This is a genomic window from Nocardia arthritidis, assembly GCF_011801145.1.
Classification (GTDB): Bacteria; Actinomycetota; Actinomycetes; order Mycobacteriales; family Mycobacteriaceae; genus Nocardia; species Nocardia arthritidis_A.
On record NZ_CP046172.1, the window covers coordinates 229,492 to 1,152,237 of the forward strand.

Consider the following 922,746-nt stretch of genomic DNA (forward strand, 5'->3'; position numbering starts at 1 on the left):
GTGCGGAACCGGCCGCGCTATCAGGAGACCGCGCCCGCGTTCGGCGACAAGCTGCGCTACATCCAGCAGCCGAATCTCGGTGGCGCCGGCGGTTTCACCCGCGGGCTCTACGAGGTGTCCGCGGTCAACGAGCACGCCGACGTCATCCTGATGGACGATGACATCCTCTGCGAACCGGAAACGGTCCTGCGGCTCAACGCCTTCGCCAATATGACGGTGGAGCCGACGCTGGTCGGCGCGCAGATGCTGTTCCTGCTCAACCCCGACTACCTCAATGTCGGCGCCGAGGAGGTGCACCTGAACGAGCTGCGGCACGGCCAGAAGGTGCCGAAGGCGTTGCGCAACACCAGCATGCTCAAACGGAATCAGGAGCGGCGCGTCGACGCGGGCTACAACGCCTGGTGGACCTGCCTCATCCCGGCCGAGGTGGTGGCACGCATCGGGCTGCCGGTGCCGATCTTCTTCCAGTGGGACGACGTGGAATACGGCATCCGGGCCCGTGAACACGGTTTCGTGACCGTGACGCTGCCCAATGCCGCGGTGTGGCACGCCGACTTCTACTGGAAGGACTACGACGACTGGGCGCGCTATTTCAGCACCCGCAACTCGCTCATCGTCGGTGCGCTGCACACCGAGCTGGACGGAAAGGCCATCACCCGCAAGCTCTTCCGCGAGCTGGCCGAACATCTGGTCGCCATGCAGTACGGCCTGGTGCACACCACCCTGCAGGGCATCGAGGACTTCCTGCGAGGTCCGAAGGTGTTGCGCGACGGCGGAATCGCGGCGCTGGCGGCGGCCAGGTCCAGCCGCACCGACTATCCGGAGACGCTCAAGCATCCCGCCGCGACCCCGCCGGTCCGCTCGGCCGATATCCAAATCCGCAGGGCCGGTGGTGAACCCAGCCGAGCGACGCTGGTGTTGATCAAACGGGCCATCATCCAGTGGACCGGGCGCACCCAGCGCGGGTTGGTCGGCGTCACCCGGGAAGACGCGCACTGGTGGCATGTTTCGCTGTTCGATCATGTCGTGGTCACCGACGCGTCGCAGTCGGGTGTGCGAGTTCGCCAGCGGGACAAGGCGAGAGCGCGCCAACTGCTGTTGCGCACCATCCGGGTGCTGCGCCGCCTGCGCCGCGAACTGCCCGCGCTGCAACAGCAGTACCGCGCCGCCGTGCCCGAGCTCACCAGCCGCGCCAACTGGGAACGCCTCTACGGCATCGGCGACTGAGTCAACCGAGTTGGGCGCGGAAGACCGCGGCGTCGAACTGGTCCGCAATGAATTACGATCGCTCCAGCGCGCTCTCGAACGCCTGGTAGGCCCGCTCGTCGAAGAGTACGAACATCGCGCGGCGCACCGATGTCGTTGCGGCGCGCACTGTTTCGATCGCGATGCGGGCCCCGTCATCGATCGGCCACCGGTAGATCCCCGTCGAGATGGCAGGGAAGGCCACCCCCTCCGCGCCCAATTCGTCCGCGACACGCAAGGATTCGCGATAGCACCCGGCGAGCAGGTCCGACCGGTCCTCGGTCGCCGACCAAACCGGCCCCACCGTGTGGATAACCCATCGGGCGGGCAGCAAACCCGCGGTGGTCGCGACGGCCTGCCCGGTCGGCAGCCCGCGCCCATACCGCGACGCCCGCAGCGCCCGACATTCCGCCAATATCGCGGGCCCGCCCTTGCGATGAATGGCCCCGTCCACCCCGCCACCGCCGAGCAGCGACGAGTTGGCCGCGTTCACGATCGCATCCACCCGCTGCTCGGTGATATCACCCAGCGTCAGCGTGATCATCGGATTACCGCTCACCGCACCGACGCTAGCGTATCTGTGCCGTGCGGCAACGGATGACGTTGCCGCACAGCGCATCGGCTCAGAGGAACAGGTCGGTGGTGAGTTCGGTGTCGCCGGGGACGACGCGGTACTTGTCGAGGTCGGTTATGCCGTGTGCGGCAAGCACCTCGTCATCGATGAAGAAATTGCCGGTGGTGTCCTTGGCGGGCGAGGTGAGCACCAGGTAGGCGGCGTCGGCGTAGATATCCGGGGTGCGGGATGTCGCGATCATCTGATCGCCGCCGAGCAGGTTGCGCACCGCGGCGGTGGCGATGGTCGTGCGCGGCCACAGCGAGTTGACACCGATGCCGTCGCCCTTCAGTTCCTCCGCCAAACCCAGTGTGGTGAGCGACATTCCGTACTTGGCGATGGTGTAGCCGAGCGAGCTGCCCGCCCATTTGGGATCCAGGTTGAGCGGCGGGGAGAGGGTGAGAATGTGCGGATTGCGACCCTTGGCGGCGGATTCGCGCAGCGCGGGCAGGCTCGACTTGGACAGCAGGAAGCTGCCGCGGCAGTTGATGTCCTGCATCAGGTCGTATTTCTTCATCGACAGCGCGTCGGTCGATGACAGGTCGATGGCCGATGCGTTGTTGACGACGATGTCGATCCCGCCGAACCGCTCGACCGTCTGCCGTACCGCCTCGGCAACCGCGTCGTCGTCGCGGACATCGCCGACGAATGGCAGGACCCGTCCACCCGCCGCCTCCAGCTCGGCGGCCGCGGTATGGATGGTGCCGGGCAGTTTGGGATGCGGCTGGTCGGTCTTGGCGATCAGGGTGATGTTGGCGCCGTCGGCCGCCGCCCGCTTGGCGATCTCCAGGCCGATGCCGCGACTGCCGCCCGACATGATCATCGTCTTACCCGCGAGCGGCTTGGATCCCGGTTCCGTCATTGACCTGCTCCTGTCGTATGTGCCGCGGGTGTGGCGCGGCCCGCGCTTGCAGATTAAGCGTAAACGACGGTTCTATGCAATCAGTTGCATAGGTAGTTCGAGAAAAAGGCGCCGGGATAACCGGCGCCCTTTCGATCAGCTATGCCATCGCGAGCAGCGTGGGCAAGAAGATCAGCACGATGAGGAGCGCGAAGACGATGAGCATGGCGATCGCGCCGGGCGTCTTCTGCGGCACCGGCCCTATCGCACCCTTGAGGAAAATCAGTGCGGGAGTCCGGTAGTACACCCGCGTGCCCTGTCCGGGGCCGACCTGCACCTGGGTCTGTGCCGGGCCCATATCGAACATCCACGGCGTCGCCACCCACACGTCGTACGTGCCGGGCCCGACCGGAATGTGGTTCGGCCCCCACTGGGTGACCGGAACCGGCTGGCCGTTGATCCGGATCTTCGGCTTCACCAGCGCGAGCATGAACGACATCGGCAGATATGAGGCGTCGATGGTGAGCCCCGGCGGATCGTTCGGTTGCCCGAACTGCCCGCCCTGCTGGCCGAATTGCGCAGGGGGCTGGCCGAATTGACCATTCGGCTGACCGAACTGCGGCCCCGGCTGATTGAACTGCTGACCCGGCTGCCCGAACTGCGGCGGCGCACCGTACTGCGGTCCGGACGGCGCGAACTGCGGGCCGTTACCCGGCTGGGCGCCGTATGGATTTCCGGCCGGGGTCTGCCCGTACTGCGGCGGATATGGTGCGGGCTGCTGACCGTAGCCCTGGCCGGGTCCGCTGCCCGGATACGACTGACCTGCTGGCGGGAACCCACCGGGTTGATTCATCTATCCCTCCCAGATAGCGATGATGCGTGCCGAATCTACTCCGGCTCGGCCGATTCGGCGCAATCAGCTCTGCCCCTGGTTATCCGGGTCTTTTCGATCGGAGAGCGCCGCTGAGCTACTTACCCGCCGGGCCGGTGCGGGAAACCCGCCGCGCGCAATCGCTTTCGCGCGACGGGTGTCTTACCGTCAGCGGCGAGAGCCGCGATCCCGATAGATCTGCCGCTGCTGCCTGGCGACAACCTTCCATTCCCGGCTGCGCTCGGCCTGCAGGCGCTTGTCGGTTCTGGCGGCCATCCAGGCGTTCTCCCTGGCCAGCTTGCGATAGCTGTCGAAGCGGCGCGCCGCGAGCGCGCCGCTGTCGAGTGCGGCCGCGATCGCGCAGCCGGGTTCGCCGTTGTGTGCGCAGTCGGCGAATCGGCATTGCGCGGTGAGGGATTCGATATCGCTGAAGGTCTTCTCGATACCGTCGGCGGCGTCCCACAGCCCGATTCCGCGCAGTCCTGGCGTATCGATCAACGTGCCGCCCGAGGGCAGCGGCCGCAGTTCCCGATGCACCGTCGTATGCCTGCCCTTCTTGTCCACCGCGCGAACCGCGTTGGTGGCGAACACTTCCGCGCCGAGTAGGGCGTTGGCGAGGGTGGATTTACCCGCGCCGGACATGCCGAGCAGTGCGACCGTGCCGTCGAGTAGTGCGGTGAGCACGTCGAGTCCGGCGCCGGTATTCGCGCTGACCGACACTACTACCGCGCCCGGCGCGACAGCCTGTGCCTCGTCCAGTGGAATATGTTGCGCCGCATCGGCTTTGGTGAGGACGACGACCGGCTGGGCATTGCTTTCCCAGACCAGCGCGAGCATCCGCTCCAGCCGTCCGAGATCGAGATCGTCGTCGGCGGCAACGCAGATCAGCACCGTATCGACGTTCGCGGCGAGCACCTGCGGTTCCGAACGCCGCGACGCGCTGGCCCGGACGATCGCCGACCGGCGCGGAAGTAGTTGCCGCACCGCGTTTTCCGAATCGATGCCAACCCAGTCGCCGGTGCACAGCCCGCTGATCTCGGAGTCCGGCCGCGGACAGGTGGCTCGCGCCGGACCACTCGGGGTGACGACATCGCATTCGCTGCGGTCCATTCGGACGATCCGCGCGGGAACGCAACGCTCCTCGAGCAACGAATCGTATTCGGCGGCAACGGATTCGGTCCAGCCATACGGAATGAGAAGGTCGTAGTCGACCATTTGGGAACAGGTCCTTCGTCGGGCGCCGAGCCCGACACGGACTCAGCGAGATGAGTGTGGAGTGGAGGTTCGTGCGGCGGGCGCGGCCCGGCCAGGCACGACAATCCGAACAATCCGCGTCACGATCCACACCTCCTCACCTCTCGAAGCGACCCGACCACTCTCGCAAAGGCTCCGGATACGCGCAATCCATTTTTCAGTCGTCGGCCTGCAGCATGGCCAGATACGACCCGGGCGTCGGCACCAGCGGCTCGCCGTCGAGCATGATCTTCGGCCGGATCCGCCCGGTGAACGTGGTGCGCAACCACGGGATATAGACGGTGGTGCCGAGCGGCAGCGCGAGAAACGGCGTCACGAACGGCATCTTGTCCGTCAGCCGGTAGAGCGTCATCCAATCCGATTTGGTGTGCTCGTGCTTATCGATGCACGGCACATGCCAACCGGAATCCTCCACCTCCAGCGGCTCCTTGCGGCTCAATACGAAAACCGAGGTCTCCAGGCCGCACGGACGAACAGCGACGAGCTGGCTCGGTTTCGGGAAGACGAGCCGGCTGGTCAGGTCGACGCTGGCCGCGACCTCGCGCTGATACCAGAGATCGCGCAGTGTCCGATCCACCTGTTCGGACCACGTATTCAGACCGGTCCGCTCGGCCAGCCCGAGCGTCGTATCGGGGCGCTCGATCACCTGCAGGGTCGACCAGCCGATATCGAGCGTCTTACCCGGCCGGAAGCGCGAACCGTGTGCGACCGCGTCCTCCAGGTAGCTGAGCAGCCAACGGTCGTATCCCGGAATGATCGGGCCTGCGACGATGATCGTGAACTCCGGATGGCCGTGCGCGGCACAAGCCGTAGTCCGCAGCGGTTCACTCATGCGCAGAGTTTGCCTCAGCCGTAGTAGCGGCCGTTCAGTCGGGCTTGCCGAATTGTTCGTGCCTGCCCAGCGAGCGCAGGTGGAACCATTCGCGCAACCCGGCCGGATCGCGGCGGGTGACCAGGAAGAACCAGGAGAAGCGAATCCATTCCTGCGGAAGGAGTTTGCGCATACCCGGCTGGGACATGAGGTAGCCGCGGTTGCGATAGGTGAAGTAGCGCTTGACCGGATCGTCCGGGTACTGGGTGTGCATGCGCCCGCCCAGAATCGGCTTGAACTCCGCCGCGCCGTTCGGATGCAGATATGCGGTTTGCAGGCAGGTGCCGAACGGCAGCCCGGACCGGACCAGGCGCCGGTGCACCTCCACCTCGTCGCCGCGCACGAATAGCCGCAGATCCGGAACACCGATCAGGTCAACGGCTTTCGCGGAGATCAGCGCGCCGTTGAACAGCGATGCGATACCGGGCAGGAAGTCATCGTCGCCGAGTTCGGAGCGCAGCCGCCGCCACACGACGCCGCGGCGCAGCGGGAAGGCCAGCCGATCGGGATCGTCGATATCGCAGACCACCGGCGATACCTCGGCGAGCCCATGGCGGGCGGCGCAATTCAGCAGGGTGGCCAGCACCTCGGCGCCCTCCGGCCTGCCGTCGTCGTCGGCCAGCCACACCCAGTCGGCGCCCTGGGTCAGCGCGTGCAGGATGCCGAGCGCGAAACCGCCTGCCCCGCCTAGGTTGTGCGCCGAACCGAGGTAGGTCGATTCGATCGGCTGCTCCCGCACCAGATCCGCGACCTCGGGCTCGTTCGCATTGTCGACCACGATCAGGTGATCCACCGGCCGGGACTGGGAGACCACGGCTTTCAGCGATTCCGCGAGCAGGTCACGCCGCTTGTGGGTGACGACGACGGCGATGATCCGCGCATCCGCGCCGGTATTCGTCGGCTCGAATGCCGCGAATTCCGGTTCATCCTGCGTCGCAGCGTCTTTCGCCGAATCCGCCGCAGCGTCGGCTGAGTCGACCGGGACCTGCGCCCCTGCCTCGATCGGGGCGTCCTGCCCGGTCGGCTCGCTCATACCTGGTTCTTCTCCAGTTCTCGTTCGGTATCCGTCTCGACCAGCGCCGCGGCCGCGCGCTCGGCCTCCATTTCGCGCAGGATGGTCGCGACGTGATTTCCGGCGTCGGGACCCTCATAGGCGCGCACCACTTCTTCGATGCCGCCGCGCAAACGGATCTGGCCGTGGTCGATCCACAGCGCCGAATCACAGAGTTGAGCGAGGAATTCGTTGGAATGGCTGGCGAACACCAGTATGCCCGACCGGGCCACCAACTCCTGCAACCGAAGTCGCGCCTTCTTCATGAAATCCGCGTCCACCGCGCCGATTCCCTCGTCCAGCAGCAGGATCTCCGGATCGATCGAGGTGACGACGCCCATCGCCAACCGCACCCGCATACCGTGGGAATAGGTGCGCAAGGGCATCTCGAGGTATTTGCCGAGTTCGGTGAAATCGGCGATCTCATCGATCTTGGACAGCATCTGCTTACGGGTCTGTCCGAGGAACAGGCCGCGGATGATGATGTTCTCGTAGCCGGAGATTTCCGGATCCATACCGACCCCGAGATCGAACACCGGCGCCACCCGGCCACGAACCCGGGCGCTGCCGCGCGTTGGTTCATAGATACCGGAAAGCAGTCGCAGCAGCGTGGATTTGCCCGCGCCATTGTGCCCGACCAAGCCGACCCGGTCGCCCTCCTTCATCGAAAGGGTGATGTCGCGCAATGCCTCGACCACGACGACATCGGACTGGTTGCGCCCGATCGCGCCGCCCGCCTTGCCGAGGAACGCCTTTTTCAGCGACCGCGATTTCGCGTCGAAGATCGGGAACTCCACCCACGCCTGGCGGGTTTCGATACTCACACCATCTGTCATCAGGGCCAACGCTCCTATACCCAGTACGGCACGCGCGAACGGTACTGCCGCATTGCGAAGATCGCCACGATCCAGCCGACCACGGTGATCGCCAGCACGATCGCCCAGTGCCGCAGCGCCTGCGGTTCACCGAGCAGCGGGGCGCGCACGATTTCCAGGTAGTGATAGGTCGGCACGATCTCGACCAGCCTGGCCCGGCTACTGCCCCCGTTGACATGCGACGCCAGGGCCTGAGCCTTCCACATCACCGGGGTGAGGACGAACAGCATCAACGTGGTGCTGCTGAGGATGGGCGCGATATCGCGGTAGCGGGTGCTGAAAATGCCGAACACGATCGACACCCACATCGAATTGAGGAATATCAGCACGATCGCCGGAATGGCGAGCAGGCTGGCCGGGCTCAGATGCCGCCAAACCCCGAACACCGCGAGCAGCACCGCATAAATGACGATGTTGTGCGCGAAGAACAGCAATTGCCGCCACACCAGCCGATAGATGTGCACGCTCAACGCCGACGGAAGTTGTTTGATCAGGCCCTCATTGGCGATGAAGACCTCGGAGCCCTCGATGATGCTCGCGTTGATCACATTCCAGATGATCAAGCCGATCGTCACATAGGGCAGATAGTCGCCCAGCGGACTGTCGAACAGGGTCGCGTAGAGCAGACCCATGGCCGATGCCTGCACGGCGGTGGCGATGGTGATCCAGAACGGTCCGAGCACCGACCGCCGATACCGCTGCTTGATGTCCTGCCAGCCCAGCGACAGCCAGAGTTCGCGCTGTGCGAAACCGTCGCGTAGGTCCTTGAACGCGCGGTGGAAGGTCTGCGAATCCGACACCAGCGGCTCGGGATTCGTCGGCTCGGCCGCGGCGGGCTCGGCCGCCGCCTTCTCTTTCACCGAATTCTCGTCTGTACGCACGGGGCTCTCATCCGAATGCACTTGGCTCTGATCGGGACGCTGCGCATCCTTCCCGGGAATCGAGTCGGAGCGAGCGGCAGCGGTGGGCACGGTGCTCGACACTACCTTGGCAAATCCCCACCGACCCGTGCGGCACACGCGGGTCGGTGGACACCATTGCCTCGATTGTGGCGTGCGTCCGTCGGCATCGTTTCTACCGCGTTGCCGCCCGGTCGCACAGATCCCGAATCTCGGGTCACAAATACTGTCCCGAACCGCCGGATACCGGGCCGGACTGGCTACCGCGCGGGTCGTGTGCGTGGATTCCGGGCGGCAGCGCGCCCTGGCGCATCTGCTCCAGCTGGGCCCGTGCGGCCATCTGCTGGGCGAACAACGCGGTTTGGATGCCGTGGAACAGACCCTCCAGCCAGCCGACCAGCTGCGCCTGGGCGATGCGGAGTTCGGCATCGGAGGGGATCGCGTCGTCGCTGAACGGTAGCGCGAGGCGCTCGAGCTCCTCGCGCAGATCGGGGGCGAGGCCCTGTTCCAGCTCGCGGATCGATGATTTGTGGATTTCCCGCAGCCGGGTGCGGCTGGCGTCGTCGAGCGGAGCCGCGCGCACCTCTTCGAGCAGCTGTTTGATCATCGTTCCGATGCGCATCACCTTCGCGGGCTGTTCGACCATGTCCGCGAGGGATTCGCCGGAGTCGTCGCGCTCGTCCGGGTTGTCCTTATCCTTCTTGCTCTCATCGCTGTCGGTCACCACCTGTGCGGTGAGGGGAGTGTCCGACACCGCATCCGCGGGGATGATCAACGGCCGGCCCTCGGGTCCGATCACGACGATGGAGTCCGGAGTCTCATCCGATTGCGTCATGGTCCCTATCATGTCGCGTCACCGCGGAACGCGCTAAGCCCGGTGGTCGGGGAGGGTTACGCAGGCTCGGCCGCTGCCCTTAGAGTGGCCAGCATGACTTACGACGTCGCGCGGGTTCGGGGCCTGATACCGTCCCTGGGCGACGGTTGGATTCATCTGGATCCGCAGTCCGGAATGCTGGTCCCGGATTCGGTATCCCGTGCCGTCTCAACGGGTTTCCGTACTTCCGCGTTCTCGCACATCGGCAGGCACGGCGCCGCGATGCGCAGCGCGGCCATCGTCGACGCGGCGCGCGAGGCCGTCGCGGATCTGGTCGGCGGCGATCCCGCGGGCGTGGTGCTCGGACCAGACCGCGCGGTTTTATTGGCCTGGCTCGCCGAATCGCTCAGCTCCCGGCTCGGGCTCGGCACCGGCATCGTGCTGTCCCGGCTCGACGACGAGGCCAATGTCGCGCCCTGGCTGCGCATCGCCAATCGCTATGGCGCGCACGTGCGTTGGGCCGAGGTGGAAATCGAAACATGTGAAATGCCGTCATGGCAATTCGAGGAGCTGATCGGACCGACGGCGCGCCTGGTCGCGCTCACCGCGGCCTCCCCGATCGTCGGCTCGGCGCCAGCGGTCCGGGTGGCCGCCGACCGCGTGCACGAGGTCGGCGGCCTGCTCGTCGCCGACTGCTTCGGCGCCGCGCCGTACGCGCTCATCGATATCGACGAACTCAACGCCGACGTGATCGCGGTCAGCGCGCCGGCCTGGGGCGGCCCGCAGATCGGCGCGCTGGTGTTCCGGGATCCGGCCTTCCTGGACCGGATTCCGTCGATGTCGTTGAACCCCTATGCGAAAGGTGCGGAACGGCTCGAGGTCGGCGGCCACCAGTACGCGCTGCTCGCGGGGCTCACCACCTCCATCGACTACCTCGCCGGGCTCGACGAACGAGCCCGCGGCAGCCGCCGCGAACGGCTCGAAATCTCCATCACCTCACTGCAGGACTACCACGACCAGCTCTTCGAGCATCTGATGGAAGTACTGGACAAGATCCCGAACCTCACCGTCATCGGGCGGGCCTCCACCCGCATTCCGACCGTCAGCTTCACCATGGCGGGCATGCAGGCGGAGAAGGTCGCGGCCAAACTCGGCGACAACCGGATCGGCACCGTCAGCGGGGTGCACGGCGGCAGCAGGCTGCTCGACGCGCTCGGCGTGAACGACGAAGGTGGGGCGGTCACCATCGGACTCGCCCCCTACACAACGAGATTCGAGATCGACCAGCTCGGCCGCGCCCTCGCCGCGCTGGAGTAGTCACTCGTCGCGGATCCGCAGCACCACCTTGCCGAACGCGCCCGAGGCATCGAGCAGGCGATGCGCCTCGGCCGCATCGGCGACCGGGATTTCGGCATCGATCACCGGGACGACGCGGCCGTCGGCGATCAGCGGCCAGACCCGCCCGCGCAGTTCGGCGATGATCTCGGCCTTGCTGCCGGTGCCGGTGGCCGGGCGGTTACGCACGTTGGTGGCGTGGATGCTGCCCCATTTGCGAAGCAGCGCACCGAGATTCAATTCGCCACTGGCCCCGCCCTGCATTCCGATCACCACCAGGTGGCCGTGCGGCGCCAGCGCGTCGACATTGCGGGCCAGATATGCCGCGCCCATCACGTCGAGAATCACATCCGCGCCCGGACCCTGCGCGCGCACCGCCTCGACGAAATCGTCCTCCCGATAGTTGATCAACACCTCGGCGCCCAATTCCGCACAGCGCCGCAGCTTTTCGGCCGAACCCGCGGTCGCCGCGACCCGCGCGCCGAGACTTTTCGCGATCTGGATCGCATGGGTGCCGATACCGCTGCCGCCGCCGTGGATCAGCAACAGCTGTCCGGCGTGCAGGCCCGCGGTCATCACCAGGTTCGACCACACCGTCGCGGCCGCCTCCGGAAGTCCGGCCGCCGCGGCCAGATCCAGTCCGTCGGGGACCGGCAGCAGTTGGGTCGCGGGCACGACAACCCGTTCGGCGTAGCCGCCGCCGGACAGCAGCGCGCACACCCGGTCGCCGACTCGCCAGTCGCGCACCCCATCGCCGACTTCGGCGACGACACCGGAACACTCGAGGCCCATGATCGGGCTCGCGCCCGGCGGGGGTGGGTAAAAGCCTTGGCGCTGAAGCAGATCCGCGCGGTTCACGCCGGCCGCCAGCACGTCGATCAGCACCTCGCCGTGTCCGGGCGCCGGATCCGGCGCCTCGGTCCACACCATTACCTCTGGTCCACCGAAACCGTTCAGGTTTATTGCGCGCACCGCTCCAGCCTGCCGTATTCGCGAAACCGCCGGGTTCGCGGCACGCCGTATCCGGTGCCACCATGATGTGGTGCGTATCGAGCGGACCGACCTCGCCGATGTCCTTGTGCTCACGCCCGAGCCGTTCCGCGACGAACGCGGGCTGTTCACCAGAACCTTCGACGCGGACCTCTTCGACGCATACCTGGGCGCGCCGGGTACGGCGGCATCGTTCGTCCAGGATTCCCAATCCCGTTCGGTGCGCGGCGTCATCCGGGGCATGCACGGTCGCGCGGGCCGCGGCGAGGCGAAGCTGGTCCGCTGCGCGCACGGTGCGGTGCACGACGTGCTCGTCGATATCCGGCCTGGTTCGCCGACATTCGGTGAATGGCGGTCATTCCTCTTGGACGACAACGAATTTCGTCACCTGTATGTGCCGCCGGGCTATCTGCACGGCTTTCAGGCGCTGACCGAGATCGCCGACGTCTGCTACCGGATCGACCGGCCGCACGACCCGGCCGAAGATCTCGGCGTCGCGTACCACGACCCCGAGCTCGCGATCGAATGGCCGCTGCCGGTCACCGCGGTCTCGCAGCGCGATGCCCGCGCGGGCAGCTGGGCGAACCTCGTCCACCTGCTGACAGCCAGCCGGTGAACCGCCCAGCCGATCGAGAGCGACCGCGCGACAACATATTCGGCAATGCCTGCGCCAACGGGGGAAACACGCTAGCGTTCGGGTGGTGAGCAGCGTTTTCGTCGACTTCCAGAACGAAATCTACCTGGGCGGTCTCGGCGGGCTGATGCCCGAATTGCCAATGACGGCCGAGGGTTTGGCGCGGCGGGCCGAACAGGTGCTGGAACCGGCGGTCTACGCATACATCGCGGGCAGCGCCTCGGCCGAACGCACCGCGGCCGCCAACCTCTCCGCCTTCGACCGGTACCGGATCCTGCCGCGAATGCTGCGCGGCACCACCGGCACCGGCGCGCGGGACCTCACGGTCGAAGTGCTCGGCACCAAATTGGCGGCGCCCGTGCTCACCGCGCCCATCGGCGTACTCGAACTGCTGCACAAGGACGGCGAAACCGCGGTCGCCGAAACCACCAAGGAACTCGGCATCGGCATGGTGCTCTCGACCGCGGCCTCCACCGCCATCGAAGACGTCGGCGCCGTCGCGGGCGACTGGTGGTACCAGCTCTACTGGCCCAACGACGACGAACTGGCCCGCTCGCTGGTCACCCGCGCGGAACGGGCGGGTGCCAAGGCGATCGTCGTCACCGTCGACACCCCGAGCATGGGCTGGCGGCCGCGCGACCTCGAACTCGCACACCTGCCCTTCCTGCGCGGCAAGGGCATCGCGAACTACCTGTCCGATCCGGTCTTCCGCGCGAAACTCGGCACCGCGCCCGAAGACAGCGAACAGGCCATGCAGTTGGCGGTGCTCACCTGGATCAACCTGTTCGGCAACCACACGCTGCAACCCGCCGACATCGGCAGGCTGCGCGAATGGACCACGCTGCCCATCGCGGTGAAAGGCATTCAACATCCCGACGATGCGCGCCTCGTCGTCGACGCGGGCGCCGACGGAGTGATCGTCAGCAACCACGGCGGCCGACAAGTAGACGGGGCCGTCGGCTCGCTCGACGCACTGCCCGCGGTGGTCGCCTCCGTCGGCGATCGCGCCGACATACTGTTCGACTCCGGCATCCGCACCGGTTCCGACGCGCTGATCGCCTTGGCGCTCGGCGCGAAAGCAGTGCTCTACGGCAGGCCGTGGACCTACGGCCTCGGCATCGCCGGCCGCGACGGCGTGCGACACGCACTGCGCGTCCTGCTCGCCGACCTCGACGCGACCCTCGGATTATCCGGATACGGGAAAGTCAGCGAGCTGGACCGCTCACTGCTCGCCGCCGTCCGCTGACCACGTCGTGCCTGCTCGGAGCATTAGAATGACCGGCGTGCATCCCGAACCGAACGGTCGCACGGACGCCGAACCCAACTGGCTGACACCCGCGCAACAACGCGCGTGGCGCGCCTACATGGATGGACACCAGCGCCTGATGACGGCGCTGAACCGGCAATTACAGCGCGACTCCGACCTCAGCGTCGCCGAATACCGGATCCTGGTCCTACTGTCCGAAGCGCCCGACCGTTCACTGCGAATGAGCGAACTGGCCGACGGCGTACTGTCCTCGCGCAGCAGACTCACCCACCAGATCCGCCGGCTCGAAGCACAACGAATGGTGCGCCGCAACACCTGCCTCGAAGACGGCCGCGGCGTACTCGCCGAACTCACCGACGAAGGTATGCGCCGACTCGCCGCCGCCGCACCCGGCCACGTCGACGCGGTCCGCCGCGACTTCATCGACCTGCTCACCCCGCCCAACTAGAGGTCATCGGCGACGTTTTCGGTCGCATCGACGAAGAGATCGCCCGGCGCGGCGATTAACCGGGTCCGCTACCATCGGGATCCTGGAGACGTGGCAGAGCGGCCGAATGCACTCGCCTTGAAAGCGAGCGTCGCGAGAGCGACCGGGGGTTCAAATCCCTCCGTCTCCGCCCGCTGCACTCGTCGGTGGCCCATGCCCATGGAGGGCATGGGCCTTTCTCGTTTCGCTCGTTTTTGTGGGGGCGAAGCCCCCACGCCCCACCCGGCGGGCTTCGCCCCCGGACCCCCTTCCCTGTGTCAGTTGTTCGGATAGGTGAACTGGTTGCGGGGGTGACCCTTCGGTTTGTGGTTGCGTTTGGTGGGTCCCTGTTCTTCTGTTGTTCGGGGTCAGCAGGGGTGGGTCATGAACAGTGCTGTTTCGGTGGCTGATTCCGTGTTCTTGTAGAGCGAGGTGTCTAGTCCGCAGAAGGTGAATCCTGCCTTCCGGTACAGGTGGATGGCTGGGGTGTTGATATTGGTGACCTCCAGCCAGACGTGGCCGGCTCCCTGTTCGCGGGCGCGCTGGATGGCCTGATTCAGTAGGGCTCGGCCGATGCCGTGGCCTCGATGTGTTGGGGCCACGCGGATTTCGACGATGGTCAGGCGTCTGTTCCATGTCTCGTATTCGGTGGTGACGAACCCGCACACCTGTTGGTTGGCTACTGCGACGATCGTGTCGGTCGGGTTCTCGCCCCAGGGGTGGTCGTCGTCTTTTGGGAATTGCTTGTGGATCGGTGGGGTTACCGGTGTTTCCTTTAGAGCGAATCCGTCGTTGGTGCTGGTCACCGTCAGAATCGTGTTGGTGCTGAATGAGTCGTCGATGCCGTTGATCGCCTTCGCGTCCTCGGGGCGTGCCGCGCGGTAGACCACGGTGTCGGGGCCGGTGATTGCCATTGGCCCACCGTATTGGCCTTCGCCGATACGGATCGGCTGCTGCGGCGGGCGTTGTTTGGTTGCGTGGTTGGTGGGAGAACCGGGGTGTGGCAACGGGATTGGGGTGGTCTGGGTCACATTTGTCCGGATTGGTGTGGGGTTGGGGTGGTTTGGGGAGCGTTGAACTGGGAAGACGTGGCGTATCCAGGGGATTTGACGCAGTGTTCTTCTCCGCGTAACTTATTCCAGGTCAGAGCGACACGGACACCGACCCGGGGCCCAGAGCAGCGGAAACGCTGAGCGAACGGCCTAGGGAAACGAGGTAGGACGAGGAGCGCCTGGCGATCAGCTGGCCCCGATTTTTACCTAGCTTACGGCTGGGTGTATGGTTGGGTCTCGCTGAAGGACCTTGCTTCACCGATCAATCGAGTAAGTCTCGGGCGATGGTGTGTGCGTGTGTTCTTTGAGAACTCAATAGTGTGTCGATGAATGTCAGTGCCAAATATTTTTGGTTCTGTTCCTCATACCCCCGTGTGAGGGATGGACATTTTTTGTCAGCTAATTTCCGGCTGGCGTTTAAGTTAGGTTTTCGGACTCTGGTTCGAGATACTTTTGATTGCACTCCTGTGGGGGTGTGATTGTGAGTCTTCAACGGAGAGTTTGATCCTGGCTCAGGACGAACGCTGGCGGCGTGCTTAACACATGCAAGTCGAGCGGTAAGGCCCTTCGGGGTACACGAGCGGCGAACGGGTGAGTAACACGTGGGTGATCTGCCCTGTACTTCGGGATAAGCCTGGGAAACTGGGTCTAATACCGGATATGACCTCGGACTGCATGGTTTGGGGTGGAAAGATTTATCGGTACAGGATGGGCCCGCGGCCTATCAGCTTGTTGGTGGGGTAATGGCCTACCAAGGCGACGACGGGTAGCCGGCCTGAGAGGGCGACCGGCCACACTGGGACTGAGACACGGCCCAGACTCCTACGGGAGGCAGCAGTGGGGAATATTGCACAATGGGCGGAAGCCTGATGCAGCGACGCCGCGTGAGGGATGACGGCCTTCGGGTTGTAAACCTCTTTCGACAGGGACGAAGCGGAAGTGACGGTACCTGTAGAAGAAGCACCGGCCAACTACGTGCCAGCAGCCGCGGTAATACGTAGGGTGCGAGCGTTGTCCGGAATTACTGGGCGTAAAGAGCTTGTAGGCGGCTTGTCGCGTCGATCGTGAAAACTCACAGCTCAACTGTGCGCTTGCGGTCGATACGGGCAGGCTTGAGTACTGCAGGGGAGACTGGAATTCCTGGTGTAGCGGTGAAATGCGCAGATATCAGGAGGAACACCGGTGGCGAAGGCGGGTCTCTGGGCAGTAACTGACGCTGAGAAGCGAAAGCGTGGGTAGCGAACAGGATTAGATACCCTGGTAGTCCACGCCGTAAACGGTGGGCGCTAGGTGTGGGTTTCCTTCCACGGGATCCGTGCCGTAGCTAACGCATTAAGCGCCCCGCCTGGGGAGTACGGCCGCAAGGCTAAAACTCAAAGGAATTGACGGGGGCCCGCACAAGCGGCGGAGCATGTGGATTAATTCGATGCAACGCGAAGAACCTTACCTGGGTTTGACATACACCAGAAAGCGGCAGAGATGTCGCCCCCCTTGTGGTTGGTGTACAGGTGGTGCATGGCTGTCGTCAGCTCGTGTCGTGAGATGTTGGGTTAAGTCCCGCAACGAGCGCAACCCTTGTCCTGTGTTGCCAGCACGTAATGGTGGGGACTCGCAGGAGACTGCCGGGGTCAACTCGGAGGAAGGTGGGGACGACGTCAAGTCATCATGCCCCTTATGTCCAGGGCTTCACACATGCTACAATGGCCGGTACAGAGGGCTGCGATACCGTGAGGTGGAGCGAATCCCTTAAAGCCGGTCTCAGTTCGGATCGGGGTCTGCAACTCGACCCCGTGAAGTTGGAGTCGCTAGTAATCGCAGATCAGCAACGCTGCGGTGAATACGTTCCCGGGCCTTGTACACACCGCCCGTCACGTCATGAAAGTCGGTAACACCCGAAGCCAGTGGCCTAACCCCTTGTGGGAGGGAGCTGTCGAAGGTGGGATCGGCGATTGGGACGAAGTCGTAACAAGGTAGCCGTACCGGAAGGTGCGGCTGGATCACCTCCTTTCTAAGGAGCATCTTCCAGACGATGTCACACAGGTGAATGTTGTTCTGGCAGAGCCGTTCATGTCCTCGAATGTAGGACTGCGGAGCTCATGGGTGGAACGCTGACTGATTCTCCTCATCGGTGCTGGTCCTGTGTGACCGGCCGAGGGGATATATCGACACACTGTTGGGTCCTGAAAGAACAGGCGTTCTTTCCAGGCAAGAGATAACGATCCGCTCGGGTCTCCTTGATACCGCCGGTTTTGGTCGGTTGGTCGGGGATTCAGGTTTGAGTGGGTGTGTTGTTTGAGAACTGCACAGTGGACGCGAGCATCTTTGTTTGTAAGTGTTTAAGGGCGTTCGGTGGATGCCTTGGCACCAGGAGCCGATGAAGGACGTAGGAGGCTGCGATAAGCCTCGGGGAGCTGTCAACCGAGCTGAGATCCGAGGATTTCCGAATGGGGAAACCCGGCACGAGTGATGTCGTGTCACCCGCATCTGAATATATAGGGTGTGTGGAGGGAACGTGGGGAAGTGAAACATCTCAGTACCCACAGGAAGAGAAAACAATAGTGATTCCGTGAGTAGTGGCGAGCGAAAGCGGAAGAGGCTAAACCGTGTGGATGTGATAGCCGGCAGGCGTTGTCCATGCGGGGTCGTGGGACTCATCTTCTTATCACTGCCGTGGTGAGCAGTAGTCAGAAAAGTTCGTGTTAGCTGAATTGGTCTGGGACGGCCAACCGTAGACGGTGAGAGTCCGGTAAGCGAAAACGCGTGCTCTACTGTGATGTGTTCCCGAGTAGCAGCGGGCCCGTGAAATCTGCTGTGAATCTGTCGGGACCACCCGATAAGCCTGAATACTACCTGGTGACCGATAGCGGACTAGTACCGTGAGGGAAAGGTGAAAAGTACCCCGGGAGGGGAGTGAAATAGTACCTGAAACCGTGCGCCTACAATCCGTCAGAGCCTTCCACTTTGTGGTGGGGTGATGGCGTGCCTTTTGAAGAATGAGCCTGCGAGTCATCGGTGTGTGGCGAGGTTAACCCGTGTGGGGGAGCCGTAGCGAAAGCGAGTCCGAATAGGGCGCCGCAGTCGCACACTATGGACCCGAAGCGGAGTGATCTACCCATGGCCAGGGTGAAGCGACGGTAAGACGTCGTGGAGGCCCGAACCCACTTAGGTTGAAAACTGAGGGGATGAGCTGTGGGTAGGGGTGAAAGGCCAATCAAACTCCGTGATAGCTGGTTCTCCCCGAAATGCATTTAGGTGCAGCGTTGCGTGTTTCACACTGGAGGTAGAGCTACTGGATGGCCTAGGGGGCCCACAAGCTTACCGAAGTCAGCCAAACTCCGAATGCCGGTGTGTGAGAGCGTGGCAGTGAGACTGCGGGGGATAAGCTTCGTAGTCGAGAGGGAAACAGCCCAGATCGCCGGCTAAGGCCCCTAAGCGTGTACTAAGTGGAAAAGGATGTGGGGTCGCGAAGACAACCAGGAGGTTGGCTTAGAAGCAGCCACCCTTGAAAGAGTGCGTAATAGCTCACTGGTCAAGTGATCCTGCGCCGACAATGTAGCGGGGCTCAAGTACACCGCCGAAGCCGCGGCATTCGCACATTATTCTGCTTTCGAGCCAGGAGTGCGGATGGGTAGGGGAGCGTCGTGTAGCCAGGGAAGCGGCGGGGTGACCTAGTCGTGGAGGCTGCGCGAGTGAGAATGCAGGCATGAGTAGCGAAAGACGAGTGAGAAACTCGTCCGCCGAATGACCAAGGGTTCCTGGGCCAGGTTAATCCGCCCAGGGTGAGTCGGGACCTAAGGCGAGGCCGACAGGCGTAGTCGATGGACAACGGGTTGATATTCCCGTACCCGTGTATCCGCGCCCAATGGCGAGCCGGTTTTGCTAAGTATCCAAAACCTGAATGATCTCCTTCGGGAGACAGGAGGGGGCTGCATACGACCCAGGCCGTAGTAGTCAAGCGATGGGGTGACGCAGGAAGGTAGCTGGGCCAGGTGATGGAATACCTGGTGTAAGCCTGTAGGGCGAGATATAGGCAAATCCGTATCTCATGTGCCTGAGAGGTGATGCGTAGCCGATTGAGGCGAATTCAGTGATCCTATGCTGCCGAGAAAAGCCTCTAGTGAGTTGGTACACGGCCCGTACCCCAAACCGACACAGGTGGTCAGGTAGAGAATACCGAGGCGATCGAGAGAACTGTGGTTAAGGAACTCGGCAAAATGCCCCCGTAACTTCGGGAGAAGGGGGACCTGATCTGGTGATGGAACTTGCTTCCGGAGCTGGGTTGGGTCGCAGAGACCAGAGAGAAGCGACTGTTTACTAAAAACACAGGTCCGTGCGAAGTCGTAAGACGATGTATACGGACTGACGCCTGCCCGGTGCCGGAAGGTTAAGAGGACCGGTTAGCGCAGCAATGTGCGAAGCTGAGAATTTAAGCCCCGGTAAACGGCGGTGGTAACTATAACCATCCTAAGGTAGCGAAATTCCTTGTCGGGTAAGTTCCGACCTGCACGAATGGCGTAACGACTTCTCTGCTGTCTCAACCACAGACTCGGCGAAATTGCATTACGAGTAAAGATGCTCGTTACGCGCGGCAGGACGAAAAGACCCCGGGACCTTCACTATAGCTTGGTATTGGTGTTCGGTACGGTTTGTGTAGGATAGGTGGGAGACTGTGAAGCGGGCACGCCAGTGTTCGTGGAGTCGTCGTTGAAATACCACTCTGGTCGTATTGGACTTCTAACCTCGGGCCATGATCTGGTTCAGGGACAGTGCCTGGTGGGTAGTTTAACTGGGGCGGTTGCCTCCTAAAATGTAACGGAGGCGCCCAAAGGTTCCCTCAGCCTGGTTGGCAATCAGGTGTCGAGTGCAAGTGCACAAGGGAGCTTGACTGTGAGACTGACAGGTCGAGCAGGGACGAAAGTCGGGACTAGTGATCCGGCACCGGCATGTGGAAGCGGTGTCGCTCAACGGATAAAAGGTACCCCGGGGATAACAGGCTGATCTTCCCCAAGAGTCCATATCGACGGGATGGTTTGGCACCTCGATGTCGGCTCGTCGCATCCTGGGGCTGGAGTAGGTCCCAAGGGTTGGGCTGTTCGCCCATTAAAGCGGCACGCGAGCTGGGTTTAGAACGTCGTGAGACAGTTCGGTCTCTATCCGCCGCGCGCGTCAGAAACTTGAGGAAGGCTGTCCCTAGTACGAGAGGACCGGGACGGACGAACCTCTGGTGTGCCAGTTGTCCTGCCAAGGGCACCGCTGGTTAGCTACGTTCGGAAGGGATAACCGCTGAAAGCATCTAAGCGGGAAGCCTGTTCCAAGATGAGGTTTCTCTCCCACTTGATGGGTTAAGGCCCCCTACAGACCATGGGGTTGATAGGCCGGAACTGGAAGCCCAGTAATGGGTGGAGGTGACTGGTACTAATAGGCCGAGGACTTACCAACAAAGAAGCTACGCGTCCACTGTGCGGTATCTGAAACAACACACGAACCCCACACGTTCAACCCGAAGGGTTGGGGTGTGTGGTGTGGATAGTTTCATAGAGTTACGGCGGTCATAGCGGTAGGGAAACGCCCGGTCCCATTCCGAACCCGGAAGCTAAGCCTGCCAGCGCCGATGGTACTGCACTCGACAGGGTGTGGGAGAGTAGGACACCGCCGGAACATACATTCACGAAAGCCCCCCAACAACTGTTGGGGGGCTTTCGTCGTCTCTGTAGGCTTTCGTCGCCGTCGAGACCCACAACGTCACCAGGTCCCGGCTTATCGCTCCTCGCACCCCGTGTCGATACCGTGCACACAACGTACCGGGTGTCCGGTCGACGAGCGGGGTGCGGGAACCAATCACCTACGCGCACAAAGATAACTATGAATGCGCCATCGGCCGGGGGAATAGTAGTTGTTGTCTGACTCAGAGCGACAAACGCAGGACGCGAACCCGGATTGTGCTCAGAGTCAGCCGCTGACCACCCTGCCAGACCCGAACCAGGGCGGCTCGCGCAAACATTCAGCTTCCTATCACACAGCATCGTTGCGGAAATCACGGCGGACGAAATTCGGTCGGATGTCGTGATCCGGTGGGTCGTAATACTGGTGAAAGGTAGGAGTCAGCCCGGATGAGATCGGCGGGTTGATCCAACTCCAATCGGTGGGACAGGTTCGCCCGGCGGCCTTTTCGCGGTTCACGTGATCACAGAACTGCTTGGCCACCGTGTGGTGGTCGACGATGTGCACGCCGGCCTTTCGATAGCTGAACAGCACGGCCCTGTTCAGCTCGACCAGTGCGCGGTCCCGCCACAGTGTGCGTTCCGCCGAGGTGTCCAGGCCCATCATTTCCCCGATCAGCGGCAGCATGTTGTACCGGTTGGTGTCGCTGAGGTTCCGCGCACCGATCTCGGCACCCATGTACCACCCGTTGAATGGTGCGAACGGGTATGTGACGCCGCCGATTTCGAGGTTCATGTTGGCGACCGCGGGCACCGCATGCCAGCGCAGCCCGAGCCCGGTGAACCAGTCGAAGTCCGGATGCTCCAGCTCCACCTCCAAAACCAGGTCGGGTGGGATGTCGAACCATCTGATCGGTTCATCGGGTGTGCTGATGAGTAGGGGCAGGATGTCGAACGGTGTTCCGGCGCCGCGCCAGCCGAGCTTCATCGCGAATTCGGTGAGCGCGACATGCGCCGCGTCGCCGGTGACCGTTCCGTCGCCGTTGCGGTATCCGGCGTACCGGATGAGTTGCGGGCTGACAATGCGGAATTCGCGTCCGTCGGGCTGCCGGGGCGGTCCGACGGTGATGAGGGATTGGACGGCACCGTTGTTCGTCGCCATGTGCAGATGCTGCCAGCACACCTCGGCCAGTTCCCGTGCGCTCCGTACCCGGCGCGCGTCGAGCAACTTCAGTGAACGCCAATGCTTTCGGCCGACACAGCGGGCGTGATTGCGCCACGCCAGTTTGGCGCCGATCAGGATTTCCTCCGCGGTCTGCGAATAGGTGCCGGTCTGTTCGAGCTGCTCCAGTGCGCTGCGGCGACGCTGCGAGTCCAGGTGAGCGAGTTCGGGTAGTCGGAAGAATTCGTCGCATTCGCGCAGTCGCCGCTTCAGGTCGAGGCTGAAAGGCATTGTGTCTGGGCAGTTTTCGACGGGCAACACTGGGTTCACGATTTTCTCCGGTCGGACTTGGAGGTACTGCGGTGAAACAGACATTCGTCGAGCAGAGAACTCGCGCCGGGCAGGTGGCGCACGGGCGCCGAGCCGCGATTGCCTCCACGTTGCGAGAGTGGGCTGGACCGACCGGTTCGCGGGTTTGATTGCGCGCGTGGCCTTTTCCGGAGCCGGGTCGCGTCTTATCATGTGACCTCGATGCTTACCGCTTGCCAAGGCAATCATTGCCGCCCCGTTCAACTCTGAAAACGGCCCGGCGAACAGACTACGTCGAGTGTGCTGGTTGTGTGCCCGGATTGGGTTCATTTAGCTGGCAGCCCGAAGGGGGGAGCTCAGCAAACCGGGACCGTTGTACGGTTGATCAGTTCAATTTCGTCCCACCAGTGAGGTGTCGTCTCGTGCGCGGACTTATCGGTATGGCGATCACGATCGTCGCCCTGCACATCATCGGTTGGGGTGTATTGCTGCTGCTGGTGGTGCCGGGGCAGTACATGGTGCAGGGCGCCGTATTCGGTGTCGGGCTCGGCGTCACCGCCTATACGCTCGGCATGCGGCACGCGTTCGACGCCGACCATATCGCCGCCATCGATAACACCACGCGAAAGTTGGTGGCGGAGAACGGAAGCCGCAAGGTGCAATCGGTCGGCTTCTGGTTCGCCCTCGGACATTCGAGCGTGGTTTTCGTGCTGGTCGGCCTGCTGGCCCTCGGGGTGCGTGAGTTGGCGACGAATCTGGCGAACGACGATTCGGATCTGCACCGCTGGACCGGCCTGTGGGGAACCAGCATCTCCGGAACGTTCCTCATCCTGATCGGCCTGCTGAATCTGGCCTCGCTGATCGGGATCTGGCGGGTGTTCCGGCGCCTGCGGCAGGGCGATTTCGACGAGGCGCGGCTCGAGCGTGAGCTCAACAGCCGCGGCCTGCTGAACCGGGTGCTTGGTCCGGTGGTCCGGTTGGTGCGGAAACCGGTGCACATGTATCCGGTCGGTGTGCTGTTCGGGCTCGGCTTCGACACCGTCACCGAGGTCGGCCTGCTGGTCATCGCGGGCGGAGCGGCCGCGACCGGACTGCCGTGGTATTCGATTCTCGTTCTGCCCGTGCTGTTTTCGGCAGGTATGGCACTGTTCGACACGCTCGATGGTTCGTTCATGAGCTACGCCTACGACTGGGCTTTCGCCAAACCGGTGCGCAAGATCTACTACAACCTGGTGATCACCGGACTCTCGGTGGCGGTGGCGCTGCTGATCGGCGGACAGGAGATCGTGTCCATTTTCGCCGACAAATTAGGGGTGGAATCCGGGGTGGTGGCCTGGATCGGGAACCTGGATCTCGGTGAGCTTGGTTACATAATTGTCGGTCTGTTCGGCCTCACCTGGGCGGTGGCGGCGGCGGTATGGCGGTTCGCGAAGGTGGAACAGCGCTGGCAGCGCGACCTCGCCTCGAACTGACCGAGCCCGGTAAGGGGTTCGGTGGCGATTTGTAACTTTCTGGCAGGATGGCTGTCATGCTGTCTCGACGCGGAGTGCGTCGCTGGGTTGCCAGTGCTGTCGTGAGCGTCGCGCTCTTCAGCGGCGCGTCGGCGTTCGGCGCTCCCCCGGTACTGGCCGAACCGCCCGCGAACACCGGATCCTCGGACGGGCCCGGCAAAGCGGAGCCCACCGTCACGCCGCGGCCGCGAACCGCCGCGATCGAAAGCGTCGAGCCGATCACCGATCGGCTGCTGCGCGTCTTCGTCCGGTCGCCGGCCATGCAGCGCACGGTCCAGGTGCAGGTTCTGTTGCCGCGCAATCAAACTCAGTCGCGTCCGACGGTGTACATGCTCGACGGGCGCAGCACGCCGCCCGAATCGAACAACTGGATCGAGATGGGCCGCGCTGTCCAGTTCTACGACGACAAAGATGTGAACGTGGTGTTCACCGTCGGCGGCCCGGCCAGCTTCTACACCGATTGGCAGAAGCCCGACCCGGTACTCGGCACCAATATGTGGGAAACGTTCCTCACCAAGGAATTGCCGCCGCTGCTCGACGCGAAGTTCGACGGCAACGGGCGCAACGCGGTGATGGGCGTTTCGATGGGCGCCGAGGCCGCGATGATGCTCGCCTTCCGGCAGCCGACGCTCTACCAGGCCGTCGCCGCGCACAGCGGATGTTTCTCCACCGGAACCGATCTCGGACAGGCGCAGGCGCGTGCGGTGATCGCCAGCTATAACGGCAAGGCGGACAACATGTTCGGGCCGCAGGACGATCCGCAGTGGCTGGCTCACGACACCAACCTGCACGCGGATGCGTTGCGCGGCAAGACAATCTACCTTTCCGTCGGCAGCGGTATCCCGGGCCAATACGACACCCCGGACAGTCCGGATATCGCCAACACCATCGGTTTCGGCGGACCGCTGGAGGCCGCGACCAATATGTGTACGGCCAGGCTGGTGCAGCGGCTGGTCAGCATCGGCATTCCGGTGACGGCGGACTTCCGCCTCACCGGAACCCACTCCTGGCCCTACTGGGCCGATGAACTGGTCAAGTCGTGGCCGACCATCGCGCCCGCGATCGGCACTCGCTGATCGCGCGGCGATTCGATGGGGTGACTGGCGGGGCTATCCGGCAAACCGTTCCAGCACAGCGGGATCGGTGGCGAACCGGAGGAAGCGGTCGTTCTCGTGCGGGTCGCCGATGGTGACCCGCACGCCGTCGGCGCCGTAGGGCCGCAGCAGCACGCCCTCGTCCGCGCTTGCCTCGCCGTACTCGGCGCTGCGCGAACCGAGCGGCAGCCATACGAAATTCGTCTCGCTCGGCGGCACCCGGTAACCGGCGGCGAGCAGCGCGTCGCGGACGCGTTCGCGCTCGACGATGAGAGTGTCTGTGCGGTCCAGCAATTCGTGCCGCGCCTCCAGCGAGGCGATGGCCGCGGCCTGCGCGACCCGGTTCACGCTGAACGGGATGTGCACCTTCATCAGCGCGGTGATCACCTCGGGAGCGCCCACCGCGTAACCGGCCCGCAGGCCCGCCAGACCGTACGCCTTGGAAAACGTGCGCAAAACAACGACATTCGGCCGGGTGCGGCCCAATTCCACACCGTCGGGCCGAGTTTCGGGAGTCAGCCGCAGATACTCGTAATACGCCTCGTCCAGCACCACGAGCACCCGCCGCGGCACCGCGTCGAGGAAACGCTCCAACTCGGCCCGGCCGAGCGCGGTTCCCGTGGGATTGTTGGGATTACAGACGTAGATCAACTTCGTGCGCTCGGTGACCGCCGCCGCCATCGCGTCCAAATCGTGCGACAGATCCGCCGTCAGCGGCACCTTCACCGCCGTCGCGTTGCCGACCTGGGTGACGATCGGATACGCCTCGAACGAGCGCCAGGCGAACACCACCTCATCGGAGGGTGCGGCGCAGGTGATCTGCACCAGCTCCTGGCACAGCGCGACGCTGCCGCAGCCGACCGCGATATTCGCCACCGCGACATCGAGAAACCGCGCGAGCGCCGCACGCAACTCACTGGCTTGATTGTCCGGATACCGATTCGCCGCCTCGGCCGCCTCGGCGATGGCCTTCGCGGCCGCGGGTAGCGGGCCGAACGTGGTTTCGTTGCTGGCAAGCTTCACCGCACCGGGATGGTTACGGCCAGGGACGTACGCCGGGATCGCCTCGAGATCCGGCCGGATGTGCGCTGTCACAACACCACCCTAAGCCGACCCCGCGAAACCATGGGATGACCGTGCTAAATTTGCGGCTCCCCAGCACTCGAACAGCGGCGATCTCGCGGGCAGGTAACTGGAAAATATCAACGGGAATGCCCCTCAACTGGAATTTCTCGCCAAGATCGGCCGATGAACCTACCCTGGTTCCATGTCGGGCACTTATGACGATATTGCCCCACTACGTGGCGGCGGCGACACGGCATCCAGACCGGATACGGAATCAGCGGAGCACCAGCGGCGGCAATCCGCCAACACCCGAGTGCCCATCACGGTTGTCGAACCGGAGGGACACACGCGCGGCGGCATCGTGGTGCTGCACGAATCCCGAGAGTTCTCCACAACATTGCTCGACCTCATGAGCGCACTCGCCGACGAAGGCTGGACAGTGGTCGCGCCCAACCTGTTCCACCGCAGCGAACAACCCGACAACGGCGTCTTCGGCGACGAACTCTTCGACGACTTCGACGCCTGCTTCGACTGGCTCACCGCCCGCGACATCCTCCCCGACTGCGTCGGCGTCCTCGGCTTCGACAGCGCCGGCACCGCGGCCTTCCTCGTCGCGACCAACCGGCCCATCGGTGCGGCCGTAAGCGTCGCCGCACCAGGCATCGTCGAACCACTCACCGAACAAGCCGACGCGCTCGTCCACGCCGCGCCCAACCTGCAGGCCCCGTGGCTGGGGCTCTTCGGCACCGACGACCCCGCCACCCCGGCGACCCAGATCGACCAACTCCGCGACGCCACCGCCCGCGCCGACGTCGCCAGCCTCGTCATCACCTACCCCGGACTCCGCCACCGCGCCCCCGAAAGCATCGACCTCGGCGACTCACACACCAGGATCTTCGACTGGTTCGACAGCAACCTACGCTGATAACCAGGCGTTTTGTTATCTGGACGGTGGCTCCTGTAACCTTGCTGCTCGGCGGTTCGAAAGGACCGGTGCCCTCGAAGAGAAGGCTCCAGGAGGCGTGCCAGAGCGGCCGAATGGGACTCACTGCTAATGAGTTGTCCCTTCACGGGGACCGGAGGTTCAAATCCTCTCGCCTCCGCCACACCCGGGAAACCGAGTGACAACTGAAGAATGCCATGCGCCCGTAGCTCAACGGATAGAGCATCTGACTACGGATCAGAAGGTTAGGGGTTCGAATCCCTTCGGGCGCACTTCACTCGATGCGAGGCTCATGCTCACACAGAGCGTGAGCCTTGTCTCGTTTCGTCATGTTTTGTGGGGGTGCAACCCCCACACCCCGCCCGGCGGGGCTTCGCCCCCCGGACCCCCTCTTGGGGCTTCGCCCCTTGCCCCCGGGTTGTGGTGGTTGCGATTGGTGGGGATGTTGCGGGGTTTTGTGGATGTTCTCTTGCTCATTGTGGCTGTGTGCCAACTGATTTCGTGGATTGCACCGCAGTTGTGGGCCTTCGTTTCCCAATGACGGTAAGAACGTGATGTTGCGGCTGTATGAAGAGGCCACGGCCGGCTAACTGGCGCTGCCATTTTGGCGGCTGTTGTTCACGACCCGCTCGCTGTTGATCATGACCTAGGCCTGCACTATGTCCTCAGCGCGTAACCGGTGCTCGTCGTGCAGCGATGCCGAATCCCACACAGCCCCACTGGGATACCGGCGTGGGCAAGGCGTGTCAGGCCCGTCAATCCGGCATGATTTTTCGTGGCTCAGTGGGTTGTGTGTGGTGGCGCACACGGGCCAGTAGGGGTGGTGTTGGGGTGCAAGGGGTTTCGTTGGATCGCCGGTTCGCTGGGGGGGTGGTGAGGCGGGGCGAGGGCGTCGACTGGGGTGGGGGACGGTTGGTGGGAGTGATCGGGTCACTGTGGGTGTGGTTGGTGGGCAGGTGGATTCGAGGGTGGTGAGTGGTGGGTGTCGTAATGGGGGCTGATTGCGGCGCTGGGGGGCTAGAGCCAGGTGGGGAGGGGTGGGAGGTCGCCGGTGAGGGTTGCGCCGGTGGAGCGGCCTAGGAGCCAGGCTAGGAGGGCGGTGGCGGGGCCGGTGATGGTGGTGGTGGGGGTGGCGGTGCCTATGGTGGCGGTGATGGGGAGGTCGGTGGCTTGGATGGTGAAGGTGGGGGATTCGGATTTGGGGGTTAGGGTGGCGGCTACTTCGGGGAGTAGGCGGGTGACGAAATCTGTTGGCCAGTCGGCTGGTTGGTAGTCGACGGACAGGTCGACGTGGTGGATTTCGACCTCGCGCAGGCGCATCCAGCAGATCTCGGTGGCGGGGATTTCGCGGCCCGCGCGGGTGCGGACGGTGGCCTGCCAGTTCTCGGGGGTGAAGGCTTTGGCGAGGGCCAGCCAGCGGGCGGCGGCTGCCTCGTTATCGGCCAATTGCTCGGCGATGGGGCGGGGGGCGCCGTTCTCGATATCGGCGTCGCGCAGGAAAAGGCTTGCGTATTGCGGGGTTTCGATGCCGGTGCGGGCCCAGAGCAGCAGGTTGACCAGTGAGTCGGCGTTGCGGGCGAGGTGGGTGAGCACGTGTCCGCGGGTCCAGCCGGGTAGCAGCGACGGGGCGGCCACATCCTCGGTGGTGAGTTTGCGCACGGTGGCGAGGAGACGGTCGGTCGCGGCCGTGACGGTGTCGAGGAGAGGCGGCTGGGCGGGCGTGGCGCTGGTCACGCAGCCGACCCTACCGAGCGGGCGCCCCAACCGTCGATCCTTCGAGCGCGGGAAAGCTCAGACGCCGAGCACGGCGTCGGCCTCGATCTCCACCAGCAGCGCGGGCGTGATGAGCGCCTTGATCTCGTACATGGATGCGGCGGGACGGATCTCGCCGAACACCTCGGCGTGCGCCTTGGCGACCTCGGGCCAGCGGGAGATGTCGGTGACGAAGATGCGGGTGCGCACCACATCTTTCAGGCTGGCGCCCGCGCTCTCCAGCGCGGAGGCGATGCGCCGCAACGTTTCCCGCGTTTGTTCGGCGATATCGTCGCCGCCGAACGCGGTGCCGCCGGGCAGTGAGGCGGTGGTGCCGCTCACCGCGACCAGATTCCCCAGTTTCACCGCGCGGGAGTAGCCGACGATGTCCTCGAACTCCGAATCCGAGGTGATATTCACGCGTTCGCTCATATCGTCAGCATCGCATGCGGCCGCGACGGCGCCCGGAAACGCGGTGGCGGTTGCCTTTTGCCGTTTGCGGCGGACCACGGGTATCGGGTCGCGCCATTCCCGGCCCTCCAGGATCACGGCGGCGGCCAGCGTCACCAACCACAGCGACATCGAGCCGACCTGGATGCGTTGGGCGATACCGAGCGCGTAGCTGCCGGGGAGGTTGTCGGCGACGAGCATCCACACCGTGGCCGCGGACCCGACCACCAGCACCGCGAGTCCGGCCTCACGCAGGATCCGCCAGCGGTGGTACCGGAAGGCGGCCAGGCTGAACGCGAAGGTGGCGACGGCGATCGAGGTCACCGCGATGGTGCTCGTCATCGCGTGCGGCTGATGGAGTTGCGGGAACCATTCGCTCTCGCTGCCCGCGCCGCCGCAGCCGGGATCGTCTCTGGTCGGGCATTGGCGTAGCGGGAGCAGCACGTCGGCGATGGTGGCCGCGCCGAAGATCAGCAGGGAGATCCATCCGACGGTGGTGAAACGGGTGCGCGGGAAGATGATCAGCGCGCCCAACGCGGCCGGGATGAGGGTTATCCCAACGATTTTGTCCGCGGTCGCGAAGATCTGGCGGTAGGGCTTGCCGTCGGCGTCCAATTCGCTCAGGAACGAGTTGACCGGGTCGACGTTGATGTGTAGGACGAACTCCAGCACCCATGCCGAATAGCAGATGCCCGCGATCGCGATCGCCCCGGCGATCAACCAGGACGCCACTAACCTGCGCTTTTCGGCGACCATCGGGCTAACACTCACGCGCCCCATTCTCCTGCCTACCACTGAACCGATGACCAGCGGCCAGTCAGTGTCGCAGAAGTGACGTGATGTCGATCACTGCTCGGCGGAGTGAATGGAGATTGACAAGCGCCGCACAGGCTGCTGTCAGGTTGGGACCGCACCGTGGAATCGCAGCGAAAAACCAAGGAGGTCCCCATGATCGGATTCGTGACGGCCCTTGCCGGGGTCGCGGTGATGGCCGCGATGGCGGTGTCCGGCCACCTGGCGACGCATTCGCCGCGCACGCTGGTCCGGGTGCGCAACCGCTAGGACAGGGCGGCCTGCACCCGGTCGGCGGCGGTGCGCGCATCCTCGTGTTCCCAGATCCTGACCACCCGCCAACCGGCGGCCAGCAGCGCCGCATCCGTCGCGCGGTCCCGCTCGACATTGCCCGCGAGCTTGGCGGCCCACCACTGCGCGTTGTTCTTCGGGTCGGTCGCGTGCTGCGGGCAGCGATGCCAGAAGCAGCCGTCCACGTAGACGGCGACGCGGCGGCGCGGGAAAACCAGGTCGGCGCGGCGGCGTTGGCCGGGAAGCGGCGCCCGATCGACGAAGTAGCGCAGGCCGCGCCGGTGCAGTTCCCGGCGCAGTGCGAGTTCGGGTTTGGTGTTCGCCCGGCGTTGGCGGGACATGCGCGCGCTGGTAGCCGCATCGGTCGGCGGGCGCGCGGCGTTCATGCCGCCGAACCGCCCATCCGGTCCAGGTGGTTCTCCACATCGGTGAGGAATCCTGGCGGGAAGCGCAGGCTGCCCATGCCGGTGCGGCGCAGGAAGCCCGCGGTGGCGCGGGCGGAGAGCAGCCGCGAGTCGGTGAGGAAGTCGCGCAGGTCCTCGTAGGGTTCGTGCACCGGCCAGGTGGATACCGGAACCCGGAACGCCTTGCCGTCCCGGCCCCACGCCGCCACCGGCCACGGCTCGCCGGGCGCCAGCGGTGCGCCGCCGGTTTCGGGTTCGAGCGGATCGGCGAGGCGGGCCCCGACCCAGGAGGCCATTCGAACGCTGACCGCATTTCCGACCAGCTTCCATCGGTGGCCCTGCCGGATGCCGGGGACTTCCGTTGCGGGAGCGGTCCATTCGGGATCGAAGCCCTGCAGGCGTTCCCCGTCGACGATGCCCGGCGTGACGATCTCACCGGACGGCAGCCGCACCGCGGGCGGACTCGCGATCCCGAGCGCCGAACCGCCCTTCAAGGTCGGCACGGCATTGACCGCCCAGCCGAGTCCGCGCACGCCTTCGGTCCAGTAGAACCCGCACGGGTCATGGTCTTGATCGCCGACGGTGCGTGGGCCCGCGTCCTCGCCGAACAGCACCGCACGCGGATCCTCGGTGCGCGAGGCCAGCATCAGCACCCGCTGACGGCGTTGCGGCAAACCGAACGCGCGCGCGTCGACCACCCGGTAGGCCCAGGTGTAACCGAGTTCGTCGAGCGCGGAGGTGATGTGCCGCATGGCCGCGCCGCGGCCCAATTGCAGCATGAACGGGACGTTTTCGATGAGCAGCCAGCGCGGCCCGCGTTTGCGGCGCACCAGCCGGAACACCTCGTCGACCAGTCCGGATCGGTTGCCGGTGATGCCCGCGGTGCGCCCGGCCTGCGAAAGGTCCTGGCACGGAAAGCCCGCCGCGACCAGTTCTGTTTCGGAGGGGAGTGCGCGCAGCCGAGTGATGTCGGCGTGCAGCGGGACATCGGGAAAGTGCGCGGCGAGCACCGCCTGCGCACCAGGATCGATCTCACAGAGTAGTTCGGTGTGCCAGCCGTGCCTGGCCAGACCGAGCTCCAGCCCGCCGATCCCGGCGAACAGCCCGACCATACGCGCGCCCGTCAACGAACGTCCTTCCTATGGCGACCCCGACACTCGATCCGACACCGACCGCAACGGGCCAACAGGTTACTCGAGTCCGGGCGCGCCCGTCGTGTGCGACTGTCCGCGGCGGCGAAAAATCGGTTGGCCGTCGGCGTCGTCGATGCGAGGCTGGATTGTCGGACCCGGATGCGAGCATCACCGTGCGTCCCGTTTTCCTGAAGCCGCCATCCACGAGATTGTGTAGGGGGAGTCTTGTCAGTCGCACTGGAGCTGCCGTCGTCCGAATCGGAGGCTCACAGACCCGAGCGGCCCGCGTCGCAAGCGCCGGGCCGCTTCCATTCGCTGCGCCGCTTCGGGCCATATGTGCGCCCGTATCGGACGGCCATGGTCGTCGCCAGCCTGCTGGCGGTGATCGCGACGTTGACCGCGATCGTCAACCCGGTGGTGATCGCGAGGATCATCGACGGCCCCATCGCCCATCGCGACTTCGCCAGCGCGATCCTGCCGATCCTGGTGGTGTTCGCGCTCGGCCTTGCCGAGGCGGGCGGCGTATGGGGCAGGCGCTGGCTGTTCGCCAGGCCCGCGTCGCAGTTCGAAATCACCATGCGCGCCAAGCTTTTCCGCAAGTTGCAGGCGCTGTCGATCGGGCGGCACGACGCCTGGGAATCGGGGCAGTTGCTTTCGCGTGCGGTGGACGACCTGGCGACCCTGCGCCGGTTCGTCTCGTTCGCCGGGCCGTTCCTGGTGATCCACCTGATCATCATCCCGATCGGGTTGATCGTGCTGTGGATCCTGAGCTGGCAGATCGGCCTTTTCCTTTCCGTCGTCGCGATTCCGTTGGCGTATGTGTGTCTTCGCTTCGAGCGCCGGTATGCGGTGGCGTCGCGGCGCTCACAGGATCAGGCGGGCGATCTGGCGACGGTCGCCGAGGAGTCGGCGCAGGGCGTCCGGGTGCTCAAGGCCTTCGGCCGGGGACTGTTCTTCGGCAGCCGGTTCAGCGCGCTGTCGCGGGAACTGCAGCGGACCGAACTGCTGAAGGTGCGGCTCGATGCCGTGCTGTGGTCGTCGCTGAACGGGTTGTCCCACTTGACGATCGCGTTCGCGCTCGGTTTCGGCGGCTATTCGGTGGTGCACGGCACGATGACGCTCGGCACCCTGGTCGCCTGCATCACCTTGGGCACCTTCTTGCAGTGGCCGATCATCTGGACCGGCTTCCTGCTCGCCGAATTGAACGACGCGCGCACGGCCGCGGACCGGTACTGGGAGATCATCGATACGCCGATCGATATCACCGATCCGGCGGATCCGGTCGAATTGCCGGAGCAGGTCGCGGGCGAATTGCGGTTGGAGGGCGTGCATTTCGCCTTCCCCGATTCGGAAAACGAAGTGCTGCGCGATATTTCGCTGAAGGTGCGCCCGGGTGAGACGGTGGCTCTGGTCGGTGCGACGGGTAGCGGAAAGACGGCGCTGCTCAACCTGATTCCGCGGCTCTACAACGTCACCGGCGGTGCCATCACCATCGACGGCATAGATATCGCCACCATGCGGCTGACCGATCTGCGCTCGCTGGTGACGGTGGCCTTCGAGGAGCCGGTGCTGTTCTCGGCCAGCGTGCGGGAGAACGTCGCGCTCGGCGACCCGGAGGCCACCGACGCCGATATCCGGCGCGCCCTCGATGTCGCCCAGGCCGTCGAATTCGTCGAAAACCTGCCGTGGGGGCTGGATACCAGAATCGGTGAGCAGGGTTTGAGCCTGTCCGGCGGGCAGCGGCAGCGGCTGGCGCTGGCCCGCGCGGTGCTGTATCGGAGGTCGGCGGCCGATGCGGCGCACGGCCGGATCATGGTGCTCGACGATCCGCTCTCCGCGCTCGACGTGGTGACCGAGGAAAAGGTGCAGGAGCGGCTGCGCACGGTGCTGGCGGGCGCGACCACTCTGCTTGTCGCGCACCGGCCTTCGACCGCGGCGCTGGCCGACCGGGTCGCGGTGCTCGCCGAGGGCCGGATCGTCGCCGAGGGCACCCACGACCAACTGCTGCGCACCAGCGGCCACTACCGAGAACTGATGGGAGGTGCGAAGTGAGTACCGAAACCGTCACCAAAGATATTGCGCCACCTGAGAATTCGCCTGACGAGGTGGCCGACTGGCGTGGTATCGCCAGCGAGGACATGGAGGTCACCGACACCGGAAATCTGGTGCTGGCCGGGCGATCCCGCCGTCTGCTGCTCGACCTGGTGCGCCCCTACCGTGGGCTCGCCTTCTTGGCGCTGCTGCTGATCATCGTCGACAACGCGGCGATGGTCTCGGCGCCGCTGTTCGTGGCACACGGCCTCGACGCGGGCATAGCCCATGGCAGACAGGGTGATTGGACGCCGCTGACGCTGACCGTCGCGGGCTATCTCGGCGTGGTCGGGCTCGGCGTGCTGACCACCTTCCTGTTCCTGCGGGTGTCCGGAAAGCTCAGCCAGAGTGTGCTTTTCGATCTGCGCGTGCGCTTGTTCACCCATATGCAGCGGCTCAGCGTCGCTTTCCACGAGAAGTACACCTCCGGCAAGACCGTCGCCCGGCTGACCGGCGATATCGAGACGCTGCAGGATCTGCTGGAAGGCGCGCTGAACGAGGCGTTGAGCGCGATCCTCTCGGTGATCACCATCGCGGCGCTGCTGATCTATCTCGATCACACCCTGGCCGCGATCGTGCTCGCCGGATTCGTGCCGCTGGTGCTGGTGACGAGATGGGCGCAGCGCAGGCAGCGCGCCGGGTACCGGCGCACCCGCGGCGCGATCGCGAAAGTCATTGTGCAGTTCGTGGAATCGATGAGTGGCATCCGCGCGGTGCAGGCGTTCCGGCGTGAGCACCGCAACGAGTCGGTGCTGGCCGTCGAGGACGCGGAATATCGGCAGGCGACAACGGCCGCCATGCGCGGTATGGGCGACTATGCCGGGCTCACCCGGCTGCTCGGCAACCTGTCGACGGTCGTCATCCTGGTGGTCGGCGCCTGGCAGGTGATCGAGGGGCATCTCGCGGTCGGTGTGCTCGCGGCATACCTGTTGTACCTCAACGAGTTCTACGGTCCGCTGGATCAGCTCGCGCAGGTGTTCAACTCGTATCAGTCCGCCGCGGCGGCGCTGGAGAAGATCTCCGGCGTGCTGGAGGAGGAGCCGTCGGTGCCGGAACCGCGCGAACCCGTCGCATTGCCGAAGGCGACGGGTGCGGTCCGGCTGGACAAGGTGTGGTTCGGTTACGCGCCCGACTCGCGGCCCACCGATGCGCCCGATAGCGTTGCGGGACAGGGCCGTTCGCGAGTGGTGCTGCCGGAGTTCACCCTGGATGTCCCGGCCGGGCAGGTGATCGCGCTGGTCGGCGCGACCGGTGCGGGCAAGTCGACGCTGGCCAAGCTGCTCACCCGGTTCTACGACCCGTCCGGCGGCACCGTCACCCTCGACGGCGTCGATCTGCGCCGGATGTCCGATGTCGACCTGCGGCGCAATGTGGTCATGGTGACCCAGGAGTCGTATCTGTTCTCCGGTTCGGTCGCCGACAACATCCGGCTCGGCAGGCCCGACGCCACCGACGAGGAGGTGCACGCCGCCGCCCGTGCGGTCGGGCTGTACGACTTCGTCACCGCGCTGCCGCAGGGCTTCGACACCGACGTGCGCAAACGCGGCGGACGGCTGTCCGCCGGACAGCGGCAGCTGGTCGCCTTCGCCAGGGTGTTCCTGGCCGACCCGGCGGTGATCGTCCTGGACGAGGCCACCTCCAGCCTCGATATTCCGAGTGAGCGGCTGGTGCAGCGCGCACTGGAGACGGTGCTGCGCGACCGCACCGCGATGATCATCGCGCACCGCCTGTCCACCGTCGCCATCGCCGACCGGGTGCTGGTGCTGGAGGGCGGGCGGATCGTCGAGGACGGCGCCCCGGCCGAGCTGATCGGCGGCACGGGCCGTTTCGCCCGCTTGCACGCGGCATGGCGGGAGTCGCTGGTGTAGTGAGGTGTAGTGAGCGAGCGCAGCGAGCGAACCATAGGCACAGCAGCATCGCGCGCTACGGAGCCGAGCGCCAGCGAGGCGCAGTAGTGAGCGAGGTGACATCGCGGCGCTTCGCGCATGTCGGAGCCGAATACGGACGGCGGCGGCGCTGGTGCGCTGCGGCGTGGGGCGTTTCGTCGCTTACGGTAGATAGGTGACCAACGCAGACCGAAGCCCCGAGGAACAGGCACCGGCGCCGTCCCGGTGGCCGGCGATTCTGACGTGGCGTGCGCATGACGCGACGCGGATGGAATCGGTGCGTGTGACGCTCAACGGCAACCGAATCCGCGCGGCGGGCCGGATGATCGGTGGTGAAACCGCCGACCACCCGGCCTTCAGCGCCTCCTACGACCTGGTCACCGACGAGGCCGGCGCGACCAAACGCCTATCCCTGCGCAGCACTACCGCCGGTGCCGGGGAGCGGCACGCCTCGATCGCCAGGGATGAGGAGAACTACTGGCTGGTCGACGCGGGCGGCACCCATGTGCGCTCCACCTTCGCTGGCGCGCTCGATGTCGACGTGGTGCTCAGCCCGTTCTTCAATACTCTGCCGATCCGCCGCCTGAGCCTGCACAAGGCGGTCGAGGATGTGGTCGTTCCGGTCGTCTACGTGCGGCTGCCGGATCTCCTCGTGCAGGAAGCCAGCCTCACCTACAGCAGCGCCGCCGAGGGGATCAGCGTGCTGTCCCCGGTGTCCAATGCCACGGTCACCGTCGACTCCGACGGTTTCCTGCTCGACTACCCGGGTCTCGCCGAACGCATCTGATCTCACGGCAGCCGGGTGATGATCCCGCCGCGCAGGCCGGCGTCGTGCAGCCTTTCGAGCCAGTCGTGGTCGCCGGCCTCGATATCGGTGATCTCCCAGCGTCGCACCGTTTCATAGTCGGCGCGACCGTCGTGTCCGGCGTCGATCAGCTGCCCGAGGGTGCCGTTCGCGCGCAGGCTGTCCCGTGCCGTACCGAGCACGGTGAGGGTTTCGTCGAGCACCTCCAGCAGCGCCGTCGCGTTCGGTTCGCAGATCGCGCGCACCAGATCCGGTGCGGTCGCGGCGACCCGGGTGCCGTCGCGGAACGAACCGGCCGCCAACCCGAGCGACAGCTCGCCGCCCGCGGCCCCGACCACCGCGAGCGCCTCGGCCAGCACATGCGGTAGATGGGAGATCCTGGCGACGGCGCGGTCATGATCGGCCGCCACCACCGGGACCACCGCGGAACCGCAGTCCAGTGCCAGCCGCACCACCCGGGTCCACGGGTCGGGATGGGTGCCCCGATCGACTCCCACCGCCCAGACGGCGCCCCGGAAAAGTGTGGAATCCGTTGCGGACCACCCTGATTCGGAGGTGCCCGCCATCGGGTGCCCGCCGACGTAGCGGCCGGCGAGTCCGTGCCTGCGAACCAGTTCCGCGACCGGCGCCTTGACGCTGACCACATCGGTCAGCGCGCAGTGCGGCGCGAACGCGGCGATATCGGCGAGCAGATGGTCCACCGCGGGCATCGGCACCGCGACGACGATCAGCGCATCGGTGTCGGCGGCCCTTTTCAGTACGGCGGGTAGATCGTCGATGACGTCGAAGCCGTCCGCGCGCGCGGCAAGCGCACCTGCGGCGGAACGGTTGTAACCCCACACCTCATATCCGGCCGCGACGGCCGCACGCAGCAGCGATCCGCCGATCAAACCCGCGCCGAGCACACACACCGGAGTCCTGGTCTCAGAAGTCACCGGACCAGATTCGCATACGACTTCAACATTTGAGCTCGAGCAGACTACCGTTGCGGCCATGGCAGCACAGCGCTCGGGCACGAACAGGGCGGCGTCGGACGATTACGACGACGTGGAAGGGTTCGCAGTGGCGGTTGTCCGCGAGGAGGGGCAATGGCGGTGCAGTCCGCTCAGCCAGGCCGCGCTCGGCGATCTTTCCGTCGCGGAAACTGAACTCAAGGCTTTGCGCAGCTCCGGCGCGGTATTCGGATTGTTGGACGTCGACGACGAATTCTTCATCGTGCTGCGGCCCGCACCCGCGGGGACCCGCATGCTGGTCTCGGACGCGACCGCCGCGATCGACTACGACATCGCCGCAGACGTGCTCGAGGCGCTGAACGTCGAGATCCCGGATATCGACCCGGACGAGCTCGACGAGATCGAACCGTGGGAGGAGGGCGATCTCGGGGTGCTCGCCGATCTCGGCCTGCCCGAGCCGGTGCTCAGCGTCATCCTCGCCGAGACCGACCTGTACCCGGACGAGCAGCTCGGCATGATCGCCCAGCGGCTCGGCTTCGCCAACGAACTATCCGCGGTGCTGGACAAGCTCCCGCGCTGAGGTGAAGCTGTCCGACGCCGAGATGGTGCGCGCCGCGATCGCCGCGGCGGGCGCCGCCGATGGCCGGGACGTCCCGGTCGGCGCGGTCGTATTCGATTCCGCCGGAAGAGAACTCGCCCGCGCCGCCAATGCGCGTGAGGCGCTCGGTGATCCGACCGCGCACGCGGAGGTGCTCGCGCTGCGCCGCGCCGCCGCCGTGCACGGCGATGGTTGGCGGCTGGAAGACTGCACCCTCGCGGTAACCCTCGAGCCGTGCACCATGTGCGCGGGCGCGCTGGTGCTGGCCCGGGTCGGCCGCCTGGTTTTCGGCGCCTGGGAACCGAAAACCGGTGCGGTGGGCTCACTTTGGGACGTCGTCCGGGACCGCCGCCTGAACCACCGCCCCGAGGTGCGCGGCGGCGTCCTGGAAGCCGAATGCGCCACCCTCCTGGACACCTTCTTCCGCACCCAACGCTGACCCGCTTGACATCGATCACACCCACACGCGCCCCGGCAATGCCCCGAGCTCACCCCCGCATTCCGCCCCAACCAGCCGATTTAGCGATCAGCCCCCGGTCCGGTATGGTTGTCGGCGGTGGCGTGTCCGAGCGGCCTAAGGAGCACGCCTCGAAAGCGTGTGAGGGGTAACCCCCCTCCGAGGGTTCAAATCCCTCCGCCACCGCCAAAAAGCCCCTCATCTGTTTGCTCAGGTGAGGGGCTTTTGCCTTGCCGCGGAAGGCTCGTTCGGCCTATTCCGGGGTCAGGGGAGGACTTGGGGGATGAGGTCTGGGGCGATCGCGCCGACTATCAAGCCGACCAGGGCGCCTTGGAAGGCGGGGCCGAGGGCGCAGAGGGGGATGAGGGGTATGCCGATGATGGTGACGGCGCAGACGACGGCGCCGAAGATGGCTCCGCCGATCGCACCCGCTGCCGCGCCGTTGGCCAGCGGATCGTGGTTGGCCGCATTGGGATTGGTGGTGATGTCCCGTGGGGAGGTGGCCGCCACCGGCTGTGCGTCCTCCGCGGTGGCCGGCGGCGCGACATCCGGAGTGGCAGGCCGCGTGACGACGGCGGCCGGAACCACCTGCTGAGCCGCGACGGGAACCTGCGCGGCCATCTCTACGACGGGCGCCGAGCGTGGTGCGACAACGGGGGCTTCGGCCGAAGCTGTTCCCGCGCCCGCGAAGGTTACCGCGACTGCCAGCGGCAATGCCGCGATGAGAGCGCTTCGACCGATTTTGGCAATAGTCCGACGCATGATCTTCTCAATCCTCCAGACCCCCGCGCACGCTGAAATATTTTGGCGTGCAGAAAGTTTCACGTTGCGAATGACAACGATCATGTTGTATCCGATCCCGTTCGCCGAAACAAGCCCCGGATGTTCCCATACGTGGTATGCCACCAACCAGCATCTTCAGGCGGAAGATGCGCTGTGGTCCCCGTGCTTCGGCAGCGGGGCGACCCGCCGGGTCGTGGTGAGCAGGGCGGCCGCGACGAATACCCCGAGAATCGCCAAACCCGTTGTCCCGACCGGGAATAGGCCGTCGCGCCAGATCAGGTACACGCTGCCCGCGGCGAGTAGCGCACCGGTGAGGGTGGCGGCGGACGAGGTGCGGGCGGCGTAGCGGGCGCAGAACAGATCCCAGCCGGTCGCTGCCCGGACGACACCGGCGAGCACGATGCCGCAGCCGAGAATCCACAGCGGCCGGGTGAGCCACCAGGTGCGCGGGTCGCTCGGCAGCAGCGGCGCCGGAGTGAGCAGTGCGGCGCCGGTGACCATGGCGATCACCGGCACATGCCACAGGTAGATCGTCATCAGCCGGGCCACCACATAGGCGATGACGCGGCGCGGCCGTCCGCGCGGTTCCCATCCGGCTGCCCGGCGGTCGAGCGCCGTGAACACGGCGAACTGAATCGCGGCCAGCACCGACACCGCCGTTGTCGGCGGCGCCAGGTTGGACACCTGCGCATCGGCCACCCCGAACATCGTCGGCGGGTACGGCCCGGCGAACACCAGCACCCCGAGTGCCGCGCTCGCCAGCAGCGCGAACCCGAACAGGGCCGCATCTGGGACATCGCGAAATAGCTTGCGCGCGTGCATGATTCCGAGCTGATGGCAGAACAGCCAGACGAAGATCAGATTCCATTCCGCCAGATATCCGGCCCCGCCGAAGCGCGCCGCATCCACCAGTAGCGAACAGCCGAGCAGTGCGACCGGCAACAACCAGGCCGAGCGGTCGTGCACCCGAACGGCAAACGGCGCCGCGGCCGTCGCGAGCAGATATACGGCGAGGAACCACAGCGGGCTGGCGATCACATGCGCCGCGGTGCGGGCCAACTGCTCGGAATCGATGCGCAGCAGCCAGACCACGGGCGCGAGCACCGCGATCAGCGCCACCATGGGCGTGGTCAGCCTACGTGCCCGTTGGCCGAGGTATGTTCCGAGCGTCCCGCCCTGCGCCCGCCACCGGTCCACGATCAACGTGTTCGCGAATCCGCCCGCCAGGAAGAACAGCGGCATCACCTGCAGCAGCCAGGTGGCCACCCAGATCGGACGGCCGTGCAGCGTCGCGTCGCCGCGCACCGTGCCGCCGTTGACCGTCACGCGGATCGAAATCCAGTGCACGACAACGACAACCGCGATCGAGCCGACCCGGAGCAGATCGACGCTCCAACTGCGTCGACCGATCCCGGTCGCCATCCCCGGATACCCGGCGCGCGCCGTGGCCACAATCGAGGTTTACCTTGCCGGGCTGAACGCCAGGTGAATGCCGTACGGCGCGTCGCGCACCGGATCCGGCGAATCCGCCGGTACGCCATCGCCGCGGTTGGGACAATCGCCGCAACGGTGAAGGAGACGGCCATGAAGTTCGGCAAGACCGGGAGCGTACTCGTCTTCATCTGGCTGGTGATCGGTTTCATCGCGGCCGCGCAGCGGCACTACTTCGACAGCGGCCCGATCACCTGCGCGAGTTTCGGCAACATCGCGTTGACGATAGTTTCCGGCCCGCTGAACTATATGGGCGTCAATCCGCATCTCGGCAATTGCGAACTGCCGCAGCCGAGTCAGTGATCGAATCCGGATAAGGCTCCGATTCCGGGGTATCCGCCGAACAAGATTCGGAAAGGATGCGATGACACCATGTACCGTCGAGACACGTGGGCAGGGCGTGACGCATCGGTGCGCCTCGGTAGTTTGATTGTGCTCATCTGGCTGGTTATCGGTGTGATAGCAGCAGGTCAGCGCCATTATTTCGATAACAGGCCGACCAACTGCGCCGGTGTCGGCACCATCGTCGTGACGATCATCGCCGGGCCGCTCAACTATGCGGGCGTGAACCCCAAGATCGCCGATTGCAATGTGCCGCAACCCAGTCAGTAACGAGCCAGGGGTATTCCACGAGCACGCTGGGTATCCGATCGGTAGGTGCGTGTGAAAGGACGCGATGCCATCATGACGAGTCGAGATATCCGCCCGCGATGGCTGCGTCAGCGGAATACGTACGAGCGCAGGCGCGTATTGGGCGCGATCGTGTTGATTTGGATCCTGATCGGTCTGGTCGCGGCCGCGCAGCGCAACTACCTCGATCATCCGACGATGACCTGCCCGACCATCGGCACCATTGCGGTGAATATCGTTGCGGGTCCATTGAATTACCTCGGAGTGAATCCGCACATCACCGATTGCCATCTGCCGCAACCGAGTCAGTAGTTAGATAACCGAAATCGGCTCGCCCGCAGCTGAATAGGGCTGCGGGCGAGCTGATCGGCTAGCGGTGCACCGGTTCCGGAGCTGCCGATGACTGTTTTCTGCGCAGCTCATGCAGTTTCGCGCCCTCCACATCGATATCCGGCAGAATCCGGTCCAGCCACTTCGGAATCCACCACGCCTTGTCGCCCATCAGCGCCAGCAGTGATGGGATCAACACCATGCGGACGAGGAACGCGTCGAACAGCACGCCCGCCGCCAGCGCGAAACCCATTGATTTCGCGGTCGCGTCGGTTTCCAGCAGGAACGAGCCGAAGACCGAGATCATGATGATGGCCGCCGAGGTCACCACCCGAGCGCCGTGGTGGTAGCCGCTGATCATCGCCTCGGTGGGCGGTTTGCCGTGTACGTACTCCTCGCGCATTCGGGTCACCAGGAACACCTGGTAGTCCATGGCGAGGCCGAATACCAAGCCGATCAACATGATCGGCAGGAAGCTGACGATCGGCCGGGGTTCGGCGATCAGGCCGAATTTGCCCTGCTGGAAGATCAGCACGGTCGCGCCGAAGGTGGCCGCCATCGAGAGCAGGAAGCCGAGCGCGGCGGTCAACGGCACCAGCAGCGACCGGAACACCAGGATCAGCAGGATGAACGCGGCGCCCGCGACGATCGCGAGATACGGCAGGATCTTGCTGAGCAGCGCGTTGTCCACGTCGGCATAGATGGCGGTGGTTCCGGTGATGCCGTATTCCATCCCGTATTCGGACTTCAGCGCACCCTCCGCGTTCCGGGCGTCGCGCACCAGATCCTTCGTATCCTGATTGTTCGGGCCGGTTTTCGGCACGCCGTCGAGCAGCGCGCCCGCCCCGTCCCGGCTCATCGTCGGCTCGGTGACGTAGTCCATATCCGGGTAGGACATCAGCTTGTCCCGCAGCGCGGTGAGCGCCGCCGCCCGGCGATCGGGTGCCACATTCGTAAGGTCAACGGCCACTTGCAGTTTGCCGTTCGCGCCCTCGCCGAATCCGGCGGTCCGCAGCTCGTACGCCTTGCGCACCGTCGAACTCTTCGGCATCGAGTCCTCGCCGGGCAGACCGAGATTCATACCGGTGGCGGGCGCGGCGAGCAGCGCGAGCACCAGCACGCTGAGGATCAGCGCGACGGCGGGCGCCTTGCCGATCAGCCGGGCGAAACGCATACCGTTGGTGATCGAGGTGTCGTCCTCGGGATCGTGTTGGGCGATGAACGGCAGCTTCGGCGTGAACAGGAAGCGGCCGAACGCACCGAGCAGCGCCGGCATCAGCGTGATAGCGGTGAGCACCGCGAAGCCCGCGGCGATCGCGCCGCCGAGGCCCATGAACGTCAGGAACCTGATCCCGACGATGCTCAGCCCGACCAGCGCGATGATCACCGTCAGGCCCGCGAACACCACGGCGGAGCCGGCGGTGCCGAGTGCGGTGCCCGCCGCCTCCTCGGGTGAATCCTGCACTGCCAGTTCGTGTTTGTAGCGCGAGACGATGAACAGCGCATAGTCGATGGACAGCGCGATGCCGATCATCGACGCCAGGAAGGTGGTGAAGCTCGGCACCGAAATCACCGAGGTGCCGATGAAGATCAGTGACATGGCCGCGCCGAGCCCGACCACGGCGGTGAGGATGGGGACGAACGCCGCGACGATCGCGCCGAACGCGACGATCATCACCACCAGCGCCACACCCATGCCGATCAGCTCGGCCTTACCGGACGGCTGCTGCTGTTCCATCGCGACGGTGCCGCTCAACTCGACCTGTAGCCCGGCCGCGCGGGCATCGTCGGCCACGTCGTAGGCGGCCTTGCGGTCGTCGGCGGTGACGTCGGTGATCTCCTTGATGGTGAACGGAACATTCAGCACCGCAACCGAATCCGGATCGGTCCTGTTCAGCACGTTCACCGGCGCGCCACTGCATTTCGAGACGAAGGAGCTCGCGGTGCGGTCCTCGCCGAGGCAGCCCATCGCCTCGGCCGCGGTGAGCGGGCTGACCAGCGGCTTGGCGTGATCGACGATCCCGAGCTGGTTCAGCTTGTCGACCAGCGCCGCGACCGTCGCCCGATTGGCCGGGTCGGTCAGCTTCTGGCCGGGCGGCGCGGCGATCACGTAGGTGCCGGTTACCGCGCCGAACTGGAATCCCTGTGACATGCCGGGGAAGTGTTTGTCCAGGATTTCGGTGGCCCGCTGGGAGGGCAGGTTCGGGATATTGAAGTCGTTCGTCATCGGCTTCTGCAGTTGGCCGCTGAGCGCGCCGAGTACGGCCAGCATCAGCAGCCATACCGGCAGCACGATCCATTTCCGACGAAAGGCGAACTTGCCCCACCGATACAGATAGACGGACACGGTTTCTCCTAGCGGTAGCCGGGGTCGTGCTGTTCGGTCTGTAGAGAACTCTCGCGGAGCGAATTCCGCGGGTGAGGCGGAACAAGTTCTGAGTCTGCTGCGCGGTTGCCACAAGATCAAGAGCCGTGCACGCGAAACGCCCCCGCACCAAGGGGTGCGGGGGCGTTGTCGACTACTGCACGGTCAGACGTGCACCGGCTCCTCGATGGGCCGGGCCGAGCGCTGCTGCAGTTCGCGCAGCTTGGTGCCCTCGATATCGATATTCGGCAGGATCCGGTCCAGCCACTTCGGCATCCACCATGCCCATTTGCCCATGAGCACCAGCAGCGACGGGATCAGCACCATGCGGACCACGAACGCGTCCAGCAGCACGCCCGCGGCCAGCGCGAAGCCCATCGACTTGGCGGTGACATCGGATTCCAGCAGGAAGCCGCCGAATACCGAGATCATGATGATCGCCGCCGAGGTGACGACGCGCGCACCGTGGTGGTAACCGCTGATCATCGCCTCCTTCGGCGACTTGCCGCGCACGTACTCCTCACGCATCCGGGTCACCAGGAACACCTGGTAATCCATCGCGAGACCGAATACCAAGCCGATCAACATGATCGGCAGGAAGCTGATCAGCGGATGCGGATCGGCGATCAGGCCGAGCTTGCCCTCCTGGAAGATCAGCACGGTCGCGCCGAAGGTGGCCGCCATCGAGAGCAGGAAGCCGAGCGCGGCGGTGAGTGGCACCAGGATGGACCGGAACACCAGCACCAGCAGGATGAACGCGGCTCCCGCGACGATCGCCATATATGGCGCGATCTTGCTCAGCAGCACATCGGAGACATCCGCGTAGATGGCGGTGGTTCCGGTGACGCCGTATTCGATGCCGTACTTGTCCTTCAGCGCGCCCTCGGCGTCGCGGGCGTGTTTGACCAGGTCCTGGGTCGCCTGATTATTCGGCCCGGACTTCGGCACGCCGCTCATCAGCGCGCCCGCGCCGTCCTCGCTCTTCTTCGGCGCGGTGACATAGTCCATACCGTCGTAGGCGGCGAGTTTGTCGTGCAGGTCGGTGAGCGCGGCGTCGCGCTGGTCGGGCGCCACGTTGCTCAGGTCGACCGCCACCTGCAAGATGCCGTTGCTTCCCTCGCCGAAACCATCCTTGCGCAGGTCGTATGCCTTGCGGATGGTGGTGTTCTTCGGCTGGCTGTCGTCGCCGGGCAGGCCGAGGTTGATGCCGGCGGCCGGTGCGGCGAGGCCGCCGAGGACGAGGATGCTCAGGATCAGCGCGACGGCGGGCGCCTTGCCGATCAGGCGGGCGACACGCATGCCGTTGGTGACGACGGCGTCGTTCTCCGGGTCGTGCCTGGCGACGAACGGGATCTTCGGCTTGAACAGGAAGCGGCCGAACGCGCCCATGATGGCGGGCAGCAGTGTGGTCGCGACCAGGATCGCGAAGAACGCCGCGACCGCGCCGCCGAGGCCCATCCAGGTCAGGAAGCTGACGCCGACGATGCTGAGGCCGACCAGCGCGATGATCACGGTCATACCGGCGAACACCACCGCCGAACCCGCGGTGCCGATCGCGACACCGGCCGCCTCTTCCGGCGAATCCTGAACGGACAGTTCGTGTTTGTAGCGGGAGACGATGAACAGCGCGTAGTCGATGGACAGCGCGATACCGATCATCGAACCGAGGATCAGGGTGAAGCTCGGGATATTGATCACCGAGGTGCCCATGAAGATCAGCGAGGATGCGGCGCCGACGCCGATGATGCCGGTCAGGATCGGCACGAACGCGGCGATCAGCGCGCCGAAGGCGACCATCATGGTGATGAAGGCGACGAGGTAGCCGAGCTGTTCGGCCTGGCCGCTCGAGCCCGCGCCCGGCTTCATCGCGATGGTGCCGGACATCTCGACGGTCAGCCCGGCGTTGCGGGCTTCAGCGGCGATGTCGTACGCGGCGGTGCGGTCGGCGTCGGTGACGTCGGTGAATTTCTTGATGCCGAACGGCACATTCAGCACGGCCACCGCGTCCTGCTTGTCCTGGCTCAGCACCGAGAGCGGGGCGGCGCTGCAGCGGGAGCGGAAGTCGTCGCCGGCGCGATCGGCGCTGACGCAGCCCATCTGTTCGGCGATGGCGACCGGGTTGGCCAGCGGCTTGCTGTGGTCGACGATGTCGAGGCCGCCGAGTTTGGCGATGAACGCGTCGATCGCGGCGCGGTTGGCCGGGTCGGTGAGCTTCTGGCCCGCGGGTGCGCCGATGACGTAGGTGCCGGTCACCGCGTCGGCCTTGAATCCGGCGGACATGCCGGGGAAGTGTTTGTCGAGGATCTGGGTGGCCCGCTCGGACGGGAGGTTCGGCAGCGAGAAGTCGTCGCTAGACGATTTTTTCAGCCCGAAGCCGAGGGCGCCGAGCAGCACGAACAGCAGAAGCCAGACGGGGAGTACTACCCATTTCCTGCGGAAAGCGAACTTTCCCCATCTGTAGAGATATACGGACACGCGGTTCTCCTGGCGATATGACTGGGGGGACGTGCTGGGACAGAGCTCGTAGACAGCTCCCTCGCGAGGACCGCCCTGCTGGCCTCGCCTCCACATAACGCTTCTGCCTACCGTGCGGTTGGTAGACTAACCGGAGGTTAAGTGGAGGCACAACCTCAATTTCGGTGGCTCTACCGGTTCGGGGCGTGCGTGATGAGAGGATCGTCTAATGGTCGTCCGTGATGCATCCGACACCGTTGCCGCAGGTGGCAGCACCAAGCTCGCGATTCGCGACGCCGCAGTGAAGCTGTTCGGCAGCAAGGGGTTCGAACAGACGAGCCTGCGCGAGGTCGCCGATGCGGTAGGAATCACAAAGGCGTCGCTCTACTATCACTACGCCTCGAAGCTCGATCTGCTCCAGGCGATCATCGATCCGATCATCGATCACCTGCGCACGATCGTCGACGATCTACCCGCCATCGTCCGCGATGACGACGGCGTGCGGACCGTGCTGCGCCGCCACCTGCACGGCATGCTCTCGCACCGGGCCGCGGGCGCGCTGATCGTGCGCGACACCGTCGCCATCGTCAACGCGATGGCCGACCGCCACCCCGATTTCATCGACACCACCGAGGTGTTGCGCGAATGGCTGGCCGGACCGAACGCCAGCGAGGAGGCGCGGCTGCGCGCCGCGGGTGCGCTGGAGGTGGTCGGCATGGCCCTGGTGTCCGGCGAGTTCGTGCCGGATGCGACCGATCAGCTGATCGAGGACACATTGCTGGATATGGCCACCGGCGTGCTCATTCCCTGCCACACCGCGTAGATTCGACAATCATCCGATCACCCAGGGAGCCGTGAGTGCACATCACCGCGAAGGTGGACTACGCGGTGCGGACCTTGTTGGAGATAGCCCGCACCCCGCGGTTGCGCGCGGCCTCGGTCCCGGTGGTCGATTCGCTGCACTCCTGCCCGTCCCCGGCCACCACCCTCACCACCAAGGCCGACGCCATCTCCAGCGCACAGCAGATCCCGCCGAAGGTGCTGGAAACCGTGCTGTCCGAGCTGCGCCGGGCCGGGCTCGTGGTGAGCAGGCGCGGGCCGGACGGCGGCTACTGGCTGGCCAAACCGCCGAAGGAGATTTCGGTCGCCGATGTGATCCGTGCGATCGAGGGGCCGCTCGCCTCGGTACGCGGCCAGCGTCCGGAGGATGTCAGCTATCCGGGCATCGCCGAACCGCTGCAGAAGGTGTGGATCGCACTGCGGGTCAATATTCGCGCGGTCCTGGAGAACGTCTCGATCGAGGACATCGCCGAGGGACGGCTGCCCGCCTTCGTCGAGTCGCTCACCGAGGATCCGGGCGCCTGGGCGCGCAGATAGGACGGCAACGATGCAGGTCAAAAAGCCGCGCGACGCCTGTCACAGTTTGCCGGTAGCCTGCCTTCCATCATGCTGATCCGACTGCTCCGCACCTATCTGGCCCCCTACCGCGCCCAGCTGGCGGGGGTCGTTGCGCTGCAATTGGTCTCGGTTATCGCGATGCTCTATCTGCCGAGCCTCAACGCCGATCTGATCGATCGCGGCGTCACGAAGGGCGATATCGGCTACATCTGGACCAGCGGCCTGTGGATGCTCTTGGTGAGCGGCGTGCAGATCATCGCCTCGGCCTCGTCGGTGTATCTGGGCGCGCAGACGGCGATGAGCGCGGGCCGGGATCTGCGCGGCGCCGTGCTGCACCGGGTCGGCACCTTCTCCGCGCGCGAGGTCGGCCAATTCGGCGCGCCCTCGCTGATCACCAGGAATACCAACGACATTCAGCAGGTGCAGCTGCTCATCGTGATGTCGGTGACCATCCTGGTGATGGCGCCCATCATGTGTGTCGGCGGCATCGTGATGGCGCTGCGCCAGGACCTGAAACTGTCCTGGCTGCTGCTGGTCGCGGTGCCGTTGCTGGCGCTGTGCATGGGCTTCCTGGTCGCGCGCATGGTGCCCGGTTTCCGGGCCATGCAGGCCAGGATCGACGGCGTCAATCGCGTTCTGCGCGAACAGATCACCGGGATCCGGGTGGTGCGCGCCTTCGTCCGGGAGCGGCAGGAGACCTGGCGTTTCGGGGTGGCCAATACCGAACTCACCGATGCCGCACTGCGGGTCGGGCGGCTGCAGGCGCTGATGTTCCCGCTGGTGATGCTGATCAGCAACGTCACATCGGTGGCGGTGATCTGGTTCGGCGGGCACGCGATCGATAGCGGCGAGATGCAGATCGGCTCGCTCACCGCGATGCTCACCTACATCATGCAGATCCTGATGGCCGTGATGATGGCCTCGTTCCTGGCCATGATGGCGCCGCGCGCCGCGGTCTCCGCCGACCGGATCGGCGAGGTGCTGGCCACCGAATCCTCGGTGCTGCCACCGCGTTTGCCGCAGCCGTTCAAATCCGATCCAGCCGAGGTGGACTTCCAGTTCGCCGAATTCTGCTTTCCGGGCGCGCAACAGCCGGTGCTGCGGGCCATCCGGTTCGCGGTGCAGCCGGGCACCACGACGGCGATCGTCGGCTCGACCGGCTCCGGAAAAACCACGCTGCTCAACCTGATTCCGCGTTTGATCGACGTCACCGACGGCGCGGTCTACGTGGGCGGCACCGATGTGCGCCACCTCGATCTGGAGCAGCTGCGCGGCGTGATCGGCCTGGTGCCGCAGAAGGCGTATTTGTTCTCCGGCACCGTCGCGAGCAATCTGCGCTACGGCGATCCCGAGGCCACCGACGAGGAACTGTGGCGCTGCCTGGAGATCGCGCAGGCCGCCGACTTCGTCCGTGATATGCCGCAGGGCTTGGAAACGCCGGTCGCGCAGGGCGGTACGACGGTGTCCGGCGGGCAGCGGCAGCGGCTGGCGATCGCGCGGGCGCTGGTGCGCAAACCGCGGATCTACCTGTTCGACGATTCGTTCTCCGCGCTCGATGTCGCCACCGACGCCCGGCTGCGCGAGGCGCTGCGCCCGGAGACCAGGAACGCCGCGGTCATCATTGTGGCGCAACGCATTACAACCATTCGCGACGCCGATCAGATCTTGGTCCTCGAGGACGGTGAGATGGTCGGGCTCGGCACCCATGAGCAACTGCTGCGCGACTGCCCCTGCTATCAGGAGATCGTCGAGTCCCAGCTCAGCGCGGAGGAGGTGCGGTGAGACCTGGGATGGCCAATGCCGGATCGCCGGATTCGAAGGCGAAATCCTTCGGCCCATCGCTGAAGCGGCTGCTGCGCAGGCTCGCGCCGGAACGCGGCTACGTCGCGGTGATCATCGGGCTGGCCATCGTCTCGGTGGTGCTGAACACGCTCGGCCCGTATCTGCTCGGCAAGGCGACCAACCTGGTCTTCGACGGGGTGATGGGCAAGAGCCTGACCCAGTTCGCCGGACAGAGCAAACAGGAGGTCGTGAACCAGCTGCGCCAGGGCGGCAACGGCACGCTGGCCGACATGCTCAACGCCATGAACGTCACGCCCGGCCTCGGCGTCGACTTCGGCGCGGTGGGCCGGGTGCTGCTGCTGGTGCTCGCCCTCTACCTCGGCGCATCGCTGTTCGGCTGGTTCCAGGCGCTGCTGCTCAACCTCGTCATCAACCGAACGGTGAAGCGGCTGCGCGGCGAGATCGAGGACAAGATCCATCGACTTCCGTTGCGCTACTTCGATTCCGCGCCGCGCGGCGATGTGCTGAGCCGGGTCACCAACGACGTCGACAACATCTCGCAGAGCCTGCAGCAGACCATGAGCCAGCTGATCACCTCGGTGCTCACCGTGCTCGGCGTGCTGGTGATGATGTTCTGGATCTCCCCGCTGCTCGCGGTGATCGCGCTGCTCATCGTGCCCGCGGCGATCATCGTCTCGACGCAGATCGCCAAGCGCTCCAAACCGCACTTCGTGAACCAGTGGCGCTACACCGGCCTGGTGAACGCGCAGGTGGAGGAGGCATACACCGGGCACGAGGTGGTCACCGCATTCGGCCGCAACCGTGAGGTCGGCGAGGAATTCGACAAGCGCAACGAGGAGCTGTTCAACGCGAGCTTCCGCGCGCAGTTCATCTCCGGCCTGATCATGCCCGCCATCATGTTCCTCGGCAATCTCAACTTCGTGCTGATCGCGCTGGTCGGCGGCCTGCGGGTGGCCACGGGCAATATCTCGCTCGGCGAGGTGCAGGCGTTCATCCAGTACTCCCGTTCGTTCAGCCAGCCGCTCACCCAGATCGGCGCCATGGCGAACCTGCTGCAGTCCGGGGTCGCATCGGCCGAGCGGATCTTCGAAATCCTCGACGCGGAGGAGCAGAGCCCGGACCCGGTGATGGCCGAAACCCGTCCGGTGGATCGCGGCCGGGTGGAATTCGAGGCGGTGTCGTTCCGCTACGAACCGGAAACACCGGTGATCGAACGACTTTCGCTGGTCGCGGAGCCCGGGCATGTGGTCGCCATCGTCGGGCCGACCGGTGCGGGCAAGACCACCCTGGTGAATCTGCTCATGCGGTTCTACGAACTCGACGCGGGCGCCATCACCATCGACGGCGTCGACATCACCGAGATGACCCGCGACAACCTGCGCTCCCGCATCGGCATGGTGCTGCAGGACACCTGGCTGTTCAAGGGCACCATCCGGGAGAACATCGGGTACGGCAATCCGAACGCGAGCGAGGAGGAGATCCTCGCCGCGGCCCGCGCCGCCTACGTCGACCGGTTCGTGCACGCGCTGCCCGAGGGCTACGACACCGTCATCGACGAGGAGGGCACCGGGGTGAGCGCGGGCGAGAAACAGCTCATCACCATCGCCCGGGCCTTCCTGTCCAAGCCGTCGATCCTCATCCTGGACGAGGCGACGAGTTCGGTGGACACCCGCACCGAGCTGCTCGTCCAGCACGCCACCGCGGCGCTGCGCCGGGACCGCACGAGTTTCGTTATCGCGCACCGGCTTTCGACCATCCGCGACGCCGACCTGATCGTCGTCATGGAGCACGGCCGCATCGTCGAACACGGCACCCACGAACGGCTGCTGGCCGAACGCGGCGCGTACTACCGGCTCTACAACGCGCAGTTCGCCGCGGCGGCCGCCGCCGACGTGTAAAAACCCCTCCGAGCGACTGCGGCACGGGTCACCCGAGCGCGCCTGAGAAGATGTTGCGCGTGTCCGATCCCGCGCATTTCTCCTTCACCATCGGTACCCGCCTCGACGGCAGACACGGCCGGACCGGCGTGCTCAGCACGCCGCACGGTGACATCGCCACCCCGGCCTTCATCCCGGTCGGCACCAAGGCGACGGTCAAGGCGGTACTGCCGGAGACCATGAAGGAGCTCGGTGCGCAGGCGCTGCTCGCCAACGCCTACCACCTCTATCTGCAGCCGGGCCCGGACATCGTGGACGAGGCGGGCGGGCTGAGCAAATTCATGAACTGGCCGGGCCCCACCTTCACCGACAGCGGCGGCTTCCAGGTGATGTCGCTGGGCGTCGGCTTCAAGAAGGTGCTCGCCATGGAGGCCGTCGACGTGCGCAGCGACGATGTGATCGCCGCGGGTAAGGAGCGGCTCGCGCACGTCGACGACGGCGGCGTCACCTTCCGCTCGCACCTCGACGGTTCCCGGCACCGCTTCACCCCCGAGGTGTCGATGGGTATCCAGCATCGGCTCGGCGCGGACATCATGTTCGCCTTCGACGAGCTGACCACACTGCTGAATACCCGTGCCTACCAGGAGAAATCGCTACAGCGCACCCATGCCTGGGCGCAGCGCTGCATCGATGAGCACGAGCGGCTCACCGCCGAACGCACGCACCGCCCCTATCAGGCGCTGTTCGCGGTGATCCAGGGCGCGCAGTACGAAGACCTGCGGCGCAAGGCATGTCGTGATCTCGAGGCGATTCGCGGCAGCGCCGGAACGGGTTTCGACGGCTACGGCATCGGTGGTGCGCTGGAGAAGCACAATCTCGGCACCATCGTCGGCTGGTGCTGCGACGAACTGCCCGAGGACAAGCCGAGGCATCTGCTCGGCATCAGCGAGCCGGAGGATCTGTTCGTCGCGGTGGAGAACGGTGCCGACACCTTCGACTGCGTGAACCCGTCCCGGGTCGGGCGCAATGCCGCGATCTATGTCGACCAGGGCCGATTCAATATCAACACCAGCCGTTTCCGGCGCGACTTCACCCCGATCGACGAGACCTGCGACTGCTACACCTGCGCCAACTACACCCGCGCCTATCTGCACCATCTGTTCAAGGCCAAGGAGATGCTCGCCGCGACGCTGTGCACCATCCACAACGAGCGCTTCACGGTCCGCCTGGTGGACCGGATCCGGGAGAGCATCGCGGGCGGCTACTTCGACGACTACCGGGCCGAGTTCATGGGTGCGTGGCGCGGTCGCATCAAGACGCCGTAAACCCTTGCGCCCACGGGGATGGTAGGGAGGCGAAGCCGACCGGGGGCGGGTGAACACAGCCGTCTTTCGCCGGGGCGGCCAGGGTCAGTTGTACAGCGCGGAGGTCGGCCGCGGCGCGTAACTGGGTTCGCGCTTCTTCAGGAAGGCGATGCACCGGTAGCTGATCGGCAGAATCATCATCTCCACCAGCGTCTTCCAGAGGAAGCCGACGATCAGGTAGTTCAGGAAGTCCGGCCAGGTGTGAATGCCGATGGCGGTGGCCGCGATCGAGCAGAACACCAGCGTGTCGCCGAATTCGCCCGCCACCGTCGAGCCGAGCAGCCGTGCCCACAGGTGTTTCTCCTTGGTGCGCTCCTTGATCAGCACCAGGGTCACCGAGTTGAGGAATTGGCCGATGAAATAGCCGGCCAGCCCGGCGAGGACCAGCTGCGGTGTGGTGCCGACGACGGTGCGGAAGGCCGCCTGATTCTCATAGAAGTCGGCGGCAGGCAGGCCGATGGCGATCCAGAAACAGCCGACCATCAGCAGCAGGCAGGCGAATCCGTAGTAGACCGCGCGGCGGGTGGCCCGGAATCCGTAAACCTCGCTGAGCACGTCGCCGATCACATAGGCCAGCGGGAAAAGGAAGAATGCGCCGTCGGTGTTGATCGGCAGCACCTGGAATGGGCCCCACGCCACCGTATGTCCGGTGAAGAAGGCGACGCCCTTGGTGGCGCAGATATTCGAGATGATCAGCGTCGCGGTGAATACCGCGACGATCGGCGTGTAATAACCCCCCGCGGCGTCGGCGAATGCTGCGTGCTCGGCCGCGGGGTGCCCAGACCCCTCGTCGACGTCTACGGGTGTTCTCGTCTCACTCACGGAGGCCAATTCTGCCGGAGTGCCGCGCGTACGGTGCACTGACCAGTTCTTTCGACCACCCCAAGGTGTTCAAGGCCCACACCTTATGCGGTATCGGTGACCCGCATCCTTGGAATACTCTGGGCCAATGACGAATCCCGGCGATTCCGACGAATGGTGGAAGCAGTACGGCGGACAAGGAGTCTCGCCGGAATCCGGTATCCCCAGCGCGTCCCCGCAGCAGCCCTACCCACCCTCGGTGCCGCAGTATCCGCAACAGCCGGTGACTCCGCCGCCGCAACAGCAGCAGGCGTACCCGAGTTATCCGCAGTCGCAACCGAATCCGTACGGCCAGCCCAACTACGCCTATCAGGCCCCGCCGCCCTACCAGCCCTACGGCTATCCGCAGCAGCAGGGCACCAACGGTATGGCCATCGGCGCGCTGATCTCCTCGTTGGTCGGGTTCGCCACCTGTGGCATCGGATCGATCGTCGGGATCATCCTCGGCGTTGTGTCGTTGAACCAGATCAAACAGTCGGGTCAGGATGGCCGCGGTATGGCGCTCGCCGGCATCTGGATCGGGATCGGCGCGGTGGTCCTCGCGGTGTTGTGGTTCTTGGTGGTCATCATCAGCGCCGCATCGGGAAGTCATTGACCTGAACGAAAAAGGGGCGCATCGGAATCCGATGCGCCCCTTTCAGCTCGGTGTCGGCGTCAGGCCTTGACGACCTGGGTGCCGCCGGCGAATTTATCGTGCCAGCCCTGCTTGTTCGGGTCGTTCGAGATGGTGATCATGATGTAGATCGCCAGACCCAGCGAGACCAGGCCACCGATGCACGGGATGATGCTCGCGGCGACGAACAGGTTGCGCTTGAACGAGACCTCGGGGGTGATCTTGGGCGCGCCGCCGGGCGCGAGCACCTTGAGGCCGAGGATCTTCTTGCCGAGGGTGGTGCCCTGGCTGGTCTCCATACCGACGAAGTAGCCGAGCTCGACGACGGTCCACAGAATGCTGAAGCCGATGGTCAGGCCGAGCGAGCTGCGCAGGAGCGCGTAAATGATGATGTACGGGATGTACAGGATCAGGAAGTCGATGACCCGGGCGCCGATGCGCGTGCCGAGGTCACCGGCCTGGCCGCCGAAGCCCTGACCGCCGAATCCGGGCTGACCCGGGTACTGGGCGTACGGCTGCTGACCGAACTGGTCCTGCGGCTGCCCGTAGGACTGCTGGCCGAACTGGTCCTGGCCGTACGGCTGCTGACCGTAGGGCTGCTGCTGACCGTACTGTGGCTGGCCGTACTGCGGCTGCCCGCCTTGCGGATACTGTCCGCCCTGCGGATATTGCTGGCCGCCGCCTTGGGGGTACGGCTGCCCGTACGGCTGCCCGCCCTGCGGATACTGGTTGGGGTCGTACCCACCGCTTGTCATATTCAGTCCTCGTCAGATGATCTGTAGATCGGGTCGCTTGCGTACGTTACGGATATCGGCTGGGTTGCAACAACCCATTCTCATCGAGTATCCAGGGTTCCGCGGGTAGGCGGGCCGGGTCGAATTGTTCCAGTAGCTCGGCCGATGTGCCTGCTCGCAGGCCGAGTGATGCGGTCAGCGCGCTGACCACCTGCTCCGGTGTCTCGCCCAGCGCGAACTGGTCGGCGAGGGTGACCGCGCCGTCGCGTTTGGCCAGTCGCTGCCCCTTGGCATTGAGTACCAGCGGGACGTGCGCGTAGCGCGGGACCGGCAGGTCGAGCAGCGTCGCGAGATAGGCCTGGCGCGGTGTCGACGGCAGCAGGTCGTCGCCGCGCACCACCTGATCGATGCCCTGGTCGGCGTCGTCGACCACCACCGCCAGGTTGTATGCGGGCACACCGTCGGTGCGGCGCAGCACCACATCGTCGACCGGTCCGCGGTACGGGCCGTGTAGTTCGTCGATGATGTCGAATTCGCTGATGTCGGCGCGTAACCGCAGGGCGGGCGTGCGGCCCGCCGCGATGAATTCGGCGCGCGCGTCGGCGGTCAGCGCGCGGCAGGTGCCCGGATATGCGCCCATCGGGCCGTGTGGTGCGGTCGCGGCCTGCTGAATTTCCCTTCTGGTGCAGAAGCATTCATAGGTGCGGCCCGCCGCGGTGAGCCGGTCGATGGCGGCGGCATACTTCTCGAGCCGGTCCGACTGGCGGACCACCGGACCGTCCCAGTCGATGCCGAGCGCGGTGAGGTCGGCCAGTTGACGCTCGGCGGCACCGGGGCGGACCCGGTCGAGATCATCGATTCGGAGCAGGAAGCGCCGCCCGGTCGACCGGGCGAAGGCCCAGGCCAGCAGCGCGGTGCGCAGATTGCCCAGGTGCAGGTCGCCGGACGGGCTCGGGGCGTAGCGGCCCGCGCCGCGCTCAGTCATCGGCATGCCGGACGGTATGGATCGATCGCACGGTCGCCATGGTAGGCGTACCTTCGCATCCGCTCCGGCCGTGCGCGGGCTGTGGACGGCTTCGCCGCCCATTCGGCGGATGTCCGTATTTCACTTCGGCCGCGGGCGGCCTGGTACAAGGTCATGCCGGGTCGGCGCCCGCGACGCGCAATCGCGGTTTCAGTTGCTCCGCATCGATCTTTTTGTCCGAATCGATGGCATTTAACAGTGCATCGGCGTAGTTGATCAATCCGGGTTGATCTATTTCGTAAGGCACGCCTTCCTCGGACGTATAGGAGGACAAGCGAGTAACCGCACGTGTCAGTAGTGTCCGCGCGCCCTTCCGATTCCCGCGTTGGATGTGGGTGAGCCCGACCGCCAACTGGGCGAGGCCCTGCCACAGCATCCTTTCGGCGAACGGGCCGTTCTTCCATGCGGCCTCCAATACCTCGTGTGCGTTGAATGCGAGACCCTGGTCCAGCAGTTGCTGGGCGAAGGTCAGTGTTTGCTGGGGTGGTAGTTCGAGATCGTCCGGAATTCGCTCGACGCCGACGCTGCCCGGCGGCAGCGGTCGGCCGAAGCTGTCCCGTGGGCGGGCATTACGGGCGCGACCAGACTCGTCGCGAGCACGTTCAACCATGTTTCTCATCTTCCACGGTATCCGCGCCCGGCGCTCGTCCCGTCGGATCGTCACGGGAATATCGACGGATCACGGAGCAATCACGTCCGCTAAAATCGTGGCGATTTAACGCCATATGGAATTAGTGCCTATGGTTAGCAATGTTTCCGCAACATTTGGTCTTCGCAATGTTGGCAGTTGTGATACTTGAATAGACAAGAGCCGAGCAAACTTTCGTCGAACCTGCTAGTGTTCTGCGTGGGGGTAACCCCGGGAGATGTATTGCATCTCCGAGTGCAGAGCGATCACAACGCACCGTTAAAGTTGCGCGCTGCCACCAGGCGCACCGCGGTATTCGGCGTTTCGTAGCCGGGTGCGGTGCAGTACGAACGATGTCAGAAGAAATCTGGTTCTCGACGCAGCAAAGGAGCTAGTGCCGTGAAAGTTGATTCGACCGGTGCCGCGTGGCGTAAGAGCAGCCACAGCGGTCCGGATGGGAACTGCGTGGAAGTGGCATTTCTCGTCGATGGCAATGTCGCGGTCCGGGACACCAAGGACAACGGAATCGGCCCGATGTTGGCGTTCACCCCCGGGGAGTGGGACGCGTTTCTAAGCGACATCTCCGTGGGGGAGTTCCGGCGCGCCTGAGCACTTCGGTCACGTCCGAACAGGCAGTGTGGGCCCCGGGTCACCATCGGACTCGGGGCCTTCGTCTGCCCCCGCCTCAATGTCGCGAACCATTCCCGGTCGTCTCGTCCTGCACACGGCGCAATACCGCGAGCTGATTGCGTTCCTGGGCGTGATCCTCGGCCAGGTTGCGCTCCGATTCCGCCACCGGGTCGGCCCGGAAGAACGCGCCGGTGCCGGGTTTGCCTGCCAGGCCGAGCTTGTTCATCTTCTTCGGAACCGGTGCGCCCTGATATTCCAGGGGGATCGGATGTCCGTGATCATCGACCGGGCCGAGCGGCTGATGCAGTTCGATGTATTCACCGTCGGGCAGCCTGCGGATGACGCCGGTCTCGATGCCGTGCTCGAGCACCGCCCGATCGCTGCGCTGCAGGCCGATGCAGAACCGGTAGGCGGCGAAGTATGCCAGCGGCGGCAGTACCAGGATGCCGATCCGGCCCACCCAGGTCGTCGCGTTCAGCGAGACGTTGAATTTATAGGCGACGATGTCGTTCACACAGGACAGCGTCAACGTCAGATAGAAGGCGATGACCATGGCGCCGATCGCGGTGCGCACCGGAACGTCGCGGGGGCGCTGCAGCAGATTGTGTCTGGCGTAATCCCTGGTAAGACGGCGCTCGATCCACGGATAGGTGATGAGCAGCGTGAACACCAGACCCATGGTCAGCGCGCCCCAGACCGGACCGGGCACGGTGTGCCCGCCGATGTAGATTTCCCAGGCCGGGACGAGGCGCATCATGCCGTCGGTCCACATCATGTAGAAGTCCGGCTGGGAGCCCGCCGAGACCTGGGAGGGGTTGTAGGGGCCCATATTCCAGATCGGGTTGATCTGCAGCAGGCCGCCCATCAGCGCGAGCACGCCGAGGGTGAATGCGAAGAACGCGCCCTGATCCAGTGAGAACACCGGCACGATCCGCACCCCGATGACGTTCTTCTCGCTGCGCCCCGGCCCGGGGAACTGGGTGTGCTTCTGATACCAGACCAGCGCGACATGCGCCGCGATCAGCGCGAGCATAATTCCGGGGATCAGCAGGACGTGTGCGATGAACAGGCGCGGAATGATGATATTGCCCGGGTAGTCGCCGCCGAAGATCAGCCAGTGCATCCAGGTGCCGATGATCGGCAGGCCGAGGGTGATCGAGGAGAACGCCGCGCGCAGGCCGGTGCCGGAAAGTAGATCGTCGGGCAGCGAATAGCCGAAGTAACCCTCGAACATGGCCAGGATCAACAGGATCGAGCCGATCACCCAGTTCGCCTCGCGGGGTTTGCGGAATGCGCCGGTGAAGAAGATGCGGAACAGGTGCACGATGATCGATGCCGCGAAAAGCAGTGCGGCCCAGTGATGTACCTGCCGGACGAACAGGCCGCCGCGCACCTCGAAGGAGATGTTCAGCGCGGTCTCGTACGCCCGCGACATATTAACGCCGCGCAACGGCTGATAGGCGCCGTTGTAGACGACGTCGCTCATTGATGGATCGAAGAAGAGCGTCAGATAGATCCCGGACAGGATCAGGATGATGAAGCTGTACAGCGCGATCTCGCCGAGCAGGAACGACCAGTGTGTCGGAAAGACCTTGTTGATCGAGCGTTTGACGAAGGCCGCGGCCTTGTACCGCTCGTCGAAGTCGTTGGCCTGTGCGCCCGCTATGCGGCCTACTGTGCCTGCCATGACCGTCACCCCGCCCCTGGGAGAGTGGTACGTGTTCTACTACAGACGGTAGCAGGTATGATCGCCGGAATCGATGGGGTTTGCTCAATCCGCTTGTGGATCAAGATCATTCACGGGTGGCCGCGACCAGTGGGTGGCCGCGGTAGCCGTCCCCGATATGGTCGTTCGATGAATGCGGTGACGGCCCAGGACGCGACCATGTTCTGGCTGTCCCGGCGGATTCGCAACGATCAATTCCTGCTCTACTGCTTCGCCGATGCCGGTGCGCCGACCGAGCGGCTGCGTGAGTTCGTCGCGCGGCGCGTCGCGGGGATCCCGGATCTAGGTGTCCGGCTGCGGGAGTTGCCGTGGAATCTCGGATATCCATCCTGGGTGCGGTGCGCGTTCGCGGCCGAACAGTTTGTGGAACATGAACTGGTGCAACCGGATTGGACGCACCTGACGGATGCGATCGGCGAATTTCTCGGCACCGGAGTCGATGCGGCGGTGCGGCCGTGGCGGCTGCATATCTTTCGCGGGGTGCGCGGTGCTCCCGGATTCGGCGATGAACCCGCGTTGGTCGCGGTTCTCCAGATATCCCATGCGCTCGTCGACGGGCGCGGGGCGGCACTGATCGCTCGCGCGTTGTTCGCCGCCGAGCCGTGCGAGGTGGATAAGTGCGAGGCTGGTTCGTGCTCCGTGGGCTCGCCCGAGGCGGGTTCGTGCGGGACGGGTTCGTGCGAGGCGGGTTCGTGCGGGAGGGGTTCATGCGACGCGGGTTCGTGCTCTGCGAGCTCATGCGCTACGGATTCATGCGGGACGGGTTCGTGCTCTGCGAGCTCGTGCGGGATGGATTCATGTGGGACGGGTTCGTGCGAGCAAGTGGCAGCGGCTCGCGGCGGCGTCGAGACTGCGGCACCGCCGGACACCGGGTCAGGCCGCGACAGCAGCACGGGTTGGTCTATGGCCTGTCGTGTATTTCGGCAGGCCGTGGCACTCAGCAGCGCTCGGTCCGGCGCGAGCGATCGAAAGGCGCTGTGGCGCTTGCCGATCGACGTCCCGCCGCTGTCTCGAATGGTGGCTGCCGGGGCGCTCGGTATACGCGTCGTGCCTGCGGTGCTGTCGATACCGCCCCGGATGGCGCAGACCATAGTGCGTGGATTCGGCGCCGATCGGGCGCGGCGACGGCTGGCCGAGCTCACGGCCGCGGGGGTCGTCCCGTCGGCCGCGCCGAGTTTCGAACCGAGCGCGGTGAACTTCCGGGATCCGAGCGAGGTTGCGGGACATCGAGTTCGGATGATCGTGTGCCGAGCCGACGAGCTGCGGGTACCCGGCTCGACCGTCACCGTCGTTGTGCTGACGGCGATTTCGGCCGCGCTGGCCCGTTATCTGGCCGGGCGCGGCGAGCCCGTCGAGCGACTAGGTGCGCAGGTTCCGATGGCGCTGCCGTCGGCGACCTTGGCGCGCAACAACTATCGCAGTCTCGGCATCGATCTCCACATTTCCGAGCCGGATCTCGGCGCGCGCACGGAGTTGATCTCGAAAGAGCTGGCGGCCAGGCGGATTCGGGCGCGGCATCCGCTGCTGAACGCGCCGGAGCGGGTCACCGCGGCGGTGCCCGCGCCGCTGCTGCACCGGGACGTAGCCCGGTATCCGGTCGATACCGTCCCGGAATCCATTGCGGGCCATACCGTTGTCTCCAGCGTGCACCGGGGCGCGGCCGACCTGTTCTTCGGGGGCGGGGTGGTCCGGTTCACGGCAGGCTTCCCGGCCGTCGGCTCGGTGATGCGGTTGACCCACGGCGTGCACGGCCTCGGCGATACGGTCACCATCTCGCTGCACGCCGATGCGGCGCTGCCGGATCTCGACGGGTACGCCGAACTGCTGCGGGCCGCATTGTCCGAGGTCAGGGCAATGTGCCTGCGGTATTAAGGATTTCATATGGTGGTTGTTAAGCGAGCGCGGCCATTATTCATGTCACGGACTACCGCCGAGGGGGGCTCGGGATCGGTGAGTCCCACCGTCCATCCTGGGGAGGAGTTGGACGGGCTCGGAAAAGGCCGGGCGCGACCGGAAACGGTACGCGGCCCGGCCTTTTCGCTAATGGGCGCTGTCGGCGAAGCCGTCCATAGCCCGCGCATGGCCGGAGCGGAGGCGAGGTACGCCTAACCGGGCACACCCCAGTGCAGCACCCGAGAGGTGAACAGCACCAGTCCGAGCGAGACGACCGCGACCGTCAGCAGCCCGATCACCGCGACCACCAGCGGCCGCCAGCCGGTCCGGGCCAGCTCGCGAATATTGGTATTCAGCCCGACGCCGGCGAACGTCAACAGGAAGGCCCACTTGGAGACGTTGGCCAGGTTCGCGGTCTGCTGTTTGGTCAGCCAGCCGAGGGTGGCGATCGCCGAGACCGCGAGGAAGCCGAGCACGAACTTCGGGAACTTCGCCCAGACGAAACTCGCCTTGGCCCGCAATCCCGGCGCGACGGCGTCCGCCTCGCCGCGCGCGGCCCAGTAGGCGGCGAAGCCGAGCACCACGAAGCCGATCAGCGCGTTGCGGGTCGACTTCACCAGTACCGCCGTCTTACCCGCGGCATCCGAATACAGATAGCCGGTGGCCGTGGTCTCCGCGGTGTTGTCGACGGCGAGCCCGGCCCACAGCCCGAATTCGTGATCGCTGAGCCCGAGCGCATGCCCCAGCGGCGGCAGTGCGAACAATGCGACGGCGCCGAGCGCGAGAATCGCCGCGATCGCATAGCCGACATCGGAGTTGCGCGCCCGGATCGCACCCTTTCCGGCGACGATGGCCGACACACCGCAGATCGATGTGCCGATGGCGAGCAGCGAGCCGAGCTTTCCGGACAGCCCGAGCAGTCGGGCGACCGTCAGGATGATCGCACCCGCGACCGTCATATCGACCAGGATCTGCACCAGGCTGGTGCCGCCGAGCTTGGCGACATCACCGAGCACGAACCGGGAACCGAGCGCGACGATGCCGATCTTGAGCCAGAACTCGTAGGTGGCGACGCCGGGCCGGAAGATCGGATGCAGGCCGATCGTATTGGTGATGACGAGGCCGATCAGGATGGCCCACAGCACATATTCGATATCGGGAACGGTCCAGTGCTGATGTTTGGCCAGCGCGTTCCACCAGATCTGGGCGTATTTGCCGAGTACGCCGACCGCGATCAGCAGCAGGATGCCCGGAAGGTAGGCGAGCACATTGCCGCCGGTGAACGGCTGGTCGACGGCCGAGTCCTCGTCGATGGTCGCGGTACTCATGGCCTCACCACGGAACCTTCGGTAGCCAGTCGAGCACGGCGAGCAGCGCGATAACGCCAGCCACCAACACCGCCAGCCAATCGACGCCGAGCTTGCCGAGGGCGTCGAGCCACGGCGGGCTCGCGCCGGGCTGCGCCGCGCCGGATTGATCCGGCGCTGGTTCAGATACGTTCACCGCTGCCTCCAGGGGTTCGTGCAGGTCAGGCACGCACTATGCGGCCCGGCAGCGGTATCGGACCAGGGTTGTGCTCGTCCTGATTCGATTCGGGCAAACCGGATCCGCTCGAATAGTCCGCGAATTCCGAACGGCGACAGGAAATGTGAGTACCGTTACTGTGGGCGGCCGCGAGTCGCAATCGCGTGTTCATCGGGCCGTCACATTGTGGCGGCTATTTCCTGCGGCTAATTCGGATAACCGTTGGCAACGCGCAAAACCTCGACATGCGCGCGGCAGCGCGGTGATACTGCGTGCCAGCTCATATCGAGCGTGACAGTTCCCGTGGGTATTCCGCGTGGAATCGAATCCATTTGCTCGCGGATGGATTCGCAGATTTACTGGGGAGGCTGCCATGACAACGGTGAATTCGCCCGAGCGCATCGAATCGCGCGAGGTGCCCCCGTTCGCACGATCCGGCGTCATCGCGGTCGCATTGCTGCTCGCCGCGGCATATCTCATATCGCTTGGCCGCCCCGGTTTCTGGGGAGATGAACTGTATTTCATTGCCGCGGGCCGCCGGCCGTCGATCAGCTATGCCGATCAGGGGCCGCTGGTTCCGGCCGTCGCTTGGCTGATGGACGTGCTCGCGCCGGATTCACCGTTCGCGCTTCGGCTGCCCGCGGCGCTGGCGAGTGTCGCCGCGGTCGCGATACCCGCCTTGATCGCCCGCGAATTCGGGGGCGGGCGGCGTGCGCAGGTATTGGCCGCGATCGGTTACGCGACATCGGTTTTCGTCGTCGCGTCCAAACCGCTGTGCACCCTCGCCTTCGATCTGCCGCTCACCGCGACGGCCGTCTGGTTGCTGATCCGCTGGGTCCGAGTTCGCGCCGACTGGCTGCTCATCATGGCGGGTTTGGCGGCTGCGCTGGCAATCCAGGTGAAATGGCTGGTTCCGGGCTGTTGGGCGGCTCTCGGGGTCGCGGTACTGCTCGCGGGCCCGCGCGAATTGCTGCTGCGGCCCGCGCTGTGGCTCGGTTCGGCGATCTTCGCCGCGGCATGGGCGCCGAGCCTGATCTGGCAGGCGAATCACGGTTGGCCGCAATTGCGTATGGCTCGGGCGATCGGTACGGAGACCGGGGATTTCGGCGAGGGTCCGCTGTTCTATGTGCCGCAGGTGATTTTGCTCGCGGGTCTGGTCGGCGGTGCGCTGTTTGTTTATGGCGTCTGGCATATTCTGCGTAGCCCGGCACTGCGACCGTATCGGTTTCTCGTCGTCGCATTGGCCTTGCTCACCGTATTCTTCATCGCGACCAGCGGCCGTCCGTACTACGGGGCGGGTATCGTTCCCGCATTCATCGCGGCGGGCGCGGTCGGTCTGGGAAATCGCGATTACGAGCGTTTACCGAAAATCGCCGGGGCGGCGCTGATTACGGTGAGTGCCGTGCTCGTGCTGATTCCGCTCAGCGTGCTACCGCTCCCGGAATCGGGGATTCACGAACCGGCGGTGACGACGAAGCAGGCCATTCAGCGCGGATTTCTGTACGGACAGACCGGGTGGGCGAAGCTCGCGGCCGCCACCGCGACGGCATACGGTGAGCTGCCGCCGGACGAGCGCGATACCGCGGTCATCGTCGCCGAAAGCTATTGGCAGGCAAGCGCGGTGGACCATTATCGGCGGGCGCTGCCCGCGGTGTACAGCCCGAACCGAGGTTACGGATACTTCGGGTCGCCGCCGGACTCGGCGACGACGGTTGTGTATATAGGTGGTGATCCGGCCAAGCTGCGTACGGAATTCGCCGACGTGCGCCTGCTCGTCGAGCTGAACGACCGGCTCGGATTCCCGGGTGTCACTTCCGGTGTCACCATCTGGAAATGCGGCAGGCCGACCCGTCCGTGGTCACAGGCCTGGCCCGACATGCTGGAGTTGGACCAGCACTATCTCTGAATGTCTTCACCCGGAATGGATTTCGAATGAGAAGGATGCTGGCCGCCGGCGCGATCGCGCTGCTGATGTCGCCGATCGGCCACGTCGCGCGTGCCGAGCCGGTGGCCACCGTCCTTCCGGCTATCACCTACGCCACCGCCGATGGCCGGGATCTGCTGCTCGATCTGTATCTGCCAGCGACCGGTCCGGCGCCCGCGCCGCTGATCGTCTATATCCACGGTGGCGCTTGGAAATTCGGCTCGCGAACCAATGACGGCAACGCCATGCCCTGGGGCACCGTCGCCGGAATGGCCGCGACGCTCACCGCGCGAGGTTATGCGGTGGCCAGCGTCGAGCACCGCTTCAGCACGCAGGTGCGCTGGCCCGCTCAGCTCTACGACGTCAAGGCGGCGGTCCGGTGGTTGCGCGCCAACGCCGGTGAATATCATCTGAATCCGGAAAAGGTTGCGGCATGGGGTGATTCGTCCGGCGGCCAACTGGCGGCCATGCTCGGGGTGACCGGTGACGATCGGCGATTCGAGGGTGATCTCGGCAATGCGGATCAGTCCAGCCGCGTGCAGGCGGTGGTCGACTGGTTCGGGCCGACCGACCTGCGCACCATGGATCGGCAACGCGCGCCGTTCGGTCTACGGCACGACGCCGCCGGCTCGCCGGAAAGCGATCTGCTGGGATGTGTACCGTCGTCGTGCCCGGAACTGGCGGGCGATGCCAGCCCGATCGACCACATCTCGGACCGGACACCACCGTTCCTGATCGAGCACGGCCGATTCGATCACATCGTTCCTTTCGGACAGAGTCCGGAGTTCTACGACGCCTTGACCGCGGCCGGTGTACCCGCCGAATTCCACGCCTACGACACCGATCACGAGTTCCTCGGCCCTACACCTATGGCCGAGATCCTCGATCCGTTCTACCGATTCCTCGATCGCGAACTCCGCTGACCACCGCGGATTCGGCTCGGTGAGAAGGGGATCCGGCCCGGATCAACTCGGCCAGGTGAACTCGGGATCGGTGGCGTAGTCGAGCCTGCGCTGGTCCAGCGCCATCGCGACCATCTGGTGCGCGCCGGGCCCGATGATCTTGCGCACCGGTGGTTCCGCCATCTCGACCAGCGAGATGAGCTCGGCGGCAGCGACTTCCGGTGCGGCCTCGACCCATTCGGAATCCACCGCGGGTGGCGGGGCGGCCGGATCCGGATATCCGGACATGCCGAGGATTCCCGAGCGCAATTCGTCGTATGCGGGCAATGGCTCGGCGAATTTCATACTGGATTTCGCCCAGTCGGTATCGAAACCACCCAGCTGCGCCATGGTTACCCGAATGCCGAAGGGGCGCAGCTCATCCGCGAGTGACGAGGCGAAGCCCTCCAATGCCCACTTGCTGGCGTTGTACATGCTGAACAGCGGTAACGAACCCACCGCGCCGACCGTGGAGATCTGCACGATATGGCCCGACCCCTGTTTGCGCAGATGGGGTATGGCCGCCTGCGAAACCCACAGCGCACCATAGAAATTTGTGTCCATCTGGTCGCGGATGCGCCGCTCGTCGAGCTCCTCCAGCGCACCGACCAGCCCGTAACCGGCGTTGTTCACGATGACGTCGATCGATCCGGCGAGCTCGAATGCCTGGTCGACGGTGGCGAATACGCGGTCGCGCTCTCGAACGTCCAACGGCAGCACGGTAAGTCGCGGGTCGGCGATATCGGCCATGCCGCGCGGGTCGCGTGCGGTTGCGACGACTCGGTCGCCATGCGCCAGGGCGGCGAGGGTGAAGGCTCGGCCGAGCCCGCGGTTGGCGCCGGTGATGAACCAGGTTCTGGTCATGCTTACTCCTTTCGTCGCGAGACGATCCGTCTCGTCTCAAAGAGTGGCAGACTCTGCTTGCTAAGTCAAGACGATACGTTCCGTCTCGTTGGCTGCTACGATTCGTGCATGGCTGAGTCACCGAGTGCTGCCCGCCGGAGCCAGCGGTCCAGGTCCGCGATCCTGGCGGCCGCGACCGAACTGGTTCACGCGATGCCCTACGCAAAGCTGAGCATCGAGGCCATCGCGGCCAAGGCCGGGGTCGGTAAGCAGACGATCTACCGATGGTGGCCGTCGAAGGGCGCGGTCGTCCTGGACGCGATGCTCGAAACCCAGTCGGGGCCAGAAGGTTTGGCGATTCCAGACAGTGGGGACATCCGCGCCGACCTGCGCCTGCTGCTGCGCGGGGCCGTCGCCGAACTCACCGGCACCGCGCAGGACGGCTTCTTGCGCGCGATGTACATCGAGATCCAGCAGGACCCGGAAATCGGGCGCTACTACCGCGAGCGGGTCCTACTGCCGACGCGGGCCGCGATCGCCGCCCGGCTGTCGGCTGCGGTAGCGGCCGGACAACTCCGTCCCGACATTGATCCAGAGGTCGCGCTGGACCTGCTGCTAGGACCGATCCAATACCGATGGTCACTGGGTCTCGGCGGCTTGACCGCCGAGTACGCGGATGCCGTGCTGGCCGCCGCCCTGACCTACCTCGAACCGGCGCAGGCGAATTGAACGGCGCCGAAACCAGCGATAGATCAGGGCAATCCCGGATGTGCCCGGCAGCCGGGGCATGCCAGGCTGAACGGGTGATCTCGCCAGACGAGGAGCATCCGGTGGAGGAACGAAAACGACAGCGAGGAGCGAATTTTCGAGCCTTCGTCGAGGTATATCGCGCCGCGGAGGCCAACGGCCCATCGGCACAGCCGGTTTCGCATGCCGGGTGGCATCCGGCCGCACGGATCATGACCAGCACCGCCGAGGGGTCGGTGCTGGTCTACCACGATTCCGGCGACGAAGGGGAATTGCGCTTCGGCAGGGATACGCGTCCGATGGGCACCATCATGGAGGGAGGGTTTCGCCGGGACTTCACCCGGTGTCCCTTCGCGGTGGTGAGCGTGCGCCCGCACGGAGTGTTGGGCGTGCTCGCCTCGGACGTCGAGAGGCTGGATGTGATCACCGCGGACGGCGCGACCTCGTGCGCCGATATCGTGGCCGGAACCTTCGCTGTGACAATCGATCTCGATCTGCCGTACGAGCGCACGATCCGCCGACTTCGCGACGTGGGCGCGTCGGAGGCGGAGATGGTGGACGTCCTGTTCGGAAGCGATACGCGCGCGGAGGAGCGCGCGGCGACGCGGCATCTCGCGGTGCGTGCGTACGACGCGAAGGACGCCCTGCTATATGAGGGTCCGGTCCTCGGCACCGACTAGTCGCGGTCTGGCTGTTCGAGCACAGGTTTCGGTCCGCCCGCACGAAAACGCCTCTGGCTAAAGGTTTTCACTTCGGTCAGAGGCGTTGCTGTGGGGGAGGGCAGGGAGATTTGAACCGCTGAGTAGGCGCTATATCCACCGTGCTCGGATCGGTGCCCGAATCATATTGCCCCGCACTCGGAATCAACGCCCGAACCGGATATATACCCCGATCGTGTCTACAGATGTCCCACCGGATTCATCGAAGTACCCCGGGGCCACAAGTATCGGCGGGACCTCGACCGGAAGGAAATCCGAATGCCACCTTCGCAAAGTCGTCGGGCGGCGGCGATAGCACGCCTGGCCGGGATCGCCGCGTCCATGGCCGCGGCGCCGGCGATTGCCGCCACCATTGCCGGTCCGGCCGGTGCGGCGGTAGCTCCGGCGCAGCAGAGTGCCGTAACCGGCGCCGCTGCGGCAGATCATCTGTCGACACTGTTCGATCCGAGCACCACAGCACAGCTGACGGCCACTGCGAGCCATGGCCCGCAGCGCGATACGACGGAACCGAATCCGTTCCATCAATTCCATCAGTTCAATCAGGGTCCGTTCCACCAGGGATCGCCATTCGATGAGGACGTTCCGTTCCATCAGTGGATCAACCCATTCGATCAGCTGGTCGAACCGTAACCGGCCACCGTCGGTCGCGGGCGTCCGCGTGACGCTCGAATAATCCCGCATAACAACATTTCTCACCCCGCCGTCAGCATGCGCAGGTCTGGCGGCGGGTGGGCCCCGTTCGTCACCGTGCAGAAAAAGAGATTGTCCGAATGAATCCGACCAACCGAAATATGCAGATCGTGGTGAAGGTCTCGAAGTTCTGCAATCTGCGATGCAGATACTGCTATGAGTACCCGGAGCTGGGTGATCGAGCGGCGATGTCCCGCGCGCAGGTGACCGCCATGTACCGCACTCTGCGGGAGTATTTCGTCGCCGCCGACGAGCGAGATGGCTGCCACACGAGCCTGCACTTCATCTGGCATGGCGGCGAACCGCTGATGCGCCCCGCCGAGTTCTACCGGCAGACGTGGGCCGATCAGCGAGCGATCTTCGATGCGCGGACGCCGGTCCGCAACAGCGTGCAGACCAATCTGGTGATACTGGACGAGGAGCGTCAGCAGCTGCTGGAAGGCTTCGACTCCGTGGGGGTGTCCCTCGATGTGGTGGGCGGGCTGCGCGTGAATCTGGCGGGCCGCGACTCACAGGACCGGGTGGCGCGGAACCTGGACCGGCTCGTTGCGACCGGCGCCCGGGTCGGGTGCATCTCGGTGCTGACCGCGCAGAACATCCACGCCGTGGAACAGATATTCCGATTCTTCGAGCAGCGGCGTCTGCACTTCCGGGTGCTTCCGCTGTTCGACACCCGCGAGCCCGGCCAGACCACGCCGTACGAAATCAGTCGGGAGCAGGAGCTGTCCGCGCTGGTGCAGCTGGTCGAGTTGTGGATGGGCAGTGAGACCATGCCGCGGCCGCCGGATCCGTTGGATGGGTATGTGCAGATCGCGGCCCGGTATCTCGCCGGAGCCCCTGGACCGGATTACTACGACCGCCGCGAATGGCTGCCGGTGGTGCTGGTCAACACCGACGGCTCGTGTTTTACCTACGGCGAACCGTACGGAGACCCGGCATGGTCCATCGGCAATATCTTCACCGAGTCGTTCGCCGACATGTTGGCGGGCCCGGTCTTCGAGCGCTGTGCGGTCGAGGCCGAGCGCCGGGTCGCGCTGAACTGCCTGTCCTGCCCCTTCTTCGACGCCTGCGGCGGGTCGCTGCTGGCCGAGACCGAGTCGTGCGAACGCGACGAGGACGGTCACGGCAACATGCTGTGCACTGGACGGCCGGTGATCGCCTACATCGCCGAACAACTGCGCGGCCGCGTGCCGGAAACCGTTGAGCGGTGGCGGCTCCAACACAGCGCCGCATGACCGATAGCGGCGCACAACATATTCCGTCGCCCAGGATCAGGCTATGTCCCTTCATCACCGTATTCCCCTCGCACACAACGGACTTCGCCCCGGAATTAAGCTGTTGTGCCCAGCCGGCGCGCAGTTCGCCGACCGGGTCCAGTTGAGCTCCGGCGTCCTGCCCGCCGCCGAAACCTCGTTCGCCGATACCTATTCGCGCGGATCTTTCGTGCCCCACACGCCGTGGCGTCTACCCAGCTGTCACGAACGTGCTCTCTTGTTCGGAACGCCCGCACCCGCAGCGTTGCCCGGCGAGTGGATCGCCGTTTTCCCCGTGCCCGCTCGGGTGCTGGACGCGTTCACCGAATTGCGTGCGGCAGCGGTCAGCGGAAGCGAGGCGGCGGTGCAGTCGCTGATCGCCGGACCCGTCGGCCGCATCGGTCTGGTCGAGATGCTCCGCTGGGCCAACACCCTGACAGACCCTGACCGGCCCGAAATCAGTGCGCCGCTCCTCTACGGCAAAACCCCCGTCGGCAATCCGACGATGACCACGGGCAGTCACGGTCTCCGGGTCGGTCTGCACGTCGACAGCTGGTATAAGAGCCCCCTGGCGGAACGGGCTGCGGCACCCAATCGCCTCTCCGTCAATCTCGGCCACCACGACCGCTGCTTACTCTGCGTCAACGCGCCCCTCCATGTCATGGAACAGGTTCTGCGCGAAGGCAATATGCTCGAAGGCGCGGACAACCCGCAATACGCGCTCGGCAAACGATTCATGGAGATGTTCCCTCGCTACCCCGTCACGAAGGTCACCATCCACCCGGGCGAGGCCTACATCGCCCCCACCGAGAACATGCTCCACGACGGCTACGCCCAACCCCACGGGCAGATAGATCTGCAGTTCAACTGTCGCGGCTACTTCTCGGCTGACCGAGCGCCGCAAAAGTATTCGGCCACAACCTCATAGGCGCCGCGGCGGGACCAGGCGCGGGTGCCGAAGCGTTCAGCGGAGCGACGGCCGTTGTGCCGGAACAGGATTTGGTGGTGGGAGTTGCCATCGGGTCCGTCCGCGAATGCGGCCGTCGCGGTAGCGCACCTGACTGTAGGTGCTGGCTTCCTTGCGGATTCAGGGTGTAGTCGCCATGCGCGTGCCTTCTGAGGTCACGGCGTTGAATCCCCTCAGATTCCGGTCTGTGGACCGGAGATGTGGACGCAGGTACCGGCAAGATTCAGAATCTTGCCGGTACCTGCGTCTTTCATGGCGGAGGATAGGGGATTTGAACCCCTGAGGGCGTTAACCCAACCCGCGTTCCAGGCGAGCGCCATAGGCCACTAGGCGAATCCTCCGTGGAGGAGCATACCGTCTCACCCCGCCGGAGGTAAAAACGCCCTGCCGCTACGGGGTGCCTGCCTGGGCGCCGAGCGCGCCCGCCAGCAGGATGCCGCCGATGAGCAGGGATGCGCCGCCGAAGACGATGGTGCCGACGATGGCACCCGCGGCCGCCCCCGCGACGCCGGTGACGATGCAGCCGCCGAGGAAGCCGGGGATGGACAGGACGCCGAAGGAGACGACGGTGCCTGCCAGGCCAGCGACGACTCCGCCGATCAGGCAGCCGAGGCTGGCACCGACGATGGTGCCGATGATCGTGCCGAGCGCGGTGCCGATGCTGAGGATGGTGGAGAAGTTCGACAGTGCGGTATTGAATCCGGATGACTGCGGATCGAGCGCTGTCGGGTGCAGCAGCTGCGCCGACGTGCCGGGCGCGGGCACGGCGGCGGCCGGATCGGTGTTCGGGGTGAGGGTGGCTCGGTTGCCGTCGATGCGGGCGGCGATCGGCCAGGTCTTGTCGTCGCGGGTGTAGGTGAGGGGCAGGCCGACGACGATCCGGCCCGCGTTGTCGACCACGTCCAGTTTGCCGTCGGCGATCTGGAGGGTGCCCGAGTCGGTGGTGAGCACGGCCGAATCGCCTGCCCGGTCCACGCTGTAGTTGATGGCGGGCGCCGGGTCGGCCGTTGCCGTCGCCATCGAGTTCAGTACTACCGCGACGGCACCCACGGTAATGATGGCGAAGTTGAGGCTCTTCATCCTTTAAGTCCTTCTCCTCGCCGGATTTGCTGCCGACGGGGGTTATTCATTCGCGCGCGCAGGGACAAAGCGCGAATACTGGGATCCTGTTTTTCGGGGTGGAATGGTGACCATCATCAGGAGGCGCATGCTGAAAACATGCGAAGGCACCGGATCGGCCGGGCGAAGTGGACATTAGACCAGGTAGATGGCGGTCGCAATGGGTGCCGGGTCACCTCGCGAACACAATGCGCGAAAGGTGCATGGACCGCTATATGGTGCGCATCCGGAATTTGCCGAAATGGCCTGCCGGATACGCGATTTCGAGTCGAAAAAGTGGTGTGCGATGCCGAATTATCGACAATGGGGCAATGATGCAGTGTCGAAAATCACATCGAACTTTCGGGGCTGCCGGGCCCGAACCGGGCGAATCGGCACCGGTGGAGCATCGTCGGGGATGCGGCCCCCCGTGATCCGTACCGATCGGACAGTCGCTACACTGGCCGACGGATCCAGCGCGGCGCGCATCCTGTGAACCCCCCCAGGGCCGGAAGGCAGCAAGGGTCAACGGGCTCTGCCGGGTGCGCTGGGTCCCCTTCTATTTATTGCCTCCTATTCAGAGCAACTGCCGGGTACCGTGATGGCGGTCCGCCGACGCGCTCGGACGGACCTGGCCCGGCCGCCACGCTCGGCCCGGCCGCTCCCGCAACTAATAAGCTGCTTCGAAAGGCTGCCAACAATGCCCCGGCAAACGCAGATCGGTTTGATGAGCCATGCGGAGCTCGTGTCCGAACACGAGACGCAGAGTGCGAATTACGCGACGCTCAGGACCGAGAAGCTCACGCTGGATCTCACCCGCGGAAAACCCGCGCCGGAGCAACTCGACCTGTCCGCCGGCCTGCTCACCCTGCCCGGTGCGGACGACTACCGCGACGCCGCAGGCACCGACCTGCGCAACTACGGCGGCCAGCAGGGCCTGCCCGAGCTGCGTGCCATCTTCGGCGAACTGCTCGGCATCCCGGCGTCGAACCTGTTGGCGGGCAACAACTCCAGCCTCGAGCTGATGTACGACGTGATCAGCTTCGCCATGCTCTTCGGCACCCCGGATTCGGCGCGCCGCTGGGCGGATGAGCCCACGCTGAAGTTCCTGTGCCCGAGCCCCGGCTACGACCGGCACTTCACGATCACCGAGGGCCTCGGCTTCGAGATGATCCCGATCCCGGTCCGCCACGACGGCCCCGACGTGCACGCCATCGCCGAGCTGGTGGCGAACGATCCGGCGGTCAAGGGCATCTGGGCGGTGCCGAACTACTCCAACCCGACCGGCGTCACCTTCTCCGAAGACGTGGTCCGGGAACTGGTTTCGATGCGGGCGGCCGCGCCGGACTTCCGCCTGCTCTGGGACAACGCGTACGCGGTGCACCCGCTCACCGACACCGCAGACCCGGTGCTCGACGTGCTCGGGCTGGCCGCCGCGGCCGGAAACCCGAACCGTCCCATCGTTTTCGCCTCCACCTCGAAGATCACCTTCCCCGGTGCGGGCGTCAGCTTCCTCGGCGGTTCCACCGCGAACATCGACTGGTACCTGAAGCTTGCCGGGCGCAAGAGCATCGGCCCGGACAAGCTGAACCAGCTGCGGCATCTGCGCTTCTTCCGGGACGCCGATGGCGTGCGCGCGCATATGCAGAAGCACCGCGCCATCCTGGAGCCGAAATTCAAACTGGTGCAGCGGATTCTGGAGGACAGGCTGGGCGCGTCGAAGGTCGCGTCCTGGACCGAGCCGAAGGGCGGCTACTTCATCAGCCTCGATGTGCTGGAGGGCACCGCCAAGCGGGTGATCGAGCTGGCCAAGGATGCCGGAATCGCCATCACCCCGGCGGGTTCCACCTTCCCGTACCGGAATGACCCGGAGGACAAGAACATTCGCATCGCACCGACCTTCCCACAGCTGCCGGAGCTGGAAAAGGCGATGGACGGCTTGGCGACCTGCGTGCTGCTCGCCGCGACCGAAAGGCTGCTCGCCAAGTAATTCACTGCGGCACAGACGAATTGGGCCCCGGCTTCGGCCGGGGCCCAATCCGCGTAGCTCAGTTGGGTTTGTGCGCGAGCACGGCGAACATCGTCACCGACAGGTGGGCGTCGCCGGTGGCCGCCCCGCGCGCCAGCTCCGTGAGCAGCAGATCGCGCTGGGCCTCGGTGATGGAACCGCGCGCCACCGCCATCTCCGCGATACGGGTGACCAGTGCACCGGCGCCGACGCTGCGATCCTGCACCAGCGCGTGCGAGCCGATGTCGTCGACCACCAGACCCGCCTGCGTGAGCAGTCCGGGTAGGCGGCGGCCGGAGAACGGGTTGGTGGTGGCCGACACCAGCGTGTCGATCACCTCGCGCACCACCTGACGCTCACCCGGATGCACGATCGCCGTGCCCCAGTCCACATCGACGACGACCGCCCGGCCGCCGGGGCGCAGCACCCTGGCGATCTCGTTGGCCGCCCGGGTCGGTGCGGTCAGATGCTGGAAGACCCGCTCGCACAGCGCGGCGTCGAAACTGTCGGGGCCGAACGGCAGACCGTACGCGTCGCCGGAATGGAATTTGGCCCGCGAACCGGCCTGCGCGGCCCGTCGTTCGGCGGCGGCCAACAGATTCGGGTCGGGTTCCACACCGACCGCGGTACCGGTGGGACCGACCGCATCGGCGAAGGCCATGACCTCCGAACCGGTGCCGGAACCGATATCCACCGCACTCTCGCCGGGCCGCAGGGCAAGGGCCTCGTGGGCCCAGTTCCGCAGCCGCCGGATCCCGGGCAGCGCCGCCTGGAGATCGCGCACGTCGACCAGTTGATCCTGGCCCGCGCTGTCGAAACGATCCGGGCGCAGCCCGTATGTCGTCGTCTGAGGCATGGCGTGAGCCTACGCGGGGCCATATCGGCCCGCACGGCAGGTCTGTGATGTCGATCACGATTGCCGCAATTGACCCATCCGGATGGGCTGCGCCACATGAGGGCCCGGAATGAGATGATCTGAGCGGTCCAGAAATCGGCTGCCGCACAAGGAGGATCGGCGATGACCCGGAAGCTGTGCCTCGCCCAGGAGCCCGAGGCCGACAAACTGCTGTCGGAGGATCCGTTCGCGCTGCTCACCGGCATGCTGCTGGACCAGCAGTTGTCAACACACTTGCATCATGCGAACCGGGAGGACTTCTGATGAGCCGTAAGTTGTGCCTCGCGCAGGAGCCCAACGCGGATGAGTTGCTGTCTACGGACGCATTCGCCTTACTGCTGGGCATGATGCTTGATCAACAATACCCACTCGAACACGCGTTTCGTGGGCCGATGAAGCTCGCTGATCGGATGGGCGGATTCGACATTCGCAAGATCGCTGAGGCGGAACCGGAGGAGTTCGAAGAGTTGGCGGCTACGCCGCCCGCGATCCACCGATACGGCCGCTCCATGGCACGGCGGGCTCAGGATCTAGCCCGGTACGTGATCGAGAACTATGACGGAATCACTGAGAGAATCTGGACGCAGGGCGACCCGGACGGCAAGGAGGTTCTCCGGCGGTTGAAGGAGCTGCCGGGGTACGGGGATCAGAAGGCGCGAATCTTCCTGGCCCTGCTCGGGAAACAGCTCGGCGTCACCCCCAAGGGCTGGGAGAAGGCGGCGGGCGCGTACTCAGAGAAGGGGTCTCGACGTTCGGCGGCGGATATCACCGATGCTGAATCGCTACTCGAAGTACGGGCCTTCAAGAAGCAGATGAAGGCAGCGGCTAAACAAAGCTGAACCGGGGTCTGCCGCAGTCGAAACACCCACGGCCGGTTGAACTCTCCGTATATCACGGCAGCGGTGAAGGCATCCTTCTCGGCAAGAGACGTTCTCAGGCTTCGCTCGTGATGATCACGCCGCGTGGACATACGCCTGCAATGTTTCTCGCATATCGTCTGCGACTCGCGAGTTGGGGAAGTGCATACCCAGCAGTTTATCCAACTGGTTCATTCGCTTCTTGACCCACGAGAACGACGCTGTCACAGGCCGCTCAAGGATTGGCGCGACCGCTTCGATACTTCCATCCAGATCGCCGAGACGGGCGCACGCGGTAGCCAGATAGATGTAGGTCAGCATCTCGTCGCCTGGTGAGTTGGTTTCTCTCCATGCGGCGATGGCCTCGTGAGAGGCTTTCACCGCCCTTCGAAGAATTGCAGGATCATCGGCCCACATCAGCGAAAAGCCATGGTAATAAAGCTGTTTCGCCGGACTGAATCCGAACAATGGCCCGTTTATCTCATCAGGGCCGCAGTGCTCCCGTGACTTATCGGCCTGCTCTAGCAGCTCAACGGCCCGACCGGAGTCGCCGAGATTCGCGGTAGATGCCGCGAGTCCGCACAGCAGGCGCGGTTCGGCGGTGCCAGTCGATGCGCCGACGAAGCGGAGCCCGTCTATAGCGGCATCACGTGCCAGCTCGAAGTCTTTGGTGAATCGGAAGGCGAGAGATTGAGTGCCCCGTGCCCAAGCCCGCAACTGATCATGTTCGGCCCGGTCTCCAAGTTGGAAAGCTGCTCGTATATGTGCCTGAGCCATATCGGCTTGGCCGAGATCCAAGGTCAGATAGGCCAGCACGCCGCACACGCGGCTCAGCGCAACATAGAGGTCTCGGATGGTGTCTGGCCGATGTGCGCCTTCGCGAAGTCGTCGCATGAGTTCAGCTCGCAGGTCGAGGGCATGACGAATCGTCCTGTCGTACGCCTCGATTCCCGATGCTCGCGCTATGTGCACAATGTCGTCGTGGATGTCGTCGAGATGTACACCGTCTGGCGCGACTACTAACGCTTCCGACTCGCGCCGAGCCTTCTCGAGGAGCTTCAGCGTCGTTGCGGCTTCAGTGCGTTGCTGCTGGTCGGCGTCCCACGCTGCGGTCAGCACACCGTTTCCATTCAGCGCGCGATCGGCACGCTCCGCCCACGCGCGTTCTTTAGGCCAGCGTCGGCCTGCCTCGATGTTCGACAGGTGGGAGCGTTCACAGAACAGAAGGGCGGCAAGCTCACCGAAGCTGAGGCCACGTTCGACACGAAGCCGCCTGAGCGTCTGTCCAGTCTGATTGGAGTCCATCCCCGGTAATGCTGTCCGCGCCGAATCCAATTCACACCCGCCCAAGTGTTTTCAAATGCTGGTCTGCGGTCTTGAACACAGCGTAAACCCCCGAGCCGGACACATCCCGTGTTCACCTAAGAGAGTGCCCGGTAGGGAACTGGCCAATCTCCTCCAGTCCCGTCCCGGTCTTTCACACTGACGCCCCGTCCGGCAGGCCGGGGCCGGGCGCACCCTAACTATTGCTTCTGCCAGGGGGCGTGAATCTCGATGGAGCACATAGCTTTTGGCGATACCCTGTTGACCAGGGTGCACTATTACCGGACCGCGTTCGCGATACCGTGTCACACCAGCGGGGGCCGGATTCTGGTCACTGTCGGCGGGCAGCTGCGGGCGGTCACGATGCCGCAGCCGCTCGCCAGCGATGTCGTTGGAATCCTTTCCCGCACCACGGGTTCTGTCCCGGTGATCGTGCACGGTCGCGCCATGGTGCCGCGATGGACTTTCCTGACCGGGTATTCGGCGGTGGCCGATGACGATTGGCGGGTCAACGGGTTGATGCTGGCGACCGGTTGCACCCTGGTCCCGGTCGGGGGATTGGTGCCGCTGCCGTCGCCTGGTGATCCCCGGTTGTGCCGCTGGCTCGATCCGGTCAGGAGCAACCAACGTCCACCCCTGGATGTGGTACTCGATGCGGTGCGCCTGGTTCATCTCGGCATCCCGCGCTGGTGAGCAAAGGAACGGGAATGCCAGGGATCGAGGTAGACGACGATGAGTGACGCGCTACGGACCACTACGACCCGGGACGGCAGCAAGGCTGCGGTGTGGCAGATGATCGGCCGCGCTCCCTACATCGTGAACATGCGACTGTTCAGGCCCGGACCGGTGATGTTCAGTGTGCGTACCGATTTGGCCGAAGCACGGCAAGCGATGCCGGAGCATGAAGATTTGTGGAACGCGGTTAGGCACGACTATTGGGCCGATCTGTTGTACCTGGTGCCCATCCGCGAACCATCGGGATGACATATGCGCGGGGTTCGCCTGGTCCAAGACGAGCACGGGGAGCCGCCCGCGTCTGCCGACTTTGTCTGCGTGACCGGCGATACTGCACGGGTAGCGACTCAGGGCGACAGGCTGTCAACGAGAAGGGGTAGCGGATGGGGAACGACGAGCAGTTGAGCATGGACCTCGGTGTCGAGCAGACCGAGTGGGGTAAATGGGTTGACCCGCAGAGGCGTGAGGCGCAAGCCCGGAAATTCATGGAGTACGCCGGTATTGAGGGCATCCCTGCGGAACCGTGGCCGGAAGACTCGCCGGAAGTAAAACGGCTGAACCCGATTGTCGCGGAATTGTTCCCCGATAGGGTTACCGCTGCGACGGCAACCGATACTGCCGATATGGTCGATGCGTTCATTTGTTTCATAGGTGAATGCTTCATCAAGTTCGCTGGTGCCGAATGGGTCGAATATAAATGGTTCGGACGTGAGCATTCCTTTTATGAACACGTCAATCCGGCCCTACTCTTCGATACGTATGACGAGGATCTAGAGGTCATATGGGGTTTGATAGGCAGCATGATCGAATATCATCCCGAAGAGCATGACGGCATGTTCTCGAAAATGGCCTCGATCATCCGCGAATATGTAACCTATGTCGAGGAAAAGCGCCACGGCGAAAACCGAACCATCTGATAGAGGTTTCGCCACATGATTCTCTCCTCATAATCCGTACACCGGGGGGTGTAGTCCAGCTATGCCGGATGGATACGACAGAGACCGTGACAGGATTGCCGATAACAACATACGCGGCAGAGTATTCGAGAACGGCACGTACCTCTATTTCCGGGACCGTGAAAACGGGTATGAGCAGCAGTCTCGTGTTTACGAGACACCGGAGGGGCGAATACAGTTCGACAAGGTCAAGGCAGACCAAGGTCGAACATTCTCCATCGAGGATAAATCCGGCAGGATGGAGGGGCGGAAGGATGAGAAGCAGCTGAGAGCGCTGCGAGTCATACTCGAAACCGATAAAAAACATCAGCACATGTTGCGCTCCGTCGAAGGCGAATATGTTTCGAAAGAATGTCAACGCCTTATCGACGGGCTGAAGAAAGACTTCAAAGATAGATTCACGCACAAGGAAATCTCACGAACCGAAGCCCGCACAATATGGGCACTGGGCGTGGACTTGGAGCGAAGCAAACAGATCACGCCACCGGGGCAAGGTAAGCAGCTCGAATTACCGGGCGTAGGAGAGAAGGCGCGCGAGCAGAAGGCGCAGGAGCTGCAAAAGCGGCGGGACAAGATCGCAGTGTTGGCCAAGGCGCGCGAGGCCGCCTCGAAATTTCGTGCGGTACAAAGATTCCAGGAATCCGCCGCACGCGGCCGGGCCGACGCACCGCAAAGAATCGACCACGAGCGGCAAGCACACGAACAGGCCCGGCAGGCACGCGCGGTGTCAGCCCCCGGGCGTGAGGCTGCCGAACGGGTGGCACAGGAAATGGCGGCCCGCCTCGGGCTATCCCGCGATGATCAACACACAGCCGTGGCGCGGGAAACGGAATCAGTCTCGGCACAGGCCGAGCGGGAAGCCCGGGACAAAGAAGCACGGGAACAGCTGACACGGGCGGACACGGCCCAGACCGCTTATATGCAGAATTTGGTGGAACGCGGGATACCACCCGAGATAGCCCGACTCCAAGGATATATCCAGGCACCGGTTATCGCTCATGAGCGCGACCCTGGTCATACGGAAGCGCCGACGGTGCAGCGTGGTGGGCGTGGTGATGAGGGGCGTGGTATCGAGCGTGCCCGGAGTTGAGTCCGGTGTACTTGTGGCCTGGTGATGGAAGGGATGGCCATCACCAGGCCTTTAGCGACACACACAGCGACCAGGGCAGCAAGGAGAAGCGGCAGCTCAACCCCGGTCGTAGTCCCGGAACGCCGGAACCGGCCCGAAGTGTATCGGTTCGTGGCGTGTTTCCGGCGATATTGATGCTGTGTTCGACCAGAATTGCACCGATATCCGGTTTATCCTATTCCTCCCTCTAACCTGTGTGTATGTCACGATCCATGAACCCTGCTGCCTTTATGGATCGTGGCTGTCGGGGAGGCCCGTGCTGTTGATTGGGCCGTTGACCGAGGGTGCGGTACGGGCCTCCCCGTTTCCAGGGCAGAATCACCGGTTATGGCTGCTGACCGTCCGGCAGCGCGATTGTTGGCGCAGATCTTCGCGGCCGGTTACACCATCGACGACTTCATCGCGCGTCTCCGCGCTGAGGTGTTCGAATCCGATGCCGGTATCGTCACCGAAACGCGGCCGAAGGGGAAACACCACTACCGTTGACGTACACGACGTTATTTTTCCGGGTGTCCTTGCCGCGCTCGGTCGTCACGGCGGGACATCGTTGTACCGCATGGTGAATGGTGGTGAGGTCGGGATAGTACCTCCCAAGGCTCTGGGCCTCACCACCTCACGCAATCCGGGTTATTTGATGTTCACGCCCGGGAACGCCAGCCGCTGAGTCTCGGTCTTGGAATCGACCGGGGTCACCGGCTGCGCGATATGCAGGCCAACCCGGAACAGGACACGGACGGCGATTTGCCGGGTTTCCCACAGGGAGACCGGTTTACCGTCAATGGTGATGGTGCCTTGATCCGACATTTCGATGGTGACATCGTTACGGACACCCACCAGAATCTTGGACCAATCGGCAGCGATCAGCACGATATCGGCGGCGGGGTTCCAGCCACCATTCTTCGCTTCCTGCAAAGGCAGGCCGTAGAGTCCGGCTGGGGCACCGGCCGACAGGGACGGGGTGTAGATCGGTTGGCCGTTGTTGTCACGCAATCCGATCAACCGCCACTGCGCCCCCGGGACAGCGGCGATACCGTTGAGTTCCAGACCTTCGCTGGCGAGGATTTCCCCCGCCTTGGCGACCTTGGCGGCGAGATCCATTTTCGGGTCGTCCACCACGTGGGTTTTCTTGTCCTTGTCGGCCCCGGTGCCACCGACGACCTTCGAGTCAGCGAGCCCGGCTATGCCACCGACCGGGAAGTCCTTCGGCGAACCCAGACCGAACAAAGCGGCCTGGTCGAGCTTCTTGCCCAATGCCGCTGCCATGCGCGGCTTCAACTGTTCCCACAGATCAATCGAGGCGTCGTCGTAGACGTTGCGGGGAATAACCAAAGTGGTTTCGAGTTCCTTCGCGGTCAGCACCTCGTTGCGGACCGTGGCGGTGGATACGGGCCGGGCGTCGGTGTCGGCTTCCACCCACGAGGCGACCGGTTCGGCCGACAACACGGCCTGGTTCAGCTTCTGCGCGTTCATCGGCACCCGTTTGCCGAGCGTCATCACCGCTGACGACTGCGGGGCCAACGCAATGATTTCAGCGGCAGCGTCATCGGGCAGGAGGGCGGTGGAGTTACCGCCGAGTGCAGAGCGATCAATGGTAGGCACGAATATATTTCCTTCAATCGTGTTGTACGAGAATGTGTTTGGGTCTCCCGATCACCGCTCGGGGCAGCGGAAAGATTGAAATTAAATGTGGGGGAACAGGGTTCGCGGATCGAACCGTCCGCTGCTGGCACCGGTCGCGTTGGTGCGGCCCTGGTTCGGGTCTGGTTCCACGCGGGCTGCGGTGGCACGGAAGGCGTTGAGGGTTGCTGCGGATTGTTCGAGTTCTTCCCTGGTCGCACCGTGCAGCAGCCCGACCGGGACTCCGGCCGCCGTGGCGACCTCCAGACGCAACGCTGACGCTTCCAACTCGCCGACCCGGGACTCTGCCGCTTCCGCCCGCGCAACAGCGGCAGCGAGGGCGGTAGCGTGCTCGGCTTCGATCTGCTCGACGCGTGCCGCTTGGGTCTTCAACTCGTCGTAGTCGGCATACCGGTTGCGTACCCGGGTGATCCGTTCGGAGATGGCGGCATCGAACTCGGCTTGCGTCGTGATGGGCGCGAACTCTGTTGTGTCGCTGTTGGTTTCAGTCACCTTATGCCGCCTCGTTGTCGGTTTGTTCGGTGGTCGGTGTCCGCCGTGCCGTCAGCGCGGCGACGGCGGGATTGGTCGCGGTGACGTGGTCGGATGCCGCCCGCAGGTTCTCCACAAGCCCGGTCACCCGCGCCTTGCGCTTGTCGGCTTCGATCTGTTTGCGGTCGGTCTCGGTGAACCCGAGCCGGTCATAGACGACCGGGGAATCGGCGGGCAGCACCCCGCATTGCACGAGCTTGACCACCTCGTCAGCGGCGGCGGCACGCGAAATCGTGTTCGCGTCACGCCATTTCGGTGCCACGTCGTCGTAGAAGGTGTCCGGGATTGTGCCGTCTCGCACCAGCAAGCAGAGTTCGGCTACCTCGGTCCAGCCGTGCCCGAACTCGGTTTGTCGTTGCTCGGCCCGCTTCACAAGGCGCGCTTCGAGGGCGCGGATAGCGTCCGCGCTTGAGGCTTGGTCGTTGGCAAACCCTAAGTAGGACAGGGGGATTCCGCATTCTCCGGCGAATCCTTCGGCCAGCCCGCGTAGCTGGTCGAGGAACGGTGCGGGTGAGGCGGCAGTGAACTCGCCGACTTCGGCTCTAGCGTCGGGGTTTTCGTCGTCGTAGGGCAGGGACCAGACCCGGCCCGCGATGGCTTCCCACCCCGGGCTGTCTGCTTGCTCCGCCGCGTGGTTCAACACGTAGCGCTGTGGAGTGGCGTAGAACTCTCGTGAGACTGCCGCCCCGGTGAGGGTGCGGACGGCTTCATCGGTGTAGGACCGCACCGCGTGCGACATCTCCGACCGACCGTTGAGGTTGGATGCGGTCGGCCGATTGACCAATCGCACCACCGGTACCCGCCCCAACTCATGGGTGTTGCGGGAGACGACCCGCCACACCCCCGAATCATCGGCCTGACAGTAAATGGTGTCGTCAGGCAGGAACAGCGTGGATGCGGTGTATTTCTTTTTCTCCGCATCCCAGACCCGGGATAAAGCGGAGGTCAATCGGCGTTGGCGTGCGTCATACAGGCCGGTCATCGCCAGCGGCGATTCGACCGTGACCAACGGGTGTGGTTCGCCCGGCATTCCGGCCCCGACACACACATAGGCTTGCCCGTAAATCAAGGCGGCCGAGTGGGCAAGGCTGGCTTCCACCGATAGCCGGTTACGGGCGTAGATCGTGGGCAGGCCGTAGTCGTCGTTGTTGGATTGGTTCCAGCCGAGGAAATCGATGCGTTCGTTCAACACGTCGACGGCGGTTCCGGCCCACCCGACCGAGATATTCAGCAGGTTTTCCAAGTGGGGTGGGACCGCGATCCGTAGGTGTTTGACTCGTTGGCGGCCCTCGTAGTAGGCGAGTTTGCGCCGGTTGGTACCGGCGTAGGTGTCGATCTGGTTGACGAGTTTGCCGTACAACATGGATTCATCGGGACTGAGCCCGTCAATAACAGTCAATATTCTTAGTTCCAGACTTGTAAGCCAGTCTTCCGCGTGCCACGCTTCGAGCGTCGGCGGATTTTCACAGCTCCGAACAACGCCAGCGTCACGGCACAGACCGGGGTGATATCGGAATCGGCGTTTCTCCGAGCCCAGGCCCATCGGCCTTCCAACTGACGTTTACGGCCAGCGGCAACAGCAGTTGCTAATGCGGGATCGCCCAAATGGGCAAGGTTCCCATTGACGACCGAGTCATAAAACAACCCACAGGCACCTGCCCATTCGGTTGCCGAAGTGGTCAAGACCGGGAGTCGTTCCCGCTCCAGTTCCAGCGCGAGCGTGACCGCCGCGCCAGCGCCTTCGACCACCACGGTTTTCACGTCATGATTGGTGATAAGCTCCAGGAGTTTCGGCAATATCCAGTCGGTTCCGGTGCGGTGTGCTACCAATTCGACTTGATACCGGCCATCGGCCCGGATACCGGCGACCGCGATACACGCCCGCGAGCGGTCCGGGGAAATATCCACCCCGATACACACCGGGCCGATCATCTCGGCCATATCGTCTACGGCCGCCGTATTCCACATATCGGCGGTAATGACTGCCGGGGTACCGGCGAACACCCACATGCCGAGCCGTTCCCGGCAGAAGCCGTCTTCGGAGAACTGGGCACGTTCCCGCTCGATCGTTTCCGTCTGGAGCGCTAAACCCCATGCCGGATTGGCTAACGCCCAGTTGTACCGGTCGTCGATATCGCAATCATCGGGCGGGGAGTATTCGAACCACGCGGCCCGCTTGTCGTCTCCTGATAAAGCCGAAGCCCGCAGGCGGGCGAATGAATCAGCCGCGACGTTCGGTGGTGGCGGTGTGCCGCACAACCACACTTGCGGATTAGTCTTTGCCGAGACCGAACCTAGGATTGCCTCGTATTCGTCCGAGGTCATCATTTGCGCCTCGTCCAAAAGGAGGCAGTCCGGTGAGAAACCGCGACCAGACCCGTTCGACCGAGCCAAGAAGCGGATTTCCGCCCCATCGGCGAAGGTGAACCCCTCTTCGCCTTTCGACCGGTGAATACCTTCCGTCCCCGGCTTCAGCAACCCGCGTAAATGGCGGGAACCAGTGAGGTAGTCCCGCATTCGCCGGAAGATGACGTTATTGGTCTTCTGCTCATGTGCCGAAATGACAACCTGGCGTTCCCCGAGCAGCAGCACCCCGGTCAACGCACGGGCCTCGATAAGGGCCGACTTTCCCGCCTGCCGACTGACCGATAACCCAACCGAACTTGCCGACCATTTACCATCGGCCCGCACCCCCAACGCGGAATCCAAAACGATCTGCTGCCACTCGTATAATGCGATATCGGCGAGTTGCATCAGCTCCGCGGCTTCCTCCCCATGGGAATACGCGGACGCCGGGGCGATACCGATTCTCGGGGTGGGAACACCTAACAACTCAGGCATTGGTCACCACCTCTTTAATTTTGAATTCGATTTCCGCCGGTCGAAGCCGGCGACCGGCTATAGAATTACCGCCATTTTCTTGCGTTTCGTCCTTTCCTGTAATTCTTTGACCGGCCCGGGAACACTCTCGGCGCTACCGGCATCTAATTCAGCGATTTCTTTGTTCACGTTCAACAGGGCGCGGGTCAATGCGGGCAGATCACGCGCCGACTCACACACATCTATCTGAGCGGCGAGCTTGACTCGCAAAGCGAGGAGGATTTCACGCCGGTCATCACCGGCGATTGCCTCGGAAACATTCATTACTGAAGTCCAATACTGATGTGGATTTTCCACAGAGAAAGAAACGGCTGTATGCCCGAGGGGAGCCGTCGTTATGCGGCCTGGGTTGCCCCCCAGGGAGCACGGGAGACTAAACCCTTATCCCGACTATGGGTAGAGAATTAAAAGCCGTCCACGGGCCGCACAGGCCCGGGAATCAGCATATGCCCCAGAAGGTGTTTACCAGTCTCTTGAGGTGAACCGTGTTGGCGTCAACGCCTTGTTTCCTCGGGAGCTATTGCACGCGCGGTGCGCCGGTAAAGCTTCGCCGAACACGTCTCCGCCCTTACTCCGGGGCGTTATATGGTCGATTGTGGCCGACATCGGGTGTCGGTAATCCAAGCTGAGATCTATTTCTTTACCGCAGAGATGACAGGTATTCGATTTTGCTAGGATTCGTTTACGGTATTGCCGGTATCGGTGGCCTTCTATTCCCTTGGCCATAGATCACCAGGCCATGGTTCACCGTTATCGGTGTTGGTGTCGGGATATTTCGGTGTCGTGTCGATACTGTGTAAGCTCTTGCGTTGATTGTCTCGGCACAGCTTCTGTAGCTGATTGATTTCACTCGGCCAGAACAGAGCCTTACGCTGCTGACTGGTATCGACTGTGACCGCGTATTGTCCGGCTGTCTTCTGTACGATGCCGCCGGAACCGGCATCCAATCGGCGCACTATCGCTTGACGGATAATCGCCTTCGCTGCGTCGGCGTACCGGAATCCCGGGGTGTTGATGCAGTCGGCATAGCGTTCGGCCTGCGCCAACGCATCCGCAATAATGAGTGCCGCTGCTTGCGGGTCGGCATTCGGGCACAGTGGTTTGATATCGGTGTCGAACTGAATAGGTATCCCCACGGTCCCCCTATCCCTGGGTCAGTCGTAGGTTGATGATCATGCCGGGGTGGAAGTCGAACGGCCCGGTACCGTAATCCTCCGGGGCACCGATGACTAACCGTTCTTTACCGTCCGGGAGAATGATTTTGTCGAGATGCCCGACCGGACCGAAATCCGGCGGTGCGAGTAGTTCGAGTTCGACCACTACCCGGTTGGGTCCGGCGAACTTATCACCACCGGGGCGCGAGTCCGGCGGATTCCAGCCGATGACCGGTTTCATCCCTCGGTCTATCCATTCGGGTTTGGGTCTGCCGTTCGGCAAGAGAGTCTCTTTGTATTCGAGGTGTTTGACCCGATACGGTGTCGGGAAGGTGAAGTCATTCAATACGGCCGCCCTGTGTTTCCTTGATGCTTCGGAGGGCGTCACGGCATCGTGTCCGGTATCTGGTGTTAGCGTCTGCGATACAGCGGCGGCACCGACCGTTCGTGTAGCGATCTTGGGTGCTGCGTATAGGGTGACCTCTGCGGCAGGTTTCCGTCATCGTTCACCTCCATTCGATAAGGTTATTGATTCTGAACATGAAAAAGGACCGCCCGGAAGCGGTCCGATTTCCTTTCGCCCCTCATATGTATAGTAATTGTCCGGAACAGAAGTGCTGTTCAACGGTTCCGGCGAATTCCTTGTCGAGGTTCCGGTAATCCAGCCTTCTTGTACTGCTCGGACCGGACCGCGTATCTCTGCGCCCGTAGCCGTTGCATCCGGCCCCGAGCCCGATCATTGTGTTCCTCGTCGCGCCGTTGGTTGCAGACATCGCAGTACTTGGGCCATCGGCCGATATTCGTCTGCCCGGTGGCGTATCGCGGGTGCGAGATATTCCGCCGAGCCGTCACCAAAACACCACAGTCGGCGCAGTTGCCGTAATAGATCCGCATCCCCCAGAACTGGACTACACAACCGTGTGTCGTTGTCCAAGTCCGTAGAGCATTAGGGTTCCTGCGTCGCCAAGCCTCCGCCCGGGTAGGAACCCCGGGTGGCAGTTCCCTGGACATAACTTCTCGGATGATGTCCCTGATATCTCGGTCCCGCCTTTTGCGGGGTGATTCACTCATATTCGATACTTCCATCCCACAATCCCGGCCACCTGAGTGCGCCTCGGATCTGCACATGCCCACGATTCACCGCATCAAAGAACTCTTGAGAATTGACGACCACTCTCTGTGTTTCTGGTTCGATATCGATATTTTTCAAGCCTCGATGCATCATAGCGAGAAACATCCACAGAAACGGCTTGCTAGTCTCGTCCAGCTTGTGAATGAGGGGAATCTCATCCAATTGGTGTCCAGTTTGTTCGAGTGAAACGCCTTCCTCTTCCAGCATTCGTCCGAACCCTGGACCGAAAACCTCGTCCACCGTGAACGGCGGAAACATCTCCTCGAATGCATCCTTCTGCTTCCGCGTCAGGTTCACATCACCGGTATACATTATTGTTGTCTTCCCCTTTTCCTTGCGGCCGGTGTGGCCGCAACTGAATTCAGATTAAGGCGAACGAGAATGACGCGCCCATACAAATAATTTGTGATCTACGACACTCGCATACGGGAGGCGTTGAAAATAACGAACTTGCAGGTAGATGCATACCTCCGTAGTGCATCTCCACGGTCTTTATGGACTGCTACTGGTCACTGTTGGCCAGTAGATCGCGAGTTGTCCGCCACATGGATACGCCAGTCCCAAAATATGAACTTGTCGAAGTTTTCCCACGTAACGGTGAGACAATCGTGATGATATTTCCGGCCAGAAACCGATTTATTCGGACAAAGTGGACACTTCCGGTCTAGACCGGTTACTGTCGGCCGGTCACGGCGTGGTCTTCAAAGAGGTTGACTTGCCGTGACGGGGAGGCCCGTTCAGTACCCGACCCCATCATCTCGGGCGGTGAACGGGCCTTTCGCACTCGCACAAGAAGGGGAGGACGTGACCAGTGAATACGCCGACCGTGTACCGGCCGCCTCCACAATCCGGAAATGGTCAACACTGACACGTCTGGGAGCGATGCTCGACAACGCTGGCGACCGCGAGCATGCTCGACGGTTCGCCCAGTGGTTCGAAGCGCGATACGGCTTCACAGCTGTCATTCCGCCTTGGTCCGCCGAAACAACCGGCATTGCCGACGAGACCGAACCGGAGGCATCCACGGTACTGATCGAATCTGACCAATAGACCGCGACCTATCAAAACCGGGTCAACTACCCGAGTTCGTTCGGTAACCCGTGCTGGCGCAGCATTTCTTGTTCCTCATGCCAGCGGTCCCCGCCGTCGACAACATCCGTCGAACAGATGTCGTCCCCGACTGCCGACCTGACGACATCTTCGGCAACACCGGTAGATGACCGGGACCATTTTTCCCGCAACACGGCGAACGCCGCGCGGTGACCGTCATACCGTTGCGTGGTCCGGGCTTCCCAATCCGAGACACCGTACTCGGCCGCGATCCTATCCAAACGATCACTATCGAGATCAGGATCTATCCGGTACACCGCCGACGGACGGCCACGCCCAGCGGCAACGGACACGGTTTTGACTACCACCTGATTCGGTACCAGCTTCTTTTCCAGAGTCCGCGTCACGGCGTCCCGGGAAACGCCGAGCCGATTGGCGATATCGGTAGCCTTGGAATCAGGATGACTGATCAGATCAGAACACACCCATTCAGCGGTCGGACCCAACGCCGACCGCAGGAACACCGGATGATTTATCGGCATAACTAGACCATATGAATTGTCGCTAGGGGGGAGAGGTTTATATGGCCCAATATCGCCGCTAATTCCCCGCCTGGCAGAATCCGACATATCGGGCTGCGACCAATCCAGGTTGATTATCCACCGCTGCGCCTGATCCGACTCCCGCTCCCTGGTCTCATCCTTGGAGATCACCCCGAGGTCAGCTAAGCGTCTTAAGGCGTTACCGGCTGTAGTCCGGGCCACCCCAGCCCGGACACTCAATTCCCGCTCGGAGATATCAACAGTCCATACACCGATCTCGTGCGCCTTGGCCACCAACGCCAAAGCGACAGCACGGTTACTACTCGCAGTCCGGCCGTACCACGGCCCGTCCAACCGTTCAGAAAGCTTCCCCAGTCGGACACGAACATCAGCGGCACTGCCCCCCAAAGGCGGATTCCAATCCTTCTCGGCCCGCTCCCACACCTTCCGTAACCGGCCCTCCAGACGCCCCGAACGATCCCTACCGTTCTCACTGGCGAACACCTCAGCGAAATCCGACGCCACCACCAGACGAACAAAATCGTCCTCATCCAAACCCGCATTCATCGCGTACATGGCCAACGCCGACGCGGTAGCCCACTCGGAATAACGCCCGTCTTCCGAATCCAACAACGCCAACGCCTCACCCGACAGCTTGGCCCGTAGTTCGCTCAGTCTGTCGTCACTCACGCCTGCCCCCTCATTCTCGGCACTGGAACCGTGTCAGCCACCCTACGACCCACCACGCCGTACCCCGCAAGTCTTTTCGCCCGTCTCCGGCGCACTGAGCGCCGTCTACGTGCGTCCCGACGATCGGCCACTCAACGGAAAGAAGCCCTTCCCGAAAGGAAGGGCCTTCGCTGTGGTCGATTCTTTTACGGTTGTTTCAGAAACTCGGTTCGGACGCTATTCGCCGTCCCAATCCCACTCTTCGGAAAGCTGTTCTTCCCGCTTCAACTCCCGAGCCTCAAGCTGGGCCATGATCGCGTCAGAGGTCAGCACCCATGCCCCCTCCATCGGCTGATGCCACGTATGCCCCATGATGGGTTTCGGCATCTGGTCGGCACCAGTGAAGTCGACCGCCGCGACACCATTTCGTGTCATAGCTTCGAATGTCTCATGCAATGCCGTTCGACTGCGCCCGATATTCGGGTCAGGCTTCGCGAACTCGATTTCCATGACGAGCGGCTTAGCGGAGGTTAAATAGAACTTCACGCCAGCATCTTTCAAGACTTGCTGACGGTCCGTGGACGGTTCGGTCCACACCTCTCGGTACGTCTTTCCCAGCCCCTTGTTGACCCATCCGGCCGGACGGCTAGGCTTCGCTTCTAGATCGGTTCTACGGGCCACTAGCGCGGCCATACGTTGCATGTATTCGGCCTCATCTGCTTCGCTTACAATAAGACCGGCGTCGGACTCTCGACGTAAACGGGCGATAGTGGCTTTAACCATCTCCAAATCATGCGAGTAGTCCTCTCCGGGAACGAATACCCGCGTAGTTACCTCTGTATCCCCGAATGTAATCAAGAACAATTTTTCTACGATAGCGTCAAGAGCTTCGGCGCGAATAAGCGTGCCTCGGCATGTTTTCGGCGAGCGACCGCAGAGGTAGTAGTGCAGGTCGCCGACCTTTCCGCTTGCCCTAACCCGCTTATCGAACTTCTGCGTAAGCGAAGCACCGCACTTGCAGTAGCCGACGCCGAGATACTTATTGTGGGCTACGGTTTTGGAGCGCGGGGCAATCGCGCGCTTGGCAACGGCTTCCTGTATCTGCGCCCAGGTAGCATCGTCGAACGTTGCGGGAGCAAGCCTGATCATTTCGCCAGTTGGGGTGAGTACAGGCTCACCTTTTTTCGTCCCTCTCGTAGTTATCTTGTATCCCTGGGTCTTCAAAGAGGTCATGGCCTCTCTGACCGTGAATACCGTCCAAGGATTCTCTTTAATTTTCTTGCCGTTGGCAAGCCGGGCCTTCTGTAATCCGGTCCGCACGCCCGTCTCGTTGTAATGATTGGCTATCCGGGTATACGACCAGCCGCTAATCAATTTTCCGGCCATGTCGTACAGGAGCGCTTTTCCTTCCGGGTCGGTATCCAGTGTCTTTCCCTTACCGCTCGGATGGCCAATCGTTTTGAACCCGAGAGGGGGAACGCCGGAGGCCCAACGGTCGGTTTGTCTCAAGACCGAATGGGCATCCTTTGCCCGTGATTTGAAGCGGGCCAACTCTAATTGTCCGAAGAACGCGCCAAGGAAGATGAACAGCTCTGCCATCATCCCCTCGAACGAAGCGGAGGCAGTACCGGGCCGATAGTCGAGTTTCAAGCCGTCCTCTGCGAACACGAGCATTTTGCCGTTGTCCCGGAACCACTTCGCGGCGTCGACGCTATCGGCGATCGATCGGAAGGCGCGGTCTACCTTGCTGAAAACCATCACATCCCAGGCGTGAGCGTTTTCTTCCTTGAACCACTGCCCGAGGTCTGGCCGCTCGAACGGGCTGACCGAAGCGGACACATCTAGATCTTGGAAAGTGCCGACCACAGCAGCGCCGTTGTCGTCTGCCCATTTGTTCCCCGTGGCGTGCTGGGCAATGTGGCTGACCTTCTGCGGTCCCTGAACATGGGAGACCCGAGCCCCCACGATGGCGCGAAGCGTGCCGTTGCTGTTCACCGCTGCCCCTCCCGAAGCCGGTACTCGGGGCACCGACCGATCTCGTGCCGGGGTCCGCCGCAGAACGGACAAGATCCCGTCTTCCTACCTCCGTCAGGTCTACCGCAGTAGCCGAACTCTCCGCTTTCAGTGACGAACACTGCCACCGCTTGCCTGCCGCAGGTACACCGCTCACCGGTCTGTGCGGGTCTCTCGCTGAAATTCATGTTGCAACTGTGACGGTATCTAGCAGCAGTTCCCGCTCGAACACGCCTTCCGCGGGCCGAAGAAGCTCGCCGATCGGATGAACGGATTCGATATCAACCGCATCGCCGAGGCCGATCCGGCGGAATTCGAGGAGTTGGCCGCCACCCCGCCCGCGATCCACCGGTACGGCCGATCGATGGGCAGGCGAACCCAGGAGCTGGCTCGGTACGTCGTCGAACACTACGACGGCAAGACCGAGCAGATCTGGACCAAGGGCGACCCGGACGGGGCGGCATACCGGCAAAGAGGTGCTGCGGCGGTTGAAGGAGCTGCCGGGCTACGGGGATCAGAAGGCGCGAATCTTCCTGGCCCTGCTCGGGAAACAGCTCGGCGTCACCCCCAAGGGCTGGGAGAAGGCCGCGGGGGCGTATTCGGAACAGAACTCGCGGCGTTCGGCCGCCGATATCGTCGACAACGAAACCCTGCTCGAGGTGCGGGCGTTCAAGAAGCAGCTGAAGGCCGCGGCGAAGAAGGGCTGACTCGCCCGACCTGATGCGGCTATTGGCCTAGCTGGGACGTACCCCTATTCACCAGCGCGAATGCTGTGGTCTGTGGCACCGGCTCGGCCGGGAGCTTGGTACGTCCTATGTTTCGATGTTAGTTTCACTCTTATGAATTCCAGCCGTCCTACCGCCCCGCGGGTCACCTATGTGACCGCCGCGCTGGGCCTGCGGCTGCCGCTGGCACGCGTGCTGTGTCGTCCTTGCACCCGCAGCTGAGCCGTTTTCGCGACTCGTTTGCTGCCTCGCCGCCCGTGTAGGCACGTCCCGTCCGGGTTACGGGACTTCAGCAAGGATTTCACAAATGTCGCTACCTACCCTCGAGCGTTCCGTTCCCAGGGGTTCGACGGCTACCCGGGTGCGGGTCGCGCGTCCGGTCGTCGCACCCGAACTGCGCATTGCCGACAATCCGGCAGCCGCCGTGCTGCGGGCCGCGACCGGCGGCCCGGTCTCACGCGACAATGCCGCGCGCACAACGGGTTTGAGCATTGCCACGGTAAACCGTCAGGTCTCCGCACTACTCACCGCCGGACTGCTGCGCGAACGTCCCGATCTCACGGCGGCGGGCGCGGTCGGCCGCCCGCGGGTGCCCTTCGAGATCGATCACGAGGGATATCTGACCCTCGGCATCCACATCGGCGCGGTCTCCACCAAGATCGTCGCCGCCGATCTGCGCGGCCGCATCCTCGGCGGGCTCGCCATCGCCACCCCGCAGACCGGGCAGGATTTCGCGACCAACACCGTCGCCCGCAGCGCCAAGGCGTTCCTGCAACGATGGCATCGCCGCAAACCGCTGTGGGCCGGCGTCGCCGTCGGCGGCCGGGTCGATCCGTCGACCGGTGTCGTCGAGCATCCGAAGCTGCAATGGCAGGGCGCGCCGATCGGCGCGGTGCTCGGTGAGGTGTTGGAGCTGCCGGTTTCGGTGGCGCCGCACGTCGAGGCCATGGCCGCCGCCGAACTGCTGCTGCCGACCGGCGAACCGCGCGACCGCAATCACGAGCACGGCAGCAGTCTCTTCTTCTACGTCCGCGAAACCGCGGGCATCGCGGTGACATTGGACGGTCGCGTGCACACGCCGAACAACGGCCCCGGTTCGATCGCGCACCTGCCGACCGGATCCGATGTGGACTGCACCTGCGGCAGGCGCGGCTGCCTCGAGGTCACCGTCGGCGACCGGGCGCTGCATGCCAGGGCTGTCGGCCGCGGAATCATCCCGGCGCACAACGGAACCGCGGGCTCGACCATCGCCGACCTGTACCGGGCCGCCGAGGCCGGTTCCGAACCGGCGCGGGAACTGCTCGCCGAGCGCGCGGCGATTCTCGGGAACACCGTCGCCATGGTGCGCGACATGCTCAATCCCGACCGGGTGATCCTCGGCGGGCAGGCGTTCACCGGATACCGGCCCGCGGTCGCGCACGTCGCGCGGGCATTCAATCAGGGATCGTCGTTGCCGCCCACCGACATTCGGATCAGTGGCTTCGGCGGGAAGGTGCAGGAGTTCGCCGCGGTCGTGACATCGCTGAGCGCGCTCTACGCGGATCCGCTTGCGGCGATGCGGCGGCTCTGAGCTCATCGACGGGACAGGGTTTTTCGCCGCGACCCTGTCTCGCTCGGCGCCCGCCTATCGCTTCTCGTCCGCGAACAGACCCTCCAATGCCGTTATGAAATAAGGGAATTGGCTGCCGAAGCGCTGTAGGTTCGGATCGCGTTCGATGCCGCCGAACCAGTACAGGCCCGGCTGCGGCGCCGCGGCCGGATTCAGGTCGCGGAAGGTGCGAATCCAGTTGTCGGCGCGGCCGCCGAGCAGGGTGAACGGCAGCGCCCTGGAGAAGACGAGTTCCTGATCGGCCGGTGGAATCTGTTCGCGCCGAACGTTTTCCAGCCCGCGCTGCAACCCGCGCAGCCGCGTCGTCACCGCGCGGCCCTGCGCGGTGCGGCCGGGAAGGTAGCGGGGCAGCAGCAGTACCGCGATACCGGCCAGCGCGATCGCGACACCGACCAGTGCGTGTCCCGATGTCATCGCGAGCGCGACGGTGGCGACGACGCCCGCCGCGATCAGCGCGCCGCCCAACCACATCGGCGGGCCGGGCTTGCGTCGGTCGATGAAATTGCCGCTGGTGACGGCATCGGTGATCAGCGCGTCGCGCACGGCGTCCGCCGGAATCCGTCCCGGCGCGCGCAGTTCGCCGAGGGTGACCGAATCGGTGCCATCGGGCAGCAATGCCCGGTAGATGGCCTTCTCGTAATCGCGCAGCTGATCGTCGGGCTGGTTGATTCGCGTTATCCGCCAATCGGTTTCGCTGATCGGCCCGATCCAGATGTAGCGGCGCACCGCGAGATCCACCACGGTGGCCGCGATATCGACGGGGTCGGCGTGCTCGTCGAGCAACAGGCCCGCCGCGCCGGGCAGCAGGCCGTCGGGTGAGGCGAACCGCATCCGGTCGCCCTCGGTCAGCAGCGGGTCGACCACCTCGGAACCGCTTCCGGCGGCGGCATTTTGGCGCCGCGACCAGAATACGAAGCCGAGCAGGCCGGCCAGCGCGACGAGCAGGACGCCGAATGCGACGAGCGCGGGCGCGGTCAACGCGAACGCACCGGTATTGCGGGTGTCGCGGATATCGGCGTTGGCGGGAACGGTGCCGGGCGGCAGCTGCACGGTCAGATCGATCGCGTCGCCCTTGTGCAAGCCCGTCTGCTCCAGATACAGCGTGCCGTCGACCTCGGTGTGCACATTCCCGCAGTCCCTTGCGTTTCCGGGCGGGCCGAGCTTGCAGTCGACGATCGCGATCCGGTAGTCGGGGCTGAGCAGGCTGGCCTGGATCGAGGCGATATCGGTGCCGATCACCCCGAGGTAGCGGAACAGCTGGCTGCCCGGTTCGTCGGCGACCGTGTTGTGCACCGCGTAGGTGAACGTCGACTCGCCAGGTTTCGCCTCGACGGTGAACTGGTCGTTGGCCACCGTCGCGGTGCCGGGGCCCTTGGTATCGATATCGGTGACCTTGAAGATCCGCTCGGTATCACCGTTCAGCGCGATCCGCAGCGGTAGCGACATCCGGAAGTCGCCGCCGTCCGGCACGGTCACCGTCTCGATGACCTGCAGCACACCCTGTTTGTCCAGTGTCAGATCGGCTTTCAGACCGATGCCGTCCGGCGCGGGCTGGCCGTGTGCCATCGGCGCAGCGGCAGCCAATCCCGCGGTGGCGAGCGCAAGCGCCCCGGCGGCAGCCCCCCGAAATGTCAGCATGGCTGCCTACTTTAGACAGCTTGCTATCCTGCGTCAGCGGCTAGCATGCGCAGCCGGGCCAGCGACCACAGGAGACGAGGGGGTACGGGGTCGTGACACAACCACCGTACGGGCACGGTCCGGTACCGCCGGGCGGGCGCCCGGTGCCGCCGCCTCCTCCCGGGTATGGCAAGCCGTACGGCCCGCCGCCGGGGAATGCGCCGCGGCCCGGGTATCCGCCGGGTTATCCCGGTCGTCCCGGTGCGCCGCAGCCCGGATACGGGCCGGGTTACGGTGGGCCGCAAGGGTTTCCGCCTGGGCAAGGGTTTGCGCCCGGTTATCCGCCCGGCTATGGCGGTGCACCGGGTCATCGTCCGCCGCCCATGCCGTACGGGCCGCCCGGACATCCCGGTTATCAGCCGCCGCGCCGGTCGCGCGGCGGGGGTTGGCTTGCGCTGCTGCTCGTCGTCATATTCCTGGTGGTCGGTGCGGTGGTGCGCAACGCGGTGGTGACCGGGCGGCACACCACCTCGGCCGGGCCGTCCGCGGTCGCGCCGATCCAGGACACGCCGTCGGGTCCCGCGGAGACGGCGACCAATCCGCTGCTCACCGACACCGAAGCCACGCTGCTACCCGCCAAGTGCGCGTACACGCCGTGGGGCACGCAGGTGGATACCGCGCGCAAATTCTTCGAGACGGCCGCCGACTGCCTGGCGGCGGCGTGGAAACCGGTGCTGGCGAAGAAGAATCTGCCGTTCCAGCCGCCGAATCTGAACGTCAGCGCGTCCACCGCGGGCATAACCACCCCGTGCACCGGATCGAGCAGCAATTTCGCCGCCTTCTACTGCCCGGCGAACAAGACCATCTACCTGCCGATCAGCCAGCTGCAGACCGAGATCTTCAAGGATCACTGGGAGGTATATCTCTCGGTCTTCGCGCACGAGTTCGGCCACCACGTGCAGGCCGTGGCGGGAATTCTGAAGCGGGCCAACAGCGAGCGGGTCGACGCGGGTGTCCGCAGCGATAGGGGTCTGGAGCTGTCGCGCCGAATCGAATTGCAGGCCAACTGCTTCGACGGCATGTACCTCTCCTCGTCATCGGGCGGCGGATCGCTGACCCAGACCCAGATCGGCCTGACTCGCCGCGACGCCTACGCCCGCGGCGACCAGCCCGGCGATATGCGCGATCACGGCACCTCGCAGCACGGCGGTCAGTGGTTCGAGACCGGTCTCGACAAAAACCGTGCGGCCCAGTGCAATACGTTCACCGCGTCGTCCAGCCAGGTCAGCTGATCCGGTTCCGGCGGCTCACTTCCCGAGGTGGGTCTGGCCGAAGGTGCGCGGCGAATGTCCGTGCACCCCTTCGGCATACGCGGTCTCCGCGTGCAGTGCGAAATCGATGCCGGTGGATTCGTCCTCCCGGCTCACCCGGAATCCGATGGTCCGATCGATGGCCTTGCCGAGCAGGAAGCTGATGGTGAAGGCGTAAGCCGCGACGGCGAGCACACCCACCAGCTGCTTGCCGAGCTGAGCGAGTCCGCCACCGTAGAACAGGCCCTCGGCGCCGCCGGTCATCACCTGGTTGGCCAGCAGGCCGATCAGCAGGGTGCCGACAATGCCGCCGACGAAGTGCACGCCCACCACGTCGAGCGAATCGTCATAGCCCGCCTTGAATTTCCAGCCGACCGCGAACGAGCAGACCACGCCGGCCGCGAGCCCGACGACCACCGCGCCGAGGGTGTTCACCGAACCGCAGGACGGTGTGATCGCCACCAGACCGGCCACCGCACCCGATGCCGCGCCGAAGGTGGTCGGATGCCCGTCGCGGATCTGCTCCACCGCGAGCCAGCCGAGCATGCCGAGACATCCGGCCACCAGCGTGTTCAAAAAGACGGCCGCCGCAACACCATTCGCCGACAGCGCGGATCCGGCATTGAAACCGAACCAGCCGAACCACAGCAGCCCGGCGCCGAGCAGCACGAACGGCAGGTTGTGCGGCCGCATGGCGTCCACCTTGAATCCGATACGCGGGCCGAGCACGATCGCCAGCGCCAAAGCCGAAGCGCCGGAGGCGATTTCCACGACCATGCCGCCCGCGTAGTCCAGCGCGCCGAATTTGGCGAGCCAGCCGTCCGGACCCCAAACCCAGTGCGCGATCGGGACATACACCACCAGCGCCCACAGTGGGACGAACACCATCCAGCCGGAGAATTTCGCGCGGTCGGCGATAGCGCCGCTCACCAGCGCGGCGGTCAGGATCGCGAAGGTCAGCTGGAAGGTGGCGAAGAGCAGTTCCGGAACCGTCCCGTGCACGGTGTGCGGATCGATATCACGCATGCCGATATGCGCGAGGTCGCCGATGAGCCCGGCGCCCGCGTCGTCACCGAAGGCGAGGGAGTATCCGACCAGCAGCCAGACCACCGTCACCAGCGGGATCGCGATGAAGTTCATCATCAACATGTTGAGTACGCCGGTGGAGCGCACCATCCCGCCGTAGAAGATGGCCAAGGCCGGCGTCATCAGCAGCACCAGGGCGGTGCTGATGAGCAGCCAGGCGGTGGCCGCGGGATCGATCTGTGCCACGGGGTAACTCCTTCCACGCCCAGTGCGTTGCGAAGAAATTACCGAACCCTCACTCGTGGGATGTTTGCCGAGGTCGCTGTCCGCGCCGGGCGAGTATCCGCAGGCCGCGCCGTCCCGGCACCGGCAGCTCGTTCTCGACCGCGAGCCATTCGGCGGTGCTGAGCCACTGCTGCTGAACGCGGGCATCGGCGGTGTCGTGGAAGATCCGGCGGCCGCGGTCGTCGCGCAGTTCGTGCGCCATGCTCGACCAGCGCGGCGGCCGCCCGTGCTCGGCGCGGTATTCGGCGAGATATCCGGCGACCAGCGTGCCGATGGTATTCACCGGCCGCAGCGAAACCCGGTTGCCGTATTTGGCGGAGTGGAAGCGCCGCCCGGCGCAAAGGGATCCAGGATTGGCATTGGAGGCGATCCAGCCCGCGCGCTGGGCCCGCTCGATCAACCACAGGTGTTTGACGGCGCCGGGTGCGATATCGCCGATGCGATCCCGGATCAGGCCCATGATCTCGTCGGAGGACAGCACGTCGCGCCGGGTCGGGCCGATGCCGTACGCCCTCCAATGGTCGTTGGCCAGCCGGGCCAGCGCCCTGCCGAAATCGTCGATGCTGCGCTGGGCGCGGCGGCCGAGGCGCTCGATCCGCTCCGCCTCCTTGCGCATCTCATTCTGCGCGGTGAGGGTGCGGATGGCGGCCATGGTCGGCACCTGCCCGCGTTCGAGCAGTTCCAGAATGGCCGCCGCAGTGGCCGGATCCGCGGCCGCGGCCACCGGTAACGAATCGCGTTTGATCGCGAATTCCTGCGGGCTGATCGCGCGGCTGAGCAGGCCGACCGCGGCATTGTCGCCGGCGAAGTCGGTGCTGGAGAGCCAGGCGGCGGCGATGTCGACACACGACGTCACGGTGGGACTGTCCTCCGGGAATGGCAGCCGGCGGAGCCGGCGGGGCGGGTAGACACCGGTGTGGAAGTGTGGAAATCGGCAAAAGTGCCGGATAAAGCACGAAAAACCAGGTTGCGCCCCGGTCGGGATGAGGGACCGGCCGGGGACACCAACCTGATGAAGGTTTGGCTACCGAAGTTGCCAAGGGCCACGTTAGCCAGCGGATTGCGTGAATGTCATCCCCGTTGATGATTTCGTTATCTCCACTAAACGGGGGAAATTCGGGGCGCGAGTTTGGATAACTGACGAAAATACCGGTGAATAGGTTGTCGTTTTCCCGTTTCGACCGATTTCCGATCGGCGATTGCTCCGATGTTGCCGACCTCTATCGTCGTTTGGTGCGAATTCGGCAAGGTCTCAGTGATGTGTGATTTGCATCACATTGATGGCTCCGGGTTGCCTCTTCGAAAGCCGCGCCGAGCCCGTGGGAGCAGCGGAAATGTTCTTTGTCGGTGGGCGCCGGTAGCCTCTGCCCGTGGCTCTGTACCGGAAGTACCGACCGGCAACGTTCGCTGAGGTGGTGGGTCAGGAACACGTCACCGACCCGCTGAGCACCGCGCTCGACACCGGACGGATCAGTCATGCCTACCTATTCTCCGGCCCGCGCGGATGTGGCAAGACCTCATCGGCGCGGATTCTGGCGCGGTCGCTGAACTGCGTACAGGGTCCGACCTCCACGCCGTGCGGCGTCTGCCCGTCCTGTGTCGCGCTGGCGCCGGGCGGTCCGGGCAATCTCGACGTCATCGAACTCGACGCGGCCAGCCACGGCGGTGTCGACGACACCCGAGAGCTGCGCGACCGCGCCTTCTACGCACCCGCCGAGTCGCGGTACCGGGTGTTCATCGTCGATGAGGCGCATATGGTCACCACCGCGGGCTTCAACGCGCTGCTCAAGATCGTCGAGGAACCGCCCGCGCACCTGATCTTCATCTTCGCCACCACCGAACCGGACAAGGTGCTGCCGACCATCCGTTCGCGCACCCACCACTACCCGTTCCGGCTGCTGCCGCCCGCCACCATGCGCGGTCTGCTCGGCAAGATCTGCGAACAGGAGCAGGTGCCGGTCGAAGAGGCCGTGTACCCCTTGGTGATTCGCGCAGGCGGTGGTTCGCCGCGGGACAGCCTCAGCGTGCTGGATCAGCTGCTGGCCGGGGCCGGGGCGGAGGGCGTCACCTACCCGAGGGCGGTGGCGCTGCTCGGCGTCACCGATGTCGCGCTGATCGATGACGCGGTGGAGGCGCTGGCCGCCGACGACGGCGCGGCGCTGTTCGGCACCGTCGACAGTGTGATGGAGGCCGGGCACGATCCCCGCCGCTTCGCGGTCGACCTGCTGGAGCGCTTCCGCGACCTGATCCTGCTGCGCGCCGTGCCCGACGCCGCCGACCGCGGACTGGTCTCCGGCCCCGGCGACGTGCTCGACCGCATGCGCGATCAGGCCCAGCGCATCGGCCCGGCCACCCTGGCCCGCTACGCCGAACTGTTGCACGAGGGGCTCGGCGAGATGCGCGGCGCCACCGCACCGCGCCTGCTGCTCGAGGTCGTCTGCGCCCGCATGCTGCTGCCATCGGTCTCCGACGCCGAATCCGCCGCACTACAGCGCCTCGAACGCCTGGAGCGCGGTTTCGCGGGTGGGGCGATGCCCGTCGCCCCCGCCGCCGGTGCGACGGCGGCTGGCCCCGCACCCACTGCGGAGCGTGCGCCGAGTCAACCGGCGGCCGCGCCCGCCCGTCCGCCCGCCGACCCGAGCCGCCGCCGCGGTGCCGAGGCGCTCGCGGCGATTCGCGAGAGCCGCGCCGGGCGCGGTGGTCAAGGACAGCCCGGTGGCGGTGCGTCACCGGATAATCCGCCCGGGCATGGAGGTTCCGGTGGCGCGGCGGATCCTGCTCGGCCGCAGGGCGACCAGAGTCGACCCGAGGCTGCGGCAGCGCCGCCCAGCCGATCCGAGCATGGCGCGGCTAGTGCGGGTGGTGAATCCGCGACATCACACGATCCCTCCTCCGGCCGAGGGAACCCGTCCGGACGTGGCCGCGTCGCCGTCTCGGGTGCGGCAAATTCCGCTCAGCCGCAGGGTGGCCAGCGTGGATCCGAAATCGCTGCGGGCGGCGGGCCTGCCGAGACGGTCGATTCGACGGGTGGCCGGATGCCGGACGGTGATGCGGCTGCCGCATCGCATGGCGATCGGAATCCGGTTATGGCCGTTGGTGTTACGGCTGGTAGGGCCGTTGGCGCAGTAGATCCCGGTGCGGCCGATCGCGGTGGCGCGGTGGCTTCGAATATCCCAGGGGCAATTGACCGGTCGGCAGCCGCCGATGGCGCTGCGGCTGCTGAGGAGCGGCCGCATGGCGTTTCCGGCCCTGCGAAATCGGGTGATAGCGCAACATCGGTCGGGCCCACCGGTGTGGCGGATGGCTCGATTCCGAGTGCGTCCAAGGGTGGGCCTGGCGCGGCCGAGTCCGGCGCTCAGGGCGCGTCGGGTGGTGGCATTACACAGGCTTCCGGCCAGCCGATAGCGCGTGGCGCGGGTTTCGATCGTGCGGATCGTGGCGCGGCCGCCGTTTCGAGTTCTGGTGCGAGTAGTGCTGATTCCGGGGCCGAGGGTGCGCAAAGGTCCGGCGCGCAGGGTGATTCGCCGGTTGGGGCCAGCGGTGCCACGGCTACGGGGAGCCTGGGTGCGGAAAGTACGAGGGCGTCCGAGTCGATGTCGTCGGAGGTCGATGATCTCGACGACACCGTAACGGAGGCGGGTGAGGATCCGGCCGAATTCCTCGACGAAGCCGAGTACGCCGATGGGGCCGATGCGGTGGACGCCTCGCTCGACGCCGCTGACGCATATGCAGACGAGGTCGAATCGGCAAGTGCCGCAGCCGAATTCGGTGGCGAGGCGACCGGAGCCGATGTTGTCGCCGAATCCGGGCCGGTGGAAGCCGATGCGGCGCAGCCGATCTCCTCGCGGCCGGTGGTGAACGAGGAATCGCCTTCGGTTCCGAGCGGGGCGGTGGCGAATGAACCGCAACCCGAGGAGTTGATGCGGGCGGTCGAGGCGGCGTGGGCGGATATCCGGGCCAAGGTGCGCGAGTTCGGGCCGACGCTGCAGGCGCTGCTGTCCGGTGCGTCGGTGGCGCGGGTGGATGGTTCGGCGATCGTATTCGCGCATCAGAGCCCGCCGCTCGCGCAGCGGTTGTCGAGTCAGCAGAACCTGGATGCGGTGCGGTCGGCGGTGCGCGCGGTGCTCGGCCGTGATCACGAGGTGCGCTGGGAGGCGGGCGGCCCGGCGCAGCGCCCGGCCGCGGCGCCCAAGGCGGCTGGGGGGAACCGGTCGCGCGGCGGCGGGCAGCGCGAATCGGGCAGCGCGGGCGGCAGAGATAGCGCGGCGCCGCCGCGTTTCTCCCGGCCGAGCCAGGCGAAGGGGGCGGGTAAACCGGCCGGCGGCAATCAGCGCGGCGCTCGCCCGGAGCCGCGGTCATTCGGCGACGACGACATCCCGCCGCCCGACTACCCCGATCTACCCGACGACCCGGGGCCTGCCGACTTCGCTCCGGCGGATACCGGCGCGACGGCGGGCGGTTTCGAGGCCGCGCCGCGCGGCGGTTACGCCCCGGATCCGGTGCCGCCGCAAGTCACGCCGGACGACGAGGAGGAGATGCTGGCCGAGGCCGCGACCCCGGTGCCGGCGGGCAATCGTCGCGATCCGGACGAGGTCGCCTTGGAATTGCTCAGAAATGAGCTGGGGGCCACACGGCTGGACGGTTGACAACCGCGGCGCCCGCATCGTTAAGTTAACCGGAGTTCGCACGCACGGTACTATGAACGGGTGGCCGCGAGCTCCGGCGTTGCCAAGTTCTATCGTGTGCACAGGCCAAACCGCACATTTGGACACGTCATCGCCGAGGCTTGCCGATTTTTGTACAGCGTCAGGACGATCGGTCCGCTGGACCGGTCGGTGAGGTTACCCGCGGCCGCGCCGCACAACGCGGTTCGGCGCAATGAAGCGCTCGGACGGATGCCCGGTCCGCCCGCCGCACCCGAGGAAGGAAAACTCCGATATGACCACAGAGGCCTACATTTTCGAGGCCATCCGCACCCCGCGCGGCCGCAACAAGAAGGGGTCGCTGCATTCGGTCAAGCCGATCGACCTGACCACGGGTCTGGTCCAGGAGCTGCGGAATCGCTTTCCGAATCTCGATGAAGACCGGATTTCGGATCTGATCCTCGGTGTCGTGTCGCCGGTCGGCGACCAGGGCGCGGATATCGCCCGCACCACCGTCCTCACCGCCGGCCTGCCCGACACCGTCGGCGGCTTCCAGCTCAACCGCTTCTGCGCCTCCGGCCTCGAGGCCGTGAACCTGGCCGCCCAGAAGGTCCGCTCCGGCTTCGACGACCTGGTGATCGCGGGCGGTGTCGAGTCGATGTCGCGCGTTCCGATGGGTTCGGACGGCGGCGCCTGGGCCATGGACCCGGCCACCAGCTACGACACCTACTTTGTGCCGCAGGGCATTTCGGCCGACCTGATCGCCACCATCGAGGGCTTCACCCGCGACGATGTCGACGCGTACGCGGTGCGCTCGCAGGAGCTGGCCGCCAAGGCCACCACCGGCGGCTACTTCGCCAAGTCCATCGTTCCGGTCAAGGACCTCAACGGCCTTGTCGTGCTGGACCGCGACGAGCACATGCGTCCCGGCACCACCGTCGAGGACCTCGCCAAGCTGAACCCGTCCTTCGCCGGCATCGGCGACTTCGGCGGTTTCGACGCGGTGGCGCTGCAGAAGTTCCACTTCGTCGAGAAGATCAACCACGTGCACCACGGCGGCAACAGCTCCGGCATCGTCGACGGCGCCGCGCTCGTGCTGGTCGGCACCGAGGAGGCGGGCAAGGCCTCCGGTCTGACCCCGAAGGCGCGCATCGTCGCCACCGCCACCTCCGGCGCCGACCCGACGATCATGCTCACCGGTCCCACCCCGGCCGCCAAGAAGGCGCTGGCCAAGGCGGGCCTGACCATCGATGACATCGACCTGGTCGAGATCAACGAGGCGTTCGCCTCCGTGGTGCTGAAGTTCCAGAAGGACCTGCAGGTGCCCGACGAGAAGCTGAACGTCAACGGTGGCGCGATCGCCATGGGTCACCCGCTGGGTGCGACCGGCGCGATGATCACCGGCACCATGGTCGACGAGCTGGAGCGCCGCAACGCCCGCTACGCGCTGATCACCCTCTGCATCGGTGGCGGCATGGGTGTGGCCACCATCATCGAGCGCGTCTAATCCCAACCGGCAGCTGAGAATTCAAGGAGACACAGAGCAGTGAGCGAGCGTAGCGAGCGAACCAAAGACACAGCGCGCGTCGCGCATGCCGGCAACGAGCGCAGCGAGGTGCAGGCATGAGCGACACCAACATGATCGGTTGGGAGCAGGATTCGGACGGCATCGTCGTGCTGACGATGGACGACCCGAACCAGGGCGCCAACACCATGAACGAGCTGTACAAGAAGTCGATGACGGCCACCGTCGATCGGCTGGAGGCGGAGAAGGACAGCATCACCGGTGTGGTGCTGACCTCGGCCAAGAAGACCTTCTTCGCCGGCGGCGACCTGAAGAACATGATGAAGGTCACCAAGGACGACGCCAAGCAGCTGATGGACGAGCTGACCGAGATCAAGGCGGCGCTGCGCCGGCTGGAGCAGCTCGGCAAGCCGGTCGTCGCCGCGATCAACGGCGCCGCGCTCGGCGGCGGCCTGGAGATCGCGCTGGCCACCCACCACCGCATCGCCGCCGACGTCCCCGGATCGCAGATCGGTCTGCCCGAGGCCACCCTCGGCCTGCTGCCCGCCGGTGGCGGCGTCACCCGCACCGTGCGCATGCTCGGCCTGCAGAACGCGCTGATGCAGGTGCTGCTGCAGGGCCAGCGCAACAAGCCGGCCAAGGCCAAGGAGATCGGCCTGATCGACGAGCTGGTCGGCTCGATCGACGAGCTGATCCCGGCCGCCAAGGCGTGGATCAAGGCCAACCCGGAGGCGGCGCAGCCGTGGGATAAGAAGGGCTTCAAGATCCCGGGCGGCACCCCGTCCAACCCGGGCTTCGCCGCGAACCTGCCCGCCTTCCCGGCCAACCTGCGCAAGCAGATCAAGGGTGCGAACATGCCCGCGCCGCGCGCGATCATGTCCGCCGCGGTCGAGGGTTCGCAGGTCGACTTCGACAACGCCTCGCTGATCGAATCCCGCTACTTCGTGCACCTGCTCACCGGGCCGGTCGCGAAGAATATGATCCAGGCCTTCTTCTTCGACCTGCAGGCCATCAACAACGGCGGTTCGCGCCCGAAGGATGTGCCCAAGAAGGAGATTCGCAAGGTCGGCGTGCTCGGCGCGGGCATGATGGGCGCCGGTATCGCCTATGTCTCCGCCAAGGCCGGCTACGAGGTCGTGCTGAAGGACGTCACCATCGAGGCGGCCGAGCGCGGCAAGAACTACTCGGAGAAGATCGAGGCCAAGGCGCTGTCCCGCGGTAAGACCACCGAGGAGAAGTCCAAGGCGCTGCTGGACCGGATCAAGCCGACCGCGGATGCGGCCGACTTCGCCGGCGTCGACTTCGTTATCGAGGCGGTTTTCGAGAACACCGAGCTCAAGCACAAGGTGTTCCAGGAGATCGAGGACATCGTCACCCCCGACGCGCTGCTCGGCTCGAACACCTCCACCCTGCCGATCACCGGTCTGGCCACCGGTGTGAAGCGCCAGGAGGACTTCATCGGCATCCACTTCTTCTCGCCGGTGGACAAGATGCCGCTGGTGGAGATCATCAGGGGTGAGAAGACCTCGGATGAGGCGCTGGCCCGGGTGTTCGACTACACCCTGGCGATCAAGAAGACCCCGATCGTGGTGAACGACAGCCGCGGCTTCTTCACCTCGCGGGTGATCGGCACGTTCGTCAACGAGGCGATCGCGATGCTGGGTGAGGGTATCGAGCCCGCGACGATCGAGCAGGCGGGTTCGCAGGCGGGTTACCCGGCCGCGCCGCTGCAGCTGTCGGATGAGCTGAACATGAAGCTCATGCAGAAGATCGCCAAGGAGACCCAGGAGGCGCTCGCGCACGGCGATGCCACCATGGGCAGCAAGCGGCACCCGGCGCAGGATGTCATCGACTACATGGTCGAGCAGGGTCGTCCGGGTCGTCTGGAGAAGGCGGGCTTCTACGAGTACGACGAGGCGGGCAAGCGCACCGGGCTGTGGCCGGGTCTGCGTGAGCACTTCAAGTCGGTGGCCGGTTTCCAGGTGCCGCTGCAGGATCTGATCGACCGGATGCTGTTCATCGAGGCGATCGAGACCCAGAAGTGTTTCGACGAGGGCGTGCTGACCTCGACCGCCGACGCCAACATCGGCTCGATCTTCGGTATCGGCTACCCGGCCTGGACCGGTGGTGTGCACCAGTTCATCGTCGGCTACCCGGGCGGCCAGCAGGCGTTCGTCGCGCGCGCCGACGAGCTGAAGGCCAAGTACGGCGACCGCTTCGAGGTCCCGGCCTCGCTGCGTAAGTAATACGCCGAAAAGCAAAGCCCGCCAACGTGTTCCGCGTTGGCGGGCTTTTGCTTTCCCGGCACGTGGAACAAACTGGATCGGCCGATCGGTTGTTTTGATGGAAGCACGCCGAGTCCGATCGAGGAGTTGCTCATGCCGGTGGTGTTCGACGCCGAGGTGCGGAAAATACTCGACGGAAGGAACTTCGCCACGGTCGCGACGCTGGACGCGCATGGCGCACCGCATACGTCGGTGGTGTGGATCCTGCGCGACGGTGACACCGTTGTCTTCTCCACGACGGCGGAGCGATTGAAGGCGCGTCATCTGGGTCGCGATCCGCGCGTGAGCCTGACCGTATTCGATACCGCGAATCCGTACCGCTCGGTGGATATTCGCGGCGTCGCCGAGCTGACCGACGACACGGACCGGGAGGTGCAGTTCCTGGTATCGCGGAAGTATCTCGGCACCGAACCGCCGCCCGAGCCGGACACCGTGCGACGGATGGTCGTGCGGATCGTTCCGGAGCGGGTCAGCGGGTTCGTCGGCGGGTCCGGGCGTGGGTGAGGTGCGCACCCGCGATGTTCATCTCGGCGTGTCGCGAGGGATACCGGCGGTGGGTGTGCCGCAGGGGTACGCGTTCTGGTACGGGCATACCGAAAGTCGTTCCAACGCAGGATAATCCGGGTTCGGTGGCCCGATCGCGGCCGGATATCGGTAGCAATTCCGGCGCCGGTCGTGGCGGGGGCGAAATCGTCCTGTTTCGAAAGCTCCACCTATGGGTCCATAGCGCGCTACGTTGGAGTATGCGCAGACATATCGGACATCCGAGAATCGCCTGGGGTGCCCGATGTCGGCGTGTGTACTGCTCGCCGGTGACGCCGATTCGATGTCAGTTCGAGGTGGTCACATGACTCGACAACCACGTTCGGGTAAGGAGAACCCCGGATCGGACCCGGCCGAATCGAATACCCAGCGTCAGACGCCCTTCGGCATCACCGATGAACTCGAGGCAATGGGGCTCTACGGCGCGAAGGAGATCGGCCGGGGCGGGTTCGGGGTGGTGTATCGCTGTATTCAGCGCGCCCTCGATCGAGTGGTCGCGGTCAAAGTGCTGTCCGAGGAGTTGGAGGCGGAGAGCCGCGAGCGCTTCCTGCGCGAGGAGCAGGCCATGGGCCGGTTGTCCGGCCATCCGAATATCGTGGACATTCTGCAGGTCGATGTCACCGGGTCCGGGCTGCCGTTCATCGTCATGCCGTATTGCGGGCGCGGTTCGCTCGAACAGCTCATCCGCGAGCACGGCCCGCTCACCTGGTCGGATTCGCTGCGGGCGGGGGTGAAGCTGGCGGGCGCGATCGAGAGCGCGCACCGGGCAGGCATCCTGCATCGCGATGTGAAACCGGCGAACGTCCTGCTCACCGGGTACGGCGAACCGCAGCTCACCGACTTCGGCATCGCCCGGATACCCGGCGGGTTCCGCACGTCGAACAGCCTGATCACCGGTTCGCCCGCATTCACCGCGCCCGAGGTGCTCAAGGGTGACGACCCGACCACCCGCTCCGATATATACGGGCTCGGCGCAACGCTGTTCGCCCTGTTGACCGGGCATGCCGCCTTCGAACGGCAAGCGGGGGAGAAGGTGGTGGCGCAGTTCTTGCGGATCACCACCCAGCCGGTGCCGGATCTGCGCGAGCACGATATTCCGGCGGACGTCGCCGCGGCGATCGAATACGCGATGGCCTCGGATCCGGACGAACGCCCCGCCTCCGCCTTCGAATTCGGCGAGCTGCTGCGGGCGGCGCAGCTCGAGCACGACCAGGTGCCCGACGAGATGGCGCTGCTCGACCCGTCCGCGGCGCTGGAGGAACTCGACGGCCCGGTCGAAGAGGGCGAGTCGACCACGCTGGCCCGGCCCGCGGTAACGGCCCGGCGCAGCTGGCCGCTGAACCTGAGTCAGGCGGGCGGGCAAACCAGTGCCCAATCCGCGCCTTCGTCGACGACGCTGCCGCCGACCGCGACCACCAAATTCCGGCCGCCGACCCCGGCCAGGGAACCGGTGCCGCGGCCGCGGTTGCTCGACATCCTGCGGGCGGGCGGGCGGCGCAGGCTCGCGGTGATCCACGCGCCGGCCGGATTCGGCAAGAGTACGGTGGCCGCGCAGTGGCGCAGTGAGCTCACCGAGCGCGGTATCGCGGTCGCGTGGATCGGGATCGCGCACGACGACGACAACGAGATCTGGTTTCTCGCACACCTGATCCAGGCGATCCGGCGCGTCCGGCCGGAGCTGGGGACCGGTTTGGAGCAGGTGTTGGAGGAGCGGCCCGCGGATGCGGCCGCCTTCGTCATCACCACGCTGATCGATGAGATACATGCCGCGGGTTCGACGGTTGTTGTGATCGTCGACGACTGGCACCGGGTCACCGATGCGGGCGCGCACCGGGCGATGGCGGCGTTGCTGGACAACGGATGTCACCACCTGCGCTTCGTGGTGACCAGCCGGGAGCAGTCCGGCCTGCCGACCAGCCGGATGCGAGTGCACGACGAACTGGTCGAAATCGGTTCGGCCGCACTGCGTCTCACTGCGGCGGAGACCAGGCAGATCCTGGTGGAGCACAACGGTTTCGCGCTGACCGACGCGCAGGTCGACCAGATACATCACGCGACCGACGGCTGGCCCGCCGCCATCCAGCTGGTGAGCCTGGCGCTGCGCGGCAATGCCGATCCGGCGCAGCTGATCGCGAACCTGTCGGAGGGTACCCACGGTATCCGCGAGTACCTGGCCGAAAACGTCTTGGACACATTGGAACCCAGGATGCTGGAGTTCTTGATGGCCATTTCGGTGACCGAGCGGGTCTCCGGATCGCTCGCCGCCGCGCTGTCCGGTGACGCCGATGCCGAGCAACTGTTGGAGCAGGCCGAACAGCGCGAATTGTTCCTGCGGCGCATCGAACACGATCCGGAGTGGTTCCGGATGCAGCCGCTGTTCGCCGAACATCTGCGCGCCCGGCTGGAACGGGCCCACCCTGGCCGGTTGAAGGCGTTGCACCGCAAGGCATCTCGCTGGTATTACGAGCATCAGCTGCTGCGCAAGTCGGTGGATCATGCGCTGGCCGCCACCGATCTGAAGATGGCGCTGGATCTGCTGGAGAGCGGCGGTATGGACCTCATCGACCGGTCCCGCCTCGCGACGCTGCTCGGCACCGTATCGAAACTGCCCATGCAGCAGGTGGCTTCGCGCTCGAAGCTTTTGATGGCGGTGGCCCGGGCCAATGTGAACCTGCAGCAGTCGGGTGCGGCGCGCAACGCGCTCGGCCGGTTGTCGAATCTGCTCGCGCGCGGTTCGGCGAGCGATGCCGATGTGCGGCGGCAGCGATCCGAGGCGGCGGTGCTCGCGGCGTCGGATCAGATCGCCAGGGATCACACCGAGGGCGTCGCCGCGCGGATCGCGGAAATCCTGGAACATCCGCAGGATCAGTCGGATTGGACCGTATCCACCGCGGCGAACCTGACCTCGTTCGTGCGACTGTGCGAATTCGACTTCGACGGCGCCCGCGAGATACAGGATTGGGCCGCGGAATACCATGCGCGCTCGAAGGATCCGCTCGGCGCGGTATTCGGGCTGTGCGGTATGGGCGCCGCCGCGTACGAGCAGCTCGATATCGCCACGGCCACCGAATGCTTCCAGCGGGCGTGGGAGACGGCGCAGACCAGATCGGGCCCGCGCTCGCACGCGGTGCGGGTGGCGGCTGCGCTGCTCGGCGAATTGAGTTACCGCCGTGGCGATCTCGCCGACGCCGACCGGCTGCTCGACGAAAGCCACCAGCTGGTGACCAGAGTGGGCCCAGTCGACTTCCTCATCTCCAGCTTCGTCGTCGGCGCCAGAGTGAAGGCGGGCCTCGGCGATTTGTACACGGCGGCGGCGCGGCTGGATGAGGGCGCGCGAATCGCCCACGACAACAGGCTGATTCGCCTCGACGCGCATATCAGGGCGGAGCGCCTGCGCCTCGGCTTATCCGGCGGCCCCACCGCGAATGGCTCGGAATACGATGCCGCGCAGGTACATTCGCCCCGCCGAATATCCGGCGCAGCGGCGCTCGCCGCCGAAGCGGAGGAAATCGCCGCGATCCGCGGCCTACTGGCCGAACACCGTCTCGGCGCCGACGATCGCGCGGTCCGCCGAGCCCGCGCCCTGCACGGCCGAATGCACGAACAGCACCGCCCCGAGCACAACTGGACGCGGTACTGCTGCTCGCCGAATGCCTCGCCGCCTCCGGCTGGGTCGGCGAGGCCACCGGCCTCCTGCTGCCCGCCGCCGCCACCTGCGCCAAACTCGGCTGGACCCGCCCCCTCCTGGACGCCGGCCCCGGCGTAGTAGGCATCCTCCGCGTCCTCCGCGACGAAATGCCCTCCCCCGCAATGCAATCCGCCGAAACCGAACTCCCAGCCCTATTCCTCGCCGAACTGCTGGATTGACAGCACTCCACCACGAACCAATATCCAGCTCGGTTCCCCGAACTTCCCGTCACGGGCGGCTCTCCACTGCAAACCGGCGTCCAGCTCGGCCTCGGCGCTTCCCGTCACGAGCGACTCTTCCCTGCGAACCGGCGTCGGGCTCGGTTCCCCAGGCTTTCTCGTCACGAGCGACTTTCCACCGCAAACCGGCGTCGGGCTCGGTTCCCCACGCTTTCCCGGCAAGAGCGACTTTCCACCCCAGCCCTATGCACAGGGCGGATGCGCGCCAGCGCATCCGCCCTGTCGAACCAACGCCTGAGGCGAGAGCCGACCAAAATCCGAGCGTCAGCGAGGATTTGGTCGGCTCACGCCTCCCACCATGGGCGCAACGGCACCGTCCAGCTACCGTCCTCCGGCAACTTGACCCCGAGCACCTGATGCAGCTGAACAACATTGCGCTGGAACCCAAGTCGGCATCCAGCCATATACAACCCCCAAACCTTCGCGGTCCCCTCCCCGACCTCCTCAACGCAGGCATCCCAGTTGGCGACCAGGTTCTTGCACCATTCCGCGAGGGTCAGCGCGTAGTGTTCGCGCAGGTTCTCCTCGTGCAGCACCTCGAGTCCGATGTTCTGGATTTCGGAGATGATGCGGCCGGATCCGATCAGCTCACCGTCCGGGAAGACGTACCGGTCGATGAAGTCGCCCGCCTTGGTGGTGCGGGTGTTGTCCGGGCGGGTGATGCAGTGGTTCAGGAACAGGCCGCCGTCGCGCAGCTTGCCCTTGATGTAGTCGAAGTAGAACGGGTAGTTGTGTACGCCGATGTGTTCGGTCAAGCCGATCGAGGAGACGGCGTCGAAGTCGGTCTCCGGAACGTCGCGGTAGTCGGAGTGCCGCACCTCGGCGAGGTCGGACAGTCCCTCTTCGGCGATCTTCTTCTGCGCCCAATCCGCCTGTTCGGCGGACAGTGTCGCACCGATGACCTTGACGCCGCGCTTGGCCGCGTAGCGCACCATGCCGCCCCAACCGCAGCCGATATCGAGCAGGCGGTCGCCCGGCTTCAGGCGTAGCTTGTCGAAGACGAGCCGGTACTTGTTCTCCTGTGCCTGCTCCAGCGTCCAGTCCTCGGCGCCGTAACAGGCGCAGGTGTATGTCATGGACGGGCCGAGGACGTACTCGTAGAAGGTGTTCGAGACGTCGTAGTGGTGGTGGATGGCCTCGGCGTCGCGGGTTTTGGAGTGCCGCAGGCCCTCCAGCGCGATCCGGCGCCAGCGCGGCAGGGTCTCCTGCGGCGGCGGGGCGACCGGCTTGAGCCGCTCCCAGCCGAGCGAGCGCGCGATGGTCACCAGGGCCAGCGCGGACGGACGCCGGAACTTCAGGCTGTCCATGGCCCGCAGCATTTCGTACGGGTCGCCGGGGTGCACCCCGTCGGCCACCATATCGCCCGCGATGTACGCGCGGGCCAAGCCGAGGTCGCCGGGTGCGGTCGCGAGGTAGTTGATGCCGCGCGGGGTGCGGATATCCAGTTTGTACTGCGAATCCGCCGGTCCGGTCGCACTTCCGTCGTATGCGCTGATCCGGATGGGGACCTCGCCGTCGATCAGGGTCTCCAGGATCTCGGCAATGCTGAGCTTGGTCCCGAGATCGGCAAAGACGTCGGAACGGTCCTTGAACGTGGTCATTTGCGTTGCACCGCCTTCGAATACAAGTCCAGCAAGCGCTGGTCCGGGTCGTAGCGTTTCTTCAGTTCGCTGTAGGTATCCCCGCCGTAGAGCGCCGCGAACTCATCCTTGTCATAGAAGGCATCCGAGTACAGCGATTTGTGCCCGTCGAACTCGGTCACCGTGCGTTCGATGGCGCGGTTGGCCGCGCCTTCGGGCTGCCCGGGGACCTTGGGGACGGCCGACCAGAACCCGACATTCACATAGGTTCGGTTCGGCTCCAGCGGGTACAAGGGCCAAACCCGTCCGGTTGTTCCCGTCGCCTTGGTTTCCCGCAAACGCAGCGGGCACAGCCAGAGCGGTTCGATCGGGATCTCGCGCAGGAACCATTCGACGAAGTCGGCGGTGCGCTCCACCGGAACCTCGATGTCCTGCACGACCCGTTCCTGCGGTGGCTGACCCTTCCTGGCGGCGAGCTTGTCGCCGAGGTTGTATTTGTGGTCGAGCGCGATGATCTTCCAGTAGAAGCTGCTGCGGCGGTAGCGCTTGGGCCAGAGGCGGCGGATCTTCGGGTTCTGCGTGCCGAAGGCGCGTGAGCACCAGAACCAGTCGGTATCCCAGCGCCACAGGTAGTCGTGGATGGTGAGACGGTCGCGCTTGGGTTCGGCGCCGTCGTGCTGGATGGACCGGTAGTAGATGTCCATACCGGTGTAGTCGCTGACCGGGCCCGCCTCGTCGGTCTGGCGGCCGAGGGTCAGGTAGCTCTCGTCGGCGGTGAACACCACGCCGTCGAGGTAGTCGACGTGCTCGCCGTCGTAGGTTTTCTCCTCGACGATCCTGGCCAGCGTGGCCTCCAGCTCGCGGAGATCGTGGAAGCGCACATGCCGCAGCGCGACGTAGGGCTGCACACGCTCCAGCTGGATCTTCAGCCGGACCGTGTAACCGAGGGTGCCGTACGAGTTCGGGAAGCCGCGGAACAGGTCGGCGTACTCGCCGTCCGGTGTGACGGTGAGTATTTCGCCCGAGCCGGTCAGCACGTCCATTTCCAGCACCGACTCGTGTGGGAGGCCGTTGCGGAACGAGGTGGATTCGATGCCGAGGCCGGTCACCGCGCCGCCGAGCGTGATGGTCTTCAGCTGCGGAACCACCAGCGGGGCCAGCCCGTACGGCAGGGTGGCCGCGACCAGCTCCTCATAGGTGGTCATGCCTGCGACATCGGCGGTCTGTGCCACCGGATCCACCGAGATCACCTTGGTCAGCCCGGAGACGTCGAGGCCGGGTGCGGTGTTCTTGGCTCTGGCACGGAACAGGTTCGAGGTCTTCTTCGCCAATCGCACATTGGCATGCGCCGGTATCGCGCGATAGCTCGCCAGCAGGCGGTCAACGCCGGCACGGTGTGCGGCATATCCTGATTCGCGTGCGGCCGATGCGGGTCCGGCCTTCCCCAACAGACTCAACGCCACCCCTCGACGCTAGTACGCACTGGTTGGTAGAGCCACCGCGAGGGTGTCCTCCAGGGACAAATGTCACGCATATGTTGCACGGTGTTCGATCGTGGTGTCCGCCACCGTGGTTCATGTCGGTGTAGCGAAAAGTGTGACATCCACTCGACCGCCCGATGGTGACATTCGCGCACAACGTAATGTGTCGGGAGCGAGTCTTACGAGCGACGTTCGCGGCCCGTCTCGCGTTTGCGCGGTCGAAGCGCATGCGCCGCAGGCGCGAGTCTCGACCGCGCAAACGCGAGACTCCCCGGGGCCGCGAACAGCCGCGCGGAGCGCGGCAAATCAAATAAGGAGTGATCGTGGGACAGGTCAGCGCCAGCAGTTCGATCGCCATCTCGGCGGATCCCCAGCGGACCCTGGAGGCTATCGCGGACTACGAGACGGTCCGCCCGCGCATCCTTTCCGCGCACTACCGCGACTACAAGGTGCTCGAGGGCGGTAAGGGCGCGGGCACCGTCGCCGAGTGGGTGTTGCAGGCCACCGAGAAGCGGGTCCGCAATATTCACGCCGTGGTTTCGGTGTCGGATTCCATTGTCACCGAGCGTGATTCGAATTCGACGCTGGTGAACACCTGGACCGTGACGCCGGACGGCGCCGGTTCGCAGGTCACCCTGCGCACCACTTGGAAGGGTGCGGGCGGGGTCGCGGGCATTTTCGAGGGGATCTTCGCGCCGCTGGGACTGAAGAAGATCCAGGCCGAGGTGTTGGCGAACCTGCAGCGCGAACTGGCCTGATACCGGCGTGGCCGCGCCTGGATGACTTCGGGCACGGCCACGATGCGGTTTACGCCTCGCCGATATCGAAGAGGTTGCCCTCGGGATCGGTGAGGGTGGTCCATCGGTGGCCGTACTCGTCGAAATCGCCGACGTGCTCGGCGCCCAAGGCGATCGCGCGTTGCACCTCGGCCTGCCGGTCGGCGGATTGCAGATCGAGGTGGATGACGTTCTTACCCGGGTTCTTGTCCGGCACCTGGATGAACATCAAACCCGTTGTGCCCGTTCCATAGCCGATGGTGGCGAAGTGCTCGTTGCCGTCCGGATCCACCGATTTGTTCAGCAGTCGCGCCCAGAAGTCGGCGAGCGCGGCGGCGTCGGCGCAGTCGAAGGTGATGCTGCCGAGTGCGAGTGTCATTGAATCTCCTTGTTTATCAGGGGCGTTCGATCGGCCAGCAGACCTCGGTGCGGTACTGGCCCGGATCCTCGGTATCGATCGGTGAGATGAGGTAGCGCTCGCGCACCGGTTCGGCCAGTGCGGTGGCGTGCTCGGCGACATGGCTGCCCAACGCCCCGTAGGTGAGGTCGAAGTCGTCGAAGCCGCCCTCGTGCAGCGCGACCGCGAAATGGCGCGCGGGCATTTCACGGACGGCGACGCGGGCGGGCGGATCGATGCGCGCACCGTCCGGGAGCGGGACGAAGGCCACCACCTCGCCGATCTCGTTCTCGAAGAACTCCATCGAATAGGTGCAGCCGTCGACGTCCGTCGGGGTGATGCCCGCCGCGGCGACCACCCGGTGCAGCAGGTCGAAGGATGTCGCGCACCAGTCGCCGATCCGGTCCCGATCCACCGTCTCGGTGATCGTCAATGCCGAAAACGCCGGCGCCGCACGGTATTCCACCGCGATCGGGCGCGCAGGGGTGAGCAGCGCACGTAATGACGCGACCACCGCGCGGGTGCGCATCAACTCCGCCTCCATGCGTTCCAGATGGGCGCGCAGGGTCGCGTCCCGCGCCGCCGGGTCCGGCGCCGCGAGCATCGCCTTGATCTCGGGCACCGGCATATCGAGTTCGCGCAGCCGCCGGATCAGATGGGCCTGTGCGACCTGATCTATGCCGTAGCGGCGGTAGCCGGAACTCGCGTCGATCGCGACGGGTTCGAGCAGTTCGATGTCGTGGTAATACCGCAGCGTCTTCACGCTGAGGTAGGTCAGCCGGGCGAACTCCCCGATGGCTACGGTCGCTGTCATAAGCACAGCGAACACCCTCCAGCGGGTGGAGGGTCAAGCGAGCGCGAACGTGAGCAGCAGCGTCGTCTGGAAGAACCCGCGCCACCAGGAATAACCGAACCACACGCCGGGGGCCACCTCCCTGACCTCGTCGTACACCTGCGGTGTCGGCGATGGTGCGTAGTTGAAGGCCCAGGTGGGTTGCCCGTCGATCAGCGCGGGCGCGGTGTATACGTCGGCGGGCCACGCCTCGGTGCCCGCGGCGGTGACGCGGTTCATCAGCCGTCCGCCGTCCGGGCCGGTGTAGAAGGTTTTGCCGATCCAGAAGGCCGGCGCCAGCGCCTGTGCCACCGGCGGCCGGGTGACCCAGCCGTCCTTGACGCCCATCGGAACGTCACCGCGCGGCGCGTTCCGGAAGATCGCGTCCTGCTGTTCCGGGGAACATCGAAAGCGCAGCGAATCGATCGTGGCCGCCCTGTTATCCGGGTAGATGACGCAGCCGCCGCCGTAGTCGGCCGCGGGATCCGCCGATGCGGCGGGCGCCAGGAACAGGCTCGGAATTCCCAGGGCGAGCACGCAGGTACCGAGGAAACGAACGCGGTATGTGCTCATGACGGTCTCCAGAACTCACGCACCGGTCTCCGACCCACTTTCGAGGGTAGGGCGATCGTGATGTGCTGAACCGGAACGAGGCCAAGCTGTTATCGCTTATGTACATGACGCATGATCACTGGTAGCGGTCGCAAGATCGGGGAAGTCTTGTGGCGCAGGGCGGATCGGGGTCGATATCCCGCAGAGGGCTACGCGAGTGCCTCGCACAGGAGCTCGGCCCGGCGCAGGCTAACGACGGCTTCGCCGACAGCGCCTATTAGGCTGGTTCGCGAGCCGAATACTTGCTCCGCGCCGGTCGGCGCGGATATCGCGATGAGAGGACGAGCCGTGCAGCCCGGTGGTCAATTCGACATGCAGCAGTTACTCGCACAGGCACAGCAGATGCAGCAGGCGGTGCTCGCGGCGCAGGCCGAGATCGCGGCCGCCGAGGTGGAGGGGCAGGCGGGCAACGGTCTGGTCAAGGTGACCATCAAGGCGACGGGCGAGGTCGTCTCGCTCACCATCGACCCGAAGGTGGTCGACCCGGAGGATGTCGAAAGCCTGCAGGACCTGGTGATCGGCGCGATCAACGACGCGATGGCCAATGCGCAGCAGGTCGCCGCGGACCGGCTGGGACCGCTCGCGGGCGGTGGGCTCGGCGGTTCGCTGCCCGGCCTGCCCGACTTCTGAGGACGTAGCAGTTGTACGAGGGTCCGGTTCAGGATCTGATCGATGAGCTGGGCAAGCTGCCCGGCGTCGGTCCGAAGAGCGCGCAGCGCATCGCCTTTCACCTATTGCAGGTGGAGCCCCCGGATATCGACCGGTTGCAGGCGGCCCTGCAGAAGGTACGCGACGGTGTGCAGTTCTGCGTGATGTGCGGCACCGTCTCCGACGGTGAGCTGTGCCGCATCTGCGCCGATCCACGTCGCGACCGCACCATGATCTGCGTGGTCGAGGAGCCGAAGGATGTGCAGGCCATCGAGCGCACCAGGGAGTTCCGTGGTCGCTACCACGTGCTCGGCGGTGCGCTCGACCCGCTGAGCGGGGTCGGGCCGGATCAGCTGCGGATCCGGGAGTTGTTGGCGCGCATCGGAAATCAGCAGGACGGTGTCGATGTCACCGAGGTGATCATCGCGACCGATCCGAATACCGAAGGTGAGGCCACCGCAACGTATCTGGTGCGCATGCTGCGAGATTTCCCCGGGCTCACGGTAACTCGGCTCGCGTCCGGATTGCCGATGGGCGGCGACCTGGAATTCGCGGACGAATTGACGCTCGGGCGTGCGCTTTCCGGGCGGCGGGCGCTCTGAGCGCCGGTGGAACAACGGGGTTGCGATAAACCCGGCACAGGTTACTGTGTCGGGGATGAGCATCGAGTTCTTGCTGACCACGCTCGTCATCGTCGCGACCCCGGGCACCGGTGCGCTGTTCACGCTTGCGGCGGGGCTCTCGCGCGGCGCGCGGGCCAGCATTGTCGCCGCCTTCGGCTGCACCCTCGGCGTGGTGCCGCATATGGTCGCGGCCATCACCGGGCTGGCGGCACTGTTGAACGCCAGTGCCGTCGCATTTCAGACGCTGAAGTATCTCGGTGTCGCCTATCTGCTGTACATGGCGTGGAATACCTTCCGGGACAAGGGTGCACTGACGGTGCCCGAGGAGGAAGCCGATAAGCCCGCGCCGTCGGCGTGGCAGGTGATCACCTCGGCAATCCTGGTCAATGTGCTCAATCCGAAGCTGACCATCTTCTTCTTCGCGTTCCTGCCGCAGTTCGTGCCGAACGGTTCGGCGAACGCGCTGCGGCGCATGCTCGAGCTCAGCGCGATTTTCATGCTCGCGACGTTCGCGGTTTTCGCGGTGTACGGCGTATGCGCGGCGGCCGTTCGCAACCACGTCATCTCGCGGCCTGCGGTGGTGACCTGGATGCGCCGGGTCTTCGGCGCGTCCTTCATCGCGCTGGCCGGGCGCCTGGCGTTGCAGAATCAGTAATCGGCTTGTCGCACAGGCTAATTGGTTACAGGTCGAGGCGTGACCACGGCATGCTGTTCAACCGGGACCGGTCGCCCGCGGTCCAGTCCCAGATCAGCTCGGCGACCATCGCGGCATCCCGGATGGTGACGCCGAAGTGCCTGTCCGGTGCGCCATCCCGGTATTCGAGGGTGTACACGCCGGACTTGTCCAGGTAGGTCTGGATGTAGTCGTGCGGGGCGCGTTCGACGATCAGATACGGGTTGGGCGGGGTGAGTTCCGAAACCCATTGCTCGGCAAGGGTTTTCGTCAAATACGGGAACTCTCCCGCGCCGCCGTGCGTCACCGTCACCGCGACGCTCCCGGCCGGATCGATCAACCAGGCGAGCTGTGGATCGTATACCGCGTACCCCAGCGGGGTCGCCAGCGCGAACAGTATCCGCCGGACGTGGCCGATCGCGTCGTACGGGCAGGCCACGTGCAGCACCGCGCCGGTCGCGGCACCGCCCACCTCCGCGCTGAGGAACGCATTCGCCTCGGGCAGTTCGGCATTGGCTTTGTTCAGCTGCGCCGCCAGCGTCGCGACCGTCTCCGTCTCCGGAACACCCTGCTGAGTGGCGAGGTACGCGTCCACCTCGGCGAGCGTCGAGGCGGCACCGGACGGCAGCAGGAGGTGGTCGTAGTTCACCCGGTCAGCGTACGGGGCATCGGATATCGTCCCTGTCGTCGGTGGTCTACCTGGGCAGAACGCGGGATCAGAAGGTGCAGTCGGCGTTTCCGCCGCCCTTCAAGACCTCGATCACCCCACAGAACGCACCTTCCATAAACGACCAGAACAGATCCTGCGCCGCCGAACCGGTGGTGCCCTGGATAATCGGACCGGCCTCGACGGGCGCGGAGACGGGTTCCGCCGCCGCGAGCCCGGCCGGTGCGATGAGCCCGGCGATCATGGCGGTGGCGACGGCTGTCGTCTTCAACTTCAACAAGGCTTGTCCTTTTCGTCCGATGATCTTCCTTTCGGAAGTATTCGCCGGATTCGATCCAGGACACACGCCCCTAAGTACTTGGTCATCGAGCTATAACAGCAGGTGGCGGGCGACGTGTGACGCGTCTCGCAGGTTCAGCCGGTGCGGGCCGCCGAATGCGCTGCGTAACAGGAACACCCGCCCGCGATATCGGCGCAGTCGACGATGAAGGTGTGGCGGGCCTGGTCGAGGTCGGCGCAGTCTTCCTCGGTGCATTCGACCAGGCGGCCGAGGTGGGCGATGAGCGTGCCGTGACAGTGGTCGACGGCGGATTCGCAGGATCGGCACTGATGCGCGGGCATGTGGGCCTCCGGGCGAGATCGGTTCGTGATTCGGTCTTAGCACTCGGGTCCGACAAGGGGTGGGACGGTACGGGGTGTGTCGCGGGTCGGCCGAACTCCGGTCATCGGCGGTGCGGGGTGTGGTGAACTTGGTTCATGGGCATCAAGGTGTCCCTCGAACACCGGACGACCTACACCTTCGAACGGTTGGTGCGGGTTCACCCCCATGTGGTGCGGTTGCGGCCCGCCCCGCACTCGCGCACCAGGATCGACGCCTATTCGATGCGGGTGACCCCCGCCGAGCACTTCATCAACTGGCAGCAGGACGCGTTCGGCAATTTCCTTGCCCGCCTTGTGTTTCCGCATCCCGCGCGGGAGTTGTCGATTACCGTCGGGCTGATCGCCGACCTCGAGGCGATCAACCCGTTCGACTTCTTCGTCGAGGATTACGCCGAGCATTTTCCGTTCGCCTACCGGCCGGAGTTGGCGGCGGATCTGGAGCCGTATCTGCGCCCGGTGGACGGGTCGGGCGTTTTGGTGCGCGAATGGGTGCATGCGCATACGCCCGCCGACGGTCCGCGCACGATCGATTTCCTGGTCGCGCTCAACCGGGCGCTGCACGGCGATGTCGGGTACACGATCCGGATGGAACCCGGTGTGCAGTCACCCGAGCACACGCTGCGCGGTGCGCTCGGATCGTGCCGGGATTCGGCCTGGCTACTGGTTTCGGTGCTGCGCGAACTCGGGTTGGCGGCGCGGTTCGTCTCGGGATATCTGGTGCAGTTGGCGCAGGACGCGCCCTCCCTCGACGGCCCATCCGGCCCGGCGGCGGACTTCACCGATCTGCACGCGTGGGCCGAGGTCTACCTGCCGGGCGCGGGCTGGATCGGGCTCGATCCGACATCCGGACTGTTCGCGGGTGAGGGACATATCCCGCTTGCCGCGACACCGCATCCGAATTCCGCGGCGCCGATCACCGGAGCCACCGAACCGACCCGCGCCACCATGGATTTCGCGAATACCGTGCGGCGCGTTCACGAGGATCCGCGAGTCACCCTGCCGTACACCACATCTCAGTGGGAACGCATCGCCGAGGTCGGCGCCGCGTTGGATGCCCGAATGGCGCGGGCGGATATCGGGCTCACCATCGGCGGCGAACCGACCTTTGTCTCCATCGACGACCGGACCGCGCCGGAATGGACCACCGAGGCGGACGGTCCGCACAAACGCGCCCGCGCAATCGATTTGGCGGACCGACTCCGCCGGATCTACGCACCCACCGGCATCGTGCAATACCGCCAGGGCAAGTGGTACCCCGGAGAACCCTTGCCGCGCTGGGAAATAGCGGTCGCCTGGCGCGCCGACGGTGAGCCGGTCTGGACCAGGCAGGACTTGCTCGCCGATCCGTGGACGCCGATCGGATCGGCGGATACGCCCGGTATCGAGGGTGAACGGGATTCGGTCGCCGACAATGGAAGCGGATGGCCTGACCGCCCCCGATAGCAGGATCGGCTTACCCGACCGATGGGCTGACCGTGCCTGTCCCGCAGCCCGCCGAGATACCAGAGCAGGTCGATGGTTTCGGCGACGCGCGAGAGGCCGGGCCGGAATTGTGCGCGCATTCGACGTCTCTGGGCGCGGCCGCCAGTGCCGATATAGCGATCTCGGGCTCAGATCCGGTGGATTTCGGCTCTTATGGTGCTGCGATAGGCATGCCGACCGCGTTTCCGCCTGGGCGCGAGTCGGATTCGATGCCGCCGAACCCGGCGTCAGCGGCTGGCGGTCCGACGGTCGGCTCCGGGGACTCGATGACGCCGTCGGTGTCACCGCTGCCGCAGGTCGCGGTGACGCAGGGCGAATCGGCCGCCGAATACCGGCTGGCGGCGCTGAATACCGATGTAGCGAAATCGAATTCGGTCACGGATGCGGATCAGGCCCGGGCGCTCGTTGTGCATATCGCCGAGGGGTTGGGTCTGCCGCTGACGCAGGTGCGACCGGCGTTCGAGGATCCGTTGGCCCGTATCGCCGCGAAAATGCGCCTGCCGGAAGGAGATCCGATAAGCGAGCCTGATGCGGCGCTGCTGGCCCGGTTGGACGCCGAGATCACCGAACCGGTCGCGTATGTGCTGCCGCTGTACCGGCGCGAGGATGGGGCCGGGTGGGCCAGTGCGGAGTGGCGGTTGCGGCGTGGGCGGTCCGATACCGCGCCGCTCGGGCGAATCGTGTTGACGGAAGGGGATTCTCCGGCGGGGTTGCGGTTGCCGCTCGATTCGATTTCCTGGCGGCGGCCGCCCGCGCGTCCCGAGCACGATCCGTTTGTGTTGGGTCCGCTGCTACAGCGCGGTGACGAACCGGCGACGGTCGAGCCGCCGGATTGGTCGCCGACCACCGCGCTGGTCGCCGAGGTGCACTCGGGCAGGCTGCACGTATTCCTGCCGCCGGTAAGCGAACTCGACGATTTCCTGGATCTGGTGCATCGGGTGGAGTTGGCCGCCGCCGCACTCGGCGAGCCGGTGGTGCTGGAAGGCTATGCCCCGCCGGCGGACGCGCGGTTGCATACGTTCTCCATCACGCCCGATCCCGGTGTGCTCGAGGTGAACGTGCGGCCGACCGTGTCGTTCGCCGAGCAGACGGAACTGCTTGCCACGCTGTACGAGCAGGCGCGGCTGGCCCGGCTCGGCACCGAATGCTTCGACGTCGACGGTGCGCACGGCGGTACCGGCGGCGGCAACCACATCACCCTCGGGGGTGAAACACCCGCGCGGTCACCGCTGTTGCGCCGCCCGGACCTACTGGTTTCGCTGATCACCTACTGGCAGCGACATCCGGCACTGTCGTATGTGTTCTCCGGCCGCTTCATCGGCCCGACGTCCCAGGCGCCGCGGGTGGACGAGGGACGCGAGGAGACGCTGTACGAACTGGAGATCGCCTTCGCCGAAATCGACCGGCTCTCGCGGGATTCGGCCGGGCTGCCGTGGCAGGTCGATCGGGCGTTGCGCCACCTGCTCACCGACCTGACCGGTAACACCCATCGCGCCGAATTCTGTATCGACAAGCTGTACAACCCCGAATCGGCTAGGGGCCGAATGGGTTTGGTCGAGCTGCGGGGATTCGAGATGCCGCCGCACTTCCGGATGGCCATGGTGCAATCGCTGCTGGTGCGTGCGCTGGTCGCGATGCTGTGGGAAAAACCGTTGCGGGCCAAACTGATTCGGCATGGTGCCAATCTGCACGGCCGCTATCTGCTGCCGCATTTCCTGCTCGCCGACCTCGCCGAGGTGGTCGCCGAACTGCGCGCGCACGGCATCGGATTCGAGCTGAGCTGGCTGGACCCGTTCACCGAATTCCGGTTCCCGCGCATCGGAACCGTGGTGCTCGGCACCGTCGAGGTGGAGTTGCGCGGCGCGATCGAACCGTGGAACACGCTGGGGGAGCAGACCGTTGCCACCGGCACCGCCCGGTATGTCGACTCGTCGGTGGAGCGGCTGCAGGTGCGGGTGGTCGGCGCCGATCGCGGCCGTCACGTGCTCACCTGCAACGGTTGGCCGGTGCCGCTGCTCGCCACCGACCAGACCGATGTGCAGGTGGCCGGTGTGCGCTACCGGGCATGGCAGCCACCGAACTCGCTGCACCCGTCCATCACGGTGGACGCGCCGCTGATCTTCGATCTGATCGATGCCGAAACCGGGCTGTCCCGCGGCGGCTGCACCTACCACGTGGTGCACCCCGGCGGCCTCGCCTACGAGACGCCGCCGGTCAATGCGGTAGTGGCGCAATCTCGTCGCAATCGGCGCTTCGAGGCGGCGGGGCATAGCGCGACCCGGCTCGATCTCGGCGAATTACGTGCGAAGATGTCAGCACAGTTCGCCGATTCCGGAGCGCGGGGCATCCTCGACCTGCGCCGCGCCCGGACCGTATGGACAACATTCAGCGACCGGTAGGCATTCGGGCAGCGGAAGTGAGGTCGGCGCGGTGACCATGCGCGATGACGCGCTCCGGCAGGATGCGCGCTCCGGCACGCGCGAGGAGATCGCCGAACAGTTCGCGCGCTATCGGGCCGAGGGTGGCAGCGACGCCGCATACGACGAATGCGGCAGACCTACCGGAGGCTATTACGACGAGCTCGTCGACGGCGAGGGGCGAGTGCGGCCGATGTGGTCGGAGCTGTCCGCCGATTTCGTCGAGCTCGGCACCGCCGGACTCGGCAGGCTGGACGGCCGGGTGCGCAGGCTCATCGAGGACGACGGCATCACATACACCGAGGTCGGCGCCGCGGATGAACCGTCGGGCCCAGCGCCGTGGCGGCTCGACCCGATCCCGCTACTGGTTTCTTCCGATGACTGGACCCGGCTGGAGGCGGGCCTGGTGCAGCGGTCGCGGGTGCTGGACGAGGTGCTGACCGATATCTACGGGCCGCGGCGCACCATCACCTCCGGACTGCTGCCGCCGGAGGTGGTGTTCGGCAGCGCCGGTTATGTGCGGGCCGCGCACGGCATCACCGTGCCGGGCCGGCATCAGCTGTTTCTGCACGCCTGCGATATCAGCCGGTGGAGCGACGGACAGTTCCGGGTGATCGCCGACTGGGCGCAGGCGCCGTCCGGCGCGGGCTACGCGCTGGCCGACCGGCGGGTGGTCTCGACCGCGATACCGGAGGCGTTCGAACATTCCAGCCCGCGCCCGCTCACCCCGTTCGCGCGGGCGATGCGGCTGATGCTGATCGAATCGGCACCGCTGGCCGACGACAACGATCCGGTCGTCGTGGTGCTCAGCCCCGGCGTACATTCCGAAACCGCTTTCGATCAGGCGTATTTGGCGTCGACACTCGGCTTTCCACTGGTGGAGAGCGCGGATCTGGTCGTGCGCGACGGCGCGCTGTGGATGCGCTCGCTCGGCACGCTGAAACGCGTCGATGTCGTGCTGCGCCGCGTCGACGCGGAATTCTCCGATCCCCTTGACCTGCGCCCGGATTCGCGGCTCGGCGTGGTCGGGCTCGTCGAGGTGCTGCGCCGGGGCGCGGTAACCGTCGTCAATACGCTCGGCAGCGGATTACTCGAAAGTCCGGCGCTAGCTGGATTTCTGCCCGCGGTGTCGCGGGCGCTGCTCGACGAGGATCTGCTGCTGGAGAGCGCGCCCGCCTACTGGGGCGGTAACGACGCCGAACGAAAACATCTGCTCGCCCGGCTCGACAAGCTGATCATCCGGTCCGCGGTGGACGGCAGCACGAGTTATGGACCCGAATTGTCAACGGCGCAAAGGGCGGAACTGCGGGCGCGGATCGCGGATCGCGGCTGGGAATGGGTGGGGCAGGAGCCCGCGCAATTCTCCGTCGCGCCCGCGGTGCACGGCCATGGCGGGTTGGCCGCGGTACCCGTTGGGATGCGGCTGTTCTCGCTGGCCCGCCGGGTCGGATACACCGCGATGGCGGGCGGTTTGGGACAGCTGCGCCAGCGCACCCGGCCGGACCGCATCGTCATCAAGGTCGGCGCCAAGGACGTTTGGGTGCGCGCCGCCGAGACACCGGCCGCGATCAGCACCGAGGCGCCGCACGAGGAACGCGAACGCCGCCGCCCGCCGATGCTGGATGCCGTGAGCTCGCCTCGCGTCCTCAACGATCTGTTCTGGATGGGCCGCTACAGCGAGCGCGCGGAAGCCGTTGTGCGCCTGCTCATCGCGACCCACGAGTGCTATCAGGACTACCGCTACCGGCCCTGGCTCGAGGGGGCCGAGGCGGTAGCGGTCCTGATGTCCGCCCTGGCCCAGACCACCGCGACGATCGCTCCCGACACCTGTCTGTTCACCGGTCCGCCATCGGATGACGCAGCGGCACAGGCAAATTCGTCGGCCGATGAGCCGAAGGCGGCAACCGACACCGGATCGGCCGCGCGGCCGAGTGCGGCGGCGAAAGCATCTGGGGCACAGCGGCAGTCGAGCTCGTCAACGATAGGCGCATCCGCGCAGGCCCAATCGGCAGGCAGCGCGGCCGCAGGCGGCGGCTCGGGTCAGTCTGCGGCGCAGTCGCAAATCGCGGGGAGCGCCGCGGATTCCGATGCGGCGCAGCGAGTTCGGTCTGCCGCGGCGAGTTCGGTGATCAAGGCGCAGGAGCAGACCACCGAGACGCGGGTTTCCGGCGCGGAGGGGGCGGTGACGGCGGGTGAGCAGCTCGGGGCGGCGGTGGGGAGTGCCCTTGTGGCGGAGGCGAAGTCGCGGGCGCTGGTGCTTCGGCCACCAGATGAACCGGAGTGGCCCGCGGTGGCGGGTGCGTCGCGGGAGGGACACGACTATTTGGAGGCGTTGACGATCGAACGGGAACTGCCCGGGTCGCTGGCGTTCGCCATCGATCGGTACGGCAATGCGGCGCGGGCGGTGCGCGACCAGCTGTCGGTGGACACCTGGATGATTCTCAGCGCGGTGGACCGGGCGTTGGCCGAATACCGGTGGACAGGTGAGGATCAGGAGGCGGCGCTGACGGCGGTGCATTCGCTCACGCTGGCCGCGCTGCTCTCGCTGTCCGGTATCGGATCCGAATCCCTGGTGCGCGACACCGGCTGGTATGTCATGGATATCGGCAAGCGGATCGAGCGTGGCATCGCGCTGACGGGGTTGCTGTCGGCGCTCACCCAGACCTGCGCGCCCGATGCCGAGCCGGTGGTGATCGAGGCGGTGCTGCGCGCCGCCGAATCGTCGGTGAGTTACCGGCGCAGGCACCGGGATTCGGTGCGGCTGTCGGCGGTGGCCGGGCTGCTGCTCTTCGACGCGAACAATCCGAGATCGCTTGCCTACCAGTTGGATCGGCTGGAGGCCGACTTCCAGGCGCTGCCGGGTGCGTCGGGATCCTCACGCCCGCAACGGCTGCTGGCCGACGCCCAGCGCATGCTGGGCCGGATCGACCCGGACGATCTGGAACTCACCGACGAGCAGGGCAGGCGCACCGAGCTGGCCGAACTGCTCGACGGAGTGCACCTGCGGCTGCGTAAGCTGTCTGATTCCTTCGAGACGACCAAACTGTCCGTGCCGCTGAGCATTCAGCCGCTGTGGGGTAGTACGAGGGTTGTCCCGTGACCGAGCGAAGCGAGGGAACCAATGGACGCAGCACCATCGGTCGCGGCGCGGCCGAGCGCTAGCGAGGACGCGACGTGACCGGCCTCGACGCCGCCCGGCGCTATCGCGTCGAGCATCGCACCACCTATCGCTACTCCGACGAGGTGAGCAGCTCATACGGCCGCGCCTATCTGACGCCGCGGGAATTCCCTGGGCAGCGGTTGATTTCGCATGAGATCGAGATCGAACCCGCACCGTCGGATCGTTCGGTCGGCGCCGATGTCTACGGCAACACCACCACGTATTTCCATGTCACGAGCGAACATCGGCAGTTGACGGTGTCGGGGGTATCGGTGGTCGAGGTCGCCAGGCCGGACCGCGTTGTCGATGCGCGCCTGCCGTGGGAGCTGGCTCGCCCGACGACGGCGAAAGGTCCACTCGCCGTTGAGTTCACGCTGGATCTGCGGCCGCCCGAGATCACGCCGGAGGTCACCGCGTACGCCGCCGAATCGCTGACGCCGGGCCGCCCGCTGCTGGCGGCGGTGGCCGACCTGAACACCCGCATCCACCGCGATTTCACCTATCGATCGGGTTCGACGACGGTGTCCACCAGGGTCGCCGACGTCTTCGCGGCGAAGGAGGGCGTCTGTCAGGACTTCGCCCGGATCGGCGTGGCCTGCCTGCGCTCGCACGGGCTGGCGGCGCGATATGTGTCGGGTTATCTGGCGACCGATCCGCCGCCGGGTAAGGAACGCATGGTCGGCGCGGACGCGACGCACGCCTGGTCCGCGGTGTGGATTCCGGACGATCGCGACGGCCACTGGGTCGGTTTCGATCCCACCAACGACCAATTCGCCGACGAGCGCTACGTCACGGTCGCATGGGGCCGCGACTACGCCGATGTGCCGCCGCTGCGCGGCATCATCTACACCGACGCCAGGGAAAGTACGATCACCGTCTCGGTCGATGTCTCGCCGGTGGAGGCGTAGTGCGCGATTTCGCCTGTCCCAACTGCGGCCAACGGTTGGCGTTCGAGAATTCGGTCTGTCTGTCCTGTTCCAGCCCACTGGGATTCAGCCTGGCCGACCGCGCGCTGGTGGTGCTCGGCGACCCAGCCGCCGACCAGACGAACGGGATCGTCGACGCCGCCCGATTCCGGCTCTGTGACAATCTCCATGTGGCGCAGTGCAATTGGCTGGTCGCGCTGCCGGACGACGACCAAGGGCCCGCCGACCGGCTGGAAGCCGCTGTCCGCGAATCGGATACACCCGACGCAAGACCGCTGCTCTGCGAGTCGTGCCGCCTCACTCGTACCCGCCCCAACGACCTGGACGCCGCCGGACTCGCCGCCTTCGCCGCGGCCGAGGCGGCCAAGCGCAGGCTGATCCTGGAGCTGACCGAACTGGGCCTGCCCATCGTCGACCGAGACGAAAACCCGGAGAGCGGGCTGGCTTTCGACCTGCTGTCCAGTGGCACCGATCCGGTGACGACCGGCCATCGCAAGGGCGTGATCACCCTCGACCTGGCCGAGGCCAACGATCCGCACCGGGAACAGCTGCGGATCGAGATGGACGAGCCCTACCGCACCCTGCTCGGCCACTTCCGGCACGAGATCGGCCACTATTATTTCGCCATCCTGGTCGCCGATGACGATGCGCTGCAACGCTTTCGGACACTGTTCGGCGATCCGTCCGCCGACTACCGGGCCGCGCTGGAGCGCCACTATTCCGACGGCGCGCCACCCGGTTGGGACCGCGAGTACGTCTCCTCCTACGCCACCATGCACGCGGCCGAGGACTGGGCCGAAACCTTCGCGCACTATCTGCATATCCGCGACACCCTGGATACCGCGGCGGCGTTCGGATTCGCGCCGGCCGGGGCCACGCTCGACCGCCCGCAGGTCGGCCGGGCGGGCTTCGACCGGATCATCGAACTGTGGTTACCGCTGGCCTGGTCGCTGAATATGGTGAATCGTTCGATGGGCCATGCGGATCTCTATCCGTTCGTCCTGCCGGAGCCGGTGCTGGCGAAAATGCGGTTGGTGCATGAACTGTGTGCGGCCGCGGCGGCGCGTTGAATCAGCTGATTCCGTTCACCGCGTAGGGTTCGCCGATTCCGTTGGTCACCCATTGGTTTTGCGCCAGCGTTTCCAGCACGCAGACCACCAATAGCTTCCGGCTGCGGTGGCTGACCGTATGTTCCTGTTCGGCAATGATTTCCTGCCCGCGCGCGCCACCGTTGAGCACCTTCTTCGGCGTCGGTTCGGAAAGCAGCCAGAACAGTTCCGGTCCGACCAGGATGGATTGGCCGCCGGTCTCGTGGAACCAGCGCGCGGAGTATTCGATCAACAGATCGGTGAATGTCTCACCGCTGTCGGCGGCATCGATGAGTTTGTTCAGCGCCGCCGGTTTGTCGACGCTGCTCTGGATCACCGACGCCAGCCGCAATGCGACCTCGCGGAATTGCTCGACACCAAGGTCCTGCCAGACAGTAAGCCCCATAGGTCTGCTCCATCGATGAATTATTCTTCCGGACAGAAGTTTCCGGCGGCTCAGCTATTTCCCGCCGTGCTGACGAGGGTGCGGTGCTCGACCGATTCGGACTGGTCGAGCCGCACCGTCGGCCGCGGCGTCAGGGTGGTCAACCCGGCGCGCGCGGCGACCTCTAGTGCGTCGATGCGTGGCATGAGCTGTTCGGCCGTCTCGATGACGGGTTCGGGTTCGTCGACGGCCTGCGGTGCGCCTTTGCTGTCGCGGCCGCGTGACCACAGCATCAGGGTTAGGTGTACCGCGAAAAGCAGCGTCATCGGCATGCCCGCGTATATGCCGAGCGATACCAGGCCGCCGCCGATCTCCCGCGCGTATTCGATATTCCCGCCGACCGAAACCAGCGTCGAAAGGACGAATAACCCGGTGGCGTACCACCACCCGACGCTGCCTTTCTTGAACGAGGCGGTGGCGATGATGGAGCCCACCACCAAACCGTCGATGGCGATCGGCACATTCGAGGCGAGATGCGGTGCGACGAGGTTGCGCACCGCAAGATCGTGCAATGCGGCGAAAGACATCTCGAATGCTTTCAACGCCACCGCGGCGGATACGATCAGCGATGCGTGCAATGGGCGCGGTTTGAGCAGCGCGCGCCAATCCGGCCAGCGCCGCGAGCGCAGCTCGAACAATTCACCCGAACCGATCGTGGTCATAGCGGGGAGCGTAGCGCCTGATCTGCGCGTATTCGTCCAACCGGCAGTCGAGTCGCCGATTTCAGCGGACTATCAGATCGCGATCGGTGGCGCTGAGCGAGAGCGGCATTATGCGTTTACCGTTCATCCAATTTCGCACGAATTCGGCGACGGCCGGATCGGCGTCGCGGGAATCGAATGTGGCGCGGTCGATTTCGAGCGCGCCGACCAGGTGGCGCGGTTCGGCGTCGAGGCCGGGTGCGCGCGGTGTCGCGCGCAGGCCGTCGGCGGTGTGCAGCAGCACCGGTATGCGGGCGCCGTCCGGTGCGAGCACCGTCGCGGCCCGGGTGGTGGCCGCCGGATCGAAATGCGCTACGGCGAGCCGGTATCCGGACGGGCGCGCCGGATCGACCCGATCGAAGATCCGTGGGTCGATGATCGAGTACGGCACGACGGAGTCGATCAGACGCTGCCCGTCGATCGGTGTGTCGCGGACGGGCAGCGACGCCGTCAGGTTCCACGGCGCGGGCGCCGCGAGGGTGTCGGCGGAGCGGTCCTCGGGTGTGTTGTCGATGGCCGAGCCGTCCAGCGGCGCGTCGGTCGGGGTGAACGCCCAGGCCGGATCGTCGAGGTTCTTGTGCCAGAAACCGGTGCGGCCCGCGCTGCTGCCCGCGACCCGCAACTCGCGCTTATCCGGTCCGATGCCGGTGCTGTGCACGCTGATCGCCGCAGTGACGGTGCCGGGAATTTTGGGCTGGCGCACCCAATCCGGTGCGGGCAGCTGGATCGCGGCGTAGCTCGGCGACAACAGTTCCAGCGCCGCGTTCGGCGCGGTCGGCTTGTCCGACTGGTCGTCCCAGCTGTAGCGGAAGAACACCGAATCGCTGCCGGAGGAATCGAAATCGAAGTTCCGCGTGTACATATCGCCGTAGCGGTTCATCACGAACGTGGTCGAACCCGCCGCCGAGAGCGCGACGGCCCGGAAGCGGCCGCCGAGCGGACCGCCGATCTCGTAGCTGTTGTCGTCGGGCAGCCACGGGTCGGCGTAGGTGATGCGGCTGCCGTCGCCGGTGAGTGCGGGCACCATGGTCATCTTGGCCCAGCCGGAGTAGTGGATGCGGCCCGCGACATCGGTATAGGTCTGGTTGTTGAACGGCGAGGCCACGCTCAATGCCCAGGTGCCCGGCGCGCTGTTCGGCATCCGCTTGCCGGTGCCCGTCCACAGCGGCGCGCCGAAGGCGGAGGTCCAGTTCCAGAACAGCGGGGCCTGGGTGGTGTTGTCCATGGTGTACAGCCAGCCCGCATCGTCGACGGCGGCCAATTCGTCGTCGTCCATGGAGATTCCGGTGAGGCGCCCGCGCAGGCATTCCGGCAGTGCGACGGTGCGCCACGGTTCGGCGCCGCCGCGCGGCCGGGTCAGCAGCTCGTCGCCGACCAGCGCGAAATCCCAGTAGTTGTTGAACTGCGTTCGCTGCGTGCGCAATTCGACGCTGCGCGGGGCGTCACCGGTGAATACCGGCATATCGGCGAGACCTTCGTGGCCGCCGAACGACGGCAGGCCGGGTGGCAGCTGCGCGGTCCCGAACGGCACACATCCCGCCGGACCGCTCGGCTCGGCCCGCACCGCCGGTGCCGCGGCGACAAGTCCGGCCACCAGCGTCGCGGACAACATCAGGCGCCGCATCCATCTCTCACCTCGCACGAGAATTCAACATAGGCTTCGGCTATCGCATTTCCGAAACCGGTTTCCGCTGCTGGAGGCCACTCTCACAGTGGCGGTTACCAAGTGGCGCAGCGCACTACGCACGGCCGGTGATCTGTTCGGCGGCGGCGTGGAACGCGGCGAGCACCTTCGCGATGGCGGGCCTGCGGTCGGCGTGCGGGCGGGTGACCAGCTCGTAGATGCGGGCCGCGCGCACCCCGGACAGCCGCAGCACCGAAAGTTCCGGATGCACGACGACGAAGCGTGGCATCAGCGCGATCGCGTACCCGGACGCGACCACCGTTTCGATGACACGGAAATCGTTGAGCCGCTGTGTGACTCGCGGTTGGACCCCGGTGAGGGCGGCGATCGAGTTGAGCACGTCGTCCACCGGGAAGCCGCCGCGCACGCTGATCCAGGTCTCGTCGGCGAGTTCGGCGGGGGTCACCGCGGCGCGCCCGGCCAGCCGATGGGTCGGCGCGACCACCACGTCGATGGGTTCGCGCATCAGCGGCCGCGCCGCCACCCGCGGACCCGAGACGGCGGCGGCGTATTCGTCGCGGTGGGTGAGCACGATGTCGTAATCGGCCAGCAGCCGCTGGGTTTCGGTCGGCGGCACATCCTCGTCGCCCGCGATGATCTCGACGCCGCTGTCGCCGAGTTCGCCGAGCACCCGGTGCAGCAGCAGCGCCGCGCCGGACGGGAAGAAGGCGACCCGCACCTGCCCGCGCGGCGAGCCTCGGTAGTGCGCCATCTCGGCGACGGCGCGGTCCATGGCGGCGAGCACCTCGTCGGCGCGCAACACCAGCGCGTGTCCGGCGTCGGTGAGCCGGACCCGGCGGCCGTCGGGTTCCAGCAGCGCCACGCCAGCCTCCTTGGCCAGCACCTTGAGCTGCTGCGATACCGCGGACGGGGTCATCGAGAGCGCGGCGGCGACCGCGGTGACGGTGCCCCGGTCGGCGAATTCGCGCAGCACTCGCAGCCGTTCCACGCTCATGCTCGCCGGGACAATCATTAAGCAATTCTACATAGATGATGCATAAATATTCGATTGTCCCGGATTGTTCGTCAGCCTCACGATAGGGAGCATGTCCAACCGCGATCGCCTGCTCGGCCTCACCGTCGTCGTGCTGTGGGGGCTGAACTTCCTCGCCATCCACATCGGCCTCGACCACTTCCCGCCGTTCTTCTTCGCGGGCCTGCGCTTCGCGGTGGTCGGCATTCCGGCCCTGCTGTTCATCCCGCGCCCGAATGTGCGCATGCGGTGGATCCTGTTGTATGGCATCGGTTTCGGTGTGTTGCAGTTCGCCTTCCTGTTCACCGCGATGCGGGTGGGCATGCCGACCGGGCTGGCTTCGCTGGTGCTGCAATCCTCCGCGCCGTTCACCGTGCTGCTCGGCGCGGTATTCCTGCGTGAACGGTTGCGGCCGATTCAGTTGGCGGGCATCGCGATCGCCGTGACGGGTATGGCGGTGATCGCCTGGGATCGGCTCGAACACGCGACACTGCTGCCCGTGCTGCTGACGCTGGCGGGCGGGTTCGGTTGGGCCATCGGCAATATCGGCGCGCGGCAGGCCGGCGCGGAATCACCCGATCTCAACCCGCTGCACCTGACGCTGTGGATCACCGCCGTCCCGGCCCTGCCGTTGTTCGCCATCTCGGCCTTCGCCGAGGGCCCGGCCACCGGCCTGCGCGCGCTCGGCGATTCGTTCTCGGCGGCCGGTTGGCCCGCGCTGGCCGCGCTCGCCTACATCGTTGTGCTGGCGACCATCTGCGGCAGCGGTCTGTGGACCTATCTGATGAGCCGCTACCCCGCGGGGACGGTCGCGCCGTTCTCGCTGTTGGTTCCGGTGGTCGGTATCGCGGCGGCCTGGGCGTTCCTCGGTGAGGTGCCGACGGTTTTGTCGCTGCTGGGCGGGGTCGTGGTGATCGCGGGGGCCTTCCTGGCGACATCGGCTCGGCGCAAGGTGGCGATCGTCGCGTCGCCGCAGCCGGAGCTCGTCAAGGTCTGATAGGCCGAAAACCGTTGTGCCGCCGGTAAATCGGCCGACCGGACGAAACAGCTTACGCCACCGTGCTATCCGCCCCGGCCAGAATGGCCGAACCTGCATACTCACCCGCAACCGACTCGCCTTACAGTATTGGCCGACGTGGCAGGTCGGTCCTAGGTCAGGCAGCAGAGCGGCGCATGGCAGAACAGCGATCAGCGATTTCGCGACGGGCGATTCTCCGGGGCACCGTCGCGGTGGGGATAGCGGGTGCGGTGGCGGGCGGCTTCGGCGCCGCGACCGCCCTGGCGGGCCGTGACGGTAGACGGGTCGCGGTACTCGGCGGCGGCGTCGCGGGATTGACGGCGGCACATGAGCTGAGCGAGCGCGGATTCGACGTCACCGTCTACGAGCGGCGCGCGCTCGGCGGTAAGGCGCGAAGTATTCCGGTGCCGGGCAGCGGCACCGGCGGCCGACCGGAGCTACCGGGGGAGCACGGCTTCCGCTTCTTCCCCGGCTTCTACCAACACATTCCGGACACCATGCGCCGGATCCCGTTCGGCGACAACCCGAATGGCGTCTGGAACAATCTGCTCGCGGTCTCCGAGGCGCGTTTCTCCCGGCGCGACGGCGACGACTACCGGATCCCGCTGCGCTCCGGCGGCGGCACCCTGACGCCGGACACGTTCCGGGAGTCCGTCAGCGCGATGATCGCCACCGCGCTCAAGATGCCCGCCGCAGAGGCGGGCTACTTCGCCGAACGCCTGCTCGTCTTCAATTCCAGTTGTGACGCAAGGCGTTTCGGTGAGTGGGAGCACACATCGTGGAGCGACTACGTCGCCGGGCACGATCGTTCACACGAATTCCGCGCCCTGCTCTCCCGCACCCTCACCAGCATCATGGTGGCCGCGAAGGAGAGCGTCGCCAGCGTCCGCACGATCGGCAATATGGGCGAACAATTCCTCGGCAACCCGAGGGAGGTCGGCAACGACGGCGGCCTGGACCGGGTGCTGAACGGCCCGACGAGCCGGGTCTGGCTGGATCCGTGGGTGCGCCGATTGCGCGAGCTCGGCGTGAATTTCGTGCTCGGCGCCGAGGTGCGCGGGCTCGACGTGCGCGACAAACGCATCACCGGCGCGCGCATCGTCGATCAGCAGGGCAACCAGAGTTCGGTCGCCGCAGACTATTTCGTCGTCGCGGTGCCCGCCGAGCAGGCCCGCACCCTGTGGTCGCCGGACATACTCGCCATCCGCCCGGAATTGGCCGCGATGAACCGGCTCACCTGCGACTGGATGAACGGCATCCAGTTCTACATGCGGGCCCCGCTCGATATCGCGCGCGGGCACACCGCATACATCGATTCGCAGTGGTCGCTCACCTCGATCAGCCAAAACCAAATGTGGGCAACCAAAGTCACCGAATTCGGCGACGGTTCGGTGCAGGATTGCCTGTCCGTCGACATCTCGGATTGGAACAGCCCCGGCATGCTCTACGGCAAGCCCGCCAAGGAGTGCACTCCCGAGGAGATCTCCCGCGAGGTGTGGGCGCAGCTGACCGCCCACCTGAACGATCGCGGCGAGCTGCTGCGCGCCGCGGATCTGCACTCGTGGTTCCTCGATCCGGGCATCTCCTGGCAGCAGGACAAGGGCCGAAATGCCAACGCCGATCCGCTGCTCATCAATACCGCAGGCTCGTGGGAGTTCCGCCCCGAGCCGCACGGTGCGCTCGAAAATCTGTTTCTGGCAGGCGATTACGTGCGCACCAATGTCGATCTGGCCACCATGGAGGGCGCCAACGAGTCCGCGCGCGCCGCGGTGAACGCGCTGCTGGATGTCGCCGGTTCGGACGCGGCGCGCTGCAAGATGTTCTGCCTGTATCGCGCGCCGGAGCTGGAGCCGCTGCGCAAGATCGACGCCGAACGGTTCGCGGCCGGCCAGGCCAATATGTTCGACACCAGACTGTGAGGGATCTCCTGTCCGGAAGGGTGTTTCGCACCGTATGCCGGATGGTTGGATCGAATTGTGAGCAATACCACGGAGATCAGCGAAATCAACGATCCGGCCGAGCTCCGCGAGCTGCTCGGCGAGGTCGGCGTCCGCGCGGCCACCAAGGAGCGCACGGAATTACACGCCTGGGACCGGGCCTGGATCGCGAACTCACCGTTCGTCGTCGTGAGCACCAGCGACGAGCACGGCAACTGTGACGCATCGCCGAAGGGCGACCCGGCTGGCTTCGTCAAGGTGCTCGACGACACCACCGTCGCCGTCCCGGAACGGCCCGGAAACCGCAGGGGCGACGGATATTTCAACATCTTGCGCAACCCGCACGTCGGCCTGCTCTTCCTGGTCCCGGGCCGCGGCGAGACGCTGCGGGTGAACGGCCGCGCCCGGCTGATCCGCGAGGCACCCTATTTCGACGACATGATCGTGCGCGGCCATCGCCCGATCCTGGCGATGGAGGTGGCCATCGACACGATCTACTTCCACTGCGCCAAGGCGATGCTGCGCAGTTCGCTGTGGCAGCCGCAGGACTGGCCGGAGCCCTCGCTGCCCGGCCCGGCCCGGATCGTGAAGGATATCCAGGCCGATATCACCGAATCGGTCGCCGACCTGGAACGCCACTACTCGCCCGAGAACTACCGCAAAAAGCTCTACCAGGACTGACCGTGGGCCGCGCCACCGCACCACGGCGCGCCACGCTCACCCGGCGAACATAGACTCGCGGCGTGGCAGATATTTCGGTGCGTGGGCGGATCGCGCTGCTGGCGGCGGCCGCGGCGTCGTGGGCCTCGCAGAAGGCGGGCCGGGGCAAGGGATCGATGATCGGCGGGCTCATCGCGCTGCGGATCGACGGCACCATCATGAAACAGCTAGGGCGCGATCGCCGCACCGTGCTGGTCACCGGCACCAACGGCAAATCGACCACGACCAGAATGACCACGGCGGCGCTGAGCACCATCGGCCGCGTCGCGACGCAGGCCGACGGCGCCAATATGGACGCGGGCATCGTCGCCGCGCTCAGCGCCGACCGGCACGCGCCGCTGGCCGCGATCGAGGTCGACGAACTGCATCTGCCGCACGTCACCGACGCACTGAATCCGGCAGCGGTCGTGCTGCTGAACCTCAGCCGCGATCAGCTGGACCGCGTCGGCGAGATCAATATGATCGAGCGCAAGCTGCGCACCGGCCTGGCCGGGCATCCGGATACCGTGGTGATCGCCAACTGCGACGATGTGCTGGTCACCTCGATCGCCTACGACCATCCGAATGTGGTGTGGGTGGCCGCGGGCAGCGGCTGGTCGGTGGACGCGACGAGCTGCCCGCGCAGCGGCGAGCCGATCATCTGGGAGGGTGCGCACTGGCGCAGCACCGGCGCGGATTTCCAACGGCCGGAACCGGATTGGTGGCTCGACGGGAACGACCTGTGCGGTCCCGACGGGGTGCGGCTGCCATTGGAACTGGCGCTGCCCGGCCGGGCGAATCGCGGCAACGCCGCACAGGCCGTCGCCGCCGCGGTCGCGCTCGGCGCCGATGCGGCGCAGGCCACCGCCGCGGCGGGCACCGTGCGGGAGATCGCGGGCCGCTACCGGACCGTCCAGGTCGGCGAGCATGCCGCCCGGCTGCTACTCGCCAAGAATCCGGCGGGCTGGCAGGAGGCGCTCTCGATGATCGAACCCGCCGCGGCCGGACTGGTGATCGCAGTGAACGGCCAGGTGCCCGATGGCGAGGATCTGTCCTGGCTGTGGGATGTGCGATTCGAACATTTCGAGGGCATGCAGGTGGTGGCCGCCGGTGAGCGCGCCACCGACCTCGCCGTGCGGCTCACCTACGCCGGTGTCGAGCACACCACCGTGCCGGATCCGTTGCGCGCCATCGCATCCTGCCCGGCGGGCCGGGTCGAGGTGCTGGCAAACTACACCGCATTCCGTGATCTCAACCGCGACCTCGAGGAGCGGACAGCATGACCGATTCGACGGTGCGCATCGGCCTGGTATTGCCCGATGTGATGGGTACCTACGGTGACGGCGGCAATGCGGTGGTCCTGCGTCAGCGCCTGCGCATGCGCGGCTACGACGCCGAGATCGTCGAGATCACGCTGCCCGAGCCGGTACCCAACTCGCTGGACATCTATACCCTTGGCGGCGCGGAGGATTCGGCGCAGCGGCTGGCCACCCGACACCTGCAGCGGTATCCCGGCCTACAGGAGGCGGCCGCGAAAGGCGCACCGGTGCTTGCCATTTGCGCGGCGATCCAGGTGCTCGGCCAGTGGTACGAGACCTCGACGGGCGAGCGCGTCGACGGTGTCGGCCTGATCGACGTCACCACCTCGCCGCAGCACCGCCGCGCGATCGGCGAGGTGACCACCGCCCCGCTGCTCGACGGCCTGACCGCGCCGCTCACCGGATTCGAAAATCACCGTGGCGGAACCAAACTCGGCGGTGACGCGGCCGGGTTGGCGCGCGTCACCCGGGGTGTCGGCAACGGTGTCGGCGACGGTTTGGAGGGGGTGGTCCAGGGTTCGGTGCTCGGCACCTACATGCACGGCCCGGCGCTGGCCCGCAATCCGGAACTGGCCGATCTGATCCTGCGGCGCGCGCTCGGCGTATCCGAGCTGGCGCCGCTCGATCTGCCCGAGGTGGATCGGCTGCGCCGCGAGCGACTGCGCGCCTGACGGTTACTCCGCCGCGCTGCCATCGGTGCGCGGCGGAATCGCCCACCGCGCGTAGGTGTATTCCGGCGATACCGTGATCACATCGCATACCCGCACCAGCGCTTCGGGTATCGTGCCGTCGAAATGCGTTGTGTCGGGGACGATTACGGCCTCGGCGCCGTTTTTGGCCACCACTTCGAGCAGCTTCTGCTCCGGCTGCTCGGTCTCCCGGCCGAACACCACGGTCTTCGACAGCTCGTAGCCGAGGCGCCGGGCCAGGCTGCGAATCCGGGTCTCGTCCCAGGTCTGGGAGACGCCGGAAATATCGCGGCGCAGGTAGCCGATCGCCATCGGCCGGGCGCTCATCGTCGTCCTTCCCGCTGGCCCTGCATCGATCCGGTGCGGGTCGATCCGGTTGGCGGCATCGCTCCCCCTGCTTGTCGTGTGCGTTAACACCTGAGTGAAGTGTGCTGCATCGATCGGATCCACGGTAGCGTTGCAAGGGGATGGCCGATGGACCCAACCGCCGTCGGGTTCGGCTTCGAACTACCGGTGGCGGTTTCGTCGGCGTGTGCCCGATGGCCGTTTTCCTACTGGAGGAGACGCACCGTGATACCTGGCTGGCTTCGTAAAGTCTTCGGGCACAACAGTATCGACGGGTACGTCGCGTGGCCGACACTGCTCGCCGACGGGTTCGCTCCGGTGCAGCGCCGGATACACGGCACCGAGGCGGCGGCCCGCTCGCTGCGCTGGTATCAACCCGAATTGATACCCGGGCTGTTACAGACCCGTGATTACGCGACCGAGGTGCTGCGGGCGTGTTCGGCTTTTCTCGACGGCCCGGGCGATCTGGAGGAGGCGGTCGACGCCAGGATGCAGCGCAAGACCGTGCTGCTCGACGAGGGCCACCGGTTCCACTTCCTGATCGGCGAGCCCGCGCTCTATCACACCCTCGGCGACGACCGGGTGATGCACCAGCAGCTGGAATATCTGCTGGAGGCTTTGAAAACGCCGAGGACGACCATCGGCATAATTCCGCTGTCCGCGGAATTTCTTTGTCCGACAAACAGTTTCGTCCTGCATGACCGGACCAGCGCCGAGGTGGAGACCATTTCGGCCGCCATCTCGGTGACGGCGGCAGACGAGGTCGCGCTCTACGAGCGCGCCTTCGAACTGCTTGCCGCACAGGCGGTGTGCGACGACGACGCCCGGATACTGATCGAGAAGGCCGCCCAGGGTCTCTAACGCCGCTGCCGCGTGTTGGTGTCGTCGAGCTCCAGATCCGGCACCAACTGTTCGGGGAAGACGAATTTCCGCATGGCCCACCAGCGGAAGATCATGGCGAGCAGCGTGCCGATGATGGTGGCACTGATGAAGTCGGCGATATTCTCCACCAACAGCGAGACATGCGGTGTCCGCAGCATGAAAACATAGCTGGACACCGCGAGCGGCAGCTGATTGATCACCATGCCGATCCCGGCGACCAGGAAGAACAGCGCCGCCTCATGCCTGCGCTCGCGCCCGCCGCGCGCGGTGAACGCCCACTCCCGGTTCAGCACATAGGACAGCACCGTGGCGACGAGCACCGCCACCACATTCGCCGTCACCGGCTTACCTTGCAGCACAGTCAATTTCAGCCCGAAGAAGAGCACCGACGTGGTGACGAACGCGATCGCCCCGACGACGAGGAACTTCAGCAGTTCCGCATGCCGGATGAACACCGAAAGCAGCGGCTTGGGCACCCACCCGGTCACCAACTGAGCAAAGGACACTCCGTCAGCGTATCCGCGTATTCACGCCGCCGCAGGCCCGAGCAGATCCCAGCGGTTACCGGCGATATCGAGGAATACCGCGACCCGGCCGTATGGTTCGTCGCGCGGGCCGTCCACGAATCGCACGCCGCGGGCGGCCATCCGCTCGTATGCGTCCGGAAAATCGTCCACTCGCAGGAAGAAACCGACCCGTCCCGCGACCTGGTGCCCGATCGCCGCGGTCTGCGCCGCACCGTCGGCGCGGGCGAGCAGGATTCCGGTGGTCGCGCCCGGCGGCCGCACCACGACCCAGCGTTTCGGTCGGCCACCGTGGGTGGTGAATGCCGGTGTGTCCTCGACCAATTCGAAACCGAGTAGCTCGACGAAGAATTCGATCGCGGGGTCGTACTCGGCCACGACGATGCTGACCAGCTCCAGATGCACGCTCGGAAACTACCGAGCGGCGCGGCCCGGCGAAAACTGCCGGGCCGCATCGTGATTCAGTGTGGCAGGCCGGGATGGCCCGGATGCCGCAGCGGATGCTGTGCCTGCCCGCTGATGTAGCCGAAGTCGTCGGCCACCATGGCCGCCAGCTCCAGCAGCGCGCGCCGGGTGGGCTTGCTGACCAGTTCGAGGTCGATTTCCGCGCCCTCGGCGAGGTGGTCGTCGAACGGGACGACCTGGACGGCGCGCGTCCGGTCCAGGAACAGCTTGCGCAGCTGGTCCAGGTCGACGGTGGAGGCGCCGCGCCGAGATGCGTTGACCACCACCACGGTTCGCTCGACGAGCTTGCCGTAGCCGTGGTGGTCCAGCCAGTCCAGCGTGGCCGACGCGCTGCGCGCACCGTCGATGGCCGGCGAGGTGACCAGCACCAGCGAGCTGGCCATATCGAGTACGCCCGCCATCGCCGAATGCATCAGGCCGGTGCCGCAGTCGGTGAGGATGATGTTGTAGAAGGCCTGCAGTACACCGATCGCCTTGCGGTAATCGGCCTCGCTGAACGCCTCGGAGACCGCCGGATCCTGTTCGGAGGCAAGCACTTCCAGTCGGCTCGGGGCCTGCGAGGTGTGTGCCCGCACATCCGAGTACCTGGTGATGTGCGGATCCTCCAGCAGATTGCGCACGGTGGAGCGGGTCTGCCTCGGCACCCGGTGGGCCAGCGTGCCGAGGTCCGGATTGGCGTCGATGGCGATGACGCGGTCACCGCGCAGCGAGGCGAAGGTGGAGCCGAGGCCGATCGTGGTGGTGGTCTTGCCGACGCCGCCCTTGAGCGACAGGATCGCGATCCGGTAATCGCCGCGGACCGGTGCGTTCACCCGGTCGACAAGGTCGCGGTAGACGATGTCGGCCGCGGACTCGCCCGGGTTGATGACGCCGCCGGAGGCCTTGTGCAGGGCGCGCCGCCAGCCACTGCGCGGTGCGCGCCGGGCCCGCTTGAGCAGGTTCAGATCGTTGACCGAATGTCCCGGCTGGCCGGGAGCGGGCACATGCTGCGGCTGGAACGGCGTCTGCGGCTGATGCGGATTCGGGCCCAGCTGGCCGTGACTCGGTCCCTGCTGCCACGGCTGCGCCGGGTCCATCGGTGGATGCGCGGGACCCATCGGCGGCGGGCCGGGCTGATACATCGGCGGCGCGGGCGGCTGCATCGGCGGTGGCGGCGGGGCCCAGCTGTAGATGGGGCCGGCCGGATGGTCGGGCGACTCCTGCTGCGGTGCATCCGGGAACACCCGCCGGACCAGCCCGTCCGGGCCGATCTCCTGCCGGTATTCACCCGCGCCGAACTGTGGGTCGACAGTCGGGTGGCTGCCGCTGGTCTGCGGGTTCGGCCCGCTCTGCGCCGGGTACGGGCTCGGCGCGCCGTACTGTCCGGTCTGGTAAGGGGCGTACGGCTCGGGCGCACCGCCCGGGAAGCCCGCCTGCTGGTACACCGTTGTCTGGTCCGGTTGACTCGCGAAACCCGGGAACTGTCCGGATTCCGGCGCGCTCGATTCCGAATTCGGCGCGGCCTGTTCGGCCGCCTCAGGCTCGCGCGGGTCCGCGCCATCGGGCTCGGCGGGCTGGTCCTTCATCTCGTCTTGCGCCGCGTGCTGCCCGGTGGATTCGGTGGTGACTGCGGCCGTATCCACCGAATGACTCTGCAGCCACGGCGGAGAGGTCGGGTTATGGTCGTTAGTTGTCACGTTTCCCCCATCTGCTCGGGATTCGAGCAGGAGAGCTCGGCGCTGGTGCGAGTTAAACGCTAGCACGGTGAGTGTGCGCCATGTCCTGCCGGAGCCAGCCTGGGCTGGGCGGTTATCCGGCGATGATGCCGAATTGGCACACGGCGAAAACGGCGCGGGGCGTACCGGATCGGCACACCCCGCGCCGGGCGAAATCAGTTGGTCGCGCGGTTCACCGCGGAGACGACGGCGCGCAGCGACGCGGTGGTGATCGAGGTGGCGATGCCGACGCCCCACACCACCTTGTCGCCGATCGCGCATTCGACGTACGCGGCGGCCTGCGCGTCGTCACCGGCGGACATCGCGTGCTCGGAATAGTCGAGCACCCGCACGTCGAAGCCGACTGTCGCGATCGCGTCGACGAACGCCGCGAGCGGGCCGTTACCCGTTCCGGTGATCTCCTGCTCGACGCCGTCCACCTTCACCACCGCGACGATGGTGTCGGTGCCGCCGTCGGTCTCCGACGCGGTGACCTTCTGCCGGATCCGCTCCAGCGGCCGGATCGGGGCCAGGTACTCCTGGTGGAAGACGTCCCACATCTCCTTCGGCGTGACCTCGCCGCCCTCGCCGTCGGTGATCTGCTGAATCGCCTGGGAGAACTCGATTTGCAGCCGCCGCGGCAGTGCCAGGCCGTGATCGGTCTTCATGATGTAGGCGACGCCGCCCTTGCCCGACTGCGAGTTCACCCGGATGACCGCCTCGTAGGTGCGGCCGACATCCTTCGGGTCGATCGGCAGGTACGGCACCTCCCACACGATGTCGTCGACATCCGAATCCGCCGCGTCCGCCGCGGCTTTCATCGCGTCGAGGCCCTTGTTGATCGCGTCCTGGTGGCTGCCGGAGAATGCGGTGTACACCAGGTCGCCGCCGTACGGGTGCCGCTCGTGCACCGGCAGCTGGTTGCAGTATTCGACGGTGCGGCGGATCTCGTCGATATCGGAGAAGTTGATCTGCGGGTCGACGCCCCTGGAGAACAGGTTCATGCCCAGCGTCACCAGGCAGACGTTGCCGGTGCGCTCGCCGTTGCCGAACAGGCAGCCCTCGATCCGGTCCGCGCCGGCCTGGTAGCCCAGTTCGGCGGCGGCGACGGCGGTGCCGCGGTCGTTGTGCGGGTGCAGCGACAGCACGATCGATTCGCGGCGGGCCAGGTTGCGGCTCATCCATTCGATCGAATCGGCGTACACATTGGGGGTGGCCATCTCGACGGTCGCCGGCAGGTTGATGATCAGCGGCTTGTCCGGGGTCGGCGCGATGATCTCGGAGACCGCGTCGCAGACCTCCCTGGCGTACTCCAGTTCGGTGCCGGTGTACGACTCGGGGCTGTACTCGTAGCGCCAGTTGGTGTCCGGATAGTTCTTCTCGAGCTGCAGGCACAGCTTCGCCGCGTCGGTGGCGATCTTCTTGACGGCCGCACGATCCGCGCGGAACACCACTCGCCGCTGCAGGATCGAGGTGGAGTTGTAGAAGTGCACGATCACGTTGGCCGCGCCGACGCACGCCTCGAAGGTGCGCTCGATCAGCTCCGGGCGGCACTGGGTCAGCACCTGGATGGTGACGTCGTGCGGGATGGCATTGTCCTCGATGATCTCGCGGACGAAGTCGAAATCGGTCTGGCTGGCCGAGGGGAAGCCGACCTCGATCTCCTTGTAGCCCATGCGAACCAGCAGATCGAACATGCGGCGCTTGCGGGCCGGGCTCATCGGATCGATCAGTGCCTGGTTGCCGTCGCGCAGGTCGACGGCGCACCAGCCGGGCGCCCGATCGATGACCTTGCCCGGCCAGGTGCGGTCGGGCAGCGTGATCGGCTCGACCTCCTCGGCGAAGGGCCGATAGCGGAAGGTCGGCATCGCGGAGTTCAGCTGCTTGTTCCAGGCGGCCTGATCCGCGGGGGCGGGCTTGGCCGGTGGAGTGATGGTGCGCGAGGCGGATACGAAGGCGTCAGCGGGGGACATGCGATTTCTCCGGAGGGTGTGGTGTTTCCCAGTTCTTGGGTCGACCGGCGCAGATGAACCCCGCGACGGGAGCCGGTCCGATCAGACCCCGTCGCGGCGGCCGAGAAGAAGTGCCCGCTGCATGATGTCGGCGAGTTTACCGCGCCCTCGGCGACGGCCGAAAGTGCGGTCCCGGTCGGTGTTGCCAACCCGCCAGCAAACGTCCCATGAGCGCTCGCTACGGTCGGCCCCGTAGCAAACGCTTGTACGGTCCGCCGCTCCGGCCGCGGCCCGACGGGACGTGAAGGAAAGTGAATATGACACTGCTGGAACAGCTGTCGATCCTCGGCGCGGGCATCGCCGCGGGCGGCATCAATACAATTGTCGGGTCGGGCACCCTGATCACCTTCCCGGTGCTGCTCGCCTTCGGCTATCCGCCGGTCACCGCGAATGTCTCCAACACCATCGGCCTGGTGCCGGGCGCGATCAGCGGCGTATACGGCTACCGGCGCGAACTGGCCGGGCAGCGGGCGCGACTGTTCCAGCTGGGCGCCGCCTCATTGCTGGGCGGCATCGTCGGCGCGGTGCTGCTGCTGGTCCTACCCGCGGCGGCGTTCAAGGCGATCGTTCCGGTGCTGATCGTGCTCGCGCTGATACTGGTTATGGTGCAGCCGCGGCTGGCCCGCTGGGTGAAGCAGCGGCGCGACGGCGGCGACGGGCCGGTACCGGAACACGGCGGCCCGATCCTGTTCGCGGCGGTATTCGCGACCGGTATCTACGGTGGGTATTTCGGTGCGGCACAAGGGGTTTTGCTGATCGGCCTGCTCGGCGTCTTCGTGCACGACGAATTGCAGCGGCTCAACGGCGTGAAGAATGTGCTCGCGCTGATCGTGAACGCGGTCTCGGCGCTGATCTTCGTATTCGTCGCCGATGTGGCGTGGCAGGTTGTCGCGCTGATCGCGGTCGGCTCGATCATCGGCGGGCAGCTCGGTGCGAAACTGGGCAGGCGACTCTCGCCGACCGTATTGCGCGGCGTCATCGTGGTTGTCGGCACCATCGCGGTGATTCGGCTGCTACTGACCTAGCATCGCGCAGCGATTCCATGAGGTGTGGTGGTCGGGCGACGGGTGGGCCTAGCATCGCGCAGCGATTGCGGGTTTCTCCCCTAGCGGTTTCGTGGAAAAACCCGGGTTCGTCTCCTTCGTATGGGGGACGACGGCCGCGCGGAAGTGCTGGACGATCTCCGGTATGCGTACCTCGAAGGTGGTTGTTCTAGCGGGCATCGCCGGGCTGGTCTCGGCGCTGCTCGCGTGTTCCGCGCCCGCGTCGCGGGATGCGGCCGCGGAACTCGTCGCGCAGGCCGATGCGGTGCCCACGCCGAAGCTGGATTGGGCGCCATGCCAGGAGCCGGGGCTGTCGGGACGGCAATGCGCGACGGCCAAGGTGCCGATCGATTACGCGAAACCGCAAGGGGAGACCCTGAATTTGGCGGTGCTCAAACAACCGGCGAAGGATCCGGCGCGGCGGATCGGGACGCTGTTCACCGCGGTCGGCGGTCCGGGCGGCTCGGGCCTGGACTGGGCCAAGCACGGAGAGCTGTTCCCGGACAGCGAGATCGCCCGCCGCTTCGATGTGGTGACCTTCGATCAGCGCGGTATCGGCCGCAGTGGGCAGATCCGCTGCTTTCCGAATGCCCAAGCGCAAGAACAGTTTTGGAGCGCCAGGGTGATGCCGCCGGTGAATCCCGAGCAGGAGAGGACCGCGGAGGCGGCGAGCAGGCAGTTGGCCGCGAGCTGTGCGGCCAACGCCGGTCCGCTGCTGGATCATCTCACCTCGGTCGACGCCGCTCGCGATCTCGACCTGCTGCGCCGCGCGGTCGGCGACGCCAAGCTGACATACGAAGGCGGTTCGTACGCAAGCTATTTGGGTGAGGTATATGGGGCACTGTTCGGCGATCGGGTGCGCGCGCTGCAGCTGAGCGCGATGATGGACCCGGTCTCCTATACCACCGATACGGTGAGCCATATCCACGATTCATCGGTCGGCACCGAGCAGGTGCTGACGGAATTCCTGCGCAACTGTGTCCGGGTCGGCAGCCCCAAATGCGCCTTCGCTGGCGGGCCCGCCGGTGGCGCGCCGGGTTCGGCCGATCCCGTCGCCGCGCTGCGCGCCCGGAATTCCGCTGTGCTGCAACGTCTCGAGGATGGACCGATCGTGGTCGGTCAGGGGGAGCAGGCCGCGACCTTCACCTACGCCGAGGTGATTCCGCAGCACGCCTCCCTGCTCTATGACGCGGAACAGGGCTGGCCCGGCCTGTCCGACCTGATGGCGAACCTGGAACGCGGCCAGGACGGTAATCCGGCGGTGGTGCGGGAAGTGTTGGGCGCCATCAATTTTCGGTCCGATTTCCTGGATTCCTTCACGGCCATCACCTGCGCCGACACCTCGCTGCCGCGGAATCCGGGGAACTGGCCCGCCATGGCTCGCCAATTGGCAACGGACGCACCGACTTATGGTCCGCACTGGATCTATCTCGACCAGCCGTGCGCCGCGTGGCCATCGCCCCCGGCGGGTTATCCCCAGCGGTACACCGGACCATGGACCTTGCGCTCCCAGACCCCGGCACTGTTGATCAACAATCGCTTCGATCCGGTCACCGGTTTGCCGTTCGCCGAACGGGCCGTCCAGCAGCTCGGCAACGCCCGCCTCGTCGTCAATGACGCGTACGGCCACGAACCGCCCGGCACCTGCGTGAAACAGGTTCGCGAACGCTATTTGGTAGATCTCCAATTGCCCGCGCCCGGCTTCGGCTGCACCGCCGATCACGCCCCGTTCGCCGACTGATTCCCCCATGAACTGTCACGAACGTCACTTTTGGAATGGCAACACCTGGTCAAGGGTATTGAAATCCCGGTAGTCTGCGCTCGGCCATGCGTGATGAGGGAGGTGGCCTGGTGCGCAGACGCGCCTTTCTGAAGGCGGCCGGAGTCGCCGCGTTGCTCGGCGCGACTGGCGGCGCCGTTGGCAGTGCCCTGCGCGCGCCACGCGCCGCGGCCGGTGATCCCATCTGGGATCTGCTCTTCCGCGTTTGGGTGCCGGAAATCTTTGCGCCCCTTCCCGATCCGCCGGATCACACACCCGCCATCGTCATCGGTTCCGGCTTCGGCGCCGCGGTCACCGCGCTGCGCCTTGCCGAGGCGGGTATGGAAAACACCGTGCTGGAACGCGGTTCGCGCTGGCCGAATGATCCGTGGCGGGAGATCTTCACCGGTGACGATCTGCCGGACGGCCGCGGCTTCTGGCATCGCACCACGTTCACCGGCGTCTCCAAGGTGCCGGTGAGCTTCTCCGACTTCGGCGGTGTGCTCGACTGCACCCAGTACCCCGGCATCGATGTGTGGCGCGCGGCCGCGGTGGGCGGCGGCTCGATAATCTTCACCGGCGCCATGGTCGCGCCGCAGCGCAGGCTCTTCGACAGCGTCTTCGGCGGCACCGTCGATTACGGTGAGCTGGAGGCGGTCTACTACCCGCGGGTGCGGGATATGTTGCGGCTCAGCCCGATGCCGGCGGATATCTACAACTCGGTGCCGTTCTCGCATTCCAGGGCCTGGGACGAGCAGGTGCGCAAGGCGGGCTACGACCCGCAGCCCAACGATTCGATCTTCAACTGGGATATCGTGCGCGCCGAATTGTCCGGCGGCAGCAGGCCATCGGCGACGGCGGCCCGCAGCAACCTCGGCAACTCCAATGGCGCCAAATTCGATCTAAACCAGAACTACCTGAAATACGCTGAGGGAACCGGTAATTCACGGATCTACCCCGGCCACCGGGTGGATGCGATCGCGCAGGAGCCGGACGGCCGCTACTCGGTCACCGTGACCAAACTCGACCCGACCGGCATGGTGCTCGGCAACCGCACCCTCACCTGCGATCGCCTGTTCCTCGGCGCCGGTTCGGTCGGCACCTCGGAGCTGCTGGTGCGCGCGCAGGCCACCGGCGCGCTGCCGAACCTCAACGAGCACGTCGGCGACGGCTGGGGCACCAACGGCGACGTGGTGCTGGGCCGCGGCGCGAGCCAGCTGGCCCGGTCCGGCCAGGGCGTGCCGAGCGCGAGCCGGATCTACGACGAATCCGGCGCCCCGCTCACCCTGGAAAGCTGGTACATCCCCGGTATTCCGTTCGAAACCGGCGCGCTCGGTTCGCTCGGTATGGTGCTGGACCCGGCCCGCGCCCGCTTCGGCTACAACCCGGGCAACAACGGTGTCGGCCTGTCCTGGTCCACCGCCAACCGTGACGGCGTTGTCGCCGCGGCGCGCGCGGTCGATCGGCGGATCGCCGAGCGGGCCGGTGCGCTCGCGGACTACGGGTTGCTCGGCTACGACGCGAACGCCGTATTCACCGCGCATCCGCTCGGCGGTGCGGTGCTCGGCCGGGCGACCGACAACTACGGTCGCGTGCACGGCCACCCCGGCCTATATGTGATGGACGGTGCGGGCATCCCCGGCAGCACCGCCACCGCGAATCCATCGCTCACCATCGCCGCCATCGCCGAGCGCAATATCGAGGCGATCATCCGCGCGGGTCACTGACCCCTCGACCCGAAAATGCCGTTTTATCAGGCATTTTCGGCGTATGGGAATGATTGATCCCGATCGGTGCATCCGGCACCGGGATCCGTGATCACCGAACGCGCGGACGCCGATTACCCTCGGCCGGGACCGTTCGGTGTTGAAGGGATCCAACGTGGTGGAACACGACCCCTATCGGGGCACGCTGCTCAGGCCGGACGATCCGGTGCCGCCCGAGGGGGATTACCCGCGCAAACCGCCCGCGCTGTGGACGGATTTCCTGATGCTCGCGCTGGCCGTGCTCTCGGTCGGGCTGCTGATCTGGGTGACGTTCTTCCAGGTCTCGGCGCAGACGCACCGGACCATCGTGTTCGTCGACTACGCGACCTGCGCGGTCTTCTTCATCGAATTCGTCTGGCGCTGGCGGCGCGACGGCTGGCCGTGGACCTTCCCGCTGGTCTACTGGTACGAGGTACTGGGCATGATCCCGATGACCAGCCCGTTCCTGCGCGGGTTCCGGCTGCTGCGGATCGTGGTCATCGTGGTCCGGCTGGCCAGGGCGGCCGACCGCGCCTTCGGCGACCGGATCACCGCCGCCGTGGTGAACCGCTTCCTGAACACCATCGTCGAGGCGATCAAGCGGCCGGTGGCGATCGCTGTGCTCGACGAGGTGGCCGAGGTGCTGCGCTGCGGCAACTACACCCGCAATATCGCCTCCGCGCTGCAGGAGAACCGCGCGGAGATGGACGAGATGATCCTCGAGCTCATCAAGAAGGATCCGCAGGCGGGCAAGATCCGCTATATCCCGTTCCACGACGACATCATCCGGTTGATCGCCGATACCGTTTTCCGCCTCGTCTTCGAGGTGCTCGACGATCCGCGCACCGATGAATTCGTCGCTGATGCGTTGCGGGAGAACGTGGATCAGATCCGGGCCGCGGTGGCGGCCGGGGTGCGGGTGCCGCCGTCGGCGTACGGCCCGACCCCGGTCGATCGGACCGCGCGCGCCATTCTCGCCCAACAGCGGCCGCGCCCCAGCTGACGAAGTTGAATTCGCGGCGTTCGGGGCGCTGCGTGGTTATGCTTCGCTGCCGCCTCCGCGCCTGACCTCACGCCGCGGTTCAGTGTGCGCCGTGCCGGATTTCGTCGCGGTGGTCGGGGTATCGGAGGGTTTCCCAGGTGACCATCGCACCGAGCACGGCGCACAGGATGGACAGCGATGCCAGCGCGGGCAGCGCCGCCGCCAGCGGGATCAGCGCCAGCAGCACGATCGCCGCGACGACCCGGGAGCTGGAGACCTTGCCGGTGCCGTAATGCTTGAATCCCACCAGCGCGAGCAGATACAGCACGACGCCGCCGTACAGCGCGTACAGCGGAACGCCGTACATCGCGTCCCGCAGCGTGTGGTGCGATTCGTCGCCGACGTAGTACAGCACCTTCTTCAAACCCAGTGATAGCGCGATGATTCCGACGATCATCGGGAAATGCCAGAAGGTGTAGCAGTTCCTGGCGATCTTGATCCGGCGTTCGCCGCGCGCCTGCTTCAGCGCGTGTTCCACCGCCAGCGCGGCCATATCGAAATATGCCCACCAGAGCAGACCCGAAATCGCAAGGCCCAGCAGCGATCCCAGCGCGATCGGCCAGGAGATCGGCAGCCCGGCGACGCCGACGCCGATGGCGACGATCGATTCGCCGAGCGCGACGATGATGATGAGCCCGTGCCGCTCGGCGAAATGGCTCGCCGAATACAGCCGCCAGCCGTCGCCGGACAGCATCGTCCACAGCATGTCGCCGGCGATGGCGGCGATCCACAGGCCGATCTGCACGCCGCCGGAGGTCGTCGCCGCGATCACCAGCAGCGTCGTTCCGATGGTTATGGATCCGATGGCCCAGCGGGTCACCTGCGCGCGCAGCTGCGGGTCCTCCGCGCTGATCAGCCAGAACATCACCAGATGCACAAGGCGCACAACCGTATACGCGATGGCGAAGACCAGCGGCCCGTACCAGCCGCCGGGCAGATCGTGGAACGCCTCCGGCACCGTGAGCGCCGCGAGGAACGCGCCGCCCATCGCGATGAAGATGGCCACCCGGGAGAAGCCCTCGTCGGCGCGCACCACATTGCCCAGCCACGCGTAGCTGACCCAGAGCCACCACATGATGGCGAGCACCAGGAAGGCGCGCAGCACGTTGACGGCGCTGGTTTCCTCGGCGGCCAGATCGGTCACCATGGTGAAGGCGAAGACCAGCACCAGATCGAAGAAGAGCTCGAGCTGGGTGACCGAGGCGCCCTCGGTCACCGGCACGGTTCGAACGCGTGTGGCTTTGCTCATGCCGCTCATCGTCGCATCCGCACACTACCGCTGCGCGCCGAATCATCCGCGCGTCGGCAAATTTCGCTCACCGCGCCATCACACTCGAATAGACCTGCGGTTATACGGATTCCGTCCGATAATTATCGGCCTCTGGATAACGTTCGGCGAACTCGATGAAATTCTGCACCGCGAGCTCACCGGATTTCCGCATGTTGCGTTTCAACAGGATTCCCGGCACCGGCATCGGCAGATATACCTCGGTGTGATACCAGAGCCGGGTGCCGTCCGCGTCCGCGGAAACCTCGAACCAGCCGCCCCCTTTGACCCCCCTGGTGCTGTCGGTGATCTGCCAGGACATTCGATCCTCGGTCCAATCGTATTCCAGCACTTGCAGATCCGAGCTGCCCATCACATCCGCCTTGACGAATACGCGGCGCGGTCTGCCCTGTTCGTCCCTGGTTGCGACGCGTGCGTCGCGATAGGTCGGCGACCATTCCGGTAGTAATTCCACCGCCGACAGCGCATCCAGCACCTGCGCGGGGTCGATGTCGACGACGAAGCGAATATCGGTTTTCGTGCGCATCACTTACCTCCGCCCCCCGATGGGTCAACTCGGCCGATTCTTCCCATGCGCCGTTCGATCCGTCAACAGTCTCGGATCACACCAGACGCCAATTTCTTGGGCGTACCGGCGGGTAATGCTTGTCTTCGCCAACGGCGACAACGATTTTGGCCGGATGGGCGATCTCGATGTTTACCGAGGTGATCGCGTCCGCGCCTAATGGGCGCTGCCGGACGAAGTCCGTCTTCAGCCCGCGCATGGCCGGAAGCGTTTGCGGAGGTACGCCTATCATCGAATGGCCCGGCGCGCGGACCGGCGGCCGAGGCGTGGGAGGTGACGGTGAAAAACTCGGAAATTCGCGAGCGGGCTCGCGATGCCATCGCGATGGGTCGGGTATTCGGCGAGCCATACGAATCCGCTGGCGCGGTGGTAATTCCGGCCGCCATCGTCGGTGGTGGCGGTGGTGGCGCGGGCTACCAGGATGAGGGCGGCGAGGGATCGGCCCTGGCGTTCGGCGGTCGTCCGGTCGGCGCCTTCGTGCTGCGCGATGGCGTGGTCACCTGGCAGCCCGCCGTCGATGTGAACACGATCGTCCAAACCGTCGGCTGGGTGCTGAGCACCGGGATCGTCGCGTTCGCCCTGCTTCGACTGCCCCGCCGTCTGCGGGGGTAAGGGATTCAGTCCGCGATCGCGGGTTCCACGATGGCGTCCGGGCCCGGGTACATCAGCGATTCGTGGCCGTCATCGAAGCGGACGACGTAGGGCGGACTACCCTGCGGTCCCCGGACCTCGATGATCTCGCCCTGTCGATCGCTTTGTCCCACAACATGTCCGTGCACGTGCAATCGGTCTCCGACATTTGCCTGCATCCGATCATTATCGAATGGGCGTGACGCGCGTCACAAGGACCGACCGGTCGTCTACTGCGGATTGGCAACCGGTCGATCAGGCGCCGATCAGCCGGTCCACCGCCGTGGCGATCAGATCCTGGCTCTGCTCCTCGCCGAATACCTCCGGCAGCGTGAGCCGGTCGACGATGAGCCAGTTCAGCGCGAGATACAGCAGCAGCACCGACTTTTCGTCACCGGGCAGCCCGGCGTCGATGTGGTTGCGCACGTTGAATTCGATATCCGCGCGCACCCGTTCGGTGAGCACCGCGCGCAGCTCCGGCCGCCTTGTCGCCTCCAGTCGCAGTTCGAGCAGGGCGAGATAGCCGTTCCGGAACCCCTCCAGCCTGCCGACCGCCTCGCGCATCAGCTCGATGATGTTGGTCTTGGTCTTGGGGCCGGTCGCCAGCTTGGCCATGGTCTCCTCGCTCGGCTGCAACCGCTCATAGAACCGGCTGCCCGCCTGGGTCAGCAGGTCGTCGCGGTTGGCGAAGTAGTTGGACGCGGTGCCCGCCGGCACCTTCGCCTCCTTGTCGACCGCGCGAAAGGTCAAGCCGCGCGCGCCATCTCGGGCCAGCACCTCCAGGGCGGCGTCCAGCAGCGCATGCCGTCGCTCGGGATTGGTCCGCACTTGACACCACTCCATTCGTAGTACTACCTTCAGATCACTACATGCAGAGTACAACAGATAGGGCGGTAACAGCATGCGAAAGCTTGTCTACTACGTGGCGGTGTCGCTCGACGGCTACATTGCCGGGCCGAACGGGGAGTTCGACTTCTACCCACTGTCCGAGGAAATGTCCGCCTGGATCAACGAGCGTTACCCGGATACGGTGCCGGCCCATATCCGTCCGTACTTCGGGCTTGCCGTCGACGCACCGAACAAGGTGTTCGACACGGTCATAATGGGCCGCGGCGCATATGAACCGGGCCTTGCCGACGGTGTCGCCAGTCCGTACCCACATCTGAAGCAATACGTGGTCTCCACCACGCTCGGCAAAAACGACTACCCCGCAGTGGAACTCGTCGACAGCGATCCGGTGGAACTGGTGCGTCGGCTCAAAAAGGAAGATGGCAAAGACATTTGGTTGTGCGGCGGCGGCAATCTGGCCGGTCAGCTCATCGACGAGATCGATGAGCTGATCTTCAAGAGCTACCCGGTGCTCGCCGGCGCCGGAATCCCGGCCCTCACCGGCAACTTCCGGCCGAACCGATTCCGGCCCACGCAACGCCGCGAATTCGACAACGGCGCACAGGTCACCTGGTTCTCGCGGAGCTGATCGAGGCACGGTTCCGGATTTCTACCAGCGCGAAAGGCGAAACTTATGCGAAAAATGCCAAATACGGTTTCCGTCAACGAAATTCGGCATCGGTTCGGCAGCGGGCCGATTCGCACCGCGCCGAAGGCGGCCTGGCCGCGGCAGGGCAGGCGCGGCAGGCGTTGAGTTGCGGGTGAGTTCTGTTGGAGCAGTGGATAACTCACCCGAACCCCATTACTCGGCGCGGTCGTAGACCAGGTACAGCGCGCCTGATTCGGTGGTGGACAGATCGGTGAGCCGCCAGTGGGCTGCCGGAATGCCATCCTCGAACAGGCGCGCACCGCCGCCCGCCACCTCCGGGCACAGGGTGATCGTCAGCCGGTCCACCTCGCCGGCCGCGAGCAGCGCCCGGATGACGCTGCTGCTGGCCAGCACGACGATGTCGCCGCCGGGCTCGCCGCGCAACCGCTTGACCGTCTCGACCGGATCCGCGTCGGCCAGCCGCGAATGCTGCCACGGCGTCTCGGTGAGCGTCCTGGAGAAGACGATCTTGTCCACCTCGTCCAGCCAGGTGGCGAAGGCGCGATCGCGCGGATCGGCGTGCTCGTCGGCCGCGACGGTCGGCCAGTACCCGCCGAAACCCTGGTAGTTCTTGCGGCCGAGCAGCGCGGTCGTCGCGGCCTGCGTCATCCGGACCATCCGGTCGCGGGCGGTATCGCCGACCGCGTGCGGCACGATCCAGCCCATGTCGTACTCGCCGCCCGGCCCATTGACCCGGCCGTCCATGGACAGCGAGATATTCGCGACTACCCGACGAGTTCCGTTGTCGGCGTTCATGGTTCGTTCTCCTTCTGTGGTTTCGCGGCCTCTTGCCGCGTTACATCGAATACTTCCCGGCGACGGCGGCCGGAACATCTGCCAGCTGGCGGATATCGGGCCGGCGTGGTGGCGGATATCCGACCGGGTCGCTGGGTCGGGTTCGGCATGGAAGACTGCGGAGCACGATGCGGGTCGAACATTTCCCCGGCGAATCGTCCGTATTCGTCGGGCGAGTCGAGGAGCTGGCGGTGGTCGGTGCGGCGCTGGCGCCCGGCCGGGTGCTGACCTTGGTGGGTCCTGGCGGCTGCGGCAAGACTCGGCTGGCCGCCCGGGTCGGCCGGGAGCGGGCGCCGGACTGGCCGGACGGTGTCTGCTGGATCGATCTGGCCGACGAATCCGATGACGCCGTGGTCGTCCAACGGGTCGCGACCGCGCTGGCGCTGCCGCTACCGGGTGCGGCGGACCCGGTCGGTGCGCTGGTGCACGGTCTCGGCGAGCAGCGCAGGCTGCTGATCATGGACAACTGTGAGCAGGTGCGCGCGGGAGTCGCCGCAGTGGTCGCGGGCCTGCTCGCGCATTGTGCCGGGACGGGTGTGCTGACGACCAGCCGGGCTCCGCTCGGCCTCGCCGGTGAGCGGCTGCACCGCGTACCGCCGCTCGAACTGCGTGACGCGCTGACCCTGTTCCTGGACCGGGCCGGCCTGGATTCCGCGGGACAGCCGGAACGCGAAGCGGCCAGGCAGGTTTGCGACCGGCTGGACCGGCTACCGCTGGCGCTGGAACTGGCCGCGGGCTGGGCAAGTACCTTATCGCTTGCGCAGCTTGCCGATCCGCTGCGGAAACCGTATGAGGTGCTCGACGGCGGCGGCCCGAATGCGCCGTTCCGGCAGCGTACCCTCGCCGAATCCATGCGTTGGAGCCACGACCTGCTCGACGCCGACGAACGCCTGCTGTTCCGCGCGCTCGCCGTCTTCGAGCCGGGGTTCTCGTCCGAAATTCTCACCGGGGCGACGGAACTTCCGGCCGGTCGGCAGCTGCGCGCACTACGCGGCCTGATCGAGAAGTCACTGGTGTCCGCGGAAACCGGCGGTCTCGTCGCTCGCTACCGGATGCTCGGCGTGATCCGCGAATACGCCGCGCTCAGGCTGGCCGAGGCCGGAGCGGTCACCCGGGCGCGCGACGCGCATCTCGCGGCGTGCCGGGCCTTCGTGGCCGGCGTAGCGCCGCTGCTCGACACCGACAAGGATGCGTGGTGTGCCCGAATCTCCCTGGAATACGCGAATATTCGAGCCGCGATCGACTGGGGGCTGAGTAGGCGGGACCGGACCGACGGGCGGGAGCTCGCCGCAGGCATTGCCTGGTTCTGGCACCTCGGACCGCACGGTCGGGACGGGCTGCGCCGGTTGCGCGCCGCCGCCGAGCCGGATACCGGTGACGACATCCAGGCGCGGGTGCTCGTCGGGCTCGCACTCGTCGCGGACACCGCGGAACCCGGTGCGGCCGGATACGAAAATGCCCGTGCCGCAGCGGAATTGGCCGACAGGGTGGGTGCGGAGCGGGTCGGGTTGCTGGCGCGTGTGCTTTGCACCATCTGCCTGCTCGGCACCGACCCGGCGGGTGCGCAGACCGCGGCCCGCGCGGTGCGCGACGCGGCCCTGCGCGCGGACGACGGGTTCGTCGCGGATGCGGCACGTGCGCTCCTCGGCCTCACCTACCTGCTCCGCGATGAGCTGCCATCCGCCGTCGCCGAACTGCGGCCCGCCGTCGACGGTTTGCAGCGCCGCGGCGATCGTGCCGTCGCGTCGTCGGCGCTGGTCTGGCTTGCCATGGCGTCGGCGCGGTCCGGCCTGCTCGGGTCCGCGGCGGAAATCGCCGAACGGGCAGTAGCCGTCGCCGAGCCGCTGCAGGATTTCAACCGCATCGGCACGGCCAGGGCGGTACTCGCCGAAATCCGGATCACCCAGGGCGACATCGCGGCCGCCGCCGCGGCGCTGGCGCCGATGGACCGGCTCATCGAGGGAGCCGAGGCGCGCCCGTATATTCCGGGTTGGGAGCGGGTGCACGGGCTGCTCGCGCTGGCCGAGAATGCCGCGGGCACGGCGATCGATTGGTGCCTGCGTGAGGCAAAGATATACGGGCACAACGATATTCACCGGCTGACACCGTGGACCAAACTGGTGCTCGCGTCGGCGCTGCGGCGCGGCGCCGAGGGCTCGGTGCGCGCGGATTCGCTGTGGTCCAACACATCCGCGTCGACTCCGACCGAGCTCGCGTCCGAATTGCTTACCGAACTCGGCACGGATCCGACCGTATCCGCACTGCCGTCGCTACGCGCCGAAGTGTTGGAAGAACAGGCATTTCTCGCTCGGGGCACGATGTTCGGCGCCGCCGAAGGAATCGAGCGGGCATTGCGCCTACACCACGAGGCGCTACGGATTCGCGCCGAGCACGGCCTGTTACTGGGATGTGTGCAGAGCCTGGAGGCATTGGCCGCGATACTCCACGACCGCGGCGCATCCGAGACGGCGGCCGTACTGCTCGGTGCGACCGAGCGGGCCCGCATCGAAACTGGTTCGGCCGCAGCAAATTTCGTCAACGATCTACGTGCCGAGCTGAAATCCCTACCGGCACTGGACGAACAACTGGCGCGGGGCCGCTCGCTCGAACCGCAGGCCGCGGTCGAGTACGCCACCAGAGCGCGCGGGAAACGCAACCGACCCGAAAGCGGTTGGGCGAGCCTGACTCCCACCGAGCGCTCGGTCGTCGAGCTGGCGGTGTCCGGCATGTCCAATCCGGAAATCGCGGACCGGTTGTTCATCGGCCGGGGCACGGTGAAAACCCATCTGGCGCACGTCTACGCCAAACTGGGCGTGGCGAACCGGACCGAACTGGCCCGGCTCAGTGCCGAACGGTCAAGCGGCGCTGAGGAATGACAGGCGAACCTGGCGTTCCGGATTGTCGACGTTCAGGTCGACCAGCGCGATCGACTGCCAGGTGCCGAGGGCGAGCGCGCCACCGATGACGGGCACCGTGGCGTAGGGCGGGATCAGCGCGGGCATCACATGGGAGCGTCCGTGCCCGCGCGACCCGTGCGCATGCCGCCAGCGATCGTCGGCGGGGAGCAGGTCGCGCAGGGCGGCGAGCAGATCGACATCGCTGCCCGCGCCCAGTTCGATGATCGCGATCCCGGCGGTGGCATGCGGGACGAAGATGTGCAGCAGTCCGTCCTCGCCCGCCTCGCGCGCGAAGTCCGCGCACTGGCGGGTGAGGTCGTGCACCACCTCGGTTCGTCCGGTGGTCACGTCGAATACGGTGCTCTTCACGATTGGGTCTCCCTCCTCTTCCGGGTTCGATTACCCATCCTCGCGCAGGATCTCGGCCACCCGCAGCGACGTCTCGTGCAGCCGGTTGAACAGGTCGAGGATCAGCTCGAGCTGTTCAACGGTGTAATCGGCGGTGGTCTGGGCGAATTCGCGGGGGAATACCTCGTAGTGCCGCCCGATCTCGGCGATGCGCTCCGGGACGGCGGTGATGATCACCCGCCGCCGGTCCCGCGCATCGTGTTCGCGGCGCACGAAGCCGCTCTTCAGCAGCCGGTCGATCATTCGGGTGATCGCGCCGGTGGTCAGGCCGGTCTGCGCGGCCAGCTCGCCCGCGGTCGCCGATCCGGTCACCCGCAGGGTGTTCAGGCAGCGCAGGTCGGTGACGTGCAGACCGACCCGATCGGCGATGAGCTGGTGCAGCACTATGCCGTCGGTAGCGCTGCGCTGGGCCGCGTAGGTCAGCGCGGCGGACAGCTCCGCTCTCTTCTCGGCCATCCCTTGACGGATTCCTCTCACTCAATCAATATCTTACTGGATCAACTATTGATCCATGCAGTTGATGAACTATTCAGATTGTATCGAGGGGATCGCCATGACCGTTGACCAGCACACCGACGAACTCGCCATCCGTCAGCTGTTCCAGCGCCAATCCGAGGCCTGGGCCGCGGGTGACGCCAAGGCGTTCAGCGAGGTATTCACCGAGGACGCCGACTACATCACCTTCCTCGGCACCTATCACCGGGGCCACACCGAAATCGAGACCATGCATATACCGCTGTTCGAGCGATTCCAGAAGGGATCCCGGCTCGACGGCGCCGAACTCCGCTTCCGCTTCCTCGCACCCGACGTGGCGATAGTGCAGAGCGTCGGTGCGCTGGTGAAGGGAAAGGGCAAGCGCACCAAGCGCAACACCAAGGTGCAAACCACCGTGGTGGTGCGCCAGGACGGCGAATGGCGGATAGCCGCGTTCCAGAACACCAAATACAGCTGGCTGCTCGCCGGACTCTCCGCGATGTTCGACCGGCGGATGGCGCCGTCGATCCAGGTCGCGTGAACCGGAGCGGCGGCGTGCGGGAGGTGGCGGCAAAAGCCCTGGATCGCGATCGGTAGTCTTGGTGGCTGGTAACAGCTGATTGTCGATCTTGGAGGACTCCCGCCGTGGCTCTCGTCGTTCAGAAGTACGGAGGCTCCTCGGTCGCCACCGCCGAACGCATCCGCCGCGTCGCTGAGCGGATCGTCGAGACGAAGAAGCAGGGCCACGACGTGGTGGTCGTCTGCTCCGCGATGGGCGACACCACCGACGAGCTGCTGGATCTGGCCCAGCAGGTCGCGGTCACCCCGCCCCCGCGCGAAATGGATATGTTGCTCACCTCGGGCGAGCGCATCTCGAACGCGCTGGTCGCGATGGCGATTCACTCGCTCGGCGCGGAGGCCCGCTCGTTCACCGGCTCGCAGGCCGGCGTGATCACCACCGGCGCGCACGGCAACGCGAAGATCATCGATGTCACCCCGGGCCGGCTGCGCGACGCGCTGAACGAGGGCACCATCGTGCTGGTCGCGGGCTTCCAGGGCGTCAGCCAGGACAGTAAGGACGTCACGACGCTCGGCCGCGGCGGTTCGGATACCACCGCGGTGGCGCTGGCCGCCGCGCTACAGGCCGACGTCTGCGAGATCTACACCGACGTGGACGGCGTCTTCACCGCCGACCCGCGGATCGTGCCCAATGCGCAGCGCCTGGAAAAGATCTCCTACGAGGAGATGCTGGAGCTGGCGGCCTGCGGAGCAAAGGTGCTCATGCTGCGGTGCGTCGAATACGCGCGCCGCTACAACGTGCCCGTTCATGTCCGCTCGTCCTATACCGACAAGCTGGGCACCTACGTTTACGGATCGATGGAGGACATCCCCTTGGAACAGGCAATCCTCACGGGCGTCGCGCACGACCGCAGCGAGGCCAAGGTGACCGTGGTCGGACTACCGGATGTGCCGGGCTACGCCGCCAAGGTGTTCCGTGCCGTCGCCGACGCCGAGATCAACATCGACATGGTGCTGCAGAACATCTCGAAGGTGGAGACGGGTAAGACCGACATCACCTTCACCCTGCCCAAGACCGATGTGGCGCGGGCCGTCGAGGTGCTCACCAAGCGGCAGGCCGAAATCGGTTTCGCCCAGGTCATTTTCGATAACCACATCGGCAAGGTGTCGCTGGTCGGCGCGGGTATGAAGAGCCATCCCGGCGTCACGGCCAAATTCTGTGAGGCGCTCGCCGAGGCGGGGGTGAACATCGACCTCATCTCCACCTCGGAGATCCGGATCTCGGTTCTGGTCAAGGACACGGAACTGGATGAGGCCGTCAAGGTGTTGCACAAGGCGTTCGATCTGGGCGGCGACGAGGTCGCCGTTGTGCACGCGGGAACGGGACGATAACTCATGGGTGTTCGGGTAGGTGTGGTCGGCGCGACCGGTCAGGTCGGCGCCGTCATGCGGAAACTGTTGGAAGAGCGCAACTTTCCGGCCGACGAGGTGCGATTCTTCGCATCGGCGCGGTCGGCGGGTAAGACGCTGCCGTGGCGCGGCGGCGAAATCGTCGTCGAGGACACCGAGACCGCCGATCCGACGGGACTCGATATCGCGCTGTTCTCGGCGGGCGCCACTATGTCGCGGGTGCAGGCGCCGCGGTTCGCCGCCGCCGGTGTCACCGTGATCGACAACTCCTCGGCCTGGCGCAAGGATCCGGATGTGCCGCTGGTGGTCAGCGAGGTCAATCCGGAGCAGACCCGCAATCTGGTCAAGGGCATCATCGCCAACCCGAACTGCACGACGATGGCCGCCATGCCGGTGCTCAAGCCGCTGCACGACGTGGCCGGGCTGCGCAGGCTGATCGTCTCCAGCTACCAGGCGGTGTCGGGCAGCGGGCTGGCCGGTGTGGAAGAGCTTGCCACGCAGGCCCGTTCGGTGATCGGCGAGGTCGAGAAGCTGGTGCACGACGGCGGCGCCGTGCCGTTCCCCGCGCCGAACAAGTACGTCGCGCCGATCGCGTTCAACGTATTGCCGCTGGCCGGTTCGCTGGTCGACGACGGCTCCGGCGAGACCGACGAGGATCAGAAGCTGCGCAACGAGAGTCGCAAGATCCTCGGCATTCCGGAGCTGCTGGTGAGCGGCACCTGCGTGCGCGTCCCGGTCTTCACCGGCCACTCGCTGTCGGTGAATGCCGAATTCGCCGAACCGCTTTCGGTCGAGCGGGCCAAGGAACTGCTCGCCAAGGCGCCGGGTGTGAAGCTGGTCGACGTTCCGACGCCGCTGCAGGCCGCGGGCATCGACGAATCCCTCGTCGGGCGGATCCGCCAGGATCCCGGCGTGCCGGACGGTCGCGGTCTGGCCCTGTTCATCTCGGGTGACAATCTGCGAAAGGGCGCGGCCCTCAACACGATTCAGATCGCCGAGGTTCTGCTCGAGCATCGCTGAGCTTTCGGCAGCGCCCCCGGTTCCGGCCGGGGGCGCTTTCGTTTATGCGGACGAGCTCAGCGGGCGCGTAGGCCGTCGAAGATGATGGCGAAGGTGCGGTCGCGCTGTTCGGGGGTCGCGGCGGTGTGTACGGCGTCGAACGTCGCCTTGACCACGCGCATCAGGTCGGTGATCTCGATATCGCCGCGTACCGCGCCGGATTGTTGTGCGCGAGTTAGTAATTCGGCGACGGCGGCATTGAGGTCGCGGGTCGGTGCGGTGTTCCGCAGATTCTCGACGCCGAGCGCCTCGGCCAGGTCGCGCTTGAGGGTGCCGCCGGACACCAGGTGTTCGAGGAATTCGAAGAAGGCGCGGCCGGGGTCGTCGGCGGTCGCCAGCTCGCGGGCGTAGCCGATCATGCGTTCCATTTGATCCAGGATCGCGGCGCCGAAAAGCGCTTCCTTGGTGGGGAAGTGGCGGTAGACGGTGCCCGCGCCGACCCCGGCGCGGCGGGCGATCTCGTCCAGCGGAACCGAAAGCCCCTCGGCCGCAAAGGCTTCCTGGGCCGCGGCGAGTACCCGCTCGCGGTTGCGGCGGGCATCGGCGCGCAGGGGCCTGCCGGGATCGTTCATGTGGCGAGTCTAGTTGACCCATTGACAAGCGGGGCGCTCGCCCCGGATGATAAACGGGCTAGGCGTTCCGCTTAATTGAAGAAGGTGTGTCATGGTCGAGGCAGCACAGGGCTCCCCGCGCGAGGTGGTCGAGCGGTTGTTCCGGGAATTGCCCACCCGCAATGCCGAGGCGTTCGCGGCGGCGTTCGCGCCCGACGGGGTGTTCGAGATGCCGTTCATGCCGGACGGTGTCCCCGTCCGGTTGGTGGGGCCGGAGGAGATTCGAAAGCACTTGGGGGAGAGGTGGTCCCGGATCAGCCAGGTCCAGGTGCATGGGGTGCACCCGCATATCCACGAGACCACGGACCCGGAGGTCATCGTCGTCGAGAACGATGTGGACGTCTCCTATCCGGGCGCGGAGCGAACGGTGGTTCGCTCGTCGGTCAACGTGGTCCGGGTCCGGGACGGCAAGGTGACGCTGTTCCGCGACTACATGGATTCCGCGCGCCTGGCCCGTGCTGCCGCGAGTCGGTAGCGAAAGACGTTGCGATCAGCGGTTTTCCAGTGTGGCGATGGCGGCGAGGAACAGATCGGAGTTGTCGCGCACGAATTGGTCGCGCGGATACGGCATGGCCTGCTGGATCCACGCGGTGAGCGTTTCGCCGAAGCCGCCCACCAGAAAACGCGCCGTCAGCTCGATGGCCGGATCATCGGGCGATCGGTCGGGCAGCAGTCGCAGCAGCACCGCGCCGAAGGTGCGCGAGGCGTCCTCGGTGCGGGCGAGCCGCCGCTCGGCCACCTTCGGATGGCCATATGCCTTGGTGGATAACAGTTTTCCCTTCGCGGGTGCGGCGAGGAAGAAATCCACCATCGCCTCCACCGTCGCGACGACGGTGGTCCGCCGGTCGGTTCCGGTATCGGCTACGGCCGTGAGCACCGCCGCCGACAGCTGCCGGAAGGCCAGTTCGAAGGCCGCGACGACCAGTTCGTCCAGATCGGCGAAGCTCTCGTAGACGAACCGGGTGGACAGCCCGGCCTGTTTGGCCACCGTTCTGATGGTCAGCGCGCCGGGCCCGTCCAGCGCCATCACCTCGAACGCGGCCTCCAGCAGCTGTTCGCGCCGGTTGGCGCGCCGCTGGTCGGCCGGTATGCCGCCGTAGGTGCGCGCCCGATTCGTCATCCGCATATCTTGACACAAATGTTTCCTGAATTTAGCTTGATTCGGGAGACATGTGATTCCTGATCGAGGAGTGCGGTATGGCGGATCTTGGGCGGGTGGCGCTCGCGCTCAACAGCCCGATGCCGGACGGTCCGTTGCCGACGCATGCGGACGACTGCTTCGGCTGCGGGACCCGCAACCCGGCAGCGGTGGGAATCGCGTTGCGGCTCAGCGAGAATCGAATCGTCGGTGAGCTCAGCCTCGACGAAAGACATCAGGGCGCACCGGGATTGGCGCACGGCGGGGTGATCGCCGCGGTACTCGACGAGGCCTGCGGGTCGGTCCCGACCTCCATGTGCGTCCCGGCCGTCACCGCCAAGCTGGAGGTGAACTACGCCGCGCCCGCGCCGCTGCACCGGCCGCTGACCGTATCGGCGATACTCGATCGACGGGCGGGCGAGCGCAAACTGCACATATACGGCTGGCTGGAACTCGACGGCAAGTTGATCGCCGAGGCCGATGCCCTGTTCGTCGTCGTCTCGCCGGACCACTTCTTCGCGCACGGCGCGAAGGCGGGCGATATCCCGTTCTTCGGCGTCTGATCTACTCGCGGATACCGGGTGCGCCGGGCCCGAGGCATACCACGATCACACAGCCGGGCGGGGTATCGGCGAACGGTGCCGCCAGCGGATAGTTCAAGCAGCTCAACACATTACAGCCCGGATAGGCGTCCGGCCCGATGCCGAATACCGCGAGCAGGATGTCGGAGTCGAAGTAGCCGCGCGGGTCGAGGTGCTCCGGCGGTTCCACATACGGTCCCGGATCGGGTATCGGCTGATCCCGGAATGCCGCGACCAGCCGCCGGAAGAATTCGTGCGGCAGCTCGGCCTGATTCTGATAGGTGCCCAAAAACCCTTGGCTGCTCTGGTTTCCGAAGACGCCGGTCCAGACCACGGTCAGGTCGAGGCTGGGGATCACGAAGACGTTCTGCATGGCCAGCCCGGACATGATGTAGGTGTCGGCGGGCAGGAACTTCGGAATTTCGGCGCATCCGGGGCCGAGCCAGAACAGGTAGCCGTAGCAGTCGAGTGCGGGCGAGGGCTGGCGCGCCTTCCGCAGATACTCCTCGGACACCACCTGCGTCGCACCCCAGCGCCCGTCGTCGCCGACCAGCAGGCCGAGCTTGGCGAAATCGTCGGGCGGGATCATCAGATGCGCGTATCCGTAGGTGTGCCCGGCCCGATCGCGCGCCCAGTAGTAGTCGCCGCGTTGAATTCCCAACGGGTCGAACAACTCTCGCTGCGCGAACTGCTGCAGCGGTTCGCCGACCGCCGATTCGATGACGTAGGACAGCAGATCGACATTGCGCTGGCTGTAGCTGAAATGGGTGCCGGGCGGATAGTCCAGCGGTACCCCGAGCGACTGGACCGCGCTGTTCGGGTCGAGCGGAATCACCCCCGTGACGCCTTCGGTCAGCACGCCCACCCGCATGCCCGAGGATTCGGTGAGCAGATCCGCCACCGTGATCGATCGGTGCGCCTCGTCGCCGAGGCCGGGCGGCAGATAGCGGCCGATCGGTGCGTCGAGATCGAGTTCGCCACGGTCCCAGGCGATTCCGGCGAGCAGTGAGACGACGCTCTTGGTCGCACTCCAGATATTCCAGGCGATACCGTCGGTTTCCGCATTGTGCGGGCCGGTGCCGACCAGACAACCGTGCCGAAAGACCTGAACGTTCAGCCGGTTTCGGCTGCCCGCGAAATCCATGGCGGCGTCCAGTGCGGCGGCGTCCAGACCGACCTGCTCCGGTGTCGCCCGCGCCGGCTCGCGCCCGGACGAGGCCACACAGCGCACCTCGTCGTCGGCACGCGCCGTCCCCGCACACGCGCTCCCCGCCAGCAGCGTCACCGCCGCGATCCCGGCCAGGAATCCTTGGATACGGCCCATGCGCGTCAGGCTATCGGCCCGACCCCATCGGAAATGCGCATTCGACGCACCGCGATCCCGCTGCGTCGAATTCCCAACACAATTGGACCCATCCGGCGTGTCCACCGCGATCCGGCTGGACCAACCGGCGGTGCCGGACCGCGCGCAGCGCCGACCATCGAGCCAGGATCAGCGGACAATCCTGGCGCGCACCAGGTACCACCCCGCCCCCGCACCGATAACCGCCAGCCCGGCCAATACCGAGCCGATGGGCAGTGCGAACCCGACGAGCACACAGCCGAGCGCGCCGACGATCGGCGCCCACCGCGGCGGGCGCTCCTCCGCCGCGGTCAGCGTCATGGCCGAGACGTTTGCCACCAGGTAGTACCCCAATACGGTGAACGACGAAAACCCAATGGCCGCACGCAGATCGAAGACCGCGGCAATCACCGCGACCAATAATCCGACGACCACCTCGGCGCGGTGCGGCACCCCGAAATGCGGATGGACCGCGGTCAACGCGTGCGGCAGATATCGATCCCGCGCCATCGCGAGCACCGTCCGGGAGACCCCGAGCAGCAGCGCGAGCAGCGAACCCGCCGCCGCGATCACCGCACCCACCCGCACCACCTGTGACATGTCGGGTGCGCCCGCGACGGTGACGACCCTGGCCAGCGGATCGGCGGCGCACGCCAGCCCTGCGGTCCCGAGTACCGCCGAAGCCGCAAGCGCCACAAGCAGATACACCGCCAGCGTGCCGCCGAGCGCCAGCGCGATGGCCCGCGGAATGGTGCGCCGCGGTTCGCGTACCTCCTCACCGAGTGTCGCGATCCTGGCGTAACCCGCGAACGCGAAGAACAGCAGCCCGGCGGCCGCCAGCACCCCACGCGGGCCCACTCGGTCGGGCAAAGGCATTGCCGCCGAATGCTTTCCGAACAAACCGATGATCACCACCAGCGACAGCACCAGCAGCACCACCGCGACGATGACGCGGGTGGCCAGCGCCGACTTCTGTACTCCCGCATAGTTGATCGCGGTGATCGCCAGCACCGCGCCGACGGCGACGATGCGCGAGTGTTCCGGCCACGCGTACGCGCCGACCGTCAACGCCATCGCCGCACACGAGGCCGTCTTGCCGACAACGAACCCCCATCCGGCGAGGTATCCCCAGAACGGCCCGAGCCGCTCGCGGCCATACACGTACGTTCCGCCCGACACCGGATAGCGCGCCGCGAGCCGCGCCGACGATGTCGCATTGCAATAGGCGATCACCGCCGCGATCCCCAGCGCGACGAACAACCACCGCCCCGCCGCCGCGGCCGCGGGCCCGAGCGCCGCGAAGATCCCCGCCCCGATCATCGCGCCGAGCCCGATGACAACGGAATCCAGCAGTCCCAACCGCCGCGCGAGCGCACCCATACCCGCATCCTCGCCGTTCGCGCCCGAATATGCGCGGCGACGGATCCGAATACGACGAACGCCGCCAGGCCGGGGGGTTGCCTGGCGGCGCGAATCGCCGACGCCACGCCAGCGTGGCGACTCTGGGTCGGCGTCCCACAAGCGCCTCTCGGCGAGTGGTCGCTCGAAGCGACAAAGGGTGCGGCCCGGGGCTGTCCGGACGCCGACAGTGAGCTACAACGGGGCAGGCCCCGCACCTATTCCGGCCGTCTGATGTGACGACCGCCACGCTGTCCGGCCGGTTGCCACAACTAGAATCAACGGGCTCAGGACGAAATGGGGGAATGTCAGATGTCCGATGACCCGGTTCTTGCCGAAATGCTCGCCGCGCTCGACCGCAGCCCAGAGGTAGTTGCGCTGCGGATACGGGTGATCGAGCTGCTTGCCGAGCGCGCCCGCTACACCGAGGCGCTGGCCCAGTGCGCCACCGCGCTCGCCCAGGATCCGGGTAATGCCGGCGCGGTGGAATTGCTGCAGCGGTGCACCTCCGCGCTCGCGGGCGAAGCGCCGCGGCCGGAGGCCGTCGCGGAGGTGTCATCGGAGCGGCAGGCCCACGCCACCGGCGCGCCCGAATACGATTGGGCCGCGGCCGAAGACCAGGTCGGCGACATCATCGCGCCCGCATTCCTGAACGATGGCCCGGCCGAATTCGTCACCGAGCACGATGTCGACGCCATTTCCCGTCCGTCCGTTTCGCTCGCCGACGTCGGCGGTATGGCGGATGTGAAGCGCCAGCTGGAGCTGACGCTGCTCGGCCCGATGCGCAATCCCGAATTCGCCAAGGCCTTCGGCACTTCCGCGCGCGGCGGTCTGCTGCTGTACGGCCCGCCCGGCTGCGGCAAGACCTTCATCGCCGCCGCGGTGGCCGGTGAGCTCGGCGCCAACTTCTATCCCATCGAAATCGCCGACATCCTGGACATCTACCACGGCTCCGGCGAACGCAACCTGCACCAGGTTTTCGAACTGGCCCGCCGCAACGCGCCGTGCGTGCTGTTTCTCGACGAGGTCGACGCGCTCGGCTACAAGCGCAGCCAGATGTCGGGCAGTGCGTGGATGCGCAATGTGGTGAATCAGCTGTTGAACGAAATGGATTCGGCGACAAGCAGTAACGAGGGCGTCTACATTCTCGGCGCGACCAATCACCCGTGGGATCTCGATGTCGCGCTGCGCCGCCCCGGCCGCTTCGACCGGATGATCCTGGTGACGCTGCCGGATCCGGAGGCGCGCACCGCGATTCTGCGCTACCACCTGAAGGATCGCCCCGTCGCCGGTATCGATCTGCGCGCCATCGTCGCGCGCACCGATGGCTTCTCCGGTGCCGATCTGGCTCACATCTGTACCTCCGCAACGCAATTGGCGATGGCCGAGTCGATTCGCACCGGTTCGGTCCGTCCCATCTCGATGCGCGATATCGAGGCGGCGATGGCCGAGATCAAGCCGAGTGCGGGCGCGTGGTTCGAATCCGCCCGCAACGTGGTCGAATTCGCCAATAACGACGGCTCCTACGACGAGTTGGCAAAGTACATGCGCGCCAAGAAGTTCCGCTGATTTCGCGGCGATGAACGCACAGGTCGAGCGGGCGCGGACGCTCATCGAACTGAACCGGCCCGCGGCGGCCCGGGAACTGCTTGCCACGGTGCTCGCCGCAGAGCCGGACAATGCGGGGGCGCTGGCCGCGCTTGCGAGCGCCTGGTACCAGTCAGGCGATTACGGGCAGACGATCACCAGCTGCCGGTCGGCGTTGAGCGCGCTGCCGACCTACCAATACGCTTGGCGGCTCCTGGCTTTCGCGGAATTCCAGTTGTCGCTGCGGTCCGCCGACGATCGACGGGAACAGTCGAGCCGTCGGCGCAATGCGGTGGCGGCGGCGCGGCGCGCCGTCGAACTCGGCCCCGAGGATGCCGAGAATCTGCGCACGCTGGCGGTGGTCCAGCAGTTCGCCGATCCGCGCGAGGCGTTGACGTTGCTCGACGACGCAATGGAATTGGAGCCGGAAAACGCCGGTATCCACCTGCTGCGCGGTGCGATCCTGCGCAGGCAGACCTCCCGCCCGGATGCGCTCGCGCAGGCCGATACCGCGCTGCGCAAGGCGCTGGAGCTGGATCCGGAAAATGCCCGCGCCCGCTACAACCTGGCGCTGACCCAGCTGGCCTCCGGCCGGCGCAGGGCGGGCCGGGACGGGTTGCGCAAGGCGGCCGAGCTGGATCCGGAGCTGGCCGACGAGGTGCGGGCACAGCTGGCCGTCTCGACCCGGATCGGCCGGATGCGATCGTTCGTCCGGAACTATCCCGCGGCGTACGCGGCCGTCCGCGCCGCTCGGGCCGATCAGCCGAGCGTAATCCGCAGTGGCCCAAGGAAACCCACCGTCCGCCTGATCGCCGCGATGGTGGGGTTCGGCATAATCGCGCTCTCGCACTTCCTCGGCAATTCGGACCGCGACCGTACGCCCGCGCCGGTTATCCCGAATATCCCTACCTACCAACCCTTTTCGACGCCGAATCGCCTCGTCCCGCCCGCATGGCCGGTCCTGCCGTCGCAGTTTCCGACCCTGGCGCCGCCACGTCCGACGCGGTGACCCGCCTCACTTAGCTGGAATCTATCGTTTTCTTGACTTAATCCAGAAAAGTCGGCAAGCTCGTGTCATGCACACCGATCCCCGTGAATGGTTGCGGGCCGCGGGCCTGCGGGTCACCGCCCCGCGGGTCGCGGTGCTGCGTACGGTCGCGAAACGGCCGCACGCGGACGCCGACGAGATAGCCGCGTCCGTCCGCGCGGAGCTGGGTTCGGTCTCGACGCAGGCCGTCTACGACGTGTTGCACGCCTGCGTGCGGGCCGGAATCCTGCGCCGCATCGAGCCCGCGGGCTCGTCGGCCCGCTACGAGACCAGGACCGGGGACAACCATCACCATCTGGTGTGCCGTGGCTGCGGCGCCGTCGTCGACGTCGACTGCGTCGTCGGCGCGGCCCCGTGCCTGACGCCCGATGACGACCACGGGTACGTCATCGACGAGGCGGAAGTCGTTTTCTGGGGCAGCTGCCCACGGTGCCGTAACTCCGCGGAATAGCCGAAAGGGATTCCGCGACAACGGCATTCAACTCGACAATCCGGGATGAAACCAAGCCGAGGAGGCTTCGAGATGGCCAAGCCGACAACCACCAATTCCGGCGCTCCGGTGCCGAGCGACGGCGAATCGCTCACCGCGGGCACGCAGGGTCCGGTCCTGCTGCACGACTACTACCTGATCGAGAAGCTGGCCCAGTTCAACCGGGAGCGGGTGCCGGAGCGGATCGTGCACGCCAAGGGCGCGGGCGCATTCGGCGAACTGGTGGTGACCAGCGACGTCAGCCGATACACCAAGGCCAAGCTGTTCCAGCCGGGCGCGCGCACCGAATCGCTGATCCGGTTCTCGACCGTGGCCGGTGAGCTCGGCAGCCCCGACACCTGGCGCGATCCGCGCGGTTTCGCGGTCAAGTTCTACACCGAGGACGGCAATTACGACCTCGTCGGCAACAACACGCCGATCTTCTTCATCAAGGATGCGATCAAGTTCCCCGATTTCATCCGCTCACAGAAGCGCCTGCCCGGCAGCGGACTTCGGGACAACCACATGCAGTGGGATTTCTGGACGCTGAATCCCGAGACCGCGCATCAGGTCACCTGGCTGATGGGCGACCGGGGCATCCCGAAGACGTGGCGGCATATGAACGGCTACGGATCGCACACCTACCAGTGGATCAATGCCGCCGGCGAACGCTTCTGGGTGAAGTACCACTTCAAGTCCGATCAGGGCATCCAGCACCTGACCCAGGCGGAGGCCGACCGGCTGGCCGGCGCCGACGGCGATTTCCACCGCCGCGACCTGTGGGAGGCCATCGAGCGCGGCGACTTCCCGAGCTGGACCCTCTATGTGCAGGTCATGCCGGTCGCCGAGGCCGATGACTACCGATTCAACCCGTTCGACCTGACCAAGGTGTGGTCGCACCGCGACTATCCGCTGATCGAGGTCGGCAAGTACACGCTCAACCGCAACCCGGGCAACTACTTCGTCGAGATCGAGCAGGCCGCCTTCTCGCCAGCGAATATCGTTGCGGGCATTGGCTTTTCGCCGGACAAGATGCTGCTCGGCCGGGTATTCGCCTACCCGGACGCGCACCGCTACCGGATCGGCACCAATTACGCGCAGCTGCCGCCGAACCGGGCCAAGGCCGCGGAGGTGAACTCCTACTCCAAGGAGGGGGCGATGCGGTACGACTACAACGATCCGAGCGTCCCGGTGTACGCGCCCAACTCCTACGGCGGTCCGCATGCCGACCCGGCCGCGGCGACCGACGGCGGCGCCTGGGAGTTCGACCCGGCCATGGTGCGGGCGGGTTACCTCCAGCACGCCGAGGACGATGATTTCGGCCAGGCGGGCACCCTGGTGCGGGATGTGATGAACGACGAGGAGCGCGATCGCCTGGTGGGCAATATCGTCGGACATGTGCTCGGCGGGGTCGAGGAACCGGTGCTGAGCCGCGTCTTCGAATACTGGAAGAACGTGGATGCCGACCTCGGCAAGCGAGTCGAGGAAGGGGTGCGCGCCGGACGCGACGCCCGGGGCTGAGCGGCCTCGGACCATCGAGAGCGGGAGGTGTCTGCTGCGGCGGACGCCTCCCGTTCCGCATTTCTGGAGCTTGCTGGAGTTCGGCTACGACCTTGTGTAGTGGACCTGGCCGCCAACGGCCGAGTTCGGCGAATCGAGTTCGCTCAGAGCAGGCCCCACCAGTAGAACAGGCAGGCCAGCACCCAGACGACCACCGTCTCCATCGTTGCTCCCAATCTGCTTGGCGGGCTTACCTCCATCATCCCGCTAATCGCGGATCCGTGGTGCCGACCCCCAACTTTTCGATCTTGAACCGTACCTACCAGCGGGTTTTTCCATACAAGGTCTTTTTAAGGGCGCAGCAAGCCCCGACCGGCATTGTTTGAGTCAGCCGGAGCGGCGGTCGAACAAACTCCCTCCGGCGAACCAAGACCGTAGGACCTGGAAGGAGGCAACGACGATGATCGGCAATCCGGCAAAGGCGTGCGCCCGCACCGCTATCGCGGTGACCGGACGGGGCGCCTACTGAGACCACCACCGGGGGTGGGGATCTGGGCCCGGCCTGTCTACGAGGGGTGGCAGGCCGAGCTCAGGGGATGGCGCCGCCGGGTCGGTCCACGAGGGGTGACCGGCCCGGTCGGCAGTCACTACGGCGACACATCGACTGGCTCTTCCAGGAGCTGAGCAGCAAACGGTCGGTGCGAGAGACGATTCCGCGCACGGGGGTCAAATCCGGCTTACGGGAGTCGATTTCGCGTCGACGTCCGGCATTCGCGCCTGCCGACGGTAACCAAGCAGTGCTGACCGTATGTTCCCAGCGGTGCTCACATGGCCGGGCCGGTCCTCGGAGGGGAGGGACCGGCTCGGCCTAATATTTGTTTATTACCTTGTCCGACAATGGAATTCGGTGATGACGACATCGAGTCGAGTCTGCATTCCAAGATATCTCGGGGTTCGCCCTCACCGAAGTAGTTGTCGTCGTGCGCGGTCCAGCGGAATCCGGCTCGCCGGTAGATGTTCAGCGCGGCCTGGTTCGTCGGGCGCACGGTGATGAATACGCTGCGGACCGACATCGACCGGCATAGTCGTAATGCCTGCTGCACCAGGGCCGTACCGTAACCGTTACCGCAGCTGTCGGCCGTCACCGCCAAGCTCAGCAACCAGGCCCGGCGTTGCGCGGTGAGCGCGACCAGCACATGGCCCAGCAACCTCCCATCGACCTCGCAGACGAGCCAGTGCGCCCCGTGCAGATCGAATAACTGGCGCAGCGCGAAATACGGGTACGAATCGTCGCCGAAGCGTTCGTTCTCGATGGACGCCATCTGGCCGAGATCCGACAGTTCGGCAAGTCGGTATATGGCTGTAGGTGCCCTCGTCGCGGAATCCAATGTGCTCCCTCGCGCTGAGACGTGGCCTTATCCCAAGCGTAGGCGTCTGCCCCGGGAGGCAGTGGCCCGCGCCGCCCGTGGCAGCCCAACCCGAAGTAGTTTAAGCGCCGAACACCCGCCCGCGGTGCGGATGTCGCGGTTCGGTCATCCGATGGCTGTTCGTGTCAAATGTATTGCTACGTATTTGCTTCCGATTCGCGACTTTGTTTCGGTTCGCCTAATGCGCTGTGGGGTAGAGCAACTGGGGGCGCGCAAAGCAACATCGGTGGCAATCCGCCACGTCGACAGCCCCGGCGACTGACGTAGACAAAAGTATCCATTTGTCTTAGCGTCGGAACATGTCGCCTGATGAGTATCGCGGAGCTCCGGTGTTCGAGCTGTGCGGCGGTGCGACCTGGAAGTCGCCGTGGGCCATGTACGCGGCGCTGCGCGAGCATGATCCGGTCCATCACGTGGTTCCGAAAGATCAACCGGCACACGACTATTGGGTGCTAACGAGACATGAGCACGTCTACGCCGCGGCCCGCGACACCGAAACCTTCTCCTCCAGGGACGGTTTGACCGTCGAATACGGCGAGTTGGCACGGATCGGTCTCACCGACAATCCGCCGCTGGTGATGCAGGATCCACCGCAGCACACCGAATTTCGCAAACTGGTTGCCCGCGGGTTTACGCCGCGTCAAGTGCACGAGGTCGAGCCGGTGGTGCGCGCGTTCGTCCGCGCCCGGTTGGATCGGTTGGCCGCGGCGGGCGGCGGCGATATCGTCAGGGATCTGTTCAAACCACTGCCGAGCATGGTCGTCGCGCACTATCTCGGCGTGCCCGAGGCGGACCGGACCCGATTCGACGGTTGGACCGATGCGGTGGTCGCGGGCAGCGTCGAGCGCGGTGCCGCCGCGCAGGCCGCCTCCCTCGAAATGCTCGGCTATTTCGCCGAACTCGTGAAACGCAGGCGCACGGATCCGGGCGAGGACACCGTCTCGCTGCTGGTGCGCACCGGTTTGGCCGCCGACGACACCGATGTGCGTGGGCTGGTGCAAATCCTGGCCTACGCCTGGACCATGGTCGCCGGTGGCAACGACACCACCACCGGGCTACTCGGCGGCGCGGTGCAACTGCTGCAGCGGGATCCGGATCAGCGGGCCGCCCTGATCGCCGATCCGGCGCTGATGGGAACGGCCATCGAGGAATTCGCGCGGTTGACCGCACCGGTCCAGGGCCTGGCGCGGACCGTAACCCGCGATATCGAGTTGGCGGGCAAGACAATTCCAGCCGGCCGCAAGGTGCTGCTGGTGTACGGCTCGGCCAACCGCGACGAACGTGTATACGGCCCCGACGCCGCCGAACTCGACATCACCCGCGATCCACAGCGCATAGTCACCTTCGGCAATGGCTCGCACCACTGCCTCGGCGCGGCCGCCGCCCGCATGCAGGCCCGAGTCGCGTTGGAAGAATTGCTGACCCGTTTTCCGGACTACCAGGTCGACACCGAGGCAGTCGAATACGCGCCCGGTCCTTACGTCCGCCGTCCCACCGCCATCCCGTTCCGGTGCGCGGCATGACCGACTGGCTCACCGATACCCGCACCCGGGCGGCCACCGACCGCATCCTCGACGCCGTACGCACCCTCTCCATAGACCGCCCCGTCACCACTCTCGGCATGGCCGAAATAGCCGGGGCCGCAGGATGTTCCCGTGCAACTCTCTACCGCTACTTCGAAAACCGGCACGCGCTCTACGCCGCCTTCGCCGCCCGCGAAGCCCACGCGTTGGTCGAAAGGGTTTGGCGCAAAAGAACATTCGATCAGATCCTGGACGGCATACTCGAAACCATCGCCGAAGTCCGCGAAACCCCGCATCTGGCTCTCTGGTTCACCCCCGAAAACGCCGGAATTGTTGCCCAACTGTCGAATTCGCCCGAGATCATCGACAAGCTCGCGACCGCCTTCGTCGCAACCCTGCGCCCCGATCTCACCGACCTGCGGGCAAAGCGCCTCGGCCAATGGACCGTCCGCGCCGTCGTCTCGCTGCTGATCCTCCCGGCCGCCGACGAATCGGAGGAACGCGCTCTCCTGCACGACTTCCTGCTGCCCTTCCTTCAGGAGTAGCGGCCGGCGATCGCTGTGGCGCGGTCGTGTAACTCCGCGCGCAACCATTGCGGGGCAAGGACTTCCGCGCCCATGGCGAGTTGCCACAGCGCCCATATGGCATGCCTGCGATCTTGGAAGGTCAGCTCCAACCGCAGCCAGCCGTCCGCGTCGACCGCTTCGGCGCGGACCGCCAGCGCGGTGTCCACCAACTCCGCCCGCCGTGCCGGGTCCACCCGTGCCAGCACGGTGACCTGTGCGCCGCCGGTCCGAAACCGCCTGCTGCGCTCCTGCCAGGCCCGGTCCAGATCGACCCGGTCCGGCCGCTGTGCCGGTTCGTCGAGCGCTTCGGCGGCCAACATCCGCGACAGCCGGTAGGTGCGGTCCGCGCCGGACCTCGTGGCCAGCAGGTAGCCCTGGCCGCGCGCGGTGACCAGGCCGATCGGGTCCACCGTCCGCCACTGCGGGGCCTGATCCGCCGCCGCGTAGTGGATACGCAGCTTGTGTCCGGCGAACACCGCGCGCCGTACCTCGGCCACCACGGTGTCGGGCGCCTCTTCGGCGACCAGTCGGCGCGCGAGGAGATCGGTTTCCGGTTCGATGAGGAATCGCTGTGCAGACCCGGTAGCGGCGGCCTGATGGCCTTCGGGTAGCGCGTCGACCACCTTGCGCATGGCCGAGGTGAGCGCCGAGCCGAGGCCGAATGCCTGTGCGCCGGAACGTGATCCGGCGACCAGCAGGGCGAGTGCCTCGTCGTGGTTCAGTCCGGTCAGCTCGGTCCGGAAACCGGGCAGCAGTGCGAAACCACCGTGTCTACCGCGTTCGGCGTAGACCGGGACGCCTGCCGCGGACAGTGCCTCGATATCGCGAAGCACCGTGCGGGTGGATACCTCCAGTTCGCGGGCCAGCGCGGCCGCGGACAGCCGGCCGTGCCGGCGCAGCAGCAGCACCAGCGAGACCAGCCGGTCGGCGCGCATACGGAAACCTTCGCGGAAATACACGACACAGGGTGTCGTGATTCGTTGGGAGCCTTACCAGTATGACGAACACGACAGTGGCCACCGAGCCGAACGATTTGGGCAGATTTTTCATCGAGCGCGCCAACGCGGGCGATGTCGACGGGCTGGTGGCGTTGTACGAGCCGAATGCCGTGCTGGCATTCCCGCCGGGCAATCTCGCGACCGGACATGCGGAGATCCGCAAGGTGTACGAGGAGTTCGTCGCGGCCGCGCCGACGCTCGCGCCGGGTACGCAGCACCCCGCGTTGGTGAGCGGTGACCTGGCGCTCACGGTGTGCGCGCTGCCCAATGAGACGACCGTCGAGATCGCCCGTCGGCAGCCGGACGGTTCGTGGCTGTGGGTGGTGGACCAGCCCGGACTCGCTTAGCCCAAATCGCCTCTGCGGCGCGAAGTTCCGCGAATCCCTCGAAAGAAGAACGGCCTTTGATCCGGTTTCCCGGGCCAAAGGCCGTTTTCGTGTCTCAACCACACGAGTCGGGGTGACAGGATTTGAACCTGCGACCTCTTCGTCCCGAACGAAGCGCGCTACCAAGCTGCGCCACACCCCGTGAAGCGAACCTGGAGTAGCTTACAACAGGGCGGGCGGGATCGTTAAACCGGCTGGTCAGATTATGTTTTGTGGGGACGGATGCTGGTGAAGATGCGCTTGGCGGTTTCGGCGTCGATGGCGTTGGGGACGCCGGTGTCGGCCGCGATCACCATGACGAAATTGCCATCCTCCTCCTCGCTGGGCATGGCGAAGGTGTAGATCGAGTACTGCCTGGCGCAGCCGGGTTTGGGCTGGCTGACGCTGCCCCTGGTTTCCACGAAGGTGCCGTGCTGCAGTCCGTCCAGTGAGGCGAGCGGTTGTGGCGCGCCGGCTTTGCCGCCGGACGGGTCGGCGTAGGCGGCGCGGGCCGACTTGGCGCCGAAATCCGTTGCGACCCTTACGCTGTCCTTGTCGTCGGATCCGGTGAGCAGCGAGATGGTCCGGGACGAGCCCGGGCAGTAGCCCTTGCCGTCCACCGCGTATCCCTTGCCGATGATGCCGTCGGGCGGCCCGCCGAGGGCGCCCTGTGCGCTGATCGCCCAGCCGGACGGCACGTCGTACGCCGCGCCGACATCGGGCGCGTCGACCACCTGGAATCCGGGCACCACCGGGGCCATATTGCCGGCGGCCGCGCTCGGGCTCGGCTTCGCGGTCGGACTCTTGGTGGGTGCTCCCGGGCTGGTCGTGAGCGCGCTCACCAGCGATTCCGTAGTTCCCGTACTTTTGGCGTCCGAATCCGGCGATCCGGAACTCAACGCGAGTGTGACGGCCACCACCAGCGCGATCACCACTAGGAGGCCGATTCCGACGCCCAGCAGCAGCTTTCCGCGATTACCCGGCGGCTGCCCACCGGGAGGCGTCGACCCGAACCGCCCGGCGGCGGGGAATTGCTGCGGGTTCCCGAACTGGGGCGCGTTCCCCACCTGGGATGCGTTGCCGTACAGCGGATCGGCGCCGCTGGGGTATTGCGTCACCCCGCCGGACTGCCAGGATGTCCCGGCCTGGTGCTGCCCCCACCCGGCGCTCGCCTGCGGCGAACTGGCCGGTGGTGCCGTGCCGCCCGGCGTCTGCCACGGCGAATCGGACTGCGCCGCAGCGGTACCGGGTGCCTGCCACGGCGAATCGGGCTGCGCCGTCGGCGTACCGGATGTCGGCCTCGGTGAATCTGGTTGCGCCGCAGGGGCGCTGGGTGCCTGCCACGGCGAATTGGATTGCGCGGACTGACCGTTCGGCGCCTGCCAGGGCGTCGGGGCCGCCTTCGACGGCGTGCCGAAAGTCGATGGCCACTGCGGTGTCCCGCTCGGCTGCTCGGTGACTCCGTGTGGGGTCATGGTGCCGATCGGTCGCGTCAACTGTTCGGTGCGGCCATGCGAACTCACCTGTTGCGGTGCGCTATCCGATTTGCCGCCTGTCGCGTCCGATGGTTCATCGATCGAGAAAGGCTTGTCACCGTATTCGGTACGCACCGTTAGTTCCGAATCATCCTGCTGCGGGGCAGGTTTCGGCGATTCTTCCGGCTCGGCGGCCGCCGGGCGCCGGTGGATCGTCTCGGTCGGTGCCGTGGCGCTGTCGGGCCGCCGCAATTGCTCGGTCGGCTTCGTCGAATCGGCCGAGGCCGAATCCGATTCCGCCGAAGGAGTTTCCATCTCCTCCGCGAGGTGCGGCCGGAACCGCCTCGGCGGGCGACCGAACGGTGCCCACTCTTTGTTGGCCCTGGGCAATGCGGCCGCGCCCGCGCCGCTCCTCGGTAGCGAGAACGGGTCGGACTGTCCGGAGAACTCCGCGCCGGGCCGCCGTGACGGCGCCCGGGGTGAGCCGCCGTGCCGCCCATCGGAGCTCGATTGTTCCGGGGTAGCCGTTTGCCCTGACTCGGAGACCGGGTCGGAGCCGCTTAGTCGTTGTGAGCCTGCCGGCTCGGATTGTGCCGCCTCGGAAGACGGCCGCGGATCTGGGGACGGTGCACCGGTCTGTCCGAGAACGGCCGGCTCGTCGCGCCCATCGTCGAAACCACTACTCAATGTTCCAATTCCCTGCCTGATACACCTTTCGGCAGGGACACTAGCGGGCGACCGCCTCCGATGCAGACACACCCTGGCCGGTATCGCTGGCGGGTCGCCTCGGCGGGGCCGCGACCAGGGTCAACAGCGTGGCCTCCGGACGGCAGCAGAACCGGTAGGGCGCCCATGGCGAGGTGCCGATACCTGCGGAAACGTGCAATTGAGTGTGCGCGCCCCACCGTGAAGGGCCCTTAACGCGAGACCGATCGATGCCGCAGTTGGTGACGAGCGCGCCGTAACCGGGCAGCACCAGCTGACCACCGTGGGTATGACCGGCCAGCACCAGGTCGTACCCGTCCTCGGCGAACCGATCGAGCACCCGCGGCTCCGGCGAATGGGTCAGGCCGAGACGCAGCTGCGCGAGCGGGTTCGGCGCGCCCGCGACGGTGTCGTAGCGATCACGCTGCAAATGCGGATCGTCGACGCCCGCGGTCGCGATGCGGATACCGGCCACCTCGAGATCGCGGCGCACATGGGTCAGATCCAGCCAGCCGCGTTCGGTGAAGGCCGCGCGCAGATCCTTCCAGGGCAGCGGCGCGCCATACACCCTGCGGTGGTTCTTTTTGAAGTACTTCAGCGGGTTCTTGGGCACCGGCGCGAAGTAGTCATTACTGCCGAAAACGAAAAGGCCCGGGCGGGAAAGCAATCCGCCGAGGGCCTGAACCACCGCTGGCACCGACTTCTGATGCGACAGGTTGTCGCCGGTGTTCACCACCAGATCCGGTTCGAGCCGGTCCAGTTCGCGCAGCCACTGCTGCTTGAGTTTCTGGCCGGGCATCATGTGCAGATCGCTCAGGTGCAGCACCCGTAGGCTCGACGAACCCGGTGGCAGCACCGGCATGGTGGTCTCGCGGAGCACGAAAGCATTGCGCTCGATCAGCGATGCGTAGCCGATGCCGGCCGCCGCGGCCCCGGCGGCACCCAATGCGGTCGTCCGTACGGCGGAGGTCGAGATTACGGGCATTTGCCCAGCATAGGTGACCCCGCTCCGGAACGCTGAGTGTGTTTCCGCACAGAGGACTTGACGCGAGGTGTGTTTCCGCACTCCAACCGTTGCGACGGGATGGTGCCGCGGGCAAATGTGGTGGGCCTGTCGCCGTGCAGCGGCTACCGTGTGCCACATGCCGGAACTCAAATCGCAGCTGCGGACGGATATGACCGCCGCGATGAAAGCCAAGGACACGCTGCGCCTTTCCACGTTGCGGATGCTGCTCGCGGCCATCCAGACCGCGGAGGTCGCCGGACCGCAGGCGCGCGAGCTGTCCGATGCGGAGGTGATCGCTGTCCTGCAGAAGGAGGCGAAGAAGCGCGCCGAGTCGGCCGAGGTGTACACCCAGGCCGGCCGCGGTGAGCTGGCCGCGAACGAGCACGCCGAGGCCCGCATCATCGACGAGTACCTGCCGACCCAGCTGTCCGATGCCGAGGTCGCCGACCTCGCCGACACCGCCATCGCACAGGTTGCCGAGGAAATCGGCGAACGTCCGACCATGCGGCAGATGGGGCAGGTGATGAAGATCGCCAGCGCCCTCGCCGCGGGCAAGGCCGACGGTTCCCGGATCTCGGCCGCGGTGAAGTCGAGGCTGTAGCCGTCCCGCACGAAAAACACCGCCGACCCGGATATTTCGGGTCGGCGGTGTTCGTTCAGCGGCCGGGTATGCCCGGAATCGGAATCGGGATCGGGATCGGTGGCAGCCGCGGCGGCGCGGGTACGCCCGGAATCGGGATCCCCGGCGGACCGGGCGGCGGTGCATCGTGTTTGGTGCCGTCGCTGATGTAGATGGTGATCACCGATCCGGGTATCGCCGATCCGTTCGGCGCGGTGCCCATGACCGTGCCCTTCGGCTGTGAACCCGAGCCGGTCACCGGTGAAACCTGGAAGCCGGCCCGCACCAGCGCGGCCGTCGCCTCGCCCTGCGTCAGCCCGGTGACATCGGGCACCTGCGCGTTATTCGAACCGCGCACATACTTTTCGTCCATCGGCGGCAGCGCGGGCGGCGGGAATTTGCCCAATGTCGGCTTGATCGCGTTGAACCAGGTCCTGGCCGGTTCATTACCACCGAACAGGTTGCCGCCGCCGCAGTTGCGCAGCGGGAACGAGCAGATCTCGCCCGGAGTCGGGCTGTCGCCGTAGATGTAGGTGGCCGCCGCCAGCGAGTTGGTGAAGCCGAGGAAGGCCGAGGACCGGTGGGTCTCGGTGGTTCCGGTCTTCGCCGAAAGCGGCAGCGTCCAGCCGGTCGCCTGCGCGGAACCGGCCGCGGTACCGCTGATCGAGTCGTGGCTCAGCGCGTTGGCGAGCGTATTGGCCAGACCCGGATCGACCACCTGCTCGCAGGCCTGCTGGGTGAGCGGCACCGGCTTGCCGCTGCGGTCGAGCACCTCCTTGATCGGCGACGGCGGGCACCACTTGCCCGCGGAGCCGAGGGTGGCCGCGACATTCGACAGCTCCAGCGGATTGATCGCGACCGGGCCCAGGGTGAACGAGCCGAGGTTCTGATCCTTGAACATGTCGGCCAGGCTCTGGTTGCCGTGTCCGGAGGAGCCCGCCTCGGCGTAGGCGCGCATGCCGAGGCGCACCGCCATATCGACGGCGGGCGCGACGCCCACCGCCTGAATCAGCTTGACGAACGCGGTGTTCGGCGAGGTGGCCAGCGCCTCGGTCACCGACATCGGCGACTTGTAGTTGCCCGCGTTCACCACGCAGTAGGTCGCGGGCGGGCAGCCCGCGGCGCCGCCGTTACCCATGCCCTTGGCCTCGAACCGGCCCGGCACGTCGAGCTGGGCATTGATGCCGAGGCCCTTCTCCATGGCCGCGGCGGTGGTGAAGATCTTGAAAATCGAGCCCGCGCCGTCACCGACCATCGAATACGGTTGCGGCTGCACGGTTTCGTTGGCGTCGCGATTGAGGCCGTAGGTGCGGCTGCTCGCCATCGCGACCACCGCATGCGAATCCTGGCCCGGCGCGACCACCGACATCACCTCGGCGATGTTGTCCAGATTCGGATTCGCGGCATCGGTCACCGCCTTCTTGGTGGCGTCCTGCACCTGCGGATCGAGCGTGGTGCGGATCAGGTAGCCGCCCTTGTTGATCTGATCCTTGCTGATACCCGCGTTGGCCAGATATTGCAGCGCATAGTCACAGAAGAAGCCGCGGTCATTGGCCGCGATGCAGCCCTGCGGTAGGCCTTTCGGCTGCGGCAGCACACCGAGCGGCTCGGCCTTCGCCTTGCGGAATTCCTCGGCCCGGCTCGGAATGTTCTGAATCATGGTGTCCAACACCGTGTTCCGCCGGATCAGCACACCCTCGGGATTGGTGTACGGGTTCAGCTTGGACGAACTCTGCACCATGCCCGCCAGCATCGCGGCCTGAGTGATGTTCAGATTCGCCGCATCGACCCCGAAGTAGGTCTGCGCCGCGTCCTGGATGCCATAGGACTGATTGCCGAACGGAACCAGATTCAGGTACCTGGTGAGGATTTCGTCCTTGGTCAGCTCGCGGTCCAGGGTGAGCGCCATCCGGATCTCCCGGATCTTGCGGGCCGGGGTGGTCTCGATCGCCGCGCGGCGCTCGGCATCGGTCTTCGCGACGACCAACAACTGGTAGTTCTTCACATACTGCTGATCGAGCGTCGACGCGCCCTGCTGCACCTCACCGCTGGAGGTGTTGGTCAGGAAGGCGCGCAGCGTGCCCTGCCAGTCGACGCCCGCGTGCTCGGTGAACCGACGGTCCTCGATCGAAATGATCGCCAACTTCATGTCATTGGAGATCTTGTCGCTGGGAACCTCGAAGCGGCGCTGCTCGTACAGCCAGGCGATCGGGTTACCCGCTGCGTCCACCATCGTGGAGACGGCGGGCACAGTACCCTCCACCAACTCCGCGGAGACATTGTCGACGGCATCGGCTGCCCGGTTGGACACAAACCCGAAACCGCCTGCGAGCGGGAACAACAGCCCGGCGACGAGCACGGCGGCCAGTGCGCAACTGCCGGCCAGCTTCGCGAGCGTATGTGTGATCGGCACGTCGCCCAGCCTAATGGGCTCTATCTGATGGCCGCGTGTCGGCGGCGTGGGTCGCGCGCGTTGGTGTGGTCCGGTGTCCTCGGGCTTGCGGTGTGGTCGCGTCGACGGATGCGTCGCGATGCTCAGGTGAGTGCGGGGTGTGTGCTGGCCGTGGCTTCCGCATGCGTGGTGTGGTGCTTGCTGAGTGGTCCTCACCAACTCGCTAGGTGCGCTCGTGCTCGCGGAGAGTGGTTCGGGTGGCTCGTACCTATGCGGGGTGGAGTTCCGCGGGGGTGATGGCGGCAGGGCGGGCGCGCGGCTGGGGAGTGGGGTGGTTCGTGATCGCGGTTGTGGTGGCGCACAGGGCATTGCTGTCGGGCATTGGGTTTGTTCCAGCGAATGGGCGTGTCGCGCAACCTTGTTTGGCGTGTCGCGGAAACGGCGCTCGGTGTGTCGCGCGGACCGCCCAGTTCGCCCGTGATTTTGGAGGGACGGTCGTACCAAAAAATCCGGGGACGGTCTTGCGCGACCGCCATACCTTTACCTAGATTGAGAACCCAGTGTGATAGAGCTAACACTCAAAGTGGAATGTGGTGCGGCTCGCAGCGGGGAATGGGTTGCTGCGCACCGCACGTGATTCTGGAGCGCCGTTGACCCGGTGTTCGGACTGCAAAGGGGCACACCAAATGCACATGACAACCCCCATCGCTCGATTGGACGTGGAGCAGGCCGAAGCAAGGATTGCCTGGGTAGCCCAGGCTCGATGCAAGGAAGTGGATCCCGATCAACTGTTCGTTCGCGGCGCCGCGCAGCGCAAGGCGGCGACGATCTGCAGGCACTGCCCGGTGTTGATGCAGTGTGGTGCGGACGCCCTCGACAACCGGGTGGAGTTCGGAGTGTGGGGCGGCATGACCGAGCGGCAGCGGCGTGCGCTGCTCAAGCAGCACCCGGAGGTGACATCCTGGGCCGATTTCTTCCAGGCCCAGCGGCAGCATCAGGTGGCGATGTAAGAAGTCCGGCAGCCCGTGGAAACTGAGCCCGCAGTGCGGGCTCAGTTCCGTTTGCGGACAGTTACTTCCAGATGGATCCGGTATCTAGCCGGCAGCGGTGAGCTGATCGCCCACCGCACGCAGCGCCGTGAGATCGGAGACCTCGAACGGCAGCGCGGTCACCGCCACCAGCGGCACCCGCGGATGCGCACCGGTGAACCGGTGCAGCAGATGCTGTTCCCGTTTGGCGGTGGCCATCCGATGGGCGTGCACCTGAAGCACCGCGGCGGTGAGCGGATTCGTCTCCGCCAGTTGGTCGGACCCGGTCAGCGCGCGATCCGTCGACAGCGGGCACAGCGCCGGGTGGGTCCGGTTCAGCACCAGCCCGGCCAGCGGCATGCGTTCGGTGGAGAGCCGGTCGACGAAGAATGACGCCTCACGTAGCGCGTCCGGTTCCGGCGCGGCGACCACCAGGAAGTGGGTGCCCGGTTTGGACAGCATCGCGTAGGTCCGGTCGGCCCGGTCCTGGAATCCGCCGAACAGTGAATCGAGCGACTGCAGGAAGTTCGACGCGTCCTTGAGCATCTGCCCCCCGACGATGGTGGACACACCGCGCACCGCAAGGCTCATCGCGCCGGTGACCAACCGGGTGACGCCGCGGCCCGGCGCCATGATGACCCGGATCATCCTGCCGTTCAAGAAGTTTCCGAGCCGCTTCGGCGCGTCGAGGAAGTCGAGCGCATTGCGCGACGGCGGGGTGTCGACCACGATCAGGTCCCACTCCTTGCGCGCCGCGAGCTGACCCAGCTTCTCCATCGCCATGTACTCCTGCGTGCCGCCGAAGGAGGATGCGACAGTTTGATAAAAGGGGTTGGCGAAGATCTGCTCCGCCTTCTCCGGGCTGGTGTGCTCGAGCACCATATCGTCGAAGGTGCGGCGCATATTGAGCATCATCGCGAACAGCTCACCCTTGGCCTCCGGCCCGAGCGCCACCCGCTGCGGCGTATTTCCGAGATCCGCGACGCCGAGTGACTGGGCCAGTCGCCGTGCCGGGTCGATGGTGAGCACCACCACCTTGCGGCCCATCTCCGCGGCGCGCAGGGCGATGGCCGCCGCGGTGGTCGTCTTGCCGACGCCGCCCGAACCGCAGCACACGATCACCCGCGCGGAACGGTCGGCGATGATCTTCGAAATGTCCAGCGGGGCAGCCGTTATCGGAATGGGGCCGCTCATCGTACTCCCTGCTTGCTCAGATGTTCGGCCAGCTCGTACAGCCCGCCGAGATCCATTCCGTCCGGCAGTGCGGGCAGATACATCCGCGCCACATCGACCTTGGCCAGCTCCGCCGCGCTCTCGTCCTGGGCCCGCAGGGTGGCGGAATGTTCGACGGCTTCGGTGATCAAACCCTCGAATTCGTTGTCCGGCAATGTGATTCCCGCCTCGGCCAGTCCGGCGCGAATGGCTTCGCGATCAATGTCACCATTGGCGGCGCGATTGCGCACCGCCGGTGGGAGATATCCCTCACCGGCCCGGTTGACGATCACCGTGCCGATGCGCAGATCGGCGGCGGCCAATTCGGCGACGGCGTCGGCGGTTTCCTGCACCGGCAGCGCCTCCAGCAGCGTGACCAGGTGGATCATCGTCTTATCCGAGTGCAGCAGCGTCGAAACCCCTTCGGCCTGAGCGGCGATCGGGCCGCCCTTGGCCACCTCGGCCATGGCCTTGGTGACATCGAGGAAGCTGGCGATGCGTCCGGTCGGCGGTGCGTCGACGACGATTTCGTCGTAGACGAGCTTGCCCGCCTTGTCGGTGCGTACCGCGCACTCCTTGACCTTGCCGGTCAGGATGACGTCGCGCAGGCCGGGCGCGATGGTGGTGACGAATTCGATGGCGCCCATCCGGCGCATCGCCCGGCCCGCGAAGCCGAGGTTGTAGAACATATCGAGGTATTCGAGGAAGGCGTGCTCGATATCGAGCGCCAGCGCGACCACCTCACCGCCGCCGTCGGCGGTGGCGATCCGGGTCTCGGTGGGCGGCAGCGGCGGCAGGTCGAACAGCTGGGCAATCGACTGCCTGCTCTCCACCTCGACCAGCAGCACCCGGCGCCCGCCCGCGGCCAGCGCCAGCGCGAGCGCCGCGGCGACCGTCGACTTACCGGTGCCCCCCTTGCCCGAAACATAGTGCAGGCGGGCCTTTTCCGCGCGTTGCGGCCACCCGGTCTCCAAGCCGGGTTCCGCCGAAACCGGCTCTGCTGTTGGTGCTCCCACGTCCGCGAGCCTATAACTCGTTCTGGGATCGTGCCCGAGGGATAGGGGTTCTCGCAGGTCGTGTGTACCAGACAGTGAGGATCTGCTGGTCAATCGGTCGGTGGAATCCGCGACAACTACGCTCCACTCCATGAGTGATGTGACCCAGTGGGAGTACGCGACCGTTCCGCTGCTGACGCATGCGACCAAGCAGATCCTGGACCAGTGGGGCGGCGATGGCTGGGAGTTGGTGACCGTGCTGCCCGGTCCGACCGGCGAACAGCATGTCGCCTACCTCAAGCGCGCCAAGTAGGAGGCGATTTCGATGACCGAATGGAAGAGCAATCTAGAACGACTCGGTGTGACGATCCCGCCGGTGGCCGCGCCCGCGGGCGCGTACGCACCCGCGGTGCGCACCGGCTCGTACGTCTACACCTCCGGCCAGCTGCCGTTCGTCGACGGTCAGCTGACCGTCACCGGCAAGGTCGGCGCCGAGGTCTCGCCGGAGCAGGCGAAGGAGGCCGCCCGCATCTGCGCGCTCAACGCGCTGGCCGCCGTGCACGACCTGGTCGGGCTCGACGCAGTGGTGCGGATCGTGAAGGTGGTCGGATTCGTGGCCTCCGCACCGGGTTTCAACAATCAGCCGATCGTGATCAACGGCGCGTCCGAATTCCTGGGTGAGGTCTTCGGCGAGGACGGCGTGCACGCCAGGTCCGCCGTCGGTGTCGCGGAGCTGCCGCGCAACACCCCGGTCGAGGTGGAGCTCATCGCCGAGGTGCGCTGAGTCCGGCGTTCGCGGCCCGGTCCGCCGGGCCGCGAATCGCTCGAGGTAAACGGTTGTCAGCCGTCGGGATCGCGGTGGATGGTTGGCACATTCAGATCTTCGACAACAGGACGATGGCATGGCACTGGAACATCCCGCGTACGGCCAACTGCGGCAGGTAACCCCGACGGCGTCGGTGCTGCTCGCCGAGAACCCGGGCCAGATGACCCTGGAGGGCACCAACACCTGGATCCTGCGCGCGCCGGACAGTTCGGATCATGTGGTCATCGATCCGGGTCCGAAGGACAAGGCGCACATCGAGAACATCGCCAGGGTCACCGGCGGCAATATCGCGCTCACCCTGATCACGCACCGGCACGGCGACCACACCGGCGGTATCGATCGGCTGGTCAAGCTGACCGGCACCCCGGTTCGCGCGAAAACCGCGGAATTCCTGCGTGATTCGGCCGCCCCGCTGACCGACGACGAGGTGATCGAGGCGGCGGGCCTGCGCATCACCGCGGTGCACACCCCGGGCCACACGGCCGATTCGGTGAGCTTCGTCCTCGACGACGCCGTGCTCACCGGTGACACCATCCTCGGTTTCGGCACCACGGTGCTCGATTCCAGCGACGGCACCCTGGCCGACTACCTGAACTCGCTCGATCGGCTGCTCGCGGTGGGCGAGGGCAAGGCGCTGCTGCCCGCGCACGGTCCGGACCATCCCGACCTCGGGCCGGTCGCCCGGTACTACATCGCGCACCGGCAGGAACGGTTGCAGCAGGTGCGTGACGCACTGGCGGTACTCGGCGAGGACGCGAGCGCGATGGCGGTGGTCCGCAAGGTCTATGCCGATGTGGACAAGCGGCTGTGGCTCGCGGCGCGCAGTTCGGTGCAGGCGCAGCTGGAGTATCTGCGGCAGGAGCGCGCGGCGCGGAACTGACCGGCACACGAAAACCCGCCGGGCTCAATGGAGCGGCGCGAGCCCAGCGGGTTGCTCTGTGTTCAGGACAGCTTCGGCGTTGCTTACCGGGCGCGACGAGCCAGGCGCTCGGAATCGGAGATCAGCACGCTCTTGCCCTCCAGCCGCAGCCAACCGCGATGCGCGAAATCGGCGAGCGCCTTGTTCACGGTTTCGCGGGAGGCGCCGACCAGCTGGGCGATCTCCTCCTGGGTGAGGTCGTGGGTGACGCGCAGCGCGCCCGCCTCCTGCGTGCCGAAGCGCTGCGCGAGCTGCAGCAATGCCTTGGCGACCCGGCCGGGGACGTCGGTGAAGATCAGGTCGGCCAGGTTGTTGTTGGTCCGGCGCAGCCTCCGGGCGAGGACGCGGAGCAATTGCTCGGCGATCTCGGGCCGCTGGTCGATCCACGACTTGAGCGCGTCGCGATCCATCGTGACCGCACGCACCTCGGTGACCGTGGTCGCGGTGGAGGTGCGCGGGCCGGGATCGAAGATCGACAGCTCACCGAACATGTCCGAGGGACCCATGATGGTCAGCAGGTTCTCCCGGCCGTCGGGGGAGCGCCGACCGATCTTCACCTTGCCCGAGGTGATGATGTACAGCCGGTCGCCGGGCTCACCCTCGTTGAAGATGACATGCCCGCGCGGGAAATCCACGGGCTGCAGCTGTTTGGCGAGAGCCGCCACCGCGGTGGGCTCGACGCCTTGGAAGATGCCTGCTCTGGCGAGGGCCTCGTCCACGAATGTGCTCCTTATGGGATATGGCTCTGTCCTGGGCCGAAGCGACTCGGCCGACAGTGCAGTCTACGCGGCATAGTGATCGCATAGTGACAGACACCACGTAAAGAGTGGATTGCGTGGCGCAGCGGTAAACCCTAGCAGCGTCTGCTTTGCGGCGCTTACGGGCCCTGCGTGCTTACCTGCCCCGCAACTTGTGTATCTGATTCGCGACGTTTCCCAGGGGTTGTTTCCCGGGCTGGACGGGCGCGTCGCGGAATCAGCTGGCGCGAGCTACATCGAGCTCCTCGGCCCGGGCCCGGCGCCGTCGCATCCTGGCGACCGCTGCGGGCAATCCGAGCTTGGTCAGTTCTTTCACCTCTGCGTTGCTTGCCTTGTCCAGGTACTGCTGAACCTCTTCGTCGGGTTCGAGAAGTTTGCGGAGCCGATTCTCGACCCGCTCCATACCCAGTGCGAACAGCATCAACAACACTGGGAAGAGCACCACAGCGAGTCCTTGCATGTCGAGCAGTAAACACGGTCTAGGTCTCAGATGGAACACGGCAGCGGAACTGGGAGGGCAACGCCGGGCCATGGTTCCGTATGGTGGACGCGTGCGTGTCTCCCCCTCCACAGACGCCTTGACCGGCTCTTTGCCCGCCGCCGAGGCGACCGATGCGCAGTCCGCCGCGCCGGTGCCGCGCAAGCGGAAAACGCGGGCGCGACAGGCCGAAACGCGGTTGGGTCTGGTCCGCCGGGCGCGTCGGATGTACCGGTCGATGACCGAAGAGTTCCCGGATGCCCACTGTGAGCTGGATTTCACCACCCCGCTCGAATTGGCCGTCGCGACAATCCTTTCCGCCCAATGCACGGATGAACGCGTGAATCTCACCACGCCCGCGCTGTTCGCGAAATATCGTGATGCCCGTGCATATGCCGAGGCGAACCGCGCCGAGCTGGAGGAATACATCAGGCCGACCGGCTTTTTCCGCAACAAGGCCAGCGCGCTCATCGGGCTCGGTCAGGCGCTGCTGGAACGGCACGACGGTGAATTGCCTCACACCCTCGACGAATTGGTGAAGCTGCCCGGCATCGGCCGCAAGACTGCCAACGTCATCCTCGGCAATGCCTTCGGGGTGCCGGGAATCACGGTCGACACCCATTTCGGTCGCCTGGTGCGCCGCTGGCAGTGGACCGCCGAGGAAGACCCGGTGAAGGTCGAACACGCCATCGGTGAGCTCATCGAGCGCAAGGAATGGACGATGCTGTCCCATCGGGTGATTTTCCACGGGCGCCGGGTTTGCCATGCCCGCAAGCCGGCCTGTGGCGCCTGCCTGCTCGCCGCCGACTGTCCGTCGTACGGCGCCGGGCCGACCGATCCGGATGTCGCCGCCAAATTGATCAAGGGTCCCGAGGCGGAGCATCTGCTCGAGCTGGTGAGCCGGTGAAAGATTTTCCGGTGGCGTGGCGGTGGACGCTGGCGGTGTTGATCGCCGTTGTCGCGCTCGCTGTCGCGGTGTGGCCGCGGGCTTCCCGCGACACCGCCGCTACCGGAGCGGTCGCCCCGGTGCCCGCCCCGCGAATCGACGAATCCGACCGCGCCGCGGCGCAATTGGCGCGATGCCCGGAACCCGCGCCCGGCGTCACCGGGGGCGGCCCGCTGGCCGGTATCACGCTCGACTGCCTGGCCGACGGCCGGCCGGTCCCGCTGGCCGCCGCCCTGGCCGGCAAACCGGCGTTGCTGAACCTGTGGGCCTACTGGTGCGCGCCGTGTCGGGGGGAGTTGCCGGATCTCGCCGCGTACGCGCAACGCGCGGGCGGCGCGGTGACGGTGCTGACCGTGCATTCGGATCCCGATGCGGCGAAGGCGCTCGCCATGCTCACCGACCTGAACGGTGACCTGAGCGCCAAAGGCCGTGCGCAGGTTCATTTTCCCGGGGTCGAGGATCCCGGGGGGAAGGTGCGCGCCGCCATCGGTGCGCCGAACGTGCTGCCGGTCACCGTGCTGCTGCGGCCGGACGGATCCGTCGCCCGAACCGTGGTTCGGCCCTTCACCGGGGTCGACGACATCGCGGCCACCGTCGCCAACGACCTAGGGGTGGCGGCATGATGACGGCGGATCGTTCGGCAATGGAGGTGACCGCATGACAATCCCTGTGCCACAGGATATTCCGGTGTGGCTGCGGGCTGCCGTCGAATCACCGGAAGCCGACCCGAACGACACGCTCTCGCTGGCCCGAGCCCTGCGCAGGGCGGTGACCATCACCGGAACGCCGCGGCAGGCGGCGGTGCTCGTGCTCTTCGGCGGCGCGGCGAACGGCGACCCGAGCGGCCCCGGTGGACTACCCGCCGACGCGGATGTCCTACTGACGCAACGGGCTTCGTCGCTGCGCCAGCACCGCGGCCAGGTCGCGTTCCCGGGCGGCGCGGTGGATCCGGGCGATACCGGTCCGATCGACACCGCCCTGCGCGAGGCGTGGGAGGAGACCGGGCTGCTCCGCGACGGCGTCGAACCCCTTGCGGTGCTACCGAAATTGTTCGTGCCGCCATCCCGGTTCGATGTGACCCCGGTGGTCGCCTACTGGCGCACCCCGAGCGAGGTGCGCGTGGTCGACCAGAGCGAGACCGAACGAGTGGTTCGCGTGCCGCTCACCGAATTGCTCGATCCGGCAAACAGATTCATGGTGCGCGGCAGCATGGGCTACCAGAGCCCGGCGTTCCAGGTGGACGGCATGCTGGTGTGGGGCCTCACCGGTGGCATACTGGCCGGCATCGCCAAAACCGCTGGCTGGGAACAAGATTGGGACCGCGCCGACGTTCGTGACCTGGAATCCGCGCTGGCCGCGGTTGGGATGACATTATGAGCAATTCGGCCTGGCTCGACATCGGTGTCGTCGTGGTCGCCCTGATCTTCGCCTCCACCGGCTGGCGGCACGGCGCCGTCGCCTCCGCGCTGTCCTTCCTCGGCGTCGTCCTCGGCGCGGTGGCGGGCATCCTGATCGCACCGCACATCCTCATCCACGTGGACAAGGGCCGCGTCTTCATCGGATTCCTGCTGATCGTCGCGCTGGTGGTGGTCGGCGAGATCGCGGGTATGGTGCTCGGCCGGGCCGCCCGCGGCGGGTTGCGACATCCGTTCACCCGCGCCGTCGACAGCGTGCTCGGCGCGCTGCTGCAGGGCGTCGCGGTGCTGGTCGCGGCGTGGCTGCTCGCGTTGCCGCTGGCCTCCTCCGCGCAGCCGTCGATCGCGTCGGCGATCAACGGGTCGAAGGTGCTCGCCGACGTCAACGATGTCGCGCCGAATTGGCTGCGGCATGTTCCGAACGAATTCTCCAAGCTGCTCAACACCTCCGGCCTGCCGGAGGTCATCGCGCCGTTCGGCCACGCCCCGATAGCGGATGCCGCACCGCCGGATCCGGCGCTGAAGGACAGCCCGGTGCCCCTGCAGTTGCAGCGCAGCGTGGTGCGCATCCATGGTGTCGCACCGAGTTGCCAACGCGCGCTGGAGGGTTCCGGCTTCGTCATCGCGCCGGAGCGGGTGATGACCAACGCACACGTCGTCGCGGGGACCACACAGCTCAAGGTGGACATCCCCGGGCGTCAGCTGCAGGCGACCGTCGTATTGTTCGACCCGTCGACCGACGTTGCGGTGCTTGCCATTCCGGGGCTTACGGCCCCGGTGATCCCGCTGGGCGATCACGCGCGCGCCGGTGACAGCGCGATCGTGCTCGGCTATCCGGGCGGCGGCCAGTACACCGCCAGCCCCTCCCGCATCCGGGACGTCATCCCGCTGACCGGGCCGAACATCTATCGGAACGGCACAGTCGAGCGCGAGGTCTACACCATCCGCGGCCTGGTGCGGGCGGGCAATTCCGGTGGGCCGCTGGTGGATACCGAGGGCCGAGTGCTCGGCGTCGTCTTCGGTGCCGCGGTAACCGACGAGGAAACGGGCTATGTGCTCACGCTCAACGAGGTGCAGAAGCAGATCGACGCGGCGCCTGGCTCGACAGCGCCGGTCGACACCGGCGCCTGCGTGCTGAGCTGAAACTGCTCCTGGCCCGGCCGTATGGTCAGGCCAGGAGTTTGGCCAGTTCCGCGGTCACCTCGTCCGGATTTTCCTGATGCGCGAAATGCCCCGCGCCGGCGATGGTCGCCATCCGCCGGTTCGGCGAGAGCTGATGACCGCGCCGGAAGGTGGCGGGCAGCAGATACGGATCCGTCTCGCCGCGCAGCGCGAGCACCGGAATATCGATCGGCTCTCGCATGGTCGCCATGAACCGCCGACCGTCCGGCCGCCACTGGCTGCGGAAGGCCCACCGCTGATATTCCAGCGCACAGTGGGCCGCGCCGGGGATCTGGATGGCCGAGCGCATTCGCCGTGCGGTGTCGACGAATTCGGCGGTGCCGGACCAGGCCGGGCTCACCCGCAGCCGCAGCAGCCGCTCGACCTCGTAGCCGTCGCCCTTGGTCAGCAGCTGCTCCGGGTAGCGGGGCAGCTGATAGCGCAGGAAGTTCGGCAGCCAGGCCCGGCGCTGGTCGCGGTCGCGCAGCACCGCGCTCTTCAGCGCGGCCGGATGGGGCGAGCTCACCAGCGCGATGGCGCGCACCAGGCGCGGATGCAGTACCGCGGTGGTCCAGCACACCAGTCCGCCGTCGGCGTGCCCGATCAGCGTGGCCTCGGTATGGCCGAGTGCCCGAACGAGTCCGGCGATATCGCCGGCCAGCGTCCAGCCGTCGTAGCCGCGCGGTGGTTTATCCGTGTCGCCGTAGCCGCGCAGATCCACCGCGACCGCGCGGTAGCCCGCGGCGGCCAGTCCGGTCAGCTGATGCCGCCACGACCACCAGAAGTCGGCGAAGCCGTGCAGCAGCACCACCAGTCGCGTCCGCGCCAATTCGGCTTCGCCGAGCCCGGATTCGGCCTCGACCACATGGAATCGGATGCCGTTCGCATGTACGTCTCGATGTGTCCACGGGCCGTCGTAGCGGACGCTGGACGGATCGGGAGCGAAGTTCACCGACACGATTGTCCGCCTTGCCGTGTCGCGTGACTCAGGAAGCCGGCTTGTCGAGCGAAAGCTGTTCCTCGTGCGCGCCTGCGCCGAGGCCGTGCGGCAGCACCGTGCGCGCTTCCTTCAGCGAGTCGATGGTCTTCTGCGGGGCCCGCAGCTTGCGCACCTTGAGGTAGCCGAGCCAGCCGAACAGGCCGGCGCCGACCAGCATCAGCAGGAAGACGATGCCGAACGCCGCCCAGCGGTACAGCCAGACGTCGAGCAGTTCGGCGAGGAAGAAGAAGAAAAAGAACAGGCTGAACAGCAGGATGGTGAGCGCGGTGATGAAGTAGACGCTGCCCTGCAGGCCCTTCTTTATCTCCGCGGTGACCTCGGCCTTGGCGAGTTCGACCTCGGCGCGCACCAGGGTCGACATCTGTTCGGTGGCGTCGCGGACCAGGCTGCCGAAGCTGGCTGAGCCATTCGGGTTGGCATCGGAAAGCGGGATGGAGGTCACCGTGTGGCCGCGCCCGGCGTCGTTTCCGTTACCGCCCTGGTTGAAACTCACTTGATCGACCCTTCTCCCTGTCCCGGCACTGCTTCGGCTCCGTCCGATTCGCGGCGGTCCCGGTGCCCCAAGCTACCGCCTGCGGGCCTGCCTGATCACGCCGCGCCCTGTTCTCGTTCTAGCTGACCCGCATCGCGGGCGGCCTGGTGCGCACGCCCACGCCGCAACAGTAGCGCCGAACCGGCGAGTGATGCCGCCATTGACGTCACCAACACAGCGGCCTTCGCCAACTCCACGGCCGAACCGTCGCCGACATCGCTGAGCGCGAGTTCCGCCACGAGCAGGCTAACGGTGAATCCGATGGCGCCGAGCACCGACAGCGCGAACATATCGCGGTAGCCGAGCTCGGCGGGACGCTTCGCGATGCCCAACCGGATTGCCGCCCAGCTGATCCCGAAGATGCCGCAGGTCTTGCCGACCAGCAGTCCGATGACGATCGACAGCGCAAGGCGATCGGTGAAAAGCTGCCCGAATACCTTGCCGTCCAACGGAACTCCGGACGCGAACAGCGCGAACAGCGGAACGCACACACCGGCCGAAATCGGTTGGAACATATGCTCCAGTCGAGTCGCCGGCGCCTGCTCCTCGCCGGTGTCGGGCCGCACCCGGGTGAGCAGTCCGAGGATCACCCCGGCCAGGGTCGGGTGAATTCCCGCCTCGTGCAACGCATACCAGGACACCAGCGCGAGCGGGACGTACACCAGCGGTGTGCGGATCCGCAGCCGCTGGGCCAGCGCCCACAGCGCGAAGCAGGCCGCGGCGGCCATCAGCCACAGCACCGCGAGCGAGGTGGTGAACAGCACCGCGATCAGGATGATCGCCAGCAGATCGTCGACCACCGCGAGGCTGAGCAGGAAGACGCGGGCGCTGGCCGGAATCCGCGATCCGGTCATGGCGAGCACGGCGAGCGCGAACGCGATATCGGTCGCGACGGGTATCGCCCAACCGCGATCCATACCGGGTGTGCCGTGGCCGACGGCGAGCGCGATCAGCGCCGGGGTGAGCACGCCGCCCACCGCGGCGATGATCGGCAGCGCGGCGCTCTTGGGATCGGCCAGCTCGCCGACCACCAGCTCGCGTTTGAGTTCGAGCCCGGCGACGAAGAAGAAGATGGCGAGCAGCCCGTCTGTCGTCCAGTCGGCCAGGCTCAGTTCCAGGTGCAGCGGGGGTATCGCGAGGACGGTCTCGGTCATGGTGACGTAGCTGTCCCGCCACGGCGAGTTGACCCAGAGCAGTGCGATCGCCGCCGCGATGAGAAGTAGTGCGCCGCCGACGGTTTCCGTGCGTAGGTAGCGGGATAGTTCCGAGCGCACCTGGGTGATCACGGGCGGCCTTTCGATAGGTCGGCATGGTCACGACCGGCACCTACCGGTTGGTTTGTTGGGCAGCTGCGGTCGCGCGCCGACCAGACTTCCCGGCACACCTCACGTACTTATTACGCAATTCTAACGGGTAGGGCCGGTGACGAATTCCGTCACCGGCCCTACCATGTGCCGCCGCCGCGCCGCGATCAGGCGCTACGCATCAGGCGCGACTGGCCCGGATCGCCTCGAAGACGTTGGGGTCCACCAGGGTTGAGGTGTCGCCGAGTTCGCGTCCTTCGGCGACGTCGCGCAGCAGGCGGCGCATGATTTTGCCGCTGCGGGTTTTGGGGAGTTCGGGGACGATGTGGATTTCGCGGGGTTTGGCGATGGGGCTGATGTCGCGGGAGACCTGTGCTTTGAGTTCGTCGATGAGTGCGGTGCCGGTGTTGGTGGTTTCGGCGGTGAGGATGACGAAGGCGACGATGCCCTGTCCGGTGGTGGGGTCGCTGGCGCCGACGACGGCGGCTTCGGCGACGCCGGTGTGTCCGACGAGTGCGGATTCGACCTCGGCGGTGGAGATGCGGTGGCCGGATACGTTCATCACGTCGTCCACCCGGCCCAGCACCCACAGATCGCCCTGTGCGTCCAGCCGCGCGCCGTCACCGGCGAAATACCAGCCCTGTTCGGCGTAGCGCTCCCAGTAGGTGGACCGGTAGCGGTCCATATCGCCCCAGATGCCGCGCAGCATCGACGGCCACGGCTGGTCGAGCACCAGGTAGCCGTTGGCCTCGGTCTCGCCGAGTTGCACCGGCTTGCCCTCCTCATCGACGACCTGCGCCGAGATGCCGGGCAGCGGTGTCATCGCCGCGCCGGGTTTGGCGGCGGTGACACCGGGCAGCGGGGAGATCATGATCGCGCCGGTCTCGGTCTGCCACCAGGTGTCCACGATCGGGGTTCGGTTGCCGCCGATCACCTCCCGGTACCAGCGCCAGGCCTCCGGGTTGATCGGCTCACCCACCGAGCCGAGCACCCGCAGCGAGGACAGATCGTGCGCGGCGGGAATCTCCCTGCCCCACTTCATGAATGTCCGGACCAGCGTCGGCGCGGTGTAATAGATTGAGACACCGTACTTTTCGATGATCTGCCAGTGCCGATGCTCGTCGGGGAAGTTCGGGGTGCCCTCGTAGACCACCTCGGTGACCCGGTTGGCCAGCGGTCCGTAGACGATATAGCTGTGCCCGGTGACCCAGCCGATATCGGCGGTGCACCAGTAAACATCTTGTCCCGCTTTGTGATCGAAGACGTAGTGATGGGTGTAAGCGGCCTGGGTCAGGTAACCACCCGAAGTGTGCAGGATGCCCTTCGGCTTACCGGTGGTCCCAGAAGTGTAGAGAATGAACAGCGGATGCTCGGCATCGAAGGCTTCCACCTCATGGGAAGGGGAGGCATGCGCGACGGTGTCGTGCCACCACACGTCGCGGCCCTCGGTCCACGGCACCTCGATACCGGTGCGCCGCACCACGAGCACATGCTCGACGCTGTGCGTGCCGCCCGAAAGTGCCTCGTCCACCGCGGCTTTCAGTGGTGCGGGGGTGCCGCGTCGCCATTGGCCGTCGGTGGTGATGACCAGGCGGGCCTGGGCGTCGTCGACGCGTTGACGCAGGGCGGTGGGGGAGAACCCGGCGAAGACCACCGAATGGGTCAAGCCCAGCCGGGCGCAGGCCAGCATCGCCACGATCGCCTCGGGCACCATCGGCATGTAGATCGCGACCCGGTCACCGGCGTGCAGGCCGAGTTCGGTCAGGTAGTTCGCCGCCCGCGAAACCTCTTCCAGCAGTTGGGTGTAGGTGATGTCGCGGGAATCGCCGGGTTCGCCCTCCCAGTGGATGGCGACCTGATCGCCGTGCCCGTCGAGCACGTGCCGGTCCACACAGTTGTAGGCGACGTTGAGCTTGCCGTCGACGAACCACCGCGCCACCGGCGCCCCGGACCAGTCCAGCACCCGCGACCACGGCTGATGCCAATGCAACCGGCCCGCCTGCTCCGCCCAGAACGCATCACGATCGGCGGCCGCCCGTTGGTATACGGCCGCTTCCGCATTGGCCGCGGCGGCGAATTCCGGTGTCGGCGGGTAGACGTCCCGGTTGTCGGCGGTCGCATCGGTGGTCATCTGTTCGTCACTTCTTTCACGTATCCCTGGGTTGTCGGCACCCCCGACACTAGCCAAGTGTGATGGGGATCGCCCCCGGGTGGGCCGACACGCGCGACTGCCACCGATCGTCCCCGCGAACCCCCGGTAGTCGGCCGGTCAGCTAGCGCATTTGTGCAGATTCCGGGCGCGTCGTGGCATTATTCCAGCCGAAAACTTATTTTCCAGTGATGTTTTCATGTTTCATAGATGTTGCCGTGGCGGTAACAAGTGGAACGAACCTAGGTCAATCCGATGACAACACCGGTGAACGGTGGCTAACCTCCGATGCATTCGACAGCGGATCGTGCCGAGACGCGCCATGAGCACAACTCAAGCGTGTGTCGCCGGTTCCTCGCCCTTTCTCGACAACGGGAGAACGCGTTGAGATTCAAGACTGCAGCCGCGCTGGCGGTGGCGGTCCTAACGGCTACCAGCCTTGGACTGACCGCCTGCTCGTCGGACTCCGGTGGCACCGATCTGGTCACCGTGAACGGCGGCGAACCGCAGAACCCGTTGGTGCCGACCAACACCAATGAGAACTACGGCGGCCGCGTGGTCGACCGGCTCTTCGCCGGCCTCAAGTACTACGACGCCGATGGCAAGTCGTACGACGAGATGGCGCAGTCGATCGAGACGAGTGACCGGCAGCACTACAAGATCACCATCAAGCCGGACTGGAAGTTCACCGACGGCACCCCGGTGACCGCCAAGTCGTTCGTCAACGCGTGGAACTACGGCGCCCTCGGCACCAACGCCCAGTTGCAGAGCTATGTCTTTCAGCCGATCGTCGGCTTCGACGAGGTGAACGCGAAGAACCCCACCGTGCAGACGATGTCGGGTCTGAAGGTGGTCGACGACAAGACCTTCACCGTCGATCTCAAGCAGCCGTCCATCGATTTCGTGACCGCGCTCGGCTACGCGCCGTTCTATCCGCTGCCCGATGTGGCGTTCAAGGATATGAAGGCGTTCGGTGAACACCCGGTCGGCAACGGCCCGTACAAGATCACCACCTGGGACCACAACGTCAAGATCGAAGTGGTACCCAATCCGGACTACCACGGCGGACGCCCGGCCAAGAACAAGGGCCTGCGCTTCGTGATGTACCAGTCCTTCGACACCGCGTACGCGGATCTGCAGGCGGATAACCTCGACGCGCTCGACACCATCCCGAACAGCGCGATCGCCACGTACCGCAAGGATCTCGGCGACCGCGCGATCACCAAGCCGACCGCGCAGAATCAGCACTTCGGCATTCAGCAGAACGTGCCGCACTTCGGTGGTGCGGAGGGTGTGCTGCGGCGCAAGGCGATCTCGATGGCGATCGACCGAGACCAGATGTGCGACAAGATCTTCCACGGCAGCCGCAAACCGACCCGCGACTTCACCGCGAGCACGCTGCCCGGCTTCGACAACAACCTGCCCGGTGTCGAGCTGCTGACCTACAAACCGGACGAGGCCAAGAAGCTGTGGGCCCAGGCCGATGCCATCTCGCCGTGGTCGGGCCGCTTCGAGATCGCCTACAACTCCGACGGCGGCCACCAGGAGTGGATCGAGGCCGCGGCCAACAGCATCAAGAACACCCTCGGCATCGACGCCGTCGGCACCCCGTTCCCGACCTTCAAAATCATTCGGGACAAGGTGAATACGCGCACCATCGGCATGGCCTTCCGCTACGGCTGGCAGGGTGACTACCCGACCATGCTGGAGTTCCTGACCTCGCAGTATTTCAGCTTCTCCGAGACCAATAACGTCGACTGGAAGAATCCCGAGTTCGACGCGCTGCTCAACAAGGCTCTCGCCGCGCCGACCGAACAGGAGTCGTGGAAGATCGTCGCGCAGGCACAGGAGATGCTGATTCAGAACATGGCCGACATTCCGGTGCTCGACTACCTGGCCGATGCGGGTCGGTCCACCAAGGTGAAGAAGGCGCCGCTTGCCTGGAGCGGTCTGTTCGATTTCGAGAACATCGAGAAGTAGTGGGTAACGGCTCGGCGGAGATCGCCGGGTACCTGGGCTCCGGCATGCGGAAACAGGTACCCGGCGATCACTGCGGCACGAGCCGGAACCACCGCTGAACCCGCGGAGGAAAGATGGCCTGGTATATCCTGCGGCGCCTGCTTCAAATGATCCCGGTATTTATCGGGGCGACGCTGCTTATCTACGCAATGGTATTTCTGATTCCCGGCGACCCGATCAGGGCGCTGGCAGGCGACAAACCGATGTCGCCGATCGTCGAGGCGCAGTTGCGCGCCCGATACCACTTGGACAAGCCGTTCTTGATGCAGTACCTGCTGTATCTGAAGGGCATTGTGACCTTCGATTTCGGTACCTCGTTCTCCGGGCGGCCGGTGCGCGACGAACTCGCGCGGGCCTTCCCGATCACCATCCGGCTGGCCTTCATGGCGGTATGCATCGAGGGCATCTTCGGTGTGGCCTTCGGCCTCGTCGCGGGGCTGCGCAAGGGCAAACTGTTCGACTCGACCATGCTGGTGGTCAGCCTGGTCATCATCGCGGTGCCGATCTTCGTGCTCGGCTACCTCGCCCAGTACTTCCTCGGAGTCAAATGGGGGATCGCACCGGTCACGGTGACCGGTAAGGCATCGTTCCAGGAATTGCTGTTACCCGCCTTCGTCCTCGGATCGCTGTCGTTCGCCTATGTGCTGCGGCTGACCAGGAATTCGGTGGCGGAGAACCAATCCGCGGACTATGTGCGGACCGCGACGGCCAAGGGCTTGGGCCGCAGGCGCGTCGTCACCGTGCATATCCTGCGTAATTCCATGATTCCGGTGCTCACCTTCCTCGGCGCCGATCTCGGCGCGCTGATGGGCGGTGCGATCGTCACCGAAGGCATCTTCAATATTCCCGGCGTTGGCGGGACGCTGTATCAGGCGATCACGCGCGGTGAACCACCTACGGTGGTGTCGTTCGTAACCGTCCTGATCGTGATCTTCCTGGTGTCCAACCTGATCATCGATCTGCTCTACGCCGCACTCGATCCGAGGATTCGCTATGCCTGAAGTCAAAGCTCCCCGAGGCAGGCAGGAGTACTACGTCGCACCACCCGACGAGGTGGTGGTGCTGGCCACCGACCAGGTGGACGAAACCGGCACGCCGACAAGCATTTGGCGCGACGCCTGGCGGCAGCTGCGGCGCAACCCGATCTTCATCGCCGCCGCACTGTTGATCCTCTTCGTCGCGGTCGTCGTGCTGTTCCCCCAGCTGTTCACCGATCAGGATCCGCGCTACTGCAACGGCGCGTTCAGCATGGGTCCGGCCGGCGACGGTCATCCGTTCGGCTTCGACAAGCAGGGCTGCGACGTCTACGCCAGGACCGTCTACGGCGCCAGGGCGTCGGTGATGTGTGGACTCGGCGCGACGTTCGTCTTCGTCCTGCTCGGCGGCGTGCTCGGTTCGCTCGCGGGTTTCTATGGGGGACTGCTGGATTCGATCGTGTCCCGGGTGGCGGAGATCTTCTACGCCATCCCGCTGATGCTGGCCGCCATCGTGATCATGCAGCTGCTGCAACAGCGTTCGATCTGGACCGTCATCCTGATCCTGGCCGCGTTCACCTGGCCGCAGGCCGCGCGCATCGCGCGCAGCGCGGTGATCGAGGCGAAGAACAGCGACTACGTCACGGCGGCGAAAGCGTTGGGCGTCAGCAGATTCCGCACCCTGCTGCGGCATGTGCTGCCGAATTCGGCCGGACCGCTGATCGTGGTCACCACCATCTGGCTCGGCGTCTTCATCGTCACCGAGGCGACGCTGTCCTTCCTCGGTGTCGGCCTGCCGCGCACCATCGTCTCCTGGGGTTCCGATATCGCCATGGACAAGACGGAAATCCGCACCTCGGCCATTTTGTTCTATCCCGCAACAGCTTTGGCGCTGACGGTGCTCAGCTTCATCATGCTCGGTGACGCCGTTCGCGACGCGCTCGACCCGAAGGCGAGGAAGAGGTGACGGCAACGATGACCTCGACGGAACCGCTGCTCGATATCCGCGACCTGAACGTATGCTTCAGCTCGGAGGGCAAGAAGATTCCGGCGGTGCGCGACGTGAACCTCTCGGTGTATCCGGGACAGACCGTGGCGATCGTCGGTGAATCCGGATCCGGGAAATCGACTACGGCGCATGCGATCATCGATCTGCTGCCCGGCACCGGCAAGGTGACCTCCGGCGAGATCATGTTCGACGGAAAGAATCTCGCGGCCGCCTCCAAGAAGGAGGTTGTCGCGGTGCGCGGCAACGGAATCGGGCTCGTCCCGCAGGATCCGATGTCGAACCTGAATCCGGTGTGGAAGATCGGCTTCCAGATCAAGGAAACCTTGGAGGCCAACGGAATAGCCAAGGGCAAGGCGGCCAAGCAGCGGGCGATCGAACTGCTGCAGGAGGCCGGTATGTCCGACGCGGCGCGCCGGGTCAACCAGTATCCGCACGAATTCTCCGGCGGCATGCGGCAACGCGCTTTGATCGCAATGGGTTTGGCGTGCCGCCCGAAACTGCTCATCGCCGACGAGCCGACCTCCGCGCTCGACGTCACGGTGCAGCGACAGATCCTCGACCACCTCGACGGCCTCACCAACGATCTCGGCACCGCGGTGCTGCTGATCACCCACGACCTCGGTCTGGCCGCCGAACGGGCCGAGCACCTGGTTGTGATGTATCGCGGCCGGGTCGTGGAATCCGGTCCGGCACTGCAGATTCTGCGCGAGCCGCAGCATCTGTACACCAAGAAGCTGGTGAATTCGGCGCCGTCGCTCGCATCGCAGCGGCTGTCCTCCAGCGTCAAGCGGGCCGAGATCCGGGAGCGGGCCGTGCAGGCCGCCGAGGAGGCGGTGGCCGCCGATGCCGAACTCACCGCCGTGCCGGATGACGTCATGGTCGTGCAGAATCTGACCAAGGTGTTCCCGATCCGCGGTGGCGCGCCCTGGAAGTCGACGGATTTCGTTGCGGTCGACGATGTTTCGTTCAAACTGGCGCGTGGAACCACCACCGCGATCGTCGGCGAATCCGGTTCGGGCAAGTCCACCGTCGCGCGGATGGCGCTCGGCCTGCTCGACCCGACATCGGGTTCGGTGACCTTCGACGGCAAAGAGGTCGCCAAGCTGGACAGCAAGGCCGCGTTCGCGTTCCGGCGCCGGGTGCAGCCGATCTTCCAGGATCCGTACGGTTCGCTCGACCCTATGTACTCGATCTATCGCACGATCGAGGAGCCGCTGCGCACCCACCGGATCGGCACCTCGAAGGAGCGCGAGAAGACGGTTCGCGATCTGCTGGACAAGGTTTCGCTGCCATCGTCAGTGATGCGCCGCTACCCGAACGAGCTGTCCGGCGGTCAGCGGCAGCGTGTCGCAGTAGCCCGCGCGCTCGCGCTGAATCCGGAGGTGGTGATCTGCGACGAGGCGGTCTCCGCGCTCGACGTGCTGGTGCAGGCGCAGATCCTGAAGCTGCTCAACGATTTACAGGCCGAACTCGGTTTGTCCTACCTGTTCATCACGCACGATCTCGCGGTTGTTCGCCAAATAGCCGACGACGTGATCGTCATGCAGAAGGGCAAGGTCGTCGAGACCGCCACCACCGACGAGGTCTTCGACAATCCACAGGAGGACTACACCAAGCGCCTGCTGGACGCCATCCCCGGCCGCGACCTGCTCACCGGCGCGGTCTGAGCGACGGCGCGCTCGTCCGAGACTGCGGCACAAGGAGTTTCGGACGAGCGCGGATGCTCGTCGGGTCCCCCGGACAGCGGGTTGTCACGGGTGCCTCCGCATTCGCTTCGGCCATGCGTCTGTGGACGACTTCGTCGACGCCCCGGCGGTCGATTCACCGTCGGCAACGAGGTGCGGGCCGATGGCGCGGCACCGATTCGGCGCTTCGGTGACGATCGGCCTGCCGGAAACCGTGCCGCTGAACGCCGTCCGGAACCCGTGGCGCACGTCACCGGAGGTGTCGCCAGTAGCCTCGTTCCCGTGACCGATCCGCTACAGCCCCTCGTCGACCTGCCCGGCGTCCGGGACGCCGCCGACCGGGCCCGCGACGCGCTCGCCAAGGTGCATCGGCACAAGGCGAACCGGCGCGGCTGGCCGACCACCGCCGCCGAGGCCGCCGTCCGGGCGGCCCGCTCGTCGGCCGCCATCGATGGCGGCAGCACCGAGCTGCCCGCGGACGGCCGGGTCGCGGATCCGATCCTGGCGGGCGCGCTGCGGGTCGGCCAGGCGCTGGACGGCGACGCACTGCGCAATCTGGTCGGCACCTGGCAGCGGGCGCCGCTCCAGGCGCTTGCCCGGCTGCATCTGCTCGCCGCGGCCGATATGGTGCCCGATGCGGAGCTGCTCGGCAGGCCACGCGCCGACCCCGGCGTCGCCGAACGCCTCGACCTGTTGACGCAGACGGTGCTCGGCTCCGCCGCACCCGCACCGGTGCTCGCCGCGGTGGTGCACGGGGAGCTGTTGGCGCTGCGGCCGTTCGGCACCGCCGACGGAATCGTCGCCCGCGCGGCCTCGCGACTCGTCGCGGTGTCCAGCGGGCTGGACCCGCACAGCCTCGGTGTGCCCGAAGTGTTCTGGCTGCGGCGCAGGCAGGCGTATCTGGACGCGGCCGCGGCATTCGGCACCGGTGATCCGGATGCGGTCGGCGGCTGGGTGATCCTCTGCTGCGGCGCCTTCGAAGACGGCGCCAGGGAGGCGACCTCGATCGCGGCCGCGGCCTCCGCCTGAGACCCCCGGACATATCAAAGCGGGCGGCGTTGTCTTTCGACCTCACCGCCCGCTAGCACGGGCCACCGGGTTACCAAGCGTGCTAGGTGGGTTGTGTTCCGCGGCCTCGGCGATGATGCGGACTCCGCCGGTTCATCCCCGCAACCTGTGCGAGGCCCTCGCCGTCGAAAACCCGAATCTCGCAGGCCCACAACGCTTCTGCCCTTGTCGCGGCGCGCTCCGCGTGGGTGCCTGGTGCCCGTGCTGGGAAGGGTGGGTTGGGAGGCTGAACCTTCTCTTCCGGTCTCGCCTTGGCCTTCCGTCCTTCCTTGGTTACCTTTGTACTCTGTGACAGCGCTCACATCAAGACCTGGGAAAACATTCAATTATCGGCGTGTCGATCGGCGTTTCGTGATTTAATCCCATGTCGTTCGGTCGCGTGTGTTATGTCAGCAAACACCGCGACAACTCTGCTGCCGCACATCCAACAGCGCTTTCGCGTGCCGGTACCGAGTTGGTTAAGCCTCAGCGGCGTCGGCGCAGCAGCCGGTAGCTGATCGCGCCGGCCAGCACCGCGCTCAACCCGACCACCGCCGTCGCGGCAAGGGTGGTCGACGACGGCGACTGGAACCGGGCCCACAGCGAAACCGGGTTCGAGAAGGTGAGAATGGGCCAGCCCCGCGCCGTCGCCTCCCGTCGCAGGTTCCGGTCCGGATTCACCGCCGTCGGATGCCCGACCACCTCCAGCATCGGCAGATCGGTGATCGAATCGGAGTAGGCGTAACACCGCGAAAGGTCGTAACCCTCGGCGGCGGCGAGCTTTTCGATCGCGGTGACCTTACCCGAGCCGTAGCAGTAGAACTCGACGCCGCCGGTGTAGCGGCCGTCCTCGACCACCATCCTGGTGGCCGCCGTATGCGAGGCGCCGAGCACATCCGCGATCGGCGCGACGATCTCCTCGCCGGATGCCGAGACGATCACCACATCGTGCCCGCGGATCTTGTGATCGGCGATGAGATCGGCCGCCTCGGCATAGATCAGCGGGTCGACCAACTCGTGAAGTGTCTCGGCGACAATGGATTTCACCTGCTCGACATCCCAGCCCGCACACATGTCCGTGAGGTGGGCGCGCATGCGCTCCATCTGGTCGTGGTCCGCGCCGGAGAGCAGGAACAGGAAGTGCGCGTAGCTGCTCTCCAGCACCGCGCGCCGGTTGATCAACCCCTGCGCATAGAACGGCTTGCTGAATACAAAGGTGCTCGACTTCGCGATCACCGTCTTGTCGAGGTCGAAAAAGGCCGCGACTCGCCCCGAGCCCTGGATCCGATTACCCGCGAGCCCTGTCAGATCGCCCTCCGCCGTCACGCGTCCAGGATAGGCGAGCGCCCCGCATCGGGTCCGGCACGGCGAGGCGACGTCGGGTTTTGTCGACAGTGCTGATTCCGCGAATACTTCCCGCAGAAGCTTGGTTCGGAGGGCAAGGCCGAACGCTGTGCGGTGGCGTTGATTCGGCGAGTGCGTCTCTCGGGAGCTCGGTTCGACGGGCGAGGTCAGACGCGGTGCGGTAGTGCTGATTCGGCGGGTGTTTCGCGTGGGAGTCCGGCTGGGCGCGGGCTGCGGTCGAGCTGCGTCCGTCAGCGCTGATTCGCCGGATACTTCTCGCTGGATCCGGCTTGGCGGGGCGAGGTCGGCCGCCGTGCGGTGGTGTTGATTCGGTGGGTGTCTCGCATGGGGGTCCGTCCCGACGGGATGGTCGGGCTTTGTCCGGCTGCGCACATTGGCCGATTGTTTCGGGCGGGAGTTCGGACCGGTGGATGGCATCAGACTTCTTCCGGCAGTGCGTATTTGGCGAGTGTCTAGGGGGCTCGATCCGGTATGGGGTTGTTGCTGGAGCGCTTCCGGCGGCGTGCATTCCGCGATGGGGGCTCGTGTTGTGGCTCGGTAGTGTGTGGGTCTGCGGAGCGACCTGATCGGCGTCGTCGCGCTGCTGCGGGCTTCGTGCCGGAGCGGGTGTGCCTGGAAGTTTGCCCCGCCCTCGGAGGGCCTGTAGTCGGCCTAAAGTTCCGGCGCGACGGACTTGCGTTGTGGGCGGGGATTGGGTGTAGTATTGCTGGCACCTGGACATGGTCCAGGCGCGTTCAGCCCGACCCCCCGGGGCTGAACCCGACGGCCCCAGCCTCCTCCCCCCCCGGCTGGGGCCGTCCTCTATTTCGGGACGGCCCGTCTTTTCGGCTGGGTGCCACGGGCCAAAAGTTATCCACACCCCGCGAGTTGTCCACACTCGCCGAAGCGGCCCTTCTGCCGCCCGGTTCGGTCGACAACGCTTGCCTGCATGGATCCCCAAGCAGCGCAGGCGACTACGGCGCCACCGGTCCTCGTACTCCTCCGCGACACCCGGCTGCGCGACGAGGTGCGCCGGGTCGCGGCCGCCGCCGAACGAGCGTTAGACGAAAGGGCACTGCCCGTCGGCAGGCACGCCTGGTCCGGTGCGCCGATGGTGATTCTCGACACAACCGCCGCGCGAGAGTGCGCCGAGGCCGGATATCTGCGTCGCGTCGGCATCGTGCTGGTGACCGATGGCGAACCGGCACTGCCGGATTGGCAGGCCGCGACGGCGGTCGGCGCGGAGCGGGTCATCGCGCTGCCCGATGCCGCGGTCGGACTTATCGAGAAGTTTGCTGAGCATGCCGAACAGCGCACGGGCGACGGCGTGATCGTCGCCATCGCGGGTGCCGGCGGCGGTGCGGGCGCGTCCACCCTGGCCGCCGCGACCGCCCTGCGCGGTGCCACACAACGGTTCCGGCGCGACACCATCCTCGTCGACGGCGCACCCCTCGGCGGTGGCCTGGACCTGCTGCTCGGGATCGAAACAACGGACGGTCTGCGCTGGCCCGACCTGGTTGTCGAGGACGGCAGGGTCTCGGCATCGGCGCTGCACGGCGCGCTGCCGAGCGCCGCGCCCGGGCTCGCCGTGCTGTCCTGCGGGCGTGGTGGTGCGGGCCGGTTGCCAAGTGAAATACGCGCGTCCGCAATGCGGGCCGTGCTCGAAGCAGGCCGGGCCGCAGGCGATTTGGTGGTCTGTGATGTCTCGGGCGAACGCGGCCCGCACGCGGATCAGATGCTCGACGCCGCCGACCTCGTCGTCCTGGTGGTGCAGGCGCGGATCCGCGCGCTGGCCGCGGCGGAATCCGTCGCGGCCCATATCAGGAGGCGAAATCCCAACCAGGGGTTGGTGATACGCGGTCCAGCTCCGGGCGGTCTGCGCAGCGTCGAGGCGGCCGAGGTGCTGGACCTGCCGCTGCTCGCCGCGGTTCGGGCCCAGCCAGGGCTGTGCGCTCGTCTCGAACGCGGTGGGCTGACAGCGCCGCGCCGTGGCCCGCTGCGTGAGGCCGCCGATGCGATCCTGGCCGTCCTGAGCGGGTCCGGCGGGTCGGAGCCGGAATGAGCTGCCGGGGTGGAAGTGCCGGATGTGCTGGGGCACAGGCGCATACGCGGATCGAAGTTCGGTGTGCGGGACGGGAGGCACGGCATGAGTGAGTTGGTGACATCGGAACTGCTCGACCGGGTGCGGGAGCGATTGGCCTGCGGTGCAGGGGAACCCGATCCGGCCATGGTGGCCGCCGCGATCCGGGCGGAGGCGGGTGCGGTGCTCGGCGATACCGATCTACTGCGTGCGCTGCGACTGCTGCAGACCGAAATGACGGGCGCCGGCGTGCTCGAACCGCTGCTGCGGGATCCACACGTCGCGGATGTGCTGGTGACGGGACCGGACTCGGTCTGGATCGACCGTGGCCGCGGTTTGCGACGGGCGCCGGTGTCCTTCCCCGACGAGGCCGCCGTTCGCCGGCTGGCGCAGCGGCTGGCGCTGTCCGCGGGCCGCAGGCTCGACGATGCCCAGCCGTGGGTGGACGGCAGGCTCTCCGGATGGGAAGCGGCACTGGGCGATTCGTTCGGCGTGCGGCTGCATGCGGTGCTCGCCCCGATCGCGCACGGCGGCACCTGTCTTTCGCTGCGGATCCTGCGCCCGGCCACCCAGGGTCTCGATGCGCTCGCCACCGCCGGCGCGATACCCGCGGCCGCGAAATCGCTGCTGGAGGAGATCATCCGGGCCCGCCTGGCGTTCCTGGTCGTCGGCGGCACCGGTGCCGGGAAGACGACGCTGCTATCCGGTCTGCTCGCGAAGGTGGATCCCGCCGAACGCATCATCTGCGTCGAGGATGCCGCCGAACTCGCGCCGCCGCACCCGCATGTCGTCCGCCTGGTCGCACGCGTCGCGAATGTCGAGGGCGTCGGCGAGGTGACGGTGCGCGACCTGGTGCGCCAGGCGCTGCGCATGCGTCCCGACCGAATCGTCGTCGGCGAGGTCCGCGGCGCCGAGGTGGTCGACCTGCTGACCGCGTTGAACACCGGTCATGACGGTGGGGCGGGCACCGTGCACGCCAACTCCCCGCAAGAAGTGCCCGCCCGCCTGGAAGCCCTTGCGGCACTGGGCGGAATGGACCGGGCGGCCCTGCACAGCCAACTGGCCGCCGCGATCCAGGTCGTCCTGCACGTACACCGCCGCCCCAACGGTTCCCGCGGGCTGCGCGAAATCGGCCTGGTCGAGCGTGCAGAATCCGGACGCGTCCAGATCATTCCGGCTTGGTGCGCCGATAGCCGCGCGGCCCCCGCGGCAGATGCCCTTCGCCACCTGCTCACTGAACGGCTCGCCCGATGACCGCGGTCATCCCACCCGTCTTCGACATCGGTGAGCCGACCGACGAGGTGTTCGCATGAGCATGGCGCTGGGATGTTTGGCGATCGCCTTACTGGTGGCTCCGGCTTCGGGGGCGCGGCGGCGATTCGCCCGGGTGTTCGGTGTTGCGCAGACCGGACGAAAGACCAAGCGCGGCACGCTGATTCGAGCCGGTGTCGCGGTTGCGGTATTGGCGACGGCCGGGTTCGGAGCCGGAACGGTTATCGCCGCGGTCATGGTGACGGCGACGATCGGTGTCAGGATGCGCCGCTCCGGTTGGGATAGACGTCGCGATCGCGAATGCGCTCGGTTGCTCGATGCGCTGGAATGCGTTGTGGCGGAGTTGCGTGTCGGCGCGCATCCGAGCGCGGCCGCGGATGTTGCCGCAAGCGAGTCGCAAGGTGAAGCCGCACAGGCATTTTCGGTCAGCGCGGCACGCGGCAGGTTGGGTGGTTCCGCCGCCGACGGCCTGCTGCTGCCGGAGTCCGTGGTGGCCGCCGAACTGTCCAGAATCGCCGGCGCCTGGCGGGTCGCCGAACAGCATGGCCTGGCGCTGGCGGAACTGCTCGCCGCGGCACGCGCGGATCTGGTGGGCCGCATCCGTTTCCGGGCACGCACCAATGCCGCGCTGGCGGGCGCCAGGGCCAGCGCGGCCGTGCTGGCCGGACTTCCGCTGCTCGGCATAACCCTCGGCCAGCTGATGGGCGCGGCCCCATTGCACGTCCTCTTCACCACCGCCGCCGGAACGCTACTTCTTCCGTTGGGTTCGGCCCTGGCCTGCTGCGGCCTCATATGGACCGACGCCATCACCAGAAAGGTACTCCTGTGACGCCCATCCCCGAACTCACCGTCGATCAGGCCAATCGGACCACCCCGAACCACCCTGATCCTGCCGACGCGGTGTCCGCGGTGACATTTCTGCCGTGCCGGTTCGGCTTCGAGCTGAGGTATGCGATCTGGCGAGACGCGGTGTGCGGTCGAAAGGTGCTCGGTCATATTTCTGCCGTGCCGGTTCGGCTTCGAGCCCGAGGCATGCGGTCCGGCGGGACGCGGTATGCGGTCGAAGGGTGCCCGGTCGTGTTTCTGCCGTGCCGGTCTGGCTTCGAGCCCGAGGCATGCGATCTGGCGAGACGCGGTATGCGGTCGAAGGGTGCTCGGTCATATTTCTGCCGTGCCGGTTCGGCTTCGAGCCCGAGGCATGCGATCTGGCGGGACGCGGTATGCGGTCGAAAGGTGCTCGGTCATATTTCTGCCGTGCCGGTTCGGCTTCGAGCCCGAGGCATGCGGTCCGGCGAGACGCGGTATGCGGTCGAAAAGTGCTTGGTAGCAGTCGGTTCGGGCGGCATTCGAATGGGAGGCGGTCGGGATGCTCGTGAGTGCGGGGAGTTCGGCGCTGCCACTGTTGGCGGCCGCGGCGGGCTTAGCGGTGTTTCCGGGACGAGTTTCGGTGCGGCGGCGGCTGCGCCGTCTGTGGCCTGCCGCCGGGGCGGACCGGCCACGGGCCGTGGTGCGCGCAACGGCTGATCCACTCGCGGCGGCATCGACATTCGACCTGCTGGCAGCGTGCCTGCGCGCCGGATTGCCGATGGCGGGAGCGGCGCGGGCCGCCGCGCCGAGCGCACCCGAACGGTTGGCACAGGCACTGCGGCGAGCCGCGGATCTGTTGGCGTTGGGCGCGGATGCCGGTGCCGCCTGGGAACGCGCCGCCCAAGAGGCCGCGGAATCGGAAGAGGTTGCGGCACTTGCCCGTATGGCACGGCGTTCCGCGCGCTCAGGCGCATCCATGGCGGTCGCGATCGCCGAGCTGGCCGAACAGCACAGGACCGCCGTCGAGGACGCCGCTGCGGCGCGTGCCGAGCGCGCCGGAGTACTCATCAGCGGACCACTCGGCCTCTGCTTCCTCCCCGCATTCGTCTGTCTCGGCATCGTCCCCGTCGTCATCGGACTGGCCGGCCGAGTACTCGGCGGTGGACTGCTATGAGCGAATTCGCGTGTGGCCCTTCGCTGGTTCGCGTCGCGGACGGCAGGGGTGGAGTGCCGTGGGACGCGGCCATGAATGAGCTCGCGTGCGGATCGTCGGCGCGGTGCGTCTGGCACATGGCGATTGGCCGCCGGGGTGTGCTCGTGAATGGGTTCGTGTGTGGCCCTTCGCTGGTTCGCGTCGCGGACGGCAGGGGTGGAGTGCCGTGGGACGCGGCCATGAATGAGCTCGCGTGCGGATCGTCGGCGCGGTGCGTCTGGCACACGGCGATTGGCCGCCGGGGTGTGCTCATGAATGAGTTCGTGTGTGGCCCTTCGCCGGTTCGCATCACGGACGGTAGGGGGCGAGTGCCGCGGGACGCGACCATGAATGAGCTCGTGTGCGGATCGTTGGCGCGGTGCGTGTGGCGCATGGCGGTTGGGGGTGGCCGGGGTGTTGGTGTGCGCGAGTTCGCATGTGAGTGGTTCGCGGTAGGGCGCGGTGGTGTGCGTGCGCCGTTGACGCGCCGTGGGAAGCAGGCGAGGGGGTGCGGGGTGGGGCGAGCGTGTCCGTGCGGAGTCGCCGTGCGGGCGTTGGAGAGAGGGGAAGAATTTGCGAATCGAGCAGGTTCCGGCGCGGGTCGACAGGGCGGTGCGGGCCGGATCTCGGCAGCTGCGGATGCGGCTGATACAGGTGGTGTTCGCCGAGGATGGGATGAGCACCGCGGAGTATGCGGTAGGGACTGTCGCCGCGGCGGCATTCGGGGCGGTGCTGTACACGGTGGTGACCGGCAACAGCATCGTCGATGCGTTGACGAAGATCATCGATCGGGCGCTGAACACCGCCGTGTAGCCGCGGCGGCGGTAAAGCGCTGGGGCGCAAGCAGTCTGGGTGATGACCGCGGTGGCGTAACGGTCGAGGCGGCCATTGCCGTCACCGCGATCGTCATCGCGGTTGCCCTGTGCCTCGGCGCTCTGCTCGCGGTGTCGGCTCAGATCCGCTGTGTCGATGCCGCCCGCGAGGCGGCCCGGCTCACAGCCCGCGGCGATCGCGTCGATGCCATTGCCGCGGCTCGCCGCACCGCGCCACCCGCCGCCGATATCACGGTGCGCACCGAGGGGTATCGGGTGATCGCTCTGGTCTCCGTCCACACGCGGCTGCTTCCGCTCCTGGTCCTGCGCGCCGAGGCCGTCGCCGCGATCGAACCCGAGGCGATCACGTGACGGCCGCGCGCCTGCGGGCATCGGATGGCGCGGCGACGGTACTCGCGTGTGCCGGGCTGGCCGCACTGGTGGTGGTGACGTTATTGATCGGTCAAGTGGGGATGGTCATCGTGGCGCGCCACCGGGCACAGGCGGCGGCCGACCTCGGCGCACTCGCGGGCGCCGGGGCATTGGACGGGGGCGCGGAGGCCGGGTGCGCCGCGGCCGAAGAAATCGTTCGGCGCATGAAGTTCCAGGTGGAAGGGTGCTCGGTGACCGATTGGGATGTCACCTTAACGGTTACTGAGAAAATACCAATGGGTCTGCTAGGTGATCGAACCGTACGCGCGGTTGCGCGTGCGGGGCCGACCGAAGTGGTTGATATGACCACTGCTAATCGGTAATTCCCCAGACCGAGGAAATGTGATATCTGGAATTGTCCGCGCCGACCCGGAAAAGGAAACGTTGAAATGATTTTGCGCGATTTGCGCACGTGGCAATACTTCAGTTAACATGATTTTGTTCCTTTTTATTCCACCGCTGGTCGGCACGGGTGATCGCCGCTGGTGATCACCTGGCCAGGTGGACGATCGGTCACGCGCGGAACGCGGCACGATCACGAATCGAACGCCCAGCCTTCATCGTTATCGCTGCTCAGCTCGTCGACTACCGCCGCGAGCAGGCGTGCGGCACCCGCCTTGTCCAGCGGGTGGTTGCCGTTGCCGCACTTGGGCGACTGAACGCAGGAGGGACAACCACCGGCACACCCGCAGGATTCGATGGCCGCCAGCGTCGCCGCGAGCCAATCGCGCAACCTCGCGAACCCGCGCTCGGCGAAGCCGGCGCCACCGGGCTGTCCGTCGTAGACGAAGACCGTCGGCAGCCCGGTATCCGGATGTTCGGCGGTCGACACGCCACCGATATCCCAGCGGTCGCACGTCGCGACCAGCGGCAACAGGCCGATCGCCGCATGCTCGGCGGCATGCAGCGCGCCGGCGACCCGCGTGGGTTCGATCCCGGCCCGCGCCAGCAGTTCCGGCGTCACGGTGTAGAGCACCGCTCTGGTCGGCAGCGTTTGCGCGGGCATATCCAGCTCGACGAGGTCCAAGACCTCGCCGGTGAGCAGGGTGCGCAGATAGCCCATGACCTGACCGGTCACCCTGACCTGCGCCAATGCCACGGTCACCGGGCCGTGCGCGCGCTGTTCGGCAATGGCGTCGATGGTGATCGAGGTCAGCTGCCTCGGGCTGGTGGTCCATCCGGGATCGTCCTGGTGCACGAAGGCGACGCCGCCATCGAGGTCCAGCTCGTCGACCACGTAGGTGTCGCCCTGATGCAGGTGAACCGCGCCTCGATGCAGGGTCGACCGCGCCCGGCCCGCGTCGGCGGTGCCGAGCAGCCTGCCGGTTTCGGCGTCGACGATGGCGATCGGCGTGCCGATTCCGCCCCGCACGTCGACCGCGTCGTGCGGCTGCGCATCCGCGGTGACATACCAGCGGCCACCGGCCCCGTTGGCCACCCGCCGCCGGATCAGCCCCTGCGCCGCCAGGTCGGTGAGCACCTGGCGGCCGCCGTACTCGTCCACCTCGGCGTCGGTGAGCGGCAGCTCGAGTGCGGCGCACAGCAGCTGCGGCCCCAGCACATACGGATTTCCGGGATCGGTGATGGTGGCCTCGACGGGCTTGTCCAGCAGCGCCGCCGGATGGTGCACCAGGAAGGTGTCCAGCGGATCGTCCCTGGCCACCAGCACCACCAGCGAGCCCTGGGTGCGTCGTCCGGCCCGCCCGGCCTGCTGCCAGAACGAGGCGACGGTGCCGGGGAAGCCGGAGATCACCACCGCGTCCAGGCCCGCGATATCCACGCCGAGCTCGAGCGCGTTGGTGGACGCGGCGCCGAGCAGCGACCCGTCGGACAGCGCCGCCTCCAGCTCACGCCGGTCCTCGGCGAGATAACCGGCCCGGTAGGCGGCGACCCGGCCCACCAGCGTCGGATCGATTTCCGCCAACAGCCTGCGGGTTTCCATGGCGGTCAGCTCCGCGCCGCGCCGGGAGCGCACGAAGGTCAGCGTGCTCGCCCCCTCGGCGATCAGGTCGGCCATGATGCGGCCGGCCTCCGCGGTCGCGGCTCGGCGCACCGGCGCACCGTTTTCGCCGGTCACGGTGGTGAGCAGCGGCGGCTCCCACAGTGCGACGGTGCGCGGCCCCTGCGGTGATCCGTCCTCGGTGACGGCGACGCACGGCGCGCCGATCAGCCGGGATGCGGCGGCCGCGGGGTCGGCGGCGGTCGCCGAACAGAGCACGAAAACCGGATCGGCCCCGTACCGTGCGGCGAGCCGCCGCAACCTGCGCAGCACCAGCGCCACATGCGATCCGAAAACACCGCGGTAGGCATGGCATTCGTCGACGACGACGTAGCGCAGCCTGCGCAGCACCCTGGCCCAGCGCTGATGGGACCGCAGTATGCCGACGTGCAGCATGTCGGGGTTGGTGAAGATCCACCTGGCATTGGCCCGCACCCACTGCCGGACCTCGGCGGGCGTGTCGCCGTCGTAGGTCGCGGGGTGGATATCGCGCAGCGGGCCCTCGTGGGTCAATTCGCCGATGGCGCGCAGTTGGTCCGCGCCGAGCGCCTTGGTCGGCGCCAGGTATAGCGCGGTGGCCTTGGGATCATCGCGCAACGCGGTCAGCACCGGCAGCTGATAGCCGAGCGATTTACCGGATGCGGTGCCGGTGCTGACGACGACATGTCTGCCGTTCACCGCGAAATCGGCGGTGCTGACCTGATGGCTCCACGGCGTGTCGATTCCGCTCGCCTGTAATGCGGCGAGCACGTCCGGCGACACCCATTCCGGCCATTCCGTGTGCGCGGCCGGCCGGGCGGGTAGGTCGACGACGTGGGTCAACCTGGGATCATCATCCGAAAGCCCGGTGAGGACACGGTTCAGCAACGATCGCCCGTAGCTGAGTCCCCTATCGGTCGCCTCCGGAGTGGTCTGGTCGGTTGGATTCATGAGACGCGCGCCGCGACACGCCAAGAAAGTGTGAAACGTGTGCGGTTAGGAACCTTCACCTGCCATTTCGATACCAAATAGCGACCTGGGTCACAGCCGGTTTGCCGAACACTCACTCGGTTATCGGGAGGCAAACGAACCACAAGTCTGGATTCCGGCATTGTGTCCCTCACCTGCGCATTCGCAAGATCAACTTTTTTGCAAATTGTCGGTAACTCGACTGTTGAATTGCTCGAAGACATGGTTCACTGGTTCCTGGTCGCAAGCTTCTGTGTTCGAGGGTCGGATCCAAAGTCCAAACCGTCAGCAGGATCGATGTTGCGAACGGTGTGCTTGGTGCTTTCCTGCAGGGGGAACCAACAGTACAGCGGTCGGAACGGACCCGGTGGACGAACCCAGTTGTCCGCCGTTCCGGTAAGAAAAGAGAAGGAACAGAATGGCACAGGGAACTGTGAAGTGGTTCAACGCGGAGAAGGGGTTCGGCTTCATCGCGCCCGAGGACGGCTCCGCTGACGTCTTCGTCCACTACTCCGAGATCCAGGGGTCGGGCTTCCGCACCCTTGAGGAGAACCAGAAGGTCGAGTTCGAGGTCGGCCAGGGCACCAAGGGCCCGCAGGCCACCGGAGTTCGCGCGCTCTCCTGAGCGTCGCAAACGTTTCCACCAGCTCGTCCCTCACCACCGGAAACGGGGTGGGGGACGACTTATATCTGGGGTACTGAGGACACGCCGCATGGACGCGCATCGGATAAAACACTGCATACTGGTGCGAAGTGACGCGCGTACGCTCAGTGGTTCGGGTCGCAAGCACTCGACCACACTCAGCGTCAAGGTATAAACGTGTCTGGTAGCGATGTTCAACCGTCGCCACCGCTTGCCCCACACCGCGCACCGGGCGCACCAGCGTCGCGCGGGTCGAGAAGGAAAGGTGTATTCGCCGGTGGCAACACGAGACCGCGGTGCAGCCGACCAGGGCCGTCCCCTGCGTCGTCTCGTGATCGTCGAGTCCCCGACCAAGGCCCGCAAGATCGCGCCGTACCTGGGTCGCAATTACACGGTCGAAGCCTCGGTCGGTCACATCCGGGACCTGCCGGCGAACGCCGCCGACGTGCCCGCCAAATACAAGGGCCAGCCCTGGGCGCGGCTCGGCGTCGACGTCGATCACGATTTCGAACCCATCTACGTGGTGAACCCGGATAAGAAGACCAAGGTCACCGAGCTCAAGAGCCTGCTGAAGGACGCCGACGAGCTCTACCTGGCCACCGACCCCGACCGCGAGGGCGAGGCCATCGCCTGGCATCTGCTGGAGACGCTGAAGCCGAAGGTGCCGGTGCGCCGGATGGTGTTCCACGAGATCACCGAACCCGCCATCCTGGCGGCCGCCGCCGACACCCGTGAGCTCGACTCGGATCTGGTCGACGCGCAGGAGACCCGGCGCATCCTGGACCGGCTGTACGGCTACGAGGTCAGCCCGGTGCTGTGGAAGAAGGTCATGCCGAAGCTGTCGGCGGGCCGGGTGCAGTCGGTGGCGACGCGGGTCATCGTGCAGCGCGAGCGCGAGCGGATGGCGTTCCGCTCGGCCGAGTACTGGGATATCGCCGCGATCCTCGACGCGGGCACCGGCGAGGGCGCGGACGCCGCCAACCCGAGGACCTTCGGTGCGCGCCTGGTGCAGGTGGATGGCGCACGCGTGGCCTCGGGCCGCGACTTCGGGCCTGACGGACAGCTGAAGACCGCGAATGGCGTTGTCGTGCTTGACGAGTCGCATGCGCGGCGGTTGGCCACCGCGCTGGACGGCGTCGATCTGGTGGTGGCGTCGGCGGAGTCGAAGCCGTACACCCGCAAGCCGTATCCGCCGTTCATGACCTCGACGCTGCAGCAGGAGGCGGGGCGCAAGCTGCGCTTCAACGCCGAGCACACCATGCGGGTGGCGCAGGCGCTGTACGAGAACGGCTACATCACCTATATGCGTACCGACTCGACCACGCTGTCGGAGTCGGCGATCGCCGCGGCCCGTGCGCAGGCCACTCAGCTCTACGGCGCGGAATTCGTACATCCCACCCCGCGTCAGTACAACCGGAAGGTGAAGAACGCGCAGGAGGCGCACGAGGCGATCCGGCCCGCCGGTGACACCTTCGCGACGCCGGGAGAGCTGCATTCGCGGTTGGACCGCGACCAATTCCGGCTCTACGAGCTGATCTGGCAGCGCACCGTCGCCTCGCAGATGGCCGATGCCAGGGGCACAACGCTGACGCTGCGGATCGCCGGTACCGCGGGATCCGGTGAGCAGTGCGTGTTTTCGGCCTCGGGCCGGACCATCACGTTCGCCGGCTTCCTCAAGGCCTATGTGGAAAGCGTCGACGAGGAGGCGGGCGGTCAATCCGATGACGCCGAATCCCGTTTGCCCGCACTGGAACAGGGCCAGGCCGTCACCGCGGTCGAGCTGAATCCCGATGGGCACGCGACGAATCCGCCCGCGCGCTATACCGAGGCCTCGTTGATCAAGGCTCTCGAAGATCTCGGAATCGGCCGTCCCTCAACGTATTCGTCGATTATCAAGACGATTCTGGGTCGCGGCTACGTGTACAAGCGCGGCAGCGCGCTGGTGCCGTCGTGGTTGGCATTCGCCGTAACCGGTTTGCTGGAGGAACATTTCGGCCGTCTCGTCGATTTCGACTTCACCGCGGCGATGGAGGACGATCTCGACGCCATCGCGGGCGGGCGCGAGCAGCGCGGAAATTGGTTGTCCAGCTTCTATTTCGGCGGCGAGCACGGCGTCGAGGGTTCGGTCGCGCGGTCCGGCGGGCTGAAGAAGATGGTCGGCGACCGGCTCGACGACATCGATGCCAGGGAAGTCAATTCGATCAAGCTCTTCACCGACGCCGAGGGCCGCGATATCGTGCTCCGGGTCGGGCGGTACGGACCGTACCTGGAGCGGATGATCACGAATCCCGATGACCCGCAGGGAGATCCGATCTCGCAGCGGGCAAACGTGCCGAATGATCCGCCGCCGAACGATCTGCCGCCGGATGAGCTGACGCTCGAGAAGGCCGAGGAGCTCTTCGGGAAGACTCAGCAGGAGGGCAGGTCGCTCGGTATCGATCCGGAGACCGGACACGAAATCGTCGCCAAGGAGGGACGTTTCGGCCCGTACGTCACCGAGGTGCTGCCGGAATCGGGCTCCGGCGATGGCGAGGCGCCTGCCACGAAGACCACGAAAAAGGCTGCGGCAGCGGTCAAACCGCGCACCGGTTCGCTGTTCAAGTCGATGGATCTGGAGACGATCACCCTCGACGACGCGCTGAAACTGCTTTCGCTGCCCCGGGTTGTCGGTAAGGATCCGGAATCCGGCGACGAGATCACCGCCCAAAACGGCCGGTACGGGCCGTATTTGAAGAAGGGCACCGACTCGCGCACGCTGAGCAGCGAGGATCAGATCTTCAGCGTGACGCTGGAGGAGGCGTTGAAGATTTACGCCGAGCCGAAGCGGCGCGGTCGGCAGGCGGCGAACGCGGCGCCGCTGCGTGAACTCGGAAACGACGCGGCCACCGGTATGCCGATGGTGATCAAGGACGGGCGGTTCGGCCCGTACGTCACCGATGGCGAGACCAATGCCAGCCTGCGCAAGGGCGACGACGTCGCGACCATCACCGACGAGCGGGCCTCGGAACTGCTCGCGGATCGGCGGGCGCGTGGGCCGGTGAAGAAGGTGGCCAAGAAGGCGGCGGCGAAGAAGACCGCGGCCAAGAAGACGACGGCCAAGAAGGCGGCGGTGAAGGCGACGACCACCAAGACCGTGGCCAAGAAGACGCCCGCGAAGAAGGCGGCGGCGAAGAAGACCGGTGTCGGCAAGGCGTGATCGGGTGTCCTGATCGCTCACGGTGTCCTAGCCTCGAGGGGCACAACGGCAAGAGCGAAGGACACCCATGGCCGATCAGGAGCGCGAGGATCTGATCAAGATCCTCGGCAACCAGCGTGAACTGTTCCAGATCACCCTTCGGAATATCGACGACGAACAGGCGCGCAGGCGCACCACGGTCAGCGAGCTGACCCTCGGTGGTCTGCTGCACCACCTGATAAACGTGGAACGACACTGGACTTCGGTGATCGTCGAACGGGACGAGAACGCCGAACTCGACGTGTCGAAGTTCGACGGCGAATACGTGATGGCGCCGGAGGAGACCGTGACCGGGCTGCTCGCGAAATGGGCTGAGGTCGCCGCCGCGACCGATGCGCTGATCCGCACGGTGGACAGCCTGGACTCCTCGATTCCGACGCCCACCGCGCCGTGGACGCCGGAACGCCAGTGGTGGACAGTGCGCTACACGCTGCTGCACATCCTGCGCGAGATCGCCCATCACGCCGGACACGCGGATATCATCCGCGAGGAGCTCGACGGGCAGAACAGCACGTATTCGCGCATCGCCTGAGTGCTATCGCCGCAGCAGGCGCAGGAATTCGCGCATCCACGCCGGATGGTCCGGCCAGGCCCGGCCGGTGACGATGTTGTCCTCCACATGCGCCTCGCTGTCGACGAATTTCGCGCCCGCCGCCTCGATATCGGGCGCGAGCGCCGGGTACGCGCTGCACGAGCGGCCCATCAAAACGCCCGCGGCGGCGAGGATCAGCGGTCCGTGGCACAGCGCGGCGATGGGCTTGCGCTCGGATGCGAAGTGCCGCACCAGCTCTCGGCACCGCTCATCGTTGCGCAGGTACTCCGGCGCGCGGCCGCCCGGCACCACCAGCGCGTCATACGTTGCCGGATCGACGTTTTCGAAGGCGATGTCGGCGGGCCAGGTGTGGCCGAGTTTCTCGGTGTATGTGTCGAAGCCGTCCACGAAATCGTGCACGACGAACTGCAATTTCTTGACGGCGGGCGCGGCGATCTCCACCTGGTGGCCCTCTTCGAGGAGCCGCTGGTAGGGATACATGACCTCGAGGTCCTCGGCCGCGTCACCGGCGATCAACAGAATTCTCACGGAATCCACCTCCGCATCAACGATCCGCCGGGGCCGGGAAGGCGGTCAAGAGCTGTGTCGGTGGCGGCGGCTAGGGTGTACGGCGTGGCGGGTGTCTTCGATCGGCTGGTCGGCCAGGATGCGGTCGAATCCGAGCTGACGGCTGCCGCGATCGCCGCGCGGGCCGGCAGTGTCGAGGGGGCGATGACCCACTCGTGGCTGTTCACCGGGCCGCCGGGATCGGGCAGATCCGTTGCGGCGCTGTGCTTTGCGGCCGCACTACAGTGCACCGACCCTGGTACGCCGGGGTGCGGGCGGTGTCACGCGTGCACGACCACCATGGCGGGCACGCACGGTGACGTGCGCCGGGTGGTGCCGGAGGGGTTGAGTATCAGCACCAAGGAGATGCGCGAAATCGTGCAGATCGCGGCCCGGCGGCCGAGTACCGGGCGCTGGCAGGTGGTGGTGATCGAGGATGCGGACCGGTTGACCGAGGCGGCGGGCAACGTGCTGCTGAAGGTGGTCGAAGAGCCGCCGGACCGGACGGTGTTCCTGCTGTGCGCGCCGTCGGTGGATCCGGAGGACATCTCCGTGACGCTGCGTTCCCGGTGCAGACACGTCCATCTGGTGACGCCCTCGGTCGCATCGATCGCGCGGGTGCTGCAGGAGCGGGACAAGCTCGACCAGCGGACCTCCGAGTGGGCGGCATCGATCAGCGGCGGCCATGTCGGCAGGGCGCGGCGACTGGCCACCGACGACGAGGCGCGCGGACGGCGTAAACGAGCGCTGGCGCTGGTCGGCGCGGTCGCGCGACCGGGTGCGGCGTACTCGGCGGCCGACGAACTGGTGAAATCGGCCGACGACGAGGCCAAACAGATGAGCGCCGAACGCGATGAGCGCGAACGCGAGGAATTGGCGACCGCGCTCGGCGCGGGCGGTACCGGCAAGGGCGCGGCATCGGCGACCCGCGGTTCCGCCGGCGTGCTGAAAGATCTGGAACGCCGCCAGAAGTCACGCGCCACCCGCACCGGACGTGATGCGCTCGACCGGGCGCTCATCGACGTCGCGGGCGTCTACCGGGACGCGCTCGCCCTCCGGTTCGGCGCGGACGGCGTCGCACTCACCCACCCCGATATGGCCGACCAGATCCGCGACCTGGCCGACCGGGTGCGTCCGGAGGGCCTGCTGAAATCGATCGAGGCGGTGCTCGCCTGCCGAGAGGCGCTCGACCTGAACGTGAAGCCGCGCTTCGCACTCGCCGCCATGGTCGCCGCCCTCATCGCCGCCCAAGCAACGTGACCCCTACCACCCGTTTTCGCGATCCGGCGCAGTCACGATAGACTCGCTGGGCCGAGAGGCACGCCGCCTTAGCTCAGTCGGTAGAGCGCTTCACTCGTAATGAAAAGGTCGGGGGTTCGATTCCCCCAGGCGGCTCAAAATCCCAGGTCGGAACGATCGAATCGTGTTGTCCTGGACTGAGTTCGGGCTCGAGTCCCAACTAGTTCGCTCGATGTCGCCTCGCATGACCGCCTTGTCGAGAGCGCCGACTACCGCAGTGTGGACCCGTCCACGCGCCAGATAGCGCCGCTGGGTCGTCGACGGATCCGCGTGGCCGAGCAGGTCGACAGGTGGCGCGCGTCGACAAGCCCACATCGTCCAGGATGGTGGCGACGGTGCCGCGGAAGCTGTGGGGTCTACGGGCACAACCCGTTGATGAAATCTGGGCTGCTGCCTTCCCTATTGCAGCGGTAGGACCACTCGACAGCTCCGGGCTTCCATCGTTTGCCGTCGTAAGTGAACGTGGATTGCTGGCGCACTGCGCGGATCGAGTCATCCTTCGGCACATCGTAAGTGACGGTGACCACGGGGTTCGCGCTGTCCGGTTTGGCGATGTCCACGGTGCAGAGGTAATCGACCTTCTCGTCCGGCAACGGACCACACTGGTTGATGAGATTCATCAGGGTCAGAGCTGCGTTCGGTGTCAGCGGGGCGTCGGGCCTCGACTGCGTGGACTGGTTGGCGCTCGTCGGCTGCGCTGCGGGACTGGAATCGGTACTTGTACAGCCGATCGCCGTGAGCAGCGGCAATAGCGACACGGCGACCGCCGCGATGGTGGTTCGGTTCATGTCTTCTCCGTTTGTCCGAATTGAGCCGCCACCGTATCAAAATGTTGCTGACTATTAGCTGTACTGTGGCAAATTGTTATACATGCAATCGTCCCCTCGGCATCGGTTGTGAGTGCGCGCGAAACCCATCCGACTTGCCGGCCGGGCATGGCGACCTGCTCGGGTCGGCGTCGGCATGCGGGAAGGCCCGGCCGGGCTCAGTGAGCTCGGCCGGGCCTGGTTCGTACGCGGGGTGTCCGGGTCGATGGTTGCGCGAATCCGTCTTATCGAGTCGGTGCGGAAGGCGTAGTTCGGGCGTCGCCGAATACCTCGTCGATCAGACGTTGTGTCGCCTGCTGGAATGCCACGGCCAGCGACAGGGCGGCGTCGTCGACGTAATTCAGTGTGCCGGTGAGGGTTTTGCTGCCGTCGGGGGTGCTGAACATGATCGCCGCGTGGCCCGCGGCACCACCGTTGTGGGTGATCACGGTGCCGCCTGCCGGAGTTTGCTGCACGAACACTCCCAGGCCGTAGCCCATATTCGGGATGGGCGTCGCGTGCGGGGTGCACATCTCGTTCAGCAGTTCGGCAGGCAGCAGCTTGCCGGTCACCAGTGCGGAGATGAACGTGTGCAGATCCTGGCTGGTGGAGATCATGTCGCCGCCGCTGGAGATCCAGGAGGGGTTGTGGCGGGTGACGTCGACGATGGTCTCCGCACCGTTTTCTTCGTACCGGTAATAGGCGTGGGGGTGCGGCTCGGGGATCTCGATCTGGGTGGTCGGCTGTATGGTGCCCGACAGTCCGAGCGGCCCCAGGATCAGCCGCTGCACCTCCTCGGCGACCGAGCGGCCGGTGACCTCCTCGATCAGCAGCCGGGCCAGCACGTAGTTGGTGTTGGAGTAGCTCCAGTCGGTGCCCGGTTCGAATCGCGCCGGCTTGGACAGCGCCAGCCGGACCAGTTCCTCGGGCTGGTAGGTGTGGAATCGGTTGTCCACCCATTCCTTGCCCGCGGTGGTGGCGGGGATGCCCGGCACCACCGTCCCGTCGGGGTAGTACTCGCCGGTGAAGTTGAAGATTCCGCTGGTGTGCTGCAACAGCATTCGCACGGTGATCCGCTCGTCGAGTTCGAACTCGGGCAGGTAGTCGACCACCGGTACGTCCAGGGCGATTTTGCCTTCGGCCACCAGTTGCAGCACCAGTGTGGCGGTGAAGGTCTTGGTGTTGCTGCCGATCCGGACGTGCCCGTCGACCGGCGGCTTCGCGGTCTTGCCCAGCTCCGCCACACCGGCGCTGCCGACCCACTCGCCCCGCTCGTCGTTCACGCGCAACGTGATTCCGGTGATGCCGGACTCGACGATGTCCTCGAGGGCCTGCTGTAGTTCCGGGCGATCCGGTCCGTCCGTGGCCTCCGGCGCCGCCGGGCTGCTCGCGCCGGCGTCGAGCGCCGCGATGATCTTGCGAACCATCGCCGCCGTGGCGGGGCCGGGCTCACCTGCGGCGGCCTCGACAGCGATCAGAACGGTTTCGCGGAAGTTCGCGGCCTCGGCGGGATCCTGTGCGGTGAGCAGGCTCATGGCCGCGGTCAGCGCGGGCAGCACCTGGTCGGCGAGGGCGGCGACGGTCTTGCCGACCAGTTTGATGTCGGCCGACTTGGCCGCGAGCACATGCCCGACCAGCCCGGTCGCCGAGGTCAGGGCGATGGAGGCGTTCGTGGCGGACCGGTGGGGTGTGCCGGTGGCGGCCAGCAGTGACACAGCACCGTATGCGGCGGTCCGCAGGATGCCCTTGTCCTTGTCGGTGAGGCTGATGATGGCCATGTCGTTGTCTCCTCAAAACTGGTGTGCGGCACTCCCGTCGAGCGGGCTGCTGTGCTGTTGATGTCACTACTGTCGCCGGACCGGCTGACAACGACCTGATGCAGATCTGACACACCCGCTGACACAACGATCGACCTGGTCACCGGCTCGGTCTATTGCCTGGCCAACGCCGAGTGCATTGCGCAATCCCGCCCGAGCAGCTGCCGATGGTCACTCCGGAACGTTGGGTACTGAATCCACGGCCGCAATACCTGTCGTGGTTCGCCGCGGTCACCACGAAAGCCACTGAGTCCCCAGGTGGCTCCCGGTCAACAGCATCCGCAAGCTCGGTATTCGGAGTCGGTGCTCGGGCACAGATCGTCAGGTGTGGCCAGCACTACCGAGAAGACGGGTGCCTGCTGCGTAGGCGTGATAGCTGGACATTTCCTAACGTGGGATTGTCATCGTGGCGCGTTGGGGCGCGTCCGCAGCAGAAGGGAATTGCCTTGCGTATCAGGCTATGTTGTCGATCATCGACTGCTGTGGTGGCGGTGGGGGCGTTGATCGCCGCCATGGCGGCTTGCGGTTCGACGGGGAGCGATAGGGCAGGGGCCGCCGATGCTGGACGGGCGGAAGTTGTTGGGGCGCTTGACCGTTTGGTCGAGGCGGGCCACGTGCACGGCGCCCAGGTCGTCGTTACCGATCACGGCCGGGTCTGGACCGCGACGGCGGGCATGGGCGATATCGAGCGGGGCATCCCTTTTCCGGACGACGCTCGGGTGCGAATCGGCAGTAATACCAAGACATATGTGGCGACGGTGATGTTGCAGCTGGTGGCCGAGGGCAAGGTGGAATTGGATGCGCCGGTGGAGCGGTATCTGCCGGGAGTGGTGCACGGGCCGGGGATCGACGACGATCGCATCACGATCCGAAATCTGTTGCAGCACACCAGCGGACTGCCGGAATTCGCGGCGGAGTTCGGGGAGACGCCCAAGCCCGGGCAGATCGATATACACACCGACCAAGTACGTTGGGGGAGAGGTGATCTGGCCGAGGTGCTACGCAATGTGCTCACCGCGCCTGCCGATTTCGAACCCGGTGCGAAGTGGGCGTATTCCAACACCAACTACCTCGTGGTCGCGATGGTGATCGAGAAGATCAGCGGTGATTCCGTCGGCGCGGAGATCACCCGCCGCATCATCGAGCCGCTCGGCCTGCGCGACACCTACTATCCGGATCCGGATGAAACCGATATCCGCGGCCCGCACCCCGCCGGTTATAGCGAAATCGGCGGGGAGCGGGTCGATTACACGAGGCAGAACGTGTCGTGGGCCGGTCCGGCGGGTGCCATGGTGGCGACGGGCGCGGATCTCAACCGGTTCTTCAGCGCGCTTCTGGACGGGAAACTGTTGCCGCCCGCACAGCTGGCGGAGATGAAACGCACTGTCCCCATAGGAGATTCGGGATCGCAACTCGGCTACGGGCTCGGTCTCATGCATTGGCGGTTGCCCTGCGGCAAGGACAGTTGGGGCCACGGCGGCGATATCGACGGATTCGAGACCCGCGGCGGCGTCGTAAACGGCCGCGCGGTCACCGTGAGCGTCAATCAGGTCCCCGAGTCATCGGCCGACGTTACGAAGGTGGTCGACGCAGCGCTGTGCGCCGCGAGCTAGAACGCTCTATTCGTTCTTGCTGTAGTACACGGTGATCGACGGCCAATTCCCGTCTGCCGTGACCTCGTTGTGCAGGATGAGGTCGGCCACGGTGACGGGGCCGAGGCCTTCGATCGTGGCTGCGACGGCGCGCAGCAGGGCGGGCACATCGGCTTGGCCCGGGCCCGCCGGGTTTGCCTGGGAGAAGTGCAGCGCCTGGTAATCGGTGGATGTCATGGTCGGTTCCCTCCGGGTCGTCTACTTGCGTCCGCGCTTCTGCTTGTTGCGGTCGCCAGAGTACTTTTCGGCCTGCTTGATCTTCTGCATCGCGCGGTTGTATGCCGCCTGGTCGTACGGGCGTCCGGCGTTCTTGTTGTCGATGGCCGCCTGCTCCGCGGCCGATAACTGCGCGCCCTGCGGTGCCATCTCGGCCATTACGACGCCCACGGGTGCGGCGCCGGCGACCTGCGCTTCGACCGCGGACCCGATCGAGAGTGCGGCGAGCACGGTGAATGCGGCGGCGGCGGACTTCACGGAGTACCTCAATTTTGTTCCCACCCTTCGAGATCAACCGACGCGACATGCGCCCCCGTCGGAGTGGCGGCATCAGACTCTTTGCGCCACTACAGGATTAGATGCAGCACCCGGCCTGTTGGTTCCATCGAAATATGGGAAGAAAAAAGCTCCCGAGCCGGGCGTCGTTGACCGGCTCGGGAGCGCGCTGGTGTGTTCTAGACCGCGGCGGCGCGGTAATCGGTTGCGCTGGTGAGGATTCGGTGCAGCTCGGCGTTGAATCGGGCGGCCGCCTCGATATTGCCGAGGTGTCCGGTCGGCCAGACGTGGTAGTTGGCCAGGGTGCCCGCGCGGCGGAGGGCGGCGACGATGGGGCGGTTCATGCGCTCGGGCAGTAGGTGGTCGATGGCGCCCGCGATGACGGTGGTCGGGACCGTCAAATTGACTGCGGCATCGCCCAATTCGAGTCCGGCGAGGGCGGCGGCATACAGGCCGCGGGTGAGCGGACGACAGGACCGGACGACGCCGAGTGCGAAGTCGACCTCCTCGTCGGTGGTGGGCGGGGACATCACGCGCGCCTTGAAAACCGAACGCACCGGCCAGATATCGGGCAGCGGCACCGGCAGGCTGAGCACCGTCTCGCCGATGAACTGCGGCAACCGCACGGCATTACCGAAAACCGTTACGGGGCGGTTCGCCACGGTGAGCGGCCGGTTCATCAGCGGGAACAGATCGGTTTCGCGCCGGATATCGCCGGAGGTGGTGTTGAGCAGCACAACCGCCGACGCACGCGCCGCGACCTGCTCCGGATAGTGAGCGGCCCACGCCTGCAAGGTGATTCCGCCCATGCTGTGGCCGGCCAGCACGGCGCGGCGGCCGCGCGGTAGGGCGGCGTCGAGGACGGTGGCGAGATCGTCGGCCAGGGTGCTGTCGCTGGGCGGGGCCGTGCCGAGGGAGCTCTCCCCGTGGCCGCGCTGATCGTAGGCGATGACTCGGTAACGGTCGGCGAAGGCGTTGATCTGCGGATTCCAGTACTCGATGCTGCAGCTCCAGCCGTGGATCAGCACCAGGACCTCGCCGTCGGCCGGGCCGTACGCGTGGACCCGCAGCCGGGCCCCATCGACCGTGGTAACCGGGATGACCTCGGGCGGCATGGTGGGAGAGTTCAACGCCGCGGTCCGGAGGGTGCGAGTCCGTAGTCGGGCCCGGTAGGCGGCGGTCAGGGGCTCGGAGTCGCGCACCCCCGCCAAAGTCTGCATCGACTTCACCAGCATTTCGAGCACTCCTTTGTGTCAGCCGCCACACTACCGTGCAAGCAAGATGCTTGCTAGTGCAAGCGCCGATGGCGGCAATCCTGGCTCGTTGGGTTGATACCCGATCGGACCGCCGGACAATCCGCCCGACAACGTGAAAAACGTTCAGGGCGTGGGAAATGCGACTGACCTCGCGGAATTGTGATTAAGCTGTGACGTGTTTCACCGCTGTCGGCAGTAATGCCGTGATGGCATCGGGCAGGACCAGACAGACCTGATCGTCCGGATGGAAGTCACCGGGGATATCGCGCCGGTTGGGTGCTTGCACGAATACGACCATCGAGGAGCCGTCACCCGGATCGAATTCCACCGCGACCATATCGGGCGCCCGCTCGTCGAGCGCCTGGTCCGCGGGTGTGTGCCAGTGGCCCACCTGCCCGAATTCGAGCCTGCGGTGCGCGGGGAACCCGAATCCGTCGAATCGGGCCGAACCGGCGGCGTCCACGCTCAGAAATTCTACTCTACCTGCGGAAACTCCGGTGTTTTAGATCATTTGCCGCGGTTGGATCGCCGGACACCGCTGGCGGTCGCGAACCCGCCGCGGTTACCGTTGATGCTTGTGGAGAGCACACACCTGGTATCCGAGGCGCACGGGGCACGTTGGCGCACAAGGGGAGTGCCGCTGCTGGTGGCCGGGGCAGGCATCGGAGCGCTGGTGCTGCTGCATCTGCGCGATCCACACCAGGAGGGTTCCTACGGTGAATGCCCGGTCTACGCGCTGACCGGCTGGTACTGCCCCGGCTGCGGTGGCCTGCGGGCCGTGCACAACCTCACCGACGGCCACCTGATCGACGCGATCCACAGCAATATTCTCGCGCTGCCGCTGGTCATGGCCTTCCTGGTGTGGGTGACCGATTGGACGGTACGTGCCTGGCGCGGACAGTCGATGCGCCTGCCATCGATCGGCATCCGCACGGCGGGGGTGTTCTTCGCGCTGTTGGCGGTGTATTCGGTGCTGCGCAATACGCCGTGGGGGACCTGGCTCACTCCGGTTTAGGAGGCTCCGCGTGAATTCCACTGTCTGGCAGGTCTTCTCGATCGTCTTGGTGCTCGGCGCGCTGATCACGATCATCCCGCTGGCCCGGCAGGTGTTCCGGCGGCACGACGATTCGGATGGGCGGCATGACTGATTCGCTGAAAGACCGGGTGCGCGCCAAGCTGCTGCGCCAACTCGCCGAAGACGGACCCGTCGATCCCGAACAGGAGGACACCCGGCAACTCGCGGTGGCCACCGACCTCGACGCGCTCGACAGCGTCGCCGACGACGATCCGCTGATCGAGGAGTTGGCCGTGCGCTACCTGGTGTCCTGACCGGGTCAGCGCGAACTTGCCTGCCCGCCGGACGGCGGTAACTGCGGCAGCCCGGCGCCGTTCAGCCAGTCGTCCCACAGCGGGCGCAGCGGCGTCGCGCTGTAGTGGCTCGCGAGATCGGTGAACTCCTCGGTGCTCACCGAACTGTGCCGGTAGCGAATCGTCCACTCGCGCAACAGATCGAAGAACGCGGTGTCGCCGAGTTCCAGGCGCAGCGTGTGCAGGGTGAGCGCGCCGCGCTTGTAGACCCGGTCGTCGAACATGTGCTGCGGCCCCGGATCGCCGATGACGATGTCCTGCGGCTGCCGGGACAGGTTGTGCCTGGCCGCGCGGGCCAATTGGTCGGCGGTGGGCCCGCCCGCCGCCTCCGACCAGATCCATTCCGCGTAACAGGCGAAACCCTCGTGCAGCCAGATATCGCGCCATTGCCGGATGGTCAGGCTGTTGCCGAACCACTGGTGCGCCAGCTCGTGCGCGACCAGTCGCTCGGCGCCACGGCGGCCGTCGCAGTGGTTGGCGCCGAATATCGAAATGCCTTGGGCCTCAATGGGAATTTCCAGATCGTCATCGGTGACCACCACGGTGTAGCCGGCGAACGGGTATGGGCCGAAGAATTCGGTGAAGATCTCCATCATCCGCGGCTGCCTGGCGAAATCATGATCGAAATCGGCGCGCAGCCGGGCCGGGACGACGGCCTGCATCGGAACCGGAGTGTGTACCGAGCCGATGCGGTGCTTGCGGTAGTAGCCGATCTGAATGGTGGCCAGGTAGCTCGACATCGGTTCGGGCTGTTCGTAGACCCAGGTGGTCTGGCTGGCCTTGGTCTGCTTGCCGACCAGGGTGCCGTTGGCCAGCGCGTAGTACGGCGAGTCGGTGGTGATCGAAATCCGGTAGCTGGCTTTGGAACTCGGATGGTCGTCGCAGGGGAACCAGGAGGCCGCGCCGTTGGGCTGGCTGGCCACCAGTGCGCCCTCGGTGAGTTCCTCCCAGCCGACCTCGCCCCACGGGCCGCGCACCGGTTTGGGCGTGCCCGCGTACTGGACGGTGAGCACGAGCGCCCCGCCCGCCGGAACGCGCTGCTGCGGCGTGATCACCAGTTTGCCGTGCTGGTGAACGTATTTCGCGGCCTTGGCACCGTTGACGAACACCTTGGTCACGTTCAGCGACTGGGATAGATCGAGGGCGTAGCGCGGCCGGACAGCGGTGGTGACCGCGGTGATGGTGGCCTTGCCGGACAACCGATTGCTGGACACCCGGTAGCCGAGTTCGAGCTCGTAGCGGGAGACGCGGTAGCCGCGGTTGCCGTTCTGCGGAAGGTATTCGTCGATCGGCGGCTCGTAGAACTTGTCCGTCATCAAGCCGCCGATCCCGGACCCGTCGGGAACCAGGGCGCGATCGGGTTGCCCCACCAGCGGGTGGACGGGGGCACCGAATCGCCGCGCATGACGAGTGAGGCCGGGCCGATGGTGGCGCCCGCGCCGATACCGGCGGCGGGCAGCGCGACGCAGTGCGGCCCGAGGGTGGCGCCCGGGCCGAGGGTGACGGTGTCCATGGCCATGATGCGGTCGTGGAACAGATGGGTCTGCACCACACAGCCGCGTTCAACGGTCGCGCCGTCGCCGAGTGTCACCAGGTCCGCCTCCGGTAGCCAGTAGGACTCGCACCATACCCCGCGGCCGATCTTGGCGCCGAGTCCGCGCAGCCACAGGTTGAGCAGCGGGGTGCCGGTCGCGGCCCGCGCGAACCACGGTGCGGCAACGGTTTCCACGAAGGTGTCGGCAACCTCGTTGCGCCACACGAAGGAACTCCACAGCGGATGTTCCTCGGCGCCGATCCGCCCGACCAGCAACCATTTCGCGAGTACCGAACTCGCGCCGGCGAGCGCTCCCGCGACCATCAGGACGAGCCCGGACAGCAATCCGGCGGTGAGATAGCCGAATTCGTGTGCGAGCGCGGCGAGCGCGAAAAGCATGCCGAGCCCGATGGCGAAGGTCACCAGCACCGGGATCAACCGGCAGGTCTCCACGATGCCGCGCGCCACCCGCAGTCGCGGCGGTGGGTCGAAAGTTCTTGCCACATCCGCGGTTTCCGAGGCGCGACGCAGTTTGACCGGCGGGCTGCCGAGCCAGGACGATCCGGCCTTGGCCTTCGACGGCGCCGCCGAAAGCACCGCGACCAGACCGTTTTTCGGCACCCGGCGCCCGGGTGCGGTCATACCGGAATTGCCGAGGAATGCGCGCTTGCCGACCTTCGCCTCGCCGATTCGCAGCCAACCGCCGCCGAGTTCGTAACTGGCGATCATGGTGTCGTCGGCGAGGAACGCGCCGTCGGCCACGACGGTGAATTTCGGCAGCAGCAGCACGGTGGATGCCTCGACGCTCTTGCCGATCTTCGCGCCGAGCAGCCGCAGCCACAGCGGGGTGAGCAGGCTGGCGTAGAGCGGGAAAAGGAAGGTGCGCGCGGAATCCAGCAGCCGCTCGGTGGACCAGGCCTGCCAGCCGATCCGGCTGCGCACCGGGTGGTAGCCCTCGCGCAGTCCGATGCTGAACAAGCGCACCGCGATGATGGTGGCCGCCGCGTATACGCCGAGGCTGAGCAGCGTCGCCACCGGCAGCATGGCGAAGGCGCGGCCGAGTCCGCCCGCGAGCGTTCGGGTGTCGCGGATGAACCAGGCGAGGAAGGCGCCGCCCGCGCCGAGCCCGAGGATGGGCATGGCGGCCAGCGCCATCGAGGTGATGCCGAAGATCAGCACCCAGTGCGCCGCCCGTGCCGGGGTTTCGTCGGGCCAACGGTGCTGTGCCCTACCGGTTTTGACGGCCGGTGAGCCGGCCCACTCCTGCTCCGGTTTGATCCGGCCGGAAACCGATGAGCCGGGCGCGATTTCGGCGTTCTTGCCGATTTTGGTGCCGGGCAACAGGATCGAGCGTGCGCCGATGACCGCGCCGGGACCGATGCTGATCCGGCCGAGATGTACCAGGTCGCCATCGATCCAGTAGCCGGACAGGTCGACCTCGGGTTCCACGCTGCAGCCGTCGCCGAGTTCCAGCATGCCGGTGACCGGCGGCAGGGTGTGCAGGTCGACACCCTTGCCGACCTTGGCGCCGAGCGCCCGCGCGAACGGCACCATCCACGGTGCGCCGGAAAGGTTTTCGGCGCCGCTGGCCTCGGATAGCCGGACGGCCGCCCATAGGCGCAGATGCACCGGACCGCCGCGCGGATACGTGCCCGGCTCGACGCCGTGCAGCAGCAGTCGCGAGCCCGCGACGCAGATCGCCATCCGTCCGGGCGGCGAGATGAACAGCGCGAAGGCGAGCAGCGTCCACCACCAGGACAAGTTCGGCAGCCAGGACAGCGCCCCCGACCAGTGCGCGATATTGCCGACGATGGCGAGCCAGGTCAGCCACTGCAGGCCGGTGAGGGTGGCCAACGGGATACCGGCCAGCACCTGAACGAGCTGTGCGCGCAACGGAGTCGGCTCGACGACCCGCTCGGTGACGACGAATGCGGGCTCGCTGTCCTCCAGCAGTTCCACCAGCGCGCCGAGCCGCGGATGGTCGTACACGTCGGCGACGGCGATCTGTGGATAGCGTTCGCGCAGCGCGGTGACCAATTGGGCGGCGGCGAGCGAACCGCCGCCGAGATCGAAGAAATCCACGTCGAGGCCGGTGATTTCGGCGCCGAGGATGGCGTCCCACTGGTCGGCGACCCAGCGGGCCGTGCCGGTGAGGTCGGAGTCGTCGGCGTCGGTGTCGGTGGGCAGCGGCCAGGGCAGCGCATTGCGGTCGACCTTGCCCGAGATGCGGGTCGGCAGTTCGGGAACCACTGCGAGCCTCGGCACCAACGGTGCCGGAAGTTGTTCGGCGAGTTGGGCTCTGGCCTTCTTCAGGTCGAAATCGGGGCCCGCGCCGGTGAGATAGCCGACCAGGATCTTGTTGCCCGCCTTGGTGGTCCGGATCGCCGCGGCCGCGCCGGTGACACCGGGCAGCAGCTGCAGCGCGTTATCGATCTCGCCCAGTTCGATGCGCCTGCCACCGATTTTGATCTGATCGTCGGCGCGGCCGAGGAAGACCAGACCGGCCCGCTCGTTGCGGACCAGATCGCCGCTGCGGTACGCCCGCTCCCAGCCGAGCGACGGTAGCGGGGCGTACTTTTCGGCATCCTTGTCCGGGTCGAGGTAGCGGGCCAGGCCTGCGCCGCCGATCACCAACTCCCCGGATGAGCCCTCCGCCACCGGATTTCCGGCCTGATCGATGACCGCGAGATCCCAGCCGTCCAGCGGCAGCCCGATCCGGATCGGCGAGCCGCCGTCCAGCCGGGCCGCGCATGCCACGACGGTAGCCTCGGTGGGGCCGTAGGTATTCCACACCTCGCGACTCGTATTCCGGTGTCCGGCAAGGCGTTCGGCCAGTTCCGGCGGTACCGCCTCGCCACCGAAGATGAGCAGCCGCACCGAATCCAGCGCCTCGGCGGGCCAGGTGGCGGCCAGCGTCGGCACGGTGGAGACGATGCTGATCTCCCTGCGCACCAGCCAGGGCCCCAGATCGGCTCCGGTGCGCACCAATTCGCGCGGCGCGGGCACCAGGCAGGCGCCGTTGCGCCAGGCCAGCCACATCTCCTCGCAGGAGGCGTCGAAGGCGACCGAGAGCCCGGCGAGCACCCGGTCGCCAGGGCCGATGGGGGCGTCGCGCAGGAAGAGCCCCGCCTCCGCGTCGACGAATGCGGCGGCGTTGCGATGAGTCACCGCAACGCCTTTCGGTGTTCCGGTGGACCCGGAGGTGAAGATGATCCAGGCGTCGTCGGCGGGTGTCGGCAGCGCGCTCCACTGCGAATCGGGTGCGGCGCGGCCCGCGCCCGCGATGGTGGTCTCGATGCCCGCCGCGGTGACTATCGCGGTGACCCTGGCCTCGCCGAAGACCAGCCGGGCCCGCTCCTCCGGATCGTCGGCGTCCACCGGGACGTAGGCCGCGCCCGCGTACAGGACGGCGAGGATGGTGATGTAGAGCTCGCGGTGGCCGGACGGCATGCGCACCCCGACCCGGTCGCCCGGCCGCACGCCGGCCGCGGTGAGCCGGGCGAGTGTCGCCTCGATCTCGATGACCAGCTCGAGGTAGGTGAGTGCGGCGCGGCCGTCGTCGATGGCCGGTGCGTCGGGATGGGTTTGCGCGGTGGCGGTCAGGATGTCGACGAGGGTGCGGGCGGGCGCCGCCAGCGCGGCGCGGCGCAGCGGATCCCGCGCCGGGGGCGCGGCCGCCGCCGGATCTGCCGAGTGCAGCATCACGTCCTGTCCACCTCTCATAGACCTGCCCGGTGCTCTATCCGTTGTTGCATGGTGGGGTTACCAGTCGGCAAACAGTGCGCCGACCAGGAATCAACGGTACTCGGGGCAATGGTCGTTTGCCGTTCACCGAGACTGAGGTCGCATTCGATAGCGCGCTAAGCCCGCGGTGGCACCTCGTCCTCGCCGATTGCCTTGAGCGCCAGGCGTAGCAGGGTGCGTCGCTCGTCCGCGTCCAGTCGGTGGAGCACCCGGTCGGTGGCCTGTTGGACCTGCTCGTCGACGCGGCGGCGCTCGGCGCGGCCCGCCGCGGTGATGGACAGGCAGTTCTTGCGGCGATCGCCCGGGTCGCGGGTGCGCACGACGAATCCGTCCTTCTCCAGGCCGTCGATGATGCGAACGACCTCGCTGCGATCGATCTGCAATGTGGTGGCTACCTGTTGCTGGGAGAGATCGGTGAACTCCTCGAGACAGACGAGCACCCAGTGTTCACGCAGTGACGCATCGATTTCGGCATGGACGGCCCGGTGCAGCTTGCCGAAGACGTAGGTCGGGAAGCGCAGCAGGCCGCGGGGGTGCAGCTGGTCGGCGGACATAAGGGGATTCTATCTATTGTTGGGCAGCAAGATTGTTGATAACCTCCGCAATTGTAGTTGCCTACGAATAGTGGAGGATCCATGTCGGATACCAGGACGGCGGCAGGGGCCGCCGTGCTTGCGCCCGAAACCATTCCGGCATCGGTGTGGAAGGTGGCGGGGGTTGTCGTCTTCGGTGCGTTGATGGGCATGCTCGACACCTCGCTCGTGAATGTCGGGCTCGGTACCATTGCTGCGAAACTAGGTGCGACGCTTGATGTTTCGCAGTGGATTGCCAGCGCCTACCTGCTCGCGCTCGCGGTCTCGCTGCCGCTGGTCGGCTGGCTCGGACGCCGGTTCGGGATGAGTAGGGTCTGGATCGGTGCGCTGATCGGTTTCAGCGTCACCTCCGGGCTGTGCGCGCTCGCGCCGAATATCGGCTGGCTCATCGCATTACGCATCGCACAGGGGCTGGCCGCCGGATTGCTGGTGCCCGCGGGACAGGCCATCATCGGGCAGGTCGCCGGACCGCACCGGCTGGGCCGGGTGATGAGCGTGGTGGGCGTCGCGGTGGTGGCGGCCCCGGCTGTCGGGCCGACCATCGGCGGCGTCATGTTGGCCCATTTGGCTTGGCAGTGGCTGTTTTTGATCAATATCCCATTCGGCATCGTCGCCTTCGTCCTCGCCATGCGCATGCTGCCCGCGAGTGAAAAGGCTGATGAAGTGGCGTCGTTCGATGCCATCGGGTTCACGCTGATCGGCGGCGGGTTGTCGCTGCTCGTGTACGGACTCGGCGAATTCGGCAGCCGCGGTGGGCTTTCCGCCTCACAGGTGTGGATTCCGCTGGTGGTCGGCGCGCTCGCGCTGGGCGGGTTCATCCTGCGCTCGGTGCGCGGTGTCGGCTCGCTGCTCGACCTGACGGTGTTCGGCAGCAGGGTATTCGGCGCGGCGAATGTCGCCAATCTGTTCGCGGGTGCGTCGCTGTTCGGCTCGATGCTGTTGCTGCCGTTGTACTTTCAGCTGCTACATGGGCAAGGCATTGTGGCGACCGGTCTTTCGCTGTTCACCTTCGGGCTGGGCGGCATCATCGCGCTGCCGATCGCGGGCAGGCTCACCGATCGGTACGGCGGCGGTGTCGTCGCGGTCGCGGGCAATGTGCTGAATCTGCTGGCGACGCTGCCGTTCGCGATCGGGGACGCCACCATGAGCCTGGTGCTGGTGCAGGTGTTGCTGCTCATTCGCGGAATTGCCACCGGCCTGACCGGAATGCCGGTGACCACCGCGGCGTACGCGGCGGTGCGCAGGGATCAGTTGCCGGATGCGGCGTCGGTGGTGAATATCACGCAGCGGGTGGGCGGTTCGATCGGCTCCGCGCTGTTCGCGGTGGTGCTCTACCGGGCTGGTACCTCGGTGGCGACCGGATTCCAGCATGCGTTCTGGTGGCTGACCGGTGCGCTGGTGGTCGCGCTCATCGCATCTATCATCCTGTGGCGCACGGAGATCGGTAGTCGACGCTGATCGTCAGGCCAGCGCGGACGCCGCGGTGCCGATGCCGAGTACGGCGAGGACGCCCGCGGCGATCTGCTCGAGCCGGTCGCGCACGGAAGGGCGGCGCAGCAGCGCGACCGCGGTCGCGGCGGCCAGCGCGAGCAGCACCTGCTCCGTCGCCGCGACGGAACATTCGATCGCCCCGAGTGCCAGGGTGTTGCCGAAGGTCACTTCGGTCAGGAACTGCGGCAGCACCGCGAGGTAGAAGAGCCCGACCTTCGGGTTGAGCATGCACGAGAGCACCCCGGCGACGAAGGCGCCGCGCACCGTTGGCGGACGGCTCGGCCGCGCGGTGCCGTTCGTATCCGATTCCGAAGTGTCCGAGGCGAATTCGGCTTGCCGATACGATCGTTGCCGCCGCTGGGCCAGCAGTGCTCGAATGCCCAGATACAGCAGGTAGATTCCGCCGATCACCTTCAGCGCCCGGTAGGCCGTCGCGGATTCCTCGAGCAGCGTCGCGACACCCGCCGCGACGACGACGGCCCACAGCATCCCGCCGAGTGCGGAGCCGAGCGCGGCGGCAATGCCGGGACGTGCGCTGACGATCGAAAAGCGCAGCACCAGAAAGGAATCCGGGCCGGGGACGATCGAGAGCAGGATGCATACGCCGATAAATCCGGCCAGCAGCGAAACGGTCACCCCTCGATGTCACTCCAGAACGTCCGATTTGGCAACGGAGTAACGGGGTTGACAGCCGCCGTAGGCGTCTGCCAATCTCTGAATCAGGTCATGAGTGCCAGCGCAAAGCCCCGGCTTGCTGGCCGGCAACCCTCCTCCGCGGTGGGGTGCTCCGGGTGACGACCGGGCCGCAGCCCGACCGGGCGCGGCAAGCGCGGACTCGTCGATTCCCGATTGCGAGTCCCTGAACCGATGGGATGACGTCAATGACCGCTGTGATCGATCCGAGCTGTGCCCCGCTGGCCCAGGTGTCCGGCTCCGAGCTCCGCGTTCCGCTGGTGCAGGGCGGGACCACCACGTACGCCAACTTCGACTACGCCGCGAGCGCCCCGGCATTGGCGCAGGTGACGGCGCGAATCGAGCAGCTGCTGCCGTTCTACGCGAGCGTGCACCGCGGCGCGGGCTACGCCTCCCGCATCTCGACCGAATGCTATGAGGCGGCCCGTGGCTCGGTGTCCCGCTTCCTGGACACCGCCGACGACCAGGTGGTGGTGTTCACCCGCAATACGACCGATTCGCTGAACCTGCTGGCCTCCTGCGTACCGGGCGACACGGTAGTGCTGGATATCGAACATCACGCCAATTTCCTGCCGTGGACCCGGCACGGCAGGCGGGTGGTTCAGGCCGCCGACACCGTCGAGGAGACCGTGCGGCGCATCGTCGGCGAATTGTGCAGCAAGCCCGCGGCATTGCTGGCCGTCACCGGCGCATCCAATGTCACCGGCGAGGTGCTGCCGCTGGAGCGGTTGGCCGCCATCGCGCACCAGTGCGGCGCGCGGATACTCGTCGATGCCGCCCAGCTCGCGCCGCACCGTCGAATCAGCTTGCGCGACAGTGGAATCGACTACCTGGCCTTTTCCGGGCACAAGCTGTACGCCCCGTTCGGGGCCGGGGTGCTGGTGGGCAGGCGCGATTGGCTCGATGCCGCACAGCCGTATCTGGCCGGTGGCGGCGCGGTGCGCGAGGTGACCACGGAGACGGCCGAATGGGCGCCCGCACCGCAGCGGCACGAGGCCGGTTCGCCGAATGTGCTCGGCGCCGCCGCGCTGGCCGCCGCCTGTGACGCGCTCTGTGCCATCGATGCCGACGCGCTCGCCGCCCACGAACATCGACTCGCCGACCGGCTGCGCGACGGGCTCGCCGCCATTCCCGGTGTGCGGTTGCTGAATATCTGGGCCGACAGCACCGAGAGCGTCGGCATCGTCGCGTTCACCGTCGACGGCTTCGTGCCCGGTCACGTCGCCGCGTATCTTTCGGCCGAATACGGTATCGGCGTGCGCGACGGTCGCTTCTGCGCCCATCCGCTGCTCGCCCGCCTCGGCCTGGACGGCGCGTTGCGCGCCAGCATCGGGCTCGGCACCACCGCCGCCGATGTCGACCGGCTGATCGGCGCGATCGCCGCGCTGGTCGAATCCGGCACCACCTGGAATTACGCGACCACCAACGGCCTGTGGAATCCCACGCCGGAGACCCGTCCGTTCGATACCGACAGCGCGGACGGCGCCGCGCCCTGCCTGGTCGGCTGAGCCGAATTCCTCAGTTGCCCAACGGAGTCGGCCGGTAGTAACGGCCGTTGTAATAGAGCAGCGGTGCCGCGGCGGGCTTTTCGTCGGTGTTGTCGTGCACCCGGGTGACCAGACCGACGACGAAGGTGTGATCCCCGATCGGGATGAGTTGCGCGACGGTGGCGCGCACCCAGATCGGGGTGCCGTGCAGCACCGGCTCACCGGTTTCCAGACTGGTCCACAGCGAGCTGTCGGTGAAGCGCTCCTCGGCGGTCCTGGCGAAACGCTGCGCCAGATGCCGTTGATGCTCGCCCAGGAAATGGATGACGACCGATTCGGCCGAACGCATCGCTTCGATGCTCGACGACGTGTGCGCGATATTGAACGAGACGAGCGGTGGCTCCAGCGATAGCGAGGCGAACGACGTCGCGGTGAAGCCGATCGGGCCGCCGGGCGAGGTGAGGGTGACAACGGTGACCCCGGCCGGATAGTGCCGCATCGATGCCCGGTATTGCTCGGCGGTGATACCGCTCAGATCATCGGGGATCGGCGGTATGTGGATGCCCGTATCGGGCGGCGGTGCATCGTTCACATGACGAAACTACGCCCGGCCGGGTCGATCGGTTCGGAACACGGCCTGGCCTGTGATTCAGTCCACGTCGATCGGCAGGCCCGCGGTGATCCGGACCAGTTCGTGAAAGGACGTGCGGAACACGGTATTCGGATGTCCGGCCGCGGCCCACACCTCGCGATGCCTTGATAGCTCGTTATCCACCCACGTAGGCAGGTTGGTGGGATGGCCGACGGGGGCGACGCCGCCGATCGGCTGCCCGGTGACCTCCTGCACCATCTCGGCGGGCGCCCGTTTCAACGTGCCTTCTAGGCGTTTTCCGGTGTTGTCCAGATCCACCTGGTGCGCACCGGAAACCAGTAGCAGCACCGGATCCTCGTCGAGCAGGAATACCAGTGATTTGGTGATGGCCCCGACCTCGATCCCCAGCGCACGCGCGGCATCCGCCGCGGTGTGCGTCGGGTTCGGTTGGTTCACGATGACACCGTGATGCCCGCGGGCGATGAGGGTATCGGAGACCCGGCATGCGACCGGTGGTAACGACGACCTGCGCATGGCACCAGGTTAGAGCGATTGCGGGCGATACGCCGGAGAATTCGGGTACTCCGGTTAACCCGTTGCGGTACCAGGCATTTCGGCGATCGGCACCGGACCGCGCATGGCCGGTGCGCGCCGAAACCGCTTCGTGCGCAATCGTATCGATGGTCACGCCGGGCCGGTGCGGGCGATTCGGTGTCGGAAGGGTAGCGGCGCGATCCGGCCGTCGCGGCGTGCGAACCGGTCCTATTACGCTGTACGAATGACTGACTGGCAGGCTTTCACCGTCGAAACCAAGGACCACGTCGCGCAGGTGACGCTGACCGGTCCCGGCAAGGGCAATGCGATGGGCCCGGACTTCTGGCGCGAGCTGCCGGAGATCTTCCGCGGCCTGGACGCGGACCCCGAGGTGCGCGCGATCGTGCTGACCGGGTCGGGGCGGCACTTCTCCTATGGCCTGGATCTGCCCGCGATGGCGGGCACCTTCGGTCCGCTGCTGGCCGATAAGGCGTTCGCCGCGCCGCGCACCGCCTTCCTGGACGAGGTGCGCCGCATGCAGGCGTCGGTGACCGCGGTGGCGGATTGCCGCAAGCCGGTGATCGCCGCGGTGTCCGGTTGGTGCATCGGCGGCGGCCTCGATCTGATCGCCGCCGTCGATATCCGGTACGCGAGCGCCGACGCGAAGTTCAGCCTGCGCGAGGCGAAGGTGGCCATCGTCGCGGATATCGGTTCGCTGCACCGGCTGCCCGGCATCATCGGCGAGGGACAGCTGCGTGAGCTCGCGTTCACCGGCAAGGATATCGATGCCGCGCGGGCTGAGCGGATCGGCCTGGTGAACGAGGTGTTCCCGGATCAGGCGGCGGCGTTGGACGCGGCGCATGCGACGGCGCGCGAGATCGCCGACAACCCGCCGCTGGTGGTGCAGGGTGTGAAGGATGTGCTCGCGCAGCGCCGGGCGTCCGAGGTGGCCGAGGGACTGCGCTATGTGTCGGCCTGGAATGCGGCATTCCTGCCGTCGGAGGATCTGACCGAGGCCATTCAGGCGGTGTTCGAGAAGCGCCCGCCGCAGTTCAAGGGCAGGTAAAGCCCGGTAAAACGGTTGCCCCGGCGACTGTTGTCCAGACATACTTGTATCACGCAACTAATTGATTGGTACAAGCAAAGGTAGTGGAAGTGGACGCGGTAGACGAGTCGTTGGAGACGATCGCGCTACAACTGTCCCGGCTGCACCGGATCAGGGAACGCACCGCGGCGCAGATGGCCGCCCTCACCAGGGATGGGGTGGATCTGGCCGCGTTCGGGCTGCTGTTCCATCTGGCATGCCACGGACCCATGCGGTCGGGCGCCCTCGCGGCGGCGCTGCATTCGGACGCATCGACGGTGAGCAGGCAGGTCGCTCAATTGGTGGCACGCGAACTCGTTGTCCGCCAAGCCGATCCGGAGGACGGTCGAGCCACGGTCCTGGTGGTGACCGAGGAGGGTCACGCCACCGTCGAACTCATGCGTAAACGGCGGGCGGAGAACATGGGCCGGGTGATGGCCGACTGGCCACCGCGGCAGCGGGCCGAATTCGCCGCGCTGCTGCGGCAATTCGTCGACGACTACGAGCGCAAGAAACCCGACCTGCTGGCCGCCATGCGGACCGCGTGGGGCGCTGAAACTACTGGGACGGAGAAAGTTTCGTGACCGTAACGGATAAAGTGGCGGCACCTACGGAGGGCTTCACACATCGGCAGATCCTGACAATCCTCAGCGGTCTGATGCTCGGCATGCTGCTGGCGGCGCTCGATCAGACGATCGTGTCCACCTCCATCCGCACCATCGCCGACGATCTCAACGGCTATTCGATGCAGGCCTGGGCGACCACCGCCTACCTGATCACCGCCACCCTGGCGACGCCGCTGTACGGCAAATTGTCGGATATGTTCGGCCGCAAGCCGTTCTTCATGTCCGCCATCGCCATCTTCGTGGTCGGTTCGCTGCTCTGCACGCTGGCCCAGTCGATGTATCAGCTGGCGGCGTTCCGCGCCTTCCAGGGTCTGGGCGCGGGCGGCCTGATGTCGCTGGCGCTCGCGATCATCGGCGATATCGTCTCGCCGCGCGAAAGGGCAAGGTACCAGGGGTATTTCCTGGCGGTATTCGGTACGTCCAGCGTCATCGGGCCGGTGCTCGGCGGTGTGCTCGCCGGACAGGACACCATCCTCGGTGTCAGCGGCTGGCGCTGGGTGTTCCTGGTGAACGTGCCGGTGGGCCTGGTCGCGCTGGCCGTTGTCTCGCGGGTGCTAAAGCTGCCGCGTCGGCCGCAGACCAGCAACAAGGTCGACTGGTGGGGCGTGCTCGTGCTGGCGATCGGCCTGGTGCCGCTGCTCATTGTGGCCGAGCAGGGACGCGAATGGGGCTGGGGCAGTGGACGTTCCGTCGCGTGCTACGTGATCGCCGTCATCGGTGTGCTCGGCTTCGTCGTGGTGGAGCGGTTCATGGGCGATACGGCGCTGATTCCGCTGCGGATCTTCAAGAACGGCACTTTCGCACTCGGCGTGGTGATCTCCTTCGTCGTCGGTGCGGCCATGTTCGGCGGTATCTCGCTGCTGCCGCAGTACCTGCAGGTGGTGCGGGGCGCCAGCCCGACTTTGGCCGGTCTGCAGATGTTGCCGATGGTGCTCGGCCTGATGACCGGATCCATCGTGTCCGGCCAGATGATCTCGCGCACCGGGCGCTACCGGATCTTCCCGCTGATCGGTGCGAGCATGCTGACGCTGGGCCTGTTCCTGCTGCATTTCCTCAGTGCCGACAGCCCGCTGTGGCTGACCATGATCTTCATGGTGTTCACCGGATTCGGCCTCGGTAACCTGATGCAGCCGCTCACCGTCGCGCTGCAGAACGCGGCCGAGCCGAAGGATATGGGCGTTTCGACCGCGGCGGCCACCTTCTTCCGGCAGATCGGCGGCACCCTCGGTGTCGCGGTATTCCTTTCCATCCTGTTCGCGCAGCTGACCCCGAATATCGCGGATCAGATGCGGTCCGCGTCGGCCGATCCGCACTTCCAGCAAGTGGTGGTGCAGAGCGCGCAGAGCAGCAACCCTGTCGACGCCGCGCTGGCGAAAGGCCTGCTGGACCACGACACCTCGGCGGCGGGCAAGGTGCTGCAGGACAGCTCGGTTATCCAGAAGCTGAACCCGGATCTGGCTCGTCCGTTCAAGGTCGGCTTCGCCGATTCGATGTCGACGGTGTTCCTCTCGGTGACCGGTATCGCGCTGCTCGCGCTGATCTTGACGCTGTTCTGGAAAGAGGTGCCGCTGCGGACCACCGGCGGCCTCCAGGCGGCGGGTGCGAAACCGGCTGCGGGCGGACCGGACGAAATCGCCTGAGTCCGTAGCTGATTCGCCGGTCGAGGAGTTGTTCTACTCCTCGACCGGCGTTTTCGGTCGGCCTGGCGTCGCGCGGCGATTCGATGAGGGCTAGTCGGCTCGGCAGGTCAGGTCGGTGGTCGGGAGGGCGCCATCGCGGAAGTAGGTGTTCACCGCGTCGTAGACGCATCGGTTGGGGAAGTTCGCGAAGATCTGGTGGACCGCGACATCCTGCAGGGTGACCATGCGCGACGCCGTCAGCGCGCGATGCATGCCGAGTGCGTTCTCGTAGGTGGTGTGAGTGTCTCCGGTTGATTGGACGATCAGAGCGGGTATCGAATTGCCAACCACCGTAAGGGGTTCAACGGGCGGGGCCCAGAAGGCGCACGCGGTGATGTTGTTCACGAACGGCCCGAACACCGGCTGTGTCGCCCGCGACTGCTCGATATTGCGCCAGTACCAGGACGGATCGCGCGGCGCGGCGGCATCGCCGCACATGATCGCCGTCATCGCCGAATTGTCTTGCGGCTGTGGGTCGAACACCATCGAGAGCAGATCCTTCAGGTCGGGCGCCGGTTCGACCGGTTTGCCGTCGGTGGCATCGGTGAGCTGCCGGATATTCGACGCCAGCTGTGCGTAATTCCGCGGGTCGGACAGTGCGATGTACGGGATGATCGGCATAGTGTGTGCGTCTATGGTGTAGGCGCCCAAGTGAACCGGCTGTTCACCCGCTCGGCGGATCAGCTCCTCGACCGCGTGGCGAACCTGCTGACGGGTGTCGCCGAGCCGGTATTCGTCATTGTGCCCGGCGGTCCAATCGGCCCACAGATCCAAGGCGGCCTCGTTCGCCGGGCCCATATCGCGCAACATCTCGACCGGGCCGTAGCGCGCCGGATCGACGCTGCTGTCCAACACGATTCGATCGACCCGCTCCGGAAACAGCTGGGTGAAGACCGATCCCAGATAGGTTCCGTATGACGTGCCGTAATAGCTGACCCTGTCGGCGCCGATGGCCGCACGGATGACATCCATATCCCGAGCGGTATTGCGGGTGGTGTTCTGGCGCAACCGGTCGAGGCCGACGCTCGTGCAGCGCAGCGCCAGATCGGCCCGTGTCGCAACGGATTCCGCGTAGCCTGCCAGCCCTGCCCCGGCGGACTCCAGGCCGAGCCCGGGCGGCCAATGGCAATTCACCGGGGTGGAACGCCCGACGCCGCGGGGATCCATGCCGATGAGGTCGTAGCTCGCCCGCACATCGGGTGTCAGCGCCGCGCCGATGTCGACGGTGAAATCCAATCCGGGTCCGCCGGGGCCGCCCGGATTCGAGAGCATCACCCCGCGCCTGTGCGCCGGGTCGGCCGCGATCCTGGAGATCGCGACGGTAATGGTCCGGCCTTGCGGCTCGGCGTAATTCAGCGGCACCGTGACATCGGCGCACCGCGCGCCCGCCTGGTCGAGTCGAGGATTGTCGCACGGGCGCCAGTCGAGGCGCTGGTGGTAGAAACGGTCCAATGGGGTTTCGGCCGTTGCGTAAGGCGTTGCGGCCAAGGCGGTTCCGGCGATCAGACCGGCGGCCAGCGTGGCGAGCAGCTGCTTGCGATGCACTGTCGTTACTCCGTCGAGTCGGTCCTGCGGATGGTTGCCGTCGAGTTGCCATCCCGGACGGGGGATTTCCTTCGATTCCGGCCGAAAGATTTTGGCTTCCGATCATTTTCGAGCGTAGGAATTCCGGTCGATCCGAACAATGGGGGAACACCCCCATCGATACCGCAGGTGGCAGGGTGCGCCGAGGTAGGGCTGGCACCATTCCGAACCGTCATCGAACCCGTACGGTCTGTTATCCGTACGGCCGAGACGTCACGAAAATCTCATGAAGGGCTTGCTTGAGTGTCACTGTCATTGGCCGGGGGTCATCGTTGGCTCATCGGAGACTAAATGGCCACAAGGATGACGAGCGTCCGAGCAGATTGTCTAGGTTCTATAGCCGACGCTCCACGGTCAGAGAGGGGACCGCATGCTGAAGTTCGCCGTACTCGGTGAGGTTCGGGCCTGGCGCGGCGATGAGGAGCTCGATCTCGGGTCCAAGCAGCGCCGCGCCCTATTGGCAGCACTGCTGCTACGCAGCGGACGTTCGGCCACGGTGCCGGAGTTGATCGATGGGGTCTGGGGCGAGCATCCGACGCCGAGTGCCGTCGGCGCGCTGCGCAATCACATCCTGCATCTGCGGCGGGTGCTGGAGCCGGACCGGCCGTCCGGCAGCCCGGCGACCGTGCTCGTCGGCTTCGGCGGCGGCTACGCGCTGCGGTTGACGCCCGGCTCGGTGGACGTGGAACACGTCGAGGACCTGCTGCTGGAGGTTCAGGCCGAACGTCTCGTCGACGAATCCGGCGCCGCGATCGAAACCGTGCGCGAGCGGCTCGACGCCGCGCTGCGCCTGTGGACGGGCACCCCGCTGGCCGGATTGCCCGGGCCGTACGCCGACCGGCAGCGCACCCAGCTCATCGAACGCCGCCTCGCCCTGCTCGAACAGCGCGTCGAGCTGGATCTGCGGCTCGGCCGCTACGCCGAGGTCATCGCGGAACTGTCCCCGCTGTGCGCGGAACATCCGATGCGCGAGCAGACCAGGGGACTGCTGATGACCGCGCTGTTCCACGCGGGCAGACAGGCCGAGGCGCTCGCGGTGTACGCCGACACCCGCCGGGTGCTCATCGAGCGGCTCGGCATCGAGCCGGGGCAGCAGCTGGCCGAACTGCATCAGCGGATCCTGCGCGGCGATCTGCCCGCACCGCATCGGGAGGTCGTCGTCGCACAGGCGCAGGCGCCGCAGCCGAGGGTGGTGGCCCGAGTGGCCCAATTGCCCGCGGACGTAGCGGATTTCACCGGCCGGTCGGATGCGGTGCATCGAATCACCCAGTGGCTGGCCAACACCGACGGCAACGCGGTACCGGTGTGTGCGATCGGCGGTATGGGCGGAGTGGGTAAGAGCGCCTTGGCCGTTCATGTCGCGCATCAGGTCCGCGAGCGTTTCCCGGACGGGCAGCTGCACGTCGACCTGCACGGTTTCGCGCCGGCCCGCAGCCGTACCCCCGGCGAGCGGTTCGGCACGCCTGCCGCGGATACGCTCGGCGACTTCCTGCGGGCGCTCGGTGTTCCGGAGGGGGAGATCGCGCCGTCGCTGCCCGAACGCGCCGCGCAGTTCCGCAGCTGCCTCGACGACAAACGGGTGCTCGTCGTCCTCGACAACGCCCGCGACGTGGACCAGGTGCGGCCGCTGATTCCGGGCACGCCTGGTTCGGCGGTGCTGATCACCAGCCGTTCGGCGATGGGTGAACTACCCGCGATGCTCGGCGTCCGGCTGGACGTGCTCAGTGCCCGCGAGGCCCGCAGCCTGCTCTCCGGAATCGTTGGGGAACACCGGGTTTCGGCGGAACCGGAGGCGGTCGACAGCGTGCTCGCGGCCTGTGGCGGCCTGCCGCTCGCGGTGCGCATCGTCGGCGCCCGGCTGGCGGCCAGACCGCGCTGGAGCATCGCCTGCCTGGCCGAGCGACTGGTGGACGAGCAGCAGCGGATCGCCGCGCTGCGCACCGGTGACCTGGCCGTCGAGGCGGCCTTCCGGCTCAGCTACGACCAGCTGGATGCGGTGCAGGCCAGGGCATTTCGGGTGCTGGCGGTGCCCGATGTCGCGGAGCTCTCGCTGGACGGCGCCGCTGCCATCCTCGGTACCGACCGTGAGCTGGCCGAGGAGCTGTGCGAATCACTCGTCGACCTGAACCTGCTGGAGACCAGCGCGCCGGGCCGCTACACCTATCACGATCTGCTGCGCCTGTTCGCCAGGGATCTACAGCCCGATCCGAGCATCAAACATCCGGCGTTCGCGCCGCTGCTGCGGCTGCTCGACTTCTATCTGGCCACCATGAGAAAGGTTCTGGTGGTGTGCAATCCGGGCACCCGGCTGCCGGAACACCTGCGCTCCACCGCGGCCGATGGCCGGGCGTTCGGCGATGCCGTCGCCGCGCAGACCTGGCTGAACGCGGAACGGCCGAATCTGGTGACGCTGTACGCGCAGGCCGCCGACGTGCAGGGCCCCGCCCTCGCCGTCGCGGCCGATATCGCTTGGGCCACCGCGGAATTGATGGACGGTGGGCCGAATTGCCAAGAGCTGTCCCGATCGCTGAACAAGCTGCTCGACGCAGCGCTGCGGGTCGGCGACCGCGAGGTGGAGTGCCGGATCCGGGTGGCGCTCGGCGTGCTGTGCACCGATTCGCTCGGCGCGGTCCGGCTCGGCCGCGACCATCATCGCATCGCGCTCTCGCTGGACGGCGAATCCGTCACCGCGGCAAGGCTTACCGCGTTCGCGGCGACCCAGCTCGTCACCGCGACCCGCAACGGTCTCGATCCGATGGCCTCACTCGGCCACGCCGAACGGGCGATCCGGTTGGCGCGGCGCGTCGGCGACGGCTACATCGAATGCGAGGCAACGCTTTTCCTGTCCAAGACGCTGTCGGATGCGGGCCGGTTCGGCGAGGCCGAGGAGCGCGCCGCGTACGCGCGAACGCTGGCCCGGCAGCTGGGTAACCGCGGTCTGGAGGCGACGGCCACCCATGAGATCGGGGCCAACCGGGCCTTCCAAGGCGATCTGGTGACCGCGCTACAGCTGTGCGAGGAGGCAGTGCGGCTGGTACGAGCCAGCGGGCTGGTGCTCCGGGAGGGTTTCGCGCTCGCCCGGTACGCACATGTGCAGATGATGGCCGGACAGCTGGTACACGCCGAGCAGGGCGCCGACGCGGCGGTGCGCACCCTCACCAGGGCCATCGGTCCGATGCACCGGGCGCGGGTGCTGGTGATGCACGGCCTCATCCTGCAGGCGCTCGGCCGCTCCGAACAGGCATACTGTGTATTGCGAACGGCCGCAGAGGCTTTCGCATCCATGACGGACGGGGAGATGGCGCACGAGCGGTTGGATGCCGAGATCGAGGGCCCGGTGGTGGAACTGCTGCGCGAACACCTCGACCAAGTGATCGCCGAGCGTCAGCGGCGCAGTGCCGAGCGGGCGGAGGTCACCTCGCCCGCCTGAGCAGCCCACCCGCCACCCGGCCACCACCCCTCATCGAATCGCTGCGCGATGCAGGCCCACCAACCGAAGCGGGAAGTCCGGATCCGGACTTCCCGCTTCATTTTTCGGTATCAGTGGCCGCCCTGGTCCTGCAGCCGCTTGATCGACGCCTGCACCTCGGCCTCGGCCTCGGCGCGGCCGACCCACTCCGAACCCTTCACGTACTTGCCGGGTTCCAGATCCTTGTACCGCTCGAAGAAGTGCTTGATCGCGGCCAGCTCGAATTCCGGCACATCCTTCAGATCCTGGATGTGGTCCCAGCGCGGGTCGCCCGCGGGGACGCACAGGACCTTGTCGTCGCCGCCCTTCTCATCGGTCATCTTGTACATGGCCACCGGACGGACCTCGACCACGACACCGGGGAACAGCGGCTCGGGCAGCAGCACTAGCGCGTCCAGCGGATCGCCGTCCTCGCCGAGGGTGTTCTCGATGTAGCCGTAGTCGGCCGGGTAAACCATCGACGTGTACAGGAAGCGGTCCAGCCGGACCCGGCCGGTCTCGTGATCGACCTCGTACTTGTTGCGAGAGCCCTTGGGGATCTCGATGGTGACGTCGAATTCCACGTCATCTCCTCAATCGCGTCTACCGCGCGGTCTGCCGACTCGCCTGGTTGTTCGGGGGAACGTTTGCGCAACGAGGATAGTGTGGTCGGGGCGCACATGGGTGCGCAGGCCAGGGTGTTGAGGAGACAGCGGGCACGTGGTTGACGGAGGCAAGAAAATCGGTGGTCTGGCCGCCCGGCGGCGCCGCAGAACCTGGATAGTGCTCGGTACCGCGGTGACGCTGCTGGTAGCGGCGGCCGCGGTGGTGTTGGTAACCACCAAACCCTGGACGCCCGAATTCCGGCACGGCGGGCTGCGGGTCGCGCCGCCGCCGACGGGCACCCGCCCGCTGCCGCAGATCGTGCCCGCGCAGCCCGCCCCGACCGCGCCGACCCAAGCGGGGATACTCGCCGCGCTCGGGCCAGCGCTCGGGAATCCGGATCTCGGATCGTTCGCGGGTGAGATCACCGACGCGACGACCGGGACGGTGCTGTGGAGCCAGGATCCGGCCCGGCCGATGGTTCCGGCGTCGACGGCCAAGGTGCTGACCTCCGCCGCCGCGCTGCTCGGCCTGCCCGCCGACCACCGGTTGAGCACCCGCGTCGTCACGGGCGTCGCGCCGAACGAACTGGTGCTCGTCGGCGGTGGCGATCCGACGCTCACCGCGCAGCCCGACGGCAAGGGCTATTACACGAACCCCGCGAAGCTGTCCGATCTCGTCGCGCAGATCCGTGCCGCGGGCCGCGGTGTCGACACCATCGTCGTCGACATCTCCGCGTATCAGGGCCCGACCATGGCGCCCGGCTGGGATACGGTCGATATCGCCGAGGGTTCCTGGGCGCCGATGGAACCGGTGATGCTCGACGGCGGCCGGATCAACCCGCTGATGGACTACTCGCCGCGCACCAACACCCCGGCACTGGACGTCGGCCGCAGGCTGGCCGCCGATCTCGGCCTCGATCCGGGCAAGGTGCGCATCGGCAGCGCACCACCGGGTGCGACGCAGATCGCGGCGGTGCAGTCGGCGACGCTGCGAGATCGCTTGCACGACATGATGGTCGACTCCGACGACGTGCTCGCCGAGGCCATCGGCCGCGAGATCGCGGTGGCCAACGGCAACCAGGCCTCCTTCGACGGCGCGACGGCCGCGCTCAGCGCCCTGCTCGGCAAGGCCGGATTCGATCTGACCGGGTTGGGTATGAAAGACAACAGCGGACTGTCGACGGAAGACCGGATTCCGGCGCGGCTGCTGGACCGCATCCTGGCCGTCGCTGCCAGACCCGACACCATGGCGGTGTCGCCGACCGGCGCGACAACGCCCGCCGACCCGGCGGGCTTGACGGCCACCTTCGCCCCGATGCTCGACGATCTGCCGGTCGCGGGCGGCACCGGGACGCTGGCCGGTCGCTACGTCGACCAGAACCGGCAGGGTGCGGGCTGGGTGCGGGCCAAGACCGGAACTCTCTCGATTGCCAGCGCGTTGGTCGGATACGTGCTCGACGCGGACGGGCGGGTGCTGACCTTCGCGCTCATGTCGAACGATCGACCCGACACGGTGGCCAAGCCCGCGCTCGACGCCGTGGTCGGCGCGCTGCGGAACTGTGGATGCTCGTGACGGGTGGATGATCATGAACCAGGATGCTGACCGATCAGGTGCTGCCGAAACTCCCGACGCGAGCCCGGCGGTCGTATCCGGGGGCGATGTCGTCGCGGTGAGCAAGCGGCGGCGCGGCCTGTCCGGCGTCGTCGACTGGCGGTTGGCGGCCCGCACCGGCGCGGCTCTGGTGCCGTCGGGCCCGCGGACCTCGCGCTATTCGGTCGAGCAGATCGTCGCGGAATTGGCGGAGGCGTCCGAGCGGGCCGAGAGCCCGGTCCGCGAGGTGAGCGGAATGCTCGACGACGAGCCGGTGCCCGCGGCCCGCGTCGTCGACCGGCGCGGCTGGATCGAGGCCGCCGCCGACTCGATGTCCCACCTCACCGGCAACGAACCGGGCGAGACCGAGCGCGGCCTGCTCGCGGGTAAACCCGCCGGCGTGCAGGCGGGTGCGATGCTCGCATTCCTGTCCACCGCGATCCTCGGCCAATACGACCCGTTCACCGGGCCGGACGGCACCCTGCTGCTGGTCGCGCCGAACATCATGGCGGTCGAGCGCGCGCTCGGCGTCTCGCCCACCGACTTCCGGTTCTGGGTCTGCCTGCACGAGGTGACGCACCGGGTGCAGTTCTCCTCCGCGCCGTGGCTCGGCGAATATATGCGCGGCAATGTCGATCTGCTCGGCGAGGTCGGTGACGAACCGCTCGCGGATATGCTCGGCCGCCTGGTCGAGGAATTGCGCGAACGCCGCCGCGGCGACGGCCCCGACGACCCGAATTCGCGCGGCGTCGTCGGATTGTTGCGGGCCACCCAGCCGCCCGCGCAGCGCGAGGCGCTCGATCGGTTGCTCGTGCTCGGCACCCTGCTGGAGGGCCATGCCGACCATGTGATGGATGCCGTTGGGCCCGCGGTCATTCCGACCGTCGAACAGATCCGGTCCGCCTTCGATCAGCGTCGCAAGCGCCCGACCAATCCGGTGCAGCGGATTCTGCGCGCGCTGTTGGGTGTCGACGCGAAGGTCGCACAGTACGTGCGGGGTAAGGCGTTCGTGGACGCGGTCGTCGAGCGGGTGGGGATGGACCGGTTCAACACGGTGTGGAACAGTCCCGAAACCCTGCCGCTGCCAGCGGAAATCGGTGCGCCGGACGACTGGGTTCGCCGGGTGCTCGGCTGAGGTTGTCCGTGCTGCCGCACCCCGTCTTCGAGCCGAGCACACGATGTACGGGGTGTGCACTATGCGGACGGGGTGCGGCGACGTGCCCAGTAGGCTCCGGATATGGGTTCTGCTCCGGCTCGCCGTCTTCCCGAGACCGAGGCGGTGTTGGAGGTCCGGCATGCGGTGCGAAACTGGTTGTCCCGGTACGCATCCGGACCTGTTGCCGTTGCGCTCTCCGGTGGTGCGGATTCGCTCGCGTTGACCGCTGCCGCGGTGGTCGAGGCGGGCGAGGTCGATGCCCTGATCGTCGATCATCAATTGCAGGTGGGCTCCGATGCGGTCGCCGCCGAAGCCGCGGCGGCGGCGCTCGGGCTCGGCTGCCGATCGGCGCGGGTGCTTCCGGTCCAGGTCGGCCGGGAAGGCGGGCTGGAGGCCGCGGCCCGCGAAGCCAGATATGACGCGCTGGACGCCGCCCGCGACGGGCTGCCGGTTCTGCTCGGCCACACCCTCGATGACCAGGCCGAAACCGTTCTACTCGGCCTGGCGCGCGGTTCCGGTGGACGCTCGATCCAAGGTATGGCGGCGTATGCCGAACCGTGGGGTCGCCCGCTGCTCGACGTCCGGCGGGCCACCACTCGGCGGCTGTGCGCGGATATCGGCCTGATTCCACACGAGGATCCGCATAACGCGTCGCCCGATTTCACCAGGGTCCGGTTGCGCGCGGAGGTGCTGCCGCTGTTGGAGCAGGTACTCGGCGGCGGCGTCGCGGCGGCGCTGGCCCGCACCGGCGCACAGCTGCGCGAGGACGGCGCGGTGCTCGACGCGCTGGCGAGTGAGCTGTTGCACACCGCGGATGATGGTGCGGGCCTATCGATCGAGACGCTCGCCACTGCGCCGCCCGCGCTGCGCCGCCGCGCGATCCGCGCCTGGCTGCTGGACGGTGGCGCGAAAGCCCTGACAGACAGGCATTTACGCGCGGTGGACGAATTGCTGACGAACTGGCGCGGCCAGGGCGGCGTCGCCGTCGGCGGCGGCACACCGGCGAGCAGGTTGGTCGTCGCGCGCGAACATGGCAGGCTGACACTGCGCCGCGAGCGCCGGTAGATCGGATACCGCGTTTGTGCAACCGGCCGAGTCCTGGCTCGGCGAAACCATGGGAAGGACACCAGCTGACGTGTACGGGGACGACATCGCGTCGGTGCTGATCACCGAGGAAGAAATCGCCGCCAAGACCAAGGAGCTGGCCGAACTCATCGCCAAGCGCTATCCGGCCGACGCACCCGAGGGCGATCTGCTGCTGGTCGGCGTGCTCAAGGGCGCCATCTTCTTCATGACGGATCTGGCCAAGGCGCTACCGATTCCGACCCAGATGGAATTCATGGCCGTGTCCTCCTACGGCTCGTCCACCTCGTCGTCGGGCGTGGTGCGCATCATGAAGGACCTGGACAAGGACATCGCGGGCCGCAATGTGCTGATCGTGGAGGACATCATCGATTCGGGCCTGACCCTGTCCTGGCTCAAGCGCAACCTGTCCACCCGCAATCCGGCCTCGCTCGAGGTGGTCACGCTGCTGCGCAAACCCGATGCGCTGCGCACCCACGTCGAGGTCGCGCACGTCGGATTCGACATCCCGAACGAATTCGTCGTCGGTTACGGGCTCGACTACGCGGAGCGCTACCGCGACCTGCCGTACATCGGCACCCTGAACCCCAGGGTCTACGGCGGTAACTGATAGTTTTCGGGGGTGAATTCGCCTTTGCCCCTTGGTTTCCCGGCCGGGCTATGACGAGCGCGGCCGCGACGCGCACCCGGCTGCCCGCCTGGTCGGTGCCGATGCTGTTCGTGGTCGGCGCGATTTCGCAGTATGTCGGCGCCGCCGTCGGCGTCTTTCTCTTCCGGACAACGGAACCTGCGACGGTGGCCTGGCTGCGCGGGCTGGCCGCGGGCCTGGCGCTGGTGCTGTGGCGGCGGCCGTGGCGGGCCCGGTGGACCCGGCGCGGATTCGCGATCGCCACCGGTTTCGGCGTCGTCACCGTGGTGATGAATATCGTGTTCTACGAGGCCATCGCGCGGATCCCGCTGGGCACCGCGGTCGCCGTGGAATTCCTCGGGCCGGTGGCCGTCGCCACGCTCGGATCTCGCAGGGGCAGAGACTTTTTCGCGGTCACCATGGTGCTGGCCGGTGTGCTGCTGCTGGGCGGGGTGCAACTGGACGTATCGCTGCCGGGGCTCGGGTTCGCGCTGCTGTCCGCGGTGTTGTGGGCCGGGTACATCCTGGTCGGCAAGCGGGTGGCCGATGCGGGGGACGGGCTGGATTCGCTGGCGGTCGGAATGGCGGCCGCTGCGATCGCGCTCGGGCCCGTCGTCGTGTACGTGCAGACTCGCAGCGACGCAACGGTTTTCGCGGACCCACGGATCTGGCTGCTCGGTCTCGGGGTCGGGGTGCTCTCCAGCGCGGTGCCGTACGGGCTGGACCAGGTGGTGCTGCGGATCGTCGGACGGGCCCGGTTCGCCGTGCTGCTCGCGCTGCTGCCCGCGACGGCGGCGGTGGTCGGCGCGGTGATGCTGGCGCAGCGCCCGAAGACGGTGGAGGTCATCGGAATTCTGCTGGTGGTGCTCGCCGTCGCGGTGAGCGCCGAGCAGCGGAATCGGGAGACGGAGCCGCCCGCACCGGTGTGAGCCACACCGTGTCAGTTCGGGATGAGCCCGAAAATCGTTGCGGGCGATCCGGATCCGGCGCGATACAGCGGCCCGCCGACCAGTACCCAGGCGCCCGTCACCGGCAGTGCGGCGAGATTGCCCAGACATTCCAGGCTGATTCGATGCTCCCGGTACAGCAGCTTCGAAACGGCATAGTCCGCATCGGCGCCGAGGTCGGGTCCGAAGGTGTCGATCCCGAGCGCGCCTCGGCGTCCCAAACGGCCGGTATCCAAAAGCCATTCGAGGGTTTCGAGCGCGAATCCGGGCTGGCGGCCCGCGTCGGATCCGGTACCGATGAAATCGGGGGTGCCCCACTTGCCGTCCCAGCCGGTCCAGGCGATCACGGCGGCCCCGTCCGGAATTCGGCCGTTCGCCCGTTCCCATGCCGTCAGGTCGCCGATCGAGATCGCGTAATCCCGGTCGCGGGAGCAGGATTCGCGCAGATCCAGCTTCACCGCGGGCAGCAGCAGATCGTCCGGGTCCAGTTCGTCGGCGGCGAGCCCGGCCGGGTCGAAGTGAATCGGTGCGCCCCAATGGGTTCCGGTGTGCTCGCCCTGCCGGATATAGCGCAGGTAGTAGCCGTCCGCCGCGATGGTCGCGACGGTTTCGGCGCGGAATTCGGGGTCGCCCGGAAATAGCGGCGTCGTCGCCGGATCGTGCACGTGCGACAGGCTCACCGGCCGGAACGGTCGGGCATTCATCGCGCCGCCGGCGCGAGTACCCGCTCCAAAGCGTCTATATCCTGCTTCAGCACGCGGAACAGGATATAGACCGCGATGAACGCGGCGATGCTGGCGATGCACAGTACCCGGACGGCGACGATGATCCGCGCGAGATCCCCGGTGGAAAGCAGGGTCGCCCCGAGCACGGCGAGCAGCGGAATCGACGCCGCCACAATCAGATACACCGCGCTGCGGCGGCGCAGCCCCTGCAATCGGCGGACATCCTCCGCGCGAATCTCGCCGTGGCTCAGGAACATCGGATAGATGCATCTGATCATGTAGCAGTTCACCAGGAAGAACGGATACGTCACGGCGATGGCGCCGCTCACCACGTGCAGCGCGACGAAATGCAGGTAGTCGGCGGCGGTCACCGTCTCGGCGGTGCCGTGCAGCACGATCGGGAAGGCCAGGCCCGACAGCAACCACAGCGAGAAGATCACCAGCACCGTCCGATCGCCGAGATGTATCGCGTCGGTGCGGGTCCGGCGCAGCACCTCGGGGTCGTAGCGTTTCCCGTGACGCAGGCCGTGTGTCACCGCGAGCAGATACCGGCCCAGGTAGATGAGCAGTGCCGCGCCGATCGGGAAGAGCAGACCGTTCACCACCGCGGTGTAGATGTGGAATTGGTGCTGTGCCGCCAGCGTCTGCGTGTGGTGGATGAGCTTGTCGTTGTGCTGGACGTTGTACACCGAGGCGAGTGCGTTCGGCACCAGGATGGCCAGCGCGACAAGCGGAATGCGCCAGCGTCGCAGCCGCGACCACGGGCTGCGTTCCGGCGGGTCGACCAGATCGCGGGCGCGCGGGTCCAGGCACAGCTCGAGCTGCTGCGCCAGCGTCGCGCCGTCGGGCCAGCGGCGCTGCGGATCCGGTTCGAGACAGGTGAGCAGCACCCGGCGCAATGCCGCGGGGCAGTCGGCCGGAATGCGGGCCAGCGCCGCCGGATCGATGCCGCCGCGGCGGTGCTCCAACGCGGTGGCCGGGTCATCGGTATCCGCGGCGAACGGCACTGTGCCGGTGAGCATTTCCCACAGCAGCGCGCCGAGTGAGTAGATATCGCTGCGGGTGTCCGGCGGGGCGACCGCGGGCCCGAGATCGACGGCGAGCTGCTCGGGTGACCGATATGGCAGACAGTCGTGCTTTGTCGCTGAATCCGCTGCGCGATAACCGGAATCGTGCAGGGTGAAGTCGGCGAGCTTCGGGATGCCCTCCGCGGTGAACAGCACATTGGACGGCTTGATCGCCAGGTGCACAACGCCGTTGCGGTACGCGTAATCGAGCGCATCGGCCAATCGCCTGCCGATCCAGGCCACCGTTTCCGGCCAGCTGAGCCCGGCGATCTCGGCGCGCACCGGCGAATCCGCCGGCCGGATATCGCCTTTGGCCTCCATGGCCGAGTCGACGGCGCGCAGCAGTAGCGCGCCGCCCTCGTCCGTGCTGCCCGCGCGGCGTCGGGCCAGCACCTCGGCCGCGGTACCGCCCGGCAGGTATTGCATGTACACCAGCCGGACCTCGGCGCCGACCACCCGCTGATCGAAGACCCGCACGATATGTGGATGATCCAGCTGAGCCATGGTGTGCGGCGCCCCGCCGCCGTTCGAAAGCCGAACGGCGACAAGCCGTTGCATGGAACGCTGCCGGGCCAGGAATACCCGCCCGAGTTCGCCGCCGCCGAGTTCGGTGCGCAGATCGAATTCGTCGATCCGCTGGCCGGGACCCACCTCGTCCAGTGCGACAACCGTTTCCGCGGCCGATTCCGCGACCCGTTCGCGCACCGCACCCGCCAGCTCGGGGTATTCGGCCAGAAATTCGGTGAGCTCCAGCCCGTCGTGCCTGCGGCGGGCGAGGTACTCCTCACACACCAGATCGACCAGCTGGGGGCAGCGCTCCACTTCGGGAAATTCCGTGCGATATTCGGCGATTCGCTTGCCGACGCCATCCAACTCCCAGCGCCTGCGCAGATCGATGCGCACCAATTCGGCCAGCACGGCCAGCCGCACGCGGGTGCCGTCCGGCACGTAGTCGGACACCTGTGGCGGTTCCCGGCCGATATCGCGCAGGCACCGCTCCCAATCGGCGGCGAACCGCGCGACGGTGCCCGCAGCCGACCCGGTCACGGCGCTTGATCCACTACCGCGGCCCGGAACCGGCGCGTTCGCACCGCCCCGTGCTCGGTCGAATCATCCGGCGCGACAACGCGTTCCAGCGCCTCCAGATCCTTCTCCAGCGCGCGGAACAGCAGGTACGACCCGACGAACGCGGCGATTCCGCCCGCGCACAGCACCCGCACCGCGACGATCACCATCGGGATATCGCCGGGCGGCAAGAAGGTCACCCCGGCCACCGCGAGCAGCGGAACCGAGGCGGCCACCGCGAGATAGCCGTTGCAGCGCCGGTCGAGGCCGCGCAACCACACCGCGTCCTCCGCGCTGATCTCGCCGTGCCGCAGGAAGATCGGGTAGATGCAGCGCACGACGTAGAAGGCGCCGAGGAAGAACGGGTACGCGACCGCGATGGCGCCGCACACCACGATCGAGGCGAGGAAGTGCACCACCGCGTTGGCGGGTACGTCGCCGGTGGCCAGCTGCAGGGTGATCGGGAAGGTGATGCCGGCCAGCACCCACAGCGAAAAGGCAACGGCCACCGCGCGATCGGCGAAGAGTAGCGCGTCGGCCCTGGTGACGCGCAGGGTGTCGGGATCGTAGCGGCGACCGTGGCGCAGCCCGCGCGGCACGGTGATCAACCGTCTGGACATGATCGCGACCACGGCGATCCCGACCGGGAAGAAAATGCCGTTCACCAAGCCGGTGATGATGGTGAAGGTGTGTTGCGCCTCGGCGCTGAGCCTGCTGATGATCAGGTTCTGGTTGTGCTGGATGTTGTAGAGCGCGGCAAGCATATTCGGCACCCCGATGGCCAGGAAGACCACCGGAATGCTCCAGGCGCGCAACCGGAATCGCCAGCTGTCCGGTGCGGGATCGACCAGTTCCCTGGCCCGCGCGTCCAGGCACAGATCCAGCTGTTTGGCCAGTACGCCACCGTTGGCCCAGCGGTGCGCGCGCTCGGGCGCCAGGCAGGTGAGCAGCACGCGGCGCAGCGCGGCCGGGCAGTCGGGCGGAATCCGTTCCAGTGCGGCGGGTTCGACACCCGCGCTGCGCCGCTCCAGCATGGCCTCCAGCGTCGTCTCGTCGCCGCGTCCGCTCGCCCCGGCCGTACTGTCGTCGAAAGGCTTTGCGCCGGTGAGCAATTCCCAAAGCAGCACGCCGAGCGAGTAGATGTCGGCACGGGTGTCCAGATCGGCGGCGCTGCGGTCACGGCCGGGATGGCAGGCCTCCAGCTGTTCCGGCGACATGTACGAAAGCGAGCCGCCGAAATAGGCGACCGGACTGGTACCCGCCACATTGCGGCTGAAGCTGATGTTGAAATCGGCGAGTTTGGGCACCGCCTCCGCGGTGAGCAGCACATTGGCCGGTTTCACGTCGCGGTGCAGCACGCCGTGCGCGGCGGCGTAATCCAGCGCCTCGGCCAGCCTGCGGCCGAGCCAGGCCACGGTTTCCGGCCAGCTGAGCCGGGCGATCTCGGCGCGCACGCTGGAATCGGTCGGCCGGATCTCGCCCTTCTCCTCCATGGCCGCGTCCACCGCGTCGAGCAGCAGTTGTCCGTTGCGTTCGGCGGGCGGGGTCGCGGCCACCCAGCGCAGCACGCCGAGCAGTGTCCCGCCGGGCAGGAACTGCATGTAGAGCAACCGCAGCCGTTGCGCCGAGGACAGGCTGCCCGGGGCGAGCAGCCGCTGATCGAAGACCCGCACGATGTAGTCGTGGTCGAGCTGGGCCAGCGTTTGCGGTTCGGTGCCGTGGTCGGCCGAGATCTTCACCGCGACCAACCGCTGCAGCGAACGCTGCCTGGCCAGGAACACCCGCGCGAACGCGCCGCTGCCCAATCCGGTGAGTAGATCGAAGTCGTCTATTCGCTGCCCGGTTTCGATTTGGTCGAGCCCCTCGGCCCGGCCCGGTCCGGTTCCGATCGTGGTCGGAATCGCGGTTTCCGTTCCGATGAGATCGGCGGCCGTGCGAGTCACTTCTGTATTACGAAAAGACCCGGTGGTGTGGTTCAGTGGGAATCCGAACCGCGTGGAATCATCGGCGACCGCGCGCCGGGTGCTCTGATCCACCTCGTCGGCATTGAGCAGTAGCCGCAGTTCCGCCGCCTGCTGCGGATATTCGCGCAGACATTCCCGTGGATCGACCCGCTCGCCGCTGTGCCGCCGGATGACGAACTCCTCATACACCAGACCGGCCGGAATAGTGTGCGGTTCGAGTTCCGGGAACTCGGCACAATATTCGGCCAAACGCTTGCGCGGTGCGGTGTTCGCACCACGCGGTATCCAGCGATGTCGCAGGTCGACGCGGATCAGCTCCAGTAGCGCGGTCCGGCGCAGGGTTTGCGCGTCCGGTAGATATGCGGCGATCGGCGGCGGCTGTAACGATTCGGCGTCGCGCCCGGGCCCGCCGCTTTCCACGATGGCGGATTCCCATGCGGCCGAGAATGCTTCAACCACGCCGAATTCCGTACCGACCGCGCGACCCGCGGCACCGGAACCCTTACCGGCTTCGGGCCTTTTCTCGGGGTTTGCACTCATAATTCCGCCACACCCAGCGTCATCGTCCCCCAACAGTATTCGGAATGATAACTTGCGCCACAACAGCGGATCACCCGAATTCGACAACGATGCGATGGGGGCGAATCAGCACATGCACAACACTGCGGCGCGAATCGACCACGAAGACCGCGAACGCCTGCGATCGGTGCCGACCACCGCGGCGGAATCCGGCCACACCACCCGCGGGCCGGCCGCCGCCATCGCGGCAAGGGTGCACGACGCGACGGCCACCCCTACCGAGGTGGTCGAGGCCGCGCTGCGCCGCATCGCCGCGGAGAACTGGAAGATCAACGCCTGCACCGTGGTTCGCGCCGAGCGGGCCATGGCCGAGGCCGCCGCGCTCGATCAGCGATCCGATCTCGACGTGCTGCCGCTGGCCGGCGTTCCGGTCGCGATCGAACACAACATCCCGGTCGCGGGCGAGACGGTGCGCGCCGGATCCGCCGCGACCGATCCGAGCCCGGCCGCCGCCGACCATCCGGTGGTGCGCAGGCTGCGCGCGGCGGGTGCGGTCGTCGTCGTGCTCACCGCGGTACCCGAACTCGGGCTGTGGCCGACCACCGACGCCCCGGACCGGATCACCCGCAATCCGTGGAATACCGCGCGCAGCGCGGGCGGTTCGTCCGGCGGGGCGGCCGCCGCGGTGGCGGCGGGGCTGGTGCCGATCGCGCACGGCAGCGACGGGCTCGGCTCGATCCGCATCCCCGCGGCCTGCTGCGGCGTCTTCGGGATCAAGCCGGGCAGGCATACCGTGCCCGCCGAACTCGGCGCCGACTCCTGGTCCGGCCTTGCCGAAAACGGTGTGCTGGCAACGACGGTCGGCGATGCCGCGCTCGCGCTATCGGTGCTGGCCGCGCGCCCGGACCTAGCCGAGACGGATCCACCGGGCCGACTACGTATCGGCCTTGCCGTCAACTCGCCCCTTCGGATCTTCCGCGTCGGCAGGCCATGGGTCGCCGCCGCCGATATCGCCGCCGCGACCGCCGCGGCCGCCGGACATCTGGTGGAGCCCGCCGCACTGCCATACGGCGATTCCCTCATCGCGGTATTCCTGCGCTGGTTGGCCGCGGCCATCCGCGACGCCGCCCTGCTCGCGAATCCCGAACGACTACAACGGCGTACGCGCAGGCACCTGGCGCTCGGCCGGTTCGTGCAACGACTACGGCTGGTGCGTCCGGCGCAGATCGACCGGGTCGAATCCCGGCTGCTGGAATTCTTCGAACGCTACGACGTCGTGATCACACCGACGCTCGCCGCCGCGCCGCCACGGGCGCGGGCCTGGCACGCCGCGGGTTGGCTGATGAATGTCCTTGCCTGCGCGCGGTTTTCACCATTCACCCCGCTCTGGAACCTGGTCGGCTGGCCCGCCGCGTCGGTCCCGATGGGTTCGGATCCCAGATCGCATACGCCGGTCGCGGCGCAGCTGGCCGGACCGCCCGGCAGCGAATCCACGCTGCTGCGGCTGGCCGCGCAGCTGGAATCGCGCCATCCGTGGCGCCGAACCATCGGCTGATCGGCGCCCCGTAGTTCAGCTGGCGACCGCGACCGGCTGACTGGTCGAGAAACCGCCCGCCACCGCGCGTGCCGCGAATTCCAGGATGGTCGGCCTGGTGTCGTCGGCGCGCCAGGCGACGGCGAGTTCGCACGGCGCGAGCCCGGTGATCGGGCGCGCGGTGAGTCCGGGCCAGCGGTACATCGGCACGTTGTTCTCGGCCAGCAGGCAGACGCCGAGCCCGAGGCTCACCGCCTCCAGCTTGTCCTCCGCGGTCGCGGCCTCGGCGCCGATCTTGGCTTGGCGGCCGTTGCGGGCGTCGTTGCCGAGCCAGAAGTCACGCACCGCGCCCGCCTCGGTGGGCAGCGCGATGAACGGCTCGTCCATCAGGTCGGCGAAGGCGATGCTGTCCTGTTCGGCCAGCGGGTGGTTTTCCGGTAGCAGCACCCAGCGCGCCTCGGTGCGCAGCACCTGCCAGCGGTACCGGTTCGAGTCCGGCAGCGGCAGCCACACCAGCGCCAGATCGGCCTGGCGGCCCGCGAGTCCGCTGGACGGATCGGTCCAGGACGCCGCGTGCAGGGCCAGCCGGTGTCCGCTCGCACTCTCCAGATCGTTGAGCAGGCCGCGGCCGAGCGCGGACTGGATGCCGACGCGCAGCACCTCGCCCGCCTCCTGCAGCGAGACGTTGGTGGTCTCCCAGAGTTCCAGGATCTTGCGGGCGCCTTCCAGCAATTCCTTACCCGCCACGGTCAGCGCGACGCTGCGCTGGTTGCGGTCGAACAGGACCACGTCGAGCTGGCGTTCCAATTGACGGATCTGACGCGACAGGGTCGGTTGGGCGATGTGCAGCCGCTGGGCGGCGTTGGTGAAGTGCAGTTCCTCAGCGACGGCGACGAAGTAACGCAGGTCGCGCAAATGCGGGTCCATAGCCCCTTGCTATCAGAATCAGTCCTGAATTTCCACCCTAAATAGGCCGGAAAGTCTGGATAAGCTGGCCGAAACAGTCGGTAGGTTTGTTAGGGACAGCATATTGCTTCCTATGGCGCTGCGCACCATCGACCTGGCGAATCTTTAGCAGCTTATCCGGAGGTATCCGGCGCATCCCCAATTGGACGTTCGACCAGCGTAAATGGGTTGTGCGTCGTGCTCGATGCATCGGACCGTGGGGCCGCCAGCGACTTGCCGGAAACGCGTCGTAGGCGGCGGTAAGTCATTAACTCTGCTAAGAGTGATTTTCGTCACAAAGTGGTTTGCTGATCGGTCCGAAGCGGTTGCCGCGACCCGCACCGGCCGGTCGCGGCACCGCATCCGGACGTCTCAGACGCCGCGCGCCCGCTCCTCGTAGGCCCGGCGCTGCTCGGTGTTCACATCGTCCAAAAACGCCCGCCCCGAACCGAGCGCCCGCGCCAGACCGTCACCGAGCGCTTCCGGCAGCAGCCCGACCACCTGCGAAATGAATCCGGCCATCGCGGTCACCCGCACCTTGGACTTGGGCGTCGCGATCAGACCCGCGATAGCGGCGGCGATCTCCTCCGGCTCGGCGGGCCGCAACAGCCGCGGCGCGGTGACGCCGGAACCCAATTCGGTCTTGGTCAGCGTCGGCAGCACCGAGGAGAACCGGACACCCGAATCCCGGTACTCCTCGCGCAGCGTATCGGTGAACCCGAGCACCGCGTGCTTGCTGGCGTTATAGGTCGCCAGCCCCGGAATGTGGGTCTCACCGGCCAGCGAGGCGATATTGATGATGTGCCCGCGCTTACGCGGCAGCATCCGGGCCAGGCCGAGTTTCGAGCCGAGGATCACGCCGTAGACGTTGATGTCCAGAATCCGGCGGGTGAGCTGATCGGGCTCGTCCACCAGACGGCCCGTCGGCATGATGCCCGCGTTGTTGATCAGCACGTCGATCGGGCCGAGCGCGCGCTCCACCTCGTCGAGGAAGCTCTCGAAGGAATTCTGCTCGGTGACGTCGAGCCTGGCGTAGTACTCGAAGTCGCGCGCGGCCCCCGACTCCTTCACCGCCGCCTCGTCGATATCGCCGATCGCGATCTTCGCACCGAGTGCGCGCAGCGTGGTGGCCGTCGCCAGCCCGATGCCGCGCGCACCTCCGGTGATCGCGACGACCTTGCCGCGAATTTCCTGCGTCACTTGCTGTCTCCCTTGAGTTTCAGAACGGCGGGCAGGTCGATGCGGCGCAGTCCGCGCGCACCTGCCGCGCGCATCGCGCCGACGGCGAACAGCAGCTTGGGCATCGAGTACGGGAACCAGAAAAGTTCCTTCTGCTGGGTCGGCAATATCGGCGTCGTAATCGCCTGCTGCTTGCAGTATTTGCGAATTCCGGCCGGACCGCCCCAGCGCGTGCCGACACCGGACAGGCCCCAGCCGCCCATCGGCAGCGCGTAGCTGAACAGGTTGACGAAGACGTCGTTGATATTGACCCCGCCCACATTCAGTTGGCGCGCAATGCGATTGCCGCGATCCTTATCGCCGGTCCATACCGAGGCGGACAGGCCGTAAATCGAATCATTGGCCAGCCGAACGGCTTCCGCCTCATCGGCCACCTTGATCACCGGCAGCGTCGGCCCGAAGGTCTCCTCGGTGATACACGACATGGTGTGGTCCACGTCGACCAGCACCGTCGGCTCGAAGGCGGTGCCGAATCCGGCGCGCTTGCCGCCGGTGAGCACCCGCGCGCCCTTGGCGACGGCCTCGTCGACATGGCGCTGCACGATTTGCGCCTGGTTCTCGTTGGCCAGCGCCCCGATATCGTGTTTCGACTCGCGTCCATCGATGCCCTGCCGCAGATTCCGAACGGCCGCGGTCAATTTCGTCACGAACTCGTCGTAGACGGGCGCCTCGACGTACACCCGCTCCACCGAGATACAGACCTGGCCGGAGTTGAACATGCCGCCGAAGGCGATGCCGTGCGCGGCCCGGTCCAGATCGGCGTCGGCCAGCACGATGGCCGGATCCTTACCGCCGAGCTCCAGGCTGTACGGGACCATCCGCTCCGCGCACGCGACGGCGATCTTGCGCCCCGTCGCGGTCGACCCGGTGAACTGCACGAAATCGACGTTGTCCACCACCGCGGCGCCCGCCGGTCCCCGGCCGGTCACCACGGCGAACACCGGCGGCGCGCCGATTTCCGCCCAGCCCCTTGCCAATTCGAGTGCCGACAGCGGCGTCACCTCGGAGGGTTTGAGGATGACCGCCGCGCCCGCGGCCAGCGCGGGGATCACATCGATCACCGGCATCGCCAGCGGGAAATTCCACGGCGTTATCACCCCGACCACCGGATACGGCCGATATACCGTGGTCAGCTTCTTCACCCGGGCCAGCGGGCTGTGCGGCGAGGGATGGTCATCGGCCAGGAATTTGGCGGCGCGGCGGGCGTAGTAGCCGGTCAGATCGACGGAGAAGGCCGGATCGATCAGCGCGTCCGCCCGGGGCTTGCTGGTCTCCGATTGCAGTACGTCGGCGAGGACATCGGTGTTGTCGATCAGCCAGTCCTGGAGTTTGAGCAGCCACTCCTTGCGGCCCTCCGGGCCGATGGCCTCCCACTCCGGCTGGAACAGCCGCAGCTCACGGACCTTCGCGGCCACCGCGTCGGCGGATTCGTCGGGTACCGTGCCGACGACCTGTCCGGTTCCGGGGTTGCGCACCTCGATGACGGCCGGATCACTGGATTCCGCCTGCTTCGCGGCGCCTGGCGCTGGTTCGGTATTGGTCACGGCTGTCTCCCACTGACATTGTGTTTGCTGGCCTATGTGAATCAGTTCACTGAACTATGATCGTGACACAACCCGGTGCGACTTTCTTGGCCTTCGCTGTCAATGAAACCCGACTGTTTTGTATTTTCAGTACAATCAGAGGAATTATGACAGCCACGCCGACCGGTCGCCCCGAAATCTCGCCCGACAGCGATGTGGTGCGGGACTGGCTGGCCGAGTTCGTCTTCGAGACCATGCGCGCCGAAACCCTCGAACAGGTCGTCGCCCGGTTGGACAATGCGATCGCCGCGCACATCCCGGAGCTCGCCGACCGCGATATGCGTCGCGACCTGGCCGCGAGCACGAGGGCGCAGGCCCGGCTGGTGCTGGCCGGTCTCACCAGCAACACCTTCGAGTACACCCCCGCCGAGGAGGCGCACGCCTTCGCCAGGACCATCGCCAGGCGCGGCTACGAACTGCGAGTGTTGTTGCAGGTCTACCACTTCGGGCTACAGGCGGTGGTGGATTACATGACCGAGACGGTCACCCAGCGGCACGCGCCGTACGAGATCGAGCGCGCGGTGATGCTGCGGCTGTTCGACCGGGCGACGAAATGGATCGGCAAATCGGTCGAATTGCTCACCGACACATACATGGAGGAGCGCGAGCGGGTGCTGCGCGCCGCGCTCAACCGGCGCACCGAAACCGTGCGCGCATTGCTGGCCGGTGACGATCTGGATCTCGACCAGGCCGGTCTGCGGCTGGGCTACCGGCTCGACCGAACCCATCTGGCATTCGTGCTCTGGACCGACGACGACGCCGAATTCGCCGGCGGCGAGGGCGAATTCATCGAACAACTGGAGCGGGTGGCGAACCGGATCGCCGCGGCGGCCGGCGCGGGCCGGGCATTGACCGTGCCGTCCGGAGCCAGCGCCATGTGGGTGTGGATCGGGATGGAAGACGCTGGTGCGGAACAGCTTTCGCTGGACGATGCCCTATCGGCATTCGGGCGGATCGAGGCGCCGGTGCGCGTCGCATTCGGGATGCCCGGCGCGCAGCTGGCCGGATTCCAGCAAAGTCACCGGGAGGCCGTCGCCGCACGGCAAGTAGCGGAACGCGGTGCGGCGCCGGAGCGGGTCACCCGCTACCGCGATATCGAAATCGCTTATCTGGCAGGCGTGGACGAGGCCGCGATGCGCGGTCTGATCGCCAGGGAACTAGGCGCACTGGCCGACCGCGACGCCAACGCCGCCCGCCTGCGCGAAACGCTGCACGCCTACCTGCGCAGCAACCGCAGCCCGGAGGCCGCCGCGAAACTGCTTGGGGTGCACAAGAATACGGTTCGATACCGAATCCAGCGGATCGAGGAACTGCTCGGCGGCGTCATCGAAACCCGTAGCCTGCCACTGGAAATCGCACTCTCGTGCGTGGCCGTCTACGGTGTCGAGGTTCTACCGTGAGTCAGTCGTCGGCGGTCGCCGCCTCGCGGGCGGCGATGCGGCGCAGCGGCGGTTCGGTGCTGGGCGCCACCCGCCGGTCCGGTAGATCGGCCAATAGTTGGGTGGTGGCCGCGGCGACGGCGGCGACCGCCTTGTCGACGGCGGCCTTGGTGGTGCTGCTGAGGCCGGACACGCCACCGACCTTGCGCACGTACTGCAGTGCGGCAGCATAGATTTCCTGCTCGGTAGCGGCAGGCTCCAGGCCGCGCAGGACGGTGATGTTTCTACACATGCCCGCACACTAGTCCTCCGGCCCGAACTACGGCAGGCTAAGAACCGCCGGATGTGAAAATCGCGCGCATACGGGTGTGGACACGCGCGCGGTGGACCATTACCCGAGCCCGTTTCCGATCGATGGGGAAGAATCGGGATATGTCTGCCCGCGGCTTGCCAACGTTGACGACCTTCCCGTACGACGAGCTGGACAAGCGGGAGGAGGACCACTGGTCCGGCGCCGCGGTCACCGATGACGAATTGCGCTCGCTCGCGCTCGGCGCGTTCTACTCCGCGCGCTGGGACGCCTTCCACGACGCGCTGCTGCTCGGCCCGGAGCGCGAGCATCCGCTCGGTGATCGCCGCGAACTCGCCATCGATACGCTGACCGGTGCCTGGGGGATCACCGACGGCACCGAGGCGCAGGCCTCGATGGAGCAGCTGCTGGAAGGTATGCACGCCCCGCTCTACGCGCTGGTGCATCCACTGGTGATGGCCTCGATCAACGCCAGCGAGCGGGACCGCTTCGGTGAGCGCGCCGACCGGCACCGCGCCTTCCTGCGCCAGGTCGGATCGTTCCGCGGCATGGACAATCCGGAGGCGCTGGTTCGCGACTACGACATCTGGTCCCAGGCAATCAAGATCGGCTTCACCGACCATCTGGCCCGCCCACTGCCGAGCGATATCCACGCCTGGGATCTGGCACGGGTCGTCGCGGTCGCCAGAATGGCCTTCACCGCCGGCTACCTCGACGCCGACGTCGCATGGGACTACCTGATGCGCGCCCTCCCACTGGCCCAGCGCAAATACCGCAACTGGCGCCAATTCGGCGACGCCTACCTGGCCGGCTGGACCTACTGGCAGGCCTGCGAAGACCTCGCCGAACTCAAAAGCGGCGGCGTAGACCGCCGCAAGGAACTGCTCCGCCTCTGGATGCGCCCAACCAGCCCCTGGCGCCGAATCACCCTGAACCCATCAGCCTGAAGTCGTGAACCCATCAGCCTGAACTCAAGCATCAGCGTGAAGTCCTCTCCGCCACGCCAGCTCGACCATCCGAGCGAAGCGAGGGCCGAGCGAAGCGAGGTTCAGGCAGGTGAGCGAAGCGATCCTGCCTGAAGAACCAACGTCTGTAGCGCACGACAAAAAGCGGCGCGTCAGCGACGCTTTTGTCGTGCGCTACCCGCCATCGGGAAGTGAGCGCAGAATGCCGCGCCCGTAGCGCTGGAACTGCCCGTCGTCGACCATGCCGAGCGAATGCCGCTCGACCAACAGCTCCCATTCCGAATACAGTTGCGCCACACCGGGATCGGCCGGACCCGCGGCACCGTCGGCGCTATCGCGGCGCACCGCGAAATTCACCGCACAGGTGACCCGCTCGGTATCGGCCCGATCGGTACCGGTGAAGTGGAAGGTCATATTGCCGTCGTGCACATCCATGCCCGGTTCGCCGCGGACCGCGCCGATCTCACCGGGCGCGGTGGCCGGGCCCTCGGTGGTGCGCGCCCACATGACGGCGGGTACCGGCAATTCGTGCGCGTAGCGGTCCCCGGTGCCGATGGAGATGAACAGCAGCCGCCCGGTGGTCGCGGCGAGCAGACCGGGGCCGGTGCCGACCGGCGGCGTCGCCACCGCGATGGCGGTTTCCAGCACGTATTCGTCCGGGGTGACGTACCGGTGCAGCGCGGCCACCGCCGATTTGGCCTCCCGGCGCGGCGCCATTCTGCGCACGGCGCGCTCCACATCCGCACGGGTCGGGCCGGTCTTACCCCACACCGGCGCGGGCGCGCTGAGATCCGGCGCCGCGACATCGATGCGCTGGGTGGCCAGGATCTGCTCGTTTATCCGGTCCACCATCTCACTGGCGGCGGGCACGTCGTGCTCGGCGATGAGTACCGGCAGCGGGGTGCGGTCGGCAGGCACGCCGGTCAGTACGGGCGTCGGGTAGCGAAGATAGATCTCGATGACGACGGCGTCGTCGGCACGACGATTCAGCCGGACCTTCAACAGATCCGATACCGGGACATCCAACACCCGCTCGCCGTCGCTACCCGGCCGCAGCACGACCAAACGCCCACGCCCGTGCCGCACTATCGCTGTGGGTGTCCGTAGTTCGACTATGTCCATACCCCCTGCGCTCTGTCCGATTTTCACGGTGCGGCTCCGTTCGATTCGCGTGGTGCGCCCTGCCCGATCCGCGCCGTGCGCCTGCCTGGTTCGCGGTCTTCTGCTACATCGATCGTTACCCTGCGCTACTTCCTCCTGGCCGGTCGTTTGCGCCGTGGGTGTTGTGTCGTCGCTCACGATAGGCCGAACATGCCATGATTGTGACCACTTGGAGGAGACCCGACCCGGGACATCGGGAACCACCGTCGTTCTCGGGTCGTTTACCTCTTTAACTGCACCAGCAGTCGAACTGCGCGATGTATCGACTAGACCGTACGCGGTAACGTGGCATGTCCGCATCCGAACCCCCGGCTTGGAGAACCGGACGCGCCAGACGCATCGCTTAGGCAAGAACCGGAGACACCGGAAAGGACTGGCCGCTCGGCCGACGCTCTATGAACCGCAAGACAGTGTTTCGCACCCTGGCCATAATCGCGGGCATCGTGCTCGTGATCATTGCGTTCAGTTATTTCAGCAATGACACGCGCGGATGGAAGAACGTCGACACGTCGGTGGCGTTGGCTCAGCTGAACGACAAGGCCAATGTCAAGAACGTCCAGATCGACGACAAAGAACAGCAGCTGCGCATCGAGCTGAAGAACGGCAACGACGCGACCAGCGGCCAGACCAAGATCGTCGCCAAGTATCCGGGCGGCAGCCAGAGCGCGGGTCAGGTCTTCGACGCCGTGAAGAACTCCGGCGCGTCCTTCAACACCGTGGTCAAGCAGGAGAGCTGGTTCAGCCAGCTGCTGCTGGTCGTGCTGCCGATGGTGGTGCTGCTCGGCCTGTTCATCTTCCTGATGGTGCGGATGCAGGGCGGTGGCCGCGGCGGCATGATGGGCTTCGGCAAATCGAAGGCCAAACAGCTGTCCAAGGACATGCCCAAGACCACCTTCGCCGATGTCGCCGGCGCGGACGAGGCCGTCGAGGAGCTCTACGAGATCAAGGACTTCCTCCAGAATCCGGTGCGCTACCAGGCGCTCGGCGCGAAGATCCCGAAGGGCGTGCTGCTCTACGGTCCCCCCGGCACCGGTAAGACGCTGCTGGCGCGGGCCGTCGCGGGTGAGGCCGGTGTGCCGTTCTTCACCATTTCGGGTTCGGACTTCGTCGAGATGTTCGTCGGTGTCGGCGCCTCCCGGGTGCGCGACCTGTTCGAGCAGGCGAAGCAGAACAGCCCGTGCATCATCTTCGTCGACGAGATCGACGCGGTCGGCCGCCAGCGCGGCGCAGGCCTCGGCGGCGGGCACGACGAGCGCGAACAGACGCTGAACCAGCTGCTCGTCGAGATGGACGGCTTCGGCGACCGCACCGGCATCATCCTGATCGCCGCCACCAACCGCCCCGACATCCTGGACCCGGCGCTGCTGCGCCCCGGCCGCTTCGACCGGCAGATCCCGGTCGGCAATCCGGACCTGGCCGGCCGTCGCGCCATCCTGCGGGTGCATTCGCAGGGCAAACCGATCTCGCCGGAGGCCGACCTGGACGGTCTGGCCAAGCGCACCGTCGGCATGTCCGGCGCGGATCTGGCCAACGTCATCAACGAGGCCGCGCTGCTCACCGCCCGCGAGAACGGTGCGGTGATCACCGGTGAGGCGCTGGAGGAATCGGTCGACCGGGTGATCGGCGGCCCGCGCCGCAAGAGCCGGATCATCAGCGAGCACGAGAAGAAGATCACCGCCTACCACGAGGGCGGCCACACCCTGGCCGCCTGGGCGATGCCGGATATCGAGCCGGTCTACAAGGTCACCATCCTGGCCCGCGGCCGCACCGGCGGCCACGCCATGACGGTGCCGGAGGACGACAAGGGCCTGATGACCCGCTCGGAGATGATCGCCCGCCTGGTCATGGCGATGGGTGGCCGCGCGGCCGAGGAACTGGTGTTCCACGAGCCGACCACCGGCGCGTCATCGGATATCGATCAGGCCACCAAGATCGCCCGCGCGATGGTCACCGAATACGGCATGAGCGCGCGCCTCGGCGCGGTCCGCTACGGCCAGGACCAGGGCGATCCGTTCCTCGGACGCTCGATGGGCCAGGCGGCGGACTACTCGCACGAGGTGGCCCGCGAGATCGATGAGGAGGTGCGCAACCTGATCGAGGCCGCGCACACCGAGGCTTGGGCCATCCTCAACGAATACCGTGACGTGCTCGACGATCTGGCCACCGCGCTGCTGGAGCGGGAGACGTTGCACCGCAAGGATCTCGAGGACATCCTGGCCTCGGTCGACAAGCGGCCGCGGATCACCGCGTTCAACGATTTCGGCGAGCGGTTGCCCTCGGATAAGCCGCCGGTGAAGACCCCGGGCGAACTGGCCGCCGAGCGCGGCGAGGTGTGGCCGCCCGAGCCGGTGCAGAAATCGCTGACCGGCGCCGCGGCGGCACAGCGGGAATCCGGGCAGAACGGCTACCCGGCGAATCCGGGCTACCAGCAGCCGCAGTACGGCGGCGGCTACCCCGCATCCCCGGCCACCGGTTACCCGCTGCCGAACGCGCCGACCCAGGCGTACCCGCGGCAGGGTGGGCACGGTTCGCGTCCGGATTACGGCGCCCCGGCCGGCTGGTCCGCACCGGGCTGGCCGCCGCGCGACGAACCGCAGCAGCCCACCGGTCAGTCCGGTTACGGCGGTTGGTCGCAGCCGCAGCAACCGCGGCACGGCTATCCGCAGCAGCCGTGGGGTCAGCATCCGCAGGGCGGTGACAACAACGGCGGCTACGACCACGGCGGCTACGACGATCCCGGTCACGGCGGCGAGCCCGAGAACCACGACTGGGATGGACCGAACGGTCGTCGCTGAGCCGATGGCGGCCTGACGCCCAGCCGAGTCCCGGCGGCGATTAGGCTCGACCATCGGGGTGCCGAGAAATTGCCCGGCACCCGGGATTTTGGAGGTGTCCTCGATTGTCGGCCAACAAATACGTCAGCGATCCGGCGCTGAACGGGGCGGGCAGCGCCGAAGGAAAGGGTTTGCCCGGCACCGTTCGGGCGGAAACCGTTGCGCTGCATACCGGTAGGCCGTTCGATCAGGCTCGGGCCGAGGCCGCGATTCGGGAACTGCTGATCGCGGTCGGCGAGGATCCCGATCGCCCCGGCCTGCTCGAGACCCCGGCCCGGGTGGCGCGCGCCTATCGCGAGATGTTCGCCGGGCTCTACATCGAGCCGGATACGGTGCTGAACACCACCTTCGACGAGGGCCATCAGGAACTGGTGCTGGTGCGCGATATCCCGATGTACTCCACCTGCGAGCATCACCTCGTCGCCTTCCACGGCGTCGCGCACGTCGGCTACATTCCGGGCAAACACGGCCGGGTGACCGGACTGTCCAAGCTGGCCCGGCTGGTAGACCTGTACGCCAAGCGCCCACAGGTGCAGGAGCGGCTGACCAGTCAGATCGCGGATGCCGTTATGCGCAAACTGGATCCGCGCGGCGCGATCGTGGTGATCGAGGCCGAGCACCTGTGCATGGCGATGCGCGGAATCCGCAAGCCGGGCGCGAGCACCACCACCTCGGCGGTGCGCGGCCTGCTGCAGTCCAGCGCCGTATCCCGCGCCGAGGCGCTCGACCTGATCCTGCGGAAGTGAGTGACGGTCCGATGACCAGACCCGGGAGCGTCGGCCCGCGCGGTGGTCGTTCCTGCGTGGTCATGGGCGTCGTGAACGTCACAAGCGATTCGTTTTCCGACGGCGGCAAATACCTCGACACCGAGCTCGCCATCGCGCACGGGGTCGAGCTCTATCGCGCGGGCGCCGACATCATCGATGTCGGGGGCGAGTCGACCCGGCCCGGCGCGGTCCGGATCGATCCGGAGACCGAGGCGGCGCGGGTGGCGCCGGTGATCGCCGGGCTGGTCGCCGCGGGCGTGCCGACCAGCGTCGACACCATGCGGGCCGGGGTCGCCGAGGCGGCGCTCGCGGCGGGTGTATCGGCGGTGAACGACGTCTCCGGCGGCCGTGCCGATCCCGATATGGTGAAAGTCGTTGCGGCCGCGGATGTTCCGTGGATCCTCATGCATTGGCGGGCGGGCGCCGACTATCGGCACACCGGCCCGGCCGACCACTACGACGATGTGGTCGCCGAGGTGCGTGCCGAACTGGGCGCGCAGGTGGACAAGGCCGTCGCCGCGGGTGTGGACCCGTCGCGGCTCATCCTGGATCCCGGCCTGGGTTTCGCCAAGAACGCCGAACACAATTGGGCATTGCTGGCCGCGCTGCCCGAATTCGTCGCGGGCGGCCTGCCGATCCTGATCGGCGCCTCCCGCAAACGGTTCCTCGGCACGCTGCTCGCCGACGAATCGGGTCCCCGCCCACCCGACGGCAGGGAGACCGCCACCGCGACCATCTCCGCGCTGGCCGCCCTGCACGGCGCATGGGGTGTGCGCGTGCACGATGTGCGCGCCTCGCTCGACGCCATCGCCGTCACCGACGCCTGGCAGCGCGCCGCCGGGCCGAGAACCCGAGAGGCCATCGCATGACCGAGTCAGGGCCCGGAGGAGGCAGCCTGCGTAACCACGGAGGGCCCCTCGGGCAGGCAAAGAAGGTAACAGCATGACCGGATCCGAAGTTTTTGTGGCACAGAGTGATCCGATGATCGAGCGGGGTGTCGACCAGATCCAGCTGCGCGGGCTGCGCGCCTTCGGCCACCACGGCTGCTTCGAACACGAGCGCCGCGACGGGCAGGAGTTCGTCGTCGACCTGAACCTGTGGGTGGATTTCGCCGCGGCCGCGGCATCCGACGATCTGGCGACCACCGTCGATTACGGTGCGCTGGCCGAGCGGGTGGTCGCGATCATCCAGGGCCCGCCGCGCAACCTCATCGAGAAGGTGGTCTCCGAGATCGCCGACGAGGTGATGACGGATCCGCGGATCGAATTCGTCGAGGTGGTGCTGCACAAGCCGCATGCGCCGATCCCGCACCCGTTCGACGATGTTCGCGTCGTCACCACCCGGCAGCGTCGGGAGGCGGAATGATTCGGGAGTCGGCGTGACGCGCGCCGTACTGTCGATCGGCTCGAATCTCGGTGATCGGTTGGCGCATCTGCGCGGTGTCGTCACCGGATTCGGCGCGCGGGTGGTAGCGGTGTCGCCGGTGTATTCGACCGCACCGTGGGGCGGGGTCGAGCAGGACGACTACCTGAATGCCGTTGTGCTGGTGGACGATCCGGCCGCGGACTGTTTCGATTGGCTGCGCCGCGGCCAGGAGTTGGAGCGGGCGGCCCACCGGGTGCGTGAGGTGCGTTGGGGCGCAAGGACGCTCGATGTCGACGTGGTCTGGTGCGGTGACGGCGCCGCCGCCGTGGAAAGCGCCGATCCGGAGCTGACCCTGCCGCATCCGCAGGCGCACAATCGCGCCTTCGTGCTTATTCCATGGCTCGATGTGGAGCCGGACGCGGTATTGCCGGTCGGCGGCCGTGTCCGGCCGGTGCGCGAGTGGCTCGCGGATCTCGACCCGGCCGAGCGCGCGGGCGTGCGGCCGACCGAGCTGAGCCTGACCGCGACTTCGCCGGTGGGACAGAAGGATTCGGCATCGTGAAGCTACGCCCGACCCGGATCTTCGATCTTGTCGCGAATGTGTTCGTCGCCGCGGTGATCGCGTGGATCGGCACCCGGCTCGCCTATTCGAACTTCCCGCCGATCTCCATTTACGCCGGGGCCTCGCTGTATCCGGTGGCCATCATCGAAACGGTGCTCGCCTTCGTGATCCGGGCCAGGGTCAACGAGCATCGGATCGGCGACGGCCCGCATCAACTGCATCCGATCACCGCGGCGCGGGCGGTGGCGCTGGCCAAGGCCTCCGCGCAGGTCGGTTCGCTGGCCGCGGGCGTGTGGCTCGGGTTCCTGTGTTGGGTGTTCCCGCAGCGGGATACGTTGCGTGCGGCGGGCGCCGATGCGCCCGGCGCGATCGTCGGGATGCTGGCCGGGGTGGTCTTGGTTGCTGCCGCGCTGTGGTTGGAGTATTGCTGTCGGGCTCCCGAGGATCCGACTGATAATCCAGCTACCACATAGCAACTTTCGCCGATCGAATCACCGAACGGGGTTCTGGGCGCGGACGGACATCCAAGCTACCCTGGCGTCCATGGTTTCACCCTCCCGTAGCAGCACTTCCCGTCGACGGCGGGAGGACGCGGGAAAATTCGTCATCGGCGGACTGATTCTGCTCGGTCTGGTTGCCAGCGTTTTCCTGGTCTTCAGCAACAGTTTGCAGTTCGTCCGGGTCGGTCTGGTCGCCGCGCTGTGGGCCGCCGCGATCGGCGCGCTGGCGGCGACGAAGTATCGCAAGGACGCGACGGTCGACAAGGCGAAGGTGCGCGACCTGCAGACCGTGTACGAACTGCAGCTGGAGCGGGAGGTGACCGCGCGCCGCGAATACGAGCTCGGCGTCGAGGCGCGGGTGCGCGCCGAGGTCGGGGCCGACGCCACCGAACTCGCCGCGCTCAGAGCCGAATTGACGGTGCTCAGACAGAGCCTGCAGCGGCTGTTCGACGGTGACCTGCCCGAGGAACGGCTGGCCGTGCGCGCCGATTCGACCAGGATCCAGGAGCTGCCGAGCGCGTCGGGCGATCTGCGTGACAATAGCTCCGGGGATGCCGGTATCTGGACCGATTCAGACCAGCAGCAAACCCGCAGCAGCGCGACGCCGATATTCGAGCCGAGCCACCCGGAGCCGCCGGTTTTCGCCAGCCCATTCGACGAGCCGATCACCGCGGAGACCGCCGCGGTCAACCCGGCCGATATCCACATCGCCGCCGCGAACATCACCGATGCGCAGATCACCGACGCCGATATCGACGACTCCGGATTCATCGAACCGCTGAGCGGCCCGTCCGGCTGGGCCGATGCGTTCACCGAGGTCGGCAAGGACGAATTAGCCGAGCCGAAACCCGCCGCGGCCGTGCCCAGACAACCGGCCACCCCGCCGCGTCCGGCCGCCTCCGCGCCGACCATGGGCACCGCGAGCTCGCGCCGTCGCCGCCGCGACATCGACTCCGACGACAGTTCGACCCGTCGCCTTTCCGTCGCCGAAATCATGGCCAACCTGCAATCCGAAGAGCGCAACCGCACTGTCTGATTCGCAACGCGGCCCGTTGCCCGTGCTGATATCGCCTTGATCGGCGGAGGGCGGCGCGGATGTGAGCCGCAAATCACGTAGCGAGCGCATGGCATCGACAAATGCCGGGCCGATATCCTCGTTACGTACGTCTGGTACCCGCACGGCGGGACTGGAACATGATGTTCGATTTGCGGTATTCACCAGCCCCTGCGCTGCCGCCTCCGGGCCTGACGCTCATACCGCGACGAGAGGACAGCGTTGACCTCTAGAAGTGCGACTTCTTCCGATGACGACGGCGGCTACGACCCCGCGCCCGCACGCCTGACGGTGGGAATCGTCTCGGCGGGACGCGTCGGCTCGGCGCTCGGCGCCGCGCTGGAGCGCGCCGGACATGTGGTGTTCGGTGTGTCCGCGATCTCCGATGCCTCGGTGCGGCGGGCCGCTACCCGGCTGCCGGATTCGAAGATCCTGCCGGTCGAGGAGGTGGCCGCGCGCAGCGAACTGCTGCTGCTCGCGGTGCCGGATGCCGAATTGGCCGGGTTGGTGCGCGGTTTGGCGAGCGCGGGCGTGGTGCGTTCGGGCACGATCGTCGCGCATACGTCCGGTGCGAACGGTATTGCCGTGCTCGCCCCGCTCACCGAGCGCGGCGCACTGCCGCTGGCCATTCATCCCGCGATGACGTTCACCGGGCACGACGAGGATCTGTCCCGGCTCGGCAACGCGTGTTTCGGCATCACGGCGGGCAGTGAGATCGGTTACGCCATCGCCCAATCGCTGGTGATCGAGATGGGTGGCGAGCCGGTGCGGGTGCCGGAGGAGCAGCGCACGCTCTATCACGCCGCGCTCGCGCACGGCAGCAACCATCTCGTCACCCTGATCGTCGACGCGGTCGCCGCGCTGCGGGTCGCGCTGTCCGGTCCCGGATTGCTCGGCCAACAGCTGGTGGACGATCAGCCGAACGGCTTGGCCGAGCGTTTGCTGGCACCGCTGGCCTCGGCGGCGCTGGACAACGCGCTGCGTCGCGGCCAGGCCGCGCTGACCGGTCCGGTCGCCCGCGGCGATGTGGAAGCCGTTGCGGCGCACCTGGATGCGCTCGAATCCGTCGACCCTCGACTGGCCGCAGGCTACCGCGCGCTCTCGCTGCGCACGGCCGAACTGGCCGAAACCAACCCTGCTCTAATAGATTTGCTGGAGGGACGCCAATGATCGATCCGAAGCTGCGTGGCGCCTTCCGCCCCGGCCAGTTGACCGTGCAGCACGACCCGTCGGTGGTCGCCGCCATCTCGAAATCGCTGCGCGGTGTCGGCCGCACGGTCGCCCTGGTGCCGACGATGGGCGCGCTGCACGAGGGGCATCTCGAGCTGGTGCGCCGCGCCAAGCGCACCAACCAGACGGTGATCGTCTCGATCTTCGTGAACCCCTTGCAATTCGGCGCGAACGAGGACCTGGACAAATACCCGCGCACCTTGGACGCCGACGTGGAACTGCTGCGTGCGGAGGGCGTCGAACTGGTCTTCGCGCCGAGCGCCGCCGATATGTACCCCGACGGCCCGCGTACCACGGTGCAGCCGGGGCCACTCGGTGCCGAGCTCGAAGGGGCAAGCCGCCCAACGCATTTCGCCGGCATGCTGACCGTGGTCGCCAAACTGCTGCAGATCGTGCGGCCGACCGAGGCGTTCTTCGGCGAGAAGGACTACCAGCAGCTCACGCTGATCCGCCAGCTGGTGCGCGATCTCAATTTCGACGTATCGATCGTCCCCGTGGCGACGGTGCGCGAGGCGGACGGGCTGGCCATGTCCTCGCGCAACCGCTATCTCGATGCGGCGCAACGGGAATCGGCGCTGGCCCTCTCGGCGGCGCTGGCCGCCGGCCGTCATGCGGCCGGGCACGGCGCCGCCGCGGCGCTCGCGGCGGCCCGCGCGGTGCTCGATGCCGCCGACGGCGTGACCGTCGACTACCTCGAATTGCGTTCGTCCACCCTCGGTCCGGCGCCCGCGAGCGGTAATGCGCGGCTGCTCGTCGCGGCCAGGGTCGGCTCGACCCGGCTGATCGACAACACGGCGGTAGCCCTCGGCGTCGAACTCGACGGCCACCCCGATCCCAATGCCCGGCTCGCCTCCACCCAGCGGTAGAGCGCCTCAGAGAAAGGCAACAGCTCGATGTTGCGCACCATGATGAAGTCGAAGATCCACCGCGCCACGGTGACCCACGCGGACCTGCACTACGTCGGCTCGGTGACGGTGGACCAGGACCTGCTCGACGCGGCCGATCTGCTGGAGGGCGAACAGGTCTGCATCGTCGATATCGATAATGGCGCCCGCCTGGAGACCTATGTCATCGCGGGCGAGCGCGGTTCCGGCGTCATCGGAATCAACGGCGCCGCAGCCCATCTCGTCCACCCCGGCGACCTGGTCATCCTGATCGCCTACGGCATGATGGACGAGGCCGAACTGCGCGAATACCAGCCTCGGGTGGTATTCGTCGACGAACGAAACCGCCAGGTGGAGCTTGGTTCGGATCCGGCGCACGCGCCCGAGGGTTCCGGGCTCACCTCGCCGCGCACGCTGACCAACGCCTGATCGGGCGGTCCGAATATGCTGCTGGCCATCGACGTCCGCAACACCAGCATCGAACTGGGGCTTTTCTCCGGTAGCGGCGCCCATTCGAAATTGGTGCGGCACTGGCGCATCCACACCAATCCGCTATTGACCGCGGACGAGTTCGCCATGCAGGTGCGCGGTCTGGTCGGTGAACAGCTCGACGAGGTGATCGGCGTTTCCGCGCTCGCGACGGTGCCGCCGGTGCTGCGTGAATTGCGGGAAATGCTGACCCGCTACTGGGGACATGTTCCGCATGTGCTGGTCGAGCCCGGTGTGCGCACCGGAATTCCGCTGCTGGTCGACAATCCGAAGGAGGTCGGTGCGGATCGGATCGTGAACTGTCTTGCCGCCTTCCAGCGCTACAACGCGCCCGCCATCGTCGTCGATTTCGGCACCGCGATCTGCGTCGACCTGGTTTCCGGAAAAGGGGAATTCCTCGGCGGCATCATCGCGCCGGGTGTCGAGATCGCGACCGAGGCGCTGGTGGAGCGCACCGCGCTACGCCGGGCCGAACTGGCGAGACCGCGTTCGGTGCTGGGTAAGAACAGTATGGAATGCATTCAGTCCGGCGCGGTCTTCGGTTTCGCCGGCTTGGTGGACGGGCTGATCGATCGGATTCGCGACGAGTTCGACGCGTTCGCGAGCAGGGATGTCGCGGTGGTCGCGACGGGTGCGACAGCGCCGCTGATCGTCCCCGAATCGGAGACCATCGATCATCACGAGCCGCATCTCACACTCACCGGGCTGCGCCTGGTGTATGAGCGCAATCAGCGGCGCAAGGGTTCGGTGTGAGTCAACCCACCGGACTTGGTGCTATTGCGCGCTTCCGGCTCACTGCTACACTCGCCGACGTGTATTTCCGCGTGAGCACCCAGGAGTGTTGTCGAGGCTGACCTGCCTCGACCGTTCGAGGCCGACCATCTTCCTCGACCGCTGACACAACTCCTGGAGATTCGCGAATGCGCTCCTCTGTTCTTTCCCTTTCTTCGGCACGTACCGAATATTCGGCGAACCCGCCCGTCGATCGGGCCGTCGCGCCCGCGTTGCCGACCCGGTTGCGCCCGGCCGATCTGCTCCGATTGACCGATGAGGGCGCCGAGGATGTGCTGGCCGGACGCTATGACCATTTACTTCCATCGGACGGTGGCTGGCCCGCCGACGAGCGCTGGGCGGCCCGGCTGCTTTCCGATGGCGAGGTCGATGTCTGGCTGATCAGCTGGACGCCCGGTAAGTCCACCGAATTGCACGATCACGCCGGTTCGCTCGGCGCGCTCACCGTGCTCAGCGGCGCCCTTTCCGAATTCCGTTGGAACGGCTCCGAACTGCGCAGGCGCACGCTCGGCGCGGGTGATCAGGCCTCGTTCCCGATCGGCTGGGTGCACGATGTTATGCGCGCACCAGCTATTTCGGCCGAATCGGCCGGACCGCTCGAACCGACGCTGTCGGTACACGCTTATTCGCCACCGCTCACCGCGATGTCCTATTACGAGGTCACCGGCCACGGGACCCTGCGGCGCACCCGAACCGTCCTCACCGACCAGCCCGAAGGTGATATGTGATGACTCGTCTGACCATCGACCAGATGCTCGAGAACGCGCGATCCGGGTTGAACCGGATCTATGCCTTCGAATTGCCCAAGGCCCTCGCTCGCGGCGCGATTCTGGTCGACATCCGGCCGCAGGCGCAGCGGGTGCGCGAGGGCGCGTTACCCGGTGCGCTGGTGATCGAACGGAATGTGCTGGAATGGCGGCTCGATCCGTCGAGTTCGGCGCGGTTGGCGCTGGCCGTCGATCACGATGTGGAATGGATCGTGGTGTGCTCGGAGGGCTATACCTCCAGCCTTGCCGCGTACTCGCTGCAGCAACTCGGATTGCATCGGGCAACCGATCTGGTCGGCGGTTTCCACGCGTTGAAGGCGGCCGGTCTGTTGAGTATCGGAACTCGGGCGCCGCACTTCGCGACCCAGGCGGCGGCGCTCGCCGCGGTGTAATCCTTTCATCTCGAAATACATAGGCGCACAGTCGCTTTCGATTGTTGTGTGGATTCTCCGTTGCTTTCGGTGACGGGTAAATCGGCTATGGAACCGATACCTTTTCGTTACTGATCCGGATTGACCGGGCGGCTCGCAAAACGATTTCCGGTGCACGCTAGGGTTGTTGGATGTGAGCACCTCCAACGACCACTCGCCCGGCCGCGATAGCGCGGAAGTCGATGTTCCGGAGCAGATGCGGATTCGCCGGGAGAAGCGCGAGCGGCTGCTCACCGAGGGACGTGAGGCATACCCGGTCGTCGTGCCGCGTACCCATACGCTCGCCGAAATTCGCGCCGCCTATCCGGACTTGGCGCCCGACACACAGACGGGTCTACAGGTCGGTGTCGCCGGACGCGTCATATTCATGCGCAATACCGGCAAGTTGTGTTTCGCGACGCTGCAGGAGGGCGACGGCACCAAGCTGCAGGCGATGATCAGCCTGAACGGTGTCGGCGCCGATGCGCTTACCGCGTGGAAGTCCGATGTGGACCTGGGCGACTTCGTATTCGTGCACGGTGAGGTCATCTCGTCGCGCACCGGGGAATTGAGCGTCATGGCCGATTCCTGGTCCATGTCGGCAAAGTCGTTGCGCCCCTTGCCGGTCGCGCACAAGGAGATGAACGAGGAGTCGCGGGTACGGCAGCGCTATGTCGACCTGATCGTGCGGCCGGAGGCGCGGGAAATGGCGCGCACCAGGGTCGCCGTCGTGCGCGCGCTGCGCAATGCGCTGGAGCGCCGCGGATTCCTGGAGGTGGAGACGCCGATGCTGCAGACGCTGCACGGCGGCGCGGCGGCCAGGCCCTTCGTCACCCATTCCAATGCGCTGGATATGGATTTGTACCTGCGTATCGCGCCGGAGTTGTTCCTGAAGCGCTGCGTGGTCGGTGGCCTGGAGAAGGTCTTCGAGATCAACAGGAACTTCCGCAACGAGGGCGCCGACTCCACGCATTCGCCCGAGTTCGCGATGTTGGAAACGTATGAGGCTTACGGCACCTACGACACCTCCGCGACGATGATCCGGGAATTGATCCAGGAGGTCGCGCAGGAGGCGTTCGGAACGCAGGTGGTGACGCTCGCCGACGGTACGGAATACGACCTGCGCGGTGAGTGGACGACGGTTGAGATGTACCCGTCGCTGTCCGATGCGCTGGGTGTCTCGGTCACGCCGGAAACTTCCGTCGCGGAATTGCGTGCGCTCGCCGATCGGGTCGGTCTGGAAATTCCCGATGGTAAGGGCTACGGCCACGGCAAACTGGTCGAGGAACTGTGGGAACACCAGTACGGCGACAAGCTCTACGCGCCGACTTTCGTGCGTGACTTCCCGATCGAGACATCACCGCTCACCAGACAGCACCGCAACAAGCCGGGTGTCACGGAGAAGTGGGATCTGTATGTGCGCGGCTTCGAGTTGGCAACCGGCTATTCGGAGTTGGTGGATCCGGTGATCCAACGAGAACGTTTCATGGATCAGGCGCGGTTGGCCGCGCAGGGTGATGACGAGGCCATGCGACTCGACGAGGACTTCCTCGCCGCGATGGAGCACGGTATGCCACCGACAACCGGCACGGGTATGGGAATCGATCGGTTGTTGATGGCGTTGACGGGTTTGGGAATCCGGGAAACGATACTGTTCCCAATTGTGCGTCCGGTCACCCGCTGACCATCCGAACGCATTGTTCCCGACCGCGTCTTGGAATTTCTGGAATTCGAGGTATTCTTGCCTCGGGTAATCGGCCTAGTATGCGGGTCGCACGATTTCGAGAGGACGTTCATCTCATGGCAAAGAAGGTCACCGTTAGTCTGATCGACGATGTCGACGGTGAGTCCATCGCGGACGAGACCATCGAGTTTGCGATCGATGGTGTGTCGTACGAGATCGACCTGTCGTCGGCGAATGCTACGAAGTTGCGTGACGGTCTGGAGCAGTGGGTTTCGAGTGCGCGTCGGGTCAGTGGCCGGCGTCGGGTGAAGGCTGCGGCGGGGGCGACCACCAGCCCGAAGAGCCGGGTCTCGATCGATCGTGAACAAAGCGCGGCAATTCGTGAGTGGGCGCGCCGGAATGGGCACAAGGTGTCCGCGCGGGGCCGTATCTCCGCTGACATCACCGATGCCTACAACAAGGCCGCCAAGGGATAGTTTTCTTTTTAACCGCCGCTCGGGCTATTCGTGCGACGCCCGGGCGGCGGTTTGTTTGATAGAACTTCGATATAGCAGCAAGATCAAGAACCGATTCATACGGTTCCGCGTTACTCGATCTTGCTCGCGGTTCGCCGAAGCGGCACCATGGATACCGTGCGAAGGTCATTGGGGGCCGCCTCCTCGGCCCGACGCTCATGCCCCCGATGAGAGGCGAGGTAACGGCGCTGTGACTGGATTCGTCGGATCACTGTTGCGATTCAAGGACGACACCGGTCGGCAGCAGGAGTTCCTGCTCTCGCCGGATCGGCAACGCATCACCATCGGTCGCTCACCGCAAGCGGATCTGTCGATGCCGTGGGACGCCGAGGTATCCCGGTTGCACGCGGCGCTCGAATATCTCGGTGCGCACTGGACGATCATCGACGACGGCCTGTCTCGCAACGGCACTTTCGTCAACGGCGAGCGGCTGGCCGGTCGGCGACGGCTGATGGCGGGGGACAGTATTCGCGTCGGCACCTCGGTGGTGCATTTTCTCGACTACGGCGGCGTCGTGGACGACATCACCCGGGTTTCCAGCGGTTCCATTCCGACGCTGCGCTCATTGACCGAAACCCAGCGGTCCGTTCTCATCGCGCTGTGCCGCCCGTACAAACACGGCGCCGGATTCGCCTCCCCCGCCTCGAATCAGCAGATCGCCGATGAGCTGTTCCTCAGCGTCGACGCGATCAAGACGCATTTGCGCGCGCTGTTCACCAAGTTCGGGGTGGAGGATCTGCCACAGAATCAGAAGCGGGTGCGGTTGGCCGGGCTGGCCATGCAGAGCGGTCTGATTTCGGATCGGGATCTCTGAGACCCGCCACCGTGCGCATTGGACGATCGCTTAGCCGGTCGAGCGTTTCGACGATGGTTGCGGCGGGGTGGTTCGCGATGAACTTGGAGTCGTGAACGGAGCGATCGGGCTCCGCTCGATTCCCGGAGGAGCAATCGCGATGTCCGCAACCCGAATCGCCGCACTGGTTTTGGCCACCCTGGCCACCGGCTTGATCGCCGGTGTCTTCTACGCGTACGCCATCTCGGTGATGCCTGCGCTCGGCCGCACCGACGATCGCACGATCGTCGACGTGATGCAGAAGATCAACGTGGTGATCATCAACCCCTGGTTCATGCTCGGCTTCATCGGCACCATCGGTTTCACCGCACTGGCCGCCGCGCTGCATCTGGGCCGGGAGCAGCGCACCACCCTGGTGGTAATCGGAATCGCCTTGGTGCTCAACGTGATCGCGTTCGCCGTTACCTCCGGTCTGAACGTCCCGCTCAACGATCAGCTGATGGCGGCGGGGGATCCGGACCGGATCGCCGATCTGGCCAAGGTGCGCGCCGATTTCGAATCGTCCTGGGTGGCTTGGAATATCGTCCGCGCGATCCTGCACACGCTGGCCTTCCTGGTGTTGTGCGGTGCGCTGTTCCTGGCCGGTGTGCAACACGGTCGTTCCGAGCGCGTCGCGGCGCAGTCGGTCGCCACCGGGCCGGCGTTCGGTGCGCAGCAGAACTACACATCGCCGACCGGTCCGCAATATGGTGTGCCGCAGCAGAGTTCGCAGCAGCACCGGCCATAGAAATGTCATCGGCCCTCGCCGCACCACCGGCTCGGGTGGTGCGGCGCTTCGGCGTTTCAGGCCGGATGCGCCGACCAGACCGGGGATTCCGCCTCTTCGGGCGGTTTCGCTGGTATCGCGATGGCGCGGGCGAGTTCCCAATTCCGGGAGATGGCGGTGAGTTCCGCGATCTCCTCCGCCACGTCGTCCGCCGTCGAAAGCCGCGATTCCCGCCCGCCCGGCGGCGCGCCGCTCGCCTTCGCCGCGCAGGCGCGCACCAGCCGGATCGCGGTGGTCAGCGGCTGGTCCGGTGTGCTGGAAGACGTTGCGGCGTCCGATATTTCATAACGGGACAGGATCCGCAGGCAATCGCGGATCTCGACGACGGTGCGGTGCAACAGGTATCGGCTGTCACCCGGGTCGGCCGGACCGGCGTAGACGACCTCCGGGCAGGCCGCGGTGAGCGCCGTCCACAGCGGCAGCAGCCGTCGCCGCTGCCGCGACGCGTTGTCGAGGCCGAGATGTGCGGTCAACCGGTGCGCCGCCGGAATCGTCAGCAGTGTCGTCAGCAATGCGAGCTGATAGATCACGGTGTCGCGCTCCAGGCTCACCAGTAATCGTCCGGCGGCGATATGCCTGCCGTCTATCTGGAACGCGGCCGCGATGGCCGCGCTGACGATGCCCGCGAAATGCAGCACCACGAATCCGATGGCACTGCCTGCCAATACGAGCTCGCGGGCGTCGGTTCGGCTGCGCCACTCCGCGATACCGATCCGGATCAGCATCACATCCATCCACAACACGATCGGCAGCATGCTCAGCCGGTACCCGAATGCCGCCCAGCCGGTCGCGTCCGCGAGCGAAACCCCTTCGGGGACCATCCGTGTGCCGAAGGCCAGTCCGGCCGCTCCACAAGCCACGGCGACGCCGAATACGAGCGGCGGTGAATACGCCTGCCCCAGCACCTGACCGAATGCCAGTATCGTCAGCCCCGCCACCAATGCCATTTCGGCGGAAGACAGCTGGTAGAGCAGATTGGCCACGTGGCGCCCGCCGATCAGCGCGCCGATCCAGCGTTGAAAGGTCGGCTCGCGCAATGCGCTGCCGATGATGACCCCGGCCAGGCCGAGGTTGGCGTAGCGATCGAGCCGTGTCCGGTCGGCCCAGCGCAGCCGCAGCGCCAACAGCAGCAGCGCGCAGCCGATCAGTGACCCGGAAATCGCGGTGGGCCAAGAGGAGTGCATGCGTCAGCCGAATAACACTCGGCGCAGCGGTGAGCCCGGCGCGGTGTCGACCCGGGACATGATCAGCGAGGCGAACAGTTCGGCCTGGCGTTCGGCGGTCGTATCGTATGCGCCGCGGTGCAATACCTGCCGGACGGTCGCCGGATCGATGCCGGGAAACAGTGACGCCAAGGTCTGCGGCAGCGTTGTGCCGAGCGTCGCGGGGCGATTCGACGAGGGATGGTCGGGGTCCGTGAGATGGCCGAGCAGCAGATGCCCGACCTCGTGCAAGATGATGTGATCGGCGTGGTGCGCGGAACTGGTTGCGTCGTAGGCGATTATCACATCCTCGGCGCGCTCGATGACCAGTCCGCACGGCAGGCTCGCGGTGTACGCGGCGGGCAGCGGCCGTAGTCGGATCCGCTTGCCCATGGCCGCGGCCGCGCCACCGAGGAATTGTGTTCGATCCCAAGGGCGTGGCACGTCGAGCCGTTCGGCCAGTCGCCGCACCGGATCGGCGACGGGGTCGCTGCGGCGTCGGAAGATCATTGCGGGCCAACGCTTTCGATACGCGGGTGCGGCGGTTTCCGGTACTCGTCGCGGCCCCTCGGGCACCTGGGGCACCGTGCGGACATACCGGGGACGGTACCCGGCCTTTGTGCGTCTCCCAATAGCTCCCCGGTTTCGGTACCGCGGGCGGCTCGCGGCGGTACCTTTCTGAAACGCGTTCCAGTTTTGGGAGGGTTACATGCGGCGATTGCCGGGTTCCGCGCTGATATTCACTCTGCTCGCCCTGCTCTGGATCGGCGCCGCGGGCGCCGCGCGGGCCGAGCGATATCCCGTCGACTACAACTTCTTCGCCGGAATACCGGGCGAACTGCTGAATCACAATGGCTCGCTGCCCGGTTCGAACGACTGGGGCTGCCGCCCCAGCGCCGCGCACCCGAATCCGGTGGTGCTGGTGCACGGGACCGGCGGCGGCGCCCAGACGAACTGGGGCGTGTACGTACCCCTACTCGCCGATGAGGGGTATTGCGTCTACTCGCTCACCTACGGCGCGTACGACCTGCCGTGGCCGATATCCGCCATCGGCGGCATGCGTCCCATCGAGGAGAGCGGACCGGAACTCGCGGCGTTCGTCGACCGGGTGCTGGCCGCGACCGGCGCCCGGCGGGTCGACCTGGTCGGGCATTCGCAGGGGAATGTGGTGAGCAACTATTACATCAAGCGGCTGGGCGGCGCGGACAAGGTGGACAAGATGGTCGCGCTCGCACCGCCGTGGCTCGGCACCAATGTGGCGGGTTTCGGCGATATCGCGCAGTTCGGCAGGGCGCTCGGCGCCGGACCCGCCATCGACGCCATCGTGTCATCGCTCTGCCACGCCTGCGGTGAGGTGCTCCGGAGTGCGCCGTTCATGGACGCGCTGAATTCCGACGGCATCTACCAGCCGGAGGTCACGTACACCAACATCGCCACCGTGTACGACGAGGGCGTCGTCCCGTACACAGCGGGGCTGGTGCCCGCGCCCAACGCCACCGATATCGTGGTGCAAGACGGCTGCGCCCAGGACTATTCGGAACATGCGGGCATCGCGGGCAGCCCACGCGCCGCCGCATATGTCCTGAATGCGCTGGATCCTTCCCACCCGAGGGAGGCGCCATGCGAGTTCATCCCGCCGTTCACCGGCTGACCACCTTTCGCGTACAGCTGAAGTAGCGCCTCTCGTCGACCACCCGGCCACGCACGGAGCGAGTCTTACGAGCGACGTCCGTGGCCCGCGAGACTCCGACCCAATCTGTTCGCTCTAGGCAAAAACGCATCGGAAACGAAACCCGCAACGCTCACGTTATGAGTGAATGACCGTGCCGTCGCTGGTCACACATAGGGTGGACTGGAGGCGGCAAGAACCCCTGCCAACTAGAGTGGAGGCAGGGGGCCGCAACCCCCGGGCTTCATGGCAGGCTGACGCAACAGTCGAACTGAAGCGTCGGCCGCCAGAATGTCGGAGCAGGAGAGTGAGGGAGCGATGTTCGAGAGGTTCACCGACCGCGCGAGGCGTGTCGTTGTCCTGGCCCAGGAAGAGGCCCGGATGCTCAACCACAACTACATCGGTACCGAGCACATCCTGCTGGGGCTGATTCATGAGGGTGAGGGTGTCGCGGCCAAGTCGTTGGAGTCGCTCGGCATTTCGCTGGAGGGTGTCCGCAGCCAGGTGGAGGAGATCATCGGGCAGGGTCAGCAGGCCCCGTCCGGTCATATCCCGTTCACCCCGCGCGCCAAGAAGGTGCTGGAGCTGAGCCTGCGTGAGGCGTTGCAGCTGGGCCACAACTACATCGGCACCGAGCACATTCTGCTGGGCCTGATCCGTGAGGGTGAGGGTGTGGCGGCGCAGGTGCTGGTGAAGCTGGGTGCGGATCTGAATCGTGTGCGCCAGCAAGTCATTCAGCTGCTGTCCGGATATCAGGGCAAGGAGCCGGTCGAATCCGGCTCGCGCGGTGAGGCGGGCACCCCGTCCACCTCGCTGGTGCTCGACCAGTTCGGCCGCAACCTGACCCAGGCCGCGCTCGAGGGCAAGCTCGACCCGGTGATCGGCCGCTCGAAGGAGATCGAGCGGGTCATGCAGGTGCTCTCCCGCCGTACCAAGAACAACCCGGTGCTGATCGGTGAACCCGGTGTCGGTAAGACCGCCGTGGTGGAGGGCCTGGCCCAGCGCATCGTCAACGGTGAGGTGCCCGAGACGCTGAAGGACAAGCAGCTCTACACCCTGGATTTGGGTTCGCTGGTGGCGGGCAGCCGGTATCGCGGTGATTTCGAGGAGCGGCTGAAGAAGGTCCTCAAGGAGATCAACACCCGCGGCGACATCATCTTGTTCATCGACGAGCTGCACACGCTGGTGGGTGCGGGCGCGGCCGAGGGCGCGATCGACGCGGCCTCGATCCTGAAGCCGAAACTGGCCCGCGGCGAGCTGCAGACCATCGGCGCGACCACGCTGGATGAGTACCGCAAGTACATCGAGAAGGACGCCGCCCTGGAGCGGCGGTTCCAGCCGGTGCAGGTCGGTGAACCGACGGTGGAGCACACCATCAATATCCTCAAGGGCCTGCGCGACCGCTACGAGGCGCATCACCGGGTGTCGATCACCGATGGCGCGCTGGTGGCTGCGGCGACGCTGGCCGACCGCTACATCAACGACCGGTTCCTGCCGGACAAGGCGATCGATTTGATCGACGAGGCGGGTGCGCGGATGCGGATCCGTCGCATGACCGCGCCGCCGGATTTGCGGGAGTTCGACGACAAGATCGCTGAGGCGCGTCGGGAGAAGGAGTCGGCGATCGACGCGCAGGACTTCGAGAAGGCTGCCCGGTTGCGGGATAAGGAAAAGCAGCTCGTCGCCAAGCGGGCCGAACGCGAAAAGCAGTGGCGCTCCGGGGATCTGGACGTGGTCGCGGAGGTCGACGACGAGCAGATCGCCGAGGTGCTGGCGAACTGGACCGGGATCCCGGTGTTCAAGCTGACCGAGGAGGAGACCACCCGGCTGCTGCGGATGGAGGATGAGCTGCACAAGCGGATCATCGGCCAGGAGGACGCGGTCAAGGCCGTGTCCAAGGCGATCCGCCGCACCCGCGCCGGGTTGAAGGATCCGAAGCGTCCGTCGGGGTCGTTCATCTTCGCCGGTCCCTCCGGTGTCGGGAAGACCGAGCTGTCCAAGGCCCTTGCCAACTTCCTGTTCGGCGACGACGACGCGCTCATCCAGATCGATATGGGCGAGTTCCACGACCGGTTCACCGCCTCCCGGCTGTTCGGTGCCCCTCCCGGATATGTGGGGTATGAGGAGGGCGGTCAGCTCACCGAGAAGGTGCGGCGCAAGCCGTTCTCGGTGGTGCTGTTCGACGAGATCGAAAAGGCGCATCAGGAGATCTACAACACCCTGCTGCAGGTGCTCGAGGACGGCCGCCTGACCGACGGTCAGGGCCGGACCGTGGACTTCAAGAACACGGTGCTGATCTTCACCTCGAACCTGGGCACCTCCGATATCTCCAAGGCCGTCGGCCTGGGCTTCACCCAGTCCAACAACGAGGGCTCCAACTACGAGCGGATGAAGCTGAAGGTCAACGACGAGCTGAAGAAACACTTCCGGCCCGAGTTCCTCAACCGCATCGACGACGTGATCGTGTTCCACCAGCTCACCAACGACCAAATCGTGGAAATGGTGGATCTGATGATCGGGCGCGTCGCCACCCAGCTGAAGAACAAGGACATGGCGATCGAGCTCACCCCCAACGCCAAGAACCTGCTCGCCAAACGTGGTTTCGACCCCGTGCTCGGCGCCCGGCCACTGCGGCGCACCATCCAACGCGAGATCGAAGACCAACTCTCGGAAAAGATCCTCTTCGGCGAAATCGGCGCAGGCCAAACCATCAAGGTCGACGTCGAAGGCTGGAACGGCGAGGGTGCGGGCGAGGACGCCAAGTTCACCTTCACCGGCAAGGCCAAGCTGACCAAGTCGGAGCCGGCCGAGGACAAGCCGGTCGCGGCGCTCGCCGGTGACGCTCCGGCGGCCGCCGGGGAGTAGATCCCAGCTAGCCGAAATCCCCTCTTCGCATGGCGGAGAGGGGATTTCGCTATTTTCAGCCAGTCGGCAATCGGCGGTCGGTCTGCCGGCGGGCGAACTCGGTGATCGCCGACGCGATCGCGTCGGGGGCCTCCAGCGGCAAGAGGTGGCCGGTGTCGCGAACGACCCGCATGGTGGCCTGGGGGATAAGCGGCAGCAGGTGCGTCGCGAGCGTCGCGGGCGGTTCGACGCCGTCGTATTCGCCCGCCAGAACCGTTACGGGGACGTCGATTTGGGCCGCCTCGGTGCTGATATCGGCGGCGATGCCGTGCAGCGGCCAGGCGAGCCGGGCCGCCGGCGTCGCGGCGAGGCTGTCGGAAATCACCTGGGCGCGCTGGGTTTCGGTGAGCGGGCGGTGGGTCAGGGCGTAATCGATGGCCGCGGTGACCGTCTGCGCGCTGTCGTATGCGCGCGAAAGTGCCTGCTGCGCTTCGGGAGTCACGCTCGCGGGACGGGGCGGGCCGGGTGCGATGAGCACCGCGCCGGCTAGTCCGGCGGGGCGGCGGGCGGCCACGAGTTGGGCGACCTTGCCGCCCATCGAATGGCCGACCAGGATGTAGTCGCTGAGCTCGAGTTCGGCTATGACGCGCAGGACATCCTCGGCGAGCTGGGTGAGGTCGTACGGGCCGGGCAGTTGACGGGACGCGCCCCACCCGCGGTGGTCGAAGGTCACCGTGCCGATCTCCGGCGACAGCCGTTCGATCACCGGAGTGAAGGTGCGGTGCGAACCACCCCAGTAGTGCAGTAGTATCGCCGTAATACCTTGCCCCGCAGTGATATTCACCGGAAGAACGCCACCGTCGACCGGTATCGGCCGTATTGTCTGTTCGCGCATCGGATATTCCTTTCCTCGTCATCGACGTTAGGTGGCCTGGCCGGGCGCGACGAGGTAAGTTTCCGGTTCGCCATGGTGAAAAACGGACAAGCGGGTTCGATACGCAATCTGCGCTACCAGCCTGAACACAGTGGTGCCGCCGGGGTAGAGGTGCTGAGCTTCGCCGAATTGCGCGGTATGCCAGCGGGTGCTGTGGTACCGCAATTGCAGCGGGCCGACTTTCACGTGCTCGGGATCGTGACGGCGGGTCGAGGTGCGGTAGCAGTAGATTTCGACCGGCATCCCATAGGTGCGGGCGTCGCGGTGTGGATCCGGCCCGGCTGGCTGCACCGCTGGGACGATATCGCCGACTGCCAGGGCGTCATCGTGCTGTTCCGGCCGGAGTTGGCACCGCAGGACGTGCCGGTCGCCGGGCCGCTCGGACCCGTTCGCTGGGTGTTGGGCAACGATGCCGGACTGGTCCGGGCCGCCGCCGAACATCTGCGGCGGGAATTCGGCGCGCCACCCGGCCCGGTCAGTGGGCCGATCCTGCGTAATCTGCTAGAGGTGCTGTTGCTCCGCATCGGCGAGTCGGCTCCCGAAATACCAACTGTCGATGGAGTTTTCGCCGACTTCGCGGTGGAAGTCGAGAAATTCCACCGGCAGACGCGTGAATTGGCTTGGTATGCGGAACGTTTGGGTTACGCACCGCGAACCGTCACACGGGCGACCCAACGCGCCGTCGGTACCGGCGCCAAGCAGTACATCGACGATCGGGTGGTATTGGAGGCCAAACGGCTGCTGGCACATGCCGGTATCACGGTCGCCGAGTGCGCACGCCGGGTCGGGTTCGACGATGCGGCCAACTTCGCGAAGTTCTTCACCGCTCGGGCGGGGTGTACGCCCGGCGCCTTTGCCGCCGGGTTCCGTTGATGGGCGGTCGGGCGCGGACCTTCCGGGTGATCGGTGCGTTGGGTGAGGGGTTGCGCCGCTACGACGCACTTGATCGCCCGAGATAGGCGCTGGGCAAGTTGGCATGCGGCAATGGCGGTTTCGCACCAAGGTGGACGCTGTACCCTCCATCCTCGCGCATGGTGACGCGGTGTCGGGGGCTGTCGCACCCCGGGTGTGAACCGAGCACACGATGTACGGGGTGTTCGATTCACACGGAGGGTTCGGCCACCTCTCTTTTATCTTTGAACACGTAGATAACCGACGGGAGTGCGCGACCCTGGATTCGTGCCTACGCGGGACCAGCGCCACCGGTGGTGCCCAACCGCCACACCGCTGACCGACGTACCACGTACCTATCTTGGGCGATCAAGTACGTCGTAGCGGCGCAACCAAATACTCAACGCGCCGATTACTCTCCGACTGATGTCACCGGAAGTGGTCGAGGATCGGAGCGAAGGCGGGGGATAGTTCGGCGGGGACGAGGAGTTCGTCGATGGCGTATTTGTCTCGGTGGAATTCGAGGATTTCGATGGCGTCGGCCGGGTCCGACGGGAGTAGGCCCACCGCGCCCGCGGCGCGTAATCCGGCCGGGGTGTGGCCGAAGCGGTTGGCCGTCCAGTACGGCAGTTGGTCGCCGATGCCCACCAGTTGGCGGGTGAAGCGGATGTCGCGGTCGGTGTGGTCGCGGGCGATGCGGACCATATCGGCCAGGTTCTGTTCGGTGGCCTCGGGACCGGCGGCCAACATGATCCGGTCGGCGACGGTCGCGGCCGCGGCCAGCATTTTCGGGCCGCTCGCCGCGATGACGACCGGTGGCGGCGGCTCGACCGACGCACGTACCGCGGCCACCGTCTCGATCAGCAATGTCCGGCGCTCGGCGGCGGTACCCCAAGGGCGGCCCAGCTTTTCGGTCTCGGCGGCGGCATCCGGTCGGCCGACGCCGATGCCCAATTCGAAGCGGCCGGACGAAAGTAGTTGCAGGGCAGCCACTTCGCGTACGGTGCCAGCGACATTGCGGAAAGGCGCCGCAAGAACATTGGGCCGCAATCGAATAGCGGTGGTCGCCGCTGCGGCCGCGGCGAGGCAGGGCAGCGGCGACGGGGTGTGCAGGGTGTCGGGCAGCAGAATGGTGTGATAGCCCTGGTGTTCGGCCGCCCGGGTATCGCGCACCCATTCGGGGCCGGAACGCGGGACGATGACGATGCCGAATCGCATGCTCATGGAAATGCCTTTCGATTCCGTGCGGCCGCTCAGCCCTTCACCGGTCCGCGCTTTTCCCGCAGCACCGTGAGGCGGCTGCGGTATTCGTCCTCGCTGATCTCGCCGCGTGCGAAAGCCGTTCGCAGCGCGCCGATTCCGCTTGTCCGCCGGTAGAAGCGGCGGCGCAGCACGACGGCGAGGACGATGAAGGTGGTCCAGAACAGCAGCGGGAAGATCCAGAAATAGGGCCAGGGATGCCAGCCGGTCTGGTCGGCAAGGTAGGTGGCATGGTCGAAAATGTTCATATCTCAACCCTGCCCGCGGCGGCCGAGGCGGACATCGGCCGCGCGTCGTCGTCTCGCCTACGTCCGGACGCGTACGTTTTCCGGGGGTACGGTGGATGAGGTCAACAATCGACCGGGGGTGCGTATGACAAATCCAGACCAGACATTGATCGCCATTCTGCTCGACCGATCCGGTTCGATGCAGGAGATCAAATCCGATACCGAGGGCGGTTTCGCCGCATATATCGAACAGCAGCGCGGCGAGCCGAAAACCATCGCGGTGACGCTCGCCCAATTCGACACCGAATACGAGCTGGTATACGCGAATCGCCCGATCGCGGACGTGCCGCCGCTGAATCTACAACCGCGCGGCATGACGGCGCTGTACGACGCGGTCGGCAAGCTGATCACCGATGTTGGCGCCGAACTCGCCGGCCGTCCGGAGCATGAGCGCCCCGGCACCGTCATCGTCGTCGTGCTCACCGACGGTCACGAGAATTCCAGCCGGGAATGGACGCACGAGGCGGTGCGCAAGCTGATCGAACAGCAGGAGCGGGACTACAACTGGACCTTCCTGTTCCTCGGCGCGAATATGGACGCGGTCGCCATCGGCTCCCGAATGGGTTTCGCCCCCGGGCAGTCGATCACGTATGCCGCCGCGCCGAGCGGGGTACGCGCGGCATTTCGCGCCGCCTCGGCGTATTCGTCCCGCGCGCAGTCCGCGCCCGCGGGTGCGCCGCGCCCGGTGTTCACCGAAGCCGAACGGCGCGAAGCGAATCCGGACGCCTGAGGTTATTGCCAGCCCGGCCGCACCAGCCCGGATTCATAGGCCATGACCACCAGCTGCGTGCGGTCACGGGCGTTCAACTTCATCAGGATGCGGCTGACATGGGTGCGAGCGGTAGCCGGGCTCATATAGAGCCGTTCGCCGATTTCCGCATTGGTGAGGCCCTCGGCGACGAGGGTCATCACCTCGCGCTCGCGGTCGGTGAGCTCCGAAAAGGCCGCGGGCGGCGGCTGTTTGGCGTGTGCGGAGAATTCCGCGATCAGCCTGCGGGTGACGCCGGGGGACAGCAGCGCGTCACCGGCGGCGACCACCCGGACGGCCCGCAGCAGGTCCGCGGGTTCGGTGTGTTTGACCAGGAATCCCGTTGCGCCCGAACGCATTGCCTCGAAGACGTACTCGTCCAGTTCGAAGGTGGTCAGCACGACGACCTTCACCGCGGACAGGCGCGAATCCTCGGCGATCATCCTGGTCGCGGCCAGCCCGTCCAGGATCGGCATGCGAATGTCCATCAGCACCACGTCGGGGGTGAGTTTGCGGGTGAGCCGCACGGCCTGCTCGCCGTTGTCGGCCTCGCCGATCACCTCGATATCGTCCTGGGCGTCGAGCAGCGCGACGAATCCGCCGCGCACCAGGGCCTGGTCGTCGGCGACGAGCACTCGAATCGTCATCGCGTTCTCCCGTATTCCGTCGTCAGGTGGCCGAATCATCGTGCGGCGCGGTCGTATCGGCGATGGCCGTCGCCTGCGCCGGGGCCGGATTGCCGTTGCGCTTCGGGTCACCGGCGGGCAGCCGGGCCGCGACCCGGAATCCGCCGCTCGGGCGCGGTCCGGCGGTGAGCGCGCCGCCGAGTGCGTGTGTTCGCTCCCGCATGCCGATTATCCCGTTGCCGCCGCCCGCGCCGGTCCGCGTCTGGGTTTCGGTCGGCCGGGTGTTGTCGACGGTGATATCGACGGATTCGGCGCCGTAGCGCACCGTCACCGTCGCGGCCGCGCCCGGTGCGTGCCGCACCACATTGGTCAGCGATTCCTGGATGATCCGCGCCGCGGCTACATCGATGACGCTCGGCAATTTCCTCGGATCGCCGACCACGCGGGTGTTCACCACCAGCCCGGCCGCACGGGTGCGCTGCAAAAGCGTATCGAGGTCGTGGATGCTCGGCGCGGGAGCGAGCGGCGGGGCCGGGCGCACCGGCGGATCCGGATTCGCGGCGGGCGCCGAATCCCGTTCGGCCCCGGCGGATTCCCGCCCGAACAGACTGAAGACACGCGCGCCGCGCGGTTCCTCGTTTTCCGGAACCTGTTGCGGTGGTTCGGTTTCCACACCGGGCATGGCGGCGCCGGTGCGGATGGTCTGTAGCAGCGTGTGCACCTCGGCCAGCGCTTCCTTGCTCGCCGTCTTGATCGCGGCCAGCGCCGCGGCCGCCTGCTGCGGTTTGCGGTCGAACAGTTCGAGCGCCACCGACGATTGCACGTTGATCAGCGAAAGGCTGTGCGCCAGTACATCATGCAGCTCCCGCGCGATGGCCAGCCGCTCCTCGCTGGCCCGGCGTTCGCGCTGCGCCTCGGCATCGCGGCGCGCGGCCTCGGCCCGCTGCCTGCGCGCGACGACGACCGCCGTGCGCTGCCGCAGGCCCTCGGCGATCAGGATCAGCACCGTCAACCAGGCCAGCAGCGCGGAGACCAGCCCGGCATGCGCCGGATAGCCGAACAGTTTCGGCAGCGGCCACACCAGGCATAGGAAACCGAGCGGTACGAGCGGGTAACTCCACCAACGGGATCCGACGACGCCCGCGGTGAGGAACGAGACGACCAGGATCACGAACAGCGGACCGTATCCGTATCCGCCCATCAGGTAGGCCAGGCAGATACCGAAGGCGAAATACAGCACCGGCACCGGCTGCACGCGCCGCCACAGCAGCGAGGCCGGGCCGAGGATCAGCAGCAGGTAGCCGTACCAGTCCAGGTGGTGCACATGCGGCTGCCGGTTCGCGAAAGTGCCGCCCACCAGCACAAATACCGTGACTACCAGCGCAACACCCCAGTCCCGCGCGACCAAGTTACCCGTCAACCCTGGCACCTTCACAGATGCAGCCTATTGCGCCGGACCCGTTCATGGCGTCCGCCTGGCTACGTACGTCCGACATCGCGGTGAGACGGATGTGTCCGTCGGGTATTCGCCGGATTCTCGACACATGACAGATTCCATCGTGGTCACCACCGGGTTGACCAAACGCTACGGCGCGCACACCGCCGTCGACGCGGTGCATATGCGCGTCGCGGCGGGCGAGATCTACGGCTTCCTCGGGCCGAACGGGGCCGGTAAGACGACCACCTTGCGCATGCTGGCCGGTCTGATCCGGCCGAGCGCCGGCAAGGCGACGGTGCTCGGGCATATGCCGGGGGATCCGGCCGTGCTGCGGCGCGTCGGCGTACTCATCGAGGGGCCCGGCTTCTACCCCTACCTGTCCGGCCGGGACAACCTGCGGGTGCTGGCGAAATACCGCGGCCTCGGCGGTGCGGATGTCGAGGCCGCACTGTCGGCGGTGCGGTTGGCCGACCGCGCGGGTGATGCGTTCCGCACCTATTCGCTCGGCATGAAGCAGCGCCTCGGCGTCGGCGCGGCTCTGCTCGGCCGTCCCGATCTGCTCATCCTGGACGAACCGACCAACGGCCTCGACCCGGCGGGTATGGCCGAAATGCGGGAGCTGATAACGACTCTCGCTGCCGACGGTCACACGGTGCTGCTGTCCAGCCACATGCTCAGCGAGGTGCAGGAGATCTGCGACCGGGTCGGGGTGATCTCCAACGGCCGGTTGATCGCCGAATCGACGGTCAGCGAATTACGCGGCGCCGCTTCGCTACTGCTGCGCGCCGAACCACTCGAGGTCGCCTTTCCTGCCGTTCGTTCGGTGGTCGGAGACCATGCCGCGCTGTTGACCGCCAACGGAATTCGCATCGATGCGGGTACCGCCACCGCGCCGGCGGTGGCCAGGGCCGTCGTCGAGTCGGGCGCGGAGCTCTTCGAGCTGCGCATCGACGAAAAGTCCTTGGAAGAAGTGTTTTTCGAGATGACCCAATTGGAGGAAGCGAAATGAACGGGCGTGATCTGCTGGCCAGCACGCGGGCCGAACTGCTGCGGCTGCGGAAGTGGCCCGCGTTCTGGATCGTCCTCGGCGTCTGGGTGGTGTTGAACCTGGTGTTCGCCTACCTGTTCAACTACCTCGCCTACACCACGGGGCAATCCGGCCGGATGTCCAATGGTCTGCCGAAAGATCAACTGCTGCAACAGATGTTGCCCGCCGCGGTGCCCGAGATTTTCACCCAGGGCATGGCGATGTTCGGCGGTGCGCTGATGCTGGTGCTCGGCGCGCTCGTGGTCGGCAGCGGATTCGGTTGGGGCACTTGGAAAACCGTATTCACCCAGGGCCCGTCCCGCACCTCGGCCATCGGGGCGGTGGTATTGAGCCTCGCGCTGGTCGTCGTCGGGTTGGTCTGCGTGGTTTTCCTGGTCGACACCGGGGTGGCCGCGGTCATCGGCGCGAGCCAGGGGCAGTCGCTCGCGCTGCCCGCATTGCACCGGGCATTGCTCGGGATCGGCACCGGTATCGCGATTCTCGGGATGTGGACGCTGCTCGGCGGGTTGATCGGCGCGATCGCCCGCGGGCCCGCCCTCGCGATCGGACTCGGCCTGGTCTGGGTGTTGGTGGTGGAGAACCTGCTGCGAGGGGTGGCAGGGATCTTCACGCCGATCAAATTCCTGACCGATCACCTGCCCGGCACGGCGGCCGGATCGCTGGCGGGCGCGATGCGCACCGTGTCCGGCCAGGGCACACCGGGTGTGCTGGATATTCTTTCGCGCACCGAATCATTGGTTGTGCTGGCGCTTTACGCGGCTGCATTCGTTATCGGCACCGTGGCACTGTTCCGGGTGCGGGATATGTCCTGAGCCAGGTTCGCTGGAAACCGTTGCCGCACACTGTGGCAACGGTTTCGCCGTATTCGGTCCGCGCTCGTCGGGAGTCGGGATGCATTGTCGCGCTAGCCCATTCAGTCACCGAGCACGGAACGGGCGATCCGGCCGAGAGCCGCGACGATCTGCTCCCGACTCAACCCCCGCGCCCGCTGCTGTTTGAAAACCTCCGCCGACAACGGCGCGAGCAGGGCGTCGACCATGGCATCCGGCTGCCGAATCCCACCGGCCACCAAGAGGCTTCGCACATGCGCGGCCCAGAATCCGTATGCCCCGGTCGCGAAGCGCGCCCCGCCGGTTTCCGCGCCGAGCACCAGATCCGCGTGCTCGCTCAGCAATTCGACCATGGCGGCGTAGAACGCGGCCAGGCGCTCGGCGGGTGATGCGCCGGGACCGAGCGGCGGCGCACCACCCATCAGCCGCTCCTGCAACGCGCGTTCGTGCTCGTCCAAGAGGGCGACCGCGATCGAATTCGTATCCGGATAGCGCCGGTACAGCGTGCCGCGCCCGACTCCGGCGGCCTTCGCGATGTCGTCCATCGTCACCGTGCGCGGATCCCGGGCGGCGAACAGTTCGGCTGCCGCCGCGAGCACCTTCGCCCGGTTGCGCGCCGCGTCCGCGCGCTCCGGTCGCCGGTTCGCGGGCAGGCCGGTGAGCAGGTCGGATCGGGATTCCATAGTCGCGACTCTAGCGCAGTTCGAAACAAGTGGACAAGATGTCCACTTGTGTTCTATCGTCGAGTTCGCGATCAAGTGGACGCAATGTCCGGTTAATGGAGGTCCTGTCCGATGAGCACGCTGCTGCACCTGGATGCCAGTGCCCGCCGCGAATCCATCAGCCGCGAGCTGAGCGCGGCCTTCGCCGCCGCCTGGCGCGCGGAAAATCCAAGCGGCACATATATTTACCGAGATGTAGCGGCCGATCCGGTGCCGTTCATAGGTCCGGGATGGACCGCGCTGTGCGATGCCGTGCTCGCGGCGGGACACACCGATCTCGCGAAACTTCCCGAGCTGGCCCGAACCCCGGAGCAGGCGGCGGCCTGGGCGATCGTCGAGCCATTGTTGGCAGAATTGCTGGCCGCCGATGTCATCCTGATCGGCACCCCGATGTACAACTACTCCATCCCGGCCAGCCTCAAGGCCTGGCTCGACCAGGTGACCTTTCCGCGAATGTCGTTGGGGCACCGGCGGTTCGTCGTCGCTTCCGCCCGCGGCGGCGCGTACACGCCCGGCGCGCCCAAGGCCGCCTTCGACTATCAGGAACGCTATCTGCGCGATTTCTTCGCCGGGCATTTCGCCGTGCACGACGCCGTTTTCGTGCACGCCGAACTGGCCAATTCGCGCACCGATCCGAATCTCGCGCAGCTGCGCGACAAGCACGACGAGTCCTACGCGCTCGCGCTGGAATCGGTGCGCGGACTTGCCAAGGAGTACTGAGATGAACTGGGTCATTCTCGGCATCGCAGGGCTGGTCGAGATCGTCTGGTCGCAGAGCATCAAGCCGACCGAGAACTTCACCCGCCCGCTGGCCACGGTTATCTGCTTCGCACTCGGCAGCCTCGCGGTCTACCTGCTCTCCAGGGCCATGCAGACCCTGCCGGTCGGCACCGCGTACGCGATCTTCACCGGTATCGGGGCCGTCGGCGCGATCGGGCTCGGCGTGATCGTCAACAAGGATCCGCTCGGCGCGGGCCGCCTGCTCGCGCTGTCGCTGATCCTCGGCGGCATCGTGCTCGCTCGGATCACCAATCCGGAATAGCCTGGTGCACAGCATCTTTCGATTCACCACGGGGTGATGAGCCGAACCTGCGCGCCAAGTCGGCCCGGCGCGGGTAGGTTCGTGCTGAATCGATCATCGGCGAAAGGACCGTGATGCCAACACGTACCGCGCGTACCGCCTGGACCGGCACCCTGCAGGAGGGCGGCGGCCAGGTCGAGCTGACCAGCTCCGGGGTCGGCAAGTACGACGTATCGTTCCCCAAGCGTGCCGCCGACAATGCCGACGGCACCACCAGCCCGGAGGAACTGATCGCCGCGGCGCATTCCTCCTGCTACGCGATGGCGCTCTCGGCGCAGATCGGCAATGCGGGCGGCACGCCGGAGAGCCTGGACGTGACCGCCGACGTGACGCTCGGCCCGGACCCGGCGGGCGGCTTCCGGATCAGCAAGATCAAATTGACCGTGCGCGGCAAGGCATCCGGCATCGATGCCGGAAAGTTCGCCGAGGCGGCCGAGGCGGCGAAGGCCGGCTGCCCGGTGAGCAAGGCGCTGGCCGGTGTCGACGATATCGAACTCGACGCGGCATTCGACGCCTGATTGCGCCGCACCTGTCCGGCCCACCGCGCGGTGGGCCGGACAGGTACTCGAAAAGCATTATTCGACAGGGCGTTTCGCCTCGATTGCGGCGAAATAGTCGTGGGCGTCCCCGCGGTACATGGCGGGGATCGCGATCAGCACCGCGACGATGTGGATGGTCCTGAGCAGCGCGACAAGCACTGAATCCGCGGTGATTCCACCGAACAACGCTCCGATATCGTTGGCGGACAACAGGTTCTGGATCGGCTCCACGATCAGTGAGGCCAGGCCGACCACGCCGATGCCGAAGGTCAGCGCGATCCGGGCCCACCGCGCGCCGTGCGTCATCCGCACGGCGACGAGGAAGACCACCAGATAGATCCCCAGCCGCACCGCGACACCTGCGGCCAGGCCCGGCCAGTCTGCCCCGGAGCGCATCACCTCCACCGCGATGTGCTCGATCATTTCGCCGATCCCGGCGGCCAGCGCCGCCATCAGGGCCAGAAAGGCGACCAATATCGAACGGGGCGGCGGCGGTTCGTCGGTGCGGCTGGCCGGGGCGAAGAAGGCTGTGTGCGGCATGACACCGACACTGCCGCCGGATTCCTCGCCCGAGATCGGTCCGCGGTAGCGATCCGATCTCGTACCGGAGTATCAGGCCTGCTTCGCGGCGACGTCCATGACGACCTCGAATTCCAGCAGCGATGCTCCGGTGGACACCGGCTTACGATCGCTGCCCGCATGCGCGGCCTTCGCGGGACCATCCCGCCATGCGGCGAAGGACTCTTCCGAATCCCACTGCGTGACAACGAAGTACCGGTTCTCCCCGGCGACCGGGCGGAGCAACTGGAAGCCGAGGAAGCCCGGCGAATTCTCCACCGCGTGCGCCCGGTGGGCGAACCGCTGCTCCAGCTCGGGGCCCGCGCCTTCGGGTACCTCGATCGCGTTGATCTTGACGACTGCCATGAGCTCGACAATACGACGCGAAAACGAACCCGGATCGCCGGGCTTGGCAGAATCGGCTCGGTGTTGCATGACGAAGGCGGAACCGGCGTGCCCATCCTGCTGCTGCACGGGCTGATGGGCAGCGCCCGAACCTGGCGTGATCAGCTCGGCTGGCTGCGCGGATACGGCCACGTGCACACCTTCGACGCGGCCGGGCACGGCAGGCCGGCGCCGGCGGAACTCACCACCGAGGCCTTCGTTGCCGATTTGGCAACGGCCACCGCGGCCATCGCCGAACCCATGGTGATCATCGGGCATTCGATGGGCGCGCTGCACGGATGGGTATTCGCGGCGCACCATCCGGAGCGGGTGCGCGCCCTGGTGATCGAGGACATCGCACCCGATTTCCGCGGCCGCACCGCCGCGGGCTGGGCGGCCATGATCGAGGCGTGGCCGCAACCCTTCCCCGATGACGCCGCGGTGCTGGCGCATTTCGGCCCGGTGGCGGGCCGCTATTTCCTGAATTCGTTCGAGCGCGGGCCGGATGGCTACCGGCTGCACGGTTCGGTGGCCACCTTCCGGGACATTTCGGAGGAGTGGGGCGGACGCGACTTCTGGTCCGAGTGGAAATCGCTGCGCGTTCCGGCGCTGCTGCTGGAGGGGGAGCACGGCATCACGCCGCCGGGTCAGATGCGGGAGATGGCGCGGGTGCATCCTGACGCCGAATACGTGTTCGTACCGGGCGCCGCGCATCTGGTGCACGATGACCGGCCCGAGCGGTACCGCGCCGAGGTCGAGCGGTTCCTCGGCCGCGTACTCGGCGGTTGACGAGCGCCGCTGGGTGAAGCCGGAAGGCTATGCGGGAGTAGGTTATTCGGCTCGACCAGCCTCGCCCGCGAGCGCGAACAGCCCATCGGCGGTCTGCTCGATCAACCCGTCGACGAGCAGCGAGTCCAGTGCCCGGTCGCGCTGGCCCGGATCGCGAGTCCAGGCCAGGTCCAAGCGGATTCGCTCGACCGGGCCGGTCGCCGCGCGCAGCACATCGAGCAGGCGGCCGCGCGCCTGACGGTCTGTTCCTTCGTATTTCTGTGTGCGCCTTGTGCTTTCGGTTACCGGACGACCGGCGGCGACCCAGGCGCAGCGGGGCAGTGGACAGCTCGTGCAATCGGGGGTGCGCGCGGTGCAGACCAGCGCGCCGAGCTCCATCAACGCGGCCGAAAACCTGGCCGCGCGGGAAACTGGTTGCGGCAGTAGCGCTTCGGTCTCCACGAGATCCCGGGCCGACGGATTTCCCGCATCGGCGCGCCCGTGCACGGCCCGCGCGACCACCCGGCGAACATTGGTGTCCACCACCGGAACTCGCTGACCGTAGGCGAAACAGGCGACGGCGCGGGCGGTGTACGCACCGATCCCGGGCAGCCCGAGCAGCACCTCGACATCGGCGGGCACCTCGTCGCCGTGCCGCTCGGCGAGCACCCGCGCGCACTCGTGCAACCGCAGCGCCCGGCGCGGATAGCCGAGTTTGCCCCAGGCGCGCAGCACCTCGCCCTGCGCGGACGCGGCCATCGCCGATGGCACCGGCCAGCGCGCCACCCACTCCCGCCACACCGGCTCCACCCGGACCACCGGAGTTTGCTGCAACATGATTTCGCTCATCAGGATCTGCCATGCCGTGACGCCTGGGCGGCGCCACGGCAGATCACGTGCGGTCGCGCCGTACCAGTCGAGCAGCGCATCCGCATCGATCGTCACGTTCACCGTCTCCTTCGTCTGCCTGCCAGCGACTGGTAGCCGACCCGTAACCGTTCGAACTCGCTGGTAACCCGATGGGCTGTGCACAATGGACGATATGTCGCAGTCCAATCCGATCTCGGCCTGGAAGTCCCTGAGGGAAGGCAACGAGCGCTTCGTCAGCGGTGCACTGCTGCATCCTAGTCAAGGCGCGGCCGACAGGGCGAAGCTCGTCAGCGGTCAATCCCCGTCCGCGGTGCTGTTCGGCTGCGGTGACTCCCGCGTCGCCGCCGAGCTGATCTTCGATCAGGGCCTCGGCGATATGTTCGTCGTGCGCACCGCGGGCCACGTGGTGGACAGTTCGGTGCTCGGCTCGATCGAATACGGCGTCCAGGTGCTCAACGTGCCGCTGATCGTGGTGCTCGGCCACGATAGCTGCGGCGCGGTCAAGGCGACGCTGGACGCGTTGGACGGCGGCGAGGTGCCCGGCGGGTTCATCCGCAGTGTCGTCGAGCGGGTGACGCCGTCGATCCTGGTCGGCAGGCGCGAGGGGCTTTCCACCGTCGACGAGCTGGAGGCCAGGCATGTCGTCGAGACCAGCAGGCTGCTCATGCAGCGGTCGATGATCATCTCGCAGCGGGTGGCCACCGGCGAATGCGCGATCGCCTGTGTCACTTACAAACTCGCCGAGGGCAAGGTCCAGCTGCACCGCGTTGTCGGCAATATCGGCGAACTCGCCTGAGCTGGACGGGATTTCCCCAGCGTGCGGGCCGCAATGTACCCGCAACGCCACGGTTTTCCTCCCCCGACACGCCGGGCCCCTGAGTGGCTCCACCCGATCGTGCCCTTACCGTTGAGTCGTGCTGGAACCCACTGGACCGCTGCCTCCGGAGATCTACTGGCGTCGTCGCGTTTTCGCGATCGCCGCGTTGGTGGTCGCGCTCGCGCTGGTGATCTGGTTGGCTCTGCTGGTCTCGCGCGGCGGATCATCGGGCGATTCGAAGGGCGCGGCCGCCTCGTCGTCGACGACGGCCAAGGCCGCCGATGCGAGCAAGGCGGGCGAGCCCGCCAACAAATCCGCCGACGCCCCCTCCGGAAAACCCTCCGCCAGCGGCGATTCGAGCACGCCCAAGCCCTCCGGCAGCAGCGCGTCCGCCACCGCGAGTTCGGCGCCGCCCGCACAGTGCCCCGACCAATCGCTCGCGGTGAAGGTGTCGGTCGAGCAGCCCACCTACAAGGTGGGTGAACAGCCGGTGTTCGTCATCGTCATCACCAATATCTCGTCGGTGACCTGCTCCCGCGATATGGGTTCGGGCCTGCAGCAGGTTTCGGTGCAGACCCTCGACGGCGCGCGCAGGCTGTGGTCGAGCACCGACTGCTATCCGGACGGTCAAGCGGATGTGCGCACGCTGAACCGCGGCGAGCAGGCGGCGTTCACCGTCACCTGGTCCGGCTCCACCTCGCAGCCCAATTGTGCGGGTGAGCGCGTCCCGGTGCCGCCGGGTGCGTATGCCGTTGTCGCGCAACTGGGTTCGGTGCGCAGCTCGGCGGAGCCGTTCAATATCGCCTAGAAATCGGGGTCTTCGAGCAGTTCGCGGAAATTGTCCTCGACCTGTTCGCGGCGGTTCCTGCGCATCTTGTGTGCCGAGAACTCGTCGATCGGGCCCTCGACCGCCAGGCTCGGATCGTCCGGATCCACCTCGTCGACGAAACCCTCGGGAAGCTTCGGCGGGCGCGGGTTCAGGATTTCCTTCGTGCGCAGTGTCTCGTGCTGTTGGCGAATTCGCTTGGCCAGCAGGCTGCCCGGTTGCGGCGGCTCGGGGTCCCTGCCCTTCTTGCCGAGCCCGGCCATGCGCAGCGCCGCCTGCACATCGCCGACCTCGTGCACCTTCATCGATATGCCCTTGCGCTCACAGCCCGGCGGCACCAAAGCCGTTGTGAAACCCAGCCTTTCGGCCTCCGCCAGGCGGCGCGAAATTCCGGTCACCCGGCGTACCTCACCCGCGAGCCCGACCTCGCCGAGCACCACCCAGCCTGCGGGCAGTGCCCGCTCGCGCGCCGCACTTGCCACGGCGAGCGCGACGGCGAGGTCCGCGGCGGGTTCGGTGAGCCGCATGCCGCCGACCGTCGCCGCGTACACATCGTGCTTGCCGAGAAATACCCGGCAACGGCTCTGCAGCACCGCCAGCACCATGGCGACCCGGTTGTAGTCGAGTCCGCTCACCGCGCGGCGCGGCGAGGGTATCTCGGTGTGCACCGTCAACCCCTGTACCTCGGCCACCAGCGGTCGTTTACCGTCCATCGCGACCGTGACCGCGGTGCCGGGCACCGATTCGGTGCGGTGATGCAGGAACAGCCCCGACGGATCGGCGACGCCCTGGATGCCGTCGTCGTGCAGTTCGAAACAGCCGACCTCATCGGCGCTGCCGAAGCGGTTCTTGATGCCGCGCACCATGCGCAGCGTCGAATTCTTGTCGCCCTCGAACTGCAGCACCACGTCCACCAGGTGTTCCAGTGTGCGCGGGCCCGCGATGGCACCGTCCTTGGTGACGTGCCCGACCAGCAGCACGGCGATCCCACTCGCCTTGGCCAGCGCGGTGAGCGCGGCCGTCACCGCGCGCACCTGGGTGACACCGCCGATCACGCCGTCGACCTCCGGGGCCAGCATGGTCTGCACCGAATCGACGACCAGCAGCGTCGGCCGCACCTGCTCGACATGGCCGAGCACGATCGACAGATCGGATTCCGCTGCGAGATAGACCCTTTCGTGCACCGCGCCGGTCCGGTCGGCGCGCAGCCGCACCTGCCCGGCCGACTCCTCCGCCGTCACGTAGAGCGAGATCTCCTCGCGCTGTTTCGCCCAGCGGTGGGCCACCTCCAGCAGCAGCGTCGATTTTCCGACACCCGGCTCGCCGGACAGCAACACCACCGATCCGGGCACGACGCCGCCGCCGAGCACCCGGTCGAGTTCCTCGACACCGGTCGCCCTCGCCTTGGTGACCTGCGAATCGATCCGCGAGATCGGTGCGGCGGCGGTACTCGGCAGCATCGCCTTACGGCCGCCGGTACCGGCGACCGCCGTGGCCGAGACGGCGACCTCCTCCACGGTGCCCCACGCCCCGCAGTCGGGGCACTTGCCCACCCATTTGGCCACCTCGTGCCGACAGGCGGAGCAGCGAAAGATCTGCTTGGTCTTAGCCACAGGCGCACCTTACGCACGGATACCGACAGTTTCGGTGCGGTGGTGCAAAAGAAAACGGCTGCCGCATGTGCGACAGCCGTTTCGGAGTTCGGGTCAGTGTCCGCTCTTGTGTTCGCCGGTCTCGGCGGCGGCCTTGTCCGACGTGTCGCCCTGGCGGGCGGACAGCGGGCCCGCGTCGACCGGGACCTGGACGTTGACGGTGCCGTTCTGCTTGAAGTTGAACGTCACCTGGTAGGTGAGACCCGGGGTGATATCCCTGGTCAGCCCGGTGATCTCGATCAGCGCCGGGTTCGCGGCCGGGTCGTCGGCGGGCTTTTCCGACGCGGCCGAATGCGGGGTGGTGCTCGGGGCGGCCGGAGTGGTCGCGGGGGCGGTGTGCGCCATCGCCTTGTTCGCGGCCACGAGGGTGTGCTGCGGTCCGATCTCGACGCCGGACTTACCGGCGGGCGGGGTCAGCTTCACCTCGCCGAGGTCGGTTTTGACGCTGATCAGTTCGTCGCCGACGGATTCGCTGTTGTTGACGATGGACAGCGCGATGAGCGCCTTGCCGCCCTTGACGTTGGTGTAGTCGGGGCCGGACGGGTACACGATGTGCACGTTGCGCAGGGCGATCTTGCCGATGTTGGCGGTGTTGCCGTTGATCGCGGAAACCTGATCGGCGGTCTGTGAGATCTGGCCCGCACCACAGCCGGACAGTGCGAGAGCGGCGCCGGCGGCGAGCGCGGCAACCGGCACCATGCGACGCCACTTCGACGTCCGCGCCCCCGAAGAGGCGGTCACAGCATTCAGGGCAGTCACGGGTTGTCCTCCATGTCGACCGGGCTCACTCCACTTGGGAGGGTAATAACTAGGGAGCGTAGTAGTTCACCGAACGACCCGAGCGTCGGGGGAGTGGTATATGGCCATATTCGTCGCTCGGCGCGGCGAACGGCGTCGAGGGGGCACGACACCGCCGCGCGCTGTGCATCCATTCCATAACGGTTCGGCGGACCGGTGCGGGGTTGCGGGGACGCTGCTGGTCGGGTCGCCGATCGGTGTGTCGCGGTGGGCGTTCGGCTAACCCGTTCTGGCACAACGGAATGCACACCGTACGTCTTCTGTCAACCCCCTCGGTGCCCTCGTTGTGGCCCTGACCTGCACAGTTGATCGCGCCGTTACCGAGTCGCATGTTAAACTGTGAACATCGAAAGGGGCACGGGACACATGATTTTTAAGGTCGGAGACACCGTCGTTTACCCCCACCACGGAGCGGCGCTGATCGAAGCAATCGAGACTCGCACCATCAAGGGTGAGCAAAAAGAGTATCTGGTCCTTAAGGTCGCTCAAGGTGACCTGACTGTTCGCGTTCCCGCGGAGAACGCCGAATATGTCGGCGTGCGCGACGTCGTCGGCCAGGAGGGTCTCGATCGAGTCTTCCAGGTGCTGCGGGCGCCGCACACCGAAGAACCGACTAACTGGTCTCGCCGCTACAAGGCCAACCTCGAGAAGCTCGCCTCCGGCGATGTGAACAAGGTTGCCGAGGTCGTTCGCGATCTGTGGCGCCGCGAACAGGATCGCGGCCTGTCCGCGGGCGAGAAGCGGATGCTCGCCAAGGCCCGTCAGATCCTCGTCGGTGAACTCGCGCTCGCCGAGGGCACCGACGACGGCAAGGCCGAGACCCTGCTCGACGAGGTTCTCGCAGCGGCCTCCTGACCGTGAACGGTTCTGACAGCGACGATCTCGTCGTTGCACTGGTACCTGCCGCCGGCCGCGGCGTTCGCCTGGGTGGAGCCGCACCCAAAGCGTTCGTCGCCGTCGGCGGCACGCCTATGGTCCGGCTGGCCGTCGACGGGCTGATCGCCTCCGGCGCGGTCGACCGGATCATCGTGATGGTTCCCCCCGAATTCGTATCGAGTGCGGTTGCCCTGCTGCCCGAGACGAATTCGGTAGACGTGGTGGTCGGCGGGGCCGAGCGCACCGATTCGGTGCGCGCCGGTATCGCCGCCGCGCCCGAAGCCGCGTACTTCCTGGTCCACGATGCCGCCCGCGCCCTGACGCCGCCCGACCTCATCGCCAGGGTGGCGGCCGAATTGCGTGCGGGTCGTCCGGCCGTCGTGCCCGCGCTGCCGGTGGTCGACACCATCAAATCGGTCGACGAGTTCGGCGCGGTGACCGGCACCCCGGATCGTTCCGGGCTGCGCGCCATTCAGACCCCGCAGGGCTTCGCGGCCGAGCTGCTGCGTTCCGCGTACGCGACCGATACCAACGCCACCGATGACGCGGGACTGGTCGAGCGGCTCGGCGCCCGGGTGCACACCATCCCCGGCGACCCGATGGCTTTCAAGATCACCACGCCGCTCGACCTCCGGCTCGCGCACGCGCTGCTCGACGAGCGAACGGCGGGCCTGGCATGACCGAGTCAGGGCCCCTCGGGCATGCCGAGAAGGACACCGCATGACCGCGGCGGATATGCGGGTCGGCATCGGCAGCGACGTGCACCCGATCGAATCCGGCCGTCCCTGCTGGATGGCCGGGCTGCTGTTCGACGGTGACGACGGCTGCGCGGGCCACTCCGACGGCGATGTCGCCGCGCACGCGCTGTGCGACGCGCTTCTGTCGGCCGCCGGACTCGGCGATGTCGGCGCGGTATTCGGCACCGGACGGCCGGAGTGGGCGGGCGTCTCCGGCGCCGCGATGCTCAAAGAGGTGCGAAGGCTGCTGGAGGAGGCGGGCTTCGGCATCGTCAATGCCGCGGTGCAGGTCATCGGCAATCGGCCGAAGATAGGGCCGCGTCGAGCCGAGGCGCAGCAGGTGTTGGGCGAACTGCTCGGCGCGCCCGTCTCGGTTTCCGGAACGACCACCGACGGACTCGGGCTGACCGGTCGCGGGGAGGGCGTCGCCGCCGTCGCCACCGCGCTGCTGCACTCCTGTCGCTGAACATCTGTCGCCCGGCATTCCCGCCGGTCGCGGCCCACCCGGACTATTCAGCCGATCAGTTGACGAACATTCCCACCAGCTAGGATGAACCCCCGTGACTCTGCGCCTGTTTGACACCGACACGCGGACCTTGCGCGATTTCGCGCCGCTGGTCCCCGGCCGTGCATCGGTGTATCTGTGTGGCGCAACGGTTCAGGGGGAACCGCATATCGGTCATGTGCGCAGCGGGGTCGCCTTCGACGTATTGCGCCGGTGGCTGCTCGTGCACGACTACGACGTGTGGTTCATCCGCAATGTCACCGATATCGAGGACAAGGTCCTGTCCAAGTCGGCCGAGGCGGGCCGGCCGTGGTGGGAGTGGGCGGCCACCTATGAGCGCGCCTTCGACAACGCGTACGACACGCTCGGTGTGTTGCCACCGTCGGTGGAACCCCGCGCGACCGGCCACATCACCCAGATGATCGATTTGATGCAACGGCTCATCGAGCGCGGGCACGCATACGCCTCCGAGGGCAATGTCTATTTCGACGTGCTCAGCTATCCGGATTACGGCAAGCTTTCCGGCTTCAAGATCGATGACGTCGCCCAGGGCGAGAGCGAGGGCAAAGGTAAGCGCGATCCGCGCGACTTCACCCTCTGGAAGGCCGCCAAGCCCGGCGAGCCCACCTGGCCCTCGCCGTGGGGTCCCGGCCGCCCCGGCTGGCATCTGGAATGCTCCGCGATGGCCGAGTTCTATCTCGGCGCGGAATTCGACATCCATTGCGGCGGAATGGATTTGGTATTCCCGCACCATGAGAACGAGATCGCCCAGTCCAAGGCGGCCGGTGACGGGTTCGCCCGGTACTGGCTGCACAACGGCTGGGTGACGCTGGGCGGGGAGAAGATGTCCAAATCGCTCGGCAATGTGCTCTCGGTGCCGAATGTGCTCAAACGTGTTCGGGCCGTTGAACTCCGGTACTACCTGGGCAGTGCGCACTACCGCTCGATGCTGGAGTACTCGGACAAGGCGCTGCACGACGCGGCGCAGTCCTATCAGCGGATCGAGGCCTTCGTGCATCGCGTGCACGAGCGCGCGGGCGACGTCCCGGTCGGTAAATGGACCGACGCGTTCGCCGAACATCTCGACAACGATCTGGCAATCCCCAAGGCGCTCGCGGAAATTCACAACCTGGTGACCGAGGGCAACAAGGCGCTCGACGCGGGCGCCGCCGAAAGCGCCCGCGGTATCGCCGGACAGGTGCGGGCCATGCTCGGCATCCTCGGCGTGGACCCGCTGGACCCGCATTGGCATCAGCCACAAGACAATTCGGCCGCGCTCGAGGCACTCGACGTGCTGGTCCGCGCCGAACTCGACCGCCGTCAGCAGGCCCGCGCCGAAAAGGATTGGGCCAGTGCGGATGCGGCGCGCGACCGGCTGCAGGCCGCCGGCATCGAGGTGACCGATACGCCGAACGGCCCCGAGTGGTCGCTGGGCACCCCACCCGGAAAGGCGAACTGATGGCAGGCAATTCACAGCGACGCGGCGCGGTCCGCAAGGGCAACTCGAAGAAGGGCGCGGTCGTCGGCTCCGGCGGCAAGCGCAGGCGCGGGCTGGAGGGCCGGGGCGCGACCCCGCCCGCCGAGATGCGCACCAAACATCCCGCCGCCAAGCGCGCCGCCGCGAAAGCCAAAGCGGCACAGGGGCGTCCGACGGGCAAGGCGGCGCCGCGCGCGGCGGGTCGCCGGTCCGACGACGGCCCGGAGATCGTGCTCGGCCGCAATCCGGTGGTCGAATGCCTGCGCGCCGGTGTGCCCGCGACGGCGCTGTACGTCGCGGTCGGCACCGAGAACGACGACCGGCTCACCGAGAGCGTCAAGATCGCCGCCGACACCGGGATCTCGATTCTGGAGGTGCCGCGCACCGATCTGGATCGGTTGAGCAACAACGGATTACATCAGGGCCTCGCGCTGCAGGTGCCGCCGTACCGGTACGCCCACCCCGACGATCTGCTGGACCGGGTGCGCGGTACGCAGGAGCCCGCGCTGCTCGTCGCGCTGGACAATATCTCCGATCCGCGCAATCTCGGCGCGGTGATCCGTTCGGTGGCCGCGTTCGGTGGTCAGGGTGTGGTGATTCCGCAGCGGCGCAGCGCCAGCGTCACGGCCGTCGCCTGGCGCACCAGCGCGGGCGCCGCGGCTCGGCTGCCCGTCGCGCGGGCCACGAATCTGACTCGCACGCTCAAGGATTGGGCCGCCAACGGTATCCAGGTGATCGGGTTGGACGCGGGCGGTGACACCACCCTCGACGAATTCGACGGCACGGGGCCGACCGTGATCGTCGTCGGCTCGGAGGGCAAGGGCCTGTCCCGGTTGGTGCGAGAGAACTGCGACCAGATCCTCGGCATCCCGATGGCGGGTCCGGTCGAATCGCTAAACGCCTCCGTCGCCGCCGGTGTGGTGCTCGCCGAAATCGCCCGCCAGCGCCGGGTCTGAGCTACGCACCAAATCAGCTACCGCCCCGTAGAATTCGGCTGGTGGCGATACCCAACCAGATACCCGGCCAGCCGATCGAGCATCCGCACGCGATGCTCGTGCTGTTCCTCGGTATAGGCGGCATCCTGTGCTGCGGGGTACTGGGGCCGGTGGCCTGGGCGATGGGTAAGCGCTCGCTGGATCAGATCGAGGAATCGGGCGGCGCGTACGGTGGCCGGGCGCAGGTGCTGGTCGGGTACATCCTCGGGATCATCACCACGGTTTTCATGATCATCCTGGCGCTGGTGTTCTTGCTGATGCTGATCGGCGGCAACGCCTGAGCGCACTCCTCAGTCGAGGCTGGGCCGGTCCTCGGACCTGGTATCCCAGGCCGGCCACTCCTCGTTGACGCTGCCGGACCAGTTGGGCTGGCGGCGGTCGCGGAACGCCGCCATCGCCTCGCCGCCGTCGATGCTCTTGGCGGCGTGCTGGTTCAGATCGCTTTCCAACTGCCCCACCATATTCGGGGTCATCCCGAGACCCTCCCAGAGCAGTCGCTTGGACAGCGCAACCGGCAGCGGCGCCGAACCGCTCGCCAGATCGTGCGCGACGGCCAGCGCGGTCGGCAGCACCTCACCGGCGGCCAGACAGCCGTTCGCCAGGCCGAGCGCCTTGGCCTCCTCGCCGTCGAAGGTGCGGCCGGTGAGCATGATGTCGGCGGCATTGGCCATGCCGACCAGCCGCGGCAGCGTCCAGTGCGCGTATCCGTCGGCGAGCACGCCGCGCCGAACCTGGTTGAGCCCGTACACCGCATCGCGCGCCATGTATCGCAGATCGCACTGGAGTGCCAGCGCCAGCCCGATGCCGACGGCATGCCCATTGACGGCGGCGATCACCGGTTTGCGCACCCGCCACGGCGGCGGGTCGATGGTCGCGCTCACCTCGCCGACCCGGTTCGACAGGTCGGCCCCCGCACAGAACGCCGGGGCGGTGCCGGTGATGACGACGGCGCGCACCGCGTCCTCGGCGTCGCAACGCTGTAGCGCGGCACTCAACTCGGCCGCCATCGCCGGGGTGACGGCATTCTGCTGGGCGGGCCGATTGAGCGTGAGCACGGCGATGCCCGCTGAGACATCGACGAGCAATTCCGAACTCATGCCACGGATGTTAGGCCCACCCGTCACCCGACCACCACCCCCCATCGAATCGCTGCGCGCTGCTGGGCCTCATGCGGCGGCGTTCACCATGTCCGGGATTCAACGCAGAATTCGGCGACCGATCGCGTATTTGTGCACCTCGGTCGGACCGTCGTAGAGCCGGAACGCGCGCATATCGCGGAAGATCATCTCCACCACGGTCTCATCGCTGATGCCAATGCCGCCGAGCACCTGCACGCAGCGGTCGGTCACCTTGAACAGCTCCTCGGAGACGAAGGCCTTCGCGACCGAGCTTTCATGCCTTGCCTTCTCGCCCTGATCCATCAGCCAGCAGGCGTGCCAGATGGTGAGGCGGCACTGGTGCAGTGCGATCTCGTTGTCCGCCAACATGAATGACACACCCTGGTGCTCGCCGATCGGCTTGCCGAATGCGGTGCGGGTCTGCGCGTGCCGAACCGCGATGTGCTGTGCGCGCTCGGCGGCGCCGAGCCAGCGCATGCAGTGGGTGAGCCGTGCGGGGGCCAGGCGCAGCTGGGCGTAGCGCAATGCCTGCCCCGGCTCGCCGAGCAGTGCCGACTTCGGCAGCACCAGGTTGTCGAAGCGGACGACGCCGTGGCCCCCGACGTAGTTGCGGTCCATCGTGTTCATGGTGCGTTCGATGACGATGCCGGGTTGGCCGCCGTCGGTGAGGAAAAGGGTCGGCCCCGCGGGCAGGTGCGGATTATCCGCGAGGCGGGCCATGATGATCCAGGTCTTCGCGCCGTTCGCGCCGGTGATCAACCATTTGCGGCCGTTGACGGTGAAGTTCTCGCCGTCGAAGGTCGCGGTGCTGGCCAACTGGTCCGGATCCGAGCCCGCGCCATCGGGTTCGGTCATCGCGAAAACCGAGCGCTGGTGTCCGTCGATCACCGGCATCAGGTAGCGCTCGATCTGCTCCGGATTCGCGACCTTGGACAGCAGGTACATATTGCCCTCGTCGGGCGCGGCGCAGTTCATCGCGACCGGGCCGAGGGTCGACCAACCCGCGGCCTCGTACAGCACCGCCTGCTCGACATGGGTGAGCCCGCGTCCGCCCAGCTCGACCGGCGCCTGGATGGTGAGCAGTTTCTCGGCGCGGGCCAGTTCGACCAGTTCCTGCCGCAGTTCGTCGGTGGGCCCGTGCGTGGTCAATCGCGGATCGCGCTCGTAGGGAACGATCTTGTCGATGACGAACCGGCGCACGCGATCGCGTTCGGCGGCGAGGTCGGCGGGAATCGAGAAGTCGATCATCGTTGGTCACCTTCGTAGTCGGGCGCGTGGCCCGAGCATACGGAACGTAGCCGAACCTAGTGAAGGCACCCGCCCTCAGTGCCTGGTGACGCCAATTACCTGCGCGTTCAAAGCTAGCTGGGAGGCTGTCGCACCCCCGTCTTCGAACCAAACACTTGCTGTATCGAATGTTTGGTTCGAAGACGGGGTGCGGGAGTTGGATGACCTATGCGGGAACCGAGGCCCGGGCGCGCTGTCGTCGCCGAGGGCCGACCGCCCGGCAGACGAGATAGATGCCGAAGGAGATGGCGGTGACGAAGGTGGAGACCGGAACACCCGGTGCCAGGGAGAGCAGAATTCCGCCCACCGCGGCGGTTTCCGCGAACAGCACCGCGAGCACCGTCGCACGCACCGGATTCGCGGTGAGCTGGGCGGCGGATGCGGCCGGGGTGATCAGCAACGCCAACACCAGTAGCGCGCCGACGATTTGGACGCCGAAGGCCGCGGTGATGCCCAGCATGACCGCGAAGATCACCGAAAGCGCGCGCACCGGAACCCCGCGTGCCAGTGCGACTTCCGGATCGGAGCTGGCGAAAAGCAGTGGGCGGTAGACGATCGCGAGCACCGCGAGCACCGCGACGGTGCAGCCGATCAGCAGGGTGAGGCCGCCGTTGCCGACGTTCACCACCTGACCGGTGAGCAGCGTGAATTTCGAACCGGCCCGCTCCGGACTCAGCCACAGGAAAAGCACCGACAGCCCGAGCCCGAAGGAGAGCACCACGGCGATCACCGAATCACGTTCCCGCGCACGGGTTCCCAGCACGCCGAAGAGTACGGCCGCGACCACCGATCCGGCGATCGCGCCGAAGCCGACGCCGATACCGGCCAGCAATGCCGCGGCGGCGCCGGTGAGCGAGAGCTCGCTGGTGCCGTGCACCGCGAACGACATCTGCCTGCTGATGATCAACGGCCCGATCGCCCCGGAGAGCAGGCCGAGCAGCGCGGCGGCCAGCACGGCCTGCTGCACGAAATCGTGCGAGAGCAGATGTGCGGTGGTGTGGAAGTCGAGCATTTTCGACAGGACTCCGGACAGCTTGTCGATCACGAGCGCACCTCTTCGCGCGGCACAGTGCGATTCGCGTCGTCGGTGCCGAGTTCATCTGTCGCTGCCGACAATTCGGCCGGGACCAGCAGGCATTCGTCATCGTTCGCGCACGAGTCGGTCCGGCCGTGATGTCCGCCGAGCGCGTCCATCGTGTCCCCGGTGCCGACGACGACGAGCCGTCCGCGCACCCGTAGCACGTCGACCTGAGTGCGGTAGAGCTCGGAGAGCACCTCGGAGGTCATCACCTCGTCCGGCGTGCCGATCCGGAAGGCTCCGTCCACCAGGTACAGCACCCGATCGACAAGGGGCAGAATGGGATTGATCTCGTGGGTGACGAAGAGCACCGCGGTGTCGTGCGTGCGCCTTCGCCTATCGATCAGCTCGGCGACCAGACGCTGATTCGCCAGGTCCAGGCTCAGCAGCGGTTCGTCGCACAGCAATACCTTGGGATCGCCGACCAGCGCCTGTGCGACGCGTAGGCGCTGCTGCTCGCCGCCGGACATGGATTCCAGTGGGGCATAAGCGAATTTCTCCGCGCCGACGGCCGCGACCGCCGCCGCGATCTTGCGCTGCCGCTCCTTGCGCCGCCGCAGCCCCAACCCCCAGCGGTGTCCGTCGACGCCGAGGCCGACCAGATCCACCCCGCGCAGCTGCACGCCGGCATCGATCGTCTTCTGTTGCGGCACATAGCCGATATCCGGATTGCCGACCCGCGCGGGCAGGCCGTGGATCCGCGCGGTGCCCGAGCTCAGCCGGTGCTGCCCGAGCAGCACCTTCAGCAGTGAGGTCTTACCGGTGCCGTTCGGGCCGAGGACGGCGATGAATTCACCGGGCGCGACGTCGAGATCCAGTCCCTGCCAAAGGGTTCGGTCGCCGAATGACAGCCGGGCGGCATCGAGCCGGACCGCGGGCTCGTCGAAGGGTCTGCTCACGTTCTCCTCAGCTCAGTGCGGTGGCGAGCGCCTGCGCGTTCTTGATCTGCCATTGAACGTAATCCGTGCCGCTCGGCAGGGTTTCGGTCACCTCCACCACCGGGACGCCTGCGGACCGCGCGATATCGCGCAGCCCCTCGGTGGTCTTGTCCTCGGTCTGCACGTTGTAGATCAGGGCGCGAACCTGCTTGCCGGTCAACAGCTCCCGGACCGCGGCGACCGCGGCGGGCGCCGGATCGGTCTCCTGTTCGATCGCGTTCTGGAATTCGCGCGGGGTCCGGTCCTCGGCCGCGGCGGTGCGCAGCAGGTAGTGCGCGATCGGTTCGGTTTGCAGCACCGGGGTTTTCGGATGGTCGGCGGCGATCTTGCCCGCGATCGCGGTGATCGCGCCGAGGCGGGCGCGGAAGGCGGCGGCCCGGTCGGCGTATGCCGCGGCGTTGGCGGTGTCGATCTCGCCGAGCGCGGCGGCGATTCGGTCGGCGACCGCGCCGACGGTGGTCACGTCGTACCAGACGTGCTCGTTCTGGTCGGCTCGGTCGGTGCGCGATTCGAAGGCCTGCACGGTCTTCTTGTTTCGGCCGCCGATGGCCTTCGCGGCGAATTCGTCGTAGCCGCCGCCGTTGTAGACGACCAGGCTCGCGTCGGCGAACTTCGCCGAATCGGTCGCGGTGGTCTCATAGGAGTGCGGGTCGATATTCGGATCGCCGATGATCGCGGACACCGTCGCGTCGGGTCCGGCGATCTGCGCCGCGATATCGCCCCAGACATTGGTGGACGCGACGATCGTCGGTTTACCGGAATGCTCGGTGTCGCTGCCGCATGCGGTGAGTGCGATGGCGGTGGCCAAACCCGCGACGACGCCGGCGATTCGGATGGCTGATCGTGACTTCAAGCGGGGCACTCCTGATGACGCGGCAGAGCATAATGGAAACCGTTTCCGTTTCACTTTAGCAGCAGCCCACAACCGCGCAAAAAGCCGGGCAAACGCGTCGAGCCCGCGAACATGCGGTTCGCGGGCTCGATCTACCAGGGCGAATTCAGACGAGCGCCTCGACGGGCTGGCTCAGCAACTGTGCGCAGCGCAACAGGCCCAAATGGCTGTACGCCTGCGGATGATTGCCGAGCGAGCGTTCGGCCACCGGGTCGTACTCCTCGCTGAGCAGGCCGGTCGGCCCCGCCGCGTCCACCAACTGGGCGAACAGCGCCTCGGCGTCGGAGCGCTTGCCGATGAGCAGATACGCCTCGATCAGCCAGGCCGCGCACAGGTGGAACCCGCCCTCGCCGCCGGGCAGACCGTCGTCGTGGTGGTAGCGGTAAACCGTTGCACCGCTGCGCAGTTCGGCCTCGGTCGCGACGACCGTCGCGGCGAAGCGCGGATCGGACGGGTCGATCAAGCCGCTCAGCCCGATATGCAGCGTCGCGGCGTCCAGATCGGTGCCGTCGTATGCGGCGGTGTACGACTTGACCTCGTCGTTCCAGCCCTGGGTCTTCACCTCGTCGGCGATGGTCTCGCGCAACAGCTCCCAGCTCGGATCGACCGGCCGCTCGAATTTGCGGGCCAGCATCAGCGCGCGGTCGACCGTGAGCCAGCCCATCACCTTCGAGTACACGTGGTGGCGCGGGTTGCCGCGGATCTCCCAGATGCCATGGTCGGGTTCCTGCCAGCGGCGCTGCACCGCGGAGACCATGGCGTGCACCAGTTCCCAATCGGCATCGGGCAGCGCCTTGGCCGGATCGGTGATGCCCTTGCGCTCGCGTCCCTGCGCCAGGCTCGCGATCAGATCGACGATCGGGCCGAAGACGTCGAGCTGCACCTGCATATTCGCCGCGTTGCCGACGCGCACCGGTCGCGAACCCGCGTAACCGGGCAGCTGGTCGATCGATGCCTCGGGCGGCAGGGTTTCGCCGTAGATGGTGTACAGCGGGTGCAGCCGTTCCGGGCCCTGCAGCGTCTCCAGCACCCGATGCACCCAGTCCAGGAATTCCTCCGCCTCGGTGAGCGAGCCGAGCGAGACCAGGGCCTGTGCGGTGAGTGAGGCGTCGCGCAGCCAGCAGTAGCGGTAGTCCCAATTGCGCACGCCGCCAATGTCTTCCGGCAGCGAGGTGGTGGCGGCGGCCAGAATGGAGCCGGACGGCCGGTGCACGAGACCGCGCAGGGTCAGCGCCGAGCGCTTCATCAGGTCGGGCTTGAGCGGCGGCAGTTCGAGCCCGGCGGACCAGGCGTACCAGTAGGTCTCCGCCTCCCGCCTGCGCTCCGGCTCGCTGGTCATGGCCGGTGCGAGATCGGCCGTGCCGCAGCGCATCTCCAGAACCACCGGGCCGTTGGACGGATCGATCACCGCGCGCGCCGAATGGTGCACGCCGTCATCGATGATCTCCCACTCGACGCCGGGGGAGCGCAGCACCATCGGATCGTTGGTGCCCTGCACCCGCAGGCCGGTCGGGCCCGCCTTGATGGTCACCGGCACCTGCCCGAACTCCGGTCGCGGCGCGAAGGTGACGACCGCCCGCGCATCGCCGGTGATCACCCTGGTCAGATCGGTGCGGTCCGGCGCGACGTCGTGCGGCAGATAATCGACGACCTGCAAACTGGCCCAACGCGTTTCGACGGTCATGGTGCCGTCGACATAGCGCTGCGAGAGCGGCAGCCCCGGCCGCTCCGGCGCGATGCTGAAGTGTCCGGCCTGCGGCCCGCCGAGCAGATGTGCGAACACCGCGGCGGAATCCGGTTCGGGATGGCAGAACCAGGTGACGGTGGCATCGGGGGTGAGCAGTGCGACCGAACGCGGGCTGGCCAACATGGTCAGCCGCTCGATTCGGGGGGCGCTGGCACCCGCCAGCCAGGTGCGCCGCTCCTCCAACAGGAAGGCCAGCGCGCAGGACACGTCCTCCGTGCTGTCGACGCGGAACTTGGCCAGGGTCTCGCCCTCGCCGACCTTGATGCCGACATCCGGGCCGGACAGCACCCGGAACGCCTTCTCGTCGGTGACGTCGTCGCCGAAGAAGACCGCCGCCGACGCGGCCGCCTCATGCCGAACGGTGTCCAGCGCGGTGCCCTTGTCGGTGGGCACCACCGCGAGTTCGATCACCGCCTTGCCCTCGGTCACCTGCACGCCGACCCAACTCGCCGGGCCCTGCCTGGCCTGGGTCAGCGCGCGGCGGCCGATCTCCGGACTCGCATTGCGCACGTGCAGTGCGATACTCGCCGGTTTGGTTTCCACGCTGACGCCCGGATTCTCCTCGGCGATCTGGGTCAGGGCCGTAGTCACCTCGTGCAGTAGATGTTTGGCGTCGTTATCGATGGCGTGCACGAAGCCGACATCGAATTCCGAACCGTGACTGCCGATCAGTTGCACCTCGACCGGAAGCCGGGACAGCGCGGCCAGATCGCGCAGCGCCCGGCCGGAGATCACGGCGGCGGTGGTGCCGGTCAGACCGGCGAGCGCTCGTAGCGCGTTCACCGATTCTCGATGCGGATAAGCCTTGGCGGGATCGGACACGATGGGCGCGATAGTCCCGTCGTAATCCGATGCGACCAAGAGCCGTGGCACGCGCGCGACCGTCGACAATGCACGGCGAAGTTCCAGTGGCAGATCCTGTGCGCTCACGCATCCAACCTAGTGATCGGAGGAGTTTTTTCAGGGGCGGGCAAAACAATACTGTGTTGAATTTGCCGCACCGTGCCGCGCCGGTATGCGTGCGCAAGGTGGCGACGCGCGCAGACCATCGCTGCGCGCGATCTTCCCTGGTTGTGCCCTCCGGTACAAGACCAGCGTGGCCCGGCTCGCATTCGGCGCCGCGGGTGGTCCAGGTCTCCCCAGCGGTGGGATTTGCCCGCCGTCGGCTGGTGATGTGGCCGCCGGATTGCTGCCGGGCCGTCCGCGGTTAAGAGCGCTCGCCGAGGAGGAGGTCGACCGTCAGTTCCAGTCGCTCGGTGACGTCGGTCGCCGAGGCCCGGCGGGTAAGCCACGCAACGAGATTGGATAACCACACATCACTGATTACCCGGGCGATGGCCAGTTGACGCTCGGTCGGTTCGCCGTCGTTCATGGCGCGCGCGAAAACCCGGTCCATCACCTTGCCGACCCGGTCCACCTCGGCGGCGGCCGAGGCGTCGGCGAACATGAATGCCCTGGTCATGGCCTCGGTGAGCAGCGGATCGCGCTGCATCATCCTGGTGATCTGGGTGAGCAGCAGATGCATGCGCTCCTGTGGCGTCGAGCCGGCAAGCGGTCTGCGTTTGCCCTCGATCTGCTCGAATTCCCGGGACAGTGCCGAAACGAGCAGGTGCACCTTCGACGGGAAGTAGCGGTAGAGCGTGCCGACCGCGACATCGGCCCGCTCGGCGACCGCGCGCATCTGGACCGCGTCGTATCCGCCCTTGGATGCCAATGCCAGCGTGGCGTCGAGGATGCGCTTGCGCCGTTCCCGTTGCGCGGCCGAACTCAGCTCGTCCTCGCTGAGCGTGGTGACCGTCGTCGGCGCCGACCCGTTCGAGTCGGCTCCCTGCGATCGGGAGGGACTGGCCATTTGCTGAAAGTCCTTTCCTGAAACGTCGTTTCGTCGGCTGGCTTGACATTCGTGCGGTGTCTCTTGACTTACTCCCGACGATGATATTAGAACATGTTCTAGGTGTGGGAGTCACGCCGGAAAGGCGGTATGGAGTGTGACCATCGCCACCACTGACGAGCATAAAGCCGTTCAGGAGTCGATGCGCGGGTGGGCGGGATCGGTGCGCCCAATTGCAACAATGCGGGAGCAGACCGCCGATTTCTGGCGCGCGTATTGGCCCGGGCTGGCCGGGCTCGGAATATTCCGGGTCGCGGTGTGCGAGGCGAACGGCGGCGCCGGTGGGACCGTCGCCGACCTCGCGGTGCTCGTCGAGCAGGCCGCGCACGACCTCGTCGGCGGGCCGGTGCTGGCGACGGCGGTGGCCAACCTGGTCACCGCGGGTGCGCTGGACGAGGAACTGCCGTGCGGTATCGCGCTCGACAACGCTGTCGGCTCCGCTGAGAGCGTACCCGCGGGCACCGCCGGCATCGAACCGGCATCCGGCGCCGTGTTGCTCGATGGTGTCTGGGATCTGGTGCTCGGCGCGGCGCCGGGCACCGCGGTGCTACTGCCCGCCCGGACGCCGAATGGCTTGCGCTGGTGCCTGATTCCGCCGGATACCACCGGGTTGCGGGTGGAGCCGCTCGCACCGGTTGACCCAAGTGCGCCACTGGCGCGAGTGCACTGCGACGCCGTGTCGGTGCCCGACGCGCGGGTGTTCACCGCACCGCACGATGTCGCGGATCTGGTTGCCGCGCTTGCCACCGCGGAACTGGCGGGCATCGCGGGCTGGTGTCTGGAGACCGCGGTCCAGTACGCCAAGGTACGCGAACAATTCGGGCGCAAGATCGGATCTTTCCAAGCGGTCAAACACATTTGCGCCTGGATGCTGTGCCGGACCGAGCTGATCCGCGCGCTGGCCGCCGATGTCGCGGCCGCCGTGGACGAGGGCGGTGCGGAGTTGCCGATCGCGGCTGCCATCGCCGCGGCGGTCGCGCTGGACGCCGCGGTGGAAACCGCCAAGGACTGCATCCAGGTACTCGGCGGCATCGGCTTCACCTGGGAGCACGACGCCCACTTCTACCTGCGCCGGGCTACCGCGCTGCGCCAGCTGCTCGGTGGCGGCGCGCATTGGCGGGCCAGGGTCACCGAGCTGACCCGCTCCGGCGCCCGCCGGACCACCGGCGCCGACCGGGTGCTCGCCGCCGAAGACATTGCCGCCATTCCGGATTCGTGGCATCGCGAGCTGGTCGCGCAGATCGCCGAGATCGCGGCGCTGCCCGCCGAGCGGCAGCGGGCCGCGCTCGTCGACGCCGGGCTGGTGATGCCGCACTGGCCGCCGCCCTACGGCCGCGACGCGAATGCCACCGCGGGACTTGTCATCTCGGAGGAATTGCGGCGGGCCGGGGTGGCGGTGCCCGATATCGTGATCGGCGGCTGGGCGATTCCGACGCTGCTGCGCCACGGAACCCAGGATCAGATCGATCGGTTCGCGCTGCCGACGTTGCGCGGCGAGATCATCTGGTGCCAGCTGTTCAGCGAGCCGGAGGCGGGTTCGGATCTGGCGGCGCTGCGCACCACGGCGAAGCGGGTCGAGGGCGGTTGGCGCCTGCGCGGGCAGAAGATCTGGACTTCCGAAGCCACCAGGGCGGATTGGGCGATCTGCCTGGCGCGCACCGATGCCGCCGCGCCGAAACACCGTGGCATCAGCTACTTCCTGGTCGATATGCGCACCGGCGGCATCGAGGTGCGGCCGCTGGTGCAGATCACCGGACAGGCCAGGTTCAGCGAGGTATTCCTCGACGACGTATTCGTGCCGGACGACTGCCTGGTCGGCGCGCTGAACGATGGATGGCGGATCGCCAGATCCACCCTGTCGCACGAGCGGATCGCCATGAGCGGCAACGGAATCGGCGCCGAGCTGGAGGAACTGCTGGCGCGGCTGCCCGCCACCGGCCCGGGTGCGGAACTGCGCAACGACCGGCTGGGCGGACTTGTCGCCGAGGCGGTTTCGGGTCTGCTGCTGGAGCAGCGGGCCGCCGCGACCACCATCGCGGGCGGTGACGCGGGCGCGCAGAGCAGCGTCCGCAAGCTGGTCGGCGTGCGGCACCGTCAGGCGGTGGCGGAATTCGCGGTCGAGACGGCGGGGCCCGCCGGGGCGCAGGAGAACGCGGCGGTCACCGAATTTCTGCAAACCCGTTGCCTTTCCATCGCGGGCGGCACCGAACAGATCCTGTTGACGGTGGCCGGGGAACGCATCCTCGGACTGCCGCGCGACGCGGACGGTTAAACGAGAACCGGGAGATGAGCGTGGACTTCACCAGGGACGAGGGTCAGGACGCGGTGGCCGAGGTCGTCGTCGGATTGCTGGAGCGCGAGCCCGCGCGCGATATCGGGCTGTGGCCGAGCCTGGTCGAGACCGGGCTGCTCTCGGTCGCGCTGCCGGAGCGATTCGGCGGCGACGGCCTCGGCCTGCCCGAAATATCGGTGCTGCTCACCGAATTGGCGACCGACGCGGTGGCGGTGCCCGCGCTGCCGACCCTCGGCTTCGGGCTGCTCGCGCTGTTGCCGGTATTGCCGGACCGGGTCGCGCAGCGGGTGTATCCGGAGATCGCGCAGGGTGCGGTGGTCACGGCGGCGCTCAACGAGCCCGCCGCACCGTTCGCGGTGAAGCCGGAAACCCATGCGGTCTCCGACGGCAGCACCGTGCGGATCACCGGACACAAGGTGGCCGTGCCATATGCGGAGCAGGCCCGCTGGCTGCTGATACCCACCGATTCCGGTGTAGCTCTTGTTGATTCGGACGCTCAGGGACTGACCAAGACCCCGTCACCGGTCTCCGGCGGCATGCCGGAGTGCACGGTGCTGCTGGATCAGGTGGTGATACCCACCGAACAGCTGCTGCCCGGTGCGCTCGGCCGACTACATCGGCTGGCGCTGGCCTCGATCGGTTCGGTGGCCGACGGACTGCTGAAGGGCGCGATCACGCTCACCGCCGAACATCTGCGCACCCGAAGGCAATTCGGCCGTCCGCTGGCGGAATTCCAGGCGGTGGCGCAGCAGATCGCCGACCTGTACGTCATCTCGCGCACCCTGCACGCCGCCGCGGTATCCGCTAATTGGGCGCTCGCACAGGATGATTCGAGCCAGGCCCATCAGGACCGGATCGATGACGACCTGGAGATCCTGGCCTACAGCGTCGCCGCCGACCTGCCGCGCGCCATGCAGAAGTGTCATCACCTGCACGGCGGCCTCGGCGTCGATATCACCCATCCGATGCACCGCTACTACTCACAGGCCAAGGACATCGCCCGCTGGCTCGGCGGCGCATCCTTCCGGCTCGACCGTCTGGGGGCGAGATGTTCGTCGATCTGACCACCGAACAGCGCGAGCTGCGCGCCGAATTACGTTCCTACTTCGCCGGTCTCGTCACGCCCGAAGAGGAAGCCGAGATGGCGATCAACCGGCACGGCGATGCCTACCGCGCGGTGGTCCGGCGCATGGGTCGCGACGGCTGGCTCGGTGTCGGCTGGCCGATCGAATACGGCGGCCAGGGATTCGGACCGGTCGAACAGCAGATCTTCTTCAATGAGGCGGTGCGGGCGGATGTTCCGCTGCCGCTGGTCACGCTGCTCACGGTCGGCCCGACGCTGCAGCAGTTCGGCACCGATGCCCAGAAGCAGCGTTTCCTGCCCGGAATCCTGTCCGGCGAAATCCATTTCGCCATCGGCTACTCCGAACCGGAGGCGGGTACCGACCTGGCGGCGCTGCGGACCAGCGCCGTGCGCGACGCGTCCGGCGACTGGATCGTGAACGGGCAGAAGTTCTTCACCACCGGCGCGCACGAGGCCGATTACATCTGGCTGGCCTGTCGCACCGGAACGGCGGAATCGCGCCACCGCGGCATCACCATCCTCATCGTCGATACCACCGATCCCGGCTATTCGTGGACGCCGATCATCACCTGCGACGGCGCACACCACACCAACGCAACATATTTCGACGATGTCCGGGTGCCCGCCGACATGCTGGTCGGCGCGGAGAACGGCGGATGGAAGCTCATCACGACCCAGCTCAACCACGAGCGGGTCAGCCTCGGGCCATCCGGCAAGATCGAACAGCTCTACGACCGGGTCCGGGAGTGGGCACAGCCGCGCGGTGTGCTCGCCGAGGGCGAGGTGCGGCGCACGCTCGGCCGCATCCACGCCATGGTGCGGCTCAACGAACTGCTGAACTGGCAGGTCGCCGCCACCCACGGCGATCAGGCCACCGTCATCGCGGATGCCTCGGCCACCAAGGTGTTTTCGACGGAATCGCTGCAGGAGGCGGGTCGGCTGGCGGAGGAGGTGGTCGGGCACTACGGCGATCCGGCCGATCCGGCCACCGCCGAACTCCTCACCTGGCTGGACCGCCGGACCAAACAGAACCTGGTGGTGACCTTCGGCGGCGGCATCAACGAGATCATGCGCGAGCTGGTCGCCACCGCGGGCCTCGGCCTGCCACGAGTACCGCGCTGAGAACCAAGGAGACGCGCATGCCGGAAACCCTTGCCCCGGAAGCGATTATGAAGGCCGCCGGGGCCATCATGGCCGACGGCGACTGCCCGCCGCGGCTCGGTCGCGATCCGGTCAATCAGCCGATGATCAACAACTGGGTCGAGGCCATCGGCGATACCAACCCGATCTACGTCGACGAGGCCGCCGCCCGCGCGGCCGGGCACCCGGGAATCGTCGCACCACCCGCCATGGCTCAGGTGTGGACCATGCCGGGACTCAATCGCTCGCGGCCGGAGAGCGATCCGATGGACCAGACCTTCCGGCTGCTGGACAGCGCCGGTTACACCTCGGTGGTCGCCACCGACTATCAGCAGACATATCACCGGTATCTGCAAGTGGGGGAGCAGGTTTCGGTGGTCAACCGGCTGTCGGACATTCGTGGGCCGAAGCGGACCGCGCTGGGCGAGGGCTGGTTCATCACCTTCCAGATGTCATGGAAGGTCGGCGATGAGGTCGTCGTCGAAATGCTGTTCCGGATGCTGAAATTCGCGCCGGGCACCGCACAGGCGCCATCCGGCGAACGGGTCAAGCCGCTCGTCTCGCTGGACACCGAATTCTTCTGGGAGGGGACCAAACTCGGCGAGTTGCGGATACAGCGGCTACCCGATGGTTCGCTGCGCCATCCGCCGATTCCGGCGCTGTGGCTGGACAAGTCGGAGACCACCGACTATCTGGTCGCGTCCGGGCGCGGGACGGTATTCAGCTACGTCGTGCACCATGCGCCGAAAGTGCCTGGGCGGCAGCTGCCGTTCGTGGTCGCGCTGGTCGAACTGGAGGAGGGCGTGCGGATGCTCGGCGAGTTGCGCGGTGTCGATCCGGGCGCGGTGGAGATCGGTCTGCCGGTGCGGGTGGTATTCGAGAAGTTGGATGACACAGGCGCTTTGCCCTACTGGGTGGTGGAGAAATGACTACAGCATCGCGTACCGGTGCGCCGATGACAGCGGAGCCGACCGTCGAGATCGGTACCGTACTGCCGGAACTCGTTATCGAGGCCGATCCCACCTTCATCATCGGTACGGCCTTGGCCACCAGGGATTTCCAGGATGTCCACCACGACAGGGACAAGGCGGTCGCCCGCGGTTCCAAGGACATCTTCGTCAATATCCTCACCGATGCCGGGCTGGTGCAGCGATTCGTCACCGACTGGGCCGGGCCGCGCGCCATCGTCAAATCGATCGCCTTGCGCCTGGGCGTGCCGCTGTACGCGGGTGACGCCCTGACCCTCACGGGAACGGTCACCGCGATCGAGGCGGGCGATATCCACATCGACGTCGTCGGGCGGGACAGCCTCGGCGATCACATCACGGCGAAAGCCGTTATCGCCTATCGGAGTTCGCATGACTGACCAGGGCATCTCGGGCCGTGCCGCGATCGTCGGCATCGGCGCGACCGACTTCTCGAAGGACTCCGGACGCAGCGAGTTGCGGTTGGCGGCGGAGGCGGTGGGCGCGGCGCTGACCGACGCCGGTCTGACACCTGCGGATGTCGACGGGCTCACCACCTTCACGATGGATACCAACACCCAGGCCGCCGTCGCGCGCGCGGTCGGCATTCCGCGGCTGAAGTTCTTCAGCCACATCGGATACGGCGGTGGCGCCGCCTGCGCGACCATCCAGCAGGCCGCCATGGCGGTAGCCACCGGCATCGCCGATGTGGTTGTCGCCTATCGCGCGTTCAACGAGCGTTCGGTCTCCCGCTTCGGTCAATTCTCGACGGCTTTGGCCGCGGCGCCCACCTCGTCCGGCATCGACGCGGGCTGGTCCTATCCGCAGGGCCTCGGCACCCCTGCCGCTCAAGTCGCCATGGTCGCCCGCCGGTATATGCATGTATACGGCGCTACGAGTGCGGATTTCGGTCGCGTCGCGGTGGCCGACCGCAAACACGCCGCCGTAAACCCGGCCGCCTTCTTCTACGGCAGGCCGATAACCCTGGAGGAGCACCAGAATTCGCGCTGGATCGCCGAACCGCTGCACCTGCTCGACTGCTGCCAGGAATCCGACGGCGGCGTCGCGATCGTGGTCACCAGCGTCGAACGCGCCCGCGACCTGCCGCAGCGCCCGGCCGTAATCGCCGCCGCCGCACAGGGTTCCGGCGCCGACCAGTACGTGATGACCAGCTACTACCGCGACGCGCTCACCGGACTTCCGGAAATGGGGCTGGTCAGCGAACAACTATGGGCCCAAAGCGGTTTGCGTCCCAGCGATATGCAGGCCGCCATCCTTTACGACCACTTCACGCCCTTCGTCCTCATGCAGCTGGAGGAACTCGGCTTCTGTGGCCGGGGTGAGGCCAGGGATTTCATCGCCGACGGCGCGATCGAACTCGGCGGCCGCCTGCCGCTCAACACCCACGGCGGCCAACTCGGCGAGGCCTACATCCACGGCATGAACGGCATCGCCGAGGCCGTCCGCCAGATCCGCGGCACCTCGGTGAACCAGGTCCCCGATCCGCAGAATGTCATCGTCACCGCGGGCACCGGTGTCCCCACCTCCGGTCTGATCCTCAGCGCCAACTGAACGGAGCCGACTGTTCGGGTCAGCCGGTCGGCGCGGCAGGTTGGTCTCCGGTGCGGCTGCGGCGGGCCAGGCCCTGGATCACCAATGTGTACAGCGCGATGATGAGGATCGGGGCGGCGATGGGGGCCCAGGCCAGGTTCAACGGGAGGAATGCGGACAGTGCGGCGGCGGCCGCGAAGGTGATGGCGCCGGCGACGGAGGGGATGGTCGTCGGGACGACACCGGCGGGCGCGGTGACGGTCGCGGTATTGAGCAGGTAGGTGGTGCACACCAAACCCGTTGCGGCAGCGGATAGTACGCCGGTGTCGGCGATGGCGAGCGCCGCGATGGCGAGCAGTACCGCGGCGACCGCGGCGGGGCGGAACCACCAGCCGGCGACCACCAGGACGGCGGCCGGAATGGTGAGCACGGGCGCCATGATGCCGACGGCCGTGACGAGGAGCGCACCGGCGAGCACCGCGAGGAATCTGGTCATCGGTGCACCCGAACGGTGCGGCGATGCTCCGGGAGTACACGCATCGCCTGGTCGAGCCGGGCCTCCTCCGGCCAGGCGACGATATCGACACCGACGGTGCCCATATCGCGGTACATCGCGGTGCGCTCCAGCTGCCACATCTTGGCCAGCGTCGGTTCGAGGCCGTCGTTGAAAGGGTTGCCGCGCAAGACATCCACGGCCACCACCACATGCCCGCGCTTGCGCAGATCGATCAGCGCCAGCGCGAACTGGGTGTCGAGCAGCGTCGAGAACGCCACCACGATGGCCCCGAGCGGCACCGCCGCATGCGGTGCGAGCGTGCCGGTGGTCGGGATGTGCTCGTCGCCGACGTCGAGCACGGTGTCGACGATCCGATAGAACTGGCGGCGGCCGATATCCGGGCGCAGCCACCGCGGCGACCGGCCGAGACAGACGACGGCCGTCCGATCGCCCGCCTGCAGCGTCGACTGCACCACCTGGGCCGCGCCGCGCACCGACAGTTCGAGCGAGTCGCTGGCCGGACCGGGCGCCTGCTGCGAAGTATCCACCAGCACAACGACATCGGCGGACCGATTGGTGAGCCGTTCGGTGACGTAGAGCCTGCCGCGGCGCGCGCTCACCGGCCAATTGATGGTGCGCAGCTGATCGCCGGGCGCATAGGCGCGAATATCGGCGTACTCCACCCCCGGACCGTGCTTGCGGGTGAGGTGGGTGCCGATTCGTTCCGGAAGTTCGGTGCGCGGCAACCGGATTCGCTGTGGGTCGGCAATCGGGTAGACGAACAATTGTCCGGCGGGCAGTATCGCGGTGGCCACCGCGAGCCCGGCCGGATTCAGCGCGGAAACCCGCACGAATATGGGATACCGGCCCCAGCGCCGCGTCGAGAGCGCGAGCCGCAGCCCGGCCGGTGTCTGCCCGGAATCGACCGCTTCCTCGACCTGAATATCCAGTCCGGCAACCTTTTCCGGTTTGCAGCGAAGCAGCGCGTGCCCGTGCTCGACGAACGCGGCGATGGTCAGCACCACCTCCTCGGTTTCGAAGCACCGCAGCGTTCCGCCGCCGTCGACCTGAATTCTGGTGGTGGACAGCTGAAGTGGCGCGGTGGCGAGCACGCCGAGCAGCGGTGCGGCGAACACCACCAGCTGCCATTTGCCGAGTGCGATCGCCGAGACCAGTGCGACCGCCGCACATCCGGCCAGCATGTACACCAGTGGCGCCGGGCGCCAAGACAATTCGGCGTCTACGGCGGTGCTCGCGTCGCGATGCCTCATGTCACGGTGGCGCGCGGCACGGGCAGGCGGCGCAGGAGTTCGGCGATCACGTCCTCGCCGCGGATCCGGCGCACCCACATCTCCGGCCGCAGCGTGATCCGGTGCGCCATCGCGGGCACGGCCAGCGCCTTGACGTCCTCCGGGATCACGTAGTCGCGCCCGAGCAGCAGCGCCCTGGCCCGCGACATCTGCACCAGATCGAGTTCGGCACGCGGGCTGGCGCCGACCTCGACCTGCGGATGACTGCGGGTGGCCGCCGCGAGGGCGACGACATACCCGACCACGTCCGGATGCACCGTGACGTATTCGACCGCCTGCCGCATCTCCAGCAACCCCGTGGCGTCCACCACGGTGCCGACGACGGGGGGTGTCGCGCCGCGCTCCAGCCTGCGCCGGATCATCTGCGTCTCATCCTGTTCGGACAGATATCCGAGCCGCAGTTGGATGGCGAACCGGTCCAGCTGCGCCTCCGGCAGCGGATAGGTGCCCTCGTACTCGATCGGGTTGTCGGTGGCCAGCACGATGAAAGGTTGTGGCAGCGGGTAGGTTTCGCCGTCGATGCTGACCTGCCCCTCGGCCATCGCCTCCAGCAGGGCCGCCTGCGTCTTGGGCGGGGTGCGGTTCACCTCGTCGGCGAGCAGCACATTGGTGAAGACCGGTCCACGGCGGAAAGTGAAACGGCCCGAGGACATGTCGTAGATGGTGGAGCCGAGCAGATCGGCGGGCAACAGATCGGGCGTGAACTGCACCCGGGTGAACTGCAGGCCGAGCGCGGCCGAAAACGACCGGGCTATCAGGGTTTTCCCGAGCCCGGGTAGATCCTCGATCAGAATATGCCCGCCCGAAAGCACGGCGATCATGATGAGCTGTAGCTCATCCTGTTTGCCGACGACGACGCGGCCGATCTCGCGCAGAACGGCCTCGCTGCGCTGCACGGTGGCTTCCATCGGCATCGTCATATGGCTACTCGCAGTCGGTTCAACCTGTTCACATCCTTTGCAGACGCTGGAGGATTTCGTCGAGGGCGGCCCGGCCCGGTGCGCGGCCGCGTTCGTCGCGGGGTGTGGCGGCGGCCGGGTCGACCCAGCGCCACAGCTCCGGACCGAACCGCAGCAGGCCCGCGGCCTCGGTGGCCTTGCGGTTCTTGGTAATTCGCAGCCCGGTGGACAGCTCGAATTCCTTGGCGAGCATCGGCCGCAGGTGGCGGTCCCAGTCGGCGCGGCTGCCGTCGGCGCGTTCGGCGAGTATTTCGGCCCTGGCCTGCCAGCGGCGCAGCATCTCGGCCGGGCCGTTCTCGATTTCGTCGAGCTCCGGTGCGGGCGGGCGGGGTTGTCGTTCGAACAGTGACAGCAGCAGTTGAGCGCAGACCAGCGCGACGAGTATCGCGGCGGCGAACAGCATTGCGCCACGGGCAGTCCGGAAGGTGGCCGCGTATATCACCAGCAGCGCGAGCGCGGCGGCGATGGCGATTCCCCAGCGGGTCATACCTTTTCCCCCTGCAGGTCGGCGAGCACGATGCGCAGCAGCTGTTCGGCACGCATGCGCTGCCATTCGAGCATGGCGTGCGGGCTGAACCTGGCCTCCTCGAACAGCGCGACCAGCTCGCGCGCGGACGCGTCGTGCAGCGCGCCGCGTTCGAAGGCGCGGGCCAGCACCTCCATCGGGGTGTCCGAAACCAATGGCGCCGCGGCGCGATCGATCGACAATCCGCGTTCCATCGCGACATAGCAGGCGATGATCGCGGTGCGCGGATCCTGTCCCGGTGCGCTGACCGCGGCCAGACCCATCTCGGCCGCCCTGGTGAGCGAATCCATCGTGGTCGGCGCCGGTTCGGGTTCGAGCGGCGGGGCCGGATCGGTGTGGTGCCTGGTCGATACGGCGACGGCGATGAGGCCGATCAGCGCGACGGCGATGAGCCCGATCGCGCCGACCGCGACGAAAAGTACCGGCGCGCCGGATAATCCGGATGGCTCGCCGGAATTGGTTGCCGTGGAGACAGTTTCGCTGGTAGAAGGCTCGGGGGACGGTACGGCGGTCGAGCGGGTCTCCGGGCTGCGGGTGCCGATTCCGATCAGCGCGACCGCGGCGACCAGCGCCGCGGCGACGCCCAGCGCGATGAGCGCACCGAGCAGCGGCAGGCCGATCCCGCCTGGTCGGCGCCTGCGCTCGATTTCCGGCAGTGCCAGCGGCAGCCGGTGCTGGCCGACGATCACGCCGGCGGCCAGGATCACCATCGAAACGGTGAGCAACACCGGCATCAGCGCGGCGGCGAGCGTGGACGGCAGGGCCGGATGATTCCCGGATCCGCCGGTGCCCGGGATGTGGCCGCGCAGCGCAATCGTGGCAACCGCGAGCAGCGTGATCAGCACGATCACGCGGAATAACGCGGCTCGCGCCACGGCCACAGCGTTACCACCAAACCTCAGTGCCAGCGAACAGGCACATGGTTACATGCCGAACGGTTCGCGCGAGCGAGAATCGATTTCTTAGGAAAACGCCCGCTTATTTCGAGCCGGGATTGTCCACCAATGTCAATTGCCCTGCGGCGGCAGAGTTCTGCAGTTCGCCGAGGCGGCTGGCGGCGCGCGCCAGATCGGGCACGCCGACAACGCCGGACAGCAGGCCCGGCAGTGGTTCGGCGGCGTAGACGGTGAGCTCGGAGTCCGCGTCGTACAGCACGTCGACGAGGTTGACCAGGCGCATGGTCCAGTCCGGCGGGACGGTGCGCAGCGGCGGGATATCGCGCAGGAGCCAGCGCGGGTATCGGTGTGCCAGCTGTACATAATCGGCGGCCGCGGTCGGTGTGCCGCACAGCGCGGCGAAATCTATTGCGAGGCAGCCATCCGCGTCCGAACGGGCGATCAAATGTCTGGTCCCCACCCGGATTTCGGTCTGACCGGCGGCGGGTGCCGGTCCGACCAGGTAGCAACCGTTGGTGAAGCCGCCGCGGGCGGTGGCCCTGGTGCGGTAGTCGAGTGGTCCGTCCACGGCCAGCACGTCGAGGTGTGCCTGGATCTCGTCGATGCTCGGCTGGAATTTCGCGTGGAACAGCGGATTCGGCAACAGTTCGTTCGGCGGATAGTTGGACGTGACAACCAGCGTGGTGCGACGGGCGAAGAGCGCGCGCAACATTCGGGCGATGAGCATGGCATCGCCGATATCGTGCACGTGGAATTCGTCGAAGCAGACAAGTCGGGCATTGCCGGTCAACGCCTCGATCGCCGTTTGGATCGAACCCGATTCATGTGCGGCGGAATGTAATTCGGCGAAGAATTCATGAAAGTGGAAGCGGCGCTTCCGCTCGGAATCGACAGATGCGTAGAACCGGTTCAACACCATCGTCTTGCCGCGACCCGGACGCCCGTGCAGATAGACCCCGCGCTGCCGCTTGCGCGGCCTGCCGCGTCCGTCCAGCAATCGCGCCAGTCGTGCCGCGGCGCGCGCCTGGTCCGCATCCGGTTCGATATCGCCGATTTCCATGTCGACCTCCTCATCCTCTACAGTTGTAGAGGATGGTTTGCTGGACGGACAGGGAAGGTGACGATGTCCACACCGGACAGGCGCGCGTCGATCGTCGACGCGGCCATCGATATCATTGCGGCACAAGGTATTCGAGCGCTCACCCACCGTGCCGTCGACAGCGCCCTCGACCTGCCCGCCGGATCGGCGTCCTACTATTTCCGCACCAAACGCGCGCTCCTGGAGGGGATCGTCGACCGGATCGCCGCGCGGTCCCGCGCCGACTTCCTGACCGGCGGATTCGAGTCGGTGGACCTGGGTGACCCGAACGCGGTCGCCCGCGCCAACGCGATCTGGTTGGACCGGCTGCTCGCGCGGCGGCGCAACCAGCTGATCGCGCGGCATGCGCTCATCATCGATCTGCGGTTGGACGCCGAACTCCACGACCGATTGGCGCGCAGCCTGTTCTCTGTCGAACATGCGCGAAAGTTGTTCGAGCACATGGGTTTTTCTGATCCAACCAGCGCGGCGGCGGATTTCCTCGCGCTGCTGGAGGGAGCCGTGTTCGACCGCTTCGCCGGTGCCCGTGCACAGCTAGCGACAGGTACGCCGGACAGCGTCGACCAGCTGACCCGGCTGCTGACACCCTTTCTGACGCATCAGGGCCAGCCGCGTTCGCTGTAGGCGGGGCCGCCGAGGTAGGCGCGAATGCCGGCCGCCGAATATTCGATGATCCGCTCCGGTAGCCCGTCGAGCGAAAACCAGCGCAGCTCATAGCAGTTATCGGGTTCGCGGTTCACCGGATCGCCGGACCACCGTTCGGCGACGAAGAACAGCCCGATCCTGGCCGGGCGGCCCGGGGCGACAACATGTGCGGTGTGGATGAACCGCAGATCGGCCGGTTCGATCAGCACGCCGGTCTCCTCGAACGCCTCCCGCGCCGCACCGGCCGTCGCCGACTCGTTCGATTCGAGCTTGCCCGCGGGCAGATGCCATCGGCCGTCGAACTCCCGATCGGCGCTGCGGCGCAGGCTGAGCAGCAGTTCGGTGCCGCGGACGAGCAGGACGTGCACGTCGACGAGATGACGCTCGGTCATTCGAACGGCCCGGCAAACGGTGTCATGCCGGCGAGTCTGCCAGCACGGACCGACCATGACAGGTGTCACGGTCAGGTCGTGATGGTTCGCAGAGTCGGTGCGGGGCGCGCGTCCGTAGCGTTCTTTCTGACAGGAAGTGCGGATAACCCCAGTTCAGGAGCACCGATATGACGACAACCTCGACCGAACCCGAGCAGGTCGTTGCGAATCCCATGCGGCCGAATCTGCTGACGATGCTGCGGCCGATGGCGCTGGACATCGGGTTGCCGCTCATCGCGTACTACGGGACGACCGCACTCGGTTATTCGGATTTCACCGGGTTGCTGGCTGGGACGGTGTTCTCCGGCGGCTTGCTCGGATACCAGGCGATCCGGGCGCGCAAGTTGGACGGGATGTCGGTGCTGATGCTGGCGATCTTCGCCTTCGGACTGGCGACCTCGCTGATCACCGGCGATCCCCGGATGATGATCGTCAAGGATTCGGCGGGCACGCTCACCGCGGGCGTCGCGATTCTGGTGAGTGCGCTGATCGGCAGGCCGTTGACGTATTACGGTGCGCACAAGGCGATTTCGACCCGTGGCCCGGAGGCGCTTGCCGCGTTCGAAGAGAAGTACCGCACCATCCCGGCAGTGCGCAGGTCCTTCGTCCACGTGGGATATCTGTGGGGCGTAGGACTTTCCGCCGAGGCGGTGCTGCGGGTGGTGCTGGCCTTCCAGCTGCCGGTGCACACGATGGTGTGGCTGTCCACGGTGCTGATGGTTGCGACCATGACCGGCCTGATGGTGGTCAGCATCATGGTCGGGAAGCGCAACCGGGATCGGTGACGAGAGAGGTGGGTGAACTACCCACCTGATCTCATTCGGACCGAAAACTCAGCTTGACGTCGCCGAGTACGGCGGCGTCTTCGCGTTCGACAACCGTTGCGGCGATGGTCAATTCGTCATCATCACGCCAGATCCGGGTCCGGATGGTCTCGCCGGGATAGAGCACCCCGGCGAAGCGGGCGCGAAAGCCGGTCACCCGGCTCGCATCAGAGTCGAGCGCGGTATCGGTGGCCGCCTTGCACACCATCCCGTAGGTGCACAGGCCGTGCACGATCGGGTTGGGAAAGCCTGCGGCGCGGGCGAATTCGGGATCGGAATGCAGCGGGTTACGGTCGCCGCACAGGCGGTAGAGCAGCGCCTGCTGCGGCAGTGTCGGCGTGGTGACGTCGTAATCCGGGGCCCGATCCGGCAATTCGGATTTGACGCTGGGTCCGCGCTCGCCGCCGAAGCCGCCCTCACCGCGGGCGAAGATCGAGGAGCGGGCGGTCCACAGCGGTGCGCCGTCGGAGCCGGTCGCGGTCGTCTCCTGCACGATCACCGCGGCCGTTCCCTTGTCCCAGATCTCGGCGATCCGCCCCGTGACGGTCGCCTTGCCCGCGGCCGGGATCGGGCGGTGCACCCGCACCTCCTGATTCCCGTGCACCACATGCGCGAGCTCGATGTCGATGCCGGGGAAGTGGACTCGGGGCGGTTCGGTTTCCCGCAGCGTCGGCGCGACCGTCGCGAAGGTCGGAAGTACTTGCGGTGCGGTGTCGTTCAGGTAGCGCAGTTCCGCCGGGTCGGTCCAGCGCGCGCCCGCGCCCAGGCCGAGATGGTAGAGCTGCACATCCGATGGGGTCCAGCTGCACTCCCGGCTCGGAAGTTCCGCGCCGAGTGCGACTTTCGGATCGATGGGCATCAGTTCTCCTCCTGGCCGCCGACGGCGGATGCGATCGGATGGTCCGCCTTTTTCCGCGCCATGTCGAGTACGGCGAGGTATCCGAAGGTCAGCGCCGGTCCGATGGTCGCGCCGGGGCCCGCGTAGGTGTGGCCCATCACCGGTGCGCTGGTATTGCCGCACGCGTACAGGCCGTCGATCACCGACTTGTCCTCGCGCAGCACCCGTCCCGCGGTGTCGGTGACCAAACCGCCCTTGGTGCCGAGATCGCCCGGCACGATCTGCACCGCGTGGAACGGCGGCTGTACCAGCGCGGCGAGGCAGGGATTCGGCTTGTTGGTCGGATCGCCGTAGTAGCGGTCGTACGCGCTGTCGCCGCGCCCGAAATCCGCGTCCTTGCCGGTCGCGGCGAACCCGTTGAACCGCTCGACGGTGGCGCCGAGCCGATCGGCGGGCACCCCGATCTTCTCCGCCAGCTCGGTAATGGTCGGCGCGGAGGCGATCACGCCCTTCTCCAGCCAGCGACGCGGAAACCGCTGTCCCGGTTGCAATCCCGCGAAGATGTAGCGGTTCCGGTAGCGCTGGTCGAAGATCAGCCAGGCGGGAATGTTCTCGCCGGGCCCCTCGCCCTGTCCGTACTCGCCGCCGTACATGGTGTGCACCGCCTCGACATACGGCGCGGATTCGTTGCCGAACCGCTCGGCCCGGTCGTTGACGATCAGGCTGCCCGGCAGATTGCGTTCGGCCAGGCAGAACCACGGGCCGCCGGTGAGCGGGATCGACGGACCCCACCAGGCGTCGGCCATGAAATCGACCGCGGCGCCGAGCTTCTGGCCGGCCCGGATACCGTCGCCGGTATTCGAGGACGCACCCGTCGTCCATTCGGTGCCGATCGGTTCGCGCTGGTATTTGTGCCGCATCTCGGCGTTGTGCTCGAAGCCGCCGCTGGCCAGCAGCACGCCGTAGCGGGCGCGCACCGTCACCTCGTTCCCCTCGTGTTCCACCTGGACGCCGACCACCACGCCGTCCTCGGTGATGAGGTCGGTCAGCGGAGTGTTGAGCAACAGGGGAATTCGCGCGTCGAGCAGTGCCTTGCGCAGCGCGGCGACCAGCGCCTGCCCGCGCCCGACGAGGCGCTGCCCGAGTGCCCGTGCCTTGAAGGTGCGCGCGCCAACCCGGAATACCCGCAGGAAGCCGCGCGCGGTGCGCCGATGCAGGTTCAGCCACTTGAAATCGGCCTGGGTGACAACGACATTCAGCGGCGCCTTGGCGAAATCGGGTTGCATGGCGCGTGCCTCGGCGCCGAGTGCCTTGGTGTCGAACGGCTTCGGCTCCACCGAGCGGCCGAGTGCCCGCCCGCCCGGCGCCTCCGGGTAGTAGTCGGAGTAGCCGGGCACCCATCGCATCTTCAGCGGGGTGTTGCGCAGCAGGAAGTTGAACGCCTCCGGCCCCCGGTCGATATAGGTGTCGATCCTGTCCCGGTCGACCACATCGCCGATGATGCTGTGCAGGTAGGTGCGGGCCGCCTCGATATCGTCCGCACCCGCCTTCTTCAGCGCGTCGTTGGTCGGTATCCACACGCCGCCGCCGGAGCGCGCGGTCGAGCCGCCGTAGAACTCCGACTTCTCGACGATCACCACGCTGAGACCCCGGTGAGCTGCGGTGAGGGCGGCGGTCATACCGCCGGCGCCGCTGCCGACCACCACCACGTCGTATTCCCGATCAATCATGTAGAACACGTTATAGAATGATGCCGCTGTTGGTCTATGTTGTCTGGCAGCAGACTTTTATACATTGAGAAAACTTGTTTCAGTTTCGGACCGGAGTGAAGTACATGGGGCGCGAGTGGGACCTGACCGCGGACGTGGTCGTCGTCGGATTCGGTGCGGCGGGCGCCGCCGCGGCGCTGGAGGCGGCCGCCGCCGGTGCGCAGGTGCTCGCGCTGGACCGGTACGCGGGCGGCGGCGCGTCGACGCTGTCCGGCGGCGTCGTCTACGCGGGCGGCGGCACATCGATCCAGCGCGCGGCCGGTATCGACGACACGCCGGAGGCGATGCTCGCCTATCTGGAAAACGAAGTGGGGGACGTGGTTTCCCCGGAAACACTACGGCGTTTCGTCGACGAAAGTCCGGCGATGATCGAATGGCTTGCCGGACATGGTGTTCCGTTCGAGGCGTCGCTGTGTCCGTACAAAACCTCCTATCCGAACGACGACTACTACCTCTACTACTCGGGCAGCGAGGCATCCGGCATGGGCCGGGCCGCCGCGAAGCCCGCACCGCGCGGGCACCGCGCGAAAGGCCGGGGAACGTCGGGAAAACAGCTGTACGGACCGCTCGCCGCCGCCGCGTCCCGGATGGGTGTGCGCTTGGAAACCCTCACCAGGGCAACGCAATTGATCACCGATGACAACGGAACGGTGATCGGCGTCGAATGCCGGACGTTGCGCGACGCGCCGGGCGGCGTGCGCGCCCGATACACCAGGATGGCCAAGCTATCCGCGAAACCCGGCATCTACTACCGCCCGCTGCGGCAGGCCATGGATCGTCAACTGGCACGGCTGGATCGCCGCTACGCCACCACGATTCGAGTGCACGCCCGCCGCGGCGTCGTGGTCAGCGCGGGCGGCTTCATGGCCAACCGCGGCATGGTCAGGGAGCACGGCCCGCAATATCGCGGCGGGCTGATACTCGGCACCAGCGGCGACGACGGCAGCGGCATCCGGATGGCCCAGCAGGTGGGCGCGGCCACCGACCGGATGGGCAATATCTCCGCGTGGCGGTTCATCCTGCCGCCCAGCGTGTTCACCGGCGCGCTGCTGGTGGACGCGGCGGGCGGCCGGGTGATCGACGAAACCAGGTACGGCGCGGCGGTGGGCCACAAGCTGATCAACGAGCACGGCGGAAAGGGTTGGGTACTCGCCGATTCCGAGTTGATGCGCACGGCAGCCGCGCAGATCCGCACCCAGTCGACCTGGTTCCAGCGGGCCCAGTTCGAGGCGATGCGTCGCACCGCGGTGCGCGGTGCGACGTTGGAAGCCGTTGCCGCCAAGGCCGGAGTCGATCCGGCCGGGCTGCGTGCGACGGTCGCGGCGCACAACGACGCCATCGAGGCGGGCGCACCCGACCCGGTCGGCAAACCCGCCGAATTCACCAAACCCGCACGCGTTGCGCCGTTCTGGCTGTTGGATGTCGGCATCAAACCGAGCCTGACCAATCCCTGCGCGATGCTTACGCTGGGCGGCGTCGTCGTCGACGAGCGCACCGGCGCGGTGAAATCCGCTGCGGGTGCGGATATTCCAGGTCTGTACGCGGCGGGACGCACCGCCGTCGGGATCTGCTCGGACTCGTATGTGAGCGGGCTTTCGCTGGCCGACTGCATCTTTTCCGGACGCCGCGCGGGCAAGTCCGCGGCCGGAATCGAGCAGGTGCTCGATCAGACAATCGTGGAAGGGAATTAGCGTTGCTGTCCGACGCGGTACGCACCGAACTGGCCGATGAACTCGCGCGCGCCGAGCGCGACCGGGTGCCCATCGATCCGCTCATCACCCGGTATCCGGATATCGACGTGGTCGATGCGTACGAGATCCAGCTGATCAATATCCGGCGCAGGCTCGACGGCGGCGCGAAGGTGGTGGGGCACAAGGTCGGCCTGTCGTCGGAGGCCATGCAGCGGATGATGGGCGTCGACGAACCGGATTACGGCCACCTGCTCGCGGAAATGGAAGTGCGCGAGGACATTCCGGTCGATGAGGGGCGTTACCTGTATCCGCGGGTGGAGGTGGAGGTCGGCTTCCTGCTCGGCGCCGACCTGCCCGGTGAGAACTGCACCGAGGCAGACGTATTGGCGGCGACCGTGGCCTACGCACCCGCCATCGAGCTGATCGATTCGCGGATCAAGGACTGGAACATCCGGCTGTGCGACACCATTTCCGATAACGCGTCATCGGCCGGATTCGTGCTCGGCGCCGGGCGGGTCGCGCCGAAGGATATCGACATCAAGGGCATCGACGCGGTGCTCACCCGCAACGGCGCGGTGGTCGCCGAGGGCCGCAGCGATGCCGTGCTCGGTGATCCGGTGATCGCCGTGGCCTGGTTGGCCCGCAAGGTCGCCAGTTTCGGGGTGCGGTTGCGCGCGGGCGATGTGGTGCTGCCCGGTTCGTGCACCCGCGCCATCGACGCGCGCCCCGGCGATCAATTCCACGCCGAGTTCGCCGGACTCGGCTCCGTCCGTTTGCAATTCAGCTGAGGAGACTTCACGTGAATAGGAAGGTAGCCGCCGCGATCGTCGGATCCGGCAATATCAGCACCGACCTGCTGTACAAACTGTTGCGCTCGGATTCGGTCGAGCCGCGCTGGATGATCGGCATCGACCCCGATTCGGAGGGGCTGAAGCGGGCGCGCGGGCTCCGGTTGGAAACCTCGCACGAGGGCGTCGACTGGCTGCTGGCCCGAACCGAACTGCCGGAACTGATTTTCGAGGCCACCTCGGCGTATGTGCATCGCGCCGCCGCGCCCAGGTACGCCGAGGCCGGTATCCGCGCCGTGGATCTCACCCCGGCGGCGGTGGGTCCGGCGGTGGTGCCGCCGGTGAACCTGGACGCGAATATCGATGCGCCCAACGTCAATATGATCACCTGCGGCGGACAGGCCACCATACCCATCGTCGCGGCGGTTTCGCGGGTGGTGCCGGTGGCGTACGCCGAAATCGTCGCCTCGGTGTCCTCGGTATCGGCCGGGCCGGGAACCCGCGCCAATATCGACGAATTCACCAAGACCACCAGCCGCGGCGTCGAGACCATCGGCGGTGCGGCGCGCGGTAAGGCCATCATCATCCTGAACCCGGCCGAACCGCCGATGATCATGCGCGACACCATCTTCTGCGCCATACCGGAGGATGTGGATACCGATGCGATCGCCGAATCGATCCACCGTATGGTCGGCGACATCCAGCACTACGTACCCGGCTACCGGCTGCTCAACGAGCCGCAATTCGATCCGCCGTCGGTGATATCCGGTGGTATGGCGAAGGTTTCGGTATTCGTCGAGGTGGAGGGCGCGGGCGATTTCCTGCCCCGTACGCGGGCAATCTCGACATCATGACCGCGGCGGCCACCAGGGTCGGCGAGGTCATCGCTCAGCAGATCGTCGCGGCCCGGGTGTAAAGGAGCCAAATCATGCCTTATTCCGCAGAACTCGATATCCGCGTCACCGACACCTCGCTGCGCGACGGTTCGCATCACAAGCGCCATCAGTTCACCGCCGCCGAGGTGCGCGATATCGTCACCGCGCTCGACGGCGCCGGTGTCCCGGTCATCGAGGTCACCCACGGTGACGGGCTCGGTGGCTCGTCGTTCAACTACGGGTTCTCGAAAACGCCTGAGCAGGAACTCATCACGATCGCCGCCGAAACCTCGAAGCAGGCCAGGATCGCGGTGCTCATGCTGCCCGGCGTCGGAGTGAAGGAAGACATCAAGATCTCGCGCGACAACGGCGCGTCGATCTGCCGTATCGCCACCCACTGCACCGAGGCCGATGTCTCCATCCAGCACTTCGGTTTGGCACGCGAACTGGGTTTGGAGACAGTTGGTTTCCTGATGATGTCGCATTCGCAGCCGCCGGAGGTGCTGGCGAAGCAGGCCAGGATCATGGCGGATGCCGGCTGCCAGTGCGTATACGTCGTAGATTCGGCGGGAGCGCTGGTGCTGGAGCAGGTTTCGGATCGCGTCGCCGCGATCGTCGCCGAACTCGGCGGCGACGCGCAGGTCGGATTCCACGGCCACGAGAACCTCGATCTCGCGGTGGCCAATTCCATCTATGCGATTCGCGCGGGTGCGACCCAGATCGACGGCAGCACACGGCGTTTCGGCGCGGGGGCGGGCAATACGCCGGTGGAGGCGCTCGTCGGCGTATGCGACAAGCTCGGCATCAAGACCGGTATCGACTTCTTCGCCATCGCCGATGCCGCCGAAGACGTTGTCCGCCCGGCCATGCCGCAGGAATGCCTGCTCGACCGCCAGTCGCTGATGATGGGTTACGCGGGCGTCTACTCCAGCTTCCTCAAACACGCCGAGCGCCAGGCCGAACGCTACGGCGTCTCCGCCGCCGAACTGCTCGTCCGCGCGGGCCAACGCAAACTCGTTGGCGGCCAGGAGGATCAGCTCATCGATATCGCCTTGGAACTCCAGCGCGAACAACACACCGTCACCGCATAATCCGAAACAGCCGGTTGCCGCGGCCCACCTACCGCGCCAACCGGCCAATTACGTATTCGAGGCAACAACCCCTCCGGCGTTGTCCCGAAACAGGTCCGCCTACAACCAGGTGTCGAGGGTGGTTGTGGTGAGGAAGTGTTCGAGGTCGGCGCGCCAGGGGGCCGGGACGGTCTTGTCCGGTTCGATGGCGGTGTATTGGCCGCGGTAGAAGAGGAGGGGGCGGCCGGTGGCGGTGGCTTCGGTGAGGGAACGGACGCGGCCGATGACGATGTGGTGGTCGCCGCCGTCGACGACACTGGCCACCTCGCATTCGATGGCGGCCAGTGTTTCGTCCAACACCGGAAGATCCAGTTCCGAGGTGCGCCAGGTGATTCCGGCGAATTTATCGGGCTCGCGCGAGCCGAAGCGGGCGCACAGCTCGCGCTGCTCCTCGGCCAGCACGTTGACGCAGAAGCGCCCGGACAGCTCGATGGCGGCCCACGAACGCGAGGTCTTGGTGGGGCAGAACAGGACCAGTGGTGGATCGAGGGATAGCGCGGCGAACGACTGACACGCGAACCCGACCGGTGCGCCCGCCTCGTCGAAGGTGGTGATCACCGTGATGCCGGTGCAGAACTGTCCGAGCACATTCCGGAAGACTCGCGGATCGATCTCCGGAAACTGTTCCGCTGTCATGGTTTCGCCGCCCCGCCCGTCACTGCTCGCGCTGTCCGATGGTGAAGTCGTGACCCCACAGGCTCACCGCGGTGGATTCCCGCGCGATCCAGTCCTTGTCGTCGACTTCCAGGCCCTCGCAACCGAATTCGATATCGAATCCGCCCGGGGTCTTCATGTAGAAGGAGAGCATCTTGTCGTTCACGTGCCGCCCGAGCGAGGCCGACATCTTGACCTTCTTGCGCAGTGCGCGATCCAGGGCCAGCCCGACGTCGTCGGCGCGCTCCACCTCGAGCATCAGGTGCACGATGCCGCTCGGCGTCGGCATCGGCAGGAAGGCCAGCGAGTGGTGGCGCGGGTTGCAGCCGAAGAACCGCAGCCACGCGGGTTCGCCGTCGGCGGGCCTGCCGACCAATTGCGGTGGCAGCCGCATCGAATCGCGCAGCCGGAAGCCGAGGACGTCGCGGTAGAACTCCAGCGCGGCCTTGTCGTCCTTGGTGCTCAGCACCACATGCCCGAGACCCTGCTCCTCGGTGACGAACCGATGCCCATACGGCGTGACGAGGCGCCGATGTTCCAGCGCGACACCGTGAAACGCCTCCTGGACATTGCCGGAGGGATCCTCGAAGACGATCAGCTCGTCTACCCGCCGGTCGGCCTTCTCCTGTGCGGTGCCCTCCTTGAACGGCACCCCGGCGGCCGACAACCGATCCCGGATGTCCTGCAGCTCACCGGCATTCGCGGTTTCCCAGCCGGAGGCTTGCAACCGGTCCTTTTCGCCGGGCACGATGACCAACCGCGCCGGGAACTCGTCCATGCGCAGATACAGGGCCTCCGGATCGGTGCCCTTGCCCTCGACCAGACCGAGTACCTTCAGCGCGTATTCGCGCCAGGCCGCGATGTCGGTGGCCTCGATGCGCAGATATCCGAGCGAGCGGATTCCCATCACTTCCCCTTCGCACTCGACAGGAAATCGACTGCCAGTCGGTTGAATTCGTCGAACTTCTCGAGCTGGGCCCAGTGCCCGCAGCCGCCGAAGACATGCAGCTGCGCGCGCGGGATCATCTTCAGAGCCACGATAGCCCCGTCGATCGGATTCACCCGGTCCTCACGTCCCCAGATCATCAGCACCGGTTGCCGGAGTTTGTACGCGTCACGCCAGAGCATGCCCTGCTCGAAATCGGCTCCGGCGAAGGACTTTCCCATCGCCCGCGTCGCGGCGAGCGATTCCGGCGTACTCGCGGAGGCGAATCGCTCCTCGATGAGTTCGGGCGTGATCAACGACTGGTCGAACACCATGATCCGCAGGAACGCCTCCAGATTCGCCCGGGTGGGTTCGGCGTTGAAGGCGGCCAGCTTCTTCACGCCCTCGGTCGGATCGGGCGCGAAGACGTTGACGCTCAAGCCACCCGGTCCCATCAGGACCAGCTTGCCCGCCCGGTCCGGATGGTCGAGCGCGAACCGGACGGCGGTCCCGCCGCCGAGCGAATTACCCAGCAGGTGAACGCGATCCGTGATCTCGAGGGTGTCGAGAAGATCCTTCAACGCCGACGAGCTGTGCACGAAATACTGCGGATGGTCGACCGGCTTGTCCGACAGCCCGAATCCGGGCTGATCAACCGCGAGCACATGGAACTGTCGCGCCAGCACCGGAATATTGCGGGCGAAGTTGGACCACGAGGACGCGCCGGGCCCGCCGCCGTGCAGCAGCACGATCGTCGGCCCATTGCCGACTCCGGCCTCGTGATAATGCAGCTTCAGATCCGGACGCACCTGTGCGTAACGAGATGTCGACTCGCGGGTGAGTTCCGCGGTTGAGGTCACACTTCCACCTTCCTGACATTTGCCGACCGGGGAAGCGAAGCGCCCCCGGTCGCGGAACAGCGTCCGATGGCCAACGCATAAGCAGCGCGGCGGCGCTGCGTTGCGTTGGGCATCACACCATTCCGTCGGTGACCGGCAATCCGAATTCATGCGTGCCGTACATCAGGTAGGCCCGCTCGGGATCGTTCGCCGCGTGCACCCGCCCGGCATGCGCGTCACGCCAGAATCGTTGCAGCGGTGTGCCGTTGGCCAGCGCGGTGGCGCCGGAGCTCTCGAAGAGCTTGTCGATCGATGCGATGGCGCGTCCGGTGGCGCGCACCTGATCGCGCCGCGCCCGCACCCGCATGTCGAACGGAATCTCTTGTCCGGCAACGAGGCACGCGTATTCGTCGGCGACATTGCCGGACAGCTGGCGCCATGCGGCATCGATATCGCTCGATGCCTCGGCGATGTGCACCTTGGTGAACGGATCGTCCTTCGCCTTCTCGCCGGCGAAGGCGGCACGCACCCGCTTGCCCTGATGTTCGACGTGTGCGGCGTACGCGCCGTATGCCATGCCGACGATCGGCGCCGAGATGGTGGTGGGATGGATTGTGCCCCACGGCATCTTGTAGACCGCATCGGTGTTCTGGGCCAGGCCGGGCGATTTCAGCTCGCTCATCGTGCGGAAGCTGAGGAAGCGGTGCCTGGGTACGAAAACATCTTCCACCACAACGGTATTCGAACCGGTGCCGCGCAGGCCGACGACATTCCACACGTCGTCGATCCGGTATTCGGTGCGCGGGATGAGGAACGAGCCGAAGTCCACCGGCTTGCCGTCCTTGATCACCGGACCGCCCAGCACCGCCCAGGTGGCGTGATCGCATCCGGAGGACCAGGCCCAGGCGCCTTTCACCAGATATCCGCCGTCCACGACGACGCCCGCGCCCATCGGCGCGTACGACGAGGAGATCCGCACGTCGGTGTCCTCGCCCCAAACCTCTTCCTGGGCTTGCTGATCGAAGAGCGCGAGATGCCAATTGTGCACGCCGACAATGCCTGCCACCCACCCGGTGGAGCCGCAGGCGCTGGCCAGTTTGCGCACCGTGTCGTAGAACAGCACCGGGTCGGCGGCGTGTCCGCCCCACTGCTTCGGCTGTAGCAGGCGGAAGAATCCGGTCTCCTGCAGTGCCTTCATCGTCTCGTCTGGTATGCGCCGCAGGTCCTCGGCCTCCTGCGCGCGTTCGCGCAGCGTCGGCAACAGCGCCTGGACCCGCTCGGTCACTTCCTGCGTCATTTCCGGACCTGCTCCTGCCTGGTCGATTGATAACCGGTACTCATTTGCATCTGAGACTAGAACAGGTTCTTATTCCTGTCGAGAACCGGCCGACGGCAGGGGCATTAAAAGGATCTTCCCATGATGTGCCGCTGATCGCTGGCATGAAACCCGACATTTTTGTAACGTGTTCTAGTACAGATGAGGAGGGATTAGCGATGTCGGTTACCCCCAAGGGGAGCGGTGCGAGGATCCGCGAGCTGGACGTCGGCAGCGCGCCGACCCGCTACGCGCGGGGCTGGCACTGCATCGGGTTGGCCAAGTCGTTCCGCGACGGCAAGCCGCACTCCGTGCACGCGTTCGGCACCAAGCTGGTGGTTTGGGCGGACAGCAGCGGCGAGCTGAAGGTGCTCGACGCCTACTGCAGGCATATGGGCGGCGACCTCAGCATGGGTGAGATCAAGGGCGACGACATCGCCTGCCCGTTCCACGACTGGCGCTGGGGCGGCAACGGCAAATGCTCGTCGATTCCGTACGCCCGCCGGGTTCCGCCGCTGGCGCGCACCAGATCCTGGCTGGCCATGGAGCGCAACGGTCAGCTGTTCGTCTGGCACGACCACGAGGGCAATCCGCCCGCACCCGAGGTCACCATCCCCTACGTCGAGGGCGCGTACCAGGACGACGACGGCACGAACTTCGAGACCATGCGCGACGGCTGGACCGAATGGACCTGGAACTCGATATTGATCGAGGGCGCCAACTGCCGCGAAATCATCGACAACATGGTCGATATGGCCCACTTCTTCTACATTCACTTCGCGTTCCCGACCTACTTCAAGAACGTGTTCGAGGGCCATATCGCGACACAGTTCCTGGAGACCAAGGGGCGTCCCGATATCGGTATGGCGGCCAAGTACGGCGGCGATACCACGCTGAAATCGGTCGCGTCCTATTTCGGGCCGTCCTACATGATCAACCCGATGACCAACATCTACAGCGGGTACGAGATCAAGACGGTTCTGATCAACTGCCACTACCCGGTGACGCAGGATTCCTTTGTGCTGCAATGGGGTTTGACCGCGGAGAAGCCGAAGGGCATCGGTGACGAGGCGGCGACCAAGATGGCCGCGAAGCTCACCGACGGCATCAGCGTCGGCTTTCTGCAGGACGTGGAGATCTGGAAGCACAAGTCCAAGGTGGACAACCCGCTGCTCTGCGACGAGGACGGCCCGGTGTACCAGCTGCGGCGCTGGTACGACCAGTTCTACGTGGACGCGGCCGATGTCACCGAGAAGATGACCCAGCGCTTCGAATTCGAGGTGGACACCGCCAAGGCCAACGAGGCGTGGGAGCAGGAGGTCGCGGAGAACCTGCGGCGCAAGCGGGAGGCCGACGCGAAGACGGCGGACGTCTGATGGTGACCTGGGCGAAAGCACCCGACTTCGCCGACCAGCCGGCGCGGCGGGCCGAAGTGCGCGCCCAGACCGTGCTGGACCAGCAACGCTATCTGGACGATGGCATGACACCGCTGCGGTGCCAGTCCTGCCAGATCCGAGTTCTGGTGCGCAAGAACAGTTCTCGGCACACCTCGCTGCAGTGGACGGAACCGCCCGGGAACCGCTGCCCGGTATTCGCCGAAATCAGCGGGCCCGGGAAGCCGGTATCGTGTCCGCAACTGCAGCGCACCATCGAATGGGCCGTCCGCGAGGGGCTGCTGGAGGTTCCTGAATAACGCTGTGCCGCAGTGTTATTCGAGGGTGAAGTCGGCGAAATCGAATCCCGGCGAGACGATGCAGCTCACCAGCGCGTACTCGTCACCGACCGGACGGGCGGCCTGCCGGGCGCCGCCCGGCACCACCGCCTGCGGCACCTGTCCGGCCGCCACGTCCGGTCCGAGCACGATTTCGTCGCCCTCGATATTCAGCAGCAGCGGCCCGCCGTCATGCCACAGCCACAGCTCGTCCGAACGCACGGTATGCGGTGCGGAACTCTCACCCGGCATGAGCAGAAAGTAGATCGCGGTCGCGCTGGCCCGCGCCCCCGAATACCCCTTCGGCTCGAATTCCACAGCGCTACGCCACGTTTCCCGAAACCATCCCCCCTCGGGATGCGGCGTCAAATCCAGGGCGGCGGCCAACGGCGGTCGACTATCGGTCATGCATCGACCGTATCGGCTCCACTCCATCCGCGCTGGCCGTCGAGATCGGAGTATGTCGATCAATCGTCGTAGTGGTATCGGCACGACACTATGTGCACGGTGTCGTCGGAACAGCGGTACACAAGTCGGTGTTCCTCGGTGATCCGACGCGACCACCACCCGGAAAGGTTGTTGCGCAACGCTTCTGGCTTACCGATGCCTTCGGCGTTGCCGTTGCGGCAGATGTCCTCGATGAGCCGGTTCACCTTCTTCAGGATCGCGCGGTCGACAACCTGCCAATGCCGGTAGTCTTCCCAGGCGCTGGGATCGAACGCGATTTTCCGGCTCACGCATCATCCTTGCTCTCCACGTCGATGAGGTCGTGGTACTCGACCGCACCGGACTCGGCGCGCTCGATCGCCTCGAGCAGGCGTCGCGCGTTCTTGCGGCTCGACAGCAGATAGTTGGTTTCTTTCATCGCCGACCACTCACGCAGGCTGATCACCACGGCCGGTTCCTTACCGCCGCTGCGGGTGATGACGACTTCTTCGTTGTCCTCTGTGGCTGCGTCGAGAACTGCGGCGAAGTTGGCCCTTGCCTCGGTGGCGTGCATGGCTCGCATGGCTGCTTCCTATTCCTGGAGAATAGGACCAGTCTACATGATTATGTACTTAATTAGGTACAGATAAGCAGACTGGGAGGGAACTGCCATGCGGATCGCCTGACCGGCGAACTCGCCGTGCTGTATTTCGGCCAGCTCCACCAGCCGGCCGCCCGAATGTCGCGAAGTACGGAATGATTTCGTCGTAGTCGGCGGCGGCGTGGTCGTATACGGCGGCGATCTCGGCCGTCCGCCCGGCATTCGTATCAGTCACGTTCGGAGCGTGACGACTCGCTCTGGCACCGCACTTGCATCGCACTGTCGAGGGGCGGCCGTCGATTCCGGCTGTACCCGATCGGTGTAGCTCATGAGCTCGTGGTACTCGACCTCATCGGCCTCGGCACGTTCAATGGCCTCGAGCAGGCGGCGTCCGTTCTTGCGGCTCGACAGTAGATAATTTGTTTTCTTTCATCGCCGACCATTCGCGCGAGCTGATCGCGGCGGCGCAACGCCGGCGACAGCGCCGGGGGCGGATTGTGACGGTAGAACTGGTTGGGTGGATGGTGTCTCGAGTGAGTTGATGGAACGGCACGGTGAACTGCTGGGGAGGTTGCTGCCCGGCGGGCCGACGGGGGTGCGGGAAGGGCAGTTTCATACCGTGGTGGTCGGGGCGGCGGTCGTCGTCTGCTTTGCTCGCACCGAGGCGGCCGCGGCACGGTTGCCGATGCGGGCGGCGGTGTTGCGGACCGTCGGGCGGCTGGATCTCGGGGTTGCGGTTCCTGAAGTGTTGGGCGGCAATGGTGTCGGTGATGATGCGGCGTACTTGGTGTTGAGCCGGATTCCGGGTGAGCCGTTGGAGTCGTCAGCGCTCCGGGATCCGGAGCTGGCGGAAATTGTTGCCGGGCAATGTCGTGCCGTTTTGCAGCGGCTGGCGGCCGCCGGTGCGGATCCGGCGGTGCGGGCGGAGCTTCCCGTCGTGGCCGCCGACCGTTGGCGCGAATTCGCCGATGATGTTCGGGCCGAGCTGTATTCGCTGATGAGCGCGGACGGGAGGCGACGGGCCGAACGGGAATTGGCGGCGTTGGACGGGCTGCCGCATCGCACCGACGCCGTGGTGCACGGCGATCTAGGCGGTGAGAACCTGCTATGGGAGTTCGATCGCGGGCGGCCCGTACTGCGTGGTGTGATCGATTGGGATGGTGTGTGTTTGGGGGATCCAGCCGAGGATTACGCGGCGTTGGTGGCCGCATACGGCGCGGGCTCGAGCCGATTACTACACGGCGACGATGACGATATCGCGGCCAGAATCGCCATTATTCAAGGAACTTTCGCGCTACAGCAGGCGCTCGACGCGCACCGCGACGGCGACGCCGACGAACTGGCCGACGGTCTCGCCGGCTACCGCTGACCCGGCTCTCCAGCCCAGCGGTAGCGGGAGAGCCGATTCGGCGTCAGCCCTCGAGTTGGTCACGCCGGAACCCCCATGGCAGGGATCGGCTATATCCCGCGAGGCGTTCCGGTGTTTGCCTTGATACAAGGACTGGGCCAGAACGTCAGGTGGACACAGTGACCGCGCGATTCCGCATTCACACCTACAGCGCCGGAGAGACCGGCATATTCGTCAACAGCTATCTGATCGAGACCGCCGATGGCGTGGTGCTCATCGATGCCAACCTGCTGGTGTCCGATGCGCGGGCATTGGCGGCTCGCCTTGCGGCGCTGCACAAGCCGCTGCTCGGGGCGTTCGTGACCCACCCGCATCCGGATCATTTCAACGGCCTGCCCTATGTCGTTCCCGACGACGTGCCGGTCTATGCGACGGCAGCCGTGGCGAAGGTGATCGAGGAGAGTGCGATCGCCAAACGTGAGCAGTGGCAACCGACCTACGGGGATGAATGGCCGGACCGGTATCGGGTGCCCGAAAACCTGATACCGAGCGGATCCGGTGTGGTGCTCGGCGGGGCGACCTTCACGGTTCATGATGTCGGTCCAGCCGAAAGTCACGCCGACTCTTATATTTTGGCCGAAGCAGGCGAACAGCGGGTCGCGTTCATCGGCGATCTCGCATTCGGCGGCGGCGTGCATTCCTATATGACGGACGGACATTCGGGGTCTTGGCTTACCGCGCTCGATCGCCTGACCGGTGAACTCGCCGGGCTGCCGCTGTATCCGGGGCACGGGCCGGTCGGGGATCGCGGGTTGCTGTTCGACCAGCGGAAGTACCTGGTGATGTATCGAGAAGCGGTTCGGCGCATCGGATCCGGCGCCGCCGAACTCACCGATGCGCAGAAGGACGAGTTGTCGGCGGTGTTGACCGAGTTCTTACCCGACGCACCGCTGGCCTGGTTGGTGCCGTTGGGCGCGGACCCGGTCGCCGCCGAACTCGCCGCCTCGGGGGCGGTCTAGCTGAACGGGGTGCGCGGGCGCTCCTGGAGGACGTCGTCTACGTAGATGTCGACCTTTTCGTTGTAGAAGCAGACGAGTCCGGCGACCTTCTGACTTTCCGGGAGCGGGGTGCGGTAGCCCCAGACGATGTCCTTGTGTTCCTTGTCGCCGACGCGCACGGACCAGTACTCGGCGGTGCCCTTGTACGGGCAGGAGGTGTGGGTGTCGGTGGGGGTGAGCAGGTCCATGCGGACGTCGGTCAGCGGGAGGTAGTAGCGGGCGGGGAGGCCGGTTTCGAAGAGGATGTGCGGGCAGTGCGAGTCGGCGACGGTGACGCCGTCGATCTCCACCCGGACATGCCGGGAGCTGGCGAGGATGTCGACCCGGGTGTACGGATCGCGCGGGTGGACGAAGATCGGCTCGTTCTCCTCGAACCATTCGAATTTGTCGAATTGCAACCGGACCAGGTCGTTCAGCTCCGGCAGCGGCGAATCGTGATACCGCAGCGCCGCACCCGCCGCCGTACTTCCGTTCACCACCACGTCGTAGACGGTGCCCTCGCCGCGGCTGGGGGAGTGCTCGGTCCGGCCGGCCGGCTCCGATTTCGCGTGCAGATCGGCCGCGGGCAGGTAGTAGGTGGGGTAGTGCGGGCTCTCCCAAACGAGCACCGGCCGCACGGTGTCGGCCACCAGGTGCCCGCCGAGGTAAGCCCGTACGCGCTTCTGTCCGATCTCCACTTTGACGCGTCCGCGCTTCGGTTCGGTCATACCACCCGAGGGTACGCCCCGCAGGTGAATCCCTATTGCCGCGCAGCCGTTTTCAGTGCCTCGAGCAGTTCGGACATATCCGCGTCCATCCTGGCCAGCCGCGCTTGGTCGAATCCGGTGAGCCGAGAGACGATCGCGGCGCCGAAGGCGCGCCGGGCCGCGGTGAGCCGGTCGCGCCCTGACGGGGTGAGCTCGACGAGCACCGCCCGCGAGTCGGCCGGGTCGCTGCGCCGGGTGGCGTAACCGTCGGCGACCAACCTGGCGATCAGCGCGGTCGCGGCCGGCTGTGAGCACCGGTCGATCCTGGCGAATTCGCTCACCCGGACCGCGCCGTGCTCGTCGAGCACGGCCAGCGCCCGCATGACCGCGCGCGGTAATTCCTCGCCGCTGATCACCCCGGCCAGCCGGGTGAGCCGACCGGCGGTGACGAGTAGATTGACCACGATGTCGTCCGGGGTGGTCACCTGAGTCTGCTGCACCCCACTATTATTACATAAGCTAACTATGTAAGTGGGCCTGACAGATTCAGGTGAGTACCGGCCTGTGCGCCGCACCGAAGAGTTGTGCGTCCGCGTGTGCCCGTTTGAAGAACAGGTGCGCGTCATGTTCCCAGGTGATGGCGATGCCGCCGTGCAGCTGAATGGCCTCGGCGACGATCGCGCCGAATGCCTCGGTGCAGTGCGTCCTGGCCACCCAGACATCCTCGGCGACGGTCGGGGTCTGTTCCGTGAGCGAATCGATCGCCAGCGCGGCGGCCGACTTCGCCGACTCCAGCAGGACGTACATATCCGCCATCCGGTGCTTGAGCGCCTGGAAACCGCCGATCGGGCGGCCGAACTGCACCCGGGATTTGGTGTACTCGACCGTCATCTCCAGGCACCGCTCGGCCGCGCCCACCTGCTCTGCCGACACTGCGGCCCAAGCGATTTCGCGTAGGCGGGCGATGAGCGGCCCCGGATCCGCCGACCCGAGCCTGCGTCCAGGTGTTGCGGCGAAACCGATTTCGGCCAGTTTGCGCGTCGGGTCCATGGTCGGCACGGTCCGCGCATCGGCCCGCGCCGGATCCACCTCGAACAACCCGGACGAGGTGATGACGATCAGTGTGTCGGCGTTCGTTCCGTCGAGAACATAATGCGCTGTGCCGGTGAGTGTTTCACCATCAGATTCGACGCCGAGACGGTCCCAGCCGTCCGCGCCCGCCCAGCACACGGCGAGCGTGCGACTGCCGTCGGCCACCTCCGGCAGCAGGCGCGCGCAGGCATCCGCATCGCCCGACAGCAGCAGCGCCTGCGCGCCGAGCACCGCGGAGCCGAGCATCGGCACCCCGGCCAGCGTGCGCCCGAGTTCCCGTACCACCATCAGCGATTCGGCCAACCCGGCGCCGAACCCGCCGTATTCCTCGGGTATCGCCAGCGCGCCGACCCCGGCCTGTTCACACAGCAGCCGCCACAGCGTCGGGTCGTAACCGAGTTCGGTGTCCATGGCCGCACGCACGGCGTCCCGGCCCGCGTGTTTGGCGAGCAGTGCCCGGACCGATGTTGTGAATTCCGCGAGCTCGTTCATATCCGCGCTCCGCTCCGGCATGACCGTTTTGTTCGCTCGCTCATGCGGTGCCCCGCTCCGCCTCGTCCCGCAGCGCCCGCGCGATTCTGGATCGATGCAGATCCGGTGTGCCCCAAGCGGTTCGGAGCGCAGGCACCCTGGTCAACCACAGCGAGAGGTCGTATTCGGCGGTGTACCCGATCGCGCCGTGCACCTGTAGCGCGGCCCGCGCCGCGCGGTAAGCCGCGTCACCGCAGGCGAGCGCCGCCGCCGAAACATCGCGCGTCCTGGTCGGCTCGGACATGGTGAGCGCGGCCCGGAACAGCAGCGGTTCGGCCAGCTCCAGCCCGATCAGCACATCGGCCAATTTCTGCTTGATCGCCTGAAATTCGCCGATCGGCCTGCCGAACTGCTTGCGCTGCTTGGCATATCCGGTCGCGGCGTCGAGCAGCGCCCGGCCCGCACCGAGCAGCTGTGCGGCGCAGGCCAACGCGCCGTAATCGAAGGCGGCCGCGATGGCCTCGGCGACGCCGTCACCCGCGGCCACCACCTCGTCGGCGGCAACGGTGCACAGCCGTCGCGCCGGATCCAGCGAGCGCACCAGCCCCGTCCGATGTCCGGTGGACAGTCGATCGCCCGCCGCTATCAGGACCACGTCGGCGGTATCGGCGTCCAGCGCGGTGGCATCCATGCCGAGCGTGCCCGTCGCGGTGCCGTCGGCGAAGGCGGGCAACCAGCGCCGCGCCCCCGCCTGATCCGGAAGTGCCTGCAGCAGTGCGGGTATCGCGGCCGCCGTCTCGATCAGCGGTCCGGGCGCCGCGGCCCGGCCGAGTTCGACGAAGGCGACCACCAGATCGATCGGCTCGGCGCCGACACCGCCGTATTGTTCACCGACCGCGAGCCCGAGCACCCCGGCGCCGCCCAGCTGACGGATCAGGGCACGGCCCGGCTGCGGATCTCCTGCGGCCCAGGCTCTTACGGCGGCCGGGGTGCGCCCGGCGTCGAGGAGCTTGCGCACGCTGGTGCCGAAGTCGAGTTGTTCCGGGCTGAGCGCGAACCTCATCGGCTGCTCCCTCGCGGTAAGCCGAGCAGCCGCTCGGCGATGATATTGCGCTGAATCTCGTTGGTACCGGCGTAGATCGGTCCGGAGAGCGCGAAGAGATAGCCGTCGGTCCACGGCCCGGATCGCTCCGCCGCCGCGCCGAGCACCTCGAATGCGCTCTCGTGCATGGCGATATCCAGCTCGGACCAGAAGACCTTGGTGATCGAGGATTCGGCCCCGAGCTTGCCGCCCTCGTTCAGCCGGGTGACCGTGCCGAGGGTGTGCAGCCGGTAGGCCTCGCTGCCGACCCAGGCGTCGACCACCGCGTCGCGCTGCGTGGTGCTCGTCTCGTCGCCGCGCTCCAGCCAGAGGTCGCGCAGCCGCCGCGCGGTGGCGCTGAATCGTCCTGGGCTGCGCAGTGATAGGCCGCGCTCGTTGCTGGAGGTGCTCATCGCCACCCGCCAGCCCTCGCCCGGCTCGCCGATCACATCGCGGTCCGGTACGAAAACCTCGTCGAGGAAGATCTCCGCGAAACCGGGTTCGCCGTCGAGCTGCGGAATCGGCCGCACCGTCACGCCGTCCGCGGCGAGCGGGAACATCACATAGGTGAGCCCCTTGTGCCGCTCGGCCGCCGGATCGCTGCGGAAGAGGCCGAAGGCCCAATCCGCGTATGCCGCACGGGAACTCCATGTCTTCTGTCCGCTCAGCAGCCAGCCGCCGGTGGTGCGCCGCGCGGTCGAGCGGATGCCGGCGAGATCGCTGCCCGCCTCGGGTTCGGACCAGGCCTGCGCCCAGATATCGTCGCCGCGCGCCATCCGCGGCATGATCCGGGACAGCTGTTCGTCCGTGCCGTGCTCGAAAAGTGTTGGTGCCAAAAGGAATATGCCGTTCTGGCTGACGCGTCCAGGTGCACCGGCCGCGTAGTACTCCTGCTCGAACAGGACCCACTCCAGCAGCGACGCGTCGCGGCCGCCGTATTCGGCGGGCCAGGACACCACGGAAAGCCGAGCGTCGGCGAGGGTCCGCTCCCATTCCCGGTGCGCGGCGAAGCCTGCCTTGGTATCCATCGACGGCAGCGGGCGGGCCGGTTTGTGGGCGGCGAGGAAATCCCGGACCTCTTGCTGGAAATCCAGTGTCGCCTGGTCTAAATCGAGATCCACCTACGCGGTTCCGTTCTGCTCGGCCGTACCTGCCTGGGCCTTCATGGATTTGGCGTTCATCCCGGCCAGCGCGTCGGCGCCGACCTCGGCATTGTGCGCGTGCGCGAAATGGTGCAGGCCGAAAACCGAATCCATGCCGGCGCGCATACCCATCAGGTCCTCGGCCTGATTCACCGCCTTCTTGGTCAGCGCGAGGCCGAATTGCGGCATGGCCGCGATCTTTTCGGCCAGTGCCAGGGTTTCGACGACGAGATCGTCGCGCGGCACCACCCGATTGACCATGCCCCATTCCTTGGCCTGCGCCGCGCCGAACCGGTCGCCGGTGAACAGGAATTCCTTGGCGGCGCGCGGGCCCATCACCCACGGGTGCGCGAAGTACTCCACACCTGGAATGCCCATGCGCACAACGGGATCGGAGAAGAACGCGTCATCCGCGGCGATGATCAGATCGCAGACCCAGGCCAGCATGAGCCCGCCGGCGATGCAGGCGCCCTGCACCATGGCGATGGTGGGCTTGGGAATTTCGCGCCAGCGGCGGCACATGCCGAGGTAGACCTCCAGCTCCCTGGCGAAGCGCTGATCCCCGCCCACCCGGTCCACATGGTCCCACCACAGCGCCGCCTTGTTCCGGTAGCGCACGTGGTGGTCGCGGCCGGGCGTGCCGATATCGTGCCCGGCGCTGAAGTGTTTTCCGTTGCCCGCCAAGACGATAACGCCGACATCCGGATCCTCGACGGCCCGCTCGAACGCGGCGTCGAGCGCGTATGTCATCACCGAGTTCTGCGCGTTGCGGTAGTCGGGCCGGTTCATCGTCACCAGGGCGGCCCGGCCGCGCACCTCGTAGGTGACCACATCCGGTTCGTACGGGATCTCCTCCGGCATCAGTTCTCCTCACGTAGTTGCCGCTTGAGCACTTTCCCCGCGGCGCTGTAGGGCAGCCGGTCGCGGAATTCCACGAAACGCGGCACTTTGAAGTTCGCCAAAACCTTTGTGGCATGGGTGATCACCTGCTGCTCGGTGAGTTCGGCCCCCGGCTTACGCACCACGTACGCCTTGCCGACCTCGCCCATCCTGGCGTCCGGCACGCCGATCACCGCGGATTCGGCGACGCCGTCCAGGCGGGCCAGCGCCTGCTCGATCTCGGCCGGATAGACGTTGAAACCGCCGCAGATATACATGTCCTTGAGCCGGTCGGTGATCTTCAGATAGCCGTGCTCGTCGATGGTCCCGATATCGCCGGTATGCAGCCAACCGTCGGAATCTATTGTCTGGGCGGTGCTTTCGGGATCATCGAGGTAGCCGAGCATGACATTGGGTCCGCGCAGCAGCACCTCGCCCGCCGGGCCGAGCCGCAGTTCGAAGCCCGCGATCGGCCTGCCGCAGGTGTTCGCGATGGTGTCGGCATCGTCGTCGGCCCGGCACATGGTGCCGAATCCGGCCGCCTCGGACAGTCCGTAAGCCGTTATCACCACGTCGAATCGGAGTTCGGCACGCATGCGCTCCACCAGCACCACCGGGACGGTCGCGGCCCCGGTGACGGCCACCCGCAAGGTGCTCAGGTCGAAGCGCGCGCGGTCCGGATAGTCGAGGATGGTCTGATAGATGGTCGGCGGGCCCGGCAGCACCGTAATCCGTTCCGTGCTCACCAGCCGCATGGTTTCCGGAACGTCGAAGACGGCCTGCGGAACGATCGTCGCGCCGGTGACCAGGCAGGCGAGAATGCCCGCCTTGTAACCGAAGTTGTGGAAGAACGGGCTGACCACCAGATAGCGGTCGTCGGCGCGCAGGGTGGCGCATTCGGACCAGGCCCGGACCACCGAGAGCGCCTGCCGATGCGCCACCAGCGTGCCCTTGCTGCGCCCGGTGGTGCCGGAGGTGAAGAGGATGTCCGAAATATCCTCGGGGTCAACGGATTCCGCGAGTTTGCGGATGTCGTCGAGCGGTACCGACGCGCCGATGGCGGCCAGCTGTGACCAATTCAGCGCATCCGATGCCGTGTCGGTCTCCGGCTCGACCGGGATGGCGATCACCGTGTCGATTGCCAAGTCCGGTGCAGTGGCACGCAATTCGGCGAGCCGATCGCGGCCGAGAAATGGTCCGGCGACGAAAAGCGCCTTCGCGCCGACTCGTTCGAGCACATCGACGGCCTCTTCGGCGACGTATCGGGTATTCAACGGAACCAGTGCCGCGCCGCAGTAATGGGCGGCCAGTGCGGCGACCACCCAGTGGTGGGTATTGGGCGCCCAGATGGCGACCCGTTCCCCGGGCCGCACCCCGCGCGCGACGAGTGCGCGGGCCACCTCCTGTACGGCCGCCAGCAGCTGGTTCCAGTCCAGCCTGACCGGCCCGTCGACGAGTGCCTGCGCGTCGCCGAAGGTGGCCGCGGCGGCGTGCAACGCCATTGGTGTGGTCTGTGCAGGGCTTGTCACGGCTGTCCTCACCGTCCGGTTATGCCCGAACTCTACAAAGCAAGTGCTTGGTAGGTTATCCTACCGGCGTGGTTGTGATCCAGACCTCAGATTCCACCGGCGCCGCGTCCGGCGCACCGGAATCCGCGGCAGCCGACGCGCGTTTCGCCGCCGAGGTGCGGGACTGGCTGGCGGAGAATCTCGCGGGCGAATTCGGGAAACTGCGTGGCCTCGGCGGCCCCGGCCGGGAACACGAGGCCTTCGACGAGCGCCTGGCCTGGGACCGGCACCTGGCCGCGGCGGGCTGGACCTGCCTCGGCTGGCCGGTCGAGTACGGCGGCCGCGCGGCATCCGTGCGCCAGCAGGTGATCTTTCACGAGGAGTACGCGAAAGCCGACGCACCGTCCCGGGTTTCGCACGTCGGTGAGGAACTGCTCGGGCCGACCCTGCTCGCCTTCGGCACCCCGGCCCAACGGGACCGCTTCCTGCCGGGCATCAAAACGGTGTCCGAACTGTGGTGTCAGGGCTATTCGGAACCAGGGGCCGGCTCCGACCTGGCCGCCATCACCACCGCCGCCCACCTGGACGGTGACGAGTGGTCGATCAGCGGCCAGAAGATCTGGACCTCGCTGGCCCATGTGGCCGACTGGTGCTTCGTCCTCGCCCGCACGGAGCGCGGCTCCTCCCGGCACAAGGGCCTGTCCTACCTGCTGGTTCCCATGAAACAGCCGGGTGTGGACGTGCGCCCGATCGTCCAGCTCACCGGCACGTCGGAATTCAACGAGGTCTTCTTCGACAACGCGCGCACCGGGGCCGACCTGGTGGTCGGCGCGCCGGGTGACGGCTGGCGTGTCGCGATGGGGACCCTGAACGTCGAGCGCGGCATCTCCACGCTTGGTCAGCAGATCCGTTTCGCCCGCGAACTCACCGATATCGAGGCGCTGGCCCGCCGCACCGGCGCGGCGGACGATCCGCTCATCGCCGACCGGATCGATCGCGCCTGGGTCGGCCTGCGCGTGTTGCGTGCGCACGCGCTGCGCACCATGACCGATGCGGGCGCCGACGCCGCCGGACAGGCCTCGGTGGCAAAACTGTTGTGGGCCAACTGGCATCGCGGTCTCGGCGAACTCGCCATGGCGGTGCTCGGACCGTCCGGGCTGGTGGCGGGGGAGCGCGATCTCACCGAATGGCAGCGGCTGTACCTGTTCACCCGCGCCGACACCATCTACGGAGGTTCGAACGAAGTGCAGCGCAACATCATTGCCGAGCGGGTGCTCGGACTACCGAGGGAAGCAAGGTCATGAACTCACCACTTTCCATTGCGCCGCAACCTGTTCCGGGCCACGGCCTGCTGACCGGCCGGATCGCGGTCGTCACCGCGGCCGCGGGCACCGGCATCGGCTCGGCCACCGCGCGGCGGCTGCTCGCCGAGGGCGCCGATGTGGTGGTCTCCGACTGGCACGAAAGGCGTTTGGCCGAAACGGAAGTCGAGTTGAAGGGGGAGTTCCCGGAGCGCAGGGTCGCCGCGATCGCCTGCGACGTGCAGCGCACCGATCAGGTAGACGCGCTGGTGCGCGGCGCGGCGGCGGCGTTCGGCCGCATCGACATCATGGTCAACAATGCCGGGCTCGGCGGCGAGACGCCGGTGGTGGATATGACCGACGAGCAGTGGGACCGGGTACTGGATATAACCCTGAACGGAACCTTTCGATGCACCCGTGCCGCCCTCGCCTATTTCCGCGCGGCGGGCCACGGCGGCGTCATCGTCAACAATGCGAGCGTGCTCGGCTGGCGTGCGCAGCGGGGGCAGGCGCACTATGCCGCGGCCAAGGCGGGCGTGATGGCGCTGACCCGGTGCAGTGCGTTGGAGGCCGCCGAATTGGGGGTGCGAATCAACGCGGTCGCACCGAGCATCGCGCGGCATGCCTTCCTGGACAAGGTCAGTTCCACCGAACTGCTCGACCGGCTGTCCGAGCGGGAGGCGTTCGGCCGGGCCGCCGAGCCGTGGGAGGTCGCCGCCACGATCGCCATGTTGGCCAGCGACTACACTACTTACCTGACCGGCGAGGTGGTCTCGGTGAGCAGCCAGCGGGCGTGAGTCCGCTTGTGCGCGTTGGGGTGTATGTCACAGTGGGTTGCTGACACTTGTCGGGGTATGCGGCAGCTGAACACCGAGTGATCTTCAGGTGAACCACGATTGCCGTTGGTTTTCTATCGAATTGCGCCATTCGCCGCGAACCTTGCGCATCGGTAGCGTCGATGCCAGCAAACCATCGGAATGCACGTGCATTTGCGCGTGCATTGCTGATCTAGGATGATTTCATCGTCCGAAATGCATTCCCGAACGCGCCAATGCGCCTGAGTGCGATCGCATTTCGGCATTCGCGTCGATTGCGTAAATGGGCGGCTGATCAGGTGCAAAAGGGTGGCGCGTCGGACCGCCGGTTGTGCAATGCTGGTGGAAGTCGGATCCCGAACTTCCTAAGGGGCGATGGCTATGGGCCCGGATCGCCCACATGCCCGCGAACAACTGGAACTGGACCTGGTGCGCGAGGTCGTGCTCGCCCGGCGCCGGATGGAGAGTCTCATCCGCGCCGCGCTCACCCTCGGTGCCGAGCTCATGCAACACACCTCGCGGGACGCGACCGCTACTCGCGCCGTGCAAATTCTCGAACTGTTCGCCATCGATGAGGGTGAGATCGCACGCGATCCCCGCGGTGCGCTGCGCGCCGATATCGAACGCGATCAGGAGCGCGCCCGGCGTCTCGGTTACACGATCGAACCCGAGAGTGTGGACACCGAACAGGATCGGCGAAGACAGCGGCAGACCGAGCTGCTGTGCGAGGTGCGCGCCGATCTGCTCGAGGTGCTGCGCAAATGCCGCAAATTCCAGTTGGACCGCGGGGCATTCGCGGACGAGATCGCGCAGGGTCTCTGCGACGCCACCGACAAGCTGGTGATCGGCGCCGATATGGACACATACAACGCCTGGCAGCGCGGCATGGTGCTCAAGCTGATCGAGGAGCCGACGCGCTACGGCCCACCTCGGGTGATGGCGACGGTCGACGCAGGCCCGGGGCGCGGCCCGCTGACCGTGGAGTGGGACAGCTGCGAGCGACGGCTGGCGCTGGTGGCGCGATTGGCGCGAGCGGGCATGTCCCCGTTGGTGATCTGCGATCGCCTGCTCGCGGACCTGTCGGTCTCATCGCCGCTGCGCTACTCCGTTCGCTGAGCCGGACCGCCGCGCCAGGGTTACCCGCGCCCAACCTGTACCAAGCAAATGCTTGGTTGTATAGTGACCGGTGTGACCGCACCAGACGCCTCGAAATCAGCTCGGCGCAACGAACTGCTCGCGCTGGCGGCCGAACTCTTCGCCGAACGGGGATTGCGCGCCACCACCGTGCGCGATATCGCCGACGCGGCCGGGATTCTATCGGGGAGCCTCTACCACCACTTCGATTCCAAGGAGTCGATGGTCGACGAGATCCTGCGCGGTTTCCTCGACGACCTCTTCGGCCGGTACCGGGAGATCGTCGCGTCGGGGCTCAGCTCACGAGATACGTTGGAGGCCTTGGTAACCGCCTCCTACGAATCCTTCGACCGCTTCCACGCCGCCGTCGCCATCTACCAGGCCGAGGCCAAGCGGCTGCGCGATGCCGAACGCTTCGCCTACATCGGCGAATACAACCGGGAATTCCGTGAGCTCTGGCATCGCGTGCTTACCAACGGTGTGCGCGACGGCAGCTTCCGGCCGGAACTCGACGTCGAACTGGCCTACCGATTCCTGCGGGACACGGTGTGGGTCGCGGTGCGGTGGTATCAGCCGGGCGGTCCGATCACCGTGCAAAACCTCGCCAAGCAGTACCTGACCATCGTGCTCGACGGACTGACCGTGGGCGCCGAGTAGGAGTTTCGCCATGTCAGCACCATCCGCCCGCCGCCCGTACACCCCGCTGCGGGATGCCTTCGTGATCGATGCGGTGCGCACCCCGGTCGGCAAGCGCGGCGGCGCGCTGGCCGGCGTGCACCCGGCCGATCTCGGGGCGGCGGCGCTGCGAGGTCTGTTGGACCGCAACACCGTTGATCCGATCAACGTCGACGATGTGATCGTCGGCTGCGTCGACAATATCGGTCCGCAGGCGGGCAATATCGGTCGCACGGCATGGCTGGCCGCCGGGTACCCCGAGGAGGTGCCCGGCGTCACCGTCGACCGGCAGTGCGGATCCTCGCAGCAGGCAATCACTTTCGGCGCGCAGGCGATCATGAGCGGCACCGCGGAGGTGATCGTCGCCGGTGGTGTGCAGAATATGAGCGCCATCCCGATCTCCGCCGCCATGCTCGCGGGCCGGGAGTACGGATTCGATTCTCCGTTCGTCGGTTCGGCGGGCTGGGATCACCGCTACGGCACCGGGGAGGTGTCCCAGTTCCGCGGCGCGCAGCTGATCGCCGAGAAGTGGGGTATCAGCCGGGAAGATATGGAGCGCTGGGCTTTACGCAGCCATGAGCGGGCCCGCGCCGCCATCCGGGACGGCCGATTCGACCGGGAGATCGTGCCGGTCGGCGATTTCTGGATCGATCAGGGGCCGCGCGAGACCAGCATGGCGAAGATGGCGTCGCTGCCTCCGCTGGCCGAGGACAGCCCGCTGACCGCCGCGGTGGCCAGCCAGATCTCCGATGGGGCGAGCGCGACCCTGCTCGCCTCGGAATGGGCGGTGGCCGAATACGGTTTGACGCCGCGGGCGCGCATCCATCACGTGAGCGCGCGCGGCGCCGATCCGATCATGATGCTCACCGCGCCGATCCCGGCCACCAGGTTCGCCCTCGCGAAAACCGGTCTGACCATTGACGATATCGACGTCGTCGAGATCAACGAGGCCTTCGCGCCGGTGGTGCTCGCCTGGTTGAAGGAGACCGGCGCCGATCCGGACCGGGTGAATGTCAACGGTGGTGCCATCGCGCTCGGTCATCCGCTCGGGGCAACGGGCGCAAAGCTTTTCGCGACGCTGCTCAACGAGCTGGAGCGGGTGAACGGGCGTTACGGCCTGCTGACCATCTGCGAGGGCGGCGGCACGGCCAACGCGACCATCATCGAGCGGTTGGGCTGAATCACTCGGCCGAACCGGCCTTCGCCGCGAGCGATTCGAATACCGCCGCGGTGTGCGATCCCGGTGTCGCGCAGTAGGTGATGATGCGCTGATCGGTATCCGAGACGATGAGCACCTGGCATTCGAAATCGAGTGGGCCGAGTTCGGGATGCCGCACCTGCTTGCGCGTCGTGCGGCGCACCGCGACCTCGTGGTCGGCCCACAGTGCCGCGAATCGCGGTGCCGTGCCGAGCAATTCGGTGACCAGCGCGGACAGTTCCGGATTTCCGGGGTAGCGGGCGTATGCGGCGCGCAGGTCGGCGATCGTCGTGCGGAGGAAGGCGATGGCCTCCTCGTCCTGCCAGTACGGGTCGTCGGCGGGCAGCCGGAACATCCAGCGCACCATATTGCGTTCGTGCCCCGGCACTTTCGCGAGATCGCCGACGAAGGGTATGGCGTAGCGATTCCAGGCCAGGATCTCGTAGGTGGCGTCGACGACGTACGCCGGTACGGTCATCGCGTCGAGCAACGTCCGAACAGACTGTGACACCGTCCGATTCGGGCCCGGCATGGTCGGCGGTTGTTCCCCGGCCATCCGGAAAAGGTATTCGCGCTCGTCGGTGGTGAGTAGCAGCGCCCGCCCGAGTGCGGCCAACACCTGCCTGGACGGTTTCGCGCCGCGAGCCTGCTCCACCCGGATGTAGTAGTCGACCGAAATACCCGCCAGCTGGGCGACTTCCTGCCGCCGCAGCCCCGGCGTGCGGCGGGTGCCGATATCGGGCAGCCCGACATCCGACGGCCGCAGCCGGGCCCGCCGCGCCCGCAGGAAGGCCGCCAGTTCCGCTCGATTCGCCATGCCATCAGTGTGCGACGGCGCGGCGCGGGATGGGTGGTACAGCTTGGACCTCCCTGCGCCGCTCCGGTGCTGTCAGCGTCGATGACATGACGAAAACAGCACTGATCACCGGTGCCAACCGCAGCATCGGATACGAAACCGCCCGGCTACTCGGAGCTCTCGACCACACCGTGCTGGTGGCGGCGCGCGACGCCGAGCGCGGGACCGCGGCCGCCGACAAGTTGCGGGCCGAGGGCGCGGACGCCAGGTTCGTGCGGCTGGACGTCACCGACGCCGATTCGATCGCCGAGGCGGCCACCTTGGTGGACAACGAATTCGGCCAACTCGACGTCCTGGTCAACAATGCCGGGATCCTCGGCATTGTCGAGGGTATCGACCCGCGTCCATCGGCAACCGAGATGGCCACCCTGCGCGAGGTGTTCGAGACGAATGTCTTCGGGGTGGTCGCGGTGACCAACGCGTTTCTGCCGCTGCTGCGCAAGGCCCCGGCCGCGCGAATCGTCAACGTGTCCAGCGAGGTCGGCTCGCTGACCTCGACGATGGACCAGAACGGTCCGCTGTGGCCGATGGCCGCTGTTCCGTATCCGGCGTCGAAAGCCGCGCTGAACATGGTCACCACGGCATACGCCAAGGAACTGTGGGACACACCAATCAAGGTGAATGCCGCGAACCCGGGTTACTGTGCGACGGACTTCAACGGCCACAGCGGATTTCGCACCGCGACGCAGGGCGCCGAGGTGAGCGTGCACCTGGCCACCCTGCCCGCCGACGGTCCGAGCGGGCAGCTCTGGGGCCACCTGTGGGGCGTCGGATCCGGCGACGAGTGCGGGGTGTTGCCCTGGTGACCAGGGTCAATTCGATTGGAGTCCGGTCGCTTTCGGCTCCTGGGAGAGGGCGGCGATCGAGTCGATTCGGGCTACGGCGTCGGCGACGATGCGATCGATCAGCTCCTTACAGGTGGGCAGGTCATCGATGATCCCGGTGACCTGGCCCGCCGCCAGCACGCCGGCCTGCGTATTGCCCTCGACCAGACCGGCTTTCAGCAGCATCGGGGTATTGGCCGCCATGACGACCTGAGACCAGCTGAGATCCTTGGTCTTTCGCATGGCCAGGCCGTCGCGCACCATGGTCGACCACTTCATCCCGGTCAGGCTCTTGAACCTGGCCGCGTTCCCGACGGCCGCGGTCAGGCCACGCCACCGGCCCGAATGCTCCAGGCGCTGCACGAGTTCGGTGTTCAGCACCCGGTGCGGCATACCGTCCACCTTGGTGGAGACCACGGTGTCCTGCAGCCCGCGCCGCAGGTACTCCTGTTTCACCGCGTCGGGCACGGTGCTCTCCCGCGTGAGCAGGAATCGGGTGCCCATCGCGACACCCGCCGCGCCGTACGCCAATGCGGCGGCCAGCCCGCGTCCGTCGAAGAACCCGCCCGCGGCGATCACCGGAATATCGACCGCGTCCAGCACCGACGGCAGCAGCAGCGTGGTGGCCACCGGACCGGTGTGCCCGCCGCCCTCGCCGCCCTGGACCAGCACCGCGTCCGCACCCCACGACGCAACCTTCACCGCGTGCTTGGCCGCGCCGATGGATGGAATCACCACCACCCCGGCGTCTTTCAGCTTGGCGATCAGCTCCTGCTTGGGAGCCAGCGCGAACGACGCCACCGCGACTCGCTCACGGATCAGCAGGTCGATACGCGCGCCGGCGTCCGAGGCGTCGGCGCGGATATTCACCCCGAACGGTTTCGCGGTGTGCGCCTTGGTTTTCGCGATCGCCGCCTCGAGTTCGGCGTAGGTCATGGTGGCCGAGGCCAGAATGCCGAGCCCACCCGCCTCCGCAGTGGCCGAGACCAGATTCGGTCCGGCCACCCAGCCCATACCGGTCTGCACGATCGGATATTCGATGCCGATCAGATCGGTCAGCGCGGTGCGCAATACGGTCATGCCGGTACCTCGCTCTCCCGAATCCGCCTGGGGTCGAGCACATCCCGGATGAGCCGTAACTCCTCGGCGGTCGGCGTCCGCGTCGGGCCCGCGGTATCGAGCCCGGCGATCTCGAACGAGGTCTGCTCGGCGACCTCCGCCGCGGTGACGCCGGGATGCAGGCTGCGTGCCCGCATGGTGTGCCCAGGTCCCTCGAAATCGAAGACGCCCAGATTGGTCACCACCCGGTGCAGGTGCAGGAACCGGAAGGCGGGATTGTCCGGATCCACCTTGTCGTAACCGACGCCGGAGACGATATCGACCGATTCGCAGAACACCCGCCTGCTGTGCCGCGAAACCCAGTAGCTGGTCGCATGATTCATGGTGTTACCGGGCGCGCCGCGCACGCCGAACATCTGCCGGGTAGGCCGTTGTAGCGGTCCGAACGCGGACAGGTTCTGATTGCCGTACCGGTCGATCTGGTTCGCGCCCATCACCACGTGCCGCCGTCCCGATGCGACGACGTCGAATACTCGCCGGAACGGAATCCAGCCCTCTATCGGCGCTTTTCCGCCCAACGGTGGCGTTTCGGCGAAGAACAGCGCCTCACCGTCGGAGAGCAGCAGGTCGGGCTCGGTGGTCAGCTTGGCGAGGCGCGCACCGATGGTGGCCATCGGCGACATCGGGCTGGCCATGATTTCGCCTGCGCCGCTGAATATTTCGGCGCATGCGACGGCGCACACCTCGGCTCGGGTAATGGTGTCGTTCGTCATTTCGCGCTCTCCTGGCCGAATTCCCGGACGGCGGCCTGGTATTCGTCCTCGGAGACCGCCAGGTATTTGTCGACGAACTGTTGCCATGTCTCCGGCGTTCGGGCCGCGTCGACATAGTGCCGCTGGAACTTCTCGTCGCGCCCGTAGCTCTCGCCCGCCAGCGTGAAATGCGCGCCGCCGGGGGCATCGACCACGCCGTCCACCATCATGCGGTTTAGCAGCAGCGACTGCAGCGGAACGGTTTTCACCAACTCATCGGTATCAACGATCCGCTCCACCGAGAGGTATCGGCGCTCGGCGGCCAGGCAGTAGAGATCGTCGAAGTACGGGTCGACGCCGGTGTACGCGGCATTCCCATGCCGATCTCCGATATTCAAATGCACAAGCGCCGCATCGAGATTCAGCGCGGGCATGGCGATCGACGTCTCGGTCCGGCCGTCGGGTCCCGGATACGGCGAATCGACGGTCTTCAGCTCGCCCTCCCAGAAATTCACCACATCGGAGCCGAGCCCGGCCCGGATCGGCAGGAACGGCAGCCGTGCCGCGGCGGCCTCCAGCCCGCATTTGAGCATGCCCTCGTCCATCTCCCGCGCGGTCAGCGCGCCCGAGGTGCGTGCCTTGGCGAACCACGGATCGTAGAACGGCGCCGAATCCAGTGATACGAAGCCGTAATACGCCTTGCGCACCTTTCCGGCCGAGCACAGCAGACCCAGATCGGGGCCGCCGTAGCTGACCACCGTCAGGTCGGTGATATCCGAGCGCAGGATGGCTCGCACCAGCGCCATCGGCTTGCGCCGGGAACCCCAACCGCCGATGCCGATGGTCATGCCGCTGCGCAGCTCGCCGACCACCTCGTCCAGCGACATTCGCTTGTCCCGCATGGAATTACTCCCCTCCCCGGCGCGCGGCCAGATCGTCGTCGAACCGGGCCCGGATCTCGTCGGCTACCCCGGCCAGGTTGAGTTCGAAGGTGAATCCCTGTTCGTACCGGTAACTCCGATGCACGTCCTGCCCGTCGATACCGTTGAGCGCGCGTTTGGCGGCCCGGATCACCCGCCCGTCCTTGGCGGCGATATTCTTCGCGACTTCCAGTGCGGCGGCGTCCAATTCGGCGCGCGGCACCACCTGGTAGACCGAGCCGAACTCCCGCAGCTGCTGCGCGGTGATGGTGCTCGCGGTGTAGTACAGCGCTCGCATCAGATGCTGGGGGACCAGTCGCGACAGATGCGTCGCCGCGCCGAGCGCGCCGCGATCCACCTCGGGCACCCCGAAAGTGGCGTCGTCCGAGGCGATCACGATATCGGCATTGCCGACCAGCCCGATGCCCCCGCCGAGGCAGAATCCGTGCACCGCCGCGATCACCGGAACTTGGCAGTCGTACACCGCCGAAAATGCCTCGAAGCAGCCGTGATTCGCATCGATCAGCGCCTGGTGGCCAGGCTTGCGCTGGATCTCCTTGATATCGACCCCGGCGTTGAAACCGCGATTCTCCGCCCGCAGCACCACGACTCGGGTCTGCGGATCCCGCCCGCCGGCGCGGATGGCGTCGGCGAGCTCGAACCAGCCCTCCGACGGAATGGCGTTGACCGGCGGGTAATCCACCGTGACCACGGTGATGCCGGTTGACTCGGAGTGGCGGCTGATCCCCATCGCGTGTCCCATCGTGAGCGCCGGATCGCACCGGCACATTGGCAAAGCAAGCAGTTGCTTGGTAGGTTAACACGGTGGCGCTCGAAATCGATCTGTCCGGCCGCATCGTCCTGGTCACCGGCGGCGTGCGCGGTGTGGGTGCCGGGGTGAGCCGCACCTTTCTCGCCGCGGGCGCGACCGTCATCGCCTGCGCCCGCAGGCCCGCCGACCAGCCGGTGACGAGCGGGGACCGCGCCATCGAATACCGGCACTGCGACGTGCGCGACGCCGACGCGGTGCGCGCCATGATCGACGACGTCGTCGCGCGGCACGGCCGCATCGATCACCTGGTGAACAATGCGGGCGGTGCGCCCTTCGCACTCGCCGCCGCCGCGAGCGCGAATTTCCACGCCAAGATCGTCGAGCTGAATCTGCTTGCGCCACTGCTGGTTTCGCAGTCCGCAAATGCGGTCATGCAGCGGCAGGACGACGGCGGCACCATCGTGAACATCTCCAGCGTCAGCGGCCATCGCGCGTCGCCGGGCACCGCGGCCTACGGCGCGGCCAAGGCCGGAGTGGACAGCCTCACCGCCTCGCTCGCCGTCGAATGGGCGCCGAAGGTCCGGATCAACTCGCTCGTCGTCGGCCCGGTCGATACCGAGCTCAGCCATCTGCACTACGGGGATCAGGCGGGCGTCGACGCGGTGGGCGCGACCATTCCGCTCGGCAGGCTGGCCGCCCCCGACGATATCGGCCGCTGCGCCGTCTTCCTCGCCTCACCGCTGGCCGCCTACGTCAGCGGCGCGACGCTGCTCGTACACGGCGGTGGCGAACGCCCGGCATTCCTCGCGGCCGCCAACGCGGAACACGATTGAACCGACGAACAGGATGAATATGGACAACCGGATCTGCGCGGGCCGCACGGTCATCGTCACCGGGGCGGGCCGAGGGATCGGCCGCGCGCACGCGCTGGCCTTCGCCGCGGCGGGCGCCGGCGTCGTTGTCAACGATCTCGGCTCGGCCCTCGACGGCGCCGGACAGAGCGCGTCACCGGCCGAGCAGGTGGTGGCGGAGATCACCGCGCTCGGCGGCCGGGCCGTCGCCAACGGTGACGACGTCGCGGACTGGGAGGGCGCGCGACGGCTGATCCACCAGGCCGTCGACACCTTCGGCGGGCTGGACGTGCTGGTCAACAATGCCGGATTCGTGCGCGACCGGATGCTGGTCAACCTCGGCGAGGAGGAATGGGACGCGGTGATCCGGGTCCACCTCAAGGGCCATTTCGTCACGATGCGGCACGCCATCGAATACTGGCGCGGCGAGGCGAAGGCCGGGCGCCCGGTCGACGCACGCGTCATCAACACCAGCTCCGGCGCCGGCCTGCAGGGCAGCGTCGGGCAGGCCAATTACGGTGCTGCCAAGGCCGGTATCGCGGGCCTCACCCTCACCGCCGCCGCCGAGTTCGCCCGCTACGGGGTCACCGTCAACGCCATCGCGCCCGCGGCGCGCACCAGGATGACCGAAACCGTCTTCGCCGAAACCATGGCCGCGCCGGACTCGGGATTCGATGCCATGGCGCCGGAAAACATCTCCCCTTTGGTGGTCTGGCTGGGCAGCGCGGAATCCGCCGGTGTGACGGGGCGCATGTTCGAGGTGGAGGGCGGCAAGGTCGCGCTGGCCGACGGCTGGCGGCACGGCGTCGCGGTAGATCGCGGCGCGCGCTGGGATCCGGCCGCATTAGGCCCGGTAGTTGCCGACTTGATAGCCAAGGCGGTGCCGCAGGAACCCGTCTATGGGGCGTGACATACCCGTCAATGGGGCGTGACGTTCGACCATCCCCCTGCACAGGTCGATAGCTGGCGCATATTATGGGGCTTCCGTCCGTGAAAGTCCCGGATGAGAGTGGCGACCGGGCTTGTAGAGATCTGCGCTGTATCCAAAGGATGAAGGGGAAGGCTGGCGCATGGCCGTTGGTCGCACATTACGCGTGGTGGCAGTAGCTGGGGCTGTTGCCGGTATCACGCTGCTCGGCCCGGCGCCGGCCCAGGCGAGAGATTCCGACTCCTGCCCCGGCTGTACCGCCGCCGATCAAGACTTCGGTTCCAATGATCCGAATGCTCGAATTCCGCTGGTGCCCGCCGAACCCGCCGCGGGGCAGGTAGGTGCGGTCGCCGGTCCCGGTTCGGCCGCCGGATCCGCCGCGGCCGGGTCCGCCGCCGCTGGTTCCGCGGGTGTCGGCGCGTTGCTCGGCACCGGCTCTGCCGGGCTCGGCTCCGCCGTCGGCACGGGTTCCGCGGCCGTTGGCACGGGTTCGGCAGCGGTCGGTTCGGCAGCGGGCACCGGTTCCGCCGCCGTCGGTTCGGCCGGTGCGGGCGTACTCGGAACGGTGCTGGGCACCGGTTCTGCCGCTGTGGGCACGGGTTCGGCAGCGGTCGGTTCCGCCGGTGTCGGTTCCGCCGGAGTTGGTTCCGCCGGTGTGGGTTCGGCCGGAGTCGGTTCGGCTGGAGTCGGTTCGGCCGGTGTCGGTTCCGCGGGCGTCGGTTCGGCCGGAGTCGGTTCTGCCGCAACGGGTTCCGCCGCGGTCGGTTCCGCGGCCGTCGGCTCGGCCATGGCCCCGCTCCTGCTGTTGCTCATCCCGCTGCCCACCGCGCCTACCCCGCCGGTGCCCGCGGCTCCATTGATCATCCCGCCCGCACCGGCCGCCCCGGCGTTACCGCCGGTGCCCGCGCTGCCGATCCCGGCCGCGGCCCCTCCGCCGCCACCGGCGCCGCCCGCGCCCGCGCCGCCTCCGCCGCCCGCGCCACCGGCGGCCGCACCCGCCGCGCCCGCTCAGCCGAATCCGAACGTTCGCCCCACCGCGGCCGACGACGTGCTGCCCAAACCGCAGCTGCTGTCGGTGATCGGCGGCCTGGTCGCGCTCGCACTGGCCGGAATCGGTTCCGGCGCGGTCAGTTTCCAGGGTGCCGCCGCGGCCCAGGCCCGAGTGGATGCCGCACGAGCCGCATTCTTCCCGAGGGCATGAGGGGGCGACGACCATCATGAGTAGCGAGAGCAGGGCGCACAGCGGCATCCGGTCGTACCGCCGGGTGGCCGCCGCGGTGGACGCGGTGTGCGCGGTCGCCGCCGACTTCGACGCGACCACCCTCGACGAGGTCGTCGCGGCCATCGCGAGCGAGCGCCACCGCCAGATCGAAATCGCGAGCGCTCAACTGGGTCCCGGCGTCTGCGGCCAGCGCAGGTTCTATCCGGACAAGGATGTGATCGTGCTCGCGCAGGCGCTGCCGAGCCGCGAGCACACCCTCGCGCACGAACTGGGCCACATCGTCTTCGATCACGAGGGCGCGCCCGCGCCGGAGGTGACGCTGGAGGCCAGCGACGACCTGATCGCCTACATGCTGAGCCAGCGCGCGCATCAGCAGATCTTCGACGACGGCGAGGACGAACTGGCCGAATGGGAGGCCGAGACCTTCGCCGCCATGCTGATGACCCGACTTCGCGTATTCAACAGCCGGGGCGCAGGCGTCTCGGTCCTTCGATTCGATGAGGCCCTCGGATGACCTTCTGGTTGACGGCTCTGCTGGTCTGGATGGCCGCCGGCGCGCGTGTCGGACGCGTGCTGGTGAAGCCGGCGACGACGGCCCGGGTGGCGATCATCGTCGCGGTGGCGGCGGTGGCGCTCGCCTCGACCGTCGCGGTGCCGGAAGTCGCGGTGGCCGTCGACAATCTGTTGCCACGCGGTGTGCACAATGCCTGGCTCTCCTACGGCGTCGTGGTCTCGGCGTGGATCATCTTCACTACCGCGACCTCGGTGGTGGCCGCCGCGGCCTGGCCGGTGGTCTCGCGCCGCAACCTCGGCCAGATCGCCGCCGTGCTCTATGCCGCGGGCAGCGCCGCCGTCGCGACGACGCTGGCCTGGTCGACGACCTTCGGCTGGGCCATCGTGCTGTTCGGCTGCGTCTTCATCGTGGTGACCGGTCTGCGGAATGTGGCGTGGACCGTGCTCGGTCGCGGTATCGCGATTTACACCACAGGAACCGCACTGGTCGGTTTGCTCGCCGCGCTGCAGATCCGGCGGGCGGCCATCCACGCGCCGCGGCCCAAGCACACTCAGCCGTTCTGGGCCTGGCCCGCGTACGAGATCGCGAGCCTGCTGATCGCGCTCGGCGCCGTGTGGATCGTGGTGGAGCTGTGGCTGCGGGCCCGAATCCTGTTGCGGCAGATCAACGTTCTGCATCAGCTGCTGGTCGGCCGGTTCCCCGAGGTTGTCGCGCACGACCAGACCGGAACCTCGACGCAGCTGAAGGCGTCGGATCAGGTGGCGCAGATCATGGACGCGCTCTACCTGCAGTCGGGCGGTGGCGTCGTGCTCGCCGAGGTGGGCGCCCCGCCCGCCTCGGTGGCCGACCGAGCCGACCGGGTGGCCCAGTGGGCCAGGGACCCGTTGGGCGATGTGGTGGTGGACGCCCGCTGGATCGCGCCGCCGGAGGGCATCAGCCCGCGCGGCTGGGTTCAGGCGATTGCCCGGGCCTACGAGTTGACCGCGGACACCGCGGTGCGGAATTGATAGATCCGGTTCGCTGGGCCCGCATTTCGTCACCCCGGATCGGCGGGATGCCGACCTTCTTCGGAAGGGCGATGAACCACTCGGGGACGTATCCGATGTGTTACCCGAGCGTTCATGTAAAACTGCCGACCGGTTTCTTGTAGTTCCGGATTGGAATCACGTCGCGCCGAATGTACTTGCGCACCCGGCAAACCGATCGGTACAAAGTTAGTGGCCCCTAATTTTCGGGGCGCCGCACCGCCTTTGGATAGGCAGGTTTCAGCGCCGCCGGAGCCCGATAACCGTGCTCGATCGCCTTCGAAAGGCGTCCCCCATAACGCAGTACAGCACGACCGGGCGGTCGCACTGTACTGCGTCGGACGTGAACCTACTCCGTACCGTCCGGAGGAATTTCGGGCAAGCCTTCGCTCGCACGCAACTTCTCCGCCATGGAGGTGAGCAGGTTCTGAGATTCTTCGGACAGGTCGAACGCTCTACTCGACAGCCGTCTGAGTCCATAGCCCTGCAGCTGGGACAACAGCTCAAGATCGTGATCGATCTTGGCGGCATAGATGTCGTTGAAGAAGTAGTCCGGCTTGACCTTGAAGAACTTCGCCAGGGCGGCCACCGTCTCGTCGGACGGGTTGGTCCGCTGTCCCGACCGCAACTGGGACAGGTACGGTTTCGAGATCGGATGTCCGGAGGCCGTCAGCGCAGCCGCAACCTCCGCGTTGGTGTGCGGCTTGCGCCCCGGGGGATGCACGGTTTCGAACAGCTTGTTCAGCCGCGCCGCGAAATCAGCCATTGTGAGCCGCCCAATTCCCTTCGCTGTACTAACAGTCGTTATCTCGGATACGTATCATTGATATTAGCGGCTCAGTAACTGAAAACCTACGCCTGTTTCCGGATTTCCTTGAAGCTTCTAGGTGCCGCTCCGTGGAAGGCACAGCGACGGCAGTGTTTGCGGGTCACCCCAACGGCTCTGGTGGAGAGGGGGTACGGCGCGGTTCTGGCCCGTCGCAAGGGTCTTCCTCGTCAAGTCAATGATAGCCGAAAGATAGCTGACGTCTCATCTACTGCTCTGTACCTGCGATTGTGTGGCGTACGACACGTTTTGCCGCCTCTGGGATGAACGTTCAACCTCGGGAAGGTTACGTCCGGACCGGGCCGCCGACGCCCGTCGGCGGCCCGGAATTGGACGAACGACGCTACAACCGCTCGATGATCGTGCCGGTCGCGAGCGCGCCACCGGCGCACATGAGCACCATCGCGATACCGCGATCGGTTCGCTCCAGTTCGTGCAGTGCGGTGGTGATGAGCCGAGATCCGGTGGAGCCGACGGGATGTCCGAGCGCGATTGCTCCGCCATTGACATTTACCCGGTCCATGTCCGGTTTGTGGACAGCGGCCCAGGAAAGTGGCACCGATGCGAATGCCTCGTTGATCTCGAAAAGGTCGATGTCTCCCATATTCATTCCGGAACGTTCCAGCAGTCGAGTGGTGGCCTGGACCGGACCGTCGAGATGGAACTCCGGCTCCGAGCCGACGAGGCACTGCGCGACGATTCGGGCGCGCGGCCGTAAACCCGCTCGGCGCGCGGCGTTTTCGTCCATCAGCAGCACCGCGGCCGCGCCGTCGGAGATCTGCGATGAACTGCCCGCCGTATGCACGCCGCCCTCCAGCACCGGCTTCAGCTTCGCCAGGCCCTCGACGGTGGTCTCGCGCAGGCCCTGATCCCTTGTCACCTCCAGCTTTTCGCCGGTGAGGTTGCCCTCCTTGTCGACGGCGGGCGCGGCGACGGTCAGTACCTCACGGTCGAATCTGCCCTCGGCCCATGCCTGACCGGCCAGCCGCTGTGAACGGGCGCCGAACTCGTCGACATCGGCGCGAGTGATGCCGCGCCGCTTGGCGATTCGTTCCGCCGCCTCGAACTGATTGGGCAGATCGATGCTCCACGAGGCGGGTCTGCGCGGTCCGGCGTGCTCGCCGACATTGGCGCCCAACGGAACTCGGCTCATCGCCTCGACGCCGCAGGCGATGCCGACCTCGATGGCGCCCGCGGCGATCAGACCGGCGATCAAATGGTTGGCCTGCTGCGCCGAGCCGCACTGTGCGTCGATGGTGGTCGCGCCGACCTGCCATGGCAGTCCGGCGTGCAGCCACGCCACCCGGGTGACGTTGTTGGACTGCTCGCCCGCCTGGGTGACGCAGCCGCCGATGACCTGTTCGACCGTTGCCGGATCGAGGTGTGCGCGCTCGAGCAGTCCGCGCAGGGCCGCGCCGAGCAGTTCGGTGGCGTGCAGGCCCGACAGCCAGCCGCCGCGCTTGCCGATGGGGGTGCGCGCTGCCTCGACGATGACGGGTGTGCCCATCTCCAACCTTTCCCTAGGGAGCTAAAAATGGAACGAGTTCAGTCGTCTTGATCGAGCCGAATCACTCGTGTTCTTACCTATTTCTAGCACCTGTGCTTCAATGCTTGTAGAACGTGTTTCAGTTTGACACGTGTTTCAGTTTGTCGAAGGAGACATCTGGTGGATGACACTCGGAATTCCCGGCCCGAACTGCCCGACGGGTTCGACGTCACCGACCCCGCCATCTACGCCGAGCGAGTTCCGGTCGCGGAGTTCGCCGAGCTGCGCCGCACCGCGCCGATCTGGTGGAACCCACAGTCCCCCGAGGTCAGCGGCTTTCACGACGACGGCTTCTGGGTGGTGAGCAAGCACGCCGACGTCAAGGAGGTGTCCCGGCGCAGCGACGTCTTCTCCAGCCACGAGAACACCGCCATCCCGCGCTTCAACGACGACATCAAGCGCGAGCAGATCGAACTGCAGCGGATCGTGCTGCTGAACAAGGACGCGCCGGAACACACCAAACTGCGCAAGGTCATCGCGCGCGGTTTCACCCCGCGCGCGATAAACGGTCTGCGCGCGGAACTTTCGGCGCGGGCCGAGTCGATCGTCAAGGCGGCGGCTCAGTCCGGCTCGGGCGATTTCGTCACCCAGATCGCGTGTGAGCTGCCGCTGCAGGCGATCGCCGAATTGATCGGTGTGCCGCAGGAGGACCGGATGAAGGTCTTCACCTGGTCCAACGATATGACCGGCTACGACGATCCGGAGAGCACCGCCGATCCGGTCGCCGCATCGGTCGAAATCCTCGGCTACGCATACCAAATGGCGGCCGCGCGCAAGGCGAATCCGGCCGACGATATCGTCACGACGCTGATCGAGGCCGATATCGACGGCGACCGGCTGACCGAGGAGGAGTTCGGGTTCTTCGTCATCATGCTGGCCGTCGCGGGCAACGAGACCACCCGCAATGCCATCTCGCACGGCATGCTGGCCTTCCTCGACAATCCGGATCAGTGGGAGCTGTTCAAGAAGGAACGCCCGGCCACCGCCGCCGACGAGATCATCCGGTGGGCCACCCCGGTCACCTCGTTCCAGCGAACGGCGTTGGTGGACACCGAACTCGGCGGCGTTCAGATCAAGAAGGGGCAGCGGGTGGTGATGCTCTACCGCTCGGCCAATTTCGACGAGGACGTCTTCGAGAATCCGGAGCGCTTCGACATCATGCGCGCGGACAATCCGCATCTGGCCTTCGGCGGCACCGGCGCGCACTTCTGTATCGGTGCGAACCTCGCGCGGCTGGAGATCGATCTCATCTTCAATGCCATCGCCGACCATCTGCCGGATATCACCAAAATCGGTCCGGCCAAGCGGCTGCGGTCGGGTTGGCTCAACGGGATCAAGGGTTTTCCGGTCGACTACCGGACCGGCCGGGAAGCGCACTGAGTCGCGTCCCCTTCGTCGTCCTGTCATGGACGACGAAGGGGACGCAAATCATTCGGCTGGTTTCGCGGTCGCCATCGCGCGGTCGACCTCCCAAAAGGCCCGCAGCGCAGCGATTTTCCCGTCCGTGTCGACGCGGTAGGTGAACACGCCCTCGGCATCGATCCGCTGGCCGCCGATCCGGGTGCGGATCAATCCGGTGAAGGCGATCTCGTTGCCGCAGGCGAACGAGTCGTCGAAGCGGAATTCGATCGACTGGGTCGGCGCGATCGCCCTGTCCCAGAATGCGGCGATGGCCGCGCGACCGCGATGGCCGACCCCGTCGGGATCGAAAAACGAAGGGCCGACCGGATCTTCGACGATGCCGTCGGCGGCGAACAGGTCGAGCCACGCCGCCTTGTCCTTCGCGCGCACCGCCGCTTGCGAAGCCAGCCCGGCGGCGCGGGCCGGATGGCCGGTCTGGGTTGTCATGACGCCTTCTCGATATTCGCCTCGGCGAAGCGCCGCAGGGAGTCCTGTTTGGCGGCGAGCTCACCGTCGAATCCGATACCGTCGAAAACCCACGGCACGACGATGGCGTCGGTGACGCCCGCTGCGGCCAGCTCCTGGTATCCGGAGCGGCCGAACCGATCGATGCACACCGCTTGTATCTCGAAAGGGCTTTCGGCTCTGCCGAATTCGGCCCGCAGCGCGGTGAGTTTCCCGATGGTGCGGCACAGCTCGGCATAGGTCATCATCGCCGAGGTCCAGCCGTCGCCGACCCGGGCAGCGCGGCGCAGCGCCGCATCGGTGTGGCCGCCGATATAGAACGGCACCGGCTCGGTGGGCGCGGGGCTCATCTGGAGCTCGTCGAAATCGAAGAATTCGCCGTGGTATTCGACCATGCCCCCGCCGAGCACCAACTTGATGACCTCGATCATCTCGTCGACGCGGGCGCCGCGACGGGCGTAGGGCACCCCGCACCATTCGAATTCCTCCGGCGCCCAACCGATTCCGACTCCGAAGCCGAAGCGGTTGCCGGACAGGTTCGCCACCGAGCCGACCTGCCTGGCCAGCAGCAGGGGATTGCGGGAGCCGAGTTTGAGCACATTGGTGTAGAAGCGGATCCGGCTGGTCACCGCCGCCATGGCGGTCGCGCCGATGAGCGGATCGACCCACGGCGTATCCGGGCTCCAGAAGCGGCTGCCGTCGGCGGTGTACGGGTATTGCGCCGCGGCGGACCGCATGTAGAACAGCGAATCCGGCAGAGCGATCGATGAGAAACCGCACTCCTCGGCGGTTTTCGCCAATTCCGGCAGTTGGTCGAGTGGGCTCAGCGCGATACCGAGGGTGAACTTCACGGGCGCTCGCTCCCGACCACCCACATCGAGAAGTATTGGGACCCACCGCCATACGCGTGACCGAGCGCCTTACGGGCGTCCGCCACCTGGTAGGCCCCGGCGCGGCCCATCACCTGCTTGGCGGCCTCGGCGAACCGGATGAGCCCGGAGGCGCCGATCGGATTCGAGGACAGCACCCCGCCGGACGGATTCACCGGCAGCTTTCCGCCGATCTCGGTCTCACCCTTATCGGTGAGCTGCCAGCCTTCGCCCTCCGGCATGAAGCCCAGGTTCTCCAGCCACATCGGTTCGAACCAGGAGAAGGGGACGTAGATTTCGGCGGCGTCGATCTCCTCCAGCGGATCGGTGATGCCCGCGGCCCGCCACAGCGCGGCGGCCGCATCCCGGCCTGCCTGCGGATTGACCTGATCGCGACCCGCGAAAGTCGTTGGCTCCGTGCGCATTGCCGTGCCGTGCACCCAGGCGACCCGTTTGCCCGCGGCCTCGACCTCGGCCGCGGCGGCCGCATCGCCGATGACGATCGCGCACGCGCCATCCGATGACGGGCACGTCTCGTCGAATCGGATTGGATCCCAGAGCATTTGCGAAGCCAGCACCGATTCCAGGGTGATATCGGGCTGCCGCAGGTGCGCGAGCGGGTTCTTCGCACCGTTGCGCCGATCCTTCACCGCGACCATGGCGCCGATATGGCTGGGCGCATTGGACCGGCGGATATAGGACCGGACGTGCGGGGCGAAATAGCCGCCCGCGCCCGCGCCGACCGGCATGGTGAACGGCACCGGAATCGAAAGGGCCCACATGGCATTCGATTCCGACTGCTTCTCCCAGGCCACCGCGAGCACCCTGCGGTGCACGCCCGCCTGCACCAGATTGGCGGCGACCACACCGGTCGAACCGCCGACCGAACCCGCCGTATGCACCCGCAGCAGCGGTTTTCCGGTGGCGCCCAACGCATCCGCGAGATACAGCTCGGGCATCATGACGCCCTCGAACAGATCCGGCGCCTTGCCGACCACGACCGCGTCGATATCGGCGATGGTGAGACCGGCATCGGTGAGCGCGCGGTCGATTGCCTCACGGCACATGCCCGCCATTGATACATCGGTTCGTTTTGTCACGTGATGGGTCTGTCCGGTACCCAGCACCGCCGCAACTTCACTCACGAGTGCGCCTCCAAAACGCTAACAAGGTTCTGCTGCAGGGCCGGGCCGCTGGTGGCGTGGGCGAGCGCGCGCCCGGCCGAACCCGCCATGATGGCCTCGGCCGCGAAACCGATGCGCTCCAGGCCCGCCGCGAACATCGGATTGGCCGCCAGCGCCCCGCCGGACGGATTCACCCGGGTGCCGTTCTTCAGTCCGATGGCCTCGGTGAGAATGAGCTGCTGATGGCTGAACGGCGCATGCAGTTCCGCGATATCGAAGCCGGTATCTCCGCCGGTAACCGCTTGGGCCGCAGCCGAAGTGGAGGGGGAGACGGTGAGGTCGCGGGCGCCGAACACGGGAGTATCGATCTGGTGCGCGATTCCGGTGATCCAGGCGGGACGTTCGCACAGCTCCCTGGCCCGGTCGCCCGCGGCGAGCACGATGGCGGCCGCACCGTCGGTGATCGGCGCGATGTCGTGTGCGCGCAGTGGATCGGCGACATACGGTGCGGAAAGCAAACTTTCGACGTCGCTGTCGGCCCCCGCGGCGACCCGCGCCATATCCTGCTCGGTCCAGCGGCCGCGGTCGAGACCCGCCCGGGCCTGCAATCCGGCGATCGACAGCGCGTCCGGCCACAGCGGGGCGACCAGATACGGATCCAGCTGCATGGTGAGTATCTGGCGCAGAGTGCCCGCCGATGACTTGCCGAAGCCGTAGACCAGCGCCGTACGCGCCTGTCCCGAACGGATTTTCACCCATGCCTCGTAGAGTGCCCATGCGGCGTCCATTTCGACATGCGATTCGTTGATCGGCGGAACGGCGCCGATCGCATCGACCGCCGAGATGAACGAAAAGGCGCGTCCGGCAAGGTAATCCGAGGATCCGGAGCACCAGAAATCGATATCGGCCTTGGTGATGCCGAGCCGGTCGTACAGTTGCTGGAAACACGGCACCAGCATCTCGACGCCGTTGGTGGTGCCGAAGGTCTCCGGTACGTGTGGCGCGTGGGCGAATCCCACGATCGCGATATCGGCGGTGTTGTCGGTCAACGTATGCCTCTCACGGGATTGCGGGGTCAGAGGTGATGCTTGTAGGTGTCGTAATCGGCATCGGGTTCGCCGGTGGGCTCGAAGTGGTCGACGTTGTCGAGTCCGTAGCCCCACTCCGCGCGCGGCTTCCACACCGCGCGCACCCGCATGCCCATTCGCACTTCGCTTGCGTCGCAACCGAGTACGAGGTGCAGCACCGGGATATCCGCGCCGTCGAGCAGTACGTAGGCCGCGACGTACGGCGGTTTGATCCGCTGGCCGAGGAACGGCACGTTGACGATGCAGAAGGTGGTGACGGTGCCGTGGTCGGTCAGCTCGAGGTAGTCGTCGGTGGGCCTGCCGTCGGTCGGATTCGCGCCGCGCGGTGGGAAGTACACCTTGCCCGCGGCGTCGGTGCGCGCGCCGATCAGCTTGCCGTCGGCCAGGCCGCGCAGATACACCGTCTCCTGCGGCGATGCGGTGTGCTTGTACGCGAGATCCACCGGCGTGGTGATGATTCGGACGGGTTCCGCACTGGCTACGGAAGTGCTTGGCGCGCTGGATGTTTCGCCGGGTTCGAAGCAGGCGATGTCGTGGATTGTGCCCGTGGTCTCGGCGGCCCACCGGACGACGACGCGCAGCCCGGTGCGTATCAGTTCGGGCGACGCGACATCGACCGCGTGCAGCAGCGCGGTATCCGCGCCGTCGAGCCGGATCAACGCCCAGGCGAACGGCCGGTCGAAGGGCTGGCCCGGCAGCGGTTCTCGCACCCAGGTCCAGGATTCGACGGTACCGGTGTCGGCGACGTCGACGAATTCGGTGAGCGGGGCCGCGGTGACCGGGTCGTATTCGGCGGGCGGCACCAGCACCCTGCCGTCGGAACCGCGCACGCCGACGATCTTGCGGTCGCGCAGGCCGGTCAGGAATTTGCCGATGGTGGGGCCGACCGAACGGGTGTAGTCGAATCGCACCCGCAGGGGCGCGCTGAGCACATCCGGCGCCGTCTCCATTCCACCGGCGACGACCGTGGACGCAGTATTCCCTGGAGTCACGATATCGAGTAGAACAGGTTCTTATTCTGGTGGCAAGCAGTAGGGATGACAGCATGAAATTCGGATTGCAACTCGGATACTGGATGGCGCGGCCGCCCGCCGGTGCCGGCGAGCTGGTGCTGGCCGCGGAGGCGGCCGGATTCGATGCCGTATTCGCCGCCGAATCCTGGGGTTCGGACGCCTTCGGCCCGCTGACCTGGTGGGGCTCGCGCACCGAGCGGGTGCGGCTGGGCACCTCGGTGGTGCAGCTGTCGGCGCGCACCCCGGCGGCCACGGCCATGCACGCGCTCACCCTCGACCATCTCAGCGGCGGCCGGGCGATTCTCGGCCTCGGCGTATCCGGTCCGCAGGTGGTGGAGGGCTGGTACGGGCAGCCGTTCGGCAAACCGTTGCAGCGCACGAGGGAATACGTCGAGATAGTCAGGAAGGTGCTCGCGCGCGAGGCGCCGGTGACAAGCGGCGGCCCGCACTATCCGCTGCCGTACACCGGGCCGGGAGCGCTCGGGCTCGGCAAGCCGCTCAAGCCGATAGTGCATCCGCTACGTGCGGATTTGCCGATCTGGCTGGGTTCGGAGGGTCCGAAGAATGTGGCGCTGACGGCGGAGATCGCTGACGGCTGGCTGGCCATCTACTTCGCGCCGCGGTTGGCCGGGATGTACAACGAATGGCTCGACGAGGGTTTCGCCAGGGCGGGTGCGCGGCGGTCGCGTGCCGATTTCGAGATTGCCGCGAGTTGTCAGGTGGTCGTTACCGACGATCCGGCGAGCGAGCTGGAAAAGATGCGCTGGGTCATGGCCCTCTACATCGGCGGGATGGGTGCGCCGGAGTTGAACTTCCACGCCCAGGTCTATCGCCGGATGGGCTATGACCGCGAGGTCGACGAGATCGGCGCGCTGTTCCAGGCGGGTAAGAAGGCCGAGGCGGCCGCGGCGGTTCCGGACGAGTTGATCCACGACACCGCGATCATCGGCGACGAGGAACATGTCCGGAAACAGCTGGGCGTTTGGTCGGCGGCGGGTGTGACGATGCTGCTGGTGTCGGTTTCCGATATCGCGCAATTGCGTCGGCTCGCACCCCTTGTCGAACAGTAGAACGCGTTCTAGATTCAATGTGGTGACGACCTCTCAGGAGCCAGCAAAAGTTCTCGGACTGTGGAATATCGCCGAAGCCGAGCCCGAGCGGATCGCCATGGTCGATCCCGCGGGCCGGGAGGTGACCTATCGCGAATTGTCAACCCTCGCAAACAGATACGCCACCGGCCTGCGCGCGCTCGGGCTGACGAGCGGCGACGTGCTCGTCACCATGCTGCACAACTGCGTCGAGATGGTCGCCGCGTATTTCGCGGCCTATCAGTCCGGGCTGTACATCGTCGCGGTGAACTGGCACCTCACCGGGCCGGAGGTCGGTTATATCCTGCGCGACAGCGAGGCCAAGGCCTTCATCGCGAGCGATCGCTTCGCGGCCACCGCGCTCGCCGCCGCCGACGACGCGGAACTGCCTGCGGCAGCGCGCTTTTCGGTCGGCGACATCGACGGCTTCAAATCGGTGTCCTGGCTCGGCGCCGGAGGAACCGGGCGGCCCACCGACCGCGGCACCGGCGCGCCGATGCTCTACACCTCCGGAACGACGGGGCGGCCCAAGGGTGTTCGGCGTCCGCTCACCGGCGCCGACCCGGATGTGATTCCGCAGCACAGCACCGCCTTCTTCGGATTGTTCGGGCTGGCGCCGTACGACGAGCACGTGCACATCTGCGGTTCGCCGCTCTACCACACCGCGGTGCTGAACTTCGCGACCATCTCGATTCAGCTGGGGCACATGCTCGTACTGATGGATCGCTGGGACGCCGAGGATATGTTGCGGCTCATCGAGAAGCACCGGGTCACGCACAGCCACATGGTGCCGACCCAGTTCCATCGACTGCTCGCGCTGCCCGAGGAGGTGCGCGCCAAATACGACGTGTCATCGCTGCGCAGCATGGTGCACGGCGCGGCGCCGTGCCCGGAGGAGACCAAACGCAGAATGCTCGAATGGTGGGGGCCGACGGTCACCGAGTACTACGCGGCCACCGAGGGCGGCGGCACGGTGATCAGCGGCGCCGAGTGGCTGCGTAAACCCGGTTCCGTCGGCAAGGCGTGGCCGTGGTCGGTGATCAAGGTGCTGTCCGAGGCCGACGGCAGCGAACTGCCGCCCGGCGAGGCGGGTCTGGTCTATATGCAAATGGGCGGTTCGAGTTTCGAATACCACCACGACAAGGCCAAGACCGATGAGGCCAGGGTCGGCAACCTCTTCACCGTCGGCGATATCGGCCACCTCGACGAGGACGGCTACCTGTACCTGCACGATCGCCGCTCGGATCTGATTCTGTCCGGCGGGGTGAACATCTACCCCGCCGAGATCGAGAACGTGCTCGTCACCCATCCGAAGGTGGCCGATGTCGCGGTATTCGGTATCCCGCACGCGGATTGGGGTCAGGAGGTGAAGGCCGTCGTACAGCCCGCGGACGGAATCGAGGGTGACGCCGACCTCACGGCCGAGCTATTGGCCTTCGCCGCAACGCAATTGGCGAAGTACAAGATGCCGCGAACCATCGACTACCTGCCCGAACTGCCCCGCGATCCGAACGGCAAGCTGTACAAGCGCAAGTTGCGCGACCGGTACGTGCCCGCGACCTGAGCGGCGGTTCCCGCGCACCCAGCAGCTTCCCGCGCATGCAATCGCGTGCGCGAGAAGCTAATTGATGCGCGGCGAAACCAAACCGTATGCGGGAACGGTCGTGCGCGAATCACCTGTCGACCACGCCCTTCCCGGCCCCTGGCCTCGCCCTCCCGGAATGCTCTCAGACCGATTCGCGCAATTCCGGCGGCAGCCCGAACAGCGGGAACAGGCGCTCGGTGTCCAGGAAGAAGTTGAGCCCCGCGATGGCGTCATCGTCGAGCTCGAGCACGGTGATCGACCACGGCGTCCACACGCCGGGCTCGCCGCTCGGTTTGTAGTGACCGAAGGCGGGTGCGCCGTTGGCGCCCGACAGCCGGACCATCCGGGAATCGCGGCAGCCGCTGCCGCTGCCGAGCATGAAGGCGGCCACATTCTCCGGACCCGAGATCCACAGCTCGATCGGCGGCATGGACAGCGCCACATCGGCTTTCAGCAGGTCGGTGAGCGCGTTCATATCGTATGCCTCGAACGCCTTGACGAAATTGTCGACGAGCTTGCGCTGCTCCTCGTTCGATTCGTCGTAGTTGTCGGTGACGGTCGGCTGGACCTTCGACATGGTGGCGCGGGCCCGCTGCAGCGCGCTGTTCACCGACGCGGGCGACATGGTGAGCGCCTCGGCGGTTTCATTGGCCGAGAAGCGCAGCACCTCGCGCATGATCAGGATGGCCCGCTGGGTGGCCGGCAGATGTTGGCAGGCGGCGACGAAGGCGAGCCGCAGCGTGTCCTTGGCGGTGGCCGCCTCGGCCGGATCCGCCCCGAAGGCGAGGGCATTCGGGATCGGCTCGATCCACACGTAATCCGGCTGCGGCGCGGGCAGCGGTGAATCGGGCCGGGACGGACCGGACAGGTCCATCGGCCGGGCCCGGCGCTGTGGGCCGTCGAGCATATCGAGACAGACATTGGTGGCGATCCGGTACAGCCAGGAGCGCAGGCTGGCCCGGCCCTCGAACGAGTCGTAGGACTTCCAAGCGCGGGTGAACGTCTCCTGCACCGCGTCCTCGGCCTCGAACGACGAGCCCAGCATTCGGTAGGCGTAGGCGCACAGTTCCCGTCGGTGTCCCTCGAAGGAGGTGAGTACCTCGGCGGAAATACCCGTCGCGGATTCGGCGGGGGTGGAGATGTCGTTCATGCGTGTCACCCTGCCACAGGGCACCGACATCCGATACCCGAATGGTGCCGCCACCTGCGCAAACCAAGATCAACCGAGGCCCGCGGCGGCGCCGATTAATTCATCCCGCCCGATCCGTCTGTATTTCGATACGCGATTTTGGGACCTTGAAAGGGGCCGAGTGCCATGGCAAGCAAGATGATCTTCATCAATCTTCCGGTCACGGACCTCGGGCGGTCGATGCGCTTCTACGAGGCGCTCGGGTGGCGGGTCAACAACGAGTTCACCGACGAGAACACCGCCTGCATCGTTATCGACGACAACATCTGCCTCATGCTGCTGACCCTCGGGTTCTTCCCGAACTTCACCGCGCGCCCGATAGCGGACACGGTCGCTACCATCGGCTCGCTCTATTCGCTCGCGCTGTCGAGTGCCAGCGCTGTCGACGAATTGGTGGACGCCGCGGTGCTGGCCGGCGCGACCGAGGAGGTCAATGTGACCAAACGAGCGATGGAGGCCCAGGTCGGCATGCACGGCCGGACCTTCCTCGACCCGGATGGCCACCAATGGGAACCATTCTGGATGGAGTATCCGGGCGGCAACTGAGGGGTCGGCCAACGGGGATGGTAGGGAGGCGAAGCCGACCGGGGGCGGGTAAGCCGAGCGCGTTTCCCCGCACCGGGCCGAATATTAGTGCGGCACATGGATTTCCGTCGCTCAGCTGCCGGTGAAGGTCGGCTTGCGCTTCTCCGCGAAGGCCTTCGGACCCTCCTTGGCGTCGGCCGATTTGAATACCGCGGTGCCGAGCTTCGCATCGATCTGGAACGCGTCTTCCTCTGGGAGGCATTCGGTTTCGCGGATGGTGCGCAGGATGGCCTGCACCGCGAGCGGTCCGTTGGCGGCGATCTGCCCGGCCAGTTCCAGCGCCTTGTCCAGTGCGGTGCCGTCCGGCACCACGTGACCGATCAGGCCGATCTCCTTGGCCTCGGCCGCGGTGATGTGCCTGCCGGTGAGCAGGATGTCGGCCGCGACGGTGTACGGGATCTGCCGAACCAGCCGCACCGCCGAGCCGCCGAGCGGGAACAGGCCCCAACGCGCTTCGGACACACCGAATTTCGCGCTCTCGCCGGCCACCCGGATATCGGTGCCCTGCAGGATCTCGGTGCCGCCCGCGATGGCGGGTCCCTCCACCGCGGCGATCAGCGGCTTGGTGAGCCTGCGGCCCTTGAGCAGCGCCTCGATCCTGGACAGATCCCAGCCGCCGCCCGCGAAGGAATCGCCGGGGTGTTGGGCGGTCATGGCTTTCAGATCCGCGCCCGCGCAGAACGCGCCGCCCGCGCCGGTCAGGATCGCGACGCGAATGTCGGGATCGGCGTCCACCCGATCCCAGGCCTCGCGCATGATCGCCATCATCTCGCCGGACAGCGCATTGCGCGCCTCGGGCCGGTTCATGGTGACGATGAGGACGTTATCGCGTTTCTCGACAAGGCAATCTGGCATTGCGGAATCTCCTGACTACGGGGTTGTCAGGAACAATAACACGTTCTATTTTTAGGACTGTGAGCTACAACATAGCGGACCTTGTCGAACACGCCATCGACCTGATGCCCGATCGCGTCGCGCTCGCCGACGACAGTCGTGAGATCACCTACGCGCAGTTGGAGGAGCGGACCAATAAACTGGCCCATTACCTGCGGGAACATGGTGTCTCACCGGGGGACAAGGTCGGCATCTACTCACGCAACACGATCGAGGCCGTCGAGGCGATGGTCGCGGTGTTCAAAGCGCGGGCCGTGATGGTCAACGTGAACTTCCGATACGTCGAGAACGAGTTACAGTATATTTTCGAAAATTCGGATATGGTCGCGCTGATCCACGAGCGTCGCTACAGCGACAGGGTGGCCGCGGTTCGGCCGAGGACGCCGCTGCTGCGCACCGTCATCGTCGTGGACGACGATACGACCGGGACCACGGCGGTCGCAGCGGATTCGGTGGAATACGAAGCGGCGCTTGCCCAATCCTCCGGCGAACGGGATTTCGGCGAACGTTCGCCGGATGACATCTTCATGCTCTACACCGGCGGCACCACCGGCATGCCCAAGGGCGTGATGTGGCGGCACGAGGACTGGTGGCGGGTGCTCGGCGGCGGCATCAACTTCATCACCGGTGAGCGCGTCGAGGATGAGTGGCATCAGGCCAAGACCGGTGCGGGTAATCCGCAGCTGGTGCGCTTCCCGATTCCGCCGATGATCCACGGTGGTTCGCAGACCGCCGCCTTCCACAGCCTTTTCGACGGCGGCAAGATGGTGGTGATTCCGGAGTTCACCGGGCACGGGGTGTGGCAGCACATCGACCGGCACAAGATCAATCTCATCTTCATCACCGGTGACGCGATGGCCAGGCCGATGCTCGACGCCCTCATCGAGGGGAATCCGGAAACCGGTGCGCCATACGACCTTTCGAGTTTGTACGTGATAGCGAGCAGCGCGGCGCTCTTCTCGCCGACGCTGAAGGACCAGTTCCTGGAGCTGCTGCCGAATCGGATGATCTCCGACAACATCGGATCGTCGGAGACCGGCTTCGGCGGAATCTCGGTGGCGGCCAAGGGCGCCAACCACACCGGCGGGCCGCGGGTGAAGATCGACGCGTCCACCGCGGTGCTCGACGAGAACGGCGACCCGGTGACGCCGGGCTCCGGCCAGATCGGTCTGATCGCCCGCAGCGGGAACATTCCGCTCGGCTACTACAAGGACGAGGCCAAGACCGCGGCAACGTTCAAGGTGTACAACGGAATTCGCTACGCCATCCCCGGCGACTACGCGCGGGTGGAGGCGGACGGCACCGTCACCATGCTCGGCCGCGGCTCGGTGAGCATCAACAGCGGCGGTGAGAAGATCTATCCGGAGGAGGTCGAGGGTGCGCTGAAGACGCATCCGGAGATCTTCGACGCGCTCGTCATCGGCGTCACGGATGAGCGCTGGGGCCAACGGGTTTGCGCCGTCGTGCAGTGTCGCGGCGAAAGCCGCCCGACGCTGGCGGACCTGCGGCCGGTGCTGACCCAGGAGATCGCGCCGTACAAGCTGCCGAGAAGCCTGTGGTTCGTGGACGAGATCAAGCGCTCGCCCGCGGGCAAACCGGACTATCGGTGGGCTAAGGAGCACGCCGAATCCCGGCCCGCCGACGAACATTTGGAAGCGAGCAGCAAGTAGGCGTATTCCACCCGCCCCTTCAGCGGTAGTTGAGTTCGGCGAGCCGGTAGGCCAGTGCCCGGCGAGCCGGCCGGAACCTGCTGAGCAGGGACAGCGCCGTATTCCGGAGCAGGCGGGCGGGGTAGGGGCGCAGGGTGGCCATTCTGGTCATCCGATCCGTGAACGCGACGACGTCGAGCGCCACCGGCCGCCTTGTGTTTTCGTATGCGTCGAGCACGGTCTCCGGTTCTCCCGCCAGTACCCGGGCCAGCAGCGGGCCGAGGAAGGCCGCGTCCTGGATACCGGTGTTCATGCCCTGGCCGCCCGCCGGGCTGTGCACGTGGGCGGCATCGCCCGCGAGCAGGATCCGGCCCGCGCGGTAGCGGTCGGCCACCCGGTGGTGCACCCGGAAACGTGAACTCCACAGTGTTTCCAGGACTTTCACGTCACCGCCGGGTCCGCGGGCATCGATGATCCGCTGGATGTCCTCGATCGTCGGGTGTTCGGACGCCTCGGCTACGGTGGCGACCACCCGGTAGCGGTTCGGTGCGTCATCGTCCGGCAGCGGTGCGACGACCATGACGCCCTCGGGTGAAAGATGCAGCGCCACTTGGCTGCGCGGGATCGGCCAGTTCATCCGGACGTCGGCGAGTACGAAGGATTCCGGATAGGTGGCTCCGGTGAAGTCGATGCCCGCCTGCTCGCGGACCACGCTGTGCATACCGTCCGCACCGACGACGTAGTCGGCGTTGATCGTTCCTGCTGCACCGGTCGCATCGGTGTATCCGACTGTGACGCAGCCATTTTCGTCGGTGATTCGGGTGACACGGTACGGACGGTGCACCGTCGCGCCCGCCAGGTGCAGCCGATCGAGCAGCACGGCCTCGGTGGTGTCCTGCGGGACCATCAGCGCATACGGAAAATCCGTTGGGAGGCCGGTGAATTCGATGGAGCCGAGGGTGCGTGCGCCATCGCGGACGGTGAATATCGGCGCCTCGGTGCCGTGCACCATCAACTCGTTCGCGATGCCGAGGTCGCGCAGCACCTCCAGTGTCCTGGCGTGCACCACGGCTGCGCGCGAAGTATTGGCGCCCTCGGCGAGCTGATCCAGCAGGACGAAATCCACGCCGGCGTCGGCGAGGGTGATGGCGACGGTCAGTCCGGCGGGACCGGCGCCGACGATGACGACCGAGGTGGTGTCCGGCAGCGGGTTGATCTGGTCGGCGGTCATCGGAACTCCTATGTCAACAAGTGTGGGCCAACGCTTGTTGGCAATGATAATTCCGGGTTGCCGTGAAGTCAACAGATGTTGGCCTACACTTGTTGGCATGACTGATGCGCCTGATCAACCGGCACGCCGCTCGGACGCGACCCGCGCGGCGATCCTCGAGGCGGCGCGTGCCCGCTTCGCCGCCGAGGGTTTCCGCAAGGCGACCGTTCGTGCCATCGCAGCCGACGCGGCCATCGACCCGTCCATGGTCATGCGCTACTTCGGCAGCAAGGATGGGCTGTTCGCGGCAGCGGTCGATATCGATCTGGAATTGCCGGACCTCATCGCGACCGACCCGGATGCCATGGGGGAGTTGCTGGTGCGACGTTTTCTGGAGATCTGGGAGCCGCCGGGCAACGAGGTCATGCTGACCCTGCTCCGCTCGTCCATCGCCGATGATGCGGTCACCCAGCGCTTTCGTGCCGTCTTCGCCGACCAGATCCTCCCGGCGGTGCTACGCGTCGGCGACCCCGTCGACGCGCCCAAGCGCAGCGGTTTGATCGTCACCCAACTCCTGGGTCTGGCCCTGTGCCGCTATGTCCTCCGGCTCCCCCCGGTCATCGCCCTCACACCCGATGAGCTCATCGCCGAAATCGGCCCCACCATCCAGCGCTATCTGGGTTCGGTGCCGCGATAGCCGATGGCGCCCTCGCCGCTGATTCATCGCGTCGTGCAACGGGGTGGTACCACGCGGTACCATCAGGGGATGGCCGGTCTGAATGTCAGGTTCACCGACGAGGAACTTGGCGCGCTGCGCCAGCGCGCCGAAGCAGAGGGTCGCAGCATGCAGCAGTTCGTGCACGATGCGGTGATCAAGGCGATCAACGAGCATGCGCGGCTGTTCAACGAAGCCGCTGACCATGTGCTACGGGTCAGTGAGGAGCTGAACCGAAGGCTGGCCTGATGCAGTATCTGACGCTGCCCGAACTGCTGAAGCTCGCCGAACGATTGGGCACTCCGGACGTGCGGGACTACGGACTGCTCGAGTCGGCACTTGCTCGTCCTCAGGCGAGCGTATTCGGTCAGGATGCGTATTCCGATGTGTGGCAAAAAGCTGCCGCGCTGATGGATTCGCTGGCGCGTAATCACGGCCTGATCGACGACAATAAGCGACTGGCCTGGTATGCCACCTGGGTCTTCCTGCACATGAACGGCCATCCGTTGGATGCGGAGTTCGACGTCGACGATGCTGAAGCCTTTGTCCTTGATGTGTGCCAGGGCAGGCTCGAGGTGTCACAGATCGCTGGACACTTGTCGAAGTTCACTCGCTGATCGCGCTATCGATCTGCTGATCAGGTTGCGGCAGGCTATCGCGAAACAGGTCCATTATGTCGTCGGTGCTCATGCCTGCTATGTCCTTGCTCCGCGCGGATCTACGCAGTCGACGGGCAAGGAGTTGCCCGCGACTCGGGAGGTCTTCGCTTCGCACACTTCGAAGTGTGCCATCGAATGGGGAGCACCGACACCGCCTTCACAAAGGGGTGTTACGTGAAGGCGGTGAAGGGAGGCTTGCGGTCGCCGCTACGAGTCGGCGGGCTTTACGCCGGGGCGGCGAGGAGGGCGCCGAGGGCGCGGAGGTGGTCGGGGGCGGGGCCGAGGGCGAATTCGTTGTGTTTGGCCGCGGTGAAGTAGTTGTGCACGATGTGGTCGCGGTCGATGCCGACGCCGCCGTGTACGTGGACGACGGTGTGCGCGACGCGGTGGCCCGCGTCGGCGGCCCAGAATTTGGCGGTGTGCACGGCCGCGGCGGCCGGTAGCCCTTCGGCGAGCAGCCAGGCGGCCTGGGTGACGGCCAGGCGCAGACCCTGCACGTCGATGTAGCCGTCGGCCAAGCGCTGGGCGACGGCCTGGAAGCTGCCCACCTTGCGGCCGAATTGTTCGCGCTCCCTTGTGTATTCGGCGACCAGCTCCAGCGCCCGCTCGACGGTGCCGAGTTGCTGGGCGCTGAGGCCGAGCCAGGCGCGGACGAGGATCCAGTCGAGGATCTCCGCACCGGACGCCGTGGTTCCGATCAATTCGGCTGGGGCGTCGGTGAATTCGACGAGATATTCGGCGCCGCGATCGGTGACCTGCTGTGCGGTGACGCGCACGGCGGCCGGATCGACCAGGAATACCGCCGCCGCGCCGGAAACCGTTGCCGGGACCAGGATCCGCGCGGCCTGCGCGGCGAACGGTACGGCGGTCTTGACGCCGGTGAGCCGCCAGCCATCGGCGGTTTCGGTGGCGACGGTGGCGGGCCGAGCGGGCTCCCAGTTGTGCTCTTCGGCCAGCGCGACGGTGAGGATCGCCTGTCCGGCGGCGGCCCGGGTGGCCCAATCCTGCTGCGCCGCATCGCCGAATCGGGCCAGCGCGCCCGCGCCGAGCACGATCGACCACAGGTACGGCACCGCCGCGACGGCCCGGCCCAGTTCGCGCAGCACCGCGGTCTGTTCCAACTCGCCGAGGTCGTTGCCGCCGACCGCATCGGGCAGGGCGGCCGCCAGCACCCCGGTCTCGGCCAGCGAGCTCCACAGCGGTTCGTCGAAACGCACGTCCGCGGTGTCGAGTTCGCGCAGCCGGTCGGCGGTGACGAGTTTGCCGCAGATCTCGCCGGTCAGCCTGGCCAGGTCGAGCTGTGCCTCGGTGGGTGTGAAATCCATTGGTATCTACCTGCTTTCCCGATCAGCGCGCCGCGGCAGGCTGCTTGAGCGCCGTCATGGCGATGATGTCGCGCTGGACCTCGTTGGTGCCGCCGCCGAAGGTGAGGATGAGCGCGGCCCTGTGCATCCGCTCCAACCTGCCGCGCAGCACCGAGCCCGGCGAGTCCTGTCGCAGATAGGCTTGCGGCCCAAGGACTTCCATCAGCAGCCGGTATGCCTCGGTGGCCAGTTCGGTGCCGTAGACCTTGCAGGTCGACGCGTCCCACGGTCGCGGTGCGGCATCTCCGCCGGCATCGGCGCGGCTGGCGATCTCCCAGTTGAGCAGCTTCAGGTATTCGACCTTCGCGTGCACCCGGGCCAGATTGAGCTGAACCCATTCCCGGTCGATCACGCGGGAACCGTTGCTGTCCTTGGTCTCTCGCGCCCACTCCACGGTCTGGCGCAGCGCCAGCTGTAGCGGCGCGGCCGAGGTGAGCGCGACGCGTTCGTGGTTGAGCTGGTTGGTGATCAGCGCCCAGCCGCCGTTCTCCTGTCCGACCAGCGCACTCGTCGGCACCCGGACGTCCTGGTAATAGGTGGCGCTGGTGTCCGGGCCCGCCATGGTGTGCACGGGTGTCCAGGAGAAGCCGTCGGCCGTGGTCGGCACGATGAGCATGCTGATGCCCTTGTGCTTCTTGACGTTCGGGTCGGTGCGCACCGCGAGCCAGACATAGTCGGCGTACGCGATGAGGCTGGTCCACATCTTCTGTCCGTTGATCACGTATTCGTCGCCGTCGCGCACCGCGCTGGTGCGCAGGCTGGCCAGGTCGGTGCCCGCACCCGGCTCGGAATAGCCGATGGCGAAGTGCAATTCGCCCGCGGCGATCTTGGGCAGGAAGAAGCGCTTCTGCTCCTCGCTGCCGTAGTGCATGATCGTCGGCGCCACCGAGTTGATGGTCAGGAACGGCACCGGCGCGCCCGCGATGGCCGCCTCGTCGGTGAAGATGAGCTGATCCATCGTCGGACGGTCCTGTCCGCCATATTCTTTCGGCCAGCCGAGGGCGAGCCAGCCGTCGCGGCCCATCTCGCGCACGACCTCCCGATAGACATTGCCCTGCCCGTACTCGCCGGTCTGCGCGCTGAGCGCGATCCGGCGCTCGGGGGTGATCAGCTTCGCGAAGTAGTCGCGCAGTTCCGCCTGCAGCGCTTCCTGTTGCGGCGTGTACGCGATGCGCATGGCGATACCTGCCTTCGTTCGTTCGAGTTCACCCGATCATTGCATATCGACTGAAACATGTTCCAGTATTGCCAACCGATGTGGCCGATGACGGCGCGCGTCGCACCATTGGCTTGTAGGCTGCGAACAGAGTCGGATGAAGGAGTGCTCATGAAGGTCATCGTCGATTTCGACCAGTGCGAAGCGAATGGAATCTGCGTTGGAATCGCCCCCGACGTCTTTGAACTCGATGACGAGGACCAGCTGCACATTCGAGTCGCCGAGGTGCCCGCCGATCGGCTCGCCGATGTCGAGGACGCCGTCGCGCAATGTCCGAAGGCGGCGCTGCGGCTCGGGTGAGCAATCCTTGCCGTAGATAAGAACACGTTCTAAAGTCGGCCCCGTGGGAGATCTGGAACACAGCCTGGCGGGCCGAGTGGCGATCGTGACCGGCGGCGGCGCCGGACTGGGGCGGGCCGAGGCGCTCGCGCTGGCCGAGGCCGGCGCCTCGGTGGTGCTCAACGACCTGTCGGAATCCGGCGCGGTGGCCGACACCATGGCGGAGATCCGGGCGCGCGGCGCCAAGGCCGAGTTCGTCGCGGGCAGCATTGCCGAGCGAACCACCGCCGATGCCCTGATCCGCACCGCGGACGAGGCGTTCGGCGGGGTGGACATCGTGGTGAACAACGCGGGCATCACCCGGGACAAGATGCTGTTCAACATGTCCGACGAGGATTTCGACGCGGTGATCGCGGTACATCTGCGCGGCCACTTCCTGTTGTGCCGCAACGCCGCCGCGTATTGGCGCGGCAAATCCAAGGCCGCGGGCGGGCCGGTGTACGGCAGGCTGATCAACACCTCGTCCGAGGCGGGTCTGCTCGGTCCGGAGGGGCAGGCCAACTATGGCGCCGCCAAGGCGGGTATCACGGCGCTGACCTTGTCGGCGGCCCGGGCGCTGTCCCGATATGGGGTGCGCGCCAACGCGATTGCCCCGCGCGCCCGCACCGCGATGACCGCGTCGGTGTTCAGCGCCGCGCCCGAGGGCGAGGTGGATCCGCTGTCGCCGGACCATGTGGCCCGGCTCGTCGCGTATCTCGCATCGCCCGCCGCCGACGCGATCAACGGTCAACTGTTCGTCGTATACGGCGGCATGGTCGCGCTGATGGCGGCGCCGGTGGTCGAACACCGCTTCGATGCGGCGAACGGTGAATGGGCGCAGTCCGAGCTGGCCGCGACCCTCGGCGATTACTTCGCGGAACATCCTGCGGGCCAGACCTTCTCGGCCTCGTCGCTGTTGGATCTGAGCTGACGCCGCACTTTCGGCGAAACCTGGGGGCCGACGAGTGTTGATCACTCGTCCGGGGCTTGGTAGACATGGGGGTCATGGTGTGTATCGCCTCACAAAGGTGCCGGCACATATTTTTGATACCCGTTTCAGTTTCCTATCCAGGCCCATAGAAAAAGTGCAGCTTAAATGTGGCCAAAAGCTTCCAGCGCGCTAGTGAACGTGTTCTAATCGTTGCGGCGGTGCTGCCACGGTGGCGTGGTATGCCGTGTGCTGTACGAGCTGATCGAGCAAGGAGGATCGCGCCATGAACGAGGTCCTTGCCGTGCCGCTGCGCGCCGTTGGCGGATTTTTCGAAGTCGTCGCCGAAGTTGCGCGTTTCAGCGTGCGCAGGCCCTTTCAATGGCGCGAGTTCATCGACCAATCCTGGTTCATCGCACGGGTTTCCATCCTGCCGACACTCTTGGTCGCCATTCCGTTCACCGTGCTGGTGAGCTTCACGCTGAACATTCTGTTGCGCGAGATCGGCGCGGCCGACCTCAGCGGGGCCGGTGCGGCATTCGGCGCGGTGACCCAGGTCGGGCCGATCGTCACGGTGCTGATCGTCGCCGGCGCCGGTGCGACCGCCATCTGCGCCGACCTCGGCGCGCGGACCATCCGCGAAGAGATCGACGCCATGAAGGTGCTCGGTATCAACCCGGTGCAGCGGCTGGTGGTGCCGCGGGTGCTGGCCTCGATGTTCGTCGCGCTGATGCTGAACAGCCTGGTCTGCACCATCGGCATCGTCGGCGGCTTCCTGTTCTCGGTATTCCTGCAGGATGTGAATCCGGGCGCGTTCGTCAACGGGATCACGCTGCTCACCCACCTGCCCGAATTGGTGATCTCCGAGGTCAAGGCCGGGCTGTTCGGTTTGATAGCCGGGCTGGTGGCCTGTTATCTCGGGCTCAATGTAAAAGGCGGGCCGAAGAGCGTCGGCGATGCGGTGAATCAGACCGTCGTCTTCGCGTTCATGGCCCTTTTCGTGGTGAATGTGGTGGTCACCGCGGTCGGTATCAAGTTCACGGCGCGGTGAACCCATGGCTTTCGTGATCGAGTCCCGCTTCCCGCGTACCGTGCGACGGGTGCGTCGAATGTCGGACTCGCTCGATTCGGTCGGTAAACAGGCCGTGTTCTATGTTCAGGCCCTCGGTTCCATTCCGCGGGCGCTGTTGCATTACCGCACCGAGACGATCCGGCTCATTGCCGAAATCAGTATGGGCACCGGCGCATTGGCGGTGATCGGCGGCACTGTCGTAATTGTCGGATTCTTAACGCTGTTTGCGGGCGGAACCATCGCCGTGCAAGGTTACAGTTCACTCGGCAATATCGGCGTCGAAGCGCTCACCGGATTCTTCGCCGCATTCATCAATGTGCGTATTGCGGCGCCGGTGATTTCGGGTATCGGGCTGGCCGCGACGATCGGCGCCGGCTCCACCGCACAACTCGGCGCCATGCGGGTGGCCGAGGAGATCGATGCGCTGGAGTCCATGGCGATCCGGCCGGTGCCGTATCTGGTCGGCACCAGGGTGCTGGCCGGGATGATCGCCATCATTCCGCTGTACGCGCTCGCGGTGATCGCCTCCTTCATCGCCAGCCGCTTCGCCACCGTCGGCATCTATAAGCAGTCGGCGGGCGTATACGACCACTATTTCCGGACCTTTCTGATTCCGAGCGATATCCTCTGGTCGTTCGCGCAGGCGATCTTCATGGCCCTGGCCGTCATGCTGATCCACACCTACTACGGCTTCAACGCCGCGGGCGGGCCGGTCGGCGTCGGCATCGCGGTCGGCAACGCGGTGCGGGCCTCGCTGGTCGCGGTGGTGACGGTGACCCTGCTGATCTCGCTCGCCATCTACGGCACCTCCGGCAACTTCCACCTCTCGGGATAGCGGCATGGCGGATTCGAAGCATTGGCATGGGCTCGGGCTGAAGCTGGCGGGCTCGGCACTGGTGCTCGCGGTGGCCGCGGTGATCGCGGTCGCGCTCACCATGTTCTCCGGTGGTTTCACCCCCACCGCGACCGTCACCATCGACGCGCCGCGCAGCGGGCTGGTGCTGGATCCGGCGGCGAAGGTGAAGATGCGCGGCGTGGAGATCGGCCATGTGGCGAAGGTCGAGCACACCGCCGACGGCGCCAGGCTGCGGCTGGCGATGAATCCCGAACAGCTGAAGCTGGTTCCGGCCAATGCGACCGTTGATATCCGCTCCACCACGGTATTCGGTGCCAAGTATGTGAACTTCGTTGTCCCGGACCAGCCTTCGAAGTCGTCACTGCAACCCGGCGCGGTGCTGCGGGCCCAGCAGGTGACGGTCGAATTCAACACGCTGTTCCAGCATCTGAGTGATGTGCTCGCGAAGGTGCAGCCGGACAAACTGAACGGGACGCTGTCGGCGCTCGGCGTCGCGCTGCAGGGCCGCGGGCAGAAGCTGGGCGAGTTGCTCGCCAACGGCGACACCTATCTGCGCGACATAAACCCGAGTCTGCCCGCGCTGCAACAGGATCTGCGCAAGACCGGCGATGTCACCAATCTGTACGGCGATACCGTCGACGATCTGCTGCGCACGGTGAACAACGCGATCGTCACCAGCGGGACGGTGGTCGACCAGAAGAACGACCTCGACGGCCTGCTCGCCGACGTCACCGGGCTGGCCGACACCACCGGAGCGGTGTTGCGCTCCAACGAGAAACCGCTGGAGACCGCGCTGGATCTGTTGCGGCCCACCACCGGGCTGCTCGACGAGTACTCTCCCGCGTTGAGTTGCTTGATCGTCGGACTCGCCAAGGCGCTGCCGCTCGGCGAGGAGGTCTTCGGCGGTCTGCAGGAGGGGGTCGCGTTGAATACCAACTTCATGTACGGCGCGAAGGCGTATAAGTACCCGGACGATCTGCCGAAGGTGAACGCCACCGGCGGACCGCACTGCGAGGGTCTGGTGGACCGGGTGCCCGGCAGCCGGTCCAACTACGTCGTCACCGACACCAACGAGGGCAAGCCGTACGTGCCGTCGACGAAGATGGACTTCAGCGGTGCGCGGGTGCTGCAGCTGCTGTACGCCGGTCTGCCGGGGGTGCCGCCGCTGTGAAGAACACCGCGACAACCGTGAAACTGGTCATCTTCACGCTGGTGATGGCGCTCGTATTCGCCGGGCTGGTCGTCGTATTCAGCCAGATGCGATTCGCCAGGGAGACCGGCTATCACGCGGTGTTCACCAGTTCGTCCGGGATGCTGCCGGGCGCGAAGGTGCGCATCGCCGGCGTTCCGGTCGGGTCGGTCACCTCGGTGAAGGTCGGCAAGGACTACCTCGCGCACGTCGACTTCGATGTGGACAGCAAGTACCCGCTGTTCACCAGCACACGCGCCACCATCCGCTACGAAAACCTGGTCGGCGACCGCTATTTGGAGCTGTTGGACGGGCCGGGCGATGCGAAGCCGCTGCGCTCGGGCGGCACCATCGACAAGGAGCAGACCGCGCCCGCCCTCGACCTGGATATGCTGCTCGGCGGATTCAAACCGCTACTGCGCGGCCTGGATCCGGGCCAGGTGAACGATCTGACCAACGCGCTGCTGCAGATCTTCCAGGGGCAGGGCGGCACGCTGGTCTCGCTGCTCAACAGCGGCGGATCGTTCACCAAGACGCTGGCCGAGCGGGACGCGCTGATCGGCAGCGTGATCAACAATCTCAACGCCGTGCTGCAGACCATCGACCAGCGCGGTGATCAGTTCGCCAGCACCATCAGCGAATTGCAAAGGCTGGTCAGCGGTTTGGCGGCGGACCGGGATCCGATCGGCGATGCCATACCGCGGATCGCGGGCGCCACCGGCGATCTCACCGATCTGCTCGCCCAGGCCCGGCCCGACCTGAAGGGCACGATCGAGCAAACCGGGCGGCTGGCAACGAATCTCGACAACGGCCAGGACACCATCCAGTGGGTGCTCGACCGGCTGCCGGAGACATACAAGAAACTGATCCGCATCGGCTCATACGGCTCGTTCCTGCAGCTCTACGTCTGCCAGACGAACTTCGTCATCGATGGTCCGGACGGGCAGCCACTGCATATCAACATGCCGGGCAAGCAGGCCGGCGGAAGGTGTGCGCCGACCCAATGAACGAGCAGCGATCCCCCCTCATCACCCTCGGCATCGTCGGCGTGGTCGTCGCGGTGGCGGTGGCGCTTTCGGCACTCCAGTTCGACCGGCTGCCGTTCATCCGGTCCGGCGCGACCTTCACCGCGTACTTCGCCGACGCGGGCGGCCTCACGACCGGCGACCCGGTGCAGGTGGCCGGGGTGAGGTCGGGCCGGGTGGAGCAGGTGCGCCTCGACGGCGACAAGGTGCTGGTGCGCTTCAGCCTCGACGAGTCGATCGTGCTGGGGCGCAAGACTTCCGCGGCGATCAAGACCAATACGGTGCTCGGCCGCAAATCGCTCGACCTGATCCCGGCCGGATCCGGTGCGCTGCGCCGCGACGACACGATTCCGTTGGACCGCACCACCTCTCCGTACTCGCTGAACTCGGCGCTGGAGGATCTGGCGAGCACGGTGCACGGGCTCGATATGGATCGGGTGGACAAGACACTCGACGCGCTTTCGACCGCCTTCGCCGAAACACCCGCGCCGCTGCGTTCGGCACTGGACGGCGTTACGGCCCTGTCGCGCAGCCTGAATGCCCGCGACAAGGCGCTGAGCGAGCTGCTGACCCGGGCGCAGGGCGTCACCAAGATCCTGGCCGACCGGGCCAACCAGATCAACGCGCTGCTGCTCGACGGCAACGATCTGCTCGGCGAGTTGGACCGGCGGCGCAGCGCGCTCAGCCAGCTCATCGTCGCCGTCAACGGGGTGGCACAGCAGCTGTCCGGGCTGGTCGCCGATAACGAGGCGCAGCTGAAACCCGCGTTCGAGAAGCTGAATTCGGTGCTGGACCTCCTGCAGCGCAACCGCAAGAACATCTCCGACGCGCTGGACGGCCTCGGCCCGTTCGCGGCGGCGCTCGGCGAACAGGTCGGCAGCGGGCCGTACTTCCAGGCCTACGTCGTGAACGCCAGCAGTGTGACGCTGCGGCCGCTGGTCGACGCGATGGTCTGGCCGCAGCGGGTGCCGGAGGATCTGCGCGAGTACCTGTTGGATCCGCAGCCGCCGTCGATCGCACCCGTGCCACAGGAGCCGCCTCGATGAATACCAGCGATCCGACACCGACCGACGGCGGGGTTGTCTCGAAAGTCGAACGGCGACTGCCGAATTGGGCGCGTCGTCTGCCGCGCTGGGTATTGATCCTCGCGGGCGTGCTCGTCATCGCGCTGGTGGTGACGGTGGCCTGGGGCGGTATAACCAATATCGGAAAGTCGAAGATCACGGCGTATTTCCAGAGCACCACCGGCCTGTATCCGGGTGACGACGTCCGGGTGCTCGGGGTGAAGGTCGGCCGGATCGATTCGATCGAACCGGGCAGCGACAAGGTGCGGGTGGAGCTGACGATCGATCGCGGGATCAGCCTGCCCGCCGACGCCAAGGCCGTAATCATCGCGCCCTCACTGGTTTCCGCGCGGTTCATCCAACTCGCGCCCGCATACACCGGCGGGCCGAAGCTGCGCGACGGTGGCGAGATCGGCATCGAGCGCACGGCGGTGCCGGTGGAGTGGGACGATATCAAGGCCGAATTGTCCAAGCTGGCAACCACATTGGGGCCGGTGGGGGAGGACAAGGAGGGCTCGTTCGGCCGGTTCGTGAATACCGCGGCCAGTAACCTCGACGGCAACGGCGACAAGTTCCGCCAGACGCTGCACGAGCTTTCGGCCACCCTGAATACGCTCTCGGACGGGCGGACCGATCTCTTCGGGACGATTCGCAATCTGCAGAAGTTCGTCGACGTGCTGTCCGCGAGCAATGAGCAGATCGTGCAGTTCGGCGGCCGATTGGCGTCGGTGGCCTCGGTGCTGAACGGGGTGTCGACGGATCTCGGTGCGGGACTGGACAATCTGGATTCCGCGGTGGCCGATGTCAAGCGGTTCCTCGACACCAGCGGGCCGACGCTCACCGACAGCGTGCGCAAACTGGCCGACGCCACCCAGATCATCGTGGACAAGCGGCCCGAGCTGGAGCGCGTACTGCATTCCGGGCCAACGGCTCTGGTGAACTTCTACCAGCTCTACAAGCCCGCGCAGGGCACGCTGACCGGCGCCGTCGCGCTCGGGAACTTCGCGAATCCGGTGAGCTTCCTCTGCGGTTCGGTGGAGGCGATCGAGGCGAACGAATCGGATAAGAGCGCGCAACTGTGCGCGCAGTACCTGGCGCCGATCCTCAATTCGGTGGCGGTGAACTATCCACCGCTGCTGCTGAATACGGCGAGCGGCGTGCAGGCCTTTCCGAATCAGCTGGTCTACAGCCCGCCGAGCCTGGCGGACCGGGCGAAGCCGGACCCGCAGCCCGCGCCGCCCCCGATCACCGTGCCGGACGGCCTTGCCGGACTCGCCCTTCCGGGGCTGCCGGGAGGTGGGCGATGAGAACGTTCGCCACGGTGGCGCTGGGACTCGCTGTCGCGCTCGGCATTTCGGGCTGCGAGTGGGACGGGCTGAACTCGCTGCCGATGCCCGGTGTGCAGGGCACCGGCGCCGACGCCTATCGTGTGCGCATTCAGATGCCGAATGTCACGACGCTGACCAGGAATTCGCCGGTGCGGGTGAACGATGTGACGGTCGGGACGGTGTCGAAGATCGAGGTGGAGGGCTGGCACGCGCTGGTCACCGTCTCGCTCGATCACGATGTGCACCTGCCCGCCAACGCGACCGCCAAGATCGGCCAGACCAGCCTGCTCGGCAGCAATCACCTGGAGCTCGCACCGCCGACGGACACCGCGCCGGTGGGCGAACTGCGCGACGGTGATCTGATCCCCCTCGACCGGGCGGGCGACTACCCGACCACCGAGCAGGTGCTGTCCTCGCTGTCGGTGGTGCTCAACGGTGGCGGTATTTCGCAACTGGAAACCATTACCCGCGAACTGAATTCGGCGTTGTCCGGCCACGAGACCCAGATCCGCGACCTGATTCCGCGGCTGAACGAGCTGACGACGACGCTGGACAAACAGACCGGCGACATCATCAACGCGATGAGCGGGCTGGACCGGCTCACCGGTCAGATCGCACAGCAGCGCGATGTGGTAGCCAAGGCGATCGAGCAGATCCATCCGGCGCTCACCGTGCTCGCCGACCGGCGGGAGAACATCACCAGGGCGCTCACCGCGCTCGGCGCGCTGAGCGATGTCACCCAGCGGATCATCGACACCAGCGGTGGCGATCTGAAGGCGAACCTGAAAAGCCTCGCGCCCGTGCTGCAAACACTCGCCGACACCAACAACAACCTGATCGAGGCGTTGAAGATCGCGTTGACCTTCCCGTTCCCGATGAAGAATCTGGATCACGCGATCAAGGGCGACTACCTCAACCTGTTCATGACCGTCGATATGACAGGTAAACGGCTGGACAGCAACTGGCTCACCGGAAGCCCGCTCGGCGGCCGGTTCGGTGGTGTGGAGGGCGCTTTGGGCGCCTTCGCGCCGAGTACCGCGGCACAGGGCGGCAATCCGGCGACCGGACCGCTGCAGCCGCCGGGCACGCCCGCGCCGCCGACCCCGACGATCCCCGGGCTGCCGCCGATTCCCGGTCTGCCCGCGATACCGGGGCTGACCGTGCCGCTGCCGGAAAGTGGTGCGCAACAAGGGGGGCCGGGCCGGTGAAACTCACCAAATTCGTCCGCGTCCAGCTGACGATCTTCGCTGTGCTCACGGTGATCGGCCTGGTCGTCATGGGCGGTACCTATGTGCAACTGCCCGCGATGTTCGGCATCGGGCGCTACGCGGTCACGGTGAAGCTCGCCGCGACCGGTGGCCTGTACCCGCATGCGAACGTGGCCTACCGGGGCACGAATGTCGGTGTGGTGCAAGACGTTGTGCTCACCCCGTCCGGTGTCGACGCGAAGTTGTCCATCGGTAGCGACTACAAGATTCCGTCCGATGTCGACGCCTATGTGCGCAGCGTCTCCGCGGTGGGTGAGCAGTACGTCGATCTGGTGCCCGCGCCGAATCACAAGGGCGGCAACCTGTCCGACGGCTCGGTCATCCCGGTGGATCGCACGAAGCTCCCGCAGGATGTCGGCGCGCTGCTCGATCAGGCCGATCGGATGCTGTCCGCCGTCGCCGACACCCGGCTGCGGCAGCTGATCGACGAGGCGTTCCGCGCGTTCAACGGGGCGGGTCCCGATCTGCAGCGTTTCATCGACTCGGCATCGCTGCTGGTGCAGGAGGCGAAGAACAATACCGAACCGACCAAGAAGCTGATCGACGAGATCGGCCCGGTGCTGGACACGCAGACCCGCTCCGATTCGGCGATCCGTTCCTGGACAAAGGATTTGGCGGCGGTCACCGATCAACTGCGGGCACACGATCCGTCGCTGCGCGGGATCCTGCGGCAGGGTCCGTCCGCGGCGCAGCGGGTGACCCAGCAGTTCAACGAGCTGCAACCGACGCTGCCGCTGCTGCTTTCGAACCTGGTCAGCGTCGGGCAGGTCGGTGTGACGTATCACGCCGGGCTGGAACAGATCCTGGTGGTCTACCCGCCGCTGGTCGCGGCGCTGCTGACGGTGATCCGCGGGCCCATCGAATACGGTGCGCTGGTCGACTTCATGGCCACCTTCGAGGATCCGCCGCCGTGCACCACCGGCTTCCTGCCGCCGGATCAGCGCCGCTCGCCCGCCGACCTGTCCGAGGTGGACACCCCGCCCGGGCTGTACTGCAAGGTGCCGCAGAACGCGTCGGAGGCGGTGCGCGGCATCCGCAACACCCCGTGCATGGAATTTCCCGGACGTCGCGCCCCGACACCCGAGCTGTGCCGCACCGGTTATGTTCCGGAGGGCAACAACCCGCCGATCGGACCGCCGCAGCCGGTGACCCCGGAAGGGACCGTCGCGCCCGCGGCCGCGCATCCGTACGATCCGGCGACCGGGACATATATGGGCACCGATGGACGCACCTACCGACAGGGGGATATCGGACCGGACGGTTCCGGCACGATACCGTCGAGCTGGCAGGCGATGCTCGAAGAGCAGCAACGATGATCGAGCGCAGCGAGGTACGGGATGACTGAAACTCAGCGGGTGCGGCGGCGTGCGGTGCGCTCGGCCGGGCCGCCGGCCGAGGAGACCACGGCGCAGGTGGTCATCGAGAAGGCCGGGGCCGCAACGGCTGTCGCGGCGCACCCGGTGGATTCGGCGCGGGGCGAGCAGCCGCGTGACGCTGCGGCACCCACCACCGATTCCCCGAAATCCGGCCAGGTCGACCTCGCGAAACCGGGCGCGGATGCCGTCGAAAAGCCCGAGGATGCGCAGGGCGCGGCCCGGCGCTGGCAACCCTTCCGCCGCAAATCCGCCGTGCCGATCGAAGCGGTCGACAAGTCCGAGGACGCCGCAACGGGTTGGTCGCGCGCCGCGCACGTCGCCTTACTTGCCGCCTGCGCGGTGCTCACCCTGCTGCTCCTCACCGGGGCGGGCGTATCCGTCTACTTCACCCGGACCGAGGCCAAGGACGAGGCCCGCCGCGCCGAATACGTGCAGACCGCGCGCCAGGCGGTCATCAACCTGACCACCATCCACGCCGACTCCGCCAAACAGGATATCGATCGCATCCTGTCGGTGGCCTCCGGCGAATTCCGATCCGAATTCGACAAGCGGGTCGACCCGTTCGCGAGCATCGTGCAGCAGGCCAAGGTGGTCTCCAACGGCGAGGTCGTCGAGGCCGCGATCGAATCCGAGGACGATGATTCGGCGCGGGTCCTGGTCGCGGCGAAACAGACGCTGACCAATGCCGGTGACCCCGGCCCGCAGACCAGGAACTACCGGTTCCGGGTCACCGTCACCCGCACCGACGCCGGGTTGAAGGCATCGAAGGTGGAGTTCGTGGCATGACCGGTTTACGCGGCAGGATTCTGCTCATCACCATGGCGGTCGTCGCGGCCGCCGCACTGGCCGTCGGCGGGTTCAACGGCTATCGGATCTGGAACAACCACCAGACCGAGCAGGCCCGCAAGGATGCGGTGGCCGCGGCGGGCCGCACGGTCGCCGCGATGTTCACCTACGACTACAAGACCGTCGACACGGAATTACCCAAGGCCGCCGACAACCTTTCCGGCACTTTCCGTTCCGACTACACCAAGCTGATCCAGCAGGCGATCATCCCGGGCGCCAAGGAAAAACAGCTCACCGTGCAGGCCACCACCCAGGCCGGTGGCGTCGTCTCGGCCGGGCCCGACCACGCCGTCGTGCTGCTGTTCCTGAATCAGGTGACCACCAGCAAGGATTCACCGCAGGGCACCACCACCGGCAGCCGCGTCCGCGTCACCCTCGACAAGCGGGACAGCCGCTGGCTGGTCGCCCAGGTCACGCCGGTCTGAGCCCGGGTTCCGCGGCAGTCCGACGACGAAGACCGTGCCCTTACCCAATTCGCTGTACGCGGTGACGCTGCCGCCGTGCGCGTTCACCAACGCCTGCACGATCGAAAGGCCAAGTCCCGTACCGCCGCTCGCGCGGGTGCGGGAGGTGTCGGTGCGATAGAACCGTTCGAAGACTCGCTCGGCCTCGTCCGCGGGCAGGCCGGGCCCGGTGTCGGCGACCTCGAGCAGCACCTGCTCGGCGTGCGGGGTGAGGCGAACGGTGACCGACGCGTCCGGCGGGGTGTGCGTGAGGGCATTGGTGAGCAGGTTCACCAGCACCTGGCGCAGCCGGGCCTCGTCGCCGAGCACCTCCAAAGTGCCTTCGCCGGAACATATTTCGAGTTCGATCCGGCGTTTGGGCGAACCATTGGCCGAGGCCGCGGCGACGGCGCGGGCATTGTGCACCTCGTCGCTGGCCAGCGAGAGCAGATCCACCGGGCCCAGTTCCAGCGGGCGCTGCGCATCCATCCGGGCCAGCATTAGTAGATCCTCCACGAGCAGGCCCATCCTGCGTGCCTCGCGCTCGATGCGGTCCATGAACGTCGCCGGATCCTTCGCCGCCCCTTGCCGATACAGCTCGGCGAAGCCGCGGATCGTGGTCAGCGGGGTGCGCAGCTCATGGCTGGCGTCGGCGACGAAGCGGCGCATCTTCGCCTCGGATCGGCGGGCCGCCGTCTCCGACGCCTCGGTGGCGGCGAACGCCTGCTGAATCTGGGCGAGCATGCTGTTGAGCGATTGGGACAGCAGATCGACCTCGGTATTGTTGCCGCGCACCGGAACTCGGCGATGCAGATCGCCCGCGGCGATCGCGGCCGCGGTCTGCTCCACCTGATGCAGCGGGCGCAGACTGCGGCGGATCACGAAGTAGGCGATCACCGCGAGCAGCAGCAGCACCAGCGCGCCGACCACCAACTCGAGCCGGATCAGGTTGGCCACCGTCTCCGCGTTCTTGGTGAGCGGCAGCGCGACCGTCATCGTGCCGTCGGGCGTCGTGGCGTCCAGCACCCGCCACTTGATCGGCGATCCGTCGACCGAGCCGACGGTTATCGGATGTCCGACCGGATGATCCGGAAGATTGGGCCGCGCAGGGACATTGAACGCTTCCACACTGCCGACTCGCCCATCGGGCGCGACCAAGCGCACGTAGAACTGGCTCGACGTGCGGGCACGATCGTTGGGCAGCGCGGGCGGTGTCGGCAGCAATACCCGACGCCTGGGCGCCCACTCCCGCAGCCCTTCGTGCAGATCCTGATCGGTGCGATATTGCAGTGAGCGGTGCAGCTCCGAGGTGACCACTCCGCCCGAGATCAACAGTCCGAGCCCAGCGGTGAACACCAGGGTGATGACCAGGGTGATGCGCAGCGGAATCGCGGACAGCGCCTCGGATATCGACCGCCGGGCCGCCGCGACCCGCGCCGCGATCATTTCCCGGCCGACCGGCGATTCGGCGCCCGCATCACGTAACCGACGCCGCGCAGCGTGTGAATCAGCCGCTCCTCGCCGGTATCGACCTTCTTGCGCAGATAGGAGACATAGGTTTCGACAACACCGACCTCGCCGCCGAAGTCGTAGCGCCACACGTGATCCAGGATGCGCGGTTTGCTCAGCACCGTGCCCGCGTTCACCATGAAGTACCGCAGCAGCGTGAATTCGGTGGGCGACAACGGAACCGGCTCGCCCGCCTTCCACACCTCGTGGGTGTCGTCGTCCAATTCGATGTCCTCGAACCGGATCCGTGAGGTCTCCTTGGCCGGCGCGGTATGCCCCGCGCGCCTCAGGACCACGCGTAACCGCGCGACCACCTCCTCGAGGCTGAACGGCTTGGTGATGTAGTCGTCCGCGCCGAGGGTCAGGCCCGCGACCTTGTCCTGCACCTCGTCCCGCGCGGTCAGGAAGAGTACGGGCGCCTCGATGCCGTCCGCGCGCAGCCTGCGCAGCAGTCCGAAACCGTCCATACCGGGCATCATCACGTCGACGATCAGTGCCTGCGGGCGGAAGCTGCGCGCCTTGTCCAGCGCCTGCGCGCCGTCGGCCGCCGTTTCCACCTCGAAGCCCTGATAGCGCAGGCTCACCGCCAGGAGTTCGACGATCATCGGTTCATCGTCGACGACCAGTACCCGAGCCTCGGGGCCCTGATCCGATGGCGCACCATTCATGCGTTCAATCGTGCGCTATGGGACTGGGAGCCCGCTGGACCTTCCCTGGGTGATTCCTGTGAAGGACCTTTACGCGGGATAGACGTCGTCGTCGGTGAGCAGGGCGCTGCCCGCGACCTGGTCCTGGGCCAGCGCGTCCAGGAAGGCGCGGGCCCAGCGGTCGACATCGTGGGCGAGGACCTGGCGGCGCAGTGCGCGCATGCGGCGGCGCTTGGTGTCGCGATCGTCCTCGATGGCCGAGGAGATGGCGTCCTTGACGCTTTCCAGATCGTGCGGGTTGCACAGGTATGCCTGGCGCAATTCGGCTGCGGCGCCGGTGAATTCGCTCAACACCAGGGCGCCGTTCAGGCCGCTGTGGCAGGCGACGTACTCCTTGGCCACCAGGTTCATGCCGTCGCGCAGCGGCGTCACCAGCATGACGTCGGCGGCGACGAAGAAGGCGATGAGCTCGTCGCGGGGGATGGGCCGGTGCAGATAGTGCACGACCGGATAGCCGACCCGGGAGAACTCACCGTTGATCCGGCCGACCTGCCGTTCGATATCGCCGCGCATCTGGATATAGCTCTCGACGCGCTCCCGGCTCGGCGTCGCCAGCTGCACCATCACCGTCTCCGACGGATCGACCCGCTTCTCGATGAGCAGCTCCTCCAGCGCGGCCAGCCGGATATCGATGCCCTTGGTGTAGTCGAGACGGTCGACACCGAGCAGGATGGTCTTCGGATTGCCAAGTTCCGCACGGATTTTCGCGGCGCGCTCGCGCACCGAACGCCGCCGGGAATGCTCGTCCAGTTCGGCCGATGCGATCGAGATGGGGAATGCGCCCACCCGCACCGTGCGGAAACCGACCTGCACGACGCCCAGTTTGGACCGCACCCCGACGGTGCCGCGCGAGGTGGGCTGCCCGGCCAGCCTGCGGGCCAGGTAGAGGAAGTTCTGCGCGCCGCCCGGCAGATGGAAGCCGATGAGATCGGCGCCGAGCAGACCCTCGACGATCTCGGTCCGCCACGGCATCTGCATGAACAGCTCGACCGGGGGGAACGGGATGTGCAGGAAGAAGCCGATGGTCAGATCGGGCCGCAGCATCCGCAGCATCTTCGGCACCAGCTGCAGCTGATAGTCCTGCACCCAGACGGTGGCGCCCTCGGCCGCCACCTTCGCCGCGGCCTCGGCGAAGCGCCGGTTCACCGTGACGTAGGCGGTCCACCAGGAACGTTCGTAGATCGGGCGGACGATCACGTCGTGGTAGAGCGGCCACAGCGTGCCGTTGGAGAAACCCTCGTAGTAGTCGGCGACCTCGTCGGCGGACAGCGGGACCGGATGCAGCTCCAAGCCGTCCTCGATGATCGGATCCACATCGACGTCGGGGACGCCCGCCCAGCCGACCCAGGCGCCCTTGTTGCTGCGCAGCACGGGCTCCAGCGCGGTGACCAGACCGCCGGGGCTGCGTTTCCAACGGGCGGTGCCGTCGGGCAGGCGCTCCAGATCGACGGGTAGGCGATTCGCCACGACGACGAAACCCGAACCGGCGCCGCTACTCTCGACGGTTCGGGATAGTTCGCCCTGATCGGTCTGCGGTTCGGACAGGGTCTGCTCGGAATCTTTCGACGGCTGCTCGGTCATCTGGTCCACTCACGCATCCTTTGCGCGTCGGTTGGTTCCGGCTGTATTCGATTGGCGGCCTTCCCGGACCCATCGCGTTCACACCGCCTGCGGGCCCGCCCCTCATACCGCGTACTCGATTGGTGCCGACGGCGCCGTTGCCTTCGACCGGGGAGGCAGAGGGGCTATTCGACCCGCGAGTTGGGTCCGATGCCGAGCATCGACAGCAGCATCCGGCATTCGTCGGCGTCCTCGGCGTAGGCCGCGACGACGCGCTGCGCCTGGCGTGCGGTTTCGTCGGCCAGCGGTTCCAGATCGTCGTCCGCGATGTCGTTCGCGCTGCTCTTCGCGGCCATCTCGTGTCCTCCCGGTTAAATACGCTCGTGCGTGCGAATAGTCAATGGTATCTGGCGTGCGACCGGGTGTGCCGCACCCACTTCCCGGTTACCCATCGGCGCAAGGGTGCGATGCGTCGCCGCGGCCGCCCCTATACCGTGGTGCCAGATTCAACTCCACGAAAGGGTCGAAAGTATGCCGCTGGCCACGGTGAACGGAATCGCACTCAACTACCAGGTCAAAGGTGACCGGGCGAAGGGCACCGATGTCAAGGGCGGCGGCCCGCTTGTGGTCATGATCATGGGGACCGGCAGCCCTGGCCGGGTCTGGGAACTGCACCAGGTGCCCGCCCTGGTCGCCGCGGGTTACCGGGTTTGCACCTTCGACAACCGCGGCATCGCACCGTCCTATGAGGCGCCCGACGGCATGACCGTCGACGATTTGGCGGCCGACACCGCCGCGCTCATCGAAATGCTCGGCGAGGGTCCGGCGCTGGTGGTCGGCCAATCGATGGGTTCGCGGGTGGCGCAGGAGCTGGCGCTGGCCCGGCCCGATCTGGTGCGCAAGGCCGTGTTCATGGCCGGGCACGGCAGGCTCGACCAGTTCCAGCAGGTGCTCTCGCTCGGCGAACACGACCTCGACGCCAGCGGCATCAAGTTGCCGCCCAAGTACGAGGCCGCCGTCACCGCGGTGATGAACCTCTCGCCCGCGACCATGGCCGATTCGAATGCCGCCCGCGACTGGCTGGACCTGTTCGAATTCACCGGCGGACCGGTCACCCCCGGCATCCGCGCCCAGCGCAGGATGGATCACGACTTCAACCGGTTGCAGGCATACCGCGGCATCAAGGTGCCATGTCTGGCAATAGGTTTCGCCGACGACCGGATGATCCCCCCTTATCTGTCCAGGGAGGTTGCCGAGGCCATTCCCGGCGCGCGCTACCTGGAGGTTCCCGATGCTGGGCACTTCGGCTACCTGGAGCGTCCCGAGGCGGTAAACAAGATCTTGCTGGACTTTTTCGCCGAATGACGCCACCGCACGTCCGAGGTAACCGCCCATCGGTAACACCGGTCTTGCTAGTGTCGAAACACCGCTCGGGGGTTCAGTCGATCCGCAACAGCGCCGGTCTGAATCCAGAGCATCCCGTACACAGCGCCAGTATCCAGTGAGGTGAAATTGAGCACCAACCCGTTCGATGACGAAGACGGCCGTTTCTTTGTCCTGGTGAACGACGAGGAGCAGCATTCGCTGTGGCCGGCCTTCGCGGAGGTTCCGGCCGGATGGCGAGTCGTATTCGGCGAGGACAGCCGCGCGGCATGTGTCGAATACGTCGAGAAGAACTGGACCGATATGCGGCCGAAGAGCCTGCGTGACGCGATGGCCGCCGACGACGCGGCCCGGCAGGGCGCCCAGTCCTGACCCGCGGTAGCCGATACTGCGCAGGGACCACCGATCGCGTGACACCGAAACCCGGTGTCACGCGATCGGCATGCCCGGTTATGATGGCAACCGCTTACCCGCCTCCTTAGCTCAGTGGTAGAGCACCGCTCTTGTAAAGCGAAGGTCGTCAGTTCAATCCTGACAGGGGGCTCAGACAGCACGAGCGCGCCGAAGTCGGCGCGCTCGTTGCGTTTTCGGGTGGTCAGTCCGGGACGTTGCGGCCGTGGCCGAGGTCGCGCAGGGCCTGCTTGATCTTGGCCTGTGCCTCGTCCAACGATTCCGGGCTCGGGTTCGGATCCGCGCCCGAGATATCGAAATCGCCCATGCTGTACGCCGGGAAGACGTGCAGGTGCAGATGCGGCACCTCGAGTCCGGCGATCAGCAGTCCGGCCCGCGGGGCATCCCACGCCTTGCGCACCGCCTGGCCGATGGTCTGGGCGACGCCGGTCAACCGCGCGAAGGTATTGGCGTCGACGTCCTGCCACTGATCGATTTCCTTGCGCGGCACCACGAGCGTGTGCCCCTGCGTCACCGGTGCGATGGTCAGGAAGGCGACGAATTCGTCGTCCTCCCAGACGAATCGACCTGGAAGCTGACCGGCGATGATCGCGCTGAAGACAGAAGCCATGTCCGCAGGCTACCCGCCGCCCGCCGCGGCCTCAGCCCGCGACGAAGTGCGACAACAGCCCTTGCACCTCATAGATGTCCACCTGACGGTTGAACCGCTTCTGCACCGGTTCCGGCGAACCCGAAATCCAGATGGCCAGTTCCGCGTCCAGGTCGAAGGTGCCCGCGGTCTCCACCGAGAAGTGGGTGATGGCCCGGTACGGAATGCTGTGGTAGCTCATTCGCCGTCCGGTCATGCCCTGTTTATCGATGAGGATCAGCCGCCGATCGGTGAACAGGATGGCGTCGCGGACCAGCAGATACGCGGCCCGCACCTGCTCGCCGTCGCCGAGCAGCCGGGCGTACTCCTGCTGTGCTTTGGCGGAATCGATCCGCCCGGCATTGCCCATCAGTCCGTCGATCAGACCCATCGTCCGCGCACCCTCCACCGGTCGAGCCAGCATGGATGCGGGGGTTCGGCCCCCACATCCGTTGTCCAACAACCCATCATCCTCTTCCGGCACGAACGACCGGCGAAACATGGCAACCGTCCCGTCATCCCCGAGGGGTACACCGCGTGTACGCCGCGCACCCAGCACCTAAGCTGTTGGCCGTGCGCGTACTCGTCATCGGTTCCGGAGCCCGTGAACATGCCCTCGTCCTGGCGCTGCGCCGGGATCCGGCGGTGGCCGCGCTCTTCGCCGCACCGGGCAACGCCGGAATCGCGCAGCACGCGCAGACCAAGCCGGTGGACCCGTGCTCGGCGGAGGCGGTGGTCGCGCTGGCCACCGAACTGGAAGCGGATCTGGTGGTGATCGGGCCCGAGGTGCCGCTGGTGCTCGGCGTCGCCGACGCGGTGCGGGCGGCCGGGATCGCATGCTTCGGCCCGTCGGCCGCGGCCGCCCGGATCGAGGGTTCGAAGGCGTTCGCCAAGGATGTGATGGCGGCGGCGGGCGTCCGCACCGCGCACAGCGAGATCGTGGACAATCCGGCCGAACTCGATGCGGCGCTCGACCGTTTCGGACCCACCTGGGTGGTGAAGGACGACGGGCTCGCCGCCGGTAAAGGTGTCGTGGTCACCGCGGACCGGCACGCGGCCCGCGATCACGCCGCCGAACTGCTGGAGCAGGGACATCCGGTGCTGCTGGAATCGTTCCTGGACGGGCCGGAGGTCTCGCTGTTCTGCCTCGTCGACGGGGAGACCGTGGTCGCGCTGCTGCCCGCGCAGGACCACAAGCGGGTCGGCGACGGCGATACCGGACCCAATACGGGCGGTATGGGCGCATACACCCCGCTGCCGTGGCTGCCCGCCGAAACGGTTACCGCGATTGTCGAGGATGTGGTGAAACCCGTTGCCGCCGAACTGGTTCGGCGGGGCTGTCCGTTCTCCGGGCTGCTCTATGCCGGTCTCGCGATCGGCAAGGCCGGGCCCGCGGTCGTCGAATTCAATTGCCGCTTCGGCGATCCCGAGACGCAGGCGGTGCTCGCGCTGCTCGACAGCCCGCTGGGTGAACTGCTGTACGCAACGGCCACCGGCACTTTGGCCGAAGTCGCCGCGCCGGAGTGGAAGGACGGATCGGCGATCACCGTCGTGCTCGCCGCGGAGAACTATCCGGGGCGGCCGCGAATCGGCGATGTGATCACCGGAGCCGGCGACGGCGCCTTCGACGGCGCGACGGCCGTACTGCACGCCGGAACCACGCTGCGCGAGGACGGTGCGCTGCTCTCGGCGGGCGGCCGGGTGCTGAATGTCGTCGGTATCGGCGGTGATCTGGCGCAGGCACGGGCCAACGCCTACGAGCGGATCGGTGCGATCAAGCTGCCCGGCAGCCACTACCGCACCGATATCGGCCTGGCCGCCGTCGAGGACCGCATCAGCGTCTAAGGCCCTAACGGTCTGCGCGGCAATGTAATTCAGCCGAACGACAATCCGTGCAGCGCCAGCCACTGCGCCGGGTCGACGTGCTGGCCGTTGACGATCACCTCGAAATGCAGGTGTGGGCCGGTGGAATCGCCGCGGTTACCCATGCGTGCGATCTGCATACCCGCCGGAACCCGTTCCCCGACCGAGACGAAGAAGTCGTACATGTGCCCGTAGACGGTGATGGTGCCGTCGTCGTGCCGGATTCGCACCCACAACCCGAAACCCTCGGCAGGGCCCGCATCGATGACGGTGCCGTTCGCGACCGCGTAGATCGGGGTGCCGATGGCGTTGGCGATATCGATGCCGTTGTGGAAAGTGCCCCAGCGCGAACCGAATCCGGAGGTGAAGGTGCCACGGGTCGGCAGCACGTAGCCGGTGATGCCGGGCAGTGTCGCACCGGCCGCGGGCGCCGCACCACCCGACATCCACGGTTGATATTCACCTGCCGCCGCGGCCGCCGCCTCGGCCTTGGCGCGTTCGAGGGTGGCCCGCGCGGCCGCCGCGACGACCTCCTGTTCGCGCAGCCGTTCACCGTTGGCGATGGCGTTCAGATACCGGCGCACCGAGGGCTGGTCGGCCTGCACCTGCAGTGGGTAGGCGACCGGAATCCGTTGTGCCTCACCGATTTCCGCGGGCCGGTCGATGACGAATCCGGTGAAGACGGAGTCGCCCGCCGCGAAGACGGCCGCGACCACCAGGGTGGCGATCAGCACGCGGTGTTCGCGCAGCAGCGCCAGGATTCGGTCGCGATCCGGCCGTTTCCGCACCAGCGCCCGAATCTCCTCGGGCGTAAGCCTTTTCCGCGCCGATGCGCGAATCTCCTGATAACTGGGTAGTTTGCGGGCCTGTTCGGTGAGCTGTCTTCGGAGGTAGGAGCCGATGCGGGATTCCGGACGTTGTTGTTGTCGCCAATTCGCTTGTAGGACAGTAGTTCCCACGAATCTGGCGGCTCGGTCGGTGCTCGGTTCGTCGGCTGATTCGGTGTCGCCGAGCGTGGATGTCGTGCCGTTGCTGCTGACGGCGGCGGTGTTGTCGGTACTGTTGGCGGCGTCGTCGCTCGGGCGCGAACTGGCGTTCGATGCGCTGTCGTTCTGCTGGGTCTCAGCGGTTCCGTTTTGCACGTTCCGCGGCCCATGACCGTTTCCATCGACGGAATCGGCCGATCGTGGCTCGGGTGCGGACGCGTCGACAACGTCGGCGCCGGTGGACCCGGCGCCGAGACGCTGGGCGACCGCTCGGCGAGCCTTGTCAAGCATTGTGCCGACCATAACCCCGACCGCACGGGAGCGCGTGCTCTACCGTCTGTCGGGTGTCAAGAGAATCTCGCCGGTCGACCATTCCACCTTTCTACGTGATGGATGTCTGGAAAGCCGCAGCAGAACGCGCCCGCACACACGGCGATGTGCTGGTGCTCGCGGCGGGCCAGCCGTCGACGCCCGCCCCCGCGCCGGTGCTGCGCGCGACGAAACAGGCCATCGAGTCCGAATTGCTCGGCTACACCGAGACTTTCGGCATTCTGCCGCTGCGCGAGACCATCGCCCGCCACCACACCGAGACCTACGGCTACCCCGTCGACCCCGACGAGGTCGTGGTGACGACCGGGTCCTCCGGCGCGTTCTCGCTGATCTTCCTGGCCGCCTTCGATCCGGGCGACACCGTGGTGGTGGCCCGGCCCGGCTATCCCGCCTACCGCAACACCTTGGCGGCGCTCGGCTGCCGGGTAGTCGAACTGGATTGCGGCGCGCAGACCCGATTCCAGCCGACGGTCGCCATGCTCGAACGGCTGCCCGAGCCGCCCGCCGGACTCGTGGTGGCCAGCCCGGCGAACCCGACCGGCACCATGATCGCCCCCGCCGAACTGGCCGCGCTCGCCCGCTGGTGCGACGAACACGGCACCCTGCTGATCTCGGACGAGATCTATCACGGCATCACCTACGACGGTGCCGACGCCGATAACCGGACCTCCTCGGCGTGGGAGGCCTCCCGTGAGTCGGTGGTCATCGGTTCGGTCTCCAAATATTTTTCGATGACGGGCTGGCGGCTCGGCTGGATGCTCGCGCCCGCCGATCTGCGTCCGGCGCTGCAACGCCTGGCCTCGAATCTGACCGTCTGCCCGCCGGCCATCTCCCAGTACGCCGCCATGCACGCCTTCACACCGGAGGCGAAGGCGGAGTTGGACGGTCATGTGCGGCGCTATGCGGTGAATCGCGGGCTACTGCTGGACGGCCTGCCGGAACTCGGCATCACCGATCTCGCCCCGGCCGACGGCGCGTTCTACGCGTACGCCGATATCGGCCATCTGACCAGTGATTCCCGCAAGTGGTGCGCCGACGTACTCGACCACACCGGTGTGGCACTCGCGCCCGGCCTCGACTTCGACACCGTCAACGGCCATCGCACCGTGCGCTTCTCGTTTGCCGGAGCCACCGCGGACATCGAGGCGGCGCTGATTCGGCTCCGGAAGTATCTCGGCGCCTGACTCCTACTGTCCGGCAACAAGTTTCCACAGTTCGGCACCGGAAAGGCGCGGATGCGGTAAAACAACGGTGGCTGCTTTTCCTCTCTGAATTCCCCTGGATGAACTGATGACGACTGGCACGATGGCACGGTGATCACCGCGACGACCCCGAAAGGCGAACGGCGTCGCCAGGCTCTGGTAGCTGCTGCCGCCGAGTTGCTACTCGAAGGCGGATTCGAGGCGGTGCGGCACCGGTCGGTCGCCACCCGCGCCGACCTGCCGCTGGCGTCCACGACGTACTACTTCGAATCGCTCGACGATCTGATCGCGCGCGCGGTCGAGTTCAGCGGCAATGCGGAGCTGGACGCGATGCGCCGCCGGGTCGGCGAGGTGAGTCATCGCCGCCGGGGCGCCGAGGCGACCGTCGATCTGGTGTTGGACCTGCTGGTTGGTACCGACGGGCACGACGAGGCGGGTCGCGGTCAGCTGATCGCGCGCTACGAGCGCTCGGTGGCCTCGGCCCGGCATCCCGAACTGCGCGAGGTCCAGCTACGACTACGGGCCCAGCTCGAGGAACTGCTCGGCGATGTGCTGCGGCGCTCGGACCGGGCGGTGCGCTCCGAACAGCTGCGCAGGCTGGTCGCGGTGGTGGACGGCGCGGTGGTCGCCGCGCTCAGCGAGATGGATCCGGATCCGCGGCGGACGGCCCGCGGTGCGCTGCTCGAGGTGATCGATATCGTCGCGCCCCCGGTGCGGACGTCGGGGCCGGAGTCGGCGGCGCGGGTGAATATGGACGGTTCGGTCGCGGCGCATCAAATACAGACGCCCCAGCAAGTGGACCGGTTCCGGGCACTAGACTGACCGGACGTGACTATCGTCCCCAACGTCCTCGCCACTCGGTACGCCTCTCCGGAGCTGGTGCATCTGTGGTCGCCGGAGCACAAGATCGTACTCGAGCGCAAGCTGTGGCTGGAGGTGTTGCGGGCCCAGTCCGAACTCGGCGTCGAGGTGCCCGCCGGGGTACTCGCCGACTACGAGCGGGTGCTCGAACAGGTCGATCTCGCATCGATCGCCGAACGCGAGCGGGTGACCAGGCACGACGTCAAGGCGCGGATCGAGGAGTTCAACGCGCTGGCCAGGCACGAGCATGTGCACAAGGGTATGACCAGCCGCGATCTCACCGAGAACGTCGAGCAGCTGCAGATCCGGCTCTCGCTGGAACACGTGCACGCGCACGGTGTCGCGATCGCCGCACGGCTGGCCGAGCGGGCCGCCGAATATCAGGCGCTGGTGATGGCGGGGCGTTCGCACAATGTCGCGGCGCAGGCCACCACGCTCGGCAAGCGGTTCGCCTCGGCCGCCGATGAACTGCTCATCGCGCTCACCCGGCTGCGCGAGCTGATCGACCGCTACCCGCTGCGCGGCATCAAGGGCCCGATGGGCACCGCGCAGGACATGCTCGACCTGCTCGGCGGCGATCCGGCCAAGCTGACGAAGCTGGAACAGCAGGTGGCCCGCCACCTCGGCTTCGCGAACGTGCTCACCAGCGTCGGGCAGGTGTATCCGCGCTCGCTGGACCACGATGTGCTCTCCGCGCTGGTGCAGGTCGGCGCCGGACCATCCTCGTTCGCGCACACCATCCGGCTGATGGCCGGCCACGAGCTGGTCACCGAGGGCTTCCAGCCCGGCCAGGTCGGCAGTTCGGCCATGCCGCACAAGATGAACACCCGCTCCTGCGAGCGCGTCAACGGGCTGCAGGTCGTGCTGCGCGGTTACGCCTCGATGGCCGCGGAACTCGCTGGGGCGCAATGGAATGAGGGTGACGTGTTCTGTTCGGTGGTGCGCCGGGTCGCGCTGCCGGACGCCTTCTTCGCCATCGACGGCATGATGGAAACCTTCCTCACCGTGCTCGCCGAATTCGGCGCCTACCCTGCGGTCGTGGCCCGGGAACTCGACCGCTACCTGCCGTTCCTGGCCACCACCCGGATTCTGATGGCGGCGGTGCGGGCCGGTGTCGGCCGGGAGACCGCGCACGAGGTCATCAAGGAGCACGCGGTGGCGGTCGCATTGGCGATGCGTGAACAGGGCAGGGAGCCGGACCTTTTGGATCGTCTCGCCGCCGATTCCCGCCTGCCCCTTGACCGTTCGGCCCTGGATGCGGCGCTCGCCGACAAGTCCGCGTTCATCGGCGCCGCGCAGGCGCAGGTCTCCGACGTGATCGGTCAGGTGCAGAAGCTGGTGGACCGGTACCCGGACGCCGCCCGCTACACGCCGTCGCCAATTCTGTAGTGGCCGTACCAGTTTCGCTGCGAATTCGCTCGCGGGTGTCATAGCCGGTCGGTATTGTCCCCGCGTGGCCATTCACGCGTTCGTCGACGAGTCGGTTCGCCGGGACCGGTACATACTGTGTGCTGCGTTGATCCAGGGCGAGCGGTTGAGTCATGCCCGAGCTCTGGTGCGTGGTTTGTGTCTACCCGGCCAACGGCGATGGCACTTCGCCAAGGAGCCTGACCAGCGGCGCAGGCAGATTCTTGCCGCAATGGTGCGGTGCGACAGCGTCCGTGCGGCGATCTTCGTCGGGCACGGGGTCGAGGTCGAGGCACGAAATGACTGTTTGGCCCGGCTCGTGATGCATCTGGTGGACCTGAAGGCGGAGCGGTTGGTGATCGAATCGCGTGAGAGCCTGGATCATCGCGATCGCCATTGTATTGCCGACGTTCTCGGCAAGGCCTCGGTGGATTTGCCCTATGCGCATATGCCGCCTCATTGCGAGCCAGGGTTATGGTGGCCGGATGCTGTGGCTTGGGCATTTGGTGCAGGCGGTGCGTGGAAAGCGGCTGTGACGCCACTGGTCGACCTTGTCGCCGAGTCCCCTAGATAGCGCGAAACCCGACTGCTCACCGTCCGGAGAGGAGCCGGGTCCACTTCTCCCAGCTAGTGCCGGGAGCTATTACCGATCATAGCGGATGGCTTCCTTGTGTCGACAGCGAATAGTCAACGGGTCTACAGCCACACATGGCCAAGTAGCGCGAAACCCGACTGCCCACCGTCCGGTGAAGAGCCGGGTCCACTTCTCCCAGCTAGTGCTGGGAGCTAACAACGAACATAGCTGAGATCGTCTAGTCCGCACAGGATTTATTCGGTGCCGCAAACATGGGGATACAGCTGCAATAGCGCGAAACCCGGATGCTGGTCGTCCGGCCAGGACCCGGGTCCACTTCTCCCAGCTAGTGCCAGGGGCTACCAATGAGGGTAGCCGCTGCGCTCTCATGTCGACAGGAAATATTTGATGGCGGCGGTCTAGAAAGCGCGAAACCCGACTGCTGGACGTCCATCCAGGAGCCGGGTTCACTTCTCCCGGCTAGTGCCAGGAGCACGGGACAAGTATGCCAACCGGAAGTGGGGGAGGGACAGGGGTTTTCGGGGCGGGTTAGGGTGCCGGGATGGATCCGTACACGATTTTCGCCGAGATCATTGCCGGGCGGGCGCCCGCGAGCAAGGTTTACGAGGACGATGATGTGTTGGCGTTCATGGATATTCGGCCGCTGACGCCGGGGCATCTGCTGGTGGTGCCGAAGATGGCGGCGCGGAGTCTGGCCGAATTGGATCCGGCGATCGGGGGGAAGCTGTTTCAGGTGGGGCAGCGGTTGGCCGCGGCTTTGCGGGCCAGCGAGGTGGGGTGCGATGGGGTGAATTTCTTCCTGGCCGACGGGGTGACGGCCGGGCAGGAGGTGTTCCATGTGCATCTGCATGTGATCCCGCGGACGGCGGGTGACGGGTTCGGGCTGCGGGCGCGGCCGACTCATCCGCGGCGCGCCGATCTGGACTATCTCGCGACTTCGATCCGGGGCGCGCTGAACCGCTGACCTTGCGGCCCCGATACGAACCGCGCGGTTTGCTGTATCGATGCTCAGATCTTGAATCTCTTCCACACCACCCGTGGTGTGAGTACCGTTGAATGCCATTGGCATGCGGTGATGGAGGTGGGGTCGTGCGGCATATCAGAGTTGCGATGACTGTGCTGGCCATGGCGTTCGCCGTGCTCGCCCCGGCGATCTCCGACCCGCCACCGGCCGCGGCGGCCGGGGTGCGCATCACCGAGCTCAGCCCGACCCGCTCGGCCGTCTTCATCGACTCACCGGCCATGGGCCGGACGATTCAGGTTCAGGTGCTGCATCCGGCGGGCGGCGGGCCGCGCCCGGCGTACTACCTGCTGGACGGCCTCGATCCCGGCGCGAACCAGAGCACCTGGACCAACGCCACCGACGCCGAGCAATTCTTCGCGGGCGATCGGGTGAATGTGGTGTTGCCGGTCGGTGGCCAGGCCAGCTATTACACCGACTGGCAGCAGGACGACCCGCGCTTCGGCCGATACAAGTGGGAAACCTTCCTCACCGAGGAGCTGCCGCCGATCATCGACGCGTACTTCGATGGCAACGGCGTCAACGCGATCGGCGGTTTGTCGATGGGCGGCAACGCGGCTTTCATTCTGGCGGTTCGCAAACCGTGGCTGTATCGCGCCGTCGCGGGCTACAGTGCATGCCCCGACACGGGTTTGGCGACCGGCGCGGTGATGTTCTCCATCGCGAACCGCGGAGGTGACCCGAACAATATGTGGGGCCCGCCCGGCAGCCCAGCCTGGGCCGAACACGATCCGGCGCAGCTGGCGGATCGCTTGCGCGGCAAGACGATTTACCTGTCCACCGGATCCGGCATCCCCGGCCCGCACGAGGCGGAGATCAAACCCCAACTGCCGGAGAACATCTTCTTCGGCGGCCCGATCGAATCCGGTGTCAACACCTGCGTCACCGCCTTCGAGCGGCGGCTGCACACCATGAATATCGCCGCGCGAATCGACTACAGCCCCACCGGAACCCACTCCTGGTCCTACTGGCAGGACACGCTGCACGCCTCGTGGCCGACCATCTCCACCGCGATAGGCGCTTAGGCGAGTCCGGCGTCGCGGACGACGATCGCGATGTCAGGCCGCCCAGCCGTCGCGGGGACCGCGGCGGCCGGGGAACAGGATGAAGGCCAGCGCGAACAGGCCGATGGTGGCGAGTGCGCCGTAGAGGATCACACCGCCTGGTACACCGAGGATTTCGGCGTTTTCGGTGCGCTCGACGATCTGGTGGTACGGCTCGTCGGAATCCGCGGCGGCGAAGGTGAAGTCGGTGCTGATCGCCGCGGGATTGTCGATGGTGACGCGCAGTCCGGTCAGGTAGTCATGGCCGCCGCCGCTGAGCCGCGCCAGGTCGGCATCGGCGAAATCGGTTGCCCTATCCGCGAATTCGACATCCGACGATTGTTTGTTCGCATCGGGATCGGTGCGCCGCATCCGGTGCTCGCCGAGGACGTAGAGCACGACGGTCTGGCTCGACTTGGCGGCGGCGGACATGCGCATGGGATAGACGAGCCGGTCGGTGTCGAACTCGAAGCGCACCGGATCGAGTGCGCCGCTGAGCGGTTGGTCGCTGGTGAGTCGCATGGCCACGAACGACCAACCGTCCCGCAGATATGGCGCCATCGCGTCGACGACCTCCGGCTTGGTCTGATAGCCGTTGTCGGTCAACCACTTTCGGATACCGTCGAGGTCGCCGCCGGTGAGCGTGGTCGCCTCCAGCGGCCCGAGCTGGACGCGGCCGAGTACGGTGGGCCCCGCGGTGGCGGGCGCCGCGGCCGATGACGCTCCGGCGCCGATCTTGGATAGCCAGCGGTAGTGCGTCACCACCTGTGGCGCGGTGCGGGCCTCCAGTTCCTTGAAGGTCTGCGGCGCACCGGCGGTCACGGTGGCCGGCGTCGGCGTCGGCACGATCAACGCGGCGGTGTCGATGCCGGAACGCAGGGCCAGCTGCATGACGATCGTTTCCCGGCGGCCGTCCCAACCCAGGAGCGCGACTTCACGATTCACCGTCGCGGTGCTGCCGAGATCACCGGCCTTCGGGATCACTCCGCCGCACGCGCAGGCCGAAGCCGGTGCGAGCGCACCGATGCCGACGCAGCCGAGCAGAACCGCGGCGGCCGTGCCGAGCCGCGCGATGATGGCGAACCTCATGCGCGGCAGATTACTTGCGTACGATCGGCAATGCCCTGTCGAAGTCCGATCCGCCCGAATATCGCTGTAGCCCAGCGCGTTAACGCACCGCAACGCTCTCCGGCTGCCACCGCGGGTAGTCGCTGTAGCCTTCGGCGGTGCGTCCGTACAGCAGGTCCTCGCGGATCTCCGCCAACGGCAGGTCGTTCGTGATGCGTTCCACCAGATCGGGATTGGCGATGAACGCGCGGCCGAAGGAGATCAGGTCGGCGCGGTGGTCGCGCAGCGCGCGCTCCGCGTCCGCCGCCGTGGTGGCCGAACGGTTCTCACCGACATTCGCGATGAAGGTGCCGTGCCAGCGCGGGCGCAGATCGGCCAGCGCGGGATAGTCGTCGTTATCGATGAGGTGCAGGTAGGCGAGGTCGCGGCGATCGAGTTCGGTGACGAGCGCGCGATACAGCGGCCCCGGATTGTCCTCGCGCATATTGAATTGCGGGTTTCCCGGCGAGAGCCGGATCGCGGTGCGTCGCGACCCGATCGCCGCCGCGACGGCGTCGACGACGGCCAGCGGCAGCCGCATCCGGTTCTCGATCGATCCGCCGTATTCGTCGGTGCGCAGGTTGGTGTTGTCGGCCAGGAACTGGTGCAGCAGATAGCTGTTGGCGCCGTGTATTTCCACACCGTCGAAGCCTGCGCGCATCGCATTGTTCGCGGCGTCGGCGAAATGCATTGGCAGTTGGGCGATTTCGGTGCGATCGAGTTCGCGCGGGACGATCGGTTCACCCTTGGTGCCGTCGATGAGGTGCGGGTGATCGGGATCCAGCACCGCCGAGGGGCCCGCGGGCCAGGAACCGTCGATCCGGCCGCGCGGGTGGTTCTTCCGGCCACCGTGCATGAGCTGGGCGAAGATCCGCCCGCCCGCGGTGTGCACGGCGTCGGTCACCTGCCGCCAGGCCCGCACGTGCTCCTCGGTCTGTAGTCCGGGCACCCACGCCTCGCTCTGCCCGGTGCTGTGTGGCCAGATGCCCTCGGTGATGATCAGGCCCGCGGCCGCGCGTTGCGCGTAGTAGTCGGCGACATCGGCCGTCGGCGATCCGTCCGGCAGCGAGCGCAGCCGGGTCATCGGCGACATGACGATCCGATTCGGAAGGGCGAGAACGTGATTGCGATACGGGGTCAAAAGCTGCATATCCGGTACGCTAGAACCTGACATCAGTGTCAGGTCAAGGAGCGGATATGCGGATCGGCGAACTGGCGCAGCGCACCGGGGTCAGCGTGCGCTCGCTGCGCTACTACGAGTCGAAGGGGATGCTCGCCGCCGAGCGCACCTCCGGCGGGCAGCGCGAATATCCGGAGTCGGCGGTGGATCGGGTGCTGCGCATCCAACAGATGTTCGCGGCCGGCATCGGCAGCGACACCATCACCGAATTGCTGCCGTGCATCCACGACAGGGACGGCACGCCCAATGCGGCGGCCACTCCGTTCCTGGTCGACAAGCTCACCGAGGAACGCAGCCGCATCGATCAGGCGCTGCGCGATATGCACCGGACGCGCGCGGTGCTCGACGGCATCATCGAGGCCGCGAGCGGCGAATCGGCGGGGCCGGGCGCGACGAGGAGTCCGCACCCGGGCGAACAGTAGTGTGGAACCCATGTCTGTCGAGAGTGTTGCGGCGCCGATCGCCAAGCGGGTGCCGACCGAGCGGGTGCATCACGGCGACGTCTTCGTCGACGAATACGAGTGGCTGCGGGACAAGGAAGACCCGGAGGTCATCGCCTACCTCGAGGCGGAGAACGCGTACACCGAGGCGCGCACGGCGCATCTCGACGGGCTGCGGGGGAAGATCTTCGCCGAGATCAAGTCGCGGGTGCAGGAGACCGATCTCTCGGTGCCGCACCGGATGGGCGACTACTGGTATTACTCGCGCACCTTCGAGGGCAAGCAGTACGGCAGCTCGTGCCGCTGCCCCGTCGCCGCCGACGCCGCGGGCATCGACGCGTGGACTCCACCCGAGCTGAAGCCGGGCGTCGAGATTCCGGGCGAGCAGGTGCTGCTCGACCTGAACGAGCTCGCCGAGGGCCACGACTTCATCTCGCTCGGCGCGTTCGAGGTGAGCCACGACGGCAACCTGCTCGCCTACTCGGTGGACACCGTCGGCAACGAGCGCTATGTGCTGCGTTTCAAGGATCTGCGCACCGGCGCGTCGCTGCCCGACGAGATCGCCGAGACCGCGGCGGGCGCGGCCTGGTCGCTGGACGGCGAGTTCGTCTTCTATCAGACCGTCGACGAGGCGTGGCGGCCCGATACCGTGTGGCGGCACCGCCTCGGCACCGCCGCCGATCAGGATGTCAAGGTCTTCCACGAGCCCGACGATCGTTTCTGGGTCGGCATCGATGGCACCCGCTCGGAGCAGTACCTGTTCATCGTGAGCAGCTCCAAGATCACCACGGAGTACCGGGTGCTGGCCGCCGACGATCCGGAGGGTGAATTCCGGGTGGTGCTGCCGCGCCGCGATGGCGTCGAATACTCGGTGGAGCACGCGGTGATCGGCGGCGAGGACCGCTTCCTGATCATGCACAACGACGTGGTCGACGGGGTGAAGGCGGAGAACTTCGTGCTCGCCGAGGCCCCGGTCGCCGACCCGTCGGATATGACCATCCTGATCGGCCACGATCCGCAGGTGCGGTTGGAGAGCGTCGGCGCCTTCGCCGACTATCTGGTACTCGGCTATCGCCGGGAAGCTCTTCCGCGCCTTGCCATTTGGCCGCTGACGGCGGACGGCTACGGGGAACGCCGGGAGCTGGAATTCGACCTGGAGCTGGCCTCGGTCGGCACCGCGGGCAATCCGGAGTGGGCGCAGCCGACGCTGCGCATCGCGCTCGGCTCGTTCATCACCCCGCGCCAGATCTTCGACTACGTGCCGGCGACCGGAGAGCTGTTGCTGCGCAAGGAGGATGTGGTACTCGGCGGCTACGACCCGAACGAGTATGTGCAGCGCCGGGATTGGGCCGTCGCCGACGACGGGACCCGCATTCCGATCTCGCTGGTCTGGCGGAAGGAATTCGCACCGGACTCGCCGAAACCGTTGCTGCTCTACGGATACGGCTCCTACGAAACGGCGATAGATCCGTACTTCTCCATCGCGCGGCTGTCCATGCTGGATCGCGGCATGGTGTTCGCCATCGCGCATGTGCGCGGCGGCGGCGAGATGGGCCGGTACTGGTACGAGAACGGCAAGACGCTCACCAAGAAGAACACCTTCACCGATTTCGTCTCCTGCGCAAGGCATCTCATCGACACCGGGGTGACGGCCGCGGATCGTCTGGTGGCCGAGGGCGGCAGCGCGGGCGGCATGCTGATGGGCGCCGTCGCCAATCTCGCGCCGGAACTGTTCACCGGAATCATCACCAGCGTGCCGTTCGTCGACCCGCTCACCTCGATCCTCGACCCGGATCTTCCGCTCACCGTCATCGAATGGGACGAGTGGGGAGATCCCTTGCACGACAAGGACGTTTATCAGTACATGAAGTCCTATTCGCCCTACGAGAACGTCGAGGCGAAGGACTATCCGGCCATCCTGGCGATCACCGGGCTCAACGACACCAGGGTGCTGTACGTGGAACCGGCCAAATGGGTGGCCAAGCTGCGCGTCACCAAAACCGGTGACGCCCCGCTGCTGCTGAAGACGGAGATGAGCTCGGGTCACGGCGGCGTCAGCGGGCGCTACGAGCGGTGGAAAGAGGTCGCCTTCGAGGAGGCGTGGATTCTGGACACCGTCGGCCTGGCCGACGCCTGACCGGTTCGCGGAGCGAATGCGGAAATACCGCGGAGTTTCCGGCCGCTGAACATCGGGGGATGCCGGGAGCCGAATGCCGACAGGGTGTTCGGCTCCCGGTCATCCGGCCTGCACGCCGTGGACATCTGCGGCTGGCACCGTTATTTCATGAATGCTGAGCTGATCGTTTCCGTATCCGGAATCCGGGACGCGACCCGCGATGCCGCGATCGAATTCGCCGCGGAGATGGATCGGCGCGACGTCAGGCTCTCGCTGCTGGTCGCGCCCCGGCTCAAGGGTCGCTACCGGTTGGTGGACGATCCGGCGACGCAGGCATGGCTGCGGGGGCGGCGGGCCCGCGGTGACGCGATCGTGCTGCACGGCTACGACCAGGCGGCCACCAAGCGGCGCAGGGCCGAATTCGCCGCGCTGCCCCGGCACGAGGCGCGGCTGCGTTTGATGGCCGCCGACCGGGTGATGGAGCAGGTCGAATTGCGCACCAGATTGTTCGCGGCGCCGCGCTGGGATGCCTCGACCGGTGCGATCGAGGCGCTGCCCGAGGTGGGTTTCCGTTTGGCGCTCGGCCTGACGACCATTCTCGATCTGGAGCGCAATGTGGCGCAGAAGGCCAGGGTGTACGGGATCGGTGAGGGGTTCCGCGCCGAGCCGTGGTGGTGCCGGGCGTTGGTGATGGGCGCGGCCCGCACCGCGCGGCGCGGCGGCATTCTGCGGCTTGCGGTTTCGGCCGCCCAGTTGAGCCGTTCCGGGCCGAGGCAGGCGATGCTCGACGCGGTCGATCTGGCGCAGTATCACGGTGCGGTCAGCCAGGTGTATCGCTGGGAGCCGTTCAGCATCGCCCGTGCGGCATGAGAGTTGGTGTCGGACAAGTAGTTTCGAAGACGGCACGGCCGTAGGGCACGGTCGGGGAGTTGCGTGATCGGTGGCCAGGTCGGTGCCGGGCCGGTCGCGCCCCGATCTCACCCGCGGCACCGGCCGGTTCGCGTCGCCGTTCGGAGGAGGGCGTAAATCCGAACGGCGGCGCGGCATTTCACCGTTCAGCCGAAGGAGATCGGGTGCGCGGGCACCGCGGGCTTCGCATCGTGGGTGAACCCGCCCGATTCCTCCTGCGTCATGGACGAACTCGGCGGGTGCCGGTCCAATTGCCCGAGCGCCCTTCGCATATCGGCCAGAAGTAGATCCGCCATATCGTGGCTGAAGCCGTGCCGCACCAGCACCCGCATGATCGTCTGCTCCTGGCGGTCCGCGGGCAGCGGATACGCGGCGACCAGCCAGCCCCTGGTGCGCAACCGATCCGAGAGGTCGTACAGGTTGTAGGTCTGCCCGTCCGTCAAGCTCCAGGACACCGCGGCGATGCCCTCGCGCGGGTCGCCACCGTGGATGATCTCGAACGGGCCAAGCGCCGCAATACCTTTCGCCAGATGCTGGGCGACGCCGTACAGCCCGGACTGCACTTGGGTGTAACCGTCGCGGCCGAGCCGGATGAACTGGTAGTAGGAGGTCACCACCTGGCCGCCGGGCCTGGAGAAGTTCAGGTTGAAGGTGGCCATATTGCCGCCGAGATAGTCGACATTGAAGATCAACTCTTCGGGCAGATCGCTCGCCTCCCGCCAGATCGCCCAGCCGGAGCCGAGCGGTGCGAGCCCGGTCTTGTGCCCGGACGCGTTGATCGATTTCACCCGGGGCAACCGGAAATCCCACACCAATTCGGGCGCGGTGAACGGCGCCAGGAAGCCGCCGCTCGCCGCATCGACGTGGATCGAAATATCGAGTCCGGTGCGTTCCTGCAATTCGTCGAGGGCCTTGCTGATCGCCGCGACATCCTCGAACAGGCCGGTGAAGGTCTGGCCGAAGGTCGGCACCACCATGATCGTGTTCTCGTCGCAGTGCTCGGCGATATCGTCGGGTCGCAGGGTCAGCCGGTCGCCACGCAGCGGCACCTGCCGGATTTCCACGTCGAAGTAACGCGCGAATTTCTCCCAGCAGACCTGGACCGGTCCGCAGACGAAATTCGGAATTCCTTTGCCGCCCTTGGCCCGCCAGCGGAATTTGGCGGCAAGCCCGCCCAGCATCGCCGCCTCGCTCGACCCGGTGGTCGAGGTGCCGAGCGTCGTACCCGGATCCGGTGCGTGCCACAGCTCGGCCACCATCCGCACGCAGCGCTGCTCCAATTCGGCCGTCTGCGGGTACTCGTCCTTGTCGACGATGTTCTTGTCCAGCGATTCGGCCATCAACCTGCGGGCGTGATCGTCCACCCAGGTGGTGCAGAACGTGGCCAGATTCATTCGGGAAACCCCGTCGAGCAGCAGCTCGTCGTGCACGATCTGATAGGCGACCGGGCCGAACATCTCGGCCTTCGGGAACGCGTTCTTCGGCGCGCCGGACTCCAGCGGATACATGGCGAAAAGGTCTTCGGATGACTCGGGCATTTCGCAAACCTCCACGACGAACCGGATGTCGCTCAAGCCTAGGTGCCTGCCGTTTATCGAGCGGTGTGCCACACGATGATGTCCGCGCTACGCGGGGATGACGATTTCGATGATCGTTCGGTGACGGCGGGGCCGCATCGGTCGAATAGGTTGGTCCGCGGTGTCGGCGCTCGGCGGGCTCGGCGTGGAATGCCCTGGGTTACAGGGATTCTCGCGCGATCACGACCAGCACCGGCGACCCTTCTCGAAAGTCGGGAAGTGCGTATGAATCTGCGTAGTGTCGCCGCCGGGTGCGACCTGATTGCGAATGGGAAAACGAATGAGAATGCGTAGTGTCGCCGCCGTCGCCGCACTGGTCGTCGGCGCGGTGACAATAGGTTCCGGGTTGGTGTACGCCGAACCCGCCGCGCCGTCCGATGGGATCAGGTACTCGGTCAAGGCGGTGGACAAGACGGTCGTCGCGAGCCTGCGCGGCGGCACCTTCGCGCTCACCGAACGGGACGGCGCGACGCCGGACGCACCGAAGACCCAGATCGCGAACATCAAGGACGACAAGGGCGCGACGGTGCTGTCGTTCCCGCTGGACTACCGCGTCGAGGGCACGCCGATCCCGGTGCAGGCCGTCGCGAAGCAGGACGGCACCGTGCTGGAGATCACGCCTGAACGGCCCGCGAACGCACCGGCCGTCACCGCACCCCTGGTCGTGACGCCGATCGCCTCGCCCGCCGAGGACCAACTGGCGATGAACGAGTTCTCCTCGAAGCTCGGCGTCGCCACGCAGGTCGGCGGATTGGTCGGCAGCATAATCGGTTTCGCCATCGGCTGCGTCGCGACCCTTCCGCTGGGCTGCATCCTCGGCGGTGCCGCCGCTGTTCCGGTCGGCGGGGTCATCGGCACCATCGTGGCGGGCGGTCCGGCGCTGGTCGCCGCGGGCATGGATCTGCTGCAGACCATGCAGGCCGCCCCCGGCGCCAGCAAATGGGCCAACGACGGCAGGCCCGCACCGCAGAACTGATTCGCCGAGCCCCCGGATCCGACGAAGAACTCGATGGGCCGGGGCGGTGATCGCCTCGGCCACGTTCGGTGCTGAACGTTTGCTCGGCGGTTAATATTCGGGATGGACCAGCGGCGGCGGGTGAGTGCTCGCCCCGGCGCGGGCCGCCGGACTTCATCCGGCGGCGCCCATCAGGCGGTCCGGCGTAGGGCAGGTGCTCGAACGACGGAAGGCGAAGCCGATGGCCGAGACGGCGACCGCGGCGCGGGCGACGACGAAATATCTGTCGTGGGTCACGCTGGCGATGATGACCACGAGTTCGGTGGCCAGCCTGCGCGCCGCGCCGACCATGGCGGTATACGGACTGGCCTGCGTTTTCCTGTATCTCCTTCCCGCACTGCTGTTTTTGCTGCCGACCTCGTTGGTCGCCGCCGAGCTGGCATCCGGATGGGATGGCGGGGTGTACAAGTGGGTCGGCGAAGGACTGTCGAAACCGCTTGGGTTCCTTGCCGTCTGGTGTCAGTTCGCGATGACGATCTTCTACTACCCCAGCCTGCTCGCCTATGTGGCAAGCACTTTCGCGTACATCATCAATCCCGCGTTGGCCGCGAACGGGGTGTATGTGGCGATCGTGATCATCACCGTCTACTGGGCGGGGGTCTACGTTTCGGCGCAGGGGACCAAGACGGTGGCCGGGCTGTCGAGTATGGGGCTGGTGATCGGCACGCTGCTGCCCGGCACGGTGCTGGTGCTGCTCGGGCTGGTCTTCCTGGCACAGGGCAATGCCTCGGCCGCGCCGATGGATGCGGGGCACCTGCTTCCGGCCTGGACCGGTTTGGCGAGCCTGGTGCTGATCGTCAACAACTTCCTCAGCTACGCGGGCATGGAGATGAACGCGGTGCACGTTTCCGCGCTGCGGGATCCCGGCCGGGAATATCCGAAGGCGATGTTCCTGGCGGTCGGGCTGGTGCTGGTGATCTTCATCGTGCCCGCCGTCGCGATCAGTTGGGTGGTGCCCGCCGCCAACCTGAGCCTCACCGCCGGCGTGATGCAGGCGTTCGACGGGTTCTTCAACCATTTCGGGATCGGCTTCCTCACCCCGGTGGTCGGGGTGCTGCTGGTGGCCGCCGCGCTGGGCGGCATGCTGACCTGGCTGGCGGGCCCGTCCAAGGGCCTGATCATGATCGGCCGCGCCGAGGGCTATCTGCCGCCGATCCTGACCCGGCTGAATCGGCAAGGCGTGCAACAGAATATGCTGATCGCGCAGGGTGTATTCACCACGGTGATCGCACTGCTCTACGCGTTCATCCCTGACGTGTCGAGCGCGTACTGGATCCTCTCCGTCATCACCACGCAGGTTTACTTGATCATGTACGTGCTGATGTTTGCTGCGGCGGTCCGGTTGCGCCGGGACCAGGAGGACCATCCGCGCGGTTACCGGGCGCCCGCGTTGATGGGGTTGTGCGCGTTGGGAATCGCGGCATCGATCGCCGCGTTCGGGATCGGATTCGTGCCGCCGTCGCAGTTCGGTTCCGGCAGTACCGCCCAATATGTGCTGATCGTCGGCGGCGGGATGGGCTTCGTCGGATTGCTGATTCCGTTCCTGTTCTTCACCCTTCGTAGACCGGAGTGGAAATCCGCACTGCCGCAAGGGGAGCCGGAATGACCATGCGGGATGTTCCGTTCGGCAAGCGCAGGCTCATCTACCTTATTTCCGGCGTACTGCTGGGTCTGATGGCTATTTTCGGAGTCGTGGTGTTCACCGAGACGGCCCGCGATACGGATGCGGCGGCCAAGGCGCAGCGGCTGCACGACCGCCTGGCCGACGCCGGGCTGCCCGCCCCCGAACCGCGGGTGATCGGCGACAGCCTCGGCCGGGACGGCGGCCTGGTCTGCCAGGATCCGTCCTCGCCGCTGATCAAGGCCCGCTATCAGAGCGCGATCAGCAATGGCGCCGACGGACCGGGCAGCCGCCCGGTGATCGGCGACCGCGACGTCGCCGTCGCGGTCGAATTGACCATCGCCACCTACTGTCCCGATCGTCTCGGTTCCTATCTGAACCAGATGCGGGATATGAAGTTCGACGATACGACGAAGTGAGGTCATGACATGACGTCCGATGATGCCCGCACCGCCGAGCTGCGCAGCCGCGTCGCCGCGCTCATGGTGCAGGCGAAAACCGATCTGGCGCAATTGGTTTCGTTCAAATCGGTACACGATCCGCGACAGTTCCCGCCGGCCGAGTGCGAGCGGGCCGCGCAGTGGGTGGCCGACGCGTTCGCGGCGGCCGGGCTGACGAAGGTGGGCCTGCACGAAACCGCCGACGGCAGTAAGGCGGTGATCGCCAGCCGTCCCGCGCCGCCCGGCGCGCCGACGGTACTGCTCTACTGCCACTACGACGTTCAGCCGCCGCTCGATGAATCCGCTTGGCGCACGCCGGTCTGGACGCTGACCGAACAGAACGGCCGCTGGTACGGGCGCGGTGCGGCCGACTGCAAGGGCAATATTGTCATGCACCTCACCGCGCTGCGCGCACTCGGTCCCGACCTGCCCATCGGGGTCACCCTGGTCGCGGAGGGTTCCGAGGAGCAGGGCACCGGCGGTCTGGAGCGGTTCGTGCAGGCCAATCCGGAGCTGCTGCGCGCCGATGCGATCGTGATCGGCGACTGCGGTAACTTCGCCGCCGGCCTGCCGACCCTCACGCAGACTCTGCGCGGCAATGTGAATGTCGTGGTCGGCGTGGAAACCCTTGCCGGACCGATGCATTCGGGCATGTACGGCGGCGCGGCACCCGATGCGCTCGCCGCGCTGATCCAGCTGCTCGCCTCACTGCGCGACGAACACGGCAACACCACCGTCACCGGACTGCCGAACGATCAGAAGTGGTCCGGCGTGCAATACCCGGCGGACCAATTCCGTGCGGACGCGGGCATTCTCGGCGACGTCGACATCATTGGCGACGGGACGGTCTCCGACATGCTTTGGGCCCGCCCGGCTTTGACGGTGCTCGGTATCGATGCGCCGAAAGTCGTCGGCTCCACCGCCGCGGTCCAGGCCTCGGCCCGGGCCCGGCTGAACCTGCGGATCCCGCCGGGTATCGATCCGGAGCAGGCGCACAAGCTGCTCGTCGCACATCTCGAGGCGCATACCCCGTGGCACGCCAAGCTCACCATCGAGACGGAGGGGCTCGGCGGGGCGTTCTCGTCCGGCAAGGGCGGCCCGGCGCGCACGGCCATGGAGGCGGCCCTGGCGGCCGCGTACGGGAAGCCGCCGACCACTCAGGGACAGGGCGGTTCGATCCCGCTCTGCAATGTCTTCGCCGAAACCTATCCGGACGCGGAGATCATGCTGATGGGCGTCGAGGAACCCAAATGCCTGATCCACGCGCCGAACGAGAGCGTCGACCCGAGCGAGATCGAACATATGGCGTTGGCCGAGGCGCTGTTCCTGTCGAGCTACGCCAAGGCCTAAAGCTCGACATGGTCCTCCGGCTCGATCACCCTGAATTCGCTTTCGGCGGGCCCCATTTCGGCCAACCGTCCGAAGTAGATGCCCTGCGCCGACGGTTCGATGATGCCGAAGTGGATGGGCAGGGCGGTGGCCGGCCGGACCGCGCGGAAGTAGTCGACGGCCTCGCTGATCCGCATCCACGGGGCCGCGGCGGGCAGCGCGAGCACTCCGACCGGCACCGGCGGCACCCACAGCGAGTCGCCGGGGTGCACGAATTCCGCCGGGCTGTCCGCGGTGCCCAGTTGGAAGACCGTGTTATCGATCACCGGGAGGTCGGGGTGGATCACCGCGTGCCTGCCGCCGCCACCGGTGATCTGGAGTTCGCCGAGCCGGATCACGTTGCCGGCGTGCACCGCCCGCCACGGCTCGCCGCGCAGCTGCGCGGTCTGTGGATCGCTGAACAGTTGCGCGTCCGGGTTGGCGGCGATAAGCGCCTCGATCCGGTTCGGGTCGATATGGTCCGGATGCTGGTGGGTGACGGCGATGGCATCGAGTCCGGTGATGCCCTCGAAGCCGTGCGAGAAGGTGCCCGGATCGAAGAGCACCTTCTTGCCTTGCAGCTCGACGAGGACGCAGGAGTGGCCGAAATGGGCTATGCGCATGCGGACATGGTATGCAGCCCACCCCGGCAGCGGCCCGGACAACCAGGACAACTAGGCTGCTGCGGTAATCCCCACCAGCTAAGGAGCAACGCGTGGCACGAGTCGTGGTCGAGGTGATGCCGAAGGCCGAAATCCTGGATCCGCAGGGACAGGCCATTGTCGGTGCGCTCCCGCGCCTGGGATTCGCCGGGGTCGCGGATGTGCGGCAGGGCAAGCGTTTCGAGCTCGAGGTGGACGACAGCGTCGGGGACCAGGAGCTCGAGCAGATCGCCGAGGCGCTGCTGTGCAACACCGTGATCGAGGACTGGAAGGTGGTGCGCCTGCCGTGACAGCCCGCATCGGTGTCATCACTTTTCCCGGCACGCTCGACGATGTCGACGCGGCGCGGGCGGTGCGGCTCGCGGGCGCCGAAGCGGTGAGCCTGTGGCACGCCGACGCCGACCTGAAGCAGGTCGACGCGGTGATCGTGCCCGGCGGATTCTCCTACGGCGACTATCTGCGGGCCGGCGCCATCGCCCGGTTCGCCCCGGTGATGGGTGAGGTGGTCCGCGCCGCGCGGCAGGGCATGCCGATCCTGGGTATCTGCAACGGTTTTCAGGTGCTGTGCGAGGCCGGACTGCTGCCCGGCGCGCTGACCCGCAACGAGGGCCTGCACTTCATCTGCCGCGACGAGTGGCTGCGGGTCGAGTCCACCGCGACCGCGTGGACCTCGCGCTACGAATCCGGCGCGCAGATCCTGATCCCGATCAAGAACGCCGAGGGCCGCTACCAGGCCTCGCCGCAGGTGCTCGACGAGCTGGAGGGCGAGGGCCGCGTGGTGTTCCGCTACGCGGGTGAGAACCCGAACGGTTCGCAGCGCGATATCGCGGGCATCGCCTCCGCCGACGGGCGCATCGTCGGCCTGATGCCGCATCCCGAGCATGCCACCGAGCCGCTCACCGGCCCGAGCGACGACGGCCTCGGCATGTTCTTCTCGGTGGTCGACACCCTCATCTCGGCCTGAAAACCCCTGGGGCGCCCCGGATTTCGCCGGGGCGTCAGGTGATCTGCGCGATGATGTCGAATTCGAATCCGTTCGCCAGCGCGATATAGCCCGGCTGCACCGCCTGATTTCCCAGGAAACCCCTACTGCCGCCGGGTGTTTCGAGTAGCACGCCCTGGTCGAGCGCCCGGTGCATCTCGGGCACCTCCAGCGATCCGACCGTTTCCGCGATCGCCTTCAGCGTGTGCACCGCCTCGTAGCTCATATTGCTGAAGCTGGTCAGCGCGGGCGCGAACGATCCGTGCAGTCTGCGGTAGCGATCCAACCGGTCCCGCCCGTCGGCGGTCTTCTCGTCGATGAAGAAGCTGGATGCCACATAGAAGTTGTGGTTGGCCGCGACGCCGCCTGCCAGCAACACATTCTCATCCGCCGCCGGACTGATCCTGATCTGTTTGTCGGCCCGGCCGGTGGCCGCGAACTGCCGGTTGAACCGCGCGACATCCGCACCGACCATGAGGATCACCACCCCGTCGGCCAGATCCAGCGCCGGATGCCCGAGGAAGTCGCCGAAGTCCGGCGCGCCGAGCGGGACGAACCGTTCCAGCACGATTGCCGACCGATCGCCGAGGCTGCGGCGGATGGCTCGGGCGGAGACATGCGGCCAGATGTAGTCGTTGCCGATGATCGCCCAGCTCCGGATGCCGAGTTCACGCTCCAACCAGTGGATCGCGGGCAACGTCTGCACCTCGGGATGTTCGCCGAGCATCAGGACGCCGGGCAGTTCGTCGGTGAGTCCCTCGTGCCCGGTGGCGTACAGGTACGGCACGCGGCTCGCATTGGCCTGGGATACGGCGAGCCGCACCGCGGAGGTGTGCCAGCCGGTGATCGCGTGCACCATTCCGGTGGCCAGTAGCGCCGCCACCTCGTCGGCCACTTCCTGGGGTCGGCGCCCGCCATCGATATTGGTGGTACGAATTTCCCGGCCCAGAATTCCGTCGCCGCGGTTGATTTCGTCGACCGCGAGTGAAATCGCCGCGTCACACGATGCGGCCACGATTCCCCCCGGTCCTTGTAACGGAACTATGTTGAGGATCTCGATCGTGCCGTCGGGGCTCTCGCCGAACGCGGACATTCGGTACTCTTCTCTACGTTCGAGCGAATTTCAGGGTAGGCGGGAAATAATGACGACCATTGTAAGCGGATATTCGACGCTGCATGGTGCGCTGCGAGCCGCCGAACGCGGTTGGCTGCGTCACTTGGATGCGGCGCTGTGCGCTAGGCAACTCACGGCGGATCAGTGGTCGATGCTATCCAATTTGTCCGCCGAGTCCGGTATCACCATGAGCGAGCTGGCCGCTCGGTCGCAGCTGGCGCCGTCCTCGGCCACCCGCCACGCCGACTTCCTGGCCGAACGCGGGCTCATCTTCCGTATCGCCGCGGAGGACGACCGCCGCCGGATCCTGATCGGGCTGAGCAAACTCGGCGTCGATCTGGTCGCCGCGGTGCGCGCCGAGGAGGCGCGGGCCGAGCACGAGCTGCGTTCGCGAATCGGTGCGCGCCGCTACACCGAGCTGATGCGATTGCTCGATCTGGTTTCCGCCGTCGATTGACGGGTCATCGGACGAATTCCCTTTGGTCCGTTTTTCTCCGGCGATAGCCGAGTGGAAAGTGGCTGCGTCGGTTGCCTTTCCGATTGAAATAGATCGGCGCTATCGCCGCGACCGAAAAGTCACAAAACGGTTGCGTTGTGCCCGGGGATAGCGATTGTCGATCATGTGGGTCATCGCCCGGATCGGACAAATGCCGCGCGGGGTGAAACGCCGTCCTCGGGCGCGGAACTCGTTGTGTCGTCCGAATACTCGGCAATAGCCGTGATCTATTGCGATGCGGGAGGGGTGTGCTCGCCGCCGGGGACGTGATCGGCGGTCGAAGGCGGCTCGAACAAGCGACCGGCCAAAACAAACTGTTCGGTCCTGTCCGGTTTTGACCGGGTTTGGTGCCTAGGATTCGGATATGCCCGTATCCACCACCGCCGCCACCGCAGTCGGACTGTGCGACTTCGTCGATTCCGCGCCGTCCCCGTTCCACGTCTGCCGCACGGTGGCACGGGAGTTGGAGGGCCACGGATTCACCCGGCTGCCGGAGTCGTCGCCGTGGCCGCTGGCCGATGTGGCGCGCCAGTACCCGTGGGGTGCGGCCAATCGGCAGCACCAGTCGGACGGCGCGGGACGGCATTACGTCATCCGCGGCGGGTCGCTGATCGCCTGGGCCGCTCCGGATTCGCTGGGCGCGGCCCCGTTCCGCATCGTCGGCGCGCACAGCGACAGCCCGAACCTGCGCGTCAAACAGCATCCGGATCTGTCCATCGCGGGCTGGCAGCTGGTCGGGCTGGAGCCGTACGGCGGCGCATGGCTCAACTCCTGGCTCGACCGCGACCTCGGCCTGTCCGGCCGGCTCAGCGTGCGCGACGGAAATGCGGTGAGCGAGCGGTTGGTTCGCATCGATGAGCCGATCCTGCGGGTGCCGCAGCTGGCCATCCACCTGTCCGACGACCGGCGCGGGGTGTCACTCGATCCACAGCGGCATCTGAACGCCGTGTGGGGCATCGGCGCCGAACCGCGCTCGTTCCTCGACTTCGTCGCCGAACACGCCAATGTCGACCCGGAGTCGGTGCTCGGCTGGGAGCTGATGGCACACGACCTTTCGCCGAGCCGCCTCGTCGGGCGCGACCGCGACCTGGTCAGCGCGCCCCGGCTGGACAACCAGGCCACCTGCTACGCGGGTATGCGCGCCTTCCTCGCCGCGATCGCCGAACCGGGCGCGGCGATCCCGGTGCTGGCGATCTTCGATCACGAGGAGGTCGGCAGCCAGTCGGACCGGGGCGCGCAGTCCGAATTCCTGCCGTCGGTGCTGGAGCGGGTCGTGCTGGCCCGCGGCGGCGGCCGCGCGGAATATCTGGCGGCGATCGCCGGATCCGTTTGCGCCTCGGGCGATATGGCGCACGCGACGCACCCCAACTACCCGGACCGGCACGAGCCGGCGCACCGCATCGAGGTGAACGGCGGCCCGGTGCTGAAGGTCAACCAGAACCTGCGCTACGCGACGGACGCCGCGGGCGCGGGCGCCTTCGCGCTGGCCTGTGCGCAGGCCGATGTGCCGTTGCAGCGCTATGTGCACCGCGCGGATCTGCCGTGCGGCTCGACCATCGGACCGATGACCGCCGCCCGCACCGGCATGACCACCGTGGATGTCGGCGCCGCCCAGTTGGCCATGCATTCGGCCAGGGAGCTGATGGGCGCCGCCGACATCACCTCCTACGCCGCGGCGCTGGCCGCCTTCCTGACGCCCGCGGTGACCGGGCGGTACGTGGTGGCCGCGAATACGAACACCGCCAGGGTCGCGATCACGTAGCTGCTGCCGATCACCTGCTGCCACCAGGCCCAACCCAATTCGCGGTCGTTGCTGTGCGGCAGCAGCCACTGCGGGCCGATCAGGAACAGCAGGCCGAATCCGGCGACGGCCGCGACGAATCCGCGATTGCGTTTACCTTTGGCGATGGCATCGGCGGCGACGACCAGCGCGGGCGCCACCCACACCCAGTGATGCGACCAGGACACCGGCGAAACCAGCAGCACGGCAGCGGCATTCACCAGCAGCGCCGCCACCGTGGCACCGGCCCCGATGAGCCGGTGCATCCACACCGCGGCCAGCGCGACGGCCATCGCCGAAAGCGCGACCCATATCACCGTGGCCAGCGAGTTGGATACCCCGAGCCGGAACGCCAAACCCTTGATCGACTGGTTGCCCGCGAAGAACGGCGGGCCGATGCGCCCGGTATCGGCGAGCGTGTGGAACCAGTACTCGACCGAATCGCTCGGGAACAGCGCGAATCCGATGCCGACCGCGACGGCGGCCGAGATCACCAGCGTGACGGCCGCCTTCCAATCCCGGCGCAGCAGGAAGTAGAGCAGGTATCCGGCCGGGATCAGCTTGACCGAAACGGCGATGCCGATCAGCATGCCGCGCGGCCAAAATGGTTTGCGGACAAGGCAATCCAGCGTGATCGCGGCCATCAGCACCAGGTTGATCTGGCCGAATCCGAAGGTCTGGCGCAGCGGTTCGAGCACCTGGGTCACCGCGATGATCGCGATGACCAGGGTCAGCATCGTCATCCGGGACAGGCCGGGACGGATGCGGGCCAGCACCAGCCAGAGCGTGATGCCGAGGCTGAACAGCGAGGTGGCCAGCACCAGCACCTCGGCGAGCGCGAGCGGCATCAGCGAAAGCGGTGCGAAGAACAGCGCGGCCAGCGGCGGATAGGTGAACGGCAACCCGATTCCGGCGACCGGGGGCATCGGACCGTATAGCTCGCCGTCGTTCAACCAGACCCGCGCACCGTTGCGATAGACCTGCAGGTCGATATAGCCGGACCACCAGTGCGCGAGCAGCGAGACCACCGCCGACACCGCGAACAGGGCGATGGCGGCGATCAGCCAGCGCACGGAAGAGGGTGGCTCGGAGGCGGATTCGGCCTCGTCCACCGGTTCGGAATTCGCGATATCCGGCCGCGCCTCGTCCATAGCGACAGACTGCTCGCCCGGATGCGCGACCCCCGATCCATCGTTCACCGCCACAGGGTATCGGTTGCGGGCGAACCGGTGGTTCCGCATACCCGCGCGCCCAACACGCCACTTCGTCGAGGGTGGTAGACGTCGGACCGGACGCCTGCTAAGGCCCTCACCTGCGGGGGCGGTAAACGCTGCCTCTAGACTGAGCGCCAGGCATCTCGCCGCGACTTCGTCGGCTGCCACCCAGGGGCTTGCCCCACCCTTGCCGACCCCATGCCCGGCCGAAAGGACCCTGGTACTCCGTGACTCCGCAGGTCGACACCGTCAGCGCAGCCGCAGCAACCCCCGATGTACCGCAGCCCTACAAGGAATTGGGGCTCAAGGACGACGAGTACGCCCGCATCAGGGAGATCCTCGGGCGCAGGCCTACGGATGCCGAGCTGGCCATGTACTCGGTGATGTGGAGCGAACACTGCTCCTACAAGTCCTCGAAGGTGCATCTGCGCTACTTCGGCGAAACCACCACCGATGAGATGCGCGCGTCCATGTTGGCGGGCATCGGCGAGAACGCGGGCGTCGTCGATATCGGCGACGGATGGGCGGTCACCTTCAAGGTGGAGAGCCACAATCACCCGTCCTATGTCGAGCCGTATCAGGGCGCGGCCACCGGCGTCGGCGGCATCGTGCGCGACATCATGGCGATGGGCGCCCGGCCGATCGCGGTGATGGATCAGCTGCGGTTCGGTGCGGCGGACGCGCCCGACACCCGGCGCGTCGTCGACGGCGTCGTGCGCGGCGTCGGCGGCTACGGCAATTCGCTCGGCCTGCCGAATGTCGGCGGCGAGACCGTTTTCGACGCCTCGTACCAGGGCAATCCGCTGGTGAACGCGCTGTGCGCCGGTGTGATGCGGGTCGAGGATCTGCATCTGGCCTTCGCGTCCGGCAAGGGCAACAAGATCATTCTGTTCGGCGCGCGCACCGGTCTCGACGGTATCGGCGGCGTCTCGGTGCTGGCCTCGGACACCTTCTCCGGTGACGAGTCGGGCACCGGCCGCAAGAAGCTGCCGAGCGTGCAGGTCGGCGACCCGTTCGCGGAGAAGGTGCTCATCGAGTGCTGCCTCGAGCTGTACGCGGCCCGGCTGGTGGTCGGCATCCAGGACCTCGGCGGTGCCGGATTGTCTTGCGCCACTTCCGAACTCGCGGCCGCAGGTGATGGTGGCATGCATATCGACCTGACCAAGGTGCCGCTGCGGGCCAAGAATATGACCCCGGCCGAGATTCTCTCCAGCGAATCGCAGGAGCGCATGTGCGCCGTGGTCACCCCGGACAATGTCGACGCGTTCATGGCGGTGTGCCGCAAGTGGGATGTGCTGGCCACGGTGATCGGCGAGGTCACCGACGGCGACCGGCTCGTCGTCACCTGGCACGGCGAGACCGTCGTCGACGTGCCGCCGCGCACCGTCGCGCACGAGGGCCCGGTCTATCAGCGCCCGGTGCGCCGCCCCGACGAACAGGACGCACTGATCGCCGACACACCCGATCGGCTGAGCCGTCCGAAGACCGGCGAGGAGCTGCGGGAAACGTTGCTGCGCATGGTGTCCAGCCCGCAGCTGTGCAGCCGCAGGTGGATCATCGAACAGTACGACCGCTACGTGCGCGGCAACACCGTGCTCGCCGAGCACGCCGACGCGGGCGTCGTCCGGATCGATGAGACATCCGGCCGCGGTATCGCGCTGGCCACCGACGCGTCCGGCCGCTACACCAAACTCGACCCCTACACCGGTGCACAGCTGGCGCTGGCCGAGGCGTTCCGCAATGTCGCGACCACCGGCGCGACGCCGAAGGCCGTCACCAACTGCCTCAACTTCGGTTCCCCCGAGGATCCCGGCGTGATGTGGCAGTTCCAGCAGGCCGTGCGCGGTCTCGCGGATGGCTGTGTGGCCCTTGGCATTCCGGTTACCGGCGGCAACGTCAGCTTCTACAACCAGACCGGGCAGGACGCCATCCTGCCGACGCCGGTGGTCGGCGTGCTCGGCGTGATCGACGACGTGCACCGCCGCATCCCCACCGGGCTCGGCCTCGAACCGGGCGAGACGCTGATCCTGCTCGGCGAAACCCGGGACGAATTCGGCGGTTCCATCTGGTCGCAGGTGGCGCACGACCACCTCGGTGGCCTGCCGCCGAAGGTCGACTTCGCCCGTGAACAGCTGCTCGCCGAGGTGCTCACCGCCGGTTCGCGCGACGGCATGATCAGCGCGGCGCACGACCTTTCGGAGGGCGGCCTCGCACAGGCCGTCGTCGAGGCCGCGCTGGCGGGCGAAACCGGTTGCCGCATCCTGCTTCCCGAGGGCGCCGACCCGTTCGTCACGCTGTTCTCCGAATCGGCGGGCCGGGTGCTCGTCGCGGTGCCGCGCTCGGAGGAGACCAGGTTCACCCGCATGTGCGATGCGCGCGAATTGCCTTGGGTGCGTATCGGCGTCGTCGATCAGGGCTCGGATTCCGTTGAGGTGCAAGGGCAGTTCTCGGTCACCATGGCGGAGCTGCGCGAGGCCTTCGAAGGCACATTGCCCAAGCTCTTCGGGAAGTTCGCCGGCTGAGGCGGGGCGGGGCTTCGGCCTCGCCCACCGCGCGAGTGTGATCTCCGACCTGGCTACCGCGTGGCGGACCCGGCAACGCGCCCGATGCCGGTACCGGACAGCCATACTGTTGCGGTGTCCGAGACCGCCGCGACCCTGACGAGGCTGCGTGACCGCAGCGTCGTGGTCATCCGGCGCATCGAGCGGATCATCGACCTCAATTACGTCGGGCTGGTCGTCGCGACCGTATTCTTCGCGCTCTCGGTGACGCCGTCGCTGGTGCCGCGCGATTGGCTGTTCCAGGGGTTGATCAGCGGTATCAACGCCGCGCTCGGATACGGGCTCGGCTGCGTGCTGGAATGGTTGTTCCGGCTGTGGGTCCGGCCGCGGATCAAGTGGGCCGGGCCGTCCGTCCGGATCCGCGACGCGATCAAATCGGCGATCCTGTTCCTCTCCGCGCTGACCGCGGCCGCGATGCTGGTGCAGTCGGCGCGCTGGCAGCGGGAGATCACCGCGCTGATGGGGATGACCGGCACCACGACACCGGCCTATCTGCGCACCGGACTGCTGAGCGTGGCGGTCGGCATGGCCGTCATCGCGGTGTACCGGACGTTGCGCGAGATCATCCTTTTTCTGGCCCGCTGGCTGATGCGCTGGGTGCGCATACCGCGCGAGCTCGCGACGTTCGCGGGCTTCCTGGTGCTGGTGATCCTGATCGTCACCATCTACAACGGTGTCGCGGTGCGCGCCTTCTTCGCGGTGGCCAATTCCGCGTTCAGCGTGCGCAACGACCACACCTCACAGAACGCGGTGCAGCCGCAGCAGCCGCAGCGTTCCGGCAGCCCGGAGTCGCTGGCGAAATGGGAGACGCTCGGTTTCGAGGGGCGCTGGTTCGTCTCGCACGGGCCGACCGCCAGCCGGATCACCGCCATCACCGGACGCGCCGCCAAGGAACCGATCCGCGCCTACGTCGGCCTCGAATCGGCGAAAAACGGTGTGACGCGGGAACAACTGGCGGTCGACGAACTCGAGCGGATGCACGCGTTCGACCGGAAGGTGCTCGTCGTCATCACCACCACCGGCACCGGATGGGTGAATTCCCTTGCCGCAGGGGCGATCGAGTACATGTACGGCGGTGACACCGCGCTGGTGGCCACCCAGTACTCGTACCTGCCGAGCGTGCTCTCGTTCCTGGCGGACCGCGGAAAGGCCACCGACGCAGGGAAGAAGCTGTTCGACGCGGTGTACGAGCATTGGTCGGCCCGGCCGCCCGATGCGCGGCCGAAGCTGTTCGTCTACGGCGAGAGCCTGGGTTCGCAGGGTTCCGAGGCGGCCTTCGACGGTCTGGCCGATCTGCGCGCCAAGGTGGACGGTGCGCTGTGGGTCGGGCCGCCGAATTCGAATCGGCTGTGGCGTCAGTTCGTCACGCGGCGCGACCCGGGATCGCGCGAGGTGCAACCGGTGTACGCGGACGGGCTGGTGGTCCGATTCGCCTCGGACAGTGCCGATTTGGCTCGGCCGTCGACCGAATGGCGAGAGCCGCGCATCGCCTATCTGCAGCACGCGTCCGACCCGATCGTCTGGTGGTCGACGGATTTGATTTTCTCCCAGCCTGATTGGCTGTCCGAACCGCGCGGCTCCGATGTCACCTCGCAGATGCGCTGGTGGCCGTTCGTCACCTTCTGGCAGGTGGCGGCCGATCTCACCAATGCGCAGGGTGTCACCGACGGGCACGGGCACCGGTACGGCAGCCTGGTCCTCGACGGCTGGGTCGCCGTCGCCGAACCGCCGGGCTGGACCGCTGACCTCGCGGACCGGGTGCGCGCGGAACTGGAATCCGCCGAAGACAACGAGCGGAAGACCAAGTGAGAGTTGTTGCGGCCATTGGTCTTCCGCTGATCTGGAGTGATGCGGTGCTGCCCCGGCTCGGGCTCGGGATACGCGGGCGCACGGTGGCCAATGCCGGATTCGCCACCGGGTATTCGCTGGTTTTCGGTGGGCGACCGAACTGGTTGTCGGCCAAGGGGTTCCGGTACGGTCTCGGCGCTGGTTCGGTAATTGCCGCCGGTTACGCTGTCGCGCTTGCTGTTCCGTCGATGCGGAAACGGCTGCGCGGTTTCGGCGACCGGGCACCGGAAGTCTCGGTAGCCGAATGGGTCGGCGTGCACATTCCGGTCGGGACGGTGTACAGCGAGGAGATGGTCTTCCGGGCGACGCTGGATCCATTGCTGGACAACACCTTTGGCGAGTCGGCCGGGTCGGTCCTCGGATCTGTGGTGTTCGGCTTCTGGCATATTCACCCAGCCCGCGCTGCCGGGGACAGCGTCCCAGTAGCGGTTGCGGCGACCACGGTCGGCGGCCTGGTGCTCGGCTGGCTGCGCCGCCGAACCGGCAGCGCGCTGGCTCCGGCGCTGCTGCACCTGGCGGTCAACGTAGGCGGGGCCGTCGCGCCACAGGTTGCCCGGGACTGAAGGTCCGGGTGCGCGCTCTTCGGTTCGCGTAACGGCAATTGGCTTCTCGCGCTGGCTACCGCATGCACGAGAAGCTGAAGCACGCGGGTGGCATCCGTCAGTGGGCTCTCTACCGGTCTGAAGTGCGCAAATAGCTAAGTCGACAACCAGATGTTGCAGACAGCGTTCCCGTATGCGTACAGTGTTCGCAACACAGAAACACCGTACGCAACAGACCTGAATAGCTAGGAGCAAGACAATGTCGAAGCGCAGCACCGCCAGCTGGAACACCAAGGGTGAGTGGAAAGTTCAGGGCGAGTGGGGCACCGCCGACTCGACGGGCCGCCGGTTCCAGGTCGCCGACTGGCAGCGCCGGTTGGACACCCTGCGGGACAAGTACCACGTGCCGGGCGCGCAGCTGGCCGTGCTGGTCGATGGTGAGATCTTCGAGCTCGCAAGCGGCGTGTTGCATCGCGGGACTGGTGTCGAGGTGACCACCGATTCGGTATTCCTCTGCGGCTCGGTCGCCAAGACATACACCGCGACGATGATCATGATGCTGGTCGATCAGGGCAAGTTGGATCTGGACGCGAAGGTGGTCGAGGTGCTGCCGGAGTTCGGCACACCCGATCCGGCCGACACCGCGGTGATCACCATCCGTCAATTGCTCAGCCACACCGGTGGTCTCACGAACGACTTCAACCTCGACACCGGGCGCGGTGATGACTGCATCGCGAAATACGTTGCGGCGCTGCGTGAGGTCGCGCTGGACTGCCGCCCCGGCACCGCGATCTCCTACGGCAGCACGGGCTTCATGGTGCTCGGCCGGATCATCGAGGTGCTCACCGGTCTGACCTGGGACCAGGCCGTGCACGAGATGATCGCAGTCCCACTGGGTCTCGACCATCTGGTGACGTTGCCGGAGCAGGCGCTGAAGTTCCGGGTCGCGATGAGCCACCTCGGCGAGCCGGGGCAGTACCCGGAACCGACGCCCGAATGGGATCTGATGCCGCGGTCGGTCTCGCCCGGCGCCCGAGTGATCAGCAGCGCGGGCGATATGGTGCGCTTCGCCCGCATGCACCTGGACGGCGGCCGGGCCGCCGATGGAACGTCCGTACTGTCCGCGGAAACCGTTGCGGCCATGCAGCGGCAGGAGATCGACGTGCCGGACAAGTGGACCGTCAGCGCCGATGGCTGGGGTCTCGGCTGGACCCTCTACAACTGGGACGGCATCAAGGGCATCGGCCACGACGGCGCGGCGATCGGCCAGTACGCCTACCTACGCGCGATCCCAGCGGCCGGTGTCGCGGTCGCGCTGCTCACCAATGGTGGTGGCGCACGCGAGCTCTACGCGGACCTGTTCCGAGAGTTGTTGGCCGAGTTGGCCGGTGTGCGCATGCCGGAGCCGTTCGCACCGGCGAACCCGCCGATTCGCGTCGATATCGACCGCTTCGTCGGCGTCTACCAGCGTGCGGGCGTTGTCGTCACCGTGAGCAAGCGCGAGGACGGTTCCGCGCACCTGCTTTACGAATTCGTCGACGGCATGGCCGACCTGTCACCCGCGCTCAGTATGGATCTGGAGCCGGTCAGCGACACCGTATTCGCCGCGTCGGGCGCCGGACCCTCGTTCAGCGAAGGTTATATGCCGGTCGTGTTCGCCACCCTCGCCGATGGCACCGAATGCGTCTACATCGGCATGCGTGCGACACCGAAAAAGCAGTGACACAACCTAATTGGTCGATGTGAGGGCCGGGCAATCGCTCGGCCCTCAGTCGTGCCCATGGCTCAACGAGCTTTGGGACCGGCTCAGCGGTGCGGTCTCGAGCGCGGGCGGCGAGCCGGGAAGGGGCCTCTCGAATCGACTCAGCGTTCCTTGCCGTCCGGGCCCGCAAATCGTTCCAGCAGCGCGGACTTGATTCCCGGCCGCGAACCGAAGACAAGTGTGAAAGTGGCTTCACGAGAGGTGCGTTCGGCCAGGCTGCCGCGAACCAGCGCGGCACTGCCGGTGGCCGTCACCAATGTGTTGGCCGCGCGGACCGCGAGCTCGGAGGCGGCGGCCCGTGCGGTGTATATATCCCCCTGGCCGGTGAGCGCGGCGTCCAAATCCTTTCGGATGGCGGCGGATTCGGCGGCGAGTGCGGTGGTGTCGACGCCGAGCGCGGGGAGTTCGGTCAGCGCCCTGCGGACCAAACCGAGCGCGAGCGAGCCGTTGCGCCAGGCGGCGACGATATACGAGGCATGGAACGACCGCAGCGAAAACCTGCTGTCCACAGCGGAATCCGGGACCGTGAGTCCGTCGAAGGCGGCGGTGACGGTCCGGCTCGCGTCGACCGCGGTGAGCGGCAGCGGCTCGACGCGCAACCGCGGCCCGGCCTCGGCGGGCACGATGAGGCTGATCAGCGATTCGGGATCCTCGGCATCCCGCGCGACGACGCCGATCACGTCGACCATGCCCCAGCCGGTGATGAACGGCGCCGTACCTTCCAGCGCATAGCCGGTGCCGCGGCGCCGGGCGAGCAGCGACGGCCGCTCCGCGGCGCCCGCGTAGCTGACACCCGAGCGAACCCGCCCGGACCGGATGTCCTCGGTAAGTCGTTCGCGCAGTTCCACATTCGGTGAGTTCGCGATGCGCCGCGCGACGCCGAGGTGCTGTGCCCAGACGAACGAGGTGGCCAGGCAGCCCGCGATCAGTACCTCACCGACATCGGTGAACGCGTCGAGACCGACATCCTCGCGCATGGAGATGCCGTAGAGGCCGGCCTCGGCCAGCCGATCGAAGTTTTCCCGCGGGATCTCGCCGGTGCGGTCGACCTCGGCGGCATGCGGCGCCAAAACCTCATCGGCCAGTTGTCGTGCACGCTCGGTCCAGGAAGTCATAGCTGCCATCATCGCGGGCCTGGTAGATCGGTGCGCGCCGGGGGAGAGCCGGCGTGGCCGTTACCAAGCGGTTGCCGAAATCCGGGCTACGCGCAAGCGGAACCATACTCTCCGTTATGAACCGGTCGTCGGCTGTTCAGATCACGGCCAACCGGGCGGGTGACCATGGGGTTTGCCGGATAACCGGCAGCAGGACAGTTATCACCCATCGGGCAATTGGGGGCCCGACCATGCAAGATCAGAACGGCGCGCCGAAGTACACCATGCGCATCAGCCGGTTGACCATCGACAAACTCGGAATCCGGCTCTACGACCGGGTTTCCGCGGTACTGGCCGAACTCATCGCCAACTCCTACGACGCCGACGCCACCCGCGTCGATGTCGCGCTGCCGTGGGGCGTGACGCTCGCGGGCACCGTGCACGACGCGGACCGAGGTCCCTACGAGATCGTGGTGCAGGACAACGGGCACGGTATGACCGCCGCCGAGGTCAATGCGCACTATCTGATGGTCGGATCCGATCGCCGGGTGCGCACCGGCACCGACCTGTCCCGCAAGCTGGACCGTCCGGTCATGGGCCGCAAGGGAATCGGCAAGCTGGCCGCATTCGGCATCTGCCGCACCATCGAGGTGATCACCGCGGGCGGCGTCGACGCGGAACGCACCCCCGAGGGCTGGCCGGTCGCCAACATCATCATGAGCCTGGACGACATGCTGTCCGATACCGAGCGCGACTACCACCCGCGCCCGGGCGCCAGGGACGGCACCTTCAGCGCCGAACGCGGAACCACCGTCATACTGCGCGATTTCTTCCGCAAGCGGGTGAATACCGGACCCGAGTTGAGCAGGCAGCTGGCCGCGCGGTTCGGTTTGGAACGCACCGATTGGCAGGTGTGCGTACGCAACAGCCTCTCGGTCGGGCGGCCACAGATGTTCCTGCTCAGCGATCTGCCCATCGACCTGATGGAGGAAACCAGGATCGATGTGTCGAAAATGCCTGTGCGCGTTGGCAATCAGTACCTTCCGGTATCCGGCTGGGCGGCCTACTCCAAACATCCGTACAAGGACGAGTCGATGGCCGGGGTGCGGATATACGCCCGCGGCAAATTGGTCGCGCAGACCAGGGATTTCGGTATCGCATCCGGTTTCACCGGCGAATTCAAGTTGCGTTCCTACCTCGTCGGCGCCATCCACGTGAACTGGCTCGACGACGAAGAGGATCTCGTTCGCTCCGACCGCCAGGACATCATGTGGAATTCCGAACGGGGCGAAGCGCTTTCGGCCTGGGGCCGGAATCTGGTGCGGGAACTCGGCAGGCGGGGCGAGAATTCGGTGAAGCGGCGGGTGTGGGAGGAATTCCTGGACAAGTCCTCGATTCAGACCCTGCTGCAGGCATTGGCGCCCAACGACAGGAACTTCCGCAAATCGGTGATGGACGCCGCCCGAATCCTGGTGAACAACAAGGACAGAGCGGCGCTGGAGGATCCCGCGCATATCGACAGCATTGTCCGCCTCGCGCTTTCGCTCGGGCCGCAGCGCAGCCTGCTGGAAACCTTGAAGGAAGTCGCCGAGGACAACAACAACCAGCTGGATGTCGTTGTCGCGCTGTTCGAAACGGCCAGGGTGGCCGAGGTGTACTCACTCGGCCAGATCGCCTCGGAGCGGGTCGCGGTGGTGAATCGCTTGCAGGACTTGATCGATGACCGCCGCTCGCTGGAAAGACCGTTCCAGGAATTGATCGAGCGGGCGCCGTGGCTGCTCGCGCCGGAGTGGACGCCGCTCGGCATGAACGAATCGCTGAAGCGGGTGCGGGCCAGCTTCGAGCGCTGGTACGCACAGAAATTCGGCACGAAGCTGGTCACCACCGCGATCGGCAGCGAGAAGCGCGAACCCGATTTCGTACTGCTGCACGATGCGGGCGAGCTGTGGATCGTCGAGATCAAGCGGATGGACTATCACCTCACCGACGAGGAATACAACCGCGCGATCAACTACCTGTACTCGCTGGACCGCTTCCTCAACGACAATCCGCGCATCGGTGAGCAATTCCCGCGCCGCAGACTGACTTTCATCGTCGACCACATCGACAAGCTGGGTCCGGCCTCACTGTCCTCACTGGCCAGCGACAACCGGATCGATCGGCGCACCTGGCGGGAACTGCTCGACGCCACGCTGCGCGCGCATCGCGACTTCCTGGACCGGGTATACGCCATGCGGCTGGGTGAACCTGATGAAGCGGGCGGCCGAGCCGTCGGCCAATAGGCCGCCCCGACCGGGCGGTGTGGTGCGAGTCGCGGCGCACCGCACCGCCCGCCAACCGCTCGCATTCGGCTGTCGGCGCCACGCAGTACCCTCGGCGGCGTGGCACGACGATCGATGGTGGATCCGGCGGAAATGCGGGCGGCGGTCGCGGCGGTGAGCGCATGGCTGTGCGACGAATCCGCCGCGCCGCCCGCGCGCACCGAACTCGCCGCCGCCGTCCGGACCACCGTCCGCGCCCTCGCCGCATCGGCCCCCGGCCACTCCGTCGAGGTGCGGGTGCCGCCGTTCGTCGCGGTGCAGTGCATCGAGGGCCCGCGCCACACCCGAGGCACGCCACCGAACGTCGTCGAAACCGATCCGCGCACCTGGCTGCTGCTCGCGACCGGCCTGCTCGGCTTCGACGCGGCGGTGGAATCGGGAGCGGTTACGGCATCGGGAACCCGGGCGGGCGAGGTGGCGCACTGGCTGCCGGTCGCTCGCGTGTCCTAGTACGTAGCGGCGACGCGGTTGCTGCGCTCCAGACCCTTTCGGTCGTAGTACCTGGTGACGACGAGGCCGAGGACGAGCGCGATCGCCAAGCCGATGAGCGACATCCACACGCCCCGCTGCAGGCCCGCGGAGAAATCGGCGTTGAAGTAGAGGATCGATCGCACCCCGAGGAACACCTGGTGCATCGGCTCGAAGCCGGCCAGCCAGCCGAAGTACTTGGGGGTGGCCTCGATCGGAACCGTTCCGCCGGAGGACGGCAGGCCGAGGATGATGAATACGATCAGGTTCACCAGCAGGCCCGCCGAACCGATCGCGGCCAGCGTCGACAGACAGGTGAACCCCACCGCGATCATCGCGATCGCGCTGAACAGGAATAGCGCGAGCGGGTTATCGATCGGCATGTCCAGCAGATACGCGATCAGCATGAAGATGCCGGACACCACGTTCGCGGTGAGTGCGAAGACGCCCCATTTGATCAGCAGGGTGCGCAGCCGGGAGATCGGCGTCGGCGGGTAGTGCACATACCACGGCCCGTATTCCGTTGGCACGAAACCGAGTTGCGCATCGATCATGGTGTGGATGACCATCGCGCCGACCACCGAGGCCAGTAGCAGCAGCAGCGCGTAGAAGAAGGCGCTCAGTCCCTGGCCGGTGCCGTCGGGCAGCGGATGGAATTGCTGCACAACGACTTTCACCGGATCGCTGAGTGCGACCCTGGTCGCGCCGGACAACTGCGGTGCGGGCGGACCACCCGGCGGCGGGGTCAGCTGTTGGACGACCTGATCGGTGAGCTGCTTGCCGACCTGCTCGTTCACCTGGGTCAACGCCTGATTGGCGATGCGCAACATGATCTGGGTGCCGAATGCGCCGGTGCGCGGATTGGTCTGCACGGTGATGATCGGCTGCTGGATATCACCGGGCACCACGCTGCCGACGCCGAGAATGCCGAGCCGCTTGCTGAAATCGCTCGGGATGATGATCGCGCCGTACACCTTGCCGGACTGCAGCTGTTGCGTCGCCTCGTTCGGGCCGAGCACGCGCAACTGCACCTTGTCCTTCGGCACGCCCTCCTGCAGCTTCTCGCTGATCTGGTTGCCGAAGTTCACCTCCTGGCGGTGGTCGCCGGATCCGATCACATCGCCGACATCCTGATTGACCAGCGCGACCGGGAAGTCGTGCAGGTTCTTCTCGGGGTCGATGACGTAGTCCAGGTACATCACCCCGAGCAGCGAGGTCAGCACCATCAGCACCGCCAGCGGGAGCAGCACTATCTTGATCCAGCGCCCGCGATCCAGCCGGACCGGTGGCGCAGCGGTGTCGGGAGTGGGCTCGGAACCGTCCGAAGTCGTCACGGTCGCACGGTAACAGCTGTTACGGGCGGAATCGCGGCAGTCGGCACCGGCGATTGCTGCTCGGATGCGGTGGTGGTCGTCACGCTGGGTGGTGGCGCTGCTCTCTTCGCATGGGACACCCGTAGAATGACTTTTGCCCCCAGCCCGCCCGAACAGGGAGCAAACGGTGACCAACGCCGAACTACCGGTCCACGCCGCATCCGCCGCATCGAACGCGGCCATCCCCGACGAGAACGAGCCGCGCGAGGAGTGCGGCGTCTTCGGCGTCTGGGCCCCTGGCGAGGACGTCGCCAAACTCACCTATTACGGCCTCTACGCGCTGCAGCATCGCGGTCAGGAGGCGGCTGGCATCGCCGTCGCCGACGGATCGCAGGTGCTGGTGTTCAAGGATCTCGGTCTGGTCAGCCAGGTCTTCGACGAGCAGACCCTGGCCGCGATGCCCGGCCACATCGCGATCGGTCACTGCCGCTACTCCACCACCGGCGGCGTCACCTGGGAGAATGCCCAGCCGATCTTCCGCACCACCGCCGTCGGCTCGGGGCTTGCGCTCGGGCACAACGGTAATTTGGTCAACACTGCCGAATTGGCCACTCGGGCAAGGGAACTCGGACTCATCGGCAGTATCGGCGGCAGGCCGGGCACGGTCGCGGGCACCTCCGACTCCGATGTGATCACCGCGCTGCTCGCGCACGCCGCCGCGGATTCCAGCATCGAGCAGGCCGCCATGTCGCTGCTGCCGACGCTGCGCGGCGCCTTCTGTCTCACCTTCATGGACGAACACACGCTGTACGCGGCGCGCGACCCGCACGGTGTGCGGCCGCTGTGCCTCGGCCGCCTGGACCGTGGCTGGGTTGTTGCCAGCGAGACCGCCGCGCTGGATATCGTCGGCGCCGCCTTCGTCCGGGAGATCGAGCCGGGCGAACTGCTGGCGATCGACACCGATGGCGTGCGTTCGATGCGCTTCGCCAATCCGGAGCCGAAGGGCTGCGTCTTCGAATACGTGTACCTGGCCCGCCCCGACTCCACCATCTCCGGCCGCTCGGTGCACGCCACCCGGGTGGAGATCGGCCGCCGCCTCGCCAAGGAGCATCCGGTGGAGGCGGACCTGGTCATCCCGGTGCCGGAGTCCGGAACACCCGCCGCCGTCGGCTACGCGCAGGGCTCCGGCGTGCCCTACGGTCAGGGCCTGATGAAGAACGCCTATGTAGGGCGCACCTTCATCCAGCCGAGCCAGACCATTCGCCAGCTCGGCATCCGGCTCAAGCTCAATCCGCTGCGCGAGGTGATCCGCGGCAAACGGCTCATCGTGGTGGACGATTCCATCGTGCGCGGCAACACCCAGCGCGCACTCATCCGGATGCTGCGCGAGGCGGGCGCACTGGAGATCCACGTGCGGATCGCCTCGCCGCCGGTCAAGTGGCCCTGCTTCTACGGCATCGATTTCGCCTCCCGCGCGGAGCTGATCGCCAACGGTGCGGGCGCCGAGGGCAGCTTCGATGAAATGGTGGATGGCGTGCGCCGCTCGATCGGCGCCGACACCCTCGGCTATATCTCACTGGAAGGGATGATCGCCGCCACCGAACAGCCGCGCACCCGGCTGTGCTGCGCCTGCTTCGACGGCGAATACCCGATCGCGCTGCCCACCGAGGCGGCCATCGGCAAGAACGTGCTGGAAGGCATGCTCAGCGGCCAGTCCGAGGCGATGCTGCTGAGCGAGAACGCGAATGCGAGCGCGCTGAGCCGACCGTAGGCTCCGAACGTCTCGACCACGCCACCCGCAGTGGGGTTGCGCCGTTGCGCCACTGCGGGTTTCGTCTGTAGCAGATGAATGCCCTTGTGGAGCACGCCAATTCATGGGCTGACTAGTCGGCGTGTCGTTGAGCGTTTCGTCCCAGTTGTCTGATTTCGCGTTGCCTTGGCCCGGATTTGGAAGCCCGAGGCGTCATCGTCGCGTCAATTTTGGCTCATCGCGTGCCATGGCCTCCTCGTGACATCACCAAACCCTAAGTGGCCCGGACCTGGACATATGCCCGATTGAGCGCCCTCGGTGACGCGTTTCCGGTAATGGCCGCTTACCGGGATGTGATTTTTTCTCTGAAAACGCAACGTCTCGGAAATGGATCGTGGGTACCGTGCCCGTCAGATCGGAAGTTCACCGCGCCCATCGCCGTGCCTGTGATCCAGGGAGCGTGCGGGGAGGCGCGCTCGAGATAGTAGGGGCCTCATGTTGGTTTCTGGGAAGCCTGGGGAGCGATACCGAACGGGTATCGCCGCCGTCGGATTGGCGGCGTTGGTCGCATCCGCGGTCGCGGGCTGTGGGTCCGGACGGACCGGGGGCGGTGAAGGTGCCGGCCTGGTGATCGGCACGACGGACAAGATTTTCTCGCTGGATCCGGCCGCGGCCTATGACCAGGGGTCGTACATTGTCGAGACGCAGACCTATCAGTACCTGTTGAACTTCGCCCCGGGCGAGACGACGCCGAAGCCGGACGCCGCGGAGAAGTGCGAGTTCACCTCGCCGACGGTGTACACGTGCACCCTGAAGAAGGGGCTCAAGTTCGCCAACGGCAACCCCTTGACCGCGACCAGCGTCAAGTTCTCCTTCGACCGGATGTTGAAGATCAACGATCCGAACGGTCCTGCCTCGCTGCTCGGCAACCTGGACAAGACCGACGTCGTCAACGACACCACCGTCGCCTTCACCCTCAAGGAGGCCAACGACCAGACCTTCCCGGCGATCCTGCCGACCCAGGCCGGCGAGATCATCGACGAAAAGGTCTTCCCGCCGGACAAGCTGGCCGCCGATGAGGATGTGGTGAAGGCCAAGGGCTACTCCGGCCCGTACACCATCGCCAGCTACGACAAGAACAAGCTGGTCGAGTACAAGGCGAATCCGGATTACCAGGGCATCCTCGGTAAGCCGAAGACCGAAACCGTCTCGGCCAAGTACTACGCCAGCACCGACAACCTCAAGCTCGACATCCAGAACGGCAATATCGACGTCGCCTACCGCAGCCTGACGCCGACCGATATGGAATCGCTCGCTAAGAGCGACAAGGTGACCATTCACGAAGGTCCCGGTGGCGAGCTGCGCTACATCGTGTTCAACCTGAACACCCAGCCGGGCGGCACCCCGGAACAGAAGCTGGCCATCCGCAAGGCGGTCACTTCGACGGTCGACAGGGACGCGCTGTCCACCGGCGTGTACAAGGGCAGCTACCAGCCCGCGTATTCGTCTGTGCCGCAGGGCTATACGGGTGCGACCGAGCCGTTCAAGGAGATCTACGGCGCCAAGCCGAACAAGGCGCAGGCGGCGAAGTTCCTGGCCGACGCCGGTGTCCAGACGCCGGTCGAGATCAACCTGCAGTACAACCCGGACCACTACGGCAGCACCAGCGCCGAGGAATACGCGGCGATCAAATCGCAGCTGGAGGCGTCCGGGCTGTTCAAGATCAACCTGCAGGCCACCGAATGGGTGACCTACCAGAAGGAGCGGGCGCGCGACGGCTACCCGGCCTACCAAATGGGTTGGTTCCCGGACTTCCCGGATCCGGACGACTACCTGACCCCGTTCTTCGGCCCGAACAACTTCCTGCAGAACCACTTCGAGAACCCGGCCATCACCGCGCAGCTGAACGCGGAGAAGGCGGAGACCAACCAGGACAAGCGGATCGCGATCCTCAAGCAGGTGCAGTACGACCTGGCCAAGGACTACCTGCCGATCGTTCCGCTGCTGTCGGGTAAGCAGATCGCGGTGGCGACCAAGGCCGTGCAGGGCGTGAAGTCGACGCTGGATCCGTCCACCAAGTTCCGCTACTCGGTCCTGAGCAAGTGAGTTCATCGACGACAACCGAGCAGGAGCCGGTCGCCCCGGCTCCTGCTCGGTCAAAGGTGCTGCGCGGCAGCGGTTCCCGATACGGGGCCCTGGTGCGCTATTTGGGTGTGCGTATGTTGCTGATGCCGGTCACCGCGTGGATCCTGGTGACCGTCGTCTTCTTCCTGATGCGAGTGGTCGGCGATCCGATCAGCGCCGCGATGGGCGGGCGGCTCCCACCGGATCAGATCGAGGCGCGCAAGGCGGCGGCCGGGTTCAACCGGCCGATCCTTTCGCAGTATTGGGACTACATCTCCGGACTGCTGCGCGGGGATTTCGGCCGCTCCCAAGACAATCGGGCGATCAGCGAGGTCGTCACCACCTACGGCGCGGCGACCTTGGAACTGGTGTTCTGGGCGCTTGTCGTCGCCTTCGCCGTCGGTGTTCCGCTCGGCAGATACGCCGCGACACACCGTGATTCGACCACCGACGCGGGGCTGCGGCTGTTCGCGGTGCTCGCGTACGCGGCCCCGGTGTTCTTCGTCGGCCTGCTGCTGAAGCTGGTGTTCGCGGTGAAACTGGGCTGGCTGCCGGTCGCGGGTCGGGCCAGCACCCATGTGGAGCTGGCGCTGCAGCATGTCTCGCCGAAGACCAACATCATGGTCGTCGACGCGATCCTCTACGGCGACACCGGATATCTGCTCGACGTGTTGAAACACGCCGTGCTGCCCGCGATCGCGCTCGGCCTGCTCACGGCGGGCATCTTCCTGCGGCTGGTGCGGATCAACCTGATCCAGACGCTGCGCAGCGATTATGTGGAAGCCGCACGGGCGCGCGGACTTTCGTCGCGGGTGGTCACCGGACGGCATGCCGTGCGCAATGCGCTGATCCCGATCATCACCGTGATGGGCATGTACATCGCGATGATGCTCGGCGGCGCGGTGCTCACCGAGACCACCTTCGAATGGAAGGGCCTCGGCTATCAGCTCACCCAATACCTGCAGGCCCGCGATTTCGTTGCGGTGCAGGGGATTGTCGCGTTCATCGCGCTGGTGGTCGCGGTGATGAGTTTCGTGGTGGACGCCATCGTCGCCATGGTCGATCCGAGGGTGAGGTTCTGATGACCGCTCCGGAAATAGTCAGCGAGCCCGCGGTACTGCCCAGCGTCCCACCGGTGGTGCGGCGCAGGCGGATACCGGGACTGCGGCTGTTCGCGATGACCGTCGGGGTGCAGCGGGCCACGCTGGTGCTCGGCGTCGGCCTGGTCGCGCTGTTCGTGATCGTCGCGCTGCTCGCACCGTGGATCGCGCCGTACGGGCTGTCCCAAAGCTCTTCCGACGGCGTGAATTTCGTGAGTCAGCAGGCTCCGTCGGCGGCGCACTGGTTCGGCACCTCGGTGCGCAGCGAGGATGTGTTCTCCAGGGTCATCTGGGGTGCGCGCACCGCGCTGCTGGTGATCGTCATCTCGCTGATCCTTTCGCTGTTCGTCGGCGTGCCACTGGGTTTGATCTCCGGGTACGTCGGCCGCTGGGTGGACCGGATCCTGGTGACGTTCATGGACGCCATCTACGCCTTCCCGACGCTGCTGCTGGCCATCGTCGTCTCCATCGTGGTGGCAGGCGGTAATTCGAGCAGCTTCGGCGGCGTGCTCTCGGCGGCCGTCGCGATCACGGCGATCTATGTGCCGCAATACTTCCGGGTGGTGCGCAATGCGACCGTCGCGGTGAAGCAGGAGCCCTTCGTCGACGCGGCCCGGGTGACCGGGGCGTCGACGATGCGAATCATGTTCCGGCACGTCCTCGCCAACGTCACCCAGTCGCTGCCGGTGATCGTCACCCTCAACGCGGGCGACGCCATCCTCACCCTGGCCGCGCTCGGCTTCCTCGGCTTCGGTATCGAGCCCACCCAGGCGGCCGAATGGGGTTACGACCTGAACAAGGCGCTTTCCGATGTGTCCAACGGGATTTGGTGGACCGGTATCTTCCCCGGTCTGGCCATCGTCCTGGTGGTGCTCGGGATGACGCTGGTCGGCGAGAGCCTCAACGAGGTGCTCAATCCGCTGCTGCGCACCCGGCGCGCGCTGGGCCCGGCGACCGTCGCGGACGATACCGCGGCGCTGCTGGTTCCGGTCGATGTCCAGGGATTCGATGAATCATCCATCGCGGCAACGGAATCCGCCGAGCTGGAGGCGGAAAACGCAAGCGCCACCGAGAAATCCGGAACAGGGGAAGGAGCGGCCCGATGACCAGTACGGACCCGCAACAGCGTCGTCCCGCGCTGTCCATCGAATCGCTTTCGGTCACCTTCGCCACCGACGCCGGTCCGGTGCACGCGGTCAGCGACGTCTCCTACGAGGTGTATCCGGGTGAGGTGCTCGCCATCGTGGGCGAATCCGGCTCGGGTAAATCGGTGAGCTCCCGCACCGCCATCGGCCTGCTGCCGGAGACGGCGCGGGTGCGCGGTCTGGTGACGCTCGGCGCCGACAAGATCACCTCGATGGGCGAGAAGCAGCTCACCGCGCTGCGCGGCGGCGAGATCTCCATGGTGTTCCAGGAGCCGGGGCGCGCGCTGGATCCGCTGTTCACCATCGGATTCCAGCTCTGTGAGGCGCTGCGGGCGCACAGCGATATGTCCCGAAAAGCCGCCAAGGCCAGGGCCGTCGAGCTGTTGCGGATGGTCGGGCTGCCCGATCCGGAGCATCGGGTCGACTACTACCCACATCAGCTGTCCGGCGGGCAGAAGCAGCGCGTGATGATCGCCATCGCCATCTCGTGCGAGCCCAAGGTGATCATCGCCGACGAGCCGACCACCGCACTCGATGTCACCGTGCAGGCGGAAATCCTGGAGCTGCTGCGCGATCTGCGCGACCGGATCGGCAGCGCCATCGTGCTCATCACCCACAACATGGGCGTGGTCGCCGACCTGGCCGACCGGGTCGTGGTGATGCGCGACGGCAAGGTGGTCGAACAGGCATCGGTGGACGAACTGTTCGCCAGCCCGAAGGAGGAATACACCCGCAAGCTACTCGCGGCCGTGCCCCATCTCGGCACCGAGCAGTTGGCGCACGGGTCATTTGTGGAGGACACCACCGCCGAGCCGGTGCTGGAGGTCCGCGACCTGGTTGTCGAATTCCCGGGCCCATTCGGCAGAGCCGCGTTCCGCGCGGTCGATGATGTGAACCTGATCATCCGGCCGGGCGAAACCGTCGGTCTGGTCGGCGAATCCGGTTCCGGCAAGTCGACCATCGGCCGCTGTGTCGCGGCGCTGCAGCGTCCGAGCTCCGGGATGGTGAAGATCCGCGGCCAGGACATCGCGCAGCTGTCGCAGCGGCAGCTGCGGCCGATCCGGCGGCGCTTCGGCTTCGTCTTCCAGGATCCGGCCAGCTCGCTGAACCCGCGGCTCACCGTCGGCGACTGCGTCGCCGAACCGCTGATCGTGCACAAGGCGGGCACCCCGGCGGAGATCCGCGAACGGGTCAAACACCTGCTCGACGACGTGCAGCTGCCTGCGGGCACCGAGCGGCGTTACCCGCATGAGCTGTCCGGCGGTCAGCGTCAACGCGCCAGCCTGGCCAGGGCCCTGGTCCTCGACCCGGACCTGCTGGTCGCCGACGAGCCGACCAGCGCACTGGACGTCTCGGTGCAGGCGGCGGTGCTCGAGCTGTTCGGCAAACTGCAGCGCGAATGCGGTTGGGCCTGCCTGTTCATCAGCCACGACCTGGCGGTGGTCGACCAACTGGCCGACCGGATCGTGGTGCTGCGCAACGGCGCGGTCGTCGAACAGGGTGATCGCGATCGCATTCTGCGCAACCCGCAGGAGGAGTACACCCAGCGACTGGTCGCCGCCGTACCGGTGCCCGATCCGGTCGAGCAGCGCAGGCGGCGGGCCGCGACCACATCGCTGTTCGCCACCGTGGTCGACTGACGGGCGGTTCCCCGGCGGGACGGCGTCAAGCCGGGGAACCATGTCAGGTGCCGGGCCGTTATCCGACTCCGGTAGCGTGATCAGGCATCTATCCGCCGATTCGGTTTGGAGCTTTCCCCGAAAATGACTGAACAGACCCCCAGTGGCGCCTCGTATGCCGCGGCCGGCGTGGACATCGAGGCGGGTGATCGCGCTGTCGAATTGTTCGCACCATTGGCGAAGAAGGCGAGCCGACCCGAGGTCCAGGGTGGACTCGGCGGTTTCGCCGGACTGTTCGCACTGAAGGGTGGCTACCGCGAACCGGTGCTGGCCGCCTCGTCCGACGGGGTGGGCACCAAGATCGCCGTCGCACAGGCCATGGACAAGCACGACACGGTCGGCCTGGACCTGGTCGCGATGGTCGTCGACGATCTGGTGGTGTGCGGCGCCGAACCGCTTTTCCTACAGGACTACATCGCCATCGGCAAAGTGGTGCCGGAGAAGGTCGCCCAGCTGGTTTCGGGTATCGCCGAGGGCTGTGTGAAGGCGGGCTGCGCGCTGCTCGGCGGCGAGACCGCCGAACATCCCGGCCTGATGGGGCCCGACGATTACGACCTGTCCGCGACGGGTGTCGGTGTGGTCGAAGCGGATTCGGTACTCGGACCCGATCGGGTGCGCCCCGGTGACGTCGTCATCGCGATGGGTTCCTCCGGTCTGCACTCCAACGGATACAGCCTGGCCCGCAAGGTGCTGCTGGAGATCGACCGCATGTCGCTCACCGGGCATGTCGAGGAATTCGGCCGCACCCTCGGCGAGGAACTGCTCGAGCCGACCCGCATCTACGCCAAGGACTGCCTCGCGCTGATCGCCGAGACCGATGTGCGCACCTTCGCGCACGTCACCGGCGGCGGCCTGGCGGGCAACCTCGCCCGGGTGATCCCGGCGGGCCTGTTCGCCGAACTCGACCGCGGCACCTGGAATCCCGCGCCGGTGTTCAAGATGATCGCCCAGCGCGGCCGGGTGGAGCGGGTCGAAATGGAGAAGACCTTCAACATGGGCGTCGGCATGGTGGCCGTCGTCGCGCCGGAGGATGTCGACCGCGCCCTCGCGGTGCTCACCGCCCGGCATATCGAATGCTGGACGCTCGGCACCGTCAAGAAGGCGAAGGATGCCGATTCGGTGCGTGCCGTCCTGGTCGGCGATCACCCGCGGTTCTAGTTCGTGCTGCGGGGCCGCACCCGGATATCGCGGCCCCGCGCCACATCTCGGCATGGCCGAATATTCGGTAGGGCCGTCGTACCGATGGTCGTTACCGTGACGTGCGTGAGTGACAACCCGAAGCCGGAGTGGTGCATCATCGCGACGCTGCTTCCATATCCGTACAAACCGGGACCGTCCTGGAACTTCCGCAGTCAGAAGATCTTCCCCGCCGGCGCGAAACTCCACGTGGTGGGTGGTTTCGCCGGGCCGGGGTATCGGGTGGTCACCGTGGTCGGAACAGGTCATCACAGGCGAGTCGTCGCGGCCAACATCCAGGCACGCTATCTCGGGGGTTGGCGGGTGGCCCTGGTCTACCGACCAGCCATCCTGCGGGTGATTCGGCGAGCGCTGAGCGAAAATCCGTATGCCGCACACCGTTTCGTGTCAGAAGACAACGAATTCGAATTCGGCTCGGCCGAATACGCCGCATACCTTCGACCGATAGCAGAGCGGTTTCAGCGGGAACTGCACGGACAACCGGATCTCGGGGTCGGTGAATGACGAGCTGTGCCGATGAGCGATGTAACGCGGGATCGGGTCCGGCGCCGCGCCGACGAACCGTGGTCCGGGACTAGGAAGGGATCCCGGATCGCGGTGTTGTCGGCACATACCAACGTCCCGCATCGCGACGATGCGGGACGTTGCTTTTGCAAGCCACTAAGGCGAAGTCCGCAAACCTCGTTATCAAACGCGGTGAAGGGGGAGGCCTGCCGGGCCTCCCCCTTCAGCGTAGATCCGAGTCAGCGGCGCCAGTCGTCGTAGTCGTCGTCCTGGTCCCAGCGGGACAAGGACTCGTCCGCGTCGTGCTCATCGGACAGCACGCCACCGCTGTGGGTGGGGTTTCCCGAGAGCTCGCGCTGAAGGCTCGCGAAGTCGGTCGATGGCGAGCTGTACTTGAGCTCGCGTGCGACCTTGGTCTGCTTTGCCTTAGCCCGGCCACGGCCCATGGCTGACCCCCTCGCGTCACTGCGGGGCGGCCTGGGGTTTGTTGGCGGCCCCGTTCGAATTAATACTCTTCCTGACAGACACTTTAGCGTGCTTCTGACGGTAGCGCTTCCAGGAGTGGGTGAAGAACTCTCGAACTGGTGCCGTTTGCCCGGTTGTCGCCCCCGGCCACGCGAACTAGAGCACGCCCGGGATCGCGCGGATCACACCGACCCGCGCCCCGCCGCCGAGCACCGCCGGTGCCGCGAGTTCGGTATGCGCATCGGTCCATTCGACTCCCATGCGCTGCAAAATGGCCAGCGTCAACGGCATTCGGGCGCGGTCGTGCCCGTCTTCGATCTTGTACGCGAATGCGGTGCCGTCGGGCAGCGCACCCGCGTGCACACCGTCGGCGCCGATCTTGCACACCAGCCCCGGTGTGGCGGTCATCGCCAACAGGTCCGGTCCGTTCGTGCCGCAAATCACTCGCGGATTCGCGCGGATCGCATCGGCGACTCGCCGCTCGGGCGAGCCGGGTTCGGCGGTGGCCATCGTCGCGAAGACCCGGGCCAGGTTGATCAGCGAAACGGGGATGATCGGCAGCCCGCAGCCGTCGATGCCGAGATCGGTTTCCGGCTCGCCGGTGAGGTCGGTGACGGTGGCGATCACGGCCTGCTGCAACGGATGTGCCTCGCTCAGGTAGCCCTCGGTGGGCCAGCCGTTGATCGCGCAGGTGGCCAGCATCGCGGCATGCTTACCGGAGCAGTTCATATAGATCCGGCGCTGCTCGCCCGCGGTCACCGCATTCGCCCTGGCGCGCTCCTCCGACGGCCAGTCCGGCGGGCACTCCAGCGCCTTCTCGTCGAAGCCGAACCGGTCGAGCAGGCGGCGCACCAAATCGACGTGATCCGGCTCCCCGTAATGCGATGCGGTCGCGATGGCCAACTCCGCGTCGTCGAGCGGCTCGAAACCGTGCCGCAGCAGGGTGATTGCCTGCATCGGCTTATTCGTCGAGCGCGGGAAGATCGGCGAATGCACCTCGCCGAGTTCCAGCCGGGGCTCGCCGTCGGCGCCGAGGATCACGACCGATCCGCGGTGCACACACTCACGGAATCCGGAGCGAACGACCTCGACCAGTTCCACACTCACTTAGCTGACTCCCGTCTTATCTGTGTCGGATTCGCGGTGCCCGACGTGGCCACGCCCCGCGGCTCGTTGGGAATTGGCGTGGCGGCGGGCGTGCCGCGCGACCTGCATGCGCACATCGTCGGACACCGTCGGCTCGGCGGCCAGCAGAATCGCGAGCAGATCCGGGTCGGCGCCGGTGAACAGGTCGCGCACCGTGACGCCGTGGTCCGGGGTGTGCACGACGCGCACCGCGTCGCCCGCGCCGACGGTGCCCTCCGTCAGCACGCGCAGGTACGCACCGGTATCGGCCCGCAACGTGAACCGCTTCACCCAGCGCTCCTCACCCGACCACTTCTGGAAGGTGGCGCACGGGACGCGGGGTGCGCTCACCTCCAGCAGGGTGTCGCCGATCTGCCAGCGGGCGCCGATCACCGCATCGCTCACCGCGAGCCCGGTGATGCGCAGATTCTCGCCGAACCAGCCCGCAGGCAGTTCGCGGCCGAGTTCATCGCCCCAGCGCCGCGCGTCCTCGTCGGCGTACGCGTAGACGGCCTGGTGCACGCCGCCGTGATTCTTGGTATCGCAGACGTGGTCGCCGTCCAGCCCGAGCGCGCGCACCGGCACCCGGCCCGGCACCGGCCGCTTATCGATCGCGCTGCGCCCGACACGGCTGCCGGGCACCTCGATCTCGGCGTGCACCACGCATACGGCCGAAACCCTTGCCGAGTCAGCACTTTTCATCGACATCGCTCCTCTCCGCGCCGCACCCGATCGGGTGGCGCGCCTCCGGGGTCCGGCGCGCATCGATGATCTCGGCGGGCGACCTTACGGCGCACGGGAGCGTCGCAACGCCGGTTACCAGCATGGATATACGGGTGCCTGACCGTCGGCCGCCAGAGCCGGTTCGGTGGGAGTGGACGTTTCGCACGGCCGATCCTCGGGTGTCGCTCGCGGCGGACCCGGTCGTGTCGCGCATCAACGCCCGCGTAGCCGGTCGACCGCGGCGCGTCCGGCCTGCGGCGCGTCGTCGGCGGGCACGGAATCCGGATCGATCGCGGCGGCCGCCGGACCCGCGGTGAGCGCGGTATCGGCAGGGACGGTGCGCTTGATCAGAGCGAGCGCGATCGGGCCGAACTCGAAATGGTCGATGACGGTGCCGAGCCTGCCGACCGCGCGGCCGCCGGCCAGCACATCGTCGCCGGTGACCGGGCGCTCGTCGGCCGAGCCATCGAGGTGCAGCAGCAGCAGGTGACGCGGCGGTTTGCCCAGGTTGTGCACGCGTGCGACGGTCTCCTGCCCGCGATAGCAACCCTTGTCCAGGTGGACGGCGCCGTATTCGGCCGGGCCGCCGATCCAGCGGGCCTCGTGCGGGATGGTGCGCTCGTCGGTGTCGAGGCCGACGCGCGGGCGCACCGCGGCGACCCGCAACGCCTCGAACGCCCACATGCCCGCGGGCTCCGCGCCCGCGGCGGTGAGCTTCGCCCACCAGGAACCCAATTCGGCGCGCGGGATCACCAGGTCGAAGGAATCGCTTGTCGGCCAAGGCATCCGGCGCAGGAAGCCGCCGCCCGGCACCGGTACCACCGCGTAGACAGGCGGCAGCTCGTCGATGCCCAGGGTGGCGGTCAGTTCGGTGACGCGCGGGCCGAGCAGGCTCAGCACCGCGTATTCGGCGGCCGCGGGTTCGGCGTCGGCCCAGAAGACCATCTTGGTCAGGAAGTCGAGCAGTGCGGGTCCGCGATCGGCCTCGGTATCGATCCACACGGTGCCGTCGAGTTCGGTGAGCACGAAGTGGTGCAGGATCCGTCCCTGCAGGTCGAGGTCGAGGTTCTCGGCGGACTGCCGGTCGCCGAGGTTCGCGACGTGCTGGCTGGAGATGGTGTGCAGCCAGGTCAGGCGTTCGGCGCCGGTGATGCTCAGAACGAATCGGTGCGACCGGTCGACGATCGCGACCCGCTGCGCGGCGGCTCGCTGTTCACCGAACGGATCCCCGTAATGCCACGCGACGGCGGCATCCGGCGAGCCCACCGCTCCCGCGACGGCTCCAGGAACACTGAGCAGAGGACTGGGCGCAACGACCACGGACACGCCCACCACTCTATGCGAGTGCCTCGCGCGGGAGCTCGGCCCGTTCAACACGACCAGGCCGACCTGCGGTAAGCCAGTTTGGTGCCGGTGGTTCGGCGCGTGGATATGCCGTCGGATCGCTGTGGCGAATTGTGCAGTTCGACAAGCCGGAACGACTCCCGGCCGCCGATCCCGTTCGCCCTGTTCTTTACCTCCTCGAGCTGGGCTCCCGTGCCCTACGGTAGGACCATGGTGGATCGAGTTCTTGTAACACTCGACGGCGCGGTCCTCGACGCGGACGCACCGTTGTTGTTTGCCGACGACATGGCGGTGTTGCGTGGCGACGGTGTTTTCGAAACGGTGCTGGTGCGCGGCGGTAATGCCTGCGCCCTCGAATTTCATCTAGGCAGGTTGCGCCGCTCGGCGCAGGCGCTCGATCTACCCGAGCCCGAACTCGGCCGTTGGCGGGAGGCGGTGGAGCGGGCGGCCAAGGAGTGGGGCGCCGATCGCGAGGGTGTGCTGCGGATGGTGCTGACCCGCGGCCGCGACAGCGAGCAGTCCGCGGTGCGCGCCGATGTCACGGGGGGCGACATGGCGCCCGCGGTCCCGACGCCGACCGCCTTCGTTCTGGTGCTGCCGGTGCCGGCGCGGATCAGCGTCGCGCGCACCGACGGCGTCTCGGTGGTGACCCTTTCCCGCGGTATCTCCGTCGATCTGGCGCAGGCCGCGCCGTGGCAGCTGCTCGGCGCGAAGACGCTGTCCTATGCCACCAATATGGCGGCGTTGCGCTTCGCCCATCGGATGGGCGCCGATGACGTGATCTTCACCAGTACCGAGAACAGGGTGCTGGAGGGGCCGCGCTCCACCGTGGTGATCGCGCGGGATAAGACGCTGATCACCCCGCCCGCGAAAAACGGTGTGCTGCCGGGTGTTACGCAGCGCGCGCTGTTCGTCGAGGCCGAGAAGGCCGGGTGGCAGTGCCGCTACGATTCGCTGTTCACCGCCGATCTGCTTACCTGCGACAGCATTTGGATGCTCTCGTCCATCGCGCTGGCCGCACGGGTGAATTCACTGGACGGGCTGCGCATGTCGGCGCCGGACAATGCGGGGGAGATCATCGAACTCGTCGATCGTGGCGTCGCGCGCGCCGGGGCCGTCGGCGACTGGTGAGCCGGGCGGGGGTCTGGGTGATCTCCGTCCTATCCGATCCGCCAGAGCCCAACGAATGTACTGGTAGACGACGAAAGTCCCGGTGTGTCGTGGCCTAGGCCTCACTTGGTTCGACCTTGCCGCGACGTAGTATTACTACGTCATGTCGTAGATCGGCAGGAGGACGAAGTTGTCTGCGGTTGACGTATCACGCTGGCAGTTCGGTATTACGACCGTCTATCACTTCTTATTCGTGCCGCTCACCATCGGACTCGCCCCGATCGTCGCCGGCATGCAGACCGCCTGGGTCATCACCGGGAAAGAGCGCTGGTACCGGCTGACCAAGTTCTTCGGGAAACTGTTCCTGATCAACTTCGCACTCGGTGTCGCCACCGGCATCGTCCAGGAATTCCAGTTCGGCATGAACTGGAGCGAATACTCCCGATTCGTCGGCGACGTCTTCGGCGCACCGCTCGCCCTGGAAGGGCTCGTCGCCTTCTTCATGGAGTCGACCTTCCTCGGACTGTGGATCTTCGGCTGGACCCGACTACCGAAATTGCTGCACCTGGGCGCGATTTGGATGGTGGCCATCGGCGTCAACGCATCCGCCTACTTCATCGTCGCGGCCAACTCGTTCATGCAGCATCCGGTCGGCGCGACATATAACGCCGAACGCGGGCGCGCCGAGCTGAAGAGCATCGGCGAGCTGCTCACCAATAACACTGCGCTGGCGGCCTTTCCACACGTCGTCGCCGGATCCCTGCTCACCGCGGCCACTTTCGTCGCGGGCATCGCGGGCTGGTGGATGGTCCGCAACGCGCGCAGTGGCACGGAAGACAAACTGGCCGAGGCGCGTTCGATGTGGCGGCCCGCCGCCCGCGTCTCGCTGCTGCTCATGGTCGCCGCATTGATCGCGCTGGTGTTCACCGGCGATGTGCAGGGCAAGCTGATGTTCAAACAGCAGCCGATGAAGATGGCCTCCGCGGAATCGCTGTGCCACACCGCGATCGATCCGGACTTCTCCATCCTCACCGTCGGCACGCACAACAACTGCGACAGCGTCAACCACGTGCTGGAGGTGCCGTATGTGCTGCCGTGGCTGGCCAAGGGCGAATTCACCGACGTCAAGTTGGATGGCGTCATAGACCTGCAGAAGGCATACAACGAGAAGTACGGCGTCGGCGACTACCGCCCGAATCTCTTTGTCACATACTGGTCTTTCCGCGCCATGATCGGGCTCTCGGCCGGATCGGCACTGCTGGTGCTGCTCGGCTGGTGGCTCACCCGGCGGGGGAGGGTGCCGAATCAGCGGTGGTTCGGCTGGCTGAGCCTGCTCGTCATACCGACGCCGTTCCTGGCCAACAGCGCTGGCTGGGTGTTCACCGAAATGGGCCGCCAGCCATGGGTTGTCGCGCCCAACCCGACCGGCGACCCGAATCTGCGAATGACGGTGCAGCAGGCGGTATCCGGGCATACCGCGGGCACGGTGCTGTTCTCGCTGATCACCTTCACCCTGCTGTACGGCGTGCTCGCGGTGGTCTGGTTCTACCTGATGCGCCGCTACACCGTCGCCGGGCCCGAACCTGCGGCCAAACCCGTTGCCGGATCCGGTGATTCGGGTGACGGTGGATCGGTGCTCACGGAAGAGCCCGCCGTCGAACAGCTTTCCTTCGCCTACTAGGAGCGCGAAATGAGCCTGCAAGAATTCTGGTTTCTGCTGATCGGCGTGATGTTCACCGGTTACTTCGTGCTGGAGGGCTTCGACTTCGGCGTCGGGATGCTCATGCCGATCCTCGGCCGCGGCGAGGATGCGCGAAGGCGGGTGGCGCTCAACACGATCGGGCCGGTGTGGGATGGCAACGAGGTCTGGCTGATCACCGGGGGCGCCGCGATGTTCGCCGCCTTCCCGGAGTGGTACGCCAGCCTGTTCTCCGGCTTCTACCTCGCGCTGCTGCTACTGCTCGTCGGCCTGATTCTGCGGGTCGTCGCCATCGAATACCGCGGCAAGATCGATGATCCGCGCTGGCGTGCCCGTTGCGATTTCGGCATCGGACTCGGTTCCTGGCTGCCCGCGCTGGCCTGGGGGTGGGTATTCGCCAATGTGGTGCGCGGCGTTCCGTTGAACGAGCACAAGCAATTCGCCGGATCGGTGTGGGATCTGTTCGACCCGTACGCGATTCTCGGCGGGCTCGCGACCGCGCTGCTGTTCGCGTTGCACGGCGCCACCTTCCTGGTGCTGAAGACCGGTGGGGACTACCGGGCCGACGCGCAGCGCACGGTGCGACTGCTGCTGGCGCCGACAGCGGTCGTCGTCGGTGCGTTCGGGCTGTGGACGCAGCTGTCCTACGGTGCCGACTGGACCTGGATTCCGTTGGCGCTGGCGGTGATCGGGCTCGTCGGCGCGGGTGCGGCCGCCTTCACCGATCGCGACGGCTGGGGCTTCTTCGGCACGACGGTCACCGTCGCGGCCGCTACGGCGTTGCTGTTCGGCTCGCTGTTCCCGAATGTGTTGCCGTCCACCATCGATGCGGCGTACAGCCTGACCATCCACAACGCCTCGTCGACGCCGTACACGCTGAAGGTGATGAGCTGGGCCGCGGTGCTGGTCACCCCGGTGGTGCTGGTCTATCAGGGCTGGACCTACTGGGTGTTCCGGAAACGGATCACCGTCGCACAGATTCCGGCGTCGATCGGCCTGCCGGTGGGATCGGTCAAGGACTGAAAATGGCTCGCCCGCCCGTTGATCCGCGCCTGTGGCGGCATGCGCGTTCAGCCCGCCGCTACCTGGCGTCGAGTGTCGCGCTGTCCCTGGTCATGACGGGCGCGATCGTAGTCACCGCGATCGCGCTCGCCAGGGTGCTCGCCGGAGTGATCACCGACCCGGCTAGGCGCTCGATCGGTTCGTGGACAACGGAATTGGCGATACTCGCTCTCGCCGTCGCGGTCCGCGCGCTGGCCACCTGGTGGCAGTCGCGGCTGGCGCACCGGGCGGGCGCGAGCGTCGTCACCGAGCTGGAGACGGCGGTGCTGGTGGCGGGGGCGAAGCTGCCGCCGCGCGAATTGGAAACGCGTCGAACGGAATTGGCGGTCGTGGTCGGCAGCGGACTATCCGGATTGCGCGGCTATCTGGTCGGGTACATTCCCGCGCTGCTGCTCGCCGTGCTGGTGCCGCCGATCGTCATGGCGGTGATCGCGATACACGATCCGGTCTCGGGGCTGATCACGGTGGTGACGCTGCCGCTGATTCCGGTATTCATGATCCTCATCGGCCTGCTCACCAAGGGGCGGGCCGAGGCGACGCTCACGGCCACCACCCGGCTCTCGGATCAGATGCTGGATCTGTTCGCCGGTATGCCGACCCTGCGCGCCCTCGGCCGGGAGACCGGATCTACTGCGGTGCAGCCGGATTCGCGAACCATGGCAGATCGCGTCCGGGAACTCGGCGACGCGCTGCGGCAGCGCACCATGCGGGCGCTGCGGATCGCGTTCCTGTCCTCGATGGTGCTGGAAATGCTCGCGACCCTGTGTGTCGCGCTGGTCGCCGTCTCGATCGGCATGCGGCTGGTCTTCGGCGAGATGAGCCTGTACGCGGGTCTCGTCGCGCTGATCCTCGCCCCGGAGGTCTACTGGCCGCTGCGCACCGTCGGTGAACGCTTCCACGCGGCCCAGGACGGAATGGCCGCCGCGGACAAGGCTTTCGCGGTCCTGGAGCCCGCGGCCGATGACGAGTCCGACGAAAACCCGCGCGGTCCGGGTGACGGCGTGGAATCGCAGAGCGCACGGATCGGTGGTCCGGACGGCGTCGGTGCGGTTGTCGAGATCCGCGGGCTGACGGTCGCCGCACGCGACGGGTTCGCGCCGGACGGGTTGGACGCGGTGCTGCGCCCGGGACACATCACGGTGCTCACCGGTCCCAACGGCAGCGGAAAATCCACTGTTCTGCAAGCGATTCTGGGGTTGATCGAGCCGGATCGCGGTTCGGTGCGCATCGACGGCGCCGATGTGCGCGAGCTCGACTCCGACGCGTGGTGGTCCCGGGTGGCCTGGCTACCGCAGCGCCCGGTCCTCGTTCCGGGCACACTGCGGGAGAATATCGAACTGCTCGGTGCGCGGGCGGCGCACACGACCGCGCACGGCGCGGCCCGAATCGCCGACGACCTCGAAGCGGCCTGTGTGGCAACCGGATTCGATACCGTGCTGGACGAACTGCCGCACCGCTGGGATACCGAACTCGGTCCGGGCGGCGTCGGCCTGTCCCTCGGCCAACGCCAGCGCCTCGCCCTCACCCGCGTCCTCGCCGCGGACCGCCCCGTCCTGCTGCTGGACGAGCCCACCGCACACCTCGACTCCGACAGCGAGGCAACGGTTTTGGCCGCCATCGAACAGCGCGCCCGCAGCGGCGCGACCGTCGTCGTCATCGGGCACCGGCCGTCGGTGCTGGCCATCGCCGACCACATCGTCCCGGTCCGCGCCACCGCACCCGAACATCCCGAAGCGGTATCCGTATGAGCAAGCTCGTCGGCACGGCGTCCTCGGCTCATGGCGGATCCCGGCTTCGGCGAGGAGACGCAATGAGTCGCAGCGCATCCCGTAACGATTCGCCATCCACCCTGTCGCGGGCCGGGCAGGCGGTACGAGTTACCGGCGCGGCCGGATCCGCTGATCCCCCAGACGTCGATGCGAAATCCGGTGTGCTGCGGGATATCCGGCACATCTGGCGGCTGCTCGCGCTATCACCCTGGCGGATCGCCGTCGCGGTCGGGTGGGGCGTGCTCGCGTTGGGAAGTGGGCTCGGTCTGTCGGCGCTCGCGGCGTGGTTGATCGCGCGGGCCTGGCAGATGCCGCCGGTACTCGATCTCAGCGTCGCCGTGGTTTCGGTGCGGGCACTGGGTATTTCGCGCGGGCTGTGCCGGTACGCCGAGCGGTTGGCGACCCATGACGTCGCGCTGCGCTCGATGACGACCGCACGCACCACGGTCTATCGCACCCTCGCGAGATCCGATATCTGGCTGCGGCGGGGCACCTCCGGCGACCAGCGGTTGCGGCGCGGCGATCTGCTGGTGCGGATCGGTAGCGATATCGACGATCTCGGTGCGGCGGTGGTGCGGGTGTTCGTACCCGTCGCGGTGGCGATCGTGCTGTCCGCGTTCGCGATCGGGCTGCTGGCCACGATCGCGGTCGGCGGGGCGGCGATCCTCGCGGTATCGCTCGGCGTGGCAGGCATTGTCGCGCCGTGGCTGTCCGCGCGGGCGGCAAGGGAATCCGAGCGGGCGGTGCGGGCCGATCGGGCCGAGTTCACCGCGCAGGCGCTCACCGTGCTCGACCACGCGGCCGAATTGCGGGTTGCGGGGCGGCTGGATGCCGCTGTCGCGGCCGCGACAGCCGCCGGGCGGCATGCGGTGGCGGCCGAGGACGACGCGGCCGTACGCAGCGCCTGGGCGGCCGCGGCGACCCCGCTGTCGGTCGGGGTGAGCGTGCTCGGCGCGCTGCTGGTCGGCATCGTGAGCTACGGCCCGAATGGCGGTGCGCCCGGCGCGATGACGCCGATGGCGCTCGCGGTGCTGGTGCTGCTGCCGCTGTCGGCCTTCGAGGCGGTCGGTGCGCTGCCCGCCGCCGCGCAGGCGCTCACCGCGGCCAGGGCCGCGCTGCACCGGCTCACCACGCTCGACACCGGCGCGGCAAACCCGTTGCCGCACAACCTCCCCGACCGCCCGGAGGGCCGCCGCATCGCCGTCGTCGGCCCGAGCGGTGCGGGCAAAACGACGCTGCTCATGTCCTGGGCCGGGCTCTTCGACACCCCGCGCCCCGGCGTGACCTTCTTCGCCGAAGACGCACACCTGTTCGGCACCTCGGTGCTGGAGAACCTGCGGGTGGCGCGCGGCGACCTCACCGAGCCGGAGGCCGAAAAGGCTTTGCGCGCAGTGGGTCTCGGTGACTGGCTGGACGGCCTCCCCGATGGCGTGCACACCGCGTTGAGCGGTGGCGCCGCCGCCGTATCCGGTGGGCAACGCCGCCGGATCCTGTTGGCCCGCGCCCTCGTATCCCCGGCGCGCGTCCTGCTGCTCGACGAACCCACCGAGCATATGGAGGCGGACGCGGGCGCCGACCTCCTGTGCGCCCTGCTCGACCCGGACGGCGGCCTCGTCGAACCCGATCGGACCGTGATCGTCGTCACACATCAACTTCCGCCAGGCGCCGGCGCCGACGTGATCATTCACCTGAGTGAATCAGGCCAGCTCACAACCACTTTCCCGACCAACTCGGCCGCCGGTTCCGCCCACGGAGAAATTCCGTTGCCGACGCGCTGAACCCTCGCTAAGTTCGTAGTTACACGAGGAAGGAGGTGGTTCTGAGAATGCTTATTCATAGGACACGTGAGGTGGCTGTCCGCTAGCGCCACCGCTGCCGGTGGAATTCACCCGCGCGAGCGCGAAGCGAATTCCAGGCAGCCACCCGGCCCCCGAGCCCCCGGTCCGTCCGACCGGGACCCGTGCAGGTAGAAAGCCCGCACCGGTATGGTTCGGGGGCTGTTCCCTTTTCTGGGCTTTTCCGCCGCAAATCTGCCCGTTCCCAACGGCGGCAGCTCTGTGCGGCAAGTATCGGTGGCAAGAAATTGCCGTCTGGGGCAACCGGTTTCCGGTTACTACGCTCGACGGATGCAGAGTGATTCCGGGCGGAGCGGGACCGCGGAAGTGGTCGCGGTGCTGCGGGCGGCGGCGGCACGTGATTCGGTGTTACGCAATCCCGATCGTTTCGCGGAGCGGTTGATCAGCCCCTGGTATCGGTGGGGATTGCGAATCTCGTTGGTGCGGGCCGGATTACTGTGGGCGGCCGAGCAGCAGGCGCCCGGGTTGTATGCCTACGTCACCGCGCGGACGAAGTACTTCGATCGGGTGATCGTCGGGGAAATCCGTTCCGGCGCAGAACAAGTCGTGATCCTGGGTGCCGGTGCGGACAGCAGGGCGCAGCGGTTGCCGGAGTTGCGTTCGGTCGCAGTGTACGAGCTGGATCATCCGGCCACGGCGGAGTGGAAGCAACGCAGACTGCGGGCCGCCTTCGGGGCGGTGCCCGCGCAAGTGCGTTATGTGCCGGTGGATTTCGGCAACCAATCGCTGGACGACGTGCTGGACGCGGCCGAGGTGGCACGCGATCGGCGGACGATCTTCCTCTGGGAAGGCGTCGCGCCCTACCTCACCCATGCCGAGGTCGACGTGACCCTGACGGCGATCGCCCGTTTCCGCGCCGGATCCGGTGTGGTCTTCGATTATTGGGATCAGGGTGCGATCGACGAGCCGAGCCGGTATCCGGGCGCCGCCGAATACCTGCGCCGATTGGCCGCGCGCGGGGAACCGATCCGTTCCGGCCTGGACCCGAAGGCCCTGGCTGATCACCTGACCGCGCACGGCCTGAAGTTGGTGGACAACGCGGGCCCACGCGAATTGGACGAGTACCTAACCGGTTCCGGACGAACGAGCCTGAGCTTCTGCTGGATGGCACACGCCCGCGTCCGATGACGCGAAGGAGGTCAGCCGATGTACCGCTGCAACCTGGCCGACAGCCGCGGCTCGAGCGGACCGTCCGCGACCACCCGCTCCTCGACATAGGCGAGGTCACCGCCCTCGACGATGCCGTACAGCCGCTTGGCCCCGCCGACGACGATGCCGGATTGACTGCGGATCACCACATCGGTGGCCAGCTCCCAGGACGACTGGGTGAGCGCCTGCCCGTAGAACAGTTCGACGATGCCGGTGCTGTGCGTGAGCAGCAGCTCGATCACCTCGTCGTCGCCGTCGATGCCGACCCGCCAGAATCCGCTCTCGCGCAGATCGGGTCCGCCGTAGCCGCCGTCGGATTCGATGATCCAGGACCGGGACTCCCAGGCCAGGTAGTCGCCGCCGTCGTGGGAAACCACGATCTGCTGGCCGAAGCGGTAGTCGCCGCGGTCGGGATCATTGCCCTCGCCCTCGCCGCGCCACACGCCGACCATCGGCAGCAGCGCCAGCATGGAGGAGCTGAGGTCGGGGCCGAGCCGCAGATTGGCCGTATCGTCGGGCAGCGGCAGGTCCGGCAGCACCGGAATGTTCCGGGAGCCGGTACTTTTCGCCCGCTCGGCTGCTTCGGACACAGCCTGATCACCGCTGCGCCGGGCGGACGGATCGGCGGGAGCGGTTCCGTTCATGTGTTCGCTCGCTCGCTCGGCCGGATTGGAACCCTCGCTCGCGAGCTCACTCATGATTCGGTGAACAGTCGGTAGAAGACGTACAGACCGAACCACCCGATCAGGATGGCCACGGCCACCAGCAGGATTTCGAAGAAGACGACCACATTTGGAGTCTAACGACCCCGGCGTCCCCGCACACAAACGGCCCCTTCGCTTCCCGGATCGTGGGCAAACGAAGGGGCCGTTTATGGCAAACAGGTGGTTACTTGGCCACCGCGACGTCGACGCGGTGGATGCCCGCGCCGTCCGGCCGGACCTCAGTGGACCCGTTACCGGAGGAAGACAGCGCCCGCACGGTCCAAGCGCCGGGCGCGGCGAAGAACCGGAAGTCGCCGGTGCCCGAGGCGACAACCTCGGCGGTGAAGTCTCCGTTGCCGTCCAGCAAACGCACGAACGCGCCGCCGACCGGCTGGCCGTCGGAGCTCAGGACGCGGCCGGTGATGACCGTCTCCTTCTCCACGTCCACGCCCGCCGGAATGGCCTGACCCTGGGTAGGTGCTGCACACATGTTGATTACGCTCCCAACTCGATCGGTGCACCGACGAGGGAGCCGTATTCGGTCCAGCTCCCGTCGTAGTTCTTGACGTTCTGGTGGCCGAGCAGTTCCTGCAGCACGAACCAGGTGTGCGAGGAACGCTCACCGATCCGGCAGTAGGCGATGGTCTCCTTGGCGCCGTCCAGACCGGCTTCCTGGTAGATCTCGGTCAGTTCCGCATCCGACTTGAAGGTGCCGTCCTCGTTCGCGGCCTTGCTCCACGGCACGTTGATCGCGGTGGGGACATGGCCGGGCCGCTGGCTCTGCTCCTGCGGCAGGTGCGCGGGGGCCAGGATCTTGCCGGAGAACTCGTCGGGCGAACGCACGTCGACCAGGTTCTTCTTGCCGATGGCGTCGATGACCTCGTCGCGGAAGGCGCGGATCGACAGATCCGGCGCGGCCGCCTTGTACTGGGTGGCCGGGCGGTTCACCGCATCCTTGGACAGCGGACGACCGTCCAGCTCCCACTTCTTGCGGCCGCCGTCGAGCAGCTTGACGTTGTTGTGGCCGTACAGCTTGAAGTACCAGTAGGCGTATGCCGCGAACCAGTTGTTGTTGCCGCCGTAGAGGATAACCGTGTCGTCGTTGCCGATACCGCGCGCGGAGAGCAGATCGGAGAACTGCTCCTGGTTCACGAAATCGCGCCGAACCTGATCCTGCAGGTCCTTCTTCCAGTCGAGTTTGACGGCACCTTCGATGTGCCCGTTGTCGTAGGCGGAGGTGTCCTCGTCGACCTCGACGAATACCACGCCGGGTGTGTTGAGGTTCTCTTCGGCCCAGTCAACGGAGACCAGGACATCGGAGCGAGCCATGTTGTTCCTTTCATGGTGCGCGGCGATCGGACATGGGTCCGCCCGAACGCCCCTATGACTTGCAGGGGTCAGTGTGAGCTGGTCGGTGTGGCACCGGCCGAGGCCGCCTGGGTCCGGCGGAAGCGGGCGACCAGTGGGTAGATCTGGCAGCCGAGGCAGATCCCGAACGCGGCGTTGAGGAACGCCGCGAACAGGGCGAAGCCGGCGAAGATGGCGCCGACGACGGTGGAGCCCGCCAGGAATCCCAGCAGGCTGACGGCGCTGAAGATCAGGCCGAGCAATTGGGCGAACCGCAGCGGGGCAACGGGTTCGGTTTCCTTGGTCGGCTCCAGGCGCGGCGCGATGAACGCGGCGAAGAGCCGGCCGTATGGATGACGTCGCGGACCGTAGAACGCGCCGATCGCGAAGACCACCGCCTGCACCGCGATGAGCACCGCGGCCAGCGGGCGGGAGAACGCGGCGGCGATCAACACCAGCACGAGAACGCCGGTGGTGATCCAGGCGGCGAAGCGCGGGCCGCGGACGTCGACCTGACCGGGAATTACGTTGGCTACGGAGGAATTACGAGAATTTACGGACATTGTGCCTACTCCTGCGCTGAATACGACTGATGGCGGGATAATTGCCAGTTCGCCTGGGATTCAGAGATCACTTACGCGACGAACGCAGGTCGACTCGGCGGGTATCCGAGGGAGTCGACCGCTCAGCGGCACAGGCAGCAACAACCGCCAAGGCGACACAGATCAACTGTGCGGCGCTTGGTGAGCATCAGCTCGTGGTTGGCTTGCACGAGAGGCAGTTTACCTGTTTCTGCGGGGGAATTGGACCCGGGGTTGGTCACATTCCTGATCAACGGATGTAAAGCCCGGTTGCGCGGTGGTCATACGGTCAGCGGGACCAGCGCCGAACGCAGATCACCCGCCTTGGGCACGCCGGAGATTCGGAATCGCTCCCGCCCTTCGGCGTCGAAGATGAAGGTGGTGGGCAGCGAGAGCACATTGAGCGCGCGGGCCAGTGTCGGTTCGGCGTCGATGTCGACCTCGATATCCCTTGGCGCCAAAGGTGTTTCGGCCAATTCCGCGGTGACATTCGCAATCACCCTGCGCACCTGGACACATGGGCCGCACCAGTCGGCGGAGAAATGCAGTACGGCGGGCCCGGATCCGGTTATGCCCGCTGCGGCGAGCAATTCGGCGCGGGTGGATTCATCGGACGATACGTCGGCGGCGCGCACCCGCCCTTCGCGGCGGCGCCACAGCACGCCGACCGCGATGGCGGCCAGCAATATCACCGCGAGAATTGTGATTTCGATCATGGTCGCTGCAATCGGTCGAGGTCGATCGTCATGTTCTGGCCGCTGCCCTCCACCACGATCCAGCCACCCCGTGGGAAGGCTTTGGCGGGCCGGACACCGAACGGCAATTCCTTGGTGTCGATGGTACGGGTGAATTGCTCGAGCACCGCGGGCTGATCGGCGTCGGGGATCACCGCGGTCGGCATGGCGTCGACGCCGGAGCCGCGATAGAGGCCGGTCGCGATGAACCGCATCTGGTTGTGCTCGCTGTCCAGTATGAGATTCGCCTTCACGCTGACCTTTTGACCGCCGTAGCGCGCGCCCGGCAGCACCGGCAGCGTGCCGGTGAGCACCAGTGACTGGGTGTCCGATGTGTTCTTGCTCGCATTGGATCCATCCGCGCCGCCCGAGCGGAGGCTTTTGTCGGATTTGTCGTCCGGATCCAAATGCACTTCCAGATCGGGGATATTGAAGAACCGGCCGAGTGCCTCGGGCCGCAGCACCATTCGGCCCTCCACCCGATCCACCTGGACATTGCGCAAATTGCCGTCGACGAGGCCGGCGGCGGGCAGGTGCACCCCGGTCAGCGTGGCCTCGACGCTTATTTCGCCCGGAATGTCCGGCCGCTTACTGAACGCCTTGATATCGACGCCGTTCAGCGTGCCGTCCAACGCCTTCAACACAAATGGGAAGCCGTGGATCGTCACCTCCGGATCGGCGGTCAGATCGGCGCCGTGGCGCAGCGCGCGGGACACCGTGTACTCGGAGAAGGCGGCGGCGCCGAAATCGATCACCACCGCAAGTCCCGCCAGACAAAGCAGCCCGATGATCAGCTTGCGCATAACACAGCACCCTAGTCGGCGCGCGCGACCGAACGCGGCGGGCCGAACCGACCCGTTCAATCGACGCGGTACACACCACAGTGACCGGAAGGCGTGGTCATGGGCCTGGACACGCTAATCTTGCAGTCGATTACCTGTGATTAGCGACGTGGCTCAGCGGAGTGCGCTGTGCTCCGCGTGGCTACGAGATGGGAGGAGGGCCTCCGTGGAGCTGCTCCTGCTGACCTCCGACCCCAACCCCGAGTCGGTGCTGCCATCGCTCGCGCTGCTCGCACACAATGTGCGGCCCGCGCCGACCGAGGTGTCATCGCTGCTCGAGACGGGCAGTGCGGATATCGCGTTGGTCGACGCGCGCACCGATCTGGCCGCCGCCCGCGGCCTGTGCCGACTGCTCGGCAGCACCGGGTCGTCGGTGCCGGTGGTCGCGGTGCTCACCGAGGGCGGGCTCGTCGCGGTCAACGCCGATTGGGGACTCGACGACATCCTCCTGCCGAGCACCGGACCCGCCGAACTCGATGCCCGGCTGCGGCTGCTGGTCGGCCGCAACGGCGGTGCGGCGAGTCCGGAGAACACCGGCAAGATCACCCTCGGTGAATTGGTCATCGACGAGGGCACCTACACCGCCCGGCTGCGCGGCCGCCCACTCGACCTGACGTACAAGGAGTTCGAACTCCTCAAATACCTCGCCCAGCACGCGGGTCGCGTCTTCACCCGCGCCCAGTTGCTGCAGGAGGTGTGGGGTTACGACTTCTTCGGCGGCACCCGCACGGTCGACGTGCACGTGCGACGGCTGCGCGCCAAACTCGGCAGCGAGTACGAATCGCTGATCGGCACGGTGCGCAACGTCGGGTACAAGGCGGTTCGCCCGGCCCGCACGAGCGCCAAGGGCGAGCAGGTGGCCTTCCCCGAAGACGATTCGGAGGGTTCCGACGAACCACTCGCACCGGTGAACGGCTCGGCCAAGTAGTCGCGTGGAATGTCCGGTGATCGAGCTCTGTTGTGCCCGTTGACCTTCGGAATGCGCACGGCGAACGGGAGATGCGGCGATGAGTGACTGGTCCGATCGGCTCGACGACGAATCCGCCACCGCGGTGCGCGAATTGCTCGATGCCGCGACGAAAGTCGATGGTGTCGCACCGGTTTCGGAACAGGCCGTGCTCTCGCTGACCCGCGACGGCGCCGGACATCTGATCGCCGAGCGGGACGGCCGGATCGCCGGATACGCGAATCTGGTTGCCGCGCACGGCGAGCATCCGGCGATGGCGGAGGTGGCGGTGGATCCGGCCATGCGCGGCAATGGAATCGGCGCGGAGTTGGTGTCGGCCGCGCTGGCCGAAGGCGGTGCGGGCGCCCGCGTGTGGGCGCACGGCGATCTTCCTGCCGCGCGGGCCGTCGCGGCCCGGCTCGGACTGGGTAAAGCTCGGGAGTTGTGGCAGATGCGACGACCTCTGGCTACATCTGAGTTACCGGAGCTGACCGTGCCGGACGGCATCGTGCTGCGGACCTATGCGGGCCCGGCCGACGACGCCGAAATCCTGCGGGTGAACAACGCCGCATTCGCCTGGCATCCGGAACAGGGCGGTTGGTCCGAAAGCGATATCGCGGACCGTCGCGCGGAGCCGTGGTTCGACGCGGCGGGCCTGTTTCTCGCCGCGGCCGCGGACGCGCCGCAGCGCCTGCTCGGATTCCATTGGACCAAGGTGCATTTCGAGGAAAACCCGCCGGTGGGCGAGGTTTATGTGGTCGGCATCGACCCGGCGGCGCAAGGGCGCGGACTCGGTCGGCTGCTCACCCTCGCCGGGCTGCATCACCTGCGCGATCGCGGTCTCGCCGAGGTGCTGCTCTACACCGAGGCGGACAACACCGCCGCCGTGCACACCTACACCCGGCTCGGCTTCGCGCCCGCCCATATCGATGTCGCCTACACGGCGGCCCAACCGTCGCGCGACTGAATGGAAAGCGGCGGGTAAAGAAGCTCCCAGTAAAATTGGGGCAAATGTCACACATACCAGACTCAATCGCGCCGGGCTGTTCACCTCCCGTTCACTCAGCTCGAGCCAACTGTCAACCGGCCGAACCTACGTTACTTGTGGGCTGCATACTGCGGCCTGGTGCGCAAGTTCCCCGCGAACAGCACCACATCACCCGCCCGGGGCTGACCGTCACGAGCGACCTGCAAGCAGTCGCTAGCGGCGAGGGACCGGGCGTGTATGACGCCATTCCGGAGGAATAGTGAACTTCAAGCGCAGCAGCGCCCTGGTCGGCGTGCTCGCCGTCGGTGCCATGACCGTCGCCGGTTGTGGTAGCGACAACAACACCGGCGGCAGCTCCGACACCTCGGCTAGCAAGGTCAAAGTCGACTGTGGCGGCACCAAGGCGCTGAAGGCCAGCGGTTCGTCCGCGCAGAAGAACGCGATGGACCGCTTCGTCGCCGCCTACGAATCCAACTGCAGCGGATACACCCTGAACTACACCTCCAGCGGTTCCGGTGCCGGCGTGAGCGAATTCATCGGCGGCCAAACCAATTTCGGTGGCTCCGATTCGCCGCTCGACCCGAACAAGCAGGAGCCGCAGAAGGCCGCCGATCGCTGCGGCTCGCCCGCGTGGGATCTGCCGACCGTCTTCGGCCCGATCGCCATCACCTACAACCTGGACGGCGTGAGCGACCTGGTGCTCGACGGCCCGACCGCCGCGAAGATCTTCAACGGCACCATCAAGACCTGGGACGCGCCGGAGATCAAGGCGCTCAACCCGAATGCGAAGCTCGGCTCGGACAAGATCTCGGTGATCTACCGCTCCGACGACTCGGGCACCACCGACAATTTCCAGCTCTACCTGAACGGCGCATCGGACGGCGCGTGGGGTAAGGGCGCGGGCAAGGTTTTCAACGGCGGTACCGGCGAGGGCGCGAAGGGTAACGAGGGCACCTCGGCCGCCATCAAGAGCACCAAGGGCGCCATCACCTACAACGAGTGGTCCTTCGCCAAGTCGCAGAACCTGTCCATGGCCGCCATCGTCACCTCGGCGAGCAAGGACCCGGTCAAGCTGACCGTCGAGTCGGCGGGCAAGGCCATCGGCGGCGTGAAGATCAAGGGCGAGGGCAACGACCTGGTGCTCGACACCAGCTCGTTCTACAAGCCGACCACCGCGGGCGCGTACCCGATCATGCTCGCCACCTATGAAATCGTCTGCTCGAAGTACAAGGACGCCGACGTCGCCAAGGCGGTCAAGGCGTTCCTGACCTCCGCCATCACCAACGGCCAGCAGGGCCTCGACGGTGCCGGATACATCCCGATCCCCGATCAGTTCAAGACCAAGCTGACCACGGCGATCAACGCCATCTCCTGATTGATTAGTAATGACCGCGCACCCTGAGGTGACCCCTGCGGGCTCGTCGGATTCGACGGGCCCGCGGGCGGTTGGAGAATCTGCCCCCATGTCGAGTGAACCGAGCACCGAGCCGGCCCCAACCAAGGGCCGCGCACCAGCAGCGCACCGCGCGTGGGCGGAATTCACCTTCCGTGCGCTCGCGACAACGGCGGGTGCGACCATCGTCGCCGCCATCGCGCTGATCGCACTGTTCCTGCTGATCCGCGCGATCCCGTCGATCAGGGCGAACGAGGTGAACTTCTTCACCAGCACCCAGTTCGTCACCAACAATGCCGATCACCTGCGGTTCGGCGTTCGCGACCTGTTCATGGTGACCGTGCTGAGCTCGATTTTCGCGCTGGTGATCGCGGTGCCGATCGGTGTCGGCATCGCGCTGTTCCTCACCCACTACTCGCCGAAGGCGCTGGCCCGCCCGTTCGCGATGCTGGTCGATCTGCTCGCCGCGGTGCCGTCGATCGTTTTCGGCCTGTGGGGTGTGCTGGTGCTCGCGCCGAAACTCGGGCCGGTGCAACAGTTCCTCAACGACAAGCTCGGCTGGTTCTTCCTCTTCGCCGACGGCAATGTCTCGATCGAGGGCGGTAACAACATCTTCACCGCGGGCATCATCCTCGCGGTGATGATCCTGCCGATCATCACCTCGGTATCGCGTGAGGTCTTCCATCTGACGCCGCTCACCCATATCGAGGCGGCGCACGCGCTCGGCGCGACCAAGTGGGAGATGGTGCGGATGACCGTGCTGCCCTACGGCCGCAGCGGTGTCATCGCCGGTTCCATGCTCGGGCTCGGCCGCGCCCTCGGCGAGACCATCGCGGTGTTGATCGTGCTGCACACCTCGCCGAAGGCCGGGCACTGGTCGCTGTTCGACGGCGGATACACCTTCGCGTCCAAGATCGCCGCCGCCGCAGCGGAATTCAGCTCACCGCTGCCGACCGGTGCGTATATCGCGGCCGGTTTCGTCCTCTTCGCGCTGACCTTCGTGGTGAACGCGCTGGCCCGGCTGGTGGCCGGAGGAAGGGTGAACGGCTGATGACCGCGACACTCGACAAACCGATCAAGGCGCCGACGTTTCGTCATGTGAGCACCGCCCGCCGGATCAAGAATCAGCTCGCCACCGCGACGGTGTGGCTGTGCTTCGGCATCGCGCTGATCCCGCTGATCTGGGTGCTGTTCGTGGTGCTCGCCAAGGGTTTTCACGCGGTGGCCTCGGCCACCTGGTGGCAGAATTCGCAGAAGGGCATCCTGCCCGACATGTACGGTGGCGGCGTCTATCACGCGATCTACGGCACCATCGTGCAGTCGGCGATCGCCGCCGTGATCGCGGTGCCGCTCGGCATCATGGCCGCGATCTTCCTGGTCGAATACGGTCGCGGGCCGCTGGCGCGGGTCACCACCTTCATGGTCGACATCCTGGCCGGTGTGCCGTCGATCGTGGCGGCGCTGTTCATCTTCGCGCTGTGGATCGCGACCCTCGGTGCGCCGCAGAGCGCGCTGGCGGTGTCGCTGGCACTGGTGCTGTTGATGTTGCCGGTCGTGGTGCGCAGCACCGAGGAAATGTTGAAGTTGGTGCCCGACGAACTGCGCGAGGCCTCGTACGCGCTCGGCATCCCGAAGTGGAAGACGATCGTGCGCATCGTCGTCCCGACCGCGCTGCCCGGCATGGTGAGCGGCATGCTGCTCGCGCTGGCTCGCGTGATGGGTGAAACCGCGCCGGTGCTGCTCCTCGTCGGCTACAGCAAGTCGATCAACACCAATATCTTCAACGGGAATATGGCCTCGCTGCCGCTGTTGATGTACCAGGAGCTGCAAAACCCGCTGGAGCCCGGTCGCGAGCGGGTCTGGGGTGCGGCGCTGACGCTGATCCTGCTCATCGCCCTGCTGTACGTGGCAGCGGCGGCCGTCAACAAGCTGCTCACGCGGAATCGATAGAACCGAACGGATATTCAGATGGCCAAGCGGATCGACGTCAAAGACCTGAACATCTACTACGGCAAATTCCATGCCGTCGCCGATGTGTCCCTGACAGTGCTGCCGCGCAGCGTGACCGCCTTCATCGGTCCGTCGGGTTGCGGTAAGTCCACCGTGCTGCGTTCGCTCAACCGGATGCACGAGGTGACCCCGAACGCCCGCGTCGAGGGTGCGGTGCTGCTGGACGGCGAGGACATCTACGGCTCGCAGGTCGACCCGGTGGGCGTGCGCCGCACCATCGGCATGGTGTTCCAGCGCCCGAACCCGTTCCCCACCATGTCGATTCGCGACAATGTGGTGGCCGGGCTGAAGCTGCAGGGTGTGCGCAACAAGAAGGAGCTCGACGAGGTGGCCGAGCGCTCGCTGCGCGGCGCCAACCTGTGGAACGAGGTCAAGGACCGGCTGGAAAAGCCGGGCGGTGGCCTGTCCGGTGGTCAGCAGCAGCGTCTGTGCATCGCGCGGGCCATCGCGGTTTCGCCCGATGTGCTGCTGATGGATGAGCCGTGTTCGGCGCTCGACCCGATCTCCACGCTCGCGATCGAGGATCTGATCACCGAGCTGAAGAAGGAATTCACCATCGTCATCGTCACGCACAACATGCAGCAGGCGGCGCGGGTGAGCGATCAGACCGGCTTCTTCAACCTCGAGGCGCAGGGTAAGCCCGGCAAGCTGATCGAGATCGACGACACCGAGAAGATCTTCTCCAACCCGGGCAAGAAGGCGACCGAGGATTACATCTCCGGCCGCTTCGGATAGGCCCACCCCGTCCTACGCGAAAAGGGCCCGCCAGGTAGGCGGGCCCTTTTTCGTTGTGCGGCAACCTGATTCGCGAAATCCCCACCGGTAGGCGGGGATTCGGGTGCGTGCCTCAACTATATTGTCCGGCAAAGCTTTTCACCGGATCGGTATTACGCCTCGGCGTCCGGGTCCGGGGGTAGAACGCCGGTGACCAGGAAGATGACGCGGCGGCCGATCTCGACGGCGTGGTCGGCGAAGCGCTCGTAGTAGCGGCCGAGCAGGGTGACATCGACGGCGGCGGCGACACCGTACTTCCAGTCGCGATCCATCAGCAGCGTGAAGAGGTGACGGTGCAGATCGTCCATCGCCTCGTCGTCCTCGTTGAGCTGCGCGGCCCGCTCCGGATCCCGGGTCTCCAGCACCTCTTTCGCGCCCGCGCCCATATTGACGGCGATGCGGCCCATCTCGGCGAAGTATCCGTTGACCGCCTCCGGCAGCGCGTGATTCGGGTGACGGCGGCGTGCCACCTTGGCCACGTGCAGGGCCAGCGCACCCATCCGATTCACATCGGCGACGATCTGGATCGCGCTCACCACCTGGCGCAGATCACCCGCGACGGGCGCCTGCAGCGCAAGCAGAGCAAACGCCTTCTCCTCGGCCTCCTGGATCATTTCGGCGATCCGGTCGTATTCGGTGATCACCTGCTCCGCCAGAGCTAGGTCGGCCTGGAGCAGCGACTGGGTGGCCCGATCCATTGCCGAACCCGCCAGACCGGCCATCTCACCCAACAGGTGGGCGAGATCCGCCATTTGCTCGTTGTAGATGACACGCATGAAATCAGACATTAGTTCCCGGCGCTGTCCAAGTCACGAACACTCGGTTAATGCCGGGTGCCGATCGTTAGCGTCGGTGTTGCCGCAGTTGACGGCCGGAAATCAGGTGCAGGCCTCGTCGGCGGCGTTGACGTGCTCCAGATCCGGCGGCAGAGTGACCGGCGTCGCAGTCCTGCTCTCCGGCGGCAGCTCGGGCAGCGGTGCGGCGACCGGTGTCGGCGCCCGCACGGTGCCGCCGAAATCCGATCCGATGAGCAGTTCGACAATGCTGCCCAGCTCGCTCGTCTGCTCCAGCGTCGCGCCGGGGACCGCGCTGGCCAGCGTCGCCGCCTCGGCCTCGTGGCCCGAGCTGTACCTGATCCTGGTGGTCGGCGAGATGCCGTCCGGCGAGGTGGTGGTGCTGTAGATCTGGAAGCTCTGATTGGCCAGCTTGGTCGCGGTGCGCTGGGCAGCGCCCGCTGCGCCCGACCCGTTGGTCACCTGAACCGTGACGGTTCGCGGATCGACCGCGGTGAGCTTCGGCGGCGCGGGCGGCTGGGTGGTGGAGGTCTGCGGCTGCTGCGGCTTCTTCTCACCGGGTAGCGGCTGGTCGTCGATGATGGCGCGGAAGATCGCCTTGATATCGGCCTCGCGCGGAATCTCGTTGCCGTAGGAGGTGGTTCCGGCGGTCGGCACGGTCAGGAAGGTCACCGAACCGGCGTCCACCTTCTGCAGCGAACGCCCGAGCATCAGCAGATCCGGGGTCTTCACATTGTCGACGAAGGTGTGCGCGGTGAACGCGCTGATGAACCCGTTGAACTTGCCGGGGTCGAATAGCACCCTGCTGGATAGGGATTCGCGTAGCAGCGAGGACAGGAAGCGCTGCTGCCGGTGGATGCGGTCGTAGTCGCTGCGCTCCTCGCCGTAGACGTGGCGGGCCCGCACATAGTTCAAAGCCGTTGCGCCGTCGATCCTTTGCTTACCTGAACGGTCCAGCACAGTACCGAGCACACCGTCGACGACCGGTTTCGGCGCGCACACCTCGACGCCGCCGACCTGATTCACCATCGCCTCGAATCCGGCGAAATCGATGCCGATGAAATGGCCGATATTCAGTCCTGTCATCTTGCGGATGACGTTCACCAGGCATTTCGGTCCGCCGAGGGCGTATACGGCGTTGAGTTTGTCGCCGATGGCGGACGGATAGGTGTCGTCGGTGTACACGCCCTTGTCGTTGTTCCAGCCCTGGCACGCCGGGCGGGTGACGTCGAGATCGCGCGGGAAGGAGACCGCGACCACCCGGGCCCGGCTGGCTGGAATGTTGACCAGCATGACGGTGTCGGAGCGGGCGCCCTCCGCATCCGCCGTTGTGCCCGCACCGACCTCGCTGTTGGCGCCCGCGCGGGAGTCGGTGCCGATGATCAGGAAGTTCTCGTCACCGAGCTGGCCGTCCGAATCGACGACATCGGTCTTGTCGTCATCGATTGCCGAGACATGCGTGAACTGCTTGTCGGTGTAGCGCTGGTAGGCCCAGCCGCCGCCGGTGAGCACCAGCGCGATGACCGCGAACAACGCGCCGGTGACCTGCCCGGCCAGGCGTAGCCTGCGGCGTTTGCGCTGTTTGTTCAGCGCGAGGCGGGACAGTCCGACGGTTTTCGGCCGGGCCGCGTTGTCGTCGGATTCCGTTGCGGCCGTGGCGTTTTCGATTACCGCAGGTAGTTTGTCGGTGATCTGGGACTCGGGTGCGGATTCCGGCTGGCTGGACAGGATATCGTGCAGCACAGGCGAACCCGCGGTGATCGATTCGGAATGCGCGGCGGGATCGGATAGTTCTATCGCTGGGTCGGCGTATTGATTTGCGGCCGAGTCGGATTCGTTACCGTTGTTGACGGAGTAATCCACCCCTGCGCCGAATCCCGTTGCAGCGGATCCCGTCCGGATCTTCCCGCCGTTCGGCCGGGCGGCATGCGTCGCGCGACCCGAACGCTCACTGTCCACCCGCTCGACCAACTCGTGCACCGTCAGCGGCGCCGGTCCGGATGCGGAAGCCTCATCCGCGTGGCGGGCACGCCGAGACGCGCGCGCACCGTCTCGTTCGGTGTACTCCGCCGCGGGATATCGCTCCCACGGGGCGCGACCTGAAGGCCGTGGCGAATGCCCGTGCCGATCGTCACCCACCAACGAACCCTCGCTTTTCGTTATCCGCCGCGACCGCTATGCCGACCGGCATGACCGATCCAGCCATGATAACGATTCCGGCACGGCGACCGGTGCACCTGCGGAAATGCGGCGCGAGTCGCTCGGTCAGCCGCCGCTGTGCATGACGTCGGCGGCGGAGGGGACGGTGTCGTCCTCGGGGTCGTCGAGCCAGCCCTCCGGGAGGGCGACCTTTGTCTGGGGGGAGCCTTGGCGGCCGCGGGGGCCTTGGGCGTCGGCTGGGAAGGGGACGTCCGGGTCGAGTTGGCCGACGAGGTCTTCGATTTGGGTCAGGCTGGAGACCGTCGCGAACTGGCGGCGCAGGTGCGAACCGACGGGGAAGCCCATCAGGTACCAGGCCATGTGCTTGCGGATATCACGCATGGCCTTGTCCTCGCCGTCGTGTTCGACCAGCAGGCCGGCGTGGCGGTACAGCACCTCGCCGACGCGGCCGAGCGCCGGGCCGTCCGGAATGGGTTCGCCGCGCAGCGCGGCGGACAACTCCGCGAACAGCCACGGACGGCCGAGGCAGCCGCGTCCGACCACCACGCCGTCGCAGCCGGTCTCGGCCACCATCGCCAATGCGTCGGCGGCGCTGAAGATATCGCCGTTGCCGAGGACCGGGATGGTGGTGACGGCCTCCTTGAGCCGGGCGATCGCACTCCAATCCGCCTGTCCGGAGTAGAGCTGGGCGGCGGTGCGGGCGTGCAGGGCCACCGCCGCGGCGCCTTCGGCTTCGGCGATGCGGCCGGTGTCGAGATAGGTGTGGTGATCGTCGTCGATGCCGATGCGGAATTTGAAGGTGACCGGCACATCGCCTGCGGCAGCGACCATTTCACGAACGATGTTGGCGAAAAGCCGCCGCTTGTACGGCAGTGCCGAGCCGCCGCCGAGGCGGGTGACCTTGCGCACCGGGCAGCCCAGGTTCATATCGATGTGATCGGCCCAGCCCTCGCCGACGATGATCCGCACCGCCTCACCGAGGGTGGCCGGATCGACGCCGTAGAGCTGCATCGAGCGCGGGTGCTCGTCGGCGTCGAAGGACATCATGTGCAGCGTCTTCTCATTGCGCTCGACCACCGCGCGGGCGGTGATCATCTCGCACACGTAGATCGAGGTCGGGCTGCCGAATTCGCGGCACAGCTTGCGAAAGGCCAGATTGGTGATGCCCGCCATCGGGGCGAGCACGACCGGCGGATCGACCGGATACGGTCCGATCCGCAGCCCGGTCTTCGCCTCGGTCGCCGCAGTCATGCCGACCATTTTCGCATTCGCCGGAAAGTGGCCGGAATCACGCCGTGCTTGACAACCGTAGACGCCGACCGGTCTGCTCATTTCGCGCCGAGCGGGCCCGAAAGGCCCGGTCATCGGAAGTATGATCTGCGTCATGGGACGCAGCTCGGACGGCCGGGAGCGGATGCTCGCCACAGCCTCCGAATTGTTCCGCGATCGGGGGATTGCCGGGACGGCGCTGATGGACATCATCGATCGCAGCGGCGCCGCGCGCGGATCGATCTATCACTACTTCCCCGGCGGCAAAGCGCAATTGGCGAGGGAGGCCACCGAGCGGGCCGGCCGCGAATTCGGCGCGATGATCACCGGATTGGTCGCGGCCGACGGTCCGGTGGTCGCAATGGGGATCTGCGTCGACTACTTCCGCCAGCGCCTGGTGGATTCCGGCTACGAGGCGGGCTGCCCGATCACCGCGGCCGCGCTGGAGCCGGGCGAGGCGATCGAGGCGCGCCGGGCGGCGGGGGAGTCCTATGCGGCTTGGGAGGCCGCGCTGGCGAATGCCCTTTGGCAGCACGGTGTTCCGCAGTCGCGGGCGGCGGCCGTCGCGACGTTGGCCATCAGCGCCATCGAGGGCGCGCTGATTCTGGCACGCGCACAACGGGATTCGGGTCCGCTCGATCGGGTGCGGGGTGAGCTGGAACGGTTCGGCGAGGCGCTGCTGCGGCAACCGACATGATCGAGCGCTACTGCTCGCGCAGGCGGCGGTGATAGATCTCCCGGACCGCCGGGTCGGGCTGGGTGAAAGCCGTTGTCGCACCGGTGAATGCGGCCACCGCCAGCTGCGCCCGATACGGCAGCAACTGCGCCGACTTGATGATTGCCGCCAATCGCCGCGGCACGGTGACGAGCGCCTTCTCCCGAATTACGGTGCGCACGACGGCATTTGCCACGTCCTCGGGATCCACCGTGGTGAGCGGTTCGATCCAGCCGGGCATCTTCGCGCCCGCCGAGAGTTCGGTGCGCACGATCCCGGGCAGCACCACCGAGACATGTACGCCGTGCTCTTTCAACTCGAGGTGCAATGCCGAGGAGAAGCCGACCACCGCGTGTTTGGTGGCGCAGTAGGTGGCCAGACCCGGAAAGCCCTGTGCCCCGGCAAGAGATGCGATGTTGATGAGGTGGCCGCTTTTGCGCGCCAGGAAACGCCTTGTGGCCAAACGGGATCCGATGATCACGCCGCGCAGGTTGATATCGATGATCCGCTCCGTCATCGCCTCGTCCTCCTCGGCGAACAACCCGGTGGGCATGATGCCCGCGTTGTTGACGAGCACGTCGAGCGGGCCGAGCTCCCGTTCCACCTCGTCGAGGAAGGCGGCGAACGCGGCCTTGTCGGTGACGTTCACGGGGAGGCCGAGCACGCGCGCGTCCGGTTCGGCGCCCAATTCAGCGGCGGTTTTGGCGACCAGTTCGACGTCGATATCGCCGATCGCGACCGCGGCGCCCGAGCGCAGGAACGCCTCCGCCGTCGCCCGGCCGATGCCGCGCGCGCCGCCGGTGATCGCGACCACCTTGCCCGCGAGCAGTTTCGCGCCATCCGCTGTTGTCATCTCGGCCCCTTTCTCGCAGTTCCGCATCGGCGCTGCGGCGCGGACGCCGCGCATGTCCGACGGGTACGCCTGCGGACCTACCCCGGGGAGATGCGATCGAATCCGCGGCGTCAGCATCAGACTGCCGGAATTCCGCGGTCCGCAACGCGGTTTCGGCGGCCATAGGGGTAAGCCGGCCCACGGAGCTAAGCTGGCTCAGACAGTGGACGCAACGCGTTCAGTAGCCTTGTCCCGAGACGCCCCACCGTGACCAGCGAGAATGGCGTCGAACCTGCGAATCACCCCGAGTAGGTCGGACAGTTATAGGCCAGGCAGTCACGCATCGGAGAGAACGAAATGGAAGAACGGACCGACAGCGGCGACGCGCCCGAAACCACGGCCGCATCGGATAGCGCCGCCGCGGTGAACCGGGCCGACGATGGCACGGATGCCGCGAAGACCGAGAGCGCACCGGAGACGAAGGATCCGAAACCGGCGGGCAGATCGGGAACCGTGCAGATCCGCGTTTCCACGGTGATTCAAACCGCGTTGATCGCGGTGCTCGCTATCGCGGTCGTCGTACTCGCCGGATTTCTGTGGTCCGCCAAATCGGATCTCGCGGATCGAAGAACTCGGGACGCGAATGATCACAAGGCCGAACAAGTTGCCACCGATTATGCGGTCGGCGCGGCCACCGTCAACTATCAGGATGTCAACTCCTGGATAGCGAAACTGAAGGCCAATACCACCGATCAGTTGGCGGGTAAGTTCGATCAGACCGCCCCGCAGTTACAACAGATTCTGGTGCCGTTGAAGTTCACCTCCACCGCGACGCCGATCACCGCGACGGTGGCATCCGAACAGGGCGGCATATACAAGGTGAACGTGTTCGTGAACGTCAATGCGACGAATGCGCAGAATCCGCAGGGCACACAGAGCACCGCCACCTACAACGTCACCCTGGACAAGAACTCGGGATGGAAGATCACCGATGTCGGTGGTGTTGATGGCGCGCTGCCGCTGAAATAGCGCGGAGCGGTTGCCCGATATTCGAAAACCCGTCGGCCGCCGGACATTCCGGCGGCCGACGCTACAGCTGTATGTACGGGTACTGCCGGTCAGCGCGCGCCGACGTCGGCGAGCTCGCGCTTCTTCGCCTCGCGGGCGAGCATGCGATCGCGCTGCTCCTCGAACTTGATGACGTCCTTGCCGAGCTTGTCCAGGAACAGGCCGAGCCGCTCGCGCACGGCCTCGCCGCGCGGCGTGAAATCGTTGCGCTCGAAGATGTTCCACTTCTTCAGCACCGGCTGCACCACCTCTTCGAGATGCTGGCGCAGGTCGTAGATGCCGTGTTTGGCCATGAGCACGCCATTGCGGCGGAAGTTGGGCATTCCGGCGCCGGGCATCCGGAAGTTCTCCAGGATCAGGGTGATCGCCTCGATGGCCTGATCCGGGGACAGATCGATGGCCGCGCCGCACATATTGCGATAGAAGATCATGTGCAGGTTCTCGTCGGCGGCGACGCGCTGGAGCATGCGGTCGGCGATCGGGTCGTCACAGACCTTGCCGGTGTTGCGGTGGCTGACCCGGGTGGCCAACTCCTGGAAGGTGACATAGGCGACCGAGTGCAGGAAGCCCGCGTCGGCCTCGGTCGGCGAGGCGAACCCGTTGGTCATGTGGACCATCCGCGCTTCCTCCAGCGCGACGGGATCGACGCCACGGGTGACCACCAGATAATCGCGCATGACGATGCCGTGGCGATTCTCCTCGGCCGTCCAGCGCCCGACCCAGGTACCCCACGCGCCGTCCTGAGAGAAGTTCTCGGCGATCTCGCGGTGATACGAGGGCAGGTTGTCCTCGGTGAGTAGGTTCGTGATCATGGCCGCTTTCGCGACCTCGTTCAGCCGGGACTGTTCCGGGTCCCAGTCCACGCCCCCGAGTGCCGCGAAATTGCGGCCTTCGTCCCACGGGACATAGTCGTGCGGATGCCATTCCTTTGCCAGGGAGAGGTGCCGGTTGACGTTCTGTTCGGCAACCGGCTCCAACTCCGTGAGCAGCTCGAGTTGAGTCAGATCCCTTGCCATGTATAAGCCCTTCAGTGAGTGCGTCCGGTCGTGCTGGTCATCCCCCCAACGTAGACCGTTGCCGATGCGGCCATACCTTACGGCACCGTAGGTGTGATGCGAAACGCATCGATAGCCCTCGCGTTTCACGGTGGTGCACGTCATACGCCGTCGTTGGCGTAGGGCGACCCTTGCGAGTCTAGGCGGGTTCGCACGAAGTGTGATCGTTCGTTCCCCTGCCGCGGCCCGCAGCGCAAGGTGTATCGCCGCGGGCCACGGCCTGTTAGCTACCGCCCCCGGAAAATCTCACTTCTTGCCGAACAGGCCGCCGAGCACGTTGCCGAGCGCGCCGCCCGCGTTCTTTGCCAGCGCCTCGCCGAGCGCCCCGCCGAGTCCGCCGCTCTTGGAACTGCCGCCGAGCAGATTGCCGAGGATGTCGCCGATCGCGCCGCCCGATGCCTGCCCGCCACCCTGTCCGCCGCCGCCCATCTGCTTGGCCAGGAAGGCGAGCACGATCGGGGCGAGCATCGGCATCACCTTGGCGATGAGATCGTTGCCGCCCGCGCCCTCGGTGTTGCCGAGCGCGCTTATCACGGTGTTCTTCTCCTCGCCGAAGACGTTGTCGACGATCTGGGCGCCCGCCTTCGTATCGACCTGGTCGATATCGACCCCGCCGTCGACGAGGTCGCCGTGGCCTTCCAGGGAGTCGACCAGCGAGGCCGCACCCTCCGGCTTGTTCGCGTTGGCCTGCAGACCGCCGAGCAGGGCGGGCAGGGCGGCTTTCACCGCATTGGTCGCGGTGGCCTGGTCGACGCCGAGTTTTTCGGCGATCTGACCGATCGGAACCTGGGAGAGCAAATCATCGAAAGAAGTCATCAGCTCCACCTTCGTCGAGGGTGTCCCCGTATCCCGGGGTCGGGCTCAGGGTAGGGGAAAGCCCGGGTGAAGTGTGGTGTTTCGTCTGCGGCCGGTCGCGTTTCGCCGATATGTCGCGCTACCCGGCCCGGCCGTACTACCTGCGGAAATGAACCGGGCACCCGGTGTGTGACCGGGTGCCCGACGCGGTGCCCCCAGTAGGGCTCGAACCTACGACCTGCGGATTAAAAGTCCGTAGCTCTACCAACTGAGCTATAGGGGCGCGGTAGGCAAGTGTAGTGGCGCGGGTGCCGAAACCCCTAACCGGGGGTTGGCCAGCGAGCGGCGAGGGGGTGCGATATCAATGTCCGGGGTTCGCCGGTAGCCGAGACATGCTGTCTCCGTTGGCAAGGCGAGTGTGGGGTGTGATCGCGCATGCGGTAAATAATTGGCACCCAGCTTTGTTCGCTGGGACACATCCTGGCTAGTATCGAATCATGTTGGCTACCAATGCCTTTGGGCGTATCGGTGGGATCATCCGGTGTTCTCGCACGGGATGTCGGCCGATCCGGCGCGGATTGGGCGATCGTTGGTCGGTTGACCGATCGGCTCCGCTTTGTGTGTGAACCCGGCTGGGGCGCTGGCTAATTCGACTTTCGAGCGGACACTGGAATTGGTTGCGAAATGTTTGCTGTAACAGATATCCGGATCGACTTGAAGCCTTACTCTCCGGTTTGCCGCGTGTCGGAAGGGATTTCCGGGTACGGTGACGCCTTGGTGAATTCCGGAAGAATCGTCGACCCACCCGGCGGATCCGGAATTCGGCTTATCGTTGATGTGCCCGAACGTGTCGCGACCGGTCCGGCTTGTCGTGGCTTACCCGATTCGATGCCGCAGGAGGCAGATCCGAGACAAAGAAATACCCGGGTGCGCACCCCCTGCGGCGCACCCGGGCAGGAAAACTATACCAGCTGGTGTGTTTCAGGATTTTCGCAAGTTTTCGTACCGAAAGTTTGAAACTGGGCGAAAACCCGGTTTGAAGTATTGATAAAACTCATAACTTCGCGCCAAGGGTCTTGTTCCTTTGGGGGTGGGTCATTGGCGGCGAGTAGGCTTCGGAGGCGTTTCGAGCATGGCACGGCAGCAAGAGCGGGCCCGCCGGACACGTGCGGCGATTATCAGGTCCGCCGCCGTTGAGTTCGGGAAGAGCGGCTATGCCGCTGCATCGCTCAACCGCATATTGGAGGGTTCACGCGCCACCAAAGGCGCTATGTACTTTCATTTCGATTCCAAGGAAGATCTGGCACGCGCGGTCCTCGAGACAGCCGTCGACCGCTACCGGTCCTCGGCCGAACGTTGGCTCGCCAGAACGGATCTCAGCGCACTCGACACCCTGCACGGCATGATCGACGAGATCGCACTGCGACTCGAACACGACATCATCGTGCAGGCCGAATTCCGGCTGATCATCGAGCCGGACTTCTACCGTGACGTGCAATCCGGCGGCGGTCGGATACTCGGGCGCGCCACCAGGGTTCTCGCGGTGCGCGCGATCGACCAGGGACAGCTGCGCGGCGACGCGGACCCCGACCGATTCACCCGCACCGTCGCCGCCGCCCTCGCCGGGCAGCGGTACCTGGTCGACCTCGCCGGCAGTCCGGTCGACCTGCGCGCCCGCTTCGAGGAAGCACTCGAGGTGGTCGTCGAATCCATGGCCACCCCCGAGTGGCTGGAAAAGTTCCGCACCGACGGCTGGCGCACCTCCGCCCGCATCGAAGAGCTCGGATTAGCGCTCTGACCAGCCGGTTTGGGAAACCCGCCGCGTCTGTCATAAGCTATCCGGGCTCCCAACGGAAACGTTGAAAGCCGGTCCGGAGGAATCCGGGGCGAGCCCCCTTCGTCTAGCGGCCTAGGACGCCGCCCTTTCAAGGCGGTAGCGCGGGTTCGAATCCCGTAGGGGGTACGGTCTTCGGACCGTTGGTAGCAGAGCAAGGCCCTGTGGCGCAGTTGGTTAGCGCGCCGCCCTGTCACGGCGGAGGTCGCGGGTTCGAGTCCCGTCAGGGTCGCAAGTGTAAAGCGTCGGAGTGAATCCGGCGCCACGCGAACGGCATTCGGTTCGGGTGCCCGCGGCCAGGTAGCTCAGTTGGTACGAGCGTCCGCCTGAAAAGCGGAAGGTCGCCGGTTCGATCCCGGCCCTGGCCACTCGATCGAAGGCGTGTCCTGCTCGGCGGGCACGCCTTCGCTGTGTTCGATCATCGTCATTTTTTGTGGGGGCCAAGCCCCCACGCCCCCGGCCGGGGGCTTGCCCCGGACCCCCGTTCTTGGTGGTCACCTTTTGTGATGATGTCACCTATCTGGGGGTTTCGGGTTGTGTGGGGCGTTGGGGTCAGTCGATTTCAGGTGTGTTGTGCTTGGTGGGCACGCCTTTGTTGTGTTTGATCATCGTTGTTTCTTGGGCTGAGGCCCCGCACCGCACCTCTAGCCGGGGCGAGGCCCTGAGCCCCGATACGGTGGTCATTTTGGGTTGGGGCGTCACGTTATTGATCAATGTGTTCGGGTTTGTGGTGTTCGCCTTACCTTCGATTCGGCGAGGTATGGGCGCAGGAAGCGCGGGATGTGGGTCGTCGGTTCTGTTTTCGGGTGGGGTGCGAGCCTGGATCGTGCCTGGCGGGGCTTCGTGCGTGGGGGCCTTCGTGAGCTGGTCCGCGGGTTATGTTGTGGCGGTTTGGCTGTCGAGCTATTGCGGTGGTGTTGGGGTGTAAGTTGCGCGCACCGACTGGTTTTCCGGCGTGCCGTTCAGATTCGTGCGCAATTGGATGTGCGTGGTGCTGAACGGTGTGCGGGAAGACTGTGGGGTGGGTTAGGTGGCTGGATTCGTCAGGTGGTGTGATGAAATGGGGTCCCAAGTGAAGGTGCCTGCTTGTGGATCCTGGTGGACGGCAAGGAAATGCAGGGTGTGCACGGTGAGTGTGGTGGAGACGCTTCGGTATTCGAGTGCGCGTTCCAATGGGGTTGAATCGCAATCGGTGACGGCGTAAGCGAGAGATACGTGTGGGAATGCCGGGGGTGGGGGTAGCTGGCGGGTGGGGCCGAATATGTGGGTCGCGGCTTCGCGGGTGTGGTCGACCAGGGCCTGCCACGCGGGGAAGAGTGTCGATGAGTCCGGTAAAGGATTGGGATGGTCGGGGGTGGCGGCCATGAGGACGCTGCTGGTGTGAATTACCGGGCCGGACATGGGGATCTCGAAGGGTGGCGTAGCGGACGCGATGGCTGCCAAGGCATCCGAATATCGGTCCAGCGATGATGGCGTGACTTCATTGCGCCACCATGGGATTCGGGTCACGGTGGCGTGCAGCCAACGGGACGTTACGGGGGCGCAGTCGGGAAAAACCCCTATTGCATCGATAGTGGGTTGCACAGATGTGGCGAACTGTGGATCGGGCAGTACATAAACATGCAGCGAGTCGCGCAGCCATGGCCATTTCAGAACGCTTGGATCAAAGATGTTCCGCACGCGGCGATCCTATGCAAGCGGATGGTGAGTTGTTGGTCACAATCGTCGCCGGACCCTCTCGACCGCTTCCCGAAAGATGTTGTCGGCGTTCGATGTTGGTTGGGTAGTTGCCATCGTGTCCAGTTCGATCTCGCGGCGACGTTGCCGAAGCTTTGCGGTGCGCCCGAAGTGGGCCCTGTCGCGCACCGAAGTGGGTCGAACGGTGCGTCACATTTTCGACGCATTCGTGGATCAGCGAATCCGAAACGGCCGCAAGCGGTTCGGCCGACGGCCGGCGCGCCCGCGGTCGAGGGGCGGTGTGGGCGTCAGCTGTTGGCGCGGACCGCGTCGAGGTATTCGGCGATGGCGTCCCGGTTGCGGGCGAGACAGTCGATGCGCCGGGACATTCGGGTGAGCTGATCTTCCAGCAGCGCAAGCATTTCCGGCGTCGCCTCGTCGAAGACGATGGAACTCGGCTGATCGAGGCAGGGCAGGATCTGCTTGATGATGCGGGTGGGCAGGCCGGCGTCGAGCAGGCCGCGGATCTGCAGTACGCGATCCACCAGGCGGTCATCGTAACTGCGGTAGCCGTTCTGGCAGCGCTGCGCGAAGATCAGGCCCTGCTCCTCGTAGTAGCGCAGCAGCCGGCGGGAGGTTCCGGTCCGCTCGGACAGCTCTCCGATGCGCATGTGTTCCACCTCATAGTGATCCGGATTGACCCTCACATCGATGTGAGGGTTCGAGCATACGGTCATGAAGATTGGCATCACCACCTTCGTCACCGACGAGGGAATCAGCGGTCCGAAGCTCGGTATGGCGCTGGAGGAGCGGGGATTCGAATCCCTTTTCCTGCCGGAACATTCGCATATTCCGGCGAGTCGGCGCTCGCCCGCCCCCGGCGGCGGGGAACTGCCGCGGGAGTACTACCGCGCCCTGGATCCGTTCATCACCCTCGGTGCCGTCGCGGCCGTCACCGAGCGGCTGGTGCTGGGCACCGGGATCACGCTGCTGATCCAGCGCGATGTCATCCACACCGCCAAGGAGATCGCGACGCTCGATCGAATCTCCAACGGGCGCTTCGTATTCGGTGTGGGCGCTGGCTGGAATCCGGAGGAGATGGCCGATCACGGCACGAGCAACTGCGGGCCATCCGGCGGATTTGGACCGATGAACTCGCGGAATTCCATGGCCGTTTCATCGATTTCGATCCGATGTACGCCTGGCCCAAACCCGTTCGGCAGCCACCCATCTTCATCGGCGGCGGCGCACCGGCGGCGAAACGGGCGATCCGGCACGGCGTGGGTTGGTTGCCCGCCGCGGTATCCGACCCCGCCGAAATCCCGGCCCAGCTAGCCCAACTCGACGGACACGACCTGCCCGTCACGGTCGCGTTCGCCCCGGCCGAACCCTCCTTGCTCGACGGCTACGCCGCGGCCGGAGTGCGGCGCGTTGTCCTGAGCATGCCCACCCTCCCGGAATCGGAAACCCTGCATACCCTCGACGTGATGCGAAAAGCGGTCGACCGCTACCTGTCCTGAGATCTCGTTATGCGTCGAGCCGAACCCACAAGGGCCGGTTCGACGCGGGACGGGCGCAAACCCGTTGCCGCCCAAGGGGACAGGGGCGGGAAGCGGACATATCGTGAGGGGATGAGCGGGGCAGACGGGATGATCGGGGACGAGCCGCTGGCGGATGGGATGGAGATTTCGCTGCGGTATCGGCTCGATCTGCGGGTGACCGATGCGCGGCGGCTGTTGGCGGCGGCGCGGCGGGCATATCTGGAGCTGAATCCGGATGCCACCGCGGCCGAGGCGCAGGGGGAGGTGCGGTGCGCGGCGGAGGCGATCGGGGAGATTCTGGCGCATGCGGGACTGTTCGGGGACGGTGAGGTGCATCGGCGGCTCGAGTCGCGCGTCGACGACGGGGTGGAGGTGGGCGGCTGGGCCGCGCGGATCTGCGTCGACGAGCCGTATCCGCTGAGCCCGTCGCCGCTCGGGAACTGTCTGCGCGGGGATGAGATCTTCGAGGTGCCCGCCCGTGATGGCGACGACGGGCTGGATGGGCGGCCCGATTTGGTGTGACCTGTGATCTTGCCCGCGTGAATCCGGGGCCGGGTTCCAAGATCGGTGGGATGCTGGGGGCATGGCCGATCAGTGGTACTACTGCTTGAAGCATCACCGGGCGGAAAACGGGAAGCGCTGCTGGTTCGCCGATCGGATGGGTCCGTACCCTGATCAGGCGACCGCGGAACGGGCATTGGACATCGTCCGGGCCCGCAACGAGCGGGAGGATTCGCGCGACCGGCGCTGGCGCGACGGGGACTGAACCCTCCTCAGACGGATCCGCTACGGTTCAAGGAAATCAGCGAACTAAGTGCTGGGGTTCCGTCACGGCTCCCGGCGGGAACAGGTAAGCAGGAGGGCGACCCTTGAGGGTTACCGTTGTTGTGCCGACCTACAACGAGCGGGAAAATCTGCCGGTGGCGGTGGAGCGGCTGACCGCGCTACCGGTGCCCGATCTGCATGTGCTCGTCGTGGACGACAATTCGCCGGACGGCACCGGTGAGGTGGCCGACAAGCTGGCGGTGGAGCTGCCGAACGTCGTCGATGTGCTGCATCGCACAGAGAAGGACGGTCTCGGCCGGGCCTACATCGCGGGTATCACCAAGGCGCTGGACGAGGGCGCGGATGTGGTGATCCAGATGGACGCCGATCTCTCGCATCCGGCCGAGGTGATTCCGGCCATGCTCGAAAAGTTGTCGACCACCGATGCGGGCGTCGTCCTCGGGTCGCGCTATGTGCCGGGCGGATCCACCGCCGCGGAGTGGAAGTGGTACCGCAAGGCGCTTTCGGCCTGGGCCAATTTCTACGTGAACCTGATCCTGCGGCTCGGCGTGAAGGACGCGACCGCCGGATTCAAGGCGTGGAAGGCGGATACGCTGCGCGCGATCGATGTGGCATCGATCCGCAGCAACGGCTATTCGTTCCAGGTCGAGATGAACTACCGGACGATCAAGCAGGGTATTTCGATCGCCGAGGTACCGATCCGGTTCGAGGAGCGCACCAAGGGCGCATCCAAGATGAGCCTGCGGGTGCAGCTGGAGTCGGCGCTCATGCCGTGGAAGCTGCTCTTCGGCCGCGCGGTCTAAGCGGACGGCCAGTCGAGCAGGGTTCGGGTGAACAACCCGCGGACCGCCTCGACATTGTCGGTCATGTTGTCGGGATCCCACCCGCTGACATCGATCGGGTCGAGGAAGGCGACGTCGACGGTGCCGCGCCGGGCGATCATCGAATTGCGCCAGGAGATTTCGCCCGCGTTGCGGATCACCACCGGGATGATCGGCACGCCGGCCTGAATGGCCATGTGGAAGCCGCCCTTCTTGAAGGGTCCCGGGCTCGGTGTGTAGGAGCGGGTGCCCTCCGGGGCCAGCGCGATGGACAGCCCACCGCGCAGCGTGTCGACGACCGGACGCAATTGGGCCTTCGCCTCCGCGGTGTTGGCGCGATCGATGAAGGTGACGCCGACGAACCGCAGCAGCGGCCCGAAGATCGGATTGTGCGTGAGTTCCTTCTTGCCAATTCCGGTGACGCCGCCGATCAGCACATTCGGCACCACGATCACGTCGAACTGGCTCTGATGGTTGAACAGGAAGATCGCGGGTCGCGGAGCCAGCGCTTTTTCCTTGCCGGATACCGTGATTCGGACGCCGATGGTGCGCAGCGCGAACCGGCTGCCGTGAACCATCAACGCGTCGGCCATTTTTCGGCGGTCGCGGGTGTAGGACTTGCTCAGCACGCCGACGAACGCGCCGACCAGTAACGCGACCAATCCGGCGACGGTGCGCAGCACATCACCGGTGGTCGGTTCGCGGCGCGGCCGGAAGCCGAGCGTCGGCCAATTCTGTTCGGTCGCGAAGGTGGTGAGCCGTGGATCGGGATCGACCGCGACCGGATGGCCCACCTGCGCGAGCAGCGGCACGTCCGCCCCGCAGGCGCTGTAGGCGTAGCTCTGCCCGAGATCGATGCCGCGCGCCGCCGCGAATTCCCGCGCGGCATCGGCTTTTCCGTTGCCCCACAGTGGTTTTCCTGCGACGAAGCCGGTGAGTATGTCGTCCTCGGTGGCCATCTCGGTGCACAGCACGTGTTCGATGCCGAGCGCCGTCGCGGCCGGTGCCACCTGGAAGCGGGTCAGCGAACTGGTCAGCACCACGGTGTGGCCCGCGGCGGCATGCGTCCGGATCAGTTGCCACGCCTCGGGATACAGGTGGCCGTAGACGGTGCGGCGGAACAGACGTTCGCCCAATTCGTCCAGGTCCGCGCTCGATCGCCCGGCCAGCGCCCGGCTGAGCTGTTGCAGGAAACGGCTGTACGGGCCGTCGGAGCCGAAGGTCCTGATCCCGGCGAGTAGGACGGTCTGCGGGTCGGCGTGCCGAAACAGCCGCCGGTACCAGGGGATTCGAATCGCGCCCGCGACCGCGCCGCCGAAGTCGAAGATCGCCGCGACTCCGGGTCCCTGTGGTCCGGAGCGGGTGGCGGCCACCGCCTCGGCCAGCTTCACCGTAGCTCCAGATCGGTGCGGTTGGACGGGTCGAGCAGGGCGGCCCGGGAGATGCGCGCCCCGATGGTGCGCAGCCGGGCGGCGAATTCGGTTCTGCGCTCGGTCAATTCGGCACGTCGCTTGGCCGAGTCGTGTGCCACCGCGGCGAGCAGGCCGTGATTGTCCGCGAGTTTGAGTGCGCTGCCGAATAATTCGGTGGAGACCGATTCCGGGCTGTGCAGCCGCTGCTGCAGCAGCATCTGTTTACCGACCGCGACGCATTCGTCGATGAACTGCTTGCGATCGAATTCGAGCGCCGGATCGCGGGCGGCCAGCCGCTCGGCCACCACCAACTGCGCGTCGAAGAACGAACGCAGCACCCGGTGCGCCATCATGAAGCCGGAGGCGGTGAGCTTGTCCAGGATCTCCGAGCCGCGGGTGTCGGCCCGGGTGTGGTTGTACCAATCCGGGTCTACCAGCAGCATTTCCGCGGTCAGCTGGTCGGCGAATTCCTTGCGCTCCGGGAAGAAGAATTCGAACTTCAGCAGGTCGCGCAGCCGGAACGCCTCCTTCCAGCCGATGCTCAGCTGATCGCTCGCACCGCTTTCCACCGCCGCCAGAATGGCCAGCTCCAGAATCGCCCGGTTGACGAACCAGTGCACCGCGCTGTTGCGGTAGAAGGCGGCCTCCAGATGCGCACCCGGCTCGATCGAGTACACCGGCTCCAACCCGCCGCGATAGACGGTGACCACCCGGGCCAGTGAAAGCTGTTCCAGCACAACGGCGAGGCTCTGTTCGTCGCGCAGCGCGGCGAGTTCACCGCGCGGCAGCTCGCGCTTCTCGATATAGCCGAGCACCGGGTTGAGCACCGAGCGCACCTCGCCCAGCGTGAGCGCGCGCTCGTGCACGCCGAGCAGTGCGAGGGTGGCCAGGGCGTTCACTGTGATCGGGGTGACCGCGTTGATACCGACCGCGATCTCGAAGGCCAAGCGCTGCACGGCCTTTCGCTCCAGCTCGGTGACACCCGGATCGGTGTCAGGGCCCGGCGCATCGGCGGCGGGCAGTGGCGAGCGCGCCTCGGTGCGGTGCAGCGGAATGATGAGCGGGCGCGGGGTGAGCGGATCGCCGTGCGCGGCAAGGCGTTCCCGTGCCGAGAGCGGTTCGCCGAATCGGACGTATACGTGCCCGGCCGAATGCTGCTGGCTGCGAACATATCTCGCGAGCCAGGCCAGGCCCTCCGGTTTCTTCTTGCCGCCGGACTGCTCGGTGGCGATGGCCCCGAGCTCGTTGAGCCGCTCGTAGGTGATCGACACCGGAACCAGCATCACATCGTCCACCCGGTTCGAACGTACTGCCGCGGCAAGATAATTCAGCAGTCCGTAGCGCGGCGGCCGCAGCTTTCCGGTGCGGGTGCGCCCGCCCTCGAAATACCACTCCAGGTTGAATCGTTTGGCCAGCAGGTAGGCGAAGTATTCCTCGACCACCGCCTTGTAGACCTCGTCGTCGCCGAAGCTGCGCCGGATGAAGACGGTGCCGGTGCGCCGGGCGATCGGGCCCATCGGCCAGAAGCTCAGATTGGCGCCGCCGATCACGTGGTTCGGTGGAAAGTCGTTGCGCGCCAATACATCACCGAGGACGAACGCGTCGACGTAAGACCGGTGCGATGGCAGGAAGACCAGCGGATACCGCCGGTTCATGGCGCGCAGCCGCTCCAGCCCCGACGCCTCGCCGTCGACCTTCCAGGTCGAGGCGTGTACCGGGCGCATGGCCTGGGTGAACAGGTCGGACACCAATCTGCTTTGCGCGGCGACGAGTTCGTTGAGCGCCTTCTCGGCCCGGCGATACACCTCGTGCGGTTTACTGCCGGACTGGTCGGCGATCAGCTCCAGCCTGCGCAGGAATTCGGGTGAGTCGAGTATCTCCTCGGCGACCAGCCGCGGCACCTTGTACCGGTCGCCGATCACATTGCGTTCGGCGCGTTCCAGCGCGACGACGGCGGCGCGGATCACCGCTCTGGCAAGCGGTTCGGCCGAACCCTTCGCCAGTAGCGCCGTCGCCTCCGGATTATTGGCGCGTAGCGCGCTGAGCAGCGCGGGTTGCCCGGTGAGCACGATATGCCGGTCCGGCGCCTTGCCGATCAGCCTGCGCTGGGCGAAGCGGTGCGGTTTGCGCGGATTGCTGAGCAGCGCGAGATCGGCGAAGGTGACCCGGCGCACCCCGTCGCGCTCCGGCGGCAGCCACAGCACCCGCACCGGAACCACGAGCGGGTCGTCGTGCCGGGTGACGAGCCGCTCGGCGACCGCGGTCGCGTCCAGGTCGAGCTGGGTGATCGGCGCGTCGGTGCCGAATTCCTTGGCGATACCGCCATCGAGTAGCCAGGCGCCGACCAGTTCGCGCTCCACATCTGTCGCCGCGTCGATGAGGGCCACCACCGAATCCGGCTGTGCCGATTGCCGAATCGACGCCGGTGCACCGTCGCTGTGCTCGATCATGGCCGTGGTCCCTCCGAAAATGGCGATCCCCCTATTCAAGCCGCCCACGGCTTTTCGCGCAGGAACTCCGGACAGCGAGTTGGCCGGGCGCGCTGTCGCGGGGTGCCCGGCGGCGGGCATCGCCCATTAAGCTGCGCGCATGGATTGGGCGTTGCGCGCGTGTGGCTGGCACGGTCATTACACCTATGCGCCGGACGAGCAGGACCTACGGGAGCGGCTGCGGGTGGATACCGTGGCCGGGGAGGCGTGGCGCTGTCTGCGCTGCGGCACATTCGTGCCGGGGGAGCCGGTGGGCCGCGGACCCGCCGATCATGCGCCCGAGGTGCCGCGCGGACGATTGCTGCGCGACCGCTGGATCATGCGCGCGCTCGCCATCGAGCGGGTGCTGCGCGCGGTGGTGCTGATCGGCCTCGCGGTGGGGGTGTTCAAGTTCCGCAGCTCGCGCGAGACGGTGCGCGCGGCGTTCGACAAGGATCTGCCGCTGCTCAAACCGTTCGCGGACCAGATCGGCTGGGATATCGACCGGTCCAAGATCGTGCACACGATCTCGTCGGCGTTCTCGCTGTCGAGCACCACGCTGCTGTGGCTCGGCGTCGGCGTGCTGGTCTACGCCGGGTTGCAGGTGATCGAGGCGGTCGGTCTGTGGCTGGTGCGGCGGTGGGGTGAATACTTCGCGGTCATCGCGACCAGCATCTTCCTGCCGCTGGAGATCTACGAGCTGACCGAGAAGATCACCGTCCTGCGCGTAGGCGCGCTGCTGATCAATATCGCCGCGGTGATCTGGCTGATCTACAGCAAGCGGTTGTTCGGCTTGCGCGGTGGCGGTAAGGCCTACCACGAGGAACATCACGCCGAGAGTTTGCTCAGCGTCGAGCGCTCGGCCCTGTCCGTACCGAATCAGGCTGCTGACGCCTGAGTTCCGCTGTGGTTGCCGACATCGACAACGGATAGTCAGGTAATGCTAACCTTACTTTCGAGTGAGGTCAGCATTACCTATGGAGGATCGTTGTCGACGACGGACGAACGCTTGCGGGTGGAGTATGTGACCGATCCGGCGGCAGCGATGTCCCGGCTGGCGGCCGCCGAACGATTCGGCGAATACGTTGTGTACGAGCGCCCCGGCGAGTGGGTATTCGCCGCCGATCCGATCGGCGCCGTCGAGCTCGACGTGGACGAGCTGCGGGTCAGCTGGAACGGGCGCACCACCGCGAGCTCGTGGGACGGTAGCCCGGCCGCGGTGCTCGACCGGGTGCTCGGCACGCTCCCGCTCGGTGACCGGTCGGCCTACGGCTGGCTCGGATTCGAGTTCTGCGCATGGGCTTTGGATGCGACGCGGCATCTGCAACCGCGAACAACACTGGCGCACTTGATGATTCCCCGCATCGAGGTGCGGGTGGGCGAGTCCGGCGTCCGGTTCTCCGGTGCGACGCTCGCCGAGGCCGACGAGATTCGCGAAATGATCGCCGCGTCGCAGGAATCCGAATTGCCGCCGGCGCATCCGGTGGACGTGCGGCCGGATCCGACCGACTACCGCGGGCGGGTGGCCGAGGCGGTCGCCGAGATCGGCGCCGGGCGGTATCAGAAGGTGATCCTGTCCAGGAAGGTCGAGCTGCCCTTCGCCGTCGATGTGCCCGCCACCTACCGGCTCGGGCGCGCACACAACACGCCCGCCCGGTCGTTCCTGTTGCGGCTCGGCGGTTTGGAGGCCGCGGGCTTCAGCCCGGAGCTGGTCGTCTCGGTGGACGACGAGCGGATGGTCACCACCGAACCGCTGGCGGGCACCAGGGCGTTCGGCCGCGGCGCCGCCGCCGATTCGGCCGCGCGGGCCGAACTCGTCGCGGATCCGAAAGAGATCGTCGAGCACGCGATTTCGGTGCAGACCGCCTTCGCCGAGATCGCCGGGGTCGCCGATCCCGGTACGCCCGCGGTCTCGGATTTCATGGCGGTCCGCGAGCGCGGCAGCGTGCAGCATCTGGCCTCGACCGTGCGTGGCCGACTGGCCGCCGACCGGTCCAGCTGGGACGCGCTCGCGGCGCTGTTTCCCTCGGTGACCGCGTCCGGAATTCCCAAGCGGGCGGGCGTCGATTCGGTGTTCCGGCTCGACGGCGCGCCGCGCGGGTTGTATTCCGGTGCGGTGGTGACGATTTCGCCGACCGGTGCGTTGGAGGCGACGCTGGTGTTGCGCGCTGTGTATCAGACCACAGCGGGCGCCTGGCTGCGCGCGGGTGCGGGCATCGTCGGCCAGTCGCGGCCCGAGCGGGAATTCGAGGAGACCTGCGAAAAGCTCGGCAGCGTCGCGCCGTACGTCGTCAAGGCGCAGTTGGACGGATGATCACCAGGCCTCCCCGCCGGTTTGCGGGGAGGTATCTTCCTGGGGTATCACGTTCTGGCACAACCAATTTCGTCGTGGCCTGTGCACTGGGGTCCCGATCTCCCGGCCCCGCGTAGCTCGGCCGGGATGGGCGACGGTGGTGCTCCCGCAGACGCACCACCGTCTGCTCATCGGAGTTCAGGGCCAGCCACCAGCGCCTTCTTGTCGATCTTGCCGACCGCGGTGACCGGAAGGGTTTCGGTGCGGCGCAGCACATCCGGCAGCTTGTAGGTGGCCAGGCCCCTGGCGGTCAGGAAGGCTTTTATCTCCGCCAGCGTCGGCATCGCGGCGTCGACGACCAGTACGGCACAGACCTTTTCGCCGAGGGCGGGGTCCGGCAGACCTACGGCCGCGGCGTGCCGCACCGCCGGGTGGGCCAGCAGGTGCTCCTCCAACTCGTCGCAGGAGATGTTCTCGCCGCCGCGGTTGATCACGTCCTTGATCCGGCCGGAGACCACCAGATGGCCGCTGGGCAGGCGGCGGACCAGATCGCCGCTGCGGTAGTAGCCGTCCGGGGTGAATGCGCGGGCGTTGTGCTCGGGTGCGCGGTAGTAGCCGCGAATCGTATAGGGGCCCTTGGTGAGTAGTTCGCCCTCAACGCCAGGGGGCACATCGTTGCCGTCGGCGTCGACCACCCGGATCTCGTCGGCGGGGGACAGCGGCCTGCCCTGCGTGGTGGCGACGAGTTCCGGATCGTCGTCGAGGCGGGTGTAATTCAGCAGGCCCTCCGCCATGCCGAACACCTGCTGCAGCGCGGCGCCGAGCGCGGGGGTCACCTCGCGCGCGTTCACCTCGGCCAGGCGCGCGCCGCCCACCTGCAACAGCCGCAGCGAGCTCAGGTCGGCCGTTTCCCATTCGGTTGCCGCGCACCACAATTGAGCCAGCGGCGGCACCACCGCGGTGACCGTCACCCGATGCCGCTGGATGGCCGCGAACGCGCTCTCGGGGCTCGGATCGATGCCGAAGACCACCGCGGCACCCGCCGCGACGGCGCCGAAGATGCCGGGGCAGGCCAGCGGAAAGTTGTGTGCCGCAGGCAGTGTCACCAGGTAGACGTCGTCGGGGGTGAGCTCGCAGACCTCGGCGCTCGCGGTCGCGTTGTAGACGTAGTCGTCGTGTGTGCGGGCGATCAGCTTGGGCAGGCCCGTCGTGCCGCCGGAGACCAGCAGCAGCGCGATATCGGACGGATCCGGCTCGGGCAGCGAATCACCCTCGCGCGGCACCGAATTCAGGTCGGTCTCGCCGCCGGGGTCGCCGAGCACCAGGACATGGCGCAGCGATGGCACGGATTCGCGCACGGTCGCGGCCAACTCGCGATAGTCGAAATCGCCGACGCGGTCCGGGATCACGTAGCCGACCGCACCGGAAAGTTCGGCCAGATGCGCGATTTCGGCGCGCCGGTGCGCGGGTAGCGCGAGTACCGGGATGATGCCCGCGCGCAGCATGCCGAACAGGACGGTCAGGAATTCGGGCACGTTCGGCAACTGCACCACCACTCGGTCGCCGGGGGTGATGCCGAGGGCGAGCAGACCGTTGGCCATTCGATCCGCGGCGGCGTCCACGTCGGCATAGCTGCGTGCGCCGCGCTCGTCGAGCAGGGCGGGCCGGTCCGGATGCCGCCGGGCCGCCGCGCGCAGCAACTCGCCGAGGGTGCGGCCGGACCAGTGGCCCGCCGCCCGGTACGCGGCGGCCGCCGACTCCGGAAATGGGACGTAGCCGTCTCGATGGGTGCCGGTCGCTGCGGTTGTCGTCACGGTCTGCCTCGCATTTACTCGGATCCAGATTTCTAAGGTTAGGCAACCCTATCTCAATGCGTTAGGCTGCTGCCGAACAGTGCTCGGTCGACAGGGAGGTGCTCACGCGTTGACAGTCCGGTCGAATCGGCGTCGACGACCGGATCGGACGGGATTGCGGGATCCACACCGTATTTCGGGGCCCGCGCGCTCGCACGAAACCATCCCGTCCAGTCACATTAAACTCCCCGGCATGACGCGCTGGGACACCACGAATATCCCCGATCAGACCGGTCGCATCTTCATCGTGACCGGCGCGAACAGCGGGTTGGGCGCGGTGATCGCGCGGGAGCTGGCGGCGGCAGGCGCCGAGGTGATACTGGCCTGTCGCGACCTGGCACGGGCCGAAAAGGTTGCGGCCGAACTCGGTTCGCGCGCCGTCGTGCGCCGGCTGGATCTGGCGGACCTGTCCTCGGTGCGCGAATTCGCCGCGGCCATCGACCGGGTGGATGTGCTGATCAACAATGCCGGAGTGATGGCGGTACCGCTGTACCGCACCGCGGACGGCTTCGAAATGCAGATCGGCACAAACCATCTCGGGCATTTCGCGCTGACCGGCCTACTGCTGCCGAAGATTTCGGATCGCGTCGTCACCGTCGCCAGCGGTGCGCACACGATCGGCCGGATCGATCTGGACGACCTGAACTGGGAGCGGCGTAGCTATCAGCGCTGGCTCGCATACGGTCAGGCCAAGCTGGCCAACCTGATGTTCCACTACGAACTGCATCGCAGGCTCACCGCCGCGGGCGCCGAACTCGCCGCGGTGGCGGCGCATCCCGGCTACGCCGCGACGGAGCTGATGTCGCATACCGAATCGCTGCTCGGCCCGATCATGGCGCTCGGCAATCGGCTGCTCGCGCAGAGTGCCGAAATGGGCGCTCTCCCCGAACTTTTCGCGGCCACGGCACCCGAGGCCGAACCGGGTGGCTACTACGGGCCGACCGGATTCGCCGGTATGCGCGGCTATCCCGGCCGGTCCGGTTCGACCGGCGCGGCGCGGGACGCCACCGTCGCCAAGGGATTGTGGGAACTGTCCGAACGACTCACCGGTGTCTCGTTTGATTTCGGCGGATGAGTCAGCTCAATATGTGCACGTCGTAGAAGAACTGGTAGCGGTCCGGATTGTCGGGCAGGAACCAGTGGAAGCCCGCCAGTAGAAAGACCGCGACGAGGTTGATCGCGATCACTACGCCGAGGAAGCCGATCGCGATCATGCCGAGCCGGGTATACGGCTGCTTCGGAAAGTCCTGTGCCGCCGTCTCGTTCGCGAAGGCCATGGCGGCGCCCGCCGCGACGATGGCGGCCGCGAACAGGATGAGCGCCCACACGTAGAGGTGCAGGCCGAGCACCGGGCCGCCGTAGCCGGGATCGCCGGGCAGGATGTGCAGCATCGTCTGCCGCCAGGATGCGAATCCGCCTGCGGCACAGGCGACTATGGCCAGGCCCCAGCCGGTGGCGTAGTCGTGCGGGGTGACCGTCGACGTCATCGCCCGCCGCACGATATAGGCCCCGCCGAGCGCCGCGAGCAGCATGAACATGCGCTGCACCAGGCACAGTGGGCACGGATAGTCCCATGCGATGAACTGGACGCCGAGCCCGCCGCAGACCACGCCGGTCCAGCCGATGACGAAAATCCAGGCCAGCCAGTATTGGACGCGGCCGAGCGGCCGGGCTGTCGCCTGCTCGCTCACCAGTTCAACCCCAGCCCGAGGCCGCCGGTGATGTGGTGGGCCATGAGCAGGATCGTCGCGATCAACAGAATCCACCAGCCCGCCAGCACCATTCGGCGGGGTTTCCCGCGGTCGAGCACGACGAGGACGTACAGCAAACCTCCGAAGATCAGCGTGTCCATAGCAGGCGGACATTACCGGGGTGACCTGGACGGGCCTGCTCGGACACGCCGCCTGGACGTGACGACGGTCATATCCGAAGTCATGTCACAGTGCGCGCCGTCGCGTCGTCGTCCTAGTGAAGCCAACCGAAACCGAACAAGGAACGAGGGACATCATGGACGCCCGCTTCGATCTTTTCGCCAACCAGGTCACCAGCAAGTTCGTCAAGCGCATCATCACCGCGGGCAAGGTGGTCGATGAATCCGGATTGCCTTCGGCCACTTACGAACTGGTGAAGATCCGGGCCAGCCAGATCAACGGCTGCGGCTACTGCACCGATATGCACACCAAGGATGCGCTGCACGCGGGCGAGGACCCGGTGCGGCTCAACCTGGTCGCCGCATGGCACGAGGCCACCGTATTCACCGAGTCGGAGCGCGCCGCGCTGGCCCTCACCGAGGCGGCGACCCGAATCGCCGACGGCGGCAGCATCAGCGACGCGGTCTGGGCCGATGCGCGCAAGCATTTCGACGACGACCAGCTCGGCGCGCTGATCGCGGCCATCGCGATGATCAACGCCTGGAATCGGCTGAACACCATCATCCGCAACCCGGCCGGGTCCTACGTGCCGGGCCAGTGGGGCTGATCTCGATGGGATCCGGGCGATGTGTCGTGTGGCACTGTTGCGCCGCGCCCGACGCATCGCCTGGTACAGTCGCCGACGTGCAGCGCGCGTATTTCTGGTTTAGCAAGCCGGCCCTGGGTGGGTCGGTCTGCGGCAACCACATGCGCTGACACCTTCCACCCCGAGCCGGACGATGGACCGGCTCGACGGGTTTGCACAACGTCCGTGGGTCGGCCGTGACGAAAAGGAATCCACCCACGATGACAACCGCAGCCGAGATAGCCGCACCCGATCCCATATCTACTGGCGACACCGCCGACCTGGACGATCGACGCACGATTTCGCTCAGCCCGCTGCGTTCCCCCGCCGACGTGCGCCGCGCACACCCCATCACCGACGAACTCGCCGATGTGGTGCGCGCCGGGCGCAAGGCGACCGTCGATGTGCTCAACGGCGCCGACGACCGCCTGATGGTGATCGTCGGCCCGTGTTCGGTGCACGATCCGGTCGCGGCGATCGATTACGCGAAGTTGTTGGCCGCCAAGGCCGTCGAACTCGGCGACCGGCTGCACGTGGTGATGCGGGTGTACTTCGAGAAGCCGCGCACCACCCTCGGCTGGAAGGGGCTGATCAACGATCCGCACCTGGACGGCAGTTTCGACGTGAACACCGGCCTCGGGCTCGGCCGCAAACTGCTGGTCGACATCACCGCGCTCGGGTTGCCGGTGGCGTGCGAATTCCTCGATCCGATCACCCCGCAGTACATCGCGGACCTGGTGTCGTACGGCGCGATCGGCGCCCGCACCGCGGCCAGCCAGGTGCATCGGCAGTTGAGCAGCGCGCTGTCCATGCCGGTGGGCATCAAGAACGGCACCGACGGCGATGTGCAGGTCGCCGTCGACGGCGTGCGGGCCGCCGCGGCCAGTCATGTCTTCCCCGGCACCGATCTCGACGGCCGGGCCGCGCTGGTCCGCACCGCGGGCAACCCGGACTGCCACGTCATCCTGCGCGGCGGCAGCACCGGAACCAACTACGACGCGGCCTCGGTGGCCGAGGCGTGCATCCGGCTGGAGAAGTCCGCGCTGCCGCAGCGCGTCGTCGTCGACGCCAGCCACGGCAACAGCAACAAGGACCACAACCGGCAGGTCGACGTGGTCACCGATATCGCGGGCCGGTTGGCCGCCGGTGAGCCGGGCGTCGTCGGGGTGATGCTGGAGAGCTTCCTCGTCGAGGGCCGTCAGGATCTGACCCTCGGCCGGGCCGACGAGCTGACCTACGGTCAGTCCATCACCGACGCCTGCCTCGACTGGGCGCGCACCGCGCAGCAACTGGACCGGCTCGCCGACGCCGTCGCGCAGCGCCGAGAGCGCTGACGCCGCAATGGATTATCTGGCGGCGGCGGCTCGATCAAACTCCGCGGGCCAGCCGTCGGCCGGGCCGGGTGGGTCGGTGTACAGGCGTGCGGCCAGCCAGTGGTCGCGCCGGACACCGCGCTGCATGCTGCCGAGCCTGCACAGCCCCTCGTACCGGAATCCGGTGCGGCGGGCGACGGCCGCCGAGGCGTAGTTGCCGACGAAGGCGCGCCAGCTGATTCGTTGCAGCGCCATGCCGTCGGGTTGAAATGCGAAGTCGCACACCAGGTTCACCGCCCTGGACATCAGACCGCGGGACCGCTGCGCCGAGCTCTGCCAAAAGCCGATCTCGGCGGCGGTCTCATCGCGTCCGCCGAGCCCGATGGTGCCGATCAGTTCGCCGTCGGGCCGTAATCGCAGCGCCCACACCGGGCTGCGGCCCGCCCAGCCGGGGCCGACGACGTCGTAGATGAAGGTTTCCGCGTCGGACCGGTGGTACGGCACCGGAATGGTCACCCATTCGCCGATCTGTGGATCCTGGCAGCACTCGACGATCGTTTCGATATCGGCCGCGGTGGGTGGCGTCAGCCAGACCGTTCCATCGGAAAGGATGCGTTCCTCCATCGAGTCATGGTGCCACGGTCCGCGCCGGATCATCCGGTTTGCCCGTCCGCGAATCGAGGCGATTCGGGCGGGCCGTACAATCTGCTCGATGGTTGCCGCTCTTCTCGCCGACTTGTTCGAATCCCATAGGGGGCATCTGCTCTCCGTCGCCTACCGGCTCACCGGGAGCGTCAGCGCAGCCGAGGACGCCGTGCAGGAGAGCTGGTTGCGCCTCGGTGGGGTGCACCAATCCGAAATCGAGGACCTGCGCGCCTGGCTCACCACCGTGGTGAGCCGAATCTGCCTGGACCACTTGCGTGGTGCCGCGGTACGCCGGGAAAACTATGCCGGCCAATGGTTGCCGGAACCGATCGTCACCGGGGCCACCCCGTCCAGCATGCCTGACCCGCTGGAATCCATTGTGCGCAAACAGGAGTGCCGCCTGGCCGCGATGGTGGTGCTCGATACGCTCACCCCGCCGGAGCGGGTGGCGTTCGTGCTGCACGACGGGCTCGGCGTGCCGCTCGGCGAAATCGCGGACATTATCGACGTTTCCGTGGCGGATGCCGAGCAGTCGGCGGTGCGCGCCCGAAAAGCGATGGCGCACATCCCGCCACCGGTCACCGACGCCGAGCACACGGCCGCGGTGCGGCGGCTGCTCGATGCGCTCCGCACCGGTGATCTCGACGCGATAACCGCTGCGCTGCACCCGGATTCGCGGGTCATCGAGGATGACGGCGGTGCGTCGCCGACCGCGATCAACGTGGTCTGCGGGCGGGAACGGATCGCGCAATTCTTCCTCGAGCTGGTGCGGCGGTTCGGGGCGGGCTCGGCGCAGGATTCGCCGGGTGGTTACGAATTCGCCCATGTCAATGGACAACTCGGCCTGGTGGTCAAGGGCGATCCCGGCGAATTCGGGCTCGGCGGCTGGCCGGCCCGGGTGCTGGGATTCGTCGTTCGCGACGGGCTGGTCTGGGGCGCATACGATCACGCGAATCCGGCCAAGCTCACCGGGATCCGGCTCGGCTGAACCGGGCGCGGTGACCGAGATCACTCGGTCCGCCGACGGGACGGTCAACGCCGTTACGGGCCTCGACTACCCTGCGAAATATGTCCTCGCAACCCGCGACCGTCGCGCGCCTGCGCCCCTTCGCCTCCACGATCTTCGCCGAGATGACCGAGCTGGCCGTCCGCCACGACGCGGTCAACCTCGGCCAAGGTTTCCCGGACACCGACGGCCCGGCGGGCATGCTGGAGGTGGCCAGGAAGGCCATCGCCGACGGCATGAACCAGTACCCGCCCGGCCGGGGTATGCCGGTGCTGCGCCAGGCCATCGCGGCCGACCGCAAGCGCCGCTACGGCATCGACTACGACCCGAATTCCGAAGTGCTGGTCACGGTCGGCGCGACGGAGGCGATCGCCGCGGCGATCCTCGGCCTGGTCGAGCCCGGCGGTGAGGTGGTGCTCATCGAGCCGTACTACGACTCGTACGCGGCGGCGGTCGCGCTGGCGGGCGCGACGCGGCGCACCGCCCGGCTGGTGCCGGACGGCGACGGATTCGTGCTCGATCTGGACAGCCTGCGGGCCGCCATCACCCCGGCCACCAGGATGCTGGTGGTGAACTCGCCACACAATCCGACCGGTGCCGTACTCGGCCGCGACGATCTCACCGCCATCGCCGAAATCGCCTGTGCGCACGACCTTCTCGTGCTCACCGACGAGGTGTACGAACATCTGACCTACGACGGCGTCGAACACATCAGCCTCTCGACGCTGCCGGGTATGTTCCAGCGCACCGTCGTGGTCTCCAGCGCGGCGAAGACCTTCAATGTGACGGGCTGGAAGACCGGTTGGGCGCTCGGCCCGGCGAACCTGATCGATGGTGTGCTCGCGGCGAAGCAGTTCCTCACCTTCGTCGCGGGCGGGCCGTTCCAGCCCGCAGTCGCGTACGCGCTGGACAACGAGCAGGACTGGATCGCCGGACTGCGTAATGATCTGTCGGACAAGCGGCTTCGGTTGTCCGCCGCGCTGGCCGATACCGGTTTCGGCGTGAAGTCAACGGCCGGAACCTATTTCGTTACCGCCGACATCACCCCGATGGGTGCGGCGGACGGTATGGCGTTCTGCCGCGAACTGCCCAAGCGGCTCGGCGTCGCCGCAGTGCCGGTGAGCGTATTCGTCGATCATCCGGAGGAGTGGAATCACCTGGTGCGCTTCGCATTCTGCAAGCGCGACGAAACGTTGGACGAGGCGGTGCGGCGCCTGCGCGCCGCGCACAACAAGTAGCCTCTACGTCCTTCGCAACGCCTGCGGCGCGCGCCAGTGGTACTTGCGCGCCAGCAGGCGCAGCACGATGGCGGCCAGCGCGGCGAGTCCGCCGGTCCAGGCCCGGTATTCGCCGTAATAGAGCAGCGTCGCCGTGGTCGCCGCGCCGATCAGCGCGGGCACCGCGTACAGCTCCTGGTCCGGGCGCAGCACGCTCGGCGTCTGCCCGGCCAGCACATCGCGGATGACGCCGCCACCGATCGCGGTGACCATGCCGAGCAGCGCGGCGGTCGGCGCACCGGTGCCGTACGCGTAGGCGACGACCGTTCCGGTGACGCAGAACAGGCCGAGCCCGATGGCGTCGAAGATCTCCAGCGGCCCGCGGATCAGCCGGGCCGGCGGATGCCGGAGGAAGACGATGAGCGCGGCGAGCAGCGAAACGCACAGGTAGGTCAGGTCGGTGAAGGCGGCGGGCGGGGTGCGCCCGATCAGCAGATCGCGGGTAACCCCGCCGCCGAGCGCGGTCGCGCAGGCCAGCACCGCCATGCCGAAGATGTCGAAATCCTTGCGGACGGCGAGCAGCGCACCCGAGGTCGCGAAGGAGAGCACCCCGAGCAGTTCGCCGGTCCGCTGCGCGGCGTTGACGGCCGAGTCGAGCTGGGTCGCCATGATGTCGATGCCGGCCACTGGCCCGCGCTCCCTTCGTGAATCCGAGTTTTCACGAGGAAGTTAACGCACGCTGAGCGGTAACTATGCCAGCGAGGGACGGGCCTTGTCGGTGGCGAGCAGCACCGCGATGGTGCCGAGCACGGTGCCCATCAGATAGCGCTGCATCCGCAGCCACAGCGGACGACCGGCCAGGAAGGTCGAAATTCCGCCCGCGCCGAGCACGATCATGCCGTTGACGGTCAGCGCCACCGCGATCTGCACCGAGCCGAGGCAAAGGCTTTGCAACCACACTCTGCCGTGTTCCGGCGTGACGAACTGCGGGATCAGCGCCATGTACATGATGGCGATCTTCGGGTTCAGCAGATTGGTGACCAGGCCCATGGTGAACAGCCGCCGGGTCGGGTCGGCGGGCAGCGGCGACGGCGCGAAAACCGAGACGCCGCCGGGGCGCAACGCCTTCCACGCCAGCCACAGCAAATAGGCCGCGCCGGCCAGTTTCAATCCCAGATACAGGCCCGGGACCAGGGCGAATACGGCGGTGATGCCCGCGGTGGCCGCGGTGAGGTAGACCCCGAATCCGGCGGCGACTCCGGTCAGCGAGATGAGCCCGGCGCGCCTGCCCTGCGATACCGTCCGCGACACCAGATACATCATGTTCGGCCCGGGCGTGAGCACCATGCCCAGCGCCGCGGCCCCTACTCCCAGAATTGCGGCGGTTCCGATCATGTCTCGATCGTCGCGTGCCGCGGCCGCCGCGTCTCGGTCCAGTCTTCGCCTGCTGGACACGCCTAGATCGGCGTGTCGCAAACCGTGTGTTACGGCGTGTCGGAATAAACGGATCCGGATTTGCGCTGCATGGTGCCGGTTCGCACCCGCGGGGCGTCGTGGTGTCGGAGGGGTCCGGAAGAATGGGCGGGAGTCGAAGCCAAGGAGGGACTGTGACCGACGGTCCACTGATCGTGCAGAGTGACAAGACGCTGCTGCTGGAGGTCGACCACGAGTTGGCCGACGCGGCGCGGCAGGCGATCGCGCCGTTCGCCGAGCTGGAGCGCGCACCCGAACATGTGCACACCTATCGGGTGACACCGCTCGCGCTGTGGAACGCGCGCGCCGCCGGGCACGATGCCGAGCAGGTTGTCGACGCGCTGGTCAACTTCTCCCGGTACGCGGTGCCGCAGCCGCTGCTGGTCGACGTGGTCGACACGATGGCCCGCTACGGCAGGCTGCAGTTGGTCAAACATCCCGCGCACGGGCTCACGCTGGTCAGCCTGGATCGCGCGGTGCTCGAAGAGGTGTTGCGGCACAAGAAGATCGCGCCGATGCTCGGCGCCCGCATCGACGACGACACGGTGGTCGTGCACCCGTCCGAGCGCGGCCGGATCAAGCAGATGCTGCTCAAGATCGGTTGGCCCGCAGAGGATTTGGCGGGTTACGTGGATGGCGAGGCGCATCCCATCGAGCTCGATTACGAGGGTGGTCACTGGCAGCTGCGCGACTATCAGCAGCTGGCCGCGGATTCGTTCTGGGCGGGCGGGTCCGGCGTCGTGGTGCTGCCGTGCGGCGCGGGTAAGACAATGGTCGGCGCGGCCGCCATGGCCAGGGCCAAGTCGACCACGCTGATCCTGGTCACCAATACGGTCGCGGGCAGGCAGTGGCGGCGCGAGCTGCTGGCCCGCACCTCGCTCACCGAGGACGAGATCGGCGAATACTCCGGTGAGCGCAAGGAGATTCGGCCGGTGACGATCGCGACGTATCAGGTGATCACCCGCCGGACCAAGGGCGAGTACAAACATCTCGAGCTGTTCGACAGCCGCGATTGGGGTCTGGTCATCTACGACGAGGTGCATCTGCTGCCTGCGCCGGTCTTCCGGATGACCGCGGACCTGCAGTCCCGCCGCCGGCTCGGCCTCACCGCGACGCTGGTCCGCGAGGACGGTCGCGAGGGCGACGTGTTCTCGCTCATCGGACCCAAACGCTATGACGCGCCGTGGAAGGATATCGAGGCGCAGGGCTGGATCGCCCCGGCCGACTGTATCGAGGTGCGGGTCACGCTGACCGATGCCGAACGCATGGCGTACGCGACGGCCGAACCCGAGGAGCGGTACAAGCTGTGCTCCACCGCGCATACGAAAATCGCCGTGGTGGAATCGATCCTGGCCCAGCACCGGGAGGCGCCGAGCCTGGTGATCGGCGCCTACTTGGATCAACTCGACGAGCTCGGCGTCGCGCTGAACGCGCCGGTGATCCAGGGTTCGACGAAAACCAAGGAGCGCGAGGAACTCTTCGACGCGTTCCGGCGCGGTGAGATCCCGGTGCTCGTGGTGAGCAAGGTGGCGAACTTCTCCATCGATTTGCCGGAAGCCTCGGTGGCCGTGCAGGTTTCGGGTACCTTCGGCTCGCGGCAGGAGGAGGCGCAGCGCCTCGGCAGGCTGCTGCGGCCGAAACACGATGGCGGACAGGCGCATTTCTACTCGGTGGTATCCCGCGACACGCTCGACGCCGAGTACGCCGCACACCGCCAGCGTTTTCTGGCCGAGCAGGGGTATGCCTATCGCATAACCGATGCCGACGACTTGCTGGGTCCGCCCATCGGATAAGCGGAGACCAATCCTCCACAACGTGTGCTAGGAATACATCGTGCGACGCTTCGAATTCCCAGTTGACCGAAGGCACGCGCACGCGGTCAACGAGGTTTTCGCCGCACTGCGCAGATTGCGGATAATGGCCGTCGCGGCGGCGCTGGCCTGCGTCGCGGTCACGGCCGCCCTGGTGTGGGTCGACCATCCGTGGGCCTACATGGTGGCCATCGCGTTCGGGCTCGGCACGCTGATCGCGGCCTGGGTCGCGCTGTGGACCCCGCACCGCTCGAGCATCGACAAGCTCTATCACGAAAGCGAATTGGTGCCCGCCGTCGTCTCGGAGACGTATCCGAGCGGGGTGGTGCTGCTCGCACTCGTCGATGTCGCCAAGCCGGAGGCGCCGGACCCGCGCTACGCGTTGATCACCAGGAAAGTGCGCACGCTGCCCGGTCATCAGGCCAAGGCGGGCGAGCGGGTGCCCGCGGTGGCGGTGCGCACCGATCGGGCGCCCGGCGTCGGCGAGCGCTGGCAGTCGGTGAGCGCCATGCCCATCGCCTGGGGCACCCGCGACGGCGCCGTCATCGAACGCGCCCGCGCCGCCATCAGCGAAACCGAATGGCGTTTGCTCACCGACAATCTCGGCCTCGCCGATAAAGTGCGCCGCACCTCCACCAAGCGGCTGCTGCTCGATCCGCATCAGCTGCCCGGAGAATTAGGGGTCTGACCCGACCGTCCTGCCCCCTAGACTCGGGTGATGGTGCCAACGGCCGATCTGCTGGCGTTCGTCGCGGCAAGCATTCTGTTAATCGTCATTCCGGGGCCCGGTGTGCTGTTCACCGTCGGGCGGGCACTGGCGCTCGGCCGTCGCGCGGCACTGGTTTCGGTGCTCGGGCATTCCGCCGGCGTCCTGGTGGAGCTGATCCTGATCGCATTCGGGCTCGGCACGCTGCTCGCCGTCTCGGCGGTCGCGCTCACCGTCATCAAGTTCGCCGGCGCGCTTTACCTTGTCTACCTGGGTATTCAGACCTTCCGTGACCGAAAGTCGTTGAGCGAGGCGCTTTCCGCGCGGGTCGAGCCCGCGTCCGGTAAGCGGGTGTTCCGGCAGAGTTTCATCGTCGGCGTCACCAATCCCAAGGGGATCGTGTTCTTTTCGGCGGTGCTGCCGCATTTCGCCGATCCGCGGGCCGGTTCGCTGCAGCTGCAGTTCTTATTGCTCGGCAGCATTTTCCTGGCGATCGCGCTGGTGTCGGACAGTGTCTACGCGCTGACCGCGGCGGCCGCGCGGAACTGGTTCGCGAAGTCGCCGCGCAGGTTGTCGGCGGTCGGCGGTGCGGGCGGGGTATTGATCGTCGGGCTCGGCGCTTCGGTGGCGCTGAGCGGAACGAGCGACTGACGGACTGCCGAATCCGGCGGGCGCTATCCCCGCTGGACGTCCGAACCGGCTACCGTACACCGGGTATCCGGATCGAGGAGGGGTGGTCGTCGCGATGAAATGGTGGTCCGGCCCGTTGGCCGTCGGTATGGTGGGCGCGCTCGGGCTGACTTCCGCCGCCGTCGCACCGATGGCGAGCGCCGACATCGCCAATCCGTTCGTCGGCGCCCCCGGCCTCGGCGATCCCTACTATCCGCTCGACGGCAACGGCGGATATGACGTGCGGCACTACGACATCGGCATCGACTACGACCCGCCGAGCCACCTGCTCACCGGCACCGCCCGGATCGATGCGGTGGCGACGCAGGCGCTCGGGGCGTTCAACCTGGATTTCGCCGGACCGCAGGTGCGCACGGTCTCGGTGAACAACCTGCCCGCCACCTTCGATCGCAACGGCGAGCACGAGCTGACCATCTCACCCGCGCTGCCGCTGCTGCCCGGGCTGCCCTTCACGGTGACGGTCGAATACTCCGGGACAGCCGCCGACACCCAGGGCGAGGGGTGGACCTACTCGTCCGGCGGCGGCGCGTTCGCCGCCGGTGAGCCGCACAGCGCCGCCACCTGGTACCCGCTCAACGACACCCCTTTGGACAAGGCCACTTTCACGCTGCACGCCACCGTCCCCGCGGCATGGGAGGTGATGTCCAACGGGGTGCGCACCCAGGACGCGGTCGAGAACGACAGGCGGACGGTCACCTGGGAGACCCATCAGCCGACCATCGGCTATCTGACCACCATCGCCATCGATAAATTCGATTTCCTGGAGCAGCGGCGCGCCAACGGAACTCCGCTGTTGAGCGCCTTCGCGCCGAACGCCGGGCGGACGCGCGCACTGGAGGAGCGGCTGCCCGAGGTGCTCGACTTCATCGAAAGCCTTTACGGCCCTTATCCGTTCGATGCGGCGGGCGGAATTTTCGTCGACACCGATCTGAAGTTCTCGCTGGAAACCCAGACGCGGCCGATCTATGCGCCGTGGGTGGACCTGGACACCGTGGTCCACGAGGTGACGCATCAGTGGTGGGGCGATTCGCTCTCGGTGCGGCAGTGGTCCGATGTCTGCCTGAACGAATGCTTCGCCAGCTACACCGCCGACTATCTCTGGCCGGAACACAAGGACGGCAAGGATGTGGACGCCGAATATCGTTCCACCATCGAGAAATACGGCAACGACCAGAGGTTCTGGGACATCGCCCTCGCCGCACCGGGCGTCGGAAACGAATTCACCTCGGTCTATTACCGAGGCCCGCTCTTCCTGCACGCATTGCGCAAGCGCCTCGGTGACGACGTATTCTTCTCGGCCGTAAGGGAATTCAACGCCGCACATGCGTACGGCAATGCGTCGATGCCGGAGTTTCGCGCCTTTCTGCAGACGAAATCCGCGACGGATCTCACCGGATTCCTGGCGGCGTGGCTGGATGGCACGACTCGGCCGCCGGACGAGTTCCTCTATCCGGATGCGTTGCGCGGCTAGGACTTCGGCTTGCCCTCGGCCTTGGCCACCCGCCGCTCGGCCCGGTCCACCTGTTTCTGCACGGTGTGCAGGTGCTCCTTCGCGGACCGGTCGGCCGCGCGCGCGAATTGCCGTTCGTGTTCGGCGCGATCCAGTTCGTCGCGTAGGCGCTCGATTCGGGAGTTGATCTCGGCCAGGCGGTGTGCGGCCTCGTCCGCCTCCGTAGCCGCCGTATCCCGTGCGGCGCGCGCCGATTCGAGCGCGGCCCGCGCCTCGTCGCGATCTTGATCCGAATCCTGTTCAGGCGCTGTTGCTTTCGAATCTTCTGGGGTATGTTCCAACACCGAGAGCGTCGGTCCGGCCGGGCCGAAACCCTCGTAGGTCGTGGCGCTCGTCAACGTTCCGGTATGCACCTGTTCGGCGACGGCCGGATCGGCGAGTGCGGCCGTCAGCGTCTGGCCGACCTCGCGCAGCACCGCCTCACTCGCCGGGCGCCCATGCTCGGCGGCCAGCGCGCCCGCGCGTTTGGCGAGCGCATTGACCATCTGCTGACGCTGGGCGGTCAGGGTGCGCAGCCGCTGCCCGGACAGCTCCCGCTGCGCCGCGCGCAGCGCCGCGGCCAATTCCAGCAGTGCGTCCACTTCGCGCGGCGCCTCCCGCGCGAGCAGGTTCACCGTCCAGGCGGTGACCGTCGGTTTGCGCAGCTTGCCGATGGCGGTCGCGAGTTCTCGGTCGCCCGCCTCGCGCGCGGACCGGACCAGCGCGTCGCGCGCGGCGACGAATTCGCTCGGGTGCAGCGCATATAGGTCGGTGGTTGCCTCGTCGAGCGTCATCTGCCGGTCCTCGCCTTCGCTCGTGGCGGGCATGGGGAATGAAACGAGCGTAACGAGGCGGTCGGTCGGAACGACACCCCCGGTGGATTGGACGAACGTCCACGTCAGGCGTTTTACGCGAAAGGCATTGCTAATGGACTACTTTGGGTTTCAACTGCTGACCGGACTGCTGCCGCGGGTGCTCGGACTGTCGATGATGGGGCTGTGGGCGCTGCACTGAGCCGCCGATTCGCCGTAAGGATGCCCGGAACTCCCTGGATTTAGCCCGCACGGCTGATGCGACCCGGTACCCGCGCAGGTATTCTCACCCGCGTTCAGGACCGTGAACATGTTCGGTGAGAAAGGTTTTCCCGTGAAGTTTCCAGGAGCGAGGCTGCTGGCACGCGTCGTGCTCGCCCTCGTTGCGGTGGCCGCGGTAGTAGTCGCGGTGGCCGGATGTTCGGCCGAGGCAAGTAAGTCCGATACCGCCAAGGCGAAGGTCGGCGACTGCATCAACGTCATCAAGGCTTCGGAGAACGATGCGAAGACCGAGCCGGTCGATTGCGCGTCCGACAATGCCCTGTACAAGGTCGCGAAGACCTACGACAAGAAGACCGACTGCCCCGCGCCCGCCGTCGGCTACAACGAAACCCTGAAGAACAACGAGACGGTGGCCTACCTATGCCTGGCACCGAACTTCAAACAGGGCAAGTGCTATGCCGACCTCGGAACCACCGGCTGGAAACTGACCGACTGCACCGCGAAGGAAGCCACGTTCAAGGTGGTACAGCGCATCGACGGCAAGGCCGACGAACTGGAATGCGGTTCGAATGCCGAGAAGTTCCTGACCATCGAGGATCCGAAGACCACGTTCTGCATGACCAGGCCCGCCTGATCGTCATTCCAACAGGGCGACCGACGCGATCCGGTGCAGTGTGAAGTGCCGGACCGCGCCGGTCACCGGGTCCAGGGCATCGAGCTGCCCGTTACCGACCTTCAACGGCTCGACCACCCGCTGCGTCGCGACGCCCTGTGCGTCGACGTAGCCGATATTCACCGACCGCCGCACCCGCGCGGCCAACTGCAGCAGCGCCAGGGTCGCCGCGGTGCTGGTGCGGGTGCCGTCGGTGCGGACCGACTGTCCCTGCCGGGCGCTCGCGGCCCGTTCGCCCGCCCGCAGCTCGGTGACGAGCAGTTCCAGCTGTTCCCGGCTCGGCGGCGTCGGCCGATACGACTGTCTCGCGTTGGGGCGCACCGCGATTCGCGCACCGCGCGGCCGCAGATCCACGATGGCGCCCGAGGCGTCCTCGCCCGCGGGTGCGAATCCGGCCGCCCGCAATTGGTCGAGCAGTTCACCGAGCGGCGCCTGCGCGATGGCCACCGTCGGCGCGATGGCCCGCAGCGCGAGCGCGCTCGCCACCGGCGCGGCCAGCACCTCGGCGAGCAGCGCCGGATCGTCGCTGCGCACGAATGATTGCGCCATCCCGGCCCGCAACTGGCCGTGGCGGCGGGCGACGTCATCGATGAGGTAGGTCAGCGCCTGCGGTACCGGTGTCCGCGAATGCGTGGCGAACAGCCGGTGCAGTTCCGCCGCGGTGAGGCCGGCATCCAGGGCACGCCGCACCGAACCCTCGCCGATCCGATAAACTGTTGCGGCGCCCGCCGATTCGATATCCGCCACCAGCGCGACCCGCTGCCGCAGGTCGGCGGTGAGCGGGCCGGGCGCGATAACCGTCAGATCCGCCTGCACCAGCACGTGGTCCACCGGCTCCGGCAGCGCCGTCGCCATCTCGGATTCGGCGTCCGCGGCCGCGCCGTGCACCAGCGCGCGGCCCGCCGAGGCCAGCGCGCCGCGCCCGATCAGGCCGACCGCGGCCGCCTCCGCCAGCGTGTTGCGCACCGCCTCCATGCGAAAGTGCCTGCGCCAGCGCGGTTGTCGCCAGGCGAGCGCCCGCCCGATCGCGGCGGCATCGATGGCGCTGCCGGAGGGCAATTCGGCAAGCAGCCCGAGTATCGCGCGGCGGTCCCTCGGCGCGACCGGATTGCGCAGCTCCACCGACAGCGCCGCGATGGGTTTGTCGTTGGTATCGCGCATGCCGATCATCCAGGGAAGCCGGTCCAACTCCAGCCAGGCCTGGGCGATGGTCACCCAGCGCCGGGCCGGTGGCTGCTCCAGCCAGGCATCGGCGGCGGGTGTCGGGGCCCAGAAATCGTCGGTGGAATCGAATTCCGGGGCCGGTTCCGGGAAACCCTTCTCGATCAGCTTGGCCGCCGCGAGCAGCTCGACCAGCAGCCCGGCGCGCGGCTCATCGATACCGGTCTGCTTGGCGACCCGGCGCAGCTCGCGCACCCCGAGGCCACCCGCCCGCAGCGCGGGCGCGGGCAGCTGACCGAGCGCGTCGATGATGTCGCCGCAGTGCCGCAGCAACTCGCCGACCTCGCCCGCCGCGACGGCGTTCACCTCCGCCGGGGTGTGCTTCACCGCATCGGATGTCGGCGGGCGCAACAGGTTCGGGTGGGTGACCGGTTCGTTGCGCAGCACCTGACCGACGGTGATCGGCAGCTCGACCGTCTCGTCGTCGATCCAGTTCAGCAGGCGGCGGGCCAGCAGCTGCTGTACCGGGCGATCCGGCGCGGTGCCGGGTGCGGCATCCCTGGTGCGGCCGCGCGGGCCGGTGGCCGCCAACTTGTCGAGCAGATTGCGCTCGGCCGGGGCGATCTCCGCGAGCGCGGCCACCACCTCGGATTCGGTGAGCGCGTCGGGGACCTCGGTGGCGCTGCCGATCGGCCACGGCAGCGCCTCGGCCGCCGCCGGAACCATGCGCAGCCCGTCACCGTCGGTCCAGACCAGCGCGCGATCGGTGAGCCTGGTGAGCGATGCGTCGATCGCCGCCTTGCCGACCCGGTCCTTCAACTGCCCGTGCAGTTGTTTGCGCGCCAGCGGCGCTGTATCGCCCGGCGGACGGGTAATGCTGTGCACCGCAAGCGTTTCCAGGATGGCGAAATCGAGCGTGTCGAGATCGTCGGTGGCGCGCAGCACCGAGGCGCGCTGTTCGGCACGGGAGGCGAGCACCGTCATCGAGGACGGCAGCGGCACCGCCAGATCGGGCCGGAGTTCGAGCAGCGCCACCAGCTGGTCATCGCTGCGCGCGTCGAGCCATCCGGCCAAGGAATCGGGGGCAGACATCTCATCTAGCCTACGGGGACCGGCGCGGCGCCGTCGGACGGGAAGGGCACGGGCGCGCATGTCACAATGGGCGCGTGGTGAACAAATCGAAGAAACCGTATGTCGACAACGGCTGGCCGAAGCTGGCCGATGGTGATCACGCGGTCACCGAACTTTCGTCGACCCGCTCCGGTGGGCTTTCGCCGTTCGGCGAGGACACCGAGTTTCCGGTCCCGGCCGAGCAGTTGCCGTACATGCACCCGCATACGGTGATCAACCGGTAGCTATCTCAGGGGCCGGAAGGTCTCATAGATACGAACAAGGGCCCCGCATCCTCGTCGATGCGGGGCCCTTGTCCGTTGTCGAACAGCCTTACTGGGGGAGCAGCCCCTTGTTGGCCTCGTAGAAGTTCACGATGTTGGGATCCAACTTGACGTTGTTCGCCTTGGCGGTGTTGATGAAGTCGAGCGCTTCCTTGGGCACCTGAACGCCCTGGCTCTGCACGACCTCGATGGCGCGGTCCACCGCGGAGAAGATCTGCTGGCTCTGGTCGGGTGCGGCCTGGGTCTGCGGGGCCTCCGGGCTCCAGCGCGGGGTCTGACCCGCGGGGGCCGTGCGCGGCGTCGGGCCGCTGCTGAGGCCGAGACGAGAGGAGCAGGAGGGCCAAGCGCCCCAGCCCTGCGAGGCGAGCACCTTTTCGGCGACCGCGATCTGCTGTTCGCGGGAGGCCTGGCTGGCGGTGGTGGCGTATTCCTGGCCACCGTGCGCGTTCCAGGTGCTCTGCGTGAACTGCAGACCGCCCTTGAACCCGTTACCGGTGTCGATACCCCAGTTGCCGCCCGCTTCACACTGGGCGAGACGATCCCAATCCGAGTCGGCTGCCGCGCTGGCGTTTCCAGCGAGGGCCATTCCCGCGGTGCCGAAGATGGCGCCGGTGACGGCGACCTTGGCTACGGTGCGCCCGGTGTTGGTTGGCTTGCGATGGCGTCCACTCATTCCGGTTGTCTTCCTCTCGTACGCACCTGCGAGGTTTATTCGGTCCGGACTGAGAGGTCGTCCGTCCCGCCCTCGCCCCTGCTTTTGCGTCGGGGTCCGGTACCCGCGGGGCGAGGCTCGGTGCGGCGGGCCGGTGGTGCCGGGTATCCCCGGCTGGATAAGACCGTACGACGATCGCCGCGAAAAATCACCATTTGGTAACCGGCGTGTGCGCAGTGGTCTCGAGATGGTCTCGATTGCTGTGACGCGGCTTTCGTGCAGCTAGAAGATGGTGGGTCCGACGGCTCGCCGCCTGTTGCCACGCCGTGACCGGCTCGTTATGTGACGAGGATCACATCTGGGATTCGGTAACGATTAACCCGGGTAAGTAGTTCAGCTTCATCTGGCGCGCCGACCGGACCACAACGCGAAGACGATCGCGAGCAGAAATCCGACCGGCGTCAGCATGGCCGCCACATACAGCCAGACCCCGGGATCGCGGCCGCCGAAGAATGACGTCAGAAATATGGCGATGATCGCCAGCAATCCCAGCGCGAACAGGGTGAGGGAAAGCCGCAGCAACCACTCGCCGCCGCGGCGCGGCGAGCCGCTGTCGGGCGGCGGTGCGGATGGGTTCGTCACCGCTCGACCGTAAAACTGATGTGCTTGGGTTATTCGCACCGGGGTAGACTCGATGACAATCGCGTCCTGCAGACCTGTGGGGCGCGTTCTTTTCGCAAGCAAGCTGAAAGGACCTGTGCGCGGCGCTGTCGCCGGTCGGGTTCGGAGCAGACGGATGTGCTCGGACCCGCGGGGTCCGAGTTTCGATGATGAACGGGTGAGCGCAGTGCCGACCGGCAGGGTGAAGTGGTACGACGTCGAAAAGGGCTTCGGCTTCCTTTCCCAGGACGAGGGTGAGGACGTCTATGTCCGCTCGTCCGCGCTGCCCGATGGTGTCGAGGGCCTCAAGCCCGGTCAGCGCGTCGAATTCGGGATGGCCGCCGGTCGTCGCGGTCCGCAGGCGCTGAGCCTGAAGTTGCTGGAGGCGCCGCCGTCGGTGCGGCAGGGTCAGGAGCGGGAGCGCGGCGGTCGTGGCAAGGAGCCGTCGCATCCGCGCAAGACGCCGGACGAGCTGCACGGGCTGGTCGAGGACATGATCACCCTGCTGGAGACGAAGGTGCAGCCGGATCTGCGCAAGGGCAAGTACCCGGATCGCAAGACGGCACAGCGCATTTCGGAGGTCGTCCGGGCCGTCGCGCGCGAACTCGACCACTGACGCGCGGTTTTCGGCTCGCGTGAAACTTCGGTGATTCGCCGGGGAGGGCCTCTCCCCGGCGAACCATCTCGCGAAATCAGCTCGCGGTGCTGATCGACCAGGCCGCGTGCGGAATGTACAGCTCACGCCCAGTGTCCTTGTCCCGCGCCAGAATTGGCAGCTGGAACTCGACACCGACCAGGCGTAGCTGTGGTTCCGGATGCGACGGGATGGTCACCGCCAGCGCGCCCGCCGGATAGTTGGTGTGATTGATCACCCGGTCTATCCGGTCGTGATTCGGCAGCTCGTACACCAGTTGGGCCAGCCATGGCGCGTCGGCGATCCGCTTGGGCAGGGAGAGCTGCAGCGGATAACCGCTCGGCACATCGAGCTGGACGGTTTCGCCGTAGCGGCAGTCCTCCAGCTTTACGGTGCAGTACACGTACGGATCGACGGTGACCGTGCGGCCGTGCGCGTACGCGGTGATCGCCGGATCCTTTTCCGGCGCGCGCTTGACGAGCACCACCAGCACGCCGACGAAGGCGACGACGAAGACCAGCAGTGCGGCGGCGATCAGTGCGGCGACGGTGCGGGCGCTCGGCTTCGTCACGACAACTCCTGCGCCGTATTTCGCTCACTCACTGACGGGATCTCCTATGCCTCGGTGGGGGTGCTGATCCGCGCGGCGGGCCGCGGGATGCGCCGGTTCGTGGTGCGGCACTTCCTGTTCCGCGTGCTGCGGGCGGTTGCCGCCGAGGCCGGGCAACAGGGAGTGGCCGCGATAGCTGACAAATGTCTGGATCAGGCCGACTACGAGTATCGCCGATACCACGGCGAACCCTTTCCAGTAGTCGGTCGGCAACAGTACGCCGCCTGCGCCGCCCACCACCCAACTCAGCTGCAGCACCGTTTCGGAGCGCCCGAAACCGGAGGCGATCGACTCCGGCGGCAGGTCGTCCTGGATCGAGGCGTCCAGCGAAACCTTGGCCAGCGCGCTGCCGCCCGCGGCGACGAAGGTGGCCAGCGCCGCGCCGAGCAGGCTGTCGGCGAAGGTGGCGAACAGCGTCACCAGCGTGCAGGCAGCGGTGCAGCCGAGCACGATCAGCGCGGGTTTACCCAGCTTGAGTCGCGCCCCGCCCGCGTTGCCCAGGAAATTGCCGATGCCCGCGGCCGCGCCGACCACGCCGAGCATGGCGGCCTGTTGCAGCGGGCGATGCTCGGTCGACTTGGCGACGAATGCCACATAGAAGGTGAGAAATCCGGTGAGCACCCGGATCGCGCTGTTCCCCCACAATCCGGTGACCACCGCCCGGCCCAGCGGCTGCCTGCGTTTACGCGCGGGCACCACCGATTCCTGGCCGGGGCGCAGCACGGCGGTGTGTTCGTCCTCGCCGTGATAGCCGATGGTCGCGGGCACCTCGCCCTCGGTCACCTCGACCCAGCGTGGAATGCGCAGGCTCAAATACGCTCCAGTGATCGCGATCAGGATCGCGAAGACCAGCGCGCCGGGCGATTTCGCGATCGCCGCGGCGAGCGCCGCGATCGCCCCCGCCCCGATGGTGCCGCCCACCAGGCCGAACACCGTCAGCCGGGAATTGGTGCGGACCAGATCGATCTCCGGTGGCAGTACCCGCGGCGTCACCGCGCTCTTGAGCACCGAGAAGGATTTACTGCCGATCATCATGCCGAGCGCGAGCGGATACAGCGCCCAGGTGTTGAAGCTGATGAGCAGCAGCGTCGCCACCCCGGCGCGCGCCGCGAACGAGGTGGCCAGCGCCAGCCTGCGGCCGCGCTGCAGCCGGTCGAGCAGCGGGCCGATCAGCGGGGCGATCACCGCGAACGGCGCGATGGTGATCAGCAGATACAGCGCAACCTTGCCCTTGCTCTCCGCCGATGCCGCGGAAAAGAAAAGGGTATTGGCCAGCGCGACGCCGATCGCGGCGTCCAGCGCGAAATTCGCCATGGTCGCGTAGGTGAGCGCGGTCAGGCCGGATTTGTCGGCGCCGTTGGCCTCGGCGGCCCGCTTGAACGTGGCGATGCCGCGTTCGGTGAGTTCCCGGCTGCGCATGGCGGCCACCCGGGTGACCGTCAGCTTGCGCGGTACGCGCTGGGTGCCCGGCGGTTGGTCCGCCGACACCGGAGGTTCCGGTTCGGGTGGTTCGAGCTGTCGCGGTCCGTGACCCGGCGGTTCGGCGCGATTCGATGGATCCATATGCGGAAAGACACGGCGCGGCGTCCGGTGCGGTTCGGTTTCGGCGCTGTCGTCATTGTGGTCGATCGGGAGCCGCTTGGTGTCCGGCGGCTTGCGTGGATCCGTTCGGCGCGCGACGTTCGGTGGCGGGTAATGGTCATAGCCGGGGTGCCGTTGAATCGGCGGTGTCTCCTCGCCGTCCCACCAGTCACGGCCGGGACCGGAGGGTTCGCGAGGAGTAGTCACGTCTTCAATTCTGTCGTACATCGATCCGTGGCGTTCAACGACGCTCAACCCCGGTCGATCGACGGCGAAATCGGGGATGATCAGCGTCACTCATTCGGCGACGAATCGAACCTCGAAGCTGGTCGGCCACAATTTGCCGGTCAGCAGGAAGCGATCGGTGCCGGGGATCTGGGCGATGCCGTTGAGCGCGTCCAGGCCGACCCGGGCCGTCGGCGGGAGCAGCTTGCTCGCATCGATGATCGCGAGCACCGCGCCGGTATCCGGATCGATGCGCAGGATGTTGTCGGTGGGCCAGTCGTTGGCGTACACGGAACCGTCCGCGGCGCAATCGAGTTCGTTGAGACGGGCCTGCTGGTGGCTGGTCAGGGTTACCGAACCGGTGATCGCGAAGGTGCCGGGATCGCGGAAGGTGAGCTTGCCGGTGCCGTCGCTCATCACCAGCCTGCCCGCGCGAAAACATAGGCCCCAGCCCTCGCCGTCGTAGGCGACGCGGGTCCGTTCGGCCAGCGTCACCGGATCCCTGGCGATGGCGATGTGGTCCTGCCAGGTCAGCTGCCACAGGGTGGCGCCGGCGCGGGTCAGGCCCTCACCGAACAGAGGCGCGGGTAGGTCGGCTCGGGCGGTTTCGGTGCCGGTCGCGAAATCGGTGGCCCGCACATTCGATTGGCCCGCCAACCCGGAGCTTTCGTACAAGGTCGCGCCGTCGATCTCCAGGCCCTCGGTGAACGCCCTCGGGTCGTGCGGCCTGGTGCCGACGACCTGAACTTTCAGCCGCGGAGTCGCGTCGTCCGAACCGCCGCAGCCGCCGGTCGCGAGCACGGCGACGAGGACTGTGACGGCCAACGAACGCCGAGTGCGTTCCATACGGCAAAATGTAAGCCGTGAGCGCAGTTTCTGTTTCGGAGTCCGGCGTCAGGCCGATTCTGGCCGATGCCGTCGAGCTGGCCCGTCGTGCGCTCCAGGAGTTGGAACCCGCGGCGGTCGGGGCGCACCTCGGCGTCACCGCCGAGGACGAGTACGCGGCGACCCATCGCTTCGCGGCCACCATGCCCGGCTATCGCGGCTGGCAGTGGGCGGTCGTGGTGGCCGCCGGGCCGGACGCCGACTACGCGACGGTCAGCGAATCGGCGCTGCTGCCCGGTCCGGACGCCCTGGTCGCACCCGAATTCGTGCCGTGGGACCAGCGGATCCGCCCCGGCGATCTGGCCCCCGGCGACCTGCTCGCGCCGCCGCCGAACGATCCGCGCCTGGTGCCCGGCTATGTCGCCACCGGCGACCCGGTGATCGACGAGGTCGCATACGAGGTCGGACTCGGCCGCACCCAGGTGCTCAGCCGCGAGGGCCGCGAAGAGGCCGCCGAGCGCTGGTACGGCGAATACGGCCCGGATTCCGAAATGGCCAAGGCCGCGCCATCCACCTGCGGCCTGTGCGGCTTCTACCTCCCGCTGGCCGGTGCCATGCGCGCCGCCTTCGGTGTCTGCGGAAATTCGATGGGCGCCGACGGGCGCGTCGTCCACGCCGAATACGGCTGCGGCGCGCACTCGGATGTCGTCGTGCCCACCGGCGGCGGTTCGCCGCTCTATCAGGCATACGACGACGCCGCCGTGGAAATCGTCTCCCCCGAGGAATTGCGCACGGCGGCTGAGTCATTCGGTGCTGTGCAGGAGGCTGCGGCTGTGCAGGAGGCTGCCGCTGGGCAGGAGGCTGCCGGTGCGCAGGAGGCTGCTGAGCAGACGTCCGCTGCTGCGCTGGAGTCCGCTGCTGAGCAGAAGTCCGCCGCTGCGCTGGAGTCCGCTGCGGTGCAGGACCCCGCCGCTGTGCCGGAGTCCGCTGCGGTGCAGGACCCCGCCGCTGCGCTGGAGTCCGCTGCTGAGCAGAAGCCCGCCGCTGCGCTGGAGTCCGCTGCGGTGCAGGACCCCGCCGCTGTGCCGGAGTCCGCTGCGGTGCAGGACCCCGCCGCTGCGCTGGAGTCCGCTGCTGAGCAGGACCCCGCCGCTGTGCCGGAGTCCGCTGCGGTGCAGGACCCCGCCGCTGTGCCGGAGTCCGCTGCTGAGCAGAAGCCCGCCGCTGCGCTGGAGTCCGCCGGTGAGCAGGAGTCCGCTGCTCTGCCGGAGGCTGTCGCTGGGCAGGAGGCTGCCGGTGCGCAGGAGGCTGTGGCTGTGCAGGACCCCGCCGCTGAGCAGAAGCCCGCCGCTGAGCAGAAGCCCGCCGCTGAGCAGAAGCCCGCCGGTGAGCAGAAGCCCGCCGGTGAGCAGAAGTCCGCCGGTGAGCAGAAGTCCGCCGGTGAGCAGGAGTCCGCTGCTGAGCAGGAGTCCGCTGAAATCACGGGCGCGGCAACCGGATCGGTTACCGACGCCTCGGCCTCGGAGTTGTCCGATGCCGAGCCTCATGCGATTGCGGCGGCGCAAACTTCAATCCAGCCGGAGACCGCCGAATCCGCCGAGGCCGTGGTGTCTCCGGTCGATGCTGCTCCGGCTCCGGTCGGGGTTGCCGATACTGCGGAAGACGCTGAATCGTCCGCCGGCACATCAGAAGCCGAGCCGACCGCCGCAGTGGTGGATACGCCGCCCGATGCGGTCGAAGCGCCCGAGAGCGCGGCTGGCTCTGATTCCGTGATCGAGAACGGTTCGGCCGAAGCGCATTCCGCGGTCGACGCAGACTCTTCCGCTACCGACGAGACGTCGGCGGCGGTTTCCGATGCACCTGAATCGGGTGAATCGCCAAGGGCTGCAACGTCTTTCGCGAAGAACGACAGGGCTGAGGCTGCCGATGTCGACGGTGACCTCGGGGATGCGGCCGAGAGCGATTCCGGAAATTCCGGGGTGGGGGATCACGAGTCGACCACCGTTTCGCCTGCCGCCGTTGATATTCCGCCGAAGGGCGATGCGGCCTCCGCTACCTGGTCGGAGTACGGGTCATCGCCGCTGAGCTGAGTGGGGCGGCTGATCCGTTCGGTACTTCGGGGCTGCGCGCGGCCGTGCTCGCGGCGTGGCGTGATTCGCCGACGCGGTTGCGGGAGGATTCCGCGACCGAGGCGGATCTGGTGCGGGCCGGTTATCGCGATCGGTTGCTGACCGAGCTCGCACAGAACGCCGCCGATGCCGCGGTCGCGGCGGGGGTGCCGGGGCGGGTGGTGGTCCGGCTCGACGGGCGCGAGCTGCGGGTCTCGAATAATGGTGCACCGCTTGACCTTTCCGGCGTGCACGCGCTGACGGCGCTGCGTGTCTCCGATAAATCGGATGTCGAGTCGGTCGGGCGTTTCGGTGTCGGCTTCACCGCCGTGCTGGCGGTGAGCGAGGATGTCGAGATCCGTTCCACCACCGGTTCGCTGCGGTTCTCCCGCGAACTCACGCGGGCGGCATTGCGCGAGTACGGTATTCGCGCCGGTGCCGGGCCCGAGGTTCGGCCCGATGGAGAAGACGGCGGGTTGCTTCCGCCGGTGCTGCGGCTGGCGTGGCCCGTTTCGACAGCACCGGAAGCGGGCGCGGACACCGAGGTCGTGTTGCGGCTGCGCGCCGATGTCGACACCGAGGCGCTGCTGGCGGCGATGCGTGCGGAGTCGGTCGATCTGCTGCTCGAATTGCCCGCGTTGCGCGGCATCCGGTTGGGGGACGACGAAATCACCTCCTCCGTCCGCGATTTGGGCAACGGACTGCAAGAGTTGCGCGTCGATGGTCCGGGCATCGAGCGGCGAATCTGGTGGCAGTACCGGACATCTCGCGCGCGGTGGCTGCTGCCGGTGCGAGCGGGCCGGCCGGTCTCGGCCGGGGCGGATGTGCTGCGCGCGCCGACCCGCTCCGATGAGGAGCTTTCGCTGCCCGCGCTGCTGATCGCGGATATCGCGATGCAGCCGGACCGCCGCAGGCTGCTGCCCGGCGCCCGGTTGGCCGAATTGGCCGAGGGCTACGCCGATTTCGCGGCCGCGCTACCGGCGGCCGAACGCCTTGTGCTGGTGCCTGCACCCGGTTTCGCGCGCAGTGAGGCGGATGGACTACTCCGCGAGGCGCTAGTTCGCGAACTTCAGACGCATTCGTGGCTGCCGGTTGTCACACCCCATGTGGGCGGCACCGTCGATGCGATCGACGAATTCGCCCCGGCTCTGGACGGTCCGGCGGGGATGTCGCCGACAGTCGAGGAAGGCTCGACAGGCGAAGTCGTCTCGGGTGCCAATGCCGTCGAACCGGCCATTGCGGATTCACTCTTGCTCGACACGGATTTCACGCCTCACGCACCGGATCCCGGAAACGCGCAGGCGATTCCCTTGCGGGCAAGCGTATTAACCGGTCTCACAACGGAATTGGCCGACCTGCTCGACGACGTCGTCGGCAACCTGGTGATCCCGGAACTGTCCGGACCCGCGCACACCGAAGCGCTCGGTGTCCTGGATGTGCACCGCCTCGGTCTGGCCCGGCTGGCCGAACTTTCGGCCGGAGTCGAGCGCCCACCGCACTGGTGGCGTTCGCTGTATGCGGCCCTGGAGCCCTTCGTCGTCGATCCGTTGACGATGGAAGAGCTTGGCGCGCTGGCGGTTCCGTTGACGGATGGTCGGTTGGTCACCGGCCCGCGGACCGTTGTGCTCGACGATCGGCTGGATACCCCGATCCGGGTGCACTGGGCCCGCCTGGTCCATCCGGAGGCGATGCACCCGCTGCTGTCCCGGTTGGGCGCGCGCTCGGCCACGCCGGAGGATCTGCTGAACGATCCGGCCCTGCACGCCGAACTCGCGGATAATCCGGGTGACGAGGACACCGCCGACGCGGTGCTCCAGCTTGCCGCTTCGGTCGATCCCGCCGTACTGCCCGCCTGGCTGAACATCCTCGAATTGCCCGATGCGGCAGGCGAATTGCGCCCGGTGGACGAACTGCTGCTGCCGGATGCGCCGCTGGCCGGGCTGCTGGTGGCGGATTCACCGTTCAGCACGGTGTCGGCTCAGTGGGTCGACGCCTACGGCGCGGATGCGTTGCGTGCGGTCGGTGTCGGCTGGGATTTCGGTGTCGTCACCGAATCGGATCCGACGGGCCCGGATCACGACCTCGATGACGAGGAACGCTGGTGGTCGGGTCTGCTGGACGATCCGCGCGAATTCGCGGCGGTGCGCGATCTGGATCTGGTGGCCGACGCCGCATGGCCGGAGGCGTTGCGGCACTTGCTCGCCGAGCCGCGCACCCGTCGTCTGCTCGCGGACCGGGATGGATACACCGCGTGGTGGCTGCGCCGCAATGCCCGCATCGACGGAACCCCGCTGGGCCTGTTCCGTCATCCGGACGATACGGAATTCGCCGATCTGCTACCGGTTTTCGACGCCCCCGGGCTGACCCGCACGGATGCCGACGCGCTGCGTGCCGTCCTCGCCGACCCGGGCGTCATCAACGGGCAGTTGGCCGCCGCACTGCTCGGTGCGCTCGCGGATCCGGCGAAAACCCCGTCGCCCGAGGTGGTTTCGCGCACGCACGCCCGGCTCGCCGCGGCCGTCGACGACGAACTCGTCGACCTCACCGAGCTGGATCCGCCGGACCGGGTGCGCGCCCTGTCCGGCGCGGCGGTCGACGCCGTCGACGCGTTCGTCCTCGATCAGCCCTGGTTCGGTCTGGCGGTGACGCCGGATCGCCTGGTGGTGGGCGATATCGACACCGCCGCGGCGCTGGCGACCCTGCTCGACCTGCCGCTGGTTTCGGCATCGATCGGCGCCGAGGTGGTGGGCGAGGGCTACCGCACCACGTGGGCGGACGAGCCGCTGGCCGTTGTGCTGCGCCAACTTTGGGCATTGCCGCCGCAGCGGGGTGGGCTGGTGCTGCATCGTGAGCTGCTGGTGCGGCTCACCGGCGCCGTATCGGGCACCGTCGCCGTGCCGTGGTGGCGCAGCGGCGATACCACCCACATTCGCGTCGGAAACCCCTCGGACGCAACGTAACCGGATCAGGCCGCGAAGTTCGCGATCATCTCGCTGAGTAGATCCAGTTGCGCGCGAACGCTTTCGCTGTCGTTGTCGACGAGCCAGCGCAGCACCAGGCCGTCGATGGCGTTGAGGGTGAACCGGCTCAGCGACGACAGCGGTACCGACCACTGGTTGGCCGTCGCGTCGCGCGCGTGGTCCAGGATGTCGGCGACCGTGGTGTCGTTGAAGTTGTATTGTTCGCGGGCGATGGCGAGTTTCGCGGGTGTTTGTTCGCCTTCGCGCAGTGCGTAAGTCGTGGTTTCGTATGTGAGTAGTTGTCGTTCCGGAGTTGCTTCGATGTTGAGCCACATGAGTTCCAGCCCCGCGCGGATCAATTTTTGAAGCGCTTCTTTTCCAGTTCCGACGTCCTGCCAAACCGTTTCATTGGCGTCGACGGAATCGCGTAATTCCATCGACAACGCCTTGACCAGTTCGGTCATCAGCGCGTCCTTGTTTTCGAAACAGTAATGCACCACACCGAGCGACACACCTGCCGCTTGGGCGACATCGCGCGTGGTCACGCCCGCGACGCCCTTTTTTTCGGCAAGGCCGATCGCGGCCTCGATAAGGTGGGCCCGTCGTTCTTCGACGCTCAATCGGGAGGACACCTCAGCGAGTTAAGCGTCCGCGGCGCGCGCAGTCAATTCGCGCGGCGGAAAATCTCGACTGGACGAGTGACCAGTTGTGTGGTTCGCTGCCATCTGATGGGAAGGGAGACGCGTATGTCGGTACCGCGCAGAACCGTTCTTGCCGGCACGGTCGCCGGTACCGCGGCGCTCACCGTTCCGGTGACGCTCGCCGCGAGCACCGCGCTGGCTCCGGCCGCGCGCGCGGCCGGCGGATATCTGCTCGGCGTCGGCATCTCCGATATCACCGGCCCCGCCGCCGAATGCGGCATGATGGGCTACTCCCAGCTGGAACAGCAGACCGCGGGCATCCACCTGCGACCGAGGGCTCGCGCGTTCATCATCGACGACGGCAACCGCCGAATCGTGTTCGTGGTGGCCGACAACGGCATGATTTTCCAATCGGTGCACCGGGGCGTGCTGCTGGAGCTGGCCCGGCGCTTCGGCGATCGATACACCGAGCAGAACGTGCTGCTCACCTCCATCCACTCGCATGCGACCTGCGGCGGATCCAGTAACGATTACGCGTACAACCTGTCGATTCTCGGCTTCCAGCAACAGGTTTACGACGCCGAGGTCAACGGAATCGTCGAGGCGATCGCCGCGGCTGATGCCGATCTCGGCCCCGGCTCGCTGGCCATCGGCCGCGGCGAACTGCACGACGCCAGCGTGAACCGATCGCGAGTCGCCTTCGAGCGCAATCCGATTGCCGACAGAGAAGTATTTCCGAATGCGATAGATCCCGCCGTGACCGTACTTTCGTTCGTGAAAGGCGGCAAGCCGGTGGGCGCGATCACCTGGTTCGCCACCCACGCCACCTCGATGACCAATCAGAACCACTTGATCAGCGGGGACAACAAGGGATACGCGTCGTTCTCCTATGAACACATCGAGCACGGCGTCCGATATCTCGACGGCGCACCGGATTTCGTCGCCGCCTTCCCGCAGACCAATGCGGGCGATCTGTCCCCGAATCTGAATCTACGTCCGGGTTCGGGCCCACCGAGAACGAATTCGACAACACCAGAATCATCGGTGACCGTCAGTATCGCGCATCGAAAAACGCACTCTCGCAAGCGCAGTCGGTTAACGGACCGGTCGATTCGCTGCTCTGCTATATCGATATCGCCGACATCGCGGTGGACGGCCGATTCACCCCGGACGGACAACCCCGGCACACCGCACCCGCCGCCGCCGGCGTCTCGCTGATCGCGGGCAGCACCGAGGACGGTCCCGGGCTGCCCGGCATCCCGCTGCCCGAGGGCGTGCGCAACCCGTTCGTCGACGCGCTGATCGGCGGCCACGACGCCCCGGTGCCCGACTGGCTCGCGGATGCCCAGGCGCCCAAGGCGATCGCGGCCCCGCTCGGCCTGCTGCCGCCCGTGCCGTGGGTGCCGAATGTGGTGCCGATCCAGCTGGTGCGGATCGGCGAGCTGTATCTGGCCGCCGCGGGCGGCGAATTCACCATCGTGTCCGGTCTGCGCATCCGGCGCGCGGTCGCGGCCGCGCTCGGGGTGCCGCTGGAGCAGGTGCTCATGCAGGGCTACGCCAACGCCTACCACGAATACGTCGCGACCCCGGAAGAATACGATTCGCAGCAGTACGAGGGCGCGTCAACGCTCTTCGGCCGCTACACCTGTTGCGCCTACCAACAGGAGTTCACCCGTCTGGCAACGGCTTTCGCGGCACGGCAGAACATCGCCCGCGGACCGGCGCCGCGCGATATCTCGAATATGCAGCCCAACTTCCAGCCCGCACCGGGTCCGGACACCACGCCGCCCGGCCGCGCCTTCGGCGATGTGCTCGTCCAGCCCGCGCCGTCGTATCCGGCGGGCGCGCAGGCCGCCGTCGAATTCGTCTCCGCGCACCCGAAACACAATCCGCGCCGCAACGGAACCTTCCTGGAGGTGCAGCGCCGCAACGCATCCGGGCAGTGGACGCGGGTGGCCAACGAGGGCGAATGGGCGGTCAAGTTCTATTGGAGCAAGCGCGGTGTCGCCGATTCGGTGGCCCGGTTCACCTGGGATATCCCGGCCGACGCGGCGGCGGGTCGCTACCGATTCCAGCACTACGCGGACAGTTCCGGCCCGGACGGTGTGCTCCATCCCTTCACCGGCACCAGCGACGAATTCGAAATCGCCTGAGCGGCAAGCTCACTCCGCATCGCCGACTCACAGACCGGTCTGTGCGCCCTTGTCGCCGCGGCGGGCCCCCCGGCGCTGAATCAGGAAGATCCCCAGACCGAGCAAACCGACGACCAGACCCATCAGGCACACCGGACGATCCGCCGCCCACCGGTCGCCACTTGCGAAAACGACGACCGTGGCGATCAGCCACAGGGCGCTGCCGACGGCCAGCACCGGGCGCGGATCGGTGAACCGCGGCGGGATCTCGGGCACGTTATCGGGCACCGCCCTAGGGTAGCCGCGCCAACCCGCGCCCCGCAGGCGGCGTGTCACGTATCGTTCACCACTGTGACAACGCCATCGGATGTTCGAGCCCTCGCTGGCGAGCTCTCGCTGGCGGTCGTTCGACTGACGCGCCATCTGCGGGGCCGCCGGGTCGACTCGCAGATCTCGCTGACTCAGCTCTCGGCACTGGCCACCCTGGCCCGTGAGGGCGCGATGACCCCCGGCGCGCTCGCCGCCAAGGAGCGCGTGCAGCCGCCGTCGATGACCCGCGTCATCGCCTCGCTGACGGATCTGGGACTGGTGCAGCGCGATCCGCATCCGACCGACGGCAGGCAGATCATCGTCTCCCTCTCGTCCGCCGGGCGCGCACTCATCGATGACGAGACCAGCGCCCGCGAGGCGTGGATGACCGAACAGCTCGCCGGCCTCACCGACGATCAGCTGCTGGTGCTGACCCGCGCCGTCGGCATCATGAAACAGATCGTCACGGAATCGGAGTAGCTACCGCGCGCCGAACGGCTGGTCGCTGTCGACGATTTCGCGGCCGAGCGGGAACAGCGAGAGCGGGATGAGCTTCAGATTGGCCCAGCCGAACGGAATACCGAGAATCGAGATGAACAGCGGAATGCTGGTGAACAGGTGGCCCAGCGCCAGCCACCAGCCCGCGACGATGAACCAGATGACGTTGCCGAGCAGCGATCCGACACCGGCCGACGGCTTCTCCACGGTGGTCCGCCCGAACGGCCACAGTACGTAGGCCGCGATCCGGAACGACGCGATGCCGAACGGGATCGTGACGATCAGGACGCAGCAGATGATGCCGGCCAGCATGTAGCCCAGCGCCATCCAGAATCCGCACAGCACCAGCCACAGCACGTTGAGCACCAACTGAATCGGCTTCATGTCGTCAGCATGCCAGGTGGGCGGCGCGGCGGGCATCAGGGAAAACCCGGATGTCGCCCGGGTGCGGAAGTACCAGCTCAGAAGTACCAGCCGAGCACCGCGTCCCGCTCGCTGCCGAACGCCTCGTCCAAGGCCCGCAGCGTCCCGGAATCCTTGACCTGCAAGCGGTTTGCCGCCGCGAAGGCCCTCGCGGGGTAGGCGCCGAAGTACATGCTGCCGAGTACATCGATACCGACCTCGATGTCGGGGGTGCGTTCGGTCGGCGCGCATTCGGCGATGCCGTCGCGGATGGTCAGCGAGAAGACGCCGCCCGCGTTCCGGAACGGATCGTCTACGGCCAGTACGACTTCCAGGTCGCGCAGGTAGGTGCGGGCGGTGAGTGCGGCCGGGACGTCCATGAGCCGGGCCCAGAGGCCGTCGCGCCGGGCGGTGGTGCGGACCAGGCGGATATCGGTGAGCAGGTAGGGGAGCGGATCGTTGTCCGCGAGCACCGCGTCCACCCGCCGCACCAGGTCCAGGCCGAGCAGCGTACGCCACAGCGCCACATGGGCTTCCGCCGTAACCGCGCGGAAATCGACTACGTTCACGACGATTCCGTCGGTCTCGTGCCGATACCGGTACAGCGCATAGCCGTCCGGGTGCAGCAGCGCGAAATACGCTGTGCCGCCGCCTCGATTGGATTCCAGATCCGCGAACGTCATATCCCATTTGGCCTGCGGCCGCACCTGCGCGCCGGGGACCAGCCTGCGCCATCGGTCGTAGATCTCGATCAGCCGGTCCTGGACATCGGCCACCTCGACCAGCTCGACGCCACCGGGATCCGGTGCGGTGGGCCGGAATTCGGCGAAGCGCCGATCGATCGACACCGCGTTCTCCCGGATGCACGGCCCGTAGCCGAAGCGGCCGTAGATGGTGCCCTCGCTGGCGGTGAAGATGGTGAGCGGCAGCCCGGCGGCCTCGGAGCGCCGGTGCTGTTCGGTGTACATGGCGCGCAGGATGCCGCGTCGCCGATGCGTCGGCGCGACACCGACGCCCGCGATGCCGGAGGCCTCGACCGTGCGCTCACCGGGGACCGTCAGCGTCATGGTGCGGCTGCGCATACTCCCGACGATCCGTCCGTTGTCGACCGCGACGATGGAATCCTCGACGGGGAAGATCAACCGGACGTACTCGGCAAAGGTCGGTTCGGCCCGGTAGCCGAAGGAGATTTCGGACAGCAACCGCATACCGGCGGCGTCGGAGGGTTCAGCGGATCGAATGGTAATGCCCGTCAGCGCCATATTCGGACCATCCCATGAATTCGGTTCCGGCGCACGCGAATATCCCCGCACCGGCCGGGCAAACCGGCGCGGGAACACCCCTATTGCTGATTCGGCTGCATGAAGATCGCCGTGCCGTATGCCGCGACCTCGCTCATGGTGCCCGCGATCTCGTTGCAGTCGAATCGCATCGCGATCACCGCGTTGGCACCGAACGACATGGCGTGCTGGCACATGCGCAGGATCGCCTCGTGCCGGGACTGGTACAGCAGCTGGGTGTACTCGGTGATCTCGCCGCCGCCGAGCGATCGCAGACCCGCCGTGAAATTCGAGCCGAGGCCGCGGCTGCGCACGGTCAGACCCGCCACCTCGCCGAAAACCCGGACGATCTGATGGCCCGGCACATCGTTCATGGTGGAGACCAGGATCGGGAACTGCGGTCCCGGCGGCGTTTGTTGCGGCTGCTGCTGATACTGCTGCGGCGGATACGGCTGCTGCGGCGGCTGATTCATGCCCGCAGCATAGAGGCGGCCCCCGCGGGCCACCAGCGCCCGTTCCACACACCAAACCCGCGTGTGTGGCCGGTCGGTGGCGACCGGCAGGATAGAGCGCGTGGCCGAAGTGATCGATATCGACGATCCCGCCGATGCGCGGGTCGACGACTTTCGCGATCTCAAGAATGCCGATCGGCGTCCGGATCTGCCGGGGCGGAAGGGATTGGTTATCGCGGAGGGCGTGGTCGTGGTGCAGCGCATGCTCGATTCGCGTTTCGCACCGACCGCGCTGCTCGGCGTCGCCAAGCGGTACGACGAGCTGGCCGAGGAACTGGCCGAGGTGTCGGTGCCGTTCTACCGGACAACGGCCGAGATCATGGCCGAGGTGGTCGGCTTCCATCTCAACCGCGGGGTGCTCGCGGTGGCGCGCAGGCCCGAGCCGCTCACCCTCGACGAGGTGACGGAGAAGGCGCGCACGGTCGCGGTGCTGGAGGGCGTCAACGACCACGAGAACCTCGGCTCGATGTTCCGCAACGCCGCCGGGCTGGGCGCCGAGGCCATCCTGTTCGGCGACCGCTGCGCCGACCCGCTGTACCGGCGGGCGGTGCGGGTTTCGATGGGGCATGTGCTCCGGGTGCCGTTCGCATCGGTCCCGGACTGGCCCAGCGGGCTGGATATATTGCGGCGCAAGGGTTTTCAGATAATCGCGCTGACACCGAATCCGGCGGCGACGAACCTGGCCACCGCGATGACGGGTGAGCGCGTCGCCCTGCTGCTCGGTGCGGAGGGGCCGGGACTCACCGAGGAGGCCATGCGCGCCACCGATATTCGCGCGCGCATCCCGATGTCGAAGGGCACCGACTCACTGAACGTGGCGACCGCCGCCGCGATGGCGTTCTATGAACGGGTGAGGCTGTCATGATTTCCGGAGCCCGCCGATGAGTCAGTTGCCGGACGGTTCGTATCCGTCGAATCAGCCCGATCGGGATCCGACGCCGTGGGGCAGCGGCATCGCCGTCGCGACGCTGGTCGGTCTGCTGACGGCGCTGGCGGTGTACGCGTTCGGCAGTGCGCTCGCCGAGGTGCATCCGCTGCTCGCGGTCGCGGTGAACGTGGTCGCGGCGGGTGGTGCCGCGCCATCGGTCTGGCGCTGGCGCTGGACACCGGTGACCCGCTGGGTGCTCGCGGGCGGTGTCGCCGGCGTGCTGCTCGGCTGGTTCGTGCTGTTGGTCGGCGCTGTTTTTTAGGCTTTTCAGGGAGCTAGTCGAGGGCTGTTTTTCTGGGCTCTCGTCGAAGTTACCGGGTTCCGGTTTTCAGGGGCTCTAGTCGGAGCTTCCGGGTTCCGGTCGGCACTTTCAGGAGACCCGGTCGCGCCCGCGCAGCCAGCCGAGCAGTCCGCGGCGGCGCGCATCCGGTTCGGGCTCCTCGGGCGGCGGCGCGAGCGTCGCCGGATCGGGCGCCTGACCCTTCGGATAGAGGTTGAACCCGCATACGGCGATATCGCGTGCGACGAGCGCGCCCTCGGGCGCCGGTGCCCGGTAATGGAATCCGAGCCATTCGTTGTTGGCGGCGTCGGCGAAGTCCGGCGGATCGAACGGCAGCGACTGCGGATCGGGCAGCTGCCCGGCCTGCCAGCGCACCGGATGTTCACCTGCCCAGTACGGCCGCTCCCACACATCGGGCAGGCCGTCGTCCTCGAGGATATTGACCCGGGTGGAGCTGAAGGCGCGCCGGAATTCGCCGCGCTCCCAATGCGCGAACGCGCCCCAGCCGTGCGCGGTGTCGAACGCGATGAGGTAGGTCTGTTCGGAGGCCAGCGGACGCACCAGCAGCTCGGGTAGCGCGGTCGGATGCGCGAGCGCCGCCTGTGCCGAGCACACCACGGTGACGCCGGGATAGCAGCCGATGTACACCTCGTCGGCGTCCGGGCCCGCGCAGCCGCCGAGCGTGCCGACCATGATGGGCACCACGTCGTTGTCGGCGTGCAGCTGTTTGGCGAGGGCGAGGGCGGCTTCGGGATCGGGATCGCGGTGTGCGCGGAGAACCGCGAGTGGGTCGGATGCGTCGACATACCAGAGGGATGAGGCTTTGGACAGCATTTCCGGCACCTCCCGATGGTTGCACGAAACAGCTCCGCGAACTTCGAGCAACTCCCGGCGTGTACCGAACAAATTCGACCGTCCGCGAATTGCCCTCTGCCGACCCACGAGTCGGCTACACACCGAAAAATCTACCCGCATCTGGGCGAGCATGCCCGGCCTTCGGCCCGGGAACACGCCACCGGTACGCCGAAATCGGGCGCGATCGGCCGCACAGCTACCGCTGTGGGCTCGTCAGCAAACCCGGTCCACACTCCGGAACCGCACCCGCGGCGGATGCGTACGGGCCGATCGAAAGTACCTACCGGTCAACGATGTTCGGCGGACGCGGGCCGGTCGAGTGGATGAAACAGCCTGCCGGACCACCGAACTGGATATTCGGCCGATCGAAACGGACCGTCGCCGAACCACTCTCGGAGAGATAGCGAGCCGCGACACGGGACGTCGCGACCCCGCGCGCCGAACGACGGCGCGCCACCATAGCGCGTAACTCAGTGACCCGAGCTACGCACGCCTAGGAGCACATCCTCCCAAGACGGCATCGGCGCCTTGCCGCGCTTGGTGCGCGCGGATTTGGCCGGGGTCTTGGGGCTGGCCTTGGGGGTCTCCTCGGCCGGAGCCGGCGTCGCCGTGGCGGCGGGAGCCGCCGGAGCGGTACTCGCGGGCGCGGCGGCGGGCGCCGGAGCCGGAGCGGGAGCCGGGGCGCTGGGGGTCGCCACGGTGTTGGGCGTCAGTGTGCCGGCCGCGGCCGGGATGGCGGCCGCCGCGCCGCCGGATACCGCGCGCGGCTGTTCGTAGTACTCGTCCAGCGTCGGCGGGCCCTGGCGGGGCGCGGTGCGCGCGGCGGGCGCCTCGCGGGTGGGCCGCGGCTCGGGAGCGGCCGGTTCGGGTTCGGGTGCCTCGATCTCCGGCTGTGGCGGCAAGACGGTGGCCAGACCGCGCAGCGCGCGACCGTAATCGGGATCGATCAGGTCGGAGGCCGGATCGTCGAGCGGGGAGACGCTGCCGCCGTGCGCGTCGGGCTGGTAGCGCCAGTGCGCCGCGATTTCGGAACGCCCGTTCTGCCACTGCAATTGGGCGACCCAGTAGCCCTTCTCGTCCTTCCAGGCATCCCATTCGGCGTTGTCCAGCGTGTGCCCGCGGGCGCTGAACGCGGCGGTGACGATATCGATGAGGGTTTCCACGGCCGGGCCGTCGGCGCGCACCGGATGCGCCTTCTGCGCGAGTTCGGCGGCGCGGGCCCGCTCCAGCAGCACCGGGTAAGCGAAACGCTCCACCCGGCTGGCCGGCATCCCGGATTCCTCGGTGACCTGCTCGACGGAGGCGCCGGCGCGGATACGGGCCTGGATATCGCGGGGACGCATAGAAGCTTCCATTTCGATCTCAATCTGGCCGAATCGGGCAAGGTCTCCGCGTGCAGCGGCTCGTAGCTTGTCATCCGCGGGCAGCCGGAATTTCTGACCGGACTCGGTGTCGACACACACGATGTGCGTGGAGTCGGGCGTCACCCCGATCACTCGAAGTTCACGCACCGTTACCTCCTTATCGCGTCGGCTCGCGACACCGCCCACTTTCCGAAACAGTAGTGCACTGGTGAGATCCATGGGGCAAGACACGCGGTACGGAAATCTGTCAACGGACACATCCGCACCGCTAATCTGCTCTGTTCACTTTTGACAATACAGATTGCGAAGTGTTCGCGCGCACCGTAATACGGCGCGGGCCCGACCGGAAGGTATGCGATCGGGCCCGGAATTCATTCGTTCGCCGTGCTTACGACAGCTTTTCGACCACCCAGTCGATGCTGCGGGTCAGCTGGGAAACATCTTCCGGATCGATCGCCGGGAACATGCCGATGCGCAACTGGTTGCGGCCCAGCTTGCGGTACGGCTCGGTGTCGACGATGCCGTTGGCGCGCAGCACCTTTGCCACCGCGGCCGCATCGACCGAATCGGCGAAGTCGATGGTGCCGACCACCTGCGAGCGGTGCGCCGGATCCGCGACGAACGGGGTGGCGTACTCGCTCGATTCGGCCCACGAGTACAGCCGCGACGAGGAATCGAGGGTCCGCTTGACCGCCCAGTCCAGGCCGCCGTTGCCGTTGAGCCATTCGATCTGGTCGGCGAACAGCAGCAGGGTGCCGAGCGCCGGGGTGTTGTAGGTCTGGTCCTTGGTGCTGTTGTCGATCGCGATCGGCAGCGAGAGGAATTCGGGGGTGTAGCGGCCCGATTCGGCGATCTCGCTCACCCGCTCGAGCGCCTTCGGGCTCATCAGGGCCACCCAGAGACCGCCGTCGGAGGCGAAGCACTTCTGCGGGGCGAAGTAGTACACGTCGGCGTCGGCGATGTTCACCGGCAGACCGCCCGCGCCCGAGGTGGCGTCGATGGCGATCAGCGCCTGCTCCGAACCGGCCGGACGCTGCACGGGAACCGCGACGCCCGTTGAGGTTTCGTTGTGCGCCCAGGCGATCACGTCGGCGGCCGGGTCCGAAACCGGCTCCGGCGCGGTGCCCGGATCGGTGGTGATGACGATCGGATCGCCGATGAACGGGTTCTTCTTGGCCACCGAGGCGAACTTCGAGCTGAACTCGCCGTAGGTGAGGTGCAGCGAACGCTCGCGGATCAGGCCGAACGCGGCGGCATCCCAAAACGCCGTGGTACCACCGTTACCCAGCACCACCTCGTAGCCGTCCGGCAGGTCGAACAGCTCGCGCAGGCCGGAGCGCACCCGCGCCACCACGTCTTTCACCGGCTTCTGCCGATGCGAGGTGCCGAATACCGAGGCGCCGACCTGCACCAGCGACTGCAGCTGCTCGGGCCGAACCTTGGAGGGGCCACAGCCGAAGCGACCATCGGCGGGCTTGAGATCGTCGGGAATGGTCGGGAAGGCAGTGGTCATGGCGCACATGCTAGTAGGTGGTAATGCTGTGTCGTCGACCACAGTCCAGCTAACCTGTGCAGCCATGAACTCGGCGGCTAACTCGGGGTGGCTGTTACGCAAGCGAAGGGCACTCGGACTTGGTGTTCCTTCGATATCCGACGATGCGCGGCGCGAGTTGCTCATCCGCGGAACCCTCGGCTCCGCAACGATCTTGGATGTCCGGCCACGACGCAGCGAACCCGGGCACGCATTCTGGGTGCGGGTGCAGCTGGAGGGGCAGGAGCCGTACGAGGTGCGGGTGCGCCAGCGGGTGCCCGAACGCGATCTGGACTGGATGCGCCCCGGCGATGTGGTGAGCTGCCGGGTGGATCCCGGCGACCGGGACCGGCTGGTGCTGTTCGTCCCGGATCTGGAGGAGACCGCCCGGGTCGGCATCGCGAAGATCCTGGCCGACGGCAGGCGCGCGGACGCGACCGTGCTCGCCGCGGCACCGGTCGGCGCGGAATACTCCGGCCGCGACGATCCGGTGCTGCGGCTCGACCTCGAATTGCGCGCATGGGACGAGCCGAAACCGTGGCGGGTCAGGGTCGTTCAGCAGGTGCCGCTCGCGGCGATCAACCTGGCCGATCTCGGCCAGCGCCTCGAGGTGGCATTCTTCACCGTGGATCGTGGCGAATCGGTCGCGATCGACTGGGCGGCCACGCTCGGCGACGAGTAACCTTGCGCTGCCCTGTTATTGAAATTTCTGTGTAATCCGTTGCTGGAAGGCCGAATTCGATTACAGGTGCACGAAAGTGAATCCCGCGGCGCGGAGTTTCGGCAGCACCGCGAGCATGCCCGCACCGGTACCGGCCCGTGGGCGGTGCATGTGTGCGAGGGAAATCGCGCCCGGCGCAGCGGCATTCATATTCTGCTGCACCTGGGCCGAGCTCGCGGTGGCGCCGAAATCAGCGTTGATGCTGAAACCGACCGGGGTTTCCCCCAATTCGTTGCAGATGCGCACCGCGACATCGTCGTAGTGCGCGGTGCCCGCGCGGAAGAATCGCGGCGGTCTGCCGACAAGTTGGGTCAGGCGTTCGTGATTGGACCACACCTCGTCGACGGCCTCCTGCACCGACTTGGTGCCGTTGATGCCGTACGCGGCCCGGCCGTTCACCGAAAGCGGCCGGTGCTGCACACCGTGATTGGCCAATTCGAACAGCGGATTGCCCATCAGCTGGGCCACCCGCGCCGGATTCGCGTCGATCCACCGCTTGTTCAGGAAGAGTGTCGCCGGAATCTGTTGGGTGACAAGGAAATTGATCAACGACTCGTCCATGTCGTTGTTATCCGGCCCACCGCAGGCGTCGAAGGTGATCGCCATCTGCTTGCCGGTGGCATTGAAAGAGCTTGTGATGCCCGGCATTTCCATGCCCCACTGCTTCGGCTGTTCGCCGGCGTGCCGGGCGGCGACCGCGGCGGGCCCGTTGGCGTCGTCGATCGGTGCGGCCTTCGGCAGACCTGCCCTCGGCTGGGGCGGCTGCGTTGCCGATGTCGGTGCCGACTCGCCGTGAGCGGCAGAGCATCCGGTGAGGACGAAACCCGCGGCGAGCGCGGCAGCGCCGAACAACCCCCGGCGCGACAGTTCTCTATCCAGCATTCCCCGTACCTCTGATCTCGACGTTGCGGAGGAATGCTACGTCACCGAATCCGCCGATGTGGTCTGGGGCACAGCGTGTTCACGGGCACGGCGTGCCGGATCCGTCCCGGAACCGGCACGCCGGCAACCACTTACGCGTGCGAAATGGCCGACCAGCCCGCGACGTCCTCCGGCTTGCGCGGGCCGGGCCCGGTGTAGATCGCGGCCGGGCGCACCAGCTTCCCCAGTTGCTTCTGCTCCAGGATGTGCGCGCACCAACCCGCGGTGCGGCCGCAGGTGAACATCGCGGGCATCATGTGCGCGGGCACCTCGGCGAAATCCAGGATCACCGCGGCCCAGAACTCCACATTGGTTTCGATCGCGCGGTCCGGGCGCCGCTCGCGCAGCTCGGCGAGCGCCGCCTGCTCCAGTGCGGCGGCCACCTCGTAGCGCGGGGCGTCCAACCGCTTCGCGGTGCCGCGCAGCACCCGGGCGCGCGGATCCTCGGCCCGGTACACCCGGTGCCCGAAGCCCATCAGCTTTTCCTTGCGGTCCAGGATGCCCTTGACCAAAGCCCGTGCGTCGCCGGTCTTTTCGACCTCTTCGATCATCGGCAGCACCCGGGCGGGCGCGCCGCCGTGCAGCGGGCCCGACATCGCGCCGATCGCGCCGGACAGCGCCGCGGCGACATCGGCGCCCGTCGAGGCGATGACGCGCGAGGTGAAGGTGGACGCGTTCATGCCGTGCTCGGCGGCCGACACCCAGTAGGCGTCGATGGCCTCGGTGTGCCGCGGGTCCGGGTCACCCTTCCAGCGGGTCATGAACCGCTCGGTGACCGTGCTGCACTCGTCGATCTTCTTCTGCGGTACCGCGGGCTGGTAGATGCCGCGCGCGGACTGCGCGACGTAGGACAGCGCCATCACCGAGGCGCGGGCCAGATTCTCCCGCGCGGTCTCGTCGTCGATATCGAGCAGCGGCTGATAACCCCAGATGGGGGCGAGCATGGCCAGGCCGGCCTGCACGTCGACGCGCACGTCACCGGTGTGCACGGGCAGCGGGAACGGCTCGGCGGGCGGCAGGCCGCGGCCGAACTCCCCGTCCACCAGCAGAGCCCACACATCGCCGAAGGTCACCCGATTGCCGACCAGATCCTCGATGTCGACGCCGCGGTAACGCAGGGCGCCGCCGTCCTTGTCGGGTTCGGCGATATCGGTGGTGAATGCCACCACACCCTCGAGCCCGCTGACGAAATCGCTTGGTACGGATGCTCCTGGCACCGCGGGGCTGGTAGTCATGTTGTGACTCTCCTTGCACTTCGGGTCGCATGGGTTCTCGTCGATGAGGGATAACGCTTCGCCGAGCACATGCCGATCGGTTAAAACCTTAGCTTCTTGCTACCGCGGAGTAACGTCTGCCCCATGCGTGACCTGGACAATTCATCTGTCGGTCAAGAAGCGGCAGAGTTGCCAACGGATGTGGATTTGGCCGCCATGCGGGCCGAGTACGGGAACAACCCGTTCGGCTCCGGCGAGGACACCGACCTCGACGAGAGCTGGCTCGCGGGCGGTTGGGAGCCGCTGCTGCGGCACTGGATAGAGCAGGCGACGGCGGTCGGCATCGCCGAACCCAATGCCATGGTGCTGGCCACCGTGTCGCTGGCGGGTGGCACGCCGCGCCCGGTTGCCCGCACGGTGCTGTGCAAGGGTCTCTCACCCGAGGGTGTGACTTTTTACACGAACTACGAATCGGCGAAGGGCACCCAGTTGGCCGCGGTGCCGTTCGCCGCGGCCACCTTCGTCTGGCCCGCGCTCGGCAGGCAGGTGCACGTGCGCGGCGGGGTGGAGCAGGTGCCGATCGAGACCACCACCGTCTACTGGCGGTCCCGGCCGCGGGATTCCCAGCTCGGCGCCTGGGCCTCGCAGCAGTCCCGCCCGATCGGTTCGCGCGCCGAAATGGACCGGGTGCTGGCCGAGACCACCGCGCGCTTCGCCGATGTCGACGAGATCCCGGTGCCGCCGCACTGGGGCGGCTACCTCCTACGCCCCGACGAGGTCGAGTTCTGGCAGGGCCGCCGCGGCAGGCTGCACAACCGGATCCGGGTGCGCATCGACGACGGCGCGATGGCCGTCACGCGACTACAGCCGTAAGGAAATCGGCTCTGGTGAAATAAAATTCACTTCGATACCCGGGGCGTGACTGGTTAATCTCCTGGCCATGTTCACCCCCGCCTGCCGCCTTCCCGGATGAGGATCCTGGCCGACACCACCCCATTGCGTCAGCCGGATTATCGACGCCTGTGGGTCACCGGCATCGTCACCATGGTCGGCGCCCAGATGTCGCTGGTCGCGGCGCCGCAGCAGATTTTCCAGATCACCGGCAGCTCCGGCTATGTCGGCCTCGCCGGGCTGTTCGGTCTGGTGCCGCTGATCGTCTTCGGACTGTGGGGCGGCGCGCTCGCCGATGTGATGGATCGGCGAAAGCTGTTGCTGCTCACCAGTTTCGGCACCGGCATCACCTCGCTCGCATTCTGGGTGCAGGCCGCGGCGGGGCTGCACAACGTATGGGTCGTCCTGGTGCTGCTCGCCGCGCAGCAGGCGTTCTTCGCGGTGAATCAGCCGACGCGCAGCGCGACCATCCCGCGCCTGCTGCCCGCCGACCAGTTGGCGGCGGCCAATTCGCTCAACATGACGGTGATGCAGTTCGGGTCCATCGCCGGGCCGGTGCTCGCGGGCGCGCTCATCCCGGTGATCGGCCTCTCGACGCTGTACCTGCTGGACGCGATCGCGCTACTCGCGACGCTGTGGGCGGTGTGGCGGCTGCCCGCGCTCCCGCCGACCGGCACCGAGCGCAAGGCCGGATTCCGCACCGTCCTGGACGGTTTCGCGTATCTGGCCACCCAGCGCATCCTGCTCGCCTCGTTCGCGGTGGATCTGATCGCCATGATCTTCGGCATGCCGCGGGCGCTGTTCCCGCAGATCGCGCGCGAGACCTTCGGCGATCCGGCCACCGGCGGTCTCGCGCTCGGTCTGCTGTTCGCGTCGATGTCGGCGGGTGCGGTGCTCGGCGGTGTGTTCTCCGGCTGGATTCCCCGGGTGCGGCGGCAGGGGTTGGCCGTCGTGATCTGCATCGCGCTGTGGGGCTGCTCGATGATCGGTTTCGGGGTGGCCGTCGGGCTCACCGGCGACCTGCTCGGCGTCGGCGCCGGACTGTGGATCGCGCTGGGCTGCTCCGCATTCGGCGGCGCGGTCGACATGGTGTCCTCGGCGCTGCGGGTCACCATGCTGCAGACGGTCGCCACCGACGAGATGCGTGGGCGGCTGCAGGGGGTGTTCATCGTGGTTGTCGCGGGCGGGCCGCGCATCGGTGATGTTGCCCACGGTTTCGCCGCGGCGAGCCTGGGTACCGCTGTTGCTGCGGCGGGTGGTGGTGCGCTCGTTGTGGTCGGCATGGTGCTCGCGGCGATAGTCTTTCCGGCGTTCGTTCGGTACCGAGTGGGCCGCGCACATGCCGAAATGGTTCCGCGGTGACCTTGGCGAACACTCGGCAACCAGGAGCGAAACCTCACCGCAGCGTGTCCCGATTGTGAGCCCGACGAGAGCCACCCTCGATGGTTGGCCCTCTCGGTGAACGGCTAGCGTTGAGGTAAGTGCGTCGGGGCCGACCGCGCTCGACGCCTACGGTTCTAGCCTGAGAGGGATCCTTCCGTGCCCGCTGAGAACATCATCAACGTCGACGACGACGCCAAGCCGGTCCTTGTCTATCCCGGCGGGGAATTCCCCATGACGGTGACCAAGGCCGCCGAGGGCAATGACGGGATCGACCTCGGAAAGCTGCTGGCCAGCACCGGTTACGTCACCTACGACCCCGGCTTCATGAACACCGCGCCGACCAAGTCGGCCATCACCTACATCGACGGTGAGGCGGGCATCCTGCGCTACCGCGGATACCCGATCGATCAGCTCGCCGCCTCCTCCACCTTCATCGAGGTCAGCTACCTGCTGATCTACGGTGAGCTGCCCACCGCGGCCCAGCTCGACGACTTCACCAACCGGATCCGCAGGCACACCCTGCTGCACGAGGACCTGAAGCGGTTCTTCGACGGTTTCCCGCGCAACGCGCACCCGATGCCGGTCCTGTCCTCCGCGGTGAACGCGCTCTCGGCGTACTACCAGGACTCGCTGGATCCGCGTGATCCGGAGCAGGTGGAGCTGTCCACCATTCGACTATTGGCCAAGCTGCCCACCATCGCGGCCTACTCGTACAAGAAGTCGGTCGGCCAGCCGTTCCTCTACCCGGACAACTCGCTCAGCCTGGTGGAGAACTTCCTGCGAATGACCTTCGGCTTCCCGGCCGAGCCGTACGAGGTGGACCCCGAGGTCGCCGCGGCGCTGGACATGCTGCTCATCCTGCACGCCGATCACGAGCAGAACTGCTCGACCTCGACGGTGCGCCTGGTCGGCTCCTCCGACGCCAACCTGTTCACCTCGGTATCCGGCGGCATCAACGCGCTGTGGGGTCCGCTGCATGGCGGCGCGAACCAGGCGGTGCTGGAGATGCTCGACGGCATCAAGGCCAACGGCGGTGACGTCAAGGAGTTCATCCGCAAGGTCAAGAACAAGGAAGACGGGGTGAAGCTGATGGGCTTCGGTCACCGCGTCTACCGCAACTACGACCCGCGCGCCGCGATCGCCAAGAAGCACGCCGACGCCATCCTGCGCAAGCTCGGCGGCGACGACGAGCTGTTCGATATCGCGCAGGCGCTGGAGGAGGCCGCGCTCACCGACGACTACTTCATCGAGCGCCGCCTGTACCCGAACGTCGACTTCTACACCGGCGTCATCTACAAGGCCATGGGCTTCCCGACCCGGATGTTCACCGTGCTGTTCGCGATGGGCAGGCTGCCCGGCTGGATCGCGCACTGGCGGGAAATGCACAGCGAGCCACTGAAGATCGGTCGTCCGCGCCAGATCTACACCGGATACGGTGCGCGCGACTACCGTGAGATCGCCAACCGCGATTGATAACCCACCTATCGAAGGGGATAGCGAATGACCAAGCCGGAGATCGAATTCCAGGAGGGCCCCGCGCCCACCGAACTGGTGATCAAGGATCTCACGGTCGGTGAGGGCAAGGAAGCGGTGCCGGGCGGCACCGTCGAGGTGCATTATGTGGGCGTCGAATTCGACTCGGGCGAGCAGTTCGACTCCTCCTGGGACCGTGGCGAATCCATCACCTTCCCGCTGAGCAACCTGATCCAGGGCTGGAAGGACGGCATTCCCGGCATGAAGGTCGGCGGCCGTCGTCAGCTGACCATTCCGCCGGAGCTGGCCTACGGCCCGGCGGGTTCGGGGCACCGGCTGTCGGGCAAGACGCTGGTGTTCATCATCGATCTGCTGAACGCCAACTGAAAGCTGTTGCCGCAGCCCGGGTTTCGGACCCGGGCTGCGGCTTTTTTCATGGCTGCCGCATTTTTCATGCCTGTGGCATGGTTTCGGCTGTGTATATCTGTGCCTGCGGCGTCGAGGCCGGTACGGGCGGGTTCCGTTGTCAGCGGCGAGGTTTCGTCGGCTGCCTTGAATGTCGGGCTGCTTTGAACAGCGAACAACTCAGCCGCGGACGATTTCGACGGGGTCGGTGAGCGCGGCGGCGATGGCCGATTGCTGGCCGGAGCTGCGCTGCGGGAGCGCGGCGACCGCCTTGTCGGTTTGCGTGCTCAAATTGCCGACGACGCCCTGCAATTGAGTGACACCCTGGGTGAGTTGGCTGATGGCACTGGTCAATTGGGCTCCGCCCTGCTCGGCGAGCTGGGGGAGACCCTCGGCGAGTTTCGCGCCCTGCTGCAATTGGTCACTGGCGCTTTGCAATTTGCCGACAACGGTGCGCAGCAGGGTGCCGAGGTCGGTATCAGGGTCGACCGAGGCGCCCACCAGATCGCCGAGGCCGGTCAGCTGCGAGCCCGCCTGGCTCGAAATATCGCGCAGCCCTTGGAGTTTGGCAATGACGCCGGTGAGCGTCGGATCGCCCGCGAAGGGCAGGCCCTTCAGCAGCGGCAGAACTTGGTCGAGCCCGGTGGTGACGGCGCCTGCGGTCTGCGACACCTGATTGATGGTGACACCGGTCGAGCCGAGCGCGTCGGCGAGCTGATTCGCCTGCGCGGCCGCGCCGCTCACCGTGTTGTTCAGCAGCGTGATCGCCGAAGTCAATTGCGCGGCACCGCTTTTCGCGAAGTCCAGGAAGCCGAGCATTTGATCGGCGCCGGAGCTGAACTGATCGGCGCCCGCGGCCGCGGCCTTCACCCCCATGTTGAGCAGTTGGGCGGTGAACTGCACCTGCGTCATCTGGGTGCGCGCCTGGGCCGCGGCGCTGAGTGCCGCGTCGACGCCCGCCGCGCCGATCCGGTGCTGTACCTCGGTCACCGCGCCGTTCACGAGGTCGCGGTCCGCGCCCTTATGCGTGTTCACGGTGACCTTGGCCCGCTTGGGATCCGGTCCGGCGAGTGTGCCCATGGATGTGGTGAGGTCGTCGGGCAGCGTGATGACCGCGGCGTAGTCCTTGATATCCGCTTCGCCCGGTTTCGCGGCCGTCCAGTCGTAGCCGCCCGCATCCTGCAAGGCCTGCACGACCTTCGCTCCGGTTGGTCCCTTGTCCGCGTTGACGAGCGCGATACCCGTCGGCGTGTCGGAACGCCCGCAGGCGACGATGCCGGCGGCAATCGTGCCGGCGGCGACGAAAATGGCCAGAAGTCCCCAGCGGGTCCGTTTTTCGATCACGCGAACAGACCCTAAGGTCCACAGGTTACCCGGCCATGGCTGCTTCATAAGAATTTGCTATGGGTGCTGTTTATCGATATCGATCGAAGTGAAGATCGACCGAAGTCCCAGCGATATCGCTCGAAGTCCAGCTACGTCGTTCGAAGTCCCAGCTACGTCGTTCGAAGTCCAGCTATGTCGTTTGCGGCCAGAGATATCGCTCGCAGCCCAGCCTATTTGTTCCAATGCGTGTTCCGGGCGGGCAAATGCAGCACCAAGCGCACGCCGCCCAGCGTGCCGTCATCGAAATACGCTCGCCCGCCGTGTAATTGGGCCTGTTGGGCGACCAATGCCAGCCCGAGTCCCGATCCGCCCTTGCTCGCTTGGCTGCCGCGGAAGAAACGATCGAATACCGCCTCCCGCTCCTCGATCGGGATGCCGCGGCCATTGTCGTCGATCGAGATGATGATGTGCCCGTCCGAGGCGCGGTGTGCGGAAACCAGTGCCTGCGTTGCCCTTCCGTGTTTGACCGAATTGGTGAGCGCGTTGTCGACGGCGAGCCGCAGCCCGGCGGGCAGCCCACGGGTGACCAGTTCGGCGTCGCAGTCGATGCGCACGGTCAGATCCGGATAGTGCCGCATGGCGTCGTGTGCCGCCTGATCGCACAGATCACCGACGTCGGTGTCGACATGATCGCGCTCGTTGGTGAGGTCACCGGTGGCCAGTCGTTCCAGCGCGGCCAGCGTGCTCTCCACCCGGCCCTGGCTGCGTTGCAGGTCGGCGAGGATTTCCGCGCGCTGGGTCTCGTCCAGGTCCAGGGTGCGCAGCACCTCGAGGTCGGTGCGCATGGCGGTGAGCGGGGTGCGCAGTTCGTGCGCGGAGACGGCGGCGAAATCGCGCGCGGTGTCCAGGGCGGCGGCGGTTTCGGTCTGTGCCTGATCGACCCGCTCCAGCATGGTGTTCACCGCCTGGGCCAACTGCTCGGCCTCGCGCACACCCGAACCGTCGATCGGCGGCTGTGGATTGTCCGGATCGCGATAGCCGCTGCGCGCACCGACCTGCTTGGACAGGTGCACCATCGGGCGCACCGCGCGCCCGGCCAGCAGCCAGCCGAGCGCGGCGGCGGCGGCGATCGACGCCAGCGCCCCGAACAACACCCAACGTTGTTGCTGCGCGGTGGTTTTCGCCGCATCCGTGAACGGAATGCCGAGCGATACCACCTGCCCCGGCTGCTGATTCTCGGTGGTGGTGAGGATCCGATACGGGATGCCGTGCACCGTCACCGTGCGCGAACCCGTTGGCAGATCGGGCATTTGGGTCGGGGTGCTGGCGACGACGTCGCCGTCCCGGCGCACGGTGAGCGCCAGATCGTTGTTCAGCCCTGTGAGCCCGATGGCGGTCACCGCGATCACCGGTTGCAGCAGCACGATGCGCGAGGCCACCTTCAACTGCTGATCGGACTGCTGCACGTTGATCTTCTCGATCACCTGCACGCTGAGCAGGCTGATCAGCGAAACGATGATCACCGCACCCGCCGCCGCGGCCCCCGCCACCCGCGTGCGCAGCGAAAAGGTCCGACGCCGACGGGGTTTCGCGGTCATTTCGGGGCTCGGAGGACGAATCCCACCCCGCGAATGGTGTGCAGCAGCCGCGGCGTGCCGTCCACTTCCAGCTTGCGCCGCAGATACCCGACGAATACGTCGACCACATTGGTGTCGGCGGCGAAATCGTAGCCCCACACCAGTTCCAGCAGGCGTTCCCGGCTCAGCACGACGCCGACATTGCGGGCCAGCGTGGACAGCAGCTCGAATTCCCTTTTGGTGAGCTCGATTTCGTGCCCGTTGAGCAGCGCGCGATAGCCGGCGACGTCGACTTCCAACGGGCCCACCGTGATCGCGCCCGGCGTCGCGGGTGCGGGCGCATCGGTCTTGCGGCGCAACAGCGCCCGGATCCGGGCCACCAACTCGGCCAGCACGAACGGTTTGACCAGATAGTCGTCGGCCCCGTACTCGAGCCCGGCGATGCGATCGTCCACCGACGCGCGGGCGCTGAGCACACAGATCGGCACCTCGTTGCCCATGGCGCGCAGCGCGGTCACCACACCGGCGCCGTCGAGCACCGGCATATTCATATCGAGCACGATCGCATCGGGCGCATGCTCGTTCACGCTGCGCAACGCGGCCGCGCCGTCCCTGGCCACCAATACCTGGAAGCCGGACAGCCGCAGCCCTCGCTCGACCGAGGCGAGCACGTCCTCGTCGTCGTCGACGACGAGGACGGTCGGGTTCCCAGGACGCTCTGCCACGTCAGTCATTCTGCCGTCACCGCGCACCCGGATCGGTCAAGCGCCGCTCAGTAGTTATGGCAGGCGGCCGCGACCTGGCGCAGCTGCTCGGCGATACCCGCGGCGCGCGGGTCGTTCTCGGCCTGTGCCGCGGCGTCCGGATTCGCATCGATCGCCTTCTGCAGTTCGGCGCGGCGCTGATCCGGCGGCAGGTTGAACTTCTGCTGGATCTCGGCCTTCTGCGCCGGATTGTTGTCGAGCATGTTCGCCAGCAAGGGGGCCTTGGCGTGCAGTGCCTTGTCGACCTGGTCGAACGAACAGGTGGTGTCGAGCAGCGGCGCGATCATCGAGGTCGGATCGGCGGCGGCGATGCCGGGGCTGAGCAGAACGGTGACCGTGGCGATGCCGCCGGTCGCCAACGCGGCGAGGGCGGTGCGGCTGCGCAAACGCTTCATGTGGTGCTGCCTCCATGGTGTCGATGGGACGTGGACAAGCGACCTCGACCTTAGGGCGAGGCGCTGGCACAGGTGTGAACGATTACTGAGGATTCTCTGAGGGACGACCAAAACTATGACGGCACAACCGGATCCGCAATATTCATAGTTTCGTGATCCGCTCCGGGACGGGCCGCGACGATCTGTTCGGCGAGTGCGGTGAGCACGGCCGGATCCTCGATGGTGGACGGCATCTCGTACGGCTCACCCGCCGTGATCAGCCGGATGGTCTTGCGCAGGATCTTGCCGGATCTGGTCTTCGGCAGCGCGGGAACCACCACCACGTCGTACAGGGTGGCGATCGCGCCGATCTGTTCGCGCACCCGGGTGATCAGCTCCGTGCGCAGCAGCGCCGGATCGATCTCGACACCCGACTTGAGTACCACGTAGGCCAGTGGCCGATGTCCCTTGAGCTCATCCGGCAGACCGATCACCGCGCATTCGGCGACCGCGGGATGTCCGGCGATGGCGGCCTCGATACTGCCCGCCGAGAGCCGGTGCCCCGCCATATTGATGACATCGTCGCTGCGCCCGAGGACATAGAGGTAGCCGTCCTCGTCGAAATAGCCGGAGTCGCCGGTGAGGTAGTGGCCGGGATAGGTGGTGAGATAGGAGCGCTCGTAGCGGGCGTCGTCGTGCCAGAGCCCGCTCAGCGTGCCGGGCGGCAGCGGCAGCCCGATGACGATATTGCCCTCGGTGCCCGGCGCGACCGGATTGCCCTCGGAGTCGAGCACCCGGATCCGATAGCCGGGAACCGGCACCGAAGCCGATCCGGCCTTGATCGGAAGTTGTTGCAGCCCAAGCGGATTGGCGCAGATCGGCCAGCCGGTCTCGGTCTGCCACCAATGGTCGACGACGGGGCAGTCGGGCCGGTCGGCGAGCAGTGTGTGCACCGCCCACTCGTAGGTGGCCGGGTCGAGCCGCTCGCCCGCGCAGAACAGTGCGCGCAGCGAGGACAGGTCGTAGTCCGCGGCGAGTGCCGCGTCCGGATCCGCCTTGCGGATGGCGCGCAGCGCGGTCGGGGCGGTGAACACTGCGCGAACCTTGTGGTCCTGAATCACCCGCCAGTACACGCCCGCATCCGGCGTGCCGACCGGTTTGCCCTCGTAGAGCACCGTTGTCGCGCCGACGAGCAGCGGCGCGTAGACGATATAGGAGTGCCCGACCACCCAACCGACATCGGAGGCGGTCCACATGACATCGCCGGGGCCGACGTCGTAGATATTGCGCATGGACCAGGTGAGGGCAACCGCGTGTCCGCCGTTGTCCCGCACCACCCCCTTCGGCTTACCGGTGGTGCCGGAGGTGTAGAGGATATAGAGCGGATCTGTCGCATCCATCGGAACCGGATCGACCGGTTCGGCGTCGCGAACGGCGTCCGCCCAGTCCAGCCACTGCGCGACGACGGTCTGCGCGGAGCTCGGCAGCGATTCGGTCGCCGGTTGTGGCGCGGCGAAATGAATGGTCTCGAACAGCGGCTTTCCGTCGACGACGACATCGCGCTGCTTGACGATCACCTGCCGCGGCGCGGTGGTCTGGGCGATATCCAAGGCCTGCAAGACAATTGGCGGGTATTGAATCGGCCCGCTCGGCTCGATGCCGCCCGAGGCGGTGATGATGAGCACAGGTTCGGCGTCGTCGATGCGGGCCGCGAGCTCGGGCGCGGCGAACCCGCCGAACACCACCGAATGCACCGCGCCGATGCGCGCGCAGGCCAGCATGGCGATCACCGCTTCGGGAATCATCGGCAGGTAGATGATCACGCGGTCGCCCTTGCCGACTCCCAGCCGGACCATCGCACCGGCGAACCTGGCAACCTCGGCAAGCAACTCGGCGTAGGTGAAAACGCCTCTGGTGCCGGTCATAGCGGAGTCATATATTAAGGCGGGCTGATTCGGTCGGCCCTCCTCTCCGGCAGCTGGGCTTCCGAACACATGCCGGTCGAGGGCGTTGAAGGAGGTGTTGAGGCGAGCATCGGGGAACCATCTCGCCACCGGACGTGCGGTGGCATCGACTATTTGAGTGGGTGGCACGTCCCAATCGATTGCCTCGGCCGCGCCGGACCAGAACTCCGCGGGATCGACCAGGCTGGTCTGATAGACCGGCCGGTACTCGCGCTTCGTGTGCCCACCCGTCGCTCGGTCACCACCCCCCACCGAATCGCTTGTATTCAAACCGGTGACTCCCTAGCCTCGCTCGATGCCCGCCTCGATAGATCAGCATGATTGTGGCAGACTTCACGCGACGCCCGGGCGGGTGTCGCGACCTTTGGTTTTGCCTGGAAGGGGCAGGTCAAGGGGGGCAAGCTTACTCGAAGTCACCCAAGAAGTTATTGATCCGTTAGAATCTGATGTCACTTATTTCGGCCGTCGTAGACGCAATTTCTCGGCCTGCAGCAGTTCTCGGCCAGCTCCGTCTGTCGAGCCAGCATGCGATTGTGGAGGTTCGCTGATGGCGCGTGGTTGGGGCCAGTTTGGAAAGTGAGTGGGAGATGCGTGACGCCGCTAGGTCCGGCAGAAGGCGCTGGGCGCTCGGCAACTGGGACCTGCGCTGGAAGGTGACGGCGGTCCTGGCCGTACCTCTGGCGGTCGCGGTGGGGCTTGGGGTTTCCAGGATTTCGACCGAGTTCGCCGACTCGAGCCGGTTGGCGGATGCCTCGGACACCGTCGCTGCGATTCCGGTGGTGACGGCGCTCAGCGGCAACATGGGTGTTGTCGCCGGTTCGCAGATGATCGCGATCGGTCCGAACTCCGTTGTGACCGACCAGAACCTGGCGGATCTGGACAAGGCGATCGGTGCGGCGGAGAAGGTCTCCGACAAGTTGAATGGTGTGCCCGGTGGGGCCCGTGCCGCGCTGGAGGAGATGCTCACCTCGGCGAGAGCGGTTAGAACGCAGGGTAAATTGCCCTCGACACAGCCGCAGGCCGATGTAGTCGCGCTGATCGACAAGGTGCGCAGCGACAGCGTGCGCGTCGTGGAAAACGTTGTCGGACAGGTCAGCGACGCGGCCGTCGACGAGGCGAAGCTGCGCCTGGTAGACGCGCTCAATACCCGCTCGACCCTGACCAACGAGCTCGCCGCGTTCCCGGACTATCTGCGCAACCCGAAGGGCGGCCTGCCGGGCTTCCTCACCGCGGCCAATACCGAGCGCACGCTGCTCAATGTGCTCGCGCACCGGTTCGATGCCACCGATACGTCCATCGCCGACCTGCGGGTCGGTATCGATACGCGGGTGTCGTTGGCGAGCGGTCCGGATGCGCTCGCCGGCCAGCCCCCGGTCGGTGATCTGAAGAATTCGCTCATCACCAGCCTCGCGGTGTACGAGAAGATCATCGGCAAGGCCACCAAGGATATTGACGCCGGGATGAATTCGCTGGTGTCGACGGCCCAGCGGGATGCGTGGACGTACACCGCGGTCGTCGTCGTCACCATTCTGGCCGCGCTCATGCTCGCCGTCTTCGTCGCGCGATCGATGATCGTGCCGCTGCACCGGCTGCGGCTGGCCGCCCTGCGGGTGGCCGAAAGCGATCTGCCGCACGAGGTCGCGCAGTTGCGCAACGGCGCCGCGCCGGAGGATGTGCCGCTGGAACCGATGCCGGTGCGCAGCTCCGAGGAGATCGGCCAGCTGGCCCGCGCCGTCGACGATATCCACGGGCAGGCACTACGTTTGGCGAGCGACCAGGCGCAGATGCGTTCCCAGGTGAACGATATGTTCGAAACCCTGGCCCGTCGCTCCAAGTCGCTCGTCGACCACCAGCTCAGCCTCATCGAGGCGATGGAGTACGACGAGAAAGACCCCCGTCTGCTGGAAAACCTGTTCCGGCTGGACCATCTCGCCGCCCGCATGCGCCGCAACGGCGACAACCTGCTCATCCTCGCGGGTACCCGGCAGCGCCGCGCCAAGTCCGCCCCCGTCGAAATCGCCGATGTGCTGCGCGCCGCGATTTCCGAGGTCGAGGACTACGAGCGGGTGAAACTCGGTGCGACGCCGCGCGGTTCGCTGGTCGAACCGGCCGCATCCGATATGGCGCACCTGTTCGCCGAGCTGCTGGACAACGCGCTGCGCGCCTCGCCGCCGGAGACCGACGTCAAATTCACCTTCGCCCAGGCACACGACCAGGGCATGTTGATCGAGGTGGCCGACCGCGGCATCGGTATGCCGCCCTCGGAGATGAACGAGATCAACCACCGGCTGGAACAGACCGCGGAGCCAGGGCCGGATACCGCCCGGCACATGGGTCTTTTCGTGGTCGGCCGGTTGGCCGAGCGGCACGGGCTCACCGTGCGGCTGCGGGCGACCTTCGACACTGCCCGCGACCCTGGCGTCACAGTGACGGTTCACGTGCCTGCCAACCTCATCGTCGCAGGTAAGGGCGGGCCGGTCATCCAACCGACCCAGGCCAATCCGAATATGCCGCAGCGTCCGGCCCTCCCCGGGTCGCAGCGTCCGGCCCTCCCGGCGCCGAGCACCATGCAGACGCGGGCGATCACCCGCACGCCGGGCGGCAACGTCATGGTCACCGTCGATCCCGGTGTGAGCGGTCCGGTCCCCACCAGCGGTCCGGTCCCCACCAGTGGTCCGGTGCCGACCAGCGGTCCGGTTCCGGTGGGTGGACTGCCGCAGCGGCAACCGGGTTCGTCGATGGCCGCCGGTCTGCGTAGCGACGCGGTCCCCACCCTGCGCCCGGCACCCGGTCAGGACCAGGCGCCGCCCAATGTGCCGCAGCGCGGCAAACTGGCCGCGGCGAATCTGCCCAAACGCAACCTCAATGCGGGCGGTCCGCCGCGCTCGTTGAGTGGGCAGCCGATGAATACGCCGCCGCCGGGAGGTCAACCGCCGAGCGGCCAAGAGCCGACCATCCTCGGTGGCGGGATACCGCCGCGCGACCCGAACTCCGGCGACCTGCCGCAGCGGCAGCCGGGCGCCAACGGTGTGCCCCAGCCGAGCATCAGCGGGTTGCCGCAGCGTGAACCCGGTGCCGGTGGTCTGCCGCAGCGTCAACCGGGCGTGAACGGTGCGCCGCAACGCGATTCGGTGAACGGTCTGCCGCAGCGTGAGCCCGGTGCGGGCGGTCTGCCGCAGCGTCAACCGGGTGCGAACGGTGCACCGTCCCGTGAGCCGGGCGCCGGCGGTCTGCCGCAACGCCAGCCGACGGCCAACGACGCACCGCCGCGTGAGCCCGGTGTGCTGCCGCGGCGTGACGCGCTGTCCGGCGATGTGCCACCTGGTGGTCTGCCGCAGCGTGATCCGGGTTCGAGTGGTTTGCCGCAGCGTGCCAAGCGTGATCCGCTGTCCGGCGACCTCCCGCAGCGTGATGCTCCTGGCGGTTTGCCGCAGCGTGAGCCTGGTGTCGGTGGTTTGCCGCAGCGTGCCAAGCGTGACCCGCTGTCCGGCGACCTCCCGCAGCGCGAGCCCGGTGATCTGCCGCGGCGCGACGCGCTGTCCGGCGATGTGCCACCCGGTGGTTTGCCGCAGCGTGATTCGGGTTCGAGCGGACTTCCGCAGCGTGCCAAGCGTGACGCCCTGTCCGGTGATCTGCCGCAGCGGTCGAGTAGTGACCCGCTTTCGGGTGATCTGCCGCAACGTGATTCGGGTCGCCTGCCGCGTCGCGAAGCGCCCGGCGGCTTGCCGCAGCGCGACGCATTGTCCGGTGATCTGCCGCAGCGGTCGAGTAGTGACCCGCTTTCGGGTGATCTGCCGCAACGTGATTCGGGTCGCCTGCCGCGTCGCGAAGCCCCCGGCGGCTTGCCGCAGCGCGACGCGTTGTCGGGTGAGTTGCCGCAGCGTGAGCCCGGTGGTTTGCCGCGGCGCGACGCATTGTCCGGTGATCTGCCGCAGCGGTCGAGCAGCGATCCGCTTTCGGGTGATCTGCCGCAACGTGATTCGGGTCGCCCGCCGCGCCGCGAAGCTCCCGGTGGTCTGCCGCAACGTGATCCGGGTTCGAATGGCCTGCCCGCGCGGCACAGCGCATCCGGTCTGCCGCAACGCGATCCGGGCGCGACGAATCTGCCGCAGCACGAGGCGCCCCCCGGCGTCGCGCTACCTCGGCGGGAGAGCGCGCCGGAGGTGGCGGACGGCGGTGCGGCCCGGGATCCAGGCAAGCACAGCTTCCGGTCGAACCCGCAGAAGACCGCGTCGTTCTTCCAGACCAGATTGCAGCCCGCCGTCGATACCGGTTCCTCGATGGGTACGCCGATCTTCCAGGAAATGATGTCGGCGTGGTTGTCGGATGAGAACTCGGACCGGTCCCAGGTGGCCGCCTCCTTCGAATCACCGGGTGATGAAGGGTGGCAGGCGGCTCGCCACGCCGCCGAGGCACAGACCGAAACTCGAACGGCGGCCGGGTTGCCGCAACGCAATCCGGGTGGTCGACTCGTACCCGGTGCCGTGAACGGCGCCGCGGATCGGGCACCCCGCCGCGACCCCGAATCGATCAGGTCCAGCTTGAGTCGTCACCAGCAGGGCGTCCGGGATGGCCGCGCAATGAGAGCAATGAACCTAACCGGAGATAAAGGAGACCGATGAACCCCGATCTAGGTGGTACGAATCGTCAGCTGGATTGGCTGGTTTCGAACTTCGCCAACGAGGTTCCTGGCGTAGCCCATGCCGTCCTGGTCTCGGCTGACGGACTACTCATGGCCGCGAGCGCACAGCTGCCCGTGGATCGGGCCGAACAGCTGTCCGCGGTGACGGCCGGCCTGGCCAGCCTGTCGGTGGGCGTCTCGAATCTGTTCGAGGGCGGCACCGTCCTGCAGTCGGTTGTCGAGATGGAGCACGGTTACCTGCTGCTGATGGCGGTGGGTGACGGTTCGTATCTCGCCGTGCTGACCAACACGTCCTGTGATATCGGTCAGGTGGGATACGAAATGGCTTTGTTGGTCGAGCGGGTGGGCCAGACAGTTCAGGCCACGCCACGCGTCACGATGGGTTCCTGATGGTGGGATGGACATAGAAGATCACCGCGTGGGGAGCGCCGAGCCGAGCCTCGTCCGCCCGTACTCGCTGACCGCAGGCCGCACCAGGCCCGCGGTCGAGCTGGCGTTGGAGGCCCTCGTCGCATCGCATCCGGTCGCCCTGGAGCGGCAGTTCGAACTGACCAACATCGAGACGTCAATCGTGGAGTTGTGCAGAGAATCGCCGTCCGTTGCCGAGGTTGCTGCCCGATTGGGTATTCCGATCGGAGTGGCTCGCGTTCTCGTGGCCGACCTGATCGAGGCCGGGCACGTACGCGTTTCGGCGACTTTGAAAGACGATTCCAGCGACGATGAACGTCGCGAGCTGATCGAAAGGGTTCTCAGTGGACTCCGGCGTATTTGATTCGACGGCGCAGGTCGACACCCGGACCAGCAAGCCTACTTCGGCGAAGATCGTTGTCGCGGGTGGCTTCGGTGTCGGTAAGACCACGTTGGTCGGTGCTGTCTCGGAGATCGTTCCGCTGCGCACGGAGGCATTGGTGACCAATGCCAGTACCGGCATCGACAATCTGACGGGTATTCCGATGAAGTCGACCACCACCGTGGCGATGGACTTCGGCCGGATCAGCCTTGCCGACGATCTGGTGCTGTATCTCTTCGGCACGCCGGGGCAGTACCGATTCTGGTTCATGTGGGACGACCTGATCCGCGGCGCCATCGGCGCGGTGGTGCTGGTCGACACCCGCAGGCTGGAGGACAGCTTCGCCGCCGTCGACTACTTCGAGGCGCGCAACCTACCCTTCTTGGTGGCGCTCAACGAGTTCGACGACGCGCCCCGGTATCCGATCGAGGACATCCGGCAGGCGCTCGCGGTGCCTGCCGATGTGCCGATCCTGTCGATCGACGCCCGGCGGCGCGAGCCGGCCAAACAGGCGTTGGTCGCGCTCACCGAGTACGCGCTACGCAAGGTCATGCAGGGATACTGATTTGCCGGGCCCCGGCGGGCAGGAGCGGAGCGAATCGGGCCCGGATGTCGCCGGGCACGGTGAAACCGTTGGTGTGCGGCGGGTTTCCGCGATCGAGCTGATCGATCGGTTGCTCGACCCTGGATCGTTCGTCAGCTGGGATCGGCCACCCGTCGCGGTGGCCGCGTCCCCGTGGTACCGAGCGGAGCTGGTTCGGGCCGAGCGGGCGGCGGGTACGGACGAGGCGGTGCGCACCGGCGCCGGGTTGCTGCGTGGTCGGCGGGTGGCCGTAATCGCTTGCGAGTTCGGCTTTTTGGCCGGCTCGATCGGGGTCGCCGCGGCGGAGCGGATCGTGGCCGCGGTCGAGCGCGCGACCGAACTGGGCCTGCCCCTGCTCGCCTCGCCGACCTCGGGTGGCACCAGGATGCAGGAGGGCACGGTTGCTTTCGTGCAGATGGTGAAGGTCGCGGGCGCCGTCGCGGCGCACAAAGCGGCCGGGTATCCGTACCTGGTGTATCTGCGCGACCCGACCATGGGCGGGGTGTTCGCGTCCTGGGGCTCGTTGGGGCATATGACTTTTGCCGAGCCCGGTGCGCTGGTCGGATTCCTCGGGCCGCGGGTGTACGCGGCGCTGTACGGGCGGCCGTTCCCGGATGGGGTACAGACCGCCGAAAACCTTTACCGCAGCGGTGTTATCGACGGTGTGGTGCCGATTTCGGTGTACCGCAGGATCGCTCATCGCGCGTTGAGCGTGATGAGCGGGGTGCCCGATGCACAGACGGTCGAATCGTCGCCGCACGCAGCGGTATTCGGAGCCACACCGGGTGAGGTATCTGCCTGGGATTCGGTCGCGATCTCGCGCCGCCCGAATCGGCCGGGTATCCGTGAGTTGTTACGCCATGTGACGCAACGTGTTCCGTTGAGTGGGACGGGTCAGGGCGAGCTGGACCGGACGGTCGTGCATGCCCTCGCCCGGTTCCGCGGTTGGCCGTGCGTGGTATTCGGGCACGACCGGGCGGGGCAGCGCGGCGAGAACACCATGGGACCGGCCGCTTTGCGGGAGGCCCGCCGCGCCATGGCGCTGGCGGAGGAGCTGCGGCTGCCCCTGGTGTTGGTGATCGATACGGTTGGGGCCGCACTGTCCAAGGAGGCGGAGGAGCGTGGTCTAGCGCCCGAGATAGCCCGCTGCATAGCCGATTTGGTCATGTTGCGCACGCCCACCGTCTCCGTGCTGCTCGGCCAGGGGACCGGTGGCGGTGCCCTCGCGCTGCTGCCCGCCGACCGGGTGCTCGCCGCGACGCACGCCTGGCTCGCCCCGCTGCCGCCTGAGGGCGCCAGCGTCATCGTCTATCGAGACACCACCCATGCGCCCGAACTGGCGGCCGCCCAACGCATTCGGTCAGCTGATCTGCTGGCCGACGGAATAGTCGACCGCATAGTCCCTGAACTCCCGGACGCCGCAACCGAACCCACCGACTTCGCAAACCGCATGGTTACCGCGATAGCCGAAGAACTTGCCGCCCTGAGCAATTCCAACGAGGCTGAACTCCTCGCCCGCCGCGGTGCCCGTTACCGCCGCCTCGGGCTGCCGGGTTGATCAACGGTATCGGTACGCGGGGGATTGCGACGCGTGCGAGGATGTTCGCGCCGTAGCGGAGGAGCAGTAGCCCCGAAACTATGGGGCGGACTGATGGTGAGCGGGCTGGCATGATCTCGGACATGATCATCCGACGAATGTCCATGCTCGCCGTCGCCCTGCTTCCGGCCGCGGCGGCGCTCACCACCGCTGCCACGGCCACCGCCGACCCGTGGTTGCAGCCGCCGGTGATCGAGCAGGTGATCGTGTCGCCGGGCAACGCGTCGGTGAAATTCCACAACCCGAACGACGAGGGCGTCTGCTGGATCTACCGAGACGACACCGGCGAAATCCTCGGCGGCAACAACCCGGTGGCCTTCGCCGTCCCCGGCGGCAGAATGGTCCAGACCTCGACCGGCGCAAATTACATTCCGGCCCAGCGGATCCCGCTGCGCGGCGCCTGTTCGACGGATCACCCGGCCACCGGCTACGACGGCTCGGCCCGCACCGATATCGTCTACGTCGATGTCCCCGAGCGCCCCCGCACCGGCAGCTTCTGAGGTCTGGTCGACCGTCGAGTCGGCTCACCGGACGATCTGTAGCCCGTTGCGGATGCGGTCCAGGTCTGCGCGATAGAAGTAGAGGTCGATGGCCGCCACCTCGGTTCGCATTGAGATCAGGTACTGTAATTCACCGGAAATGTAAGTGACGGAAAGGTATTCGTCGTAGTCGGATCCATTGCCGTCCTTGGCGGGAACTGTTCCTATGGTCCGGTATCCGGGCAGACCGCATACTTCGATCCTCTCGGAGGACAATTTCTTCCATCCGGAGGGGCCGACCATGCCGACTGCGGTATCGGATTTGAATGGGGCGGGTGCGGTGACGGTGATGGTTGCGCTGCGGCGTCCGCCCGGTTTCGGGGTGTCGGGGTGGATCACCAATCCGGGGCCGGTGCCGTCCCACTTCGCCGGTTGCCAGCCGGGTAACCGTGGAATCCGAACTGTGAACGGATGTTCCGGGGCAGGGTCGATGGCGACGACCGGTCCAGACGCGTCGGCGCACGCGAATTCGGTGACGGTCGAGGTCTCGGCCGGGTCCGACGCGCCGCATGCGGCCATGGACAGCGCGGCAACACAGACGAACGCCCGTGCGAGACATCGAAGACCGATCATGGGTCGAAAGTTTATTCGATTATGCGGGGCTTCCCAGGGCTGAGAGCGGCGACGCTGGCCGCTTGCGGAATCCGGATTGCGGACGGCGGATTGAGATTTCGATCGATGGTTGCATCGATGGCGCATCCGCATGGTGCACGTGATATGCAATTTTGCTATGGCGTGTGCTATTTGATTGCTGAAAAGGCAAGCGCCAGAGTGTATTCGGGTAACAGATACCGGTAATATCCTTCGGCCCAGTCGGTTTCGGATGCAGAACCCGATCCGAACGGGGGCCCGTACCGAATGATCGGTGTGAAATCGATTCTGCTAGCCGATGCGGTTCTCACTGCGCCGCTTGTATTTTCGGCAGTTGCCGCGAATGTGTTCAGGTTCGAGCGGGCTCGGAGCGGGCTTCCATGGCCCGCGAGTGGGTCGCTCGGTTCTTTCCAGCTGGGTTCGCGCCCCCTGGTCGGCAAGTGGTGCGGCCGATCGTGAACCTACCGAAGCGATTCAGGCCCAATATTTTTCATGAGGATGCCGGGGGGCTGCCACTATCATGGCCGACAGTGAGATCATCGAGACCCTGGGGGAGTCGTGGTTGCTGTCGGGAAAATTGTCGCCATCGCGTTGGACAGTGCCGATCCGGCCGGTCTGGCGCGGTTCTACCGTGAGCTGTTGGATCTGCCGGTGCGGTACGAGTCACCGGAATTCGTTTGTCTGCAGGGTGAAGGCGTGATGCTGACCTTCGAGTACGTGGCCGATCATCGGCCGCCGGTCTGGCCCGGTGTCGAGGTGCCCAAGCAAATGCACCTCGACATCGAGGTCGACGATCTCGACGAGGCCGAACGCCGGGCGATCGAAATCGGCGCGGTGAAAGCGGACTTTCAGCCCAAGCCGGAAAGCTGGCGGGTATTGCTCGACCCAGCGGGACACCCGTTCTGCGTCGTCGCACCGATACCGGCGCATAACTGACGGTGCGAATGCGCGACCAGGTGTGATTCAACAGCTACCGTCGCGGGGAATCACCGCGCATCTGCGCCGGGTTGCACTCGGTAGCTGATGTAAGCCGGGTGGCGTTGGCGGACAGAGCTTTTCGTTGCTCGGCGGCGAAAGGGGTCGATGATGACCGAACAGGGGAATGCGGCGGCGGTGCGGGCGGCCTACGACCTGCTCGACTCCGGGGATCTGGAGGGCTTTCTCGAACTGCTGGACCCGGAGTTCGTTGCGACGCAATCGGATGCGGTGCCGTGGCGCGGTAGCTATCGCGGGCCGGAGGAGGCGCGCGAAATGTTCGGCCGGGTAGGCAAATTCGCGGAGGCGACGTATCGTGCCGACGAGTTCATCGATGGCGGCGAGCGGATCGTTGTCATCGGTGCGGCGACGATCACCCCGCACCTGACGGGACGGCCGGCCACGGTCCGTGAGCTGCATGTCTGGCGGGTGCGTGACGGGCGGCTGCTCGGTCTGGACATCTTCCTCAACGCTCCGCAGAACCTGCTCACGGAACTCGCGCAGAGCAGGTGCCGCACAGCGCGTGTAGCGAGCTGAATGGGCCGCTCCAAGTACTGGTCGGTCTGAAAAACGAGTGGTCAACACACCGAGTGTGTCGTTGACGGTTCGGCGTGTCACTCCTACGGTCGAGTAGTGACCTACAAAAGCGAGACCAGCGCAGTGCCAGCCATCGTGCTGAGCGACGGGAACCTGATCCCGCAACTCGGCTTCGGTGTGTTCCAGGTGCCGGCCGACGACGTCTTCCCCGTCGTCACGGCCGCGCTGGAGGCCGGATATCGCAGCATCGACACGGCCGCCATCTACGGCAACGAAGAGGGCACGGGCCGGGCGATTCGCGAGTTCGGGCTGCCTCGTGACGAGGTCTATGTCACCACCAAGGTCTGGAACGAGCATCAGGGGTTCGATTCCACGCTGCGCGCCTTCGACGCGAGCATGGACCGGCTCGGCCTGGACTACCTGGACCTATACCTGATCCACTGGCCGATCGCCATGGCCGACAAGTATGTCGACACCTTCCGCGCGCTACAGGCGCTGAAGGCGCAGGGCCGGGTTCGTTCGATCGGCGTCTCCAACTTCACCGTCGCGAACCTGGAACGCATCATCGGTGAAACCGGGGAGACCCCGGCGGTCAACCAGATCGAACTGCATCCGCGGCTGGCCCAGCGCGAACTGCGCGAATTCCACGCCGCACACGCCATCGCCACCGAGGCGTGGAGCCCCCTCGGCCAGGGCACGTTGCTCGACGACAAGACCATCATGTCCATAGCCAACGAACTCGGTCGCACACCCGCGCAGGTCATCATTCGCTGGCATCTGCAACTCGGGAATATCGTCATCCCCAAGTCCGTCACCCCGTCCCGAATCAAGGCAAACTTCGAGGTCTTCGGATTCGAACTGTCGAAGCAGCAGATGGACGCGATCGATGCCCTCGACAACGGTGGGCGCGTCGGCCCCGACCCAGACACCTTCAGCATCGGCGCCTGAAGCGCCAGCTCGTCTGATACCGACACCGGCATGGTCGGTGCCCATCCATGTTGCCCGCGGGGTATTTCGCTGGCGTTGTGCGCGCTGGTACCGGTGCGTGGCTAACGGCATCTATTAGTGCGGCAATTCAGGCTGAATGCCTTCGAACTTCTGCGAGTTGTCGGTATCCACCTGAACGATCTTGTTGACGGCTTTCTCCATGGTGTCGCGGATCAGTGTTACGACCTCAATGTGCGCTCGCAGTGCAGAGTCCACGTCACCATCGCCGCCAACTGCTTTGGCCGACAACATCTTTGCGAGCTCATCGGCGCAATCGAAGCGGCCGAAGCCGGTCACGTTCCGTAGCAGGTCGGTGGCCCGCAAAAGATCCTGATAGAGCTCGATCTGCTTATTGCACGCATCTCGGCAGCTGCTGGCGACATCTGGGTCCAAGAAGAGTCGGCCAGCCTCTGCCTCGCCTTTGAGGTAATCCCAACGGGATCTTTCTGCTTTTAAGTCCATGATTACCTCCGGTTACCGTGGGAGGACCGGCGCGAGTATTTCCGCAGCGGCTTTTGCGCGTTCACAGGGGGGTATCTGCTTTCCCTTGGCCGACACATCGAAGGCCGATATTTCGACAGCGCCGTGAGCGGTCGGCAGAGCCAAGTAGCACGATTCGGATTTATCTGCCGAGGTGTCTCGATATGTGAAACCGCTACGCCCTTGAACCGATACGTTTGCGAAGTCGGTATTGGCCTTCTTTGCCTTGAACTCGTCTACGGTATGAATAGTGCTAAGGACCCCGACATTAAAATTGTGCGGAAGTTCCGAATCGTGCCAGTCGCATATCTTCCATCCCGGTTCCGGGACATCGAGAATATCGGACTTTTTGGTTGCGGGATCCACGCCGATCTGTCGAAGTAGCTGGTCTGGAATTTGTGTACATGGATCCCAAAGGGCTGCGGTAGCGGCCGACGTGTCGACCGTCGTCGGTGCGGGCTGGCCTTGTTTGTCCGGTCCGCACCCGGACGCCAACAGCAGTACCCCCGTCAGCGCCGTAATGGTCGCTGTTGCCTGCCGTCCCACCTGTGCCCTCCGATCAGCCGTCGCTCGAATCGGCTCAAGGGGTAAGACGCACCCCGCCGTCGTTCGGTTCCCATCAGAACACGATTGGCTCTGATGCTGGTAGAGGTTGGGGACTGGTGGCGGGTTCTGTGCTGGGCGTATGTGGCGATTCGGGTGGATTCGTGGGATCGGTCACTCTGTCGGCGCATGTTGGGGGTAGGTGTGGTGCGCAGGCGGTGGTGTGGATTGTGGGATTCTTCCTGCGCTTATGTGCTGGATGCATGGGAAATCGTGGTGTGGCTTCGACTCGGGGTGGCGCGGTGGTGAGCTGCTCGCTGTCGGCGGACCACCGAGGGAGGCGGGTGATGGCGGTGGTGGAAGAGATCGGTTCGACCATTCCGAAGCGTCAGTTGGGGCGGTATTTGCGCGACGGGAGGGAGGAGTGCGGGTTCACGCTCGGACAGGCGGCGCGGATGATCGCGCGAAGCCCCAGCACCTTGCAGCGCATCGAGACTGGGCAGGTCGTCAAGCTGAATCTTGATGATATCGACGCTCTGTGCCGGCTCTACGATTTCAGTCCTGAAAAGACAGCAGCGATGAAAGGCCTTGCAGGAGAGGCGAACAAGGACAGTTGGTGGGTCGAGTACAGCGATTTGATTCCGTCGATGTTGGATATCTTCATTGGTTTGGAGTCCGCGGCGCAGTCGTTGATACCTATGAATCGGAGCTGGTCCCGGGCTTGCTTCAAATACCGGCGTATGCGAGTGCGTTGTTTCGTGCTGTTCATCCAGAGGACGTTCCGGATGACCACGCTCGTCGGGTCCGGTTGCGGATGCGTCGACAGAGTTTGGTCACCAGGAAGCATCGGCCAGCCAAGTATGAGGTTCTGCTTCGTCAGTCGGTGCTGCTCGCTGTAGTTGGTGGCCCGAGGGTGATCGAGGCGCAGCTGAGGCATGTTGCCGATTTGAGTACGCGCCCAAATACCACTGTGCGGATTCTTCCCTTCTCCGCCGGGTTTCCACTCGGTATTGCGCTGGAGCCGTTTGTACTCCTCGACTTCGGGGTTGATGGCCCGGGGAAATCCAAGGGCAAGGTTGTAGAGCCGCCTGTTGTCTACCTTGAAACCCTCACGGGCAGTTTGTATCAGCAGCAGCCTCGAGTAATCGAACGGTACCATCAAACCTACGAGACTATCCGGAAGCAGGCCCTCGATCCGGTAGCGAGTAGAAGTCTGCTTCGGCAAGCGGCGAAGGAATTCGCGCCATGAGGATCGACCTATCGGCCGAAGACTGGTTCAAGAGCCGTCGCAGCAGCGGGGATGGAAACTGTGTCGAAGTTGCCTTCGCGGCGAACAGTCTTGTGGGGGTTCGGGATTCGAAGAATCCTTCGGGTCCTGTATTGGTGTTTACTGCCGATGAGTGGTTGGCTTTCACTGACGCGATGGCTGCCGGCGTATTCCATCGTTGATGGCGGCTCGCGAAATCTATTGCGGTCCAAGCTGGTTCGTTGACTCGACTGTGGCTGTTCGCTTGGTGTGATTTGCGCTGATGGTGCATGCCGACGGTCTGTAACTGATCAAATGGGGCGCATCCGTGACATGGGGGAATTGGGGTTGGGCTATTCGCAGTTGACACCGATCATGGGTGGTCTTCGTGGCGTCCGTGCATGGGTGCTCGGTCGGCTGGTGGGTGTGGAGAGATCCGAGATTGGGGTCGGTCAACTGTGTGGAGTGTGGTGAATAGTCGGTCCGAGCTGTCCGTCGACGTTAGCCTTGGTTACCGGACGTACCGAATGGCCGTAGATGTCCTGTATCCCAACTTCTTTCGGATCTAACTCGACGTTGGTCAGGTGTTCCTGGACTCGACGCATAGTCCATCCGCGCACGGGTTGTGCCCGCACACCGTGGTGGGTGTGCGGGTCAGTCCCGGTCTGTTGGTGGTTGTTGGTCTTTGAGCCAGTCGCGGTGGTGGGACTGGTCGCGGTCGTTGCGGTGGTGGATCCGCGATAGGGCTCGTGCCAGCAACTCGCCGGGGTGGTGGCGGTGGTTGACGCGCGGTGTCCTGGTGGGGTCGATGTGTGGTGGCGCGATCCACCCGGTACGGCCTGGATACCGTGAATCCTTGCCCAGGACAACGGTTTTCCAGCCGTTCGGGCCATCGTTGACCAGACTGTGGCAGTGGTCGCACGCCAAGGTCAAATTTTCGATATCTGTGGCGCCGTCGGCGTGCCAGTCGCTCACATGGTGCGCCGCGCACAGACTCGCCGGTGCGTCGCAGCCCGGGCGGGTGCAGCCACGCAGGGCCGCGGTCAACGCCAACCGCTGTGACGCGGAGGCCAGGCGTCGTTTCCGCGCGAAATGCAGTGGCAGACCGTGTTTGTCGAATACCAGCAGGTAGGGGTCGGCGTGTTCGGCCAACCGCAGGGCCTCGCTGATCGGGATGGTGCCGCCGGTCGCGGTTGTCGCCACACCGGTCTTGCGTTCCAGATCCTCGACGCTGACGGTCATGATCATCGACACCGGCAGGCCGCGGTGTTCACCGAGTTCATCGACCCGGGTTTGCGGGTCCAGCAGCATCGCCAACGCGTCGTGCTGACGCTGCGCCACCGTGCGGGTATCGCGTGTCGCGGCCGCCACCATCGCCTCGCGATCGGCGACATCACAGGCCCCGCACGGGGAGTCGGGGTCGTCGGGGTTGTTCATGCCCGGGCGCGCGTATTTGGCCATGAACGTATCCCACAAACCCCGCAACGTCGGCGACAGCTCACCCCGGATCACCGACATCCCGTCCGGGCGTTGCCGCCCCACCGTGACACCCCGCATCCGGGCCCGATCCTTGTCATCGGTGACACGGCCATCCGGATCCAGATACGCCAGGACCTTGTCCCCGACCGCGGGAATGTCATCAGCGCACAGGGTGCGGGCCAGCCCGGCCAACAAGGTTTCGGTGGCCTCGAATTCGGGATTGTCCACCGACCCCGGCACATGCGCGAGCACCGCCGAAATCCGTTGCGCGTGCGCCACACTGATCGCGCCCTCGGCCAACGCGGCCGCGGTCGCGGGCAGCAACGGCGGATGCACCTCCCCGGCCATATCGACACGTGGACCCAACTCCTTGGCCGCTTTGGCTCGCGCCGACGCCTCAGCATGCGGAATACGCAGTGTCTCAACCAGAAACCCCGGCACGCCCCGCGCACCCACCTTGGCGGGGATCGACCGCTGCACCACCTGCGCCACGATGTGATGCCCGAACCCGGCCAACCGCCGCATCACAGTCTCGACATCCCGCAACAACTCGACCACGTCATCATCCGACAACGGAATCAACGAGGTGCCCACCAACTGATCCACACTGGCGAGCAACGAGTCGGCGACTCGTTGCCCCGCGTCAGGATCGTCCGGTGTCATACCCACACTCTATCGAACCAATATTCGAAAGTCACGAGAAATCAATACGTACAAAGGTAAAATCTTGGTACTCACAATTGCGCCAAACCTGTTGTGGCACAGTAGGAAAGCCTCGACAAGCGGTCGTGATACATCGGCGCTGGCTGCGCCCCCGCGTGCCGGTTTCATTGCCCACGAACGATGGTGAACGCAGAGCGGGTCATTGCTTGTGGACAGTCCCGAATGGCCCCGGCCTGCCGCCGCCGACAGCGATGCCCAACTCGCGAGCCCTCATCCCGGCACCTCGTCGGCCACCGGCTCGCGCATGACCCAGTGACTCCCGCCACGGATCGAACCGACAGCACAGAGACTATTTGACTGGCTACTTGGCACCGCCGAGCCCAAGCGAGATCCAGATCTGGCTGCCGGTCGGCCGTCGATCCGTTGCCGGCACCTCATGGAACCTCGGATAGCGCCCCGTGATTGACCACAGGCAAACCCGCACCCGATACGTTGTCCGAGCCTGGCATGGCGGATATTCACCGCGTCGAGCCGATCGGAACCCGCGATCGGACGGCTGAAGATCCCTGTGCCCCGGCTGGGCATTGCCGCGCGCGTCGACTTCAATTACCACCGACGGGGCCCGAATAGACCCACCTGAGGCGGTGATCACAGCTGCTGAGATCGCAGGTTCTAGTGAATGACTATGTGGGGCTGAGGTATTCGAAAATCGGCAGGACCTACAACGGATGGTCTGGACTCACGACCCGTACCGCCGATAGCGGCGCGCCTCCGTCGATGCCGCCGAATAGCGAGACCTATTGCAGCCCAAGATAACTGGTCAGCTCAACCGCCGCTGCCCGCCCGGCGCGATTGGCGCCGATGGTGCTCGCCGACGGTCCATAACCGATCAGGTGGATGCGCGGATCGTCCGCGACCTGGGTGGCGAGACGGCCGTCCATTTTGATGCCGCCGCCGGGGCCGCGCAGGCGTAGGGGTGCGAGATGGTCGAGGGCGCTGCGGAATCCGGTGGCCCACAGGATGACATCGGCGTGCTGGAAGGTTCCGTCGGCCCAGCGCACGCCGTCCGGTTCGATGCTTTTGAACATCGGGAGGCGTTGCAGGGCTCCGCGTTTCTGGGCGGCGCGCAGTCGGTCGTCGAGGCGTAGGCCGGTCACCGAGACCACCGAGCCGGGCGGTAGTCCGCGCCGGACCCGGTCCTCGACGATGGCGACGGCGGCGCGGCCGGCTTCCGCGGTGAACATGTCGTCACGGAATCGGGGTTCGGTGCGTGTGACCCATGTGGTGGTGGTGACCTGGGATATTTCGTCGAGCAATTGCACCGCCGAGATACCGCCGCCGACCACGACGACGTGTTTGCCCGCGAATTCGGCGGCGGTGCGATAGTCGTGGGTGTGTAGTTGGCGGCCGTGGAAGGTTTCCGCGCCGGGGTAGACGGGGATGAAGGGATGCTCCCAGGTTCCGGTGCAGTTGATGATGCCGCGCACGCGCATGGTGCCCGCGGAATCGGTTTCGGCATTGAGGAATTCTCCCCGGCCGTCGCAGCGGTTGCCGTCGGCGTCGCGGTCGCAGACGACGGTGACCGAGACCGGGCGGCGCACCCGCAATTCGAAACGCTTTTCGTAAAGCTCGTAGTAGTGCGGCACGGCGGTGGCGGCGGGCACGGTTTCCGATCCGGGCGGCAATGTGTCGGCGAACGACATTCCGGGCAAATCGTGCACCCGGTTGACCGTGGAGAGGGTGAGCGACGGCCAGCGGAATTGCCAGGCGCCGCCCGGCGCCTGCGCATGATCGACGATCAGGAACTCGTGTTCGGGGCGCAATCCGAGGCGTTGCAGGTGATAACCGGCAGACAGTCCGGCCTGACCAGCACCGATTACCAGGATCTCGAAGTCTGTCGGCACGTTGCGAGATCGTATCGCCTTCAACGGTCTGGACGGTCGGCTGTGGCAGAGTGAGAGTAACCAAACGACACGCGGTGTGAGCGACGGGCGCGGTAGCTTGTGTGCCCAAGCGGGGCACCGTGAACGCCGCCAATTAGACACCGTCAATTGGGGAGGATGCATGCTCGGAGTTAGCCGCGATGGTGATGTTGTCACCATCGAACTGCAGCGGGAGGAGCGCCGCAATGCGCTCAATATCGAGCTCGTGGCACTGCTACGCGAGGCGGTGTTCGATGCCTCCCAGAACGCCAGGGTCATCGTGCTGACCGGGCAGGGGCCGATCTTCAGCGCGGGCGCCGATCTCGACGGCGTCTATTCACAGGAGTTCCTGGATGGCTTGGTCGATATGCTGCACACCATCGAATCGACCCCGATCCCGGTGATCTCCTCGATCAGCGGCGGCGCGCTCGGCGCGGGCGTGCAGATAGCGCTGGCCTCGGATCTGCGGGTGCTATCCGAGGATTCCTATATCGCCATTCCGGCCGCGAAACTCGGCATCACGGTGGATCGCTGGACGGTGCGCAGGCTGGTCTCGCTGATCGGCGGCGGCCCGGCCCGCACGATATTGCTTGGCGCGGAACCGGTTTCGGCCTCCGACGCGTACAACTTCGGCTTTGCCAACAGGATCGGCACGCTGGCCGACGCGCAGGCATGGGCCAAGCAGATCGCCGCGCTGGCCCCGCTGTCGCTGCGGCATATGAAGCTGGAGCTCAACGACGACGGCACCAGGGAGCCGGAATCTGTGCAGCTGCGTGCGGCGTTGGAAGCGGCATGGACGAGCGAGGACGCGCAGGAGGGCCGTCTGGCCCGGCGGGAGAAGCGCGCGGCGAAGTTTGTGGGGCGATGATGAAGTTGCGCAAGGTGATCGGTTACGCGATGGGTGGTCTCGGGCTGGTCTGGGTGGTGCGTGCGGCGTGGGGGATACCTTCCGCGATCGGCGCATCGATTTCGGCCATCCAGCCGTATGCCACCGGGGCGGTGAACTACCGCAACCGGCAGTTCCACAACACCGAGCCGAGCACCCAGTTGGCGGCGGGATCGGCTCCCTCCCTGCTGTATTCGTTGCTGACGCAGCGAAACATCGGGCGGCCGAAGGGCGTTATCCCGCTGCACACCCCCGAGGCGCCGGATCAGCCGGCCGATCTCGCGGTCACCTGGTACGGGCACGCGACCGCGCTGGTCGAGGTGGACGGCTACCGAGTGCTCACCGATCCTGTTTGGAGCGAACGGGTTTCGCCTTCGATGCTGGTGGGTCCGGCCCGGATGCATCCGGTGCCGACGCCGCTTTCGGCGCTCCCGCCGGTGGACGCGATCCTCATCTCGCACGACCACTACGACCACCTCGACAGGGAAACGGTCCGAGAGCTGTTACGCCGCCAGGACGCACCGTTCCTGGTGCCCATCGGCATCGGCGCGCATCTGCGGCACTGGGGTGTCCCGGAGCAGCGGATTGTCGAATTGGATTGGGGCGGTTCGATTTCCCTGTCCGCGCTGGACCGGCAGCGCGGTTCCGGCGATCTCACCATCACCTGTACCGAGGCCAGGCACTTCTCCGGCCGAGGGCTGACGCGCAACACCACGCTGTGGGCGTCCTGGTCCATCGTGGGGCCGGCCAAGCGGGTGTACTTCGGCGGCGATACCGGATACACGAAGGCCTTCGCCAAAGCGGGCGCAGCGCTCGGGCCGTTCGACCTGACCCTGCTGCCGATCGGCGCGTACGACGACCGCTGGCCGGATGTGCATATGAATCCGGAGGAGGCGGTGCGCGCCCACGCCGACCTTTGTATCGGCGAGGCGGGCTATGGGCACCTGGTGCCGATCCATTGGGCGACGTTCAACCTGGCCTTCCACGGTTGGTCCGAACCGGTGCGCCGAATGGTCGCGGCCGCCGAATCCGCCGGGACGCGGGTCGCGGTGCCGATGCCGGGTGAGCGGGTAGTCCCCAATGGCCTCCCACGGCGGGAATCGTGGTGGGAAGATGTGGGGTGAATAACCTAGTTCGGCGACAGGAAGGAATAAGGGATGAGCTTCGCGGATACCCTGAAGGGCCTGGTCGGCAAGGGTAAGGACGCGGCGGCCAAAAACGCCGAAAAGATTCATGACGCGGTCGATAAGGCCGGCGATTTCATCGACGAGAAGACCGGGCACAAGTACACCGACAAGATCGAGCAGGGCAAGCAGGCGGCCAAGAACGCGGTTCCCGGCGAAGAGCCCGGTGCGCCGCAGCCACCGGCGCCCGAGCCGCCCGCCGAAGGTGAACCGCAGCCCTGATCCGCGTGGCGGGGACCGCGAGTTTGTCGGTCCCCGCCATTAAAATCCAGATATGGTGGTGCGCCGGAAATTCGGCGATATCGAGGTTGAGCTGAACAACCTCGATAAAGTGCTGTACCCGGCAACGGGTACCACCAAGGGCGAGCTGATCGCCTATTACACCGCGATCGCACCGGCCATGCTGCCGCATATCGCGGACCGCCCCGTCACCAGGAAGCGCTGGCCCAATGGGGTCGACGAATCGTCCTTCTTCGAAAAGAATCTCTCCGACCACGCGCCGTCGTGGATTCCGCGGCGCGCCGTCGAACATTCGCGGGGCAAGCAGGTCGTTTATCCGCTGATCGATTCGGTGGCCGGACTGGCCTGGATCGGGCAGCAGGCGGCGTTGGAAGTCCATGTGCCGCAATGGCGTTTCGACGGTTTGGAGCCCGGGCCCGCCACCCGGCTGGTCTTCGATCTCGACCCGGGACCGGGCACCGGGCTGGCCGAATGCGCGGCCGTCGCGCTGGCGGTCCGGGATATGGTCGAGGACATCGGCCTGCACGCATTCCCGGTTACCAGCGGCAGCAAGGGAATTCACATCTATGTTCCGCTGGACCGGGTGCTGAGCCCGGGCGGCGCGTCGACGGTGGCCAAACAGGTGGCCACGAATCTCGAGAAGCTGCGACCCGATCTGGTGACCGCGACGATGGCGAAGTCGGCACGCGGCGGCAAGGTATTCCTCGACTGGAGCCAGAACAACCCGTCGAAGACGACCATCGCGCCGTATTCGATGCGTGGCCGAATGCACCCGAATGTGGCGGCACCACGCGCCTGGGCCGAGATCGAGGACCGGAAACGGTTGCGGCACTTGGCCTTCGACGAGGTGCTCGCGCGCTTCCGAGACGACGGCGATCTGCTCGCCGAACTGGACACCGCACCGCGACCCGATGCGCTCGCCAAATACCGTTCGATGCGCGATCCGGCGCGCACGCCCGAGCCGGTACCGGCCGCGGCTCCGTCGGCCGGGCCGGGCAATCGCTATGTGGTGCAGGAACATCACGCCCGCCGCCTGCACTGGGATGTGCGGCTGGAACGCGACGGTGTGCTGGTCTCGTGGGCGGTGCCGAAGGGGCCGCCCACCTCGTCGGATCAGAACCGGCTCGCGGTGCACACCGAGGATCATCCGCTGGAGTATCTGGAATTCCACGGCGCGATTCCCAAGGGGCAGTACGGCGCCGGGGAGATGATGATCTGGGATGCCGGAACCTACGAGACCGAGAAGTGGCGCGACGACGAGGTGATCGTCGAATTCCACGGGCAGCGGCTCAACGGACGGTACGCGTTCATCCAGACCAACGGCAATCAATGGCTGATGCACCTGATGCGAGAGCAGGTCCGTCCAGAACCGGAAGATAATGGGGCACAAAAGGTTTCACGCGGGTCGGCGCCATTCCCGCGCGGGCTGGAGCCGATGCTCGCGACGCAGGGTGAGGTAGCCGAACTCGACGACCGGGACTGGTGTTTCGAGACGAAGTGGGACGGGTTCCGGCTGATCGCCGAGATCCAGTCCGGCACGCTGACTTTGCGCAGCCGCAGGGGCAATGTGGTGACCGATCGCTATCCGGGCATCGGTGCGTTGGCGCGCGAACTCGCCGGGCATGATGTGGTGCTCGACGGCGAGGCGGTGGTGTTCGACGACCACGACGTGTCCATGCTCGGCCTGCTGCAGGCGGATGCGGCGCGGGCCGTCTTCGTGGCCTTCGACGTGCTGTATCTGGACGGCACTTCGCTTGTCCGCAAACGGTATTCGGACCGGCGGCGGGTGCTGGAGGCGCTGGCGGCCAACGCGCCATCGATGCGGGTGCCGCCACGGCTGGACGGGCCGGGCGAGCAGGCGCTGCGCTACAGCCAGGAGCACGGGCTGGAGGGTGTCGTCGCCAAACGCAAGGATTCGGTGTACCTGCCGGGCAAGCGCGGACATTCGTGGGTCAAGCAGCGCAACTGGCGCACCCAGCGGGTGGTGGTAGGCGGTTGGCGGCGCAGCGACGCACGGGAATTCAAATCGCTGCTGATCGGGATACCGCACGAGGGGCGGCTGTACTACGTCGGCCGGGTCGGCACCGGATTCGACGATTCCGATATGCGGGATCTGGCCAAACAGCTGCGCAGGCTGGAACGCAAAACCAGCCCGTTCGACAACGACCTCACCAAGGAGGAGCGCGAGGCGGCCGTCTGGGTTTCGCCGAAAATCGTTGGCACCGTGCGATTCATGAACTGGACCGAGGCCGGTCGGCTCTGGCATCCGGCCTGGCTCGGCACGGTCGAATAGCGACTGTGACCGGTTTCGCTGGTGGCGAGCGGGATTGCGGCCCCATTCGCTCGGTAGGGTGCGTGCAGATTCGAGAACGAGGAGCGCGCAGTGGATTTCAAGAGCCTGGCGAACAAGGCGTTGGATCTGGCCCAGCAGAACGCCGACAAGCTGGATGTCGTCATCGAGAAGGCGGGCGATCTGGTCGACAAACAGACCGAGGGCAAGTTCGCCGACAAGATCGAGACCATCGAGGAGGCCGCCAAAAAGGCGCTGCGCGCTAAGGATTGAGCAGCGGCGTGATGGTGGCCGTATCGGTGACGATCGCATTGCCCTGGAATGCGAAATCGTCGTAGGCGCGGGCCATCGCGGCCGCGTCCCGGCCGTCGCAGGCATCGCGCACCACGATCGGGATGAAACCCAGATCCGTGGAGTGTGTGACGGTCGGCGCGATACCGATCTCCAGCGCGACACCGGCGATCGCGTACGCGCCGATACCGAGATCGCGCAGCGTCGAGGCCAGCGGGGTGCCCTCGAACGCCGACATCGAGGTCTTGTCGAAGACGATCTCGTCGCCGCGCGGCCGCAGCTCGGGAATCAGCTCGAAGCCCGGTGTATCGCGCAGCAGGATCGGCTTCAGATCGTCGACCGAGTCGGCCTGCTGCCACGACATCGCCATCCGCAGCGCGAATACGCCGCTGAGCCGGCGCGGCAGGAAGAAGTGCCGCAGGAAGATCACCGGATAGCCGCCGCGGCGCGCCGACTCGACCAGGTGGACGACGTTGTCGACCACCTGCTTGGTGTCCTCGAGCTGAGCCAGCACGCCGACCTGCATGTCGTAGACGATCACCGCGAGTCGGTGCGGTGCGCACACATCGGCGAGTTCCTCGGGAATTTCCAGTCCGTTGCCACGTCGCATGATGGGCTCGTCTCTCCTCGGCACCGATCACCGTCGGGCGGCGATTCGGTTGCGCAGCGGGCACTTTCGGAACACTCTAACTCTCGATTCCGCGGAAAATCGGCGACGCCGGGGGTTACCTTCGGATAGCCATTGCCTATCCATTCCGACCGGCAGTAATGTTATGGCCTCGAGGCCGGGGGCGGGCCTCATCGAACACTGGAGGCCCAGATGAGGCACAGTGCATTGATACGAGTTCTGGCCGTTGCGGCCTTGCTGGCGTTCGGTTCGATATCCCCGGCGCACGCGCTGCCATATCCGGATGACGATCCCTTCTACGCGGCGCCCGCCGATATCGGGTCTTATTCGAACGGCGCGATCGTGCAGGCCAGGCGGATCGCGATGTTCGGTCTGCCGCTGCCGGTTTCGGCGTGGCAGGTGAAGTACCGGAGCACCGACTCGTCCGAGCGGCCGGTGGCGGCGGTGACGACGGTGCTGGCGCCGCTGCTGCCCTGGTTCGGACCCGGCGCCCGGCCGCTGCTGTCATATCAGATCGCGGAGGACAGCCTGGGGACCAGGTGCGCCCCCTCGTACGGGCTCGGCGGCGGCTGGGATCTCGGCGGGATCAACACCTACATCGACACCCCGTTCATCGCGACGGCGCTCGGCCGCGGCTGGGCGGTGGTGACCAGCGACTACGAGGGTCCGCAGTCCCGGTTCCTGGACGGCGTCGATTCGGGTCGGTTGGTGCTCGACGGCATCAGGGCGGCCCGCGCACTCGCGCCCGATGGCGTGAACGACGCGAGTCCCATTGGGGCATGGGGATATTCGGGCGGCGCATTCGCTACGCTGTGGGCCGCGCAGCTGCAGCCGCGATACGCGCCGGATGTGCGGTTCGCCGGTATCACCTCAGGCGGTGTGCCCGCCGACTGGACGGCGATTGCCCGCGGCGTCGACGGCACCGCCCAGGCCGGGCTGGCCATGCTGGTACTCATCGCGACGGCCCGCAACGACACCGGCAACGGGGTGCTCGAGCTGCTCAACGATCGTGGCCGGGCACTGGTGTCGAACGAATCCGGCTCTTGCGGTGGGGATTTGGTTGCGAAGTATGTCAACGCGCACGCCGACGACTTCGCGCGGGCGCCGGGCCTGTTCGCGAACCCGGTTTTCAAGGCGGCCACCGATATTCAAGAACTCGGCGCGGTGGCCCCGCGGGCGCCGCTGTACCTGTACCACAGCAACAGCGATGACGTGATCCCGGTCGCCGGGTATACGGCGCTGGTGAACCGCTACTGCGCGGCGGGTGCGGATATCGCCTATAGGCACTCGCCGTTCCCGGGTCACAACCCGGCCGCCGTCGGCGAGGCCCCCGGTGCGTTCGGCTACCTGTCCGACCGGTTCGCCGGGATACCGGTCCCGGCAGGCTGTCGGGGCGATTGATCAGCTGGATGCAATAAAGAAAAGCCGAGGCGCGCAACGGGGCTCCGAGGCGCGCCTCGGAGCCGAGGAACACGGGCTGCGCATAAGGCAGCGGAGCGTGCGCTACGCACAGGGAAACAGAAAAGCCAAGGCGCGCAACGGGACTCCGGTGCACGCCGCGGCGCCGAAGAACATGGGCTGCGGATAAGGCAGCGGAGCGCGCTACGCGCAGGGAACAGAAAGCCGAGGCGCGCAACTGGACTCCGGTGCACGCCGCGGCGCCGAAGAACATGGGCTGCGGATAAGGCAGCGGAGCGCGCTACGCGCAGGGAACAGAAAGTCAAGGCGCGCACCGGAATCCGGTGCGCGCCGCGGCTTCAGCTGGTGTTGGGCCGGGTCATGGGCGACCCGGGGCGATTACTTGCGGTCGCTCGGTTCCGACCATTTCGTGGTGCCGGGCGGCGCGGCGAGGGTGCCGATCAGGTCGATGCCCGCGATCAGCAACGTCGGGCCGCCGACAATGACGGTGCCGATGATGCCGCCGACCGCGGCACCGGCGATCACGCTGGCGATCACGCCGGGGCCGGCGACGATGCCGGTGAGTCCGACGAGGGCGCCGATCGCGGTGCCGATGAAACCACCGATGGCGGTGGCGATGCCGAACTGCGAACTGAACGCGTTCATCGCGCGCTGGTTCTCGGCGTTCGAGGCGATCGGCGCCGCGGTGGCGGGCCGGGCCTGCGTGTAATCCTTGACTGCGGTGAGCTCGAGTACCCTGCCGTCATCCCGTACCGCGTGCGGTAGCGGGAATTCGAGCCCATCCTGCCGGAAGGACAGCGGAAGGGTAACGACAGTGTTGCCCGCCTCGTCCTTGATATCGACGTTGTTGCCGGACATTTGGAAATGTCCGTTGGTCAGTGTGGTGACGACGGTGTCGCCGACCAGCTGTGCCTGGTACCCGATCTCTGGGGTGGTTGCCGGCTCGGCGTGCGAGACGCCCGCGCCGACCGCGACAGCGGCCACGAGCGGGACGGCAACCGCAGTGATCTTGCGGAGTATCATCGGGTGTTCCAATCTAGATTCATCAGGTCGTGCCAGATTTAGCGAACGCTTCGCCCGTCGGGTTTTCTTCCCCCAGTTTCGAATTCCCCCGGTTCCAATTACCCAGTGGACATATGCCCAGCGGCCTTATGTCCAGTGCCCATGCGAAGCGTGATCTGATCCCAGCAACCAGCTGCTGCGGTGCTCAACTCTACCCCGATGTGAAACACCACTCACTCGATTTCGTGTGGGTCGTCCAGTTCGATCGAGTCCGAAAGTTGTTATAGCCGTTCGGTATACGTGCAGCGCGTCACTTCAGGACGTTGATCGCGCGGGCGATGACCAAGGCGGCGAGTACCAGTGATGTAGCGGATTGCAACATCATCGAGAGCTTGGCCCAGCGTGACATCGGCATCACATCGGTCGGGCTGAAGGCGGTCGCGTTGGTGAATGCCAGATACAGGTAATCGGTGAACTCCGGTTCCCAGTCCGGCCGGGTCAAATCGGGATTCTGCATCTGGGCGAACAGGAAGTCCGGCAATAGTTTCCTGGCATGCGCGCGGGCCGCCGGGCCGCCGCGGTCGAATTCCCAATACAGCAGGGCGAAGACCAGCACATTGGTGATCCAGATGGACCCGCCGGAACCGAGCAGCTTCGCGGGTTGATTGCTGAGCACGCCGGTGAGCAGCCCGTCCACCAGCAGGGCCGCCGACCACACGTTGGCCAGACCGAGCAGACCGGTCAGGACCAATCCGAGGGCGCGCAGCAGATTCGACTCGTGATTGATGCGTACCGGGTTCGCGGCGAACAGGACGATCAAGAGCAGCAGTTCCAGCGTCGGCAGCGGCCACCATGGATCCATGCGGAATTCGCGAGGCAGCGCCACCATGCAGACGACGGCCAGCGTTGCCACGATCCGCGATTCGCCCGCGGTCTTCCGCTGCCAGGCCGGAACGTCGTCGTCGGCGCTCGTCATAGCGCCAGTATCGTCCGTATTTGCGGTGTGTCGCCGCCGAACACACCCCTCAGAGCAGCAGCGTCGATGTCACCGCCGCGAGGCAGACCGCGATCACCAACCCCAGCGCGATCGCATCGGCCCGGCCTGGCGTCGTCGGATGCGCGGTGAGCTGGCCGGTGCCGCCGCGCGCGGTGATGGCCTCGCCGAGTTCGCCCGCGCGCCTCGTCGATACGGCCATGGCGGCGGTGAGCAGGTCGATCATCGGATTGTCCGCGGCGCGGTAGAGGAAACTGTCCTTGGGCCGGAGCTTGCGCGCGGCCCGCAGCACCCGCATCTCCTCCAGCAGCAGCGGCAGCCCGCGCAGGGTGAGCGCGATGACGACGGCCCATTCATCCACCGGCACACGGAGTTTGCGCAGCGGTGCGCCGAGAGTGGCCAGAGCGGGGGCGATTTCGCCCATAGGGGTGGTCCAGGCGACGATGAACGACGCGGCCACCATCATCAATCCGAAGAGTACGACCTGCACATAGCGGATCACCGCGTCCACACCCGCGGGAACGGTGGTCAGACCGCTGAAGATCAGCAGACCCCAGAACCACAGCGGCAGCCGCGGCAGCGTGCCGAGCGGCAGCCGGGCCGTAAGACAAACGGCCGCAAGGAAAATCACCATCAGCCCGAGCACCGGCCAGGACGGCCAGAACATCAGCACCAGGCTGATCAGGAAGACCGCGATCATCTTGGTGCCCGCCCACAGGCTGTGCACCGGGCTGGCGACCGGAACCTCGCGCAGCAGCACGGTACTCATCGGTGGCCTCCCTGTTCGATATGCAGTGCGGAATCGATCGCCGGACGCGCCGTGGCCCTGGGCGAATCCGGTTGGCGCACCGGATCTTTGGCTGCCTCCCGGACGGGCTCGGCCTCCAGGATGCGCCCGGCCTCCAGGTGGACGGTGCGGTCGCACACCGCGGCCATATCCGTGACATCGTGCGAGATGACGATCAGCGTGAGACCGGAATCCCGCAGGTGCGCAAGCAATTCCACAATATCGGTGCGGCCCGTCGGATCCAGGCCCGCCAGCGGCTCGTCGAGCACGACAACCGGCGCGTGGCTGGCGACGATGGCCGCGAGCACCACTCGCTTGGCCTGCCCGCCGCTGAGTTCCTCGATCGAGCGCGCGGCCAGCGCCCGATGCAGGCCCACCGCGTCCAGCGCCCGGCCGACCGCGCCGGATCCGGTGGCCCGGCCGCCCCAGTCGGCGATTTCCGCGCCGACCGTCTCCTTCTGCAGCTGCAGGCGAGAATGCTGGAAGGCCAGCTCCACCCGGCCGATCTGTTTCGCGACCGGTTTGCCGGCGAGTTCGCAACGGCCGGAACTCGGTTCGAGCAATCCGGCGATGATCCAGGCCAGCGTCGACTTGCCGGAGCCGTTGCCACCGACGACGAGCAGCGCCTCACCGCGCCGCACCGACAGCTCGACACCGTGCAAAGCCGGTGCCTCCCAAGGGGTTCCGCGATTGTAGGTGTAGCGGACGTCGTGCAGCCGCAGGATCGGATCGCCCATCGGCCTGCGCCGCTGGTCGCGCACCGGCTGCGGCCATGCGGGCAGTTGGGTGACGGTGCGCCCGTTCGCCAGATGGATCACCCGGTCGGCGGCGGCCGCATCGGCCTCATGGTGGGTGACCAGCACCACCGCCATCGGATGCCGCCTCGGCAGCTCGGCGAGCAGGGCGACCAGATCGCGGCGGCCCTCCGGATCGATCATCGAGGTGGCCTCGTCGGCGATGAGCAGCGCGGGCCTGCGGGCCAGCGCCGCCGCCACCGCGAGCCGCTGCTGCTGGCCGCCGGACAGCGTCGCGGTCTCCTTCTCGCCCATGCCGTCCAGGCCGACCTCACGCAGCAGCCCGTCCACATCGACCTGCCCGGCCAACTCCAGCGGCAGACCCCAGACGACGTCGTCGGCCACCCGCACGCCGAGCGTCTGGCTCTCCGGCCGCTGCAACACCATCGCGGTGCCGCCGAGATGGCCGAGCCCCGCCGAACCGGGCCGGTCCACCGTGCCCCCGGTGGGCGGCAGACCGGCGAGCAGCCTGGTCAGCGTGGATTTACCGGAACCGTTGTGCCCGACCACCGCGACGAATTCGCCGACGTCGACGCTCAATTCGATATCCCGCAGCGCATCGGTCCTGGCACCGGGATAGCGGAAGGACGCGCCGCGCAGGGTGACCGGCAGCGGCGCGATGGGCCGGTCGTCGGGCGGTGCGTCGAGCCGGTCGGCGCCGGGCAGCCAGGTCAACCGGTCCAGCACCGCGCCGAGCACGTACCAGGAGAACATCGCGGTGGTCACCACACCGAATGCGACGCCGCCGCCGACGAAGGCCCACCACCAGTGCAGCACGGTTTCGGCGGCATCCATCGCCGCCCGGCCGAGCGGCGCCAGCTGCGGCTGCTTCGCCGCGAGCTCCTGAATGCCGCGCGCGGAGTTGTGGATGTTGTCGAACAGCAGGTTGCGGGCCCGCGAGAGCACCAGCAGGCCGACGATGGAGAGCGCGGCCCAGGCCAGCGCCGTCAGCGCGGAGAGCCCGGCCACCGCGATCACGCCGCCGCGTCTGCGTTTGACGATGCCGACAACGCCGGCGACGGTGGCCGCCGCGACGATGCCGGTGGCGGTCAACAGCCCGGCGACCACGAAGGAGACCAGGGTCGCGGCCATGGTCGTGGTGACCAGCGCGCGCAATCGGTGCCGGTAGGCGAGCAGTCCGAGCGGGACGGCGGCGACCAGATTGAGGCCGGCCGCAATGGGAACCACCGAGCCGACGGTGACCAATCCGACGGTGACGCCGCCCAGTACGGCGCCGGTGGCCAGCTCGATCGGACGCAGCGGTCCGTGCTCGATCGGTCCGGTTCTGGGCAGTGCACTCACGGAACAAGTCTGCCAGCTCGCGTCGTCCGGCACTCGGGCGTTGGTGTTTACCGGATCTTGTCCGGGGACCTCACGCGGCTCGGGTGGTAGTGAACTTGGGCTCCGGGCTGCCGGACGTTGTCTGCGAACCTCACGCGGCTCGGGTGGTAGTGAATTTGGGCTCCGGGCTGCCGGACGTTGTCTGCGAACCTCACGCGGCTCGGGTGGTAGTGAATTTGGGCTCCGGGCTGCCGGACGTTGTCTGCGAACCTCACGCGGCTCGGATGATCAAAAAATCAGTGGGGTCGAGGCTGCGGGTCCGGCGACGGTAACTCAACTGGGAGCCCGGCCAGTTGTTGGTGATCCGGCCTGCGGAGTTGCGATACCAGCTGGTGCAGAAGTTCCACGGGGTGCGGTTCAGCCGTTGCTGCAGCGCGGTATTGAACCGCTCCTCGGGTTCCGGCCGCACCTCCAGCGTGTGACCTGGACGGTCGGCCAGCAGTCGCACGGCCTGGCGGATGTAGCGGGCCTGCGATTCGATCATGTAGATGATCGAGCCGACGCCGAGGTTGGTATTCGGGCCGTAGACCAGGAACATATTGGGAAAGTTCGGCACCGTGATACCCAGGTGCGCGTGCGCGCCGTCCTGCCACTCGTCCGAGAGCTTGCGCCCGCCGCGGCCGTAAATGGCCATGGGCCAAAGGAATTCGGTGCCCTTGAAGCCGGTGCCGTAGATGATCACATCGGCCTCGTGTACCGTGCCGTCGGCGGTGCGCACGCCCGCCGGAACGATTTCGGCGATCGGGGTGGTCTCCACCTCGGCGTTCGGCTGGGTCAGCGCCGGGTAGTAGTCGTTGGAGAACAGCCCGCGTTTGCAGCCGATCGGATAGTCGGGGGTGAGTTTCGCGCGTAGCTCCGGATCGGTCACCTGCTCGTTGAGGTGGTGTAGCGCGATCGCGGCGACCCAGCGGGTGATCACCGGGAATTCCACCAAACCCAGCGAAACGAATTCGGCGATCGCCCACCAGCCGAAGCGTTCGACCAACAGTGCGCCCGGCACGCGGGCGAAGAGTTTGTGCTGGATCGGCTTGTAGTCGGTATCGAATTTGGGCAGCACCCATGCCGCGGTGCGCTGGAACAGGGTGAGCTGGGCGACCTTCGGTTGGATCCGCGGGACATATTGGATGGCGCTCGCGCCGGTGCCGATGCAGGCGACGCGTTTACCGGTCAGGTCGATGTCGTGATCCCATTCGGCCGAGTGGAAGGACCGTCCGGCAAAGGTTTCGATGCCGGGCAGGTTGGGCAGCGCCGGGCGGGAGAGCTGGCCGACCGCGGAGATCAGCACGTCGGCGATATGGGTCGCGCCGTCGGCGGTGCGGACCGTCCACTGGCCGGTCGGATCGTCGAATTCGGCGTCGGTCACGTCGGCGCCGAAGACGATGTGGTCGAGCAGCCGATGCCGCTCGGTGACCGTGCGCAGGTAGCCGAGAATCGCCTGCCAGTCCGAATACCGTTGTGGCCAATCCGGTTTCGGCTCGTACGAGTACGAGTAGAGCGGGGACGGCACATCGCAGGCCGCGCCGGGATAGGTGTTCTCCCGCCAGACACCGCCGAGCGCGGTCGACCGCTCCAGGATGGTGAAGTCGGTGAAACCGTTGCGCTGCAATTCGATCGCCATGCCGATGCCGCCGAATCCGGCACCGATGATGATGATCGATGGATGCCTGCCCGTCATGTGGCACTCCTCACATCGCTTGGCTGAATTCCACTGTAGGTGCGCATGCACGGATCAATAGAGATATTCGGCCATAATGACCTGGTGGTCCGGGCAGATGCCGAGCGGGTGCTCGATCCAGGAATCCGCGATTGGAACTTCAGTCGCGGTATAGCCAGCGTCGCTCTGATGGTCGGCTACGCGGCGGAATACGGGGTCCCATCGGCCAAGATGCTCACCGGAACCAAGCTGACCGAGGCACAGCTGCACGATCCGGACCTGCAGATCGACGCGTCGACCGAGCTGGCCGTCATTCGCAACCTGGTGCGTGAACTCGGCGCCCGGCCCGCGCTCGGCATGGAACTCGGGCAACGCTACCGGATCACCACCTTCGGCATCTTCGGCTTCGCCTGCGTCAGCAGCCCGACCCTCGGCGAGGCCATCTCCTTCGCGCTGCGCTATCTGGAGCTGAGCTTCACCTTCTGTCTACCGGTGGCCGAATGGCGGTCCGGCGAATTCGTCGCCGCGATCCACGATGAGCTGATCCCGGCCGATGTGCGGCAATTCCTGGTGGAGCGCGACGTCACCGCCATGCATCAGGTGATGACCGACCTGCTGGGCAGGCCGCTGCCGCTCACCAGCGCCGAATTCCGTTTTCCGGAACCGGATTACGCGGATCGGATCGAGGCGGTGATCGGGGTGGCGCCGCGCTTCGGGCGGCCGCGCAACCTGTTCGCCTTCGATCCCGCGGTGCTGGATCAGCCGCTGCCGCAGGCCAACGAGCACACCTGGGCCATGTGCCTGGCCCAGTGCCGCGACCTGGTGCACCGGCGGCGGGCCCGCACCGGTATCGCCGCCGAGGTGCGCGAACTGCTGGTGCCGGGTAGCGACGGATATGGCGCTCCGCCCGGAATTGACAGTGTGGCAAAGCATCTCAATATGAGTACGCGCACGCTGCGGCGGCACCTCGACGCGGCGGGCACCAGCTATCGGGCGCTGCTGGACGAGGTGCGCAGGGCCTTGGCCGAGGAAATGCTTTCCGCCACACCGCTTTCGGTGAGCGATGTGGCGATCCGGCTGGGCTACGCGGAATCGTCGACCTTCATCTACGCGTTCAAGCGTTGGACCGGACTCACCCCGGCGGCCTACCGCCGGGATCGGTTACTGCGGCGCTGAACTGGTCGGTGCTCATTACGGCCGTGTCCGCCTCATCGGCGCACTCAGTAACCCCGGGCTTTCGCGGGGACGCCTTGCCCGGTGCGGGCTGGGCTTTGGGGCACCTCACCCTCGATGCTTCTTCGGGGCTCTACAGCCCCGCATCCCATATCAGTTCTGCGGGCTGTCGAGGCGGCCGCTCATCGGGACGCTGCGGAAATGGGTTGTCAGGCCGTGATTCTCATCGATGATGTGCAGGGCGACGGCCGGATCGGGCGCGTAGTCCATGACGTGGTCGGGCAGCTCGAGTTCCCACATCGCGCCGAGCACGGAGGCGGTGCTCGGCGCGACCAGCAGCGGGCGGCCCGCGAAAGTCGTTGTGGCGCAGGAGTGTGCATGTCCGGTGAGCACGCCGATGATCCGGTCGTCGCCGGCGACGACGGCGGCCAGCCTGCCGGGATCGGCGAGCGCGATCTCGTCGACGACCGGGCTGAACAGGTGCGCCGGCGGGTGGTGCAGTGCCAGCAGCACCGGGCCGTCGGCCGGTGCGGCGGCGAGGGTTTCGCGCAGCCAGCGGTAGGTGTCGTCGGTGAGCCTGCCGCTCGGCTCGCCGGGGATGCTGGAATCCAGCATGACGATGGTCAGCCGGGTCGGTTCGTCGATCTGGTGCACCCGGTTGATCGGCTCGGCGGTGGCGGGCAGGCCGAGCAGCACGCTGCGGAAATTGGCGCGATCGTCGTGGTTTCCCGGAATGGCGATGACCGGGATATCGCTGGCGAAAGTGGTTACCGCTTGGGCGTATTGCTCGGGTTTACCGGCATCGGCGATATCGCCGGTCACCAGGATGACATCGGGCCTGCGGCGCAAACCGGCGAGGAAGTCGAAGACGCGTTTCGCGCGCGCGGCGTTACGCACGCCGAGATCGAAATGGGTATCGCTGACCTGAGCCACCAGGATCATCGGCGTTCGCTTTCTCTGGGGGATCGCTCCATTGCGTCAGAGTGTGCCGGATCGGGTGTGCGGCACGCCTTTCAGGCTAGATGACCTGCGTGTTACGCGTCGTCATGAGGCTGGCCACCGGGCAGAACCCAATGGCCGGTCTGTGTCGGCGGGCACAGCTCATTCCGGCTGGTTGACGATGTCGTGCAGGGTTTGCAGCGCGCGCAGGAAGGCGCGGCGGTCCGCGGCGGGCAGATTCGCGAGCAGCACTTCCTCCTGCTCCTGGATTTCGCGCTGGGTGCGGTCGCGCAGTACGCGACCCTCCGGCGTCAGGGAGACCATATTGACCCGGCGGTCTGCCGGATTGGGTTCGCGGCGGATCAGCCCACGCCGCTGCAGGTCGTCGAGTATCGCGATGATCCGGGTTTTATCCGCGCGGGTGGCCTTGGCCAGGGCAGCCTGGGTGTAGATCGGGTCGTCGTCGAGCCGGAGCAGCACGACATAGGCCCACATGGACAGGCCGTTTCGGTCGAGTATGGGCTGCTCGGCCACCATCAGCGCGTGGCCGAGCGGCGCGATCATCGCGGCCAGGTCGGGTCGGGTCACTTCAGGCATGGGTCGAAAATACTGCTTGCATTTAATAAGCTCATGCTTATGATAAGCACATGAGTACGATTACGGATGCGGATCTCGTCGCCATGCACGCCAGGTCCCTGCGACTGACCACCGACCTGGTCGAGACGGTGACGCCCGATCAGCTGAACAACGAAACCCCCTGCGCCGGTTGGAATCTGCGCGACCTGCTGACCCATATGACCATCGAGAACCACGGTTTCGCGGAGTCGGCCCGCGGTCGTGGCGGAGATATTTCCCTATGGCAGACAAGGGAACTCGCCGACCCCATCGGCGAATACCTCACCGCCTCGGCGGACCTGCTCGACGCGTTCGGCGTCGACGACATCTCCGAGCGCGAGTTCCTGCTGCCGGGAATCATGCCGGGCGTCCCGTTCAAGGCCGAGCACGCGGTGCGGTTCCAGCTGGTGGACTGCGTGGTGCACGCGTGGGATGTGGCGCGATCGATCGGGAAGAACATCGAGCTCGACTCCGATCCCGAAATGGCCGACGAGACGCTGGCGATCGCCAGGATCGTGCCCGGCGGTGCGGATCGGTTGAAGGAGGGTGCGGCGTTCGGGCCGATTTTGGAGGTGCCGGAGGGGAGCGGCAAGCTCGACGAGATTCTGCTGCTGTTGGGGCGGGATCCCAAGTGGGGCAATTGATTCAGGCTGGATAGGGGTTCTCCCGGCTCGGGGGGAGTAGCGGCAACCACGCGTAAGGCGTCGACTACCCGGCGAGCAGTGCCGCTCCCTGCTCGAGCAAACCGGCAGCCTCGTCGGCTCCGACCCCGACCGGCACCCAAAAGTCCTCTCCTGGAACGGCTTCCATATCCAAAACCGGCGGCGTGCGCCAGGAAGCGGTGAGGCCGAGCCGCCAGGAATGCAGGTGGGTGCGTGGCTGCGTCCCGGTCCTGTCGAACAGCGGGTCGCCGACGATCGGGTAGCCGATCCAGGCCAGGTGCACCCGGATCTGGTGGCGGCGGCCGGTGATCGGGCGCAGCGCGAGCACGGTGCGTGACTCGGTGCGCAGCAGGGTCGCGAATTCGGTGATCGACGGATAGTTCTTGCCGCTCAACAGATCCGATTGCCGAACGAACCAGCGGTCGTCTTCGGTGCGTATCGACTCGCGGGGTGCGGCGATCCGCACCCGGTTCTTGCGGCCGACGCTCAGCGGCAGATCGATCACCCCGCGGTCCGGCAGGCCGGTCGAATCCACAACCGCCAGATACGCTTTGGTCGCCGTCTGCTTGTTGAACTGCCTGGTCAGTTCGCCGTGCGCGGGTAATTCCTTGGCCAGCAGCACAAGACCGGATGTCACCTTGTCGATGCGGTGCACGGGGTAGAGGGTCTCACCGGACGCGGCGGCCAACTCGACGATGTCGGTGTCGTGCCGCTCCCCGGTGACCGAGATCCCCGCGGGCTTGTTCAGCGCGAGTACGCCCGCGTCCTCCAGCAGCAGGCAGCGGGCGCGCAGCTGTGACCAGTCGATATCCACTCGGTGGAGTTTATGGGCCTGCTACTTCTCGTCGGCGCGCAGCAGGTGTGGGCGCAGGCGGCTGAAACCGCGGACCCGGACGCTGCGCAGATTGCGAATGGTGAATTCGGGCTCGTTCGCGAGTTCGGCGGCGGCGTGGTCGTCGACCAGGATGGTGCCGGGGCGGGCGACGCCGGTGAGCCGCGAGGCGATATTGACCACCGAGCCGTACAGGTCGCCGAAGCGCTGCAGGACCGGGCCGTACGCGATGGCGACGCGCAGCTCCGGGGTGCCCGCGACCATCATGGTCGACTCCTGGATGGCCAGCGCGATCCGGGCCGCGTCGATGGCGTGCTCGGCCGCGAACATCACCTCGTCGCCGACGTTCTTGATCACCCAGCCGCCGTTCTCGGTGATCGCGGCGGTCGTGGTGGATTCGAACGCCTCGAGCAGCATGGATAGCTCGTCCGGGTGCAGATGCCTGGTGAGCCGGGTGTAGCCGACCATATCGGCGAAGCCGACCGCCAGCTCCCTGGTGGAATCCTCGGCGATCACCGCGCCGTCGAAGGAACGGGCGAGCGCCGCGGCCAGATGCCGCCGCCACGCGTAGGTCTGGAGTTCCTCCAGCACCGCGATGGTCGCCTCGGTCGCGGTTCTGGCGATCTCGGCCGGGTCGCGGTCGGGTTCGGCGGCGCGGGCCGAGGTGATCCTGGTTTCGATCTCGGCGAGCACCAGGTCGGCCTGCCATTCCGCGAGCCGGGCCATGCTCTGGCCGAGCGTGCGGGCGGCGGCGGACTGCTGGCGGATATCCGAGGACGCCACCACGCTGAGGCTGCGGAAGTCCCGCACGGCAGCCACATCGGCATCGGTGTAGTCGTCGGTGTCGTCCGGATTCGCCGGGAAGCCGAGTGCCATCCACAGCCGCTTGGACACCTCCGGCGATACGCCCGAGCGCTCGGCCACCTCGGCGCGGTTGTACCGGCGCGTGCCGCCCAGCAGATACGACTCCACCACCGACTGCACGAGCTCGGCCATCTGGTTGTCCACCATGGTCGGTACCTTACGACCAAGGCATGACGCACAGGCGATGCTCGGATGGAGGTGGCGCGATGGCGGGTTCGGCGCAGGCCGCGACGACAGGGGAGATGAACGTGCGCTCCGATGGTCCGGCGGATGCCGCGACCGTGCTGCTGATCCACGGGTTCGCCGGTTCGCTGCACTGGTTCGACCGGGTCACCGAATTGCTGGTGCCCGCGTACCGGGTGCTGCGGGTCGACTTGCGCGGGCACGGCCGGACCGGCGGCCGGTCCGGGTTCGATCCCGAATCACAGTCCCGCGCAATTATTTCCGCACTCGACGCGCTCGATATCCGGGATGCCGTGGCGCTCGGGCATTCCTTCGGCGCCGATGTGGCGCTGGCCGTCGGGCGGCGCAGCGAGCGGGTGAGTGGGGTCGGAATCATCGGTCAGGCACCGGATTTCAGCTATTCGAAACTGCCCGCCGCAGGTGTGCTGCTGACGTTGCCGGTGCTCGGAGCGCTGCTACACCGGCTCACGCCCGCCGCCGCGATCCGCTTCGGCATGCGGACGGCCTTCGCGCGCGGCTTCGCGGCGCGCGATGCCTTCGATCGGCCCGACCGACCGGTATTGGATTACCGCGCAATGCATCCCGGAATGTTCCGGGAGGTGCTCGTCGATCGGCCCGCGCGGCTGCGGGGCGAACCGCTGGACGCGCAGCTGCGTGCGATCGCCAAGCCCGCGTTGGTGATTCACGGCAGTGCCGATCAGTTGTACGACACCGCGCGGACCGTCGCCCGGTATACGGCGGCGGGCGCGCGGGTCGAGGTGGTCGATGGGGCCGGGCATTCGCCGAATATCGAGCGGCCCAACGAGTTCGCTCGTCTGGTCGGCGAATTCCGCACGGAGACAGGGCTGCGGGCCGGCTAGGTGCTCAGCTGCCTACGAATTCGCGGTCGCCGAATCGAACGTCCGCCGCATTCCAGTCGCCGCCGAGTTCGGTGACGAACCGCTGGGCAAGTGCGTAATCGGCGATATCGGCGACCACGATCAGCCGATTGTCCTCGGTCACCGAGCCGCCGACGAGTCGCTGCCTGGCGACCGGGTCGGCGACCAGCGCGTCGTGGAAGCGCCGCACATCGATACCGGGCACGGTGGCGGTGAATCCGTCGACGCCGGGCGCGTCGGCGGGCAGCGGTTCGAAGGTGAGCACCGACTCCTGCCGGAACTGCGCGCGCACCTGGTCGGCGAGGTTGTGCAGGTCGGGGCCGGTGACGCAGGCGAGATGGAATTCGCGCGAGCGCTCATAGGTGGTCTGCCGCTGGTCCTCGGACCAGAACACGCCGCTGACCAGCGTGGAGCCGACGGGCAGCGCGATATTGGCCGCGACGATGCCGTCCACCTGCAGTTCGAAGCCGTCCAGGCGGGTGCGCAGCCGTTCATCGGCCGGATCGGTGATGGTGCTCGTATTGTCGGTGGCGAACAGTTCGGCGGTGGGCCGCAACGGATTTCCCGCGGCACATGAGGCGGGCCCGGCCTGGGCCTGCACCTGCGTGACCATCGGGACGAGCACCAAAGCGGCGACCGCCGCGATGCGGGACAGCACAACCAAACGGACACTACCCATGCGCGGATCTCCGTATTCTCGGACCTGCCAAGCCGATTCGACGGTCGATTATGCGTTACCGGCGCGTTTTCCGCAGGGGTTTCGGTCCGCTGAGCGGACTCACGAGTTCTGGTACTGCGCAAGGGATTCCCAGGACCAGGTCAGCTCGCCGGATGCCAGATCCGCGACTACCCCTTCCAGCCAACGCAATTCGGCCTCCATGACGGCACGGTTGTATTCGTCCTCCAGCATGGTCACCCGGGGCAAACCGATCGCGGCAACCTTCGCGGCGTCGTTGTCCAGCTCGGTGAGGTTGGCGCGCAACGCCTTTGCCCGGCGGTCCAGTTCGACTCGCGCGGCGTCGGGGCCGAGCAGCATCACGAACGAGAGGGCGGCGGGGAATTCCGGGAACTCGTAGCGGGGTTCGCCGATCATCTCGGTGATCCAGCCGAGGCATGCGGCGCGACCCGCATCGGTGATCTCGTACACCGTCCGCTCGGGGTACTGCTGGTCGCGGCCGGTCTCACGGACGGCGACGAGCCCGGCCTCCTGCAGCCGGGTGATCGTCTTGTACAGCGCGGCGCGCTGGGCGACGTTGACGACCTTGTCCTTGCCCCACTCCTTGATGCGCCGCTGGATCGCGTAGGGGTGCATGGGCTCCAAGTGCAGGATGCCGAGCAGTGCCATGGCCAGGGGGGAGCGCTTGAACTGCGTCGATGCCGTCATACCCGCATTCTACTGGTTTCCCTACTACTAGGTATCTAGAAACTAGTTGCTAAGAAACTAGTAGTTGTGTCACTATTGGCTCATCGGCGGGGACAACCCCGCGAACGAGAGGAACCGGACATGACCACTGAGACCGTCAAGATCCACGTCGACCACGAGACCACCAAGCGGCTCGGCGACTGGACCAGCGCCACCGGCTTCGACGTCAAAGCCCGCTACGGCAGCGTGGTGATCGATCTGCGCTCGCCGCGGATCGAGGGCGACGAACCGATCGAGGTGCACGTCAACCTGGACCACGCGATGGTCAAACTGCTCGTCCCGGAATACGCGGTGATCGATCAGACCGAACTGGAATGGACCGGCCGCGGCAGGGTGAAGGATTTCGCCCGCCCGCAGCAGGCCGCGGGCCGGGTCATCCGGCTCACCGGCACCAGCGCGAAGAGCGAATTCCGGGTGCACCGCGGCGGCATCGCCATTCTGTCCGCACTGTTCTCGCGGGAGTTCCTGGAGGACGCGCGCCGGGCGAACAAGGAGGGCCGCACACCCACCCTGCTCGACCCGGAAAACGCGCCGCGTTGAACCGGATACGCATCGAATTCGGTGGTCCCGCATTGTGTCCAATTGGACACACTGCGGGACTCGCGGTGTCATGCGAGCAATGACAGGCCGCGGCCGGTAGCCGTGTAAAACTTTCCACCACACGGTATTCCTCAGCATCGGAGGACGGTCCATGACGAATTCTGTTGCGCAACTCGATCTGCCGAAACCGCTCGTCATCACGCTCGGGAATCTCAAAGGGGGCGTTGGGAAGACGACCTCGGCCTTCTTCCTTGCCTCGTATTTCGCGCTGGTACACGAACTTCGCGTGCTCGTCATCGACGCCGACCCGCTCAGCCAGACCGGATATTCCTGGTATCGGCGGCTGCAGAAGGGCGAGGTCGAGGTCCCGTTCGAATTGATCGCCTTTCCGTCCCGGCACGTGAACGACTGCATCACCGACAATTCGGCAAAGTTCGATGTCGTCATCGTCGACGCGGGCGGTGAATCGGCGGAGATCTTCAAGGCCGCCATACCGCAGAGCGATGAGCTCATACTGCTGACCAGCGTCAGCCCGTCGGAGGTCAAGCGGGTGCCGAGTACCTATAAGGCCGCCGAGGAGGCGGCCGCGGGCAGCGGCCGGGAAATCCGGGTGCGCGTCCTGATGACCAAGGTTCCGGTGACCATGAAGAACGGTGTGAACGTCTCCACCGAATACCGGGTGCAGCGGGCGAATCTGGAGGACGCCGGATACGACGTTTTCGATTCGTATCTGAGCGCGTGGAAGTGGTACCGCGAGGCGGCCGACGGCGAGGTCGGCGACGGCGCCGAGAATCCGATCGCGGACCTGGGGGAGTATCGGCAGGTCGGTGACGAATTACTGAGCCCGTACCGGGCGGTGATGGAGGTGTCGGCCTGATGCCTCCGCAACGCAGGAAGGGTTCCATCGGCGGCGCGCCGAATTCGGCCGCGCGCACCGTCAATCCGTTGAGCGACAAGGCCGAGCACACGCCGCCGGTTTCGCCGCTGCGCGACGCCGAATGGCGGCCGGCGAAAATCACGCCCGCCGCCGAGGACGCGATATTCACCGGCGTGAACGTGCTCACGATGCCATTGCCCGCCGCGGGCGACGGACCGCTGAGCGATCAGGAGCAGGCCCAGCTTTCGGCGTGCGAATCCTCGATCGATAAATTGCGGATGGCGTTCTGGGCGGCGGGCCGGGCGCTGCAGATCGTGCGCGACGGCAGGCTCTACCGGCAGAGCCACGGAACCTTCGACGATTATGTGGAGCAGCGCTGGGATATGCAGCGCTCATACGCGCACAAGCTGATTCGCGCCTGGCCGCTGGCGGCGCGGCTGCATCCGGTGGCCCCTGCGATAAACGAGGGCCAGGTGCGCGAATTGCTGCCGGTGGCCGCCGAATACGGCGAGGATGCGGCGGTGACGGTCTACACCACCATCGCGAATTCCGGGGATGCGAAGGTCACCGCGAGTAAATTGCGCGCGGCCGTTTCGGTGCTGCCGGATCATTTCGACGAGACCGAGGTGGTCGAGCGGCTGCGCGCATGGCTGCGCGGCGATCTGGTGGACGAACCGCGCGGCGAATCCGGTGAACGAGTGCTCGATCTGTTCTCCACCGTCGAATCGCGGCTGGCCGCGCTGACCCGGCGGGTGGTGCGAGGATCGAGCAACGACCCTGCGGCGGCACGCGAATTCGCGGCGAAACTGCGTACGCTGGCCGAGCAGATCGAGGAGCAGATCACGGCCTGAATCGGCGAGAACAGACGCCCCGCAGCGGAATCGGACGCTGCGGGGCTTGTTTTTGCCTGGGATTAGTTATTGATTCGTTACCACGAGAACGTGTGTCGAAACTTTGTGCGCCCCTGAATGTGTCGAATGATGACTGGCTGGATCCGCTGGACTGCACGAGATCTCCGTGATGGTTTTCGAAATCGTTTCGAGGTCGAGGTGGGAAGTCCCGCGACGCCACGCACCTGCGGCGCCACGGCCTGCCGCGGCCATCGATGTGAGCATCGGAGGACCGCATCATGGCATCAACCGAAGACGTCCGATTATCGAGGTTCCTGCATCAGCTGCTGCTCTGGGCCTTGGCGGCCGGAGCGTTCGTCGCGGCGCTGTTCCTCGCATCCCTCATGACCAGCGGGCACGCATCGGCCCAGCCGCCGATACTGCCCGGTATCGGGATCGAGAAACCCGCCATTGTCGAAATCCCGGCCATCGAAACAACTCCCGTTGTCATCATCGATGCGCCCGCTGTTCCGGCTCCGATCACTGAGAGCCACTGCTCCGAAAGCCGGGTCGATGTGCCCGCTGTTCCGGCTCCGATCACCGAGAGCCGGGGCTCCGAAAGCTGGAGCGCCGAAATTCCGGTCATCGCAACGCCTCCGGTGGAGCTGCCGGTCGCGGCCGCACAGAATGTGCCCGGCCTGCCCGGATCCCCGCTCGCGCTGCCCGGCATCGAACTCTCGGTGCACGCGGGCGTGCCGGGCATCGAATTCACCACGCCGGTACGGATTCCCGGACTGGAGCTGGCGCCGGGCCAGCGGATCGAACTGCCCTTCCTCTCCGGCGCTCCCGGCTTGCGGCAGCCCGCGCCCGCGGTGGCGCCGAAGTCGAGGGGTGAGCGCGCCGTCGAGGCCGCGCGCGGCAAGCTCGGCGCGGCGTACGGCACCGGCTCGGCGGGACCCGATTCCTTCGACTGCTCGGGTCTGGTCCAGTGGTCGTACGGGCAGGCGGGTGTCGAGGTGCCGCGCACCAGCTACGACCAGTTGGCCGGCGGTACCCCGGTGGGCCTGGACGAGCTGCGGCCCGGCGATGTCGTCTCGTTCTACGGCGGCGGGCACTCCGCGCTCTACGCGGGTGACGGCAAGGTGATCCACGCGTCGACGCCCGGCCGCGGCGTCGTGCTCTCGCCGATGTCCGAGATGCCCGTCGCGGGCGCCTGTCGGTACTGAATCACCCGGTGGCCGAATCGCTTCGGTTCGACACCGCACGAAAGACGCAGTGGTGCACCCTCGGTGGGGAAGCCGATCGTGCCGCAGCAGGTAGCTGGTCTCAGGTTCGCGTTGTGCTGGAATTTCGCGGGTCGGTGAGGAATTCGCCGATCAGTGCGGTGCCCGGTCCCGGTCGGGCGCCTGGTCCGACTGTCGCATAAGTGTTTTCGTGGTTCAGCTCGCCGCCGCATTCGGCGCACACCATGCGCGCGCTGGTGTGCCGTCCGCAGTCGGTGTGCGTGACGAGCGCGGGCGGACCGTCCGGGGCGGCCCATTTGTCGCCCCAGGCGACGATGGCCGCGATGATCGGATAGAGGTCGTAACCCTTTGCGGTCAGCACATATTCGTGACGCACCGGAGCGGATCGGTACTCGCGTCGCTCGACAATGCCGTTGCGCTCCAGGGTTTCCAGGCGGGTGGACAGCACGTTGGTCGCGATGCCGAGGTCGCGGCGCAGATCCTCGAACCGGGTCATCCCTGCGAAGAGGTCGCGCACGATCAGCGGGGTCCAGCGCTCGCCGATGATGCCGGTGGCGCGGGCGATCGAACAGGCGATATCGCCGAACGGTTGGCGGGGCATGGGCCGATCCTAGTCGATTGCTTTTTGAAAGTGACTAGGTAGAGTGGCTTGCAAAAAGCAATCGAAGGGCGTGGTGATGGCGACGGAAACCGATGTGGTCGCGGCATTCTGTGCGGCGGCGCGGCACAACGATGTGGACGGCATGGTCGCGGCGCTCGCGCCGGACGCCGAACTGATCTCACCGCTGTCCAGCCGGATCGTCATCCGTGGGCGGGACGATCTGCGCATCGCGCTCGGGGTGATCTACGGATCGCTGACCGATCTGCGCTGGACCGAGTTCATCGGTTCGGGAAGTACCCGGGTCGCGGTGAGCGAGGCCGGGATCGGCCGCTTCGGCATCACCGACGCGATGATCATCGAGCTGGCCGAGGACGGCCGAATCCGGCGCATCCGCCCGCATTTGCGCCCGTGGCTCGGCACGACGGTGTTCGCGCTGCTGGGCGCGGCGAAGCTGGGCAGGTATCCGGGGCTGATGCGCCGGGCGTTGCGGCCAGATGGGTAGTGAAAACTGTTGTAACGCAGTGATGTTGAATCATCAGTCGCTAGAGGTTCAACGAAAATCGTTGCGGCCCAATATATTTGGTGTATAGATTTGTCCGATACCGGCCGAGTCGCCGTGAGGCACGCGCCTAGCGGGGTCGGCGGACCTTCGTACGGGCGACGAGTTCGATCGTGACTGCGACGGAACAGGATTGGGCGAGCAGAAGTCCGACCAGCACCAGGATTTGCACAGCGCCCGCCTGGTAGGCGGAGCCGCTTGCGACCAGCACGCCGACGAAAGCGCCTGGGAGCGTGACCAATCCGACGGTCCGGGTCTGATCGACGCCGGGTAGGAGCGCATCGGCGGCGGTGCGGCGGATGACCTCCATCCGCGCGTCGCGTTCGGTGAGGCCGAGGCTCAGCGCGGCCTCCACCTCGCCCCAGCGCTGTTCGATCGCGTCGAGCGCGCGGCGGGCGGCCAGCGAGGTCGCGGTCATCGCGCCGCCGAGGACAATGCCGCCGATCGGCACCAGCGCAACGCCCTTGATCGGAACCACCCCGCTCACCAGCATCATCGGCAGCACCGCCGCCATACCGGCGGCGAGCGCCAGCGCGAGCCACGCCGCGGTGCAGCCCGAGCCGGAGCGCCGCGCCGAGGTGAATACCGCCGCGACGAACATCACCGCGAGCACCAGCAGCGAGGACCACAGGTGCGCGAGCGCGGCGGCAAGTACCAGCGCGACCGCCGCCAGCTGGGTGGCGCCGCGCGCGGCCGCCCGCGGTGGCACCCAGGCCGAGTCGAGTTCGGCGAACCAGTAGACCGCCGCGGCGGCGGCGACCAGCACCGTGCACAGCGCCGCCAACGCGATGCCGGGCGTCGCGACCGAATTCACCGCGCACTCACCTCCGTGCCTCGGAATGGGGTCTGAACTGGGCAATCGTAGGCAGCGGTTGCGCAGCACCGAATTCAGGTGCCATCATCGGCCAATGATCTCCTCTCATGGAAAGGCGGCCACCGCCTTCGCGCGGTGACCCGCGTTACGCCGTCGCGGCGGCTGGTTTCCCGCGAACAATCTCGAACTGAACTCATTTCGCTGGCCTGTCGGTTGCGCGACGAATGGTCGCGGGTGGCGTTGTCCACCGATCCGGCCGATCGAACCGCTGCGGAATCCGCGATTGCCGAGCTGTATCGGCTGGTCGGCGCGTCGCCGCCGGAATTCGTCTGGGTGCCCTCTCCTACGGCGGCTGTCGAGGTGCTGCGCGATGATCCCGCTGGCTCAACGGATCTGACCGTGCTGCACCGGCCGCTGAGCTCATGGCCGGTGCGTTCGCGCCTGGTGCAAGCGAAATCCCAACTGGCACAACGTCTCGAAGACCGGACGCAGCGACGGTTTCCCACCGAACCCTGGGCCTGGTATGGGCCGGAGGCGACGGCGATGTCGCCGCGGGCCCTGGCTGCCTCCGCGGAGTCGACGGGCCGGATCCTCGACTCGGTCGTGCGGCAGCCGCTGCTGAACACCTTGCGGGACAACCTGTATCAACCGATGCGGCGCATGCTGCTCACCGAAAACGGCGTCAATTCGCCGGTGGCCGGGCACGAACAGTACGACACCTGGGGCCTGGCGTATTTCGGCCTGCTGCGGGACGGCGGGTGTCTCCGATTCGGCCATGCCGACGCGCATCACCTCGACCAGTGGCTGACGCTGGCCCGCTCGGCAGGTTGGTGGTGGCCCGGTGAGCGGCGCTGTGTGCTGGCGGAAAGACCCGCCGCGATCCACACCGAGGCATTTGGCGATGTGCGGTTGCGGCCGCATCATCCGGATCGCCGTGCGGTCGAATTCGTCGATGGCACAGGTATTTTCGCCGTACACGGCACTGCGGTGCCGGAATGGGTGATAACCGGGCCGACCGTCGAGCTGATTCGGCGGGAACGCAATATCGAGGTGCGCCGGGTCGCGATCGAACGGTTCGGGTGGGACGCCTACATCGACGCGGCCGGACTGGAATTGGTCGCGGCCGCGCCGGATCCAGGTAATCCGGGCGGAATGCTGCGGCTGTATCACGTACCGCGGTTCGCGAGTTCGCGAGTGTTACTGGTACTCAACGGTTCTCGTGAGCGAGACGGTACCAGGCGCCGGTACGGCATCAATGTGCCCGCCGCCATGACGGATCCGGTGGCGGCCGCGGGCTGGTCGTACGGGCTGTCCGGGGCGCAGTACGCGCAACTCGTACGTCGCACGTAAATCCTTTTTCCGCAATCGAATCAACGGTGGTATGTCATGCAGAAAACCCTTGCCGAACTGACCGCGCGCACCGGTGTCGAGGTGCTCGACCATCTGGAGCGCGAGGTGCTCGTCCCGGTTGTCGCGGGCCTACAGGCCCAAGGCGACCTGATCGTCGTCCCGCTTGCCATGGCCGATGGCATCCAGCTTCCGGCCCATGGCGCATGGAATCCGGTGCCCGCCGCGGGTATCGAGGTGGTCCGCGGCGCGACCGGTGCGAATCCCCATGTGCTCGTTGCCGATCCGGGGAAATGCCGCTGGACCACGCTGGTTTTCGACCACACCGGTCTCGCCATCGGCTGCCTCGACACCAGTGACGTCGCCTACCTGCTGCACCCGGAACACGGCGGTAGTGGCATCGCGCCGGGGTGCTATGTGATTCGCAGGCAGCGCGAACGCACTGGTGCGCCGGGCAGTTGGGGTGCGACCCGAATGATCGCCGACTGAGGCGGTCGCCTGCGGGTGGTGGCCCGGAGGGGAGCTCACCACCCTCAGGCCTGCGGGTCGCGCAGTGCCCGCTCCCAGTTCTGGGCGTTGGCGTATTCGCGCACGGTGACGATCTTTCCATCCGCGACCCGGAACACCGCAATGTTCTTGTTGTGGTACGGGTTTCCGTTGCGGACGGTGCCCCACGAGCTCCATTCGACCGTCACCTGGTCGTCGGCGGCGAAGAAATTCGTCACCTCGATCCGGACCTCCTTATCCGGATCGAGCAGGGCGAATGCGGTGCCGAGGAAGCCGTCGACGATCTGGTCGCGCCCCGTCCAGGTGCCCGAGAACGGCAGGTCGCCCGGGTACCAGAAGGTTGCCTCATCGGCGAAGCTGTCCCGGACGATATCGTTCTCGCCCGCCTTCAGCGCGTCGAAGTAACGGCGAACGACCTGCTCGGCGCCGAGGATCTGCGTGGTGGTCATGGTGCTACCTCCCTTTCGAGGGCTTGTTGCCCGGTGTTTGTCGCTGAGACCAGTTCACCTCGCCGGGCGGTTGTGAACAATGAGCACTCCACTTCTAGACTCATCAGCATTCGTGATCAATGCGAGGAGTTGGTATGGAGTTGCGTCAGGTGCGGTACTTCCTGACCGTCGCCGAGGAACTGCATTTCGGGCGGGCCGCGCGGCGGCTGCACATCGTCCAGCCCGCGGTGAGTCAGCAGGTGCGGCGGCTCGAGCGGGAACTCGGGCTCGACCTGTTCGACCGCACCACCCGCACCGTGACGCTCACGCCCGCCGGCCACGCCTTCCTGCCGCACGCGCGCACCATGCTGGCCGCGGAACAGGCTGCGCTGGAAGAGATTTCGTTACTCCGAGCGGATGCGGTGCTGCGCATCGGCACGAATGTCGGGCTCGGGTCGCGACTGGATCGGGTATTGGCCACGCTGGCCGAACGGGAACCCCGGCTGAGCGTCGAACTGGTCAGCGCGTCGCCTGCGGCCCGGCTGGATCTGGTGCGCAGCGGTGAGCTGGATGCCGCGTTCATCCGCGGCACGACCGCCAGCTCCGGCCTGGATCTCCTTCCGGTGTGGGAGGATTCGCTGGTCGCCGCGCTGCCCGCGGCCCATCCGCTGGCCGAAGGGGAGTCCGTCGCGCTGGCCGAGCTGGCCGCGCTGCCGCTGCGTATCGTCACCCGCGAGCAGAACCCGTACCTGGTGGACCTGGTGGTCGAGGCCTGTCGCGCCACGGGCTCCGAACCTGTTCTCGGACCGGCCTTCACCACCGATCAGGACACCCTGGCGGCCATCGGCAATGGCAAGCCGAGTTGGACCGTCTTCTATGCGGCGAAGGCCGAGATACTGTACGCACCGCGAATCGCGTTCCGCCCCATCGTTTCTCCGGCCCTGACCATCCAGACCTATCTGGCGGTCCGGCCCTCGGCCGCCGCGAGTCGGCTCGCTCCGCTGCTGGCCGCCTGCGACCTCGCCTGAGCCGATTCACCCCACCTCGGCGTTATCCCTGGCAAGGATGGCGAGCAGCACCTGTCGCAGTGCGTTTTCCGGATGGGTGACGGATTGCGGGGCGCGCCAGGCGACGAAACCATCGGGGCGGATGAGGGTTACGCCGGTGGCGGTGATGCCGAAGCTGTCGAGGAAACGGCCTTCCGGGTCGGCGACATCGACGCCGACCCGGAAGGTGTTGAGCTCGATACCCGTTGCCGCGGCGACCTTTTCGGCCGCCGCAAGCCAGTCGGCGCCGTCCTGGCCGATGAGCACGCTGAAAGTACCCGTGCACAGTTCGGTAGTGGAAAACCGGACACCGTCACGTTCGAGCCAGACATGCGGAGCGCGCAGACCGGGGCATCCGCTCGGTATGCGCGGGTCCTCGATCAGCTCGTCCGGGATGAGTTGCTCGGCGGCGACGGCGGTCGAGTTGTACCGATAACCGAAGATCAGCAGGATGTTTTCGCTTTCCGAGATATCTTCCTGACCGGCCGTGGCCCGGCTGTGCAGCAACTGGATCGCGGTGGACAGGGTGAGCCGCGCGACCGGGCGGCGCTCGTCCTCGTAGGTGTCCAGAAGTTCCGGTCCCGCTTGGCCTTTGAGCACCGCGGTGAGCTTCCATGCCAAATTGTGCGCATCGGCGATGCCGGTGCTCGCGCCGAACGATCCGGACGGCGGGACGATATGGGCGGCGTCGCCCGCGAAGAACACCCGGCGGTCGCGGTACCGGCGGGCGACCCAACCGCCCATGGTGGTTAGCGAAACCTTGTGCGGCCAACCGGGAACCGGTGATACGAGGGTGAGTTCGAGCTCCGGGGCGCCGATCGCGGCGCGGACCCACTCGATACACCGCTCCTCGGTGAATGTGTCTGTCCCGTCCCCGGTTTCGGGTTCGTATGGCACAGCGAGCTGCCACCGGCCCTCCTGCCGCAATGGCAACAGCACCGAGCCCCGCGTAGGTGCGTCGAAGTAGCCGAGGGTGAACCGGCGACCGCGCAGCGCCTCGGTGAGGTCGGCGTCGAAGACGATGAACGCGAGGTGCGTCGACGGCATGGATTCGTCGACGCCGATGCCGAGCCGGTTGCGAACCCCGGCACGACTACCGTCGGCGGCGATCAGATAGTCGGCATCGATCGGGTACTCGTTTCCGGTGGCGCGATCGCGAACGATGGCCCTGACCCCGGCGTCGGTGACCTCGAACGAGGTCATTTCGCTGTGGAACCGCACGTCGGCGCCGTCGCGTTCGGCGTGGGCGCGCAGGATGATCTCCAACTCGTCCTGGTCGATGTGCGCCCATTGGGCGGGGCTGACCTCGGGGTCGATCCGTGCGCCGGCGGCCATATCGATCCGGAACCGCTCCTCGCCGGCCAGCGTCTCGGCGCCGATCATTTCCGGAAACTGCAACAGAATCGATTGGTGCGCAAGGATTTCCGGTTCCAGACCGAGTGCGTGGTAGATCTCCATGGTGCGCGGGTTGAACGCGCGTGCCTGCGGCATTATCGCGGTACTCGGATGCCGTTCGACCAGGATGGGGCGGATCCCCTGCCTGGCGAGGAACAGTGCGGCGGATAAGCCGGTTACGCCGCCGCCGACGATGAGGACCGCGGTTTTCTGGGTTTCGGTCATTGAGACGCTCCTGATCAAGGTTTCGGCGATCGGCCGAGTGCTCCAATGATCATTCGATTGGTCCGCAGTGTCAACTGTTTGTTTGATTAAGTTGTTCGACTGCTTGAATTTGTCAGGTGAGGTCTATACTCTCGTGGTGCCCCCGTCGAAACCACGCCGATCGCCCAGTCCACAGGACCGCCAGCGCGATCCGGAACGCACCCGCAAACTGATCATCGATGCGGCGGTAGCCGAATTCGCCGCGCACGGTTACGCGGGCGCGCGGGTGAGTGCGATCGCGGCGCGGGCCGGGGTCAATCAGCAGCTGATTTCGTATTATTTCGAGGGGAAAGAGGGCCTCTACCAAGCCATTTCGGAGAAATGGTGGGAGCGCGCCGACGAGTTGGCCACGCCGGATATGACATACGCCGCGAAACTGCGCGCCTTCGCGCTGGAGCAGCTGCACAATCCGGACGGTGTGCGCCTATTCGCTTGGGGCGGCCTCGAATACGCCGGTCCGGCGGACGATCCCGATCATGAGACACGGTCCGAGCGGCTCCGGTCCGATATCGATGATTTTCGTGACCGGCAGGCGGCGGGCGAGTTGCCCGCGGCGATCGACCCGGTCTGCCTGAGCGCCATGCTGATGTCCGCCGCCATGGCGCCTACGCTGCTGCCGCAGGTGATCGAGGGTACCGGCGGCGTCGATCCGCGCTCGCCCGAATTCCTGGAGCATTTCGCGGACCAGGTCGCGCTGGTCGCCCGGTTACTCGGACTCGATTAGCTGCCGTTCGCGGCCCAGATGCCGCGCACATGTCCGATATGGCGGCGGATCAGCTCCTCGGCCCCCGCCGCATCGCCCCGCTCGATCAGGTCGAGCACCTCGACGTGCTCATGCGCGGACGGAATCAGCTTGCCCTGTTCGGCGAGCGGGCGGACACCGTAGAGGCGGGAGCGGGCGCGCAGCGAGCGCACGGTTTCGACCAGTTCGTTATTGCCCGCGAGACCCAGTAGCCGGCAGTGGAATTCGGTGTCGATGGAGATGTAGGTGATGAAATCCAGCTCTATCGCCGCCTTTTCGATGCCGTCGGCGAGCGCGCGCAGCTCGGCGAGTATCGGTCCGGGGATACCGGCCTCGGCGACCTTGCGCACCGTCGGCGCCTCGATGAGCAGGCGGATCTCGGCCAGGTTGTCGAGCTCCTGATCGGACGGCTCACGAACGCGAAAACCCTTGTTGCGCAGGGTTTCGAACAGGCCTTCCTTGGCGAGATCGATCATCGCCTCGCGCACCGGGGTCGGCGAGACGCCGAACTGCTCGGCCAGCCCGGGCGCCGAGTAGACGACCCCGGGGCGCAGTTCGCCGGTGATCACCGCGCCCCGGAGCTTCTCGATGATCTCGTCGCGCATGTTCCGCCGCGGCAGGAACGACGTCAGCATCGAGACCGGTGTATCGGTGGCGGACATCGTGACTCCTCGTGGCAGGCGGAATTCGGTTGCAATGGTACAAGCGCGTCGAGCAGGTGATATGTCACATTTCGGTGTGCAAACGGGAGTGGCGGTAGCTGAAGCCCACGTACACCGCGAGCCCGAGCACCAGCCAGATCAGGAACCGCAGCCAGGTCACCCAGGTGAGGTGGGCGACCAGCCAGATCGAGAAGCCGATGCCGATCAGCGGCACCACCGGCACCCACGGCGTGCGGAACGCGCGTTCGGCGTCGGGCCGGGTGCGGCGCAGGCGCATGACGCCGAGCGCGACGACGATGAAGGCCATCAGAATGCCGACGTTGGTGAGCTCGGCCGCCTCCCTGATCGGCAGGAAGCCCGCGATGAGCGCCGAGACCACCCCGACCGGCCAGATCACCCGCGACGGCACCCGGCGTCGGCTGGACTTGCCGAAGTAGCCGGGCAGCAATCCATCCCGGCTCATCGCGAAGCCGACCCTGGTCACCGCGAGCATATTCGCGAAAGCCGAAGTGGTGACGCCGATTACCGCGCCGACGGCGATCACCAGACCGAGAATGCCGAGACCGATCCGGTCGAACGCGCTGGAAAACGGTGCGGAGACCGCGATATCGGCGTAGTTGACCATGCCGACGATGACCAGGCAGACCAGCAGGTAGACCAGCGAGGCGATGCCGAGGCTGATCATGATGGCCTTGGGCATCAGCCGCTTGCCGTCGGTCGATTCCTCCGCGGCCGCGCTCATCGCGTCGTAACCGTAGACCGCGAAGAAGGCAAGTGCCGCACCGGATACCGCGCCGCCCATGCCGAACGGGAAGAACGGTGTGTAGTTGCCCGCGTTGATGTGCAGCGCACCGGCCACCACCACGATGGCGACGATGACCATCTTCAGCGCGACGAGTCCCGTTTGCACCCGCGCGGATTCGCGGGTGCCGCGGGAGAGCAGGAAGGCGAGCAGCAGGCACAGCAGCGCGGCGAAGAGATCCACCCGGTGGCCGGCGCCGGTACCCGGGGCGCCGAGCGCCCAAGTGGGCAGGTCGAATCCGAAATAGTGGGTGATGTAGTTGAGGTAGCCCGATACCGCGATCGCGACGACGGAGACGATGGCCGTGTATTCGAGCAACAGATCCCAGCCGATCATGAAGCCGATGATCTCGCCGAGGGCCACATAGGAATACGTGTACGCCGAACCGGAACGCGGCACCATGCCCGCGAATTCGGCGTAGCAGAGTCCGGCGGCGCCGGAGGCGACGATGGCGATCGCGAAGGAGATCAGCACGGCGGGGCCGGCGATCTCGTTGGCCACCACGCCGGCGAGGGAGAACACACCCGCCCCGACCAGCCCGCCCAGGCTGAGCGCGACCAGCTGCCACAGGCCCATACTCTTCTTGAAATCGGCGGATTCGGCGACGGTTACCGGCATCCGTCGCAGGGTATTGCGCCAATTGATCGGCGGGCGCTGGGTTTTGGTCACGGCGGTCACTTCGTTGTTTCCTTTCCGGGGTGACGGTGCGCTAGAAGGCGAAGCCCTCTTGGAACGGATCCGTCGGGTCGAGCAGATAGTTCGCGGTGGCGGTGAGCCAGGCGCGGCCGGTGATGGACGGGACGACCGCGGGATGGTCGCCGACGGTGGTGGCGCCGACCGCCTTGGCGTAGAAGGTGGTGCCGATGAAGGAGTCACTGCGCAGCACCTGGTCCGCGGTCAGCAGGCCGCGGGCGTGCTGACGAGCCAGCAACGCGGAAGTTCCGGTGCCGCAGGGGGATCGGTCGAACCAGCCGGGATGGATCGCCATGGCGTTGCGGGTGTGCGCGGGCGTCGAGGCCGGATCCAGGAACATCACGTGTTTGCAGCCCGCGATGGCCGGGTCGACGGGGTGGACAGGACGGCGGGTTTCGTTGATGGAGTGCATGATTCGCAGCCCGGCGTCGAGAATCCGGTCCTGCTCGGCGCGGTCGAACGGTATGCCGAGCTTGCCGAGATCCACTATGGCGTAGAAGTTTCCGCCGTAGGCCAGGTCGTAGCGGACGGCGCCGAGGCCGGGCACCTCGACCTCGCTGTCGAGGCTGTCGCAGTAGGCGGGCACATTGCGCAGGGTGACCGAATCGGCGTGGCCGCCATGCACCGCGACCTCGGCGACCACCCGTCCGGCGGGGGTATCCAATCGGATTTCGGTGATCGGCTCGGAAACCGGAACCATACCGGCCTCGACCAGTGCGGTCGCCACGCCGATGGTGCCGTGTCCGCACATCGGCAACAGCCCGCTGACCTCGATGAACAGCACGCCGTAGTGGCCGTCCGGCGTGGTGGCGGGCTGCAGGATGGCCCCGCTCATGGCGGCATGGCCGCGCGGCTCGTTCACCAGCAGGCGGCGCAGGCCGTCCAGATGTTCGGCGAAGTAGGCGCGTCGCTCGGCCATGGTCGCGCCGGGTATGGTGCCGATTCCGCCGGTGACCACCCGGGTCGGCATGCCCTCGGTGTGCGTATCGATGGCGGAAATGATTCTGTCGCTTCGCATCAGGGCTGTCCTTCGGTGTCGAGTTCGGCGAGCTCACGCAGGCGGATCGGGGCGGCGAACGGGCGCAGGGCCGGGGTGGCCGCGGCTAGGCCGGTGACCGCCGTGCCGTCGGCGTATTCGGCGTCATGGCAATCGCGGTGCAGGGCGGCGATATTCGCGGCGCAGATCCGGCCCTGGCACGGACCGAGTCCGGCCCTGGTCGCGAGTTTCGTTGGGCGATAGGCATTTCCGGTGGACCGAGCCCACGCCGCGGTGAGCTCGCCTCGGGTGGTGCCCTCACAGCGGCAGATCACCGTTTCGGGCCGCGCCCAGGTGAGTACGCCGGGGCGGATCGGGTGGGCCGCCGCCAGGCGCGCGACGAACTGCCGTGCGGTGCGGTGCCGGGCCGCGAGCGCCCGCCGTGCGGCCAGGTCGGCGCCCGCAGCGGCCAGTCCGGCGACCGCGCCCTCGACGGCGGCCACCTGTGCACCGCCGATACCGGTGAGTTCCCCTGCCGCCCAGACCGATTCATTGCTGGTGCGCTGCCGGTGGTCGACCTCGACGAACCCGTCGGCCGTCAACCGCGCGCCCGCGGCCACCGCGAGCTCATGCTGCGGGGTGAAACCGTGTGAGACCGCGACCGCGTCGACCGCGATGGTGGTGTGGCTGCCCGGAATCGGCATCCAGTTCGGGTCGAGCCGGGCGACGGTGGCCTCCTCCACCCGGCCGTCACCGGCCACCGCGACGACGGCGTGGCCGGTCCGCAGCGGAATACGGTGCCGCACACCCGAAGCGAGATATTCGGCCAGTTCGGTCGCCTTGCCCGCGCTGTGCCGCAGCTCCCATGGCCGAGCGGCCCAGTGCCGCAGGATGTTCCGACCCTGATTGGCCTCCAGCACCCGCACCCGCGCGCCGCCGGTCACCAGCGACTTCGCGACCGGCAGCAGGAACGGTCCGGTGCCGGAGATCAGCACGTTCCGGCCGACCAGCACCCGCTGCGTCTTCGCCAAAGTCTGTGCGGCGCCGGCACTGTAGACGCCGGGCAGATCCCAGCCGGGGAACGGGCACACCCGGTCGTATGCGCCGGTGGCCAGTACGAGCGCGTCGCCTTGGATCAGCCGATGCGTCCGTTGCTCGCCCTCGATGCCGAGCAGCACCCGGACCGCCGGGCAGCCCGTGGTCGGTTCGATTCGGAAAACGGTTGCCCACGACAGGTATTCGCATCGGGGATGGTCGGTCAGCAGCTGTGCCCGCCGGTCCGCCGCCCGATATCCGTGGCCGATGGACAGCGGCCGCCGCACGCCATAGGCCGCAGGTATTCGCCGGTTGTATTGGCCGCCAAGCGTTTCGTTCGAGTCGATGAGGGTGACGAACGCGCCCGCGCTGAGCGCGGATTCGGCAGCGGCTGTGCCAGCGGGCCCGCCGCCGATGATCACCACATGTCTGCGTGCGGTGTTCGTCATGACGGTGACCTCCGATGTGCGGTGCGAGGCTCGCTACCTGGTGAAGTTGCCGCGATTTCGGCACGCGGCCGCGGATTCACGAGCGATCGACTCATGCGGCGCCTCCGCCGGTATGTCCGGTGCGGGACTGCGTGATCACCGCGTCGCCGTCGCGGGCCGGACGACGGCAGAGCCGGATATCCGGAATACCGTTGACGGTGGCGACGCAGTCGAAGCAGATGCCGATGCCGCAGAAGACGCCGCGGTCGGTGCCGGTCGGCGCCGTGCGCCAGTGCTCGCGCCCATTGGCGAGCAGCACCGTGGCGAGGGTCTGGCCGTGGACGCCGGAATATTCGGCGCCATCGACGGTGATGGTCAGCGGGCGGTCGGCGCGGCCGACGGGATCGCGGGCGGGATCAATTGGGTGCGGACTCATGGTGATCTGTTCCGTTGCGGTGGAATGGTTTACAAGTGCGGAGGCGATCGGCGGCCTGCTATGGGCGGTTTATGGCACGAGTTGCGCTGCCGGATCGCTGTGCACGGCTCATGGCGCGAACTGGTCCGCGGCGAATTCCGGGCGCTCGGAATCGCTTTCCGGCAGGCCGAGTACGGCCGGGCGGTCCACGGCGAACTCGGCGATACCTGGTTCGGTTGCGCCACCGGCGATCGCGGCGGCGATCAATTCGGCGGTGCCGATCGACAGGCCGATGCCCGCGCCCTCGTGGCCGGTCGCGTGCCAGAGGCCGGGGAGCCGCGGGTCGGGGCCGATCACCGGGAGGTGGTCGTCGACGTATGGGCGGAAGCCGCCGTAGGCGCGCATGATCGCGACGTCGGCGAGCACGGGGTACAGGCGAATTGCCCTGCGGGCGATGGCGGCCAGGCTGTCGGGGCGCAGACGATCGTCGAAACCGCATTGGCGGCGGGACGATCCGAGCAGCACCGGGCCGCCCCTGGTGGATTCGACAACGGCGGAGGATTGCAGTGTCGCGTCCGAACTGCCTACGGCACCAACGTAATCCGCGTCGTAGACCTTGTGGAAGACGGTCGGCGGCAGCGGCGCGGTGATCAACACGTCGCCGCGGCGCGGTTTGACCGCGATCGGCGCGCCGAGCAGCGCGGACACCGGGCCGGACCACGGCCCGGCCGCATTGATGATCACGTCGGCGTGCCGTGGACCCTTGCCGGTCTGTACGCCGATCAGCCTGTCGCCGTGCATGATCGGGCCGGTGATCGCGCATCCGGTTTCCACCGTCGCGCCCGCCGCGACGGCGGCGGCGAGCAATGCCGTTGCGGCGCCTGCGGGTTGGACCTGGGCGTCGTCCGGGTAGTGCACGGCCATGGTGACGTCTCTGGTGAGCGCCGGTTCGGCGGCGGCAAGCTGGGCCGCGTCCATTTCGGTGCAGTGGACCCCGGCCGAACGCTGCCCGGCGGCGAAGTCGGCGAGGGCCGCCGCGCCGTCGACGGTTGTCGCGACGACGATGCCGCCCTTGGGTTCCCATTCGACCGCGGCGGCGTGCTCGGGCACCCGGGCGTCGAGATCCGCGAGCACATCGGGCCACAATCGCCTGGACAACTGCGCGAGCCGCAACTCCGCGCCCGGACCCTTGTCGGAGACGAGCACATTGCCCTCACCGTGCGCGGTGGTGCCGGAAGCGATGCCGCCGCGCTCACAGACGCGCACGTCGGCACCCGCGCGAGCGAGGCGGTATGCCAACGCGCAACCGATCATTCCGCCCCCGATGATCAACACGGTCGTGCGATGGAGGTCGATACCATCCGAATTCGCGGCCGTCTTCTCGATGGTGCCGAGCGGGTCAGCGCGAATCGCCGGGTCCAGTGGAGGTCCGCCGGTCGGACGGGCCGATGAATCGCTACGGGGCGCTGCCGGTCCATCGGGTCGGTCCGGTACTGTGTCCTGGTTCGCCATGGGGGCTGAATCTGGTTGTCTGTCACTGTGATTCGTGGGGGTGACAAGGTCTGTGCGGCGTTCGCTCATTGCGGTCGGGTTCCGTTCACCGAACGCGGTATCCCCAATGGGTTTTCGTCGCGCAATGGCGGCGGCAGCAGCGCGTCGGGCACCGACTGGTAGACCACCGGCCGGAGAAAGCGGGAGATCGCCGCGGTGCCAACCGAAGTCGTGGTCGGCGCGGTGGTGGCCGGGTACGGACCGCCGTGCTGCTGCGCGTATGTCACCGAGACACCGGTCGGCCAGCTGTTCCAAAGCACTCGGCCCGCCGCCGCGGTTGCGGCGGTGAGCAGCGCGGCGGCGGTGTCGTCGGCCGCGTCGCCGAAGATCGACACCGTCAGCTGTCCGTCGAGTGCTTCGGCCAGTTCGAGCAGCTCGCCGTTGTCCCGATAGGTGACGACAAGCGTTGCCGGGCCGAACATTTCGTGCACGATCGCGCTATCGGCGAGTACCGCGCGGGCGGTGGTGGTCAGCAGGGAAACCTGGCCGGGACCACCGCTGAGCACCGCGACCTCGGAGTGGCCGCGCACCCGCGCGACGGATTCGGCGAATCCGCGCTCGATCGCCTCGTTGAGCAAGTCGCCCGCCGGGACGGGACCGGCGGCGGCAAGCGCGGCCAACAGCGGTGAATCCTCCGGCACGACAACGAGGTTCGGCTTGGTGCACAGCTGCCCGGCATTGAAGGACACCGAGGCGAGCAGCCCGGAAGCGATTTCATCCGCCCGTGCGCGCGCCGCGTCGGCGGTGACGAATACCGGGTTGACCGAGCCGAGTTCGCCGTAGAACGGTATGGGCCTCGGCCGTCGGCACGCCAGGTCGAACAGCGCCCGCCCGCCCGCGGTCGATCCGGTGAACGCCGCGGCCGCGATCGACGGATGGGTGAGCACCCCGACCCCGGCATCGCGACCGAAGACCATGCCGAAGGTCCCTGCGGGAGCGCCGCATTCAGCGATCACCTCGCCGACGATCCGGCCGACCGCACGAGATAGCCGCGGATGCCCCGGATTCGCCTTCACGATCACCGGACAGCCCGCCGCCAGCGCCGATGCGGTATCCCCACCCGCGACGGAGAACGCGAACGGGAAGTTGCTGGCCGCGAAGTTGACCACCGGACCGAGCGGCACATTCATCCGCCGCAGATCCGGCCGCGGCACACCCATGGGCCACTGCGGATCCGCCGGGTCGATCCGCACGTCCAGGAAGCCGCCGTCCGTCACGACCTGTGCGAACAGTCGCAGCTGGAAGCTGGTCCTGGTGAGTTCGCGGGTCAAACTCGGCTCGGGCAAACGGGTTTCGGCGGCGGCGAGCGCGATGAGTTCGTCCGTCGCGTCGAGCCGGGCGGCGATGCGTTCGAGCACATCCGCCCGGACTGCCAGATCCGTTGCGGCCCATGGTGTCGCGGCGGCCGCGGCCGCGGCGACAAGTTCGGCCACCTGTTCCGGCGTCGTATCCGGAACCGCGTCGATTTCGGTGCGGGTCATGGGAGATACCTCGGAATTCCGTATCGCTTACCGGTAGCCCTTCGCGAGCACGTCGCGGGTGGCGGCGGTGATCTTCGCGGCCAGTTCCGGCGCGAGCGGCACCCGCGGCGGGCGGCACGCGCCGCCGGTGCGCCCGGCCAGATCCATCGCCAGCTTGATGGCGTGCACGAATTCGGTCTTGGAATCCCAGCGCAGCAGTTTGTGCAGGTCGCGGTACAGCGGAAGGGCCTTGTCCAGGTCGCGATTGATGGCGGCGTTGTACAGCTCGACGGTCGCGCGGGGCAGTGCGTTGGTGTAGCCGGCCACCCAACCGACCGCGCCCGCGATGCCGAGTTCGACGACCACGTCGTCGGATCCGATCAGCACGTCCAGATCCGGTGCGAGCTCATGGGTTTCGTAGATGCGCCGGACATCGCCGGAGAATTCCTTGACGCCGACGATGAGGCCCTCACCGTGCAGTTCGGCGAGGATTTCGGGTGTCAGATCGATGCGGGTGTCGATCGGGTTGTTGTAGGCGACGATCGGCAGGCCGACCTCGGCGACCCGGCGGTAATGGTCGATGACGACCTCGCGTCCACCGCGATAGGCGTTGGGCGGCAACAGCATTACCGCCTTGGCCCCGGCCTCGCCTGCCTGCTCGGCCCACCGGCGCGCCTGCAGCGCACCGTATGCGGCGATACCGGGCATGACGGTGCAGCTCGCGGGCGCGGCGGCGACGGCGGTGGTGACCACCCGCGCCCGCTCCTCATCGCTGAGGGTCTGGTACTCGCCGAGCGAACCGTTCGGGCTCACACCGTGGCAGCCGTTGTCGGTCAGCCAGCGCACGTGCTCGGCGTATGCGTCGTAGTCGACCGAGTAGTCCGCCGCGAACGGCAGCGTGGTCGCCACGATGACGCCGTGCCAGGGCTTGCCCGATTCCGACATGGATACCTCCATCAGGTGTAAAGCATCAGGTGTAAAGGGGTTTACCTGCCGCATCGTCAGTGCGGTGTGACATTGCACTGCATGTTATGGGCATGACCTGCATCACGCAAGACCGCGTGGGTGAGCGCCGTCACCGGGCGCTCACCCACGCGGTCGAGGCCGGGTCAGCTGTGGCCGACGCCCAGCGCGGTGAGGAGCACCAGGACGACGGTCACCACCGCCAATACCCCGTGACCGCCGACGATGGCCACCGGGAAGCTGCGCTCGGCTGGTTGGGTGTCCATGTTCCGGTTGCGGTACACCGGAATCCAGCGGATCAACATCGCGAAGCCGAGCAGGGCGACGGGGACGAGGAGCGCGAAAGCGACCCAGGCCCAAGCGGTTTTGTCGACGACGAGGTAGATGATCCAGAGGATCAGCCCGACCGCGGCGAGCAGGAAGTGGCCGAATACCACCGGCGCCGGCAGGTGGCTGTTCTCCGGCCGGCGCAGTGCGCCTTTCGCGATCCAGGTGCCGAGCAGGACGAAGCCGCCCGCCGCGGTGAGCAGCCAGGTGATCAATGCCGCGATGCCCATTGTGGGATCTCCTCGTGAGAAGGGTCAGTGCTGAAATCCGTCGGCCTGTGTCGCCTCGTCGGCCACTCGAACGCCGAAGCGGTAGGCCAGCTTTCCGCCCAGATAGCCGGAAATACTCAGGGCGACAAGCGATATCGCCGAGAGAATGATCGGCCCGATCGGCACGGCGCCGTGTGGGCCGCCGCCCGCGCGCCGCCACAGGAAGTCGATCGCGAAGGCGACGACGACCGCGAGGTTGAGGCTCATGTGCAGCAGTCCGGTGCGGAATGCCGTTGTGCCCGTTGGTATTGCGAGTAGATCGAGAAATCCGACGGTGGCCGCGGCCAGTGCGCCGAGTACGCCGATGGCGATCAGCCACAGCGCACCCTTGGCCAGGAAGGCCGGGTCGTCGACCCACTGGGATGCGAGGTCGAATACGAAGCTCGCCACCCAGGCGCCGATCGGCACGGTGACGAATATCGGGTGGAACGGATGCCCGTACGGTCCGGCGAGCAGGACGCTCACCGGACGCTTGGCCTGTTGTGGATCGATGGTCACGGCAACCTCCGAACTCGGCCGGATTTCACCAAAGATTATTGGTGTAATTAATCGAGGCGGTCAAGCAACGACACACCAGCTGGCTACCCGGAATCGTTTCGGATAATCCGATGGGCGTTATGGTGGTCGAGTGACCAGTGATGCGGAGATCGGCGCCGTCGCCGCGCTCGACGACGAGCTGCGGCGCGGGATGTACTGGTTCATTCGACGGGCGCGGCGTCCGGTGACCCGCGACGAGGCCGCCGAGCAGGTCGGTATCTCCCGCAAGCTCGCCGCGTTCCACCTGGACAAACTGGTCGACGCCGGACTGCTGCGGGCGCGCTACGAATCCGTCGGCGTGCGCCGGGTCGGCCGCGTGCCCAAGGTGTACGAGCCGGCCGAGGCCGAAATCCGGGTCAGCATTCCGGAACGCCGCTACGAGGTGTTGGCCGACATCCTGATGGCCGCCGTACTAGGCGAGACCGAGGCGGGGACCGCGCGGGACGCCGCGCTGCGGATCGCCGCCGAGCGCGGCCGGGAATTGGGTGGCGCCGAACGCAGACAGCGCAAACCCGGCAGGCTCGGCGCGGAACGCGCGCTCACCCTGCTGCAGGAACTGCTCGCCGCACAGGGTTTCGAGCCCGGTCGGCTGGGGTCGGGCTGTATTCGCTTGCACAACTGCCCGTTTCATCCACTCGCCGCATCGGAACCGGAGCTGGTCTGCGGACTGAATCGCGCGTACCTGACCGGCATGCTCGACGGGCTGGAGGCGGATGCGGTGGAGGCCGCGCTCGCCCCACGGCCCGGCGAGTGCTGTGTGGAGCTGCGCCCGAAGTAGCCGGGTTACTGCTGCGGTGCGAGGATGGCGCCGGACTCTGCGGCGCGCACCAATATCGCCTCGACGGGGCATGATTCGGCGGCGTCGAGTACGGCGTCGTCCGGGGTCTGCGAGATGGGCGCGGATCGCCCGTCCACCAGGGTGAAGTGATCCGGGGCGATTCCGGTGCACATTCCCGAGCCGATGCAGGTGCCGCGATCGACCTCGATTCGCCACTGTTGCTGCGTCATTCGCCGCACTCCTACCAGCTCACCGGGAGGGCCACCGGCCCGCGCACCAAAAGCCCCTTCTTCCAAGGGACCTCGTCGATCGGTACGGCAATGCGTAGCTCCGGGAACCGGCGCAGCAGGGTGCCGATCGCGACCTGCAACTCCAGCCGGGCCAGCTGCGCGCCGAGGCAGTGGTGCACACCGTGGCCGAATGCCAAGTGCGGGTTGATCTTCCGGGTGAGATCGAGCCGCTCCGAGGCCTCGAAGACGCGCTCGTCGCGGTTCGCCGACTGGGTGTTGACGAATACCGCCTCGCCCGCGCGCACGGTGACACCGCTCAGCTCGATGTCCTCGGTGGCCACCCTCGCGAAGCCGCCGCCGGAGCCCAGCTGGACGTAGCGCAGCAGTTCCTCGACGGCCTCCGGGACGAGATCCGGTCTGCCGCGCAGCAATTCCCACTGTTCCCGCTCCGAGAGCAGCAGATAGGTGAAGTTGGCGATCTGGTTGGCCGTTGTTTCGTGACCGGCGACCAGCAGGGTGACGCCCAGGCTGACCAATTCCTCCTCGCTGAGCCGATCTTCGTTGTCACGGGCGGCGACCAGGGCGCTCATCAGATCGTCGGTGGGGCGTTCCCGGCGCTGCGCGACCACCTCCGCCAGATAGGCCTCCAGTGCGTCGCGCGCGTCGTTGATCTGCTCGCGGGTGTAGGCGGTGGTGGAGAGCACGGCGTCGGAGAAATCCCGGAACCGGTGCTGTTCTTCCGTTGGGATGCCGAGCATTTCGCAGATCACCGTGACCGGCAGCGGCAGCGCGAGCTGGCGCACCAGATCGGCGGGCGGGCCGCAGCGTTCGATCTCATCGAGCCGTTCGTCGACGATCTGCTGCGCGCGCGGGCGCAGCAGCTCCACCCGGCGGCCGGTGAACGCCTTGGCGACCAGTTTGCGCAGCCTGGTGTGTTCCGGCGGATCCATGCTCAGCAGCGATCCGGCCCGTGCCGGTTCCGGGCTGGTGCGCGGAATGTCCTCGCGATCAACGGTTATCGCGCGGCTGAAGCGCGGATCGGCGAGTACCTGCTTGACGTCCTCGTAGCGGGTGACCAGCCAGCCGTCGCCGCCGTAGGGCAGCCGCACCCGGGAAACCGGTTCGTCGCTGCGGAGTTTCGCGTACAGCGGGTGCATATCCAGGCGGAACGGTTCGCCGAACGGGTATTGGCGCACCTCGGTATTCACGGTCATGCGAGCTCCCTTCCCCGGCGCGGAACTGCTGCGCCCACTGATGTAAGCGAGTGCTTACAACTACCGATGTTAGGGAGATCACATTGTCTCGTCAACGCCTGAATTCCGTTCGGGCGGTGGAAAATTCGTATCGAGCTCGGGGAGCAGCCGATTGGCGGCGCGCAGCACATGCCGGGCAACCGTCGCGGGATCGGCGCTGGCGAGCGGCTCCCTCTGGTGCACATGGCGCATCAGCGCGATGCCGACGACCCAGGCCAGCAACAGATCGGCGTACAACTCGCCATCCTGGTCGTCGGTGAGTGCGGACAGCGCCCGGACGTACTCGTCGCCCAGCTCACGCCGTATCGCGGCGCCGCCCTCGTCGTGCCCGCTGGACCGCAGCGCCGCCTGCAGCCAATACCCCTGTGCCGCAGTGCCATTCGGCTCCAGGGCGCGGGCGAGCAGCCGGGCGAGCAGACCGTCGGCCGCGCCCTCCTCCAGTACCCTTCTGCCCTTTTCCGTGATGGCCGCCCGGAACAGTTCCTCCTTGCTGCCGAAATAGCGAAACAGCAATGCTTGATTCACCCCGGCCCGGGCCGCGATATCCCGCACCGTCGCCCGCTCGAAACCGCGTTCGGCGAACAATCCCTGTGCCGCCGTCAGCAACGCCGCTCTGGTCGCGGCGGAATCCCGCACCCGGCCCGACTCGTTTCCTCCGGACATGCGCCCTCCAGCCACCGTAATTTCCGAGCGTCAGCGTAAATCCTGCAAACCCGGGCGCGGTACCGGAATGGACGATGTCCGGAAAGTGTCACGGCCACCGGCACTTTCGGTCCGCGCCGGTTCCGGATACCGGGACCGACCGCTTGTTGGTTTGTAATCCGAAGCTACGCAATGGTTTTGATCATGCAACCCCCGGGTCTCGGGAATGCCGGGGTGGTGGATCGGGTTCTTCTGCCCAGGAGGTTCGGATGGCAGAGAATAGAACTGTCGTCGTAACTCCCGTCGATGCGAACGGTGTTGTCCGCGAAGGGATAACGGTGCATAAATGAAACCGGGCGGTCTTCTCGTGATGGTCGTCCGTTCAGGGTATCCGGTGATTCGCGAAAGGATGTCTACCGTGATAATTTCCCGATGCCTCGAATCGTCGCCGCGAGCATCGGGTGGCTTCCATCGGCGCGGCACGCCCAATGACGAGCGGTGAAGGGGACAGCGTTCGATGAGAATCCAACCGAGACGGCAGATCCTGGATGTCTGGCGTTCCCTGCTGCGGGCGTGCTATCGCGACGGCAAGTGGAACTGGGGCGGTCGCGATGGCTCCAACTCCATCAGCGACGCGGAGCAACTGCTCTGCCTGCTCTACCCGGCCACCGAGGTCAGCAGCTTCAACATAGTCAACCCGGACGATATCCCCGACGACGTGCTCGCGGTGCTCGCGCCGCTCGGGCGCGGCGGCCGGGTGGTTGTGACGCTGCTCGACATATTCGAGGACTATCTCAACAGGTACACCAGCGTCCCGGACGGACGGCCGATCTTTTCCGGCGGCAGCTATCTTCGCTCCGGCGACCAGATCCCGGTGACCGACGTGCAACGCGAACTCGACGTCGTCGATTCCTATTCCATGTCGCTGACGCTGTGCCTGGCCGGACTCAAACTGTTGCGCGGTTTCCGCCGCTGGGTGGTCGGGCAAGAGCTGCGGGATCTGGAAAAACGAATCATCGAGCTGGATGCGCGAACCAGCGCCAGGCTCACCGCCGCCATGACCGGTCTGGTCCGCAGCTTCGTGATCAATACCGTTGAGCCGGACTCGGAAACCGGCCGGATCATGCTGACCATGTTCAACCAGACCGGCGCATCGATGGAGGCGGTCGCGCAGGGTGTGACCAAGCGGCTGGAACGGGTCCGCGGCCGGCTGAGCCGAGACATCACCCTCAGCCGGACGCCCGATGTCGACCTCAGAAGTGAGGGTTTCCTGTTCGAATGCGGCTGGAGCTGGGGAATCGCCCAGCAGGCTCCCTCGTCGGAGGAGGTCGTCGACGTGCCGATCGCGACCCAGCCGGGTTATGCGGTCGGACGGCCCTACGTGTATTTCACCGTGATCGCCCTCGACGGCATCAACGACCTGACCTCCGCCCGCACCCGCGAACTCGACCTGCTCAATGCCGATCAGCGCCGACTGGCCGACGCGCTACAGCTGCGCGGTGATCTGGCGCAGCGCTATTGGTCATCGATGGCGCGCTACGGCGAGGGCCGGTGGCCGCTGGAGGATATTCCATGGCGCACCTCCGACGGTGAGGAATCCGACTACTTCAGTCTCTGCGTCTCCGCGGTACTGATCCAGGACCTGATCAACCGGGAAGCCAGCGACGACGATCTCACAAGGGCCACACCGGTTTTCGACGAGTTGGCCCGGCGCGGCCGGATCATCCGCCGGGTGACCGAGAACGATACCGCGCGCGATCTGCACATCCCTGGCGTGCGGCTCTCGTTGGTAGGCAGCGAAACTGTCGACGGCGGCCCGCAATTGCGTTGGAACGCCTCGGATTTCGCGCCGGTGCTGTTGAAACGGACCTTGCAGGCGGCGCGACTGTCGGGCACGCTCACCACCCGCGACCGACTTCTGGAACTTGCCCAGTCGGCGATGGATCACCTGGAACGACGGGCTTTCCCGGACGGTCCGGCCATGGGACTGTGGGACGATGCGGAACGGGTTTTCACGGTCCGGCGCCCGACCGGTGACGAGGAGCCGCCGCGAACCTCGCGCGGCAACGGAAACGGCGGGCCCTCATGGTATTTGACCGAGCGCGTCATCGAATGCCTCGTCGTGGCGGATACGAGCTACCGGGAGCCGCCGCTGCGGTCGTCCACCTCGGCCATGCGGGCGCTGGAGCTGTTGCACGAGGCCGAGCATCTGCTGAACCAGCAGTATCTCGAGCTCAGCGAAAAAGACAATTCACCGAACCGCACCGCGCTGGAACATGTCGAACAACAATTACAACGTGCCAGGAAACTGCTCGACGAGCGGCCCGGCACCGCACACAGCCTGTGCGCGGAGGCGATGCGTGAGTTGGATGAGCTGGATTTCGCCGGTCTCGACGCCATGAGGAATGGGTAACTGAATGCTCGTATTCTCGACATCGGACAAGGGTGGCACCGGCCGTTCGGTGACCAGTTGCAATATCGCGTACCGGCTGAGCGTCCGGGGCCGCAATGTCGCATATCTGGATTTCGATTTCGGATCTCCCACGGCGGGTGCGCTTTTCGAGATCACCCGGGTGGATCGCGGCACCTCGAACAGCGACGGGATGCACTCCTATCTGCACGGCGAGAACAGCTCGATCGGTGCGTGCAATGTGCGTGTCGAGACCAGCCGGGACGAACTGCGCGCGCCCCGGCACCCGTACAAACTCATGCTGTATCCGGGCGATCGCGGCGGCGCCGAATTCAAGACGGTGGACGACGAGATGGTCAAGCGGTGCGTGGAACTGCTGGTGACCTGTGAACAGGAATTCGACGTCACCATAGTGGATCTCAGCGCGGGGCGGTCGGTGGCGCTGGAGATCGTATTGCGGGCGACGGCCCGGTCCCAGCTGCGCGACGCGGTGACCCGCTGGCTGGTTTTCCATCGCTGGACGCGCCAGCACATCGTCGCCGCGAACGGTTTGGTGCACGGACCGTTCGGGCTGCTGCAGACCGGCGCGGAATGCGGGCACGAGCCGAGTCCGCTGCTCGGTTCGCTGCGCTATGTGCGGACCGCGGTGCCGTCCATGAGCGAGTCGGCGCCCACCGGTCGCGGCGCGCAGTGGGCCTGGCTGCGAAAGCAGAACGAGGCGCTCAAACAGCTCGCCTCGGCCAATCTGATCGGACCGACCGTATTGCTCGGCGCGACGCCGATGGAACCGGTACTGCAATGGCGCGAGCAGGTGATCCTGGATACCGATGTCACCAAGAAAATAGCCAATAACGAGACGGTGCAAGCCTTCCAGGAATTGGCCGACAAACTTGTCGACCCGGCGATGTGGGAGAGGCTCTGACAATGGAAACCGAGACCGCATACAGTGAGGTCACCGAACAGGTACGGGCCTCCGGCGTCAAGTTCTCGCATCTGTCCATCGAAACCGGTCATTTCTATATGAAGGATATGACCAACGGCCGGGACCGGATTCGCGCCCAATTCCGCAAGGTCGCCCGGCTGGTGAAGCTGTATACCGAGGCGGCGGCCGAGGAGCTGGAGCTGCCCGAGGCGCGGGTGAGCACCTGCTTCCTGATCGACGATTATTTCGGCCCGAATACCGACCCCACCGAGATCATCGAGAAATTGCTGGACGCGGCCGACGAATGCGATCTGCGCATCGATTACCTCGTGCGCGAGGCGGGTTGCTGGGAAACCCCGCTGTACCACAACGGCGCGCCGACCGGGCAGCAGATCGAGTTGGCGCGCATGGTCGCGTCCCGATTGGTGGCCGAGCCGTTGGAGGATACGACCGGGCGACGCCCGCCCGATGTCGAGTCCGGCTGGCTGTGCAACGGCCGCCGATCCTCCGACCACGATTCGATCCAGGCGATGCGGGTGCCGGAATACCGGCCGCCGGTCGAATACGGGAGCCGGGAGCATTCCATATTTCTCGACGTGGAAATGTGGAAGAAGGAGATCGGCAAGGGTGGTGAGGAGCATATCCGCTGGTCCTGCCCTTTTCTCGCCGCGGTATGGCAGCTGTTGCGATTGGGTATGATCCGCTACAAGGGCGAGGAAGTGGTTCAGCCCTATAAATGGCAGCCGGGCGATATCTGGCCGGAGCAGTGGTGGGAAATGCCTTCGGTGGTGCAGCTGAATCCGCATGCCAAACCGTTCGCGGCGTATCGCGCGGTATCCATTCTGCCGCAGGAATACCTCAAGATCGAGAACGCGGTCCGGGTGATCCTCGATCACATCGACCTCGACCCGGATGTGGTGGATTTGACGGTCGAGCGCGGGCGTCGCGAGCGGTTGGTGATTCCGCGAGAGGTCTCCCGCCGACTGTCACACGTAATTCTGGACGATGTGGCGAAATATCGCGTCGATATGCTGCCGGACGGAGCATGACAATGGCCGCTGCCGCGCGCAATGCGGCCGAAACCCCGAAACCGGCCGCGACACCGGTGGCCGCATTCGGCGAGATACACACCTGCGTGCTGCCCTCGTCGAATGTGCTCGACAACTCGGCGGTGCTCGAACTGCTCGGCACGGTGAAGCCCGGCGCCGCCATGACATCGCGGGAACGTCCGGTGCCGCTTGTTATTTCACCGAATCGGGTGGAGGGCATCGACTGTGACCTGACCCAGTCGTCCGGCAAGGTGGTGCACGCCATCGGCACGGTGCTCGCGCGCGTGGTCGTGGTCGGCGGCCGGGTACTGCAGAGCTCCGCGCAGACTCGCGTCGCACCCGCCGCCGAGCGGACCCGTCAACCGTGGTCGCACTATATGGGCAGGCCGGGGACCATCGAGGCGGTGACCAAACTCGGCGCCGACGCGGGCGCCCGGCTGACCGACGGCTACCTGCGCACGGACAATCCGGATCGCCCCGATCCGGCCGTCGTCAACAGCAGGCTCGATCTGGCCGCCATCGGCTGGCGGCTGCTGAAGCTGATCCGGGTGGACGACCGGCTCGATCAGCAGGTGCGGTTGCGCGCCGCGACCACCCGGCTGCGCTGGGCCGTCGAGGTCGCGGCCGAACCGGAACAGCGGCCGCGCTTCGGTTTTCGGCTCGACAACGAGACCCTGCGCTCGGTCCGGCTCATCGTCGCCGAGGAGGATATCGCCGCCGCACAGCGCTTCTGTGAGGATCTGGCCGTCCACGACTGGCTGCTGACCACCATCGGACAGGTGGCCGACCGATTCGACCCGGCCAACCACGAGGCCGCGACATTGCTCGCTCCTGTACTGGAACAGCTTGTGCCACTGTGGATGCCGGGTGCGCACACGCCGCCCCGGCTGCGCGAGGCGTGGGCGGATCTGGAATCCGATCCCGGATTCACCCGGCAGTGGACCGCGCGCGTCGGGCAGCTGCGCGACCGGATCGCGACCGCGACACTGGAGGCGCTGCGCAATTCGCGGATCAGCAACGACTGGTGACGGCGGGTTCAGAGCCGGAACCAGCGACGCACCAGGAGCGCGAAGAACACCGACATAGTCACCGCACCCGCGTACGCCTCGACGCCGAACACCAGCTTCTGGGCGCCCGCCAAGCCCGCGGTGTCGCCGGGACCGAGCGGGTTGAGGTAGTTGACCAGGCAGTCGTACACGATTTCGATCGTCGGCGCATCCGACAGCTGGCGCACGACGGCGAAGCAGAGCAGGACCTGCAGCGCGATCCACCCGAGCATGCGGAACGGTCGATATCCGTAGCCGCATAACAGATCCGGGAATAGACTGCCGATGCGCCGCCAGCGCACCGGCTGCGCGCGGCGGCGGGCCCGCGACAGATTGAGGCTGCAGCGGTCATCGGCGTCGACGTCCTCGTCCTGCCGGTACAGGCTGGCGGCCCGCCGGAAGGCCAGCGCGGCATGGCCGGGCAACACCCGCATCATGGTGTCGCCGATTCGCTCGTATACCTCGGCGAGCTGCCGATTCTGGGTGCGGCTCAGCCGCAGCGGCCCGCGGAATTCGATCTCGGCGGCCAGCAGCGCGGCGAGCAGGTGCGGGGACACCGTCGGTTGGTCGCCGTCGGTGACCAACGGGGTGTCGGAGTGGCCGCTCGCATAGATGCGCCCGAAGACGAGGCTGTCGCTCCTGCGCCGGACGCCGGGCGGATCGTATTGCGCCAAAACCGATTCCACGTGCCCGGTGAACGAATCCAATAGTCGCTGCTCGCCGATGCGTCTGCGCTCGGCCAGCGGGCGGGCCAGGAACTGATCCACCGCGGCCGCGTATGCGGTGGTACGCCGATCCACTCGGGTGGACATCGAGCGCACGAAGGGTGACTCCTCTTGCTGCTCATCCACCATAGAAAGCCCCACCGATCGATCTCGAGCAATTCCAAGATAGCAATGGGGTACGACAACGGCATGGTCTTCGCCGGTAGCGTTCGGACCGCGCCGTTTTCGCCGAACGTTCCCGCCGACGCTATTAGAGTGGAAATATGGCCCGCGAAATGCGGCGGACGGGGAGGACATCAATCCATGGCCGAGGTGTTGTTCATCGTCGGCTCGGGCCCGCGAAATCCGGAGCGGCTGGCCGAGCTGACCGACGAACTGGCCGATGATTTGCGGCAAATAGACGGCGTGCGGGCCAAGCCGGCCACCGCCGACGCCGATCCGGGCACCAAAACCGGTGTCGCACAAGAGATCGGGCAGCTCATCGTTTCGGGTGGCGCGCTGAGCGTCGCATCGCTGGCGATCCGCGACGTTGCCCTGCGCTTCCTGGAACGCACCAGGGCGGTGTCGATCACGGTGCGCAAGGGCAAGCGCGAGGTGGTGATCGAGCGGCCCGCGGACCGGCAGGTCGATCAGATCGTCGAACAGCTGCGGGATCTGTTGGGTGATGACTAGCCCCGATGACTAGTCCACCGGGCCGCCGGATCGCCCTGTTCGTCGCCAACGATGTCTTCCACTCGCCCGATATCGCCCGGCTGTACGCGCCGGTCTCGGACGCGAGGGAGCTGCGAAACCTATTGCGAGACCCCGAGATCGGTGCATTTCAACCGGCCGAGATGTTGGTCAACGAGTCCAAGGCGGAGATCGAGCGCAGCATCGAGCGGATGTTCCGCAGCGCGGGGCCGCAGGATCTCGTCCTGTTCTACTACTCCGGGCACGGCTTCCGGACCAGCCGCAACCTCTACCTCGCCACCAGCAATACCGATCCGAATCTGCCCAGCAGTTCCGCGGTTTCGTCCTCGTTCGTCAAGGAGTTGATCCGCGAGTCGGACGCCGCCGCCAAGATCATCCTGCTCGACTGCTGTTACAGCGGAGCGTTTCTCGGCAACGACGTGATCAAGGCGGCCGGTGGCGTCGATGACGGTGTCGGCGAGCACCTCGTCACCGGTGACGGCATCTGCGTGATGACGGCGTGCACCGGCGTACAGCAGGCCGAGGACGGGAATCACGGTGGCACAGGGTCTTCGCTGTCGGTGTTCACGGCGGCGATCGTCAACGGCATAACCACCGGGCTGGCCGATACCGGGACCGGGCGGATCAGCACCCACGATCTGTGGACCTATGTCAGCGATGAGGTGCGGCGCAATACCGATCGCCAAACACCAAGCCTCTACGGCGTTTTGAACGACGAGGTGTACCTCGCGCGGACCCGGCGCGAGACCGCCGGCGCCGGGGCGGGCGACCGGATCCGGCTCGGCGGCCTGCTCGGGCGGCTGGAGGAGGTGTCGGGCTCCGGTCTGCGCGCCGAAAGTTGGTGGGGCACCGGGAAATTGGCGGTGCCGATCGGGCGGCAGCGGCGCGCGGACGGCAGCAAAGGCGATATCGTGCGGCTGGATCTGGCGGGCGCCGACAACAATCTGCTCGTCGTCGGTCGCGCCGGATCCGGGAAAAGCACCATGCTGCGCACTTTGGTCGCCGCGCTGGTGCTCACCCATTCCACCGACGACGCGCGGATCTACGTACTGGAATCGAGCAACCGGCTGGGCTCGATGCGGGAGCTGCCGCATATCGCCAGGGTGGTCGGCGACGATGAGCCGGATCAGGTGAACGAACTGCTCGGCAATATGGTTCAGGAGATCTTCCACCGGAAGCGGCTGTACCGGATGTTCGGGATCGACTCGCCGTCCAGCCTGCGTGCCGCCCGGCGGACCCTGCCGGAGGGGCCGGTGCCGGACCTGTTCCTGATCATCGACCGCTGGGGCGATTTCGCCGAACCGCATTCGGCGGCGGCCGATCTGGTGCGCCAGATCGCCGATCAGGGGCGGGAATACGCGGTGCATGTGGTCGCGACCGCCAGGGATTGGAACGAGGTGCCCGGCTGGTTGGTCGACCTGCTGCCCGCCCATCTCGAACTGCGCCTGCACCGGCCGAACGAATCCCGGATCGATCCGGAACGGGCGCAGCGACTACCGGATGGTCCGGGGTGGGCGATGTTCGGCCAGCGGCTTTTTCGCGTCGCGGTGCCCGATATCCGGGAGCCACCGGCGGATTCGGTGCTCGACGACGAAATGACCGACGGCGCGGCCGATCTCGTCGCCCGGTTGGTCGGCCGAATCTCGGTGGACGCGGCGCCGGGCCCGGCGGCCGACGGTATCGACGCCGATTTCGCCGCGCTGTACGGCATCAACGACGCGTTCGACGTCGGTAGCTGGTGGCGGGACCGGCCGATGCGCGACCGGCTCCGGATCAAGATCGGCCGGACCGGTGCGCGCGACCCGGTCGAACTCGATCTCAAACCGGCCGCCGACGGCGGTATGGGCTCGCACGGGCTGGTGGTCGGCGCGATCGGATCGGGCAAATCCGAGCTGCTGCGGACCATCGTTCTCGGCCTGGCCCTGACACATTCGCCCGCTCAGGTGAACTTCCTGCTGGTCGATTTCCGCGGTGGCGCGACATTCCAGCCCTTCGCCGGGCTGCCGCATATCGCCGGTCATGTCCGCGATGTCGAACAGGATCTTTCGCTGCCCGCCCGGCTGCAAGAGGTGTTGGAGGGTGAGATCGAACGCCGCGGCGAGCTGCTGCGCGCCGCCGGGCATCTGACCACCGTGGACGAATACGAACGGGCCCGTGCGGCGGGCGCGCCGTTCGACCCGCTGCCGACGCTGTTCATCGTCATCGAGGATTTCGTCGAATTGCTCTCGGGCACGGGGACATTCGCGGATCTTCTGATCCAGATCGGTCGGATCGGCCGCTCGCTCGGCCTGCATCTGCTGCTCGGCGCCCAACGTCCGGACGAATGGCGACTGCGCGGGTTGGACAGTTACCTCTCCTATCGCATCGCGTTGCGCACGTTCTCCGCGGCGGAATCGCGGCTGGTGCTCGGCACCACCGACGCCTACCACCTGCCCCGCACGCCCGGATACGGCTATCTCAGGACCGCCGCGGGCACGACGACCCGCTTCCGCGCCGCATACGCGTCGGGGCCGACGGACAGCGGTGCGGGCCAGGTGGATCGGCCGCTGACGGAATCGGTCGCCGCCGCGCTCAGCGGGTTCGGCCCGCGGGCGCATCGGCTGTGGCAGGCACCGCTCGATACCGCGCCGACGCTGGGAATGCTGCTGGCCGAGACGCATTCGCCGCCGCTGCGGGTGCCGGTCGGGGTGGTGGACCGGCCGCGGCTGCATCGCCGCGACACGCTGCTGGTCGATCTCGACGCGGGGCAGGTCGCGGTGGTCGGTGGACCGCGGTCGGGTAAGACCACCGCGCTGCTCACCCTGATCCTGGCCGTCGCCGCCACTCGGACGCCGGAGCAGGCGCAGTTCTACTGCCTGGATTTCGGCGGCGACGGCTTATCCGCGCTCACCGAGCTGCCGCACGTCGGTTCGATGGCCGGTCGCCGCGACGCCGACCGGGTGCGCCGCACCGTCGCCGAGCTGGACGGGTTATTGCGTGAACGCGAAAAGTCGTTCCGCGAAATGGGTTTGGAATCGATGGCGGAGTATCGGCGGCTCGGTCCGGTCGACCGCTACGGTGACGTTTTCCTCGTCGTCGACGGGTTCGATGTGGTTCACCAGGACTATCCCGTGCTGGAGCAGACCATTACCACCGTTGCGGCACACGGGCTTTCGTACGGCATCCACGTCATCGTCACGCTGTCGCCGTGGAGCAGGGTGCGGCTGGCGCAGCGCGGCGTCATCGGCACCAGAATCGAGCTTCGGCTCGGTGATCCGGCCGATTCGCAGCTGGATCGACAGGCGGCGGGCCTGGTTCCGGCGGACCGGCCGGGCCGCGGGCTCACACCCGAGAAGCTGCATATGCTCATAGCGCTGCCGCGGCTGGACGCGGTCACCGATCCGCAGCAGTTGTCCAGCGGCGTCGCGGCGGCGGTGCGGCAGCTGTGCGCCGAACACGGCGCGCGGCGGGCGCCGCAGGTGCGGCTGCTGCCCGCGGCGATATCCCGCGACGAGGTGCTGGCGCTGGCGCATGACGTCGAACAGGATGCGACGCATGTGGTCATCGGTCTGGACGACACCGAATTACGGCCCGTCGCACTGGATTTCGACGCCAGGTCGCATCTCATGGTGTTCGGCGACGCGTTCTGCGGTAAAACCACCGTGCTGCAGGACATCGTCGCCGGGATCACCGAGAATTCGACTTCGGCACAGGCCCGCATCCTTTTGATCGACTACCGGCGCACCCTGCTCGGCGCGGTGGAACAGGACCGTTTGATCAGCTACTGCGCCGCGGCGTCGGCGGTGCCGAGCGAGATCAGGGAGCTATCCGCCTTTCTCGCCAAACGTGTTCCCGGAGCGAACATTACGCCGGACCGACTACATGAGCGGGACTGGTGGCACGGACCCGAAATCTATGTTCTGGTCGACGATCACGACCTGGTCGCCTCGGGCGGCGACGATCCGCTGGAACCGCTACTGGAATTCCTGCCGATGGCGCACGATATCGGGCTACACCTGGTGATCGCCCGCCGCGCCACCGGACTGGCCCGCGCCCTCACCGGCAGCGTCCTCGGACGGTTGCGCGATATCTCCGCCGATATCCTGCTCATGAACACACCCGCCGACGAGATCAAGGCGCTCGGCGAGTTCCGGCCCACCCCGCTCCCACCCGGCCGCGCTGTCCTGCTCACCCGCGCCAGGGATCCGCAACTGATCCAAATCGCGCAGCCTCCCGCCCCCTGATTTCCCCTTGTCTCGCGGCCGATTTCCGCTGGCCGGGCATAGCGGAACGGATGGCGTTGTTGGTCTCCGGCGATAGACCCACATTTTCGGGAGGTATTGGTGAACCCTTCGGCCGGCGAGCTCGGGGCGATTCGCAAGCGGCTCGGGTCATTCGGCGTGTGGTTCGCGCCGATGACGCTGCTGGCGACCCCGGTGGCGGTGCAGCGCGAACAGTTCGCCCGCATCGAGGAACTCGGCTTCGGATCGCTGTGGAGCGGTGAGCCGCCCGCGGATTCGCCGATGGGCGGCCGCGAGGCGTTCGCTGAACACGGGCTCATGCTGGCCGCGACAAGCCGGATGGTCGTCGGGATCGGCGTCGCCAACATCACCCGCCGCGATCCGATCGCCATGCACAGCGGCGCGGCCACCCTCGCCGAGGCGTATCCGGGCCGATTCATCCTCGGCATCGGCGGGCAGATCGGCCGCCGCCCGCTCGCGCAACTGGGCGAATACCTCGACGGTATGGATGCCGCGGCCGAGCGGGTGCTGCCGGAGATCGCCTATCCTCGGGTGCTCGCCGCGCTCGGGCCCAAGGCGCATGAGATTGCCGCGCAACGGTTTCAGGGTGTCCATCCGTTCATGCAGCCGGTCGAACACACCGCGAACGCGCGCGGTCTGCTCGGGGCGGAAGGTCTGCTGATACCGCATCAATTCCTGCTGCTGGACAGCGTCGCCGATTCGGCCCGCGGCGCCATCCGTTCCCTGTTCGGCGGTGGGCGTGGGTTGCTGAACGGGTTCTACGCGAACAACTTCCGCAGGCTCGGCTACACCGACGCCGACCTGGGTGGCGACCTCAGCGACCGCTTCGTCGACGCCGTGCTGGCCTGGGGTGATCCGCAAGCCGTCGCCGACCGCTTGCGGGATCACCTGCGCGCCGGTGCTGATCATGTTCTACTGCACCCGATTTCGCACGATTTGGCCGGGGCCGTCGACCAACTGGAGCTGCTCGCCGCGCACCTTTGACCACTGGCGTCGATCGGCGCGGGCCGGAACAGTCATGGACGGTATGTTTGTGGTTTGCGCGAGTCGTGACCGCCGACGGCCGCTGTCGGGCATGATCGGGTTGTCGTTTTCCAGTTGGGGTAAAGGGAAGCCATGAGCGGGTCCGGCGAGCAGCCATCGGGGGAGGCGCGGGTCGAGGCGGGGATGCTGCGCGTCGACGGCGAACTGATCGCATACGAGCGGCGGATCGGCGATCGGGCCGGCGGCTTCGTCGTATTCCTGCACGGAGCGGGCACCGGGAGTATGGAGCGCACCACCCAGCTCGCGACCGAAGTCGTTGCGGCAGGGGCAAATACGGTCGCCTTCGACTTTTCCGGGCATGGCCGGAGCACGGGAACGCTCGCCGAATTGTCGTTGCGCCGCAGGGAGGTTCAGGCCGCGGCGGTGATAGGTGCGCTGTGTGATCCGGGTGCACCGCTGGTGCTGGTCGGGTTCAGCATGAGCGGTCAAACCGTCTGCGACATCATCGGTTCGGTGGGGGCCGATGCCGTATTCCTGTGTTGTCCTGCGGCCTACCGGCCGGATGTGGCCGAATTGCCGTTCGGCAACCCGGAATTCACCAGGATGATCCGGGAGGAGGGCGCTTGGTCGGCGTCCACGGCGTTCGGCGCGGTCGCCGCATTCCCCGGCGAGGTCGCCTTTGTCATCCCGGACCAGGACGAGGTGATCCCGCCCGCGCTCACGCGTACCTACCTGGACAGCAGGCCCGACTCGCTGCTGCTCACGCTGCCCGGCTGCCCGCACCGCATCGCGGGTTGGCTGCGCAACAAACCCGAACAGCGGCAGCGGCTGGTCGCCGCGATGAGCCGCGCCGCCGACCCCGGTCAGCCGGTGCTCTGAACCGGCGAATTCATCGAATAACAAACCGGCGCAATACCTCTCATTCACCTCGACAGCGTGGGGTTCACTGACCGGACCGCCCGCTGTACAGCGCGAATCGGCGCCGCCACCATTGTCCGCAGGCAGTTGCGGGGGTGGCGTCAGCAAACGCTGTGGTTGGCGATTTCTTTCGATGCCGTAACCGCTGCCGACAATTCGATGACCGGAACGTCAAGTGCGATGCGCAGCGGGCTGGGCCCGCCGAATAAGGGGGTAATCGAAATGAATAGGGCTGCCGAACTGGTCGAGGTGCTGTTCACCGAGGATCGGATCGCGGCGCGCGTCGGTGAATTGGGTGCGGAAATAACCGAGGACTATCGCGGGCGAGATCTGCTGGTCGTCGGAATCCTCAAGGGCGCGGCCACGTTCACGACCGATCTCATCCGCACCGTCGACCTGCCGCTGACCTTGGACTGGGTGGCTATCTCCACATACGGCAACGGCAGCACCGCACGCGCACCTCGGCTGCTGAAAGATATCACCGAGCAGGTCGGCGGGCGTGATGTGCTGGTCGTCGAGGACATCCTCGACACCGGCGGCACCCTGTCCTGGATCATGGATCGCCTTTCGGCGCGGTCGCCCGCATCGCTGAATTGCTGTGTGCTGCTGCGCAAACCGCACGCCGTTCGGAAACCGGTAGCGCCGGCGTATGTCGGCTTCGATATCACCGCGCACTGGGTCGCCGGTTATGGCATCGACTATGCGGAACGCCACCGCAATTTGCGGGATATCCGCGAGGTTCGGATACCCGCATAAGCCGTTCGATAGATCAGAGATCGATTTGTCCGGCCCGCGACAGCGGTGCGGCACGGCCGTGCGCGGGTAAATCAAACCATTCGATTCGGAGAACTCATGCGTACCTTCGATATTGCCGTGGTCGGTGCCGGACCGGCCGGACTCGCCGCGGCGAGCAAATTCGCGACTCGATCGTATTCGGTGGCGTTGATCGACGGCGGAAAACCCGTCGTGGACCGCGACCGGGAGCATGCGAGCGATATCACCCGCGGCCACGGCGGCGCCGGATTGTTTTCCGATGGGAAATTCTCGTTCTTTCCGTCGGCCAGTGGATTGTGGGGTTTGCCGCGCACCGCCGACCTGAAGGCGGCGTACGCATGGACCTGTGCGCTGCTCGGGAGCTACGGCCTGGATACGCCGCCCTTTCCCGACGATCCGACCGCGTACTCGGTCGGCAATGGCGAATGGGTGCTCAAGGACTATCCGTCGGATTACCTTTCGCTGGACGCGCGGCTGCGCCTCACCACCGAACTGGTCACCGCCGCGCGGGCAACGCTGCTCAGCGAGACCGAGGTGACCTCCGTGCGCTACGACGAGGTCGCCGACGAATTCGATATCGCGGTGTACGACCGCAACGGCGGTGAATCACGAATCGCCGCAAGGAGATTGCTCATCGGATCCGGCCGGTTCGGACCGCTGCGGCTCGGCGATCTGACCCGCGACTACGAATTCCACCGGCTGGAGATCGGCTTCCGCATCCAGCAGCCGGCCGATAGGGCCTTCTTCCGGGATATGCGCCAGCTCGATCCCAAGCTCCGATTCCGTGAGCCGGACGGCACCGTCGAATGGCGGACGTTCTGCGCCTGCAGGCAGGGCGAGGCGACGCTGTCCGAAACCCAAGGGCTGTGGACGGTTTCGGGCAGGTCGGACTGTCCGCCGACCGGCCTGTCGAATGTCGGTTTCAACACCCGAGTACTCGACGAGACCATCGCGGCCCGCACGCTCAAACCGCTGCTGAAGGCGCTGTCCGACGACGAGGTCGGCTTTACCGTTCCCGCCGAAGGGATTCTCGGTAACGACGCCGAAACCGTCGCGGTATTCGACCGGGTGTACGGCACCGAACTGCGCGAGACGATGGCGGCGGGTCTGCGCAGGCTGGCCGCGGCGTTCCCGGCCGTCCGGGACGAGCGGACCGTGCTCATCGGCCCGACGCTCGAGGGTGTCGGCTGGTATCCGAAGGTCGACGGCGACCTGCGGTTGACCGACGCTCCGGCGTGGGTGGCGGGCGATGCGTGCGGTCTTTTCCGGGGTATCGTTGCCGCGCTGATCAGCGGACACTATGCCGCAAGCTCCGTACTGAGGGATCTCGATGCGAATTGCTGAGGGTGGTGTGGTCGCGGATGGGACGCCGATCGTCGGCGTCGGCGTCCTGGTGCTGCGGTCCGATGGCGCGATTCTGCTCGGCCATCGAATAAAGAAGGGCGAGACTCCATCTTGGTGCCTGCCCGGTGGCCGGGTGGAGCCCGGCGAAACCTTCGAGGTCGCGGCGGCCCGCGAGGTGGCGGAGGAGACCGGAATCGGTGCGCTCGCCGATCCGGAGGTGTTCACGATCGTCGTCGACACCGGGGCGCCGGGGGTGCTGGTGACCGCGGGCGTATGGGCCAGGCTCAGCTCGGCTTGCGCCGAACCCGTTGTCGCCGAACCGGATAACTTCGATCGGTGGATCTGGGTGTCGCCAAACTCCCTCCCGACACCGTTATTCCCCGCGAGCGCGGCGCTTTTCGCGGCGTGGTGCGGCAGGCGGCAGCCCGACGGCTGGACGGCTTATCCGACGGCCGTGCCGAATTCGGTGCCGCGATGACCAGGCTGCACATCTTCGATATGGACGGAACGCTGCTGCGCGGCACCACCGCGAGCCTGGAGATCTCCCGTGGGCTCGGCTGCCTGGCCGAATTGCTGGAGCTGGAGGCCAGGTTCGCCGCGGGTGCACTCGACACCCGCGGCTTCGCGGCCGAACTCCATTGCGTCTGGGCCGATTTGACCCCGACCGTGGTGGCCGCGGCGTTCGATGCGGCCCCGTGGATCGGCGGCCTGGCCGAGGTGCTCGCCGATATCAGGGCACGGGGCGAGCATTCGATGGTGATCACCATGTCGCCGGACTTCTTCGCGGGGCGGCTCGGCGCGCTGGGGGTGGACCGGATCGTCGCCTCCCGCTTCCCGCCGCTCCCGTTCCGGATCGCGCCGGACCCGGAGCACATCCTCACCCCGGCGCACAAGGTGATCGCGGCCGAAAAGGCCTGCGCCGAACTGGGTCTCGGCCGGGAACGCTGTATCGCATACGGCGACTCGGATTCCGATATCCCCCTGTTCCGGCACCTGCGGCGGACGGTGGCCGTCAACGCTACCGCGAAGCTGCGCGAATTGGCGCTGCTGCACTACGACGGGGACGATCTGCGCGAGCCCTACCGCGCCGTGCGGCGCGCCGACGATACGGAATCGCCCTGATGAGCGCATCTTTCGGCGGGAAGGCGCGGACGACCCTACTGACGCTGTGCGCGCCGCTGCTCTTCGAAGGTATGAGCCTGTCCAGCATCAATGTGCAGCTCGCCGCTATCCGCCGCGATCTGGGCCTGCCCGACAGTCAGTTGCAGATGGTGGCGGGCGCGTTTCTGGCGACCTATGCCGGATTCTTGTTGCTCGGCGGCAGATTGGGTGATCGCTGGGGACGGCGACGGGTATTCCTCATCGGCGTAACGATTTTCGGCTCCGCCTCGCTCGGGGCCGCGCTGGCCTGGGACGGTTGGTCGTTGATCGCGGCGCGTGCCTGCCAAGGCGTCGGCGCCGCGGTTACCGCACCGGCCGCGGTCGCGCTCATCGTGGCCGCGTTTCCGCTCGGCGCGGCGCGCGGTTGGGCGCTCGGTGTGCTCAGTGCGATGGGTGCGGTCGGCTTCTCCCTCGGCGTTGTCGCGGGCGGGGTGCTCACCGAATTACTCGGCTGGCGTGGCACATTCGTGTGCTACCTGCCGTTGGCACTGGTGACCGTGCTCGTCGGCGCGTTCGTGTTGCGTGGGCCGGGGGAGCCATCGCGAGCCGCGACCACGGTGGCATGGATCCCGGCGCTGCTGATCACGACCGGGCTGATCCTCGCGGTGTACGGCCTCGGGCGGATCGGCGCGGCGAGCGCGGCGGGGGTGCTCGGGCCGCTGGGCGTCGGCGCGCTGCTGTTCGTGACGTTCGCGTTCACCCAGGTGCGTGATCGCGAACCGCTGCTACCACGGACGCTGCTCGGAAATCCGCGCCTGACGGCGGCCGGCTGCGCGCTCGCCGGGACGTTCGCCGGTATCACCGGTGCGATGTTCGTGACCGGAATCCACCTGCAGGACGGGCACGGATATTCCCCGGCAGCAGCGGGATTCGCCTTCCTGCCGCAGGGTATAGCGGTGGCCTGCTGCTCGCCGGTGGCGGGTCGGCTCGCACACCGCTATTCGGCGCAGCGGCTGCTGCTCGGCGGGCTGTTGACGGTGTCGGCCGGATTGTTCCTCTATATCGGTGTTGAACGCGGCGGATACCTCACCCATATGGCGCCCGCCGCGATCCTGGTCGGCGCGGGTATCGCCGCGTGCTATCCGGCCGCGGTCATGCTCGCCAGCGCGGCCGCCGCCGAAGGCGAACAGGCAACGGCCTCCGGCATTCTCACCACCTATCAGCAGGCGGGCAGCGCGCTCGGCATTGCGGTCGCGACCGCGATCCAGGCCATCGGGCCGTCCCGGAACTGGTTCGGCCCCGCGGCGCTGTGGGGGTGTTTCGCGTTTTCGATCGCCGCATTGATCGGGTGCGCGGTGCTCTTGGCCGCATCGGCGACCCGGCGCAGCCGCGTTGTAGTGCCGCTTTGAACTCTTTCAGCTGGGAAGCCTGCTGGTTGCCCGTGGTGTGGCCGTATCGAATGATGGACGGATGACCAAGTCAGCGGTGACGAGGGAGTCGGTGCGGGCCGGGGCGATGGAGCGCACCTACCTGTTGGCCCGCCCGAAGGAGACGAGCCGAACGCCGATAGTGCTGTACCTGCACGGCTCCAGCCAGAATGCCGATGGCGCAAGGGGTTTCACCGCCAACGCCTTCGAGCGATTCGGCGCGCTCGTCGCCTATCCGGACGGCTACCGCCGCCACTGGAACGACGCCCGGCGGGATATCCCGTTCGCGACCCGCAAGGCCGGAATCGATGACGTCGCCTTCATTCAAGCCGTGGTCGACCGTCTGGTCGACCACGGCGGTGACCCGTCCCGGGTGTATCTGGTCGGCTATTCCAACGGCGGCCACATGATCATCCGGCTGATCCACGAGATACCGGACCGGTTCGCCGGTGTCGCGATCATCGCCGCGACACAGCCGGAGGAGCAGAATTTCGTGCCCGCCGCCCGGCGCACCGATCCGCTGCCGGTATTGCTGATCAACGGCACCAAGGATCCGCTCGTGCCCTACGCGGGCGGAGTCACCAGCATGTGGGGCTTCTTTCCGCGCGGACGGCACGTGTCGGCCGCCGACACCGCCGCCTACTACGCCAGGCGCAACGGCATCACCGCCGCGCCGCGCCATAATTCGGTTTCGGCGGGGCGGCTGCCGGTCGAGCGTCTGGAATACCCGTACGACGAACACCCGGTCGTCCTCTACACCGTGCACGGCGGCGGCCACACCATTCCCGGGACGAAGCGGGCGCTACCCATACTCGGCAGGACCGCAATGGATTTCGACGCGCCCGCCGTGATCGCCGACTTCTTCGGACTCCGTTAAGCGACAACGGAACGCTGTGGCACGCCGACGTATTCGCTCAGCGGCCGGATCAGCGAGTTGGACGCGCACTGCTCGATGACGTGCGCGGTCCAGCCGGTGATGCGGCTGATCACGAAGATCGGCGTGAACAGTTCGATATCGAAGCCGAGCAGGTAATACGCGGGGCCGGTGGGGAAGTCGACGTTGGGCTTGATGCCGGTGGCCTCGAACATGGTGCGCTCGAGTATTTCGTACATGCGCACCCATCGCTGTCCGCCGGTGGCCGCGGCGATATCGTCGAGCGCCCGCTTCATGATCGGCACCCTGGAATCGCCGTTCTTGTACACCCGGTGGCCGAAGCCCATGACCTTTTCCTTGCGCGCCAGCTTATTTCGCAGCCACTGTTCGGCCAGCTCGGGTTCGCCGATCTCCAGCATGTCGTGCATGACCGCCTCGTTCGCGCCGCCGTGCAGCGAACCCTTGAGCGCGCCGATGGCGGCGGTGATCGCGCTGTAGATATCCGAGAGCGTCGAGGTGACGACGCGGGCGGCGAAGGTGGACGCGTTGAAGCTGTGTTCCGCGTACAGGATCAGCGAAACCTCGAACGCCCGCACCAATTCCCGCGACGGCACCTCGCCGAAGCACATGTTCAGGAAGTTCTCCGCGAATCCGAGATGTGCCTGCGGCGCAATGGGATCGAGGCCCCTGCGGCGGCGCTGATCGGCGGCCACGATGGTGGGCAGCACCGCCATCATGCGCAATGCCTTGGCGCGGTTCGCCTTCGGCGAATTGTCGTCCTCCAGTGGGTCTTCCGCGCCCAGGTAGCTGATCGCGGTGCGCACCACATCCATCGGGTGGCAGTTGTCCGGCAGCTTGGCCACCAGCGCGAGCAGCGACCGGTCCGCGGGCCGGGCGGCCCGTTCCCGCTGGCAGAACGCCGCCAACTCGGCATCGGTCGGCAGTTCGCCGTGCCAGAGCAGATAGGCGACCTGCTCGAAACCGCAGTGCGCCACCAGATCTTGGACGGCGTAGCCGTGATAGGTCAGCGAGTTGGTTTCCGATACCACCTTCGAGATCGCGGTGGTGTCGACGACGACGCCCGCGAGGCCCTTGTTGACGGTTTCCATTACTGATCCCCTCCCAGGGTGAAATTGAATATCTCGGAATCGAATTCGTTGTAGCGCTGGTACTGCAGCAGTTCGTACAGCCTGCCGCGGTGCTGCATCCGGTCCAGCAGGCCCGCCTGGGTGCCCTGCTCATAGATTTCGCGCAGCCCGGTCTCGGCCGCCCACATCGCCAACCGCAGCGTGGACACCGGATAGATGACGGCGTTGTAGCCGATCGATTCCAGCGTGCTCGCCGAAAGCAATTCGGACTTGCCGAACTCGGTCATATTGGCCAGCAGCGGAATCGGCACCGCGGCGCGGAACCTCTCGAAGTCGGCCGCGTCGCGCAGCGCCTCGGTGAAGATCAGGTCCGCGCCCGCGTCGGCGTATGCCTTCGCCCGCTCGATCGCCGCGTCGATGCCCTCGATCCCGGCGGCGTCGGTGCGGGCGCAGATCACGAAATCCGGATCGCGCCTAGCGGATACGGCCGCTCGCAGTCGGCGCACCATATCCTCGGCCGGTACCACGGCCTTGCCGTCGAGGTGCCCGCATCGCTTCGGATTCACCTGATCCTCCAGGTGGCACCCGGCGATCCCGGCATCCTCCAGCACGGTGACGGTCCGCGCCGCGCTCATCGGCTCACCGAAACCGGTATCGGCGTCGATCAGCACCGGCAGATCGGTGACCCGCGCGATCTGCTGCCCGCGCCCGGATACCTCGGTCAGCGTGGTGAGCCCGATATCCGGCAACCCGAGGTCCGCCGAGAGCACCGCGCCCGAGACGTAGACCCCCTCGAAGCCGATCTCCTGAATCAGCTTGGCCACCAACGGATTGAACGCGCCGGGAAATCGTTGGATGCGATTCGAGGCCAGGCCGGCGCGGAACGCGGCGCGTTTGTCGGCGGCGCGGGTCGCGGCGGCGAGCAGACCGGTCATCGGAACAGTCCCTTCGGCAGCCGCGGTGTGCGCGCGAGCACTTCCTCGGCGACGGTGAAATTCAGCTGTGGCAGTTCGCCTGCCGACAGTTCGGCGGCGCGCTGCGCGACCTCGAGGAATCGGTCCTGCTCCGCGGGCGCGATGACGCCTTCGGCCAGCGTGCGGAATTTGGCGATGTACTGTTCGCGGGCGAACGGCCGCGCGCCGAGCGGATGCGCGTCGGCGACGGCGAGTTCGTCGACGATCACCTCGCCGCTCTTCAGCGTGACCTCGGCCCGCGCGCCGAATGCCCGCTCGCTCGGATCCGTCGAGTGGTAGCGGCGGGTCCACTCCGGATCCTCGGCGGTGGAAATCTTTTGCCACAGCTCGACGGTGTCGGGCCGCTGGGCGCGCTCGGGCGCGTATGAGCGTTCGTGATGCCAGACGCCGTCCTGCAGGGCGACCGCGAAGATGTACATGACCGAGTGGTCCAGGGTTTCCCGCGACGCGTGTGGATCGAACTTCTGCGGATCGCCCGAGCCGGTGCCGATCACCACGTGCGTGTGCTGGCTGGTATACAGCACGATCGATGCGATCTGGTCCAAATCGCCTATGCGCCCGCGCATTCGGCGCGCCAGATCGATCGGTGCCTGGCTCTGGTATTCGGCCGAATGCTCCTTGGTGTAGGAGTCGAGAATGGCGCGCTTGGGTTCGCCGGGGCCGGGCAGCGGCACGGTGTACTCCCGATCCGGACCGCCGAGCAACCATGCGATCACGCCGTCCTCGCCCTCCCAGATCGGCGACGGCGCGCCCTCGCCGCGCATCGCCCGATCGACGGCCTCGACCGCCATTTTCCCGGCGAACGCGGGAGCGTATGCCTTCCAGCTGGAGATCTCGCCTTTGCGTGACTGACGGGTGGCCGTGGTGGTGTGCAGCGCCTGACCGATGGCCTGATAGATGGTCTCGGTATCGAGGCCGAGCAGCGTGCCGATACCGGCCGCCGCCGACGGGCCCAGATGTGCGACGTGATCAATCTTGTACTCGTGCAAGCAGATTCCACGCACCAGGTCGATCTGGATCTCGTAACCCGTTGCCAGGCCGCGGATCAGGTCGCGACCCGATCGGCCCGCGTGCTGGGCGACGGCCAGAATCGGCGGGATATTGTCGCCGGGGTGCGAGTATTCCGCGGCCAGGAAGGTGTCGTGAAAGTCCAACTCGCGCACCGCGACTCCGTTGGCCCACGCGGCCCACTCCGGTGAATACCCGCCGCCGACGCCGAGGACGGCCGCGCCCGGTTCATACGGATGGGCCAGTGCCTGGGCGCGGGCATTGGCGACGGGACGGCGGGTGAGCGCGGCGGCCGCGACCGCGGCGTTATCGATGATCCGGTTGACGATCATCTCCTCGGTCTCCGGTGCCACCGCGACGGTATCGGCGGCGACCTCGGCGATCCGCCATGCGAGGTGCTCCTCGTGCGGGAATTCCGCGGCGGATCGATGGGTGCGGACGAGATGATCCTTCATGGTCGACGACCTTTCGACTTCGCATTTCCACCGGTACGTTTCGCACGCTACACAACCCGAATACCTGCGAAAATGGCTCGCAAATGCCTACTTTTGCGTAATGCGACCGGTGAAATTGTGAAAGTTGTGTAAATGGCCACTGCTAGATTTCCCATATGCAGAAGATGTATGCGGGCGGCAGGTTGCGTGCGCTGCGGGAGCAACGCGGGCTATCCCAATCCGCGCTCGCCAAGACGCTCGGGATCTCGGTCAGCTACGTCAACCAGTTGGAGCACGATCAGCGGCCGTTGACGGTGCAGGTGCTGTTGCGGCTCAATGCCGGATTCGATCTCGATATGGGCTTTTTCGCCGCCGACACCGACGCCAGGCTGATCGCCGACCTGCACGATGTATTCGCCGAGGAACCCGACGGCGCGGATATCACGACCGCCGAAATCGACGATCTGGTCGCCAGGGTGCCCGCCGCGGGCCGGATACTCGTCGGCCTGCATCGCCGATTGCGCGGCGCCACCGAGCAACTCGAGCGGGTGTCTGCCGGAATAGACAGCGACGCAGCGGATTCCACGATCGCCCGGCCGTACGAGGATGTGCAGGACTACTTCTACGACCGGCGCAACCACATCGCCCAGCTCGATACCGCCGCCGAGGAGCTGTTCGCCGGCAACGGCCTGACGCTCGGCGGCCTCGACCTCCAGCTCAGCCGAATCCTGCGGGAACAGCATCAGATCGCGGTGGTGATCCGCACCGATGACCCGCACGCGCCCGGCCCGAAGCGGCTCTACGATCCCGAGGCCAGGGTGCTCACCCTCGCGCGCCGCCTCTCGCCGGGACAGCGGGCCTTCCAATTGGCTACGCAGCTGGCATTTCTCACTCAGTCGGCAACCCTCGAGGAGCTGATAGCCGGTGCCGAATCGGTGCCGGAACGCTCCCGCGGCGTGCTCCGGATCGGGCTGGCGAACTATTTCGCGGGGGCACTCATCTTGCCCTACACGCAATTTCGCGCCGCCGCGGAGACGTTGCGCTACGACATCGAGCTGCTTGCCGCGAAATTCGAGGTCGGCTTCGAGACCGTATGCCATCGCCTTTCGACGTTGCAGCGGCCGGGCGCGCGCGGGGTCCCGTTCTTCCTGGTGCGCACCGATCGGGCCGGGAACATCTCGAAACGTCAGTCGGCCACCGCATTTCACTTCTCCCGCGTCGGGGGAAGCTGTCCGCTGTGGGTGGTCTACGAGGCGTTCTCCACCCCCGGCCGCATCCGCACCCAGATCGCCAGGATGCCCGACGGCCGCAACTATCTGTGGCTGGCGCGCACCACTGGTGACAAGACGCCCGGATACCTTTCGCCCAAGCGGGATTTCGCGATCGGCCTAGGCTGCGACCTCGCCTATGCGGCCAAACTCGTTTATTCCCAAGGTTTGCCGATCGATGATCCCGGCACGGCCGTCCCGATCGGCGCGGGCTGCAAGGTTTGTGACCGACTCGATTGCGCCCAGCGCGCCTTCCCGCAACTCGGCAGGCGGATCGAGGTCGACGACAACAGGGCGCCTACCGTGCCTTACGCTCCGATGCCGCTGCGGTGACCGTGCGCCAGGCGAACCAGCGCGGAAATTCGGCAACGAGCTCGGGATCGCCTGCGACACAGCACTTTCCGCTGTGGATGGCCGCGTCGATGGTCGAGGCCCCGGCCACCAGCCGGTGCAGCTCGGCCGGTTCGATGGTGACCCAGATGTCGGTGTCGTAGCCGGGGTGCCGGTGGCAGGCGCTGGTCTCCTCGGGCGCGAGCACGAGCCACGCGAGCTCGTCGACCGCGTCGCGGATGATGAATTCGACGATCACGCGCCGGGCGGGCAGCCGGTCGCGGCGCACGTACTGCCGCAACCGCCACAGCGCCAGCGCGGTATCGAACTGCTCGCGTTGCGGTTCGCCGAAACACCAGCGGCGCGCCCAATCCCCGAGCTGCCACACCAGCGGTTCCAGCGCGGCTCCCGCGGGCGTGAGCCGATATTCGGGTCTGCCCTCGGCGTCGAGTTCGCGGGCGATCAGCCCGCCCGCGCACAGTCGGCGCAGCCGACCGGACAGCAGGGTCCGGCTGATACCTGGCAGGCCGCGATGGATGTCGTTGAACCGGCGCGAGCCGAGCAGCAGTTCGCGCACCAGCAGCAGGGTCCAGCGGTCGCCGATCGCCTCGGCGCCCATCGAGACCGGGCAGTATTCGATTCCTTGTGGCATGCGCACCCCAGTCCAGTTCTTGTACCGGCCATCGACGTTACTGCTTCGGCAAGCTGACCTCGACGAACCGGATCCGGCGAAGGATGTGCGAAACCATGACCGCAGCAGACCATTACGAGCGCCTGCTCGCCGAGCATTACACCTGGATGCTCGGCGGGGATGTCGAGGCCGTCGCGGCCGCGCAGGCCGAATTGCTCCGCCGCCTCGGACTCGGCGCGGAATCCGGTGCGACCGCTTTCGATCTCGGAAGTGGTTGCGGTCCACAGACTTTGGCGTTGGCCGAGCTGGGTTACACGGTGACGGCAGTCGATACCAGCGCCGCGCTGCTCGATGAGCTGACCGAACTCGCCGAGCGGCGCGGGATCGCGGCCGATATCCGTCCGGTGCACCGGGATATCCGCGGTACGCTGCCGGAGCTCGCGGCCGCGGGTTCGGTCGCGGCCGTCGTCTGCATGGGCGATACCCTGCCGCACCTACCCGAACGTGCCGATGTGCCGGAATTGATCGCGAATGTGGCCGAGGCGCTGCGACCCGGCGGCAGCTTCGTGGTGACCTACCGCGACCTGACCGCCGAACTCGACGGCGCGAACCGGTTCATTCCGGTCCGCGGTACCGCCGACCGGGTCCTGACCTGCTTCCTCGACTACGTCGACGAGGACACGGTCATGGTGCACGACCTGCTGCACACCCGAGACGGTGACGGCTGGCGGTTCGCGGCAGGCAGCTATCCCAAACTCCGGCTGTCGCCGCGCTGGTTGGCCGAGCAATGCCGCAAGGCCGGGCTGGACATCCGGCATGACGAGGTCGGCCCCGGCGGCATGCGGATCCTGCACGCGGTGTGCCGCAGGACACGTTGATCCTAATTAAATTAGGTTTTAACCTACTGCAAGTAGGAAGAAGGTTGTTCAGTAAGGAAACAGCGATGAGATCCGAGACCCTGCCCGTACCCGGCGCGACCATCTATTACGAGGTGCGCGGCAGCGGCCCGCTGCTGCTGATGCTGCCCGGCGGTGGCGGCGATGCCGGAGTTTTCGACGGAATGGCCGAGGTGCTCGCGCGACATTTCACCGTCGCGGCACTCGACCCGCGCGGCTATTCGCGCAGCGCCCTCGACCCCGGCAAGCCCGCCGACCAGCACGTGGTCGTCCAGAGCGATGACGCCTACCGGCTGCTCGAGCACCTGACCGATGAACCGGCCTTCGTCTTCGGCACCAGCAGCGGCGCCATCGTCGGACTCGACCTGCTGGCCCGACACCCCGATCGGGTGCGGCTGCTCGTCGCGCACGAACCGCCGAGTTTCGCCGTGCTGCCCGATGCCGCCGAACATCGGGCGATGGTCGACGAGGTCTACGCGTTGCTGCACAGCGAGGGTGTCGCCGCGGCGGGGGCGCGGTTCCTCGCCGGAATCGGGTCGGCCATGAAACCGGCGCCCGAGGTCGCGGAGCTATCGCCGCGCGCCGCCGAGATGTGGGCCAGGCTGGCGGCCAACGGGCCGCTCATGATCGAGCACGAGTTGCGCGAATTCACCTCCTACATACCGGATTGCCCGGCGCTGGCGGCCGTGTCCGGCCGGTTGGTGCTTGCGGTCGGCAGGGAGACCCGCGGCTGCCTGCCGTATCGCCCTGCGGCTGAAATCGCGCGCCGGACGGGTGCCGATCTCGTCGAGTTTCCCGGCGCGCACAACGGGATACGCACCGAGGCAACCGAATTCGCTCGGCAGCTGCTCCAGGTCCTGATGGTCGCCGCGGAGTGACCATCCCGGCGGTTCGATCGAAAACTACCGCGCCGCAGTGGATCCGGTCAGCCCGCCGGGCAGGTGACGTCATCGCCGGGCAGGGTGCCGTCGCGGAAGTAGTCGTCCACTATCCGCCGGGCACATGAGCTCTTGGGCGATACACCGTGCGTCACCACATCGGGCATGGTGATCAACCGCGATCCGGTCATCGCCCGGTGCAGGCCGACGCCGTCGCGGTAGGCGGTGCGCGGGTCGCCGGTGGCCTGCAAGATCAGCGCGGGCACCGAATTATGCACGGCCGTAGGCGCTTCCACCGGTGGAAGCCAGAACGCGCACGGGGTGAGATTGTTGGCGAACGCCCCGAACATCGGCTCGGTCGCCCGGCTGGCCTCGATATTGCGCCAGTACCAGGAGGGGTCGCGCGGTGCGGGTGCGTCGCCGCAGAGGATCATCGCCTGCGCGGGACCGGATTCGGGTGCGTCCGGCGCCGGGTGGAGATAGTCGTCCAGCGCGCGTTTCAGCTCCTTGCCGGGTTGCACCGGCAGACCGTTTGCGGCATCGGTGATTTGGCGCAGCTCATCGGCCAGCACCGGATACTTCCTGGCGTCGACGATCCCGTCGAACACCAGCATGGGCAGCACGTGGACGCTCACCGCGTCGCCGCCGATCCGGATCGGCCGGCGCGCCGACCGCCCGATCAGGTCGGTGATCGTCGCGCGAACGGCGGAACCCGTTGTGCCGAAGTGATATTGATCGTCACGGTCGGCGGCCCACGCGGCCCAGGCGTCGAAGGCCGCCTCGTTCGGCGCACCCATATCCTGAATCATGGCGACGTGATAGCGCTCCGGATCGACGGCGCTGTCCAGCACGACGCGCTCGACGCGTTCCGGGAACATCTGGGTGAATACCGAACCCAGATAGGTGCCGTAGGAAAGTCCGAAGTAGTTGATCCGCTCCTCGCCGAGCGCCGCGCGGATCACATCCATATCCCGGGCGGTGTTGCGGGTGGTGATGTAGGAGACCTGGTCGCCCTGGGTGGCGATGCAGCGTGCGGCCAGATCCGCCGCTGTCGCAACGGATTCGCCGAAGCTCAGCAGATCCGGTCCGGCCGATTGGAGCGGGGAGCCGATGGGCCAACCACACGAAACCGGCGTCGAGCGGCCGATGCCGCGCGGATCCATGCCGATCAGGTCGTAGCTGTCGCGCACATCCGGCGCGAGCACCTTGTCCCCGAGCCACACGGTCAAGTCGAGTCCCGAACCGCCGGGGCCACCCGGGTTGGACAGCAGCACCCCGCGCCGATGGGCCGGGTCGGCGGCCGGTACCCGCGAGATCGCGACGGTGATCGTACGGCCCTGCGGCTCACCGTAATTCAACGGCACGGTGACATCGGCGCAGCGCGCACCGGCACGATCCAGCGCCTCGTCGTCGCATGCGCGCCAATCCAGGCGTTGCTGATAGAACCGCTCCATCCCGGCATCCGCGTGGGAAATACCGGCTCCCGCAAACGTTCCCACGATGATCGCCGCACATGCCGCCGCGATGCCGCGACCGCCGGTGCGAATCGCCGTCCTGCGTCGAAACAGGTTGATATACAAGTAAACCCCCTCGCCGTCGCGCTGCCGCTCGTCGCAATCAGCGTAGAGATACGGCTCGGCGGCATCATCGGGAGCAACCCTGATTTCGACCCTGAGATCAAAGTTGCGACTTCGACTGTCTGGGAAGGCATCCGCCGACGCACCGGTACGTTTGATCTCGTAAACCGAGCGAGGACGATGTGAAGGGAACGGCCGCGTGGCATTACTATCGAGAACCCCGGCGGCTTAGTTGTTCACCTGGTGGGGTCGCATCGTCTATCGGCTGCGTTTCGGGGTGATCGGTGTCGCGGTGGCGGGCCTGCTCGCCTTGGGCGGCTACGGTTTCGGCCTGCAGGACCATCTGTCCTCCGGCGGGCTCTACGATCCCGGCTCGGAATCGGCGCAGGCCTCGCGACTGGCCGACGAGGCGTTCGGCCGCGATCACGGCGTCGATGTCGCGGTGCTGTACACCGCGCCCGATAGCAAGACGGTCGACGATCCGGAGTTCGCGGGCAAGATCATCGACAACCTCAAAAGCCTGCCGCGCGAGCATCCCGACCAGATCATCGGGATCAACGCCGCCTACTGGCCCGCCGCGGGCGGTATGGCCAGTGCGTCGGCGGCCGCGACGCCGGACAAGAAGCACGCGATCGCGCTGATCGGGATCCGCGGCGATGACGACACCACGATGGTGCGCAACTATCGCAAGGTCAAGGACGTTTTCTTCATACCGGGCGTCGACGTCCAAGTCAGTGGGCTGCAACCGATTACCGGCACCCTCAACGACACCATGGACGAGGATCTGCACCGGATGGAGATTCTGGCCATCCCGGCGGTCGGGGTGCTGCTGTTCTTCATCTTCGGCGGAATCGTCGCCGCCGCACTGCCTTTGGCCATCGGCGGCCTGACCATGCTCGGCGCGCTCGGCATCGTGCGGGTGCTCACCAACTTCACCGAGGTGAATTCCTTCGTCTCCTCGGTGGTTACGATGATCGGCCTCGGGCTGGCGATCGACTACGGCCTGTTCATCGTCAGCCGGTTTCGCGAGGAGATCGCCGAGGGTTACGACACCGCCGCCGCGGTGCGGCGCACGGTGATGACGGCCGGGCGCACCGTGGTGTTCTCGGCGACGATGATCATCGCCAGCCTCGGCGGGATGCTGCTCTTCCCGCAGGGTTTCCTCAAATCCATGGCATACGGCGCGATTACGACGGTCTCGCTGGCCGCGCTGACCGCGATCACGATCCTGCCCGCCGTGCTCGGCATCCTCGGCAAGCGGGTCGACGCGTTGGGGCTCAAACGATTCCGCACAACCAAAACCACGGAGCAGATCGAGAACGGCTTCTGGGGCCGGATGACGGTGTGGGTGATGAAACACCCACTGAAGATCAGTGTTTCGCTGTGCATCGTGTTGCTGCTGTTGATCCTGCCGGTGCAGCACCTCGTCTTCGGCGGTTTCAGCGAGAAGTACCTACCGCCGGACAATCGGGTGCGGTTGGCGAAAGAGCAGATCGACACCTTATTTCCGCAGCGCCGCTCCGATCCGATCGAGCTGGTCTTCCTGGCCGATGACTCGCTTGCGGTCGGCCCGGTGGTGAAGCAGGCCCAGCAGGCGCCCGGGTTGGCGACCGAGTTCGAGGTGCCGAAACCCGGGAATCGCCCCGATGTCTTCCGCACCAAGGCCAATGTCGCTGATATCAACAACGCGGGCGCGACGATCGAATACCTGCGCGCCATGGAACTGCCCGACGGCGTGACGATGCTGGTCGGCGGGATTCCGGCGCTGCAGAAGGACAGTATCGACGCCCTGCTGTTCCGGATCCCGATCATGGTGGTGTTGGTCCTGCTGCTCACCACGATCCTGATGTTCCTCACCTTCGGGTCGCTGGTGCTGCCGATCAAGGCGGCGCTGATGAGCGCGCTCGGCCTCGGCTCCACGCTCGGCATCCTGACCTGGATCTTCATCGACGGCCACGGTTCGGGGCTGCTGAATTTCACGCCGCAACCGATCCAGGCGAACGTGCTGGTGTTGATCATCGCGATCATCTACGGCCTGTCCACCGACTACGAGGTCTTCCTGATATCCCGGATGGTCGAAGCGCGCGCGAAGGGGGCGTCGACCACCGAGGCCGTCCGGGTCGGCACCGCGCACACTGGTCGCATCATCACCGCCGCCGCCCTGATCCTGCTCGTGGTGACCGGTGCGTTCGCCTTCTCGAAACTGGTGATGATGCAGTACATCGCCTACGGCATGATCGCGGCGCTGTTCATCGATGCCACCGTGCTGCGCATGCTGCTGGTGCCCGCCACCATGCGGCTGCTCGGCGACGACTGCTGGTGGGCGCCGCAGTGGCTGAAGCGAATTCAGCGCAGGGCCGGCCTCGGCGAACCGGTCCTCGAACACGAACACCCCGGCGGCGTCATCGATTTGGTGAAAACCACGCCCATCACCGATCCGGTGACCGAGCGGATGGCGGTCGTCCCGGGTGTCGGGTCGCCGCGTCGCGGGCGAGAGGTCCCGCGGCCGCGCACAATTCGCGACCCCGATGCCGAGGCCCCGACGACTCCCATCGTGCGCTAGCCGGGCAGCACCCGCACGCCGAGGGCGGTGGCGAGGACGATCGCCTGATCCGGGTCGATGATCGCGCGGGCGATCGCGGTGATGAGTGGGTCGAGTGCGGTGAGATCGCTGCCGCGCAGGTCGGATTCGGTGAAATCGGCCTTGCTGAGCCAGGCGCCGGACAGGTCGACGTCGCGGAAGGTGGCCTTCTGGCAGCGGGCGAAGGTGAGGTCGGCCTCGCGCATGCGCAGGTCGGTGAACGTGGTGCCGCGCAGGTCGGCGCCGGGCAGGCCGACGAAAGACCAATCCCCGCCGATTGCTTCGAACAAGGTGAAGGTGCAGCGATCGAACATGCTGCCGGTGAGTTTGCAGGTGGTGAACTCGGTTTCGAAGAACCGGCATGCGGTGAAGGTGCAGTTAAGAAAGGCCGTGCTGCGGTGGACGGATTGGGAGAAGTTCACGTTGCGGAAGGCGCATTCGGTGAAAACCGTATTCCGCGTTGCGGTTTCGCTCATATCGACATCTAGGAACTCGACCCTGGTGTGCCGCTCGTCGACCAATTCCCTGCCGTACCAGTCCTCGCCGCGAATCGTGTGCTCGGTCGGCGGCGGCTGCTCGCCGTTTCTACGGTCTGCCAAGGGATTTCCCGTCCATCATGCGGTCACCCATCGACATTCACGAGCCCGGCCAGCAGCACCGAATGGGCCAGCCGACGCTGTTCGGGGGTTGGCGCCGAGTAGGCCATCCGCATGAATGCGGCGATGTCGTCGGCGGTGACGTCGGCGCGCAGCACACCGGCGCGCTGTGCCCGCTCGGTCACCGTCGCGATGAGATCCGCGGTGGCCCGATGCCCCTGTTCGGCCGCCGCGGGGCCGGTGCGGCACAGCGTGTCGAACAGGAGCACTTCGCCGGGCTCCAGCACACAGCCCTCGGTGAAGACGATGGTGAATGCCTGCCAGTCGTCGGGTGTTTCGGCGGCCCGGACCACGACCTCGCGCGACCTGTCGATCAACTCGGTGAGCAACTGCTCGACGAGCGCCTCCTTGGTCGGGAAGTGCCGGTAGAAGGTCGTGGTCCCGACACCGGCCCGGCGGGCGATGGCATCGATGCTGATATCGGGGCCGTGCTCGGCGAAGGCGATGCGCGCGGCGTCGAGCAGTTTGCGGCGATTGCGCAGCTGATCCTTGCGCGGCGCGCGTTGGGCCTCGGTCATCACACCTCCGGTTTGAAACGGTAGCAGGACTACCGTTTTATGTTACGTTGATCCGGTAGTGATGCTACCGTTTTATGGAGGACGCATGCGTGCGCTTGTTTCGGACGCCGATTCCGGCGAGCTGACGATCGGCGAGGTCGATGCCCCGACGCCGGGCTCGGGTGAGTCCCTGGTCCGCGTCGCCGAATTCGGTTTGAATCGGGCGGATTACCTGTACCTGCGCAGCGGAGTCGCCGGATTCCGGCCCGGCGTCGACGCGGCGGGCGTGGTGCTGGCCGCCGCGGCCGACGGCAGCGGACCGGAGCCGGGCGCCGCGGTGGCATTCCACCTGCCGTCCGGTGGTGCGGCGGCGGAACTCGTCGCGGTGCCGTCGGAGCGGCTCGCGCGCGTCCCGGATGAGGTGCCGGCGGCGGTGGCCGCGGCATTGCCGTTGGCGGGTCTGGTCGCGGTGCGGCTGCTCGAACTGGCGGGTCCGCTCGCGGGTGCCACCATCCTGGGGACCGGAATGGGCGGCGGCGTAGGACAACTCGTGATCCGGCTGGCCGTCGCGGGTGGTGCGCGGGTGCTCGCGGTCGCCGAATCGGGGCAGCCGGTCGACCACCTCGTCGCGGCGGGTGCCGAGGTCGTGACCGATATCGCGGCGGTGCCGGACGGCTCGGTCGACGTGGTGCTGGAATCGGTCGGCGGAGCGCTGGGTTCGGCGGCCGCGCACAAGCTGCGCACCGCGGGCCTGCTGCTGTGGTTCGGGCAGGCGAGCGGCCAACCGCTGAGCCTGGATTTCTTCGACATATTGCGCGCCGGGCAATCGTTGACGCTGCGACAGTTCGTCTACGGCGACAACGGCAGACCCGATCGCGACGCGCGCGAGTTGGAGCGGCTGCTCGTATTGGTCGCGGGCGGCGAATTGACGGTGCCGATAGGGCACCACCGAGACTGGAGCCATACCGCGCGCCTGCTCGACGACATGGCCGGGGGACGCCTGCGCGGCAAGGCTGTTCTGACGGTGTCCTAGACGTTGAATATCAGGTCACCACAATCGAATTCAGTGAGGAATCATGCGAACCTTCCACACCGTCGACGAACTGCGCGCCCACATCGGCCAGGTGCTCGGCGTCAGCGAATGGCTGCTCGTCGACCAGGCCAGGATCGATGGATTCGCGGCGGCGAGCGAGGACCGGCAATGGATCCATGTCGACCCCGCCCGCGCGGCGACCGGCCCGTTCGGCGCGACCATCGCGCACGGCTACCTGACCCTCTCGCTGCTGGCCCACTTCTCCTGGAACCAGTTCGCGATACCCGGCGCGACGGCTGCGGTGAACTACGGCCTCAACAAGGTTCGCTTTCCGGCGCCCGTTCCGGCCGGTTCGCGGTTGCGCGCCACCGGAACACTGGACGACGTACGCCAATTGTCAAGCGGCTGGACCGAATTGACGATCACCCAGACCGTCGAGATCGACGGCGGGACCAAACCCGCCTGTGTCGCCGAAACTCTCACCAGGGTGCTCTGGTCCTGATCGGATGTCATTGCATGATGATTCCGCCCCGCACGCCCTGATGGTCGCTGTAGAGCGAGAAGGAGTGTCCTTTGGAGCTGCAGCTCAGGCCGGGGCCGGAGTAGTGGCCGCCGGTCGACACGCAGGTCGCTCCGGCGTGGTCTACCCGAATGCTCGCGTAGCCCTCGCCGGTCTTGACATCGGACATGGCCGGGTTTCCGCCCGGCAGGGTGAAGGCGCCGGGCGCCTCGCCCGGATGGGCGGGCAGCCAGGGCTGGTCGATGACCACCTGGGCGACCGGGATGAACGGCAGTGGCAGGTAGGTGTTGCCGACCGGGACGCTCGGGTACCTGCTCGGGGTTACGTCGCAGCCGACCGTGCCGTCGCCGGTGATGGCGCAGTTGACCTCGGGGCCGTAGCTGAAATACACGGTGTCGGGGGCCGCGTCGGCGGCTTGGGTGGCAACGGTGAACGCGATCGGAGCGGCGGCGACGATGGTCAGAACTCGTGCACACGCGCGGGTGGTGGTGCTCATCGGCTCTCACTCTCACATAGTCGGGACTCCAACTGCTCGATGCATGGGTTCGCCTGCATCTCGATATCGGCCATATCGGTAGCTGAGTATTAGCCGTTACGAATACATAGCGCACGTGATGTGTAACCTACATCACATCTTGGAGTTACCGACGCGTCGAAGATTCGGAAGTCTCCGACGCCGATAAGGCGGGCGCCGGAGATTGGTGCCCGCCTTGTGGTTTCGGAACGGTATGGATGAATTTCCAGTTCGCAGCGGCACTTTCGGCCAGCGGCGATGCTCAGGCGGTCAAGGTGAATGCGGCGGTTCGCACCACGTCGCCGTGCCGGAAATCCAGGAACAGCCGGTAGGTTCCGGGGCCGGGTACGGCCGTGTGGAAAGTGATGTCCGGTCCCGCGGCGGTGACCCCGTCACCGGGCTCGCCGTTCGGGTGGACATGGACGTAGGCCAGATCGCCCGCGCGCAGGATTACCAGATGCCCGTATGCGGCCAGGTAGGGCTGTAGATCGGTGACCGGCGCGCCGTCCTTGTGCACGGTCAGCGTGAGCATGCGGCCGGTGCCGGGTACGAGATCGCCGTCGAGGGTCACCTTGTAGCCGTCCACGGTCGCGGTGCGGGTAACCGCCGGAAGCGGTTGTGGCGCATAGTCACCCGCGACGGCGAGGTCGGCGCCGAGGGTGATGGTCCGGCCGAGGGCGCGCGGGGCGATATCGGTGAAGACCCGGTAGGCGCCCGCGTCGGGAAGATTCAGCCGGACCGTCCAGGTGCCGTCCGCGGTGAGTTCGGGGTGGACGTGCCAGAACCCGGTCAGCTCGCGCCGCGCCACGATCAGATGTAGCTCGCGATCGTGCAGCGGTGCGTAATCGGTGACCGGCGCACCGTCGGGTCCGAGAATCCGGAACCGGAAGTCGATCTCGCCGGGGTGGGCGATCGGCTCCGCGAGCGCCAAGGTGTATCCGTCCTGGGTGATCTGGAGTCCGCCCGGCAGTGCGCCGCCGTGCTGGGCGTGATCCCCGTGTGCGCCATGGTGATTGGTGTGGGTCTGGGTGGTCATCACTGGGGCCTTTCCGATCTTGCGACGCTTCGACACATGCGAAATTAATACCCCATAGGGGTATATACAAGTGGGCGCTCTATGATGCGCGTCACGCGCTGGGAGGGGCCGGGATTTCCCGGCCCCTCGGTGCTCAGCGCACGTACGAGACGACGCTCATCATGCCCGCTTCACCGTGATATGCGTTGTGGCAGTGCACCATCCATTGGCCCGGGTTGACGGCGTCGAAGTCGGCCTCCAGGGTCTGCATGGGCAGGACGATCGAGGTGTCCTTACGGGGGCCGTCGCCGGTCGGGTTCACCACCTGGAAGGTGTGGCCGTGCAGGTGCATCGGGTGGAACATCATCGTGTTATTGCGGAAGCGCAGCCGGATTCGCTGTCCCGCAACCACATCCAACGGAGCGTGGTCAGGGTAGGCCTGTCCGTTGATGGTCCAGAGGTATTTGGTCGAATCCGCGCCGAGGGCGATGTCCAGTGTCTTGTCGGGTTTGCGGCCGGGCAGACGGACGGAGTCGGCGGCCCTGAGCCCGGCCCCGGTCAGCGGCGGCGCGGTGAGTTCGGCCGGTCGGATATCGGCGGGGGGAGTGGTGCCGCCGCCGGTTCGGATCAGCGAGAAGCCTTGTCCCGCTTTACCTTCGGCCGAGGCGACAAGCGGGAAGACGCCATCGGCGAGCTCGACCATCACGTCGTAGCGTTCGCCCATGGCGATTAACAGGCTCGATGTGGTGATGGGTTGGACGGGATAGCCGTCGCCGTGGGTGACGCGCAGCCGGTGGCCGCCGAGGGCGACGCGGAAGACGGTGTCGGCGGCGGCGTTGATGATCCGCAGTCGCATGCGCTGGCCGGGCCGGGCGGTGAAGGTCGTTGGGTCGGCGCCGATTCGGCCGTTGATCAGGTAGTGGGGATAGTCCCCGACATCGCCGGTGTCCGAGCCCAGCGGTGCGTCCGGGTCGGTGGGCATTGTCATTGTGCCCATGCTCATTCCGCCGGATCCGCCCATATTCATGCCCGACATACCCTTGGCGCGCAATTGCTCCAGCTGTCGGTCGGGATCGCGCCCGTTGACACCGTCGAGCCAATCATCCAGCACGACAACGGCTTCCACGTCGTAGTCGTTGCCATCCGCGGGGTCTTCGACGATCAGCGGCGCGTACAGGCCTCGGTCGAGCTGAACCCCGACGTGGGGGTGGAAGAAGTAGGTGCCCGCGTCGGGGACGGTGAATTCGTATCGGAAAGTGCCGCCGGGTGCGATCTCCGGTTGTGTGACGCCGGGCGCGCCGTCCATATCGTTGCGCAGCGCGAGCCCGTGCCAGTGGATGGTCGATGGCGCGGGCAGTGAATTGGTGAAGTCGGCGCGCAGCACCTCACCACGCGCCAGCCGAATTTCCCTGCCGGGCAACGCGCCATCGAACGTCCAGGTCGGCACCTGGACGCCGCCGAGGTCCACCGTGGTCGGTTGGGCCCGCAGCGCTACCGTACGGACCTTGGCGTCGGCGGCGCGGCGGGCCTTCTCGGCCGCGCGAACCGGGTCGGAGTCGGGTTGGACGAGCGTGCGGGTGGAATTGTCACCGCATGCGGCGAGGCCGATTGCCGCGGCGGATGCGCCGAGGGCGAGGAAGCCGCGGCGGGTGAGCTGGAACGGAAACTGGTTGGCGGACATGGGTTCTCCCTGGTCGATGCCGATTCTGGGTGTCGTTGAATGCCGCCGCCACAGCAGGTGGTAGCGGCGGGATCCGTCAGATCCGCAGAATCGACAATTCGGCGAGGGAAGGCGCGGTCCGGGGCGGTGGCCGTTCGGCGTGCGCCGACCAGCGGGGGATCGGTGGCAAATGTCCGTCACCGATGGTGGTGAGCCGATAGAGCAGCATCAATCCGATCGCGAACACCAGCGCGGTCAGGATGAAGACACACGGATGCGTCGCTTCGTGGTGCACGGTCTTGCCATCCGGCTGTGCGTGATCGATGTGCTCGGGTACGGACGCGACCATGGCCATGCCATGCTGCTCGGCCTGATTCGAGCCGGATCCGAGCGAGAACAGGCCGACATGCATCACGGCCACCGCGCTCAACAGCACCAGCAAACCCAGCATCCGGACGGGTCCGGACACTCGACGGGGGCGATGCTGGTCGACCACGCCGCCAGCATAGCGTTATAACCCCTCGGGGGTATATAGCGCTTCGCTGAGCGGTTGCTCCGTATGGAAGCCTGCCGCGGGCACCGCCTCCTCGATGAGGTCGGCGGCGCGACGGGTACCGCCCTCGGTCAGTGCTTCGGCGCGCAGCAGGGCCGAGCGGCGGGCCACCTCCGGATCCGAGGTGAGTTCGGTCAGCGCCGCCCGGAGAGCTGCGGCGGTAGCCGCCACGGTATCGATTCGACGGGCCACGCCGAGCTCTACCAGGCGGTCGGCGTTGATGAACTGTTCGGCGGCCTGCGGTACGGCGATCATCGGGACGCCCGCGAGCAGCCCTTCGGCGCTGCCACCCATGCCCGCGTGCGTGACGAAGGCATCGGCCCGAGCCAGGATCGCCCGCTGCGGAACCCAGGAGTGCACTTCGACATTGGGCGGTATCGCGCCGAGTTCCGCAGGGTCGGTGTGCTTTCCGATCTGGAGGACGACATGCCAGCCCGGCAGATCGCCGTAGGCGCGCAGGCACTGGCGGTAGAACTCCGGTTGGCGGGTGTACGCCGAACCGAGCGAGATCAGCAGAACCTTTTCCGCATCGGCGGGGCGGGTCCAAACTTCTGCGCCCGCACCGACTTCGAAGCATGGGCCGACGAATGTCACTGTGCCGGTGTCGACTTGATCGGCGTGCGGTTGCATTGCTCGGGGAATCATGGCCAGTGCTCGGCCGGGCGGTCCGGCGAAGGCGTCCACATCGGTGGTGGACGCGCCGTTTTCGGCGAGCCATCGAGCGAACTTTGTCAGGTAGGCGTCGGCTCCCGGGAGCCGACGCAGCGGTGCCGCGACCTCCTCGTCGTAGCCCTTCCACGCCACGAAGGTCGGGGACAGTTGGATGAGCGGGCGGTCCTGGATTTCGGCGATGGCGCGGGCGGCATACGCGCCGATGTCGTACAGGTAGATGTCCGCGCGGTCGTTGTCGTAGGCGGCGCGTAGCTGCGGGAGTGCGTGAATAGCGTTGTCCAGGAAAAGATTCTGTATATCGACGGGGTCGGCCGGCCAGCTGTTGTCGGCGACCGGCAGTAGGGAGGCACACGGCACGAATTCGGCGCCGGTGGCGGTGATCAGCTCCGCGACGGCCGGGTCGTTCGCGTAGGTCACGCGATGGCCGCGGGCCACCAACTCGCGGATGATCTCGAGACTCGGCAGCACATGGCTGACGATCGGGATGCCGACCATCGCGATATGGATCGGGCGCGAGGGCATCAGTTCTCCACTCGATTCGTAAGGGGCGCGGTAACTTCGGGAGCGACGGCCGCCAGATCGTCGATGCTGCCGGACATGATGATTCGGACGTGCTCAGTGATGTGCTCGAGCGGCCAATCCCACCAAGCCAGCGCCAGCAGCCGGGCGACATCCTCGGCGGGATAGCGAGTCCGGATGAGGCGGGCCGGATTTCCGCCGACGATGCCGTAATCGGGAACATCGCCGGTGACCACCGAACCGGTGCTGACGATGGCGCCGTTGCCGATTCGCACACCGGGCATCACCGTCACGCCGTTGCCGATCCAGACGTCGTTGCCGACGACGGTGTCACCGCGGTTCGGCAAGTTGCTGACCAGGTCGACGTGCCGCGACCATGAACCGCCCATGATCGGGAAGGGAAATGTGGACGGGCCGTCCATGCGGTGATTGGCGCTGTTCATGATGAACCGCACGCCGGTGGCCAGCGCGCAGAACTTGCCGATGATCAATTTCTCGGGTCCATAGTGGTACAGCACATTTCGGGTTTCGAACGCGGTCGGGTCGTCCGGGTCGTCGTAGTAGGAGAATTCGCCGACCTCGATCAGGGGCGAGGTGACAAGCGGCTTCAGCAACACCACGCGCGGCTGGCCCGCCATGGGATGTAGCGCGGTAGGGTCTGGCATGGCGAAACTCCTTGGGTAAGTTGATATTCGGACTGTCAGGCCGCGGCCCGGGCCGGTGCCCGCATGGCGAGGTGCGCGCCCTGCCAGCGCTGCCGCAGCCGCCGGTCGTGGCTGACCACGATGAGCGCGCCCCGGTATTCGGCCAGGGCGGCCTCCAAATCCTCGACCAGGCCGGGGGAGAGGTGATTGGTCGGCTCGTCGAGCAGCAGGATCTCCGACGGCTCGGTGACCAGGCGCGCGAGCGCCAGCCGCTGCCGCTGACCCGTCGACAGGTCGGCCACGAGCGTCGTGAGCTGGTCGCGGCGGAACAGTCCGAGCGAGAGCAACTGTTCGGCGACGTCGCCCGAGCGTCCGCGGCCGAAGGCGGCCAGCAGCGTCTGTCCGGCCACGGCGGGCCCTGGCTCCTGCGCGAGATAGCCGATCCGGCCGTGGCGGGTGACCGTGCCGCCATCCGGTGCGAGTTCACCGGCGAGCACCCGCAGCATGGTGGACTTGCCCGCGCCGTTCGGGCCGGTGAGCAGCAGGCGATCGCCCGCGGCGACCGTGATGCTCGTCCGGTCGAGCCGTCCGTGCACGGTGATGTCGGTGGCGTCGATGACGACGCCGTTCGCCCGTCCAGCCCGAACCGCCGCGGTGAAACGCAGCGGTTCCGGTGGCGGCGGCACCGGGTCGGCGAGCAGGCGGCGCAGCTTCTCCTCGGCATTGCGGACCCGGCTGGCCAGCGACTGCTGCACCCGCCCGCCCGCACGGTCGTAGGCCATCTTGTTGTTGTCCCGCATCGCACGTCCCGGGGCGACCTGACGCGCGGTGGTGGCGGCGGATTCCCGCAGCCGATCGATATCGGCCTGCCACTGGGCATACGACTGCGCCCACCGTGCCCGCGCCGCCGCCTTCTCGCCGAGATAACCGCCGTAGCCGTTGCCATAGCGGACCACGCGGTGGGTGTCCGCGTCGACCTCCAGCAGGCTGGTCGCGATCCGCTCCAGGAAAACCCGGTCGTGCGAGACCGTCACCGTGGTGCCGGGACGGGTGCGCAGGTGGTCCTCGAGCCAGGTCATGGCGTCGTCGTCGAGATGGTTGGTCGGCTCGTCGAGCAGCAGCACCTCGGTGCCCGCCGCGAGCAGCGCGGCCAGGCGCAGGCGAACCTGCTCGCCGCCGGACAGTCCGCCGACGGTGCGATCGCGGTCGACCAGGCCCAAACCCAGTCCGTGCAGGGCACGTTCGACCCGCGCGTCGGCGTCGTAGCCGCCGCGCAGTTCGAAAACCGTTGCGATCTCGCCATATTCGGCCATCGCGGATTGGTCGCCCTCGGTCATCGCCTGCTCGAGGCGGCGCATCCGGCGTTCGAGCAGGCGCAGCTCGCCGAGCGACCGGTCGATCACCTGCCGCACCGTCAGATGCGGTGCGAGCCGTTCATCCTGTGCGAGATATCCGACGCCGCCGTCGGTTTGGACGACGATCTCGCCCCGGTCGGGTCGCACGCGTCCCGCGAGGATGCGCAGCAGGGTGGTCTTACCGGACCCGTTCTCGCCGATGATCCCGGTGCGCTCACCCGCGGCGAGTGAGCAGTTCACCTCGTCGAGGACGAGACGACCGTTGAAGGATTTGCCGACCGCGTGCGCGGTGATCTGTGTTGGCATGTGCACTCTCCGAAGCATTCGAATACGACGCGGCCGTCATGGACCGCATGGCCGGGCGAACACCTCGGAAGAACATCGGCAAACCTCACTAGTGCGACGACTGTTGCATTAAGATAGTGCCACACGCCGTCCCATCGAGCAACCGGGAATATCGACGATGAGTTCTCCACCCAGCGAGTCACCCACGCCGCGGCCCCGGCCGGGCGGCCGGACCGCTCGCATCCGCGCCCAGGTACTCGACGCGGTCAGCGCCGAGTTGACCGAGCACGGCTACGACGCGCTCACCATCGACGGCGTCGCCGCTCGCGCCGGGGTGCATCGCGCGACGGTGTATCGCCGCTGGCGCGATGTCGGCGGCCTGATCACCGACGTCTTCGCCGCCGCGAGCGACCTGGACTGGCATCCGCGCGATACCGGTTCCCTGTGTGGCGATCTGGCGGCGCTCAATCAAGAGATCCAGGATTCGCTGACCGAGAAGTCATCGATCGCGACGGCATTGATCGCGGTCTCGTTCCGTTCCGAGGAGGCCGCCCGAGCGCTGCGGCGACTGTGGGAGGACCGGTATACGCAGTGCGAGATCGTCGTCGAGCGAGCGGTGGAGCGCGGTGAAATCCCGGCTGATACCGATGCGCGCGCCCTGCTGATAGCCGCTACCGCACCGCTTTATCACCGGCTGGTTCTGCTGCGGGATCCGGCAGATCCTGGCCTGCCCGACCATGCCGCGGCCGGCGCGACCCTCGCTGCACAGGCCGGTGCGTTCAGGCGCGCCGGGTGATGTGAATCGTCCCGTTTCAACATATAGGGCATTGGCGGGCTTGCGGCAAGACCCGGTACGTAGTGCAGAATCGCTGGCCTGAGTCGGTATGGAAGTAATGAGGTGTGCGTGGGTACCAGTGTGGTAAGCGGAGTATTCGATGCCGACGTGATCATCGTGGGTGCGGGTCCGACCGGTTTGATGCTGGCGGCCGAGCTGCGTTCGGCCGGGGTGCGGCCGCTGGTGCTGGAGCGTCAGCCCCGGCCGCGCGACACCCCGAAGGCCGGTGGGCTCGGCGGTCAGATCCTGGAACTGTTGCGCTATCGAGGTTTATTGGATCGTTTCGCCGCGGCATGCACCGATCCCATTCCGGCGCCGCGGTTTCCGTTCGGCGGTGTGCACGTCGACCTGACGTCGCTGACGGATTCGCCGATGCACGCGTTGCCGCTGCCGCAGCAGTCGCTCGAACGACTGCTCGGTGAGCGTGCCGACGAACTCGAGGTGGATATCCGCCGCGGGCACGAGGTGATCGGCGTGCGCCAGGACGCCGATATGGTTACCGCTCAGGTGTGCGGGCCTGCGGGCGAATATCAGGTGATCGCACGGTATCTCGTCGGCTGCGACGGTGCGCGCAGCCGGATTCGCGATCTGGCCGCGATTCCGTTCCCCGGCAACACCTACCCCGAGGTCAATCGGCTAGCGCAGGTCACGTTGCCCGATTCGGTGACCCGGTTGGACAACGGCGATCTCGAGGTTCCCGGATTCGGAACTGTCCGTGCGGGTTTCACCCGCACGGAAAACGGCCTGTTCGGACTGGGTAGTTCGCCCGATTCCGCGGTGGTTTCGGTCTACACGACCGAGGAGGAGACCGCCGAATACGACGATGACATCCCGCTGACCGTCACCGAGATGCAGGACAGTATCCACCGGGTGCTCGGTGCGAACCTGCCTGTGGTGCAAGCACTTCGGCTGTCACGCTTCACCTTCAAGGCGCGGCAGGCCGAACGTTACCGCGACGGCAGGATCCTGCTAGCCGGTGACGCGGCCCACCTGTTTCCGGCCACCGGCGTCGCGATCAACGCGGGCATGCTCGACGCGGTCAACCTGGCCTGGAAGCTGGCCGCCGAGGTGCACGGCTGGGCGCCCGAGGGTCTGCTGGACAGCTACCACGACGAACGCCACCACGCGGGCGAGCGCACCATGCTGCACACCCGGGCGCAGGTTGCGCTGCGGCGCGGCACCGATCCGGCCGCCGAGGCGCTGCGAGAAGTGTTCCAGGAACTGCTCATCGACGAACAACCCCTGCGGCGGATGGGTGCGCTCATCGCGGGCGCCGATATCCGCTATCGGCTGCCGAACCCGAACGGGCACCCGCTGACCGGCACATTCGCACCCGATCTCGCCCTGCGCACCGAAGCGGGTGCGAGCAGCGTCGCCGAACTCATGCACAGCGCACGGCCCGTGCTGCTCGATCTCGCCGACCGCGCGGAACTGCGTGCCATCGCCCGGGATTGGCAGGATCGAGTCGAAATCCGCAGCGCTACAACCGAAAACCGACCGGCGGACGCCCTGCTGATCCGTCCGGACGGTCACATCGCCTGGGCCGCAACCATCGACGAACCCGGCGATACGGGGCTGCGGGAGGCGCTGTCGTCCTGGTTCGGCGCACCGGCCACGGCGTCGCTCGGCGCTCGGCAGTCCTGACCGCTCGGCAGCAGACCATTCGGAGCACCGACACATGTCGAGGGTCGGCACGCGCGGCGTCGGATATCCCTTCGCCGTGTATGGAACGACAGACAGGATTTTGATGAAACATCAAGTCATTCAGGAGTTCTCGGTGTCCGCCGCCGAGGCGGGACCCTATGGAATCGCCACGGGCGCCGATGGCGCGCTCTGGCTTACATTGGTGCACAGCGGTGAGATCGCCCGGCTGTCCGTTGATGGTGCCGTGCAACGGTATTCGGCGGGAGGCGCAGGATCCCGTCCGAGCGTCGTCGCCGCTGGCGCCGACGGCGCCCTGTGGTTCACCCGGTCCGGTGACGATCACATCGCGCGCAGCACCACCGACGGCGACCTGACGGCGTTCGAATTACCCTCGGGCAGTGGGCCATTCGGAATATGCGCGGGTCCCGACGAGGCCATGTGGTTTACCGAGATGAACGCCGATCGCATCGGCCGGATCACCGCCGACGGTGCGGTCACCCACTTCGATCTGCCGGTTCGGGGCGCGTTCGCGTCCATGATCACCGCGGGTCCGGACGAGGCGCTGTGGTTCACGCTCAACCAGGCCGAGGCGATCGGACGCATCGACCTCGGCGGCGAGATCACCATCTACCCACTGCCCGATCATGGTGCTCCGGTGGGTATTACCCGGGGCGCGGATGACGCGCTTTGGTTCGTCGACATCGCCGCCGGCCGGATCGGCCGCATCGACCGCGGCGGCGTCTTCCGCATGTTCCCGCTGCCCGACCCCGCGGCTAGACCGCATGCCATCGCGGCACTGCCGTCCGGCGACTGCTGGTTCACCGAGTGGGGCGCCAACCGGCTCGGGCGGATCGACGCCACCGGCGTCGTCACCGAATTCGACCTGCCGACACCGGCATCCGAGCCGCACGGCATCACGGTCGGCCCGGACGGCGCGGTGTGGACGGCGTTGGAGATCGGTTCGGTCGCCCGCATCGCGCCTTGAATCACGATCGGCCGCAACGCATTACAGCCCAGCATGTGCGGACGATCGCGGCGGAATAGGCACGCGATCGGCCGCGCATGCCGGACTCACCCGAAGAACGCCGTCAGTTGCTCGACGACGAATTCGGGCTGCTCCTCGGCGATGTAGTGCCCGCTGCCGGGGACGGCGACGACCCGCACGTCGGTACCCTTGTCGGCCATCTGTTCCCGCAGCGCGGAGTAGCTATCCGCACCGGCGAGGGTCAGGATCGGGGTGGTCACCGGCTGGTAGGTCGCCAGATCGGCGACGTCCTTGCGCATGGTCTGATACCAGCGGTTACCCGCGCGGATGGCCTCGGGCGAGTCGTAGGCGGCGGCGTATACGCGGCGGGCTTGTTCGTCGACCGAGGCCTGGTCGGCCAGCATGTGGCCGTACAGCCAATCGATCAACAGCCGGAATCGCCCGTCCAGCAATCGTTCCGGCAGTTCCGGGAGTTGATTGAGCGCGAACCACCACGGATATCCGCCCCGGCCCTCGGTGAGCGCGGCGACCTGTTCGTCGGAGGCCGGGAGCATCGGGATGGCCAGCCATGACGCGTCGGGTACGCCCATATCCATGGTGACCAATCGGCGTACGACGGCCGGGAAGTTGGCGGTCAGGTGATAGCCGAGGGAGGCGCCGATATCGTGTCCGGCGACGAAGGCCGACTCGTAGCCGAGATGGCCGATCAGCGCGTGGATGTCGGCCGCCATGGATTTCTTGTCGTAGCCGGTTTCGGGTTTGGCCGATCCGCCCATTCCACGCAGGTCGACCGCGATCACGCGGTAGCGACGGGCCAACGCGGGCATGATCTTTCGGAATTGCCACCAGGTTTGCGGCCAGCCGCCGAGCAGGATCAGCGGATCGCCTTCGCCGCCGCTCACGTAGTGCAGCCGTATCCCGTTGACCTCGGCGTGCGTGCTGGTGAACGCGCCGTCCAGCGAGGCGGCCAGTTCGGCGTCGGTGGGGGTGGAAACCATGATGATGAATCCTTTATTTGAATGTTCGGTCAAGAAAATGGACATGAAGAAGCCCCTTCCGGAGAAGGGGTTGAGTCAGGCGAGCAGCGCGAGGGCCTGTTCGACCGTGTCGTCGAGGAACCGTTGGCGCAGTGCGGTTTTGCCGACCACCCGCATGCCCTGTAACAGGGTCACCAGGAAGCGCGCAAGCGCCACCGGGTCGCGATCGGCGGGCAGCTCGCCCTCGGAGCGCGCCCGCATCAGCGTGGCCGTGATGGCGGTCTCCATGATCTCCAACCCGGATGTCACGATGCGGCCCGCGCCCTCGTCGCCGGGCAATTCCACTGCGGTATTGGTCATCAGACACCCTTTGTGCTGGTCATCGGTCAGCGACATTTCCGCGTACCACCGCACCAGGTCGCGCACCGCGTCGAGCGAGGAGCCGGGCGCGCTCAGCCGATCGAGCAGTCCGGCGCGCGAATCATCCACATACCGTTCGACCGCGGCCAGGAACAGATCCCGTTTACCGCCGAACGCCAGATAGATGCTCCCGCGCCCTAAACCCAAGTGCGCCACCAGATCCTGCATGGAGGTCGCCTCATACCCCTGACGCCAGAACAGCTCCATCGCCGCCCACAACGCTGTGTCCTGATCGAACTCCTTCACCCTGCCCACGGTTGTAGACCCTACCGTTACTTGACCAAACGTTCAAATAAATCGCGCCAGGGATCGCCGCCGGGCCAGCAGTACCGTCGACCACTCGAGCCGATCATTCCGAACAGAATGAGCTCGCAAGACTTCCGGAAGCCGCTGGCCTGCGCACCGGGTCGGTATCTTCATCCCGGCTTCATGAACCGCCGATATACCTTGCCCCGCAGCCCGTCTCGCCTCGGTCGGTCTGCCTACTCCGACGACAAGGAATCCTCATGCGCGTTTCAGCCGGTCGATCCGTCCGACGTGTGGCGATCCTGACCGCACTGCTCGCTGTCACGGTGGCGGCGGGGTGCTCCAGCAATAGCGGCACCTCCAGCACTTCGACCATGGACATGCCGATGAGCGGCTCGCACAAGCCGGTCGCCACCACCGACGCCGATTGGAAACCGGTCACCGACGCGCTCGGGCGGACCGGAAAATTCGGCGACAACAACACCGTCTACCGGATCCCGCTGGTCCGGTCGGACCTGCACGTGCAGTCTCAGGGCGTTGACATCAAACCGGGCCTGTCGCTCGGCGGCTACGCCGCGTTCGGTAAATACGACGACGGCGCTATGGTGATGGGCGATCTGGTCGTCACCGAGGAGGAATTGCCGAAGGTCACCGATGCCCTGCACGCCAACGGTTTGCGGCAGACCGCCCTGCACAAGCATCTGCTCGGACACTCCCCGCAGGTTTGGTGGACCCATATCGAGGGCATGGGCGACCCGGCGCAACTGGGCAAGGCCATGAAGGCCGTCCTCGACGCCACCTCCATCGCCCCCGCCGCCGCACCGCCCGCCCAGCAGCCGCCGGTCGATATCGACACCGCCGGTGTGGACGCGGCGTTGGGCCGCAAGGGAACCGCCGACGGCGGCCTGTTCAAATACAACCTCGCCCGCGCCGAAACCATCAGCGACAGCGGACATGTGCTGCCTCCGACCTTCGGCGTCACCACCGTCATCAACTTCCAGCCGACCGGTGCCGGCGGGGCCGCCGTCAACGGCGATTTCGCGCTTACCACAACGGAAGTCGACAAGGTGATCGAAGCACTGCGAAAGGGCGGCATCGACGTGGTCGAACTGCACAACCACATGCTCACCGACGACCCGCATATCTTCTTCCTGCACTACTGGGCCGTGGACGACGCGGTCACCATCGCCAAGACCCTCCGCACGGCTCTGGACGCGACAAACCTCGCGAAATAGCAAGAGTTCCAACAGGTTCAGACAATCCAGAAATGGGTGACGCCATCAACCGCCGGGCCGGTCGTCGTCATCCGAGTCGGCCGCTAGCGCGGCGCCGACAGCGTCACGGTGACCAGGAACCCGCCGCCGGGGTGGTTGGCGGCGGTAATGGTCGCCGCATTGCGCTGTGCGAGCGCGGTGACGATGGCCAAACCGAGCCCGCTGCCACCCCGGGTTCGCGCGGCGTCCGCCCGAGCGAACCGCTCGAACGCATGCGGCAGAAACTCCGCATCGATGCCGGGGCCATGGTCGCGGACGGTGACGATCACCGCCGTACCGCCGGTGTCCACGCGGATGTCGACCGGCGGCCCGCCGTGCTCGATGGCATTGTCGACCAGGTTGGTCATGATGCGATCCAGATCCTCCGAGTCCGCGGCGGCCCGCGCCCCGGGCGGACAATCGACGGTGATATCGCGAGCCGCCACGCCGTACCGCGCGACCACCGCGTCCAGCAGCGGCGGCAAATCGACCACCGGCAGCGGTGATCCGGGATCGCGAGGCCGGCCTGCGGTGGCCGACAACATATTTCGGGCCAGCCGCGACAGCCGTTCGGTCTCCTCCAGCGCCGAGCGCAAGGCATCGGTGAGTTCGGCATTGCCGCGCGGCCTGCGCAGCGCGAGTTCTAGCTCGGTGGTGAGCAGTCCGAGCGGGGTGCGCAATTCGTGACCGGCATCGGCGACGAATCGTCGCTCCCGGTCGACCGCCTCATACAACCGTGCCAGCTGGTCGTTGAAAGTGATTCCCAGCCGGGATATTTCATCGTTCGCCGCCGGAATCGGCAGGCGCGCGGCCGGATCCGTATGCGTGATCCCCGCGGCTCGCGCCCGCATCCGCTCCACCGGACGCAGGGCCGCCACCGCCAGCGCATACGCCCCCACCGCGGCCGCCACGAGCACCAGCGGAAATGCGATGACGAGCTCCCGCGCCAAATCCGCGACCGCCGCGTCACGATCGGCGAGGCTGACCACGACCACCACGATCCGATCCTGGGGCGCGCTCGTCGCGGCCAACCGAACCGGCCCCGGCAGGTCCGCGGCGGCCGGATGATCGGCGATCACGGTGCCACGCCGAGCGGCGGCCAACTCGGTATCCGAAAGAACCGACGGCCCAGGAAGTTCCGCCGTCGCCGCGACCACATGTCCATCGGCCGTGAGGACCTGCACCGCGGTATCCTGGCTCGGCCCCGGCAGTGTCGGCTCCACGGCCGCGGCGACCGGACGGAGCTCGGTGAGTTGGTAGGTCAGCGACTCGGTGACCGACGTGTCCAGGAACGAGCGCATGTGTGCGACGGTCGCGTAGCCGATCACGGTCAACACCACGGCCATCATGATCGTGAACGCGGCGGTGAGGCGGATCCGGATCGGCCAACGGCGGATCATCGCGCTCGCCCGCCGTCCTTACGCAACCGATATCCGACACCGCGCACCGTCTCCAGCGAGGTTACCCCGTACGGCCGGTCGATCTTGTCCCGCAATCCCCGCACATGCACGTCGACGACATTGGACCGCGACTCGAACGCGAAATCCCAGCAGTGCTCGGTCAGCGCCTCCCGCGTCAACACCGTTCCCGGCTGCGTCAGGAACATCTCGAGCAGAGCGTATTCCTTTGCGGTCAAAAGAATTTCGTCATCGCCACGCCAGCAGCGCCGCTCGGTGGTGTCCATCCGCAGATCCCCGGCCACCAGCATCGTCGGCCGCGGCACCGGACCACGCCGGATCAGTGCGCGCAGCCGGGCGAACAACTCGTCCAGATGGAACGGCTTCGTCAGATAGTCGTCCGCCCCGCCATCCAACCCACTAACCCGGTCGCGCACCGCGCCGCGCGCCGTCAACAACAGCACGGGCACCCAGATCCCTTCCGCCCGTAGCTGTTCGCATACCTCGAATCCGCTTCGGCCGGGCAGCATCACATCCAACACGATCGCGTCGTACAGGCGGCTGGCCGCCACCCCGTACCCGTCGAGCCCATCGACCGCGACATCGACGGCATACCCTTCTTCGGCCAAGCTCCGCCGCAGCAACTCGGCCATCTTGGGCTCATCCTCGACAACCAGCACACGCATGGGCGGCACGCTCCCATCTTCATCTCGGCTTCATCGAAGACCGATACACCAGGTGCGTGCGGACGCGTCCTCGTCTCGGATACAACTAGACCACAAGATGTCAGCGGAAGGAGGTATCCAACGCCGATACCTTGCCGCGCAGCGGAATTCCCGGCCGACAGTCACGTCGTCGTAACGGCCTTGCCTCGGCGAAAGACATAGCTGCTCGGGGGATGTGGCGGTCCGCAGGCCGGAATCACCCCGACGACAAGCGACTGCGGCCTACGGATCGGAACCGACTGCTCGATGAAACTCTCAGCCCTACGGAGTGCTGCCCTTGCCGGTGCCGTAACACTCACCGCCGCACTGTCTTTGGTAATGCACGGCGCCACCGCGTCGGCAGGCCCGGAGAAGCCTTCCGCGGTCACCTCCGTCATCAAGAACGGTCGTACCTGGCATTTGAAGGTGTACTCGGCGGCGATGGGCAAAGATATCTCCGTCGATGTCCAGCGTCCGGCCGACGAATCCACACCCGCCCCGAACCTGTACATGCTCAATGGTCTCGACGGCGGTGAGGGCACGGCGAACTGGAAGGCGCGAACCGATGCGTTCGGCTGGCTGGCCGACAAGCAGGTCAACGTGATTCAGCCGATCGGCGGTTTCGGCAGCTACTACGCCGACTGGCTGCGACCCGATCCCCAACTGGGCGTGAACAAGTGGAAGACCTTCTTCACCGAGGAACTGCCCCCGCTGTTGGACGAGACCCTGCACTCGACGGGCCGCAACGCCATGACCGGTCTGTCGACCTCCGGCACGTCGGTGCTGGCGTTGGCCGAGGCCAAACCGGGCCTGTGGAAGAGTGTCGCCGCCTACAGCGGGTGCGCGCAGATCGCCGACCCGATGGGACAGCAGTTCGTCAAACTCTCCGTCGAAGCCTGGGGCGGCGGCAACACCCTGAATATGTTCGGTCCGGCCGACAGCCCGTTGTGGGCCGCCAACGACCCGGTCGTCAACGCCGAGAAACTTCGCGGCACCCAGCTCTACATCTCCAGCGGCAGCGGCATCCCGATGGCCGACGACGTCAACTACTACCTGAACAATGGCGGACCGACGACCCTCGCACTCGGCGTGATCATCGAGAGCGCCGTGAACGGGTGCACCCACAATTTGAAGACCCGCCTCGACGCACTGAACATCCCGGCCACCTACCAATTCGACCCGGTCGGAACCCATTACTGGCCCTACTGGGAAAAGGCGCTGCACGAATCGTGGCCGATGCTGGCACAGGGCATGGGCCTGACGATATGAACGACCCGGGTCGGGGCGTGATCACACCTACGATTCCTGCGCGCGGCCGACTCCACCGCCCTCGATCGAACACCCACCGACCCGGACATCATCACGGCGCGCTGACCGATCGACGCGGGCAGAAAATCTAGCATCGCTAGACAAAGTAGCGGAGTAATGTTACCGTTGCTCTAGTTTCTAGCGATGCTAGATTTCGGGAAAGGGAAGCCGAAATGCTCATTGTCACCGGCCAGATCATCGCCGCCGTCGCCGTTCTCGCCAATGCGGTGGTCTATGGCACCGATGCCTCCGTGGCCCTGATCACCCGGTCGGTATACCGCAAGCTCGATGACGCGACCATGACCATCAGTGCGGGATGGGGTCACTACTACGGCGATAAACGCATGCCGGTGTTCGGTGCGGGCGGTGCGGTCACCGCGGTGCTCACGCTGGTGATCGCGCTGTGGGCCGGGCAGATCGGAGCCGCTGTCGCGGCGGGGATCACGGTGGCGGCGCTGCTGACCTGGCTCGCCTTCTACGTCCGCGTCGCCAAACCGATCAATTCCCAGCAGACCGCCGCCGCGCAAAGCGGCATCATTCCGCCCAATGCCCGTGCGCTGCAGGACAAGTGGGACAGCATCCTGAAGTACCGGGTCACCCTGCAGTTCATTGCCATCGCCGGACTGTGCGCCGCGCTAATCCTGTTCTGATCCCGAAGCGCCCGAATCGAATTCACCGAGGAGTACCGACATGACCTTCACCAGCAACGAACAGCTGTTCCTGTCCGAGGCCGGAATCGGCCGGCTGGCAACGGTATCGCCCGACGGCGTCGTACAGAACAACCCGACCGGCTATCGGGTGAACGCCGACGGCACGATCGATATCGGCGGCATGCGAATGCGTGCCAGCCGGAAGTACCGCAATGTCGAGGCGGGCAGCCGGGTGTCGTTCGTCGTCGACCAACAGGTTTCATTGGAGCCGTACGTGATTCGCGGCATCGAGGTACGCGGCACGGCCGAGGCGCTCGACGACGAGGAGCCGCCGTTCCCGCCCCAGGAACGCGCGGTCATCCGGATTCACCCCGAACGAATCATCTCCTGGGGCATCGACGGCGGTCCCTTCGAGTTCACCAGTCGCGTCATCGAGTAGTGCTCAGTCGGCCACCCAGCTGCCGTGGAAGCCCAGCGGTACCGGTTTCGGAAGGTGGATGCGGGCCAAGGGATTTCCGGTGAAGTCCTGGGCGGAGAGGATCACCAGGTCCGAGGCATTGCGCTCCGGATTGTTCACGTAGGCGAGTGCGTAGCCATCGTCCTCGGTCTTGCTCTGCGCCGCCGGCACGAATACCGCTTCACTGGCGGCCGCGTTCGGGCCGAACCGGTGAACTTGCGAATTCCCTTCGGACAAGTCGTGTTTGATCAATGCATTGCCGAAGGAGTTGGCCGGCTTGTCGAGGTACGCGTCGAACAGGTCGCCGGGCGAGGCCGAGTAGCCATACCGGTGCCTGCGCGACACCAGACTTTCCTTGACACGCGGGAACTCCTGCGGCCGATCGTCCAGCACGCGCCGCCGCGCCTGGCCGAGCGCCAGATCGATTGTCCAGCGCTCCAATACGGGCGTGCCCGAGGCCGACGGTCCGCCGAAACCCTGCTTGCCCGCTACCTCGAATGGCGCCGGAAGCGTTGTCAAATCCACTGTCACCGTGGAGCCTTCGTCGTAGGCGTTGAGCGTGTGGGAGTAGAACACCGGATCCACGGCGAACCAATTGACCGGGCCGCCTGCCCGATCCATGACTCCCACCCTGGCCGGGTGGTCGACGTTCCATTTGTAGGGCACCGCCTTGCCCGGTTGGGGGTCGAATGTGACCGGTACATCGAAGATCACCACATAACGCTCGGTGAGCGCGAAGTCGTGCATCATCGGATGGTCGGCGACCTCGATCCGGGTGGTCCGCACCACGCGGCCGGACCGGTCGACGACGAGGTGCCGCACGTGGTCCCAGGTCGGGTGGTAGGTCACCGCGTGCAGTTCGTCGGCCTGCTCGTCGAATTTGGTGTGCGCGGTGTAGGCGCCCGTCAGCGATCCGCCGAAATCATAGGGCCCCAACGTGTTCAACTCGCTGTCGAGTTCGTACGGCGGCGGCCCGCTCTCCTGCAGCGTGAGAATCCGGCCATGGTGGTTGATGACGTGCGTGTTGGGCGCGAAGTCTTCCGCGGGCACCTGCCACCGGTACGGCTCACCCAGCTTTGCCGCGACCCCGGACGAGCGCACCCAGCGGTTGCGGTACCACTCGGCCCGGCCGTCACGCAGCCGAACGCCGTGCACCATGCCCTCGCCCAACATCCAGTGGTGCGCGCGCGGATCCTCCAGGCCGAGCACGTTGGGCCCGGTGCGTAGATAACACCCGTTGAGCTCGCTCGGGATGCGGCCGGTGACCGGTAGCGCGAACGCGGTGACTTCCTCTCGCACCGGCGCGAAGGCGCCCTCGAGGAACGGGTACCGCTCTTGGCCGGCGCCGGCGGTCGGCGCGTCGAGGTTGGCCGCTGTCGCTCCGAGAACGGTCAACGCGGCCGCACCTCGAAGGATGTCGCGCCTGCTCGATTCCGCCATGTCGATCCTCCGAATCAAATTTAATAGTGTGTGCCATGAACAGTTTATGGCTTTACCTGTTTTGGATGCAAGGATGTCCCGGTGGACGAGGACAGGATCGAGTTGCTGCCGCCCGGCACCGCATTGGCTTGGGGGCATGTCACGACGCCACGACGAGGGCCGAAACCGGCCTATAGCGTCGCGCAGATCGTCGCGGCGGCCCTCGCTCAGGCCGACGCCGAGGGCTATGCGGCGCTGTCCATGCCATCGATCGCCATGCGTCTCGGCATCACGGCCAACGCGCTCTATCGGTACTTGCGCTCCAAGGAGGAACTCCTCGTCCTGACCGCGGACGCCGGTTGGGGCCTGCCGCCGGAACCGCTGCCCGAAGGCTGGCGTACCGCGGTCACCGCCTGGGCGCGCGCTCAGCTGGAGCGCATCCGCGTACACCCCTGGCTGATCGAGCTCCCGGTGCGCGGCGGGCCCACCACACCCAACCAACTGCGCTGGCTGGAAGTCTTTCTGGACGCGATGGCCGACACCGGGCTGGACAACGAGGACCTGGTGGGCTGCGCCATGCTGGTCGACGGCTGGGTGCGCAGCACCGCATCCCTACTTCGCGACGTGCGCGCGAGCGTGCCCGACGAAAACGCCCGTGCGCTGGCCGAATTCCTGCAGCCACGACTGCTCGAACGCGGCTACCCACGGGTCGCGGCCATCCTCACCGACAGCCGCTACCGCAAGGGCGGTATGGACGACACCGATGTGGAGTTCGGCCTCGGGCGGATCCTGGACGGCATCGAGGCGCTCATCAGTCGCCGCGGCAGGCACTGAGCCCGAAGCAAGGTGCCGCACCGCGGCCCGTCAGGTGCTCGAAAGGCGTTGGTCTCCCATACGTTGTCGATACCGCTTAACCTCGCTGGTGCACAACCGTTTGACTGAGAAGGTGGCACAAGGCGTGATCGGTACGCGGGCGAAGCTCGATGAATTGGCAAAGATCTTGGAGATCGCCGCGGAACCGGCGGGTGAGGCCGGTGCGGCCAAGCGGGCGAAGAAGGGCATTCCGAGCGTTCGGGAGCGGGTGAACATGCTGCTCGACCCCGGAACGTTCATCGAGACAGGTGCGCTGGCTCGGCAACCCGGTCAATCGGATGCGCTCTACGGCGATGGACTGGTTACCGGTCGCGGGTCGATCGGGGGTCGTCCGGTGGTGGTGATCTCACACGATCAGACCGTGTACGGCGGGTCGGTCGGCGTCACCTCCGCCCAAAAGTTCATGCGGGCACTGCAATTCGCGTTCGACAATGCGTGCCCGGTGGTGACCATCAACGATTCGGGCGGTGCGCGCATCCAGGACGCGGTGGGTTCCATCGCCTCGTTCGGTGACATTTCCCGGGTGCTGGAGAAATTGTCCGGCTACGTGCCGCAGGTGTCGATCATTCTCGGCAAATGCGCCGCAGGTTCGGTGTACGGGCCGATCAACACCGATGTGCTCATCGGTACCAAGGACTCCTACATGTTCGTCACCGGGCCGGAGGTGATCAAGGCCGTCAACGGCGAGGATGTGACCGCCGAGGAGCTCGGCGGCGCCAAGGTACAGGCCGAACGCGGGACGTTGCATCATGTGGCCGATACCGAGGAGGAGGCCTACGCCTGGGCCCGCGATTACCTGAGCTACATGCCGACCAGCTGCCTCGAGCAGCCGCCGATCGTGAATCCCGGCCTGGAACCGGAGATCACGGCGTCCGACCGGGAGCTCGACAGGATCATCCCGGATTCCGATCGCGCCGGTTACGACATGCACGAGATCCTGCTGCGGATCTTCGACGACGGCGGATTTCACGAGATCCGGGCCGCGTTCGCGCCGAATCTGATCACCGGATTCGCCAGGGTCGACGGATATCCGGTCGGTGTCATCGCGAACCAGCCGCTGGTGCTCGGCGGTTCCATCGACGCCGCCTGCTCGGACAAGTCGACCTATTTCATCCGGCTGTGCGACGCGTTCAACATCCCGCTGGTGTTCGTCGCCGACACCCCGGGCGTGCTGCCCGGCCTCGCGGAGGAGGCCAGCGGTGTGATCATCCGCGGCGGCCGTGTCCCGCGCGCGATCATCGAGGCGACGGTGCCGATTATCAACCTGGTGGTGCGCAAGTCCTACGGCGGCGCGTACGGCATGATGGCCGCCCGGCAGGTCGGCGCGGATATCAGTTTCGCGTGGCCCACCGCCCGGATCGCGGTGATCGGCGCGGAAAGCGCGGTCGATCTACTCGGTAAACGCCAGTTGGCGGCGATGCCGGCGGAACAACGCAGCGCGGCACGCGAGTTCATGATCAACCATTACAACGAGACGATCGCCACCCCGTGGGTCGCCGCCGAACGCGGCTACATCGACGCTGTCATCGAACCGTCGCGAACCCGCCTGGAAATACGCCACGCCCTACGCCTGTTGCGCGACAAGCCGACGGCCAAACCGGAATTCAACCCGCGCAAGCATCCGGTGTACCCGATGTGAGGCGCGAAAGGCGCCGAACTTACGGATAGGCGCTCAGAGGTTTCGCGTCAGATAGCGGGCGACCAGTCGTCCGAGCCCCCACAGGACAGCACTGATGCTCAGCAGGATCAGCAGCCAGGTGAGGTATGGATCCGGGCGATGACCGTAGCCGAGCGGATGCGGATCTCCGGACTGCCGACTGTGGGTATCCGGTGCCGCCGGTCGCTCGGCCATGTTCGAAACCTGTACCGGCGCAGGCTGTTCCGGAGTGGTGATGGGGTCGGGAGTGGGCGGGGTCGGCGCGGCGGGCGCGGGGCCGACCGGTGTGGGTGCGGCGCGGGGAATCCTGTGCCCGGCCAGGTCGCGGGCCACCGCGGTGAACCAGTCGGTGACGAACCGGACGGCGGGATCGCCACCGGTGGTGAAGGCCGCGACCGCGTAGGCGCCGTGCCTGCGGACGGTGTCGAGGTATTTCGACCAGATCTCCGGATCGAGCAGTTGGCCGCCCTCGGCGATCACCTGACCCACCGCGTCGAAGATTTCGGTGAGCAACCGATGGGTAGCCGGGCGTGGCAACGGATTATGCGCTGCCGCAAGGATTTTCTGGGCCAGGCAAGCCAGGCCCGCCAGCGGGTCGGTCGCGCCGATGGTCATGACCTCGGCGAGATCGCCCATCGGCAATGCGGTGCCGGTAAGGGCGAGGGTGACCGAATTGAACGCGCTCGCAGCGATTTTCGACAACGCCTGTCGGGCGTCCGGGGTTTCCCTGGGGTCGGAGGCCTCGGCCAGCCGCCTGCTCAACGGCAGGCCGGGAGCCAGTGCGAGGGTGCCGAGGGAATAGCCGAGGACGTCCTGATTCACCACGGCGGTCGCGGTTTTGGCCGCGGTTTCCCGTGCGACCTCGGCGATCGAGGCCAGCGCCGCGAGCGGATCGGCCGGATCCAGCTCGGACTGCCCGGCGATATTGACCAGCATCCGCAACAGCGGCATTCCGGTCGGCGCGTCGCAGGACAGATCGCCGGGGATGCAGAACGACGCCACTCGGCCGGTGAGCGCGCCGAAATCAGTGGCGATATCGCGCTCGGGTCCGATACCGCCACCCGACGCGGTCTCCTGTGCCGCCACCGACAACCCGGACACATTCGCCCCGGTGGTTCCCGGCGCCGGATCCGGGCCGGAACTGTCTGGCGAGCCGGGGAACAGCGGCGCGGCGGGCCCCCGTGTCGGATCGGCCAACAACGCCACTGCGGCCACCCGATCCGCTGGCACCACACCGGCGCCCTGGCCCACCTCTTGGGCGAACATCGAAACGATATGCGCCCCTTGGGAATAACCCACCATGCCGAGTTCGGTCGCCGGACACTGCCGTACCACGTCGGCGGCCATCTCCCGCAACTTGTCCAGCCCGCCGGATATTGATGCCGAATACGGCAACGGCCCACCCGGTACCGCGCCCCCGAATCCCGCCGCATAGGGCACGTAGGCGCGGGCGACCAACGCGTGCCCCATTCCGGTCAACGGTCCCAAAATCGTTGCCAGCAGCCCTGAATCGCTCGTGAGATCGGCATCCGGGGCGGACTGGCCGGTGCCCTGCACCCCGAGCACGTACAGCGGCGGACAACCTTGGTCGGGTATCGCGGACGGGCCCTCCGAATCCGCTCGCGCAGTGCCCGCGCCCATCACGGCAAGCGAAACCACCAACGCCGCACCCGCAGCCCGGCACCGGACCGAAGGCAATAATCTTCCGTACAACATCCCCACCTTGTCGACAGGAAAATCTCACTGTCACAGCACAATTCGGTCGGACTGCGGCTTGCGGGTTCGGGGTGCGACCGGGAAGGCCGGCCTCACCCCGAACCCGGTGTGCTAGGGAGCGAGCAGAACGCGAACCACGTCGAGCAAACCGACGATCAGATGGCCGACTATTCCGAGGATCATATCTCTCCTAAATTCGTGTGAACTGGGCATTTGACGCTTCTCCGCACGGATGTCGAATGGCGCTGTTCCGTGCTACTGGCACATCCTCGGCCAACGCGTAGCTACCAGGAAGGGCTAGTGCCACAACGTCATTCGATACCGCTCGGCATCTGGATGGGTGTCACCGCGAAAGTCGTTCCGGGACACCAGTCCGGATCGGTGTCGGAAACCAGGACATGACCGGGTGGTCCTGCCGGAACCTTGATATCTCTTGTCGCCCAGCCGAAGTCGGAGATCGGTTCCGTCGGCGCACCCGCTGCCATCCGGGTCGTCCGCAGCAACGAAGACATGTCGGTGCCTGTTCTGGCCTGGTTGCGTGCGGAAGACCGGGCGGCAGAGCTGTCGATCGAAGGCGGCAATACGGGCTGGGGTTGTGGACTGATCGGCAATTCTATTCTTTATCCGAGATATGGAGGTTGTGGTAATGGTCGAGAACATATTGGAACCGGGTATTCGTGCGAACCGCAATATCGGGGTATTTCTTCGGGCGTCGATTGTCGTAGCAGGATTGATTGCGGTGATGTTGTCCGCAGTGCCCGCTTATGGTCGGGTCGACGAACAGGACGAGGATGAGAATATTATGAAGATCGCCTACGGCATGGGCATTTGTGAGGGGGTGCACGATGATCGGTGGTACAAAGAGATGGCTGTATGGCTCGACCTGGAACCGTACGAAACCGTGGACAACAAAGGCATTCAAACGGAGGCTCGCAACAGTCTGTACGGTGACGATACCTTCAACAAGAGTACGCGCGAGAAAATGTGCATTAATAATAAAACTTACAACGACAAGGTCAAGGAAAATGCGGCCGATCTCAAGCTGGAACTCAAACCTGGCTGTGAAATAGAAACAAATCTCCAGAAATTCTACGACGAAAAGAAGAACTTGTTGACGTGGATCATGGATGGCGAGAAGCTGAATTGGCCGGAGGCTTCGAGGCCGCAGATGCCCTCCTGCCAGCACTGATGTCACCGGGCAATCCAGCCATTGGGCGGTCGACCATCGGGAGCGGCGGAACGAAATTCCGCTAGCGGACGCTCTTGCTTCGGGTTCCGACGTTTCAATCCCTGGTACGTGCGTTACGCACGAGATCTGGTCGGCCGCAACCGGATCGATCACTGGGCGGCGTCCTGGCGGGCATCGACACCCGCACCCGGCTCGGCGAGACCACCGTCCCGACCAGGGTGATCGCGAGCGGCAGCGATACCGCCTATCCGGCCGAGCGGCTGCGGCCGGTCGCCGCGGCCATCCCGGGCGCGCAGTTCCACGTCATCGCCTACGCACCGCACCTGATCGCGCTGGAAAACGCCACCCAACTGGCCGACTGACTGGAAGAACGACTGTGACTCTCGCTCGGTACCGACCCGGGCCCGGCAGTCGCACTGCTGGTGGCCGTGCTGGCCGGTGGCGTGCTGTTTGTGCCCACCGACCACGGCTATGGCGTGAATCACGAAACTCGTTGTGCCCTCGGCGGGGCACGATATGCATGGGAACAGTACCGACCAGCATCTTCTTGCTGGACGACTGGTCATCGAAGCCGATTTCACCCTGGGTAGCAGCAAGCGCTAGGTGTTCGACTACCGCGCGGGCGGTGGAAAACCGGGCCGGGTCACCGGTTTCGGCGAGAATCGCCGCAGCACCGACCGCGGACAACCCGACGATCGAGGTGACCAGATCGGTCGATCGGAGTTCGTCGAGTACCGCGATCATGCGGGTCTCGGTGTCGGCCACACGCCGCTGGGTCTCGGACCAGTCCTCGAGCAGCAGGTGCACACGTTCGAGCGCGCCGCGCCGGTGCGCGAGTACCCCGACCGAATCATCAAGTGCAGCAAACAGATTCCGGACAATCCGCAGCGCCGGTTTCTGCCCGCCTGCTCGCACGACCTCCCGGCGAACGATCTGTTCGAGCCGGGTCAGGCCGAGGCGGCGGGTGCGCGCCAGGTCCCCGGTGTCGCGGTCGCAGATTATCCGCAGCGCCGCCACCCAGGTCTGGGACTTGAACGGTTGGCGGGCGGCCTCCAGCGCGGCCGGCCACACACATTCCAGCAACACCCCCTGCCGTCGACGACCTACCAGATCCTGGACGCGAACTCGGCCACGGTGAACGCTACTGACCAATCGAGCCAGCAGGTCACGGTCGCGCCACCAGGTCCCTTCGCCGATGAACGGTTATGGCGACTCTCCTCCAGTAGGCGTGGCTACACCATCTCAACCTTCTCGAACTCGGGCACGTACGCAGGTGCGCTAACCACCAAGGAGGGTTCGGTAGTCAGCCTCGATGACCAGCCGTTCGAGTGGCTCATAGAACAGGCAGGACAGGGCGTCTTCAAAATCAGCGTTCCCGACCGGGACCTGGCCTGGACTGAGGCAGCCATCTGGGGACAGAAGGTCGTAACACTGTCGCCCTACAAATCCGGCTCACCCACTCAACTGTGGAGAATAGAGCGCTTCCCTGGAGAATAAAGCCCTCAACGGTGTCGTAGCCATTCGTTGATGGCAGCGAGGTGTCACAAGTCGCGAACTCCGGGGACGCAGACCCTCGCCGCCCAGGCAGGCTGACAATAGTCGAGTGAAGTTACCGCAAATGCCGCCGGGCGGGCGTCCGGGAACACGGCATCCACCAACAAGTCGAGCGGTAACCCGTTCCACTTGTGCACAGCTGTCGGTGGTCACGTGACTGGCAACGTGGTGGTCCCTCGACGGGGTTCTGGCGCAAACAGTGTGAGGCTTAGGACCGATAGTGGGGTCCGATGGTAGATCAGTGTCTGGCGAGTAGATGGAACGCTGCGCGGATTATCTTCTGTCCCTTGGCCAGAGTCATCCATTTGTCGGGTGCGGTGGTGGGGTCCGACACCATGAGACTGACGACAAAGGTTCGGTCACCGGTGTCGCGGGCCAGGTAGTGCTGGGTTACCACGCCTGGTTCGTCGCCGGGCTTGTACCACACCGTCGGGAACTGGGAGCTGTCCAGGTTCAGCCCGTCATCGTTGAGCGAGAGGGCATGGTCGATTTCGGGCTGCGCGAGCCGCTGCAGGCCCGCGAAGGCGCGGCAGACGTCGGTCGGAGAGGCGAAATACTCGATCTCATCGATATGGGATGGTCGAGTCCAGGTGTCGGCGCCCAGTTCGGGTAGCGGGAGCCGTTCCAGCTCGGCGATCGCGGCGGCTCGCGCCTGCGTAGGCACAGTGAGGTACTGTTCCGCCCGGGACGCGCCCGGCGTGCCTTTGAGCTGGAAGAACGCTCGAGTAGTGAGCAGCGGGATATTCACTTCGGGCCGGTGATGCCCGAGCAAGGCCAGTTGCTGGTGTACCGCGTCACGGCCGACTCGGTGAATCAGGTGGTCCGTCGCGGTGTTGTCGCTGATCGCCGTCATATGGTCGGCAAATTCCGCCAGGCTCAACTTCGAGCCGGCCGGACGATCCTGCAACGTACCCGATGGCAGACTCTTCCAGTCCTCGCGGATCTCGAGCTGTTCGTGCCAGTCGGCCCGTTTGTCGGCGACGGCCTGCCCGAGGGCCGCAAGGACATACAGCTTGAACGTCGATCCGACCGGACGCAGGGTGCTGGCATCGACATCGTGCACGATGTCGCACTGCCCGTTGGCGCCGATCTCTGCGGCGGCAAAAGACACGCGGGTGCCCAATTCCGCCAAGAGTGGATCGATTTCGGCCCATGATGTCACCGAATCGACCGGGGTCATCTGTATGTCGTCGATCAATCCGGCCGCATCGACACACACTCTGACGAAGTATTCGGTGCCGTTGCCTCGCACCGACGCTTGAACCCGACCCGGCCGTGCCGCGCGGATCCGGCCGACATCGAGTTGCCCATACTGCGCCAGCACCGCGTTGATCGTCTCGAACCCGCCCACCGCTGTCAGCAATGGCTGCGCCAGATGCTCCCGAATTTCCTTTTCCGACACCGGGGTTCGTGTCGCCGCTTCGGCCAGCCACTTCAACTGAACAGCCGCATCCGAGACCTTGGGATCGGTCACCGCTTCCCCGACCAATGCACCACCCCGTATCTCCGCCACCGTGCCAACCCGGCGACAACCGAACCGAACTCGATCAAATCGTAACCGCATCGGCCCGACCACAACCATCCGATCCGAACCAAGACGTCGTGCACTGGCCGGTTGGGTACAAGCCTTGCCACACCGATAGAGCGGCCTGTGGTTTGCGTTGTCGCATCGAGTGTTACGGCGTTGGGTAGACGTGGTTGATCAGCAAGACGGTGAGGTCGGCGGTGTGGTCGATGAGTTCGTCGCGGGTCATGGGTAGTCCGCCGGCGAGCCAGGTGGTGATGGTCTCCATCATCGCGCCGAAGAGGCTGACGCCGGCGAAGCGCAGGCGGCCAGCGGCCGCGAGGGTGCGTCCGGGGCCGAACAGGTCGACCAAATTCTGATTCGCCAGACCGAGGAAGAAGTCCATGACTTCCCGGCGGCGTTGGGCGACAACGGGATTGGCGGGGGCCTCGAGGAGGGCGATGCGGGCTCGCCGCGGGTCGTCGGTCAGATATTCGATCATGGCTGCGATGGCCGCCCGGGTCAGGGTGGGGATGTCGGCGGTGCCTGTGTGGATCGTCGCGGTGGTGATCACCTCGGCCATCTCGGTCATGATTTGGTCGATGAGTGCGGAGAACAGGGCTTCGCGGCTGTCGAAATTCTCGGCGAAGTAGCGGTCGTTGAGTCCGGCGGCTTTGCACAATCCGATGACGGTCATGGCCGAGAAGCCCTGGGTACCGATGATCTCGCGGGCGGCGTCGAGCAGCGCGGCCCGGCGTTGTTCGCGGCGCTGGTCCGCGGAGACGCCGCCGTAGGCTCGCCGAGCTGACATTCGGCCATTCTGGCCGAGGGTGGTCTCGGATTTCAAAGCGGCGGTCTCCTTCGCGGTTACGCGGCGTGGTCCACGCCGGAGGTGACCCCGCCGATGCGGGTATCGGTCTCGGTGCCGACGAGCGTGCGCATGAACGCGTGTTGACGGCGCAGCCCGGCGCGGGCTTGCCGGTCTCGTCCGCCCGGGACCGCGAGGGCAAGGCCGGAGCGCAGCAGGTTCACCGGGATACGCAGCGCGGGATACCACGGCGGAATGTAGGCGGGCAGCCCGAGTTGGCGCATGCGGGTGCGTCCGGTGTAGGCGGTGGTGATCGAAAGGTGTTGTGCCCAGGCGATTCTGCGGCGGACCGGCGCGAAATTCGGGTAGTGCCAGTGCAGCGGGTCCTCGGCCATGGGCCGGGCCAGCAGGCGACTGGTTTCGTCGGGGACGCTCAGCGCGGTGAGGTAGTGGTAAAGCTTGACGGTCGCATCACGGAAATCATGGGGCAGGTGCGCCTCCTCGATACCCATCAACCAGCCCGCGTAGCGCGCGACATGCGCGACAGCGTCGAGTTCTCGCGGCGTGAAAACCTTCCCCATGAGCAGCCCGACAACAACTGGGGCGTGCAGTGCGCCGAGCATGGTCGCGCCCATATCGCTCTGGTTGATCGGAACTCCCCATTCCTCGGGCCGCCACTCGGGTGAGCGCTCGAGGTGGCGGCGGACGAAGGTGTGGATGAGGCGTACGTGCAGGGTGGACCGGTATCCGAGGCCGCCGCGTTGGAGCCCGCCGTCGCCGATCACGTCCAGCGCCCACTTCATAGTCTCGGCGAAACGCTGCCCGCCGCCGGTGGCTCCGGCCTTGCCCGATTTGGTGAGTACCAGCGTCCGATTGATGCCCGAGGCGACGAATCCGCCGAGAAACGAGACATCGCGTGCGAGATAGATGCCTTCGACGCCCGTGCTCTGGAAGGTTCTCTGGCCCAGTCGAATCTGTTCCCAATCAACCCACTTCGGCGCTGTCTCAACACCTTCGAAGAAGGCGCGCAGCTGCTCGGGCGCGTTCGGGATGCTGTCGATGCCGTCGTTGAGGGCACGCTCGAACAGGGGCCGCGCGGTACCCATTCCGGCCTGATACATCCAGTTGACCAGGGCGTCCATCGGCTCGTCGCTGCGAGTGAGCGCCTCCCCGATCTCCTGCCACTGCTCGTCGGTCGCGGGTTTGATGCCGAGCAGCTTCACCAGCGGGCCGAGAACGGGGACGGTGACCGGCTCGTCCGGGTGACGGGCGGGCAGGGCGGGATTCGGGGTGCGCGACATCGAGCATCTCCTGTGATCAATTCTGGTGTTTTGCTCCACCAGATATTCTGGTGTTAGTGTCCACCAAAATCGCTGTGATGGCAAGCATGCATTCTGACCTGGCCGGAACCGGCCGAACATCGACCGAGGGGTTCTCATGACCACCGACCCACTGCCCCGCATCGCCGACCGGATCTGGCACGACGTATTCCTGCCCGAGGACGTCGCCCATGTGCGCGAGATGGCCCGCGCCGCGGTGGCCGCCCACCTCGCGCCCGTCGCCCGTGAGATCGCCCAGCGTGAGGAATCGGTGGAGGCGTTCCCGTGGAGCGCGTTCAAGGGATTGGCCGGGGCGGGGTGTTTCGCGGTGCCGTTCGAGGCTCCGTTCGGTGCGGGCCTGACCCATCTCATGCTGGGCACCTGCATCGTCACCGAAGAGATCGCCTACGAAAGCTCCAGCCTGGCAGGGGTTTACGACGGACAATGCATCCTCAACGCGCGGGCGTTGTCCTTCGCGCAACCGCACATCCGCGAACAGGTGCTCCCCGGATTGATCTCCGGCGACCTGGTTTTCGCCTTCGCCACCACCGAACCCGACGCCTCCAGCGACCTCACCCCCACCGCTCTGAAAACCGTCGCCGCCCGCACCGCCGACAGGTTCGTGATCAACGGCCGCAAACGCTGGATCACCAATTCCGTTGTCGCCGACTGGGTGTGCGTACTGTGCCGCGACGGCGACAGCGAGAACGCAACCATGCTGCTGGTCGACATGCGCTCACCCGGTGTGAGTGTCGGTGCGCCCGACCTGAAAATGGGCCACCGCGGCCAGATCACCGCCGACATCGTTTTCGACAACGTCACCGTGCCCGCCGACCACGCCCTCGGCGAACCCGGTCGCGGTCTGGCGAGCGCGCTGGCCTCACTGGCCGCCGGGCGAGTCGGCATCGCCGCGGCCGGAGTCGGCGTCGCACAGGCCGCCCTCGACCTGGCGGTGCAACGCCTGCGCAGCCGACAACTGTTCGGCCGCAAGCTCGGTGAGATGCAGTACTGGCAGTACAAACTCGCCGAACACGCCACCGCCCTCGAGGCCGCCCGCGCCATGTACCAGAAGGCCGCCGTCCGCCTCGACCGTGGCGACCGCTCCGGCGAACCCGAAGCCTCCATGGCCAAGTCCTACGCCACCCGCCTGGCCAACGACCTCGCCCGCGACGCCCTGCAGATCCACGGCGGCTACGGCTTCGCCCGCCAGATCGCCGCCACCGGTGAAACCTACCGCCTCGAGGAGATCTACCGCGACGCCAAAATCCTCGAGATCTTCGAAGGCGCCAACGAAGTACTCCAATGGGTGATCGCCCGCCAGGTCATAGGCCGCGACATCACCGGCTGAACCATCGACCACTGACCAGAACACCCCGCCACGCAGGTGTTTCCCCACCCGACGATTAACACACGGATCATCTCCACCGTCAGTCGCTTCCCACTCATGGGAGTCAACCGCACGCACCAGCCGCTTACAAGTCTGTTCGGACCGGCTACTGGACACCCTCCAAAAGATGCTCTGAGCTGGGGTGCTAGCTGACAGCAACCCCCTAGGATGCGAACCTGCGACACGCGACCTGCGGTTTCTTGGTCGCGTAGATCTGCCTGGGAATCGGAACCGTTGCCTGACCTGGGCGAATGATGGTTCCGAGAAGCGCCCTCGGCAGGATTCGAACCTGCGACACCGGCTGTCGCAGTGCCGGATCGGCGTAAGGCCGGGTAGATGGCCATGTCTGGTCGGCCCGTTGCAGGCCGATTCTCCACTTACTCTCCACTTTGATCTGCCTTTCGGTCCCGTGATTGATGGCTTTGCCGAACTGCTCGGTCGAGCGCTGAGGCGTTCTCGGGGTGAGCTTTGAACCGCTTCATGTACTTGTCCTGGCTCATCGAAGGCTTGAGGTGGCCGCCCTGGTCGGCGACCTTTCGAGGTGTAAGCCCAGCGTTGTCCAGCTCGGTGAACACCCATCGGCGGAAGGCGGTCGTGGTGACCCACTCCAGGCCGAGCGCGGCTCGAACCCGTCGCACCTGCCTGTTGAGGTTGTCCGGATCGCGCAGGGTGCCTGTAGCAGACGGAAAGGTCACGCCGTGCTTGTTGGGATTCTTTTTGTTGCGGGCGAGGCGTTCACGAAGCATAGGAATGGCGTAGCCTGGCAAGGCCAGTTCGCGATTGCGGTTCTTCGGATCGTTCTCGTAGCTCACACGGACGAGCCCCTTGCCCGGAATCCGCGTGACCTTACCGTCGATGAGTACGACTTTTCTGTCGAGGTCTATTCCGGTGTCCTTAATGCCGAGAAGTTCCGACTCGCGTAAGCCGGTTGCCGCGAACATGGTGATGGGGTCGGCAAGATCAGCGGACTGACAGTACTCGGCGACGGTGGGGGCCTTGTATCTCGACACCTTCGGTACTCCGCCTTTATCGAGCTCCGGGCATGGAAGGTCAGATTCACAGACATCTATGAGTAATTGAGTTACCTCATCTGCCTCGAACTGCCGTGGCTTCTCCTTCTTCGCCCCGGCGATTGGGCTGGTCTCGCGTACGGGGTTGACCTTTCCGAAACCGTCGACGAATCGGCAGGCCAGCCCGAACATGCCGCTGAGCACGGTTCGGGTTGTGATCGCGTTGGCAATACCGTGTTTCGTCTGGACTGTGTCCAGGAACGTCTCGAGGCGAGGCGTGCTATTGGCTTCGTTCAGCGTGAGGCCGCCGAGCCCGTCCAAGATAAACTTGGACACGTCCGTATAGCGCGAGATCGTGTCTGGCGCCTTACCATCCTTCTCGAGTTTCTTGAGGTACTTCTCCCACAGTTTTCGTACGGTCGAGTCCAAACTGAGTTCCGCACCAACGCTTCGGACGCGGTTCTCTAGGTGATCCAGGAGTTCCTGCTCGGCAGCTGCGCCGTATTTGTCGCGAACTCCTTCAGGTGAATACTTTCGAGCCCGTCTACGCTCCCCGTCGTGATCGCGGATGTAGCATTCTGCGTACCAGTAATTGGTTTCGACCTGTTTGCGGTTGATATGTCCCCATTTGCCGACTTTTCTGCGCGGTCTCGGCATACCAAGGCCCTCCCCTCGCAAACTTATCGCTACCGATCTCCGGGGCGAGTCAACCTTCGAGCCCAGGGAGATACAAGATCGAAAAAGTAGCTGTGCGATAGCTATCGCTCGTTGGGGTTCGGTTTCCGATGTTGGAGGTTGGCGTGGTAATCGCGACCGTGAGCCGGAGCATCGTCGGCGCGGAAGAACTGGCCGATGGCGAGACGCTTTCCGCGGCATCCTCGATATGGCGAAAGAACAATTCGGGTCGGCGTGTAACCCATCTCGTGGTTGAGCGCGCGCACGACGCCTTCGTCGGGTGCGACTGCCGTCGCCAGTCGGGCACGATCCTCGGGAGGGAAGATCTCGTCCGGCGCGTGGTTCCAGTCGATCCACGGCGGGGGATCGGTGAGCCAGGTTACGACCGTGCCATCCGCAATGTGAACAACGCCGAGATAGGTGCCCGCCGTCCGGTGGTATTCGCGGAAAGCTTCCTGCTCCAGAGTCGGATGGAGCGGCCGGGCCGCGTCGGACGTTAGATCTTCCAGCAGCGCCCAAGCGCCAATCGCTTCGTGGTCGTGTCGCGCGCGAATGGTTGCCTGCCAGAGCATTTCGTGACCATCGGCGTGCTGAACGGTGCCGGTGCTCTGGAGGCGGCCGTGTGGATGCGGGTTGTAGAGAAGGTTGAAGACGGCTTCATGGTGGTCGAACCGTGTGGTGCTGCGCCAAAACATAGCGAGCGGCAGCTCTGGAGTGAACTTCTCGTCAGGTGTACCGCTCATTCGCGTGCAGTCGGCGGTCAGGTGCACGAGCTTGTTCGGTAGATCCCATGTCACGCCGGTGACCCGGTGGGGTTCTGGTGGATCCTCATCGACAGGACCGAGCCAGAACTGAACTCCGTGCACCCGATTCTGTGGACCCATGACCGGGAGCGTGTGCAGCACCCACTTGTTCTTCCCTTGACCGAACAGCGCGTTGGTCGGCTCACCGCGGTCGCGAGTGGCCACGATGTGGCGACTGACCGAGTCGGGCGTGATCGCGGTTCCCATCCGCGCCGCGTTGATCGCGCGCTGGAGGAACCGTTCGAGGACCACGAAGTCGCGACCGACACCGCCGTGTGAGACGACGGTAGGGTCGACGGCTGGATCGAGTGTCTCGACCACCGTCCAAGGTGTCCGCGCTGCCTTGACCTTGCGAGTGATGCACATCGTTGGACCTCCCTCGACATCAGATAGCGTCGGTCGTGACGCTGTGCGACTGACGTGTCGGCGGAGTCCAAGTCGCGCCACGCGAAGCCCAGCGGGCGGTTCGCATGATCGCCGAGATCGGCCGATTGATGGCCGGAATGGCGGGTGGCTGTGGCTGACATGGTTCCTCGCGGCGGTCGCTCCAACTCGGACGGGGAGGAAGCAGTAGCTCGTCTCCGCATCGAGGTGGAATTAGCGTCACGGCCAGGGGAATCAGCCACCCAGCACATACGCAGTGAACCACAATGTGATCTTCGTCGCAACCCAGTAAGAGATGGAAGCTATTACTGAGTGGGTTAATGGCGCAGGTCACACTTCGACATGAGAGGCTGAATGTATGGGTTCAAGATCACCTATCGCGATTGAAGAACTTCCTCACGCGCCGGGAAGGCTGCCGCTGCTAGGTGATCTCACGAGCGTCGACCGCAAGCGGCCCACCCAGCATGAGCTGCACCTTGCTCACGATCTGGGGCTCGGTCCCATTTTTCAGCGCAAGATATTCAGGTCGCGGCTGGTGATCGTGTCCGGAGCTCGCCTCGCGGCGCAGTGTCTGGACGAAGCGCATTGGGCTCGCGCCCTGGTCGGACCGGGTGCCAGCTTGCGGCGCGTGACCGCGCATGGTCTTTTTACCGCGCGTAGCAGTGACCCCCTCTGGGGACGGGCCCGTCGCATCCTTGGACCTGGATTCAGCCAAGCCGCGATGAGGGCGTATCACCACGCGATGCAGACCGTTGCTGATGACCTGATCATCGAGTGGACCGCCGAGCGAGGGCCGATCGACACGCATTCCGCGATGACGCGGGCGACGCTCGAAGTCATCGGTCGTGCGGGATTCTCGCGTGACTTGGGCTTGTTCAAAAGCGGTCCGGGTAGTAGCGAATCGCGGATGTTCGTCAACGCCCTCGCGGCAACGCTGCAATGGGCGTCCGAAGCGACCAACGACCTGCCAGTAATCGGTGGAGTCCGTAATCGGTTGCGCGAGAGCAATGTCCGGCGTGATATCCAAACGCTGCACCGGTATGTCGATGCGATGATCGCCGAGCGGAAAGCGCGGCCCACCGACGACGATGACCTGCTCAACCTCATGCTCACCACCGCCGACCCGGACACCGGTGAACAACTTCCCGCCGAAAACATCCGTGATCAGGTGCTCACCTTCCTCGTTGCTGGACATGAAACCACCGCCGCGCTCCTCGAAGTGGCGCTGCACTATCTGGCTACCGACAGTCATTTGCAAGCTGAGTTACGCGAGGAGATCCAGCGCCGCAGTGGAACCGACTACGAGGCGGTCGCCGGAATGCGCCTGATTCGGCAGGTCATCAACGAATGCCTGCGGCTGTGGCCACCGGTTCCAGGCTTCTTCCGACTTGCGCGGACTGATCAAGACCTCGGCGGCTACCGGATCCCCGCCGGCCGAGCGGTATTCGTTCTCGCCTTGGCGGCTCAGCGCGACACCGAGGTCTGGGGCCCCAAAGCAGTCGAGTTCGACCCGCATCGATTCGACCCGCCTCGGTTGCGCGAGTACCCGGATCGTTTCCTGCAACCGTGGGGCACCGGCCCTCGGGCCTGCATCGGCCGAGCGTTCGCCACCCATGAGGCCACGTTGCTGCTCGCACGGATTCTCGATGAGTTCGTGCTGAGCAGCGCCGACGGTCCAATGGTGATGCAGGAGCGTGGGACATTGCGGCCCAAGCCTTTTCAGCTGAGTGCGATTCGACGGACGTAGGTGAAATCCGAGATATTGGAGGAGGTAGGACGCGATGACTTGGTTCCTTATCGAAGCACTGGCGCCCATCACCGAACCCATGACGATCATCGCGAAAGACGGTCAACCTCGTGAGTGGAGCAGTATCAAGCGGCTCGACCGCGACGAAGGCGTGGACCTCATCGACACGCTCGATTGGGTCCGTCGAAGTGGTTCTCATATCCAGCAAGTAGCGCGTGGGCGCACAGGCCAACGCCGAGTCGAAGCCGTGCCGATCATCGGTCCCGACGACGACGTCTATGGCATCCATCTATGGATCGGTGAACCGCACCAGGCAACGCCGCTAACCCGGCCTGCCGCCGGAATCTCTTGGTCGCTCGGTGAGCTCCAGATCAACCAGCGCCTCGAATCCTGGATGATGAGCACCGACGACGCCGACGGATTCAAACGAGTCCGCTCACCGGGGGAGTTCTTCCGGAAGGTCGTGCGATTCGACCACGTCTCCGAACTAATTCAGCTCGCAACGAATCCGAAGCCCGACGCAATGTTTGCCACCACCATCACCGTCCTACACGACCGCGGCCATCTGATGAACTGGCAAATAGTCGGCCGTGGGCGCGCCGATGAACGCCACACCGGCATGCGCGGACTGACGCACGACATCACCGACGTCGCACCGGCAGCGATCGGCCCGCTCGAAACCCTCGGCTTGGCCACCGAGCCGGGGGAGGACGCGCCCGCAGCTGCCCTGCTCGCGTTCCCACCGACATCGCCAACTCCGGTGATAGCTAATTGGATTGGCAAAGTCCCCGCCTGGATCGACTGGCAGCGTGAAGGCGACACTGAACTCATCCACCACGATGACTGGGCCGGTTTGTGTCGGACCACAGTCATGCTCGAAGCTGGGCTGCCGGATGGTGAAGCTGTTACGTCGGCGCGAATCCGAGCCCACACGGCCTCCGGTTGGCAGCCAGTCACGATCACTTCTCGCCGATACCCAGGCGAAGTCGGCAGTCGTCTCCACATCATTCGAATCACCAAGGCCGACTAGCGATTTCGCTACTGAGACTCAATCTGTGATGTTGTCATGGTGAGCCCGGAGCGAGGCCGGTTTCGGTGACAGCCATCGATCAAGGTGGCGGGGTATTGGATGCGGCGCAGACCGCGCCGAAGGATGTTCGGCAAGTGGTTGGGGGTCGGTGATGATCCGATTGGTCAGCGGGCTGCGGCGCAGTAGCGACCAGATCCCTTCAACCGGGTTGAGTTCGGGCGCGCAGGATGGCAGCTGGAAAACCCGCGGACGGTGTACCGCACAGCGGCCCGACGAGCGTCAACCCCGCGCCACCCATTTAACTTCGGTAACTGGACAGACCCTGTGTATAAGTGGGTGTCAGCGCTCACGAAAATCCCCGGTTGAGCCGGTTTCACACGGCAAAGGGGGAAATGGCTGAGGAACGGCAGGGGCCGTTCCTCAGATGCTCGGTCAGGCCGGAACAGCCGTGTGCCGGGCGAGAACACAATCCCAGTCCGGTATTCGATCGGCGATGTTAGCTCCATGTCGAATACTGCCGCACCGCATGTTAATCCGCATGCGGGAACCGTGTATGAACGCGCTCCAGGTCAGTCCGGTCAGTCGCTCTGCGTCTCCGTCCAGATAGTCGATCAACGCCACAGCAAACTCGTCGATGCAGGATTTCCAGAGGTTGTCGACGATTTCGGCGCTGCTTGTCTCGCTTACCGCGGCGAGGGTTGCTTCCTCGATGAGATTGTCACCGTCCGATGCCCTGCTTATAAATCCCTGAGTCGAGTTCACGATTCTCGAGCACACGTCGTCATAGCTACTGGAACGCAGTTGGTCGATGTCGACCTCCGGTACGCATTCCTCCAACACTTGTATGGCATCCGCCCACGCATCCCCGCATCTCGGTTCGAGGTGCGACCCACGAGCATTGAGGAGATCGCGAAACATCCCGAATGCATATGAGCGCGGAACCCCACACCCAGCGACCGCTGCGGCCAGGTGCGTGCATTCAGAGGTTCTCACATCGAGGAGAATGTACACAACCATCAGTATCAGGCACTCGGCCACGCACTCCGGGCATTCCCCGTTTCGCAGAGCGGAGCCGAGCACATAGACACTGTTGATACAGATCCCTTTCGACACATCGTATCGAACATCCAGCAGATCGTGCGATATGGTCGCCGCCATTTGAGCCAGCTCGTAATGATGTGGCAGCACAGCCGAATCGCCCATGGAGGCAACCAATTCAATGATGGGATGCAGTGCCAGCATGCACGCGCGCCTCAATGCGAAGCCGTACCAGTCGGAAACGGTGGTCGACCTGTAGCTGAGCTGTGTGTGATATAGCTGCAGCTCTCTCATCAACTCGTTGACCTGTGAAACGCAGATAACACCATCGATCGAATTCCATGCGCCGGTCGTCCGCCATCGCCGGAAGGTGTCGATCACCTTAGGCAAGGGCCCGGATTCGCTGATGACTGTATGTTCGCGATGATCGTCTGTATATCCGGTGAGCCCTAGCGTCACAACCAACGCAACGCAGCATGGGTCCGCGGTCATGGGCAGCATCAAGCACGTGTATGTTTGCGCGTGCTCGACGACGTTCCGCTCGATCGGGTCGAGACTGCTTGCCTGAAGTTTCTCGCATAGGCGCTGGTGGTGGATCGAGGGTATCGGGCGACTGCGGCCGTTCGCGCCACCCTTCCAGGCAAGTCGCGTTGCGGCACTGTCTCTTCGTGCGCATTCGTCGGCCGCTACGCTGGCGATCAACGTACCGTACGCCGACTCGTGAAGAATTTCCGAGCATGTGAATGCAGGATTTACGCTTCGGCGATAAAACCCATTTTCCATTTCGGGGTCGGCACGCCAGATCAGTTCATATCGGACGACGTCATCGTGATTTATTGCTCGACGCACTTCCGATGCGACCAATATTCTCCTCTCTTCGAGGGGGCTCGTCTCTTGTGGATCTTCCTTTACGCTGTTCGCCGGCTGCGTATTCGGCAGGTCATCGATGTGACCAACATGCCATATGTGTAGCCCGCTCTGATATGTCACCAACGCCGACTCGCCCTTGAACCATATGCTGTGCACGGTTCCCACTTCTGGCAGATCAAGGAAATCATTCCGATCCACGCAACTGGGCAGAATGCGACCGACATCCGATGGACAATTAACAAACCAGCCATCGTATCCCCGGACATGTATTGCTGCCGCAATATCGTGACAGCGACGACGGAGATATTCGTGTACTTCACAGTTCCCGTTGCTGTCGTATTCGCACCGACAGTCGAGATTGCATCGTCTGACATCATCACCTTGAGATGCCCGCCAGATGATCCGATCGTCAATATTCATTCTAGCGTTCCTCGATCGACTGAATGTTATGGCATGTCGCCCCAGAACCTCTCGGAAGAGGTTGTAAATCAAGCCACCTCTGTCCAAGGTCCGATGGTTCGTGACGAACAGGTCGATACCGGCGCCGCGGTGATGGTGTCCTCATCAATGGCGGGGACGCTCATCGTTTTCTGTCTGAGTCCCTGGTGGTATTCGTTCACGTCCACTCCGGTGTGGGCGGCCGGCTTGCGCAGGTCGAAGGCGGTGGCGACCGACAGGTCGCAGATCCCGACAGACAGTGCGGTGGTCATGTGAATCACCTTGTGGTGGGGCGTTCGAGTGTGGTGTGGGCGCGCATCAGTCCGCTGCGGTTGGTTTGCGTGGCGAAAAGTGACAGTTCCCCGCCTAGGACGGCGGCCGTGTCGTTGGCGAGGTGAGTCATCGGTGGACCGAGTTGATGTGGTCGGCGAGTTGGTTCAGGGTGAGCGTTTCGTCGGCGTCTGTGGTGGGGATTTTCACCGCGAATGTTTTCTCGACGGCGATGAGCAGTGTGGTGATGTCCATCGAGTCGAGGCCTTGTTGGTCGAGGGGGAGGTCGGGGGCCAGGGTGGCGGGGTCGAGGTCGATATCGAGTCCGGTAATAAGGTCGGCGATGGCCGTGGCGGTGATCATGATTGGTCTCGGTCCTGGTCGATGTGGTGCATGAGGCATGTGCCCCAGCAGAATCCGACTCCGAAGCCGGTGAGCAGGATGGTCTGGGGCGGATTTTGGTGCAGGCGCTCTGCGAGCATGAGCGGGATTGAGGAGGAGACGGTGTTTCCGTACTCGGCGATCTCGAACGGCAATCGGTCCTGGTCTACGCCCAGCTCTTTGCGTAGGACGTCGACGATGCGTCTGGAGCCGGGGTGGATGAGGAACAGGTCGATGTCGATGAGGTCGAGGTGGTTGCGGTCGAGCAGGCGGCGGATGCTGGCTGGCGCTTCGCGGGCGGCGTTGAGGAATACGGCGCGGCCGTCCATTTCCAGATGTCGTGTGGTGTAGCGCAGGACTGAGGAGGTGGCGGGGGCGGTGCCGAAGTCGGCGTCGCCGAGGCGGTAGCCGGGTGCGCCGCGGGTCAGGTAGGAGGCGGTGGCGCCGTCACCGAAGATCAGGGCGGTGTTGCGGTCGTGTGGGTCGACGATGGCGGTGTAGGGGTCGCAGGTGAACAGCAGGATGTGATCGAGTGCGAAGCGGTCGGCCAGCGCGGTGGCGACGGCGAGGCCGTGGGTGTAGCCGGCGCAGCCTTGGGACAGGTCGAAGGTCATGCATCCCGCGGACAGGCCGAGGCGTTCGTGTAGCAGTGCGGCGGTGTGGGGGATGGGCATGTCCGGGTTTTGGGTGACGACGCAGAGCAATTGAATCGCTTCTGGTTCCAGAGGGATTCGTGCCTGTAGGTCGGCGTAGGCGTGGCAGCACAGATCGCTGGTCCGCTGCCCGGGTTTCTTGACCGCCCGGGTCATGACGCCGATTTTGTCGGTGAGCAAGCCCTCGTCCACACCGAGCTCGGCGGCCGTCGTCAGGTTCGATATCCGGTCCTGCGGTAGGTGTGTTCCGATGGCGGCGAGCACGACCTCGCCGGTGGTAGTGCACCCTCGGCTCATCGGTGCGTATCTCCTTTCGGTTCTCGAATCACATGGGAGTCAGCAGGTTTCGTATACGCGGATATGGTTGGTGACGCCAGCCAGTCGGAATCCTCCGGTGGTGTGTTCGTCGAGGACGTGTCGGCCGCCGTCGGTCGGGAGATGTGTGTCGTGCAAGGCCCGGTAGTCGTCGTAGTCGATCGGTTTGCGGCTGCTGATCGCTTGGCTGGTAGCGGTCGTGCGTAGATGTTCGCGATACCCGGGAACGACTGTGACGGAAAAGAACTCGGCAACGGCGCCCGACCCGTAGCTCAGCAGTCCGATGGGGGCGTCGGTGAGGTCGCCGGCGTGATCGAGCAGCGAGGTCAGCGCCAGATACAGCGATGCGGTGTAGCTGTTTCCGATCACCCGGTTGTAGTCGGTGGTGTAGCGCAGGGCGGCATGGATCGCCGTGGGATCGGGTGTGATTCCGGCCGAGCACATCAGGTGGTGATGGGCTTTGAAGGCCATCGTGGTGAACGGTTGGTGATAGCAGAACGACGCGAACTCGCTCAGGTCGCGACCTCCTCGGCCGGAGTAGTCGCGCCACGCCTGGGCGGCCGCCGCCAGATACGAGGTGATGGAGTAGTGCCCGTCCACGATCGGGGTGGTGCGGTAATTGGGTCGCCAGAAGTCCATGACGTCAGCCGAATACAGCCCGCAGACGGGGTCGAGGCGCGCGATCGCCGGGTCGGCGCTGACCAGCAGGGCGACCGCGCCGGCCCCCTGGGTGGCCTCCGCCGGGGTGTCTAGCTGGTAGTGGGCGATGTCGCTGGCGATTACCAGCACCTGCTGATTCGGGTCACGGGCGATGAGCCCGGCGGCCATCTGCACCGCGGCGGTGCCCGCGTAGCAGGCTTGCTTGAGTTCGACCACGCGAGTCGTGGAGGGGAGGCCGAGGAGGGGGTGCAGGTACAGGGCCGCGGCCTTGGCTTGGTCGATACCGGTTTCGGTGGCGATCAGGACGGTCCGGAGATGGTCGGTGCCGTGCCGTTGCAGGATGGGGGCGGCGGCGGTGGCGGCCATGGTGACGATGTCCTCATCAGGCGCGGGCACGCTCATGGCGTCCTGCCCGAGCCCGACATGATATTTGGCGGGGTTCACATTGTGGTGGCGGGCGAGTTCGTCGAGGTCTAGGACGTAGTGGGTGGTGGCGAAGGACATGTCGTGGATGCCGACCGACGGTGTCTCGTTCATGGGTGGGCTCCGATAGGTGTGGAGGGTCGTTCGAGGTGGGTGTGGGCGCGGGTGAGTTCACCAGGGTTGGTTTGCGCGGCCAGCAAAGACAGTTCGCCGCAGGTGACGGTGGCGGCGGCGAGCACGGCCAGGCGGCGGGCGTTGGCGCCGGGTTCTCGGGGTTGTCGGCAGCCGAGTCTGGTGAGGTTGGCTTCGACGAACGGGTGGTGTTTGCCGTTGCCGATGGTGCCGACGATCAGGTTCGGCAGGGTGCAGGTGAAGTACAGGTCGCCGTCGCGGTCTTCGGCATGGGTGATGCCTTGGGAGCCTTCGACGATGTTGGCGGCGTCTTGGCCGGTGGCCAGGTAGAAGGCGAGCAGCATGTTAGCGTAGTGGGCGTTCGCGGAGCGGATACCGCCCGCGAGCAGGGTGCCGATCAGGTTTTTGCGCAGGTTGAGCCGGGCGATCCGGGCGGCGGTGGTGTGCAGCCGCCGCTCGACCAGGCGCCGGGGTACGAGCAGTTCGGTGATGACGTTTTTGCCGCGGCCGAGGATGCCGTTCACGGCGGTGGGTTTCTTGTCGGTGCAGTAGTTGGCCGAGATCGACTCATAGCGCAGGCCCGGCTGGGTGGCCAGGAGGTGATCGGTCAATTTCTCGGCAGCAAGGGTGGTCATGTTGTGGCCGGCGGCGTCGCCGGTGGTGAACTCGAACCGCAGGAACAGCAGATTGCCCACGATCTGGTGATGCAGATCGACCAGGCGAGCGAACCGGCTAGCCTCGGCCACGACTGTGTCCAGCTGCGGGAGTTCGGCTTTCAGCCGTGTGACCGCGTGGTGGGCGGTGGCCGCGTCATCGGCTTCCAGTAGGACCGAGCGGGTCATGCGGTCGTCGATGAGGGTGGCGGCGATGCCGGTGTCGGTGGCCATGGTGATCGCTGCGCCGCGGCGTACCGAGGGCCATAGCGGGGTCTCGTAGGTGGCCAACGGGACTTCGACCTCGCCGGTGACGGTGGTGCCGGTGATGCGGATGGGTCCGACCCAGGTCATCGGGATCGGAGCAGACAGGTTCGGGTCCGGATTCGTCATTGCGTCGCCTCCACAGCGGCCACCGACATCGGCAGCAGCCACTCCCGCATCGCGCAGCAGCACCACGGTTTCTCGGCTGAGTAGGTTGCCGCGACAGCATTCACTGGTCCTTTCCTTTCCCTGAAAACGGTTGGTGTACCTCGAGTTCGAGCGGCAGGATGCCGACTGCTCGCCACCGCTGGTGCAGTTTCGCGGCCCGGGTGGGCGTGATCAGGGCGATCCCGCAGTCGCCGCCGCCCGCGCCGGAGCTCTTCGCCACCGCGCCCACCGCTTCGGCGGCGTGGCGCAGTGCGGCCAGTTCGGTGGTCTCCACGACCACTCCGGCTCGTGCGCTCACTGTGCGTAGCAGCGCACCGGCGGCGGCGACGGCCGCGACCGCTGAGGCGTCGTCACCGGATTCCAGTGCCGCGATCAGCGTCGCGACGCAGGCGTTGCTGTCCGCGACGAACCGCCGGAAGACCGGTCCGTCGCCGATCGCGTTGTGGCGCAACAGTTCCACCAGATCGCTCGACACGGCCGGATGTCGCGTCCACCCCACCTCGAGGCGCATTCGCCGGGGCGCGGGCACCCGGCGCGCCGACAGGTGATCCCACGGCTCGGCCAGCAGATCGGTGAGCCGGGTTCCGGATCGGGCGACGATCTGGGCCAGTCGCGAACGGTCCGGGGCCCGATAGGCGACCCAGCCGCCGAGCAGCGAGGCGGCCACATCGCCGCCGGAGCAGCGCGGGTCGACAGTGAACGTGGTCAGCAGTGCCAGCCGCAGCAGCGACTGGTCGTCGAGGTCGAACCGGTAGGCCTGGGTGAGCGCGCGGACCACGCCGACGGTCACCGCGCCCGAGGACCCGAGCCCGAATTTGCGCCCGGTGCTGTGATCGTCGAGCTGCGAACGGATCTCGAGGTGGAAGCCGAGCGGCCCGCTCCCTTGCTCCCGGGCGTAGCACTCCACCAGATCCACCGCGGTCAGTACATGCCGCAGCGCGTCGGCGGTCGCCGAATCACCGTCGGCGGGAACCGACCTCGTGCCACAGCGGGTCAACTCGACGCGGTGCTCGCCGGTGCGGGCGGTGGCGATTGTGCGCCGAGCGGATCCCTCGGCCGGCGTCAACGAGACGGTCAGATAGCGATCGACCGCGACCAGCACAGCCGTGCCGCCCGGTTCCAGCACCGCGTATTCGCCCGCGATATACACCTTCCCGGGCACGTCAACGGTGATCATCGGCGCTCACCCGATCGGCAGCGCCGATCGCCACACCCGGTCCGGGCGCGGTCACGACGATCCGCATGAGTATGTCGATCTCTGCGAGGGTGGCGGCCACGGTTGCGCTGTCGTGATGATCGCAGAGCACCGTGACATTCGGGCCCGCGTCCATGGTCGCGTAGGCGGCGATTCCTTCGGCGCGCAGCGCCATCACCCGGTCCAGCACCCGTATCGAATCGGGCGACAAGTACCGCACGGCCGGGCGGGCGGCGAGCATGGTGGCATGCATGCCCAGCGCGTTGCGTTCGGCGATCACCCCCACCGCCGCCAGATCACCGGCGGCGAGCGCGGTGCGCATCTCGCGCAGATCCTGTTCGCAGGATTCGACCCACGGCCAGAACAACGGCGAGGTGTCGACGGTGCGGCGCATCGCCTCCCGGCTGCTGATCGGCTTCTCACCGGTATCGACGAGCGCGACGACCAGCGCCGGATCCAGCTTCGGCGCCGCGACCGGTTCTGCGAAACTGCTGAAATCGCCTGCCGCGCCGAGACCTTCGCCGCGATGCCACTGCACGAACCCACCGAAGATCGATCGCGACGCGCTGCCCGAACCCCGCCGCGCCAGCCGCGACAGCGCACGGGCGTCGAGACCGAGCCGGTACGCTTCCGCGGACGCGGCCGCCAGCGCCGCGAATCCCGACGCCGAGGACGCCAATCCCGCACCGGTGGGCCCGCCATTGACCGTGCGCACTCGCGCATAGCGCCGATCACCCGCCAAATCCCGCACCAGAGAAAGGAATTCGGCGACCCTGACGGCGAAAGCGGGCGGCGCGGGCTCGTCCCCGAGATAGACCTCGTCGACGGTGAGTTCGTCGACGACCGTCACGGTCGTCACCGTCGCGAAAACGCCGAGGGTCAGCGACAGACTACTGGTGACCGGCAGATGCAGCGCCTCGTCACGCTTACCCCAATACTTGATCAACGCGATGTTCGGATGCGCTACCGCGGTGACACCGGAACCCGGTGTGCCAGAGGCTGATCCGGTGTGTGGTCGCGGATTTCGGCGGGCAGTGTCGGAGGTGATCACCAGCAGTCACCTCCGCCTGTGACACACCAGGTTCGGGCCGCTCCCGCTGCCCGCAGGGCCGCGGCGAGCTCGGCCGGTGCCTGCGGGCCCGGGCCGGCCAAGGCGATGACGCAGCCACCGAGGCCACCGCCGGTCAGCTTGGCACCCAGCGCACCGGCATCGAGAGCCGCCGCGATCAGGTGATCGAGTACCGGTGTGCTGACACCCAGCTCGCTCAGCAACCCTTGACAGTCGACGAGCCCCCGGCCTAAGGCTGTCAACCGGCCCGCGGCCAGATCGGCAGAGGCCGCCTCGACCAGCGCGGTGGCGCGGGCCAGCAGTCGCTGCGCTCGTGCTGGATCGTGATCGAGCACGTCGCGCACCCACGCCACCGCGGTACGCGTATCGGCGCCGTGGCCACTGTCGGCGATGACCCACCTAGCCGCGACGGCGATCTCGATCGGACGCGCGGCTCCCTGCTGGAACCAGATAGGCGTCGACGCCAGCACTGCACGGGCGTCGACACCGCTGGCGCGACCGTGCGCGAGGTGTTCGCCGCGCTGCACCCACTCGTAGAGCGTGTCCGGGTCGATCGGCCGGGAATACAGATCGGCCATCGCACGCAGTACTGCGGTGGTGCAGGCGGCGCTGGAACCGAGGCCACGGCCTGGGGGAATTCCGCAGCGGACCACGACGTCCATGGCGGTACCCACCATTCCCCACTTGCCCCACGCTGCTCGGACCGCGGTAGCGGCACCGCGTAACCCGTGCACCTCGTGGGTGCTGCCGTCGACGGTGAACCGGCATTCGAACCCGGCGCCCGCGTCGAGGGCCGCCGGTGCGTCCTCGGGGGCGTCGCACCGATCACACGCTGGATGGACCGACACCTCCACCGTCACCGCGGTGAGGGGAATAGCGATGGCGGGTGTTCCGTGGACGACGGTGTGTTCACCGGCCACGATGACCTTTCCATGGGCGGCACCAATGCCGCACCTGCCGATCTCGCCACCGTGCGGAAGGGCTGTGGGAAGGGGTTTGTCGGCGGGCATCGCCGGTCACCGATCCCGGTGCACGACAAGATCGGCCAGCGTGATGAGATCCTCGGCTGCGATCCCGGCGGGCAGTGCGTCGCGCGCCGCCTGGACTCGATCCTCGGCATACTGCCGCGCCCACCGGCGGCCTCCGGCCGCTTCGGCCAACACTGCCGCCCGCGTGACGTCCGCGGGGCTCATCGGCGTATCGGAGCAGTACATGTCCGCCAACTCCCGAGCGGCCGGGCCCCCGCCGTGCAGGGCGGCCACGACCGGCAGCGACCGTTTGCGGCGCGCCAGGTCGTTCCCGGCGGGCTTTCCGGTGACGGCCGGATCGCCCCAGATTCCGAGCAGATCATCGATCGCTTGGAACGCCAGCCCCGCTTGGCAGCCGAAGGTTTCCAGCGCGGTAACCATGGCCGTCGATGCTCCCGCACACAGCGCGCCCAGCGCGCAGGCAGCGCCCATCAACGCGCCGGTCTTGCCCATCGACATGCGCAGATATTCCTCGACATCGACCGGGCCGCGAACCTCGAACGCACAGTCTTCATGCTGGCCACGACACAACTCGACGACCGCATCCTCCAACCGCGCCACCGCGGCGCCCGCGATACGCTCGGGCAGGTCTGTTGCAAGCAATTCGATCGCGATGGTGTGCAACGTGTCACCGAGAAGGATGGCGTCGGGAATCCCCCAAACACTCCAGACGGTCTCGCGGCCACGCCGGGTCCGGTCCCCGTCCATCACGTCGTCGTGCAGCAGGGTGAAATTGTGGACCAGCTCGACCGCAGCAGCAGCCGACCGGACACCGGCAGGTACATCGCCGCAGACCGCAGCGGCACTGGCAAGAACCAGCGCCGGACGCAACGACTTTCCCGACGCCACAGCACCAGACACCCCCGCGGCATCCCACCAGCCCAGATGATATCCAGCCATACGACGAAGCGGCTCAGGCAAGGCATCGACCGCCTTCACCACCACCGGAAGACTCACAGCGCGCGCCTCGGCCAACAACTGAGCGGCGGTACGCCGCGACACCGGACCAGCAGTCACCGTCCCCGCCGACACCTGGGCCGAGACAACACCATCCCCCGCGCCGGAATCACCTCCGATAGCAACAGCTGCATCAGGATATACGGACACGACAGACCTCGAATCTTTCACATGAACTGCGGTCAATTCAGAACTGCAGACACGCAGTGTTGGTACTTGTCTGTTTTCTGAAAGTCCCCAACTCGTCACGCATTGCGATACACAAAGACGCCCATCGGCACTGACCGAGCAGCCATGCGTCGATGCCCTTTCGTCGCAAACGATAATCCAATATCGCTGCACCGGGCTGGCTCGTCGATGGCAGTCGGCTCCAAACTCTAATTTCGAATATATGCCCCCATTCTCGCCGAAGGCGAAAGACGCTAAGCGCATCGCATTTCGCAGCGCCACGACCAGCATCGACATGCATAGCCCATATACGACGTCGCGAAGTTGTACGACGCCGTAAAATTGTGAAGTCGGCGTGTTTTCCGACTCAAGTTTGCGGCATGCGGTCTCGCATTGAGAACATCGCAGACCAAACAACATGTCGGGCTGTTCCGCACCTCCCGACACCGCCCAATTGCATGTGAACCGTTGGCTCACCGAATTGCTTGTGTAACTGTTCAACCAAGTTTCCCAAACTGATGAATCGGCTCGCAATACTCCGGGCGCGACACTTATATCCAGCAAGATCGCGACTGCGGATTCAGCAACCGAACAGAGTAGACATTTCCGACTGTCCAAGATTCTCACCACGGTCCGCCTGTCAACGGACCACCGCAACCCGACCTAGAAAGCAACGCGGCAGCAAACGCAAATTCGACGGCGCGAAACCCTGTCAGCCCCACTTGCCACGGCATACCCATGGCGCCGGGATCGGGATAGGTACCGTCGTCATGATGCTGATCGGCAAACCCCTCACAGGCACCAGGACCGCACTTAAAACGCTGGTCGGCAGGCTCGGCCAGCTACTACCCTGGGCCGGCGGACGATTGCTTCGCTGGACCGCCCTCTTCGGTGGCCGCAGCGCGCCGTGGGCTGGATGAGCGAGGATCGCCTTCGGTTCGACCACGATGACGGTGTCGAATTCCGGGCCTTTGGTTGCTGCCGGGGTCAGCACGGTGAGCGCCATATCGAGATGTAGTCCCTCGGGCGCGATTACGCGGACCAACCGGGCGGTGACTTTGCCGACGCCGCCGATCTATACGACGCGCTGACGCGCGCCACCCAACGCTTGCACCTCGTCCATACCCAACCGCTGCCAGAGTTCTTCGAGGACCTCGCGATGCGGACACTCAAGCCGATCCGCATGAAATCCACGAATAACCGATGAGGTTCCGATCGGCTCACGGTAATCCGAAGGCCAGCAGGACATTTCCCGGCAGGCCCTGCGTGATCGGGTGCAGATACCCGGAATTGATGTACAGCATCCCATGCGCGACGACCGCGCCGTTGCCGTTCAGCGAACCACCCGTGCCGGGAACCAGGTTGGTGCCGAGGTAGGTACCCAGCGTGTTGAAGTCCCATACAATGGCGCCTGTGGCGGCCGAGAAGGCCCGGATGTGGCCGTCGACGCTGCCCTCCCAGACCAGGCCCGGCGTCGCCGACACCGCGCTCGGCATCGCCCGGCACTGCTGATCGACCAGCTGGACACCGCTGGAGGGCGGGCACGTCGTCGCCGGATTCGGCGTACTCCAGATCTGATGGCCGTCCGTCGGGTCCAGGGCGAAGAGCTTGCCCGGATCGGCCTGGTAGGTAGCGACATACAGACGGCTACCGTCATAAGCCGCGCCCCACTGGATGCCCGCCAGGGACTCGGTCCCTTGCGCACCCGGTATCGGCGGCTGTGGCACCGACAGCTGCGACTGCCAGACGAGTTGGCCGGTTTGTCCGTCGAGTAGGTGGTAGATGCCGGTCTTCTGACCCGCCCCGACGACCAGGCGGCCGTTGATGGTGAAGATGTTGGGCTGGGTGCCGAAGTCGAAGTCACGTCCGGGGACCGGGCAATTTCCGCCGGCAGGTGGTGTCAAACAGCGCACGTTCCAGGTGTCCTTGGGGGTGAGCTGGTTGACCCATTTCTGCGCACCGGTATCCATATTCAGCGCGACGATCGCCTCGGTTCCCGCATCCGTGCCGGTATACGGGTTGCCGGTGGTGTAGAACAGCGTGCGCGAATTGAGGTCGATCGTCGGCGAGGACCAGACCGCTCCGCCGCTGGGTTCGTAGGCGGGTGTGCCGCCGGTCGGTTGCGGCGCCGCGATGGTGAAGTGCTGCCACTTCAGTGCTCCGGTCAACGCGTCCACCGCCGCGACGCTGCCGCGGAAGGTGCAACACGCGTAGAGCGGGTTGACGGCCTGGCCCTCCTCTTGACTGGAGGTGCCGATGTAGACCGTGCCGTCCACGACCAGCGGCGAGCCGGTGATTATCGACCACGGATGCGTGTCGAGTTGGCGGACCCACTTCTGTGCTCCGGTCGTCGCGTCCACCGCCCACAGGTTCGCGGAGTTGTCGCCGAAGAACACCGTGCCGTCGGCAACCGCCGGCCCGTCTCGCAGGCCGTAGGCCGGGACGTGACCGAGCGTGGTGTGGGCGTCGAAGGCCCACTTCTGCGCGCCGGACTTGGCGTCCAGCGCGTACATCTTCCCGTCGCGGCCGCCCACGTAGACGATGCCGCCGACCACGGCCGGTTGGCTGGATGCGGCTACGGCATCGGGAAAGGCGAACGCCCACTTCAGCTGCAAATTGCCCACATTGGCGGGTTTGATGACGTTCTCGTTCGCGTTGTACCGCGAACCCGCGGTGTCGTACTGCCACATCGACCAGTCACCCGAGGGAAGGGCCTGGCCGGTGCCGGGCAGCGCGAGGGTCACGAGGATCACGGTTATCGCGACGGGGATGCGCATCAACCCGCGGGTTTTCGTGTTCATTACATGCTCACTCTCTGCGGCACCGGCAATCTGTGCCGTTGTGAATTAAATCGAAGAGAGTGTGATCTGCATTACACGAAAGGTTCTGTGGATTGCAATGTTTTCAGTTGCCGATCGGGTATTGGAAGATGCCTTGAACGACGGTGACGACCTTGCGGAGCCATTCCGGCCAGGTGGACTGGTCCAGCAGCATCGAACCCTCATCGTTGAAGACGCAGCCGTCGTGGACGGGGACACCGTCGAATCGGTCCTTCAGCCAAGTGATTTCCTTCGCCCAGCCGATGACTCTGGGGTCACGGATTGGCTCAGTGCATAATTCGCGGGCTTGGGATCGGCCATTAAGTTAATGGCCGGACGCGATCGTGTGCCAGTTGAAGTGACACCGATCGAATCCGGATTCTCCGCATACCGTGTGACATGCATCCCCTCAGTGCGGGGGGGCTACATGACGCTGAGCATCACCGTCACCAGAGGACCGCCGGCCGGGGGCACGATCAACTCCGTCGCGGCGCTGGCCACCGATGGAGATGGGCAATTATCTGACTGGTCAGAGGCGCATTTTTCACTCAATGATTGCCAGTGAGTTGCGGAAGGCTGCTATAATCGCCATTAGCTACACCTCGTGTGGCGCCGTTCGATCCAGGGTGTGCTGATCCGCCCTGAAGGCCCGACCCAACTTCGGTTGCTGGCATAACATTCCGAGCGCAGCGGGATCGTCGGTTCCGAGCGATCCAACCAGGGACTTCTCATTTGCCCTGTCGGTGGGCAGCCTCTTCATTAAGAGGCTGAGTGTTGCGTCCTTCTAAGCCCTTTCGGGCGGATGGGCCTTCGCTGGGCGGTCGTATGTAGTGGGCCGCCCAATCCAAGCACTCCGCAACCGGCTCAAGGTGCGGACTCCCAAAGTGTGAGTCCTTGTCGAAAGCTGTTGGCGTGAGGGCGGATTGGAGTCTGCCGTGACTGGAGATCATGCAGTAAGCGGTGTTGACCAGCTGCTGAACATTCACGAAATTAGTGCCCGCACTGGGCATTCCCCGTATCGCATTCGTCGGTTGCGCGTCACTGGACACGAATTGTATTCGCGTGCTTGGAAGAACGGTGATGCACCGAATTCGCCACTGCTGCTTGAGGAATCGGTAGTCAATGAGTGGGTGCAGCGTCGTAAGGAAGCGACCGTCCGGAGGCAAGCATGAGGGCCCGGATGTGGCATTCGCGGACGGATGCGGCGTTGAGCGAATCGCGTGAGCGGCTGATTACCGAGAGTGAGCTGGCTCGGATTGATGGCGGGATCGACGATCTTCGGCACCACTGGTGGTGCCTTGATACGCGGTGCCGCGGGTGTGCTGTGGAGCGAGGGGGCTGGTGATGCACGTATTTCGTCGGGTGGTGGCAGGTGCCGCGCTGGCGTCGGTGGTGGTCGCGGCCAGCGGTTGGACGGCTTACGCGCAGGAATCTAGCGCCGGAACGTGTCCTGCTCTCGCGGTGTTCGGTGTCCAGGGGACGGGGGAGTCGGCGCCGGACGCCGACCCCAAGACCGATACCGGTGTGCTCGCATTGATGTTTCGGCCGATGATGGCCGCGGCATCCGGGCTGATCGAGCGAACCTACGTGCCGTACGAGGCGAGCTTCGGCGGCGCGACGGCGGGCGGTTCGCTTCCGTATTCCCAGTCGGTCGGCCATGCCGTAGATCGGTTGGACCAGATGGTCGGCGAGATGGCTCGGCGGTGCCCCTCGACGCAGTTCGCCGGGGCTGGCTATTCGCAAGGTGCGCATGCGATGTCGATGTGGGCCAAGCGAGTCGGTGGCGGGACCGGCCCGATTCCCGCTGATCGAGTGGCAGCCGTCGCATTGTTCGCCAATCCGGCTCGATCGCCTCGGTCGGCAGTGTTCCCCGGCCGTCCCGGAGCTACGTCTCCGGCTCCGGCGCCCGGAACGAGTGGTGAGGAAGTCTCGAAGGTCAGCGTGACCGACCCCGGTCTTGGCGGTGCAGGTATTGCTCCGCTCAATGATGTCGAGCAGGGATATGGTGCTTTGACCGGACGGGTCGCCGATTTGTGCACTCCTGGTGATTTGGCTTGTGACGCACCGGAACACGCGCCGGTCGTCCACCTGATCACGAACATCGCGGGCCAATCGAATCTGGACCCGAACGATCCCGTTGCGGCTATCTCCACGGTGGCGGCTGCGTTGGCGACTACCGCGTTCAAGACCGGAGTCGCGGTGGTCAACAACGACATCCACGGCAAGAGCCTGGATGAGCTGAGCTATGAGCCGAAGAAGTCGATCTCCCAGCGGCTTGCGGAGATGTCGGACCCTCGTAGCCCGATGCCGTCGGCGGATGAAGTTCTTTCGGCGGTATTGAAGGTAGGAACTATCGCGTTCAATGCTGTAAAGACCGTCGTAACAAAGGTTTTCACGCCAGACACGATCGCGCAGTTGGCGACGGTCGGGCTTGCTGACCCGGCGGCCGCTGCGATGACATTGGGGACGAAGGTGGCCTCGGCGGTGGTGGAGCTCGTGCCTCCGGCGGCTCAATCCCGGATGGTCAATGAGGCGTTCGCGGCGTTGAAGGACAACATCACCGATAACCGAGATCTGTTCAATATCGCCACGCTGGTCAAATACAGCGACACGATCGCGAAGCACCAGGGCTATGCCTCTGTTTCGGCATCCCCCAACGGGAAGTCCCCGTTGACGGTTGCGGCGGATTGGTTCTCCGCAGCTGCACGTGACATCGCCGCGAGCGCTCAAGGCCCGAGGTGAACACCTATGTTGGCCAAGGCAATTGGTTCTTCAGGCGACGGACTTGTGCTCGGGGAAGCGAATCCGAATCTCGTGATCGCTCCCAGTGCAGCGGAGCGCGCCCCAGTTCGGAACGTGCCGTTGGTAATCGACGGTGATCTCGAGCCTCGGTGGGCCGTGATGGGAGCGCACGGTGGTGCTGGTGCGTCGACCCTGACGCGATGGTGGCCGATGACTGCTGACACGGATCGAGCGTGGCCGGGATGTCCGGCTACGACCCAACTGGTAGTTGTGACAGCGCGAACTTGTATGCCCGGTCTGACCGCGGCGGCGACCCGCCTTCGCGAGTGGCACGCCCAGCTCGCACCGCCGGGGGTCCTGATCGTCGGGCTCGTCTTGATCGCCGCGCGCCCTGGGCGAATTCCTGCGCCGGTACGGAGATACTGCGACATCCTCGCGCCATTGGTTGCGGGCGCGGTGTATTCGATCGGTTGGCACGAATCCCTTGTGGCGCTGGAGAAACGGGAACTCGCACCGTGTGATCTCGCCGCGCCGCTGCCGCCGCTCCGCAAACGGTTGGCGCTGACCGACGCCGCACCTCGCGATGCCCACAAAGCCGCGGCTCAGATCACGGAATCCATCGCCGGATTGCAGGAAACCGGAGTCCTTCAACAACTTTGAACGGGGAGCTCGTATGTCTACTTTCATGCTTGCGCAGTCGGCAGTGTCCTACCTGGCTGACACCATCCAAGTTGTACCGACCGCACCGCCCGGTTCCAACGGGCTGCTGAAGATCATCGGCTGGCTGTCCTGGGCCGCCATGGCTGCCGGAGTCGCCGGAATCATCTTTGCCGGAGGCAAATTCGCATGGGAGCGCTGGCACGGCGGCGCGATGGAGTCCCCGAAGATCGTTTTCGGTGCGCTCGTCGGCGGCATCCTCATCACCTTTGCCGGTTCGATCATGAATGAAGTCGTGTCGTGAAGTCGTTGCCGAGTTCGGTAACCCAACCGATGCTCGAGTTGCTGGGCTGGCTCGGCTGGATCGTGACGTTGATGTGCATCAGCCGAATCATCTGGGCCGCAGCGTTATTCATCTTCAGGTCACACCGCTACGAAAGCATCGAGGGCTTGCTGGGTTCGTTGCTGGGTGGGGTGGTTGTTGGTTCCGCTGGCCTTATCGCGGCAGCTCTCTACGCGCCACTTTGATGGGAGGGAACATGCGACTGTTCGGAATCATAAAGACCGAGGTGTTTCTCGCGGGCATCGTCGGGTTCGGTGCGTTGGTTGGTTGTGGTGCAGTGCATCAGGCCGCGGGCAATGGCGCACCCACGGACGTTCGTTGGGTGGACTTCCAGGGGGTCCAGCTGCCGGTCGCCGATGAAGGCCCCCGACACATTGAAGGACCGATTGCTACTGGGTACGACGCGTCTCCGGCCGGTGCCGCGCTGGCGGCGATCGAATCCACCGTCCGCATGTCTGTCGCGACCGATACGCAATGGCCAAAGGTCGGACAGGTACTGATTGCGGCGGGGCAAGGGCGCGATCGTTGGGCGACTGCGCGAGCTCAGCTTTCGATTACCGAGCCGATCGCGCCCGGCTGCGCACCAGAAGTTCTTGGCTACACGATCGCGGATTTCACACCCAAGCGAGCCGGCGTCGCGATATACGCGCGTCAGGCTGACGGCTCGCTGACCCGCAACCTAGCGGGTGTCACCCGGCGAGATGACAACTGGTTGCTCGACCTCGCGGCTGATCCGAAAAGCTCTGTGCTGTCGGCGGTTACGAGCGTTCCGCCGGACATGGTGATCCTTCGTGGAAAGGAATCACGGTGATGGCCTCCCTACGAGGGCTACTTCCGCTGCTCGCCGTCGGCATAGCCGTCACCGCCTGTGGCTTGCTGGTCGCGGTCGGCCATCAGCACGGTGACGAGCAAACCGAGCAATCGCCCTCCACTTCTGTGGTTGTCCCGTCTCAGTCGGATGGGCCGCGCGAGTTTGGGTTGCCGAGCGCCGATATGTTCGGCAATCGCCTCGAAACCACGTCCGACCGTGGCGGTGTCGCTCTACCGCAGGATTCCGCCCAGCGCCCTGCGGCCGAGTCTGGCCCGCTGTACCTCATTTCACCGCCATCGGGAATGATGTGGCAGCGGGGATGGGGCGGTGCGGCACTTGGGTTTTCGCACAGCGATGGACCTACTCGCGTGCACGACGGCATCGCGTCGGGCTTTGCCGATACACCGCAGGGTGCGGGTCTGGCGGCCTATGACGCCCTTGGGCGGACCCTTGCAGCACCCGATGGGATCTGGCAGCAGGTAATCGCGCAGCGTTACCTCGGGGGCGGGCAGGCGCTGATGGACGGTATGGCCAGAAGCCGACGTAACAATCCGGCGGCTTCGAAATACGTTGTCGTTCCGGACGGATTCCGCATTCTGCCTGGGTTTCGACCGGACTTCGCGGTGGTCGAGATCGCGGTTCGTGCGCACGACGGGTGGGCTTCGTCGACCTGGCCCATGGTCTGGGTCGGGGACGATTGGAAGGTTCGTGTGCCGGACCGCGTCGACGATCTGTGGGCATCGACGCATCTTTCGTCACTAGCCGGATTCGGAGTTTGGAAATGAGCCCCCGGACCACACTGCGGGCCACGGTGATCATTGTGTTGACGCTCGCGGGTGCAGCCACGATGGTCGGTTCGGCTCCGGCGCAGGCGCAACCGAACCTCTGCGACCTACCCGTGGTTGGAACTGTCTGCACCGTAGGACAATTCGCCGTTGATCCAGAAGGCGCCGCAACCTCGATGGCGGCATCCGGATTCAAGGGCATCGTGGATTCGATGCTCGGCGGCTTCGGGCGGATGCTCGAATGGTCTCTGGCGTGGTGGATCAAGCTGCCCTCGACCGATCTGACCCAGATGTCGGCGCTGGCCACCGTGCGCGAATACACAACGGGTCTTCAGGTTTTGCTGATGACCGGCACGGTCATGCTGACCGCAGGGCGACTCGCGATGGCTCATCGCGGCGCGTTGGCGGGTGAAGTGCAGGAATCGTTCACCACCTTCGCGCGTGCTGTGTTCGCGTCGTGGATGTTCGCCGCCGTCATCACGATGGCTACCCGCAGTGGTGACGCGTTCTCCGAGTGGGTGATCAGCGATGTCACTCACGACGATGCGACCGGAACGCTGTCGCGGATGGCCGACTTCTCGCACCTGGTCGGCAAGGAGAGCATCGGGCTGGCAGGGATGTTCATCCTCGGCCTCATCGGATTCGTCGGCGCTCTCTTGCAATTGGTGTTGCTGGTGATCCGGCAGGCGCTGCTGATCGTTGTGGTGGCCGTCATTCCGATTGCCGCGGCCGCGGCTGGCTCGGGACCGGGATCGCAGGCGTACAAGCGGCTGGTCAGCTGGTCGATCGCGTTCGCGCTATTCAAGCCGGTCGGAGCGATCGTCTACGTCGTCGCCTTCGAGGCTGCGGGATCGCCATCTGCCGATGGCCAGGAGCGCTTGCTTGGACTGATCCTGCTGGCGCTGGTCGCGTTGGTGTTGCCCGCGCTGATGAGGATGGTCGCGCCGGTCGTCTCGACGATGGGCTCCGGCGGTGGGGGCGTAGCAGCGGCGGCAATGCTCGGCGGTGGTGTCGGCATGGCGGCAGGAGCGGCTGCAAAGGCCGGAGCCAATGCGTCCGGAGATGCGCAGTCGGCAGGTGACGACGGGGGGTCTCCTGGCTCGGGCGGGACGGGACCCTCTTCTGGCGGCCGAGCGATGACTCCTGGAAGCTCCGGCGCCGATGGCGGTTCACCTCCGCCCGGCACAGGCGGAGGCGCGGCAGGTGCCCGGACAAGTCAAGCGGCGCAGGGTGCGAACAGTGCCGGCGCCGGCGCCGGTGGCGCGTCGGCTGCATCGGGTGCTGGAGCAGCTGCTGCCGGGCCTGCCGCACTAGCGGTCGGCGCAGCTCAAGCAGCCCACACAACCGCTCAGCATGTCGGTGAGCGGGTGGGTAGTGAGGCCGATGCCGGTACCGAAAACGGTTCAGGCGCAATGGGACAACACGAGGTGAGGCGATGACTCAACGGATGTACGGGCGGTGGGAGCGTCCCCGGTCGGCCGGACTGTTCGGCTTCACCTGGGGTGTGTCGATGCTCGGCATGGGCCTGGTAATCGTGGTGATGCTCGGCTTCATGATTACCCGATCTCTGCTGGTCGGCGGTGGGCTGGTCGTTGGCGCGGCGATCGTCTTCGTGCCTATGGCGGTCACCCGCAACGGTCGAACCGGTTGGGAGACTTTAGTTTTGCGATCACAGTTCTTGCTTGCACGTCGCCGGGGTGAGCACATCTACCGGGCTGGGCGATTCTCGATGATCCCTGGCGCATCCCGGCTGCCGGGACTGTTGGCCGACTCGGGGATGGTCGAGTACGAGACGCCGGGTGGTCGTCGATTCGCTATGGTCCACGTCGGCCGGACGGATCACTACACCGTGGTCCTGCGGGTGAAACCGCGGGGTAAGGAACTTGTCGATCAAGCCCAAATCGATTCGTGGGTCGAAGGATACGGCGCATTCCTCGCAGCCCAGGGACGCGATGAAGTTGTCGCGGTGACCGCGGTGCTCGAGCATGTGGTCGAAACCCGATTGCAACAGCGCCGGGAAGTCGAGAGATTGGTCCGGCCCGACGCACCGGAGTTCGCGCGAGCGGTGATGGCTGAGGCCGGAGCAAGCGGCGGATCCGGAGTCCGCATCGAAGCGCGTATCGCGTTGACCTACCGCGCAATCGGCGAAGCCAAGACGCGTCGCGATGTGGCCGAGCAAGCGAAAGAAGTGGGCCAACGATTGCAGGGCGTGCTCGCGCACTTGCACAATGCCGGACTACCAGCCACACCGATGGATGCCGCCGAAGTAATCGGAATGGTTCGCTCGCGCTACGACCTTGCCGCGCAATGGGATATCGAAGCGGCCGGTGAAGACATCATGTCCAGCCAAAGCTGGGACAAGGTAGGGCCGGTCTCACATCTCGATTGCTGGGATCACTATGTTCACGACGGTGGGCGTTCGGTGACCTGGGAGATGGATGCCGCACCGCGTGGCACCGTGTTGGAGACCGCTCTCGAGGAGCTGATGCGCCCTCGCTCCGACGTACCGCGCAAGCGGGTGGCGATCGTGTACCGGCTGCATTCTCACGGTGAGGCGGCGCAGTTGGTGGACTCGGACTATCGAGATGCGCTCGCATCCGAACAAACAGAACGCGGAATCGCTTCTGCCGCAGCATCAATCCGAGTAGCGAACACGCAAGCCGCACGCCACGAACAAGCCCGCGGTGCGGGTCTGACCCGATTCGGCGTGTTGATCACCGTGTCCGATCGGCTCGACGCCGACATGCCAGGCATCGAGGTGATCGTCAAAACGATGTCGGCTGCATCTCGGCTCGGCGTTCGACGCTGCTACGCATACCAGGCGGCGGCCTTCGCGGCCAGCTTGGGAATCGGGCTGATTCTGCCTGAGCACCAGTCCATCTCCCGGCGGATGTCGGCATGAAGCCCGCCCGGACCACCCGGCTCGCCGGAATTCGGGTGCTCACGCCGGACGCGCGGCGCGCCGCGGAATCCGCTGCGGTATCGCGAGGGATGCGGCGCTTGTTCGCCCGATACCGGCTGTGGCAGGACGATGCCCGACGTACAACGGCGTTACGACGCGAAACCGACACCGCGCGAGATGGATTCGACCGGCGATTGGCGAAGCTGACCGACCGCGGATACCGGGGTCTCGGCGGCGGCCGAGCGTCCGTCGTACCGGCAGTGCCTGAATGGCGCTCCACCACAACGCAAGTCGCGGGACTATGGCCGTTCGTTGTTGGTGCCGCTGCGCCGACGGTCGGAACTCCGGTGGGGCACCACTTCGTGACCGGCGAACCGGTTCACTTCGACCCGATGTCTTGGTTCCTTCGAGGATTCATCACCGCTCCGAGCCTATTTGTGCTGGCGCTCAACGGATTCGGAAAATCATCGTTCATTCGCAGGATCGTCACTGGCGCGGTTGCGGCCGGTGAGACGGCGATGTGCTTGGGCGATACCAAACCCGACTACCGCGATCTGGTCGAGACGGTCGGCGGACAGGTAATCGACCTCGGCTACGGGTACGGGAAATTGAACCCGTTGGCCGTCGGTGCGCTTGGTTCGATCATCGACCAGTTGCCAGACCCGGATATGCGACGGCAGGTCTCCGCACGGGTCGAAGCCGGGCAAGTGACCGTGGTCGCCGCGCTCATCGAGCTGGTCCGGGGCTCTCGCGTAGCAGATTACGAGGAGACACTTCTCGCTGCCGGACTGCGTGAACTCTATGGTCCAGGAGGTTTCACCCCTGCCGCGCCGCCATTGTTATCGGACCTGCTGGAGGTCATCTCCCGCGGTGGTGAACAGATGATCCGCTTCGCCGAGGAAGACGACCTCGATGCCTACCGGGAGGCCACCAAACCGCTTCGCCGGTCGCTGCGCGCGCTTGTGGAGGGGCCGTTCGGCGAAGTGTTCAACGGCCACACCACCGTCATCCTCGACCCGGCAAGCCCGGCGGTCTGCGTCGACGTGTCGCACATTCCTGAAGGCGACACACGGCTGCTCGCCGCAGTCCTGATGGTCTGCTGGAGCGACGGATTCGGTGCCATCGCGGCCGCGCACACGCTTGCCGACGCTGGGTTGGCTCCGAAACGTGTCTTTCACGTTGTGATGGACGAAATTTGGCGCGTACTCGGAGTCGGCGATTTCATGGTCGACCGAGTGGACAGCCTCACCCGGCTCAACCGCCCACTGGCCACGTCGTTGATCATGTGCTCGCACACCATCAAGGACCTCGGCGCATTCAACTCACGAGCATCTGCGAATAAGGCACTGGGATTCATCGAGCGGGCGCGAGCAAAGGTGATTGGCCCTGTTGGCCCGGAAGAAATCGAACGACTCCGCGCAGTCATGTCTTTCACCGAAACCGAGAAGCTCTTAGTCACTTCATGGTCTGCCCCGCGTCCCCTGAATGATAGCCATGGCAGCGCCGAGATCCGTGAAACGCCGGCTGGAGCCGGTTGCTTCCTGCTCAAAACCGGTGAGGACAACACGCCTGGCATCCCATTCCGCATGACCTTCACCCCAACGGAGCGAGCGAGCGGAATTCACAACACAAACAAGCGATTCGACGGAATCGACATTCGCTAGCAGGCGAACTTCTACGGCATGCCGAGCTACTTGGAATGGTGGTGTCGCTGTGGACAAATCGAAGTCTATTGTCGCTGCGGTTATTGCCGCGCCGATGCTGTTGTTCGCGGTCGTGATTGTGATCGTCGTGACGGTATCTGGAGGATCCTGTGGTGCAGCGATACCAGAAGGGGTGAGCGGCTCAACGGGAGTTGAGTTCGATGGATTCACTGAATCACAGCTGAAGCTCGCCCGTGACGGTGTGGCGATCGGAAAACAACGTGGTGAAGCAGAGAACACGATTATTGCCGAACTCGCTGCACAGGCAACCGAGTCCGGATTCAGAAACCTGGCGAATGTGAATGTGCCGGATTCCCTGCCCTTTCCGAACGACGGCATCGGAGCCGACCACGATAGTGTTGGGCCACACCAACTTCGAGTACTGGTATGGGGCGCGGTAGGCATGGCCGCGCTCATGAACCCTACCTATCAAATCAACTGGTTCTACGATCAGGCCGCACGACTGGGACCTGAAGCTCGCGCTCTGGACCCCGCCAATCTCGCGCAGGCAATCGAAAAGTCCGATCCAAATGCATACGCGCACAGCCTCGACCTGGCGCGGCAGTTGTACGGGCGATTCGCCGATGTTGACGTCAGCACCGTACTAGCCGGCGGCGACGAGTGCCGACAAGTTGGCTACGGGGCGCCCACGGACGGATCGTTTGGTGCCGCAGTAGTTGCTGCGGCTCAGTCCTGGATTGGTACCCCATACGTATGGGGAGGCGGCGACGTCAACGGGCCGACGGCAGGGGCGGGCGGAGGAATTGGCTTCGACTGCTCTGGCCTAAGTCTCTTCGCCGTAGCCAAAGCATCGGGCGGCCGAATCGTGTTGGCGCACTACACCCAAGCGCAGCAGGATGATACACGCGGAATGGTTGTCCCGTTCGAGCAAAGGCGCCCCGGCGATCTCATCTACTTTACCCAGCCAGGGGAGTCGGATTCTCATCATGTCGGAATCTATATGGGTAATTCAACCGGTGTTGATCTCGTCATCAACGCGCCCGCCACCGGGCAGGACATCAAAGTCGAGCCACTCTCCGACTGGAGCGGTGAGCGTCTAGATATCCGCCGGTTCGGTTGATCCGTAACGGCATTCGTGTGTCAGGAAGCAGCTCCTGCGCTCCATGCTAGACGGGAGGAATTATAAATGACAGGTCCGTCATTCGAGCTAATCCTCGAAGCCTTCACGAAAGTTAGCGGGCCACCCAAGAGTGTCGGTGCGTGGATGACCTTCCTTTGTCCCGTCCCAACTCACGAAGACCGCCATGCCAGTGCGGCAATCAAATATGATGCGCAACAAGAGAAGACGGTAGTTCGCTGCTTCGCTGGATGTCCAGATCACCTCATTCTCGACAGCCTCGGATTAGGGGTAGCCGATCTGTTCGACAACCATGGGCACGTAAGGGTGAGCACCCGGACCGACCATGTTGCCGCGCGGTCGGATCAAGCCAAACCTGTTGTGGTCAAGAAGGAATCAAAACTTGGTGAACAGACAGGTCGGCGAGAAGTCGTTGCAACCTATAGTTATCTGGACTCGGACGGGAGCCTTGTCGGACAAGTAATACGAACCCGCACGCCTCACGAATTCGGTGTAGCGAAAGGCTTCTACCAGCGGCGCTTTGATCCAACGACTCAACGATGGCAGCTCGGCGGATTCGATCCGGTGCTCTATCGGTCCCCGGAGGTAGCAGCGGCCATCGGCGCCGGCCAGACCATCTGGATATGTGAAGGCGAAAAGGACGTAGACCGCGCCCTTGATCTCGGGTTAACCGCCACCTGTAACGCGATGGGGGCCGGAAAATTCACTTCAGCTCACGCCTTCCAGCTACGCGGCGCCCGGCGAGTCGTCATCGTCGCCGACCGCGACGTTCCAGGGCGTGCACACGCGAACGACGTCCGCGAGATGATCACGCCACTCGTCGGCGAGGTTCTGCTCGTCGAAGCCCGCGACGGCAAAGACTTCTCCGACCACATCGATGCGGGACACGGCCTCGGGGATTTCAACCTGGTCAGCCAACTCGATCCAGATTATGACCTGACGAACGTGGTCGAACTGCTTCCTTCTCCAGACGCCCATGAGACCGCTGAGGTCACAGCACGAACGATGGACGGCCAGGCCCAGCGGCTTCTTTCGAAATCCATGGTGCGAAGCCAATTTACGAACCCAGCGAGCAGGGTGCGCCCTGGCCTCGTGGTCGGTCGAGACCCCGGAACGTGCGAAGGAATGGAGCTGTGACCGGGTCCATCGCTCTGGGGCAGACACATATCCACCTGACGGACAACTGGTTTGGAGGCGGCAATGACTGAAATTGATGACATAACAATGCAATTGGCGCGCGCAGCCGGGCGAGCCCTACACGCGGCGCGATCCGCGGTCGAACGAAGTCGTCAGCATACGGCGCAGCAGCGTGAAGAACTTCGGCGGGAACGCGAGCATCGCATGCGTGCTCTCGAAAATCAGCTCCGCACAACGATTCTTGAGCGCCGCTTGGCCGACCGCGAGGGGAACCGGCAGCTCGTGGCCGAACTCGCTGAGATCGAAGGCCAGCAGCGCACTGACGAGCTGATAGCCCAATGGGCTGCCGCCGAAGCGATGAGGGCGACCGAACCCGACGTAGCCGATGCATGGACTACGCGCCTCGAAGAAGCCGGGATCGATCCAGAAGTAGCCCGTGCTCGCGCAGACGAACTCGCATACCATCCTTGGGAAGTGGGGGAGATGTCCGAAAATGAGCGGCTGGCTGCCGATTTCGCCGATATGGCGACGGATATCGCCGAGAATCGCGGCGCAACAGAAGAAGTCGACGACATCGTCGGTCACGAAGGTGCCGAGACGGAGCGTTTGATCAACCTCGCTCATCCCGACACGTACAGCATCGGTCCCGCGGCAACTCCGCCGATCACGATCACTCCGCCCGGCCAAGCCGTCGATCTCGAACACGTTCCCCAGCTCTGACCGCCCGACGAACGGAGGTGTGGCGCATGAAGGTAACGCGAGAAACACGACGCCCCAACAAGTCTGCGATCGGACCGGACACTGCGCTGATTATCCTCGGCTGCGCGGTGATCGTATCTTGCCTGGCGATCTGGGCGGCAGTGACCACAGGTCGGTTCTTGGCCGGAATGCCGGTGGTCGCCGATCCGGCGGCGGCGCTAATCCGGCTCGCAAAAGGCACCTATGAATGGCCGTGGCAGTCGAGTGTGCTTCTGGCAGCTGCACTTTCGATTCCGACGGCGGTTATCGCCATCGCATGGCGCAGAATTTCGAGGCGCTCGCGGATCGACTACGCCGCTCGCACGATGCAGCCGATATCAACCCTGAGCGGCGTCACCGAGCGCGACGTGACGGAGATAGCCAGACGTCTGATGCCAGAAGCGGTCGAAATCGCGGATCGCTTCGTCGGAGTGCCTCTGGGCCTCACGGTGTCCGGTGGCCAGCGCGTCTATCTGTCCTGGGAAATGCCAGCCACTTTCGTATCCGGAACCCGCACCGGCAAAACAATGGCATGGGCCGTGCCGTCGGCGCTCTGTGCCCCAGGGGCGTTGCTGTCGACGAGCAACAAACCAGACCTCTACATCCATACGCGCTACGGCCGCGAGCGCCGGGGGCGGGTGTGGTTGTGTGACCTGCAAGGAGTGACCGGCACAAGGCGAGCCGAATTCTGGTGGAATCCCTTGCGGCACATTGAAACCCTCGCCGACGCCCGCAAACTCGCCTCCTTCTTCAGCACGGCGTCCAAGGAGCCGGGCGCCCGCGTCGACGCGTACTTCGACGGCGGGGCGTGCGAACTCCTCTCGATGTACATCCTCGCCGCCGCCTGCGCCGACGGCGATCTCCAGCACGCCGCCGAGTGGTTGGGCCGCGACCAGGACGAAACGCCGGTTCTGATCCTGCGGCTGCGCAAGCACCACAACGCCGCCCGTCGAATCAAGGAGATGCAGTCGGTGACCTCCCGGCAGCGAGACGGTCTTTTCGATATGGCAAGGCGCTTTCTGGGCAGCCTGTCCGACCAGGCGTACGCGCAGGTGGTCACTCCTCCTGCGCGGAGCAAGATCTCGGTGCAGGGCGACGAACGCGTAGGCATTGTCGTCACCCGAGAACAGGAACCGGTCACTCACAACCTTCCGGAGTTCGACCCGGATGCCTTCGTCAATTCTTCAGACAGCCTGTACCCGCTCAGTATGGAAGGTCCTGACAGTGCGGCACCATTGATGACCGCGCTGGTCGGACAGATCCTGGAAGCCGCCCTGACCTCGGCGCGGCGGCGGCCCGATGGTCGGCTGCGGGTGCCGCTGCTGGCGGTCCTCGATGAGGCCGCGAACTGCTGCAAACTCGCGGAACTCCCCAACTACTACACCTACGCCGGCGGTCACGGTCTCTGCCTGATGACCTTCCTCCAAGTCCTCGAACAGGGCGTGCAGATCTGGGGGCAGGAAGGTTTGCACAAGATGTTCGCCCAGTCGGTGGAGGTATACGGCGGCGGCTGCGGAGACACGGACTACCTGCGCCGCTGGGTCGACTTGATCGGCCCGCACGAAGTCGCCGACACCCAGATCAGCACCGGCCGCGGGAACACAAGCTACACCCGCTCGTGGCGCAGCGAACCAATCTTCGATGTCGCAGAGTTGGCCGCGCTGCCGAAGGAACGCGCGGTAATCCGCTTCCCCGGCAACAAACCGGTCCTCGTCCGTAAAACCTGGTGGACCGAAACCGAGTTCGCCGCCGACATCCGCCGATCCATCGAATTGTATGGAGGCCAGCAGCGATGAAAAGCACACAGCCCCAACAGGAACCACCTGCCTTGGCATATCCGTGGTTCGTCGAATGGGCGGAGGACTGGTTCTTCCCGCAGTACGCCCGCCGCATCGCGGCCGGGAACCGCGACGGCACCTACACCTGGTGCGCGGAATGGTGGCGGCACCGCGAGGTCGCCGTCCGCATAGCTGCCCTGTGGCAGGCATGGGAAGCTGCGCGCATCACCCCAGACGGATCCACCATGAGCGCGTGGTGGCTGATGCATGCCGATCCCCAGATGCGCGCGCTCATGGATGCGGCGAACGGGCCGATGTGGCGCTGTACCCCTGAGCGCCACGAACAGGTCGCGACGTTGCCGGTCGAGCCCGTCCCTGTCGGCTACTTCTCGAAACATGCTGCATAGCAATAGTTCCAGCAGCTTAGAACATCGAATCGTTTTGCTGGCAACGTGATTCAGATTGTCGGCGGCACAGCAGCCGCGCCCCCTGTGTCTACGTCATCAGGAACCCGGTCATCGCCCCAACCATCGTCCTTCCGACGAGCGGAAGTTTACGATATCCGTTGCGGGCAAGGAGTATTCGGAACGAAAGGACGCATCGCGGGCACTTGTGGACATCATGCGGGAAGCCGCCGCTGTGTTGCGGAATCGTCCGGTCGACGAAAGCCACACCGTCGCAACGATTGACGGCTTCGACGTCGAAGTCCGCTACAGCACCGCCGAATCACTGCTCTTCGTCAAGCTGGCCGGTCTCGCTGTCGCACCACGTGCCATCGAACACGAGAAGCTTTACCTCGACTCCAAGAAGCAGGCCGGGATGACCGCCGAAGAGCGAGAAAGAGCCCTGGGCCAGTTGGCATCTGGACTCATGACCCGCGTGGAACACATGATCGACGATATTCCGAAAGCCCTCGAAGAGCGCCGATGGAAGCTCCAACTGGACGCCGACCGACTTCACCAGTTGGAGACCGAACCGCCTCCGGGCTTCGACCGACTCGACGAACTCAAGGCGATGTACGACGAGTTGGATGCGCTGCAACGGCAGCTACGACAAGAAGCGACGAGTCCGGAAGCCCTCGCACGACGCGAAGCGCTGTACCGGCGGCTTGAGGCGAAGTGTCGGAGCAACGGCTGGAGCTTGACGCTCAATGCCACCCCGGCCATGTGTCGCGAGTTGAATCTCGACTCGCCCGGACAGGTTCGTGCACTCATGGCCCGACGGCGGGACGAAGCTCTTCTCAATGCCAGCGAGAAAAGGTTTGTTGAAGATCCACTGCGTAATTCGGCCAGCAAGACGAAAGTCGTCAGCGCGCAAGGTAATAGCGAAGGCCCTACTGTTCTCGAGCTGGTGACGGAGGCATCTAGGAGCCGTGCACTGGAGCCAGTAGATGACAAATCGGACAATATGGCAACGATCGTCGCTTTTCGTGTACCGCATCGGGAAGTCGGGTTCGATCCGACGGATTGATCTACTGTGCCTCAATCGAATTGCGGCAGTTGATTGGGTTACCAGCTTCGTCCCATTCCAGAACAGTCTGCAATTGGCCTGTGTCGCCAAAGAACTTTTCTCTAGCCAGCTGGCCGTTCTTGTGCCATTCGTGAAAGACTCCGTGCGGGAGCCCGTACCGCACTTGCCCTTCAGATTTCAGGGTGCCGTCGGACCACCATTCCCTATCGGGCCCGTTTGGTATGCCGTCGACATAGAACTGTTGGGACAGAAGTTTCGACCACCTCGCCAGTGAACGGTTCGCCTTCGTGCTCAAGGCGAAGGTCGTCATCCCAGGTGACAGCGTCCGTGTTGGCATTGATCCGTCTCATCATGTCCAATCGCGATTCAGTGTCGCCCCGGCATAAACGTCAACCCCGAAGTCTTGCCACGATCAGAGTTCGAGACGTTCTCCTTGGCCAAGCAACCTTCGATTATCGTGGTCCACGCTTAGGTCGACCTCCATGGATCGTTGAACCAACCGTCGCGACGTTTCCGTTCGAAGTACTCGTCGTCTTCGTCCCAATCGGCGGGTTGGGTGTTCCGTTGCGGGCGCTGGGGAGAGGGAGGCTGTGGGCTCGGAGCCGATGGTTGGGGTGTGCCTTGAAATGGGGTCGTTTTGCGGCCGGGCGTGGCCCATGGATCCGGTGCTAGTCCGGTAAATTGTTGCGGCGCTGCCGTTTTCGCTGGCGGCTCCGGCGCCGGTTTCCGTGGCAGCGGCTGCGCCAGCGTGTCGGTAGTGCGTTCGCGTTGGGCGCGTAGGCGAGGATCGTTTTCGATGCGCGTGATCGCGACCGCGACGGACTGTCGGGCGTCCTCAAGCGCTACGGCGTGCAGGCGGACGACCGAGTCGAGCAGGGTGTCCAGGTCGAGGCTGCGACCCATTTCGGTGACCCTGATTGCGTGCAGGCTGCCGTCCGCTCCCACTTCGACGGTGACCGCGCCGCCGAGCAGCGAGGCGGTGGCGCGGCGGGTGAGCGAGGCGTCCAGCTGCTCGATATTGCCCGTCAGCGGGTCGAGATCGGCCATCGAGTCATCCCCCTTCTTGATTCGCATAGCCTATAGTGACCGGGAATTGCAGACCAGCAGGATCAGCTGGGTTGGGCGGCCGACAAGGAGGGGCGGGCCGTGGATTCGCAGGACATTTTGTATCTCGACCCAGCCGCGACACGTGCGCTGGCGGACGGATTGGGGACCGCGGGCGAGGAAATCCGTGTGATCGGCAAGGGCGGCGCGATCGTCGACGGTGTCGAGGAAGGGCTGCCTGGTGCCAACGTTCCGACGACGCTGCACACCGTGTCCCGGCGGGCCGATAGCGCGATGGGGGCGGTGGCGACCGCGTTGATGGAGATGGGTGGGACCGCGGTCGCCGCGATCATCACGTACAAGCAGCAGCAGGAGCGGGTCGCGGCGGGGTTCAAGGCTGCCACGGAGGGTATCCGATGAGCCAGCACCTGACCGTGAAACAGGTTCTGTCGTGGAAGCCGGAAACCCTTGTCGCGCAAGCGAATGAGTGGGAGCGGCAAGCCGCCGAGTTGCGCACTCGCATGGACAGTCAGTCGCGTGCGGTCGATGGCTCGCGCGAGACCTGGACCGGTCGCGCGGGCGATGCGATGCGTGACCGGTTCACCCAGGTCAACGAGAAAGCGACCAAGGTGCGCGACGCTCTGGAGCGTGGTCGCGACGCGGCGAAGGTCGCCAGCCTCAACTTCACCACCGCCAAAAGCCTTTTGGATTCTGCGAAGAAGACCGCGGAGAGCAAAGGGCTCGAGGTCCACGATGACGGCACCTGCGTTATCACCGAGAAGAAGAAGCAGTACGTCTACGCGGCGGTCAACGGTGACGCCGACAAATACACCACCGCGATCTCGGCGCTGATCATCGACTGCGACACCCAGACCGCGGTGGTGAAGCAGGCACTGAACAATGCCGCCCAGATCGACGACGAAGCCCAGCAGGCGATCAATAACGCCTTCGCCGATCTTCCGACCGCCGAATCCTTCGGCAACGCAACAACTCCCAAGACCGAGGCGAAGCAGCCGCCGAAGAACGGCACTCCGAAAGAAAACCGGCAGTGGTGGGATTCGCTGACCAAGCAGGAACAGGACGCGGTCCTCAGCACCCAGCCAGCTTCGGTCGGCAACCTCGACGGCCTGCCCGCTGACGTCCGCGACCAGGCCAACAAGACCGTATTGAAAACCGAGCAAGCCCGGCTGGACAAAGAGGTCACCGATCTCACCAACAAGCTCAACGGCATGAAGGATGCGACGCCTAACGAGTTCTCCGACGTCGCCTCCCAGCTCGAAGATCGTAAACGCCGCAAGGCGGACGTGGACAAGATCGCTGAGGTACTGGGCAAGAAGCCTGACCACAAGTTAATGGTGTTGGACACCATGTCAGGGCGGCAGGTACACGCCGCAGTGGCCACCGGCGATCCGGACAAGGCAGACCATGTCTCGGTGACCACGCCTGGGCTTGGCACGAACGTCCGCGGCTCGCTCAAGGACATGGTCGGCGAGGCCGATCAGTTGAAGGCTGAATCGGAACGGCAGTTGGACAAGGCCGGGAAGAAGAACGAAACGGTCTCGACGATCGCCTGGATTGGCTACGACGCGCCGCAGAAGGATGCCGACATCGTCAATGTCGGGTTCGAGTCGCGCGCGAAAGAAGCGGCCAAGCCGCTGGCCAACTTCTATGAAGGGCTCGATGTCGCCAGCACCAAGAACGATCCCCACATCACCGCGCTCGGGCATTCGTATGGGTCCCTCACCACCAGCTTGGCTCTGCAACAGAAGGCGGGCGGAGTCGACGATGTCGTGTTCTATGGCTCACCCGGATTGGGCGGTCACATTCCCTCGGCCGGTACTCCGATTGCGCTGTTGGGGCTGAACGATGTTGTGCACTCGCCTTCGGACTTGGGGTTGCAGGACCATCACGTCTACGAGATGACCGAAAAGAAAGATCCCGTCGTGGCCTTCAATTCCTTCGGTCGCAGTCCGCATTTCATGCCGTGGGTCACCCATCTGAGCACAGATCCGATTACGGTCGACGACCGCGTCTACACCGGCGCCGAAGGACACGCGGAATATCCTCGCACCGACCCGAAGACCAATAATCTGCACCGCTCGGGTTACAACCTGGCCGCCGTCGTCGCCGGTCTTCCCGACAACGCGATCAACCCACCGGGACAATGACACGCAAATTCAGCAGGTTCCAGCGAATCGCTCTCGGCATCGCCGCGGTCGGTGCGGCGGCGATGCTGCTACTGATTGGATGGACTTTCGTGAGCATCAGCGACAGTAATCCCCCGCATACGAGCGAGAAGGACACCGCCGAAGCAGCACAGCGTCTGCTGAAGCTGCCTCCGCTGGAAGACGCGGAAGCTGAGCTTCGGGCGGTCGTGCAGCAGATCGGCGCTGCGGCAACCGAACTCGTTCCCGGCATGAAATGGGAATGGAACAGAGACCCGATGAGGTCCGACTGTCCGGCGCCGTATGACCAAACTAATGGTCAGATCTCCTACCTTCGACACTATTACTCCGACACTCCGATTCCTGACGACGTGTGGCCGCAGTTCCTCGACCGGGTCCGCACGATCGCAGCGACCGTAGGAGCGACCGCTCCGGAGACGATGCAGAATCAATCCGGTACCGCGAGTAGCCCAGGGAATCACGACGTTTGGTTTTCCAATCCCAGCAGCGGCACCACGATCAAGGTCGGGACTCAACGCGCGTCGGTAATCTCCGCGACGGTCGGCTGCCATCTGCCCAAGGACAAGTTCAGCTCACCGACTCCAACCCCCAAGCCCACCTCCTGACCTGTGTACCGAGTGACCGGAGAAGCGTCGCACAGTGGCTGATCTTGGCCGCTCAGTAGCGCGGCTGAGACCGCAAATATTCGTCGTGTTCCTGGTCTTCGCGGTAGTAGCGCTGGGTGAGTGTGGTGAGCCGGTTGATTTCGGCGGCCATGGCAGCTGGGTCGATCGGCTTGGCGATGATCGGATCTCCGGTCTTCACGTAGTAGCGGCCATCCGCGTAGTCCATCCACCAGAAGCCGCGGCCGAAGCCGGGGCGGGCGTCGATCGCGGGACCAGCGAAGACCGTGATCTCACCGAAGCCGAGGCGTTCGCGCTTGAAGATGCGGTCCAGTTGCCGTGTGACGCTGATCTCGTAGGGTTCGCGCACATAGCGGTCGCGGTCCGCAGCAAGGTCCTCACGGCGGATCTCGATAGGCGGCTGCGCACCGGCACGAATTCTGGGTAATGCCGTAACGGCGAGTGTGGCAACGTGATTCGCGTTGCCGTAGCTCATCAGCACATCGCCCCCGGTGTCGGGCGCGGTGCCGGGCGACTGCGCTACAGCCGTACCCGCCTGCCCCTGTACCGCGCCATGGAACCGGTAGACGTTCGGTCCACCGAACCCCTTCAACTCGATGCGGACTTCCGGGTCGAACAGGGCCTGTAGTGCCCGCTCCAGTTCGTCAGTGTGCTTGCCGAGCAGGGCTTCCGCTGCCGCATCGCGTTGCCGCTTCAAGCCGGAGAGATCGGTTGTCTCCGAACGGAATCTGAGCGGGTAGGGCAAGCGGTCGCGTTCGTGTGCGGCACAAAGGATCTCGAACTCGAGGCCGGTGAATCTCCACGTGTGCATGCGTTACTCGACATCACCGATCACCGGCGGCACGGCCTTCGGCAGCGAATCCAGACCGGTGACCTCCTCGCCATTGCGCTTGTTGATGAGGTAATCCTTTGTGCCCGAGGTTGTTTCGTCGTCCTTACCCTTCCCGGCACCTGGTGCACCGCCGAACGGCGTGCCCGCGGCGCCGGGACGGGCGGTCGTCGAGTTGGTGCCGCGGGCGGCTGCCGGTGTGACGCCGGGTTGCTGTGGTGTGCCGGACACGCTGCGGCCCGGTGCGCCAGGCGATTTCGGAGTGCCCGGGGTAGTGCCCGGTGTTCTGGGTGTGCCGGGGATGGTCGGTCGGCTCGGGCTCGGTCGGCTCGGTGTGCCAGGGGCGGATAGCGTCGGCGAGGCGGGGTTCGGGGCACTCGGCGTGGCGCTCGGATTCTTCGCCGTGGCGCTCGGGTCGTTCGACGGGGTCGACGTGGGCGCCGGCGAGGTGGTGGTGGACGCGGCTTGGGTCGAATCAGGCGTAACGCTCGTCGGCTGGGTGCCCGGCTGCTGCCCAGTTTTGTCGTTCGGGTTGTCGCCGCCGGGCTTTCCTTGCCCGGAATCGGTCGGCTGGCCTCCGTCTGCCCCATCCGGGTGTGGACCGCCAGGATTCGGTCCACCACCATCGTTCGGAGCGGGAGTTACCGGCGGCGGTCCGGACGAATCGGCGATCTGCGGCGCATTGGGCAGGACTGGGACACCCCGGTCAGTTTGATGCGCGACCTGGCCATAGATCGTGTTGAAGATTCGGTGGCCTTCCTTCTCGGCCTCCTCGTCGGTGTAATCGCCTGCTTTCATCACGCCGTCCTGCGGCAATGACTTTCCACTGAGATCGGGCCGTTGGGAGACGCGGGGCATCAACGCCTGGGTCTGCTCCAGGCCGGTGTGCATCTCCCGGAGTTTGTCGGCAACCAGCATCGTCGCGGTCGCCAGCGGCCTGGACTGTTCGCTGTAAGTATTCACCGCCGACAACGCCGCATCCGCGGACGTGCCGGTCCATCCGCCCGCCAGTGTCTTGCTGAAGGCTTGGTTGAAGTTCGAGACCGCATCGCTGAGAGACAGGCTGATCTTGTGCCATGCTTCGGCGACCTGGAGCACTTGCGCTGGCCGCATCTGATCGACAACGGCGGTCATCTCCGACAGCTTCATCGTGTCGTAGGCCGGTTCGGTACCCGGGATCGTCGGCGGTTCGATGTCACCGTGGAACACCATGTTGAGGACGCTGGTCGCCGCGTAGATGTCGGACCGCTCTTTGTTCCACTGCTCTTGGGCGGCGATGATGCGCGCCCTGTACTCGTCGTAGGTCATTTCGGAGCCTCGATCCCGGAGAACTTGTCCGCAGTGGCCTGATCGACCCCGGTTATGTTCGCAATGGCTTGTGTCACAGCCTCTTTCGCCAACTGAACCGCTTCGATGTGTTGTTTGATCACGGCTTCTAGCGAAGCATCGGTACCAGATGCCTTCACTTTGAACTTCTCCTGTAAAGCCTGACCAGATGGGAGCGGTCCGAAACCGGAAACGTCCGCCAGAAATTTGATCTGGGTCAGGACCGTGCCGAGCTTCTCAAGATAGTCATCGCAGACCTTGTCCAGCCCCTTGCCGATCGCAGGGTCGAGTTTTATCTCGCCGGATTTTGCCAGCTCAAGTACCCGGCGCCATCCAGCTGGATCTTGACCAGTACTCATTCCCCCTCCTCATCAACTTGGTAGATACTTCGCCAGGTCGTCGACGCTGCGGCTCAACTCGGCGCAGGGGTCGCCCTTTTTGCCGATCTCGTATCGGGTCAGCACACGGAAGAGCGCCGAGCCATGCGGAATCTCAACTGCGAGGCCGCAGTTGAGGCGGTCTCTGTCGCCCACGTCGAGAAATTCGATCGCACGATGTGTACCGACCGTGCGCGGCTTGAATTCCTCGTAGTCTGTGCGGCGTTGAACATCATCGAGACTTGGTGTTCCGGACAGGATTCCGAGCGTGTACCAACGCGCGGACGACCGCCAGCTGCATATCTTCCATCCGTCGAAATGGGTGTCAGCAATGTCTTTGGTTTTAGTGCTGGGATTCAGGCCGACCGCCGATATCGCCGAGTCCGGCAGATCGCAAGGATTCCACAGCGCTGCATCCGGGTTGGCCGAGCTTGTTGCAGCCGATGCTGCGCTCGACGGAGCTGCGGTAGTCGGTGCCCCCTTGGTTGACGTTCCGCAGCCGGTCAGCCCGGCGAGTACCAGCACAACGGCGCATAGCGTTCCCGCCCTGCCTGTCATCAGTCCCCTTACTGCTACTACCCGCATTCGCCTGCGGTGCGATGGGCTCGATCACCCCCCGCTACCTGCACGAACCCTATCAACTAGCGCATTAGTGTCTGCAATCTTACGGACTGGAAGTATCTGCCGCCGACGTCTCCGCTGTTGATCTATGGGAGGGCGTCACGGGCCTCCAGGCAAGCGGCGCCGGCCTGCGCAGATTTCAGTGGCCAGGTCTTCATAGCCCACAGCCAACTCGGCAAGTTCCTCCCATACGTTGCCGAGCTCCCAGCTAGAGGTGCTGGTGAGGGCGATGAAGGCTCGCGAGGTGAGCTCGGCGAGGCGGTCAATGATCGGGCCGACGGTTTCGGTGTGAACGGCGGCGGCGTACGGAGCTGGCGGTATCCGGGCGGCAATCCAACGGTCGATCTCACGCACCAAAGCTGAACGCCGCGAATCGATTTCGTCTACAGCCTCGCGGTCTGTCAAGGTGACTCGGTCTGTGGTCAGCCGCCGAGTGTGCAGGTCGGCCAGCTCAGCGGCCCAACCCAGGACTGGGTGATCCCCAGAAGCCTCACCCCTACATGCTTGTAGGAGTTGGTTTTTCGGCGGGAACGGATCGTTCGCCATCGCCGTGCCGATCAAGCTGGGCAGCGGCCGATGCCGCCCAGGATCGCGAGGCGGGTGATGGGCAGGTCGGGGCCGAGCCAGTCCTGGACGGGCGCTACACCAGGGTCGAGGAGCGCGAAATCGGCGACGAGTTGCGCTACCTCGGTGGTGGTGCGGTATCGGATTTGAGCGCTGCTACCAAGGGTATCGGTCGTGGTTTGGTCGACGAGGGCCTGAGCGGATTCGCACCAGGCGTGGGTGAACACGAGATAACTACCGGGGGCCATCACGCGGCGGAACCGGGTCATGATCGCGGCTGGTTGCTCGTGGTCCATCACGTAGTGCAGGACACCGACGAGCAGCATCGCGACTGGTTGCGACCAGTCGATCCTGGCTGCGGTCCGGCATTGTTCGACGACGTCGTCGGGATGGCGTACGTCGGCGAGCAACGCCGTGACGCCGGATCGCCCCCAGGTCGCCGCATTGCAGTGCGCGTAGACGACGGGGTCGTAGTCGATGCAGGCCACGACCGCGGAGGGTTGGACCTTCTGTGCGACCTCGTAAACGGTGGGATGGATCGGGATGCCGGTGCCGATGTCGACGAACTGCCTGATACTGTTCTCGGCGGCCAATTGCACTGCCTTCAACAGGAATTGGCGGCTGAACCAGGCCATCGTCCTGGTGTCGGGTGCGACGGCGAGCATGCGGTGGGCGACGAGCTGGTCGACCACGTAGTTGTCCTTGCCGCCGAGCATGTAGTTGTAGATCCGGGCCGCATTCGGTTTAGAAGGATCCGCACCAGCAGGAACCCGCCCATGGTCGTGCCCTGCGGCAGCGTTCATGGGGCCACCACGTGGAGCAGCCAGTTCCAGAATCCGGCGTAGTCGACGGCCGTGGAGACCACGAGTTCGTGTCCGGCCGGATCGCGGCGCAGGCGCGCGTCGCGTTCGATCTGCACCCGTTCGAGGTGAAAGTCGGTGAACGGCAGCCCGAGTGCCGCACTGACGGTCAGTGGGTCGTGCATCCAGGAACCGCCGCGTCGGGTGAACCAGGCGTCGAAGTTCGCTGTCACCAACCTCGCCCATGACGGTGCGTTGGTGGTGGCGAGTCGTCGGTAGAGGTCGTCGTCGGCCGTGACGTGGAGAGCAGGGTGTGCGGTGTGGTCCGACAACACCAGTCGCGGACGGTTCAGCAGTCGCAGCGCCAGACCCGCCGAGCGGGGATCGGTGTGAAAGTTGTGCGAGGCGCGATCGGGGTGACGGTAGTGATCGAGCCAGCCGCCCATCTGGGTGACGGCCAGCCGGTCGGCCAGGTCTGGGACGACCGACAGGAGATGGGCAAGGTTGGTCAGCGGGCCCAGCCCGATCCAGCGGATCGGACCTGTTGTCGCGGAGACGATCCGGGTGGTCGCGGTGACAAACGCGGCGGATTGGTCTGGGACGCCGGTGATGTGGTCGTCGAGGAGAAACCGGTCACCACCAAGTTCGATTCCCGCGTAGACCGGAACGTCGTTGCGGTCCAGGGCATCCAGCACCGTACGTGCGAGTTTCGCACGGCGGCAGTTGGTTTCGTCCGCAGTGATCACCACCAGGTTCTCAACCCGGCGGGCCGCAACCACCAGGGCAACGATATCGTCGGCGTCGTAGCCGATATCGGTGTCTAGAAATACGATCGGATGCCGCATGTCGTCGAGGCGGCGGTGTCGATCACTACTGCCCGCCGTCAGGTTGGTGGTGTCATCAACATGTTGTATGGGCGTATCGGTAGACATCGGCATCGAAGCCTCTTTCCAACAATCGGTTGGCTTTAATTCCTCACCGAATAAAGGAATTTCGGTGCGAGATAGACCTTCGCGTGTTCGGCTTATTCGCGGCGTCGGCGGGATGAGTCGGGTCTGGCGTGACCGGTGGCGATTAAGGTGTTGAAGGCTGCGGATTTCCGTGGGCATTGCTCGGTGGAGCATTCGCGGTGACACTGCCTTTTGCCGGTGCGCTTCATCCACAGTGAACGGCGTCTCGGGCGCGTCGTGAATCCATAACCGTGGCCAAAAATTCTGCTGCGCAGGCGCATTCGCTTTCCTGTGGCGTCCTTGCGGTCGGATCCAGCCGTGGTGATCGTTGCGAGTGTGCAGGAGCATCCGCGCGAGAGAGGCGAGTGCGGCGATGACTATGAGGGTGATCGCGATCGGTAGTAACCCGTGCACGGGAACTCCTATCGAAATGGGTGGTATCCGATTGCCGAGCCTGCGTCAGGCGAGTGGAAACAGCGCGGGTAGGCGGCGGGTGCCGTGGGCGAGTTCGTCGGCGAGGTCCTGATAGGCGTGTCCGGCTTCGTCGAGCTGGACGGAGTAGTCCTCGAATAGGCTGCCTGGCGCGGCGGCCAGCGCGATGTAGGTCAGGTTGGTCAGCTGGGCGATTTGGTCGATGACCTGCCCCATCGTGTGAGTGTGGATACGCGCATCCTGATGCGGTGACGGCGCGGCCATAACCACCCATAGGTCTATGTCGCGCATCAACCGAGCACGGTGCCAATCGAGCTCTTCTGCCGCCCACAGCGGTGTTTGCTCGCGCCGGTGATGCAGTAACGCCAGCTCCCCTGCGGCATCGAGCATCGGATGATCGTCGGTGGGAAAACCTCTGCAGGCGGCCAGGATTGCGTCCCTCGAGGGAAATGGGGTCACGATCATCGGTGGTCCTTCCTGGTGGGAAGCCGTCTGGACCTCGCGAGGATGTCCGCGGTCAGATCGGTGTAGCCGTTGGCGAGTTCGGCCAGGTGTGACCAAGCAGCGTGGACACGGGGGTCGGCCGCGTCGAGCGTCATCAGCAAATGGCTTGCGTGCGTTTGCGTTTGGGCAAGCCGGTCGATGACTGCTCCGATGGTCTCGGTATGCAGGCCAGCGTTGCGATGCGGAATCGGCGCTCGCTCAGCAACCCAAACATCGATTTCGAAGATGAGTTCGTCTCTGCGCCAGTCGATTTCGGCGCGGGGGCTGGCATCCTCTGTCTGCGGATCGTCCGGCCGTGCAAGGTCGTAGGCCAGCAACTGGTCATGCAGCTGGCCGAGCTCATTGGCCAGCTGACAAAGGCGATGCTCGCCGACGTGGATGCCTGCGATGGCCACCAGCAGTTCATCGTCGGAGGGCCAGGCCAGCGGGCTGGTCACTGTTCGATCCAGACTGAACGGCAAGTTGACCGACAGGGCGGGCATGAGATCAGCACCGTTGCAACGAAGTCGGCACCGATCCGTCGAGCGCGCGCCGAGCGGCCATGAGCACGAGATTGCGCGGCGGAACGGCGCTGGCGTTCAACGGAGGTGCAACCCAGAACCACCCGATCTGCGTGTCCGTCATCGGCAGCCACACCCGTGCGGATTGATCGAGTATTCGAATCCCTTGTTGGGCAAGGGAACTCAATGCCGGTGGTTTGAGCGCCCCGCCACGGTTCGGGCCGACAAGGACGATCCAATCCCGGCGTTCGCGCTGATAGGTGATGACCGGGACGATCCACTCATCGGCCAGCATTTCCTTTACCGCCGCACCGAGTCGTGGCGGCAGCACCACCGCGCCGAGGCGGTCGCTGGTCAGGATCGACACCTTGCCGAAGGTCAGCTGAACCGGAAACCCGCGCTCCAAGTAGACATAGGCAACCTCGTTCGGATTGTGGCAGCGCTCGAACATCACTGCCCCCTACGGAACAACCGGTCATGCCAACCTCGGCCATCAGCGGGTGTGGGATGCCAAGGGCGCTCGTTCGCCGCCATTCCGACCAGCTCCAGCGCGGTGAGTCCGAGCGGCGCGGCGTATGCCTGAATCGCGGCCAATTCTTCGGCGGCACGGAGGGCCGCAAGTGCTTGGTCGGTCGAAAGGGTTCGGCCGGGCAGGAAACTGACGACCCATCCACCATCGCCAGTGCATCGAGCCTGGTGCCGTGTGATGTCGCTCGTCATCAGCGCGGCGTTCTTCACGTGTACGGACATGGGCGCGAACCCTTCATCAGATGACGGTGACCCCGTCAAGGTTTGTGACTGGGAACACATCAGACGGTACATCTGACAACTTGTCAAAACAACACTCATGCGAGACTTCGCGGGAGTTGTAGGATGGCGTCGCCGATCTGACGACGAAAGGGGCTTCGATGGCACCGACGTCGCCCACCGTGGCGCGCTGGGAACTCACGCTTCGCCTCAACGAGTGGCGGAAGCAGCTTGGTATCGACGTCGATACGGCGGCGAAGGCGCTGAAGATCACCCGAAACCACTGGTGGCAGATCATGAGCGACCGGCGAGCGCTGACCGACGATCACTTCGAGGCCATGATGAAGCTCTTCGGGATCGGTGCCGATGAGCAGCGGGAATTGCGCGCATTGCGGAACGAGGCGCGGGAGCGCGGCTGGTGGTCCGAGTATTCGGGCCTGTTCAGCGACGAGAACCGACGTCTATTCGGACTGGAACACGGCGCGCAGGCCGTCCAAAGCTACGAAGGTCTGCTCATTCCGGGCCTGCTCCAGACGGAGAACTATGCGCGAGCAATCATGGAATCCGACATAGCGCGGATCCGGCCAGTCGACGCTGAGCGCTACATCGAAGCGCGAATGCGGAGGCAGAAGCGGTTGATTGGAGATGACCGGCTCCAACTCACCGCCGTGATCAGTCAAGCGGCGCTGGTTCAGCAAACCGGTGGATCTGCGGTGCTCCGTGAGCAGCTGGCTCACCTCGTTGAGATGGTGCGCAACAAGGACGCCTCCGTCGATGTGCGAATCGTGCCGTTCTCGGCAACGCGGCGGCCGATCCTCAGCGGCTCGCCGTTCCACCTCATCGACTTCGCAAGCTCGGTGTTGCCGACCCTCGCCTGGCACGAATCGGTTGCTACGCATGGAATCATCGACGATCCGGCCCGCGTTCGCGAGCTGCGTATCATCTATGCACAACAGTTTGAATCGGCTTTGAGTCAGAGTGATTCGCTTGCTCTGATCGAGCAGACCGCAGATGGGATAGCCTGAAATATGCGCACCACCGAGACCGTCGACGAACCGCGGAGCGGCTGGTTCAAGTCCTCCAGATCCAACGACGGCCCCAACTGCGTCGAGGTGAAGTTCGAAGGTGACTCCGTGCTCATCCGCGACAGCAAATACCTCCGGGATCCTGCCAACGAGCCGTCCGCGCAACCGGTCATCACCGTGCCCGTTAGGGCTTGGGACCGGTTCCTCGGCATCGCAACAGGTTTGGCCGTTGTATCCGACGAGGTGCCTACGATTGATCGTCATGAATCGGGCCAGGTGTCCATTGTCGCGAACGGCGGGCTGAGCCACCCCGGTGAGTCCGGAGACTTCATCTCTTGGGAAGGATGGAGTCGTGTCGAGGAGGAAGTACCCGGACGAGCTGCGTGAGCGGGCCGTGCGGATGTTTGGTGAGATCCGTGATCAGCATGGGTCGGAGTGGGCGGCGATGCGGGCGGTCGCCGAGTTGTTGGGTGTGGGTCATCCGGAGACGGTTCGTGGGTGGGTGCGTCAAAGTGAGGTCGATACCGGTGCTCGCTCGGGGGTGACGACCGGGGAGTCCGAGGAGCTGAAACGGCTGCGGCGTGAGAACGCAGAACTCAAGCGCGCCAACGCAATTCTGAAAGCGGCGTCGGCTTTCTTCGCGGCCGAGATAGACCGGCCACAACGCTGATAATCCGGTTCATCACCGAACACCAGGGCCGCCGTGATGCCGACGGCCTGCGGTGGGGCATCGAGTCTATCTGCGCCGGGCTCACAGAGCTCGGCGTGAAAGTCGCCCCGTCGACCTATTACGAACACCGCCGTCGCACCGTCACCAAGCAGCAGCTGCGTGACGAGGAACTGGCCGTGGAGATAAGGCGTGTGCACCGCGAGAATTTCGGCGTGTATGGCGCGAGAAAGGTGTGGCTGCAATTGAACCGGGAAGACATCCCGGTGGCGCGCTGCACGGTGGAGCGGCTCATGCGCCGGCTCGGGTTACGAGGCGCGATGCGCGGCAAGGTCAAACGCACCACGATCCCGGACCCGAACGCGCAGCGGCCGGCGGATCTAGTGCAGCGTAAGTTCGCTCCGGCGGCGCCGAACCGGCTATGGGTTGCCGACATCACCTATGTGTCGACGTGGTCGGGGTGGGTGTATGTGGCATTCGTCGTGGACGCCTATGCGCGGCGCGTTATCGGCTGGCGCACATCCACGTCGATGACCGCCGCGTTGGTGCTCGACGCGATCGAGCATGCCATCTGGACTCGTGAACGCGAGGGCTGGAACGTGAAAGATGTTGTGCACCATAATGATCGAGGATCGCAATACACGTCGGTGAAATTCACCGAACGGCTTGCCGAAGCCGGGATCCAGCCCAGCGTAGGAGCGGTGGGATCGAGCTTCGACAACGCACTCGCCGAAACGATCAACGGCCTCTATAAAACCGAGTTGATCAAACCGCGGGCACCGTGGCGCACCGTGGATCACGTCGAGTTGGCCACCGCTGAATGGGTGGACTGGTTCAACCACCGGCGCCTCTACCAGCACTGCGGGGACATGCCACCCGCCCAGATGGAGACCGCCTACTACGCTCAGAACCCAGCCCAGCAACCTGCTGAGCTGTCACACCAGTAAGTCTCCGGACTCACCGGGGGGATTCAGGCCGGCGCTTACGTTCACAGCTGACGAGTGGGATGCATTCATGGCCGGGGTGACCGACGGCGAGTTCGCTGCCGCGTAGAAATCTGCTCTGGTCCCCGTGTCGAGTCCCTAAACTCGTGGTGGAGTCTCAGAACATTTGGCTGTGACGGAGCGGATCCGTCGCGATTTTGAGATCCGCTTCCCCATCGACTGTGCCACCGAGTGCCCTCATACCCCATGCTGGATCTGGACTACTGAGACCGGCCAGCGCTGGCGCCACCGGCACCGGTTCGACTGATCGGCAAGCAAGGTGTCGACGCACGATCACGTCGGCCGCCGCTGCCACGGCGTTGTGTTGGTGCATATGCAGATGCGTGTGCACGTTCACGGCCGGATAGTGAAAGGCTGTGGCGCGCAAGGAGTCTAGGGGCATTCCCCCGATAGATCAGGCTGTTCGTTTGGTAGCGGTTCACCTACTGGTGATGAAAGGTGTTGCGCCGGACGGCTGCTCGGCTTAGTGTGCCGAGATCGTTTGATATCGAACGTGTATCGGTTCCGGTTGAAACTACCGGGTGGGGAACCGCCGCGGGTTCGGTGGCGTCCAAATTATGAATCAACCAAACCGGGGGGACGACGGGAGGTTGGCTATGACGACAGCGGCACCTGCGGCCGGATCGGCGCAGGGACCCCAAAATGCAATGAGCACAGGAGATCCCGGCGAAACGGGTGCGGTTGCGGTGATCGGCCTGTCGTTCGCCACCAGGTGCGCAGAGTGGCAAGCCCGTGCCGCGAACTGGGCGGCCGCGCTCGAGCGGCTGGTCGACGACATGGCCCCGCCCGCTACGGGGACACGCCCGTGACTTCCGCCGAGTTCGCGATAGTCCCGGAAAACGCGTCCAGTGCGAGTGATTTCATCATCGCGACCGCGCAGTCGCTCGCGGACGGATTCCGGTCGGCCGACGGAGAGGTTGCCGGGTTGATGTCGACCTGGCGGGGCCAGGCCGCTGACTCCTACGCGGCCGGGTGGCGTGAAGTGCACCGCGGCGCTACCACGGTGTTCGATGCGTTGCGGGAGTTGGCCGAAGCGATCGGCGCCAGCGCGGAGGCCCTGAATGCGGTCGACGTTCAGCGTGCCCACGCGCAGGCTTCGGCGACTGCGGCCGGCACGTCGAGTCTGGATTTGCCATGAGTGGCGCGGATGCTCGGGGATATCGTGTCGACCTGGACCACTTGGATCAGGTGACCACGAAAATCGGTGGGCTGCTCGGGTTTTTGGATGAATGCCTGGCGGGTATCGTTTCCCGCGTTGCAGCGCTGCACCAGGAGTGGAGGGGCGCTGCGGCCACGAAACATGCTCAGGCACATAAGGATTGGGCTGCTGGCGCGGCCGAAGTGCGTGAAGGTGTGGAGGCCATGCGCGCTGCGGCCGCGAACGCGCACACCCAATATACCGAGGTGGCCCAGCTCAATCTGCGGATGTTCGGGGGCGGCCGATGACCTCGACCGTGCTGGAGGTGGATCCGCAGGTCTACTACGACGCGGCCACCTCGCTCAACCGCGTAGCGACCACGTTCTACCAAGCCCTGGAAACCCATTGGGGTGCACTGGCGAACTGTGATTCGTCGGCCGGATCCTACGAGGAAGCGCGTACCTGGGCCGCCAGCTACGACGAGCACAGCATCACCGTGATCGCGCAGCTGAAGGCGCTGGCGCGGGCGGCGGGCAACTACGCCACCGTCGTGCAGCAGGCGGGCTATAACTACGCGCTGGCCGAGTACAACGCCACCAGCGGCGAGAAGGGCGCACCCCCGGCACAGCCGGGGTTCCTGGCTCCGCCGATCCCGGCCGACCGGATGCTACCGCCCTCGGTCGGCGGCCCAGGGCAAGGGCTCGACGACGCCAAAGCCAAGGTACTGGGCCTAGTCGAAAAGGTCGGCATCATCGTGCCGGACGGCAACGCCACCAAACTGAGCAATCTGGCCGATACTTGGCGTCAGATCGCCGAGGGCGCCGAGCTGGCGGGGCTCCCGGCCGAACTGGACCGGATCGCGGCGCAGTTCGACGGCGTGAGCGCGCCGGAGCTGGCGTTCGTCACCCAGGATGTTCAGACCCTCAAGGACAGCACCCAAGCTGCGCTGGACGCGGCCCGCGAGATCGGGCAAGCCTGCCAGAAATTCCGGGAAGCGCTCGACCAGTTGCGCGACAAGCTCAAGGAAATGCTCGAAGACCTCGGCAAACAGCTGGTCAAAGAGCTGGCGATCACCTACGCCATCGGCGCGGTCGCCTCCGCGGTGACCTTCGGTATCGGCGTTGCGGTCGCCACCGCCCGCGCCCTGGAAATCACCGCCGAGGCGGCCGGACCGATCCGCACCACGATTATTTTCTGGAAAGGTAGAGAAAAGATATCGGAGGGCGTCAAGGTCACGAAAGATCTCAAGTCGTACGAAAAAGAGCTGAAACGCCTCGAAGAACTCGGCAAGAAAGACGCCAAAGCGACCGCGACGAAACCGGCGACGCTCACCAAATCGGAATCGGACGCGATCATCGACTACACCGGATCGGGCCATCAATTCAGCAACATTCCGTTGCGGAACGGCAGCGTCACCCCACAGCAACAGGAATACATCAACACCCTGAACCGGGCGCTGGACAAGCTCCCGAACTACGAGGGTCCGGTGACTCGGATCACGAATTTGACGCCCGAGCAGATAGCCGCCTATCGGAGGATCCAAGAGACGAACGGCACGCGCATCGAAGAAGCGTTCACCTCCACCTCCCCGTTCAAGGACGCAGGCGGTGTCCGGGACGGCAACGTCGAATTTCGCATCTTCAGCAGGACGGGTAAAGACATTTCGTCGTACGGCCCGAATCCGGAAATCCTGTTCAAAACGGATACACCATTCAAGGTCACCAAGGTGGGCACCGACTGGTCGACCGGACGAACCATTATCCAAATGGTCGAAAAATGAGAGAAAGCGAGAGGGAAATGGTTCGTGAGAGGATCGGCGGCGGCATCTTCGACTACGACGACAACGAGCCTCTAGACCCCGAAATCCTGGCCAAGGCCGAGGCGGCGTTCGCCGAATTCGAGGCGCGTGAACCTCAGATCCGGTACGCTGATCTGCCAGAGCGGTTCCATGACGATTTGGTCGGCACCGAATTCGAGGGCTGGACACCACCCGAGACACCTGAGCAATAACGAGACAAAGGGACCAACCGGTGCCCGGTCCGACGCGGTCCGATGTGGGGCATCAGATATCGAGTTCGTGATCGCTCCGAACCGTTCCCGCCGATGGTGACAGTGTGCCGTGCAGATGCGCGTCCATCGCAGTGAATCCCTGATGGCTGTTCGTTTCGCGCGAGGATTGTGCGGGCGCAGCCATTTTGCGGTGTCGACGTTCGTCGCAGGCAGTTGCCAACTGATGTCGGAACCATGAGGCATCGGCACCCGATGCGACTGCGGTCGCCGGGTGCGAGCAGGCCGCGTCCGACGGTATGGGTGGCTCGTCGACGGATGCCATTTGGTCGATGATGGCGAGTCGCTGATGGAGGCGATTGATTAGATCGTCCAGCTCGTCGTCGGTGAGCGTTTGCACCGGGGCGATGCGGAAAGCGGCGTGCGGGGCAGCGTTGCTGCGCTGGCCGCGCTTGGTCGAGATCCTGAATTGCCGGTTCGTTTCGTGTTGTGATTCAGCTGCTTTGGGCGGAGCTGGTTGGCCATGTTGAGCGACGGTTGCACGGGCGTTGAGTTCCCTGACCAGCCGCCAGTACAACGCGGCGGCTGGCAGTTCGTCGGGCAGCGGCTGGGCGTGGATCGTGCCGATCACGACCGAGCCGATGTCTGGGTCCATGTTGGAGGCGCGGTCGAGCTGTTCGGCGAGGATTGGCCAGAAGGGGTCGGCAAGAATCGCTTCTCCGTCACTGCTGACGAGTGTTGCCGCCCATCGGTTGTTCAAGCGTTCGGCATCGCTGCCGATCGCCTCCGCCACCGAGCGGTTGAGTTGGTCTTGGTAGAGGCGTTCGGCATTTGGGTAGCGGCGGGGTCGTCCGGTCGGACGCCGATCGGCGTCATCGATCTGAAGCGCTGCACGCCAGACCGTTAGCCTGCCGAGCAGCTCCGGATAGGTGCCGACGAAGGCCCATGCCCATGCCGGTGCGCTGGCGAAGCTGAAGCTGCGAGCGCGTTTTTCGACCTGCTCGGCAAGGTCGGTGACCAGAGCGGTACGCGTGCGCAGGTAGGGGCCGTAGTCGGGGTGATGGAGCAGAGCTTGCGGTACCGCGGGCAACCACGGTACCGGGCCGACACCTGCGGAGTGTTTACCGCTGGCATCGAGCCGCCAATCGAGTACTGCGGCAACGTCGTCAGCGGTTTCCAGTTCGCGCTCGGCGGCGGCCTGTCGTAGCTCGGCGATGGGATCGAGGCCCTCGAGCGCGATCCTGGCAAGGTGTCCGCGGAGCACCGGCCATGCCGGCTGATCGGTCAGTCCGGTGTACACGCTGTCGGCTTCTCGATCGATTCGGTCCATCACTTCTGGGCCGACGACGTCTTCGGCGATGGCACCGATGGAGTCGACATAGGCATCGACCGCGGGCCCGAGCCTGCGGATCGGGTCGTGGGATTCGCGCTGGACGGTCGTTGCCGAACGCTGCGCACTGTCGCGACCGATGATCGCGGTGAGCCGGTCGACGGTGGTCTCCGGATGCAGCGCCTGGTAGGTCCATGGGCTTTGCTCGCTGCCGTCGGTTGCTGTCGGAACGTAGATGTAGTTGGCGTGCCGACCGCGGGTGACCATGACATAGAGCATCGCGCGATCTTCGTGACCGGCGAGCACGCCGTGGCACACGTCGGTGGTGATGCCCTGGGCTGTGCTGATCGTGCTGGCGTAACCCAAATCAACATCGGCTGCGACGTATTCCGGCGGCAAGATGACGCGTCGGTGCGACCGCAGATGGGTTACCTCCAAGCTGCCGTCCGGATTCACGGACATGACGAGCCATCGGTATCCGTTGCGCACCGAATCGGTTGCTGAGATGCGCAATCGAGAGTCGTTGCGGCGCGTGATGATCAGATCACCCGCACCGACCATCAGGCCGTCGGCGAGTTCGACTTCCTGCCCCGCGCGCCCGCCATTAGCAAGGAGTGCGGCGATCCGGTCTGTCCTGGCTCGCTCGTTCAGCGCGCGCACGATCTCGTGCGTCGGGGCGAGCATGACAGCATCTTTCCCGTCGGCAATGTCGCGGTTCCAGGCGCGGTAGGCGGCGTCCTGGATCGCTGCGGGGGTGCCCGCGTGGATGCGGCCGAGGTCGAGATAGTGGGCGATGGCGGTGGGATCGCCGGAACGCAGTGCCAGGCTTGCTGGACCTTCCGCACGGTCGTGGAACCTCATCACGTCGGTCAGGGTGTGGGCGTTGGTTGTCTCGACGACGTCGCGCACGATGCCACCGGCCGCGACAGAGGCGAGCTGGTGGTCATCGCCGATACCGCGGACGGTCGCGCCGCGCTTACGTAGGAAGGCGATGGCCAGGTCGAGCTTCAAGGTGCTGGCTTTGGCGATCTCGTCGATGACGATCAGATGGTTCGGACCGATGTCGTGAATCCATTGCGGGACAACCGGATCGTCCCCGGCGAGAAGGCGCTGAAGGGTGTAGGTCAGCTTGTCGATCGTGTAGGTGGGAGCCCCGATTTCCTCCCCGAGGATCGCCGCTGCAGCGGCGGTCGGTGCGAGACCGAGAACGGTGCCGGACTCGGCGGTCCATGCCTTCGTCAGGACTTGCATCGCGGTGGTTTTACCGGTGCCCGCCGGTGCGGTCGCGACAGCGAATTGCGCGCCGGACGTCGCGAACTCACGCACGAGCGCGACCTGCCCAGCGTTGAGGCTTCTCCCACTGGCGGTCGCGAAATCGCGGACCGCCGCGTCGACGGTGCTGCGGGAGATCGCTTTCCCCGCGCCGCCATGGGCCGCGGCAAGGAGGCGGCGCTCGGCCGCCAGGATGCGGGCGGAGGTGTACTGCTGCGAGCCCGCGCTGTGGTAGACATTCGTGCCATCGCGACGCAGCAACAGGGCAGGGGTAGGGAACTGGTCGGGTTCGCGCCGGGTGATCGATCGGCTCGGCGCCAACGCTTCGCGGACAACCGCATCGGTGATGTCCGCCCACCGCTCGTCCGGAATCCGGCCGCGAACAAGACGCTGAACCTCTGACCGGACGTGAGTCTCCCGCCAGGTCGCGCGTTCTTCGGAGACGATCGCGATCACCTCGTCCGCGGCGCGGGCGATCCACTCGGAATCAACGGTTTCGTACGACCGCTGAGGGGGACAGCACGCCGTATTGACCATCGCCGCAACGGCGCTCGGTGAACCCAGAACCTCGACCGCTTCGTCCCACCAACTCGCCCGCTGCTCGCCGAGTGAGCGAAGCTCGTGCTTGGCTTCGCGAGTCTCCAGAGTGGCCCGCTCGGCGAGCTCCAGCATCTCCTTGGGCGTCGGCTCACGATGGTGGGCATGCTGGAACTGGGTCGCCAGCTGCCCCAATCGGTCCTCGATTTGCGCGCGGCGCCGCGACCATCGCCGACACAATTCCCGGTCGACGCCGATGATCTCGCGCGTCGGCCGCTTGGATGGATCAGGGTGCGGCACGGTTTCGAACGCAACGCCGACCAACCGGGCGAGATGGATCTCAAGCCTCGAGTTATAGATCTCGGAGGCGGTGACGGTGCCCTGGTAAATCATCCGGCCGTCGAGTGCATACCAACTACCGGCCAGCGTCCGGACCTTGTTCGCCAGCACGAGGTGCGTGTGCAAATCAGGGTCACCGGCACGGCTGTCCCGGTGGACGAACGCCGTCCCGATCAGGCCCTCGACATCCAGTTGCCGATATCCGTTGCGGCCGACCCGCGTATAGGTGTGGTGCCGTTCAAGATAGGAAAGGGCGTCGGCGACGGCGGCATCGTGCGCGGACCGGATCCGCGCCGCGACAGGACATGGTGCGATAGCCCAGAGCGCGGACACGCTCTTGGGCGGCGAGAAGGTCACATCGAAACCGGCCACCGCGGTGGTCTTGTTGCGCGAATGCCGCGCCACCCAGCCCGACAACTCGCGGTCGTTGAGCGGGGGACGAGAAAGCTCTTCCTGGAACATTTTTCGCGCCACCTGGGTGCGGATCTCGGCGCGCTCGTCCTCCGGCAACGCCGCGTTGCCAGGAAGCCCGCGGGCATGATTCGCAGCGGCGAACGCTTCCGCGCAGCGTTGGCGGTACTCGCCAGCTCCGGAATAGATCCTGAACGGATTACCGAGCCGAGTCGCCGCCAGCGCCGCCCGCGCGGCGTCTTTTGCCTTTGCGCCCCTTGCGATCTCGGCGCGACGAACTTCTGCCTCGATCACCGTCGCGTTCGGGTGGCGCCCCTCGCCGTAGAGGGCCTTCATCTGCTCCTCCGACACGCGGTCCCCGACAGCGATGTCGTCGAAGGCGATCAGCCCGGAACCACACCACGTCCCCGGCGATTCACCCTTCGCAGTGTAGTAATCCGCCAGCGCCGACCGCCCGCGACTGGAAGCGTCGTAGGCGGCTATTTGGCGGATGTAATAGCTGTACCCGTCGCCAGCGGAAAGCTTGTGAAGCGTCGCGGTCACCATCTCGATTATACCGCCGTTATTGGTTCGTGATCCTGTATGCAAGAGGTGTGGAAAAGCGTATTTGGCGTTGGTTATGGCATGTGATGGCAATTAGTCATATGTGTTTCGGCGGCACTTCAAAGGTATAATTACATCAAATTGTCGGTTCTTAATGTGCTGGGGGTTGTGGCTATGGTTGCTAGGAAATCTTCGGCGGTCGCGGCGCGCAGGCTGGCCCGGGAACGGCTTGCGCTGGAGCGTGCAAAACAAGCCGAGCGGAACAAAGCCAATGAAGCCGACCTCGTGGAATATCTGCTTCTCGGGCAGCGCATCGAGACGGCCAATGTCGAATACGCGGAATCGGTATCAGCCGCACGAGATCGTCACGACCAAACTATTGCGATACTGCGGCAGCGACAAGCCGACTGCCTGCGGCAAATGAGCGGTCGCGGCGAGATGGACGCCAGCATCGCCGACCGTGTCGGCATGCCGATAAAAGAAGTTCGCCGTATTACCAGGACAAGGACGAATGGGCGGGCGAGCAATCGCCGCGGTGCGGAGGAAGGCGGGACAGAGCATGGGTGCTGACCAGAGCCGCTCCGGCGCGGTCGTCACCTGCACCACCGCGCGCATTCACGGCATCCAGGACGGGCGGATCAGCGCGAGCTTTGCGCGAACACCCGAAGCGTTCGTCAGCGTGGCTTGGGGGCGTATCGGGCTGCGGTTCCTGACGGCCAACGCCGCCCAAGGGGTGCTGGAGGGATTCGCCGCTGTTCGCGCCCACTTGATCGGCCTCGAATACGCTGCCCCGATACCCAGCGACGGTGCCGACCACGAGTACGGACAATCGGCGGTGATGCTGACCTGGGAGCGGCGCACCCCATACGCGGTCGTCAGACGCGATGCCTACAGCAAGGTTCACCAGCGCACGGTCCGCTGGATCGATCTGCACATGGGCCCCGTCACCTGGCAGATCGTCGACCGGACCGGGTACAACAGCGTCATCAGCATCCTGAAAGATGCCCACCGCACGGCCGTCGCAGTGTGCCGTGACGGGAGCAAATTCCGCGCCGACCCGACCAAAGACAACTATCGAGGACCCGACTTCGAAACGCTGTACAAACTCACTCGCGAGCGCCACAAGCCGACCGGCAAACCCAGTCCAGCGCAGCGTGACGCACCTTCCGAGGGCGCGTACACCAATTCGCTGATCCAGATGGCATCCAACTCCGCGCCAGCAGCAACTCAACCTGGAAAGGACGGATCTCTTCCGACCCGCACAGCGTCCACCGCCGACCACAGCACCGATCTCGATCTGTAGGCGACTGTGGACAATGCCCGAGTTATCCACAAGATGGTGCCGACGGCCAGCGCCGGCCTGACGAACGTGCTGCGCTTGTTTGCAAGGGATCCGCACTCCAACATCTACGGAGGAGCATCATGACGACCTGGACACTAACCATCGAGCAACTTGGCAGTCACGGCAGCATTCACGGCCAAGCCCGCGGCCATCAGGAGGCGACGGCTGCGTTAGTCGACGCAGTTCGTGGCCACATACTCGATGCAGTTGTGCCTGCCAAGTACGCCCTCGATATCGACGGCGAGGCAGTTGCGTTGCTGGTCTGCGTCGACGATGGACGTGGTCGGCCGGACATGGCCGCCACCCTGGAACTGCTTGAGCGCATCAACCTCGCCGAGAACCTACGCACCGTCACCGTTGACTGATGCGACCAGCCTGGAAGGTGACGTGAACGCGTTCCAGCTCGTGGCGTAGGGACCCAACGATGTGCTGTCAAGGAACTCGATGCGGCCCGGCGAGCGAAGCCATTGCGGAAGCGCGTGCTATCGCTGCCGACCGCAGAGGAACAAGCTGCGCAACAGAGTGTCGCCTGCCAGCCTGAAGGGACCATTGGGTTGCCATGAGCATGGGACCGGGTTGGGTCCGGTCGCGGGCCGTGTGCTGATGGTGGCCGACGATCGGGCTGTTGGTCAATCCGAGTGGGCCGGATCGGCTGGTTTGCCGCGGCGGGGCTTCTGCCGTTGCCGGTAGGATTCGCCCTCGACGACGAGTTCGTAGGCCGCGGACTGGAGCCGGTCCATCGCCGATTGCGCCAGCAGTGGGTCGGCCATCATGGTCAGGATCTCCGGAGGTTCCCGGTTGCTGGTGATCACCGTGGAGGCCTTGCGGTGGCGCTCGACGATCAGTTCGTAGAAGTCGTTGGTCTCGGGTGCTTCGAGTCGGTGCAGGGCCAGGTCATCGATGATCAGCAAGTCGACGCGGTGCAGTTTGCGCATCTCGTCTTCGTAGCTGCTGTCGAGGCGTGCTCCGCGCAGTCGTTTGAACAGTTTGTCGGCGCGTTCGGTGTGAACAGTGTGGTGGCGGCGGACCGCGATGTGTCCTAATGCGTTGGCCAGGAACGTCTTTCCGACCCCGACCGGCCCCATGATCAATACGTTGTAGGCGTCGGCGAGGAACCTCATCGAGGTGAGTTCGGCCCAGAGTTCGCGGTCGAAGGTGACCGCGGTCGAGTCGTCCCATGCCGCCAGGTGCATCTGCGGGTCCAGGTGGGCGGTCTTGGCGCGGCGTTGCTCGGATTGCCGGTCGCGGCGGGCGACCTCGTCGGCGAACAGCATTTCCAGGAAATCGTGGTGCGGCAGCCGATTCGACCGTGCCAACGCCAACCGCTCGGGGAGGGTGTCCAGGAGCTGGCCGAGCTTGAGCCTGCGCATCAGCGACTTCAGCTCCGGGGTGATCTCGATCGGTTTGACCGCCGGGTCGGCGGCGGGACGGCGAGTGGCGCTCATGACGGCCTCCTGACCGCGAAATCGGTGGTGGAACGGACGAACCGGGACGGAGCCGGTGGCGGCAGCAGCGTCAGCTGCTGACCGGTGGTGGCGCGGGTGAGCATGCGGTCGATGACGCCGACGTCGACGACCTCGGCGTCCAGTGCTCGGCGGCAGGCATCGTCGACGGCGTCGGCGCCGTGGCGGCGCACCAGCCCGAGCAGCCGGTAGACCTGCCGCATCTTCGTCCAGGGCAGTGGATGCTCGAGGACCGCCGCCGCATAGGAACCGACATGAGCGCCGTGATCGAATGCTTTGCGTTGCAACGTATTCAGGTCTCGCATCGCATAGGCGGTGAGCTCGCTGGGCAGGTCGGCCGGATCGGTTTGGCGGCGACCGGCTCCGACTCGGGGGTGGACCTTGATCAACTCGCCACGGAAGTAGAGCTTCACCGTCTGCGAGTCGACGCGGGCGGACAGGCGCTGCCCGACGAGATCACCGGGAATGCTGTAGAGCGCCTGACAAATCTGAACATGCCGGTCCGGGGCGACCTTCGGGTTCACCCAGGTCGGAATATCGAAGGCAGTGTCGGGCAACGGTTTCAGCTTCGGGTGCTCGTCGGTGGTGAACACTTCGGCCGGACGTAGTCGCGTGGTGCCATGTATTCTCATTCCCGCGGTCTCCCGGCACCACCGCTGCGCGCGTTCCCGGCAGTCGGCCAGGTCTCGGAATTGTTCTCCGGCAAAGAAATTCGACCGTGCGTAAGGAACACAGCGTTCGACGCGGGGCTTGTCCTGCGGGCTGCGGATCCGCGCCGGATCAACCACGAACCCACGAGACTCGGCATATTCGCGGAACGAATCGTTCAACCGGGGATCTGTCGCGTTCGCCCGGTCGACGATGGCTTTCATATTGTCCGGGATCGCGACAGCGAACACACCGTCGAAGAACACCCACGCCGCTTCGAATCCGGCGATGACGTCGTTGAGTGTTTCCCGGTAGGTCGGGAAGACGAACATGTGCCGCGAATACACCGCGGTGAAGATCAGACCCTTCACCACCCGGCGACGGCCCTCGACGTCGGTCAGCAACCCGAGCCGGCCGAAGTCGACCTGCACTTCCGCACCGGGTTCGCAGTCGGCCACCCGCACGGTCGTGCGCCGCTTCCCGAACCCCAATTCCGTTGTGGCGTAACGGTTCAACGTCCGATACGACACCACCACGCCACGGCGGGCCAGCAGAATATGAATCTTGGTCAGGGTCAGGCCCTGATCCAGCCATTGTTTGATCTGCTCGGACTGACCGGCGAGTGTCTCCCACACATCGCTCTTACCGTTCGGTCGAGACCTGCGAACCCCGGCGATCACCGCCGCCAGCAGCTCATCGGTCAACTGCTCCACACCCTCGTCGCGGTCCACGCCACACGACTGCGCTCGCTCGACATACCGGCGCACCGTCTTGCGGTCAGTGCCCGACAGCCGGGCCACCTCCCGCAAGCCGCGACCCTGCAGCCATAGCCGCAGCATCTCCCTGATCTCGATCACCGAAACCTCCCGGTAGCTCATCTGGCCAATACAGCGGCCGAGCGACCGGAAGCCCCGAAGCCACGCCGGGTGGTCCCATAACTGGCAAAACCGCTAGTCAGGTGGTCCCATCAGTGGCAAACAGGGTGGTCCCATACTCATGGCAAAACCGGCTCCGAAGTGGTCCCTTCCTCCTGGCAGCCGACAACAGAGCGTCGGTGAAACCTGGAATCAGGTGGCGTGGGCCGGATACGGAGTCCAGCAAGCCCACAACGAAGTTCAACAGCGTGGCGCCGGGATCTACGGCGAAGAACTACTCGCCTGGAGCTGTGGCTGTCGGGAGCAATTTTCTGGTCAGGTGCAAACTATTGCGCCGTGAACTGATCGAATTCTATTGGAAGTTGGCGTACGCCTGCACGCCAACTTCCCCTACTAAGCTGCCGCCGAGCTCGGGCCGTCCTCTGGGTCGTCATCGTCCAAAAACTCTTGTTCGATTTCTCTGAGCCGATCGCAGATCCGCAAGATTTCGTCGCGGCGTTCTTGTTTTCGGAACTCCCAGATCCAAAGATTTATGGCCGCCGTTGAGTTCTCGCTGAGACAGAACTGAGCGTAGCCGGGACCGCGTTCTACGGTGTGATCTAGCCGCTTCTTCTCTGCTTGTGACTGGACCGCTGGAATACGCGAAGCCGGCACCACAAGCCGATCCTTGGCAGTAGCTCGTAAACCTACAAGCTCGGCTGCCGCCATCATCGTGGCCCGAATGCTACTGGCACGTTTGGGGGCCAGCCCAAGTCGAATCAGATCTGATTCGATGCCGGTGTCCTGTGGCAGAGTTTTACCATTGTATTGCTCAAATATCGAGCGGTAGATGGGAACGCTCATCCATAGGGCTATCAAGGCGTCGGGCCTCTTGTGTTCATCGAACAGGTCGAGGGCGATATCGGTAATGCGCACGCTGCCTGGGCCTCCGGGTTCGAAAACTCCGTAGATCATGCACGTCGCCATGCGTGATGTGAAAGCACCAGAGTTGGTTGTCTGGCCTACCCGGGCTGCGATCTGGCTCCGCGTGGGATTCAGCCCATCTTTGTATGCGGCTTCGACGGTTTCCAGCACCGTCGCTAGGCTCACGCGAGGAAGCCCTTTCGCAACGTCTGCTCGTACGCTCGTAGGGCTGGGCTCGGCCGGTTGTTCTGGCTGCGGCAACGGCTGCTGCTGGGGCTGCTGCTCGTCGTCACCATCGCTCATCACTGCCTCCTGAATTCATTGCAAGCTGCTATGACAGGCGGTGAGCGTAGCCGGATGCGTGCCGAGCGTGGGCAGAATCACGCGATCGCCCCATCGAAATAGGCACATCTCGCGCTAACGCACGCGGCCCATGGGCGTCGCCTCACGCAACTGTGTAGGTGCACCAACAGAACTGGGGTTCAAGGGTGCCGCCTGGAGCCGTGTTGGTGATCGCGTTCCGGCTCTAGCGGCGCCCTGTCTGTGGTGGTGGTGTCGATGATGGCGGTCATGCAGGCGGGACCCAGATGCACGATGGTGCGGGTTCAGGCGCTCGAGATCAAGCGCGTGGCGGGGCGGGCGGTCGGTTGCTGGCCCGCAACAGCTCAAGTGCGGGTGACCGGCTCCAACTGTGTGGATGAGCCGATACTGATGCAGGTGAACCTGCGGGTGGGCCGGACCGGCGTTGACACGGCCATTACCCGGTGATGACATGCAATGGACTACGACGTGTCCCTATTCTCCGACGCCGAGACCGGCGAAGACGCCGTCGTCTATCGTGGCGGACCATCGTGTCAACGGTCGTCCGAGAAATCCGGGCGGATGGCCAGTTCTGTTCCGGTTGTGTGGACATCGGTTCTCCGGACCGCTGGCTGCGGTTTCTCCGGGTAGGACTTGAGGACGGCGTGGGGCGGAGTGCATTGTGATGGTCGTGTCCGAGGTCCTCGATGCTGATGTCGTCGCCGAAGGCGTGGATGCGATGCAGTCGCCTGCGTCGCGTCCGTGCGGTTCGTGCCCGTATCGACGTGATGTGCCGAGTGGGGTGTGGCATGCCGAGGAGTACGAGAAGCTGCGTGCCTACGATCTCGACATTGCTTTGCAGCCGCATGGATTGTTCCAGTGCCATCAGACCGACGCCGACAGTGAGGTGCGACGGCTGTGTGCCGGCTGGGTCGGCTGCCACGGCGAGCAGCTGCTGGGGCTGCGGTTGGCGCTGGTGAGGGGCCGCATCAGCGAGACCACGTTCCAGGCCGCGGTCGACTATCGATCGCCGGTGCCGCTGTTCAGCTCCGGCGCCGAAGCCGCCAATCACGGGCAGGCGGATATCGCGCACCCAAGTCCGGAGGCGGTGAAGGCGATCACCAGGATCAGCCGACGCAGATCCGACTTGGCGTGAGGGCAACCGGCAGCCCGGTGTCGAGTCGGGCCAAGGGCATCAACCCCATTCCCGGCGAGGCCAGCCGGTGGGAATCGCCTTTTGTGAGCACCAGGTGCGCGTGATGCAACAAGGCGATCGACTGTGGAGGTGGCCCAAGTTTTGGCACGAGGCCCTCAGAAGCAATCCACTCGAACCAGCGGCCCCAGGAGCGGTTGAGCAAGTTGCCCGCCGCGTTGTCGTGACCTGATCCGTTCTACGCGGTACCACCTTGCTTGCCGAGTTCGGAGCGCAACTGGGCAATCACGAGGTCCTGTTCCTTGAGGGCGGCTTTCAGATCGAGGTTCTCGTCTGCCAGCTGTGCTAGCTCTTGCTCCATCAAATCGATGAACGCGTCGACTTCGTCCTTGTCGTAGCCTCCCGGACCGCTCAGGCGGAACGAGGCGCGGCGCTGCTCGTCATCGGTCACCCAAGCGATGATATTCGCCGATCTATATCAGGTCCGTATTTTCGCCCGCTCGATACCCCTCGGTGAACGAGCCGGAGTCGATGGGCGGGTTGTAGGCGCTTCGGCGCAGCGTAGGGAGCGCCTGCTTCTTGGCGATCTCGGCGCGCTTGGCGTCGGCGGCGAGTGTTCGGGTCTGAAGATCGCTGCCGGTGCGATTGTCGGCTTCAGTCGCGGCCGCCGTTTCGGCTGTACGAAGGCGAGCCCTGACGCTGAGGCTGAAGCCTTGCATCCAGCTGATCTGGTGGTTGCGGTCGGGTGGGGCGGATGTTGTTGCCTGCCTGAGCATTCGGGTGAGGAGAGGACGGTGCAGAAGGCGTACGCGGTCGAGATGGCGTGGGACACCGTAGATTTCGACCGTTGCCGAGTGCTGGCTGTGGAGCCAATATGCCGAAGAGCAGTGCAAGGCGGACGCTATCCGGGCAAGGAGAATGATCTGTTGGTGTAGGTAGTCGCCGTGCAGTGGGAAGTCTTCACGCACAGCAATGTCGGGGCCGGTCTGGCTCGGTGGTCGGACGTCGTTGTAGGCGATTCCGTGTTTGGCGAGGAGATGGAACGCGCAGTTTTCGGCGGTCTCGCCTTCCGGAGTTCCGGCGCAGCCTTCCGCCTTCGCGAGCAGCTTGGCGATGAGGTCGATTGCGTTCTGCTTGCCGGGCTCGGTCACTGTTACCACCTCCAGTCGTCGGGCTAAGCCAGTTTCGCGTCCTCGACATCGAGATACTTTCTGGCCTGACGGATTACCCGGCCGACGGCGTGCTTGCTGAAGCCGTTGACCCGAATTGCAATGTCCGGGTAGCTAAGCCGCTCCTCATGGCGGAGGCGGAGTATCTCGCGAACGGCATCGAGATCGCGGCGGCACGCCGGATCTTCCGCGCATACCCTCTGCGCGATGGTCTCCCATCCGATGGCAGCATGTGCGGACGGGTGCGGCGATATCGCGTGGCCAGTGGTTTGCCGGTGCGCAGCGATGCGCAGGACGCTATGAGCTTTCTCGTCGTCGGCTGCGCGGTCGACCTGCTCGAAATCCAGGTCATCCTTGTGGTGTGCAGCGACGGGATCGGTGTGGTGCGCATGACTGCGCATCGCATTCGTTCCTGTGCCGGTAGCGGTGCGCGCTCTCGGAGTTGGCTGGAATATGAAGTGCTCGGGCGTACTGCTTACTGGTACTGGCTCCATGGCAGGGACTTTCGGGACGTTCACCCTGGAATCGTTCTCCGCGGTGGGCCATGGGTTCGGCGTCTTGAGGTCGAGCAGTGCGGATGCGCCACGCAGCACAGCGATCTGCTCGATCAGTGCTTCACGATGGTCCCGGCCAGCAATCCGAACCAGACCGCCGTCCTTCGTAGCGCGCCGCATTGCCGTTCGGAGCCGCGCCTCTGCCCTCCGCATCGTTCGATCGTTCGCGCCCGCGGTATCGCGGGCGAAGCGTGCGTCGTCGACGGCTAGCGCCACCGCGACCAGCCGTCGCTGAGCGACCGCGTCGGAGGATGTTCGGCCCAGATCTGGATCGGCCAGGCCCAAGCGAACGAGTATTCGCTCCGGAGTCAAAGTCCAGTTGATTCGCGACCAACGGCCGGTGCGGATACGCCGCTCGAGTGCCATGCTCCGTTCCCAGCCCCACGCAGCGACGAGTGGTGCGCTGAGCCGGATGAGGAGCGTTCCCGCGTTATCGGCTTCGGTTGCCGACAGAACGGCGCTCAGCGCGGTCAGCACCCACATTGCGATCCCGTCGACGCTGCTCGGAGCATCGGCGCGCTGTGCTGTGCGAGCACGGAGTGCGCTCGTGACGACCATGATCTCCAGGAACGCGAAGAAAGCGATTCGCAGGAAGACGGGCAATTGCAGGGTGTCGCTCATAAAGATCCACATGCCTTGAGCGCTGACGCCAGTGGCGATAGCTGCTGCCAGCGTCGTGCCAATGTGCTCGCTGGTCCATCCACGGTGGACCGAAATACGAACTATCCGGTGGGCGAGCGCGATGAGCAGGCGGATGGCCGCCAAGAAGGCAATCGTCATAAGGACGGCTGCGACTGGATGGTTGTCGATTGCTTCGATCAGCGTTTCGTAAATATTGGAGATTTTTGTGGGCATGACAGAGTCTCCATAATTTCGCAACCGCGGCGGGCGGGTAGAGGTGGGTTCTCACTCGCGATTCAGATGGTTAAGGTATTTGCGTATTTCGGTGGTGTGCCGATCGCAGTCAGGAGCGTGGCCGGTCTCTCGGTCATCGGGATGAGAACCTGATTCAGGCCCCCAATCGGTGATCCGGAAGCCGCAGGAGCAACACGTCCAGGAGATCGACGGCCACGGCATGCCGGGGCGCGGATTGCCTGCGACATAGTCGAACGAGGCTTGTTCCGGCGCCCACTCCCTGTCGAGCCGGAGCGCTCTCGATACCTCGTTCCATGACCGGCCCATTCCACGGCTCTCTCGCGTGTAGTCGCTGATCATGCGGTGGAGTTGGAACGTCAGCAGCGTCGCGACTTCGACGCCGAGCAGCGGATCGACAGGAGCTTCGAGTTGGGCCGATGAGGCGTTGGCCGGCCGAGTGGTTACCGCAGACTCGCCACCGTACCTACGCAGGATTTCGAAGATGATCTTTTGTAGTGCCTCGCGGGCATCACAGGTCGGAGGGATCATCGCGACCCTCCATTGTTCCGGTGGGTCCAGAGAATTACAGCCAAGCCAATACCGGCAAATGTGGTGCCGACGAGTGCGATCAGGTTAGTCCTGTGAAGGCGCAACCTAAGCTGTTGCCGAGTTATTATTCGAAGTTCTGGCTCGGTTCTCCCGGGAAGCGATTCGAGAATTAAATCCCATCCAGCGGCTTCGGCTTCAATAGCTGCCTTCGCCGACCATTGCTCTGGTTTTGGGCATGCTGAATCAAGCGCGGGCATGTTGCCCTCCTCGCGGATTGGGTGTTGTGTCGGTAGGCCGGGGTCGGAGAACTGTCGAACTCTGGACTGACTCCCGGCGCAACTATGTGTAGAAAATTACACACTCACTATCCATGAGTGTCAAGCGAACTACACACTTATTGCTCCGGCGTGTTGCCGATCTGGTAGACCCTTTCGCGGGACAGTTGCGCCGCCTCCGCGATTCGTACGCGGGATACCTTGGCGTTGAAGGCTGCTCGAATGGCGCGGTCGCGGGCCTCGATCGCCTCGGCGGCCTTGCGTGCCGACTCTCGTACGGCGGCGAGCAGTCGCTGCTCCTCGGGCGATTCGGGCACAGCCACCGATGGTAGTGGGTGGACGGGGCGTGGCGGAGGTGCGGGTTTACGCGTGTGGTGCTGCCGCCGAATTGCCGTTTGCTGTGCGGATGCTGCTTGAAAAACTCACCGGCGTGTCGGTGAAGCGACACGCCGAGAGGGGTGTTCCGAAGCCATCGTCAGGGTTCCGGCAAAGTCTGCTCGCATGAGCTGACCTGCGGTTTTGTGCCCGATTTGTCCGACACGCGGGCAAGGAATTGAGGGGCGGGCACGGCAGCACTCGAGATGATCGGCTCTTCGACAAGTTTTCACATCCGGAGTTCTGCCGTGCCCGCTTCATCATCTCCCACCTCTGTCCTGGCCGTCGAGTTGTCTTGTGAGGGTGGTGAATCGGCCCGGCTGCCTGGTGTGGTGAGTTTGCTGGAGTTGCTGGGTGAGGTGGCCGATCCTCGGGCTCGTCGCGGTGTCAGGTATTCGGCGGGGGCGATTTTGGCGGCTGCGCTGGCCGCGGTGCTGGCGGGTGCGCGGTCGTTGACCGCGATCGGTCAATGGGTCGGCGAGGCACCGGTGACGGTGTTGTCGCAGTTGGGTTTTCAGGGTTCGGTGCCGGCGGAGTCGACGATCCGCCGGTTCCTGCAAGCCCTGGACGCGGATGCGTTGGACAAGGTGATCGGCGAATGGATGTGGCGCAAAACAAGGGGGATGCGGGGTCGGCGGGTGGTGTCGTTCGACGGTAAATCCTTGCGTGGCACCCGCGAGGGTGACGGTCGGCCGATCCATCTGCTCTCGGGCGTCTGCCAGCGGCTCGGGGTAGTCCTGGGACAGATCGGCGTGGGCTCCAAAACGAACGAAATCCCCATGCTGCGTGAGCTTTTGGCGGGAATCGACATCGACGGGATGATCATCACCGCCGATGCGATGCACACCAACCGCGACACCGCCACCTACATCACCGACCTCGGCGGGGACTACCTGCTGACCGTGAAAGACAACCAACCCCGCTTGCGCAAGGCATTGAAGAAACTGCCCTGGCATTCGGTCCGCACACACGACCGCACCCGCACCCGCAGGCACGGCCGCGAAGAAACCCGCACCCTCAAAGCCCTCGCCATCCGCGGCCCCGATATCGAGTTCCCCGGCGCCCGGCTGGCGTTGAAAATCACCCGCCGCCGCGTCGATGCCAAGACCCGCAAATTCCAGTCCGCCACCATCTACGCCATCACCAGCCTGACCGCCGCCGACGCCACACCCCGGCAGATAGCGGCCTGGTTGCGTGGGCACTGGCACATCGAGAACCGGGTGCACTGCGTCCGCGATGTCACCTTCGACGAAGACCGATGCCGGGTCCGCACCGGCGCCGGGGCGCAAGTGATGGCCACCCTGCGAAACACAACGATCGGTCTGTTACGCCTCCGCGGTCATCACAGCATCGCCGCTGGCCTCCGCCACCACTCCTACCAGCACGAACGCCCCTTAGAACTACTCAAAAGTTGCTGAAACAGACTTTGCCGGAGCCCTGAAGCCATCGTCGGATCGTTTGTGGTGACGCTGGGGCTGGCGTGGTCCGAGTCGGCCCAACCTCTCCGGTGAATGGTGGTGCAGCTATTGGGAACCTGCCATTGTGGCTCTCCATTTACTCTCCACTTTGGCCGCCACAGCCCGCCATAACAGACCATATGGCCTGTTGGCGGCGGAGTGAAAACACCTGGTAGAAGCGAGATTTGCCATATGGCACGTGATGACGTATGTGCCCTCGGCAGGATTCGAACCTGCGACACCGGCTTTAGGAGAGCCGTGCTCTATCCCTGAGCTACGAGGGCGGGTGGATGGTGGTCCACCGGGACGATGGGAGTCTACCGGGTGTGGGCGGGTTGGGCCGCATCGCTGGGGTGTGACGGTGGTGGGATCGGGTCGGGTGGGGTCAGAAGTCGCCGCCGGAGTCGTAGCCGCCGCCGTCGAAACCGCCGCCGCTGTCGAAGAAGTCGCCGCTGTCGTAGCCGCTCGAGTCGTAGTTGCCGTAGTCGGATCCACCGGTGTCGTAGCTCGCGTCGTCGTATCCGCCGTTGTCGTAGCCGCTGTCCGCGGCGGCCAGCCCGTCTTGGTAGCCGTCGCCGTAGCCGCTTTCGAAGCCTTGGGCGTCGTAGTGCACGCCTTCCATGCCGGAGAACAGGGTGGTGAACAGGAGTGCGGAGCCGAGGCCCCAGGCGCCGCCGATCAGCGCGGGTTTCCACCACGGCTCGGAGTACCAGCCCGCGGGGACGGGGCGTCCGGCGACGCGGCCGCCGGGATAGTAGTTGGGTGTGGTGGCCGACGGGTTCGGGGATGCGGTGATCTGCCTGCCGTCGTAGTCGATGGTCCGGTTCTCGGTGACTTGACCGGCGGTGTTCTGGCCGTCGAGCGCGGGCACTTCGGGGCCGGGGTCCATATTCATGGCGGTGCGCGCGGCGCGGATGTAGTAGAGGCCTTCCAGCGCGGTCTGTTTGGCGAGGCGCGCCTGCGCGGGTGTGCGGGCCTGTTCGAGCTGCGAGCCTGCGGCGATATGCCGCTCGGACGCGTCGGCCAGCGCCTGTTTGGCCGCCTCGTTGCTGCCGGTGAGGCTGTACACCTGGCCGCCGAGCCGCTCGTTCACCTGGCGGGCGTCGGCGAGCGCATCGGCCAGTTGTAGTTCCGCGCGCTGTTTGGTTCGGCGGGACTGCACGATGACGAATGCGGCGACGGCGACGACGATCACGATGATCAGCAGCAGGATGGTCACTGTTCGCACCTCTTCCGTCCGGTGTGTCGAACAGTGCCCAAGCCTAGTGGGTGGAGACGTAGTGCCTGGTCAGCCGAGCGGACGCGCCGCTTGTCGCTCTGTGTAGTCGGCCGGGTCGAACTCCCTTGTTTTCCACCGGTAGAGCACCGTCGCGCCGGGCCAGTTGTTGGTGATCCGGCCCGCCGCGTTGCGGTACCAGCTGGAGCAGAAGTTCCACGGCGTGTCTTCGAGCCTGCGCTGCAGCCAGTGATCCCAGCGCTGTTCGGCGTCCGCCTTGGCGGCCAGCGAGCGGCCGGGCCGATCGGTGAGATATTCGACGACCTGGCGGATGTAGCGCGCCTGCGATTCCAGCATGTAGACGATGGAACCGGAGCCGACGTTCGTATTCGGTCCGTACATGATGAACATATTGGGAAAGTCCGGAACGGATAGTCCCAGGTAGGCGCGGGCGCCCGCATCGCCCCAGACATCGGCCAGCTTGCGTCCGCCCGCACCGTAGATATTCATCGGCGCGAGGAATTCCGTACCTTTGAAGCCGGTGCCGTAGATGATGACGTCCACCTCGTGTTCGACGCCGTCCGCGGTGCGGATGCCCGATGGGATGATCGCCTCGATCGCCGAGGTTTCCACGGTGACGTTGGGTTGGGCCAGCGCCGGGAAGTAGTCGTTGGAGAAGAGTCCGCGTTTACAGCCGGCCGCGTAATCGGGTGTCAGCTTGGCCCGCAGCTCCGGATCGGTGACCTGTCTGGTGCGGTGCCGGTCGGCGAGCGCGATCACCGGGGTTTTGATGGCGGGAATGTCGGTGAGCGCCAACGCCATAACCTCGAAGAAGGACCATACGGCGAACCGCTCGGCCAGCCTGCTCGGCGGGAAGTATTTGAACAGCGCGTGATGCAGCGCGCTGTATTCGGTATCCGGTTTGGGCAGCACCCAGGCGGCCGAACGCTGAAACAGGGTGAGGTGGGCCGCTTTCGGCTGGATGCGCGGAATATATTGGATCGCACTGGCTCCGGTGCCGATGCAGGCCACCCGCTTACCGGTGAGGTCGACGCGATGGTCCCATTCGGCGGAGTGGAAGGCCGGGCCGGTGAACGTGTCGATGCCGGGCAGATTCGGCATGGCGGGCCGGGACAGCTGGCCGACCGCCGGGATCAGCAGGTCGGCAACGAGATTCGCGCCGTCGGCGGTGGTGACGGTCCAGCGGCCCGCGCGCTCGTCGAATTCGGCGTCGGTGACCTCGGTGCCGAACCGGATGTAGCGCGCCAGTCCGTACTTCTCGACCACCGTGCGCATATACGCGTGGATGTCGGCCTGCTCCGAAAACCGCCGTGGCCAATCGGATTTCGGCTCGAACGACCACGAGTACAGCGGGGACGGCACATCGCATGCGGCGCCGGGGTAGGTGTTCTCGCGCCAGACGCCGCCGAGGTCGGCGGCGCGTTCCAGGATGACGAAGTTGTCCAGGCCGTTGCGGCGCAGCTCCAGTGCCAGGCCGAGTCCGGCGAAGCCCGCGCCGATGATGATGATGGACGGCGATGTCATGATCTCAGCGTACGGGCGGGTACCCGCAGGTCAGAAGAGATCGCCGGACAGTGAATCCATATTTTCGGCCATCAGTTGGCGGCGAGCTGACGCGCGATGACGAGCCGCTGGATCTGGTTGGTGCCCTCGAAGATCTGCATCACCTTGGCCTCGCGCATATACCGCTCCAACGGGAAATCCTGGGTGTAGCCGTAGCCGCCGAAAACCTGGACCGCGTCGGTGGTGACCTTCATGGCGGCGTCCGTCGCGATCAGCTTGGCCACGCTGGCCTGGCGCGAGTAGGGGAGTCCGGCGTCGCGGCGGCGGGCGGCGTCGAGGTAGGTGGCGCGGGCCGAATCCACCGCCGCGGCCATATCGGCGAGCAGGAAGCCGAGGCCCTGATGGTCGATGATGTGGCGGCCGAACGCTTCTCGCTCCTTGGCGTAGGCGACGGCGTCGTCGAGCGCGCGCTGTGCCAGGCCGGTGGCCACCGCGGCGATGCCGAGCCGTCCCGAATCGAGGGCGCTGAATGCGATCGAAAGCCCTTGTCCCTCTTCGCCGATCAGCCGCTCTTCGGGCACGAACGCATCGTCGTACGCGGCCGTTGTCGTCGGGATGGCGCGCAGGCCCATCTTCTCCTCGGGCTTGCCGAAGCTCAGCCCCGCCGTGTCGCGCGGCACCAGAAAGCAGGAAATGCCGCGGGAGCCATCGCCGGTCCTGGCGAACAGCGTGTAGAAATCGGCCTTGCCGCCGTTGGTGATCCACGCCTTCGATCCGGTGATCCGGTATCCGCCATCGACTTTCGTGGCCCGGCAGCGCAGTGCTGCCGCATCCGATCCGGCCTGCGGCTCCGAAAGGCTGTACGCGCCAACGGTTTCGCCGGACAGCATATCGCCGAGCCAGCGCTGTTTCTGCTCATCGGAGCCGAAGGTGAACAGCGGATGGCAGGACAGGCCGTGCACGCTCACCGCCACCGCGACCGCCGCCCAGCGGCTCGCCAACTCCTCCAGCACCTGCAGGTAGACCTCGTACGGTTGACCACCGCCGCCGAACTCGTCCGGATACGGCAAGCTCAGCAGTCCGGCCGCGCCGAGCGCGGGAAATACGTCATCCGGGAACGTCGCGGACTTCTCGCATTCGACGACCTGCGGCTCCAGCACCTTATCCGCGATATCCCGGGTCAACTCGAGCAGGTCCCTGGCCTCCTGTGTCGGCAGCATTCGCTCAACCGCCATCTCGGCTACCCCGCAATCTCGTGACGAACGACACCTGATTGCATGCAATGTAGCACGCATTTATGGGCCGTCTACACTGGGCGAATGGTTTCGCCGCTGCCGCCGAACAAACATCGGGAGAAGAGCCTGCGCACGCGGGCGACGCTGCTGGACGCGGCTGTGGAGAGCCTGGCCGAGGTCGGCTACGGCGGTGCGTCGATCGCCGATATCACCGCGCGCGCCGGGGTGACGCGCGGCGCTCAGCTGCACCACTTCCACACTCGGGAACAGCTTTTCGCGCAGACCATCGGGCATCTGACGCAGCGGCAGCGGGAGGCGTTGCGGCGGCGGCTGCGTACGCTACCCGTGGCGTGCACCGGCGGTGCGGTGCTCGTCGAGCTGGTCACCGCCACTTTCGCGGGCAAGCTCGGCAAGGCATCGGTGGAGCTCTACGTCGGCATAGCCAACGACCGCGTGCTGCGCCGCGAGATGCTGCGCGCCCAACACGATCTCACCGTCGAACTCCTCGCCGCGTGCACCGACCGCATCGATCCCGGAATCGACAGTGCGCGAATCGAATCCGCCTTCTGGATGACCATCAACCTGGTTCGCGGCACCACCCTCGACGAAATGGTCGGCCGAGACCGCCTGCGGCGCAAGCAGGTCCTGGCCGACTGGACCGAACTCGCAGAGCTGGCCCTGCACCGCGACCCCGAGCGGCGTGACTAGTCCGCACCGCGGCGTCTGATGTCGCTTTTCCTGATGGGACCACTTAGGTCGAAACTCTCCTCGTCGGTGAACATCGGCTTGGATACGGCGACCCTGGTCACCGACCGGAACGCACCGCGGTGAGGGCGGCGGGCGTGGTGCCGAGCCACCATCGCGGATCGGCCGTGCCGTCAGTGGTCCTGCCATCGCGGTGGACGTAGTGGCGCACATCGCGATTCGGTTCGGCGAATTCGCCGTCGAGGGCGCGTTCCAACCATTCGGCGCCGAAGCGGAAGACCTCCGCGGCGACACCGCCGAGCGGGTGGAATTCGCCCTCGTAGACGCGAATCTCCTTTGGCGCCTTGACCAGTTCGTAGTTGGCAAGGGCCTGCTCCAGCGGGGTGAGCTCGTCGAATTCGCCGATGCCGTACAGCACCGGGCAGGTGATGTCGGCGACGAGGCCGCCAATTGGCATGTGCGCGGCCAAGTCTCGGTCGAAGGCCGACTCGTCGGTGTAGCCCGACATGTACATGTAGTTGTTCTTGAAGCTCGGCTGCGCACTCTCGAAGATGGTGCGGAAGTCGCCGGTCGGCGCCTCGAAGGCGGCGAGCGCGGCCAGCCGCCGATCGGTGGCGGCGGCGCGGGAACCCCAGTAGCCGCTCATGCTGATGCCGAACATGCCGATGCGGTGCGGGTCGACCTCGGGTAGCTCGGTGAGGTAGTCGAGGAAACGGCCAACGGCGCGTTCGTAATTGGTGAGGTCGACGGTCAGTCCATTGGCGCGGCTCTCGCCCTGGCCGGGGCCCTCGATGGAGAGTGCGACGATCCCGCGCGCGGTGTAATACCGCTCGGCGGTGTGGATGTAGTCCTCTTTGATCATGTCCATGCCGGGGCCGAGGATGATGGTGGGTGCGTTGCGCACCGGTCCCGCGGGCAGGTGCAGCAGCCCGTAGATCCGCTTGCCGTCGAAGTCCAGTTCGACGCGCCGGACCAGTCCGCCGCGCAGTGCGCCCAATCGTTCGACGCAGTGGTTGGTGCGTGCGCGGAAGGCGAGTTTGCGCGGATCGGCCGCATCGAAGATCGAGTACTGCGCCCGGCCCCACATCACCGCGGCCCTCGTGTAAAGGTCGGCGGCGGTGCGGGCGAAGCCATTGCGCTCATGGTGAGCGGCGCGCTCCTCGGTCTGCCCGGCGATGGTCGCCCAGGCCTTCGGCAGCATGGCACCGCTCTTGACCATGGCGAAGACCTTGTCGAAATCGGTGTGGTCGCAGCCGAGCTCTTCCAAAGTGCCCCTGGCTTCCGGGTGTAGTGCGTCGAAACCGCCCTGTGCCAAAGCGATATCGAGGGTCCAGCTCTGTCCGACGGAACGTGCGGTCATCGGAGTGATCCTTTCCAATAGTACTAAGTACTTATCTATTAAGTACTTAAGATATGCTGACTGTCAACCGTCATCTCGAGATGGAGAATCGGCGTCATGTCAGGATCGGAATCGGCCGACCGCGCGGCGGCCCTGGATCGGCTGGGTCGCGCGGCCTACCGGCTCAGCGCCGCGGATTCGCGGCTGCGCGGCCGCGCGACCCGCGCACCGGATGCACTCTCGCTGACCCATGCGCGCGCCCTACGCGTGCTCTACGAGCAAGGGCCCATGTCGATCGGGCAGCTGGCGCTCGGCACGGAAACCACGGGGCCCGCGACGACGCAGTTGGTGAACGGTTTGGTCGCGGCCGGATACGTCACGCGCGAGCGCTCGGCGCAGAGCAAACGCTCGGTGGTGGTCGCGCTCACCGATGCGGGGCGGGTGCGGTGCCGCGAACGCTTGGATGCGATGGCCGAGGCGTTGCGCGCGGAACTGGAGGACTACGACATCGCCGCGCTCGACTTCGCCACCGAGATGCTGCAGCGGATGATCGCCATCTACGACCGGCTCTGAGCCCGGATTCCATTGCCGCGCAAGGAATCCGGGCTACCCGCCGATCAGGCCAGCTCAGTGACGGTCAATTCGCCGTCGGCGAACTGGGCACGCAGCCGCTTCTTGTCGAATTTGCCGACGCTGGTCTTCGGAACCTCGGAGATGAACGTCCAGCGTTCCGGCAGTTGCCATTTGGCGAACTTGTCGGACAAGAACTCCCGCAGCTCTTCGGGTTTGGCGGCGGCGCCCTCGGCGAGTACGACCGCGACCAGCGGGCGCTCGTCCCACTTCTCGTCCGGCACACCGATCACCGCGGCCTCGGCGACGGCCGGATGGCCCATCACCGCATTCTCCAGATCGACCGAGGAGATCCATTCGCCGCCGGACTTGATCACATCCTTGGAGCGGTCGACCAGAGTCAGGAAGCCGTCGGAGCTGATCTTGCCGACGTCGCCGGTGCGCAGCCAGCCGTCGTCGAATTTCTCCGGATCGACCGGCACACCGTCGGGCGAGTAGTAGGAGGCGGTGATCCACGGACCGCGAACCTCCAACTCGCCCCAGGCTTCTCCGTCGTTCGGCAGCACGGTGCCGTCGTCGGCGACGAGCCGTGCCTGCACGCCGGCCGGGAATCGGCCCTGCGTGATCCGGTACGCCCACTCCTCTTCCTCGCTGAGCCCGGCAGGCGGATGGCAGACGCTGCCGAGCGGCGACATCTCGGTCATGCCCCATGCGTGCACGACGCGGACGTTGTGCCGGTCCTGGAAGGCGCGCATCATCGAGGGCGGCACGGCCGAACCGCCGACCACCACCGCGCGCAGATGGGTGATGTCCTGCGGTTTGGCCGCCAGCGCCGCGAGCACCCCGCCCCAGATCGTCGGCACCGCGGCGGCGAAACTCGGCCGCTGATCGGCCATGCACTCCAGCAGCGGCCCGGGCTGCAAGAAGCGGTCCGGCATAAGGAGATTCGCGCCCGCCATGAGCGCGGCGTACGGCAGGCCCCAAGCATTGGCATGGAACAGCGGGACGATGGCCAGGACCTGGTCGGTCGGGTACAGGCCCATCCCGTTGGGCGAGATCACCTGCATCGCGTGCAGCCAGTTGGACCGGTGCGAGTACACGACGCCCTTCGGGTCGCCGGTGGTTCCCGAGGTGTAACACATTGCGGCGGCGGACTTTTCGTCGATCACCGGGAAGTCGTAGGTATCCGGCTGCGCGGCGAGGAGTTCGGGGTACGCGTGCACCTGGACGCCGTCGGGCGCGGTGAGCGTGGCCGCGTCACCGTTCACCACGATGACGTGGCGCACCGTCTTCATCTTCGGCAGCAATTGGTTGAACATCGGCACCAGGGAACCGTCGACGAGCACCACCTGATCCTCGGCGTGATTGGCCACGTAGATCAGCTGATCAGGGAACAGCCGGATGTTCAGCGCGTGCAATACCGCGCCCATGGCGGGGACCGCGATATAGGCGCACAGATGCTCGGTGTTGTTCCACATGAAGGTGCCGACCCGGTCGCCGATGCCGATACCGAGGCCGCGCAACGCATTCGCCAACCGGGCCGCCTCGACGCCCAGCTCGCGATAGGTCTTGGTGCGCACGCCGCTGCCGGTCCAGGTCGATACGGTGGAATCGCCGACGAACGTCGATGCGTAGCGCAGCAACGTGGCGAGCGAGAGTTGCTCGTCCTGCATGGTGCTCAACATCGCCAAACTCCTTTTTCTACAGTGGCTTTCGCTCAGAAGGCCATGTCGGACGCGCGCACCTTCGGGGTGGCGGCGGTGATCGTGTACAGCAATCCCACCCAGCGGATCAGCTCCGGATACAGGATCGGCTTGCCGCTGGTGAGTACCGCGCAGGACAGCGCCCGCTCGGGATCCGCCCACGCGGCATTGTTCGTGAAACCGAGATGCCCGAAGGCGCGCCTGGTGTCCGGGCCGTAGAGGCTCACCACCCGGCCGCCGAGCATGTGGCCGTAGCCGAAGCCGAAGTTCATCCCGAGCGAGAGATCGGGTTCGATGCGTGACTGCGGAACAAGCGCCGCCGCAATGGTTTCCGGTCGCATCACCCGATGACCGTCGAGTTCGCCGCCCCTGCGGAAGATTTCGTAGAACCGGGAGAATTCGTTCGCGGTGCTGACCACGTTCGCCGCGGGCGCGATGATGTCGAGATAGGCCGGATCGTTACCGGTTTCGACGGCCTCCGCGTACGGCACCCCGAGTAGCCGTTCGATGGCGGTGGACAGCGGCGGCAGCGCCGGAGCCCCGGTTATGTAGTTGCGTGCGAGGAGCGGGATATCCCGCTGTGCCACACCGTAATTGGTCCAGCGGAAGCCGAGCGGCCGCAGTATTTCGGTGTCGAGCACGGTGCGGATGTCGTGCCCGGTGACCCGGTGCACCACTTCGCCGAGGATGAAACCGCCCGACAGCGCGTGATACGACTGGAATCGGCCCGGCGGCATCGATGGGTGCACCGCGCACAAATTCCGCACCAGCACTTCACGATTAGCGATGGCCTCGGGTACGAGGGCGGCGCGCGGCAGCCCGGCCACCCCGGAGCGGTGCGCGAGCACCTGTCCGATGGTGATGGATTCCTTTCCGTGGCAACCGTATTCGGGAATGTAGCGGCAGACCGGGGCATCGAGTTCGAGCAGCCCGCGATCGACGAGCAAGTGCACGACGAACGCGGTGACGCCCTTGGACGCGGAATAGGTGACGAACGGGGTGCGCGGCGTCGCAAGGACTTTCGGGGCATCCGGTGCGTCATCCGGTCCGTTGCCGCGGGCATGCCCGAGCGCGCGATCGAACACCACCTTGCCGTGCCTGCGGATGCACACCTGCACGGCCGGATGCACCCCGCTGCGATAGACCAGCCGCATGCGCCGCCAGATCTGCTCCGGGTAGTCGGGCGGCAATCCGGCCTCCGCCGGATCCACCTCCGGCCCGATGCTCGCGACGGACTCCAACTCGTCCGGGATCCGGCTCCTGCGGAGCAGGGCCGGCGGGATCGGCAGGTTCCTTGCGCGCGTCAGCATCATGCGGCAGAACCAGCCATGATCCACATCACATCGGGGATGCTACCCAAGGGTAGCCGTCGTGGGCATCCGGACCGGGAATCCGTCGCCACACCGATAGCCCGCGCCGGGCAATCGGGGTCGGGCGATCAGCCCGCGTGTGCCGGGTATGCGTGTACCAGGGCCGTATCGAGCCGGGGGACCGCGTGCGTCAGCGTATGTTCGGCCTCGTGCGCGACGTGGTGCGCGTCGGCGAGCGAAATCGTCGGCGGCACATCGAGTTCCACATCGGCGTGCAGGCGGTGGCCGATCCAGCGCATGCGCAGGCTGCGCACCCCGAGCACGCCGGGTTCGGCCGCGAGCGCGCGCTCGGCGGTATCCACCAGCTCCGGGTCGACGGCGTCCATCAGCCTGCGCACCACATCGCGCACCGCCGTGCGCAGCACCGCCAGGATGGCGATCGTGATCACCAATCCGACTATCGGGTCCGCGAGCGGGAATCCGAGCGCGACACCGCCCGCGCCGACCAGCACCGCCAGCGAGGTGAAACCGTCGGTCCTGGCGTGCAGTCCATCGGCCACCAGCGCCGCCGATCCGATCCGCCTGCCGACCCGGATTCGGTAGAGCGCCACCGTCTCGTTGCCGAGGAATCCGATCAGCCCGGCGGCCGCGACCCAACCCAGATGGTCGATGGACACCGGATGGATCAGGCGGCGCACCGCCTCGTACCCGGCGAGCAGCGCCGATATCGCGATCATCGCGACGACGAACAGGCCGGCCAGATCCTCGGACCTGCCGAAGCCGTAGGTGTAGCGCCGGGTCGCGGCCCTGGTGCCGAGCGCGAACGCGATCCACAGCGGCACCGCGGTCAGCGCGTCGGAGAAATTGTGAATTGTGTCCGCCGCCAAGGCGATCGAGCCCGAGACGAGGAATACCGCGAGCTGTAGTGCGGCGGTGATGGCGAGCACCGCCAAGCTGATCTTGACCGCGCGGATGCCGATCGCACTGGCCGCCAAGGCATCATCGACGCTGTCGGCCGAATCATGGCTGTGCGGAACGAATATCTCGCGGAGGATGCCGCGGATTCCGCCGGGGTGCTCGTGGCCGTGTGCATGCCTGTGGCTGTGCCCGTCCGGATGGCTGTGTGCGTGCGCGGACGTGTGCTCATGCTCGTGGCTGTGCGTGTGCTCGCCCGTATGTGCATGCCCGTGTGCGTAACCATCACTGTGATCATGAATTTGGCTGGAGTCGTGCGTGTGGTCCCCGCCGTGCCCGCGCTTCAAGTGGCTCATGCGCCCGCCTCCGCTCGTCGATGCCGAGCCAGCTCGCGCACCCCGGCCGCGCCCTGGTGATGTGCGGGCACTCCGGGTCCGGCGTGTTCGGCGTTGTACACCGCGTCCAGCACCAGCTGCCGGATGTGTTCGTTCTCCAGGCTGTAGAAGATGGTGGTGCCGGACCGGCGGGTGCGCACCAGCCGCGCCATGCGCAGCTTCGCCAGATGCTGGGATACCGAGGCGGCCGGTTTGCCGACGCATCCGGCCAGGTCGTTCACCGACAGTTCTTGGCCGACCAAGGCCCACAGCACCTGTACCCGGGTGGCGTCGGCCAGCATTCGGAATACCTCGACGACCAGGGCCGCCTGGTCCTCGTCGAGCGGCGGCCGTCCTCCCTGGCTATCTGCATTCATACGTAGATAATAGGGCATGGGGTGGGCGATGCCGCACGAAAAACCCCGGCGCGGCTCTAATTCGTTGCCGCGCCGGGGGTTACCCGATTTTTCAGCAGTTACGCAGTTCCGGGCTCTGATTCAGCAGCTGGGCCCGGGTGCCGATGAATTCGGTGTAGGTCTGACCGCCGACCGCGGCCAGCGGGAAGGCCGCCACCCTGTGGCAGTTCTGGAAGGCGAGCTTCACTCCGAAGTGGCGCTCCAATCCGCCGCGGATCGCGTCGGACGCCATGGCGCGCAGCAGCTGGCCGCGGGCCGTCTCATCCGGCGGTGGAACCACGTTGTCGGCGAATTCTGCTGTACCGGAACGCAATTCACCGGCCACCCGGCTGACTACCTCCCAGGCGTACGGCAGCGAATTGCGTACACATTCGACGAAATCGGCGTCGTCGACCTCACCGCGCTCGGCGCGCTCGAGTAGTGCGGCAGGAACATCGAGGGACATGTGCGCTCTCCTCCTGAATGGAGTGGATTAGTGCGATGCCCAATGATTCTAAACGAAAGTCGTTGTCAACAACCCTGAATCCGTCCCGAAAGTGCTGTGGTCAGTGCGGTTTTCGCGTCGGCGGCCAGCTGTCGGACGAGTTCGCCGGCCGGTAGCTCGGCCGCGAGCTCATGGGTTTGACCCGCCCACAGGTTGACCGCGTCCGGATTGCCCGCCGCACGGGCGGCGGCGCGCAATGGCGCTGTCGCGTAATGGATCTCGGGGTAGGCCACCGGGGCGTCCGCGCTGTAGTCGGTCATGAACCGATTGCGCAGGCCGCGGGCGCGCCGACCGGTGAAGGCGCGGGTGAGCATGGTCGGGGTCGCGGTGCCGATGGCGGCGCGGTGCACCGGATTGGTGCCCGCCTCCGGGCTGCGCAGGAACACCGTGCCGAGCTGTGCGGCCGCCGCACCCGCGGCCAGCGCCGCCGCGATGCCCGCACCGGTGCTCAAACCACCCGCGGCGACCACCGGCAGATCGACAGCCGCCCGCAGCAGTTGCAGCAGCGCGAGCAGGGTGAGCGGATCGGTGTCATCGGCCGCCACCGAATCGGTGAAGGCGCCGCGGTGCCCACCGGCCTCGGCTCCTTGGGCGACAAGGACATTCGCGCCCGCCTCGGCCGCGATCCGCGCCTCGGCCACCGAGGTGACGGTCACCCAGACCTCGGAGCCGACGGCCCGCAGCCGCGCGATCTCGGCCGCGGATGGACAGCCGAACGTGCACGACACCACCGCAACCGGTTCCGCGACAAGCAGATCCAGTTTCGCCGTCCAGTCGTCGGTATCGAATTTCGGTGTGCCGAGTTCGAATTCGCCGCGGAGGCGGTCGAGGAACGCGGCGTATTCGGTCTGTGGCGTCGGTGGGCCCGGTACGAACAGGTTGACGCCGAACGGTCCGCTCGTCAGGGCTCGGGTGGCCTTGATCCGAGTCGCGGTGTCGGCTGCGGTGAGGTATCCGGCGGCGACGAAGCCGAGGCCGCCCGCCTCGGTGACCGCCGCGGCCAATTCGGGTGTCGAAGGTCCGCCCGCCATGGGGGCGAGAACGATCGGGACGCGTATTTCGTCGAGGATCACTGCTCCAGTGTCACCTAGTTGAAGCTGTGACCCCGCTCTCACCAGCGGCGATAAATCAGAAGGTTGCGGAATGGTCACGACGGGGTAGAGTTCCCGTCACAACGGATGCCGAATCGTTACATCGACCGACACCCAGCAGAGTGTTACCGACGCTAGGACAGAGCTTTGCCGCACCATCGAGTTGGCCCCAGTTCCGTTACCGTCATGAGCCTGGTTGGCGAGGGCGTTTCGGTTCGCCCGAAGCGGCACCGCGCCGAACCGGCCACCAGCGATCGGGTGAAGGTCGCCGCGGGTGTCGCGGTTGCCACCGGTGCGTTGATCGGCACCGCCACCCAACTTCTGCCCGCCGTCGCGAGTGCGACTCCGATGCTTCCCGGCTCGCACCACCACGGTGACCAGTCCGGCAGCATCAAGCTGCAGACCAAGACCGAGCCGGTGGCCGAGACCACCCAGGTCGCCACTCCGGTCGCCGATGCCGCCCCCGCGCCCGAGGCGCCTGCCCCCGCTCCGGCCGCTCCGGTCGCCGCCCCCTTCGGTCTGCAGAATCTGCCGCCGGAGGTCGCCGGTCCACTGGCGCAGGCCGAGCAGGTGATCAAGGGACTGCAGCAGCAGGTGACCCCGGCGCCGCCGCAGCAGGCGGTCCGCCCGGTGGGTGGCGAGATCAGCTCCGGATTCGGTTCTCGCTGGGGCGAATTCCACTACGGCCTCGATTTCGCCGATCAGCTCGGCGCGCCGATCCACTCGGTGAGCAGCGGTACCGTCATCGACGCGGGCCCGGCATCCGGCTTCGGTCTGTGGGTGCGGGTGAAGCAGGACGACGGCACCACCGCGGTCTACGGTCACGTCAACGAGTTCTACGTGCATCCGGGGCAGCGGGTGAATACCGGCGATGTCATTGCGACAGTTGGCAATCGGGGCAATTCGACCGGTCCGCATCTGCACCTGGAGATTTGGGATCCGTCGGGCACCAAGATCGACCCGTATCCGTGGCTGGCCGCGAAGGGTGTTCCGATGCAGTGGGGCCCCACGCCGCACTGATCGGCTCACGTAAGGACCTATCGGTCATTAGGCTCGGGCAGGTGACCGAGCTGGGCGACATTTTCGAAGCGGGATCACCACACGGGCGTGCATACGCGGTGCTGGTGCATCATCCTCGATCGAGTTTGGCCGAAATCGCGCAGTACTTGGGCGTTTCCACCGAGACCGCCGCCGCGAGCCTGGACGTGCTCGCCGAATTGCAGGCCGCCGTCCGCATCATCACCCCGGAAGGGGGTGTGGTGTGGGACGCGCACGCACCGGAGTCGCTGTCCGAGGCCGAGGCCCGGCGCAGGCAGCACGAGATCAACCAGATGCACACGGCCGCAGCGCGTCTCAGCGAGACCTTCCGTTCGGTGCGGCGCTCGCCGCGCAGCAACGGCGCCGTGGTCCCGGTATTCGAACGCCTGGAGATGCTGGCCGATTTCGAGGAGATGCAAACGGCGGCGCGCAAGTGCGTCAAGGTGATCGAGCGCGGCCCGTACCTGAGCGATCTGGAGCGGGAACGACAGTTGTTCCTGCTCAAGCGATCTCGGCTCGGTGACGGGATCCGCTACCAAACCCTCTATCAGGACACGATTTACCAGGACGCGGAACGCCTGCGTCATGCACTGTCCACGAATGCCAGTGGCGCGCAAGCCCGTACGCTGCCCGAACCGCCCTTCAAGATGATCGTCAGCGATGACGAGCGGGCCAGCCTGGTGCTGCACGTCGACGAGCGCCGCCCCGATCCGATGGGCCTGCGCATCACCGGCTCACCCGCGCTGGACATGCTGGTGAAGACCTTCGATGTGCTGTGGTCGTTGGCCGCGCCGATTTCGGTGAATCCGACCGCGGAGGCGCTCGACGAACGCGACCGCGCCATTCTCACGCTGATGGGACTCGGCGCCACCGACGACACCATCGCCAGGCGGCTCGGCATGTCCCGCCGCACGGTGGTGCGGCGCACCGCCCGGCTGCTGGAACGACTCGGCGCGAGCACCCGCTTCCAAGCGGGTGTGCAGGCGACCAGGCGCGGCTGGCTCTGACGAGTCGCATCGAAACAGGCTCCGGCACTTGGTAGTTCCCGCCATCGATTGCGGGGGCGGCGGTTGTCGGGGCTTTCGGTCCGCACTCTGTGCTGGTTACCTCACCGCCATAGCCCTGCGGTTGGAGTTTCGGCCGGGCCGGTGAGGGGCGTAAGCCCTGGTACGCAATGCCCGACGATCGCGTTGTCCCGCCATGAATTTCCCCGGGTCGCGCACTCGATGTGCCGATCGATCCACTTCCCGCTGCCGGGAACAGGTTTGGATCGAATACCGAGGAGTTCGGCGCAATGTGGTTGACCGGCAGCGGGTTTCTGCCGCAGCGGAGTTGGGGAGACAGGTGAGGGATACCAGTTCGGCAGCGCGACGGTCGCGGTCCTGCCGCAGGTGCCCAGCTTTGCCTGTCCGGAGGGAGTCCTAGATGAGCGCGGTCCGTCGTACTGTTCGAGGGAGAAACCGCCGTCGTGCCGGCGGCGTTCTGTTCGGTCAGTTGCTCACCGCGGCAGTGGAATCCGCCGCGACCACGGTGGCGATACGGTTCAACCCCACCGGCGGCACCGCGGATCAGCGGGAACTCACCTATCGCGAGCTCGATGAAGCCTCCTCGCGATTGGCTCGCTATCTCATCGAATTCGGCGCGGGTCCAGGAGAATTCGTCGCGGTGGGAATCACCCGCTCGATCGAGTCGATTATCGCGGTATGGGCGGTGGCGAAGACGGGGGCCGCCTACGTGCCGATCGATCCGGGCTATCCATTGGATCGGATCGACTACATAGCCACCGATTCCGGTGCACTGCTGGGCATTACCACTGCGGCCCATCGGCCAAGGCTCGGCTCGGCGATTACCTGGATCGAGCTGGACGACCCGGCGAACCGGGCCGGTATCGAGGCGAAGTCGGGACATCCGATCTCGTACGCCGACAGATTGCGACAGCTGTCCGATCAGCACCCCGCCTACGTGATCTACACGTCGGGTTCGACCGGCCGGCCGAAGGGAGTCGCGGTATCGCACACGGGACTCGCCGATCTCGCCGGTGAATTGCGCGAGCGCGGCGTCGGCCAGGACGCGCGGGTCACGCACCTGTCCTCACCGAGCTTCGATTTCTCGATCATCGAGATGCTGCTCGCCTTCGCCGCGGGCGCGACGCTCGTTGTGGTGCCGCCGACCTTGTTCGGTGGCACGGAACTGGCGGAACTGCTTCGGCGGGAGCGAATTACGCACCTTTGCATCACCCCGCCCGCGCTCGAATCGGTGGATCCGGACGGCCTGGACCAGCTCAGGGTGATCTACGCGGGCGGTGACCGGCTCGGCGCCGAACTGGTCGAGCGCTGGGCCGGTGCGGACCGTGTCTTCTACAACGCGTACGGCCCCACCGAGGCCACCGTGGCCGCGACCATCACCGATGCGCTACGGCTCGGGGCCGCGGTGAACATCGGCAACCCGGTGGCCGGGATGCGGACGCTGGTTCTCGATTCGCAGCTGCGGTTGGTGCCGCCGGGCGTGATCGGCGAGCTGTACTTGGGCGGGCCCGCGCTGGCCCAGGGCTATGTCGGCCGCCCGGGGCTCACCGCGGAGCGGTTCGTGGCCAATCCCTTTGGCGACAACCAAACGGGAGAACGGCTGTACCGCACCGGAGATCTGGTGCGGCGCACCGAATCCGGCGAATTCGAATTCCATGGCCGGATCGATTTCCAGGTGAAGATCCGTGGCCTGCGCATCGAACTCGGTGAGATCGACAATGCGCTGACCCGCCACCCCGACGTGGATTTCGCGGTGACGCTCGGCACCACGTTGCCCACCGGCACCTCGGTACTCGTCGCCTACGTGCTGCCGCAACCCGAAAGCACCGTCGACACAGTTGAGCTGGCGAAATTCGCCGGACAGTTCGTGCCTGCCTACATGATTCCGGCGTCGATCATGGTGCTGGACGAGATTCCGGTGACCCCGGTCGGCAAGCTGGACCGGGCCCGGCTGCCTGCTCCGGTGTTCGCGGGGCGGGAGTTCCGCGCGCCGTCGACGCCTACCGAACTGGTTGTCGCCGAGGTATTCGGCGCGCTGCTGCTGCCCGATACAGAGCAGAACCGGGTCGGGGCCGATGACGACTTCTTCGAGCTGGGCGGCAATTCCCTGCTGGCCGCCCAGGCGGTCGCACGAATCGGGCACGCGCTGGATATCGCGGTTCCGGTGCGGTTGCTGTTCGACGCGCCCAGCGTCGCCGGGCTGGCCGAGCAGATTGCCGGGATCGCCGGGTCGGGCGGGCGCGCACCGCTGGTCGCGGGCCGACGACCGGATTCGATCCCGCTTTCCCTTGCCCAGCAACGGATGTGGTTCCTGAACCGGTTCGACACCGAATCGGCCGCGTACAACATCTCGGTGGCGGTGCGGCTTTCCGGCGAGCTGGATATCGCGGCGCTGCAGGCGGCTGTCGCCGATGTCGTCGACCGGCACGAGATTCTGCGCACGGTGTATCCGGATATGAATGGCACTGCGGCACAGGTGATTCTGCCGCCCGGCCAGGTGGTGCCCGACCTCGCTCCGATCGCGGTCGCGGCCGATGAACTCCTCGAGCGGGTCATCGGTCTGGTGTCGGCCGGATTCGATGTGACGGCCGAGGTTCCGTTGCGGGCGTGGCTGTTCCGGATCGGCGACGACGAGCACGCGCTGGTATTCGTCGTGCATCACATCAGCGGCGACGGCTGGTCGATGGGACCGCTCACCAGGGATGTGATGACCGCGTATGTGGCGCGCAGCGCGGGCTCGGCACCCATCTGGGCGCCGCTGCCGGTGCAATACGCGGATTTCAGCATCTGGCAGCGCGAGGTGCTCGGGTCCGAGGCCGATCCGGACAGCCTGATTTCCGAGCAGGCCGGGTACTGGCGGGCCGCGCTGGCCGGGCTGCCCGATGAGCTGAATCTGCCGACCGACCGCCCGCGCCCGGCCGTTCAGTCGTTCTCCGGTGGGGCCGTCGCGTTTACGGTGGACGCCGCGGTGCATCGCCGGTTGCGGCGGATCGCCAGGGAGCAGAACGCGACAATGTTCATGGCCGTGCACGCGGCACTCGCGATCTTTCTCGCACGGTTGTCCGGCACCGATGATATCGCCATCGGCACCCCGGTGGCGGGCCGCGGCGCGGCCGAACTCGACGATCTGATCGGCATGTTCGTCAATACGCTCGTGCTGCGCACCCGGGTGTCCGGACAGCTCACATTCGGCGAATTGCTCTCGCACACAAAGGAAGTGGACCTCGGGGCATTCGCGCATTCGGACCTGCCGTTCGAGCGGCTGGTGGAACTGCTCGATCCGGAACGGTCCACCGCGCGCAATCCGCTGTTCCAGGTGGATCTTTCGTTCGGGAACCTACCCGCGAACCATTTCGAGCTGCCCGGGTTGCGGGTCGGCGCGTTCGAATACGAACTGAACAACTCACAGTTCGATCTGTCGCTGACGGTGCAGGAATCGGACGACGACGGTCTGCACGCCGAATTCCGGTACGCCCGTGACCTTTTCGATGAGGCCACGGTGCGGACATTCGCCGAGCGGTTCACCCGGCTGCTGACCGCCGCCACCGGCGCGCCGGATACACCGGTGGGCGACCTACCGCTGCTGTCGGAGGAGGAGTACCGGCTGCTGACGCCGGTGCGCGGTCCGGCGCCGGTCGAGGCGGGCCTGCTGCCGGATCTGTTGGCCCGCGGTGTGCGCCTCGGCCGCGACCGGGTGGCGGTACGTTATCTCGGCCGGTCCATCGGGTACGGCGAGCTCGCCGACTACTCCGCGCGCTTGGCGCGCATGCTGATCGCCCGCGGGCTGGGCCCGGAAAAGATTGTCGCACTGGCCTTCCCACGGTCCTACGAGATGATCGCGGCGAGCTGGGCGGTGGCCGCGACCGGTGCCGCCTTCGTGCCCGTCGACCCGGCCTATCCGGCCGATCGGATCCGTCATATGGTCACGGATTCGGGCGCCATGGTCGGCTTGACCATCGCCGCGCACGCGGCGGAGCTGCCGGGCGATATCGCCTGGCTGGTGCTCGACGATCCCGCGACCGATGCACAACTGGCCGCGCAGTCGGCCGAACCGGTGACCGATGCCGAACGCGCGACGCCGTTGGACCCGCGGCATCCGGCGTACATCATCTATACCTCGGGCTCGACCGGTAAGCCCAAAGGCGTTGCGGTAACCCATTCCGGCCTCGGTGGTTTCGTCGGTTACGCGACCGCAGTATACCGAATTGCTCAGTGGCATCGCATGTTACAGATCACCTCGCCGAGCTTCGACCAATCCGTGGAGGAGTGGCTGATCGCGTTCTCCAGCGGTGCGGCCCTGGTGATCGCACCGCCGTCCATCGTCGGTGGTGTCGAGCTGGCCGAGCTCATCCGGGCGGAACGGGTGACGCACACGGTGATCACGCCGGCCCTGCTCGGCACCCTGGAGCCGGGTGATACGGCCCTGGAGACCGTGGCAACCGGCGGCGACGCGACCACACCGGAGCTGGTGGCCGTCTGGCAGCCGAGCCGTCGCTACGTGAACGGTTACGGCCCAACCGAAATGACCATCGGCGCGATCTACGGTCCGCTGACCGCCGGGCAGCCGATCACGATCGGCCGCCCGTTGCACGGTATTTCGGCACTGATCCTGGATGCGCGGCTCAACCCGGTGCCGCCGGGCGTCGCGGGCGAGCTGTACCTGGCCGGTGCCGCGATGGCGCGGGGCTATCACAACCAGCCCGGTCCGACCTCGGACCGCTTCGTGGCGAATCCATGGGGTGAACGAGGCGAGCGGATGTACCGCACCGGCGATCTGGTGCGGTGGGTACCCGCGAGCGAGCATCCCGGCGAAGACACCGTCGACGAAACGCTGCCCTGGGAGATCGAATACCTGGGCCGCACCGATTTTCAGGTCAAGATCCGCGGCTTCCGGATCGAGCTCGGTGAGATCGACGCGGTGCTCGGGCGTCATGACGACGTCGCGTTCGTCACCACGGTCGGTCGGGAGAATCCCCTCGGCGCACAGGTTCTGGTGTCGTATGTGTTGCCCGCGGCGGATCGTGTCATCGATCCGGCCGAACTCGTCGCGTATGCGGCGCGCAGCCTGCCAGCGCATATGGTGCCCGCGCAGGTCGTCGCGCTGGACACCATCCCGCTGACACCGGTTGGCAAAATCGATCGAAAGGCACTGCCGGAACCGGTTTTTCAGCAGGCAGCCTATCGAGCGCCCGCCACCGCGTCGGAGGAGATCGTCGCGGGCGTATTCGCCGAGGCGCTGCGGAACGAGCGAATCGGCGCCGACGACAACTTCTTCGAGCTCGGCGGCAATTCGCTGATCGCGACCCGGGTCGCGGCCCGGCTGGGCGCGGCGTTCGACACTCGGGTGCCGGTTCGCTGGCTGTTCGAGGCGGCGACCGTCGCGACGTTGGCCGCCCGGCTCGGCGGGGTCGCAGGCGGCGGTCGTCGGGAATTGGTGGCCGGCCGACGGCCGGAGCGGATACCGCTTTCGCCCGCGCAGCAGCGGATGTGGTTCCTGAACCAATTCGATACCGAGTCGGCGGTGTACAACATCCCGATCGCGGTGCGCCTGCGCGGCGCGCTCGATCTCGATGCGCTGCGGGCGGCGATGACGGATCTCGTTGTGCGCCACGAGGTACTGCGCACCATCTATCCGCAAACCGATACGGGACCGGTGCAGTTGGTGCTGCCGCCGGAGCGGATCGAGTCGAGGTTGGAGACGCACGCTGTTCCGGTTGCCCAGCTGGAAGCCGGTGCGCGTGAGGCACTGTCGCGCGGGTTTGACGTCACCGCCGAGGTGCCGCTGCGGGTTGTGCTGATCACTGTGGCGGATGCCCCTGAGCCGGAGTATCTGCTGGCACTGGCGATCCATCACATCGCCAGCGACGGGTCGTCGGATGCTCCGCTCATCCGGGATCTCGTGCGGGCGTACGTCGCACGGACCGCGGGCCGGGCGCCGGATTGGACACCGCTTCCGGTGCAGTACGCGGATTACGCGCTTTGGCAGCGCGCACTGCTCGGCGACGAAGACGATCCGGAATCGGTTGCCGCCAGGCAGATTGCCTACTGGCGCGACGCGTTGGCCGGGCTGCCGGAGCAATTGGAGCTGCCGACGGATCGGCCACGTCCACCTGCGCAGTCCTTCGCCGGTGCGGCCGTCGAATTCGAGATAGGGGCCGAATTGCATTCGGCCCTGGTGCGATTGGCACGGGCACAGGGCGCGACCCTGTTCATGGTCGTGCACGCGGCGCTCGCGGTGCTGCTGGCCAGGCTCTCCGGTACCGAGGATATCGCCGTCGGCGCGTCGATCGCGGGCCGTGGCGAGGCGGAGCTGGATGATCTGATCGGCATGTTCGTCAACACGCTGGTACTGCGCGCCCGGATAGACCCGGCCGAGTCGTTCGTGAAACTGCTCGCCCGCCAACGCGAAACCGATCTGCGCGGGTTCGCGAACGCCGATGTGCCGTTCGAGCGGCTGGTGGAGGTGCTCAACCCGGAGCGCTCGACTGCGCGGCATCCGCTGTTCCAGGTCGGACTCTCGTTCCAGAATATGGCGCGGACCACCATCCCGGCGGATGTCGAGGTGTCGGGCCTGACGGTGTCCGGCGTAGGGCTCACGGTGGAGACATCGCAGTTCGACCTGCACTGGTATATCGGCGATGCCTACGACGTCGACAGTGCGCCCGCAGGGATCACCGGGCAGGTCACCTATGCGACGGCGCTGTTCGACGAGGTGTCGGTGGCCGGATTCGTGGCACGGCTGCGTCGGGTGCTGGCGGCGATCGTCGCGCATCCGGAGTCGGCCGTAGGCGATCTGGAACTGCTCGATGCTGCCGAGCGGTCTCGAATTCTGTTGGGGTGGAATGAGTCTCGGCATTCGGTGGCGCCCGAGCTGTTGCTCGACGGCTTCCGTCGGGCGGTGGCGGCGCATCCGGAGGCGGTCGCGATTGCGTATGAGGGTGTTGAGCTGACTTATGGTGAGTTCGATGAGCGGGTGAATCGGCTTGCTCGGTTGTTGATTTCGCAGGGTGTTGGTGCGGAGTCGTTGGTGGGTCTTGCGGTTCGGCGTTCGCTGGATCTTGTTGTCGGTATGTATGCGATCCTCACGGCTGGTGGTGCGTATGTGCCGTTGGATCCGGATCATCCGGCCGAGCGCATCGGGCACGTATTGCGCACCGCGCGACCGGTGAGTGTGCTGACGACCACGTCCGATGCGATTGTCGCGCCGGATGGAATTCCGGTGGTGTGCATCGACACCTTGGCATTGGGCGGTTTCGACAGCACCCCGGTGCAGCCGTACGAGTTGTTGCGCCCGGTGCGGCCCGAGAATTCGGCCTATGTGATTTTCACGTCGGGTTCGACGGGTAAGCCTAAGGGCGTCGCGGTTTCGCATGCGGCGATCAATAACCAGATCACGTGGATGTTGGCCGAATATCCGCTTGATTCCGATGATGTGTATTTGCAGAAGACGGCGACGACGTTCGATGTGTCGTTGTGGGGTTATTTCATGCCGTTGCGGGTTGGTGCGAAACTCGTTGTGGCTACTCATGATGGTCATCGTGATCCGGTGCATGTCGCGGAAACGATTGCCGCGCAGCGGGTGACGGTTACCGATTTCGTGCCGTCGATGCTCACCGTTTTCGCGGCGCACACCCAGCCGGGTTCGGTTCCGTCGTTGCGGGATGTGTTCGTTATCGGTGAGGCGTTGCCGCCGGAGACGGTGACGGCGTTGCAGACGGTTTCCGATGCTGCGGTGCATAACCTGTATGGGCCGACCGAGGCGGCGGTGTCGGTGACCTACTGGCCCGCGGAGGACGCGACCGAGCGCAGTGTGCCGATCGGCTTGCCGCAGTGGAATACCGAAGTGTATGTGCTGGATTCGCGGTTGCGGCCGGTGCCGGTGGGGGTTCCCGGCGAGCTGTATTTGGCGGGGGATCAGCTGGCGCGTGGTTATGTGCGGCGGCCCGATCTCACCGCGGATCGGTTCGTCGCCAATCCGTTCACCACTGGTAAGCGCATGTATCGCACGGGTGACCTGGTGGTGTGGCGCACGACGCCGGATAACGCGGATGGTGTGCTCGATTACATTGGTCGTACTGATTTCCAGGTGAAGTTCCGTGGTCAGCGTATCGAGTTGGGTGAGATCGAAACCGCTTTGCTGGCACAGCCTTCCGTAAGCCAGGCCGTCGCTGCGGTGATGCCTTCCGAACTGGGCGACCAATTGGTGGCGTACACGGTGCCGTCGCCGGGCGGGGCGATCGATCCGGCGGAGCTGGCCGTGGCGGTGGCACTGATACTTCCGTCGTATATGGTGCCGTCGGCGATAGTGCCGTTGGCGGAGCTTCCGCTGAACCCGAGCGGCAAGTTGGATCGAAAGGCCTTGCCCGCTCCGGAATTCGCTCGTCGCGCGTTCCGGGCGCCGTCGACCCCGATCGAGGAGATCGTTGCGGGGGTATTCGCCGATGTGCTACGCCTCGATAGCGGCACGCGGATCGGTGCGGACGACGATTTCTTTGCCCTGGGCGGCAATTCGCTGATCGCCGCCCAGGTGGTCGCGCGGCTGGGTGCCGCGGTGGATGCGAGGGTTCCGGTGCGGACAGTGTTCGAGGCGTCGACGGTGGCCAGGCTCGCCGTGCGGATCGAGCAGGTTGCGGGGGCCGGGCGCAGGGAATTGGTAGCCGGTCCGCGGCCGGAGCATATTCCATTGTCGTTGGCGCAGCAGCGGATGTGGTTCTTGAACCGGTTCGATCCCGGTTCAGCGGCATACAACATCCCGGTCGCGGTGCGGTTGACCGGTGCGTTGGATGTGGATGCGCTACGTGCGGCGATGACGGATGTCGTTGCCCGGCACGAGATTCTGCGGACGGTTTATCCGCAGACCGAGGCGGGTGCGGTGCAGGTGATCCTGCCGCCGACGCAAGCGGTGCCGCAGTTGGATGTGCGGGTCGTCGCGGCGGACGAGGTGGAAGCCGCTGTTATCGAGTTGATCTCGACGATTTTCGATGTCACCACCGAGGTGCCGGTGAAGGTGGCATTGTTCCGGATCGCCGATGCCGCAGATGAATACGTTCTCGCGATGGTGGTGCACCATATCTCCGGTGATGGGTCGTCGGTCGGCCCGTTGACCCGGGATCTGGTGACCGCTTATGCGGCTCGCGCGTTCGGTGCGGCGCCGAGCTGGGCTCCGTTGGCGGTGCAGTACGCCGACTATTCGATCTGGCAGCGTGAGCTGCTGGGTAGCGAAGAGGATCCGGAGTCGTTGGCGTCCAAGCAGGTTGCCTATTGGCGGCAGGCGTTGGCGGAACTGCCCGATCAACTCGATCTGCCCTCGGATCGTCCGCGTCCGGCGGTGCAGTCCTTCGCGGGTGGCAAGGTCGAACTCCGGGTTGATGCGGCCACGCATCAGGCGTTGATCGAGCTGGCTCGGGCCGAGGGTGCGACGCTGTTCATGGTGGTGCACACCGCCTTGGCGGTGTTGCTGTCCCGTTTGTCGGGCACCGACGACATCGCGATCGGTACGCCGATGGCTGGTCGTGGTGAGGCCGTGCTCGATGATTTGATCGGTATGTTCGTGAACACGCTGGTGTTCCGTTCGCGGATCGATGCCGGTGAGCCGTTCACGGATCTGCTTGCGCGGCAGCGGGAAACCGATATTCAGGCGTTCGCGAATGCTGATGTGCCGTTCGAGCGCCTGGTCGAGGTCCTGAACCCGGTGCGGTCGACCGCGCGGCATCCGTTGTTCCAGGTGGGTTTGTCGTTCCAGAACCTGGCCCAGTCCAGTCTGGAGTTGCCCGGTCTGACCGTGGCCGGTGTGGATATCGATACCCAGCTGTCGCAGTTCGATCTGCACCTGATCGCCACCGATCGTTACGACGACAACGGTCGACCCGAAGGCATCATCGGCGTATTCACTTACGCCACGGACCTATTCGACAAGGCAACAGTTCAGGGCTTCGCGAATCGGTTCCTGCGATTGATCAATGCCATCGTCACCGACATCTCTGTCGCAGTAGGTGATATCGACCTGCTCGACCCCAGCGAGCACACCCACATCCTGTCCGAATGGAATAGCACCGCGCACGCCGCGGACACCACGGCGACATTGGTGTCACTGTTCGATCATTCGGTTGCGGTAGCACCGGATTCGGTCGCGCTGGTAGCCGATAGGCCGCGCGCGGAACTGACGTACGGTGAGCTTGATGCGAGGGTGAATCGTCTTGCTCGGCACCTGATTTCGTTGGGTGTGGGTCCGGAGTCGCTGGTGGCGTTGGCGATTCGCCGGTCGGTGGATTTGATCGTGGCGATGTATGCGGTGGCCAAGTCCGGTGGCGCGTATGTGCCGGTGGATCCGGACCAGGCGACCGAGCGGACGGCCTACATCCTGGAGACAGCGGCACCGGTCTGCGTATTGACCAACGCGGATGCGAATTTCGGAACCAGTGTCGCGCCGGTGGTGTGTATCGACGAACTGGACTTGGCCCACTTGTCTGCCGCGCCGGTTACGGATGTGGATCGGGTTGCGCCGCTGCGCCCGTCGAACACCGCGTATGTGATCTTCACGTCGGGTTCGACCGGCAGACCGAAGGGCGTCGCAATATCGCACGCCGCAATATCCAACCAATTACTGTGGAAGGCAGCAGAATTCGAGCTCGGACCACACGAGTCCCTGCTGCTGAAAACGGCCGCGACCTTCGATCTGTCGGTTTGGGAATTCTGGTCGGCAATGGTTTCGGGCGGCCGACTGGTTATCGCCGCACCGGATGGACATCGCGATCCGGCCTATCTCAATGAGCTCATCGCGCGCGAGTCGGTAACAACGCTGCACGTGGTGCCATCGATGCTGGAAGCATTGTTGGCTCACGCGATATCGGAGCCGAAGCCGCGAACACGGTCGCACCTTTCTGATCTCCGTCGCGTGCTAGCGATCGGTGAGGCCCTGCCGGGTGTGTTGGCGCAGAAGTTCTTGCAAGAACACCCACGCACGGAATTGTTCAACCTCTACGGCCCGACCGAGGCCGCAGTGTCGATCACCAGCCATCGGGTTACCGCGGCTGATCAGGTCTCGGTGTCTATCGGTGCGCCAGGGTGGAACAGCCAGGTTTATGTGCTGGATGCGCGGTTGCGTCCGGTACCGGCGGGTGTGTCGGGTGAGTTGTATTTGGCGGGTGCGCAGTTGGCGCGCGGCTACTTCGGTAAACCGGGTTTGACGGCTGACCGGTTCGTGGCCAACCCGTTCACAAGTGGCCAGCGGATGTATCGCACCGGTGACTTGGTGGCCTGGAATGCCGACGGTGAGTTGGAGTATCGGGGTCGTACCGATTTCCAGGTGAAGATCCGTGGTTTCCGTATCGAGTTGGGTGAGATCGAGGCCGCGTTGCGGGCGTTGCCGGAGATCGCGCAGGCCGTGGTGGTGGCGAAGTCGGATGCGAAGACCGGTGACCGCCTGGTCGCCTACCTGGTCGCAGCGGATGCGGGAGTCGATGTCGCGCAGGTGAAGTCGGCGCTGGCGGCGGGTCTGCCGTCGTACATGGTGCCCTCGGCGTTCGTGGTACTCGATGCGCTGCCGCTGAATGTCAACGGCAAGCTCGATCGAAAAGCGTTGCCCGAACCGGAATTCGAAACCACCGCATACCGCGCCCCGGAGACGCCGGCACAACTCGCGGTGGCCCAGGTCTTCGCCGAGCTACTCGACGTCCGCCAGGTCGGTCTGGACGATGATTTCTTCGCCCTGGGCGGCAATTCGCTGACGGCGACCAGGATGGTCGCCCGTGTTGGCGCCGCGCTGAATACTGGAGTCCCGGTGCGGGCGGTCTTCGAGGCGCCGACGGTGGTCGGGCTGGCCGATTGGTTGCACCGGAATGCGAGCGCTGGTCGCCCGGCGCTGGTCGCGGGTCCGCGTCCGGAAGTGATTCCGCTTTCCCTCGCCCAGCAGCGGATGTGGTTCCTGAACCGGTTCGATCCCGATTCCGCGGCATACAACATTCCGCTCGCGGTGCGGCTGACCGGTGCGCTGGATGTGTCGGCTCTGCGGGCCGCAGTCGCGGATGTGATTGCCCGCCACGAAATTCTGCGAACCGTGTATCCGCAGACCGAAGCCGGTCCGGTGCAGCTGATCCAACCGGTGCGGCCACGGCTGGATGTCCGGACGGTGACCGCCGATGCGCTGGAAACCGAAGTGGAGCAGCTGGTTTCGGCGGCATTCGATGTCATCTCCGAAATACCGCTGCGGATCGTGCTTTTCGAGATAGCCGACGCCGCCGACGAATACGTGCTCGCGATGTCGGTGCACCATATCTGCGCCGACGCCTCCTCGATGGGCCCTCTCACCCGCGATCTGATGACCGCGTACGCGGCCCGCTCGGTAGGCGTCGCCCCCGACTGGCCACCGCTGCCGGTGCAGTACGCGGATTACGCGATCTGGCAGCGCGCCTATCTGGGCGACGAGGATGATCCGGGCTCGTTGGCGGCCAAGCAGATCGGCTACTGGAAACAGGCGCTGGCCGAGCTGCCCGATCAACTCGACTTGCCGTCGGACCGTCCGCGACCCGCGATACAGTCTTTCTCCGGAGGCACCGTCGACCTATCCATCGATGCCGTCACCCACCGGGCATTGATCGACTTGGCGCGGTCCGAGGGTGCGACGCTGTTCATGGTTGTGCACACCGCGTTGGCGGTGTTGCTGTCACGGCTGTCGGGTAGTGACGACATCGCGATCGGTACTCCGATGGCCGGTCGTGGTGAGGCCGCGCTCGACGATTTGATCGGTATGTTCGTCAATACGCTGGTGTTCCGCGCCAGGGTGCGGGCGGCCGACTCGTTCACGAAACTGCTTGCCCAGCAACGGGATGTCGACATTCAGGCCTTCGCCAATGCGGATGTGCCGTTCGAGCGCCTGGTCGAGGTGCTCAACCCGGTGCGGTCGACGGCGCGGCATCCGTTGTTCCAGGTGGGTTTGTCGTTCCAGAACCTGGCCCAGTCCAGTCTGGAGTTGCCCGGTTTGACGGTGGCTGGTCTGGATATCGATACCCAGTTGTCGCAGTTCGATCTGCACCTGATCGTCACGGACCGTTACGACGAGAACGGCCGACCAGAAGGCATTTCGGGCTACTTCACCTACGCGACCGATCTGTTCGACCGGAATACTGTGCGGCACTTAGCCGATCGCTTCGCGCGGTTGGTGAGCGAGATCATCGCCGCACCGCACACCGCGGTCGGCGATATCGAACTACTCGACCCCGCCGAGTACACCGAATTGATAACCCACCGGAACTCGACGGCGCACCCGACGGACCGGACGGCGACATTGGCCACGCTGCTGTCCAACGCGGTCGACACCCACCGATCGGCCGTGGCGCTGGTAGGTGATGACGGCATGACCCTGACCTACGGTGAACTCGACGCCAGTGTCAATCGGCTTGCCCGCCATCTCATTTCGTGCGGTGTAACCCCGGAGGACCGGGTGGCGCTAGCCTTCCGGCGCTCGATCGATCTGGTTGTCGCGATGTACGCGACAGCGGTCGCGGGTGCCGCGTACGTGCCGGTGGATCCGGACCAGGCGACCGAGCGCACGGCCTACATCTTGGAGACGGCGGCACCGGTCCGCGTATTGACCAACGTCGATTTCGAGACCGATGCCGCGCCGGTGGTGCGTATCGACGAACTGAACCTGGCCCACCTGCCTGCCGCGCCGGTTACGGATGCGGATCGGGTTGCGCCGCTGCGTCCGTCGAACACGGCCTACGTCATCTTCACTTCGGGTTCGACCGGCAGGCCGAAGGGCGTCGCGGTATCGCACGCCGCCATCGCCAATCAATTGCAATGGAAGGTCGCCGAATTCGGTCTCGACCCGGCGGATGCGGTCCTGCTGAAGACCGCGGCCACCTTCGACCTTTCGGTGTGGGAGTTCTGGTCGGCCGCCGCATGCGGTGGCCGGTTGGTGATCGCCGCACCCGACGGGCATCGGGATCCCGCCTACCTGAACGAGTTGATGAGTCGGGAACGGGTCACCACCCTGCACGCGGTGCCGTCGATGCTGGATGCCTTGCTGGCCAACGGTTTACCGGATGGATTGCGGCGGGTCCTGACGATCGGTGAGACTCTTCCGGACGCATCGGCGCAACGTCTCCGGACCTCTTATCCACATATCGAACTGTTCAACCTGTACGGTCCCACCGAGGCCGCGGTCTCGGTCACCGCCCATGAGGTGACCGAACAACCGGTGACGATCGGCGCCCCGGAGTGGAACAGCCAGGTCTACGTCCTCGACCACCGCCTGCACCCGGTTCCGGTCGGCGTATCGGGCGAATTGTATTTGGCCGGAAGGCAATTGGCGAAAGGCTACGTGAACCGCCCCGAGCTCACCGCCGAGCGGTTCGTGGCGAATCCCTTCACGCCGGGCCGCCGGATGTATCGCACCGGTGACCTTGTCGCCTGGAATGCCAACGGCGAGTTGGAGTACCGAGGCCGCACCGATTTCCAGGTGAAGATCCGCGGCTTCCGCATCGAACTCGGCGAGATCGAGGCCGCACTGCTGGCACGCCCCGAAATCGTCCAGGCCGCGGTCTCGGTGCAATCCGATTCCCGAACCGGCGAGCAACTCGTCGGGTACGTGGTCCCGACCCCCGGTCTGCCGAATGCCTGGATAGCGCAGGTGAAGTCCGATTTGTCGAAGGCTTTACCGTCCTACATGGTGCCATCGGCTTTCGTGGTCTTGGACGCACTACCACTGAACATCAACGGCAAACTGGACCGAAAGTTCTTGCCGGAACCGGAAGTTCAGCAAGCTACCTTCCAGCCTCCGACAACCGCAGTGGAAACCACGGTATGCGCCGCCTTCGCCGAGGAGCTGGGCCGCGAACGAATCGGCTTGACGGACAATTTCTTCGAGCTCGGTGGCAATTCCCTGATCGCAACCCGTCTTGCGGTGCGGCTCGGTTCCGCACTGGGCGAGCAGATTCCGGTGATGTGGCTGTTTTCCGCGCCGACCCCGGCGGCACTGGTCGCCCAGCTGTCGGCCGGACAGGCGGGCCGGTTCGCGACCGAGTCGGCGTTCGATGTGCTGCTTGCGCTGCGACCGTCGGGTTCGTTGGCACCGCTGTTCTGTGTCCATCCGATCGGCGGGGTGTCCTGGTCGTTCGCCGGGCTCGCCGCGTATCTCGACGACCGGCCGATCTACGGCCTGCAATCGCCAGCGCTGACATCACCTGGGGCGGTGCCGGATTCGATCGAGCACTGGGCGGACCGCTACGTGGCCGAGATCCGGGCGGTTCAGCCGGACGGCCCGTATCACCTGCTCGGCTGGTCGCTCGGCGGTGTGCTCGCGCACGCGATGGCGGTGCGGTTGCAGGACGCGGGCGCCGAGGTGGCTCTGCTTGCCGTCATGGACAGCTACCTGAATGCGGCCGAAGCGTCCGACGTTCCGGTGGCCGAACTGCTCGGTGGCCTGCTGGGTGCCGACGCAGCGGCAATCGACCTCCCCGCCGACCCGACGTGGGCCGAGCTGGCGGCCGCACTACCCGAGCCGTTCGCCTCGTTCGGCGCCGACCGGATCGAAAGCGTACTCGACGCGGCGGTACGGTCGGCGGCGCCGGCCGATGCCTACCGCCCAGGACTGTTCCACGGCGATCTTGTGTATTTCACTGCGGCCCTGGATGATTCGACCGGCATGCGCGGCGCGTCGACCTGGACCGCCGCAGTGGACGGCGCGATCGACAACCACCGGATCCCGGAGACGCACTGGCGGATGACGACGACCGCCGCGCTGTCGCGAATCGGTGCCGTGCTGAACAGACACGCGAATGCGCCGCGCGACGACTTCTGGCGCACACCGGTATCCGGCGGGCCGGTGTCGGTCGATGCGCTGCTGCCCGATCTGCTCACCCGCGCCGTGGGATGGGGTCCCGACCGCATCGCGATCCGGGCGCGAGACGGCCGTACAACGATGTATACCCGTGGCGTGCAATGGAATTCGGAGCTTGTCGCGGTGCGCGCCGATGGCGAGACGGTCACCTACGCGAAGTTGGACGCGTATTCCTCGCGGCTGGCCCGGATGCTGATCGAGCGTGGCATCGGACCGGAGGCGTTGGTAGCGCTGGCGCTGCCGCGCTCGTACGAGCTGGTCGCCGCGGTGTGGGCGGTGGTCAAGACGGGCGGCGCGTTCGTCGCCATCGACTCGGCCGCGGAACGGTTCGAGATACCGGATGTGGTCGCGGGAATCTCCGTCGCCGCGAACGCGAATCGGCTGTCGGACAACGTCGATTGGCTGGTAGTGGACGATCCCGAGGTGCGCGCGCAATGTCGCCGATACTCACCCGATCCGGTGCTCGACGCGGAACGGGCTGCGCCACTGCGTGTTTCGCATCCCATCTATCTCGGCCGCGATGGTGTCGTCGTCACCCATGCCGGGCTCGCCGGGCTGATCGAGCACCTGATCGGCCTGAGCAGACAAACCTCGTGGCACCGATACCTGGATATCGGCGCGCCCGGCGACGATTCGATGGCGGCGTGGCTGTGCACCTTCGCCGTCGGCGCCACCGCGGTGCTCGCACCGCCGACGGCGACCGGCGGCGGTTTCGAATTGGGTGAGCTGCTGCGCACCGAACATGTGACGCACGCCATGCTCGAGCCCGCACTGCTGAATTCGCTGGATCCGTTCGGGCTCGACGAGCTCGAGGTGGTCGTCACGGTCGCGACAACGGCCGACGCGCTGGCCAAATGGCAACCCGGCCGTCGCTACCTCAACGGCTACGGCGCGGCCGGGATGATGGGCCCGGTCGTGCTCGCGGCCTTGGTGGCCGGCGCGGATACGGTGGTGGGTTATCCGATTCCCGGTGTGACCGTTGTCATCCTGGATCACCGGCTGAATCCGGTGCCGCCCGGTGTCGCGGGCGAACTGTATTTGTCCGGTGCGGGTTTGGCGCGCGGATACCACGGGCAGCCTGGGCACACGGCCGGGCGCTTCATCGCGGATCCGTCGGGTGAGCCGGGCGCGCGGATGTTCCGCTCCGGCGATCGGATGCGCTGGGTGCCGGGTGCGCAGGTGGGCGAATGGTGCCTCGAATACCTGGGCCCCATGTCGCTGGAAGGGCAGCATCTGGGGTAATAGCCGAATCGAATAAGTGATCGAATCTGTCCGGCGCATTTGGGTCTTGCGTAACGGACCGGGTAGACCTATCGATGCAACTGTGGCTGGCGGGTGACCGTAGACGTTCACCGCTGTCTCCCTACACTGTGTAAATTGCTCGGACCGCGGCCACCGCCTGGCATGTCATGTGAACCTGTGGGGGTGGTTACGCGTTGGCCGTGCGGTTCGGTACGACGCGAGAGGTGAATGGACTCGGATGGATAGCGCCCGCCGCTCTGCTCGTGGTACCCGTCGTCGCAGGTCAGGCGGCCTTCTGTTCAGTCAGCTGCTCACATCGGCAGTGGAGACGGCGGCCGGAGCGGTCGCCATTCGCTACAACCCGACCGGTGATCCGGCCGACGACCGCGAGCTGACCTATCAGGAACTGGACGAGGCGTCGTCGCGGGTGGCGCGCGAGCTGATCGAGCGCGGGGTCGGTCCTGGCGATGTGGTGGCCATCGGTATCGCCCGCAGCCTGGAATCGGTGCTCGCGGTGTGGGCCATCGCGAAAACCGGTGCGGCGTATGTGCCGGTGGATCCGAGTTACCCGGCCGAGCGCATCGCGCATATCGTCTCCGATTCCGGTGCGGTGCTCGGCCTCACCACCTCGGCGCACCGGGCCGCGCTCGGCAGCGCCATCTACTGGATCGAATTGGACGATCCGGTGGTCTCGGCCCGGATCGCCGCGCGCCCCGCGCACCCGATCTCCTACACCGACCGGGTGCGCCCGCTCGACGAGCGGCATCCGGCGTACGTCATCTACACCTCGGGTTCGACCGGGCGGCCGAAGGGCGTCGTGGTCACCCATACCGGTCTCGCGAGCCTGGTGGCCGCCGAACGCGAACATTACGATGTGACACCGGATTCCCGGGTGCTGCACGTCTGCTCGCCGAATTTCGACGTCTCCGTGCTCGAGCTGCTGCTCGCATTCTCCGCGGGCGCGACGCTCGTGGTCGCGCCGCCGAAGGTGTTCGGCGGCTACGAGCTGGCGGATCTGCTTCGCCGCGAACAGGTTTCGCACATGCTGATCACCCCCGGCGCACTGGAGTCGGTGGATCCGGCCGGGCTGGACGACCTGCAGGTCGTCGTGGTCGCCGGTGACAAATTCGGCCCGGAGCTGGTCGGGCGCTGGGGGGCGAGCCCGGATCGGTTGTTCTACAACGGATACGGGCCGACCGAGGCGACGATCTTGGCGACCAGCAGTGCGCCGATGCGGCCCGGCGGTCCGATCACCATCGGCACCTCGATCGCGGGAGTCGGTGCGTTTGTACTGGATTCGCGGCTGCGGCCGGTGCCTGCCGGTGTCGTCGGCGAGCTCTACCTCTCCGGCCCCGCGCTGGCGCAGGGCTACCTCGGCCGCCCGGGGCTCACCTCGGAACGCTTTGTCGCCAGCCCGTTCGGCGCCGACACCGGTAACCCGGGCGCGCGGCTGTACCGCACCGGTGACCTGGTGCGTCGCAGCGAAATCGACGGCACCATCGAATATTTGGGCCGCTCCGATTTCCAGGTGAAGATCCGCGGCTTCCGCATCGAGCTCGGCGAGATCGATAACGCGCTCACCGGACACCCGGAGATCGATTACGCGGCGACCATCGGCCGAACCCTGCCATCCGGTGCGACGGCGCTGGTTTCGTATGTGCTGCCGCGTGCCGGCGTCACCATCGATACCGGCGAGCTGGCGGAGTTCATCGGTGCGTCGTTGCCCGCGTACATGATTCCGGCCGCGATCATGGTGCTCGACGAGATCCCGCTGACCCCGGTCGGCAAGCTCGATCGTGCGGCGCTGCCCGAACCGGTATTCGCGGCACGGAAATTCCGCGCGCCGTCGACGCCGGTGGAGGAGATCGTCGCGGATGTGTTCGCGGCGCTGCTGCTTTCGGGTGTCGCCGACGCCAGGGTCGGCGCGGACGACGACTTCTTCGAACTCGGCGGCAATTCGCTGCTGGCCGCGCAGGCGGCCGCGCGCATCGGCTCCGCACTCGAGATCCGGGTGCCGGTGCAGCTGCTGTTCGAGGCGTCCACCGTCGCGGCGCTGGCCGAGCGGGTGGAGCAGCACGCCGGATCGTCCGCGGGGCAGGCGCTGCGCCCGCAGCCGCGGCCCGCGCGGATCCCACTGTCGTACGCCCAGCAGCGGATGTGGTTCCTGAACCGGTTCGATCCGGCCAGCGGCGTCAACAACATTCCGGTCGCGGTGCGGCTCACCGGCAAACTCGACATCGAGGCGCTGCGGGCCGCGGTGCGCGATCTGTGCGAGCGGCACGAGGTGCTGCGCACCATCTACCCCGAGGTGGACGGCGAGGGCTACCAGCAGGTGCTGCCGATCGGCGATCGGCGGTCGGTGCCGGATCTCGTTGTGGAACAGGCGGATCCGGCGCGGGTGCCGGAGTTGGTCGCCGCGACGGTGATCGAGGGCTTCGACGTCACGGTCGCGCCGCCGGTCCGGGTGCGGGTACTCGAACTGGGCGAACACGACCATGTGCTGATCTGCGTCGTGCACCACATCGCGGGCGACGGCTTCTCGATGGGCCCGCTCACCCGCGATCTGATGACCGCGTATGTGGAGCGGATGCACGGCGGCGCACCGGAATGGCCCGCGCTCACGGTGCAGTACGCCGACTACGCCATCTGGCAGCGGGATGTCCTCGGCGCCGAGGACGATCCGGATTCGGTACTGGCACAGCAGATCTCGTTCTGGCGCAACCAATTGGCCGCGCTGCCGGAGCAATTGGAACTGCCCGCCGACCGGCCTCGGCCCGCAGTGGCGTCCAACCGGGGCGCGACCTACGAGTTCCGGATCGACACCGGTATCCATGCGGCACTGAACAAACTTGCGCACCAGCACAATTCGACGTTGTTCATGGTGGTGCACGCGGCGCTCGCCGTGCTGCTCGCCCGGCTTTCCGGCACCAGGGACATTGCGATCGGCACCCCCGTCGCCGGACGCGGCGAGGCGGCGCTCGACGATCTGGTCGGCATGTTCGTCAATACGCTGGTGCTGCGCAACGAGATCGATCCCGGCCTGAGCTTCGACGAGCTGCTGCGTGAGGTGCGCCACACCGATGTCGAGGCGTTCGGTCACGCGGACGTGCCGTTCGAGCGGCTGGTCGAGCTGTTGGATCCGGTGCGTTCGGCGGCGCGGCATCCGCTGTTCCAGGTGATGCTCACCTTCCAGAACCTGGCCCGCGCCGAACTCGAACTGCCTGGCCTCTCGGTGGCGGGTGTCGACCTCGCGGTGCCGCTCGCCAAATTCGACCTGCAGCTGGCGCTGGCCGAGGACATCGACGTGCACGGTGCGCCGCAAGGCATTTCGGCGGCCTTCAGCTACGCCACCGATCTCTTCGACGAACCGACCGTGCAGGATTTCGCGGATCGCTTCGGCCGCATCCTGGCCGCGGTGGCCGCCGATTCCGCGGTGATCGTCGGAGATATCGACGTACTCGCCCCCGGCGAGCGCGAGCTGGTGCTGCACGAGTGGAACAGCAGCGGCGCGAACGTGCCCGCGGTGACGCTGGTGGATCTGCTCGCCACCCAGGCCCGTCGCCGCCCGAACGCGGTCGCGGTGCGCTACGGCGAGACCACGCTTACCTTCCAGGAACTGCACAGCCGGGCCGCACGGGCCGCGCGCGCACTCATCGCGCAGGGCGCGGGCCCGGAAAAACTTGTGGCCGTTGCGGTTCCGCGCACCGAGGAGCTGCCGGTCGCACTGCTCGCCGTGCTGCTCTCCGGTGCGGCGTACCTGCCGATCGATTCGACCTATCCGGCCCAGCGCCTGGAATTCATGCTCGGCGATGCCGCACCGGCCTGCCTGCTCACCACGGTGAGTGAGCGAGATGCGGTGCCCGCCGGTGAAATTCCGGTGGTGCTGCTCGAGGAGACCGGCGGCTACTCCGACGAGCGGGTCACCGACCGGGATCGGCTCGCGCCGTTGCGTCCGGACAATCTGGCCTACGTCATCTACACCTCGGGTTCGACAGGTGTGCCCAAGGGTGTTGGCGTCGCGCACCGGAATGTGGTGGAGCTGTTCGCGAACACCCAGCTGCTCTTCGAATTCGACGAGACCGATGTGTGGACGCTGTTCCACTCGTTCGCCTTCGATTTCTCGGTGTGGGAGCTGTGGTGCTCGCTGGCCAACGGCGGCAGCGTGGTCGTGGTGGACTACCTCACCTCCCGTTCGCCGGAGTTGTTCCGCGAGTTGCTGATTCGCGAGCAGGTGACGGTGCTCAACCAGACGCCGTCGGCGTTCTACCAACTGGCGGAAGTCGATCGCACACTGCACGCGACGGATCAGGGCAAGTTCGCGTTGCGCTATGTCGTATTCGGCGGCGAGGCACTGGATCTGCGGCAGCTGCGCCGCTGGTACGAGCGGCACGCGGTGGACGCGCCGTGGCTGGTGAATATGTACGGCATCACCGAAACGACGGTGCACGTGTCGTTCCTGTCGCTCGACGAGCAGATGGTGGACAACGCGGCCAGCGTCATCGGTCGCGCGCTGCCGGGCCTGGAAGGCTATGTGCTCGACGAGCGGCTGCATCCCGCACCGGTCGGCGTCGCCGGTGAGATTTACGTGGCGGGCGCGCAACTCTCGCGCGGCTACCTCGGCAGGCCCGGCCTGGCGGCGACCCGGTTCGTGGCGAATCCGTTCGGCGCGCCGGGGTCTCGGATGTACCGCACCGGCGATATCGGCCGCTGGGTCGGCTTCGGCGGGCGGGCCAACCTCGAATACGCGGGCCGCAGCGATCAGCAGGTGCAGCTGCGCGGCTTCCGTATCGAGCTCGGCGAGATCGAGTCGGCGCTGCTGCGCTGCCCCGGGGTGAGCCAGGCCGTCGTTCTGGTGCGCGCGGACGAGCACGCCGGCGACCGGTTGGTGGGTTACGTTGTGCCCGAGGCCGGTTCGGACCTGGACTCGGTGGCGCTGCGCGAGCAGGTCGGCGAATTCCTCACCGGCTACATGGTTCCGGACGCGATCGTCGTGCTGGACGCGCTGCCGCTCACCCCGAACGGCAAATTGGACCGGAAGGCTTTGCCCGCACCGGAATTCGTCTCCGGTGCGGTCTACCGCGCCCCGAGCTCGCCGGTGGAGCAGGCCGTCGCGGCGGTATTCGGCGAGCTGCTCGGCGCGGCCGAGGTCGGCCTCGACGACGATTTCTTCGGCCTCGGCGGCAATTCGCTGCTGGCCACCCGGGTGGTGGCCAGGATCAACGAGGCGTTGGACGCGAATCTCGCGGTGCGCGAACTGTTCGAGGCGCCGACGGTGGCCGCGCTGGCCGCCCGCGTCGTACCGGGTTCCGGTGGCGGCGCCGCCGCGCGCCCACCGCTGGAACGCGCGCCGCGCACCAGCCGGGTGCCGCTCTCGCTGGCTCAGCAGCGGATGTGGGTGCTCAACCAATTCGATCCGGCCTCACCGGCTTACAACATCCCGATGGCCATCCGGCTCACCGGCGCGCTGGACGTCTCGGCGCTGCGCTACGCCGTCGCCGATGTGGTCGAGCGGCACGAATCGCTGCGCACCCGCTACCCGGCAGGTCCGGACGGGCTGCCGTATCAGGAGATCCTGTCGGTGTCGGAGGCCGTGCCCGGCGGGCTGGAGGTGACCGAGACCGAGGATCCGATCGGCCGGGTCACCGCGCTGCTGTCCACCGGATTCGATGTGACACAACAGGTTCCGGTGCGTGCACTGCTGCTCGGGGTCGGCCGGGACGAGTACCTGCTGGCCATGGTCGTGCATCACATCGCAGGTGACGGCGCATCGATAGCACCGCTGGCGCGCGACCTGATGACGGCGTATCTGGCGCGGGTGCGCGGCAATTCGCCGCGTTGGTCGCCGCTGCAGGTGCAGTACGCCGACTTCGCCATCTGGCAGCGCGCGGTGATCGGCACCGACGACGACGAGAACTCGGTGGCGGCCAAGCAGTTGGCGTACTGGCGCGAGCAGCTGGCCGGGCTGTCCGGCGAACTGGAGCTGCCCACCGACCGACCGCATCCCCCGGTGCCGTCCATGCGCGGCGCCTCGACCGGTCTCGCAGTGCCCGCCGAGGTGCATGCGGCGCTGATCCGCCTTGCCCGCGAACATAATTCGACGCTGTTCATGGTGGTGCACGCGGCACTGGCGGTGCTGCTGGCCCGGCTGTCCGGCCGCGCCGATATCGCCATCGGGACTCCGATCGCCGGCCGCGGTGAACGCGCGCTCGACGATCTGGTCGGCATGTTCGTCAACACGCTCGCGCTGCGCACTCCGGTGGACGCGACCGCGAGCTTCCACGCGCTGGTCGACCAGGCCAGGGAGACCGACCTGACCGCGTTCGCCAACGCCGACATCCCGTTCGAGCGGGTGGTCGAGGTGGTCACGCCGGGCCGGGCCACCACCCGCAATCCGCTGTTCGCCGTTGTGCTTTCGTTCCAGAACAACGAGCAGCCCACCCTGGAACTGCCGGGGCTCACGGTCTCCGGGTTGGACGCCGGCGTCATCGCGGCGAAGTTCGACCTCCAGGTGAACGTGGTGCCGCGATACGGCGCCGACGGTTCGGTCGACGAACTGCTCACCGTATTCACCTATGCCACCGACATTTTCGACGAGCCTACGGTGCAGGCCTTCGGCCGCAGGCTGATTCGGGTACTCACCGCGGTGGCCGCGAATCCGGGTATCCGGGTCGGCGATATCGACATCCTGGACGATGCGGAGCGGGAACGGATTTCCGCCGCACCGGTTTCCGGCGGCGAGCCGGAGACGCCGTCGAACACCGTCGGAACCGCGCTCACCCAGGCGCTGTCCGCCGCCGTCGAGGACGATCCCGATGGTCCGGCACTCGCCTTTGGCGACGACGCGCTCAGCTACCAGGAACTCGACGCGCGCTCATCGCAATTGGCGCGGGTGCTGATCGCCCGCGGTTGCGGTCCCGGCGTCGGCGTCGCGCTGCGGCTGGAGCGTGGCATCCATCAGGCCGTCGCCAGCTGGGCGGTGGTGAAGGCGGGCGCGGCGGTAGTGGCCGGGGCTGCGCCGAACGGGTTGGAGCTCAAGGTCGGCCTGACCACCCTCGGCACGCCGGTCTCCGGCGACCTGGACTGGCTGGCGCTCGACGATCCCGCGGTGATCGCCGAGATTGCTGGGGAATCGCCACGCCCGGTGACCTATGCCCATCGCACCCGTGCGCTGCACGGTGCGGATCCGGCCTTCATCGGCATCGAATCGCTCAGCTACGACGAGCTGGCCGGTGTCGTCGACCGGTTCCGGGCGCGGACGGGTTTGACCTTCGAATCCCGTACCTTCCGCACCGGTGGCGCGGAAGGCGTTGCCGCGCTGGTGGAATTGGTGGCCGCCGGTGCGACCGGCGCCTCGGTGGTGCTGGCGCCGGATCGGGTCGCGGAGCTGACCGACACGCTGGCCGACGAGTGGGTGAGCCACCTGTTCACCGATCGGGCGGGCCTTGTCGACCTGGAGGTAACCGCACTGGAGGATCTTCGAGCGGTGGTGGTCGAGGATACTGTTGCCGACGTGGACGGCTTGGCCTCGGTGCAAACCGTGGTCGCGCTGGCGGATCTGCTGCGCGGGCCTGGCGCCTCGCACAGTGGGTAAGCTGCCGCGATACGGGATGTGACGAGTGCCACAGTGGATTGGTTTGCCGCATCGAGGCTGCCCCTGGAAATGTGGGCGGGACGTGGTTCTACAGGCAGGATGAGTAAGACTTTCATGGTTCGGGAGCGCGGGGGTCGACGGCCGGCTGCAGAATTCGAGGTTGCGGCGCGGGAGATGAGCGAATGACTCGTCCCGCTCGCGTACGGCCCGCCCGTACCCGGCGGCCACGGGTCACCACCCTGCCGCAGTTGATGGCCACCGCCGTCGAGGTGAATCCGAGCGGTACCGCGGTCGTGTACGCCGACGCCGCCGGTGCCATCGGTTCGCTGAGCTATGCCGAACTCGACGAGCGGTCCACTCGGCTCGCCCGTTTGCTGATCGATCGCGGGATCGGCCCGGAAGATCTGGTCGCCGTTGGTATTCCGCGTTCCATCGACTCGGTTGTCGCGGTCTGGGCGGTCGCCAAGACCGGTGCGGGCTTCGTACCCGTCGACCCGAACTATCCGGCCGACCGGGTCGAGCACATGGTCAAGGATTCCGGCGCGGTCCTCGGCCTGACCGTCCAGCGGGTGCACGGCGAGCTGCCCGGTCAGGTGCCATGGCTGTCCGTCGACGGCGACGAGTTGGCGCGGCGGCTGGAGCAGTATCCGGCCGAGCCGGTCACCTATGCCGATCGGTTGCGGCAGCTGCGCGCCGAACATCCGGCCTATGTCATCTACACCTCCGGATCCACCGGTCTGCCGAAGGGCGTCGTCGTCACCCAGGCCGGACTGTCCAGTTTCTGCGACGAACAGCGCGAGCGATACCGGGTGACGAACACGTCGCGCACCCTGCATTTCGCCTCGCCGTCCTTCGACGCATCAGTGCTGGAATTGCTGCTGGCGCTTGGTGGTTCGGCCACCATGGTGGTCGTCGCGCCGACCGTGTACGGCGGCGAGGAGCTGGCCGGGTTGCTGCGGCGTGAGGGTGTGACGCATGCGTTCATCACTCCTGCGGCGTTGGCGTCGATTGATCCGGCGGGGCTCGACGAGCTTCGCGTGGTCGTCGCCGGTGGTGAGGCGTGCCCGCCGGAGTTGGTGCGGCGCTGGGCTTTACCGGGCGTGCGTGAGTTCTTCAATGGTTACGGTCCTACCGAGACCACCATCATGACCAATATCAGCGCGCCGCTGACGCCGGACGTGCCGGTGACGATCGGCGGCCCGATCCGGGCGATCACCGAATACGTGTTGGATGAGCGGCTTTCGCCAGTACCGACGGGCGTTGTCGGCGAGCTCTACATCACCGGCGCCCAGCTGGCCCGCGGCTATCACCGGCAGCCTGCGCTCACGGCACTGCGTTTCGTGGCGAATCCGTTCGATCCCAATGGTTCTCGGCTGTACCGCACCGGTGATTTGGTGCGCTGGACCGCCGATAACGAGCTGGAGTATTTGGGCCGCAACGATTTCCAGGTGAAGATCCGTGGTTTCCGGATCGAGCTGGGCGAGATCGATGCGGTGCTGGCCGCGCACGAGACCGTGGATTTCGCGGTGACCGTCGGACATCGGCTCGACAGCGGTGCGACGATTCTGGCCGCCTACGTGCACGCCGCGGGCGGGGCCGTGGTCGACACCGCCGAGCTCACCGCATTCGCCGAACGCAGCCTGCCCGCGCATATGGTGCCCACCGCGATCACGGTGCTCGACCACATCCCGCTCACCCCGGTCGGCAAGCTGGACCGGCGGGCGCTGCCCGCTCCGCGGTTGCAGGCCAAGGAATTCCGCGTACCCGACGGGCTGTTCGAACAGCTGGTCGCCGACGTATTCGCCGAACTGCTCGGCAGCGCGGAACCGGTCGGCGCGGATGACGACTTCTTCGAACTCGGCGGCAATTCGCTGATCGCCACCCAGGTCGCGGCCCGGCTCGGCGCCGCCATCGGGGCCAGGGTGCCCGCGCGGGTCGTCTTCGAGGCGCCGACGGTCGCCGCGCTCGCCGCGCGGCTGGAACCGCTGAAGGGTGCGGGCGGACGCAGGCCGCTGACGAGTATGCCGCGGCCGGAACACATTCCGCTCTCGCTGGCACAGCAGCGGATGTGGTTCCTCAACCAGTTCGATACCGCATCGGCCGCGAACAACATCCCGTTCGCCATCCGGTTGACCGGTGCGTTGGATGTGGCCGCGCTGCAGGCGGCGGTCGCCGATGTGATCGAGCGGCACGAGACTTTGCGTACGGTCTACCCGGCCGTCGACGGCACCGGTTATCAGGTGATTCTGCCTGCCGCACAGGCGATTCCGGACCTCACCCCGCAGCAGGTCACGACCTCCGAGCTGCCGGGCTGGCTGGCGGCGTTCGCGTTGGGCGGCTTCGATGTCGCCGCCGAGGTGCCGCTGCGCATCGCGCTCGGACAGCTCGACGACGCAGAATACGTGCTGGCCGTTGTGGTGCACCACATCGCCGCCGACGGCAGCTCCGTCGGGCCGCTGGTGCGGGATCTGATGCTGTCCTATATCGCGCGCAGCTCCGGTGTCGTGCCCGAATTGCCGCCGCTGCCGGTGCAATACGCGGACTACGCGCTGTGGCAGCGCGAGGTGCTCGGCGACGAGGGCGATCCCGACTCGGTGGCCGCGGCCCAGATCGCCTACTGGCGTGCGACTTTGGTCGGACTGCCGGACCGGATCGACCTGCCCGCGGATCGCCCGCGGCCTGCCGTCGCCTCCGGGCGCGGCGCGGTATTCACCTTCGAGATCGACGGCCGGATCCGCACCCGGCTGGAGGAACTCGCGCAGGAGGCGGGCGCCTCGCTGTTCATGGTGGTGCACAGTGCATTCGCTGCGCTGCTCGCCCGACTGTCGGGCACCGCCGACGTGGCCATCGGCACGCCGGTGGCCGGTCGTGGTGAGGCCGAGCTGGACGATCTGATCGGTATGTTCGTCAATACGCTTGTGCTGCGTACCGCGATCGATCCGGCGCGTTCGTTCCGTGAGTTGCTGGCCGACGCCAAAGACATCGACCTTGCCGCGTTTTCGCATGCGGAGTTGCCGTTCGAGCGGTTGGTCGAGGTGTTGGATCCGGTGCGTTCGCAGGCGCATCATCCGTTGTTTCAGGTGGCGTTGTTTTTCCAGAATATGGATAAGCCGACGTTGGCGTTGCCTGGTTTGTCGGCCGAGGCTGTCGAATTCGATGGTGCGGTGGCGAAATTCGACCTGCAGCTCACCATCACCCCGCAGGACGATCCGGCCGCGGGTATGTCGGCGATGTTCACCTACGCGACCGATCTGTTCGACCGGGCGACCGTCGCGGAGTTCGCGGCGCGACTGCGGCGGATCCTGAAGGCGGTGGCTGCAGATCCGGCCCGCCCGATCGGCGATATCGGGCTGCTGTCGCTGGTCGAGCGCGACCGAATCGTCTACGAGTGGAACGACACTCGGCAGCGGGTGGCGCCCGAGCTGTTGCTTGACGGCTTCCGCCGGGCGGTGGCGGCGCATCCGGAGGCCGTCGCGATTGCCTACGAGGGTGTCGAGCTGACTTATGGTGAGTTCGATGAGCGGGTGAATCGGCTTGCTCGTTTGTTGATTTCGCAGGGTGTTGGTGCGGAATCGTTGGTGGGTCTTGCGGTTCGGCGTTCGTTGGATCTTGTTGTCGGTATGTATGCGATTGTGACGGCTGGTGGTGCGTATGTGCCGTTGGATCCGGATCATCCGGCCGAGCGCATCGCCCACATCCTCGACACGGCGCGGCCCGCCGCGGTGGTGACCACCACCCGGGATGCCGTCGCGGTGCCGGAGGATGTCGCGACGCTGTACATCGACGCCCTCGACACGAGCGGTTTCGACAGCACCCCCGTGCAGCCGTACGAACTGCTGCGGCCGGTCTGCGCCGCCAACCCGGCCTATGTGATCTTCACGTCCGGTTCGACGGGTAAGCCCAAGGGCGTCGCGGTTTCGCACGCGGCCATCAATAACCAGATCACCTGGATGCTGGCCGAATACCCGCTTGATTCCGATGACGTGTACCTGCAGAAGACCGCGACGACGTTCGATGTGTCGTTGTGGGGTTATTTCATGCCGTTGCGGGTTGGTGCGAAACTCGTTGTGGCCACTCACGATGGTCATCGCGATCCGATGTATGTCGCGGAAACGATTGCCGCGCAGCGGGTGACGGTCACAGATTTCGTGCCGTCGATGCTCACCGTTTTCGCGGCGCATACGCGGCCGGGTTCGATTCCGTCCTTGCGGGATGTGTTCGTCATCGGCGAGGCGCTGCCGCCGGAGACGGTGACGGCGTTGCAGAACGTTTCCGACGCCGCGGTGCACAACCTTTACGGGCCTACCGAGGCGGCGGTCTCGGTGACCTACTGGCCCGCGGAGGACGCCACCGAACGCACCGTGCCGATCGGCCTGCCGCAGTGGAATACCGAAGTCTACGTGCTGGATTCGCGACTGCGGCCGGTGCCGATCGGTGTGCCCGGCGAGCTGTATCTGGCGGGTGACCAGCTGGCGCGCGGCTATGTGCGACGGCCCGACCTCACCGCGGATCGGTTCGTCGCCAATCCGTTCACCACCGGTAAGCGCATGTATCGCACCGGCGACCTGGTGGTCTGGCGCACCACGCCGGACAACGCGGACGGTGTGCTCGACTACATCGGCCGCACCGATTTCCAGGTGAAGTTCCGTGGTCAGCGCATCGAGCTCGGCGAGATCGAAACCGCTTTGCTGGCACAGCCTTCCGTGAGCCAGGCGGTCGCGCTGGTGGCGGGGTCCACGCTGGGCGACCAACTCGTGGCCTACGCCGTGCCGACACCCGGCGCGGTCATCGATCCACAGGTGCTGCGCGCGGCTGTCTCGGATGTGTTGCCCGCGTACATGGTTCCGGCCACCATCGTCGCGCTGGACGCCTTCCCGCTGAACCCGAGCGGCAAGCTGGACCGAAAGGCGTTGCCGGAACCCAGCTTCGAGGCCAAGGAATTCCGCGCGCCCGCCACCCCGGTGGAGGAAATCGTCGCCGGTGTATTCGGCGAGGTGCTCGGCCTCACCCGGATCGGCGCGGACGACGACTTCTTCGCGCTCGGCGGCAATTCGCTGATCGCCACCCAGGTGGTCGCCCGGATCGGCGCGGCCATCGGCGGCCGGGTTCCGGTGCGCGCGCTGTTCGAAACGCCCACCGTCGCAGCGCTGGCCGCGGCCGTGGAATCGCAGGTGCACGGGCAGCGCACCATCGAACTGGGCAGCATCGAGCGGCCGGAGCAGCTGCCGCTCTCGCTGGCGCAGCGGCGGATGTGGTTCCTCAACCGCTTCGATCAGGCCGAGGACGGTTCCTCGGGCGCGGGTTCGGCCGCCTACAACCTGCCGTTCGCGCTGCGCCTGACCGGCGCGCTGGACACCGATGCCCTCGCCGCCGCACTCGACGACGTGGTCGGCAGGCATGAGGTGCTGCGCACCGTCTATCCGGAGACGCCGGACGGGCCGGTGCAGGTGGTGCTGCCGCCGCAGCGCGTCGCGCTGAACGCGACGCCGCGCCCGATGGCGGAATCCGAGATCGCCGGCGCGGTGTACACGCTGGCCGCGACGCCGTTCGACGTCACCGAAGAGGTGCCGTTGCGTGTCGCGCTGTACCAAATCGAGGGCGCCGCGGACGATTACGTGCTCGGGGTGGTGGTGCACCACATCGCGGGCGACGGTTCGTCGATGGGTCCGCTGGTGCGTGATGTGATGGTGGCGTATGCGGCGCGGACGGCGGGTGAGGCGCCGTCGTGGGCTCCGTTGCCGGTGCAGTATGCGGATTACGCGCTGTGGCAGCGTGCGGTGCTCGGCGACGAGTCCGATGCGGATTCGATTGCGGCGCAGCAGATTGCGTTCTGGCGTGAGCAGCTCGCGGATCTGCCCGACCTGTTGGAGCTGCCGACCGATCGGCCGCGGCCCGCGGTCGCCACGCTGGCCGGTGCGCGGGTTGATGTATCGATCGATGCGCAAACCCATTCCGGGCTGGTCGAATTGGCGCGTGCGCATGGTGCGACGCTGTTCATGGTTGTGCATACCGCGCTCGCGGTGGCGTTGGCCAGGTTGTCGGGTTCGAACGATATCGCCATCGGTACTCCGGTGGCGGGCCGTGGTGAGCGTGAGCTCGATGATTTGATCGGTATGTTCGTCAATACCGTGGTGTTCCGCACCCGGTACGACGGGAATGCCACGTTCGCGGAGTTGCTGGGTAAGCAGCGGGAGACCGATCTTCAGGCGTTCGCGCATGCGGATATTCCGTTCGAGCGCTTGGTGGAGGTGTTGAACCCGCGTAGGTCGACGGCGCATCATCCGCTGTTCCAGGTGGGTCTTTCGTTCCAGAATCTGGCGCGGACCGCGTTGGAGTTGCCGGGCCTGACCGTAGCCAAGGTGGATGCGGACCTGGATGTTTCGCAGTTCGACCTGCATCTCATCGTCGCCGACGGTTACGACGAGCAGGGTGCGCCCGCGGGTATCGGCGGCTTCTTCACTTATGCGACAGATCTTTTCGACGCGCAGACGGTGCGCGGTTTCGCCGAGCGACTGTCCCGGGTGCTGGCCGCGGTGGTCGCCGACGCCGATATCCGGGTCGGCGATATCGATGTGCTCGACGTCGAGGAACGCGACGCGGTGCTGTTCGGCTGGAACGACACCGAGCGCAAGGTGCGGACCAGCACGCTGGCGGCGGTGCTCGACGCCGCGGTCGCCTGGGCGCCCAATGTCACCGCGCTGGTCGCCGATCTGCCCGATGGCGGCCGCGCCGAGCTGAGCTATGCCGAACTCGACGGCCAGGTGAATGCCCTTGCCCGGCACCTGATTTCGCTCGGCGTCGGCCCGGAGGCGCGGGTGGCGCTCGCACTGCGTCGCTCCGTGGATCTCATTGTCGCCATGTACGCGGTGACGAAGGCGGGCGGCGCGTACGTGCCGGTGGATCCGGATCAGGCGGCCGAACGCACCGGGCACATCCTGGAATCCGCCGCACCGGTCTGCGTCCTTACCAATGCCGATGCCGCCTTCGACACCGATATCGCGCCGGTGGTGCGGCTGGAAGACCTTGCGCTGCAACCGGACCCGCGGCCGATCCGGGATGCCGAGCGGGCGGTCCCGCTGCGCACCGACAACACCGCGTATGTCATCTTCACCTCCGGTTCGACGGGGCGTCCCAAGGGCGTCGCGGTCACCCACGCCGCGATTCTGAATCAATTGCTGTGGAAGACGGCGGCATTCGTGCTCGGGCCGACCGATATCGTGCTGCTGAAGACCGCCGCGACCTTCGACCTCTCGGTGTGGGAATTCTGGTCGGCCGTCGCCTGCGGCGGACGTCTAGTGCTCGCGACCCCCGACGGGCACCGCGACCCGGCCTATCTCAACGAGCTGATGGCCCGCGAGGCGGTGACCACCCTGCATGTGGTGCCGTCCATGCTGGACGCGCTGGTCGCGGACGCGCGCGGGCTGGCGGCGGTGGATTCGCTGCGCCGGGTACTCGCGATCGGTGAGGCGCTGCCCGGCACGCTGGCTCAGCGATTCCGCGCCACGAAACCGCGAGTGGCGCTGTTCAATCTGTACGGCCCGACCGAGGCGGCGGTGTCGATCACCAGCCACCGGGTGACCGCCGCCGATACCGCCTCGGTGCCGATCGGCGCGCCGGAGTGGAACTGCCGGGTATTCGTGCTCGACGCGCGGCTGCGGCCGGTGCCCGCCGGTGTCTCGGGCGAATTGTATTTGGCCGGTGCGCAATTGGCGCGCGGCTACGTCGGAAGGGCCGAGCTGACCGCGGATCGGTTCGTGGCCAACCCGTTCGAGCACGGCACCCGGATGTACCGCACCGGTGACCTCGTCGCATGGACAGCCGATGGCGAGCTGGAATACCGGGGCCGCACCGACTTCCAGGTGAAGGTGCGCGGTTTCCGCATCGAGCTCGGCGAGATCGAGGCCGCGCTGCTGGCGCGGCCGGACGTGGCGCAGGCCGCGGTGCTCGCCAGAACCGATGCGCACACCGGCGACCGGCTGGTCGCGTACCTGGTCTCGCCGGATCCGGAACTCGATGTGGCGCAGCTGAAATCGGAGCTCGCCGCGGCGCTGCCCTCCTACATGGTGCCGTCCGCGTTCGTTGTGCTCGATGCGCTGCCGCTCAACGTCAACGGCAAGCTGGACCGGAAGGCCCTGCCAGAGCCGGAATTCGAGGCGCAGGTCTATCGGGCGCCGTCGACCCCGATCGAAGAGATCGTCGCCACCGTGTACGCCGAGGTGCTGGGTGTGCCGCAGGTCGGCGCGGACGACGACTTCTTCGCCCTCGGCGGCAATTCGCTGCTGGCCACCCAGGTCGCGGCCCGCCTCGGCGCGGCGCTGGATACCCGGGTGCCGGTGCGGGTGCTGTTCGAGGCATCGACGGTGGCCGGGCTCGCGGTGCGGGCGGAGCGGCATGCCGGTGCGGGCGGGCGCACGGCGCTGGTCGCGGGCCCGCGGCCGGAGCTGATCCCGCTCTCGCTGGCGCAGCAGCGCATGTGGTTCCTCAACCAGTTCGACACGGGCTCGGCGGTTTACAACATTCCGGTCGCCATCCGGCTGTCCGGCGAACTGGATACCGCGGCGCTCGAGCTCGCCGTCGCGGATCTGGTTGCCCGCCACGAGATTCTGCGCACCACCTATCCGGAGACGGCGGACGGCCCGATCCAGCGGATCGCCGATACCGTGCCGGTCAGGCTGCCCGCGGTGCCGACGGACGCCGAGCGCGTCATCGACGAGGTGCGCGACATCGTCGCGGCCGGATTCGATGTCACCACCGAATTGCCGTTCCGGGTCGCGCTTTTCGAGCTGACGCCCACCGAGCACGTGCTCGTCTTCGTCGCGCACCACATCAGCACCGACGGCTGGTCGCTCGGCCCGCTGACCCGGGACGTGATGGTGGCATACGCCGCGCGCAGCGGTGGCGTCGCGCCCGGCTGGGCGACGCTGCCGGTGCAGTACGCGGACTACAGCCTCTGGCAGCGCGCCACGCTCGGCTCGGAATCCGATCCGGAGAGCCTGATCTCGCAGCAGGCCGCATACTGGCGCACCGCGCTGGCCGGACTGCCGGAGGAATTGGCGCTGCCCGCCGACCGGCCGCGACCCGCTGTCGCGTCCTACCGTGGCGCCGCGCTGTCCTTCGAGATTCCGGCGGAAGTCCATGTCGGGCTGAACCGGCTCGCGCAGGAACATAATTCGACGCTGTTCATGGTGGTGCACGCGGCGCTCGCGGTGCTGCTCGCGCGGCTGTCCGGCACCAGGGATATCGCGATCGGCACGCCCGTCGCCGGGCGCGGTGAGACCGAACTCGACGATTTGGTCGGCATGTTCGTCAATACGCTGGTGTTGCGCAATGAGATTCGGCCGGGCGCGAGTTTCGCGGAGCTGCTCGGTGAGGTGCGCGGTACCGATGTCGAAGCGTTCGGTCACGCGGATCTGCCGTTCGAGCGGCTGGTGGAGCTTTTGGATCCGGTGCGTTCGGCGGCGCGGCATCCGTTGTTCCAGGTGATGCTCGCCTTCCAGAATTTGGCGCAGACCTCGCTGGAGCTGCCCGGCCTCACCGTCGCCGGCATCGATCCCGGCGTGCCGCTCGCCAAGTTCGACCTGCAGCTGACCCTCGCGGAAAACGGGCAGGCGGAAGGTATTTCGGCGGTCTTCGGTTACGCGACCGACCTCTTCGACGAATCGACCGTGCGGGATTTCGCGGATCGCTTCGGCCGGATCCTCGCCGCGGTCGCCACCGACGGTACCGTCGCGGTCGGCGATATCGACCTGCTGGCACCGGGCGAGCGCGAACTCGTGCTGCGCGCGTGGAATTCGCGCGGCACCTGGGTGCCCGGCGTCACCCTGCCCGCACTGATCAACGATCAGGTCTGGCGACAGCCCGACGCGCCTGCCATCCGCTACGGCGAAACCACCCTCACCTTCCGTGAGTTGTTGCGTCGGGCCAATCAGGTTGCGCGGGCACTCATCGCGCAGGGCGCTGGCCCGGAAAAGCTGGTGGCCGTTGCGGTTGCGCGTACCGAGGAGTTGCCGGTGGCGCTGCTCGGTGTGTTGTTGAGTGGTGCGGCGTATCTGCCTATTGATTCCACGTATCCGGTACAACGTCTGGAGTTCATGCTGGCCGACGCCGCGCCGGTGTGTGTATTGACGACGACTGCGGAGCGGGACGCTGTTCCGGTCGGTGATCTGCCGGTGGTATTGCTCAGTGAGGCAACGGCGTTCGCCGACCGGCCGATCACCGACGCGGATCGGCTCGCACCGTTGCGTCCGGACAATCTGGCGTATGTCATTTACACCTCGGGTTCGACGGGTGTGCCCAAGGGCGTTGGCGTCGCGCACCGGAATGTCGTTGAGCTGTTCGCGAACACCCAGCCGCTGTTCGGTTTCGACGAGACCGATGTGTGGACGTTGTTCCACTCGTTCGCATTCGATTTCTCGGTGTGGGAGTTGTGGTGCGCGCTGGCGCACGGCGGCAGCGTCGTTGTTGTCGACTATCTGACTTCGCGTTCCCCGGAGTTGTTCCGCGAGCTGCTGATCCGGGAACGGGTGACGGTGCTCAACCAGACGCCGTCGGCGTTCTACCAACTGGCGGAGGCGGATCGGGCCGCGGACCCAGCTCGGCTGGCGCTGCGCTACGTCGTATTCGGCGGTGAGGCGTTGGATCCGCGGAAGCTGGAGCGCTGGTATGAGCGGCATCCGGTGGATCGGCCGCGGCTGGTGAACATGTACGGCATCACCGAGACCACCGTGCACGTGTCGTTCCTGCCGCTCGACGAGCAGGCAGCCGCGAGTTCGGCGAGCGTGATCGGCCGGGCCATCCCGGGTCTGGACGCCTACGTGCTCAACGACCGACTGCACCCCGTACCCGTCGGCGTTCCCGGTGAAATCCAGGTTGTCGGTGCGCAGTTGTCGCGCGGCTACCTCGGCAGGCCGGGGCTTACCGCGACCCGGTTCGTGGCGAACCCGTTCGGTGCGCCCGGGTCTCGGATGTACCGCACCGGTGACATCGGCCGCTGGCACGACCGGAATCTGGAGTACGCGGGCCGCAGCGACCAGCAGGTGCAGCTGCGTGGTTTCCGCATCGAACTCGGCGAGATCGAGTCGGCGTTGCTGCGTTGCCCCGGCGTGGGCCAGTCGGTCGTGCTGGTCCGCAATGAGCCCGGCACCGGCGACCGTCTCATCGGTTATGTTGTGCCAGCCGGGGATTCGGTGCTGGATTCGGTGGTTTTGCGTGATCAGGTTGCGCAGTTCTTGACCGGCTACATGGTTCCGGACGCGATCGTCGTGCTGGACGCGCTGCCGTTGACCCCGAACGGCAAGCTGGACCGGAAGGCGCTGCCCGCACCGGAATTCGTCTCCGGCGCGAGCTATCGTGCGCCCGAGACCGAGACGGAGCAGGCGGTTGCCCAAGCCTTCGCTGATCTGCTCGACGTCGCGCAGGTCGGCCTGGACGATGACTTCTTCAGCCTCGGCGGCAATTCACTACTCGCCACCCGCGCCGTCGCCAGGCTGCGCGAAATGACCGGCGCCACCATCGGTGTGCAGTGGTTCTTCACCGATGCGACGGTGGCGGGCCTCGCCGCACGGATCGATGCCGGATCGGTGGACGATGCGAATGCCGCACTCGGCGTGGTGTTGCCGATTCGTACCGGACCTGGAACCCCGCTGTTCTGCGTCCACCCGATGTACGGTTTGGCTTGGGCATATGCCGGACTCGCCGCTTACCTGCCAGCGGATCAGCCGATCTACGGCCTGCAGTCGCCCGCGCTCTCCGAGGTCGACTACCTGCCGGAATCGTTGGCGCAGTTGGCCGCCCGCTATGTCGCGGAGATCCGCGCGGTGCAGCCGGATGGGCCGTACCGGCTGCTCGGCTGGTCGCTCGGCGGTGTGCTCGCGCACGCCATCGCGACCGAATTGCGGTCGGCCGGTGCCCAAGTCGAGCTGCTCGCACTGCTCGACGCGTTCCCGGAGGCCGATGTCAGCGGGTTCCGCGCCGCGGTGCGCGGTGCGCTGGCCGAACTCGGCATCGGTGCGGATGTGCTTGCCGCGCAGGACGATATCGACGACCTCTCGCCGGATGCGTTGGCCGCCTTGCACGCCATGATCCCGGCCGAGCTGGTCGCGCTGACGCCGGAGCGGTTGCGCCAGATCTACCGGAGTGCGGTCCGCTCTGCCGAGCTCATTGCCGGATACCAGCCGGGGGTATTCGACGGTGACATCGAATACTTCAGCGCGGAATTCGGCGATCCGACGGTGGACGGTCCGGATTCGCGTTCGGCGGCCGATTGGCGGCCCTATGTGACGGGGTTAATAGTCGATCGTCCAATTCCGGTCACACACGACAAAATGGTCACACCGGAGGCGTTGGAAGTGCTCGGACCTCAGCTATCCGACCTGGTCAGAGCGCTGAGCTGAGACGAAATGCCTTGCCGAGCCGAATTGCGGTCCGGCAAGGCATAATCGCCCCCGGCACATGTTGGGGCATGCCCTGAATGCGTCATGGCGTAACGATGGGCACGCGTCCGCCCGATGATCCCCGCAAGCGGGGTTGATCGAGGCGAGTGTGTGGCGACAAGAGGCAGGGTGAGTTATCTCCATGGTTCGGGTGGTCGGGCGGCGTAATCGAGTGCAGACAGTGGTACGCGCATGACTCGCCCGGCCCGGATCCGACCATCCCGCACTCGTAGAGCGCATGTCACCACCCTGCCGCAGTTGATGGCCACCGCCGTAGAGGCGAATCCGGACGGCACCGCCATCGTCTACGCCGACGCGGCCGAGACCCTCGGCCGGTTGAGTTATGAGGAACTCGACGAGCGCTCGACCCAGTTGGCGCGGCTGCTCATCGCGCGCGGCATCGGCCCGGAAGATCTGGTGGCGGTTGGCATTCCGCGCTCGGTCGACGCGGTGATCGCGGTTTGGGCGGTGGCCAAGAGCGGCGCCGGTTTCGTGCCGGTGGATCCGCATTACCCGGCCGAGCGGGTCGCCGACATGGTCGCCGATTCCGGTGTGGTGTTCGGGTTGACCATCGCCGCGGTGCGGGACGAACTACCCGGCCGGATCGACTGGTTGGCCATCGATACCGCCGAATATGCGCGGGAGTCGGCGGAATTCCCGGTCGATCCGGTCACCTACGTGGATCGGGTGCGACCGCTGCGGGCCGAACATCCGGCATATGTCATCTACACCTCCGGTTCGACGGGCAAGCCGAAAGGCGTTGTCGTTACCCAGGCCGGTTTGGCGGGCTTCTGTGCCGAACAGCGCGAGCGCTACGGCGTGACGAGCGCTTCGCGCACTTTACATTTCGCGTCACCGTCGTTCGACGCATCGGTGCTGGAATTGCTGTTGGCGCTGGGCGGGGGCGCCACCATGGTGATTGTCGCGCCGACCGTATTCGGCGGTGACGAATTGGCGGGACTGCTGCGGCGTGAGGGTGTGACGCATGCGTTCATCACTCCGGCGGCGTTGGCGTCGATAGATCCGGCCGGGCTCGATGACCTGCGGGTGGTGGTGGCGGGTGGTGAGGCGTGTCCGCCGGAGTTGGTGCGGCGCTGGGCTTTACCGGGTGTGCGTGAGTTCTTCAATGGTTACGGTCCTACCGAGACCACGATCATGACCAATATCAGCGCGCCGCTGCTGCCGGATGAACCGGTGACGATCGGCGGGCCGGTTCGCGGCGTCACCGAATATGTGTTGGATGAGCGGCTTTCGCCGGTGCCGACGGGCGTTGTCGGCGAACTGTACGTCGCGGGTGCGCAACTGGCCAGGGGATATCACGACCGGCGGGGGCTCACCGCAGCGCGTTTCGTGGCGAATCCGTTCGATGCCAATGGTTCTCGGCTGTATCGCACCGGTGATTTGGTGCGTTGGATCGCCGGTGATGAGTTGGAGTATTTGGGCCGTAATGATTTCCAGGTGAAGATCCGTGGTTTCCGGATCGAGCTGGGGGAGATCGATGCGGTGTTGGCCGCGCACGAGACGGTGGATTTCGCGGTGACCGTCGGGCACGAGCTCGATAGTGGCAGCACCATTCTCGTCTCCTACGTGCACGCCGCCCGCGGAATGGTCGCCGACGCCGCCGAATTGGCGGCGGTGGCCGAGCGCACGCTGCCCGCGCACATGGTGCCGACGGTCATCATGGTGCTCGACGAGATCCCGCTCACCCCGGTCGGGAAGCTGGATCGGGCCGCGCTGCCGGTGCCGCGGCTGCGTACCAAGACATTTCGCGCTCCGGTCGGCCCGCTGGAGGAGTTGGTCGCCGACAGCTTCACCGAACTGCTCGGGCCGGGTGCGCCGGTCGGCGCGGACGATGACTTCTTCGAACTCGGCGGCAATTCGCTGATCGCCACCCAGGTGGCGGCCCGGCTCGGCGCCGCCGTCGGGGCGCGGGTGCCCGCCCGACTGGTCTTCGAAACGCCGACCGTCGCCAGGCTGGCCGAGCGGCTCGAACCGCTGAAGGGCACCGGCGGGCGGCTCGCGCTGGCGCCGATGGAACGGCCCGAGCGCATCCCGCTCTCACTGGCACAGCAGCGGATGTGGTTCCTCAACCAGTTCGATACCGCCTCGGCCGCCAACAACATTCCGTTCGCCGTTCGCCTGTCCGGTGCGTTGGATGTGGGCGCACTACAGGCGGCCGTCGCCGATGTGATCGAGCGGCACGAGACGCTGCGCACGGTCTACCCGGCCGTCGACGGCACCGGCTACCAGGTGATTCTGCCCGCCGCGCAGGCCGTTCCGGATATCGCGCCCAAACCCGTTGCCGAGCACGAACTTCCGGAGTGGCTGCACGGGTTGGTGCGGGCCGGCTTCGACGTCTCCGCGGAGGTGCCGCTGCGCATCGCGCTCGCCGAGCTCGGGCCTGCCGATCACGTGATCGTCGTGGTCGTGCACCACATCGCGGCCGATGGCGCGTCGGTCGCGCCGTTCGTCCGTGACCTGTTGCGCGCCTTCCTGTCCCGGCGCAACGGCGCGAAACCCGCGTGGGCGCCGCTGCCGGTGCAGTACGCGGACTATGCGCTGTGGCAGCGCGAGGCGCTCGGCGACGAAAAGGATCCGAATTCGCCCGCCGCCGCGCAGATCGGTTACTGGCGTGCGGCATTGGACGGCATTCCGGACCGGCTCGACCTGCCTGCGGACCGGCCGCGGCCTGCCGTCGCCTCCGGGCGCGGCGGGGTATTCGGTTTCGAATTCGACGCCGAGATCACCGCGCGCGTACGGATGCTCGCCCAGCGCACCGGCGCCACCGAATTCATGGTGGTGCACGGCGCTTTCGCGGCGCTGCTGGCCCGGCTGTCGGGTACCGCCGACATCACGATCGGTACGCCGGTGGCCGGTCGTGGTGAGGCCGAGCTGGACGATCTGATCGGCATGTTCGTCAATACGCTTGTGCTGCGCTCGCGCATCGACCCCGGCGCCTCGTTCGAGCAGTTGCTCGCGGAGACCAAAGCGATCGATTTGGCGGCGTTTTCGCATGCGGAGTTGCCGTTCGAGCGGTTGGTCGAGGTGTTGGATCCGGTGCGTTCGCAGGCGCATCATCCGTTGTTTCAGGTGGCGTTGTTTTTCCAGAATATGGATAAGCCGACGTTGGCGTTGCCTGGTTTGTCGGCCGAGGCTGTCGAATTCGATGGTGCGGTGGCGAAGTTCGACCTGCAGCTCACCGTGGTACCGAGTGCCGAGGACGGCTGGTCGGCTCAGTTCACCTACGCGAGCGACCTGTTCGACGAGCCGACGATCGCCGGGTTCGCCAGGCGGCTGGTGCGGCTGCTGTCGGCCGCCACGGCGGAGCCGGACCGGGTCGTCGGCGATATCGACCTGCTGACCCCGGGGGAGCGGGAACGGGTTCTGCTGTCCTGGAACGACACCGATCATCCGGTGCTTGCGGAACTACTGCTGGACGGCTATCGCCGGGCGGTCGCGGCGCATCCGCACGCGGTCGCGATCTCCTACGAGGGCGTCGAGCTGACTTATGGTGAGTTCGATGAGCGGGTGAATCGGCTTGCCCGGTTGTTGATTTCGCAGGGTGTTGGTGCGGAGTCGTTGGTGGGTCTTGCGGTTCGGCGTTCGTTGGATCTTGTTATCGGTATGTATGCGGTTGTGGCGGCTGGTGGTGCGTATGTGCCGTTAGATCCGGATCATCCGGCCGAGCGCATCGCCCACATCCTCGACACCGCCCAACCGGCCTGCGTGGTGACCACTTCCGCCGATGTACACGCGGTGGCTGGTGCGCGCGCCGTGCTGGCGATCGACACCATCGACCTGTCCGGATTCGACGGCACGCCGGTGCGCGAGAACGAACTGCTGCGTCCGGTGCGGCCCTGGCATCCGGCCTATGTGATCTTCACGTCGGGCTCGACGGGTAAGCCCAAGGGCGTCGCGGTTTCGCACGCGGCCATCAACAACCAGATCAGCTGGATGCTGGCGGAATATCCGCTCGGCAGCTCCGATGTGTACCTGCAGAAGACCGCGACGACGTTCGACGTGTCGCTGTGGGGTTACTTCATGCCGTTGCGGGTCGGTGCGAAACTCGTCGTCGCGCCGCCGGACGGTCATCGCGACCCGGTGTATGTCGCGGAAACGATTGCCGCGCAGCAGGTTACGGTTACCGATTTCGTGCCGTCGATGCTCACCGTTTTTGCCGCGCACACGCGGCCGGGTTCGATACCGTCCTTGCGGGATGTGTTCGTCATCGGCGAGGCGCTGCCGCCGGAAACCGTCACGGCGCTGCGCGCGGTATCCGATGCGGCGGTGCACAACCTGTACGGGCCGACGGAGGCCGCCGTTTCGGTGACCTATTGGCCCGTCGGCGCGGCGGACGACCGGTCGGTGCCGATTGGACTGCCGCAGTGGAATACCCAGGTGTACGTGCTGGATTCGCGGCTGCGTCCGGTACCGGCCGGGGTGCCGGGTGAGCTCTATCTGGCCGGTCACCAACTGGCGCGCGGCTATGTGCGGCGGCCCGACCTGACCTCGGATCGGTTCGTGGCCAACCCCTTCGGCTACGGCGAACGCATGTACCGCACCGGCGATCTGGTGGTCTGGCGGGAAAATATCGCGGGCGCCGGTGTGCTCGACTACCTGGGCCGCACCGATTTCCAGGTGAAGTTCCGCGGTCAGCGCATCGAACTCGGTGAGATCGAGATCGCGCTGCTGGCACAGCCTTCGGTGAGTCAGGCGGTGGCGGTGGTGGCGCCGTCTACCCTCGGCGATCAGCTCGTCGCCTACGCGGTGCCCACACCGGGCGAGCGGATCGACCCGCAGCGGCTGCTGGCAGCCGTGGCGGAAACCCTACCCGCGTATATGGTTCCGGCGGCCGTCGTGGCGCTGGACGCCTTCCCGCTCAACGCGAGCGGCAAGCTCGACCGCCGGGCGCTGCCCGCACCGGCGTTCACCGCCAAGGCATTCCGTGCGCCGTCGACACCGGTGGAGGAGATCGTCGCCGAGATTTTCGGTGACGTGCTGGGGCTGAGCCGGGTCGGCGCGGACGACGATTTCTTCGCGCTCGGCGGTAACTCACTCGTCGCCACCCGGGTGGTCGCGCGGCTGGGCGCGGCCGTCGAGGCGCGCGTTCCGGTCCGCACGCTGTTCGAATCCCCGACCGTCAGTGGGCTTGCCGCAGCGATCGAATCGCGGACGCACGGCGAACGCGGTGTGCGCCTGGGCGATATCGCCCGGCCCGAGCGCCTGCCGCTCTCGCTGGCCCAGCGGCGGATGTGGTTCCTCAACCGGTTCGATCAGGCCGAAGACGGTGCGGCGGCCGGTTCGGCCGCATACAACCTGCCGTTCGCGCTTCGGTTGACCGGTGCGCTCGATGTCGCCGCGCTGGCGGCCGCGCTCGACGACGTGGTGGCCAGGCACGAGATCCTGCGCACCGTCTACCCCGAAACCGTCGACGGCCCAATGCAAGTGGTGCTCTCCGCGGGCCAGACCGCACTTGCGGTTACCCCGCGCCGAGTTCGGGCGGACGAGGTGGCCGGTGCGGTCTACCAGTTGGCGGCCACACCGTTCGACGTTACGGTCGAGGTGCCGATCCGGGTGCGGCTGTTCGAAATCGCCGACACCGCACCGGCGGAATACGTGCTCGCGGTGGTCGTACATCACATATCCGCCGACGCGTCGTCGGTGGCTCCGCTAGTGCGTGATGTGATGGTGGCGTATGCGGCGCGGACGGCGGGTGAGGCACCGTCGTGGGCTCCGCTGCCGGTGCAGTACGCGGATTACGCGCTGTGGCAGCGTGCGGTGCTCGGCGACGAATCGGATCCGGATTCCGTTGCCGCGCAGCAGATCGCGTTCTGGCGTGAGCAGCTGGCCGAGCTGCCGGAGCTGTTGGAGCTGCCGACCGATCGGCCGCGGCCCGCGGTTGCTACGTTGGCGGGTGCGCGGGTGGATGTGTCGATCGATGCGCAAACCCACTCCGGGTTGGTGGATTTGGCTCGTGCGCATGGTGCGACGCTGTTCATGGTTGTGCACACCGCGCTCGCGGTGCTGCTGGCCCGTCTGTCCGGCACAACGGATATCGCCATCGGCACTCCGGTGGCCGGTCGTGGCGAGCGTGAACTCGACGACTTGATCGGCATGTTCGTCAATACCGTGGTGTTCCGCACCCGGTACGACGGCGGCGAATCATTCCGTGAACTGCTGGGCAGGCAGCGAGAAACCGACCTTCAGGCGTTCGCGCACGCGGATATTCCGTTCGAGCGCCTGGTCGAGGTGTTGAACCCGCGTAGGTCGACGGCGCATCATCCGCTGTTCCAGGTGGGTCTCTCGTTCCAGAATCTGGCTCGCACCGCACTGGAACTGCCAGGGCTCACCATCGCGGGAGTCGATGCGGACCTGGATGTTTCGCAGTTCGACCTGCACCTCATCGTCGCGGACGGATACGACGAGGCCGGGCGGCCGACCGGTATCGGCGGCTTCTTCACCTATGCGACAGATCTTTTCGACGCGGAGACGGTGCGTGGCTTCGCCGAGCGGCTGTCCCGCGTCCTGGCCGCAGTCGTCGCCGACGCGACAAGGCCGGTCGGCGATATCGAGCTGCTGACCGCGGGCGAACGCACCGAGGTGCTCGCGACATGGAACGCCACCGCACACGCCGTCGACGGCACCGCAACTCTGGCGACCCTGCTCGACCGGACCGTCGCGGCGCATCCCGAGTCGATCGCGCTGGTCGCCGACGCGGCCGATGGTGCGCACCCGTCGCCCGACCACCACCCCGCATCGACACTCACTTACGCGGAGCTGGACCGACGGGTGAATCGCCTGGCCCGCCACCTGATTTCGCTCGGCGTCGGCCCGGAGACGCGGGTCGCGCTCGTGCTGCGCCGGTCCGTCGACCTCGTCGTCGCGATGTACGCGGTGACCAAGGCCGGTGGCGCGTATGTTCCGGTCGATCCCGATCAGGCTCCCGAACGCACGGCATACATTCTCGCGACGGCCCGGCCCATCCGCGTGCTCACCGATACCGCCCTGAACGCCGAAGACGATTCGCGTGTCGTGCGGTTGGACCAACTCGATCTACGCACCGTCGACAGCGGCCCGATAACGGACGCGGAACGCACCCGACCGTTGACCGCCGACCATCTCGCATACCTCATCTTCACCTCCGGCTCCACCGGCAAGCCCAAGGGCGTCGCGGTGACGCATCGCGCCATCGTCAATCAATTGCTCTGGAAGACCGCGGAATTCGGCCTGGACGCCGACGATGCGGTGCTGCTCAAGACGGCCGCCACCTTCGATCTTTCGGTGTGGGAGTTCTGGTCCGGGGCGGTTTCCGGCGGCCGCACCGTCATCGCCGCGCCCGACGGGCATCGCGATCCGGCGTATCTCGCTGAGCTGATGGCGCGCGAGGCCGTCACCACCCTGCACGCGGTACCCTCGCTACTCGACGCACTGCTCGTGCATGTCACGAATCCTGATGCGTCACAGCCGGATTCGGCGCTGCGACGGGTGCTGGCCATCGGTGAGGCGCTGCCCGCGTCGCTGGCCGCGCGGTTGCGTGCGGCGCATCCCGAGGTGGAGCTGTTCAACCTGTACGGCCCGACCGAGGCGGCGGTCTCGATCACCGCGCATCGGGTGACCGATGCCGACGAGCAGTCGGTGCCGATCGGTGCGCCGGAGTGGAACGGCAGGGCATATGTGCTCGACGCGAGGCTGCGGCCGGTTCCGGTGGGCGTTTCGGGTGAGTTGTATTTGGCCGGAGCGCAATTGGCGCGCGGCTACTTCGATCGCCCCGAGCTGACCGCGGAGCGGTTCGTGGCCGACCCGTTCGACGCGGGTTCCCGCATGTATCGCACCGGAGACCTGGCCGCGTGGCAAGCCAACGGTGAGTTGGACTATCGCGGGCGCACCGATTTCCAGGTGAAGATCCGAGGTTTCCGTATCGAATTGGGTGAGATCGAGGCGGCGCTGCTATCGCGCCCCGAGATCGGCCAGGCCGCGGTGCTGGCGAAATCCGATACGCGCACCGGCGATCGGCTCGTCGCGTATGTGGTGCCGACCGGCGTCCTCGATATCAACGCCATGAAGGCGGAATTGTCGGCGGTGCTGCCGTCGTACATGGTGCCGTCGACGTTCGTGACCATGGCCGCGCTGCCGTTGAACGCGAACGGCAAGCTGGACCGAAAGGCATTGCCGGAACCGGAGTTCGAGGCCGCGGTATTCCGCGCGCCGTCGACGCCGATCGAGGAGATCGTCGCGAGCGTCTTCCGCGACGTGCTCGGCGGCGAACGGGTCGGCGCCGATGACGATTTCTTCGCACTCGGCGGGAATTCGCTGCTGGCCACCCAGGTCGCGGCCCGCATCGGGGCCGCCCTCGATACGCGGGTGCCGGTCCGCGCCCTGTTCGAGGCACCGACCGTCGCGGCCCTCGCCGTCAAGGTCGAACACACCACCGCCGACCATCGCCGCATTCCGCTCACCGCCCAGCCGCGCCCCGACGATATCCCGCTGTCCTTCGCCCAGCGCCGGATGTGGTTCCTGAACCAATTCGACACCACCGCAGCGGTTTACAACATTCCGGTGGCCATCCGCCTATCCGGCGAATTGGATACCGCGGCCCTGCGGCAGGCCGTCGCCGATCTGGTCGCCCGTCACGAAATACTGCGCACCGTCTACCCGGAAACCCCGGACGGCCCCGTGCAGCGCATCCTTGCGCCGCACGAGGTGACGATCGATCTGGCGCCGGTCCAGATCGGTGAGGAGCGGGTCGCGCACGAGGTGGGTCGCGTCGTCGCGGCGGGCTTCGACGTCACCGCCGATGTGCCCTTCCGCGCCAGGCTTTTCCAGCTCGCGGGCAGCGAATATGTGCTCGCCTTCGTCGCACACCACATCAGTGCCGACGGTTGGTCGATGGGTCCGCTCACCCGCGATGTGATGCTGGCGTACGCGGCGCGCACGGGCGGCGCGGCACCCACCTGGGCGCCGCTGCCGGTGCAGTACGCCGACTACGCGCTCTGGCAGCGCGTGGTCCTCGGCGCCGATGACGACCCGGAATCCCTTGCCGGACAACAGCTCGACTACTGGCGGCGCGAACTCGCCGAACTGCCGGACGAACTCGGCCTGCCGCTGGACCGCCCACGCCCGGTCGCGCAGAGTTTCGCGGGCGGTCGCTCGGATTTCACGGTGGACGCCGAGGTGCACGCCGCGCTGAACCGGTTGGCCCGCACCAACAATGCGACGCTGTTCATGGTGGTGCACACCGCGCTCGCGGTCTTCCTGGCCAGGATGTCCGGGTCCGAGGACATCGCGATCGGTGCGCCGATCGCGGGCCGCGGTGAGCGCGAACTCGACGAGCTGATCGGCATGTTCGTCAATACCCTGGTGTTGCGGACCGCCGTCGCACCCGGGCGCGGGTTCACCGAATTGCTCGCCGCGAACCGGGAAACCGATCTGCGCGCCTTTGCCAATGCCGACATTCCGTTCGAGCGGTTGGTGGAGGTGCTCGCGCCGGAACGCTCCACCGGCAGGCATCCGCTGTTCCAGGTCGCGCTGTCGTTCGAGAACCTCGCCGCGACCAGTTTCGAACTGCCAGGCCTGAGCTTCACCGCGCTCGGCTCCGCGCCGGACACCGCCAAGTTCGATCTGCTGCTCACCATCAGGGAGCAGCGCACCGAGACCGGTGCCGAGGCCGGTCTCGCGGCCGAATTCACCTACGCCCGCGACCTTTTCGACGAGGCGACGGTCGCCGAATTCGGCCGCCGGTTCCGGCGCCTGCTCGCCGCCGTCGCGGCCGACCCGGATATCGCGGTCGGCGATCTGGAGCTGCTCGACGATTCCGAACGCGCCGATCTGACCTCGCGCACCGGCGGTCCGGCGGTGCCGCCGCGCACCCTGCCCGAGCTGATGGCGGCCGCCGCGGTGATGAATCCGGGCGGGCCTGCGCTGATCGTCAACGGCCGCGCCTTCAGCTACGCCGAACTCGACGCCGCCTCTTCGCAATTGGCGCGCGCTCTGATCGATCGCGGTGCGGGGCCCGATGTGCTCGTCGCCATCGCGCTGCGGCGCTCGATCGAATCGGCGCTCGCGTTGTGGGCGGTCGTGAAGACCGGAGCGGCCTTCCTGCCGATCGATCCGACCTATCCGGCGGACCGCATCTCCCATATGATCACCGATTCCGGTGTGGCACTTGGCGTTACCACGGCCGCCGACATCCTCGACCTGCCCGAGCTGAGCGATGGCGGCTGGGTGGCGCTCGACGACCGGGATTTCACCGTCGAGGTGGCCACCCGCTCGGATCATCCGATCACGCTGGGCGATCGGCGCGGCCCGATCCGGCCCGCCAACGCCGCGTACGTCATCTACACCTCGGGTTCCACCGGACTGCCCAAGGGCGTTGTCGTCACCCACGCCGGACTCGCCAACTTCAGCGCCGAGCAGGTCGAGCGCTACGGCGTCGACAGCACCACACGCGCACTGGCTTTCGCCTCGCCATCGTTCGACGCGTCGGTGCTCGAACTGCTGCTCGCCCTCGGTGCGGGCGGCGCGCTGGTGCTCGCACCACCGGGCACCCTGGGCGGCGACCAACTGACCGAGCTGATCCGGCGTGATCGAGTGACGCACGCCTTCCTGACCCCCTCGGTGCTCGCCTCGCTGGAGCCGGCGGCACTGTCGGGCATGCGGGTGATCGTGGCGGGCGGCGAGGCCGTCCCCGCGGATCTGGTCGCGAAGTGGGCCGACGGCGGAGATCGCCGCTTCCACAACGGTTACGGGCCCACCGAGACCACCATCATGACGAATATCAGCGACCCGCTGCGCGCCGACGCCCCGCCGACCATCGGCGGCCCGATTCGCGGTATGCGCTCGCTGGTGCTGGACCGCAGGCTGCATCCGGTGCCGGAGGGCGTAGCGGGTGAGTTGTACGTGGGCGGAATCCAGCTGGCCCGTGGCTATCTGGAGCGGCGGGCGTTGACGGCCGCCCGTTTCGTCGCCGATCCGTACGGCCCGCCCGGGGAGCGGCTGTACCGCACCGGCGATGTGGTCCGCTGGCGCGGCGGCACGCTGGAATACCTGGGCCGCAACGATTTCCAGGTGAAGGTGCGCGGTTTCCGGATCGAGCTCGGTGAGATCGACGCCGCGCTCACCGCGCAGCGGGGCGTCGATTTCGCGGTCACCATCGGCCGCGAATCCGCCGCAGGCACAACGATGCTGGTGTCCTACGTGCGCCCGGCGAAGGGACGGTCGCTCGATACCGCGATGCTCACCGCCGAATTGCGGCGGACCCTGCCGGAATACATGGTGCCCTCGGCCATCGTCGTGCTCGACGAGATCCCGCTCACCCCGGTCGGCAAGCTGGACCGGCGGGCCTTACCGCGGCCGGAACTCGCGCCGCGCGCCTACCACGCCCCGCAGACCAAGGCCGAACAGGTCATCGCCGCGGTGATCGGCGAGGTCCTCGGGCGGGACCGGGTCGGCCTCGACGACGATTTCTTCGCACTCGGCGGCGACAGCATCGTCTCCATCCAGGTGGTGTCCCGCTGCCGTACTCGCGGCGTAACCCTCTCGCCCCGGCACATTTTCGAGCTGCGCACGGTCGGCGCGCTGGCCAAGGCGGCGACCATGGCCGGTTTGCCGGACGAGGCGGGCGAGCTGCCGCTCACCCCGACCATCGCCCGGCTGCTCGCCGCGGGCCACCGGGTCGAGGTGCGGGCCATCGCGCTCGACGTGCCGGACAACTGCCCGGCCGACGCGGTCTCCGCCATGGTCGACAATCTGCTCGAGCAGCATCCGCTGCTCTGGGTGCGGCTGGAAGACGATGCGCTGCTGCGGATTCCGCCGCTGGCCGAGCGCGACGGCGAGCACTTCGGCAGGCTGGATCCGGAGCGCGGCGAAACCGCGCTGCCCATCGACGACGTGGTGCTGGCGGCGGCCGACGCGCTGGATCCCGCGGCGGGCCGCAATATCCACTTCGTGCTCACCACCGCACCGAACGCGAAGGTATCGACCCTGGTCGTGGTCGCGAACGGCCTTGTGGTGGACGATATGTCCTGGCGCACCATCGTCGACCAGCTCACCGCGGCCTGGAACCGGGGCAGGCATGCCGCGCCCGCGGCGCCCGAATCGGGGCTCGGGGCACTGGTCCGCACCCTGCACGAGTCGGCGTCGGATCCGGCGACGCTCGCCGAAATACTGTGGTGGCAGCGCGTTCTCGGCCCGGCGCCCGTCCGCGTCGCCGCCGATCTCACGGTGCGCAACCGGGTTTCGCTCGCCATCACGGCGGAGGGCACCGAGGCCGTCGCCGCGGTGGCGGAGGCGTACCACACCACCGTCGACGATGTGCTGCTTACGGCGGTGGCACTGGCACTGCATACCGGTGCGGACGAAAAGGTCGCTCGCGCAGTGGGTTCGGTTGTCCGACTGTGCGCGGACGGGCGGGAGATCGGCCGCGCCGACGCCGACAGCATGGTCGGCGGCTTCACCACCGGCTATCCGCTGCCGCTGCGACTGGACGGTATCGATACGGCCGACGCGCTGATCGGCGGTCCGGCGGCGGGCGAGGCGCTGACGCAGGTGAAGGAGGCGCGCCGTGCCGTGCCGTCCCACGGCGTCGGCTACGGCCTGATGCGCCACCTGTATCCGGACGTGGCCTCGGTGCTGCGCACCCTGGACGAGGGCCGTCTCGCGCTTCGGTACCGCGATCTGCGCCCGGCCCGGGTGCACACCGACAGCCCGGTGGACGATCTGCTGCTCTGCCTCACCGTGGACGCCACCGACGAGGGTTTGCTCGCTCGATTCGACTATGCCGCGGAGGTATTCACCGGCGATGCGGTGAAGATCTTTGCCGAGCACTGGATCCGGGCGCTCGGTGGTTTGGCCGAACACGGGATGCGTCCGGATGTCGGCGGTTTCACGCCGTCCGATTTCCCGCTGGTCCGGTTGGCGCAGAGCGATATCGACCGGTTCGCGCGGATCTACCCGAACCTGTCCGATGCCTGGCCGCTGACCCCGCTGCAGTCCGGCATGCTGTTCCACGCGCTGCTCGCCGATACCTCGGTCGACATGTACACCACCCAGTTCGTGCTCGATCTGGGCGGCGAGGTGGACGCGCGCAGGCTGCGCGAGGCCGCCCAGGCGGTTTTGGATCGGCACGACAACCTCCGGGTCGCCTTCGCCGCGGACGCCGACGGCAATCCCGTTCAGGTGGTGCAGGATTCGATCGAGGTGCCGTGGCGGCAGATCGATCTGAACAATCTGGATCCGGCTGAGGTGGCCGCGGAGCTGGCATCGATCAAGGCCGCGGATCTGGCCGAGCACTTCGATATGTCCACCGCGCCGCTGCTGCGTTTCGCGCTCATCCGGTCCGGCATCGACGATGCGGGCGCGGCGCGGTACCACCTGCTGGTCACCAGCCATCACATCCTGATCGACGGCTGGTCCATGCCGCTGCTGATGAAGGATCTGCTCACCTGCTACGCCGTCGGCGGCAAATCCCGCCGGCTGCCGCGGGTTCCGTCCTACCGCGACTATCTGGCCTGGTTGGCCGGGCAGGATGTGGAGGCGGCGCGTGCGGCCTGGCGTCGGTCGCTGGACGGCATCACCGAGCCGACACCGCTGGCGCCGGTCGATCCCGGCCGCGAAATCGCCTCGGGCGTCGGCGAAGTGGGCTTCGCGCTGGCGCAGGCCGATACGACGGCGCTCACCCGCCTCGCCGCGGGACTCGGCGTCACTGCGAACACCGTGGTGCAGGCCGCGTGGGGCCTGCTGATCGGGCGCTGCACCGACCGCGACGACATCGTCTTCGGCGCAACGGTTTCCGGCCGCCCGCCGCAGCTGGACGGCGTGGAGAGCATGGTCGGGCTGTTCCTGAACGCCATTCCGGTGCGGGTGCGCCTCGGCGCCACCGACACCCTCGGCGGCCTGCTGCGCCAACTGCAGGCCGAGCAGGCCGCCCTGCTGGACTATCACTATCTCGGACTGAGCGATATCCAGGAAACCATCGGCGTCGACGGGCTTTTCGATTCGCTGGTGGTATTCGAATCCTTCCCGGTCGACCGCGAGGGGTTGGAAAAGGCCAGCGCCATCGACGGTATGCGGATCACCGGCGTCGGCGCGGTGAACGGCACCCACTACCCGCTGACCGTCACCGTCGTACTCGACAGCAGGCTGCACGTCTCGATCAAATACCTGCGCGAGGTGTTCGACGACGCGGCGGCACAGGCGCTGGCGCAACGGCTTTCGACGTTGATCGGTCGCTTCGTCGGCACGCCGCAGGCCAGGATCGCCGATATCGACGTGCTGCTCGACGCCGAACGCACCGCGTTGGCGGCCGCCAACGCCACCACGGTCCCCGATCTGCTCGACGATGCGACGCTGCTTTCGCTGTTCGACGCGCAGATCGCCCGCACGCCGTACGCACAGGCCGTTCGCTACGGCGATACCGTCGTCGACTACGCCGATCTCGACGCCAGATCCAGGGTGCTCGCCGCCGAGCTCATGCGCTGGGGCGTCGGCCCGGAAACGCTTGTGGCCGTTGCCATGCGCCGCGGCATCGACCTGGTGGTCACCATCTACGCGATCCTGCGGGCGGGCGCCGGGTATCTGCCGATCGATCCCGATCATCCGGCCGAGCGCAACGAATACGTGCTGCGGGCCGCCGCGCCGCTGTGCGTATTGACAACCACCGGCGACAATTTCACGACCGATACCGAGGTGCAGGTCGTCGCCGTCGACACCCTGTACCTGCCGCTGGACGTGGTTCCGGTGCTGGACAGCGGTGTCGGCCCGGACAATATCGCCTACGTGGTCTACACCTCCGGCTCCACCGGCCGCCCCAAGGGTGTCACCATCACGCACCGGCAGCTGGCCAACCAGTTCCGCTGGGCGCAGCGCACCTATCCGCACGGCGCCGGGGACGTGGTGCTGCACAAGACGCCGATCACCTTCGATATCGCCACCTGGGAACTGCTGTGGCCCTTGCAGACCGGCGCGTCGATCGTGATCGCCGCACCGGACGGCCATCGCGATCCGGACTATCTGGCCCGGGTGATCCTGGAAAACCAGGTCAGCACGGTGCATTTCGTGCCGTCCATGCTCGACGCCTTCCTGGATCGGCAGGCGGGTGCGTATCCGTCGCTGCGCCGGGTGTTCGCGGCCGGCGAGGCGCTGTCCGGTGATACCGCGGCGCGGTTCGCCGACGGCATGATCGGCACCGAGCTGATCAACTGGTACGGACCGGCGGAGGCCACCGTCGTCACCGCATGGCCCGCGAAAAACGCTGGGGCGCAGCCAGTTCCGATCGGTACCCCGGTGGCCAACGCTCAGGTGCATGTGCTGGACCGGCAGTTGCTGCCGGTGCCGCCCGGCGCGGCGGGCGAACTCTACGTCGCCGGTGTGCAATTGGCGCGCGGTTATCTCGCCGCCCCGGCCCTGACCGCGGAACGCTTCATCGCGCATACGGGCGGCGAACGGCTTTACCGGACCGGCGATATCGTTCGCTGGCACGACGGCGCGCTGGAATATCTCGGGCGCAGCGATTTCCAGGTCAAGTTGCGCGGTCAGCGCATCGAGCTCAGTGAGATCGAAGTGGTGCTCGCGGAACTGGATTCGGTGCGGCACGCAGCGGTTTCGCTGGTGCGCACGGAAACCGGCGACCGGCTGGTCGCGTACGTGGTGCCCGCGGCCGGGCATACGATCGACGAACGCGCGCTGCTGGCCCACGCCCGGGCCGCGCTGCCGTCCTATATGGTGCCCGCGACCGTCGTCGCGCTGGATGCCTTCCCGCTCAACGTGAGTGGCAAACTCGACCGCAAGGCGCTGCCCGCGCCGCGGTTGGCTGCCCGGCCCTACCGGCCGCCGACGACCGCGCTCGAGCGCACCGTCGCCGAGGTGTTCGCCGATGTGCTCGGCCGGGAACGCGCCGGACTCGACGACGACTTCTTCGAACTCGGCGGCAATTCGCTGGTGGCCACCCGCGCGGTCAGCAGGCTGCGCACCCTCACCGGCGCCGAGGTGCGGGTGCAGTGGTTCTTCACCGACGCGACGGTCGAGGCGATGTCCGAGCGCATCGCCGCGGCATTGGCCGAAACCCATGACTACGACCAGGATTCGATGGCCGCGCTCGGCGTGCTGCTGCCGATCCGCACCAGGGTGCCGCACGACACCGCGGCCGCGGAGCCGCTGTTCTGCCTGCACCCGATGTACGGATTGGCTTGGTGCTACGCGGGTTTGGCGCGCTATGTGCCCGCGGCCTTCCCGATATACGGTCTCCAGTCGCCCGCGCTGTCCGAGGACGCCTACCTGCCCGGCTCGTTGCGTGAGATGGCGCATCGCTACGTCGCGGAGATCCGCGCGGTGCAGCCGAACGGGCCGTACCGGCTGCTCGGCTGGTCGCTCGGCGGTGTGCTCGCGCACGCGGTGGCCACCGAACTGCAGGCGGCGGGCGAGGAGGTCGCGCTGCTGGCCATGCTGGACAGCCATCCGGAGATCGATGTGTCCGATTTCCGCGCCGCGGTCCGCGACGCGCTCGCCGAACTCGGCATCGGCGCGGACGCGCTGCTGCCCGGCATCGGCGACGATATCCACGACCTGACCGATGACGCCTTAGCCGCTCTGCACGCGATCATTCCCGCCGATATGGCGGTCCTCACACCCGAGCGGGTGCGCAGGATCTATCGCAGCGCGGTCCGCTCGGCCGAGCTCATCGCCGAACACCGGCCGTCGGTATTCCGCGGCACGCTGGACTACTTCAGCGCCGCGGGGCACGAGGCCGCGGCGGCCGGCTGGCAACCCTTCGTCGACGGCGTCATCGAGGACCATCCGATCGGCGCCGCGCACGACCAGATGACCTCGCCGGAGGCGCTCGAAGAGGTGGGTCCTCGGCTGTCCCGACTCCTCGATCCCGGCGTGTCATGGCTGGGGCGGCCGTGAGTGTGTCGCGGCAGTTAGGGCATGATGAAGCCCAGCTAACGCGCCGTGAAGTACAACGGCACGGTAACGATGTCCCCTTTTGAAACGACTGATTAGGCCGTAGGGTCGGGCAAGGCGTTTCGGCGCCGACCCGAACTTCCGGGGGCTTTGTCGAAATCCGAATACGAAGCGAAGGTGTGAACTTTATGCGTCGACTCATCCGGCGCCGCGGCGCACGAGCCGGGGCGATGATCGCGGCAACCGCAGTATTCGCGGGAGTCATATCCGGAATCGGCGCAGCCCCCGCGTTGGCGGCGGACCCGATCATCACTGGCAAGGCGCTGCTGGCCAACCCGACCGCGCCCGACGGTTCCAAGATCACCAAGGCGGAGTACAAGGACGACCGGAACATCCGGCTGTACGTGTACTCGGCGGCGATGGACCAGAAGGTGATCATCGACGTCCAGCGCCCGGCCGACGCCTCGGTGCCGCGGCCGTCGCTGTATCTGCTCAACGGCGCCGGCGGCGGTCAGGACGACGCCTCCTGGCAGGCCAAGACCGATGCGCTGCAGTTCCTTTCGGACAAAAACGTCAACGTGATCCAGCCGATCGGCGGCAAGTGGAGCTACTACACCGACTGGATCAAGGACGACCCGGTACTGGGCCGCAACAAGTGGAAGACCTTCTTCACCGAGGAACTGCCCCCGCTGGTCGACGGCGCGCTCGGCACCAATGGCGTGAATGCCATTGCGGGCCTTTCCACCTCGGGCACCACCGTGCTCGCGCTGCCGATCGCGAAGCCGGGCCTGTTCAAGGCGGCCGCGGCTTACTCGGGTTGCGCGCAGACCTCGGATCCGGTCGGCTCGCGGTTCGTCAAGCTGACGGTCGAGACGTGGGGCGGCGGCGACACCGACAACATGTGGGGCCCGGTCGGCTCGCCGGATTGGGCGGCCAATGACCCGTACGTGCACGCCGAGGGCCTGCGCGGGACGGATCTCTACATCTCCTCCGGCAACGGCATCCCCGGCCCGTACGACACCCTCGACAACAAGTACGCGCTGCCCGGTGCGTACGGCCTGGCGAACCAGGTGCTCATCGGCGGTGTGATCGAGGCCGGCACCAACTACTGCACCCGCAACCTGCAGAACAAGCTGAACCAGCTGGGCATCCCGGCCACCTTCAACTTCCAGCCCAGCGGCACCCACTCGTGGGGCTACTGGCGCGACGAGCTGCAGGAGTCCTGGCCGACCCTGGCCAAGGGTCTCGGCCTCTAAGCGGCGATTTTTCGAATCACCCCCGGTCGCGCATTGCGACCGGGGGTGATCTCTTTCTCAACCGCACGCCCTAACGAAAAAGTTCGGAGACCCGTAAAATCCGATTGGTGAGTACCAGTTTGGCCGACAGCGCTCGATCCGCGTCACAGCGGGCGCGGGCGGCGACGGTGCTGCTCGGGCCCGCCTTCGTCGCGGCCATCGCCTACGTCGATCCCGGCAATGTCGCATCCAATGTGAGCGCCGGTGCGCAGTACGGGTACCTGCTGGTCTGGGTGATCGTGATGGCCAACATCATGGCCGCGCAGGTGCAGTTCCTTTCGGCCAAACTCGGCCTGGTCACCGGCCGCACCCTGCCCGAGGTGGTGCGTGACCGCGCGAAAAGGCCGGTGCGGCTGGCTTATTGGGCGCAGGCCGAATTGGCCGCGATGGCAACCGATCTCGCCGAGGTGGTGGGCGGTGCCATCGCATTGAACCTGCTGTTCCACCTGCCGCTGGTGGTGGGCGGCCTGATCACCGGTGTGGTTTCGATGGGCCTGCTCGCGGTGCAGAATCGCGGCGGACAGCGGCCGTTCGAGCGGGTGATCATCGGCCTGCTCGCGGTGATATCCGTCGGATTCGTTGCCAGCCTGGTTATTTCGCCGCCCCCGATCGCCGATGCCGCGGCAGGCCTGTTGCCGCGCTTCGACGGCACCCAAAGCGTGCTGCTCGCCGCGGCCATGATCGGTGCCACCGTGATGCCGCACGCCATCTACCTGCACTCCGGACTCGCCCGCGACCGCCACGGACATCAGGAACCCGGCGTCGCGCGGGCAAAGTTGTTGCGGGTCAACAAATACGACGTCGGCATTGCGATGGTCATCGCGGGCACCGTCAACCTGGCGATGCTGCTGATGGCCGCGCACACCTTCGGCGGCCGCGACGATGTCGACACCATCGAGGCCGCGCACGCCGCCGTCCGCGACGCCCTCGGCCCAACGGCCGCACTGCTTTTGGCGGTCGGACTGCTCGCATCCGGCCTGGCCTCCACCTCCGTCGGCGCATACGCGGGCGCGATGATCATGGAGGGTCTGCTGCACCGGCAGATCCCGATCCTGCTGCGCCGCTTGGTAACCCTCGTCCCCGCCATCGCGATCCTCGCCATCGGCTTCGACCCAACCCGCGCACTCATCGTCTCCCAGGTGGTGCTCTCCTTCGGCATCCCCTTCGCACTGATCCCGCTGGTCCGGTTCACCAGCGACCGCGGCCTGATGGGGTCGGACGTAAACCACCGCGTCACAACATTTTTCGCGTGGATAGTGGCTGTCATCATTACCGGACTCAACATCCTGCTGATCTACCTGACATTGACCGGCCACTGACCGACGAAGCGCATCTCCGTTATCGAGCCGTCGACTCGGCCGGAATCCGCTCGGTCAGTTTGCGTTTGGACCACAACAGCAGTGTCGCCCCGGCGGCGATCATGCCCATCATGAGCAGCACGAGCCGATAATCGATGACGAGGATCAGGATGGCACCCACGGTGATCGAGCTGGTTTGCGGCACGGTGTGCATGAGCTCGAGCGCGGTGGAGGTCCGGCCCATCAACCGCGCGGGCACCCGGCGCTGCACGATAGTCGACATACCGACGGCGATGAGCGTGATCCCCACGCCGATCACCGCCTTGCTCGCGAGCACCACCGGCAGCGAACGGATTACGCAGCCGACGACCCCGATTCCGAATGCCGCGAAACCGGCTGCGAGCACCGACAATTCACCGTATCGAGCGATCAGGATCGCCGCGCCCAAACCGCCGAGTATTGCCCCGATACCCTGCGCGACCGAGATCACGCCCATGAACTCCGGCGGTTTTCCGAGCCCCGCGATGATCGCATAGGCGACGGATTCGATCATGCCGATGGCGCACCAGCCGACGGCGCCGCCGAATGCCACGGCTCGCAGCCCCGCATCCGTGCCGATGAACCGTGCCCCCGCGACGAATTCGGCCAGCCATTTGCCGCCGCCGCGCTCCGGGCGGGGTTCATCCAACCGGATCAGCCAAATCGCCACTGCGGCAACAATGAAGGTCATCGCATCGATCGCACCGACAACGGCCCCGCCCATCAGCGCGAACAGCCCCGCCCCGGCGAGCGGTCCGAGCAGGCGCAATCCCTCCCTCACCGTCTGCAGCATGCCGTTGGTCCGTGCCAGTTCCGCCTCCGGAATCAGCTGCTGCAGTAGGCCGTTCAGCGTGGAGCCGGCCACGACCATGGACAGGCCGTACAGCGCGGCCGATACGAAGATCAGCCAGACGTCGCCCCGGTCGTGCACGGCGAACAGCGGGGCCGCGATCAGCGTCGACAACAGGTAGGTCCAGATCAGGAAGGGCCGCCGGCGGAATCGGTCGATCACCGAACCGCCGAGGGCGGCGATGACCGCCTGTGTGGCCATCACGGCGATCACCAGTCCCGCCGCGCTGCTGGATCCGGTGAGCGACTGCACCCAGATGCCGAATACCAGCAGCATCAACGAATCACCGACCATGCTGGTAACCAGCCCGATAACCAGCAGTCGAAAGTTCCTGACGTACCTACGATCTCGCATCGCGGCCCCCCAGACCCGGCGAGATCCGCCGAGCACAACCGGTTTTCGCCGATCCTAATCGAGTTCGGCCGCACCGCGACGAGGAATCATCCGATGAAAGCGGCCGGATCTGAGTGCAAGATGCCGTGTGGCACAGGGCTGCCCGCTAGGAGGGCGACTCGCCCGACCCCAGCAACACCGCGAGCATCAGCGTATGCAGCCGCGCGATCTGTTCCGGACGCGAATCGAATTTGATCAATCGCCCCACGTCGATGACCTGGCCGATCGCCGCGTGCACGCGGAAGCGCGCTTCGATCGGGTCGCCGTCGAGTAGGTTGGCCCATTCCAGTACGTTCTGGCGCTGGATGGCGCGCAGCCGGTGTTGTTCGGCGGCGGGCAGGTTGCTGAATTCCGCGTAGTAGACGGGCATGATCTCGGGCATCGAGAAGGTCAGGCGGGCCTGGCGTTCGGCGATGCGGGAGACGGCGTCGGCGCGGCTGGTCGCCTCGGCCAGCGCCTCGGTGATGGCGATGGCGACCCGGTCGCCGGTGCGGTGGAAGGCGGCGGCGAGCAGATCCGATTTGCTGGTGAAATAGCGGTAGACGCTGGAGGCGTTGATGCCGACGGCCGCGCCGATTTCCTCGATGCTGGCCTCGTGATAGCCCTGTCTGCCGAAGATGCGGATGGCCTCGGTGAGCAGCTGTTCGCGTTTCGAGGTGATCGGCAGGCCGCGGGTCGCCGGGCCGCCGTCCGGCCGGGTGGGTGCGGGCGGCAGGTCGGCCCGCAGCAGCGACCACGACATATCCCGCAGCAGCGGCAGCAGCCGGGAACCGGACAGCGCGGTGCGGTGGGCGGAGATGCTGGCGAGCACGCTGAGCACCGCGGCGGCCAGCATCGCGACATCCTCCGGCGGCGATTGCGGGCGCAGCTGCGAAATCGGTTCGGCCAGTGCGGCATTGAGTTCGTCGTAGATTTTGCGGATGCGGGCCCGGTCGTCGGGTTCCAGGTAGCGCCGCTCCCAGCGGTACAGCCCTGCCTCGCGGCGGATCTCGATGGTGTGCTCGCCGATCGCTCTGATCAGGGCGTCCAGTCGCTGCTCCGGTTCGAGCGCCGGATCGTCGGCCCGGTGCGCGACATCGACGAGATGTTTCGCCCCTTCTTCCGCGCAGGCGACGAGCAGCGCGTACTTATTGGTGAAATGCCGATACAGCGCCGGGCCCGAGATGCCGACCTCGGCGGCGATCTCGTCGACGCCGACCGGGTAGTACCCGCGTTCGCTGAACGCGCGCGCGGCGGCCCGGATGATCTGGACCTTGCGATCCTTCGGGCGCCGCCGCACCACCTCAGGCCGCGCCGGAGCGAGGTCGACCTCGCTGCGTTCCGCGACCATGTAGCTCTCCGTTCTCCCGCGGCGCGCCTGTTGACAGCGCCGGACAAATCAACCTAAGTTAACCACAATTCGCAAAGTTAACCATCATTCAGGGCGTCGCGCCCGCCGATTCGCACACCAGGAGCACAGATGAGCAACGACGATTCCGCGCAGCGCCGCGCGAATTTCTCCGCCGTCCAGGACGGCAAGGTGCTGCGGATCACCCTGACCAACCCGAAGCGCAAGAACGCCATCGATTACGACACGATGATCGGCCTCGGCGACGCCTTCCTGGCCGCGGCGCAGGACCGCGCGGTGCGGGTCATCGTACTGACCGGGGCGGGCGGCGACTTCTGCACCGGCGCGGACCTGGCGGCCAGCCCCGGCGAGGCGGCCCGCGGCATCACCTCCGACATGGTGATGGACGCGGCCAACCGGGTGGTGAAATCCATTGTGGACGTTCCGGTTCCGGTGATCGCCCGGCTGCGGGGCGCGGCCGCCGGCGTCGGCGTCGGCATCGCGCTGGCCGCCGACCTGGTCTATGCCAGCGATGACGCCTACCTGCTGCTCGCCTTCATCAATATCGGCCTGATGCCCGACGGCGGCGCGGCGGCCATGGTCGCGGCCGCGGCGGGTCGCCCGCTGGCGGCGGAAATGGCGCTGCTCGGCGAGCGGCTGCCCGCGCCCGCCGCCAAACAGGCCGGACTGTTCACCGCCGTGGTGCCCGCAGAGGAGCTCGATGCCAAGGTCGAGGCGGCGGCCGCCAAGCTCGCGAACGGCCCGCGCCGCGCCATCGAGCTCACCAAGCGGGCGCTGAACCGGGCCACCCTCGGCGCGCTCGACCAGGCGCTGGCCACCGAAAAGTCCGGGCAGACAGAGCTTTTGCAGTCGCCGGACTTCATCGAGGGCGCGACCGCGATGCTCACCAAACGCAAGCCGGTCTTCGCCGACTGAGTCATGTGATCCCGGGCACATCCGAGCCGGTGCCGCAAGATATGTTATTTGGCTATGGCTTACCTGGTTACCGGAGCGACTGGGTTCATCGGTCGGTTCCTCATCCCCGAGCTGCTGAAACGGCAGGGCGATATCCACGTCCTGGTCCGTCCCGGCGCGGAGTCGGCCGACCGGTTCGCCTGTTGTGCGCACGAGTGGGCCGCCGGTGACCGGGTGCGCCCGGTGCGCGGTGATCTCGGCGCGCCCGGACTCGGCATCGATCCGGAGTGGCTGGCCGCCCGGCGCGGGACCATCGACCACGTATTCCACCTGGCCGCCGGCTACGACACGACTGACAGCGGTGGCGGCACCCGGCATGTCGTCGACGTCGCCGAGGATCTGAAAGCCGGAATGCTGCACCATGTTTCGACGGTCGAGGTGGCGGGCTCGGCGGAGGGGCTGTTCACCGAGAGCATGTTCGACCGCGGCCAGCTGCTGGCGACGCCGTATCAGCGGGCGAAATTCGAGGCGGAGCGGATCGTGCGCGCCGCCGCGCTGCCGTGGCGGATCTACCGGCCGTCCATCGTGATCGGGCATTCGCGCACCGGCGAGATCGACCGGATCGACGGCCCCTACTACTTCTTCCGGCTGCTGCGGATGGGCGCGCAATTGCCGCGCATCCTGCCCGTGCTGGTGCCGCGACTCGGCGAAACCAATATGGTGCCGGTCGATTTCGTCGCGCGGGCGCTGGATCACATTGCGCACCAGCCGGGTTCGACCGAGATGACCTACCATCTGGTGGATCCGCGCAGACACAGCGCGGTCGAGGCGCTGAACCTGTTCGCCGACGAGGCGGGCGCACCGCATCTGGTCGAGGTGATGCCCAAGCGCACGCTCGACATGGTGCTGCGATTTCCGGGCGCGGGCTGGGTGCTGCCCAGGGTAGGTGTGCCGCTGGATGTGTTGGAGCACAGCGAATTCACCTGCTGGTTCGACTGCCGCAACACCACCGCGGCGCTCGCGGGCACCGATATCAAGGTGCCGCCGCTGGCCGCGTACGCCGCGCTGATCTGGAAGTACTGGATCGAGAACTGGGTTTAACCCGCGCGCTCGTATTCGGCTCTGGCCGCTGAGATTTCATCGATGTGCGCGACGGCCCACGCGCGCAGGCCGTCGATCGCCGTGCACAGGCTGCGCCCGAGCGCGGTGAGCTCGTATTCGACGGTCACCGGCACGGTGGGGAACACCCTGCGCTCGACGATTCCGTCGCGCTCCAGCCCGCGCAGCGTCTGGGTGAGCATCTTCTGCGTGATGCCCTGCACCTGCCTGCGCAGTTCGGAGAACCGGCGCGGCCCGGGGTCGAGGGCCAGCAGCACCAGACCCGTCCAGCGCTCACCGAGCCGGTCGAAGATCGCACGCGACGGGCAGTTCAGATTGAAAACGTCATATGGTGCGTTGGTATCCACGAGGTACCTATACCACTAATTACTGCCTTCTTACATCTGGATACCAACGCTCTTAATGTCGTTCCCGTTGGGACGACGATAGGGGAGTCCAGATGAAAGCCCTGGTAGCAACCGGTAATGAGATCCTGGTGGGCCTGGCCGACGTGCCCGAGCCGGTGGCGGCGGCCGATGCGGCGTTGATCCGGGTCGAGGCGTTCTCGGTGAATCGCGGCGAGATCCTTGCCCTCACCGGTGTTTACGGCACGCCGACCGCACCGGGTGTGGTGCCCGGCCAGGATGTCGTCGGCCGGGTGGTGGTCGCGGCGGCCGACGGGTCCGGGCCCGCGGTCGGCGCCAGGGTGGTCGCCCACGCCGCGGGCGGCGGCTGGGCCGAACTCGTCGCGGTCGCCACCGACGCGCTCACCGAACTGCCGGATGCGGTGCCGAATGAGGTGGCCGCCGCACTTCCGCTGGCCGGGCTCACCGCGCTGCGGCTGCTGCGGCATATCGATGCGCCGCGTGGCGCCCGGGTGCTGCTCACCGGCGCGTCCGGCGGTGTCGGCCACTACCTGGTCGAATTGCTCACGGCCGCAGGCGCATCGGTGACGGCGGTGGTCGCCGATGCCGAACGGGGCAGCCGCCTCGCCGAATTCGGCGCGCGGGTGATCACCGATATCGCCGCCGACACCGACCGGTACGACGTGATCATGGAATCGGTTGGCGGCGAAGTCTTTTCCGAGGCGATCCGGAAGCTCGCACCGGGCGGTCTGGTGCTGTGGTTCGGGCAGGCGAGCCTGGAACCGGTGCGGCTCGACTTCTTCGAGCTCATGTCGGCGACGCCGTTCACGCTGAAGCACTTCCCGCACTGGGTCGCCGACACCACCGACGCCGAAGACCTGCGCACCCTCGTCGAACTGGTGGCCGACGGCGGCCTGCACCCCGAACTGGGTAGGGTCGCCGACTGGGCCGCGACGGCGGAGACGCTGACCGACCTGAACCGGCGCAGGATCCGCGGCAACGCCGTCCTGACCATCGAAGCGCCGTAGTGCGGCTCGAATACCCGCTGGAGACGGATTCCGTCAGCGCCCGTGCCGCAGCCGGAAGATGGTGCGCGCCATGCGCAGATGACGCGGATGCCGGTCGAAGGTGGACAGGTTCACCGGGGCGCGGTAGCGCTTGCGGGCGATGGCCAGCGTGCGGCTGAACTCGCGCAGCCCTTGCTCGCCGTGATGGTGGCCCTGTCCGTATTCGCCGACACCGCCGAACGGCAGCGCCGGGATGCCGAGGTACGCGGTGGAGGAATTGATCGTCACCACACCCACCCGCAGCTGTTCGGCGACCGCCTCCACGCTGTGCACATCCCTGGTGAAAACCGAGACGGCATCGCCGTTTCCGACCGCGTTGATCCGGCGCACCGCCTCATCGATGTCGGCGACCCGGTTCACGATGAGCACCGGGCCGATGGCCTCGCCGGTGATCGCGAGGCTCTCCTCCGGCACCTCGGCGAGCACGATCGGCTCGATATACGGGTCGCGGATCGAATCGAGGCCGCCGACAACGGCTTTGCCGCCGCGCGCGATGGCGTCGCGCACCTGTTTGCGCACCACGTCCACCTGAGATTCCAGAATCATCGGTCCGTAGGAGGCTTTTCGGTCCGCACCCGGTCGCAGCTGACGCGCCTGATCGATGACCAGTTCCAAGAAGTGCTCATACACCGAATTCGCCACGTAGGCACGTTGAATACCGGTCGGGTTCTGTCCGGCATTGGCCATCGCGCCGAACACCGCGGCCTCGGCCGCCTCCTCGAGTTTGGCGTCGACGTGAACAACCATGGTGCCCTTGCCGTTTCGTTCGACCACTACCGGCGTCATGGTTTGCGCGCACCAGGCGATCACCTCGCGCGCCCCGGCATCGAGTCCGGCATAGGCGATTTTGTCCACCCGCGCCCGGCACAGCGCCGCCGCGGTTCCGGAATCGCCGGTAACTACTTGCAGCACAGGTTGATTCGGTGCGAGCCTGGTCCAGCTCTCGGCCAGCCACACCCCGACACCGGTGGTGAGCTCGCTGGGCTTGAAGACCACCGCATTGCCCGCGGCCATGGCGTAGGCGATCGAACCCATCGGTGTGAAAACCGGATTGTTCCACGGGCCGAGCACGCCGACCACGCCGAGCGGCAGATAGCCAACGGACGCACGCTGATTGCGGGTGAGCCAGGTGGAGCCGAGCTTGCGCCGGTCCAACGCGCGCCCCGCGTTACGGGCCGCCCAGTCCAGATTCTCGACGGCCAGCATCACCTCGATCGCCGCGTCCGCCTCCGGCTTTCCGGTCTCCTCGCACAGGATCTCCACCAATTCACCTGTCCGCCTTGCGATGCTGCGCTTCCAATCGAGCAGCCAGCGCCTGCGGGTGCCGAAACCCAGCTCGGCCCACCACTTTTCGGCGGAGCGCGCGGCGCGCACGGTCCGGTTGACCTCGCCCGCGTTCATCACCGCATAATTGCCGACGATCTCGCCCGTGCGCGGATCGTACGAGGTGAGCACATTCGGTCGGCCAGTTCCTCCCGTATGCGCTGCCACCTGTGGCTGCGCGGACTCGGCCATGGTCACCTCTCGCAGTTTCGAAAGCCGGACGACGGCCACCGGTGAGTTCTGGGATCCCCCGATTAGCAGACTATGGTCGGTAAGGCAGCCCGACAAGGCACCATCGCCGCCCTTGCACTGCCCGTGGGCGGCCGACCAGCGCCGACTCGCACGACCCCGTCGGGTGTGAGTAACGACACAATTAACAGCCGCCCGATTGGGTACCACGCGCGCGCCCGCGAAGAACCGTGCAAACCGGTAACATCGCCCCGAGCGCTGCGGATCACCTACCGGGGAAACGAAAATCATGCGTGCGCTCGGCGACCGACGTCGCCGCACCCGGGCCGAATGTGGAGAGTTGATGCCGAGCTTGAACCAAGCTGTTTCGCCTGCAGGCGATTTCGCGGTCATTGTCGACGACATACACAAGTCGTTCGGCGACGTGCACGCATTGCAGGGCGTCAGCTTCACCGCCGCGCGGGCGAGCGTCCTCGGCATCCTCGGACCCAACGGCGCGGGCAAGACCACAACGGTGAAGATCCTCTCGACGCTGCTGCGCCCGGATTCGGGCAGCGCCGTCGTCGCCGGGCACGACGTGCTGCGGGATCCGGCCGGGGTGCGCCGTTCGATCATGATGACGGGTCAGTACGCCGCGCTCGACGAGAACCTGTCCGGCCGGGAGAACCTGGAGCTGTTCGGCAGGCTGATGGGCCTCACCAAGTCCGCGGCGCGCAAGCGGGCCGACATCCTGCTCGAGGAGTTCGATCTGGTGAGCGCGGGACGCCGTGCGGTGCGCCACTATTCGGGCGGTATGCGCCGCCGCGTCGACATCGCCTGCGGCCTGGTCGTGCGCCCGGAGGTGGTATTCCTCGACGAGCCGACCACCGGTCTCGACCCGCGCAGCCGCCAGGGCGTGTGGGATCTGGTGACCGCGCTGAAATCACAGGGCATCACGGTGCTGCTGACCACCCAGTACCTCGAAGAGGCCGATGTGCTCAGCGACAACATCATCGTCATCGATAAGGGCACGGTGATCGCCGAGGGCACCGCCGACGAACTGAAGGCCAAGACCGGCGGCAGCTACTGTGAGGTGGTCCCGCTCGACCCCAAGCAGCTGCGCATCGCGGCGAGCGCGCTGGGCGATCTGGTGCCGGGGCGGGTGCTCAGCGAAATCGACGGCGGCGACCGGCTTTCCATCCCGGCGCCGGAGGGCGCGGCCACGCTCACCGAGGCGCTGCGCAGGCTGGACTCGGCCGGTATCGAACTAGCCGATATCGCGCTGCGCCGCCCGTCACTGGACGACGTGTTCCTATCCATCACCGGGCATTCGGGCGGGCACGCGTGAGAGAGCGAATCAACAATCGCGGGGTGCGAGCATGAGCGCGCCTACCGTCGAACACATCAGCACCACCGAGGCGCTGTTCGCCGACCTGCCGGTCGCTCGACCGTCCTCCTTCGATCAATGGCGCGCGTTGACCGCACGCATCGTCCGGACCATGGCCAAGGGTGAGCTGGCGGCCGCGGTCATCACACCGCTGGTGTTCACCGTCGGTTTCTATCTGCCGCTGCGGTTCGTGATGAAGGTCCAGGGCGTCGACTACGCGCAGTACGTCATGCCGATCATCGTGCTGCAGACGCTGGCGTTCACGATGATGTCGAATGCGCAGATGGCGGCCTTCGAGACGATGACCGGGTTCAACGCCCGGCTACAAACCATGCCGATCGGGAAGCTGGTCCCGTTGACCTCGCGGATCGCGGCCGGATTCGTCCGCTCGAGCGTTTCGTTGACGGCGGCGCTCGCCTTCGGCCATGTCATCGGCTTCCGCTTCGTCGCCGGTTGGGGGCAGGCCATTCTGTTCTGCGTCTTCGCACTCGCGGTCGGCACGGTGCTGTCGCTCGGCGCCGACGGGTTGGGCAGCCTGACCAAGAGTCCGGAATCGCTGAGCCAGGCGCTGAACATTCCGACGCTGATCCTCGGCATGTTCTCCTGCGGATTCGTTCCGGAACGCAACTTCCCGGAATGGACTCGGCCGTTCGTGCGCAATCAGCCGATCTCCCAGTTCTCGTTCGCGCTGCGCGATATGGCGGCGAACGGGGTGACCTGGGATGTATTGCGGGTTCCGCTGGTTTGGGTGATCGGGCTCGCGCTCGTATTCACCCCGCTGGCGATCTGGGCGAGCGTGAGGCGTTCATGAATACTGTCGAAGCGACCATGGACCACGCGGCGAGCGGCGAAATCGACCGCCGGGCACAGCTTCCCGACGCGGGTCCGCAATCCGAGCGGGCGCTGCGCACGTGGGCCGTGCACAGCCTGATCCAGTGCAAGCGACTGCTGATCGGTTGGTCCCGCGATCCGGCGACCACCATTCAAACGCTGGCGTACCCCGGATTCGCGTTGCTGATGTTCAACATCGTGCTCAGCCACGCCATCAAGAACGCCACCGGGCTGCCGGCCGTCTACGGCCAGGTCCCGATGAGCGCGTTGATCGCGGCGATGGCCGGTTCGATGGTCAGTGCGCTCGGGTTCAAGGGCGAGAAGATGACCGGGCTGCTCGGTCGCTTCTGGACCATGCCGACGCACCGGGCCGCCGGTTTGACCGGTCGGCTGCTCGCCGAGATGGTTCGGGTCCTGATCACCACGTTGTTCGTGATCCTCGTCGGCCTGCTGATCGGTTTCCGCTTCGATCAGGGTCCGCTGGCCGCACTCGGATTGATCTGCATCCCGGTCCTGTTCGGTCTGGGTTTCGCCGTCTTCGTCACGGCCATCGCGACGGTGACCGAGGGCATCCTGGTGGTGAGCATCATCGGCAACGTCACCACGCTGCTGATGTTCTTCAACACCGGCTTCGTGCCGGTCGGCGCCTATCCACCCTGGCTGCAGACCACCGTGGCGAACCAGCCGATGAGTTGCGCCGTCGAGGCGATGCGCGGGTTGTCCTACGGCGGTCCGGTCGCCGAGCCGCTACTGAAAACCCTCGCCTGGACCCTTGGCCTGATCGTCATCTTCGGCTACCCGGCCGTGCGCGGATATCAGCGCGCCGCGCAAACCAGCGGCTGAGCCGAAGTCGTATCCCACCCAGCGGTTCCGGTTGGTCCAGCCGACCAGGTCGTAGCGCCACCGGAACGGCCAGGTGTGGGCGACGGTGTTCACCAGCACCCCGCCGAGCGCGGCGTAATCGTCGTGCGCGGACAGCAGGGCGCGCTGGCCGCGCGGCCCGGCGCTGAAGAACGATTCGAACATGGCGATGGACTGGTCGGTGGTGAGCCTGCCGAGGCCCCACAGCCCGCGCATGCGCATCCAGTACACCAGCCGCGCCTGCCACGGCCACAGTTCGGCGACGGGGTCGCGGCCGGTGCGCACCGCCTCGATCGCGGTGTCCACCAGCGCGAGTGAATCGGCGACGCTGTAGCCGGTGCACGGATGCATCATGCCGCCCCGCGATCCGAAGGGGATGGCCTCGGCCACACCCTTTTTCGGCGGCCGCTGGTCGAGCGGGTAGTGCGCGGCCTCGGTCGGCTCGTCCCCGGTGAGCCGGATGCCGTGCGCGGCGAGCCGATTCAGCGTCCGCCTGCGCAACTCGTGCTGCGGCATACCGCCGCGCAGGCCGAGGCTGGTCTCCTCGAAGATCACCGTTCCGTCGCCGAGCGGCACCGCGTACAGGAACGACGGCGGCTCGTCCGGGCCTGCGCCGTTCTCCGGCCGCCAATCCAGCAGCAGCCCTTCGCCGTCGGCGACCATCGGCGCCGCGGTCTCGGCCGCGACGAAGATGCCGTGCGCGCTGGCCGCCCGGCGCCGGCCGAGCGAGGGCAGCCCCCTGGTGTCGAAAACCGTTGCGGCGCGGACGATCGTGCCGTCGGCGAGCTCCACCTCGTGTGCGTCGACCCGGGTCGCCCTCGCCGCGTGCACGGTGGCGTCGTCGATCGGAAGTGCTTCGCGCAGGCCGGTTTTGGAGAGCACGCAATACGGGCGCTGGATGCGATGCTCGGTCGCGGTCCACACGGTGGGCGCGGCGATGCGGGTGGCGATCGCGCCGGGCGGCAGCCAATCCGGCAGTTCGTCGATCCAGCACGAATAGGTCGGCGGCCACAGCCGGTCCGGGCGCGGATCGATCACGGTGACGCGCAGGCCGGCCAGCAGCGCGCGATGGGCCAGCGCCCGGCCGGTCGGCCCGAGTCCGACCACGCACAGATCAACTTCCCGGACCGCGCCGTCACTCATGTAGGCATTCAATCGGTTATCGGGCGGCGGCCGCAACCAGGCCCGCGGGAAGCGGGGGCTTGTCCCATCTGTTCCGGTGCGAAATACGTTACCGGTCCCGGTGCCCCGAATTCCCTTGGCCCTGCAACTCCAGTCGTGAAAACCGTTGTGCGCCAACTTAAGCTGGCTCCGGAGCGTCGGGGTTCCTGGTTTTGTCGGTGGTTATAAGGGGAGTCATGCGAGGTCGTCGCCTCCGGTTGCCAGGTGCGTTGGCGGCCGTGGTGGGCGCAGTTACGGTGGTCGGGCTCGGGTTGCCCGCAAACGCGCATGCCGCGCCCGAAACGAAGATCGTTTCGGTGCAGCAGCAGGAAGACGTGCGCAAGATCACCGTGACGGTGCATTCGGCCGCCATGGACAAAGATATTCCGATAGATATCCAGCGTCCGGCCGACAATTCGGCGCCGCGCCCGGTGCTCTACCTGTTGCAGGGCGCAGCGGGCGGTGAGGACGGCATCACCTGGAAGAGCGCCACCGAGGTGTTCCAGTTTCTCGCGGACAAGAACATCAATGTGGTCAGCCCCGTCGGCGGCATGCTGAGCTATTACGCCGACTGGGTCACCGACGACCCGCGTCTGGGCCGCCAGAAGTGGCGGACCTTCCTGACCAGCGAACTGCCGCCCGTCATCGATAAATACCTCGGGACGAACGGCCGCAACGCCGTCGCGGGCTTCTCCATGTCCGGCACCAGCTCGCTCGCCTTGGCCGAGACCAGCGGCAACCTGTATCAGAGCGTCGCGGCGTACAGCGGTTGCGCGCAGATCAGCGATCCGGTCGGCGAGGACCTGCTGAAGGTGGTCGGGGCATACGGCGAGGTGGATTTCCGGAATATGTACGGGCCGTTCGGCAGCCCGCTCTGGCGGGCCAACGATCCCTATGTTCAGGCCGAGGGCCTGCGCGGCAAATCGATCTATATCTCCAGCGGCGGCGGCCTTCCCGGAAAATATGACGTGTACAACGGGAAGTATTCGCTGCCCGGGCCGGACGGATTCCTCGCGCAGATGACCAAGGGCTCCGCCATCGAGGCAGCAACCAATTATTGCTCGCGCAATATGCAAACCAGGCTGAATCAACTGGGCATTCCGGCGACATACGACATTCGAGCGGATGGCACGCATTCGTGGGGATACTGGGATGAGGCACTGCGTAACTCTTGGCCAGTGCTTGCCGCTCCGTTGGGGATTTGAGATGGGTGTCCGTAACCGGGTCGTCCGGTTGGCCGTGCTGATGGCGTCGGCCGCCGTGCTCGGCTTCGCCTTCGCGCCCGCCGGCGCCGCCGCGCCGGTGCTGAGCGCCGTGGGCGCACCCGCCGGGGTCAACGACATGTCCTGCCGTCCCTCCGCGGCACATCCGGAACCCGTTGTGCTGGTGCATGGTTCGGGCACGGATGTGGAACGCAGCTTCGGCGTGCTCGGCCCCGCCGTCGCACAGGCCGGATACTGTGTCTTCGCCGCCGATATCGGGAAGTCGCCCGCGCTGGCCGATGCGGCGAGCGGGAAAACGAATCTGCCCGGCCTCGGGGCGATCGGCGCGGCGCTGAACGGACGCACGATCTACGGCGTCGCCGACATTCCGGCGATGGCGCGGGATCTGGCGAAGGTGGTGCAGTCCGCGCTGGATACGACCGGCGCGCAGCGGGTGGCGCTGGTCGGGCATTCCACCGGCGGCACCATAATTCGTCAATACCTGCGAACCAACGGCGCGGCCTCGGTCTCGGCCGTGGTCACCCTCGGGTCGCCGTACCGCGGCTCGACCTGGGCCGGACTGCGTGACGCCTACCCGGATCTGGCCTCGCTCGGCCTGTCCAATGCACAGATCGCGCAGCAGGTCTTCGGCGCGCCCGGTCAGCAGCAGCTGCCCGGCTCGCCCTTTCTGACCACACTCAATGCGGGCGGTGAGACGGTACCGGGCGTCCGGTACACCGCCATCGCCTCGCGCACCGACGAGGTGATCACGCCCAACGACACCGCGCTGCTCAGCGCGGCCGAGGGGGCCGATCGCAATATCTGGATACAGGACGGGTGTCCCACCGACACCGCGACCCACTCCAGCCTGCTCGTCGAACCAAGATCGCTCGCCCTAGTGCTCGATGCGCTGGGTGGCGAGGGCCGCAATCTCCCCTGCTGACCATGCGGCCCGGCTCGTCCGGCCGATCGAGCGGAGTCGATCGGCCGGACCGAGTTATTTCGGCGTCACCCAGGTGGTGATGTCGGCGTGCACTACCTCCAGACCGTGCTTGTCGTAGATCGACACCGGAACGATGAGGTCACGCCCCTCGGTGATCTGCGCGAAGTCCGGAACCTCCGGCAGCTTGGCCACCGCGCGCAGCCCGGTCTCGGCCTTGGCCAGGTACTGCACGTTCATCGCCTTGGGGATCCAGCGGTGCGTCGATGGCACCGTCGCCTCGCTCAACATGCCCATGGCGACCTCGGCCAGATTGCATGCCGCGATGGCGTGAAAGGTGCCGAGATGGTTGTGGATGCCGAACCACTTCGGCGCGCTCACCTCGCACAATCCCGGTTCGAGCCGCACGACGCTCGGCAGCACCGTCCCGAAGTACGGCACCCGCGCCACCATGCCCAGCGAGAACAGGGCGTGCCCGAGCCGGTTGTCGGGCAGCTTCTTCCAGCCGCGGTACGTCGCGGTCTCTTTCGTCATGAGGCGATCTTACTCAAAAGTAAGTTAATCGCCGAGCGTCGCGAGCGACTGGGTGATTTATTGCCATCGACGTTGGGGGCATCCCGCTGCTACGTTGAGCTGTTGCGCCGTTGACGCAACTGGGGGCCGACGCCACATCTGTTGGTGGGTATGGGATTTGGAGATCCATCATGCGTATTCGTATTGCCGTCGCGGGGCTGGGAATCGCCGCGGCGGGTGCGGCCATCGCTACCGGGATCGGTGCTGGGGACGCGGCCGCGTTCACGCCGGTCATCGCAACCGACAGGATGACTGTCGGTGTGCTGCTCGATCACAACGAGACCGTCGTGCTGAACAACAGCCCGATCGTCGGAATGCTGGACGATCCGGTTACCAACGGCGGCGTCTTCTATATCGACCGCGCGTCCGTTTACCACCACGAGGGTGTGGTGATCGACGGTGTCACCTACACCGATGACATTTCCTTCGCGGGCGTGGTCGGCGAGGCGGCCGCGGCGCCCAACGGCCACATCGGCATCGGTTTGACGGATCCGGCCAAGAACGACGGGGCGAATTACGCCGTGACGCAGTCCCTGCGCTGAGCCCATGGGTTGTTCGGGCTGCGCCGACCGGGCGACATTGCTAGGTTGAACCCATTTCTTTTGCCGGGTAACGGATTTGGAGTTTCAACCATGCGAATTCGCAATGCTGTCACGGTAATCGGGATCGCGGCCGGTGGCGCGCTCATGGCGGCGGTCGGCGCGGGCGATGCCGCCGCCATCGAACTGCACGGACCGAAACCGGTCGGCGTCAACTCGACGATCCGGCTCAGTCACGAGGACACCGTCGAGCTGAGCAAGAGCAAGTTGGCCGCGGTGTTGAGCGTGCCGCTCGCGGGCGGGCTGTACAAACTGGATCCCGATTCCACGATCCCGGACAACCCGCGCTTCACCAACCGGCTGGTCACCTTCGCCGACGTGGTCGGCGAGGCGGCGGCCGCACCGAACGGTTCGGTCGACATCCTGCTGGTGGATCCCGCGCAGTGGCGGGGCAGCGGCGTGGCCGTCGAGCAGTTCCTCAACTGAAATCGGGTCGAGCGGCGGCCGGTCGCCGCCGCTCGACCCTTCGTTTACCTGGGGGAAGCCGGTCGAGGGGGCCGGATTTGAAGTGTCCGATCGCGTCGGGCATACTGTTCGGGTTGCCTTGCACCGGGCCATGCCTGTTCCCTATGGAACCTGGGCGTAGTCGGACGAGGCGAGCAGTACCCAATTTTGTATCCCGCCGGATTCCGGCGCGGGTACGTCCGGGACAATGTTCCGAGCCTGGCAGGGAGAAGTATTTCCGGGGCCGAGGAATGAGCGGATGGGCGACACGCCCGACCGCGTGTACCGGAGAACCATGACAGATGAACAGCGGCGAGGATCGGACGCGCGTCCGGTCGTGGTCTCCAACTGAGACGTCTTCGTGTGTTCGGGCTGTGCAAATGAGGGTGGTACGGAAGCCAGCTTCCGGATCACGAAGGAAAAGCGGAGAAAAGGACACTTAGCGTGGCGGGACAAAAGATCCGCATCAGGCTCAAGGCCTATGACCACGAGGCGATCGACGCGTCCGCGCGCAAGATCGTCGAGACGGTGACCCGTACCGGTGCCCGCGTCGTCGGGCCGGTGCCGTTGCCGACCGAGAAGAACGTGTACTGCGTCATCCGTTCGCCGCACAAGTACAAGGACTCGCGCGAGCACTTCGAGATGCGGACGCACAAGCGGCTGATCGACATCCTCGACCCGACGCCGAAGACGGTCGACGCGCTCATGCGCATCGACCTGCCGGCCAGCGTCGACGTCAACATTCAGTGACGGGGACTCGAGATATGACTGACAACAAGAATCGGCCAGCGGCCGGCATCCTGGGCACCAAACTCGGTATGACCCAGGTGTTCGACGAGAAGAACCGCGTCGTTCCGGTGACCGTCGTCAAGGCGGGCCCGAACGTCGTCACCCAGATCCGGACGGTCGAGCGCGACGGCTACAGCGCCGTGCAGCTCGCCATCGGCGCGATCGACCCGCGCAAGGTGAACAAGCCGGTCTCCGGCCACTTCGCCAAGGCCGGGGTCACCCCGCGCCGCCACGTGGTCGAGATCCGCGTCGCCGACGCGTCCACCTTCGAGGTCGGCCAGGAACTGTCCGCCGACGTGTTCGAAGAGGGCACCTACGTCGACGTCACCGGCACCAGCAAGGGCAAGGGCTTCGCCGGCACCATGAAGCGCCACGGCTTCCGTGGTCAGGGCGCCTCGCACGGTGCGCAGGCGGTGCACCGCCGCCCGGGTTCGATCGGCGCCTGCGCGACCCCCGGTCGCGTCTTCCGGGGCACCCGTATGTCGGGCCGCATGGGTAACGAGCGGGTCACCACGCAGAACCTGTCCGTCTACAAGGTGGACGCCGAGAACGGCCTGCTGCTGATCAAGGGCGCGATCCCGGGTCGCAAGGGCGGCGTCGTGATCGTCAAGAGCGCCGTGAAGGGTGGTGCGCACGCATGACCAGCACAGAGACCAAGGTCAACCTGACGCTGCCGGTGAAGGCTCCGGGCGGCAAGACCGAGGGCACCGTCGATCTCCCCGCGGAGATCTTCGACGTGACCGCCAATATCGCGCTGATGCACCAGGTGGTCGTCGCGCAGCAGGCCGCGGCCCGTCAGGGCACGCACGCCACCAAGACCCGGGGCATGGTCTCCGGCGGTGGCAAGAAGCCGTACCGGCAGAAGGGCACCGGTCGCGCCCGCCAGGGTTCGACCCGCGCGCCGCAGTTCACCGGCGGTGGCACCGTGCACGGCCCGCAGCCGCGTGACTACACCCAGCGCCTGCCCAAGAAGATGAAGATCGCCGCCCTGCGTGGCGCCCTGTCCGACCGGGCCCGCAACGAGCGCATCCACGTCGTCACCGAGCTGGTCGCGGGGCAGACCCCGTCCACCAAGACGGCGAAGAGCTTCCTCGCGGAGCTGTCGGAGCGCAAGAAGTTCCTGGTGGTCGTCGGCCGCGAGGACATCGCCGCATGGAAGAGCGTGGCGAACCTGCAGAACGTGCACCCCATCGCGCCGGATCAGCTCAACACGTACGACGTGCTGAACAGCGATGAGGTCGTGTTCAGCGTGGAGGCCCTGAACGCCTTCGTGCACGGGCCCGCCGAGGCTGCACAGGAGGAGAGCAAGTGACCACCATCGCCGACCCCCGCGACATCCTGCTTGCGCCGGTCATCTCGGAGAAGTCCTACGGACTGATCGAGGAAGGCACCTACACCTTCCTGGTGCACCCGGACTCGAACAAGACGCAGATCAAGATCGCCGTCGAGAAGGTCTTCGGTGTCAAGGTCACCAGCGTCAACACCGCCAACCGTCAGGGCAAGCGCAAGCGGACCCGCTTCGGTTACGGCAAGCGCAAGGACACCAAGCGTGCGCTCGTGACCATCTCGGCCGACAGCAAGCCCATCGAGATCTTCGGAGGCCCGGTCGCGTAAGCGGACGGGAATCCAGAAAGCAGAGAAGAACTCATGGCAATCCGTAAGTACAAGCCGACAACGCCGGGCCGCCGTGGCGCCAGCGTCTCGGACTTCGCCGAGATCACCCGGTCGACCCCCGAGAAGTCGCTGCTGCGCCCGCTGACCAAGACCGGTGGCCGCAACGCGCACGGCCGGATCACCACCCGGCACCGCGGTGGTGGCCACAAGCGTGCCTACCGTCTGATCGACTTCCGTCGACTGGACAAGGACGGCATCCCCGCCAAGGTCGCGCACATCGAGTACGACCCGAACCGCACCGCGAACATCGCGCTGCTGCACTACCGGGACGGCGAGAAGCGCTACATCCTGGCGCCCAAGGGCATTCAGCAGGGCACCCCGATCGAGTCCGGCCCGACGGCCGACATCAAGCCGGGTAACAACCTGCCGCTGCGCAACATCCCGACGGGTACCACCATCCACAACGTGGAGCTGCGTCCCGGCGGCGGTGCCAAGCTGGCCCGCGCCGCCGGCATGAGCATCCAGCTGCTCGGTAAGGAAGGCCCCTACGCCACGCTGCGTATGCCCTCCGGTGAAATCCGCCGCGTCGACGTGCGCTGCCGCGCCACCGTCGGCGAGGTCGGCAACGCCGAGCAGTCGAACATCAACTGGGGCAAGGCCGGCCGTATGCGCTGGAAGGGTCGCCGCCCAACCGTCCGTGGTGTCGTCATGAACCCGGTCGACCACCCGCACGGTGGTGGTGAGGGCAAGACCTCCGGTGGTCGCCACCCGGTCTCGCCGTGGGGTCAGCCGGAAGGCCGCACCCGCAAGCCCAACCGCCCGAGCGACAAGCTCATCGTCCGCCGTCGCAAGACCGGCAAGAAGCGCTGAAGGAGGAGGTAAGAAATGCCACGCAGCCTCAAGAAGGGCCCGTTCGTCGACGACCACCTCCTCGCGAAGGTGGACGTCCAGAACGAGAAGGGCACCAAGCAGGTCATCAAGACCTGGTCGCGTCGTTCGACCATCATTCCCGACTTCATCGGGCACACCTTCGCGGTGCACGACGGCCGCAAGCATGTGCCGGTGTTCGTCTCGGAGTCCATGGTCGGGCACAAGCTGGGTGAGTTCGCGCCCACCCGGACGTTCAAGAGCCACGTCAAGGAAGATCGGAAGAGCAAGCGGCGATGACCACTGAGACTCAGAACCCGACTGCCCGGGCGACCGCGAAGCACGTCCGCGTCACGCCGATGAAGGCGCGCCGCGTCGTGGACCTGGTCCGCGGCAAGCGGGTCGAGGACGCGCTGAACATCCTGAAGTTCGCGCCGCAGGCCGCGAGCGAGCCGGTCGCCAAGGTCGTCGCCTCGGCCGCGGCCAACGCCGAGAACAACCTCGGCCTGAACCCGGCCACCCTGGTCATCTCGACGGCGTACGTCGACGAGGGCGCGACCATGAAGCGTTTCCAGCCGCGGGCCCAGGGCCGCGCGTTCCGGATTCGCAAGCGCACCAGCCACATCACCATCGAGGTCGAGAGCGTGCCCACCGCCGGCGCCACTCGTAGCCGCCGGAAGGGAGGGGCAAAGTAAATGGGACAGAAGATCAACCCCCATGGCTTCCGCCTCGGTATCACCACCGACTGGAAGTCGCGTTGGTACGCGGACAAGCAGTACGCGGACTACGTGAAGGAAGACGTCGCGATCCGCAAGCTCCTCGCCAACGGCATGGAGCGTGCGGGCATCTCGAAGGTCGAGATCGAGCGCACCCGTGACCGCGTGCGGGTGGATATCCACACCGCGCGTCCGGGCATCGTGATCGGCCGTCGCGGCGCCGAGGCCGACCGCATCCGCGCCGAGCTGGAGAAGCTCACCGGCAAGCAGGTTCAGCTGAACATCCTCGAGGTCAAGAACCCCGAGTCGGATGCGCAGCTGGTCGCCCAGGGTGTGGCCGAGCAGCTGTCCAACCGTGTCGCGTTCCGTCGCGCGATGCGCAAGGCCATCCAGTCGGCCATGCGTTCGCCGAACGTCAAGGGCATCCGCGTGCAGTGCTCGGGCCGCCTCGGCGGCGCCGAAATGTCGCGCTCGGAGTTCTACCGCGAGGGTCGGGTGCCGCTGCACACGCTGCGCGCCGACATCGACTACGGCCTGTACGAGGCCAAGACCACTTTCGGTCGCATCGGTGTGAAGGTGTGGATCTACAAGGGCGACATCGTCGGTGGCAAGCGTGAGCTGACCGCCGCGGCCGCCCCCTCGGGTGATCGCGACCGCGATCGTCCGCGCCGTGAGCGGCCGAGCCGCCCGCGTCGGTCCGGCTCCACCGGCACCACTGCGACCAGCACCGAGGCCGGGCGCGCCGCCACCGCCGTGGCGGAGGCTCCGGCAGAGAATCAGGAGGGCTGACGCATGCTGATGCCACGCAAGGTGAAGCACCGCAAGCAGCATCACCCGAGCCGTTCCGGTATGGCCAAGGGCGGCACCTCGGTGGCGTTCGGCGATTACGGCATCCAGGCGCTGGAGCCGGCCTACGTCACCAACCGGCAGATCGAGTCGGCGCGTATCGCGATGACTCGCCACATCCGCCGTGGCGGCAAGATCTGGATCAACATCTACCCGGATCGCCCGCTGACCAAGAAGCCGGCCGAAACCCGCATGGGTTCCGGTAAGGGTTCGCCGGAGTGGTGGGTCGCGAACGTCAAGCCCGGCCGCGTGATGTTCGAGATGTCGTACCCGAATGAGGAGACCGCTCGTGAGGCGCTGCGCCGCGCGATGCACAAGCTCCCGATGAAGTGCAGGATCGTGACCAGGGAGGAGCAGTTCTGATGGCAACCGGTACACCGGCCGCAGAGTTGCGCGAGCTCACCGAGGAGGAGCTCGTCTCCCGCCTGCGTGAGTCGAAGGAAGAGCTGTTCAACCTGCGCTTCCAGATGGCGACGGGTCAGCTGGACAACAACCGTCGTCTGCGCGTCGTCCGTCACGAGATCGCGCGCATCTACACGGTCATGCGTGAGCGTGAGCTCGGTCTGGCCACCGGACCCGCTGACAAGGGAGATGCCGCATGAGCGACGACGTGAAGAAGGAAGAGCGGGGTAGCCGCAAGGTTCGGATCGGCTATGTCGTCTCGGACAAGATGAACAAGACGATCGTGGTCGAGCTGGAGGACCGGGTGAAGCACCCGCTCTACGGCAAGATCATCCGCACCACCTCCAAGGTGAAGGCGCACGACGAGAACGAGGTCGCCGGCATCGGTGACCGCGTCCAGCTGATGGAGACCCGTCCGCTGTCTGCCACCAAGCGCTGGCGGCTCGTCGAGGTCCTGGAGAAGGCGAAGTAAGTCTTCTTCTCGGCCGAGAAGTTGTATTGCGAAGGCCCGCTTCCCATTCGGGAGGCGGGCCTTCGCCGTTCGTCAGGGTTTGCGGAGCAGGCCGCCGTATTCGTAGACGGTGGTGCGGGTTTCGGTGGTGCCGACGTAGGGGCGGAGCGGGTCGGGGACGGGTTCCAGTGGGGGCTGGGTGGGGTCGGGGCGCCAGTTGACGAGGTTGACCAGACCGGGGGCGATCGGGTCCAGGCCGTCGAAGAGGGCGTCGACCTCGGCGGGAGTGCGGTTCTGCCAGGGGATTCCGGCGCTGTCCAGTTGTTCGGCGAAGGTGGCGCCCAGTTCCGGGTCGTCGCTGACGACTTGGGAGAAGGCTAGGTAGCTGCCGGGGACGGCGACCGTGTCGATGATATGGCGCAGGGCGTGGCGCGCGCCGTTGCCGACCTCGTCGACATCCTTGAGGTGATGGCCGACGGAGAGGAACAGCACCGCGACCGGCTTCGTGAAGTCGATCAGCCGCTGGACATCCCGCTGTGCCAGCACGCTTTCCGGTTCGCGCATGTCGGCGGTGATGACGACGGTCGCCCGCTGGTCGGCGAGCAGCACCCGCCCGTGGGCGAGGACGATGGGGTCGATGTCGACGTAGGCGACCCGGGCATCGGGATCGAACTGCTGGGCCACCTGGTGCACATTGTTGTCGGTGGGCAGGCCGCAGCCGAGGTCGAGGAACTGGGTGATGCCCGCCTCCTCGACGAGGTATCGGACTGCCCGGTAAAGGAATTCGCGGTTCTGTCGAGCGATGTCGACGCATTCGGGGAATCCCTGGAGCACGTCGAGGATCAGCGCGCGATCTACCTCGTAATTGTCCTTGCCGCCGAGCATCCAGCCGTATGCCCGTGCCGATGTGGGTATGTCCTGGGGGATTACAACCCCGCCTCGATCATCGGATGTCATTGCCGCCGTCCCCTCCTGCATCGCGTTTTGCCACGACCCTAGCCGTTGATCGGGCTGGACGCTTGTTGCCAGCCAGTGGAAGACACACGGCGACAAGAGGATTCAGCGACAGTTCAGCTATTCAGTTGGCTGGCGTTGTGTTGGATGCGGCGCAGCATATCGGTGAGTTGGTCGCGTTCGGCGTCTGTGAAGCCGCGGTAGATGGCCTCTTCCGCGCGTTCCTGGATGGTCCAGAGCGCGGCAACGGCGCGTTCGCCCTCGGTGGTGATGGTGACGGATCGTTGGTCGGCGGTGAGATAGCCGTTGTCCGCGAGTGGGGCCAGGATGGTGTCGAGTTCGGTTGTGCCGGTGCCGATATCGCGGCGGAGCTGGTCGCGGGTGGTGGTTCGGTCGCAGGCGAGAATCATCAGGAGGATGGCCTGATCGCTGTTCAGGTCGCCGACCTGGCGGAGTTGGGCGTCGAAGGCGGTGCGGACCAGAGATGCGGCGGCGCCGAGGTTGCGGCCCAAGGTATTGCGGATGCGGTCGGTGAGCACGGTCAAGATCATCCTCATGCGTAGTTCGTAGATGCTGATGCCGGTGGCGACGCCGACGTTGAGTGATTCGACCGCGCCCGCCATCGGGATCTGGACCAGAAGGTCGGCGGCCGTTTGTGTTTCGGCGCTGATGCCGTCGGTTTCGTTGCCGATCACCAGCGCTATCCGGTCGCCGCGCAGCGGAGCCGTCGACTGGAGCCGAGAACCGCGCGGGCTGGTCGCCACGATCTGGAATCCCGCCGCGCGCAAGGCTTTCAGCGCATCGGCCGGGGTGTCGAAGCGGCGCACCCGGCAGCCGAGCACCGCGCCACGGGCGGCATCGAGCACCCGTCGAGTGCTGAGATCCGTTGCGGTATCGGTCAATACGATGTCGCGGACGCCGAGCGCCCGCGCCGTTCTGGCGATCGTTCCGAGATTGCCCGGATCGTTGACCTGTTCGCACACCACGGCGAAATCGCCGTACGGCGCATCGGCAAGAACCTCATCCGGCAGGTGCGCCACGGCCAGCCACCCAACGGGTTTAGCACCGCCGGTCACCTTGCGCAGCAAGCCTTCTCGCGCGGCATACACGGTGACACCCGCAGCGGTGAGTTCCGCGCCGACCGCAGGATCATCGGCCTCGACTGCACAAAGCACGAACTCCACCGTGCCGCCAGCCGCGACCACCTGCCGAATCAACCCCGCACCCTCGATCAGGCACCGCCCTGCCGCGATCCGCCCCGCCCGCGTCGCCAACGCCCGCGCCGCCGCAATCCGCGGATCCTTGATCGAATCGATAACCTCCACAATCGACCAGGCTATGGGTGCGGCGGTTGCGTCCGGCCTGCCGGGGGAGACTTCGTGGATGATCGTCCGACTCGCGCGTATGGAGGACCTCCCGTCCTTCCTGCACCTGGCGGCCCAGGTCGAGCACTGGTTCGGCCCCATGGTCGCCGATCCCGGCTTCCATCGGGCCGTAGAAAGGCATACCCGCCGTTCGGCCGCGCTCGTCGCCGAGTCGGATGGGGAGGTGCTCGGAGCCGTGATGTTCGGCGCCGACCCACCGGTCTATCACGTGCACTGGCTCGTCGTCTCGGAGCGGCATCGAGGGCGGGGCGTCGGTGCGGCGCTCATGGCCGACGTGATTCGCAGGGTCTCGGCGGATCCGGGGGTCATCGAGGTGGTTACCTTCGGGGCCGAGCATCCGGGGCGGTTGCGAGTGGCGCGCGGATCTTCTATGAACGGCTGGGGTTCAGCCCTGCCGAGGCGGCCGCGCCGGGGCCGGAAGGTGGTCCTCGGCAGGTTTATCGCAGGGCGATGTGATCAGAATCCGATGCGGCGGATCCAGTCGTGCAGTTGCGCGACGGTGAAGAGGCGTCCGCCCGGATTCGCGGCCTGCCATTGGCCTGCGGCCGCTTGTGAGGCGAAAAACGTTTGCTCGGAACAGATTTGCTCGTCCAACTCGGTGAAGGTCTGCTCGGCGATGTCGTGGAATTCGGGACCGCAGGGATTCAGCACCGAGACGACCGTGCTCGCGGGTTCGGCGTCGGCTCCATCGGGGCCGATCCGGACCCGGATCGGTGTGCCGGTGACCGGGCAGGTCGCCTCGACGGTGAGTTGTTCATCGAGCCAGTGTGCGGCCGCGAACAGGTCTGGCGCGCAACCGGTTTCCGAGTAGATGGTGCGTTCGCCGACATGTACCGTCCAGCGCGTCGCGGGACCTGGTTCGTTCGGATGGTCGTGGTAGACCATCCCGTCGGCGATGCGCATCGGACCGCCACCGTATTCGGTGACGAAGGCCGTGATCTCCGGAACCGATCGGTGCATTTCGGCGGCGAGTTCGGTTAGCGGCACCGGCCGCGCGCCGATGCGCGTGAGCCTTATGACGGCGGCGGCGAAGTCGGTGCGGAGCCGGTTGTCGGCGATGGCGGCGCGCCAGGCGGCGTCGAAATCGCCGGATCGGAGATCGGTGTGGTCGGGCATGATTCGGCTCCTGATTCGTGCGGGCGGAGGACGGCCGCCAGTTCGGCGACGCTGGGGGCGCCGTCGACGCGACCGCAGGGGTGTGGATAGAGCCGGCAGGACAGGCTCGCCGGGGTGCCGGGTTGTGCGAACGGGTCGACGCCGTTCACCAGCAGGGTCGGCGAACCGTGCATGCCGTAGCGTTCGGCCTCGGCCTGATCGTGCACGATTCGCTGAATCGGCTCGAATTCTGTTCGATCCGTGGATATTTCGCGCAGGCGTTCGATCAGCAGCGGTGCGTTGGGGCAATCCGGCACCGCGAGCACTACCAAGGTGGGCGGACTCATAACCGTGACGGTAAACCTTCCAGTGCGCTGGAAGGTCAAGCTAAAATTCGGCATGCGAATCGGTGCATTGGCCGCTCAGGCGGGTGTGAGCGCCAAAACGCTGCGCTTCTATGAGCAGGCCGGGCTGCTGCCCGAACCGGAGCGCACCTCGGCCGGATATCGCGATTACTCGATCGACGCCGTGCATCGGGTGCGGTTCATCCGCGCCGCGCAGACGGCCGGATTGCACCTGGCCGAAATAGCCGATGTGCTGGCCATTCGCGATAGCGGAGCGCCGCCGTGCGCACATGTGCGCACGCTCGTCGACGCGCACCTGACCGAGGTGCGCGCCCGCCTCGCCGAACTGCGCCGCACCGAGCGGGAGCTGCTGCGCCTCGCCGAGCGGGCCGCCGCCCAGGATCCCGCCGACTGCGCCGCCGCGGATATCTGTGTCATTCTCGGCGGACGTTGACCACCCGCGCACAAAGACGTTCGGCCAGGCCGGATGATGGGATAAATCCGGTGGCGGATCGGTTCGCGAGCTGCCAGGCTCGATGGAATGCGGTCCTATCGCGAGGTGCTGGCCGTCGCGGCGGCGCGCAATGTGCTGCTGCTGGGCGCGTTGGTCCGGATCCCGTACTTCGCGGGGTCGATTCTGCTGCCGGTGCACGTGGTGCAAACGCTGCACGGGTCGTATGCGCAGGCGGGTCTGTTGGCGACGGCGCTCACCGTCTGCCGGGCGGCCAGCGGGCCGTGGCGCGGGCGGCTGCTCGATCGGCTCGGTCTGCGCCGGACGATCCTGCCCTCGATCGTGATCGGCGGGCTGTGCTGGGCGGTCGCGCCGTTCGTCGGCTACGGTGCGTTGCTCGGAATCGCCGCACTGGCAGGGCTTTTCGAGGTTCCGATCTTCACCGTGGTGCGGCAGGCGGTGATCGCGGTGACCACCGAGCAAGCCAGGAAATCCGCGCTCGCGCTGGAGTCGGTATCGATCGAGGCGGCCTTCATGATCGGGCCGGTGATCGGTATCGCCGCGACCGGCGCGGGATCGACGCGGGTGGTGCTCTTCGTAATCCAAATGTGCTTGGTGCTGGCCGGATTGCTGCTCTGGGCGCTGAATCCGCCGCTGCGCTCGAATGATTCGGTGGATTCGGCTGCTATCGTGCCGCGCCGCGCCTGGTTCGGGACCGAATTCGTCGCGCTGTGTCTCGGTGCGTGCGCCGCGGTCGCCGTACTCGGCGCCACCGAGCTCGCCTTCGTACCCGCGATCCGGGCATTCGACGCGCAGCGCTGGCTCGGGGTGGTCCTGGCGCTCTGGGGTTTCGGTTCGCTGCTCGGCGGGCTGGTCTATGGTGCGCTGCACCGCCCGATTTCGACCTACATCCTCTTGGCCTGGCTCGGAATTGTCACCGTGCCAATGGTTTTCGTGAACGATACGTTGACCCTCGCGCTGACCGGATTGCTAGCGGGCGTGTTCTGCGCGCCGACGCTCACCGCATCGGTCGATCAGCTGAGCCGCATCGTGCCGGAGGGTGGGCGTGGCGAGGCGATGGGCTGGCACGGCGCGACCATGACCCTGGGCCAGGGAATCGGTAGCTCGATGGCCGGGGTCGTCATCGACGCGGGTGGTTATCGGGCCGGATTCGGGGGCGCCGCGATTGTCGGCATCGTGTGCGGCGTCGGCCTGGCGCTGATTGTCGCACTGGTGCATCGAGGGCGGGTGCGCGCGGCGCGGGTGCGCGAGGTCGCTGTTCGTTAGCGTGAATTCGAATTACCCGGGTGTGTGCCGAGGAATTGTTACCGAATGGTAGTTGGACGCCGCCGATAGTCGGAAGTCCGCGAATTCTGTTCGCACACTTGCAATGACATGATGGCAAATTACCGCTACCGGCGTCGGTATGGCGCGGGCGGATTATGGCTCGGCAAGGACCCTTGTCGCCTTGGGGAGGCCACCTCGGTGGATTTCTCGTCGCCGGATTGATGGCATTGTTCTATATCGCGATCAAATCGCCCGTTGCGGGGACTGTCAAGGGAGGCAACATTTTCCGCCAGGTGCACAAACCCGGCGGTCTGCTGGATTTCCGACTAGCATGCTGCGGGTTGGAAAAGGAGTGTGGGTGAATCCCAGTGGTGCGCAGGCCGAAAACCCGGCGCAACGGTCCGGTGATTCCGGAAGGCCGATCGGGGTTGCCGTTGCCGCCTTGGTTTTCGGGGTCACCGGCTGGTTTTTCGTGGCGATCCCATTCGGGATCTGCGCGTTGCTGCGCATACCGCGCGGGGTCCGCGGGCGCGGTTTGGCGGCTACCGGCCTTGTCTGCTCCGGTGTTTGGGTCCTGCTGCTCTGCGCCTATTTGGCGGGTTGGATCGGCGTCGGTAAGCCGGAGTCCAGTATCGGCGACCGGGTGGTTTCGATCGATGAGCTGTCGACGGGCCAGTGCGTCAACGGTTTACCCGCGACACATCCGAAGACGCTGACGCTGCGGTCGTGCACGCAACCGCACGATGCCGAGGTGGTCTACGACTTCGAACTGCCGCCGGGCCCGTGGCCGGGGGAGATCGAGATCAACAGACAGGTCGGATTGCGCTGCGCGCCAGCGCTTTCGGCCGCCATGCAGGCCAATCGCGGTGGCAGGCCGCTGCGCAACTACTGCGTTCGCCCAATGGACAGCACCGATTGGGAGAGCGTGCGCCGCATCAGCTGCCTTGTGCTGAGTAAGAGCGGTGAACAGCTCACCGCGCCGATCCTGCGCTGATTCGCTGTTTCGGGGGAACTCGGGTCGGCGGCCTGGTGTCAGGGCCGTGTCAGTCGGCTGTCAGATCCGGCGGGGATCGTGGGCCGGTGTGAAGGATCCGATAGTCGACGCCGTCTTGCGCTATACGTATACATCTACTTATAGTGAGTGAGGGACGAGAGCCGGTGCGCCTGCTCTCGGCGGTACGCAATAACTGCAGATCAGGGACGCCTACGTCGGTTCGAAACGCTGGACCGTCGCCGGTACATCCATGCCTGAATGCGCATCTACTTATGAAATGGAGTGGGGTATGAACACCGATCCGAGCACCCCGGTCGAACTCGACGCCGAGGCCACCGCGCCCGCCGATACCGCGACCGATGCGCCGGAGCCCGCGGGCGGCGCGATCGACCTCGTCAAGGGCGCGCCGGACGATTTCACCGAAATCGTGCTCCGCGTCGGCCCCGGCGGTGGCCGCAGGCAGCGCTTCTTCGGCAGGCTGCTCGGCGAAGCGCGCCGGTATAACAAGTCCGGATTCGAAGTGGTCCGGGTCTACATCAGCCGTAAGGGCAAGTTCGTGGTGCATCGCCGGGACGTCGACTGGAAGGACTACGCGCGGTCCGCCGATTGGAACGACTGGACGTCCTGGCGTGATCTGTTCGGATTCGCTGCCGGGCAACAGGATTGGGGCGATTACACGGTCGATGTGGTGAACACCTTCGTCGAGCTGAGCGGCCGGATTCCGGAACGGATCTACCGCACCGTCGCCGACGTCGCGGCCAACCCGTCCGTCCAGGACCTCGAAATATGAACCGTCTCAGGACGATTCGAAAGGAAACCGAATAATGTTCGCTCGGCTGGGACGCCTCGTCGTGCACCACCCGTGGAAGGTGATCGGCCTGTGGGCGCTGATCGCCGTCGCGGTGATGGTGACCGCGCCGAAACTCCAATCGACCGCAGACCAATCCCAGTTCCTGCCATCGCATTACGAGTCCGTGCAGGCAATGGACCTACAGCAGAAGGCATTTCCACAGAGCTCGGCGCCCGCCGCGCTCATCGTGTTCGAGCGGACCGACGGCGCGGCGCTGACCGACGCCGACGCGGCTGCCGTCACCGGAGTCGGTGCACAGCTCACCAGCCGGAACATCAAGGATGTCACCGCGATTCAGGTGACACCGCCGTCGGAGAACCGGTTGATCCAGATCATCGCGGTGCAGATGACCAAGATGACCAGCCAGACCGACACCAGCCAGATGGATGCGGTGAAGGCGCTGCGTGACGCGCTGCAACCGCAGCTGCACGACACCGAGCTGAAGGCCGGTATCACCGGTCAGGCCGCGCAGTACCTCGATCAGCAGGATTCCAGCACGAAGGGTATGGCCATCATCGGCATCGCCACGATCGCGCTGATCCTGGTGCTGCTGCTGGTCATCTTCCGCAGCCCGGTAATCGCGCTGCTGCCGATCGTGGTGATCGGCGCGATCTCCGGGGTCGTCAACGGGCTGATCGCCCAGGCGGCCAAGGTATTCGACCTACAGGTCGACAGCTCGGTGAGCACCATCCTGCTGGTTGTGCTGTTCGGCGTCGGCACCGACTACATCCTGTTCCTGATGTTCCGCTATCGGGAGCGGCTGCGCGCCGGTGAGGATCCGAAGACCGCAATGGTCAGCGCCGTCACCAAGGTCGGCGAGGCCATCACCTCGGCGGCGGGCGCGGTGATCATCGCGTTCCTGGCGCTGACCCTGTCCACGCTCGGCATGTTCCGCGCGATGGGTCCGGCGCTGGCGATCGCGGTCGGTGTCGCACTGCTGGCCGGGCTCACCCTGGTCCCCGCGGTGGTTTCGCTGTTGGGCGCCAAGGTGTTCTGGCCGTCGAAGGCATGGCGGAACGAGCCGAAGGGCGCGGTGTTCGGTGCGATCGGCGGTGCGCTCGGCCGACATCCGCGGGCGTTCGCGGTGGTGTCCGGTGGACTGCTGGTGGTGTTCGGGATCTTCGCCTTCGGTTTCCACCCGACCTTCGATATGACCTCCGGTTCGACCAGCGCGTCGTCCGAATCCACGGTCTGGAGCAAGGAATTGCTGAAGGGCGTGCCCGCCGGCGTCACCCAGCCTTCGGATGTGCTGCTGCGCTCGGACAGCGAGCTCACCTCGGATCAGCTCGGCGGGTACCGGAACGCGTTGGCCGGGGTGCCGGGTGTCGGACAGGTTGCCGAGCCACGGCTTTCGTCGGATAAGACGGTGGCCGACTTCCAGGTGATGTTGAGTTCGGCGCCGGAATCCGATGCCGCGCTCGATACCGTCCGCGGGCCGCTGCGGGATACCGCGCATGCCGCAGCGCCGGCCGGGACGACGGCCGAGGTCGGCGGGATGACTGCGGTATTCGTCGACTTCCAGGATGCGATGAACCACGACTACACGATCGTGTTCCCGGTGGCGGCGCTGCTGATCATGGTGGTGCTCGGTCTGTTGCTGCGCAGCCTGGTGGCGCCGTGGTATCTGATGGCCTCGGTGTTCCTCGGCTTCGGCGCGACGCTCGGCGCGGCGGTGCTGCTGTTCCAGCACATCAAGGGCAACAGCGGCCTGATCTTCATGCTGCCGGTGATCATGTACCTGTTCGTGGTGGCGCTCGGTACCGACTACAACATCCTGATGGTCGCCCGCCTGCGTGAGGAGGCGCGCGCCGGACGCAACCCGAAACAGGCCGCGGCGCTTGCGGTCCGGCACACCGGGCCGACCATCGCGGCGGCCGGGCTGATCCTGGCGGGCACCTTCGCCTCGATGATGTTGGCGGGCAACGACATGCTCTCGCAGATGGGGTTCGCCATCTCGGTGGGTATCGGGATCGCGGCCTTCGTGATGGCGATGTTCTTCACCCCGGCCGTCACGGCGCTGATGGGGCATGTGGCGTGGTGGCCGGGCCACGGCGATCGCGGCGCCAAGCCGGAGCGTCGTTCGCGGATCGACGAATATGCCGGGTTCGAAGCCTTCTATCAGGAGGAGGCGCGGGCCGGTCGGTGAATCACCGGGAAACGGCGCTGCGGTCGAGTTATTCGGCCGCAGCGCCGTTTTCGGCGTTTACGTGAGTACGGGGGCGAATCACGTATCGCCGTTATCGCGCACCGCTACGCCGGTTGTCCGCCGGTCATCCGGCGCTGCCGGTGGACGGGCGCTTGCGAAGTTGTTCGCAGAACGCGTGATCGGCGTCGGGGCGGTCGTGACCGTCACGGGCGCAACCCTGTTGGGTGAAGCCGTCGCGGCCGTAACCCCAGCGGTCGAAGCCCGCGCGATTGAAGCCGCCCGAATCGTAGCCCCAACGGTCGTAACCCCAGCGGTCGTGACCGCTGCGGTCGTAGCCCGACTGGTCGAAGCCATCACGGTCGAAGCCGTTGCGGTCGCGGCCGAAACTGTCGTAGCCCCAGCGGTCGTAACCCGCTTGGTCGCGGCCGTCCGGGCCGTAGCCGTCGGGGGTGCGGCCGCCGTTGCAGGTCAGGTCGCCGGGAAAGCACGGTCTGGGTGTCGGCGCCGGTGGGGTTACCGGGGGTGTGGTGACCGGCGGCGGTGTCACCGGTGGGGCGGTGACCGGCGGGGGAGTCACCGGGGCGGGTGCCGTCGGCGCGGGGGTTATCGGTGCGGCCTGTGCCGACGTGCCGACGGCTATCGGGGTGAGCAGCAGCGCCGCGGCGACGGCGGCCTGCGCCGCGGCTCGGCCGATCGCGCGGGAATCAATGGTCAACAGCAAATCCAACGACCTCCTAGCAAGCGTGGAGCGCAACCTCGCACTCCGGCCTACCTATCGGTCGGTTGTCCATTTTTGCTACGAAATTGGCTGTTGGGTAGCATATTTCGTCCATTAACCGCTAATCGCGTACGGGCGACGGACCTTTCGCGCACATTCGAGCACCTGGGCGATCGCGGAGCGGGACAGGCCGACCTCGGCGCCGATACTGGTCGGCGTCTACGACTGATCGGCGAGGGTGAGTATTTCTGCGAGCTGCTCGACCGGCATCGACGAGAGCCCCGGCCGACGATGGCCCGCGCGACCGCCCAGATGCCCGCGTCATCGTTCTCGGGCTCGATCAGCTGTGCGTCGGCGGCCAGCTCCTCGGCCGAAATCGCCTCGGCCGCTTCCCGGATGACCTTCGCTGGCACTGCGGGCGCCCGCGGATTTGCCACGATCGATGACTATCGGGCCCGGCTCGGAGCGCTCACGGGCCGGTGCGGATTGGGTCTCGCTCCGGGCCGCGCGCAGCGAACCCCGGGTCGCCGGGTGCGGCGCGACCTTCGCGGTGCAGGCCGACGATCACGGCGGCCGTGTGGCTGGATGGTGTCGATCAGCGCCATTCATTGTTTAGCCGCTGCCGGTTGACGCACGTTGCTGGCGGTGCTGTTCACACGCCGTGTGATCGGCGTCCTGCCGGTCGTTTCCGGTGCGACCGCAACCCTGCCGAGTAAAACCTGCGCGGTCGTAACCCCACCGGTCGTAACCCCATGTGTCGTAACCCCACCGGTCGTAACCCCATGTGTCGTAACCGGGATTTGTCGCGGCCCCAGTGGTCGTAGCCGTTCCTGTCGTAGCCTGCCCGGTCGCGACCCCATTGATCGCGACCGTCTGGTCCGAAGTTGCCGTTGCAGCTGAAATCTGTTGGGGAACAGGGTTTTGCGAGGGTGGGCCCGGCCAGCGCGACGGGGCCGAGCAATACGGCTCCGGCCAGTGCGGCCCGTGCCGCCAGCTGGCCGACCGCTCGTCTGCTAGCGATCCTTGACAAGGCGATCGTCCTCTCTGCCTGTCTCCCGAATCTCTCTATGTTGAACGTCCAATTATGGGATTCTGGTCCAGTTTGGTTACGGGTATGAGGCGCACATCACTTCACAGGTGTGCAAGGGGACGTCGTCACAGTCGAATCGCTTCGCCGTGTCGCCGCTCCGGTTGCGACGGGGCTGCGCAACGCCGCGCTCCGGCCCGTCTACCGGTCGGTTGTCCGGCGTTCCGGTGAAATTGACAGCTGAAGAGCAGGTTTCGTCCATTAACCGCTAATCGCGTATGGGCGGCGCACCTTTCGAGCGCATTCGAGCACCTGCGCGATCGCGGTGCGGGACAGGCCGACCTCGGCGCCAATGCTGGTCGGCGTCCACGACTGGTCGGCGAGGGTGAGGATCTCGGCCAGTTGCTCGACCGGCATCTGCGACAGCCCCCGCCCCACGATGGCCCGCGCGACGGCCCAAATCCCTGCGTCATCGTTCTCTGGCTCGATCAACTGCTCGTCAGCGACCAACTCCTCGGCCGAAATGGCCTCGGCTGCCTCCCGGATGACCTCGCTGGCATTGCGGGTCCCCGTGGATTTACCACGATCGACAGCCACCGGGCGTGCCGCATTCGGCTCGGAATCGCGCTTGGATCCCGGCCGTTCGCCGACGGGCTCGGACCGCGTGCCCGCGCGCTCGACCGGATCCGTATCGACGTTCAATGCCAATTGCTCTGAGCCAGTTTGGCTTTCAAGGGCACCCTCCGAATCATCGGCGGCCCGGCCACTCGCGGTGGCGGTTCGGCGCGCGGAACGTACGGTAGCCGAGGTGGGCGACGCGGGCTCGGATGCGGTGACGGTGTCCGCCGGAGCTTTGGGCGCCGGACCCGAGGCTGCGGAAGCTTTCACGATGGCCTCATCGGCACCGGTGACTCGGAAACCCGACTCGGTACGGTTCGTGGTCGCCACACGGCGAGATACTTCGGTGTGTATCGGTGAGCCGTTGGCAATATCGCCGCGCGCCGCCGGACCCATATTGACCGCGGCCGTGGGCCGGTCGTCTTCATCGGCCGCCTCGGCGTGAATTGCCGAGCCGTTGGCGGCACCGGGGCGGGCCGCCGGATTCGAGTGGGTAGGGGTGCCGGACGAGGTAACGACGGTGAACGGGGTGCTGACGGGATGAGCCGAATCGTCCAGCGGGGGCGTACGGTCGGCGGGCTCGGCCGAGTTCCGCGGCCGCTGTTCGGATTCGGTGCGGTGCTGGACGGCACCGGCGGCGGAATACGCCGGTCCCGAGCCGGAGTCGGGTGAATCGGCCCACTGCGCCGTGCGCACGGACCGCGGTCGAGTAGTACCCGCCGGAGAGGCGCCGATCTCGAAGCCGTTCTGGCGTGAGGTCTGCTGGTTCACCATGCCCATGAGGTGATCGGTGCTGGCGTCGGAATGCGTTGTCCCGTGGTCGAAGTCGGCCGACTGCGGTGCGGCTGTGTGCTGCGGTCGAGTTGTCCGTGCCGGATCGGCGTAGACCTCGGATCCGTTGTGGCCCAGGGCCGATTGCTGGTGCGATATGGCGTCGGTGTGGTCGGTTTCGGCGGTCGGGTGCGCTCGACTCGGGGCGGGGTCGGGTGAATCGGCTGACTGGGCTGGGTTAGGTTGTGCAGGCTTGGGGGTGCCCTCGGATGGGGTGCGGCACGGCAGATGTCCTGTGCGATCGGTCGTTGGCGTGGCCGGGCGGGTGGTGATTGAAGCATTGGGATACGTTGCGCGCAAGGATGATTCGTGGTCGCAATGGTAGGCGTCGATGGGGCGGGTAGCCCGGTCCGCTGGGTGGGTGGTGCTCTGGGCGTGGTAGAGGAGGGTTTCGGTGTGGTCGACGCGGGTGGGGGTCCAGGCGTTGGTGAGGTTGCGCATGCCCGCCTCGGTGACTTGTTGGGCGTCGAAGTCGCTGAAGCGGGCAGTGATTTGGGGGGTGGGTTCGCGGTTCTCGACGGCGGCGAGTTCCCGAATGTCGGCCGGGATGCCTTGGCGGGTGGCGGTGACAGGAGCGCCGCGCTCGGTGGTGATGCGGCGGCGCGGGGCGGGCGCTTCATCGTCGGATGCCATCGGTACGCCGTCGATGAGCATCGCGTACCGCGCGGAAACCCAAGCGTGCAGCCAGATTACGACGCCGACCATGATCGGCGCGATGGCGTATTCCGCGGCCCGGCCCCATTCTCCGGCGGCGAGATGCGGGCCTGCGTTGAGTGCGATGGTGGTGCCGAGCAGCGCGGTCTCGAAGAAGACGACCTTGCCGCGGTCGAGTTCGCGGCCCCAGCGGGCGGCGGTGGTGGCCACCACCATGATGGTGATGATCGGGATGGAGATCATCGCCTCGATGCCGTAGCTGAGCCAGTACAGCGGGTCTGTCATATCACCGCTGGGCACCAGATTGTGCTGCACGTTGACCCCGGCCCACACCATGCCGAGCACGACGACCCCGATCAGCGCGCGGGCCGACCATTCCGCGCGCCGGTACAGCTGGGCGAGTCGCGCGTCCTGACTGGCGGCCCGGCGGCGCGCCGCAAGTGCCCGCCGATGCCAGCGGGCGTCCTCGTCCGCCGCGCGCTCGATGCCGCGGGCGGTGCGCCGGTCGCGCTTCTCCGCGGCCAGTTCGTCGGCGACGGCGCGCCGCCGCTGCCCCCGCCGCTTGGCCCGAACCCATTCCGCCAGTTCGCGTTCCGCGTCGATCTCGGCCTCGGAGAGCACCTCGAACAGCGCCGTGTCGTGCTGCAGCGGCAGTTTGCCGCGCGCCACCGCGACCCGCTGTGCCAACGCGGCGATCTCGTCGGAGTTTTCCTGCGACTGTCGGTCGACCATCGCGTGCCTTCCCTGGATCAGGTGTCGGGCCGAGCACCGGCGCTGTTCGGTCTCGCTGTGTCACTCGAACATATGTGTGATCGAAGTGAGATTAAACCGACACCCGCCGTTGGTCAATGCCGGCGGATTACCCGCATGTCGCCGATTACGCCGGGGATATCAAGCGCAGCACCGAATTTGTCACGAAAGTCCATGCGGCAGAAGCGGGATCGATGATTTGGAAATGATCGATCCCCGGCGCGAAGACGAGTTCGGCGCCCGACAACGCGCAGTAGTCGCGGCCGATGTGGATCGGCACGCGCTGGTCCGCGTCGCCGTGCACGACCGCCGTCGGGACCGGAACGGGCCCGAGCGCCGACGGATTCGCGGCGGCGTAACGCTCCGGGAATTCATCGGGTCCACCGCCGAGGAAGGCCGCGACCGCGCCCTCCCCGTTGCCAAGTCGATACGACTCGGCCAGATCCGCGACGGGGGCGAGTGCCACGATGCCGATGACGGGCGGCTGTTCCGTTGTGCGCCAAGGGGTTTCGCTGGGCAGCCGGTGCCGCAGCGCCGCCCACAGCGCGAGCTGGCCGCCCGCCGAATGGCCGACGTAGCCGATGCGTCCCTGCTGGATGCGGCCGGGAAATCGCTCATCGATCAGCGTGGGCAGGGTGTCGAAGGCGCGCGCGATATCGTCGAGGGTCGCCGACCAGGCGCCGTCGCCGCGCCGGTATTCGATATTGGCGACGACGTATCCGAGTCGCGCGAGCGCCGCGGTCGCGACCCCCGCGTGCTGGCGATCGACCATCGTCCGCCAGTAACCACCGTGCAGGTACAGGATCAGCGGAGCTGGCCGGGGCTCCTCGGGTAGATATATATCCGCGACCTGATCGTCCAGCGGTCCGTATTCGATGGTTGTCATTGGTGCGTTCTCCGAATTATGTTGGTGCACAGTGTCTAATCGGAATTATCCGATATCCTCACCGGTGAACAGCCGACCTTATCGGATGGTGCGGCGCGATTTTTCCGCAGCCACAATCGAATACCTCGCGCGATGAACACGGTGAGGCCGGAAACGGTTGCCACGCCGAGTAACACGACCAGAGCCGGCCAAACGTACATCACCTGCACGAAGGTTCCCGAGCGTCCCGCGAACACCAGCCCCGACAGATCGGGCAGGAGCAGCAGGATCACCGGCGGCAGCAGGAACGGCGCGAGTCGCAATGCGACGAGCCAAGCGGGCCTGCCGTTTTGGCGGTCCGCCCAACGCCGGGCCCGGATGACGCAGCCGACGCCGAACGCCAGCACGCCGACCGTCGCGATGGCGAGCAGCCAGTCCGCGTAGATGCCCCAAGGTCTGCGCACATCCGGTGTGTGGCCCTGGGTGATGGCGACCAAACCGTCCGAGATCAGCGGCGGATCGTCCTGTAGCGCCAGCCCGGTATCGGCGAGTACCGCTATGCCGTAACCGGATTCGGGGAGCAGCAGTTGTTCGGCGGTGTAGGTGAACCAGTCGCCGGTGTGGAAGATCTGTTCGGGGCCACCGGATTGTTTGCGTCGCCAACCCATTCCGTACTCGTCGCGGCCAACGGGCTTGTGCATCAGGTCGATTGCGGCGGTGGAGACGAGCCTACCGCCGTCGGCGGTCACGCCGCCGTTGTTCTGCGCGATGAGCCATGGCGCGAGATCGGATGCGGTGGTGATCATGCCGTGGCTGCCGCCGACGAACCAGTCCGGTTCGGATACCGGGATCGGTATGCCGTAGGCCCGGACGTAGCCGTGCGCAATATCTTTCGCGTCGCGCGCGGTGTCGACGGTGCTGGTGGCGCGCATGCCGAGCGGGATGAGCAGATGCTCGCGGAGGTAGTCGGCGTACGGCATACCGCCGACGACCTCGACGATACGGGCCACCACCTGGTAATTGGGGTTGTGGTAATGGAATTCGGTGCCGGGGTCGTCGGCGAGCCGGGCCTCGTGTAACCGGCTCACGGCCTCGGCCAGGTTGTGCGCTTGGGGCCGGCGCAGGTCGGGAAATGCGGTGTCGGACATGCCGGATCGCTGATTCAGCAACTCGCGCACGGTAATTCGCGAACCCCGCGGGTCGGCGAGCCGGAAATCGGCGAGGTAGCGCTGGACGGGTTCGTCCAAATCCACCTTGCCTGCGTCCACCAACTGCATGATGGCCAGCGCGGCAAAGGATTTGCTGACCGAGGCGATCGGCATCGGAGTATCGGCGGTGATCGCGGCACCGGTGGAATCGTGGCCGTAACCCTTGACGTACAGCACCCGCGCGCCGTGTGTGATCGCGATGGCCACCCCGGGTAACCGGGTGTGCGCCATATAGTCCGTGACGAACCGGTCGACGGCCGCCCGATCGAGATCCGGTTCCGCCGATCCGGCCGGGGGCGGCAGCAGCAACAACAGCACCGCGAGGATCAGACCGAAGCGGATTCCGACGCGCATCAGGCCAGTGTTGCCGATCGGTCGCCGCCGGGCCACGGGACACGGTTGTGATCCGTGGAACCGGCTTTTCAGAGTTCGGCGAGGAAGCCGTTGACGGCGTCGGCGAAACCCGCGGGGTCGCTGGCGTAGACGAAGTGATCGGTGTCGAGTTCGGCGAGCCGTGTGTTGGGCCGCCGCGTCACCATTTGTTCGGCTTGATCGGCGGGGATGGCGCCGCGCGTGCCGCGGATCAGCAGCGCCGGGCAATCCGTTGCCAGCCAGTCGGCCCAGTGGTCGCCGTGCACATTGTGCTCGGACTCCAATATGTCCAGCGGGTGGAAGGGCAGCGCCCAGGTGCCGTCGGCCCGCTCCCGGACGAGCGCGCCGAAATGCGCCGCGAACGGACCCATTCGCTCGATCAGGTCCGCGCGGGTCGCGCCCTCGTATGGCAGCGTCGCCAGGAATTGCAGCGGGTTCGAGCCGTCGAGGCCGAGCGCGACCGGGCTGTCCACGTCGATGAGCGCGCCGACCCGCTCCGGATGCCGGGCCGCGAGTTGGTAGCCGTTGATGGCGCCGAGTGAATGGCCAAGGACCACAACTTCTTTCAGTTCGAGGTGGTCGAGCAGCGCGAGGAGATCGGCAAGGTAGCCGTCCCGCGAGTACTCCGCGGCGCGATCGGAATATCCGTGTCCGCGTTGGTCGAGCGCGATCAGCCGCCAGCCCGGCGCGAGCGCGGCCGCCAGCTCGGCGAAGCTCGCGGCCTCCGACATGTGCCCGTGCAGGGCGAGCAGCGGCCGCCCCGCACCCGCGAAGTCGAGGTAGGAGAGTTGCCGTCCGCCGATCGCGAAGCTGGAGCGGGTGCCGGTGGTGAGGTTGGTCATCAGGGTTCCTTCCGTGCGATGCCACCGACTGTACGCCTGTCTTGAACATTTGTGCAAGACAGGCGTATGAGACAAGTGTGTAATTCAGGTGTTCTTGTGGCAGACCGCCTCGAGCATGATGTCGTCCGGGCCGAGCCAGAAGGTCGCGTAGTACGGCGGCGGATACTGCGGGAATTCCTGTGGTGGGTGCAGGATTTCGGCGCCGCGGGCGATCGCCCAGTCGTGCACGCGGTCGACGGCGGCCCTCGTCGGCACCATGAAGGCCAGGTGCTGCAGGCCCGGCCGGGTGCGGGAGTAGCCGGGCGTCTCGGCCGGATAGAAGAAAAGATAGGTGCCGACCTTGCCGTCGGCGGGGCGGTAGGCGAACTGGTCCTGCGCCCGCAGCAGCGGCTCATAGGCGAGCAGCGGCATCAGATCGTCGTAATACGACTGGGCCGCAACGAGATCGGAGACGTTGATCCCTAGATGTCCGAGTGGCATCCAGAAAATCTACGCCTCAGGACAGCGTGGTGTGCCAGACGATGGCGGCGGCCAGGGCGCCCGCGCCGTTGACGGACCAGTGCAGCGCGATCGGCGCGAGCAGACTGCCGCTGCGGCGGCGCAGCCAGGTGAAGACGACACCGGCGCCCGCGGTGGCCGCGACGGCGAGCAGGATGCCCAGGATCTGTCCGGCGACTCCGCCGCCGAGGAAACCGCTGAGACCGCGGTTCCCGCTGGTCAGCCCCAGCGAGGACGCGACGTGCCACAGCCCGAAAAGCATTGAGCCCGCGGCGAATACGCCCCGCGCGCCGTACACCCGGTCCAGTGTTCCGTGCAGCACGCCGCGGAAGGCGAGTTCCTCCGGAATCACGGTCTGCAGCGGGATGACGATCATCGAGGCGATCAATGCGCCGGAGATGGTGGCGTATCGGTTGGCCAGGAAGAACGGGCGGGTCACCGGCAGCGCGGCGCCGATGGCCACCGCCGCGAGCACCACCGCGACCGCGGCCACCGCGTACAGCGAGCCGCGCCGCCAGTGTCGCGGTGAGAGTCCGAGCTCGGCCCAGCCCAGCCCGCGCCTGCGCACCAGCGCGAGCAGCACGACGGCCGCGATCGGCACGCTGAGGATGCTGGCCCACGCTGTGGTGAAGTGGGCGATCAGATTCGTGCCCGCGAGCACGACGACGACCACCGCGACATCGATGTACGCGTGCACCTTGCGACGGGAGTCCTGGACGAGCACCCGGCCAGTCTACGGATGACCGGCGGGACTCATTCGCCGCCCGACCAACCGGCGAGGTCCGTCCACGCTCGCAAAGTGCGTGTGGTTTCGAAGCGCCGCGGCTCCCGGGTCACCGGATCGGTGAATTCCAGCGTCGACGCGAGCAGTTGCAGCGGCCGGGTGTAGTCGTCCACCGGCTTGTCGGTGACGACTGGGTAGAAGTCGTCGCCGAGGATCGGAATGCCGAGACTATTCATATGCAGCCGAAGCTGATGCGTTCGGCCGGTGTGCGGGCGCAGCCGGTAGCGGCCCAGCCCGTCGCGGTGTTCGAGCAGTTCGATCTCGGTTTCGGCATTGGGTTCGCCCGGTATCTCCTGGGCGGCCAGCACCTGCTTCTCCTTGATGATCCGGCTGCGCACGGTGCGCGGCAGCGCCAGCTCCGGATCGAAGGGCGCGATGGCCTCGTATTCCTTACGCACCCGGCGCTTCTGGAACATCGTCTGGTATGCCCCGCGCAGCGCCGGATCGATGACGAACAGCACCAGTCCTGCAGTCACCCGATCCAGCCGGTGCGCGGGCACCAGATCGGGCAGGTCGAGTTCGCGGCGTAAGCGCACCAGCGCGGTCTGCAGAACGTGCTGGCCGCGCGGGATGGTGGCGAGGAAATGCGGCTTGTCCACCACGAGCAGCGCGGCGTCGCGGTGCACGACGGTGATGTCGAACGGCACCACCTGTTCCACCGGCAGATCCCGGTGGAACCAGACGGCGCCACCGGGAACATAGGGTGCGTCGGGCCCGATGGGACCGTCCAGGTCGACGATGCCGCCCTCGCGTAGCAGCTCATCGATCCGGGCGGACGGAACCCGCGGCAGGCGCTCGACCAGATGGTCGCGGATGGTCGCCCAGTGCCCGTCCTCCGGGAGCCGGAGGCGGGCCGGGTCCAATCCGTGCCGCTTGGGTAGCGGCGGCTGCTGCCTGCGTCTCATCGGGATCGACCCTAGTCGGCGGGCTCGCGGAGTCGGTGCGGGTACCTGGTCAGAAGCCGCGCAGACGGTCGGGCGTGATCCGGACGACCGTCGAATACTTCGCGTAGAACTGCTCGGGTGTCAGCGAGATGGAATTCATGCCTTTGCGGTATTTGGTTGTGAACGCCTCGATCTCGGCGGGTGTCGCGCCGTTCGGGTCGATCCTGGCGGTACCGGTGAACACGGCGACGTCGTTGCCGCCGGCGGCGGTGTTCAGATTCAGCGCGACGCGCGGGTTGCGGGTGAGGTTGCGCAGCTTGGCCTGATTCGGCTCGCTGAACAACAGGAATTCCTCGTCGCGCCACTGGAACCACACCGGGTTCGGCTGTGGTGTTCCTGATGCGCCGACGGTGGTCAGCCAGATGATGGCCTCGCGGGCGAGGCGTTCGGTCACCCGCGCGCCATATTCGGTATTCGGGTCGACGACGGATGCGGATCGATCGGATGCCGTTGCGGTCATGATCTCGAAAACATCCGAGCGCGGCGCCTGATTCCGCGATTACGGTTCGGCGCGCTCGTCCAACACCATCAATCGCGCCTCGACGAGCGTCTGCCGGGCGCGGCGGCGCACTTTGCACAGCTCCACGCTGCAAGCGAGGTGCACCTGCATCGCCCGATGCGCCTGTGCCGGCGTGAGTTCGCCGGGGTCGGTGCGGCAATCGGTGAACAAGAAAACGGTCTTTGTCACCAACATTATTGAGCTCCTATTGCGGTATCGGCGACGGTGCGGTCCGGCCGCCGCATCATTCTGGTTCGATCGAAATTACTTGCGCCGCGCCGTTTTCGGCTCCTCATTGTCGATCGTTCAACCAACCTTCGGTCTTTTGTCGAGACGGTGATATGCAGGAGTCTCGTCAGTTATCGCAGTGCGCCGCAAAGGATTCGGCGCGGTTAATAGTTGACCCCTGTTGCGGAAAGTTTGACCGGTCGCGTTTCGGTTTTCCGGCACCGCCGTAAAGCCCGAACTTCCGACCTTGGAATGTTTTAATCAGTTCTGCCGGTCCGGGGTTGCGGCATACGCTGGACGCAGCGATGTTCGCGTGACGGGAGGGCTCATGGAACACGAATTGCTGCAAGAACTTTGGTTCTCGTGGGGCGAGCGCGGCGCTGCGCTCACGGAGACACAGTGGGCGACGCCGACCAGATTGCCGGGCTGGACGGTCCGGGAGTTGTTCGCGCACACCGCACCGACCTCGGCCTATCTGATCCCGTCCCGGGCCGCGGTGGTGGATCGGCCCGCCGCGGTCTCCAGCGGTCCGGAGGCCCTGCGCTTCTACAACCGTCCTGGCGGCCTCGCGCGCACCGGCGCGGATGCCATCGCCGAGGAGGCGCGCAATACGGCCGCCGATCTCGAAACCGCCGTGCTGGTGCGGCGATTCGCCGAGGACGGTCCCGCGGGCTGGGCGCTGCTGCGGGAGTTGCCGCCAGAGACGGTGCTCGAGCGGCCGTTCCTCGGTACCGCGACGCTCGGCGCGATATACGAGATCGCGGTAATGGAGGCGACGGTACACCTGCTCGATCTGGTCGCCGCCGTCGGCGGACCGCCGCCACCTGCCGCCGCACTGCGGCTGACCAGCGAGATTCTGGTCGCTGTCGCCGATCCGGTGGAGTTCATCGAGGCGGCCACCGGGCGTACCGAAAGGTCTGTACTGCCCGTTATGCGCTAGTCGCTGACACCCCGCTCGGCCGGAATATAAGTTAGCCTAACCTACAAAAAGCGGTCGCGGCTGGTGCGACCGGGTTATGGCGGTACCACGGTCGAGAGGCGAGGACGGATGACGGTAGCGGTCGCGCCGCCGCCCGACGCGGAGACGGGCAACCGTCCGCCGCGGGCGGAGGCGAAAGCGCGTAAGCAACGGGAAGCTTTGGCGCGCAAGGAAATTCTGGCTCCGGTGCGCCGGACGCTGACGATGGCGAGCCTGCTGGTCGCGGTGGCGTCGGTGTGTTCGGTGGTGCCGTTCGTGCTGATCGTCGCGGCCTGCCGGGAACTGCTGGCGACCCCGGTGGACACCGGCCGGGTGTGGTGGCTGCTCGGCGTCGCCGTGCTGGTGCTCGTGGTGCGGGCGCTGCTGCAGGCCGCCGCGCTCACCTGGTCGCACCTGGTGGACGCCGGATATCAGCTGACGGTGCGCAGGTTGCTGGCGGCCAAGTTGACCAGGGTGCCGCTGGGCTGGTTCGGCGAACGCACCTCCGGCGAGGTGAAGAAGTATCTGCAGGACGACGTCGCGGCGCTGCACTATCTGGTGGCGCACGCGCGCTTGGATTTCGTCGGCGCGTTGACGGTGCCGCTGGTGACATTGGTATATCTGCTCACCGTCGACTGGCGGCTCACGCTGGTGCTGCTGATTCCGCTGATCGCCTACGCCGTGCTGTACAGCCGGATGATGGATCAGTCGGGGCGGGACCGGTTCGCCGTATACACCCGATGGGAGCGGCGCACCCAGGAGGTGGCCATCGAATTCGTCGACGGCATCCAGGTGGTGCGCGCCTTCGGTCAGGCGGGCAAGGCGCACAGCGCTTTTCAGGAATCGGTGGACGGGCAGTCGCAGGCCCTGCGGCGGTTGAAGCTGCCGATCGTCGGAGTGCAGTCGGCCTCCGATGTCGTGGTGTTGCCGGTGTTCGTGATGTTGATCGTGGTGGTGGCGGGATTGTCGGCGGTCGGGCTGGATTGGCTCGGGCCGCTCGACGTGCTGCCGTTCCTGCTGGTCGGCCTCGGCCTGGGCAGTTCGCTGCTCGGATTGGGTTACGGCGCACAAGCTTTGCGGGCTGCGGGGGTGGCCGCGGTCCGGCTGTACGAGTTGCGGCAGACGGCCGAGCTGGCCCCCGGAGAGTTATCGGACCCCGGAGAGTTAACGGAAAGCGCCGCAACGGATTCCGGCCTAGTCCGATTCGAGGGTGTCAGCTTCGGCTACCGTGACGGCCACGACGTGCTGCGCGGCGTCGACCTCGAACTCCGTCCCGGCACCATCACCGCGCTGGTCGGCCCCAGCGGCTCCGGGAAATCGACGCTGGCCAAACTGCTGCCGCGGTTCTACGACGTGGGCGCGGGCCGAATCACCATCGGCGGCCGCGATATTCGCGATTTCCCGAGCGAAGAGCTGTATCGCACGGTCGGATTCGTCTTCCAGGACGTCCGGCTGATCCGCGGTTCGATCCGGGACAATCTGCGGCTGGCCCGGCCGGATGCCGACGATGCCGCGCTGGAGCGGGCCGCCCGCGCCGCGCAGATCCACGACCGGATCGTGACGCTGCCGCGCGGCTACGACTCCGAGATCGGGGTGGATGCCACGCTGTCCGGCGGTGAGGCGCAACGGCTTTCGATCGCCCGTGCGCTGCTCGCCGACACCCCGGTGCTGGTGCTGGACGAGGCGACGGCCTTCGCCGACCCGGAATCCGAGGCGGCGGTGCAGGACGCGCTCGCCGAGCTGGTGGCCGGGCGGACCGTGCTGGTGATCGCGCATCGGCTGCACACCATCACCGGTGTCGACCGAATCCTGGTGTTGGAGAACGGAACCCTGGTGGAGCAGGGCGACCACGCGAGCCTGCGCGATGCGGGCGGGACCTATCAGCGACTGTTCGAGATCAACGAAGCGGCATTGGCCCTCGTGGAAGGAGCGCGGGCATGATTCGCAAGGCACTCGGGCTGGTTCCCGCCGATTTCGCCGGGCTGACACCGAAATTGTTCGCCGCCATCGTGGCGCAGGCGCTGAGTCAGGCCGTCGCCTACCTCTTGCTGGTGCCGGTGTTGGAGGCGCTGTTCGACGGCGATCTCGGCCGCGCCTGGGCCTGGACGCTCGGTATGGCGGTCGCGGTCGCGGCCGTCCTCGTATTCGGTTATCAGCAGGCGTCGCTCGGGCTGCGGATCGGTGTCGGGATGCAGCACGGATTGCAGACCCGGCTCGGTGATCAGCTGAACGCGCTGCCCCTCGGCTGGTTCGAATCCCATGCGGCCGGGCCGATTTCGCGGATCATCGGGGAGAACGTGCGCGAGCTGCAGGGCCTGGTGGCCTATCTGCTCGCCAAAGTGGTTACCGCCGTGCTGGTTCCGCTCGGGGTCGCGGTCGGCATGCTGTTCATCGACTGGCGCATCGCGCTGGCCATGCTGTTGGCCGCGCCGGTGCTGTATCTGGTGAACGGCCTGGCCAACCGGTCGTATTCGCGGGCCGATGCCCGGCTGCACGACGCGGCGGCCGAGGCCGATTCGCGGGTGGTGGAATTCGCGCAGGCGCAGCCGGTGCTGCGGGCCTGCGGTGCGGTGGGCGCGGGTAACCGGGCACTGGAAAGCGCACTGGCCGAACAGCGTTCGGCTAGCAGGCGGCTGCTGTTCGCATCGGTGCCGGGCCTGATCGTATTCGCGCTGTTCGTGCAGGCGGTCTTCCTGGTGCTCGTCTATATAGCGGTGGGCCGGACCACCGGTGGCGCCATTTCGGCCGCAGCGGCCATCGCGCTGATCGCGGTGAGTTCGCGCTTCATCGAACCGCTCAATCAGGCGGCGCAATTGGGCACCGCGCTGCGGACCGCCGCGGCCGCCGCGGACCGCATCACCGGGCTGCTCGCCGAGCCGGTGCTGCCGGAAGTGACGAAGCAGGTGACACCGGGCGCACCCGAAATCGTCTTCGACGATGTGACTTTCGGCTATCAGCCGGATAAGCCGGTGCTCGCCGGGCTGTCGTTCACCGTGCCCGCGGGCAGCACCACCGCCATCGTCGGGCCGAGCGGCGCCGGTAAGACGACATTATTGCGGCTGGCGGCGCGCTTCCACGATGTCACCGGCGGCCGGGTGCTGGTCGGCGGGCACGATGTGCGGGAACAGCCGTCGGAGACGCTGCTGAATCAGCTCTCGCTGGTGTTCCAGAACGTCTATCTGTTCAATCGCTCTGTCGCGGAGAATATTCGGATCGGCAGGCCGGACGCCACCGATGACGAGGTGCGGCGCGCGGCCGCGGCGGCCAGGGTCGACGAGATCGTCGAGCGGCTGCCCGATGGTTTCGACACACCGGTCGGCGAGGGCGGTGCTGCATTGTCCGGCGGTGAGCGGCAACGGGTTTCGATCGCACGGGCGCTGCTGAAGGATGCGCCGATCGTGCTGCTGGACGAGGCGACCAGCGCGCTGGATCCGCACAGCGAGGCCGTCGTGGTGCGTGGCGTGCACGAATTGACCAGGGATAAAACGGTGATCGTTGTGGCGCATCGGCTGTCGACGATCGCGCACGCCGACCAGATCCTGTTCGTCGATGGCGGACGGATCGTCGAACGCGGTACGCACGACGAGCTTCTGGCACGCGATGGCCGCTACGCGGCGTTCTGGAACGAGCGGTCGCGCGCGGCCGGTTGGCGCTTGGCCGCGGCGTAGCGCGACCCCGGGGCCCGGGCCTACTTCCAGTAGGCCCGGGCTTTGACGGCGGTCTTGGGCAGGCCGTGCACCGTGCGGAAGGTTTTGGTGATCGCGCGGGTGGTCTGACCGCAGCACGCGATCCAGGCGTAAGCGTCTGCGGGGCAATCGATTTCCTGCGCCTGCTCGCGCATCAGCCGTCCGCTGTCCAGCCGCTGCAGCCAGGTCACCTCGTGGTGCGGCTTGTTGCGGACCGGCAGTGTGGTGTCGGATTCGTGCTGCCATTCCAGCCAGACCCGGGCGGGGGTGTCGCCGATCGCGTCGAGTAGCGAGTTGATGGCGGGCAGGGAGGCGGTGTCGCCGAAGACCAGGTATTCGCGGGGGGTTATCTCGGGCAGGGTGAAGTCGGAGCCGAGCACGGAGGCGTCGATCTGATCGCCGACCGCGGCATTGCTCGCCCACTGTGCGGCGGGCCCGTGATGCAGTGCGAATTCGATCCAGCAGCGGTCGTTTTCGGGATCCGGGTCCACCAGGGTGTAGCCGCGCTGGTGTTCCTTGTCGCCGTTGGGGATCCAGAGCCGCACCCACTGGGTGGGATGCACCGGGTGGTCGGCGAGCAGACCTCCCGTATCGAAGCCGAGCCGAATGAATTTATCGGTGATCAACTCGGTGGAGGTGACGGTGAGCCGGTAGTCATCGGCCCGCCACGCCTTCAGCATCAGGCCTTCGAATCCTCTTCCCATGATGCTAAGCCTAACCTAACTATAGCGAAAACGCCGATGGTCCGCGACGGGCGCGGACCATCGGCGTAGGTCGCGGTTCAGACGTTGCAGGGCAGGCCCGCGAATCCGGCGATCTTGCACAGTGATTCACGGCTCAGCTTCCACTTGCCGTCTACCTGCCGCCAGGACAGCTCGACCAGTGGCATCTCCGGGTAGCCCGGCGCGACCGTCTTCAGCTGCGCGGTGGTGCGGTCGCCCTCGGTGTCGACCGGGCCGACAATGGACCACTGGTAGCCCGGCAGCGTATCGATGATGGCGGCGACCTGGTCGATGATCGGCAGTCCGGCCTCGCCGACCTCCAACTCGGCGGCCCGATCGGCCCGCGCCGCACCGCGATTCAGTGCGAGTTGGAGCTTTGCCTGCAGTTCGCCTGCACTCGGTGCCGCGGCCAGGTACGCGCTCGGTGCCGCGACGGCCGGTGCGGCGGTCAAAGCCGCGCCTGCGGGGCCGAGCAACGCGGCGGCGGTCACTGCGATCGCGGCGGCCGCCGCGCGATTCTTGCTGGTAATCATGGTGATCCAATCGTTTTCGGGATGTCGGTGGCCCGTTCGCTGCCGTCGCACGCGATAGCGCGATTCGGTGCCGTTCTGGAATATAAGGTAAGCCTATGCAAATATGGGTGCGTTGTTTCCGGCCTCGCTCGGCTCGTGCCATTCCGCGCAGCTGAGCGCGCTCGCGAATAGCTGACAGGTGGCTGGAATCACAGAGTTGGGAGTATCCGTGGACAGACTTCTGGTGGTCGGCGGCGGCCCGAAGGCGATGGCCGTCGCGGCCAAGGCGCATGTGCTGCGCTCGCTCGGGCTGCCCGCGCCACATGTGGTGATCGTGGAATCCCATGCGGTGGGCGGGAATTGGCTGCCGAGCGGCGGCTGGACCGACGGCAGGCACCGGTTGGGGACCAATCCGGAGAAGGATGTCGGCTTCCCCTACCACTCGACCTGGGCGCGCGGTCACAATCGCGCGATCAACGAGGCGATGGTGGCATTCGGCTGGACCGCGTTCCTGGTGGAGCGGGGCACCTACGCGGAGTGGGTGGATCGCGGCCGCCCGAGCCCGCACCATCACGTCTGGGCCAAATATTTGCAGTGGGTGGCGCGCAAATCCGAGGTCGAGGTGGTTTTCGGCACGGTCGAGCGGATTTCGCCCGCGGGTGAGGGCTGGCTGGTCTCGGTGACCGAGGCGGGTGGCGCGGTCACCGAACTGGCCGCGGATCGGTTGATGATCACCGGTCCCGGGCGCAGTGATCGCGCACTCGCCGACCATCCGAAAATGCTGAGCATCGCGGAATTCTGGAATCTCGCGGGTAAGCGCAGGCTGCCCGCCTCCTCGCGGGCCGCGGTCATCGGCGGCGGCGAGACCGCGGGTTCCGCACTGGACGAGCTGGTCCGGCACGACGTGCTGACGGTCTCGGCGATCTCGCCCGCGGCCACCCTCTACACCCGCGGTGAGAGCTATTTCGAGAACTCGCTCTACAGCGATCCGGCGAAGTGGCGGGCGCTGAGCCTGGCGGAGCGCCGAGATGTGGTGCGCCGCACCGACCGTGGTGTGTTCTCGGTGCGAGTGCAGGAGAATCTGCTCGGCGACAGCCGGGTGCATCACCTACAGGGCCGGGTGGTCCGGGTGGTCGATCAAGGTGAAACGGTGGCACTGACGCTGCGCAACGAGCTGCGCCCGGATCAGGTGCTCGCCTTCGATCTGGTGGTCGACGCGACCGGCGGCCAGCCGCTGTGGTTTCTGGAGCTGTTCGACGCCGACGCCGCGGATCTGCTCGAGCTCGCCGTCGGCGGTCCGATCAGCCAGGCGCGGATCGAGACGGCGATCGGACACGATCTGGCCGTCTCCGGTCTGGCGGCGAAGCTCTATCTGCCGAATCTGGCCGGGCTGGCGCAGGGGCCCGGCTTCCCGAATCTCAGTTGTCTGGGCGAACTCTCGGATCGGGTGCTCGGTTCGGCGCCCGTGCGCTCCGCCACAGTGTCGTATGCCGACGCGAATCGGACAGCCATTTAGGTTAGGCTGTCCTCATTATTGCGCGCTCGGTGAAGGTGAGGTTCGGTTCATATGCGCATCGTGTCGTTCGGCTTCCAGACCTGGGGGCGCAAAACCCTGCAGGCGCTGCTCGATTCGGGGCATGAGGTGGTGCTCGCGGTCACCCACCCGGCCAGTGCGCAGTCGTACAAGGCGATCTGGTCGGATTCGGTCGAGGAACTGGCCAGGGCGCACGGCATCCCGGTGCATCTGACCGAGCGGGCCGACGCCGAGACCATCGACCTGGTCAAGCGGGCCGAGCCGGACATCATCGTGGTGAACAGCTGGTACACCTGGATGCCGCCCGAGCTGTACAACCTGCCCCCGCACGGCACGCTGAACCTGCACGACTCGCTGCTGCCGCGCTTCACCGGTTTCTCCCCGGTGTTGTGGGCGCTGATCAGCGGCGCCACCGAATTCGGCCTCACCGTGCATCGGATGGATGAGCAGCTGGACACCGGCGATATCCTGGTGCAGCACCGGCTGCCGATCGGCCCAAAGGCGACCGGCACCGAATTGGTGCTCGCCGGAATGGAATTGATTCCCGGCGCGATCCGCGAGGCGCTCGACGCACTGGAATCCGGCACGGCGGTGTGGCGCCCACAGGACAAGTCGCAGCGGACCTACTTCCACAAGCGCAGCGAGCGCGACAGCCGAATCGATTGGCGCACAACGGCGGTCGACTTGGAGCGGTTCGTGCGCGCGCTGTCCGAACCATATCCGCGCGCGTTCAGCTTCTACCGCGGCGCGAAGGTCGAAATCCTGCACGCCGAGATCTCCGAGGCCGGTTACGGCGGCACGCCAGGGCGAGTGATCGTGCAGGAGGGCGGCGGTGTCGTGGTGTGCGGTCCCGACGCCCATCGCGGTAACGGCAAGGGGCTGTTGATCAAACGCGTGCGCACCGCCGATGGCGTCGAACATGCGGGTGCCGAATTCTTCAGTGGCGGAGGTTATCTCACCGACGCGCCGGAGTGAACGGCCGTGGCAGCATCGTCCGACCAGAGGCCGAAGGAATATGTCGACCATCGAAACAGCCAGGCAAGCGGTGGCTTTCGCGCGTCCGCTGTCCGCGGCGCAGCGCAGGGCCTGGTTCGTGCAGACCAGAGACCCCGATGACACCACCCTCAACACCTGTCTCGCCTTCCGGCTGACCGGCGCACTCGATCCGGCCCGGCTGCGTCGTGCGGTCGAAACCGTGGTGGCCAGGCACGACATTCTGCGCACCACATATGGCTGCGGCCCCGATGGCGAGCCGGTGCAGCTCGTTCGCGACGAACTGCCCGGGTGGTGGCGCGAACACGACGTGTCGACGGCGACCGAACTCGGCCGGGACCGCAGGGTGCGGGTGCTGATTCACCGGGCGCTCGGCAGACCGTTCGAGCTGGCCGACGAGGCGCCGCTGCGGATTACGCTGATCCGGACCGGCGCGACCGAATTCGTTTTCGTACTGATCGCGCACACCATCTGCTGGGACGACGACTCGTGGGACATCTTCCGCGCGGAGGTGAACGCGGCCTACCGTGGCACCGAATTACCCACGCTCACCACGCAATTCGTCGATATTGCGGTCTGTGACGACCGGGCGGACGAATCGGCGCTCGGGTTCTGGCGGGAGACGCTGCGGCCGCTGCCGGGCGCGCTGGAGCTGCCGGGCCGTCCGACCGGTGTTTACCCGCCACCGGTCGGCTCTGCCGCTCGCCAGTCCACCGGTGGTGCCCGGCGGAGCGGGCGGTGCACCGTGGCGGTGCCCGCCGACCTGGTCGGTCAGGTGTCCGCATTCGCCACCGCGTACCGGGTTTCGGCATTCGCGGTGCTGTTCGCCAGTTATCAGGCGATCGTCCACCGGTACACCGCCGCAACCGATTTCCTGGTCGCGGTGCCGGTGACGGACCGGGATCCGGCGAGCGTATCGATGATCGGCTACTTCGGCGATACGCTGCTGCTGCGCGCGACACCGCGGCCCGGCGACCGGTTCGCCGACGTTGTCGCCGCGGTCGAGTCGCACTGCGCAGCGGCCTTCGCGAACCAGGGTGTCGGCATCGACCGGGTGGTGCGCGAACTCAATCCGGACCGCAGCGCCGGTCGCGACGGCCTGGCCGAGCTGGTGCAGGTCGGCTTCGGTGCGCGGGAGGGTGCGCGCGGCTTCGAATTCGATGGAATCAACTGTGCTGCGGTCGAATTCGGCGGCCACGCGGCGCAACTGCCGCTGTCGGCTACCGCGGTGCTCGACGGGTCGGCGGTGCGGCTGGAAGCCGAATACCTCGACGACGTGCTGTCCGCCGAATTGGTCGAGCAGTTGCTGCGGCACTGGTTGACCCTGCTGCGTCGCGCACTCGCCGATCCGGCCCGCCCACTCGGCGCGTTGGAGCTGTTCGAGCCGGGCGAGCGGGCCGAACTGCTCGCGCTCTCGCGCGGCCCGGTGGTGCCGACCACGCCGGGCACGGTCGTCGAACTGTTCGGCCGCCGGGTGGCCGCGACACCTGATGCGGTGGCCGTCGTCGCGCCCGGTCGTGCCGGTGCACCCGACCTGGAGCTGACCTACGCGGCACTGCATCAGCGTGCGAATCGGTTGGCGCACTGGCTGATTCGCCAGGGCATCGGTGCGGAGGATATCGTCGCGTTGCGGCTGGGGACCTCGGTGGAATTCGTGGTCGCGGTGCTGGGCGTGCTCGCGGCGGGTGCCGCGTATCTGCCCGTCGACCCGGCGGGGACCGCCGCCGGGGTGGCGTGCCGACTGCTGCTCGACGCGGCCGATCTCGCAGCCGCCGAGCAGGCGGCGGCCGTGCTGCCCTGGCACGCGCCGACCGATGCCGAGCGGGTGCGCCCGCTGCGTCCGGACAATCTGGCCTACCTGGTCCACACCTCCGGGTCGACCGGAAAACCCAAGGGCGTACCGGTTTCCCACGCCGCGCTGACCGAACACCTCACCGGTTTCGCGGCCGAATGGGGTATCGGACCCGCGGATCGGCTGTTGCAGTCGGCGCCGGTGGGTTTCGACGCGTCGCTGCTGGACATTTTCGTGACGCTGACCGTCGGCGCGCGCCTGGTCATTCCGAAACCCGATGCGTTCAACGACATTCCGTACATCGCGGAGCTGATCGCCCGATACGGCGTCACGGTGCTGCACCTGGTGCCATCGACGCTGAGTACCTTGCTGCTGCTGCCCGAGGTGAGCGAATGGCGGGCGCTGCGGCATGTTCCGGTCGGCGGCGAGGCGCTGCTCGGTGAGGTGGCCGATCGGTTCGCCGGTGTATTCGACGCCGAATTGCGCAACCACTACGGCCCGACGGAGGCGGTGGTCTCGGCAACGCATTTCACCGTCGACGGCCCCCAAGGCACCGGGATCGTGCCGATCGGCAGGCCGAACCGGAATGTGTACGCTCACCTGCTCGACGCGCGGCTGCGGCCGGTGCCGCACGGCGTTGTCGGCGAAATATATTTGGGCGGAAATCAATTGGCCCGTGGCTATCTGAACCGGCCCGGCCAGACCGCGGCCCGCTTCGTCGCCGATCCGTACCTGCCGGGGCAGCGGCTCTATCGCACCGGTGATCTGGCGCGGCGCGGCCCCGACGGGGTGCTGGAATTCGTCGGCCGGGCGGATGCACAGGTGAAGGTGCGCGGGCACCGGGTGGAACTCGGCGAGGTGGAGGCCGCCGTCGCCGGCCATCCCGCGGTGGCGCAGTGCGTTGTGATCGCCGCGACCGACGCCGCGATCGGCACCATGCTCGCGGCATACGTCGTTCCCGTGCCCGGCGCGGCCATCGATCTGGAATCGGTACGGGCACATGCCGATACCGTGTTGCCCGGATATCTGCGGCCCGCGGCGTACACGGTGCTGGCGGCGATTCCGCGCACCGCCAACGGCAAACTCGACCGGTCCGCGCTGCCCGTCGCGGTTCGCACTGCGCGCCGACCCTATCGGGAACCGGCGTCCGCCAACGAGATTCGGCTCGCCGAAGAGTTCGGACGGTTGCTCGGGCTTGCGCGGGTCGGCGCCGAGGACTCGTTCTTCGAACTGGGCGGGCATTCGCTGCTCGCGCATCGGCTGCTGGCGTGGATCCGCGACGCATTCGGCATCGGGCTCGACGTGCGGGTGCTCTTCGACACCCCGAGCGTCGCGGGTCTGGCGGCGCTACTGGAGGCGCGCACGGCCGAGGCGAGCCGGGCGGTGCGCGCACCGGAGCTGAGCGACGAGGTGCGGCGGCGGGTGGTGCAGGAGTGGGCCACCGGTGTCGAACTATCCGATGTGCCAACGCTTTCCGCCCTGCTCGCGCGCGGCCGGACCTTTCCGGCAGACCGCGTCGCGGTGCGCTGCGGGACTACGGAGACGACATACGGAGAGTTCTTCGCCGGACCGCCCGCAGGCCTAGGCGGGTTGGCCGCGGCGCTCGACGCGACCGCCCGGCGCGGCGAACAGCTCGTGCTGCCCGGTGTGGACGGGTCGACGATCGTGCTCGACGGCGCGGCACTCGCCGCGGCCGTGGCGGACCGGCGTGCGGTGCTGGCCGACAGCCGCCCGCGCACCGATCCCGCGCTCGGCCGGGTTGCGGTGCGTTCGACCGATGCGCCGCTGAGGAGCGTGCGCTGCTGTGTCGAACTGCTGGCCGCGCTCGCCGACGGCGCAACCCTGGTGATCGATCCGGAGATAGTCGAAAATGGTTCGGCGAGACAGGCTTTCAGCTACCGCGTGGCCGGGTACGCGGGGGTTGTCGCGCGCGGACCCGCGGACGGCTCCCGGCGGGTGCGCCCGGTGCCGGGCGCGAAGGTGCTCGTGCTGGACGAGTCGTTGCAGCCGGTTCCGCCGGGAGTGCCGGGCGCGGTGTATGTGGGTGGCGCGGCGCTGGTTTCCGGATACCGGGACGCGTGCGCGGCCGATCGGTTCGTCGCGGATCCGTTCGTCCCGGGCGCCAGGCTGTTCCGCACCGACGATCATGCGCACTGGGATGCCGAGGGTTGGCTGGTGCTGACAGCAAATGATAGGTTAGCCTAACCTAGCTCAGGGCCTGGCTGTGTGCCCGGGATTCGACGAAGGAGACGCAGAGTGGAAGTGGGCCCGCGAACGATGGCCCGGCGCAGGCGATCCGGATACGGGTTGCTGACCCGCATCGGGTTGACCGTGGTCGCGCTCGGTATTTCCGCCGGTGCGGTGGCCTGTGGCGGTGGTGCCGACACCGGCAAAGCCGACGGCGCCGCAGCGGTGACCATCAAGCACTCCTTCGGTGAGACCAAGATCGATGGCAGCCCGAAACGGGTTGTCGCGCTTGGAAACCAGTGGCTCGACGCGGTCCAGTCACTCGGCGTGCAACCGGTCGGCTACCTCGACAACACCATGGGCGTCACCGGTGGCACCGCGCCGTGGGAGCCGGAGGCGCTGAAGCGGTCCACCGCGCTGAACCTCAACGGCGACATCGTCGAACAGATCGCCGCGCTCGAACCCGATCTGATCCTGGTGCCCGGGTACCAGGTGGACAAGACCATGTACGAGAAACTGTCCAGGCTCGCCCCGACAATCGGCCCGGTGACGTCAGGCGCCCAGATCGACAACTGGAGCGACGAGGTGACCGCGCTCGGCACGGTATTCGGTAAGCGCGCCGACGCGGACAAGGTCATCGCGGGCGTGCGGGACCGTATTTCCGCCGCGGCGCAACGTCATCCGGGACTGTCCGGTAAGACCTTCCTCACCTGCATGCTCACCGCGCCGACGCAGCTCATGGTGCTCGCCGATCCCAAGGACGGCTCCGCCGAACTCTTCAACCGGCTCGGGCTGCGCATTCCGGAGCACATCGCCAAGGAGGCGCCGCTCGGCGGCAGGTTGGCGCTCTCGCCGGAGCGGCTGGCCGATCTGGACGCGAACCTGCTGATCTGCGGCGCGATGCCGGGCCTCGCGGAGAAACTCACCCAGTTGCCCGGCTATGCCGAACTGCCGTCGGTGCGTGCGGGCAGCTTCGCCGCCGTCGACGTGATGACCATCAGCGCCATCAATTCGCCGACCGCGCTGTCGGTGCCGTACCTGCTCGACAAGCTCGAGCCCGCGCTGGCCGCCGCCGGGTAGCGCTCGCCCGATCCAGCTCGAAAGGACCGCAATGTCAGACACATTCGCACCGGCCGCGGCCGAGCGCGGCACCCCGCTCTCGCCCGCGCAGCAGGCGGCGCTGCTGCCGGAACGGTTGCACGGCACGCCGACCGTCAATCTCTTTGTCGCGCTGGAGATCTCCGGTCCGGTCCAGGTGACCGAACTGGCAAGGGCATTCGCCGAGGTGCTCGCGCGGTACGAGATCCTGCGCACAGTCTACCCGGCGGACCGCCGAATTCCGTATCAGCAGGTATTGCCGGAGGCCGATCGGGTGCTGGAGCTCGCGGGTCGGATCGATCCGGCGGAACTGGATGCGCGGTTGCTCGACGACGCGGCATATCGATTCGAACCGGCGCGCGAGACTCCGGTGCGGGCACGGTATTACGAACTACCCGAGCATGGCGTGCTGTCCATCGCGGTGCATCCGGTCGCCGCAGACGATCAGGGACTGGAACTGCTTGTGCGTGCCCTGCTCGCGGCGTATTTCGGTGCCGCGCAGGGCAATTCGGCGCAGTATCGGGAATTCGTCCCGGCCCAGCTGCGGGATATGGCGGCCAACGATCCGGATCTGGCCTACTGGCGCGATCGGCTCGCCGAGCTGCCCACCGCACCGGTATCGGTGCGGTCCACCGGTGACGTCCAACGGGTGCTGCGGGTCGATCCGGATACCCTCGCCGCGTTGGTCGCCGCCGATCCGGGCGCGGACAGCGCCGCGGTATTCGCCGCGCTGGTGACGACGACACTGGCGGAAGCCGGTCTGGGGCGGGATATCCCGGTCGGGCTGGTCGACCCGTTCCGCTCGGCGCCCGGCGCGGACGCGGTACTCGGCAACTTCGCCAACCATCTGGTGCTGCGCATGGACGCGCAGGGCGAACGGACACCGCGGGCGATCATCGCCGCGGCGGCCGAGCGCACCGCCGAGGCGCGGGCGCATGCGCGCACCCGCATCGAACGGCTCACCCATCTGATCGGCGGCGGGGCGCGGCGCTCGCTGTTCGCCGTCTCGCTGCGGGTACATCAGGACTCGGCGGTCGATGCGCCGCACGGGTGGACCGTGCGGGAACTGTTGCGCCGCAACGCCCGTCCGGTCGGCGCCGACCTCGTCTTCGATGTCGCCGTCGACGCCGAGGGCGCTCGGGTGCGCATTGATTTCCCCGCGGCGCTGGCAGGTTCGCCCGCGGTCGACGAGTTCGTCCGGCAGTTCGTCGCCCGGTGCCGCACCTGGGCCGCGAATCTCGATGCGGTGCTTCCGGATTCGGCCGCCCAAGGGTTCACCCTCTTCCCAGCGCCCCAGACGGAATTTCCCGGGCTTCCCGGACAGGGCGGGCCGCCTGCCACCGAAACCGAGCGGGTGCTCGTCGAAACCATCAGGGAGATACTGGAATTCGACGAGGACGAGGAAATCGGGCGCGCCGACACCTTTTTCTCGCTCGGCGGCGACAGCATCGCGGCCCTGCGGTTGGTGACCCTGCTGGGTGAGCGCGGCTACGTCGTCGAGGTGCCGACGGTGTTCGGCTTCCCGGTGCTGCACGACCTCGCCGCCGAAATCGACCGTGCGGCAGCCGCACCAGCACCCGCGGCGGTGCGGGCCGGTAATGCGCCGATGAGCGCCTCCGGACTGGACGCGGCCGCACTGCGCGCGCTCGGCAACCGGCTCGCCGCCGAATGAGCGCCGAACTGCTCGACGTCATCGCGCTGTCGCCGCTGCAGCGCGGGCTGTATACGGTGAGCACGACGACGCGCGGCATCGATCCGTACCTGGTGACCTTCTCGGTGCGGGTGGAGAATCTGACCGATCCGGCGGGCCTGCGCCGTGCGTTCGACCAACTGCTGCAACGCTATCCGCAGCTCGGTGCCCGCGTGGTGAGCGACGGTCTGCCGCATCCGGTGCTGGTGATCACCTCGGCGGGCCGCATCGACTGGCGCGAAACCGATCTGCGGCAGACCGACGACCCGGTCGCCGCGGCCCGGAATGCCTACGCCAGGGAGGGCCGCAGGCGGCTCGATCTGGACAAGGGGCCGCTGTTCCGGGTGACGCTCGCCCGGGTCGCCGAGCTCGACTACGAATTGATCTGCACCGCACACCATCTCGTGCTGGACGGCTGGTCCATTCCGATCATGTTCGCCGACCTGATCGCACTACACCAGGGCAAAACCCTGCCCGCACCGCCGCCGCTGCGCGACCATGCGGCTTGGCTGGCCACCAAGGACACCGACGAGTCGCGCCGGGTCTGGGGCGCCGCGCTGGCCGGACTGGAACCCATGCCGATGCTGGTGCCGCCCGCCGATCCGGACCTGCCGGTGGTGGGTGAGGCCAGATTCGGCGCGGCCGAGACCGCCGAGGTGACCGCATGGGCGCGGGCCCGCGGCCTCACCATGAACACCCTTCTGCAGCTGAGCTGGGCCCGCATCCTGTCCGGACTGGTCGGCCGCGACGAAGTGGTATTCGGTCAGACCACCTCGGGCCGCGACGCGACGCTGCCCGGCGCCGAACAGTTGGTCGGCGCGTTGGTCGCGACCATTCCGGTGCGGGTCGTGGTGGATGAGCGGGCACCGGCCGATGCGGCCGCGCAGCTGCAGCGCGAGGTGGCCCGGCTGCGCGCGCACGAGTACCTCGGCATGGCCGAGATCACCAGGCAGGCCGGGACCGGACAGCTCTTCGACACCCTGTTCGTCTTCGAGAACGTGCCGGTGGGCGGCATGAGCGGCGCGATGCCGATGGGCGGCGGCGCGCGGTTGATCGCCCGGCGCATCGACTCGCCGAGCCACTATCCGCTCACCATGGTGCCGATCGTAGAAGACGGCGAATTGGTCAGCCGGGTCGAGCTGCGCCGCGATCTGGTCGACCGGTTCGATCCCGATCGGCTGGCCCGCCGGATGCTCGCGGTGCTACGCGGACTGATCCGGGCGGACCGCCTGTGCGACGTCGACATTCTGCTCGATGACGAAGCCCCTGTGCTCGAGTCGGATGTTGCGGTGCAACGGGTTTCGGGGGCGGTACCAGGTGAGCTGGTGGCGGGGCAGCCTTCGGGCACCGTCCCGGACGTGCTGCTCGCCGCGGCCGAACGTACGCCCGGCGCGGTCGCGGTCGTTGACACCGCGGGGGAACAGAGCTTCGGCGAATTCGCCGCTGCGGTCAGGGCGTTGGCGCGGAACCTGCGTGCGCTCGGACTCGGCGCGGGGGCCGCGGTCGCCGTCGCCCTACCGCGCGATCGGCGAGTTCTGCACGCCCCCTTCGCGATCGGGCACGCCGGTGCGGTCTGCGTACACGTCGATCCGGCGACTCCGGTCGATCGGCTCGCCTATCTGTTGGAGACCTCCGGAGCGCGGGTGGTGCTCGCCGATCCGGAGCTGACCCCGGCGCTCGACGCGGTGCGGGCCGCGGGTGTCGAAGTGCGGCAGGCGATTCCGGATGCGTCGGGTGGTCTGCGTGTGGTAGGAGCAGCGCCGGCCGACACCGGTGGGCTGGTGGGTGCGGGACAAGCCGATGTCGCCGGGCGTGCGTCGGCGGCCGGCCCGTTCTATGTCGTATTCACCTCCGGCACCACCGGCCGTCCGAAAGGCGTTGTGGTGCCGCATGGTGCGGTGCTCAATCACTGGGCGAACCACCGGCGCAGGATATTCGAGCCGGTCGCGGCGCGGCTCGGCCGTCCGCTGCGGGTCGGGCACGGTTGGTCGACCGGGTTCGACGCCGCATGGCAGCCGACGGTCGCGCTGCTCAGCGGGCATACGGTGGTGCTGCTCGACGATGCGACGCGCACCGATGCCGAACGGATCGTCGCGGCGATCGACCGGGACCGGATCGATATGTTCGACACCTCACCGTCGATGTTGCAGCGATTGATCGCCGCCGGCCTACTCCGCGAGCGTGCGGGCGCGGCGGAAGACGGAGCCGACGGTGCGGGCGAATGCTGCGCGCTGGCGGTGCTCGCGCTCGGCGGTGAGGCGATCAGCCCGGATACCTGGAATCGGTTGCGCGGGCTGGCAAGTACCAGCGTGCTCAATTTCTACGGGCCGACCGAGACGACGGTCGAGGCGTTCATGGCCGAGGTCGACGCGCATCCGGCGCCGACCATCGGACGCCCGTTCGACGGGATGACCGCCGAGGTGCTCGACCACCGCCTGCGCCCGGTGCCGCCGGGTGGCCGTGGTGAGCTGTATCTCTCGGGCGCCCAACTCGCGCTCGGCTATCTCGGCCGGGCCGCGGCCACCGCCGCGTCCTTCGTCGCGGGTCCGAGCGGAAGGCGTTACCGCACCGGCGATCTGGTGCGTCGCACGCCCGCATCGACCGTGGTGTACGAGGGCCGGATCGACAACCAGGTGAAGATCAACGGCTACCGCGTCGAGCCCGACGAGACCGCGGCGGTGCTGCGCGAACTGGCGGGTGTGCGTCAGGCAGCGGCGCTGGCCTTCGTCGAGAACGGCCGGACCCGGCTCGGTGCGCTGGTGGTCGGCGCGGTGTCGATCGGGGATATCCGGACCGAGTTGGCGCATCGCCTGCCGCAGTTCCTGATTCCGGCGCGAATCGTGCTGGTCGACGAAATACCGTTGAACCGCAACGACAAACTCGATGCCCACCGAGCGACCGAATTGCTGGCAAGGCCGGTCGGCGAGATCGTCGCACCGGCCTCGGATACCGAGCGGATGCTGCTCGAACTCGTTGCCGCCATGGGCGATTCGCATCGACAGCAGCGGATCGGCATGTCGGACAGCCTGGTCGAGATCGGCCTGGACAGTATCGGCGTCATCGATCTGGTGTCGCGGCTGCGCGGCGCGGGTCACCGGATCGCCGCGCGGGATGTGCTGGCTGCCGCGGATCTGCGCGAACTCGCCGTGCGGCTCGATCAACTCGGGCCGCACCGGGACGAGACCGATGCGGTGCCCGCGGGTGCGGTCATTCCGCTGACCGCGTTGGCGCAGGAGATCATCGCGCACGGCGACTTCCGCTATCTGGCGCAGAGTCAGGTGATCACGCTGCCGCCCGACGCGACGCCCGAACTGGTCGCGGATCGGCTTGCCGCGCTGGCGAAAGCGCACCCGGCATTGCGTTCCCGGCTCGGCGCGGTGGACGGCACGCCGGTCTTGATCGTCGGTGAATCGTCGCCGCCCGCGGTGACGGTGGTTACCGGGGCGAATCCGGCGCGCAGGCGCGAACTGCTCGCCGAAACGGTGCTGCGGCTCGCACCCGAGGAAGGGCGCATGGTCGCGGCGACGCTGCTCGACGGCACCGCGGTGGACGGAACGCCGGAACGGTTGCTGCTGCTGTCCATTCACCATCTGGCGGTGGACGTGGTGTCGTGGCTGATCCTCGCCGACGATCTGCGGCTGATGGCCGACGGGCTGCCTCCGATCAACGAAACCCGTTCCGAGACAGCGCCGCAGGCGTGCACAACCGCACCACCGGTGCTCGGCGTCCCGCTGCGCGGGCGGCTCACCGAGCCGGCGAGGGATCGTATGGCCGCGGTGCTGACCCGAGTTGTCGAACTCGGTGCCGAAAGCACCGGACGACTGCTGCGGCTGTGCACCGAAACCGGTGTGCCGCTGGAGGATTTGCTCCTGGTGGCCAGCGCGGCCCTGATCGCCGAGACGGCAGATCAGGACGGGCGGGTCTCGGTGACCAGGGAATCGCACGGGCGCGCCGACGACGACAGCAGGCAGGTCGGCTGGTTCACCGTGGAGGAGACGGTGACCGTCGCGCTCGCGGAGCTGACGGGGTGGACGCCCGCCGCGGGCAGGCCACCGCTGGCGGACCGGACTACCGCCGCGCGCGGCCAACTGCGGCTGAATCATCTCGGACGCTTCGATGTGCTCGAATTCGGTTCCGGCCCTTGGGCTCCGGTGCCGATGGCCGATTTCGCCGAGGAATTCGGCGCTGCCGCGCATCCGGAGCTGCCACTGCGGTTCACCATCGATATTTCCACGGCGGTGGTGGTACGTGCGGATGGACCATCGCTGGTGGCGCGGCTCGATATCAATTCGGCGGTGCTCGATGCGGCGGGGGCCGACGCATGCGCCGAGGGCTGGTCGGCGCGGATCGCGGACTTCCTCGATCCAGTGGCGGCCGTCGCGCAATAACCAGGAGGCGCGGTACCAGGGCGGTGCATGCGCTACGATCTCGAATGTTAGATAAGGCTTACCTTAGTGTTTTGGTGGGTCGGATACGGTTACGAGGAGTCTGATGCTCGGCAAGGCGGAAATTCGCGCGATCGTCGCGGAGAATCTCGGCATCGCTCAGGAGACGATCGGTGACGACGACGACCTGGTGAGCCTGGGTATGCACTCGATGATGCTCATGCGCCTCGCGTCGAAGTGGCGCAAGCAGGGCTACGACGTGCGCAGTTCGAGCCTCGCCCTGGAACCGACCATCGGCGCATGGGCCGGGCTGCTCGGCGTACCCGAATCGGCCGCACCGGACCAGCCCGGCACCGAGGAAAGTCGTTCCGGCACAGATGAATTCGCGCTGGCCACCATGCAGCACGCCTACTGGGTCGGCCGCAGGCAGGATCAGCGCCTCGGCGGCGTCGCCGCCCACCTCTACGTCGAATTCGACGGCGCCGGAATGGATGCCGAGCGGCTGCGGCGGGCGGCCGAGCGGCTGCTGCGGCGGCACGACATGCTGCGCGCGCAGTTCCTGGACAGCGGCACCCAGCGGATCATGCCGGAGCCGCCGCTGCCGGTGTGCACGATCACCGATCTCGCCGGAGCCGACCCGGAAGTCGCCGCAACCGAATTGGCGCGGATTCGGCAGGACAAGAGCCACCAGCGGATGGATATCGCGGCGGGCCGGGTTGTCGATATCGCGGTCACGCTGCTGCCGGATGGCGGCCATCGCCTGCACCTCGACGTCGATATGGTCGCCGCCGACGCCCAGAGCTACCGCAGGATCCTGGACGACCTCGCCGCGCTGTACGAATCCGACACCGCCGACCCGAATCCGGTCGGTTACACCTTCCGCGACTATCTGTCTGCCAAAGAGCGCACCACACAAGATAATTCGGCCGACCGGCAGTGGTGGGAGCGCAAACTGCCCGAACTGCCCGACATCCCGTCGCTGCCGGTGCTGCCGGAGAGCGAGCGGCGCGACCCGTCCCGCAGCATCCGGCTGCACCACTGGTTCGATGCCGCGGCCAAGGCCCGGCTGCATGCGAAGGCACACGGTCACGGCGTCACGCCCGCGGTCGCACTGGCCACCGTCTTCGGTGAGGTGATCGCCCGCTGGTCGGCCCGCCAGCGCTTCCTGCTGAATGTGCCGCTGTTCAACCGCGAGCCGCTGCACGACGAGATCGACCGGGTCGTCGGCGATTTCACCAATTCGGTGCTGGTCGATGTCGACGCGAGTGTCGGCGAGTCGATGGTGGCGCGGGCCAAGCGGCTGCAGCGCGAATTGCACACCTGCGCGGCGCATTCCGGTTACGAAGGGCTGGACGTGCTGCGCGATCTCGGGCGGCTGCGCGGCGCGCCGGTGACGCCGTCGGTGGTGTTCACCTCCGGCCTCGATCTCGGAGAACTGTTCTCCGAGCGGGTGATTCGGACGCTGGGCACACCCGTGTGGATCCTCTCGCAGGGTCCGCAGGTCGATCTGGACGCGCAGGTGGTCGAGTTGCACGGCGGCCTGCTGGTGAACTGGGATATCCGCCGCGACGCGCTGCCCGCCGGTGTGGCCGACGCGATGTTCGAGCAGTTCCGCCGCACGCTGGACGCGCTGGTCGAACCGGATGCCGACTGGACCGCGGACCTGCGGGTCGAACTGCCCGCCGACCAGCGCGCGGTGCGGGCGGCGGCCAACGACAGCGCATTCGAGCTCGGCACGCGCACCCTGCACGGCGCGTTTTTCGAACTGGCCCGGCGACAGCCGGAGCGGACCGCGCTGCGCTGGCGCGACGGCGGCACGCTCGACTATGGCGAACTGGCCGATCAGGCGCTCGCGGTGGCACACGCGCTGACCGAGGCGGGCGTGCGTCCCGGCGACACCGTCGCGGTCATCCTGCCCAAGGGCCACCGGCAGATCCCAGCGGTGCTCGGCGTGCTCGCCGCGGGCGCTGCCTACCTGCCGATCGGTACCGATCAGCCGAATCTGCGCCGCGACCGAATCCTGTTGCGCGGCAACGTGTCCGTGGCGCTGGTCGAGGACGTAACGGGTGTGCCGGACGGGGTGACCGCCCTGCCGCTCGCCGATGCGCTGACCGATTCGCGGCTGCCGCGCCCGCACGACACCGATCCGGACGCGGTGGCATACGTGCTGTTCACCTCGGGCTCCACCGGCGAGCCCAAGGGCGTCGAGGTGAGTCACCGCGCGGCGGCGAACACCATCGACGCCATCGACACCCGCTTCGGCATCGGCGCGGACGATCGCACGATCGGGCTGTCCGCGCTCGGCTTCGACCTGTCGGTGTACGACATCTTCGGCCCGCTGTCCCGCGGCGGCGCGCTGGTTTGTGTCGATACCGCGAGCGAGCGTGACGCGGCGGCCTGGGCCGAGCTCATCGCCGAAGCCGGTGTCACCGTGCTGAATTGCGCGCCGGGGCTGGTCACCATGCTCGCCGATACCGCGACGCCGGACCAGCTGACCACCCTGCGCCTCGTGCTAACCGGCGGCGATCGGGTGAAAACGCAACTGGCGCAGCGACTTCGGTCAACCGTGCCGGGGCTGCGCTTCGTCGGGCTCGGCGGCACCACCGAAACCGCGATCCATTCGACCGTATGCGAGGTCACCGACGACTTCCCGGCCGAATGGGCCAATGTGCCATACGGTAAGCCGCTGGCCAATGTGCGGCTGCGGGTGGTCAACGAGCGCGGCGAGGACTGCCCGGATTGGGTGCCCGGCGAGCTGTGGATCGGCGGCGCGAGCGTCGCCGACGGTTACCGCGGCGATCCAGAGCGCACCGCCGACCGATTCGTCGAATCGGCGGGCGTGCGCTGGTATCGCACCGGCGATCTGGCGCGCTACCTGCCCGACGGTACCGTCGACTTCCTCGGCCGCGCGGATCATCAGGTGAAGATCCGCGGCTACCGGGTGGAACTCGGCGAGGTGGAATCCGCGCTCGCCGCGCTGCCCGGGGTGGACGAGGCCGTGGCACTGCGCACCGAGGCGGGCCGGTTGGCGGCCGCGGTGCGCGCGACGGCCCTCGCCGACGAGATCACCGCGGCACTGCGAAAGATGTTGCCCAGCTATATGATTCCGGACCGGCTAGAGGTGCGCGCGGATCTCCCGCTGACCGCGAACGGCAAATTGGACCGGGCCGCCATCCGCCGCGCGCTCGGCGCGGACGACCCCGCCGCCCGCGCGGCATACGTGGCGCCCGCCGATGCGGTGGAGGCGGCGGTGGAATTCATTGCCGCCCAGGTGCTCGGCGCCGAGCGGATCGGAGTCGAGACCGACTTCTTCGACGCCGGTGGCGATTCCATCCTGGCGACGCGGTTCACCGGACAGATTCGCGGCCTGCTCGCGGTATCCGATTTCGGGGTCACCGGCGTCTTCGACGGCCGCACCGTGCGCGGTATCGCCGCCGGGTTGCGCGCTACGGAGGCGAATCCGCAACGGCTGGAACAGGTTTGCCGAATTCTGCTGGAGTTGGCCGAGGTGCGGGTGCCCGAGCCCGCCCCGGTATAGCCGCACTGGTTGTCGACGAAGGATTGGTTTGACGTAGATGCGATCGCTGGAAGACCTACAGGAGGCGATGCGGGTCCGGCTCGCCCAGGAGGGGCTGGACACCGCGCCCGGAGTGCCGGTGCGGCGCGACCCCACCCGCGCTGCCCTCTCGTTCGGGCAGCGCTACGTGTGGGCGCACCAGCAGATCGCGCCGGAAAGCACCGCCTACAATCTCTGCCTCGCACTGACTTTCACCGGTGAGGTGTCCGGCATCGCGCTGCGCCGCGCCTTCGACGCACTCGCCGAGCGGCACGAGGTACTGCGCACCACCTACCACAACGACGAGCAGGGCGAGCCCTACCAGCTGATACACGCCGAACTGCCGCCGCGGGTGCGCGATGTCGACCTCGCCGGGCTTGCCGAGGCGGACGCGGCACGTGAGCTCGACGAACTGGTCGCGGCGGCCGCGACGGAAACCTTCGATCTGTCACGGGAATCCTCGATGCGGCTGACCTTCGTGCGCCGCGATCCGCACACCGTGGTCGTGGTGCTGGTGATTCAGCACATCGCATGGGACGGTATGACGCTGCCCGCTCTTTCGCGGGATATCGAGCGGTTCTACCGTGCGGCGCTGACGGATTCGCTGCGGGTGGAACCGCTGCGCAGACAGGTCGCCGATTTCGCGGAATGGGAGCAGGATCGCTTCGCCGAGACGGACCACCATGCGGCGGAGGCATTCTGGGCCGGACAGTTCGACGGTGAGGTGCCCGAACTGCAACTGCCCTACAACCGGCGGCCCGCCACCGTCACCGAGCGCGGCACCCGGCTGGACCGGCTGCTCAGCGCCGCCGCCGACGCGAATCTGCGCGCGCTGAGCGCGAATTCGGGCGCGACGCCGTTCACCGTCTTCCTCGCCGCGTACTACGTCGCGCTGCGCCGGATGACCGGACAGTCCGAGATCGTCGTCGGCACCACGGTGGCCAATCGCGAAGAGTCCGGTATGGACCAGCTGATCGGCAACCTCAGCAATATGCTGCCGCTGCGGTTCACCGCGGGCGCGCCGACCTTCGGCGCGCTGATCGAGCAGGTGCGCTCGGTGACCGCTGCGGCCTTCCGGCACAAGCATTTTCCGCAGGAGATGCTGGTTCGTGCGGTGAACCGGGCGACGGGCAATGTCGGCTCACGCCTGTTCGACACCATGGTGCTGTTCCTGCACCAGCAGATCGACGGACCGCGGCTGCCCGGTGCGACCACCAGCTGGCAGCTGGCCGACCACGGGGCCGCGCTGTTGCCAATCGCGGTCGAGGCGTTCATGCACGCCGACCGGGTCGACGTCCAGATCACTTACCGCACGGACCTTTTCGATGCGTCGACAATCGAGCGACTGCACGACTACATCGATCGCACGCTGGCCGACGCCACCGCGGACACGCCGCTGGACCGGCTGCTCGTGCTCTCGCCCGCCGACCGAGCCGCGGTGGAAACCTGGTCGCGGGGCGGCGTCGTGCCGATCGAACGTCCGACGGTCGACGCGATGATCCGGCATTCGGCCATCACCTACCCGGACCGGATTGCCGTGGTATTCGGTGACATCGAGCTCACCTATGCCGAATTCGATTCGCGGGTCAATGGACTCGCGCGATTGCTGATCGAACGCGGTGTGCGGGTCGGCGATCGGGTCGGCGTATACGCCGAGCGCAGCGAACGGCTGCCGGTGGTATTCGCCGCGGTACTGCGGGCGGGCGCGGTTTATGTGCCCATCGATCCGAGCTACCCGGCCGATCGCATCGAATATCTGCTCGGCGATGCCGAATCCACCGTTGTGGTCGTATCCACCTCCGGCGGGTATCCGCATGCTACGCCGGTGCTCGACCTCGACGATCCGGCCGTGACGGAACAGCTTGCCCGACACGATGATTCGTCGCTGCGACCGGACGAGCTCACCCGCCCGATCCACCCACTCGACGCTGCCTACCTGCTGTACACCTCGGGCACGACGGGCAGGCCCAAGGGCGTGGTGATCAACCACCGGGCGGTGGCCAACCACGTCCAGTGGATGCGCGACTACCTCGGGTTCGGCGTCGAGCGCATTCTGCAGAAGGCGCCGATCGGCTTCGACGTCTCGGTATTCGAACTGGTGAACGCGCTGTGCACCGGTTCGGCGACGGTGCTGCCGCCGCCGGACTGGTGGCAGGCCGACGTGGAGGCGCTGGCCGGAATCATCCACCGCCACCGCATCACCCAGATCTCGCTGGTGCCGAGCGTGGTCCGCGCCTTCCTCGACGCCAACCCGGATCCGGATCGGCTGCGCTCCATGCGATTCGTCTATCTCGGCGGCGAGGCGGTACCGCCGCCGCTGGTCGAGGAGGCGAGCCGGGTCTTCGGTGGAACGGTGCTCGGACTGTATGGCCCGACCGAGGCGGCCATGGACCTCACCCACGAGGATTTCGCGGGCGCACTGGCCCGGCCGGCGGAGTTCCGGTCGGCATTGATCGGTCTGCCCGAATGGAATTCGTCGGTCTACGTGCTGGACGAGCGGCTGCGTCAGGTGCCGCCCGGCGTCACCGGCGAGTTGTATCTCGGCGGCGTGCAGTTGGCCCAGGGCTACCACCGCAGGCGGGGCCTGAGCGCGGCCGCCTTCGTCGCGTGCCCGTTCGCCGACGAGCCGGGCGCGCGGATGTACCGCACCGGCGATATCGTGCGCTGGCATCCCAGCGGCAGCCTGGAATACCTGGGCCGGGCCGACGATCAGGTCAAGATCCGCGGCCACCGCATCGAACTCGGTGAGGTCGGCTCGGTGCTGCGCCAGGTGGACGGCATCGCGGCGGCCGCTGCCGTCGCCGTCCGGCGCGCCGGGGGCGCGGCATTGGTCGCCTACTATGTGCCCGAACCGGATTCGCCGCTGGTCACCGGCGCCGAGGACGCGAACGCCGAGACGATCCGGCGGCAGTTGGCCGATCGGCTGCCCGACTACATGATCCCGGCCGCGCTGGTGCGGCTGGCCGAGTTGCCGTTGACCGCCAACGGCAAACTCGACCGCAAAGCGCTGCCGGTGCCGGATCTGAACGACACCGGCCGCGGTCGCGCGCTCCGCGCCTCGGCGGAACACGCTGTGGCCGAGGTGATCCGGCAGGTGCTCGGCTTGCCCGCGACCACCGAATTGGCTGCCGACGACGACTTCCTGGCGCTCGGCGGCGATTCCATCAGCGCCATCCGTATGGCGTCCGGGCTGAAGAAGCGCGGGCTGCTCATCACCACCAGCGCGCTATTCGAGGCGCGCACCATCTCGGCCATCGCCGCGGCCACCGCACCGGCCGATACCGAGGCGGCCGTGATCGCGGAGGTGGGTGACGGCACCGGCTGGATTCCGCTGAACCCGATTGCGGCGCAGCTGGTCACGGGGAATGCGGACTACTCCGCGTACAGCCAGGCCACCGCGGTGGTGACGCCGGCCGAGAGCTCGTTCGACCGGCTGGAGACGATGGTCGAAGAGATCGTCGACCGGCATCCGCTGCTGCGCGCCCGGATCGCCCGTGACCCGGATGGCGCGCTCGCGTACTACGTGCCGACCGCGGACGAGCCGTTCGACTATCCGGCGCTGGTCGAGATCGAAATCGACCGTGCCGCATGGGATAAAACCGCGGCCGCGACATTGAGCGCACAGGTGTGTGAACTCAGCGCGGCGCTGGATCCGGCGGCCGGACGCATGGTGGGCGCGGCGTGGGTGCGCACCGACGATCACGCATTCGGTCGGCTGCTGCTGGTGCTGCATCACCTGGTGGTGGACGGGGTCTCGTGGCGGATCATCAACGATGACCTGCGCCAGCTGTGGGCGAACGAGACGTATTCGACCGCGGGACAGGGCACTTCGGTGCAGGCCTGGAATACGGAGCTGCTGCGCCACGCCGGGTCCGAGGTCATGGCGGCCGAACTCCCGTTCTGGATTCGCGCCGCCGAATGCCCGGACCCGCCGCTCGGCGCCCGCGCCTTCGATCCGGCCGTCGACACCGTCGCGACCGTCGCCGAGATCACCGCAGAGCTCGGCGCCGTCGAGACCGGGTACCTGATGACCACCGCGGCCCAGCTGTTCGGCTGCGACTTCCTCGACATCCAGGTGGCCGCGCTGGCCGTTGCCGTTCGTCGGTATCGCGCGGCGCACGGCACCGACACCGAGGCCGTCGCGCTCACCATGGAACGGCACGGCCGTGTCGAAAACCTCTTCGCCGGTGTGGATCTCGCCAACACGGTCGGCTGGTTCACCACCGCGTACCCGGTAGCGCTCACGGTCGGGGCCGAGCCGGATATGGTCGGCGCGGTCAAGGCGGTGAAGGAGCAGTTGCTCGCCGTGCCGGACTCCGGCATCGGCTGGGGTCTGCTGCGCAGGCTGCACCCGGAGGCCCGGAATACCTTGGCGCGGTACGGTGCACCGCAGCTGAGCTTCAATTACATGGGCCGGTTCGCCGCGCCCACCGCCGCCGGTCCGGTCGAGGATTGGTCCGCCGCACCGGAATTCGGGTACCTCGGCGGCAACGCGAACGACACCATGTCCGCGCCCGCGCTGTTGGATATCAACACCGTGACGCTCACCGACGGTGACGAGCCCGTGCTGCGCGCGTCGTTCCGCTACCCGTCCGGCGCGATCGGCGAAGGCGCGGTACGCGAACTCGCCGAGCTGTGGGTGTCCGGACTGCGCGAGCTGGCGGATGCGTTGCGGGCCGATCCGATTCGGCGGCTCACGCCGAGCGATGTGCTCGCCACCGGCGTCACCCAGTCCGATCTGGATCGGTGGCTGGCGAAATACGGTTCCTTCCAAGACGTGTACCCGCTCGCGCCGATGCAGGCCGGCCTGTACTACACCGCGCTGAGCACCGCGGGCCGCGACCTGTACACGGTGCAGACGATGATCACCGTCCGCGGCGAACTCGATATGCCGAGGCTGCGCCGTTCGCTGGACACCGTGCTGAACCGGTACCCGAATCTGCGTGTGGTGGTTTCGGTTTCGCATAGCGGGCAGCCGTACGGCATCGTCACCGACCACGTTCCGATCCCGGTCGCCGAGCTCGACTACACCGCGGCCGCGGATCCGAAAGCGAAGGTGCGAGCCTATTTCGACACCGATCTGGCCGAACCGTTCGACCTTTCCGTCGGCCCGCTGATCCGCGCCGTGGTGATCCACCTGCCCGGCGGTGAACACCTGCTGATGCTCACCCTGCACCACATCCTGACCGACGGCTGGTCGGGTCAGCTGTTGCCGCGGGAGATCTTTGCCGACTACTTCAGCGACGGCGCCGCCGAACCACTCGGCAAGCCGGACACTTTCGCCCGCTTCCTCACCCACCTCGAACGCGGGGCCGCGGCGACCGAGGCGGCGTGGCAGGGTTATCTGAGCCGAGCCGAGCCGTGCGTCGTCGCGCCGAATCGGGTGCCAGGCGCGGGCGGCGTACCAGCGGCACGGGACTTCACCGTCGACCCCGCGGTGGTCGAGCGGCTGACCGGGCTGGCCGCCGAACTCGGCACCACCTTCAGCATGATCTGCCAGCTGGCGTGGGCGAGCGTGCTGCGGTGCGTCACCGGGAACGATTCGGTGGTGTTCGGCGAGGTGGTTTCCGGCAGGCCCGCCGACCTGGACGATGTCGACACCGCCATCGGCTGCTTCGTGAACACCATCCCGGTGGTCGTCGAGCTGGATCCGGCCGCCAGCTGGCGGGCGAAACTGGCCGAGGCGCAACGCATCCGGTTGGATCTGCTGGAACACCACCAGTTCCGGCTCACCTCGGCGCTGCGGGCCGCGGGCGCGCGCAAGTTGTTCGACAGCATGTTCGTGCTTCAGTCGTACCCGCCGGGGCGCGACGAACTCGCGCGGCTGCTCACCGACGGCGGCCTGGACCTGGTCTCCTTCGAGGGCGGCGGTGCCACCGACAATGCCCTGCTGCTCATGGTTTTCCCGGCCAATTCGCTGCTGCCGGGCGCCGGGACGCGGGTGATGATCTTCTACGCCGAGGACGCGTTCGACGCGGGCGAGGCCGAGATCGTCGAAACCGCCTTCCGAAATGCACTGCACCGCATCGCCGCCGACCCCGATGCGGCGATCGGCGCGGCGCCGGTGCTGACCGACGACGACATGGCGGCGCTGCTGATGCGGCGAATGTGGCAGTGACGCAAGGCGATCTAGGAGAAATCGTGCAAACACCAGGTTGGCTCAGGAAGTTCCACCGTCCACGTGCCGAGGATCCGGCGCCGCTGCTCATCTTCCCGCACGCCGGCGGTGGCGCGTCGATCTACCGTCCGTTCTCCAAGGTGCTGAGCGAGCGGTTCGACGTCACCCTGTTCCAGTATCCGGGCCGTCAGGATCGGGCGCACGAACCCGCGCTGGGTACGCTGCCCGAGATCGCGGCGGGCGCCTTCGCCGAATTCCGCTCATCGTCCCTCGATAGTGGTGCGCCCCTTACGCTTTTCGGGCACAGCATGGGTGCGCTCGTCGCCTTCGAATTCGCCAGGCTGGCCGAGGCCGCCGGGCTCCCGATCCGGCTGCTCGCGGTATCCGGGGCGGTCGCGCCCTGGCTGGTGGCAGACCTGCCGCCGCATCCCACCGAGGACGAGCAGCTGCTCGATCACCTCGTCGGGCTCAACGGAACCGGTGCCGATGTGCTGACGAACCGGGAGCTGATGCGGATGACCCTGCCGGTGCTGAAGGCCGACTACCGCGCCTTCGATGCCTACGCCTGCGGGCAGGATGTGCTGCTGCGCACCGATATCCACGCCATGGGCGGTAGCGACGACGAGCACGTCACGATGGGCGACCTGTACGAGTGGCAGCGGCATACGGATCGTGAGTTGGCCGTGACGCTGTTCGACGGCGGCCACTTCTACCTGCACGACCATGTCGCGGACATCGCCGAACTGCTCTCGGCCGAACCGGTTTCGGTGCGCCGATGAGTGCGTACGACATTGCCGACCCGATAGTCATCGCGGGCATGGCGGTCGAGGCGCCCGGCGGTGTGCACACCCTGGCCGACTACTGGGCGGCGATCGCCGAATCCCGCGATCTGATCGGGCCGTTCCCGCGCGATCGCGGCTGGCCGATCGATGAGATCCTTTCGCTCGGTGCGCGGGAGGGCTGGCGGCATGTGTCGAACGCCGGTGGGTTCCTCACCGAGGCAACGGAATTCGATCCCGCCCTATTCGGTATCACGCCACGCGAGGCCGTCGCGATGGATCCGCAGCAGCGGGTGGCGCTGCGCGTGGCGTGGCGTGCGCTGGAGAACACGGGCATCAATCCCCGTGAGCTGGCCGGAGCGGAGGTCGGCTGCTACTTCGGCGCGTCGTATACCGAATACGGTCCGCACGCCGCCGCGGTGAACGAGTACACCGGCTACCGGGTGACCGGTACCGCGCTCGGCGCGGTGGCCGGGCGGATCTCGCACTGTTTCGGCCTGATCGGGCCGTCGATGACGGTGGATACCGCGTGCGCGTCATCGATCTCGGCGGTGCACCTGGCCGCCGCGGCGATCCGGGCGGGCGAGTGTGATTGGGCATTGGCCGGTGGCGTGTGCGTGATGGGTTCGCCCGCGGCGTTTTTCGAATTCTCGAAGAACAACGCGCTGTCCATCGACGGTCAGTGCAAGCCGTATTCGGCCGACGCGACCGGAACACTCTGGGGCGAGGGTGCCGGAGTCGTTGTGCTGGAACGGGAATCACGCGCCGAACGGCTCGGCCATCGGGTATACGGCCGGGTACTCGCGACGCGGGTGAATCACAACGGCAAGGGTGCGCCGATCGCGGTGCCGAGCAAAGCCGCACAGGTGCGCCTCATCCGGGCGACCGTCGCGGCGGCGGGTATCGAACCCGAGCTGGTCGGTCTGATCGAGGGGCACGGCACCGGCACCACGGTCGGCGATCCGCTGGAATTGGCTGCCCTGCAAGAGGTTTACTCCGCAGGGCGGCTCGGCTCGGTCAAATCGAATCTCGGGCACGCGCAGGCCGCATCAGGTCTGCTCGGCCTGATCAAGGTACTGCTGAGCGGTCTGCACGGCCGGATACCGCCGACCAGATTCGCCGACAACCCGACCAGCGCGGTCGACTGGGCGACCTCCGGCCTGCGCCTGGCCGCGAGGCCGGATGACTGGGCGCCGATCGACGGCGTCCGGTACGCGGCCGTGTCCTCCTTCGGCGTCTCGGGCACCAACGCACACGCGGTGCTCGCCATGCCGGTACTGGAAGAGGAACTCCATGTCTAGTTATCTGCTGCCCGATGGGCGCGTGCCGGTCCTGGTGTGCTCGGATACCGACGATGCGCTGCGCCGCGAGGCCGCCGCGCTGCTGGCCTATCTCGAATCCCGGCCCGGCCTCACACCGGATGCGGTGGCGGACATGATCTTCCGCACCCGCACGGCGTGCCGTCACCGCGCGCTGGTGCTGGCATCCGACCGGGCCGAGCTGTGCGCCGCGCTGGCCGCGGTGGTGTCGGGCGCGGCGCATCCCGCGGTGGTGCGCACCGCGAAATCCGCGACGGCCCGCAAGATCGGCTACGTATTCCCCGGCCAGGGCAGTCAGCGGCCCGGCATGGGACGGCCGTATTACGAGCATTCGCCGGTATTCCGGGCGGCGGTCGACGAATGCGAGGCGGAATTCCAACGGCTGTACCGGATTTCGCCGCTCGCCTACCTGCTCGACGACGGCGGTATGGCCGACGACGTCCGCATCGTGCAGCCCGCGCTTTTCATGCAGATGATCGGGCTCGCGGCGATGTGGCGCGCGGCGGGGGTCGCGCCCGCCGTCACGGTCGGCCACAGCCAGGGCGAGATCGCCGCCGCATGCGTCTCGGGGCTGATCTCGCTGGCCGACGGCATCCGAGTCGTCACGTTGCGCGCCAACCTGGTCGACGAGCTGGCCAACGAGCGCGGCTTCTCCGGTGTCTATTCGATGGCCGTCGTCGGCGTCGATCGCGAGGAGTGCGAGCGGCTGCTGGCCCGCAATTCGGGCTGGGCCGAACTTTCGGTGGTGAACTCCGCGCATATCCTCGCCATCTCCGGCGAGCGGGAAATGGTCGCCGACGTGGTCGCCACGTTGAACGCGGACGGCAAGTTCGCCAAGGAAATTCGCGTCTCCTACCCGGCGCACACCTCCTACGTCAGCAAATATCGCACCGAATTCTGCGAAAGCCTGACCGACAAGCTGGATAGCCCGGTCTTCGCCGCCACCGAAATCGACTGCCTCGGCGGCACCCTCGGCGATGCCATCACCCCGGATCTACCGGTGGGCGACTACTGGTACTGGAATCTCCGGAACAAGGTCCGCTTCGATCAGGCCATCGCAGCGGCCGCGGCGCGCGGCGTCGACACCTTCGTCGAAATCGCCGATCACCCAACACTTTTGCTGGCGGTGCAGGAGAACCTGGCCACGCTGGCCCCACCCCGCGACTACCACGCCATCGCGACCGCGCGCCGCACCGCGGAAACCCTCGGCGAATTCACCCGCAACCTGGCGACCGTCGCGGTCAACGACCTGAACTATCCGTGGCAGACGCTGCGGCACAAGACCGCCGACGACCGGCCCCGGTTGCCGCTGCTCGACTTCCCGAACACCCAGATGAATTCGAAGACGCTATGGGCGCCGTTCGAATATCGGCAGCAGCATGACGAGGTTGCCGCTGCCACAACGGAATTCGCGAAACCCGAGCGGTTGGTCGAACAGTGGATCCGGCTGGATCGGCGCAGCCTGGTCCGCCCACGGACCATCGCCATCGTCGATCCGAGCGGCGCGAATACCGAACTCGCCGAAGCGATTCGCGCCGTCGCCCCGCGTCACGGCGCGAAGCTCGACGGCACGCCGGATACGGCCGTGATACTGCTGCCCCGCCGCTGCGACGCTGATATCGAGGCCGCGGTGGCCGAGCTCGCCGAATTCCTCGGCGACCGTTCGTGGCTGCCGGAACTCGACGGAATCGGCGACGTGTGGCTGGTGACCGGCGGTAGCGAGCAGGTGGACCCCGACGATGTCGTCGATACGTGGCAGGCGGCGGCGCAAGCCGGATTCCGCGCGCTGGCCGTCGAGCGACCGGGCACGGCGTTCCGGCACCTGGATCTGCCCGCAGGCGGGCCGATCGTCGACTCGGCCAAGGCGCTCGTCGGCGCGATTCACATTGCCGCGGAACCGGAGATCGCCTGCCGCGCGGGCGGCGTATACGTCAAGCGCCTGATCGCCACCGACGAGGCCGCCGGGCGGCCGCTGCGCGCCGCCGACCTGGGCGAGGTGCTGGTGATCGGCGGCACCGGCAAGCTCGGCGTCGAGTTCTGTGAATACTTCGCCCGTCGCGGCGCCGGGCGGATCACGCTGGTGAGCCGGTCCGGGGGCGATGCGGACGCGGTCCGGCGGATCGAGCGGATTCGCGGCGCCGCGACCGAGATCGCGATTCGGACCTGCGATATCACCGATGAGGAGCAGGTACGCGCGCTCGGCGCGGAATTCCGGGCGCGTCCGGCCGATCTGATCGTGCACGCCGCGGTCGACTATGTCGCGGCGGCCGAGGACGGCGCCGCCGCGGTGCGGGCCGCCGCCGCGCCGAAGATCCTCGGCATCGACCGAGTGATCCGGCACGTGCCGCTGTCGAATGATGGACGTGTGGTGCTCTGCTCGTCGTTGACCGCGACGGTCGGCGGGCGCGGCAATCTGATCTACGGTGCGCTGAACCGGATGCTCGACGCGATGGCGAGCGGGTGGCGCGCGCGGGGGATCGCCTGTACCTCGGTGCAGTGGGGTCTGTGGCCCGCGGTCGGCCACGGACGCGAGGAGGCGCTCGCCCGCACCGACGGCACCGGGCTGTCGGCGATGGATCCCGCGGCCGCGATCGAACTCGGCCTGACCACGCACGCCGCGAATCGCCTTGTCGCGGCGGCCGATTGGCCGACTGTTCGCGCGGTGACCGAATTCATCGGACTGGCACCGCTTTTCGAACGTCTGGCGGATAAGGCGCCGCGCCCGGACCCGTCGCCGGTACCGGCTGCCGCCGCAGCGACGCCGACGCGAAATATCGCCGAAAACACGGCCGACCGAGTGCGTTTCGCGCTGTGTGAGGTGATGGGTATGGACGCCGATGCGACGATCGACGGGTCGACACCGCTGGTCGCGCTGGGGCTGGATTCCCTCCAGGCCCTGGATCTGCGCAAGCGAATCGAGGCCGACCTGCGGCGCGAACTGCCGGTGACCGCGATCCTCGGCGGCGCGTCGCTGGACGAGGTGGTCGGGCTGCTCGCCCATTGATACCCGGGAGCTCGGCCGCCATCATGCGTGCCGCAGGGCATCGGTCGGCCGACGAAAAGTCAAGTGCGACAAACGAAACGGAGAGCAGGGTGGCGGACACGGAACTGGCGATCGTGGTCGAATCCGTCGAGAAATCGTTCGGCGCGGTGCGCGCGCTACGGGGCATCAGCTTCACCGCGCGGGCCGGCACCGTGCTCGGCGTGCTCGGACCGAACGGCGCGGGGAAGACGACCACCGTATCGGTGCTGTCCACCCTGGTGCGGCCCGACGCGGGCCGGGCCGTAGTGGCCGGTTACGACGTGGTGACCGAGGCCGCGGCGGTGCGCGGTTCGATCATGCTCACCGGGCAGTACGCCGCGCTGGACGAAATGCTCACCGGCCGGGAGAACCTGGTGCTGTTCGGGCGGCTGATGGGGTTGCGCCGCAAGGCGGCTCGCGCCAGGGCCGATGAACTACTGGCACAATTCGAGCTGACGGAGGCCGCCGATCGGCGGGTCGGCCAGTACTCCGGCGGGATGCGGCGGCGGATCGATATCGCGTGCGGCCTGGTCCGTCCGCCGCGGGTGGTGTTCCTCGACGAGCCGACCACCGGACTGGATCCGGTGAGTAGGCAGAGCCTTTGGTCGCTGATCCGTTCGCTCAAGGCGCAGGGCGTCACGGTGCTGCTCACCACGCAGTACCTGGAGGAGGCGGATGTGTTGAGCGACAACATCATCGTGGTCGATCGGGGCGCGGTGATCGCTGAGGGCACCGCCGATCAGCTCAAGGCGCGCACGGGGATGAGCCTGTGCGAGGTGGTGCCGGTCGAGGCGGCGACGGTGCCCGCGTTGGCCGCGCTGCTGTCCAAGATCGGGGAGGTCACCATCGCGGAATCCGGCGACCGGGTGTCGCTGCCCGCACCGGACGGTGCGGCGACGCTCGCGGCGGCACTGCGGCAGATCACCGAGGCGAATATCGAGCTGATCGATATCGCGCTGCGCCGCCCATCGCTGGATGAGGTGTTCATCGAGCTCACCAAGCCGCAGGTGTCGGCGTGACCATTGCGAAAAATACCCCCGCGCTGCATGTCCCACCGACCATGCAATGGACGGCATTGAGCGAGCGCAGCATTCGGGCCGCGGTGCGCGAGGGCGATCTGCTGCTCGCGTCGACCGCGCCGGTCACCTTCTTCGTCTGTGTGCATGTGCCGCTGCGCCGTTCGATGGAGGCGACCGGCCTGAACTACGCCCAATACCTGTTGCCGTTGATCGCGTTGCAGGCGATGTTCTTCGCGTCGATGTTCGCCGCCGATCGCGCGGGCCGGGAAGTGTTGGGCGGTATGGGAACCCGGTTGCGGTCGATGCCCGTGCTGCCCTGGGTGCCGCCCGCCGCGCGGATGTCGGCGAACGCGGTCCGCGCGGCCGCCGCACTGGCTGGTGCACTGATCATCGGCCTTGCCTTCGGGTTTCGCTTCCACGGCTTCGGCACCGGTGCGGCCTTCATCGCATTGGTGCTCGGGTTCGGGGCCGCGGTGGTGCTGGCATCGGATGCGCTCGGAACCGCGACGGGCAATCCCGAACTGGGCGGCACCGTGCTGTTCGTCCCGCAGCTGCTGCTGATGTTGACCTCGACGGGTTTCGTTCCGGCGGAAGGGTTCCCGGGCTGGATCCAGCCCTTCGCACGCAACCAGCCGGTATCCGTCGTTACCGCCGCGCTGCGCGAACTCGCCGACGGCAGAACGGGATCCGAGGTCGTTCTCGCGGTGGTTTGGACGGCGGGTCTGCTGGTCGCGGCGGCGCTGTTCGCACTTCGGGTGGAAAGGCGGCGGCGATGAGCCTTGTGGCGCAGAGTCTGGTCGAGACGGGTCGCCTGCTGCGGCGCTGGCGCAGGCAGCAGGAGGTGTTCACCACCACACTGGTGCTGCCGATCCTGCTGCTCCTGCTCTTCGATCTGGTGTTGAGCAAATCGCTGCGCACCGCGGGCGGCGGCGAACCCATCTACGGCTTCGTCCCGATGATCGCGGTCTCCGGGGCGCTGTACGGCGCGATGGGCACGGGGATCTCGCTGTACGGCGAGCGGCAGAGCGGGCTGCTGCGGCGCTTCTGGGTGCTGCCGGTGCACCGGTCCGCCGGATTGCTCGGACGGCTGCTCGCCGAATGCGTTCGGGCGCTGGCGACGGCCGCGGTGGTGCTGCTTGTCGGCTTCGTTCTCGGGCTGCGCTTCCACCACGGCGTGCCCGGTGCACTCGGTGCGCTGCTGGTTCCGGTGCTCGTCATCGCGGGCTGGACGCCGATGGTGATCGTGGTCGGGGTCTCCCGGATCGGCGATCAGGTGGCGCAGATCTTCGCCGCCGTCGTGTTGATCGGTATGTTCTTCAATTCGGGTTTCGCCCCGGTGTCGAACTATCCCGGCTGGTTGCAGCCGATCGTTCGGGCACAGCCGATGAGCTGCGCCATCGAGGCGATGCGCGGGCTCACGCTGGACGGACCGGTCGCGGGCCCGCTGCTGAGGACGCTCGCCTGGTCGGCGGGGCTGGCGCTGGCCTTCGGCCTGCTCGCGGTGCGCGGCTATCGCAAGGCCGCGACGAGCTGAAACGGGTGCCGGTCGATGAATTACTGTTACGGCCGATGAAATCCGAGCCACCACCGATCAGCGATCCGAGCCGAGCGCTGCCCGGACGCGGATGAACCAGCCGGTGCCGTTCGCTGTCGGGGTACTGGCGACGGTCTTCACCGCGATGATCACCTGCGGGCGTTGGCTGCTGCTGAACGACACCGCCGCGCATCGCCTGATCAATGTCACGCTGAGCTGGATACTCGGGGCGTTGATCGCCTATGAGGCCAGTATCGGCCGCTCGTTCGCGGATGCGGGCTATCGGCTCTTCCTCGCCTGCGGGGTGATGGCCATGGCGAACTTCTACGGAGTGGTCCGGCTCTTCGACGGTGGAGATATTCGGACCACCCGGCGCAAGCAGTTGCTGTACAACGCCATCGGCGCGCCGGGCGCGGTCGCGGTGCTGATCATCGGGCGACCTGCCGAATCGAGCCTCACCTGGGAAACCCTGGTCGTTTGGGCGATCTTCAACATTCCGATGCTGCTGGTGGCCGGGCGGACCGCGCGGCAGTCTCTGCGCGAGGTCCGGTCCGCCGATGGGTCGACCCGCGGCAGGCTGTGGTTCGGCCTGCTGCTGCTCGCCGCGCTGGTGTGGGGATACTCCGCGATCGCCAGCGGGGTAATCGTGCTTTGTGGCGGCGAGCTGGTCAGCCCGGCCAGGGACTGGACCATCCCGGCGTGCCTGATTTTCATGGCCGTCATCGCGCTGACCGGGGTGCCGCTGCTGGATGTGCTGCTCGAGCGGATGGGCTGGGACCGGGCGGGTCGGGATATGCGTAGGCTGCACCGGCTGTGGCGGGATGTCACGGCGGCGGTGCCCGAGGTCGTGCTGCGGCCGGCGGCCGGGGTGGCGCGGGATTCGGTCTCCCAGCGCTACCGGATGGTGGTGGAGATCCGGGATGCGCTGATGCATCTGGAGCAGCGGGTTCCCATGGGTGAGCGACGGGATTCGACGGCGGAGTACGCGCGCTGGCTGGCCAACGCCGTGCGCGTGGAATCGCTTGGCCGCGAACCGCTTCCGGCCACCGCCCGGCCCGGGTTCATCGCCAGGGATCTGGGGGCCGAACTCGAGCATCTGTTGGCGCTGGCGCGGTGCTGGCCGCGTGTGGTGCGTACCGAGAGGTCTTGATGGTTACATCAGCTAACTATATAGTTTGCTGAGATAATGAATCATTAGGGGCTTCGACGTGACGATTCCAAACGATCTCGACCTCGGTGAGGTTCAGACCATCCGCCGCAGGCTGCGCTACGACCGGGACCACCCGCACTACAAGTGGATCGTCCTGACCAACACCACCCTCGGCATCCTGCTGACCACCATCAACTCCTCGATCCTGCTCATCTCGCTGCCCGCCATCTTCCGCGGCATCGGGCTGAACCCGCTGGAGGCGGGCAACGTCGGCTACCTGCTGTGGATGTTGATGGGCTATCTACTCGCCACCGCGGTGCTCGTGGTGATGTTCGGCAGGCTCGGCGATATCTACGGGCGCGTCCGGGTCTACAACCTGGGATTCCTGGTCTTCGCGCTGTGCGCGGTCGCGCTGTCCTTCGATCCGCTCCAGGGCGGGGCGGGCGCGCTGTGGATCATCGTGTGGCGCGTCGTCCAGGGCGTCGGCGGCGCGATGCTCACCGCCAACTCCACCGCCATCCTCACCGACGCGTTCCCGGCCAAACAGCGCGGCACCGCGCTCGGCATCAATATGGTTGCGGCCGTTGCCGGTTCATTCCTCGGGCTGCTGATCGGCGGGGTGCTGTCCGAATGGGATTGGCGCGCGGTGTTCTGGGTGAGCGTGCCGATCGGCATCCTCGGCACGGTGTGGTCGTACCGGTCGCTGCACGAGGTCGGCGTGCGCTCCGCGGGCAAGGTCGACTGGGCGGGCACCATCACCTTCGGGCTCGGGCTCACCGCACTGCTCACCGGAATCACCTACGGCATCCAGCCTTACGGCGGCCACACCACCGGCTGGACCAGCCCGTGGGTGCTGTCGGCCGTCATCGGCGGGCTGGTGTTGCTCGGCGTGTTCTGCGTGGTGGAGTCGAAGGTCGCCCAACCGATGTTCCACCTCGGGCTGTTCCGCAACCGGGCGTTCGGCCTGGGCAACTTCGCCCAACTGATGGTCTCCATCGGCCGCGGCGGCATGCAGTTCATGCTGATCATCTGGCTGCAGGGCATCTGGCTGCCGCTGCACGGGTTCAGCTTCGAATCGACACCGCTGTGGGCCGGTATCTACCTGCTCCCGCTGACCGTGGGATTCCTTGCGGCAGGCCCACTTTCGGGTTGGCTCTCGGACCGCTACGGGGCCAGGCCGTTCACCACCGGCGGCGCGCTGCTCGCCGGGGTGACCTTCCTGCTGCTGCTCGTCATCCCGGTCGATTTCAACTACTGGCTGTTCGCGCTGATCATCCTGCTCAACGGCATCGGAAGCGGACTGTTCTTCTCGCCCAACACCGCCGCCATCATGTCCAGCGTGCCCGCGGCGCAGCGCGGCGCCGCCTCCGGCATGCGCGGCACGCTGTTCAACGGCGGCAATGCGCTGTCGATGGGAATCTTCTTCTCCCTCATGGTGATCGGCCTGGCCGCCAGCCTGCCCTCGGCCCTGGATTCCGGCCTACGGGCACAAGGGGTTTCGGCGACCGCGGCCGGTGAGGTCGCCGGACTGCCGCCGGTCGGCAGCCTGTTCGCCGCCTTCCTCGGCTACAACCCGATTCAGGAATTGCTCGGCCCCACCGGCGAATTGGCCAAACCGGGCGTCAACGCCGACGCGCTCACCGGCCAGGAATTCTTCCCCCATCTGCTCACCGGCCCCTTCCACTCCGGCCTCCTGGTGGTCTTCATCTCCGCCGCCGTCATGATGTTCCTCGCCGCGGCCGCCTCCTACCTCTCCGGCGGCAAATACATCCACGACGAGGACGCCGAACTCGCCGAGGCCGACGAGCTGGCCGCCGCCCGCGTCACCGTAGCCGCGCGCTGACGGCCTCCGGTGTGGCCCGGCGATTTCGCCGGGCCACACCTGTGTCCGGGGTATGTGGCGCACATTCATCCGGTCGTCCTCTGAATGCAGCTCGAAACGCCTCGTCGCCTATTGCCATACCGGTTGGATGGTCCGCACTGCAACGGATTCCCGCATGGATCAAAGGGCAATATGCATGAGTCGGCATACCGCTATGTATATTCCATATCAAATCCGCATCGAGTCGAACCAATTCTGAAAATCGTCCGTGTGCACTACTGTGCGGCGTATTTGCCCGGGTGGGTGGCTCAGGCGCCCGGCGCATTTCCGCGAGGTGGCTGGGAATCGGCGTGCGTCGGAGGCGAATTCGCTGGTAGTCGGTTAGACTGCGCGAGCTTTACTGCGAGGGAATCGGGAGACTGCGTGGACGCGTCTAGGGACTGGGGCAACGAACTCTGGGAATCGGCCAAGTGGTTGCTGATCGTATTCTCGATCACCGCGGTGGTATTCACGGTGACTGTCGCGCTGCTGCTGAGATTCACCGTCTGGGGCCGCCAGTTCTGGCTGATATCGGGCGGCTATTTCCGCGGCAAAGGCGGTTGGCGGACAATACTTTTCGTCGCCGTGCTGTTGTTCATGACGATCTGGTCGGTTCGCATGGACGTGCTGTTCTCCTACCAGTACAACGACATGTATTCGTCGTTGCAGGACGGCGCCGCGGCCTTGGGAGAGCACGACGGTGGCGCGCTCGGCGCCGCGAAGACCGCGTTCTGGAATTCGATCATCGTATTCGCGGTGCTCGCGACCATACATGTGGTGCGGGCGCTGACGGACTACTTCATCGGGCAGGCCTTCGACATCAGGTGGCGGCTCTGGCTGACCGAGCGGGTGACCACCGACTATCTCGATGGCCAGGCGTTCTATCGGGCCCGGTTCATCGACGACACGATCGACAACCCGGACCAGCGTATTCAGGAAGACATCACCACCTACGTGCAGAACGCGCGGGCGCTGTCGATGGGCGCGGTCAGCGCGGTGGTAGCGATCTTCTCCTTCGCCAAGATCCTGTGGGACCTGTCCGGTCCACTCACGATCCTCGGCACCACCGTTCCGCGCGCCGCGGTGTACATGATCCTGCTGTACGTCCTGGTGACAACGGCCATCGCGTTCTGGATCGGTCGACCGCTGATCAGGCTGAACTTCCGCTACCAGCTCGTCACCGCGAACTTCCGTTACGCGCTGGTGCGGTTGCGCGACGCGGCGGAGAGCGTCGCCTTCTACCGCGGTGAGGGTGTGGAAAAGCGCGGCCTGATCGGACGATTCGCGGCGGTGATCGGAGCCTACTGGGCCATCGTCTACCGGACGCTGAAGTTCAGCGGGTGGAACCTCGCGGTCAACCAAGCCGCGGCGATCGTCCCATTCATACTGCAGGTCCCGCGCATGTTCGCGGGACAGATCAAGCTCGGTGGCGTGCTGCAGTCGACGCAGGCGTTCAGCCAGATCCACTCGTCGTTGTCGTTCTTCCGCGAGAACTACGCGACCTTCGCCGAATTCCGTGCCTCGCTCATCCGTCTGGACGGCTTGATCGTCGCCAGCCGCCAATCCCGCGACCTGCCCCGGGTGGACGTCGCCGAACTGGATAACGCGCTGGCGCTCGATCGGATCGACGTCCGAAAGCCGGACGGCGAGCTGCTGATCAGCGACCTCAACCTGCGGCTGAACCCCGGTGACGCACTCGTTGTCAAGGGCCCGTCGGGCAGCGGCAAGACCACGTTGCTGCGCGCGCTGGCCGGCATGTGGCCGTACGCCGACGGCGATATCCGGCGTCCGTCGGGCAACGAATCGCTGTTCCTCTCCCAGATCCCGTACCTCCCGCTGGGCGATCTGCGGACGGCGGTCACGTATCCCGCCCAGCCGGAAGACATTTCGGATGATGTACTGCGCGAGACGCTGACCAAGGTGCACCTCGGTCACCTGGTGAACCGCCTGGACGAAGAGGCCGACTGGGCCAAGATCCTGTCCCCGGGTGAGCAGCAGCGAGTCGCGTTCGCGCGGATCCTGCTGCTCAAACCGAAGGCGGTGTTCCTGGACGAGGCCACCTCCGCGGTGGACGAGGGTCTGGAGTACTCGCTCTACGCGCTGGTTCGCAGCGAAGCGCCGCAGACCATGCTGTTCAGCGTCGCCCACCGCAGCACCGTCGACGTCCACCACACTGCCCGCCTCGAACTGTCCGGCGACGGGCCGTGGAGCCTCGAACCGACCGCGTAACGCGTCAGAGGGCGATGCGCTGATCCGGCGGCAGGAACAGTTTGTCGCCCTCTTCGACACCGAAAGCCGTATAGAACTCTGCGATATTGCGCACCACCTGGTTGCATCGGAACTCGTCCGGTGAATGCGTATCGTTGAGCAGGCTTTCGGTGTACTGCTTGGTCTGCGCGGAGCGCCAGTTGCGGGCCCACGACTGGAACACCGGCCGATAGTCGGGAACCTCGACGCCCCTACGCTTTTCGGCGCTGCGGAACGCGGCCAGCGAGATCAGCAGCCCACGCAGGTCGGCGAGGTTCTCCCCGACGGTGAGTTCGCCGTTGACGTGCTGTTCCGGCGGCAAGCCCTCGGGCACGAGCGCGTTGTACTGATCGATGAGCTGCTTGGTCTTCGCCTGGAATGCCGCCTTGTCCTCCGGCGTCCACCAGTCCTTCAGATTGCCTTCGCCATCGAATTGCGAACCCTGGTCGTCGAATCCGTGCCCGATCTCGTGTCCGATGATCGCACCGCCCGCACCGTAGTTCACCGCGGGTTCGGCATCCGGGTCGAAGAACGGCGGCTGCAGGAAGGCGGCCGGGAAGACGATCTCGTTACCGCTCGGGTTGTACGAGGCGTTCACGGTCTGCGGCGTCATACCCCATTCGGATTTGTCGACCGGGGTGCCGAGCCGCCCGAACATCCGCCGCGCCCCGAATTCGTTTATCGCGCACAGGGATTCGATCAACTTGCCCCGGGTGACGGTCAGCTTCGAGTAGTCCTCCCATTTGTCGGGGTAGCCGATCTTGGGGTTGATCTTCGCCAATTTCGCGATGGCGGCGGCGCGGGTCGCGGGCGTCATCCAGGAGGAGTTCTGGAAGTTGTCCCGATAGGCGGCCATGAGATCGGCGACCATCTCCTTGGCGCGATCCTTCGCCGACTGCGGGAAATGCTTTGCCACATAAAGCTTTCCGAGCTGTTCGCCGAGGTAGGCATCGACCGTGCCCACCGCGACCTTCCACTGCTCTGGGCGCTGCTGCAGCCCGTTCATCACCTTGCCGACGAATTCGAAGTTCGCGTCCGCGATGTCCCTCTTCAGTTGCGGCGCGAACTCGCGCACCAGAGCCAACTTCAGATATTCGCGCCAGACGGCGATGTCGACCTCGTTCCACAGCTGCCCCGCGGCCGTCATGAAGGACGGCTCGGCCACCTGCACCGTGGCGAACAACTCCTTCGGCCGGTCGGTATTGCCGACCAACCACCGATCCCAATCGAATTGCGGTGCCAGCGCGGTCAATTCGGCCCAGCTGTGCAGGTTGTAGCTGGCGTTGACATCGCGCAGCCGCACGTTGTCCCAGAACGCGGCCGCGATCCTGGTCTCCAGATCCACCACCCGCCCGGCCAGCGCGGCCGGGTCCGGAAATCCGGCGCCGGTGGCGCAGCGTTCCATGAAAACCCGGTAAGCGGCGAACTTTTCGGCGTATTCGGGTTTGTGGTAGTACTGCTCGCCCAGCCCCAGGCCGCTCTGGGAGACTATCGGCAGATAGGCATTGGAATTCTTCGCGTCGACCGCGACCGCCAGGCCGATCAGGCCGACACCGGGCAGCGCGCCCATCACCTCGGCCAGATCGGCTTTCGTCGCGGCGCCGTCGATCTTCGCGAACAGACCTTGCAGCGGCGTCATGCCGAGCTTTTCGATCTGGTCGAGATCCATGCGCGCGTCGAACAGGTCGCGGATCTGCTGCGCCTCGGTGCCCGGCTTCGGATCCTCGATGCCGTCGATGATCGCGCGGAGCTGGCCCTCGATCCGATCGCCCACCTCGTCGAAGGTGCCGAACGACACCTTGTCGGGCGGCAGCTTGTATTCGCGCAGCCACTTGCCGTTGACATTGCGATAGAGATCGTCCTGCGGCCGGACCGCCGGATCGACACCGGACAGATCCGGGCCCGTCAACGGCTTCGGATCGGCTTTGGAGCAGGCGGGCAACAGGGCTACGGCGGGCGCCAATCCCATTGCCATCAGGAACCTGCGGCGGTCGAGCGGGAATGGTCGCTCAGACGCGGTCAACTCGAATCTCCTCCGTTGTTTTCGAACGTGTGCTCGGGTCTAGACCCGATCGACGTTACTGGAGCGGACCGGCGAGCCGCCGAACCCGAGGCCGCACCGATGGGCCGAGTGCGGTCAGTGAGTCAGTGGGGTTCCAGCGGCGCGAGCTCCGGATACTTGGCGGCGAGCCCGAATTCCCGCGCGTCTTCGACGGTTTCCGGCATGGTCGCCCCTGCGGTCCACGGCGAATCACATGCGGGGAATGCCCAGCACAACTCGTCGAACAGCCGATTGCGCTCGGTGGAATCGGGGAGGTGCAGGCCGATGAAGACGCTGAGCGTGCGGCGATCGCCCGGGTCGGTCTCCGGATGCGTGTCGCGCCACTGAAGGTCCAGCCGTGGATTCCGGCGATCGCTTTCACCGTATCGGGTGTGCCAGGCGAGCGCGGGTATATTTCGCGCCCGCTCCCGGACGAGGCCGTCGACGGTTTCGGCCAGCGCGGCGATCTCGGGTAGCGTGGTGAAAACCCGGAATTCGAATTCTTGGATGAAGGGGCATGATTCGCCCGCAGGTGTCGGAGGGGGCTCCGGAATGCGATATTCGATCGCGACCGGCTTATCGGACCGGACACTGCGCAGCGGTAATCTCGGCAGGCCCGCGACGAGTTCATTATTCCATTCGTCGATATTCAGCGGACGATCCCAATTCTCGGTGCCGTATCATTGCCGATCCTCTAAAATTGCCAATGCGACATGTTCGACCGCGAGGTAGTTGTAGCCCTTTTCGTTCCCGATCTCCGCAGCTCGTTCCAGTATTTTTGCCAAACGATAAGTTACATTACCAGATATTTTCAGATAGCCTTCGTCGGACATAATTCATCGTACCTTCCCGCTGTTTCGGCGGACGATATTATGAGGTCGAAATTCCAAGCGTATCCGTAAATTGGTGATCTTGATCGCGTTTTCCCAAGTGGGTGGATTAATTTGGCAGTGCGGATGGCAGTTCTGCCAGTACGTGGCAGTGCCCGCAGTGCTCACGCGCCTCGGCTTCGCATCCCGCTGCGTTCGGTGAGGGTGCTCGGGCGCGGCGGCATGCCGCGAGAGCCCGGCGCGACCCCGATTTTGTGGTGACCTGGGCGTTCTCGTACACTAGACCGGTTGCCTGCGGGAGCTTTGCCCGCAATCCGGCCGCGAACCCCCAGTGGTTCGGTTCAGCTTCTCGTCGAACCGAAGGATATCCGCTGGCAGGCGCGCGTTCGGTGGGCAACTGACCATGCCCGTCGGGTCGGCAATCCGGCGTGCGTTTCGTCCAGGTCTAGGAGGATGCTGAAGTGATTCAGCAGGAGTCGCGACTGCGCGTCGCCGACAACACGGGTGCGAAGGAGATTCTCTGCATCCGCGTTCTCGGTGGTTCGTCGCGTCGCTATGCCGGTATCGGCGACATCATCGTCGCTACCGTGAAGGACGCCATCCCCGGCGCCAACGTCAAGAAGGGCGACGTCGTCAAGGCGGTCGTCGTGCGCACCGTCAAGGAGCGCCGCCGTCCGGACGGCTCGTACATCAAGTTCGATGAGAACGCGGCCGTGCTCATCAAGGCGGACAACGATCCGCGCGGCACCCGCATCTTCGGCCCGGTCGGCCGCGAACTGCGCGAGAAGAAGTTCATGAAGATCGTTTCGCTTGCCCCGGAGGTGCTCTGACATGAAGGTGCACAAGGGCGATACCGTGCTCGTCATCTCGGGCAAGGACAAGGGTGCCAAGGGCAAGGTCATCCAGGCCTACCCGAAGGAGAACCGGGTTCTTGTCGAGGGCGTGAACCGGATCAAGAAGCACGTCGCGAACTCCGCCAACCAGCGCGGCGCCTCCTCGGGCGGCATCGTGACCCAGGAAGCCCCGATCCACGTTTCCAACGTGATGGTCGTCGACTCCGATGGCAAGCCGGCCCGCATCGGCTACCGGACCGACGAGAACGGCAAGCGGGTCCGGATCTCCCGTAAGAACGGGAAGGACATCTGATCATGACCACCACTGAGAACACGGAGCGCAGCTTGCGGAGCGACCATGAGCGCAGCCAGCCGCGGCTGAAGGCCCGGTATCGGGCGGAGATCAAGGACGCGCTGAACAAGGAATTCAACTACGCCAACGTGATGCAGATCCCTGGCGTGGTGAAGGTCGTCGTGAACATGGGTGTCGGCGACGCCGCCCGCGACGCCAAGCTGATCAACGGCGCCGTCAACGACCTGGCGCTGATCACCGGCCAGAAGCCGGAGATCCGCAAGGCGACCAAGTCGATCGCGCAGTTCAAGCTGCGTGAGGGCATGCCGATCGGTGCGAAGGTCACCCTGCGCGGCGACCGCATGTGGGAGTTCCTGGACCGGCTGGTGTCCATCGCGCTGCCCCGTATCCGGGACTTCCGTGGCCTGTCGCCGAAGCAGTTCGACGGCAACGGCAACTACACCTTCGGCCTGAGCGAGCAGTCGATGTTCCACGAGATCGACGTGGACCGGATCGACCGCCCGCGTGGTATGGATATCACCGTGGTGACCACCGCGACCAACAACGAAGAAGGCCGCGCCCTGCTCAAGCACCTCGGCTTCCCGTTCAAGGAGAACTGAGCACATGGCTAAGAAATCCCTGGTCAACAAGGCCAACGCCAAGCCGAAGTTTGCGGTGCGTGCCTACACCCGCTGCCAGCGTTGCGGTCGCCCGCACGCCGTCTACCGCAAGTTCGGCCTGTGCCGTGTGTGCCTGCGTGAAATGGCGCACCGCGGCGAGCTGCCGGGCGTGCACAAGAGCTCCTGGTGAGTTCAGCCTCCTTGTGAGGCAATGAAATAGCGAAACAAGGACCCGGGCCCGCGCTCGGGTCCTTGTGCTGTTTCACACCGGTACGACGGTGAGCAGTTGATCCAGCCCGCGGAAATCGTCCGCGTTGCGGGTGAACAGTGGGAGATCGTTGACCGACGCTATTGCCGCGATCATCAGATCCATTTTGCGTGGTTTGGGGTTTCGTCCGCCGACTGCGATCAGGTTTGCCATGGTCATGAATCGCCTTGCAGCCGTGTCGGTAAAGGGGAGTGCGTCGAAGACATGCTCGATCTCCAGCATTTGTTCGGTACGCAATGTCAGTATTTCCGGCGAGCCGGCGAGAGCGACGCCCAGACCCAATTCGGCCACCGTGATGGTGCTTATTTTCGGCTGGATCGGTAGTCGGGTGTCGTCGACGGTGTCGATATCGATGAGGACGCAGGTATCGAGCAGTCCCTCTGGAAACCGGCCGCGCTCAGTCATCGAGACGGTCTTCGCCGAAAGCTGCGTCGATTTCTGCCCGCAGTTCCGCGCCGCTACCCGCTCCGGCGAAGCGGGCCATCCGCGCCTTGAGCTCCGTGGTCGTGATTTCGCGTCGTCGCCTGATCGGGCGCAGCTCACCAACCGGCCGCCCGTTGCGGGTGATGACGAAATCCTCACCGGCCTCCAGCGCGTCCATCACACCCGCGCTGCCGTTGCGCAGGTCGGCCTGGCTGATCGTGGTTGTCATAGCCCGAGGATAGCAACGGATGCTATACGATGCTATGGCGTCGGCGGTCGATCGAGGAGAATCGGGACAGGGGCGGGCGGTGGAACGTGAATCGAAACGGCCTTCGGGTGCCCGGTCGCACCGGCGAACACCACCGTGTTGCCGCCCAAGCGTTTCGCGCGATACATCGCGGAATCGGCCGCGCGGAGCAGGCGGTGGTAGGTGAGTTCGGTGAAGGGGTCGTCGGCGGTGTCGATGGTGGTGATGCCGATGCTCGCGGTGACCGTGACGGGCAGGCCGGGCATGGTTTCGATGGAACGGCGCAATTGTTCGCCGACATCGGCGATTTCGCCGCGCAGGTAGCCGACGATGACGAATTCCTCACCGCCGGTGCGGGCGATGAGGGCGTCGAAATCGACTGCGGTGCGCAGGCATTGGGCGGTTCTGGCGAGTACCTCGTCACCGAATGAGTGACCGAAGGTGTCGTTGATGGTTTTGAAACGGTCGAGGTCGAGCATGGCGACGTAGATCGTCCGGTTCCGGCAGCGGCCGAGGCGCGCCGTCAGATAGGAGTCGAGCCCGCGGCGGTTCAGCAGCATGGTGAGCGGATCGGTCAGGGCGTCGACTCGCAGTATCCAATTACAGAACTGCACGAACGGCAGGATGACCCCCATCACCACGAACAGGACCAGCACGATCGAAATGCCCATGGCGATGTTCTCCCGCCCGTGCCCGGTCGATTCGGACCGCGGCAGTAGGCCGGTCGCGATCATGACCGCGAGCATGATGCTGGCCAGCAGCGACCAGCCGACGTGCAGCGCCAGGATGCGCGGGCCGTGGAAGACGGTCACGTACCCGCCCATCGCCATCAGCAGCACGATGCCGAGCACCCCTATGACGCGATCGTGGACCAGGACGTTGTTCGCGGCGGCGTCGAGGTCGAACAGCGCGATCCAGACCAGTGATTCGGTCTCCCGCGGCCACGGCAGAAACCACCAGCGAACCGTCCATATGCCGGCGACGGTGGCCTCGGCGATGCCCTGTACCGGACCCATCGCCTCGTCCTGCGCTATCGCGGCCAGAATCGCGATGAGCAGCATCACGATGCCGCCCGCCCCGAGCATGAACTTGAATCGACCGAGCGCGCCGTGCGATCGCAGGGTCTCGACCAGCCAGCCGTAATCGACCCGGTCTCGCCACCAGGTTCGAAACATCGAGCGACTGTCGGTCAACGAGCTACCGCCTCGTGTCGGTACCGGACTCGAGCGTCTATCTGTAACCGGTCGTGCATATCGGACGCTATGGCGGTAGCTCATCACACGCAATGTGAGATCGTCCATACGCGACCCGGATTTGGTCGCTGCCTGCGGCTTGTCTACACTGAACCGGTTGCTCGGGCACAGTTGTGTCCGCATGAGCCCGGTGTGCGCACCGGGTCGCGGACGGTCCGGGCACTGAGAACTCGCATGAGAACTCAATCCGGTCGGCAAATGCCGGCCGGGCCATCCGAATTGTTGTAGGCCCACGATCGGCACCGTGCTGTGCCGGTGCTGTATGGGAACCGCAGCGAGAAAGGTGTCTAGGTCGAACCATGACCATGACTGATCCGATCGCAGACTTCCTCACACGTCTGCGCAACGCCAACTCGGCGTACCACGATCAGGTGAAGGCTCCGCACTCGAAGCTCAAGGCGAATATCGCCGAGATCCTCAAGCGCGAGGGCTACATCGCCGACTACCGGACCGAGGACGCGCAGGTGGGCAAGACCCTCGTCGTCGACCTCAAGTACGGTCCGAGCCGCGAGCGCAGCCTCGCCGGCGTGCGCCGGGTCTCCAAGCCCGGTCTGCGTGTGTACGCGAAGTCCACCAACCTGCCCAAGGTGCTGGGCGGCCTCGGCGTGGCCATCATCTCCACGTCGCAGGGTCTGCTCACCGACCGTCAGGCAGCCAAGCAGGGCGTGGGCGGCGAAGTCCTCGCCTACGTCTGGTAAGGGAGGTCAGGACTAATGTCGCGTATTGGCAAGCAGCCCATCGCAATCCCGTCCGGCGTCGATGTGACCATCGACGGCCAGCAGGTGCAGGTGAAGGGCCCCAAGGGCACGCTGTCCCACATCGTCGCCGAGCCGATCACCGTCGGTAAGAACGACGAGGGCAAGCTCGAGGTCACCCGTCCCGACGACGAGCGCAAGAGCCGCTCGCTGCACGGTCTGACCCGCACGCTCATCTCGAACATGATCGTCGGCGTCACGCAGGGCTACGAGAAGAAGCTCGAGATCGCCGGTGTCGGTTACCGTGTCGCGCTCAAGGGCCAGAACCTCGAATTCGCGCTCGGGTACAGCCACCCGATCGTTTCGGAGCCGCCGCAGGGCATCACCTTCGCCGTGGAATCGCCCACCAAGTTCTCGGTGGCCGGTATCGACAAGCAGCTGGTCGGCGAGGTCGCCGCCAACATCCGCAAGTACCGCAAGCCGGAGCCGTACAAGGGCAAGGGCATCCGGTACGCCGGCGAGGTCGTTCGCCGCAAGGTCGGAAAGACGGGTAAGTGATCATGGCGCAAACCGAAAACCAGAAGGCCAAGCGTATCCCGCTGGGCAAGGACGTCTCGACGCAGCGTCGTCTGTCCAAGACGCGCCGTCACTTCCGTCTGCGCAAGAAGGTCGTCGGCACCACCGAGCGTCCGCGCCTGGTGGTCAACCGCTCCTCGCGGCACCTGCACGCGCAGCTCGTCGACGACTCGGTCGGCAAGACCATCGCCGCCGCCTCCAGCATCGAGGCCGATGTGCGCGCGCTGGACGGCGACAAGACCGCCAAGGGCAAGAAGGTCGGCGAGCTGCTCGCCGCCCGCGCCAAGGCGGCCGGTGTCGATGCCGTCGTGTTCGACCGTGGTGGCCACGACTACCACGGCCGCATCGCCGCACTGGCCGATGCCGCTCGCGAAGGTGGGTTGAAGTTCTGATGATCAAGATTGCTAACGGAAGGAACGTCTGATGCCGGGACGTCAGAGGCGTGACGGCGGAAGCGGACCCGCCGGACAGAATGGCAACGCGCCCGAGGGCGGCCGCGAGAACCGTCGCGGTGGCGGCGATCGTCGCGGTGGCGGCGACCGCAGGGATAACGCGGCCGAGAAGAACCAGCTCGAGCGCGTCGTCGCGATCAACCGCGTCTCCAAGGTCGTCAAGGGTGGTCGGCGCTTCAGCTTCACCGCCCTGGTGATCGTCGGTGACGGCAACGGTCTGGTCGGCGTCGGCTACGGCAAGGCCAAGGAAGTTCCCGCGGCCATCCAGAAGGGTGTCGAGGAGGCTCGCAAGGGCTTCTTCCGCGTCCCGATGATCGGCTCCACCATCACCCATCCGGTGCAGGGCGAGGCGGCGGCCGGTGTGGTCATGCTGCGCCCGGCCTCCCCGGGTACCGGTGTGATCGCCGGTGGCGCCGCCCGTGCTGTGCTGGAATGCGCTGGCATTCACGACATTCTGGCCAAGTCGCTCGGTAGCGACAACGCGATCAACGTCGTGCACGCGACCGTCGCCGCGCTCAAGCAGCTGCAGCGTCCCGAAGAGGTGGCGGCCCGTCGCGGTCTGTCCATCGAGGACGTTGCTCCGGCTGGCATGCTGCGTGCGCGTGCCGGACAGGGAGTCTGATATGGCACAGCTGAAGATCACCCAGATCAAGAGCACGATCGGTGCCAAGGCTAATCAGCGGGAGTCGTTGCGCACGCTCGGCCTGCGCAAGATCCGGCAGAGCGTGGTCCGGGAGGACAACGCGCAGAACCGCGGACTGGTCAACGTCGTGCGCCACCTCGTGGAAGTTGAGGAGCTCAACGCATGACCATCAAACTGCACCATCTGCGTCCGGCCCCGGGCGCGAAGACCGAGAAGATCCGCGTCGGCCGCGGTGAGGGCTCGAAGGGTAAGACCGCCGGTCGCGGTACCAAGGGCACCAAGGCACGCAAGAACGTGCCCGCCCGCTTCGAGGGTGGGCAGATGCCGCTGCACATGCGGCTGCCCAAGCTCAAGGGCTTCACGAACCCGTTCCGGACGGAATACCAGGTCGTGAACGTCGGCCGGATCGCCGAGCTGTTCCCCGAGGGCGGCACGGTCGGCAAGGCCGAGCTGGTCGCCGCCGGCGCCGTTCGCAAGAACGAGCTGGTGAAGGTCCTCGGCGACGGTGAGATCGGTGTCGCGGTCCAGGTGACCGTCGACAAGGTGACCGGCTCCGCCAAGGAGAAGATCACCTCGGCCGGTGGCACCGTCACCGAGCTGGGCTGACGGTACGCTCTAATCTAAGTGGCACCGGATGAGTGAAGAGCTCATCCGGTGCCACTGTTAGAGTTCTATTGTTGTCTGCCAAGCCTCGTCATGGTTTTCAGCACCCCTCTTTCGGACATGCTGAAAATATCCATGTCATGACCATGTCGTTCGCCAGGAGGATCTGTGCTTTCCGCCTTCGTATCGGCCTTCCGGACTCCGGACTTACGGCGGAAGATTCTCTTCACGCTGGGGCTGCTCGCGCTGTACCGGGTTGGTGCCACGCTGCCGTCTCCCGGCGTCGACTACAAAAGCGTCCAGGACTGTATCGCGCAGATTTCCGGCGGTGACAACGCCGGTATCTACCAGCTGATCAACCTGTTCTCCGGTGGTGCGCTGCTGCAGCTGTCGGTTTTCGCGATCGGCATCATGCCCTACATCACCGCGAGCATCATCATCCAGCTGCTCACGGTCGTCATCCCGCGGTTCGAGGAACTGCGTAAAGAGGGCCAGTCCGGCCAGAACAAGATGACGCAGTACACCAGGTACCTGTCGATCGCGCTGGCGATTCTGCAGGCCACCGGTCTGGTGGCGCTGGCGGCGCGTAAACAGCTGCTGCAGGGCTGCCCCAAGGACATCCTGGCCGACACCAGCATCTTCGGCATGGTCATCATCGTGCTGGTGATGACGGCGGGCGCGGCGCTCGTCATGTGGTTCGGCGAGCAGATCACCGAGCGCGGCATCGGAAACGGCATGTCGCTGTTGATCTTCGCCGGTATCGCGGCGCGTATCCCGTCCGAGGGCAAGAACATTCTGGACAACCGCGGCGGGCTGATCTTCGGCCTGGTGTGTGTCGCGGCGTTCGCGATCATCTCCGGCGTCATCTTCGTCGAGCAGGGTCAGCGCCGGATTCCGGTGCAGTACGCCAAGCGCGTCGTCGGCCGCAAGATGTACGGCGGGTCGTCGACCTACCTACCCTTGAAGGTCAACCAGGCCGGCGTCATCCCGGTGATCTTCGCGTCCTCGCTGCTGTACCTGCCGAATCTGATCTCTCAGCTCACCGGCGGGCGTACCAACGCCAATCCGAGCTGGTGGCAGGAGTTCATTCAGAAATACCTGGTGAATCCGGGCAATCCGGCCTATATCGCGATCTACTTCGGTTTGATCGTGTTCTTCACCTACTTCTATGTCGCGATCACCTTCAATCCGGAGGAACGCGCCGACGAAATGAAGAAGTTCGGCGGCTTCATTCCCGGCTACCGTCCCGGTAAGCCGACAGCCGACTATCTCAACTTCGTCCTGAGCCGCATCACCCTCCCCGGCTCCATCTACCTCGGTCTTGTCGCGGTTCTGCCGAATCTCTTCCTGGATATCGGCGCATCCGGTAACAACCAGAACCTCCCTTCGGCGGCACCTCGGTGCTGATCTTGGTGAGTGTCGGTTTGGATACCGTTAAGCAGATCGAGAGCCAGCTGATGAATCGAAATTACGAAGGGTTCCTCAAGTGAGAGTTGTACTGCTCGGTCCGCCGGGTGCCGGCAAGGGCACCCAGGCCGTCCTGCTGTCGGAAAAGCTGGGCGTCCCGCACATCTCCACCGGGGACCTGTTCCGCGCGAACATCAGCCAGCAGACCCCGCTGGGTCGCGAGGCGCAGAAGTACCTGGACGCGGGCAATCTGGTGCCGAGCGATGTGACGAACCGGATGGTCGAGGCGCGCATCGCCGAACCGGATGCGGCCAACGGCTTCATCCTCGACGGCTACCCGCGCACCATCGATCAGGCGGAGGCGCTGGAGAAGATCCTCAAGGAGTCCGGGCACGAGCTCGACGGCGTCGTTTCGTTCGAGGTCCCCGAGGACACCCTGGTCGAGCGCCTGCTGCACCGCGGTAAGACCAGCGGCCGCTCCGATGACACCGAGGATGTCATCCGCAACCGGCAGCGGGTGTACCGCGAGGAGACCGAGCCGCTGCTCGACCACTACGACGGCCTGGTCGTCACGGTGGACGGCGTCGGCGAGGTCGAAGAGGTCAACGCCCGCGCGCTGCACGCGCTGGGCCGCTGAGCCCCGATGGTCTTCGGCCGGAAGAACAAGAAGGTGGTGCCGTTCCGCACCGCCGGTGAACTCGACGCCATGGCGGCCGCGGGCGCGGTCGTCGGTCGCGCGCTGGTCGCGGTGCGCGCCGCGGCCAAACCGGGCGTTTCGACGGCGGAGCTCGACGAGGTCGCCGAGCAGGTGATCCGGGACGCGGGCGCGGTGCCGTCCTTCAAGGGCTATCACGGATTCCCGGCGTCGATCTGCTCCTCGGTGAACGACCGTGTGGTGCACGGGATTCCGTCGGCGGAGGAGATCCTCACCGAGGGCGATCTGGTGTCCATCGACTGCGGTGCGATCCTCGACGGCTGGCACGGTGATTCGGCATGGACCTTCGGTGTCGGCGCCATCATCGAGGCCGATCGGCTGTTGAGCGAGGCCACCAAGCTGTCGATGGAGGCGGGGATCGAGGCCATGCTGCCCGGGAACCGGCTCACCGATGTCTCCCATGCCATCGAACTCGGCACCCGCGCCGCCGAGCGGCAGCACGGCCGCGCGTACGGCATCGTCGACGGCTACGGCGGTCATGCGATCGGCCGGGAAATGCATATGGATCCGTTCCTGGCCAACGAGGGCGATCCGGGTAAGGGCCCGCGGCTCGTGGTCGGTTCCGTGCTCGCCATCGAGCCGATGCTGACCTTGGGCACCACGAAAACGCAGGTGCTCGGCGACGATTGGACCGTGGTGACAACTGATGGTTCGCGCGCCGCGCACTGGGAGCACACGGTCGCGGTCACCGAGGACGGTCCGCGCATCCTCACGCCCCGCCCGGAGTAACCACATTTCGGGTCGGCAGGGTGACCCGGTTGTCTACGTTTTGCGGTGGCACGTCGCGCGGCGAGGAGCCGATGCGCGCCGACGCCGCCGTGCGGTCGATCTCGCCGCGACGTTAGACGGCGATACCCAGCTCTGCTGGATCGGTGCGTCGATCCTTTCACCCGCGTCCGGTGCGATCCGACGATTCCGGTCGCTGTTTCGACGATGTGCTCAGCGTAGGTCGGGCTCGGGTGCGCTCACGCGAGTAGGAACTACTCGAATCCCGTTGGGCGAACCGGAAATACTTACGCGTTCCGCGTAGGGGTTCCGTCAAGGGAGGTGCCGGATACTCTTGCGCGCTGCGACCATGGGATGATGCGCCGCTCCGACCTATGTCTAGAGGATCTGGGCGGGCTGCGCGGAACGTATCTGCCGGTGCCCGCCGATTGGCGGCGGTTCCGGCTCGCCGGTATCGCGACGGCGGCGAGCTGCGTCGTCATGATCGTGGCGCTGGCGGGCCGGGCATATCCGTTGGCGCTTATCGCCGCCGCATTCGCGTTGCTGGTGGGTGGGCGGCTCGCCTGGGCGGCCGGCCGCCTGCGGGTGCTGGCCGGGCGGAATCGCGGGTCGCGGCTGGAGTTGTACGAACGCGGGTTCGTCGTCGTATTCGGTGGCCGGGTCCGGACCTTCCGCTACGGTGCGGCGACGGTGCGGGAACAGGCCGCGCGGCGCTCGTATGTGTGCTCCGGTGATGCGGGAGATCCGGTGATTCTGCGGCGCGGGTTCGAGCGGCAGCACGTCTGGGGCGCCGAGATCCGGCGCGGGGTGGCGCGGGCCCAGGTGCCGAGGGCATTGGCGGCGCTGAACGCCGGGCAGCGGCTCGAATTCGGTGAAATCTGGGTCACCGCAAGGGATATCGGGGTCGGCAGGGATCGGGCGGCCTGGGCCGACGTCACCGAGTTCACGGTGCGCTCCGCGATGCTGATCGTGCGGGTCCGGGACCGGGAGCGGCCGCTGATTGCCGAGCCGGTCGCTGACGTGCCGAATATGTGTGTGCTCCAACTACTTTCGGAGCACCTGCGCTAGTTGGGCCGGGTGCGGATCACCCAGGTCACCAGCGGGTAGTCGAATTCGCCCTGTGCGGTCTCCGGGTTGGTGCGCAGGTACTCGGTGATGCGCCCGAGTAGTTCGGTGCGCTCCGCATCCGAGATCACCAGGGTGTGCGAATGCGTTCCGATTGTCGCGGTGAGGGTTTCGGCGGTGCGTCGGTGCGCGTGCGGGAAGTCGGCGCGCTCGAATTCCGCGAACAGTGGATGGCTGGGCAGCTTGCCGTCACCCGGTTCGAACGATGCGCCGGACCGGGAGACCCGCTGCAGCCCGACGACCCAGTCGACGTCGAGGTCATCGGTGTTCCAGAATGCCGCGAGCACTCCGCCGGGACGCAGTACGCGCGCGATCTCCGGGAAGGCGCGCTCTTGATCGAACCAGTGCAGCGCCTGCCCGACGACGACGGCGTCGACCGAATTGTCCGGCAGCGGAACGGCTTCGGCGACGGCACGGCAGGCGGTGATACCGGGATGTCTGCGGACCAGTTCGGCGAGCATCTCCGCATCCGGTTCGACGGCGATGACCGATGCGCCCGCGGCGAGCAGACCCGCCGTCAGCTTTCCGGTGCCTGCGCCGAGATCGACGACGACGGGCGCGTCCGACGTCTCGAGCGGCTCCAGCGCCCAGCGGATACCGGCCGACGGATAGTCGGGCCGGTGTTCGTGGTAGGTGGCGGCGTGCGGGCCGAAGGATTTGGCGCGTCGGGCACGCAGGTCCGTGCTGCTCGTCGGTTCGTCGAATGGGCCCATGCGGTCAACGGTATCTATTCGGCGCGATCAGGCCGAGATCGGCTGTCGCGGTGTCGCGGTGCAGGCGCGGACGGTTTCGATCACCTCGAGGCCGGACGGTCGGAAGGAATCGCGCGGCGAGACCACCCACTGCCGGTAGCCGGTTTGCGCGTCGGCCGGTGATGGCAGCGCGATTTCGCCGCCGATCGGGACGATCGAGACGTTGTGGCGGAACAGTTCGGCGAACAGTTGCACATCGTCGCTGATATCCGGGCGGATCAGGAAGGTCCAACGGCCGGAGCGGACGTGGGAAATGATGGGCCCCAAAGTGTTTCGGCGGCGCAGTAGGTCATCGCGGACGCGCTGGCCGAGCGCGGCGGGCATGGTGATCGCGCCGACCGCGCCCGCCTTGACCACGATCCGCCCGACCTCGGGGTGGATGCCGGCGGGGAGTCCGCAGGTGCGTCGATAGAACGCGCATCTGGTGGTGGGTGTGTCGGCGAAAGCCAATTGGTCCATGGGTGAAGCCTCGACTCACATCGTTCGTTGGTGCTGCGCCGAGCCGATGTGGACGTGACCGTACGGTGTGCAACGCTGTCACGGCTCTGTCCAGGCGCAGACCAAGTAGACCATCTCGAGCCAGCTGTCAGGAAGGTTCAGTGCTTTTTGTTCATGTGAAAAATACTCTCGCGGGACATTCGTTCGGAACGCGAAAGTGCTTGCGCCACATAATGATTCGAATGCGCTACCGGTATGGTGCACAAAGGCTATGCGCCAACCGGTCGGTATTTTTGAACTCAATCAGACCGATATCGGACGAAATGGTGTGGTGCTGATGAACTTTATGCACATCTGACCTGCGGATATGTGATATGACCAGTGCGGTCGCCACTGACAAATGACCACGTGATGATCGAATGGTGATCGAAGCCGGTGGATTTCGGTTCGGTGAACTAGACTTCCGTGTTGGTCTGTCTTGTGCAGCGCCACATAGTGGTCGTTGGAGGAGCGTCAGCGGTGGGAAACAACAGTCCGTGGTCCGGCTTGGTGCAGCAGGTCAAGGACAAGCACGTCAAGGTCGATATCGGTGTTGCCTACGACTGTGCGAACGCCTGTATCGACATGATCGGCAAGTTGAAGGCCTTCCAGAACAAACTACAGGGCGCTCATATCAACAATACCGA

The 922,746-nt window shown here is 66.4% G+C and carries 814 protein-coding genes, 13 tRNA genes, 3 rRNA genes, 1 other RNA gene, 17 pseudogenes and 1 riboswitch (2 of these 849 cut by a window edge); of the genes and pseudogenes, 471 read left to right on the forward strand and 377 right to left on the reverse strand.

Features of this window, described 5'->3' with window-relative positions; genetic code table 11:
* Positions 1 to 1,227, forward strand: the 3' portion of a protein-coding gene (locus tag F5544_RS01035; protein WP_167471436.1) for a glycosyltransferase. The gene continues 675 nt to the left of window position 1, outside the view; only the last 1,227 of its 1,902 coding nucleotides appear in the window; its start codon lies off the left edge, out of view; the stop codon is at positions 1,225 to 1,227.
* 52 nt (positions 1,228 to 1,279) lie between these two features.
* Here the strand turns inward: F5544_RS01035 and F5544_RS01040 are convergent, their stop codons facing one another.
* The 9 genes from F5544_RS01040 to F5544_RS01080 form a co-directional block, all read right to left on the reverse strand.
* Positions 1,280 to 1,789 carry an O-acetyl-ADP-ribose deacetylase gene (locus F5544_RS01040; RefSeq protein ID WP_167478893.1) on the reverse strand — a complete coding sequence of 170 codons (510 nt, stop codon included), beginning with the start codon at positions 1,787 to 1,789 and terminating at the stop codon, positions 1,280 to 1,282.
* Positions 1,790 to 1,868: 79 nt separating this feature from the next.
* Complete coding sequence (locus tag F5544_RS01045) at positions 1,869 to 2,720, reverse strand: SDR family oxidoreductase (RefSeq protein ID WP_167471437.1); 852 nt, start codon at positions 2,718 to 2,720, stop codon at positions 1,869 to 1,871.
* A 139-nt stretch (positions 2,721 to 2,859) separates the two neighbouring features.
* Complete coding sequence (locus tag F5544_RS46135; RefSeq protein WP_238847032.1) at positions 2,860 to 3,552, reverse strand: hypothetical protein; 693 nt, start codon at positions 3,550 to 3,552, stop codon at positions 2,860 to 2,862.
* 186 nt (positions 3,553 to 3,738) lie between these two features.
* On the reverse strand, positions 3,739 to 4,785 hold the full coding sequence (rsgA, locus tag F5544_RS01055; protein WP_167471438.1) for a ribosome small subunit-dependent GTPase A: 1,047 nt from the start codon (positions 4,783 to 4,785) through the stop codon (positions 3,739 to 3,741).
* 196 nt (positions 4,786 to 4,981) lie between these two features.
* Positions 4,982 to 5,656, reverse strand: a complete 675-nt coding sequence (locus F5544_RS01060) for an immunity protein Imm33 domain-containing protein (RefSeq protein ID WP_167471439.1) — start codon at positions 5,654 to 5,656, stop codon at positions 4,982 to 4,984.
* Positions 5,657 to 5,690: 34 nt separating this feature from the next.
* On the reverse strand, positions 5,691 to 6,728 hold the full coding sequence (gene glfT1, locus F5544_RS01065) for a galactofuranosyltransferase GlfT1 (RefSeq protein WP_238847033.1): 1,038 nt from the start codon (positions 6,726 to 6,728) through the stop codon (positions 5,691 to 5,693).
* Positions 6,725 to 7,582, reverse strand: coding sequence for a galactan export ABC transporter ATP-binding subunit Wzt/RfbE (wzt, locus tag F5544_RS01070; RefSeq protein ID WP_167471440.1), 858 nt, complete (start codon positions 7,580 to 7,582; stop codon positions 6,725 to 6,727). The genes glfT1 and wzt overlap by 4 nt, the downstream gene beginning before the upstream one ends.
* A 14-nt stretch (positions 7,583 to 7,596) precedes the next feature.
* Positions 7,597 to 8,424: a galactan export ABC transporter permease subunit Wzm/RfbD gene (wzm, locus tag F5544_RS01075; protein ID WP_167478896.1), complete on the reverse strand. Its 828-nt coding sequence runs from the start codon at positions 8,422 to 8,424 to the stop codon at positions 7,597 to 7,599.
* A gap of 313 nt (positions 8,425 to 8,737) precedes the next feature.
* Entirely contained in the window at positions 8,738 to 9,355 is a 618-nt protein-coding gene (locus tag F5544_RS01080) for a bacterial proteasome activator family protein (protein ID WP_167471441.1), read from the reverse strand.
* A 93-nt stretch (positions 9,356 to 9,448) separates the two neighbouring features.
* Between F5544_RS01080 and F5544_RS01085 the strand changes: the two genes are divergently transcribed.
* The gene (locus tag F5544_RS01085) at positions 9,449 to 10,651 is read left to right on the forward strand and encodes a cysteine desulfurase-like protein (protein ID WP_167471442.1); all 1,203 of its coding nucleotides are present in this window, start codon (positions 9,449 to 9,451) and stop codon (positions 10,649 to 10,651) included.
* On the opposite strand, the gene F5544_RS01090 is transcribed toward F5544_RS01085, so the two are convergent.
* The gene (locus tag F5544_RS01090) at positions 10,652 to 11,641 is read right to left on the reverse strand and encodes an NAD(P)H-quinone oxidoreductase (protein WP_167471443.1); all 990 of its coding nucleotides are present in this window, start codon (positions 11,639 to 11,641) and stop codon (positions 10,652 to 10,654) included.
* A gap of 70 nt (positions 11,642 to 11,711) precedes the next feature.
* Between F5544_RS01090 and rfbC the strand changes: the two genes are divergently transcribed.
* The 4 genes and pseudogenes from rfbC (at position 11,712) to F5544_RS01110 (ending at position 14,177) form a co-directional block, all read left to right on the forward strand.
* Positions 11,712 to 12,275: a dTDP-4-dehydrorhamnose 3,5-epimerase gene (rfbC, locus tag F5544_RS01095; protein WP_167471444.1), complete on the forward strand. Its 564-nt coding sequence runs from the start codon at positions 11,712 to 11,714 to the stop codon at positions 12,273 to 12,275.
* A 145-nt stretch (positions 12,276 to 12,420) separates the two neighbouring features.
* Positions 12,421 to 13,539, forward strand: coding sequence for an alpha-hydroxy-acid oxidizing protein (locus F5544_RS01100; RefSeq protein ID WP_167478897.1), 1,119 nt, complete (start codon positions 12,421 to 12,423; stop codon positions 13,537 to 13,539).
* A gap of 28 nt (positions 13,540 to 13,567) precedes the next feature.
* Positions 13,568 to 14,067: pseudogene (locus tag F5544_RS01105) on the forward strand (MarR family winged helix-turn-helix transcriptional regulator).
* 25 nt (positions 14,068 to 14,092) lie between these two features.
* Positions 14,093 to 14,177: transfer RNA gene (locus F5544_RS01110), tRNA-Ser, on the forward strand.
* A 217-nt stretch (positions 14,178 to 14,394) separates the two neighbouring features.
* Here the strand turns inward: F5544_RS01110 and F5544_RS01115 are convergent.
* Positions 14,395 to 15,057, reverse strand: a complete 663-nt coding sequence (locus F5544_RS01115) for a GNAT family N-acetyltransferase (RefSeq protein ID WP_203217482.1) — start codon at positions 15,055 to 15,057, stop codon at positions 14,395 to 14,397.
* A 510-nt stretch (positions 15,058 to 15,567) separates the two neighbouring features.
* On the opposite strand from F5544_RS01115, the gene F5544_RS01120 reads away from it, so the two are divergent.
* The 3 genes from F5544_RS01120 to rrf all read left to right on the forward strand — a co-directional run bounded on the left by F5544_RS01120 (position 15,568) and on the right by rrf (position 20,736).
* Positions 15,568 to 17,086, forward strand: a 16S ribosomal RNA gene (locus F5544_RS01120).
* Between the two features lie 318 nt (positions 17,087 to 17,404).
* A 23S ribosomal RNA gene (locus tag F5544_RS01125) occupies positions 17,405 to 20,517 on the forward strand.
* Positions 20,518 to 20,619: 102 nt separating this feature from the next.
* Positions 20,620 to 20,736: ribosomal RNA gene (rrf, locus tag F5544_RS01130) — 5S ribosomal RNA — on the forward strand.
* Together the 16S, 23S and 5S rRNA genes form the textbook arrangement of a ribosomal RNA operon.
* A 354-nt stretch (positions 20,737 to 21,090) precedes the next feature.
* Here rrf and F5544_RS01135 read toward each other — a convergent pair.
* Positions 21,091 to 22,191: a nitric oxide synthase oxygenase gene (locus tag F5544_RS01135; protein ID WP_167471445.1), complete on the reverse strand. Its 1,101-nt coding sequence runs from the start codon at positions 22,189 to 22,191 to the stop codon at positions 21,091 to 21,093.
* A 458-nt stretch (positions 22,192 to 22,649) separates the two neighbouring features.
* Between F5544_RS01135 and F5544_RS01140 the strand changes: the two genes are divergently transcribed.
* Together F5544_RS01140 and F5544_RS01145 are read left to right on the forward strand one after the other, a co-directional pair.
* The gene (locus tag F5544_RS01140; RefSeq protein ID WP_167478899.1) at positions 22,650 to 23,681 is read left to right on the forward strand and encodes a HoxN/HupN/NixA family nickel/cobalt transporter; all 1,032 of its coding nucleotides are present in this window, start codon (positions 22,650 to 22,652) and stop codon (positions 23,679 to 23,681) included.
* A gap of 101 nt (positions 23,682 to 23,782) precedes the next feature.
* A complete protein-coding gene (locus tag F5544_RS01145) occupies positions 23,783 to 24,796 on the forward strand; it encodes an alpha/beta hydrolase (protein WP_238847034.1) in 1,014 nt (337 codons plus the stop codon).
* Positions 24,797 to 24,829: 33 nt separating this feature from the next.
* Here F5544_RS01145 and hisC read toward each other — a convergent pair whose 3' ends face one another.
* Positions 24,830 to 25,909 (reverse strand): histidinol-phosphate transaminase, encoded by a 1,080-nt coding sequence (gene hisC, locus F5544_RS01150; RefSeq protein WP_167471447.1) that lies wholly within the window; start codon positions 25,907 to 25,909, stop codon positions 24,830 to 24,832.
* Positions 25,910 to 26,081: 172 nt separating this feature from the next.
* Here hisC and F5544_RS01155 point away from each other — a divergent pair, with 172 nt between their 5' ends.
* The 3 genes from F5544_RS01155 to F5544_RS01165 all read left to right on the forward strand — a co-directional run bounded on the left by F5544_RS01155 (position 26,082) and on the right by F5544_RS01165 (position 27,094).
* On the forward strand, positions 26,082 to 26,804 hold the full coding sequence (locus tag F5544_RS01155; protein ID WP_167471448.1) for a dienelactone hydrolase family protein: 723 nt from the start codon (positions 26,082 to 26,084) through the stop codon (positions 26,802 to 26,804).
* A 91-nt stretch (positions 26,805 to 26,895) separates the two neighbouring features.
* A tRNA-Ser gene (locus F5544_RS01160) sits at positions 26,896 to 26,985 on the forward strand.
* Between the two features lie 36 nt (positions 26,986 to 27,021).
* A tRNA-Arg gene (locus F5544_RS01165) sits at positions 27,022 to 27,094 on the forward strand.
* Between the two features lie 745 nt (positions 27,095 to 27,839).
* Here F5544_RS01165 and F5544_RS01170 read toward each other — a convergent pair.
* From F5544_RS01170 to F5544_RS01190, 5 genes and pseudogenes are all read right to left on the reverse strand, one after another.
* The gene (locus tag F5544_RS01170) at positions 27,840 to 28,556 is read right to left on the reverse strand and encodes a maleylpyruvate isomerase family mycothiol-dependent enzyme (protein ID WP_167471449.1); all 717 of its coding nucleotides are present in this window, start codon (positions 28,554 to 28,556) and stop codon (positions 27,840 to 27,842) included.
* Between the two features lie 57 nt (positions 28,557 to 28,613).
* On the reverse strand, positions 28,614 to 29,006 hold the full coding sequence (locus tag F5544_RS01175) for a RidA family protein (protein WP_167478900.1): 393 nt from the start codon (positions 29,004 to 29,006) through the stop codon (positions 28,614 to 28,616).
* A gap of 132 nt (positions 29,007 to 29,138) precedes the next feature.
* A pseudogene (locus F5544_RS01180) lies at positions 29,139 to 29,804 on the reverse strand (DUF998 domain-containing protein); the annotation flags it as partial.
* A gap of 278 nt (positions 29,805 to 30,082) precedes the next feature.
* A complete protein-coding gene (locus F5544_RS01185) occupies positions 30,083 to 30,493 on the reverse strand; it encodes a very short patch repair endonuclease (RefSeq protein WP_167471450.1) in 411 nt (136 codons plus the stop codon).
* Entirely contained in the window at positions 30,490 to 31,623 is a 1,134-nt protein-coding gene (locus F5544_RS01190; RefSeq protein ID WP_174867546.1) for a DNA cytosine methyltransferase, read from the reverse strand. The genes F5544_RS01185 and F5544_RS01190 overlap by 4 nt, the downstream gene beginning before the upstream one ends.
* Before the next feature lie 246 nt (positions 31,624 to 31,869).
* On the opposite strand from F5544_RS01190, the gene F5544_RS01195 reads away from it, so the two are divergent.
* The 3 genes from F5544_RS01195 (at position 31,870) to F5544_RS01205 (ending at position 36,408) form a co-directional block, all read left to right on the forward strand.
* A complete protein-coding gene (locus F5544_RS01195; protein ID WP_428847109.1) occupies positions 31,870 to 33,696 on the forward strand; it encodes an ABC transporter ATP-binding protein in 1,827 nt (608 codons plus the stop codon).
* 86 nt (positions 33,697 to 33,782) lie between these two features.
* Positions 33,783 to 35,603: an ABC transporter ATP-binding protein gene (locus tag F5544_RS01200; RefSeq protein ID WP_167478901.1), complete on the forward strand. Its 1,821-nt coding sequence runs from the start codon at positions 33,783 to 33,785 to the stop codon at positions 35,601 to 35,603.
* Positions 35,604 to 35,796: 193 nt separating this feature from the next.
* Positions 35,797 to 36,408, forward strand: coding sequence for a putative glycolipid-binding domain-containing protein (locus F5544_RS01205; RefSeq protein ID WP_167471452.1), 612 nt, complete (start codon positions 35,797 to 35,799; stop codon positions 36,406 to 36,408).
* Positions 36,409 to 36,410: 2 nt separating this feature from the next.
* On the opposite strand, the gene F5544_RS01210 is transcribed toward F5544_RS01205, so the two are convergent.
* A complete protein-coding gene (locus F5544_RS01210; RefSeq protein ID WP_238847035.1) occupies positions 36,411 to 37,361 on the reverse strand; it encodes a prephenate dehydrogenase in 951 nt (316 codons plus the stop codon).
* A gap of 58 nt (positions 37,362 to 37,419) precedes the next feature.
* Here F5544_RS01210 and F5544_RS01215 point away from each other — a divergent pair, with 58 nt between their 5' ends.
* The 3 genes from F5544_RS01215 (at position 37,420) to F5544_RS01225 (ending at position 38,623) form a co-directional block, all read left to right on the forward strand.
* Entirely contained in the window at positions 37,420 to 37,959 is a 540-nt protein-coding gene (locus F5544_RS01215) for a tRNA adenosine deaminase-associated protein (protein WP_167471454.1), read from the forward strand.
* 22 nt (positions 37,960 to 37,981) lie between these two features.
* Positions 37,982 to 38,416, forward strand: a complete 435-nt coding sequence (locus F5544_RS01220; RefSeq protein ID WP_174867548.1) for a nucleoside deaminase — start codon at positions 37,982 to 37,984, stop codon at positions 38,414 to 38,416.
* Positions 38,417 to 38,532: 116 nt separating this feature from the next.
* Positions 38,533 to 38,623: transfer RNA gene (locus F5544_RS01225), tRNA-Ser, on the forward strand.
* Positions 38,624 to 38,698: 75 nt separating this feature from the next.
* Here F5544_RS01225 and F5544_RS01230 read toward each other — a convergent pair.
* Entirely contained in the window at positions 38,699 to 39,196 is a 498-nt protein-coding gene (locus F5544_RS01230) for a hypothetical protein (RefSeq protein WP_167471455.1), read from the reverse strand.
* A 156-nt stretch (positions 39,197 to 39,352) separates the two neighbouring features.
* On the reverse strand, positions 39,353 to 40,669 hold the full coding sequence (locus tag F5544_RS01235; protein WP_167471456.1) for an acyltransferase family protein: 1,317 nt from the start codon (positions 40,667 to 40,669) through the stop codon (positions 39,353 to 39,355).
* Positions 40,670 to 40,801: 132 nt separating this feature from the next.
* Here F5544_RS01235 and F5544_RS01240 point away from each other — a divergent pair, with 132 nt between their 5' ends.
* The 3 genes from F5544_RS01240 (at position 40,802) to F5544_RS01250 (ending at position 41,650) form a co-directional block, all read left to right on the forward strand.
* Positions 40,802 to 41,011, forward strand: coding sequence for a hypothetical protein (locus F5544_RS01240; RefSeq protein ID WP_167471457.1), 210 nt, complete (start codon positions 40,802 to 40,804; stop codon positions 41,009 to 41,011).
* Positions 41,012 to 41,080: 69 nt separating this feature from the next.
* Positions 41,081 to 41,320, forward strand: a complete 240-nt coding sequence (locus tag F5544_RS01245; protein WP_167471458.1) for a hypothetical protein — start codon at positions 41,081 to 41,083, stop codon at positions 41,318 to 41,320.
* 72 nt (positions 41,321 to 41,392) lie between these two features.
* The gene (locus tag F5544_RS01250) at positions 41,393 to 41,650 is read left to right on the forward strand and encodes a hypothetical protein (protein ID WP_238847036.1); all 258 of its coding nucleotides are present in this window, start codon (positions 41,393 to 41,395) and stop codon (positions 41,648 to 41,650) included.
* A gap of 58 nt (positions 41,651 to 41,708) precedes the next feature.
* Here F5544_RS01250 and F5544_RS01255 read toward each other — a convergent pair whose 3' ends face one another.
* Positions 41,709 to 44,015 carry an MMPL family transporter gene (locus F5544_RS01255; protein ID WP_167471459.1) on the reverse strand — a complete coding sequence of 769 codons (2,307 nt, stop codon included), beginning with the start codon at positions 44,013 to 44,015 and terminating at the stop codon, positions 41,709 to 41,711.
* 183 nt (positions 44,016 to 44,198) lie between these two features.
* A complete protein-coding gene (locus F5544_RS01260; RefSeq protein ID WP_167471460.1) occupies positions 44,199 to 46,508 on the reverse strand; it encodes an MMPL family transporter in 2,310 nt (769 codons plus the stop codon).
* A 208-nt stretch (positions 46,509 to 46,716) separates the two neighbouring features.
* Here F5544_RS01260 and F5544_RS01265 point away from each other — a divergent pair, with 208 nt between their 5' ends.
* The 5 genes from F5544_RS01265 (at position 46,717) to tgt (ending at position 52,890) form a co-directional block, all read left to right on the forward strand.
* Positions 46,717 to 47,310 (forward strand): TetR/AcrR family transcriptional regulator, encoded by a 594-nt coding sequence (locus F5544_RS01265; protein WP_167471461.1) that lies wholly within the window; start codon positions 46,717 to 46,719, stop codon positions 47,308 to 47,310.
* Positions 47,311 to 47,345: 35 nt separating this feature from the next.
* Entirely contained in the window at positions 47,346 to 47,864 is a 519-nt protein-coding gene (locus F5544_RS01270) for an RrF2 family transcriptional regulator (protein ID WP_167471462.1), read from the forward strand.
* A gap of 69 nt (positions 47,865 to 47,933) precedes the next feature.
* Positions 47,934 to 49,667 (forward strand): ABC transporter ATP-binding protein, encoded by a 1,734-nt coding sequence (locus tag F5544_RS01275; RefSeq protein ID WP_167471463.1) that lies wholly within the window; start codon positions 47,934 to 47,936, stop codon positions 49,665 to 49,667.
* Positions 49,668 to 49,675: 8 nt separating this feature from the next.
* Positions 49,676 to 51,586, forward strand: a complete 1,911-nt coding sequence (locus tag F5544_RS01280; RefSeq protein ID WP_167478905.1) for an ABC transporter ATP-binding protein — start codon at positions 49,676 to 49,678, stop codon at positions 51,584 to 51,586.
* Positions 51,587 to 51,636: 50 nt separating this feature from the next.
* Positions 51,637 to 52,890, forward strand: a complete 1,254-nt coding sequence (gene tgt / locus F5544_RS01285; RefSeq protein WP_167471464.1) for a tRNA guanosine(34) transglycosylase Tgt — start codon at positions 51,637 to 51,639, stop codon at positions 52,888 to 52,890.
* Between the two features lie 84 nt (positions 52,891 to 52,974).
* Here tgt and F5544_RS01290 read toward each other — a convergent pair whose 3' ends face one another.
* Entirely contained in the window at positions 52,975 to 53,751 is a 777-nt protein-coding gene (locus tag F5544_RS01290) for a queuosine precursor transporter (protein WP_167471465.1), read from the reverse strand.
* Positions 53,752 to 53,878: 127 nt separating this feature from the next.
* Here F5544_RS01290 and F5544_RS01295 point away from each other — a divergent pair, with 127 nt between their 5' ends.
* Entirely contained in the window at positions 53,879 to 54,385 is a 507-nt protein-coding gene (locus tag F5544_RS01295; RefSeq protein WP_167471466.1) for a DUF4190 domain-containing protein, read from the forward strand.
* A gap of 59 nt (positions 54,386 to 54,444) precedes the next feature.
* Here F5544_RS01295 and F5544_RS01300 read toward each other — a convergent pair whose 3' ends face one another.
* From F5544_RS01300 to F5544_RS01310, 3 genes are all read right to left on the reverse strand, one after another.
* Positions 54,445 to 55,158: an RDD family protein gene (locus F5544_RS01300; protein ID WP_167471467.1), complete on the reverse strand. Its 714-nt coding sequence runs from the start codon at positions 55,156 to 55,158 to the stop codon at positions 54,445 to 54,447.
* A 46-nt stretch (positions 55,159 to 55,204) separates the two neighbouring features.
* Positions 55,205 to 56,122 (reverse strand): tRNA glutamyl-Q(34) synthetase GluQRS, encoded by a 918-nt coding sequence (gene gluQRS / locus F5544_RS01305; protein ID WP_167478906.1) that lies wholly within the window; start codon positions 56,120 to 56,122, stop codon positions 55,205 to 55,207.
* 151 nt (positions 56,123 to 56,273) lie between these two features.
* A complete protein-coding gene (locus tag F5544_RS01310; protein ID WP_167471468.1) occupies positions 56,274 to 56,771 on the reverse strand; it encodes a DUF309 domain-containing protein in 498 nt (165 codons plus the stop codon).
* A 417-nt stretch (positions 56,772 to 57,188) separates the two neighbouring features.
* On the opposite strand from F5544_RS01310, the gene F5544_RS01315 reads away from it, so the two are divergent.
* Positions 57,189 to 57,398: a DUF397 domain-containing protein gene (locus tag F5544_RS01315; protein WP_167471469.1), complete on the forward strand. Its 210-nt coding sequence runs from the start codon at positions 57,189 to 57,191 to the stop codon at positions 57,396 to 57,398.
* A 76-nt stretch (positions 57,399 to 57,474) separates the two neighbouring features.
* Here the strand turns inward: F5544_RS01315 and qcrB are convergent, their stop codons facing one another.
* Positions 57,475 to 59,106, reverse strand: coding sequence for a cytochrome bc1 complex cytochrome b subunit (gene qcrB / locus F5544_RS01320; protein WP_167471470.1), 1,632 nt, complete (start codon positions 59,104 to 59,106; stop codon positions 57,475 to 57,477).
* A 168-nt stretch (positions 59,107 to 59,274) separates the two neighbouring features.
* On the opposite strand from qcrB, the gene F5544_RS01325 reads away from it, so the two are divergent.
* On the forward strand, positions 59,275 to 61,017 hold the full coding sequence (locus F5544_RS01325) for a hypothetical protein (protein WP_167471471.1): 1,743 nt from the start codon (positions 59,275 to 59,277) through the stop codon (positions 61,015 to 61,017).
* A 233-nt stretch (positions 61,018 to 61,250) separates the two neighbouring features.
* On the opposite strand, the pseudogene F5544_RS01330 reads toward F5544_RS01325, so the two are convergent.
* Both F5544_RS01330 and F5544_RS01335 read right to left on the reverse strand, forming a co-directional pair.
* Positions 61,251 to 62,303 (reverse strand): annotated as a pseudogene (locus tag F5544_RS01330) (YeiH family protein); the annotation flags it as partial.
* Between the two features lie 67 nt (positions 62,304 to 62,370).
* Entirely contained in the window at positions 62,371 to 62,541 is a 171-nt protein-coding gene (locus F5544_RS01335; protein ID WP_167471219.1) for a hypothetical protein, read from the reverse strand.
* Between the two features lie 394 nt (positions 62,542 to 62,935).
* Here F5544_RS01335 and F5544_RS01340 point away from each other — a divergent pair, with 394 nt between their 5' ends.
* Positions 62,936 to 64,468: a glycosyltransferase family 39 protein gene (locus F5544_RS01340; RefSeq protein ID WP_167471473.1), complete on the forward strand. Its 1,533-nt coding sequence runs from the start codon at positions 62,936 to 62,938 to the stop codon at positions 64,466 to 64,468.
* A 26-nt stretch (positions 64,469 to 64,494) separates the two neighbouring features.
* Positions 64,495 to 65,409 carry an alpha/beta hydrolase gene (locus F5544_RS01345; RefSeq protein WP_167471474.1) on the forward strand — a complete coding sequence of 305 codons (915 nt, stop codon included), beginning with the start codon at positions 64,495 to 64,497 and terminating at the stop codon, positions 65,407 to 65,409.
* Positions 65,410 to 65,451: 42 nt separating this feature from the next.
* On the opposite strand, the gene F5544_RS01350 is transcribed toward F5544_RS01345, so the two are convergent.
* Positions 65,452 to 66,291 carry an SDR family NAD(P)-dependent oxidoreductase gene (locus F5544_RS01350; protein ID WP_167471475.1) on the reverse strand — a complete coding sequence of 280 codons (840 nt, stop codon included), beginning with the start codon at positions 66,289 to 66,291 and terminating at the stop codon, positions 65,452 to 65,454.
* A 108-nt stretch (positions 66,292 to 66,399) separates the two neighbouring features.
* Between F5544_RS01350 and F5544_RS01355 the strand changes: the two genes are divergently transcribed.
* The 5 genes from F5544_RS01355 to F5544_RS01375 all read left to right on the forward strand — a co-directional run bounded on the left by F5544_RS01355 (position 66,400) and on the right by F5544_RS01375 (position 70,607).
* The gene (locus F5544_RS01355) at positions 66,400 to 66,999 is read left to right on the forward strand and encodes a TetR/AcrR family transcriptional regulator (RefSeq protein ID WP_167471476.1); all 600 of its coding nucleotides are present in this window, start codon (positions 66,400 to 66,402) and stop codon (positions 66,997 to 66,999) included.
* Positions 67,000 to 67,073: 74 nt separating this feature from the next.
* Positions 67,074 to 67,697, forward strand: coding sequence for a hypothetical protein (locus F5544_RS01360; RefSeq protein WP_167471477.1), 624 nt, complete (start codon positions 67,074 to 67,076; stop codon positions 67,695 to 67,697).
* Positions 67,698 to 67,994: 297 nt separating this feature from the next.
* On the forward strand, positions 67,995 to 68,366 hold the full coding sequence (locus F5544_RS01365; protein ID WP_167471478.1) for a hypothetical protein: 372 nt from the start codon (positions 67,995 to 67,997) through the stop codon (positions 68,364 to 68,366).
* Between the two features lie 140 nt (positions 68,367 to 68,506).
* Complete coding sequence (locus tag F5544_RS01370) at positions 68,507 to 69,661, forward strand: radical SAM protein (RefSeq protein ID WP_167471479.1); 1,155 nt, start codon at positions 68,507 to 68,509, stop codon at positions 69,659 to 69,661.
* 43 nt (positions 69,662 to 69,704) lie between these two features.
* Positions 69,705 to 70,607 (forward strand): hypothetical protein, encoded by a 903-nt coding sequence (locus F5544_RS01375; protein ID WP_167471480.1) that lies wholly within the window; start codon positions 69,705 to 69,707, stop codon positions 70,605 to 70,607.
* Between the two features lie 292 nt (positions 70,608 to 70,899).
* Here F5544_RS01375 and F5544_RS01380 read toward each other — a convergent pair.
* Both F5544_RS01380 and F5544_RS01385 read right to left on the reverse strand, forming a co-directional pair.
* Positions 70,900 to 70,987: transfer RNA gene (locus F5544_RS01380), tRNA-Ser, on the reverse strand.
* A gap of 49 nt (positions 70,988 to 71,036) precedes the next feature.
* Entirely contained in the window at positions 71,037 to 71,726 is a 690-nt protein-coding gene (locus F5544_RS01385) for a hypothetical protein (protein WP_167471481.1), read from the reverse strand.
* Between the two features lie 484 nt (positions 71,727 to 72,210).
* Here F5544_RS01385 and ffs point away from each other — a divergent pair.
* Positions 72,211 to 72,305: signal recognition particle sRNA small type (ffs, locus tag F5544_RS01390), an RNA gene on the forward strand.
* 139 nt (positions 72,306 to 72,444) lie between these two features.
* Positions 72,445 to 73,734, forward strand: a complete 1,290-nt coding sequence (locus F5544_RS01395) for an aminotransferase class I/II-fold pyridoxal phosphate-dependent enzyme (RefSeq protein WP_167471482.1) — start codon at positions 72,445 to 72,447, stop codon at positions 73,732 to 73,734.
* 58 nt (positions 73,735 to 73,792) lie between these two features.
* On the opposite strand, the gene F5544_RS01400 is transcribed toward F5544_RS01395, so the two are convergent.
* On the reverse strand, positions 73,793 to 74,608 hold the full coding sequence (locus F5544_RS01400; RefSeq protein ID WP_167471483.1) for a methyltransferase domain-containing protein: 816 nt from the start codon (positions 74,606 to 74,608) through the stop codon (positions 73,793 to 73,795).
* 162 nt (positions 74,609 to 74,770) lie between these two features.
* On the opposite strand from F5544_RS01400, the gene F5544_RS01405 reads away from it, so the two are divergent.
* Positions 74,771 to 74,911, forward strand: coding sequence for a hypothetical protein (locus F5544_RS01405; RefSeq protein ID WP_428847110.1), 141 nt, complete (start codon positions 74,771 to 74,773; stop codon positions 74,909 to 74,911).
* Positions 74,911 to 75,486, forward strand: a complete 576-nt coding sequence (locus F5544_RS01410) for an HhH-GPD-type base excision DNA repair protein (RefSeq protein WP_167471484.1) — start codon at positions 74,911 to 74,913, stop codon at positions 75,484 to 75,486. Before F5544_RS01405 ends, F5544_RS01410 begins: the two co-directional genes overlap by 1 nt.
* A 114-nt stretch (positions 75,487 to 75,600) precedes the next feature.
* Here F5544_RS01410 and F5544_RS01415 read toward each other — a convergent pair whose 3' ends face one another.
* Positions 75,601 to 76,809: a helix-turn-helix domain-containing protein gene (locus F5544_RS01415; RefSeq protein ID WP_167471485.1), complete on the reverse strand. Its 1,209-nt coding sequence runs from the start codon at positions 76,807 to 76,809 to the stop codon at positions 75,601 to 75,603.
* A gap of 249 nt (positions 76,810 to 77,058) precedes the next feature.
* On the opposite strand from F5544_RS01415, the gene F5544_RS01420 reads away from it, so the two are divergent.
* The 5 genes from F5544_RS01420 (at position 77,059) to F5544_RS01440 (ending at position 80,133) form a co-directional block, all read left to right on the forward strand.
* Positions 77,059 to 77,520: a hypothetical protein gene (locus tag F5544_RS01420; RefSeq protein ID WP_167471486.1), complete on the forward strand. Its 462-nt coding sequence runs from the start codon at positions 77,059 to 77,061 to the stop codon at positions 77,518 to 77,520.
* A gap of 39 nt (positions 77,521 to 77,559) precedes the next feature.
* Positions 77,560 to 77,811: a hypothetical protein gene (locus F5544_RS01425; RefSeq protein ID WP_167471487.1), complete on the forward strand. Its 252-nt coding sequence runs from the start codon at positions 77,560 to 77,562 to the stop codon at positions 77,809 to 77,811.
* 134 nt (positions 77,812 to 77,945) lie between these two features.
* Positions 77,946 to 78,479 (forward strand): hypothetical protein, encoded by a 534-nt coding sequence (locus F5544_RS01430; RefSeq protein WP_167471488.1) that lies wholly within the window; start codon positions 77,946 to 77,948, stop codon positions 78,477 to 78,479.
* Between the two features lie 61 nt (positions 78,480 to 78,540).
* Positions 78,541 to 79,608 carry a hypothetical protein gene (locus tag F5544_RS01435; RefSeq protein ID WP_167471489.1) on the forward strand — a complete coding sequence of 356 codons (1,068 nt, stop codon included), beginning with the start codon at positions 78,541 to 78,543 and terminating at the stop codon, positions 79,606 to 79,608.
* A 366-nt stretch (positions 79,609 to 79,974) separates the two neighbouring features.
* Positions 79,975 to 80,133, forward strand: coding sequence for a hypothetical protein (locus F5544_RS01440; RefSeq protein WP_167471490.1), 159 nt, complete (start codon positions 79,975 to 79,977; stop codon positions 80,131 to 80,133).
* A 141-nt stretch (positions 80,134 to 80,274) separates the two neighbouring features.
* On the opposite strand, the gene F5544_RS01445 is transcribed toward F5544_RS01440, so the two are convergent.
* The 9 genes from F5544_RS01445 to F5544_RS01480 all read right to left on the reverse strand — a co-directional run bounded on the left by F5544_RS01445 (position 80,275) and on the right by F5544_RS01480 (position 87,279).
* Positions 80,275 to 81,246 (reverse strand): phage major capsid protein, encoded by a 972-nt coding sequence (locus F5544_RS01445; protein ID WP_167471491.1) that lies wholly within the window; start codon positions 81,244 to 81,246, stop codon positions 80,275 to 80,277.
* An 81-nt stretch (positions 81,247 to 81,327) separates the two neighbouring features.
* Positions 81,328 to 81,777 (reverse strand): hypothetical protein, encoded by a 450-nt coding sequence (locus F5544_RS01450; RefSeq protein WP_167471492.1) that lies wholly within the window; start codon positions 81,775 to 81,777, stop codon positions 81,328 to 81,330.
* Between the two features lies 1 nt (position 81,778).
* On the reverse strand, positions 81,779 to 83,179 hold the full coding sequence (locus F5544_RS01455; RefSeq protein WP_238847398.1) for a phage portal protein: 1,401 nt from the start codon (positions 83,177 to 83,179) through the stop codon (positions 81,779 to 81,781).
* Positions 83,180 to 83,220: 41 nt separating this feature from the next.
* Entirely contained in the window at positions 83,221 to 84,657 is a 1,437-nt protein-coding gene (locus F5544_RS46140) for a terminase large subunit domain-containing protein (protein ID WP_238847037.1), read from the reverse strand.
* A 57-nt stretch (positions 84,658 to 84,714) separates the two neighbouring features.
* The gene (locus F5544_RS01460) at positions 84,715 to 84,960 is read right to left on the reverse strand and encodes a hypothetical protein (RefSeq protein ID WP_167471494.1); all 246 of its coding nucleotides are present in this window, start codon (positions 84,958 to 84,960) and stop codon (positions 84,715 to 84,717) included.
* 198 nt (positions 84,961 to 85,158) lie between these two features.
* Complete coding sequence (locus F5544_RS47390) at positions 85,159 to 85,422, reverse strand: HNH endonuclease (protein ID WP_167471495.1); 264 nt, start codon at positions 85,420 to 85,422, stop codon at positions 85,159 to 85,161.
* Positions 85,407 to 85,832 (reverse strand): hypothetical protein, encoded by a 426-nt coding sequence (locus tag F5544_RS01470; RefSeq protein ID WP_167471496.1) that lies wholly within the window; start codon positions 85,830 to 85,832, stop codon positions 85,407 to 85,409. Before F5544_RS01470 ends, F5544_RS47390 begins: the two co-directional genes overlap by 16 nt.
* 7 nt (positions 85,833 to 85,839) lie before the next feature.
* A complete protein-coding gene (locus tag F5544_RS01475) occupies positions 85,840 to 86,196 on the reverse strand; it encodes a hypothetical protein (protein WP_167471497.1) in 357 nt (118 codons plus the stop codon).
* Between the two features lie 717 nt (positions 86,197 to 86,913).
* The gene (locus F5544_RS01480; RefSeq protein ID WP_167471498.1) at positions 86,914 to 87,279 is read right to left on the reverse strand and encodes a hypothetical protein; all 366 of its coding nucleotides are present in this window, start codon (positions 87,277 to 87,279) and stop codon (positions 86,914 to 86,916) included.
* 507 nt (positions 87,280 to 87,786) lie between these two features.
* On the opposite strand from F5544_RS01480, the gene F5544_RS01485 reads away from it, so the two are divergent.
* A complete protein-coding gene (locus F5544_RS01485) occupies positions 87,787 to 88,032 on the forward strand; it encodes a hypothetical protein (protein ID WP_167471499.1) in 246 nt (81 codons plus the stop codon).
* A 26-nt stretch (positions 88,033 to 88,058) separates the two neighbouring features.
* Here F5544_RS01485 and F5544_RS01490 read toward each other — a convergent pair whose 3' ends face one another.
* Positions 88,059 to 89,264 (reverse strand): hypothetical protein, encoded by a 1,206-nt coding sequence (locus F5544_RS01490; protein WP_167471500.1) that lies wholly within the window; start codon positions 89,262 to 89,264, stop codon positions 88,059 to 88,061.
* A gap of 216 nt (positions 89,265 to 89,480) precedes the next feature.
* Positions 89,481 to 91,238, reverse strand: a complete 1,758-nt coding sequence (locus F5544_RS01495; protein WP_167471501.1) for a recombinase family protein — start codon at positions 91,236 to 91,238, stop codon at positions 89,481 to 89,483.
* Positions 91,239 to 91,467: 229 nt separating this feature from the next.
* Here F5544_RS01495 and F5544_RS01500 point away from each other — a divergent pair.
* Together F5544_RS01500 and F5544_RS01505 are read left to right on the forward strand one after the other, a co-directional pair.
* Positions 91,468 to 91,963 (forward strand): annotated as a pseudogene (locus tag F5544_RS01500) (HhH-GPD-type base excision DNA repair protein); the annotation flags it as partial.
* A 325-nt stretch (positions 91,964 to 92,288) separates the two neighbouring features.
* On the forward strand, positions 92,289 to 93,551 hold the full coding sequence (locus F5544_RS01505) for an ROK family transcriptional regulator (protein ID WP_167471502.1): 1,263 nt from the start codon (positions 92,289 to 92,291) through the stop codon (positions 93,549 to 93,551).
* Between the two features lie 54 nt (positions 93,552 to 93,605).
* On the opposite strand, the gene F5544_RS01510 is transcribed toward F5544_RS01505, so the two are convergent.
* Positions 93,606 to 95,228: a DUF2207 family protein gene (locus tag F5544_RS01510; protein WP_167471503.1), complete on the reverse strand. Its 1,623-nt coding sequence runs from the start codon at positions 95,226 to 95,228 to the stop codon at positions 93,606 to 93,608.
* A 362-nt stretch (positions 95,229 to 95,590) separates the two neighbouring features.
* On the opposite strand from F5544_RS01510, the gene F5544_RS01515 reads away from it, so the two are divergent.
* The gene (locus F5544_RS01515; RefSeq protein ID WP_167471504.1) at positions 95,591 to 96,499 is read left to right on the forward strand and encodes a neutral zinc metallopeptidase; all 909 of its coding nucleotides are present in this window, start codon (positions 95,591 to 95,593) and stop codon (positions 96,497 to 96,499) included.
* 15 nt (positions 96,500 to 96,514) lie between these two features.
* Here the strand turns inward: F5544_RS01515 and F5544_RS01520 are convergent, their stop codons facing one another.
* Positions 96,515 to 97,789, reverse strand: a complete 1,275-nt coding sequence (locus F5544_RS01520) for an ammonium transporter (RefSeq protein WP_167471505.1) — start codon at positions 97,787 to 97,789, stop codon at positions 96,515 to 96,517.
* Positions 97,790 to 97,838: 49 nt separating this feature from the next.
* Positions 97,839 to 98,684: a hypothetical protein gene (locus F5544_RS01525; protein ID WP_167471506.1), complete on the reverse strand. Its 846-nt coding sequence runs from the start codon at positions 98,682 to 98,684 to the stop codon at positions 97,839 to 97,841.
* Between the two features lie 514 nt (positions 98,685 to 99,198).
* Here F5544_RS01525 and F5544_RS47395 point away from each other — a divergent pair.
* The 5 genes and pseudogenes from F5544_RS47395 to F5544_RS01550 all read left to right on the forward strand — a co-directional run.
* Positions 99,199 to 100,770 (forward strand): annotated as a pseudogene (locus tag F5544_RS47395) (DNA polymerase III subunit gamma and tau); the annotation flags it as partial.
* A gap of 1,996 nt (positions 100,771 to 102,766) precedes the next feature.
* Positions 102,767 to 103,978, forward strand: coding sequence for an acetyl-CoA C-acetyltransferase (locus F5544_RS01535; protein WP_167471507.1), 1,212 nt, complete (start codon positions 102,767 to 102,769; stop codon positions 103,976 to 103,978).
* A gap of 116 nt (positions 103,979 to 104,094) precedes the next feature.
* Positions 104,095 to 106,242 (forward strand): 3-hydroxyacyl-CoA dehydrogenase NAD-binding domain-containing protein, encoded by a 2,148-nt coding sequence (locus tag F5544_RS01540; protein WP_167471508.1) that lies wholly within the window; start codon positions 104,095 to 104,097, stop codon positions 106,240 to 106,242.
* A gap of 132 nt (positions 106,243 to 106,374) precedes the next feature.
* Entirely contained in the window at positions 106,375 to 106,785 is a 411-nt protein-coding gene (locus F5544_RS01545) for a PPOX class F420-dependent oxidoreductase (protein WP_167471509.1), read from the forward strand.
* A gap of 343 nt (positions 106,786 to 107,128) precedes the next feature.
* Complete coding sequence (locus F5544_RS01550) at positions 107,129 to 110,590, forward strand: serine/threonine-protein kinase (RefSeq protein ID WP_238847038.1); 3,462 nt, start codon at positions 107,129 to 107,131, stop codon at positions 110,588 to 110,590.
* Positions 110,591 to 111,035: 445 nt separating this feature from the next.
* Here the strand turns inward: F5544_RS01550 and F5544_RS01555 are convergent, their stop codons facing one another.
* Entirely contained in the window at positions 111,036 to 112,352 is a 1,317-nt protein-coding gene (locus tag F5544_RS01555; RefSeq protein ID WP_167471510.1) for a class I SAM-dependent methyltransferase, read from the reverse strand.
* Positions 112,349 to 113,788 (reverse strand): FAD-binding oxidoreductase, encoded by a 1,440-nt coding sequence (locus F5544_RS01560; protein ID WP_167478907.1) that lies wholly within the window; start codon positions 113,786 to 113,788, stop codon positions 112,349 to 112,351. The genes F5544_RS01555 and F5544_RS01560 overlap by 4 nt, the downstream gene beginning before the upstream one ends.
* A 347-nt stretch (positions 113,789 to 114,135) precedes the next feature.
* Between F5544_RS01560 and F5544_RS01565 the strand changes: the two genes are divergently transcribed.
* Complete coding sequence (locus tag F5544_RS01565) at positions 114,136 to 114,570, forward strand: SRPBCC family protein (protein WP_167471511.1); 435 nt, start codon at positions 114,136 to 114,138, stop codon at positions 114,568 to 114,570.
* Positions 114,571 to 114,619: 49 nt separating this feature from the next.
* On the opposite strand, the gene F5544_RS01570 is transcribed toward F5544_RS01565, so the two are convergent.
* The 3 genes from F5544_RS01570 to F5544_RS01580 are packed head-to-tail and all read right to left on the reverse strand — an operon-like array spanning position 114,620 to position 116,390.
* Complete coding sequence (locus F5544_RS01570) at positions 114,620 to 114,967, reverse strand: VOC family protein (protein WP_167471512.1); 348 nt, start codon at positions 114,965 to 114,967, stop codon at positions 114,620 to 114,622.
* A 16-nt stretch (positions 114,968 to 114,983) separates the two neighbouring features.
* Positions 114,984 to 115,799, reverse strand: coding sequence for a MerR family transcriptional regulator (locus F5544_RS01575; RefSeq protein ID WP_167471513.1), 816 nt, complete (start codon positions 115,797 to 115,799; stop codon positions 114,984 to 114,986).
* A gap of 33 nt (positions 115,800 to 115,832) precedes the next feature.
* A complete protein-coding gene (locus tag F5544_RS01580; protein WP_167471514.1) occupies positions 115,833 to 116,390 on the reverse strand; it encodes a hypothetical protein in 558 nt (185 codons plus the stop codon).
* A 327-nt stretch (positions 116,391 to 116,717) separates the two neighbouring features.
* Between F5544_RS01580 and F5544_RS01585 the strand changes: the two genes are divergently transcribed.
* Genes F5544_RS01585 through F5544_RS01595 form a run of 3 tightly spaced genes read left to right on the forward strand, consistent with a single transcriptional unit; the run spans position 116,718 to position 118,355 of the window.
* Positions 116,718 to 117,059 (forward strand): YbaB/EbfC family nucleoid-associated protein, encoded by a 342-nt coding sequence (locus tag F5544_RS01585; protein WP_167478908.1) that lies wholly within the window; start codon positions 116,718 to 116,720, stop codon positions 117,057 to 117,059.
* Between the two features lie 11 nt (positions 117,060 to 117,070).
* Positions 117,071 to 117,679, forward strand: coding sequence for a recombination mediator RecR (recR, locus tag F5544_RS01590; protein WP_167471515.1), 609 nt, complete (start codon positions 117,071 to 117,073; stop codon positions 117,677 to 117,679).
* A 55-nt stretch (positions 117,680 to 117,734) separates the two neighbouring features.
* Positions 117,735 to 118,355, forward strand: a complete 621-nt coding sequence (locus F5544_RS01595; RefSeq protein WP_167471516.1) for a LysE family translocator — start codon at positions 117,735 to 117,737, stop codon at positions 118,353 to 118,355.
* Positions 118,356 to 118,380: 25 nt separating this feature from the next.
* On the opposite strand, the gene F5544_RS01600 is transcribed toward F5544_RS01595, so the two are convergent.
* The 3 genes from F5544_RS01600 to F5544_RS01610 all read right to left on the reverse strand — a co-directional run bounded on the left by F5544_RS01600 (position 118,381) and on the right by F5544_RS01610 (position 119,661).
* On the reverse strand, positions 118,381 to 119,022 hold the full coding sequence (locus F5544_RS01600; RefSeq protein ID WP_167471517.1) for a hypothetical protein: 642 nt from the start codon (positions 119,020 to 119,022) through the stop codon (positions 118,381 to 118,383).
* 67 nt (positions 119,023 to 119,089) lie between these two features.
* Positions 119,090 to 119,320 carry a hypothetical protein gene (locus F5544_RS01605; RefSeq protein WP_167471518.1) on the reverse strand — a complete coding sequence of 77 codons (231 nt, stop codon included), beginning with the start codon at positions 119,318 to 119,320 and terminating at the stop codon, positions 119,090 to 119,092.
* A gap of 134 nt (positions 119,321 to 119,454) precedes the next feature.
* Positions 119,455 to 119,661, reverse strand: a complete 207-nt coding sequence (locus F5544_RS01610; protein WP_167471519.1) for a hypothetical protein — start codon at positions 119,659 to 119,661, stop codon at positions 119,455 to 119,457.
* A gap of 135 nt (positions 119,662 to 119,796) precedes the next feature.
* On the opposite strand from F5544_RS01610, the pseudogene F5544_RS01615 reads away from it, so the two are divergent.
* The 5 genes and pseudogenes from F5544_RS01615 to F5544_RS01635 all read left to right on the forward strand — a co-directional run.
* Positions 119,797 to 121,131: pseudogene (locus tag F5544_RS01615) on the forward strand (transglutaminase family protein); the annotation flags it as partial.
* A 446-nt stretch (positions 121,132 to 121,577) separates the two neighbouring features.
* A pseudogene (locus F5544_RS01620) lies at positions 121,578 to 123,581 on the forward strand (transglutaminase family protein); the annotation flags it as partial.
* Between the two features lie 37 nt (positions 123,582 to 123,618).
* Positions 123,619 to 126,699 carry a circularly permuted type 2 ATP-grasp protein gene (locus F5544_RS01625; protein ID WP_167478909.1) on the forward strand — a complete coding sequence of 1,027 codons (3,081 nt, stop codon included), beginning with the start codon at positions 123,619 to 123,621 and terminating at the stop codon, positions 126,697 to 126,699.
* Positions 126,700 to 126,773: 74 nt separating this feature from the next.
* A complete protein-coding gene (locus F5544_RS01630) occupies positions 126,774 to 127,667 on the forward strand; it encodes a transglutaminase family protein (protein ID WP_167471521.1) in 894 nt (297 codons plus the stop codon).
* Positions 127,667 to 128,755 (forward strand): zinc-binding metallopeptidase family protein, encoded by a 1,089-nt coding sequence (locus tag F5544_RS01635; protein WP_167471522.1) that lies wholly within the window; start codon positions 127,667 to 127,669, stop codon positions 128,753 to 128,755. Before F5544_RS01630 ends, F5544_RS01635 begins: the two co-directional genes overlap by 1 nt.
* Position 128,756: 1 nt before the next feature.
* Here the strand turns inward: F5544_RS01635 and F5544_RS01640 are convergent, their stop codons facing one another.
* From F5544_RS01640 to F5544_RS01655, 4 genes are all read right to left on the reverse strand, one after another.
* Positions 128,757 to 129,179: a hypothetical protein gene (locus tag F5544_RS01640; protein ID WP_167471523.1), complete on the reverse strand. Its 423-nt coding sequence runs from the start codon at positions 129,177 to 129,179 to the stop codon at positions 128,757 to 128,759.
* A 50-nt stretch (positions 129,180 to 129,229) separates the two neighbouring features.
* Complete coding sequence (locus tag F5544_RS01645; protein ID WP_167471524.1) at positions 129,230 to 129,880, reverse strand: DUF2637 domain-containing protein; 651 nt, start codon at positions 129,878 to 129,880, stop codon at positions 129,230 to 129,232.
* Between the two features lie 61 nt (positions 129,881 to 129,941).
* Entirely contained in the window at positions 129,942 to 131,543 is a 1,602-nt protein-coding gene (locus tag F5544_RS01650; protein ID WP_174867241.1) for a hypothetical protein, read from the reverse strand.
* Positions 131,544 to 131,658: 115 nt separating this feature from the next.
* Positions 131,659 to 132,558 carry a LysR family transcriptional regulator gene (locus F5544_RS01655; protein WP_167478911.1) on the reverse strand — a complete coding sequence of 300 codons (900 nt, stop codon included), beginning with the start codon at positions 132,556 to 132,558 and terminating at the stop codon, positions 131,659 to 131,661.
* Between the two features lie 91 nt (positions 132,559 to 132,649).
* Here F5544_RS01655 and F5544_RS01660 point away from each other — a divergent pair, with 91 nt between their 5' ends.
* From F5544_RS01660 to F5544_RS01680, 5 genes are all read left to right on the forward strand, one after another.
* Positions 132,650 to 133,573: an EamA family transporter gene (locus tag F5544_RS01660; RefSeq protein WP_167471525.1), complete on the forward strand. Its 924-nt coding sequence runs from the start codon at positions 132,650 to 132,652 to the stop codon at positions 133,571 to 133,573.
* Positions 133,574 to 133,749: 176 nt separating this feature from the next.
* Complete coding sequence (locus F5544_RS01665) at positions 133,750 to 135,513, forward strand: hydroxysqualene dehydroxylase (RefSeq protein ID WP_167471526.1); 1,764 nt, start codon at positions 133,750 to 133,752, stop codon at positions 135,511 to 135,513.
* Positions 135,514 to 135,570: 57 nt separating this feature from the next.
* Complete coding sequence (locus tag F5544_RS01670) at positions 135,571 to 136,212, forward strand: pyridoxamine 5'-phosphate oxidase family protein (protein WP_238847039.1); 642 nt, start codon at positions 135,571 to 135,573, stop codon at positions 136,210 to 136,212.
* 62 nt (positions 136,213 to 136,274) lie between these two features.
* Positions 136,275 to 137,513, forward strand: coding sequence for a Mur ligase family protein (locus F5544_RS01675; RefSeq protein WP_167471527.1), 1,239 nt, complete (start codon positions 136,275 to 136,277; stop codon positions 137,511 to 137,513).
* A complete protein-coding gene (locus F5544_RS01680; protein ID WP_167471528.1) occupies positions 137,510 to 138,220 on the forward strand; it encodes a type 1 glutamine amidotransferase in 711 nt (236 codons plus the stop codon). The genes F5544_RS01675 and F5544_RS01680 overlap by 4 nt, the downstream gene beginning before the upstream one ends.
* Positions 138,221 to 138,223: 3 nt before the next feature.
* On the opposite strand, the gene F5544_RS01685 is transcribed toward F5544_RS01680, so the two are convergent.
* Positions 138,224 to 138,565, reverse strand: coding sequence for a hypothetical protein (locus tag F5544_RS01685; RefSeq protein ID WP_167471529.1), 342 nt, complete (start codon positions 138,563 to 138,565; stop codon positions 138,224 to 138,226).
* Between the two features lie 243 nt (positions 138,566 to 138,808).
* Here F5544_RS01685 and F5544_RS01690 point away from each other — a divergent pair, with 243 nt between their 5' ends.
* Positions 138,809 to 139,444: a DUF5753 domain-containing protein gene (locus F5544_RS01690; protein ID WP_167471530.1), complete on the forward strand. Its 636-nt coding sequence runs from the start codon at positions 138,809 to 138,811 to the stop codon at positions 139,442 to 139,444.
* On the opposite strand, the gene F5544_RS01695 is transcribed toward F5544_RS01690, so the two are convergent.
* The 4 genes from F5544_RS01695 to leuA all read right to left on the reverse strand — a co-directional run bounded on the left by F5544_RS01695 (position 139,441) and on the right by leuA (position 144,121).
* A complete protein-coding gene (locus F5544_RS01695; protein WP_167471531.1) occupies positions 139,441 to 139,971 on the reverse strand; it encodes a GtrA family protein in 531 nt (176 codons plus the stop codon). The genes F5544_RS01690 and F5544_RS01695 overlap by 4 nt on opposite strands.
* 21 nt (positions 139,972 to 139,992) lie before the next feature.
* The gene (locus F5544_RS01700; RefSeq protein WP_167471532.1) at positions 139,993 to 140,394 is read right to left on the reverse strand and encodes a VOC family protein; all 402 of its coding nucleotides are present in this window, start codon (positions 140,392 to 140,394) and stop codon (positions 139,993 to 139,995) included.
* A gap of 56 nt (positions 140,395 to 140,450) precedes the next feature.
* Positions 140,451 to 142,019 carry an AAA family ATPase gene (locus F5544_RS01705; RefSeq protein WP_428847158.1) on the reverse strand — a complete coding sequence of 523 codons (1,569 nt, stop codon included), beginning with the start codon at positions 142,017 to 142,019 and terminating at the stop codon, positions 140,451 to 140,453.
* Between the two features lie 305 nt (positions 142,020 to 142,324).
* On the reverse strand, positions 142,325 to 144,121 hold the full coding sequence (gene leuA / locus F5544_RS01710; protein ID WP_167471534.1) for a 2-isopropylmalate synthase: 1,797 nt from the start codon (positions 144,119 to 144,121) through the stop codon (positions 142,325 to 142,327).
* Between the two features lie 296 nt (positions 144,122 to 144,417).
* Between leuA and F5544_RS01715 the strand changes: the two genes are divergently transcribed.
* The 4 genes from F5544_RS01715 (at position 144,418) to F5544_RS01730 (ending at position 149,710) form a co-directional block, all read left to right on the forward strand.
* A complete protein-coding gene (locus F5544_RS01715; protein ID WP_167471535.1) occupies positions 144,418 to 145,185 on the forward strand; it encodes a sulfite exporter TauE/SafE family protein in 768 nt (255 codons plus the stop codon).
* A gap of 163 nt (positions 145,186 to 145,348) precedes the next feature.
* On the forward strand, positions 145,349 to 146,944 hold the full coding sequence (locus F5544_RS01720; RefSeq protein ID WP_167471536.1) for an alpha/beta hydrolase: 1,596 nt from the start codon (positions 145,349 to 145,351) through the stop codon (positions 146,942 to 146,944).
* An 86-nt stretch (positions 146,945 to 147,030) separates the two neighbouring features.
* The gene (locus tag F5544_RS01725; RefSeq protein ID WP_174867242.1) at positions 147,031 to 148,689 is read left to right on the forward strand and encodes a GMC oxidoreductase; all 1,659 of its coding nucleotides are present in this window, start codon (positions 147,031 to 147,033) and stop codon (positions 148,687 to 148,689) included.
* 139 nt (positions 148,690 to 148,828) lie between these two features.
* Positions 148,829 to 149,710 carry an ion transporter gene (locus tag F5544_RS01730; RefSeq protein WP_238847041.1) on the forward strand — a complete coding sequence of 294 codons (882 nt, stop codon included), beginning with the start codon at positions 148,829 to 148,831 and terminating at the stop codon, positions 149,708 to 149,710.
* 79 nt (positions 149,711 to 149,789) lie between these two features.
* On the opposite strand, the gene F5544_RS01735 is transcribed toward F5544_RS01730, so the two are convergent.
* The 3 genes from F5544_RS01735 to F5544_RS01745 all read right to left on the reverse strand — a co-directional run bounded on the left by F5544_RS01735 (position 149,790) and on the right by F5544_RS01745 (position 151,801).
* Positions 149,790 to 150,998, reverse strand: coding sequence for a low temperature requirement protein A (locus tag F5544_RS01735; protein WP_167471537.1), 1,209 nt, complete (start codon positions 150,996 to 150,998; stop codon positions 149,790 to 149,792).
* A gap of 100 nt (positions 150,999 to 151,098) precedes the next feature.
* A complete protein-coding gene (locus tag F5544_RS01740; protein ID WP_167471538.1) occupies positions 151,099 to 151,563 on the reverse strand; it encodes an SRPBCC family protein in 465 nt (154 codons plus the stop codon).
* Between the two features lie 76 nt (positions 151,564 to 151,639).
* The gene (locus F5544_RS01745) at positions 151,640 to 151,801 is read right to left on the reverse strand and encodes a hypothetical protein (protein WP_167471539.1); all 162 of its coding nucleotides are present in this window, start codon (positions 151,799 to 151,801) and stop codon (positions 151,640 to 151,642) included.
* An 80-nt stretch (positions 151,802 to 151,881) separates the two neighbouring features.
* On the opposite strand from F5544_RS01745, the gene F5544_RS01750 reads away from it, so the two are divergent.
* Positions 151,882 to 152,214: a sporulation protein gene (locus F5544_RS01750; RefSeq protein ID WP_167471540.1), complete on the forward strand. Its 333-nt coding sequence runs from the start codon at positions 151,882 to 151,884 to the stop codon at positions 152,212 to 152,214.
* Between the two features lie 5 nt (positions 152,215 to 152,219).
* On the opposite strand, the gene F5544_RS01755 is transcribed toward F5544_RS01750, so the two are convergent.
* The gene (locus tag F5544_RS01755) at positions 152,220 to 152,411 is read right to left on the reverse strand and encodes a DUF1918 domain-containing protein (protein ID WP_167471541.1); all 192 of its coding nucleotides are present in this window, start codon (positions 152,409 to 152,411) and stop codon (positions 152,220 to 152,222) included.
* Positions 152,412 to 152,487: 76 nt separating this feature from the next.
* On the reverse strand, positions 152,488 to 153,075 hold the full coding sequence (locus tag F5544_RS01760; protein ID WP_167471542.1) for a TetR/AcrR family transcriptional regulator: 588 nt from the start codon (positions 153,073 to 153,075) through the stop codon (positions 152,488 to 152,490).
* A gap of 58 nt (positions 153,076 to 153,133) precedes the next feature.
* Between F5544_RS01760 and F5544_RS01765 the strand changes: the two genes are divergently transcribed.
* A complete protein-coding gene (locus F5544_RS01765) occupies positions 153,134 to 153,709 on the forward strand; it encodes a dihydrofolate reductase family protein (protein ID WP_167471543.1) in 576 nt (191 codons plus the stop codon).
* Positions 153,710 to 153,922: 213 nt separating this feature from the next.
* On the opposite strand, the gene F5544_RS01770 is transcribed toward F5544_RS01765, so the two are convergent.
* Entirely contained in the window at positions 153,923 to 154,525 is a 603-nt protein-coding gene (locus tag F5544_RS01770; protein ID WP_167471544.1) for a dihydrofolate reductase family protein, read from the reverse strand.
* A 167-nt stretch (positions 154,526 to 154,692) separates the two neighbouring features.
* Here F5544_RS01770 and F5544_RS01775 point away from each other — a divergent pair, with 167 nt between their 5' ends.
* Positions 154,693 to 157,440 carry a LuxR C-terminal-related transcriptional regulator gene (locus F5544_RS01775; RefSeq protein ID WP_167471545.1) on the forward strand — a complete coding sequence of 916 codons (2,748 nt, stop codon included), beginning with the start codon at positions 154,693 to 154,695 and terminating at the stop codon, positions 157,438 to 157,440.
* On the opposite strand, the gene F5544_RS01780 is transcribed toward F5544_RS01775, so the two are convergent.
* Together F5544_RS01780 and F5544_RS01785 are read right to left on the reverse strand one after the other, a co-directional pair.
* Positions 157,420 to 157,830, reverse strand: a complete 411-nt coding sequence (locus tag F5544_RS01780; RefSeq protein WP_167471546.1) for a YjbQ family protein — start codon at positions 157,828 to 157,830, stop codon at positions 157,420 to 157,422. The two genes, F5544_RS01775 and F5544_RS01780, sit on opposite strands and share 21 nt — an antisense overlap.
* Positions 157,831 to 157,860: 30 nt before the next feature.
* Complete coding sequence (locus F5544_RS01785) at positions 157,861 to 158,325, reverse strand: MarR family winged helix-turn-helix transcriptional regulator (RefSeq protein WP_167471547.1); 465 nt, start codon at positions 158,323 to 158,325, stop codon at positions 157,861 to 157,863.
* Between the two features lie 97 nt (positions 158,326 to 158,422).
* On the opposite strand from F5544_RS01785, the gene F5544_RS01790 reads away from it, so the two are divergent.
* The 3 genes from F5544_RS01790 (at position 158,423) to F5544_RS01800 (ending at position 161,292) form a co-directional block, all read left to right on the forward strand.
* Positions 158,423 to 158,884: an SgcJ/EcaC family oxidoreductase gene (locus tag F5544_RS01790; protein ID WP_167471548.1), complete on the forward strand. Its 462-nt coding sequence runs from the start codon at positions 158,423 to 158,425 to the stop codon at positions 158,882 to 158,884.
* Positions 158,885 to 158,988: 104 nt separating this feature from the next.
* Entirely contained in the window at positions 158,989 to 160,254 is a 1,266-nt protein-coding gene (locus F5544_RS01795; protein ID WP_167471549.1) for an aspartate kinase, read from the forward strand.
* 3 nt (positions 160,255 to 160,257) lie between these two features.
* Complete coding sequence (locus tag F5544_RS01800; RefSeq protein ID WP_167471550.1) at positions 160,258 to 161,292, forward strand: aspartate-semialdehyde dehydrogenase; 1,035 nt, start codon at positions 160,258 to 160,260, stop codon at positions 161,290 to 161,292.
* A gap of 56 nt (positions 161,293 to 161,348) precedes the next feature.
* On the opposite strand, the gene F5544_RS01805 is transcribed toward F5544_RS01800, so the two are convergent.
* Positions 161,349 to 161,903 carry a TetR/AcrR family transcriptional regulator gene (locus F5544_RS01805; protein ID WP_167471551.1) on the reverse strand — a complete coding sequence of 185 codons (555 nt, stop codon included), beginning with the start codon at positions 161,901 to 161,903 and terminating at the stop codon, positions 161,349 to 161,351.
* 91 nt (positions 161,904 to 161,994) lie between these two features.
* Between F5544_RS01805 and F5544_RS01810 the strand changes: the two genes are divergently transcribed.
* The gene (locus tag F5544_RS01810; protein WP_167471552.1) at positions 161,995 to 162,417 is read left to right on the forward strand and encodes a nuclear transport factor 2 family protein; all 423 of its coding nucleotides are present in this window, start codon (positions 161,995 to 161,997) and stop codon (positions 162,415 to 162,417) included.
* A gap of 15 nt (positions 162,418 to 162,432) precedes the next feature.
* On the opposite strand, the gene F5544_RS01815 is transcribed toward F5544_RS01810, so the two are convergent.
* Positions 162,433 to 163,062 (reverse strand): TetR/AcrR family transcriptional regulator, encoded by a 630-nt coding sequence (locus tag F5544_RS01815; RefSeq protein WP_167471553.1) that lies wholly within the window; start codon positions 163,060 to 163,062, stop codon positions 162,433 to 162,435.
* Positions 163,063 to 163,139: 77 nt separating this feature from the next.
* On the opposite strand from F5544_RS01815, the gene F5544_RS01820 reads away from it, so the two are divergent.
* Positions 163,140 to 163,643 carry a PaaI family thioesterase gene (locus F5544_RS01820; RefSeq protein WP_167471554.1) on the forward strand — a complete coding sequence of 168 codons (504 nt, stop codon included), beginning with the start codon at positions 163,140 to 163,142 and terminating at the stop codon, positions 163,641 to 163,643.
* A 1-nt stretch (position 163,644) separates the two neighbouring features.
* On the opposite strand, the gene F5544_RS01825 is transcribed toward F5544_RS01820, so the two are convergent.
* Positions 163,645 to 164,985: a serine hydrolase domain-containing protein gene (locus F5544_RS01825; protein WP_167471555.1), complete on the reverse strand. Its 1,341-nt coding sequence runs from the start codon at positions 164,983 to 164,985 to the stop codon at positions 163,645 to 163,647.
* Positions 164,986 to 165,153: 168 nt separating this feature from the next.
* Positions 165,154 to 166,383: an APC family permease gene (locus F5544_RS01830; protein WP_167471556.1), complete on the reverse strand. Its 1,230-nt coding sequence runs from the start codon at positions 166,381 to 166,383 to the stop codon at positions 165,154 to 165,156.
* A gap of 330 nt (positions 166,384 to 166,713) precedes the next feature.
* Between F5544_RS01830 and F5544_RS01835 the strand changes: the two genes are divergently transcribed.
* The 4 genes from F5544_RS01835 (at position 166,714) to F5544_RS01850 (ending at position 171,026) form a co-directional block, all read left to right on the forward strand.
* A complete protein-coding gene (locus tag F5544_RS01835; protein ID WP_167471557.1) occupies positions 166,714 to 167,970 on the forward strand; it encodes an ATP-binding protein in 1,257 nt (418 codons plus the stop codon).
* Between the two features lie 10 nt (positions 167,971 to 167,980).
* Entirely contained in the window at positions 167,981 to 168,997 is a 1,017-nt protein-coding gene (locus F5544_RS01840; protein ID WP_167471558.1) for a tetratricopeptide repeat protein, read from the forward strand.
* A 67-nt stretch (positions 168,998 to 169,064) separates the two neighbouring features.
* Positions 169,065 to 169,487, forward strand: coding sequence for a Fur family transcriptional regulator (locus F5544_RS01845; RefSeq protein WP_167471559.1), 423 nt, complete (start codon positions 169,065 to 169,067; stop codon positions 169,485 to 169,487).
* A gap of 72 nt (positions 169,488 to 169,559) precedes the next feature.
* A complete protein-coding gene (locus tag F5544_RS01850; protein WP_167471560.1) occupies positions 169,560 to 171,026 on the forward strand; it encodes a catalase in 1,467 nt (488 codons plus the stop codon).
* Positions 171,027 to 171,829: 803 nt separating this feature from the next.
* Here F5544_RS01850 and F5544_RS01855 read toward each other — a convergent pair.
* On the reverse strand, positions 171,830 to 172,327 hold the full coding sequence (locus F5544_RS01855) for a GNAT family N-acetyltransferase (protein WP_167471561.1): 498 nt from the start codon (positions 172,325 to 172,327) through the stop codon (positions 171,830 to 171,832).
* 404 nt (positions 172,328 to 172,731) lie between these two features.
* On the opposite strand from F5544_RS01855, the gene F5544_RS01860 reads away from it, so the two are divergent.
* On the forward strand, positions 172,732 to 173,955 hold the full coding sequence (locus tag F5544_RS01860; RefSeq protein WP_167471562.1) for a cytochrome P450: 1,224 nt from the start codon (positions 172,732 to 172,734) through the stop codon (positions 173,953 to 173,955).
* Positions 173,952 to 174,500, forward strand: a complete 549-nt coding sequence (locus F5544_RS01865) for a TetR/AcrR family transcriptional regulator (RefSeq protein WP_167471563.1) — start codon at positions 173,952 to 173,954, stop codon at positions 174,498 to 174,500. Before F5544_RS01860 ends, F5544_RS01865 begins: the two co-directional genes overlap by 4 nt.
* Here F5544_RS01865 and F5544_RS01870 read toward each other — a convergent pair.
* A complete protein-coding gene (locus F5544_RS01870; RefSeq protein ID WP_167471564.1) occupies positions 174,491 to 175,456 on the reverse strand; it encodes a helix-turn-helix transcriptional regulator in 966 nt (321 codons plus the stop codon). The genes F5544_RS01865 and F5544_RS01870 overlap by 10 nt on opposite strands.
* Positions 175,457 to 175,518: 62 nt before the next feature.
* On the opposite strand from F5544_RS01870, the gene F5544_RS01875 reads away from it, so the two are divergent.
* Positions 175,519 to 175,866, forward strand: coding sequence for a YybH family protein (locus F5544_RS01875; protein ID WP_203217483.1), 348 nt, complete (start codon positions 175,519 to 175,521; stop codon positions 175,864 to 175,866).
* A 107-nt stretch (positions 175,867 to 175,973) separates the two neighbouring features.
* Here F5544_RS01875 and F5544_RS01880 read toward each other — a convergent pair.
* The 3 genes from F5544_RS01880 to F5544_RS01890 form a co-directional block, all read right to left on the reverse strand.
* Positions 175,974 to 176,047 (reverse strand) — tRNA-Pro (locus F5544_RS01880).
* Between the two features lie 61 nt (positions 176,048 to 176,108).
* Positions 176,109 to 177,674, reverse strand: a complete 1,566-nt coding sequence (locus F5544_RS01885; protein WP_167471565.1) for a hypothetical protein — start codon at positions 177,672 to 177,674, stop codon at positions 176,109 to 176,111.
* A 412-nt stretch (positions 177,675 to 178,086) separates the two neighbouring features.
* Complete coding sequence (locus F5544_RS01890) at positions 178,087 to 179,049, reverse strand: metallophosphoesterase (protein WP_167471566.1); 963 nt, start codon at positions 179,047 to 179,049, stop codon at positions 178,087 to 178,089.
* Between the two features lie 157 nt (positions 179,050 to 179,206).
* On the opposite strand from F5544_RS01890, the gene F5544_RS01895 reads away from it, so the two are divergent.
* A complete protein-coding gene (locus F5544_RS01895) occupies positions 179,207 to 179,671 on the forward strand; it encodes a GatB/YqeY domain-containing protein (protein WP_167471567.1) in 465 nt (154 codons plus the stop codon).
* A 55-nt stretch (positions 179,672 to 179,726) separates the two neighbouring features.
* Here the strand turns inward: F5544_RS01895 and F5544_RS01900 are convergent, their stop codons facing one another.
* Entirely contained in the window at positions 179,727 to 182,102 is a 2,376-nt protein-coding gene (locus F5544_RS01900; RefSeq protein ID WP_167471568.1) for a penicillin-binding protein, read from the reverse strand.
* A gap of 665 nt (positions 182,103 to 182,767) precedes the next feature.
* Here F5544_RS01900 and F5544_RS01905 point away from each other — a divergent pair.
* A complete protein-coding gene (locus F5544_RS01905; RefSeq protein ID WP_014981178.1) occupies positions 182,768 to 183,091 on the forward strand; it encodes a WhiB family transcriptional regulator in 324 nt (107 codons plus the stop codon).
* An 84-nt stretch (positions 183,092 to 183,175) separates the two neighbouring features.
* Here F5544_RS01905 and F5544_RS01910 read toward each other — a convergent pair whose 3' ends face one another.
* Both F5544_RS01910 and F5544_RS01915 read right to left on the reverse strand, forming a co-directional pair.
* Positions 183,176 to 184,303, reverse strand: a complete 1,128-nt coding sequence (locus F5544_RS01910) for an ArsA family ATPase (RefSeq protein ID WP_167471569.1) — start codon at positions 184,301 to 184,303, stop codon at positions 183,176 to 183,178.
* Positions 184,300 to 185,337, reverse strand: a complete 1,038-nt coding sequence (locus F5544_RS01915; RefSeq protein WP_174867244.1) for an ArsA-related P-loop ATPase — start codon at positions 185,335 to 185,337, stop codon at positions 184,300 to 184,302. The genes F5544_RS01910 and F5544_RS01915 overlap by 4 nt, the downstream gene beginning before the upstream one ends.
* Before the next feature lie 130 nt (positions 185,338 to 185,467).
* On the opposite strand from F5544_RS01915, the gene F5544_RS01920 reads away from it, so the two are divergent.
* The 3 genes from F5544_RS01920 (at position 185,468) to F5544_RS01930 (ending at position 187,022) form a co-directional block, all read left to right on the forward strand.
* A complete protein-coding gene (locus F5544_RS01920) occupies positions 185,468 to 185,629 on the forward strand; it encodes a DUF4177 domain-containing protein (protein WP_167471570.1) in 162 nt (53 codons plus the stop codon).
* Between the two features lie 12 nt (positions 185,630 to 185,641).
* Complete coding sequence (locus F5544_RS01925) at positions 185,642 to 186,100, forward strand: RidA family protein (protein ID WP_167471571.1); 459 nt, start codon at positions 185,642 to 185,644, stop codon at positions 186,098 to 186,100.
* A 118-nt stretch (positions 186,101 to 186,218) separates the two neighbouring features.
* On the forward strand, positions 186,219 to 187,022 hold the full coding sequence (locus F5544_RS01930) for an MBL fold metallo-hydrolase (RefSeq protein WP_167471572.1): 804 nt from the start codon (positions 186,219 to 186,221) through the stop codon (positions 187,020 to 187,022).
* 83 nt (positions 187,023 to 187,105) lie between these two features.
* Here the strand turns inward: F5544_RS01930 and F5544_RS01935 are convergent, their stop codons facing one another.
* Together F5544_RS01935 and F5544_RS01940 are read right to left on the reverse strand one after the other, a co-directional pair.
* A complete protein-coding gene (locus F5544_RS01935) occupies positions 187,106 to 187,780 on the reverse strand; it encodes a Crp/Fnr family transcriptional regulator (RefSeq protein ID WP_011206875.1) in 675 nt (224 codons plus the stop codon).
* Between the two features lie 256 nt (positions 187,781 to 188,036).
* The gene (locus F5544_RS01940; RefSeq protein WP_167471573.1) at positions 188,037 to 188,264 is read right to left on the reverse strand and encodes a hypothetical protein; all 228 of its coding nucleotides are present in this window, start codon (positions 188,262 to 188,264) and stop codon (positions 188,037 to 188,039) included.
* A 106-nt stretch (positions 188,265 to 188,370) separates the two neighbouring features.
* On the opposite strand from F5544_RS01940, the gene nth reads away from it, so the two are divergent.
* Genes nth through F5544_RS01960 form a run of 4 tightly spaced genes read left to right on the forward strand, consistent with a single transcriptional unit; the run spans position 188,371 to position 191,801 of the window.
* Positions 188,371 to 189,204: an endonuclease III gene (gene nth / locus F5544_RS01945; RefSeq protein WP_238847042.1), complete on the forward strand. Its 834-nt coding sequence runs from the start codon at positions 188,371 to 188,373 to the stop codon at positions 189,202 to 189,204.
* On the forward strand, positions 189,201 to 189,866 hold the full coding sequence (locus tag F5544_RS01950; protein ID WP_167471575.1) for a TlpA family protein disulfide reductase: 666 nt from the start codon (positions 189,201 to 189,203) through the stop codon (positions 189,864 to 189,866). The genes nth and F5544_RS01950 overlap by 4 nt, the downstream gene beginning before the upstream one ends.
* Before the next feature lie 34 nt (positions 189,867 to 189,900).
* Positions 189,901 to 190,620, forward strand: coding sequence for an NUDIX hydrolase (locus F5544_RS01955; protein ID WP_167471576.1), 720 nt, complete (start codon positions 189,901 to 189,903; stop codon positions 190,618 to 190,620).
* On the forward strand, positions 190,617 to 191,801 hold the full coding sequence (locus F5544_RS01960; protein WP_167471577.1) for a MarP family serine protease: 1,185 nt from the start codon (positions 190,617 to 190,619) through the stop codon (positions 191,799 to 191,801). The genes F5544_RS01955 and F5544_RS01960 overlap by 4 nt, the downstream gene beginning before the upstream one ends.
* 25 nt (positions 191,802 to 191,826) lie before the next feature.
* Here the strand turns inward: F5544_RS01960 and F5544_RS01965 are convergent, their stop codons facing one another.
* From F5544_RS01965 to acs, 4 genes are all read right to left on the reverse strand, one after another.
* A complete protein-coding gene (locus tag F5544_RS01965) occupies positions 191,827 to 192,777 on the reverse strand; it encodes an alpha/beta fold hydrolase (protein WP_167471578.1) in 951 nt (316 codons plus the stop codon).
* A gap of 28 nt (positions 192,778 to 192,805) precedes the next feature.
* A complete protein-coding gene (locus F5544_RS01970; protein WP_167471579.1) occupies positions 192,806 to 193,312 on the reverse strand; it encodes a phage holin family protein in 507 nt (168 codons plus the stop codon).
* A gap of 95 nt (positions 193,313 to 193,407) precedes the next feature.
* Positions 193,408 to 194,634, reverse strand: a complete 1,227-nt coding sequence (nhaA, locus tag F5544_RS01975) for a Na+/H+ antiporter NhaA (RefSeq protein ID WP_167478917.1) — start codon at positions 194,632 to 194,634, stop codon at positions 193,408 to 193,410.
* 202 nt (positions 194,635 to 194,836) lie between these two features.
* Positions 194,837 to 196,786, reverse strand: coding sequence for an acetate--CoA ligase (gene acs / locus F5544_RS01980; RefSeq protein ID WP_167471580.1), 1,950 nt, complete (start codon positions 196,784 to 196,786; stop codon positions 194,837 to 194,839).
* Between the two features lie 402 nt (positions 196,787 to 197,188).
* Here acs and F5544_RS01985 point away from each other — a divergent pair, with 402 nt between their 5' ends.
* From F5544_RS01985 to F5544_RS02005, 6 genes are all read left to right on the forward strand, one after another.
* Entirely contained in the window at positions 197,189 to 198,784 is a 1,596-nt protein-coding gene (locus tag F5544_RS01985) for a peptide ABC transporter substrate-binding protein (protein WP_238847043.1), read from the forward strand.
* A gap of 113 nt (positions 198,785 to 198,897) precedes the next feature.
* Positions 198,898 to 199,824 carry an ABC transporter permease gene (locus F5544_RS01990; protein WP_167471582.1) on the forward strand — a complete coding sequence of 309 codons (927 nt, stop codon included), beginning with the start codon at positions 198,898 to 198,900 and terminating at the stop codon, positions 199,822 to 199,824.
* Positions 199,817 to 200,764, forward strand: coding sequence for an ABC transporter permease (locus F5544_RS01995; RefSeq protein ID WP_167471583.1), 948 nt, complete (start codon positions 199,817 to 199,819; stop codon positions 200,762 to 200,764). Before F5544_RS01990 ends, F5544_RS01995 begins: the two co-directional genes overlap by 8 nt.
* 8 nt (positions 200,765 to 200,772) lie before the next feature.
* A complete protein-coding gene (locus tag F5544_RS02000) occupies positions 200,773 to 202,473 on the forward strand; it encodes an ABC transporter ATP-binding protein (RefSeq protein WP_167471584.1) in 1,701 nt (566 codons plus the stop codon).
* Between the two features lie 181 nt (positions 202,474 to 202,654).
* The gene (locus F5544_RS46990; protein ID WP_275107008.1) at positions 202,655 to 202,777 is read left to right on the forward strand and encodes a hypothetical protein; all 123 of its coding nucleotides are present in this window, start codon (positions 202,655 to 202,657) and stop codon (positions 202,775 to 202,777) included.
* Positions 202,774 to 203,520, forward strand: a complete 747-nt coding sequence (locus F5544_RS02005) for an oxidoreductase (protein WP_167471585.1) — start codon at positions 202,774 to 202,776, stop codon at positions 203,518 to 203,520. Before F5544_RS46990 ends, F5544_RS02005 begins: the two co-directional genes overlap by 4 nt.
* A gap of 504 nt (positions 203,521 to 204,024) precedes the next feature.
* Here F5544_RS02005 and F5544_RS02010 read toward each other — a convergent pair.
* Positions 204,025 to 204,864: an HAD-IB family hydrolase gene (locus F5544_RS02010; protein ID WP_238847044.1), complete on the reverse strand. Its 840-nt coding sequence runs from the start codon at positions 204,862 to 204,864 to the stop codon at positions 204,025 to 204,027.
* A gap of 967 nt (positions 204,865 to 205,831) precedes the next feature.
* Between F5544_RS02010 and ssd the strand changes: the two genes are divergently transcribed.
* The 7 genes from ssd to F5544_RS02045 all read left to right on the forward strand — a co-directional run bounded on the left by ssd (position 205,832) and on the right by F5544_RS02045 (position 211,800).
* Positions 205,832 to 206,944 (forward strand): septum site-determining protein Ssd, encoded by a 1,113-nt coding sequence (gene ssd, locus F5544_RS02015; RefSeq protein WP_167471586.1) that lies wholly within the window; start codon positions 205,832 to 205,834, stop codon positions 206,942 to 206,944.
* 84 nt (positions 206,945 to 207,028) lie between these two features.
* Positions 207,029 to 208,216 (forward strand): TadA family conjugal transfer-associated ATPase, encoded by a 1,188-nt coding sequence (locus F5544_RS02020; protein ID WP_167471587.1) that lies wholly within the window; start codon positions 207,029 to 207,031, stop codon positions 208,214 to 208,216.
* Between the two features lie 55 nt (positions 208,217 to 208,271).
* Entirely contained in the window at positions 208,272 to 209,063 is a 792-nt protein-coding gene (locus F5544_RS02025; protein WP_167471588.1) for a type II secretion system F family protein, read from the forward strand.
* Positions 209,064 to 209,600: 537 nt separating this feature from the next.
* Positions 209,601 to 210,215 carry a type II secretion system F family protein gene (locus tag F5544_RS02030; RefSeq protein ID WP_167471589.1) on the forward strand — a complete coding sequence of 205 codons (615 nt, stop codon included), beginning with the start codon at positions 209,601 to 209,603 and terminating at the stop codon, positions 210,213 to 210,215.
* 657 nt (positions 210,216 to 210,872) lie between these two features.
* Positions 210,873 to 211,046 (forward strand): DUF4244 domain-containing protein, encoded by a 174-nt coding sequence (locus tag F5544_RS02035; RefSeq protein WP_167478919.1) that lies wholly within the window; start codon positions 210,873 to 210,875, stop codon positions 211,044 to 211,046.
* Between the two features lie 35 nt (positions 211,047 to 211,081).
* Positions 211,082 to 211,417: a TadE family type IV pilus minor pilin gene (locus F5544_RS02040; RefSeq protein WP_167478920.1), complete on the forward strand. Its 336-nt coding sequence runs from the start codon at positions 211,082 to 211,084 to the stop codon at positions 211,415 to 211,417.
* Complete coding sequence (locus tag F5544_RS02045) at positions 211,414 to 211,800, forward strand: Rv3654c family TadE-like protein (protein WP_174867246.1); 387 nt, start codon at positions 211,414 to 211,416, stop codon at positions 211,798 to 211,800. The genes F5544_RS02040 and F5544_RS02045 overlap by 4 nt, the downstream gene beginning before the upstream one ends.
* 212 nt (positions 211,801 to 212,012) lie before the next feature.
* Here F5544_RS02045 and F5544_RS02050 read toward each other — a convergent pair whose 3' ends face one another.
* Positions 212,013 to 214,406, reverse strand: a complete 2,394-nt coding sequence (locus tag F5544_RS02050; RefSeq protein WP_167471590.1) for a DEAD/DEAH box helicase — start codon at positions 214,404 to 214,406, stop codon at positions 212,013 to 212,015.
* Between the two features lie 436 nt (positions 214,407 to 214,842).
* Here F5544_RS02050 and F5544_RS02055 point away from each other — a divergent pair, with 436 nt between their 5' ends.
* The 3 genes from F5544_RS02055 to F5544_RS02065 all read left to right on the forward strand — a co-directional run bounded on the left by F5544_RS02055 (position 214,843) and on the right by F5544_RS02065 (position 218,834).
* The gene (locus tag F5544_RS02055) at positions 214,843 to 215,049 is read left to right on the forward strand and encodes a cold-shock protein (protein WP_011206895.1); all 207 of its coding nucleotides are present in this window, start codon (positions 214,843 to 214,845) and stop codon (positions 215,047 to 215,049) included.
* Positions 215,050 to 215,344: 295 nt separating this feature from the next.
* Positions 215,345 to 218,263, forward strand: coding sequence for a type I DNA topoisomerase (gene topA, locus F5544_RS02060; protein WP_428847111.1), 2,919 nt, complete (start codon positions 215,345 to 215,347; stop codon positions 218,261 to 218,263).
* A gap of 67 nt (positions 218,264 to 218,330) precedes the next feature.
* Positions 218,331 to 218,834, forward strand: a complete 504-nt coding sequence (locus F5544_RS02065) for a DUF664 domain-containing protein (RefSeq protein ID WP_167471592.1) — start codon at positions 218,331 to 218,333, stop codon at positions 218,832 to 218,834.
* A gap of 3 nt (positions 218,835 to 218,837) precedes the next feature.
* On the opposite strand, the gene F5544_RS02070 is transcribed toward F5544_RS02065, so the two are convergent.
* The gene (locus tag F5544_RS02070) at positions 218,838 to 219,383 is read right to left on the reverse strand and encodes a DJ-1/PfpI family protein (RefSeq protein WP_167471593.1); all 546 of its coding nucleotides are present in this window, start codon (positions 219,381 to 219,383) and stop codon (positions 218,838 to 218,840) included.
* 84 nt (positions 219,384 to 219,467) lie between these two features.
* Between F5544_RS02070 and F5544_RS02075 the strand changes: the two genes are divergently transcribed.
* Positions 219,468 to 220,661: a DNA polymerase III subunit delta' gene (locus F5544_RS02075; RefSeq protein ID WP_167471594.1), complete on the forward strand. Its 1,194-nt coding sequence runs from the start codon at positions 219,468 to 219,470 to the stop codon at positions 220,659 to 220,661.
* Between the two features lie 62 nt (positions 220,662 to 220,723).
* Positions 220,724 to 220,796: transfer RNA gene (locus tag F5544_RS02080), tRNA-Thr, on the forward strand.
* 260 nt (positions 220,797 to 221,056) lie between these two features.
* On the opposite strand, the gene F5544_RS02085 is transcribed toward F5544_RS02080, so the two are convergent.
* Both F5544_RS02085 and F5544_RS02090 read right to left on the reverse strand, forming a co-directional pair.
* Entirely contained in the window at positions 221,057 to 221,488 is a 432-nt protein-coding gene (locus F5544_RS02085) for a hypothetical protein (protein ID WP_167471595.1), read from the reverse strand.
* 263 nt (positions 221,489 to 221,751) lie between these two features.
* Positions 221,752 to 223,284 carry a serine hydrolase domain-containing protein gene (locus F5544_RS02090; protein WP_238847045.1) on the reverse strand — a complete coding sequence of 511 codons (1,533 nt, stop codon included), beginning with the start codon at positions 223,282 to 223,284 and terminating at the stop codon, positions 221,752 to 221,754.
* A 551-nt stretch (positions 223,285 to 223,835) separates the two neighbouring features.
* Here F5544_RS02090 and F5544_RS02095 point away from each other — a divergent pair.
* Complete coding sequence (locus tag F5544_RS02095; RefSeq protein WP_167478923.1) at positions 223,836 to 224,936, forward strand: serine hydrolase domain-containing protein; 1,101 nt, start codon at positions 223,836 to 223,838, stop codon at positions 224,934 to 224,936.
* Positions 224,937 to 224,942: 6 nt separating this feature from the next.
* On the opposite strand, the gene F5544_RS02100 is transcribed toward F5544_RS02095, so the two are convergent.
* The 4 genes from F5544_RS02100 to F5544_RS02115 form a co-directional block, all read right to left on the reverse strand.
* Positions 224,943 to 225,152, reverse strand: coding sequence for a hypothetical protein (locus F5544_RS02100; RefSeq protein ID WP_167471596.1), 210 nt, complete (start codon positions 225,150 to 225,152; stop codon positions 224,943 to 224,945).
* 21 nt (positions 225,153 to 225,173) lie between these two features.
* On the reverse strand, positions 225,174 to 225,449 hold the full coding sequence (locus F5544_RS02105) for a hypothetical protein (protein WP_167471597.1): 276 nt from the start codon (positions 225,447 to 225,449) through the stop codon (positions 225,174 to 225,176).
* A 197-nt stretch (positions 225,450 to 225,646) separates the two neighbouring features.
* Positions 225,647 to 226,702 carry an alpha/beta fold hydrolase gene (locus F5544_RS02110; RefSeq protein WP_167471598.1) on the reverse strand — a complete coding sequence of 352 codons (1,056 nt, stop codon included), beginning with the start codon at positions 226,700 to 226,702 and terminating at the stop codon, positions 225,647 to 225,649.
* A 184-nt stretch (positions 226,703 to 226,886) separates the two neighbouring features.
* Complete coding sequence (locus F5544_RS02115) at positions 226,887 to 227,186, reverse strand: hypothetical protein (protein WP_167471599.1); 300 nt, start codon at positions 227,184 to 227,186, stop codon at positions 226,887 to 226,889.
* Positions 227,187 to 227,294: 108 nt separating this feature from the next.
* Between F5544_RS02115 and F5544_RS02120 the strand changes: the two genes are divergently transcribed.
* From F5544_RS02120 to F5544_RS02125, 3 genes are read left to right on the forward strand one after another with little or no spacing between them, the layout of a single operon-like run.
* Entirely contained in the window at positions 227,295 to 227,738 is a 444-nt protein-coding gene (locus tag F5544_RS02120) for a DUF2752 domain-containing protein (protein ID WP_167471600.1), read from the forward strand.
* A 10-nt stretch (positions 227,739 to 227,748) separates the two neighbouring features.
* Positions 227,749 to 227,871 carry a hypothetical protein gene (locus tag F5544_RS46995; protein WP_275107009.1) on the forward strand — a complete coding sequence of 41 codons (123 nt, stop codon included), beginning with the start codon at positions 227,749 to 227,751 and terminating at the stop codon, positions 227,869 to 227,871.
* Complete coding sequence (locus F5544_RS02125; RefSeq protein WP_167471601.1) at positions 227,864 to 228,052, forward strand: hypothetical protein; 189 nt, start codon at positions 227,864 to 227,866, stop codon at positions 228,050 to 228,052. The genes F5544_RS46995 and F5544_RS02125 overlap by 8 nt, the downstream gene beginning before the upstream one ends.
* 5 nt (positions 228,053 to 228,057) lie before the next feature.
* Here the strand turns inward: F5544_RS02125 and F5544_RS02130 are convergent, their stop codons facing one another.
* The 3 genes from F5544_RS02130 to F5544_RS02140 form a co-directional block, all read right to left on the reverse strand.
* Positions 228,058 to 229,407: a M1 family metallopeptidase gene (locus tag F5544_RS02130; protein WP_167471602.1), complete on the reverse strand. Its 1,350-nt coding sequence runs from the start codon at positions 229,405 to 229,407 to the stop codon at positions 228,058 to 228,060.
* Positions 229,407 to 233,327, reverse strand: coding sequence for a Pls/PosA family non-ribosomal peptide synthetase (locus tag F5544_RS02135; protein ID WP_167471603.1), 3,921 nt, complete (start codon positions 233,325 to 233,327; stop codon positions 229,407 to 229,409). Before F5544_RS02135 ends, F5544_RS02130 begins: the two co-directional genes overlap by 1 nt.
* Positions 233,328 to 233,485: 158 nt before the next feature.
* Positions 233,486 to 233,923, reverse strand: coding sequence for a MarR family winged helix-turn-helix transcriptional regulator (locus F5544_RS02140; RefSeq protein ID WP_167471604.1), 438 nt, complete (start codon positions 233,921 to 233,923; stop codon positions 233,486 to 233,488).
* 81 nt (positions 233,924 to 234,004) lie between these two features.
* Here F5544_RS02140 and F5544_RS02145 point away from each other — a divergent pair, with 81 nt between their 5' ends.
* The gene (locus tag F5544_RS02145) at positions 234,005 to 235,420 is read left to right on the forward strand and encodes a DHA2 family efflux MFS transporter permease subunit (RefSeq protein ID WP_174867248.1); all 1,416 of its coding nucleotides are present in this window, start codon (positions 234,005 to 234,007) and stop codon (positions 235,418 to 235,420) included.
* Between the two features lie 3 nt (positions 235,421 to 235,423).
* On the opposite strand, the gene F5544_RS02150 is transcribed toward F5544_RS02145, so the two are convergent.
* The gene (locus F5544_RS02150; protein WP_167471605.1) at positions 235,424 to 236,089 is read right to left on the reverse strand and encodes a LysE family translocator; all 666 of its coding nucleotides are present in this window, start codon (positions 236,087 to 236,089) and stop codon (positions 235,424 to 235,426) included.
* A gap of 86 nt (positions 236,090 to 236,175) precedes the next feature.
* Positions 236,176 to 236,289: riboswitch (SAM riboswitch) on the forward strand.
* Between the two features lie 45 nt (positions 236,290 to 236,334).
* Here F5544_RS02150 and F5544_RS02155 point away from each other — a divergent pair.
* Positions 236,335 to 237,654 carry an aminotransferase class V-fold PLP-dependent enzyme gene (locus tag F5544_RS02155; RefSeq protein ID WP_167471606.1) on the forward strand — a complete coding sequence of 440 codons (1,320 nt, stop codon included), beginning with the start codon at positions 236,335 to 236,337 and terminating at the stop codon, positions 237,652 to 237,654.
* A 10-nt stretch (positions 237,655 to 237,664) separates the two neighbouring features.
* On the opposite strand, the gene F5544_RS02160 is transcribed toward F5544_RS02155, so the two are convergent.
* Both F5544_RS02160 and F5544_RS02165 read right to left on the reverse strand, forming a co-directional pair.
* A complete protein-coding gene (locus F5544_RS02160; RefSeq protein ID WP_167478925.1) occupies positions 237,665 to 238,132 on the reverse strand; it encodes a flavin reductase family protein in 468 nt (155 codons plus the stop codon).
* Between the two features lie 150 nt (positions 238,133 to 238,282).
* A complete protein-coding gene (locus tag F5544_RS02165) occupies positions 238,283 to 238,759 on the reverse strand; it encodes a YbaK/EbsC family protein (protein WP_167471607.1) in 477 nt (158 codons plus the stop codon).
* Positions 238,760 to 239,003: 244 nt separating this feature from the next.
* Between F5544_RS02165 and F5544_RS02170 the strand changes: the two genes are divergently transcribed.
* The 3 genes from F5544_RS02170 to F5544_RS02180 all read left to right on the forward strand — a co-directional run bounded on the left by F5544_RS02170 (position 239,004) and on the right by F5544_RS02180 (position 242,109).
* Positions 239,004 to 239,825 (forward strand): crotonase/enoyl-CoA hydratase family protein, encoded by an 822-nt coding sequence (locus F5544_RS02170; RefSeq protein ID WP_167471608.1) that lies wholly within the window; start codon positions 239,004 to 239,006, stop codon positions 239,823 to 239,825.
* Between the two features lie 89 nt (positions 239,826 to 239,914).
* Positions 239,915 to 240,427, forward strand: a complete 513-nt coding sequence (locus tag F5544_RS02175) for a MarR family winged helix-turn-helix transcriptional regulator (protein ID WP_238847048.1) — start codon at positions 239,915 to 239,917, stop codon at positions 240,425 to 240,427.
* Positions 240,424 to 242,109 carry an MDR family MFS transporter gene (locus F5544_RS02180; protein ID WP_238847049.1) on the forward strand — a complete coding sequence of 562 codons (1,686 nt, stop codon included), beginning with the start codon at positions 240,424 to 240,426 and terminating at the stop codon, positions 242,107 to 242,109. The genes F5544_RS02175 and F5544_RS02180 overlap by 4 nt, the downstream gene beginning before the upstream one ends.
* A 90-nt stretch (positions 242,110 to 242,199) precedes the next feature.
* Here the strand turns inward: F5544_RS02180 and F5544_RS02185 are convergent, their stop codons facing one another.
* Positions 242,200 to 243,693, reverse strand: a complete 1,494-nt coding sequence (locus tag F5544_RS02185; protein ID WP_167471609.1) for an alpha/beta fold hydrolase — start codon at positions 243,691 to 243,693, stop codon at positions 242,200 to 242,202.
* 409 nt (positions 243,694 to 244,102) lie between these two features.
* On the opposite strand from F5544_RS02185, the gene F5544_RS02190 reads away from it, so the two are divergent.
* Positions 244,103 to 247,162, forward strand: a complete 3,060-nt coding sequence (locus tag F5544_RS02190; protein ID WP_167471610.1) for an AfsR/SARP family transcriptional regulator — start codon at positions 244,103 to 244,105, stop codon at positions 247,160 to 247,162.
* Between the two features lie 110 nt (positions 247,163 to 247,272).
* Here the strand turns inward: F5544_RS02190 and F5544_RS02195 are convergent, their stop codons facing one another.
* Positions 247,273 to 247,764 (reverse strand): inorganic diphosphatase, encoded by a 492-nt coding sequence (locus tag F5544_RS02195; RefSeq protein ID WP_167471611.1) that lies wholly within the window; start codon positions 247,762 to 247,764, stop codon positions 247,273 to 247,275.
* Between the two features lie 157 nt (positions 247,765 to 247,921).
* Here F5544_RS02195 and F5544_RS02200 point away from each other — a divergent pair, with 157 nt between their 5' ends.
* The 5 genes from F5544_RS02200 (at position 247,922) to F5544_RS02220 (ending at position 253,172) form a co-directional block, all read left to right on the forward strand.
* Complete coding sequence (locus F5544_RS02200; RefSeq protein ID WP_167478928.1) at positions 247,922 to 249,358, forward strand: D-alanyl-D-alanine carboxypeptidase/D-alanyl-D-alanine-endopeptidase; 1,437 nt, start codon at positions 247,922 to 247,924, stop codon at positions 249,356 to 249,358.
* A 97-nt stretch (positions 249,359 to 249,455) separates the two neighbouring features.
* A complete protein-coding gene (locus F5544_RS02205) occupies positions 249,456 to 250,511 on the forward strand; it encodes a zinc-dependent metalloprotease (RefSeq protein ID WP_428847159.1) in 1,056 nt (351 codons plus the stop codon).
* Between the two features lie 102 nt (positions 250,512 to 250,613).
* Complete coding sequence (tilS, locus tag F5544_RS02210) at positions 250,614 to 251,597, forward strand: tRNA lysidine(34) synthetase TilS (RefSeq protein WP_167471613.1); 984 nt, start codon at positions 250,614 to 250,616, stop codon at positions 251,595 to 251,597.
* Between the two features lie 70 nt (positions 251,598 to 251,667).
* Positions 251,668 to 252,225 (forward strand): hypoxanthine phosphoribosyltransferase, encoded by a 558-nt coding sequence (gene hpt / locus F5544_RS02215; protein WP_167471614.1) that lies wholly within the window; start codon positions 251,668 to 251,670, stop codon positions 252,223 to 252,225.
* Positions 252,226 to 252,275: 50 nt separating this feature from the next.
* Complete coding sequence (locus F5544_RS02220) at positions 252,276 to 253,172, forward strand: EamA family transporter (RefSeq protein WP_167471615.1); 897 nt, start codon at positions 252,276 to 252,278, stop codon at positions 253,170 to 253,172.
* A gap of 11 nt (positions 253,173 to 253,183) precedes the next feature.
* Here the strand turns inward: F5544_RS02220 and F5544_RS02225 are convergent, their stop codons facing one another.
* From F5544_RS02225 to F5544_RS02235, 3 genes are read right to left on the reverse strand one after another with little or no spacing between them, the layout of a single operon-like run.
* Positions 253,184 to 253,894 carry a cyclase family protein gene (locus F5544_RS02225; protein ID WP_167471616.1) on the reverse strand — a complete coding sequence of 237 codons (711 nt, stop codon included), beginning with the start codon at positions 253,892 to 253,894 and terminating at the stop codon, positions 253,184 to 253,186.
* A complete protein-coding gene (locus tag F5544_RS02230; protein WP_167471617.1) occupies positions 253,891 to 256,029 on the reverse strand; it encodes a serine/threonine-protein kinase in 2,139 nt (712 codons plus the stop codon). Before F5544_RS02230 ends, F5544_RS02225 begins: the two co-directional genes overlap by 4 nt.
* Positions 256,026 to 258,470: a serine/threonine-protein kinase gene (locus F5544_RS02235; protein ID WP_238847050.1), complete on the reverse strand. Its 2,445-nt coding sequence runs from the start codon at positions 258,468 to 258,470 to the stop codon at positions 256,026 to 256,028. Before F5544_RS02235 ends, F5544_RS02230 begins: the two co-directional genes overlap by 4 nt.
* Positions 258,471 to 258,645: 175 nt before the next feature.
* On the opposite strand from F5544_RS02235, the gene F5544_RS02240 reads away from it, so the two are divergent.
* Positions 258,646 to 260,085, forward strand: a complete 1,440-nt coding sequence (locus F5544_RS02240; protein ID WP_238847051.1) for an amidase family protein — start codon at positions 258,646 to 258,648, stop codon at positions 260,083 to 260,085.
* Positions 260,086 to 260,100: 15 nt separating this feature from the next.
* Here the strand turns inward: F5544_RS02240 and F5544_RS02245 are convergent, their stop codons facing one another.
* The 3 genes from F5544_RS02245 to F5544_RS02255 all read right to left on the reverse strand — a co-directional run bounded on the left by F5544_RS02245 (position 260,101) and on the right by F5544_RS02255 (position 263,792).
* Positions 260,101 to 260,991, reverse strand: coding sequence for a LysR family transcriptional regulator (locus tag F5544_RS02245; RefSeq protein ID WP_167471619.1), 891 nt, complete (start codon positions 260,989 to 260,991; stop codon positions 260,101 to 260,103).
* A 390-nt stretch (positions 260,992 to 261,381) separates the two neighbouring features.
* Complete coding sequence (locus F5544_RS02250; RefSeq protein ID WP_167471620.1) at positions 261,382 to 262,209, reverse strand: SDR family oxidoreductase; 828 nt, start codon at positions 262,207 to 262,209, stop codon at positions 261,382 to 261,384.
* On the reverse strand, positions 262,206 to 263,792 hold the full coding sequence (locus F5544_RS02255) for an aldehyde dehydrogenase family protein (RefSeq protein WP_167471621.1): 1,587 nt from the start codon (positions 263,790 to 263,792) through the stop codon (positions 262,206 to 262,208). The genes F5544_RS02250 and F5544_RS02255 overlap by 4 nt, the downstream gene beginning before the upstream one ends.
* 146 nt (positions 263,793 to 263,938) lie before the next feature.
* On the opposite strand from F5544_RS02255, the gene F5544_RS02260 reads away from it, so the two are divergent.
* Entirely contained in the window at positions 263,939 to 265,231 is a 1,293-nt protein-coding gene (locus tag F5544_RS02260) for a PucR family transcriptional regulator (protein ID WP_167471622.1), read from the forward strand.
* Between the two features lies 1 nt (position 265,232).
* Here the strand turns inward: F5544_RS02260 and F5544_RS02265 are convergent, their stop codons facing one another.
* Entirely contained in the window at positions 265,233 to 265,502 is a 270-nt protein-coding gene (locus F5544_RS02265; protein ID WP_167471623.1) for a DUF2277 domain-containing protein, read from the reverse strand.
* 140 nt (positions 265,503 to 265,642) lie between these two features.
* Between F5544_RS02265 and F5544_RS02270 the strand changes: the two genes are divergently transcribed.
* A complete protein-coding gene (locus F5544_RS02270) occupies positions 265,643 to 266,467 on the forward strand; it encodes a DUF1266 domain-containing protein (protein WP_167471624.1) in 825 nt (274 codons plus the stop codon).
* Positions 266,468 to 266,659: 192 nt separating this feature from the next.
* Here the strand turns inward: F5544_RS02270 and F5544_RS02275 are convergent, their stop codons facing one another.
* Positions 266,660 to 267,634, reverse strand: a complete 975-nt coding sequence (locus tag F5544_RS02275; RefSeq protein ID WP_238847052.1) for a hypothetical protein — start codon at positions 267,632 to 267,634, stop codon at positions 266,660 to 266,662.
* A gap of 407 nt (positions 267,635 to 268,041) precedes the next feature.
* Between F5544_RS02275 and ftsH the strand changes: the two genes are divergently transcribed.
* The 17 genes from ftsH to F5544_RS02360 all read left to right on the forward strand — a co-directional run bounded on the left by ftsH (position 268,042) and on the right by F5544_RS02360 (position 283,079).
* The gene (ftsH, locus tag F5544_RS02280) at positions 268,042 to 270,441 is read left to right on the forward strand and encodes an ATP-dependent zinc metalloprotease FtsH (RefSeq protein ID WP_167471625.1); all 2,400 of its coding nucleotides are present in this window, start codon (positions 268,042 to 268,044) and stop codon (positions 270,439 to 270,441) included.
* 137 nt (positions 270,442 to 270,578) lie between these two features.
* Positions 270,579 to 271,226: a GTP cyclohydrolase I FolE gene (folE, locus tag F5544_RS02285; protein ID WP_174867554.1), complete on the forward strand. Its 648-nt coding sequence runs from the start codon at positions 270,579 to 270,581 to the stop codon at positions 271,224 to 271,226.
* An 11-nt stretch (positions 271,227 to 271,237) separates the two neighbouring features.
* Positions 271,238 to 272,116, forward strand: coding sequence for a dihydropteroate synthase (gene folP / locus F5544_RS02290; RefSeq protein WP_167471627.1), 879 nt, complete (start codon positions 271,238 to 271,240; stop codon positions 272,114 to 272,116).
* Positions 272,117 to 272,228: 112 nt separating this feature from the next.
* Positions 272,229 to 272,612 carry a dihydroneopterin aldolase gene (folB, locus tag F5544_RS02295; protein ID WP_167471628.1) on the forward strand — a complete coding sequence of 128 codons (384 nt, stop codon included), beginning with the start codon at positions 272,229 to 272,231 and terminating at the stop codon, positions 272,610 to 272,612.
* A gap of 13 nt (positions 272,613 to 272,625) precedes the next feature.
* Entirely contained in the window at positions 272,626 to 273,174 is a 549-nt protein-coding gene (folK, locus tag F5544_RS02300; RefSeq protein WP_167471629.1) for a 2-amino-4-hydroxy-6-hydroxymethyldihydropteridine diphosphokinase, read from the forward strand.
* A complete protein-coding gene (locus F5544_RS02305; RefSeq protein WP_167471630.1) occupies positions 273,171 to 273,647 on the forward strand; it encodes a DUF3180 domain-containing protein in 477 nt (158 codons plus the stop codon). Before folK ends, F5544_RS02305 begins: the two co-directional genes overlap by 4 nt.
* A 70-nt stretch (positions 273,648 to 273,717) precedes the next feature.
* Positions 273,718 to 274,710 carry a DUF6779 domain-containing protein gene (locus tag F5544_RS02310; protein WP_167471631.1) on the forward strand — a complete coding sequence of 331 codons (993 nt, stop codon included), beginning with the start codon at positions 273,718 to 273,720 and terminating at the stop codon, positions 274,708 to 274,710.
* A 240-nt stretch (positions 274,711 to 274,950) separates the two neighbouring features.
* Entirely contained in the window at positions 274,951 to 275,898 is a 948-nt protein-coding gene (locus F5544_RS02315; protein ID WP_167471632.1) for a Rossmann-like and DUF2520 domain-containing protein, read from the forward strand.
* On the forward strand, positions 275,895 to 276,824 hold the full coding sequence (gene panC, locus F5544_RS02320; protein WP_167471633.1) for a pantoate--beta-alanine ligase: 930 nt from the start codon (positions 275,895 to 275,897) through the stop codon (positions 276,822 to 276,824). Before F5544_RS02315 ends, panC begins: the two co-directional genes overlap by 4 nt.
* 27 nt (positions 276,825 to 276,851) lie before the next feature.
* A complete protein-coding gene (gene panD / locus F5544_RS02325) occupies positions 276,852 to 277,271 on the forward strand; it encodes an aspartate 1-decarboxylase (RefSeq protein ID WP_167471634.1) in 420 nt (139 codons plus the stop codon).
* A gap of 15 nt (positions 277,272 to 277,286) precedes the next feature.
* Positions 277,287 to 278,084, forward strand: a complete 798-nt coding sequence (locus F5544_RS02330) for a type III pantothenate kinase (RefSeq protein WP_167471635.1) — start codon at positions 277,287 to 277,289, stop codon at positions 278,082 to 278,084.
* 167 nt (positions 278,085 to 278,251) lie between these two features.
* Positions 278,252 to 278,851, forward strand: a complete 600-nt coding sequence (locus F5544_RS02335) for a cysteine dioxygenase (protein ID WP_238847053.1) — start codon at positions 278,252 to 278,254, stop codon at positions 278,849 to 278,851.
* 8 nt (positions 278,852 to 278,859) lie between these two features.
* The gene (locus tag F5544_RS02340; RefSeq protein WP_167478932.1) at positions 278,860 to 279,282 is read left to right on the forward strand and encodes a rhodanese-like domain-containing protein; all 423 of its coding nucleotides are present in this window, start codon (positions 278,860 to 278,862) and stop codon (positions 279,280 to 279,282) included.
* 235 nt (positions 279,283 to 279,517) lie between these two features.
* On the forward strand, positions 279,518 to 280,984 hold the full coding sequence (gene lysS / locus F5544_RS02345) for a lysine--tRNA ligase (RefSeq protein ID WP_167478933.1): 1,467 nt from the start codon (positions 279,518 to 279,520) through the stop codon (positions 280,982 to 280,984).
* Positions 280,985 to 281,100: 116 nt separating this feature from the next.
* On the forward strand, positions 281,101 to 281,460 hold the full coding sequence (locus F5544_RS02350) for a histone-like nucleoid-structuring protein Lsr2 (protein WP_167471636.1): 360 nt from the start codon (positions 281,101 to 281,103) through the stop codon (positions 281,458 to 281,460).
* A gap of 229 nt (positions 281,461 to 281,689) precedes the next feature.
* Positions 281,690 to 282,313 (forward strand): FHA domain-containing protein, encoded by a 624-nt coding sequence (locus tag F5544_RS02355; protein ID WP_167471637.1) that lies wholly within the window; start codon positions 281,690 to 281,692, stop codon positions 282,311 to 282,313.
* A 139-nt stretch (positions 282,314 to 282,452) separates the two neighbouring features.
* Positions 282,453 to 283,079 (forward strand): DUF1772 domain-containing protein, encoded by a 627-nt coding sequence (locus F5544_RS02360; RefSeq protein WP_167471638.1) that lies wholly within the window; start codon positions 282,453 to 282,455, stop codon positions 283,077 to 283,079.
* Between the two features lie 56 nt (positions 283,080 to 283,135).
* Here F5544_RS02360 and F5544_RS02365 read toward each other — a convergent pair whose 3' ends face one another.
* Together F5544_RS02365 and F5544_RS02370 are read right to left on the reverse strand one after the other, a co-directional pair.
* Positions 283,136 to 284,302, reverse strand: coding sequence for an MAB_1171c family putative transporter (locus F5544_RS02365; RefSeq protein WP_167471639.1), 1,167 nt, complete (start codon positions 284,300 to 284,302; stop codon positions 283,136 to 283,138).
* Between the two features lie 3 nt (positions 284,303 to 284,305).
* Positions 284,306 to 284,896, reverse strand: coding sequence for a hypothetical protein (locus F5544_RS02370; protein ID WP_238847054.1), 591 nt, complete (start codon positions 284,894 to 284,896; stop codon positions 284,306 to 284,308).
* A gap of 133 nt (positions 284,897 to 285,029) precedes the next feature.
* Between F5544_RS02370 and F5544_RS02375 the strand changes: the two genes are divergently transcribed.
* Both F5544_RS02375 and F5544_RS02380 read left to right on the forward strand, forming a co-directional pair.
* Positions 285,030 to 285,971 carry an esterase/lipase family protein gene (locus F5544_RS02375; protein WP_167471640.1) on the forward strand — a complete coding sequence of 314 codons (942 nt, stop codon included), beginning with the start codon at positions 285,030 to 285,032 and terminating at the stop codon, positions 285,969 to 285,971.
* 336 nt (positions 285,972 to 286,307) lie between these two features.
* The gene (locus F5544_RS02380) at positions 286,308 to 288,854 is read left to right on the forward strand and encodes an ATP-dependent Clp protease ATP-binding subunit (protein WP_167471641.1); all 2,547 of its coding nucleotides are present in this window, start codon (positions 286,308 to 286,310) and stop codon (positions 288,852 to 288,854) included.
* A gap of 55 nt (positions 288,855 to 288,909) precedes the next feature.
* On the opposite strand, the gene F5544_RS02385 is transcribed toward F5544_RS02380, so the two are convergent.
* Positions 288,910 to 289,728 (reverse strand): alpha/beta fold hydrolase, encoded by an 819-nt coding sequence (locus F5544_RS02385; protein WP_167471642.1) that lies wholly within the window; start codon positions 289,726 to 289,728, stop codon positions 288,910 to 288,912.
* A 72-nt stretch (positions 289,729 to 289,800) separates the two neighbouring features.
* Here F5544_RS02385 and F5544_RS02390 point away from each other — a divergent pair, with 72 nt between their 5' ends.
* The gene (locus tag F5544_RS02390) at positions 289,801 to 290,640 is read left to right on the forward strand and encodes a helix-turn-helix domain-containing protein (protein ID WP_167471643.1); all 840 of its coding nucleotides are present in this window, start codon (positions 289,801 to 289,803) and stop codon (positions 290,638 to 290,640) included.
* 447 nt (positions 290,641 to 291,087) lie between these two features.
* Here F5544_RS02390 and F5544_RS02395 read toward each other — a convergent pair whose 3' ends face one another.
* Both F5544_RS02395 and F5544_RS02400 read right to left on the reverse strand, forming a co-directional pair.
* Positions 291,088 to 291,882: an LLM class flavin-dependent oxidoreductase gene (locus tag F5544_RS02395; RefSeq protein WP_238847055.1), complete on the reverse strand. Its 795-nt coding sequence runs from the start codon at positions 291,880 to 291,882 to the stop codon at positions 291,088 to 291,090.
* A 29-nt stretch (positions 291,883 to 291,911) separates the two neighbouring features.
* Positions 291,912 to 292,166, reverse strand: coding sequence for a hypothetical protein (locus F5544_RS02400; RefSeq protein ID WP_167471644.1), 255 nt, complete (start codon positions 292,164 to 292,166; stop codon positions 291,912 to 291,914).
* Between the two features lie 124 nt (positions 292,167 to 292,290).
* On the opposite strand from F5544_RS02400, the gene F5544_RS02405 reads away from it, so the two are divergent.
* On the forward strand, positions 292,291 to 292,935 hold the full coding sequence (locus F5544_RS02405) for a vWA domain-containing protein (protein ID WP_174867250.1): 645 nt from the start codon (positions 292,291 to 292,293) through the stop codon (positions 292,933 to 292,935).
* 2 nt (positions 292,936 to 292,937) lie between these two features.
* Here the strand turns inward: F5544_RS02405 and F5544_RS02410 are convergent, their stop codons facing one another.
* A complete protein-coding gene (locus tag F5544_RS02410; protein WP_167471645.1) occupies positions 292,938 to 293,600 on the reverse strand; it encodes a response regulator transcription factor in 663 nt (220 codons plus the stop codon).
* 22 nt (positions 293,601 to 293,622) lie between these two features.
* Positions 293,623 to 295,008 (reverse strand): histidine kinase, encoded by a 1,386-nt coding sequence (locus F5544_RS02415; protein WP_238847402.1) that lies wholly within the window; start codon positions 295,006 to 295,008, stop codon positions 293,623 to 293,625.
* 115 nt (positions 295,009 to 295,123) lie between these two features.
* On the opposite strand from F5544_RS02415, the gene F5544_RS02420 reads away from it, so the two are divergent.
* Both F5544_RS02420 and F5544_RS02425 read left to right on the forward strand, forming a co-directional pair.
* Entirely contained in the window at positions 295,124 to 296,026 is a 903-nt protein-coding gene (locus tag F5544_RS02420) for an ABC transporter ATP-binding protein (protein WP_167471646.1), read from the forward strand.
* Complete coding sequence (locus F5544_RS02425; RefSeq protein WP_167471647.1) at positions 296,023 to 296,877, forward strand: ABC transporter permease subunit; 855 nt, start codon at positions 296,023 to 296,025, stop codon at positions 296,875 to 296,877. The genes F5544_RS02420 and F5544_RS02425 overlap by 4 nt, the downstream gene beginning before the upstream one ends.
* A gap of 101 nt (positions 296,878 to 296,978) precedes the next feature.
* On the opposite strand, the gene F5544_RS02430 is transcribed toward F5544_RS02425, so the two are convergent.
* Positions 296,979 to 297,578 (reverse strand): TetR/AcrR family transcriptional regulator, encoded by a 600-nt coding sequence (locus F5544_RS02430; RefSeq protein WP_167471648.1) that lies wholly within the window; start codon positions 297,576 to 297,578, stop codon positions 296,979 to 296,981.
* 111 nt (positions 297,579 to 297,689) lie between these two features.
* Between F5544_RS02430 and F5544_RS02435 the strand changes: the two genes are divergently transcribed.
* The 3 genes from F5544_RS02435 (at position 297,690) to F5544_RS02445 (ending at position 299,216) form a co-directional block, all read left to right on the forward strand.
* Positions 297,690 to 298,337, forward strand: a complete 648-nt coding sequence (locus tag F5544_RS02435) for an FMN-dependent NADH-azoreductase (protein ID WP_167471649.1) — start codon at positions 297,690 to 297,692, stop codon at positions 298,335 to 298,337.
* A gap of 1 nt (position 298,338) precedes the next feature.
* On the forward strand, positions 298,339 to 298,659 hold the full coding sequence (locus F5544_RS02440; protein ID WP_167471650.1) for a DMT family transporter: 321 nt from the start codon (positions 298,339 to 298,341) through the stop codon (positions 298,657 to 298,659).
* 113 nt (positions 298,660 to 298,772) lie between these two features.
* Positions 298,773 to 299,216, forward strand: coding sequence for an OsmC family peroxiredoxin (locus tag F5544_RS02445; RefSeq protein WP_167471651.1), 444 nt, complete (start codon positions 298,773 to 298,775; stop codon positions 299,214 to 299,216).
* A gap of 57 nt (positions 299,217 to 299,273) precedes the next feature.
* Here the strand turns inward: F5544_RS02445 and F5544_RS02450 are convergent, their stop codons facing one another.
* Positions 299,274 to 299,777, reverse strand: a complete 504-nt coding sequence (locus F5544_RS02450; RefSeq protein WP_167471652.1) for a hypothetical protein — start codon at positions 299,775 to 299,777, stop codon at positions 299,274 to 299,276.
* 72 nt (positions 299,778 to 299,849) lie between these two features.
* Positions 299,850 to 300,161: a mycobilin-forming heme oxygenase MhuD gene (gene mhuD / locus F5544_RS02455; protein WP_167471653.1), complete on the reverse strand. Its 312-nt coding sequence runs from the start codon at positions 300,159 to 300,161 to the stop codon at positions 299,850 to 299,852.
* Positions 300,162 to 300,221: 60 nt separating this feature from the next.
* Between mhuD and F5544_RS02460 the strand changes: the two genes are divergently transcribed.
* Entirely contained in the window at positions 300,222 to 300,968 is a 747-nt protein-coding gene (locus F5544_RS02460; protein ID WP_167471654.1) for an alpha/beta fold hydrolase, read from the forward strand.
* Positions 300,969 to 301,010: 42 nt separating this feature from the next.
* Here the strand turns inward: F5544_RS02460 and F5544_RS02465 are convergent, their stop codons facing one another.
* A complete protein-coding gene (locus F5544_RS02465; protein WP_167478938.1) occupies positions 301,011 to 301,892 on the reverse strand; it encodes an A/G-specific adenine glycosylase in 882 nt (293 codons plus the stop codon).
* 97 nt (positions 301,893 to 301,989) lie between these two features.
* Between F5544_RS02465 and F5544_RS02470 the strand changes: the two genes are divergently transcribed.
* Positions 301,990 to 302,613, forward strand: coding sequence for a carbonic anhydrase (locus F5544_RS02470; protein WP_167471655.1), 624 nt, complete (start codon positions 301,990 to 301,992; stop codon positions 302,611 to 302,613).
* Positions 302,614 to 302,731: 118 nt separating this feature from the next.
* A complete protein-coding gene (locus tag F5544_RS02475; RefSeq protein ID WP_167471656.1) occupies positions 302,732 to 303,442 on the forward strand; it encodes a hypothetical protein in 711 nt (236 codons plus the stop codon).
* 260 nt (positions 303,443 to 303,702) lie between these two features.
* Here the strand turns inward: F5544_RS02475 and radA are convergent.
* Positions 303,703 to 305,073, reverse strand: a pseudogene (gene radA / locus F5544_RS02480) (DNA repair protein RadA); the annotation flags it as partial.
* A gap of 93 nt (positions 305,074 to 305,166) precedes the next feature.
* Entirely contained in the window at positions 305,167 to 305,811 is a 645-nt protein-coding gene (locus tag F5544_RS02485) for a hypothetical protein (RefSeq protein ID WP_167471657.1), read from the reverse strand.
* Between the two features lie 465 nt (positions 305,812 to 306,276).
* Here F5544_RS02485 and carD point away from each other — a divergent pair, with 465 nt between their 5' ends.
* The 6 genes from carD (at position 306,277) to F5544_RS02515 (ending at position 310,781) form a co-directional block, all read left to right on the forward strand.
* The gene (gene carD, locus F5544_RS02490) at positions 306,277 to 306,765 is read left to right on the forward strand and encodes an RNA polymerase-binding transcription factor CarD (RefSeq protein WP_011206964.1); all 489 of its coding nucleotides are present in this window, start codon (positions 306,277 to 306,279) and stop codon (positions 306,763 to 306,765) included.
* A gap of 2 nt (positions 306,766 to 306,767) precedes the next feature.
* Positions 306,768 to 307,466, forward strand: a complete 699-nt coding sequence (gene ispD / locus F5544_RS02495; protein WP_167471658.1) for a 2-C-methyl-D-erythritol 4-phosphate cytidylyltransferase — start codon at positions 306,768 to 306,770, stop codon at positions 307,464 to 307,466.
* A 55-nt stretch (positions 307,467 to 307,521) separates the two neighbouring features.
* Positions 307,522 to 307,989, forward strand: a complete 468-nt coding sequence (ispF, locus tag F5544_RS02500; RefSeq protein WP_167478939.1) for a 2-C-methyl-D-erythritol 2,4-cyclodiphosphate synthase — start codon at positions 307,522 to 307,524, stop codon at positions 307,987 to 307,989.
* Positions 307,990 to 308,083: 94 nt separating this feature from the next.
* The gene (gene cysS, locus F5544_RS02505; protein ID WP_167471659.1) at positions 308,084 to 309,487 is read left to right on the forward strand and encodes a cysteine--tRNA ligase; all 1,404 of its coding nucleotides are present in this window, start codon (positions 308,084 to 308,086) and stop codon (positions 309,485 to 309,487) included.
* On the forward strand, positions 309,487 to 310,461 hold the full coding sequence (gene rlmB, locus F5544_RS02510; protein WP_167471660.1) for a 23S rRNA (guanosine(2251)-2'-O)-methyltransferase RlmB: 975 nt from the start codon (positions 309,487 to 309,489) through the stop codon (positions 310,459 to 310,461). The genes cysS and rlmB overlap by 1 nt, the downstream gene beginning before the upstream one ends.
* A gap of 41 nt (positions 310,462 to 310,502) precedes the next feature.
* On the forward strand, positions 310,503 to 310,781 hold the full coding sequence (locus F5544_RS02515) for a DUF4190 domain-containing protein (protein WP_167471661.1): 279 nt from the start codon (positions 310,503 to 310,505) through the stop codon (positions 310,779 to 310,781).
* Positions 310,782 to 310,790: 9 nt separating this feature from the next.
* Here F5544_RS02515 and F5544_RS02520 read toward each other — a convergent pair whose 3' ends face one another.
* The 7 genes from F5544_RS02520 to kstR form a co-directional block, all read right to left on the reverse strand.
* Positions 310,791 to 311,597 (reverse strand): enoyl-CoA hydratase/isomerase family protein, encoded by an 807-nt coding sequence (locus F5544_RS02520; RefSeq protein WP_167471662.1) that lies wholly within the window; start codon positions 311,595 to 311,597, stop codon positions 310,791 to 310,793.
* A 99-nt stretch (positions 311,598 to 311,696) separates the two neighbouring features.
* The gene (locus F5544_RS02525) at positions 311,697 to 312,866 is read right to left on the reverse strand and encodes an acyl-CoA dehydrogenase family protein (RefSeq protein WP_167471663.1); all 1,170 of its coding nucleotides are present in this window, start codon (positions 312,864 to 312,866) and stop codon (positions 311,697 to 311,699) included.
* Positions 312,867 to 313,071: 205 nt separating this feature from the next.
* Positions 313,072 to 313,917 carry a metal ABC transporter permease gene (locus F5544_RS02530; protein ID WP_167478940.1) on the reverse strand — a complete coding sequence of 282 codons (846 nt, stop codon included), beginning with the start codon at positions 313,915 to 313,917 and terminating at the stop codon, positions 313,072 to 313,074.
* A 29-nt stretch (positions 313,918 to 313,946) separates the two neighbouring features.
* A complete protein-coding gene (locus tag F5544_RS02535; RefSeq protein ID WP_167471664.1) occupies positions 313,947 to 314,882 on the reverse strand; it encodes a metal ABC transporter ATP-binding protein in 936 nt (311 codons plus the stop codon).
* 7 nt (positions 314,883 to 314,889) lie between these two features.
* Positions 314,890 to 315,774 (reverse strand): metal ABC transporter solute-binding protein, Zn/Mn family, encoded by an 885-nt coding sequence (locus tag F5544_RS02540; RefSeq protein WP_167471665.1) that lies wholly within the window; start codon positions 315,772 to 315,774, stop codon positions 314,890 to 314,892.
* Positions 315,775 to 315,919: 145 nt separating this feature from the next.
* Positions 315,920 to 318,490, reverse strand: coding sequence for a trehalose-phosphatase (gene otsB / locus F5544_RS02545; protein WP_167471666.1), 2,571 nt, complete (start codon positions 318,488 to 318,490; stop codon positions 315,920 to 315,922).
* Positions 318,491 to 318,767: 277 nt separating this feature from the next.
* On the reverse strand, positions 318,768 to 319,412 hold the full coding sequence (gene kstR / locus F5544_RS02550) for a cholesterol catabolism transcriptional regulator KstR (RefSeq protein WP_167471667.1): 645 nt from the start codon (positions 319,410 to 319,412) through the stop codon (positions 318,768 to 318,770).
* A gap of 136 nt (positions 319,413 to 319,548) precedes the next feature.
* Between kstR and F5544_RS02555 the strand changes: the two genes are divergently transcribed.
* From F5544_RS02555 to F5544_RS02580, 6 genes are read left to right on the forward strand one after another with little or no spacing between them, the layout of a single operon-like run.
* Entirely contained in the window at positions 319,549 to 321,723 is a 2,175-nt protein-coding gene (locus tag F5544_RS02555; protein ID WP_167471668.1) for an acyl-CoA dehydrogenase, read from the forward strand.
* A 20-nt stretch (positions 321,724 to 321,743) separates the two neighbouring features.
* The gene (locus F5544_RS02560) at positions 321,744 to 322,808 is read left to right on the forward strand and encodes an acyl-CoA dehydrogenase family protein (RefSeq protein WP_167478941.1); all 1,065 of its coding nucleotides are present in this window, start codon (positions 321,744 to 321,746) and stop codon (positions 322,806 to 322,808) included.
* Positions 322,793 to 323,950, forward strand: coding sequence for an acyl-CoA dehydrogenase family protein (locus F5544_RS02565; protein ID WP_167471669.1), 1,158 nt, complete (start codon positions 322,793 to 322,795; stop codon positions 323,948 to 323,950). The genes F5544_RS02560 and F5544_RS02565 overlap by 16 nt, the downstream gene beginning before the upstream one ends.
* Before the next feature lie 17 nt (positions 323,951 to 323,967).
* On the forward strand, positions 323,968 to 324,897 hold the full coding sequence (locus F5544_RS02570; RefSeq protein ID WP_167471670.1) for a bifunctional MaoC family dehydratase N-terminal/OB-fold nucleic acid binding domain-containing protein: 930 nt from the start codon (positions 323,968 to 323,970) through the stop codon (positions 324,895 to 324,897).
* Between the two features lie 26 nt (positions 324,898 to 324,923).
* Positions 324,924 to 325,334, forward strand: coding sequence for a MaoC family dehydratase (locus F5544_RS02575; protein ID WP_167478942.1), 411 nt, complete (start codon positions 324,924 to 324,926; stop codon positions 325,332 to 325,334).
* Positions 325,327 to 326,505: a lipid-transfer protein gene (locus F5544_RS02580; protein WP_167471671.1), complete on the forward strand. Its 1,179-nt coding sequence runs from the start codon at positions 325,327 to 325,329 to the stop codon at positions 326,503 to 326,505. The genes F5544_RS02575 and F5544_RS02580 overlap by 8 nt, the downstream gene beginning before the upstream one ends.
* Before the next feature lie 19 nt (positions 326,506 to 326,524).
* Here the strand turns inward: F5544_RS02580 and F5544_RS02585 are convergent, their stop codons facing one another.
* The 6 genes from F5544_RS02585 to zapE all read right to left on the reverse strand — a co-directional run bounded on the left by F5544_RS02585 (position 326,525) and on the right by zapE (position 331,731).
* Positions 326,525 to 326,980, reverse strand: coding sequence for a hypothetical protein (locus tag F5544_RS02585; RefSeq protein WP_167471672.1), 456 nt, complete (start codon positions 326,978 to 326,980; stop codon positions 326,525 to 326,527).
* Positions 326,977 to 328,251 (reverse strand): DUF58 domain-containing protein, encoded by a 1,275-nt coding sequence (locus F5544_RS02590; protein ID WP_167471673.1) that lies wholly within the window; start codon positions 328,249 to 328,251, stop codon positions 326,977 to 326,979. Before F5544_RS02590 ends, F5544_RS02585 begins: the two co-directional genes overlap by 4 nt.
* Complete coding sequence (locus tag F5544_RS02595; RefSeq protein ID WP_167471674.1) at positions 328,248 to 329,210, reverse strand: AAA family ATPase; 963 nt, start codon at positions 329,208 to 329,210, stop codon at positions 328,248 to 328,250. The genes F5544_RS02590 and F5544_RS02595 overlap by 4 nt, the downstream gene beginning before the upstream one ends.
* A gap of 28 nt (positions 329,211 to 329,238) precedes the next feature.
* Entirely contained in the window at positions 329,239 to 329,736 is a 498-nt protein-coding gene (locus tag F5544_RS02600; protein WP_167471675.1) for a hypothetical protein, read from the reverse strand.
* Entirely contained in the window at positions 329,733 to 330,656 is a 924-nt protein-coding gene (locus tag F5544_RS02605) for a DUF4129 domain-containing protein (protein WP_194252460.1), read from the reverse strand. The genes F5544_RS02600 and F5544_RS02605 overlap by 4 nt, the downstream gene beginning before the upstream one ends.
* Positions 330,657 to 330,753: 97 nt before the next feature.
* Positions 330,754 to 331,731, reverse strand: coding sequence for a cell division protein ZapE (gene zapE, locus F5544_RS02610; protein ID WP_167471676.1), 978 nt, complete (start codon positions 331,729 to 331,731; stop codon positions 330,754 to 330,756).
* A 63-nt stretch (positions 331,732 to 331,794) separates the two neighbouring features.
* On the opposite strand from zapE, the gene F5544_RS02615 reads away from it, so the two are divergent.
* The gene (locus F5544_RS02615) at positions 331,795 to 332,394 is read left to right on the forward strand and encodes a TetR/AcrR family transcriptional regulator (protein WP_167471677.1); all 600 of its coding nucleotides are present in this window, start codon (positions 331,795 to 331,797) and stop codon (positions 332,392 to 332,394) included.
* Here F5544_RS02615 and F5544_RS02620 read toward each other — a convergent pair.
* Positions 332,370 to 332,807 (reverse strand): NUDIX hydrolase, encoded by a 438-nt coding sequence (locus tag F5544_RS02620; RefSeq protein ID WP_167471678.1) that lies wholly within the window; start codon positions 332,805 to 332,807, stop codon positions 332,370 to 332,372. The genes F5544_RS02615 and F5544_RS02620 overlap by 25 nt on opposite strands.
* Positions 332,808 to 332,974: 167 nt before the next feature.
* Here F5544_RS02620 and F5544_RS02625 point away from each other — a divergent pair, with 167 nt between their 5' ends.
* The gene (locus F5544_RS02625; RefSeq protein ID WP_167471679.1) at positions 332,975 to 333,631 is read left to right on the forward strand and encodes a VC0807 family protein; all 657 of its coding nucleotides are present in this window, start codon (positions 332,975 to 332,977) and stop codon (positions 333,629 to 333,631) included.
* A 31-nt stretch (positions 333,632 to 333,662) separates the two neighbouring features.
* On the opposite strand, the gene F5544_RS02630 is transcribed toward F5544_RS02625, so the two are convergent.
* Positions 333,663 to 334,529: a MaoC family dehydratase gene (locus tag F5544_RS02630; protein ID WP_167471680.1), complete on the reverse strand. Its 867-nt coding sequence runs from the start codon at positions 334,527 to 334,529 to the stop codon at positions 333,663 to 333,665.
* The gene (gene kstD / locus F5544_RS02635; protein ID WP_167471681.1) at positions 334,529 to 336,238 is read right to left on the reverse strand and encodes a 3-oxosteroid 1-dehydrogenase; all 1,710 of its coding nucleotides are present in this window, start codon (positions 336,236 to 336,238) and stop codon (positions 334,529 to 334,531) included. Before kstD ends, F5544_RS02630 begins: the two co-directional genes overlap by 1 nt.
* Before the next feature lie 104 nt (positions 336,239 to 336,342).
* On the opposite strand from kstD, the gene F5544_RS02640 reads away from it, so the two are divergent.
* From F5544_RS02640 to dmpG, 4 genes and pseudogenes are all read left to right on the forward strand, one after another.
* Entirely contained in the window at positions 336,343 to 337,968 is a 1,626-nt protein-coding gene (locus F5544_RS02640; RefSeq protein ID WP_167471682.1) for an FAD-binding protein, read from the forward strand.
* A gap of 2 nt (positions 337,969 to 337,970) precedes the next feature.
* The gene (locus F5544_RS02645) at positions 337,971 to 338,756 is read left to right on the forward strand and encodes a 2-keto-4-pentenoate hydratase (RefSeq protein WP_167471683.1); all 786 of its coding nucleotides are present in this window, start codon (positions 337,971 to 337,973) and stop codon (positions 338,754 to 338,756) included.
* A gap of 11 nt (positions 338,757 to 338,767) precedes the next feature.
* A pseudogene (locus tag F5544_RS02650) lies at positions 338,768 to 339,672 on the forward strand (acetaldehyde dehydrogenase (acetylating)).
* A gap of 12 nt (positions 339,673 to 339,684) precedes the next feature.
* The gene (dmpG, locus tag F5544_RS02655) at positions 339,685 to 340,722 is read left to right on the forward strand and encodes a 4-hydroxy-2-oxovalerate aldolase (RefSeq protein WP_167471684.1); all 1,038 of its coding nucleotides are present in this window, start codon (positions 339,685 to 339,687) and stop codon (positions 340,720 to 340,722) included.
* A 99-nt stretch (positions 340,723 to 340,821) separates the two neighbouring features.
* On the opposite strand, the gene hsaB is transcribed toward dmpG, so the two are convergent.
* From hsaB to hsaA, 4 genes are all read right to left on the reverse strand, one after another.
* Entirely contained in the window at positions 340,822 to 341,397 is a 576-nt protein-coding gene (hsaB, locus tag F5544_RS02660; protein ID WP_167471685.1) for a 3-hydroxy-9,10-secoandrosta-1,3,5(10)-triene-9,17-dione monooxygenase reductase subunit, read from the reverse strand.
* A gap of 19 nt (positions 341,398 to 341,416) precedes the next feature.
* The gene (hsaC, locus tag F5544_RS02665) at positions 341,417 to 342,322 is read right to left on the reverse strand and encodes an iron-dependent extradiol dioxygenase HsaC (RefSeq protein WP_167471686.1); all 906 of its coding nucleotides are present in this window, start codon (positions 342,320 to 342,322) and stop codon (positions 341,417 to 341,419) included.
* Positions 342,322 to 343,200 carry a 4,5:9,10-diseco-3-hydroxy-5,9,17-trioxoandrosta-1(10),2-diene-4-oate hydrolase gene (gene hsaD, locus F5544_RS02670; RefSeq protein ID WP_167471687.1) on the reverse strand — a complete coding sequence of 293 codons (879 nt, stop codon included), beginning with the start codon at positions 343,198 to 343,200 and terminating at the stop codon, positions 342,322 to 342,324. Before hsaD ends, hsaC begins: the two co-directional genes overlap by 1 nt.
* A 112-nt stretch (positions 343,201 to 343,312) precedes the next feature.
* Entirely contained in the window at positions 343,313 to 344,476 is a 1,164-nt protein-coding gene (gene hsaA / locus F5544_RS02675; RefSeq protein WP_167471688.1) for a 3-hydroxy-9,10-secoandrosta-1,3,5(10)-triene-9,17-dione monooxygenase oxygenase subunit, read from the reverse strand.
* A gap of 197 nt (positions 344,477 to 344,673) precedes the next feature.
* On the opposite strand from hsaA, the gene F5544_RS02680 reads away from it, so the two are divergent.
* Entirely contained in the window at positions 344,674 to 345,870 is a 1,197-nt protein-coding gene (locus F5544_RS02680; protein WP_167471689.1) for a Rieske 2Fe-2S domain-containing protein, read from the forward strand.
* Positions 345,870 to 346,187 carry a hypothetical protein gene (locus tag F5544_RS02685; RefSeq protein WP_167471690.1) on the forward strand — a complete coding sequence of 106 codons (318 nt, stop codon included), beginning with the start codon at positions 345,870 to 345,872 and terminating at the stop codon, positions 346,185 to 346,187. Before F5544_RS02680 ends, F5544_RS02685 begins: the two co-directional genes overlap by 1 nt.
* 15 nt (positions 346,188 to 346,202) lie before the next feature.
* On the opposite strand, the gene F5544_RS02690 is transcribed toward F5544_RS02685, so the two are convergent.
* Genes F5544_RS02690 through F5544_RS02700 form a run of 3 tightly spaced genes read right to left on the reverse strand, consistent with a single transcriptional unit; the run spans position 346,203 to position 347,214 of the window.
* A complete protein-coding gene (locus tag F5544_RS02690) occupies positions 346,203 to 346,613 on the reverse strand; it encodes a cupin domain-containing protein (RefSeq protein ID WP_167471691.1) in 411 nt (136 codons plus the stop codon).
* Positions 346,614 to 346,672: 59 nt separating this feature from the next.
* A complete protein-coding gene (locus tag F5544_RS02695; protein ID WP_167471692.1) occupies positions 346,673 to 346,942 on the reverse strand; it encodes a Txe/YoeB family addiction module toxin in 270 nt (89 codons plus the stop codon).
* Positions 346,939 to 347,214, reverse strand: a complete 276-nt coding sequence (locus tag F5544_RS02700) for a type II toxin-antitoxin system Phd/YefM family antitoxin (protein WP_167471693.1) — start codon at positions 347,212 to 347,214, stop codon at positions 346,939 to 346,941. The genes F5544_RS02695 and F5544_RS02700 overlap by 4 nt, the downstream gene beginning before the upstream one ends.
* A gap of 559 nt (positions 347,215 to 347,773) precedes the next feature.
* Between F5544_RS02700 and F5544_RS02705 the strand changes: the two genes are divergently transcribed.
* Positions 347,774 to 348,601, forward strand: a complete 828-nt coding sequence (locus F5544_RS02705; RefSeq protein WP_167478944.1) for an aminoglycoside phosphotransferase family protein — start codon at positions 347,774 to 347,776, stop codon at positions 348,599 to 348,601.
* 158 nt (positions 348,602 to 348,759) lie between these two features.
* Positions 348,760 to 349,599, forward strand: coding sequence for an MBL fold metallo-hydrolase (locus F5544_RS02710; protein WP_167471694.1), 840 nt, complete (start codon positions 348,760 to 348,762; stop codon positions 349,597 to 349,599).
* On the opposite strand, the gene F5544_RS02715 is transcribed toward F5544_RS02710, so the two are convergent.
* The 7 genes from F5544_RS02715 to F5544_RS02745 are packed head-to-tail and all read right to left on the reverse strand — an operon-like array spanning position 349,596 to position 356,518.
* The gene (locus F5544_RS02715; RefSeq protein WP_167471695.1) at positions 349,596 to 350,345 is read right to left on the reverse strand and encodes a DUF427 domain-containing protein; all 750 of its coding nucleotides are present in this window, start codon (positions 350,343 to 350,345) and stop codon (positions 349,596 to 349,598) included. The two genes, F5544_RS02710 and F5544_RS02715, sit on opposite strands and share 4 nt — an antisense overlap.
* A gap of 32 nt (positions 350,346 to 350,377) precedes the next feature.
* Positions 350,378 to 350,824, reverse strand: coding sequence for a MarR family winged helix-turn-helix transcriptional regulator (locus F5544_RS02720; protein ID WP_167471696.1), 447 nt, complete (start codon positions 350,822 to 350,824; stop codon positions 350,378 to 350,380).
* Between the two features lie 46 nt (positions 350,825 to 350,870).
* On the reverse strand, positions 350,871 to 351,908 hold the full coding sequence (locus F5544_RS02725; RefSeq protein ID WP_167471697.1) for an acyl-CoA dehydrogenase family protein: 1,038 nt from the start codon (positions 351,906 to 351,908) through the stop codon (positions 350,871 to 350,873).
* Between the two features lie 40 nt (positions 351,909 to 351,948).
* Positions 351,949 to 352,950 carry an acyl-CoA dehydrogenase family protein gene (locus F5544_RS02730; RefSeq protein WP_167471698.1) on the reverse strand — a complete coding sequence of 334 codons (1,002 nt, stop codon included), beginning with the start codon at positions 352,948 to 352,950 and terminating at the stop codon, positions 351,949 to 351,951.
* Positions 352,947 to 354,089: an acyl-CoA dehydrogenase family protein gene (locus tag F5544_RS02735; RefSeq protein WP_167471699.1), complete on the reverse strand. Its 1,143-nt coding sequence runs from the start codon at positions 354,087 to 354,089 to the stop codon at positions 352,947 to 352,949. The genes F5544_RS02730 and F5544_RS02735 overlap by 4 nt, the downstream gene beginning before the upstream one ends.
* Complete coding sequence (locus F5544_RS02740) at positions 354,090 to 354,971, reverse strand: enoyl-CoA hydratase (protein WP_167471700.1); 882 nt, start codon at positions 354,969 to 354,971, stop codon at positions 354,090 to 354,092.
* On the reverse strand, positions 354,971 to 356,518 hold the full coding sequence (locus F5544_RS02745) for a FadD3 family acyl-CoA ligase (protein ID WP_275107010.1): 1,548 nt from the start codon (positions 356,516 to 356,518) through the stop codon (positions 354,971 to 354,973). Before F5544_RS02745 ends, F5544_RS02740 begins: the two co-directional genes overlap by 1 nt.
* Before the next feature lie 77 nt (positions 356,519 to 356,595).
* Between F5544_RS02745 and F5544_RS02750 the strand changes: the two genes are divergently transcribed.
* The 5 genes from F5544_RS02750 (at position 356,596) to F5544_RS02770 (ending at position 361,602) form a co-directional block, all read left to right on the forward strand.
* Positions 356,596 to 357,801 carry an acyl-CoA dehydrogenase family protein gene (locus F5544_RS02750; protein WP_275107045.1) on the forward strand — a complete coding sequence of 402 codons (1,206 nt, stop codon included), beginning with the start codon at positions 356,596 to 356,598 and terminating at the stop codon, positions 357,799 to 357,801.
* Complete coding sequence (locus F5544_RS02755) at positions 357,798 to 358,595, forward strand: SDR family oxidoreductase (protein ID WP_167471702.1); 798 nt, start codon at positions 357,798 to 357,800, stop codon at positions 358,593 to 358,595. Before F5544_RS02750 ends, F5544_RS02755 begins: the two co-directional genes overlap by 4 nt.
* A gap of 399 nt (positions 358,596 to 358,994) precedes the next feature.
* Complete coding sequence (locus F5544_RS02760; RefSeq protein ID WP_167471703.1) at positions 358,995 to 359,729, forward strand: hypothetical protein; 735 nt, start codon at positions 358,995 to 358,997, stop codon at positions 359,727 to 359,729.
* Between the two features lie 48 nt (positions 359,730 to 359,777).
* A complete protein-coding gene (locus F5544_RS02765; RefSeq protein ID WP_167471704.1) occupies positions 359,778 to 360,404 on the forward strand; it encodes a TetR/AcrR family transcriptional regulator in 627 nt (208 codons plus the stop codon).
* Between the two features lie 10 nt (positions 360,405 to 360,414).
* Positions 360,415 to 361,602 carry an acetyl-CoA C-acetyltransferase gene (locus F5544_RS02770; protein WP_428847112.1) on the forward strand — a complete coding sequence of 396 codons (1,188 nt, stop codon included), beginning with the start codon at positions 360,415 to 360,417 and terminating at the stop codon, positions 361,600 to 361,602.
* A 1-nt stretch (position 361,603) separates the two neighbouring features.
* Here the strand turns inward: F5544_RS02770 and F5544_RS02775 are convergent, their stop codons facing one another.
* Positions 361,604 to 362,437 (reverse strand): helix-turn-helix transcriptional regulator, encoded by an 834-nt coding sequence (locus tag F5544_RS02775; protein ID WP_167471705.1) that lies wholly within the window; start codon positions 362,435 to 362,437, stop codon positions 361,604 to 361,606.
* Positions 362,438 to 362,523: 86 nt separating this feature from the next.
* Between F5544_RS02775 and F5544_RS02780 the strand changes: the two genes are divergently transcribed.
* Positions 362,524 to 363,282, forward strand: a complete 759-nt coding sequence (locus F5544_RS02780) for an SDR family oxidoreductase (RefSeq protein ID WP_167471706.1) — start codon at positions 362,524 to 362,526, stop codon at positions 363,280 to 363,282.
* Between the two features lie 6 nt (positions 363,283 to 363,288).
* Here F5544_RS02780 and F5544_RS02785 read toward each other — a convergent pair whose 3' ends face one another.
* The 4 genes from F5544_RS02785 to F5544_RS02800 are packed head-to-tail and all read right to left on the reverse strand — an operon-like array spanning position 363,289 to position 366,782.
* Entirely contained in the window at positions 363,289 to 364,380 is a 1,092-nt protein-coding gene (locus F5544_RS02785) for an NAD(P)H-dependent flavin oxidoreductase (protein ID WP_167471707.1), read from the reverse strand.
* Positions 364,377 to 365,132 (reverse strand): CoA-transferase subunit beta, encoded by a 756-nt coding sequence (locus tag F5544_RS02790; RefSeq protein WP_167471708.1) that lies wholly within the window; start codon positions 365,130 to 365,132, stop codon positions 364,377 to 364,379. Before F5544_RS02790 ends, F5544_RS02785 begins: the two co-directional genes overlap by 4 nt.
* Entirely contained in the window at positions 365,129 to 366,013 is an 885-nt protein-coding gene (locus tag F5544_RS02795) for a CoA transferase subunit A (protein ID WP_194252461.1), read from the reverse strand. Before F5544_RS02795 ends, F5544_RS02790 begins: the two co-directional genes overlap by 4 nt.
* A 4-nt stretch (positions 366,014 to 366,017) precedes the next feature.
* Complete coding sequence (locus F5544_RS02800) at positions 366,018 to 366,782, reverse strand: enoyl-CoA hydratase family protein (protein WP_167471709.1); 765 nt, start codon at positions 366,780 to 366,782, stop codon at positions 366,018 to 366,020.
* A gap of 74 nt (positions 366,783 to 366,856) precedes the next feature.
* On the opposite strand from F5544_RS02800, the gene F5544_RS02805 reads away from it, so the two are divergent.
* The 5 genes from F5544_RS02805 to F5544_RS02825 all read left to right on the forward strand — a co-directional run bounded on the left by F5544_RS02805 (position 366,857) and on the right by F5544_RS02825 (position 371,325).
* On the forward strand, positions 366,857 to 367,636 hold the full coding sequence (locus tag F5544_RS02805) for an SDR family oxidoreductase (RefSeq protein WP_167471710.1): 780 nt from the start codon (positions 366,857 to 366,859) through the stop codon (positions 367,634 to 367,636).
* A gap of 19 nt (positions 367,637 to 367,655) precedes the next feature.
* Positions 367,656 to 368,564: an SDR family oxidoreductase gene (locus F5544_RS02810; protein ID WP_167471711.1), complete on the forward strand. Its 909-nt coding sequence runs from the start codon at positions 367,656 to 367,658 to the stop codon at positions 368,562 to 368,564.
* Between the two features lie 187 nt (positions 368,565 to 368,751).
* Complete coding sequence (locus F5544_RS02815; RefSeq protein ID WP_167471712.1) at positions 368,752 to 369,783, forward strand: hypothetical protein; 1,032 nt, start codon at positions 368,752 to 368,754, stop codon at positions 369,781 to 369,783.
* A 16-nt stretch (positions 369,784 to 369,799) separates the two neighbouring features.
* The gene (locus F5544_RS02820; RefSeq protein WP_167471713.1) at positions 369,800 to 370,318 is read left to right on the forward strand and encodes an ImmA/IrrE family metallo-endopeptidase; all 519 of its coding nucleotides are present in this window, start codon (positions 369,800 to 369,802) and stop codon (positions 370,316 to 370,318) included.
* Entirely contained in the window at positions 370,315 to 371,325 is a 1,011-nt protein-coding gene (locus F5544_RS02825; RefSeq protein ID WP_167471714.1) for a hypothetical protein, read from the forward strand. The genes F5544_RS02820 and F5544_RS02825 overlap by 4 nt, the downstream gene beginning before the upstream one ends.
* 367 nt (positions 371,326 to 371,692) lie before the next feature.
* On the opposite strand, the gene F5544_RS02830 is transcribed toward F5544_RS02825, so the two are convergent.
* Both F5544_RS02830 and F5544_RS02835 read right to left on the reverse strand, forming a co-directional pair.
* Entirely contained in the window at positions 371,693 to 372,109 is a 417-nt protein-coding gene (locus F5544_RS02830) for a helix-turn-helix domain-containing protein (protein WP_011207048.1), read from the reverse strand.
* 403 nt (positions 372,110 to 372,512) lie between these two features.
* A complete protein-coding gene (locus F5544_RS02835) occupies positions 372,513 to 373,676 on the reverse strand; it encodes a steroid 3-ketoacyl-CoA thiolase (protein ID WP_167471715.1) in 1,164 nt (387 codons plus the stop codon).
* A gap of 159 nt (positions 373,677 to 373,835) precedes the next feature.
* On the opposite strand from F5544_RS02835, the gene F5544_RS02840 reads away from it, so the two are divergent.
* The gene (locus tag F5544_RS02840) at positions 373,836 to 375,095 is read left to right on the forward strand and encodes a cytochrome P450 (RefSeq protein WP_167471716.1); all 1,260 of its coding nucleotides are present in this window, start codon (positions 373,836 to 373,838) and stop codon (positions 375,093 to 375,095) included.
* Between the two features lie 48 nt (positions 375,096 to 375,143).
* Here the strand turns inward: F5544_RS02840 and F5544_RS02845 are convergent, their stop codons facing one another.
* Genes F5544_RS02845 through F5544_RS02865 form a run of 5 tightly spaced genes read right to left on the reverse strand, consistent with a single transcriptional unit; the run spans position 375,144 to position 379,612 of the window.
* Positions 375,144 to 375,563, reverse strand: a complete 420-nt coding sequence (locus F5544_RS02845; RefSeq protein WP_167471717.1) for a nuclear transport factor 2 family protein — start codon at positions 375,561 to 375,563, stop codon at positions 375,144 to 375,146.
* Positions 375,560 to 376,432, reverse strand: a complete 873-nt coding sequence (locus tag F5544_RS02850) for a TIGR03619 family F420-dependent LLM class oxidoreductase (protein ID WP_167471718.1) — start codon at positions 376,430 to 376,432, stop codon at positions 375,560 to 375,562. Before F5544_RS02850 ends, F5544_RS02845 begins: the two co-directional genes overlap by 4 nt.
* A complete protein-coding gene (locus F5544_RS02855) occupies positions 376,429 to 377,595 on the reverse strand; it encodes a thiolase domain-containing protein (RefSeq protein WP_167471719.1) in 1,167 nt (388 codons plus the stop codon). The genes F5544_RS02850 and F5544_RS02855 overlap by 4 nt, the downstream gene beginning before the upstream one ends.
* On the reverse strand, positions 377,592 to 378,623 hold the full coding sequence (locus F5544_RS02860) for a thiolase domain-containing protein (protein WP_167471720.1): 1,032 nt from the start codon (positions 378,621 to 378,623) through the stop codon (positions 377,592 to 377,594). The genes F5544_RS02855 and F5544_RS02860 overlap by 4 nt, the downstream gene beginning before the upstream one ends.
* A gap of 26 nt (positions 378,624 to 378,649) precedes the next feature.
* Entirely contained in the window at positions 378,650 to 379,612 is a 963-nt protein-coding gene (locus F5544_RS02865) for a Zn-ribbon domain-containing OB-fold protein (RefSeq protein ID WP_167478948.1), read from the reverse strand.
* 95 nt (positions 379,613 to 379,707) lie between these two features.
* Here F5544_RS02865 and F5544_RS02870 point away from each other — a divergent pair, with 95 nt between their 5' ends.
* On the forward strand, positions 379,708 to 380,745 hold the full coding sequence (locus F5544_RS02870; RefSeq protein WP_167471721.1) for an LLM class F420-dependent oxidoreductase: 1,038 nt from the start codon (positions 379,708 to 379,710) through the stop codon (positions 380,743 to 380,745).
* A 22-nt stretch (positions 380,746 to 380,767) separates the two neighbouring features.
* Positions 380,768 to 382,327, forward strand: a complete 1,560-nt coding sequence (locus F5544_RS02875; RefSeq protein ID WP_167471722.1) for an acyl-CoA synthetase — start codon at positions 380,768 to 380,770, stop codon at positions 382,325 to 382,327.
* Between the two features lie 163 nt (positions 382,328 to 382,490).
* Here F5544_RS02875 and F5544_RS02880 read toward each other — a convergent pair whose 3' ends face one another.
* On the reverse strand, positions 382,491 to 383,498 hold the full coding sequence (locus F5544_RS02880; protein ID WP_167471723.1) for a sigma-70 family RNA polymerase sigma factor: 1,008 nt from the start codon (positions 383,496 to 383,498) through the stop codon (positions 382,491 to 382,493).
* Between the two features lie 165 nt (positions 383,499 to 383,663).
* On the opposite strand from F5544_RS02880, the gene F5544_RS02885 reads away from it, so the two are divergent.
* The gene (locus F5544_RS02885; protein WP_167471724.1) at positions 383,664 to 384,083 is read left to right on the forward strand and encodes a VOC family protein; all 420 of its coding nucleotides are present in this window, start codon (positions 383,664 to 383,666) and stop codon (positions 384,081 to 384,083) included.
* 111 nt (positions 384,084 to 384,194) lie between these two features.
* On the opposite strand, the gene F5544_RS02890 is transcribed toward F5544_RS02885, so the two are convergent.
* Complete coding sequence (locus F5544_RS02890; RefSeq protein ID WP_167471725.1) at positions 384,195 to 384,977, reverse strand: crotonase/enoyl-CoA hydratase family protein; 783 nt, start codon at positions 384,975 to 384,977, stop codon at positions 384,195 to 384,197.
* A gap of 59 nt (positions 384,978 to 385,036) precedes the next feature.
* Here F5544_RS02890 and F5544_RS02895 point away from each other — a divergent pair, with 59 nt between their 5' ends.
* The gene (locus tag F5544_RS02895; protein WP_167471726.1) at positions 385,037 to 386,686 is read left to right on the forward strand and encodes an acyl-CoA synthetase; all 1,650 of its coding nucleotides are present in this window, start codon (positions 385,037 to 385,039) and stop codon (positions 386,684 to 386,686) included.
* A 19-nt stretch (positions 386,687 to 386,705) separates the two neighbouring features.
* On the opposite strand, the gene F5544_RS02900 is transcribed toward F5544_RS02895, so the two are convergent.
* Complete coding sequence (locus F5544_RS02900) at positions 386,706 to 387,896, reverse strand: FAD-dependent monooxygenase (protein ID WP_167471727.1); 1,191 nt, start codon at positions 387,894 to 387,896, stop codon at positions 386,706 to 386,708.
* Between the two features lie 97 nt (positions 387,897 to 387,993).
* Between F5544_RS02900 and F5544_RS02905 the strand changes: the two genes are divergently transcribed.
* The 3 genes from F5544_RS02905 to F5544_RS02915 all read left to right on the forward strand — a co-directional run bounded on the left by F5544_RS02905 (position 387,994) and on the right by F5544_RS02915 (position 389,207).
* On the forward strand, positions 387,994 to 388,572 hold the full coding sequence (locus tag F5544_RS02905; RefSeq protein ID WP_167471728.1) for a TetR family transcriptional regulator: 579 nt from the start codon (positions 387,994 to 387,996) through the stop codon (positions 388,570 to 388,572).
* A 69-nt stretch (positions 388,573 to 388,641) separates the two neighbouring features.
* Entirely contained in the window at positions 388,642 to 388,839 is a 198-nt protein-coding gene (locus F5544_RS02910) for a hypothetical protein (RefSeq protein ID WP_167471729.1), read from the forward strand.
* A complete protein-coding gene (locus tag F5544_RS02915) occupies positions 388,836 to 389,207 on the forward strand; it encodes a type II toxin-antitoxin system death-on-curing family toxin (RefSeq protein WP_428847160.1) in 372 nt (123 codons plus the stop codon). The genes F5544_RS02910 and F5544_RS02915 overlap by 4 nt, the downstream gene beginning before the upstream one ends.
* Before the next feature lie 266 nt (positions 389,208 to 389,473).
* Here F5544_RS02915 and F5544_RS02920 read toward each other — a convergent pair whose 3' ends face one another.
* Positions 389,474 to 390,574 (reverse strand): acyl-CoA dehydrogenase family protein, encoded by a 1,101-nt coding sequence (locus F5544_RS02920; protein ID WP_167471731.1) that lies wholly within the window; start codon positions 390,572 to 390,574, stop codon positions 389,474 to 389,476.
* A gap of 22 nt (positions 390,575 to 390,596) precedes the next feature.
* The gene (locus tag F5544_RS02925) at positions 390,597 to 391,790 is read right to left on the reverse strand and encodes an acyl-CoA dehydrogenase family protein (protein ID WP_167471732.1); all 1,194 of its coding nucleotides are present in this window, start codon (positions 391,788 to 391,790) and stop codon (positions 390,597 to 390,599) included.
* Between the two features lie 150 nt (positions 391,791 to 391,940).
* Here F5544_RS02925 and F5544_RS02930 point away from each other — a divergent pair, with 150 nt between their 5' ends.
* The 12 genes from F5544_RS02930 (at position 391,941) to F5544_RS02985 (ending at position 403,524) form a co-directional block, all read left to right on the forward strand.
* Positions 391,941 to 392,129: a ferredoxin gene (locus tag F5544_RS02930; protein WP_167471733.1), complete on the forward strand. Its 189-nt coding sequence runs from the start codon at positions 391,941 to 391,943 to the stop codon at positions 392,127 to 392,129.
* 43 nt (positions 392,130 to 392,172) lie between these two features.
* On the forward strand, positions 392,173 to 393,078 hold the full coding sequence (locus F5544_RS02935; RefSeq protein WP_174867254.1) for a 3-oxoacyl-ACP reductase: 906 nt from the start codon (positions 392,173 to 392,175) through the stop codon (positions 393,076 to 393,078).
* Between the two features lie 283 nt (positions 393,079 to 393,361).
* Positions 393,362 to 394,126, forward strand: a complete 765-nt coding sequence (locus F5544_RS02940) for an MlaE family ABC transporter permease (RefSeq protein WP_167471734.1) — start codon at positions 393,362 to 393,364, stop codon at positions 394,124 to 394,126.
* 4 nt (positions 394,127 to 394,130) lie between these two features.
* Positions 394,131 to 394,982, forward strand: a complete 852-nt coding sequence (locus F5544_RS02945) for an MlaE family ABC transporter permease (RefSeq protein ID WP_167471735.1) — start codon at positions 394,131 to 394,133, stop codon at positions 394,980 to 394,982.
* 4 nt (positions 394,983 to 394,986) lie between these two features.
* Complete coding sequence (locus tag F5544_RS02950) at positions 394,987 to 396,174, forward strand: MCE family protein (RefSeq protein WP_167471736.1); 1,188 nt, start codon at positions 394,987 to 394,989, stop codon at positions 396,172 to 396,174.
* Complete coding sequence (locus tag F5544_RS02955) at positions 396,171 to 397,199, forward strand: MCE family protein (protein ID WP_167471737.1); 1,029 nt, start codon at positions 396,171 to 396,173, stop codon at positions 397,197 to 397,199. Before F5544_RS02950 ends, F5544_RS02955 begins: the two co-directional genes overlap by 4 nt.
* Positions 397,196 to 398,263 carry an MCE family protein gene (locus tag F5544_RS02960; protein WP_167471738.1) on the forward strand — a complete coding sequence of 356 codons (1,068 nt, stop codon included), beginning with the start codon at positions 397,196 to 397,198 and terminating at the stop codon, positions 398,261 to 398,263. Before F5544_RS02955 ends, F5544_RS02960 begins: the two co-directional genes overlap by 4 nt.
* Positions 398,260 to 399,588, forward strand: coding sequence for an MCE family protein (locus tag F5544_RS02965; protein WP_167471739.1), 1,329 nt, complete (start codon positions 398,260 to 398,262; stop codon positions 399,586 to 399,588). Before F5544_RS02960 ends, F5544_RS02965 begins: the two co-directional genes overlap by 4 nt.
* Complete coding sequence (locus tag F5544_RS02970) at positions 399,585 to 400,817, forward strand: MCE family protein (protein ID WP_167471740.1); 1,233 nt, start codon at positions 399,585 to 399,587, stop codon at positions 400,815 to 400,817. The genes F5544_RS02965 and F5544_RS02970 overlap by 4 nt, the downstream gene beginning before the upstream one ends.
* On the forward strand, positions 400,814 to 402,193 hold the full coding sequence (locus F5544_RS02975; RefSeq protein ID WP_167471741.1) for an MCE family protein: 1,380 nt from the start codon (positions 400,814 to 400,816) through the stop codon (positions 402,191 to 402,193). The genes F5544_RS02970 and F5544_RS02975 overlap by 4 nt, the downstream gene beginning before the upstream one ends.
* Before the next feature lie 21 nt (positions 402,194 to 402,214).
* A complete protein-coding gene (locus F5544_RS02980) occupies positions 402,215 to 403,039 on the forward strand; it encodes a hypothetical protein (RefSeq protein ID WP_167471742.1) in 825 nt (274 codons plus the stop codon).
* Complete coding sequence (locus F5544_RS02985; RefSeq protein WP_167471743.1) at positions 403,036 to 403,524, forward strand: h domain protein; 489 nt, start codon at positions 403,036 to 403,038, stop codon at positions 403,522 to 403,524. The genes F5544_RS02980 and F5544_RS02985 overlap by 4 nt, the downstream gene beginning before the upstream one ends.
* Here F5544_RS02985 and F5544_RS02990 read toward each other — a convergent pair.
* The 4 genes from F5544_RS02990 to F5544_RS03005 all read right to left on the reverse strand — a co-directional run bounded on the left by F5544_RS02990 (position 403,432) and on the right by F5544_RS03005 (position 407,674).
* The gene (locus F5544_RS02990; protein ID WP_174867255.1) at positions 403,432 to 404,988 is read right to left on the reverse strand and encodes a sensor histidine kinase; all 1,557 of its coding nucleotides are present in this window, start codon (positions 404,986 to 404,988) and stop codon (positions 403,432 to 403,434) included. The two genes, F5544_RS02985 and F5544_RS02990, sit on opposite strands and share 93 nt — an antisense overlap.
* The gene (locus F5544_RS02995) at positions 404,985 to 405,719 is read right to left on the reverse strand and encodes a response regulator transcription factor (RefSeq protein WP_167471744.1); all 735 of its coding nucleotides are present in this window, start codon (positions 405,717 to 405,719) and stop codon (positions 404,985 to 404,987) included. The genes F5544_RS02990 and F5544_RS02995 overlap by 4 nt, the downstream gene beginning before the upstream one ends.
* A gap of 69 nt (positions 405,720 to 405,788) precedes the next feature.
* The gene (locus tag F5544_RS03000; protein ID WP_238847405.1) at positions 405,789 to 407,339 is read right to left on the reverse strand and encodes an alpha,alpha-trehalose-phosphate synthase (UDP-forming); all 1,551 of its coding nucleotides are present in this window, start codon (positions 407,337 to 407,339) and stop codon (positions 405,789 to 405,791) included.
* Positions 407,340 to 407,503: 164 nt separating this feature from the next.
* A complete protein-coding gene (locus tag F5544_RS03005; RefSeq protein ID WP_167471745.1) occupies positions 407,504 to 407,674 on the reverse strand; it encodes a hypothetical protein in 171 nt (56 codons plus the stop codon).
* Positions 407,675 to 407,849: 175 nt separating this feature from the next.
* Here F5544_RS03005 and F5544_RS03010 point away from each other — a divergent pair, with 175 nt between their 5' ends.
* The 3 genes from F5544_RS03010 (at position 407,850) to F5544_RS03020 (ending at position 409,245) form a co-directional block, all read left to right on the forward strand.
* Entirely contained in the window at positions 407,850 to 408,683 is an 834-nt protein-coding gene (locus F5544_RS03010; protein ID WP_167471746.1) for an alpha/beta fold hydrolase, read from the forward strand.
* Between the two features lie 147 nt (positions 408,684 to 408,830).
* Positions 408,831 to 409,073, forward strand: coding sequence for an MbtH family protein (locus tag F5544_RS03015; RefSeq protein ID WP_011207082.1), 243 nt, complete (start codon positions 408,831 to 408,833; stop codon positions 409,071 to 409,073).
* 100 nt (positions 409,074 to 409,173) lie between these two features.
* Positions 409,174 to 409,245, forward strand: a tRNA-Thr gene (locus tag F5544_RS03020).
* A gap of 51 nt (positions 409,246 to 409,296) precedes the next feature.
* Here F5544_RS03020 and F5544_RS03025 read toward each other — a convergent pair.
* Entirely contained in the window at positions 409,297 to 409,722 is a 426-nt protein-coding gene (locus tag F5544_RS03025) for an HIT family protein (RefSeq protein WP_167471747.1), read from the reverse strand.
* 31 nt (positions 409,723 to 409,753) lie between these two features.
* The gene (locus F5544_RS03030; RefSeq protein ID WP_167471748.1) at positions 409,754 to 410,131 is read right to left on the reverse strand and encodes a PH domain-containing protein; all 378 of its coding nucleotides are present in this window, start codon (positions 410,129 to 410,131) and stop codon (positions 409,754 to 409,756) included.
* 182 nt (positions 410,132 to 410,313) lie between these two features.
* On the opposite strand from F5544_RS03030, the gene purD reads away from it, so the two are divergent.
* The gene (gene purD / locus F5544_RS03035) at positions 410,314 to 411,585 is read left to right on the forward strand and encodes a phosphoribosylamine--glycine ligase (protein ID WP_167471749.1); all 1,272 of its coding nucleotides are present in this window, start codon (positions 410,314 to 410,316) and stop codon (positions 411,583 to 411,585) included.
* 29 nt (positions 411,586 to 411,614) lie between these two features.
* Here the strand turns inward: purD and F5544_RS03040 are convergent, their stop codons facing one another.
* Positions 411,615 to 412,403, reverse strand: a complete 789-nt coding sequence (locus tag F5544_RS03040; RefSeq protein ID WP_428847161.1) for a M23 family metallopeptidase — start codon at positions 412,401 to 412,403, stop codon at positions 411,615 to 411,617.
* Between the two features lie 575 nt (positions 412,404 to 412,978).
* Here F5544_RS03040 and F5544_RS03045 point away from each other — a divergent pair.
* From F5544_RS03045 to F5544_RS03070, 6 genes are all read left to right on the forward strand, one after another.
* The gene (locus F5544_RS03045; RefSeq protein WP_167471751.1) at positions 412,979 to 414,103 is read left to right on the forward strand and encodes a pyridoxal phosphate-dependent aminotransferase; all 1,125 of its coding nucleotides are present in this window, start codon (positions 412,979 to 412,981) and stop codon (positions 414,101 to 414,103) included.
* 129 nt (positions 414,104 to 414,232) lie between these two features.
* Positions 414,233 to 414,943: a TetR/AcrR family transcriptional regulator gene (locus F5544_RS03050; RefSeq protein WP_238847057.1), complete on the forward strand. Its 711-nt coding sequence runs from the start codon at positions 414,233 to 414,235 to the stop codon at positions 414,941 to 414,943.
* Positions 414,944 to 414,949: 6 nt separating this feature from the next.
* Complete coding sequence (gene purB / locus F5544_RS03055; RefSeq protein WP_167471752.1) at positions 414,950 to 416,371, forward strand: adenylosuccinate lyase; 1,422 nt, start codon at positions 414,950 to 414,952, stop codon at positions 416,369 to 416,371.
* A 64-nt stretch (positions 416,372 to 416,435) separates the two neighbouring features.
* The gene (locus F5544_RS03060) at positions 416,436 to 416,963 is read left to right on the forward strand and encodes a hypothetical protein (RefSeq protein ID WP_167471753.1); all 528 of its coding nucleotides are present in this window, start codon (positions 416,436 to 416,438) and stop codon (positions 416,961 to 416,963) included.
* 562 nt (positions 416,964 to 417,525) lie between these two features.
* On the forward strand, positions 417,526 to 417,948 hold the full coding sequence (locus F5544_RS03065) for an HIT family protein (protein WP_167471754.1): 423 nt from the start codon (positions 417,526 to 417,528) through the stop codon (positions 417,946 to 417,948).
* Between the two features lie 146 nt (positions 417,949 to 418,094).
* Positions 418,095 to 419,030, forward strand: coding sequence for an alpha/beta hydrolase (locus tag F5544_RS03070; protein WP_167471755.1), 936 nt, complete (start codon positions 418,095 to 418,097; stop codon positions 419,028 to 419,030).
* Positions 419,031 to 419,063: 33 nt separating this feature from the next.
* Here the strand turns inward: F5544_RS03070 and F5544_RS03075 are convergent, their stop codons facing one another.
* On the reverse strand, positions 419,064 to 420,137 hold the full coding sequence (locus F5544_RS03075; protein ID WP_167471756.1) for a DUF2330 domain-containing protein: 1,074 nt from the start codon (positions 420,135 to 420,137) through the stop codon (positions 419,064 to 419,066).
* Positions 420,138 to 420,216: 79 nt separating this feature from the next.
* Positions 420,217 to 421,305, reverse strand: a complete 1,089-nt coding sequence (locus tag F5544_RS03080; protein WP_167471757.1) for an alkene reductase — start codon at positions 421,303 to 421,305, stop codon at positions 420,217 to 420,219.
* Positions 421,306 to 421,352: 47 nt separating this feature from the next.
* Here F5544_RS03080 and F5544_RS03085 point away from each other — a divergent pair, with 47 nt between their 5' ends.
* From F5544_RS03085 to F5544_RS03095, 3 genes are all read left to right on the forward strand, one after another.
* Complete coding sequence (locus tag F5544_RS03085; protein ID WP_167471758.1) at positions 421,353 to 421,757, forward strand: MerR family transcriptional regulator; 405 nt, start codon at positions 421,353 to 421,355, stop codon at positions 421,755 to 421,757.
* Between the two features lie 10 nt (positions 421,758 to 421,767).
* On the forward strand, positions 421,768 to 423,912 hold the full coding sequence (locus F5544_RS03090; protein ID WP_167471759.1) for a S9 family peptidase: 2,145 nt from the start codon (positions 421,768 to 421,770) through the stop codon (positions 423,910 to 423,912).
* Between the two features lie 147 nt (positions 423,913 to 424,059).
* A complete protein-coding gene (locus F5544_RS03095) occupies positions 424,060 to 424,761 on the forward strand; it encodes a DUF2334 domain-containing protein (RefSeq protein WP_167471760.1) in 702 nt (233 codons plus the stop codon).
* A 185-nt stretch (positions 424,762 to 424,946) separates the two neighbouring features.
* Here F5544_RS03095 and F5544_RS03100 read toward each other — a convergent pair whose 3' ends face one another.
* Complete coding sequence (locus F5544_RS03100) at positions 424,947 to 426,338, reverse strand: glutamate decarboxylase (RefSeq protein WP_167471761.1); 1,392 nt, start codon at positions 426,336 to 426,338, stop codon at positions 424,947 to 424,949.
* Positions 426,339 to 426,657: 319 nt separating this feature from the next.
* Between F5544_RS03100 and F5544_RS03105 the strand changes: the two genes are divergently transcribed.
* The 4 genes from F5544_RS03105 to F5544_RS03120 all read left to right on the forward strand — a co-directional run bounded on the left by F5544_RS03105 (position 426,658) and on the right by F5544_RS03120 (position 430,803).
* Positions 426,658 to 427,353, forward strand: coding sequence for a hypothetical protein (locus tag F5544_RS03105; protein WP_167471762.1), 696 nt, complete (start codon positions 426,658 to 426,660; stop codon positions 427,351 to 427,353).
* Positions 427,354 to 427,573: 220 nt separating this feature from the next.
* Positions 427,574 to 428,998 (forward strand): APC family permease, encoded by a 1,425-nt coding sequence (locus F5544_RS03110; protein ID WP_167471763.1) that lies wholly within the window; start codon positions 427,574 to 427,576, stop codon positions 428,996 to 428,998.
* The gene (locus tag F5544_RS03115) at positions 428,995 to 429,432 is read left to right on the forward strand and encodes a hypothetical protein (RefSeq protein WP_167471764.1); all 438 of its coding nucleotides are present in this window, start codon (positions 428,995 to 428,997) and stop codon (positions 429,430 to 429,432) included. Before F5544_RS03110 ends, F5544_RS03115 begins: the two co-directional genes overlap by 4 nt.
* Positions 429,433 to 429,441: 9 nt before the next feature.
* Entirely contained in the window at positions 429,442 to 430,803 is a 1,362-nt protein-coding gene (locus F5544_RS03120) for a dipeptidase (RefSeq protein WP_167471765.1), read from the forward strand.
* Here F5544_RS03120 and F5544_RS03125 read toward each other — a convergent pair.
* Positions 430,800 to 431,444: an MBL fold metallo-hydrolase gene (locus F5544_RS03125; RefSeq protein ID WP_167471766.1), complete on the reverse strand. Its 645-nt coding sequence runs from the start codon at positions 431,442 to 431,444 to the stop codon at positions 430,800 to 430,802. The two genes, F5544_RS03120 and F5544_RS03125, sit on opposite strands and share 4 nt — an antisense overlap.
* A 92-nt stretch (positions 431,445 to 431,536) precedes the next feature.
* Here F5544_RS03125 and purS point away from each other — a divergent pair, with 92 nt between their 5' ends.
* Together purS and purQ are read left to right on the forward strand one after the other, a co-directional pair.
* On the forward strand, positions 431,537 to 431,773 hold the full coding sequence (gene purS / locus F5544_RS03130; protein ID WP_167471767.1) for a phosphoribosylformylglycinamidine synthase subunit PurS: 237 nt from the start codon (positions 431,537 to 431,539) through the stop codon (positions 431,771 to 431,773).
* The gene (gene purQ / locus F5544_RS03135; RefSeq protein ID WP_167471768.1) at positions 431,770 to 432,447 is read left to right on the forward strand and encodes a phosphoribosylformylglycinamidine synthase subunit PurQ; all 678 of its coding nucleotides are present in this window, start codon (positions 431,770 to 431,772) and stop codon (positions 432,445 to 432,447) included. The genes purS and purQ overlap by 4 nt, the downstream gene beginning before the upstream one ends.
* A 34-nt stretch (positions 432,448 to 432,481) precedes the next feature.
* Here the strand turns inward: purQ and F5544_RS03140 are convergent, their stop codons facing one another.
* On the reverse strand, positions 432,482 to 433,558 hold the full coding sequence (locus F5544_RS03140) for a substrate-binding domain-containing protein (protein ID WP_167471769.1): 1,077 nt from the start codon (positions 433,556 to 433,558) through the stop codon (positions 432,482 to 432,484).
* 49 nt (positions 433,559 to 433,607) lie between these two features.
* Here F5544_RS03140 and F5544_RS03145 point away from each other — a divergent pair, with 49 nt between their 5' ends.
* Together F5544_RS03145 and F5544_RS03150 are read left to right on the forward strand one after the other, a co-directional pair.
* The gene (locus tag F5544_RS03145) at positions 433,608 to 434,036 is read left to right on the forward strand and encodes a MarR family winged helix-turn-helix transcriptional regulator (RefSeq protein WP_167471770.1); all 429 of its coding nucleotides are present in this window, start codon (positions 433,608 to 433,610) and stop codon (positions 434,034 to 434,036) included.
* Between the two features lie 403 nt (positions 434,037 to 434,439).
* Positions 434,440 to 435,837, forward strand: a complete 1,398-nt coding sequence (locus F5544_RS03150) for a M18 family aminopeptidase (protein ID WP_167471771.1) — start codon at positions 434,440 to 434,442, stop codon at positions 435,835 to 435,837.
* Here the strand turns inward: F5544_RS03150 and F5544_RS03155 are convergent.
* Entirely contained in the window at positions 435,741 to 437,054 is a 1,314-nt protein-coding gene (locus F5544_RS03155; protein ID WP_238847058.1) for a glycosyltransferase 87 family protein, read from the reverse strand. The two genes, F5544_RS03150 and F5544_RS03155, sit on opposite strands and share 97 nt — an antisense overlap.
* Positions 437,055 to 437,296: 242 nt before the next feature.
* On the opposite strand from F5544_RS03155, the gene purL reads away from it, so the two are divergent.
* From purL to F5544_RS03175, 4 genes are all read left to right on the forward strand, one after another.
* The gene (gene purL, locus F5544_RS03160) at positions 437,297 to 439,591 is read left to right on the forward strand and encodes a phosphoribosylformylglycinamidine synthase subunit PurL (protein WP_167471772.1); all 2,295 of its coding nucleotides are present in this window, start codon (positions 437,297 to 437,299) and stop codon (positions 439,589 to 439,591) included.
* 84 nt (positions 439,592 to 439,675) lie between these two features.
* Positions 439,676 to 441,439, forward strand: a complete 1,764-nt coding sequence (locus F5544_RS03165; RefSeq protein ID WP_167471773.1) for an alpha/beta hydrolase — start codon at positions 439,676 to 439,678, stop codon at positions 441,437 to 441,439.
* The gene (locus F5544_RS03170; protein WP_167471774.1) at positions 441,436 to 442,041 is read left to right on the forward strand and encodes a CPBP family intramembrane glutamic endopeptidase; all 606 of its coding nucleotides are present in this window, start codon (positions 441,436 to 441,438) and stop codon (positions 442,039 to 442,041) included. Before F5544_RS03165 ends, F5544_RS03170 begins: the two co-directional genes overlap by 4 nt.
* A 238-nt stretch (positions 442,042 to 442,279) precedes the next feature.
* Positions 442,280 to 443,743: a serine hydrolase domain-containing protein gene (locus F5544_RS03175; protein WP_167471775.1), complete on the forward strand. Its 1,464-nt coding sequence runs from the start codon at positions 442,280 to 442,282 to the stop codon at positions 443,741 to 443,743.
* Between the two features lie 140 nt (positions 443,744 to 443,883).
* Here the strand turns inward: F5544_RS03175 and F5544_RS03180 are convergent, their stop codons facing one another.
* Positions 443,884 to 444,897 carry an acyl-CoA dehydrogenase family protein gene (locus tag F5544_RS03180; RefSeq protein ID WP_238847059.1) on the reverse strand — a complete coding sequence of 338 codons (1,014 nt, stop codon included), beginning with the start codon at positions 444,895 to 444,897 and terminating at the stop codon, positions 443,884 to 443,886.
* Between the two features lie 230 nt (positions 444,898 to 445,127).
* Between F5544_RS03180 and F5544_RS03185 the strand changes: the two genes are divergently transcribed.
* Complete coding sequence (locus tag F5544_RS03185; protein ID WP_167471777.1) at positions 445,128 to 447,158, forward strand: ATP-binding protein; 2,031 nt, start codon at positions 445,128 to 445,130, stop codon at positions 447,156 to 447,158.
* A gap of 99 nt (positions 447,159 to 447,257) precedes the next feature.
* Positions 447,258 to 447,647, forward strand: coding sequence for a sterol carrier family protein (locus tag F5544_RS03190; RefSeq protein ID WP_428847113.1), 390 nt, complete (start codon positions 447,258 to 447,260; stop codon positions 447,645 to 447,647).
* Here F5544_RS03190 and F5544_RS03195 read toward each other — a convergent pair.
* Positions 447,644 to 448,891 (reverse strand): YhgE/Pip domain-containing protein, encoded by a 1,248-nt coding sequence (locus F5544_RS03195; RefSeq protein WP_167478954.1) that lies wholly within the window; start codon positions 448,889 to 448,891, stop codon positions 447,644 to 447,646. The genes F5544_RS03190 and F5544_RS03195 overlap by 4 nt on opposite strands.
* Positions 448,892 to 449,165: 274 nt before the next feature.
* On the opposite strand from F5544_RS03195, the gene purF reads away from it, so the two are divergent.
* The 7 genes from purF to F5544_RS03230 all read left to right on the forward strand — a co-directional run bounded on the left by purF (position 449,166) and on the right by F5544_RS03230 (position 458,477).
* Entirely contained in the window at positions 449,166 to 450,749 is a 1,584-nt protein-coding gene (gene purF, locus F5544_RS03200) for an amidophosphoribosyltransferase (RefSeq protein WP_167471778.1), read from the forward strand.
* Positions 450,750 to 451,223: 474 nt separating this feature from the next.
* Positions 451,224 to 452,834 carry an ABC transporter substrate-binding protein gene (locus tag F5544_RS03205; RefSeq protein WP_167471779.1) on the forward strand — a complete coding sequence of 537 codons (1,611 nt, stop codon included), beginning with the start codon at positions 451,224 to 451,226 and terminating at the stop codon, positions 452,832 to 452,834.
* An 89-nt stretch (positions 452,835 to 452,923) separates the two neighbouring features.
* On the forward strand, positions 452,924 to 453,934 hold the full coding sequence (locus F5544_RS03210) for an ABC transporter permease (RefSeq protein ID WP_275107046.1): 1,011 nt from the start codon (positions 452,924 to 452,926) through the stop codon (positions 453,932 to 453,934).
* Entirely contained in the window at positions 453,934 to 455,058 is a 1,125-nt protein-coding gene (locus F5544_RS03215; protein WP_167471781.1) for an ABC transporter permease, read from the forward strand. The genes F5544_RS03210 and F5544_RS03215 overlap by 1 nt, the downstream gene beginning before the upstream one ends.
* Positions 455,055 to 456,737 (forward strand): ABC transporter ATP-binding protein, encoded by a 1,683-nt coding sequence (locus F5544_RS03220; RefSeq protein ID WP_167471782.1) that lies wholly within the window; start codon positions 455,055 to 455,057, stop codon positions 456,735 to 456,737. Before F5544_RS03215 ends, F5544_RS03220 begins: the two co-directional genes overlap by 4 nt.
* Positions 456,738 to 456,860: 123 nt before the next feature.
* Positions 456,861 to 457,934: a phosphoribosylformylglycinamidine cyclo-ligase gene (gene purM / locus F5544_RS03225; protein ID WP_167471783.1), complete on the forward strand. Its 1,074-nt coding sequence runs from the start codon at positions 456,861 to 456,863 to the stop codon at positions 457,932 to 457,934.
* Positions 457,935 to 458,039: 105 nt separating this feature from the next.
* On the forward strand, positions 458,040 to 458,477 hold the full coding sequence (locus tag F5544_RS03230) for a hypothetical protein (protein ID WP_167471784.1): 438 nt from the start codon (positions 458,040 to 458,042) through the stop codon (positions 458,475 to 458,477).
* Positions 458,478 to 458,716: 239 nt separating this feature from the next.
* Here the strand turns inward: F5544_RS03230 and F5544_RS03235 are convergent, their stop codons facing one another.
* From F5544_RS03235 to F5544_RS03250, 4 genes are all read right to left on the reverse strand, one after another.
* Positions 458,717 to 458,923: a DUF3073 domain-containing protein gene (locus F5544_RS03235; protein WP_167471785.1), complete on the reverse strand. Its 207-nt coding sequence runs from the start codon at positions 458,921 to 458,923 to the stop codon at positions 458,717 to 458,719.
* Positions 458,924 to 459,098: 175 nt separating this feature from the next.
* Positions 459,099 to 460,049, reverse strand: coding sequence for an asparaginase (locus F5544_RS03240; protein ID WP_167471786.1), 951 nt, complete (start codon positions 460,047 to 460,049; stop codon positions 459,099 to 459,101).
* The gene (locus tag F5544_RS03245) at positions 460,050 to 460,775 is read right to left on the reverse strand and encodes an MOSC domain-containing protein (protein ID WP_167471787.1); all 726 of its coding nucleotides are present in this window, start codon (positions 460,773 to 460,775) and stop codon (positions 460,050 to 460,052) included.
* A gap of 228 nt (positions 460,776 to 461,003) precedes the next feature.
* Positions 461,004 to 462,122, reverse strand: coding sequence for a YgfZ/GcvT domain-containing protein (locus F5544_RS03250; protein WP_167471788.1), 1,119 nt, complete (start codon positions 462,120 to 462,122; stop codon positions 461,004 to 461,006).
* Positions 462,123 to 462,344: 222 nt separating this feature from the next.
* Here F5544_RS03250 and F5544_RS03255 point away from each other — a divergent pair, with 222 nt between their 5' ends.
* The 6 genes from F5544_RS03255 to F5544_RS03280 all read left to right on the forward strand — a co-directional run bounded on the left by F5544_RS03255 (position 462,345) and on the right by F5544_RS03280 (position 470,758).
* Positions 462,345 to 463,265, forward strand: a complete 921-nt coding sequence (locus F5544_RS03255; protein ID WP_167471789.1) for an aminodeoxychorismate lyase — start codon at positions 462,345 to 462,347, stop codon at positions 463,263 to 463,265.
* 169 nt (positions 463,266 to 463,434) lie between these two features.
* On the forward strand, positions 463,435 to 464,925 hold the full coding sequence (locus tag F5544_RS03260; protein ID WP_167471790.1) for a cytochrome ubiquinol oxidase subunit I: 1,491 nt from the start codon (positions 463,435 to 463,437) through the stop codon (positions 464,923 to 464,925).
* 9 nt (positions 464,926 to 464,934) lie between these two features.
* Positions 464,935 to 465,966, forward strand: coding sequence for a cytochrome d ubiquinol oxidase subunit II (gene cydB / locus F5544_RS03265; protein ID WP_167471791.1), 1,032 nt, complete (start codon positions 464,935 to 464,937; stop codon positions 465,964 to 465,966).
* 2 nt (positions 465,967 to 465,968) lie between these two features.
* The gene (cydD, locus tag F5544_RS03270) at positions 465,969 to 467,753 is read left to right on the forward strand and encodes a thiol reductant ABC exporter subunit CydD (protein WP_167471792.1); all 1,785 of its coding nucleotides are present in this window, start codon (positions 465,969 to 465,971) and stop codon (positions 467,751 to 467,753) included.
* Between the two features lie 62 nt (positions 467,754 to 467,815).
* The gene (locus F5544_RS03275; RefSeq protein ID WP_167471793.1) at positions 467,816 to 469,552 is read left to right on the forward strand and encodes an ATP-binding cassette domain-containing protein; all 1,737 of its coding nucleotides are present in this window, start codon (positions 467,816 to 467,818) and stop codon (positions 469,550 to 469,552) included.
* Positions 469,553 to 469,900: 348 nt separating this feature from the next.
* The gene (locus F5544_RS03280) at positions 469,901 to 470,758 is read left to right on the forward strand and encodes a class I SAM-dependent methyltransferase (RefSeq protein WP_167471794.1); all 858 of its coding nucleotides are present in this window, start codon (positions 469,901 to 469,903) and stop codon (positions 470,756 to 470,758) included.
* An 11-nt stretch (positions 470,759 to 470,769) separates the two neighbouring features.
* Here F5544_RS03280 and F5544_RS03285 read toward each other — a convergent pair whose 3' ends face one another.
* From F5544_RS03285 to F5544_RS03310, 7 genes are all read right to left on the reverse strand, one after another.
* Complete coding sequence (locus tag F5544_RS03285) at positions 470,770 to 471,477, reverse strand: FABP family protein (protein ID WP_167471795.1); 708 nt, start codon at positions 471,475 to 471,477, stop codon at positions 470,770 to 470,772.
* Positions 471,478 to 471,667: 190 nt separating this feature from the next.
* Positions 471,668 to 471,973: a DUF1416 domain-containing protein gene (locus F5544_RS03290; RefSeq protein ID WP_167471796.1), complete on the reverse strand. Its 306-nt coding sequence runs from the start codon at positions 471,971 to 471,973 to the stop codon at positions 471,668 to 471,670.
* Positions 471,974 to 471,978: 5 nt separating this feature from the next.
* On the reverse strand, positions 471,979 to 472,812 hold the full coding sequence (locus F5544_RS03295; RefSeq protein ID WP_167471797.1) for a sulfurtransferase: 834 nt from the start codon (positions 472,810 to 472,812) through the stop codon (positions 471,979 to 471,981).
* Positions 472,813 to 472,880: 68 nt separating this feature from the next.
* Complete coding sequence (locus F5544_RS03300; protein WP_167471798.1) at positions 472,881 to 473,393, reverse strand: DUF4395 domain-containing protein; 513 nt, start codon at positions 473,391 to 473,393, stop codon at positions 472,881 to 472,883.
* 122 nt (positions 473,394 to 473,515) lie between these two features.
* Positions 473,516 to 473,653, reverse strand: coding sequence for a putative leader peptide (locus F5544_RS47400; protein ID WP_374111197.1), 138 nt, complete (start codon positions 473,651 to 473,653; stop codon positions 473,516 to 473,518).
* Positions 473,654 to 473,692: 39 nt separating this feature from the next.
* Positions 473,693 to 474,127 (reverse strand): thioredoxin family protein, encoded by a 435-nt coding sequence (locus F5544_RS03305; protein ID WP_167471799.1) that lies wholly within the window; start codon positions 474,125 to 474,127, stop codon positions 473,693 to 473,695.
* Positions 474,124 to 474,948 (reverse strand): LmeA family phospholipid-binding protein, encoded by an 825-nt coding sequence (locus tag F5544_RS03310; protein WP_167471800.1) that lies wholly within the window; start codon positions 474,946 to 474,948, stop codon positions 474,124 to 474,126. The genes F5544_RS03305 and F5544_RS03310 overlap by 4 nt, the downstream gene beginning before the upstream one ends.
* Positions 474,949 to 475,153: 205 nt before the next feature.
* On the opposite strand from F5544_RS03310, the gene F5544_RS03315 reads away from it, so the two are divergent.
* The 6 genes from F5544_RS03315 (at position 475,154) to pstB (ending at position 481,059) form a co-directional block, all read left to right on the forward strand.
* Positions 475,154 to 475,915 (forward strand): winged helix-turn-helix transcriptional regulator, encoded by a 762-nt coding sequence (locus tag F5544_RS03315; RefSeq protein WP_167471801.1) that lies wholly within the window; start codon positions 475,154 to 475,156, stop codon positions 475,913 to 475,915.
* 79 nt (positions 475,916 to 475,994) lie between these two features.
* Positions 475,995 to 476,900, forward strand: a complete 906-nt coding sequence (mshD, locus tag F5544_RS03320) for a mycothiol synthase (RefSeq protein WP_167471802.1) — start codon at positions 475,995 to 475,997, stop codon at positions 476,898 to 476,900.
* Between the two features lie 280 nt (positions 476,901 to 477,180).
* A complete protein-coding gene (pstS, locus tag F5544_RS03325) occupies positions 477,181 to 478,296 on the forward strand; it encodes a phosphate ABC transporter substrate-binding protein PstS (protein ID WP_167471803.1) in 1,116 nt (371 codons plus the stop codon).
* 88 nt (positions 478,297 to 478,384) lie between these two features.
* Complete coding sequence (gene pstC, locus F5544_RS03330) at positions 478,385 to 479,365, forward strand: phosphate ABC transporter permease subunit PstC (protein ID WP_238847060.1); 981 nt, start codon at positions 478,385 to 478,387, stop codon at positions 479,363 to 479,365.
* Positions 479,365 to 480,264, forward strand: coding sequence for a phosphate ABC transporter permease PstA (gene pstA, locus F5544_RS03335; protein ID WP_167471805.1), 900 nt, complete (start codon positions 479,365 to 479,367; stop codon positions 480,262 to 480,264). The genes pstC and pstA overlap by 1 nt, the downstream gene beginning before the upstream one ends.
* An 18-nt stretch (positions 480,265 to 480,282) precedes the next feature.
* Positions 480,283 to 481,059, forward strand: a complete 777-nt coding sequence (pstB, locus tag F5544_RS03340) for a phosphate ABC transporter ATP-binding protein PstB (protein ID WP_167471806.1) — start codon at positions 480,283 to 480,285, stop codon at positions 481,057 to 481,059.
* Positions 481,060 to 481,211: 152 nt separating this feature from the next.
* On the opposite strand, the gene phoU is transcribed toward pstB, so the two are convergent.
* The 3 genes from phoU to dusB form a co-directional block, all read right to left on the reverse strand.
* Complete coding sequence (gene phoU, locus F5544_RS03345) at positions 481,212 to 481,874, reverse strand: phosphate signaling complex protein PhoU (RefSeq protein WP_167471807.1); 663 nt, start codon at positions 481,872 to 481,874, stop codon at positions 481,212 to 481,214.
* A gap of 102 nt (positions 481,875 to 481,976) precedes the next feature.
* Positions 481,977 to 484,031, reverse strand: a complete 2,055-nt coding sequence (locus F5544_RS03350; protein ID WP_167471808.1) for an LCP family protein — start codon at positions 484,029 to 484,031, stop codon at positions 481,977 to 481,979.
* A 126-nt stretch (positions 484,032 to 484,157) separates the two neighbouring features.
* Positions 484,158 to 485,303, reverse strand: coding sequence for a tRNA dihydrouridine synthase DusB (dusB, locus tag F5544_RS03355; RefSeq protein ID WP_167471809.1), 1,146 nt, complete (start codon positions 485,301 to 485,303; stop codon positions 484,158 to 484,160).
* 133 nt (positions 485,304 to 485,436) lie between these two features.
* Here dusB and F5544_RS03360 point away from each other — a divergent pair, with 133 nt between their 5' ends.
* On the forward strand, positions 485,437 to 486,018 hold the full coding sequence (locus F5544_RS03360; protein ID WP_167471810.1) for a TetR/AcrR family transcriptional regulator: 582 nt from the start codon (positions 485,437 to 485,439) through the stop codon (positions 486,016 to 486,018).
* A gap of 7 nt (positions 486,019 to 486,025) precedes the next feature.
* Here the strand turns inward: F5544_RS03360 and F5544_RS03365 are convergent, their stop codons facing one another.
* Entirely contained in the window at positions 486,026 to 486,889 is an 864-nt protein-coding gene (locus tag F5544_RS03365) for an SDR family oxidoreductase (RefSeq protein ID WP_167471811.1), read from the reverse strand.
* Positions 486,890 to 487,225: 336 nt separating this feature from the next.
* On the opposite strand from F5544_RS03365, the gene F5544_RS03370 reads away from it, so the two are divergent.
* Positions 487,226 to 487,897: a hypothetical protein gene (locus tag F5544_RS03370; protein ID WP_238847061.1), complete on the forward strand. Its 672-nt coding sequence runs from the start codon at positions 487,226 to 487,228 to the stop codon at positions 487,895 to 487,897.
* 89 nt (positions 487,898 to 487,986) lie between these two features.
* Here the strand turns inward: F5544_RS03370 and F5544_RS03375 are convergent, their stop codons facing one another.
* From F5544_RS03375 to F5544_RS03385, 3 genes are all read right to left on the reverse strand, one after another.
* Complete coding sequence (locus tag F5544_RS03375; RefSeq protein ID WP_167471812.1) at positions 487,987 to 488,952, reverse strand: acyl-ACP desaturase; 966 nt, start codon at positions 488,950 to 488,952, stop codon at positions 487,987 to 487,989.
* 285 nt (positions 488,953 to 489,237) lie between these two features.
* The gene (locus F5544_RS03380) at positions 489,238 to 489,807 is read right to left on the reverse strand and encodes a DUF937 domain-containing protein (protein ID WP_167471813.1); all 570 of its coding nucleotides are present in this window, start codon (positions 489,805 to 489,807) and stop codon (positions 489,238 to 489,240) included.
* 189 nt (positions 489,808 to 489,996) lie between these two features.
* Positions 489,997 to 490,069 (reverse strand) — tRNA-Lys (locus tag F5544_RS03385).
* Positions 490,070 to 490,918: 849 nt separating this feature from the next.
* Between F5544_RS03385 and F5544_RS03390 the strand changes: the two genes are divergently transcribed.
* From F5544_RS03390 to F5544_RS03405, 4 genes are all read left to right on the forward strand, one after another.
* Positions 490,919 to 491,584, forward strand: a complete 666-nt coding sequence (locus tag F5544_RS03390) for a TetR/AcrR family transcriptional regulator (protein ID WP_167471814.1) — start codon at positions 490,919 to 490,921, stop codon at positions 491,582 to 491,584.
* A gap of 92 nt (positions 491,585 to 491,676) precedes the next feature.
* Positions 491,677 to 491,749, forward strand: a tRNA-Glu gene (locus tag F5544_RS03395).
* A 29-nt stretch (positions 491,750 to 491,778) separates the two neighbouring features.
* A tRNA-Asp gene (locus F5544_RS03400) sits at positions 491,779 to 491,852 on the forward strand.
* Between the two features lie 62 nt (positions 491,853 to 491,914).
* Positions 491,915 to 491,988, forward strand: a tRNA-Phe gene (locus tag F5544_RS03405).
* A 658-nt stretch (positions 491,989 to 492,646) separates the two neighbouring features.
* On the opposite strand, the gene F5544_RS03410 is transcribed toward F5544_RS03405, so the two are convergent.
* Together F5544_RS03410 and F5544_RS03415 are read right to left on the reverse strand one after the other, a co-directional pair.
* Complete coding sequence (locus tag F5544_RS03410) at positions 492,647 to 493,300, reverse strand: 2'-5' RNA ligase family protein (RefSeq protein ID WP_167471815.1); 654 nt, start codon at positions 493,298 to 493,300, stop codon at positions 492,647 to 492,649.
* A 305-nt stretch (positions 493,301 to 493,605) separates the two neighbouring features.
* A complete protein-coding gene (locus F5544_RS03415) occupies positions 493,606 to 493,968 on the reverse strand; it encodes a MerR family transcriptional regulator (RefSeq protein WP_167471816.1) in 363 nt (120 codons plus the stop codon).
* A 64-nt stretch (positions 493,969 to 494,032) separates the two neighbouring features.
* Here F5544_RS03415 and F5544_RS03420 point away from each other — a divergent pair.
* From F5544_RS03420 to F5544_RS03435, 4 genes and pseudogenes are all read left to right on the forward strand, one after another.
* Positions 494,033 to 494,817: pseudogene (locus F5544_RS03420) on the forward strand (LLM class F420-dependent oxidoreductase).
* Positions 494,818 to 494,928: 111 nt separating this feature from the next.
* Positions 494,929 to 495,360, forward strand: coding sequence for a hypothetical protein (locus F5544_RS03425; RefSeq protein ID WP_167471817.1), 432 nt, complete (start codon positions 494,929 to 494,931; stop codon positions 495,358 to 495,360).
* Positions 495,361 to 495,421: 61 nt separating this feature from the next.
* A complete protein-coding gene (locus F5544_RS03430; protein WP_167471818.1) occupies positions 495,422 to 495,604 on the forward strand; it encodes a hypothetical protein in 183 nt (60 codons plus the stop codon).
* Between the two features lie 103 nt (positions 495,605 to 495,707).
* Positions 495,708 to 496,427, forward strand: a complete 720-nt coding sequence (locus tag F5544_RS03435) for a polyprenol monophosphomannose synthase (RefSeq protein ID WP_255665259.1) — start codon at positions 495,708 to 495,710, stop codon at positions 496,425 to 496,427.
* On the opposite strand, the gene F5544_RS03440 is transcribed toward F5544_RS03435, so the two are convergent.
* Both F5544_RS03440 and F5544_RS03445 read right to left on the reverse strand, forming a co-directional pair.
* On the reverse strand, positions 496,424 to 497,836 hold the full coding sequence (locus tag F5544_RS03440) for an HAD-IB family hydrolase (protein WP_167471819.1): 1,413 nt from the start codon (positions 497,834 to 497,836) through the stop codon (positions 496,424 to 496,426). The genes F5544_RS03435 and F5544_RS03440 overlap by 4 nt on opposite strands.
* Positions 497,833 to 500,307, reverse strand: coding sequence for a glycerol-3-phosphate 1-O-acyltransferase (locus F5544_RS03445; protein WP_167471820.1), 2,475 nt, complete (start codon positions 500,305 to 500,307; stop codon positions 497,833 to 497,835). The genes F5544_RS03440 and F5544_RS03445 overlap by 4 nt, the downstream gene beginning before the upstream one ends.
* 139 nt (positions 500,308 to 500,446) lie before the next feature.
* Here F5544_RS03445 and F5544_RS03450 point away from each other — a divergent pair, with 139 nt between their 5' ends.
* Both F5544_RS03450 and F5544_RS03455 read left to right on the forward strand, forming a co-directional pair.
* Positions 500,447 to 501,223: a DUF2127 domain-containing protein gene (locus F5544_RS03450; RefSeq protein WP_167471821.1), complete on the forward strand. Its 777-nt coding sequence runs from the start codon at positions 500,447 to 500,449 to the stop codon at positions 501,221 to 501,223.
* Between the two features lie 42 nt (positions 501,224 to 501,265).
* Entirely contained in the window at positions 501,266 to 502,639 is a 1,374-nt protein-coding gene (locus tag F5544_RS03455; RefSeq protein WP_167471822.1) for a salicylate synthase, read from the forward strand.
* 167 nt (positions 502,640 to 502,806) lie between these two features.
* On the opposite strand, the gene F5544_RS03460 is transcribed toward F5544_RS03455, so the two are convergent.
* A complete protein-coding gene (locus F5544_RS03460; RefSeq protein WP_167471823.1) occupies positions 502,807 to 504,432 on the reverse strand; it encodes a (2,3-dihydroxybenzoyl)adenylate synthase in 1,626 nt (541 codons plus the stop codon).
* 232 nt (positions 504,433 to 504,664) lie between these two features.
* On the opposite strand from F5544_RS03460, the gene F5544_RS03465 reads away from it, so the two are divergent.
* The gene (locus tag F5544_RS03465) at positions 504,665 to 505,546 is read left to right on the forward strand and encodes an oxidoreductase (protein ID WP_167471824.1); all 882 of its coding nucleotides are present in this window, start codon (positions 504,665 to 504,667) and stop codon (positions 505,544 to 505,546) included.
* Position 505,547: 1 nt separating this feature from the next.
* Here the strand turns inward: F5544_RS03465 and F5544_RS03470 are convergent, their stop codons facing one another.
* Positions 505,548 to 506,162, reverse strand: a complete 615-nt coding sequence (locus F5544_RS03470; protein WP_203217484.1) for a disulfide bond formation protein B — start codon at positions 506,160 to 506,162, stop codon at positions 505,548 to 505,550.
* The gene (locus tag F5544_RS03475) at positions 506,159 to 506,323 is read right to left on the reverse strand and encodes a DUF5993 family protein (RefSeq protein ID WP_167471825.1); all 165 of its coding nucleotides are present in this window, start codon (positions 506,321 to 506,323) and stop codon (positions 506,159 to 506,161) included. Before F5544_RS03475 ends, F5544_RS03470 begins: the two co-directional genes overlap by 4 nt.
* Before the next feature lie 155 nt (positions 506,324 to 506,478).
* Here F5544_RS03475 and F5544_RS03480 point away from each other — a divergent pair, with 155 nt between their 5' ends.
* Both F5544_RS03480 and F5544_RS03485 read left to right on the forward strand, forming a co-directional pair.
* Positions 506,479 to 506,949, forward strand: coding sequence for a carboxymuconolactone decarboxylase family protein (locus tag F5544_RS03480; RefSeq protein WP_167471826.1), 471 nt, complete (start codon positions 506,479 to 506,481; stop codon positions 506,947 to 506,949).
* 239 nt (positions 506,950 to 507,188) lie between these two features.
* Positions 507,189 to 508,301, forward strand: a complete 1,113-nt coding sequence (locus F5544_RS03485) for a 3-deoxy-7-phosphoheptulonate synthase (RefSeq protein ID WP_167471827.1) — start codon at positions 507,189 to 507,191, stop codon at positions 508,299 to 508,301.
* 12 nt (positions 508,302 to 508,313) lie between these two features.
* Here F5544_RS03485 and F5544_RS03490 read toward each other — a convergent pair whose 3' ends face one another.
* On the reverse strand, positions 508,314 to 508,904 hold the full coding sequence (locus F5544_RS03490) for a GNAT family N-acetyltransferase (protein WP_167471828.1): 591 nt from the start codon (positions 508,902 to 508,904) through the stop codon (positions 508,314 to 508,316).
* An 88-nt stretch (positions 508,905 to 508,992) separates the two neighbouring features.
* Here F5544_RS03490 and sigJ point away from each other — a divergent pair, with 88 nt between their 5' ends.
* Together sigJ and F5544_RS03500 are read left to right on the forward strand one after the other, a co-directional pair.
* Positions 508,993 to 509,913 carry an RNA polymerase sigma factor SigJ gene (gene sigJ, locus F5544_RS03495; RefSeq protein ID WP_167471829.1) on the forward strand — a complete coding sequence of 307 codons (921 nt, stop codon included), beginning with the start codon at positions 508,993 to 508,995 and terminating at the stop codon, positions 509,911 to 509,913.
* An 80-nt stretch (positions 509,914 to 509,993) separates the two neighbouring features.
* On the forward strand, positions 509,994 to 511,169 hold the full coding sequence (locus F5544_RS03500) for a pyridoxal phosphate-dependent aminotransferase (protein WP_167471830.1): 1,176 nt from the start codon (positions 509,994 to 509,996) through the stop codon (positions 511,167 to 511,169).
* A 3-nt stretch (positions 511,170 to 511,172) separates the two neighbouring features.
* On the opposite strand, the gene F5544_RS03505 is transcribed toward F5544_RS03500, so the two are convergent.
* Positions 511,173 to 511,817 (reverse strand): trimeric intracellular cation channel family protein, encoded by a 645-nt coding sequence (locus F5544_RS03505; protein WP_167478958.1) that lies wholly within the window; start codon positions 511,815 to 511,817, stop codon positions 511,173 to 511,175.
* 81 nt (positions 511,818 to 511,898) lie between these two features.
* On the reverse strand, positions 511,899 to 512,543 hold the full coding sequence (locus F5544_RS03510; protein WP_167471831.1) for a LysE family translocator: 645 nt from the start codon (positions 512,541 to 512,543) through the stop codon (positions 511,899 to 511,901).
* A gap of 212 nt (positions 512,544 to 512,755) precedes the next feature.
* Here F5544_RS03510 and F5544_RS03515 point away from each other — a divergent pair, with 212 nt between their 5' ends.
* The 4 genes from F5544_RS03515 to F5544_RS03530 all read left to right on the forward strand — a co-directional run bounded on the left by F5544_RS03515 (position 512,756) and on the right by F5544_RS03530 (position 517,299).
* A complete protein-coding gene (locus F5544_RS03515) occupies positions 512,756 to 514,414 on the forward strand; it encodes a DNA repair helicase XPB (RefSeq protein WP_167471832.1) in 1,659 nt (552 codons plus the stop codon).
* 40 nt (positions 514,415 to 514,454) lie between these two features.
* On the forward strand, positions 514,455 to 515,120 hold the full coding sequence (locus F5544_RS03520) for a DUF3239 domain-containing protein (RefSeq protein WP_167471833.1): 666 nt from the start codon (positions 514,455 to 514,457) through the stop codon (positions 515,118 to 515,120).
* A 30-nt stretch (positions 515,121 to 515,150) separates the two neighbouring features.
* Positions 515,151 to 515,789, forward strand: coding sequence for a LysE family translocator (locus F5544_RS03525; RefSeq protein ID WP_167471834.1), 639 nt, complete (start codon positions 515,151 to 515,153; stop codon positions 515,787 to 515,789).
* Positions 515,790 to 515,871: 82 nt separating this feature from the next.
* Complete coding sequence (locus F5544_RS03530; protein WP_342760409.1) at positions 515,872 to 517,299, forward strand: M1 family metallopeptidase; 1,428 nt, start codon at positions 515,872 to 515,874, stop codon at positions 517,297 to 517,299.
* Here F5544_RS03530 and F5544_RS03535 read toward each other — a convergent pair.
* A complete protein-coding gene (locus tag F5544_RS03535; RefSeq protein WP_428847114.1) occupies positions 517,296 to 518,144 on the reverse strand; it encodes a hypothetical protein in 849 nt (282 codons plus the stop codon). The genes F5544_RS03530 and F5544_RS03535 overlap by 4 nt on opposite strands.
* Positions 518,145 to 518,463: 319 nt before the next feature.
* Between F5544_RS03535 and F5544_RS03540 the strand changes: the two genes are divergently transcribed.
* Entirely contained in the window at positions 518,464 to 518,985 is a 522-nt protein-coding gene (locus F5544_RS03540) for an LppU/SCO3897 family protein (protein ID WP_174867260.1), read from the forward strand.
* A 3-nt stretch (positions 518,986 to 518,988) separates the two neighbouring features.
* Here F5544_RS03540 and F5544_RS03545 read toward each other — a convergent pair whose 3' ends face one another.
* Positions 518,989 to 521,277, reverse strand: coding sequence for a helicase-associated domain-containing protein (locus tag F5544_RS03545; RefSeq protein WP_167471836.1), 2,289 nt, complete (start codon positions 521,275 to 521,277; stop codon positions 518,989 to 518,991).
* A 74-nt stretch (positions 521,278 to 521,351) separates the two neighbouring features.
* Here F5544_RS03545 and F5544_RS03550 point away from each other — a divergent pair, with 74 nt between their 5' ends.
* Positions 521,352 to 521,540 (forward strand): hypothetical protein, encoded by a 189-nt coding sequence (locus F5544_RS03550; RefSeq protein ID WP_167471837.1) that lies wholly within the window; start codon positions 521,352 to 521,354, stop codon positions 521,538 to 521,540.
* Positions 521,541 to 521,628: 88 nt separating this feature from the next.
* Here F5544_RS03550 and F5544_RS03555 read toward each other — a convergent pair whose 3' ends face one another.
* Positions 521,629 to 522,252, reverse strand: a complete 624-nt coding sequence (locus tag F5544_RS03555; protein WP_167471838.1) for a resuscitation-promoting factor Rpf1 domain-containing protein — start codon at positions 522,250 to 522,252, stop codon at positions 521,629 to 521,631.
* A gap of 378 nt (positions 522,253 to 522,630) precedes the next feature.
* Entirely contained in the window at positions 522,631 to 522,873 is a 243-nt protein-coding gene (locus F5544_RS03560) for a hypothetical protein (protein WP_167471839.1), read from the reverse strand.
* Between the two features lie 205 nt (positions 522,874 to 523,078).
* Here F5544_RS03560 and F5544_RS03565 point away from each other — a divergent pair, with 205 nt between their 5' ends.
* Positions 523,079 to 523,507, forward strand: a complete 429-nt coding sequence (locus F5544_RS03565; protein ID WP_174867558.1) for a cold-shock protein — start codon at positions 523,079 to 523,081, stop codon at positions 523,505 to 523,507.
* 76 nt (positions 523,508 to 523,583) lie between these two features.
* Here F5544_RS03565 and F5544_RS03570 read toward each other — a convergent pair whose 3' ends face one another.
* The 3 genes from F5544_RS03570 to F5544_RS03580 form a co-directional block, all read right to left on the reverse strand.
* The gene (locus F5544_RS03570; protein WP_167471841.1) at positions 523,584 to 524,096 is read right to left on the reverse strand and encodes a DUF2771 domain-containing protein; all 513 of its coding nucleotides are present in this window, start codon (positions 524,094 to 524,096) and stop codon (positions 523,584 to 523,586) included.
* A 24-nt stretch (positions 524,097 to 524,120) separates the two neighbouring features.
* Positions 524,121 to 525,923: an MFS transporter gene (locus F5544_RS03575; protein WP_238847063.1), complete on the reverse strand. Its 1,803-nt coding sequence runs from the start codon at positions 525,921 to 525,923 to the stop codon at positions 524,121 to 524,123.
* Between the two features lie 90 nt (positions 525,924 to 526,013).
* On the reverse strand, positions 526,014 to 526,787 hold the full coding sequence (locus tag F5544_RS03580; protein ID WP_167471843.1) for a glutaminyl-peptide cyclotransferase: 774 nt from the start codon (positions 526,785 to 526,787) through the stop codon (positions 526,014 to 526,016).
* 17 nt (positions 526,788 to 526,804) lie between these two features.
* Between F5544_RS03580 and F5544_RS03585 the strand changes: the two are divergent.
* Positions 526,805 to 527,632 (forward strand): annotated as a pseudogene (locus F5544_RS03585) (DUF3027 domain-containing protein); the annotation flags it as partial.
* A 1,268-nt stretch (positions 527,633 to 528,900) separates the two neighbouring features.
* Positions 528,901 to 531,834 (forward strand): sacsin N-terminal ATP-binding-like domain-containing protein, encoded by a 2,934-nt coding sequence (locus tag F5544_RS03590; RefSeq protein ID WP_167471844.1) that lies wholly within the window; start codon positions 528,901 to 528,903, stop codon positions 531,832 to 531,834.
* Between the two features lie 5 nt (positions 531,835 to 531,839).
* Here the strand turns inward: F5544_RS03590 and F5544_RS03595 are convergent, their stop codons facing one another.
* Positions 531,840 to 532,454, reverse strand: a complete 615-nt coding sequence (locus F5544_RS03595; RefSeq protein ID WP_225727835.1) for a TetR/AcrR family transcriptional regulator — start codon at positions 532,452 to 532,454, stop codon at positions 531,840 to 531,842.
* Between the two features lie 303 nt (positions 532,455 to 532,757).
* Here F5544_RS03595 and F5544_RS46145 point away from each other — a divergent pair.
* Positions 532,758 to 534,079: pseudogene (locus F5544_RS46145) on the forward strand (neutral/alkaline non-lysosomal ceramidase N-terminal domain-containing protein); the annotation flags it as partial.
* A gap of 102 nt (positions 534,080 to 534,181) precedes the next feature.
* Positions 534,182 to 534,628: a neutral/alkaline non-lysosomal ceramidase C-terminal domain-containing protein gene (locus F5544_RS46150; RefSeq protein ID WP_238847410.1), complete on the forward strand. Its 447-nt coding sequence runs from the start codon at positions 534,182 to 534,184 to the stop codon at positions 534,626 to 534,628.
* A 27-nt stretch (positions 534,629 to 534,655) separates the two neighbouring features.
* Here the strand turns inward: F5544_RS46150 and F5544_RS46155 are convergent, their stop codons facing one another.
* Positions 534,656 to 534,895 (reverse strand): DUF2530 domain-containing protein, encoded by a 240-nt coding sequence (locus F5544_RS46155; protein WP_238847064.1) that lies wholly within the window; start codon positions 534,893 to 534,895, stop codon positions 534,656 to 534,658.
* A 63-nt stretch (positions 534,896 to 534,958) separates the two neighbouring features.
* Between F5544_RS46155 and F5544_RS03610 the strand changes: the two genes are divergently transcribed.
* Positions 534,959 to 535,396, forward strand: coding sequence for a MarR family winged helix-turn-helix transcriptional regulator (locus F5544_RS03610; protein ID WP_167471846.1), 438 nt, complete (start codon positions 534,959 to 534,961; stop codon positions 535,394 to 535,396).
* Here the strand turns inward: F5544_RS03610 and F5544_RS03615 are convergent, their stop codons facing one another.
* From F5544_RS03615 to F5544_RS03625, 3 genes are all read right to left on the reverse strand, one after another.
* On the reverse strand, positions 535,397 to 535,798 hold the full coding sequence (locus tag F5544_RS03615; protein ID WP_167471847.1) for a YccF domain-containing protein: 402 nt from the start codon (positions 535,796 to 535,798) through the stop codon (positions 535,397 to 535,399). It abuts the gene before it with no gap.
* A 77-nt stretch (positions 535,799 to 535,875) separates the two neighbouring features.
* Positions 535,876 to 537,078, reverse strand: a complete 1,203-nt coding sequence (locus tag F5544_RS03620; protein ID WP_167471848.1) for a GNAT family N-acetyltransferase — start codon at positions 537,076 to 537,078, stop codon at positions 535,876 to 535,878.
* An 80-nt stretch (positions 537,079 to 537,158) separates the two neighbouring features.
* Complete coding sequence (locus F5544_RS03625) at positions 537,159 to 537,485, reverse strand: heavy metal-binding domain-containing protein (protein ID WP_203217640.1); 327 nt, start codon at positions 537,483 to 537,485, stop codon at positions 537,159 to 537,161.
* A gap of 184 nt (positions 537,486 to 537,669) precedes the next feature.
* On the opposite strand from F5544_RS03625, the gene F5544_RS03630 reads away from it, so the two are divergent.
* Together F5544_RS03630 and F5544_RS03635 are read left to right on the forward strand one after the other, a co-directional pair.
* Positions 537,670 to 538,473 carry a TrmH family RNA methyltransferase gene (locus tag F5544_RS03630; protein WP_167471850.1) on the forward strand — a complete coding sequence of 268 codons (804 nt, stop codon included), beginning with the start codon at positions 537,670 to 537,672 and terminating at the stop codon, positions 538,471 to 538,473.
* A gap of 16 nt (positions 538,474 to 538,489) precedes the next feature.
* A complete protein-coding gene (locus F5544_RS03635) occupies positions 538,490 to 538,798 on the forward strand; it encodes a DUF2537 domain-containing protein (RefSeq protein WP_167471851.1) in 309 nt (102 codons plus the stop codon).
* Between the two features lie 108 nt (positions 538,799 to 538,906).
* Here F5544_RS03635 and F5544_RS03640 read toward each other — a convergent pair whose 3' ends face one another.
* The 3 genes from F5544_RS03640 to serC form a co-directional block, all read right to left on the reverse strand.
* Positions 538,907 to 539,650, reverse strand: a complete 744-nt coding sequence (locus F5544_RS03640) for a DUF6928 family protein (protein ID WP_167471852.1) — start codon at positions 539,648 to 539,650, stop codon at positions 538,907 to 538,909.
* Positions 539,651 to 540,141: 491 nt separating this feature from the next.
* Positions 540,142 to 541,182 carry a septation protein SepH gene (gene sepH / locus F5544_RS03645; RefSeq protein WP_167471853.1) on the reverse strand — a complete coding sequence of 347 codons (1,041 nt, stop codon included), beginning with the start codon at positions 541,180 to 541,182 and terminating at the stop codon, positions 540,142 to 540,144.
* 241 nt (positions 541,183 to 541,423) lie between these two features.
* Positions 541,424 to 542,548, reverse strand: coding sequence for a phosphoserine transaminase (serC, locus tag F5544_RS03650; protein WP_167478962.1), 1,125 nt, complete (start codon positions 542,546 to 542,548; stop codon positions 541,424 to 541,426).
* 238 nt (positions 542,549 to 542,786) lie between these two features.
* Here serC and F5544_RS03655 point away from each other — a divergent pair, with 238 nt between their 5' ends.
* Entirely contained in the window at positions 542,787 to 543,248 is a 462-nt protein-coding gene (locus F5544_RS03655; RefSeq protein ID WP_238847065.1) for a hypothetical protein, read from the forward strand.
* Between the two features lie 60 nt (positions 543,249 to 543,308).
* On the opposite strand, the gene F5544_RS03660 is transcribed toward F5544_RS03655, so the two are convergent.
* Both F5544_RS03660 and F5544_RS03665 read right to left on the reverse strand, forming a co-directional pair.
* Positions 543,309 to 544,169: a polysaccharide deacetylase family protein gene (locus F5544_RS03660; RefSeq protein ID WP_167471855.1), complete on the reverse strand. Its 861-nt coding sequence runs from the start codon at positions 544,167 to 544,169 to the stop codon at positions 543,309 to 543,311.
* Positions 544,170 to 544,300: 131 nt separating this feature from the next.
* Complete coding sequence (locus F5544_RS03665) at positions 544,301 to 545,443, reverse strand: citrate synthase 2 (protein ID WP_167471856.1); 1,143 nt, start codon at positions 545,441 to 545,443, stop codon at positions 544,301 to 544,303.
* A gap of 123 nt (positions 545,444 to 545,566) precedes the next feature.
* Here F5544_RS03665 and pdxH point away from each other — a divergent pair, with 123 nt between their 5' ends.
* From pdxH to F5544_RS03685, 4 genes are all read left to right on the forward strand, one after another.
* Entirely contained in the window at positions 545,567 to 546,295 is a 729-nt protein-coding gene (gene pdxH / locus F5544_RS03670; protein WP_167471857.1) for a pyridoxamine 5'-phosphate oxidase, read from the forward strand.
* Positions 546,296 to 546,391: 96 nt separating this feature from the next.
* The gene (locus F5544_RS03675) at positions 546,392 to 547,675 is read left to right on the forward strand and encodes an MFS transporter (RefSeq protein ID WP_167471858.1); all 1,284 of its coding nucleotides are present in this window, start codon (positions 546,392 to 546,394) and stop codon (positions 547,673 to 547,675) included.
* A 177-nt stretch (positions 547,676 to 547,852) separates the two neighbouring features.
* Entirely contained in the window at positions 547,853 to 549,169 is a 1,317-nt protein-coding gene (locus tag F5544_RS03680; protein ID WP_167471859.1) for a citrate synthase, read from the forward strand.
* Positions 549,170 to 549,196: 27 nt separating this feature from the next.
* Positions 549,197 to 549,556, forward strand: a complete 360-nt coding sequence (locus F5544_RS03685; protein ID WP_167471860.1) for an FKBP-type peptidyl-prolyl cis-trans isomerase — start codon at positions 549,197 to 549,199, stop codon at positions 549,554 to 549,556.
* A 198-nt stretch (positions 549,557 to 549,754) separates the two neighbouring features.
* On the opposite strand, the gene F5544_RS03690 is transcribed toward F5544_RS03685, so the two are convergent.
* From F5544_RS03690 to F5544_RS03710, 5 genes are all read right to left on the reverse strand, one after another.
* Positions 549,755 to 550,918, reverse strand: coding sequence for a hypothetical protein (locus F5544_RS03690; RefSeq protein ID WP_167471861.1), 1,164 nt, complete (start codon positions 550,916 to 550,918; stop codon positions 549,755 to 549,757).
* 212 nt (positions 550,919 to 551,130) lie between these two features.
* Positions 551,131 to 552,498 carry a sensor histidine kinase gene (locus F5544_RS03695; protein WP_174867261.1) on the reverse strand — a complete coding sequence of 456 codons (1,368 nt, stop codon included), beginning with the start codon at positions 552,496 to 552,498 and terminating at the stop codon, positions 551,131 to 551,133.
* Positions 552,495 to 553,211: a response regulator transcription factor gene (locus F5544_RS03700; RefSeq protein ID WP_167471862.1), complete on the reverse strand. Its 717-nt coding sequence runs from the start codon at positions 553,209 to 553,211 to the stop codon at positions 552,495 to 552,497. The genes F5544_RS03695 and F5544_RS03700 overlap by 4 nt, the downstream gene beginning before the upstream one ends.
* A gap of 38 nt (positions 553,212 to 553,249) precedes the next feature.
* The gene (locus F5544_RS03705; protein WP_167471863.1) at positions 553,250 to 553,636 is read right to left on the reverse strand and encodes a hemophore-related protein; all 387 of its coding nucleotides are present in this window, start codon (positions 553,634 to 553,636) and stop codon (positions 553,250 to 553,252) included.
* A gap of 113 nt (positions 553,637 to 553,749) precedes the next feature.
* The gene (locus tag F5544_RS03710; protein ID WP_167471864.1) at positions 553,750 to 555,831 is read right to left on the reverse strand and encodes an AMP-binding protein; all 2,082 of its coding nucleotides are present in this window, start codon (positions 555,829 to 555,831) and stop codon (positions 553,750 to 553,752) included.
* Positions 555,832 to 556,166: 335 nt separating this feature from the next.
* Here F5544_RS03710 and F5544_RS03715 point away from each other — a divergent pair, with 335 nt between their 5' ends.
* The 6 genes from F5544_RS03715 (at position 556,167) to F5544_RS03740 (ending at position 563,691) form a co-directional block, all read left to right on the forward strand.
* Entirely contained in the window at positions 556,167 to 560,201 is a 4,035-nt protein-coding gene (locus F5544_RS03715; RefSeq protein WP_167471865.1) for a sensor histidine kinase, read from the forward strand.
* Complete coding sequence (locus tag F5544_RS03720) at positions 560,198 to 560,611, forward strand: roadblock/LC7 domain-containing protein (protein ID WP_011207200.1); 414 nt, start codon at positions 560,198 to 560,200, stop codon at positions 560,609 to 560,611. The genes F5544_RS03715 and F5544_RS03720 overlap by 4 nt, the downstream gene beginning before the upstream one ends.
* 7 nt (positions 560,612 to 560,618) lie before the next feature.
* Positions 560,619 to 560,993 carry a DUF742 domain-containing protein gene (locus tag F5544_RS03725; RefSeq protein WP_014981573.1) on the forward strand — a complete coding sequence of 125 codons (375 nt, stop codon included), beginning with the start codon at positions 560,619 to 560,621 and terminating at the stop codon, positions 560,991 to 560,993.
* Positions 560,974 to 561,576: a GTP-binding protein gene (locus F5544_RS03730; RefSeq protein WP_174867263.1), complete on the forward strand. Its 603-nt coding sequence runs from the start codon at positions 560,974 to 560,976 to the stop codon at positions 561,574 to 561,576. Before F5544_RS03725 ends, F5544_RS03730 begins: the two co-directional genes overlap by 20 nt.
* A 73-nt stretch (positions 561,577 to 561,649) precedes the next feature.
* A complete protein-coding gene (locus F5544_RS03735; RefSeq protein WP_174867559.1) occupies positions 561,650 to 563,152 on the forward strand; it encodes an acetyl-coenzyme A carboxylase carboxyl transferase subunits beta/alpha in 1,503 nt (500 codons plus the stop codon).
* A gap of 122 nt (positions 563,153 to 563,274) precedes the next feature.
* Positions 563,275 to 563,691 carry a hypothetical protein gene (locus F5544_RS03740; protein ID WP_167471867.1) on the forward strand — a complete coding sequence of 139 codons (417 nt, stop codon included), beginning with the start codon at positions 563,275 to 563,277 and terminating at the stop codon, positions 563,689 to 563,691.
* Between the two features lie 24 nt (positions 563,692 to 563,715).
* Here the strand turns inward: F5544_RS03740 and F5544_RS03745 are convergent, their stop codons facing one another.
* A complete protein-coding gene (locus F5544_RS03745) occupies positions 563,716 to 564,303 on the reverse strand; it encodes a hypothetical protein (RefSeq protein WP_167471868.1) in 588 nt (195 codons plus the stop codon).
* A gap of 576 nt (positions 564,304 to 564,879) precedes the next feature.
* On the opposite strand from F5544_RS03745, the gene F5544_RS03750 reads away from it, so the two are divergent.
* The 3 genes from F5544_RS03750 (at position 564,880) to F5544_RS03760 (ending at position 566,781) form a co-directional block, all read left to right on the forward strand.
* A complete protein-coding gene (locus tag F5544_RS03750; protein ID WP_238847066.1) occupies positions 564,880 to 565,257 on the forward strand; it encodes a VOC family protein in 378 nt (125 codons plus the stop codon).
* Positions 565,258 to 565,404: 147 nt separating this feature from the next.
* Complete coding sequence (locus tag F5544_RS03755; RefSeq protein ID WP_238847067.1) at positions 565,405 to 565,833, forward strand: nuclear transport factor 2 family protein; 429 nt, start codon at positions 565,405 to 565,407, stop codon at positions 565,831 to 565,833.
* 96 nt (positions 565,834 to 565,929) lie between these two features.
* Complete coding sequence (locus F5544_RS03760; RefSeq protein ID WP_167471870.1) at positions 565,930 to 566,781, forward strand: aldo/keto reductase; 852 nt, start codon at positions 565,930 to 565,932, stop codon at positions 566,779 to 566,781.
* 114 nt (positions 566,782 to 566,895) lie between these two features.
* Here F5544_RS03760 and F5544_RS03765 read toward each other — a convergent pair whose 3' ends face one another.
* Both F5544_RS03765 and F5544_RS03770 read right to left on the reverse strand, forming a co-directional pair.
* Positions 566,896 to 567,282, reverse strand: coding sequence for a hypothetical protein (locus tag F5544_RS03765; protein WP_167471871.1), 387 nt, complete (start codon positions 567,280 to 567,282; stop codon positions 566,896 to 566,898).
* Positions 567,283 to 567,294: 12 nt separating this feature from the next.
* A complete protein-coding gene (locus F5544_RS03770; protein WP_167471872.1) occupies positions 567,295 to 567,846 on the reverse strand; it encodes a DUF3558 domain-containing protein in 552 nt (183 codons plus the stop codon).
* Positions 567,847 to 568,190: 344 nt separating this feature from the next.
* Between F5544_RS03770 and F5544_RS46160 the strand changes: the two are divergent.
* The 3 genes and pseudogenes from F5544_RS46160 to F5544_RS03780 form a co-directional block, all read left to right on the forward strand.
* A pseudogene (locus F5544_RS46160) lies at positions 568,191 to 568,361 on the forward strand (helix-turn-helix domain-containing protein); the annotation flags it as partial.
* 98 nt (positions 568,362 to 568,459) lie between these two features.
* Positions 568,460 to 569,092 (forward strand): DUF5753 domain-containing protein, encoded by a 633-nt coding sequence (locus F5544_RS03775; protein WP_238847068.1) that lies wholly within the window; start codon positions 568,460 to 568,462, stop codon positions 569,090 to 569,092.
* Positions 569,089 to 569,292: a DUF397 domain-containing protein gene (locus tag F5544_RS03780; RefSeq protein WP_167471873.1), complete on the forward strand. Its 204-nt coding sequence runs from the start codon at positions 569,089 to 569,091 to the stop codon at positions 569,290 to 569,292. The genes F5544_RS03775 and F5544_RS03780 overlap by 4 nt, the downstream gene beginning before the upstream one ends.
* Positions 569,293 to 569,743: 451 nt before the next feature.
* On the opposite strand, the gene F5544_RS03785 is transcribed toward F5544_RS03780, so the two are convergent.
* Both F5544_RS03785 and F5544_RS03790 read right to left on the reverse strand, forming a co-directional pair.
* Entirely contained in the window at positions 569,744 to 571,231 is a 1,488-nt protein-coding gene (locus F5544_RS03785; RefSeq protein WP_167471874.1) for an HNH endonuclease signature motif containing protein, read from the reverse strand.
* A gap of 797 nt (positions 571,232 to 572,028) precedes the next feature.
* Positions 572,029 to 573,135 (reverse strand): NAD(P)-binding domain-containing protein, encoded by a 1,107-nt coding sequence (locus tag F5544_RS03790; protein WP_203217485.1) that lies wholly within the window; start codon positions 573,133 to 573,135, stop codon positions 572,029 to 572,031.
* A gap of 160 nt (positions 573,136 to 573,295) precedes the next feature.
* On the opposite strand from F5544_RS03790, the gene F5544_RS03795 reads away from it, so the two are divergent.
* The 5 genes from F5544_RS03795 to F5544_RS03815 all read left to right on the forward strand — a co-directional run bounded on the left by F5544_RS03795 (position 573,296) and on the right by F5544_RS03815 (position 578,026).
* Positions 573,296 to 574,021 carry an enoyl-CoA hydratase gene (locus tag F5544_RS03795; RefSeq protein ID WP_167471876.1) on the forward strand — a complete coding sequence of 242 codons (726 nt, stop codon included), beginning with the start codon at positions 573,296 to 573,298 and terminating at the stop codon, positions 574,019 to 574,021.
* A complete protein-coding gene (locus F5544_RS03800) occupies positions 574,021 to 575,163 on the forward strand; it encodes an MBL fold metallo-hydrolase (protein WP_167478966.1) in 1,143 nt (380 codons plus the stop codon). The genes F5544_RS03795 and F5544_RS03800 overlap by 1 nt, the downstream gene beginning before the upstream one ends.
* 33 nt (positions 575,164 to 575,196) lie before the next feature.
* On the forward strand, positions 575,197 to 575,445 hold the full coding sequence (locus tag F5544_RS03805; protein WP_167471877.1) for an antitoxin: 249 nt from the start codon (positions 575,197 to 575,199) through the stop codon (positions 575,443 to 575,445).
* 52 nt (positions 575,446 to 575,497) lie between these two features.
* Positions 575,498 to 577,756 carry an ATP-dependent DNA ligase gene (locus F5544_RS03810; RefSeq protein ID WP_167471878.1) on the forward strand — a complete coding sequence of 753 codons (2,259 nt, stop codon included), beginning with the start codon at positions 575,498 to 575,500 and terminating at the stop codon, positions 577,754 to 577,756.
* A gap of 90 nt (positions 577,757 to 577,846) precedes the next feature.
* Positions 577,847 to 578,026 carry an antitoxin gene (locus F5544_RS03815; RefSeq protein WP_167471879.1) on the forward strand — a complete coding sequence of 60 codons (180 nt, stop codon included), beginning with the start codon at positions 577,847 to 577,849 and terminating at the stop codon, positions 578,024 to 578,026.
* On the opposite strand, the gene F5544_RS03820 is transcribed toward F5544_RS03815, so the two are convergent.
* Positions 578,016 to 578,654: a cysteine hydrolase family protein gene (locus tag F5544_RS03820; protein ID WP_167471880.1), complete on the reverse strand. Its 639-nt coding sequence runs from the start codon at positions 578,652 to 578,654 to the stop codon at positions 578,016 to 578,018. The genes F5544_RS03815 and F5544_RS03820 overlap by 11 nt on opposite strands.
* 210 nt (positions 578,655 to 578,864) lie before the next feature.
* On the opposite strand from F5544_RS03820, the gene F5544_RS03825 reads away from it, so the two are divergent.
* Positions 578,865 to 580,073, forward strand: coding sequence for a lipase family protein (locus F5544_RS03825; RefSeq protein WP_167471881.1), 1,209 nt, complete (start codon positions 578,865 to 578,867; stop codon positions 580,071 to 580,073).
* Between the two features lie 396 nt (positions 580,074 to 580,469).
* Here F5544_RS03825 and F5544_RS03830 read toward each other — a convergent pair whose 3' ends face one another.
* From F5544_RS03830 to F5544_RS03850, 5 genes are all read right to left on the reverse strand, one after another.
* On the reverse strand, positions 580,470 to 581,114 hold the full coding sequence (locus F5544_RS03830; RefSeq protein ID WP_167471882.1) for an ammonium transporter: 645 nt from the start codon (positions 581,112 to 581,114) through the stop codon (positions 580,470 to 580,472).
* A gap of 289 nt (positions 581,115 to 581,403) precedes the next feature.
* On the reverse strand, positions 581,404 to 582,069 hold the full coding sequence (locus F5544_RS03835; RefSeq protein WP_167471883.1) for a hypothetical protein: 666 nt from the start codon (positions 582,067 to 582,069) through the stop codon (positions 581,404 to 581,406).
* Between the two features lie 49 nt (positions 582,070 to 582,118).
* On the reverse strand, positions 582,119 to 582,856 hold the full coding sequence (locus F5544_RS03840) for an energy-coupling factor transporter transmembrane component T family protein (protein ID WP_167471884.1): 738 nt from the start codon (positions 582,854 to 582,856) through the stop codon (positions 582,119 to 582,121).
* Positions 582,853 to 584,970: an ABC transporter ATP-binding protein gene (locus F5544_RS03845; RefSeq protein WP_238847069.1), complete on the reverse strand. Its 2,118-nt coding sequence runs from the start codon at positions 584,968 to 584,970 to the stop codon at positions 582,853 to 582,855. The genes F5544_RS03840 and F5544_RS03845 overlap by 4 nt, the downstream gene beginning before the upstream one ends.
* A 250-nt stretch (positions 584,971 to 585,220) precedes the next feature.
* Entirely contained in the window at positions 585,221 to 586,684 is a 1,464-nt protein-coding gene (locus F5544_RS03850; protein WP_167471885.1) for a flavin-containing monooxygenase, read from the reverse strand.
* A gap of 84 nt (positions 586,685 to 586,768) precedes the next feature.
* On the opposite strand from F5544_RS03850, the gene F5544_RS03855 reads away from it, so the two are divergent.
* The gene (locus F5544_RS03855; protein WP_238847070.1) at positions 586,769 to 587,839 is read left to right on the forward strand and encodes an AraC family transcriptional regulator; all 1,071 of its coding nucleotides are present in this window, start codon (positions 586,769 to 586,771) and stop codon (positions 587,837 to 587,839) included.
* A 150-nt stretch (positions 587,840 to 587,989) separates the two neighbouring features.
* Here F5544_RS03855 and F5544_RS03860 read toward each other — a convergent pair whose 3' ends face one another.
* Together F5544_RS03860 and F5544_RS03865 are read right to left on the reverse strand one after the other, a co-directional pair.
* Positions 587,990 to 588,778 (reverse strand): metallophosphoesterase, encoded by a 789-nt coding sequence (locus F5544_RS03860; RefSeq protein WP_167471887.1) that lies wholly within the window; start codon positions 588,776 to 588,778, stop codon positions 587,990 to 587,992.
* Positions 588,779 to 588,937: 159 nt separating this feature from the next.
* A complete protein-coding gene (locus tag F5544_RS03865; RefSeq protein ID WP_167471888.1) occupies positions 588,938 to 589,372 on the reverse strand; it encodes a MarR family winged helix-turn-helix transcriptional regulator in 435 nt (144 codons plus the stop codon).
* 50 nt (positions 589,373 to 589,422) lie between these two features.
* Between F5544_RS03865 and F5544_RS03870 the strand changes: the two genes are divergently transcribed.
* A complete protein-coding gene (locus F5544_RS03870) occupies positions 589,423 to 590,034 on the forward strand; it encodes a TIGR03086 family metal-binding protein (RefSeq protein ID WP_167471889.1) in 612 nt (203 codons plus the stop codon).
* Positions 590,035 to 590,098: 64 nt separating this feature from the next.
* Here F5544_RS03870 and F5544_RS03875 read toward each other — a convergent pair whose 3' ends face one another.
* Both F5544_RS03875 and F5544_RS03880 read right to left on the reverse strand, forming a co-directional pair.
* The gene (locus F5544_RS03875) at positions 590,099 to 590,866 is read right to left on the reverse strand and encodes an RluA family pseudouridine synthase (protein ID WP_167471890.1); all 768 of its coding nucleotides are present in this window, start codon (positions 590,864 to 590,866) and stop codon (positions 590,099 to 590,101) included.
* A gap of 21 nt (positions 590,867 to 590,887) precedes the next feature.
* A complete protein-coding gene (locus F5544_RS03880; RefSeq protein ID WP_167471891.1) occupies positions 590,888 to 591,895 on the reverse strand; it encodes an adenylate/guanylate cyclase domain-containing protein in 1,008 nt (335 codons plus the stop codon).
* Positions 591,896 to 591,954: 59 nt separating this feature from the next.
* Here F5544_RS03880 and F5544_RS03885 point away from each other — a divergent pair, with 59 nt between their 5' ends.
* The gene (locus tag F5544_RS03885) at positions 591,955 to 592,791 is read left to right on the forward strand and encodes an alpha/beta fold hydrolase (RefSeq protein ID WP_238847071.1); all 837 of its coding nucleotides are present in this window, start codon (positions 591,955 to 591,957) and stop codon (positions 592,789 to 592,791) included.
* Between the two features lie 4 nt (positions 592,792 to 592,795).
* On the opposite strand, the gene F5544_RS03890 is transcribed toward F5544_RS03885, so the two are convergent.
* Positions 592,796 to 593,488 carry a hypothetical protein gene (locus tag F5544_RS03890; protein ID WP_238847072.1) on the reverse strand — a complete coding sequence of 231 codons (693 nt, stop codon included), beginning with the start codon at positions 593,486 to 593,488 and terminating at the stop codon, positions 592,796 to 592,798.
* Positions 593,489 to 593,587: 99 nt separating this feature from the next.
* Positions 593,588 to 594,193: a PadR family transcriptional regulator gene (locus F5544_RS03895; RefSeq protein WP_167471892.1), complete on the reverse strand. Its 606-nt coding sequence runs from the start codon at positions 594,191 to 594,193 to the stop codon at positions 593,588 to 593,590.
* 120 nt (positions 594,194 to 594,313) lie between these two features.
* On the opposite strand from F5544_RS03895, the gene F5544_RS03900 reads away from it, so the two are divergent.
* The 4 genes from F5544_RS03900 to F5544_RS47405 all read left to right on the forward strand — a co-directional run bounded on the left by F5544_RS03900 (position 594,314) and on the right by F5544_RS47405 (position 597,705).
* Positions 594,314 to 594,772: a hypothetical protein gene (locus tag F5544_RS03900; RefSeq protein ID WP_167471893.1), complete on the forward strand. Its 459-nt coding sequence runs from the start codon at positions 594,314 to 594,316 to the stop codon at positions 594,770 to 594,772.
* Positions 594,773 to 594,923: 151 nt separating this feature from the next.
* Entirely contained in the window at positions 594,924 to 595,649 is a 726-nt protein-coding gene (locus F5544_RS03905; protein WP_167471894.1) for a ParA family protein, read from the forward strand.
* On the forward strand, positions 595,649 to 596,500 hold the full coding sequence (locus F5544_RS03910) for a hypothetical protein (RefSeq protein ID WP_167471895.1): 852 nt from the start codon (positions 595,649 to 595,651) through the stop codon (positions 596,498 to 596,500). The genes F5544_RS03905 and F5544_RS03910 overlap by 1 nt, the downstream gene beginning before the upstream one ends.
* Before the next feature lie 278 nt (positions 596,501 to 596,778).
* Positions 596,779 to 597,705, forward strand: a complete 927-nt coding sequence (locus F5544_RS47405; protein WP_428847115.1) for an NlpC/P60 family protein — start codon at positions 596,779 to 596,781, stop codon at positions 597,703 to 597,705.
* Positions 597,706 to 597,805: 100 nt separating this feature from the next.
* Here the strand turns inward: F5544_RS47405 and F5544_RS03920 are convergent, their stop codons facing one another.
* The gene (locus F5544_RS03920; protein ID WP_167471896.1) at positions 597,806 to 598,324 is read right to left on the reverse strand and encodes a winged helix-turn-helix transcriptional regulator; all 519 of its coding nucleotides are present in this window, start codon (positions 598,322 to 598,324) and stop codon (positions 597,806 to 597,808) included.
* Positions 598,325 to 598,400: 76 nt separating this feature from the next.
* On the opposite strand from F5544_RS03920, the gene F5544_RS03925 reads away from it, so the two are divergent.
* Positions 598,401 to 598,826, forward strand: a complete 426-nt coding sequence (locus F5544_RS03925) for a nuclear transport factor 2 family protein (protein ID WP_174867265.1) — start codon at positions 598,401 to 598,403, stop codon at positions 598,824 to 598,826.
* A gap of 127 nt (positions 598,827 to 598,953) precedes the next feature.
* On the opposite strand, the gene F5544_RS03930 is transcribed toward F5544_RS03925, so the two are convergent.
* Positions 598,954 to 599,697, reverse strand: coding sequence for an ABC transporter permease (locus F5544_RS03930; RefSeq protein WP_167471897.1), 744 nt, complete (start codon positions 599,695 to 599,697; stop codon positions 598,954 to 598,956).
* Between the two features lie 135 nt (positions 599,698 to 599,832).
* On the opposite strand from F5544_RS03930, the gene F5544_RS03935 reads away from it, so the two are divergent.
* Both F5544_RS03935 and F5544_RS03940 read left to right on the forward strand, forming a co-directional pair.
* The gene (locus F5544_RS03935) at positions 599,833 to 601,047 is read left to right on the forward strand and encodes a DUF6745 domain-containing protein (RefSeq protein WP_167471898.1); all 1,215 of its coding nucleotides are present in this window, start codon (positions 599,833 to 599,835) and stop codon (positions 601,045 to 601,047) included.
* A gap of 36 nt (positions 601,048 to 601,083) precedes the next feature.
* Positions 601,084 to 601,533: a hypothetical protein gene (locus F5544_RS03940; protein WP_167471899.1), complete on the forward strand. Its 450-nt coding sequence runs from the start codon at positions 601,084 to 601,086 to the stop codon at positions 601,531 to 601,533.
* A gap of 44 nt (positions 601,534 to 601,577) precedes the next feature.
* Here the strand turns inward: F5544_RS03940 and F5544_RS03945 are convergent, their stop codons facing one another.
* On the reverse strand, positions 601,578 to 602,000 hold the full coding sequence (locus F5544_RS03945) for a nuclear transport factor 2 family protein (protein ID WP_167471900.1): 423 nt from the start codon (positions 601,998 to 602,000) through the stop codon (positions 601,578 to 601,580).
* Positions 602,001 to 602,134: 134 nt separating this feature from the next.
* Between F5544_RS03945 and F5544_RS03950 the strand changes: the two genes are divergently transcribed.
* Positions 602,135 to 603,007 (forward strand): LysR substrate-binding domain-containing protein, encoded by an 873-nt coding sequence (locus tag F5544_RS03950; protein ID WP_167471901.1) that lies wholly within the window; start codon positions 602,135 to 602,137, stop codon positions 603,005 to 603,007.
* A gap of 6 nt (positions 603,008 to 603,013) precedes the next feature.
* Here the strand turns inward: F5544_RS03950 and F5544_RS03955 are convergent, their stop codons facing one another.
* Positions 603,014 to 604,645, reverse strand: coding sequence for an FAD-dependent oxidoreductase (locus F5544_RS03955; RefSeq protein WP_167471902.1), 1,632 nt, complete (start codon positions 604,643 to 604,645; stop codon positions 603,014 to 603,016).
* 136 nt (positions 604,646 to 604,781) lie between these two features.
* On the opposite strand from F5544_RS03955, the gene F5544_RS03960 reads away from it, so the two are divergent.
* Positions 604,782 to 605,408, forward strand: coding sequence for a TetR/AcrR family transcriptional regulator (locus tag F5544_RS03960; RefSeq protein ID WP_167471903.1), 627 nt, complete (start codon positions 604,782 to 604,784; stop codon positions 605,406 to 605,408).
* On the opposite strand, the gene F5544_RS03965 is transcribed toward F5544_RS03960, so the two are convergent.
* From F5544_RS03965 to F5544_RS04010, 10 genes are all read right to left on the reverse strand, one after another.
* Positions 605,405 to 606,088: a GntR family transcriptional regulator gene (locus tag F5544_RS03965; protein ID WP_238847073.1), complete on the reverse strand. Its 684-nt coding sequence runs from the start codon at positions 606,086 to 606,088 to the stop codon at positions 605,405 to 605,407. The two genes, F5544_RS03960 and F5544_RS03965, sit on opposite strands and share 4 nt — an antisense overlap.
* Before the next feature lie 64 nt (positions 606,089 to 606,152).
* Positions 606,153 to 607,568, reverse strand: a complete 1,416-nt coding sequence (locus tag F5544_RS03970; RefSeq protein ID WP_238847074.1) for an amino acid permease — start codon at positions 607,566 to 607,568, stop codon at positions 606,153 to 606,155.
* A 31-nt stretch (positions 607,569 to 607,599) separates the two neighbouring features.
* Positions 607,600 to 608,601 carry a proline racemase family protein gene (locus F5544_RS03975; RefSeq protein ID WP_167471904.1) on the reverse strand — a complete coding sequence of 334 codons (1,002 nt, stop codon included), beginning with the start codon at positions 608,599 to 608,601 and terminating at the stop codon, positions 607,600 to 607,602.
* On the reverse strand, positions 608,601 to 610,043 hold the full coding sequence (locus F5544_RS03980; RefSeq protein ID WP_167471905.1) for an FAD-dependent oxidoreductase: 1,443 nt from the start codon (positions 610,041 to 610,043) through the stop codon (positions 608,601 to 608,603). Before F5544_RS03980 ends, F5544_RS03975 begins: the two co-directional genes overlap by 1 nt.
* 91 nt (positions 610,044 to 610,134) lie before the next feature.
* Positions 610,135 to 610,458 carry a (2Fe-2S)-binding protein gene (locus tag F5544_RS03985; RefSeq protein WP_167471906.1) on the reverse strand — a complete coding sequence of 108 codons (324 nt, stop codon included), beginning with the start codon at positions 610,456 to 610,458 and terminating at the stop codon, positions 610,135 to 610,137.
* A gap of 108 nt (positions 610,459 to 610,566) precedes the next feature.
* Entirely contained in the window at positions 610,567 to 611,772 is a 1,206-nt protein-coding gene (locus F5544_RS03990; protein WP_238847075.1) for an NAD(P)/FAD-dependent oxidoreductase, read from the reverse strand.
* Between the two features lie 242 nt (positions 611,773 to 612,014).
* Positions 612,015 to 613,469, reverse strand: coding sequence for an aldehyde dehydrogenase family protein (locus F5544_RS03995; RefSeq protein ID WP_167471908.1), 1,455 nt, complete (start codon positions 613,467 to 613,469; stop codon positions 612,015 to 612,017).
* Between the two features lie 27 nt (positions 613,470 to 613,496).
* On the reverse strand, positions 613,497 to 614,393 hold the full coding sequence (locus F5544_RS04000; RefSeq protein ID WP_167471909.1) for a dihydrodipicolinate synthase family protein: 897 nt from the start codon (positions 614,391 to 614,393) through the stop codon (positions 613,497 to 613,499).
* A gap of 164 nt (positions 614,394 to 614,557) precedes the next feature.
* Positions 614,558 to 614,968: a hypothetical protein gene (locus F5544_RS04005; RefSeq protein WP_167471910.1), complete on the reverse strand. Its 411-nt coding sequence runs from the start codon at positions 614,966 to 614,968 to the stop codon at positions 614,558 to 614,560.
* A gap of 24 nt (positions 614,969 to 614,992) precedes the next feature.
* On the reverse strand, positions 614,993 to 615,505 hold the full coding sequence (locus F5544_RS04010) for a DUF2231 domain-containing protein (RefSeq protein ID WP_167471911.1): 513 nt from the start codon (positions 615,503 to 615,505) through the stop codon (positions 614,993 to 614,995).
* Positions 615,506 to 615,635: 130 nt separating this feature from the next.
* Between F5544_RS04010 and F5544_RS04015 the strand changes: the two genes are divergently transcribed.
* Positions 615,636 to 616,322, forward strand: a complete 687-nt coding sequence (locus F5544_RS04015; RefSeq protein ID WP_167471912.1) for a helix-turn-helix transcriptional regulator — start codon at positions 615,636 to 615,638, stop codon at positions 616,320 to 616,322.
* Between the two features lie 5 nt (positions 616,323 to 616,327).
* On the opposite strand, the gene F5544_RS04020 is transcribed toward F5544_RS04015, so the two are convergent.
* From F5544_RS04020 to F5544_RS04030, 3 genes are all read right to left on the reverse strand, one after another.
* Positions 616,328 to 616,552: a ferredoxin gene (locus F5544_RS04020; protein WP_167471913.1), complete on the reverse strand. Its 225-nt coding sequence runs from the start codon at positions 616,550 to 616,552 to the stop codon at positions 616,328 to 616,330.
* 11 nt (positions 616,553 to 616,563) lie between these two features.
* Positions 616,564 to 617,766, reverse strand: a complete 1,203-nt coding sequence (locus F5544_RS04025; RefSeq protein ID WP_167471914.1) for a cytochrome P450 — start codon at positions 617,764 to 617,766, stop codon at positions 616,564 to 616,566.
* Positions 617,767 to 617,844: 78 nt separating this feature from the next.
* Positions 617,845 to 618,468 carry a TetR/AcrR family transcriptional regulator gene (locus F5544_RS04030; protein ID WP_167471915.1) on the reverse strand — a complete coding sequence of 208 codons (624 nt, stop codon included), beginning with the start codon at positions 618,466 to 618,468 and terminating at the stop codon, positions 617,845 to 617,847.
* Between the two features lie 496 nt (positions 618,469 to 618,964).
* Here F5544_RS04030 and F5544_RS04035 point away from each other — a divergent pair, with 496 nt between their 5' ends.
* Genes F5544_RS04035 through F5544_RS04050 form a run of 4 tightly spaced genes read left to right on the forward strand, consistent with a single transcriptional unit; the run spans position 618,965 to position 623,856 of the window.
* Positions 618,965 to 620,860, forward strand: coding sequence for an SCO2524 family protein (locus F5544_RS04035; RefSeq protein WP_167471916.1), 1,896 nt, complete (start codon positions 618,965 to 618,967; stop codon positions 620,858 to 620,860).
* Between the two features lie 4 nt (positions 620,861 to 620,864).
* Positions 620,865 to 621,779, forward strand: a complete 915-nt coding sequence (locus F5544_RS04040) for an SCO2523 family variant P-loop protein (protein WP_167471917.1) — start codon at positions 620,865 to 620,867, stop codon at positions 621,777 to 621,779.
* A gap of 2 nt (positions 621,780 to 621,781) precedes the next feature.
* Positions 621,782 to 622,828, forward strand: coding sequence for an SCO2522 family protein (locus F5544_RS04045; RefSeq protein WP_167471918.1), 1,047 nt, complete (start codon positions 621,782 to 621,784; stop codon positions 622,826 to 622,828).
* A gap of 2 nt (positions 622,829 to 622,830) precedes the next feature.
* Positions 622,831 to 623,856, forward strand: a complete 1,026-nt coding sequence (locus tag F5544_RS04050; RefSeq protein WP_238847076.1) for an SCO2521 family protein — start codon at positions 622,831 to 622,833, stop codon at positions 623,854 to 623,856.
* Between the two features lie 8 nt (positions 623,857 to 623,864).
* Here the strand turns inward: F5544_RS04050 and F5544_RS04055 are convergent, their stop codons facing one another.
* Positions 623,865 to 624,728, reverse strand: a complete 864-nt coding sequence (locus F5544_RS04055; RefSeq protein WP_167471919.1) for a hypothetical protein — start codon at positions 624,726 to 624,728, stop codon at positions 623,865 to 623,867.
* Positions 624,729 to 624,902: 174 nt separating this feature from the next.
* On the opposite strand from F5544_RS04055, the gene F5544_RS04060 reads away from it, so the two are divergent.
* The 10 genes from F5544_RS04060 (at position 624,903) to F5544_RS04105 (ending at position 636,955) form a co-directional block, all read left to right on the forward strand.
* A complete protein-coding gene (locus F5544_RS04060; RefSeq protein ID WP_167471920.1) occupies positions 624,903 to 625,271 on the forward strand; it encodes a hypothetical protein in 369 nt (122 codons plus the stop codon).
* A 5-nt stretch (positions 625,272 to 625,276) separates the two neighbouring features.
* A complete protein-coding gene (eccCb, locus tag F5544_RS04065) occupies positions 625,277 to 629,512 on the forward strand; it encodes a type VII secretion protein EccCb (protein WP_167471921.1) in 4,236 nt (1,411 codons plus the stop codon).
* A 99-nt stretch (positions 629,513 to 629,611) separates the two neighbouring features.
* Positions 629,612 to 630,514: a TIGR03620 family F420-dependent LLM class oxidoreductase gene (locus F5544_RS04070; protein WP_203217489.1), complete on the forward strand. Its 903-nt coding sequence runs from the start codon at positions 629,612 to 629,614 to the stop codon at positions 630,512 to 630,514.
* A 132-nt stretch (positions 630,515 to 630,646) separates the two neighbouring features.
* Complete coding sequence (locus tag F5544_RS04075) at positions 630,647 to 631,393, forward strand: alpha/beta hydrolase (protein WP_167471922.1); 747 nt, start codon at positions 630,647 to 630,649, stop codon at positions 631,391 to 631,393.
* Between the two features lie 261 nt (positions 631,394 to 631,654).
* On the forward strand, positions 631,655 to 632,188 hold the full coding sequence (gene hpt / locus F5544_RS04080) for a hypoxanthine phosphoribosyltransferase (protein WP_167471923.1): 534 nt from the start codon (positions 631,655 to 631,657) through the stop codon (positions 632,186 to 632,188).
* 96 nt (positions 632,189 to 632,284) lie between these two features.
* The gene (locus F5544_RS04085) at positions 632,285 to 633,550 is read left to right on the forward strand and encodes a hypothetical protein (protein ID WP_167471924.1); all 1,266 of its coding nucleotides are present in this window, start codon (positions 632,285 to 632,287) and stop codon (positions 633,548 to 633,550) included.
* On the forward strand, positions 633,537 to 634,028 hold the full coding sequence (locus tag F5544_RS04090; protein WP_167471925.1) for a nucleotide triphosphate diphosphatase NUDT15: 492 nt from the start codon (positions 633,537 to 633,539) through the stop codon (positions 634,026 to 634,028). Before F5544_RS04085 ends, F5544_RS04090 begins: the two co-directional genes overlap by 14 nt.
* Positions 634,025 to 634,672, forward strand: a complete 648-nt coding sequence (locus F5544_RS04095; RefSeq protein ID WP_167471926.1) for an HAD family hydrolase — start codon at positions 634,025 to 634,027, stop codon at positions 634,670 to 634,672. Before F5544_RS04090 ends, F5544_RS04095 begins: the two co-directional genes overlap by 4 nt.
* Positions 634,672 to 636,060 (forward strand): MFS transporter, encoded by a 1,389-nt coding sequence (locus F5544_RS04100; RefSeq protein ID WP_167471927.1) that lies wholly within the window; start codon positions 634,672 to 634,674, stop codon positions 636,058 to 636,060. Before F5544_RS04095 ends, F5544_RS04100 begins: the two co-directional genes overlap by 1 nt.
* 61 nt (positions 636,061 to 636,121) lie before the next feature.
* Positions 636,122 to 636,955, forward strand: a complete 834-nt coding sequence (locus F5544_RS04105) for an alpha/beta hydrolase family esterase (RefSeq protein WP_167471928.1) — start codon at positions 636,122 to 636,124, stop codon at positions 636,953 to 636,955.
* Here F5544_RS04105 and F5544_RS04110 read toward each other — a convergent pair.
* Genes F5544_RS04110 through prpD form a run of 3 tightly spaced genes read right to left on the reverse strand, consistent with a single transcriptional unit; the run spans position 636,952 to position 640,477 of the window.
* The gene (locus F5544_RS04110; RefSeq protein WP_167471929.1) at positions 636,952 to 638,061 is read right to left on the reverse strand and encodes a bifunctional 2-methylcitrate synthase/citrate synthase; all 1,110 of its coding nucleotides are present in this window, start codon (positions 638,059 to 638,061) and stop codon (positions 636,952 to 636,954) included. The two genes, F5544_RS04105 and F5544_RS04110, sit on opposite strands and share 4 nt — an antisense overlap.
* Complete coding sequence (prpB, locus tag F5544_RS04115) at positions 638,061 to 638,975, reverse strand: methylisocitrate lyase (RefSeq protein WP_167471930.1); 915 nt, start codon at positions 638,973 to 638,975, stop codon at positions 638,061 to 638,063. Before prpB ends, F5544_RS04110 begins: the two co-directional genes overlap by 1 nt.
* Positions 638,972 to 640,477, reverse strand: coding sequence for a 2-methylcitrate dehydratase PrpD (prpD, locus tag F5544_RS04120; RefSeq protein WP_167471931.1), 1,506 nt, complete (start codon positions 640,475 to 640,477; stop codon positions 638,972 to 638,974). The genes prpB and prpD overlap by 4 nt, the downstream gene beginning before the upstream one ends.
* A gap of 155 nt (positions 640,478 to 640,632) precedes the next feature.
* Between prpD and F5544_RS04125 the strand changes: the two genes are divergently transcribed.
* Positions 640,633 to 642,057: a short-chain fatty acyl-CoA regulator family protein gene (locus F5544_RS04125; protein ID WP_167471932.1), complete on the forward strand. Its 1,425-nt coding sequence runs from the start codon at positions 640,633 to 640,635 to the stop codon at positions 642,055 to 642,057.
* Here the strand turns inward: F5544_RS04125 and F5544_RS04130 are convergent.
* A complete protein-coding gene (locus F5544_RS04130; protein WP_167471933.1) occupies positions 642,023 to 642,706 on the reverse strand; it encodes a winged helix-turn-helix transcriptional regulator in 684 nt (227 codons plus the stop codon). The genes F5544_RS04125 and F5544_RS04130 overlap by 35 nt on opposite strands.
* A 95-nt stretch (positions 642,707 to 642,801) precedes the next feature.
* On the opposite strand from F5544_RS04130, the gene F5544_RS04135 reads away from it, so the two are divergent.
* Together F5544_RS04135 and F5544_RS04140 are read left to right on the forward strand one after the other, a co-directional pair.
* Positions 642,802 to 643,563 (forward strand): class I SAM-dependent methyltransferase, encoded by a 762-nt coding sequence (locus F5544_RS04135; protein ID WP_167471934.1) that lies wholly within the window; start codon positions 642,802 to 642,804, stop codon positions 643,561 to 643,563.
* Positions 643,564 to 643,628: 65 nt separating this feature from the next.
* Entirely contained in the window at positions 643,629 to 644,459 is an 831-nt protein-coding gene (locus F5544_RS04140) for an alpha/beta fold hydrolase (RefSeq protein ID WP_167471935.1), read from the forward strand.
* Between the two features lie 47 nt (positions 644,460 to 644,506).
* Here the strand turns inward: F5544_RS04140 and F5544_RS04145 are convergent, their stop codons facing one another.
* On the reverse strand, positions 644,507 to 645,913 hold the full coding sequence (locus F5544_RS04145; protein ID WP_167471936.1) for an alpha/beta hydrolase: 1,407 nt from the start codon (positions 645,911 to 645,913) through the stop codon (positions 644,507 to 644,509).
* 355 nt (positions 645,914 to 646,268) lie between these two features.
* Here F5544_RS04145 and F5544_RS04150 point away from each other — a divergent pair.
* Positions 646,269 to 648,581 (forward strand): annotated as a pseudogene (locus F5544_RS04150) (MMPL family transporter); the annotation flags it as partial.
* 14 nt (positions 648,582 to 648,595) lie between these two features.
* On the opposite strand, the gene F5544_RS04155 reads toward F5544_RS04150, so the two are convergent.
* Both F5544_RS04155 and F5544_RS04160 read right to left on the reverse strand, forming a co-directional pair.
* A complete protein-coding gene (locus F5544_RS04155; RefSeq protein WP_167471938.1) occupies positions 648,596 to 649,216 on the reverse strand; it encodes a pentapeptide repeat-containing protein in 621 nt (206 codons plus the stop codon).
* 23 nt (positions 649,217 to 649,239) lie between these two features.
* Complete coding sequence (locus tag F5544_RS04160) at positions 649,240 to 649,791, reverse strand: TetR/AcrR family transcriptional regulator (protein WP_167471939.1); 552 nt, start codon at positions 649,789 to 649,791, stop codon at positions 649,240 to 649,242.
* Between the two features lie 85 nt (positions 649,792 to 649,876).
* Here F5544_RS04160 and F5544_RS04165 point away from each other — a divergent pair, with 85 nt between their 5' ends.
* On the forward strand, positions 649,877 to 650,803 hold the full coding sequence (locus F5544_RS04165) for a zinc-binding dehydrogenase (protein ID WP_167471940.1): 927 nt from the start codon (positions 649,877 to 649,879) through the stop codon (positions 650,801 to 650,803).
* Positions 650,804 to 650,846: 43 nt separating this feature from the next.
* On the forward strand, positions 650,847 to 651,305 hold the full coding sequence (locus tag F5544_RS04170; protein ID WP_167471941.1) for a MaoC family dehydratase: 459 nt from the start codon (positions 650,847 to 650,849) through the stop codon (positions 651,303 to 651,305).
* A 7-nt stretch (positions 651,306 to 651,312) separates the two neighbouring features.
* Here F5544_RS04170 and F5544_RS04175 read toward each other — a convergent pair whose 3' ends face one another.
* The 7 genes from F5544_RS04175 to abc-f form a co-directional block, all read right to left on the reverse strand.
* Entirely contained in the window at positions 651,313 to 651,819 is a 507-nt protein-coding gene (locus F5544_RS04175; RefSeq protein WP_167471942.1) for a hypothetical protein, read from the reverse strand.
* Positions 651,820 to 652,099: 280 nt separating this feature from the next.
* Positions 652,100 to 652,873: a hypothetical protein gene (locus F5544_RS04180; RefSeq protein WP_238847077.1), complete on the reverse strand. Its 774-nt coding sequence runs from the start codon at positions 652,871 to 652,873 to the stop codon at positions 652,100 to 652,102.
* Between the two features lie 133 nt (positions 652,874 to 653,006).
* Positions 653,007 to 654,533, reverse strand: a complete 1,527-nt coding sequence (locus F5544_RS04185) for a multicopper oxidase family protein (protein ID WP_167471943.1) — start codon at positions 654,531 to 654,533, stop codon at positions 653,007 to 653,009.
* A gap of 76 nt (positions 654,534 to 654,609) precedes the next feature.
* Positions 654,610 to 655,008, reverse strand: a complete 399-nt coding sequence (locus tag F5544_RS04190; RefSeq protein ID WP_167471944.1) for a DUF6153 family protein — start codon at positions 655,006 to 655,008, stop codon at positions 654,610 to 654,612.
* Positions 655,009 to 655,023: 15 nt separating this feature from the next.
* Complete coding sequence (locus F5544_RS04195; RefSeq protein WP_238847078.1) at positions 655,024 to 656,259, reverse strand: macrolide family glycosyltransferase; 1,236 nt, start codon at positions 656,257 to 656,259, stop codon at positions 655,024 to 655,026.
* Positions 656,259 to 656,921 carry a CatB-related O-acetyltransferase gene (locus F5544_RS04200; RefSeq protein WP_167471945.1) on the reverse strand — a complete coding sequence of 221 codons (663 nt, stop codon included), beginning with the start codon at positions 656,919 to 656,921 and terminating at the stop codon, positions 656,259 to 656,261. Before F5544_RS04200 ends, F5544_RS04195 begins: the two co-directional genes overlap by 1 nt.
* A 35-nt stretch (positions 656,922 to 656,956) precedes the next feature.
* On the reverse strand, positions 656,957 to 658,561 hold the full coding sequence (abc-f, locus tag F5544_RS04205) for a ribosomal protection-like ABC-F family protein (RefSeq protein ID WP_174867267.1): 1,605 nt from the start codon (positions 658,559 to 658,561) through the stop codon (positions 656,957 to 656,959).
* A 157-nt stretch (positions 658,562 to 658,718) separates the two neighbouring features.
* Between abc-f and F5544_RS04210 the strand changes: the two genes are divergently transcribed.
* The 3 genes from F5544_RS04210 to F5544_RS04220 all read left to right on the forward strand — a co-directional run bounded on the left by F5544_RS04210 (position 658,719) and on the right by F5544_RS04220 (position 662,004).
* Positions 658,719 to 659,336 (forward strand): TetR/AcrR family transcriptional regulator, encoded by a 618-nt coding sequence (locus F5544_RS04210; RefSeq protein ID WP_167471947.1) that lies wholly within the window; start codon positions 658,719 to 658,721, stop codon positions 659,334 to 659,336.
* Between the two features lie 108 nt (positions 659,337 to 659,444).
* Positions 659,445 to 661,019: an FAD-dependent monooxygenase gene (locus tag F5544_RS04215; RefSeq protein ID WP_238847079.1), complete on the forward strand. Its 1,575-nt coding sequence runs from the start codon at positions 659,445 to 659,447 to the stop codon at positions 661,017 to 661,019.
* A 103-nt stretch (positions 661,020 to 661,122) separates the two neighbouring features.
* Positions 661,123 to 662,004, forward strand: coding sequence for a virginiamycin B lyase family protein (locus F5544_RS04220; RefSeq protein WP_167471948.1), 882 nt, complete (start codon positions 661,123 to 661,125; stop codon positions 662,002 to 662,004).
* Between the two features lie 86 nt (positions 662,005 to 662,090).
* Here F5544_RS04220 and F5544_RS04225 read toward each other — a convergent pair whose 3' ends face one another.
* Positions 662,091 to 663,002 carry an alpha/beta fold hydrolase gene (locus F5544_RS04225; RefSeq protein ID WP_167471949.1) on the reverse strand — a complete coding sequence of 304 codons (912 nt, stop codon included), beginning with the start codon at positions 663,000 to 663,002 and terminating at the stop codon, positions 662,091 to 662,093.
* A gap of 75 nt (positions 663,003 to 663,077) precedes the next feature.
* Entirely contained in the window at positions 663,078 to 663,656 is a 579-nt protein-coding gene (locus F5544_RS04230) for a TetR/AcrR family transcriptional regulator (RefSeq protein WP_167471950.1), read from the reverse strand.
* 251 nt (positions 663,657 to 663,907) lie between these two features.
* On the opposite strand from F5544_RS04230, the gene F5544_RS04235 reads away from it, so the two are divergent.
* Positions 663,908 to 664,882: a DUF1259 domain-containing protein gene (locus F5544_RS04235; protein ID WP_167471951.1), complete on the forward strand. Its 975-nt coding sequence runs from the start codon at positions 663,908 to 663,910 to the stop codon at positions 664,880 to 664,882.
* A gap of 83 nt (positions 664,883 to 664,965) precedes the next feature.
* On the opposite strand, the gene F5544_RS47000 is transcribed toward F5544_RS04235, so the two are convergent.
* Entirely contained in the window at positions 664,966 to 666,300 is a 1,335-nt protein-coding gene (locus F5544_RS47000; protein ID WP_167471952.1) for a sensor histidine kinase, read from the reverse strand.
* Positions 666,297 to 666,983, reverse strand: a complete 687-nt coding sequence (locus F5544_RS04245; protein ID WP_167471953.1) for a response regulator transcription factor — start codon at positions 666,981 to 666,983, stop codon at positions 666,297 to 666,299. The genes F5544_RS47000 and F5544_RS04245 overlap by 4 nt, the downstream gene beginning before the upstream one ends.
* A 285-nt stretch (positions 666,984 to 667,268) precedes the next feature.
* Here F5544_RS04245 and F5544_RS04250 point away from each other — a divergent pair, with 285 nt between their 5' ends.
* The 3 genes from F5544_RS04250 (at position 667,269) to F5544_RS04260 (ending at position 669,398) form a co-directional block, all read left to right on the forward strand.
* Positions 667,269 to 668,270, forward strand: a complete 1,002-nt coding sequence (locus F5544_RS04250; protein WP_167471954.1) for an alpha/beta hydrolase — start codon at positions 667,269 to 667,271, stop codon at positions 668,268 to 668,270.
* A gap of 212 nt (positions 668,271 to 668,482) precedes the next feature.
* Positions 668,483 to 668,959 carry a DUF1772 domain-containing protein gene (locus tag F5544_RS04255; RefSeq protein WP_167471955.1) on the forward strand — a complete coding sequence of 159 codons (477 nt, stop codon included), beginning with the start codon at positions 668,483 to 668,485 and terminating at the stop codon, positions 668,957 to 668,959.
* A gap of 40 nt (positions 668,960 to 668,999) precedes the next feature.
* Entirely contained in the window at positions 669,000 to 669,398 is a 399-nt protein-coding gene (locus F5544_RS04260) for a PPOX class F420-dependent oxidoreductase (RefSeq protein WP_167471956.1), read from the forward strand.
* 3 nt (positions 669,399 to 669,401) lie between these two features.
* Here the strand turns inward: F5544_RS04260 and F5544_RS04265 are convergent, their stop codons facing one another.
* On the reverse strand, positions 669,402 to 670,811 hold the full coding sequence (locus tag F5544_RS04265) for a carotenoid oxygenase family protein (RefSeq protein ID WP_238847080.1): 1,410 nt from the start codon (positions 670,809 to 670,811) through the stop codon (positions 669,402 to 669,404).
* A 126-nt stretch (positions 670,812 to 670,937) separates the two neighbouring features.
* Between F5544_RS04265 and F5544_RS04270 the strand changes: the two genes are divergently transcribed.
* Positions 670,938 to 671,669, forward strand: a complete 732-nt coding sequence (locus F5544_RS04270) for a TetR/AcrR family transcriptional regulator (RefSeq protein ID WP_167471958.1) — start codon at positions 670,938 to 670,940, stop codon at positions 671,667 to 671,669.
* Positions 671,670 to 671,793: 124 nt separating this feature from the next.
* Entirely contained in the window at positions 671,794 to 673,347 is a 1,554-nt protein-coding gene (locus tag F5544_RS04275) for an acyl-CoA carboxylase subunit beta (protein ID WP_167471959.1), read from the forward strand.
* A 33-nt stretch (positions 673,348 to 673,380) separates the two neighbouring features.
* Here the strand turns inward: F5544_RS04275 and F5544_RS04280 are convergent, their stop codons facing one another.
* Entirely contained in the window at positions 673,381 to 675,024 is a 1,644-nt protein-coding gene (locus tag F5544_RS04280; protein ID WP_167471960.1) for a cutinase family protein, read from the reverse strand.
* A gap of 368 nt (positions 675,025 to 675,392) precedes the next feature.
* A complete protein-coding gene (locus tag F5544_RS04285; RefSeq protein ID WP_167471961.1) occupies positions 675,393 to 675,593 on the reverse strand; it encodes a hypothetical protein in 201 nt (66 codons plus the stop codon).
* A 134-nt stretch (positions 675,594 to 675,727) separates the two neighbouring features.
* Here F5544_RS04285 and F5544_RS04290 point away from each other — a divergent pair, with 134 nt between their 5' ends.
* Entirely contained in the window at positions 675,728 to 676,270 is a 543-nt protein-coding gene (locus F5544_RS04290) for a hypothetical protein (protein ID WP_167471962.1), read from the forward strand.
* A 74-nt stretch (positions 676,271 to 676,344) separates the two neighbouring features.
* Entirely contained in the window at positions 676,345 to 676,632 is a 288-nt protein-coding gene (locus F5544_RS04295; RefSeq protein WP_167471963.1) for a hypothetical protein, read from the forward strand.
* Here the strand turns inward: F5544_RS04295 and F5544_RS47410 are convergent.
* Positions 676,574 to 676,957 carry a hypothetical protein gene (locus F5544_RS47410; RefSeq protein WP_428847162.1) on the reverse strand — a complete coding sequence of 128 codons (384 nt, stop codon included), beginning with the start codon at positions 676,955 to 676,957 and terminating at the stop codon, positions 676,574 to 676,576. The two genes, F5544_RS04295 and F5544_RS47410, sit on opposite strands and share 59 nt — an antisense overlap.
* Between F5544_RS47410 and F5544_RS04305 the strand changes: the two genes are divergently transcribed.
* Positions 676,874 to 677,767: an RICIN domain-containing protein gene (locus F5544_RS04305; RefSeq protein WP_238847081.1), complete on the forward strand. Its 894-nt coding sequence runs from the start codon at positions 676,874 to 676,876 to the stop codon at positions 677,765 to 677,767. The two genes, F5544_RS47410 and F5544_RS04305, sit on opposite strands and share 84 nt — an antisense overlap.
* 295 nt (positions 677,768 to 678,062) lie before the next feature.
* Here the strand turns inward: F5544_RS04305 and F5544_RS04310 are convergent, their stop codons facing one another.
* The 3 genes from F5544_RS04310 to F5544_RS04320 form a co-directional block, all read right to left on the reverse strand.
* Positions 678,063 to 679,298: a serine hydrolase gene (locus F5544_RS04310; RefSeq protein ID WP_167471966.1), complete on the reverse strand. Its 1,236-nt coding sequence runs from the start codon at positions 679,296 to 679,298 to the stop codon at positions 678,063 to 678,065.
* A 202-nt stretch (positions 679,299 to 679,500) separates the two neighbouring features.
* The gene (locus F5544_RS04315) at positions 679,501 to 680,139 is read right to left on the reverse strand and encodes a TetR/AcrR family transcriptional regulator (RefSeq protein WP_167471967.1); all 639 of its coding nucleotides are present in this window, start codon (positions 680,137 to 680,139) and stop codon (positions 679,501 to 679,503) included.
* Positions 680,140 to 680,195: 56 nt separating this feature from the next.
* Positions 680,196 to 681,437: an oxygenase MpaB family protein gene (locus F5544_RS04320; RefSeq protein ID WP_167471968.1), complete on the reverse strand. Its 1,242-nt coding sequence runs from the start codon at positions 681,435 to 681,437 to the stop codon at positions 680,196 to 680,198.
* Positions 681,438 to 681,573: 136 nt separating this feature from the next.
* Here F5544_RS04320 and F5544_RS04325 point away from each other — a divergent pair, with 136 nt between their 5' ends.
* A complete protein-coding gene (locus F5544_RS04325; RefSeq protein ID WP_167471969.1) occupies positions 681,574 to 682,803 on the forward strand; it encodes an acyl-CoA dehydrogenase family protein in 1,230 nt (409 codons plus the stop codon).
* Between the two features lie 416 nt (positions 682,804 to 683,219).
* On the opposite strand, the gene F5544_RS04330 is transcribed toward F5544_RS04325, so the two are convergent.
* Positions 683,220 to 684,509 carry a site-specific integrase gene (locus F5544_RS04330; RefSeq protein WP_167471970.1) on the reverse strand — a complete coding sequence of 430 codons (1,290 nt, stop codon included), beginning with the start codon at positions 684,507 to 684,509 and terminating at the stop codon, positions 683,220 to 683,222.
* A gap of 101 nt (positions 684,510 to 684,610) precedes the next feature.
* The gene (locus F5544_RS04335) at positions 684,611 to 685,696 is read right to left on the reverse strand and encodes a GAF domain-containing protein (RefSeq protein WP_167471971.1); all 1,086 of its coding nucleotides are present in this window, start codon (positions 685,694 to 685,696) and stop codon (positions 684,611 to 684,613) included.
* A gap of 376 nt (positions 685,697 to 686,072) precedes the next feature.
* Between F5544_RS04335 and F5544_RS04340 the strand changes: the two genes are divergently transcribed.
* Both F5544_RS04340 and F5544_RS04345 read left to right on the forward strand, forming a co-directional pair.
* Complete coding sequence (locus tag F5544_RS04340) at positions 686,073 to 687,461, forward strand: cytochrome P450 (protein WP_167471972.1); 1,389 nt, start codon at positions 686,073 to 686,075, stop codon at positions 687,459 to 687,461.
* A 34-nt stretch (positions 687,462 to 687,495) separates the two neighbouring features.
* On the forward strand, positions 687,496 to 688,491 hold the full coding sequence (locus F5544_RS04345; RefSeq protein ID WP_167471973.1) for a GAF domain-containing protein: 996 nt from the start codon (positions 687,496 to 687,498) through the stop codon (positions 688,489 to 688,491).
* A 432-nt stretch (positions 688,492 to 688,923) separates the two neighbouring features.
* On the opposite strand, the gene F5544_RS04350 is transcribed toward F5544_RS04345, so the two are convergent.
* The 11 genes from F5544_RS04350 to F5544_RS04400 form a co-directional block, all read right to left on the reverse strand.
* A complete protein-coding gene (locus F5544_RS04350) occupies positions 688,924 to 690,819 on the reverse strand; it encodes a hypothetical protein (protein ID WP_167471974.1) in 1,896 nt (631 codons plus the stop codon).
* Between the two features lie 68 nt (positions 690,820 to 690,887).
* Positions 690,888 to 691,109: a hypothetical protein gene (locus F5544_RS04355; protein WP_167471975.1), complete on the reverse strand. Its 222-nt coding sequence runs from the start codon at positions 691,107 to 691,109 to the stop codon at positions 690,888 to 690,890.
* Positions 691,110 to 691,236: 127 nt separating this feature from the next.
* Positions 691,237 to 691,470, reverse strand: coding sequence for an acyl carrier protein (locus F5544_RS04360; RefSeq protein WP_167471976.1), 234 nt, complete (start codon positions 691,468 to 691,470; stop codon positions 691,237 to 691,239).
* Positions 691,467 to 692,438, reverse strand: coding sequence for a ketoacyl-ACP synthase III (locus tag F5544_RS04365; RefSeq protein ID WP_167471977.1), 972 nt, complete (start codon positions 692,436 to 692,438; stop codon positions 691,467 to 691,469). The genes F5544_RS04360 and F5544_RS04365 overlap by 4 nt, the downstream gene beginning before the upstream one ends.
* A gap of 39 nt (positions 692,439 to 692,477) precedes the next feature.
* Positions 692,478 to 693,653 (reverse strand): hydroxymethylglutaryl-CoA synthase, encoded by a 1,176-nt coding sequence (locus F5544_RS04370; protein WP_167471978.1) that lies wholly within the window; start codon positions 693,651 to 693,653, stop codon positions 692,478 to 692,480.
* Positions 693,650 to 694,717, reverse strand: coding sequence for a hydroxymethylglutaryl-CoA reductase (locus tag F5544_RS04375; protein WP_167478978.1), 1,068 nt, complete (start codon positions 694,715 to 694,717; stop codon positions 693,650 to 693,652). The genes F5544_RS04370 and F5544_RS04375 overlap by 4 nt, the downstream gene beginning before the upstream one ends.
* A gap of 100 nt (positions 694,718 to 694,817) precedes the next feature.
* Positions 694,818 to 695,933, reverse strand: a complete 1,116-nt coding sequence (locus F5544_RS04380) for a phosphomevalonate kinase (RefSeq protein ID WP_167471979.1) — start codon at positions 695,931 to 695,933, stop codon at positions 694,818 to 694,820.
* Positions 695,920 to 697,002, reverse strand: coding sequence for a diphosphomevalonate decarboxylase (mvaD, locus tag F5544_RS04385; RefSeq protein ID WP_275107013.1), 1,083 nt, complete (start codon positions 697,000 to 697,002; stop codon positions 695,920 to 695,922). The genes F5544_RS04380 and mvaD overlap by 14 nt, the downstream gene beginning before the upstream one ends.
* Entirely contained in the window at positions 696,999 to 698,030 is a 1,032-nt protein-coding gene (mvk, locus tag F5544_RS04390) for a mevalonate kinase (RefSeq protein ID WP_167471980.1), read from the reverse strand. The genes mvaD and mvk overlap by 4 nt, the downstream gene beginning before the upstream one ends.
* A 6-nt stretch (positions 698,031 to 698,036) precedes the next feature.
* The gene (locus tag F5544_RS04395; protein ID WP_428847116.1) at positions 698,037 to 699,080 is read right to left on the reverse strand and encodes a polyprenyl synthetase family protein; all 1,044 of its coding nucleotides are present in this window, start codon (positions 699,078 to 699,080) and stop codon (positions 698,037 to 698,039) included.
* Between the two features lie 1,313 nt (positions 699,081 to 700,393).
* Complete coding sequence (locus tag F5544_RS04400; RefSeq protein WP_167471981.1) at positions 700,394 to 701,974, reverse strand: PQQ-binding-like beta-propeller repeat protein; 1,581 nt, start codon at positions 701,972 to 701,974, stop codon at positions 700,394 to 700,396.
* Positions 701,975 to 702,419: 445 nt separating this feature from the next.
* Between F5544_RS04400 and F5544_RS04410 the strand changes: the two genes are divergently transcribed.
* The 12 genes from F5544_RS04410 (at position 702,420) to F5544_RS04465 (ending at position 714,171) form a co-directional block, all read left to right on the forward strand.
* Positions 702,420 to 702,557 carry a hypothetical protein gene (locus F5544_RS04410; RefSeq protein WP_167471982.1) on the forward strand — a complete coding sequence of 46 codons (138 nt, stop codon included), beginning with the start codon at positions 702,420 to 702,422 and terminating at the stop codon, positions 702,555 to 702,557.
* A gap of 779 nt (positions 702,558 to 703,336) precedes the next feature.
* Positions 703,337 to 704,734, forward strand: a complete 1,398-nt coding sequence (locus F5544_RS04415; RefSeq protein WP_167471983.1) for a cutinase family protein — start codon at positions 703,337 to 703,339, stop codon at positions 704,732 to 704,734.
* A 288-nt stretch (positions 704,735 to 705,022) separates the two neighbouring features.
* Positions 705,023 to 705,394 (forward strand): hypothetical protein, encoded by a 372-nt coding sequence (locus tag F5544_RS04420; RefSeq protein ID WP_167471984.1) that lies wholly within the window; start codon positions 705,023 to 705,025, stop codon positions 705,392 to 705,394.
* Positions 705,395 to 705,407: 13 nt separating this feature from the next.
* Positions 705,408 to 705,695, forward strand: coding sequence for a hypothetical protein (locus tag F5544_RS04425; protein WP_238847084.1), 288 nt, complete (start codon positions 705,408 to 705,410; stop codon positions 705,693 to 705,695).
* A complete protein-coding gene (locus F5544_RS04430; protein ID WP_167471985.1) occupies positions 705,692 to 705,919 on the forward strand; it encodes a hypothetical protein in 228 nt (75 codons plus the stop codon). The genes F5544_RS04425 and F5544_RS04430 overlap by 4 nt, the downstream gene beginning before the upstream one ends.
* An 11-nt stretch (positions 705,920 to 705,930) precedes the next feature.
* The gene (locus F5544_RS04435) at positions 705,931 to 706,545 is read left to right on the forward strand and encodes a hypothetical protein (RefSeq protein WP_167471986.1); all 615 of its coding nucleotides are present in this window, start codon (positions 705,931 to 705,933) and stop codon (positions 706,543 to 706,545) included.
* On the forward strand, positions 706,542 to 707,330 hold the full coding sequence (locus tag F5544_RS04440) for a hypothetical protein (RefSeq protein ID WP_167471987.1): 789 nt from the start codon (positions 706,542 to 706,544) through the stop codon (positions 707,328 to 707,330). Before F5544_RS04435 ends, F5544_RS04440 begins: the two co-directional genes overlap by 4 nt.
* Positions 707,327 to 708,769, forward strand: a complete 1,443-nt coding sequence (locus F5544_RS04445) for a hypothetical protein (RefSeq protein ID WP_167471988.1) — start codon at positions 707,327 to 707,329, stop codon at positions 708,767 to 708,769. The genes F5544_RS04440 and F5544_RS04445 overlap by 4 nt, the downstream gene beginning before the upstream one ends.
* Positions 708,770 to 708,777: 8 nt before the next feature.
* Entirely contained in the window at positions 708,778 to 710,232 is a 1,455-nt protein-coding gene (locus F5544_RS04450) for an SCO6880 family protein (protein ID WP_342760410.1), read from the forward strand.
* Positions 710,229 to 711,896: a hypothetical protein gene (locus tag F5544_RS04455; RefSeq protein ID WP_167471990.1), complete on the forward strand. Its 1,668-nt coding sequence runs from the start codon at positions 710,229 to 710,231 to the stop codon at positions 711,894 to 711,896. The genes F5544_RS04450 and F5544_RS04455 overlap by 4 nt, the downstream gene beginning before the upstream one ends.
* 49 nt (positions 711,897 to 711,945) lie before the next feature.
* Entirely contained in the window at positions 711,946 to 713,016 is a 1,071-nt protein-coding gene (locus tag F5544_RS04460; RefSeq protein ID WP_238847086.1) for a C40 family peptidase, read from the forward strand.
* Between the two features lie 66 nt (positions 713,017 to 713,082).
* Complete coding sequence (locus F5544_RS04465; protein ID WP_167471991.1) at positions 713,083 to 714,171, forward strand: toprim domain-containing protein; 1,089 nt, start codon at positions 713,083 to 713,085, stop codon at positions 714,169 to 714,171.
* A gap of 117 nt (positions 714,172 to 714,288) precedes the next feature.
* Here the strand turns inward: F5544_RS04465 and F5544_RS04470 are convergent, their stop codons facing one another.
* Positions 714,289 to 714,795 (reverse strand): hypothetical protein, encoded by a 507-nt coding sequence (locus tag F5544_RS04470; protein WP_167471992.1) that lies wholly within the window; start codon positions 714,793 to 714,795, stop codon positions 714,289 to 714,291.
* Between the two features lie 122 nt (positions 714,796 to 714,917).
* Between F5544_RS04470 and F5544_RS04475 the strand changes: the two genes are divergently transcribed.
* The 3 genes from F5544_RS04475 to F5544_RS04485 all read left to right on the forward strand — a co-directional run bounded on the left by F5544_RS04475 (position 714,918) and on the right by F5544_RS04485 (position 718,157).
* Complete coding sequence (locus F5544_RS04475) at positions 714,918 to 716,705, forward strand: type IV secretory system conjugative DNA transfer family protein (protein ID WP_167471993.1); 1,788 nt, start codon at positions 714,918 to 714,920, stop codon at positions 716,703 to 716,705.
* On the forward strand, positions 716,702 to 717,094 hold the full coding sequence (locus F5544_RS04480) for a DUF4913 domain-containing protein (protein ID WP_167471994.1): 393 nt from the start codon (positions 716,702 to 716,704) through the stop codon (positions 717,092 to 717,094). Before F5544_RS04475 ends, F5544_RS04480 begins: the two co-directional genes overlap by 4 nt.
* A 214-nt stretch (positions 717,095 to 717,308) precedes the next feature.
* Complete coding sequence (locus tag F5544_RS04485) at positions 717,309 to 718,157, forward strand: hypothetical protein (RefSeq protein WP_167471995.1); 849 nt, start codon at positions 717,309 to 717,311, stop codon at positions 718,155 to 718,157.
* Positions 718,158 to 718,625: 468 nt separating this feature from the next.
* Here the strand turns inward: F5544_RS04485 and F5544_RS04490 are convergent, their stop codons facing one another.
* Complete coding sequence (locus F5544_RS04490; RefSeq protein WP_167471996.1) at positions 718,626 to 719,204, reverse strand: hypothetical protein; 579 nt, start codon at positions 719,202 to 719,204, stop codon at positions 718,626 to 718,628.
* 99 nt (positions 719,205 to 719,303) lie between these two features.
* Between F5544_RS04490 and F5544_RS04495 the strand changes: the two genes are divergently transcribed.
* Genes F5544_RS04495 through F5544_RS04505 form a run of 3 tightly spaced genes read left to right on the forward strand, consistent with a single transcriptional unit; the run spans position 719,304 to position 721,992 of the window.
* Entirely contained in the window at positions 719,304 to 719,621 is a 318-nt protein-coding gene (locus tag F5544_RS04495) for a hypothetical protein (RefSeq protein ID WP_167471997.1), read from the forward strand.
* Positions 719,618 to 721,369, forward strand: coding sequence for an alpha/beta hydrolase (locus F5544_RS04500; protein WP_167471998.1), 1,752 nt, complete (start codon positions 719,618 to 719,620; stop codon positions 721,367 to 721,369). Before F5544_RS04495 ends, F5544_RS04500 begins: the two co-directional genes overlap by 4 nt.
* A complete protein-coding gene (locus tag F5544_RS04505) occupies positions 721,366 to 721,992 on the forward strand; it encodes an LppA family lipoprotein (protein ID WP_167471999.1) in 627 nt (208 codons plus the stop codon). Before F5544_RS04500 ends, F5544_RS04505 begins: the two co-directional genes overlap by 4 nt.
* Positions 721,993 to 722,044: 52 nt before the next feature.
* On the opposite strand, the gene F5544_RS04510 is transcribed toward F5544_RS04505, so the two are convergent.
* The 11 genes from F5544_RS04510 to F5544_RS04560 all read right to left on the reverse strand — a co-directional run bounded on the left by F5544_RS04510 (position 722,045) and on the right by F5544_RS04560 (position 729,663).
* Positions 722,045 to 722,821 (reverse strand): ESX secretion-associated protein EspG, encoded by a 777-nt coding sequence (locus tag F5544_RS04510; protein WP_167472000.1) that lies wholly within the window; start codon positions 722,819 to 722,821, stop codon positions 722,045 to 722,047.
* Positions 722,822 to 722,824: 3 nt separating this feature from the next.
* Positions 722,825 to 724,147: a WXG100 family type VII secretion target gene (locus F5544_RS04515; RefSeq protein ID WP_167472001.1), complete on the reverse strand. Its 1,323-nt coding sequence runs from the start codon at positions 724,145 to 724,147 to the stop codon at positions 722,825 to 722,827.
* A complete protein-coding gene (locus F5544_RS04520; RefSeq protein ID WP_167472002.1) occupies positions 724,144 to 724,524 on the reverse strand; it encodes a hypothetical protein in 381 nt (126 codons plus the stop codon). Before F5544_RS04520 ends, F5544_RS04515 begins: the two co-directional genes overlap by 4 nt.
* 12 nt (positions 724,525 to 724,536) lie before the next feature.
* Positions 724,537 to 725,100: a DUF3558 domain-containing protein gene (locus tag F5544_RS04525; RefSeq protein ID WP_167472003.1), complete on the reverse strand. Its 564-nt coding sequence runs from the start codon at positions 725,098 to 725,100 to the stop codon at positions 724,537 to 724,539.
* A 162-nt stretch (positions 725,101 to 725,262) separates the two neighbouring features.
* Entirely contained in the window at positions 725,263 to 725,709 is a 447-nt protein-coding gene (locus F5544_RS04530; protein WP_167478983.1) for a DUF4254 domain-containing protein, read from the reverse strand.
* 11 nt (positions 725,710 to 725,720) lie between these two features.
* Positions 725,721 to 726,530, reverse strand: a complete 810-nt coding sequence (locus tag F5544_RS04535) for an SAM-dependent methyltransferase (RefSeq protein ID WP_167472004.1) — start codon at positions 726,528 to 726,530, stop codon at positions 725,721 to 725,723.
* Positions 726,527 to 727,891: a nucleoside hydrolase gene (locus F5544_RS04540; protein WP_167472005.1), complete on the reverse strand. Its 1,365-nt coding sequence runs from the start codon at positions 727,889 to 727,891 to the stop codon at positions 726,527 to 726,529. The genes F5544_RS04535 and F5544_RS04540 overlap by 4 nt, the downstream gene beginning before the upstream one ends.
* A 45-nt stretch (positions 727,892 to 727,936) precedes the next feature.
* Positions 727,937 to 728,374 (reverse strand): hypothetical protein, encoded by a 438-nt coding sequence (locus F5544_RS04545; protein WP_167472006.1) that lies wholly within the window; start codon positions 728,372 to 728,374, stop codon positions 727,937 to 727,939.
* Entirely contained in the window at positions 728,371 to 728,895 is a 525-nt protein-coding gene (locus F5544_RS04550) for a DUF4254 domain-containing protein (RefSeq protein WP_167472007.1), read from the reverse strand. Before F5544_RS04550 ends, F5544_RS04545 begins: the two co-directional genes overlap by 4 nt.
* Positions 728,896 to 728,899: 4 nt before the next feature.
* The gene (locus F5544_RS04555) at positions 728,900 to 729,364 is read right to left on the reverse strand and encodes a hypothetical protein (RefSeq protein ID WP_167472008.1); all 465 of its coding nucleotides are present in this window, start codon (positions 729,362 to 729,364) and stop codon (positions 728,900 to 728,902) included.
* Entirely contained in the window at positions 729,364 to 729,663 is a 300-nt protein-coding gene (locus F5544_RS04560) for a hypothetical protein (protein WP_167472009.1), read from the reverse strand. Before F5544_RS04560 ends, F5544_RS04555 begins: the two co-directional genes overlap by 1 nt.
* A gap of 158 nt (positions 729,664 to 729,821) precedes the next feature.
* On the opposite strand from F5544_RS04560, the gene F5544_RS04565 reads away from it, so the two are divergent.
* The 8 genes from F5544_RS04565 to F5544_RS04600 all read left to right on the forward strand — a co-directional run bounded on the left by F5544_RS04565 (position 729,822) and on the right by F5544_RS04600 (position 735,504).
* On the forward strand, positions 729,822 to 730,685 hold the full coding sequence (locus F5544_RS04565; protein ID WP_167472010.1) for a helix-turn-helix domain-containing protein: 864 nt from the start codon (positions 729,822 to 729,824) through the stop codon (positions 730,683 to 730,685).
* A 3-nt stretch (positions 730,686 to 730,688) separates the two neighbouring features.
* Entirely contained in the window at positions 730,689 to 731,072 is a 384-nt protein-coding gene (locus F5544_RS04570; protein ID WP_167472011.1) for a DUF397 domain-containing protein, read from the forward strand.
* 13 nt (positions 731,073 to 731,085) lie between these two features.
* Positions 731,086 to 732,299, forward strand: a protein-coding gene (locus F5544_RS04575) for an IS3 family transposase (RefSeq protein ID WP_238847414.1) whose coding sequence is annotated in 2 segments (ribosomal slippage) — positions 731,086 to 731,317 and positions 731,317 to 732,299 — 1,215 coding nt in all. Because the reading frame shifts where the segments join, the coding sequence is not laid out codon by codon here.
* Between the two features lie 704 nt (positions 732,300 to 733,003).
* Positions 733,004 to 733,165 (forward strand): hypothetical protein, encoded by a 162-nt coding sequence (locus F5544_RS04580; RefSeq protein WP_167472012.1) that lies wholly within the window; start codon positions 733,004 to 733,006, stop codon positions 733,163 to 733,165.
* Positions 733,162 to 733,494: a WXG100 family type VII secretion target gene (locus F5544_RS04585; protein ID WP_167472013.1), complete on the forward strand. Its 333-nt coding sequence runs from the start codon at positions 733,162 to 733,164 to the stop codon at positions 733,492 to 733,494. The genes F5544_RS04580 and F5544_RS04585 overlap by 4 nt, the downstream gene beginning before the upstream one ends.
* The gene (locus F5544_RS04590; RefSeq protein ID WP_167472014.1) at positions 733,491 to 733,802 is read left to right on the forward strand and encodes a WXG100 family type VII secretion target; all 312 of its coding nucleotides are present in this window, start codon (positions 733,491 to 733,493) and stop codon (positions 733,800 to 733,802) included. Before F5544_RS04585 ends, F5544_RS04590 begins: the two co-directional genes overlap by 4 nt.
* The gene (locus F5544_RS04595; protein WP_167472015.1) at positions 733,799 to 735,274 is read left to right on the forward strand and encodes a hypothetical protein; all 1,476 of its coding nucleotides are present in this window, start codon (positions 733,799 to 733,801) and stop codon (positions 735,272 to 735,274) included. Before F5544_RS04590 ends, F5544_RS04595 begins: the two co-directional genes overlap by 4 nt.
* A 17-nt stretch (positions 735,275 to 735,291) precedes the next feature.
* Complete coding sequence (locus tag F5544_RS04600; RefSeq protein WP_167472016.1) at positions 735,292 to 735,504, forward strand: hypothetical protein; 213 nt, start codon at positions 735,292 to 735,294, stop codon at positions 735,502 to 735,504.
* A 52-nt stretch (positions 735,505 to 735,556) separates the two neighbouring features.
* Here F5544_RS04600 and mobF read toward each other — a convergent pair whose 3' ends face one another.
* Complete coding sequence (gene mobF, locus F5544_RS04605; RefSeq protein WP_238847088.1) at positions 735,557 to 739,936, reverse strand: MobF family relaxase; 4,380 nt, start codon at positions 739,934 to 739,936, stop codon at positions 735,557 to 735,559.
* Positions 739,937 to 740,107: 171 nt separating this feature from the next.
* On the opposite strand from mobF, the gene F5544_RS04610 reads away from it, so the two are divergent.
* From F5544_RS04610 to F5544_RS04620, 3 genes are all read left to right on the forward strand, one after another.
* Positions 740,108 to 740,503, forward strand: coding sequence for a hypothetical protein (locus tag F5544_RS04610; RefSeq protein WP_167472018.1), 396 nt, complete (start codon positions 740,108 to 740,110; stop codon positions 740,501 to 740,503).
* Positions 740,493 to 741,236: a hypothetical protein gene (locus F5544_RS04615; protein ID WP_167472019.1), complete on the forward strand. Its 744-nt coding sequence runs from the start codon at positions 740,493 to 740,495 to the stop codon at positions 741,234 to 741,236. The genes F5544_RS04610 and F5544_RS04615 overlap by 11 nt, the downstream gene beginning before the upstream one ends.
* Positions 741,237 to 741,355: 119 nt before the next feature.
* On the forward strand, positions 741,356 to 741,640 hold the full coding sequence (locus F5544_RS04620; RefSeq protein ID WP_167472020.1) for a hypothetical protein: 285 nt from the start codon (positions 741,356 to 741,358) through the stop codon (positions 741,638 to 741,640).
* 264 nt (positions 741,641 to 741,904) lie between these two features.
* On the opposite strand, the gene F5544_RS04625 is transcribed toward F5544_RS04620, so the two are convergent.
* The 3 genes from F5544_RS04625 to F5544_RS04635 all read right to left on the reverse strand — a co-directional run bounded on the left by F5544_RS04625 (position 741,905) and on the right by F5544_RS04635 (position 745,467).
* Entirely contained in the window at positions 741,905 to 742,720 is an 816-nt protein-coding gene (locus F5544_RS04625; RefSeq protein ID WP_167472021.1) for an ATP-binding protein, read from the reverse strand.
* The gene (gene istA, locus F5544_RS04630) at positions 742,717 to 744,264 is read right to left on the reverse strand and encodes an IS21 family transposase (RefSeq protein ID WP_167472022.1); all 1,548 of its coding nucleotides are present in this window, start codon (positions 744,262 to 744,264) and stop codon (positions 742,717 to 742,719) included. The genes F5544_RS04625 and istA overlap by 4 nt, the downstream gene beginning before the upstream one ends.
* 390 nt (positions 744,265 to 744,654) lie before the next feature.
* Positions 744,655 to 745,467 (reverse strand): hypothetical protein, encoded by an 813-nt coding sequence (locus F5544_RS04635; protein ID WP_167472023.1) that lies wholly within the window; start codon positions 745,465 to 745,467, stop codon positions 744,655 to 744,657.
* 255 nt (positions 745,468 to 745,722) lie between these two features.
* On the opposite strand from F5544_RS04635, the gene F5544_RS47005 reads away from it, so the two are divergent.
* The 3 genes and pseudogenes from F5544_RS47005 (at position 745,723) to F5544_RS46185 (ending at position 746,620) form a co-directional block, all read left to right on the forward strand.
* Positions 745,723 to 745,932 carry a hypothetical protein gene (locus tag F5544_RS47005; protein ID WP_167472024.1) on the forward strand — a complete coding sequence of 70 codons (210 nt, stop codon included), beginning with the start codon at positions 745,723 to 745,725 and terminating at the stop codon, positions 745,930 to 745,932.
* 6 nt (positions 745,933 to 745,938) lie between these two features.
* A pseudogene (locus tag F5544_RS47415) lies at positions 745,939 to 746,026 on the forward strand (hypothetical protein); the annotation flags it as partial.
* 129 nt (positions 746,027 to 746,155) lie between these two features.
* Positions 746,156 to 746,620, forward strand: a complete 465-nt coding sequence (locus F5544_RS46185; protein WP_238847089.1) for a DUF6283 family protein — start codon at positions 746,156 to 746,158, stop codon at positions 746,618 to 746,620.
* A gap of 235 nt (positions 746,621 to 746,855) precedes the next feature.
* On the opposite strand, the gene F5544_RS04650 is transcribed toward F5544_RS46185, so the two are convergent.
* From F5544_RS04650 to F5544_RS04670, 5 genes are all read right to left on the reverse strand, one after another.
* A complete protein-coding gene (locus F5544_RS04650) occupies positions 746,856 to 747,068 on the reverse strand; it encodes a DivIVA domain-containing protein (RefSeq protein WP_275107014.1) in 213 nt (70 codons plus the stop codon).
* A gap of 22 nt (positions 747,069 to 747,090) precedes the next feature.
* On the reverse strand, positions 747,091 to 747,768 hold the full coding sequence (locus F5544_RS04655; protein ID WP_167472025.1) for a DUF2786 domain-containing protein: 678 nt from the start codon (positions 747,766 to 747,768) through the stop codon (positions 747,091 to 747,093).
* A 23-nt stretch (positions 747,769 to 747,791) separates the two neighbouring features.
* Complete coding sequence (locus F5544_RS04660) at positions 747,792 to 749,195, reverse strand: hypothetical protein (protein WP_167472026.1); 1,404 nt, start codon at positions 749,193 to 749,195, stop codon at positions 747,792 to 747,794.
* Positions 749,196 to 749,246: 51 nt separating this feature from the next.
* Complete coding sequence (locus F5544_RS04665) at positions 749,247 to 749,744, reverse strand: hypothetical protein (protein ID WP_167472027.1); 498 nt, start codon at positions 749,742 to 749,744, stop codon at positions 749,247 to 749,249.
* 394 nt (positions 749,745 to 750,138) lie between these two features.
* Positions 750,139 to 750,336: a hypothetical protein gene (locus F5544_RS04670; RefSeq protein WP_167472028.1), complete on the reverse strand. Its 198-nt coding sequence runs from the start codon at positions 750,334 to 750,336 to the stop codon at positions 750,139 to 750,141.
* A gap of 390 nt (positions 750,337 to 750,726) precedes the next feature.
* Between F5544_RS04670 and F5544_RS04675 the strand changes: the two genes are divergently transcribed.
* On the forward strand, positions 750,727 to 751,812 hold the full coding sequence (locus tag F5544_RS04675) for an ISAs1 family transposase (RefSeq protein WP_238847090.1): 1,086 nt from the start codon (positions 750,727 to 750,729) through the stop codon (positions 751,810 to 751,812).
* Between the two features lie 251 nt (positions 751,813 to 752,063).
* Here the strand turns inward: F5544_RS04675 and F5544_RS04680 are convergent.
* The 4 genes from F5544_RS04680 to F5544_RS04695 form a co-directional block, all read right to left on the reverse strand.
* A tRNA-Arg gene (locus F5544_RS04680) sits at positions 752,064 to 752,135 on the reverse strand.
* 101 nt (positions 752,136 to 752,236) lie between these two features.
* The gene (locus F5544_RS04685; RefSeq protein WP_167478987.1) at positions 752,237 to 753,064 is read right to left on the reverse strand and encodes a DUF1542 domain-containing protein; all 828 of its coding nucleotides are present in this window, start codon (positions 753,062 to 753,064) and stop codon (positions 752,237 to 752,239) included.
* A 75-nt stretch (positions 753,065 to 753,139) separates the two neighbouring features.
* Positions 753,140 to 754,612: a flavin-containing monooxygenase gene (locus F5544_RS04690; protein WP_167472029.1), complete on the reverse strand. Its 1,473-nt coding sequence runs from the start codon at positions 754,610 to 754,612 to the stop codon at positions 753,140 to 753,142.
* Between the two features lie 71 nt (positions 754,613 to 754,683).
* The gene (locus F5544_RS04695) at positions 754,684 to 755,826 is read right to left on the reverse strand and encodes an acyl-CoA dehydrogenase family protein (RefSeq protein ID WP_167472030.1); all 1,143 of its coding nucleotides are present in this window, start codon (positions 755,824 to 755,826) and stop codon (positions 754,684 to 754,686) included.
* 84 nt (positions 755,827 to 755,910) lie between these two features.
* Between F5544_RS04695 and F5544_RS04700 the strand changes: the two genes are divergently transcribed.
* Positions 755,911 to 756,534, forward strand: coding sequence for a TetR/AcrR family transcriptional regulator (locus F5544_RS04700; RefSeq protein ID WP_167472031.1), 624 nt, complete (start codon positions 755,911 to 755,913; stop codon positions 756,532 to 756,534).
* Positions 756,535 to 756,631: 97 nt separating this feature from the next.
* Here F5544_RS04700 and F5544_RS04705 read toward each other — a convergent pair whose 3' ends face one another.
* Complete coding sequence (locus F5544_RS04705) at positions 756,632 to 757,891, reverse strand: alpha/beta hydrolase (protein ID WP_167472032.1); 1,260 nt, start codon at positions 757,889 to 757,891, stop codon at positions 756,632 to 756,634.
* Between the two features lie 96 nt (positions 757,892 to 757,987).
* Here F5544_RS04705 and F5544_RS04710 point away from each other — a divergent pair, with 96 nt between their 5' ends.
* Positions 757,988 to 758,443 (forward strand): MarR family winged helix-turn-helix transcriptional regulator, encoded by a 456-nt coding sequence (locus F5544_RS04710; RefSeq protein ID WP_167472033.1) that lies wholly within the window; start codon positions 757,988 to 757,990, stop codon positions 758,441 to 758,443.
* A gap of 44 nt (positions 758,444 to 758,487) precedes the next feature.
* On the opposite strand, the gene F5544_RS04715 is transcribed toward F5544_RS04710, so the two are convergent.
* The 6 genes from F5544_RS04715 to F5544_RS04740 all read right to left on the reverse strand — a co-directional run bounded on the left by F5544_RS04715 (position 758,488) and on the right by F5544_RS04740 (position 764,715).
* The gene (locus F5544_RS04715) at positions 758,488 to 760,125 is read right to left on the reverse strand and encodes a long-chain fatty acid--CoA ligase (protein ID WP_167472034.1); all 1,638 of its coding nucleotides are present in this window, start codon (positions 760,123 to 760,125) and stop codon (positions 758,488 to 758,490) included.
* Between the two features lie 32 nt (positions 760,126 to 760,157).
* On the reverse strand, positions 760,158 to 761,456 hold the full coding sequence (locus F5544_RS04720) for a serine hydrolase domain-containing protein (protein ID WP_238847091.1): 1,299 nt from the start codon (positions 761,454 to 761,456) through the stop codon (positions 760,158 to 760,160).
* 125 nt (positions 761,457 to 761,581) lie between these two features.
* Positions 761,582 to 762,724, reverse strand: coding sequence for a cation diffusion facilitator family transporter (locus tag F5544_RS04725; RefSeq protein ID WP_167472035.1), 1,143 nt, complete (start codon positions 762,722 to 762,724; stop codon positions 761,582 to 761,584).
* Positions 762,721 to 763,119 carry an ArsR/SmtB family transcription factor gene (locus F5544_RS04730; protein ID WP_167472036.1) on the reverse strand — a complete coding sequence of 133 codons (399 nt, stop codon included), beginning with the start codon at positions 763,117 to 763,119 and terminating at the stop codon, positions 762,721 to 762,723. The genes F5544_RS04725 and F5544_RS04730 overlap by 4 nt, the downstream gene beginning before the upstream one ends.
* Positions 763,120 to 763,210: 91 nt before the next feature.
* Entirely contained in the window at positions 763,211 to 763,603 is a 393-nt protein-coding gene (locus tag F5544_RS04735) for an SCO5389 family protein (protein WP_167472037.1), read from the reverse strand.
* 65 nt (positions 763,604 to 763,668) lie between these two features.
* Positions 763,669 to 764,715 carry an NAD(P)H-dependent flavin oxidoreductase gene (locus tag F5544_RS04740; protein ID WP_174867275.1) on the reverse strand — a complete coding sequence of 349 codons (1,047 nt, stop codon included), beginning with the start codon at positions 764,713 to 764,715 and terminating at the stop codon, positions 763,669 to 763,671.
* A 204-nt stretch (positions 764,716 to 764,919) separates the two neighbouring features.
* Between F5544_RS04740 and F5544_RS04745 the strand changes: the two genes are divergently transcribed.
* The 8 genes from F5544_RS04745 to F5544_RS04780 all read left to right on the forward strand — a co-directional run bounded on the left by F5544_RS04745 (position 764,920) and on the right by F5544_RS04780 (position 823,408).
* Positions 764,920 to 765,753, forward strand: a complete 834-nt coding sequence (locus F5544_RS04745) for a M23 family metallopeptidase (RefSeq protein WP_167472038.1) — start codon at positions 764,920 to 764,922, stop codon at positions 765,751 to 765,753.
* 41 nt (positions 765,754 to 765,794) lie between these two features.
* A complete protein-coding gene (locus F5544_RS04750; protein ID WP_167472039.1) occupies positions 765,795 to 766,778 on the forward strand; it encodes a LuxR C-terminal-related transcriptional regulator in 984 nt (327 codons plus the stop codon).
* 418 nt (positions 766,779 to 767,196) lie between these two features.
* A complete protein-coding gene (locus F5544_RS04755) occupies positions 767,197 to 783,876 on the forward strand; it encodes a non-ribosomal peptide synthase/polyketide synthase (protein WP_167472040.1) in 16,680 nt (5,559 codons plus the stop codon).
* Between the two features lie 322 nt (positions 783,877 to 784,198).
* Positions 784,199 to 791,467: an amino acid adenylation domain-containing protein gene (locus F5544_RS04760; protein WP_428847117.1), complete on the forward strand. Its 7,269-nt coding sequence runs from the start codon at positions 784,199 to 784,201 to the stop codon at positions 791,465 to 791,467.
* Positions 791,468 to 791,760: 293 nt separating this feature from the next.
* A complete protein-coding gene (locus F5544_RS04765; protein ID WP_428847163.1) occupies positions 791,761 to 803,859 on the forward strand; it encodes an amino acid adenylation domain-containing protein in 12,099 nt (4,032 codons plus the stop codon).
* Between the two features lie 231 nt (positions 803,860 to 804,090).
* The gene (locus F5544_RS04770; protein WP_167472043.1) at positions 804,091 to 820,797 is read left to right on the forward strand and encodes a non-ribosomal peptide synthase/polyketide synthase; all 16,707 of its coding nucleotides are present in this window, start codon (positions 804,091 to 804,093) and stop codon (positions 820,795 to 820,797) included.
* Between the two features lie 227 nt (positions 820,798 to 821,024).
* Positions 821,025 to 822,050 (forward strand): alpha/beta hydrolase, encoded by a 1,026-nt coding sequence (locus F5544_RS04775; RefSeq protein ID WP_167478990.1) that lies wholly within the window; start codon positions 821,025 to 821,027, stop codon positions 822,048 to 822,050.
* A 107-nt stretch (positions 822,051 to 822,157) separates the two neighbouring features.
* Positions 822,158 to 823,408 (forward strand): Nramp family divalent metal transporter, encoded by a 1,251-nt coding sequence (locus F5544_RS04780; protein WP_428847118.1) that lies wholly within the window; start codon positions 822,158 to 822,160, stop codon positions 823,406 to 823,408.
* Between the two features lie 19 nt (positions 823,409 to 823,427).
* On the opposite strand, the gene F5544_RS04785 is transcribed toward F5544_RS04780, so the two are convergent.
* Positions 823,428 to 824,630: an MFS transporter gene (locus F5544_RS04785; protein WP_167472044.1), complete on the reverse strand. Its 1,203-nt coding sequence runs from the start codon at positions 824,628 to 824,630 to the stop codon at positions 823,428 to 823,430.
* Positions 824,631 to 824,775: 145 nt separating this feature from the next.
* A complete protein-coding gene (locus F5544_RS04790; protein ID WP_167472045.1) occupies positions 824,776 to 825,999 on the reverse strand; it encodes a TetR/AcrR family transcriptional regulator in 1,224 nt (407 codons plus the stop codon).
* Between the two features lie 129 nt (positions 826,000 to 826,128).
* On the opposite strand from F5544_RS04790, the gene F5544_RS04795 reads away from it, so the two are divergent.
* The gene (locus tag F5544_RS04795; RefSeq protein WP_167472046.1) at positions 826,129 to 826,932 is read left to right on the forward strand and encodes an enoyl-CoA hydratase; all 804 of its coding nucleotides are present in this window, start codon (positions 826,129 to 826,131) and stop codon (positions 826,930 to 826,932) included.
* A 54-nt stretch (positions 826,933 to 826,986) separates the two neighbouring features.
* Positions 826,987 to 828,012, forward strand: coding sequence for an SDR family oxidoreductase (locus tag F5544_RS04800; protein WP_167472047.1), 1,026 nt, complete (start codon positions 826,987 to 826,989; stop codon positions 828,010 to 828,012).
* Here the strand turns inward: F5544_RS04800 and F5544_RS04805 are convergent.
* A complete protein-coding gene (locus F5544_RS04805) occupies positions 828,009 to 828,377 on the reverse strand; it encodes a winged helix-turn-helix transcriptional regulator (RefSeq protein ID WP_167472048.1) in 369 nt (122 codons plus the stop codon). The genes F5544_RS04800 and F5544_RS04805 overlap by 4 nt on opposite strands.
* A gap of 92 nt (positions 828,378 to 828,469) precedes the next feature.
* On the opposite strand from F5544_RS04805, the gene F5544_RS04810 reads away from it, so the two are divergent.
* Positions 828,470 to 829,402, forward strand: a complete 933-nt coding sequence (locus tag F5544_RS04810) for a zinc-binding dehydrogenase (protein WP_167472049.1) — start codon at positions 828,470 to 828,472, stop codon at positions 829,400 to 829,402.
* Between the two features lie 33 nt (positions 829,403 to 829,435).
* Here F5544_RS04810 and F5544_RS04815 read toward each other — a convergent pair whose 3' ends face one another.
* Complete coding sequence (locus tag F5544_RS04815) at positions 829,436 to 830,956, reverse strand: aldehyde dehydrogenase family protein (protein ID WP_167478992.1); 1,521 nt, start codon at positions 830,954 to 830,956, stop codon at positions 829,436 to 829,438.
* 340 nt (positions 830,957 to 831,296) lie between these two features.
* On the opposite strand from F5544_RS04815, the gene F5544_RS04820 reads away from it, so the two are divergent.
* From F5544_RS04820 to F5544_RS04830, 3 genes are read left to right on the forward strand one after another with little or no spacing between them, the layout of a single operon-like run.
* Complete coding sequence (locus tag F5544_RS04820; protein ID WP_167472050.1) at positions 831,297 to 832,280, forward strand: ATP-binding cassette domain-containing protein; 984 nt, start codon at positions 831,297 to 831,299, stop codon at positions 832,278 to 832,280.
* Between the two features lie 31 nt (positions 832,281 to 832,311).
* Positions 832,312 to 833,130 carry an ABC transporter permease gene (locus F5544_RS04825; protein WP_167472051.1) on the forward strand — a complete coding sequence of 273 codons (819 nt, stop codon included), beginning with the start codon at positions 832,312 to 832,314 and terminating at the stop codon, positions 833,128 to 833,130.
* Positions 833,127 to 833,993, forward strand: a complete 867-nt coding sequence (locus tag F5544_RS04830) for an ABC transporter permease (RefSeq protein ID WP_342760411.1) — start codon at positions 833,127 to 833,129, stop codon at positions 833,991 to 833,993. Before F5544_RS04825 ends, F5544_RS04830 begins: the two co-directional genes overlap by 4 nt.
* Here F5544_RS04830 and F5544_RS04835 read toward each other — a convergent pair.
* Entirely contained in the window at positions 833,898 to 835,154 is a 1,257-nt protein-coding gene (locus tag F5544_RS04835; protein ID WP_167472052.1) for a lycopene cyclase family protein, read from the reverse strand. The two genes, F5544_RS04830 and F5544_RS04835, sit on opposite strands and share 96 nt — an antisense overlap.
* 215 nt (positions 835,155 to 835,369) lie before the next feature.
* On the opposite strand from F5544_RS04835, the gene F5544_RS04840 reads away from it, so the two are divergent.
* Both F5544_RS04840 and F5544_RS04845 read left to right on the forward strand, forming a co-directional pair.
* Positions 835,370 to 836,377 carry an alpha/beta hydrolase gene (locus tag F5544_RS04840; protein WP_167472053.1) on the forward strand — a complete coding sequence of 336 codons (1,008 nt, stop codon included), beginning with the start codon at positions 835,370 to 835,372 and terminating at the stop codon, positions 836,375 to 836,377.
* A 1-nt stretch (position 836,378) separates the two neighbouring features.
* Positions 836,379 to 837,317 carry an esterase/lipase family protein gene (locus tag F5544_RS04845; protein WP_167472054.1) on the forward strand — a complete coding sequence of 313 codons (939 nt, stop codon included), beginning with the start codon at positions 836,379 to 836,381 and terminating at the stop codon, positions 837,315 to 837,317.
* A 54-nt stretch (positions 837,318 to 837,371) separates the two neighbouring features.
* On the opposite strand, the gene F5544_RS04850 is transcribed toward F5544_RS04845, so the two are convergent.
* The gene (locus tag F5544_RS04850; protein WP_167472055.1) at positions 837,372 to 837,848 is read right to left on the reverse strand and encodes a hotdog fold domain-containing protein; all 477 of its coding nucleotides are present in this window, start codon (positions 837,846 to 837,848) and stop codon (positions 837,372 to 837,374) included.
* A gap of 170 nt (positions 837,849 to 838,018) precedes the next feature.
* Here F5544_RS04850 and F5544_RS04855 point away from each other — a divergent pair, with 170 nt between their 5' ends.
* The 13 genes from F5544_RS04855 (at position 838,019) to rpsQ (ending at position 844,636) form a co-directional block, all read left to right on the forward strand.
* Entirely contained in the window at positions 838,019 to 838,429 is a 411-nt protein-coding gene (locus tag F5544_RS04855) for a hypothetical protein (RefSeq protein ID WP_167472056.1), read from the forward strand.
* A gap of 90 nt (positions 838,430 to 838,519) precedes the next feature.
* Entirely contained in the window at positions 838,520 to 838,912 is a 393-nt protein-coding gene (locus F5544_RS04860) for a hypothetical protein (RefSeq protein ID WP_167472057.1), read from the forward strand.
* Between the two features lie 462 nt (positions 838,913 to 839,374).
* Positions 839,375 to 839,680 (forward strand): 30S ribosomal protein S10, encoded by a 306-nt coding sequence (gene rpsJ, locus F5544_RS04865; RefSeq protein ID WP_003938093.1) that lies wholly within the window; start codon positions 839,375 to 839,377, stop codon positions 839,678 to 839,680.
* A gap of 14 nt (positions 839,681 to 839,694) precedes the next feature.
* Entirely contained in the window at positions 839,695 to 840,360 is a 666-nt protein-coding gene (rplC, locus tag F5544_RS04870) for a 50S ribosomal protein L3 (protein WP_167472058.1), read from the forward strand.
* On the forward strand, positions 840,357 to 841,031 hold the full coding sequence (gene rplD, locus F5544_RS04875; protein ID WP_167472059.1) for a 50S ribosomal protein L4: 675 nt from the start codon (positions 840,357 to 840,359) through the stop codon (positions 841,029 to 841,031). The genes rplC and rplD overlap by 4 nt, the downstream gene beginning before the upstream one ends.
* Positions 841,028 to 841,333: a 50S ribosomal protein L23 gene (rplW, locus tag F5544_RS04880; protein ID WP_014981657.1), complete on the forward strand. Its 306-nt coding sequence runs from the start codon at positions 841,028 to 841,030 to the stop codon at positions 841,331 to 841,333. The genes rplD and rplW overlap by 4 nt, the downstream gene beginning before the upstream one ends.
* Positions 841,334 to 841,366: 33 nt before the next feature.
* Positions 841,367 to 842,203, forward strand: a complete 837-nt coding sequence (gene rplB, locus F5544_RS04885; RefSeq protein ID WP_167472060.1) for a 50S ribosomal protein L2 — start codon at positions 841,367 to 841,369, stop codon at positions 842,201 to 842,203.
* A gap of 15 nt (positions 842,204 to 842,218) precedes the next feature.
* Positions 842,219 to 842,500, forward strand: coding sequence for a 30S ribosomal protein S19 (rpsS, locus tag F5544_RS04890; protein WP_067785343.1), 282 nt, complete (start codon positions 842,219 to 842,221; stop codon positions 842,498 to 842,500).
* Positions 842,497 to 842,895, forward strand: a complete 399-nt coding sequence (gene rplV, locus F5544_RS04895) for a 50S ribosomal protein L22 (RefSeq protein ID WP_167472061.1) — start codon at positions 842,497 to 842,499, stop codon at positions 842,893 to 842,895. The genes rpsS and rplV overlap by 4 nt, the downstream gene beginning before the upstream one ends.
* Complete coding sequence (gene rpsC / locus F5544_RS04900; RefSeq protein WP_167472062.1) at positions 842,896 to 843,705, forward strand: 30S ribosomal protein S3; 810 nt, start codon at positions 842,896 to 842,898, stop codon at positions 843,703 to 843,705.
* Between the two features lie 3 nt (positions 843,706 to 843,708).
* Positions 843,709 to 844,125 carry a 50S ribosomal protein L16 gene (gene rplP / locus F5544_RS04905; protein WP_167472063.1) on the forward strand — a complete coding sequence of 139 codons (417 nt, stop codon included), beginning with the start codon at positions 843,709 to 843,711 and terminating at the stop codon, positions 844,123 to 844,125.
* Positions 844,125 to 844,364: a 50S ribosomal protein L29 gene (gene rpmC / locus F5544_RS04910; protein ID WP_167472064.1), complete on the forward strand. Its 240-nt coding sequence runs from the start codon at positions 844,125 to 844,127 to the stop codon at positions 844,362 to 844,364. Before rplP ends, rpmC begins: the two co-directional genes overlap by 1 nt.
* Positions 844,361 to 844,636 carry a 30S ribosomal protein S17 gene (gene rpsQ / locus F5544_RS04915; protein WP_167472065.1) on the forward strand — a complete coding sequence of 92 codons (276 nt, stop codon included), beginning with the start codon at positions 844,361 to 844,363 and terminating at the stop codon, positions 844,634 to 844,636. The genes rpmC and rpsQ overlap by 4 nt, the downstream gene beginning before the upstream one ends.
* Positions 844,637 to 844,708: 72 nt before the next feature.
* Here rpsQ and F5544_RS04920 read toward each other — a convergent pair whose 3' ends face one another.
* The gene (locus F5544_RS04920) at positions 844,709 to 845,572 is read right to left on the reverse strand and encodes an SAM-dependent methyltransferase (protein ID WP_167472066.1); all 864 of its coding nucleotides are present in this window, start codon (positions 845,570 to 845,572) and stop codon (positions 844,709 to 844,711) included.
* Between the two features lie 113 nt (positions 845,573 to 845,685).
* A complete protein-coding gene (locus tag F5544_RS04925; RefSeq protein ID WP_167472067.1) occupies positions 845,686 to 846,894 on the reverse strand; it encodes a TrmH family RNA methyltransferase in 1,209 nt (402 codons plus the stop codon).
* A 139-nt stretch (positions 846,895 to 847,033) separates the two neighbouring features.
* Between F5544_RS04925 and F5544_RS47420 the strand changes: the two are divergent.
* Positions 847,034 to 847,216: pseudogene (locus tag F5544_RS47420) on the forward strand (GNAT family N-acetyltransferase); the annotation flags it as partial.
* A gap of 194 nt (positions 847,217 to 847,410) precedes the next feature.
* Here the strand turns inward: F5544_RS47420 and merB are convergent.
* The gene (gene merB, locus F5544_RS04935; RefSeq protein ID WP_167472068.1) at positions 847,411 to 848,070 is read right to left on the reverse strand and encodes an organomercurial lyase; all 660 of its coding nucleotides are present in this window, start codon (positions 848,068 to 848,070) and stop codon (positions 847,411 to 847,413) included.
* Positions 847,968 to 848,396 (reverse strand): DsbA family protein, encoded by a 429-nt coding sequence (locus tag F5544_RS04940; RefSeq protein ID WP_167472069.1) that lies wholly within the window; start codon positions 848,394 to 848,396, stop codon positions 847,968 to 847,970. Before F5544_RS04940 ends, merB begins: the two co-directional genes overlap by 103 nt.
* Positions 848,397 to 848,448: 52 nt before the next feature.
* Here F5544_RS04940 and F5544_RS04945 point away from each other — a divergent pair, with 52 nt between their 5' ends.
* From F5544_RS04945 to F5544_RS04965, 5 genes are all read left to right on the forward strand, one after another.
* Entirely contained in the window at positions 848,449 to 848,847 is a 399-nt protein-coding gene (locus F5544_RS04945) for a heavy metal-responsive transcriptional regulator (protein WP_167472070.1), read from the forward strand.
* An 87-nt stretch (positions 848,848 to 848,934) separates the two neighbouring features.
* The gene (locus F5544_RS04950) at positions 848,935 to 850,131 is read left to right on the forward strand and encodes an MFS transporter (RefSeq protein ID WP_167472071.1); all 1,197 of its coding nucleotides are present in this window, start codon (positions 848,935 to 848,937) and stop codon (positions 850,129 to 850,131) included.
* Between the two features lie 358 nt (positions 850,132 to 850,489).
* Positions 850,490 to 851,125 carry a DUF4190 domain-containing protein gene (locus F5544_RS04955; RefSeq protein ID WP_167472072.1) on the forward strand — a complete coding sequence of 212 codons (636 nt, stop codon included), beginning with the start codon at positions 850,490 to 850,492 and terminating at the stop codon, positions 851,123 to 851,125.
* 289 nt (positions 851,126 to 851,414) lie between these two features.
* Positions 851,415 to 851,915, forward strand: coding sequence for an EXLDI protein (locus F5544_RS04960; RefSeq protein WP_167472073.1), 501 nt, complete (start codon positions 851,415 to 851,417; stop codon positions 851,913 to 851,915).
* A gap of 34 nt (positions 851,916 to 851,949) precedes the next feature.
* Complete coding sequence (locus F5544_RS04965; RefSeq protein ID WP_167472074.1) at positions 851,950 to 854,121, forward strand: MMPL family transporter; 2,172 nt, start codon at positions 851,950 to 851,952, stop codon at positions 854,119 to 854,121.
* Positions 854,122 to 854,245: 124 nt separating this feature from the next.
* On the opposite strand, the gene F5544_RS04970 is transcribed toward F5544_RS04965, so the two are convergent.
* From F5544_RS04970 to F5544_RS05015, 10 genes are all read right to left on the reverse strand, one after another.
* Entirely contained in the window at positions 854,246 to 854,848 is a 603-nt protein-coding gene (locus F5544_RS04970) for a hypothetical protein (protein WP_167472075.1), read from the reverse strand.
* A 1,279-nt stretch (positions 854,849 to 856,127) separates the two neighbouring features.
* Positions 856,128 to 858,701 carry a hypothetical protein gene (locus F5544_RS04975; protein WP_167472076.1) on the reverse strand — a complete coding sequence of 858 codons (2,574 nt, stop codon included), beginning with the start codon at positions 858,699 to 858,701 and terminating at the stop codon, positions 856,128 to 856,130.
* A 145-nt stretch (positions 858,702 to 858,846) separates the two neighbouring features.
* A complete protein-coding gene (locus F5544_RS04980; RefSeq protein ID WP_167472077.1) occupies positions 858,847 to 859,605 on the reverse strand; it encodes an alpha/beta hydrolase family protein in 759 nt (252 codons plus the stop codon).
* A 35-nt stretch (positions 859,606 to 859,640) separates the two neighbouring features.
* Positions 859,641 to 861,146 (reverse strand): serine hydrolase domain-containing protein, encoded by a 1,506-nt coding sequence (locus tag F5544_RS04985; protein ID WP_167472078.1) that lies wholly within the window; start codon positions 861,144 to 861,146, stop codon positions 859,641 to 859,643.
* Between the two features lie 68 nt (positions 861,147 to 861,214).
* Complete coding sequence (locus F5544_RS04990) at positions 861,215 to 862,006, reverse strand: alpha/beta fold hydrolase (RefSeq protein WP_167472079.1); 792 nt, start codon at positions 862,004 to 862,006, stop codon at positions 861,215 to 861,217.
* An 84-nt stretch (positions 862,007 to 862,090) separates the two neighbouring features.
* Positions 862,091 to 862,486, reverse strand: coding sequence for a VOC family protein (locus F5544_RS04995; RefSeq protein ID WP_167472080.1), 396 nt, complete (start codon positions 862,484 to 862,486; stop codon positions 862,091 to 862,093).
* A gap of 16 nt (positions 862,487 to 862,502) precedes the next feature.
* The gene (locus F5544_RS05000) at positions 862,503 to 863,228 is read right to left on the reverse strand and encodes a CPBP family intramembrane glutamic endopeptidase (RefSeq protein ID WP_167472081.1); all 726 of its coding nucleotides are present in this window, start codon (positions 863,226 to 863,228) and stop codon (positions 862,503 to 862,505) included.
* A 29-nt stretch (positions 863,229 to 863,257) separates the two neighbouring features.
* Positions 863,258 to 864,193 carry an RluA family pseudouridine synthase gene (locus F5544_RS05005; protein ID WP_167472082.1) on the reverse strand — a complete coding sequence of 312 codons (936 nt, stop codon included), beginning with the start codon at positions 864,191 to 864,193 and terminating at the stop codon, positions 863,258 to 863,260.
* 49 nt (positions 864,194 to 864,242) lie between these two features.
* Complete coding sequence (locus F5544_RS05010) at positions 864,243 to 864,692, reverse strand: TIGR03667 family PPOX class F420-dependent oxidoreductase (protein ID WP_167472083.1); 450 nt, start codon at positions 864,690 to 864,692, stop codon at positions 864,243 to 864,245.
* Between the two features lie 39 nt (positions 864,693 to 864,731).
* A complete protein-coding gene (locus tag F5544_RS05015) occupies positions 864,732 to 864,920 on the reverse strand; it encodes a hypothetical protein (RefSeq protein ID WP_167471220.1) in 189 nt (62 codons plus the stop codon).
* A gap of 367 nt (positions 864,921 to 865,287) precedes the next feature.
* Between F5544_RS05015 and F5544_RS05020 the strand changes: the two genes are divergently transcribed.
* The 3 genes from F5544_RS05020 (at position 865,288) to F5544_RS05030 (ending at position 869,585) form a co-directional block, all read left to right on the forward strand.
* Positions 865,288 to 865,899 (forward strand): maleylpyruvate isomerase N-terminal domain-containing protein, encoded by a 612-nt coding sequence (locus F5544_RS05020; RefSeq protein WP_167472084.1) that lies wholly within the window; start codon positions 865,288 to 865,290, stop codon positions 865,897 to 865,899.
* 108 nt (positions 865,900 to 866,007) lie between these two features.
* On the forward strand, positions 866,008 to 867,858 hold the full coding sequence (locus F5544_RS05025; protein WP_167472085.1) for an ABC transporter ATP-binding protein: 1,851 nt from the start codon (positions 866,008 to 866,010) through the stop codon (positions 867,856 to 867,858).
* Entirely contained in the window at positions 867,855 to 869,585 is a 1,731-nt protein-coding gene (locus F5544_RS05030; protein WP_167472086.1) for an ABC transporter ATP-binding protein, read from the forward strand. Before F5544_RS05025 ends, F5544_RS05030 begins: the two co-directional genes overlap by 4 nt.
* A gap of 20 nt (positions 869,586 to 869,605) precedes the next feature.
* Here the strand turns inward: F5544_RS05030 and F5544_RS05035 are convergent, their stop codons facing one another.
* Both F5544_RS05035 and F5544_RS05040 read right to left on the reverse strand, forming a co-directional pair.
* Positions 869,606 to 870,307, reverse strand: coding sequence for a siderophore-interacting protein (locus F5544_RS05035; protein ID WP_167472087.1), 702 nt, complete (start codon positions 870,305 to 870,307; stop codon positions 869,606 to 869,608).
* A gap of 77 nt (positions 870,308 to 870,384) precedes the next feature.
* On the reverse strand, positions 870,385 to 870,858 hold the full coding sequence (locus F5544_RS05040; protein ID WP_167472088.1) for a hypothetical protein: 474 nt from the start codon (positions 870,856 to 870,858) through the stop codon (positions 870,385 to 870,387).
* A gap of 208 nt (positions 870,859 to 871,066) precedes the next feature.
* Here F5544_RS05040 and F5544_RS05045 point away from each other — a divergent pair, with 208 nt between their 5' ends.
* From F5544_RS05045 to F5544_RS05125, 17 genes are all read left to right on the forward strand, one after another.
* Positions 871,067 to 872,353, forward strand: a complete 1,287-nt coding sequence (locus F5544_RS05045) for a SidA/IucD/PvdA family monooxygenase (RefSeq protein ID WP_238847092.1) — start codon at positions 871,067 to 871,069, stop codon at positions 872,351 to 872,353.
* Between the two features lie 51 nt (positions 872,354 to 872,404).
* Positions 872,405 to 873,346, forward strand: a complete 942-nt coding sequence (locus tag F5544_RS05050; protein WP_167472089.1) for a methionyl-tRNA formyltransferase — start codon at positions 872,405 to 872,407, stop codon at positions 873,344 to 873,346.
* A gap of 40 nt (positions 873,347 to 873,386) precedes the next feature.
* Entirely contained in the window at positions 873,387 to 877,361 is a 3,975-nt protein-coding gene (locus tag F5544_RS05055) for a non-ribosomal peptide synthetase (protein ID WP_167472090.1), read from the forward strand.
* Positions 877,362 to 877,412: 51 nt separating this feature from the next.
* Positions 877,413 to 878,423 carry an ABC transporter substrate-binding protein gene (locus F5544_RS05060; protein ID WP_238847093.1) on the forward strand — a complete coding sequence of 337 codons (1,011 nt, stop codon included), beginning with the start codon at positions 877,413 to 877,415 and terminating at the stop codon, positions 878,421 to 878,423.
* 31 nt (positions 878,424 to 878,454) lie between these two features.
* Complete coding sequence (locus F5544_RS05065) at positions 878,455 to 880,113, forward strand: condensation domain-containing protein (RefSeq protein ID WP_167472091.1); 1,659 nt, start codon at positions 878,455 to 878,457, stop codon at positions 880,111 to 880,113.
* A complete protein-coding gene (locus F5544_RS05070) occupies positions 880,110 to 884,519 on the forward strand; it encodes a non-ribosomal peptide synthetase (protein WP_167472092.1) in 4,410 nt (1,469 codons plus the stop codon). Before F5544_RS05065 ends, F5544_RS05070 begins: the two co-directional genes overlap by 4 nt.
* A gap of 103 nt (positions 884,520 to 884,622) precedes the next feature.
* On the forward strand, positions 884,623 to 888,054 hold the full coding sequence (locus tag F5544_RS05075; RefSeq protein ID WP_167472093.1) for a non-ribosomal peptide synthetase: 3,432 nt from the start codon (positions 884,623 to 884,625) through the stop codon (positions 888,052 to 888,054).
* Positions 888,055 to 888,091: 37 nt separating this feature from the next.
* Positions 888,092 to 894,190 carry a non-ribosomal peptide synthetase gene (locus F5544_RS05080; protein ID WP_167472094.1) on the forward strand — a complete coding sequence of 2,033 codons (6,099 nt, stop codon included), beginning with the start codon at positions 888,092 to 888,094 and terminating at the stop codon, positions 894,188 to 894,190.
* A gap of 20 nt (positions 894,191 to 894,210) precedes the next feature.
* Entirely contained in the window at positions 894,211 to 894,969 is a 759-nt protein-coding gene (locus F5544_RS05085) for a thioesterase II family protein (protein WP_167478996.1), read from the forward strand.
* Positions 894,966 to 896,270 carry a polyketide synthase gene (locus F5544_RS05090; RefSeq protein ID WP_167472095.1) on the forward strand — a complete coding sequence of 435 codons (1,305 nt, stop codon included), beginning with the start codon at positions 894,966 to 894,968 and terminating at the stop codon, positions 896,268 to 896,270. The genes F5544_RS05085 and F5544_RS05090 overlap by 4 nt, the downstream gene beginning before the upstream one ends.
* The gene (gene nbtC, locus F5544_RS05095; protein ID WP_167472096.1) at positions 896,263 to 899,292 is read left to right on the forward strand and encodes a nocobactin polyketide synthase NbtC; all 3,030 of its coding nucleotides are present in this window, start codon (positions 896,263 to 896,265) and stop codon (positions 899,290 to 899,292) included. Before F5544_RS05090 ends, nbtC begins: the two co-directional genes overlap by 8 nt.
* 89 nt (positions 899,293 to 899,381) lie before the next feature.
* Positions 899,382 to 900,329, forward strand: coding sequence for an ATP-binding cassette domain-containing protein (locus F5544_RS05100; protein WP_167472097.1), 948 nt, complete (start codon positions 899,382 to 899,384; stop codon positions 900,327 to 900,329).
* The gene (locus tag F5544_RS05105; RefSeq protein WP_238847094.1) at positions 900,326 to 901,105 is read left to right on the forward strand and encodes an ABC transporter permease; all 780 of its coding nucleotides are present in this window, start codon (positions 900,326 to 900,328) and stop codon (positions 901,103 to 901,105) included. Before F5544_RS05100 ends, F5544_RS05105 begins: the two co-directional genes overlap by 4 nt.
* The gene (locus F5544_RS05110) at positions 901,102 to 901,863 is read left to right on the forward strand and encodes an ABC transporter permease (RefSeq protein ID WP_167472098.1); all 762 of its coding nucleotides are present in this window, start codon (positions 901,102 to 901,104) and stop codon (positions 901,861 to 901,863) included. The genes F5544_RS05105 and F5544_RS05110 overlap by 4 nt, the downstream gene beginning before the upstream one ends.
* 103 nt (positions 901,864 to 901,966) lie before the next feature.
* On the forward strand, positions 901,967 to 903,013 hold the full coding sequence (locus tag F5544_RS05115; protein WP_167472099.1) for a DUF6545 domain-containing protein: 1,047 nt from the start codon (positions 901,967 to 901,969) through the stop codon (positions 903,011 to 903,013).
* A 58-nt stretch (positions 903,014 to 903,071) separates the two neighbouring features.
* Entirely contained in the window at positions 903,072 to 904,856 is a 1,785-nt protein-coding gene (locus tag F5544_RS05120; protein ID WP_167472100.1) for an MFS transporter, read from the forward strand.
* A gap of 402 nt (positions 904,857 to 905,258) precedes the next feature.
* Entirely contained in the window at positions 905,259 to 907,103 is a 1,845-nt protein-coding gene (locus tag F5544_RS05125) for an ABC transporter ATP-binding protein/permease (RefSeq protein ID WP_238847095.1), read from the forward strand.
* Between the two features lie 4 nt (positions 907,104 to 907,107).
* Here F5544_RS05125 and F5544_RS05130 read toward each other — a convergent pair whose 3' ends face one another.
* Positions 907,108 to 909,144 carry a M13 family metallopeptidase gene (locus tag F5544_RS05130; protein ID WP_342760412.1) on the reverse strand — a complete coding sequence of 679 codons (2,037 nt, stop codon included), beginning with the start codon at positions 909,142 to 909,144 and terminating at the stop codon, positions 907,108 to 907,110.
* A 293-nt stretch (positions 909,145 to 909,437) separates the two neighbouring features.
* Here F5544_RS05130 and F5544_RS05135 point away from each other — a divergent pair, with 293 nt between their 5' ends.
* Positions 909,438 to 909,638, forward strand: coding sequence for a hypothetical protein (locus F5544_RS05135; protein WP_167472102.1), 201 nt, complete (start codon positions 909,438 to 909,440; stop codon positions 909,636 to 909,638).
* 204 nt (positions 909,639 to 909,842) lie between these two features.
* Here the strand turns inward: F5544_RS05135 and F5544_RS05140 are convergent, their stop codons facing one another.
* Positions 909,843 to 909,995, reverse strand: coding sequence for a hypothetical protein (locus F5544_RS05140; protein WP_167472103.1), 153 nt, complete (start codon positions 909,993 to 909,995; stop codon positions 909,843 to 909,845).
* 458 nt (positions 909,996 to 910,453) lie between these two features.
* On the opposite strand from F5544_RS05140, the gene rplN reads away from it, so the two are divergent.
* The 4 genes from rplN to F5544_RS05160 are packed head-to-tail and all read left to right on the forward strand — an operon-like array spanning position 910,454 to position 911,927.
* Positions 910,454 to 910,822 carry a 50S ribosomal protein L14 gene (gene rplN, locus F5544_RS05145; protein ID WP_167472104.1) on the forward strand — a complete coding sequence of 123 codons (369 nt, stop codon included), beginning with the start codon at positions 910,454 to 910,456 and terminating at the stop codon, positions 910,820 to 910,822.
* Position 910,823: 1 nt separating this feature from the next.
* The gene (gene rplX, locus F5544_RS05150) at positions 910,824 to 911,138 is read left to right on the forward strand and encodes a 50S ribosomal protein L24 (RefSeq protein WP_167472105.1); all 315 of its coding nucleotides are present in this window, start codon (positions 910,824 to 910,826) and stop codon (positions 911,136 to 911,138) included.
* 2 nt (positions 911,139 to 911,140) lie between these two features.
* On the forward strand, positions 911,141 to 911,737 hold the full coding sequence (rplE, locus tag F5544_RS05155) for a 50S ribosomal protein L5 (protein ID WP_167472106.1): 597 nt from the start codon (positions 911,141 to 911,143) through the stop codon (positions 911,735 to 911,737).
* Positions 911,738 to 911,741: 4 nt separating this feature from the next.
* Positions 911,742 to 911,927, forward strand: a complete 186-nt coding sequence (locus tag F5544_RS05160; RefSeq protein WP_167472107.1) for a type Z 30S ribosomal protein S14 — start codon at positions 911,742 to 911,744, stop codon at positions 911,925 to 911,927.
* 72 nt (positions 911,928 to 911,999) lie between these two features.
* Here F5544_RS05160 and F5544_RS05165 read toward each other — a convergent pair whose 3' ends face one another.
* From F5544_RS05165 to F5544_RS05175, 3 genes are read right to left on the reverse strand one after another with little or no spacing between them, the layout of a single operon-like run.
* Positions 912,000 to 912,410, reverse strand: a complete 411-nt coding sequence (locus tag F5544_RS05165; protein WP_174867276.1) for a type II toxin-antitoxin system VapC family toxin — start codon at positions 912,408 to 912,410, stop codon at positions 912,000 to 912,002.
* The gene (locus tag F5544_RS05170; protein ID WP_167472108.1) at positions 912,403 to 912,657 is read right to left on the reverse strand and encodes a type II toxin-antitoxin system Phd/YefM family antitoxin; all 255 of its coding nucleotides are present in this window, start codon (positions 912,655 to 912,657) and stop codon (positions 912,403 to 912,405) included. Before F5544_RS05170 ends, F5544_RS05165 begins: the two co-directional genes overlap by 8 nt.
* Before the next feature lie 32 nt (positions 912,658 to 912,689).
* Positions 912,690 to 913,850, reverse strand: a complete 1,161-nt coding sequence (locus F5544_RS05175; protein ID WP_238847096.1) for a GGDEF domain-containing protein — start codon at positions 913,848 to 913,850, stop codon at positions 912,690 to 912,692.
* A gap of 377 nt (positions 913,851 to 914,227) precedes the next feature.
* Here F5544_RS05175 and rpsH point away from each other — a divergent pair, with 377 nt between their 5' ends.
* The 10 genes and pseudogenes from rpsH (at position 914,228) to F5544_RS05225 (ending at position 920,813) form a co-directional block, all read left to right on the forward strand.
* Positions 914,228 to 914,626: a 30S ribosomal protein S8 gene (gene rpsH, locus F5544_RS05180; protein WP_167472110.1), complete on the forward strand. Its 399-nt coding sequence runs from the start codon at positions 914,228 to 914,230 to the stop codon at positions 914,624 to 914,626.
* 15 nt (positions 914,627 to 914,641) lie between these two features.
* Positions 914,642 to 915,181 (forward strand): 50S ribosomal protein L6, encoded by a 540-nt coding sequence (rplF, locus tag F5544_RS05185; protein WP_167472111.1) that lies wholly within the window; start codon positions 914,642 to 914,644, stop codon positions 915,179 to 915,181.
* 2 nt (positions 915,182 to 915,183) lie between these two features.
* On the forward strand, positions 915,184 to 915,591 hold the full coding sequence (gene rplR, locus F5544_RS05190) for a 50S ribosomal protein L18 (RefSeq protein ID WP_167472112.1): 408 nt from the start codon (positions 915,184 to 915,186) through the stop codon (positions 915,589 to 915,591).
* A 31-nt stretch (positions 915,592 to 915,622) separates the two neighbouring features.
* Entirely contained in the window at positions 915,623 to 916,273 is a 651-nt protein-coding gene (gene rpsE, locus F5544_RS05195; protein WP_167472113.1) for a 30S ribosomal protein S5, read from the forward strand.
* Between the two features lies 1 nt (position 916,274).
* Positions 916,275 to 916,460 (forward strand): 50S ribosomal protein L30, encoded by a 186-nt coding sequence (gene rpmD / locus F5544_RS05200; RefSeq protein WP_167472114.1) that lies wholly within the window; start codon positions 916,275 to 916,277, stop codon positions 916,458 to 916,460.
* The gene (rplO, locus tag F5544_RS05205; RefSeq protein WP_167472115.1) at positions 916,457 to 916,900 is read left to right on the forward strand and encodes a 50S ribosomal protein L15; all 444 of its coding nucleotides are present in this window, start codon (positions 916,457 to 916,459) and stop codon (positions 916,898 to 916,900) included. Before rpmD ends, rplO begins: the two co-directional genes overlap by 4 nt.
* 165 nt (positions 916,901 to 917,065) lie before the next feature.
* Positions 917,066 to 918,387, forward strand: a pseudogene (gene secY, locus F5544_RS05210) (preprotein translocase subunit SecY).
* Positions 918,384 to 918,941, forward strand: a complete 558-nt coding sequence (locus F5544_RS05215; RefSeq protein ID WP_167472116.1) for an adenylate kinase — start codon at positions 918,384 to 918,386, stop codon at positions 918,939 to 918,941. The pseudogene secY and the gene F5544_RS05215 overlap by 4 nt, the downstream one beginning before the upstream one ends.
* A 6-nt stretch (positions 918,942 to 918,947) precedes the next feature.
* Positions 918,948 to 919,748: a type I methionyl aminopeptidase gene (map, locus tag F5544_RS05220; protein ID WP_167472117.1), complete on the forward strand. Its 801-nt coding sequence runs from the start codon at positions 918,948 to 918,950 to the stop codon at positions 919,746 to 919,748.
* Between the two features lie 318 nt (positions 919,749 to 920,066).
* A complete protein-coding gene (locus tag F5544_RS05225) occupies positions 920,067 to 920,813 on the forward strand; it encodes a DUF6585 family protein (protein ID WP_167472118.1) in 747 nt (248 codons plus the stop codon).
* On the opposite strand, the gene F5544_RS05230 is transcribed toward F5544_RS05225, so the two are convergent.
* Complete coding sequence (locus F5544_RS05230; RefSeq protein WP_167472119.1) at positions 920,810 to 921,583, reverse strand: class I SAM-dependent methyltransferase; 774 nt, start codon at positions 921,581 to 921,583, stop codon at positions 920,810 to 920,812. The genes F5544_RS05225 and F5544_RS05230 overlap by 4 nt on opposite strands.
* Before the next feature lie 27 nt (positions 921,584 to 921,610).
* Positions 921,611 to 922,081: a DNA-directed RNA polymerase subunit beta gene (locus F5544_RS05235; RefSeq protein ID WP_167472120.1), complete on the reverse strand. Its 471-nt coding sequence runs from the start codon at positions 922,079 to 922,081 to the stop codon at positions 921,611 to 921,613.
* Positions 922,082 to 922,579: 498 nt separating this feature from the next.
* On the opposite strand from F5544_RS05235, the gene F5544_RS05240 reads away from it, so the two are divergent.
* Positions 922,580 to 922,746: the start of a hypothetical protein gene (locus tag F5544_RS05240; RefSeq protein WP_167472121.1), read on the forward strand. It continues 1,774 nt past the right edge of the window; 167 of the gene's 1,941 nt are visible here — the first part of the coding sequence; its start codon is at positions 922,580 to 922,582; the stop codon falls past the right edge of the window.

Excerpts from the sequence above, each read along its gene's own strand:
- F5544_RS01820 (WP_167471554.1), top strand. The coding sequence starts at position 163,140 with ATGGCGGATCTTGGGCGGGTGGCGCTCGCGCTCAACAGCCCGATGCCG.
- F5544_RS03740 (WP_167471867.1), top strand. The coding sequence starts at position 563,275 with ATGATCATCCGACGAATGTCCATGCTCGCCGTCGCCCTGCTTCCGGCC.
- F5544_RS03090 (WP_167471759.1), top strand. The coding sequence starts at position 421,768 with ATGTCTGTCGAGAGTGTTGCGGCGCCGATCGCCAAGCGGGTGCCGACC.
- F5544_RS04400 (WP_167471981.1), bottom strand. The coding sequence starts at position 701,974 with ATGAACACGAAAACCCGCGGGTTGATGCGCATCCCCGTCGCGATAACC.
- F5544_RS02445 (WP_167471651.1), top strand. The coding sequence starts at position 298,773 with ATGCCAACACGTACCGCGCGTACCGCCTGGACCGGCACCCTGCAGGAG.
- F5544_RS03825 (WP_167471881.1), top strand. The coding sequence starts at position 578,865 with ATGAGGCACAGTGCATTGATACGAGTTCTGGCCGTTGCGGCCTTGCTG.
- F5544_RS02940 (WP_167471734.1), top strand. The coding sequence starts at position 393,362 with ATGAACGAGGTCCTTGCCGTGCCGCTGCGCGCCGTTGGCGGATTTTTC.
- rpsE (WP_167472113.1), top strand. The coding sequence starts at position 915,623 with ATGCCGGGACGTCAGAGGCGTGACGGCGGAAGCGGACCCGCCGGACAG.
- F5544_RS01510 (WP_167471503.1), bottom strand. The coding sequence starts at position 95,228 with ATGCTGACATTTCGGGGGGCTGCCGCCGGGGCGCTTGCGCTCGCCACC.
- cydB (WP_167471791.1), top strand. The coding sequence starts at position 464,935 with ATGAGCCTGCAAGAATTCTGGTTTCTGCTGATCGGCGTGATGTTCACC.
- F5544_RS03475 (WP_167471825.1), bottom strand. The coding sequence starts at position 506,323 with ATGGACACGCTGATCTTCGGAGGTTTGCTGTACGTCCTCGTCGTGCTC.
- F5544_RS01280 (WP_167478905.1), top strand. The coding sequence starts at position 49,676 with ATGGCCAATGCCGGATCGCCGGATTCGAAGGCGAAATCCTTCGGCCCA.
- F5544_RS46140 (WP_238847037.1), bottom strand. The coding sequence starts at position 84,657 with ATGCCTGAGTTGTTAGGTGTTCCCACCCCGAGAATCGGTATCGCCCCG.
- ssd (WP_167471586.1), top strand. The coding sequence starts at position 205,832 with ATGGATCCCCAAGCAGCGCAGGCGACTACGGCGCCACCGGTCCTCGTA.
- F5544_RS02575 (WP_167478942.1), top strand. The coding sequence starts at position 324,924 with ATGACAGCGGAGCCGACCGTCGAGATCGGTACCGTACTGCCGGAACTC.
- F5544_RS04365 (WP_167471977.1), bottom strand. The coding sequence starts at position 692,438 with ATGAGCCGAGGGTGCACTACCACCGGCGAGGTCGTGCTCGCCGCCATC.
- F5544_RS01310 (WP_167471468.1), bottom strand. The coding sequence starts at position 56,771 with ATGGTTGAACGTGCTCGCGACGAGTCTGGTCGCGCCCGTAATGCCCGC.
- F5544_RS03580 (WP_167471843.1), bottom strand. The coding sequence starts at position 526,787 with ATGGAACGCACTCGGCGTTCGTTGGCCGTCACAGTCCTCGTCGCCGTG.
- F5544_RS02630 (WP_167471680.1), bottom strand. The coding sequence starts at position 334,529 with ATGCCCATCGATCCGAAAGTCGCACTCGGCGCGGAACTTCCGAGCCGG.
- F5544_RS02130 (WP_167471602.1), bottom strand. The coding sequence starts at position 229,407 with ATGACGGACAAGTTCTACGAGCCGCCGATCGACGAATACCTTCCGCAG.
- F5544_RS02865 (WP_167478948.1), bottom strand. The coding sequence starts at position 379,612 with ATGGAGACGGCGCCGGATGTGCTCAGCGCGCCCCTGCGGGTGCGATTC.
- wzt (WP_167471440.1), bottom strand. The coding sequence starts at position 7,582 with ATGACAGATGGTGTGAGTATCGAAACCCGCCAGGCGTGGGTGGAGTTC.
- F5544_RS04800 (WP_167472047.1), top strand. The coding sequence starts at position 826,987 with ATGGCTTACCTGGTTACCGGAGCGACTGGGTTCATCGGTCGGTTCCTC.
- F5544_RS02615 (WP_167471677.1), top strand. The coding sequence starts at position 331,795 with ATGTCCACACCGGACAGGCGCGCGTCGATCGTCGACGCGGCCATCGAT.
- F5544_RS02520 (WP_167471662.1), bottom strand. The coding sequence starts at position 311,597 with ATGAGTTCGGAATTGCTCGTCGATGTCTCAGCGGGCATCGCCGTGCTC.
- rplE (WP_167472106.1), top strand. The coding sequence starts at position 911,141 with ATGACCACCACTGAGAACACGGAGCGCAGCTTGCGGAGCGACCATGAG.
- F5544_RS02380 (WP_167471641.1), top strand. The coding sequence starts at position 286,308 with ATGTTCGAGAGGTTCACCGACCGCGCGAGGCGTGTCGTTGTCCTGGCC.
- F5544_RS03900 (WP_167471893.1), top strand. The coding sequence starts at position 594,314 with ATGACCACTGAGACCGTCAAGATCCACGTCGACCACGAGACCACCAAG.
- F5544_RS04705 (WP_167472032.1), bottom strand. The coding sequence starts at position 757,891 with ATGACCGCACGTTCCGTCGGACAGAGCTGGACCCTCGATATCGCTTTG.
- F5544_RS01875 (WP_203217483.1), top strand. The coding sequence starts at position 175,519 with ATGACGAACACGACAGTGGCCACCGAGCCGAACGATTTGGGCAGATTT.
- F5544_RS04550 (WP_167472007.1), bottom strand. The coding sequence starts at position 728,895 with ATGCCCGCCCTGTCGGTCAACTTGCCGTTCAGTCTGGATCGAACAGTG.
- rplO (WP_167472115.1), top strand. The coding sequence starts at position 916,457 with ATGACCATCAAACTGCACCATCTGCGTCCGGCCCCGGGCGCGAAGACC.
- F5544_RS04100 (WP_167471927.1), top strand. The coding sequence starts at position 634,672 with ATGAGCGCATCTTTCGGCGGGAAGGCGCGGACGACCCTACTGACGCTG.
- F5544_RS04045 (WP_167471918.1), top strand. The coding sequence starts at position 621,782 with ATGGAAACCGAGACCGCATACAGTGAGGTCACCGAACAGGTACGGGCC.
- F5544_RS03995 (WP_167471908.1), bottom strand. The coding sequence starts at position 613,469 with ATGACCCGCACCGAAATCGACGCGGTTCCGGATACGACGCCGGAACAG.
- F5544_RS02880 (WP_167471723.1), bottom strand. The coding sequence starts at position 383,498 with ATGAACGACATCTCCACCCCCGCCGAATCCGCGACGGGTATTTCCGCC.
- F5544_RS03370 (WP_238847061.1), top strand. The coding sequence starts at position 487,226 with ATGGAAGAACGGACCGACAGCGGCGACGCGCCCGAAACCACGGCCGCA.
- rplD (WP_167472059.1), top strand. The coding sequence starts at position 840,357 with ATGACCAGCACAGAGACCAAGGTCAACCTGACGCTGCCGGTGAAGGCT.
- ispF (WP_167478939.1), top strand. The coding sequence starts at position 307,522 with ATGCGGGTCGGCATCGGCAGCGACGTGCACCCGATCGAATCCGGCCGT.
- F5544_RS02685 (WP_167471690.1), top strand. The coding sequence starts at position 345,870 with ATGGTGACCTGGGCGAAAGCACCCGACTTCGCCGACCAGCCGGCGCGG.
- F5544_RS01440 (WP_167471490.1), top strand. The coding sequence starts at position 79,975 with ATGGCTGCTGACCGTCCGGCAGCGCGATTGTTGGCGCAGATCTTCGCG.
- F5544_RS02265 (WP_167471623.1), bottom strand. The coding sequence starts at position 265,502 with ATGTGTAGAAACATCACCGTCCTGCGCGGCCTGGAGCCTGCCGCTACC.
- F5544_RS03805 (WP_167471877.1), top strand. The coding sequence starts at position 575,197 with ATGAGCTTCGCGGATACCCTGAAGGGCCTGGTCGGCAAGGGTAAGGAC.
- F5544_RS02225 (WP_167471616.1), bottom strand. The coding sequence starts at position 253,894 with ATGAATGCCCGACCGTTCCGGCCGGTGAGCCTGTCGCACGTGCACGAT.
- F5544_RS04330 (WP_167471970.1), bottom strand. The coding sequence starts at position 684,509 with ATGCCGAGACCGCGCAGAAAAGTCGGCAAATGGGGACATATCAACCGC.
- F5544_RS05175 (WP_238847096.1), bottom strand. The coding sequence starts at position 913,850 with ATGTTTCGAACCTGGTGGCGAGACCGGGTCGATTACGGCTGGCTGGTC.
- eccCb (WP_167471921.1), top strand. The coding sequence starts at position 625,277 with ATGACTAGTCCACCGGGCCGCCGGATCGCCCTGTTCGTCGCCAACGAT.
- F5544_RS02765 (WP_167471704.1), top strand. The coding sequence starts at position 359,778 with ATGCTTGGTTGTATAGTGACCGGTGTGACCGCACCAGACGCCTCGAAA.
- F5544_RS02755 (WP_167471702.1), top strand. The coding sequence starts at position 357,798 with ATGAACTCACCACTTTCCATTGCGCCGCAACCTGTTCCGGGCCACGGC.
- F5544_RS04135 (WP_167471934.1), top strand. The coding sequence starts at position 642,802 with ATGACCGCAGCAGACCATTACGAGCGCCTGCTCGCCGAGCATTACACC.
- F5544_RS04105 (WP_167471928.1), top strand. The coding sequence starts at position 636,122 with ATGACCAAGTCAGCGGTGACGAGGGAGTCGGTGCGGGCCGGGGCGATG.
- F5544_RS01800 (WP_167471550.1), top strand. The coding sequence starts at position 160,258 with ATGGGTGTTCGGGTAGGTGTGGTCGGCGCGACCGGTCAGGTCGGCGCC.
- panD (WP_167471634.1), top strand. The coding sequence starts at position 276,852 with ATGTTGCGCACCATGATGAAGTCGAAGATCCACCGCGCCACGGTGACC.
- hpt (WP_167471923.1), top strand. The coding sequence starts at position 631,655 with ATGAATAGGGCTGCCGAACTGGTCGAGGTGCTGTTCACCGAGGATCGG.
- F5544_RS03360 (WP_167471810.1), top strand. The coding sequence starts at position 485,437 with ATGGGACGCAGCTCGGACGGCCGGGAGCGGATGCTCGCCACAGCCTCC.
- F5544_RS02625 (WP_167471679.1), top strand. The coding sequence starts at position 332,975 with ATGACGACAACCTCGACCGAACCCGAGCAGGTCGTTGCGAATCCCATG.
- F5544_RS01515 (WP_167471504.1), top strand. The coding sequence starts at position 95,591 with ATGCCGTACGGGCCGCCCGGACATCCCGGTTATCAGCCGCCGCGCCGG.
- F5544_RS03785 (WP_167471874.1), bottom strand. The coding sequence starts at position 571,231 with ATGACACCGGACGATCCTGACGCGGGGCAACGAGTCGCCGACTCGTTG.
- F5544_RS01660 (WP_167471525.1), top strand. The coding sequence starts at position 132,650 with ATGTCCAACCGCGATCGCCTGCTCGGCCTCACCGTCGTCGTGCTGTGG.
- F5544_RS03950 (WP_167471901.1), top strand. The coding sequence starts at position 602,135 with ATGGAGTTGCGTCAGGTGCGGTACTTCCTGACCGTCGCCGAGGAACTG.
- glfT1 (WP_238847033.1), bottom strand. The coding sequence starts at position 6,728 with ATGAGCGAGCCGACCGGGCAGGACGCCCCGATCGAGGCAGGGGCGCAG.
- F5544_RS04415 (WP_167471983.1), top strand. The coding sequence starts at position 703,337 with ATGCACGTATTTCGTCGGGTGGTGGCAGGTGCCGCGCTGGCGTCGGTG.
- F5544_RS04220 (WP_167471948.1), top strand. The coding sequence starts at position 661,123 with ATGAAACATCAAGTCATTCAGGAGTTCTCGGTGTCCGCCGCCGAGGCG.
- F5544_RS01345 (WP_167471474.1), top strand. The coding sequence starts at position 64,495 with ATGAGAAGGATGCTGGCCGCCGGCGCGATCGCGCTGCTGATGTCGCCG.
- F5544_RS01790 (WP_167471548.1), top strand. The coding sequence starts at position 158,423 with ATGACCGTTGACCAGCACACCGACGAACTCGCCATCCGTCAGCTGTTC.
- F5544_RS01825 (WP_167471555.1), bottom strand. The coding sequence starts at position 164,985 with ATGGGCCGTATCCAAGGATTCCTGGCCGGGATCGCGGCGGTGACGCTG.
- F5544_RS01540 (WP_167471508.1), top strand. The coding sequence starts at position 104,095 with ATGAGCGACACCAACATGATCGGTTGGGAGCAGGATTCGGACGGCATC.
- F5544_RS04455 (WP_167471990.1), top strand. The coding sequence starts at position 710,229 with ATGAAGCCCGCCCGGACCACCCGGCTCGCCGGAATTCGGGTGCTCACG.
- F5544_RS02420 (WP_167471646.1), top strand. The coding sequence starts at position 295,124 with ATGACAGATTCCATCGTGGTCACCACCGGGTTGACCAAACGCTACGGC.
- F5544_RS05065 (WP_167472091.1), top strand. The coding sequence starts at position 878,455 with ATGTCAGACACATTCGCACCGGCCGCGGCCGAGCGCGGCACCCCGCTC.
- F5544_RS03820 (WP_167471880.1), bottom strand. The coding sequence starts at position 578,654 with ATGCGACGTGGCAACGGACTGGAAATTCCCGAGGAACTCGCCGATGTG.
- F5544_RS03715 (WP_167471865.1), top strand. The coding sequence starts at position 556,167 with ATGCGTGACGCCGCTAGGTCCGGCAGAAGGCGCTGGGCGCTCGGCAAC.
- F5544_RS03985 (WP_167471906.1), bottom strand. The coding sequence starts at position 610,458 with ATGAGTCCGCACCCAATTGATCCCGCCCGCGATCCCGTCGGCCGCGCC.
- F5544_RS02640 (WP_167471682.1), top strand. The coding sequence starts at position 336,343 with ATGGGGCGCGAGTGGGACCTGACCGCGGACGTGGTCGTCGTCGGATTC.
- F5544_RS04620 (WP_167472020.1), top strand. The coding sequence starts at position 741,356 with ATGACGACCTGGACACTAACCATCGAGCAACTTGGCAGTCACGGCAGC.
- F5544_RS03835 (WP_167471883.1), bottom strand. The coding sequence starts at position 582,069 with ATGACGAGCGCCGACGACGACGTTCCGGCCTGGCAGCGGAAGACCGCG.
- gluQRS (WP_167478906.1), bottom strand. The coding sequence starts at position 56,122 with ATGACTGAGCGCGGCGCGGGCCGCTACGCCCCGAGCCCGTCCGGCGAC.
- F5544_RS01375 (WP_167471480.1), top strand. The coding sequence starts at position 69,705 with ATGTCCCTTCATCACCGTATTCCCCTCGCACACAACGGACTTCGCCCC.
- F5544_RS01085 (WP_167471442.1), top strand. The coding sequence starts at position 9,449 with ATGACTTACGACGTCGCGCGGGTTCGGGGCCTGATACCGTCCCTGGGC.
- F5544_RS01830 (WP_167471556.1), bottom strand. The coding sequence starts at position 166,383 with ATGGGTGCGCTCGCGCGGCGGTTGGGACTGCTGGATTCCGTTGTCATC.
- F5544_RS02600 (WP_167471675.1), bottom strand. The coding sequence starts at position 329,736 with ATGACCCGCTGGGGAATCGCCATCGCCGCCGCGCTCGCGCTGCTGGTG.
- F5544_RS03920 (WP_167471896.1), bottom strand. The coding sequence starts at position 598,324 with ATGCCCCGCCAACCGTTCGGCGATATCGCCTGTTCGATCGCCCGCGCC.
- F5544_RS04085 (WP_167471924.1), top strand. The coding sequence starts at position 632,285 with ATGCGTACCTTCGATATTGCCGTGGTCGGTGCCGGACCGGCCGGACTC.
- F5544_RS04360 (WP_167471976.1), bottom strand. The coding sequence starts at position 691,470 with ATGATCACCGCCACGGCCATCGCCGACCTTATTACCGGACTCGATATC.
- F5544_RS04580 (WP_167472012.1), top strand. The coding sequence starts at position 733,004 with ATGAGCACAGGAGATCCCGGCGAAACGGGTGCGGTTGCGGTGATCGGC.
- F5544_RS01905 (WP_014981178.1), top strand. The coding sequence starts at position 182,768 with ATGCACATGACAACCCCCATCGCTCGATTGGACGTGGAGCAGGCCGAA.
- F5544_RS01410 (WP_167471484.1), top strand. The coding sequence starts at position 74,911 with ATGAGCCGTAAGTTGTGCCTCGCGCAGGAGCCCAACGCGGATGAGTTG.
- F5544_RS04165 (WP_167471940.1), top strand. The coding sequence starts at position 649,877 with ATGCGTGCGCTTGTTTCGGACGCCGATTCCGGCGAGCTGACGATCGGC.
- F5544_RS05005 (WP_167472082.1), bottom strand. The coding sequence starts at position 864,193 with ATGAGACGCAGGCAGCAGCCGCCGCTACCCAAGCGGCACGGATTGGAC.
- F5544_RS03255 (WP_167471789.1), top strand. The coding sequence starts at position 462,345 with ATGGTGGATCGAGTTCTTGTAACACTCGACGGCGCGGTCCTCGACGCG.
- F5544_RS04990 (WP_167472079.1), bottom strand. The coding sequence starts at position 862,006 with ATGACCAACCTCACCACCGGCACCCGCTCCAGCTTCGCGATCGGCGGA.
- F5544_RS04715 (WP_167472034.1), bottom strand. The coding sequence starts at position 760,125 with ATGTTGAGCACCATGCAGGACGAGCAACTCTCGCTCGCCACGTTGCTG.
- F5544_RS05055 (WP_167472090.1), top strand. The coding sequence starts at position 873,387 with ATGTCGACCATCGAAACAGCCAGGCAAGCGGTGGCTTTCGCGCGTCCG.
- F5544_RS01705 (WP_428847158.1), bottom strand. The coding sequence starts at position 142,019 with ATGAAGGACCAGCCCGCCGAGCCCGATGGCGCGGACCCGCGCGAGCCT.
- F5544_RS04815 (WP_167478992.1), bottom strand. The coding sequence starts at position 830,956 with ATGGCCGAGTCCGCGCAGCCACAGGTGGCAGCGCATACGGGAGGAACT.
- F5544_RS03120 (WP_167471765.1), top strand. The coding sequence starts at position 429,442 with ATGACGTCCGATGATGCCCGCACCGCCGAGCTGCGCAGCCGCGTCGCC.
- F5544_RS04195 (WP_238847078.1), bottom strand. The coding sequence starts at position 656,259 with ATGCCCTCGCGCCCGATCCATATCGCGATGGTCGGCATCCCGATCGTC.
- F5544_RS03940 (WP_167471899.1), top strand. The coding sequence starts at position 601,084 with ATGCAGAAAACCCTTGCCGAACTGACCGCGCGCACCGGTGTCGAGGTG.
- pdxH (WP_167471857.1), top strand. The coding sequence starts at position 545,567 with ATGCGTGACCTGGACAATTCATCTGTCGGTCAAGAAGCGGCAGAGTTG.
- F5544_RS03640 (WP_167471852.1), bottom strand. The coding sequence starts at position 539,650 with ATGCTGTCCAAAGCCTCATCCCTCTGGTATGTCGACGCATCCGACCCA.
- F5544_RS47005 (WP_167472024.1), top strand. The coding sequence starts at position 745,723 with ATGATGGCGGTCATGCAGGCGGGACCCAGATGCACGATGGTGCGGGTT.
- F5544_RS03525 (WP_167471834.1), top strand. The coding sequence starts at position 515,151 with ATGGTGCCAACGGCCGATCTGCTGGCGTTCGTCGCGGCAAGCATTCTG.
- F5544_RS03115 (WP_167471764.1), top strand. The coding sequence starts at position 428,995 with ATGACCATGCGGGATGTTCCGTTCGGCAAGCGCAGGCTCATCTACCTT.
- F5544_RS04180 (WP_238847077.1), bottom strand. The coding sequence starts at position 652,873 with ATGACCACCCAGACCCACACCAATCACCATGGCGCACACGGGGATCAC.
- carD (WP_011206964.1), top strand. The coding sequence starts at position 306,277 with ATGATTTTTAAGGTCGGAGACACCGTCGTTTACCCCCACCACGGAGCG.
- F5544_RS02425 (WP_167471647.1), top strand. The coding sequence starts at position 296,023 with ATGAACGGGCGTGATCTGCTGGCCAGCACGCGGGCCGAACTGCTGCGG.
- F5544_RS03795 (WP_167471876.1), top strand. The coding sequence starts at position 573,296 with ATGCTCGGAGTTAGCCGCGATGGTGATGTTGTCACCATCGAACTGCAG.
- F5544_RS02570 (WP_167471670.1), top strand. The coding sequence starts at position 323,968 with ATGCCGGAAACCCTTGCCCCGGAAGCGATTATGAAGGCCGCCGGGGCC.
- F5544_RS03780 (WP_167471873.1), top strand. The coding sequence starts at position 569,089 with ATGAGGATCGACCTATCGGCCGAAGACTGGTTCAAGAGCCGTCGCAGC.
- F5544_RS01100 (WP_167478897.1), top strand. The coding sequence starts at position 12,421 with ATGCCCGAATTGCCAATGACGGCCGAGGGTTTGGCGCGGCGGGCCGAA.
- F5544_RS03280 (WP_167471794.1), top strand. The coding sequence starts at position 469,901 with ATGCAGAGTGATTCCGGGCGGAGCGGGACCGCGGAAGTGGTCGCGGTG.
- F5544_RS04615 (WP_167472019.1), top strand. The coding sequence starts at position 740,493 with ATGGGTGCTGACCAGAGCCGCTCCGGCGCGGTCGTCACCTGCACCACC.
- F5544_RS01045 (WP_167471437.1), bottom strand. The coding sequence starts at position 2,720 with ATGACGGAACCGGGATCCAAGCCGCTCGCGGGTAAGACGATGATCATG.
- lysS (WP_167478933.1), top strand. The coding sequence starts at position 279,518 with ATGCGGATTCGCCGGGAGAAGCGCGAGCGGCTGCTCACCGAGGGACGT.
- F5544_RS03430 (WP_167471818.1), top strand. The coding sequence starts at position 495,422 with ATGGCCGATCAGTGGTACTACTGCTTGAAGCATCACCGGGCGGAAAAC.
- F5544_RS03880 (WP_167471891.1), bottom strand. The coding sequence starts at position 591,895 with ATGGTGGACAACCAGATGGCCGAGCTCGTGCAGTCGGTGGTGGAGTCG.
- F5544_RS02050 (WP_167471590.1), bottom strand. The coding sequence starts at position 214,406 with ATGAATCCAACCGACCAGACCACTCCGGAGGCGACCGATAGGGGACTC.
- qcrB (WP_167471470.1), bottom strand. The coding sequence starts at position 59,106 with ATGGCAGGCACAGTAGGCCGCATAGCGGGCGCACAGGCCAACGACTTC.
- F5544_RS04480 (WP_167471994.1), top strand. The coding sequence starts at position 716,702 with ATGAAAAGCACACAGCCCCAACAGGAACCACCTGCCTTGGCATATCCG.
- F5544_RS03535 (WP_428847114.1), bottom strand. The coding sequence starts at position 518,144 with ATGCCCGCCACGAGCGAAGGCGAGGACCGGCAGATGACGCTCGACGAG.
- F5544_RS01680 (WP_167471528.1), top strand. The coding sequence starts at position 137,510 with ATGACCGATTCGACGGTGCGCATCGGCCTGGTATTGCCCGATGTGATG.
- merB (WP_167472068.1), bottom strand. The coding sequence starts at position 848,070 with ATGCCCGACCACACCGATCTCCGATCCGGCGATTTCGACGCCGCCTGG.
- F5544_RS03490 (WP_167471828.1), bottom strand. The coding sequence starts at position 508,904 with ATGGAGGAACGCATCCTTTCCGATGGAACGGTCTGGCTGACGCCACCC.
- F5544_RS02135 (WP_167471603.1), bottom strand. The coding sequence starts at position 233,327 with ATGCTGCACTCGGCAGATCCGGCGGCGGCCGCGCCCCCGGCGCGGGAT.
- F5544_RS04030 (WP_167471915.1), bottom strand. The coding sequence starts at position 618,468 with ATGTCCGGAGGAAACGAGTCGGGCCGGGTGCGGGATTCCGCCGCGACC.
- F5544_RS03110 (WP_167471763.1), top strand. The coding sequence starts at position 427,574 with ATGGCCGAGACGGCGACCGCGGCGCGGGCGACGACGAAATATCTGTCG.
- prpB (WP_167471930.1), bottom strand. The coding sequence starts at position 638,975 with ATGACCGGTCTGCTCGCCGCCGCGACCCGCGCCGCCGACAAACGCGCC.
- F5544_RS03010 (WP_167471746.1), top strand. The coding sequence starts at position 407,850 with ATGCCGCTGGCCACGGTGAACGGAATCGCACTCAACTACCAGGTCAAA.
- F5544_RS04160 (WP_167471939.1), bottom strand. The coding sequence starts at position 649,791 with ATGACCGAGGCCCAACGCGCGCCGCGCAAGGATCAGCTGCGCAATCGC.
- F5544_RS04250 (WP_167471954.1), top strand. The coding sequence starts at position 667,269 with ATGAAACTCTCAGCCCTACGGAGTGCTGCCCTTGCCGGTGCCGTAACA.
- rplX (WP_167472105.1), top strand. The coding sequence starts at position 910,824 with ATGAAGGTGCACAAGGGCGATACCGTGCTCGTCATCTCGGGCAAGGAC.
- F5544_RS01885 (WP_167471565.1), bottom strand. The coding sequence starts at position 177,674 with ATGGAAACTCCTTCGGCGGAATCGGATTCGGCCTCGGCCGATTCGACG.
- F5544_RS03390 (WP_167471814.1), top strand. The coding sequence starts at position 490,919 with ATGGCACGGCAGCAAGAGCGGGCCCGCCGGACACGTGCGGCGATTATC.
- acs (WP_167471580.1), bottom strand. The coding sequence starts at position 196,786 with ATGACCACCGATGCGACCGCCGACAACCGGGACGTCTACCCGCCGACA.
- serC (WP_167478962.1), bottom strand. The coding sequence starts at position 542,548 with ATGACCACTGCCTTCCCGACCATTCCCGACGATCTCAAGCCCGCCGAT.
- F5544_RS01720 (WP_167471536.1), top strand. The coding sequence starts at position 145,349 with ATGCGTACCTCGAAGGTGGTTGTTCTAGCGGGCATCGCCGGGCTGGTC.
- F5544_RS01425 (WP_167471487.1), top strand. The coding sequence starts at position 77,560 with ATGAGTGACGCGCTACGGACCACTACGACCCGGGACGGCAGCAAGGCT.
- F5544_RS03510 (WP_167471831.1), bottom strand. The coding sequence starts at position 512,543 with ATGATCGGAACCGCCGCAATTCTGGGAGTAGGGGCCGCGGCGCTGGGC.
- F5544_RS46990 (WP_275107008.1), top strand. The coding sequence starts at position 202,655 with ATGGCGCGGCACCGATTCGGCGCTTCGGTGACGATCGGCCTGCCGGAA.
- F5544_RS03365 (WP_167471811.1), bottom strand. The coding sequence starts at position 486,889 with ATGACAACAGCGGATGGCGCGAAACTGCTCGCGGGCAAGGTGGTCGCG.
- F5544_RS02145 (WP_174867248.1), top strand. The coding sequence starts at position 234,005 with ATGTCGGATACCAGGACGGCGGCAGGGGCCGCCGTGCTTGCGCCCGAA.
- F5544_RS04855 (WP_167472056.1), top strand. The coding sequence starts at position 838,019 with ATGCGTATTCGTATTGCCGTCGCGGGGCTGGGAATCGCCGCGGCGGGT.
- F5544_RS03955 (WP_167471902.1), bottom strand. The coding sequence starts at position 604,645 with ATGACCGAAACCCAGAAAACCGCGGTCCTCATCGTCGGCGGCGGCGTA.
- map (WP_167472117.1), top strand. The coding sequence starts at position 918,948 with ATGGTCTTCGGCCGGAAGAACAAGAAGGTGGTGCCGTTCCGCACCGCC.
- F5544_RS02775 (WP_167471705.1), bottom strand. The coding sequence starts at position 362,437 with ATGGCGAATCGAGCGGAACTGGCGGCCTTCCTGCGGGCGCGGCGGGCC.
- F5544_RS01245 (WP_167471458.1), top strand. The coding sequence starts at position 41,081 with ATGTACCGTCGAGACACGTGGGCAGGGCGTGACGCATCGGTGCGCCTC.
- F5544_RS03545 (WP_167471836.1), bottom strand. The coding sequence starts at position 521,277 with ATGTCTGCCCCCGATTCCTTGGCCGGATGGCTCGACGCGCGCAGCGAT.
- F5544_RS04755 (WP_167472040.1), top strand. The coding sequence starts at position 767,197 with ATGAGCGCGGTCCGTCGTACTGTTCGAGGGAGAAACCGCCGTCGTGCC.
- F5544_RS04235 (WP_167471951.1), top strand. The coding sequence starts at position 663,908 with ATGCGCGTTTCAGCCGGTCGATCCGTCCGACGTGTGGCGATCCTGACC.
- F5544_RS01155 (WP_167471448.1), top strand. The coding sequence starts at position 26,082 with ATGTCGGGCACTTATGACGATATTGCCCCACTACGTGGCGGCGGCGAC.
- F5544_RS02785 (WP_167471707.1), bottom strand. The coding sequence starts at position 364,380 with ATGACCGTATTGCGCACCGCGCTGACCGATCTGATCGGCATCGAATAT.
- F5544_RS03180 (WP_238847059.1), bottom strand. The coding sequence starts at position 444,897 with ATGACTTCCTGGACCGAGCGTGCACGACAACTGGCCGATGAGGTTTTG.
- F5544_RS01535 (WP_167471507.1), top strand. The coding sequence starts at position 102,767 with ATGACCACAGAGGCCTACATTTTCGAGGCCATCCGCACCCCGCGCGGC.
- F5544_RS04590 (WP_167472014.1), top strand. The coding sequence starts at position 733,491 with ATGAGTGGCGCGGATGCTCGGGGATATCGTGTCGACCTGGACCACTTG.
- F5544_RS02100 (WP_167471596.1), bottom strand. The coding sequence starts at position 225,152 with ATGACATCCACCGATTACCAGGCGCTGCACTTCTCCCAGGCAAACCCG.
- F5544_RS01395 (WP_167471482.1), top strand. The coding sequence starts at position 72,445 with ATGCCCCGGCAAACGCAGATCGGTTTGATGAGCCATGCGGAGCTCGTG.
- F5544_RS01755 (WP_167471541.1), bottom strand. The coding sequence starts at position 152,411 with ATGCAGGCAAATGTCGGAGACCGATTGCACGTGCACGGACATGTTGTG.
- F5544_RS03000 (WP_238847405.1), bottom strand. The coding sequence starts at position 407,339 with ATGACCGAGCAGCCGTCGAAAGATTCCGAGCAGACCCTGTCCGAACCG.
- F5544_RS02525 (WP_167471663.1), bottom strand. The coding sequence starts at position 312,866 with ATGATCGACTTCTCGATTCCCGCCGACCTCGCCGCCGAACGCGATCGC.
- F5544_RS01955 (WP_167471576.1), top strand. The coding sequence starts at position 189,901 with ATGACAATCCCTGTGCCACAGGATATTCCGGTGTGGCTGCGGGCTGCC.
- F5544_RS04745 (WP_167472038.1), top strand. The coding sequence starts at position 764,920 with ATGAGCCTGGTTGGCGAGGGCGTTTCGGTTCGCCCGAAGCGGCACCGC.
- F5544_RS04410 (WP_167471982.1), top strand. The coding sequence starts at position 702,420 with ATGACGCTGAGCATCACCGTCACCAGAGGACCGCCGGCCGGGGGCACG.
- F5544_RS02400 (WP_167471644.1), bottom strand. The coding sequence starts at position 292,166 with ATGAACATTTTCGACCATGCCACCTACCTTGCCGACCAGACCGGCTGG.
- F5544_RS01435 (WP_167471489.1), top strand. The coding sequence starts at position 78,541 with ATGCCGGATGGATACGACAGAGACCGTGACAGGATTGCCGATAACAAC.
- F5544_RS02470 (WP_167471655.1), top strand. The coding sequence starts at position 301,990 with ATGTCGCAGTCCAATCCGATCTCGGCCTGGAAGTCCCTGAGGGAAGGC.
- F5544_RS03140 (WP_167471769.1), bottom strand. The coding sequence starts at position 433,558 with ATGTCCGCGTTCGGCGAGAGCCCCGACGGCACGATCGAGATCCTCAAC.
- F5544_RS04695 (WP_167472030.1), bottom strand. The coding sequence starts at position 755,826 with ATGGCGGTTGAGCGAATGCTGCCGACACAGGAGGCCAGGGACCTGCTC.
- F5544_RS03150 (WP_167471771.1), top strand. The coding sequence starts at position 434,440 with ATGCCCGTATCCACCACCGCCGCCACCGCAGTCGGACTGTGCGACTTC.
- F5544_RS05235 (WP_167472120.1), bottom strand. The coding sequence starts at position 922,081 with ATGGACCAATTGGCTTTCGCCGACACACCCACCACCAGATGCGCGTTC.
- F5544_RS01355 (WP_167471476.1), top strand. The coding sequence starts at position 66,400 with ATGGCTGAGTCACCGAGTGCTGCCCGCCGGAGCCAGCGGTCCAGGTCC.
- F5544_RS03480 (WP_167471826.1), top strand. The coding sequence starts at position 506,479 with ATGGACGCCCGCTTCGATCTTTTCGCCAACCAGGTCACCAGCAAGTTC.
- rplC (WP_167472058.1), top strand. The coding sequence starts at position 839,695 with ATGACTGACAACAAGAATCGGCCAGCGGCCGGCATCCTGGGCACCAAA.
- F5544_RS04820 (WP_167472050.1), top strand. The coding sequence starts at position 831,297 with ATGCCGAGCTTGAACCAAGCTGTTTCGCCTGCAGGCGATTTCGCGGTC.
- F5544_RS03205 (WP_167471779.1), top strand. The coding sequence starts at position 451,224 with ATGTTGGTTTCTGGGAAGCCTGGGGAGCGATACCGAACGGGTATCGCC.
- F5544_RS02690 (WP_167471691.1), bottom strand. The coding sequence starts at position 346,613 with ATGACCGATAGTCGACCGCCGTTGGCCGCCGCCCTGGATTTGACGCCG.
- F5544_RS01340 (WP_167471473.1), top strand. The coding sequence starts at position 62,936 with ATGACAACGGTGAATTCGCCCGAGCGCATCGAATCGCGCGAGGTGCCC.
- F5544_RS03830 (WP_167471882.1), bottom strand. The coding sequence starts at position 581,114 with ATGATACTCCGCAAGATCACTGCGGTTGCCGTCCCGCTCGTGGCCGCT.
- F5544_RS02995 (WP_167471744.1), bottom strand. The coding sequence starts at position 405,719 with ATGAATGGTGCGCCATCGGATCAGGGCCCCGAGGCTCGGGTACTGGTC.
- F5544_RS02830 (WP_011207048.1), bottom strand. The coding sequence starts at position 372,109 with ATGGCTGATTTCGCGGCGCGGCTGAACAAGCTGTTCGAAACCGTGCAT.
- F5544_RS01350 (WP_167471475.1), bottom strand. The coding sequence starts at position 66,291 with ATGACCAGAACCTGGTTCATCACCGGCGCCAACCGCGGGCTCGGCCGA.
- rplR (WP_167472112.1), top strand. The coding sequence starts at position 915,184 with ATGGCGCAAACCGAAAACCAGAAGGCCAAGCGTATCCCGCTGGGCAAG.
- F5544_RS03865 (WP_167471888.1), bottom strand. The coding sequence starts at position 589,372 with ATGCCTGAAGTGACCCGACCCGACCTGGCCGCGATGATCGCGCCGCTC.
- F5544_RS05030 (WP_167472086.1), top strand. The coding sequence starts at position 867,855 with ATGATTCGCAAGGCACTCGGGCTGGTTCCCGCCGATTTCGCCGGGCTG.
- rplF (WP_167472111.1), top strand. The coding sequence starts at position 914,642 with ATGTCGCGTATTGGCAAGCAGCCCATCGCAATCCCGTCCGGCGTCGAT.
- panC (WP_167471633.1), top strand. The coding sequence starts at position 275,895 with ATGATCGATCCGAAGCTGCGTGGCGCCTTCCGCCCCGGCCAGTTGACC.
- F5544_RS04435 (WP_167471986.1), top strand. The coding sequence starts at position 705,931 with ATGCGACTGTTCGGAATCATAAAGACCGAGGTGTTTCTCGCGGGCATC.
- F5544_RS02090 (WP_238847045.1), bottom strand. The coding sequence starts at position 223,284 with ATGGCCATCATCAGCCTCACCGACAAGGACAAGGGCATCCTGCGGACC.
- F5544_RS03555 (WP_167471838.1), bottom strand. The coding sequence starts at position 522,252 with ATGAGTGGACGCCATCGCAAGCCAACCAACACCGGGCGCACCGTAGCC.
- F5544_RS02770 (WP_428847112.1), top strand. The coding sequence starts at position 360,415 with ATGTCAGCACCATCCGCCCGCCGCCCGTACACCCCGCTGCGGGATGCC.
- nbtC (WP_167472096.1), top strand. The coding sequence starts at position 896,263 with ATGTCTAGTTATCTGCTGCCCGATGGGCGCGTGCCGGTCCTGGTGTGC.
- F5544_RS03245 (WP_167471787.1), bottom strand. The coding sequence starts at position 460,775 with ATGTCGATGAAAAGTGCTGACTCGGCAAGGGTTTCGGCCGTATGCGTG.
- F5544_RS04810 (WP_167472049.1), top strand. The coding sequence starts at position 828,470 with ATGAAAGCCCTGGTAGCAACCGGTAATGAGATCCTGGTGGGCCTGGCC.
- F5544_RS04730 (WP_167472036.1), bottom strand. The coding sequence starts at position 763,119 with ATGAATGCAGATAGCCAGGGAGGACGGCCGCCGCTCGACGAGGACCAG.
- tilS (WP_167471613.1), top strand. The coding sequence starts at position 250,614 with ATGGGTTCTGCTCCGGCTCGCCGTCTTCCCGAGACCGAGGCGGTGTTG.
- F5544_RS03045 (WP_167471751.1), top strand. The coding sequence starts at position 412,979 with ATGGATGTCTGGAAAGCCGCAGCAGAACGCGCCCGCACACACGGCGAT.
- F5544_RS03675 (WP_167471858.1), top strand. The coding sequence starts at position 546,392 with ATGAGGATCCTGGCCGACACCACCCCATTGCGTCAGCCGGATTATCGA.
- F5544_RS02125 (WP_167471601.1), top strand. The coding sequence starts at position 227,864 with ATGACTGATTCGCTGAAAGACCGGGTGCGCGCCAAGCTGCTGCGCCAA.
- F5544_RS01845 (WP_167471559.1), top strand. The coding sequence starts at position 169,065 with ATGCACACCGATCCCCGTGAATGGTTGCGGGCCGCGGGCCTGCGGGTC.
- F5544_RS02055 (WP_011206895.1), top strand. The coding sequence starts at position 214,843 with ATGGCACAGGGAACTGTGAAGTGGTTCAACGCGGAGAAGGGGTTCGGC.
- F5544_RS05040 (WP_167472088.1), bottom strand. The coding sequence starts at position 870,858 with ATGATTACCAGCAAGAATCGCGCGGCGGCCGCCGCGATCGCAGTGACC.
- F5544_RS04035 (WP_167471916.1), top strand. The coding sequence starts at position 618,965 with ATGAGAATCCAACCGAGACGGCAGATCCTGGATGTCTGGCGTTCCCTG.
- F5544_RS02245 (WP_167471619.1), bottom strand. The coding sequence starts at position 260,991 with ATGGACCCGCATTTGCGCGACCTGCGTTACTTCGTCGCCGTCGCTGAG.
- F5544_RS02190 (WP_167471610.1), top strand. The coding sequence starts at position 244,103 with ATGCTGAAGTTCGCCGTACTCGGTGAGGTTCGGGCCTGGCGCGGCGAT.
- F5544_RS02795 (WP_194252461.1), bottom strand. The coding sequence starts at position 366,013 with ATGCGGGACAAGCGAATGTCGCTGGACGAGGTGGTCGGCGAGCTGCGC.
- F5544_RS05075 (WP_167472093.1), top strand. The coding sequence starts at position 884,623 with ATGCTCGGCAAGGCGGAAATTCGCGCGATCGTCGCGGAGAATCTCGGC.
- F5544_RS04530 (WP_167478983.1), bottom strand. The coding sequence starts at position 725,709 with ATGGCGAACGATCCGTTCCCGCCGAAAAACCAACTCCTACAAGCATGT.
- F5544_RS03925 (WP_174867265.1), top strand. The coding sequence starts at position 598,401 with ATGGCGACGGAAACCGATGTGGTCGCGGCATTCTGTGCGGCGGCGCGG.
- F5544_RS01925 (WP_167471571.1), top strand. The coding sequence starts at position 185,642 with ATGACCGAATGGAAGAGCAATCTAGAACGACTCGGTGTGACGATCCCG.
- F5544_RS01295 (WP_167471466.1), top strand. The coding sequence starts at position 53,879 with ATGACGAATCCCGGCGATTCCGACGAATGGTGGAAGCAGTACGGCGGA.
- tgt (WP_167471464.1), top strand. The coding sequence starts at position 51,637 with ATGTTGCGCGTGTCCGATCCCGCGCATTTCTCCTTCACCATCGGTACC.
- F5544_RS05160 (WP_167472107.1), top strand. The coding sequence starts at position 911,742 with ATGGCTAAGAAATCCCTGGTCAACAAGGCCAACGCCAAGCCGAAGTTT.
- F5544_RS03425 (WP_167471817.1), top strand. The coding sequence starts at position 494,929 with ATGAGCGGGGCAGACGGGATGATCGGGGACGAGCCGCTGGCGGATGGG.
- F5544_RS01740 (WP_167471538.1), bottom strand. The coding sequence starts at position 151,563 with ATGCGCACGAAAACCGATATTCGCTTCGTCGTCGACATCGACCCCGCG.
- pstB (WP_167471806.1), top strand. The coding sequence starts at position 480,283 with ATGGCCAAGCGGATCGACGTCAAAGACCTGAACATCTACTACGGCAAA.
- F5544_RS04255 (WP_167471955.1), top strand. The coding sequence starts at position 668,483 with ATGCTCATTGTCACCGGCCAGATCATCGCCGCCGTCGCCGTTCTCGCC.
- F5544_RS03100 (WP_167471761.1), bottom strand. The coding sequence starts at position 426,338 with ATGCCCGAGTCATCCGAAGACCTTTTCGCCATGTATCCGCTGGAGTCC.
- F5544_RS04225 (WP_167471949.1), bottom strand. The coding sequence starts at position 663,002 with ATGGTTTCCACCCCCACCGACGCCGAACTGGCCGCCTCGCTGGACGGC.
- F5544_RS01550 (WP_238847038.1), top strand. The coding sequence starts at position 107,129 with ATGACTCGACAACCACGTTCGGGTAAGGAGAACCCCGGATCGGACCCG.
- F5544_RS02960 (WP_167471738.1), top strand. The coding sequence starts at position 397,196 with ATGAACGAGCAGCGATCCCCCCTCATCACCCTCGGCATCGTCGGCGTG.
- F5544_RS03665 (WP_167471856.1), bottom strand. The coding sequence starts at position 545,443 with ATGACTACCAGCCCCGCGGTGCCAGGAGCATCCGTACCAAGCGATTTC.
- F5544_RS03800 (WP_167478966.1), top strand. The coding sequence starts at position 574,021 with ATGAAGTTGCGCAAGGTGATCGGTTACGCGATGGGTGGTCTCGGGCTG.
- F5544_RS01275 (WP_167471463.1), top strand. The coding sequence starts at position 47,934 with ATGCTGATCCGACTGCTCCGCACCTATCTGGCCCCCTACCGCGCCCAG.
- F5544_RS03380 (WP_167471813.1), bottom strand. The coding sequence starts at position 489,807 with ATGACTTCTTTCGATGATTTGCTCTCCCAGGTTCCGATCGGTCAGATC.
- F5544_RS04060 (WP_167471920.1), top strand. The coding sequence starts at position 624,903 with ATGGCCGAGGTGTTGTTCATCGTCGGCTCGGGCCCGCGAAATCCGGAG.
- F5544_RS04920 (WP_167472066.1), bottom strand. The coding sequence starts at position 845,572 with ATGACATCCGATGATCGAGGCGGGGTTGTAATCCCCCAGGACATACCC.
- F5544_RS04025 (WP_167471914.1), bottom strand. The coding sequence starts at position 617,766 with ATGACCGTGAATACCGAGGTGCGCCAATACCCGTTCGGCGAACCGTTC.
- F5544_RS04660 (WP_167472026.1), bottom strand. The coding sequence starts at position 749,195 with ATGCCCACAAAAATCTCCAATATTTACGAAACGCTGATCGAAGCAATC.
- F5544_RS05165 (WP_174867276.1), bottom strand. The coding sequence starts at position 912,410 with ATGACTGAGCGCGGCCGGTTTCCAGAGGGACTGCTCGATACCTGCGTC.
- F5544_RS03725 (WP_014981573.1), top strand. The coding sequence starts at position 560,619 with ATGGACATAGAAGATCACCGCGTGGGGAGCGCCGAGCCGAGCCTCGTC.
- F5544_RS02530 (WP_167478940.1), bottom strand. The coding sequence starts at position 313,917 with ATGCTCGACTTCCACACCACCGCACATCTGCTCTCGCACGATTTCGTG.
- F5544_RS02910 (WP_167471729.1), top strand. The coding sequence starts at position 388,642 with ATGGCCGGTCTGAATGTCAGGTTCACCGACGAGGAACTTGGCGCGCTG.
- F5544_RS01685 (WP_167471529.1), bottom strand. The coding sequence starts at position 138,565 with ATGAGCGCCCGGCCGATGGCGATCGGCTACCTGCGCCGCGATATTTCC.
- F5544_RS04445 (WP_167471988.1), top strand. The coding sequence starts at position 707,327 with ATGAGCCCCCGGACCACACTGCGGGCCACGGTGATCATTGTGTTGACG.
- F5544_RS03685 (WP_167471860.1), top strand. The coding sequence starts at position 549,197 with ATGACCAAGCCGGAGATCGAATTCCAGGAGGGCCCCGCGCCCACCGAA.
- F5544_RS04545 (WP_167472006.1), bottom strand. The coding sequence starts at position 728,374 with ATGATCGTGACCCCATTTCCCTCGAGGGACGCAATCCTGGCCGCCTGC.
- F5544_RS02395 (WP_238847055.1), bottom strand. The coding sequence starts at position 291,882 with ATGAGCATGCGATTCGGCATCGTCATCGTCCCGCGTTCCGGCCCCGAA.
- F5544_RS01190 (WP_174867546.1), bottom strand. The coding sequence starts at position 31,623 with ATGGTCGGGCTGTTCGCCGGGATCGGCGGGCTGGAGCTCGGTCTGGCC.
- F5544_RS04200 (WP_167471945.1), bottom strand. The coding sequence starts at position 656,921 with ATGCCAGACCCTACCGCGCTACATCCCATGGCGGGCCAGCCGCGCGTG.
- F5544_RS01200 (WP_167478901.1), top strand. The coding sequence starts at position 33,783 with ATGGAGGTCACCGACACCGGAAATCTGGTGCTGGCCGGGCGATCCCGC.
- F5544_RS02970 (WP_167471740.1), top strand. The coding sequence starts at position 399,585 with ATGAGAACGTTCGCCACGGTGGCGCTGGGACTCGCTGTCGCGCTCGGC.
- F5544_RS03025 (WP_167471747.1), bottom strand. The coding sequence starts at position 409,722 with ATGGCTTCTGTCTTCAGCGCGATCATCGCCGGTCAGCTTCCAGGTCGA.
- F5544_RS04570 (WP_167472011.1), top strand. The coding sequence starts at position 730,689 with ATGCGCACCACCGAGACCGTCGACGAACCGCGGAGCGGCTGGTTCAAG.
- zapE (WP_167471676.1), bottom strand. The coding sequence starts at position 331,731 with ATGGAAATCGGCGATATCGAACCGGATGCGGACCAGGCGCGCGCCGCG.
- F5544_RS03080 (WP_167471757.1), bottom strand. The coding sequence starts at position 421,305 with ATGCAGCTTTTGACCCCGTATCGCAATCACGTTCTCGCCCTTCCGAAT.
- F5544_RS02700 (WP_167471693.1), bottom strand. The coding sequence starts at position 347,214 with ATGCGAGCCATGCACGCCACCGAGGCAAGGGCCAACTTCGCCGCAGTT.
- phoU (WP_167471807.1), bottom strand. The coding sequence starts at position 481,874 with ATGCGTGTCATCTACAACGAGCAAATGGCGGATCTCGCCCACCTGTTG.
- F5544_RS02705 (WP_167478944.1), top strand. The coding sequence starts at position 347,774 with ATGGAACGGCACGGTGAACTGCTGGGGAGGTTGCTGCCCGGCGGGCCG.
- F5544_RS02375 (WP_167471640.1), top strand. The coding sequence starts at position 285,030 with ATGCGGCGATTGCCGGGTTCCGCGCTGATATTCACTCTGCTCGCCCTG.
- F5544_RS01415 (WP_167471485.1), bottom strand. The coding sequence starts at position 76,809 with ATGGACTCCAATCAGACTGGACAGACGCTCAGGCGGCTTCGTGTCGAA.
- F5544_RS03500 (WP_167471830.1), top strand. The coding sequence starts at position 509,994 with ATGTCCTCGCAACCCGCGACCGTCGCGCGCCTGCGCCCCTTCGCCTCC.
- F5544_RS05070 (WP_167472092.1), top strand. The coding sequence starts at position 880,110 with ATGAGCGCCGAACTGCTCGACGTCATCGCGCTGTCGCCGCTGCAGCGC.
- F5544_RS05110 (WP_167472098.1), top strand. The coding sequence starts at position 901,102 with ATGAGCCTTGTGGCGCAGAGTCTGGTCGAGACGGGTCGCCTGCTGCGG.
- F5544_RS01775 (WP_167471545.1), top strand. The coding sequence starts at position 154,693 with ATGCGGGTCGAACATTTCCCCGGCGAATCGTCCGTATTCGTCGGGCGA.
- F5544_RS01575 (WP_167471513.1), bottom strand. The coding sequence starts at position 115,799 with ATGACAGCGACCGTAGCCATCGGGGAGTTCGCCCGGCTGACCTACCTC.
- F5544_RS04515 (WP_167472001.1), bottom strand. The coding sequence starts at position 724,147 with ATGACCTACGACGAGTACAGGGCGCGCATCATCGCCGCCCAAGAGCAG.
- F5544_RS02800 (WP_167471709.1), bottom strand. The coding sequence starts at position 366,782 with ATGGGGATCAGCCGCCACTCCGAGTCAACCGGCATCACCGTGGTCACG.
- F5544_RS02030 (WP_167471589.1), top strand. The coding sequence starts at position 209,601 with ATGCTCGTGAGTGCGGGGAGTTCGGCGCTGCCACTGTTGGCGGCCGCG.
- F5544_RS04830 (WP_342760411.1), top strand. The coding sequence starts at position 833,127 with ATGAATACTGTCGAAGCGACCATGGACCACGCGGCGAGCGGCGAAATC.
- F5544_RS02900 (WP_167471727.1), bottom strand. The coding sequence starts at position 387,896 with ATGACCGCCGACCAGATCAACCCGCTGCCGGACACCACCTCGGTCGTC.
- F5544_RS01960 (WP_167471577.1), top strand. The coding sequence starts at position 190,617 with ATGAGCAATTCGGCCTGGCTCGACATCGGTGTCGTCGTGGTCGCCCTG.
- F5544_RS03300 (WP_167471798.1), bottom strand. The coding sequence starts at position 473,393 with ATGTCCGTAAATTCTCGTAATTCCTCCGTAGCCAACGTAATTCCCGGT.
- F5544_RS01365 (WP_167471478.1), top strand. The coding sequence starts at position 67,995 with ATGCCACCTTCGCAAAGTCGTCGGGCGGCGGCGATAGCACGCCTGGCC.
- F5544_RS02410 (WP_167471645.1), bottom strand. The coding sequence starts at position 293,600 with ATGACGATTCGAGTGCTCGTCGCCGACGACCAGGCCCTGGTGCGCGGC.
- F5544_RS01430 (WP_167471488.1), top strand. The coding sequence starts at position 77,946 with ATGGGGAACGACGAGCAGTTGAGCATGGACCTCGGTGTCGAGCAGACC.
- F5544_RS04835 (WP_167472052.1), bottom strand. The coding sequence starts at position 835,154 with ATGAGTGACGGCGCGGTCCGGGAAGTTGATCTGTGCGTGGTCGGACTC.
- F5544_RS03375 (WP_167471812.1), bottom strand. The coding sequence starts at position 488,952 with ATGGCAAGGGATCTGACTCAACTCGAGCTGCTCACGGAGTTGGAGCCG.
- F5544_RS01060 (WP_167471439.1), bottom strand. The coding sequence starts at position 5,656 with ATGAGTGAACCGCTGCGGACTACGGCTTGTGCCGCGCACGGCCATCCG.
- F5544_RS03465 (WP_167471824.1), top strand. The coding sequence starts at position 504,665 with ATGACGCGCTGGGACACCACGAATATCCCCGATCAGACCGGTCGCATC.
- F5544_RS04005 (WP_167471910.1), bottom strand. The coding sequence starts at position 614,968 with ATGGGCATCGCGGCATTGATCACCTGGCTGCTCACCGCGGCGGGCGGC.
- F5544_RS03235 (WP_167471785.1), bottom strand. The coding sequence starts at position 458,923 with ATGGGCCGTGGCCGGGCTAAGGCAAAGCAGACCAAGGTCGCACGCGAG.
- F5544_RS02450 (WP_167471652.1), bottom strand. The coding sequence starts at position 299,777 with ATGCCGCACACAGCCTTCTTCGCCCCGGCCAGCCGCACCGACGAACCG.
- F5544_RS03745 (WP_167471868.1), bottom strand. The coding sequence starts at position 564,303 with ATGATCGGTCTTCGATGTCTCGCACGGGCGTTCGTCTGTGTTGCCGCG.
- F5544_RS04350 (WP_167471974.1), bottom strand. The coding sequence starts at position 690,819 with ATGAATATTGACGATCGGATCATCTGGCGGGCATCTCAAGGTGATGAT.
- F5544_RS03195 (WP_167478954.1), bottom strand. The coding sequence starts at position 448,891 with ATGGTGCTGACCTCGCTGCTCGGGGTGATGTACCTGGACTACGTCATC.
- F5544_RS04635 (WP_167472023.1), bottom strand. The coding sequence starts at position 745,467 with ATGAGCGATGGTGACGACGAGCAGCAGCCCCAGCAGCAGCCGTTGCCG.
- F5544_RS02000 (WP_167471584.1), top strand. The coding sequence starts at position 200,773 with ATGACCTCGACGGAACCGCTGCTCGATATCCGCGACCTGAACGTATGC.
- F5544_RS02870 (WP_167471721.1), top strand. The coding sequence starts at position 379,708 with ATGAAATTCGGATTGCAACTCGGATACTGGATGGCGCGGCCGCCCGCC.
- F5544_RS04795 (WP_167472046.1), top strand. The coding sequence starts at position 826,129 with ATGAGCAACGACGATTCCGCGCAGCGCCGCGCGAATTTCTCCGCCGTC.
- F5544_RS05035 (WP_167472087.1), bottom strand. The coding sequence starts at position 870,307 with ATGGGAAGAGGATTCGAAGGCCTGATGCTGAAGGCGTGGCGGGCCGAT.
- F5544_RS03810 (WP_167471878.1), top strand. The coding sequence starts at position 575,498 with ATGGTGGTGCGCCGGAAATTCGGCGATATCGAGGTTGAGCTGAACAAC.
- F5544_RS03945 (WP_167471900.1), bottom strand. The coding sequence starts at position 602,000 with ATGACCACCACGCAGATCCTCGGCGCCGAGCAGGTCGTTCGCCGTTAC.
- F5544_RS04145 (WP_167471936.1), bottom strand. The coding sequence starts at position 645,913 with ATGGAGCGGTTCTATCAGCAACGCCTGGATTGGCGCGCATGCGACGAC.
- F5544_RS04995 (WP_167472080.1), bottom strand. The coding sequence starts at position 862,486 with ATGCCACTCGGACATCTAGGGATCAACGTCTCCGATCTCGTTGCGGCC.
- dusB (WP_167471809.1), bottom strand. The coding sequence starts at position 485,303 with ATGACTGCGGCGACCGAGGCGAAGACCGGGCTGCGGATCGGACCGTAT.
- F5544_RS01385 (WP_167471481.1), bottom strand. The coding sequence starts at position 71,726 with ATGAAGAGCCTCAACTTCGCCATCATTACCGTGGGTGCCGTCGCGGTA.
- F5544_RS02440 (WP_167471650.1), top strand. The coding sequence starts at position 298,339 with ATGAACTGGGTCATTCTCGGCATCGCAGGGCTGGTCGAGATCGTCTGG.
- F5544_RS04785 (WP_167472044.1), bottom strand. The coding sequence starts at position 824,630 with ATGCGAGATCGTAGGTACGTCAGGAACTTTCGACTGCTGGTTATCGGG.
- F5544_RS04975 (WP_167472076.1), bottom strand. The coding sequence starts at position 858,701 with ATGGTCGACCGACAGTCGCAGGAAAACTCCGACGAGATCGCCGCGTTG.
- F5544_RS02430 (WP_167471648.1), bottom strand. The coding sequence starts at position 297,578 with ATGGAATCCCGATCCGACCTGCTCACCGGCCTGCCCGCGAACCGGCGA.
- F5544_RS03175 (WP_167471775.1), top strand. The coding sequence starts at position 442,280 with ATGTCGAAGCGCAGCACCGCCAGCTGGAACACCAAGGGTGAGTGGAAA.
- F5544_RS02930 (WP_167471733.1), top strand. The coding sequence starts at position 391,941 with ATGAAGGTCATCGTCGATTTCGACCAGTGCGAAGCGAATGGAATCTGC.
- F5544_RS03445 (WP_167471820.1), bottom strand. The coding sequence starts at position 500,307 with ATGATCGAGCACAGCGACGGTGCACCGGCGTCGATTCGGCAATCGGCA.
- F5544_RS02565 (WP_167471669.1), top strand. The coding sequence starts at position 322,793 with ATGTTCGTCGATCTGACCACCGAACAGCGCGAGCTGCGCGCCGAATTA.
- F5544_RS04375 (WP_167478978.1), bottom strand. The coding sequence starts at position 694,717 with ATGACGAATCCGGACCCGAACCTGTCTGCTCCGATCCCGATGACCTGG.
- F5544_RS04470 (WP_167471992.1), bottom strand. The coding sequence starts at position 714,795 with ATGAGCGAGGTTGATCAAACGCTCCGTCTCGGCACCTTCGTGACCGAC.
- cydD (WP_167471792.1), top strand. The coding sequence starts at position 465,969 with ATGGCTCGCCCGCCCGTTGATCCGCGCCTGTGGCGGCATGCGCGTTCA.
- F5544_RS04725 (WP_167472035.1), bottom strand. The coding sequence starts at position 762,724 with ATGAGCCACTTGAAGCGCGGGCACGGCGGGGACCACACGCACGACTCC.
- F5544_RS04245 (WP_167471953.1), bottom strand. The coding sequence starts at position 666,983 with ATGCGTGTGCTGGTTGTCGAGGATGAGCCCAAGATGGCCGAGTTGCTG.
- F5544_RS03505 (WP_167478958.1), bottom strand. The coding sequence starts at position 511,817 with ATGGCGACCCAGCTCGACTCGGCCGTCAACGCCGCGCAGCGGACCGGC.
- rpsS (WP_067785343.1), top strand. The coding sequence starts at position 842,219 with ATGCCACGCAGCCTCAAGAAGGGCCCGTTCGTCGACGACCACCTCCTC.
- mvk (WP_167471980.1), bottom strand. The coding sequence starts at position 698,030 with ATGCCCGCCGACAAACCCCTTCCCACAGCCCTTCCGCACGGTGGCGAG.
- rpsH (WP_167472110.1), top strand. The coding sequence starts at position 914,228 with ATGACCATGACTGATCCGATCGCAGACTTCCTCACACGTCTGCGCAAC.
- F5544_RS02585 (WP_167471672.1), bottom strand. The coding sequence starts at position 326,980 with ATGACCAGATTCCTCGCGGTGCTCGCCGGTGCGCTCCTCGTCACGGCC.
- F5544_RS03125 (WP_167471766.1), bottom strand. The coding sequence starts at position 431,444 with ATGCGCATAGCCCATTTCGGCCACTCCTGCGTCCTCGTCGAGCTGCAA.
- F5544_RS04290 (WP_167471962.1), top strand. The coding sequence starts at position 675,728 with ATGGTCGAGAACATATTGGAACCGGGTATTCGTGCGAACCGCAATATC.
- F5544_RS04720 (WP_238847091.1), bottom strand. The coding sequence starts at position 761,456 with ATGATGCTGACGCGCGCAAGGAACCTGCCGATCCCGCCGGCCCTGCTC.
- F5544_RS01765 (WP_167471543.1), top strand. The coding sequence starts at position 153,134 with ATGCGAAAGCTTGTCTACTACGTGGCGGTGTCGCTCGACGGCTACATT.
- F5544_RS02120 (WP_167471600.1), top strand. The coding sequence starts at position 227,295 with ATGCTTGTGGAGAGCACACACCTGGTATCCGAGGCGCACGGGGCACGT.
- F5544_RS05020 (WP_167472084.1), top strand. The coding sequence starts at position 865,288 with ATGGAACACGAATTGCTGCAAGAACTTTGGTTCTCGTGGGGCGAGCGC.
- abc-f (WP_174867267.1), bottom strand. The coding sequence starts at position 658,561 with ATGCCAACACAGATCACCGCGCACGCGGTCGGCAAATCCTTCAACGGT.
- pstA (WP_167471805.1), top strand. The coding sequence starts at position 479,365 with ATGACCGCGACACTCGACAAACCGATCAAGGCGCCGACGTTTCGTCAT.
- rpsC (WP_167472062.1), top strand. The coding sequence starts at position 842,896 with ATGGGACAGAAGATCAACCCCCATGGCTTCCGCCTCGGTATCACCACC.
- F5544_RS02110 (WP_167471598.1), bottom strand. The coding sequence starts at position 226,702 with ATGCTGGTGAAGTCGATGCAGACTTTGGCGGGGGTGCGCGACTCCGAG.
- F5544_RS01810 (WP_167471552.1), top strand. The coding sequence starts at position 161,995 with ATGGTCGAGGCAGCACAGGGCTCCCCGCGCGAGGTGGTCGAGCGGTTG.
- F5544_RS05025 (WP_167472085.1), top strand. The coding sequence starts at position 866,008 with ATGACGGTAGCGGTCGCGCCGCCGCCCGACGCGGAGACGGGCAACCGT.
- F5544_RS04475 (WP_167471993.1), top strand. The coding sequence starts at position 714,918 with ATGAAGGTAACGCGAGAAACACGACGCCCCAACAAGTCTGCGATCGGA.
- F5544_RS01930 (WP_167471572.1), top strand. The coding sequence starts at position 186,219 with ATGGCACTGGAACATCCCGCGTACGGCCAACTGCGGCAGGTAACCCCG.
- F5544_RS01595 (WP_167471516.1), top strand. The coding sequence starts at position 117,735 with ATGAGCATCGAGTTCTTGCTGACCACGCTCGTCATCGTCGCGACCCCG.
- pstC (WP_238847060.1), top strand. The coding sequence starts at position 478,385 with ATGTCGAGTGAACCGAGCACCGAGCCGGCCCCAACCAAGGGCCGCGCA.
- F5544_RS01910 (WP_167471569.1), bottom strand. The coding sequence starts at position 184,303 with ATGAGCGGCCCCATTCCGATAACGGCTGCCCCGCTGGACATTTCGAAG.
- dmpG (WP_167471684.1), top strand. The coding sequence starts at position 339,685 with ATGCCTTATTCCGCAGAACTCGATATCCGCGTCACCGACACCTCGCTG.
- F5544_RS01325 (WP_167471471.1), top strand. The coding sequence starts at position 59,275 with ATGAATGCGGTGACGGCCCAGGACGCGACCATGTTCTGGCTGTCCCGG.
- F5544_RS01555 (WP_167471510.1), bottom strand. The coding sequence starts at position 112,352 with ATGACCACGTTCAAGGACCGTTCCGACGTCTTTGCCGATCTCGGGACC.
- F5544_RS04790 (WP_167472045.1), bottom strand. The coding sequence starts at position 825,999 with ATGGTCGCGGAACGCAGCGAGGTCGACCTCGCTCCGGCGCGGCCTGAG.
- F5544_RS04485 (WP_167471995.1), top strand. The coding sequence starts at position 717,309 with ATGCGGGAAGCCGCCGCTGTGTTGCGGAATCGTCCGGTCGACGAAAGC.
- F5544_RS02065 (WP_167471592.1), top strand. The coding sequence starts at position 218,331 with ATGGCCGATCAGGAGCGCGAGGATCTGATCAAGATCCTCGGCAACCAG.
- F5544_RS02335 (WP_238847053.1), top strand. The coding sequence starts at position 278,252 with ATGCGCTCCTCTGTTCTTTCCCTTTCTTCGGCACGTACCGAATATTCG.
- F5544_RS04380 (WP_167471979.1), bottom strand. The coding sequence starts at position 695,933 with ATGATCACCGTTGACGTGCCCGGGAAGGTGTATATCGCGGGCGAATAC.
- F5544_RS01215 (WP_167471454.1), top strand. The coding sequence starts at position 37,420 with ATGGCAGCACAGCGCTCGGGCACGAACAGGGCGGCGTCGGACGATTAC.
- F5544_RS01865 (WP_167471563.1), top strand. The coding sequence starts at position 173,952 with ATGACCGACTGGCTCACCGATACCCGCACCCGGGCGGCCACCGACCGC.
- F5544_RS04505 (WP_167471999.1), top strand. The coding sequence starts at position 721,366 with ATGACACGCAAATTCAGCAGGTTCCAGCGAATCGCTCTCGGCATCGCC.
- F5544_RS02780 (WP_167471706.1), top strand. The coding sequence starts at position 362,524 with ATGACGAAAACAGCACTGATCACCGGTGCCAACCGCAGCATCGGATAC.
- F5544_RS02360 (WP_167471638.1), top strand. The coding sequence starts at position 282,453 with ATGTCCGCAACCCGAATCGCCGCACTGGTTTTGGCCACCCTGGCCACC.
- F5544_RS04565 (WP_167472010.1), top strand. The coding sequence starts at position 729,822 with ATGGCACCGACGTCGCCCACCGTGGCGCGCTGGGAACTCACGCTTCGC.
- F5544_RS03185 (WP_167471777.1), top strand. The coding sequence starts at position 445,128 with ATGCAAGATCAGAACGGCGCGCCGAAGTACACCATGCGCATCAGCCGG.
- hsaB (WP_167471685.1), bottom strand. The coding sequence starts at position 341,397 with ATGACAGCGGAACAGTTTCCGGAGATCGATCCGCGAGTCTTCCGGAAT.
- F5544_RS02385 (WP_167471642.1), bottom strand. The coding sequence starts at position 289,728 with ATGCGCGAACAGACAATACGGCCGATACCGGTCGACGGTGGCGTTCTT.
- F5544_RS03705 (WP_167471863.1), bottom strand. The coding sequence starts at position 553,636 with ATGAAGCGTTTGCGCAGCCGCACCGCCCTCGCCGCGTTGGCGACCGGC.
- F5544_RS01545 (WP_167471509.1), top strand. The coding sequence starts at position 106,375 with ATGCCGGTGGTGTTCGACGCCGAGGTGCGGAAAATACTCGACGGAAGG.
- F5544_RS04735 (WP_167472037.1), bottom strand. The coding sequence starts at position 763,603 with ATGTCCCTCGATGTTCCTGCCGCACTACTCGAGCGCGCCGAGCGCGGT.
- F5544_RS04125 (WP_167471932.1), top strand. The coding sequence starts at position 640,633 with ATGCAGAAGATGTATGCGGGCGGCAGGTTGCGTGCGCTGCGGGAGCAA.
- F5544_RS03895 (WP_167471892.1), bottom strand. The coding sequence starts at position 594,193 with ATGACGGCATCGACGCAGTTCAAGCGCTCCCCCCTGGCCATGGCACTG.
- folB (WP_167471628.1), top strand. The coding sequence starts at position 272,229 with ATGATCGAGCGGGGTGTCGACCAGATCCAGCTGCGCGGGCTGCGCGCC.
- F5544_RS01405 (WP_428847110.1), top strand. The coding sequence starts at position 74,771 with ATGACCCGGAAGCTGTGCCTCGCCCAGGAGCCCGAGGCCGACAAACTG.
- F5544_RS03005 (WP_167471745.1), bottom strand. The coding sequence starts at position 407,674 with ATGGCCGCGAAGAGCAGCGCGAACGACATCGCGGACGACGATCTGGAA.
- F5544_RS01040 (WP_167478893.1), bottom strand. The coding sequence starts at position 1,789 with ATGATCACGCTGACGCTGGGTGATATCACCGAGCAGCGGGTGGATGCG.
- F5544_RS03305 (WP_167471799.1), bottom strand. The coding sequence starts at position 474,127 with ATGATCGAAATCACAATTCTCGCGGTGATATTGCTGGCCGCCATCGCG.
- F5544_RS05050 (WP_167472089.1), top strand. The coding sequence starts at position 872,405 with ATGCGCATCGTGTCGTTCGGCTTCCAGACCTGGGGGCGCAAAACCCTG.
- F5544_RS01175 (WP_167478900.1), bottom strand. The coding sequence starts at position 29,006 with ATGAGCGAACGCGTGAATATCACCTCGGATTCGGAGTTCGAGGACATC.
- F5544_RS02620 (WP_167471678.1), bottom strand. The coding sequence starts at position 332,807 with ATGACCGAGCGTCATCTCGTCGACGTGCACGTCCTGCTCGTCCGCGGC.
- F5544_RS02825 (WP_167471714.1), top strand. The coding sequence starts at position 370,315 with ATGACCTTCTGGTTGACGGCTCTGCTGGTCTGGATGGCCGCCGGCGCG.
- F5544_RS02035 (WP_167478919.1), top strand. The coding sequence starts at position 210,873 with ATGCGGCTGATACAGGTGGTGTTCGCCGAGGATGGGATGAGCACCGCG.
- F5544_RS04700 (WP_167472031.1), top strand. The coding sequence starts at position 755,911 with ATGGTTTCGCCGCTGCCGCCGAACAAACATCGGGAGAAGAGCCTGCGC.
- F5544_RS03635 (WP_167471851.1), top strand. The coding sequence starts at position 538,490 with ATGAGTCAGTTGCCGGACGGTTCGTATCCGTCGAATCAGCCCGATCGG.
- F5544_RS47000 (WP_167471952.1), bottom strand. The coding sequence starts at position 666,300 with ATGATCCGCCGTTGGCCGATCCGGATCCGCCTCACCGCCGCGTTCACG.
- F5544_RS02170 (WP_167471608.1), top strand. The coding sequence starts at position 239,004 with ATGACTGACTGGCAGGCTTTCACCGTCGAAACCAAGGACCACGTCGCG.
- F5544_RS02950 (WP_167471736.1), top strand. The coding sequence starts at position 394,987 with ATGGCGGATTCGAAGCATTGGCATGGGCTCGGGCTGAAGCTGGCGGGC.
- F5544_RS01895 (WP_167471567.1), top strand. The coding sequence starts at position 179,207 with ATGCCGGAACTCAAATCGCAGCTGCGGACGGATATGACCGCCGCGATG.
- F5544_RS01860 (WP_167471562.1), top strand. The coding sequence starts at position 172,732 with ATGTCGCCTGATGAGTATCGCGGAGCTCCGGTGTTCGAGCTGTGCGGC.
- F5544_RS05010 (WP_167472083.1), bottom strand. The coding sequence starts at position 864,692 with ATGACCGCAACGGCATCCGATCGATCCGCATCCGTCGTCGACCCGAAT.
- F5544_RS03415 (WP_167471816.1), bottom strand. The coding sequence starts at position 493,968 with ATGCGCATCGGAGAGCTGTCCGAGCGGACCGGAACCTCCCGCCGGCTG.
- F5544_RS04595 (WP_167472015.1), top strand. The coding sequence starts at position 733,799 with ATGACCTCGACCGTGCTGGAGGTGGATCCGCAGGTCTACTACGACGCG.
- rplP (WP_167472063.1), top strand. The coding sequence starts at position 843,709 with ATGCTGATGCCACGCAAGGTGAAGCACCGCAAGCAGCATCACCCGAGC.
- F5544_RS04140 (WP_167471935.1), top strand. The coding sequence starts at position 643,629 with ATGAGATCCGAGACCCTGCCCGTACCCGGCGCGACCATCTATTACGAG.
- F5544_RS02330 (WP_167471635.1), top strand. The coding sequence starts at position 277,287 with ATGCTGCTGGCCATCGACGTCCGCAACACCAGCATCGAACTGGGGCTT.
- F5544_RS02025 (WP_167471588.1), top strand. The coding sequence starts at position 208,272 with ATGAGCATGGCGCTGGGATGTTTGGCGATCGCCTTACTGGTGGCTCCG.
- rpsQ (WP_167472065.1), top strand. The coding sequence starts at position 844,361 with ATGAGCGACGACGTGAAGAAGGAAGAGCGGGGTAGCCGCAAGGTTCGG.
- F5544_RS01735 (WP_167471537.1), bottom strand. The coding sequence starts at position 150,998 with ATGAGCAAAGCCACACGCGTTCGAACCGTGCCGGTGACCGAGGGCGCC.
- F5544_RS01640 (WP_167471523.1), bottom strand. The coding sequence starts at position 129,179 with ATGGGGCTTACTGTCTGGCAGGACCTTGGTGTCGAGCAATTCCGCGAG.
- F5544_RS01745 (WP_167471539.1), bottom strand. The coding sequence starts at position 151,801 with ATGCGCGGGCTGAAGACGGACTTCGTCCGGCAGCGCCCATTAGGCGCG.
- F5544_RS01140 (WP_167478899.1), top strand. The coding sequence starts at position 22,650 with ATGGCGATCACGATCGTCGCCCTGCACATCATCGGTTGGGGTGTATTG.
- F5544_RS01455 (WP_238847398.1), bottom strand. The coding sequence starts at position 83,179 with ATGTTGTACGGCAAACTCGTCAACCAGATCGACACCTACGCCGGTACC.
- F5544_RS02085 (WP_167471595.1), bottom strand. The coding sequence starts at position 221,488 with ATGAACCGAACCACCATCGCGGCGGTCGCCGTGTCGCTATTGCCGCTG.
- F5544_RS04055 (WP_167471919.1), bottom strand. The coding sequence starts at position 624,728 with ATGGTGGATGAGCAGCAAGAGGAGTCACCCTTCGTGCGCTCGATGTCC.
- F5544_RS04490 (WP_167471996.1), bottom strand. The coding sequence starts at position 719,204 with ATGGCCGATCTCGACCCGCTGACGGGCAATATCGAGCAGCTGGACGCC.
- F5544_RS03075 (WP_167471756.1), bottom strand. The coding sequence starts at position 420,137 with ATGAGGTTCGCCATCATCGCGCGGCTCGGCACGGCCGCCGCGGTTCTG.
- hsaC (WP_167471686.1), bottom strand. The coding sequence starts at position 342,322 with ATGGGAATCCGCTCGCTCGGATATCTGCGCATCGAGGCCACCGACATC.
- F5544_RS03660 (WP_167471855.1), bottom strand. The coding sequence starts at position 544,169 with ATGCTGGATAGAGAACTGTCGCGCCGGGGGTTGTTCGGCGCTGCCGCG.
- F5544_RS02095 (WP_167478923.1), top strand. The coding sequence starts at position 223,836 with ATGGCGGCTTGCGGTTCGACGGGGAGCGATAGGGCAGGGGCCGCCGAT.
- F5544_RS01835 (WP_167471557.1), top strand. The coding sequence starts at position 166,714 with ATGTCCGATGACCCGGTTCTTGCCGAAATGCTCGCCGCGCTCGACCGC.
- F5544_RS02925 (WP_167471732.1), bottom strand. The coding sequence starts at position 391,790 with ATGCGCATCGCGTACACGCCGCAACAGGAAGCGCTGCAGGCGGAACTG.
- F5544_RS01420 (WP_167471486.1), top strand. The coding sequence starts at position 77,059 with ATGGAGCACATAGCTTTTGGCGATACCCTGTTGACCAGGGTGCACTAT.
- F5544_RS03215 (WP_167471781.1), top strand. The coding sequence starts at position 453,934 with ATGACCGCTCCGGAAATAGTCAGCGAGCCCGCGGTACTGCCCAGCGTC.
- F5544_RS01850 (WP_167471560.1), top strand. The coding sequence starts at position 169,560 with ATGGCCAAGCCGACAACCACCAATTCCGGCGCTCCGGTGCCGAGCGAC.
- F5544_RS02405 (WP_174867250.1), top strand. The coding sequence starts at position 292,291 with ATGACAAATCCAGACCAGACATTGATCGCCATTCTGCTCGACCGATCC.
- F5544_RS03085 (WP_167471758.1), top strand. The coding sequence starts at position 421,353 with ATGCGGATCGGCGAACTGGCGCAGCGCACCGGGGTCAGCGTGCGCTCG.
- F5544_RS03910 (WP_167471895.1), top strand. The coding sequence starts at position 595,649 with ATGCCTCCGCAACGCAGGAAGGGTTCCATCGGCGGCGCGCCGAATTCG.
- F5544_RS05230 (WP_167472119.1), bottom strand. The coding sequence starts at position 921,583 with ATGGGCCCATTCGACGAACCGACGAGCAGCACGGACCTGCGTGCCCGA.
- F5544_RS02885 (WP_167471724.1), top strand. The coding sequence starts at position 383,664 with ATGGCAAGCAAGATGATCTTCATCAATCTTCCGGTCACGGACCTCGGG.
- F5544_RS03095 (WP_167471760.1), top strand. The coding sequence starts at position 424,060 with ATGAATGCTGAGCTGATCGTTTCCGTATCCGGAATCCGGGACGCGACC.
- F5544_RS04860 (WP_167472057.1), top strand. The coding sequence starts at position 838,520 with ATGCGAATTCGCAATGCTGTCACGGTAATCGGGATCGCGGCCGGTGGC.
- F5544_RS04555 (WP_167472008.1), bottom strand. The coding sequence starts at position 729,364 with ATGTTCGAGCGCTGCCACAATCCGAACGAGGTTGCCTATGTCTACTTG.
- F5544_RS03840 (WP_167471884.1), bottom strand. The coding sequence starts at position 582,856 with ATGAGTACCGTGCTGCTGCGCGAGGTTCCGGTCGCCAGCCCGGTGCAC.
- F5544_RS02365 (WP_167471639.1), bottom strand. The coding sequence starts at position 284,302 with ATGCACTCCTCTTGGCCCACCGCGATTTCCGGGTCACTGATCGGCTGC.
- F5544_RS01580 (WP_167471514.1), bottom strand. The coding sequence starts at position 116,390 with ATGAGCACATACCGCGTTCGTTTCCTCGGTACCTGCGTGCTCGCCCTG.
- F5544_RS03285 (WP_167471795.1), bottom strand. The coding sequence starts at position 471,477 with ATGAGTGAGCTCGCGAGCGAGGGTTCCAATCCGGCCGAGCGAGCGAGC.
- F5544_RS04260 (WP_167471956.1), top strand. The coding sequence starts at position 669,000 with ATGACCTTCACCAGCAACGAACAGCTGTTCCTGTCCGAGGCCGGAATC.
- F5544_RS04690 (WP_167472029.1), bottom strand. The coding sequence starts at position 754,612 with ATGACATCGCCGTCCATCATCATCATCGGCGCGGGCTTCGCCGGACTC.
- F5544_RS01300 (WP_167471467.1), bottom strand. The coding sequence starts at position 55,158 with ATGACAAGCGGTGGGTACGACCCCAACCAGTATCCGCAGGGCGGGCAG.
- F5544_RS02390 (WP_167471643.1), top strand. The coding sequence starts at position 289,801 with ATGGTGAAAAACGGACAAGCGGGTTCGATACGCAATCTGCGCTACCAG.
- F5544_RS02140 (WP_167471604.1), bottom strand. The coding sequence starts at position 233,923 with ATGTCCGCCGACCAGCTGCACCCCCGCGGCCTGCTGCGCTTCCCGACC.
- F5544_RS02165 (WP_167471607.1), bottom strand. The coding sequence starts at position 238,759 with ATGCGCAGGTCGTCGTTACCACCGGTCGCATGCCGGGTCTCCGATACC.
- mobF (WP_238847088.1), bottom strand. The coding sequence starts at position 739,936 with ATGGTGACCGCGACGCTTCACAAGCTTTCCGCTGGCGACGGGTACAGC.
- F5544_RS03220 (WP_167471782.1), top strand. The coding sequence starts at position 455,055 with ATGACCAGTACGGACCCGCAACAGCGTCGTCCCGCGCTGTCCATCGAA.
- F5544_RS01840 (WP_167471558.1), top strand. The coding sequence starts at position 167,981 with ATGAACGCACAGGTCGAGCGGGCGCGGACGCTCATCGAACTGAACCGG.
- F5544_RS01240 (WP_167471457.1), top strand. The coding sequence starts at position 40,802 with ATGAAGTTCGGCAAGACCGGGAGCGTACTCGTCTTCATCTGGCTGGTG.
- F5544_RS04285 (WP_167471961.1), bottom strand. The coding sequence starts at position 675,593 with ATGTCTTCGTTGCTGCGGACGACCCGGATGGCAGCGGGTGCGCCGACG.
- F5544_RS04420 (WP_167471984.1), top strand. The coding sequence starts at position 705,023 with ATGCCCGGTCTGACCGCGGCGGCGACCCGCCTTCGCGAGTGGCACGCC.
- F5544_RS47405 (WP_428847115.1), top strand. The coding sequence starts at position 596,779 with ATGGCATCAACCGAAGACGTCCGATTATCGAGGTTCCTGCATCAGCTG.
- F5544_RS01805 (WP_167471551.1), bottom strand. The coding sequence starts at position 161,903 with ATGAACGATCCCGGCAGGCCCCTGCGCGCCGATGCCCGCCGCAACCGC.
- F5544_RS04075 (WP_167471922.1), top strand. The coding sequence starts at position 630,647 with ATGAGCGGGTCCGGCGAGCAGCCATCGGGGGAGGCGCGGGTCGAGGCG.
- F5544_RS03065 (WP_167471754.1), top strand. The coding sequence starts at position 417,526 with ATGGATCCGTACACGATTTTCGCCGAGATCATTGCCGGGCGGGCGCCC.
- F5544_RS04210 (WP_167471947.1), top strand. The coding sequence starts at position 658,719 with ATGAGTTCTCCACCCAGCGAGTCACCCACGCCGCGGCCCCGGCCGGGC.
- F5544_RS04560 (WP_167472009.1), bottom strand. The coding sequence starts at position 729,663 with ATGTCCGTACACGTGAAGAACGCCGCGCTGATGACGAGCGACATCACA.
- sigJ (WP_167471829.1), top strand. The coding sequence starts at position 508,993 with ATGGTTGCCGCTCTTCTCGCCGACTTGTTCGAATCCCATAGGGGGCAT.
- F5544_RS04320 (WP_167471968.1), bottom strand. The coding sequence starts at position 681,437 with ATGTCGCGCACCCCGAATCCCGCCCTGCCCGCCCGTCACCCGGACGAG.
- F5544_RS03145 (WP_167471770.1), top strand. The coding sequence starts at position 433,608 with ATGACGACCATTGTAAGCGGATATTCGACGCTGCATGGTGCGCTGCGA.
- F5544_RS04510 (WP_167472000.1), bottom strand. The coding sequence starts at position 722,821 with ATGCACACGTGGAGATTCACCGGCCTCGAGTTCGAGATCCTTTGTGCC.
- F5544_RS03485 (WP_167471827.1), top strand. The coding sequence starts at position 507,189 with ATGACAACCGCAGCCGAGATAGCCGCACCCGATCCCATATCTACTGGC.
- F5544_RS03890 (WP_238847072.1), bottom strand. The coding sequence starts at position 593,488 with ATGGGTAGTGTCCGTTTGGTTGTGCTGTCCCGCATCGCGGCGGTCGCC.
- F5544_RS05170 (WP_167472108.1), bottom strand. The coding sequence starts at position 912,657 with ATGACAACCACGATCAGCCAGGCCGACCTGCGCAACGGCAGCGCGGGT.
- F5544_RS02890 (WP_167471725.1), bottom strand. The coding sequence starts at position 384,977 with ATGCCAGATTGCCTTGTCGAGAAACGCGATAACGTCCTCATCGTCACC.
- F5544_RS03885 (WP_238847071.1), top strand. The coding sequence starts at position 591,955 with ATGGCGGGTTCGGCGCAGGCCGCGACGACAGGGGAGATGAACGTGCGC.
- F5544_RS03295 (WP_167471797.1), bottom strand. The coding sequence starts at position 472,812 with ATGGCTCGCTCCGATGTCCTGGTCTCCGTTGACTGGGCCGAAGAGAAC.
- F5544_RS04950 (WP_167472071.1), top strand. The coding sequence starts at position 848,935 with ATGCGGTCCTATCGCGAGGTGCTGGCCGTCGCGGCGGCGCGCAATGTG.
- F5544_RS04665 (WP_167472027.1), bottom strand. The coding sequence starts at position 749,744 with ATGATCCCTCCGACCTGTGATGCCCGCGAGGCACTACAAAAGATCATC.
- F5544_RS02820 (WP_167471713.1), top strand. The coding sequence starts at position 369,800 with ATGAGTAGCGAGAGCAGGGCGCACAGCGGCATCCGGTCGTACCGCCGG.
- F5544_RS03850 (WP_167471885.1), bottom strand. The coding sequence starts at position 586,684 with ATGACGGGCAGGCATCCATCGATCATCATCATCGGTGCCGGATTCGGC.
- F5544_RS01570 (WP_167471512.1), bottom strand. The coding sequence starts at position 114,967 with ATGACACTCGCACTCGGCAGCATCACCTTCGACTGCGCCGACGCCGCC.
- F5544_RS03765 (WP_167471871.1), bottom strand. The coding sequence starts at position 567,282 with ATGGACTTAAAAGCAGAAAGATCCCGTTGGGATTACCTCAAAGGCGAG.
- F5544_RS01715 (WP_167471535.1), top strand. The coding sequence starts at position 144,418 with ATGACACTGCTGGAACAGCTGTCGATCCTCGGCGCGGGCATCGCCGCG.
- F5544_RS01815 (WP_167471553.1), bottom strand. The coding sequence starts at position 163,062 with ATGACGAATCGGGCGCGCACCTACGGCGGCATACCGGCCGACCAGCGG.
- F5544_RS04370 (WP_167471978.1), bottom strand. The coding sequence starts at position 693,653 with ATGAACGAGACACCGTCGGTCGGCATCCACGACATGTCCTTCGCCACC.
- F5544_RS01920 (WP_167471570.1), top strand. The coding sequence starts at position 185,468 with ATGAGTGATGTGACCCAGTGGGAGTACGCGACCGTTCCGCTGCTGACG.
- F5544_RS02725 (WP_167471697.1), bottom strand. The coding sequence starts at position 351,908 with ATGAACGAGCTCGCGGAATTCACAACATCGGTCCGGGCACTGCTCGCC.
- rlmB (WP_167471660.1), top strand. The coding sequence starts at position 309,487 with ATGGCAGGCAATTCACAGCGACGCGGCGCGGTCCGCAAGGGCAACTCG.
- F5544_RS01655 (WP_167478911.1), bottom strand. The coding sequence starts at position 132,558 with ATGAGCGTGGAACGGCTGCGAGTGCTGCGCGAATTCGCCGACCGGGGC.
- F5544_RS01505 (WP_167471502.1), top strand. The coding sequence starts at position 92,289 with ATGTCGCTACCTACCCTCGAGCGTTCCGTTCCCAGGGGTTCGACGGCT.
- F5544_RS04945 (WP_167472070.1), top strand. The coding sequence starts at position 848,449 with ATGCGAATCGGTGCATTGGCCGCTCAGGCGGGTGTGAGCGCCAAAACG.
- F5544_RS03755 (WP_238847067.1), top strand. The coding sequence starts at position 565,405 with ATGATGACCGAACAGGGGAATGCGGCGGCGGTGCGGGCGGCCTACGAC.
- F5544_RS02905 (WP_167471728.1), top strand. The coding sequence starts at position 387,994 with ATGACTGATGCGCCTGATCAACCGGCACGCCGCTCGGACGCGACCCGC.
- F5544_RS02985 (WP_167471743.1), top strand. The coding sequence starts at position 403,036 with ATGACCGGTTTACGCGGCAGGATTCTGCTCATCACCATGGCGGTCGTC.
- F5544_RS01370 (WP_167471479.1), top strand. The coding sequence starts at position 68,507 with ATGAATCCGACCAACCGAAATATGCAGATCGTGGTGAAGGTCTCGAAG.
- F5544_RS02920 (WP_167471731.1), bottom strand. The coding sequence starts at position 390,574 with ATGGATTTCACACCCACCGAGGCACAGCTCGACCTGGCCAGGCTGACC.
- F5544_RS04535 (WP_167472004.1), bottom strand. The coding sequence starts at position 726,530 with ATGAACGCTGCCGCAGGGCACGACCATGGGCGGGTTCCTGCTGGTGCG.
- F5544_RS01135 (WP_167471445.1), bottom strand. The coding sequence starts at position 22,191 with ATGCCTTTCAGCCTCGACCTGAAGCGGCGACTGCGCGAATGCGACGAA.
- leuA (WP_167471534.1), bottom strand. The coding sequence starts at position 144,121 with ATGTCCCCCGCTGACGCCTTCGTATCCGCCTCGCGCACCATCACTCCA.
- F5544_RS02155 (WP_167471606.1), top strand. The coding sequence starts at position 236,335 with ATGACCGCTGTGATCGATCCGAGCTGTGCCCCGCTGGCCCAGGTGTCC.
- F5544_RS02835 (WP_167471715.1), bottom strand. The coding sequence starts at position 373,676 with ATGGGCACACCCGTCATCGTCGAGGCAGCGCGCACCCCCATCGGCAAG.
- F5544_RS04985 (WP_167472078.1), bottom strand. The coding sequence starts at position 861,146 with ATGCGCGTCGGAATCCGCTTCGGTCTGATCCTCGCGGTGCTGTTGTTG.
- F5544_RS01665 (WP_167471526.1), top strand. The coding sequence starts at position 133,750 with ATGGCAGAACAGCGATCAGCGATTTCGCGACGGGCGATTCTCCGGGGC.
- kstD (WP_167471681.1), bottom strand. The coding sequence starts at position 336,238 with ATGATTGATCGGGAATACGACGTGGTGGTGGTCGGCAGCGGCGCCGGC.
- F5544_RS04325 (WP_167471969.1), top strand. The coding sequence starts at position 681,574 with ATGACCACCGACCCACTGCCCCGCATCGCCGACCGGATCTGGCACGAC.
- F5544_RS02945 (WP_167471735.1), top strand. The coding sequence starts at position 394,131 with ATGGCTTTCGTGATCGAGTCCCGCTTCCCGCGTACCGTGCGACGGGTG.
- F5544_RS01990 (WP_167471582.1), top strand. The coding sequence starts at position 198,898 with ATGGCCTGGTATATCCTGCGGCGCCTGCTTCAAATGATCCCGGTATTT.
- F5544_RS01610 (WP_167471519.1), bottom strand. The coding sequence starts at position 119,661 with ATGCCCGCGCATCAGTGCCGATCCTGCGAATCCGCCGTCGACCACTGT.
- F5544_RS02740 (WP_167471700.1), bottom strand. The coding sequence starts at position 354,971 with ATGCCGGAGGAGATCCCGTACGAACCGGATGTGGTCACCTACGAGGTG.
- F5544_RS04770 (WP_167472043.1), top strand. The coding sequence starts at position 804,091 with ATGACTCGCCCGGCCCGGATCCGACCATCCCGCACTCGTAGAGCGCAT.
- F5544_RS02260 (WP_167471622.1), top strand. The coding sequence starts at position 263,939 with ATGACAGCCACGCCGACCGGTCGCCCCGAAATCTCGCCCGACAGCGAT.
- F5544_RS01785 (WP_167471547.1), bottom strand. The coding sequence starts at position 158,325 with ATGGCCGAGAAGAGAGCGGAGCTGTCCGCCGCGCTGACCTACGCGGCC.
- F5544_RS04000 (WP_167471909.1), bottom strand. The coding sequence starts at position 614,393 with ATGTCGGAATCGGGCAAGCCCTGGCACGGCGTCATCGTGGCGACCACG.
- F5544_RS04175 (WP_167471942.1), bottom strand. The coding sequence starts at position 651,819 with ATGAGCACCACCACCCGCGCGTGTGCACGAGTTCTGACCATCGTCGCC.
- F5544_RS01625 (WP_167478909.1), top strand. The coding sequence starts at position 123,619 with ATGCGCGATGACGCGCTCCGGCAGGATGCGCGCTCCGGCACGCGCGAG.
- F5544_RS04775 (WP_167478990.1), top strand. The coding sequence starts at position 821,025 with ATGATCGCGGCAACCGCAGTATTCGCGGGAGTCATATCCGGAATCGGC.
- F5544_RS04520 (WP_167472002.1), bottom strand. The coding sequence starts at position 724,524 with ATGAGTACTGGTCAAGATCCAGCTGGATGGCGCCGGGTACTTGAGCTG.
- F5544_RS03455 (WP_167471822.1), top strand. The coding sequence starts at position 501,266 with ATGCTAACCTTACTTTCGAGTGAGGTCAGCATTACCTATGGAGGATCG.
- F5544_RS02220 (WP_167471615.1), top strand. The coding sequence starts at position 252,276 with ATGACGAGCGCGGCCGCGACGCGCACCCGGCTGCCCGCCTGGTCGGTG.
- F5544_RS04980 (WP_167472077.1), bottom strand. The coding sequence starts at position 859,605 with ATGACAACCATCGAATACGGACCGCTGGACGATCAGGTCGCGGATATA.
- F5544_RS03720 (WP_011207200.1), top strand. The coding sequence starts at position 560,198 with ATGAACCCCGATCTAGGTGGTACGAATCGTCAGCTGGATTGGCTGGTT.
- F5544_RS05140 (WP_167472103.1), bottom strand. The coding sequence starts at position 909,995 with ATGTCCGACGAAGGCTATCTGAAAATATCTGGTAATGTAACTTATCGT.
- F5544_RS04185 (WP_167471943.1), bottom strand. The coding sequence starts at position 654,533 with ATGTCCGCCAACCAGTTTCCGTTCCAGCTCACCCGCCGCGGCTTCCTC.
- F5544_RS04845 (WP_167472054.1), top strand. The coding sequence starts at position 836,379 with ATGGGTGTCCGTAACCGGGTCGTCCGGTTGGCCGTGCTGATGGCGTCG.
- purM (WP_167471783.1), top strand. The coding sequence starts at position 456,861 with ATGACTGAACAGACCCCCAGTGGCGCCTCGTATGCCGCGGCCGGCGTG.
- F5544_RS02310 (WP_167471631.1), top strand. The coding sequence starts at position 273,718 with ATGGTTTCACCCTCCCGTAGCAGCACTTCCCGTCGACGGCGGGAGGAC.
- rsgA (WP_167471438.1), bottom strand. The coding sequence starts at position 4,785 with ATGGTCGACTACGACCTTCTCATTCCGTATGGCTGGACCGAATCCGTT.
- F5544_RS04345 (WP_167471973.1), top strand. The coding sequence starts at position 687,496 with ATGACTTGGTTCCTTATCGAAGCACTGGCGCCCATCACCGAACCCATG.
- F5544_RS01995 (WP_167471583.1), top strand. The coding sequence starts at position 199,817 with ATGCCTGAAGTCAAAGCTCCCCGAGGCAGGCAGGAGTACTACGTCGCA.
- F5544_RS02020 (WP_167471587.1), top strand. The coding sequence starts at position 207,029 with ATGAGTGAGTTGGTGACATCGGAACTGCTCGACCGGGTGCGGGAGCGA.
- F5544_RS02980 (WP_167471742.1), top strand. The coding sequence starts at position 402,215 with ATGACTGAAACTCAGCGGGTGCGGCGGCGTGCGGTGCGCTCGGCCGGG.
- F5544_RS02790 (WP_167471708.1), bottom strand. The coding sequence starts at position 365,132 with ATGACGAACGACACCATTACCCGAGCCGAGGTGTGCGCCGTCGCATGC.
- F5544_RS04335 (WP_167471971.1), bottom strand. The coding sequence starts at position 685,696 with ATGTGCATCACTCGCAAGGTCAAGGCAGCGCGGACACCTTGGACGGTG.
- F5544_RS04465 (WP_167471991.1), top strand. The coding sequence starts at position 713,083 with ATGACAGGTCCGTCATTCGAGCTAATCCTCGAAGCCTTCACGAAAGTT.
- F5544_RS02580 (WP_167471671.1), top strand. The coding sequence starts at position 325,327 with ATGACTGACCAGGGCATCTCGGGCCGTGCCGCGATCGTCGGCATCGGC.
- F5544_RS02760 (WP_167471703.1), top strand. The coding sequence starts at position 358,995 with ATGGGCCCGGATCGCCCACATGCCCGCGAACAACTGGAACTGGACCTG.
- F5544_RS04710 (WP_167472033.1), top strand. The coding sequence starts at position 757,988 with ATGTCAGGATCGGAATCGGCCGACCGCGCGGCGGCCCTGGATCGGCTG.
- F5544_RS04965 (WP_167472074.1), top strand. The coding sequence starts at position 851,950 with ATGTTCGCTCGGCTGGGACGCCTCGTCGTGCACCACCCGTGGAAGGTG.
- istA (WP_167472022.1), bottom strand. The coding sequence starts at position 744,264 with ATGAGCTACCGGGAGGTTTCGGTGATCGAGATCAGGGAGATGCTGCGG.
- F5544_RS02680 (WP_167471689.1), top strand. The coding sequence starts at position 344,674 with ATGTCGGTTACCCCCAAGGGGAGCGGTGCGAGGATCCGCGAGCTGGAC.
- mhuD (WP_167471653.1), bottom strand. The coding sequence starts at position 300,161 with ATGGCAGTCGTCAAGATCAACGCGATCGAGGTACCCGAAGGCGCGGGC.
- F5544_RS04050 (WP_238847076.1), top strand. The coding sequence starts at position 622,831 with ATGGCCGCTGCCGCGCGCAATGCGGCCGAAACCCCGAAACCGGCCGCG.
- F5544_RS03965 (WP_238847073.1), bottom strand. The coding sequence starts at position 606,088 with ATGTCCGCCACCGATACACCGGTCTCGATGCTGACGTCGTTCCTGCCG.
- F5544_RS46135 (WP_238847032.1), bottom strand. The coding sequence starts at position 3,552 with ATGAATCAACCCGGTGGGTTCCCGCCAGCAGGTCAGTCGTATCCGGGC.
- F5544_RS04940 (WP_167472069.1), bottom strand. The coding sequence starts at position 848,396 with ATGAGTCCGCCCACCTTGGTAGTGCTCGCGGTGCCGGATTGCCCCAAC.
- F5544_RS04020 (WP_167471913.1), bottom strand. The coding sequence starts at position 616,552 with ATGACGCAGCAACAGTGGCGAATCGAGGTCGATCGCGGCACCTGCATC.
- F5544_RS04040 (WP_167471917.1), top strand. The coding sequence starts at position 620,865 with ATGCTCGTATTCTCGACATCGGACAAGGGTGGCACCGGCCGTTCGGTG.
- ftsH (WP_167471625.1), top strand. The coding sequence starts at position 268,042 with ATGAACCGCAAGACAGTGTTTCGCACCCTGGCCATAATCGCGGGCATC.
- F5544_RS05090 (WP_167472095.1), top strand. The coding sequence starts at position 894,966 with ATGAGTGCGTACGACATTGCCGACCCGATAGTCATCGCGGGCATGGCG.
- F5544_RS01855 (WP_167471561.1), bottom strand. The coding sequence starts at position 172,327 with ATGGCGTCCATCGAGAACGAACGCTTCGGCGACGATTCGTACCCGTAT.
- F5544_RS01185 (WP_167471450.1), bottom strand. The coding sequence starts at position 30,493 with ATGAACGCCGCGCGCCCGCCGACCGATGCGGCTACCAGCGCGCGCATG.
- F5544_RS02350 (WP_167471636.1), top strand. The coding sequence starts at position 281,101 with ATGGCAAAGAAGGTCACCGTTAGTCTGATCGACGATGTCGACGGTGAG.
- F5544_RS05080 (WP_167472094.1), top strand. The coding sequence starts at position 888,092 with ATGCGATCGCTGGAAGACCTACAGGAGGCGATGCGGGTCCGGCTCGCC.
- F5544_RS01080 (WP_167471441.1), bottom strand. The coding sequence starts at position 9,355 with ATGACGCAATCGGATGAGACTCCGGACTCCATCGTCGTGATCGGACCC.
- F5544_RS02715 (WP_167471695.1), bottom strand. The coding sequence starts at position 350,345 with ATGACCGAACCGAAGCGCGGACGCGTCAAAGTGGAGATCGGACAGAAG.
- F5544_RS01650 (WP_174867241.1), bottom strand. The coding sequence starts at position 131,543 with ATGCGGCGCCTGATGTTGTCCGCGACGCTGGTGGCCGGACTTGTCGCC.
- F5544_RS04170 (WP_167471941.1), top strand. The coding sequence starts at position 650,847 with ATGCGAACCTTCCACACCGTCGACGAACTGCGCGCCCACATCGGCCAG.
- kstR (WP_167471667.1), bottom strand. The coding sequence starts at position 319,412 with ATGGCCAGTCCCTCCCGATCGCAGGGAGCCGACTCGAACGGGTCGGCG.
- F5544_RS02845 (WP_167471717.1), bottom strand. The coding sequence starts at position 375,563 with ATGACAACCCAGACCGGCCATCCGGCCCGCGCCGCCGGGCTGGCTTCG.
- F5544_RS03615 (WP_167471847.1), bottom strand. The coding sequence starts at position 535,798 with ATGAAGCCGATTCAGTTGGTGCTCAACGTGCTGTGGCTGGTGCTGTGC.
- F5544_RS03695 (WP_174867261.1), bottom strand. The coding sequence starts at position 552,498 with ATGACCGCGAAACCCCGTCGGCGTCGGACCTTTTCGCTGCGCACGCGG.
- F5544_RS01230 (WP_167471455.1), bottom strand. The coding sequence starts at position 39,196 with ATGCGTCGGACTATTGCCAAAATCGGTCGAAGCGCTCTCATCGCGGCA.
- F5544_RS02590 (WP_167471673.1), bottom strand. The coding sequence starts at position 328,251 with ATGAGGCATCGCGACGCGAGCACCGCCGTAGACGCCGAATTGTCTTGG.
- F5544_RS04625 (WP_167472021.1), bottom strand. The coding sequence starts at position 742,720 with ATGAGCGCCACTCGCCGTCCCGCCGCCGACCCGGCGGTCAAACCGATC.
- F5544_RS03860 (WP_167471887.1), bottom strand. The coding sequence starts at position 588,778 with ATGATCCTGGTGGCTCAGGTCAGCGATACCCATTTCGATCTCGGCGTG.
- F5544_RS04425 (WP_238847084.1), top strand. The coding sequence starts at position 705,408 with ATGTCTACTTTCATGCTTGCGCAGTCGGCAGTGTCCTACCTGGCTGAC.
- F5544_RS02595 (WP_167471674.1), bottom strand. The coding sequence starts at position 329,210 with ATGACGATGCCGATGGAAGCCACCGTGCAGCGCAGCGAGGCCGTTCTG.
- F5544_RS04130 (WP_167471933.1), bottom strand. The coding sequence starts at position 642,706 with ATGCCACAAGGAATCGAATACTGCCCGGTCTCGATGGGCGCCGAGGCG.
- F5544_RS02730 (WP_167471698.1), bottom strand. The coding sequence starts at position 352,950 with ATGAGGTTCGCGCTCAGCCCGGAACAACTCGACTTCGGCACCAGCGTG.
- rpmC (WP_167472064.1), top strand. The coding sequence starts at position 844,125 with ATGGCAACCGGTACACCGGCCGCAGAGTTGCGCGAGCTCACCGAGGAG.
- F5544_RS04340 (WP_167471972.1), top strand. The coding sequence starts at position 686,073 with ATGGGTTCAAGATCACCTATCGCGATTGAAGAACTTCCTCACGCGCCG.
- F5544_RS01460 (WP_167471494.1), bottom strand. The coding sequence starts at position 84,960 with ATGAATGTTTCCGAGGCAATCGCCGGTGATGACCGGCGTGAAATCCTC.
- F5544_RS02270 (WP_167471624.1), top strand. The coding sequence starts at position 265,643 with ATGTCTGCCCGCGGCTTGCCAACGTTGACGACCTTCCCGTACGACGAG.
- F5544_RS04450 (WP_342760410.1), top strand. The coding sequence starts at position 708,778 with ATGTACGGGCGGTGGGAGCGTCCCCGGTCGGCCGGACTGTTCGGCTTC.
- F5544_RS01725 (WP_174867242.1), top strand. The coding sequence starts at position 147,031 with ATGCGTGATGAGGGAGGTGGCCTGGTGCGCAGACGCGCCTTTCTGAAG.
- F5544_RS03310 (WP_167471800.1), bottom strand. The coding sequence starts at position 474,948 with ATGCGCAAGCTGATCATCGGGCTGCTTTGTCTGGCGGGACTTGCGGTG.
- F5544_RS03870 (WP_167471889.1), top strand. The coding sequence starts at position 589,423 with ATGAGTACGATTACGGATGCGGATCTCGTCGCCATGCACGCCAGGTCC.
- F5544_RS04825 (WP_167472051.1), top strand. The coding sequence starts at position 832,312 with ATGAGCGCGCCTACCGTCGAACACATCAGCACCACCGAGGCGCTGTTC.
- F5544_RS04850 (WP_167472055.1), bottom strand. The coding sequence starts at position 837,848 with ATGACGAAAGAGACCGCGACGTACCGCGGCTGGAAGAAGCTGCCCGAC.
- folP (WP_167471627.1), top strand. The coding sequence starts at position 271,238 with ATGACCAGACCCGGGAGCGTCGGCCCGCGCGGTGGTCGTTCCTGCGTG.
- hsaA (WP_167471688.1), bottom strand. The coding sequence starts at position 344,476 with ATGACGCAGGAAGTGACCGAGCGGGTCCAGGCGCTGTTGCCGACGCTG.
- F5544_RS03290 (WP_167471796.1), bottom strand. The coding sequence starts at position 471,973 with ATGTGTGCAGCACCTACCCAGGGTCAGGCCATTCCGGCGGGCGTGGAC.
- F5544_RS01870 (WP_167471564.1), bottom strand. The coding sequence starts at position 175,456 with ATGCGCGCCGACCGGCTGGTCTCGCTGGTGCTGCTGCTGCGCCGGCAC.
- F5544_RS04525 (WP_167472003.1), bottom strand. The coding sequence starts at position 725,100 with ATGACAGGCAGGGCGGGAACGCTATGCGCCGTTGTGCTGGTACTCGCC.
- F5544_RS02485 (WP_167471657.1), bottom strand. The coding sequence starts at position 305,811 with ATGGTGCCGGTTGCCGCGCTCGCCGCCGGCGCCGCTCTCGCACTGTCC.
- F5544_RS02160 (WP_167478925.1), bottom strand. The coding sequence starts at position 238,132 with ATGCGGCACTATCCGGCCGGGGTCACCGTTGTCACCCTCACCTCGCCC.
- F5544_RS04610 (WP_167472018.1), top strand. The coding sequence starts at position 740,108 with ATGGTTGCTAGGAAATCTTCGGCGGTCGCGGCGCGCAGGCTGGCCCGG.
- F5544_RS01220 (WP_174867548.1), top strand. The coding sequence starts at position 37,982 with ATGGTGCGCGCCGCGATCGCCGCGGCGGGCGCCGCCGATGGCCGGGAC.
- rpmD (WP_167472114.1), top strand. The coding sequence starts at position 916,275 with ATGGCACAGCTGAAGATCACCCAGATCAAGAGCACGATCGGTGCCAAG.
- F5544_RS03620 (WP_167471848.1), bottom strand. The coding sequence starts at position 537,078 with ATGGCGCTGACGGGCATTACCATTCGATCCGCTGAACCCTCCGACGCC.
- F5544_RS03905 (WP_167471894.1), top strand. The coding sequence starts at position 594,924 with ATGACGAATTCTGTTGCGCAACTCGATCTGCCGAAACCGCTCGTCATC.
- mshD (WP_167471802.1), top strand. The coding sequence starts at position 475,995 with ATGAGTGACTGGTCCGATCGGCTCGACGACGAATCCGCCACCGCGGTG.
- F5544_RS03030 (WP_167471748.1), bottom strand. The coding sequence starts at position 410,131 with ATGGGTCTGATCGACGGACTGATGGGCAATGCCGGGCGGATCGATTCC.
- F5544_RS02965 (WP_167471739.1), top strand. The coding sequence starts at position 398,260 with ATGAATACCAGCGATCCGACACCGACCGACGGCGGGGTTGTCTCGAAA.
- F5544_RS04840 (WP_167472053.1), top strand. The coding sequence starts at position 835,370 with ATGCGAGGTCGTCGCCTCCGGTTGCCAGGTGCGTTGGCGGCCGTGGTG.
- F5544_RS01890 (WP_167471566.1), bottom strand. The coding sequence starts at position 179,049 with ATGCCCGTAATCTCGACCTCCGCCGTACGGACGACCGCATTGGGTGCC.
- F5544_RS02990 (WP_174867255.1), bottom strand. The coding sequence starts at position 404,988 with ATGATCGCGGCGCGGGTCGCGGCGGCCCGGCGGTCGATATCCGAGGCG.
- F5544_RS47390 (WP_167471495.1), bottom strand. The coding sequence starts at position 85,422 with ATGGCCAAGGGAATAGAAGGCCACCGATACCGGCAATACCGTAAACGA.
- rplB (WP_167472060.1), top strand. The coding sequence starts at position 841,367 with ATGGCAATCCGTAAGTACAAGCCGACAACGCCGGGCCGCCGTGGCGCC.
- F5544_RS02810 (WP_167471711.1), top strand. The coding sequence starts at position 367,656 with ATGGACAACCGGATCTGCGCGGGCCGCACGGTCATCGTCACCGGGGCG.
- F5544_RS04090 (WP_167471925.1), top strand. The coding sequence starts at position 633,537 with ATGCGAATTGCTGAGGGTGGTGTGGTCGCGGATGGGACGCCGATCGTC.
- F5544_RS03450 (WP_167471821.1), top strand. The coding sequence starts at position 500,447 with ATGGATTGGGCGTTGCGCGCGTGTGGCTGGCACGGTCATTACACCTAT.
- F5544_RS04110 (WP_167471929.1), bottom strand. The coding sequence starts at position 638,061 with ATGGAAACCGTCAACAAGGGCCTCGCGGGCGTCGTCGTCGACACCACC.
- F5544_RS02240 (WP_238847051.1), top strand. The coding sequence starts at position 258,646 with ATGGGGGCGAATCAGCACATGCACAACACTGCGGCGCGAATCGACCAC.
- F5544_RS02435 (WP_167471649.1), top strand. The coding sequence starts at position 297,690 with ATGAGCACGCTGCTGCACCTGGATGCCAGTGCCCGCCGCGAATCCATC.
- F5544_RS04960 (WP_167472073.1), top strand. The coding sequence starts at position 851,415 with ATGAACACCGATCCGAGCACCCCGGTCGAACTCGACGCCGAGGCCACC.
- F5544_RS04355 (WP_167471975.1), bottom strand. The coding sequence starts at position 691,109 with ATGACCACCGCACTGTCTGTCGGGATCTGCGACCTGTCGGTCGCCACC.
- F5544_RS03070 (WP_167471755.1), top strand. The coding sequence starts at position 418,095 with ATGACTGTGCTGGCCATGGCGTTCGCCGTGCTCGCCCCGGCGATCTCC.
- prpD (WP_167471931.1), bottom strand. The coding sequence starts at position 640,477 with ATGAAGGATCATCTCGTCCGCACCCATCGATCCGCCGCGGAATTCCCG.
- F5544_RS01645 (WP_167471524.1), bottom strand. The coding sequence starts at position 129,880 with ATGACCACGATCGGTTCGGGTGAATTGTTCGAGCTGCGCTCGCGGCGC.
- F5544_RS03980 (WP_167471905.1), bottom strand. The coding sequence starts at position 610,043 with ATGACGAACACCGCACGCAGACATGTGGTGATCATCGGCGGCGGGCCC.
- F5544_RS03105 (WP_167471762.1), top strand. The coding sequence starts at position 426,658 with ATGAGAATGCGTAGTGTCGCCGCCGTCGCCGCACTGGTCGTCGGCGCG.
- F5544_RS01760 (WP_167471542.1), bottom strand. The coding sequence starts at position 153,075 with ATGGAGTGGTGTCAAGTGCGGACCAATCCCGAGCGACGGCATGCGCTG.
- F5544_RS03975 (WP_167471904.1), bottom strand. The coding sequence starts at position 608,601 with ATGCGAAGCGACAGAATCATTTCCGCCATCGATACGCACACCGAGGGC.
- F5544_RS04600 (WP_167472016.1), top strand. The coding sequence starts at position 735,292 with ATGGTTCGTGAGAGGATCGGCGGCGGCATCTTCGACTACGACGACAAC.
- F5544_RS04315 (WP_167471967.1), bottom strand. The coding sequence starts at position 680,139 with ATGTCAGCTCGGCGAGCCTACGGCGGCGTCTCCGCGGACCAGCGCCGC.
- F5544_RS01770 (WP_167471544.1), bottom strand. The coding sequence starts at position 154,525 with ATGAACGCCGACAACGGAACTCGTCGGGTAGTCGCGAATATCTCGCTG.
- F5544_RS03275 (WP_167471793.1), top strand. The coding sequence starts at position 467,816 with ATGAGTCGCAGCGCATCCCGTAACGATTCGCCATCCACCCTGTCGCGG.
- F5544_RS01250 (WP_238847036.1), top strand. The coding sequence starts at position 41,393 with ATGACGAGTCGAGATATCCGCCCGCGATGGCTGCGTCAGCGGAATACG.
- F5544_RS04095 (WP_167471926.1), top strand. The coding sequence starts at position 634,025 with ATGACCAGGCTGCACATCTTCGATATGGACGGAACGCTGCTGCGCGGC.
- rplV (WP_167472061.1), top strand. The coding sequence starts at position 842,497 with ATGACCACTGAGACTCAGAACCCGACTGCCCGGGCGACCGCGAAGCAC.
- F5544_RS03165 (WP_167471773.1), top strand. The coding sequence starts at position 439,676 with ATGCCGGTACCGGACAGCCATACTGTTGCGGTGTCCGAGACCGCCGCG.
- F5544_RS01265 (WP_167471461.1), top strand. The coding sequence starts at position 46,717 with ATGGTCGTCCGTGATGCATCCGACACCGTTGCCGCAGGTGGCAGCACC.
- F5544_RS01400 (WP_167471483.1), bottom strand. The coding sequence starts at position 74,608 with ATGCCTCAGACGACGACATACGGGCTGCGCCCGGATCGTTTCGACAGC.
- F5544_RS04500 (WP_167471998.1), top strand. The coding sequence starts at position 719,618 with ATGAGCCAGCACCTGACCGTGAAACAGGTTCTGTCGTGGAAGCCGGAA.
- F5544_RS03700 (WP_167471862.1), bottom strand. The coding sequence starts at position 553,211 with ATGACTGACGTGGCAGAGCGTCCTGGGAACCCGACCGTCCTCGTCGTC.